The sequence below is a fragment of the Pseudomonas sp. AK-TSAG1-1 genome, from assembly GCF_056821665.1.
Map to the genome: position 1 here is coordinate 1,306,747 of NZ_CM165965.1, position 911,691 is coordinate 2,218,437.

The 911,691-nt window shown below is 60.4% G+C and carries 825 protein-coding genes, 9 tRNA genes, 1 other RNA gene, 2 pseudogenes and 1 riboswitch (2 of these 838 cut by a window edge); of the genes and pseudogenes, 506 read left to right on the forward strand and 331 right to left on the reverse strand.

Going from position 1 to position 911,691, the window contains the following annotated elements; all coding sequences use genetic code 11:
• Together AC1UK9_RS05885 and AC1UK9_RS05890 are read left to right on the forward strand one after the other, a co-directional pair.
• A protein-coding gene (locus AC1UK9_RS05885; RefSeq protein ID WP_482579686.1) for an efflux RND transporter periplasmic adaptor subunit crosses the window boundary here: on the forward strand, window positions 1–459 show its 3' end. The gene continues 654 nt to the left of window position 1, outside the view; the window shows 459 of its 1,113 coding nt (coding positions 655–1,113); the start codon falls outside the window, past its left edge; it ends in the stop codon at window positions 457–459.
• A gap of 6 nt (window positions 460–465) precedes the next feature.
• Window positions 466–3,534: an efflux RND transporter permease subunit gene (locus AC1UK9_RS05890; protein ID WP_482579687.1), complete on the forward strand. Its 3,069-nt coding sequence runs from the start codon at window positions 466–468 to the stop codon at window positions 3,532–3,534.
• Window positions 3,535–4,769: 1,235 nt separating this feature from the next.
• Here the strand turns inward: AC1UK9_RS05890 and AC1UK9_RS05895 are convergent.
• The 4 genes from AC1UK9_RS05895 to plsB all read right to left on the reverse strand — a co-directional run bounded on the left by AC1UK9_RS05895 (window position 4,770) and on the right by plsB (window position 9,212).
• On the reverse strand, window positions 4,770–5,459 hold the full coding sequence (locus AC1UK9_RS05895) for a DUF4197 domain-containing protein (RefSeq protein ID WP_025110905.1): 690 nt from the start codon (window positions 5,457–5,459) through the stop codon (window positions 4,770–4,772).
• A 21-nt stretch (window positions 5,460–5,480) separates the two neighbouring features.
• On the reverse strand, window positions 5,481–5,879 hold the full coding sequence (locus AC1UK9_RS05900) for a YbaY family lipoprotein (protein WP_003222082.1): 399 nt from the start codon (window positions 5,877–5,879) through the stop codon (window positions 5,481–5,483).
• Between the two features lie 50 nt (window positions 5,880–5,929).
• Complete coding sequence (locus tag AC1UK9_RS05905; protein ID WP_482579688.1) at window positions 5,930–6,616, reverse strand: hypothetical protein; 687 nt, start codon at window positions 6,614–6,616, stop codon at window positions 5,930–5,932.
• A 97-nt stretch (window positions 6,617–6,713) separates the two neighbouring features.
• Window positions 6,714–9,212: a glycerol-3-phosphate 1-O-acyltransferase PlsB gene (gene plsB, locus AC1UK9_RS05910; RefSeq protein ID WP_025110903.1), complete on the reverse strand. Its 2,499-nt coding sequence runs from the start codon at window positions 9,210–9,212 to the stop codon at window positions 6,714–6,716.
• 236 nt (window positions 9,213–9,448) lie between these two features.
• On the opposite strand from plsB, the gene AC1UK9_RS05915 reads away from it, so the two are divergent.
• Window positions 9,449–9,658, forward strand: a complete 210-nt coding sequence (locus tag AC1UK9_RS05915; protein WP_003222087.1) for a cold-shock protein — start codon at window positions 9,449–9,451, stop codon at window positions 9,656–9,658.
• Window positions 9,659–9,946: 288 nt separating this feature from the next.
• The gene (locus AC1UK9_RS05920; protein ID WP_482579689.1) at window positions 9,947–11,791 is read left to right on the forward strand and encodes a hypothetical protein; all 1,845 of its coding nucleotides are present in this window, start codon (window positions 9,947–9,949) and stop codon (window positions 11,789–11,791) included.
• A gap of 87 nt (window positions 11,792–11,878) precedes the next feature.
• Here AC1UK9_RS05920 and AC1UK9_RS05925 read toward each other — a convergent pair whose 3' ends face one another.
• The 4 genes from AC1UK9_RS05925 to AC1UK9_RS05940 form a co-directional block, all read right to left on the reverse strand.
• The gene (locus AC1UK9_RS05925; protein ID WP_007964251.1) at window positions 11,879–12,256 is read right to left on the reverse strand and encodes a hypothetical protein; all 378 of its coding nucleotides are present in this window, start codon (window positions 12,254–12,256) and stop codon (window positions 11,879–11,881) included.
• Window positions 12,257–12,331: 75 nt separating this feature from the next.
• Window positions 12,332–13,141, reverse strand: a complete 810-nt coding sequence (locus AC1UK9_RS05930; RefSeq protein WP_482579690.1) for a putative RNA methyltransferase — start codon at window positions 13,139–13,141, stop codon at window positions 12,332–12,334.
• Window positions 13,141–14,292, reverse strand: a complete 1,152-nt coding sequence (gene dapE / locus AC1UK9_RS05935) for a succinyl-diaminopimelate desuccinylase (protein WP_482579691.1) — start codon at window positions 14,290–14,292, stop codon at window positions 13,141–13,143. The genes AC1UK9_RS05930 and dapE overlap by 1 nt, the downstream gene beginning before the upstream one ends.
• A gap of 236 nt (window positions 14,293–14,528) precedes the next feature.
• Entirely contained in the window at window positions 14,529–17,120 is a 2,592-nt protein-coding gene (locus AC1UK9_RS05940; protein ID WP_025110899.1) for a glycosyltransferase, read from the reverse strand.
• A gap of 285 nt (window positions 17,121–17,405) precedes the next feature.
• On the opposite strand from AC1UK9_RS05940, the gene tcdA reads away from it, so the two are divergent.
• A complete protein-coding gene (gene tcdA / locus AC1UK9_RS05945) occupies window positions 17,406–18,224 on the forward strand; it encodes a tRNA cyclic N6-threonylcarbamoyladenosine(37) synthase TcdA (protein WP_482579692.1) in 819 nt (272 codons plus the stop codon).
• Between the two features lie 88 nt (window positions 18,225–18,312).
• Here tcdA and AC1UK9_RS05950 read toward each other — a convergent pair whose 3' ends face one another.
• The 4 genes from AC1UK9_RS05950 to AC1UK9_RS05965 form a co-directional block, all read right to left on the reverse strand.
• On the reverse strand, window positions 18,313–18,717 hold the full coding sequence (locus AC1UK9_RS05950) for a SufE family protein (protein WP_482579693.1): 405 nt from the start codon (window positions 18,715–18,717) through the stop codon (window positions 18,313–18,315).
• Window positions 18,714–19,919 (reverse strand): aminotransferase class V-fold PLP-dependent enzyme, encoded by a 1,206-nt coding sequence (locus tag AC1UK9_RS05955; RefSeq protein WP_025110896.1) that lies wholly within the window; start codon window positions 19,917–19,919, stop codon window positions 18,714–18,716. The genes AC1UK9_RS05950 and AC1UK9_RS05955 overlap by 4 nt, the downstream gene beginning before the upstream one ends.
• 128 nt (window positions 19,920–20,047) lie before the next feature.
• Window positions 20,048–21,082 carry a 2,3,4,5-tetrahydropyridine-2,6-dicarboxylate N-succinyltransferase gene (dapD, locus tag AC1UK9_RS05960; protein WP_007954762.1) on the reverse strand — a complete coding sequence of 345 codons (1,035 nt, stop codon included), beginning with the start codon at window positions 21,080–21,082 and terminating at the stop codon, window positions 20,048–20,050.
• A 32-nt stretch (window positions 21,083–21,114) separates the two neighbouring features.
• Window positions 21,115–21,477 carry an ArsC family reductase gene (locus AC1UK9_RS05965; RefSeq protein ID WP_003222107.1) on the reverse strand — a complete coding sequence of 121 codons (363 nt, stop codon included), beginning with the start codon at window positions 21,475–21,477 and terminating at the stop codon, window positions 21,115–21,117.
• A 293-nt stretch (window positions 21,478–21,770) separates the two neighbouring features.
• On the opposite strand from AC1UK9_RS05965, the gene AC1UK9_RS05970 reads away from it, so the two are divergent.
• Window positions 21,771–23,402, forward strand: a complete 1,632-nt coding sequence (locus AC1UK9_RS05970) for a Na+/H+ antiporter (protein ID WP_473014601.1) — start codon at window positions 21,771–21,773, stop codon at window positions 23,400–23,402.
• Window positions 23,403–23,457: 55 nt separating this feature from the next.
• Here AC1UK9_RS05970 and AC1UK9_RS05975 read toward each other — a convergent pair whose 3' ends face one another.
• The 4 genes from AC1UK9_RS05975 to map form a co-directional block, all read right to left on the reverse strand.
• On the reverse strand, window positions 23,458–24,180 hold the full coding sequence (locus tag AC1UK9_RS05975) for a M12 family metallopeptidase (protein ID WP_482579694.1): 723 nt from the start codon (window positions 24,178–24,180) through the stop codon (window positions 23,458–23,460).
• A 199-nt stretch (window positions 24,181–24,379) separates the two neighbouring features.
• A complete protein-coding gene (gene dapC / locus AC1UK9_RS05980) occupies window positions 24,380–25,579 on the reverse strand; it encodes a succinyldiaminopimelate transaminase (RefSeq protein WP_482579695.1) in 1,200 nt (399 codons plus the stop codon).
• A 205-nt stretch (window positions 25,580–25,784) separates the two neighbouring features.
• Window positions 25,785–28,487, reverse strand: a complete 2,703-nt coding sequence (locus tag AC1UK9_RS05985) for a [protein-PII] uridylyltransferase (RefSeq protein ID WP_025110891.1) — start codon at window positions 28,485–28,487, stop codon at window positions 25,785–25,787.
• Window positions 28,488–28,528: 41 nt separating this feature from the next.
• Window positions 28,529–29,311, reverse strand: a complete 783-nt coding sequence (map, locus tag AC1UK9_RS05990) for a type I methionyl aminopeptidase (RefSeq protein WP_102355654.1) — start codon at window positions 29,309–29,311, stop codon at window positions 28,529–28,531.
• Between the two features lie 373 nt (window positions 29,312–29,684).
• On the opposite strand from map, the gene rpsB reads away from it, so the two are divergent.
• The 23 genes from rpsB to ispD all read left to right on the forward strand — a co-directional run bounded on the left by rpsB (window position 29,685) and on the right by ispD (window position 55,991).
• Window positions 29,685–30,422: a 30S ribosomal protein S2 gene (gene rpsB, locus AC1UK9_RS05995; protein ID WP_003222119.1), complete on the forward strand. Its 738-nt coding sequence runs from the start codon at window positions 29,685–29,687 to the stop codon at window positions 30,420–30,422.
• Between the two features lie 203 nt (window positions 30,423–30,625).
• The gene (gene tsf / locus AC1UK9_RS06000) at window positions 30,626–31,489 is read left to right on the forward strand and encodes a translation elongation factor Ts (protein WP_025110889.1); all 864 of its coding nucleotides are present in this window, start codon (window positions 30,626–30,628) and stop codon (window positions 31,487–31,489) included.
• Window positions 31,490–31,699: 210 nt separating this feature from the next.
• Window positions 31,700–32,443 carry a UMP kinase gene (pyrH, locus tag AC1UK9_RS06005; RefSeq protein WP_003222124.1) on the forward strand — a complete coding sequence of 248 codons (744 nt, stop codon included), beginning with the start codon at window positions 31,700–31,702 and terminating at the stop codon, window positions 32,441–32,443.
• The gene (gene frr, locus AC1UK9_RS06010) at window positions 32,440–32,997 is read left to right on the forward strand and encodes a ribosome recycling factor (protein WP_025110888.1); all 558 of its coding nucleotides are present in this window, start codon (window positions 32,440–32,442) and stop codon (window positions 32,995–32,997) included. Before pyrH ends, frr begins: the two co-directional genes overlap by 4 nt.
• A gap of 13 nt (window positions 32,998–33,010) precedes the next feature.
• Window positions 33,011–33,766, forward strand: a complete 756-nt coding sequence (gene uppS / locus AC1UK9_RS06015; RefSeq protein ID WP_064586183.1) for a polyprenyl diphosphate synthase — start codon at window positions 33,011–33,013, stop codon at window positions 33,764–33,766.
• On the forward strand, window positions 33,766–34,572 hold the full coding sequence (locus AC1UK9_RS06020; RefSeq protein ID WP_025110886.1) for a phosphatidate cytidylyltransferase: 807 nt from the start codon (window positions 33,766–33,768) through the stop codon (window positions 34,570–34,572). Before uppS ends, AC1UK9_RS06020 begins: the two co-directional genes overlap by 1 nt.
• Window positions 34,569–35,759, forward strand: a complete 1,191-nt coding sequence (gene ispC / locus AC1UK9_RS06025) for a 1-deoxy-D-xylulose-5-phosphate reductoisomerase (protein ID WP_025110885.1) — start codon at window positions 34,569–34,571, stop codon at window positions 35,757–35,759. The genes AC1UK9_RS06020 and ispC overlap by 4 nt, the downstream gene beginning before the upstream one ends.
• Before the next feature lie 54 nt (window positions 35,760–35,813).
• A complete protein-coding gene (rseP, locus tag AC1UK9_RS06030; RefSeq protein ID WP_482579696.1) occupies window positions 35,814–37,166 on the forward strand; it encodes a sigma E protease regulator RseP in 1,353 nt (450 codons plus the stop codon).
• 74 nt (window positions 37,167–37,240) lie between these two features.
• Window positions 37,241–39,628: an outer membrane protein assembly factor BamA gene (gene bamA / locus AC1UK9_RS06035; protein WP_473014608.1), complete on the forward strand. Its 2,388-nt coding sequence runs from the start codon at window positions 37,241–37,243 to the stop codon at window positions 39,626–39,628.
• A gap of 45 nt (window positions 39,629–39,673) precedes the next feature.
• Complete coding sequence (locus AC1UK9_RS06040; RefSeq protein WP_003222140.1) at window positions 39,674–40,177, forward strand: OmpH/Skp family outer membrane protein; 504 nt, start codon at window positions 39,674–39,676, stop codon at window positions 40,175–40,177.
• Between the two features lie 3 nt (window positions 40,178–40,180).
• The gene (gene lpxD, locus AC1UK9_RS06045; RefSeq protein ID WP_473014609.1) at window positions 40,181–41,236 is read left to right on the forward strand and encodes a UDP-3-O-(3-hydroxymyristoyl)glucosamine N-acyltransferase; all 1,056 of its coding nucleotides are present in this window, start codon (window positions 40,181–40,183) and stop codon (window positions 41,234–41,236) included.
• Between the two features lie 106 nt (window positions 41,237–41,342).
• On the forward strand, window positions 41,343–41,783 hold the full coding sequence (fabZ, locus tag AC1UK9_RS06050) for a 3-hydroxyacyl-ACP dehydratase FabZ (RefSeq protein WP_025110881.1): 441 nt from the start codon (window positions 41,343–41,345) through the stop codon (window positions 41,781–41,783).
• Complete coding sequence (lpxA, locus tag AC1UK9_RS06055; protein ID WP_025110880.1) at window positions 41,780–42,556, forward strand: acyl-ACP--UDP-N-acetylglucosamine O-acyltransferase; 777 nt, start codon at window positions 41,780–41,782, stop codon at window positions 42,554–42,556. Before fabZ ends, lpxA begins: the two co-directional genes overlap by 4 nt.
• Before the next feature lie 2 nt (window positions 42,557–42,558).
• On the forward strand, window positions 42,559–43,689 hold the full coding sequence (lpxB, locus tag AC1UK9_RS06060; RefSeq protein ID WP_473014610.1) for a lipid-A-disaccharide synthase: 1,131 nt from the start codon (window positions 42,559–42,561) through the stop codon (window positions 43,687–43,689).
• 11 nt (window positions 43,690–43,700) lie between these two features.
• The gene (rnhB, locus tag AC1UK9_RS06065; RefSeq protein ID WP_025110878.1) at window positions 43,701–44,327 is read left to right on the forward strand and encodes a ribonuclease HII; all 627 of its coding nucleotides are present in this window, start codon (window positions 43,701–43,703) and stop codon (window positions 44,325–44,327) included.
• Between the two features lie 76 nt (window positions 44,328–44,403).
• Window positions 44,404–47,925, forward strand: coding sequence for a DNA polymerase III subunit alpha (gene dnaE / locus AC1UK9_RS06070; RefSeq protein WP_473014611.1), 3,522 nt, complete (start codon window positions 44,404–44,406; stop codon window positions 47,923–47,925).
• Between the two features lie 139 nt (window positions 47,926–48,064).
• Window positions 48,065–49,012: an acetyl-CoA carboxylase carboxyltransferase subunit alpha gene (locus tag AC1UK9_RS06075; protein ID WP_025110876.1), complete on the forward strand. Its 948-nt coding sequence runs from the start codon at window positions 48,065–48,067 to the stop codon at window positions 49,010–49,012.
• A gap of 146 nt (window positions 49,013–49,158) precedes the next feature.
• On the forward strand, window positions 49,159–50,475 hold the full coding sequence (gene tilS / locus AC1UK9_RS06080; protein WP_482579697.1) for a tRNA lysidine(34) synthetase TilS: 1,317 nt from the start codon (window positions 49,159–49,161) through the stop codon (window positions 50,473–50,475).
• 274 nt (window positions 50,476–50,749) lie between these two features.
• Window positions 50,750–52,381, forward strand: coding sequence for a CTP synthase (locus AC1UK9_RS06085; protein WP_016985083.1), 1,632 nt, complete (start codon window positions 50,750–50,752; stop codon window positions 52,379–52,381).
• Between the two features lie 6 nt (window positions 52,382–52,387).
• Complete coding sequence (gene kdsA, locus AC1UK9_RS06090) at window positions 52,388–53,233, forward strand: 3-deoxy-8-phosphooctulonate synthase (RefSeq protein ID WP_025110874.1); 846 nt, start codon at window positions 52,388–52,390, stop codon at window positions 53,231–53,233.
• Between the two features lie 156 nt (window positions 53,234–53,389).
• On the forward strand, window positions 53,390–54,679 hold the full coding sequence (eno, locus tag AC1UK9_RS06095; protein ID WP_025110873.1) for a phosphopyruvate hydratase: 1,290 nt from the start codon (window positions 53,390–53,392) through the stop codon (window positions 54,677–54,679).
• Window positions 54,680–55,008: 329 nt separating this feature from the next.
• Window positions 55,009–55,287, forward strand: coding sequence for a cell division protein FtsB (gene ftsB, locus AC1UK9_RS06100; protein ID WP_003222158.1), 279 nt, complete (start codon window positions 55,009–55,011; stop codon window positions 55,285–55,287).
• Complete coding sequence (gene ispD, locus AC1UK9_RS06105) at window positions 55,284–55,991, forward strand: 2-C-methyl-D-erythritol 4-phosphate cytidylyltransferase (protein WP_025110872.1); 708 nt, start codon at window positions 55,284–55,286, stop codon at window positions 55,989–55,991. Before ftsB ends, ispD begins: the two co-directional genes overlap by 4 nt.
• 165 nt (window positions 55,992–56,156) lie before the next feature.
• On the opposite strand, the gene AC1UK9_RS06110 is transcribed toward ispD, so the two are convergent.
• Entirely contained in the window at window positions 56,157–57,053 is an 897-nt protein-coding gene (locus AC1UK9_RS06110) for a LysR family transcriptional regulator (RefSeq protein WP_482579698.1), read from the reverse strand.
• Window positions 57,054–57,169: 116 nt separating this feature from the next.
• Here AC1UK9_RS06110 and AC1UK9_RS06115 point away from each other — a divergent pair, with 116 nt between their 5' ends.
• From AC1UK9_RS06115 to rpoS, 8 genes are all read left to right on the forward strand, one after another.
• Window positions 57,170–58,282: an S-(hydroxymethyl)glutathione dehydrogenase/class III alcohol dehydrogenase gene (locus AC1UK9_RS06115; protein ID WP_482579699.1), complete on the forward strand. Its 1,113-nt coding sequence runs from the start codon at window positions 57,170–57,172 to the stop codon at window positions 58,280–58,282.
• 65 nt (window positions 58,283–58,347) lie between these two features.
• A complete protein-coding gene (gene fghA / locus AC1UK9_RS06120; protein ID WP_473014615.1) occupies window positions 58,348–59,193 on the forward strand; it encodes an S-formylglutathione hydrolase in 846 nt (281 codons plus the stop codon).
• Window positions 59,194–59,237: 44 nt separating this feature from the next.
• A complete protein-coding gene (gene ispF, locus AC1UK9_RS06125; RefSeq protein ID WP_482579700.1) occupies window positions 59,238–59,711 on the forward strand; it encodes a 2-C-methyl-D-erythritol 2,4-cyclodiphosphate synthase in 474 nt (157 codons plus the stop codon).
• On the forward strand, window positions 59,708–60,766 hold the full coding sequence (gene truD, locus AC1UK9_RS06130) for a tRNA pseudouridine(13) synthase TruD (RefSeq protein ID WP_025110867.1): 1,059 nt from the start codon (window positions 59,708–59,710) through the stop codon (window positions 60,764–60,766). The genes ispF and truD overlap by 4 nt, the downstream gene beginning before the upstream one ends.
• Window positions 60,754–61,503: a 5'/3'-nucleotidase SurE gene (gene surE, locus AC1UK9_RS06135; RefSeq protein WP_482579701.1), complete on the forward strand. Its 750-nt coding sequence runs from the start codon at window positions 60,754–60,756 to the stop codon at window positions 61,501–61,503. Before truD ends, surE begins: the two co-directional genes overlap by 13 nt.
• Before the next feature lie 41 nt (window positions 61,504–61,544).
• Window positions 61,545–62,180, forward strand: coding sequence for a protein-L-isoaspartate(D-aspartate) O-methyltransferase (locus AC1UK9_RS06140; RefSeq protein WP_177327338.1), 636 nt, complete (start codon window positions 61,545–61,547; stop codon window positions 62,178–62,180).
• Window positions 62,181–62,392: 212 nt separating this feature from the next.
• Window positions 62,393–63,274, forward strand: a complete 882-nt coding sequence (locus AC1UK9_RS06145) for a peptidoglycan DD-metalloendopeptidase family protein (protein WP_482579702.1) — start codon at window positions 62,393–62,395, stop codon at window positions 63,272–63,274.
• A 105-nt stretch (window positions 63,275–63,379) separates the two neighbouring features.
• The gene (gene rpoS, locus AC1UK9_RS06150) at window positions 63,380–64,387 is read left to right on the forward strand and encodes an RNA polymerase sigma factor RpoS (protein WP_025110864.1); all 1,008 of its coding nucleotides are present in this window, start codon (window positions 63,380–63,382) and stop codon (window positions 64,385–64,387) included.
• Between the two features lie 533 nt (window positions 64,388–64,920).
• On the opposite strand, the gene fdxA is transcribed toward rpoS, so the two are convergent.
• Together fdxA and mutS are read right to left on the reverse strand one after the other, a co-directional pair.
• Window positions 64,921–65,244 carry a ferredoxin FdxA gene (fdxA, locus tag AC1UK9_RS06155; RefSeq protein WP_482579703.1) on the reverse strand — a complete coding sequence of 108 codons (324 nt, stop codon included), beginning with the start codon at window positions 65,242–65,244 and terminating at the stop codon, window positions 64,921–64,923.
• 163 nt (window positions 65,245–65,407) lie between these two features.
• Entirely contained in the window at window positions 65,408–67,990 is a 2,583-nt protein-coding gene (mutS, locus tag AC1UK9_RS06160; protein WP_007964305.1) for a DNA mismatch repair protein MutS, read from the reverse strand.
• Window positions 67,991–68,190: 200 nt separating this feature from the next.
• Between mutS and AC1UK9_RS06165 the strand changes: the two genes are divergently transcribed.
• The 12 genes from AC1UK9_RS06165 to AC1UK9_RS06220 all read left to right on the forward strand — a co-directional run bounded on the left by AC1UK9_RS06165 (window position 68,191) and on the right by AC1UK9_RS06220 (window position 77,870).
• Complete coding sequence (locus tag AC1UK9_RS06165; RefSeq protein WP_081794880.1) at window positions 68,191–68,934, forward strand: LexA family transcriptional regulator; 744 nt, start codon at window positions 68,191–68,193, stop codon at window positions 68,932–68,934.
• 553 nt (window positions 68,935–69,487) lie between these two features.
• A complete protein-coding gene (locus AC1UK9_RS06170; protein ID WP_473014620.1) occupies window positions 69,488–69,913 on the forward strand; it encodes a tail fiber assembly protein in 426 nt (141 codons plus the stop codon).
• A 258-nt stretch (window positions 69,914–70,171) separates the two neighbouring features.
• On the forward strand, window positions 70,172–70,516 hold the full coding sequence (locus tag AC1UK9_RS06175; protein ID WP_025110861.1) for a phage holin family protein: 345 nt from the start codon (window positions 70,172–70,174) through the stop codon (window positions 70,514–70,516).
• Between the two features lie 38 nt (window positions 70,517–70,554).
• Window positions 70,555–70,713 carry a Com family DNA-binding transcriptional regulator gene (locus tag AC1UK9_RS06180; RefSeq protein WP_081794879.1) on the forward strand — a complete coding sequence of 53 codons (159 nt, stop codon included), beginning with the start codon at window positions 70,555–70,557 and terminating at the stop codon, window positions 70,711–70,713.
• Window positions 70,714–70,749: 36 nt separating this feature from the next.
• Window positions 70,750–71,595 carry a putidacin L1 family lectin-like bacteriocin gene (locus tag AC1UK9_RS06185; RefSeq protein WP_025110860.1) on the forward strand — a complete coding sequence of 282 codons (846 nt, stop codon included), beginning with the start codon at window positions 70,750–70,752 and terminating at the stop codon, window positions 71,593–71,595.
• A 213-nt stretch (window positions 71,596–71,808) separates the two neighbouring features.
• On the forward strand, window positions 71,809–72,330 hold the full coding sequence (locus AC1UK9_RS06190) for a hypothetical protein (RefSeq protein ID WP_473014621.1): 522 nt from the start codon (window positions 71,809–71,811) through the stop codon (window positions 72,328–72,330).
• A gap of 3 nt (window positions 72,331–72,333) precedes the next feature.
• Complete coding sequence (locus tag AC1UK9_RS06195; RefSeq protein WP_482579704.1) at window positions 72,334–72,942, forward strand: phage baseplate assembly protein V; 609 nt, start codon at window positions 72,334–72,336, stop codon at window positions 72,940–72,942.
• A 14-nt stretch (window positions 72,943–72,956) separates the two neighbouring features.
• The gene (locus AC1UK9_RS06200; RefSeq protein ID WP_047291927.1) at window positions 72,957–73,289 is read left to right on the forward strand and encodes a phage baseplate protein; all 333 of its coding nucleotides are present in this window, start codon (window positions 72,957–72,959) and stop codon (window positions 73,287–73,289) included.
• Window positions 73,286–74,281: a baseplate J/gp47 family protein gene (locus tag AC1UK9_RS06205; protein ID WP_482579705.1), complete on the forward strand. Its 996-nt coding sequence runs from the start codon at window positions 73,286–73,288 to the stop codon at window positions 74,279–74,281. The genes AC1UK9_RS06200 and AC1UK9_RS06205 overlap by 4 nt, the downstream gene beginning before the upstream one ends.
• Window positions 74,278–74,913 carry a phage tail protein I gene (locus tag AC1UK9_RS06210; RefSeq protein ID WP_482579706.1) on the forward strand — a complete coding sequence of 212 codons (636 nt, stop codon included), beginning with the start codon at window positions 74,278–74,280 and terminating at the stop codon, window positions 74,911–74,913. Before AC1UK9_RS06205 ends, AC1UK9_RS06210 begins: the two co-directional genes overlap by 4 nt.
• On the forward strand, window positions 74,914–77,316 hold the full coding sequence (locus AC1UK9_RS06215) for a phage tail-collar fiber domain-containing protein (RefSeq protein WP_482579707.1): 2,403 nt from the start codon (window positions 74,914–74,916) through the stop codon (window positions 77,314–77,316).
• A gap of 8 nt (window positions 77,317–77,324) precedes the next feature.
• Window positions 77,325–77,870: a DUF4376 domain-containing protein gene (locus AC1UK9_RS06220; RefSeq protein ID WP_482579708.1), complete on the forward strand. Its 546-nt coding sequence runs from the start codon at window positions 77,325–77,327 to the stop codon at window positions 77,868–77,870.
• A gap of 39 nt (window positions 77,871–77,909) precedes the next feature.
• Here the strand turns inward: AC1UK9_RS06220 and AC1UK9_RS06225 are convergent, their stop codons facing one another.
• Window positions 77,910–79,469, reverse strand: a complete 1,560-nt coding sequence (locus tag AC1UK9_RS06225; RefSeq protein ID WP_482579709.1) for an alginate O-acetyltransferase AlgX-related protein — start codon at window positions 79,467–79,469, stop codon at window positions 77,910–77,912.
• A gap of 11 nt (window positions 79,470–79,480) precedes the next feature.
• Window positions 79,481–80,977: an MBOAT family O-acyltransferase gene (locus AC1UK9_RS06230; RefSeq protein ID WP_482579710.1), complete on the reverse strand. Its 1,497-nt coding sequence runs from the start codon at window positions 80,975–80,977 to the stop codon at window positions 79,481–79,483.
• 281 nt (window positions 80,978–81,258) lie between these two features.
• Between AC1UK9_RS06230 and AC1UK9_RS06235 the strand changes: the two genes are divergently transcribed.
• From AC1UK9_RS06235 to recX, 35 genes are all read left to right on the forward strand, one after another.
• Complete coding sequence (locus AC1UK9_RS06235; RefSeq protein WP_482579711.1) at window positions 81,259–81,471, forward strand: hypothetical protein; 213 nt, start codon at window positions 81,259–81,261, stop codon at window positions 81,469–81,471.
• A gap of 2 nt (window positions 81,472–81,473) precedes the next feature.
• Window positions 81,474–82,640 (forward strand): phage tail sheath protein, encoded by a 1,167-nt coding sequence (locus tag AC1UK9_RS06240; protein ID WP_025110851.1) that lies wholly within the window; start codon window positions 81,474–81,476, stop codon window positions 82,638–82,640.
• Complete coding sequence (locus AC1UK9_RS06245; RefSeq protein WP_025110850.1) at window positions 82,640–83,146, forward strand: phage major tail tube protein; 507 nt, start codon at window positions 82,640–82,642, stop codon at window positions 83,144–83,146. Before AC1UK9_RS06240 ends, AC1UK9_RS06245 begins: the two co-directional genes overlap by 1 nt.
• Before the next feature lie 171 nt (window positions 83,147–83,317).
• Window positions 83,318–83,899: a phage tail assembly protein gene (locus tag AC1UK9_RS06250; protein WP_025110849.1), complete on the forward strand. Its 582-nt coding sequence runs from the start codon at window positions 83,318–83,320 to the stop codon at window positions 83,897–83,899.
• Window positions 83,900–84,027: 128 nt separating this feature from the next.
• A complete protein-coding gene (locus AC1UK9_RS06255) occupies window positions 84,028–86,463 on the forward strand; it encodes a phage tail tape measure protein (protein WP_482579712.1) in 2,436 nt (811 codons plus the stop codon).
• Window positions 86,460–86,843: a phage tail protein gene (locus AC1UK9_RS06260; protein ID WP_025110847.1), complete on the forward strand. Its 384-nt coding sequence runs from the start codon at window positions 86,460–86,462 to the stop codon at window positions 86,841–86,843. The genes AC1UK9_RS06255 and AC1UK9_RS06260 overlap by 4 nt, the downstream gene beginning before the upstream one ends.
• Window positions 86,836–87,048, forward strand: a complete 213-nt coding sequence (locus AC1UK9_RS06265; RefSeq protein ID WP_025110846.1) for a tail protein X — start codon at window positions 86,836–86,838, stop codon at window positions 87,046–87,048. The genes AC1UK9_RS06260 and AC1UK9_RS06265 overlap by 8 nt, the downstream gene beginning before the upstream one ends.
• 9 nt (window positions 87,049–87,057) lie before the next feature.
• A complete protein-coding gene (locus AC1UK9_RS06270; RefSeq protein ID WP_473014631.1) occupies window positions 87,058–88,086 on the forward strand; it encodes a phage late control D family protein in 1,029 nt (342 codons plus the stop codon).
• 169 nt (window positions 88,087–88,255) lie between these two features.
• The gene (locus AC1UK9_RS06275) at window positions 88,256–88,840 is read left to right on the forward strand and encodes a phage tail terminator protein (RefSeq protein WP_025110844.1); all 585 of its coding nucleotides are present in this window, start codon (window positions 88,256–88,258) and stop codon (window positions 88,838–88,840) included.
• Window positions 88,837–89,019, forward strand: coding sequence for a DUF2635 domain-containing protein (locus AC1UK9_RS06280; protein ID WP_003222219.1), 183 nt, complete (start codon window positions 88,837–88,839; stop codon window positions 89,017–89,019). The genes AC1UK9_RS06275 and AC1UK9_RS06280 overlap by 4 nt, the downstream gene beginning before the upstream one ends.
• Entirely contained in the window at window positions 89,019–90,515 is a 1,497-nt protein-coding gene (locus AC1UK9_RS06285) for a phage tail sheath subtilisin-like domain-containing protein (protein ID WP_482579713.1), read from the forward strand. Before AC1UK9_RS06280 ends, AC1UK9_RS06285 begins: the two co-directional genes overlap by 1 nt.
• A 67-nt stretch (window positions 90,516–90,582) precedes the next feature.
• Window positions 90,583–90,930 carry a phage tail tube protein gene (locus AC1UK9_RS06290; RefSeq protein ID WP_007964335.1) on the forward strand — a complete coding sequence of 116 codons (348 nt, stop codon included), beginning with the start codon at window positions 90,583–90,585 and terminating at the stop codon, window positions 90,928–90,930.
• Window positions 90,927–91,223: a phage tail assembly protein gene (locus AC1UK9_RS06295; protein WP_003222226.1), complete on the forward strand. Its 297-nt coding sequence runs from the start codon at window positions 90,927–90,929 to the stop codon at window positions 91,221–91,223. The genes AC1UK9_RS06290 and AC1UK9_RS06295 overlap by 4 nt, the downstream gene beginning before the upstream one ends.
• Before the next feature lie 130 nt (window positions 91,224–91,353).
• Window positions 91,354–93,228, forward strand: coding sequence for a phage tail tape measure protein (locus AC1UK9_RS06300; protein ID WP_482579714.1), 1,875 nt, complete (start codon window positions 91,354–91,356; stop codon window positions 93,226–93,228).
• Window positions 93,215–94,450 (forward strand): DNA circularization protein, encoded by a 1,236-nt coding sequence (locus AC1UK9_RS06305; RefSeq protein ID WP_025110840.1) that lies wholly within the window; start codon window positions 93,215–93,217, stop codon window positions 94,448–94,450. Before AC1UK9_RS06300 ends, AC1UK9_RS06305 begins: the two co-directional genes overlap by 14 nt.
• A gap of 3 nt (window positions 94,451–94,453) precedes the next feature.
• Window positions 94,454–95,497 (forward strand): phage baseplate assembly protein, encoded by a 1,044-nt coding sequence (locus AC1UK9_RS06310; protein ID WP_025110839.1) that lies wholly within the window; start codon window positions 94,454–94,456, stop codon window positions 95,495–95,497.
• A 143-nt stretch (window positions 95,498–95,640) separates the two neighbouring features.
• Window positions 95,641–96,150 carry a phage baseplate assembly protein V gene (locus AC1UK9_RS06315; RefSeq protein ID WP_025110838.1) on the forward strand — a complete coding sequence of 170 codons (510 nt, stop codon included), beginning with the start codon at window positions 95,641–95,643 and terminating at the stop codon, window positions 96,148–96,150.
• Window positions 96,150–96,548, forward strand: a complete 399-nt coding sequence (locus AC1UK9_RS06320; RefSeq protein ID WP_473014634.1) for a phage GP46 family protein — start codon at window positions 96,150–96,152, stop codon at window positions 96,546–96,548. The genes AC1UK9_RS06315 and AC1UK9_RS06320 overlap by 1 nt, the downstream gene beginning before the upstream one ends.
• On the forward strand, window positions 96,538–97,584 hold the full coding sequence (locus AC1UK9_RS06325; RefSeq protein WP_025110836.1) for a baseplate J/gp47 family protein: 1,047 nt from the start codon (window positions 96,538–96,540) through the stop codon (window positions 97,582–97,584). The genes AC1UK9_RS06320 and AC1UK9_RS06325 overlap by 11 nt, the downstream gene beginning before the upstream one ends.
• Window positions 97,572–98,171: a YmfQ family protein gene (locus AC1UK9_RS06330; RefSeq protein ID WP_025110835.1), complete on the forward strand. Its 600-nt coding sequence runs from the start codon at window positions 97,572–97,574 to the stop codon at window positions 98,169–98,171. Before AC1UK9_RS06325 ends, AC1UK9_RS06330 begins: the two co-directional genes overlap by 13 nt.
• Window positions 98,172–98,185: 14 nt before the next feature.
• A complete protein-coding gene (locus AC1UK9_RS06335) occupies window positions 98,186–99,337 on the forward strand; it encodes a hypothetical protein (RefSeq protein WP_025110834.1) in 1,152 nt (383 codons plus the stop codon).
• Entirely contained in the window at window positions 99,334–99,849 is a 516-nt protein-coding gene (locus AC1UK9_RS06340; protein ID WP_482579715.1) for a phage tail protein, read from the forward strand. Before AC1UK9_RS06335 ends, AC1UK9_RS06340 begins: the two co-directional genes overlap by 4 nt.
• A 138-nt stretch (window positions 99,850–99,987) precedes the next feature.
• Window positions 99,988–101,028: a hypothetical protein gene (locus AC1UK9_RS06345; RefSeq protein ID WP_025110832.1), complete on the forward strand. Its 1,041-nt coding sequence runs from the start codon at window positions 99,988–99,990 to the stop codon at window positions 101,026–101,028.
• Window positions 101,029–101,071: 43 nt separating this feature from the next.
• Window positions 101,072–101,647 (forward strand): tail fiber assembly protein, encoded by a 576-nt coding sequence (locus tag AC1UK9_RS06350; RefSeq protein WP_473014637.1) that lies wholly within the window; start codon window positions 101,072–101,074, stop codon window positions 101,645–101,647.
• Between the two features lie 81 nt (window positions 101,648–101,728).
• Window positions 101,729–102,652: a glycine-rich domain-containing protein gene (locus AC1UK9_RS06355; protein WP_473014638.1), complete on the forward strand. Its 924-nt coding sequence runs from the start codon at window positions 101,729–101,731 to the stop codon at window positions 102,650–102,652.
• Entirely contained in the window at window positions 102,652–103,125 is a 474-nt protein-coding gene (locus AC1UK9_RS06360) for a phage tail assembly chaperone (protein ID WP_482579716.1), read from the forward strand. The genes AC1UK9_RS06355 and AC1UK9_RS06360 overlap by 1 nt, the downstream gene beginning before the upstream one ends.
• Window positions 103,125–104,012 (forward strand): gp53-like domain-containing protein, encoded by an 888-nt coding sequence (locus AC1UK9_RS06365; RefSeq protein WP_025110828.1) that lies wholly within the window; start codon window positions 103,125–103,127, stop codon window positions 104,010–104,012. Before AC1UK9_RS06360 ends, AC1UK9_RS06365 begins: the two co-directional genes overlap by 1 nt.
• Window positions 104,013–104,459, forward strand: a complete 447-nt coding sequence (locus tag AC1UK9_RS06370) for a tail fiber assembly protein (RefSeq protein WP_025110827.1) — start codon at window positions 104,013–104,015, stop codon at window positions 104,457–104,459.
• Window positions 104,460–104,477: 18 nt separating this feature from the next.
• A complete protein-coding gene (locus AC1UK9_RS06375; protein ID WP_482579717.1) occupies window positions 104,478–105,635 on the forward strand; it encodes a glycine-rich domain-containing protein in 1,158 nt (385 codons plus the stop codon).
• Window positions 105,635–105,889 (forward strand): hypothetical protein, encoded by a 255-nt coding sequence (locus AC1UK9_RS06380; RefSeq protein ID WP_025110825.1) that lies wholly within the window; start codon window positions 105,635–105,637, stop codon window positions 105,887–105,889. Before AC1UK9_RS06375 ends, AC1UK9_RS06380 begins: the two co-directional genes overlap by 1 nt.
• A 33-nt stretch (window positions 105,890–105,922) precedes the next feature.
• Complete coding sequence (locus AC1UK9_RS06385; RefSeq protein ID WP_025110824.1) at window positions 105,923–106,489, forward strand: glycoside hydrolase family 19 protein; 567 nt, start codon at window positions 105,923–105,925, stop codon at window positions 106,487–106,489.
• On the forward strand, window positions 106,468–106,986 hold the full coding sequence (locus tag AC1UK9_RS06390) for a lysis system i-spanin subunit Rz (RefSeq protein WP_482579718.1): 519 nt from the start codon (window positions 106,468–106,470) through the stop codon (window positions 106,984–106,986). Before AC1UK9_RS06385 ends, AC1UK9_RS06390 begins: the two co-directional genes overlap by 22 nt.
• 67 nt (window positions 106,987–107,053) lie before the next feature.
• Window positions 107,054–107,554 (forward strand): CinA family protein, encoded by a 501-nt coding sequence (locus AC1UK9_RS06395; RefSeq protein WP_025110822.1) that lies wholly within the window; start codon window positions 107,054–107,056, stop codon window positions 107,552–107,554.
• Window positions 107,555–107,637: 83 nt separating this feature from the next.
• Window positions 107,638–108,696 (forward strand): recombinase RecA, encoded by a 1,059-nt coding sequence (gene recA, locus AC1UK9_RS06400; protein ID WP_003222269.1) that lies wholly within the window; start codon window positions 107,638–107,640, stop codon window positions 108,694–108,696.
• 8 nt (window positions 108,697–108,704) lie between these two features.
• A complete protein-coding gene (gene recX / locus AC1UK9_RS06405; protein ID WP_473014645.1) occupies window positions 108,705–109,175 on the forward strand; it encodes a recombination regulator RecX in 471 nt (156 codons plus the stop codon).
• A 55-nt stretch (window positions 109,176–109,230) separates the two neighbouring features.
• Here the strand turns inward: recX and AC1UK9_RS06410 are convergent, their stop codons facing one another.
• A complete protein-coding gene (locus AC1UK9_RS06410) occupies window positions 109,231–110,349 on the reverse strand; it encodes an LOG family protein (protein WP_473014646.1) in 1,119 nt (372 codons plus the stop codon).
• A 351-nt stretch (window positions 110,350–110,700) separates the two neighbouring features.
• Here AC1UK9_RS06410 and AC1UK9_RS06415 point away from each other — a divergent pair, with 351 nt between their 5' ends.
• Window positions 110,701–110,895 (forward strand): hypothetical protein, encoded by a 195-nt coding sequence (locus AC1UK9_RS06415; protein WP_007964369.1) that lies wholly within the window; start codon window positions 110,701–110,703, stop codon window positions 110,893–110,895.
• Here AC1UK9_RS06415 and AC1UK9_RS06420 read toward each other — a convergent pair whose 3' ends face one another.
• On the reverse strand, window positions 110,896–111,321 hold the full coding sequence (locus AC1UK9_RS06420) for a PA3611 family quorum-sensing-regulated virulence factor (protein ID WP_025110818.1): 426 nt from the start codon (window positions 111,319–111,321) through the stop codon (window positions 110,896–110,898).
• Between the two features lie 186 nt (window positions 111,322–111,507).
• Between AC1UK9_RS06420 and AC1UK9_RS06425 the strand changes: the two genes are divergently transcribed.
• The 3 genes from AC1UK9_RS06425 (at window position 111,508) to AC1UK9_RS06435 (ending at window position 113,568) form a co-directional block, all read left to right on the forward strand.
• Window positions 111,508–112,257, forward strand: coding sequence for a tRNA-uridine aminocarboxypropyltransferase (locus tag AC1UK9_RS06425; RefSeq protein ID WP_482579719.1), 750 nt, complete (start codon window positions 111,508–111,510; stop codon window positions 112,255–112,257).
• Window positions 112,258–112,480: 223 nt separating this feature from the next.
• Window positions 112,481–113,131, forward strand: coding sequence for a response regulator transcription factor ErdR (gene erdR / locus AC1UK9_RS06430; protein ID WP_025110816.1), 651 nt, complete (start codon window positions 112,481–112,483; stop codon window positions 113,129–113,131).
• A 74-nt stretch (window positions 113,132–113,205) separates the two neighbouring features.
• Window positions 113,206–113,568 carry a diacylglycerol kinase gene (locus tag AC1UK9_RS06435; RefSeq protein ID WP_025110815.1) on the forward strand — a complete coding sequence of 121 codons (363 nt, stop codon included), beginning with the start codon at window positions 113,206–113,208 and terminating at the stop codon, window positions 113,566–113,568.
• Here the strand turns inward: AC1UK9_RS06435 and AC1UK9_RS06440 are convergent.
• Window positions 113,565–114,491: a LysR family transcriptional regulator gene (locus AC1UK9_RS06440; RefSeq protein ID WP_025110814.1), complete on the reverse strand. Its 927-nt coding sequence runs from the start codon at window positions 114,489–114,491 to the stop codon at window positions 113,565–113,567. The two genes, AC1UK9_RS06435 and AC1UK9_RS06440, sit on opposite strands and share 4 nt — an antisense overlap.
• A 133-nt stretch (window positions 114,492–114,624) precedes the next feature.
• Here AC1UK9_RS06440 and fpr point away from each other — a divergent pair, with 133 nt between their 5' ends.
• The gene (fpr, locus tag AC1UK9_RS06445; protein ID WP_007908723.1) at window positions 114,625–115,404 is read left to right on the forward strand and encodes a ferredoxin-NADP reductase; all 780 of its coding nucleotides are present in this window, start codon (window positions 114,625–114,627) and stop codon (window positions 115,402–115,404) included.
• 168 nt (window positions 115,405–115,572) lie between these two features.
• Here fpr and tsaA read toward each other — a convergent pair whose 3' ends face one another.
• From tsaA to rimO, 5 genes are all read right to left on the reverse strand, one after another.
• Window positions 115,573–116,271 carry a tRNA (N6-threonylcarbamoyladenosine(37)-N6)-methyltransferase TrmO gene (tsaA, locus tag AC1UK9_RS06450; protein WP_482579720.1) on the reverse strand — a complete coding sequence of 233 codons (699 nt, stop codon included), beginning with the start codon at window positions 116,269–116,271 and terminating at the stop codon, window positions 115,573–115,575.
• A gap of 184 nt (window positions 116,272–116,455) precedes the next feature.
• Window positions 116,456–116,923, reverse strand: a complete 468-nt coding sequence (locus AC1UK9_RS06455; RefSeq protein ID WP_025110812.1) for a YehS family protein — start codon at window positions 116,921–116,923, stop codon at window positions 116,456–116,458.
• 74 nt (window positions 116,924–116,997) lie between these two features.
• Window positions 116,998–117,708 carry an rRNA pseudouridine synthase gene (locus AC1UK9_RS06460; protein WP_482579721.1) on the reverse strand — a complete coding sequence of 237 codons (711 nt, stop codon included), beginning with the start codon at window positions 117,706–117,708 and terminating at the stop codon, window positions 116,998–117,000.
• 103 nt (window positions 117,709–117,811) lie between these two features.
• Window positions 117,812–118,285, reverse strand: coding sequence for a GNAT family N-acetyltransferase (locus AC1UK9_RS06465; RefSeq protein WP_025110810.1), 474 nt, complete (start codon window positions 118,283–118,285; stop codon window positions 117,812–117,814).
• 219 nt (window positions 118,286–118,504) lie between these two features.
• On the reverse strand, window positions 118,505–119,842 hold the full coding sequence (rimO, locus tag AC1UK9_RS06470; protein WP_025110809.1) for a 30S ribosomal protein S12 methylthiotransferase RimO: 1,338 nt from the start codon (window positions 119,840–119,842) through the stop codon (window positions 118,505–118,507).
• Between the two features lie 350 nt (window positions 119,843–120,192).
• Between rimO and AC1UK9_RS06475 the strand changes: the two genes are divergently transcribed.
• Window positions 120,193–122,034: a potassium transporter Kup gene (locus tag AC1UK9_RS06475; RefSeq protein WP_371262575.1), complete on the forward strand. Its 1,842-nt coding sequence runs from the start codon at window positions 120,193–120,195 to the stop codon at window positions 122,032–122,034.
• Window positions 122,035–122,671: 637 nt separating this feature from the next.
• On the opposite strand, the gene AC1UK9_RS06480 is transcribed toward AC1UK9_RS06475, so the two are convergent.
• The 4 genes from AC1UK9_RS06480 to AC1UK9_RS06495 form a co-directional block, all read right to left on the reverse strand.
• Window positions 122,672–123,964 carry a virulence factor family protein gene (locus AC1UK9_RS06480; protein WP_025110807.1) on the reverse strand — a complete coding sequence of 431 codons (1,293 nt, stop codon included), beginning with the start codon at window positions 123,962–123,964 and terminating at the stop codon, window positions 122,672–122,674.
• Window positions 123,964–126,603 carry a bifunctional lysylphosphatidylglycerol flippase/synthetase MprF gene (gene mprF, locus AC1UK9_RS06485; RefSeq protein WP_482579722.1) on the reverse strand — a complete coding sequence of 880 codons (2,640 nt, stop codon included), beginning with the start codon at window positions 126,601–126,603 and terminating at the stop codon, window positions 123,964–123,966. The genes AC1UK9_RS06480 and mprF overlap by 1 nt, the downstream gene beginning before the upstream one ends.
• Window positions 126,604–126,882: 279 nt before the next feature.
• Window positions 126,883–126,959: transfer RNA gene (locus AC1UK9_RS06490), tRNA-Met, on the reverse strand.
• Between the two features lie 219 nt (window positions 126,960–127,178).
• Window positions 127,179–127,255: transfer RNA gene (locus AC1UK9_RS06495), tRNA-Met, on the reverse strand.
• 279 nt (window positions 127,256–127,534) lie between these two features.
• Between AC1UK9_RS06495 and dinB the strand changes: the two genes are divergently transcribed.
• Window positions 127,535–128,596: a DNA polymerase IV gene (gene dinB, locus AC1UK9_RS06500; protein WP_473014652.1), complete on the forward strand. Its 1,062-nt coding sequence runs from the start codon at window positions 127,535–127,537 to the stop codon at window positions 128,594–128,596.
• A gap of 98 nt (window positions 128,597–128,694) precedes the next feature.
• Here the strand turns inward: dinB and AC1UK9_RS06505 are convergent, their stop codons facing one another.
• The 4 genes from AC1UK9_RS06505 to AC1UK9_RS06520 form a co-directional block, all read right to left on the reverse strand.
• The gene (locus AC1UK9_RS06505; RefSeq protein ID WP_025110804.1) at window positions 128,695–129,648 is read right to left on the reverse strand and encodes a hypothetical protein; all 954 of its coding nucleotides are present in this window, start codon (window positions 129,646–129,648) and stop codon (window positions 128,695–128,697) included.
• A gap of 17 nt (window positions 129,649–129,665) precedes the next feature.
• Window positions 129,666–131,381, reverse strand: a complete 1,716-nt coding sequence (locus AC1UK9_RS06510) for a proline--tRNA ligase (RefSeq protein WP_482579723.1) — start codon at window positions 131,379–131,381, stop codon at window positions 129,666–129,668.
• Window positions 131,382–131,510: 129 nt separating this feature from the next.
• Window positions 131,511–133,070, reverse strand: coding sequence for an AmpG family muropeptide MFS transporter (locus AC1UK9_RS06515; protein ID WP_025110802.1), 1,560 nt, complete (start codon window positions 133,068–133,070; stop codon window positions 131,511–131,513).
• Between the two features lie 43 nt (window positions 133,071–133,113).
• On the reverse strand, window positions 133,114–133,467 hold the full coding sequence (locus tag AC1UK9_RS06520; RefSeq protein WP_025110801.1) for an MGMT family protein: 354 nt from the start codon (window positions 133,465–133,467) through the stop codon (window positions 133,114–133,116).
• A 163-nt stretch (window positions 133,468–133,630) separates the two neighbouring features.
• On the opposite strand from AC1UK9_RS06520, the gene AC1UK9_RS06525 reads away from it, so the two are divergent.
• The gene (locus tag AC1UK9_RS06525; protein WP_025110800.1) at window positions 133,631–134,638 is read left to right on the forward strand and encodes a DUF481 domain-containing protein; all 1,008 of its coding nucleotides are present in this window, start codon (window positions 133,631–133,633) and stop codon (window positions 134,636–134,638) included.
• A gap of 295 nt (window positions 134,639–134,933) precedes the next feature.
• Here AC1UK9_RS06525 and AC1UK9_RS06530 read toward each other — a convergent pair whose 3' ends face one another.
• Window positions 134,934–135,143 carry a cold-shock protein gene (locus AC1UK9_RS06530; RefSeq protein WP_002554837.1) on the reverse strand — a complete coding sequence of 70 codons (210 nt, stop codon included), beginning with the start codon at window positions 135,141–135,143 and terminating at the stop codon, window positions 134,934–134,936.
• A gap of 353 nt (window positions 135,144–135,496) precedes the next feature.
• Between AC1UK9_RS06530 and dcd the strand changes: the two genes are divergently transcribed.
• Window positions 135,497–136,063, forward strand: a complete 567-nt coding sequence (gene dcd / locus AC1UK9_RS06535; protein WP_025110799.1) for a dCTP deaminase — start codon at window positions 135,497–135,499, stop codon at window positions 136,061–136,063.
• 107 nt (window positions 136,064–136,170) lie between these two features.
• Window positions 136,171–136,380, forward strand: a complete 210-nt coding sequence (locus AC1UK9_RS06540) for a hypothetical protein (RefSeq protein WP_473014655.1) — start codon at window positions 136,171–136,173, stop codon at window positions 136,378–136,380.
• A 47-nt stretch (window positions 136,381–136,427) separates the two neighbouring features.
• On the opposite strand, the gene pdeM is transcribed toward AC1UK9_RS06540, so the two are convergent.
• The 10 genes from pdeM to AC1UK9_RS06590 all read right to left on the reverse strand — a co-directional run bounded on the left by pdeM (window position 136,428) and on the right by AC1UK9_RS06590 (window position 149,612).
• Window positions 136,428–137,084, reverse strand: a complete 657-nt coding sequence (pdeM, locus tag AC1UK9_RS06545; RefSeq protein ID WP_025110797.1) for a ligase-associated DNA damage response endonuclease PdeM — start codon at window positions 137,082–137,084, stop codon at window positions 136,428–136,430.
• Complete coding sequence (locus AC1UK9_RS06550) at window positions 137,084–139,570, reverse strand: ligase-associated DNA damage response DEXH box helicase (RefSeq protein WP_482579724.1); 2,487 nt, start codon at window positions 139,568–139,570, stop codon at window positions 137,084–137,086. The genes pdeM and AC1UK9_RS06550 overlap by 1 nt, the downstream gene beginning before the upstream one ends.
• Before the next feature lie 191 nt (window positions 139,571–139,761).
• The gene (locus AC1UK9_RS06555; protein ID WP_025110795.1) at window positions 139,762–140,526 is read right to left on the reverse strand and encodes an ABC transporter ATP-binding protein; all 765 of its coding nucleotides are present in this window, start codon (window positions 140,524–140,526) and stop codon (window positions 139,762–139,764) included.
• A 13-nt stretch (window positions 140,527–140,539) separates the two neighbouring features.
• Window positions 140,540–141,658: a succinylglutamate desuccinylase/aspartoacylase family protein gene (locus AC1UK9_RS06560; protein ID WP_482579725.1), complete on the reverse strand. Its 1,119-nt coding sequence runs from the start codon at window positions 141,656–141,658 to the stop codon at window positions 140,540–140,542.
• Window positions 141,659–141,669: 11 nt separating this feature from the next.
• Window positions 141,670–142,380 carry an ABC transporter permease gene (locus AC1UK9_RS06565; RefSeq protein ID WP_025110793.1) on the reverse strand — a complete coding sequence of 237 codons (711 nt, stop codon included), beginning with the start codon at window positions 142,378–142,380 and terminating at the stop codon, window positions 141,670–141,672.
• Complete coding sequence (locus tag AC1UK9_RS06570) at window positions 142,377–143,105, reverse strand: ABC transporter permease (RefSeq protein ID WP_025110792.1); 729 nt, start codon at window positions 143,103–143,105, stop codon at window positions 142,377–142,379. Before AC1UK9_RS06570 ends, AC1UK9_RS06565 begins: the two co-directional genes overlap by 4 nt.
• Window positions 143,106–143,162: 57 nt before the next feature.
• Complete coding sequence (locus AC1UK9_RS06575; RefSeq protein WP_025110791.1) at window positions 143,163–143,945, reverse strand: transporter substrate-binding domain-containing protein; 783 nt, start codon at window positions 143,943–143,945, stop codon at window positions 143,163–143,165.
• A gap of 302 nt (window positions 143,946–144,247) precedes the next feature.
• Window positions 144,248–145,936: an ATP-dependent DNA ligase gene (locus AC1UK9_RS06580; protein WP_473014658.1), complete on the reverse strand. Its 1,689-nt coding sequence runs from the start codon at window positions 145,934–145,936 to the stop codon at window positions 144,248–144,250.
• Window positions 145,933–146,967 carry a ligase-associated DNA damage response exonuclease gene (locus tag AC1UK9_RS06585; protein WP_482579726.1) on the reverse strand — a complete coding sequence of 345 codons (1,035 nt, stop codon included), beginning with the start codon at window positions 146,965–146,967 and terminating at the stop codon, window positions 145,933–145,935. Before AC1UK9_RS06585 ends, AC1UK9_RS06580 begins: the two co-directional genes overlap by 4 nt.
• Before the next feature lie 194 nt (window positions 146,968–147,161).
• Window positions 147,162–149,612 (reverse strand): penicillin acylase family protein, encoded by a 2,451-nt coding sequence (locus AC1UK9_RS06590; RefSeq protein ID WP_482579727.1) that lies wholly within the window; start codon window positions 149,610–149,612, stop codon window positions 147,162–147,164.
• 245 nt (window positions 149,613–149,857) lie between these two features.
• On the opposite strand from AC1UK9_RS06590, the gene AC1UK9_RS06595 reads away from it, so the two are divergent.
• Window positions 149,858–150,415, forward strand: coding sequence for a cysteine hydrolase family protein (locus AC1UK9_RS06595; protein WP_025110787.1), 558 nt, complete (start codon window positions 149,858–149,860; stop codon window positions 150,413–150,415).
• 148 nt (window positions 150,416–150,563) lie between these two features.
• Here the strand turns inward: AC1UK9_RS06595 and AC1UK9_RS06600 are convergent, their stop codons facing one another.
• The 4 genes from AC1UK9_RS06600 to AC1UK9_RS06615 are packed head-to-tail and all read right to left on the reverse strand — an operon-like array spanning window position 150,564 to window position 152,280.
• The gene (locus AC1UK9_RS06600; protein WP_003198420.1) at window positions 150,564–150,767 is read right to left on the reverse strand and encodes an SEC-C metal-binding domain-containing protein; all 204 of its coding nucleotides are present in this window, start codon (window positions 150,765–150,767) and stop codon (window positions 150,564–150,566) included.
• Window positions 150,764–151,258 (reverse strand): LEA/WHy family protein, encoded by a 495-nt coding sequence (locus AC1UK9_RS06605; RefSeq protein WP_025110786.1) that lies wholly within the window; start codon window positions 151,256–151,258, stop codon window positions 150,764–150,766. The genes AC1UK9_RS06600 and AC1UK9_RS06605 overlap by 4 nt, the downstream gene beginning before the upstream one ends.
• A 43-nt stretch (window positions 151,259–151,301) precedes the next feature.
• Window positions 151,302–151,778, reverse strand: coding sequence for a YchJ family protein (locus AC1UK9_RS06610; RefSeq protein WP_025110785.1), 477 nt, complete (start codon window positions 151,776–151,778; stop codon window positions 151,302–151,304).
• Window positions 151,779–151,782: 4 nt separating this feature from the next.
• Complete coding sequence (locus tag AC1UK9_RS06615; protein WP_473014662.1) at window positions 151,783–152,280, reverse strand: DUF6231 family protein; 498 nt, start codon at window positions 152,278–152,280, stop codon at window positions 151,783–151,785.
• A gap of 197 nt (window positions 152,281–152,477) precedes the next feature.
• Here AC1UK9_RS06615 and AC1UK9_RS06620 point away from each other — a divergent pair, with 197 nt between their 5' ends.
• From AC1UK9_RS06620 to AC1UK9_RS06635, 4 genes are all read left to right on the forward strand, one after another.
• The gene (locus AC1UK9_RS06620; protein ID WP_025110783.1) at window positions 152,478–153,173 is read left to right on the forward strand and encodes a PA1041 family peptidoglycan-binding anchor lipoprotein; all 696 of its coding nucleotides are present in this window, start codon (window positions 152,478–152,480) and stop codon (window positions 153,171–153,173) included.
• 90 nt (window positions 153,174–153,263) lie between these two features.
• Window positions 153,264–153,986, forward strand: a complete 723-nt coding sequence (locus AC1UK9_RS06625) for a PA1041 family peptidoglycan-binding anchor lipoprotein (protein ID WP_025110782.1) — start codon at window positions 153,264–153,266, stop codon at window positions 153,984–153,986.
• 162 nt (window positions 153,987–154,148) lie between these two features.
• The gene (locus tag AC1UK9_RS06630; RefSeq protein WP_025110781.1) at window positions 154,149–154,424 is read left to right on the forward strand and encodes a DUF1145 domain-containing protein; all 276 of its coding nucleotides are present in this window, start codon (window positions 154,149–154,151) and stop codon (window positions 154,422–154,424) included.
• Complete coding sequence (locus tag AC1UK9_RS06635) at window positions 154,417–155,175, forward strand: collagen-like triple helix repeat-containing protein (RefSeq protein WP_025110780.1); 759 nt, start codon at window positions 154,417–154,419, stop codon at window positions 155,173–155,175. Before AC1UK9_RS06630 ends, AC1UK9_RS06635 begins: the two co-directional genes overlap by 8 nt.
• Window positions 155,176–155,253: 78 nt before the next feature.
• Here the strand turns inward: AC1UK9_RS06635 and AC1UK9_RS06640 are convergent, their stop codons facing one another.
• Window positions 155,254–155,718, reverse strand: coding sequence for a DUF2269 family protein (locus AC1UK9_RS06640; protein ID WP_095138445.1), 465 nt, complete (start codon window positions 155,716–155,718; stop codon window positions 155,254–155,256).
• Between the two features lie 98 nt (window positions 155,719–155,816).
• Here AC1UK9_RS06640 and dinG point away from each other — a divergent pair, with 98 nt between their 5' ends.
• The 5 genes from dinG (at window position 155,817) to pdxH (ending at window position 163,670) form a co-directional block, all read left to right on the forward strand.
• On the forward strand, window positions 155,817–157,961 hold the full coding sequence (gene dinG, locus AC1UK9_RS06645) for an ATP-dependent DNA helicase DinG (protein WP_025110778.1): 2,145 nt from the start codon (window positions 155,817–155,819) through the stop codon (window positions 157,959–157,961).
• 92 nt (window positions 157,962–158,053) lie between these two features.
• Window positions 158,054–160,402, forward strand: a complete 2,349-nt coding sequence (locus AC1UK9_RS06650; protein ID WP_482579728.1) for a beta-galactosidase — start codon at window positions 158,054–158,056, stop codon at window positions 160,400–160,402.
• Between the two features lie 218 nt (window positions 160,403–160,620).
• Window positions 160,621–161,766, forward strand: coding sequence for an EstA family serine hydrolase (locus AC1UK9_RS06655; RefSeq protein ID WP_025110776.1), 1,146 nt, complete (start codon window positions 160,621–160,623; stop codon window positions 161,764–161,766).
• Between the two features lie 113 nt (window positions 161,767–161,879).
• On the forward strand, window positions 161,880–162,998 hold the full coding sequence (locus AC1UK9_RS06660; RefSeq protein ID WP_482579729.1) for an OmpA family protein: 1,119 nt from the start codon (window positions 161,880–161,882) through the stop codon (window positions 162,996–162,998).
• Between the two features lie 24 nt (window positions 162,999–163,022).
• Complete coding sequence (gene pdxH / locus AC1UK9_RS06665; RefSeq protein WP_025110774.1) at window positions 163,023–163,670, forward strand: pyridoxamine 5'-phosphate oxidase; 648 nt, start codon at window positions 163,023–163,025, stop codon at window positions 163,668–163,670.
• Between the two features lie 5 nt (window positions 163,671–163,675).
• On the opposite strand, the gene AC1UK9_RS06670 is transcribed toward pdxH, so the two are convergent.
• A complete protein-coding gene (locus AC1UK9_RS06670; RefSeq protein WP_025110773.1) occupies window positions 163,676–163,912 on the reverse strand; it encodes a hypothetical protein in 237 nt (78 codons plus the stop codon).
• A gap of 167 nt (window positions 163,913–164,079) precedes the next feature.
• Here AC1UK9_RS06670 and AC1UK9_RS06675 point away from each other — a divergent pair, with 167 nt between their 5' ends.
• Entirely contained in the window at window positions 164,080–164,544 is a 465-nt protein-coding gene (locus AC1UK9_RS06675) for an outer membrane lipoprotein (RefSeq protein WP_007969461.1), read from the forward strand.
• 79 nt (window positions 164,545–164,623) lie between these two features.
• On the opposite strand, the gene AC1UK9_RS06680 is transcribed toward AC1UK9_RS06675, so the two are convergent.
• The 3 genes from AC1UK9_RS06680 to nhaA form a co-directional block, all read right to left on the reverse strand.
• The gene (locus AC1UK9_RS06680; RefSeq protein WP_025110772.1) at window positions 164,624–164,863 is read right to left on the reverse strand and encodes a pyocin S6 family toxin immunity protein; all 240 of its coding nucleotides are present in this window, start codon (window positions 164,861–164,863) and stop codon (window positions 164,624–164,626) included.
• A 13-nt stretch (window positions 164,864–164,876) separates the two neighbouring features.
• Window positions 164,877–166,061, reverse strand: coding sequence for a colicin E3/pyocin S6 family cytotoxin (locus AC1UK9_RS06685; RefSeq protein WP_482579730.1), 1,185 nt, complete (start codon window positions 166,059–166,061; stop codon window positions 164,877–164,879).
• Between the two features lie 184 nt (window positions 166,062–166,245).
• Entirely contained in the window at window positions 166,246–167,418 is a 1,173-nt protein-coding gene (gene nhaA, locus AC1UK9_RS06690; protein WP_482579731.1) for a Na+/H+ antiporter NhaA, read from the reverse strand.
• Between the two features lie 194 nt (window positions 167,419–167,612).
• Between nhaA and AC1UK9_RS06695 the strand changes: the two genes are divergently transcribed.
• The gene (locus AC1UK9_RS06695; RefSeq protein WP_025110770.1) at window positions 167,613–168,707 is read left to right on the forward strand and encodes a PLP-dependent cysteine synthase family protein; all 1,095 of its coding nucleotides are present in this window, start codon (window positions 167,613–167,615) and stop codon (window positions 168,705–168,707) included.
• Window positions 168,708–168,846: 139 nt separating this feature from the next.
• Here the strand turns inward: AC1UK9_RS06695 and AC1UK9_RS06700 are convergent, their stop codons facing one another.
• The 3 genes from AC1UK9_RS06700 to AC1UK9_RS06710 form a co-directional block, all read right to left on the reverse strand.
• The gene (locus tag AC1UK9_RS06700; protein WP_473014677.1) at window positions 168,847–170,460 is read right to left on the reverse strand and encodes an NAD(P)/FAD-dependent oxidoreductase; all 1,614 of its coding nucleotides are present in this window, start codon (window positions 170,458–170,460) and stop codon (window positions 168,847–168,849) included.
• Between the two features lie 97 nt (window positions 170,461–170,557).
• On the reverse strand, window positions 170,558–171,211 hold the full coding sequence (locus tag AC1UK9_RS06705) for a COG3650 family protein (protein WP_482579732.1): 654 nt from the start codon (window positions 171,209–171,211) through the stop codon (window positions 170,558–170,560).
• A gap of 59 nt (window positions 171,212–171,270) precedes the next feature.
• Window positions 171,271–171,870 carry a short chain dehydrogenase gene (locus tag AC1UK9_RS06710; RefSeq protein WP_025110767.1) on the reverse strand — a complete coding sequence of 200 codons (600 nt, stop codon included), beginning with the start codon at window positions 171,868–171,870 and terminating at the stop codon, window positions 171,271–171,273.
• Window positions 171,871–171,973: 103 nt separating this feature from the next.
• Between AC1UK9_RS06710 and AC1UK9_RS06715 the strand changes: the two genes are divergently transcribed.
• A complete protein-coding gene (locus tag AC1UK9_RS06715; protein WP_482579733.1) occupies window positions 171,974–172,888 on the forward strand; it encodes a LysR family transcriptional regulator in 915 nt (304 codons plus the stop codon).
• Window positions 172,889–172,996: 108 nt separating this feature from the next.
• Here the strand turns inward: AC1UK9_RS06715 and AC1UK9_RS06720 are convergent, their stop codons facing one another.
• From AC1UK9_RS06720 to AC1UK9_RS06735, 4 genes are read right to left on the reverse strand one after another with little or no spacing between them, the layout of a single operon-like run.
• The gene (locus tag AC1UK9_RS06720) at window positions 172,997–173,473 is read right to left on the reverse strand and encodes a DoxX family protein (RefSeq protein WP_473014680.1); all 477 of its coding nucleotides are present in this window, start codon (window positions 173,471–173,473) and stop codon (window positions 172,997–172,999) included.
• Window positions 173,470–174,228: an HvfC/BufC N-terminal domain-containing protein gene (locus AC1UK9_RS06725; RefSeq protein WP_482579734.1), complete on the reverse strand. Its 759-nt coding sequence runs from the start codon at window positions 174,226–174,228 to the stop codon at window positions 173,470–173,472. Before AC1UK9_RS06725 ends, AC1UK9_RS06720 begins: the two co-directional genes overlap by 4 nt.
• Window positions 174,225–175,112, reverse strand: a complete 888-nt coding sequence (bufB, locus tag AC1UK9_RS06730; protein WP_025110763.1) for an MNIO family bufferin maturase — start codon at window positions 175,110–175,112, stop codon at window positions 174,225–174,227. The genes AC1UK9_RS06725 and bufB overlap by 4 nt, the downstream gene beginning before the upstream one ends.
• Window positions 175,113–175,137: 25 nt before the next feature.
• Window positions 175,138–175,443, reverse strand: coding sequence for a BufA1 family periplasmic bufferin-type metallophore (locus tag AC1UK9_RS06735; protein WP_025110762.1), 306 nt, complete (start codon window positions 175,441–175,443; stop codon window positions 175,138–175,140).
• A 213-nt stretch (window positions 175,444–175,656) separates the two neighbouring features.
• Between AC1UK9_RS06735 and AC1UK9_RS06740 the strand changes: the two genes are divergently transcribed.
• Together AC1UK9_RS06740 and AC1UK9_RS06745 are read left to right on the forward strand one after the other, a co-directional pair.
• Window positions 175,657–177,360 (forward strand): DUF2599 domain-containing protein, encoded by a 1,704-nt coding sequence (locus AC1UK9_RS06740; protein ID WP_482579735.1) that lies wholly within the window; start codon window positions 175,657–175,659, stop codon window positions 177,358–177,360.
• A gap of 32 nt (window positions 177,361–177,392) precedes the next feature.
• Window positions 177,393–178,631: a DUF2599 domain-containing protein gene (locus AC1UK9_RS06745; protein ID WP_025110760.1), complete on the forward strand. Its 1,239-nt coding sequence runs from the start codon at window positions 177,393–177,395 to the stop codon at window positions 178,629–178,631.
• 171 nt (window positions 178,632–178,802) lie between these two features.
• Here the strand turns inward: AC1UK9_RS06745 and AC1UK9_RS06750 are convergent, their stop codons facing one another.
• The 5 genes from AC1UK9_RS06750 to AC1UK9_RS06770 all read right to left on the reverse strand — a co-directional run bounded on the left by AC1UK9_RS06750 (window position 178,803) and on the right by AC1UK9_RS06770 (window position 183,803).
• Window positions 178,803–179,504 carry an ABC transporter ATP-binding protein gene (locus AC1UK9_RS06750; RefSeq protein WP_003222380.1) on the reverse strand — a complete coding sequence of 234 codons (702 nt, stop codon included), beginning with the start codon at window positions 179,502–179,504 and terminating at the stop codon, window positions 178,803–178,805.
• Window positions 179,505–180,272 carry a high-affinity branched-chain amino acid ABC transporter ATP-binding protein LivG gene (livG, locus tag AC1UK9_RS06755; RefSeq protein WP_025110759.1) on the reverse strand — a complete coding sequence of 256 codons (768 nt, stop codon included), beginning with the start codon at window positions 180,270–180,272 and terminating at the stop codon, window positions 179,505–179,507.
• Entirely contained in the window at window positions 180,269–181,525 is a 1,257-nt protein-coding gene (locus AC1UK9_RS06760) for a high-affinity branched-chain amino acid ABC transporter permease LivM (protein WP_025110758.1), read from the reverse strand. Before AC1UK9_RS06760 ends, livG begins: the two co-directional genes overlap by 4 nt.
• Window positions 181,522–182,445 (reverse strand): high-affinity branched-chain amino acid ABC transporter permease LivH, encoded by a 924-nt coding sequence (gene livH, locus AC1UK9_RS06765; protein WP_003222384.1) that lies wholly within the window; start codon window positions 182,443–182,445, stop codon window positions 181,522–181,524. Before livH ends, AC1UK9_RS06760 begins: the two co-directional genes overlap by 4 nt.
• 230 nt (window positions 182,446–182,675) lie before the next feature.
• Window positions 182,676–183,803, reverse strand: coding sequence for a branched-chain amino acid ABC transporter substrate-binding protein (locus AC1UK9_RS06770; protein WP_482579736.1), 1,128 nt, complete (start codon window positions 183,801–183,803; stop codon window positions 182,676–182,678).
• Between the two features lie 353 nt (window positions 183,804–184,156).
• On the opposite strand from AC1UK9_RS06770, the gene AC1UK9_RS06775 reads away from it, so the two are divergent.
• Window positions 184,157–184,477, forward strand: coding sequence for a DUF2288 domain-containing protein (locus AC1UK9_RS06775; protein WP_482579737.1), 321 nt, complete (start codon window positions 184,157–184,159; stop codon window positions 184,475–184,477).
• A 297-nt stretch (window positions 184,478–184,774) separates the two neighbouring features.
• Here the strand turns inward: AC1UK9_RS06775 and AC1UK9_RS06780 are convergent, their stop codons facing one another.
• The gene (locus tag AC1UK9_RS06780; protein ID WP_025110755.1) at window positions 184,775–186,973 is read right to left on the reverse strand and encodes a hypothetical protein; all 2,199 of its coding nucleotides are present in this window, start codon (window positions 186,971–186,973) and stop codon (window positions 184,775–184,777) included.
• Between the two features lie 195 nt (window positions 186,974–187,168).
• Between AC1UK9_RS06780 and AC1UK9_RS06785 the strand changes: the two genes are divergently transcribed.
• A complete protein-coding gene (locus tag AC1UK9_RS06785) occupies window positions 187,169–188,065 on the forward strand; it encodes an NAD(P)-dependent oxidoreductase (RefSeq protein ID WP_482579738.1) in 897 nt (298 codons plus the stop codon).
• Here the strand turns inward: AC1UK9_RS06785 and AC1UK9_RS06790 are convergent.
• Together AC1UK9_RS06790 and AC1UK9_RS06795 are read right to left on the reverse strand one after the other, a co-directional pair.
• On the reverse strand, window positions 187,956–190,238 hold the full coding sequence (locus tag AC1UK9_RS06790) for a putative bifunctional diguanylate cyclase/phosphodiesterase (RefSeq protein WP_473014685.1): 2,283 nt from the start codon (window positions 190,236–190,238) through the stop codon (window positions 187,956–187,958). The two genes, AC1UK9_RS06785 and AC1UK9_RS06790, sit on opposite strands and share 110 nt — an antisense overlap.
• Window positions 190,239–190,386: 148 nt before the next feature.
• Window positions 190,387–190,755: a YkgJ family cysteine cluster protein gene (locus tag AC1UK9_RS06795; RefSeq protein WP_025110752.1), complete on the reverse strand. Its 369-nt coding sequence runs from the start codon at window positions 190,753–190,755 to the stop codon at window positions 190,387–190,389.
• Between the two features lie 301 nt (window positions 190,756–191,056).
• Here AC1UK9_RS06795 and AC1UK9_RS06800 point away from each other — a divergent pair, with 301 nt between their 5' ends.
• Entirely contained in the window at window positions 191,057–192,406 is a 1,350-nt protein-coding gene (locus AC1UK9_RS06800; protein WP_482579739.1) for a spinster family MFS transporter, read from the forward strand.
• A gap of 180 nt (window positions 192,407–192,586) precedes the next feature.
• Here the strand turns inward: AC1UK9_RS06800 and rapA are convergent, their stop codons facing one another.
• Entirely contained in the window at window positions 192,587–195,433 is a 2,847-nt protein-coding gene (gene rapA / locus AC1UK9_RS06805) for an RNA polymerase-associated protein RapA (RefSeq protein WP_025110750.1), read from the reverse strand.
• Window positions 195,434–195,663: 230 nt separating this feature from the next.
• On the opposite strand from rapA, the gene AC1UK9_RS06810 reads away from it, so the two are divergent.
• From AC1UK9_RS06810 to ccoM, 3 genes are all read left to right on the forward strand, one after another.
• Window positions 195,664–196,005 carry a hypothetical protein gene (locus AC1UK9_RS06810; protein WP_003222394.1) on the forward strand — a complete coding sequence of 114 codons (342 nt, stop codon included), beginning with the start codon at window positions 195,664–195,666 and terminating at the stop codon, window positions 196,003–196,005.
• A gap of 133 nt (window positions 196,006–196,138) precedes the next feature.
• Window positions 196,139–196,300, forward strand: coding sequence for a hypothetical protein (locus AC1UK9_RS06815; RefSeq protein ID WP_177327334.1), 162 nt, complete (start codon window positions 196,139–196,141; stop codon window positions 196,298–196,300).
• Window positions 196,301–196,448: 148 nt separating this feature from the next.
• Complete coding sequence (ccoM, locus tag AC1UK9_RS06820; RefSeq protein WP_003222396.1) at window positions 196,449–196,562, forward strand: cytochrome c oxidase subunit CcoM; 114 nt, start codon at window positions 196,449–196,451, stop codon at window positions 196,560–196,562.
• Window positions 196,563–197,812: 1,250 nt separating this feature from the next.
• Here ccoM and AC1UK9_RS06825 read toward each other — a convergent pair.
• Both AC1UK9_RS06825 and AC1UK9_RS06830 read right to left on the reverse strand, forming a co-directional pair.
• On the reverse strand, window positions 197,813–199,288 hold the full coding sequence (locus AC1UK9_RS06825) for an inorganic phosphate transporter (RefSeq protein ID WP_025110748.1): 1,476 nt from the start codon (window positions 199,286–199,288) through the stop codon (window positions 197,813–197,815).
• 374 nt (window positions 199,289–199,662) lie between these two features.
• Window positions 199,663–199,863, reverse strand: coding sequence for a hypothetical protein (locus AC1UK9_RS06830; protein ID WP_003222398.1), 201 nt, complete (start codon window positions 199,861–199,863; stop codon window positions 199,663–199,665).
• A 650-nt stretch (window positions 199,864–200,513) separates the two neighbouring features.
• Here AC1UK9_RS06830 and pcaR point away from each other — a divergent pair.
• The 11 genes from pcaR to pcaC all read left to right on the forward strand — a co-directional run bounded on the left by pcaR (window position 200,514) and on the right by pcaC (window position 211,545).
• A complete protein-coding gene (gene pcaR / locus AC1UK9_RS06835; RefSeq protein ID WP_003222399.1) occupies window positions 200,514–201,356 on the forward strand; it encodes a pca regulon transcriptional regulator PcaR in 843 nt (280 codons plus the stop codon).
• A 295-nt stretch (window positions 201,357–201,651) separates the two neighbouring features.
• Window positions 201,652–202,998: a 4-hydroxybenzoate transporter PcaK gene (gene pcaK / locus AC1UK9_RS06840; RefSeq protein ID WP_482579740.1), complete on the forward strand. Its 1,347-nt coding sequence runs from the start codon at window positions 201,652–201,654 to the stop codon at window positions 202,996–202,998.
• Window positions 202,999–203,271: 273 nt separating this feature from the next.
• The gene (locus AC1UK9_RS06845; protein WP_482579741.1) at window positions 203,272–204,129 is read left to right on the forward strand and encodes a CoA transferase subunit A; all 858 of its coding nucleotides are present in this window, start codon (window positions 203,272–203,274) and stop codon (window positions 204,127–204,129) included.
• Window positions 204,129–204,908, forward strand: coding sequence for a CoA-transferase subunit beta (locus AC1UK9_RS06850; protein ID WP_473014690.1), 780 nt, complete (start codon window positions 204,129–204,131; stop codon window positions 204,906–204,908). Before AC1UK9_RS06845 ends, AC1UK9_RS06850 begins: the two co-directional genes overlap by 1 nt.
• Window positions 204,905–206,110 carry a 3-oxoadipyl-CoA thiolase gene (gene pcaF, locus AC1UK9_RS06855; protein WP_482579742.1) on the forward strand — a complete coding sequence of 402 codons (1,206 nt, stop codon included), beginning with the start codon at window positions 204,905–204,907 and terminating at the stop codon, window positions 206,108–206,110. The genes AC1UK9_RS06850 and pcaF overlap by 4 nt, the downstream gene beginning before the upstream one ends.
• Window positions 206,111–206,147: 37 nt before the next feature.
• Window positions 206,148–206,852: a protocatechuate 3,4-dioxygenase subunit beta gene (gene pcaH, locus AC1UK9_RS06860; RefSeq protein WP_025110743.1), complete on the forward strand. Its 705-nt coding sequence runs from the start codon at window positions 206,148–206,150 to the stop codon at window positions 206,850–206,852.
• Between the two features lies 1 nt (window position 206,853).
• The gene (pcaG, locus tag AC1UK9_RS06865) at window positions 206,854–207,420 is read left to right on the forward strand and encodes a protocatechuate 3,4-dioxygenase subunit alpha (RefSeq protein ID WP_473014692.1); all 567 of its coding nucleotides are present in this window, start codon (window positions 206,854–206,856) and stop codon (window positions 207,418–207,420) included.
• 197 nt (window positions 207,421–207,617) lie between these two features.
• Window positions 207,618–208,913 carry an MFS family transporter gene (locus tag AC1UK9_RS06870; protein WP_025110741.1) on the forward strand — a complete coding sequence of 432 codons (1,296 nt, stop codon included), beginning with the start codon at window positions 207,618–207,620 and terminating at the stop codon, window positions 208,911–208,913.
• A gap of 46 nt (window positions 208,914–208,959) precedes the next feature.
• Entirely contained in the window at window positions 208,960–210,324 is a 1,365-nt protein-coding gene (locus tag AC1UK9_RS06875; RefSeq protein WP_025110740.1) for a 3-carboxy-cis,cis-muconate cycloisomerase, read from the forward strand.
• 11 nt (window positions 210,325–210,335) lie between these two features.
• Window positions 210,336–211,142, forward strand: a complete 807-nt coding sequence (gene pcaD / locus AC1UK9_RS06880; protein ID WP_473014696.1) for a 3-oxoadipate enol-lactonase — start codon at window positions 210,336–210,338, stop codon at window positions 211,140–211,142.
• Between the two features lie 10 nt (window positions 211,143–211,152).
• Window positions 211,153–211,545, forward strand: a complete 393-nt coding sequence (gene pcaC, locus AC1UK9_RS06885; RefSeq protein ID WP_007917093.1) for a 4-carboxymuconolactone decarboxylase — start codon at window positions 211,153–211,155, stop codon at window positions 211,543–211,545.
• Window positions 211,546–212,475: 930 nt separating this feature from the next.
• On the opposite strand, the gene AC1UK9_RS06890 is transcribed toward pcaC, so the two are convergent.
• The 5 genes from AC1UK9_RS06890 to emhA all read right to left on the reverse strand — a co-directional run bounded on the left by AC1UK9_RS06890 (window position 212,476) and on the right by emhA (window position 220,877).
• Window positions 212,476–213,282, reverse strand: a complete 807-nt coding sequence (locus AC1UK9_RS06890) for a methyltransferase domain-containing protein (RefSeq protein WP_482579743.1) — start codon at window positions 213,280–213,282, stop codon at window positions 212,476–212,478.
• A gap of 220 nt (window positions 213,283–213,502) precedes the next feature.
• Window positions 213,503–214,762: an OprD family porin gene (locus tag AC1UK9_RS06895; protein ID WP_482579744.1), complete on the reverse strand. Its 1,260-nt coding sequence runs from the start codon at window positions 214,760–214,762 to the stop codon at window positions 213,503–213,505.
• 350 nt (window positions 214,763–215,112) lie between these two features.
• Window positions 215,113–216,573: an efflux RND transporter outer membrane subunit EmhC gene (gene emhC / locus AC1UK9_RS06900; protein ID WP_473014698.1), complete on the reverse strand. Its 1,461-nt coding sequence runs from the start codon at window positions 216,571–216,573 to the stop codon at window positions 215,113–215,115.
• Window positions 216,570–219,719 (reverse strand): efflux RND transporter permease subunit EmhB, encoded by a 3,150-nt coding sequence (emhB, locus tag AC1UK9_RS06905; RefSeq protein WP_473014700.1) that lies wholly within the window; start codon window positions 219,717–219,719, stop codon window positions 216,570–216,572. Before emhB ends, emhC begins: the two co-directional genes overlap by 4 nt.
• Window positions 219,720–219,722: 3 nt before the next feature.
• Window positions 219,723–220,877, reverse strand: coding sequence for an efflux RND transporter periplasmic adaptor subunit EmhA (emhA, locus tag AC1UK9_RS06910; protein WP_482579745.1), 1,155 nt, complete (start codon window positions 220,875–220,877; stop codon window positions 219,723–219,725).
• A 267-nt stretch (window positions 220,878–221,144) separates the two neighbouring features.
• Here emhA and emhR point away from each other — a divergent pair, with 267 nt between their 5' ends.
• Entirely contained in the window at window positions 221,145–221,777 is a 633-nt protein-coding gene (gene emhR, locus AC1UK9_RS06915; protein ID WP_473014702.1) for an efflux system transcriptional repressor EmhR, read from the forward strand.
• A 356-nt stretch (window positions 221,778–222,133) separates the two neighbouring features.
• On the opposite strand, the gene AC1UK9_RS06920 is transcribed toward emhR, so the two are convergent.
• Genes AC1UK9_RS06920 through AC1UK9_RS06930 form a run of 3 tightly spaced genes read right to left on the reverse strand, consistent with a single transcriptional unit; the run spans window position 222,134 to window position 224,706 of the window.
• Window positions 222,134–223,183 carry an alkene reductase gene (locus AC1UK9_RS06920; protein WP_482579746.1) on the reverse strand — a complete coding sequence of 350 codons (1,050 nt, stop codon included), beginning with the start codon at window positions 223,181–223,183 and terminating at the stop codon, window positions 222,134–222,136.
• 30 nt (window positions 223,184–223,213) lie between these two features.
• Window positions 223,214–224,380, reverse strand: coding sequence for an MFS transporter (locus AC1UK9_RS06925; protein WP_482579747.1), 1,167 nt, complete (start codon window positions 224,378–224,380; stop codon window positions 223,214–223,216).
• Between the two features lie 5 nt (window positions 224,381–224,385).
• Window positions 224,386–224,706 carry an ArsR/SmtB family transcription factor gene (locus AC1UK9_RS06930; RefSeq protein WP_025110729.1) on the reverse strand — a complete coding sequence of 107 codons (321 nt, stop codon included), beginning with the start codon at window positions 224,704–224,706 and terminating at the stop codon, window positions 224,386–224,388.
• A 169-nt stretch (window positions 224,707–224,875) separates the two neighbouring features.
• Here AC1UK9_RS06930 and AC1UK9_RS06935 point away from each other — a divergent pair, with 169 nt between their 5' ends.
• Window positions 224,876–225,454, forward strand: coding sequence for an acyl carrier protein phosphodiesterase (locus AC1UK9_RS06935; RefSeq protein WP_482579748.1), 579 nt, complete (start codon window positions 224,876–224,878; stop codon window positions 225,452–225,454).
• Window positions 225,455–225,561: 107 nt separating this feature from the next.
• Here the strand turns inward: AC1UK9_RS06935 and AC1UK9_RS06940 are convergent, their stop codons facing one another.
• Complete coding sequence (locus tag AC1UK9_RS06940) at window positions 225,562–226,353, reverse strand: lysophospholipid acyltransferase family protein (protein ID WP_025110727.1); 792 nt, start codon at window positions 226,351–226,353, stop codon at window positions 225,562–225,564.
• Window positions 226,353–227,108 (reverse strand): L-ornithine N(alpha)-acyltransferase, encoded by a 756-nt coding sequence (olsB, locus tag AC1UK9_RS06945; RefSeq protein ID WP_025110726.1) that lies wholly within the window; start codon window positions 227,106–227,108, stop codon window positions 226,353–226,355. The genes AC1UK9_RS06940 and olsB overlap by 1 nt, the downstream gene beginning before the upstream one ends.
• Window positions 227,109–227,260: 152 nt before the next feature.
• Between olsB and AC1UK9_RS06950 the strand changes: the two genes are divergently transcribed.
• The 5 genes from AC1UK9_RS06950 to AC1UK9_RS06970 all read left to right on the forward strand — a co-directional run bounded on the left by AC1UK9_RS06950 (window position 227,261) and on the right by AC1UK9_RS06970 (window position 231,606).
• Window positions 227,261–228,139, forward strand: coding sequence for an acyl-CoA dehydrogenase family protein (locus AC1UK9_RS06950; RefSeq protein WP_482579749.1), 879 nt, complete (start codon window positions 227,261–227,263; stop codon window positions 228,137–228,139).
• 167 nt (window positions 228,140–228,306) lie between these two features.
• Window positions 228,307–229,386, forward strand: a complete 1,080-nt coding sequence (locus AC1UK9_RS06955; protein WP_482579750.1) for a serine hydrolase domain-containing protein — start codon at window positions 228,307–228,309, stop codon at window positions 229,384–229,386.
• Entirely contained in the window at window positions 229,383–229,688 is a 306-nt protein-coding gene (locus tag AC1UK9_RS06960) for an amidase (RefSeq protein ID WP_482579751.1), read from the forward strand. Before AC1UK9_RS06955 ends, AC1UK9_RS06960 begins: the two co-directional genes overlap by 4 nt.
• Window positions 229,689–229,856: 168 nt before the next feature.
• Window positions 229,857–230,447 (forward strand): YceI family protein, encoded by a 591-nt coding sequence (locus tag AC1UK9_RS06965; RefSeq protein WP_025110722.1) that lies wholly within the window; start codon window positions 229,857–229,859, stop codon window positions 230,445–230,447.
• Window position 230,448: 1 nt separating this feature from the next.
• Complete coding sequence (locus tag AC1UK9_RS06970; RefSeq protein WP_473014711.1) at window positions 230,449–231,606, forward strand: phospholipase D-like domain-containing protein; 1,158 nt, start codon at window positions 230,449–230,451, stop codon at window positions 231,604–231,606.
• A gap of 137 nt (window positions 231,607–231,743) precedes the next feature.
• Here AC1UK9_RS06970 and bglX read toward each other — a convergent pair whose 3' ends face one another.
• Window positions 231,744–234,035, reverse strand: a complete 2,292-nt coding sequence (gene bglX, locus AC1UK9_RS06975) for a beta-glucosidase BglX (protein WP_473014712.1) — start codon at window positions 234,033–234,035, stop codon at window positions 231,744–231,746.
• Window positions 234,036–234,295: 260 nt separating this feature from the next.
• Between bglX and AC1UK9_RS06980 the strand changes: the two genes are divergently transcribed.
• The 4 genes from AC1UK9_RS06980 (at window position 234,296) to AC1UK9_RS06995 (ending at window position 237,716) form a co-directional block, all read left to right on the forward strand.
• Complete coding sequence (locus tag AC1UK9_RS06980) at window positions 234,296–234,904, forward strand: LemA family protein (RefSeq protein WP_025110719.1); 609 nt, start codon at window positions 234,296–234,298, stop codon at window positions 234,902–234,904.
• A 25-nt stretch (window positions 234,905–234,929) separates the two neighbouring features.
• Window positions 234,930–235,682, forward strand: coding sequence for a TPM domain-containing protein (locus AC1UK9_RS06985; protein WP_473014714.1), 753 nt, complete (start codon window positions 234,930–234,932; stop codon window positions 235,680–235,682).
• A gap of 33 nt (window positions 235,683–235,715) precedes the next feature.
• The gene (locus tag AC1UK9_RS06990) at window positions 235,716–236,333 is read left to right on the forward strand and encodes a TPM domain-containing protein (protein WP_025110717.1); all 618 of its coding nucleotides are present in this window, start codon (window positions 235,716–235,718) and stop codon (window positions 236,331–236,333) included.
• Window positions 236,334–236,498: 165 nt separating this feature from the next.
• Window positions 236,499–237,716: a class I SAM-dependent methyltransferase gene (locus tag AC1UK9_RS06995; protein ID WP_025110716.1), complete on the forward strand. Its 1,218-nt coding sequence runs from the start codon at window positions 236,499–236,501 to the stop codon at window positions 237,714–237,716.
• A gap of 59 nt (window positions 237,717–237,775) precedes the next feature.
• On the opposite strand, the gene AC1UK9_RS07000 is transcribed toward AC1UK9_RS06995, so the two are convergent.
• A complete protein-coding gene (locus AC1UK9_RS07000; RefSeq protein WP_473014715.1) occupies window positions 237,776–238,681 on the reverse strand; it encodes a DMT family transporter in 906 nt (301 codons plus the stop codon).
• Between the two features lie 279 nt (window positions 238,682–238,960).
• On the opposite strand from AC1UK9_RS07000, the gene AC1UK9_RS07005 reads away from it, so the two are divergent.
• The 3 genes from AC1UK9_RS07005 to AC1UK9_RS07015 all read left to right on the forward strand — a co-directional run bounded on the left by AC1UK9_RS07005 (window position 238,961) and on the right by AC1UK9_RS07015 (window position 240,389).
• Window positions 238,961–239,542, forward strand: a complete 582-nt coding sequence (locus AC1UK9_RS07005; protein WP_482579752.1) for a DJ-1/PfpI family protein — start codon at window positions 238,961–238,963, stop codon at window positions 239,540–239,542.
• Window positions 239,543–239,555: 13 nt separating this feature from the next.
• On the forward strand, window positions 239,556–239,861 hold the full coding sequence (locus AC1UK9_RS07010) for a ribbon-helix-helix domain-containing protein (RefSeq protein ID WP_482579753.1): 306 nt from the start codon (window positions 239,556–239,558) through the stop codon (window positions 239,859–239,861).
• A gap of 183 nt (window positions 239,862–240,044) precedes the next feature.
• Entirely contained in the window at window positions 240,045–240,389 is a 345-nt protein-coding gene (locus AC1UK9_RS07015) for a YegP family protein (RefSeq protein WP_025110712.1), read from the forward strand.
• Between the two features lie 135 nt (window positions 240,390–240,524).
• Here the strand turns inward: AC1UK9_RS07015 and AC1UK9_RS07020 are convergent, their stop codons facing one another.
• Both AC1UK9_RS07020 and AC1UK9_RS07025 read right to left on the reverse strand, forming a co-directional pair.
• Window positions 240,525–241,406, reverse strand: coding sequence for a dihydrodipicolinate synthase family protein (locus tag AC1UK9_RS07020; protein WP_482579754.1), 882 nt, complete (start codon window positions 241,404–241,406; stop codon window positions 240,525–240,527).
• Between the two features lie 24 nt (window positions 241,407–241,430).
• Complete coding sequence (locus AC1UK9_RS07025) at window positions 241,431–242,213, reverse strand: aldolase (protein WP_025110710.1); 783 nt, start codon at window positions 242,211–242,213, stop codon at window positions 241,431–241,433.
• A gap of 106 nt (window positions 242,214–242,319) precedes the next feature.
• Here AC1UK9_RS07025 and AC1UK9_RS07030 point away from each other — a divergent pair, with 106 nt between their 5' ends.
• Complete coding sequence (locus tag AC1UK9_RS07030) at window positions 242,320–242,862, forward strand: helix-turn-helix domain-containing protein (RefSeq protein ID WP_003222480.1); 543 nt, start codon at window positions 242,320–242,322, stop codon at window positions 242,860–242,862.
• Window positions 242,863–242,934: 72 nt separating this feature from the next.
• On the opposite strand, the gene AC1UK9_RS07035 is transcribed toward AC1UK9_RS07030, so the two are convergent.
• Window positions 242,935–243,954 carry a DUF4917 family protein gene (locus AC1UK9_RS07035; RefSeq protein WP_482579755.1) on the reverse strand — a complete coding sequence of 340 codons (1,020 nt, stop codon included), beginning with the start codon at window positions 243,952–243,954 and terminating at the stop codon, window positions 242,935–242,937.
• Between the two features lie 153 nt (window positions 243,955–244,107).
• Between AC1UK9_RS07035 and yiaY the strand changes: the two genes are divergently transcribed.
• Window positions 244,108–245,256 carry an L-threonine dehydrogenase gene (gene yiaY / locus AC1UK9_RS07040; protein ID WP_482579756.1) on the forward strand — a complete coding sequence of 383 codons (1,149 nt, stop codon included), beginning with the start codon at window positions 244,108–244,110 and terminating at the stop codon, window positions 245,254–245,256.
• Window positions 245,257–245,412: 156 nt separating this feature from the next.
• Here yiaY and AC1UK9_RS07045 read toward each other — a convergent pair whose 3' ends face one another.
• Window positions 245,413–245,901: a DMT family transporter gene (locus tag AC1UK9_RS07045; RefSeq protein ID WP_473014720.1), complete on the reverse strand. Its 489-nt coding sequence runs from the start codon at window positions 245,899–245,901 to the stop codon at window positions 245,413–245,415.
• A gap of 77 nt (window positions 245,902–245,978) precedes the next feature.
• Between AC1UK9_RS07045 and AC1UK9_RS07050 the strand changes: the two genes are divergently transcribed.
• The 8 genes from AC1UK9_RS07050 (at window position 245,979) to AC1UK9_RS07085 (ending at window position 251,822) form a co-directional block, all read left to right on the forward strand.
• A complete protein-coding gene (locus AC1UK9_RS07050) occupies window positions 245,979–246,890 on the forward strand; it encodes a LysR family transcriptional regulator (protein ID WP_482579757.1) in 912 nt (303 codons plus the stop codon).
• Window positions 246,891–246,913: 23 nt separating this feature from the next.
• Window positions 246,914–247,648, forward strand: a complete 735-nt coding sequence (locus AC1UK9_RS07055) for a PA3715 family protein (RefSeq protein WP_482579758.1) — start codon at window positions 246,914–246,916, stop codon at window positions 247,646–247,648.
• Between the two features lie 37 nt (window positions 247,649–247,685).
• On the forward strand, window positions 247,686–248,402 hold the full coding sequence (locus AC1UK9_RS07060; RefSeq protein ID WP_473014723.1) for a PA3715 family protein: 717 nt from the start codon (window positions 247,686–247,688) through the stop codon (window positions 248,400–248,402).
• A gap of 3 nt (window positions 248,403–248,405) precedes the next feature.
• Window positions 248,406–248,822: a fosfomycin resistance glutathione transferase gene (gene fos / locus AC1UK9_RS07065; RefSeq protein WP_473014724.1), complete on the forward strand. Its 417-nt coding sequence runs from the start codon at window positions 248,406–248,408 to the stop codon at window positions 248,820–248,822.
• A gap of 61 nt (window positions 248,823–248,883) precedes the next feature.
• A complete protein-coding gene (locus AC1UK9_RS07070; RefSeq protein WP_482579759.1) occupies window positions 248,884–249,522 on the forward strand; it encodes a LysE family translocator in 639 nt (212 codons plus the stop codon).
• A gap of 80 nt (window positions 249,523–249,602) precedes the next feature.
• Window positions 249,603–250,952 (forward strand): sensor domain-containing protein, encoded by a 1,350-nt coding sequence (locus AC1UK9_RS07075; RefSeq protein WP_473014725.1) that lies wholly within the window; start codon window positions 249,603–249,605, stop codon window positions 250,950–250,952.
• A 118-nt stretch (window positions 250,953–251,070) separates the two neighbouring features.
• The gene (locus AC1UK9_RS07080) at window positions 251,071–251,229 is read left to right on the forward strand and encodes a KGG domain-containing protein (protein WP_003222499.1); all 159 of its coding nucleotides are present in this window, start codon (window positions 251,071–251,073) and stop codon (window positions 251,227–251,229) included.
• A 74-nt stretch (window positions 251,230–251,303) separates the two neighbouring features.
• Entirely contained in the window at window positions 251,304–251,822 is a 519-nt protein-coding gene (locus tag AC1UK9_RS07085) for a DUF4142 domain-containing protein (RefSeq protein WP_025110696.1), read from the forward strand.
• A 129-nt stretch (window positions 251,823–251,951) separates the two neighbouring features.
• Here the strand turns inward: AC1UK9_RS07085 and AC1UK9_RS07090 are convergent, their stop codons facing one another.
• From AC1UK9_RS07090 to AC1UK9_RS07100, 3 genes are all read right to left on the reverse strand, one after another.
• A complete protein-coding gene (locus AC1UK9_RS07090; protein WP_025110695.1) occupies window positions 251,952–252,362 on the reverse strand; it encodes a low affinity iron permease family protein in 411 nt (136 codons plus the stop codon).
• A gap of 120 nt (window positions 252,363–252,482) precedes the next feature.
• The gene (locus AC1UK9_RS07095) at window positions 252,483–253,022 is read right to left on the reverse strand and encodes an AidA/PixA family protein (protein ID WP_482580455.1); all 540 of its coding nucleotides are present in this window, start codon (window positions 253,020–253,022) and stop codon (window positions 252,483–252,485) included.
• Between the two features lie 127 nt (window positions 253,023–253,149).
• Window positions 253,150–253,653, reverse strand: a complete 504-nt coding sequence (locus AC1UK9_RS07100) for an inclusion body family protein (protein ID WP_025110693.1) — start codon at window positions 253,651–253,653, stop codon at window positions 253,150–253,152.
• Window positions 253,654–254,027: 374 nt separating this feature from the next.
• Here AC1UK9_RS07100 and tam point away from each other — a divergent pair, with 374 nt between their 5' ends.
• On the forward strand, window positions 254,028–254,798 hold the full coding sequence (gene tam / locus AC1UK9_RS07105; protein WP_482579760.1) for a trans-aconitate 2-methyltransferase: 771 nt from the start codon (window positions 254,028–254,030) through the stop codon (window positions 254,796–254,798).
• 138 nt (window positions 254,799–254,936) lie between these two features.
• Here the strand turns inward: tam and AC1UK9_RS07110 are convergent, their stop codons facing one another.
• The 7 genes and pseudogenes from AC1UK9_RS07110 to AC1UK9_RS07140 all read right to left on the reverse strand — a co-directional run bounded on the left by AC1UK9_RS07110 (window position 254,937) and on the right by AC1UK9_RS07140 (window position 260,053).
• The gene (locus tag AC1UK9_RS07110; RefSeq protein ID WP_482579761.1) at window positions 254,937–255,665 is read right to left on the reverse strand and encodes a class I SAM-dependent methyltransferase; all 729 of its coding nucleotides are present in this window, start codon (window positions 255,663–255,665) and stop codon (window positions 254,937–254,939) included.
• Window positions 255,666–255,871: 206 nt separating this feature from the next.
• A pseudogene (locus AC1UK9_RS07115) lies at window positions 255,872–256,005 on the reverse strand (type II toxin-antitoxin system HicB family antitoxin).
• Between the two features lie 178 nt (window positions 256,006–256,183).
• Window positions 256,184–256,257 (reverse strand) — tRNA-Gly (locus tag AC1UK9_RS07120).
• Between the two features lie 158 nt (window positions 256,258–256,415).
• Window positions 256,416–257,300 carry an alpha/beta fold hydrolase gene (locus AC1UK9_RS07125; RefSeq protein WP_025110688.1) on the reverse strand — a complete coding sequence of 295 codons (885 nt, stop codon included), beginning with the start codon at window positions 257,298–257,300 and terminating at the stop codon, window positions 256,416–256,418.
• 316 nt (window positions 257,301–257,616) lie between these two features.
• Window positions 257,617–258,309, reverse strand: coding sequence for a pseudouridine synthase (locus tag AC1UK9_RS07130; protein WP_482579762.1), 693 nt, complete (start codon window positions 258,307–258,309; stop codon window positions 257,617–257,619).
• 33 nt (window positions 258,310–258,342) lie between these two features.
• A complete protein-coding gene (locus AC1UK9_RS07135) occupies window positions 258,343–258,573 on the reverse strand; it encodes a cysteine-rich CWC family protein (RefSeq protein ID WP_025110686.1) in 231 nt (76 codons plus the stop codon).
• A complete protein-coding gene (locus tag AC1UK9_RS07140; RefSeq protein ID WP_482579763.1) occupies window positions 258,566–260,053 on the reverse strand; it encodes a sensor domain-containing diguanylate cyclase in 1,488 nt (495 codons plus the stop codon). Before AC1UK9_RS07140 ends, AC1UK9_RS07135 begins: the two co-directional genes overlap by 8 nt.
• A gap of 340 nt (window positions 260,054–260,393) precedes the next feature.
• Between AC1UK9_RS07140 and AC1UK9_RS07145 the strand changes: the two genes are divergently transcribed.
• The 5 genes from AC1UK9_RS07145 (at window position 260,394) to AC1UK9_RS07165 (ending at window position 269,117) form a co-directional block, all read left to right on the forward strand.
• Window positions 260,394–260,657, forward strand: a complete 264-nt coding sequence (locus AC1UK9_RS07145) for a hypothetical protein (RefSeq protein WP_482579764.1) — start codon at window positions 260,394–260,396, stop codon at window positions 260,655–260,657.
• Window positions 260,658–260,836: 179 nt separating this feature from the next.
• Entirely contained in the window at window positions 260,837–261,235 is a 399-nt protein-coding gene (locus AC1UK9_RS07150) for a hypothetical protein (RefSeq protein WP_025110683.1), read from the forward strand.
• 149 nt (window positions 261,236–261,384) lie between these two features.
• On the forward strand, window positions 261,385–262,647 hold the full coding sequence (locus AC1UK9_RS07155) for a glycosyltransferase family 4 protein (RefSeq protein WP_473014734.1): 1,263 nt from the start codon (window positions 261,385–261,387) through the stop codon (window positions 262,645–262,647).
• 36 nt (window positions 262,648–262,683) lie between these two features.
• Complete coding sequence (locus tag AC1UK9_RS07160; protein WP_482579765.1) at window positions 262,684–263,544, forward strand: hypothetical protein; 861 nt, start codon at window positions 262,684–262,686, stop codon at window positions 263,542–263,544.
• 2 nt (window positions 263,545–263,546) lie between these two features.
• Window positions 263,547–269,117 carry a calcium-binding protein gene (locus tag AC1UK9_RS07165; RefSeq protein ID WP_482579766.1) on the forward strand — a complete coding sequence of 1,857 codons (5,571 nt, stop codon included), beginning with the start codon at window positions 263,547–263,549 and terminating at the stop codon, window positions 269,115–269,117.
• Between the two features lie 59 nt (window positions 269,118–269,176).
• Here AC1UK9_RS07165 and AC1UK9_RS07170 read toward each other — a convergent pair whose 3' ends face one another.
• Complete coding sequence (locus tag AC1UK9_RS07170; RefSeq protein WP_473014739.1) at window positions 269,177–270,289, reverse strand: enoyl-CoA hydratase/isomerase family protein; 1,113 nt, start codon at window positions 270,287–270,289, stop codon at window positions 269,177–269,179.
• A 133-nt stretch (window positions 270,290–270,422) separates the two neighbouring features.
• Here AC1UK9_RS07170 and ung point away from each other — a divergent pair, with 133 nt between their 5' ends.
• Entirely contained in the window at window positions 270,423–271,115 is a 693-nt protein-coding gene (gene ung / locus AC1UK9_RS07175) for a uracil-DNA glycosylase (protein ID WP_007963257.1), read from the forward strand.
• Between the two features lie 127 nt (window positions 271,116–271,242).
• Here the strand turns inward: ung and AC1UK9_RS07180 are convergent, their stop codons facing one another.
• From AC1UK9_RS07180 to AC1UK9_RS07200, 5 genes are read right to left on the reverse strand one after another with little or no spacing between them, the layout of a single operon-like run.
• Window positions 271,243–272,277, reverse strand: coding sequence for an AbrB family transcriptional regulator (locus AC1UK9_RS07180; RefSeq protein WP_482579767.1), 1,035 nt, complete (start codon window positions 272,275–272,277; stop codon window positions 271,243–271,245).
• The gene (locus AC1UK9_RS07185; RefSeq protein WP_025110679.1) at window positions 272,270–273,784 is read right to left on the reverse strand and encodes a tripartite tricarboxylate transporter permease; all 1,515 of its coding nucleotides are present in this window, start codon (window positions 273,782–273,784) and stop codon (window positions 272,270–272,272) included. Before AC1UK9_RS07185 ends, AC1UK9_RS07180 begins: the two co-directional genes overlap by 8 nt.
• Before the next feature lies 1 nt (window position 273,785).
• A complete protein-coding gene (locus AC1UK9_RS07190; RefSeq protein WP_473014742.1) occupies window positions 273,786–274,244 on the reverse strand; it encodes a tripartite tricarboxylate transporter TctB family protein in 459 nt (152 codons plus the stop codon).
• 59 nt (window positions 274,245–274,303) lie between these two features.
• Complete coding sequence (locus AC1UK9_RS07195) at window positions 274,304–275,281, reverse strand: Bug family tripartite tricarboxylate transporter substrate binding protein (protein ID WP_025110677.1); 978 nt, start codon at window positions 275,279–275,281, stop codon at window positions 274,304–274,306.
• 39 nt (window positions 275,282–275,320) lie between these two features.
• Complete coding sequence (locus AC1UK9_RS07200) at window positions 275,321–276,613, reverse strand: OprD family porin (RefSeq protein WP_473014743.1); 1,293 nt, start codon at window positions 276,611–276,613, stop codon at window positions 275,321–275,323.
• A 237-nt stretch (window positions 276,614–276,850) separates the two neighbouring features.
• Between AC1UK9_RS07200 and AC1UK9_RS07205 the strand changes: the two genes are divergently transcribed.
• Window positions 276,851–277,522, forward strand: a complete 672-nt coding sequence (locus AC1UK9_RS07205; RefSeq protein ID WP_025110675.1) for a response regulator — start codon at window positions 276,851–276,853, stop codon at window positions 277,520–277,522.
• Window positions 277,515–278,900, forward strand: coding sequence for a sensor histidine kinase (locus AC1UK9_RS07210; protein WP_025110674.1), 1,386 nt, complete (start codon window positions 277,515–277,517; stop codon window positions 278,898–278,900). The genes AC1UK9_RS07205 and AC1UK9_RS07210 overlap by 8 nt, the downstream gene beginning before the upstream one ends.
• A gap of 117 nt (window positions 278,901–279,017) precedes the next feature.
• Here AC1UK9_RS07210 and AC1UK9_RS07215 read toward each other — a convergent pair whose 3' ends face one another.
• Window positions 279,018–279,839 (reverse strand): HDOD domain-containing protein, encoded by an 822-nt coding sequence (locus tag AC1UK9_RS07215; protein WP_025110673.1) that lies wholly within the window; start codon window positions 279,837–279,839, stop codon window positions 279,018–279,020.
• Window positions 279,840–279,874: 35 nt separating this feature from the next.
• Entirely contained in the window at window positions 279,875–280,816 is a 942-nt protein-coding gene (gene ygfZ, locus AC1UK9_RS07220; RefSeq protein WP_025110672.1) for a CAF17-like 4Fe-4S cluster assembly/insertion protein YgfZ, read from the reverse strand.
• Window positions 280,817–280,965: 149 nt separating this feature from the next.
• Here ygfZ and AC1UK9_RS07225 point away from each other — a divergent pair, with 149 nt between their 5' ends.
• Both AC1UK9_RS07225 and AC1UK9_RS07230 read left to right on the forward strand, forming a co-directional pair.
• The gene (locus tag AC1UK9_RS07225; protein WP_025110671.1) at window positions 280,966–281,220 is read left to right on the forward strand and encodes an FAD assembly factor SdhE; all 255 of its coding nucleotides are present in this window, start codon (window positions 280,966–280,968) and stop codon (window positions 281,218–281,220) included.
• Entirely contained in the window at window positions 281,204–281,656 is a 453-nt protein-coding gene (locus AC1UK9_RS07230; RefSeq protein ID WP_482579768.1) for a protein YgfX, read from the forward strand. The genes AC1UK9_RS07225 and AC1UK9_RS07230 overlap by 17 nt, the downstream gene beginning before the upstream one ends.
• Here the strand turns inward: AC1UK9_RS07230 and nadB are convergent.
• Complete coding sequence (nadB, locus tag AC1UK9_RS07235) at window positions 281,625–283,241, reverse strand: L-aspartate oxidase (RefSeq protein ID WP_482579769.1); 1,617 nt, start codon at window positions 283,239–283,241, stop codon at window positions 281,625–281,627. The two genes, AC1UK9_RS07230 and nadB, sit on opposite strands and share 32 nt — an antisense overlap.
• A gap of 558 nt (window positions 283,242–283,799) precedes the next feature.
• Between nadB and rpoE the strand changes: the two genes are divergently transcribed.
• The 4 genes from rpoE (at window position 283,800) to AC1UK9_RS07255 (ending at window position 287,611) form a co-directional block, all read left to right on the forward strand.
• A complete protein-coding gene (gene rpoE, locus AC1UK9_RS07240; RefSeq protein WP_003172477.1) occupies window positions 283,800–284,381 on the forward strand; it encodes an RNA polymerase sigma factor RpoE/AlgU in 582 nt (193 codons plus the stop codon).
• Window positions 284,382–284,411: 30 nt separating this feature from the next.
• Window positions 284,412–284,999 carry a sigma-E factor negative regulatory protein gene (locus tag AC1UK9_RS07245; RefSeq protein ID WP_025110668.1) on the forward strand — a complete coding sequence of 196 codons (588 nt, stop codon included), beginning with the start codon at window positions 284,412–284,414 and terminating at the stop codon, window positions 284,997–284,999.
• A gap of 8 nt (window positions 285,000–285,007) precedes the next feature.
• Window positions 285,008–285,970 (forward strand): MucB/RseB C-terminal domain-containing protein, encoded by a 963-nt coding sequence (locus AC1UK9_RS07250; RefSeq protein WP_473014749.1) that lies wholly within the window; start codon window positions 285,008–285,010, stop codon window positions 285,968–285,970.
• Window positions 285,971–286,180: 210 nt separating this feature from the next.
• Window positions 286,181–287,611, forward strand: coding sequence for a DegQ family serine endoprotease (locus AC1UK9_RS07255; RefSeq protein WP_025110666.1), 1,431 nt, complete (start codon window positions 286,181–286,183; stop codon window positions 287,609–287,611).
• 82 nt (window positions 287,612–287,693) lie between these two features.
• Here the strand turns inward: AC1UK9_RS07255 and AC1UK9_RS07260 are convergent, their stop codons facing one another.
• Window positions 287,694–289,127, reverse strand: coding sequence for a M48 family metalloprotease (locus AC1UK9_RS07260; protein WP_482579770.1), 1,434 nt, complete (start codon window positions 289,125–289,127; stop codon window positions 287,694–287,696).
• Between the two features lie 98 nt (window positions 289,128–289,225).
• On the opposite strand from AC1UK9_RS07260, the gene AC1UK9_RS07265 reads away from it, so the two are divergent.
• A complete protein-coding gene (locus AC1UK9_RS07265) occupies window positions 289,226–289,465 on the forward strand; it encodes a sulfurtransferase TusA family protein (RefSeq protein ID WP_007963279.1) in 240 nt (79 codons plus the stop codon).
• A 31-nt stretch (window positions 289,466–289,496) separates the two neighbouring features.
• Window positions 289,497–290,567: an AI-2E family transporter gene (locus AC1UK9_RS07270; protein WP_473014752.1), complete on the forward strand. Its 1,071-nt coding sequence runs from the start codon at window positions 289,497–289,499 to the stop codon at window positions 290,565–290,567.
• A 122-nt stretch (window positions 290,568–290,689) separates the two neighbouring features.
• On the opposite strand, the gene AC1UK9_RS07275 is transcribed toward AC1UK9_RS07270, so the two are convergent.
• Together AC1UK9_RS07275 and AC1UK9_RS07280 are read right to left on the reverse strand one after the other, a co-directional pair.
• Complete coding sequence (locus AC1UK9_RS07275) at window positions 290,690–291,163, reverse strand: peroxiredoxin (RefSeq protein ID WP_473014753.1); 474 nt, start codon at window positions 291,161–291,163, stop codon at window positions 290,690–290,692.
• Window positions 291,164–291,173: 10 nt separating this feature from the next.
• Window positions 291,174–291,734, reverse strand: coding sequence for a glycine cleavage system transcriptional repressor (locus AC1UK9_RS07280; RefSeq protein WP_025110662.1), 561 nt, complete (start codon window positions 291,732–291,734; stop codon window positions 291,174–291,176).
• Between the two features lie 325 nt (window positions 291,735–292,059).
• Here AC1UK9_RS07280 and dapA point away from each other — a divergent pair, with 325 nt between their 5' ends.
• The 5 genes from dapA to AC1UK9_RS07305 all read left to right on the forward strand — a co-directional run bounded on the left by dapA (window position 292,060) and on the right by AC1UK9_RS07305 (window position 295,753).
• Entirely contained in the window at window positions 292,060–292,938 is an 879-nt protein-coding gene (gene dapA, locus AC1UK9_RS07285; RefSeq protein WP_482579771.1) for a 4-hydroxy-tetrahydrodipicolinate synthase, read from the forward strand.
• A gap of 17 nt (window positions 292,939–292,955) precedes the next feature.
• A complete protein-coding gene (gene bamC / locus AC1UK9_RS07290) occupies window positions 292,956–294,071 on the forward strand; it encodes an outer membrane protein assembly factor BamC (protein WP_482579772.1) in 1,116 nt (371 codons plus the stop codon).
• A 4-nt stretch (window positions 294,072–294,075) separates the two neighbouring features.
• The gene (locus AC1UK9_RS07295) at window positions 294,076–294,837 is read left to right on the forward strand and encodes an MBL fold metallo-hydrolase (RefSeq protein ID WP_473014754.1); all 762 of its coding nucleotides are present in this window, start codon (window positions 294,076–294,078) and stop codon (window positions 294,835–294,837) included.
• Window positions 294,838–294,865: 28 nt separating this feature from the next.
• The gene (gene purC / locus AC1UK9_RS07300; RefSeq protein ID WP_102354440.1) at window positions 294,866–295,579 is read left to right on the forward strand and encodes a phosphoribosylaminoimidazolesuccinocarboxamide synthase; all 714 of its coding nucleotides are present in this window, start codon (window positions 294,866–294,868) and stop codon (window positions 295,577–295,579) included.
• 84 nt (window positions 295,580–295,663) lie between these two features.
• Window positions 295,664–295,753: transfer RNA gene (locus AC1UK9_RS07305), tRNA-Ser, on the forward strand.
• 80 nt (window positions 295,754–295,833) lie between these two features.
• On the opposite strand, the gene AC1UK9_RS07310 is transcribed toward AC1UK9_RS07305, so the two are convergent.
• Together AC1UK9_RS07310 and AC1UK9_RS07315 are read right to left on the reverse strand one after the other, a co-directional pair.
• Entirely contained in the window at window positions 295,834–296,040 is a 207-nt protein-coding gene (locus AC1UK9_RS07310) for a hypothetical protein (RefSeq protein ID WP_025110657.1), read from the reverse strand.
• Between the two features lie 153 nt (window positions 296,041–296,193).
• Window positions 296,194–296,385, reverse strand: coding sequence for a YegP family protein (locus AC1UK9_RS07315; protein ID WP_025110656.1), 192 nt, complete (start codon window positions 296,383–296,385; stop codon window positions 296,194–296,196).
• A 276-nt stretch (window positions 296,386–296,661) separates the two neighbouring features.
• Here AC1UK9_RS07315 and AC1UK9_RS07320 point away from each other — a divergent pair, with 276 nt between their 5' ends.
• The 7 genes from AC1UK9_RS07320 to AC1UK9_RS07350 all read left to right on the forward strand — a co-directional run bounded on the left by AC1UK9_RS07320 (window position 296,662) and on the right by AC1UK9_RS07350 (window position 303,616).
• Complete coding sequence (locus AC1UK9_RS07320; protein ID WP_482579773.1) at window positions 296,662–297,627, forward strand: glycosyltransferase family 2 protein; 966 nt, start codon at window positions 296,662–296,664, stop codon at window positions 297,625–297,627.
• A gap of 3 nt (window positions 297,628–297,630) precedes the next feature.
• Window positions 297,631–298,341 carry a class I SAM-dependent methyltransferase gene (locus tag AC1UK9_RS07325; RefSeq protein ID WP_482579774.1) on the forward strand — a complete coding sequence of 237 codons (711 nt, stop codon included), beginning with the start codon at window positions 297,631–297,633 and terminating at the stop codon, window positions 298,339–298,341.
• Entirely contained in the window at window positions 298,338–298,724 is a 387-nt protein-coding gene (locus AC1UK9_RS07330) for a GtrA family protein (protein ID WP_025110653.1), read from the forward strand. Before AC1UK9_RS07325 ends, AC1UK9_RS07330 begins: the two co-directional genes overlap by 4 nt.
• Entirely contained in the window at window positions 298,721–300,805 is a 2,085-nt protein-coding gene (locus AC1UK9_RS07335; RefSeq protein WP_473014755.1) for a DUF6311 domain-containing protein, read from the forward strand. Before AC1UK9_RS07330 ends, AC1UK9_RS07335 begins: the two co-directional genes overlap by 4 nt.
• 88 nt (window positions 300,806–300,893) lie before the next feature.
• Complete coding sequence (locus AC1UK9_RS07340; RefSeq protein ID WP_007963299.1) at window positions 300,894–301,814, forward strand: LysR substrate-binding domain-containing protein; 921 nt, start codon at window positions 300,894–300,896, stop codon at window positions 301,812–301,814.
• Between the two features lie 174 nt (window positions 301,815–301,988).
• Window positions 301,989–303,197 carry a low temperature requirement protein A gene (locus tag AC1UK9_RS07345; protein WP_482579775.1) on the forward strand — a complete coding sequence of 403 codons (1,209 nt, stop codon included), beginning with the start codon at window positions 301,989–301,991 and terminating at the stop codon, window positions 303,195–303,197.
• A gap of 53 nt (window positions 303,198–303,250) precedes the next feature.
• Complete coding sequence (locus tag AC1UK9_RS07350) at window positions 303,251–303,616, forward strand: 5-carboxymethyl-2-hydroxymuconate Delta-isomerase (RefSeq protein WP_025110650.1); 366 nt, start codon at window positions 303,251–303,253, stop codon at window positions 303,614–303,616.
• A gap of 3 nt (window positions 303,617–303,619) precedes the next feature.
• Here AC1UK9_RS07350 and AC1UK9_RS07355 read toward each other — a convergent pair whose 3' ends face one another.
• Window positions 303,620–304,555 (reverse strand): LysR family transcriptional regulator, encoded by a 936-nt coding sequence (locus AC1UK9_RS07355; RefSeq protein ID WP_025110649.1) that lies wholly within the window; start codon window positions 304,553–304,555, stop codon window positions 303,620–303,622.
• A 200-nt stretch (window positions 304,556–304,755) separates the two neighbouring features.
• Window positions 304,756–305,937, reverse strand: a complete 1,182-nt coding sequence (locus tag AC1UK9_RS07360; RefSeq protein WP_482579776.1) for a cyanate transporter — start codon at window positions 305,935–305,937, stop codon at window positions 304,756–304,758.
• 267 nt (window positions 305,938–306,204) lie between these two features.
• On the opposite strand from AC1UK9_RS07360, the gene rnd reads away from it, so the two are divergent.
• The 3 genes from rnd (at window position 306,205) to AC1UK9_RS07375 (ending at window position 308,679) form a co-directional block, all read left to right on the forward strand.
• Window positions 306,205–307,338 (forward strand): ribonuclease D, encoded by a 1,134-nt coding sequence (gene rnd / locus AC1UK9_RS07365; protein WP_025110647.1) that lies wholly within the window; start codon window positions 306,205–306,207, stop codon window positions 307,336–307,338.
• Window positions 307,335–307,628 carry a YcgL domain-containing protein gene (locus AC1UK9_RS07370; protein WP_025110646.1) on the forward strand — a complete coding sequence of 98 codons (294 nt, stop codon included), beginning with the start codon at window positions 307,335–307,337 and terminating at the stop codon, window positions 307,626–307,628. Before rnd ends, AC1UK9_RS07370 begins: the two co-directional genes overlap by 4 nt.
• 118 nt (window positions 307,629–307,746) lie before the next feature.
• Window positions 307,747–308,679 carry a D-2-hydroxyacid dehydrogenase gene (locus AC1UK9_RS07375; RefSeq protein WP_482579777.1) on the forward strand — a complete coding sequence of 311 codons (933 nt, stop codon included), beginning with the start codon at window positions 307,747–307,749 and terminating at the stop codon, window positions 308,677–308,679.
• A 124-nt stretch (window positions 308,680–308,803) separates the two neighbouring features.
• Here the strand turns inward: AC1UK9_RS07375 and AC1UK9_RS07380 are convergent, their stop codons facing one another.
• A complete protein-coding gene (locus AC1UK9_RS07380) occupies window positions 308,804–309,397 on the reverse strand; it encodes a nitroreductase family protein (RefSeq protein WP_025110644.1) in 594 nt (197 codons plus the stop codon).
• Between the two features lie 279 nt (window positions 309,398–309,676).
• Between AC1UK9_RS07380 and AC1UK9_RS07385 the strand changes: the two genes are divergently transcribed.
• Both AC1UK9_RS07385 and AC1UK9_RS07390 read left to right on the forward strand, forming a co-directional pair.
• Window positions 309,677–310,126: a YcgN family cysteine cluster protein gene (locus tag AC1UK9_RS07385; RefSeq protein ID WP_025110643.1), complete on the forward strand. Its 450-nt coding sequence runs from the start codon at window positions 309,677–309,679 to the stop codon at window positions 310,124–310,126.
• A 74-nt stretch (window positions 310,127–310,200) separates the two neighbouring features.
• Window positions 310,201–311,430: a hypothetical protein gene (locus tag AC1UK9_RS07390; RefSeq protein WP_025110642.1), complete on the forward strand. Its 1,230-nt coding sequence runs from the start codon at window positions 310,201–310,203 to the stop codon at window positions 311,428–311,430.
• Between the two features lie 103 nt (window positions 311,431–311,533).
• On the opposite strand, the gene AC1UK9_RS07395 is transcribed toward AC1UK9_RS07390, so the two are convergent.
• The 4 genes from AC1UK9_RS07395 to AC1UK9_RS07410 form a co-directional block, all read right to left on the reverse strand.
• A complete protein-coding gene (locus AC1UK9_RS07395) occupies window positions 311,534–311,911 on the reverse strand; it encodes a YgaP family membrane protein (RefSeq protein WP_025110641.1) in 378 nt (125 codons plus the stop codon).
• Between the two features lie 82 nt (window positions 311,912–311,993).
• Window positions 311,994–312,464 carry an RNA methyltransferase gene (locus tag AC1UK9_RS07400; protein WP_007911337.1) on the reverse strand — a complete coding sequence of 157 codons (471 nt, stop codon included), beginning with the start codon at window positions 312,462–312,464 and terminating at the stop codon, window positions 311,994–311,996.
• A 189-nt stretch (window positions 312,465–312,653) separates the two neighbouring features.
• Entirely contained in the window at window positions 312,654–313,025 is a 372-nt protein-coding gene (locus AC1UK9_RS07405; RefSeq protein WP_003222612.1) for a YajD family HNH nuclease, read from the reverse strand.
• A 50-nt stretch (window positions 313,026–313,075) separates the two neighbouring features.
• The gene (locus AC1UK9_RS07410; RefSeq protein WP_025110640.1) at window positions 313,076–313,762 is read right to left on the reverse strand and encodes a spermidine synthase; all 687 of its coding nucleotides are present in this window, start codon (window positions 313,760–313,762) and stop codon (window positions 313,076–313,078) included.
• Window positions 313,763–313,842: 80 nt separating this feature from the next.
• On the opposite strand from AC1UK9_RS07410, the gene AC1UK9_RS07415 reads away from it, so the two are divergent.
• Window positions 313,843–314,127 carry a hypothetical protein gene (locus AC1UK9_RS07415; RefSeq protein WP_025110639.1) on the forward strand — a complete coding sequence of 95 codons (285 nt, stop codon included), beginning with the start codon at window positions 313,843–313,845 and terminating at the stop codon, window positions 314,125–314,127.
• Here AC1UK9_RS07415 and AC1UK9_RS07420 read toward each other — a convergent pair.
• Complete coding sequence (locus AC1UK9_RS07420) at window positions 314,124–314,597, reverse strand: cyclic nucleotide-binding domain-containing protein (RefSeq protein ID WP_025110638.1); 474 nt, start codon at window positions 314,595–314,597, stop codon at window positions 314,124–314,126. The two genes, AC1UK9_RS07415 and AC1UK9_RS07420, sit on opposite strands and share 4 nt — an antisense overlap.
• A 206-nt stretch (window positions 314,598–314,803) precedes the next feature.
• A complete protein-coding gene (locus AC1UK9_RS07425) occupies window positions 314,804–316,858 on the reverse strand; it encodes a S9 family peptidase (protein WP_482579778.1) in 2,055 nt (684 codons plus the stop codon).
• Window positions 316,859–317,092: 234 nt separating this feature from the next.
• Between AC1UK9_RS07425 and AC1UK9_RS07430 the strand changes: the two genes are divergently transcribed.
• Genes AC1UK9_RS07430 through AC1UK9_RS07440 form a run of 3 tightly spaced genes read left to right on the forward strand, consistent with a single transcriptional unit; the run spans window position 317,093 to window position 318,940 of the window.
• Window positions 317,093–317,590 (forward strand): hypothetical protein, encoded by a 498-nt coding sequence (locus tag AC1UK9_RS07430; protein WP_025110636.1) that lies wholly within the window; start codon window positions 317,093–317,095, stop codon window positions 317,588–317,590.
• A 16-nt stretch (window positions 317,591–317,606) separates the two neighbouring features.
• Entirely contained in the window at window positions 317,607–318,383 is a 777-nt protein-coding gene (locus AC1UK9_RS07435) for a class II glutamine amidotransferase (RefSeq protein WP_025110635.1), read from the forward strand.
• A 14-nt stretch (window positions 318,384–318,397) separates the two neighbouring features.
• On the forward strand, window positions 318,398–318,940 hold the full coding sequence (locus tag AC1UK9_RS07440) for a DUF2937 family protein (protein ID WP_482579779.1): 543 nt from the start codon (window positions 318,398–318,400) through the stop codon (window positions 318,938–318,940).
• 49 nt (window positions 318,941–318,989) lie between these two features.
• Here the strand turns inward: AC1UK9_RS07440 and AC1UK9_RS07445 are convergent, their stop codons facing one another.
• Window positions 318,990–319,904 (reverse strand): LysR family transcriptional regulator, encoded by a 915-nt coding sequence (locus tag AC1UK9_RS07445; protein ID WP_025110633.1) that lies wholly within the window; start codon window positions 319,902–319,904, stop codon window positions 318,990–318,992.
• Window positions 319,905–320,062: 158 nt separating this feature from the next.
• On the opposite strand from AC1UK9_RS07445, the gene AC1UK9_RS07450 reads away from it, so the two are divergent.
• The 4 genes from AC1UK9_RS07450 to AC1UK9_RS07465 all read left to right on the forward strand — a co-directional run bounded on the left by AC1UK9_RS07450 (window position 320,063) and on the right by AC1UK9_RS07465 (window position 323,801).
• Window positions 320,063–321,349: an MFS transporter gene (locus AC1UK9_RS07450; RefSeq protein ID WP_025110632.1), complete on the forward strand. Its 1,287-nt coding sequence runs from the start codon at window positions 320,063–320,065 to the stop codon at window positions 321,347–321,349.
• A 78-nt stretch (window positions 321,350–321,427) separates the two neighbouring features.
• Window positions 321,428–322,180, forward strand: a complete 753-nt coding sequence (locus AC1UK9_RS07455) for a 5-oxoprolinase subunit PxpA (RefSeq protein ID WP_025110631.1) — start codon at window positions 321,428–321,430, stop codon at window positions 322,178–322,180.
• Window positions 322,177–322,881 carry a 5-oxoprolinase subunit PxpB gene (gene pxpB, locus AC1UK9_RS07460; protein ID WP_025110630.1) on the forward strand — a complete coding sequence of 235 codons (705 nt, stop codon included), beginning with the start codon at window positions 322,177–322,179 and terminating at the stop codon, window positions 322,879–322,881. Before AC1UK9_RS07455 ends, pxpB begins: the two co-directional genes overlap by 4 nt.
• Complete coding sequence (locus AC1UK9_RS07465; protein WP_025110629.1) at window positions 322,878–323,801, forward strand: 5-oxoprolinase subunit C family protein; 924 nt, start codon at window positions 322,878–322,880, stop codon at window positions 323,799–323,801. Before pxpB ends, AC1UK9_RS07465 begins: the two co-directional genes overlap by 4 nt.
• A gap of 92 nt (window positions 323,802–323,893) precedes the next feature.
• Here AC1UK9_RS07465 and AC1UK9_RS07470 read toward each other — a convergent pair whose 3' ends face one another.
• The 3 genes from AC1UK9_RS07470 to AC1UK9_RS07480 form a co-directional block, all read right to left on the reverse strand.
• A complete protein-coding gene (locus AC1UK9_RS07470) occupies window positions 323,894–325,072 on the reverse strand; it encodes a vWA domain-containing protein (RefSeq protein ID WP_007911295.1) in 1,179 nt (392 codons plus the stop codon).
• A gap of 25 nt (window positions 325,073–325,097) precedes the next feature.
• Entirely contained in the window at window positions 325,098–325,943 is an 846-nt protein-coding gene (locus AC1UK9_RS07475; protein WP_025110627.1) for an AAA family ATPase, read from the reverse strand.
• Between the two features lie 221 nt (window positions 325,944–326,164).
• Window positions 326,165–327,241, reverse strand: coding sequence for a DUF748 domain-containing protein (locus AC1UK9_RS07480; protein WP_025110626.1), 1,077 nt, complete (start codon window positions 327,239–327,241; stop codon window positions 326,165–326,167).
• Between the two features lie 127 nt (window positions 327,242–327,368).
• Here AC1UK9_RS07480 and cysK point away from each other — a divergent pair, with 127 nt between their 5' ends.
• Window positions 327,369–328,343: a cysteine synthase A gene (gene cysK, locus AC1UK9_RS07485; protein ID WP_473014773.1), complete on the forward strand. Its 975-nt coding sequence runs from the start codon at window positions 327,369–327,371 to the stop codon at window positions 328,341–328,343.
• 184 nt (window positions 328,344–328,527) lie between these two features.
• On the forward strand, window positions 328,528–329,466 hold the full coding sequence (locus AC1UK9_RS07490) for an aspartyl/asparaginyl beta-hydroxylase domain-containing protein (RefSeq protein WP_025110624.1): 939 nt from the start codon (window positions 328,528–328,530) through the stop codon (window positions 329,464–329,466).
• Between the two features lie 261 nt (window positions 329,467–329,727).
• Here the strand turns inward: AC1UK9_RS07490 and AC1UK9_RS07495 are convergent, their stop codons facing one another.
• Entirely contained in the window at window positions 329,728–330,252 is a 525-nt protein-coding gene (locus tag AC1UK9_RS07495) for a hypothetical protein (protein ID WP_482579780.1), read from the reverse strand.
• A 472-nt stretch (window positions 330,253–330,724) separates the two neighbouring features.
• Here AC1UK9_RS07495 and AC1UK9_RS07500 point away from each other — a divergent pair, with 472 nt between their 5' ends.
• Window positions 330,725–331,591 (forward strand): DMT family transporter, encoded by an 867-nt coding sequence (locus tag AC1UK9_RS07500; RefSeq protein ID WP_482579781.1) that lies wholly within the window; start codon window positions 330,725–330,727, stop codon window positions 331,589–331,591.
• A 147-nt stretch (window positions 331,592–331,738) separates the two neighbouring features.
• Here AC1UK9_RS07500 and AC1UK9_RS07505 read toward each other — a convergent pair whose 3' ends face one another.
• On the reverse strand, window positions 331,739–332,647 hold the full coding sequence (locus AC1UK9_RS07505; protein ID WP_025110621.1) for a DMT family transporter: 909 nt from the start codon (window positions 332,645–332,647) through the stop codon (window positions 331,739–331,741).
• A gap of 219 nt (window positions 332,648–332,866) precedes the next feature.
• On the opposite strand from AC1UK9_RS07505, the gene aceK reads away from it, so the two are divergent.
• The 5 genes from aceK (at window position 332,867) to AC1UK9_RS07530 (ending at window position 340,984) form a co-directional block, all read left to right on the forward strand.
• On the forward strand, window positions 332,867–334,588 hold the full coding sequence (gene aceK, locus AC1UK9_RS07510; RefSeq protein WP_482579782.1) for a bifunctional isocitrate dehydrogenase kinase/phosphatase: 1,722 nt from the start codon (window positions 332,867–332,869) through the stop codon (window positions 334,586–334,588).
• Between the two features lie 135 nt (window positions 334,589–334,723).
• On the forward strand, window positions 334,724–338,650 hold the full coding sequence (hrpA, locus tag AC1UK9_RS07515) for an ATP-dependent RNA helicase HrpA (RefSeq protein WP_482579783.1): 3,927 nt from the start codon (window positions 334,724–334,726) through the stop codon (window positions 338,648–338,650).
• 248 nt (window positions 338,651–338,898) lie between these two features.
• Window positions 338,899–340,020, forward strand: coding sequence for a beta-ketoacyl-ACP synthase III (locus AC1UK9_RS07520; RefSeq protein ID WP_482579784.1), 1,122 nt, complete (start codon window positions 338,899–338,901; stop codon window positions 340,018–340,020).
• Window positions 340,021–340,139: 119 nt separating this feature from the next.
• Window positions 340,140–340,754 (forward strand): RNA polymerase sigma factor, encoded by a 615-nt coding sequence (locus tag AC1UK9_RS07525; RefSeq protein ID WP_025110617.1) that lies wholly within the window; start codon window positions 340,140–340,142, stop codon window positions 340,752–340,754.
• On the forward strand, window positions 340,748–340,984 hold the full coding sequence (locus AC1UK9_RS07530; RefSeq protein WP_025110616.1) for an anti-sigma factor family protein: 237 nt from the start codon (window positions 340,748–340,750) through the stop codon (window positions 340,982–340,984). Before AC1UK9_RS07525 ends, AC1UK9_RS07530 begins: the two co-directional genes overlap by 7 nt.
• Window positions 340,985–341,180: 196 nt before the next feature.
• Here the strand turns inward: AC1UK9_RS07530 and AC1UK9_RS07535 are convergent, their stop codons facing one another.
• Window positions 341,181–342,512: a putative porin gene (locus AC1UK9_RS07535; protein ID WP_025110615.1), complete on the reverse strand. Its 1,332-nt coding sequence runs from the start codon at window positions 342,510–342,512 to the stop codon at window positions 341,181–341,183.
• A gap of 279 nt (window positions 342,513–342,791) precedes the next feature.
• On the opposite strand from AC1UK9_RS07535, the gene AC1UK9_RS07540 reads away from it, so the two are divergent.
• The gene (locus AC1UK9_RS07540) at window positions 342,792–343,916 is read left to right on the forward strand and encodes a GNAT family N-acetyltransferase (RefSeq protein ID WP_482579785.1); all 1,125 of its coding nucleotides are present in this window, start codon (window positions 342,792–342,794) and stop codon (window positions 343,914–343,916) included.
• A 113-nt stretch (window positions 343,917–344,029) separates the two neighbouring features.
• Here AC1UK9_RS07540 and aqpZ read toward each other — a convergent pair whose 3' ends face one another.
• From aqpZ to AC1UK9_RS07565, 5 genes are all read right to left on the reverse strand, one after another.
• Window positions 344,030–344,725 carry an aquaporin Z gene (gene aqpZ / locus AC1UK9_RS07545; protein ID WP_025110613.1) on the reverse strand — a complete coding sequence of 232 codons (696 nt, stop codon included), beginning with the start codon at window positions 344,723–344,725 and terminating at the stop codon, window positions 344,030–344,032.
• A 310-nt stretch (window positions 344,726–345,035) separates the two neighbouring features.
• Window positions 345,036–346,868, reverse strand: coding sequence for an ABC transporter ATP-binding protein (locus tag AC1UK9_RS07550; protein ID WP_025110612.1), 1,833 nt, complete (start codon window positions 346,866–346,868; stop codon window positions 345,036–345,038).
• An 88-nt stretch (window positions 346,869–346,956) separates the two neighbouring features.
• Window positions 346,957–347,520, reverse strand: a complete 564-nt coding sequence (locus tag AC1UK9_RS07555; protein WP_473014777.1) for a peptidylprolyl isomerase — start codon at window positions 347,518–347,520, stop codon at window positions 346,957–346,959.
• Between the two features lie 3 nt (window positions 347,521–347,523).
• On the reverse strand, window positions 347,524–348,327 hold the full coding sequence (locus tag AC1UK9_RS07560; RefSeq protein WP_482579786.1) for an alpha/beta fold hydrolase: 804 nt from the start codon (window positions 348,325–348,327) through the stop codon (window positions 347,524–347,526).
• 14 nt (window positions 348,328–348,341) lie between these two features.
• Window positions 348,342–349,265 (reverse strand): PA3225 family LysR-type transcriptional regulator, encoded by a 924-nt coding sequence (locus AC1UK9_RS07565; RefSeq protein ID WP_025110609.1) that lies wholly within the window; start codon window positions 349,263–349,265, stop codon window positions 348,342–348,344.
• Window positions 349,266–349,314: 49 nt separating this feature from the next.
• Between AC1UK9_RS07565 and AC1UK9_RS07570 the strand changes: the two genes are divergently transcribed.
• From AC1UK9_RS07570 to AC1UK9_RS07580, 3 genes are all read left to right on the forward strand, one after another.
• Window positions 349,315–349,629, forward strand: a complete 315-nt coding sequence (locus tag AC1UK9_RS07570) for a hypothetical protein (protein WP_025110608.1) — start codon at window positions 349,315–349,317, stop codon at window positions 349,627–349,629.
• A 228-nt stretch (window positions 349,630–349,857) separates the two neighbouring features.
• The gene (locus tag AC1UK9_RS07575; RefSeq protein WP_473014779.1) at window positions 349,858–350,457 is read left to right on the forward strand and encodes an FMN-dependent NADH-azoreductase; all 600 of its coding nucleotides are present in this window, start codon (window positions 349,858–349,860) and stop codon (window positions 350,455–350,457) included.
• Between the two features lie 355 nt (window positions 350,458–350,812).
• Window positions 350,813–351,679 (forward strand): carboxylate/amino acid/amine transporter, encoded by an 867-nt coding sequence (locus tag AC1UK9_RS07580; protein WP_482579787.1) that lies wholly within the window; start codon window positions 350,813–350,815, stop codon window positions 351,677–351,679.
• A gap of 110 nt (window positions 351,680–351,789) precedes the next feature.
• On the opposite strand, the gene AC1UK9_RS07585 is transcribed toward AC1UK9_RS07580, so the two are convergent.
• On the reverse strand, window positions 351,790–353,088 hold the full coding sequence (locus tag AC1UK9_RS07585) for a mechanosensitive ion channel family protein (RefSeq protein WP_025110604.1): 1,299 nt from the start codon (window positions 353,086–353,088) through the stop codon (window positions 351,790–351,792).
• A 191-nt stretch (window positions 353,089–353,279) separates the two neighbouring features.
• On the opposite strand from AC1UK9_RS07585, the gene AC1UK9_RS07590 reads away from it, so the two are divergent.
• Window positions 353,280–354,620: a DEAD/DEAH box helicase gene (locus AC1UK9_RS07590; RefSeq protein ID WP_025110603.1), complete on the forward strand. Its 1,341-nt coding sequence runs from the start codon at window positions 353,280–353,282 to the stop codon at window positions 354,618–354,620.
• A 63-nt stretch (window positions 354,621–354,683) separates the two neighbouring features.
• Here AC1UK9_RS07590 and AC1UK9_RS07595 read toward each other — a convergent pair whose 3' ends face one another.
• The 4 genes from AC1UK9_RS07595 to AC1UK9_RS07610 form a co-directional block, all read right to left on the reverse strand.
• Complete coding sequence (locus tag AC1UK9_RS07595) at window positions 354,684–355,283, reverse strand: hypothetical protein (RefSeq protein WP_482579788.1); 600 nt, start codon at window positions 355,281–355,283, stop codon at window positions 354,684–354,686.
• A gap of 12 nt (window positions 355,284–355,295) precedes the next feature.
• The gene (locus AC1UK9_RS07600; RefSeq protein WP_473014782.1) at window positions 355,296–355,880 is read right to left on the reverse strand and encodes a papain-like cysteine protease family protein; all 585 of its coding nucleotides are present in this window, start codon (window positions 355,878–355,880) and stop codon (window positions 355,296–355,298) included.
• Between the two features lie 242 nt (window positions 355,881–356,122).
• Window positions 356,123–356,398, reverse strand: coding sequence for a hypothetical protein (locus tag AC1UK9_RS07605; RefSeq protein WP_473014783.1), 276 nt, complete (start codon window positions 356,396–356,398; stop codon window positions 356,123–356,125).
• A 90-nt stretch (window positions 356,399–356,488) separates the two neighbouring features.
• Complete coding sequence (locus AC1UK9_RS07610) at window positions 356,489–357,226, reverse strand: DUF899 domain-containing protein (protein WP_482579789.1); 738 nt, start codon at window positions 357,224–357,226, stop codon at window positions 356,489–356,491.
• A gap of 176 nt (window positions 357,227–357,402) precedes the next feature.
• On the opposite strand from AC1UK9_RS07610, the gene AC1UK9_RS07615 reads away from it, so the two are divergent.
• Entirely contained in the window at window positions 357,403–357,795 is a 393-nt protein-coding gene (locus AC1UK9_RS07615) for a hypothetical protein (protein ID WP_025110598.1), read from the forward strand.
• Between the two features lie 115 nt (window positions 357,796–357,910).
• On the opposite strand, the gene AC1UK9_RS07620 is transcribed toward AC1UK9_RS07615, so the two are convergent.
• The 3 genes from AC1UK9_RS07620 to AC1UK9_RS07630 form a co-directional block, all read right to left on the reverse strand.
• Window positions 357,911–358,780, reverse strand: a complete 870-nt coding sequence (locus tag AC1UK9_RS07620; RefSeq protein ID WP_025110597.1) for a DUF6279 family lipoprotein — start codon at window positions 358,778–358,780, stop codon at window positions 357,911–357,913.
• A gap of 71 nt (window positions 358,781–358,851) precedes the next feature.
• Window positions 358,852–359,568 (reverse strand): TorF family putative porin, encoded by a 717-nt coding sequence (locus AC1UK9_RS07625; RefSeq protein WP_473014785.1) that lies wholly within the window; start codon window positions 359,566–359,568, stop codon window positions 358,852–358,854.
• Between the two features lie 204 nt (window positions 359,569–359,772).
• Window positions 359,773–359,961 (reverse strand): hypothetical protein, encoded by a 189-nt coding sequence (locus tag AC1UK9_RS07630; protein WP_016985943.1) that lies wholly within the window; start codon window positions 359,959–359,961, stop codon window positions 359,773–359,775.
• A 350-nt stretch (window positions 359,962–360,311) separates the two neighbouring features.
• Between AC1UK9_RS07630 and AC1UK9_RS07635 the strand changes: the two genes are divergently transcribed.
• From AC1UK9_RS07635 to AC1UK9_RS07645, 3 genes are all read left to right on the forward strand, one after another.
• Window positions 360,312–361,148, forward strand: a complete 837-nt coding sequence (locus AC1UK9_RS07635) for a CvfB family protein (RefSeq protein ID WP_025110595.1) — start codon at window positions 360,312–360,314, stop codon at window positions 361,146–361,148.
• Between the two features lie 45 nt (window positions 361,149–361,193).
• Window positions 361,194–361,586, forward strand: coding sequence for a DUF2177 family protein (locus AC1UK9_RS07640; protein ID WP_029977628.1), 393 nt, complete (start codon window positions 361,194–361,196; stop codon window positions 361,584–361,586).
• A gap of 253 nt (window positions 361,587–361,839) precedes the next feature.
• Complete coding sequence (locus tag AC1UK9_RS07645; protein WP_025110594.1) at window positions 361,840–362,772, forward strand: DMT family transporter; 933 nt, start codon at window positions 361,840–361,842, stop codon at window positions 362,770–362,772.
• Here AC1UK9_RS07645 and AC1UK9_RS07650 read toward each other — a convergent pair.
• Window positions 362,717–363,898 carry an MFS transporter gene (locus AC1UK9_RS07650; protein ID WP_482579790.1) on the reverse strand — a complete coding sequence of 394 codons (1,182 nt, stop codon included), beginning with the start codon at window positions 363,896–363,898 and terminating at the stop codon, window positions 362,717–362,719. The two genes, AC1UK9_RS07645 and AC1UK9_RS07650, sit on opposite strands and share 56 nt — an antisense overlap.
• Window positions 363,899–364,002: 104 nt before the next feature.
• Here AC1UK9_RS07650 and ptrR point away from each other — a divergent pair, with 104 nt between their 5' ends.
• Together ptrR and AC1UK9_RS07660 are read left to right on the forward strand one after the other, a co-directional pair.
• Complete coding sequence (gene ptrR, locus AC1UK9_RS07655; RefSeq protein WP_025110593.1) at window positions 364,003–364,896, forward strand: putrescine utilization regulator PtrR; 894 nt, start codon at window positions 364,003–364,005, stop codon at window positions 364,894–364,896.
• 142 nt (window positions 364,897–365,038) lie between these two features.
• Window positions 365,039–365,167, forward strand: a complete 129-nt coding sequence (locus tag AC1UK9_RS07660; protein ID WP_003184145.1) for a PA1414 family protein — start codon at window positions 365,039–365,041, stop codon at window positions 365,165–365,167.
• 196 nt (window positions 365,168–365,363) lie between these two features.
• On the opposite strand, the gene AC1UK9_RS07665 is transcribed toward AC1UK9_RS07660, so the two are convergent.
• From AC1UK9_RS07665 to speB, 6 genes are all read right to left on the reverse strand, one after another.
• Window positions 365,364–365,612 (reverse strand): hypothetical protein, encoded by a 249-nt coding sequence (locus AC1UK9_RS07665; RefSeq protein ID WP_025110592.1) that lies wholly within the window; start codon window positions 365,610–365,612, stop codon window positions 365,364–365,366.
• A gap of 42 nt (window positions 365,613–365,654) precedes the next feature.
• Window positions 365,655–366,380: an MBL fold metallo-hydrolase gene (locus tag AC1UK9_RS07670; RefSeq protein WP_482579791.1), complete on the reverse strand. Its 726-nt coding sequence runs from the start codon at window positions 366,378–366,380 to the stop codon at window positions 365,655–365,657.
• 132 nt (window positions 366,381–366,512) lie between these two features.
• The gene (locus AC1UK9_RS07675) at window positions 366,513–367,892 is read right to left on the reverse strand and encodes a sodium:solute symporter family protein (protein ID WP_482579792.1); all 1,380 of its coding nucleotides are present in this window, start codon (window positions 367,890–367,892) and stop codon (window positions 366,513–366,515) included.
• Between the two features lie 158 nt (window positions 367,893–368,050).
• On the reverse strand, window positions 368,051–369,562 hold the full coding sequence (locus AC1UK9_RS07680; protein WP_482579793.1) for a purine-cytosine permease family protein: 1,512 nt from the start codon (window positions 369,560–369,562) through the stop codon (window positions 368,051–368,053).
• Window positions 369,563–369,617: 55 nt separating this feature from the next.
• Window positions 369,618–370,040, reverse strand: a complete 423-nt coding sequence (locus AC1UK9_RS07685) for a YybH family protein (RefSeq protein ID WP_027614575.1) — start codon at window positions 370,038–370,040, stop codon at window positions 369,618–369,620.
• A gap of 10 nt (window positions 370,041–370,050) precedes the next feature.
• Entirely contained in the window at window positions 370,051–371,001 is a 951-nt protein-coding gene (gene speB / locus AC1UK9_RS07690; protein ID WP_003222717.1) for an agmatinase, read from the reverse strand.
• A gap of 340 nt (window positions 371,002–371,341) precedes the next feature.
• On the opposite strand from speB, the gene AC1UK9_RS07695 reads away from it, so the two are divergent.
• Together AC1UK9_RS07695 and AC1UK9_RS07700 are read left to right on the forward strand one after the other, a co-directional pair.
• Entirely contained in the window at window positions 371,342–372,235 is an 894-nt protein-coding gene (locus AC1UK9_RS07695) for a LysR family transcriptional regulator (RefSeq protein WP_007956593.1), read from the forward strand.
• A 4-nt stretch (window positions 372,236–372,239) separates the two neighbouring features.
• Complete coding sequence (locus tag AC1UK9_RS07700; protein WP_025110587.1) at window positions 372,240–372,836, forward strand: tRNA-uridine aminocarboxypropyltransferase; 597 nt, start codon at window positions 372,240–372,242, stop codon at window positions 372,834–372,836.
• A gap of 148 nt (window positions 372,837–372,984) precedes the next feature.
• On the opposite strand, the gene AC1UK9_RS07705 is transcribed toward AC1UK9_RS07700, so the two are convergent.
• The 3 genes from AC1UK9_RS07705 to AC1UK9_RS07715 form a co-directional block, all read right to left on the reverse strand.
• Window positions 372,985–374,346 (reverse strand): HlyD family type I secretion periplasmic adaptor subunit, encoded by a 1,362-nt coding sequence (locus AC1UK9_RS07705; RefSeq protein ID WP_025110586.1) that lies wholly within the window; start codon window positions 374,344–374,346, stop codon window positions 372,985–372,987.
• A 9-nt stretch (window positions 374,347–374,355) separates the two neighbouring features.
• Window positions 374,356–376,515, reverse strand: a complete 2,160-nt coding sequence (locus AC1UK9_RS07710; protein ID WP_482579794.1) for a type I secretion system permease/ATPase — start codon at window positions 376,513–376,515, stop codon at window positions 374,356–374,358.
• Window positions 376,516–376,680: 165 nt separating this feature from the next.
• Window positions 376,681–378,045: a TolC family outer membrane protein gene (locus AC1UK9_RS07715; protein WP_025110584.1), complete on the reverse strand. Its 1,365-nt coding sequence runs from the start codon at window positions 378,043–378,045 to the stop codon at window positions 376,681–376,683.
• A gap of 533 nt (window positions 378,046–378,578) precedes the next feature.
• Here AC1UK9_RS07715 and AC1UK9_RS07720 point away from each other — a divergent pair.
• On the forward strand, window positions 378,579–387,179 hold the full coding sequence (locus AC1UK9_RS07720) for a retention module-containing protein (protein WP_482579795.1): 8,601 nt from the start codon (window positions 378,579–378,581) through the stop codon (window positions 387,177–387,179).
• A gap of 193 nt (window positions 387,180–387,372) precedes the next feature.
• Here the strand turns inward: AC1UK9_RS07720 and AC1UK9_RS07725 are convergent, their stop codons facing one another.
• The 3 genes from AC1UK9_RS07725 to AC1UK9_RS07735 are packed head-to-tail and all read right to left on the reverse strand — an operon-like array spanning window position 387,373 to window position 388,531.
• On the reverse strand, window positions 387,373–387,504 hold the full coding sequence (locus AC1UK9_RS07725) for a hypothetical protein (RefSeq protein WP_482579796.1): 132 nt from the start codon (window positions 387,502–387,504) through the stop codon (window positions 387,373–387,375).
• A gap of 33 nt (window positions 387,505–387,537) precedes the next feature.
• Window positions 387,538–387,933 (reverse strand): YbaN family protein, encoded by a 396-nt coding sequence (locus AC1UK9_RS07730; protein ID WP_482579797.1) that lies wholly within the window; start codon window positions 387,931–387,933, stop codon window positions 387,538–387,540.
• A 10-nt stretch (window positions 387,934–387,943) separates the two neighbouring features.
• Entirely contained in the window at window positions 387,944–388,531 is a 588-nt protein-coding gene (locus AC1UK9_RS07735) for a UPF0149 family protein (protein ID WP_025110580.1), read from the reverse strand.
• A 395-nt stretch (window positions 388,532–388,926) separates the two neighbouring features.
• Here AC1UK9_RS07735 and recQ point away from each other — a divergent pair, with 395 nt between their 5' ends.
• The 3 genes from recQ to AC1UK9_RS07750 all read left to right on the forward strand — a co-directional run bounded on the left by recQ (window position 388,927) and on the right by AC1UK9_RS07750 (window position 393,521).
• Window positions 388,927–391,056: a DNA helicase RecQ gene (gene recQ / locus AC1UK9_RS07740; protein ID WP_473014796.1), complete on the forward strand. Its 2,130-nt coding sequence runs from the start codon at window positions 388,927–388,929 to the stop codon at window positions 391,054–391,056.
• Between the two features lie 133 nt (window positions 391,057–391,189).
• Window positions 391,190–391,624 carry a MarR family transcriptional regulator gene (locus tag AC1UK9_RS07745; protein ID WP_025110578.1) on the forward strand — a complete coding sequence of 145 codons (435 nt, stop codon included), beginning with the start codon at window positions 391,190–391,192 and terminating at the stop codon, window positions 391,622–391,624.
• Window positions 391,625–391,751: 127 nt separating this feature from the next.
• Entirely contained in the window at window positions 391,752–393,521 is a 1,770-nt protein-coding gene (locus AC1UK9_RS07750) for a motility hub landmark protein FimV (RefSeq protein ID WP_482579798.1), read from the forward strand.
• A gap of 132 nt (window positions 393,522–393,653) precedes the next feature.
• On the opposite strand, the gene AC1UK9_RS07755 is transcribed toward AC1UK9_RS07750, so the two are convergent.
• Window positions 393,654–395,843, reverse strand: a complete 2,190-nt coding sequence (locus AC1UK9_RS07755; protein ID WP_482579799.1) for a patatin-like phospholipase family protein — start codon at window positions 395,841–395,843, stop codon at window positions 393,654–393,656.
• A gap of 71 nt (window positions 395,844–395,914) precedes the next feature.
• On the opposite strand from AC1UK9_RS07755, the gene AC1UK9_RS07760 reads away from it, so the two are divergent.
• The gene (locus AC1UK9_RS07760) at window positions 395,915–396,202 is read left to right on the forward strand and encodes an Rdx family protein (RefSeq protein ID WP_473014799.1); all 288 of its coding nucleotides are present in this window, start codon (window positions 395,915–395,917) and stop codon (window positions 396,200–396,202) included.
• Here AC1UK9_RS07760 and AC1UK9_RS07765 read toward each other — a convergent pair.
• Together AC1UK9_RS07765 and AC1UK9_RS07770 are read right to left on the reverse strand one after the other, a co-directional pair.
• Window positions 396,196–397,089, reverse strand: a complete 894-nt coding sequence (locus tag AC1UK9_RS07765) for a DMT family transporter (protein WP_482579800.1) — start codon at window positions 397,087–397,089, stop codon at window positions 396,196–396,198. The two genes, AC1UK9_RS07760 and AC1UK9_RS07765, sit on opposite strands and share 7 nt — an antisense overlap.
• 72 nt (window positions 397,090–397,161) lie before the next feature.
• On the reverse strand, window positions 397,162–397,926 hold the full coding sequence (locus AC1UK9_RS07770) for an AraC family transcriptional regulator (protein WP_482579801.1): 765 nt from the start codon (window positions 397,924–397,926) through the stop codon (window positions 397,162–397,164).
• 136 nt (window positions 397,927–398,062) lie between these two features.
• Between AC1UK9_RS07770 and AC1UK9_RS07775 the strand changes: the two genes are divergently transcribed.
• A complete protein-coding gene (locus AC1UK9_RS07775) occupies window positions 398,063–398,878 on the forward strand; it encodes a UDP-2,3-diacylglucosamine diphosphatase (RefSeq protein ID WP_025110572.1) in 816 nt (271 codons plus the stop codon).
• Window positions 398,879–399,002: 124 nt separating this feature from the next.
• On the opposite strand, the gene AC1UK9_RS07780 is transcribed toward AC1UK9_RS07775, so the two are convergent.
• Window positions 399,003–399,593: an HD domain-containing protein gene (locus AC1UK9_RS07780; RefSeq protein WP_025110571.1), complete on the reverse strand. Its 591-nt coding sequence runs from the start codon at window positions 399,591–399,593 to the stop codon at window positions 399,003–399,005.
• 26 nt (window positions 399,594–399,619) lie between these two features.
• Complete coding sequence (locus AC1UK9_RS07785) at window positions 399,620–399,931, reverse strand: Mpo1-like protein (protein ID WP_025110570.1); 312 nt, start codon at window positions 399,929–399,931, stop codon at window positions 399,620–399,622.
• Window positions 399,932–400,095: 164 nt separating this feature from the next.
• On the opposite strand from AC1UK9_RS07785, the gene AC1UK9_RS07790 reads away from it, so the two are divergent.
• Window positions 400,096–401,151 carry an AraC family transcriptional regulator gene (locus AC1UK9_RS07790; protein ID WP_218187649.1) on the forward strand — a complete coding sequence of 352 codons (1,056 nt, stop codon included), beginning with the start codon at window positions 400,096–400,098 and terminating at the stop codon, window positions 401,149–401,151.
• Here the strand turns inward: AC1UK9_RS07790 and AC1UK9_RS07795 are convergent.
• Window positions 401,108–402,562 carry a TrkH family potassium uptake protein gene (locus AC1UK9_RS07795; protein WP_025110568.1) on the reverse strand — a complete coding sequence of 485 codons (1,455 nt, stop codon included), beginning with the start codon at window positions 402,560–402,562 and terminating at the stop codon, window positions 401,108–401,110. The two genes, AC1UK9_RS07790 and AC1UK9_RS07795, sit on opposite strands and share 44 nt — an antisense overlap.
• Before the next feature lie 121 nt (window positions 402,563–402,683).
• Between AC1UK9_RS07795 and AC1UK9_RS07800 the strand changes: the two genes are divergently transcribed.
• A complete protein-coding gene (locus tag AC1UK9_RS07800; protein WP_025110567.1) occupies window positions 402,684–403,250 on the forward strand; it encodes a nitroreductase family protein in 567 nt (188 codons plus the stop codon).
• Between the two features lie 110 nt (window positions 403,251–403,360).
• On the opposite strand, the gene AC1UK9_RS07805 is transcribed toward AC1UK9_RS07800, so the two are convergent.
• The 6 genes from AC1UK9_RS07805 to AC1UK9_RS07830 form a co-directional block, all read right to left on the reverse strand.
• Window positions 403,361–404,701, reverse strand: coding sequence for a sensor histidine kinase (locus AC1UK9_RS07805; protein ID WP_473014805.1), 1,341 nt, complete (start codon window positions 404,699–404,701; stop codon window positions 403,361–403,363).
• A 181-nt stretch (window positions 404,702–404,882) separates the two neighbouring features.
• Window positions 404,883–405,332, reverse strand: coding sequence for an LTXXQ domain protein (locus AC1UK9_RS07810; protein ID WP_473014806.1), 450 nt, complete (start codon window positions 405,330–405,332; stop codon window positions 404,883–404,885).
• 158 nt (window positions 405,333–405,490) lie between these two features.
• Window positions 405,491–406,168, reverse strand: coding sequence for a response regulator transcription factor (locus AC1UK9_RS07815; RefSeq protein ID WP_025110564.1), 678 nt, complete (start codon window positions 406,166–406,168; stop codon window positions 405,491–405,493).
• A gap of 7 nt (window positions 406,169–406,175) precedes the next feature.
• The gene (locus tag AC1UK9_RS07820) at window positions 406,176–406,586 is read right to left on the reverse strand and encodes an SH3 domain-containing protein (protein WP_025110563.1); all 411 of its coding nucleotides are present in this window, start codon (window positions 406,584–406,586) and stop codon (window positions 406,176–406,178) included.
• Between the two features lie 276 nt (window positions 406,587–406,862).
• Window positions 406,863–407,162: a YciI family protein gene (locus tag AC1UK9_RS07825; protein ID WP_025110562.1), complete on the reverse strand. Its 300-nt coding sequence runs from the start codon at window positions 407,160–407,162 to the stop codon at window positions 406,863–406,865.
• A gap of 1 nt (window position 407,163) precedes the next feature.
• On the reverse strand, window positions 407,164–407,760 hold the full coding sequence (locus tag AC1UK9_RS07830; RefSeq protein ID WP_027613975.1) for a septation protein A: 597 nt from the start codon (window positions 407,758–407,760) through the stop codon (window positions 407,164–407,166).
• Window positions 407,761–407,847: 87 nt separating this feature from the next.
• Between AC1UK9_RS07830 and AC1UK9_RS07835 the strand changes: the two genes are divergently transcribed.
• The 6 genes from AC1UK9_RS07835 (at window position 407,848) to rluB (ending at window position 412,856) form a co-directional block, all read left to right on the forward strand.
• Entirely contained in the window at window positions 407,848–408,711 is an 864-nt protein-coding gene (locus AC1UK9_RS07835; protein ID WP_473014808.1) for a PHP domain-containing protein, read from the forward strand.
• A gap of 13 nt (window positions 408,712–408,724) precedes the next feature.
• Entirely contained in the window at window positions 408,725–409,354 is a 630-nt protein-coding gene (locus AC1UK9_RS07840) for an L-threonylcarbamoyladenylate synthase (protein WP_007966016.1), read from the forward strand.
• 123 nt (window positions 409,355–409,477) lie between these two features.
• Complete coding sequence (locus AC1UK9_RS07845; RefSeq protein WP_177327337.1) at window positions 409,478–410,176, forward strand: segregation and condensation protein A; 699 nt, start codon at window positions 409,478–409,480, stop codon at window positions 410,174–410,176.
• A gap of 11 nt (window positions 410,177–410,187) precedes the next feature.
• The gene (scpB, locus tag AC1UK9_RS07850; protein WP_473014809.1) at window positions 410,188–411,153 is read left to right on the forward strand and encodes an SMC-Scp complex subunit ScpB; all 966 of its coding nucleotides are present in this window, start codon (window positions 410,188–410,190) and stop codon (window positions 411,151–411,153) included.
• A gap of 148 nt (window positions 411,154–411,301) precedes the next feature.
• Window positions 411,302–411,493, forward strand: coding sequence for a DUF1289 domain-containing protein (locus AC1UK9_RS07855; protein WP_473014810.1), 192 nt, complete (start codon window positions 411,302–411,304; stop codon window positions 411,491–411,493).
• 142 nt (window positions 411,494–411,635) lie between these two features.
• Window positions 411,636–412,856 carry a 23S rRNA pseudouridine(2605) synthase RluB gene (rluB, locus tag AC1UK9_RS07860; protein WP_025110557.1) on the forward strand — a complete coding sequence of 407 codons (1,221 nt, stop codon included), beginning with the start codon at window positions 411,636–411,638 and terminating at the stop codon, window positions 412,854–412,856.
• Between the two features lie 197 nt (window positions 412,857–413,053).
• On the opposite strand, the gene AC1UK9_RS07865 is transcribed toward rluB, so the two are convergent.
• Both AC1UK9_RS07865 and AC1UK9_RS07870 read right to left on the reverse strand, forming a co-directional pair.
• Entirely contained in the window at window positions 413,054–414,019 is a 966-nt protein-coding gene (locus AC1UK9_RS07865; protein ID WP_473014811.1) for a M29 family metallopeptidase, read from the reverse strand.
• A gap of 70 nt (window positions 414,020–414,089) precedes the next feature.
• Window positions 414,090–414,227 carry a hypothetical protein gene (locus AC1UK9_RS07870; protein ID WP_003222780.1) on the reverse strand — a complete coding sequence of 46 codons (138 nt, stop codon included), beginning with the start codon at window positions 414,225–414,227 and terminating at the stop codon, window positions 414,090–414,092.
• A gap of 282 nt (window positions 414,228–414,509) precedes the next feature.
• Between AC1UK9_RS07870 and AC1UK9_RS07875 the strand changes: the two genes are divergently transcribed.
• Window positions 414,510–414,686, forward strand: a complete 177-nt coding sequence (locus tag AC1UK9_RS07875; protein ID WP_157836071.1) for a hypothetical protein — start codon at window positions 414,510–414,512, stop codon at window positions 414,684–414,686.
• Window positions 414,687–415,119: 433 nt separating this feature from the next.
• Window positions 415,120–416,538 (forward strand): amino acid permease, encoded by a 1,419-nt coding sequence (locus AC1UK9_RS07880; RefSeq protein WP_482579802.1) that lies wholly within the window; start codon window positions 415,120–415,122, stop codon window positions 416,536–416,538.
• Between the two features lie 73 nt (window positions 416,539–416,611).
• On the opposite strand, the gene AC1UK9_RS07885 is transcribed toward AC1UK9_RS07880, so the two are convergent.
• Entirely contained in the window at window positions 416,612–417,961 is a 1,350-nt protein-coding gene (locus AC1UK9_RS07885; protein WP_482579803.1) for a serine hydroxymethyltransferase, read from the reverse strand.
• 533 nt (window positions 417,962–418,494) lie between these two features.
• Between AC1UK9_RS07885 and AC1UK9_RS07890 the strand changes: the two genes are divergently transcribed.
• Both AC1UK9_RS07890 and AC1UK9_RS07895 read left to right on the forward strand, forming a co-directional pair.
• Window positions 418,495–419,100 carry a helix-turn-helix transcriptional regulator gene (locus AC1UK9_RS07890; RefSeq protein ID WP_473014815.1) on the forward strand — a complete coding sequence of 202 codons (606 nt, stop codon included), beginning with the start codon at window positions 418,495–418,497 and terminating at the stop codon, window positions 419,098–419,100.
• A complete protein-coding gene (locus AC1UK9_RS07895; RefSeq protein ID WP_025110552.1) occupies window positions 419,084–419,962 on the forward strand; it encodes a queuosine precursor transporter in 879 nt (292 codons plus the stop codon). The genes AC1UK9_RS07890 and AC1UK9_RS07895 overlap by 17 nt, the downstream gene beginning before the upstream one ends.
• 52 nt (window positions 419,963–420,014) lie before the next feature.
• On the opposite strand, the gene queC is transcribed toward AC1UK9_RS07895, so the two are convergent.
• Window positions 420,015–420,713 (reverse strand): 7-cyano-7-deazaguanine synthase QueC, encoded by a 699-nt coding sequence (gene queC, locus AC1UK9_RS07900; protein ID WP_025110551.1) that lies wholly within the window; start codon window positions 420,711–420,713, stop codon window positions 420,015–420,017.
• Between the two features lie 282 nt (window positions 420,714–420,995).
• Here queC and arfB point away from each other — a divergent pair, with 282 nt between their 5' ends.
• Window positions 420,996–421,409, forward strand: a complete 414-nt coding sequence (gene arfB, locus AC1UK9_RS07905) for an alternative ribosome rescue aminoacyl-tRNA hydrolase ArfB (protein WP_095050152.1) — start codon at window positions 420,996–420,998, stop codon at window positions 421,407–421,409.
• Here arfB and AC1UK9_RS07910 read toward each other — a convergent pair.
• The 6 genes from AC1UK9_RS07910 to phhA form a co-directional block, all read right to left on the reverse strand.
• Complete coding sequence (locus tag AC1UK9_RS07910; RefSeq protein ID WP_473015973.1) at window positions 421,406–422,593, reverse strand: MFS transporter; 1,188 nt, start codon at window positions 422,591–422,593, stop codon at window positions 421,406–421,408. The two genes, arfB and AC1UK9_RS07910, sit on opposite strands and share 4 nt — an antisense overlap.
• A 115-nt stretch (window positions 422,594–422,708) precedes the next feature.
• Window positions 422,709–422,891 carry a hypothetical protein gene (locus AC1UK9_RS07915; RefSeq protein ID WP_025113527.1) on the reverse strand — a complete coding sequence of 61 codons (183 nt, stop codon included), beginning with the start codon at window positions 422,889–422,891 and terminating at the stop codon, window positions 422,709–422,711.
• Window positions 422,892–422,960: 69 nt separating this feature from the next.
• Window positions 422,961–423,092: a hypothetical protein gene (locus AC1UK9_RS07920; RefSeq protein WP_256214777.1), complete on the reverse strand. Its 132-nt coding sequence runs from the start codon at window positions 423,090–423,092 to the stop codon at window positions 422,961–422,963.
• A gap of 272 nt (window positions 423,093–423,364) precedes the next feature.
• Entirely contained in the window at window positions 423,365–424,558 is a 1,194-nt protein-coding gene (locus AC1UK9_RS07925; RefSeq protein ID WP_473014817.1) for an amino acid aminotransferase, read from the reverse strand.
• Entirely contained in the window at window positions 424,558–424,914 is a 357-nt protein-coding gene (locus AC1UK9_RS07930) for a 4a-hydroxytetrahydrobiopterin dehydratase (protein ID WP_003222798.1), read from the reverse strand. Before AC1UK9_RS07930 ends, AC1UK9_RS07925 begins: the two co-directional genes overlap by 1 nt.
• A gap of 118 nt (window positions 424,915–425,032) precedes the next feature.
• A complete protein-coding gene (gene phhA / locus AC1UK9_RS07935; protein WP_007965510.1) occupies window positions 425,033–425,824 on the reverse strand; it encodes a phenylalanine 4-monooxygenase in 792 nt (263 codons plus the stop codon).
• Window positions 425,825–426,230: 406 nt separating this feature from the next.
• Here phhA and AC1UK9_RS07940 point away from each other — a divergent pair, with 406 nt between their 5' ends.
• From AC1UK9_RS07940 to AC1UK9_RS08290, 71 genes are all read left to right on the forward strand, one after another.
• Entirely contained in the window at window positions 426,231–427,790 is a 1,560-nt protein-coding gene (locus AC1UK9_RS07940) for a sigma-54-dependent transcriptional regulator (RefSeq protein WP_473014818.1), read from the forward strand.
• A 309-nt stretch (window positions 427,791–428,099) separates the two neighbouring features.
• On the forward strand, window positions 428,100–428,840 hold the full coding sequence (locus AC1UK9_RS07945) for a flagellar basal body rod protein FlgF (RefSeq protein WP_473014819.1): 741 nt from the start codon (window positions 428,100–428,102) through the stop codon (window positions 428,838–428,840).
• A 45-nt stretch (window positions 428,841–428,885) separates the two neighbouring features.
• Entirely contained in the window at window positions 428,886–429,671 is a 786-nt protein-coding gene (flgG, locus tag AC1UK9_RS07950) for a flagellar basal-body rod protein FlgG (protein WP_003222804.1), read from the forward strand.
• Window positions 429,672–429,723: 52 nt separating this feature from the next.
• On the forward strand, window positions 429,724–430,419 hold the full coding sequence (flgH, locus tag AC1UK9_RS07955) for a flagellar basal body L-ring protein FlgH (RefSeq protein ID WP_007965503.1): 696 nt from the start codon (window positions 429,724–429,726) through the stop codon (window positions 430,417–430,419).
• A gap of 27 nt (window positions 430,420–430,446) precedes the next feature.
• Entirely contained in the window at window positions 430,447–431,535 is a 1,089-nt protein-coding gene (locus tag AC1UK9_RS07960; protein ID WP_161794916.1) for a flagellar basal body P-ring protein FlgI, read from the forward strand.
• An 11-nt stretch (window positions 431,536–431,546) separates the two neighbouring features.
• Window positions 431,547–432,833 (forward strand): flagellar assembly peptidoglycan hydrolase FlgJ, encoded by a 1,287-nt coding sequence (flgJ, locus tag AC1UK9_RS07965; protein ID WP_482579804.1) that lies wholly within the window; start codon window positions 431,547–431,549, stop codon window positions 432,831–432,833.
• A gap of 24 nt (window positions 432,834–432,857) precedes the next feature.
• Window positions 432,858–434,903: a flagellar hook-associated protein FlgK gene (gene flgK, locus AC1UK9_RS07970; RefSeq protein WP_473014820.1), complete on the forward strand. Its 2,046-nt coding sequence runs from the start codon at window positions 432,858–432,860 to the stop codon at window positions 434,901–434,903.
• Between the two features lie 13 nt (window positions 434,904–434,916).
• A complete protein-coding gene (locus AC1UK9_RS07975; protein ID WP_025113520.1) occupies window positions 434,917–436,485 on the forward strand; it encodes a flagellar hook-associated protein 3 in 1,569 nt (522 codons plus the stop codon).
• Window positions 436,486–436,593: 108 nt separating this feature from the next.
• On the forward strand, window positions 436,594–440,187 hold the full coding sequence (locus AC1UK9_RS07980) for a glycosyltransferase (protein ID WP_482579805.1): 3,594 nt from the start codon (window positions 436,594–436,596) through the stop codon (window positions 440,185–440,187).
• Between the two features lie 313 nt (window positions 440,188–440,500).
• Complete coding sequence (gene tssI / locus AC1UK9_RS07985; protein ID WP_482579806.1) at window positions 440,501–442,516, forward strand: type VI secretion system tip protein TssI/VgrG; 2,016 nt, start codon at window positions 440,501–440,503, stop codon at window positions 442,514–442,516.
• A complete protein-coding gene (locus AC1UK9_RS07990; protein WP_482579807.1) occupies window positions 442,497–443,384 on the forward strand; it encodes a DUF4123 domain-containing protein in 888 nt (295 codons plus the stop codon). The genes tssI and AC1UK9_RS07990 overlap by 20 nt, the downstream gene beginning before the upstream one ends.
• A complete protein-coding gene (locus AC1UK9_RS07995; RefSeq protein WP_482579808.1) occupies window positions 443,381–446,779 on the forward strand; it encodes a toxin VasX in 3,399 nt (1,132 codons plus the stop codon). Before AC1UK9_RS07990 ends, AC1UK9_RS07995 begins: the two co-directional genes overlap by 4 nt.
• A complete protein-coding gene (locus AC1UK9_RS08000; RefSeq protein WP_482579809.1) occupies window positions 446,772–447,950 on the forward strand; it encodes a hypothetical protein in 1,179 nt (392 codons plus the stop codon). Before AC1UK9_RS07995 ends, AC1UK9_RS08000 begins: the two co-directional genes overlap by 8 nt.
• Window positions 447,951–447,998: 48 nt before the next feature.
• The gene (locus AC1UK9_RS08005; protein ID WP_482579810.1) at window positions 447,999–449,186 is read left to right on the forward strand and encodes a hypothetical protein; all 1,188 of its coding nucleotides are present in this window, start codon (window positions 447,999–448,001) and stop codon (window positions 449,184–449,186) included.
• 252 nt (window positions 449,187–449,438) lie between these two features.
• Window positions 449,439–450,212: a glucose-1-phosphate cytidylyltransferase gene (rfbF, locus tag AC1UK9_RS08010; protein ID WP_025111966.1), complete on the forward strand. Its 774-nt coding sequence runs from the start codon at window positions 449,439–449,441 to the stop codon at window positions 450,210–450,212.
• Window positions 450,194–451,276 carry a CDP-glucose 4,6-dehydratase gene (rfbG, locus tag AC1UK9_RS08015; RefSeq protein WP_482579811.1) on the forward strand — a complete coding sequence of 361 codons (1,083 nt, stop codon included), beginning with the start codon at window positions 450,194–450,196 and terminating at the stop codon, window positions 451,274–451,276. Before rfbF ends, rfbG begins: the two co-directional genes overlap by 19 nt.
• Window positions 451,273–451,833, forward strand: a complete 561-nt coding sequence (rfbC, locus tag AC1UK9_RS08020; RefSeq protein ID WP_025111964.1) for a dTDP-4-dehydrorhamnose 3,5-epimerase — start codon at window positions 451,273–451,275, stop codon at window positions 451,831–451,833. Before rfbG ends, rfbC begins: the two co-directional genes overlap by 4 nt.
• Window positions 451,830–453,056, forward strand: a complete 1,227-nt coding sequence (locus AC1UK9_RS08025) for a methyltransferase domain-containing protein (protein ID WP_482579812.1) — start codon at window positions 451,830–451,832, stop codon at window positions 453,054–453,056. Before rfbC ends, AC1UK9_RS08025 begins: the two co-directional genes overlap by 4 nt.
• Window positions 453,053–454,174, forward strand: coding sequence for a DegT/DnrJ/EryC1/StrS family aminotransferase (locus tag AC1UK9_RS08030; RefSeq protein ID WP_473014831.1), 1,122 nt, complete (start codon window positions 453,053–453,055; stop codon window positions 454,172–454,174). The genes AC1UK9_RS08025 and AC1UK9_RS08030 overlap by 4 nt, the downstream gene beginning before the upstream one ends.
• On the forward strand, window positions 454,171–454,836 hold the full coding sequence (locus AC1UK9_RS08035) for an acetyltransferase (protein WP_025111961.1): 666 nt from the start codon (window positions 454,171–454,173) through the stop codon (window positions 454,834–454,836). The genes AC1UK9_RS08030 and AC1UK9_RS08035 overlap by 4 nt, the downstream gene beginning before the upstream one ends.
• Window positions 454,837–454,865: 29 nt before the next feature.
• Window positions 454,866–455,594 (forward strand): cephalosporin hydroxylase family protein, encoded by a 729-nt coding sequence (locus AC1UK9_RS08040; protein ID WP_025111960.1) that lies wholly within the window; start codon window positions 454,866–454,868, stop codon window positions 455,592–455,594.
• A gap of 49 nt (window positions 455,595–455,643) precedes the next feature.
• Entirely contained in the window at window positions 455,644–458,568 is a 2,925-nt protein-coding gene (locus AC1UK9_RS08045) for a TIGR00180 family glycosyltransferase (protein WP_482579813.1), read from the forward strand.
• 21 nt (window positions 458,569–458,589) lie between these two features.
• Window positions 458,590–459,591, forward strand: a complete 1,002-nt coding sequence (gene pseB / locus AC1UK9_RS08050) for a UDP-N-acetylglucosamine 4,6-dehydratase (inverting) (RefSeq protein ID WP_025111958.1) — start codon at window positions 458,590–458,592, stop codon at window positions 459,589–459,591.
• Window positions 459,588–460,745 (forward strand): UDP-4-amino-4,6-dideoxy-N-acetyl-beta-L-altrosamine transaminase, encoded by a 1,158-nt coding sequence (gene pseC / locus AC1UK9_RS08055; RefSeq protein ID WP_482579814.1) that lies wholly within the window; start codon window positions 459,588–459,590, stop codon window positions 460,743–460,745. Before pseB ends, pseC begins: the two co-directional genes overlap by 4 nt.
• A gap of 31 nt (window positions 460,746–460,776) precedes the next feature.
• A complete protein-coding gene (locus AC1UK9_RS08060) occupies window positions 460,777–461,397 on the forward strand; it encodes a pseudaminic acid biosynthesis-associated methylase (RefSeq protein ID WP_025111956.1) in 621 nt (206 codons plus the stop codon).
• Window positions 461,394–462,086 carry a pseudaminic acid cytidylyltransferase gene (gene pseF, locus AC1UK9_RS08065; protein WP_025111955.1) on the forward strand — a complete coding sequence of 231 codons (693 nt, stop codon included), beginning with the start codon at window positions 461,394–461,396 and terminating at the stop codon, window positions 462,084–462,086. Before AC1UK9_RS08060 ends, pseF begins: the two co-directional genes overlap by 4 nt.
• Entirely contained in the window at window positions 462,086–463,591 is a 1,506-nt protein-coding gene (gene pseG, locus AC1UK9_RS08070; protein ID WP_482579815.1) for a UDP-2,4-diacetamido-2,4,6-trideoxy-beta-L-altropyranose hydrolase, read from the forward strand. The genes pseF and pseG overlap by 1 nt, the downstream gene beginning before the upstream one ends.
• Window positions 463,584–464,636: a pseudaminic acid synthase gene (gene pseI / locus AC1UK9_RS08075; RefSeq protein WP_482579816.1), complete on the forward strand. Its 1,053-nt coding sequence runs from the start codon at window positions 463,584–463,586 to the stop codon at window positions 464,634–464,636. The genes pseG and pseI overlap by 8 nt, the downstream gene beginning before the upstream one ends.
• A 226-nt stretch (window positions 464,637–464,862) precedes the next feature.
• Entirely contained in the window at window positions 464,863–465,789 is a 927-nt protein-coding gene (locus tag AC1UK9_RS08080) for a ketoacyl-ACP synthase III (protein WP_025111952.1), read from the forward strand.
• A gap of 86 nt (window positions 465,790–465,875) precedes the next feature.
• Complete coding sequence (locus tag AC1UK9_RS08085; protein WP_482579817.1) at window positions 465,876–467,165, forward strand: motility associated factor glycosyltransferase family protein; 1,290 nt, start codon at window positions 465,876–465,878, stop codon at window positions 467,163–467,165.
• On the forward strand, window positions 467,162–467,434 hold the full coding sequence (locus AC1UK9_RS08090) for a hypothetical protein (RefSeq protein WP_482579818.1): 273 nt from the start codon (window positions 467,162–467,164) through the stop codon (window positions 467,432–467,434). Before AC1UK9_RS08085 ends, AC1UK9_RS08090 begins: the two co-directional genes overlap by 4 nt.
• Window positions 467,435–467,671: 237 nt before the next feature.
• The gene (locus tag AC1UK9_RS08095) at window positions 467,672–468,523 is read left to right on the forward strand and encodes a flagellin domain-containing protein (RefSeq protein ID WP_003222852.1); all 852 of its coding nucleotides are present in this window, start codon (window positions 467,672–467,674) and stop codon (window positions 468,521–468,523) included.
• A 73-nt stretch (window positions 468,524–468,596) separates the two neighbouring features.
• A complete protein-coding gene (locus AC1UK9_RS08100) occupies window positions 468,597–468,953 on the forward strand; it encodes a flagellar protein FlaG (RefSeq protein ID WP_482579819.1) in 357 nt (118 codons plus the stop codon).
• An 83-nt stretch (window positions 468,954–469,036) separates the two neighbouring features.
• Window positions 469,037–470,479: a flagellar filament capping protein FliD gene (gene fliD / locus AC1UK9_RS08105; protein WP_473014843.1), complete on the forward strand. Its 1,443-nt coding sequence runs from the start codon at window positions 469,037–469,039 to the stop codon at window positions 470,477–470,479.
• Between the two features lie 129 nt (window positions 470,480–470,608).
• On the forward strand, window positions 470,609–471,004 hold the full coding sequence (gene fliS / locus AC1UK9_RS08110) for a flagellar export chaperone FliS (RefSeq protein ID WP_003222858.1): 396 nt from the start codon (window positions 470,609–470,611) through the stop codon (window positions 471,002–471,004).
• Window positions 471,005–471,015: 11 nt separating this feature from the next.
• Window positions 471,016–471,312: a flagellar protein FliT gene (fliT, locus tag AC1UK9_RS08115; protein WP_025111947.1), complete on the forward strand. Its 297-nt coding sequence runs from the start codon at window positions 471,016–471,018 to the stop codon at window positions 471,310–471,312.
• Between the two features lie 172 nt (window positions 471,313–471,484).
• Window positions 471,485–472,960 (forward strand): sigma-54 dependent transcriptional regulator, encoded by a 1,476-nt coding sequence (locus AC1UK9_RS08120; protein WP_003222863.1) that lies wholly within the window; start codon window positions 471,485–471,487, stop codon window positions 472,958–472,960.
• A 125-nt stretch (window positions 472,961–473,085) separates the two neighbouring features.
• On the forward strand, window positions 473,086–474,279 hold the full coding sequence (locus AC1UK9_RS08125) for a sensor histidine kinase (RefSeq protein WP_177327352.1): 1,194 nt from the start codon (window positions 473,086–473,088) through the stop codon (window positions 474,277–474,279).
• Between the two features lie 5 nt (window positions 474,280–474,284).
• Window positions 474,285–475,676 carry a sigma-54-dependent transcriptional regulator gene (locus AC1UK9_RS08130; RefSeq protein ID WP_482579820.1) on the forward strand — a complete coding sequence of 464 codons (1,392 nt, stop codon included), beginning with the start codon at window positions 474,285–474,287 and terminating at the stop codon, window positions 475,674–475,676.
• Window positions 475,677–475,928: 252 nt separating this feature from the next.
• Window positions 475,929–476,258, forward strand: coding sequence for a flagellar hook-basal body complex protein FliE (gene fliE / locus AC1UK9_RS08135; protein WP_025111944.1), 330 nt, complete (start codon window positions 475,929–475,931; stop codon window positions 476,256–476,258).
• A gap of 15 nt (window positions 476,259–476,273) precedes the next feature.
• Window positions 476,274–478,061, forward strand: a complete 1,788-nt coding sequence (gene fliF / locus AC1UK9_RS08140) for a flagellar basal-body MS-ring/collar protein FliF (protein ID WP_025111943.1) — start codon at window positions 476,274–476,276, stop codon at window positions 478,059–478,061.
• On the forward strand, window positions 478,054–479,073 hold the full coding sequence (fliG, locus tag AC1UK9_RS08145) for a flagellar motor switch protein FliG (protein WP_007920042.1): 1,020 nt from the start codon (window positions 478,054–478,056) through the stop codon (window positions 479,071–479,073). Before fliF ends, fliG begins: the two co-directional genes overlap by 8 nt.
• 4 nt (window positions 479,074–479,077) lie before the next feature.
• Window positions 479,078–479,884, forward strand: a complete 807-nt coding sequence (gene fliH, locus AC1UK9_RS08150; RefSeq protein ID WP_482579821.1) for a flagellar assembly protein FliH — start codon at window positions 479,078–479,080, stop codon at window positions 479,882–479,884.
• The gene (gene fliI, locus AC1UK9_RS08155) at window positions 479,874–481,232 is read left to right on the forward strand and encodes a flagellar protein export ATPase FliI (protein WP_025111941.1); all 1,359 of its coding nucleotides are present in this window, start codon (window positions 479,874–479,876) and stop codon (window positions 481,230–481,232) included. Before fliH ends, fliI begins: the two co-directional genes overlap by 11 nt.
• Window positions 481,233–481,238: 6 nt before the next feature.
• On the forward strand, window positions 481,239–481,688 hold the full coding sequence (gene fliJ, locus AC1UK9_RS08160; protein WP_025111940.1) for a flagellar export protein FliJ: 450 nt from the start codon (window positions 481,239–481,241) through the stop codon (window positions 481,686–481,688).
• A gap of 189 nt (window positions 481,689–481,877) precedes the next feature.
• The gene (locus tag AC1UK9_RS08165) at window positions 481,878–482,183 is read left to right on the forward strand and encodes an STAS domain-containing protein (protein WP_473014846.1); all 306 of its coding nucleotides are present in this window, start codon (window positions 481,878–481,880) and stop codon (window positions 482,181–482,183) included.
• Between the two features lie 5 nt (window positions 482,184–482,188).
• Window positions 482,189–483,892 carry an ATP-binding SpoIIE family protein phosphatase gene (locus tag AC1UK9_RS08170; RefSeq protein ID WP_482579822.1) on the forward strand — a complete coding sequence of 568 codons (1,704 nt, stop codon included), beginning with the start codon at window positions 482,189–482,191 and terminating at the stop codon, window positions 483,890–483,892.
• Between the two features lie 30 nt (window positions 483,893–483,922).
• The gene (locus tag AC1UK9_RS08175) at window positions 483,923–484,270 is read left to right on the forward strand and encodes an Hpt domain-containing protein (RefSeq protein ID WP_473014848.1); all 348 of its coding nucleotides are present in this window, start codon (window positions 483,923–483,925) and stop codon (window positions 484,268–484,270) included.
• A 106-nt stretch (window positions 484,271–484,376) separates the two neighbouring features.
• Window positions 484,377–485,759: a flagellar hook-length control protein FliK gene (locus AC1UK9_RS08180; RefSeq protein ID WP_025111936.1), complete on the forward strand. Its 1,383-nt coding sequence runs from the start codon at window positions 484,377–484,379 to the stop codon at window positions 485,757–485,759.
• Between the two features lie 214 nt (window positions 485,760–485,973).
• Window positions 485,974–486,477, forward strand: a complete 504-nt coding sequence (fliL, locus tag AC1UK9_RS08185; RefSeq protein WP_007966247.1) for a flagellar basal body-associated protein FliL — start codon at window positions 485,974–485,976, stop codon at window positions 486,475–486,477.
• A 9-nt stretch (window positions 486,478–486,486) separates the two neighbouring features.
• On the forward strand, window positions 486,487–487,455 hold the full coding sequence (gene fliM, locus AC1UK9_RS08190) for a flagellar motor switch protein FliM (RefSeq protein WP_003222890.1): 969 nt from the start codon (window positions 486,487–486,489) through the stop codon (window positions 487,453–487,455).
• Window positions 487,456–487,511: 56 nt separating this feature from the next.
• Window positions 487,512–487,967 (forward strand): flagellar motor switch protein FliN, encoded by a 456-nt coding sequence (fliN, locus tag AC1UK9_RS08195; RefSeq protein ID WP_025111935.1) that lies wholly within the window; start codon window positions 487,512–487,514, stop codon window positions 487,965–487,967.
• Entirely contained in the window at window positions 487,968–488,417 is a 450-nt protein-coding gene (gene fliO, locus AC1UK9_RS08200) for a flagellar biosynthetic protein FliO (RefSeq protein WP_473014851.1), read from the forward strand.
• A complete protein-coding gene (gene fliP, locus AC1UK9_RS08205; RefSeq protein WP_003222895.1) occupies window positions 488,417–489,175 on the forward strand; it encodes a flagellar type III secretion system pore protein FliP in 759 nt (252 codons plus the stop codon). Before fliO ends, fliP begins: the two co-directional genes overlap by 1 nt.
• Entirely contained in the window at window positions 489,172–489,441 is a 270-nt protein-coding gene (fliQ, locus tag AC1UK9_RS08210; protein WP_003222897.1) for a flagellar biosynthesis protein FliQ, read from the forward strand. The genes fliP and fliQ overlap by 4 nt, the downstream gene beginning before the upstream one ends.
• A 3-nt stretch (window positions 489,442–489,444) precedes the next feature.
• Window positions 489,445–490,230, forward strand: coding sequence for a flagellar biosynthetic protein FliR (gene fliR / locus AC1UK9_RS08215; RefSeq protein WP_025111932.1), 786 nt, complete (start codon window positions 489,445–489,447; stop codon window positions 490,228–490,230).
• 3 nt (window positions 490,231–490,233) lie between these two features.
• Window positions 490,234–491,373 carry a flagellar biosynthesis protein FlhB gene (gene flhB / locus AC1UK9_RS08220; protein ID WP_473014852.1) on the forward strand — a complete coding sequence of 380 codons (1,140 nt, stop codon included), beginning with the start codon at window positions 490,234–490,236 and terminating at the stop codon, window positions 491,371–491,373.
• A gap of 726 nt (window positions 491,374–492,099) precedes the next feature.
• Window positions 492,100–494,229 (forward strand): flagellar biosynthesis protein FlhA, encoded by a 2,130-nt coding sequence (flhA, locus tag AC1UK9_RS08225; protein WP_025111927.1) that lies wholly within the window; start codon window positions 492,100–492,102, stop codon window positions 494,227–494,229.
• 11 nt (window positions 494,230–494,240) lie between these two features.
• Entirely contained in the window at window positions 494,241–495,581 is a 1,341-nt protein-coding gene (gene flhF, locus AC1UK9_RS08230) for a flagellar biosynthesis GTPase FlhF (protein WP_482579823.1), read from the forward strand.
• A gap of 113 nt (window positions 495,582–495,694) precedes the next feature.
• A complete protein-coding gene (fleN, locus tag AC1UK9_RS08235) occupies window positions 495,695–496,525 on the forward strand; it encodes a flagellar synthesis regulator FleN (protein WP_003222917.1) in 831 nt (276 codons plus the stop codon).
• Window positions 496,522–497,262, forward strand: a complete 741-nt coding sequence (fliA, locus tag AC1UK9_RS08240; RefSeq protein ID WP_003222919.1) for an RNA polymerase sigma factor FliA — start codon at window positions 496,522–496,524, stop codon at window positions 497,260–497,262. Before fleN ends, fliA begins: the two co-directional genes overlap by 4 nt.
• A 167-nt stretch (window positions 497,263–497,429) precedes the next feature.
• Window positions 497,430–497,801, forward strand: coding sequence for a chemotaxis response regulator CheY (locus AC1UK9_RS08245; RefSeq protein WP_003183998.1), 372 nt, complete (start codon window positions 497,430–497,432; stop codon window positions 497,799–497,801).
• Between the two features lie 18 nt (window positions 497,802–497,819).
• Window positions 497,820–498,608, forward strand: coding sequence for a protein phosphatase CheZ (locus tag AC1UK9_RS08250; protein ID WP_025111925.1), 789 nt, complete (start codon window positions 497,820–497,822; stop codon window positions 498,606–498,608).
• 54 nt (window positions 498,609–498,662) lie between these two features.
• Window positions 498,663–500,945, forward strand: coding sequence for a chemotaxis protein CheA (locus AC1UK9_RS08255; RefSeq protein ID WP_473014854.1), 2,283 nt, complete (start codon window positions 498,663–498,665; stop codon window positions 500,943–500,945).
• 49 nt (window positions 500,946–500,994) lie between these two features.
• A complete protein-coding gene (locus AC1UK9_RS08260; RefSeq protein ID WP_482579824.1) occupies window positions 500,995–502,137 on the forward strand; it encodes a protein-glutamate methylesterase/protein-glutamine glutaminase in 1,143 nt (380 codons plus the stop codon).
• The gene (locus AC1UK9_RS08265) at window positions 502,137–502,877 is read left to right on the forward strand and encodes a flagellar motor protein (protein WP_003222929.1); all 741 of its coding nucleotides are present in this window, start codon (window positions 502,137–502,139) and stop codon (window positions 502,875–502,877) included. Before AC1UK9_RS08260 ends, AC1UK9_RS08265 begins: the two co-directional genes overlap by 1 nt.
• Before the next feature lie 15 nt (window positions 502,878–502,892).
• Window positions 502,893–503,783, forward strand: coding sequence for a flagellar motor protein MotD (gene motD / locus AC1UK9_RS08270; protein ID WP_025111922.1), 891 nt, complete (start codon window positions 502,893–502,895; stop codon window positions 503,781–503,783).
• A gap of 43 nt (window positions 503,784–503,826) precedes the next feature.
• Complete coding sequence (locus AC1UK9_RS08275; RefSeq protein ID WP_025111921.1) at window positions 503,827–504,615, forward strand: ParA family protein; 789 nt, start codon at window positions 503,827–503,829, stop codon at window positions 504,613–504,615.
• 2 nt (window positions 504,616–504,617) lie between these two features.
• Complete coding sequence (locus AC1UK9_RS08280; RefSeq protein ID WP_482579825.1) at window positions 504,618–505,571, forward strand: CheW domain-containing protein; 954 nt, start codon at window positions 504,618–504,620, stop codon at window positions 505,569–505,571.
• Window positions 505,572–505,641: 70 nt separating this feature from the next.
• Complete coding sequence (locus AC1UK9_RS08285; protein ID WP_025111919.1) at window positions 505,642–506,127, forward strand: chemotaxis protein CheW; 486 nt, start codon at window positions 505,642–505,644, stop codon at window positions 506,125–506,127.
• Complete coding sequence (locus AC1UK9_RS08290; RefSeq protein WP_025111918.1) at window positions 506,128–506,520, forward strand: DUF2802 domain-containing protein; 393 nt, start codon at window positions 506,128–506,130, stop codon at window positions 506,518–506,520. It abuts the gene before it with no gap.
• Between the two features lie 124 nt (window positions 506,521–506,644).
• Here the strand turns inward: AC1UK9_RS08290 and AC1UK9_RS08295 are convergent, their stop codons facing one another.
• Window positions 506,645–506,974, reverse strand: coding sequence for an EscU/YscU/HrcU family type III secretion system export apparatus switch protein (locus AC1UK9_RS08295; RefSeq protein WP_025111916.1), 330 nt, complete (start codon window positions 506,972–506,974; stop codon window positions 506,645–506,647).
• Complete coding sequence (fliK, locus tag AC1UK9_RS08300; protein WP_473014860.1) at window positions 506,971–508,551, reverse strand: flagellar hook-length control protein FliK; 1,581 nt, start codon at window positions 508,549–508,551, stop codon at window positions 506,971–506,973. Before fliK ends, AC1UK9_RS08295 begins: the two co-directional genes overlap by 4 nt.
• A 197-nt stretch (window positions 508,552–508,748) precedes the next feature.
• Here fliK and ccmA point away from each other — a divergent pair, with 197 nt between their 5' ends.
• The 10 genes from ccmA to AC1UK9_RS08350 all read left to right on the forward strand — a co-directional run bounded on the left by ccmA (window position 508,749) and on the right by AC1UK9_RS08350 (window position 516,146).
• Window positions 508,749–509,384 (forward strand): cytochrome c biogenesis heme-transporting ATPase CcmA, encoded by a 636-nt coding sequence (gene ccmA / locus AC1UK9_RS08305; RefSeq protein WP_473014861.1) that lies wholly within the window; start codon window positions 508,749–508,751, stop codon window positions 509,382–509,384.
• Entirely contained in the window at window positions 509,381–510,049 is a 669-nt protein-coding gene (ccmB, locus tag AC1UK9_RS08310; protein ID WP_003222942.1) for a heme exporter protein CcmB, read from the forward strand. Before ccmA ends, ccmB begins: the two co-directional genes overlap by 4 nt.
• Window positions 510,050–510,141: 92 nt before the next feature.
• Window positions 510,142–510,897 (forward strand): heme ABC transporter permease, encoded by a 756-nt coding sequence (locus AC1UK9_RS08315; RefSeq protein ID WP_025111913.1) that lies wholly within the window; start codon window positions 510,142–510,144, stop codon window positions 510,895–510,897.
• Window positions 510,894–511,070, forward strand: coding sequence for a heme exporter protein CcmD (ccmD, locus tag AC1UK9_RS08320; protein ID WP_003222944.1), 177 nt, complete (start codon window positions 510,894–510,896; stop codon window positions 511,068–511,070). Before AC1UK9_RS08315 ends, ccmD begins: the two co-directional genes overlap by 4 nt.
• Window positions 511,067–511,522 carry a cytochrome c maturation protein CcmE gene (gene ccmE / locus AC1UK9_RS08325; protein WP_025111912.1) on the forward strand — a complete coding sequence of 152 codons (456 nt, stop codon included), beginning with the start codon at window positions 511,067–511,069 and terminating at the stop codon, window positions 511,520–511,522. Before ccmD ends, ccmE begins: the two co-directional genes overlap by 4 nt.
• A gap of 3 nt (window positions 511,523–511,525) precedes the next feature.
• The gene (locus tag AC1UK9_RS08330; RefSeq protein ID WP_025111911.1) at window positions 511,526–513,514 is read left to right on the forward strand and encodes a heme lyase CcmF/NrfE family subunit; all 1,989 of its coding nucleotides are present in this window, start codon (window positions 511,526–511,528) and stop codon (window positions 513,512–513,514) included.
• Window positions 513,511–514,047: a DsbE family thiol:disulfide interchange protein gene (locus tag AC1UK9_RS08335; RefSeq protein WP_482579826.1), complete on the forward strand. Its 537-nt coding sequence runs from the start codon at window positions 513,511–513,513 to the stop codon at window positions 514,045–514,047. Before AC1UK9_RS08330 ends, AC1UK9_RS08335 begins: the two co-directional genes overlap by 4 nt.
• Complete coding sequence (locus tag AC1UK9_RS08340; RefSeq protein WP_025111909.1) at window positions 514,044–514,514, forward strand: cytochrome c-type biogenesis protein; 471 nt, start codon at window positions 514,044–514,046, stop codon at window positions 514,512–514,514. Before AC1UK9_RS08335 ends, AC1UK9_RS08340 begins: the two co-directional genes overlap by 4 nt.
• The gene (gene ccmI, locus AC1UK9_RS08345) at window positions 514,511–515,713 is read left to right on the forward strand and encodes a c-type cytochrome biogenesis protein CcmI (protein WP_473014863.1); all 1,203 of its coding nucleotides are present in this window, start codon (window positions 514,511–514,513) and stop codon (window positions 515,711–515,713) included. Before AC1UK9_RS08340 ends, ccmI begins: the two co-directional genes overlap by 4 nt.
• 28 nt (window positions 515,714–515,741) lie before the next feature.
• On the forward strand, window positions 515,742–516,146 hold the full coding sequence (locus AC1UK9_RS08350) for a hypothetical protein (RefSeq protein ID WP_025111907.1): 405 nt from the start codon (window positions 515,742–515,744) through the stop codon (window positions 516,144–516,146).
• 97 nt (window positions 516,147–516,243) lie between these two features.
• On the opposite strand, the gene AC1UK9_RS08355 is transcribed toward AC1UK9_RS08350, so the two are convergent.
• The 3 genes from AC1UK9_RS08355 to AC1UK9_RS08365 all read right to left on the reverse strand — a co-directional run bounded on the left by AC1UK9_RS08355 (window position 516,244) and on the right by AC1UK9_RS08365 (window position 518,674).
• Entirely contained in the window at window positions 516,244–517,125 is an 882-nt protein-coding gene (locus AC1UK9_RS08355; RefSeq protein ID WP_482579827.1) for a LysR family transcriptional regulator, read from the reverse strand.
• Between the two features lie 145 nt (window positions 517,126–517,270).
• Window positions 517,271–517,990, reverse strand: coding sequence for an SDR family oxidoreductase (locus AC1UK9_RS08360; RefSeq protein WP_025111905.1), 720 nt, complete (start codon window positions 517,988–517,990; stop codon window positions 517,271–517,273).
• Window positions 517,991–518,017: 27 nt separating this feature from the next.
• Window positions 518,018–518,674, reverse strand: coding sequence for a peroxiredoxin-like family protein (locus tag AC1UK9_RS08365; RefSeq protein ID WP_025111904.1), 657 nt, complete (start codon window positions 518,672–518,674; stop codon window positions 518,018–518,020).
• Window positions 518,675–518,895: 221 nt separating this feature from the next.
• On the opposite strand from AC1UK9_RS08365, the gene AC1UK9_RS08370 reads away from it, so the two are divergent.
• On the forward strand, window positions 518,896–519,108 hold the full coding sequence (locus AC1UK9_RS08370; protein WP_025111903.1) for a type II toxin-antitoxin system HicA family toxin: 213 nt from the start codon (window positions 518,896–518,898) through the stop codon (window positions 519,106–519,108).
• On the forward strand, window positions 519,108–519,512 hold the full coding sequence (locus tag AC1UK9_RS08375; RefSeq protein WP_482579828.1) for a type II toxin-antitoxin system HicB family antitoxin: 405 nt from the start codon (window positions 519,108–519,110) through the stop codon (window positions 519,510–519,512). Before AC1UK9_RS08370 ends, AC1UK9_RS08375 begins: the two co-directional genes overlap by 1 nt.
• Before the next feature lie 69 nt (window positions 519,513–519,581).
• Here AC1UK9_RS08375 and AC1UK9_RS08380 read toward each other — a convergent pair whose 3' ends face one another.
• A complete protein-coding gene (locus tag AC1UK9_RS08380) occupies window positions 519,582–520,769 on the reverse strand; it encodes an MFS transporter (RefSeq protein ID WP_482579829.1) in 1,188 nt (395 codons plus the stop codon).
• A 243-nt stretch (window positions 520,770–521,012) separates the two neighbouring features.
• Here AC1UK9_RS08380 and AC1UK9_RS08385 point away from each other — a divergent pair, with 243 nt between their 5' ends.
• Window positions 521,013–521,633, forward strand: coding sequence for a hypothetical protein (locus tag AC1UK9_RS08385; RefSeq protein WP_482579830.1), 621 nt, complete (start codon window positions 521,013–521,015; stop codon window positions 521,631–521,633).
• Window positions 521,634–521,819: 186 nt separating this feature from the next.
• Here the strand turns inward: AC1UK9_RS08385 and AC1UK9_RS08390 are convergent, their stop codons facing one another.
• From AC1UK9_RS08390 to gcl, 8 genes are all read right to left on the reverse strand, one after another.
• The gene (locus tag AC1UK9_RS08390; protein ID WP_025111899.1) at window positions 521,820–522,818 is read right to left on the reverse strand and encodes a sulfate ABC transporter substrate-binding protein; all 999 of its coding nucleotides are present in this window, start codon (window positions 522,816–522,818) and stop codon (window positions 521,820–521,822) included.
• Window positions 522,819–522,923: 105 nt separating this feature from the next.
• Window positions 522,924–523,748, reverse strand: a complete 825-nt coding sequence (locus tag AC1UK9_RS08395; protein ID WP_482579831.1) for an ion transporter — start codon at window positions 523,746–523,748, stop codon at window positions 522,924–522,926.
• A 21-nt stretch (window positions 523,749–523,769) separates the two neighbouring features.
• Entirely contained in the window at window positions 523,770–524,684 is a 915-nt protein-coding gene (locus AC1UK9_RS08400) for an urea transporter (RefSeq protein WP_482579832.1), read from the reverse strand.
• A gap of 198 nt (window positions 524,685–524,882) precedes the next feature.
• Entirely contained in the window at window positions 524,883–526,298 is a 1,416-nt protein-coding gene (pyk, locus tag AC1UK9_RS08405; protein WP_473014872.1) for a pyruvate kinase, read from the reverse strand.
• Window positions 526,295–527,569, reverse strand: coding sequence for a glycerate kinase type-2 family protein (locus AC1UK9_RS08410; RefSeq protein WP_482579833.1), 1,275 nt, complete (start codon window positions 527,567–527,569; stop codon window positions 526,295–526,297). Before AC1UK9_RS08410 ends, pyk begins: the two co-directional genes overlap by 4 nt.
• Before the next feature lie 155 nt (window positions 527,570–527,724).
• Window positions 527,725–528,618 (reverse strand): 2-hydroxy-3-oxopropionate reductase, encoded by an 894-nt coding sequence (locus AC1UK9_RS08415; protein WP_482579834.1) that lies wholly within the window; start codon window positions 528,616–528,618, stop codon window positions 527,725–527,727.
• 154 nt (window positions 528,619–528,772) lie between these two features.
• Complete coding sequence (gene hyi / locus AC1UK9_RS08420; protein WP_025111893.1) at window positions 528,773–529,555, reverse strand: hydroxypyruvate isomerase; 783 nt, start codon at window positions 529,553–529,555, stop codon at window positions 528,773–528,775.
• 140 nt (window positions 529,556–529,695) lie between these two features.
• Window positions 529,696–531,471 (reverse strand): glyoxylate carboligase, encoded by a 1,776-nt coding sequence (gene gcl / locus AC1UK9_RS08425; RefSeq protein WP_025111892.1) that lies wholly within the window; start codon window positions 531,469–531,471, stop codon window positions 529,696–529,698.
• 269 nt (window positions 531,472–531,740) lie between these two features.
• Here gcl and AC1UK9_RS08430 point away from each other — a divergent pair, with 269 nt between their 5' ends.
• The 4 genes from AC1UK9_RS08430 (at window position 531,741) to AC1UK9_RS08445 (ending at window position 534,073) form a co-directional block, all read left to right on the forward strand.
• Window positions 531,741–532,181, forward strand: coding sequence for a GlcG/HbpS family heme-binding protein (locus tag AC1UK9_RS08430; protein ID WP_025111891.1), 441 nt, complete (start codon window positions 531,741–531,743; stop codon window positions 532,179–532,181).
• Between the two features lie 99 nt (window positions 532,182–532,280).
• Window positions 532,281–532,523 (forward strand): hypothetical protein, encoded by a 243-nt coding sequence (locus AC1UK9_RS08435; RefSeq protein ID WP_482579835.1) that lies wholly within the window; start codon window positions 532,281–532,283, stop codon window positions 532,521–532,523.
• Window positions 532,524–533,351 (forward strand): alpha/beta hydrolase, encoded by an 828-nt coding sequence (locus AC1UK9_RS08440; protein ID WP_482579836.1) that lies wholly within the window; start codon window positions 532,524–532,526, stop codon window positions 533,349–533,351.
• Between the two features lie 263 nt (window positions 533,352–533,614).
• Window positions 533,615–534,073 carry an REP-associated tyrosine transposase gene (locus tag AC1UK9_RS08445; RefSeq protein WP_482579837.1) on the forward strand — a complete coding sequence of 153 codons (459 nt, stop codon included), beginning with the start codon at window positions 533,615–533,617 and terminating at the stop codon, window positions 534,071–534,073.
• Between the two features lie 99 nt (window positions 534,074–534,172).
• On the opposite strand, the gene AC1UK9_RS08450 is transcribed toward AC1UK9_RS08445, so the two are convergent.
• The gene (locus AC1UK9_RS08450) at window positions 534,173–534,781 is read right to left on the reverse strand and encodes a TetR/AcrR family transcriptional regulator (RefSeq protein WP_034151540.1); all 609 of its coding nucleotides are present in this window, start codon (window positions 534,779–534,781) and stop codon (window positions 534,173–534,175) included.
• A 262-nt stretch (window positions 534,782–535,043) separates the two neighbouring features.
• Here AC1UK9_RS08450 and AC1UK9_RS08455 point away from each other — a divergent pair, with 262 nt between their 5' ends.
• The 5 genes from AC1UK9_RS08455 to AC1UK9_RS08475 all read left to right on the forward strand — a co-directional run bounded on the left by AC1UK9_RS08455 (window position 535,044) and on the right by AC1UK9_RS08475 (window position 544,881).
• The gene (locus AC1UK9_RS08455; RefSeq protein WP_473014880.1) at window positions 535,044–536,177 is read left to right on the forward strand and encodes an efflux RND transporter periplasmic adaptor subunit; all 1,134 of its coding nucleotides are present in this window, start codon (window positions 535,044–535,046) and stop codon (window positions 536,175–536,177) included.
• A gap of 12 nt (window positions 536,178–536,189) precedes the next feature.
• Entirely contained in the window at window positions 536,190–539,273 is a 3,084-nt protein-coding gene (locus tag AC1UK9_RS08460; protein ID WP_482579838.1) for an efflux RND transporter permease subunit, read from the forward strand.
• Window positions 539,263–542,385: an efflux RND transporter permease subunit gene (locus tag AC1UK9_RS08465; protein ID WP_482579839.1), complete on the forward strand. Its 3,123-nt coding sequence runs from the start codon at window positions 539,263–539,265 to the stop codon at window positions 542,383–542,385. Before AC1UK9_RS08460 ends, AC1UK9_RS08465 begins: the two co-directional genes overlap by 11 nt.
• Before the next feature lie 140 nt (window positions 542,386–542,525).
• Window positions 542,526–543,899 (forward strand): efflux transporter outer membrane subunit, encoded by a 1,374-nt coding sequence (locus AC1UK9_RS08470; protein WP_482579840.1) that lies wholly within the window; start codon window positions 542,526–542,528, stop codon window positions 543,897–543,899.
• A 67-nt stretch (window positions 543,900–543,966) separates the two neighbouring features.
• On the forward strand, window positions 543,967–544,881 hold the full coding sequence (locus AC1UK9_RS08475) for a DUF808 domain-containing protein (RefSeq protein WP_482579841.1): 915 nt from the start codon (window positions 543,967–543,969) through the stop codon (window positions 544,879–544,881).
• Window positions 544,882–544,897: 16 nt separating this feature from the next.
• Here the strand turns inward: AC1UK9_RS08475 and AC1UK9_RS08480 are convergent, their stop codons facing one another.
• The 7 genes from AC1UK9_RS08480 to AC1UK9_RS08510 form a co-directional block, all read right to left on the reverse strand.
• Window positions 544,898–545,725: a Cof-type HAD-IIB family hydrolase gene (locus AC1UK9_RS08480; RefSeq protein WP_482579842.1), complete on the reverse strand. Its 828-nt coding sequence runs from the start codon at window positions 545,723–545,725 to the stop codon at window positions 544,898–544,900.
• Window positions 545,726–545,794: 69 nt separating this feature from the next.
• The gene (locus AC1UK9_RS08485; RefSeq protein WP_473014885.1) at window positions 545,795–546,469 is read right to left on the reverse strand and encodes a formyl transferase; all 675 of its coding nucleotides are present in this window, start codon (window positions 546,467–546,469) and stop codon (window positions 545,795–545,797) included.
• A complete protein-coding gene (locus tag AC1UK9_RS08490) occupies window positions 546,456–548,315 on the reverse strand; it encodes an aminotransferase class I/II-fold pyridoxal phosphate-dependent enzyme (protein WP_482579843.1) in 1,860 nt (619 codons plus the stop codon). The genes AC1UK9_RS08485 and AC1UK9_RS08490 overlap by 14 nt, the downstream gene beginning before the upstream one ends.
• A gap of 10 nt (window positions 548,316–548,325) precedes the next feature.
• Window positions 548,326–549,528, reverse strand: a complete 1,203-nt coding sequence (locus AC1UK9_RS08495) for a hypothetical protein (protein WP_473014887.1) — start codon at window positions 549,526–549,528, stop codon at window positions 548,326–548,328.
• 115 nt (window positions 549,529–549,643) lie between these two features.
• Window positions 549,644–550,909, reverse strand: coding sequence for an MFS transporter (locus AC1UK9_RS08500; protein WP_473014888.1), 1,266 nt, complete (start codon window positions 550,907–550,909; stop codon window positions 549,644–549,646).
• 593 nt (window positions 550,910–551,502) lie between these two features.
• Window positions 551,503–552,291 carry an MlaA family lipoprotein gene (locus tag AC1UK9_RS08505; RefSeq protein ID WP_262142796.1) on the reverse strand — a complete coding sequence of 263 codons (789 nt, stop codon included), beginning with the start codon at window positions 552,289–552,291 and terminating at the stop codon, window positions 551,503–551,505.
• On the reverse strand, window positions 552,284–553,582 hold the full coding sequence (locus tag AC1UK9_RS08510) for a serine/threonine protein kinase (RefSeq protein ID WP_025111877.1): 1,299 nt from the start codon (window positions 553,580–553,582) through the stop codon (window positions 552,284–552,286). Before AC1UK9_RS08510 ends, AC1UK9_RS08505 begins: the two co-directional genes overlap by 8 nt.
• 224 nt (window positions 553,583–553,806) lie before the next feature.
• Between AC1UK9_RS08510 and AC1UK9_RS08515 the strand changes: the two genes are divergently transcribed.
• Entirely contained in the window at window positions 553,807–554,175 is a 369-nt protein-coding gene (locus AC1UK9_RS08515; RefSeq protein ID WP_482579844.1) for a hypothetical protein, read from the forward strand.
• A 115-nt stretch (window positions 554,176–554,290) separates the two neighbouring features.
• Here the strand turns inward: AC1UK9_RS08515 and AC1UK9_RS08520 are convergent, their stop codons facing one another.
• Window positions 554,291–555,886 carry a glycoside hydrolase family 17 protein gene (locus AC1UK9_RS08520; RefSeq protein ID WP_473014889.1) on the reverse strand — a complete coding sequence of 532 codons (1,596 nt, stop codon included), beginning with the start codon at window positions 555,884–555,886 and terminating at the stop codon, window positions 554,291–554,293.
• A 287-nt stretch (window positions 555,887–556,173) separates the two neighbouring features.
• On the opposite strand from AC1UK9_RS08520, the gene AC1UK9_RS08525 reads away from it, so the two are divergent.
• From AC1UK9_RS08525 to AC1UK9_RS08535, 3 genes are all read left to right on the forward strand, one after another.
• Window positions 556,174–557,025, forward strand: a complete 852-nt coding sequence (locus AC1UK9_RS08525) for a glycine betaine ABC transporter substrate-binding protein (protein WP_025111874.1) — start codon at window positions 556,174–556,176, stop codon at window positions 557,023–557,025.
• Between the two features lie 306 nt (window positions 557,026–557,331).
• Window positions 557,332–557,643 (forward strand): DUF485 domain-containing protein, encoded by a 312-nt coding sequence (locus tag AC1UK9_RS08530; RefSeq protein ID WP_102355194.1) that lies wholly within the window; start codon window positions 557,332–557,334, stop codon window positions 557,641–557,643.
• Window positions 557,640–559,298 carry a cation acetate symporter gene (locus AC1UK9_RS08535; RefSeq protein WP_025111872.1) on the forward strand — a complete coding sequence of 553 codons (1,659 nt, stop codon included), beginning with the start codon at window positions 557,640–557,642 and terminating at the stop codon, window positions 559,296–559,298. Before AC1UK9_RS08530 ends, AC1UK9_RS08535 begins: the two co-directional genes overlap by 4 nt.
• A gap of 808 nt (window positions 559,299–560,106) precedes the next feature.
• Here the strand turns inward: AC1UK9_RS08535 and gltA are convergent.
• Window positions 560,107–561,396, reverse strand: coding sequence for a citrate synthase (gltA, locus tag AC1UK9_RS08540; RefSeq protein WP_003222994.1), 1,290 nt, complete (start codon window positions 561,394–561,396; stop codon window positions 560,107–560,109).
• A gap of 363 nt (window positions 561,397–561,759) precedes the next feature.
• Here gltA and sdhC point away from each other — a divergent pair, with 363 nt between their 5' ends.
• The 12 genes from sdhC to AC1UK9_RS08600 all read left to right on the forward strand — a co-directional run bounded on the left by sdhC (window position 561,760) and on the right by AC1UK9_RS08600 (window position 576,143).
• A complete protein-coding gene (gene sdhC / locus AC1UK9_RS08545; RefSeq protein WP_017127965.1) occupies window positions 561,760–562,134 on the forward strand; it encodes a succinate dehydrogenase, cytochrome b556 subunit in 375 nt (124 codons plus the stop codon).
• Entirely contained in the window at window positions 562,128–562,496 is a 369-nt protein-coding gene (sdhD, locus tag AC1UK9_RS08550; protein WP_003222999.1) for a succinate dehydrogenase, hydrophobic membrane anchor protein, read from the forward strand. The genes sdhC and sdhD overlap by 7 nt, the downstream gene beginning before the upstream one ends.
• A gap of 3 nt (window positions 562,497–562,499) precedes the next feature.
• Window positions 562,500–564,272 carry a succinate dehydrogenase flavoprotein subunit gene (gene sdhA, locus AC1UK9_RS08555; protein WP_025111871.1) on the forward strand — a complete coding sequence of 591 codons (1,773 nt, stop codon included), beginning with the start codon at window positions 562,500–562,502 and terminating at the stop codon, window positions 564,270–564,272.
• An 11-nt stretch (window positions 564,273–564,283) separates the two neighbouring features.
• A complete protein-coding gene (locus tag AC1UK9_RS08560) occupies window positions 564,284–564,988 on the forward strand; it encodes a succinate dehydrogenase iron-sulfur subunit (RefSeq protein ID WP_003223007.1) in 705 nt (234 codons plus the stop codon).
• Between the two features lie 259 nt (window positions 564,989–565,247).
• Window positions 565,248–568,079 (forward strand): 2-oxoglutarate dehydrogenase E1 component, encoded by a 2,832-nt coding sequence (locus AC1UK9_RS08565; RefSeq protein WP_025111870.1) that lies wholly within the window; start codon window positions 565,248–565,250, stop codon window positions 568,077–568,079.
• A 42-nt stretch (window positions 568,080–568,121) separates the two neighbouring features.
• On the forward strand, window positions 568,122–569,342 hold the full coding sequence (gene odhB, locus AC1UK9_RS08570) for a 2-oxoglutarate dehydrogenase complex dihydrolipoyllysine-residue succinyltransferase (protein WP_473014890.1): 1,221 nt from the start codon (window positions 568,122–568,124) through the stop codon (window positions 569,340–569,342).
• Between the two features lie 97 nt (window positions 569,343–569,439).
• Window positions 569,440–570,876, forward strand: a complete 1,437-nt coding sequence (gene lpdA, locus AC1UK9_RS08575) for a dihydrolipoyl dehydrogenase (protein WP_482579845.1) — start codon at window positions 569,440–569,442, stop codon at window positions 570,874–570,876.
• 182 nt (window positions 570,877–571,058) lie between these two features.
• Entirely contained in the window at window positions 571,059–572,225 is a 1,167-nt protein-coding gene (gene sucC / locus AC1UK9_RS08580; protein ID WP_007919879.1) for an ADP-forming succinate--CoA ligase subunit beta, read from the forward strand.
• A complete protein-coding gene (gene sucD, locus AC1UK9_RS08585; protein WP_007919877.1) occupies window positions 572,225–573,106 on the forward strand; it encodes a succinate--CoA ligase subunit alpha in 882 nt (293 codons plus the stop codon). Before sucC ends, sucD begins: the two co-directional genes overlap by 1 nt.
• Window positions 573,107–573,435: 329 nt before the next feature.
• Window positions 573,436–574,749 carry a branched-chain amino acid transport system II carrier protein gene (gene brnQ / locus AC1UK9_RS08590; protein ID WP_025111867.1) on the forward strand — a complete coding sequence of 438 codons (1,314 nt, stop codon included), beginning with the start codon at window positions 573,436–573,438 and terminating at the stop codon, window positions 574,747–574,749.
• Window positions 574,750–575,004: 255 nt separating this feature from the next.
• The gene (locus tag AC1UK9_RS08595) at window positions 575,005–575,742 is read left to right on the forward strand and encodes a DUF599 domain-containing protein (protein ID WP_025111866.1); all 738 of its coding nucleotides are present in this window, start codon (window positions 575,005–575,007) and stop codon (window positions 575,740–575,742) included.
• Window positions 575,742–576,143 carry an MAPEG family protein gene (locus AC1UK9_RS08600; protein WP_482579846.1) on the forward strand — a complete coding sequence of 134 codons (402 nt, stop codon included), beginning with the start codon at window positions 575,742–575,744 and terminating at the stop codon, window positions 576,141–576,143. The genes AC1UK9_RS08595 and AC1UK9_RS08600 overlap by 1 nt, the downstream gene beginning before the upstream one ends.
• Window positions 576,144–576,232: 89 nt before the next feature.
• Here the strand turns inward: AC1UK9_RS08600 and AC1UK9_RS08605 are convergent, their stop codons facing one another.
• Window positions 576,233–576,469: a hypothetical protein gene (locus AC1UK9_RS08605; protein ID WP_003223025.1), complete on the reverse strand. Its 237-nt coding sequence runs from the start codon at window positions 576,467–576,469 to the stop codon at window positions 576,233–576,235.
• 158 nt (window positions 576,470–576,627) lie between these two features.
• On the opposite strand from AC1UK9_RS08605, the gene AC1UK9_RS08610 reads away from it, so the two are divergent.
• The 4 genes from AC1UK9_RS08610 (at window position 576,628) to AC1UK9_RS08625 (ending at window position 580,335) form a co-directional block, all read left to right on the forward strand.
• A complete protein-coding gene (locus AC1UK9_RS08610) occupies window positions 576,628–577,101 on the forward strand; it encodes a PaaI family thioesterase (protein WP_482579847.1) in 474 nt (157 codons plus the stop codon).
• On the forward strand, window positions 577,101–577,553 hold the full coding sequence (locus AC1UK9_RS08615; RefSeq protein ID WP_025111863.1) for a PaaI family thioesterase: 453 nt from the start codon (window positions 577,101–577,103) through the stop codon (window positions 577,551–577,553). The genes AC1UK9_RS08610 and AC1UK9_RS08615 overlap by 1 nt, the downstream gene beginning before the upstream one ends.
• A gap of 81 nt (window positions 577,554–577,634) precedes the next feature.
• Entirely contained in the window at window positions 577,635–579,539 is a 1,905-nt protein-coding gene (gene htpG / locus AC1UK9_RS08620; protein WP_025111862.1) for a molecular chaperone HtpG, read from the forward strand.
• 67 nt (window positions 579,540–579,606) lie between these two features.
• Window positions 579,607–580,335 (forward strand): dienelactone hydrolase family protein, encoded by a 729-nt coding sequence (locus tag AC1UK9_RS08625; RefSeq protein WP_482579848.1) that lies wholly within the window; start codon window positions 579,607–579,609, stop codon window positions 580,333–580,335.
• A gap of 144 nt (window positions 580,336–580,479) precedes the next feature.
• Here AC1UK9_RS08625 and AC1UK9_RS08630 read toward each other — a convergent pair whose 3' ends face one another.
• Both AC1UK9_RS08630 and AC1UK9_RS08635 read right to left on the reverse strand, forming a co-directional pair.
• Window positions 580,480–581,343: a pirin family protein gene (locus AC1UK9_RS08630; protein ID WP_473014896.1), complete on the reverse strand. Its 864-nt coding sequence runs from the start codon at window positions 581,341–581,343 to the stop codon at window positions 580,480–580,482.
• A gap of 61 nt (window positions 581,344–581,404) precedes the next feature.
• The gene (locus tag AC1UK9_RS08635) at window positions 581,405–581,821 is read right to left on the reverse strand and encodes an OsmC family protein (RefSeq protein ID WP_025111859.1); all 417 of its coding nucleotides are present in this window, start codon (window positions 581,819–581,821) and stop codon (window positions 581,405–581,407) included.
• A 128-nt stretch (window positions 581,822–581,949) separates the two neighbouring features.
• On the opposite strand from AC1UK9_RS08635, the gene AC1UK9_RS08640 reads away from it, so the two are divergent.
• Window positions 581,950–583,005, forward strand: coding sequence for an amidohydrolase family protein (locus AC1UK9_RS08640; protein WP_482579849.1), 1,056 nt, complete (start codon window positions 581,950–581,952; stop codon window positions 583,003–583,005).
• 131 nt (window positions 583,006–583,136) lie between these two features.
• Window positions 583,137–584,762: a methyl-accepting chemotaxis protein gene (locus tag AC1UK9_RS08645; RefSeq protein ID WP_482579850.1), complete on the forward strand. Its 1,626-nt coding sequence runs from the start codon at window positions 583,137–583,139 to the stop codon at window positions 584,760–584,762.
• Window positions 584,763–584,954: 192 nt separating this feature from the next.
• Here AC1UK9_RS08645 and AC1UK9_RS08650 read toward each other — a convergent pair whose 3' ends face one another.
• The 3 genes from AC1UK9_RS08650 to purM are packed head-to-tail and all read right to left on the reverse strand — an operon-like array spanning window position 584,955 to window position 587,385.
• The gene (locus AC1UK9_RS08650; protein ID WP_482579851.1) at window positions 584,955–585,668 is read right to left on the reverse strand and encodes a DUF3108 domain-containing protein; all 714 of its coding nucleotides are present in this window, start codon (window positions 585,666–585,668) and stop codon (window positions 584,955–584,957) included.
• Between the two features lie 8 nt (window positions 585,669–585,676).
• Complete coding sequence (gene purN / locus AC1UK9_RS08655; protein ID WP_482579852.1) at window positions 585,677–586,327, reverse strand: phosphoribosylglycinamide formyltransferase; 651 nt, start codon at window positions 586,325–586,327, stop codon at window positions 585,677–585,679.
• Complete coding sequence (purM, locus tag AC1UK9_RS08660) at window positions 586,327–587,385, reverse strand: phosphoribosylformylglycinamidine cyclo-ligase (protein WP_025111855.1); 1,059 nt, start codon at window positions 587,383–587,385, stop codon at window positions 586,327–586,329. Before purM ends, purN begins: the two co-directional genes overlap by 1 nt.
• Window positions 587,386–587,759: 374 nt before the next feature.
• Between purM and AC1UK9_RS08665 the strand changes: the two genes are divergently transcribed.
• The 5 genes from AC1UK9_RS08665 to AC1UK9_RS08685 all read left to right on the forward strand — a co-directional run bounded on the left by AC1UK9_RS08665 (window position 587,760) and on the right by AC1UK9_RS08685 (window position 592,451).
• Window positions 587,760–588,818, forward strand: coding sequence for a DUF2066 domain-containing protein (locus AC1UK9_RS08665; protein ID WP_025111854.1), 1,059 nt, complete (start codon window positions 587,760–587,762; stop codon window positions 588,816–588,818).
• A 34-nt stretch (window positions 588,819–588,852) separates the two neighbouring features.
• Window positions 588,853–589,926 carry an AI-2E family transporter gene (locus AC1UK9_RS08670; protein ID WP_473014900.1) on the forward strand — a complete coding sequence of 358 codons (1,074 nt, stop codon included), beginning with the start codon at window positions 588,853–588,855 and terminating at the stop codon, window positions 589,924–589,926.
• A 219-nt stretch (window positions 589,927–590,145) separates the two neighbouring features.
• A complete protein-coding gene (gene hda / locus AC1UK9_RS08675; RefSeq protein WP_025111852.1) occupies window positions 590,146–590,850 on the forward strand; it encodes a DnaA regulatory inactivator Hda in 705 nt (234 codons plus the stop codon).
• Between the two features lie 225 nt (window positions 590,851–591,075).
• The gene (locus AC1UK9_RS08680; RefSeq protein WP_003223044.1) at window positions 591,076–591,693 is read left to right on the forward strand and encodes a C40 family peptidase; all 618 of its coding nucleotides are present in this window, start codon (window positions 591,076–591,078) and stop codon (window positions 591,691–591,693) included.
• A 221-nt stretch (window positions 591,694–591,914) separates the two neighbouring features.
• Complete coding sequence (locus AC1UK9_RS08685; protein ID WP_025111851.1) at window positions 591,915–592,451, forward strand: C40 family peptidase; 537 nt, start codon at window positions 591,915–591,917, stop codon at window positions 592,449–592,451.
• A 90-nt stretch (window positions 592,452–592,541) separates the two neighbouring features.
• Here the strand turns inward: AC1UK9_RS08685 and AC1UK9_RS08690 are convergent, their stop codons facing one another.
• Window positions 592,542–593,855 (reverse strand): PQQ-dependent sugar dehydrogenase, encoded by a 1,314-nt coding sequence (locus AC1UK9_RS08690; protein WP_473014902.1) that lies wholly within the window; start codon window positions 593,853–593,855, stop codon window positions 592,542–592,544.
• A 66-nt stretch (window positions 593,856–593,921) separates the two neighbouring features.
• The gene (locus tag AC1UK9_RS08695) at window positions 593,922–594,506 is read right to left on the reverse strand and encodes a hypothetical protein (RefSeq protein WP_025111997.1); all 585 of its coding nucleotides are present in this window, start codon (window positions 594,504–594,506) and stop codon (window positions 593,922–593,924) included.
• A 163-nt stretch (window positions 594,507–594,669) separates the two neighbouring features.
• Window positions 594,670–594,899, forward strand: a riboswitch (cobalamin riboswitch).
• An 81-nt stretch (window positions 594,900–594,980) separates the two neighbouring features.
• On the opposite strand from AC1UK9_RS08695, the gene cobO reads away from it, so the two are divergent.
• The 14 genes from cobO (at window position 594,981) to AC1UK9_RS08765 (ending at window position 606,533) form a co-directional block, all read left to right on the forward strand.
• Window positions 594,981–595,592, forward strand: a complete 612-nt coding sequence (gene cobO / locus AC1UK9_RS08700; protein WP_003223053.1) for a cob(I)yrinic acid a,c-diamide adenosyltransferase — start codon at window positions 594,981–594,983, stop codon at window positions 595,590–595,592.
• The gene (locus AC1UK9_RS08705; protein ID WP_482579853.1) at window positions 595,589–596,971 is read left to right on the forward strand and encodes a cobyrinic acid a,c-diamide synthase CobB; all 1,383 of its coding nucleotides are present in this window, start codon (window positions 595,589–595,591) and stop codon (window positions 596,969–596,971) included. The genes cobO and AC1UK9_RS08705 overlap by 4 nt, the downstream gene beginning before the upstream one ends.
• On the forward strand, window positions 596,968–597,618 hold the full coding sequence (gene bluB / locus AC1UK9_RS08710) for a 5,6-dimethylbenzimidazole synthase (RefSeq protein WP_473014905.1): 651 nt from the start codon (window positions 596,968–596,970) through the stop codon (window positions 597,616–597,618). Before AC1UK9_RS08705 ends, bluB begins: the two co-directional genes overlap by 4 nt.
• Window positions 597,615–598,523, forward strand: coding sequence for an adenosylcobinamide-phosphate synthase CbiB (gene cbiB / locus AC1UK9_RS08715; protein WP_473014906.1), 909 nt, complete (start codon window positions 597,615–597,617; stop codon window positions 598,521–598,523). Before bluB ends, cbiB begins: the two co-directional genes overlap by 4 nt.
• The gene (gene cobD / locus AC1UK9_RS08720) at window positions 598,516–599,508 is read left to right on the forward strand and encodes a threonine-phosphate decarboxylase CobD (protein ID WP_482579854.1); all 993 of its coding nucleotides are present in this window, start codon (window positions 598,516–598,518) and stop codon (window positions 599,506–599,508) included. Before cbiB ends, cobD begins: the two co-directional genes overlap by 8 nt.
• A complete protein-coding gene (locus tag AC1UK9_RS08725) occupies window positions 599,505–601,001 on the forward strand; it encodes a cobyric acid synthase (RefSeq protein ID WP_482579855.1) in 1,497 nt (498 codons plus the stop codon). Before cobD ends, AC1UK9_RS08725 begins: the two co-directional genes overlap by 4 nt.
• Before the next feature lie 77 nt (window positions 601,002–601,078).
• On the forward strand, window positions 601,079–601,600 hold the full coding sequence (cobU, locus tag AC1UK9_RS08730) for a bifunctional adenosylcobinamide kinase/adenosylcobinamide-phosphate guanylyltransferase (protein ID WP_482579856.1): 522 nt from the start codon (window positions 601,079–601,081) through the stop codon (window positions 601,598–601,600).
• The gene (gene cobT, locus AC1UK9_RS08735) at window positions 601,597–602,652 is read left to right on the forward strand and encodes a nicotinate-nucleotide--dimethylbenzimidazole phosphoribosyltransferase (RefSeq protein WP_482579857.1); all 1,056 of its coding nucleotides are present in this window, start codon (window positions 601,597–601,599) and stop codon (window positions 602,650–602,652) included. The genes cobU and cobT overlap by 4 nt, the downstream gene beginning before the upstream one ends.
• The gene (gene cobC / locus AC1UK9_RS08740; protein ID WP_482579858.1) at window positions 602,649–603,224 is read left to right on the forward strand and encodes an alpha-ribazole phosphatase family protein; all 576 of its coding nucleotides are present in this window, start codon (window positions 602,649–602,651) and stop codon (window positions 603,222–603,224) included. The genes cobT and cobC overlap by 4 nt, the downstream gene beginning before the upstream one ends.
• Before the next feature lies 1 nt (window position 603,225).
• The gene (locus tag AC1UK9_RS08745; RefSeq protein ID WP_482579859.1) at window positions 603,226–603,957 is read left to right on the forward strand and encodes an adenosylcobinamide-GDP ribazoletransferase; all 732 of its coding nucleotides are present in this window, start codon (window positions 603,226–603,228) and stop codon (window positions 603,955–603,957) included.
• A gap of 174 nt (window positions 603,958–604,131) precedes the next feature.
• The gene (locus AC1UK9_RS08750; RefSeq protein WP_025111987.1) at window positions 604,132–604,536 is read left to right on the forward strand and encodes a MarR family winged helix-turn-helix transcriptional regulator; all 405 of its coding nucleotides are present in this window, start codon (window positions 604,132–604,134) and stop codon (window positions 604,534–604,536) included.
• A 53-nt stretch (window positions 604,537–604,589) separates the two neighbouring features.
• Window positions 604,590–605,798, forward strand: coding sequence for an MFS transporter (locus AC1UK9_RS08755; RefSeq protein ID WP_482579860.1), 1,209 nt, complete (start codon window positions 604,590–604,592; stop codon window positions 605,796–605,798).
• Complete coding sequence (locus AC1UK9_RS08760) at window positions 605,795–605,920, forward strand: hypothetical protein (RefSeq protein WP_256214716.1); 126 nt, start codon at window positions 605,795–605,797, stop codon at window positions 605,918–605,920. Before AC1UK9_RS08755 ends, AC1UK9_RS08760 begins: the two co-directional genes overlap by 4 nt.
• A gap of 52 nt (window positions 605,921–605,972) precedes the next feature.
• On the forward strand, window positions 605,973–606,533 hold the full coding sequence (locus tag AC1UK9_RS08765) for a glutathione peroxidase (protein ID WP_482579861.1): 561 nt from the start codon (window positions 605,973–605,975) through the stop codon (window positions 606,531–606,533).
• A 192-nt stretch (window positions 606,534–606,725) separates the two neighbouring features.
• Here AC1UK9_RS08765 and AC1UK9_RS08770 read toward each other — a convergent pair whose 3' ends face one another.
• The 3 genes from AC1UK9_RS08770 to AC1UK9_RS08780 form a co-directional block, all read right to left on the reverse strand.
• On the reverse strand, window positions 606,726–607,997 hold the full coding sequence (locus AC1UK9_RS08770; RefSeq protein WP_473014915.1) for an OmpP1/FadL family transporter: 1,272 nt from the start codon (window positions 607,995–607,997) through the stop codon (window positions 606,726–606,728).
• 146 nt (window positions 607,998–608,143) lie between these two features.
• The gene (locus AC1UK9_RS08775; RefSeq protein ID WP_025111983.1) at window positions 608,144–608,626 is read right to left on the reverse strand and encodes a hypothetical protein; all 483 of its coding nucleotides are present in this window, start codon (window positions 608,624–608,626) and stop codon (window positions 608,144–608,146) included.
• A 274-nt stretch (window positions 608,627–608,900) separates the two neighbouring features.
• Window positions 608,901–609,125, reverse strand: a complete 225-nt coding sequence (locus tag AC1UK9_RS08780; RefSeq protein WP_007950419.1) for a hypothetical protein — start codon at window positions 609,123–609,125, stop codon at window positions 608,901–608,903.
• 1,008 nt (window positions 609,126–610,133) lie between these two features.
• Between AC1UK9_RS08780 and AC1UK9_RS08785 the strand changes: the two genes are divergently transcribed.
• Both AC1UK9_RS08785 and AC1UK9_RS08790 read left to right on the forward strand, forming a co-directional pair.
• Window positions 610,134–610,457 (forward strand): SEL1-like repeat protein, encoded by a 324-nt coding sequence (locus tag AC1UK9_RS08785; RefSeq protein WP_473014917.1) that lies wholly within the window; start codon window positions 610,134–610,136, stop codon window positions 610,455–610,457.
• Between the two features lie 175 nt (window positions 610,458–610,632).
• A complete protein-coding gene (locus AC1UK9_RS08790) occupies window positions 610,633–611,997 on the forward strand; it encodes a DNA recombination protein RmuC (protein ID WP_482580456.1) in 1,365 nt (454 codons plus the stop codon).
• A gap of 113 nt (window positions 611,998–612,110) precedes the next feature.
• Here the strand turns inward: AC1UK9_RS08790 and AC1UK9_RS08795 are convergent, their stop codons facing one another.
• Together AC1UK9_RS08795 and AC1UK9_RS08800 are read right to left on the reverse strand one after the other, a co-directional pair.
• The gene (locus tag AC1UK9_RS08795; RefSeq protein ID WP_473014918.1) at window positions 612,111–615,581 is read right to left on the reverse strand and encodes a hybrid sensor histidine kinase/response regulator; all 3,471 of its coding nucleotides are present in this window, start codon (window positions 615,579–615,581) and stop codon (window positions 612,111–612,113) included.
• A gap of 222 nt (window positions 615,582–615,803) precedes the next feature.
• Complete coding sequence (locus tag AC1UK9_RS08800; RefSeq protein ID WP_482579862.1) at window positions 615,804–616,346, reverse strand: TetR/AcrR family transcriptional regulator; 543 nt, start codon at window positions 616,344–616,346, stop codon at window positions 615,804–615,806.
• 91 nt (window positions 616,347–616,437) lie between these two features.
• Here AC1UK9_RS08800 and AC1UK9_RS08805 point away from each other — a divergent pair, with 91 nt between their 5' ends.
• From AC1UK9_RS08805 to AC1UK9_RS08820, 4 genes are all read left to right on the forward strand, one after another.
• Entirely contained in the window at window positions 616,438–617,625 is a 1,188-nt protein-coding gene (locus AC1UK9_RS08805; RefSeq protein ID WP_482579863.1) for an MFS transporter, read from the forward strand.
• A 52-nt stretch (window positions 617,626–617,677) separates the two neighbouring features.
• Complete coding sequence (locus AC1UK9_RS08810; protein WP_482579864.1) at window positions 617,678–617,989, forward strand: cupin domain-containing protein; 312 nt, start codon at window positions 617,678–617,680, stop codon at window positions 617,987–617,989.
• Window positions 617,990–618,094: 105 nt separating this feature from the next.
• On the forward strand, window positions 618,095–619,246 hold the full coding sequence (locus tag AC1UK9_RS08815; RefSeq protein ID WP_025111977.1) for a TDT family transporter: 1,152 nt from the start codon (window positions 618,095–618,097) through the stop codon (window positions 619,244–619,246).
• Between the two features lie 97 nt (window positions 619,247–619,343).
• The gene (locus AC1UK9_RS08820) at window positions 619,344–621,218 is read left to right on the forward strand and encodes an MFS transporter (protein WP_473014921.1); all 1,875 of its coding nucleotides are present in this window, start codon (window positions 619,344–619,346) and stop codon (window positions 621,216–621,218) included.
• A gap of 96 nt (window positions 621,219–621,314) precedes the next feature.
• On the opposite strand, the gene sugE is transcribed toward AC1UK9_RS08820, so the two are convergent.
• From sugE to rdgC, 3 genes are all read right to left on the reverse strand, one after another.
• Entirely contained in the window at window positions 621,315–621,629 is a 315-nt protein-coding gene (sugE, locus tag AC1UK9_RS08825) for a quaternary ammonium compound efflux SMR transporter SugE (protein WP_003223093.1), read from the reverse strand.
• 119 nt (window positions 621,630–621,748) lie between these two features.
• Complete coding sequence (locus AC1UK9_RS08830) at window positions 621,749–622,714, reverse strand: bile acid:sodium symporter family protein (protein ID WP_025111975.1); 966 nt, start codon at window positions 622,712–622,714, stop codon at window positions 621,749–621,751.
• A 149-nt stretch (window positions 622,715–622,863) separates the two neighbouring features.
• The gene (gene rdgC, locus AC1UK9_RS08835) at window positions 622,864–623,784 is read right to left on the reverse strand and encodes a recombination-associated protein RdgC (protein WP_003223096.1); all 921 of its coding nucleotides are present in this window, start codon (window positions 623,782–623,784) and stop codon (window positions 622,864–622,866) included.
• Window positions 623,785–623,943: 159 nt separating this feature from the next.
• Between rdgC and AC1UK9_RS08840 the strand changes: the two genes are divergently transcribed.
• The 4 genes from AC1UK9_RS08840 (at window position 623,944) to AC1UK9_RS08855 (ending at window position 624,485) form a co-directional block, all read left to right on the forward strand.
• Window positions 623,944–624,019: transfer RNA gene (locus AC1UK9_RS08840), tRNA-Val, on the forward strand.
• A 19-nt stretch (window positions 624,020–624,038) separates the two neighbouring features.
• Window positions 624,039–624,115: transfer RNA gene (locus AC1UK9_RS08845), tRNA-Asp, on the forward strand.
• A gap of 198 nt (window positions 624,116–624,313) precedes the next feature.
• A tRNA-Val gene (locus AC1UK9_RS08850) sits at window positions 624,314–624,389 on the forward strand.
• A 19-nt stretch (window positions 624,390–624,408) separates the two neighbouring features.
• Window positions 624,409–624,485 (forward strand) — tRNA-Asp (locus AC1UK9_RS08855).
• A 99-nt stretch (window positions 624,486–624,584) separates the two neighbouring features.
• Here AC1UK9_RS08855 and AC1UK9_RS08860 read toward each other — a convergent pair.
• Both AC1UK9_RS08860 and AC1UK9_RS08865 read right to left on the reverse strand, forming a co-directional pair.
• A complete protein-coding gene (locus tag AC1UK9_RS08860) occupies window positions 624,585–625,721 on the reverse strand; it encodes a catalase family protein (protein ID WP_482580458.1) in 1,137 nt (378 codons plus the stop codon).
• Window positions 625,722–625,747: 26 nt separating this feature from the next.
• Window positions 625,748–627,556, reverse strand: coding sequence for a di-heme-cytochrome C peroxidase (locus AC1UK9_RS08865; RefSeq protein WP_482579865.1), 1,809 nt, complete (start codon window positions 627,554–627,556; stop codon window positions 625,748–625,750).
• A 270-nt stretch (window positions 627,557–627,826) separates the two neighbouring features.
• Between AC1UK9_RS08865 and bamJ the strand changes: the two genes are divergently transcribed.
• The 7 genes from bamJ to AC1UK9_RS08900 all read left to right on the forward strand — a co-directional run bounded on the left by bamJ (window position 627,827) and on the right by AC1UK9_RS08900 (window position 635,695).
• Window positions 627,827–628,543 (forward strand): BamJ family beta-barrel-assembly machinery protein, encoded by a 717-nt coding sequence (gene bamJ, locus AC1UK9_RS08870; protein ID WP_025111972.1) that lies wholly within the window; start codon window positions 627,827–627,829, stop codon window positions 628,541–628,543.
• 294 nt (window positions 628,544–628,837) lie between these two features.
• Window positions 628,838–629,293, forward strand: coding sequence for a YkvA family protein (locus AC1UK9_RS08875; protein ID WP_025111971.1), 456 nt, complete (start codon window positions 628,838–628,840; stop codon window positions 629,291–629,293).
• Window positions 629,294–629,406: 113 nt separating this feature from the next.
• Window positions 629,407–629,748 carry a helix-turn-helix domain-containing protein gene (locus tag AC1UK9_RS08880; protein WP_025111970.1) on the forward strand — a complete coding sequence of 114 codons (342 nt, stop codon included), beginning with the start codon at window positions 629,407–629,409 and terminating at the stop codon, window positions 629,746–629,748.
• Window positions 629,745–630,116: a hypothetical protein gene (locus AC1UK9_RS08885; protein ID WP_003223109.1), complete on the forward strand. Its 372-nt coding sequence runs from the start codon at window positions 629,745–629,747 to the stop codon at window positions 630,114–630,116. The genes AC1UK9_RS08880 and AC1UK9_RS08885 overlap by 4 nt, the downstream gene beginning before the upstream one ends.
• Window positions 630,117–630,524 (forward strand): SEL1-like repeat protein, encoded by a 408-nt coding sequence (locus tag AC1UK9_RS08890; RefSeq protein ID WP_025111969.1) that lies wholly within the window; start codon window positions 630,117–630,119, stop codon window positions 630,522–630,524.
• Between the two features lie 238 nt (window positions 630,525–630,762).
• Window positions 630,763–635,409: an RHS repeat-associated core domain-containing protein gene (locus AC1UK9_RS08895; protein ID WP_482579866.1), complete on the forward strand. Its 4,647-nt coding sequence runs from the start codon at window positions 630,763–630,765 to the stop codon at window positions 635,407–635,409.
• Entirely contained in the window at window positions 635,399–635,695 is a 297-nt protein-coding gene (locus tag AC1UK9_RS08900) for a contact-dependent growth inhibition system immunity protein (protein WP_482579867.1), read from the forward strand. The genes AC1UK9_RS08895 and AC1UK9_RS08900 overlap by 11 nt, the downstream gene beginning before the upstream one ends.
• A gap of 507 nt (window positions 635,696–636,202) precedes the next feature.
• Here AC1UK9_RS08900 and AC1UK9_RS08905 read toward each other — a convergent pair.
• Both AC1UK9_RS08905 and AC1UK9_RS08910 read right to left on the reverse strand, forming a co-directional pair.
• Window positions 636,203–637,993: a bifunctional diguanylate cyclase/phosphodiesterase gene (locus AC1UK9_RS08905; RefSeq protein WP_473014930.1), complete on the reverse strand. Its 1,791-nt coding sequence runs from the start codon at window positions 637,991–637,993 to the stop codon at window positions 636,203–636,205.
• A 132-nt stretch (window positions 637,994–638,125) separates the two neighbouring features.
• Window positions 638,126–640,210, reverse strand: a complete 2,085-nt coding sequence (locus AC1UK9_RS08910; RefSeq protein WP_177327381.1) for a carboxy terminal-processing peptidase — start codon at window positions 640,208–640,210, stop codon at window positions 638,126–638,128.
• A gap of 138 nt (window positions 640,211–640,348) precedes the next feature.
• Here AC1UK9_RS08910 and AC1UK9_RS08915 point away from each other — a divergent pair, with 138 nt between their 5' ends.
• Window positions 640,349–641,311, forward strand: coding sequence for a zinc-binding dehydrogenase (locus AC1UK9_RS08915; protein ID WP_482579868.1), 963 nt, complete (start codon window positions 640,349–640,351; stop codon window positions 641,309–641,311).
• Window positions 641,312–641,428: 117 nt separating this feature from the next.
• Here the strand turns inward: AC1UK9_RS08915 and AC1UK9_RS08920 are convergent, their stop codons facing one another.
• From AC1UK9_RS08920 to AC1UK9_RS08945, 6 genes are all read right to left on the reverse strand, one after another.
• Window positions 641,429–642,082: an HAD family hydrolase gene (locus tag AC1UK9_RS08920; protein ID WP_025113383.1), complete on the reverse strand. Its 654-nt coding sequence runs from the start codon at window positions 642,080–642,082 to the stop codon at window positions 641,429–641,431.
• 111 nt (window positions 642,083–642,193) lie between these two features.
• Window positions 642,194–643,183, reverse strand: a complete 990-nt coding sequence (locus AC1UK9_RS08925; protein ID WP_482579869.1) for an ABC transporter ATP-binding protein — start codon at window positions 643,181–643,183, stop codon at window positions 642,194–642,196.
• Window positions 643,180–643,980 (reverse strand): ABC transporter permease, encoded by an 801-nt coding sequence (locus AC1UK9_RS08930; RefSeq protein ID WP_003223125.1) that lies wholly within the window; start codon window positions 643,978–643,980, stop codon window positions 643,180–643,182. The genes AC1UK9_RS08925 and AC1UK9_RS08930 overlap by 4 nt, the downstream gene beginning before the upstream one ends.
• Complete coding sequence (locus AC1UK9_RS08935) at window positions 643,967–644,803, reverse strand: ABC transporter permease (RefSeq protein ID WP_177327382.1); 837 nt, start codon at window positions 644,801–644,803, stop codon at window positions 643,967–643,969. Before AC1UK9_RS08935 ends, AC1UK9_RS08930 begins: the two co-directional genes overlap by 14 nt.
• Before the next feature lie 5 nt (window positions 644,804–644,808).
• Window positions 644,809–645,615: an alkaline phosphatase family protein gene (locus tag AC1UK9_RS08940; RefSeq protein ID WP_473014935.1), complete on the reverse strand. Its 807-nt coding sequence runs from the start codon at window positions 645,613–645,615 to the stop codon at window positions 644,809–644,811.
• Between the two features lie 180 nt (window positions 645,616–645,795).
• Window positions 645,796–646,863 carry an ABC transporter substrate-binding protein gene (locus tag AC1UK9_RS08945; protein ID WP_025113379.1) on the reverse strand — a complete coding sequence of 356 codons (1,068 nt, stop codon included), beginning with the start codon at window positions 646,861–646,863 and terminating at the stop codon, window positions 645,796–645,798.
• Window positions 646,864–647,214: 351 nt separating this feature from the next.
• Here AC1UK9_RS08945 and AC1UK9_RS08950 point away from each other — a divergent pair, with 351 nt between their 5' ends.
• On the forward strand, window positions 647,215–647,928 hold the full coding sequence (locus tag AC1UK9_RS08950; protein WP_025113378.1) for a UTRA domain-containing protein: 714 nt from the start codon (window positions 647,215–647,217) through the stop codon (window positions 647,926–647,928).
• A 652-nt stretch (window positions 647,929–648,580) separates the two neighbouring features.
• Here the strand turns inward: AC1UK9_RS08950 and AC1UK9_RS08955 are convergent.
• The 9 genes from AC1UK9_RS08955 to minC form a co-directional block, all read right to left on the reverse strand.
• Entirely contained in the window at window positions 648,581–649,915 is a 1,335-nt protein-coding gene (locus AC1UK9_RS08955) for an amidohydrolase (RefSeq protein WP_482579870.1), read from the reverse strand.
• Window positions 649,916–649,981: 66 nt separating this feature from the next.
• The gene (locus AC1UK9_RS08960; protein ID WP_482579871.1) at window positions 649,982–652,135 is read right to left on the reverse strand and encodes a mechanosensitive ion channel domain-containing protein; all 2,154 of its coding nucleotides are present in this window, start codon (window positions 652,133–652,135) and stop codon (window positions 649,982–649,984) included.
• A gap of 77 nt (window positions 652,136–652,212) precedes the next feature.
• The gene (locus AC1UK9_RS08965; RefSeq protein WP_177327380.1) at window positions 652,213–652,389 is read right to left on the reverse strand and encodes a hypothetical protein; all 177 of its coding nucleotides are present in this window, start codon (window positions 652,387–652,389) and stop codon (window positions 652,213–652,215) included.
• 353 nt (window positions 652,390–652,742) lie between these two features.
• A complete protein-coding gene (locus AC1UK9_RS08970) occupies window positions 652,743–654,032 on the reverse strand; it encodes a M18 family aminopeptidase (protein WP_025113375.1) in 1,290 nt (429 codons plus the stop codon).
• Window positions 654,033–654,227: 195 nt separating this feature from the next.
• Window positions 654,228–655,328, reverse strand: a complete 1,101-nt coding sequence (locus AC1UK9_RS08975; protein WP_482579872.1) for a hypothetical protein — start codon at window positions 655,326–655,328, stop codon at window positions 654,228–654,230.
• A gap of 49 nt (window positions 655,329–655,377) precedes the next feature.
• Window positions 655,378–656,013 (reverse strand): RluA family pseudouridine synthase, encoded by a 636-nt coding sequence (locus tag AC1UK9_RS08980; RefSeq protein WP_007960625.1) that lies wholly within the window; start codon window positions 656,011–656,013, stop codon window positions 655,378–655,380.
• Window positions 656,014–656,104: 91 nt separating this feature from the next.
• Complete coding sequence (gene minE / locus AC1UK9_RS08985) at window positions 656,105–656,359, reverse strand: cell division topological specificity factor MinE (protein ID WP_003223146.1); 255 nt, start codon at window positions 656,357–656,359, stop codon at window positions 656,105–656,107.
• Window positions 656,359–657,171: a septum site-determining protein MinD gene (gene minD, locus AC1UK9_RS08990; RefSeq protein ID WP_007960626.1), complete on the reverse strand. Its 813-nt coding sequence runs from the start codon at window positions 657,169–657,171 to the stop codon at window positions 656,359–656,361. The genes minE and minD overlap by 1 nt, the downstream gene beginning before the upstream one ends.
• A 199-nt stretch (window positions 657,172–657,370) precedes the next feature.
• Window positions 657,371–658,108: a septum site-determining protein MinC gene (gene minC / locus AC1UK9_RS08995; RefSeq protein WP_025113373.1), complete on the reverse strand. Its 738-nt coding sequence runs from the start codon at window positions 658,106–658,108 to the stop codon at window positions 657,371–657,373.
• A gap of 117 nt (window positions 658,109–658,225) precedes the next feature.
• On the opposite strand from minC, the gene AC1UK9_RS09000 reads away from it, so the two are divergent.
• Together AC1UK9_RS09000 and AC1UK9_RS09005 are read left to right on the forward strand one after the other, a co-directional pair.
• Window positions 658,226–659,161, forward strand: coding sequence for a lipid A biosynthesis lauroyl acyltransferase (locus tag AC1UK9_RS09000; RefSeq protein ID WP_025113372.1), 936 nt, complete (start codon window positions 658,226–658,228; stop codon window positions 659,159–659,161).
• 35 nt (window positions 659,162–659,196) lie between these two features.
• Window positions 659,197–660,369: a patatin-like phospholipase family protein gene (locus tag AC1UK9_RS09005; protein ID WP_473014941.1), complete on the forward strand. Its 1,173-nt coding sequence runs from the start codon at window positions 659,197–659,199 to the stop codon at window positions 660,367–660,369.
• A gap of 119 nt (window positions 660,370–660,488) precedes the next feature.
• On the opposite strand, the gene AC1UK9_RS09010 is transcribed toward AC1UK9_RS09005, so the two are convergent.
• The 8 genes from AC1UK9_RS09010 to puuE all read right to left on the reverse strand — a co-directional run bounded on the left by AC1UK9_RS09010 (window position 660,489) and on the right by puuE (window position 668,636).
• Complete coding sequence (locus AC1UK9_RS09010; RefSeq protein WP_025113370.1) at window positions 660,489–661,274, reverse strand: outer membrane protein OmpK; 786 nt, start codon at window positions 661,272–661,274, stop codon at window positions 660,489–660,491.
• A 373-nt stretch (window positions 661,275–661,647) separates the two neighbouring features.
• Window positions 661,648–662,433, reverse strand: coding sequence for an outer membrane protein OmpK (locus AC1UK9_RS09015; RefSeq protein WP_473014942.1), 786 nt, complete (start codon window positions 662,431–662,433; stop codon window positions 661,648–661,650).
• Between the two features lie 163 nt (window positions 662,434–662,596).
• Window positions 662,597–663,955, reverse strand: a complete 1,359-nt coding sequence (locus AC1UK9_RS09020) for a nucleobase:cation symporter-2 family protein (RefSeq protein WP_482579873.1) — start codon at window positions 663,953–663,955, stop codon at window positions 662,597–662,599.
• 166 nt (window positions 663,956–664,121) lie between these two features.
• The gene (locus tag AC1UK9_RS09025; RefSeq protein ID WP_025113367.1) at window positions 664,122–665,438 is read right to left on the reverse strand and encodes a urate hydroxylase PuuD; all 1,317 of its coding nucleotides are present in this window, start codon (window positions 665,436–665,438) and stop codon (window positions 664,122–664,124) included.
• A 51-nt stretch (window positions 665,439–665,489) separates the two neighbouring features.
• The gene (locus AC1UK9_RS09030; protein WP_008005655.1) at window positions 665,490–665,993 is read right to left on the reverse strand and encodes an ureidoglycolate lyase; all 504 of its coding nucleotides are present in this window, start codon (window positions 665,991–665,993) and stop codon (window positions 665,490–665,492) included.
• Window positions 665,994–666,113: 120 nt separating this feature from the next.
• Entirely contained in the window at window positions 666,114–667,109 is a 996-nt protein-coding gene (gene alc / locus AC1UK9_RS09035; protein WP_482579874.1) for an allantoicase, read from the reverse strand.
• Window positions 667,110–667,197: 88 nt separating this feature from the next.
• A complete protein-coding gene (gene uraD, locus AC1UK9_RS09040; RefSeq protein WP_003223167.1) occupies window positions 667,198–667,713 on the reverse strand; it encodes a 2-oxo-4-hydroxy-4-carboxy-5-ureidoimidazoline decarboxylase in 516 nt (171 codons plus the stop codon).
• Entirely contained in the window at window positions 667,710–668,636 is a 927-nt protein-coding gene (gene puuE / locus AC1UK9_RS09045; RefSeq protein ID WP_482579875.1) for an allantoinase PuuE, read from the reverse strand. Before puuE ends, uraD begins: the two co-directional genes overlap by 4 nt.
• 420 nt (window positions 668,637–669,056) lie before the next feature.
• On the opposite strand from puuE, the gene uraH reads away from it, so the two are divergent.
• Entirely contained in the window at window positions 669,057–669,410 is a 354-nt protein-coding gene (gene uraH, locus AC1UK9_RS09050) for a hydroxyisourate hydrolase (protein WP_003223171.1), read from the forward strand.
• A 190-nt stretch (window positions 669,411–669,600) separates the two neighbouring features.
• On the opposite strand, the gene AC1UK9_RS09055 is transcribed toward uraH, so the two are convergent.
• From AC1UK9_RS09055 to AC1UK9_RS09065, 3 genes are all read right to left on the reverse strand, one after another.
• Window positions 669,601–670,227: a LysE family translocator gene (locus AC1UK9_RS09055; RefSeq protein ID WP_482579876.1), complete on the reverse strand. Its 627-nt coding sequence runs from the start codon at window positions 670,225–670,227 to the stop codon at window positions 669,601–669,603.
• A 90-nt stretch (window positions 670,228–670,317) separates the two neighbouring features.
• Window positions 670,318–671,667 carry an NCS2 family permease gene (locus tag AC1UK9_RS09060; RefSeq protein WP_025113364.1) on the reverse strand — a complete coding sequence of 450 codons (1,350 nt, stop codon included), beginning with the start codon at window positions 671,665–671,667 and terminating at the stop codon, window positions 670,318–670,320.
• A 317-nt stretch (window positions 671,668–671,984) separates the two neighbouring features.
• A complete protein-coding gene (locus AC1UK9_RS09065) occupies window positions 671,985–672,431 on the reverse strand; it encodes a MarR family winged helix-turn-helix transcriptional regulator (RefSeq protein ID WP_482579877.1) in 447 nt (148 codons plus the stop codon).
• A gap of 82 nt (window positions 672,432–672,513) precedes the next feature.
• Here AC1UK9_RS09065 and AC1UK9_RS09070 point away from each other — a divergent pair, with 82 nt between their 5' ends.
• Complete coding sequence (locus tag AC1UK9_RS09070; RefSeq protein ID WP_482579878.1) at window positions 672,514–673,680, forward strand: aminotransferase-like domain-containing protein; 1,167 nt, start codon at window positions 672,514–672,516, stop codon at window positions 673,678–673,680.
• Between the two features lie 159 nt (window positions 673,681–673,839).
• Here AC1UK9_RS09070 and AC1UK9_RS09075 read toward each other — a convergent pair whose 3' ends face one another.
• The 10 genes from AC1UK9_RS09075 to AC1UK9_RS09120 all read right to left on the reverse strand — a co-directional run bounded on the left by AC1UK9_RS09075 (window position 673,840) and on the right by AC1UK9_RS09120 (window position 679,938).
• Window positions 673,840–674,211: a glutathione S-transferase N-terminal domain-containing protein gene (locus AC1UK9_RS09075; protein ID WP_025113361.1), complete on the reverse strand. Its 372-nt coding sequence runs from the start codon at window positions 674,209–674,211 to the stop codon at window positions 673,840–673,842.
• Between the two features lie 101 nt (window positions 674,212–674,312).
• Window positions 674,313–674,858, reverse strand: a complete 546-nt coding sequence (folE, locus tag AC1UK9_RS09080; protein ID WP_010456659.1) for a GTP cyclohydrolase I FolE — start codon at window positions 674,856–674,858, stop codon at window positions 674,313–674,315.
• Window positions 674,859–674,880: 22 nt separating this feature from the next.
• Complete coding sequence (locus tag AC1UK9_RS09085; RefSeq protein ID WP_482580460.1) at window positions 674,881–676,029, reverse strand: tyrosine-type recombinase/integrase; 1,149 nt, start codon at window positions 676,027–676,029, stop codon at window positions 674,881–674,883.
• Window positions 675,930–676,511 (reverse strand): hypothetical protein, encoded by a 582-nt coding sequence (locus tag AC1UK9_RS09090; RefSeq protein ID WP_482579879.1) that lies wholly within the window; start codon window positions 676,509–676,511, stop codon window positions 675,930–675,932. Before AC1UK9_RS09090 ends, AC1UK9_RS09085 begins: the two co-directional genes overlap by 100 nt.
• Entirely contained in the window at window positions 676,508–677,050 is a 543-nt protein-coding gene (locus AC1UK9_RS09095; protein ID WP_482579880.1) for a phosphohydrolase, read from the reverse strand. The genes AC1UK9_RS09090 and AC1UK9_RS09095 overlap by 4 nt, the downstream gene beginning before the upstream one ends.
• Window positions 677,047–677,592 (reverse strand): hypothetical protein, encoded by a 546-nt coding sequence (locus AC1UK9_RS09100; RefSeq protein ID WP_482579881.1) that lies wholly within the window; start codon window positions 677,590–677,592, stop codon window positions 677,047–677,049. The genes AC1UK9_RS09095 and AC1UK9_RS09100 overlap by 4 nt, the downstream gene beginning before the upstream one ends.
• Before the next feature lie 72 nt (window positions 677,593–677,664).
• Entirely contained in the window at window positions 677,665–677,985 is a 321-nt protein-coding gene (locus AC1UK9_RS09105) for a pyocin activator PrtN family protein (RefSeq protein ID WP_482579882.1), read from the reverse strand.
• Window positions 677,986–678,143: 158 nt separating this feature from the next.
• Window positions 678,144–678,425: a DNA-binding protein gene (locus tag AC1UK9_RS09110; protein ID WP_414888168.1), complete on the reverse strand. Its 282-nt coding sequence runs from the start codon at window positions 678,423–678,425 to the stop codon at window positions 678,144–678,146.
• Between the two features lie 10 nt (window positions 678,426–678,435).
• Entirely contained in the window at window positions 678,436–679,026 is a 591-nt protein-coding gene (locus AC1UK9_RS09115) for a hypothetical protein (protein ID WP_414888167.1), read from the reverse strand.
• A 264-nt stretch (window positions 679,027–679,290) separates the two neighbouring features.
• The gene (locus AC1UK9_RS09120) at window positions 679,291–679,938 is read right to left on the reverse strand and encodes a LexA family protein (RefSeq protein ID WP_047598940.1); all 648 of its coding nucleotides are present in this window, start codon (window positions 679,936–679,938) and stop codon (window positions 679,291–679,293) included.
• Between the two features lie 98 nt (window positions 679,939–680,036).
• Between AC1UK9_RS09120 and AC1UK9_RS09125 the strand changes: the two genes are divergently transcribed.
• The 34 genes from AC1UK9_RS09125 to AC1UK9_RS09290 all read left to right on the forward strand — a co-directional run bounded on the left by AC1UK9_RS09125 (window position 680,037) and on the right by AC1UK9_RS09290 (window position 707,348).
• On the forward strand, window positions 680,037–680,270 hold the full coding sequence (locus AC1UK9_RS09125; protein WP_414888166.1) for a hypothetical protein: 234 nt from the start codon (window positions 680,037–680,039) through the stop codon (window positions 680,268–680,270).
• Window positions 680,271–680,601: 331 nt separating this feature from the next.
• Entirely contained in the window at window positions 680,602–681,120 is a 519-nt protein-coding gene (locus tag AC1UK9_RS09130; RefSeq protein WP_414888165.1) for a phage regulatory CII family protein, read from the forward strand.
• The gene (locus AC1UK9_RS09135) at window positions 681,113–681,343 is read left to right on the forward strand and encodes a TraR/DksA C4-type zinc finger protein (RefSeq protein WP_414888164.1); all 231 of its coding nucleotides are present in this window, start codon (window positions 681,113–681,115) and stop codon (window positions 681,341–681,343) included. The genes AC1UK9_RS09130 and AC1UK9_RS09135 overlap by 8 nt, the downstream gene beginning before the upstream one ends.
• Window positions 681,333–683,552: a VapE domain-containing protein gene (locus AC1UK9_RS09140; RefSeq protein WP_482579883.1), complete on the forward strand. Its 2,220-nt coding sequence runs from the start codon at window positions 681,333–681,335 to the stop codon at window positions 683,550–683,552. The genes AC1UK9_RS09135 and AC1UK9_RS09140 overlap by 11 nt, the downstream gene beginning before the upstream one ends.
• On the forward strand, window positions 683,545–683,904 hold the full coding sequence (locus tag AC1UK9_RS09145) for a PA0613 family protein (RefSeq protein ID WP_414888162.1): 360 nt from the start codon (window positions 683,545–683,547) through the stop codon (window positions 683,902–683,904). Before AC1UK9_RS09140 ends, AC1UK9_RS09145 begins: the two co-directional genes overlap by 8 nt.
• 526 nt (window positions 683,905–684,430) lie before the next feature.
• Window positions 684,431–684,775 (forward strand): phage holin family protein, encoded by a 345-nt coding sequence (locus tag AC1UK9_RS09150; protein ID WP_136494171.1) that lies wholly within the window; start codon window positions 684,431–684,433, stop codon window positions 684,773–684,775.
• A gap of 166 nt (window positions 684,776–684,941) precedes the next feature.
• On the forward strand, window positions 684,942–685,544 hold the full coding sequence (locus AC1UK9_RS09155; protein WP_482579884.1) for a terminase small subunit: 603 nt from the start codon (window positions 684,942–684,944) through the stop codon (window positions 685,542–685,544).
• 4 nt (window positions 685,545–685,548) lie between these two features.
• Window positions 685,549–687,576 (forward strand): phage terminase large subunit family protein, encoded by a 2,028-nt coding sequence (locus AC1UK9_RS09160; RefSeq protein ID WP_482579885.1) that lies wholly within the window; start codon window positions 685,549–685,551, stop codon window positions 687,574–687,576.
• Window position 687,577: 1 nt separating this feature from the next.
• Window positions 687,578–687,784: a phage head-tail joining protein gene (locus AC1UK9_RS09165; protein WP_266200793.1), complete on the forward strand. Its 207-nt coding sequence runs from the start codon at window positions 687,578–687,580 to the stop codon at window positions 687,782–687,784.
• The gene (locus tag AC1UK9_RS09170; RefSeq protein WP_482579886.1) at window positions 687,784–689,268 is read left to right on the forward strand and encodes a phage portal protein; all 1,485 of its coding nucleotides are present in this window, start codon (window positions 687,784–687,786) and stop codon (window positions 689,266–689,268) included. Before AC1UK9_RS09165 ends, AC1UK9_RS09170 begins: the two co-directional genes overlap by 1 nt.
• The gene (locus AC1UK9_RS09175; protein ID WP_482579887.1) at window positions 689,265–690,407 is read left to right on the forward strand and encodes a head maturation protease, ClpP-related; all 1,143 of its coding nucleotides are present in this window, start codon (window positions 689,265–689,267) and stop codon (window positions 690,405–690,407) included. Before AC1UK9_RS09170 ends, AC1UK9_RS09175 begins: the two co-directional genes overlap by 4 nt.
• Window positions 690,404–690,748 carry a head decoration protein gene (locus AC1UK9_RS09180; RefSeq protein WP_103520674.1) on the forward strand — a complete coding sequence of 115 codons (345 nt, stop codon included), beginning with the start codon at window positions 690,404–690,406 and terminating at the stop codon, window positions 690,746–690,748. Before AC1UK9_RS09175 ends, AC1UK9_RS09180 begins: the two co-directional genes overlap by 4 nt.
• 63 nt (window positions 690,749–690,811) lie before the next feature.
• Window positions 690,812–691,807, forward strand: a complete 996-nt coding sequence (locus AC1UK9_RS09185; RefSeq protein WP_482579888.1) for a major capsid protein — start codon at window positions 690,812–690,814, stop codon at window positions 691,805–691,807.
• Window positions 691,808–691,809: 2 nt separating this feature from the next.
• A complete protein-coding gene (locus tag AC1UK9_RS09190; RefSeq protein WP_482579889.1) occupies window positions 691,810–692,130 on the forward strand; it encodes a head-tail joining protein in 321 nt (106 codons plus the stop codon).
• Window positions 692,127–692,783, forward strand: a complete 657-nt coding sequence (locus tag AC1UK9_RS09195) for a hypothetical protein (RefSeq protein ID WP_482579890.1) — start codon at window positions 692,127–692,129, stop codon at window positions 692,781–692,783. Before AC1UK9_RS09190 ends, AC1UK9_RS09195 begins: the two co-directional genes overlap by 4 nt.
• A gap of 1 nt (window position 692,784) precedes the next feature.
• A complete protein-coding gene (locus AC1UK9_RS09200; protein ID WP_482579891.1) occupies window positions 692,785–693,324 on the forward strand; it encodes a hypothetical protein in 540 nt (179 codons plus the stop codon).
• Window positions 693,321–693,908: a phage baseplate assembly protein V gene (locus AC1UK9_RS09205; protein ID WP_482579892.1), complete on the forward strand. Its 588-nt coding sequence runs from the start codon at window positions 693,321–693,323 to the stop codon at window positions 693,906–693,908. Before AC1UK9_RS09200 ends, AC1UK9_RS09205 begins: the two co-directional genes overlap by 4 nt.
• A 54-nt stretch (window positions 693,909–693,962) precedes the next feature.
• Window positions 693,963–694,193 (forward strand): hypothetical protein, encoded by a 231-nt coding sequence (locus AC1UK9_RS09210; protein ID WP_482579893.1) that lies wholly within the window; start codon window positions 693,963–693,965, stop codon window positions 694,191–694,193.
• Window positions 694,194–694,198: 5 nt separating this feature from the next.
• Window positions 694,199–694,525, forward strand: a complete 327-nt coding sequence (locus AC1UK9_RS09215) for a GPW/gp25 family protein (protein ID WP_085701155.1) — start codon at window positions 694,199–694,201, stop codon at window positions 694,523–694,525.
• Window positions 694,522–695,406 carry a baseplate assembly protein gene (locus AC1UK9_RS09220; RefSeq protein ID WP_482579894.1) on the forward strand — a complete coding sequence of 295 codons (885 nt, stop codon included), beginning with the start codon at window positions 694,522–694,524 and terminating at the stop codon, window positions 695,404–695,406. Before AC1UK9_RS09215 ends, AC1UK9_RS09220 begins: the two co-directional genes overlap by 4 nt.
• A gap of 1 nt (window position 695,407) precedes the next feature.
• Complete coding sequence (locus tag AC1UK9_RS09225) at window positions 695,408–696,016, forward strand: phage tail protein I (RefSeq protein ID WP_473014969.1); 609 nt, start codon at window positions 695,408–695,410, stop codon at window positions 696,014–696,016.
• Window positions 696,009–697,574 carry a phage tail protein gene (locus tag AC1UK9_RS09230; RefSeq protein WP_482579895.1) on the forward strand — a complete coding sequence of 522 codons (1,566 nt, stop codon included), beginning with the start codon at window positions 696,009–696,011 and terminating at the stop codon, window positions 697,572–697,574. The genes AC1UK9_RS09225 and AC1UK9_RS09230 overlap by 8 nt, the downstream gene beginning before the upstream one ends.
• Window positions 697,575–698,006 (forward strand): tail fiber assembly protein, encoded by a 432-nt coding sequence (locus AC1UK9_RS09235; RefSeq protein WP_482579896.1) that lies wholly within the window; start codon window positions 697,575–697,577, stop codon window positions 698,004–698,006. It abuts the gene before it with no gap.
• Window positions 698,007–698,108: 102 nt separating this feature from the next.
• On the forward strand, window positions 698,109–699,275 hold the full coding sequence (locus AC1UK9_RS09240; protein ID WP_482579897.1) for a phage tail sheath subtilisin-like domain-containing protein: 1,167 nt from the start codon (window positions 698,109–698,111) through the stop codon (window positions 699,273–699,275).
• Window positions 699,276–699,287: 12 nt separating this feature from the next.
• Window positions 699,288–699,791 carry a phage major tail tube protein gene (locus AC1UK9_RS09245; RefSeq protein WP_482579898.1) on the forward strand — a complete coding sequence of 168 codons (504 nt, stop codon included), beginning with the start codon at window positions 699,288–699,290 and terminating at the stop codon, window positions 699,789–699,791.
• 12 nt (window positions 699,792–699,803) lie between these two features.
• Complete coding sequence (locus AC1UK9_RS09250) at window positions 699,804–700,124, forward strand: phage tail assembly protein (RefSeq protein ID WP_482579899.1); 321 nt, start codon at window positions 699,804–699,806, stop codon at window positions 700,122–700,124.
• A gap of 148 nt (window positions 700,125–700,272) precedes the next feature.
• A complete protein-coding gene (locus tag AC1UK9_RS09255; protein WP_482579900.1) occupies window positions 700,273–702,897 on the forward strand; it encodes a phage tail tape measure protein in 2,625 nt (874 codons plus the stop codon).
• A gap of 9 nt (window positions 702,898–702,906) precedes the next feature.
• Window positions 702,907–703,752: a phage tail protein gene (locus AC1UK9_RS09260; protein WP_482579901.1), complete on the forward strand. Its 846-nt coding sequence runs from the start codon at window positions 702,907–702,909 to the stop codon at window positions 703,750–703,752.
• A complete protein-coding gene (locus AC1UK9_RS09265) occupies window positions 703,727–703,933 on the forward strand; it encodes a tail protein X (protein ID WP_482579902.1) in 207 nt (68 codons plus the stop codon). The genes AC1UK9_RS09260 and AC1UK9_RS09265 overlap by 26 nt, the downstream gene beginning before the upstream one ends.
• Before the next feature lie 91 nt (window positions 703,934–704,024).
• Window positions 704,025–705,071 carry a phage late control D family protein gene (locus AC1UK9_RS09270; protein ID WP_482579903.1) on the forward strand — a complete coding sequence of 349 codons (1,047 nt, stop codon included), beginning with the start codon at window positions 704,025–704,027 and terminating at the stop codon, window positions 705,069–705,071.
• 31 nt (window positions 705,072–705,102) lie between these two features.
• Window positions 705,103–705,666, forward strand: a complete 564-nt coding sequence (locus AC1UK9_RS09275; protein WP_482579904.1) for a glycoside hydrolase family 19 protein — start codon at window positions 705,103–705,105, stop codon at window positions 705,664–705,666.
• On the forward strand, window positions 705,648–706,190 hold the full coding sequence (locus AC1UK9_RS09280) for a lysis system spanin subunit (RefSeq protein ID WP_482579905.1): 543 nt from the start codon (window positions 705,648–705,650) through the stop codon (window positions 706,188–706,190). Before AC1UK9_RS09275 ends, AC1UK9_RS09280 begins: the two co-directional genes overlap by 19 nt.
• Before the next feature lie 151 nt (window positions 706,191–706,341).
• The gene (locus AC1UK9_RS09285) at window positions 706,342–707,136 is read left to right on the forward strand and encodes a DNA adenine methylase (RefSeq protein ID WP_482579906.1); all 795 of its coding nucleotides are present in this window, start codon (window positions 706,342–706,344) and stop codon (window positions 707,134–707,136) included.
• A gap of 17 nt (window positions 707,137–707,153) precedes the next feature.
• On the forward strand, window positions 707,154–707,348 hold the full coding sequence (locus AC1UK9_RS09290) for a hypothetical protein (RefSeq protein ID WP_482579907.1): 195 nt from the start codon (window positions 707,154–707,156) through the stop codon (window positions 707,346–707,348).
• Between the two features lie 133 nt (window positions 707,349–707,481).
• Here AC1UK9_RS09290 and AC1UK9_RS09295 read toward each other — a convergent pair whose 3' ends face one another.
• The 3 genes from AC1UK9_RS09295 to AC1UK9_RS09305 form a co-directional block, all read right to left on the reverse strand.
• Window positions 707,482–707,880 (reverse strand): response regulator, encoded by a 399-nt coding sequence (locus tag AC1UK9_RS09295; protein WP_482579908.1) that lies wholly within the window; start codon window positions 707,878–707,880, stop codon window positions 707,482–707,484.
• 2,231 nt (window positions 707,881–710,111) lie between these two features.
• Window positions 710,112–712,322, reverse strand: coding sequence for a hybrid sensor histidine kinase/response regulator (locus tag AC1UK9_RS09300; protein ID WP_482579909.1), 2,211 nt, complete (start codon window positions 712,320–712,322; stop codon window positions 710,112–710,114).
• Window positions 712,323–713,524: 1,202 nt separating this feature from the next.
• The gene (locus tag AC1UK9_RS09305; RefSeq protein WP_482579910.1) at window positions 713,525–714,973 is read right to left on the reverse strand and encodes an amidase; all 1,449 of its coding nucleotides are present in this window, start codon (window positions 714,971–714,973) and stop codon (window positions 713,525–713,527) included.
• Window positions 714,974–715,091: 118 nt separating this feature from the next.
• Between AC1UK9_RS09305 and AC1UK9_RS09310 the strand changes: the two genes are divergently transcribed.
• Window positions 715,092–715,682 (forward strand): TetR/AcrR family transcriptional regulator, encoded by a 591-nt coding sequence (locus AC1UK9_RS09310; protein ID WP_482579911.1) that lies wholly within the window; start codon window positions 715,092–715,094, stop codon window positions 715,680–715,682.
• Window positions 715,683–716,357: 675 nt separating this feature from the next.
• Here AC1UK9_RS09310 and AC1UK9_RS09315 read toward each other — a convergent pair.
• From AC1UK9_RS09315 to AC1UK9_RS09325, 3 genes are all read right to left on the reverse strand, one after another.
• On the reverse strand, window positions 716,358–716,915 hold the full coding sequence (locus AC1UK9_RS09315; RefSeq protein WP_473014993.1) for a Smr/MutS family protein: 558 nt from the start codon (window positions 716,913–716,915) through the stop codon (window positions 716,358–716,360).
• Between the two features lie 74 nt (window positions 716,916–716,989).
• Window positions 716,990–717,310: a hypothetical protein gene (locus tag AC1UK9_RS09320; RefSeq protein ID WP_025113359.1), complete on the reverse strand. Its 321-nt coding sequence runs from the start codon at window positions 717,308–717,310 to the stop codon at window positions 716,990–716,992.
• Between the two features lie 131 nt (window positions 717,311–717,441).
• Window positions 717,442–718,032: a cysteine hydrolase family protein gene (locus AC1UK9_RS09325; protein ID WP_025113358.1), complete on the reverse strand. Its 591-nt coding sequence runs from the start codon at window positions 718,030–718,032 to the stop codon at window positions 717,442–717,444.
• 238 nt (window positions 718,033–718,270) lie between these two features.
• Here AC1UK9_RS09325 and prmB point away from each other — a divergent pair, with 238 nt between their 5' ends.
• Entirely contained in the window at window positions 718,271–719,179 is a 909-nt protein-coding gene (gene prmB, locus AC1UK9_RS09330) for a 50S ribosomal protein L3 N(5)-glutamine methyltransferase (protein ID WP_025113357.1), read from the forward strand.
• Between the two features lie 90 nt (window positions 719,180–719,269).
• Here prmB and AC1UK9_RS09335 read toward each other — a convergent pair whose 3' ends face one another.
• Together AC1UK9_RS09335 and AC1UK9_RS09340 are read right to left on the reverse strand one after the other, a co-directional pair.
• Window positions 719,270–720,061, reverse strand: coding sequence for a hypothetical protein (locus tag AC1UK9_RS09335; RefSeq protein WP_025113356.1), 792 nt, complete (start codon window positions 720,059–720,061; stop codon window positions 719,270–719,272).
• 99 nt (window positions 720,062–720,160) lie between these two features.
• The gene (locus AC1UK9_RS09340) at window positions 720,161–721,114 is read right to left on the reverse strand and encodes an alpha/beta hydrolase (protein WP_025113355.1); all 954 of its coding nucleotides are present in this window, start codon (window positions 721,112–721,114) and stop codon (window positions 720,161–720,163) included.
• A 130-nt stretch (window positions 721,115–721,244) separates the two neighbouring features.
• On the opposite strand from AC1UK9_RS09340, the gene aroC reads away from it, so the two are divergent.
• From aroC to mtnC, 5 genes are all read left to right on the forward strand, one after another.
• On the forward strand, window positions 721,245–722,336 hold the full coding sequence (aroC, locus tag AC1UK9_RS09345) for a chorismate synthase (protein ID WP_025113354.1): 1,092 nt from the start codon (window positions 721,245–721,247) through the stop codon (window positions 722,334–722,336).
• A 33-nt stretch (window positions 722,337–722,369) separates the two neighbouring features.
• Window positions 722,370–723,515 (forward strand): MFS transporter, encoded by a 1,146-nt coding sequence (locus AC1UK9_RS09350; protein ID WP_482579912.1) that lies wholly within the window; start codon window positions 722,370–722,372, stop codon window positions 723,513–723,515.
• On the forward strand, window positions 723,512–724,138 hold the full coding sequence (locus tag AC1UK9_RS09355; protein WP_025113352.1) for a methylthioribulose 1-phosphate dehydratase: 627 nt from the start codon (window positions 723,512–723,514) through the stop codon (window positions 724,136–724,138). The genes AC1UK9_RS09350 and AC1UK9_RS09355 overlap by 4 nt, the downstream gene beginning before the upstream one ends.
• A 92-nt stretch (window positions 724,139–724,230) precedes the next feature.
• Window positions 724,231–724,776: a 1,2-dihydroxy-3-keto-5-methylthiopentene dioxygenase gene (locus tag AC1UK9_RS09360; protein ID WP_473014995.1), complete on the forward strand. Its 546-nt coding sequence runs from the start codon at window positions 724,231–724,233 to the stop codon at window positions 724,774–724,776.
• A gap of 4 nt (window positions 724,777–724,780) precedes the next feature.
• Window positions 724,781–725,464 (forward strand): acireductone synthase, encoded by a 684-nt coding sequence (gene mtnC / locus AC1UK9_RS09365; RefSeq protein WP_473014996.1) that lies wholly within the window; start codon window positions 724,781–724,783, stop codon window positions 725,462–725,464.
• Between the two features lie 185 nt (window positions 725,465–725,649).
• On the opposite strand, the gene AC1UK9_RS09370 is transcribed toward mtnC, so the two are convergent.
• Window positions 725,650–725,928, reverse strand: coding sequence for a DUF3509 domain-containing protein (locus AC1UK9_RS09370; RefSeq protein ID WP_025113349.1), 279 nt, complete (start codon window positions 725,926–725,928; stop codon window positions 725,650–725,652).
• 377 nt (window positions 725,929–726,305) lie between these two features.
• On the opposite strand from AC1UK9_RS09370, the gene AC1UK9_RS09375 reads away from it, so the two are divergent.
• The 10 genes from AC1UK9_RS09375 (at window position 726,306) to AC1UK9_RS09420 (ending at window position 735,573) form a co-directional block, all read left to right on the forward strand.
• Window positions 726,306–728,144, forward strand: a complete 1,839-nt coding sequence (locus tag AC1UK9_RS09375) for a long-chain-acyl-CoA synthetase (protein WP_025113348.1) — start codon at window positions 726,306–726,308, stop codon at window positions 728,142–728,144.
• A gap of 97 nt (window positions 728,145–728,241) precedes the next feature.
• On the forward strand, window positions 728,242–728,760 hold the full coding sequence (locus AC1UK9_RS09380; RefSeq protein ID WP_025113347.1) for an ankyrin repeat domain-containing protein: 519 nt from the start codon (window positions 728,242–728,244) through the stop codon (window positions 728,758–728,760).
• Between the two features lie 233 nt (window positions 728,761–728,993).
• The gene (locus AC1UK9_RS09385) at window positions 728,994–729,524 is read left to right on the forward strand and encodes a hypothetical protein (protein WP_473014998.1); all 531 of its coding nucleotides are present in this window, start codon (window positions 728,994–728,996) and stop codon (window positions 729,522–729,524) included.
• A gap of 71 nt (window positions 729,525–729,595) precedes the next feature.
• Window positions 729,596–729,787, forward strand: coding sequence for a PLDc N-terminal domain-containing protein (locus AC1UK9_RS09390; RefSeq protein WP_003223221.1), 192 nt, complete (start codon window positions 729,596–729,598; stop codon window positions 729,785–729,787).
• A gap of 236 nt (window positions 729,788–730,023) precedes the next feature.
• On the forward strand, window positions 730,024–730,899 hold the full coding sequence (gene speE / locus AC1UK9_RS09395) for a polyamine aminopropyltransferase (protein WP_025113345.1): 876 nt from the start codon (window positions 730,024–730,026) through the stop codon (window positions 730,897–730,899).
• A 234-nt stretch (window positions 730,900–731,133) separates the two neighbouring features.
• Window positions 731,134–731,367, forward strand: a complete 234-nt coding sequence (locus AC1UK9_RS09400) for a hypothetical protein (protein WP_025113344.1) — start codon at window positions 731,134–731,136, stop codon at window positions 731,365–731,367.
• Between the two features lie 210 nt (window positions 731,368–731,577).
• On the forward strand, window positions 731,578–731,925 hold the full coding sequence (locus AC1UK9_RS09405; protein ID WP_007960698.1) for a ribonuclease E inhibitor RraB: 348 nt from the start codon (window positions 731,578–731,580) through the stop codon (window positions 731,923–731,925).
• Between the two features lie 475 nt (window positions 731,926–732,400).
• Window positions 732,401–733,810, forward strand: coding sequence for a circularly permuted type 2 ATP-grasp protein (locus AC1UK9_RS09410; protein WP_025113343.1), 1,410 nt, complete (start codon window positions 732,401–732,403; stop codon window positions 733,808–733,810).
• Window positions 733,811–733,822: 12 nt separating this feature from the next.
• Complete coding sequence (locus AC1UK9_RS09415) at window positions 733,823–734,773, forward strand: alpha-E domain-containing protein (protein ID WP_025113342.1); 951 nt, start codon at window positions 733,823–733,825, stop codon at window positions 734,771–734,773.
• Window positions 734,770–735,573, forward strand: coding sequence for a transglutaminase family protein (locus tag AC1UK9_RS09420; RefSeq protein WP_025113341.1), 804 nt, complete (start codon window positions 734,770–734,772; stop codon window positions 735,571–735,573). The genes AC1UK9_RS09415 and AC1UK9_RS09420 overlap by 4 nt, the downstream gene beginning before the upstream one ends.
• Before the next feature lie 112 nt (window positions 735,574–735,685).
• On the opposite strand, the gene AC1UK9_RS09425 is transcribed toward AC1UK9_RS09420, so the two are convergent.
• The gene (locus tag AC1UK9_RS09425) at window positions 735,686–736,507 is read right to left on the reverse strand and encodes a c-type cytochrome (RefSeq protein ID WP_482580462.1); all 822 of its coding nucleotides are present in this window, start codon (window positions 736,505–736,507) and stop codon (window positions 735,686–735,688) included.
• Between the two features lie 329 nt (window positions 736,508–736,836).
• The gene (locus AC1UK9_RS09430; protein ID WP_482579913.1) at window positions 736,837–737,067 is read right to left on the reverse strand and encodes a hypothetical protein; all 231 of its coding nucleotides are present in this window, start codon (window positions 737,065–737,067) and stop codon (window positions 736,837–736,839) included.
• A gap of 24 nt (window positions 737,068–737,091) precedes the next feature.
• Here AC1UK9_RS09430 and AC1UK9_RS09435 point away from each other — a divergent pair, with 24 nt between their 5' ends.
• The 3 genes from AC1UK9_RS09435 (at window position 737,092) to AC1UK9_RS09445 (ending at window position 741,284) form a co-directional block, all read left to right on the forward strand.
• Window positions 737,092–738,297: an acetyl-CoA C-acetyltransferase gene (locus AC1UK9_RS09435; protein WP_150369867.1), complete on the forward strand. Its 1,206-nt coding sequence runs from the start codon at window positions 737,092–737,094 to the stop codon at window positions 738,295–738,297.
• Between the two features lie 24 nt (window positions 738,298–738,321).
• Window positions 738,322–740,466 carry a 3-hydroxyacyl-CoA dehydrogenase NAD-binding domain-containing protein gene (locus AC1UK9_RS09440; protein WP_473015002.1) on the forward strand — a complete coding sequence of 715 codons (2,145 nt, stop codon included), beginning with the start codon at window positions 738,322–738,324 and terminating at the stop codon, window positions 740,464–740,466.
• A gap of 95 nt (window positions 740,467–740,561) precedes the next feature.
• Window positions 740,562–741,284, forward strand: a complete 723-nt coding sequence (locus tag AC1UK9_RS09445; RefSeq protein WP_025113336.1) for an amidotransferase — start codon at window positions 740,562–740,564, stop codon at window positions 741,282–741,284.
• A 90-nt stretch (window positions 741,285–741,374) separates the two neighbouring features.
• Here the strand turns inward: AC1UK9_RS09445 and AC1UK9_RS09450 are convergent, their stop codons facing one another.
• From AC1UK9_RS09450 to AC1UK9_RS09460, 3 genes are all read right to left on the reverse strand, one after another.
• Window positions 741,375–742,346 carry a magnesium and cobalt transport protein CorA gene (locus tag AC1UK9_RS09450; RefSeq protein WP_473015003.1) on the reverse strand — a complete coding sequence of 324 codons (972 nt, stop codon included), beginning with the start codon at window positions 742,344–742,346 and terminating at the stop codon, window positions 741,375–741,377.
• A gap of 135 nt (window positions 742,347–742,481) precedes the next feature.
• The gene (locus AC1UK9_RS09455; RefSeq protein WP_482579914.1) at window positions 742,482–743,204 is read right to left on the reverse strand and encodes a lysophospholipid acyltransferase family protein; all 723 of its coding nucleotides are present in this window, start codon (window positions 743,202–743,204) and stop codon (window positions 742,482–742,484) included.
• Between the two features lie 216 nt (window positions 743,205–743,420).
• The gene (locus AC1UK9_RS09460) at window positions 743,421–744,110 is read right to left on the reverse strand and encodes a crotonase/enoyl-CoA hydratase family protein (protein ID WP_473015005.1); all 690 of its coding nucleotides are present in this window, start codon (window positions 744,108–744,110) and stop codon (window positions 743,421–743,423) included.
• A 295-nt stretch (window positions 744,111–744,405) separates the two neighbouring features.
• Between AC1UK9_RS09460 and AC1UK9_RS09465 the strand changes: the two genes are divergently transcribed.
• Together AC1UK9_RS09465 and AC1UK9_RS09470 are read left to right on the forward strand one after the other, a co-directional pair.
• Window positions 744,406–744,495, forward strand: a tRNA-Ser gene (locus AC1UK9_RS09465).
• Between the two features lie 288 nt (window positions 744,496–744,783).
• The gene (locus AC1UK9_RS09470; RefSeq protein ID WP_473015006.1) at window positions 744,784–745,467 is read left to right on the forward strand and encodes a hypothetical protein; all 684 of its coding nucleotides are present in this window, start codon (window positions 744,784–744,786) and stop codon (window positions 745,465–745,467) included.
• A 301-nt stretch (window positions 745,468–745,768) separates the two neighbouring features.
• Here the strand turns inward: AC1UK9_RS09470 and AC1UK9_RS09475 are convergent, their stop codons facing one another.
• Window positions 745,769–746,452, reverse strand: a complete 684-nt coding sequence (locus AC1UK9_RS09475; RefSeq protein ID WP_473015008.1) for a hypothetical protein — start codon at window positions 746,450–746,452, stop codon at window positions 745,769–745,771.
• Window positions 746,453–746,613: 161 nt separating this feature from the next.
• Between AC1UK9_RS09475 and AC1UK9_RS09480 the strand changes: the two genes are divergently transcribed.
• The 5 genes from AC1UK9_RS09480 (at window position 746,614) to AC1UK9_RS09500 (ending at window position 748,903) form a co-directional block, all read left to right on the forward strand.
• Window positions 746,614–746,934, forward strand: a complete 321-nt coding sequence (locus AC1UK9_RS09480; RefSeq protein WP_025113332.1) for a YbjQ family protein — start codon at window positions 746,614–746,616, stop codon at window positions 746,932–746,934.
• Window positions 746,935–747,168: 234 nt separating this feature from the next.
• Window positions 747,169–747,357, forward strand: coding sequence for a hypothetical protein (locus AC1UK9_RS09485; RefSeq protein ID WP_103521257.1), 189 nt, complete (start codon window positions 747,169–747,171; stop codon window positions 747,355–747,357).
• Between the two features lie 325 nt (window positions 747,358–747,682).
• On the forward strand, window positions 747,683–748,051 hold the full coding sequence (locus tag AC1UK9_RS09490) for a glycine zipper domain-containing protein (RefSeq protein ID WP_007960728.1): 369 nt from the start codon (window positions 747,683–747,685) through the stop codon (window positions 748,049–748,051).
• A 133-nt stretch (window positions 748,052–748,184) separates the two neighbouring features.
• On the forward strand, window positions 748,185–748,610 hold the full coding sequence (locus AC1UK9_RS09495) for a YMGG-like glycine zipper-containing protein (RefSeq protein WP_025113330.1): 426 nt from the start codon (window positions 748,185–748,187) through the stop codon (window positions 748,608–748,610).
• A gap of 122 nt (window positions 748,611–748,732) precedes the next feature.
• Window positions 748,733–748,903 (forward strand): hypothetical protein, encoded by a 171-nt coding sequence (locus tag AC1UK9_RS09500; RefSeq protein WP_177327379.1) that lies wholly within the window; start codon window positions 748,733–748,735, stop codon window positions 748,901–748,903.
• Between the two features lie 139 nt (window positions 748,904–749,042).
• Here AC1UK9_RS09500 and AC1UK9_RS09505 read toward each other — a convergent pair whose 3' ends face one another.
• Both AC1UK9_RS09505 and AC1UK9_RS09510 read right to left on the reverse strand, forming a co-directional pair.
• The gene (locus tag AC1UK9_RS09505; RefSeq protein WP_482579915.1) at window positions 749,043–749,426 is read right to left on the reverse strand and encodes a hypothetical protein; all 384 of its coding nucleotides are present in this window, start codon (window positions 749,424–749,426) and stop codon (window positions 749,043–749,045) included.
• A gap of 203 nt (window positions 749,427–749,629) precedes the next feature.
• Window positions 749,630–751,026, reverse strand: a pseudogene (locus AC1UK9_RS09510) (RHS repeat domain-containing protein); the annotation flags it as partial.
• 765 nt (window positions 751,027–751,791) lie between these two features.
• On the opposite strand from AC1UK9_RS09510, the gene AC1UK9_RS09515 reads away from it, so the two are divergent.
• Window positions 751,792–752,487 carry an HAD-IA family hydrolase gene (locus tag AC1UK9_RS09515; RefSeq protein WP_025110308.1) on the forward strand — a complete coding sequence of 232 codons (696 nt, stop codon included), beginning with the start codon at window positions 751,792–751,794 and terminating at the stop codon, window positions 752,485–752,487.
• Between the two features lie 77 nt (window positions 752,488–752,564).
• Here the strand turns inward: AC1UK9_RS09515 and AC1UK9_RS09520 are convergent, their stop codons facing one another.
• Window positions 752,565–753,311, reverse strand: a complete 747-nt coding sequence (locus AC1UK9_RS09520) for a 3-oxoacyl-ACP reductase family protein (protein WP_482579916.1) — start codon at window positions 753,309–753,311, stop codon at window positions 752,565–752,567.
• A 126-nt stretch (window positions 753,312–753,437) separates the two neighbouring features.
• Between AC1UK9_RS09520 and AC1UK9_RS09525 the strand changes: the two genes are divergently transcribed.
• The gene (locus AC1UK9_RS09525; RefSeq protein WP_482579917.1) at window positions 753,438–754,364 is read left to right on the forward strand and encodes a LysR family transcriptional regulator; all 927 of its coding nucleotides are present in this window, start codon (window positions 753,438–753,440) and stop codon (window positions 754,362–754,364) included.
• A gap of 107 nt (window positions 754,365–754,471) precedes the next feature.
• Here the strand turns inward: AC1UK9_RS09525 and AC1UK9_RS09530 are convergent, their stop codons facing one another.
• The 3 genes from AC1UK9_RS09530 to AC1UK9_RS09540 all read right to left on the reverse strand — a co-directional run bounded on the left by AC1UK9_RS09530 (window position 754,472) and on the right by AC1UK9_RS09540 (window position 758,107).
• Complete coding sequence (locus tag AC1UK9_RS09530; protein WP_482579918.1) at window positions 754,472–755,200, reverse strand: aspartate/glutamate racemase family protein; 729 nt, start codon at window positions 755,198–755,200, stop codon at window positions 754,472–754,474.
• Window positions 755,201–755,254: 54 nt separating this feature from the next.
• Entirely contained in the window at window positions 755,255–756,793 is a 1,539-nt protein-coding gene (locus AC1UK9_RS09535; RefSeq protein WP_482579919.1) for an NCS1 family nucleobase:cation symporter-1, read from the reverse strand.
• Window positions 756,794–757,372: 579 nt separating this feature from the next.
• Window positions 757,373–758,107 carry a phosphoadenylyl-sulfate reductase gene (locus AC1UK9_RS09540; protein ID WP_482579920.1) on the reverse strand — a complete coding sequence of 245 codons (735 nt, stop codon included), beginning with the start codon at window positions 758,105–758,107 and terminating at the stop codon, window positions 757,373–757,375.
• Between the two features lie 162 nt (window positions 758,108–758,269).
• On the opposite strand from AC1UK9_RS09540, the gene thrH reads away from it, so the two are divergent.
• Window positions 758,270–758,887, forward strand: coding sequence for a bifunctional phosphoserine phosphatase/homoserine phosphotransferase ThrH (thrH, locus tag AC1UK9_RS09545; RefSeq protein ID WP_025110314.1), 618 nt, complete (start codon window positions 758,270–758,272; stop codon window positions 758,885–758,887).
• A 105-nt stretch (window positions 758,888–758,992) separates the two neighbouring features.
• On the opposite strand, the gene pabB is transcribed toward thrH, so the two are convergent.
• From pabB to rloA, 4 genes are all read right to left on the reverse strand, one after another.
• On the reverse strand, window positions 758,993–760,336 hold the full coding sequence (gene pabB, locus AC1UK9_RS09550; protein WP_482579921.1) for an aminodeoxychorismate synthase component I: 1,344 nt from the start codon (window positions 760,334–760,336) through the stop codon (window positions 758,993–758,995).
• 204 nt (window positions 760,337–760,540) lie between these two features.
• Window positions 760,541–761,527, reverse strand: a complete 987-nt coding sequence (locus AC1UK9_RS09555; RefSeq protein WP_025110316.1) for an alpha-L-glutamate ligase-like protein — start codon at window positions 761,525–761,527, stop codon at window positions 760,541–760,543.
• Window positions 761,527–763,062 carry an osmotic stress tolerance membrane protein RloB gene (rloB, locus tag AC1UK9_RS09560; RefSeq protein ID WP_025110317.1) on the reverse strand — a complete coding sequence of 512 codons (1,536 nt, stop codon included), beginning with the start codon at window positions 763,060–763,062 and terminating at the stop codon, window positions 761,527–761,529. The genes AC1UK9_RS09555 and rloB overlap by 1 nt, the downstream gene beginning before the upstream one ends.
• 5 nt (window positions 763,063–763,067) lie before the next feature.
• Complete coding sequence (rloA, locus tag AC1UK9_RS09565; protein ID WP_482579922.1) at window positions 763,068–763,604, reverse strand: retropepsin-like aspartic peptidase RloA; 537 nt, start codon at window positions 763,602–763,604, stop codon at window positions 763,068–763,070.
• A gap of 392 nt (window positions 763,605–763,996) precedes the next feature.
• Between rloA and AC1UK9_RS09570 the strand changes: the two genes are divergently transcribed.
• The 6 genes from AC1UK9_RS09570 to prpD all read left to right on the forward strand — a co-directional run bounded on the left by AC1UK9_RS09570 (window position 763,997) and on the right by prpD (window position 773,323).
• On the forward strand, window positions 763,997–764,719 hold the full coding sequence (locus tag AC1UK9_RS09570) for a GntR family transcriptional regulator (RefSeq protein WP_169432611.1): 723 nt from the start codon (window positions 763,997–763,999) through the stop codon (window positions 764,717–764,719).
• Complete coding sequence (gene prpB, locus AC1UK9_RS09575) at window positions 764,716–765,609, forward strand: methylisocitrate lyase (protein WP_007960897.1); 894 nt, start codon at window positions 764,716–764,718, stop codon at window positions 765,607–765,609. Before AC1UK9_RS09570 ends, prpB begins: the two co-directional genes overlap by 4 nt.
• A gap of 148 nt (window positions 765,610–765,757) precedes the next feature.
• Window positions 765,758–766,885, forward strand: coding sequence for a bifunctional 2-methylcitrate synthase/citrate synthase (gene prpC / locus AC1UK9_RS09580; protein WP_025110319.1), 1,128 nt, complete (start codon window positions 765,758–765,760; stop codon window positions 766,883–766,885).
• A gap of 205 nt (window positions 766,886–767,090) precedes the next feature.
• Window positions 767,091–769,685, forward strand: a complete 2,595-nt coding sequence (acnD, locus tag AC1UK9_RS09585) for a Fe/S-dependent 2-methylisocitrate dehydratase AcnD (RefSeq protein WP_025110320.1) — start codon at window positions 767,091–767,093, stop codon at window positions 769,683–769,685.
• 54 nt (window positions 769,686–769,739) lie between these two features.
• Window positions 769,740–770,930 carry a 2-methylaconitate cis-trans isomerase PrpF gene (gene prpF, locus AC1UK9_RS09590; RefSeq protein ID WP_482579923.1) on the forward strand — a complete coding sequence of 397 codons (1,191 nt, stop codon included), beginning with the start codon at window positions 769,740–769,742 and terminating at the stop codon, window positions 770,928–770,930.
• A 908-nt stretch (window positions 770,931–771,838) separates the two neighbouring features.
• Window positions 771,839–773,323 carry a 2-methylcitrate dehydratase gene (prpD, locus tag AC1UK9_RS09595; RefSeq protein ID WP_482579924.1) on the forward strand — a complete coding sequence of 495 codons (1,485 nt, stop codon included), beginning with the start codon at window positions 771,839–771,841 and terminating at the stop codon, window positions 773,321–773,323.
• Window positions 773,324–773,347: 24 nt separating this feature from the next.
• On the opposite strand, the gene AC1UK9_RS09600 is transcribed toward prpD, so the two are convergent.
• The 4 genes from AC1UK9_RS09600 to AC1UK9_RS09615 all read right to left on the reverse strand — a co-directional run bounded on the left by AC1UK9_RS09600 (window position 773,348) and on the right by AC1UK9_RS09615 (window position 778,416).
• A complete protein-coding gene (locus AC1UK9_RS09600) occupies window positions 773,348–774,670 on the reverse strand; it encodes an ABC transporter ATP-binding protein (protein ID WP_025110323.1) in 1,323 nt (440 codons plus the stop codon).
• Window positions 774,671–774,684: 14 nt separating this feature from the next.
• Entirely contained in the window at window positions 774,685–776,430 is a 1,746-nt protein-coding gene (locus AC1UK9_RS09605; protein WP_482579925.1) for an ABC transporter permease, read from the reverse strand.
• A 279-nt stretch (window positions 776,431–776,709) separates the two neighbouring features.
• Window positions 776,710–777,438: an alanyl-tRNA editing protein gene (locus AC1UK9_RS09610; protein ID WP_473015022.1), complete on the reverse strand. Its 729-nt coding sequence runs from the start codon at window positions 777,436–777,438 to the stop codon at window positions 776,710–776,712.
• A gap of 57 nt (window positions 777,439–777,495) precedes the next feature.
• Window positions 777,496–778,416, reverse strand: coding sequence for a DMT family transporter (locus AC1UK9_RS09615; protein ID WP_473015023.1), 921 nt, complete (start codon window positions 778,414–778,416; stop codon window positions 777,496–777,498).
• A gap of 91 nt (window positions 778,417–778,507) precedes the next feature.
• On the opposite strand from AC1UK9_RS09615, the gene AC1UK9_RS09620 reads away from it, so the two are divergent.
• Window positions 778,508–779,917 (forward strand): aminotransferase-like domain-containing protein, encoded by a 1,410-nt coding sequence (locus AC1UK9_RS09620; protein ID WP_482579926.1) that lies wholly within the window; start codon window positions 778,508–778,510, stop codon window positions 779,915–779,917.
• 112 nt (window positions 779,918–780,029) lie between these two features.
• On the opposite strand, the gene ppsR is transcribed toward AC1UK9_RS09620, so the two are convergent.
• Complete coding sequence (gene ppsR, locus AC1UK9_RS09625) at window positions 780,030–780,848, reverse strand: posphoenolpyruvate synthetase regulatory kinase/phosphorylase PpsR (protein ID WP_025110328.1); 819 nt, start codon at window positions 780,846–780,848, stop codon at window positions 780,030–780,032.
• A gap of 174 nt (window positions 780,849–781,022) precedes the next feature.
• Here ppsR and ppsA point away from each other — a divergent pair, with 174 nt between their 5' ends.
• The 9 genes from ppsA to AC1UK9_RS09670 all read left to right on the forward strand — a co-directional run bounded on the left by ppsA (window position 781,023) and on the right by AC1UK9_RS09670 (window position 790,679).
• On the forward strand, window positions 781,023–783,398 hold the full coding sequence (gene ppsA, locus AC1UK9_RS09630; protein WP_025110329.1) for a phosphoenolpyruvate synthase: 2,376 nt from the start codon (window positions 781,023–781,025) through the stop codon (window positions 783,396–783,398).
• Between the two features lie 185 nt (window positions 783,399–783,583).
• The gene (locus AC1UK9_RS09635) at window positions 783,584–784,573 is read left to right on the forward strand and encodes an alpha/beta fold hydrolase (RefSeq protein WP_473015026.1); all 990 of its coding nucleotides are present in this window, start codon (window positions 783,584–783,586) and stop codon (window positions 784,571–784,573) included.
• Between the two features lie 225 nt (window positions 784,574–784,798).
• Window positions 784,799–785,290 (forward strand): ribonuclease E activity regulator RraA, encoded by a 492-nt coding sequence (rraA, locus tag AC1UK9_RS09640; RefSeq protein WP_025110331.1) that lies wholly within the window; start codon window positions 784,799–784,801, stop codon window positions 785,288–785,290.
• Window positions 785,291–785,312: 22 nt separating this feature from the next.
• Window positions 785,313–786,308 (forward strand): zinc transporter ZntB, encoded by a 996-nt coding sequence (locus tag AC1UK9_RS09645; RefSeq protein WP_025110332.1) that lies wholly within the window; start codon window positions 785,313–785,315, stop codon window positions 786,306–786,308.
• A gap of 63 nt (window positions 786,309–786,371) precedes the next feature.
• On the forward strand, window positions 786,372–786,620 hold the full coding sequence (locus tag AC1UK9_RS09650) for a hypothetical protein (protein ID WP_003223293.1): 249 nt from the start codon (window positions 786,372–786,374) through the stop codon (window positions 786,618–786,620).
• Between the two features lie 2 nt (window positions 786,621–786,622).
• A complete protein-coding gene (locus AC1UK9_RS09655; protein ID WP_007916401.1) occupies window positions 786,623–787,447 on the forward strand; it encodes a mechanosensitive ion channel family protein in 825 nt (274 codons plus the stop codon).
• Between the two features lie 87 nt (window positions 787,448–787,534).
• Window positions 787,535–788,125 (forward strand): RNA polymerase sigma factor SigX, encoded by a 591-nt coding sequence (gene sigX, locus AC1UK9_RS09660; protein WP_011333251.1) that lies wholly within the window; start codon window positions 787,535–787,537, stop codon window positions 788,123–788,125.
• A 107-nt stretch (window positions 788,126–788,232) separates the two neighbouring features.
• Entirely contained in the window at window positions 788,233–789,282 is a 1,050-nt protein-coding gene (locus tag AC1UK9_RS09665) for an OmpA family protein (protein ID WP_473015027.1), read from the forward strand.
• A gap of 377 nt (window positions 789,283–789,659) precedes the next feature.
• A complete protein-coding gene (locus AC1UK9_RS09670) occupies window positions 789,660–790,679 on the forward strand; it encodes a quinone-dependent dihydroorotate dehydrogenase (RefSeq protein ID WP_473015028.1) in 1,020 nt (339 codons plus the stop codon).
• A 241-nt stretch (window positions 790,680–790,920) separates the two neighbouring features.
• On the opposite strand, the gene rmf is transcribed toward AC1UK9_RS09670, so the two are convergent.
• Window positions 790,921–791,136, reverse strand: coding sequence for a ribosome modulation factor (gene rmf / locus AC1UK9_RS09675; RefSeq protein WP_003223300.1), 216 nt, complete (start codon window positions 791,134–791,136; stop codon window positions 790,921–790,923).
• A gap of 530 nt (window positions 791,137–791,666) precedes the next feature.
• On the opposite strand from rmf, the gene rlmKL reads away from it, so the two are divergent.
• The gene (gene rlmKL / locus AC1UK9_RS09680) at window positions 791,667–793,937 is read left to right on the forward strand and encodes a bifunctional 23S rRNA (guanine(2069)-N(7))-methyltransferase RlmK/23S rRNA (guanine(2445)-N(2))-methyltransferase RlmL (protein WP_025110335.1); all 2,271 of its coding nucleotides are present in this window, start codon (window positions 791,667–791,669) and stop codon (window positions 793,935–793,937) included.
• A gap of 144 nt (window positions 793,938–794,081) precedes the next feature.
• Entirely contained in the window at window positions 794,082–796,463 is a 2,382-nt protein-coding gene (locus AC1UK9_RS09685; protein WP_473015030.1) for a sensor domain-containing diguanylate cyclase, read from the forward strand.
• A 125-nt stretch (window positions 796,464–796,588) separates the two neighbouring features.
• On the opposite strand, the gene dacB is transcribed toward AC1UK9_RS09685, so the two are convergent.
• A complete protein-coding gene (dacB, locus tag AC1UK9_RS09690; protein ID WP_025110337.1) occupies window positions 796,589–798,049 on the reverse strand; it encodes a D-alanyl-D-alanine carboxypeptidase/D-alanyl-D-alanine endopeptidase in 1,461 nt (486 codons plus the stop codon).
• A gap of 235 nt (window positions 798,050–798,284) precedes the next feature.
• Between dacB and AC1UK9_RS09695 the strand changes: the two genes are divergently transcribed.
• Window positions 798,285–798,629, forward strand: a complete 345-nt coding sequence (locus AC1UK9_RS09695) for a YggL family protein (RefSeq protein ID WP_003223308.1) — start codon at window positions 798,285–798,287, stop codon at window positions 798,627–798,629.
• Between the two features lie 37 nt (window positions 798,630–798,666).
• On the opposite strand, the gene AC1UK9_RS09700 is transcribed toward AC1UK9_RS09695, so the two are convergent.
• Window positions 798,667–799,863 carry a benzoate/H(+) symporter BenE family transporter gene (locus tag AC1UK9_RS09700; protein ID WP_025110338.1) on the reverse strand — a complete coding sequence of 399 codons (1,197 nt, stop codon included), beginning with the start codon at window positions 799,861–799,863 and terminating at the stop codon, window positions 798,667–798,669.
• Between the two features lie 262 nt (window positions 799,864–800,125).
• Between AC1UK9_RS09700 and AC1UK9_RS09705 the strand changes: the two genes are divergently transcribed.
• Window positions 800,126–800,890 (forward strand): GntR family transcriptional regulator, encoded by a 765-nt coding sequence (locus AC1UK9_RS09705; protein ID WP_007961054.1) that lies wholly within the window; start codon window positions 800,126–800,128, stop codon window positions 800,888–800,890.
• A 182-nt stretch (window positions 800,891–801,072) separates the two neighbouring features.
• Here AC1UK9_RS09705 and guaD read toward each other — a convergent pair whose 3' ends face one another.
• The 4 genes from guaD to xdhA form a co-directional block, all read right to left on the reverse strand.
• Window positions 801,073–802,377: a guanine deaminase gene (gene guaD / locus AC1UK9_RS09710; protein WP_473015031.1), complete on the reverse strand. Its 1,305-nt coding sequence runs from the start codon at window positions 802,375–802,377 to the stop codon at window positions 801,073–801,075.
• A gap of 13 nt (window positions 802,378–802,390) precedes the next feature.
• Window positions 802,391–803,248 (reverse strand): xanthine dehydrogenase accessory protein XdhC, encoded by an 858-nt coding sequence (gene xdhC, locus AC1UK9_RS09715; RefSeq protein WP_482579927.1) that lies wholly within the window; start codon window positions 803,246–803,248, stop codon window positions 802,391–802,393.
• 139 nt (window positions 803,249–803,387) lie between these two features.
• A complete protein-coding gene (gene xdhB, locus AC1UK9_RS09720; RefSeq protein WP_025110341.1) occupies window positions 803,388–805,787 on the reverse strand; it encodes a xanthine dehydrogenase molybdopterin binding subunit in 2,400 nt (799 codons plus the stop codon).
• On the reverse strand, window positions 805,780–807,234 hold the full coding sequence (gene xdhA / locus AC1UK9_RS09725; protein WP_473015034.1) for a xanthine dehydrogenase small subunit: 1,455 nt from the start codon (window positions 807,232–807,234) through the stop codon (window positions 805,780–805,782). The genes xdhB and xdhA overlap by 8 nt, the downstream gene beginning before the upstream one ends.
• A gap of 268 nt (window positions 807,235–807,502) precedes the next feature.
• Here xdhA and AC1UK9_RS09730 point away from each other — a divergent pair, with 268 nt between their 5' ends.
• The 7 genes from AC1UK9_RS09730 (at window position 807,503) to AC1UK9_RS09760 (ending at window position 818,896) form a co-directional block, all read left to right on the forward strand.
• Window positions 807,503–808,162: a GntR family transcriptional regulator gene (locus tag AC1UK9_RS09730; protein ID WP_025110343.1), complete on the forward strand. Its 660-nt coding sequence runs from the start codon at window positions 807,503–807,505 to the stop codon at window positions 808,160–808,162.
• A gap of 2 nt (window positions 808,163–808,164) precedes the next feature.
• Complete coding sequence (smc, locus tag AC1UK9_RS09735) at window positions 808,165–811,653, forward strand: chromosome segregation protein SMC (RefSeq protein WP_025110344.1); 3,489 nt, start codon at window positions 808,165–808,167, stop codon at window positions 811,651–811,653.
• 259 nt (window positions 811,654–811,912) lie between these two features.
• Window positions 811,913–812,776: a cell division protein ZipA gene (gene zipA / locus AC1UK9_RS09740; protein ID WP_025110345.1), complete on the forward strand. Its 864-nt coding sequence runs from the start codon at window positions 811,913–811,915 to the stop codon at window positions 812,774–812,776.
• Between the two features lie 86 nt (window positions 812,777–812,862).
• Window positions 812,863–815,220: an NAD-dependent DNA ligase LigA gene (gene ligA / locus AC1UK9_RS09745; RefSeq protein WP_482579928.1), complete on the forward strand. Its 2,358-nt coding sequence runs from the start codon at window positions 812,863–812,865 to the stop codon at window positions 815,218–815,220.
• A gap of 120 nt (window positions 815,221–815,340) precedes the next feature.
• Window positions 815,341–816,507, forward strand: a complete 1,167-nt coding sequence (locus AC1UK9_RS09750; RefSeq protein WP_482579929.1) for a zinc-binding metallopeptidase family protein — start codon at window positions 815,341–815,343, stop codon at window positions 816,505–816,507.
• A 111-nt stretch (window positions 816,508–816,618) separates the two neighbouring features.
• Window positions 816,619–816,715: signal recognition particle sRNA small type (ffs, locus tag AC1UK9_RS09755), an RNA gene on the forward strand.
• 231 nt (window positions 816,716–816,946) lie between these two features.
• Window positions 816,947–818,896: a hypothetical protein gene (locus AC1UK9_RS09760; RefSeq protein WP_482579930.1), complete on the forward strand. Its 1,950-nt coding sequence runs from the start codon at window positions 816,947–816,949 to the stop codon at window positions 818,894–818,896.
• A 28-nt stretch (window positions 818,897–818,924) separates the two neighbouring features.
• On the opposite strand, the gene AC1UK9_RS09765 is transcribed toward AC1UK9_RS09760, so the two are convergent.
• On the reverse strand, window positions 818,925–819,674 hold the full coding sequence (locus AC1UK9_RS09765) for a substrate-binding periplasmic protein (protein WP_482579931.1): 750 nt from the start codon (window positions 819,672–819,674) through the stop codon (window positions 818,925–818,927).
• 145 nt (window positions 819,675–819,819) lie between these two features.
• Here AC1UK9_RS09765 and dnaX point away from each other — a divergent pair, with 145 nt between their 5' ends.
• From dnaX to AC1UK9_RS09790, 5 genes are all read left to right on the forward strand, one after another.
• The gene (gene dnaX, locus AC1UK9_RS09770) at window positions 819,820–821,931 is read left to right on the forward strand and encodes a DNA polymerase III subunit gamma/tau (RefSeq protein WP_482579932.1); all 2,112 of its coding nucleotides are present in this window, start codon (window positions 819,820–819,822) and stop codon (window positions 821,929–821,931) included.
• Window positions 821,932–821,999: 68 nt separating this feature from the next.
• Window positions 822,000–822,338 (forward strand): YbaB/EbfC family nucleoid-associated protein, encoded by a 339-nt coding sequence (locus tag AC1UK9_RS09775; RefSeq protein ID WP_025110351.1) that lies wholly within the window; start codon window positions 822,000–822,002, stop codon window positions 822,336–822,338.
• Between the two features lie 301 nt (window positions 822,339–822,639).
• A complete protein-coding gene (locus AC1UK9_RS09780) occupies window positions 822,640–823,674 on the forward strand; it encodes an NADP-dependent oxidoreductase (RefSeq protein WP_025110352.1) in 1,035 nt (344 codons plus the stop codon).
• A 66-nt stretch (window positions 823,675–823,740) separates the two neighbouring features.
• Window positions 823,741–824,343, forward strand: coding sequence for a recombination mediator RecR (recR, locus tag AC1UK9_RS09785; protein WP_121184536.1), 603 nt, complete (start codon window positions 823,741–823,743; stop codon window positions 824,341–824,343).
• A gap of 260 nt (window positions 824,344–824,603) precedes the next feature.
• Entirely contained in the window at window positions 824,604–825,752 is a 1,149-nt protein-coding gene (locus tag AC1UK9_RS09790) for an acyl-CoA dehydrogenase family protein (protein ID WP_482579933.1), read from the forward strand.
• A gap of 111 nt (window positions 825,753–825,863) precedes the next feature.
• On the opposite strand, the gene AC1UK9_RS09795 is transcribed toward AC1UK9_RS09790, so the two are convergent.
• Together AC1UK9_RS09795 and fnr are read right to left on the reverse strand one after the other, a co-directional pair.
• Complete coding sequence (locus AC1UK9_RS09795) at window positions 825,864–826,412, reverse strand: adenine phosphoribosyltransferase (RefSeq protein ID WP_025110354.1); 549 nt, start codon at window positions 826,410–826,412, stop codon at window positions 825,864–825,866.
• A 78-nt stretch (window positions 826,413–826,490) separates the two neighbouring features.
• On the reverse strand, window positions 826,491–827,225 hold the full coding sequence (gene fnr / locus AC1UK9_RS09800) for a fumarate/nitrate reduction transcriptional regulator Fnr (RefSeq protein ID WP_025110355.1): 735 nt from the start codon (window positions 827,223–827,225) through the stop codon (window positions 826,491–826,493).
• A 155-nt stretch (window positions 827,226–827,380) separates the two neighbouring features.
• On the opposite strand from fnr, the gene AC1UK9_RS09805 reads away from it, so the two are divergent.
• Window positions 827,381–827,863, forward strand: a complete 483-nt coding sequence (locus tag AC1UK9_RS09805) for a hypothetical protein (RefSeq protein WP_473015046.1) — start codon at window positions 827,381–827,383, stop codon at window positions 827,861–827,863.
• Here AC1UK9_RS09805 and hemN read toward each other — a convergent pair.
• The 8 genes from hemN to AC1UK9_RS09845 all read right to left on the reverse strand — a co-directional run bounded on the left by hemN (window position 827,860) and on the right by AC1UK9_RS09845 (window position 835,777).
• Window positions 827,860–829,242, reverse strand: coding sequence for an oxygen-independent coproporphyrinogen III oxidase (hemN, locus tag AC1UK9_RS09810; protein ID WP_473015047.1), 1,383 nt, complete (start codon window positions 829,240–829,242; stop codon window positions 827,860–827,862). The two genes, AC1UK9_RS09805 and hemN, sit on opposite strands and share 4 nt — an antisense overlap.
• Before the next feature lie 198 nt (window positions 829,243–829,440).
• On the reverse strand, window positions 829,441–830,124 hold the full coding sequence (locus AC1UK9_RS09815; RefSeq protein WP_482579934.1) for a sulfite exporter TauE/SafE family protein: 684 nt from the start codon (window positions 830,122–830,124) through the stop codon (window positions 829,441–829,443).
• Window positions 830,117–830,329, reverse strand: a complete 213-nt coding sequence (gene ccoS / locus AC1UK9_RS09820) for a cbb3-type cytochrome oxidase assembly protein CcoS (protein ID WP_025110359.1) — start codon at window positions 830,327–830,329, stop codon at window positions 830,117–830,119. The genes AC1UK9_RS09815 and ccoS overlap by 8 nt, the downstream gene beginning before the upstream one ends.
• Window positions 830,330–830,351: 22 nt before the next feature.
• Window positions 830,352–832,802: a heavy metal translocating P-type ATPase gene (locus AC1UK9_RS09825; protein ID WP_482579935.1), complete on the reverse strand. Its 2,451-nt coding sequence runs from the start codon at window positions 832,800–832,802 to the stop codon at window positions 830,352–830,354.
• Window positions 832,803–832,923: 121 nt separating this feature from the next.
• Window positions 832,924–833,463: a FixH family protein gene (locus tag AC1UK9_RS09830; protein WP_025110361.1), complete on the reverse strand. Its 540-nt coding sequence runs from the start codon at window positions 833,461–833,463 to the stop codon at window positions 832,924–832,926.
• Window positions 833,464–833,474: 11 nt separating this feature from the next.
• On the reverse strand, window positions 833,475–834,890 hold the full coding sequence (gene ccoG / locus AC1UK9_RS09835; protein ID WP_025110362.1) for a cytochrome c oxidase accessory protein CcoG: 1,416 nt from the start codon (window positions 834,888–834,890) through the stop codon (window positions 833,475–833,477).
• Window positions 834,891–835,112: 222 nt separating this feature from the next.
• Window positions 835,113–835,523 carry a type II toxin-antitoxin system VapC family toxin gene (locus AC1UK9_RS09840; RefSeq protein WP_473015049.1) on the reverse strand — a complete coding sequence of 137 codons (411 nt, stop codon included), beginning with the start codon at window positions 835,521–835,523 and terminating at the stop codon, window positions 835,113–835,115.
• Entirely contained in the window at window positions 835,523–835,777 is a 255-nt protein-coding gene (locus AC1UK9_RS09845; RefSeq protein ID WP_025110364.1) for a type II toxin-antitoxin system Phd/YefM family antitoxin, read from the reverse strand. The genes AC1UK9_RS09840 and AC1UK9_RS09845 overlap by 1 nt, the downstream gene beginning before the upstream one ends.
• A 627-nt stretch (window positions 835,778–836,404) precedes the next feature.
• Here AC1UK9_RS09845 and AC1UK9_RS09850 point away from each other — a divergent pair.
• Entirely contained in the window at window positions 836,405–837,409 is a 1,005-nt protein-coding gene (locus tag AC1UK9_RS09850; RefSeq protein ID WP_482579936.1) for a metallophosphoesterase family protein, read from the forward strand.
• 54 nt (window positions 837,410–837,463) lie between these two features.
• Here AC1UK9_RS09850 and ccoP (AC1UK9_RS09855) read toward each other — a convergent pair whose 3' ends face one another.
• The 8 genes from ccoP (AC1UK9_RS09855) to ccoN (AC1UK9_RS09890) form a co-directional block, all read right to left on the reverse strand.
• Window positions 837,464–838,447 carry a cytochrome-c oxidase, cbb3-type subunit III gene (gene ccoP, locus AC1UK9_RS09855; RefSeq protein WP_025110366.1) on the reverse strand — a complete coding sequence of 328 codons (984 nt, stop codon included), beginning with the start codon at window positions 838,445–838,447 and terminating at the stop codon, window positions 837,464–837,466.
• Window positions 838,444–838,629: a CcoQ/FixQ family Cbb3-type cytochrome c oxidase assembly chaperone gene (locus tag AC1UK9_RS09860; protein ID WP_003175465.1), complete on the reverse strand. Its 186-nt coding sequence runs from the start codon at window positions 838,627–838,629 to the stop codon at window positions 838,444–838,446. The genes ccoP (AC1UK9_RS09855) and AC1UK9_RS09860 overlap by 4 nt, the downstream gene beginning before the upstream one ends.
• Window positions 838,630–838,634: 5 nt before the next feature.
• Window positions 838,635–839,243, reverse strand: coding sequence for a cytochrome-c oxidase, cbb3-type subunit II (ccoO, locus tag AC1UK9_RS09865; RefSeq protein ID WP_025110367.1), 609 nt, complete (start codon window positions 839,241–839,243; stop codon window positions 838,635–838,637).
• Window positions 839,243–840,685 (reverse strand): cytochrome-c oxidase, cbb3-type subunit I, encoded by a 1,443-nt coding sequence (gene ccoN / locus AC1UK9_RS09870; RefSeq protein WP_003223381.1) that lies wholly within the window; start codon window positions 840,683–840,685, stop codon window positions 839,243–839,245. The genes ccoO (AC1UK9_RS09865) and ccoN (AC1UK9_RS09870) overlap by 1 nt, the downstream gene beginning before the upstream one ends.
• A gap of 481 nt (window positions 840,686–841,166) precedes the next feature.
• Window positions 841,167–842,120, reverse strand: coding sequence for a cytochrome-c oxidase, cbb3-type subunit III (gene ccoP, locus AC1UK9_RS09875; protein ID WP_473015052.1), 954 nt, complete (start codon window positions 842,118–842,120; stop codon window positions 841,167–841,169).
• Window positions 842,117–842,329, reverse strand: a complete 213-nt coding sequence (locus AC1UK9_RS09880; protein WP_482579937.1) for a cbb3-type cytochrome oxidase subunit 3 — start codon at window positions 842,327–842,329, stop codon at window positions 842,117–842,119. Before AC1UK9_RS09880 ends, ccoP (AC1UK9_RS09875) begins: the two co-directional genes overlap by 4 nt.
• A gap of 3 nt (window positions 842,330–842,332) precedes the next feature.
• Window positions 842,333–842,941 carry a cytochrome-c oxidase, cbb3-type subunit II gene (gene ccoO / locus AC1UK9_RS09885; RefSeq protein ID WP_008082031.1) on the reverse strand — a complete coding sequence of 203 codons (609 nt, stop codon included), beginning with the start codon at window positions 842,939–842,941 and terminating at the stop codon, window positions 842,333–842,335.
• Window positions 842,942–842,951: 10 nt separating this feature from the next.
• Window positions 842,952–844,376, reverse strand: coding sequence for a cytochrome-c oxidase, cbb3-type subunit I (gene ccoN, locus AC1UK9_RS09890; RefSeq protein WP_025110370.1), 1,425 nt, complete (start codon window positions 844,374–844,376; stop codon window positions 842,952–842,954).
• Between the two features lie 95 nt (window positions 844,377–844,471).
• Between ccoN (AC1UK9_RS09890) and AC1UK9_RS09895 the strand changes: the two genes are divergently transcribed.
• Window positions 844,472–845,149: an alpha/beta family hydrolase gene (locus tag AC1UK9_RS09895; protein ID WP_482579938.1), complete on the forward strand. Its 678-nt coding sequence runs from the start codon at window positions 844,472–844,474 to the stop codon at window positions 845,147–845,149.
• 1,159 nt (window positions 845,150–846,308) lie between these two features.
• Window positions 846,309–846,674, forward strand: coding sequence for a DUF6124 family protein (locus tag AC1UK9_RS09900; protein WP_473015055.1), 366 nt, complete (start codon window positions 846,309–846,311; stop codon window positions 846,672–846,674).
• A 117-nt stretch (window positions 846,675–846,791) separates the two neighbouring features.
• On the opposite strand, the gene AC1UK9_RS09905 is transcribed toward AC1UK9_RS09900, so the two are convergent.
• The 5 genes from AC1UK9_RS09905 to inhA form a co-directional block, all read right to left on the reverse strand.
• Window positions 846,792–847,211, reverse strand: a complete 420-nt coding sequence (locus AC1UK9_RS09905) for a type II toxin-antitoxin system YafO family toxin (protein WP_482579939.1) — start codon at window positions 847,209–847,211, stop codon at window positions 846,792–846,794.
• Window positions 847,212–847,217: 6 nt separating this feature from the next.
• Window positions 847,218–847,364, reverse strand: coding sequence for a hypothetical protein (locus tag AC1UK9_RS09910; protein WP_165369536.1), 147 nt, complete (start codon window positions 847,362–847,364; stop codon window positions 847,218–847,220).
• Window positions 847,365–847,571: 207 nt separating this feature from the next.
• Complete coding sequence (locus tag AC1UK9_RS09915; RefSeq protein ID WP_025110374.1) at window positions 847,572–849,137, reverse strand: methyl-accepting chemotaxis protein; 1,566 nt, start codon at window positions 849,135–849,137, stop codon at window positions 847,572–847,574.
• Window positions 849,138–849,239: 102 nt separating this feature from the next.
• Window positions 849,240–850,031, reverse strand: a complete 792-nt coding sequence (locus AC1UK9_RS09920; RefSeq protein WP_473015057.1) for a CPBP family intramembrane glutamic endopeptidase — start codon at window positions 850,029–850,031, stop codon at window positions 849,240–849,242.
• A 236-nt stretch (window positions 850,032–850,267) separates the two neighbouring features.
• Window positions 850,268–850,954 carry an isonitrile hydratase gene (gene inhA, locus AC1UK9_RS09925; RefSeq protein ID WP_482579940.1) on the reverse strand — a complete coding sequence of 229 codons (687 nt, stop codon included), beginning with the start codon at window positions 850,952–850,954 and terminating at the stop codon, window positions 850,268–850,270.
• 89 nt (window positions 850,955–851,043) lie between these two features.
• Here inhA and AC1UK9_RS09930 point away from each other — a divergent pair, with 89 nt between their 5' ends.
• Window positions 851,044–852,036 carry a GlxA family transcriptional regulator gene (locus tag AC1UK9_RS09930; RefSeq protein ID WP_473015059.1) on the forward strand — a complete coding sequence of 331 codons (993 nt, stop codon included), beginning with the start codon at window positions 851,044–851,046 and terminating at the stop codon, window positions 852,034–852,036.
• Here AC1UK9_RS09930 and AC1UK9_RS09935 read toward each other — a convergent pair.
• From AC1UK9_RS09935 to AC1UK9_RS09945, 3 genes are all read right to left on the reverse strand, one after another.
• Entirely contained in the window at window positions 852,012–852,401 is a 390-nt protein-coding gene (locus tag AC1UK9_RS09935) for a hypothetical protein (RefSeq protein ID WP_473015061.1), read from the reverse strand. The genes AC1UK9_RS09930 and AC1UK9_RS09935 overlap by 25 nt on opposite strands.
• A 392-nt stretch (window positions 852,402–852,793) precedes the next feature.
• Complete coding sequence (locus AC1UK9_RS09940) at window positions 852,794–854,620, reverse strand: glycoside hydrolase family 15 protein (RefSeq protein WP_482579941.1); 1,827 nt, start codon at window positions 854,618–854,620, stop codon at window positions 852,794–852,796.
• Complete coding sequence (locus tag AC1UK9_RS09945; protein WP_482579942.1) at window positions 854,613–855,413, reverse strand: glucose 1-dehydrogenase; 801 nt, start codon at window positions 855,411–855,413, stop codon at window positions 854,613–854,615. Before AC1UK9_RS09945 ends, AC1UK9_RS09940 begins: the two co-directional genes overlap by 8 nt.
• 251 nt (window positions 855,414–855,664) lie before the next feature.
• Here AC1UK9_RS09945 and AC1UK9_RS09950 point away from each other — a divergent pair, with 251 nt between their 5' ends.
• The 5 genes from AC1UK9_RS09950 (at window position 855,665) to AC1UK9_RS09970 (ending at window position 881,681) form a co-directional block, all read left to right on the forward strand.
• Entirely contained in the window at window positions 855,665–856,837 is a 1,173-nt protein-coding gene (locus tag AC1UK9_RS09950; protein ID WP_473015065.1) for an MFS transporter, read from the forward strand.
• Between the two features lie 78 nt (window positions 856,838–856,915).
• A complete protein-coding gene (locus AC1UK9_RS09955; RefSeq protein WP_482579943.1) occupies window positions 856,916–857,653 on the forward strand; it encodes a thioesterase II family protein in 738 nt (245 codons plus the stop codon).
• Window positions 857,654–857,896: 243 nt separating this feature from the next.
• Window positions 857,897–868,903: an amino acid adenylation domain-containing protein gene (locus AC1UK9_RS09960; protein ID WP_482579944.1), complete on the forward strand. Its 11,007-nt coding sequence runs from the start codon at window positions 857,897–857,899 to the stop codon at window positions 868,901–868,903.
• Entirely contained in the window at window positions 868,903–880,665 is an 11,763-nt protein-coding gene (locus AC1UK9_RS09965) for an amino acid adenylation domain-containing protein (protein ID WP_482579945.1), read from the forward strand. The genes AC1UK9_RS09960 and AC1UK9_RS09965 overlap by 1 nt, the downstream gene beginning before the upstream one ends.
• A gap of 59 nt (window positions 880,666–880,724) precedes the next feature.
• Entirely contained in the window at window positions 880,725–881,681 is a 957-nt protein-coding gene (locus AC1UK9_RS09970; protein ID WP_025110386.1) for an alpha/beta hydrolase, read from the forward strand.
• Window positions 881,682–881,816: 135 nt separating this feature from the next.
• On the opposite strand, the gene AC1UK9_RS09975 is transcribed toward AC1UK9_RS09970, so the two are convergent.
• The 5 genes from AC1UK9_RS09975 to pvdM all read right to left on the reverse strand — a co-directional run bounded on the left by AC1UK9_RS09975 (window position 881,817) and on the right by pvdM (window position 889,910).
• Window positions 881,817–884,282 carry a TonB-dependent siderophore receptor gene (locus AC1UK9_RS09975; protein ID WP_473015072.1) on the reverse strand — a complete coding sequence of 822 codons (2,466 nt, stop codon included), beginning with the start codon at window positions 884,280–884,282 and terminating at the stop codon, window positions 881,817–881,819.
• 185 nt (window positions 884,283–884,467) lie between these two features.
• The gene (locus tag AC1UK9_RS09980) at window positions 884,468–886,117 is read right to left on the reverse strand and encodes a cyclic peptide export ABC transporter (RefSeq protein ID WP_025110388.1); all 1,650 of its coding nucleotides are present in this window, start codon (window positions 886,115–886,117) and stop codon (window positions 884,468–884,470) included.
• A gap of 208 nt (window positions 886,118–886,325) precedes the next feature.
• Window positions 886,326–887,219 (reverse strand): dihydropyoverdine dehydrogenase, encoded by an 894-nt coding sequence (gene pvdO / locus AC1UK9_RS09985; RefSeq protein ID WP_025110389.1) that lies wholly within the window; start codon window positions 887,217–887,219, stop codon window positions 886,326–886,328.
• 32 nt (window positions 887,220–887,251) lie between these two features.
• A complete protein-coding gene (gene pvdN, locus AC1UK9_RS09990; protein ID WP_482579946.1) occupies window positions 887,252–888,532 on the reverse strand; it encodes a pyoverdine-tailoring periplasmic protein PvdN in 1,281 nt (426 codons plus the stop codon).
• A gap of 28 nt (window positions 888,533–888,560) precedes the next feature.
• A complete protein-coding gene (gene pvdM, locus AC1UK9_RS09995; RefSeq protein ID WP_025110391.1) occupies window positions 888,561–889,910 on the reverse strand; it encodes a pyoverdine-tailoring dipeptidase-like protein PvdM in 1,350 nt (449 codons plus the stop codon).
• 173 nt (window positions 889,911–890,083) lie between these two features.
• Here pvdM and pvdP point away from each other — a divergent pair, with 173 nt between their 5' ends.
• Window positions 890,084–891,712 (forward strand): pyoverdine maturation tyrosinase PvdP, encoded by a 1,629-nt coding sequence (gene pvdP / locus AC1UK9_RS10000; protein ID WP_482579947.1) that lies wholly within the window; start codon window positions 890,084–890,086, stop codon window positions 891,710–891,712.
• A gap of 410 nt (window positions 891,713–892,122) precedes the next feature.
• On the opposite strand, the gene AC1UK9_RS10005 is transcribed toward pvdP, so the two are convergent.
• The 3 genes from AC1UK9_RS10005 to AC1UK9_RS10015 are packed head-to-tail and all read right to left on the reverse strand — an operon-like array spanning window position 892,123 to window position 896,677.
• Entirely contained in the window at window positions 892,123–893,523 is a 1,401-nt protein-coding gene (locus tag AC1UK9_RS10005) for an efflux transporter outer membrane subunit (protein WP_482579948.1), read from the reverse strand.
• A 7-nt stretch (window positions 893,524–893,530) separates the two neighbouring features.
• A complete protein-coding gene (locus AC1UK9_RS10010; RefSeq protein ID WP_025110394.1) occupies window positions 893,531–895,504 on the reverse strand; it encodes a MacB family efflux pump subunit in 1,974 nt (657 codons plus the stop codon).
• Window positions 895,505–896,677 (reverse strand): efflux RND transporter periplasmic adaptor subunit, encoded by a 1,173-nt coding sequence (locus tag AC1UK9_RS10015; RefSeq protein ID WP_482579949.1) that lies wholly within the window; start codon window positions 896,675–896,677, stop codon window positions 895,505–895,507. It abuts the gene before it with no gap.
• A gap of 323 nt (window positions 896,678–897,000) precedes the next feature.
• Here AC1UK9_RS10015 and AC1UK9_RS10020 point away from each other — a divergent pair, with 323 nt between their 5' ends.
• The 10 genes from AC1UK9_RS10020 to AC1UK9_RS10065 form a co-directional block, all read left to right on the forward strand.
• On the forward strand, window positions 897,001–897,483 hold the full coding sequence (locus AC1UK9_RS10020) for a sigma-70 family RNA polymerase sigma factor (protein ID WP_025110396.1): 483 nt from the start codon (window positions 897,001–897,003) through the stop codon (window positions 897,481–897,483).
• A 134-nt stretch (window positions 897,484–897,617) separates the two neighbouring features.
• Window positions 897,618–898,955 (forward strand): lysine N(6)-hydroxylase/L-ornithine N(5)-oxygenase family protein, encoded by a 1,338-nt coding sequence (locus tag AC1UK9_RS10025; RefSeq protein ID WP_025110397.1) that lies wholly within the window; start codon window positions 897,618–897,620, stop codon window positions 898,953–898,955.
• A 589-nt stretch (window positions 898,956–899,544) separates the two neighbouring features.
• Window positions 899,545–902,244: a magnesium-translocating P-type ATPase gene (gene mgtA / locus AC1UK9_RS10030; RefSeq protein ID WP_025110399.1), complete on the forward strand. Its 2,700-nt coding sequence runs from the start codon at window positions 899,545–899,547 to the stop codon at window positions 902,242–902,244.
• 76 nt (window positions 902,245–902,320) lie between these two features.
• Entirely contained in the window at window positions 902,321–903,037 is a 717-nt protein-coding gene (locus AC1UK9_RS10035) for an MgtC/SapB family protein (RefSeq protein ID WP_007968289.1), read from the forward strand.
• A 109-nt stretch (window positions 903,038–903,146) separates the two neighbouring features.
• A complete protein-coding gene (locus tag AC1UK9_RS10040; protein WP_482579950.1) occupies window positions 903,147–904,334 on the forward strand; it encodes an EAL domain-containing response regulator in 1,188 nt (395 codons plus the stop codon).
• Between the two features lie 162 nt (window positions 904,335–904,496).
• On the forward strand, window positions 904,497–905,123 hold the full coding sequence (locus AC1UK9_RS10045) for a response regulator transcription factor (RefSeq protein WP_025110401.1): 627 nt from the start codon (window positions 904,497–904,499) through the stop codon (window positions 905,121–905,123).
• Window positions 905,124–908,753, forward strand: a complete 3,630-nt coding sequence (locus AC1UK9_RS10050; RefSeq protein ID WP_482579951.1) for a transporter substrate-binding domain-containing protein — start codon at window positions 905,124–905,126, stop codon at window positions 908,751–908,753.
• A 178-nt stretch (window positions 908,754–908,931) separates the two neighbouring features.
• A complete protein-coding gene (locus AC1UK9_RS10055) occupies window positions 908,932–909,477 on the forward strand; it encodes a fimbrial protein (RefSeq protein WP_025110403.1) in 546 nt (181 codons plus the stop codon).
• Window positions 909,478–909,547: 70 nt separating this feature from the next.
• Window positions 909,548–910,288 carry a fimbrial biogenesis chaperone gene (locus AC1UK9_RS10060; RefSeq protein WP_025110404.1) on the forward strand — a complete coding sequence of 247 codons (741 nt, stop codon included), beginning with the start codon at window positions 909,548–909,550 and terminating at the stop codon, window positions 910,286–910,288.
• A 34-nt stretch (window positions 910,289–910,322) separates the two neighbouring features.
• Window positions 910,323–911,691, forward strand: partial view of a fimbria/pilus outer membrane usher protein gene (locus AC1UK9_RS10065; RefSeq protein ID WP_482579952.1) — the 5' portion only. 1,229 nt of this gene lie beyond the right edge of the window; only the first 1,369 of its 2,598 coding nucleotides appear in the window; its start codon is at window positions 910,323–910,325; the stop codon falls past the right edge of the window.

Here is a 911,691-nt window from a genome sequence, read left to right on the forward strand (position 1 = left end):
GGGCGTTTCAAGGTCGGCCAGCCAGTCACCGTTGAACTGTGGACGCAGCAGAACCAGCGCTTTGCCGGGCAGATTCGTGAGCTGTCGCCGGCGGCCGATCCGAAATCGCGCACCTTCGCCGCACGCATCTCGTTCACCAGCGGCAAAGTCCCGGCCGAACTCGGCCAGAGCGCCCGGGTGTTTGTTCAGTCGGCCGATGCGGTGCCGTTGTCGGTGCCGCTCTCGGCGCTGACCGCAGAAAACGGCGCGACCTACGTCTGGGTCGTCAGTGCCAACAACACGTTGAGAAAGACCCCGGTGCGCATCGGCCCGTTCGGCGAGAAAAGCGTACCGGTGCTCGAAGGCCTGAACCCCAGCGACTGGGTGGTCGCCGCCGGCGTTCACGTCTTGCTCGAAGGTCAGCAGGTGCGTCCCGTGGATCGCTCCAACCGTGTGGTCCATCTGGCGGACAAGGAGTAAGTCCCGATGCGCTTCAACCTTTCCGAATGGGCGTTGCGTAATCGCCAGATCGTACTGTTCCTGATGCTGTTGCTGGCCATCGTCGGCGCTTTGTCCTACACCAAGCTGGGCCAGAGCGAAGACCCGCCGTTCACCTTCAAGGCAATGGTGATCCAGACCCGCTGGCCGGGGGCGACCGCGCAGGAGGTCTCGCGTCAAGTCACCGAACGCATCGAAAAGAAATTGATGGAAACCGGCGAATACGAACGCATCGTGTCGTTCTCCCGTCCGGGCGAGTCCCAGGTCACGTTCATTGCCCGCGACTCCATGCATTCGGTGGACATCCCCGACCTCTGGTATCAGGTGCGCAAGAAGGTCAGCGATATTCGCCAGACTTTGCCGCCGGGGATTCAGGGGCCGTTTTTCAACGATGAATTCGGCACCACGTTCGGCAACATCTACGCACTGACCGGGGATGGTTTCGACTACGCGGTGCTCAAGGATTACGCCGATCGCATCCAGATCCAGCTGCAGCGGGTCAAGGACGTGGGCAAGGTCGATCTGCTCGGCCTGCAGGACGAGAAGATCTGGGTCGAGTTGTCCAACGTCAAACTCGCCACCCTCGGCTTGCCACTGGCGGCCGTGCAGCAAGCACTGGAAGAGCAGAACGCGGTCTCCACCGCCGGCTTCTTCGAAACCGGCAGCGAGCGTGTGCAACTGCGGGTCTCGGGGAATTTTCAGACGGTCGATGAGATCAAGAACTTTCCGATTCGGGTCGGCGACCGGACGTTCCGCATCTCCGATGTCGCGGACGTACACCGTGGTTTCAACGATCCACCGGCGCCGCGCATGCGCTTCATGGGCGAAGACGCCATCGGTCTTGCGGTGGCAATGAAGGATGGCGGTGACATTCTGGTGCTGGGCAAGGCGCTGGAAGGTGAGTTCTCGCGCCTGCAGAAAAACCTCCCGGCCGGCATGCAGCTGCGCAAGGTGTCCGATCAACCTGCGGCGGTGAAAACCGGGGTCGGCGAGTTCGTCCAGGTGCTGGTCGAGGCGCTGGCGATCGTGTTGCTGGTGAGCTTCTTCTCTCTCGGTGTGCGCACCGGCATGGTGGTCGCGCTGACCATTCCGCTGGTGCTGGCGATGACCTTCGCCTGCATGTATTACCTCGGCATTGGCCTGCACAAGATCTCCCTCGGCGCGCTGGTGCTGGCGCTGGGCTTGTTGGTGGACGATGCGATCATCGCCGTGGAAATGATGGCGATCAAAATGGAGCAGGGCTTCGACCGGATCCGGGCGGCGAGCTACGCCTGGACCAGCACCGCGTTCCCGATGCTCACCGGCACGCTGATCACCGCCGCCGGTTTTCTGCCGATTGCCACGGCGCAGTCCGGCACTGGCGAATACACCCGTTCGATCTTTCAGGTGGTGACTATCGCGTTGCTCGCCTCATGGGTGGCGGCGGTGATGTTCGTGCCGTATCTGGGGGAAAAACTCCTGCCCGATCTGGCGAAGATTCACGCCGCCAAACACGGCACGGCTGACGGTCAGGCGGACCCGTATGGCACACCGTTCTATCAGCGCGTTCGGCGTCTGGTGGAGTGGTGCGTGGCGCACCGCAAGACCGTGATTGTGCTGACGGTGGGGCTGTTCATCGCTTCGGTGATGCTGTTCCGTTTCGTGCCGCAGCAGTTCTTCCCGGCCTCCAATCGGCTGGAGTTGATGGTCGATCTGAAACTGGCCGAAGGCGCGTCGCTGGCCAATACCACGGCTGAGGTCAAACGCCTGGAGGCGATGCTCAAGGATCACGCCGGCATCGATAACTATGTGGCGTATGTCGGCACCGGCTCGCCGCGTTTCTACCTGCCGCTGGATCAACAATTGCCGGCGGCGAGCTTCGCGCAGTTTGTGGTGCTGGCGAAAAACATCGAGGAGCGCGAGACCCTGCGCACCTGGTTGATCAGCACGCTGAACGAGCAATTCCCGGCCCTGCGTTCGCGGGTCACGCGTCTGGAAAATGGCCCGCCGGTGGGTTACCCGGTGCAGTTCCGCGTCACCGGTGAACACATCGAGGAAGTCCGCGCGCTGGCGCGCAAAGTGGCGGCCAAGGTTCGCGAGAACCCGCACGTGGTCAACGTGCACCTGGATTGGGAAGAACCGAGCAAGGTGGTGTACCTGAACATTGATCAGGACCGTGCCCGTGCCTTGGGCGTGAGCACCGCCAATCTGGCGAAATTCCTTCAGAGTTCGCTGACCGGCTCCAGCGTCAGTCAGTACCGCGAAGACAATGAATTGATCGAGATTCTGCTGCGCGGTACGGTGCATGAGCGTACCGAGTTGTCTCTGTTGCCGAGCCTGGCGGTGCCGACCGACAACGGTCGCAGTGTGGCCTTGTCGCAGATTGCCACGTTGGAATACGGCTTTGAGGAAGGGGTCATCTGGCACCGCAATCGTCTGCCGACCGTGACCGTGCGTGCCGATATTTACGGCAAGGAGCAGCCGGCGACGCTGGTGCAGCAGATTCAGCCGACGCTGGATCCGATCCGTGCCGAATTGCCTGATGGGTATCTGCTGGATGTTGGCGGTACGGTGGAGGATTCGGAGCGTGGGCAAAACTCGGTGAACGCCGGGGTGCCGATGTTCATTGTGGTGGTGCTGACGTTGCTGATGGTGCAATTGCGCAGTTTCTCGCGTACGGCGATGGTGTTTCTGACGGCGCCGCTGGGGTTGATCGGGGTGGTGCTGTTTCTGATGGTGTTCCGTCAGCCGTTCGGGTTTGTGGCGATGCTGGGGACGATCGCGTTGTCGGGGATGATCATGCGTAACTCGGTGATTCTTGTTGATCAGATCGAGCAGGATATTGCCTCCGGGCTCAGGCCTTGGCAGGCGATTATCGAGGCGACTGTGCGGCGGTTTCGGCCGATTGTGTTGACGGCTTTGGCGGCGGTGCTGGCGATGATTCCTTTGTCTCGGAGCGTGTTTTTTGGGCCGATGGCGGTGGCGATCATGGGGGGGTTGATTGTGGCTACGGCTTTGACGTTGCTGTTTTTGCCTGCCTTGTATGCGGCCTGGTTCCGGGTGCGTCGGGAGGTTTGATCCTTGGCGGCCTTCGGGCCGACCAGGTTCTTGTTGATTGGGGGGATATCCGTTGTTTTGGGGGGGCTGCTGGCGGTTCCGCTCTTACAGCGGGTCACTTTTTCAGACGCCAAAAAGTAACCAAAAGGCTCGGCCCCGGCGTTCGGCCCTCGCTTAGGCTCGGGTTCCTTCGTTGCGGGGTTCATCCGGGGGCATCGTCTACGGTTTGCTTCGCTGCACCTCCTCTCGATGTGTTTGGCTGCGCCAAACGGTCGCTGCGCTCCCACCCCCGGATAAACCCCTCCACTCAGCCTGCCGAAGGGGCCTTGCAGATCAAGATCAAAAGCTGCTGCCGAGCTTGCGCTCATCCTGTTGAGTGGGGCGGCTTTGCCGCGTGCGGTGCACTCAAATCTAAACTGCAGGCCTTCGCCTGCTCGCGATGGCGGCCTGACAGCCGACCAATCTCCACCTGAACACCCCCAAATCCAATTGTGGGAGCTGGCCTGCCAGCGAAGGCGGCCTGACAGCCGACCAATCCCCACCTGAACACACCCACTCCAACTGTGGGAGCTGGCCTGCCAGCGAAGGCGGTCTACGAGCCGACCAATCCCTACCTGAACACACCCAGTCCAATTGTAGGAGTGAGCCTGCTCGCGATGGCGGCCTACGAGCCGACCACCCCCCAACTGAACACACCCAATCCAATTGTAGGAGTGAGCCTGCTCGCGATGGCGGCCTACGAGCCGACCAATCCCCACCTGAACACACCCAGTCCAATTGTAGGAGTGAGCCTGCTCGCGAAGGCGGCCTACGAGCCGACCAATCCCTACCTGAACACACCCACTCCAACTGTGGGAGCGGGCTTGCTCGCGAAGAGGGCCTTCCAGTCACCGAATCGTTCTGGCCTGTTTAAATAGGTGTCGAATTACCAGAACCTCCCACAAGGTTGTCCGTCGGGCGTGCGATGTCTAGCCAGGTCTGTCGCTGCAAAAATCAGCGACCGGGTTTCGCGGCCCGGTAAAATCCCAGACGCACAGCGTCCACCATCCGAAAACGGGCGCTTTTTTATGCCTTTGTCATGGCAGGCGGGATACCTTCGGGCCGGGTGGCTGAAGTCCCGGTCTGCGAACCTGCGTACAGCGACCACTCTGCATTTGTGTCGCGCGTGCTCGATAAAATCGGCCCGCAAGGCTGACGCCCAACAAAAAGCCCGCTGACCTTCACCGGTTCAGCGGGCTTTTTTATTGGGCAGGAAGTTACAGGGTGCCGAACACCTTCTTCGCCAGTCCGGTCGCTGCAGCGGCCGGGTTCTTGCGGATGGTTTCTTCCTGTTTGCCGATCATTTCGAACAGGCCATTGAGCGCTTGCTCGGTGACGTAGTTTTCGACGTTGGCGCTCTTCGCGTCCACTACGCCCAGGGTCGCGGCCTGGCCGGCGAAGGCGTTGTATTTCTGTGCCACGCCAACCTTGTCGGTGGCCTGTTTGACGATTGGCAGGAACTTGGCGCGGATTTGTTCGCGGCTGGATTTGTCCAGGTATTGGGTGGCCGAGTCGTTGCCGCCGCTGAGGATGCCTTTGGCGTCGGCCACGGTCATTTTCTTCACGGCGTCGACGAGGATTGGCTGGGCCTGGGTCACTGCGTTTTCCGCCGCTTTGTTCATCGCGGTTTCGAGTTCGTCGACCTGGGCGCCCATGCCGAAGGCTTTCATCTTGCCGGCGACTTTACCCAGTTTGCCTGGCAGTTCGATTTTCACGTCCGGGTTGTTGCTGAAACCGCCCGGAGTGCCGAGTTGTTTGACAGCCAGTTGCGCGCCTTGGGTCAGGGCGTCCTTGAGACCGCCGGTGGCGTCTTGTTGCGACAGGTCGCTGAGCGACAGCGCCAGCGCGTTGGCGCAGATCATCAAGCCCGCACACAGGCCGGCGAAGCGAAGGGTAGGGCGGAACATGGCAACTTCCTTGGTAGACAATTAGCGAATGGCGTCGACGCGGATTTTCAACGGCTGCGGATCGTTGCCGTCCAGTTGCACGGCGTGGTTTTCGGTGGTGATGAACATCAGCTCGCCGTTGACTTCGATGCGCGCGCTGACCGAGTAGCGATGGCCGGGTTTGACCTGTGCCGGATCGTAGCTCAAATGAAATGGCAACGGCACTTGGCCTTTGACCGGGCCTTTCTGCTCATCGAGCACCACGGCCGGAGCGTCGGCCAGCGATACGTCTTGCAGGCTTACGCTCAGGGTCGCGCTCGGTGGCAGGGCGATGCGTTGCAGGTAGAACACTTCGCCGTCGAGGCCGACTTTGCCGGCGGGGGTGGTCGACTGGCAGGCGCTCAATAGCGTGGCAGCGGCAAGAAGGGTGAGTTTTTTCATCTGGACCTCTGAGACATGTGCGCCGGAAGAATCCCGGCGCCGATGGAAATCTAGCGGATTTTGCTGTCAGCGTCAGTGAACAAACGTAAGGGTTTCTCCAGCCACTGCGCCATTGCCTGCATGAACCTCGGGCGTTGTTCGCGTGGTGGCGGGGAAAGTTCTACGTGTCCTGGCGTTATCGAAATGCGTTGGTGGTAGCGATTTTCTATGCCGCTGAGTGCATAACGCTTGCCGGGAGTGACACTTGCCGGGTCATATTTCAGATAGAACGAAGTGGCGGTCTGTTCGTCGTGGCTGATGCGCACCAGTTCAACTTCTGGACTGTCGGCTTCATGCAGGCTGATGGTGACCGTTTCCTCGGTCGGGACGTTTTCCGCTTCTTGAGCTTCAACATACAACAGCCCGATCGTGCTCAGGTGCACTGTCTGGCGATGAGGCACTTTGTTGACGATGACAAAGTGCTCCTGATCAAGCAGCAAGGGTTGGCGGTTGTGGAACATCCGGACAGTAATCCGGTACTTCACGCCAATATCGATATAGGGATGGGGGAACTCGAACTTCCAGTTATCTTCGAACAGCCTTGCAAAGCGCTGTTCCTTGACGGGTGTCGATAACTTCGGATTAACCACCTCGACACTGACAATGGTTTCATTCTCACCGTCGAGGGGGATTTGAAAGGCTGCTGGCAAACTGAAGTTTAAAGTGACTGCCGAAGCGCGGTCGGGTAACAGGCTCATCTCGATATCCTTATCGTGATTATTTGAAGGAGCCTATTAATTCATGGATCAACTAACGGGGAAACCGAAGTGTCGCCCCGTTAGTTGTCGGCACGTTTCAGGCTGGCGGTGTTATGGCGGTTTCCGCGGCATCTTCACTGCGATGCAAGGCCACCTGGCGTATCGACAAGCGAATCTCTGCCGGCAACACGCGTTTGGCCGCGCCCTCGGCCAGTTCGCCAAGCAACTCGTGGTAACTCAACTTGCCGGCTTCGTCGCGGCGCAGCACGTCGAGGTCGAGCATGGTCTGGATGAAGTGGCGGAACAGACTCTTGTCGAAGAACTCCGGCGCATTCAGGCCGTGCAGAATCGACAGGCGCTGGGCCATGACCGTACACAGGTCTTCCAGCTCTTCGGCACTGATGCTGTTTTGTCCGGCATTGAGCAGCAGCGAGACGGTCATGTAGAAACGCTGAAGGGTCTGCGCGATGCTTTTCGACAGCAGGGTCAGCAACACAAAGTGTCGCGAACTCGGTGCCGGGCGCAAGTACACGTCCTTCTCGAAGCGCAGCAGGCCTTGTTCGACGAACGCGTCCAGCCATTGATCGACCACCGCGTCGAGTTCGTCCAGGCTCCAGCGAATGAACAGCTCCGCCTGCAGGTACGGATACAGCGCACGGGTGTAGCGCAGGATCTGTTCGCGGCTCATGCGCGAGGTGCTCTGGAAGAAGCTCGCCAGCAGCGCCGGCAGGGCGAAGATGTGCAGCACGTTGTTGCGGTAGTAGGTCATCAGGACGGCGTTCTGCTCGTCCAGATACAGAATCTTGCCCAGCGCATCGTTCTGCTCGGACAGCAGGTCCATGTCCTTCACGTGCTCGATCAACGCACGGCCGTCGCCTTCCGGCAACGTTGTGTGTGGTGAGTACGGTACCTTGCGCAGCAGCGCCAGATACAGATCCAGCACCCGCGCCATGGCCCGATCGTCCAGCGCCAGGCGGGTGGTCGAGAGCAGTGCCAGCGCCACCAGGTTGACCGGGTTGATCGCCGCCGCTTCGTTCAAGTGCTGCGCGACTTTTTCGCCGAGGCGGTTGGTGGTCTCGTTGAGCCACGCCGGTTTGTACTGCGGGCCGAGTTCCTGCTGGCGCCAGTCCGGCTGTTCGCTGTCGAGGAACTCCGCCAGTTTGATCGGTTCGCCGAAGTTCACCGCGACCTGACCGAAACGCTGCTTGAGTGCGCCGATGACTTTGAAGATGTCGAAGATCGATTCTTTTTTCTTGCTCGCGCCACGCAGTTCGCCGAGGTAGGTGCGACCTTCCAGTACGCGTTCGTAACCGATGTACACCGGCACAAACACGATCGGCATCCGCGACGAACGCAGGAAGCTGCGCATCGTGATCGCCAGCATCCCGGTTTTCGGTTGCAGCATGCGCCCGGTACGCGAGCGGCCGCCTTCGACGAAGTATTCGACCGGGAAACCTTTGGTGAACAACGTGTGCAGGTATTCGTTGAATACCGAGGTGTACAGCGGGTTGCCCTTGAACGTGCGGCGCATGAAGAACGCGCCGCCACGCCGTAGCAGGCTGCCGATCACCGGCATGTTCAGATTGATGCCTGCGGCGATGTGCGGCGGGGTCAGGCCGTTGCGAAACAGCAGGTACGACAGCAGCAGGTAGTCGATGTGGCTGCGGTGGCACGGTACGTAGATCACTTCGTGACCCTGGGCGACCTTTTGCACGCCTTCGATGTGGTTGACCTTGATCCCGTCGTAGATCTTGTTCCAGAACCAGCTCAGCACCACTTCGAGGAAGCGGATCGCCGTGTAGGTGTAGTCCGAGGCGATCTCGTTGCCGTAGCGCAGGGCCTGGGCCTTGGCTTTTTCCGCAGAGATGTTTTCGCGCTCGGCTTCGTCGAGGATCGCTTGCTTGACCAGTGGCTGGTTGAGCAGGCCTTTGACCAGATTGCGCCGGTGGGAAATGTCCGGGCCGATCACCGCCGCCTTCAGGTTGCGAAAGTGCACGCGCAGGATGCGTTGGGCCATGCGCACGGTGCGCTCGTGGCCCTTGTTGTGTTCGATCAGTTCGCGCAGATGGATCGGCGCCGAGAATTGCACGCGGGTCTTGCGCCCCAGAACGATGATGCTCAGCAGCCGGCGCAGGCGTCCGGTGACCGCCCAGCTGTCGGCGAACAACAGCTTCCACGGACTGTTTTCGCTATCCGGCGACTGACCCCAGAACACGCTGACCGGAATGATCTGCGCGTCTTCGGCAGCGTTCTGTGTGAGAGCGCTGACCAGTCGGGTCAGGGTCGGCGGCGCACCGCGCTTGTCCTGACGGCCGAGCCAGTCTGGGTCCGGCGTCAGATAGAAGAACGCCGCCGGCTCCAACAGGTTTCCGACTGACACCGGCAGCACCGGGCGCGGCAGGCCGGCCTTGGTGCACTCGGTGTCGACCACCGCCAGATCGGTGAGCGAGGGGTTTTGCAGGACGTAGAACACCGGACGACTGCGGTCGAGGTTGAGGGTGAACGACGACTGGTTGATCGTCTCGGAGCGAACCCAGAGATACAACAGTCGGCGCAAGGTGCCAAACACAAGACGGCGGAACGGGGAACGGGTCATACGGCTTCTGCGTGAGTTGATAAACCGAGCGTTTGCTCGGGCGGTTGATAGTGTGCCGTATCGGGCGAAAATCGGCAAAAAAGCGGCGAAGTAATCTCCTGTTGAGACTTTTTGCGCCTGTCATATACTCGGCAATCTGTCGCCGGGGCCATTTATGGACGTCGGGCGCAGGCTGACGTTCCGCAAAGGCTTTCCTGCGAAAAGCCTGTTCAATAATAAAAAAGGAGTATGAACAGATGGCAACACGTGAAACCGGCAACGTGAAGTGGTTCAACGACGCCAAGGGCTACGGCTTCATTCAGCGCGACGACGGGGTGGATGTATTCGTGCACTACCGCGCGATCCGCGGTGAGGGGCATCGCTCGCTGACTGAAGGTCAGCAGGTTGAATATGCGGTGGTGACGGGGGAGAAGGGTTTGCAGGCTGAGGATGTGGTAGGCCTGTAACTTCCAAGAGCAAAAGATCGCAGCCTGCGGCTGCGATCTTTTTTTGTGAAAAGAACATCACCGAAACTGACGCTGTACGGATAATCACCTGTCATTTCTGACAGTAGAATATTTTTTAACCACAAGCCTACCCTCGCGGAACACAGTCCCTGTCACCAGCACTGACAGGGTAATGCTCCGACCAAGAGGGACGCGGTCATGTGGAAGAGTGTTTCGATTTTTCTGGTCTTGGGCATCGTTGGTTGTTCGATGCAGCCCACCTCCACAGACAACGTGCCTGAACCCTCCATGCGAGCGATGACAGTCCTGTCATCGCCGCAAGAGGAAACCGTTCAAAGTGTTTCCGCTGCGCAGCCGTCGGTGTTCAAGGTGGTCGAAGCCCCCGCCGGCGAATTGAACGCCGACACCCTGGCCGCCGATGCCAACGTGCAAGTCAACTATCCGAGTCTGGCGCCACGCGACACCGTCGGCGTACGCCTGACGGGCGTGGCGCTGCGAGATGCGCCGGTGCAGACCGTGTCCACCGCAGGCACGCTGACGTTCAAATTGCTCAAGGCGTGGGTGGTTGAAAACAAAGGGCGTACGGTCAACCTGACGTACACCTACAAAGTCGGTGGGGCCGGCAATCTGATCACTTCAGCGCCATTGAGCATCCGTGTGGTGGGCACTCAGGGCCAGAGCGTGTTCAAGGTGGTCGAAGCCCCCGCCGGCGAATTGAACGCCGACACCCTGGCCGCCGATGCCAACGTGCAAGTCAACTATCCGAGTCTGGCGCCACGCGACACTGTCGGCGTACGCCTGACGGGCGTGGCGCTGCGAGATGCGCCGGTGCAGACCGTGTCCACCGCAGGCACGCTGACGTTCAAATTGCTCAAGGCGTGGGTGGTTGAAAACAAAGGGCGCACGGTCAACCTGACATACACCTACAAAGTCGGTGGGGCCGGCAATCTGATCACTTCAGCGCCATTGAGCATCCGTGTGGTGGGGGCTCAAGGTCAGAGTGTGTTCAAGGTGGTCGAAGCTCCCGCCGGCGAATTGAACGCCGACACCCTGGCCGCCGATGCCAACGTGCAAGTCAACTATCCGAGTCTGGCGCCACGCGACACCGTCGGCGTACGCCTGACGGGCGTGGCACTGCGAGATGCGCCGGTGCAGACCGTGTCCACCGCAGGCACGCTGACGTTCAAATTGCTCAAGGCGTGGGTGGTTGAAAACAAAGGGCGTACGGTCAACCTGACGTACACCTACAAAGTCGGTGGGGCGGGCAATCTGATTACGTCGTCACCATTACCTATCCGGGTTGTCGGTGCGGTGTCGGTAGGCGACGGGCAAGGAACAGCCAATGACCTCAACGCGCAGTACGCCGATATCCGGCAAAACTGCGGCAGTGCCGCGTCGCCTGCAGTGGATTGCTCGGGTGTGATTCTACGGGCCACGATTAACGGGACGGCTTATCGCGCCTGGAATCCCAGTCCGCTGTCACAGCAGAACGGTGGCGTATCGTTTTTCTATCTGCGCAAGGACGCGGTGTTCAAGGCGTTTCCGTCGATTTATCCGAATACCAGCGGGATCGTCTTTTTCAATCGGCAGCTACGCCCGGCGGGTACGGCTGATATTCCCGTGCTGTGCTTTTTTCCTCTGGACGGCGGCTCTGATATCCGCGCCGATCAAGGCTGCGGTGTGTCCAGTAATTTCCCTACCGTCAGCCGTTCATGTGAGTTGCAGGGCATTACCACCGCCGCCGGGTGGCTGACGCATTACAACCAGGGATCGGGTGCGCAGAAATATCAACGGGCCTGCGGTTTCAACGTTCGGGCCAACCAAGGGAACGCGGCGGCCAATGCGTTTTACCAAGGCATTCTGGCAATGAAATTACTGGGGACCGAGTCATTCAATACCTGGGATGAAATTCGCTTGGCGACATGGCCGCAGAACATCCACTCGACCATCCCGATCAAGGCGTTTTTTTATACGAACAATGGTTTGGCGGGGGCCAGGTTCAATCAGCAGGACTTCTATACGCATTCGAGAAAAGCGATTCCGATCATCAAACTGACGTTGCCCGGGACCCCGGCCGGGTCAGCCCGATTCGAATTCATCAAGGCTGATCAATCGGTGGGCAACTGGAACTGAAGATCAAAAAAACGCAGCCTGCGGCAACACCTACAGGGGAATGCATTCCAAGCTGTAGGCGTTGCCGCAGGCTGCGATCTTTTGCTTTTAAGCGGTTTTCCAGGTGATCTCTTCTTCACCGTCGGCGCTGATGCGAATCCAGCGATCCGCCGTCTCCTCACCTTCTTCTTCAACCCACGTTCCCGGCGCACAACGCACTTCGACGTTCAGCGCGGCAAAGGCTGCGCGGGCGCAGGCGATGTCGTCGTCCCATGGAGTCGCATCGCTTTCCAGGTACAAGCTGTTCCATTTGCCCACGGCTTTTGGCAGCCAGGTCACCGGAATGTTGCCGGCCTTGCACTTGTAGGTCTGGCCTTTCTGTACCCAGTCGCTGCACGGGCCAAGGGCTTCGCCCAGCCAGGCGGAAATGGCCTTGTGGTCGACGTCGGCGTCTTTCAGGTAAATCTCGATGTCCGGTTGGCGCATGGATGTCCTCACTGCGGGTCTGAAAAATCCATTCGCGGATTTAGCCGGCCCCGGGCACTCGCCCGAGACCAAAAGTTATTGAAGAACGAAATAATCGTAGCGCATCGACACGGTGGTCACGAACGGCTCGGGCTGTTCGATCACGGCGGCGCGGCGTTCGGCACTGGCGCGCCAGCCGTGGGGTGTCATCGCCAACAGGTTGGCGCGATCCTCGGGCTTGTCCAGCGTCAGCTTGAATTCCAGGGTTTCACTGTGCGCCAGCGCCATGCCCTCCGGCACCAGGGCCAGGTGCTTGTCGTCGGTGTATTCGCGCACTTCGTCGTAGAGGCGTTCGCGCAGCTCCATCAGGTGACCGCTGGTAGGGCCGACTTTCATCAGGCCGCCGCCGACGCTGAGCAGACGCTTGGCTTCTTCCCAGTCCAGGGGGCTGAAAACGCTGGCGAGAAACTGGCAGCTGCCCGACGCCAACGGCACGCGGGCCATGCTGGCGATCAACCAGGTGATCGCCGGATTACGCTTGCAGGCGCGTTTCACCGCCTCGCGGGAGATGTCCAGTGCGTAGCCGTCGGCATCTGGCAGGGCCGCGGCGATTTGCGCGGTGTAGTAACCCTCGCCACAACCGATGTCGACCCAGCGTGCCGGCGCATAACCTGCCGCCAGCTCGGCCAGACGCTTGGCCACCGGCGCATAGTGCCCGGCATTCAAGAAGTCGCGGCGAGCCTCGACCATCGCCTGGTTATCGCCAGGATCGCGGCTGTTCTTGTGCTGCACCGGCAACAGGTTCAGGTAGCCCTGACGCGCACGGTCGAAGCGGTGGCCGGCAGGGCAGACCACGCCGTTGTCCACGCTGTTCAGCGGTTCACTGCAGATCGGGCACGCGAGCATCAGGCGAGCAACTTGATCAGGGTCTGGTAGTAGATCTCGGTCAGTACGTCGAGATCGGCCGCCAGCACGCGCTCGTTGACCTGGTGAATGGTCGCGTTGACCGGGCCCAGTTCAACCACCTGCGTGCCCATGGTCGCGATGAAGCGGCCATCGGAAGTACCGCCACTGGTCGACGCCTTGGTCTCGCGGCCGGTGATGTTGCGAATGCTCGACGACACCGCGTCGAGCAGCGCGCCCGGCTCGGTGAGGAACGGCAGACCGGACAACGCCCAGTCGATGTGCCAGTCCAGATCGTGTTTGTCGAGGATGTCGGCCACGCGTTTCTGCAGGCCTTCGACGGTGGATTCGGTGGAGAAGCGGAAGTTGAACACCGCCACCAGGTCGCCCGGGATCACGTTGGTCGCACCGGTGCCGGAATTCACGTTGGAAATCTGGAAGCTGGTTGGCGGGAAGAAATCGTTGCCGTGATCCCAATGCTCGGCAGCCAGTTCGGCTAGCGCCGGAGCGGCGAGGTGGATCGGGTTTTTCGCCAGATGCGGATAAGCGACGTGGCCCTGAATGCCGCGAACGGTGAGCTTGGCGCCGAGGGAACCGCGACGACCGTTTTTCACCACGTCACCCACCAGTGTGGTGCTCGACGGCTCGCCGACGATGCACCAGTCCAGACGTTCTTTGCGCGCCGCCAGGCGTTCAACCACAGCCTTGGTGCCGTGGTGCGCCGGGCCTTCTTCGTCGCTGGTGATCAGGAACGCGACCTTGCCCTTGTGGTTCGGGTAGTCGGTGACAAAACGCTCGGCGGCCACGGTCATCGATGCCAGGCTGCCTTTCATGTCGGCCGCGCCACGGCCGCAGAGCATGCCGTGTTCGTCGATGACTGCGTTGAACGGGTCGATCTGCCAGGCGGTCACCGGACCGGTCGGCACCACGTCGGTGTGGCCGGCGAAGCACAATACCGGGCCATCGTCATTGCCGTGAGTGGCCCAGAAGTTGTCCACATCCTCGATGCGCATCGGTTCGAGGGTGAAACCGGCATCGCCCAGGCGCTGCATCATCTGCTTCTGGCAATCGGCATCGACCGGCGTCACGGACGGACGGCGGATCAGGTCGATGGCGAGTTGGAGGGTCGGCGAAAGGTCGGCGTGGGCCGTCATGGAAAACTCCGGAGATCATGAATGTGGGCGAGAGCCAATGTGGGAGCGGACTTGCTCGCGAAGGCGCGTTGGCAGTCAACATAGATGTTGAATGTTACAAAGCCTTCGCGAGCAGGCTCGCTCCCACAGGGATTGGGTTCGATCAGCAAACCGTATTGCGCCAAGCCCTGCAAAATGGCGGTTATCTTAAAGCAAAACGGCGACCATTGGCCGCCGTTTAGTGCTTCGTCGAGGAATTAGACGACAGGTGCCGGTTCAGGCTCCGCTGCCGGTTTTGGCAGTGACGACAGGAACGCCATGATCAGCGCCGCGACGTACGGCAGCGACTGCACCAGCAGCATCGCTACCCAGAAGCGCATGTCGTTGCTCGGAATGCCTTGCACCAGGTAGATCCCCAGCGCCGCGCCCCACAATAGCAGCATGATGAACAGCTCTTCCCGCGCTTCGGAAATCGCCACCCAGAAGCCGTGGTTGTCGGCGTTTTTCGGTGTGCGGAAAAACGGAATGCTACTGGTGAAGAAGCCGTACAGCACCGCTTTGGCGATGGTGTGTGACAACGCCAGGCCCGCAAGCGCCGCGCAGAACGCATCCTTGAGGTTCACGCCGACGGCGCGACGGTACAGGAAGATGATCTTGCCGACCTTGAACACGAACAGCGCCAATGGCGGGATCGCGAAAATCAGCAGCGGCGGATCGACCCGTTGCGGCACGATGATCATCGCCGCCGACCACAACAGCGCGCCGACGGTGAAGAAGATGTTCATGCCGTCCGCAACCCACGGCAACCAGCCCGCGAGGAAGTGGTAACGCTGGCCACGGGTCAGCTCGGTGTCCTTGCCGCGCAGCAGGCTGCGGGTGTGGCGCTTGATGATCTGGATTGCGCCGTAGGCCCAGCGGAAACGCTGTTTCTTGAAGTCGATGAAGGTATCCGGCATCAAGCCCTTGCCGTAGCTGTCGTGGTAGTACGCCGCCGACAGGCCTTTTTCGAACACGCGCAGGCCCAGTTCGGCGTCTTCACAGATGCACCAGTCGGCCCAGCCCAGTTCTTCCAGAACCGAACGGCGGGTCATGGTCATGGTGCCGTGCTGGATGATCGCGTCGCGGTCGTTACGGGTGACCATGCCAATGTGGAAGAAGCCTTTGTACTCGGCGTAGCAGAGCTTCTTGAAGGTGCTTTCGTTCTGGTCGCGGTAATCCTGCGGCGACTGCACCACGGCGATTTTCGGGTCGGCAAAGTGCGGCACCATGTGCTTGAGCCAGTTCGGGTGCACGCAGTAGTCGGAGTCGATCACTGCGATCACTTCGGCGTCCTTGGCGGTGTGCGGAATCAGATAATTCAGCGCGCCGCCCTTGAACCCGGCCAGGGGCGAGACGTGGAAGAACTTGAAGCGCGGGCCGAGGGTTTCGCAGTAGTCGCGCACCGGTTCCCAGACCGCCGGGTCCTTGGTGTTGTTGTCGATGATCAGGACTTCGAAGTCCGGATAGTCGAGGTTGGCCAGGGCGTCGAGGGTCTGTTTGACCATTTCCGGCGGCTCGTTGTAGCAAGGCACGTGGATCGAGACTTTCGGTCTGTAGTCCGAGTCGCCCACCACCGGCAGGAATTCTCGCCGACGCTTGTGGGTCCACACCGCTTCGGCCAGTTCATGCGCCTCGGTCAGCAACACGATGAACACCCCGAGCGCACCGAGCGCCAGCAGGAAGCCCACCGTCAGGCTGAACCACGTGCTGTATTGCTGGCTGTAGTCGTAGCCGATCCACACCAGCACCGAACCACAGAGGAACGCGATAAAGGTCAGGAATGTGCGGCCACGCTGGCGCAGCGCCGAGCCGTCGATCATCAGCAGGGTCAGCGACAGCAGCGCCAGCACCACCGAACCGATGGCCAGCACGCGCCATTGCGGGATCGCCACTACCGGGCCTTCGAAGTTGAATTTCTGCTGGCGCGCGGCGTTGAACACGCCCCAGTAAGCGCCCACCGAACCTTCGTCACTGGCCTTCCACGGCTGGTCGAAGGCTTCGATCACGAAGTAGTTGAAGCCTTGGCGGTTAAGCTTGTTGACCAGTGTGCGCAGGTAGATTGCCTGATCTGCCGGCGACGCATCGGCGCCGCCGCGCATGCGACCGTTGCTCGGCCAGCCCACTTCGGACAGCAGCAATGGTTTTTTCGGGAACATCTTTTTCAGGTCGCGGGCGCGGTCGAAGACGAATTGCCCGGCCTTGTCGACTGGAATGAACTCCCAATACGGCAGTACGTGCGCGGCGATCAGGTCGACGTGCCTGGCCAGTTCCGGGTGTTCTTCCCAGACGTGCCACTGCTCGGAAGTGGTCACCGGTACTTTCACCGCTGCACGCACGCGATCCAGCAATACGCTCAGTTGTTCGGCGGTGATTTCCTTGCGGAAGATCGCCTCGTTGCCGACCACCACGCGAACCACGCTGCGTGAGGTGTTGGCCAGTTCGATGGCGCGCTGGATTTCCCGCTCGTTGCGTTCCTGGTCGGGGCTGATCCAGATCCCGAGGGTCACGCGCAGACCGAATTCTTCCGCCAGTTTCGGGATGTCCTGCAGGGAACCGTCAACCGAGTAGATACGGATGTTGTCCGTCAGCTTGCTCATGATCTCCAGGTCGCGGCGCATTTCATCGTCAGTCGGATACTGATCCTTCTGTGGGAATTGTCCCTGCTGGAATGGCGAATAGGAGAAACCGGAGATCTGCTCCGGCCAGTTGGGCGCGGAGACCGGGCGGTTGATCAGCGCCCAGAAACCGGTGAACAGGGCGGCGATTGCCAGAACCACCACCAGGTTGAGTCCAAATTTACGCGATGACATAGCTATTTCGGGTTCCAAAGGCTGTGGAACGAAGGATCGGTTGGTATTGCGGCTTTCTGACTAGCAAAGGGCGCGAATCCTACACCGGCAGTTCACTGCTCGTACACCGGACAGGAAAATGCCCGACATTGGGCAGTCCAACCTGATTTAAGTTCTTTAGTAACAGCTTGTAAGAGAAAACTTTGTTGGCGACCGCTTTAATTAAAGCAGGCAGGCCGCCGTTCATAGCGTCAAAGATGCTCTTGGCCGCCGACGGCCCTATAATGCGCGCCGGTTTTTGGGGTAATGGTCATGAGTACAGAAGATCCACGGTTTGCAGGCATCGCCCGTTTGTATGGCATCGAGGGCCTTGAGCGCCTGCGTGCGGCCCATGTGGCGATTGTCGGCGTCGGTGGCGTCGGCTCCTGGGCGGCGGAAGCCATGGCCCGGTGTGGCGTGGGCGAGATTTCACTGTTCGACCTCGATGATGTCTGCGTCAGCAACGCCAACCGGCAGTTGCATGCGCTGGACAGCACAGTCGGCAAACCCAAGGTCGAAGTGATGGCCGAGCGTCTGCGCGAGATCAACCCGGACTGCACAGTGCACGCGGTGGCCGATTTCGTCACCCGCGAGACCATGGCCGAGTACATCACGCCGAACATCGATTGCGTGATCGACTGCATCGACGCGGTCAACGCCAAGGCTGCGCTGATTGCCTGGTGCAAACGCCGCAAGATCCAGATCATCACCACTGGCGGCGCCGGCGGGCAGATTGATCCAACGCTGATTCAGGTCTGCGACCTCAACCGTACGTTCAACGATCCGCTGGCCTCGAAAGTGCGTTCGACCCTGCGCCGCGACTACGGCTTCTCGCGCACCGTGACCCGCCACTACAGCGTGCCATGTGTGTTCTCCACCGAGCAGCTGCGCTATCCGAAGCCCGATGGCAGCATCTGTTTGCAGAAGAGTTTTGTCGGTGATGGCGTGAAACTCGACTGCGCTGGCGGATTTGGCGCAGTGATGATGGTGACGGCGACGTTCGGCATGGTCGCGGCGACCAAGGCTGTGGACAAAATTGTTGCGGGTGTGCGGCGCCCGGCGGATCGGGTCAAGCCTCAGGCTTGATGTGGCGCCTTAAGGCCTCTTCGCGAGCAGGCTCGCTCCCACATTGGAATGCATTCACATGTGGGAGCGAGCCTGCTCGCGAAAGCGATTAACCAGCCAGCTCGTTCATCCGCTTGAGCACGGCATTCAGGCCATTGCTGCGCGATGGCGACAGCTGTCGCGACAACCCCAGTTGATTGAACCAGTCCGGCAGATCGACCTGCTGCAATTCTTCGGTATTCAAGCCGTTGACCCGCAACAGCAACAATGCCACCAATCCGCGAATCATCCGCGCATCGCTGCTCGCCGCGAACTGCCAGTGGCCATCGCGCAACTCGCCGACCAGCCACACCTGACTTTCACAGCCATGAACCCGGTTGGTCTCGCACTTGTCCGCGTCATCCAGCGGTGGCAGGCGCTCACCAAATTGCATCAGCAGCCGTGCGCGCTGTTCCCAGCCAGCAGCATTCTGGAAGGTGTGCAGCGCTTCGGTAGCGGCAACCGGCAGGCTCATCGCAACAACTCCAGTGCCTGATCCAGCGCTTCAAAGAATCGTTCCAGGTCTTGCGAATCGTTGTACAACGCCAGCGACACACGAATAGCCCCGGCCAGCTCAAGGCTTTTCAGCAACGGCATGGCGCAATGATGCCCGGCGCGCACGGCGATGCCTTGCTCAGTCAGCAAGTGCGCCAGATCGGCGTTATGCACACCCTCAACGACAAAACTCGCCAGCGCCAGCTGCGGTTTGCCCAACAGGCGAATGCCGTTGCGGGCGGCGAGACCTTGCAGCAGATAGTCGTGCAGCGCGGCTTCGTGGGCCGACACCGCGTCCTGATCCAGGCCTGCCAGATAGTCGAGGGTTGCACCCAACCCGATCACGCTGGCAATCGGCGGTGTGCCCGCCTCGAAACCCAGCGGGGCAGGGCGGAAACGCGCGTCGTGATAGTTGGCTTCCAGCACCATTTCGCCGCCGAACTGCCACGGTTTCAGTTGCTCAAGCGCCTGGTTGCGCCCGAACAGCACGCCCAGGCCATCAGGGCCATACAGCTTGTGGCTGGAAAACACATAAAAGTCGCAACCCAGCGCCTGCACGTCGTGGCGCCCATGCACCACACCTTGCGCGCCATCGACCACCGTCAGTGCGTTCTGCGCCTTGGCCATCGCCAGCAGCGCCGGCAGCGGTTGCCAGGCACCGAGCACATTGGACAACTGACTGACTGCCAGCAAGCGAGTGCGCGGGGTGATCAGGCGCACGGCGGCGCCGAGGTCGATCACGCCGTCGGCGTCCAGCGGCAGGATCACCAGTTTCAGGTCGCGACGCTGCGCCAGTTGCTGCCACGGCAGCAGGTTGGCGTGATGCTCCAGGGCGCTGATGACAATTTCATCGCCCGGGTGGAAAAGATGTTCCAGGCCATAAGCCAAGAGATTCAGCGCGCTGGTGGCGCCGTGAGTGAAGATGATCTGCCCGCTGTCACCGGCATTCAGCCATTGGGCAACCTTGAGCCGACTGTCTTCGAACGCCTGCGTCGCATGAGCGCCGGGCAGGTGCTGCGCACGATGCACATTGGCCGCGCCGTTGGCGTAGTAATGCGTCAGTGCGTCGAGTAGAGCCTGGGGTTTTTGCGTGGTGGCGGCGTTGTCCAGATAGGTCTGGTCTTGCCGTTGCAGGGCGGCGATGGCCGGAAAATCGGCACGCCACGGGGAGGGAATCATCATCTGTTCAGCCCTGTGAACTTGGGCGGGGTGTACGCAAGACACTGTGGGATCGAGCCTGCTCGCGAAGGCGCCCATATGGACGCAAAAAGCTTCGCGAGCAGGTTCGCTCCCACAAGTGCCAGCGGCACTTAGTTGTGAGCGTGTAGCGCTTCGTTCAGCTCGATCGCTGATTTGTGGGTTTTGCACTCCACGGCACCGGTTTCCGAGTTGCGACGGAACAGCAGGTCAGTCTGACCGGCCAGCTCGCGTGCTTTCACAACCTTGACCAGGTTGTTGTGCTCGTCCAGCAGCGCCACCTTGGTGCCTGCGGTCACGTACAGGCCCGACTCAACAGTGTTGCGGTCGCCCAGCGGGATACCGATACCGGCGTTGGCGCCGATCAGGCAGCCTTCGCCAACCTTGATCACGATGTTGCCGCCACCCGACAGGGTGCCCATGGTCGAGCAGCCGCCGCCCAGGTCCGAACCCTTGCCAACGAAGACGCCAGCGGAAACGCGGCCTTCGATCATGCCCGGGCCTTCGGTGCCGGCGTTGAAGTTGATGAAGCCTTCGTGCATCACGGTGGTGCCTTCGCCCACATACGCACCCAGACGCAGACGTGCCGCGTCAGCGATACGCACGCCGGCCGGAACCACGTAATCGGTCATTTTCGGGAACTTGTCCACCGAGAACACTTCCAGCAGTTCGCCGCGCAGGCGGGCTTCGAGTTGCAGTTCGGCCAGTTCGCTCAGGTCGATCGCGCCCTGGCTGGTCCACGCTACGTTCGGCAGCAGCGGGAAGATCCCGGCCAGGCTCACGCCGTGCGGCTTGACCAGACGGTGGGACAGCAGGTGCAGCTTGAGGTAAGCCTCAGGCGTCGAGGTCAGTTGCGCGTCTTCAGCCAGCAGGGTCGCGACCAGCGGCTTGTGGCTTTCGGCCAGACGGGTCAGCAGTTTGCCTTGCACTGCGTCGATGCCTTTCACCGCTTCAGCCAGTTGCGCAGCCTGCGCAGTGGTGAAAGTGATGGCCTGGTTGCCTTCGGTGTAACCGAGGATCGGCGCCACCGCGGCGACCAGTTCGGCCGATGGGTTGAGCAGGGGCTGTGCGTAGAACACTTCCAGCCACGCGCCTTGACGGTTCTGAGTGCCGACACCAAAGGCGATGCTGAACAGGGAATTGGACATGTGAATACCTCTAGCAATAAGTGACGGGCTGCTTACTTGAGTGCGGCCGCGTAGATGTCTGGCTTGAAGCCAATCAGGGTTCGGTCACCGAGATCGAGCACCGGACGCTTGATCATCGAGGGTTGAGCGAGCATCAGTTCGATGGCTTTCGACTGGTCGAGATCGGCTTTACGTTCGTCGTCGAGTTTGCGAAAGGTCGTGCCTGCACGGTTCAACACCGTTTGCCAGCCGTGCTCGTCACACCATTGGGTCAGGTGCTCACGGTCGATGCCGGCAGTTTTGTAGTCATGGAAGTCGTAGCTGACAGCGTGTTCATCGAGCCAGGTACGCGCCTTCTTCATGGTGTCGCAGGCTTTGATGCCGAAAAGGTGCAACGTTTTACTTGAAACGGTCAAGGAATCGCCCCCTTTACAGGTGCTGGAAAAAAATGGTGTCGGATTATGCCATGACCAAACGGTTTCGCGGCGCCGAGGTTTGTCTGCTTGCAGATTACCCTGTGGCAGCAGGCTTGCTCGCGAAAGGCGTGTGTCAGTCGAAATCATTGCTCAATGACCCACCGCCTTCGCGAGCAAGCCCGCTCCCGCCAGGGGATTTGCGCCAGGGCTGCGACATAGGTGCAAACGCCAGACGCATCCTAAGCGGCTAATATGGCAGTTCAACGCTGTCGATTGTCTGGGATTTCCGCTTTATGCAAACCGCTTATACCGTCCTGATCCTGCTGATGCTGGTCAGTGTCTCGCGACTGGTCGGACGGGTCATCCCGCTGCCGCTGCCCCTCGTGCAAATCGCTGCTGGCGCCTTGTTGGCCTGGCCGACACTGGGTCTGCACGTGGCGCTCGATCCCGAATTGTTCCTTTTTCTGTTTCTGCCGCCGCTGCTGTTTTCCGACGGTTGGCGCATGCCCAAGCGCGAGTTCTGGCATTTGCGCGGGCCGATCCTGACGCTGGCGGTCGGTCTGGTGCTGTTCACCGTGGTTGGCGCCGGGTACTTCATTCACTGGCTGTTGCCGAGCATTCCGCTGGCGGTGGCCTTCGCCCTCGCCGCAGTGCTGTCGCCGACCGACGCGGTGGCGGTGTCGGCCATTTCCCAGAACCGCTTGCCGACGCCGTTGATGCACATCCTGCAAGGCGAGGCGCTGATGAACGATGCCTCGGGTCTGGTGACCTTCAAGTTTGCCTTGGTGGCGGCAGTGACTGGAGTGTTTTCGTTGGCCAATGCCAGCCTGACATTCGTGCTGGTGGCGGTCGGCGGGCTGGCGGTCGGTGTGGCGCTGAGCTGGCTGGTCGGGCGCTTGCGCGCGTGGATGATCGCCCGTGGCTGGGACGATCCGGCCACCCACGTGGTGTTCATGTTGCTGCTGCCGTTCGCCGCCTATGTATTGGCTGAACGACTGGGAGCCTCGGGCATTCTTTCGGCGGTGGCGGCGGGAATGATGCAGAGCTGGCTCGATCTGTTGCCGCGCCAAACCAGCACGCGCCTGCTCAATCGCAGCGTCTGGTCGTTGCTGGAGTTTGCGTTCAACGGCTTGATCTTCCTGCTGCTCGGCCTGCAATTGCCGGACATCATCAAGGCGGTGGTCAGCCACGAGCCCACGCTCTGGCCGACGCTGCTGTATCGCGGCCTCGATGTGGTGGCGATTTTTCTTGCTCTGGTGCTGTTGCGATTTATCTGGGTGCAGAGCATCTGGCGCTTGTCGGTGCTGCTGCGGCGGTTGCGTGGCAAGGGCGATTTGACGCAAGTGCCTACGGCGCGATCCTGTTGGTTGCTGACCGTCGGCGGTGTGCGCGGGGCGGTGACGCTGGCGGGTGTGATGTCGGTGCCGATGTTGATGGGCAGCGAGGCATTCCCCGAGCGTGACCTGCTGATCTTCATCGCCGCCGGGGTGATTCTGTTGTCATTGATTTGTGCCTGCATCGCCTTGCCATTGCTGTTGCGCGGCATCGAGAAAAGCCCGGACGACAAGCGTCGCCAGGAAGTGCGCGATGCCTGGCGAAAAACCGCCGAGGCAGCGATTCATGCCCTGGAAACTGAAGAGGTTGGCCCGCAGGATGCTGCGCAGGCGGCGCTCTCGGCGGAGCTCAAGGCCCGGATCATGTCCGAGTATCGACATCAGCTCGAAGTCTTCAACGACTCCGCCGAGGCGCAGGCGCTGGCGTTCCAGATGGATCTGCTGGAGCGGCGTTTACGCCTGAAGGCGCTGCGGGCGCAGCGTCTGGAGCTGTACAGCCTGAGTCGTCATCACCAGATCGGTGATGATGTGCTGCGCGAAGTGTTGGCAGATCTTGATTTGAGCGAAGCCAACCTGGGTAGTGTCAAATAGTCGATGCCTGAAGACTGCGTCAAAGGTTCTGAGATGGTATGCCGGTGGCGTGATCTCAGGCCGACGTCGATGGATAAAGGATTTTAATGACTCGTTTATCTTCGTCGCTGATATTTGAATTGACCGGGATTTCCAGCTTGCCGTCTGTAAGTTCCTTTTCCACGGGATAGTGCATGACAGATGTTTCGTCGTAGGGGCCGACGGTCATGTTTTCGGAGATGGGTGTGAAAATATTGAGATCCACCAATTCTTTCGACATGCCATATTGCTTTGCGTAAACCTCATAAACTTTCGCCTTGTTCCATGGGATGTTCGCATCGGGGTGCAGATGTTCATGGTGCAGTCCAAGTGCATGCCCGAACTCATGCAGTACCATTGCTCTGAATTCAGGGTCTGTAGGCGGGAGGCCTATGAACATCGTCGGTACACCTGGGCCATATAGCAGAGCGTCAGTGCCGATATGTGATCCGCTTTGGCTGGCATTGGTCTGAATCTTGATGATGCCATCGTTACTTTCAACGAACTTTAAAGTCAGGTTGACCAGTGGCTCCCATTCTAGAATCAGCGCTTTGATCTGATCTTTAAGCGACTGAGAAGGTCTCCCCAGGAAAGAGATGGTGAGCGTCCGATTGGCGCTCCATAGTTTCTTGTCGAGACCTACGGCAAATAAGGATTTGCCACTGTTTTGCGCATTATCCGGATTCTCGTTAATGGCAGCTTCATAGGAGGCGAGAGAGTCTTCTATGGTTAAGTTTATGCAGAGTTTTTTTAGGTGCATTATCAATTCCTTTTGATGTTTATGGGTTGTTTTGTAATGTTGTTTTTATGGCGGCAAAGTTCATTGCGCGATACTAGGCTTGCGGCACTGTATAAGGTAGCGAGGAAGTTTTATTAAGTGTAACTTTCGGGTGAGGAGGCGTGCCAGCCGGCTGGCACGCAAATGTATTTGTTACTTGTTACTTGTTACTTGTTAGTTGTTATTTGTGACGCGTAATGAATGCGCGAATCCGTTCAGCCGCTTCCACACATTCAGCTAATGGCGCAACCAGTGCCATCCGCACACGACCGGCCCCCGGGTTGACGCCGGCCACTTCGCGGGACAGGTACGAGCCAGGCACCACGGTCACATGTTCTTCGGCAAACAGGTCCCGGCAGAACGCCGCATCGTCACCCTGCACATTCGGCCACAGGTAAAAGCTGCCATCCGGACGCTGCACATCCATCACCGGGCTGAGGATTTCCAGCACCGCGTCGAACTTCTCGCGGTACAGCGCACGGTTGGCGCGCACATGCACTTCGTCATTCCACGCCGCAACGCTGGCCAGTTGGGTTTGTACCGGCATCGCGCAGCCGTGGTAGGTGCGGTACAGCAGAAAACCCTTGAGTACATCGGCGTCGCCGGCGACGAAGCCGGAGCGCAGGCCCGGCAGGTTGGAGCGCTTGGACAGGCTATGGAACACCACGCAGCGTTTGAAGTCCTTGCGGCCCAGTTCGACGCAGGCGCTGAGCAGGCCCGGTGGCGGGGTTTGTTCGTCGAAGTACAGCTCGCTGTAGCACTCGTCCGCAGCGATCACGAAGTCGTGCTCGTCAGCCAGGGCGATCAGTTTTTTCAGCACGTCGACCGGGATCAGCGCGCCGGTCGGGTTGCCCGGCGAGCACAGGAACAGGATCTGGCAGCGTTTCCAGATTTCTGGCGATACGGCGTCGAAGTCCGGATTGAAGCCGTTCTCGTCCAGGCACGGCAGGTAGTGCGGCTTGGCGCCGGCGAGGAACGCTGCGCCTTCGTAGATCTGATAGAACGGGTTCGGGCTGACCACCAGGGCATCGTCACCGCGGTTGACCACGGTCTGGGTGAAGGCGAACAGCGCTTCACGGGTGCCGTTGACCGGCAGTACGTTGCGCGCAGGGTCAATCCAGCCGCTCGGCACGCCGAAACGACGCTCGCACCAGCCAGCGATGGCTTCGCGCAGGGCCGGGATGCCGAGGGTGGTCGGGTACACCGCCATCTGATCCAGATTGTTCGCCAGCGCTTCGGCGACAAAGCTCGGCGAGCGATGTTTCGGCTCGCCGATCGACAGGGCGATCGGGCGTTTGTCCGGGTTCGGGGTCACGGTGCCGAGCAGGGCGCGGAGTTTTTCGAACGGGTAGGGCTGGAGCTGGTTCAGAGCGTTGTTCATGGATGCCTCGTTCAATGTGGGGGCGATACACCAATGCTGGCAGATGCGCAAAACGTGTAGGAGTGAGCCTGCTCGCGATGGCGGCGTCATGTTCAACGCTGCGGGTGGCTGATACACCGCTATCGCGAGCAGGCTCGCTCCTGCAGGGGTTTTGATCAACAGGCTGGTATTGGAGTGATCCTTCCCACAGGGGTCATGTGTTAATTCAGATACTGATACGCGAAAGCTTGATATCCGGTTCCTGATTGACGCTCAGTTGTTCAACGATTGCATCCTGCAAGCGGCTGCACAGCAGTGGGTCGGACAGCGGCTGGTTGTGGGCGTCGGTGATGAAGAACACGTCTTCCACCCGTTCGCCCAGGGTCGCAATCTTGGCGTTCTGCAGCGACAGGTCGAACTCGAGGAAGATCCCGCCGATCCGTGCCAGCAGGCCCGGGCGGTCAGGCGCGGTCAGTTCCAGCACTGTCACCGGACGCTGGGCATCGTTATGGATCGTCACCTGCGGCGCAAACGCGAAGTGCTTGAGCTGACGCGGCACCCGGCGCTGGATGATCGTCGGGTAGTCGTCCGGGTTGCGCAGCGCTTCGGTCAGGCCGTCGCGGATCTGTTTGATCCGTGCCGGGTTGTCACCGATGGATTCACCATCGTTGTCGAGCACGATGTAGGTGTCGAGAGTGAACTGGCTGCTCGAGGTGATGACCCGGGCGTCATGAATGTTCAGGTTGAGCTGGTCCATCGCGGCCACGGTCACGGCGAAGAAGTCGTGCTGATCGGGCGCATAAATGAAGATCTGCGTACCGCCCTCGAACTCGCGCTGGGTGGTTTCCTTGATCAGTACCAGCGGGCCGCCATCGGCCGGCTGCTGCAGGATCGCATCACTGTGCCAGGCCACGTCGCCAGCGGTGTGACGCAGGAAATAGTCATCGCCCAACTGCGCCCACAACTGCTCGACGTCGTCCGGATCGGTGCCGCCGCGCACCAGAATATCCAGGGCCGCGCTCTGGGTCTGGCGGATCTGCTCTTCCCGATCGACCGGGTTTTCCAGACCACGGCGCAGGGCGCGTTTGGTCTCGGTGTAGAGCTGGCGCAACAGGCTGGCGCGCCACGAATTCCAAAGCGTCGGGTTCGTCGCATTGATGTCGGCCACGGTCAGCACATACAGGTAGTCCAGACGGGTTTCGTCGCCGACGATCTGGGCGAAATCGTGGATCACCTGCGGATCGGACAGATCCTTGCGCTGCGCGGTGGTCGACATCACCAGATGGTTTTGCACCAGCCAGACGATCAGGCGGCTGTCCCATGTTGGCAGTTGATGACGCTGGCAGAACGCTTCGGCATCGACTGCGCCGATGTCCGAGTGATCGCCATGCCGGCCCTTGCCGATGTCGTGGTACAGACCGGCCATGTAGATCAGTTCGGGCTTGGGCAGTTTGGCCATGAGCTTGGCGGCCAACGGGAATTTTTCCGACACCTGGGTGTACTGCAACTTACGCAGGTGTTTGATCAGGTTCAGGGTGTGCGCGTCGACCGTATAGATGTGGAACAGGTCGTGCTGCATCTGCCCGACGATGAACCCGAACTCCGGCAGGTAGCGCCCGAGGATGCCGTAGCGGTTCATCCGGCGCAGGTTGCGGTGGACGCCGATCTTGCACTTGAACAGCTCGATGAACAGGCTGGTATTGCGGATGTCGTTGCGGAAGTTGTCGTCGATCAGGTGACGGTTTTCCCGCAGCAGACGAATGGTGTCGGCGCGCACGCCTTTGATTTCCGGCTGCTGGGCCATCAGTACGAAGATTTCGAGCATGGCGAACGGCGTGCGGCGGAACACGTTGTCGTTGCGCGCCTCGATGTAACCGTCATGCAACTGGAAACGCGAGTTGATCGGCTGCGGCGGTGCTTCGTCTTCCGGGGCGAGGATCACTTCCTCGAAATGTTGAATGATCAGGTCGCTGAGCTGGGCGATGCTCATCACCACGCGGAAATACTGCTGCATGAAGTTTTCGACGGCCTGTTTGGCGTCGTCGCCTTCAAAGCCCAGCAGGCCGGCAATGGTCCGTTGATGATCGAACAGCAGGCGGTCTTCGGAGCGACCGGCGAGCATGTGCAGGGCGTAGCGCACCTTCCAGAGAAATTCCTGGGAGGACGCTAGCAGTGCGTTTTCACTCTCCACCAGGAAACCTTCGCCGGCCAGGGCGCGCAGGTTCAGGGTGCCGTACTGACGACGGGCTACCCACAGAATCGTCTGGATATCCCGCAGGCCGCCGGGCGAGCCTTTGACGTTGGGTTCCAGGTTGTATTCGGTGTCGTTGTACTTGTGGTGACGGGCCTTCTGCTCGGCGCGTTTGGCCAGGAAGAACTCCTTGGCCGGCCACATGTGTGCAGTGCTGGTGACATCGAGCATGCGCTGACGCAGGCGCTCGGGGCCGCAGATGGTGCGGCTTTCCATCAGGTTGGTGACGACGGTCAGGTCGGCGCGGGCCTCTTCGGCGCATTCGTCGACCGAACGCACGCTCTGGCCGACTTCCAGGCCGATATCCCACAGCAGCGTCAGAAAGCGCTCGATGGAGTCGCGGAAAACCTCGTGATCGGCGCTGTCGAGCAGGATCAGCAAGTCGATGTCGGAGTAGGGATGCAGCTCACCCCGGCCATAGCCGCCGACTGCGACCAACGCGATGTCGGCGTCTTCGCTCCAGTTGAACTGCTCCCAGGCCTTTTGCAGGATGTTGTCGACGAACCAGGCACGGTCTTCGATCAGCCGGCGGATGTCGCGGCCATTGCGAAAACGCGTGTCGAGGACCTCGCGAGCCTGGCGGATCGCCTTCTTGAACGCCGCGATGGGACTCGCTTTCAGGGCCAGTTCAGCCTGGAACTGGCCGCGGTCGAAGAGTTCGGGATCCACCTGCGGCATCGATTGGCTTTCCTTCTATAAGGCTGGGAGCGTTGTGTGGATCAGGCCGAGATGCGCGCGATGGTGTCGTCGGCGCGCAGGGTAAAGATCTCGTAGCCGGTATCGGTCACCAGCAGGGTGTGTTCCCACTGCGCCGAGAGCTTGCGGTCCTTGGTGATGGCGGTCCAGCCGTCGCCCAGCACCTTGGTGTCGGCCTTGCCCTGGTTGATCATCGGCTCGATCGTGAAGGTCATGCCGGCCTTCAGTTCCATGCCGGTGCCTGCGCGGCCGTAGTGCAGGATCTGTGGCTCTTCGTGGAAGACCTTGCCGATGCCGTGACCGCAGAACTCGCGAACTACCGAGAAGCCGTTCTTTTCAGCGTGCTTCTGGATGACTTCGCCGATGTCGCCGAGGCGGCAGCCGGGTTTGACGATTTCGATCGCCTTGTACATGCATTCCTGGGTGACCTGCGACAGGCGCTCGGCCCAGACCGGCACTTCGCCGACGTGGAACATGCGGCTGGTGTCGCCGTGGTAGCCGTCCTTGATCACGGTGACGTCGATGTTCAGGGTGTCGCCGTTTTTCAGTGGCTTGTCGTTCGGGATGCCGTGGCAGACTACGTGGTTGATCGAAGTGCAGATCGACTTCGGGTAGCCCTTGTAGTTGAGCGGAGCAGGGATGGCCTGCTGCACGTCGACGATGTAGTCGTGGCAGATCTGGTTCAGCTGATCGGTGGTCACGCCCGGTTTGACGTGTTCGGCAATCATTTCCAGCACATCGGCGGCCAGTTTGCCGGCGACACGCATGCCAGCGATGTCCTCGGGGGTTTTGAGGTTGACGGTCATACAGGCTCTCTCTGCGCTCGGCGGCGCTTGCTGATACGGATTGGGTGGCGAGTGTTCTTTTCGCGACCCTGAAAAACCCGATTCTAACAGACGAAAGGAGCAAATCCGCGCCTGCGTGCATCGTGTCTCTCTATACAATGGCGTGCCCGAAGGCGATTCCAAGGGGGCTGCGCCCATCTCCTTGGTGCGATTGCAGATTCCGGGTTCCGTTTCTGCGCACCCTGTGGTATAAAATGCGCCGCTTTCCGGGGATACCCCGAAAAGCTTAAATCCACACACGTGTCGACACGATGACCTGGGTGCTTTTGGCTTTATGCCACTGGTTGGTCATTGGGATACGTGGAGGCCAAACCCGACTTATTAAGGAACTATCATGTCCCAAGTCAACATGCGCGATATGCTGAAGGCCGGTGTGCACTTCGGTCACCAAACCCGTTACTGGAATCCGAAAATGGGTAAGTACATTTTCGGCGCGCGTAACAAGATTCACATCATCAACCTTGAAAAAACCCTGCCAATGTTCAACGAAGCTCTGACTTTCGTAGAGCGTCTGGCCCAGGGCAAAAACAAGATTCTGTTCGTCGGCACCAAGCGTTCCGCTGGCAAGATCGTTGCTGAAGAAGCAGCACGTTGCGGTTCGCCGTACGTCGATCATCGCTGGTTGGGCGGCATGCTGACCAACTTCAAAACCATTCGTGCTTCCATCAAGCGTCTGCGTGACCTTGAAGTTCAAGCCGAAGACGGTACTTTCGCCAAGCTGACCAAGAAAGAAGCGCTGATGCGCTCCCGTGACCTGGAAAAGCTGGATCGCTCCCTGGGCGGCATCAAGGACATGGGCGGTCTGCCAGACGCACTGTTCGTGATCGACGTTGACCACGAGCGCATCGCGATCACCGAAGCCAACAAGCTGGGCATCCCGGTAATCGGCGTTGTCGATACCAACAGCAGCCCGGAAGGCGTTGACTACATCATCCCAGGCAACGATGACGCAATCCGCGCTATCCAGCTGTACATGGGTTCGATGGCTGACGCAGTGATCCGCGGTCGCAACAATGTTGCTGGCGGTACTGTTGAATTCGCAGCTGAAGAAACTCAGGCTGCAGCTGAGTAATTGACGCCCTGGCGTTGACTCAGTAAGCAAAAAGGGGGCTTGGCCCCCTTTTTGCCACCTCGAAAACCGTTTGTTGGCGCCCACTTGTGGTGGCGCATCCCCTGCATCTGTAACGTGCGGCGGGTACAAGGTGATTCGGGAAGAATTGAACGCCCGTTCGATCGGGTGGAATGGTTGAAAACCTATCCAAGAGGAATTTGAAAATGGCAGCAATTACTGCAGCGTTGGTTAAAGAACTGCGCGAGCGTACCGGCGAAGGCATGATGGACTGCAAGAAAGCCCTGGAAAAGGCTGACGGCGACATCGAAAAAGCCATTGATGACATGCGTGCTTCGGGCGCGATCAAGGCTGCGAAAAAAGCTGGCAACGTTGCCGCTGAAGGCGCAATCGCAATCAAGGACGACGGTAAAGCTGCCGTTATCCTGGAAGTGAACTCGCAGACCGACTTCCTGGCCCTGCAAGACGACTTCAAAAACTTTGTTGCTGCCAGCGTTGAAAAAGCCTTCGCTGACAAGCTGACCGACGCTGCTCCGCTGATCGCTGCTCAAGAAGCCGCTCGCGAAGCACTGGTTGCCAAAGTAGGCGAGAACGTCAACATCCGTCGTCTGACCCGTATCGAAGGTGACGTTGTAGGTTCGTACCTGCACGGCAACAAGATCGGTGTTGTTGTGGCTCTGAAAGGCGGTGACGTCGAGCTGGCCAAAGACATCGCGATGCACGTAGCTGCCAGCAACCCTGAGTTCCTGCTGCCTTCGCAAGTTTCGGCTGAAGCGATCGAGCGTGAAAAAGCTGTGTTCCTGCAGCTGAACGAAGAGAAAATCAAAGGCAAGCCAGAAAACATTGTTGAGAATATGGTCAAAGGCCGTATCAGCAAGTTCCTGGCAGAAGCGAGCCTGGTTGAGCAGGCGTTCGTCAAGAACCCTGAAATCAAGGTTGGCGAGCTGGCCAAGAAAGGCGGCGCAGAAATCGTTTCCTTCACCTACTTCAAAGTAGGCGAAGGCATCGAGAAGCCGGTCGACAACTTCGCTGAAGAAGTTGCTGCCCAGCTGGCTGCCGCCAAGCAATAAGACGGTTTTTCAACTGTCGCCCGAAAGAGGCTGCCCGCTCACGCGCGCAGCCTCTTTTCAGATGGGGTTACCAATTTTTTATTGGTTTCCACTTGGAACTGACTTACAAAGCCATGTTCCGATGGCGCTGAAGCAGCGCCAAGCTAGAGTGAACGCCAGCTGTAAACAGCTCGCAAAGAATTTTTAAATACGCCGCAGGAGAGATTCGCAATGGCTCAGCAGGGCAGTGGTTATCAGGCTCGCTATAAACGCATTCTACTCAAGCTTAGCGGCGAGGCCCTGATGGGCTCGGAAGAGTTCGGGATCGATCCAAAAGTACTGGATCGCATGGCGCTGGAAGTCGGCCAACTGGTCGGTATCGGCGTACAGGTCGGTCTGGTGATCGGTGGTGGCAACCTGTTCCGTGGCGAAGCCCTGAGCAAGGCTGGCATGGATCGGGTGACAGGCGACCACATGGGCATGCTGGCCACTGTGATGAACGCCCTGGCCATGCGCGATGCGCTGGAACGTGCCAATATCTCGGCCATCGTAATGTCGGCTATTTCCATGGTTGGCGTGACCGATCACTATGATCGCCGCAAAGCGATGCGTCACCTGAACTCCAAAGACGTCGTGATCTTCGCAGCCGGTACCGGCAATCCGTTCTTCACCACGGATTCGGCAGCCTGTCTGCGTGCCATCGAAATCGATGCCGACGTCGTGCTGAAGGCGACCAAGGTTGATGGCGTCTACACCGCAGACCCGTTCAAAGACCCGCATGCCGAGAAGTTCGATCATCTGACTTATGATGAAGTCCTGGATCGCAAGCTGGGTGTAATGGATCTGACAGCAATTTGCCTGTGCCGCGACCACAAGATGCCACTGCGCGTATTCAACATGAACAAGCCCGGCGCCCTGCTGAACATCGTGCATGGCGGCGCTGAAGGCACCCTGATCGAGGAAGGTCAACAATGATCAACGAAATCAAGAAAGACGCTCAAGAGCGCATGCAGAAATCCCTCGAATCCCTGGCTCACGCATTTGGCCAGATTCGTACCGGTAAAGCCCACCCAAGCATTCTGGGCAGTGTGATGGTGCCGTACTACGGCGCAGACACTTCCATCACCCAAGTGGCCAACATCACTGTAAAAGACTCGCGCACCCTGCAGGTCGTGGCGTTCGAGCGCAATATGCTCGCGGCTGTCGACAAGGCAATCCAGAGCGCTGGCCTGAACCTCAATCCGACCAACCTGGGCGAATTGTTGCTGATTTCCATGCCAGCCTTGACCGAGGAAACCCGTAAGGGATTTACCAAGCAAGCTCGTAGCGCAGCAGAAGATGCTCGTGTAGCGGTGCGTAACATCCGTCGCGATGCGCTGGGCGAGCTCAAAAAACTGGTCAAGGATAAAGAAATCAGCGAAGACGAAGAGCGTCGTGCCACCGCTGATATCGACAAGCTGACCAAAGACTTCGAGGCCCAGATCACCAAGGCCACGGACGAGAAAGAAAAAGACCTGATGGCCGTATAAGGGTCGCGTTTCAATGGAAAAGACCAAGCAGTCTGCGCCGTCCGCGGTGCCGCGCCATGTCGCGATCATCATGGATGGCAACAATCGCTGGGCGAAAAAGCGCTTTATGCCGGGTGTCGCCGGGCATAAAGCTGGCGTGGACGCTGTGCGGGCAGTGATCGAGGTGTGCGCCGAGGCCAAGGTCGAAGTGCTCACCTTGTTCGCCTTTTCCAGTGAAAACTGGCAACGGCCGGCTGACGAAGTCAGTGCCTTGATGGATCTGTTCTTCAAGGCCCTGCGTCGTGAGGCCAAGCGCCTCAATGACAACAACATCAGCTTGCGCATCATCGGCGATCGCTCGCGCTTCCACCCTGAACTTCAGGCGGCGATGCGCGAGGCTGAAGCCATGACGGCCGGTGCCAACCGCTTCATCCTGCAGATTGCCGCCAACTACGGCGGTCAGTGGGATATTGCACAGGCAGCGCAGCGTCTGGCGCGTGAAGTCCAGGCCGGGCACCTGCGCCCGGAAGACATCACCCCGGATCTGCTGCAAACCTGTTTGGCAACCGGCGATCTGCCGTTGCCGGACCTGTGCATCCGCACCGGCGGCGAGCACCGCATCAGCAACTTCTTGCTGTGGCAACTGGCGTACGCCGAGTTGTACTTCTCCGACCTGTTCTGGCCGGACTTCAAACACGAAGCCATGCGCACTGCGCTGGCCGATTTCGCTTCGCGTCAGCGTCGTTTCGGTAAAACGAGCGAGCAGGTCGAAGCTGGAGCCCGGGTTTAATGCTTAAACAACGAATCATCACTGCGCTGATCCTGCTACCGATCGCCCTGTGCGGGTTTTTCCTGCTCGAGGGTTCCGGTTTTGCGCTGTTCATCGGTCTGGTCGTCAGCCTGGGCGCCTGGGAATGGGCGCGTCTGGCGGGCTTCACTGCGCAGTCGTTCCGTGTCGGCTATGCCGCTGTTGTCGCGCTGATGCTGTTCGTCATGTATGTCCTGCCGGGCCTCGCCCCTTGGGTGTTGGGCGCTTCGGTGTTGTGGTGGGCGGTGGCGACCTATCTGGTGCTGACGTATCCGCGCTCCAGCGAACACTGGTCCACAGCGGCCACCAAGCTGGTGATCGGCTTGCTGATCCTGCTGCCGGCCTGGCAAGGGCTGGTGCAGATCAAACAATACCCGCTGGGCAACTGGCTGATCATGGCGGTGATGGTGCTGGTCTGGGGTGCTGACATCGGTGCCTATTTCTCCGGTCGTGCCTTTGGCAAGCGCAAGCTGGCGCCGCAAGTCAGTCCGGGCAAAAGCTGGGAAGGTGTTTACGGTGGCCTGGCGCTGAGTCTGGTGATTACCGCCATCGTCGGTCTGGTTCGTGACTGGACCGTGGGCGAGTTGCTCAAGGGCTTGATCGGTGCTGCGTTGATCGTCTTCATTTCGGTGGTGGGCGACCTTACCGAAAGCATGTTCAAGCGCCAGTCCGGTATCAAGGACAGCAGTAACCTGCTGCCCGGTCATGGCGGTGTGCTTGATCGCATCGACAGCCTGACCGCTGCGATCCCGATTTTCGCTGTATTGCTGTGGATGGCTGCACCGTGAGCCGTCCTCAACAGATTACCGTTCTGGGGGCTACCGGCTCGATCGGTCTGAGCACCCTGGACGTCATCGCTCGTCATCCTGAGCGCTATCAGGTTTTCGCGCTGAGCGGCTTCACCCGCCTGAGCGAGTTGCTGGCCTTGTGCATTCGCCATGTGCCGCAGTTCGCTGTGGTGCCTGAAGTGGCTGCGGCTCGCGGTCTGCAGGATGATTTGCGTGCTGCTGGCCTGCCCACTCGCGTGCTGGTAGGGGAGGAGGGCCTGTGTCAGGTCGCTTCCGCGCCTGAAGTCGATGCCGTGATGGCTGCCATCGTCGGTGCCGCGGGCCTGCGTCCGACATTGGCGGCGGTGGAGGCTGGCAAGAAAATCCTCCTGGCCAATAAAGAAGCGCTGGTGATGTCCGGCGCGCTGTTCATGCAAGCCGTGCACAAGAGCGGCTCGGTATTGCTGCCGATCGACAGCGAGCACAACGCGATCTTCCAGTGCATGCCGCAGGATTTTGCCCGTGGGCTGAGTGCCGTCGGAGTGCGGCGGATTTTACTCACAGCGTCGGGTGGTCCTTTCCGGCAGACGCCAATGAGTGAATTGGCGCATGTTTCGCCGGATCAGGCGTGTGCGCACCCGAACTGGTCCATGGGGCGCAAGATCTCGGTGGATTCGGCCAGCATGATGAACAAAGGCCTGGAGTTGATCGAGGCTTGCTGGTTGTTCGACGCCAAACCTGCGCAGGTCGAGGTGGTGATCCATCCGCAGAGCGTGATTCACTCACTGGTCGACTATGTGGATGGCTCGGTGCTGGCGCAGTTGGGCAATCCCGACATGCGCACGCCGATTGCCAATGCATTGGCCTGGCCCGAGCGTATCGACTCGGGGGTGGCGCCGCTGGATCTGTTTGCCGTTGCGCGTCTGGATTTCGAGGCACCGGACGAAGAACGCTTCCCCTGTCTGCGCCTGGCGCGACAGGCGGCCGAGGCCGGCAACAGCGCACCAGCCATGCTCAATGCGGCCAACGAAGTGGCGGTCGCGGCGTTTCTCGACGCACGCGTGGGTTATCTGGAAATCGCGAGTATCATCGAGGATGTGTTGAATCTTGAGCCTGTGGTTGCGCTGGAAGATCTGGATGCGGTGTTTACCGCAGACGCGAAAGCGCGGATTCTGGCCGAACAATGGCTGAGTCGTCACGGCCGATAGCCGTTGCAGGACCCTGGCGTCACGCGACACTGAACAGGATTGCGGAGAAAGTAGATGAGCGCGCTCTATATGATTGCCGGCACCCTGATCGCTTTGGGTGTGCTGGTCACCTTTCACGAATTCGGCCACTTCTGGGTCGCGCGTCGCTGTGGCGTCAAGGTTCTGCGTTTTTCCGTGGGCTTCGGCATGCCCCTGTTGCGCTGGCACGACAAGCAGGGCACTGAGTTTGTCGTTGCTGCGATTCCGCTGGGCGGCTACGTCAAGATGCTCGATGAGCGTGAAGGCGAAGTGCCGGCCGATCAGCTTCATCAGTCCTTCAATCGCAAATCGGTTCGCCAGCGTATCGCCATTGTCGCGGCGGGGCCGATTGCCAACTTCCTGCTGGCCCTGGTGTTCTTCTGGGTGCTGGCCATGCTCGGCAGCGAGCAGATCCGCCCGGTCATTGGTGCAGTCGAGTCCGGCAGTCTAGCGGCCAAGGCCGGCTTGAGCGCTGGTCAGGAAATCGTCGCCATCGATGGCGAGCCGACCTCCGGTTGGGCGGCGGTCAATCTGCAGTTGGTTCGTCGACTTGGGGAAAGCGGTTCCCTGCAATTGCTCGTGCGCGAGCAGGGCTCCAGCGCGGACACGCCGCGTGAGCTGGCTTTGGATCATTGGCTCAAAGGGGCCGACGAGCCCGATCCGATTCGCTCGCTGGGTATTCGCCCGTGGCGTCCGGCGTTGCCGCCGGTGCTGGCTGAACTCGATCCAAAAGGCCCGGCGCAAGCCGCCGGTCTGAAAACCGGTGACCGCCTGCTGTCGCTCGACGGCCAGGCGCTGGGTGACTGGCAGCAAGTGGTGGATACCGTTCGTACGCGTCCTGATACCAAAATCATGCTGCGTATCGAGCGCGACGGTGCTCAAATCGACATCCCGGTGACCCTGGCGGCACGCGGCGAAAGCAAGTCGCCGAGCGGTTATCTCGGTGCAGGTGTAAAAGCCGTAGACTGGCCGCCGGAAATGATCCGCGAGGTCAGTTATGGTCCGTTGGCCGCGATTGGCGAGGGCGCCCGTCGTACCTGGACCATGAGCGTTCTGACGCTGGACTCACTGAAGAAAATGCTGTTCGGCGAGCTCTCGGTAAAAAACTTGAGTGGACCGATAACCATTGCTAAAGTGGCGGGCGCTTCTGCCCAGTCGGGCGTCGCTGATTTCCTGAATTTCCTTGCTTATCTGAGTATTAGCCTGGGAGTTCTGAATTTGCTGCCCATTCCTGTACTGGATGGGGGGCATTTGTTGTTTTATCTGATTGAGTGGGCGCGTGGTCGTCCCTTGTCGGATCGGGTGCAAGGTTGGGGGGTGCAGATCGGTATCAGTTTGGTGGTCGGAGTGATGTTGCTTGCTCTGGTCAATGATCTGGGTCGACTGTAAAGCTTCGCTGAATTGCGAATCTGCCGCATTTTGCGGCAGTTTGTTTATTGCCAGTTGGAATAAGAAAGGACTTCATGAAACGTCTGCTGCTAACTGCGGTTCTCACCGTATTGATGATCGCCGAAGTTCACGCCGAGTCCTTCACTATCTCTGATATTCGCGTCAATGGCCTCCAGCGGGTCTCCGCGGGTAGCGTCTTTGGTGCCTTGCCGTTGAACGTCGGCGAGCAGGCGGATGATCGTCGCCTGGTGGAATCCACTCGTGCGTTGTTCAAAACCGGTTTCTTTCAAGATATCCAGCTGGGCCGCGAAGGCAACGTTCTGGTGATTACGGTCGTCGAACGTCCGTCCGTCGCCAGTATCGAGATCGAAGGCAACAAGGCGATCTCCACCGAAGACCTGATGAAGGGCCTCAAGCAGTCCGGTCTGTCCGAAGGTGAAATCTTCCAGCGCGCCACCCTCGAAGGTGTTCGTAACGAGCTGCAACGCCAGTACGTTGCCCAGGGCCGTTACTCGGCTACGGTCGATACCGAAGTGGTTTCGCAGCCGCGTAACCGCGTTGCGCTGAAAGTGAAGATCAACGAAGGCACCGTGGCTGCGATCCAGCACATCAACGTGGTGGGTAACACGGTCTTCCCTGATGACGATCTGATCGACCTGTTCGAGCTGAAAACCACCAACTGGCTGTCGTTCTTCAAGAACGATGACAAGTACGCCCGCGAAAAACTCTCCGGTGACCTGGAGCGTCTGCGTTCCTACTACCTGGACCGTGGCTACATCAACATGGACATCGCTTCGACCCAGGTGTCCATCACCCCGGACAAGAAGCACGTCTACATCACCGTCAACATTACCGAAGGCGAGAAGTACACCGTACGTGACGTCAAGCTCAGCGGTGACCTGAAAGTCCCTGAGGACCAGGTCAAGTCCCTGTTGCTGGTGCAGAAAGGCCAGGTGTTCTCGCGCAAGCTGATGACCACCACGTCCGAACTGATCACCCGTCGCCTGGGTAACGAGGGTTACACCTTCGCCAACGTCAACGGTGTGCCTCAGCCGCATGATGACGATCACACCGTGGACATTCTGTTCGCTGTCGATCCGGGCAAGCGCGCCTACGTCAACCGTATCAACTTCCGTGGCAACACCAAGTCCGAAGACGAAGTGCTGCGTCGTGAAATGCGTCAGATGGAAGGTGGCTGGGCTTCGACCTACCTGATCGACCAGTCCAAGACCCGTCTTGAGCGTCTGGGCTTCTTCAAGGAAGTGAACGTTGAAACGCCGGCTGTTCCGGGCGTCGACGACCAGGTTGACGTGAACTACGCCGTTGAAGAACAGGCTTCCGGTTCGATCACCGCCAGTGTCGGTTTCGCCCAGAGTGCCGGTCTGATCCTCGGTGGTTCGATCACCCAGAACAACTTCCTCGGTACCGGTAACCGTGTCAGCGTCGGCCTGACCCGCAGCGAATACCAGAGCCGCTACAACTTCGGCTACGTTGACCCGTACTGGACCGCCGATGGCGTGAGCCTGGGTTACAACGCGTTCTATCGCACCACCGACTACAAAGACCTCGACGTCGACGTAGCAAGCTATGCGGTAGACAGCCTGGGTGCCGGCGTGAACGTTGGCTACCCGATCAGCGAGACTTCGCGTCTGACCTTCGGTCTGTCCGCTCAACAGGACAAGATCAAGACCGGTCAGTACACCGTTGACGAGATTTTCGACTTCGTTAACAAGGAAGGCGACAACTACCTGAACTTCAAGGCTTCGGCCGGCTGGTCCGAGTCGACCCTGAACAAGGGCGTTTTGCCGACCCGTGGCCGTTCCCAGAGCCTGACGCTGGAAACTACGATTCCAGGCAGCGACCTGTCGTTCTACAAACTCGACTACCGTGGTCAGTTGTTCCAGCCAATCACCGAAAACTACACCCTGCGTCTGCACACCGAGCTGGGTTATGGCGACGGTTATGGTTCGACCGACGGCTTGCCGTTCTATGAAAACTACTATGCTGGTGGTTTCAACTCGGTTCGCGGCTTCAAGGACAGTACTCTGGGTCCTCGCAGTACCCCAAGTCGCGGTGTCGGCAAGACTGGTAACGTAGGCACCATCGCCGACCCGGACCAGGATCCGCTGCCGTTCGGTGGCAACGTATTGATCCAGGGTGGTGTTGAAGTCCTGTTCCCGCTGCCGTTCGTGAAAGATCAGCGCTCCCTGCGTACCTCGGTATTCTGGGACGTCGGTAACGTGTTCGATTCGACCTGCAAGTCGACCAACAACGCTGACGGTACAAAGGCCAACACTCAATGCAACGACATCAGCCTGAGCAACATGGCCAGTTCCGTCGGTGTTGGCGTGACCTGGGTAACCGCACTGGGACCTTTGAGCTTCGCGTTGGCCACACCGATCAAGAAACCGGATAACGCTGAAACTCAAGTGTTCCAATTCTCCCTCGGCCAGACGTTCTAAGCGTCTGACCCAAGATAACGACAATGGATTTTGTAGGAGTGCATCGTGCGTAAGTTGACTCAATTGGTTCTCCTGGCCTCCGTACTGGTGGCAGGCCCGGCGTTCGCCGACATGAAAATCGCTGTTCTGAACTATCAGATGGCGCTGCTGGAGTCCGACGCGGCCAAGAAGTACGCCGTCGATGCCGAGAAGAAGTTCGGCCCGCAACTGACCAAGCTCAAGACGCTGGAAAGCAGCGCCAAAGGCATTCAGGACCGTCTGATGGCCGGTGGCGACAAAATGCAGCAGGGTGAGCGCGAGCGTCTGGAGCTTGAATTCAAGCAAAAGGCTCGTGACTTCCAGTTCCAGTCCAAGGAGCTGAACGAAGCCAAGGCTGTTGCCGACCGCGAAATGCTCAAGCAACTGAAGCCGAAACTGGATAGCGCAGTGGAAGAAGTCATCAAGAAAGGTGGTTTTGACCTGGTGTTCGAGCGTGGCGCAGTGATCGATGTCAAACCTCAGTACGACATCACGCGCCAGGTTATCGAGCGCATGAATCAGCTGAAGTAACCCATGACCGTGACTATCAAGCTCGGCCAGTTGGCCGAGTTCCTCGGCGCCACCCTGCGTGGCGACCCCGAGACGCAAATTACTGGGCTAGCCACCTTGCAGGAGGCTGGCCCAGCTCAGTTGAGCTTTCTGGCAAATCCTCAATATCGCAAATACCTGGCGAGTTCCCAGGCGGCTGCGCTGTTGCTCAAAGAGGCCGATGCCGACGGTTTTGCCGGCAACGCGCTGGTGGTGCCGGACCCTTACCTGGCTTACGCACGCATCTCGCACCTGTTCGATCCCAAGCCAAAAGCTACTGCGGGTGTTCATCCCACAGCAGTGATTGCGCCGGATGCGGTGGTTGATCCAAGCGCCAGCATCGGCCCGTTCGTGGTGATCGAGGCCGGTGTGCGAATCGGCGCGCAGGTTACCTTGGGCGCACATTGCGTCATCGGTGCCCGCAGTGAAATCGGTGAGGGCGGCTGGCTCGCTCCGCGGGTGACGCTGTACCACGACGTGCGTATCGGCAAGCGTGTGGTGATCCAGTCCGGTGCCGTGCTCGGCGGCGAAGGCTTCGGCTTTGCCAACGAAAAAGGTATCTGGCAGAAAATCGCCCAGATTGGTGGCGTCACCATCGGCGACGATGTGGAGATTGGCGTGAATACCGCCATCGACCGTGGCGCCTTGGCCGATACCGTGATCGGCAATGGCGTGAAGCTCGACAACCAGATTCAGATCGCGCACAACGTTCAGGTCGGTGATCACACCGCGATGGCTGCGTGTGTCGGGATCTCCGGCAGCACCAAAATCGGCAAGCACTGCATGCTCGCTGGCGGTGTCGGTCTGGTGGGCCACATTGATATTTGCGACAACGTTTTCCTCACCGGGATGACCATGGTGACCCACTCGATTACCGAGCCGGGTGCCTATTCTTCCGGCACAGCCATGCAACCGGCGGCCGAGTGGCGCAAAAGCGCGGCCCGCATCCGTCAGCTCGATGACCTCGCGCGACGTTTGAAACAGCTGGAAAAGCGCGTTGGGGAAGTGACCCCCAGCGGCAATGCTTCATCTGATGGCTGATACCATTTCCATATCAAGTGTGCACAGCCTCTAGACTGCCTCCTTGATTTGCTAGAGGAGTGCGCGTCAGTCGCGCTCCCAATCTTTACATAGGCTTCCCCCCGAAATGATGGACATCAACGAGATTCGCGAATACCTGCCTCACCGTTACCCGTTCCTGCTGGTGGACCGGGTGGTGGAACTGGACACTGAAGGCAAGCGCATTCGCGCCTACAAGAATGTCAGCATCAACGAGCCGTTCTTCAATGGCCACTTTCCGGCACATCCGATCATGCCGGGCGTGCTGATCATCGAAGCGATGGCTCAGGCTGCCGGGATCCTCGGTTTCAAAATGCTCGATGTGAAGCCTGCCGACGGCACGCTTTATTACTTCGTCGGTTCCGACAAGCTGCGTTTCCGCCAGCCTGTATTGCCGGGTGATCAGCTGATTCTTGAAGCCAGGTTCATCAGCTGCAAGCGTCAGATCTGGAAGTTCGAGTGCCAGGCTTCGGTCGATGGCAAGCCGGTCTGCTCGGCAGAAATCATCTGCGCGGAACGCAAGCTATGAGTTTGATTGACCCTCGCGCAATCATCGATCCGTCGGCCGTTCTGGCTGACGGCGTCGAGGTCGGCCCGTGGTCGATCATCGGCGCAGGTGTGGAAATCGGCGAGGGTACCGTGATCGGACCGCATGTGGTCCTCAAAGGCCCGACCCGGATCGGCAAGCACAATCGCATCTACCAGTTTTCCTCGGTAGGCGAAGACACGCCCGATCTGAAATACAAAGGTGAAGAAACCCGTCTGGTGATTGGTGACCACAATGTCATCCGCGAAGGCGTGACCATTCACCGTGGCACTGTCCAGGATCGCTCCGAAACTACGCTGGGCGACCACAACCTGATCATGGCCTATGCCCACATCGGTCACGACAGTGTGATCGGCAACAACTGCATTCTGGTCAACAACACGGCGTTGGCCGGACATGTACATGTCGACGACTGGGCGATCCTTTCCGGGTTCACCCTGGTTCATCAGTATTGCCACATCGGCGCCCACAGCTTTTCCGGTATGGGCACCGCCATCGGCAAGGACGTTCCGGCGTTCGTGACCGTATTCGGCAACCCGGCTGAAGCGCGCAGCATGAACTTCGAAGGCATGCGCCGCCGCGGTTTCAGTGAAGACGCCATTCACGCCCTGCGTCGCGCTTACAAAACCGTGTACCGCCAAGGGCTGACCGTGGAACAGGCGCTGTCCGAGCTGGCCGAACCGGCTGCACAGTTCCCGGAAGTCGCGCTGTTTCGTGACTCGATTCAGTCGTCGACTCGCGGCATCACCCGCTGATCATGGCCAATTTGCGTATTGCGCTGGTGGCGGGCGAAGCTTCCGGCGATATTTTGGGCGCCGGTCTGATGCGCGCCCTCAAGGCGCGTCACCCGGCAGTCGAGTTCATCGGTGTCGGCGGTCCGTTGATGCAGGCCGAGGGCCTGACGTCCTACTTCCCCATGGAGCGTCTGTCGGTCATGGGGCTGGTGGAAGTGCTCGGGCGGCTGCGCGAGTTGCTCAAGCGCCGCAAGGACCTGATCGCCACGTTGATTGCCGAGAAACCGGATGTGTTCATCGGCATCGACGCCCCGGATTTCAATCTCAATATCGAACTCAAGCTGCGGCAGGCCGGTATCAAGACCGTGCACTACGTCAGCCCGTCGGTGTGGGCGTGGCGACAGAAGCGCGTGCTGAAGATTCGCGAAGGCTGCGACCTGATGCTGACGCTGTTGCCGTTCGAAGCAAAATTCTACGAAGAGAAAGGCGTGCCGGTACGGTTCGTCGGTCATACGCTGGCCGATACCATTCCACTGCAGGCTGATCGCGCCGCTGCGCGTGCCGAACTGGGCTTGCCTGACGGTCCGCTGGTTGCATTGATGCCCGGCAGTCGCGGCGGCGAAGTTGGCCGATTGGGCGCATTGTTCCTTGATACGGCCGAACGTCTGCGGGCCATGCGTCCGGGGCTGCGGTTTGTCATACCGTGCGCCAATGCCGAGCGTCGCGCTCAGCTCGAGGAGCTGCTCGCCGGTCGCGACTTGCCGGTAACCCTGCTCGACGGCAAATCCCATCTGGCCCTGGCGGCGTGCAACGCAGTGTTGATCGCTTCCGGCACGGCCACGCTTGAAGCGTTGCTGTACAAGCGGCCGATGGTCGTCGCCTATCGTCTGGCGCCGCTGACGTTCTGGATTCTCAAGCGCATGGTCAAGAGTCCATACGTGTCCTTGCCGAACCTGCTGGCTCAACGTTTGCTGGTGCCGGAATTGTTGCAGGATGATGCGACGGTCGAGGCCCTGGCGCAGACCCTGTCGCCGCTGATCGAAGGCGGTGAAGAGCAGACCCGCGGCTTCGACGAGATTCACCGCACGCTGCGGCTGGACGCTTCCAATCAGGCGGCGGACGCCGTCCTCAACCTGATCGGTCAATCACGATGAGCAAGAAAGATATGCAGATGGGCCTGGATTTCACCCTGGTCGCCGAAGTTGAAGAACTGGTGGCTGGTGTCGATGAAGTCGGTCGTGGCCCGTTGTGCGGTGCGGTAGTGACGGCGGCGGTGATTCTTGATCCGAACCGACCGATTCTCGGACTCAATGACTCGAAGAAACTTACCGAAGCCAGGCGCGAGAAGCTCTACGACGAGATTATCGAGAAGTCCCTGAGCTGGTGCATTGCCCGCGCCGAAGTCGAGGAAATCGACGAGCTGAACATTCTGCACGCGACCATGCTCGCCATGCAGCGCGCGGTGGCCGGGCTGCATGTGCAGCCGAAACTGGCGATGATCGACGGCAACCGCTGCCCGAAACTGCCGATGCGCGCCGAAGCGGTGGTGCAGGGCGACGGCAAGGTGCCGGCCATCGCTGCCGCGTCGATTCTGGCCAAGGTCAGTCGCGACCGTGAAATGGCCGCGTTCGAATTGATCTACCCGGGCTACGGTATCGGCGGCCATAAAGGCTACCCGACGCCCGTTCATCTGGAAGCGCTGGCACGGTTGGGGCCGACACCGATTCACCGGCGCTCGTTCGCCCCGGTGCGTCAGGCTTACGAGGCGCTCGAAGGCCTGACGCAGGTTTAGTCGCAAGGCTGATGTTTTGTTCGAGGCCCGGTACAATCCGGGCCTTGTTGTCTCTATGTAACTGGACAGGATCACTATGCCGGCTTCATTCGTTCATCTACGCCTGCACACTGAATACTCCCTGGTCGACGGGCTGGTGCGGATCAAGCCACTGGTCAAGGCGCTGACCGGCATGAACATGCCGGCCGTGGCGGTCACTGATCAGAACAACATGTGTTCTCTGGTCAAATTCTATAAAAACACCATGGGCGCAGGCATCAAGCCGATCTGCGGCGCCGACCTGTGGCTGTCGAACAAGGATCCGGACGCGCCGCTGAGCCGGATCAGCCTGTTGGTGATGAACGCCAAGGGCTATCGCAACCTTACCGAGTTGATCTCGCGCGGCTTCATCGACGGTCAACGCAACGGCATGATCATCATCGAGCGCGAATGGGTCGCCGAGGCCAACGAAGGCCTGATCATGCTGTCCGCCGCCAAAGAAGGCGAGATCGGCATGGCCATGATTGGTGGCAACCCGGCCGAGGCCGAAGCGCTTGCACGTGAATGGATGGCGGTGTTCCCGGATCGTTTCTACCTGGAAATCCAGCGCACCAATCGCCCTAACGATGAAGAGCAGTTGCACGGCGCTGTGGCCCTGGCTGACAAGCTTGGCGCGCCGCTGGTGGCAACCAACGATGTGCGCTTCATCAAGCAGGAAGACTTCGCTGCCCACGAAACCCGCGTGTGCATCGGTGAGGGCCGTGCCCTCGACGATCCGCGGCGCTCGAAGAATTACAGCGACCAGCAATACCTCAAAAGCGCCGAGGAAATGGCCGAGCTGTTCAGCGACATTCCCGACGCGATCGAGAACACCGTCGAGATTGCCAAGCGCTGCAACATTGAAGTGAAGCTGGGCACGCACTTCCTGCCCAACTTCCCGATTCCCGATGGCATGACCATCGACGAATACTTCCGCAAAGTGTCTTTCGAAGGTCTCGAAGAACGTCTTTCGGTGCTGCTGCCCAAGGACACCACCGAAGACTATGAAGCCAAGCGTCAGGTCTACGTCGACCGGCTGAATTTCGAGCTGGATATCATCATCCAGATGGGCTTCCCCGGTTACTTCCTGATCGTGATGGACTTTATCCAGTGGGCCAAGAACAACGGCGTGCCGGTGGGGCCTGGCCGGGGGTCGGGTGCCGGCTCGCTGGTGGCTTATGTGCAGAAGATCACCGACCTCGATCCACTGGAATACGACCTGCTGTTCGAACGTTTCCTTAACCCGGAACGGGTATCGATGCCCGACTTCGACGTCGACTTCTGCATGGACGGTCGTGACCGGGTGATCGACTATGTGGCCGAGAAATACGGGCGCAACGCGGTAAGCCAGATCATCACTTTCGGTTCCATGGCCGCCAAGGCTGTGGTGCGCGACGTGGCGCGGGTGCAGGGCAAGTCCTATGGCCTGGCGGATCGTCTGTCGAAGATGATTCCGTTTGAAGTCGGCATGACCCTGGAAAAAGCCTACGAGCAGGAAGAAATCCTGCGTGACTTCATCAAGGTCGATGAGGAAGCGGCAGAAATCTGGGAGATGGCGCGCAAGCTCGAGGGCGTGGTGCGTAACGTCGGCAAGCACGCTGGTGGCGTGGTTATCGCGCCGACCAAGCTGACTGACTTCTCGCCGATCTATTGCGACGAGGCCGGTGACGGTCTGGTAACCCAGTTCGACAAGGACGACGTGGAGGCAGCCGGTCTGGTGAAGTTCGACTTCCTCGGCCTGCGGACCCTGACGATCATCGACTGGGCGCTGAAGACGATCAACCGCGACCGCGCCAAGGTCGGCGAAGAGCCGCTGGACATCGCGTTTATCCCGCTCGACGACAAGCCGACGTACAGCCTGCTACAGAAAGCCGAGACCACCGCGGTGTTCCAGCTTGAGTCGCGCGGCATGAAGGAGCTGATCAAAAAGCTCAAGCCCGACTGCCTGGAAGACTTGATCGCACTGGTGGCGCTGTTCCGTCCGGGCCCGTTGCAGTCCGGCATGGTGGATGACTTCATCAACCGTAAGCACGGTCGCGCCGAACTGGCGTACCCGCACTCCGACTACCAGTACGAAGGCCTCAAGCCGGTACTGGCGCCAACGTACGGCATCATCCTGTATCAGGAACAGGTGATGCAGATTGCCCAGGTCATGGCCGGTTACACCCTCGGCGGTGCGGACATGCTGCGTCGAGCCATGGGTAAAAAGAAACCCGAGGAAATGGCCAAGCAGCGCGGCGGTTTCATTGAAGGTTGCGCGACCAACAATATCGACGCCGACCTCGCGGGCAACATTTTCGACCTGGTAGAGAAATTCGCGGGTTACGGCTTCAACAAATCCCACTCCGCCGCCTACGGCCTGGTGTCGTACCAGACCGCCTGGCTGAAGGCTCACTACCCGGCGCCGTTCATGGCGGCGGTGCTCTCGGCGGATATGCACAACACCGACAAGGTCGTGACCTTGATCGAGGAAGTGCGCACGATGAAGCTGCGCCTCGACGCGCCGGACGTGAACACCTCGGAGTTCAAGTTCACGGTGAACGACGACGGCCGCATCGTGTACGGCCTCGGCGCGATCAAGGGCGTCGGCGAAGGCCCGGTGGAAGCAATCACCGAGGCGCGTCAGGCCGGTCCGTTCAAGGATCTGTTCGACTTCTGCGCCCGGGTTGACCTCAAACGCATCAACAAGCGTACGCTGGACGGTCTGATCCGCAGCGGCGCGCTGGATCGCCTCGGCCCGTACTTCCACGATGAGCAGAAGGCTTATCAGGCCAACATCGACCGCAACCGCGCCGTGCTGCTGGCGGCGATGGAAGAGGCGATCAAGGCCGCGGAACAGACTGCCCGCACCCATGACAGCGGTCATGCCGACCTGTTCGGCGGACTGTTCGTCGAGGAAGATGCCGACGTCTACGCGACGCATCGCAAGGCCAAGGAGCTGACGCTCAAGGAACGTCTCAAGGGTGAAAAAGACACCCTGGGCCTGTACCTGACCGGTCACCCGATCGACGAATACGAAGGCGAGATTCGCCGTTTCGCCCGTCAGCGCATCATCGACCTGAAACCGGCTCGCGATACCCAGACGGTTGCCGGGATGATCATTGCCCTGCGGGTGATGAAGAACAAAAAGGGCGACAAGATGGGTTTCATCACCCTCGACGACCGCTCGGGGCGCATCGAAGCATCGCTGTTTGCCGATGCGTTCCACTCTGCGCAATCGCTGTTGCAGACCGACGCGATGGTGGTGGTCGAAGGCGAGGTCAGCAACGACGACTTCTCCGGCGGCCTGCGGCTGCGGGTCAAACGGGTGATGAGCATGGAAGATGCGCGCACCAACCTTGCCGAAAGTCTGCGCCTGAAACTGCAGACTCAGGACTTGAAAGGCGATCAGCTACGCTGGTTGGGTGAGCTGCTCAAGCGTCATCGCGGGGCGTGCCCGATCACCATGGAGTACACCAGCCCCGATGCGAAGACCTTGCTGCAGTTCGGCGAGACCTGGCGAATCGATCCAGCGGATGCGTTGATTCAAGCCCTGCGTGACCAGTTCGGGCGAGACAACGTCTTCCTCCAATACCGTTGACCGGCAAGTGCCATCATTGTGCTTGCCCACAACCTGAATTTTTAATCTCGACCTCAGCGCGCCTCTCCCTTAAGGTAGGGCGCGAATAGACAACCGGCCGGCCCAAGCTCACTTGGGACACGACCCAAGACGGACGCCTATGAACCCGAATTTTCTAGATTTCGAACAGCCGATCGCCGACCTGCAAGCCAAGATCGAAGAGTTGCGCTTGGTCGGTAATGACAATTCGCTGAATATCGGCGATGAGATCTCCCGCCTGCAGGACAAGAGCCGCACGCTGACCGAAGACATCTTCGGCAAGCTGACCAGCTGGCAGATCGCTCGCCTGGCGCGTCACCCGAAACGCCCGTACACCCTCGACTACATCGAGCACATCTTCACCGAGTTCGACGAACTGCACGGCGATCGTCACTTCTCTGACGACGCGGCAATCGTTGGTGGTATCGCCCGTCTGGAAGATCAGCCGGTGATGATCATCGGTCACCAGAAGGGCCGTGAAGTCCGTGAGAAGGTGCGCCGCAACTTCGGCATGCCGCGTCCGGAAGGCTACCGCAAGGCCTGCCGTCTGATGGAGATGGCCGAGCGTTTCAAAATGCCGATCCTGACATTCATCGACACCCCGGGTGCATACCCTGGCATCGACGCCGAAGAGCGTAACCAGAGCGAAGCAATTGCCTGGAACCTGCGCGTGATGTCGCGCCTGAAAACCCCGATCATCGCCACCGTTATCGGTGAGGGTGGTTCTGGCGGCGCACTGGCCATCGGTGTCTGCGATCAGCTGAACATGCTGCAGTATTCGACCTACGCGGTGATTTCGCCGGAAGGTTGCGCTTCGATTCTGTGGAAAACCGCCGAGAAAGCGCCAGACGCTGCTGAAGCGATGGGCATTACTGCCGAGCGCCTGAAAGGCCTGGGCATCGTCGACAAGGTGATCGGCGAGCCATTGGGCGGCGCCCACCGTGATCCGGCCGCTGCCGCTGCCTCGATCCGCGCCGAGCTGAGCTCGCAACTGGCGATGCTGCAGAAGTTCGACAACGAAGCGCTGCTCAAGCGCCGTTACGATCGACTGATGAGCTACGGTCTCTAACCGAAACACGCAATACCCAATGTGGGAGCGGGCTTGCTCGCGAAAGCGGTATGACAGTCGACAGATGTGTTGAATGTTGAAACGCCTTCGCGAGCAAGCCCGCTCCCACATTTGATTTGGGCAAAGAGTGAGATAGAGGCCAGTCTGTGAGTGATCTGTCTTCCCGGCTTCTGCTGAACCTTGCAGCCTGGCGCAATGCCAGGACTTGGCGCGTGGCTTTCTCCGGTGGCCTGGACTCTACCGTCCTGCTGCATCTGCTTGCCAATCTCGCCCAACACCATCCCCTGCCGGCGCTGAGCGCTGTTCATATCCATCACGGCCTCCAGGCTGCGGCTGATGCGTGGCCGCAGCATTGTCAGTCGGTCTGCGATGCGCTGGGCGTTCCTTTGCAGGTCGTTCGGGTGGCGGTGCAACCCGGTGCCAGTCTTGAGCGGGCGGCGCGGGAGGCGCGTTATGCGGCGTTCACCTCGCTGACCGAGGCGGGCGACGTGCTGCTGACCGGGCAGCACCGCGATGATCAGGCTGAAACCCTGTTGTTTCGCCTGATGCGCGGTGCCGGCGTTCGCGGACTCTCGGCGATGCCGGCGCAGCGACCGCTGGGGCAGGGCACGCTGGTGCGGCCATTGCTCGACGTCACGCGTGCGGAGCTTGAGGTGTACGCCCGGCGGCATCAGTTGCGCTGGATCGAAGACCCGTCAAACCAGGATCGGCAGTTCTCGCGCAATTACCTGCGCCATCAGGTCATGCCGGCGCTGACCGAACGCTGGCCGCAGGCGCAGGCGAGCATGGCCCGCAGCGCAGCGCATCTGCGTGAGGCGCAAGGTTTGCTCGATGAGCTGGCGCAGATCGATCTGGCACAAGCTGCTTTGCCGAATGAATTTCAATGGCTTGGCCTGCCGTCGCTGGCACTGGCGCCACTGACAACATTGTCCGCCGCTCGTCAGCGCAACGCGCTCAGCCATTGGCTCGCACCGTTGACCCGATTGCCGGACACTGACCACTGGTCGGGTTGGGCCACTCTTTGCGACGCGGCCAATGATGCTTCCCCCGTGTGGCGTCTGGCCGATGGCGAGCTGCATCGCAGCGCCGGCCGGATATGGTGGCTGAGTGGCGACTGGCTGCTCGCGCCAGCGGTCAGCGTTGAGTGGCCTGATCCGTCGACGCCGCTGCATTTGCCGAATAACGGGCGTGTCATGTTCAGCGGGCAGACTCCCGTCGGGCCGTTGCAGATTCGCTATCGGCAGGGCGGCGAAGTCATGTATCTGGCGGAGCGCGGCCACCGCGATCTCAAGCGCCTGCTCAATGAGCGCGCGGTCCCGGCCTTCGTCCGTGGCAGATTGCCGCTGCTGTTTTGCGGCGAAGAATTGCTCGCGGTGGCGAACCTGCCGGGTCTTGATGGCAATGTGCAGGACGGCTGGAAATTGCATTGGCAGGCAACAGACGAAGATCAAGGTTTGAGCTGAAAGGAGCATTCCGGTAGACTACGCTCCCTTCTTGATACAACTTCTGTGGATTCGCCTGAATTGCAGGAGTTGCCGATTACCAAGCAGTCTTTGCTGGGCGATTCCAAAAAATGTGTAGCGAGCAACGTACCGGTGTTTTATCTGCCGGTCTGTCCCAACGCGGCGGTTTTTTTGAAAGGTGCACTGTGATTAATGCAGGTGATCGGGGGCTTCGGCCTTCCTTCGCTTTCCCCGGCGGCTCGTACCGCTTTAACGCAGACTTCTAGGGTTTTTCATGACGCGCTACATATTCGTCACGGGCGGTGTTGTTTCTTCATTGGGGAAAGGCATTGCCTCGGCTTCATTGGCGGCCATCCTGGAGGCGCGGGGGCTTAAGGTCACCATGCTTAAGCTGGATCCGTACATCAACGTCGACCCGGGCACCATGAGCCCGTTCCAGCACGGTGAAGTGTTCGTCACCCACGACGGCGCCGAAACCGACCTGGACCTGGGCCACTACGAGCGGTTCATCCGCACGACCATGACCCAGAACAACAACTTCACCACTGGCCGTGTCTACGAACACGTGCTGCGCAAAGAGCGCCGTGGTGACTACCTGGGTGCAACCATCCAGGTGATTCCGCACATCACAGACGAAATCAAGCGCCGCATCATCAAGGGTGCTGGCGACGCTGACGTGGCCATGGTCGAAATTGGTGGCACCGTCGGTGACATCGAGTCGCAACCGTTCCTCGAAGCCATCCGTCAACTGCGTTTCGAAGTCGGCGCCAAGCGCGCGATGCTGATGCACCTGACGCTGGTTCCGTACATCGCCACCGCCGGCGAGACCAAGACCAAGCCGACTCAGCACTCGGTAAAAGAGCTGCGTTCGATCGGTCTGCAGCCAGACGTGCTGGTGTGCCGTTCCGATCACCCGATCGACGTCTCGTCGCGTCGCAAGATCGCGCAGTTCACCAACGTTGAAGAACGTGCCGTGATCGCGCTGGAAGACGCCGACACCATCTACAAGATCCCGGGCATCCTGCACTCGCAGGGTCTGGACGATTTTGTTGTCGAGCGTTTCGGTCTGCAGTGCGGCAGCGCCGATCTGTCCGAGTGGGAAGCTGTGGTTGACGCCAAGCTGAACCCGGAACACGAGGTGACCATCGCGATGGTCGGCAAGTACATGGAGCTGCTGGACGCTTACAAGTCGCTGATCGAAGCGATGAGTCACGCCGGCATCAGCAACCGTACCAAGGTCAACCTGCGCTACATCGATTCCGAAGACATCGAGAACCAGGGCACTGCGCTGCTCGAAGGTGTCGACGCGATCCTCGTACCGGGCGGTTTTGGTCTGCGTGGCGTTGAAGGCAAGATCACTGCCGTTCAATACGCTCGCGAAAACAAGGTTCCGTACCTGGGTATCTGCCTGGGCATGCAAGTGGCGGTCATCGAGTTCGCTCGTAACGTCATGGGCTGGAAAGACGCCAACTCCACCGAGTTCGATCGCGCCAGCGGTCACCCGGTCGTGGGTCTGATCACCGAGTGGGAAGACGCTACCGGCGCAGTTGAAGTGCGTACCGAATCCTCCGATCTGGGCGGTACCATGCGCCTGGGCGCTCAGGAATGCCTGCTTGAAGCCGGCTCCAAGGTGCACGATTGCTACGGCAAGGATGTGATTGTCGAGCGTCACCGTCATCGCTACGAAGTGAACAACAACCTGCTGCCACAAATCATCGAAGCCGGCCTGAAGATCTCCGGTCGCTCCGCTGACGCCGCGCTGGTTGAAGTGGTCGAAGCCGCGGATCATCCATGGTTCGTCGCTTGCCAGTTCCACCCTGAGTTCACCTCGACGCCACGTGACGGTCACCCGCTGTTCAGCGGTTTCGTCAAGGCAGCGTTGGCACAACACCAGAAGAAGGCGTAATCCCCGATGGCACAGAAGATCATCCGCGTTGGCAACATCGAGATCGCCAACGACAAGCCCATGGTGCTGTTCGGTGGCATGAACGTGCTGGAAAGCCGTGACATGGCCATGCAGGTTTGCGAAGAGTACGTGAAGGTCACCGAAAAACTCGGCATCCCTTACGTGTTCAAGGCCAGTTTCGACAAGGCCAACCGATCTTCTGTGACCTCCTATCGCGGTCCTGGCCTGGAAGAGGGCATGCGCATCTTCCAGGACATCAAACAAGCCTTCGGCGTGCCGATCATCACCGACGTCCACGAGCCTGAGCAGGCCGCGGTCGTCGCTGAAGTCTGCGACATCATCCAGCTGCCGGCCTTCCTGTCGCGCCAGACCGATCTGGTCGTCGCGATGGCCAAGACCAACGCCGTGATCAACATCAAGAAAGCCCAGTTCCTCGCGCCTCAGGAAATGAAACACATCCTGAACAAGTGCGTGGAAGCGGGTAACGATCAATTGATCCTCTGCGAGCGTGGTTCGAGCTTCGGCTACAACAACCTCGTGGTGGACATGCTCGGCTTCGGCATCATGAAGCAGTTCGAGTACCCGGTATTCTTCGACGTGACCCACTCGCTGCAAATGCCTGGCGGTCGTTCCGACTCCGCCGGCGGCCGTCGCGCCCAGGTCACCGATCTGGCCAAGGCGGGCATGAGCCAATCGCTGGCAGGTCTGTTCCTCGAAGCGCACCCGGACCCGGACAACGCCAAATGCGACGGCCCTTGCGCCTTGCGTCTGGACAAACTGGAGCCATTCCTGGCCCAGCTCAAAGCTTTGGACGAACTGGTGAAGAGTTTTCCGACGGTAGAAACCGCGTAAACCTCATTTCTCCGGTAAAGTACCGCACGATTTGTCGCACATGCCCTCGGGCATGTGCGTTGTCGTCTGCAAGCTGCCCGCTGCACACCACTTGCCGACGGTAAAAAGATTTCCTCTAGCTGCGTCGTTTTCGTCAACTTTGGAGTGTTTACAACAATGGCAAAAATCGTCGACATCAAAGGTCGTGAAGTCCTCGACTCCCGTGGCAATCCCACCGTGGAAGCGGACGTGCTTCTCGACAACGGCATCATCGGCAGCGCTTGCGCGCCGTCCGGTGCATCCACTGGCTCGCGTGAAGCGCTCGAGCTGCGTGATGGCGACAAGAGCCGTTACCTGGGCAAGGGCGTGCTCAAGGCGGTAGCCAACATCAACGGTCCGATCCGCGATCTGTTGCTGGGCACCGACCCAAGCGACCAGAAAGCCCTCGATCACGCGATGATCAAGCTCGACGGTACCGAAAACAAGGCAACCCTGGGTGCCAACGCTATCCTCGCCGTGTCCCTGGCTGCGGCCAAGGCTGCTGCACAGGATCAGGACCTGCCGCTGTACGCACACATCGCCAACCTGAACGGCACCCCGGGTGTGTACTCGATGCCGGTTCCGATGATGAACATCATCAACGGTGGCGAACACGCCGATAACAACGTCGACATCCAGGAATTCATGGTGCAGCCGGTTGGCGCCAAGTCTTTCTCGGAAGGTCTGCGCATGGGCACCGAGATTTTCCATCACCTCAAAGCTGTGTTGAAGGCCCGTGGCCTGAGCACCGCCGTTGGCGACGAAGGCGGTTTCGCACCGAACCTGGCGTCCAACGAAGACGCGCTGAAAGTGATCTCGGAAGCGGTGGCCAACGCCGGTTACAAGCTGGGCACTGACGTGACCCTGGCCCTGGACTGCGCGGCCAGCGAGTTCTTCGAAGACGGCAAGTACAACCTGTCCGGTGAAGGCCAGGTGTTCACCGCCGAAGGTTTCGCCGACTACCTCAAAGGCCTGACTGAACGTTATCCGATCATCTCGATCGAAGACGGTCTGGACGAGTCCGACTGGGCTGGCTGGAAGATCCTCACCGACAAGATCGGCGAGAAGACCCAACTGGTTGGCGACGACCTGTTCGTGACCAACACCAAGATCCTGAAAGAAGGCATCGATAAAAAGATCGCCAACTCGATCCTGATCAAGTTCAACCAGATCGGCACCCTGACCGAAACCCTGGAAGCCATCCAGATGGCCAAGGCTGCCGGTTACACCGCAGTGATCTCGCACCGTTCGGGCGAAACCGAAGATTCGACCATCGCCGACCTGGCTGTGGGCACTGCGGCTGGCCAGATCAAAACCGGTTCGCTGTGCCGTTCCGACCGCGTTTCCAAGTACAACCAGCTGCTGCGTATCGAAGAGCAGTTGAATGGCAAAGCCAAGTACAACGGTCGCAGCGAGTTCCGCGGCTGAGTAAGTGCCCTGCCTCACCCATACTGCTTCATTTTGGCGGCGCCTGTTACCGTCATGCTGCGTTGCCGCTCCTCGCCATAGCGCGCTATGACTCGTCGCGGCGCCTTGCTTGACGGCAACAGTCACTCGCCAAAAGTGAAGCGTATTGGTGAAGCAAGGCACTGATGGTAAAAAAGACACCGGATTGTGTCGGAAAAGTCGTGACAGCGATGGATTTGCCACTAATCTGATGCCTTATATGCACAAGCCTGGATCTTCCAGGCTTCGTGCTATCAGACGTTTCAAAGTTTTGGCATGGCTGTCTTTTTTCACTGGATACCTGATATTCGATGCGCAGTCCTTACTGGTTGTTTCTCGTTTTGCTCTTGCTGCTGGCCGGTCTGCAGTACCGCCTGTGGGTGGGCAATGGCAGTCTGGCGCAGGTTGCCGAGCTGAATCAGCAGATTGCTGATCAACACGCCGAGAACGAAGCCCTGCTGGAGCGCAACCGGGTGATGGACGCTGAAGTCAGCGAACTGAAGAAGGGCATGGAGACCGTTGAAGAACGGGCTCGCCACGAGCTGGGCATGGTCAAGGACGGTGAAACCCTTTACCAGCTGGCCCAATGATCGACTCCCTGCCGGCCTTCTGGGCCGTGATTCCTGCCGCGGGCGTCGGTGCCCGAATGGCCGCTGACCGTCCCAAGCAATACCTGCAACTGGGCGGACGCACAATTCTTGAACACAGCCTCGGCTGTTTTCTTGATCACCCGAGCCTCAAGGGGCTGGTGGTCAGTCTTGCTGTTGATGATCCTTATTGGCCAAACCTGGCGTGCGCCAGCGATTCGCGGATTCAGCGCGTCGAGGGCGCCTCGGAGCGTTCCGGGTCGGTGCTCAACGCCTTGCTGCATCTGCATGCGCAAGGGGCCGACGATGAGGATTGGGTGCTGGTGCACGATGCGGCACGGCCCAACCTGAGTCGCGACGATCTCGACAAACTGCTGGCTGAGCTGGCGCATGACCCGGTGGGTGGCCTGCTGGCAGTGCCGGCACGCGACACGCTTAAACGCATCGACAAGCACGGTCGTGTGGTCGAAACCGTCGATCGCAGCGTGATCTGGCAGGCCTACACGCCACAGATGTTCCGTCTCGGCGCGCTGCATCGGGCGTTGGCGGATAGCCTGGTGGCTGATGCGCTGATCACCGATGAAGCCTCGGCGATGGAGTGGGCCGGCCTGGCGCCACGCCTGATCGAAGGTCGGGCGGACAACCTCAAGGTCACCCGGCCTGAAGACCTCGAATGGCTGCGCCAGCGTTGGGCTAACCGGCGCTGAGTGCAGTGGCGCCTGTCAGATCGCTTTCGCGAGCAGGCTCGCTCCCACCTTTGAATGACGCCGAACACACATTGTGCATCCACTGAGGATCCACTGTGGGAGCGAGCCTGCTCGCGAAGGTGATGTGTCAGCCAACCAATGCTTTGCTGACACACCGATGACTGTTTAGCTCCGATATTCCGGCCGCTCGGCCAACCCTTCCTTCAAAAAATCCACCAGCTTGCGCACCTTCGGCGACAAGTGCCGCTGCTGCGGATACAGCGCCCACACCGCCGTATTCGGCGGCTGATGCGCTTCCAGCAACGAAATCAACGCGCCACTGTGCAAATGCTCGAGCACGTAATAGTCCGGCAACTGGCACAACCCGACCCCTTGCAGCGCCGCGTCCAGTACCGCTTGCCCACTGTTACAGCGCCAGTTTCCCTGTACACGCTGAGAAAATTCGCGCCCGTTCTGTTCCAGTTGCCACAGGTCCGAACTGCCGATCAGGCAATTGTGTCGGCTCAGTTCCGACAAACTGTGTGGGCGACCGTACCGTTCCAGGTAGGACGGAGATGCGCACAGGTACATGCGCCGAGGCGCCAGCCGTGTGGCGACCAGTCGCGAATCCTGCAGGCGACCCAGGCGGATCGCCAGATCCAGCCCCTCATGCACCAGATCGAGCTGGCGATTGCTCAGTTCGATATCGACGCGCAATTGCGGGTATTGCCCCATGAACCGCGTCACCAGCGGCACGATAAACCGCTCGCCGTACGCCACGGCACAGGTCATGCGCAACATGCCTTTGGGTTCACTGGTCAGGTCGCCGACCGCGCGCAGGGCTTCTTCGCGACCGTCCTGCAGGCGTTGGCAATGCTGCAGAAAGGTCTGTCCGGCTTCGGTCAGGGTGACGCGACGGGTACTGCGATAGAGCAGGCGCGTCTGCAAGCGCTCTTCCAGCCGCACGATTTGTCGACTGATGTGCGAGGAAGAAACCCCAAGGCGTTCTGCTGCGGCGGTGAATTGGTTGCACTCGGCGACGGCGACGAACTCGTCGATACCCTCCCAGCGGTTTTCGGACATCGGGATTATCCCTGTATGGCAATAATGTTTTGCTTTTGTCCGGATTATTCATCAGAACGCGCTGTACTACACTCGCGGTCTGGTTTTTTATTCAATGGATTCACTGGAGAGTCAGCATGATCAAGTCGCGCGCCGCCGTTGCCTTCGAGGCCAAGAAGCCGCTGGAAATCGTAGAAGTCGATGTCGCCATGCCCAAGGCCGGTGAAGTGTTGCTGCGCGTGGTGGCTTCCGGGGTTTGCCACACTGACGCCTACACCCTGTCCGGTGCTGACCCGGAAGGCATCTTTCCGTCGATCCTCGGCCATGAAGGCGGCGCGATCGTCGAGGCCATTGGCGAGGGCGTGACCTCCGTTGCCGTCGGCGATCATGTGATTCCGCTGTACACCCCGGAATGCGGCCAGTGCAAATTCTGCAAGTCGGGCAAGACCAACCTGTGTCAGGCCATTCGTGCGACTCAGGGCAAAGGCTTGATGCCGGACGGCACTTCGCGCTTTTCCTACAAGGGCGAGACGATTTTCCACTACATGGGTACTTCGACGTTCTCGGAATACACCGTGTTGCCGGAAATTTCCGTGGCCAAGATCTCCAAAGATGCGCCGCTGGAAAAGGTCTGCCTGCTCGGCTGCGGCGTGACCACCGGGATCGGTGCGGTGATCAACACTGCCAAGGTCAAGCCAGGTGACACCGTGGCGATCTTCGGTCTGGGCGGCATCGGTCTGTCGGCAGTCATCGGTGCGGTGAAAGCCAAGGCTGCGCGCATCATTGCCATCGACATCAACCCGGCCAAGTTTGAAATCGCCAGACAACTGGGCGCTACCGATTGCGTCAATCCGAAGGATTTCGACCGTCCGATCCAGGAAGTAATCGTCGACATGACTGACGGCGGCGTCGACTTCTCCTTCGAATGCATCGGCAATGTGCAACTGATGCGCGCAGCCCTTGAGTGCTGTCACAAGGGTTGGGGCGAGTCGGTGATCATCGGCGTGGCCGGTGCCGGTCAGGAAATTTCGACCCGTCCGTTCCAGTTGGTGACCGGTCGCGTCTGGCGCGGTTCGGCGTTCGGCGGCGTGCGTGGTCGTACCGAGTTGCCAAGCTATGTCGACATGGCCCAGAGCGGCGAGATCCCGCTGGATACCTTCATCACCCACACCATGGGTCTGGAAGATATCAACAAGGCATTCGACCTGATGCACGAAGGCAAGAGCATCCGTACCGTCATTCATTTCTGATCATTCGTGGTGCCACGGCTACAAGCGTTGAAAGCTTTTAGCCGTGACCGCGTAGGAGTCTTTACATGAGTCTGGAAAACATCTCCTGTCAGAAAAGTTTCGGGGGTTGGCACAAGCGCTATCGCCACCGCTCCGAGGTGCTCGGTTGTGACATGGTGTTTGCCGTGTACCTGCCGCCACAAGCGGAGCAGGGCGGTCAGTTGCCGGTGCTGTACTGGTTGTCGGGGCTGACCTGCACCGACGAGAACTTCATGCAGAAGGCCGGAGCGATGCGCATGGCGGCCGAACTTGGCCTGATCATCGTCGCGCCGGACACCAGTCCGCGTGGCCCGGATGTACCGGGTGACCCGGATGGCGCCTGGGATTTCGGCCTTGGCGCGGGGTTCTACCTGAATGCCACGCAGGAACCGTGGTCGCGGCACTATCGGATGCATGATTACGTTGTGCAGGAATTACCTGCGCTGGTTGAGGCGCATTTCCCGGCGTCGGACAAACGCAGTATCAGCGGCCACTCCATGGGCGGCCACGGTGCGTTGGTCTGTGCGCTGCGCAATCCGGGACGCTACCAGTCGGTGTCGGCATTTTCGCCGATCAACAATCCGATGGACTGCCCTTGGGGGCAGAAGGCGTTCTCCCGTTATCTGGGTGAAGACCGCTCCAAGTGGAAAGAATGGGATGCCTGCGCGCTGATTGCAGAGGCCGACGAGAAACTGCCGTTGTTGGTCGATCAGGGGGATCGCGATGATTTCCTTGAAAATCAGCTCAAACCCGAGGCTCTGCAACAAGCGGCAAAACAAGCGGGCCATGCGCTGACGTTGCGCCTGCAACCGGGCTACGACCACAGCTATTTTTTCATCTCAAGCTTCATTGACGACCACTTGCAGCATCACGCACGCGCCCTTCGGGCCTAATGCAGGTAGAATCACGCCCTGACAAAAATCGGGGCGTTTTTTTTATGCGTATTGGCCACGGCTACGATGTGCACCGTTTCGCTGAAGGCGATTTCATTACTCTGGGCGGCGTGCGCATTGCACATGGCTTCGGGCTGCTCGCTCACTCCGACGGTGACGTCCTGCTGCACGCCTTGAGCGATGCCTTGCTCGGTGCGGCTGCGTTGGGTGATATCGGCAAACACTTTCCGGACACCGACCCGCAATTCAAGGGCGCCGACAGCCGTGTGCTGCTGCGTCATGTGGTCGCGTTGATCCACGCCAAGGGCTGGAAAATCGGCAACGTCGACAACACCATCGTTGCCCAGGCGCCGAAAATGGCCCCGCATATCGAATCGATGCGCGCGTTGGTCGCCGCCGATCTTCAAGTTGAGTTGGACCAAGTGAACGTGAAAGCTACCACCACCGAAAAGCTTGGCTTTGTCGGTCGCGAAGAAGGCATTGCCGTGCATTCCGTTGCCTTGTTGCTGCGCGCATGAACGAACTGCAACTGCTCGGCCCGCGCGCCTATGGCGAACCCCTCGGTACTGCAGTACTGAAAGCCATCGCCGAAGATTTTCAGGTCGATGAAGTGCTCGATATCCCGTTCAGCGGCGATGGCGAACATCTGTGGATCTGGGTGGAAAAACGCGGTCTGAACACCGAGGAAGCAGCGCGGCGGATTGCCAAGGCGGCTGGCGTGCCATTGCGCACCGTCAGCTATGCCGGGCTCAAGGATCGTCAGGCGCTGACCCGTCAGTGGTTCAGTGTGCAGCTGCCGGGCAAGGCTGATCCGGACCTGTCGGCGGCGGAAAACGACACGCTGAAGATCCTGAAGACCACGCGCCACAAACGCAAGCTGCAACGCGGTGCGCATTCGGCCAACGGCTTTACCTTGCGCCTGACCCAGTTTGCTGGCGACAAGGCGGCGATCGAACAGCGTCTGCAACTGATCGCCAAGCAAGGCATTCCCAACTATTTCGGCGCCCAGCGTTTCGGCCATGACGGCGGCAACGTCGTTGATGCGCGTGCCTGGGCGGCGCGCAAGGCCTTGCCGGAGCAGCGCAATGTGCGCTCACGGTTGCTGTCGACAGCGCGCAGTTTTCTGTTCAATCAAGTGCTGGCCGCGCGGGTGGCCGACGGCACCTGGCAGCAGGCGCAGGTGGGCGATCTGCTGGCGTTCACCGACAGCCGCAGTTTTTTTCCGGCCGGTGAGGCCGAATGCAGTGATCCGCGCCTGGCGATTCTCGATCTGCACCCGACCGGTCCGCAGTGGGGCGAAGGTGACTCGCCGACCGCAGGCGCTGTCCATGAACTGGAGCAGGGGATCGCCGAGCGTGAAGCGGATCTGCGCGATTGGTTGATCAATGCTGGAATGAGCCACGAACGACGCATCCTGCGGCTGCCCATTGGCGGGTTGTCGTGGCATTATCCCCAGCCTGACATTCTGCAACTGGAATTCGTCCTCCCGGCCGGATGCTTCGCCACCGTATTGGTGCGCGAACTCGTTGATCTGGTGCCGGTGGGGCAGACGGACAGCCCATGCGTATTCTGATTTCTAACGACGATGGGGTAACCGCACCCGGTCTCGCCGCGCTTTATGCTGCGCTGGCGGATTACACCGAATGCGTGGTTATCGCCCCGGAGCAGGACAAAAGCGGCGCCAGCAGTTCGCTGACGCTCGACCGTCCGTTGCACCCGCAATACCTGGCCAACGGTTTCATCAGTCTCAACGGTACGCCGACCGACTGCGTGCACCTGGGCCTCAACGGCCTGCTGGAGCGCGGGCCGGACATGGTGGTTTCCGGGATCAACCTCGGCGCCAACCTTGGCGATGACGTGCTGTATTCCGGCACCGTGGCGGCAGCCCTTGAAGGGCGCTTTCTCGAGCGCCCCTCGTTTGCCTTCTCGCTGTGTTCGCGGCAGGTGGACAATCTGGCGACAGCGGCACATTTCGCGCGCAAACTGGTCGAGGCCCACGCCGGGCTGGACCTGCCGCCGCGCACGGTGCTGAACGTGAACATCCCCAATCTGCCGATCGACCACATTCGTGGCATTCAGCTGACCCGTCTGGGCCATCGCGCCCGCGCGGCGGCACCGATGAAAGTGGTCGATCCGCGTGGCAAGGCCGGTTACTGGATTGCCGCTGCCGGGGATGCCGAAGATGGCGGCCCGGGCACTGACTTTCATGCGGTGATGCAGGGTTATGTGTCGATCACGCCATTGCAGCTCGATCGCACCTTCAACGATGCCTTCAGAAGTCTCGACGGCTGGCTGGAGGGACTGCGCTGATGGCTCGTGAACACGAAGACCGACTGCGCAGCGGCATCGGCATGACGTCGCAGCGCACGCGCGAACGTCTGATCCAGCGTCTTTATGAAGAAGGCCTGTCCAACGCCAAGGTGCTGGAGGTGATCCGCCGTACGCCGCGTCATCTGTTCGTCGATGAAGCGCTGGCGCACCGCGCCTACGAAGACACCGCGCTGCCGATCGGCCACAACCAGACCATTTCCCAGCCTTATATGGTGGCGCGCATGAGCGAGCTGCTGCTGGAGGCGGGGCCGCTGGACAAGGTGCTGGAGATCGGTACCGGTTCTGGTTATCAGACGGCGGTCCTGTCGCAACTGGTTGAGCGGGTATTCTCGGTCGAGCGCATCAAGGTCCTGCAGGACCGGGCCAAGGAGCGCCTGGTCGAACTGAACCTGCGCAACGTGGTATTCCGCTGGGGCGATGGCTGGGAAGGCTGGCCGGCACTGGCACCGTACAACGGCATCATCGTCACGGCGGTCGCGACCGATGTCCCGCAGGCGTTGCTCGACCAACTGGCGCCGGGTGGGCGGCTGGTGATTCCGGTCGGCTCGGGGGAAGTGCAGCAACTGATGCTGATCGTGCGTGAAGAACACGGCTTTTCCCGACACGTTCTGGGGGCTGTGCGCTTCGTGCCATTGCTCAATGGCCCGCTGGCCTGAGCATTTGTTTGTGAGCGCTGAATTCCTTGCGCTGGACTGGGTCTTACACCGGCAGTGAAGGTTTAAACGCAACCCATTGCCCACGGGCAAACGTGTGCGTGAAGCGTTTTCGCATCTTTAACGGTAAAGCCTGTGCGGCCCGTTATACTTGCGACACTACGTGCCGCAATACGGCATTCCACATATTTCAGCCACCACAAAGGGAGCGGCGGGTGAGTCTCACAGTCATTGCGCAGCGTATGGGTAACACGAGCTTTCAGCGCCTGGTGACTGGCCTTGTATTGAGCACCTTGCTGGTCGGTTGCTCCAGCACCAAATCGAGCAACGTGCGCGTGGTCGATCGCAACAGTGCGGTGGCCCAGCGTCCAGCCGTCACGACCGGGCAGTATGTAGTCCGTCCGGGCGATACGCTGTTTTCGATCGCTTTTCGCTACGGCTGGGACTACAAAGCCCTCGCCGCCCGGAACAATATTCCTACGCCGTATACGATCCATCCGGGTCAGACAATTCGCTTCGACGGCCGCACCGGTTCAACACCCACGGCTGTGGTGAGCAACAGCGGCGCTTCGCCATCATCGTCGAGCAAAACCACGGTAATCCGGCGCCAGGCGAACGGCACGACTACCACCACGGTGACCGGCTCGGGGGCCGCTGCCGCGGGGGCTGCACCGTCCGTCGCAAGCAAACCGGCACCGGCTCCACTGCCTCCACCGGGGCCAGCCCCGACCGGCTGGGGATGGCCATCTAATGGCATTCTTATTGGAAAATTCTCTTCAAACGGTAGTTTGAATAAAGGAATTGATATCGCCGGAGATTTGGGACAGCCTGTTTTAGCTGCGTCTGATGGGACGGTGGTTTACGCCGGGAGTGGCTTAAGGGGCTACGGCGAATTAGTCATCATCAAACACAGCGAAACCTACGTCAGTGCCTACGGACATAACCGCAGGCTGTTGGTACGGGAGGGGCAGCAGGTCAAAGTCGGACAGACAATTGCCGAAATGGGGTCAACGGGTACAGACCGGGTGAAACTGCATTTTGAGATTCGCCGACAAGGTAAACCTGTAGATCCGCTGCAGTTCCTGCCCAGACGTTGATTTGAGGCCAGCCTGTTCCGTCGCGTAGAGGGGACAGGCTCCAGCGCTGCCAAGGATAAAGGCGTCGCTTGAGCTTGGGGTCGAACTCACCAAAGGACTATAACAATGGCTCTCAGTAAAGAAGTGCCGGAGTTTGACATCGACGATGAGGTTCTCCTTATGGAGGCCGGCATCGATTCGGATTCGATGTCGAATGATGAAGGGGCTGCTCCACCTTCCGTTCGTTCCAAATCCAAACACTCCGCTTCACTTAAACAACACAAGTACATCGACTACACGCGTGCACTCGATGCCACGCAGTTGTATCTCAACGAAATCGGCTTTTCTCCACTGCTCTCCCCCGAGGAAGAAGTTCATTTTGCGCGTCTGTCGCAAAGTGGCGATCCGGCGGGGCGCAAGCGCATGATTGAAAGTAATCTGCGGCTGGTCGTGAAGATCGCCCGGCGTTACGTCAATCGGGGGCTGTCGCTGCTGGATCTGATCGAAGAGGGCAACCTTGGATTGATCCGCGCGGTGGAAAAGTTCGATCCCGAGCGCGGCTTCCGCTTCTCGACCTACGCCACCTGGTGGATTCGTCAGACCATCGAGCGTGCGATCATGAATCAGACCCGGACCATCCGGTTGCCGATCCATGTGGTCAAGGAGCTCAACGTGTACCTGCGGGCTGCACGGGAGCTGACGCAAAAGCTCGATCACGAACCTTCACCCGAAGAAATCGCCAACCTGCTGGAAAAACCGGTGGGCGAGGTCAAGCGCATGCTTGGCCTGAACGAGCGGGTTTCTTCGGTCGACGTCTCGCTGGGTCCGGATTCGGATAAAACCCTGCTGGACACCCTGACGGATGACCGTCCGACCGATCCATGCGAACTGCTGCAGGATGACGACCTGTCGCAGAGCATCGATCAATGGCTCTCGGAATTGACCGACAAGCAGCGCGAGGTGGTCGTACGCCGCTTCGGTCTGCGCGGCCATGAGAGCAGCACGCTGGAAGATGTAGGCCTGGAGATCGGCCTGACCCGGGAACGGGTGCGGCAGATCCAGGTGGAAGGCCTCAAGCGCCTTCGCGAAATCCTCGAGAAGAATGGCCTGTCGAGCGAGTCGCTGTTTCAGTAAGCGCCTTTGATCGACCGCTAACAAAAAGCCCCGACTGGTTCGGGGCTTTTTGTTGTCTGCACCAGTACGGAGGGCGGTGTTCTGTGGCGAGGGGGCTGATTGCCGGACATACGGTTGGCATTTCCATCGTTTGTAGTCTTGCGGTGTAAGCCTTGGCTTACTCTTTCGTAAGTGTTCCCTATGTTTACAGGCCGGCAGACGTCGATTGCTCACGGTGCTGTTATTTAACTCATTGTTTTATATATATATTTTTTAATGTGAAGTGCTTATTACAGCGCTTTACGGCCATCGGGGTCGATTGATCCGGGCTGGGAACTCTTTAGTATCAGCACTGTGTCGACGGATAGACACGCCCTTCAAGGAAGAGGGGAATGGACATCGCAGGAAGCGATTCATCAGGACGATGAAAAGGAATACAGGGAATAGGGAAAAAATGTGGGCGGGTCAAACCGCCCCTTTTTTTTTGCCCGTAGCAAAGCAAACGACAGAAAGCAAAAAGGCCCGCAAGGGGCCTTTTCAGAACGCGCGACAGATCAGCGTTCGAGGACTTTGATCTTGTTTTTGACGCCATCCCACTCTTCGGCATCCGGCAGCGATTCTTTCTTCTCGGTGATGTTCGGCCAGATCTCGGCCAATTCAACGTTCAGTTGAATGAACTCCTGCATCTCTTCCGGAACTTCGTCCTCGGAGAAAATGGCCACGGCCGGGCATTCTGGTTCGCACAGGGCGCAGTCGATGCACTCATCCGGGTGAATCACCAGGAAGTTCGGGCCTTCGTAAAAGCAGTCCACCGGACACACTTCTACGCAGTCGGTGTACTTGCACTTGATGCAGTTGTCGGTGACGACGAAGGTCATTTCTAATTTTCTCCTCAGGCGGCGGCAGCGTTGCCCCTTCACGGTTGGGGTCGCCAGGTTCGGGAGCGATGTCTGCCAGCCAGGCTATTAGCCAGCAGCATCCCAAACCGCGCGAGATTCTAACAGCTTGACGCCGTTTGCGTTATATCCGGTTCTTCAATGCTTAGATCCGGTTCTTAAGTGCATATAACAATTCGAGCGCTCGACGCGGGGTCAGGTCATCGAGGTCCACTTTGGCCAACTCATCCAGCACCGGGTGCGGCAGGCTGGCAAACATATCGCTCTGCTGCGGAGCGGCTGGCTTGCCTTTGACGGCAGGCTTGGGCGCTTCATGCGGCAATGCGGTGTCTTCCAGTCGGCTCAAGTGCTCACGGGCACGCACGATCACTTCGCTCGGTACGCCGGCCAACTGCGCCACCGCCAGGCCGTAGCTCTGGCTGGCAGGCCCCGGCAATACGTGGTGCAGGAACACAATGCGCTCGTTGTGCTCGGTAGCGTTGAGGTGCACGTTGGCGACCAGCGGCTCGGCTTCCGGCAACACAGTGAGTTCGAAGTAGTGCGTCGCAAATAGAGTATAGGCACGCAGATGCGCCAGGCGCTCGGCCGCTGCCCATGCCAGGGACAGACCGTCGAAGGTACTGGTGCCGCGTCCGACTTCGTCCATCAACACCAGGCTGCGCTCGGTGGCGTTGTGCAGGATGTTGGCGGTTTCGCTCATCTCGACCATGAAGGTCGAGCGGCCGCCGGCCAGGTCATCGCTGGAGCCGATCCGGGTGAAGATCCGGTCCACCAGCGACAGCTCGCAACTGGCTGCCGGCACGAAGCTGCCGATGTGCGCCAACAGCACGATCAACGCGGTTTGCCGCATGTAGGTGGATTTACCACCCATGTTCGGGCCGGTGATCACCAGCATCCGGGTGTTGTCATCCAGGCTCAGGTCGTTGGCCACGAAAGGCGTGGTCAGCACCTGCTCGACCACCGGGTGACGACCCTGGGTGATGCGCATGCAGGGCTCGCTGACGAAGCGCGGGCAGTTCAGGTCAAGGTTCAGCGCACGTTCGGCAAGGTTGCTCAGCACATCCAGTTCGGCCAGCGCGCCGGCGGTGTCCTGCAATGGCGGCAGCTGGCTGATCAGATCTTCCAGCAGCGCTTCGTAGAGCATCTTCTCGCGGGCCAGGGCGCGGCTCTTGGCCGACAGCGCCTTGTCTTCGAATTCTTTCAGTTCCGGCGTGATGAAACGCTCGGCGCCTTTGAGCGTCTGACGGCGGATGTAGTCCGCCGGGGCCGATTCGGCCTGCTTGCTCGGCAGCTCGATGAAGTAGCCGTGAATGCGGTTGTAGCCGACTTTCAGGTTGGCCAGGCCGGTGCGGGCCTTTTCCCGGGCTTCAAGGTCAATCAGGAACTGGCCGGCGTTTTCGCTCAACGATTGCAGCTCGTCGAGTTCACTGTCGTAACCGGTTTTCAGCACGCCGCCGTCGCGGATCACTGCCGGCGGGTTGTCGATAATGGCTTTTTCCAGCAGGGCCGCCAGTTCCGGGTAGGTGCTGGTAGTGGTCGCCAGGCGTTGCAGGTGCGGCGCCTCAAGGTCGGTCATCGCCACTTGCAGTTGCGGCAGGGCGCCGAGGGCATCGCGCAGGCGGGCGAGGTCACGCGGCCGCGCATTGCGCAGACCGATCCGCGCCAGAATCCGCTCGATGTCGCCGATTTCCTTGAGTTGTGGCTGCAGCTTTTCGAAGCGATAACCGTCGAGCAGACAGGTGATCGACGTCTGCCGCGCCAGAAGCACGGTCAGATCACGCAGCGGACGGTTCAGCCAGCGGGTCAGCAGGCGGCTGCCCATGGCGGTCTGGCAGCGATCGACCACCGATTGCAGGGTGTTGTCGCGGCCGCCGGCCAAGTTGGTGTCGAGTTCGAGGTTGCGACGGCTCGCGCCGTCGAGCACAACGGTGTCATCCAGGCGCTCATGGCGCAGGCTGCGCAAATGGGGCAGGGCGGTGCGCTGGGTTTCCTTGGCATAGGCCAGCAAACAACCAGCGGCGCCGATGGCCAGGGTCAGGGTTTCGCAACCGAAGCCTTTCAGGTCTTGCGTGGAGAACTGCTGGCAGAGACTTTTCAACGCCGAATCGCGCTCGAAATCCCACGGCGCGCGGCGACGCACGCCACGGCGTTTTTCCGCCGGCAGGTCTTTCGGCCAGTCATCCGGGATCAGCAACTCCACCGGGTTGACCCGCTCCAGTTCCGCCAGCAGGTTTTCCCAACCCTTGATCTCGAGCACGGTGAAATTGCCGCTGGTGATGTCCAGCACCGCCAGGCCGAACAGGCGCTCATCGCCCAGTACCGCCGCAATCAGGTTATCGCGGCGTTCGTCGAGCAGTGCTTCGTCGCTGACCGTACCCGGGGTGATGATCCGCACTACCTGACGTTCCACCGGACCCTTGCTGGTGGCCGGGTCGCCGACCTGCTCGCAGATCACCACCGACTCGCCGAGCTTGACCAGTTTCGCCAGGTAACCTTCTGCCGCGTGGTAAGGAATCCCGCACATCGGAATCGCCTGTCCCGCCGACTGGCCGCGCGCGGTCAGGGTGATGTCGAGCAACTTGGCAGCCTTCTTCGCATCTTCGTAGAAGATCTCGTAGAAGTCGCCCATACGATAAAACATCAGCTGATCCGGGTGCTGATTCTTCAGGCGCCAGTACTGCTGCATCATCGGAGTGTGGGAGGACAGGTCGGAGACGGCTTTATTCATCGGATTGTCAGGCAACTCGTTAAAAGATGTAGGGCAAAAGCAGGGCAACGGCCGGGCTTTTCCGCGATGGGCGCAAGGTTACCATGGGTGGTCTGCTTGACGCAGGCACGACGGTCCGCTGACACTTTTCGGCGATTAATTGTGATTTATGCACGTTTTATGCAAATCAGCATTTGTCATCCTCAAAAACTTCAAGCACTATGCGCGTTATGCAAAAACGCAACGTATCCTCCGTCTTAAGAGCACTGCTCGACCAGCACGGGATCTCCCCTACGGAGCTCCACCGTCGCACCGGCGTGCCTCAATCCACGCTCTCGCGGATTCTCAGCGGGAAGATCGTCGATCCTTCGGATAAACACATTTCGAAGATCGCCGAATACTTCAATGTGAGCACCGATCAATTGCGCGGCCGCGCAGACGTCGCCCCCGCGACCGGCGGCGCGCGCGATGACGTGCATGCGGAACTCAAGGACATAAGCCTGTGGGACGACGATACCCCTGTCGATGACGACGAGGTGTCGGTGCCCTTTCTTCGCGAGGTTGAATTGGCTGCTGGATCAGGAAGATTCGTCATCGAAGAGAGCGAACGCTCTAGCCTGCGCTTCGGCAAGCGCAGCCTGCGCCATAACGGTGTGCAGTTCGACCAGGCCAAATGCGTGACGGTGCGCGGCAATAGCATGTTGCCGGTGTTGCGCGATGGCGCCACTGTTGGTGTGAATGCGGGCAAGTGTGGCATCGGCGACATCATCGATGGTGACCTGTACGCGATCAATCACAACGGCCAGCTGCGCGTGAAGCAGCTCTATCGCCTGCCGACGGGTATCCGTCTGCGCAGCTTCAACCGCGATGAGCATCCGGACGAGGACTACAGCTTCCAGGATATGCAGGAAGAGCAGATCGTCATCCTCGGTCACGTCTTCTGGTGGGGCATGTACGCCCGCTAACCTGAACCCCTTCAGATAGAACCCGCCTAGGCGGGTTTTTTTTCGTCCGCGCAAAAACCTCAAACCCTTGAATGACGGGGCTTCCATGCGCTCGTGCATTTCTCGCGCATAAATAAATGCATTTACGCATTGACTGAATATGCATCCATGCATATCCTTGCCACCAAGCCGCTCGACAAAGCGGCTGGCAACAACAGCTCTTTAGTTCCACAAGAACAGGCAGCGATGAACCGGCCTCAACGGTTCAGAGGGTTGGCAACTGACCCAGGTGTGCAGCGTAAAGCACCAAGAGCAGTTATCCGGCGGGCAGGGACCGCGGTCGGAAAAACAATCTGAATGGACTCGTACCGCGCCAGTAGCGCCGAAAAGTCAGCTTCCTTCCTGAACACAGGATTTGAAGGAAGGCGAAGGAACGCATTACTGAAAAGCCCGGTGCATTGCCGGGCTTTTTGGAATGTCGACCTGTCGTCATTGCCGTTTACCCAAGTCGTGGTTAACGCAAGGTTTACAGAATGAAAACACCATTATTGAAACTTCGTAATAAGGAAAAATAATGAATCGCTACGTATTTATTGACCAGTACAGCGCGCCCTTTACTCTCGCTGTACAAATTGTGGATGCAGATGAGCCACCACAGTTTACGCCACCAGGGCCGTCTGGATATTGGATACAAGTGTCTATCAATACTCCGGTACAAGTGGGGTGGAAGGGGGATTACATTAACAATAGCTGGGTGTTCACTGAGCTGACTTATCAAGAAAACGTCGCTGTCCTTGATGCTCGAGCGCGCCAGCTATTTACTCAGGCAGCCAATTGGCTGACAGTCAATCCTCTGCAATACAAACTCGACTTGGGTGTTGCCAGCACTTCCGAGACTGAACTGCTGCTTGCCTATAAGCAGTATTGCATCGCAATCAGTGAGATCAAAAAACAAACTGGCTATCCCTACACAATCAACTGGCCAGTTGCTCCTTTCTAATTGACCACCTTGAATAAATTCAGCATCGGGATTGCATTGTGCATTGGCGCGACTGTTTAGCCTCGTCTGCAAAGTGCCTGTGTTCAGTCAGACGATCAAAGAACGAGCCAGTACTAAAGCCCTTTTTGCTTTCAGCAGCAAGATTGGTCTCGTCACAATTCAGCGTGTACTCCTCCGGGCATTCCTGGCATGCCCGCTTTCAGAGATATCGTTTGAACGGACATAAAAAGCGAATAACTCACCCCCCGGAGGCGTGACATGACAAACGAGCAACAAGCATTGGCGGACATGCCGATCTGGCTGGTCATCCTCCTCGCTGTAGTGGGCGGGGTGTCCGGCGAAATGTGGCGCGCCGACAAGGAAGGCGCCCGTGGCTGGTCGCTGCTTCGGCGCCTGGCCTTGCGCTCCGGCGCCTGCATGATCTGCGGCGTGTCGGCAATCATGCTGCTGTATGCCGCAGGGTTGTCGATCTGGGCTGCCGGCGCATTCGGTTGCCTGACCGCCATGGCCGGTGCCGATGTGGCCATCGGTCTTTACGAACGCTGGGCCGCCAAACGCATTGGCGTCTGCGAAGTACCGCCTGGCAATACAAACAAGGAGTGAAGAGGCGTTACAGCGGCATTTGAGAGGGAGTTCAATTCATGCTGAGCGATTTCCGTTGCGGTAAATGCAATCGTTTACTTGCAAAAGTAGATGCACTTCATCAAGTGCAAATCAAATGTCCTCGGTGCAGGACATTGAATCACACGAAGACCCGAGGTCTCGTCAGCCCGCCTGTGAGCGATCCAACGCAGCATTGACTGCCCACAATAACCAATCGGTCAATAGGTGAATATATGGCTACGCTTCCACGCTATCCGTTTACTACGAACGGCAGTTCGATTTTGCTGCCTCTGCATGAGATGTCCGCTGGGCAATATCTTGAGTCACCGGACAAACGCTTCAAGTTAATTGTCCAGCCCGATGGCAATCTGGCCATTTACGAGGGGGGCAATACAGTTTGGGTGGCCATTGCCGGTCAACCGTATACAAGTTCCGGAAAGCAGATAGATAACTCAAAAATTTATTTCTACCTGATGTATTACGCGTTTCTCAATGATCCAACGCGGGGCCGCATGTGGGGCACTGCCAACAGCACGCCGCTCAACGCGGACATCTGGGCCGCTTACAATCGGGCCTATCTGTCCCTGCAAAATGACGGCAATCTCGTCGTGATCGACTCGATCCCGGTCTGGGCAAGTAACTCTGCCATCCCGATCAGTCCCTCTGTGGAATCGATCTATATCCCAGCCGGGACGACTCTCGAAGTTGACCGACGGTACGTGGTCGGTGGCACTACGCTGGTCTTCCAGTCGGACGGTAATCTGGTCGTTTCGAACGGACCGCTCGGTGTTCTCTGGGCGAGTTGGACACAAAACAAGGGTGCGACTCGGGCCGTGATGCAGGATGACGGAAACTTCGTGATCTATGGCGCGAACAATACGCCGCTTTGGTTCACCGGCACGGCTGGTCGTCCTGGGGCGATTGCGAAAATTCAGGCAAATGGAAGCTTCTCCATTGTCAGTGAAAAACCGGTCTGGGCTCGATTTGGTTTTACGCCGACCATTTTGCCGAAGCGTGTTTACCATTGGGATAACAGCACTTGGAGTTTGCCTCTGAGTAAAATCCTCTGGACCTTCTGATGTACAACTAATGATGTGAGCCCCGTGTAGCAACGGGGCTTTTATATTCAAGTTGGCGCCGTCATGCGGCGCTTTTATTCTCGTTGGCAGCCGATAAAGAGCCACGTTGGCCGAGCCATCTCACACCATCACCGCAGCCATACCCCCACTTTTTTGCCTCGCTGCAACTCATGCGGCGGGGCTGCGCGTGGACAATTGAAAAGGAGGTCATGCATGCCCGCTTCGATCCAGCAGCCTTCGCAGCTGTTCACCGCGATGGCGACAACCTTGCGCAACGCTGCCGGCCTGAATGTTCAGGTTGGCAATCACGATGACTTCACCGCGCCTGGCGCTAAGGCCTGGGTGTTGATCGACTTTGACCGCAACGCACCCGGCGTACGTGCCGCTGACGGACGTATCGCACATGTCCTGACGGTCTCAATGCAAGTCATCCCGGCAGTCTCTGCCAGCGCATTTGCGGCCTGCGATCTGATCGCCGTACTGAAAAACCTGATCACCGACAACCGTTGGGGCCTGCCCGGCGCTCAATGCGATCTGCCGATGAACATTGATGGTTTGCCGTCACTCTTGATTCGAGGCGAGCAGCAGTTCAAAGCCTGGGCGCTGACGTTCAACCAGACCCTCTATCTCGGCCCGACCCTGCTCGACGATCCGCTCGGTACGCCAAAATTCGCCCGCACCTGGGAAGTCAGCAACATCGACGACCCCGACCAATACACCGCGCTGGAGGCCTGATTGATGTTTGACGCATTACTGCGCATGCAACTGGGGCCGATCATCGAGCGGCTGGCGGAAATGGAAGCGGAAATAGACGACCTCCACCGACGCGCCGAGAGTTTCTGTCGCATTGGCATTTGTCAGACTGTCGATGCGGCGAGCAACACTTGTCAGGTCAGCCACGGTGGGCTGCTTACGCCGGCCATCAAGTTCTTCAACCCGAGTGCCGGCGCCCAGAGCGAGTCGCGGATTCCGAGCGTGGGCGAGCAGTGCCTGCTGTTCAACTACGGCAGCGGTGAGAGCGGGGCACAGAGCGTGGCGTTGTTTGGCTTGAACAGCGAGCGCTTCCCGCCGACGGCGTCTGTACCGACGCTGACGCGCCGGGTGCATGTCGACGGCAGCGAAAGCGGCTACGACGACGCCAGCCACACTTTGCACTGGCAGAACGGGCCGGCGGCTTTCACCGGCTCCCGCGAGTCGCTGGAACTGAGCATCGGCCCGGCACGGCTGGCGATGACGCCGCAGGTCATCAGCCTGCAACTGGGCGCGGTCGGCCTGAGCATCGACGCCTCGGGCGTGCACTTCAGCGGCCCGTTGGTGGATCACCAGGGCCGCGTTATCAGTCCCTGAATCAAGAGCTTCCCATGATCGGAATCGATAGAGACAGCGGGGCCACGGTCGACGACTGGCTGCAATTTGTGCAGCGCGCGACCCGGGCCCTGACCACGCCGCTGGGCACCCGGCAAAAAAGGCCCCTTTATGGCTCGCTGATCCCCACGCTGCTGGGGCAGAACCTTGGTGATGACGTTCTGCTGCTGGCCCAGAGCCACGCGGCTCAGGCGTTCTACAACACGCAGAACGGGATCAGCGATTTTCAGCCGAGTGTGATCGTCGCCAGCCGCCAGGGCGCCGGTCTGCTGCTGCGTTTCGCCGGTACCTGGAAAAACCGTCAACAGACTTTTGAGGTAGTGACATGAGCATGCTGATCCCCGGCCAGAACCAGTTGGCCGAACCGGCGCTGATCACCGTCGACGCCTTCGAAGACCTGCTCGCCGAGTTCAAGACCTTCGTCGTCGAATACGTCGGCGCCCGAGCGCCCGACAGCGCGGCGAAACTCAAGACCAGCCTGGACAACGAAAGCGAACTGCTAACCCTGGCGCTCGAAGCCTTCTGCGTGCGTCTGCAAACCCACGAACGCAAATACAACGCCCGTATCAAGCAGATGCTGGCGTGGTGGGCTACTGGCAGCAACCTCGATGCACGGTTGGCGGACATGGGCCTGGAGCGGCAGTTGCTCGACCCGGGCGACCCGGCTGCATTCCCGCCGGTACCGCCGACTTATGAAAGCGACGACGATGCGCGGTTGCGTTATTACCTGGCGCCGCATGCGCCGGCTGCGGGTTCGCGGATGCAGTATCGCCGCGAGGTGTTCACCCTTGGCGAACGGCCAACGGTGAAGGTCGAATCCACCGATGCCGGTGTGGTGAATGTCACCTACACCTTCAACCCGGACGGCCTCGCTGCACAGGTCAAGGACGGCAACGGTCGCCGTACTGCGCCGGGTGAAGTGCAGGTCACCGTGCTCTCGCGAGACGGCGATGGCACCCCGTCTGCAGCGTTGCTGGAAGGCGTGCGTCAGCACTTCGCCCGGCCCGATGTTCGACCGGAAACCGACCTCGTCACGGTCAAGGCTGCCGACATTCAGCGCTACAGGATTCGCGTGCTGGCGAAGATCAATTCCGGCCCGGATTCAGGCCTGACCAAAGTCGCCGCGCAGCAGCAATTGCAATCCTACGCCGACAGTTGTCATCGCCTCGAAGGTCGGGTCGATCCGAGCTGGATCGACTACACGCTGCACAGCGCTGGCGCCGTGCAACTGCAGATTCTCGAACCGCTGGAACCGATCATCACCAGCGCCTTTCAGGCTCCTTATTGCACGGCGGTCGAGGTTGAGGTGCTGACGCTATGAGTGAGCCGACGCAACGCCCGACCTTGTTGCCAGTCAACAGCTCGGCACTCGAACGTGGACTGGATCTGGGTTTGGGCGCGCTGCTTGACCGCATTGCGCCGCCGTTCCCCGAGCTGATGAATCCGAGCGAAACGCCGGTGGCATTCCTGCCGTATCTGGCGGCGGATCGCGGCGTCGCCGAATGGAGTTCTGCTGCACCGGAAACGGAAAAACGCCTGACCGTCGAACTGGCCTGGCCCACTGCGCGCCAGGCCGGCACTCGCAAGGCGCTGGAAAACGCGGCCAAGGGTTTGCAACTGCGCCCGGAAGTCCGCGCCTGGTACGAGCAGACACCGCCCGGCGCGCCTTACAGCTTTACCGTACGCGCCTTCAGCGACCAACCCTACAGCGCAGAAATCGACGCCCGTCTCGACCGACGCCTGGCTGATGCCAAGAGCGAGCGGGACATTCTTTCGGTAACGGTTGGCTTGAGCGCGTTCGGCAGTCATTCCATCGCCGCTGCGACCTTCTGCGGCGAGCTGACGACGGTTTATCCGGTGTTCATCGAAGGCCTCGAAACCTCTGGCGAGGCGTTCATGGCCGCAGCTTTGTACACCGTCGAAACATCCACAATTTATCCTCAGGGGGCCTGAATGGCTGACTATTACACCCTGCTCACCAACGCAGGGATTGCCTACGAAACGGCGTGCAAAGCCGCGGGCGTGCCGATCAAGTTGACGCAGATTTCCGTCGGCGACGGCGGCGGCTCGGTCTACAACCCGGCCGCGACTGCCACGGCGCTGAAGCGCGAAGTCTGGCGCGGGCCGCTCAACGCGCTGTTCCAGGACGAGAAAAACCCGAGCTGGCTGCTTGCCGAAGTGACCATTCCGCCTGATGTTGGCGGTTGGTACGTGCGTGAAGCAGGGCTGTGGACTGACACCGGAATTCTCTACGCCATCGTCAAATACCCGGAGTCGTTCAAACCGGTTCTGGCCACCTCGGGTTCGGGCAAAGAGTTCTACATTCGCTCGATTTTCGAGACCAGCAATGCGTCGCTGGTAACGCTGCTGATCGATGACACCGTGGTCAAGGCCACGCGTGCCTGGGTCATGAGTTATCTCGCCGAAGAACTCGGCAAACTCGATGGCAAGCAATCGGTACGCGTCGCAGCATCCACCAACATCGTGTTGAGCGGTGCGCAGCAAATCGACGGCGTGGCCGTGATTGCCGGCGACCGTGTGTTGGTGGCTAATCAGACCTTGTCCAGGGACAACGGCCTGTGGCTCGTCGTCAATGGCGACTGGGTACGGGCAACCGATGCCAACAGCAGCGCCAAGGTCACGCCGGGCCTGACGGTCATGGTGGAGGAGGGCACGGCCAACGGCGATTCGCTGTGGCACCTGACGACCAACGCGCCGATCACCCTCGGCACCAGCGCACTGACTTTCAAGATGCTGGCCGGGCGCACCGGGATTGCTGCCGGGACTTACAAGAGTCTGACCGTTGACGAATATGGTCGGGCGACTGCTGGCGCGAATCCTGAAACCTTGGCTGGTTTCGGGATCAAGGATTCGTACACCAAGGCTGAAGTCGAAGCGCTGATTGCCAAGGCATCGGCGTTGCCGGTGGGTTCGATTGTCGCGTTCCCGGTGGATGCACCGCCGCCGGGTTTTCTTGAGCTGGATAATAGCGTCAAGAGCAGTGCGACTTACCCGGACTTGAGCGCTTATCTGGGCGGCAAGTTCAACAAGGGTGATGAGGGTGTCGGGAATTTCCGCTTGCCGGAAGCGCGTGGGGAGTTCTTGCGCGGTTGGGATCATGGCCGTGGAATCGATACAGGCCGCGCGCTAGGCAGTACGCAGCTTGATGCAATGCAGGGCCACTACCATTCGCCGGTTCGTGTTGCTGGAACCGGTGGCGCCACTTTGGTCAATTCGATCAGCTCCACAGCTGTTGCGAACATGAACCCTAGTACCGTTGGTTCGCCGCTGATAGGAACCCATGTCGGGGCGCCGACTCAGGATCTGTTCACACCCGAATTTGGGACGCCGAGAACGGCTGCTGAAACCCGCCCCCACAACATTGCCGTCATGTGGTGTATCAAAACCTGGAATGCCCCGGTCAATCAGGGAAACATCGATGTTGCCGCCCTGGCCAAGGAAGTCGAGCGGCTCAAATCCGCTGTTCCGGTGGGCGCTATTCTGGCATTCCCAACCGGCATCGTTGCGCCGGGCTATCTGGAACTGGATGGCAGTGTGCAGAGCATTGCGACTTATCCCGATCTGGCGGCTTTTGTCGGTACTACTTACAACAAGGGTAACGAGGGGGCGGGCAACTTCCGCTTGCCTGAGTCGCGCGGTGAGTTCTTGCGTGGTTGGGATCATGGGCGTGGCGTGGATGCGGGCCGTGGTATTGGCAGTTGGCAAGCTGACGATAATAAATCTCACATTCACGGGACGACCTACGACGTTATCGCCGATATTTTCATGGCCGGCGATGTCCGGCGCAACTATCTTCAGCAATACAACAATACCGACGATGTTGTAACAAAGGCATCGGGAGGGGCAGAAGCGCGCCCGCGCAATATCGCCGTCATGTGGTGCATCAAAGCCTGGAACGCCCCGATCAATCAGGGAAGCATCGACATTGCCGGGTTGGCCGTTCTGGCCCAACAGGCGACCGAACTCAATCAAGGCACAGCGAAAGTTGCCTCTCAAACGCAGACAGATTCTGGTACTGACGATCAAACCTTCGTCACGCCGAAAAAGTTGCGTTGGGGGTTTCAGATTCTCAAACAGGCCAATGGTTACATCGTTTTCCCCTCATGGCTTGGCGGCATCGTCGTTCAATGGGGATACCAGAATATTCCTGGCAGCACGACGGGGACGTACCCCTTTCCACTCGCCTTTCCCGCGGCGTGTGCAAGCATCACGGCAAGTTTCGGGATTCCTGCTCAAGGAACCGTTAATGCGGAAATGATCAGTAGCAACCAGTTCAAGCTTCAGAACATATACACCGGTCAGCAGATCGCTCGATGGATTGCCATTGGTTACTAGGAGCCAGAATGAAATACGCAATATTCAATGAGAACTTTGAGTTGTGTGGCCGCTATGACTCCGCAACTCACGAGCAGATTCCCGAGGGTGCTGTTGAGATACCGGACGATCTGTATTTCAAGACGATCCGGGAAAATGATGGTGTCTGGATGTTGATAGATGGTTCAGTTGTCAAACAACCGTTTCCTGCTGTTGCTCCGAACTGGCCAGTGCTCATAGCGGATGAACGTTTTCGACGAGAGGCCAGCGGAGTAAATGTGGAAGGCCTTTTGATCGACACAACTCGCGACAGCCAGGCGCTGATCGCCAGCACCGGTCTGTCCGCCATTCTCGATCCCGAGTACCGCTGCAACTTCAAAACCCTGAATGGTTTCGTCGAAATCGGTGCCGAACAGATTCTCGCTATTGCCAAGGCTGTTCGTGCTCACGTCCAGGCGTGTTTTGACCGGGAACTGGCGTTGCTTCGTGCCATTGAGACGGATACCTATACCCACGCCATGCTTGGGGAAGGGTGGCCGTTGTCGCTGCCGGCCGAGTTGCTGCCAAAACCTTGATGAGCGCCCCATAGTGCAGGGCGCGTGCACGTCACCCTATCAATCGATAAGTTTATCGGCCTTTGTCTCTCGGCCAGTTCTTGCGTCCAGTGTCGGAGGTTCGATTCTTACGTGAAAACATGACTTGTTGGCTTCAAAATCAAGCCGAATGAGTTTGACGTTGGACGCGGAAGACCACTTTGGCAACGTTCTGAGATCCAGCAGATGGCGCCCGGTGGGTGCAGTGAATTTAACACTGTGCTCCTCATCAAAGGCAGGACGGGTTTCATCCAGCCAGAAGAATTGCATGGGGATGGCTTGTGTGCCGTCAGCGCACGAAAGGTTCAGGCTCAGATAGTCGACATCCGTCGGTGTGACCGGTTTCGAAAGCGAAAAGTTGATAAGCGCGTCATTACCAGTGATTTCATAGTCATTGCCAGACTCGCCGTGAATCAGTTGATTGTCGCTGATTGGTATCGCGCTGCTGACAGTCTTGAATTCGCCGGTGTCAGGAAGAAATGCCGCAGGAGGGAAATAAGTAAAAAACTCTGATCGTGCGGCGCGCTCGACGACGGTGACAAAGACATAATCGGGTTTCCACTCTTCTACAAGTTGTTGAAAACGGCCACCGGGTTTGAGTGCTTCACTCCAATGCAATTGAATGACATTCTTGAATGTCGCCGCCATCAAAGGCGACAGCGAGTTACCAAAAGAGTCGCGTAACCACAGCACTTTTTTGTCATTCAAGGCACCTTTTGACTCGACGAGAATCGGCGTGTTCGGCGCCTTGATCGGTAGGTTTGCGCCTTTGGTCAGTGTTTTTTTGCTGTCGAAATCAATCGTCGTCGTGGTGATCGCAAGCGTCGAGGCGCTGATAACGGGCTCTTCATCATCCAGGCTGGCGCTCAAACGAAGAAAATTGGCCAGGTCTCCACCTTTTCTCAGCGGTGTCTCAACGATGGCGTACGCCGTCGGCGATGGCCACACAATGGTTGGGTCGGATATGGCTATCGTTTGCGCAAATGCGCGGAATCCGACGGCAGCGCCGACAGCGTTCCAGTGGGTGTCCGTTTTGTAGTAGAGAGCATGTGGCAGTGTGTTTTTTGCTTCAAGCAACGGAGCACGTAAATCGACGAAACGATTCCCGGAGTCCTGCGAGATCAAGGCATCGGTTGGATTATGCGGAGCAGGTCGGGCCCACTCGGGTAAGTGTTCGGGATAGATCGTGCCTTTGTTGGGACCGATCATGAGCCGAAAGACTTTGACGCCTTTACCTGTCAAATAAGCATCCCAGGCGGACATCGCAGCTCCGATCTGCTTGCCGAGCGCCAGATCTGTTTCGGATGCAGCGCGTCGGTCTTCGGACAGTGTACTGAGGTACATGTCTCCAAGGTATAACCAGCCGTCCTTTCCGATGATGACCTGTTGCGGGTCAGTGCTTATGCCTAAAGGATAAAGAACGGCAGCTGCCCATCTGGGAGCGAAATCCATGTTGTAGAGGAATGCCTTGCTCTTCCAATTGATAGCACCACGATTGGGCGCCTCAAAAATATTGATTGCGGGTATGGAGAGAAGCACCAACAAGTTGAGCGCAATAAAAAAGATTACTTTACGTTTCATGATTGTTGGCATCAAAAATTAAAGTAAAGGAAAACGGTGCTGGTAGCGGCCAACGAGAAGCACATCGCGATCGAAAACAGAGCCGCACCATACAATGTTCTCCATTTTCCGATGGTTCCGTTTGCCATTTCCATTGAGTTTTTCCGGCTGATCAGCACGAACGCAAGCATGATCGCTACATAGGTCGGTATGAGGCCAATCGAGCCGGTTGGCAGATAGCGGATCAGGACATCGGACAGCCAGCCTCCCCATGCCAACTCGTGGGTGGATAAAGAGGCAATTTGTTGGCCGGCAGCAGACTTGAAGTCGACCATTCCGCTGAGTACTCGCATGGCATCGTCCAGAGTCTTGGCCCGGAAGAAGACCCAGGTGATGTTGACGAACATAAACGTCACGATCCAGGCGAGTGCAGTGGGCATAGGGCAGCGCAGCTGTTTCCAGAATCTGTGGATGACCAGCGCTGCGCCGTGCAGAGCTCCCCAAATGACAAACATCCAGGTTGCGCCATGCCATAGGCCACCCAGTACGAAAGTGGCGAACAGGTTTACGTACGTGCGGAACTCACCGGAGCGGTTGCCCCCGAGCGGTATATACAGGTAATCGCGTAAAAAACTGCTGAGCGTGATGTGCCAGCGGCGCCAGAAATCCTGGATGTCGAGGGCTTTGTAGGGGGAGTTGAAGTTTATTGGCAGCCATATATTGAAAAGTAACGAGGCACCGATCGCCATGTCGCAATATCCGCTGAAATCAAAATACAGCTGAAATGTATAAGACAGGCTGGCCGCCCACGCTGAATAAAAGTCGAGAGCATGGTTGCCATCAAAACCGGCAGTGGCCCACACCGCAAAACTATCGGCAATGACAACTTTCTTGAAGAGCCCTATTGAAAATATAAATAACCCCTTGAGGATGTTTGAGTATCTGATGCTCAGGGTCCAGCGAGACGCGAATTGCGGCATTATTTGCCGGTGATGAACAATCGGGCCGGCAATGAGGTGGGGGAAAAAAGTGACGAAAAGTGAGTAGTTAAGAAGATCGTACTCTGCAGTTTCTCCTCGGTAACTGTCCACCAGATATACAATTTGTGTGAAGGTGAAAAAGCTGATCGCCAAAGGCAGTAATATATGCGGCAGGGGATAATCTGTGCCCAGTACGGTATTGATATTACTGAGTAGAAAGTCTGTGTACTTGAAGTACCCGAGCAACAGTAGGTTGGCCGCAATGCCCGTGGTTAATACGACTTTTCTGTTGATTGCGTGATGTGGTTTTCTATTTTCCTGGGCTGGCAGGTAGGCTTGAGCGAGCCCGGTGCCAATGGCGAAGTTCATGAAAATCGATCCCAGTATCAAAGGCAGATACTGGATATCCCAATACGCATAGAAAAACAGGCTTGCGGCTACCAGCCAGACCTTTCCGGCAATAATCAGGCGCCGATGGTTCAGCCAAAAATAAACGAAAAATGAAATAGGCAAGAAAAGAAGTATAAATTGCCATGAACTGAAAATCATGTTTTGAAAAGGCCGTTTTGGGCTAGATGACCTAGCCAGGTTTTTATGATGTCGAATCAGCTTCAAATATCGCTGGCAATTTAACCGAATTATCTTGGGTGGAGCAAATCGCGTCGACACCAAGCAGTGGTCAACATTTGAATGAGGCGTGTAATACAGCGCGTCTGATCTGCAACAAATAAGCAGCAGCGCCCACGTACTCTGGGCCATCCCTATATCCAATAGCCCCTGACAGCCCCTTCCTCAAACAAGGGGCTTTTTTGTATCTGGAGAAAACCGAAATGGCACACCGCCAAACTTACACCGTGCTCATTCCATTTCCTACCGGAAATGGACACTGGTCGAGCGCCGGCCAGCAACTTGACCTGCTCGACGTGGAGGCCAGTGCTTTGTTCACTGCCGGTCGCCTTGCGCTGAGCGACAACAACGGGGTCGATCAGTCGACCGCAATGACTAACCAGGCCAAAAAGGCCACTGCCAAGAAGGCTGACTAACCATGGCTGAGGTTCTGAACTTCGAGCACAACGGCATTACCGTCAATGCCACCGAATCCCCCGAGGCCATGGGTGGCCTGGGTGACAACGTCATCGGTCTGGTCGGCACCGCGCCGAAAGCCGATCCGCTGATTCCGCGTAACGCCCCGTTTCGCATCAACAGCTTCACCACCCACGCGCTGCTCGATCCGACCGGCGCTGAAGAGGGCACGCTGTATCACGCCGTCTACCAGATCCTCAAAGTGGTCAAGGTGCCGGTGTACGTGGTGATCGTCGAAGCGGGCGCGACCCCTGCTGACACCGTTAACGCGGTGATCGGCGGCGTTGATCCAACCACCGGCCGCAAGCTCGGTCTGGCTGCGCTGGGCAGTGTCCCGGAAGACCTGACCATTATCGGTGCGCCGGGTTTCACCGGCACCAAAGCGGTGGCCAGCGAGTTCGCCTCGTTCGGCAAGCGCATCAAGGCCCGTGTGGTACTGGACGGCAAGGACGCTTCGGTCGCTGACCAAGTGGCTTACAGCCAGGAACTGGGCGGCGCCGATCTGGGTTTCGACCGTTGCCTGGTGGTGCACAACATGCCGGCCGTGTACTCGAAAGCGGCGAAGAAAAACGTTTTCCTGTCGCCGTCCAGCCTGGCAATTGCCGCGCTGGCCAAGGTCAAGCAGTGGGAGAGCCCGGGCAACCAGGTGACTTACGCCGAAGACGTGTCTCGGGTCGTTGAGTACAACATTCTCGACACCTCCACCGAAGGCGATCTGCTCAACCGCTACGGCGTCAGCTACTACGCTCGCACCGTGCTGGGCGGCTTCTCGCTGCTGGGTAACCGTTCGATCACCGGCAAGTTCATCAGCTACGTCGGTCTGGAAGATGCGATCAGCCGCAAGCTGGTCAAGGCCGGCCAGAAAGCCATGGCCAAGAACCTGACCAAGTCGTTCATGGATCAGGAGGTCAAGCGCATCAACGACTGGCTGCAGACCCTGGTCGCCGACGAAACCATTCCTGGCGGCAGCGTCTATCTGCACCCGGAACTCAACAGCGTCGAGAAGTACAAGAACGGCACCTGGTACGTGGTCATCGACTACGGCCGCTACGCGCCGAACGAACACATGGTTTATCAACTCAACGCCCGCGATGAAATCATCGAGCAGTTCCTGGAGGACGTTCTCTAATGTTTACCAACCGCGTAAGACAGGCCATCGCGGCCACCCTGCAAGGCCTGCCGTTGTCGGCGACCGTGGAAGAGTTCACTCCACCGAAGATCGACTTCGAGATGGAGAACATGACGGGCGGGCGCTTCATCGTTGAGGAAATGGCCAAGAGCGCCAAGGCACTTAATGCCACGCTCAAGCTGCAAGGCACTGGCGCTGAAGTGCTGCTGGCGATGGGCGTGAAACTGGGCGACGACATCCTGCTGAACGTGCGTGAAGCCGGTCAGGATCAGGACGGCAACACCTGGTTCACCTATCACACCATCGGCGGCAAGCTCAAATCCATGGCTGAAGATGCAATCAAAATGGGTGGCAAAGCCCTGACGACTCTTGAGTTCTCCTGCCGCACCTACAACCGCCTGGAAAACGGCATTCCGGTGATCGACATCGACGTGCGCACCCAGAAGTTCGTGCTCAACGGTGTCGACATCCTCGGTGATGCGCGTCGTGCGGTGCTGATGCCGTAACCCGGCACACCGCAAAACCTGTGGGAGCGAGCCTGCTCGCGAAGAGGCCACCACATTCGCTACCTATGTGACTGTAAGACCGCTTTCGCGAGCAGGCTCGCTCCCACACTGGGCCGGGTTGACTGGCTCCTTTGCGCAACACCCCCTCAAGAATCACCAAGGAATTCATACATGTCGTGGATGCCACCCAAGCATGACCTGCTGTCGCCGATCACCGGCGACGACGGCGCGCAGATCGAGCAGATCCAGCTCAAGCCATTGTTCTACGCCGCACAGAAAGAAGCGCTGGAACGCGCTGGCGATGATGAAGACGATCAGTTCTTCGAACTGGCGCTGCTCGCCACCGGCCTGTCGATCAAGGAACTCGACCAGCTCAAACGCCCGGACTACGTGAGCATCGCCCAGTACGTTCACGAGATGTCGACCCGTCCGGCGGCGTACTTTCTGGAGCAGGTCGAGGACGCGGAAAAATCCGCCGATCCCGACGAAGTACAACTGCTGCAACCGCTTGCCGTGACCGGCCGCACGGTGACCTCGCTGTCACTGGAAATGCCCGCACTGCGCGCCACCAAAGTGATGAAGAAACTGAAAACGGCCAAGGAACGCGCCGAGTTCATCACCGCCCATTGCACCGGTCTGATGATCCCCGATCTGGCCCAGCTCAGCGTCCCTGACTGGACCCAATTGCAGGTGCGCATCGACGATTTTTTAAACCAGCCGGCGGCCTACTTTCGGAACGCGACATCGAAGTAATCCTCGATATCGTCCCGCTCATTTACCCGGTAAGTGAGGCGGAGATTCTGGAATGGGACGCCGAAAAGGCGTTGCGCCGCTACGACATAGCGATCACTCGCCTTGGCGTGAAACAGGAGTAGAGCGGCATGGCAGACACAAAGTATTCGCCAATGCTGGCCACCATCAATGGCAGCGTCGGGGTCAGCGACACTGGCCTGGCAAATGAGCGGTCAGTCACCGATGCGCTCGCCAAACCGCTGGCGGATCTGAAGTTGGTGATCGTGACCGCAAGCCAGGACATCCGGTTGCTGATCAAGGAGCAAATCAAGCTCCGGGAAGTCATGGCCGCGCTGCAATCGCTGTCGAAGATCAGTGCAGCAGCACCCGCGACCGCGAGTGCACCGAAGTCAAAGCTGACGGCGGAGATCGAGCAGCGTCCACCCCCGGCATCCATGCAGCCCTCCATTGCACTCATGACGGCAATGGACAAGCTGAAACGACTGCCGGGGATGGACAGCGATCTCAGCAGCATGGCGATTGCCAACCTGAAAATGGCCAGTGATCCGGCGGTGGCCGGCAGTGGTGCGACTGCGGTGAATCTGGCCGAAGTCGAACACGCGGCGGGCAGGTCCGGTGTGGGTGCCAATCTCACTGGGGATGCCAAGGAAAAAGAACTGCTGGATTTCGGCGGTGATGCCGCAGCGAATGCGACGGCGTTTGGCATTGAACTGAAAGCGGCTGGAGAAATGCTGGCCGTCTGGCGAACCTCGCTCAAGCTCGATCGGACGCAAAGTCAGGGTCTGGCCGATGCCAGCGTTCACCTTGAGAAAAATTCGCTTAAAGCGACGGCAGCCGACATCGGCTCAGTGGTACAAAATTCCGGCGAGGCAGGGGTAGCGGCGGGGATTGCCCCCGAGCAACTCGCCGCCTTGGCGGCTGCTTTGCTCAACGCCGATGTGGACAAGTCTGGCGCTGCTGCCTCGGTGAAGAGCATCAGTGCGGCGCTGGTCAAAGGTGCCAAAGGCTCAGTTGCCGAACGTACGGCCTGGGCAACACTTGGACTTCAGCCAGACCAACTCACAGATGACGTACCGAAAACGATCTCCGTCGCCCTTGAGGCGCTGAAGAAACAGCCGGCGAGCCAGCAATCTGCGCTTATCAAGACGTTGTTCAGCGGTGACCAGGGCGTCAGCAAACTGTTGGAAAAACCGCAAGACGTCGAAAAGACCTTTGCTCTGCTGACAGCGAAAAAACCGCTCGATCCACAGACCGAGCTGCTGAAGAGGTTGTCCAGCGGTGGCGACGGCTTGCATCAATTGATGGCAAAACCTGCCGAGACACCATTCTTGCCGGTCCCACTTGTGGGGCCGAGTCAGAGTCTGGAGCCGCAATACAAAGGTGCGGTGCAAAGGATCGCTGATCCGGCAGGGGGCAGCCCGCAACAAAGCTGGAACGCACTCGACGCGAGTATCAATCGATTGCTGACAGCGGCAGCGCCGGATGCGCAACGGGTGGATTCGATCACCACGGGTGTGAACTGGATGGCGGAAAAAGCCGAGGCGAATCCGAAAATTGCCACCGGTTTGGGGGTTGCTGCGGTTGGGCTTACGGCGATTTTGGCGGTGGTGCTTGGAAAGGTCTTCGACCGTTTCACCGACAAGCTATTACAGAGCGCTGCATCCAGATTGCCCTACGGCGACTGGATAGCCAAAGTTGAGCGCCCCGAAGAGAAGGAAGCCACCGCCAAAGAATCAACGACGCCCACCGACCACAACTCGGGTGGATCCGGAAAGGATAAACCCAAGGGGGGCTCGTTGCGGCCCCGTCAGGCAAAAAACCGGCCTCGCTACAGAAAAAAAAGCAAAGTTGGCGGCAAACCGCTGAGAGATCCCAGAGACTTTGTTGCGCCCAGCTCCGATTTCGTGGAGCAGCCATTACTTGGCGGTGGGGAATGGCCCGCGAGCATGACGGCGTTCGCCGGCTCATCGGGCGCCAGTCCGATGCGTGCGGCACCGTTGTCCGGTACCTACGCCAAGGCTGGCGCATTGCTTGCCAAAAAAGCGCCGCCGCTGCGTCTGCTCAGCGCGGGTTATGAGTTGGTCAATGGCGTCATGCACGGAGACACCCGCTCAGTGGTGTCATCCGGCGCCTCGCTGGCCGGATCTTCAGCGGGAGCCGCTGTCGGCGCCGCGCTCGGCACGCTGATTCTGCCAGGTGTGGGCACGGCGATTGGTGGGTGGCTCGGAAGCATGGCAGGGGGAGCCATTGGTGAATCGCTGGGCGACAAATTAGGCAATCAAGTCGATCGCCTTGGCTCTCCTGCACAGGTCAGTAAAGAACTGATCGCAACCTCTGCAACCTCTGCAACCTCTGCAATCCCGGCGGCACCTGCAGTCGAAAATGCCGGTCAGCCTGTCACGTTCAACTCCACCATTCACATCAATGGTCAGGATCAGACCAGCGCCCAGGCGCTGGCCAATCTGGTGGTGCAGACGACCATGGGGCAATTGGCCCAGATCATGCCGACCAACCCCCTCGCCACCCGCCGTGACGCAGCCCTGACCGATGGAGTCGCCACATGAAACAGCAAATGGCACTGGGCAGTTTCATCTTCGGCCTCTCGCGCAACTTCGCGTACAGCACGCTGGCGCGAAAGTCCGACGGGGGCTGGACCGACATACAGATCCTGACCAGCAAACCCAAGTCCAGTCAGACCGGGCAAAAAGCGGAAACGCTGACCATCAGCGGCACCTCGATGTATGCCGTGGCCATGGATCGACTCGATGAGTTACGCGCACTTCAGGCACTGCGGGTGCCGCTGCCGTTGATTGACGGCATCGGTCGCAACTGGGGCCTGTGGCGGATCAACAGCATCGACGAAAACCAGAGTGAGGTCATCGATGACGGCACCGCGATGGTGATCAAGTGGGTGGTCGGATTAACGGAGTTCAACAATGCGTAAGGTACGAAGCGTGGCTGGCGATTCGGTGAATCTGCTGCTCTACCGCGAAACCGGTCGCAGTGATGACGCCGCCGAAGAGGCGCTGTGGAAACTCAACCCGACCCTCGCCGAACAGGGGCCAGTGCTGCCCGCCGGGGTCTGGGTCGTACTGCCGGAACTCGATTTGAAACCGGCCACGATCAAGCCGCTGACGGCCTGGGATTAAGGAGGACGCATGGCACTGGGTTTTACCCCGGCGATAAGAATCTACGGAGCCCATTCGGCCCTGCTCAATCAACGCCTGATCAGTTGGGAGCACATCGATGCTGCCGGTTTCGAGTCCGATCAGTTGACCCTGACGATTGATCTCGAAGGCCTCGAGGGGCTGCCGAACCTGGGCGGGAAAATCGGCCTGGAGGTCGGTTATCTGGAATCGGGACTGGTCGACAAGGGCCAGTTCAAAGTGACGCGCCTGACGCCGACGCTGTTCCCGTTCCGCCTGACCCTGGTGGCCACTGCGGCGCCGTTCAGCAAGGATGATGAGACGGGCTTCAAGCAACGCCGCACCGCCAGTCATGGCCCGACCACATTGGGTGCGCTGTTTCACGAACTGGTATCGCTCCATGGCTTCTCACCGCGCGTCGCTCCCGAGGTGGCGATGATCAGGATCGAGCACATCGACCAGTCCAACGAAACTGACATGAGCTTTCTGACGCGCCTGGCGAAAAAGTACAACGCGGTGACCAAACCCTATGACAACGTGTACGTGCTGGCCCGTCCCGGCCAGACCAAGTCGTTGTCGGGCCAGGTGCTGGCGGACGTGACGTTATCGGTGACCAGTAACAATCGCCCCGGCGATCACGCGTTCATCAGCGCCACGCTGGAGGAGTCTGCCCGCGAGCAGACCAAGGGTTGCAAGACCTGTTTCTGGGATGGCGCCGCGGGTGTGTTGCGCTGGATCGAAACGGGGCTTGCGCCGTTCAAGACCCTGCGCCAGAAGCAACCCAACGAAGCCGATGCCATCGCCGTCGGCGAGGGCGAAGTGCGCAAGATGCTGCGCCAGAAGTACAAGGTGAAGATCACCTGTCCCGGCGATCCGCGACTGTCGGCCGAAGGCCTGGTGCGGCTCGATGAGACCTGGCCGGACTTCATGCGCGGACGCTGGTCGATCGACAAGGTCACGGCCAGTGGCAATCGCGAGAACAGCTATCGCTGTGTGATCGATGCATCGTGCCTCGACCCCAAGGCTGAAGCCGGGGACTGATTCCCTCTTTCTCAGAGCGACACAAATCCCTGTGGCAGCGGGCTTGCTCGCGAAAGTGCCGGCACATTCAACATTGATGGCGACGGATACAGCGCCTTCGCGAGCAAGCCCGCTCCCACAGTGGATCTGCGGTGTTTTCCTCAATTTCACTCAACTCTGGAACACCACCATGAAGATCACCCCGATCCTCACGCAACTGCGTGCGCAATGCCCTGGCCTTGCCAATCACATTGCGGTGGGTGTCGATCTGGCTTTGCTGCAAGGCAACGCCGATCTGCCGACACCTTCGGCCCATGTCCTGCCACTGGCCGATCCGGCCAGTAACGGCACCGCGCAAAACCTCACCTCGCAACCGATCCGCGACCGCTTCGAAATCGTCCTCGCACTTGACGCCAGCGACGGCACAAAAGCGCTGGATCTGTTGCACGACCTGCGCGCCGAATTGTGGCGCGCGCTGGTGGGGTTCAAACCGGGCACCGACTACAGCGCCATCGTTTATGACGGCGGCGAGATGGTCTCGATCAACAGCAGCCGCGCCTTCTACCGGCTGCGCTTTTTTGCCGAGTTCCAGCTCGGCCGCAATCTGCCGAGTCAGCCTGCGGAGAGTTGGCACGAACGTGAACTGGACGGTTTGTCGTCCTTTACCGGAGTCACCGTGCGGGTCGATGCGATCGACCCGGCCGACCCCAATCTGAAACACCCGGGCCCTGACGGGCGCGTGGAACTGACTTTCTCTGGAGACGTAACCCCATGAGCAATCGCATCACCGTACTGCCGGCCGCTGGCCGTGCCGTGCCTGACCCGGAGGCGGGCGATCTGCTGCCCCTCGAAGGCCGTGAAGTGCTGGACAGCGCCTGGTGGCGCCGGCGTCTGGCCGACGGCGATATCACACTCAAAACCGCAAAAGCGGCTAAACCACAGGGAGCCAAATAATGGCGATCGGATTCAGCAACATCCCCGCGGACATTCGTGTACCGCTGTTCTATGCCGAAATGGACAACTCGGCCGCCAATAGCGCGAGCTCGACCCTGCGTCGTTTGATCGTCGCTCAGGTCAACGACAACATCGCGCCGACCGAAGTCGGCAAACTGGTGTTGGTCTCCAGCGTTGCGCTGGCCAAAAGCATCGGTGGTCAGGGCTCGATGTTCGCCTCGATGTACGAGACCTTCCGCAAGGCCGACCCGATCGGCGAGATCTGGTGCCTGCCGCTGCACAACGCTGAAGGCGCGATCGCCAAAGGCGTGCTGACCCTGACTGGCACCGCGACCCAGGCGGGCGTGCTCAACCTGTACGTCGGTGGTGTGCGTGTGCAGGCCACCGTGGTCAACGGTGCCACCGCAGCGCAAGCGGCCACTGCACTGGCGCAGAAGATCAACGCCACGGCCGATCTGCCGGTGAGCGCTGCCGCTGCCGAAGGTGTGGTCACCCTGAATGCCAAATGGACTGGCGACAGCGGTAACGACATCAGCCTGCAGTTCAATCGCCTGGGCAAGAGCAACGGCGAAGAAACCCCGGCCGGCCTGACCACCGCCATCACCGCCATGACCGGCGGCGCCGGTGTGCCGGACCAGGTGGCGGCGGTTGCCGCACTGGGCGACGAGCCGTTCGAGTTCATCGCACTGCCATGGTCGGATCTGTCGACCCTCAACACCTGGCAAGCGGTCATGGATGACAGCACCGGTCGCTGGTCGTGGGCCAAGCAACTGTTCGGCCACGTCTACAGCGCCAAGCGCGGCACCGTCGGCACGCTGGTCGCAGCTGGCCAGGCGCGCAACGACCAGCACATGACCATTCAGGCGCTGGAGCCGGGTGTACCGCAACCGTTCTGGGTACAAGCTGCAGCACTGGCTGCGCGCACCGCGGTGTTCATCTCCGCCGATGCCAGCCGTCCGACCCAAAGCGGCAGCCTGCCGGGCGTTGACCCTGCACCGGCGAGTGAGCGTTTCACCCTGACCGAGCGTCAGTCGCTGCTCAACTACGGCATCGCCACTGCCTACTACGAAGGCGGTTACGTGCGCATCCAGCGTTCGATCACCACCTACCAGAAGAACGCTTACGGTCAGGCCGACAATTCCTACCTGGACAGCGAAACCATGCACCAGTCGGCGTTCATCGTGCGCCGCCTGCAGAGCGTGATCACCAGCAAGTACGGTCGCCACAAACTGGCCTCCGACGGCACCCGTTTCGGCGCCGGCCAGCCGATCGTCACCCCGGCGACCATTCGCGGCGAGTTGATCGCGCAGTACGCCAAGCTGGAACTGGAAGGCCACGTGGAGAACGCCGAGCTGTTCGCCGAGCACCTGATCGTCGAGCGCGACGTGCAGGACCCGAGCCGCGTGAACGTGCTGTTCCCGCCGGATTACATCAACGGTCTGCGCGTGTTCGCACTGCTCAACCAATTCCGTCTGCAATACGACGACGCGGCCTGATCGCCGCGTTTGACCGTAAGCATTCAGCCCACCTCGCGTGGGCTTTTTATTTGAAGGGAGTAACACCATGGGTCAAGTGATTGCAGGCACCTGCTACGTCAAAGTGGACGGTGCACAACTGACTATCAACGGCGGCTGCGAAGCCCCGCTGATGGCCGTCAAACGCGAAACCGTCGTACCGGGTTTCTACAAGGAAACCGACGTCGCGCCGTCGTTCAAAGTGACCGCGCTGCACACCGCCGACTTTCCGTTGAAGAAGCTGATCGAAGGCACCGACATCACTGTCACCTGCGAATTCAGCAACGGCAAAGTCTACGTGCTGGCCGGTGCCTATCTGGTCGAAGAGCCGGTTTCCAAGGGCGATGACGCCACCATCGAACTGAAGTTCGAAGGCATCAAGGGGACCTGGCAATGAGCGGCGCCGTGAAGCTTCAGGTTGCGATCGAAGCTCACGGCGAGCCTTTGACCGAACTCGTCCTGCGCCGTCCGACGGTGCAGGAGGTGCGAGCGATCAAGGCGCTGCCGTACAAGATCGACAAGAGCGAAGAAGTCAGCCTCGACATGGATGTGGCGGCCAAATACATCGCCGTGTGTGCCGGCATTCCGCCGTCGTCGGTCAACCAGCTCGATCTGGCTGACCTCAATGCGCTGAGCTGGGCCGTTGCGAGTTTTTTCATGAGTGCGGCGTCGGAGCCATCACCGACCTGATCGCAGTCGCCTATGACCTGGCCTGGTTCTGGAAGGTTGACCCCGAACAGATGATGGCCAGGCCACTGGATGTGCTCCGCGAATCGCTGGAGCACGCGCAACGGATCAATGCGATGCAGCAGGTGCAGTGATGGCGAATACAAATTTGAGCCTGATCCCGCAGAACTTTCCCGTCACGGTCAACATGCTCGTGGTGCTCAAGGGCGCCGAGAAGATGGAGACCGAGATGAAGGGGCTGCGCGGCAAGGTCGCAGCATTCAAGAAAAGCATGGAAGACAGCGGCCTCGAGCCGCTGGACGTGGCCGGCTTCATTGCCGAAGGTGGTCTGCTCAAGCCGTTTCAGGACGGCATCAAAAAGGCCATCGAAGCGCAGGATGCGCTGGCGAAGAAAGCCAGGGCACTCAAAGGCCTGAAAGTGCCCAAGGTGGTGCAGGGGGAAACCTCGGCCAACCTGGCAAAATTCAACGAAGCGCTGGACAAGATCTCGCTGAATATCGGCCAAGCGCTGCTGCCGGCGGTCAACAGTATCGTCACTGCGCTGACGCCGGTGATCACGTCGGTTGGCCAGTTCGTGGCCAACAATCCTTACCTGGTCGAAGGGCTGGCGGCCGCTGCCGTGGCGTTCACGGTGGTGACGGTCGGGGCGATGGGGCTGGTGGCTGTGCTGGGGATTCTGACTTCACCCATTGGCCTGATTGCCGCCGCCATCGCCGGGGCCGTTGCGCTCATCGTGATCGGTGCGCGGTTGATCACCAATAACTGGGCGTCGATTTCCGGGTTCTTCGGCGGGATGTGGGACTACGTCGCGGCGGCGTTCAACGCCGGCGTGGCGAAGACCGGGCAGGCGATCGACTCGATGGGCGCGTGGATCAGCAAAAAGTGGGGAGAGATCCGCGCGGACTTTTATGCTGGAGTCGATAGCGTCGGCAAGTACTACGACGACTTGGTGGCGAAGGCGCAAGCGGGTATCGCCAAGCTCAAGGCAATGTTTGATTTCTCACCGAGTGAGGTGTGGGACAAGGCACTGGCGAAGGCCAGCAGCGTCGTCAGTGATTTCTTCGCCAGCACGATGGCGGATGCGCAAGCGGGGATCGACAAGCTCAAGGCGAAGTTCGATTTCTCACCGCGTGAGGTGTGGAACAAGGCACTGGCGAAGGCCAGCAGTGTCGTCAGTGATTTCTTCGCTGGCGCACAGGCCAAAGCGTCTGCCGGGCTGGACGCGCTCAAGGCGCAGTTCAGTTGGTCGCCGACGCAGGCAATCGCGGGTGCCTGGGGCACGGTGAGCAACGTGTTCAGCGATCTGCTGGGCGGTGTTGCCGGCAAGGCTGCGGCGCGGTGGGAGCAGGTCAAATCGATCTTCACCCAATCGCCTGTGGCGATGATTGAAAGTACCTGGCAACCCGTGGCCGGGGTTTTCTCGGCACTCGGGGATGTCCTGCGGGCGTCGATGGCAGCGCTGCAAGACAACCTGCGCAACGTGTTCGACGTATTGCCGGTGGAATCGGCAACGGCGGCCTGGAACGGCGTAACGGGATACTTTTCCGGCTTGTGGGCATCGTTGACCACGGATGCACAAACGGTAAAAGGCGTGTTTGGCGATCTGTTCAGCCAGTCACCGCTGGAGTCGATCCAGCAGAAATGGCAGCCGGTGCTGACCTGGTTCAGTGACATGTGGACCAAGTTGCAAGGCATCTTCGGGCAGGTCAAAGAACTGCTCGGCGGCAACTTCACAGGCTTCTTCGCGACCCTTGCCGGCACCAGCACAACGGCACCTGCGGGCGGCGCAGCGTTGCACAGCACGCTGCCGCAAACCTCCAGCGCGCTGATCCAGCAAAGCGCCGCCAACAATCGTACGCAACTCGAAGGCGGCCTGACGGTGAGCTTCGTCAATGCACCGCTCGGGATGCGCACCGATCAACCGCAAAGCAATCAACCGGGCCTGGCGTTGTCATCGCGCATCGGCTATCGCTCGCTGTCGGCAGGAGGTTCCAATGAACTGGCGTGACCGTTTGTTGCCGGCATCGTTTCGCGGTGTCGGTTTCTGGATCGATCAGGCGAAAACCCCGGTCGGTCGCAAAGGTCAGTTGCACGAATATCCGCAACGTGACCTGCCGTATTTCGAGGACCTCGGCCAGCAGGCCAAGACCCACGACCTGACGGCTTTCATCATCGGCGCCGATTGTCTGGAGCAGCGCGACAAGCTGCTCAAGGCGTTGGAGCAGGGCAGTGGCGAGTTGGTGCACCCTTGGCTGGGACGCCTGCAAGTCAAGGTCGGTGAGTGCGACATGACCCACACCCGCCAGGACGGCGGGTTGGTGACGTTCAGTCTGAAGTTTTATCCCGATCAGCCGTTGCCGTTCCCGACTGCCACCGTCAGCACGCAGAAAGTCTTGCTGGTCAAGGCTGACACGCTGCTGGGTTCAGCGGTGGCGCGCTTCGAACAGGCGATGACGCTGATCAAGGCTGCGCGGATCGGCATCGCCAATCTGCGCAACAGCCTGACTGGCGTTTATGAAGTGATCAAAGAGCAGCTCAAACCGCTGATCGAGCAATACCGGCAGATCACCGAACTGGTCAAGGCCGTCAAGGAATTGCCCAAGGAAGTGGCGGCGGAGTTCAAAGGCTTGCTCGGCGATATCAAGGAGCTCAAGGCGTTCGCGAAGGAGGGCTACCGTGGCGTGATTGCCGACGTGTCCCAACAACTCGAAGCCATTCGCAAGGCTGATGCGCCGAAGATCACCACCGGCAAGGACACCAACGCCGCGGCGCAAGCCATGGCCGATCTGGTGCAGGACACGATGCTGGTCAAAGTGGCGCAGTGGGTGGCGTCGATGCCGGTGGCGACCCCAGCGGTGAAACTGTCGTCGACACCTTCGGTGGCTCATCAGGCGGATCAACCCGTGACCCGTCAGGAAGTACCGGTGACCGATGAAATGAAAGCGCTGCAGAAGGCGGTCGGGGTGGCAATTGATCCGATGCTGGACAAGGCCGATCCCAAGCACCACCAGGCGATCAACGATGTGAAGGAAGCGCTGCTTGCGCATCTCAAGGCAGTGGCGTCATCCGGTGTGCGACAGGTCACTAAATCGTTCCAGGAAAGCCTGCCGGCGCTGGTTGTGGCCTACAAGCAATTTGCCGACGCCACACGGGTGACTCAAGTGACTCAGAGCAACGCGATGAACCATCCGGGCTTTTCCCCCAACGACGTGAAAGTGTCCAGGGAGTGAGCCATGAGCGAGATGGATAACCGCGTCACGTTGACCGTCAACAACATGGAATACGGTGGCTGGAAAAGCGTGGAAATCACGGCTGATCTGGAGCGCCAGTTCCGCACTTTCAAACTGGATATCACCTGGCAGTGGCCGGGGCAGACGGTGGACCAGCGGATCAAGCCGGGTGACCCCTGTGAAGTGAAAATCGGCCAGGACCTGGTGCTCACCGGCTACGTGTTCAAGGCCCCGATCAGCTACGACGGACGCCAGATCAGCCTGAGTATCGAAGGCAGTTCCAAGACTCAGGACCTGGTCGATTGCGCGGCCACCAACCGGCCCAATCAATGGCAGGAGCAACCGTTGCTGAGCATCGTTCAGGCGCTGGCCATGGAATACTCGTTGATGGTGGTCAATGAAATTCCCGAGACTGCGCGGCTCGCCAAGCACACCATTGTGCCCGGCGAAACGGTGTTCCAGTCGATCGACCGGTTGCTCTCGCTGTTCCGGGTGTTTTCCACCGATGACGCGCAGGGCCGGCTGGTGCTGGCCAAGCCTGGCAGCGGTGGCCGGGCCAGCGATGCGCTGGAGCTGGGCAAGAATATCCTGTCGGCCAACGCCGCCATGGATCAGAGCCAGGTGTTCTCCGAATACCGGGTGATCGGCCAGCAGAAAGGTTCGGACAAAAAGAGCGGGGCGGCGGTCAGCGAGGTTGAATCCAGCGCGACCGACCTCAGCTTCAAGCGTCGACGCACCACCATCATCAACGAGGGCACCGCGCTGACGTTCGAACTGGCCCAGCAACGCGCCCAGTGGGAGAGCGCCACCCGTATGGGGCGGGCGCAGACCACCACGTATCAGGTGCAGGGCTGGCGCCAGGCCAACGGCGACCTGTGGCGGCACAACACGCTGGTCAAGGTCACGGATCCGGTGCTTGGGTTTGATGGCGACATGCTGATCTCCAAGGTCACTTATTCGCTATCGGCACAAGGCTCGGTAACCACGCTGCAAGTGGCGCCGCCGCATACCTTCGATCCTGATCCCACACCCCCGAAAAAAACCTGAGCCTGACACCGAACCCCTGTAGGCGCGGGCTTGCTCGCGAAAGCGTCGGCAGCTCCAACACCTCATTGACTGACCCACCGCTTTCGCGAGCAAGCCCGCTCCCACATTTTGTCGGTGTCGGGTCTGCTCCTTGAGGACACCCCATGAGCCTACTGACACGCCTGCTGGCGCGCGGCACTGTCGTGCTCGCCAACTCGGCTTCCAAGCTGCAATCGCTGCAAATGCGCCTCACCGCCGGCGAAGTGAACGACGACATGGAGCATTTCGAACCCTACGGTTTCACCAGCAACCCGCTGGCCGGCGCCGAGGGCATCGTCACTTTTCTCGGTGGCGATCGTTCCCACGCCATCGCCCTGGTGGTCGCCGACCGTCGTTATCGCTTGCAGTCGCTGGCCGCCGGTGAAGTGGCGATCTACACCGACGAGGGCGACAAAATTCACTTCAAGCGCGGGCGGATCATCGACATCGAAACCGCCACGCTGAACATCCGCGCCAGTACCGCGGTGAACTTCGACACGCCGGTGATCAACCAGACCGGCAAGATCGTCTCCACCGGCGATCAGCTCGCCGGTGGCATCAGTCAGATCAAACACGTGCATGTCGGCGTGCAGGCCGGCAGCGGCCAGACCGGTGCGCCGGCAGGAGGCAAATGATGTTCATCAGCCAGAACCTCCACGCCGCACTGACCCGCGCCGTGCTCATCAGCCTGTTCACCTGGCGACGCGCCGCCGATGACGACGCTCTCGACGACGAGGAGCGCTTCGGCTGGTGGGGCGACACTTTTCCCACCGTTGCCGACGACCGCATCGGCTCGCGGCTGTGGCTGCTGCGCCGGGTCAAGCTGACCCGACAGACCCAGATGGACGCCGAGTTCTACGCCCGCGAAGCCTTGCAATGGCTGATCGACGACGGCCACTGCAGCGCCATCGACATCATCAGCGAACGCCTCGACGCCCAGCGTCTGAACCTGCGCACGGTCCTGACCCTGGCTGACGGCGAACGTCTGGACATCAACCCCGATAACAGTTGGCAGGTGAACTATGCCGTTTGAAACCCCTTCGCTGCCGGTGCTGATCAAGCGCACCCAAAGCGACCTGGCCGGCGATTCGCTGCGCCAGTCCGATGCGCAAGTGCTGGCCCGTACCCTCGGTGGTGCCGCTTATGGCCTGTACGGTTATCTCGACTGGATTGCCGAGCAGATTCTGCCGGACAAGGCCGACGAGTCGACCCTGGAACGCATCGCCGCCCTGCGCCTGAACCAGCCACGCAAACCGGCGCAAGTCGCCACCGGCAGCGTCAGTTTTACCGCCACCGCCGGTGCGGTGCTCGACGTCGATACGCTGCTGCAAGCGAGCGATGGCCGCACCTACAAAGTCACCGCCGCGCGCACCACCGTCAATGGCAGCAACACCACCACCCTCGCTGCGCTGGATGCCGGCAGCCTGGGTAATGCCGACGCCGGTCTGGCGCTGACCCCGGTGCAGCCGATTACCGGTGTGGTCGGCAACAGTTTTGTGGTGCTGGCGCCGGGCCTCAGCGGCGGCGTGGCGCGGGAAAGCCTGGAGTCGCTGCGCTCGCGGGTGATCCGTTCCTATCGCGTGATCCCGCACGGCGGTTCGTCCAGCGACTACGAGACCTGGGCGCTGGAAGTGCCGGGCGTGACGCGCGCCTGGTGCCGAGGCGGTCTGCTCGGGCCGGGCACGGTGACGGTGTTCATCATGCGTGACGAAGACCCGCAACCGGTGCCCAACGATGAGCAACTGGCGGAAGTTCAGGACTACATCGAACCGTTGCGCCCGGTGACGGCGGAAGTGCATGTGCAGCGACCGATTCAAGTGCCGGTGGTGTATCGCTTCAAGAGCGTCAATCCGGACACCAGCGCCGTGCGCGCTGCGGTTGAAGCGCAACTGCGCGACCTGCACAACCGCGAGGCTGATCTGGGCGTGCCGTTGCTGATCAGCCATATCCGCGAAGCCATCAGCAGCGCCGGCGGTGAGTACGACCACACGCTGACCGCGCCGGCCGCTGACGTGCCTGCCGGGCAAAGCGAACTGCTCACCTTCGGAGGTTGCGTATGGGGGGCATAAGAACCGCCGCGCAATACCAGGCGCAGTTGCGCGCGCTGCTGCCCAGCGGCCCGGCGTGGGATCCGGAGCGCGTCCCGGAACTTGAGGAAGTGCTGCAAGGCGTTGCTGTCGAACTGGCACGCCTCGACGCCCGTGCCGCCGACCTGCTCAACGAGATGGACCCGGCGGGCGTCAGCGAACTGGTGCCGGACTGGGAACGGGTGATGGAGCTGCCCGACCCGTGTCTGGGCGCTACACCGCTGTTCGACGATCGCCGCCTCGCCGTGCGCCGGCGCTTGCTGGCGGTCGGTAGCCAGGCGATCGGCTACTACCTCGACATCGCCAAAAGCCAGGGCTACCCCAACGCCACGATCACCGAGCACGAAGCCCCGCGCATGGGCCGCTCGCGCTTCGGCGCGGCGCACTGGGGCACCTGGGAAGCGCAGTTCATGTGGACGCTCAACACCGGCGGCCGACTGCTGCTCGGTCGGCGCTACGGTGCGAGCTATTGGGGTGAGCGCTTTGGCGTGAACCCGGGCTCGGCACTTGAGTGCCTGATCCACCGCAGTGCGCCGGCGCATACCAAGGTGCACATCAACTATGACTAGGGAGGAATGACGGGATGGATTATCCGAACAGTGTGCCCAGCGCCGGTCTGGTGAATGGGAAGTTTGTCGATGAAAACCCTATGACCGGCACGCCCGGATCGCTGATTCCGGCAGATTGGGGCAACGGTGTTACGCAGGAAATCATCAACGTGATCAATGCCGGGGGGCTGACGCCGGACGAGAAGAAATACGATCAGTTGCTGCAGGCGATTCAGAGCGTTTCGGCCAAGGGCTGGAATCTGGATTCGGCGTTGCCGATCAGCTCTTTGCCGACCGCGACGGTGGCGACGCCGGACGGTCGCCTGGCGATCACTCCGGCAGCGGTTTCCACGGGTGGCGGGCGGGTATCGATACCGGCCGGTGTGCTGATCAGTCTTGGACAGGAGGTGGTGGCCGGGCAGTTGGGGCGTGCGCGTACGTTCACCACCCAGGTCTGGAGCAGCCCCGATCTGCTGCCAAGTTCCGGTTACTTTTTGCGGGCGCAAGTCATCGGTGGCGTGCTGACTTTTTACATGCAGCGCGGCACGGTCTATGACGCGACCCCGGAAGGATTGAAGGGCACGGTCAATGGTGCGGCGGGTGGCGGCTTCCAGTCGACGCCACTGGACCTTTGCCTGGCGTGGGTTGTCACGGCGGGGCCGGGTTCGATACCCACTGTCAGAGCCATCTACAACCGCAGCCGGTTGTCGTGGACGCAAACGGTCAATGGCAATGGTGTGGTTTATCTGCCACTTGATCCGCATGCCCGTGCGGCGCGGCTGGTGGTGGGTAACCCGACGCCGCATCCGACCGGGATTACCAGCGTGAACTTTGCACCGACCGGATGGTTGGGGGGTAACTACTGCTACCTGAACCCGACGGTCGGTACGTCCAACAACTGGGATGGCTGGGCAACGCCGGGTGGCGCGGCGCTGATTTTTTCCAGCAACGTGGTCAGCGATACAACGGTGTCGACATTGACCGCCAGCTTCGATCACAACGAATTGCGCTCGCTGTGGCAGGCCTATCAGGCCGAACACACTTGGGGCGCAGGCACTGCCGCCAGTGACGAATTGCTGTTCAGCATGGGGCTCAAAAGTGTCGGTCCGGCCGATTATGCCAATGGCATCGCGGTCAACTTCGCTGCGGCGGTGAACGTGAATTTTTCCTGGGAGTTGATCCGATGATCATCATTCAAGAGCTGCATCAGTTCGAGGAAGGCTTGCGTCCGGCCCAGCCGTCCAGTGCCCATGATTGGGATGGAGAAAAATGGCAGCTGAATGCCTCCAGAGTCGCTGAACTGGAACTGCAGGAAGCCGAGCAGCTGTGTTCCAGAGTCGACGCGGCGGCTGACAGTGCACGCGCCTCTTTGGCCGGCGACCCGCTCAAAGCCATGGAGTATGCGCAGGCCGCTGCCGACGCGCAGGCTTATCAGGACGCCGGTTACCCGAAAAAGGAAGTGCCGTTGTCAGTCGCAGCGTGGGTGGTCAAAGGTCGTACGGCCAAACAGGCTGCCGAGCAGATCCTGAGCAAGGCCGATCAGCTCACCGACCATCTGCTGACCCTGCGCACCTTGCGCCTGAAGGCCAAGTACCAGATCCGCGCGCACGCCGCCAAAGGCAATCTCGATCTGGCGCGCAGTGCCGGGGACGAAGCGTTGGCGGCGATTCGCGAAGTGCTCGGCAGCCAAAACCTCTAGATCGCGAATCTTTGCTCCGCATCACCCAGGCCCACTTCAATGTGGGCTTTTTATTTTCAGAAAACATACCGCTATCGGGCTCTCAGTAGTGAGCCTGACGACGCGGTTCATTTGTTATTTCAGAGGAACGAAAGACCTATGGATTATCCAAAAAGCGTCCCCAGCGTCGGTCTGGTCGATGGCCGCTTTGTCGATGAAAACCCGGTGGCGGGTACGCCGGGCTCGTTGATTCCGGCGGTATGGGGCAACAGCGTGACCGAAGAGCTGCTGTCCGTGATCAAGGCCGCCGGAATAACCCCGGCTGAAGGGACCAACACTCAGTTGCTCTCAGCCTTGCAAAAACTCCTGAGCCTGGCCAGTCCGATGTCATCGCGGGTCACTGAAGTGTCGACTTCAAAGGTGCTGGCGCCGGAGGAAGCCGGGCTGGTGCTGATCAGCGCCAGTGCAGCGGATACCACGATCAATCTGCCGGCGGTCAGTACGTTGTCCGGCATTCGCGACTTCATCGTTCGCCGCGTCGATAACAGTAGCAAGCGGCTGGTCGTGCAGGCTTCGGGCAATGACCGGATCAGGTTTCACACGCACTTGTCGGCCAACGGTTATCCGTTCCTGGCGCTGATAGGGGCAGGGGACTGGTGGCACCTGCGCAGCGACGGCACAGGCAACTGGTGGCCGGTCGGTCGGTTCGATGCAACGCCTTTGGGCAGGATCGTCTTTGAAACCTCGACGGCCTCGAATCCCGGTGGCTATGGCGCGCTGGATGGCAGAGAAATGTTGCGCGCCGAATGGCCCTGGCTCTGGGACCACGCTGTTCAGTCCGGCATGTTGCGCACAGAGGCTGCTCGCGCTGGCGGCTGGAGCAGCGGTGACGGGATCAAGACATTCCGAGGCCCGGAGGTCCGTGGCGAATTTATCCGGGTGCTCGATGAACAACGCAACATCGACACCGGGCGGGTCGCCGGCTCCTGGCAGACCGGCACCAACATCACCGGGGATAACGGCAGTGCCCCAGCGGTTCAGGGGATTGGCGATCTGGCGACGGTCGGCGTCGATCCGACCTCGTTTGCCGGTCTTGCCTATTGGTCGAGTGCGGCGTTTGCCGACAATCTGGTCAGTGGCTACTGGGGCATGACGCGTCCGCGAAACGTTGCCTATCCCGCCCGCATGAAACTCATCTGATGCCGGTTTCCCGGTCGCCTTCACCATCAAAAGGAAGCGAACAATGCCTTATTACTATGTAGATGAAATGACCCAGGAAATTGCGGGGCCGTTCGAGCCTATGGTCATTCCCGGGATAGGCGCTCAAATACCGAGCAACGCAATCGAACTCCCTGAACAGTCGCTGCCCGTCGAGGCCGGTCATGCGTGGGTGTGGCGCGATGGACAGGCGGTACAGCTGCTCGATATGCGTGGCCTGGTGTATCGCAAAGACAACGGCTTGCCTTTCCATTGGAACGAGTTCGGCACGCTGCCTGATGACCTGACCGTCAAGCCTCGCCCCAACTACTGCTTCTGGAAGGATGATGATTGGGTGCTGGATGTCGAAGCCGAACGTGCGGGCCAGGCTGCCGAGGCGGATGTCGCGCGCGATAATCACCTGCGCACCGTGGTGATTCGTGTCGCACCGCTGCAATACGCTTACGAGTTGGGCGAGGCGACCAGTGAACAACTGAGCGCATTGCAAGCCTGGAAGCGTTACGCATTGAACCTTGCGCGGATCGAACTGCAACCGGGCTACCCAGCGATTATCGAGTGGCCGGCTGCGCCTGCCCAAAGCGTTGTTACGCCAGCGCTATAACTCGCAATTTCACTGAAACGTTACAGACGGCGTCGTGCTGTCGGCGTTCGGCTGTCTGTAAAAACTGTAGAAGGTTATGACGTGGATTATCCAAAAAGTATTCCCGGCGTCGGCCTGGTCAACGGCGGTTTCGTCGATGAAAACCCGCTCGCCGGTTCCCCGGGATCGTTGATTCCCGCCGCGTGGGGCAACAGCGTCACGCAGGAAATTCTCAACGCGATCAAGGCTGCCGGGCTGACGCCTGATGAGGCCAGGACGGATCAGTTGGCAACGGCCATCGGTGCGCTGGTCGACTTCAGCAAACTGAAAAACACCCCGACTACCTTGGCCGGCTACGGCATCACCGATGCGGTGGGCCGATTGCTGGCGGTGCGGCAGATCGAGACGGTCGGGATCACGGTTTACAAGCCTAATCCCAGGGCCAAACGGATTCGCGTGCGGCTGGTGGGGGCGGGTGGTTCCGGTGGTGGCTGTGGGCCGGTGGCGGCAGGTAATCAAATCCTTGGCGGCGGTGGCGGTTCAGGTGCTTACGCAGAAAGCCTGTATGACGTCACTGCACAAATGCTCGCCGGCGTGCCGGTTTCGCTGGGCGCCGGTGGTGCCGTCAGCAACACCACGGGCCTGGCGGGTGGTGGTGCTTCGTTTGGCGCCTACATGAGTGTTTCGGGAGGCGGTGGCGGGCAGAAACTGGCGATCGTGGTCACCGGTACTTCGTCCGGTTTTATCCAGGGTGGCGTAGGCGGAGCGATTACCGGCGGCAATTTGTGCAGCGCCCGCGGTATCACGGGTGGGTTCGGGATGAGCAACGCCAATTGGGGATTGCTCTCAGGTTGCGGGGCTCCGAGCCCCTTCGACGGCGGGGCATCCTTTACCGGATCCAACACGGCCGGCAACGCCGGCATCCGTGGCTCGGGTGGCAGCGGTTCATGCTCGGTCAACGCTTCGGCGTCAGTCGTCAGCGGTGCTGGCGGTGATGCTTTCTGTGAAATCTGGGAGTACGAGTAATGGCCCGTTATGCACGAATGGAAAACGGTGTCGCGGTCGAGGTGATCGACACCGGCGACTACGCGATCACCCAACTGTTTGCTCCCGCTTTCGTCGAGACGATGGTGCAGGTGCCGGGCGACATGCAGATCGAAATCGGCGCGCCCATCGGTGAACTGCGCCAAGAGATTGCGCCGTTGCCAGCCATGGAAAGTCCGGCCGTTACCCCTGAAACCGTTGTTGCGGAACAAGAGCCTCTGGCGGCCGCGCGCACTTGGCGCCAGTCCAGCCTGGCGGCCACCGAATGGTGGGTGACACGGCATCGCGATGAGCAGGAACTGGGACGCGGGACGACGCTCAAGGCTGCGCAGTATCTGGAACTGCTGGAGTACCGTCAGGCGCTGCGCGACTGGCCTGAATCAAGTCATTTTCCTTCGACAGTTTCCCGACCCTCGACCCCGTCATGGCTCGCTTTCAGAGCAGGAGAAAAGTAATGGATTATCCCAATAGTGTTCCCAGCGCTGGTCTGGTGAACGGAAAGTTTGTTGATGAAGACCCGATCAAAGGCTCGCCGGGCTCTTTGATCCCTGCCAGTTGGGGTAACGGTGTTACCCAGGAAATCCTTGAGGTGGTGCGGGCCGGAGGGCTGACGCCAAGTGAGGCGTCGAATACTCAATTGCTCGGCGCTCTGCGCAGCAACCAATTGTTCCAGACGGCTGCACCATTCGATGCCAGCCGGTCGGCGGCAACGTCTGAGTTTGTCCAGCGCGCACTGGGCAATTATGCCGGGGCGCGTGGTGTGTCTGCCGCGACGCAACTGACGGCAGCGGATGTGGGCTGGGTGATTGGTCTGGGGGGGAACTCGGCGTACACCGTAACCTTGCCGGATATCACCAAGGTCCCTAACGGCGCAACGATCGGCTTTCACTGTCGCAGTAATGCCGTGATCACCGTCGCTTGCATGAGTGGCACACAAATCAGCCCGCAAGGCGCCTATTTGACCTCGATTGTGATGAACAGCGGCGAGAGTGCCAACATTGTCAAAGAGAACGGCATCTGGACGGTTCATGGCACGGCCAGTCTGAAATATGCCGCGCTGTTTTCCGGACTGGTGAGCAACCCCGGATATCAGAAACACGCCAGCGGCAATATCGATCAGTGGGGCTCGGGAATATCGAATGCCGAGGGCAATGTGTACGTGACATTTCCGATCCCGTTTCCAAGGGGCTATTTCTCGCTGGTGGCAACCCATTCGGGAGGCGATGCGGCGATGGTTGCTGTGATCGCATACAACCAGCAGGGCTGCACGCTGAGAATTCGCAATGCTGCCGCTCAAGTGAACGCAGGTTGGTCTGTGAACTATTTTGCAAAGGGGTATTGAATGAACCCGTTCAATGTTTTGTTCAGCGCCAGCACCCGGAGCGCGTATGTGCCGGGTATCAACTCGACGGATATTCCCGACGACGTTATTGAAATTCCTCAGGGCTATTGGATCTCGCTGCTGCAGCAATTGGCGGTCACTCCAAAAATGATTGGCGTGAGTGCCGATAACGGCTACCCGATTCTGGTCGATCCACCGCCACCCTCGCCGGCTGAGGCCGCTGATGCCGAGCGCTTCTGGCGCACGGCGCAACTGGCAGCCACTGATGGTCTGGTGGCCCGTGACCGCGATGAGCTGGAGGACGGCGGCGGTACCACGCTGACTACCGAGCAATACGCGCAATTGCAAACCTATCGCCGTGAGTTGCGTGACTGGCCGCAAGGCTCCTTCTTTCCGCTCAGCGAGCATCGGCCGGTAGCGCCGCAGTGGTTGGCTGCTGCGCTCTAAGCCTTCAAGGAAGTTGAAATGGATTACCCAAAAAGTGTTCCCAGCGTCGGGCTGGTGAATGGCAAGTTCGTCAATGAAGATGTTGTTGCTGGGTTGCCGGGATCGTTGATCCCGGCAACTTGGGGCAATAGTGTTACCGATGAGCTGTTGAATGTCGTCAGGTCCGCTGGTTTCGAACCGAGTGAAGACGATACAACTCAACTTCTACAAGCCGTTAAAAAACTCAGTCAGGCAGGTGAAGATAAACATGCCGCAGATATCGGCGCAGCCAATCTTTACATGGCCAACTATGTGCCTGCCATCTCAACGCTAAAGGATGGATTGGCATTGCGCTTTACTGCCGGTAATGCCAATAACGGAGCCAGTACCTTCGCACCGAACGGGTTGTTGCCCAAGCCGCTTTTGAGTCTGGGACTGAGTGCGTTGCGGCCTGCCGAGATTGTTGGTGGCAGCGTGTGTTCGGTGGTGTACAGCGCCGCACTGGACAGTTGGGTGCTGGTGTATGCGAGCGGCGGCAATGCTGCGAGTGGCCGGCTGCTTGAGGTGAAAACATTTACCGCATCTGGAACCTATGTGCCAACGGTCGGGATGAAAAATGTGCTGGTCAAGGTGGTGGGCGGTGGTGGTGGCAGCGCAGGCGTTGGCGCAACCAGCGGCACTCAATATGGCGTTTGTGGTGGCGGCTCTTCCGGGAGTTATGCGCAGGCATGGCTGGATGCGAAGACGCTTGGCAGCAGCCAAATTATCACCGTCGGTGCCGCAGGGGCGGCAGGCGCTCCTGCGAGCGATGGAGGAACCGGTGGGACGAGCTCGTTTGGCGCCTTCGTGACGGCTCCGGGAGGCGGGGGATCGCGGTGGATCGAGCTGGTTGCACCGAACGGTAATGGCCTTTACGCAGGCGGTTCACCAGGTGTTGTCGCTTCTGGAGGAAATATCGTCAATTTTGCTGGTACTTCCGGTTCCCCCGGGATCTCGATAGCCGGGCCTACGCTCGCCGGACATGGCGCCAGTTCGCCTTTGGGGGCGGGGGGAACAGGGAACAGCTTTGGTGGCCCTGCCAGCATCGGATCCGGATACGGTTCTGGTGGCGGCGGAGTCGCCAATGCTCCAAACCAACCCGGACGGTCAGGCTCAGCCGGTGCCCCCGGTGCAGTGATCGTCTACGAGTACGCCTGATGAAAACCTACGCACGCATCGTCAATAACACGGTGGTCGAGTTGTTCTCCACCGAAGGCAATATGGCCGAGATGTTTCACCCGGACCTGCTCTGGGTCGATATCACCGACATTACCCCGACACCGCAAATCGATTGGACAGCCAACTTCGGTACCCTCGGCTGGGTATTCGTATCAACTGAGGAAAAGGTCCCTGACAGCACCCTGACAACTCTGGCAAAAAAATGGCTGGGGGGCGTTGTCCGCCAACCATGATTCAATCGCAACATCCAGGGAGGATTACGCATTATGCAAATAACTGAAGACAACCTTAAAACCATCATGCCCAACGCCCGCAGCCAAGCGGGCGTTTTTGTTTCTGCGCTCAACAGCGCCATGGCCAGCCATCGCATCGACACCCCCAAACGTGTCGCTGCGTTTCTCGCGCAAATCGGCCACGAGTCGGGCCAGTTGCAATACGTGCGCGAGTTGGGCAACAACCAATACCTGAGCAAATACGACACCGGCACGCTGGCGCTTCGATTGGGCAACACGCCCGAGGCGGACGGCGACGGCCAGAAGTACCGTGGTCGCGGGCTGATCCAGATCACCGGTCGCAGCAACTATCGTCAATGCAGCCTCGGCCTGTTCGGCGATGAACGTTTGCTGTCCCTGCCCGAATTACTTGAGCAGCCGCAATGGGCGGCGGAGTCCGCCGCATGGTTCTGGGAGCTGAACGGCTTGAACGAACTGGCTGATCGCGACCAGTTCAACAGCATCACCCGCCGAATCAACGGCGGGTTGAATGGCCTGCAGGATCGCCTCGACATCTGGGCGCGGGCGAGGGCGGTGCTATGTCCATCTCCTGGCGCGTAATCGGCGTTCTGTCGTTGGCTCTGATCGCGGCCGCGTTGGCCTGGCACGCTCAGGACTGGCGCTATGGCCGTCAACTGGCCGAGCAGGCGCGACGGCATGCCGACACCCTCAATCAACTGACCTCGGCCGCTGCCACCGCGCAGCAGGTCGAGCAGGACAAGCGTCTGGCCCTCGAGCAACGCCTCGCCGCCAGTGAGCAAACCCACTATCGAGCCATGAGCGATGCCCAACGTGATCAGGATCGCCTGCGCGATCGTCTTGCCACTGCTGATCTGCGCCTGTCAGTCCTCATCGACGCAGGCGACGCTGCCCAAGGCTGCGGGGTGCCAGCCACCACCGGCCCCGGCGGCGTGGATCATGCAACCGTACGCGCCCGACTTGACCCGGCGCATGCTCAACGAATTATCGCCATCACCGACACCGGCGACCGTGGACTGATCGCCCTGCAGGCGTGTCAGGCCTATGTCCGAGCGCAGGCGCCCGAACATTTTGAATGAGTCTGTGTATTGAAAGCGCAACCGGGTCGTGTACGGTGAAGGTCTTCCACCCGATCCGGAGCACACCGTGAAAGAGATCACCCAACTGGCCGCCGACCTTGGCCGACGTCTGCAATTGCTCAATGCCCACGTCACCACCGCCGAATCCTGCACCGGTGGCGGGATTGCTGAAGCGATCACGCGGATTCCGGGGAGTTCGGCCTGGTTCGAAGCCGGTTACGTGACCTACTCCAACCGCCAGAAAACCCAGCAACTGAATGTCCCCGCCGAACTGTTCGGCACAGTGGGGGCGGTCAGTCGCGAGGTGGTCGAGTCGATGGTGCGTGGCGCGCAGAAGAACAGCCTGGCGCGGTTTGCCGTGGCGGTCAGCGGCGTGGCCGGGCCTGACGGCGGTACACCGAACAAACCGGTGGGCACCGTGTGGCTGGCCTGGGGTGTGGGCGATGTGGTTTCCAGCGAGGTCCAGCACTTCCCCGGCGGTCGCGACGAAGTCCGCCGACAAACGGTGAAGGCCGCGCTAGAGGGGCTGTTGCGACTAGCGGCACGAGAAATCGAAAATCAGGGGTAGGCGATCCGCGAACGCTGTGGAATAATACTGGCTACTTATACAGGTGTTGGCCGTCAGGCCTTATTGATTACGTGAGGACTTTAATGGACGACAACAAGAAGAAAGCCTTGGCTGCGGCCCTGGGTCAGATCGAACGTCAATTCGGCAAGGGTGCCGTAATGCGTATGGGCGATCAGGACCGTCAGGCGATCCCGGCCATTTCCACTGGCTCTCTGGGTCTGGACATCGCACTCGGCATTGGCGGTCTGCCAAAAGGTCGTATCGTTGAAATCTACGGTCCTGAATCTTCCGGTAAAACCACACTGACGCTGTCCGTGATCGCTCAGGCTCAGAAAGCCGGCGCGACCTGCGCATTCGTCGACGCCGAACACGCCCTCGACCCTGAGTACGCCGGCAAACTGGGCGTCAATGTCGACGACCTGCTGGTTTCCCAGCCGGACACCGGCGAGCAGGCACTGGAAATCACTGACATGCTGGTGCGCTCCAACGCCGTAGACGTGATCATCGTCGACTCCGTGGCCGCACTGGTACCGAAGGCTGAAATCGAAGGCGAAATGGGTGACATGCACGTTGGCCTGCAAGCCCGTCTGATGTCCCAGGCGCTGCGTAAAATCACCGGTAACATCAAGAACGCCAACTGCCTGGTGATCTTCATCAACCAGATCCGCATGAAGATCGGCGTGATGTTCGGCAGCCCGGAAACCACCACCGGTGGTAACGCGCTGAAGTTCTACGCTTCGGTCCGTCTCGACATCCGCCGTACCGGCGCGGTGAAGGAAGGCGACGAAGTGGTTGGCAGCGAAACCCGCGTCAAGGTCGTGAAGAACAAGGTGGCTTCGCCGTTCCGTCAGGCCGAGTTCCAGATCCTTTACGGCAAAGGCATCTACCTCAATGGCGAGATGATCGACCTGGGTGTGCTGCACGGTTTCGTCGAGAAATCCGGCGCCTGGTATGCCTATGAAGGCACCAAGATCGGTCAGGGCAAGGCCAACTCGGCCAAGTTTCTGGCAGACAATCCGGAAGTCGCTGCCAAGCTTGAGAAGCAACTGCGTGACAAACTGCTGTCGCCAGCAGTGATCGCCGACTCCAAGGCTTCTGCGGTCAAAGAGACCGAAGATGACCTGGCTGACGCTGATATCTGATAACAGCGATGACCACCGCCGTACTCGATACCCTCGTCGCGGTGCGGCGAACCGCCATGGACCTGCTCGCTCGACGCGAGCATGGTCGAGTCGAACTGACGCGCAAACTGCGTCAGCGCGGCGCTGAGGCGCAGATGATCGAAACAGCCCTCGACCGTTTGACGGAAGAAGGGCTGCTTTCCGAAGCCCGTTACCTTGAAAGCTTTGTCTCCTACCGTGCCCGTTCCGGCTACGGCCCTTTGCGGATTCGTGAAGAGCTCGGCCAGCGCGGTCTGCAGCGCGCCGACATTGAACTCGCCTTGCGCGAAAGCGGTATCGATTGGCAGGGACAGCTTCGGGATACGTGGCAGCGAAAATTCTCCGGGCAGTTGCCCATTGATGCCAAGGAGCGGGCCAGGCAAGGCCGATTCCTCGCGTATCGGGGCTTCTCGATGGAGATGATCAACCGCTTGTTCAGCGGCAAAGAGATGGACGATTAAGACGCTTCAACAAAAACGGCCCGCTATGAAAATAGCGGGCCGTTTTTTTTTGCCTTCAAATGACCTTCGAGGGCTCACGTGCACGTTGTGCCGTCTGTGGTTTGGTGTGTGCCCAGTTTTCCGGGAGGTTGATGTAATCCACCAGTTCCCTGAGTCGACCATGATCCCGGGCATTGAACGCGAAGGCCAACCGCACCAGATGGCTGTACTGCGCTTCGTCGTGCTCCTCGCCACTGTAGGCGTGCTGATGGAACTGGTCGCTGAGGCATAGATCGGCGAAAGCCTCCTGCATATGCTCCAGTGCCTGGTCGCTGAGCTTGTGATGCATGCGGATCACGAACTGACGCTTGAGCCAACGACTGGAGTGGAAGTTGCTGTAGAACTGATTGATCTGTTCCACCGCCTCATCGACGCTGTAGACCAGCCGCATCAGCTTCAGGTCGGTGGGCAGGATGTAGCGATTGTCTTCGAGTTGCTGGCGAATGAAGTCCAGTGCGCCTTGCCAGAACGTTCCGCCGGGCGTGTCCAGCAACACCACCGGCACCAATGGGCTTTTTCCGGTCTGGATCAGTGTCAGCACCTCCAGCGCCTCGTCCAGGGTTCCGAACCCGCCAGGGCAGAGCACGAGTGCATCGGCCTCCTTGACGAAGAACAGTTTGCGGGTGAAGAAGAAATGGAACGGCAGCAGGTTGCTGGTGCCGTCCACGGTCGGGTTGGCATGTTGCTCGAAGGGCAGGGTGATATTGAACCCGAGGCTGTGATCGCGACCGGCGCCTTCGTGTGCGGCGGCCATGATCCCGCCACCGGCTCCGGTGATGACCATCATGTCCGAGCGTGTCAGGGCTGCGCCGAGTTCCCGGGCCATTGCATACAGCGGATGTTCGACCGGCGTGCGCGCCGAGCCGAACACGGTGACTTTGCGTCGTCCCTTGAATTGTTCCAGCACCCGGAACGCCTGCTCCAGTTCGCGCAGGGCCTGCAGGGTGATCTTGGCGTTCCAGCGGTTGTGATCTTCCTGGGCCATGCGCAGCACGGTCAGGATCATGTCGCGATAAATCGGCAGGTTCGGGCTGTTGGGGGAAACCTGGTTGAGTTGTTCTTCGACCTTGCTGATGAGGTCGGGGCCGCTTTCCTGAAAATGACGGCTGAGCAGGTCATTCGGTTGGTAAGGCATTCAACGTCTCCTTCTGCACAGAGCTTGTGGCCCTGACGTGCGGCGTCAGTGCCGCGCTGCAAATAACTCACTCGGCAGCTCCTTTTTCTGCCGTGAACAGGTGATCGGGAATACTTTTAATCTAGACCCTCGCGAGCCATTGCGCTGAGTTGATCATTACGCCACGAAGTCTTTTCTGGCAACCGTTGCTTGTCGATTGGCAAAGGAAGCTCACCGCTCGTCCGAACGTACGCCGTAGAGCAATCGCTCTGATTTACTAACTTACAGGCACCGTACGACAGCTTTAAGTCAGCAACCGTACGCAAGGTGCGCGCTTTTCAAGGATTCGTGGGTGGCAAGGAGGCGGGATAGATGGCCAGAGTGGTTCTGGAGATCGATACGCAGCTGTATCGGATGCTTAAAGCGTCAGCCGAGACCAATCAAGTGAGTCTCGAAGAGGAGTGCTGCCGTCGGTTGGCAGGGGGAGAGCGACGCTCTCGCTACTTGCAGGCCCTGGTGGCCGAATTGCGCGCCGAAGATGAACAGCGGCGCGCCAACACCGGATGATTACTTCTTCTTCGCCGGAGCCGCTTTCGGGCAATCGGAATCCTGATAGCTGGCCGAGCCGATGGCCTTGTTGGTTTTGTATTCACTGAAGTCGTAACGCATGATCGCGCCCTTGGCCATCAGCTTGCGGTACGACGGGTTACTGCACACCGAAGCACCCAGCTGGAAATACACGGCCTTTGGATCAGCGCGCATCTTTTCGGCGTGACTTGCCTGCACGCTCAGGTGGTTGATCAGGGTAACGCCCTCAACGGTGTAGCCCTGATCGAGAATGTCTTCGTTGATCGCCCGTGGTGTGCCGACGCTGCTTTGTTCGGCGATGTTGCGCAGTTCTTTGTTCAGATTCTGCTCTTTCAGGGACGCCGCTTGAGCGCTGAAGGACAAAGCCAGTGCGATGGCCGCGGTAGGAACGATAAGGCGCAGCATGAAACTCTCCTGATTCAGTGACTGGTGGTTCGACCAGCCCCGTGGCTGTGCGTTCAGTGGCGCCGGATTATAGGGGAGCCGGTCGGGAGGGTACAGGTTTGCGCTCGCTGCTCTGTTAAACTGCCGGCCTTTATTGCCTTGCCGAGTGCTGTGCGTGTCGAGTTTCCCTGCTGTGGGGCGTTGCCCGTGACCCATCATGCCCCCAACGCTGTAGCCCGCCTGCGCGATCAGCGCGAGGACGAGGGTATCAAGCCGATTCAGGCCCGTGGTTTTCGCTCCGAGCGTTGCCGCGACTGCCGGGTGATCATCAGCCATTGCCTGTGCGCCTGGCGACCGACGGTCGAAACCCGTTCGGGCGTGTGCCTGATCATGACCGGCAAGGAAGTGTTCAAACCAAGCAACACCGGCTGGCTGATTGCCGATGTGGTGCGCGACAACCACGCGTTCATCTGGTCGCGCACCGAACCTGATCCGCAGATGCTGGCGCTGCTCAACGACCCGCAATGGCAGCCATATCTGGTGTTTCCCGGTGAATACGTCGAGCCGTCACGGGTGACCAACACGGTCGCTGCCGATAGCAGCAAGCGTCCGTTGTTCATCCTGCTGGATGCGACCTGGACCGAGGCGCGCAAAATCTTCCGCAAGAGTCCGTATTTCGACCGCTTGCCGATTCTCAGCCTGTTGCCTGACAAACTCTCGCGCTATCGCCTGCGCCGTTCTACCCGCAGCGAGCACCTGTGCACCGCCGAAGTCGCAGCGTTGTGCCTGGAGCTGGCGGGGGACAGCGATGCCGCTTCGGCACTGGACGCTTATTTCGATGTGTTCAGCCAGCATTATCTGGGCGCCAAACAACAGCTGGACCTCAATGAGTCGACCCCGGCCCACGCCGAGTTGTTGCCTTATATACGAAAGCCGCAAGCGGTGTTGGCCCCATAGTGGCCCATACTGCACACCGCGGCGGCCGTGCTGCTTGACCACCCCGGCTTCGCTGGGCATGCTTGGCGCCGATTAGGGCGCGGCCAAGGTTTGAAACGCCGTGTTTGCAAGTGATTGGCGTTGAACGTGCCCCTGTGGATACCGCTGTGTGGCGGTATCTTGAGTTGCTTTGGTGAGGCCTGAATGCGTCGGGTCTGCCATCAAAAACAGGATCATTTGAAAAATGGCCACATACGACATCCTGATTGCCGATGATCACCCTCTATTTCGTAGCGCACTGCATCAAGCGGTGACGCTGGGCCTTGGCCCGGATGTACGACTGGTGGAGGTGGCGAGCATCGCCGAACTGGAAGCGCGCCTGACCGAAAAGGCTGACTGGGATCTGGTTCTGCTGGACTTGAACATGCCAGGCGCTTTCGGGTTTTCCGGGTTGGTCATGCTGCGCGGGCAGTACCCGCAGATCCCGGTGGTGATGGTCTCGGCCCAGGAAGAAGCCTCGGTCATGGTCAAGTCCCGGGAGTTCGGCGCCAGTGGCTTCATTCCCAAGTCCAGTGACCTGAGCGTGATTCAGGACGCGGTGCGCAAAGTGCTCGATGGCGATGTGTTCTGGCCACCGCAGGCGTTCGAAGCTGTCAGTGTCTCCGACGAGGCCAAAGCCGCCAGTGATGGCCTGGCCAGCCTTACCCCCCAACAGTTCCGCGTATTGACCATGGTCTGTGAGGGCTTGCTGAACAAGCAGATTGCCTATGAGCTGAGCGTGTCCGAGGCGACCATCAAGGCCCACGTCACGGCGATCTTTCGAAAGCTGAATGTGCGTACCCGGACACAAGCGGCATTACTCCTGCAACAACTTGAGTCAATTCCGAGCCAATAATGGCTGGCGTCTTCACGCTTTTTTGACTTTTGTTGATCTAGCTTTCCCACTCCTTTTTGGTTGGTTTTTACTTTATGTCACCTTTCAAGGGCCAGACCGGCCTGAAACGCATCCTCAACGCTTCCGGTTACTCGCTGGACGGCCTGCGCGCAGCCTTTACCGGCGAAGCCGCGTTCCGCCAACTGGTGCTGCTTAATGTGGTGCTGATTCCGCTGACGTTCTTCCTCAATGTCAGTCGCGTCGAACGAGCCGTGCTCATTGCAGTCTGCCTGTTGGCGCTGATCGTCGAGTTGCTGAACTCGGCAGTAGAAGCCGCGATCGACCGCATCTCCCTGGAACTGCACCCACTGTCCAAGAACGCCAAGGACATGGGCAGCGCTGCGCAATTCGTGGCCCTGAGCATGATCGCCCTGGTGTGGGCGGTGATTCTGCTTTAAGCGATACTCGGCAACACGATCTCGTCGCTGCGCTGTACCCCGGCGGTGAAAGCGCGGCACAGATCGAGGAATTCACGCATGGCCGAGGTCTGGTATTTCTGCTTGTGCCAGATGAAGTAGAACTGCCGGGACAGATCCAGGTCCGGCGTTTCCACCGCCACCAGGCTGCCACGCCGAAACGCATCGCGCAGTGCCAGCCGCGAAATGCAGCCAATCCCCAGTCCCGACTCCACCGCGCGCTTGATCGCTTCGGTGTGTTCCAGTTCCAGACGGATATTCAGCGCACTGCGATGGTGCCGCATGGCTTGGTCGAAGGTCAGCCGCGTGCCAGAGCCTTGCTCACGCAGAATCCATGCCTCGTGGGTCAACTCTTCCATGGTCGCACTGCCGCGTTTGGCCAGCGGATGTTGTGGCGCACAGAACACTACCAGCTCATCCTCGACCCAGCTCTGCACTTCGATGTCCGGATGGCTGCAATCGCCTTCGATCAGACCCAGATCAATTTCGTAGTGGGCGACCTGGTGCACGATATTGGCCGTGTTCTGTACGTGCAGTTTCACCTGACTTTCCGGGTGGCGCTGCATGAAACCGCCGATCAACAGGGTCGCCAGGTAATTGCCGATGGTCAGAGTGGCGCCCACCGACAGCGAGCCGAAACCGGATTTGCCATTGAGCAGGTCTTCGATTTCCTTGGACTGATCGAGCAGGGCCACCGCTTGCGGCAACAGTTGCTTGCCGAGAGCATTAAGGCTCAGGCGCTTGCCGGCACGGTCGAACAGCTGGCAGCTGGACTGGCGCTCCAGTTCGGTGATTGAGGTGCTGGCCGCCGATTGCGAGAGGTTGAGCAGACCCGCAGCACGGGATACGCTTTCCTGCTGGGCGACGGCGACGAAGACTTGCAGTTGACGAAGAGTAAATCGCATATCGATATAACCGATAACCCTTATCTTAATAATCCAGTTAACAGATATTGTCGTCGCTATTAGAATGCGATGCAATTGCGCACTCTCGGCCGTCAAGGCGAGCGCAGACCCAATATCCAGGAGTCCCACGTACATGAGCAACATGAACCACGAGCGTGTCCTCAGTGTTCACCACTGGAACGACACTCTGTTCAGCTTCAAGTGCACCCGCGATCCGGGCCTGCGCTTCGAGAACGGTCAGTTCGTGATGATCGGCCTGCAGCAGCCCAACGGCCGCCCGCTTATGCGCGCTTACTCGATTGCCAGCCCGAACTGGGAAGAGCATCTCGAGTTCTTCAGCATCAAGGTGCAGGACGGTCCGCTGACCTCGCAACTGCAGCACCTGAAGGAAGGCGACGAGATCATCATCTCGAAGAAACCTACCGGCACCCTGGTGCTGGACGACCTGAACCCGGGCAAGCATCTGTACCTGCTGAGCACCGGCACCGGTCTGGCGCCGTTCATGAGCGTGATCCAGGACCCGGAAACCTACGAGCGCTTTGAAAAAGTGATCCTGGTCCACGGTGTGCGTTACGTCAACGAAGTCGCCTACCGCGAATTCATCACCGAGCACCTGCCGCAGAACGAGTTCTTCGGCGAAGCGCTGCGTGACAAGCTGATCTACTACCCGACCGTGACCCGTGAGCCGTTCGAGAACCAGGGTCGTCTGACCGACCTGATGCGCAGCGGCAAGCTGTTCAGCGACATCGGTCTGCCACCGATCAACCCGCAGGACGACCGCGCGATGATCTGCGGCAGCCCGAGCATGCTCGACGAGACCAGCGAAGTGCTCGACAGCTTCGGCCTGAAGATCTCGGCGCGTATGCGCGAACCGGGTGATTACCTGATCGAGCGTGCGTTCGTCGAGAAGTAAAACGAAATACCTGTGGGAGCGAGCCTGCTCGCGAAGGCATTGTGTCATTCAATGCACATGTGAATGACAGACCGCTTTCGTGAGCAGGCCCGCTCCCACATTGATTTGTATTGCATTAAAAAGCCCGCGTTGCCTGAGAAGGCAACGCGGGCTTTTTCGTTTGCGGGTTTACGCCGTCGCGGCAATCACTTCCAGCACGCGAATCTGCTCGGGCGTCGGGTAATGCCAGCGTACATCCAGGTCCCAGAACTGCGCGCCGTATTCACGCTCCGGTGCCGGCGTCTGATACGCCGGGCGCGGATCCTGTGCCAGGCACTGCTCGATCAACTCGACCAAAGGCTCGCCAAGGCGCTGTGCATGTCTGTGCGCTTGTTGCAGCGCGACGTCCGTCCACTGCACGTCAATCAGCTGTGGCGCGGCACTGGCGATGCTGTTGGCGGCGTCAGGGATGATGTCGGCGTAAGGGACATAGGGTTTGATGTCGAGAATCGGCGTGCCGTCGAGCAAGTCGATACCCGAGATGAACAGCCGGCTGGCCTCGACTTTATCCAGTTTTACCACCGACTGGCCGATGCCATTGGGGCGGTGAGTGGCGCGGGTGGCGAACACGCCCATCGACTTGTTGCCGCCCAGGCGCGGTGGCCGCACTTTCAGCCGTGGTTTATCTTCCAGCGCCTGATGAAACAGAAACAGCAGCCAGACATGGCTGACCTGCTCCAGACCTTGCACGGCATCACCCTGATCGAACGGCGCCACCAGTTCCAGCACGCCACGGGCGGCGGGGGCCAGTTGTGGCTGGCGCGGGATGGCGAACTTCTCCTTGAAGCAGGAGCGCACGAAGCCGATGGGGGAGACGCTGTAAGTCATGATCTGGAATCGAGGCGGGAGCGGGGTGGGGATGATAACCCGGAGGGCTTGAAGTGCGGTTGGCTGTTAGTCGGCCTTCGCGAGCAGGCTCGCTCCCTCAGAGGGTTGGTGATGTACACAAAGCCCTTGTGGGAGCGAGCCTGCTCGCGAAAGCCGCAGCGCTGGTCTGAAGCCGGAACCGTGATCAGCCGCGAACGCGCAGGGTCAGGCCCTTGAGGAAGTTGCGCAGCAACTGGTCGCCGCACGGGCGATAGTTGGTGTGGCCGACCTTGCGGAACAGCGCGCTCAGCTCAGGCTTGGACACCGGGAACTCGGCAGCCTTGAGGATGGCGTGCATGTCGTCTTCTTTCAGTTCGAAGGCCACGCGCAGCTTTTTCAGGATGATGTTATTGGTCACCGGGACTTCGATCGGTTGTGGCGGACGGCTTTCGTCCTTGCCGCGCTTGAAGACCACCAGGCCGTCGAGGAAGTGCGCGATCACTTCGTCCGGGCAGCGTACGAAGCCTTCTTCGTCTTCTTCTTTCTTGTCGAGCCAGATCACCACGTCAGCGAGCGCTACGTCCATGCCGCCGAGTTTGATGATCTCGACAACTTTCTTGTCGCTGATGTCGAGCATGTAGCGCACGCTGCGCAGTACGTCGTTATGAACCATGTGGGCAATCCTGATATTTCGTTGTGGGCAGCGCGCAGGGCGCGATGCCGGAATGTGTGGCGGCAGGGGAAGTCTTAGAACTTCTCTTTGCCGGACAGGTAGCGCCATTGGCCGACCGGGACTTTGCCGATCGACACGCCGCCGATGCGGATGCGGCGAATACCGATCACCTTCAAGCCGACCGCTTCGCAAAACTGCGCGATGATTCCCGGTTGCGGGTTTTTCATGGCGAAGCGCAGGCGGTTTTCGTTCTGCCAACTGGCCTTGACCGGCGGCAGCTCCTTGCCCTTGTGGGTGAGGCCGTGTTGCAGGCGATTCAGGCCATGGGCAACCATGTCACCTTCGACCTCGACCACGTATTCCTGCTCGATCTTGGCGGCGTCGGCGGTGAGCTTGCGCAGGATTTTCCAGTCCTGGGTGAACACCAGCAGGCCGCTGGCCTTGGCCTGCAGGTCGGCACTGGCGGTCAGGCGCAGGAAGTGCCCGCGCAACGGACGTTTGCCGTAGCGGTGTTCTTCGCTGAGGGTCTCGGCGCTGAGCGATTGCATGGCGCTGTCGACGTCCATGCCGGCCGGCGCGTTGAGCAGGATGGTCACCGGCTCTGGCGCGGTGGCCTTGGCGTCCTTGTCGAGCTCGACTTTCTGGTCGCCGACCTTGAACTGCGGTTCGTCGATCACTTTGCCGTCCACGGTGACCCAGCCGCCCTCGATGAACAGCTCGGCCTCCCGGCGGGAGCAACCGACCAGTTCGATGAGGCGTTTGGAGAGGCGAATCGGGTCAGTCATGACAGGGCCGTAACAAAAAAGGGGTGGGCATTGTACCTGCCTGGCGCCGGTTAAGCCCGGTTCCATTTTGGCGTATGGCTTTTTGTAGGCCTTCTGTGGTGTGTCAGCCGTGTTGTGAGCGTTGTTGGTTTTGGCGCAAACGCATGTGCAGCAGCGGATATGGCTGGCCCATGCCGTCGACTTCCGAGCGGCCGATCACTTCGAAGCCCTGCTTGAAGTAGAAGCCCAAGGCTTGTGGGTTCTGCTCGTTGACGTCGAGTTCATCGGCGTTCAAATGCTGCATGGCGTAATTCAGCAGTTTTTTACCCAAACCCTGGCCACGATGCTCGGGGTCAATGAACAGCATTTCAATCTTGCCCGCCGCCACGCCGGCGAATCCGGTGATGCGCTGCTGAGCGTCCCTGGTGCAGATCAACATCACTGCATCCAGATAACGCGTGAGCACCAGATTGCGCAGCAGCTCGATGTAGCTGTCCGGCAGAAAATCATGGGTGGCGCGAACCGAGGCCTCCCAGACCCGGGTCAGTTCCTGATAATCGCTGAGTTTCGGTGTGTGGATGACCGAATGGTGACGCATGCCCGTCTGCCTCTTGTGCGTTTCAAGGGAGTCCGTCCCCCGCTAAACGATAGCTGTAAAAAAGCCCCGCATCTCATAAAAAGAGCGGGGCTTTTGAATTCAGCGCTGTCTCTTTGTGGGAGCGGGCTTGCTCGCGAAAGCGTCATATCAGTCGACAACGTTAGTGACTGATCCGCCGCATTCGCGAGCAAGCCCGCTCCCACAGGTACTGCGTGATGCTTAGATCTGTTCAGCCCACAGGTCGTATTCGTCAGCGTCAGTCACCTTGCACCAGACCTTGTCACCCGGCTTGAGGTTGCTGCCGTTGTCGATGAACACGTTGCCGTCGATTTCCGGGGCATCGAAGAAGCAGCGGCCGACCGCGCCCTGTTCGTCGACTTCGTCCACCAGCACTTCGATCTCGCGGCCGATGCGCATCTGCAGGCGGGCCGAGCTGATGGCCTGCTGGTGCGCCATGAAGCGCTCCCAACGATCCTGCTTGACGTCGTCCGGTACCACTTCCAGGTCCAGATCATTGGCTGGCGCGCCTTCAACCGGCGAGTACTGGAAGCAGCCGACGCGGTCGAGCTGGGCTTCGGTCAGCCAGTTGAGCAGGTACTGGAAGTCTTCTTCGGTTTCGCCCGGGAAGCCGACGATGAAGGTCGAACGGATGATCAGGTCCGGGCAGATTTCGCGCCAGTTCTTGATCCGTGCCAGGGTCTTGTCTTCGAACGCCGGGCGTTTCATCGACTTCAGCACTTTCGGGCTGGCGTGCTGGAACGGGATGTCCAGGTACGGCAGGATCTTGCCGGCGGCCATCAGCGGGATCAGTTCGTCAACGTGCGGGTACGGATAAACGTAGTGCAGACGGACCCAGACACCGAGGGTGCTCAGCGCTTCGCAGAGCTCGGTCATGCGGGTTTTCACCGGCGCGCCGTTCCAGAAGCCGGTGCGGTATTTGACGTCGACGCCGTAGGCGCTGGTGTCCTGGGAAATCACCAACAGTTCCTTCACGCCGGATTTGACCAGGCGCTGGGCTTCGTCGAGCACATCACCGACCGGACGGCTGACCAGTTTGCCGCGCATCGACGGGATGATGCAGAAGGAGCAGCTGTGGTTGCAGCCTTCGGAAATCTTCAGGTACGCGTAGTGGCGTGGAGTCAGCTTGATGCCTTGCGGCGGCACCAGGTCGATCAGCGGGTTGTGATCCTGGCGTGGCGGCACGACTTCGTGCACGGCGTTGACCACTTGCTCGTACTGCTGCGGACCGGTCACGGCCAGCACGCTCGGGTGCACGTCGCGGATGTTGCCTTCTTCCACGCCCATGCAACCGGTGACGATGACCTTGCCGTTTTCCTTGATCGCTTCGCCGATCACTTCCAGCGACTCAGCCTTGGCCGAATCGATGAAACCGCAGGTGTTGACAACTACAACGTCGGCGTCCTGATAGGTGGACACCACGTCATAGCCTTCCATGCGCAGCTGGGTCAGGATGCGCTCGGAGTCGACCAGTGCTTTCGGGCAACCCAGAGATACAAAGCCAACCTTTGGATTGGCCGGCGCAGGAGTGGTGGACATGTCTAACCTCGGTATTTTGTGACATCGCTTTCTTGGTGCGAAAGCCGACGGATGGGCGCTTAGGGCGCGCCTCTGATCAAAAAGTGCGCAATTCTAGCGGCGAGCAACGCACTTGACCAGCTTTATGCAGGGAAATACGACGAGTGCTGCGCTATGCTTCGCGCCGTTGAGCTTTACCAATTTTTTACAGTCAACAAAACGTCTGTAACAACAGGTAAAACAGCGCATGCTGCACCACAAAGCATAGTGCTTCATTCAAAGAAGCCGGTTCTGAGAAGTAGGAGTGTTGGATGGGTCAGGCAAGTAGTCAGGCGGCGGGCGCCGAGCATTCGGCTGCAAAACCGCTGAGCATGCTGGTCGCGGCAGTCGGGGTGGTTTACGGCGACATCGGCACGAGCCCGTTGTACACCCTCAAAGAAGTTTTCGCCGGTCATTATGGGGTGCCGGTCAACCACGACGGAGTCTTCGGGATTCTCGCGTTGATTTTCTGGTCGCTGATCTGGGTGGTCACGATCAAGTACGTGTTATTCGTACTGCGCGCCGACAACCAGGGTGAAGGCGGGATCATGGCGCTGACCGCCTTGGCGCGCCGCGCATCGAGCCGTTACCCGAAGTTGCAGGCGGTGTTGGTGATTCTGGGGCTGATCGGCGCCGCGTTGTTTTACGGCGACAGTATGATCACCCCAGCCATTTCCGTGTTGTCGGCGGTTGAAGGTCTGGAGCTGGCCTTCGATGGCCTGGAGCGCTGGGTAGTGCCGTTGGCGCTGGTGGTGCTGGTCGCGCTGTTCCTGATCCAGAAGCACGGTACCGATCGTATCGGCAAGCTGTTTGGCCCGGTGATGGTGGCGTGGTTCCTGGTGCTGGGCGGTCTGGGCGTCAGCGGGATCGTCAGACACCCTGAAGTATTGAACGCGCTGAACCCGATCTGGGGCGTGCGTTTCTTCATGGTGCATCCGGGCATGGGCGTGGCGATTCTCGGCGCCGTGGTGCTGGCATTGACCGGCGCCGAAGCACTGTACGCCGACATGGGCCACTTCGGTCGCAAGCCGATTGCCCGCGCCTGGCTGGCGCTGGTCCTGCCGGCGCTGGTGCTGAACTACTTCGGTCAGGGCGCGTTGCTGCTGGAAAACCCGGAAGCAGCGCGTAACCCGTTCTACCTGCTGGCGCCGAACTGGGCGCTGGTGCCGTTGGTGGTACTGGCCACCCTGGCCACGGTGATCGCTTCGCAAGCGGTGATTTCCGGTGCGTTCTCGCTGACCCGCCAAGCCATTCAACTTGGCTACATCCCGCGCATGCACATTCAGCACACGTCCAGTGCCGAACAGGGGCAGATCTACATCGGTGCAGTGAACTGGGCGCTGATGGTCGGCGTGATCCTGCTGGTGATCGGCTTCGAGTCCTCTGGTGCACTGGCGTCTGCCTACGGCGTGGCTGTGACGGGCACCATGCTGATCACCAGTATTCTGGTGGCAGCGGTGATTCTATTGCTGTGGAAATGGCCGCCACTGCTGGCCGTGCCGATTCTGCTTGGCTTCCTGCTGGTCGATGGCATGTTCTTCGCCGCCAACGTGCCGAAAATCATCCAGGGCGGTGCGTTCCCGGTACTCGCGGGGATCGTGCTGTTCATCCTGATGACCACCTGGAAGCGCGGCAAAGAGCTGCTGGTTGATCGTCTCGACGAAGGCGCGCTACCGCTGCCGATCTTCATCAGCAGCATCCGCGTGCAACCGCCGCACCGGGTGCAGGGCACTGCGGTGTTCCTCACCGCGCGCTCCGACGCCGTGCCGCACGCGCTGTTGCACAACTTGCTGCACAACCAGGTGCTGCACGAGCAGGTGGTGCTGCTGACGGTGGTCTACGAGGACATCCCGCGTGTACCGCCAGCACGGCGCTTTGAAGTGGACTCCTACGGCGAAGGTTTCTTCCGGGTGATCCTGCACTTCGGCTTCACCGACGAGCCGGACGTGCCGCAGGCGCTGAAACTGTGCCATCTGGATGACCTGGACTTCAGCCCGATGCGCACCACTTACTTCCTCAGCCGCGAAACGGTCATTGCCTCGAAACTCGAAGGCATGGCCCGCTGGCGTGAGGCGCTGTTTGCGTTCATGTTGAAGAATGCCAACGGTAACCTGAGGTTCTTCAATCTGCCGTTGAACCGGGTGATCGAGTTGGGGACGCAGGTGGAGATGTAAGCCTCGCCACAACTGAAAAGCCCCCGTCAGCCTTGTGGCTGGCGGGGGCTTTTTTGTGCCTGCACACTTTGCCTGAATCCAGCATCCATCCCCTGTGGGAGCGAGCAAGCCCGCTCCCACAGGGGATGTGTGGTGCTGCCGAGAATGGGCTGATGCTCAGAATGTAAAAAGCCCCCGCGACCGTGAGGCTGCGGAGGCATTTGTGCCTGCACACTTTGCTTGAATCCCGCATCCATCCCTTGTGGGAGCGGGCTTGCTCGCGAAGGCGGTGTATCAATCGCCATCAATGTTGCCTGACACACCGTATTCGCGAGCAAGCCCGCTCCCACAGGGGATTGGTGGTGCTGCCGAGAATGGGCTGATGCTCAGAATGTAAAAAGCCCCCGCGACCGTGAGGCTGCGGAGGCATTTGTGTCTGCACACTTTGCTTGAATCCTGCACCCATCTCTTGTGGGAGCGGGCTTGCTCGCGAAGGCGGTGTATCAATCGCCATCAATGTTGGCTGACGCACCGTATTCGCGAGCAAGCCCGCTGCCACAGGGGATGGGTGGTGCTGCCGAGAATGGGGTGATGGCCTGAATGTAAAAAGCCCCCGCGACCGTGAGGCTGCGGAGGCTTTTTATGTTGCCGGCTCAGATCACTCTGCTGGCTGATCCTTGGTCTGACGCTTCTCGATCAAGTCCACCAGACGCTTGGCCAGCGCCGGGTAGTTCTCGTCGAAGTGGTGGCCGCCGGGCAGTTTCACCGCTTCGCCGACTGCAGTCTTGTCAGTGCAGCCGCTTTCGTCGGTTTCTTCGGCGCCGTAGATGCACACCACCTTGGCCGCTGGCAGCTTGGCCATTTCCGGGCCGGTGGCAGCTTCTTTGCCGGCGTTGCCGAGCCAGCCTTCGACTTCGATTTCGAAGCTGCCGGTGCGGGCGAAGGCCAGCAGGATGATTGCGTCGACGCGCTGTTGCTCGGTGTCCGGCAGGCGGTTGTAGATCGCTGGCAACACGTCGGCACCGAACGAGTAACCGGTCAGGATGAAGCGCTTGGTGCCCCACTTCTGGCGGTAGTGCTGCATCAGTTCGGTCAGGTCCAGCGCGCTTTGCTCTGGGCTCTTGTGCTGCCAGTAGTAGCGCAGGGTGTCGATGCCGACCACCGGGTAGCCGATCTTGGCCATCTCGCCCGCTACGTCGCGGTCGAGGTCGCGCCAGCCACCGTCACCGGAGAGGAACAGGGTCACGGTGTCTTTCGCCTGACCGGCCGGCACTTCAACCACCGGGATCGCCAGACCACCGTTGGCCTTGTCGCCGCCGACGAGGATCTTGCGCAGTTCGTTGTTCAGCACTTGCGGCAGGTTGATGTCGTAGTCGCTGATGCTGGTTTCGGCGTTCGGTTGATCGCGCACGAAACCGGCGCTGGTGTCGTCCGGGTTGTCGTTCCATGCCACCAGCCAGTGGCCGTGAGCGGCGGATTTCGGCAGCAGGTGAGTACAGCCGGGTTTTTCCAGGGCCAGGTCAACCGAGATGGCCTGGGCCTTGTCGTCCTTTTGCTCGGACAACCAGCGCCAGGCGAGCACGGCGCCAGGGCCGATACCGCTGACCAGCGTTGCCGGCCCATTGAGTTCGCGCAGGCCGGTTTGCAGGGCGCGGCTCTGTTGCAGGCAGTCCTTGGGCAGAATCACCTGAACGATCTGCGCCGAAGCACTGCGGCTCAGGGTGCTCAGTTGATTGTCGGTCAGTTTCTGGTCGTCATTGACCGCCACCAGCACCTGCGCCTTGGGCTGGGTGCCCGGGATGACGCGGGTCATGACGGTGCCGTCGGCGGCAGTCAGCGGTTGCAGAGTCGGTTGCGGTGCCGGGCGTTTGAGGTACCAGTAACCGCCACCGGCAATCACGGCCAGCACAATCAGTGCGGCCAGGATGTACTTCAGGGAGCGTTGAATCATCAGCGTTTCACCAATCCAGTCAAGCCGCCCGCGATCAGGGCAGCAGTATCGGCCAGCGCTACCAGCGGATCGAGTCCGGCGGGCACGGCCATATAACGGGGTTCCCAGTCAGGCTGGAATTTGTCTTTGAAGCGGCGCAAGCCTTGGAAGTTGTACAGCTGCTCACCACGGCGGAAGACCATCGAGCCCAGACGCTGGGTCAGCGGTGCACCACGCCGGGGTTGCAACCCCGACAACGGCACCATGCCCAGGCTGAAGCGCGCGTATCCGTGACTCTTATAGTGTTGAATCAGGCCGACCATCATGAATTCCATGGTCAGCTTGGGGGCGTCCGGGTGCGCGCGCATCAGGTCGAGACTGGCCAGGTCATGGCTGTAGGTCTCGAGCAGGTTGGCAAACGCCACCGGGCGGCCTTCGAAGCGAATCACCGCAATGCGGAAATGCTTCAGGTAATCGTCGCTGAAACGGCCGAGGGAGAAACCTTTCTCGCGCACGTTCTTGCCAGTCAGCCACGCATCGGAAATCACCTTGAGTTCGTCCATCGGCGCCTGGCCCGGCTCGTGGATTTCCAGCGACAAGCCATCACGGGTGCCACGGTTCCAGGTGTAGCGCAGGTCCTTCATCTCTTTGCCCTTGGCTTCCAGGTCAAAGCGATGCAGATCGACCCGGGCCTCTTCGCCAAGCTTGATCGCGGTCAGGCCGATGTCCATGTAGTACGGCAGGTTTTCGGCGCGCACTTGATAGAACACGGGACGGGTGTGATGGATGTCGCAGAGGTCGCGAAACTGCCAGATCATTTCGGCGCGTTGCTGGCCGGGGCCGATCGGGTCGTACAGCGCCACCAGGCTGCGGCCACGGCGGGCGTACATCAGGAACGCCTCGTCGTTGGGGTGAAACAGCAGCGCCTTGTCACCGGTCAGGGCGAGGCCGCCGTCGGGTTGTGACGAGGCCATCAGAATCTTCGCGGCGCGATCCAGTTCGTCCGGGGTCGGCAGATGGATCACCGGACGGGCTGTGCGCAGCAGCCAGGTCAGGGCGATCACCAGCAACAGCACGGCGGCGCCGAGCAGCGAACGCAGACCACGCGGCGCATCAGCGTCGAGGGTGAACTGCCACCACAGTTGATGGCTGTACGGCACGTCCTGGTAGGCGAACAGCAGCAACCAGGTCGAAGCCCCCAATACGCAGAGGCTGGCCACCAGATACAGCGGCGAGAACGGCAGTTCGGTCAGGCGGCTCGGGCGATAGAACGAGCGACGGAACACTCCCAGCAGCGCCGCGGTGAGTGTCATCAGCGTGGCTTCTTCCCAGTCGAAGCCTTTGAGCAGCGAGAGCAGGGCGCCGACCAGCAGCAGAATGGTGGTCAGCATCCACGCCGCCGACAGGCGACGGCGCAGGCCCTGCGCGAGCAGCAGGCACAGCACGCCGATCAGGCTGGCGCCGAAGTGCGAGGCGTCGACCAGACGATGCGGGATCAGGAAGCCGATGTGCTCCAGGCGAGTGTCGATTTCCGGCGTAGCACCGGAAAACAGCAGCACTACACCGGACAGGAACACCAGCACTGCCAGAATCGGCGCCGCCAGACCGGACGCCGCGCGCATGGTCTGGGTCTGAAACAGGCGCTGGCCTTCGTTGATCAGCAAAAACACGCAGGCCACCAGCAGCGGCAGCACCACATAGATCAGGCGATAGAGCAGCAGCGCAGCGGCCAGTGGCGCGGCACCGAGCGTATCGGCGAACGCGGCCAGCAGGATCGCTTCAAAAACCCCGACACCCCCAGGTACATGGCTGAGGACACCAGCGGCCAAGGCCAGCAGATACACCAGCAGGAACGCGCCGAACGGCGGGGCTTCCGGCAGCAGCAGATAGAGCACGGTGGCCGCAGCAGCGACGTCGAGGGCGGTGATGATCAGTTGCAGGAAGGTCAGGCGTCGACCCGGCAGGCGCAAGGTCCGGCGACCGGCCCTGACCAGCAGGTTGTCGCGGTACGGCTGCTCCGGCAGGCGACGGCGATAGATGCCGATCGCCAGAATCGCGCCAAGCCCCAGCACCACCATGGCAATCGTGCCGAGCAAGCCTTCTGACAGGCCCAGGGCGGCAGAGGCGGCGGGCAGGTCACTCAGGGTGGCGAGGGCTGCGAGCGGTGGCAGGGCGCAACCCAGCGACAGGCTGGCGAACAGGGTCATGTGCGCGACTTCCGACGCCCCCAGACCATGGCGTGCATATAAACGGTAACGTACCGAGCCGCCCGACAGCAGCGACAGACCAATGGCGTTGCCAATCGCAAACGCGGTGAAGCCGCCCAGCGCCAGAGTGCGCGGCGGCAAGGTCACGCCGGCATAGCGGCTGGCCGACCATTCATAGCCCAGCAATATGATGAAACCGACGACCGTCGCGCCCACCGCACCGAGCAGGGCCGGTTTCGGCACGGCCAGGATCGAGTCATGCAGCGCGTAGAGATCGAGTTCGCTCAGCAGATGGCGACAGGCAATCAGCGCAATGGCAAACAGCAGCAACGTGACCGCCAGACCGATCGGTTGACGGTATTTGCTCAACCGATCCAGCAAGCGCAGGCGCTCGGGCTTGATCGGATGTTCTGCTGTGACAGTGTCTTGTGGATCAGACGAGTTGGCGCGCATCAATCACCTCTTGGATTGTGCGCGACAGGATGGAGGTATCCAGCCAAGTTACCAATCCCTGTAGAAAAAAATAATCACAAAATACTACGCCTCTCATCCGGTATGGGCGAGGGCAGGTAATGGATTGCAGACGTCTTGCCTGCGACTCAAGCATAGTCGCAACTCGGCGGGTCTGACGATCCTGAACGTTTCACTGCAGCGTGACAGATCATTGTTGCGAAAGGACTTTTTCAACAGATACAAAAAAGGCCACTCTTTCGAGCAGCCTTTTTTGATGTTTGGTTGCGGGAGCCGGATTTGAACCGACGACCTTCGGGTTATGAGCCCGACGAGCTACCAGACTGCTCCATCCCGCGTCTGTGTGGCGGCATTCTACAGGCGAACGGCGGGGTGTCAACCGCTAATCCCGTAAAGGGTCAAATAAGTGTGAATTTGCGTCAAACGGTCGCAGCCGAGCGGTAAGTTTCGGAAATGCAACGAATTCCTGTTCGCTTGAGGGCGGGGCATGCAGGGCTTGCTTGAAAAACAGGCGCGCACAAAAAAGGCCACTCTTTCGAGTAGCCTTTTTTGATGTTTGGTTGCGGGAGCCGGATTTGAACCGACGACCTTCGGGTTATGAGCCCGACGAGCTACCAGACTGCTCCATCCCGCGTCTGTGTGTCGGCATTCTACAGAGGAACGCCGGGGTGTCAACCTCGAATCCGGATAAATCTGTTCCTGTTCAATCGCTTAGCGCTTTTTGCAGGTGTGGAAATGGGGCGCAGGGCAGGTGGGACAAGGCTTTCAGCTCTATCGGTCGGTGTTTTTCGATTAAGAAAATAAATTCACCCGGCTTTTCCTACAGTCGGAAAAGAACATTCAGACTACTGGTGCTATATACAGGTGTCAGTGAGATACTGCGAATCCGGCCTGCCATGTTTCCTTTTCTGCCATGACTCAGCGAAAAATCATCCACGTCGACTGTGACTGTTTCTACGCCGCCATCGAGATGCGCGACGACCCGAACCTGGCTGGCAAGCCGCTGGCGGTGGGCGGGTCGGCTGATCGGCGTGGAGTGATTGCTACCTGCAACTATGAAGCGCGAGCCTATGGCGTGCGTTCGGCGATGTCGTCCGGGCATGCCTTGAAGCTGTGCCCCGACCTGACCATTGTCAAACCGCGCATGGACGCTTATCGCGAAGCTTCGAAGGAAATTCACACGATCTTTCGCGATTACACCGACCTCATCGAGCCATTGTCGCTGGATGAAGCCTATCTCGACGTCTCTGACAGTGCGCATTTTGGCGGCAGCGCCACGCGCATCGCGCAGGATATTCGGCGGCGGGTGTCCAATCAGTTGCACATCACCGTGTCTGCCGGTGTCGCCCCGAACAAATTTCTGGCGAAGATCGCCAGCGACTGGAAGAAGCCCAACGGGCTGTTCGTCATTACTCCGGATCAGGTCGAGGACTTTGTCAGCGGTTTACTGGTGAGCAAGTTGCACGGTGTCGGCAAAGTTACCGCCGACAAACTGGGCCGGCTCGGCATCGTTGACTGCTTGCAGTTACGCGAGTGGGACAAGCTGGCGCTGGTGCGCGAGTTCGGCAGTTTCGGTGAGCGACTCTGGAGCCTGGCTCGTGGGATCGATGACCGGTTGGTGCACAACGACAGCCGCCGTCAGTCAATCAGCGTGGAAAACACCTACGACGTCGATCTGCCGGATCTGCGCAGTTGCCTCGACAAGCTGCCGGAGCTGCTGGAAACCCTGAAAGCCCGCATGGAGCGGATCGACAGCAGTTATCGTCCGGGCAAGCCGTTCGTCAAAGTGAAGTTCCATGACTTTACCCAGACCACACTGGAGCAAGCCGGAGCGGGGCGCGATCTGGGCAGTTATCAGTTGATGCTGACGCAGGCGTTCAATCGGGGAGGAAAACCGGTGCGGTTGTTGGGGGTGGGGGTAAGGCTGGAGGATTTGCGCGGCGGGTTTGAGCAGATGGAGTTGTTTGAGCGGTAGATTTGCGGTGCCTGTCAGGACCTCTTCGCGAGCAGGCTCGCTCCCACATTAGATGGCATTCCACTGTGGGAGCGAGCCTGCTCGCGAAGCTTTTGCTGTTAATTCGGCCCCGGATCAGCCACCAAACGTCCTGCATCCTTGGTCAACGACTTGAGAAACTCGGCCTGCAACTCAGGATCGTTGCGCGTCAGTTCGATCAGGCTTTGCTCCAGCTCGCTGGCTTCTTCTTCCAGACCCAGTTCCGACAGGCGTTTGACCCGGTGCACCCACTGGCTCACTTCGTCGTCTTCCAGATCGTCGTAAATCAGTCCGTGCGCTTCGAGCAACTTGCTGCGCAGGTGGCTGCTGATCGTCAGCGACGTGTCGCTGTGCACATCATCCTTGCCGTCTTCGACGCTGATCTGCAGTTTGCCGACATGATTCAGATCATTTTCGGCGAACGGACTGTCCAGCAAGTTCAGGCGCAGCACACCGTTGCGGTCGGTGGTCATGTCGAAGGTCTGCTTGCCGGCCTTGACCTGCACCGGACGCTCGCTCCACGGCAGGCTCGAATACTCCATGCGCTTGTCGCGCTGGACTTCATCGATACCGGCGAGGTTCTGTTGCGCGCGACCGTGAGACTGCACGTTCATGAATGGGTTGACCCCGGCAATGCCGTAGCTCAGCCAATCCTTGGTCACGCTGTCCGGCAGGTTGCCCAAAGCGAACACGTTGACCACGTTGGCGCCAATGCCCGCGACCACGGCCACCGCGCCCAGCGGAATCTCGTAGATTTCGCGCCAGGGTTGGTAGGGAGTGTAGCGGTCGTAACGACGGGTGACCTCGAACTCGGTGACTTCGAAAGTCTTCTGTTCGTTGATTTTCACGCGTCGTTGCGGCAGCTCAAGCTCCTTGGGCTCACCGACATCGATCTGCAGGCTGTGATCGAGCAGTTTGCGCTCGACCCGCTCTTCGTGCTCGCTGCGCTGTGACATCTGATTGGCACAGCCGCTGACCAACAGGGCACCGCACAAGGCGGTGCCACCGAGGCCCAAGGTGTTTCGCTTGAACATGAGGACTCTATCTGGTTTCAGCGGCGGATACGGGCCTGAAGGAAGGACAGTACGTCGGCGACCGGCAATGCTTGCGCTTCGCCTTCGGTACGACTCTTGTATTCCAGGTTGCCTTCGGCGAGGCCGCGGTCGCTGACCACGATCCGGTGAGGAATGCCGATCAGCTCCATGTCCGCGAACTTGATGCCCGGGCTGGTTTTCTTGTCGCGATCGTCCAGCAGCACTTCGAAACCTGCCGCTGTCAGCTCTGCGTACAGCTTGTCGGTGGCTTCGCGCACTTGCTCGGTTTCATAACGCAGCGGTACCAGGGCGATCTGGAACGGCGCCAGGGTGTCGCTCCAGATGATGCCGTTTGCGTCGTTGTTCTGTTCGATGGCGGCAGCTACCACGCGGGATACGCCGATACCGTAGCAACCCATTTCCAGGGTCACTGGCTTGCCATTCTCGCCCAGCACTTCGCACTTCATCGCCTTGCTGTACTTGTTGCCCAGCTGGAAGATGTGCCCGACTTCGATGCCGCGCTTGATTTCCAGGGTGCCCTTGCCGTCCGGGCTTGGGTCACCGGCGACCACGTTACGCAGGTCGGCAACGGTCGGAACCGGTAGATCACGCTCCCAGTTCACGCCGAAGTAGTGCTTGTCGTCGATGTTTGCACCGATGCCGAAGTCGCTCATCAGTTCGACCGAGCGGTCGATGATGATTGGCAGTGGCAGGTTCAACGGGCCGAGGGAGCCGGCGCCGGCGCCAATGGCGTCGCGCAGTTCGGCATCGGAGGCCATGACCAGCGGGCTGGCAACGCCAGGTTGCTGGGCAGCCTTGATTTCGTTCAGTTCGTGGTCGCCACGAATCACCAACGCGATCAGCTTGCCTGCTTCTTCGGCGTGGACGATCAGGGTCTTGATGGTCTTTTCAATCGGCAGATTGAATTTTTCCACCAGCGCGGCGATGGTTTTGGTGTCTGGGGTATCGACCAGGCGCAGTTCTTCGGTCGCAGCGGCGCGCGAGGTTTCGCGTGGCACGGCTTCGGCCTTCTCGATGTTCGCCGCGTAGTCGGAACCGTTGCTGAAGACGATATCGTCTTCGCCGGATTCGGCCAGTACGTGGAACTCGTGGGAACCGGCGCCACCGATCGAACCGTTGTCGGCTTCAACCGGACGGAATTTCAGACCCAGGCGCGTGAAGATGTTGCAGTAGGCTTCATGCATGCGGTCATAGGTGATCTGCAGCGACGGCTGATCGGCGTGGAACGAATACGCGTCCTTCATGATGAATTCGCGGCCGCGCATCAAACCGAAGCGTGGGCGGATTTCGTCACGGAATTTGGTCTGGATCTGGTACAGGTTGATTGGCAGCTGCTTGTAGCTGCTCAACTCGTTGCGCATCAGATCGGTGATCACTTCTTCGTGGGTCGGGCCCGCGCAGAAGTCGCGACCATGGCGGTCTTTGATGCGCAGCAGCTCAGGGCCGTATTCTTCCCAGCGCCCCGATTCCTGCCACAGCTCGGCCGGTTGGGTGCTCGGCATCAACACTTCAAGAGAGCCGGCGGCGTTCATTTCTTCGCGAACGATGGCTTCTACCTTGCGCATTACCCGCAAGCCCATCGGCAGCCAGGTGTACAGGCCCGAAGCGAGTTTGCGGATCATGCCGGCGCGCAGCATCAGCTGGTGGCTGATCACGACCGCATCGGAAGGCGTTTCTTTCTGTGTGGCGAGCAAAAATTGACTGGTGCGCATGGTTGGCCGTTGTCGGTTGCTATGACTGGAAATGACGGAGCAGTGTACCGGCGAGAGTTGCCGACGTACAGGATTGCGCTCGGCGGTGAGGCTCAACGGCGGGAATCCTCCCGCCGTATCTGAAATGTCCTACGACTCTTCCACGACGGAGGTCGGCGCGGGCTCGGGCGTGGGCGTCGGGCCTTCGCGGCGATTTTCCTGGAACCAGTGCAGGGCAATCAGCAGCAGGGTCGGCACACCGAGCAACGCGGTGATCATGAAGAAGTTGTGGTAGCCGAATTTCTCGACCATCACCCCGGAGTAACCGCCGATCAGACGCGGCAGCAACAGCATGATCGAGCTGAGCAGGGCGTACTGGGTGGCCGAGAACTTCAGGTTGGTCAGGCTCGACAGGTAGGCGACGAACGCCGACGTCGCAAGCCCGGAACTGAAGTTGTCCAGAGAAATGGTGACCACCAGCATCTGCAGGTTGGGCCCCATGTCGGCGAGCATGACAAACAGCAGGTTGGTGGCGGCCGACGCTGCACCGCCGATGAACAGGATCGGCAGGATGCCGAAGCGCACGATCAGCAGGCCACCCATGCCGGCACCGACGAGGGTCATGATCAGGCCGAAGATCTTGCTGACGCTGGCAATCTGATCCTTGGTGAAGCCCTGATCGATGTAGAACACGTTGGCCATTACGCCCATGACCGTGTCTGACATCCGGTAGGTGGCGATCAGCCCGAGTAACAGCAAAGCCTGCCAGCGGTAGCGCAGGATGAAGTCGTTGACTGGGGTCAGCACCGGCGCCAGGCCGCGCCGGCCCATGGTCGACAGGCACAGGCCGGTGAGCAGGGTGTAAAGGATGGCGCGCAGGAACGCTCGGTCTTCCAGCAGCAGGTCGAGCGGGCTCATGGTGCCGAACAACACACTCGCGAAATCGGTGTTGTAGAGCTGGGTGAACATCGCCGGAACGGACACCAGCAGCACGATCAGCACAAATACCGAGGCCAGCTGATGCACGAAGCTGTAGCGGCCGGCCTGCAATTGCGTGCGCAACGGCACCGGCGGTTCGCGCATCAGCAGCGAAGTCAGCAGGGCAGGGATCATCAACACCCCGAACAGGGCGTAGGTGCCGGTCCAGGCCGAATGCTGATAGTTGAACCCGGTAGAGCCGAAGCCTTCGGCGAAGAACAGTGCGCCTGCCGTGGCGAGCAGGGCGGCGACGCGATAGCCGGACATGTAACTGGCCGCCAGCGCTGCCTGACGGCTGTCGTCGGCAATTTCCAGGCGATAGGCGTCGACCGCGATGTCCTGGGTGGCGGAGGCGAAGGCGACAATGACGGCAATGGCGATCAGCCAGGACAGGTGCTTCTGTGGGTCGCAGAAACCCATGCCGATCAGGCCCAGGATCACCAGCGACTGTGAAAGTACCAGCCACGAACGGCGTCGACCCAGCTTGCCCAATAAAGGCAGGCGCCATTGGTCGAGCAGCGGTGACCAGACCCATTTGAACGCGTAGGCCAGGCCGATCAGGCTCGCGTAGCCGATGGTTTCACGGGCCACGCCGGCTTCACGCAGCCAGACGGAAAGCGTCGAAAATACCAGCATGTACGGCAGGCCGGCAGCGAAACCGAGCAACAACAGCACGAGCGTCGAAGGACTGGCATAGGCGGCGAGCGCGGCGCGCCAGGTTTTACGGGGCATGGGCTGAAGTCTGCCTCAAGATTGCGAAAACAAAGCGCGCACTCTAACCGCTGTGCTCTACCGGACGCCAGCCATGACGCTGAATATCCACACGATTGTTCAGGACGGTGACACCTTCAGAGCGTAATCGAGCCCGTTGTTCGTCTCCCGAAGGGCTGCCCACCGGCAGGCTGATCCGACCGCCGGCGCCGAGTACCCGGTGCCATGGCAGTCGGGTATCGCCGGGTAGCTGACTCAGGGTCCGGCCGACCCAGCGGGCGGCGCGCCCCAACCCTGCCAGTTCGGCCAACTGACCATAGCTGACCACCTTGCCTTCAGGTACTTGGGCAAGGGTCGAATAAAGCGCCGTGCGTCGGATTTGCGCTTCGCTTTCGCGCTCGTCGATGGGCTCTGTCACGTACAGGGTTCCTGAATGATCTCGGGTTGATGCCTTTCAGCGTAATCCGTGCGTGCCCGGATGAGAAATGAACTCAATGGAAATCGTCCGGTCAGTCCTTGTCAGGGGATTATTCCTACGGATAATGCCGACCTTTTTGCAATCCTGAGCCCTCGATCCGCTTATGTTGTCCAGAACCTTGCTGTGCCTTGCTGTCTTCAGTGCGTCCACGCCCCTGCTTGCCGATACCGTCTGGTTGAAGAACGGTGACAAGTTGAGCGGTAAAATTTCCCTGTTCGACGGCGGCAAATTGCTGATCCAGACCGCGTATGCCGGGGCGGTGACCATTGACTGGAAACAGGTCAAGACGCTTGAAAGCGATCAGGAGTTGCTGGTCAAGCAGGACGCTTACACCGGCGAAAAGGCCAAGTCGTTGACCGCTGCCGATGACGGCAAGGTCACCCTGGCCAACGGCGAGGCGCCGAAAACCGTAGAGCTGGCGAGCATTCAGCAGATCCTCAAGCCAAAACCGGTCGTTGAAGATCTGGTGTGGAAAGGCAATATCGGTCTGGCGATGGACTATCAGCGGGCAGAAAAGGACACCAACGACTACGACATCGACTTCAAGACCTCGGCTCGCCATGGTCGCTGGCGTCATACCGCAGAAGGCGAGTACAACCGCGAAGTGCAGGACGATCAGGTCACCACCAATAACTGGCGCGCCGAATACGCACTTGACCGCTTCTTGACTGACAAGTGGTTCTGGCAGGGGCGTCTGAACTACAAGCGCGACTATGTTGAAGAGCTGTCGCGTCAGCGTGTGGTCGGTACCGGTCCGGGCTACCAGTTCTGGGATGACGAACTGGGTGCGTTCTCGCTTGGCTCGCTACTCAACCGCACCGATTACGAGTACAGCGATGGCGGCAAGGACAACTTCTACTCGGTCGCCATGAAGTGGGATTACAACCGCTACCTGATTGGCAAGAAAGTCGAGTTCTTCACCAATGGCGAGTTGGGCAAGCCGTTGTCCGATGTGGCCAATTATGCGCTGGATGCCGAGATGGGCCTGCGTTACAAGGTCACCGACTGGGCATCGCTCAACCTCAAGGCCGAACGCGACATCATCAGCGGTACCAAGGATGCGGACTTGAACAAGACCCGCTACACCGCAGGGTTTGGCGTAGCCTGGTAAGACGAATCAAAAAAAGCAGCCGCGAAGGCTAATGCCAGTCAGTTAAGCGCAGATCCCCTGTGGGAGCGGGCTTGCTCGCGAAAGCGGTGGGGCAGTCAACATCAATGTTTGCTGGGCCGACGTCTTCGCGAGCAAGCCCGCTCCCACTATTGATCTTCGCTGCTTTGAGCATTGAGTTCGTTTAACTGATCGGCATTAGCCGCGAAGGCTGCTTTTTTTGTGGTCGCCAAAAAACACACGCCCACAAAAAAGCCCCGCTGTTGAGGGCGGGGCTCTTTTCTAAAGAAGCTACAAGTTAGATAACTTGTACTTCTTCAGCTTGCATGCCTTTCTGACCGCGGGTAGCGATGAAAGAAACCTGTTGGCCTTCTTTCAGGCTTTTGAAGCCGTCGGATTGGATAGCTTTGAAGTGAACGAACAGGTCGTCACCGGATTGTGGAGTGATGAAGCCGAAGCCTTTTTCATCGTTGAACCACTTAACGGTACCGGTTTGGCGATTAGACATGGTGTAACTCCTTGAACAAAGATAACTGCGACTCAGGAAGAACCCTGGCCGAGACTGAGTGCAAAGAGCAGGAAAAATTCTTGTAGATGGTTGGATCGAAATTCAACATATCGTGTAGAGATTCTCAGTGACACAAGCAGCACAGTGGCGCCACCTTAACCCTTTTTCCGGAACGTGCCAATGCTTCTTGCGAAGGTTTCGCTGTTTTAAGGATCGGCGGTGTGACGGTTCGTCGCCATGGCGCGTATTTCCTGGCTGTTCGGCGAGAATTGCAGTGCGGACTTTGAACCCGGCGGCGCGCCCGGTAAGATGCCGGACAGATTTTTTCCACCTCGCTATTCAGGACACCCGCCATGAGCATCAAATCGGACAAGTGGATTCGCCGCATGGCGCAGGAACACGGCATGATCGAGCCTTTCGTCGAGCGTCAGGTACGCGGCAACGACGACAGCCGCGTGATCTCCTACGGTGTGTCGAGCTACGGCTACGATGTGCGCTGCACCAACCATTTCAAGGTGTTCACCAACATCAATTCGGCGATCGTCGATCCAAAGAATTTCGACGCCGGCAGCTTTGTCGACATCCACAGCGACGTCTGCATCATTCCGCCAAACTCCTTTGCCCTGGCCAGCACCGTCGAATACTTCCGTATTCCGCGCAACGTATTGACCATCTGCCTGGGTAAAAGCACCTATGCGCGCTGCGGCATCATCGTCAACGTCACCCCGCTTGAGCCTGAGTGGGAAGGCCACGTGACCCTGGAATTCTCCAACACCACCAATCTGCCGGCGAAAATCTACGCCAACGAAGGCGTGGCGCAGATGCTGTTCCTTGAGTCTGACGAAGAATGTGAAGTGTCCTACAAGGACCGTGGCGGCAAGTATCAGGGCCAGCGTGGCGTGACCCTGCCGCGTACCTGATCCGTCCATCCGGCAGTTCGCGGGAATTCTTCGGCGGGTAGACACTCTATGGGGTGTACTGCCCGTTTTTGCTTCTGGCAAAGCGGGCCTTCGCCGAGGAGGGTTCCATGAAGATCGATCCGCATATCACCGCCGAACTGGCAAGGCTTGAGCCCAATCAGGTTGGCGTTTTGGCCTGGTCCTTGTTGGCAGACCCGTCGCGCAGCATGGCCGGCGGAATTCCCGGCCAGCCTGATCCCGACACCCCCAACGAACAACCGACCGAGCCGGGCGAACCGACCTTGCCGGACGAACCACCACCCGCGCCCGTCGCCTGATCCGCGGCACCCATGAATGGCCAGTCAGCTGAGGTTTGCCCAAGACCTCAGCTGACTGGCCATATTTCGTTATCGCCGACGACAAATATCCTGCAATGGGCGTCTATCTCCACCGGGTAACCACCGGTAAACGCGCCAAATGCCGGTAACAGGCTCAAACGCTCGCCCAGCCTGAAACACGCCAGGCGCAGACGCTGCCGCCCCCGTCCGTCAAGCCGATAGACCGGATGCACGTGGCCTGCCAGCACATGCCGTTCGGGATGGGGGGCTGGTTCGTGTTGCAAGGCAAACGGCCCGAGCAGCAACGGTTCCGGCACCACTCTGATGTTCAATGATGCTGGTGGATCGCCAGCGCGCTTGTCGTGGTTGCCACGAATCAGCGTCATCGGCAAATCAGCATGACGTGCGCGCCATTCGGCCAAGGCCTTCAAGGTGCCCTCGGCATGGGAGCCGGGTCCATGCAGAAAGTCACCGAGGAAAATCAGTTGCCGGCAGGGCAGCTTCGCCAATAAGCGATCGAGCACGTCGATGTTTGCCGCCGTGGTGCCCAGTGGGACTGGCTGACCGAGACGGCGATAGGCGGCGGCCTTGCCGAAATGCACATCGGCGATCAGCAGCGCTTCCTGTGCCGGCCAGTACAGGGCTTTTTCTGGCAGCAGCCAGAGTTCTTCGCCGGCCAGACGCACCGGATAGCCACTGTTCATCAGGCGTTATCCTTGTCGGCTGATTTCTCCAGGTCGCCGACCATGCGTCGAATGCGATCGGCGAGTTTTTCCGAACTCATGCTTTCACGCATGCGCTCCACCAGCAGCGGAAAGCCGAGCGGTGTAGGCCGTTTGATCAGGTGCAGATCCAGTTGCATCCGGTTGATCCGTTGCAGTGTCTGTTGCAGGCGACGAATATCCAGTTCTTCGCGCAGGACTTCTTCCCCGGCCTGAGCCAGCAGCAGGTTGTCGGCGTCATATTGCTTGAACACTTCAAAAAACAAGCCGCTGGAAGCCTGCACCTGGCGGGTACTTTTCGGCGCACCGGGATAGCCGGCGAACACCAGCCCGGCGATCCGGGCGATTTCGCGAAAACGCCGCAGCGCCAGTTCGCCGGCATTCAGACTGGCCAACACATCCTCCAACAGATGCTGCGGGCTGAGCAGGGCTGGGTCGAGTTGTTCTGACCAATCGACTGGCGTGGCGCTGAGCAACTCCAGCCCGTAATCATTCACCGCAATCGAGAACGTCAGCGGCTGGCGCTGACTGACGCGCCACGCCAACAGGCTGGCGAGCCCCAGATGCACCTGGCGCCCGGCAAACGGGTAGAGGAAAAGGTGCCAGCCTTCGCGGGACTTCAGCACCTCCGCCAGCAGGCTGTCAGTGGTGGGCAGGCCTGACCAGCGTGCCTGGGTGTTCAGCAACGGTTGCAGCGCGTGCATTTCCGGCCCCGCGAACTGCCCCTGCGCCGCTGCAGTGAAGCGACTGACCACGGCTTCGGCCAATTCGTTGGAAAGTGGCATTCGTCCGCCATTCCAGCGTGGTACGGCGGCTTTTTTCGCGCTGCTGCGTTTGACGTAAGCGGTCATGTTCTCCACCCGCACCAACTCCAGCAGACGCCCGGCGAACAGAAAGCCGTCGCCCGGTTTCAGTCGGGCGATAAAACCTTCCTCGACGCTGCCCAATTGCTTGCCGCCGCCACCCTTGCTCCAGAATTTCAGGTTGATGCTCGCGTCGCTGACGATGGTGCCGATGCTCATGCGATGCCGACGTGCGAGGCGGGCATCGGGTACGCGCCAGACGCCGTGTTCGTCCGGTTCGACCCGGCGATAATCCGGATAAGCCGTCAGAGACAGGCCACCGTGGCGTACGAAAGCCAGCGCCCAGGCCCAGTTCGCTGGGGTCAGATCACGATAGGCCCAGGCGCCACGGACTTCTTCGTACAGCGCTTGAGGAACAAAGCCACCGCCCAGAGCCATGCTGACCAGATGTTGCACCAGCACATCCAGCGGTTGGTGCGGCGACAGGCGTGGTTCGATGTGTCGTTGCTCCACGGCATCGCGCGCGGCGACGGCTTCGATCAGCTCCAGGCTGTGGGTCGGCACCAGCGTTACCCGCGAGGTGCGCCCCGGCGCGTGACCTGAGCGCCCCGCGCGCTGCATCAGCCGCGCCACGCCCTTTGCCGAACCGATTTGCAGCACGCGTTCCACCGGCAGGAAGTCCACGCCCAGGTCCAGGCTCGAGGTGCAGACCACGGCTTTCAGGAGTCCGTCCTTCAACGCCTGCTCCACCCAGTCGCGGGTCTCGCGGGAGAGCGAGCTGTGGTGCAGCGCGATCAACCCGGCCCAGTCCGGTCGTGCTTCGAGTAACGCCTGATACCAGATTTCCGACTGCGCACGGGTGTTGGTGAACACCAGGCTGCTGGCGCAGGCATCCAGTTCAGCGACCACTTGCGGCAGCATCTTCAGACCGATGTGCCCGGCCCACGGAAAACGTTCGATGGCCGGTGGGATCAAGGTGTCGACCTTGAGTGATTTTTCGCTCTGGCCTTGCACGCTGATGCCGCCGCCCTGTGGGATCAGCACCTGTTGGGCGTGGGCTTGATTACCAAGGGTGGCGGACACGCCCCAGACGATCAGTTCGGGCTGCCAATGGCGCAGGCGTGCCAGCGCCAGTTGCAGCTGTACGCCGCGTTTGTTGCCGAGCAATTCGTGCCATTCATCGACGACAACCATGCGTAAGGTCGCGAGCGCGGTTTTCGCGTCGGCGCGGGCGAGCAGCAGGGTCAGGCTTTCCGGGGTGGTGATCAGCGTGGTCGGCAAGCGCCGGCCCTGACGGGCGCGTTCGGCGCTGCTGGTGTCGCCGGTGCGCAGGCCGATGCTCCACGCAATCTGCAGCTCGCCGACCGGCGCTTGCAAGGCACGCGCGGTGTCGGCGGCGAGGGCGCGCATCGGTGTGATCCACAGCACGGTCAACGGTTCGGACGGTGGTTTGCGTTTGCTGGCCGTTGCAGGCGGCGGCAGAGCGCGGGCGAAGCGATTGAGCGCGGCGAACCACACCGCGTAGGTTTTACCGGCGCCGGTGCTGGCGTGAAGTAATCCCGACTGACCTTTTTTAACGGCGGCCCACACCTGTTTTTGAAAGGCGAACGGCTTCCAGTGGCGTGTGCTGAACCAGAGTTTTGCGAAGTCGGTGGAGGTCGGCATACCGGCGGTGTGCGCTCTGAAGGTGTTCCTTCAGTGACCGCGCCGTTGAGGGACAAGTTTAATTTTGTGCGAGCACATACCCTGTGGCAGCGGGCTTGCTCCGGGCGGCGTTCCGACGAAGGCGGTGTGTCAGTTAAAACGATGTTGACTGACACACCGCCTCCGCTCTCACATGAGAGTTGTGGACGGCGTCACTTGAGGTTGCCGCTGAGGAACTGCTTCAGGCGTTCGCTCCTCGGATTGCCCAGCACGTCTTCCGGCGCGCCTTCTTCTTCCACCAGCCCCTGATGCAGGAACAACACCTGGCTGGAGACTTTGCGCGCAAAGCTCATTTCGTGCGTCACCATGATCATGGTCCGGCCTTCTTCGGCCAGCCCCTGAATCACCCGTAGCACTTCGCCCACCAGTTCCGGGTCGAGTGCCGAGGTCGGTTCGTCGAACAGCATCACCTCCGGCTCCATGGCCAGCGCCCGGGCGATCGCCACCCGCTGTTGCTGGCCGCCTGAGAGAAACGCCGGGTACTGATCGGCAACCCGCGCCGGCAGGCCGACCTTGTCCAGATAACGGCGTGCGCGGTCGTCGGCTTCCTGTTTGCTGCAACCGAGCACCCGGCGCGGGGCCATGGTGATGTTTTCCAGCACGGTCATGTGGCTCCACAGATTGAAGTGCTGGAACACCATCGCCAACCGTGTGCGCAGGCGTTGCAGTTCATTCGGGTCGGCGACGTGCATGCCGTGGCGGTCGCTGACCATACGGATCGCCTGGCCGTCCAGGCTCATGGCGCCGTCGTTGGGTTGTTCGAGAAAGTTGATGCAGCGCAGGAAGGTGCTTTTGCCCGAACCGCTGGCGCCGATCAGGCTGATCACGTCGCCAGTCCTGGCCTTGAGCGAAACGCCTTTGAGCACCTGATGGTCGCCATAGCTTTTGTGCAGGCCTTCAACGGTCAATTTGTACATGAGACAGACACCCTCAAGGCGAAAGTAGGTAGCCGCTGCGATAGGCTTCGGCGCCCGCCACGTGGGCGATCACCATGCCGGCAGTGGCCATGCGGCGCAGCGAGCGGGCGTACATGACGCCGGCAGCGGTGCAGCAAATAGGGGTCACCCGATCACTGATCGGGTCGATGATTTCGGCAATCTGTTGCCCGGCTTGCAGGTATTGCCCGGCCGTGGCGGTGTACACCAGCAAGCCGCCGACCGGCGTGGTCACCGGTTCGACGCCAGCCAGTGGCGTGGCGGGGAATGGCAAGGGCGGTTGCGGCCGGGTCTCGCCGACGATCGCATCGAACTGGATCAGGTAATCGATCAGCGCCTGACAATCACGGCTGGCCATCGGGTGATTGACGTCACCCTGGCCGCGCAACTCCACGGTCACCGAAAAACTGCCCAGCGGAATCGCGAAGTGTTCGCCGAAGCGCTCCTGCAGTTGCCACCACAGCAGGGTGAAGCATTCGTCGAACGACTGGCCGCCGGAATCGGTCGCCAGCAGGCTGGCCTGGGACTCGATGTAACGCGCCAGCGGCTCGACCTGCGGCCACGCCTCGGGGGTGGTGTAGAGGTGAACCACGGATTCGAAATCGCAGTGCAGGTCCAGCACCATGTCGGCGTCACACGCCAGCCGTTGCAGGGTCAGGCGCTGGGATTGCAGTTGCGTACCGGGTGTCTGGCGGGCCAGGGCGTTGCGCAGGCTGGCGCGGATCAACTCAAGGTTGCGCTGCGGGTCATCGCCCAGCTTGCCCTCGATGTCGTTGCCGATTTCTTCGCTGAGGTCGACGAACCAGCGATTGAAATTCTGCCCGCTCTCCATCTCGTAGCGGCCCAGTGGCACGTCCATCAGCACTTGTTCGAGGCCCACCGGATTGGCCACCGGCACCAGCACGATCTGGCTACGCAGGCGCCCGGCGGCTTCCAGCTCCGTCAGACGCTGCTTGAGGTGCCAGGCCACCAGCATACCCGGCATTTCGTCGGCATGCAGCGAGGACTGGATGTAGATCTTGCCTTGGGCCTGCTCCGGGCCGAAGTGGAAGCTGTGGATCTGTCGTGCGGTCCCCGGCACCGGGGCCAACAGGTCATGGATCTGGTGTCGCATTACAGGGTTTCCTAGTGGGTCGGCCCGAGGAAGGCCAGCCATCGGCGTTCGGCAAGACGGAACAGGCCGACCAGCGTGAAGGTAATGGTCAGGTAGATCAGCGCGGCGATGCCGAACGACTGGAAGGTCAGGTAGGTCGCCGAGTTGGCGTCCCGCGCAACTTTCAGGATGTCGGGAATGGTCGCGGTGAAGGCCACGGTGGTCGAGTGCAGCATCAGGATCACTTCGTTGCTGTAGTAAGGCAACGAACGACGCAGCGCCGAGGGCATGATCACGTACGCGTAAAGCTTCCAGCCGGTCAGGCCGTAGGCCTTGGCCGCTTCGACTTCGCCGTGGTTCATGCTGCGGATCGCCCCGGCGAAAATCTCCGTGGTGTAGGCGCAGGTGTTCAGGGCAAACGCCAGGATCGTGCAGTTCATCGCATCGCGAAAGAAACTGTCGAGCAACGGTTGCGCGCGCACGGCGGCGAGGCTGTAGATGCCGGTGTAGCAAATCAGCAACTGGATATACAGCGGCGTACCCCGGAACAGGTAGGTGTAGAACTGCACCGGCCAGCGCACATAGAAGTGCGACGAGACCCGGGCGATCGACAGCGGAATCGACACCAGGAAGCCAATGAAGATCGAGGCACTGAGCAGCCACAGGGTCATGGCCAGCCCGGTGATGTTGTTGCCGTCGGTATAAAGGAAGGGTTTCCAGTATTCCTGCAGGAGTTCGATCATCGTACGGCCTCCCGTGCGCCTGCGGCGTAACGGCGCTCGAGCCAGCGCAGGATGACGTTCGAAGCACTGGTGATCAGCAGATAGATCAAGGCGGCGAGTACCAGGAAGTAGAACAGTTGATAGGTGCTTTTACCGGCGTCCTGCGCGGCTTTGACCAAGTCGGCCAGGCCGATGATCGACACCAGCGCAGTGGCCTTGAGCATCACCATCCAGTTGTTGCCGATGCCCGGCAGGGCGAAACGCATCATTTGCGGAAACACCACGAAGCGAAAGCGCTGGCCGCGCTTGAGGCCGTAAGCGGTCGCCGCTTCCACCTGACCACGAGGCACGGCGAGGATCGCGCCACGGAAGGTTTCGGTGAAATACGCCCCGTAGATGAAGCCCAGGGTGGTCACGCCAGCGGTGAAGGAGTCGATTTCGATGTAATCCCACTCCATGAAGTCGGTCAGCGCGGTCAGCCAGGTTTGCAGGCTGTAGAAGATCAACAGCATCAGCACCAGATCGGGCACGCCGCGAATCAGTGTGGTGTAGAGCTGGGCAGGCAGGCGCAGCAATCTGGATTTCGACAGTTTGGCACTGGCGCCCAAGAGACCGAGCAACACGGCCACCAGCAGCGACAACGCCGACAATTTGATGGTCATCCAGGTGCCTTCCAACAGCAACGGACCGAAGCCCTTGAGGCTGAAGGCTGAGAGCCCCAGATTTTGTAAGAGGTTTTCGAACATAAATCAGCAACCTGAGCGGATGGAAAAGGCGCCCATCGAGTGATGGGCGCCAGGGCATTATTTACCGCTGTACAGATTCAGATCGCCAAAGTGTTTCTTTTGAATCTCGGCGTATTTGCCGTCATCGTGTAACGCTTTGATACCTTTATCTAAAAGTGCCTTCAGCTCTTTGTTACCTTTCTTAATACCGACAGCGGTTTTGGCTGGCAGCAATTCGCTGTCAACTGGCTTGCTGACTTCGTAAGCGGCACCGTCTGGCGACTTCAAAAAGCCCAGTTCGGCTTGCAGCATGTCCTGGATCGAGGCGTCGAGACGGCCGTTTTTCAGGTCGGCGTACACCTGATCCTGGTTGGCGTAAGCCTGGATTTTCACCCCGGCCTTCTCCAGCACAGCCTTGGCGTAGGCTTCTTGAATGGTGCCTTGCTCGTAACCGACGGACTTGCCCTTCAGCGAAGCGATGTCATCGCTCAGGCCGGAACCCTTCTTGAATACATAGGAAGTAGGGCCGGAGAACAGCTCGCTGGAGAAGTCGATCGCCTTTTCACGGGCCGGGGTCACGGTCATCGACGAGATCACACCGTCGAATTTGTTGGCGTTGAGGCCCGGAATCATGCCGTCGAAGTCGCTTTCAACCCATTTGCACTTGACCTTCAGCTCGGCGCAGATCGCGTTGCCCAGGTCGATGTCGAAGCCCACCAGACTGCCGTCGGCCGCTTTCGACTCGAACGGTGCGTAGGAAGGATCAACGCCAAAACGCAGCTCTTTGTATTCCTTGGCCAGCGCGGAGCCGGCAGCCATGCACAACGCCAGTGCAGAAAGGGTCAGCAATGCTTTTTTCATTATTCAATCCCTAAGAACCAATATGAGCGCTTGTGGCGCAGAATTATTGTTACTGGAACGCGTACGACCTATAGAAAGTAGCAATTTCCGAACCAGAGTCCCGAACAAGTGTTTTAAAAGGTTGGGGGAGGGGGCGGCGAGAGGGTTTGGTGCACGTAAACGGGCACCGGAAATGCGTTGCACCAAGTTGGTTCGGTGCGGGCTGATTTCACGGGTACAGGGAGCTTTTGTGGCGAGGGAGCAAATCCCTCGCCACGGGGACGTCATTCAGTCAAAAGTAATCAATGTCCCGGAAAACCGGGTCAGGCCAACAGGTCTTGCAGAGTGGCGAGGCTATCGGCCTCATCCACGTGCTTGTCCTGCCGCCAGCGCAGCATTCTCGGGAAACGCACGGCGATCCCGCTCTTGTGCCGGCGCGACAGGGCGATGCCTTCGAAACCCAGCTCGAATACCAGGCTCGGCTTGACGCTGCTGACCGGGCCGAACTTTTCCACGGTGGTCTTGCGCACGATGCTGTCGACCTGACGCATTTCCTCATCGGTCAGCCCCGAATAGGCCTTGGCGAACGGCACCAGTGCCCGTTGGCTGGACTCGGGCGGTCCGTCCCACACCGCAAAGGTGTAATCGCTGTACAGGCTGGCGCGACGGCCATGCCCGCGCTGGGCGTAGATCAACACGGCATCGACGCTGAACGGATCGACCTTCCACTTCCACCACACGCCCATGTCCTTGGTCCGGCCCACGCCATACAGGGCATCGCGGGCCTTGAGCATCATGCCCTCGACCCCCAGCCGTCGCGACGCCTCACGTTGCCGGGCGAGGTCGAACCAGTCGCTGCCGGTGAGTACCGGTGAGGGCAGTAACACCGGGGTGTTACTGCGGGCGATGACCTGTTCCAGTTGCGTACGCCGTTCGGCCTGCGGACGATTGCGCCAATCCTCGCCCTGCCATTCCAGCAAGTCGTAGGCGAGTACAACGACCGGCACCTCTTCGAGGATTTTCTTGTCGAGGGTTTTGCGCCCGATACGTTGCTGCAGCAGGGCGAAAGGTTGTACGGCCGGTGGCGCTGTCGATTGCGGATCGAAGGCGTCTTCGGTGGTCGGATGAGTGCTTTTCCAGACCACGATTTCGCCGTCGATCACTGTACCGTCGGGTAGCCCATGTACCAGAACGTCGAGTTCCGGGAAGCGCTCGGTGACCAGTTCTTCACCCCGTGACCAGACCCACAGTCGCCCGTCACGCTTGACCACTTGCGCTCGGATGCCATCCCACTTCCATTCCACCTGCCAGTTGCTCGCCGGCCCCAGCAGTGCTTCAAAGTCTTCCACCGGTTGCGACAAGGCATGTGCGAGGAAGAACGGGTAGGGCTGGCCACCACGCTGGGCATGTTCGTCGGCGGACTCCGCAGCGATCAGCTTCAGATAGGTGGCGGCGCTCGGCCGGTTGGACAGGTCGGTGTAACCCACCAGCCGTTGCGCCACGCGCTTGCTGTCCAGGCCCGCCATCGACGCCAGAGCGCGGGTGACCAGCAGTTTCGACACGCCGACGCGAAAGCTGCCGGTGATCAACTTGATGCACAGCATCAGGCTCGACCGGTCCAGTTGCGCCCACAGTGTGGGGAGTTGGCGGGCGAGGTACTCCGGGGTTTCACCGCGCAGCGGCAGCAGCTTGTGTTCGATCCATTCGGCCAGGCCCGCCTCGGAGCTGTGCGGGTTTTCCGGCAACACCAGCGAAATGGTTTCTGCCAGATCGCCGACAGCCTGATAACTCTCTTCGAACAGCCACAGTTCGAGTCCCGAGACCTTGACGGCCAACTCGCGCAGGGTACGCACCGGCACCAGTTGCCGCGGGCGCCCGCCGGACAGAAAGTACACCGCCCATGCCGCATCCTGCGGTGCCGCCTGGGCGAAGTAGTGTTGCATCGCCGCCAGTTTGGCGTTGCTCGACGTGGTGGCGTCGAGTTCGGCGTACAACTCGGCGAAGGCTTTCATGCTTGTACCTCGGCGATGACCGGTTCGACGCCAATGTTTTCCTCTTCGTCGTCGCCGTATTCGGTGTTGAAACCCTGCGCATCGAGGCCTTGTTCACGCAGATGACGCACCAGTACGCCGATCGAGCCATGGGTGACCATCACGCGCTCGGCGCCTGTCTGGTTGATGGCCCACAGCAGGCCGGGCCAGTCGGCGTGATCCGAGAGTACGAAGCCGCGATCCACACCACGCCGGCGGCGAGTGCCGCGCAGACGCATCCAGCCGCTGGCGAAAGCGTCGCTGAAGTCACCGAACCGGCGCATCCAGTTGCTGCCACCGGCCGAGGGCGGGGCAATGACCAGCGCCTGTCGCATGATCGGGTCGGACTTTTTCACATCGCCGGCGTAGATCGTCGGTGGCAGGTACACCCCGGCCTCGCGATACACCCGGTTCAGCGGCTCGACCGCGCCGTGGCTGAGGATCGGCCCGAGGCTGGCGTCGATGCCATGCAGGATCCGCTGGGCTTTGCCGAACGAATAGCAGAACAGCACGCTGGCCTTGCCGGCGGCGATGTTCGCCTGCCACCACTGGTTGATCTCGCTGAACACCTGCGCTTGCGGCTGCCAGCGATAGATCGGCAGGCCAAAGGTCGATTCGGTGATGAAGGTGTGGCAGCGCACCGGTTCAAACGGCGCGCAGGTGCCATCGGGTTCGATTTTGTAATCGCCGGACGCGACCCAGACTTCGCCGCCGTATTCCAGGCGCACCTGGGCTGAACCGAGCACATGGCCGGCAGGGTGGAAGCTCAACGTCACCCCGTGGTGGGTCAGACGCTGACCGTAGTCGAGGGTTTGCAGATGGATGTCCTGGCCCAGACGCGCGCGCAAGATCCCTTCGCTGGCGCTGCTGGCAAGGTAGTGCTGATTGCCGCCACGGGCGTGATCGCCGTGGGCATGGGTGATCACCGAGCGCTCGACCGGGCGCCACGGGTCAATATAGAAATCCCCGGCAGGGCAGTACAAACCTTCGGGGCGGGCGATAACAAGGTCCATGTCGTTACCAGAATGGAGGGGCTTGTTAGCTATGAGGTTGGCGCGAGTCCGGAAGTTCTATCGATTATTTTTTGGGGCGACACAAAACCCCTGTAGGACTGAGCCTGCTCGCGATCACGGTGTGTCAGACGCTTCAGTTTCGAAGGTCAGACCGCGATCGCGAGCAGGCTCACTCCTACAAGAGGAGGCAGCGTTTATTTGCCGGGGGTGAGGGTCAAACGGGTCTTGCCGTACACCCGGTCAAAGTTCTGCGGCTGCATCGGCAGGCCGATGTACTGGCCCTTGAGCCAGGCATCGATGCCGTTGAGGTAGTTCGGGCTGGCCGGGTTGCCAGACTGGCCGGTGCCGTTCTGCCCCATCAACGGTTCGGCTTGGCTGAAGTCGACAATGAAGCGCATCGACGGTGCACGCATCGTGTTGAAGTCCTGACCCCAGGCAAATGCCGCGGTATTGAGCGTGGTGTGATCACCGCCGGCAGCCACTGGACCGCGAACGGTCTGGCCGTTGGCGTTTTTCCACTCGTAGCGGTGCAGTTTGCCCCACTGCCAGGCTTTGCGATCGCCACCCAGCTGGCTGTCGCCGGCGCTGATCGCTGCGGCCAGGCTGCGGGCCAGAATCAGCGCCTTGTCTTCTTTCTGCGGCGTGCGGATATCATCCCAGAACGGGCTGTCCTCACGACCGAGCAGATGGTCAGCCTGTGCCGAGTAGGACAAGTTGCCATTGGCGATAAAGGCTTTCCACGCCGGGCTCGACTCTGGGCCGAGTTCGTCGAGGAAGATCTGCTTCATGCTTTCTTGCAGGAACAGTTCGTAGATCGCCGCATCGGCCGACGTCGGGCTGAGCTTGCCGTCGAAGGCCATCAAACGGGTGAACGCCTCGCGAGCCTTGCTGCGATCCGCTTCCGGCAGGGCGTCGATCGCCTGCTTCAGCGGCTGTTTCATGCCCGGGGCTTCGAACATTTTCTTCAGCTTGGCGGCAAACGTCGTGGTCTGGTCGTACTGCATGGCGATCACGCTGCGACCGTCCTGTTTGCCGCTGCCGGCCAGTTCTGCCAAGCGCTCGCCACGTTCCGGTGCGGCCCAGGAGTTGGACAACTGCATGCCGTAGCCGTGAGGAATCACCCGTTGGTTGGCAGTGCCGAGCCAGCCCTGGGTCGGGTCCTGATCGTACGGGTGCAGCATCGGGTCGGCGTAACCGTCCCAGTCGTAGCGACCTTCCCAGCCCGGCGATGGCAGCAGGCCTTCGCCTTCGCGGCGGTTCGGGAAGCGCCCGGTGACCTGCCAGCCGATGTTGCTGGCATCGGCGAACACCATGTTCAGGGCGATGGCGCGGATCTCGCGACTGGCGTCCGAAGCGCGTTCAACGTTCTGCGCGCGGGTCAGGTCAAAAAAGGCGTCCAGCGATTTGTCGTCGGTGAAGCTCGGTGTTTGCAAGGCCAGGCCAAAACCGCTGCCCTGCGCCGCTGCCTGGACGCTGTTGAGCAACGCACCGTGGCGGGTTTCGTACACCGCTTCACGAACCGGTCGCTGGCCTTTGACGAAATAGGTTTCGTTGCGCACGCCCAGCGGCTGCCATTTGCCGTTGACCTCGTAGGTCAGACTGCTGCCCTGACGGCGGATTTTTTCGAGGAACAGATCCTGGTTGTCGCCGAGCACGCTGGTGGCGCTCCACGCGACTTTGCCGTTGAAGCCTGCGAGGACCATCGGCAAACCGGCAACGGTGACCCCGGCGGCCTGATACTTCGGCGCGCGGATCTGCACGAAGGTCCACAGCGACGGCGCCGCCAGTGGGCCATGGGCATCGCTGGCGAGAATGCTTTTGCCGCTGCGGCTGCGTTGCGGGGCGATGGCCCAGTTGTTCGAGGTGGTGCTGCCCGGCAGGTTCATGGTCGCCAATTGCTGGCTGGCGTTGCTCAGTTCGGTGAGGCCCGGGATCTGCCCGTTGAGCTTGAGGCCCTGCAGCTTGTCGGCCTCGGCCAGCGGCAGGTTTTCGTCCGGGGCAGACGGGGTCAGCCAGGCGAGTTTGTCGCTGCTCACGGTCTGCGCCAGCACCAGGGAGGAGATCTCTTCCGGCAGGTTGGCCGACTGGCTGAAGTTCAGCAGCGCAAACATCAGCGCCGAGTCTTCCGGCTTCCAGTATTCAGGCTTGTAGCCGCTGGAAGCGAGATCGCCCGGCAGTTTGTCGGCGTAGCGGAACAGGTAGGCGTTGACGCCCCGCGCATAGACTTCGAAGAAACGCTTGAGCCGTGGCGATGAGGCCTTGTACAGCTCGTCGGCGCTTTTCTTCAGGTTGACCGCGCGCATGTAGCGGTCGGCATCGAGCATCGAGGCGCCGGACATTTCCGCCAGACGGCCCTGAGCCAGCAGGCGCAGGGTGACCATCTGGTTGATGCGGTCGCTGGCGTGGACGTAGCCGAGGGTGAACAGCGCGTCGTGGAAGCTGTTGCTTTCGATCAACGGCATGCCCATGGCATTGCGTCGTACTGAAACGTTTTGCGCCAGGCCCTTGAGCGGTTGCACGCCGGAGGTGGGCGGGAGGGTGTCCTGAGCGTTCCAGGTCTGGCAACCGGACAGGCTCAAGACACCGGTCACTGCTGCGGCAACGCCGAACCGGGGAAGAAAATGTGTGAGGGCTGGCGAGGCCATGGCAAAGCTCCTGCGGGGGTGTAGAGGCTGGGGGCGCAATAAAGCCGCTACGTTAGTGAGCAGGCGGTGGCCGCGCAAGCGGGCGACCGAGTTATTTCTGCGTTTATACAGACCACAAAGGATCTTCAATCAGCGTTTCGGCGGTTTGATCTTCACCCGTCCCGAATATTCGATAGCTTGCGTAATAAGTGGAGGTGATGCTGAAGTGGTGGGAAATTCAATGACACTACATGAGAAAAATCGCCATGGAGCTGAAGGCCAACGCTGCACTGATCATCATCGACCAGCAACAAGGCATTCTGCATCCGCGTCTGGGACGCCGGAATAATCCCCACGCCGAGCATCGAATCCTCGATCTGCTGGGGTTCTGGCGCGATAGCGCACGGCCGGTGATTCACGTGCAGCACCTGTCGCGTGAGCCGGGCTCGGTGTTCTGGCCCGGGCAGTCAGGGGTGGAGTTTCAGCAGCGGTTCATGCCGCAGGACGGCGAATGGCTGATCCAGAAACAAGTGCCGGATGCGTTTTGTGCCACGGGGCTGGAGGCAAAGTTGAGCGAGGCGGGGATCGGGCAATTGATCATCGTTGGCGTGGCGACCCACAACTCGGTGGAGTCCACAGCGCGCACGGCGGGCAATCTGGGGTTTGAGGCGTGGGTGGTAGAGGACGCGTGTTTCACCTTCGACAAGGCTGATTACTTCGGCACGCTGCGTTCAGCCGAAGAGGTGCACGGGATGTCGCTGGGGAATTTGCACGGGGAGTATGCGACGGTGGTCAGTGCGCAGCGGATTCTGGCGGCTGGCTGAACATTGTGGGGTGAATGTAGCGGCCCTTTCGCGAGCATGCCCGCTCCCACATTCGACCGCGTTCAGTCAGCAGGAACGCGGTCGAATGTGGGAGCGGGCTTGCTCGCGAAGGCGATGTTTCAGGCGAAGCAGGGCTTCGCCCGAGGCATCAAGCGCCGTGGCACTTCTTGAATTTCTTGCCGTTGCCGCATGGGCACGGGTCGTTGCGGCCGACGTCTTTCAGGGCGTTGCGCACCGGTTCCTGGTGGGCGTGGCCGCAGTTCGGGCCGTGGACATGGCCATGGTCATGATCGTGATGATGGTCATGATCGTGGTTGCAGTCGGGTCCATGGACATGAGGTTGTTGAGTCATCGGTGTTGCTCCGGAATTAAATCGGCGGGGATTATCACGCCATTGCGCTCCAGGTGCACGTAGTGGGCGATGAATAAACCGGTTTCCATTTCACCCTGCAATCGATAGGGAATCTGCTGGTTCGGACTTTTCAGCATTTTCACCACGTCTTTTACCCGAGGCCACAGGTTGGTGCGGATCGGCACCCTGAAATACGCGCTGCGTTTCGGCCCGACGGTGAACCAGTGCTCGTGCTCGCCTTCGGCCAGCAACAGGTCGGCCAGATGAATGCGATATTCCAGGCCGCGCACGGTCAGGTCGCTGTCGTTGGGGTTGTCGACGCGAAAATGCAGGATGAATTTCTGTTCGAGCAGCTTGGCCCGCACCACCTCGACTTTCACCAGGTGGACGGCGGGGTCGACGCTGTCATCGCTGAACCACGAGGCGCAACCGCCGAGGTTCAGCAACAGCATCAACAGCAAGCCATGAAATGTGCGGCGGTGACCGAGCATCGAAAAAACTCCTTTTGTGCCCCAGTCTAGTCGGCGCTTCCCTCTATGCGCCGAAATACCCCGCGCAGCACTTCTTGAATTTCTGCCCGCTGGCACACGGACAGCTGTCATTGCGCCCCAGTTTCAACTGCACGGTCGGGTCGATGAAGTACCAGCGCCCGCCGTTCTGCACGAACGATGAGCGCTCGCGGTGGCTGTGTTCGCCCTGGCTGTCGTGCCAGCGTGCGGTGAAGGTGACGAAGGCGTGCTCGGGCTGGCCGCCGAACACTTCCGAGCTTTCGACCGCGAGGCCGAGCCAGGTGCTCTGCGCGCTCCAGGCGCTGATCGACTGGCGATCCAGGCCTGCCTGCTGGGCGGGCAGGGTGGTTGCAACCAGATAGTCGATCAGCCCCAGCACGTAGGCGCTATAGCGCGAGCGCATCAGGGCTTCGGCGCAGGGCGCCGGGTGGCCGGCGTGATAATGGCCGCAGCAGGCCTCCAGCAGGTTGCCGCTGCCGCACGGGCAAATGGCTGTACTCATTGCATTACCACCAGTATTTCCCGAAGTTTTCCGGATTGGCCCAGAACCGCGAGTTGAGCCAGTCGGGGACTTGTTTGTAGTCAAGCAGATCGTAGGTGAACAGGGTCAGCACTTGATCGTCACGCTGGAAGCGTTCACTGGCTTGCAGCGCCAGCGAGTAGAAATCGGTTTCCTGCCAGCCGCTGGCCGGCAGATCTGCCAGCACTGCAATGCGGCTGGCGTTGAGGTTGCGGATCCCGCCCAGCAGGTTCAGGCCGTCGCGCTTGGGCAGATGCTCCAGGCAATCGACCACCAGCGCCAGATCAAAACGCTGTGCCGCCAGTTCGGCAGGCAACGCGCCGGGCGCGGCATGCGCGAGCGCACAGTCCGGGTGCGCTGCCTTGAAAGCGGTCAGGGCCGGAAATTCGCTGGCGCCGATCAGCAGCAAGCGCGCCGGGGCATAGCGATCCAGTAAAGCGGCCAGCGCCTGTTGCGGCGTGCGCGAAGAAATGGCGACGTTCATCGAAGCTCCTCAATCAGATCGCCAAGACTAGCGCGCCAGAGGGATCCGGCCTAGACCCCGATTTGTCGCGCATGGCAAAAGTGCCGAATCACTGTGAACACGGTCCCAAATGCCGGTGGCCTATTGCTGGCGGAGATTAAAACTCCGGTCTTTACTCCGTGAATCGGTTCTAAGCCGATCCCTCAGGAGAAAACCAGATGAGCATAGTTCGGACAGCATTACCTTTGATTCTGCTAACCAGTGTGTTGACTGGTTGCGCAGGTTTGCAGAAAACCGACTGGCCGACCTGTGCGGCGGTCGGCGGTGTTGTCGGTGCCGGTATCGGCGCGACGGAGAGTTCGGCGTGGGCCGGTTACGGCGCACTGTTGGTCGGTGGTACGGCCGCCGCGTATTGCTGGGTGCACGGTGATGGCGACGAAGACGGCGACGGTGTGCCGGACAGTCGCGACAAGTGCCCGCACACCCCTCGCGGCGTGCAGGTCGATGCTGACGGCTGCCCTCCACCCGCCCCGGCGCCGGTGGTAGAAGAGGCCGTTGTGGTCAAGGAAGAAACCATCGTCATCCGCGATGTTCACTTCCAGTTCGACAAAGCGACCCTGACCGGCTCCGATAAACAGGTTCTCGACAAAGTGGCCACGCGCCTGAAACAAGAGTCGTCCACGGCGCAACTGACCGTGACCGGCCACACCGACAGCGTGGGCAGCGATGCCTACAACAAGAAACTGTCGGATCGCCGTGCGCACTCGGTGGTGGAATACCTGATCCAGCAAGGTGTGCCGCGTGCCAGCTTCGTTTCGGTATCGGGCATGGGTGAAAGCCAGCCAGTGGCGGATAACAAAACCGCTGACGGTCGTGCACAGAACCGTCGTACCGAAATCAAAATCGTCCGCTAGCCCCTCTCGCATCCGCGGCTTGTGCAGTCGCGGATGCGGGTCTTTACTCCTGTGTAACCGGTATGGGCCGGTGACACAGGAGCTTTCACAATGACTGTTTTCTCAAGGTCCGTCTTGCCGGTGCTGCTGCTGGGCAGCTTGCTCACCGGTTGCGCCACCCACAGCGATGGCGATGCCCCCCTCAATCAACGTACGTGGCCGATCTGCAGCCTGATAGGCGGGCTGGTCGGTGGCGGTCTTGGCGCCATTGAAAGTGGCGGCTGGGCCGGTGGCGGCGCGGCGCTGGGGATCCTGACCGGCGGGCTGATCTGCTATGCCCAGGACGGCGACGAAGACGGCGATGGCGTGTTCGACCGCCGCGACCGTTGTCCTGACACACCGGCCAATACGCCGGTCGATCATCGCGGCTGTCCGCTGCCGCAATATCCTGTCACTGAAAAAGCCCCAGAGCCTGCGCCGCAATCGGAAGTCATCACCCTGAGCGATGCCGGCAATGTGTTGTTCGATTTCGACAAGTCGGACCTGACCCCGGCCGCCAAGGCCCAGCTCGATACGCTGATGGACAAGCTGCGCAATGCCGATGTGGTGAGCATCAAGGTCGTCGGCCACACCGACAGCAAAGGCTCGGATGCCTATAACCAGGCGCTGTCCGAGCGACGTGCCAGCAGTGTCGCGGCGTATCTACTGAGTCAGGGCCTGGAACCGGGCAAGCTGACCAGTGAAGGGCGTGGCGAGAGTGAGCCGGTGGCCGACAACGCGACGGAAGAGGGTCGCGCAAAAAACCGTCGAGTGGAGTTGCATATCAATCGCTAGGACTTGTCTGTAGTCCGCAGGCTAGAGCTGCCGGGCGACGATCATCGTCGCACCGGCAGCGATCCGACGACTGACAAAAGTTTTTTCTTTTATCCCTCTGGCTTATCCCCCGCCGAAGCCGTTACTGTGCGCCCAAAGAATAATTGCGACACGGGGGAGCGTATGAAGGTTTTCTGGGGGCTGGGGCGCTTGTTGACCCTGCTGTTCTGGTGCGTGGTGGTGGTCAATCTGCTGGTGCCGTTTGTGCATCCGTTGCATTTGCTGGTCAATCTGGCCGGCGCCTTGTTGCTGGCGCTGCACGTTCTGGAGTTGCTGTTCTGTCGCCTCAAGGGGCGTCCCAACCCGTGGCGTGATCGCCTGCGGATCCTGCTGTTCGGCGTATTCCACCTGCAAACCATCCCGGCCCCGGCCGCTCCGGAGGCTTCGTCCCATGCGTAAACTTTGTCTGCTCGCTGCATTGATCAGTCCCCTGGCCTGCGCCCAAGTGGTCAGCGTCGAAACCAACTCCCTGATGCGCCTGCCCAACACCGCCAGCACCTTGCAGCTGGAACGGCTGGAAGTGGCGGACTACGGCACCTTGCTGATTCCTTCCAACGTGACCGAGCTGACCGTCGGCGAATTACGTCTGGGCCACGAGGCGCGCATTGCGATCGTCCCGAGCGAACAGGCGCTGGACATGAAAGTCAGCCGTGCGCAGTTGTCCGAAGGCAGCCTGATCACCGCTCGCGGCGCGCCGGGCACCTATGAAAAAGCCGCCCGCGCCGGGCGCAATCTGAATTTGCAGTTCAAGGCACTGGATGCGCCAAAGTTGTTTGTGGATGCCCGTGGCGGTACCGGTGCGCCGGGCTTCGTTGGCCTGGATGGCGGCAACGGTGAAGATCCGGGCTGCACCTATGGCTCGGCCGGGCACGGTTTTGACGGCAGTAACGGCAGCGACGGTCAGCCGGGCGCACCGGGTGCGGTGGTGCGTCTTGAAGTGCCGCGCGAGTTTCCGGCAGAGCTGATCAAGGTCAACGTCGCTGGCGGCGCCGGTGGCCCGGCGGGTGTCGGCGGCAAGGCGGGCCAGGGCGGCAAGTCCAAGGGCTGCCTGGTGTATCGCGCCGATGGCGGCAAGAACGGCAAGGCAGGCGCTGACGGGCAACCTGGGCCTGTGGGTGCGGCGGGTGCGGTGACTGTGCAGCGCCTCTGAAACACAGCACTTTTCAGTGGTGGCCAGGGATAAATCCCCTGGCTACTACAGTGTTTACCGCGAAAAAAACGGGGTGGGTCAGAACATCGGCCGAGCGGCTGCAATCGCCACCAGCACCAAACCGACAATCAGGTTAATCCCCACCACCCGGCGAATCCGCCCCAGCACTGCCGCACCTGCCGGCCAGTCCTTGGCCTCAACGGCTTTGCGCAACTCCGGCAGCATCAAGCCCTGAATGCGGATAAACAGCGCCGTCATCACCACGTACAGCCCGATCATGACCTGCACGTACTTCGGCGCGGTCTCGAAACCGACCTGCTGCAAATGCAGCATGCCCACGCCGCTGATCGGCAACAGGATCACCGCGACCCAGACCCAGCGGAAAAAACCTTGAAACACTTCCACCCACAAGGTCAGGCGGGCGGGCCCGTCGAGAGCCTTCACCGCCGCCGGGCGCAGGACCATCCAGGCGAAAAACATGCCGCCGACCCACACTAATGCGGACAGGACATGCAGCGGATAAACGAGGCTAAAAGGTGTCATTGGGGTACTCCGTTCTGCGCGGGACTGATTAGCGGGGTATGATAGCCGCCGAACCGAACCACTGAAAATTTATCCAGCGTTTTTGCGCCCGACACTCAATGATCAGCACTGAACTCAAAACCACGATCCAGGGCGCCTACTCGCGTTTTCTTGAAGCCAAGAGCCTCAAACCGCGTTACGGCCAGCGCCTGATGATCGCTGAAATCGCCAAAGTCCTCGGGGATATCGACACCGACGACGAAGGCCGGCGCAGTGGCGACCCCGCGATTGTTGCGGTGGAAGCCGGCACCGGTACCGGCAAGACCGTGGCCTACAGCCTGGCGGCGATTCCGACTGCCAAACTCGCTGGCAAACGCCTGGTGATTGCCACCGCGACCGTGGCCCTGCAAGAGCAGATCGTCTACAAGGATTTGCCCGACCTGATGCGCAACAGCGGGCTGAATTTCAGTTTCGCCCTGGCCAAGGGCCGGGGCCGCTACATGTGCCTGTCCAAGCTCGACATGCTCTTGCAGGAAGGCCACGCGCAAACCGCTACTGCGCAGCTGTTCGAAGAAGAAGGCTTCAAGATCGAGGTCGATGAGGCCAGCCAGAAGCTGTTCACCAGCATGATCGAAAAGCTTGCCGGCAATAAATGGGACGGCGACCGCGACAGCTGGCCGAATGCGCTGGAAGACGCCGACTGGGCGCGCCTGACCACCGACCACAGCCAGTGCACCAACCGGCACTGCCCGAACTTCGGGCAGTGCGCCTTCTACAAGGCGCGCGAAGGCATGGGCAAGGTCGACGTGATCGTCACCAACCACGACATGGTGCTGGCTGACCTGGCCCTGGGCGGCGGCGCGGTGCTGCCGGATCCGCGCGACACCATTTACGTGTTCGACGAAGGTCACCACCTGCCGGACAAGGCCATCGGCCACTTCGCTCATTACACGCGGCTGCGCTCCACCGCCGACTGGCTGGAAACCACCGCGAAGAACCTGACCAAACTGCTGGCCCAGCATCCGTTGCCGGGGGATCTCGGCAAGTTGATCGAACAAGTGCCGGAGCTGGCGCGGGAGATCAAGGCCCAGCAGCAGTTCATGTTCAGCGCCTGCGAACAAGTCGCCGATTTCAAACCCGGTGAAGACGTTGAGGGCCGGGAGCGGCCACGTCATCGTTTCATCGCCGGAGTGATTCCCGAGCACATGCGCGAAATGGGCATTGAGCTGAAGAAGGGCTTCGCCCGTCTCAACGATCTGTTCACCCGTCTGACCGACCTGCTCAAGGAAGGCATGGATGGCGAGGTCAACATCGGGATCGCCAGCAATCAGGCCGAAGAGTGGTACCCGCTGTTCGGCAGCCTGTTGTCCCGGGCTTCGGGCAACTGGGAATTGTGGACTGCATTTACCGCCGAAGACCCGGAAGACAGCCCGCCCATGGCCCGTTGGCTGACACTGGCCGAAAGCGGTTCGCTGTTCGACATCGAGGTCAACGCCAGCCCGATTCTTGCCGCCGAGACCTTGCGTCGCAGCCTGTGGAACGTGGCCTACGGCTGCCTGGTGACGTCGGCAACCCTGACCGCCCTGGGCACCTTCGACCGTTTCCGCATGCGCGCCGGCCTGCCAAAAAAAGCCGTCACCGCCGTGGTACCGAGCCCGTTCCATCACGCCGATGCCGGTGTGCTGCGGGTGCCGGATCTGAAGGCCGACCCGCGCGATGCAGCCGGTCACACGGCAGCGATCATCCGTGAATTGCCGGATCTGGTCGAAGGTTCGCGCGGTACGCTGGTGCTGTTCTCCTCGCGCAAACAGATGCAGGACGTGTTCGACGGTCTCGACCGCGACTGGCGCAAGCAAGTGTTCATTCAGGGCAACCTGTCGAAGCAGGAAACCCTGAACAAGCACAAGGCGCGGGTTGATGGCGGCGACTCCAGCGTACTGTTCGGTCTCGCCAGCTTCGCCGAAGGGGTGGACTTGCCGGGGGCCTATTGCGAACACGTGGTGATCGCCAAGATCCCGTTCTCGGTACCGGACGATCCGGTCGAGGCCGCGCTGTCGGAGTGGATCGAGGCCCGTGGCGGTAATCCGTTCATGGAAATCTCGGTGCCCGACGCCTCGTTGAAACTGGTCCAGGCCTGTGGCCGTCTGCTGCGTACCGAAGAAGACCGCGGCACCATCACCTTGCTCGATCGGCGGCTGGTCACACAGCGCTACGGCAAGGCGATCCTCAATGCGTTGCCGCCATTCCGTCGTGAAATATCCTGAGACAACGGTGGGCAGTTTTGCCCGCCGCGCTGTCTATCTCTCTGCCATGCTTTTCCATTGGCCTTTTGGTCGTTAGGGAGAACTCCGTTCTTATGATTCGCCGCTCGTTGCCTGCCGTTTTTGCCTTGATCTTCGCCGCCCCGTTGCTGGCGGCGCCTGCCGGTCAACAGACCCTGTTCAACTTCGTTCGTCCGGCCGATGTGGTGAAAGTCGTCACCGAAAACACTGACCTGCCACAAGCCAACGCCGAGCAAACCCCGGAAGGTGAAGTGCTGCGCCGGGTGACGTTCAACCCGGTAGCGCGTCCGACCCTGCGCCTGACCCCGCAGACCGGCGCCTGGGACTGGTCGCAGTCGGGCATGATGAGCCTGCGCCTGCAAAGCGCAATGAACTGGGCCGTGACGGTCTACGTGCAAATCCAGAGCAACAATGGACAGACGCTGACCAGTCGCGTCGACCTGCCGGCCGGCCCTGCGCAAACCCTGCTGGTGCCGCTGGTGGCGACCTCGCCACTGGGCCAGGGCATGAAGGCCGGGCCACCGATGCCGATGACCGTCGACGGCCAGCGGATTCTGCTGGCCAGCAGCAGCGGTGAACTGGATCGCAGTCAGGTGGTGTCGGTCAGTCTGTGGATGGATCAGCCCAAAGCCGCCCAGAGCTTGCTGCTCGAACGTTTTGGCGTGCAGGACGGTGAGGCGGTGACCCGGGCCGTCTACGGCAATCTGGTGGACGCTTACGGTCAATCGACTCGTAGCAAATGGCCGGAAAAAGTCAGCAGCGATGAGCAACTGAAATCCGCCGCCGCCAAGGAAGAGCAACAGCTGAAAACCTGGCTGGCCGAGCGCGAAAAGTCCTCGCTGGACAAATTCGGTGGCTGGAACAAAGGCCCGGCGTTCAAGGCCAGCGGCTTTTTCCGAACTGAAAAGCGCGACGGTCGCTGGTACCTGGTGACCCCTGAAGGGCACCCGTTCTATTCGCTGGGGGTCAATACCGTCAGCCCGGACGTCAACCAGACGTACGTGGCCGGGCGTGAGTGGATGTTCGAATCCCTGCCCAAACCTGACGAACCGCTCGCCAGCCATTTTGGGGAGGGTGACAACCGTGGCGGCAACGGCGCTGATCAGGGCCGAGGCTACAACGCCGGGCGCTGGTACGATTTCTACGCGGCCAACCTGCAACGGCTGTACGGCGCGCCGTGCGCAGTGCAGGCGAAAGCCGAACCGGCAGCCGAGCCGACTGCGCTTGCGCCATGCAAAGCCACGGTCGATGAGCAGAAGTGGGCCACGCACACCCTCGATCGCCTGCAAGCCTGGGGCTTCAATACCGTTGGCAACTGGAGTGCCGATTCGCTGGGCGACGCCGAGCGGGTGCCGTATACCTTGCCGCTGTCGATCGTCGGCGATTACACCAGCATCAGCACCGGCACCGACTGGTGGGGCGGCATGCCTGACCCGTTCGACCCGCGTTTCGCCATGGCCACCGAGCGCGCCGTGGCCATCGCTGCCCGCGATCATCGCGACGATCCGTGGCTGATCGGTTACTACGCCGACAACGAACTGGCCTGGGCCGGTCCGGGCGACGATCCGCAATCACGTTACGCCCTGGCCTATGGCACGTTGAAAATGACCACCGACGTGCCAGCCAAGCGCGCATTCCTCAAGCAACTGCGTGACAAGTACCGCAATCAGGCAGGCCTGTCGAAAGCCTGGGGCATTGATCTGCCAGCGTGGGAGTTGATGGAAGACCCGGGTTTTGTGCCGCCGCTGCCGAATCCTGAGCACCCGGAAATCGAAAACGATTTCAAATATTTCCAGAAGGTGTTCGCCGATACCTACTTCAAGACCATCTCCGACTCGCTGAAATGGCACGCGCCGAATCAGATGCTGCTCGGCGGCCGATTCGCCACCAGTACCCCGGAAGCCGTGGCGTCCTGCGCGCAGTATTGCGATGTACTGAGTTTCAACCTGTACACGCTCAAGCCGCAGGACGGATATGACTTCGCCGCCTTGCGCGCCCTCGACAAACCGGTGCTGATCACCGAATTCAATGTCGGCTCGGCTGACCGTGGGCCGTTCTGGGGCGGCGTGACGCCACTGGACAAAGAAGAAGACCGTGGCCCGGCGTATGCCAACTTCCTCAAGCAGGCCTTGAGCGAACCGTCGATTGTCGGCGTGCACTGGTTCCAGTATCTGGACCAACCGGTGACCGGGCGTCTGCTCGATGGCGAGAACGGGCACTTCGGTCTGGTGGGAATTACCGATCTGCCGTATCAGGGCTTCGTCGAGGCGGTGCGCAAGAGCAATCTGCAGGTGATTGATCAGTTGGGCAAGGAGGCGGAGAAAGCGGCGGCTGTTCATGAAGCCGAGGGTGGTCGAAAAGGCGAGGCCGGCAAAGGTCCGGGGGCCGGGCATGCGGGTGGGCATTCGGGGAATGGTCACTAGGGTTCGGACCGCGTTATCGTTCTTCGCGAGCAAGCCCGCTCCCACACTGGATCGGTGGTGTTCATAAATCCAATGTGGCGGCGGGCTTGCTCGCGAAGGCGGAAGCAGCCACACCAGCATTTTTGAAATGACCACCCGGCCCGCAGCTGTTCCCAAATCCCTCAAGGGCTGGAACAATGCGGGCCACTTTGTAGAGCGTTTTCGCGGGGGAGTTGCGGGTGCAGATTCAGGGACATTACGAGCTTCAATTCGAAGCGGTGCGCGAAGCTTTTGCGGCACTGTTCGACGATCCCCAGGAGCGCGGCGCCGCCTTGTGCATCAAGGTCGGCGGAGAAACTGTCCTCGACCTCTGGTCCGGCACAGCCGACAAGGATGGCGCCGAGGCCTGGCACAGCGACACCATCGCCAACCTGTTCTCCTGCACCAAGACTTTTACCGCCGTCACCGCGCTGCAACTGGTGGCCGAAGGCAAACTGCAACTGGATGTACCGGTTGCCCGCTACTGGCCGGAGTTCGCCGCCGCTGGCAAAGAGTCCGTCACCCTGCGCCAATTGCTCTGCCATCAGGCCGGTCTGCCGGCCCTGCGCGAGTTGCTGGCGCCAGCCGCCCTCTACGAATGGCAAACCATGGTCGACGCCCTCGCGGCCGAAGCACCGTGGTGGACGCCGGGCACCGGTCACGGCTATGCCGCCATCACCTATGGCTGGCTGGTCGGCGAATTGCTGCGTCGAGCTGACGGTCGCGGCCCGGGCGAATCCATCGTCGCCCGTGTTGCCAAGCCGCTGGGGCTGGATTTCCATGTTGGCCTGGCTGACGAGGAGTTCTACCGCGTGGCGCATATCGCTCGCGGCAAGGGCAACGTCGGTGATGCTGCCGCCCAGCGCCTGTTGCAGGTGACTATGCGCGAACCTGCCGCCATGACCACCCGCGCCTTCACCAATCCGCCGTCGGTGCTCACCAGCACCAACAAGCCGGAATGGCGCCGTATGCAGCAGCCGGCCGCCAATGGTCATGGCAATGCGCGCAGTCTGGCCGGTTTCTACGCAGGCCTGCTCGACGGCAGCCTGCTGGAAAGCGAAATGCTCGAAGAACTGACCCGTGAACACAGCATCGGCGAGGACAAGACCCTGCTGACCCGCACCCGTTTCGGCCTGGGCTGCATGCTCGATCAGCCGGACATGGCGAACGCCACCTACGGCCTCGGCCCGCGCGCGTTCGGTCATCCGGGGGCGGGCGGTTCGGTGGGTTTTGCTGATCCGGAGCACGATGTCGCGTTCGGTTTTGTGACAAATACCCTTGGGCCGTACGTCTTGATGGATCCGCGCGCGCAGCAACTGGCGCGGGTACTTGCCACTTGTCTGTAAAGCGTTACATGAGGTTCCAGGGTTGGAACCAGATCCGGTTTTTCGATTCAAAGCGTCTGTTTATCCGGGCAAAAGAGCTCCGATCTTTCATTACTTCACTTTGTGGATTTTCAATGTCATCCAAAAAAACTCTCGCCCTGGCCCTGTGTGTTGCGATTACCGGTTGTGCACAGACTCCTAAAAACGATGCGGACGGTGGCAGTTGGTGGCCGTTCGGATCTTCCGACAAAGTGGCGGCCAAAGAGCCGGCACCAGCTCCAGCGCCACTCAAGCCTGCCGCTACTGCACCTGTGGCCAAGACTGAAAGCAGCAGCCACTGGTACTGGCCGTTCGGCAGTTCCGATGATGCGGTGGCCAAGGCCGATGTGAAACCTGAAGTAAAACCAGAAGCCAAACCGGCGGTAGTGGCCAAGGCCGATGCCGACACCGGTACCAAGTGGTGGTGGCCGTTCGGCGGCAAGGATCAGTCCACGGCCAAAGTGGTACCGATGCCTGACCCGAAAGTCACCCAAGCCTGGCTGGATGACTACGAACCGCGCCTGCGTGCAGCGATCAAGGACAGCAATCTGCAACTCGAACGCCGTGACAACGTGCTGGTGGTAATCGCGCCGGTTGAAGGCTCGTTCAACCCGAAGCGTCCGGCCATGCTGCTGCCGGTGACTCTCAGCCCGTTTACCAATGTTGCGAAAATCCTCGAAGCTGACCCGAAGACCGCGGTATTGGTACTCGGTCACAGCGACAACACCGGCGCCGCGCCGGCCAACGTCAAACTCAGCCAGGAGCGTGCCCAGTCCGTGGCGGCGATCTTCCGCCTGAGCGGCTTGCAGCGTGATCGCCTGATGCTGCGCGGCATGGGCGGCGATGCCCCGCGCGCTGCCAACGACAGCGCCGAAGGCCGTGCGTTGAACCGTCGTGTCGAACTGCTGGTAACCCCGCAGAACACCATGGTTGCCCTGCTGAGCAAATACAACATGCCGGCACCGGCACCGACCACGATGATTGCCGCGCAAGACGTCAAGCCTGTGGCCAAACCGGTCACCCCGGCGCCAGCTGCTTCGAAGGCCGCCGTGCCGGCAACCAAAAAGGCTCCGGCGAAGAAAGCTGCAGCCAAGGCTCCAGCGAAAAAAGCGGCGACCAAGGCTCCGGCAAAAACGCCTGCCAAGAAAACCGCTCCAGCCAAAGCGGCGGCCACTGACAAGAAAGTCGTCGCCACCGATACTTCCAAGCAGTGATCCGCTAACGAAAAGGAATGCGCCATGACCCAGGCTCTGGCAGATATGCGTCGTGATTACACCCGGGACGGACTGACCGAGGCGCAAGCCCCTGGCGAACCGTTTGCGCTGTTCCACCAGTGGTTTGCCGACGCGGTGAAAACCGAACAGGCGCCTGTGGAAGCCAACGCCATGACCCTGGCCACGGTCGATGCGGACGGTCGACCGCATTGCCGCATTCTGCTGCTCAAGGGCCTGGACGAGCAGGGCTTTACCTTCTTCACCAACTACGACAGTGCGAAGGGCCAGCATCTGGCGGCCAATCCGTTTGCCGCCATGACCTTCTTCTGGCCGACCCTGGAGCGCCAGGTGCGCATCGAAGGGCGTGTGGTGAAGGTCACGCCTGCAGAGTCCGACGCGTATTATCAGGTGCGTCCGCTGGGCAGCCGGCTCGGGGCCTGGGCCTCACCGCAGAGCCGGGTGATCGACGGGCGTGGCGAGCTGGAAGATTTGCTCAAGGCTACCGAGCAACGTTTCAGCGACACCCAGCCCGACTGCCCGGAACACTGGGGTGGTTATCGTCTGCTGCCGGAGCGCATCGAGTTCTGGCAGGGCCGTCCGAGCCGCCTGCACGATCGCCTGAACTACCGCTTGCAGGGCGCCAACTGGATTCTTGAACGTCTGGCGCCTTAAGCAGTCTACCGAGCGTGATAACCTGCCGCAGTGGCCTCAAGCCACTTCGGCAAGTCCCGACGCTTGATCTTCTGTGCCTGGGCATGGGCTAATTGTTCGAGCATGAAGGCGCGTTTGCCTTCATCCTTGCCCGCCAGGGACAACGCCAGGTCACGGTCCATCCAGCGTTTGATCCGCACGTACAGCCACCAGTGGAAGTACAGACCGGCGACGGTGGTGACGAAAATGATCAAGTAATCCATGAAAATCCTTGGGTCGGCAGGGCAGGTTGGGCGATTTGGCGCTACTGTTGGGTGGGTCTGCAGGTGCCTGTACCGGGCCTGAATAAAACCAAGTTTATCCGGGCTGTGTCGTGACAGGCGTCAAGCAGCGGGGTTTAATGAATCAATGTACTTTTGGAGTTGATGCTATGCGTAAGTCTGTTCTGCTGGTTGCTTCCTTTTCCACGATGGCGATGTTGCTGACCGGCTGCCAGTCGAGCCTGACCGGTGACTCCTACTCCCGTGACGAAGCGCGTCGCGTGCAGACGATTCGCATGGGCACCATCGAATCCCTGCGTCCGGTGAAAATCGAAGGCACCAAGACTCCGATCGGCGGCGCTGCAGGCGCAGTGGTCGGCGGTGTCGGCGGCAGCGCCATCGGTGGCGGCAAGGGCAGCATCGTAGCGGCGGTCATCGGCGCCGTGGCCGGTGGCCTGATCGGCTCGGCCACCGAAGAAGGCCTGACCCGCACTCAAGGCGTGGAAATCACCGTGCGCGAAGACGACGGCAGCATGCGCGCCTACGTGCAACAGGTTCAGGAAAACGAAGTGTTCCGTGTCGGTGAGCGCGTGCGCATCTCCACCGTCGGTGGTACCAGCCGCGTTTCGCACTAAGCGAGAACGAGCGGTAAAAGAAAACCCCGATCAGGTGACTGGTCGGGGTTTTTGGTTTTAGATTTTTAGGTTGCGTTGGTTACATTTCTATTCCGATAAACAATTCCAGGTTCGTTGGAATGAACTCATCAGTCAGCACGGCAATCTGTTGCGCCTGCTCGGCAGTCAACAACCATTCTCCTTCTGCCATGGCGTTGAGGCTTTTATGGCCGAGAAGCTTTACGATTCGGTCGTTAAAAGCAGGATCAACATCCAGTTCATACTTAAGTGAGCTATCGTCGAAACTGTCGGGTAAGAACCCTGTGATGCACAAGTACATAAACGCCTCTTGATTACTTTGGCGTGGTTCGCCCGGGTTTGGCAGGTTTGGTCTGTTCGCCGGTTTGAGGATTGAACTCTCCAAGGTGTTTCCCCTGTTTGTCGTACATTTCTACGGTTCCGTGTTGGCTGTCCCATTCAAAAATGCGTCCTTTGAGATCTCTCCAGCGCTTACGACGCGCACCGCCGCCTTGAACGCTGCTTTTTGCCTTGTCTTTCGTCGCGTCAGGAAATGCTATTAAACCTTTAGGGGCTTGATGGTAGTTGTGATCGCTTATGCTTAGAACAATGTAGACCGGCCGAACCCCCGAATCCGCCGAAAATACCAGAATGAAATCCCGATACTCCGGCGGATAAACCGGATTCACCAGTATCCCGTCCGCCGCTTTCGTCGGCGGATACACCCAGATATGTGGCGTTTGCGGGGCGGCTTCCAGCGCTGGAATACCGAGGATGTCCGAGCCATCCACGGCCGGTGTCCAGATCAGTTCGACGCCTTCACCAAGGTCTGCAATGAACTGACTGCCACGCGTGCTGAACCGCACGACATCGACCATTTCCCAATCGCGATTCCTGCCGGTATAGAAGCCGTAGCCCCGCAGACTGCCGTCCGCCTGTTGTTCGACGCGCAGGCGAACGCGGGTGCGGGCTTGTTTGAGGCTGCGCAGTTGCTCGTCGCTATAGAGGGCGCTGTCGCCGAGACTGGACGGCATGAGCAGCGCCACCAGTCCTGCGAGGGTAGCGGTTGCCGTTCCGGCGGCGATCGCGGGTAGCGCTTCGAATGCGGCGCCGGCCAATGCGAAGCTGCCCAGCCCGGCAGGAATTGCCGTGGCGCTGACTTTCTTCAGTGCGACGCCACCGTTTCCATCGCTTTCACGTGCGCCAAGCACGATCAGTTCGCCGTAATCCTTCAGGCTGTCAGTCGGCACCATTCCCGAAGGATTCGAATAGTCGATGATCGCATCCGGCAACTTGCAGGACTTGGCAAACACGCACCCGGCGCGCACGGGATCGGGCTTTTTGACCGCCATCTCGCGGCTGCGCTCGAAGGCCTCCTGCCGCGCCAGCATGGCGTCGTAAGCAGTTTGTCGGGCTTCGCGCTCGGCCAGTTCATTGGCCGTCATGTAGCGGTAGGTGACGTGATGACCGTCGCCCGCCGGTGAGTTGGGGGCCCGGGGGATGTCCTTGTTGCGAGCCACTGAGCGTCCTTTCGTTCATCCATCGACAGCCCTTCGCAAAGGGCTGCACGACGTTAACGAAGCAGGCAGAGGGTGGCTGTAGGACGCGTCGCTATTGAGGTGGGGATTGTTCACTATCTCTCACACAGCAAGAACCTGTGGTGAGAGGATGAACCCCCTCACCACAGGTGTTTTAGATTTCGCGTCAAGCTTTGCGACTCGCCGCCGCCGTCACCGCATAGCCGATCAACGCCGCCAGAATCGAGCCGGTCAGGATGCCCATGCGGTCCATCCCGGCGTAGTCGCTCACGCCTGGTTCAAAGGCCAGCGAGCCGACAAACAGGCTCATGGTGAAACCGATGCCGCAGAGGATTGCCACGCCCAGCACCTGACCCCAGTTGGCGCCTTGGGGCAGGGCGGCGATGCCGACTTTTACCGCCAGCCAGGTGAGGCCGAACACGCCGACGGTCTTGCCCAGCAGCAGGCCGATAGCGATGCCCATGGGGACGTGATGGGTGAAGCTTTCGACCGTCACGCCGCTCAGCGACAGCCCGGCGTTGGCGAAGGCGAACAGCGGCAGGATGCCGTACGCCACCCACGGGTGCAGTGCGTGTTCGAGGGTCAGCAGCGGCGAGGGCTCGGCATTTCTCGTGCGCAGCGGGATGCAGAATGCCAGCGTGACCCCGGCCAGCGTCGCGTGGACACCGCTCTTGAGCACGCACACCCACAGGATCAGACCGATGATCATGTACGGCCCGAGCTTGACCACGCCCAGCCGGTTCATCGCCACCAGCGCCGCAATGCACGCCGCCGCCAGCCCCAGCGACAGGCTTGAGAGATCGCCGGAATAGAAGATCGCAATGATCACGATGGCGCCGAGGTCGTCGATGATCGCCAGGGTCATCAGGAACAGTTTCAGCGACACCGGCACACGCTTGCCCAGCAGGGCCAGCACACCGAGGGCGAAGGCGATGTCGGTGGCGGTCGGAATCGCCCAGCCGTTCAGGGCCGGCGGATTGTCATGGTTGAGCAGCCAGTAAATCAGCGCCGGCACCAGCATGCCGCCAACCGCCGCCGCGCCGGGCAGGACGATCTGCGACGGTTTGGACAACTGCCCGTCGAGCACTTCACGCTTCACCTCCAGGCCGATCAGCAGGAAGAACAGCGCCATCAGCCCGTCGTTGATCCACAACAGCAGCGGCTTGGCGATTTTCAGCGCGCCGATCTGCGCCACCACCGGGGTGTCGAGCAGGCCGGTGTACAGCCACGACAGCGGTGAGTTGTTGATGAGCAGGGCGAGAATGGCGGCGGCGATCAACAGCAGGCCGCTGGCCGCTTCCAACTGGAAGAAACGAGTGAAGGTTGTACGCAGCGGCAAGGTCGCTCTCCATCAACTGTCCCAAAGGCCGGACACCCGGACGCAAAGCCTGCGGGTGGCACTTGCACAGAGCCTAGCAGTTGGCGGATATATTGAAGCTCAGCTGTACCTGTGAGGTTTTCAGGTTTTTTCCTATGCTGGGTGGCTGAGCCTGTGACAAGGCAATTTCTGCCCGATTCAATGAGAGCATGACCATGAGCGACAACCGACAGTGGGCCCGCGAAGCGATCCGCATCATCGAAGCGGACTTCCAGCGCAGCGCCGACACCCATCTGATCCCCTTGCCGCTGCCGGGTTTTGCGGGCATCGAGTTGTACTTCAAGGACGAATCCAGTCATCCCACCGGCAGCCTAAAGCATCGCCTGGCGCGGTCGCTGTTCCTGTATGCCTTGTGTAACGGCTGGCTCAAGCCCGGCGCGCCGGTGATTGAGGCGTCCAGCGGTTCGACGGCGATTTCCGAGGCGTATTTCGCGCGGATGCTCGGCCTGCCATTCATTGCGGTGATGCCGGCGACCACCTCCAAAGAGAAGATCGCGCAGATCGCCTTCTACGGCGGTCAGAGCCATCTGGTGAAAGACCCGACGCAGATTTATGCCGAGTCCGAGCGTCTGGCCCGTGAGCATGGCGGCCACTTCATCGATCAGTTCACCTATGCCGAACGGGCCACCGACTGGCGGGCGAACAACAACATCGCCGAGTCGATCTTCCAGCAGATGCGGTTCGAGAAACACCCGGAGCCGAGCTGGCTGATTTCCAGCCCGGGCACCGGCGGCACCACTGCGACTCTGGGTCGTTACGTGCGTTATCGCCAGCATTGCACTCGGGTGTTGTGCGCCGACGCCGAGCGTTCGGTGTTCTTCGATTACTACCAGAGCGGCGACGCCAGTCTGCGTCTGGACTGCGGTTCGCGGATCGAAGGCATTGGCCGGCCACGGGTGGAAGCATCGTTCCTGCCCAAGGTGATCGATGCGATGGTCAAAGTGCCGGACGCCTTGTCGCTGGCGGCCATGCATTACCTTGCGCAGCGTCTGGGGCGGCATGTTGGTGGGTCGAGCGGCACCAACCTGATCGGCGCGCTGATGGCGGCGCAGCAGATGCAAGCGGCGGGGGAGTCAGGGTCGATCGTGGCGATTCTGTGCGATGGCGGCGAGCGCTATGCCGACACTTATTACGATCAGGCCTGGCTGAAGGCGCAGGGGTATGAGCTGGAGGGGTTGATCGCGGCGGTGGCGGCGAGTGCCGAGCGTGGCGAACCGCTGCCGACGTCAGTGTTGCGTGCGAACATCTAAAGCCAGACGCAAAAAACAATGTGGGAGCGGGCTTGCTCGCGAATGCGGCATGTCAGTCAACATTATCGTCGACTGACACACCGCATTCGCGAGCAAGCCCGCTCCCACAGGAGGTTGGTGTCACTTCAAAACAGATGTATCAGGCTTCCAAACCCAAAATGTCCCGTGCCACTGCCTCGGCAATACGAATCCCGTCGACGCCCGCCGACAGAATCCCGCCCGCATAACCCGCGCCTTCGCCGGCCGGGAACAGACCTTTGACGTTCATGCTCTGCAGCGACTCGTTACGCGTGATGCGCAGCGGCGATGAGGTGCGGGTTTCGATCCCGGTCAACACTGCATCGTGCAGCGAGTAACCGCGAATCTGTTTTTCGAACGCCGGCAACGCTTCGCGAATCGCTTCGATGGCGAAGTCCGGCAGCGCCAGGGCCAGGTCGCCCAGCGCCACGCCCGGTTTGTACGACGGCTCGACGTCGCCCAGCTCGGTCGACGGAGTGCCGTTGATGAAGTCGCCAACCAGTTGCGCCGGGGCCTTGTAATCGCTGCCGCCGAGGATGAACGCGTGGGATTCCAGGCGTTCCTGCAATTCGATGCCGGCCAGCGGGCCGCCTGGGTAATCGACTTCCGGGGTGATGCCGACGACGATGCCGGAGTTGGCGTTGCGTTCGTTACGCGAGTACTGGCTCATGCCGTTGGTGACTACGCGGTTCGGCTCGGAAGTCGCCGCTACCACGGTGCCACCCGGGCACATGCAGAAGCTGTAGACCGAACGGCCGTTCTTGGCGTGGTGCACCAGTTTGTAGTCGGCGGCACCCAGTTTCGGGTGGCCGGCGTACTTGCCCAGGCGCGCACGGTCGATCAGCGATTGCGGGTGTTCGATGCGGAAACCCACCGAAAACGGCTTGGCTTCCATGAACACACCACGGCTGTGCAGCATGCGGAAAGTGTCACGGGCACTGTGACCGAGGGCCAGAACCACGTGTTTCGAATGCAGGGTTTCACCGCTCGCCAGTTCGACGCCGACCAGTTGGCCGTCCTCGATCAGCACGTCGCTGACGCGCTCCTGGAAGCGTACTTCACCGCCCAGGGCACGGATCTCTTCACGCATGGTCTCGACCATGCCGGTCAGGCGGAACGTGCCGATGTGCGGCTTGCTGACGTAGAGGATTTCTTCCGGCGCGCCGGCCTTGACGAACTCGTGCAGGACTTTGCGGCCAAGGAACTTCGGATCCTTGATCTGGCTGTACAGCTTGCCGTCGGAGAACGTACCCGCGCCACCTTCGCCGAACTGCACGTTGGACTCGGGGTTGAGCACGCTTTTACGCCACAGGCCCCAGGTGTCCTTGGTGCGCTGGCGCACTTCGGTGCCACGTTCGAGGATGATCGGCTTGAAGCCCATCTGTGCCAGCAGCAGGCCGGCGAAAATTCCGCACGGGCCGAAACCGACCACGATCGGGCGCTGGCTCAGGTCGCTTGGCGCCTGACCGACGAATTTGTAGCTGACATCCGGCGCCACGTTGACGTTACGGTCGTCGGCGAACTTGCCCAGCACCTTGGCCTCGTCGCGCACGGTGAGGTCGATGGTGTAGATGAAGCACAGCTCGGAGGACTTTTTGCGCGCGTCGTAGCTGCGCTTGAACAAGGTGAAATCGAGCAAGTCATCGCTGGCGATACCCAGGCGCTGCACGATGGCGGCACGCAGGTCTTCTTCAGGATGGTCGATTGGCAGCTTGAGTTCGGTGATTCGTAACATGGCGAGGATCCGGATTCGCGGGGCGCACAACTGCGCCAGGGCGTTTGAAGGCCGCGATTATAAGCCGCAAAGGCTGGATCCGGTGAGGCTAAAACGCTCAGTCGTTACGCGATCCGCCGAAATACCCGCAACCACGCTCGACCTTGCCGTCAATGCGCAGCTCGGCGCTCATGTGCTGCACGCTGCCGGTGTTGCTGTCGACGCAGCGTTGCGGCGCGACCCACAATTCGATGCGCTGGTTGTTGGCTTCGCTGCTGAGGTTGAAGCGGCCGTCGCCCAGTTGCTCTTCGACATAAGGCACGGCCAGCGCTGGCTGGCCTTCGCGGTCGATGACCATGCCCTTGCCACTGACTTTCACGTTCCACTCGGGACCGTGGCCGGCAGTACGCAGGATCAATAGTTTGAAATTCGGGTCATCGCATGCGGTGCCGGAGCGCTCGACGCGATACAACTGGCCAAGGTCGAGGCGGTCGCCAGCGATCTTCCCGCGCACGTCGGCAAACAGCTTGCCCTGCTGATCGGCGAGGGTCGCGGCCTCTTGCAGCACGCTGGTGCCGCCGATGTCGTTGACCACGTACTGACGCTGTTCGCCACACGGCTGGAACACCAGTTTGCCGTCGGCCGCCGTCAACTGTCCCTGCATCCGGGTCTGCCCGACGTGGGCAGCACTTTGACGCGGGCCATCAAGCAATTGGCAGGCAGCGAACAACGGCAGCAGGGCAACAACGATCAACGAACGGGCAACACGCATCTTCGGCTCTCCAGACAAGTGCCGCCACGTTACGCAGGCTGACCGTTCATCACAAGGGGTTAGCCGACGTGAAAGGTCTGGCCGGTTTGCAGGCCTTCGACACTTTTCGCGTAGGCCAACGCCACATCGGCCGCAGGAACCGGCTTGTAACCGCGGAAGTACGGGGCGTAGCTGCCCATGGCTTCCAGCAGCACGGTCGGGCTGATCGAGTTCACCCGCAGGCCGCGTGGCAGTTCAATGGCTGCGGCTTTCACGAAGCTGTCGAGTGCGCCGTTGACCAGTGCCGCCGAGGCGCCAGTGCGGATCGGGTCGTGGCTGAGCACGCCAGTGGTGAAGGTGAACGAGGCGCCGTCGTTGGCGTACTCGCGGCCGATCAGCAGCAGGTTGACCTGACCCATCAGCTTGTCTTTCAAGCCCAGGGCAAAGCTGTCGGCGGTCATCTCGCCCAGTGGGGCGAAGGTCACGTTGCCGGCCGCGCAGACCAGCGCGTCGAACTTGCCGGTTTGCTCGAACAGTTGGCGAATCGAAGCGCTGTCGCTGATGTCCACCTGGAAATCGCCGCTGCTGCGACCGATGCGAATCACTTCGTGGCGCTGGCTCAGTTCTTTGTCCACGGCCGAACCGATGGTGCCGGCGGCACCGATCAACAGAATCTTCATGGGCTAATCCTCAATGGGTTGAACGAGGTTTCAGTCTAGAGTGGTTTTTTCTGCGGATAAGCGCACTAATAGGCAACCTTTGGTTTTCAAATGGAAACAATCCATGAGTGAAATGGATGATCTGGCGGCGTTTGCGGTATTGATCGAGGCAGGCAGTTTCACCCTCGCGGCGCAGCAATTGGGTTGTAGCAAGGGCCAGCTGTCCAAGCGTATCAGCCAGCTCGAAGCGCAGTTTTCTGTGGTGTTGCTGCAACGCACCACGCGCCGCTTGAGCCTGACGACGGCGGGCGCCGCGTTGTTGCCGCAGGCCCAGGCGCTGGTGGTTCAGGTGGAGCGGGCGCGTCAGGCGCTGGCGCGTTTGAAGGACGACATGGCCGGGCCGGTACGGATGACGGTGCCGGTGTCGCTGGGGGAAACCTTCTTCGACGGCTTGCTGCTGGAGTTTTCGCAAAAATACCCCGAAGTGCAGATCGAGCTGGAGCTGAACAACAATTATCGGGATCTGTCGCGCGATGGCGTTGATCTGGCGATTCGCACCGAGGTGGCCAATGACGAACGCCTGGTGGCCAAACCCTTGCTGGCCTGGCAGGAAATGACCTGCGCCAGCCCGGCGTATCTTGAACAGTTCGGCGAGCCACTGACCCCGCAGGATCTGGCCGAACACCGTTGCCTGCTCAACAGCCATTACAGTGGCCGCGAAGAGTGGCTGTATCACCAGCAGCACGAACTGCTCAGGGTGCGGGTGTCGGGGCCGTTTGCCAGCAACCACTACAACCTGCTGAAAAAGGCTGCGCTGGCCGGTGCCGGCATCGCACGGTTGCCCTCGTATCTGCTGCAGACGGAACTGGCGGACGGCCGATTGCGCTGGTTGCTGCGCGACTTTCAGACCCGACGTATGCCGATGTACCTGGTGCATCCGTATCAGGGCGGGTTACCGAAACGAACCCAAGTGCTGGCGGACTACCTGATCGGCTGGTTCAAGCGCAGCGGCGAGGCGCTGGATCGACTTCAGCGATAACCCATTCCTGTAGGAGCGAGCCTGCTCGCGATTGCGGTTTCGCAGTCACTTTATGTGTTGACTGAACCAACGCATTCGCGAGCAGGCTCGCTCCCACAAGGGTTTTGCTTATTTTGCGAAGCGGCGTGCGATCAGGTGATCGATCGACAATTTCCCCGGCCCGGTCGCCATCAAGTACAGCAATACCGCCGCCCAGGTGCCGTGGGTCGGATACGCATCCGGGTAGACGAACAGTTGAATGGTCAGGGTCATGCCCAGCAACGCCAGCGCCGAAAATCTCGTGGCGAAGCCGATCAGGATCAGTACCGGGAAGAAGTGCTCGGCGAACGCCGCCATGTGCGCGGCGATTTCCGGTGACAGCAGCGGCACGTGGTACTCGCTTTTGAACAACGGAATGGTCGAGTCCGCCAAGTGTGGCCAGCCGAGTTGAAAGGTACCGTCGATCAGGTCGATGGCCAGGCCTTCGACCTTGGTCTGGCCGGACTTCCAGAACACCGCGGCAATCGAAAAACGCGCGATGAAAGCGATCAGGCTGTGGGGAATTTTCTCCAGCAGCGCGATGGCGCGGGTAATGAGATTGTTCATGGCGATTCCTTGTTATTCAGGTCAACGATGGCGTTGTGCGCAATCAGCAGCGCGAGGGTGTGGCTGAGGTCAAATGGCGGGCTGTTTTGCGCGGCCGCCAACAGCGGTTGGTCATTGAGCAACTGACGCAGAAACACGCTGGCGCCGGGTTCGAGGGCAAACACCTCGACGTCGAGGCCGTTGCGCAGCACCAGGGCGTGCTGCCCGTGGTCGATGTCGATGCCGGCCAGCGTCGCGTCACCCTGATGCGCGGCCCAGATCGCGACCACGGCGTGGTTCGAGTCGAGCAGGTGCAGCGACGGATGAAGCCTGAAGCGCAGGTCGCTCAGTCCATCGGGATCGGCCAGTGCCGCGGTGATCTGCTGCGGGCGCACGGGCAGTGCATCGGCGGCGTGGTAGGCGCGGGTGCGCAGGTGCTCCAGCCGTGCCACGTCGGCCAGATACGGCACGCTCGCTGCCGGTTCGAAGGCGTCGAGGAAGGCCGGCAGTGCTTCGCCGTAGCGACTCATCAACGGGCTGTGTGGCGGCTGTTGTAGTACGAACTCGGCAGCCATGGCGCGGAAAAAATCCTCGCCGACCAATTGCAGCACCACCGGGTAACTGTCCGCCAAAGCATTGATCAGCGAACCTTGCACGTTGTTGCGATACACCGAGAATCGGCTGGCAGGATCAGCACCGTTGGCGCTGCATAAACCCTCGGGGCAGGGCCGTTGCGGGTCGAGCAGGGCGGCGGCAAAAGCCGCTTGAGTACTCATGATCGAACTCCCGCACCGAGCAGCATTTCGTCGGCCTGCCGCGCTTCGGCCAACAACACATCGAAGGCCGGCACCTGATTGTCGCGCTCGATCAGGGTGGCTATCGGGCCGGTGCGTTGCAGCGTTTGCCGGTACAAGGTCCAGACCGCCTGGTCGATCGGCGCACCGTGATCGTCGATCAGCAAACGGTCACCGAGGCTGTCGCTGTCTTCGGCAAATCCGGCCAGATGAATCTCACCGACCGCGTGCAATGGCAGCGCGTCGAGATAAGTCAGCGGATCGCGCTGATGATTGATGCACGAGACGTAGACGTTGTTGACGTCCAACAGCAGGCCGCAGCCGCTGCGCCGCACCACTTCGGCGATGAAGTCTGCTTCGTCGAGGGTCGAGCGCCGGAACCCCAGATAGGTCGCAGGGTTTTCCAGTAGCATCGGGCGCTTGAGGGTGTTCTGCACCTGGTCGATGTGCGCGCAGACGCGGTTCAGAGTCGGCGTGTCATAGGCCAGTGGCAGCAAGTCATTGAGAAACACCGGGCCATGGCTCGACCAGGCCAGGTGTTCGGAAAAGGATTGCGGTTGATAGCGCTCGATCAGCACTTTGAGGCGCTGCAGGTGCTGAACGTCCAGCGGCCCTTCGGCCCCGATGGACAACCCGACGCCGTGCAGCGACAGCGGATATTGCTCGCGGATCAAACCGAGAAAATGATGAAACGGACCGCCGTCGACCATGTAGTTTTCGGCGTGGACTTCGAAGAAACCGAGGTCCGGTTGGGTGCCGAGCACTTCACGAAAGTGCCCGGTCTTGAGCCCCAGCCCGGCACGGGGCGGGAGCCCGGGAAGGGCTGCCTGAGTGCGGGGTGGGACAGGTTCGTCGAGGGTGAACATGATCGTCACTCAGGCAGGCGGTGGATCAGGACTTGGCTTTGAACGCTTGCATCTGACCGAAACCGGTCGGCGAGGTCTTGCTCTCGGTGGTGGCGCAGGTGCCTTTCGGTACGAGTTTCCAGGCGTTTGGCTGGTAGTCCATTTTTGCGGTGCCGGCACACGTGGTACCTGCGCCTGCTGCGCAATCGTTGTGACCTTTCATGGCCACGCCGAAGCATTTCTCCATGTCGGCATCAGCGGCGTGGACGGTCGACACGGCGGCCATGCTCAGGGCAGAACCAAGGGCCAGAACCAGGGCAGTAGCGGACAAAGTGCGAGTGGTAGCAGTCATGATGTTTCTCCAGATTTGAGCGTGGGATTTGCAAGCGAAATGCGCTTGCTTACCCCACTAGAGAAAGCTCATGGCGATCCGTTACAGCCGAGCCGAAACTTTTTCAGAAAATCTTCAGAACCCTGTAACCCACAGTGATTGTGTTCACTCCCTCCTGTTCTATAGTCATTTCAACGGCCACTCTGACAGGCCGATTTACCAGGACGGTATCTCATGACGAAGGATCGCTCAGACTCTGCTGCGCTCTCGCGCAAGGTTTCATCGTTTGCCCTGGGCTGCACGCTGGCGCTGTCGTTCACGACGGTTAACGCCCAGCCGCAACCCGATCCGCTGGACACGCTCAAGCGCATCAACAGCAACTACAACACCCTCAAGGACGCCTGCCAGGAACCTGATACAGGTGCCGCGCGCGGGTTGTATTACTGCAGCGGCGTGACCTTGCGCATGGTCAACGACGGGCCGTTCAATCCGTGGGACTACAGCCCTTACGCGATCAAGATCGGCGCGACGTCCTACTCGTGGATTCGCAAGGATCTGAGCACGCGCATTCTCATCCATCCGGCCGGATTCATCCTGCGCACTCCCACCGATGCGGCAGCGCTGAAGCTGCCCGTCAAGGAGCAGGGCTTTACGTGTATCTACGCCTTCGATGGCGGCACCGGACCGGAGCGAAAATGGTACGGATGCGGCTTCTTTGACAGTCGCGAGCCACCGCGTGCAGCCCAAGGCACGATGAACAACCGCAATGCCACGCTGGCCTACGGCACCTGTGCCGAAGCCGGAGTGACCACCGCCGAGCAATGGACGCAGAAATACACCGGACTGATGAAGGGACCGATCCAGTACGGCCAGTGCTCATGGAACGCGGAAAAACCCAGCGACTGGCAGGCGATGATCCGGGTACACGAATCGCGCCCGAACACCACCAACAAAGACCCCTTTGCCTTCAGTGCCCAGGTCAATGAATTCATGTTGAAGAATGCCACCGCGACCAACGACGGCAGCGAAAACATGAAGTACATCGACGCCTTCATTTACAACGTCAACAGCACGCAGAACTTCGCCACGCGCGGTGATCAGGCACCGCCTAAACCGGAGAACGGCCTGAACAGCGCGCGCAATTTCCAGAAAAAACTCAAGGCCCAGGGTTACAGCGTGCCGATTCTGCGCCTGGATTTCACCCAGCCTGCCGAGCAGCGTTTCAGTTATGTCGCGGCTGATCAGGCAATCGATGACATGGTGGTGGCCGGCGCCCCGGCGCCCAAGTACATCGCGGATGCGGTGTGGGTCGAGCGCTATGACCCGGGCACCAGGAAGAACGAATGGTCGCTGAAAATCACCCCGACGGCGCAGGGCAAGGCGGTTCAGAGCTCTGACCAAGAGGCCGTTTACAAAGAGCTGTTCGCTCTGCGTGGCGCCGACAGCCAGTGGCGTGATAACGAGAAAGCCGCGGGCAGCATGCGTCAGCAACTGAGCTGTCTGGTGCAGAACTATCCGGCCAAGACCGAGTGGAATCTGGAGCCGTTCCGCCCCGTGGTCAGCCCGCAGGAGGCGGCGAAGGCCGGTTGCAATCCAGTGCCGGTCCAGGCACCGCAATACATTGCTTCTGCCGACTGGATCAAGCGCTACGACCCCGGCACTCGCAAGGATGAATGGACCCTGAGCGTGGTGCCCACCGCAGCAGGGCGCGCCTTGCCCAATGAGCAGGTCGGCGTTCTGTACGACCAGTTGTTCGCCCTCAAGGGGGCGGACAGCAACTGGCGCGACAACGAAACATCCGTCGGCAGCATGCGTCAGCAATTGAATTGCGTGCTGGTCAATTACCGCAGCAAGACGCCATGGAATCTGGAGCCATTCAGGCCGGCGTTGTCGGACAGCGAGACTCGCGCCGCGGTTTGCAACCCGGTCCCGCGTTGAGTGTGTGTTGGCTAATCAAGGAGATGCAAGCCATGAAAAAACGTCTGAACAGGTTCGCTCCATTGCTCATGTTGCCGCTCCTGGCGCATGGGACATGGGCCAATGCCGAGTCATGCGCGGAGACACTGAAGAAGGTCGAAACGTTGTACAACAACACCGTCGACAGTTGCGGGCAGGATCCCGCCTCGGATTGTTCGGGGCTGCTGGTGCGCGGCACGCACCGGGCCGACCCTGCCAAAGGGCAGAAATGGGACGTGTGGAATCCCAGCCCGAAAGCCGTGGAACTGGGCACGTTTGCCGCCTCGTACATGCGCGCCGACGGCATCAGTTATGAAGACCCGGGCATGAGCACGCAGAACGGCTACCTGATTACGCCAAGGGATCTGGTGCGCGACCCGGAAACCCCGGTGCATGTCTACTGTGCATTTCCCAACGATGCCTGGACCGACTTTCGCAACGACCGTGGCTGTGGCGACAACAAAAACACCGCCCCGACCGAGGCGGTCTGCCAGGCCATGAAACCACCGATCACGACGCCGAATGCCTGGGTGGCGCACTTCACCCAGTACAACAACAATCGGCAGCAGGACCAGTTGCAGTGTGGCTTCAACATGCGCAATCCGATGAGCAGCAAGGAGCGGGTCGACGCCTTTCGCAACTTCATGGGCGCGCGCAAAGTCATCAACAGCCGCGAATTTCAAACCCAGACCGAACTGCGCCTGGGCAACCCGAAAACCGATGAGCTACCGATTCTGGCGTTCTTCTACAGCGATCAGCGCGGCCTGAATGATGCGTTGGCCAATCAAAAGGATTACAAGGCCAAGACTGGCAAGGACCGCAATATCATCAAGATCGACTTCCCGCGGACCCCGGTCGCCAAGGCCTCGTTCTCGTGCATCCAGACCTCGACGCCGGCAGAACCAAAATTCTGCGACAAGTACATCGAGTCCAGCACTTGGGTGCAACGTCCCGATCCGAAGCTGGGGCCGAACACCTGGTCGCTCTCGGTAGTGCCGACCGCATGCGGCCGCGCGATCAAGGATGACCAGACCGACCGGATGTTTGCCGAGCTGTACAACAAGCACAAGGACGATCCGCAATGGCGTCAGTACAGCGTCAATGGTGGCTCGTTGCGCCGGCAGATGGTCTGTCATCTGGCGGCGGTCTACGATGGCAAGCCGGTCAGGAACAAGCCTGAGTGGAACCTTGAGCCGGCACGGCCTTATGTCGATCAGGCCACCGCAGTCGCGCAGTACTGCAACCCTTATTAAGGGCTGTTGATGTTGTGGGAGCGGGCCTGCTCGCGAAAGCGGTGCATCAGTCAGCACACGTGCTGAATGTAAAATCGTCTTCGCGAGCAAGCCCGCTCCCACAGGGGATGTGCGTTGAATTCAAAATACAAAAAAACGGCCCGAAGGCCGTTTTTTTTGGGGCGAAATACATCAACCGCCGAGGTACGCCTCGCGCACTTTCGGGTCGGTCAGCAGGGCTTCACCGGTGCCTTGCATGACCACGCGGCCGTTTTCCAGAACGTACGCACGGTCAGCGATTTTCAGCGCCTGGTTGGCGTTCTGCTCGACCAGGAACACCGTCACACCGTCCTTGCGCAGCTGTTCGATGATGTCGAAAATCTGCTGGATGATGATCGGTGCCAGACCCAGCGACGGCTCATCGAGCAGCAGCAGCTTCGGCTTGCTCATCAGCGCCCGGCCGATGGCGAGCATCTGCTGTTCGCCGCCGGACATGGTGCCGCCGCGCTGGTTGAAGCGTTCTTTCAGGCGCGGGAACAGGCCGAGGACCTTGTCCATCTGCTCCTGATAGTCGCCCTTGTCGGTGAAGAAACCGCCCATCGACAGGTTCTCTTCAACGGTCAGACGGGCAAACACCCGGCGACCTTCCGGAACCACGGCGATGCTCTTGCGCATGATCTGCGACGAGTCCTGGCCGACCAGTTCCTCACCCATGTAGCGGATGCTGCCGCTGTGCGCCTGCGGCGAACCGCAGAGCGTCATCAGCAGCGTGGACTTGCCGGCACCGTTGGCGCCGATCAGGGTCACGATCTCGCCCTGACGGACTTCGACGTTGACGCTGTGCAGGGCCTGGATCTTGCCGTAGAAGGTGGAAACGTTTTCGAACTGCAGCATTTACGCTTCCCCCAGGTAGGCTTTGATCACTTCAGGATTGTCGCGGATCTGTTCCGGCGTGCCATCGGCCAGAGGCGTGCCCTGGTTGATCACGACGATGTGGTCGGAAATGCTCATGACCAGTTTCATGTCGTGCTCGATCAGCAACACGGTCACGTTGTGCTCTTCACGCAGCACACTGATCAGCGCCTTGAGGTCTTCGGTTTCCTTCGGGTTCAGACCGGCCGCCGGTTCGTCGAGCATGAGGATCCGTGGGCGGGTCATCATGCAGCGGGCGATTTCCAGGCGCCGTTGCTGACCGTAGGCCAGGGTCCCGGCGGTACGGTTGGCGAACTCTTTCAGGTTGACCTTTTCCAGCCAGTACTCGGCATATTCCATCGCCTCGCGTTCGCTCTTGCGAAACGCCGGGGTCTTGAACAGGCCGGCCAGGAAGTTGGTGTTCAGGTGACGGTGCTGGGCGATCAACAGGTTCTCGACCGCTGTCATGTCCTTGAACAACCGCACGTTCTGGAAGGTGCGCACCACGCCCTTGAGGGCGATCTTGTGCCCCGGCAGGCCCTGGATCGGCTCGCCGTCCAGCAGGATGCTGCCGCCTGAAGGCTGGTAGAAACCGGTCAGGCAGTTGAACACGGTGGTCTTGCCCGCGCCGTTCGGCCCGATCAGCGCCACCACTTGTTTTTCCTTGACGGTCAGGGCCACGCCATTGACCGCCAGCAAGCCGCCGAAGCGCATGCTCAGGTTTTCGACTTTAAGGATCTCGCGGCTCATTTTCGCAACTCCATGTGTGGGCGTTGCATCGGCAGCAGACCTTGTGGACGCCAGATCATCATCAACACCATCAGCGCACCGAACATCAACATCCGATACTCGCTGAACTCACGCATCATTTCCGGCAACAGGATCATCACCACGGCCGCGAGAATCACGCCCAATTGCGAGCCCATGCCACCCAGCACGACGATGGCGAGGATGATCGCCGACTCGATGAAGGTGAACGATTCCGGGGTCACCAGACCCTGACGGGCGGCGAAGAAGCTGCCGGCGAAACCGGCGAAGCTCGCGCCCAGGGTGAACGCCGACAGCTTGATGATCGTCGGATTCAGACCCAGTGCGCGGCAGGCGATTTCATCTTCACGCAGCGCTTCCCACGCACGGCCGATCGGCATGCGCAGCAGGCGGTTGATGATGAACAGCGCCGCCAGTGCCAACAACAAGGCAACCAGGTAGAGGAAGATCACCTTGTTGATCGAGTTGTATTCGAGGCCGAAATACTCGTGGAAGGTTTGCATGCCTTCCGCGGCCTTGCGTTCGAAGGTCAGGCCGAAGAACGTCGGTTTCTCGATGTTGCTGATGCCGTTCGGGCCGCCGGTGATATCGGTCAGGTTCCGCAGGAACAGACGGATGATCTCGCCGAAGCCCAGGGTCACGATCGCCAGGTAGTCACCGCGCAGACGCAACACCGGGAAGCCCAGCAGGAAGCCGAACGTCGCCGCCATCAGGCCGGCAATTGGCAGGCAGATCCAGAAGCTCAGGCCGTAGTAGTGCGAGAGCAGCGCGTAGCTGTAGGCGCCGACGGCGTAGAAACCGACGTAACCGAGGTCGAGCAGACCGGCCAGGCCCACGACGATGTTCAGGCCAAGGCCGAGCATCACGTAGATCAGGATCAGCGTTGCGATGTCCACCGCGCCACGGGAGCCGAAGAACGGCCAGATCAGCGCGCCAAGGATCAGCGCGATGATGATGTAGCGTTGGGTGGTCGGCAGGGTCAGGAAGTTGCTGGCCTTGGCCGGGATCAACGGCAGGCCCGGCGAGGATTTCCACGCCTTGCTGATCTGCTGGTTGAACAGCACCCGCAGGAACATCAGCACCGAGCACACGGCGATGGTCGCCAGAATGGCCGGGCTGGTGCCGTGCACTTCGAGGTTGATGCCGACGATGGTCAGTTTCAGACCGAGTACCGGGTAGGCCACGGCCCACACCAGCAAGGCACTGAACAGTGCCTGTTTAAGATTCCTAGTCATACTTTCTCAACCTCCGGACGGCCCAGAATGCCGGTCGGACGGAACAACAGCACCAGAACCAACAAGCCGAAAGCCACGACGTCCTTGTACTGGTCGCCGAAGATATCGGCACCGAACGCTTCCGCCACCCCAAGCACCAGCCCGCCGAGCATGGCGCCGGGGATGCTGCCGATCCCGCCCAGTACCGCAGCGGTGAAGGCCTTGAGGCCGACGAGGAAACCGGCGTTCGGGTTGATCACGCCGTACTGCATGCTCAGCAGTACAGCCGCGACGGCCGCCAGTGCAGCACCGATGACGAAGGTCAGGGCGATGATGTTGTTGGTGTTGATGCCCAGCAGGTTGGCCATCTTGATGTCTTCGGCGCAGGCGCGGCAGGCGCGGCCCAGGCGAGAGCGGGAGATGAACAGCGTGAGGCCGAGCATGGCGACCAGGGTCACCACGAACACCACGATTTGCATGTAGGAAATCAGCACTTCATGTGCGCCACCTGGCCCGATGGAAATGTTGCCGGGGATCAGGTTGGGGATGGATTTGTCCTTGGAGTCTTGCGCCAGCAGAACCGTGTTCTGCAGGAAGATCGACATACCGATGGCGGAAATCAGCGGGATCAGACGGTTGCTGCCGCGCAGGGGGCGGTAGGCAATCCGTTCGATGCTGTAGCCGTACGAACTGGTGACAACGATGCTCGCGATAAACGCCGCGGTCATCAACAGCGGGACGTTGTCGATTCCCATCATGGCCAGCCCGGCGATGGCGATGAACGCCACGTAGGAACCGATCATGTACACCTCGCCATGGGCGAAGTTGATCATTCCAATGATGCCGTAGACCATCGTATAGCCGATGGCGATCAGGGCATACGTGCTGCCAATGGTCAGGCCATTAACCAGCTGTTGGAAGAAGTGATAGATGTCAGGCATTACAACGCTCCTAAAAACCTGATACGCATTTCACTGGTGGAGTCATTTTCCCGCCCGGCCCCGTGGATCTGTATCCACTTCGAATCCGGGTTTTGCCAGCGAACCGCTGATGACGGTTTTGAGATTTTCAGGTGGGGAGACTGGCGGATCACGCCAGCGCGGCCCATACATTCGTAAAACAAAGCCCACGGCACGCCGTGGGCTTTATTGGCAGTCAGTCAGGGCGCGCCTTACTGAGGCGAAACTTCAGTTTTTGGTTTGCCGAAGTGCCACTCGTAAACCACAAATTTGAAGTCCTTCAGGTCGCCCTTGGCGTCGAAGCTCAGATCGCCAGTAGGGGTCTTGAAGGTGCCGGCGTGAATGGCTTCGGCCACTTTGGCAGGGGCTTCGGATTTGGCCGCGGCAATACCGCCGGCAATCACTTCAACCGCCGAGTAGGAAGGGAACACGAACGGGCCGCTCGGGTCTTCTTTCTTCGCCTTGAATGCATCTGCCAGGGCGACGTTGGCCGGATCCTGGTCGAAGGATTTCGGCAGGGTCACCAGCAGGCCTTCGGAGGCGTCTTTGGCGATCTGCGAAATGGAGTCGTTACCCACGCCTTCCGGACCCATGAACTTGGCTTTCAGGCCTTTTTCCTGGGATTGACGCAGGATCAGACCCAGTTCCGGGTGGTAGCCGCCGTAATAAACGAAGTCGACGTTGGCTTGCTTGAGTTTGGAGATGATCGAGGAGAAGTCCTTGTCGCCGGCGTTGACGCCTTCGAACACGGCGACTTTCACGCCTTTCTTCTCCAGGGTCGCCTTGACGGCGGTGGCGATGCCTTCACCGTATTGCTGCTTGTCGTGCAGTACGGCAACGATTTTCGGCTTCACGTGATCGGCAATGTAGTTACCGGCGGCAGGGCCCTGGGCGCTGTCCAGACCGATGGTGCGGAAGACCATCTTGTAACCACGGGCGGTGATGTCCGGGCTGGTGGCAGCCGGGGTGATCATGATCACGCCTTCGTCTTCGTAGATGTCCGAAGCCGGTTGAGTGGAGCTGGAGCACAGGTGACCGACCACGAACTTGACGCCGTCGTTGACGACCTTGTTCGCTACCGCTACCGCTTGTTTCGGATCGCAGGCATCGTCGTATTCAACGGCTTCGAGTTTCTTGCCGTCGACCCCGCCCTTGGCGTTGATCTGTTCGATGGCCATGCGGGCGCCACTGAACTGCATATCGCCGTATTGGGCTACCGGGCCGGTTTTAGGGCCGGCGATACCGATCTTGATGGTGTCAGCTGCGAACGAATGGCTGGCAACCCCGGCCAGAACCATAGCGGCAAACAGTTTGGAAATCTGCTTAGTAGCCTTAGTCATAGTGCTCCACTCTTACTGTTGTAATTTTTTTTGAGTTCTGGCGCCGTAGCAGCAGAACCGGGTCAGATATCTTTGCGATACCCTCCGGAAATGCCCCCGGCAACTGTACCGGTACAGTGTAGAGCGCCGGTTGTTGGCCTGGGAAGCTGGCGCCAGGGGGCAAAACTTGTGGGTGTCGCATTTTTGAATGAAAAAGACAGAATTGCGGCGGGGCTTTCGAGGGGCTTATGCCCCAAACAGCAGCATTCCTTGGCGTTCCTGCTCTTTTCGTTCGGTGTAGCCTTTTGCAACCGGGTTTTTCTGCCGGACCACCGACGTTATCATTCGCGTCGATTTCTTTTCCGGACAGTCCCATGAATCAAGAACCTAGCACCCTCTATGCCAAGCTGCTTGGTGAAACCGCATCTATTACCTGGAAAGAGCTGGAGCCGTTCTTCGCCAAGGGTGCCCTATTGTGGGTCGACCCTACGCTTGATTTGATCGCCGCCGCCGAGGCCGTGGCGGCAGATGATGGCGAGAAAGTGGCTGCCTGGCTGGCCGAAGACAAACTCGCCAAGCTGTCTGAAACGTGGGCGCTGGATCTTTTCGAGCGCGATCCCGAGATGTGGGCAGTGGTGGTGCGGCCGTGGATTCTGGTCCAGGAAAGGGCAGACGCTTCTGACGCTGCACCTTGATGGTGCGCAGGGTCATCAGCGAAAAGTGTGTAGCCGAGTAGCGTGATGGCACGTTGCCGTAGAGAAATGCCACAAGCGTGGGTGGCTCACGGTGACGTAAACGTAACGGGAACAGTTTATTGAGCAGCCTGCGGGCTGCTTAATTGTTTCTGGATGTTGGATATTGCGAGTTTTGCGGTGTTTTCAAAGGCCTCTTCGCGAGCAAGCCCGCTCCCACAATTGAATGCATTCCGTCAGTGGAAATGCGCTCAACTGTGGGAGCGGGCTTGCTCGCGAATGGGGCGACGCGGTCTGAAGTCAGACCGAGTAAGTCTTGCCCGTATGGTTATTGAGGGAAATAACCTTGGTCTTGCCGATCCGGTGACGGTAGATCTCGCGCAGGTACTTGATCGCCTTCTTTACGCAGTCACGCGACAGGCGAATGTCGTTGATCGAGACGAACTTGTCTTTGTCGTTGATCAGCTCGCGGTACTTCTTCTCGTACATCGGCTTGATCGCGTACCAGTTGGTGTCGAGGATTTTCGCCGGATTCTCGAACTCGTTGAGCAGATCGTCGATGCGGTCTTCGTCGAATTCTTCATTGATGATGAAGTCGAGAATCGAGTTGTCCAGGGTCTCGTCGAAACGGTACGGGGTCTTGGCGAAGCAACGCTTGATGAACGCCACGATCAGCGTCAGGAAGTCGTCCGACAGGCACGGACTCTTGGCGATCAGGGTGGTCAGCGACAGGTTGGCCGAGGCGCCGATCACCAACGCGTAGCGCTTGAGCGTGGTGTTGGGGAACAGGCTGTTGAGGTGGGTCTTCAGCCGATTCAGGTCCATGTACGACAGCTTGTAGTCTTTGGGCAGCGAAACGATCGAGACCACCGACGAGCAGTTCTTGAAGAAGTGCAGGTCGTGCAGGGCGGCGGCGTCGTAGCCAGAATTCTTGTACTGCTCAAGCGAAGCGCGATAGCGCTTGGACTCGATCGGCAGCAGGCTGATGCCTTCGATCGCCTGGGTGACCTTGTTGAAGTGCGGCAGGTCGATGGAGCGGAAGAACAGGTCGTCGATGTTCAGGCGCTGCGGCTCTTTGTCGAACACCTTGAACTTGTCGCTGCTCGGTGGCGGGGTTTCCGGCACCACCGATTCGGCGTAGGCAATCGCCACCGGGCCGGCCAGGCTCATGAACAGGTCGTTGGCGTCCAGGCGAATGGTTTCGCCGATGTCGATGCCGGCACGACGGAAGTAGTTCTGGTCGTAGTCAGTGGTGACGGCCTGCGCGGTCAGAATGTTGAAGATCTGCTGCGAGATGTACTGGTTGGCGTGCTTCTCCATCGCATTGACATCAATGTTCTGGATGTTGCCGTCATCGCTCTCTTCGGCGTAACGCATGATGTCGTTGGAGATCAGCATCATTGCGTTCCATGGGCGAATACGGCCCATGACGCTGGCTTCGCTGCTGTCTTCATTGGCGAAGTTGTACGAGAAATCCCATTCTTCCGAGAGGTATTTGCACAGCAGGCGCCCGGCGTTGATGTGCAGCGCCTCGGACATTTCACTGCGGTGGTCGGAAATGTTCGGCAGCACGCAGATGCCGCTGGTGAAGATCGGTTCGAACACGAACGAATGACCGCTCTTGCCGTCATGTTCGTCCATCGGCTTGGTGTCGAACGTCTTGTTCATGTACGAGTGCTGCTGGGCCAGGCCGAACTCCGAGGCCATGCCCGAACCGGTACCGCCGCCAGCACTGAAGATCGAGAAGTACAGGCGCGACTGGTTGGCCTTGATGCCGCAGCTGTCGATCAGGTACGAATGGATCATTTTCCAGTCGGGGCTGGAGAAACGCTGGGTGTCCTTGTTGAGGATGATCTTGGCCAGGTACTGACCGAGGATCGGCGCGTTACCGGCGCCACCGGCGTGGACTTCGGACAAGTCCATGATCTTCATTTTGCTGTAGTCGCGCAGAAAGCCGCTTTTCTCGCCCTTGCGCGAGAAACGGATGCGCCCGGCGATGTCCTTGTCGAGGTCGCCGAGCATCACCAGCGGTTCCACCAGAAACACCGGTTTGCTCGATTTGTTCGGGCCGATCCGCAGGTTGTTCTTGATCCACTGCGCCGGGCTGTAGCCTTTGTCAGCCAGTCGGCGATCTGCTGCACGGTCTTCGTTGTTGAATTCGTTGAGGTAGAACTTGCGCGCGTTGTACACCAGTTCCGCGACGTCGAGGGCGATGTTGGAGCCGCAGCGACCGAGGCCGATCAGGCACACCGACGGGAATTCCTGGTCGTTGTGCTGTTCGTTGTCGCCCTCCAGGTGCGGCGGACGCGGGAACACCAGGTCACGCAGGCCATCGAGGTTGTCGAGGATGCGATCAGTGTTGGTTTCGGTGTAGTACAGATATTGGTGGGTGCCCAGCGGGCGCGAAGGAGGCAATGGCTTCATCGGCGCCGGGCTGTTCGCCGCAGGGCTCAGAGTCAGGTCGGATACCGCAGTGGCGGGATTGTTTTTAGAAGTCATTGTGCGCCATATACCTGGACTGGTTGGTCTGCTGACCAATGTCAGCGAGCCTCACGGAATTAGATCTCGCGTCTTGTATTGCGCGAATTTGGCCCGGGCGTCAGGGGCTTGGCCTGATTGTCGCGCGGGGGAATCCTTTCCTGATCGTTCATGAATCGGCCATTATTCGGTGATCTTTAATCGAAAAGAGGCAAAATGATGTCAACGCTACCTTCGTTGGGGTTTGCCGGAATCGGCCTGATGGGCCTGCCGATGTGCCGTCGTCTGCTGGCGGCGGGTTACCCGCTGACCGTGTGGAATCGCAACCCGGCCAAGTGCGCGCCACTGGTTGAAGCCGGCGCCCGGCAAGTCGCGACCCCGGCGCAGTTGTGCGAACACGCGGACGTGGTGATGCTGTGTCTGGCTGACACGGCGGTCGTGCGCGAGGTGGTGTTTGGCGCCGGCGGTGTCGCTGAAGGTGCGAAAACAGGCCAGTTGCTGGTGGACTTTTCCAGCCTCGAACCAACCGCCACGCGTGAGATGGCGGCCGAGTTGGCAGACCGGACCGGCATGGCCTGGCTCGATTCACCGGTGTCCGGCGGTGTGGTCGGCGCCGAGGCGGGCAGCCTGGCAATCATGGTCGGTGGTGCGGCGCAGGATCTGCAGCGAATACGCCCCGTGCTGCTCAACCTCGGCCAGCGCGTCACGCACATGGGTGGCGTTGGCGCGGGACAAGTGACCAAGGCCTGCAATCAGATGATCGTCGCCTGCAATGCGCTGGTGATCGCCGAAGTGGTGGCGCTGGCCGAGCAGGCCGGGGTCGATGCAAGCCTGATCGCCGAAGCGCTGGCCGGTGGCTTTGCCGATTCGAAACCGTTGCAGATCCTCGCCCCGCAAATGGCCGAGAGCCGTTTCGAACCGGTGAAATGGCACGTGCGCACGCTGCTCAAGGATCTCGATACGGCGGTTAAATTTTCGCGCGAACAGGGTTCGGCCACGCCGATCAGCGGATTGGCCGCACAACTGATGCGCCTGCATGGGGCGCAGGGCTTTTTGCACAAGGATCCAGCGACACTGGTTCAAATGTACCGCGCGCCAGACTTAGCGGATTGACCGCGTGGGAGTGCTTGCGTTGGTTGATTTCTTCCAGCACCGGGCGTAATTCGTCCAGCGGCACCGGGCGGCTGAGCAGATAGCCCTGAATGAAGTCGCAACCCGAGCGTTCAAGAAACTCGTATTGCTCCAGGCTTTCCACGCCTTCGGTCACCACCTGTAAATGCAGGGTGTGGGCCATGACGATGATTGCCTGGACGATCTCCATGTCGGCGGTTGCCGTGGGTATGTCGAGGATGAACGAGCGGTCGATCTTCAGCGTGTTGAGCGGCAGGCGCTTGAGGTAGGCCAGCGATGAATAGCCGGTGCCGAAATCGTCAATCGACAGCGACACGCCAAGCGCGCGAATCTGCCGCAACAGCACCAGGGTGTTGGCGATGTTGCCCATCAGCGCGTTTTCCGTGACCTCCAGTTCCAGTCGCTCGGGTGCGACTCCGGCGCTGCGCAGCGCACTTTCGATTTCGTCGGCCAGCTCTTCCCGGGCGAGGTTGAGTGGCGAGCAGTTCCAGGCGATTTTCAGTTCGTCGCAGCCATGGCGCGTCAGTTCGCCAAGGTCGGTGCAGGCCCTGCGCAGCACCCAGTTGTCCAGTTCGGCGATCAGGCCGTTGGTTTCGGCAATCGCAATAAAACGGTCCGGAGCCAGCAGGCCATGCACCGGGTGCTGCCAGCGGATCAATGCTTCGAGTTTGGTCACCCGGCCGGTTTTCAGTTCGAAGATCGGTTGGTAATACAGCGTCAGCCCGTGTTCTTCACGCAGGGCCTGGCGCAGCTCTTCTTCCAGTTGCAGTTCAAGGCTGGCGCGGGTCTTCATGTTCGAACTGAAAAAATGCAGACCGTTACGCCCGGCGCCCTTGGACTGATACAGCGCCAGATCCGCATGCTTGAGCAGTTCTTCGCAGGTGGTGCCATCGTCGGGGAACAGGCTGATGCCGATGCTCGTGGTCATCACCATACGCCGTCCGGCCAGCTCGATCGGCTCCTTCATTTTCTGCATGATCCGTTGCGCCATGGTGCGCGCTTCTTCGCGGTCGTGCAGGCCAATCAGGATGCAGAACTCGTCGCCGCCAAAACGTGCAACCACGTCTTCATGGCTGCGCACCGAACTCTTGATGTGATGGGCGATGACTTTGAGCAAGGCGTCACCGGCGTCATGCCCGAGGCTGTCGTTGATCCGCTTGAAGTGGTCGATGTCGAGAAACATCACCGCGAGCATGCCGCCTTCGCTGGTTTTCTGGCTGAGCTTCTCGGCGAAGATCTGATTGAAGCCTCGGCGATTGATCAGGTTGGTCAGGGCGTCGTAGTTGGCCACTTGCTGTAGCGACATCCGCGCCTGATCGAGCTGGCCGAGCAGGGCATTGACCCGGCGCAGGTCGTGTTCCTTGCTCTGCAGCTTCTTGTCGGCCAGCGCCGCACTGATCGCGCTGCCCAGAATCAGCAGGATGATCAGCGCGACCGTCAGGCCCAGTTGCAGGTGGTTGGTTTCGGCACTCAGCGTCGGCGCTGTGCCTTCGGGCAACACCAGGTGCAGCGCGGCCATTGCGGTGAAATGCATGCTGATGATGCCGGCGCCGAGGATCACCGCGGCGGTGTATTTGAGCAATTGATGAAACCGGCCGCTGCCTTCACGCAAATAACCGGCGACCCACAGCGCGGCGTAGCTGGCGCCAATGGCAATCAGGATCGACAGGCAGAACAGCACGGGCTGGTAATATGCGGTAGCCACCGAGTGCATCGCCGCCATGCCAACGTAATGCATGCCGGCGATGCCCAGGCCGATGACGATGGCGGTTTTCAGGTAGTGCACCAGGCTGGGTTGCGGGGTGCTCAAGGTGTGCATCGCAAGCCACGAGGCGAGCAGGGCGATCAGCAGGGAAAACAGGGTGATCGCCAGGTCGTAGTGAATTTCGATCGGCGCCTGGAACGCCAGCATGGCGATAAAGTGCATGGCCCAGATGCCGCCGGCCAGGCAGGTGGCGCCGATCCAGCGCCACACCCGTTGCGAGCCCGGGTCTTCGGCGTGGCCGACCCGTTCGGCCATGTCGAGCGTGGCAAAACTCGCGGCGCAGGCTACCAGATAGGCCACCAGCACCAGCAAGGGGTTATGTGTGCAATCAAGAATGACCTGCCCGCTCTCCGGCAGCTCGGTAACAAACTGCAAACCAAGCCACTCCATAGCATGCCCCGTCTCTGAAGTCGTCCTGACTGCGCGATTAACGCAGGCGAATGACAGCAGTATAGAGGCCGTTTGTGGGGTGCAAGGCGTAGTGGCACATTGGCGCTAATGATTTCGACATTAGCGTCATAGCGTTTTGCGCTAAGCGTCAGGCGCTTTGTTCAAAAGGGATCTCGGCCCAGTCCGGTTGCAGAGGCGGCAGGCCGAAGCGTGCACGGGCCTTGTCGCAGTCGACATTCTGTTCGCCGTTTTCCCAGGACGATTCGAATTCACGGCAGGGGCTGGAGCGCTGTTCGTAAATCGAGCACTGCACCTGGCTGCCGACCTCACCGACCAGCGCAGTACACCGCGGTGATTTGCAGTCGGTACCGTTCATCGCCACCCGGCTGGGGCTGATCTGGGTGACCAGTTCATCGGGCACCGTACCGCCGGAGGAAGCGCATTCACCCCAGAAAAAAGACACACGAAAATGGGAACAACAGGCACCGCAATTCAGACACGGACTGACTTCGGACATGGGGGAGGGCATCAAAGGGATTGATCGGCGAATCCGGACGGATCCGGCGGCTATTCTAGGCTTCGCCATGAACTTGGGAAGGGGGGCGCGAAAGTATTTTTTTGTAGCCGGGTTTTGCCGTGAAAGCCCCGGTTTATCGGGGATTGCAGAGTTATCAAGGGCTTACGTTTCGTTACAGTGCCATGGCCCGTCATCAGGCTGACGAATGATCACAGACAGCCCTGAGCCGCCTGTCTAGATTGCAGGTTCCGGGCTCGGATGCGACGGCAGTGAAGCCCTATAACAATAAAGAGACGGACCCATGCAGAACTCGACCCAAGCGGCGAATGCCTGGCGCATTCTGTTCCTGTTGTTCCTTGCCAACCTGTTCAATTTCTTCGATCGCACCATTCCGGCGATCATCATCGAGCCAATCCGCATGGAATGGCACCTCAGCGACTTTCAACTGGGGATCGTCGGCACTGCGTTCACCCTGGTGTATGCGATTGCCGGCCTGCCGCTGGGGCGCATGGCCGACACCGGCTCGCGCAGCAAACTGATGGGCTGGGGCCTGGCGACCTGGAGCGCGCTGACGGCGGTCAACGGGCTGGTCGGCAGCTTCTGGAGTTTTCTGCTGGTGCGCATGGGCATCGGCATTGGCGAAGCCAGTTATGCGCCGGCGGCCAACTCGTTGATCGGCGACCTGTTCCCGGCGCACCGTCGGGCACGGGCGATGGGCATTTTCATGCTCGGCCTGCCGTTGGGGCTGCTGCTGGCGTTTTTTACCATCGGCGCGATGGTCAAGGCGTTCGACAGCTGGCGCGCGCCGTTCTTTATCGCGGCGGTGCCGGGGCTGATCCTCGCAGTGTTCATGTTCTTCATCAAGGAGCCTAAACGCGGTGCGGCGGAAACCGTGCAGGTGTCCCAGGAGAGGGTCGACAAGCCGATCCGCCGGGTTCTTGCCGTGCCAACCTTCCTCTGGCTGGTGATGGCGGGTTTGTGTTTCAACTTCGCGACCTATGCCTGCAACTCGTTTCTGGTGCCGATGCTGCAGCGGTATTTCCTGATGCCGTTGCAGGAAGCGGCGGTTGCGACCGGGGTGATCGTGGGTATCACCGGGTTGATCGGCCTGACCCTCGGCGGCTGGATCGCCGACAAGATCCATCAACGGGTCGCCAATGGCCGGCTGCTGTTTGCCGGGTTCAGCCTGATCATCTCGACCGTGTGCACGGCGTGGGCGCTGCATGCGGGCCGGGTCGAGATCAGCGTGTTTGTCGCGGTGTTCAGCGTCGGCTGGCTGTTTGCCTATAACTTCTACACCTGCGTGTACACGGCGATTCAGGACGTGGTCGAACCGCGCCTGCGGGCCACGGCGATGGCGCTGTTCTTTGCCGGGTTGTACCTGCTCGGCGGCGGACTGGGGCCGGTGGTGGTGGGGGCCTTGTCCGATCACTTTGCCAAATCGGCGATGCTCTCGGCGGGGGCTGAGCAGATGACCGAGGCGTTCAAGGCAGTGGGCCTGCATGACGCGATGTACCTGATACCGGTGGCGCTGTTCTTTACCATGGTGTTTCTGTTTCTGGCAGCGCGGTGTTTTGTGCGCGATGCGCAGCGGATGAGAGAGGGGTTGGTGGCTGTGGTTGAGCCTGTGGGTTCTGCGGCGACGGCATGATCGCCTTCGCGAGCAAGCCCGCTCCCACAGTTGACCGGGTTCTTTCAGGAGGAAATGCGCTCGAATGTGGGAGCGGGCTTGCTCGCGAAGAGGCCATCAGCATCACCCGATAAATATCAGGCAAACAAAAAGGCCCGCATCACTGCGGGCCTTTTCATTTATAGCGTTGGAGCAGCGGACTCAGCCCGCCACCAACACCCGGATCGCTTCCAGGCGCAGCGCCGCTTTATCGAGCATCGCCAGACCCTGTTCACGCTGCTTGCGCAACGCATCCAGTTCGCTGTCGCGCACGGTCGGGTTGACCGCTTGCAACGCGGTCAGGCGCGCCAGTTCTTCTTCGGTATCGGCAGCCAGACGACGACGGGCCTCAGCCACGCGCTCGGCGTGACGCGGGGTGATCTTGTCTTCGCCGGCGTTGATCCGTGGCGTCAGCTGATCGCGCTGGGCCTGGATGAACTTGTTGGCGCTGGCACGTGGCACGCTTTCGAGCTGGTCGTTCAGGGTTTCGAACGAGACCCGTGGCGACAGGTCGTTGCCGTTGGCATCGAGCAGGCAGCGCAGGGCGGCCGGCGGCAGGTAGCGGCCCAGTTGCAGCGAACGCGGGGCCACCACTTCGCTGACGTAGAGCAGTTCCAGCAGCACGGTACCCGGTTTCAGCGCCTTGTTCTTGATCAGCGCGACGGCGGTGTTGCCCATCGAGCCGGACAGCACCAGGTCCATGCCGCCCTGCACCATCGGGTGTTCCCAGGTGATGAACTGCATGTCTTCACGCGACAGCGCCTGATTGCGGTCGTAAGTGATGGTCACGCCTTCGTCATCGCCCAGCGGGAAGCTGGCGTCGAGCATCTTCTCGCTTGGCTTGAGGATCAGGGCGTTTTCCGAATGGTCTTCGCTGTCGATGCCGAACGCATCGAACAGGGTTTCCATGTAGATCGGCAGGGCAAACTGATCGTCCTGCTCAAGGATCGCTTCAACCAGCGCGTCACCTTCGCCAGCGCCGCCGGAATTGAGTTCCAGCAGGCGGTCGCGGCCAGTGTGCAGCTCTTGTTCCAGACGCTCGCGCTCGGTGCGCGCTTCGTCGATCAGCGCTTGCCACTCGCCGTCGTCAGCTTCTTCGAGCAGCGGCAGCAGGCGTGGGCCGAACTGATGCTGCAAGGCGTTGCCGGTCGGGCAGGTGTTGAGGAATGCATTCAGCGCCTCGTTGTACCACTGGAACAGACGCTCTTGCGGGCTGGTTTCCAGGTACGGCACGTGCAGCTCGATGATGTGTTTCTGGCCGATCCGGTCGAGACGGCCGATCCGCTGCTCGAGCAGGTCCGGGTGCGACGGCAGATCGAACAGCACCAAGTGGTGAGCGAACTGGAAGTTGCGACCTTCGCTGCCGATTTCCGAGCAGATCAGCACCTGCGCACCGAACTCTTCGTCGGCGAAGTAGGCGGCGGCGCGGTCACGCTCGAGGATGTTCATACCTTCATGGAACACCGTGGCCGGGATGCCGGAGCGCACGCGCAGCGCGTCTTCGAGGTCCATCGCGGTTTCGGCGTGGGCGCAGATCACCAGCACTTTGGTGCGCTTGAGCATTTTCAGCTGATCGATCAGCCACTCGACACGCGGGTCGAATTTCCACCAGCGCTCTTCTTCGCTGGCGTCCGGCTGGGCCTGGAAGCTGACTTCCGGGTACAGCTCGGCGTGATCACCCAGCGGCAGCTCAAGGTATTCGTCGGGGCACGGCAGCGGGTACGGATGCAGTTTGCGTTCCGGGAACCCCTGCACCGCCGCGCGAGTGTTGCGGAACAGCACGCGGCCGGTGCCGTGGCGGTCGAGCAGCTCGCGCACCAGACGGGCGCTGGCTTCGGTGTCGCCATCATTGACCGCGGTCAGCAGGGCTTCGCCTTCGTTGCCGAGGAAACCGTGGATGGTCTTGTGCGCTTCGGGCGACAGGCGCCCCTTGTCCAGCAGTTCCTGAACGGCTTCGGCCACCGGGCGATAGTTGTCGCTCTCGGCGCGGAACGCGGCCAGATCATGGAAACGGTTCGGGTCGAGCAGGCGCAGACGGGCGAAGTGGCTGTCCTGACCGAGTTGTTCCGGGGTGGCGGTGAGCAGCAGCACGCCGGGAATTGTTTCAGCGAGCTGCTCGACCAGGGTGTATTCCGGACTGGCCTTGTCTTCGTGCCAGACCAGGTGGTGGGCTTCGTCGACCACCAACAGGTCCCAACCGGCGGCGAACAGTGCGTCCTGGGCTTTCTCGTCTTCGACCAGCCACTCGAGCGCCACCAGCGCCAGTTGGGTGTCTTCGAACGGGTTGCTGGCATCGCTTTCAATGAAGCGTTCTTCGTCGAACAGCGCAACCTGCAGGTTGAAGCGGCGGCGCATTTCCACCAGCCACTGGTGCTGCAGGTTTTCCGGGACGAGGATCAGCACGCGGTTGGCGCGGCCCGAGAGCAGTTGGCGATGGATCACCAGACCGGCCTCAATGGTTTTACCCAGACCCACTTCGTCGGCCAGCAGAACCCGCGGCGCGATGCGGTCGGCGACTTCACGGGCAATGTGCAACTGGTGCGCGATCGGCTGCGCACGCACACCGCCCAGGCCCCAGAGCGAGGACTGCAACTGGCGGCTGGTGTGTTCCAGGGTGTTGTAACGCAGGGAAAACCACGACAGCGGGTCGATTTGCCCGGCGAACAGACGGTCGCTGGCCAGACGGAACTGAATGAAGTTCGACAGCTGGGTTTCCGGCAGGGTGACCGCTTCGTTCTGCCCGTTGAGGCCGTGATAGACCATCAGCCCGTCGACGTCGTCGACTTCGCGCACGGTCATCTTCCAGCCTTCGAAGTGAGTAATGGTGTCACCCGGCGAGAACCGCACGCGGGTGAGGGGCGCATTCCGTAGCGCGTACTGGCGGGTTTCGCCAGTGGCCGGGTAAAGCACGGTCAACAAGCGGCCGTCCTGTGCCAGAACGGTGCCTAAACCAAGCTCTGCTTCGCTGTCACTGATCCAGCGTTGCCCCGGTTGATACTGCTGCGCCATGCTGCCTGACTCCCACCTTGAAAAAGCGGGCTATCTTAACGGAATGAGGCCCTGAGGCCAAAGGATTAGCAGCCGCTCCCGGCTTTTAACTGCAAAGGGAAGATTAGGTCATGCGTCGGTTTTTCGAAGGCTTGCGGCACCTGTGAGTGCCAACCCGGTCACAAGTTTGCGACCAGCGGCTCAAGCCACCTTCGCTCAAGCCGATAGCCTGCTGACAGGAGACCCTTTATATGCTGCCACCGATGCTCCCCCTGAGCGCTGTGCCAATCACTTCCCAGCAGGATCCGATTCGCCAGCGGCCGGACATTCCTCCGGTGGTGCCGGTGCAGGAAAGCTCCAACGAAAGCACGATCGATCTGCAAAAGCGCGATCCGGAAGAGGATCGGCTACTGGCGCGTGAAGAACAGCGTCGCCAGCAGGAACGCGATCGCCGCCGGCGCGAAGCCGACGAAGACCCGGAAGAACACCTCGCCGTGCCTGGCACCGAGCTCAATGCCGACAATACTGTGCCGGTGGTGCCGCTGATGGAAGATCAGCCACGTCAGGGATTGTGGGTCGATATCGAGATCTGATCCGCCTCATTTACATCAATTGTGATCACGCGTGGGTGCTGGCGACTGGTCAGCGCTGGCGTGAGGCTGCATGATTGGCGCAGTCCTGCCGGTTGCGGCAGTTGTGATTTCTTCAAGCGATGCATCGAGCGCCATGAGCCAAGACGACAAACTGATCGACCTCAGCACCGAACGCGCCAAGCGGGTGCATGACCTCAACGAGAAACGTCTGAATGAAGTGCGCAAGGCCTTCGAGCAGGCGATGCCGTTGGGAAATGCCAAGAAAAAGCCGAAAAAGAAACCGAAAAAGCGTTGATCTCCCTCCGCATCCTTTGATGCAGGTCAGTTATTTTCCCGCCTTTATCCCTTGTGTTGACCGGACTTGATCCTGGTCAATTTCTGCGCCTGCGTGATTGGTTAACTTAGTTCCATCGCAGCAAAGCAGGGGCCAGGAGGCCACAGTCATGTTTTTCGATAACGTGGTGTTTGCCGGGGTTCTGACCGTAGGGCTCATGGTTCTGTTTTTTGCAGGGTTTGGATTTTTTATCTGGAAGGATGCGAATAAGCGCAAGAAGTAGGTCTTTCTGGATTTGATGAGCACGCAAGGCATTTTGGGCGACTTCGGTTGCCCTTTTTTTTGTCTTCTTGGCGGCCTTTGGGCCGACCATGTTCTGGTTGGGGGGGGTGGATATCCGTTGCTTCGGGTGCTGCTGCTGGCGGTTTCGCCCTTACGGCGAGTCACTTTTGACAAACGCCTCAAAAGTAACCAAAAAGTCTTGCCCCAACGTTCGGCCCACTCGCTAAGGCTCGGGGTTCCTTCGCTCCGGGATCCATCCGGGGGCATCGCCTACGGTTTGCTTCGCTGCACCTCCTCTCGATGTGTTTGGCTGCGCCAAACGGTCGCTGCGCTCCCACCCCCGGATGAATCCCTCCACTCAGCCTGCCGACGGGGCCTGAAGATCAAGAGCTGCAGCCGAGCTAACGCTCATCCTGTTGAGTGGGGCGGCTTTGCCGCGTGCGGTGCACTCAAATCTAAACTGTAGGCCTTCGCCTGCTCGCGATGGCGGCCTGCGAGCCGACCAATCTCTAACTGACCGGCCCCATTCCAACTGTGGGAGCTGGCCTGCCAGCGAAGGCGGCCTACGAGCCAACCAATCCCTCACTGACCACACCCATTCCCACTGTAGGAGTGAGCCTGCCAGCGAAGGCGGCCTGACGGCCGACCAATCCCCAACTGAACACACCCACTCCAACTGTGGGAGCTGGCCTGCCAGCGAAGGCGGCCTACGAGCCAACCAATCCCCCATTGACCACACCCATTCCCACTGTAGGAGCGAGCCTGCTCGCGATGGCGGCCGACCAGCCAATCAATCTCAAAATGACTGCACTCCGTTACCCATGTGAAGCTGACGAAGGCTGCAATTTTTTGCTCTGGCTCTGGCTCTGGCTCTGGCTCTGGCTCTTGATGTTGCTCTTGATCTCCAGCCCCTTCGGCAGGCCGAGCGAAGGTGTTCATCAGGGGGTAGGCGCGCAGCGCCGTGTGGCGAAGCCGCATACATCGAGAGGAGGTGCAGCGAAGCAAACCGTAGGCGATGCCCCCTGATGGACACCGTAGCGAGGGAACACTGAGCCTCAGCGAAGTGCCGTACGCCGGGGCAAAGCCTTTTGGTTCCTTTTTGGCGTTTGAAAAAGGGACTCGCTGTAAGAGCGAAACCGCCAGCGGCAACACCCGCAGAAACGGATATGCCCCCAAATCCAAAATCCCAAACGCAAAAAAAGGCGCGATCCTCTCGAATCGCGCCTTTTCATCAAAGCCTGAAGCCGACTATCAACTACCCAGAGCCTTCGAAGCCAACCAGAACAAACCAGCCGACAGCGCCACAGTCGCCGGCAGGGTCAGTACCCACGCCAGCAGAATGGTGCGCACGGTGCCACCTTGCAGGCCGCTCTTGTTAGCAACCATGGTACCGGCCACGCCCGAGGACAGCACGTGAGTGGTCGACACTGGCAGGCTGAAGATGTTGGCCAGGCCGATCATGCTCGCGGCGGTGATCTGGGCCGACATGCCTTGGGCATAGGTCATGCCTTGCTTGCCGATCTTCTCGCCGATGGTCAGAACCACGCGTTTCCAGCCGATCATGGTGCCCAGGCCCAGAGCCAGGGCAACCGCCAGAATCACCCAGAACGGGGCGTATTCGGTGGTGGTGGTCAGGTCTTTGCGCAGTTTGTCCAGGTCAGCCTTTTCGCGGGCTTCGAGGCCCGGCAGCTTGGCGACTTTCTTCGCGGTATCGTCCAGGCACAGCAGGTAGCGACGCACTTCGATGCGGCTTTCGGCCGGCAGCGAGTGGTAGTCCGATACACCTTTGAGGGTATGCAGCAGGGCGGAAATGGTCGGTTCGGTCTGCTGCGGGTTGCAGCGGAATTTCTCCGGCAGATCGCCTTCCACGCTTTTGCCCAGGGCCAGGAACTCGCCGAGGGTGGATGCGTTGCGCTGGTAGAACTGGCTCAGGTGCAGGGTCGCATCACGCGTGCGTTCGATCTGGTAGGTGGTGCTGTTCAGGTCAAGGACGAACTGCGCCGGCACGATACCGATCAGCACCAGCATGATCAGGCCGATGCCTTTCTGACCATCGTTGGAGCCGTGCACGAAGCTCATGGCCATCGCTGACATCACCAGTACCAGGCGATTCCAGAACGGCGGGTGCTTCTTGTCGTCGATCTTGCGGCGCTGTTCCGGCGTCTTGTGCATCTTCGACAGCGGGCGCCACCATTTCAGGCCGATCAGCACCAGGGCTGCGACGAGGAAACCGGCCATTGGCGAGAACACCAGCGAGGCACCGATGTCGATCGCTTTCTGCCAGTTCACGCCGTCAGCCAGCGGAATGTCGTTGATCAGGGCATTGGCCAGGCCGACACCGAGGATCGAGCCGATCAGGGTGTGCGAACTCGACGCCGGGATACCGAAGTACCAGGTGCCCAGGTTCCAGGCGATGGCTGCGGCGAGCAACGAAAACACCATCGCCAGGCCATGGCCGGTGTTCACATTGATCAGCAGTTCCACCGGCAGCAGGTGAACAATGGCATACGCCACGCCAACGCCGCCCAGCAATACGCCGAGGAAATTGAACACACCGGAGAAGAACACCGCCAGGTGAGGCGGCATGGCTTTGGTGTAGATAACAGTGGCTACCGCGTTAGCGGTGTCATGAAATCCATTGATGAACTCGAAGGCGAGGACAAACGTCAGGGCGAGCAAGAGGCTCACAAGCACCCAAGCATCCAGTCCGCTGAATAAATCGATCATGAAGGTTTTCTGACCCGGTCATAAGGGGGCGCGATTATGCCAGAAAAGACTGGAAATCGATCCCCTACCTGCTCATCGGTAGCCCACTTCGATGAATTAAATTGTTGCAAGGTGCAATGGCCGAGTGAATTGCAGGGTTTTGCAAGCTCTTGATTAGCCTAAAAAAATAGCGCTCAGCCAAGGTTTTGACCGAGGCCGGAGGCGGCTCGAACGCTTGTGTGAAATATCTCTGAAACGTGTAAGACACGCTCCATTCCCGTGCAGGACGGGGGAAGTGGCCGCTGCCCGCGGGTAGCGGGCGCGCAAGGCATCGTCGTTTCACCGCGCTTGTAACCGGTGCCGACGCAAACCCTCGAAAACTCAGGATCGTCCGGTCATGGCTCTTCGGTTTTGAGTTCTTCTTCCATCTTTTTCAGTTCTTGCTGGAAAACCTGATCCTGAACAGTGGGGCGTTTACGCCATGCCTTGCGTTCCGGTTCTGGTTGAGCGGCGTAGGTGGTGACTTCCCCGCCGTAAACTTCCTTGTAACGTTGTTCCTGGCGCTCAAGTTCCGCGCGCAGTTCGTCTTTCGTCACAGTGCTACCTGTTTGAGTTGAGATAAATGTCTGGTGAAACGCACTGCAACGAATCGATTGAGCGGATCCACCGACAGGTCATGCCCGGACGGGCATTGGTGTTATCGGCGGGGCGATCAAGACTTCCATGTTGCAGGCGGCTACGGCACCAGATTAAAACTGACGCAGCATCAGTTTCCTGTTTCAGCGAGTGCTGGCGTTGCATGAGTCATGCGCGTCAGCGCTGGCCGGGGCTGTCGGCGATTGGCATCGCGTCGGCAGGTGGCGGTCTCGGCGAATAACACGGGGCGCCACTGAGATGCATTATAGCGGTCGATTCGGGAATGACTATCTTTGCCAAGTTAAAAACGGTTCTGGATGTGTGATTGTTTTGTGACTGACGTTTTTTATCAGTAGTTAGAGTCGAGCCAAACCGTTATGGCCCCGTGTTGTGTTTCTGGCGTCATTAAGTCGAACAACTAACGGACCGCTTCAGCGGCTCGAAAAAGTTTAGAGAATATTGCCTCAAGGCCGAGTAAGGCCGGGAGGCAGGCGATTGCGATAATCGGTCGGTGGTTCGATAATCGCCCAATCTTGGCGTCCCGGCCCTTGTGTATCTGCTGGCGAGCCGCTTGTATAGCCATTGATCCGTGTCGGAAAAAGGACAAGAAATGAACGATCAAATGCGCAACTCCTTCACTTCCGTAGCGCCGCCGATCGTCGCTTCGCCGGCCAAGCGTATTCAAGCGCTGACCGGCGATCCGGATTTCATGACCTCCCTGGCCCGTGGTCTGGCGGTGGTGCAGGCGTTTCAGGAGCGCAAGCGGCACCTGACTATCGCGCAGATCAGCCACCGCACGGAAATTCCCCGCGCGGCTGTGCGCCGTTGCCTGCACACCTTGATCAAACTGGGTTACGCCACCACCGATGGCCGCACGTACTCGCTGCTGCCCAAAGTGCTGACTCTCGGCCACGCGTATCTGTCCTCGACGCCGTTGGCGGTTTCCGCGCAGCCGTATCTCGACCGTATGAGCGAGCAACTGCACGAAGCCTGCAACATGGCGACGCTGGAAGGTGACGACATTCTTTATATCGCCCGCTCGGCGACCACCCAGCGGCTGATTTCGGTCGACCTGTCGGTGGGCGGGCGTCTGCCGGCCTATTGCACGTCGATGGGGCGCATCCTGCTGGCGGCGCTGGACGACACCTCGCTGGGTGAATACCTCGACCACGCCGAACTGGTGGCCAAGACCAGCCGCACCCTGCACACCCCGGAAAGTCTGCTCGAATGCCTGCAGGAAGTGCGGCAGCAAGGCTGGTGCATCGTCGATCAGGAACTCGAGCAGGGCCTGCGTTCGATTGCCGTGCCGGTCTACGACGCGTCGGGTCAGGTGGTCGCGGCGCTCAACGTCAGTACCCACGCCGGTCGCGTCAGTCGCACCGAGCTGGAACAACGCTTTCTGCCGGGCCTGCTCAGTGCCAGCCGCGACCTCAGCGCGCAGTTGTTCGCCTGATGAAGCTGTTCGATAAACGCACAGTGTTGCGTTTATCGAATTGACGCTAAAACCCTTTGGATCATTAATGTCGCGGCAGCGTCATCCGGCGCAGATGTGAATGAGCCTGCCGGATTGTCGACTCCCATAATAATGACAAGAGGCAACTCTCCATGTGCATGCTCCCCGACTGTCGCCACTTCCGCCCGTGTTGCCGGGTTCACCGCAACAGCTGATTCCAGCCTTCTATTCTTGAGTCCGTGCCAGTCTGTGGCCGGCCGTCGTTCGACTGCGTTTTTTGCGTGGAATAAAAATAATGAACCAGCCTCAGTCCGCTGTAGGTCGCTGCCTCGACGTGCAGACCTTCATCAACGCCCAACCGATCTCGCGCTATCAGTGGCGGGTGGTGATCCTGTGTTTCCTCATTGTGTTTCTCGATGGCCTCGACACCGCCGCGATGGGTTTCATCGCTCCGGCGTTATCGCAGGACTGGGGCATCGACCGCGCCAGTCTTGGCCCGGTGATGAGCGCCGCGTTGATCGGCATGGTCTTCGGCGCTCTGGGCTCCGGCCCTCTGGCTGACCGCTTCGGGCGCAAAGTCGTGCTGGTCGGCGCCGTCCTGTTGTTCGGCGCTTTCAGCCTGGCCTCGGCGTACAGCACCAACGTGGAGCAACTGCTGGTGCTGCGTTTCCTCACCGGCCTGGGCCTCGGCGCCGGCATGCCCAACGCCACTACGCTGCTTTCGGAATACACCCCGGAGCGCAAGAAGTCGTTGCTGGTGACCAGCATGTTCTGTGGCTTCAACCTCGGCATGGCCGGTGGCGGCTTCATTTCGGCGAAGCTGATCCCGGCGTTCGGCTGGCACAGCCTGCTGCTGATCGGCGGAATCCTGCCGCTGATTCTCGCGGTGGTGCTGCTGTTCTGGTTGCCGGAATCGGCGCGTTATCTGGTGGTGCGCAATCGCGGCACCGACAAAGTGCGCAAGACCTTGTCGCCGATCGATCCGGTCACTGTCGCCCAAGCGTCGAGTTTCAGCGTACCGGAACAGAAAACCGTCAAGGCACGCAACGTATTCGCGGTGATTTTCTCCGGCACCTACAGCGCCGGCACCTTGCTGCTGTGGCTGACCTACTTCATGGGCCTGGTCATCGTTTATCTGCTGACCAGTTGGCTGCCGACCCTGATGCGTGACAGCGGCGCGAGCATGGAGCAGGCGGCGTTCATTGGCGCGCTGTTCCAGTTCGGTGGGGTGTTGAGTGCAGTGGCTGTGGGATGGGCGATGGACCGCTTCAATCCGCACAAGGTCATCGGCACTTTCTACCTGCTGGCCGGGGTGTTTGCCTACGCGGTGGGGCAGAGCCTGGGCAACATCACGTTGCTGGCGACCTTGGTGCTGGTGGCGGGGATGTGCGTCAACGGCGCGCAATCGGCGATGCCTTCGCTGGCGGCGCGGTTTTATCCGACCCAGGGCCGGGCGACGGGTGTTTCATGGATGCTGGGGATTGGCCGCTTTGGCGCGATTCTCGGGGCGTGGATGGGCGCGACGTTGCTGGGCCTGGGCTGGAATTTCGAGCAGGTGTTGACGGCGCTGGTGATTCCGGCGGCGTTGGCGACGACGGCGGTGGTGATCAAAGGCATGGTGAGTCATGCGGATGCGACTTGAGGTCAGGTCTGTAGATCTTCATTGAACTGGCAGGCCTCATCGCGAGCAGGCTCACTCCTACAGGGGGAACGCATTCCAAATGTAGGAGTGAGCCTGCTCGCGATGCTTTTGCTGTTGATTGTTAGGGTGATAACAATCTGTTCGATAAACGAACACTCAGTCGATTATCGGATTGTTTGGCGATTTTTCGCGGCTTAATCTGCAGTGACTCCGGCGCTGAACCTCGCGCCTTTTTATCACTGGCGATTCACTACAAAAACGGGAGCCTGCTCCATGGCTGAGATCCTTTCGCTGCACGACGCAGTGAAGCAATTCGTCAACGACGGTGACACCGTCGCGCTCGAAGGCTTCACTCACCTGATCCCTACGGCGGCAGGTCATGAAATCATTCGTCAGGGCAAGAAAGATCTGACCCTGGTGCGGATGACGCCTGACCTGATCTACGACCAACTGATCGGTGCCGGTTGTGCACGCAAGCTGATCTTTTCCTGGGGCGGCAATCCGGGCGTGGGTTCGCTGCACCGTCTGCGCGATGCGGTCGAGAAGCAATGGCCGCATGCGCTGGAAATCGAAGAGCACAGCCACGCCGACCTGGCCAATGCCTACGTCGCCGGCGCTTCCGGCCTGCCGTTCGCAGTATTGCGGGCCTATGCCGGTTCCGACCTGCCGAAGGTCAATCCGCTGATCAAGTCCGTGACTTGCCCGTTCACCGGTGAAGTGCTGGCGGCAGTGCCGTCGGTGCGTCCGGACGTGACCGTGATCCACGCGCAGAAAGCCGACCGCCAGGGCAACGTGCTGCTGTGGGGCATTCTCGGGGTGCAGAAAGAAGCGGCGCTGGCGGCCAAGCGCTGCATCGTCACCGTCGAGGAAATCGTCGATAACCTCAACGCGCCGATGAACGCCTGCGTGCTGCCGACCTGGGCCTTGAGCGCGGTCTGCCATGTACCCGGCGGCGCGCATCCGTCCTACGCCCACGGTTACACCGAACGCGACAATCGTTTCTATCAGGCGTGGGACCCGATCGCCCGCGACCGTGAGACGTTTACCGCGTGGCTCAACGAATACATCCATGGCTGCGCTGACTTCAGCGAGTTCCAGGCCAAGTTGGCCGCTGCTTCGGAGGCCAAGTAATGACGTACTCCACCAATGAAATGATGACCGTCGCGGCGGCCCGTCGCCTGAAGAACGGCTCGGTGTGCTTCGTCGGCATCGGCCTGCCGTCGAAAGCCGCCAACCTCGCGCGCCTGACCTCGTCGCCCGACGTGGTGCTGATCTACGAATCGGGGCCGATTGGCGCCAAGCCCAGCGTACTGCCGCTGTCCATCGGTGATGGCGAACTGGCGGAAACCGCCGACACCGTCGTACCAACCGGTGAGATTTTTCGCTATTGGCTGCAGGGCGGACGCATCGACGTCGGTTTTCTCGGCGCCGCGCAGGTCGACCGTTTCGGCAACATCAATACCACCGTAGTCGGTGATTACTTTTCCCCGAAAGTGCGTTTGCCGGGTGCCGGCGGTGCGCCGGAGATCGCCGGTTCTGCCAAAAGCGTGCTGATCATCCTCAAGCAGTCGGCGCGCTCGTTTGTCGACAAGCTCGACTTCATCACGTCGGTCGGTCACGGCGAGGGCGGCGATTCGCGCAAGCGTCTGGGGCTGCCGGGCGCCGGCCCGGTGGGGATCATCACTGACCTGTGCATCATGGAGCCGGAAGCGGGCAGCCATGAATTCGTGGTCACCGCGCTGCACCCCGGCGTGACCCGCGAGCAAGTGATTGCCGCCACCGGTTGGGCCATTCGTTTTGCCGACAATGTAGCCACCACCGCCGAGCCGACCGAGGTCGAACTGACCGCGCTGCGTGACCTCGAAGCACGCACCGCCGCCGCCCACGGCCAGGCACCGGGAGAAGCATGATGCGTGACGTGTATATCTGCGATGCGATTCGTACCCCCATCGGCCGTTTCGGCGGCGGACTGTCTGCCGTGCGCGCCGACGATCTGGCCGCGGTGCCGATCAAGGCACTGATGGAGCGCAATCCCTCGGTGGACTGGAACGCGATCGACGAAGTGTTCCTCGGCTGCGCCAACCAGGCTGGCGAAGACAACCGCAACGTGGCGCGCATGGCGCTGCTGCTGGCCGGCCTGCCGGACAGCGTGCCGGGCGTGACCCTCAACCGTCTCTGCGCTTCGGGCATGGACGCGATCGGCACCGCGTTCCGCGCGATTGCCAGTGGCGAGATGGAGCTGGCGATTGCCGGTGGCGTCGAGTCGATGTCCCGCGCGCCGTTCGTGATGGGCAAGGCTGACGCGGCGTTTTCGCGCAACATGAAACTCGAAGACACCACCATCGGGTGGCGCCTCATCAATCCGTTGATGAAGGCCCAGTACGGCGTCGATGCGATGCCGCAGACCGCCGACAACGTGGCCGATGACTATAAAGTGTCGCGCGCCGATCAGGATGCGTTTGCCCTGCGCAGCCAGCAACGCACTGCCGCTGCACAAGCTGCGGGCTACTTCGCCGAGGAAATCGTCGAAGTGCGGATTGCCCACAAGAAGGGCGAAACCGTGGTCAGCCAAGACGAACATCCACGCGCTGACACCACGATTGAAGCGCTGACCAAATTGAAACCGGTCAACGGCCCGGACAAAACCGTCACCGCCGGTAATGCCTCCGGCGTCAACGACGGTGCTGCCGCGCTGATTCTCGCTTCGGCCGAAGCGGTGAAAAAACATGGCCTGACGGCCCGCGCCAGAGTGCTCGGTATGGCCAGCGCCGGTGTCGCGCCACGCGTCATGGGCATCGGCCCGGTGCCGGCGGTGCGCAAACTGATCGAGCGTCTCGGCGTGGCGGTCAGCGATTTCGATGTGATCGAACTCAATGAAGCGTTTGCCAGCCAGGGGTTGGCGGTGCTGCGTGAGCTGGGGCTGGCGGACGACGCGGCGCAGGTCAACCCGAACGGCGGCGCGATTGCCTTGGGGCACCCGTTGGGCATGAGCGGTGCGCGGCTGGTACTGACCGCGTTGCATCAGCTTGAAAAGATTCAAGGCAAGAAAGGTCTGGCGACGATGTGCGTCGGTGTCGGCCAAGGTCTGGCCCTGGCGATCGAACGCGTCTGACGCAGCGCGTCGACTGATAAGAACTGAGGAAAGCGAAATGACTGACAAGCCTGGCTACCGTCGTCCGCAGGAAGGCACCCAGCCTGAGTACCTGCACCCGACGTATCAATCCACCAACCTGCGCTCGCCGTCCAAGCCGTTGGTGTTTCTGCCGCATTCGTTATCGGAGATCACCGGCCCGACCATTGGTGCCGAACGCGTCGCCGAGAAGGACAACGATCTGACTGCCCAGCACGACGGCGAACCGTTGGGCGAGCGCATTATCATTCACGGCCGCGTGCTCGACGAAAACGGGCTGCCGGTGCCGGGGATTCTGGTGGAGATCTGGCAGGCCAACGCCGCCGGTCGCTACAACCACCAGCGTGATCTGCACGACGCACCGCTGGACCCGAACTTTACCGGCACCGGCCGCACCGTGACCGACGCCGATGGCTGGTACCAGTTCCAGACCATCAAGCCAGGCGCTTACCCGTGGGGCAATCACCACAACGCGTGGCGTCCGGCGCACATTCACTTTTCGCTGTTCGGGCCGAGCATCCTCACCCGTCTGGTGACGCAGATGTATTTCCCCGGCGACCCGCTGCTGGCCTACGACCCGATCTACAACTGCGTGCCGGACACCTCGGCCAAGGAACGTTTGATCGCCGCTTTCGATCTGGAAAAAACCATTCCGTCCTACGCCCTCGGCTATCGCTGGGACATCGTCTTGCGCGGCCGCGATGCCACGCCGATGGAGAAATAAGATGACGCTGACTGCCACCACGTCCCACACCGTCGGGCCGTACTACCACATCGGCCTGACCTGGCTTAACCGCGAAAACCTCGCGGTCGAACAAACCCTCGGCGAGCGCGTGGCGATCACCGGCCAAGTCGTTGACGGCAACGGCGATGTGGTCAACGACGCGATGCTCGAAGTCTGGCAGGCCAACGCCGCCGGCAAGTACGCGCATCCGGAAGATGCGCAGGACAAACCGCTGGACCCGCATTTCGAAGGTTTCGGCCGGGTGCCGGTGGACGCCGAAGGGCGTTTCCGTTTCACCACGATCAAACCGGGCACGGTCGAAGGCCTGAAGGGCTCGACCCAGGCCCCGCACCTGGTGGTCCTGGTGTTTGCCCGTGGTTTGGTCAAGCACTTGCTGACGCGCATCTACTTTGAAGGCGACCCGGCCAACGTGAATGATCCGCTGCTCGAATGTGTACCGGCCGAGCGTCGTGCGACCTTGCTGGCGAAGCCGGATGCGGCGGGGGTTTATCAGTGGAATGTGATTTTGCAGGGCGCTGACGCCGAGACGGTGTTCTTCGACTACTGAAGATCACCACACATCCCCTGTGGGAGCGAGCTTGCTCGCGAAGGCGTCATGTCAGGCAACATCGATGGTGACTGACACACTGCTTTCGCGAGCAAGCCCGCTCCCACAGGGGAATGGCTGTGTTGATGATTCATCGTGGAACGGGACTGTTGCGAAGTGTGTCTAGACTCTCACCTGTCCCCTCAGAGTAAAAAACAATGACAACTACCACCGCTCATTACACCGGCGAAGAGCGCAGCAAGCGCATCTTCGCGATTGTCGGTGCCTCGTCCGGCAACCTGGTCGAATGGTTCGACTTCTATGTCTACGCCTTTTGCGCAATCTATTTCGCCCCGGCGTTTTTCCCCTCCGATAACCCCACGGTGCAACTGGTCAACACGGCCGGGGTGTTCGCTGCCGGGTTCCTGATGCGCCCGATTGGTGGCTGGATTTTCGGTCGGCTGGCGGACAAGAAGGGCCGCAAGACCTCGATGATGATTTCGGTGCTGATGATGTGCTTCGGCTCGCTGCTCATCGCCTGCCTGCCGACCTATTCCAGCATTGGCGTCTGGGCGCCGCTGCTGTTGCTGTTCGCGCGTCTGCTGCAAGGTCTGTCGGTGGGGGGCGAATACGGCACCACCGCGACTTACATGAGTGAAGTCGCGCTCAAGGGGCAGCGCGGGTTCTTCGCCTCGTTCCAGTACGTGACCCTGATCGGCGGCCAACTGCTGGCGGTGCTGCTGGTGGTGATCCTGCAGCAGTTCCTCAGCGAAGACGAACTGCGTGCCTACGGCTGGCGGATTCCGTTTGTGGTCGGTGCGGTGGCGGCGGTGATCTCGCTGTTCCTGCGTCGTTCGCTCAAAGAAACCACCAGCAAGGAAATGCGCGAGAACAAGGACGCCGGCAGCATCCGTGCGCTGTTCCGTGATCATAAAGCCGCGTTCATCACCGTGCTTGGTTACACCGCCGGTGGCTCGCTGATTTTCTACACCTTCACCACGTACATGCAGAAGTACCTGGTGAACACCGCCGGCATGCATGCCAAGACCGCCAGCTACATCATGACCGGCGCACTGTTCCTGTATATGTGCATGCAGCCGCTGTTCGGCATGCTCGCCGACAAGATCGGTCGACGTAATTCGATGCTCTGGTTCGGTGCGCTCGGCACGCTGTTCACCGTGCCGATCCTGTTGAGCCTGAAGAGCATCAGCAGCCCGGTTCTGGCCTTCGTGCTGATCACCGTGGCGCTGGCGATCGTCAGTTTCTACACCTCGATCAGCGGCCTGGTGAAAGCCGAAATGTTCCCGCCGGAAGTCCGCGCGCTCGGCGTGGGTCTGGCCTACGCGGTGGCCAACGCGATCTTCGGCGGTTCGGCCGAATACGTGGCCCTGAGCCTTAAAGCCGGGGGCATGGAAAACGCCTTCTACTGGTACGTTACGGTGATGATGGCAGTGGCGTTCCTGTTCAGCCTGCGCCTGCCGAAACAGGCGGCGTACTTGCACCACGATCTCTAAACCGATGCGCGCGGGCCGTGAAGGCCCGCGCCGGCAAGGACTGTTTATGACTCAGCGACCGGGCAATCAATTGTTCGATGCCTACTTTACTGCCCGCGATATGCGCGAAGTGTTCTGCGATCAGGGCCGGGTGCAGGCGATGCTCGATTTCGAAGCGGCGCTGGCTCGGGCGGAGGCGCGAGTCGGGGTGATTCCTTCCTCTGCGGTTGCCCCGATTGCCGCTGCATGCAACGCCGGTCTGTATGACTTCGCCGCGCTCGGTGACGCCATCGCCACGGCGGGCAATTCGGCGATTCCCTTGGTCAAGGCCTTGGGCAAGCAGATCGCTGCGACCGACGTCGAGGCCGAGCGTTATGTGCATCTGGGCGCCACCAGTCAGGACGTGATGGATTCCGGGCTGGTGCTGCAAATGCGTCAGGCGCTGGAACTGATCGACGCGGATCTGGCGCAACTGGCCAACGCGCTCGCTGCGCAGGCGCAGCGGCATGCGGCGACGCCACTGGCCGGGCGCACCTGGCTGCAACACGCGACACCGGTGACTCTGGGCATGAAAATCGCCGGTTGGCTTGGCGCGATGACCCGCAGCCGTCAGCGTCTACGCGAGCTCAAGCCTCGTCTGTTGGTGCTGCAGTTTGGCGGTGCGTCCGGCACGCTCGCGGCGCTCGGCGGTCAGGCGTTGCCCATCGCCCAGGCCTTGGCCGAAGAACTGCAACTGACACTGCCCGAGCAACCGTGGCACACCCAGCGTGATCGCATTGTCGAGTTCGGCGCGGTACTCGGTTTGATCGCCGGCAGCCTCGGCAAACTCGGTCGCGACGTCAGCCTGTTGATGCAGACCGAGGCGGCGGAAGTGTTCGAACCGTCGGCACCGGGCAAGGGCGGTTCGTCGACCATGCCGCACAAGCGCAATCCGGTCGGCGCGGCGGTATTGATCGGCGCGGCGACGCGGGTGCCGGGGCTGGTCTCGACGTTGTTCAGCGCCATGCCTCAGGAGCACGAACGCAGTCTCGGTCTGTGGCATGCCGAATGGGAAACCCTGCCGGAAATCTGTTGCCTGGTGTCCGGTGCGCTGCAACAGGCGCGCCTGCTGGCCGATGGTCTGGAGGTCGATGCCGAGCGCATGGCGCGCAACCTCGAATTGACCCAAGGGCTGGTGCTGGCCGAAGCGGTGAGCATCGTCCTTGCGCAACGGGTCGGGCGCGACACTGCGCATCATTTGCTCGAGCAGTGCTGCAAACGCGCGGTGGCCGAGCAGCGCCATCTGCGCGCGGTACTCGGCGACGAGCCGCAAGTGACTGCCGAACTGAGCAGTGCTGAACTGGATCATCTGCTTGACCCTGCGCATTACCTAGGCCAGGCCCAAGTCTGGGTCGCGCGCGCAGTGGCCGAGCACAATGCTTTGACTGTCTGAAGGAGAGGGCTGTGGCTTTCGTTCAACTCGCCGATGGCGAACTGCACTATCAGATTCAAGGGCCTCAACTTCAAGGCCCGGCCGATGCGCCGGTGCTGGTGCTGTCCAACTCGTTGGGCACCGACCTGCACATGTGGGACGCGCAGATGCCGGCGTTCACCGAGCACTTCCGCGTGCTGCGTTTCGACACCCGTGGTCACGGTCAATCGCTGGTGACGCCAGGGCCGTACAGCATCGAGCAACTGGGCCGCGACGTGCTGGGGCTGCTCGATGCGCTGCACATCGAGCGTGCGCATTTTTGCGGATTGTCGATGGGGGGCTTGATCGGCCAATGGCTGGGGATCCATGCCGGTCATCGTCTGCACAAACTGATTGTGTGCAACACCGCCGCGAAGATCGGTGACCCGTCGGTATGGAACCCGCGCATCGAAACCGTGCTGCGTGATGGTCCGGCAGCGATGGTTGCCCTGCGTGATGCGTCGATTGCGCGCTGGTTCACTCCGGACTTTTCCGCAGCCAATCCGGCTGCAGCGAAGAAGATCACCGACATGCTCGCGGCGACTTCGCCTGAAGGTTATGCGGCCAACTGTGCGGCGGTGCGTGACGCCGATTTCCGTGAGCAGTTGGCCTCGATCAACCTGCCGCTGCTGGTCATCGCCGGCACGGAAGACGCGGTGACGCCGCCGTCCGGTGGGCACTTCATTCAACAGCACGTGCGCGGCGCCGAGTACGCCGAGTTCTATGCCGCGCACCTGTCCAACGTGCAGGCCGGTGCGGATTTCAGTGATCGTGCATTGGCGTTTTTGAACGCTCAGTGAGGGAAAGTTTGTGGACGAGAAACAACGTTACGACGAAGGCATGCAGGTACGCCGTGCGGTGTTGGGTGATGCGCATGTCGATCGCAGCCTGACCACGCTGACCGAGTTCAATTCGGAATTCCAGGAGATGATCACCCGCCACGCCTGGGGCGACATCTGGACCCGCCCGGGCCTGCCACGGCATACCCGCAGCCTGATCACCATCGCCATGCTGATCGGGATGAATCGCGAAGGTGAACTGAAACTGCATTTGCGCGCGGCGGCCAACAATGGTGTGAGCCGCGGCGAGATCAAGGAAGTGATCATGCAGAGCGCGATTTATTGCGGGATTCCGGCGGCCAATGCCACGTTCCATCTGGCGGAGTCGGTGTGGGATGAGCTGGGAGTTGAATCCCGGGAGTGAGGGTGCCTGAGCCGACGCCTTCGCGAGCAAGCCCGCTCCCACAGGGAAATGCAGTCCAAATGTGGGAGCGGGTTTGCTCGCGAAAGCGGCAGACGCCGTGATGCATCGTTTCATCTGGCGGAGTCGGTGTGGGATGAGCTGGGAGTCGAATCCCGGGAGTGAGGGTGCCTGAGCCGACGCCTTCGCGAGCAAGCCCGCTCCCACAGGGAAATGCAGTCCAAATGTGGAGCGGGCTTGCTCGCGAAAGCGGCAGACGCCGTGATGCATCGTTCCATCTGGCGGAGTCGGTGTGGGATGAGCTGGGAGTTGAGTCCCGGGAGTGAGGGCGCCTGAGCCGACGCCTTCGCGAGCAGGCTCGCTCCCACAGGGAAATGCAGTCCAAATGTGGAGCGGGCTTGCTCGCGAAAGCGGCAGGCGCCGTGATGCATCGTTTCATCTGGCGGAGTCGGTGTGGGATGAGCTGGGAGTTGAGTCCCGGGAGTGAGGATGCCTGGGCCGACGCCTTCGCGAGCAGGCTCGCTCCCACAGGGAAATGCAGTCCAAATGTGGGAGCGGGCTTGCTCGCGAAAGCGGCAGACGCCGTGATGCATCGTTCCATCTGGCGGAGTCGGTGTGGGATGAGCTGGGAGTTGAATCCCGGGAGTGAGGGCGCCTGAGCCGACGCTTTCGCGAGCAGGCTCGCTCCCACAGGGAAATGCAGTCCAAATGTGGAAGCGGGCTTGCTCGCGAAAGCGGCAGACGCCGTGATGCATCGTTCCATCTGGCGGAGTCGGTGTGGGATGAGCTGGGAGTTGAGTCCCGGGAGTGAGGATGCCTGGGCCGACGCCTTCGCGAGCAGGCTCGCTCCCACAGGGAAATGCAGTCCAAATGTGGGAGCGGGCTTGCTCGCGAAAGCGGCAGACGCCGTGATGCATCAATCAGCACATGCACTCAAACTCTGGCAATCATGAAAATCCGCTTGAACGGAAACAGCGTCTGCCCGTTGTTCTCCTGCGGATAATGCGCGTGCACCCGCATCAGGAAGTGGTAGATAAACCGCGCCTGCTCCTCTGAAGTCAGCGCCTGCATCACCGGCCTCAGCGCCGAGACCTTCACCCAGTCATAGATTGGCGACTTGCCGTCGACCACCTGCAATTGCTCGGTTTCCCAGATATCCAGTGATGTCGTCCGTGGCGCGAGCAAGCGGTAGTAATCCTCCAGCGTCAACAACGGTCGCGCCGCCATGCACTGGCGCAGTTGCGCTGTGCCCATCGGGGTGTGACCCGGACCTGCGTCTTCGAGGGTGTCGAGCATCAGGCGATACCACAGCGCATCGCGCCAGTCCGGCATGTGCAGCGCCAGACAACCGCCGGGGCGCAGATGCCCGAGCAGGCGCGGTAGCATTTGTTGATGATCGCCAATGAAGTGCAGCACCGCCGCCGCGAGCAGCAGGTCGGCCGGTTGTCCGGGGTGCCAATCGAGCAGGTCGCACTCTGTCCACTGGGCGCTGATCGGCAGGCAGCGTGCTTGATCAAGCATCTGTCGCGAACTGTCGACCCCGTGCAGCTGCGCACGCGGCCAGCGCTCGGCCAGCAATTGAGTGGCAATGCCGGTGCCGCAGCCGAGGTCGTAAATGCGTTTGGGGTCGTCCAGGTCGATACGGTCGAGCAATTCGTTGACCGGGCGTTGCCTGAGACGGGAAAACTGCCGGTACGCCTTGGCGTCCCAGTCGGGCGAGTCGTTGAGAGGAGTGATCATGAGGTGGTCCTCCGATGATCAGCAGTGTCTTCCGGTGACAATCTGGTCAAAGCTTGAGGACCAACAACTATGGATAACGGAAGCGGGGAGGGTGTGGCACCTGAGTCCTTCAGGTTTTTCCTACTCTACGCGAGGCCCCGCGAAGTGCTACAGATCCTGACGGATGGTGCAATTCCATTGTGGGAGCGGGAACAAGCCCGCTCACAGGCGGGGGTGGTGTTTACAACAGGCTGATCGGGTAGCTGATGATCAGGCGGTTTTCGTCGAACTCGTTGTTGTTGAAGTCACGGCGTATGGTCGAGTTGCGCCAGCGCACGTTCAGGTCGCGCAGGGTGCCGCTCTGCACGGTGTAGCCCAGTTCCGATTCGCGCCCCCATTCCTTGCCGTCAGTGATGCTCCCGGTGTGCACGTTGTCGCCGCTGATGTAGCGGTTCATCAGGGTCAGGCCGGGGATGCCAAGGGCGGCGAAGTTGTAGTCGTGGCGCACCTGCCATGATCGTTCCTGTGCGTTGTCGTAGCTGGCGTTGTAGCTGTCATTGGCCAGGGTGCCGCCGCTGGTGCCGTTGACGCGCATCCAGGCGCTGTCGCCGGTGAGTTTCTGCAGGCCGACATAGAAGGTGTTGCCGCCGTACCGGGCCGAAAACATCCCCGACCAGGTCTTGTTGTCCAGCTCACCGGCGCGGGCGCTGCCGTCGTCCTTGCCGTAGAAGAAGCCAAGGTTGGCACCCAGGGTCCAGTCGCCGAGTGGCTGGCTGTGGATCAAATTGACGTACTGCTGGCTGTAGATGTCCTTGAGTTCGGCGTTCCACAGGCCGATCTGCGTGCGTTTTTCGTTGAAAACGTACTCACCGCCCTGGAAGTTGAAGCGATCGGAGGTGAACGCCGGTTTTCCAAACATCGACATGTCGCTCATGCTGCTGTCGTCGCGCGGACTGTTGGCGCGCAACTGTCCGCCGTACAGGGTCAGCCCGTTGATTTCTTTGGAGGTGATCTGGCCGCCACGGAAGGTCTGCGGCAGCGAACGCCCGTCATCCGAACGCAGGATCGGCAGCACCGGCATCCATTCGCCGACCTTGATTTCGGTCTGCGACAGCTTGGCCTTGAACGCCACGTTGGTGCGACCGAAGTTGTCCGCCGGACGGCCGTCGTGGTCCAGCGGCAGCAACTGCGTGCCGCCGGTGCCTTTACCGCCATCGAGCTTGACCGAGTACAGGCCGAGCACATCCATGCCGAAACCGACGGTGCCCTGGGTGAAGCCGGATTTGGCGTCGAGAATGAAGTTCTGCGTCCATTCTTCAGCCTTGCCCTGAGCCTTGGTCGGGTTGGTGAAGTTGCGGTTGATGTAGAAGTTGCGCAGGTTCAGGTTGGCGCTGGCGCCTTCGACAAAACCTGCTTCTTCGGCGACGGCGGGCAGCGCGGCGCCGGTCAGGGCCAGGGCGATCAGGCCGGGAAATGCATAAGGCGCAGGGGAGGTGGTCATGGGCTCGGGGCTCTCTTGTTTTTGTAAGGCAAACGGGTTCGCTGCCACCGCGTTCGGGGCGCAGACAGGTATTGATATTCAGAGGTAAAGCGGTGGCGATCAGCCGGGCGGGGCAGGGCGAGGGGGCATGGTGTCGAACCTGTTGTTATTGGTTTTGTGGGTCGAATGGTGCGGGGCGCGGACGGATGGATTCAATTGGCTAAAGCGGGTTTTGGGCGATTATCGAACGCAAGATTGAGCCGGGTTTTGTAGTGATTGCCAAGGCCTCTTCGCGAGCCCAGACACCATCACTTTCTGGCAGGCAACAAAAAGCCCGCCAAAATGGCGGGCTCTCTGTGTTCACCGGATGATCAGAACAGCTTCATCTTCGGTGCTTCTTCTTTCAGCGGTTCGTTCTGCGCGGTTTGCGCATTCCAGCCACCGCCCAACGCCTTGTACAGGTTGACCGCACTGGTCAGCTGCGCGAGGCGGTCGGTGATCAGCGCCTGTTGCGCGCTGAACAGCTGACGCTGGGCATCGAGGAACGTCAGGTTGCTGTCGACACCGATACGGTAACGACGCTCGGCCAGACGGTAGTAATCCTGGTTGGCCGCGACGAAATCACGCTGCGCTTGCAGCTGTTCGGTGTAGGTCTGACGTGCAGCCAGGCCGTCGGCGACTTCCTGGAAGGCGGTTTGAATCGACTTCTCGTAGTTCGCCACGCCAATGTCCTTCTGGATCTTGGCGTAGTCGAGGCTGGCGCGCAGGCTGCCGGCGTTGAAGATCGGCAGGTTGATCTGCGGCTGGAACAGCCACGTGCCCGAACCGCCCTTGAACAGGCCGGACAGGTCCGGGCTCAGGCTGCCCGCGTTGGCGGTCAGGCTGATGCTCGGGAAGAACGCTGCACGGGCGGCGCCGATGTTGGCGTTGGCGGCCTTCAGGTTGTACTCGGCCTGGAGGATGTCCGGACGACGTTGCAGCAGGTCCGAAGGCAGACCGGCCGGTACGTCGCTGAGCAGGTCATCCGACAGCGGTTTGGCCGCTTGCAGGTTGGCCGGGATACCGGTGCCGAGCAGCAGGGTCAGGCTGTTTTCGTCCTGAGCCACCTGACGGGTGTACTTGGCCAGTTGCGCCCGGGCGTTTTCCACCGAGGTGCGCGACTGCGCCAGGTCGAGTGCCGAGGCCACACCGACTTCGTTGCTGCGGCTGGTCAGCTTGTAGCTTTCCTCGAAGGCACCGAGGGTATCCTGCGTCAGCTTGAGCAGTTCCTTGTCGGCCTGCCAGGTCAGGTAGGCGTTGGCCACGCTGGCCACCAGACTGATCTGGGTGCTGCGGCGCGCTTCTTCGGTGGCGAAGTATTGTTGCAGCGCTTGTTCGCTCAGGCTGCGAACCCGACCGAACAGGTCGAGCTCATAGGCGCTGATGCCGACGGTCGCCGAATACTGGCTGGTGATCATCTCCTGGCCGGTGCTCGAAGCCCTGGCCGGCAGTCGCTGACGGCTGCCGCTGGCGTTGGCCGAAACAGCCGGGAACAGATCAGCCCGCTGGATGCGGTATTGAGCCGCGTAAGCGTCGATGTTCAGCGCTGCGACCCGCAGGTCGCGGTTGTTTTCAAGCGAGACCTGAATCAGCTGTTGCAGGGCCGGGTCATGGAAAAACTGCTTCCAGCCCTGCTCGGCAGCGGCCTGCGCCGGTGCCTGGGCCGGCGAGTACGCCGGCCCTTGCGGGTACTGACCTGCGACCGGAGCCTCAGGCTGCTGATAATCGGGTATCAGCGAGCAACCGCTCAGCACGAAGGCGGCGACTGCGATGGAGAGTAGCGACTTGCTCATTGGCCAGCCTCTTTAGGAGTTTCAGTTGTTTCATCCGGATCGGCGATTTTACGCTGGCCCATGGACGAAACCGTAACGAAGAACAGTGGGACCCAGAAGATCGCCAGGATCGTGGCCGTGAGCATACCGCCAATCACGCCGGTACCGATTGCGTGCTGGCTGCCTGAACCGGCGCCGGTGGAGATTGCCAACGGTACTACACCGAGGACGAACGCCAGCGAGGTCATGATGATCGGTCGCAGACGCATGCGGCACGCTTCGATCGCGGCATCGCGCAGACTGCGCCCTTGCTCGTGCAGCTCCTTGGCAAATTCGACGATCAGAATGGCGTTTTTAGCCGCCAGACCGATGGTCGTCAACAGACCCACCTGGAAGTACACGTCGTTGGACAGACCGCGCAGGCTGGTGGCCATCAGCGCACCGATGATCCCCAGCGGTACCACGAGCATAACGGCGATCGGAATCGACCAGCTCTCGTACAGCGCCGCCAGACACAGGAACACCATCAGCAGCGACAGGGCGTACAGCGCTGGCGCTTGCGAGCCGGACAGACGTTCCTCGTAGGACAGACCCGTCCAGGAGATACCGACACCGGCCGGAAGCTTCTTGGCAATCGCTTCGACTTCGGCCATCGCTTCACCGGTGGAATAACCCGGCGCCGGAGAACCGAGGATCTCCATCGCTTCTACACCGTTGTAACGCGCCAGTTTCGGCGATCCGTAAATCCACTCACCCTTGGCGAATGCGGAGAACGGCACCATGGTCCCGGCGCTGTTGCGCACATACCACTTCTTCAAGTCTTCAGGGCTCATGCGAGCACCGGCCTGACCTTGCACGTACACCTTCTTCACCCGACCACGGTCGATGAAGTCGTTGACGTAGCTACTACCGAAGGAAATCGACAGGGTGCTGTTGATGTCGGAAATGCTCACGCCGAGGGCGCGGGCTTTCGCATCGTCGATTTCCAGATGGTATTGCGGCTCGTCGTTCAGACCGTTCGGACGCACTTGGTAGAGCACCTTGCTCTGCGCGGCCATGCCGAGGAACTGATTACGCGCTTCCATCAGTTTTTCGTGACCGATACCGGCGCGGTCTTGCAGGAACACGTCGAAACCGGTGGCGTTACCCAGCTCCAGTACTGCCGGCGGGGCGAAGGCAAACACCATCGCATCGCGGAAGCTGAAGAAGTGTTGCTGCGCACGCTGAGCCAGGGCAAACACGCTGTTGCTCGAATCACGCTCGTGCCACGGCTTGAGCATGATGAACGCCAGACCCGAGCTCTGACCACGACCGGCGAAGTTGAAGCCGTTCACGGTGAACACCGAAGCCACCGCGCCGGACTCTTTCTCCAGCAGGTAGGAGCGCATTTCGTCGATCACCACCTGTGTCCGCTCGGCACTGGAGCCGGCCGGAGTCTGCACCTGGGCGAACAGTACGCCCTGGTCTTCTTCGGGCAGGAACGCGGTCGGAATGCGGGTGAACAGCCAGATCATGCCAACCACGATCAACAGGTAGGCCAGCAGGTACGGCGCCTTGCGTGACAGCATGTTGCCGACACCGCGCTCGTAGCTTCTGACGCCGCTGTCGAAGGTGCGGTTGAACCAGCCGAAGAAACCTTTTTTCGGCGTGCCGTGCTCGCCTTTCGGAATCGCCTTGAGCATGGTGGCGCACAGCGCCGGGGTGAAAATCAGCGCAACCATGACCGACAGGGCCATGGCCGAGACGATGGTGATCGAGAACTGCTTGTAGATCACACCGGTGGAACCGCTGAAGAACGCCATCGGCAACAGTACCGCCGACAGTACCAAGGCAATACCGACCAGGGCGCCCTGAATCTGGCCCATGGACTTCTTGGTCGCCTCTTTCGGTGACAAGCCTTCCTCGCTCATCACCCGCTCGACGTTTTCCACCACGACGATGGCGTCGTCCACCAGCAAGCCGATGGCCAGCACCATACCGAACATGGTCAGGGTGTTGATGCTGAAACCAAAGGCCGCGAGGATCCCGAACGTACCGAGCAATACCACCGGCACGGTCATCGTGGTGATGACGGTGGCGCGGAAATTCTGCAGGAACAGGAACATCACCAGGAACACCAGCACGATTGCTTCGACCAGGGTTTCAACCACACCTTTGATCGACTCGGTCACCACCGGGGTGGTGTCGTACGGGAATACCACTTCCATGCCTTGCGGGAAGAACGGGCTGAGCTCGTCGATGGTTTTACGCAGGGCCTTGGCGGTGTCCAGGGCGTTGGCGCCGTTGGCCAGCTTGACCGCCAGACCGGACGACGGCTTGCCGTTGAACTGCGCCGAGATGGTCGAGTTTTCGCCACCCAGACCGACGTCGGCGACGTCGCCGATGTGCACTTGCGAGCCGTCCTGGTTGACCTTCAGCAGAATCGCCTTGAACTGCTCGGCAGTCTGCAGACGGGTCTTGCCGATGATCGTGGCGTTCAGTTGCTGGCCAGGCAGCGCCGGCAAACCGCCGAGCTGACCGGAGGACACCTGGACGTTCTGCGCCGAAATGGCAGTGCTGACGTCAGCCGGGGTCAGGTTGTACTTGTTCAACTTGGCCGGGTCGAGCCAGATGCGCATCGCGTACTGGGCACCGAAGACCTGGAAGTCACCGACACCGGCGGTCCGCGAAATCGGGTCCTGCATGTTCGACACGATGTAGTTGGACAGGTCGTCCTTGGTCATGCTGCCGTCACGCGACACCACGCCGATCACCAGCAGGAAGTTCTTCACTGCCTTGGTCACGCGGATACCCTGTTGCTGCACTTCCTGCGGCAGCAACGGGGTGGCCAGGTTCAGCTTGTTCTGAACCTGGACCTGCGCGGTGTCGGAGTTGGTGCCTTGCTCGAAGGTCGCAGTGATGGTCATGCTGCCGTCGGAGTTACTTTCCGAGGACACATAACGCAGGTTGTCGATACCGTTGAGCTGCTGCTCGATCACCTGAACCACGGTGTCCTGAACCGTTTGTGCCGAAGCACCCGGGTAGGTCACGGAGATCGCGATGGCCGGAGGCGCAATGCTCGGGTACTGGTTGATCGGCAATTTCAGGATCGATAGAGCCCCGACCAACATGATCACCAGGGCAATTACCCAGGCGAAAATCGGACGGTCGATAAAAAATTTCGACATGAGTTACTCCCCTTTGCCGCCGTAGGCTTTGTCATCTGCCTTGGCGGGTGCCGGGTTCTTGGCTACGTTAGTCGCTTCAGTCGGGTTGACCTGAACACCTGGGCGAACGAATTGCAGGCCTTCGGTGATCAGACGATCGCCGGCTTTCAGGCCGTCTTCGATCAGCCACTGGCTGCCGACAGTGCGGCTGGCCTTGAGCTGACGCAGTTCGACCTTGTTGTCGGCGCCGACGACCAGTGCCGTCGGGCTGCCCTTGAGGTCACGGGTCACGCCTTGTTGCGGCGCCAGAATGGCGGCGGCGTTGACCCCTGCCTGCAACTGGGCGCGCACGAACATGCCTGGCAGCAGGGTGTGATCCGGGTTCGGGAACACGGCGCGCAGGGTCACGGAACCGGTAGTCGGATCAACCGACACTTCGGAGAACTCCAGCTTACCGTCGAGCTTGTACTGGCTGCCGTCTTCCAGGGTCAGCTTGACCGCTGCCGAGTTGTCACCCGCCTTTTGCAGGCGACCGCTTTCCAGCTCACGGCGCAGTTCCAGCAGTTCAACCGAGGACTGGGTGACGTCGACGTAGATCGGGTCCAGTTGCTGGATCGTCGCCATCGCGTCGGCCTGGCCATTGCTGACCAACGCGCCTTCGGTCACCGAAGAGCGGCCGATACGACCGGAGATCGGCGCGTAGACCTTGGTGTAACGCACGTTGATCTGCGCGCTCTGCAAGGAGGCTTCCGATTCCATGCGGTTGGACACGGCGGTGTCGTATTCCTGACGGCTGACGGCCTGCTCATCGACCAGTTGCTTGTAGCGGTCGGAGATCGACTTGGTCGAACGCAGGTTGGCTTCGGCGCTTTTCAGGGTCGCTTCATAGACCGACGGATCGATCTGATACAGCTGCTGGCCGGCCTTGACGTCGCCGCCTTCCTTGAACAGACGCTTGAGAATGATGCCGTTGACCTGTGGTCGAACTTCAGCGATGCGGTACGCGCTGGTGCGGCCCGGCAGTTCGGACGTCAGGGTGAACGCTTGTGGTTGCAGGGTGACGACGCCGACCTGAGGAGGCGGAGCGGCCGGGGCCGCTTCTTCCTTTTTACATCCGCTGAGCAGCGATGCCAGGGCGACGGCAGTGACCAGAGCGGTAACAGCTGGCTTGAATTGCATGAAGATCCTCGGGTCAGGCGCGCAAAATGCGCACAAGAAGTGTGGAAGGGTAAAAAAATCGGGTCGAGTGGATAAGTAGCTTGCTAAGGAATATACTTACGTTCATGGTTGTTTGTAAACACCTTGGCTTCGTACCCACCCTGTTACAAAAGTCGTCGCAAGGTTTGAAATTGTAGGCCGGGGAGCCGATTCGTGAGAGATCGGCCCCTTCTTTATTCAGCGGATATTCAGCCATCCCTGAAACATCCTGTTTGAGGTTTTACTGCCATGGTCCGTCGTACCAAAGAGGAAGCTCAGGAAACGCGAAGCCAGATTCTCGAAGCGGCCGAGAAAGCGTTTTATGAAAGGGGCGTGGCCCGCACGACCCTGGCGGATATCGCGACAATGGCCGGCGTCACGCGCGGGGCCATTTATTGGCATTTCAGCAACAAGGCCGATCTGGTGCAGGCCATGCTCGACAGCCTGCATGAGCCGCTGGATGAACTGGCCAAGGCCAGCGAGAGCGAGGACGAACTCGATCCGCTGGGCTGCATGCGCAAACTGTTGATTCATCTGTTCCATCAGGTTGCCCTGGATCCGAAGACCCGTCGCATCAACGAGATTCTGTTTCATAAGTGCGAATTCACCGATGAAATGTGCGATCTGCGCCAGCAGCGCCGGACGGCCAGTCTCGAATGCAACCTGCGCATTGGCCTGACCCTGCGTAATGCGGTAAATCGCGGCCAGTTGCCGGAAGATCTCGACACTGTCCGTGCGGCCATCAGCATTCATGCCTATATCGATGGCCTTCTGTATGGATGGCTATTGGCGCCCGACAGCTTTGAATTGCATGCCGAGGCCGAGCGTTGGGTCGATACAGGGTTGGATATGCTGCGCCTGAGCCCCAGCCTGCGCAAATGAAACAAAATGCGTAATTGGCACAGGTTATGTCAATCGGCCTGCTTTTATATACGCCTGAACCGCGAGTTTAAACGTAGCGAGCTACGGATTTTGTAGGGATTTTGTGTCGTCCCTGTGAACGAATGTTAGCTGTGGTCAATGACGATCCCAACAAATGTCGACATCACCAAGATGCCGGGGTGGGAGCGGCCTTGCTCGCGAAGGCGTCTGAACATTCAATGCATCTGTCGACTGTTATACCGCTTTCGCGAGCAAGCCCGCTCCCACAATGGAGCTCCAGCTGTTGCGAGACAAACCCAAAAAACGAAGCCCCCGACTCTCACAAGTCGGGGGCTTTTGCGTTTCTGCGGTTTGGCTTACAGCGTTGGGTAGTCGATGTAGCCGACCGGGCCTTTGCCATAGAACAGTTCCGGACGTGCATCGTTGAGCGGTGCATCGGCTTTCAGGCGTGCCGGCAGGTCCGGGTTGGCAATGAACGGTACGCCGAAGGCCACCGCGTCAGCCTTGCCTTCAGCCAGCCACGCATTGGCGCTGTCCTTGGTGAAGCGTTCGTTAGCGATGTACGCGCCGCCGAAGGCTTCTTTCAGTTGTGGGCCGAGGCTGTCGGCGCCTTCTTTTTCGCGGGAGCAGATGAAGGCGATGCCGCGCTTGCCCAGTTCGCGAGCGACGTAGGTGAACGTCTCGGCGAGGTTGTCGTCACCCATGTCGTGGGAGTCGGCGCGGGGTGCCAGGTGCACGCCGACACGGCCGGCGCCCCAGACTTCGATCGCCGCGTCAGTCACTTCGAGCAGCAGACGCGCACGGTTCTCCAGGGAGCCGCCGTAGTTGTCGGTGCGCTGGTTGGTGCTGCTTTGCAGGAACTGGTCGAGCAGGTAGCCGTTGGCGCCGTGGATTTCCACGCCGTCGAAACCGGCGGCCTTGGCGTTCTCGGCACCGGTGCGGTAGGCGTCGACGATCTCGGCGATTTCAGCGGTCTCCAGCGCGCGCGGGGTCGGGTAGTCGGCCAGTGGGCGCACCAGGCTGACGTGACCTTTGGGCTGGATGGCGCTCGGAGCGACCGGTGTTTCACCGTTGAGGTACGTGGGGTGTGAGATCCGGCCGACGTGCCACAGCTGCAGGACGATCTTGCCGCCAGCGGCGTGTACGGCCTTGGTCACGTTGGTCCAGCCGCGCACCTGATCGTTGGACCAGATGCCCGGGGTGTCCGGGTAGCCGACGCCCAGCGGGGTTACCGAAGTGGCCTCGCTGAGAATCAGGCCGGCGGAGGCACGTTGTACGTAGTATTCGGCCATCAGCGCGTTCGGCACGCGGCCTTCGTCGGCGCGGCAGCGGGTCAGCGGGGCCATGATGATGCGGTTGGACAGCTCGAGGTCGCCCAGTTTGATCGGATCGAAAATAGTTGCCATGTGTACAACCCTCGTCAGTGAAGTGGTTAATCAGTGGGTAGCAGTGGCCAGGCCGGCAGCGCCGTTCTGACGGAAAGTGATCAGGGTCACGAGCAGCGCGAGGACCGCCAGGGCTGCCGCGGCCAGGGGCACGCTGGTCAGGCCGAAACCGTGGGCGATGACGCTGCCGCCGACCCAGGCGCCGAGGGCGTTGCCGATGTTGAAAGCGCCGATGTTCAGGGTCGATACCAGGTTCGGTGCCGCCTTGCCGAAGGTCACCACGTTGACTTGCAGCGCCGGCACGGCGGCAAAGGAGGCGGTGGCCCAAAGGAACAGGGTGATTTCCGTCGGGATCAGCGCGACGCTGGTCCAGCTGAGCACGGTGGACACCACCGCCATCGCCACGAACACGCCGATCAGGGTGGCGCCCAAGCGCTTGTCCGCCAGTTTGCCGCCGATGATGTTGCCCACGGTCAGACCCAGGCCGATCAGCAGCAGGGTCCAGGTCACGCCTTTTGGCGAGACGCCGGTGACATCGCCCAGCAGCGGCGCGACGTAGGTGAAGAGGGTGAACATCGATGCGGCGAACAGCGCGGTCATGCTCAGCGACAGCCAGATGCCGGCGCCTTTGAGGGCGGCGAGTTCGGCGCGCATGTCGAGTTTTTCTTCGTCACGCTTGGCCGGCAGAAAGCGGATCAGGCCGATCAGCGCAACCACACCAATCACGGTCACGGCCCAGAAGGTCGAACGCCAGCCGGCTTCCTGACCCAGCGCGGTACCCAGCGGCACGCCGAGCACGTTGGCCAGGGTCAGGCCGGTGAACATCAACGCCACGGCGGACGCCCGTTTGTTCGGCGCCACCAGCCCGGCGGCTACTACAGAACCGATACCGAAGAACGCACCGTGGCACAGCGCGGTGACGACACGGGCAAACATCAGCACGTTGTAGTCACTGGCGATGGCGCACAGCAGGTTACCGACGATGAAAATCCCCATCAGCGCTACCAGTGCCGCCTTGCGCGGCAGTCTGGCGGTGGCCAGTGCCATGAACGGCGCACCGATGGCTACGCCCAAGGCGTAACCGGTCACCAGCCAGCCGGCGCCCGGAATCGACACACCCAGATCAGCCGCCACATCGGGCAGCAGGCCCATGATGACGAACTCGGTGGTGCCGATGGCGAAGGCGCTCAAGGCCAGAATGAGTAGCGAGAGGGGCATTTGAATCAATTCCTTGTGGGAGCGCTGAGCTCTTTGACGATGGCGTCGAGGAACGCTTGAATCACGTCCTCGTTGCGTTTGAAGAAGTGCCACTGGCCGGCTTTCTGGCTGCTGATCAGGCCGGCGCGTTGCAGGGTCGCCAGATGAGCGGAAACGGTCGACTGCGACAGGCCGCAGCGTTGATCGATCTGCCCGGCGCAGATGCCGTACTCGTGGTTGTGCAGTTGTTCCGGAAACTCGGCTTTGGGGTCTTTCAGCCAGATGAGGATGTCTCGCCGTACTGGGTGTGCCAGGGCTTTTATTATTTCGTCGAGGTCGAGGTTCATGGCTTTGTGCTCGTGATGTGTAGCGCTATATCGCGATGAGGCGAACTTTAAATCGGTATTTCGCGATATACCAATATGAATTTGATCTGACGACCGCGTAAATCGGTATATCGGGTTATAACGATATGTGTGGTGTAACGATGAAAGCGCGCAGTGCTAAGCTGCGCCCATGAACTATCTCGCACATTTACACCTCGGAGGCCAGCGCCCCGAGCAATTACTCGGCAGTCTGTATGGCGATTTCGTCAAAGGACGGCTGCAGGGGCAGTTTGCGCCGCAGATTGAGGCGGCGATTCAGTTGCACCGGCGCATTGATGTGTTCACCGATCGCCACCCGTTGGTGGACACCGCGCTCGGGCGCTTTTCGCAGACTCGTCGGCGTTACGCCGGGATCGTCCTCGATGTGTTTTTTGACCATTGCCTGGCGCGCGACTGGACGCTGTACGCCGATCAGCCGCTGGAGCAGTTCACGGCCGACGTTTACCGGGTGCTGTCGAGTGAACGGCAGTTGCCCGAGCGCCTGGCGCAGATTGCACCGCACATGGTCGCCAATGACTGGCTGGGTTCGTATCAGCAGTTCGAAGTGCTGGAGCAGGTACTGCGCGGGATCTCCCGGCGCCTGACCCGGCCCGAGGAACTGGCGGGGGCGATGCAGGAGTTGCGGCGCTTGTATGAGCCGCTCAGCGAAGACTTCCGCCTGTTCTACCCGCAACTTCAAGAATTTGCACAAACCTCGGCAACACAGTAACCCCCTGTGGGAGCGGGCTTGCTCGCGAATGCGCTGGATCATCCATCAAAAATGTTGAATGACACAGCGCCTTCGCGAGCAAGCCCGCTCCCACCGGGGATCAGTGCTCAGGCAGCAATAGCGGGGCGCATTGGTGCTGTCTGTTTCTCCGGGATCGTGCCAAACAACGCCTTCTGCACCGCCTGCTGCGCTTCAAACGCCAGCGCCGCGCGCTCCCGGCCCTGACAGGCAATCGGCTTGAGCAGATGCACTTCGACATCGCCGCAATCATTGCTGAACAGGCGCATCAGGTGCGACAGAAGATCATCGTCACCAATGAACGGCGCCAGGGTATCGATGTCGCCATCGCGCAGATAACGGATCGCCACCGGTTGCAGCATCACCTCGGAATCAATCGCCGCCGACAGCAGGCGACCATGAAAGGTGCGCAGCGAGCGGCCGTCGGTGGTGGTGCCTTCCGGGAACATCAGCAGCGGATGTCGGGTTTGCAGGTGGCGGGTCATCTGTTTGCGGATCAATTGGCTGTCGCCCGAACCGCGACGGATGAACAGACTGCCAGCCTTGGCCGCCAGCCAACCGGCCACCGGCCAGGTGCGCACCTCGGCCTTCGACAGAAACGACAGCGGCGTGAGCATGCCCAGCAGCGGAATGTCGGTCCATGACACATGATTGCTGACCCACAGCATCGGCTGCTTCGGCAACTCGCCATGCACGGTCACGCGAAAGGGCAGGGCATTGCTCAGGCGCGCCATGAAAAATCGCGACCAGCGCTGCCGGCGCTGCATCGAGTGGGCCAGGCCCAGACGCTCGAACACGCCGAAGACGCTGGCCATGGTCAGGCCCAGCGTCACCACCACCAGCACCCGCGCGATTCGCGCGTACACCCGCAACCGGCTCATCACACCGCCGCCTTGAAGTGCTTGGCGTAACGCGGGCAGAGTTCGTCGCGCTTGAGCAGGATGAATACGTCGGCGACCTGGAAGTCTTCGTCCCAGCACGGCTCGCCGCAGATCTTCGCGCCCAGACGCATGTAGGCCTTGAGCAGCGGTGGCATTTCGGCGATCACGTTGGATGGGATATCCAGCGATGGCAGCGGATTTTTCGGTTCGGCGCGCAGGTGCTCGGTGCACAGATAGCGTTCACGCAAGCGCTGCATGATCGCGTGGGCCTGCACGCCGCCGTCTTGCATCGGAATGCTCGCGCAACCCATCAGGTAGCTGTAGCCACCCTGGTTGAGGACTTCGGCCAGTTCGCCCCAGAGCACGGCGATGGTGCCGCCGTTGCGATAGGCCGGGTCGACGCAGGTGCGGCCGATTTCGAGGATCGGCCCTTGCAGGTGCGCCAGGCCATGCAGGCTGAATTCTTCTTCGCTGTAGAACTTGCCCAGGCTGCTGGCAGCTGTGTGATCGAGCAAACGGGTGGTGGCGACCAGACGCCCGGTGTTCAAGTCACGCACGCCGATGTGGCTGCAGTGAACATCATAGTCATCCATGTCCAGACCCAGTTCCGCGCCTTTCAGCTTGGCGTTGAATTCGCCGCTGAACACGTTGAAACGCAAGGCCTGGGCTTGCTGCAAGGCCTCGGCGCCGATCAGGCGTTCGGCTTGCAGGCGGCGTTCATTGCCGGTGTCGCTGATGCGGGCGATCTGAGTCATTTGAATCTCCGTACGGGCCTTGAACCCGTCGTGGGTTGCAGCCGATCGACTTTCTTTATGCAGCCATGTTGTGCAAAGTCAGGCTATGTAGCCCCGGTGTCATCGCCATGAACGTTTGGTGATGCTTGTATGACAGCCCACAAGGAGCCTCTATGCCCTGGCCCAGCCTGCTCGAAAGCCGTGAACGCCTGCCCGCCGTCGCTGATCTGGCGGAGGGTTTCGCCATGTTGTTGCATCAATTGGGCAACGTGACGCCGTTCGAACTTGCGGTGGCGGGAGGGCGGCGAATGGCGACACCGGGGCTCGCATTTCTGGTGGGTTATCAGGCGGCATTGCGCATGCTCTGGCCGAGCGCACCGCCAAGTCTTGGCGCGTTGTGTGCGACCGAACAGCGCAGCCTGCGCCCGGCGGACATGCAGACGCGCCTGACTGATTTGCGCCTCAGTGGGCAGAAAGATTTCGTCACCGCAGGGGATGCGGCGGACTGGCTGCTCGTCGCCGCGCGCCATGAAGAGCCCGGCGATTCACCACGCCTGAGTCTGGCGGTGGTGTACCCCGGCGAACCCGGCGTGCGTGTGGAAAAACTCCCGGCACTGCCGTTGATGCCGGACATCAGTCACGGTCGGCTGCATCTGGATGGCGCGCTGTGCGAGTTGCTCGCCGGGGATGGCTGGGATGCTTATGTGAAGCCGTTTCGCACCCTGGAAGATGTCTATGTGTTGAGCGCCATGACCGCGTGGCTGTATGGCGTCGGCCAGGACAGTGGCTGGTCGCAGACCCTGCAATTGCGCTTGCTGGCGCTATTGGCCGGGTGTGCGGAGGCGAGCCGACAGCCGCCGGACAATCCGTTCGGGCATGTGTTGCTGGGTGGGTTGTTTGCGCAGTTTGATGCGCTGAAAATCGAGGTCGATCAGGCGATGGCCGATAGCAGTCACGAGTGGGCGGCGATGTGGCAGCGTGATCAGTCGGTGATGCAGTTGGCGGCGGGGGCACGAGCCAAGCGCCTGGCCAACGCTTTGGCGGTGGGCTGACGGGCCCCTTCGCGAGCAAGCCCGCTCCCACAGTTTGATCGCATTCCTACTGAAGGAGCTCGGTCAACTGTGGGAGCGAGCCTGCTCGCGAAGGCGGCCGCAAAATCACTGCACCTCTGTCATAAACCCCGACTAATCTGAGCAGGTTCATTCCCAGAGCCCTCACCATGTTCAAAGGCCTGCCTCTGTTTCTGCTGCTGATCAGCTTCACCGTTCACGCCGAACCATGGCCTGCTGAACAATGGCCGACCGGCCCGAAGATCAGTGACCCAACCGCAGAGGCTTTGGCGAGTTACGCCTTCCCACCCCGCGACGACACCACCCGCAAAGGCATCCGCACCGACGCGCTGCTGATCATCCGCGACGGCCAGATCATCTACGAACGCTACGCCGGCCCGACCCGTGCCGAGACCCCGCACCTGACCTGGTCGATCAGTAAAAGCCTGATGGCCACGGTGCTGGGCGTGGCGTATGGCGAAGGCTTGTTCAGGCTCGAAGATCCGGCCGTGAGGTTCTACCCGCCACTGGAAAAACACCCGGCCATCACAGTCGCCGACCTGCTGCACTGGGCTTCCGGCCTGGACTGGCAGGAAGACTACGAATACGCCCCGCTGAAGTCCTCAGTGGTGGCGATGCTCTATACCCGGGGGCATCGCGACATGCCCGGGTTCACCGCCGATCGCGACGCCTACGCGCCACCGGGGCAGGCGTTCCGTTATTCCAGTGGCGACAGCAATCTGTTGGCCGCCGCGCTGAGAAACATGGTTGGCCCGCAGCGTTATCCCGACTATCCGTGGACGGCGCTGTTCGAGCCGCTGGGCATTCGCCACGCCGTGTGGGAAACCGATGCCGGCGGCACGTTTGTCGCTTCGTCTTATGCCTATCTCACCGCCCGTGATCTGGCGCGGGTCGGTCTGCTGATGGCCCGCGACGGGCGCTGGAATGATCGACAGTTGTTGCCCAAGGCTTGGCTGGCCTTCAACCGTGAACCGTTTGCCGGCTACAAGGCGCATCAGGATGAGGCGGTGCCCGGTGGTCAGTGGTGGCTCAATCGCCCGGCCGATGGCGCCGCCTCGCCGTGGCCCGACGCGCCCCCCGACACCTTCGCCGCTTTGGGCCACTGGGGCCAGGCACTGTATGTGATCCCCAGCGAGAAACTGGTGATCGTGCGTTATGCCGATGATCGTGACGGCAGCTACCGCCATAACGAACTGCTCAAGCGCGTGCTCAAGGCGGTGCAGCCATGAAACTGCTCAAGCGGATTCTGCTGTTGCTGTTGATCGTGCTGCTCGGCTGGATCTGGCACGAGCGGGACAACCTGTGGGCGTTTCCGGACATCATCAGTGCCTACACGGCGAAGGAATATTGTTCGTGTCGCTACGTGATGAACAACGAAGCGCAGTATTGCCGGGGCTACGTGAAACAGTGGCTGCCCACCAGCAGCTTTACCGACGACAGCGCGAGCAAGACCATCACCGTCAGCGGCATGGGCCGCAGCAACCGTGCACAGTGGCTGAGCGAACGCCAGGGCTGCCGGCTCAATCCCTGAGTTACGCCATCCCTCTGTGGCAGCGAGCCTGCTCGCGAAATCGGCGCTGGCCGCAATACCTGCAGTGCGACGTGCATTGAGTTCGCGAGCAGGCTCGTTCCCACAGGGCTTGCAATAACTCGGTGGGCGGTTAAGGTTCGTGCAGGTTTATCGCCCAGCGAGTGTTCAATGTTCAACCGCCCCCTCTCTACAGCCTTCGCCAGTCTGCTGCTGGCCGCCGCCGCGCTGCCGGCGCAGGCCAACTGGTATTTGGACGGCGAGTCGTCGCGGCTGTCGTTTGTCAGCACCAAGAATGCCCATGTTTCCGAAGTACAGCGCTTTCTGGTGCTGCACGGCAAGGTCGACCCCAGCGGTCGGGCCGAGGTCGAAGTCGAACTGGACTCGATCAACAGCGGTATCCCGCTGCGTGACGAGCGCATGCGCAAGGAGCTGTTCCAGATCGAGCAATTTCCGGAAGCGACCATCAGCACCCAGATCGACCTGCGCCCGATCAACGATCTGGCCCCCGGCGCGCAGCTTGAATTGCGTCTGCCGCTGACCGTGAATCTGCACGGCAAACAACACCAATACCCGGCCGAGTTGCTGGCGACGCGTCTCGATGACCGACGCTTTCAAGTGGTGACCCTGGAACCGTTGGTGATCAACGCCGAGGATTTCGATCTGGTGCCGGGGCTGGAAACCCTGCGTAACCTGGCCGGGTTGTCGGCCATCAGTCTGTCGGTGCCGGTGGGTGCGGTGCTGATCTTCACGGCGCGCTGACATGCGTGGCGCGGTGTTCCCGTGGCGTGACGGCAACCGTTTCGAACTGATGATCGACGGCCCGCAATTCTTCCCGCGCATGCTGGTGGAGATTGCCCGCGCTGAAGAACAGGTCGAACTGGAGTTGTATCTGGTGGAGGCGGGCGCCTGCGCCGAAGCCGTGGTCCAGGCGCTGGTGCAGGCCGCCGAGCGCGGAGTGCGGGTGCGCTGCCTGTTCGATGATTACGGCAGCCTCGCGTTTACCCTGCACCTGCGTCAGCGCCTGATAAAAGCCGGGGTCGAACTGCGTTTCTACAATCGCCTGAACTGGCGGCGCTGGGTCGGCAATTTCTATCGCGATCACCGCAAACTGCTGCTGGTCGATCAGCGTCTGGCGGTGGTTGGCGGCACCGGGGTGACCGATGAATTCTGGACCCCGGAACAGGACACCAGCGAGTGGCATGAAGTGATGGTGGAAATCACCGGCCCGCTGGTGCTCGACTGGCAGATACTGTTCGACCGCCAATGGATTGCCAACCGTCATCGCCGGGCGTGGAAGCCTTCGGCGCATGTCGGCCTGCCACGCTTGCCCAAGGTGCCGGACATGGGCGAGGGCATGGGCCGCGTGGCGTACGCCGATGCGCGTCAGCACCGCGACATTCTGCAATCGCTGTTCCGCGCCTTGAACAGCGGGCAGAAACGCATCTGGATGGCCACCCCGTATTTCCTGCCCACCTGGAAAATCCGCCGCTCGCTGCGCAAGGCCGCCGCTCGTGGTGTCGACGTCCGGCTGCTGCTGACCGGGCCGCGCACCGATCACCCGTCAGTGCGATACGCCGGCCATCGCTACTACCCGCGCCTGCTCAAGGCCGGGGTGCAGATCTTCGAATACCAGCCGTGCTTCCTGCACCTGAAAATGGTCTTGGTGGACGACTGGGTGAGCATCGGCTCGTGCAACTTCGATCACTGGAATCTGCGCTTCAATCTGGAGGCGAACCTGGAGGCACTGGATCCGTCACTGACGGCAGCGGTGGTGAAGAGTTTCGAGAAGGACTTCGGGCTGAGTCAGCAGGTGAGTCTGGAAGAGTGGCGGCGCCGACCGTTGTGGCGACGGGTGAAGCAGCGGATTTGGGGATGGGTGGATCGGGTGGTAGTGAATATTCTCGACAGACGCGGTTAGTCGCTCCGCCAAATAAACACTGAAATCCAAATGTGGGAGGGGGCTTGCTCCCGAATGCGGTGTGTCAGTCAGCTTTGATCCAGCTGAATGACCGCAATCGCGAGCAGGCTCACTCCTACAGGGTATTGCGGTGCTTGTTACAGCAATTCAAAGCTCTGCTGCGTCACGTCCTGCGAATCCAGGCCGATCTGCACGTTGAACTTGCCAGGCTCCGCCGCGTACTTGAGCTGGGCGTTGTAGAACTTCAGATCATCCTCGGTGATGGTGAAATGCACGACTTTCTGTTCACCGGCCTTGAGCATGATTTTCTGGAAGTTCTTCAGTTCTTTCACCGGGCGGATCATTGAACCGGTGACGTCCTGAATGTACAGCTGCACCACGGTTTCGCCGTCGCGCTTACCGGTGTTTTTCAGGGTGACACTGGCATCGAGCTTGCCGGTGGTGTTCAGCGTGGTCGATGACAGCGCCATGTCGCTCAGGGTGAATTGGGTGTAGCTCAGGCCATAGCCGAACGGGAACAGCGGACCTGTGGTGTCGTCGAAATACTGCGAGGTGTAGTTACCCGGTTTGCCCGGCGTGAACGGCCGGCCAATGCTCAGGTGGTTGTAGTAGGTCGGGATCTGGCCCACGGAACGCGGGAAGGTCACCGGCAGTTTGCCCGACGGGTTGTAGTCGCCGAACAGCACGTCAGCGATGGCATTGCCGCCCTCGGTGCCGCTGAACCAGGTTTCGAGAATCGCGTCAGCCGACTGGTTCTCTTCGAGAAGGGTCAGCGGTCGGCCGTTCATCAGCACCAGCACCAGTGGCTTGCCGGTGGCTTTCAGCGCGCGGATCAGCTCGCGCTGGTTTTCCGGGATGTTCAGGTCGGTGCGGCTGGACGATTCGTGGGACATGCCACGGGACTCGCCCACGGCGGCAACGATCACATCGGCGTCCTTGGCGGCTTTCAGCGCTTCGTCGATCAGCACGTTGGCCGGGCGCGGGTCATCGACCACTTCCGGCGCGTCGAAGTTGAGGAAGTTCAGGTAATCGAGCACCTTCTTGTCGCTGGTGATGTTCGCGCCACGGGCGTAGATCAGGTTCGCCTTGTCGCCGATCACCGAGTTCATGCCATCAAACAGAGTGACCGATTGCGCCGGTTTACCCGCCGCCGCCCAGCTGCCCATCATGTCGATCGGGGCCTTGGCCAGCGGGCCGACCAGCGCGACTTTCGCGGTTTTCTTCAGCGGCAGCGTGTCGTTCTGGTTCTTCAGCAGCACCAGGCTGCGGCGCGCCACTTCGCGGGCCTCGGCGCGGTGCAGGCGGCTGTCGGCGTAGGTGTCGGCCGGATCATCCTCGGCCTTGCCGATGCGCAGGTACGGGTCCTTGAACAGGCCCATGTCGTACTTGGCGGCGAGCACTTCGCGCACTGCGTTGTCGATGTCTTTCTGTTCGATCTCGCCGGACTTGAGCAGCCCCGGCAGCTCTTTGCCGTACAGCGTGTCGTTCATGCTCATGTCGATGCCGGCCTTGATCGCCAGCTTCGCCGCTTCGCGACCGTCGGCGGCGACGCCGTGCTTGATCAGTTCGAAGATCGCACCGTGGTCGCTGACCGCCAGGCCCTTGAAACCCCAGTCCTTGCGCAGCAGATCGTTCATCAGCCAGGTGTTGGCCGTGGCCGGAATACCGTTGATCGAATTCAACGCCACCATCACCCCGCCGGCGCCGGCATCGATCGCCGCGCGGTACGGTGGCAGGTAGTCCTGGTACATCTTGACCGGGCTCATGTCGACGACGTTGTAGTCACGACCGCCCTCGACTGCGCCATACAGGGCGAAGTGCTTGACGCTGGCCATGATGCTGTCGGATGCGCTCGGGGTGTCGCCCTGATAGGCCTTGACCATCACTTTGGCGATGCGCGAAGTCAGGTAGGTGTCTTCGCCGAAACCCTCGGAGCTGCGGCCCCAGCGCGGGTCGCGGGAGATATCGACCATCGGCGCGAAGGTGATGTCGAGGCTGTCGGCGGCGGCCTCTTTGGCGGCAATGCGCCCGGACTGGCCGATGGCGTCCATGTCCCAGCTCGACGCCAGGGCCAGCGGAATCGGGAAAATCGTACGGTGACCGTGGATCACGTCGTACGCAAAAAACATCGGGATCTTCAGGCGGCTGCGCATCGCCGCGTCCTGCATCGGACGGTTTTCCGGGCGGGTGATCGAGTTGAACGTACCGCCGATGTTGCCGGCGGCGATCTCTTTGCGGATCAGTTCGCGGGGCATTTCCGGGCCGATGCTGATCAGGCGCAACTGGCCGATCTTTTCATCGAGGGTCATTTGCTTCATCAGATTGCTGATGAACGCGTCCTTGTTTTCCAGGGGTACCGGGGTCGTGGCGGCCAATACTTGATGACTGGCCAGGCTGACGAACAGACCCAGCAAACACAGCTTCTTCATGAATATTTTTCTCAAGGGCCCAAACGGCAATGCAATGCCGGCCAGCCAAAAGTTAGGGAGCGACTATTGTTGTTCGGGTGCAGGCTCAAAAAGACCGAGCCGAAAAACGCCCGCCGACCGTCGGCAGCGTATGCGCAGGGCCTCTTTTTAGCCCATTGGCCCGTTGCAATCCAGTGGCGCGGCCGATTATGCCCCAACCGCCGATGCAGAAGGTTTCACGGTCGGTCTTTTCACGAAATACGCCAGGGAGCATCACTTTGATGAATGTCAGTCCAACCTACCGCTCGCGTTTGCAGATCGCCACGCTGCTGGTGCTCGCCACGTTGTTGACCGCGTGTGGCATCAACAACATTCCGACCCTAGACGAGCAGGCCAAGGCGGCCTGGGGCCAGGTACAGAACCAGTACCAGCGCCGCGCCGACCTGATCCCCAATCTGGTGGAAACCGTCAGAGGCTACGCCAAGCATGAAGAGGCGACCCTGACCGCAGTGGTCGAGGCCCGGGCCAAGGCGACATCGATCCAGGTCGATGCCAGCACCCTCGACAACCCGGAAAAACTCAAGCAGTTCCAGCAGGCCCAGGATCAGTTGAGCGGTGCATTGAGCCGTCTGATGGTGGTGTCCGAGCGATATCCGGACCTGAAGGCCAATCAGAACTTCCTGGCCCTGCAATCGCAGCTCGAAGGCACGGAAAACCGGATTGCCGTGGCGCGGCGCGATTTCATTCTGGCGGTGCAGAAGTACAACACCGAGATCCGCACCTTTCCCGGTCGCCTCTGGCACAGCGTGATGTACAGCGATCTGCCGATTCGCGAAACCTTCGAAGCCACCACCCCCGGTGCGGAAAAGGCCCCGGAAGTGAAGTTCTGATCCGTTGTTGCGGATGAGGTTGCCCATGCGTGTGTTGAAGATAGGCCTGGTGCTGATGCTGTGGCTGTTTGCCGTCAGCGCCCGGGCCGAGTTGACGTTCCCGGCGCTGAGCGGGCGGGTGGTGGACGAGGCGCAAATGCTCGAACCCTCGGTGCGCGCGCAGTTGAGCCAGCAGTTGCAAGCTCATGAGCAGGCGACCGGCGAGCAACTGGTGGTGGTCACGGTGCCCGATCTGCAAGGCACCACCATCGAAGATTACGGCGTGCAACTGGGCCGGCACTGGGGCATCGGCCAGAAGGACAAAAACAACGGCGCGCTGCTGATCGTCGCCCGGGACGAGCGCAAGCTGCGCATCGAAGTCGGTTACGGGCTGGAGGATCGGCTGACCGATGCACAGACTTCGGTGATCATCCATCAAGTGATTACCCCGGCGTTCAAGACCGGCAATTTCAGCAAGGGCATCAGCGATGGCGTGGCGGCGATGCTGGTGGTGCTGGGCGGCAACCCGCTGGACGAGCCCTCGACGGTGTATGAGCCGAGTGGTGACCCGTCCGACGATTTCGTCTCGCGGCATCCGGCGCTGTTCGTTTTTCTGCTGATGTTGTTCATCCTGACGGTGTTTGTCTGCCAGATGCTCGGTATCCTTCCCGCCGGCCGTGGCGGCTCCGGTGGCGGGGGCGGTTTCGGTGGTGGTGGTTTTGGCGGCGGCGGTGGAGGCGGGGGCTTCAGCGGCGGCGGGGGCAGTTTCGGCGGCGGTGGTTCGTCCGGCGGCTGGTGAGCACACAACAATAATGATCAGGCACTTTTCGACATGGCATTACTGACCGAACACGAACAACGCAAAGTCGCCGAGGCGATTGCCCGGGTCGAGCGCGACACCGACGCCGAACTGGTGACGGTGCTGGCGGCCCGCGCCGACGACTATGCGTACATCCCGTTGCTGTGGGCCAGCCTGCTGGCGCTGCTGGTGCCGGGCATCGTGCATTACCTGACCGGCTGGCTGACCATGCACAGCCTGTTGCTGGTGCAATGGGGGCTGTTCATTGTCCTGTGCCTGCTGTTTCGTTTGCCGAAGGTCACCACCCACCTGATCCCGCGCCGGGTGCGGCACTGGCGTGCGTCGAACCTGGCGCGGCGGCAGTTTCTCGAACAGAACCTGCACCACACGGTGGGCAGCACCGGGGTGCTGATTTTTGTCTGTGAGGCTGAGCGCTATGTGGAAATTCTGGTGGATGAGGGCATTTCCAGACGGCTGGACAACAAGAGCTGGGATGCGATTGTCGCGGCATTCACCGAGCAAGTGCGGCAGGGGCGCACGCTGGACGGGTTCGTCACCTGCATCGAGGCCTGCGGCGAGCTGCTGAAAGTGCATGTGCCGGTGACGCAGGTGAGGAATGAATTGCCGAATCGGCTTATCGTGCTGGCCTGATCTTCCCGGGCACAGCCGTTTCCTTGTGGTGAGAGGATAAATCCCCTCACCACAAGGTTAAATGTCACGGTTTGCACCGTTGGGTAAATAAGAGCGTGTCCCCAACTCCCTTCCCCCCTAAAATACCCGCCATTCCCGATTTCGCCCGTCCGAGGCCGCTTTTCCATGTCCGTTACTGCTCCTTCCATCAAGCCTGCGCCCGATCACCACGCCCAGTTCATCGAGCTGCTGCAAACCAGCCTCGAGCAGAGCGGCTTCATCAAGCTGGTGCTGGCCAAGTACGTGGGCGAAGAAGCTGATCTGCAGCGGATCATCGTCAAGGCGGTGACGGTCAAGGCTCAGCCCAACCTGTCCTTTGTCTATCGCTACAAGACCCGCGACATCACCAAGAACCTGCCGCTGAGCGAAGGCGTGGCGGTGATTGCCGAGCTGCTGCCTGCTGCGTTCAAAAATGCGCATTTGCTGACCGTGACCGACGAAGCCCAGCTCGAATACAGCAAAAAGGGCAAGAGTTCGCTGTTCAAGAGCAAACCTCAGCAATTGCGTGAAGCGCCGTCTGCCGAGCACAACCGCGAGAAGAACCGCTTTCTGGACCTGAGCCGACCGTTCCTCAAAGACTTGGGCGTGACCAACGCGCAGCATGAGTTGATCCCGGCAATGTCGCGCAAGTGGAAGCAGATCAACAAGTTCATCGAAGTCTTCAGCCACGCCCTGACCTCGTCACCGCTGGCGCTGGACAAACCGGTGCGCGTGGCGGATTTCGGTTCGGGCAAGGGTTACCTGACGTTCGCGATTCACGACTACTTGCGCAACACGCTCCAGGCCGAAGGCGAAGTCACTGGCGTCGAGTTGCGTGAAGAGATGGTCAACCTGTGCAACGCCGCCGCGGCGAAGCTGGAACACCCGGGGCTGGTGTTCAAGTGCGGTGACGTGCGCAGCGTCGCGCCGAGCGAACTGGAGGTGATGATCGCCCTGCATGCCTGCGACATCGCTACCGACTACGCGATCCACACCGGCATTCGTTCGGGTGCCTCGATCATCATGTGCTCGCCGTGCTGCCACAAACAGATCCGCCTGCAGATTCAGAGCCCGGCGCTGCTCAAGCCGATGCTGCAATACGGTCTGCACCTCGGTCAGCAGGCGGAAATGGTCACCGACAGTCTGCGTGCGCTGTTCCTTGAGGCCTGCGGGTATGAGACCAAGGTGTTCGAGTTCATCTCGCTGGAGCACACCAACAAAAACAAGATGATCCTTGCGGTGAAGCGCGCCGAGCCGGTAGACCCGGCTCAGTTGCTGGTGAAGATTGAGGAGTTGAAGGCGTTCTACAACATCAGTGAGCACTGCCTGGAAACCCTGCTGCGCGCCGACGGTTACCTGGCCTGACCTTGTGGGAGCGAGCCTGCCCGCGAAGGCAGACTGCCAGCCAACGATGATGCCGGCTGTTACGGCCCCTTCGCGAGCAGGCTCGCTCCCACATGGGGTTTGATGGCGGTCTTGCGGCCGAGCATCACGGTGGCGATCACACCAGAGGCAAACACCCAGGTGATCGGTTCCACATGTTCGCCAAAGAACAGCGCCGAAAACGCGATGGTGAAGAAGATCTGCAGCAACTGGATCTGACTGACCCGCGCGATCCCGCCCATTGCCAGCCCGGCGTACCAGGCGAAAAACCCGAGAAACTGCGAGAACAGTGCCACGTAGCCGAAGGCCCACCAGGTCTTGGCCGACACCGCACCCTGATGCTGCAGCGCCAGGTACAACACCGGCCCGATCAGCAGCGGCGTCGACAGCACCAGCGCCCAGCAGATCACCTGCCAGCCGCCCATCTCTTTCGCCAGTCGGCCACCCTCGGCATACCCCAGCCCCCCCACGGCAATCGCGCCGAGCATCAACAAGTCCCCGGCCTGAATGCTGCCGGCGCCGGTGTACAACGCGTAACCGAGCACCAGCGCACTGCCCAGCGCGGCGCAGGCCCAGAAGGCTTTCGACGGGCGTTCATGGGACAGCCACGCCGCATACAGCGCCACGCACAGCGGCTGCAGACCGTTGACCAAGGCGCCGTGGGACGCCGGCAAGGTCTGCATGGCCCATGCCGACAGCACCGGAAACCCGAGAATCACCCCGGCGATCACCAGGCTCAGGCCTTTGACCTGCTGCCAGGTCGGCCACTTTTCCCGGCGCCATAACAGCAGCAGCGCCGCCGGAATCGCCGCGAACAACGCCCGACCGAGGCCATTGAGCAGCGGATGCAGTTCCTGCACCACGATCCGGGTGAAGGGCAGGGTGAGGCTGAAAATCACAACCCCGAGCAGGCCCAGGGCCATGCCGGTGTTTTCGCGCGAAGACATGATGGGTAACCAGACGAAGGTGGCAGGGAAGGTGCCTTCATCTAGCCATAAACCGGGTGGTTCGGGCTGCTACAGCTAGGCACAGACTTATCCATACAGTTCCATGGCCCTTTCGCGAGCAAGCCCGCTCCCACCCTTGGAATGCATTTCTCTGTGGGAGCGGGCTTGCTCGCGAAGAACGATAACGCGGTCTCCCGTAGTAGCCGGTTGTTACCTGCCCGAGCGGATAAGGTCTACCTTGAATACTCCTGCAAGCCCTTTCCCAGAGGAGTCCTCCCCATGGCCGCGAAAAAAATCCTGATGCTGGTCGGCGATTACGTCGAAGACTACGAAGTGATGGTGCCGTTCCAGGCCCTGCAGATGGTCGGTCATACCGTGCATGCCGTGTGCCCGGACAAGGCTGCCGGCAAGACCGTGCGTACCGCGATCCATGACTTCGAAGGTGACCAGACTTACAGCGAGAAACCCGGTCACCTGTTCGCCCTCAACTTCGACTTCGCCAAGGTCGCCGAGGCAGACTACGACGCGCTGCTGATCCCGGGCGGTCGCGCGCCGGAATACTTGCGCCTGAACGAAAAAGTCCTGGCGCTGGTGCGCGCGTTCGACAAGGCCGGCAAGCCGATTGCCGCGGTCTGCCATGGCGCGCAACTGCTGGCGGCGGCGGGCGTTCTCGAAGGGCGCGAATGCAGCGCCTATCCGGCCTGCGCCCCGGAAGTGCGCCTGGCGGGTGGTACGTACATCGACATTCCGGTGACGGACGGCCATGTTCAAGGCAATCTGGCCACGGCACCGGCATGGCCGGCGCATCCGAACTGGCTGGCCGGTTTCCTCGGCTTGCTGGGCACCCAAATTACCCTGTAACGAGGATTCGCCCATGTGCGAGCTCTACGTCAAGGCCGATCCGATTCTCTACGAATCACGCTCTCGCTCGCTGCGCATCTGCGGTGTGGTGACGACCCTGCGCCTGGAAAACCAGTTCTGGGACATCCTCAGCGAAATCGCCGAAGTCGATGGTATGACCACCAATCAACTGATCGCCAAGCTGTATGAGGAGGTGATGGATTATCGCGGGGAAGTGGTGAATTTTGCCTCCTTCTTGCGGGTGAGTTGCACGCGGTATCTGACTCAGCGGCGGGTGAGTGCGCCGGGGTTGTCGGTGGTACGGGCGGCGGTGAAATAGCCGATTGCGAGTCGACCCTTTCGCGAGCAAGCCCGCTCCCACATTCGGCCGGGTTCTCCCAATGGGACGCGCTCAACTGTGGGAGCGGGCTTGCTCGCGAAGAGGCCAGGACAGGCGACAGACGTCTGGAGCTGGTCTTTACTCTGAAGCGCGAAACCTCTCAAACGCCCAGGAGAAACGAGCATGTCCGGATGGTACGAAGTGAGCAAAAGCAGCAACGGTCAGTTCAGGTTTGTACTGAAGGCCGCCAACGCCGAAACCATTCTCACCAGCGAGCTCTACACCACCCGCGCGGCAGCCGACAACGGCATTGCCTCGGTGCAGACCAACAGCCCGCTGGATGAACGTTACGAGAAAAAGACCACCAAGGATGGCCATCCGTACTTCAATCTGAAGGCTGCCAACCACCAGATCATCGGCAGCAGCGAGTCGTACTCCACAGACGCCGCATGCGCCAAAGGCATTGCCAGCGTCAAGGCCAACGGGCCGAGCAAAGTGATCAAGGACAAGACGTTGCCGGTGCTCTGAAGAACACCGAAAATCAAAAATGTGGGAGCGGGCTTGCTCGCGAAGGCGGCGTTACCTTCAACATTTTCGTTGACTGATAAACCGCTTTCGCGAGCAAGCCCGCTCCCACATTCGGTTTTGTGTATTGCCTGAGGATCAGCGCAGGGTCTTGAGGATTGCCTGAAGCTGGCCTTGCCCAGCCTCGCTCAAGGGGAACACTGGCAACCGTGGATCACCAACCTCCAGCCCTGTCTCACGCAATCCAGCCTTGATCGTCGCCGGCAAACCGCCCTTGAGGATGAAGTCCAGCAGTGGCAGCTGGCGATAGAACAGCTCGCGCGCCCGTTCCAGGTCACCGGCCAGCGCGGCCGCGTACAAGTCCAGATTCAGCTGCGGGATCAGGTTCGGCGCGGCGGTGCACCAGCCCTTGGCCCCGGCGGCGAACGCTTCCAGTGCCAGTGGGTTGCAGCCGTTGTAGAACGGCACCTGGCCGTCGCCGAGCAGTTGCAGCTTGTGCATGCGCTGAATGTCGCCGGTACTCTCCTTGACCATGGTGACGTTTTCCACGCCGTTGACGATGCGCAGAATCAGCTCCACCGACATGTCCGTGCCACTGGTGGCCGGGTTGTTGTAGAGCATGATCGGCACGCCGATGCTGTCGCCGATCGCGCGGTAGTGGGCAAGGATTTCCGCCTCGGTGAGCTTCCAGTACGAGGCCGGCAGCACCATCACCACGTCGGCACCGTGAGCTTCGGCGAAGCGCGCGCGGCGTACGGCTTTGGCGGTGGTCAGGTCGGATACGCTGACGATGGTCGGCACCCGTTTGGCGACGTGCTTGAGGCTGAACTCGGCGACCTGATCCCACTCGGCGTCACTCAGGTAGGCACCTTCGCCGGTGCTGCCCAGCGGGGCGATGGCGTGGACGCCGCTGTCGACCAGGCGATCGATGGACTTACCGAGGGCCGGCAGATCCAGGCCTTCGCCATTGACGCCGAACGGGGTGATGGTGTAGCCGATAATGCCGTGAATGTTGGACATGTTGAGTCTCCGTGAAAGGTCAAATCAGTTCAGGCAATCGGCGTGTTGGCGCAGGTTCTGCCGAGCGTAGTAGTTGAAAGCGGCGGCGTGGCGTTTGGGTTTCGACACCCAGTCATGAGCCTCGCGACCCAGCGCCGGAATGATCGGCTTGATCGTGCCGGCAGCCATCGCCAGCAATTGCAACTTGGCGGCGCGCTCGATCAGTTGGGCGATGACACAGGCCTCTTCGATCGTGGTACCGGTCGACAGCTGGCCGTGGTGCGAGAGCAGAATCGCGCGTTTGTCGCCCAGCGCACCGGCGATCAGTTCGCCTTCCTCGTTACCCACCGGTACCCCTGGCCAGCCTTCGAGAAACGCGCAATCGTCGTACAGCGGGCATAGGTCCATGTGGGAAATCTGCAGTGGCACTTCCAGCATCGACAGCGCGGCAATGTGCGTCGGGTGGGTGTGAATGATGCAGTTCACGTCCGGTCGGGCGCGGTAGACCCAGCTGTGGAAACGGTTGGCCGGGTTGGCCATGCCGTGACCTTCGAGCACTTCGAGGTCTTCGTTGACCAGCAGCAGATTGCTCGCGGTGATTTCATCGAAACCCAGGCCCAGTTGTTGAGTGTAATAGGTGCCGGGTTGCGGGCCACGGGCGGTGATTTGTCCGGCCAGACCGGAGTCATGCCCGCTTTCGAACAGAATCCGGCAGGTCAATGCCAGCTTTTGCCGATCGGTCCACGTATTATCCGCCAGGCTTTTTTGCATCTGGGTCAGCGCTTGCTTGACCAGTTGTTCTTTGGGTAGTGCTAATGTCTTGGCCATGTCTGTGTCCTTTGGGTGATTGCAAATGACACTAAAGAGCCTATATGACACAAAGTGTCATAGGCAAGCATAAATCGTCGCTTCCTTGATGGAATAACCGCTGCGCATGTCTATCCGTTTGAAATTATTGAGAAAAAAACTTGGCGTAACCCTTGAGGCGTTGGCCGAAAAATCCGGCATGACCAAGAGTTACCTGTCGAAAGTCGAACGCGGGTTGAATACCCCGTCGATCGCTGCGGCGTTGAAACTGGCGAAAGCGCTGAACGTGAAGGTCGAGGAGTTGTTCTCCGAAGACAACGTCAGCCTCGACAGCTACAGCCTGGTGCGCAGCCACGAACGCCAGTCACTGGCGGCCAATGACCAGAGCCCCGGGTATGCGGTGCTGGCGCATCAGGTCAGCGAACGCAACCTGCTGCCGTTCATCATCTACCCGCCGAGCGAATTCACCGACAAGACGTTCAAGGAGCATTTGGGCGAGGAGTTTCTGTTCGTTCACGAAGGGCAGGTGGAAGTGGACTTCATGAACGAGCGGGTGCTGCTGGAGCGCGGCGATGCGCTGCACTTCAATGCGCAAAAGCCGCACCGGATCAGGTCGGTGGGCGAGGTGCAGGCGCAGTTGCTGGTGGTGGTGCACAGCTCGGAAGAATGAGCCGACCCCGAAAGCTGCGTCGGAACGCCGCCCGGAGCGGGCTCGCTTGCGAAGGTGTCAGTCAGGTCTGCATCAAACCTCGACAGGCACCGACAACTTCGGACTGCCCAACGCATGCGTCTTCGAATCAAAGAACCGCAACTCAACCCCGGTCCCTTCGAACACCTTGGCGTAATGGCGCTTCTGATGCTGGATGAACGCCGCACTGCGCGGATAAATCGAGATTGCCACGGTCTTTGGCTTTGCCAACCGCAAGGCCCGAATGATGTGTGCATCCTGCTCGCCCAAGGCCTGGCCGAAGATGCACAGACTGTCGCCATGACCCAATAACTGCTCATAGCAGAACGACAGATAATCCGAGCTGCGGATGGTCTTGAGTTTGTCCGCGCTCGGCCCTTCGGTGACGAACAGCGGCACGTCATCCAGGGTCTTGATCGTGTTGTTGATCGCAAAACTGCCGAGCAGGGTGCCTTCGGTCGAAGTCAGTTTGCGTGCAGTGCCGTCCTGATTGCGCACCAGGTGCAGACCGCCATGCAGGTACAGCAAACGCGGTTTGGCCGTGGCACTTTCGCTCAGGTCGAAACTGGCATTGGGGCCATTGAACAGATCGTCGATGGCCTCGCTGTCGTGTTGCAGCGCCCAGTAGTTGAGCAGGTCGTAATTGCTGGTGAACACCGTGCGATAGCGCGCCAGTTCTTCATTCAGCGTCGCCAGCGTCGAGGCCTGCACCAGCCGCCACGGGATGTGCACGGCGTGCACGGTGTTGATCAGCGCTTCCTTGATCGCGTAGTAGCGATTGCGCGGTGCGGCCGAGCTGACGGCGAGTGCCTTGTTGACCCGGCTGGTGGTTTTCAGCGCGCCGAGCACCTGCTCGAAGCTGCGCGTCTGCAGGGCGTCGAACACGCTCAGTTCCGACGGGCTCAGCGGTTTTTCTTCTACCGTGCGCGCGTTTTCGAACAGCGAGTCGTAGCCGAAATCGTCCCACACCGCACGGCTGGCGCCATTGCCCACCAGCAGACCGTTGAAGTCAGCGGTGGCGCGCAGGGCGCTCCAGTCTTCGAGGGTGGCGTCGACATCCAGAAAATCGGTCATTGCGTAGGAAGTCTCAAAACAAGGGGCGGATGGGCGGCGACTTTATCACGAGCGAGCATTGAGCCAGATCAACATCGGTGGTGACCGATCGGTCGATCCTGTGCGCATCCGCCGTATCGGAGCAGTCGATTCGGCCCCAGTCAGGAGACGCGCATGAGCAGCACCTTTTTTATTCCGGCCGTAAACATCATGGGCAACGGGTGCCTGGACGAGGCCATGGTTGCGATCCGCAATTATGGTTTTCGCAAGGCGCTGATCGTCACCGACGCGGGGCTGGCCAAGGCCGGTGTGGCGACCATGCTTGCCGAAAAGCTGGCGATGCAGGACATCGACTCGGTGATTTTCGACGGGGCCAAACCGAACCCGAGCATTGCCAACGTCGAGTCCGGGTTGGGACTGCTCAAGGAAAGTCGCTGCGATTTCGTGGTGTCGCTGGGCGGCGGTTCGCCCCATGACTGCGCCAAGGGTATCGCCTTGTGCGCGACCAACGGCGGACAGATCCGCGACTACGAAGGCGTCGATCAATCGAGCAAGCCGCAACTGCCGCTGATCGCCATCAACACCACCGCCGGCACCGCCAGCGAGATGACCCGTTTCTGCATCATCACCGACGAATCTCGCCACGTGAAAATGGCCATCGTCGACCGCAACGTCACGCCGCTGCTGTCGGTCAACGACCCGGCGCTGATGGTTGCGATGCCGAAAAGCCTGACCGCCGCCACCGGCATGGACGCGTTGACCCACGCCATCGAAGCCTACGTCTCGACCGCCGCCAACCCGATCACCGACGCCTGCGCACTGAAGGCCATGACCCTGATCAGCAACAACCTGCGCCTGGCCGTGCGCGACGGCAGCGACCTCGCGGCGCGGGAGAACATGGCCTATGCGCAGTTCCTTGCCGGCATGGCGTTCAACAACGCGTCGCTCGGCTACGTACATGCGATGGCGCACCAGTTGGGCGGTTTCTACGACTTGCCGCATGGTGTGTGCAACGCGGTGTTGCTGCCGCATGTGCAGACCTTCAACGCGCTGGTCTGCGCCGAACGTCTGACTGACGTGGCCCATGCGATGGGCGCGGACATTCTTGGTTTCAGTCCGGAAGAGGGCGCTCAGGCGGCGATCAACGCGATCCGTTGCCTGGCCAGGGATGTCGATATTCCGGGTGGCCTGCGTGAACTTGGCGCCAAGCTCAGCGACATCCCGGTGCTCGCTACCAATGCCCTGAAAGACGCGTGTGGCCTGACCAATCCACGGGCGGCGGATCAGCGGCAGATCGAGGAGATTTTCCGTAACGCGTTTTGAGATACGTCGTCCTGATATTTTCAACCGAACGCGCTGGCCTCTTCGCGAGCAGCCTCGCTCCCACAGTTGTTCGCATTTCGTCAGTAGAATGCGATCACATGTGGGAGCGAGCCTGCTCGCGATGGCTGACTTCCAGGCCTTGAATAACTATCTGGATTAACCAACCGCTGCCACATTCCTCTCAAACACCCCGCCGAACTGAATCAACACCACCCCGCCAATCAGCAACAACGCCCCCAACAGCCGCGACACCGTCAGCTGTTTCTCCACCAGCCCAAACAACCCGAAGTGGTCCAGCACCATCGACGCGATCACCTGCCCGGCCAGCGCCAGCGCAACAAACCCCGATGCCCCCAGCTTCGGCAGCAACATCACTGCCAGCGCCACAAAACACACGCCGAATGCACCCCCGGCCCACATCCACAGCGGCGCCTTGCTGATAAAGCCCAGCGACGGCAGCGGCAGGCGCAACGCCAGAATCACCGGCAACAACAGCAACACGCTGACCAGCAGCGACGCCAGCGTGGCCCATAACGGATGCCCCAGCCCCCGCGCCAGATTACTGTTGATCGCGCTCTGGAACGGCACCACCGCCCCGGCAAACGCGGCCAGCAGCAACAGGCCGGCCCACTGCAACGTACTCATGATCACTCTCCAACAGGTTTTGCTGGACTCTAAGGTATTCGTCGCGCAGATTTAAATTCCGTTTTGTCATCCAGAACATGCACAAGATGAATGATCTGCGCCGTATCGATCTGAACCTGCTGGTGATCCTCGACGCCTTGCTCAGCGAGCAACACGTCACCCGCGCCGCCGAGCGGCTGCACCTGAGCCAACCCGCAGTCAGCCATGCCTTGGCGCGTCTGCGCGACTTGCTCGGCGACCCGCTGCTGGTGCGCGCCGGTTCGACCCTGGTGCCCACGGCGCGGGCGCTGGAGCTGGTCGCGCCACTGACCGAAGCGCTGGCCCAGGTGCAGTCGTTGCTGGCGCCCAATACCTTCGATCCGGCCACTGCGCGGCGAACCTTTCGCGTGGCGATGTCAGACTATGGCGCGGCGATCATCCTGCCCGGATTGATCCGCACCCTGCGCCGCGAAGCCCCGGGCATCGACCTGCAAATCAGCCACGCCAGCCGCGAGGGCATGCTGGAAGGTGTGCTCAACGGTGACATCGACGTGGCGGCTGGGGTGTTCCCGGAAATGCCCAACGAATTACGCAGCAGCGTGCTGTTCGAAGAGCGCTACGTCTGCCTGCTGGATCGCCGCAGCTTGCCGGCCGACGGGGTTCTGGATTTACCGACCTACCTGTCGCGCCCGCACGTTCTGCTGGAAATGCGCGGCAGCGGCACTCCGGAAATCGAACGGGCATTGACCTCACTGCGCGAGCGCCGCCGCGTCGCCATCAGCCTGCCGCACTGGAACGTCGCTCCCCAGTTGATCAGCGGTACGGATTTGATTCTCACCGTGTCGTCGCGCAGCGTGCGTGAGATTGATCAGCAGGAATTGATCGTGTTGCCGCCCCCGTTCGAGATCGCGCCGTTCACGTTTGTGCTGGCGTGGCATAGGCGCCGGGGTGCGGATCAGGCGTTGAACTGGTTGAATCGCAGGATTGAGGAGGGGATAGTGCGCGGCTGAAAAAAGTTATCAGGGAGTCGGGTATGACAGTGAAGTCTGGATGGGTTGGGTGTTGGGTCCTGTGTGGGTGGTTGATGGCAGGGCAGGCGTCCGCCGAGTGCTTGCCGCCAGCGGTGGCAGGGCAGTGGGATTTTTCTGTCTGCAAGGAATGGCCTGTCGTTCCGGCGCTGACGATCAATGCGATAGCAAAGTTTGAACCAGACCCGGTGTACGCCCATGGCGATAGGGTTGGCTCTTACGATCTGGATTTATCCGTGTCGTCAGTCGACAACTTGACCCAGCTCGCGACATATCATCAACCGTCCGCGTTCCAGTCTGACGCCTTCGCGCTGGAGAGCTTGGAACTGGACACTGCGCGCTACAAGCTGACTTCTGACATTCGTGCCTTTGGCGTACGGGCCATTTTCAAAAACTCCTCACGCGTCAATCCCTTGGATGAAACCCAGTTGTCGCTCTATGTGAAAGAAGGCGGCAAGCTGCGTCCGGTACTGGATCGGATGCTGGTTTACCGCTTTGGCGGCGAATGGGATGGCAACTGCGCGGGGGAACGTGCGACCACAATCAGCACTATCGAAGTAGGTAAAACCAGCTCCCACGGATTTGCCGACCTGATCGTGAAATCGGTCACCACCGGCGTGAGTGGCGAGGGGCCGCCGGACAATTGCGAAATGAAAACCACGAACCGTAAACCCGTGCTGACCACTCTGCACTACGACGGAAAATCCTACGTTTTGCCTAACGGTTTCCAAGGTCTGTAACCGGCTTGCTTAAAACGACACTTATCAAGGAAGAACCATGCTCAACCCCTCCAGACTCCTGATCACCCTCGGTTTCCTGGCCATCACCACCCACGCCCAGGCCGCCTGCACCACCAAGAGTTTCGACGGTAAATCCATGTCGCGCTGCAACGTCTGGCCGGCGTTCCCGAGTCAGGCGATTTCGGTCAAATCCACCTACCTGGCCGATTCCGGCGGCGACGATGCCGGGGCGTTCGATCTGGACCTGGCGCTCCTCAATGCCAGCAACGCCAAACCCATCGCCACCTACCATAAGCCGGGCGCCTACAACTCGGATGCCGTGCGTCTTGACGATGTGCGCATCGATACGGCGCGCTACCGCCTGACGCCGGATATCCGCGCGTTTGGGCTGCGAGCGAAATTCGTGCACAGTTCTCATGCCATTCCCTACGAGAAAACCGATCTGGCGCTGTATGTGCGCGAGGGTGATAGCTTGCGCCCGGTGCTTGAGGGCCTGGTGGTCTTCAAGGACAACGGTGAGTTCGTGAATAACTGCGAGGGCTACAGCAAAAAAATCCGCCGGACGCTCGAGATCGCTCCATCAAGCCACAATGGCTTCGCCGATCTGATCGTCACCACCAGCGGCAGCAAAATGAAAAACACCCAGTCCGCAGGGCAGTGCGTTTCGAACACCACCGAGCTGAAGAAAAAACAGATCACCCTGACTTACGATGGCCAGCAGTACATCGTTCCTGAAGACCTCAGAGGTTACTGACCCATGCTCACCGGCCTCAACCACCTGACCCTCGCCGTCAGCGACTTGCCCCGCAGCCTGGCGTTCTACCGCGAGGTGCTGAATCTGCGCGTCGAGGCCTCGTGGGACACCGGTGCCTATCTGTCGTTGCCGGGGCTGTGGTTGTGCCTGTCGCTGGACGCGCAGCGCGCTGGCGAGCCATCCGTCGACTACACCCATTACGCATTCAGCCTTGATCAGGCGGATTTCCTGCCGTTCGTGCAAAAGCTGAAAACGGTCAACGTGCGGGAATGGCGCGACAACCGCAGCGAAGGTGCGTCGTTCTACTTCCTGGACCCGGACGGGCACAAGCTCGAAGCCCACGTTGGCGGTCTGGCATCGCGACTGGCCGCGTGTCGGTTGAAACCGTACGCCGGCATGCGTTTTTACGACGAGTCGTGAACAGACACATTGGCCTGATATAGACTGGCCACCACGTGTACTGGCGCCTTGCAGGTTTTCCATGACTCCATCGTTGCTTATGGCCGTTCTGGCCTCGGGTTTTATCTATGGCATCACGCCGGGGCCGGGCGTGCTGGCGGTGTTCGGCATCGGCGCGGCGCACGGGCGGCGGGCCGGGGCAGGTTTTCTCTGTGGGCACCTGCTCGGTGATGTGGTCTGGTGCAGTACCGCGTTGATTGCGATTGTCGGCGCCCGGGAAATCGGCAGCACCGCGTTTGATGTGCTCGGCGTGCTCAGCGGTTTGTACCTGTTCTGGCTCGGCTGGCGTGCAGTGCTGGCCAAACGGCGCAGCGATGATCAGCCCCAGGGCGCGGCGCGTCAGCCGTTCTGGCACGGCATCCTGTTCGGCCTGACCAATCCCAAGGCTTACCCGGTGGCGGTCGCGACGTTTACCGCGCTGCTGTCGAGCCGCGCCGAACTGCTCAACTGGTCGATGCTGCCAGCGCTGATCGCCTTGAGCTTTTTCGGCGGTTTGCTGGCCTACGCTATTCTGATTGGCGTTGTCGGTGCCCGGCGGGTGCGCACGCTGTATCAACGTCATGAACTGATGATCACCCGTCTCTGTGGTGTGATGTTCATCGGTTTTGCGATCAATGCGCTGGTGCATGCGCTGCCGGGATTGCTGCCGAACAAGGCTTGACGCCGGAAGCATGGATGCACGATCAAAAGGGTCAGGGATGGTGGATCATTGCTGCATTGCCCGGACACCCACGCTGAACCATGGAAAGCCGAAATTCCGCGCCGCTGGCGAGTTATATGGACCTGTTGCTGGACGCCGTCTGTGCAGTGGACAAGCAGGGCCGTTTCGTTTTTGTCAGCGCCGCCTGCGAGCGCATTTTTGGTTACACGCCAGACGAGTTGATCGGCCAGCCGATGATCGAGCTGGTGCACCCGGCCGACCGTCAGCGCACCCTTGCAGCGGCCCACGACATCATGGGCGGCGAACCCAAGCACAACTTTGAAAACCGCTACGTGCGCAAGGACGGCCGCATCGCGCATATTCTGTGGTCGGCGCGTTGGTCAGAGGTCGATCAACTGCGTATCGCCGTGGCCCGCGACATCACCGAGCGCAAGCAGGCCGAATCGCGACAGGCGGCGTTGTATGCGATTTCCGAAGCGGCGCACGTCGCCGAAGACCTGCTGGCGCTGTTCAAGCGTATTCACCTGATCATCGGCGAGTGGTTGCCGGCGCTGAACTTCTCCGTGGCGCTGTACGACGAACACTGCGCGCAGCTGAATTTTCCTTATCACGTCGACGATCACGAATTGCAACCCGAGCAACCGGGCACTGTCACCGGACGCCTGTGTGCGGAAGTCATCCGCAGCGGCCAGCCGATTCTGCTGACACCTGATAGCCCCGATTCACCGCCCGATTTCGCCGCACTGGTGGCCGGGCAGGACTCACCGTGCTGGCTCGGCGTGCCGCTGAACTCGAAAAACGGCACCATCGGCGCGCTGATCGTCAAAAGCCTGCCGGGTGGTGAGCGTTACACCGAACAGGACAAGGAACTGCTGCAATACGTCTGCGCCCAGGTCGCCACCGCCATCGAACGCCAGCAGTTGCACGCGCGGTTGCGGCGCATGGCGCAGTACGATCAGTTGACTCAGTTGCCCAATCGCGAACTGCTGAAAGACCGGCTCAAGGCTGCGCTGGCTGGCGCCCGCGAGGTCTCGGGCAACATGGCGCTGCTGTACGTCGATCTGGATCGCTTCAAGCAGGTCAACGACACTTTCGGGCACGCGGTCGGCGACATGTTGTTGCAAACGGTGGCGAATCGGCTCAAGGGCTGCGTGCGCGATACCGATACCGTGGCGCGTATTGGTGGCGACGAATTCGTCGTGCTGTTGCACAGCGTGCAAGCGGCCGAAGATGCCGACAGCGTGGCCGCAAAGATCCGACAGGTGCTGGTCCAGCCGATGCGCCTGGACGGCCACAACCTGCACATCGAGCCAAGTATCGGCGTGGCCCGCTATCCCGAGCATGGCAGCGAGGAACAGCAACTGTTTCGGCATGCGGACCAAGCGATGTACGCCGCCAAACGCCTCAATCATCGGACGGTGGACATCTGAAACATGCCGCGCCGTTCGTCGCGGCGCGGGCAACTTTTCTAAACCTTTATCGGTCTGGCAATTCTCAATCTAGGCGGGCACCTGCTCGCCAACGATCAACACCAAGAGGAAGAGAATCATGCCTAATTCAAGAAACTCGAACTCGGGAAACTTTGCCAACGATCGAACGAAGGCGTCTGAAGCCGGTCGCAAAGGTGGGAAAACCACCACCACGACGGTCGACAAAGAGCCTGCGAAAACTGAAATGGGCCGCAAGCCTGCTCAGAAGTCGAAGTAGTCGGTGAGGTCGTTTTGATTGAGAGGCGGGGGCGCAAGCTCCCGCTTGAATTTGAAGAGAAGGAGGGCGCGACCATGAGCCGGATGGCCACCCAGGTACGTCGTTTCAGTTTTGTCACGTTGTTGGGACTGTTCGCCAGCAGTGCGTTCGCCAGCGGCGCCGCTGCCCAGTCGCCTGCCGATTTCATCAACGATGCTTCGGCCAAAGGCATGGCCGACATCGAAGCCAGTCGTCTGGCCCATCAGAAGTCCGAATCCAAAGAGGTCAAGGACTACACCATCGTGGTCATCAATGACCGCACCACGGCCAACCAGCATCTGGCGAAGATTGCGAAAAAACTCGACCTGCCGATCGCTCCCCGTGAAGAAATCGCCGACAAGGCCAAAACCATGATCCCTCAGGTCAAGGACGGTGAAACCTTCGATCAGGCCTACGCCGCGAGTCAGGTGAAAGCCACTGAAGAAGCCATCCAGCAGATTCAGGAGGAGGCGCAAACCACCGACGTGCCGGAGATCAAGGCATTTGCCGACGAGACCCTGCCGAAGCTGCAAAACCATCTGGAAATGGCCCGGGCGCTGCAGGCCAGCCGCTGATCAGGGTTTGATTTCCTGTGGCGAGGCAGCTTGCTCGCGCCGGGCTGCGCAGTTGGCCTTCTCATAGCCGCTTCGCGACCCCGCGGGAGCACGCTCCCTCGCCCCATTTACGGCATGCCTGCCCCGTGACTAGCAGTCATTCAGATCCTGCTTCGGTTTGCTCTTTTCCCCCAACCCGTCGAGGTTGAACACCTCGCTTTCGCCCAGGCTGCGGTAATGCTTGCGTAGCGCCTCCAGCTGCTTGAGGTCCAGCGATTCCAGCCCGAGCATCGCGTTCTGCGCTTCCTTGTTCACACGCAACAACTCATCGAGCTTCAGGTGCAGGATGTCGGTGTCGCGGTTTTGTGTGTTCTGGATCAGAAACACCATCAGAAACGTGATGATCGTGGTCGAGGTGTTGATGATCAGTTGCCAAGTGTCGTTGAAATGGAAAAACGGCCCACTCAGTCCCCAGAGAAAAATCAGGACCAACGCCCCCATGAAGGTTTTCGGGCTACCGGCCCACAGTGCCAAGGTCTGGGAAATCTTCGCGAATTTCATTGCCGTGTTCCTTATTGGGATTGCCTGAAGTTCAGACAGTGACGGCGTAGCGAAAATTCTGTTTATTGCAGGCGTGCCCCTGAAAAGCCGGTCTTGCGACCGGCTTCGACAGGCATACGCTCAGGACGTCAGTTCAACTCCAACCTGCCACTGAAAGTATCCCGCCACTTCACACTGCTGGTTGACCAGCATGAACCCCAATTCGCACTGGGTGGTGCCGGGTGCTTTAGGGGTGCATGTCCAGAAGTGGTCGTCCGCTTTGCGACTGCCTGGCACGGACGGAGATTCAGGGTTGGGCGCAGGGACGGTGAGGCCGGTGTGTACTTCCAGTTGGGGAGCGGTAAGAACGCTGCTGTTATCGGCGGTCATGCGGTAGGCAACCACGCTGTGCTCGGCGATCAGGCTGACGCTTCTTGCACGAAAATGGATGTCACGGCCCATCTCTACAATGACTTTGGCAGCACTGTCATTTGTAACTATTTCTTTTGATTTGCTGCTTGCGGTGAAAAAGATCAGTCCATCGGGAATTTTCGTCGGGTTCGCCGGGTCCTGGCTGGGTGTCGGATAGCGCGAAAGCAGTGATTCGGCATCGACGATCAGCAATACATTCTGTGCGGTGGTGACGGCAGATGAAGGGGACGGGATCGGTTCGGAAGTCATCATGGATTCCTTTCATGACGTCGCTACAAACTGGCGGCCGCTTCGGTCAAGGCAGACATCCTGTTCCGGCCGGGGCGGCGGCATCGGATCGGTGGAGCCCCTCGTTGCCAAGGGGCCCGGTACATCGTCAGTTGTGAATGGAAATGAACGGATCCCACGAGCAGCAGCCGATGATCTGGCAGTTGCGATCGACGATCAGGAAGTGGAAGTGATAGGTCACACGGCCACAATCCAGGGTCTCGGATGACCAGTAATGGTTATCGACTTTCTGGCAGCTTGGCACGGACGGATTGCTGGTGTTCGGCACAGCAACGCAGGCGCTGGCCTTGCGCGGCGAGGGTGGGGAGATCAGGTCGGCCCCGGCGTTACCGATGAATTTGTAGAAAATCACCGCCTGTTCGAAACTCTGCGACAGGCTGGTTTCACGCCAGCGGATCAGGTCGCCGACCTGCGCCTTGAGGTCCAGTTCGCCACCGGCCTGGCCACTGACGACGTTATCCTGATTGGTGACCATGTACACATGATGCCAGTCGATCAGCGTGGGATTCTTCGGATCCTTGCTGATGTTTGGATACTTTTTCAAAATGGTTTCAGTGTCGATGGAAACCAGGATATCCGTAACTCGAGACATGGTGAGGCTCCTTTTTCATAGTGAACGTCGGACTGCAATCCAGGCACGACGATGCTTGCTTGCCGTACGGCTTTTGCGAGCACACTACTGGGGGAACCCACCGGTCACGAGAGATGAGCAGGCCGTGCTCCTTGCACGAAACTGGATGTAATCGGGTTCCTTCCGATTGCCGCAAATTGACTATAGGTAGGATTCTTTAGCTGTCAAAAACGCTTGTGTTTGGCTCGACGGACGGTCGAAAAATGCATAGGGGTCGACGAATTGGCGATAAGCAGGGCGTCGGCGGACACCGTTTGCAATGAGTCGCTCTGGAACAGCTCACCGGGCTGCCTGTATCGTGACGAACCGCTGGAATGTCCCGACAGGAGAACGCAATGAGTTGGTCCGCCAAACAATACGTCGCTTTCGAAGATGAACGCACCCGCCCGGCCCGCGATCTGCTGGCGGCGATTCCCACGGTCCAGGCCCGATCGGTGGTCGATATCGGTTGTGGCCCGGGTAACTCCACCGAGCTGTTGGTGCAGCGTTTTGAACAGGCTCGGGTCAGCGGCCTGGACAGCTCGCCGGACATGATTGATGCGGCGCGCAAGCGCTTGCCGCAGTTACAGTTCGAGGTGGCCGAGATCGACCGTTGGGCTGATGCCGGTCCGTTCGATGTGATCTTCGCCAACGCCGTGCTGCAGTGGCTGCCGGATCACGCGACGCTGTTGCCGGCACTGGCCGATAAACTGTCCCCGGGCGGCAGCCTGGCGATCCAGATGCCGGACAATCTCAACGAGCCTTCCCATCGGCTGATGCGCGAAGTCGCCGCCAACGGCCCATGGGCCGCCAAACTGGCTGGCGCCGCCGGGCAGCGCACCGAGATGGCGAGTGCCAGCGATTATTTCTCGATGTTGCGTCCGCACTGTTCGCGGGTCGATGTGTGGCGCACTACCTATCACCATCAATTGGCGGGTGGCGCGGCGGGCGTGGTGGAATGGTTCAAGGGCAGTGGCTTGATTCCGTTTCTGAACCCGCTGACCGAAGACGAGCGGGCGCAATATCTGCAGCAGTATCTGGCGGCGGTTGCCGAGGCGTATCCAGCGTTGTCTGATGGTTCGGTGCTGTTGCCGTTTCCACGGCTGTTCATCGTCGCGACTCGCTGAGGCTTGACTTTAATTACCCCCCCACCCAAAGGGAGATGTGCAAGCTTTTCAAATCCTGAGTTCGACTCGAACTTCCACGTCGGCGCAGCTCCCCGAAAACAACCCGGTCAGTCCCCTCACCCTCTGGGAGAGGGGCTTTCAGCGTTGCACCGCCACCAACATCATCATCGGCCGTTCCCGCTCTTCAGCCAGCGCCGGTTGTGCTGCCACTTCAGCATCGCTCGGCCCCCATTCGTTGACGTGGCGAATAGTGAACCCAGCCTCAATCAGTGAATTCAACAGCGTGCCAATCGTGCGGTGCTGCTTGATCACTCCCTCGGCCAGCCAGTGAGTCACCCGCTCGCCCTCCAGCTGATAACTGTCCAGCGGCCAGCGCTTGTGGCCGTCGCTGTCTATCAGCCAACCCGGCGTGCGCGGGGCCATGAAGATCGGATGCTCAATGGAAAACACAAAGTGCGAACCGGGTTTCAGCGCCGCGTACAGATGAGTGAACAGTCCGGGCAAATCCTTGATGTAGTGCAGCGCCAGCGAGCTGTAGGCCATATCGAAACTGCGGGCCGGCAAGTCGAGATGCTCAAGGTCGGCGCGCTCGTAGCGAATGTTCGCAGCGGTGGTGGTGTCGCGCGCGCGTTCGAGCATCTTTTCCGAGACATCCAGCCCCAGCACATTGGCGGCGCCATGTTCACTGGCCCAGCGGCAGAACCAGCCATACCCGCAGCCGAGGTCGACCACATTCAAGTCGTCCATCGAGGGCAGCAGCGCCTTGAGCGCCGGCCACTCCGGCGCGGCATCAAGACCGCCGATGGAGCGGTTCATCTGGCTGTAACCGTGGAAAAATTCGGGGTCGTCGTAAATGTTTTGCGTCATGGAGAAGTACTCTTTTGAGTTCAGTCAGCAGCAGCATAGTGGCCGCGCCATGGAGTCCCTCGAAAGTGAAAACGCGTATTCGTCGATGGCCGCGCAGGGGAGGGTGGTGGGAGATGGGCAAATGCTAGCGGACAGCCGGTTTTGCATTCAACCTTCCTGCAGACCTTCAACGCCGCCGGCGCCATAAACCCCGAATGGCTCTTCTCTTACGGGTGATGAAGCACGTATTCATCAATGCGGTTGAGCAGATAGCCGGGCAGCGTCGCGACGGCATCATCAAGACGGCATCATCAAGATCATCGCCGGCGGAAAAACAGCCGGGAATATCCGGTACTTCCACCCTTTGTGTTGCTCGATGGCAAGAGTCAGTCCAGGCACGGGCGTGGAGTTGAGATGATGGGGGGGCAGGCCTTTACGAGCCAATGTGAGTAAATCCCAGACACAAAAAAACCGACCATCAAGGCCGGTTTTTTGTGTCTGCATCTCCCGTCATAAGCACAACGTGAGACCCAATTGAGTGGAGCGGGTAGAGGGAATCGAACCCTCAACTAAAGCTTGGGAAGCTTTCGTTTTGCCACTAAACTATACCCGCTCAGAGCGGCTGACTTTGTACCAGAGTCGGGCGCGGATTTGAAGTTTTTCTTTTGCTCGCAGCGCGTTACAGCGAGGAAAACGGTCATTCGCGGGCGAATCTGCAGGGTAATCGATGCTGGTTTTCAGCCCCGGAGACTCGCTCGCGACGACACTTTTTCAAATGGCCAGTGCATGGTGATCCTGAACGAACGAGTAACGCGTTCGACTCGGCTGCCGAGACGGTTTCAGGAAACCGAGCAGGGCGTTCTGGCTATCGCGGCACGCGGCCTTGTGTTCCATGTCGAGGAAGTGCCCGGTGGCCTGCAACGTGGTGAAAGTACTGTGCGCTACATGGTTGCCGAATATCCGTGCGTCTTCGGCGGCGGTGTATTCATCCCATTCGCCGTTGAGGAACAGCACCGGCACATTGATCTTCTTCGCCGCATTCAAATAGCACTGGCGATCGCTGTGCAGTACGTCACTGATGTGGAAGTGCATCTGCCCGTATTCGTGCTCGGCCAGGCTGCTGACGTGACGATAATTGAAGCGCTTGAACAGTGACGGCAGGTGTTTGCCGATGGTGTTGTTGACCAGGTGCCCGACGCGGTCGCCATCGCGCTGGCCGAGGTAATCGACACCGCGCTCCAGGTAATCAAGCATGTGCGCGTTGATCACCGGCGAGAACGAGCTGATCACGGCTTTTTCGATGCGCCGTGGCTGCTGGGCGAGGGCTACCAGGGTGGCCGCGCCGCCCCAGGAAAACGACAGCACGTGTTCGGCGCCGAAGTGGTCGATCAGCTCCAGGAGGATCTGCCCTTCGACTTCCTTCGTCAGATGTTTCTCGTGGCGGTTGTGGACTTTTGACCTGCCCGCGTAGGGTTGGTCGTAGCAAACCACGTTGAATTGCGGGTGCAGGTTTTTCACAGTCTGTGCAAACGACGCAGTCGTGGCCATCGAGCCGTTGACCAGGATGATGGTCTTCTCTGCGGCGTCTGCGCGATAGAACTCCGTGTAAACCCGATACTGACCCTGTATATCCAGCACAGCGATTTCTGGCCTCATGTCATAAGACTCCTGGCAAGCAAGCGGGTATGCGCGCAAATAGAGATTGCACGAGCTTTGTGACAGGTAGGCATACGCCTGGAATTTGCTTGGCCCATGTCGATCCATGACTGCGGTCGACGGGTGTTGTTATTGGCGGGCAGTCTGCCGGCTGAGGCGAAGCCCAAGGGGCTTGCGACCGGCAAAAAGTTTCTTGGATGTATGGTGTGACTAATCGGTCACAATTTGGCCGACGTCCTGATTCAAGCAGTGGGGAAGGGATCGCGCAAGTGCCGTTGGTAAATTGTTCGACAACTTCTGCTGAGCGGTCGCCGGCTTAGAACAAATGGATCTCTTCGGTGCGCAAAGCGCGGTACTCGCCCGGTTTTAGCGCGTCATCGAGCTGCAGCGGCCCCATCGACTCACGGTGCAGGTGCAGCACTTTATTGTTGAAGTGGCCGAACATGCGCTTCACCTGATGGTAACGGCCCTCGACGATGCTCAGGCGCGCCGCCCTTGGCGCGAGCACTTCAAGTTGCGCCGGTTGCGTGGTCAGGTCTTCGAAGGCGAAGTAGATGCCTTCGGCAAACGTGATCGCATATTGCGCCCCGATCTCCTGTTCGGTCTCGACGTAATAGACCTTCGGCAGTTTGGTCTGCGGTTGGGTCAGGCGTCGCGACCAGGTGCCATCGTTGGTGATCAGCATCAGCCCGGTGGTGTTGAAGTCCAGGCGACCGGCAATATGCAGGTCGTACTTGTCCGGTTCATCGATCAGGTCGAGCACGGTCGGATGCTGCGGATCCCGTGTGGCGCTGACGCACCCCGGCGGCTTGTGCAACATGAAGTAGCGCGCCGGTTTGCCGAGCTGCAGGATTTCTTCGTCGACTTCGACGCGGCTGAATTCCAGCACTTCGCTGTGCGGGTCGCTGACGATTTTTCCGTCGATCCGCACGCGCTTTTCTACCAGCAACAGGCGAACCTGCTGACGGTTGTAGCGGGGCAGGTTGCTGAGGAAACGGTCGACGCGCATGGTCAGGTATCGATGAAAGTCGGGGCGCGCATCTTACGGGATCGGCCGCGCTGCTGCTTGCAGTTGCGCTTCGACCTGAGCACAGCGCGGGCACAGGCAGGATTTGTCGCGCAGTGCCGCAGGCAGCGCTTCGAGCACTGCCGGATCGATGCTCACGCCATAACACCAGCAGGCTCGGTCGGCGGTTCGCGGGTCGGCCAGGCTGCAGTCATTGCGGGCGCCGCAGGCGGGGCAGAGGTCGGGTTTAGCGTCGGTGTCAGGCATAAGTCGAGTGAGGCATTTCCACGCAAGTACGGTTACGGCCAGTTTGCTTGGCCCGGTACATCGCATGATCGGCCCGGGACAGCAGGGTGTGCAAGGTGTCATCTGCTTGCAGGGTGGTGGCACCGATGCTCACGGTCAGACTCAGGCTGTGGCCATCGTAGGCATATTCGTGTTGTTCGACGTGCTGACGGATCTTCTCGGCAATCTTCTGACCGGTGTCGCCGTCGGTGTCCTTCAGCAACACGATAAATTCCTCACCGCCCCAACGGCAGACTATGTCGGAGTGGCGCAGGCAGCTTTGCAGATCCCGGGCGAAACCGATCAGCACCTGATCACCGGCCATGTGTCCGTAGGTATCGTTCAAAGTCTTGAAGTGATCCAGGTCGATTAACAGCGCAGTCAACGGTTTTGGTTCGCGTTGCGCTTCGTGCAGGGCTTGTGCGGCGAGCAGGTCGAAACCACGGCGGTTGGGCAATTCGGTGAGGCTGTCGAGGGTGGCCTGCGCCTGGATCTTGCGTTGGTAACGGCGGATCACGCGGTTGAGCAGGGCCAGCACGCCCAGCGTCACCAACAGGCAGATCAGCAGGTTCAGGTACAGCGACTGACGAATGTCACTGAGCGCACCGTCTTCGCGCTTGTCGACGAACAGGTACCAGTTCAACTCCGGAATAAACCGCACGTTGAGGAAATGCCCCTGACCGTGAGCGGAATATTCGTAGCTGCCGCTGTGCGGTTTGGGTAACTGACTGACCAGACCCTTCATGCTCTCGAGTTCGCCGAGGCTCTGACCGATCGGCGCGCCTTGCGGCCCGCCCTCGGCACCGGTCAATACCAACCGGCCGAAGGTGTCGACGAAGTACACGCTGCGTTGATAGCGTTGTTGGTATTTGTCGATCAGCTTGATCACCGCGTCCACCGTCAGGCCCACGCCGGCGGCGCCAATGAAGCGGTTGTTGTAGTCGTAGACCTTGTAGTTGATGAAGAACGTCAGGTTGTCCTTGTTGGCGAGGTCCGGGTCGACGTTGATCTCGTACGGGTCTTTCATGTCTCGCACGCGAAAGTACCAGGCATCGCGCGGCTCATCGATCTTCACCTGCTTGAGCACACCCTTGGCGTGGTAGTAAGTGTGGCTGCTGTTGGACACGAAGAACGCGGTGTAGGCGCCGTAGTGGGTCATGACCTCATCGAGGTAACGGGTCATCTGCAGCGGATCTTTTTCACCGTTTACCACCCAGTCACGCATGAAGGTGTCGCGCGACATCATCGAGGAAATCAGGATCGGTCTGACGAGGTCTTTCTGGATTTCCGAGTAGACCGTGTCGGACGTCAGCGGCAGTTCGGTGTTGATGATGCTGTCGCGGATCGACGCCCGTGAGGCGTAATAGCTGAGCAACGAAGTGGCCAGGAAGCCGGCGCCGAGCAGGGCGACCAGTGTCAGAACCAGCGAGCGTTGCGTGTACAGCGCAGATCTGTGCGGCATGGGCGATTCCGTAGGCAGATAAGCCGATGGCAGCATTCTAGTGGCACTGCCGGGAAATAACTGCTCCATGCGCGGCGCGAATGGTCGTTCCTGTATTTCTGGACATCCCACAGGCCGACTGTGGGAGCGGGCTTGCTCGCGATTGCGGAGGGTCAGTTAACATTGATGTGACAGGAATACCGCTTTCGCGAGCAAGCCCGCTTCCACAGGGGATTTTTGGTCTGATTGACACCGCTGATCTGAAGCCTGCGCGAGCCCGGCACTTGCCCCAACCCAGACAGTCAAAACTTGTGTCGGCTGCGCTGTCTTGCTGCGGCCGTGGGTCTTTCAGGAGGCCGTCATGAGTATTTCAAAACGGTTGCGTCGCGTGCTGCTGGGCGCCGTGCTCGGTCGGGGCTTGTCCGGTTGTTATTACTACGCCGGTCCTTACGACGCTTATCCCGCCACTTATTACTATCCCGGCTACTACTCGCCTTACTACTACAGCGGCTATTACGGGCCGCGTTACTACGGCGGCGCCCGCTATTACTACGGTGGCTACGGCTATCGCGGCGGCTACGGGCGCGGATATCACGGCGGCGGATATCACGGTGGGCACCACTGATCACCGGCTGAATGACAGCGTTTTCCAAATGAACAGGATTTCATGAATCACTTGTTTCAACTTGTTGCTGAAACGCACCAGATTCGGAAAACGCTGTCAGATAATTCGTCAGTCACCGAATAAACGACTGATGCCTGCCAGCGTCGCTGGTGCGGCTACCCGCGGTCCAGGAGGCCGCCATGTATCGACGAATTCTTCTACTTGCTGCGATGATGTTTTCCGTTGCCGGTTGCGCTCCATATTCCTACGCAGACAGTTATTACAGTTCGCAGGTCTACACCTCACCCGCACCGGCCTACTACAACACTGGCGGCACTTACTACAGCGGTGGCAGCACCTATTACTCGGCCCCGCGCTATTACCAGGCGGCCCCGCGTTACTATCAACCGGCTCCGCGTTACTACTCGGCGCCGCGTTACTACCAGCCAGCGCCGCGCTACTACGAGAGCCGTCGTTGGCACGACAATGACCGTGGGCGCTGGGACGGCCACCGCGGTGGTGGTTGGGACCGCGACCGGGGCGGGCGTGATCATCACGGTAATCGGGGTGACCATGGCGGCCGAGGCGGTCGCTGGTAATCATCCGCAAACAAAAAAGCGGCGCATTGAGCGCCGCTTTTTTTGTGCCTGCGGAAAATGGTGTGGCTTGCTCCATCTCCTAGGACGTTCTCGGAAGCCTCCTACAGTTTTATTTCTGAATGTTTGTTAGCGTTTGTATACGCCCATTGATGTTGGAAGACTTCAATTTTTGGAGCTGCACAAACACGGATGTTTTTTCAGGTATGAATTTACTTATTGTTCATCAGAATTTTCCCGGCCAGTTTCGCCATGTTGCAATGGAGGCGCTGCGGAGACGTTTCAACGTGCTTGCAATTGGGCGTGATACAGCTCCGGGTATGGTTGGGGTGAAATTGCTTCATTATCATTCTTTAATAAAAGGGTTTAATGATGGGCATGCCTATTTACGTTCATATGAAACGGCTGTGTTGGATGGGCAAAGTGTTTTTTGGTTGTTGAAGCAACTCAAGCAAGAAGGCTATCGACCCGATATTATCCTTGCTCATCCCGGGTGGGGTGAAACGCTATTCGCCAAAGACGTATACCCGGACGTGCCGCTGATTCACTTCTGTGAATATTATTATCGAGCGCAGGGTGCGGACTCTGATTTTGATCCTGAATTTCCAAATGCGCCGGACGCTTCGTCAAGACTCAGAGTATTGAACTCAATGCATCTCTTGAATCTTGATCAGTGTGATATTGGAATTGCGCCTACGCGATGGCAACGTGATCTTTTTCCGAAAATTTATCAGTCTAAAATTCGTGTCATTCATGAGGGCGTTATTCAAGCATCCCATGATGAGACGGTTGAGTCTGTAAGACTACCCAGTGGGTGTGTGATTAAGGCGTGCCAGCCAATAGTGACGTACGTTGCGAGAAACCTCGAACCCTATCGTGGGTTCCATATTTTTATGAGATCCATTTCCTGTATTCAGGCTGAGTGTCCAGCCTCACAAATAGTTATCGTTGGCGGAGATGAAGTCAGCTATGGGCGTGGGCCTGTTGGGTATAAGAGTTGGCGAGAACGGATGTTGTCGGAGGTGAGTTGCGATGTTTCCAATGTGCATTTCACAGGGAAACTACCTTACCAGAAATATAGAGCTGTTCTGAACGTTTCAACAGTGCACGTTTACTTGACGTATCCGTTCGTTTTGTCGTGGTCCTTGTTGGAGGCTATGGCGTCTGGCTGTGTGGTAGTCGCTTCTGATACAGCTCCGGTGAAGGAAGTTGTTGTTCACGGACGTAATGGGGTTCTTGCCGACTTTTTCCAGATTGAATCAATAGCGGCCAGCGTATGCAGAGTTCTAAGTTGTCCGAGTGATTTTGAGCATGTCAGAAAAGCTGCACGGCTAACGGCAAGTAGCTTTGATGTCAGTGCTGGCCTGAAGGGGTACTTTCAGGTGTTTGAAGATGCGATGGCTGGTCGGTTCTAACTAGAGTTTTTCGTCATTTAAAAATGGAGATTTGAAATGCTTAAGATTTCTCGCAAGGAAGCCTTTAGGCGGTGTAAATCATTACTTAAATATGGTCTGGTTTTTTTGGTGTGCTATTGGGTGGTGGATTTTTATATTGAATGGGAGGCGGCGGCAGAGCGCAGGGCGATTTATCAAAAGGAACAAGGGGGCTGCAGTAAAAAACTGGCGGGTATGGAGCAGGTTCCTATCCGGGGCGGGAGCTTGCTTGATCGGACTCGGATACCCGGTTTTTATTTCGGATCGACTTTGAAGAGTGACGGGTCATGTATTGCCGATGTTCTTGAGGGTTCGTTTTGGTGGACGGGAACCGAACTTCGTACGGAGTATGAGTTGAGCGGGATAGAAAAGCCTTCCAATTGGGGGTATTTCCAGGTTGCTGCCAGACTCTACACCCGGAAGGAGCGCGCTGAGCCGCATACGATGGGTGGACGGCATGTTGATTGGCCGGATGATTTGATTGTGAAACTTAAAAAATATCCGGGGTTAGAGCTTTGGCTTGACGCTTCTCCACCTAGTTCAAAAAATGATTTTCTCATTACAACATTCGTTATGCATAACTGGCGGCGACATGACGGAACACCTCGGACGATAAGTTGTGATGGTTTGAATTATCCTGGTGACAGGGTTAAAGCAGCGGGTTTGGGTAGGCAAGACTTGTTGAAGCTTAATAAAGAGCAATTAGAGAATTTGGATTTTGGCGAGTTGCAGACCCGCTGCACGGTCGAACTCTACAGTTTTGATTTCTCAGGTGGGGATGGACGCGTCAGCTTAAGTACTCGTTCGTTGCGTGGCGCTCCTGAAGCACTAAAATTTGTCAGCGAATATCTGTCACGTTCCATAATTACAGGGAAGTAACTATGAGCTATATTTATGATGGTTTAGAAAGAGCATTAATTTTGAAGGTCGCGAACTCTTGTGCTGGAATGCGGTTTACCCAGCGTGATGAGAAGTTTATAGCTTTGGCGGAAGAAGGGAGAAGCTGCGCTTCCTTTTATCAGTATTTATCTGATGTTATTGGCGAAAAGATTTCCGGTAATGTTGCTTTTGACAGCGATGTAATAAATATTTTTAAGAGTGCCAAACTTTGGCTCGATGTTGCGATTGACGCCAACGGCGGGCAAGGTGCTTACTCTGCATTGATTCGCGCCTACACCCTGCGGCAGGGCGAGCTTAGACTAGATAAAAGATTTACTGAAGCAAGGATGCAAGAGTCCTCTAATCAGGTTGCTGTAAACTTTATGAACACGCTGCTGTACGGTTCAGCTAAAGACGATCTGGCTCCTTGGACCGTACCTTCAATCAGTCAGATAGCCGCCATTGATGCGAGCGCCATTGGAAAAGTCTTATTTCATGATGAAAATGGCGAAGACGATACCGCTACAAGCCGTAACGCCGGTTGGTCAGGAACAATCGGGTTCAGCCTGTTAGGTGGCAAACCCCCATATGAAACCTGGAGATTAATTTCCGCAGGCGACCCCAGCTCAGAAATAAAAGGCAGTCATGAACTGGCTAAAGTTAATAGGTTCGATGATTTCAAGAATATTCTATTTGCCATCGATTCATACAGTGTCGGCCTTCGCGCAGCGATCAATAACTTTGGTCTCAATGTGCTTGAGAGCGTGTTTTCGGTAGTGCCTGAGCAAATAAAAATTGCAATGGCCAGTGGGAACACTAATCCATTAATTCAGTACGTGGTGAAAGGCACACCTGTTTCGCCCATCGTTGATCTGATATTGCGATATGGCGTAAATGCTTTTTTTGACATGTTCAGGCGAACATACGACGGCGGCTTTAATGCCGCGCCCACCACCGAGGAAACGCTCGCGACCAACGCGTACGCATTTTTCTCAGCGTTTACACCGACTCAATCCCAAAGCATCGTTACCAAGACCATTGGAGAGTACGGCAGCGTCACCGCGTGGACAAAGCAAGCCAGCCAAGCAACGCCAATCGGCCAAGCATTACGAAACTCGCTTAAACAGCTAAGTGAAATAGTCATAGAGCGAGATGACGGGTTCCCCGGTCGCGAGCTGGAGCTTTATGACCCCATCACTGGCGAAGGTTTTATTACCGAACAGTGGATTTCTGATCGCGCAGAAATGTTGGCCCGGTTGATTTCCAGAACCCATGGCTCATTCGGAAAAAACACACTACAGAAGTTTTCCTTAACCGATCTCGCCTCGGGGAAACAGGCACCCATGACGACTGGCGTATCTAACCCGTTGGTGATGTTCGGTGATGACGGAGGGCGATCTTTCGGTGGCACGACAAATGCCGATCATCTATATGGCGGCGCAGGCAATGATTCGATCAATGGACTGGCGGGTAACGACGTTATCGAAGGTGCTCGCGGCAACGACTCGTTAAGCGGTGGCGACGGCAATGACGCGCTATACGGGATGGGGGGTGATGATGTTTTGAACGGCGGCAGGGGCAATGATTCTCTGACGGGTGGCCATGGGAATGACCGGTACGAGTTTGCCAGCGGTGACGGAATCGATGAGATTTTCGATTCAAATGCTGATGGGCAGTTGTTGATAAACGGCCTTCCGATTCCCGCCCTTAAACGCAGCGCGCCTATAAGCAATACGTGGTTTACGGAAGATCAAGCCATAACGTTGACGCTCATCGAAGAACTTGTTGAGAGCACGCTGAACATCAAATACGGCCGGAGCGATCTGATTGTCGTAAAGCACTACAGGCCCGGGATGTTGGGCATAGTGCTCCCGGATTACGAAGCACAATCCTGTTCTGCCGCCGATTTGGTTGTTCAAGGTGACTGGAAAGCGAAAGATAGCGATCCGGATGTGCCGGGTGATCAGCCTTCTTATGATGACTTGGGCAATGCAGTGCTATTGCCCAAGGTAAAACACCGGAACAAGTCTGACGTACTTTACGGATCGCCCAAGAATGACGTCATTCTTGGGCTCGGTGGTTCTGATCGAATATTCGGCAAAGCTGGAAGCGACCTCTTATTTGGGGACAAACAGACGACCCTGGAAAAAGCGATGGCTGATATTGCTAAAGGGAAAACAAACCGTGGTGACTGGTTAGATGGAGGAGAGGGTGAAGATCTTCTTGTCGGTACCGCTTCCCAAGATGTGCTGCTCGGTGGGAACGGGCGAGACACGTTGGTTGGAGGAGCAGGTGACGACATGTTATCCGGTGATGAAGCGACTGGAGCGTTGGAGCAGGGTTGGAGTTTCAAGCAGATCGACGTTCCCATAGCAGGCAGTGTCACCAGTCACCGTGCCGTGTTTTCCAAGGCCTCGTTGAGCAATCCATCGGAGGGAGATGATGACGTACTGTACGGCCAGGGCGGAAGAGACTTTATCAAGGGTGGCTGGGGCGCGGATCTTATTGACGGCGGAACTGAGGATGATCATCTATACGGCGGAGAAGGCAGCGACACCTTAGTTGGCGGAAGCGGCAACGACACATTACTGGGAGACAATCTTGATTGGGGTGGAGGACTGCAAAGCAAACACCACGGCAACGATCTGCTGGAGGGGGGCAGTGGCGATGATGCTCTTGCCGGGAACGGTGGCAGTGACGTGCTGTATGGCGGTCCCGGCAACGATGTCCTGAAGGGTGATGACGAGGTATTGGACGGTGTAGCGGGTGACGCGGCCGATTTCTTCGGACGTGATTTTCTGGATGGTGGTCCAGGAGACGACACACTCTGGGGCGGTGGTGCTGATGATTTGCTGTTGGGTGGCGCTGGTAACGACGAGTTGGTTGGCGATTACCACGACCATCCGATTCGTTACCACGGTGATGATCTGCTCGATGGCGGTTGGGGGGACGATACGCTTCGTGGATTAGGCGGCTGTGACACATTGATAGGCGGCCCAGGGGCCGATGCTCTTGATGGCGACGAGCCAAACCTGCAGTCCGGTGGAACCAACGATGACTACGTTGGAGGTGATGCAGGAAACGATACGCTTTGGGGTGGTTTAGGCGCCGACACGCTTCTGGGCGGTGCTGGCGATGACTTGATATCTGGCGACTACGAGCAAACGCCTGAGGCCGAACATGGCGCAGATTATATGGACGGTGGTTCAGGCAACGATACGTTGCTTGGTGGCGGTGGGGACGACACATTATTCGGCGGTGAGGGTGCGGATTTTCTACGCGGTGATTCAGGAAATAATGTGTTCGATGGCGGAGCCGGCAATGATCACCTGGAGGCCCTGGGCGGGGATGACATTTACTATTTCGGAGCCGGTGACGGGCTTGATGTTATCGCCGACGCCGGTGGCAATAATGTCATGAAATTTGGAACCGGGTTTTCTGCGGAGAACCTGAAAGCTGAAATTCTTGAGATTGAAATAGGCCCGGTATTGCGATTGTCGAACGGAGCAGGTGACGCCATTCTGATCAAAAATCAGGAGAAGTGGCAGGGCTCAACTTTCAGTTTCAGTAATGGCGCAGTCCTGAGTTACCAGGATGTCATCAAGAAGACACTTGTTCCGGTAGTGGTGATCGTCCCGACAGTCACGGAGGGGGTGGTGAACCAAGGGGAGATAGGCGGCACAAGTGAATCCAGAGACTTGGCAGGTACGTCGGTTCAGGCAGCCATTGATGTTGCCAGTGAAGGGAATGGTGCGAAAGTTGATAGTGGCGTTTCTGGGACTGGAAGATTCCTTGCAGACATTCAAGGGAAACGTTCGGCACGCAGGCGGGCGGCGGGTTTTACTCTAAATGATCACGGCGTCTGGGTCAGAAGTCACATAGTAAGCACTGCTGCGGGTTACATCGCTGATACTGACTTGATTGAAGAGAGTATCGAGAACGGAGCCTTGTCTGATACGCCACAATGGATGGGCTCGGTATCTGGCCGTGCCGTGTATAGCGATAGGCAGACAAGCTCTACATCCCAGAGCACTTTTAGACATGTAAAGGCAGAAGGAGCAATCTCTTCATCTGTTAATAAACCATATTATTATCGGTCTGGTTCTGGCAGCGGATTTTCGTTTAAAGCGGGAGATGTAATCGTAGAGGATAGAAAGGAGTCAGGCGCGATTGAGGGTTGGTACATCTATTCGGCAGGAAGCTTCGGCTCTGGTGAAACTGTCCGTAAAGAGTTTCGCCAGAATGTTATGACTGAAACGGTCAAGCATAAAACTGTCCAGGGTGATGATGCCGGCGGGCGAGTAAACCTCGAAGTCGGGAATGTATTTCACGGTGGTACGGGCAATGACCTGATAGTCACTTATGCACGCTCGTTGCTTGATTATGGATCAGTGAATGACCGGTTCCCCGGTGCTGTTCTGTCGGCTGGCGCAGGCAACGATACGTTGCTGGGATCCGAAGGCGCTGATTATTTAATCAGTGGTTCAGGGGTTGATTGGCTTTACGGTGAAAATGGCGCTGATACCTACATTGTGCAAGCGCATGCTGGAGCGACAACTATTATCGCGGATGTTCTGAGTCCTGTTTTTCACCGCCCTGAGGTGGGTGTTACCGGATGGAGGGATGAGTATGGGTTGGTCGATGAAGATACCGTCATTCTTCCTGATGACGCGCAGCGGGAGGCGCTGCAATTAAGTTGGGGGGCGACGTTGATCGAAGCAGTAAATATTGAGCTGGCACCTGATCCGCCGCGCGATGCCTCTCGCCATCCGCCTCGGGCACAGATGCTGTATTCGACCCTCGATATCAAATGGGGTGACTCCCAGCAGGTTCGCATTGTTTTACCGGGTGCAGGCGATTTTGGTGGATCTGGTATCGAGTTGATAAGGTTTGCTGATGGTTCAAGCGTCAGTTTGAAGCATCTATTGGAAACAAGTCAGTTGGGTCCTGCCCCGGATACTCATCATCAAGGCGTACTCATTACTGGCACGGCACGCGCCCAATCGTTTAGAGAGAGTCAAGCGCTCCCGCTCGTGGGCGGTAATGGTAATGACACTCTGAGTGGCGCGGGAGAAATACGCGGAATGCAGGGTGATGATTTAATTACTGGCGATGCCGATGATGACGTGCTGGTGGGTGGTGCAGGAAATGACACGCTATCCGGCAGTGCTGGCAATGATATTTATAAATATGATGGGCTCGGGAGAGATTTGATTGTTAATGCCGGTGGCGGCATTGATGGTGTCGACTTTTCAGCGTTCGGACTGTCTATTCATCAGATCAAATTTCACCGTGAACGAGATGATCTGGTCATTGTTGTGAATTACGGCGTGGCTCCAAAGATCCGGGTGTCCAACCACTTTCTGGGCGGTGATGCTGCTATCAGTTTCATCAGGGTCACAAGAGAAGATAAATCTACTCAAGACTATTCTGCGGACCAATTCGTTGAGTTGCTGCATCCGCTTCCACCGCTGAGGGACGTAGAGGATATTCTGAAAAAAAATGATGCGGAAGCGCTGCAGGCAACGGTGGAAATCATCAATTTTTACCAGTTGAATCCCGAGTTGCGATAACGCCAGTCAGGTTGCCCGCGATAGGGGCCAGAGGCCGCCATCGCAGGAACATGGAAAATTTAGTACTGCGTCAGATCCGCCAGCGGATGCCTACCTTCCCACACCTTGTGAAAATGCGCCTCGACCACCGCGTCCGGGATGTTGTTGATGTCCGGCCAATGCCAGTGCGGTTTCTGGTCCTTGTCGATCAGCCGAGCCCGCACCCCTTCGCTGAATTCCGGATGGCGGCAGCAATTGAGGCTCAGGGTGTATTCCATCTGGAAGACTTCGGCCAGTGACAGATAGCGGGCGCGCAGGATCTGTTCCCAGACCAGGTGTGCGGTCAGCGGTGAGCCGTCACTCAGGGTTTTCGCGGCGCGGGCGATCAGCGGGTCGCTGCTGTCGCGTTGCAGGCTGATGGCTTTCCAGGCGCATGTCACATCGCTGACGTCGAGCAGTTCGTCGATCGGCTGACGGCGTGGCAGCCACTGCGCCTCGGGCATTTGCCCAACGGCTTCCTGTTGCAGGGCCTTGAGCAGACTGTTGAGCTGCATGTCGGTCTGTTCCTGCCAGTTGAGTTGCAGCAGGCCTTCAATCAACTCCGGTTGCTGTTCATCGAGGAGGAAGCGGTCGGCCAGATCCAGATCAATCGCATCACGAGCGTTCATGTGCGCGCCGGTCAAACCAAGGAACAGCCCAAGCTTGCCCGGTAGTCGCGACAGAAACCAACTGGCGCCAACATCCGGATACAAACCAATAGTGATCTCCGGCATCGCCAGGCGGCTGCTCGGAGTGACGATCCGCGTGCTGGCGCCTTGCAACAGGCCCATGCCGCCGCCGAGCACATAACCGTGGCCCCAGCAGATCAGCGGTTTGGGGTAGGTGTGCAGGCTGTAGTCCAGTCGGTATTCCGCGGCGAAAAATTGCGCGGCCAGTGGCGGGACTTCGCCGGGGTGGGCGCGGCAGGCTTCCACCAGGCTGCGCACTTCGCCACCGGCGCAGAATGCCTTGGCGCCGTTGCCGCGCAGCAATACGCAGACGATTTGCGGATCCTTGGCCCAGGCGTTCAGTTTGTCGCTCAGGGCGTTGATCATCGGCAAGGACAGCGCATTGAGCGACTTTTCAGCGTCCAGGCTGGCGACCCCGAGACGGGCGCCATCGGTGCCGGTAAGTTCTTCGAAGTGCAGATTCATCGTGACCTCGATCGGGAATTTGAACGATCAGTATGATCGCTGTGTGGGAAAGTGCCGGATCTGCGTCAGATCAATTGACAAGCATGGGCGGGTTTCCTAGGGTTCGCCCCAATTGTTTTCGCCGGATGTAACCATGACTGCTGACGACCGTATCAAACTCGAACCGAGCTGGAAGGAGGCACTGCGTGCTGAGTTCGACCAGCCCTACATGGCAGAGTTGCGCAACTTCCTGCAACAGGAGCGGGCGGCCGGCAAGGAAATCTATCCCCCGGGCCCACTGATTTTCAATGCGCTGAACTCCACGCCGCTGGACAAGGTGAAAGTCGTCATCCTCGGTCAGGACCCGTATCACGGCCCGGGCCAGGCCCATGGCTTGTGCTTCTCGGTGCAGCCGGGCGTGCCGGCGCCGCCGTCGCTGGTCAACATTTATAAAGAGTTGAAACGCGACCTGAACATCGACATCCCCAACCACGGCTATTTGCAGAGCTGGGCTGATCAGGGCGTGTTGATGCTCAACACCACCATGACGGTCGAGCGTGCCAATGCCAACGCGCACAAGGACAAGGGCTGGCAGTTCTTCACCGACCGGATCATTGAACTGGTCAGCGAGCGGCAGCCGCATCTGGTGTTCATGCTGTGGGGCGCGCATGCGCAGAGCAAGCAGAAGCTGATCGATGCAACCAAGCACTTGGTGCTGACCTCGGTGCACCCGTCGCCGTTGTCGGCGTATCGGGGATTCCTGGGGTGTGGGCATTTCAGCCGGACCAACAAGTTTCTGGAGCAGAATGGCGAAGCGCCGATCGAGTGGCGTCTGCCGCCAGTTTGACTGGCTGGCCGGGCCGGCCCCTTCGCGAGCAAGCCCGCTCCCACAGATTCTTGTGGGTGCCACAGATTATGTGAACACTCCAAAACCCTGTGGGAGCGAGCCTGCTCGCGAAAAGAGCGACGCGGTTTTATTCGGGACTACGACTCCAGTACTTGAACAACGGCTCCGCCAAAAACAGCACGAACAACAGTCGCATCACCTGCATCGCCGTCACCAGCGGCACCGACAGTTGCAAGGTCTCCGCCGTCAGGCTCATCTCGGCAATCCCGCCGGGCATCATGCCCAATGTCAGCGAACGCAGATCCAGATGGGTCAGCGCACTCAAGCCCAGCGCCGCCAATGTGGCGATCAACATGGTCAGCGCCGTGCCGATCAACGTGCGGCCCATGAATGACGGCGCGCGCCGGAAGAACTGTCGGTTGAAGTGGCAACCCAAGCCGCTGCCAATCAGCCACTGGCCAATCTGACTGCCGCCGTTGGGCAAGCCGATGTGCAAATCCCAGCCAATACTCACCGCTGCACTCACCAGCAACGGCCCGAACAGCCAGGGATTGGGTTGACGCAGACGCTGCCAGAGCCAGGCAAGCAGGCCGCCCGCTGGAAACAGGATCGCCAGCCAGCGCCAGTCGACGCTGCCGGCGTGAGCAATCGGCGTCCCGTCACCGAGCAAATACTTGAACGCTGCCGGTACACAGAGGACGACCACCAACACCCGTAAACTCTGCCCCGCCGCAACGTGGCTGAGCATCGCGCCATTGCGTGCGCCGAGGTTGACCATCTCGCCAGAACCACCGGGCATGCTGGAGAAGAACGCTGTTGCGCGATCCTCACCGGTGCGACGCATCAGCCACACGCCGACCACCGCCGAAAGACTGGTGACCAGCGCCCCAAAGAAGATCAAACCGAAATGACTGAGTACCTGCTCCATCACCACAGGAGTGAAGTGCAGGCCTATGCCGATTCCGACAATCCATTGACCACATTTGCGCCCGCCGGGGATTTCCGTGAGTTGCCACGGGGTCAGGCAGCGCACGAGGATGATCGCCAGCAACGAGCCGACCATCCACGGTAGAGGCCAGCCGATCTGGCTGGCGACATAGCCGCCGAGCAGACCGACCAGCGGGGTTCCCCACCAGGATTTCAGCGAGGAGCGATCAAACATCGGCAATGGCGCGCTGCGCGGCAGAGCGTTTGCGCCAGATGCGGATGATCGGCATCAACAGCATGATCGCGGTCAGAATCCAGCAGCCGAAGGTGATCGGGCTCGACCAGAGGATTTCCAGCGCACCGTTGGAGATCGACAGGGCGCGACGCAGGTTCTGCTCCATCAGGCCGCCAAGGATGAAACCGAGCAACAGCGGCGACAGCGGGAAGTCCAGCTTGCGCAGGATGTAGCCGAAGATGCCGATGCCGATCATCAGGAACAGATCGAACGTTGTCGCATGTACGGCGTATACGCCGATCCCGGTAATGATCGCGATGACCGGCACCAGTGCCCAGTTCGGCACGGCGAGGATGCGGGTGAACACGCGGATCATCGGGATGTTGAGGATCACCAGCATGACGTTGGCGATGAACAGCGAAGCGATCAGGCCCCAGACGATGTCCGGTTGTTGCTGGAACAGCAGCGGACCCGGCGTGATGTTGTACAGCGACAGGGCGCCAATCATCACTGCCGTGGTGCCGGAACCTGGAACGCCGAGGGTCAGCATCGGCACCAGTGCGCCGCACGCCGCGCCGCCGATGGCGGTTTCCGGCGCCGCGAGGCCACGGGCATCGCCTTCACCGAATTTGCCGCTGGCACCGGCGATGCGTTTCTCGGTCATGTAGGCCACGGCGCTGGCCAGCGTCGCGCCGGCACCCGGCAGTACGCCCATGATGAAACCGAGCACGCCGCAACGGATGTTCACCACGAACACCGACGCCGCTTCCTTGAAGTTGAACATCATCCGGCCGGTGGCTTTCACGGCTTCCTGGCCGTGGTGGGTTTTTTCCAGCAGCAGCAGAATTTCGCTGATGGAGAACAGGCCCAGCACCAGCACGACAAACTGAATGCCGTCAGTGAGGTGAATGTTGTCGCCGGTAAAGCGGTACACCCCGCTGTTGGCGTCGATGCCGACGGTGGACAGGAACAGACCGATCAACGCTGCGATAAAGGTCTTCAGCGGTCGATCGCCGGCCATGCCGCCAAGACAGACAATCGCGAACACCATCAACACGAAGTATTCCGCCGGCCCGAAGGCTATCGCCCATTTCGCCAGCAGCGGCGCAAACAGCACCATGCCGCAGGTGGCGATGAACGCGCCGATGAACGAACTCCATGCCGACAGCGACAGCGCCACACCGGCCAGGCCTTTGCGGGCCATCGGGTAGCCGTCGAGGGTGGTCATCACGGTGGAAGCTTCACCCGGAATGTTCAGCAGAATCGAGCTGATCCGTCCGCCGTATTCGCAGCCCAGATACACCGCGGCCAACAGAATCAACGCCGATTCCGGCGGCAGGCCGAGGGCGAATGCGATGGGGATCAGCAGTGCCACGCCGTTGATCGGGCCGAGCCCCGGCAGCAGCCCGACGACCGTGCCGATCAGCGTGCCGCACAGGGCGGTCACCAGGTTGTACGGGCTCAGCGCAACGCCGAAACCCTGACCCAAATAGCCAAGAGTATCCATATCAGTTCTCCAGAACGTCGAGCAGGCCGAGAGGCAGCGGGACGTCCATCAAACGGTCGAACAGCAGGTAAAGACCGACGGCCATCAGGCTGATGATCACCACGCTCGGTAGCCAGCGGCCACCATACAGGCGTGCCATCGGGACACCGGTGATGATGCTGGCGGCAATGAAGCCCAGCGGTTCAAAGGTGCCGGCGAACACCAACAACAGCACCACGCAGATGCCGATCTTGGTCAGAGTGGCGCGGTCCAGCGGCGGTTCGTCAGCGCTGTGTTTGATCGGTGCCGGGCGGAACACCATGTACAGCAGCGCGGCGCCCATCAGCCCGAGCATCAGCAGAGGAAAGGCGCGGGGGCCGACCGGTTCGTAGGAAAAGGCCGCTTGGTACGGCCACGCCATCAATGCCAGGCCGACACAGACCAGCAACAGCACCGAGGCGAAAATGCGTTGTAAGAGCATGAGAAACTCCTGTGCCGCAGCCCCCGAGAATGGAGGCTACGGCCGCTAGACAGAGACGATCACTGAATCAGGCCGAACTCTTTGGCCAGCACTTTGTAATCTGCCACTTGCTTCTTCACGTAGGTATCCAGCTCCGGGCCGGTCATGGCGAACGGGAACAGTTCACGCTGATCGCGCAGCTTGGCGAAGTCATCCGAGGCGAGCAGTTTGTCGAATGCGTCTTTCCACCAGGCGTAGTCTTCGTCGCTGACTTTTGGCCCCAGGTAGAAACCGCGCACCACCGGCCAGACGATGTCGTAGCCTTGTTCCTTGGCAGTCGGGATGTCTTTCATTTCGGGCTCGTCGATGCGCTTGTCGGCGAACACGGCCAACAGACGCATGTCGCCGCTCTGGATGTGCGGCATGGAGTCGGAGATGTCGGTGCTGCCGACCTGGATGTGACCGCCGAGCAGCGCGGTGGCGATTTCGCCACCACCTTCGAGGGCGACGTAACGCAGGTCACGCGGGTTGATCCCGGCAGCCTTGGCGATCAGTGCGGTCTGCATCCAGTCCTGACTGCCGACGGTGCCACCGGAACCAATCACCACAGAGCTCGGATCTTTCTTCAGCGCCTTTACGAGATCGTCGAGGGTTTTGTAGGGCGAGTCGCTTTTTACCGCAATGGCGCCGTAACTGGTGCCGACAGCGGCCAGCCAGCGAACGTTGGTTTCATCGAAGCGACCGAACTTGCCTTGCGCCAGGTTCAGCAACGAACCGCTGGACCACGCTACCAGTGTGCCGGCATCGGCCGGACGCTGAGCGACCACCGCGTTGTACGCCACCGCGCCGACACCGCCGGGCATGTAGGTCACGCGCATCGGTTTGGTCAGCAGTTTTTCGTTGACCAGCGCGCTCTGCGCCAGTTTGCAGGTCAGGTCGAAGCCGCCGCCGGGGGAGGCCGGTGCGATGCATTCGGGACGTTTCGGTTCCGCCATCAGTTGGCCGGCGAACAGCATGACGCCAGCGGCTAGAGCAACTTTACGCAGTGATAAGTTCATCTATGTCTCCTTGGGAGTTGTTGTTATGGACGTACTGAATTACCAAAGGGCAACGCTATAGCTCACCAGCAGACGCACTTCATCGGCATCGCGAGCGGAGTAGTTGGAACGGTAGGTGGCATTACGCAGGCGTACGGCAACGTCCTTCAGGGCGCCGCTTTGTACTACATATTTGATCTCGGTGTTGCGCTCCCACTCTTTGCCTTCTTCGCCGTTCTTGAGCTTGATGTTGTCACCGCTCAGGTAACGGCTCATGAACGACAGGCCGGGAATGCCGAGGCGGGCGAAGTCAAAGTCGTACCGCGCTTGCCACGAACGCTCTTCGGCGCCGGCGAAGTCGTTGATCTGCACGAAGTTGACCAGGTACGGGTCGCTGCCATCGACATACGGAAAGGCGCTGTCGCCGGACATGTGCTGATAACCGGCCGTGAACTTGTGGCCGCTCAAGGCATAGCTGACCAGACCGTTGAGCGAGCGGTTGTCGATCTCGCCGCCACGGGCTGCGCCTTGATCGTCGCTGACGGCGAAACGCAGGTCGGTGGCGAACGTGCCCGGACCCATCGGGCGCGAGGCAACGAGGCCGAAGAAGTGCTGGTTGTAGACTTCATCGAGTTGGGCGAAGTGGTAACTGCCGGTGATCTTGTCGGTGAACTTGTAGTCCACGCCGGCAAAGTCGAAATGCTTGCCGGCGGCGGTGCCGGCAAAACGGCTGTTCTTGTTGTTGAGGGCGATGTCCTCGAAATCGGTGCTGTCGCGATCCTTGGCCTTGTCCAGACGCCCACCGGTGAAGGTCAGGTTCTTGATCTCTTTGGAGGTCAGCAAACCGCCTTCAAAGGTCTGCGGCAGGATGCGCCCGTCGTTCGGCTTGAGGATCGGCAGCTCAGGAATCAGGCTGCCGATTTTCAGTTCGGTGGCGGAGATTTTGACCTTGCCGGTCAGGCCGACCTTGGAATATTCGTTGGCGGCGCGCCCGTCATCGTGGGTCGGTAACAGGCCGGTGCCGGTGCGGTCCGGACTCGAATCAAGCTTGACCCCGAGCATGCCCAGTGCATCGACACCAAACCCCACGGTGCCGTCGGTGTAACCCGATTGCAGGTTGAGCATGAAACCCTGCGCCCATTCATCACGCTTGCTTTGCTGGGCACTGGTGCCGTCACGAAAGTCGCGGTTGAAGTACATGTTGCGGGTTTCGAAGGTAGCGGAACTGTCTTCGATGAAGTCGGCATAGCTCAGCGGCGAAAAACCGGCGAGGGCGGCGGCACTGGCGAGGGCGGTGTGGCTGAAACGCGAAGGGCGAGCGGGCGTGAGAGCCCTGGTCTGCAAGGACGGCATGCGCGGTGTACTCCGTTTATTGTTCTTATTGGTCGAAAACGCTTCGAGGCGTTTTTCGTATCGCTGTGTGGCAGCAGCGACGGCAGTCGAAACTGTCCGTGACCGGACTCTAACGACCTAACCTTTCGCTAACCTTTCAGCTGGATTTCGCGGTTTTCGGGCTTCACAGCGGCGGTTGCGGCTGTAAACTCCGCGGCAAAGAGTGGCGTCGGCCATCCCTGAATGAGGTAGAGATCCATGCGTGTTCTGCTCGTCGAAGACCATCTGCAACTGGCCGAAAGTGTCGCCCAGGCGCTCAAGAGCACCGGTCTGACCGTGGACGTGTTGCACGATGGCGTGGCGGCCGACCTGGCCCTGAGCAGCGAGGAATACGCGATGGCAATCCTTGATGTCGGCTTGCCGCGCATGGACGGTTTCGAGGTGCTGGCGCGTCTGCGTGCACGCGGCAAAAATCTGCCGGTATTGATGCTGACAGCGCGCAGCGATGTGAAAGACCGGGTTCACGGCCTGAATCTCGGCGCTGACGATTACCTGGCCAAACCGTTTGAACTGACCGAACTCGAGGCCCGGGTCAAAGCCCTGCTGCGGCGCAGTGTGCTCGGCGGTGAACGTCAGCAGCGTTGCGGCGTGCTGGCCTACGATCTGGACACCCGGCGCTTCAGCCTAGGCGAAGAATTGCTCACGTTGACCTCGCGCGAGCAGGCAGTGCTTGAAGCATTGATCGCCCGTCCGGGACGGGTGATGAGCAAGGAGCAGCTGGCTGCACAGGTGTTCGGTCTCGACGAAGAAGCCAGCCCCGACGCCATCGAAATCTACGTGCATCGGCTGCGCAAGAAACTCGACGGCCAACCGGTGGCGATCGTGACCTTTCGCGGCCTCGGTTACTTGCTGGAAAGCCGCGATGCATAAGCCCAGCAGCCTGCGCTGGCGGTTGCTGTGGAACCTCGCATTGCTGCTGGTGGTGTTGATGCTCGCCAGTGGCTTGAGCGCGTACTGGAACGGGCGCGAAGCCGCCGACACCGCCTACGACCGGACCTTGCTGGCCTCGGCCCGCACCATCGCCGCCGGGTTGTCGCAGCGCGACGGCACGCTCAGCGCCGACGTGCCTTACGTGGCCCTCGATACGTTCGCGTACGACAGTGCCGGGCGGATCTATTACCAGGTCAACGACATTCATCAGAAGCTGATTTCCGGTTATGAAAATCTGCCCGGACCACCACCTGGCACGCGACGCACCGACGATTATCCAGCGTTGGCGCGCTTCTATAACGCAACGTATCGCGGGCAGAACGTACGTGTGGTCAGTCTGCTCAAAGCGGTGACCGAGCCGAACATGAACGGCATGGCGGAAATCCGTGTCGCTGAAACCGACGAGGCGCGGGTCGCCATGGCCCGCAGTCTGGCGGCCGACACGCTGTTGCGCCTGGGGATGCTGGCCATTGGTGCTTTGTTGCTGGTGTGGTTTGCAGTCAGTGCGGCGCTGCGCCCGCTGGAGCGCTTGCGCACGGCGGTGGAGGAGCGTCAGCCGGATGATTTGCGGCCGCTGCCGCTCGTGGAAGTGCAGCGTGAATTGTGGCCACTGGTGCGCGCGCTCAACCATTTCACCGAACGTCTGCGCGGGCAGTTCGAGCGTCAGGCGCAGTTCATCGCCGATGCCGCGCACGAACTGCGCACACCGCTGGCCGCGTTGAAGGCGCGGCTGGAGCTGGGATTGCGTTCCAGCGAAGCAGAAACCTGGCGCACCACCCTGGAGTCATCGGCGCAAAGCACCGATCGCCTGACTCACCTGGCCAATCAATTGCTGTCACTGGCGCGGGTAGAAAACGGTGCTCGGGCGATTGCCGAGGGCGGCGCACAACTGCTCGATCTGAGCCAGTTGGCCCGTGAATTGGGCATGGCCATGGCGCCCTTGGCGCACGCACGTGGGGTGGCGCTGGCGCTGGAGGCGGATGAACCGGTGTGGCTGCGCGGCGAACCCACGCTGCTCAATGAACTGCTGAGCAACCTGGTGGACAACGCCCTGGCGCATACGCCACCGGGCGGCAATGTGATTCTGCGGGTGGCGGCGCCGGCGGTACTTGAGGTCGAAGATGACGGGCCGGGGATTCCGCTGGAAGAGCGTGATCGGGTGTTTGAGCGCTTCTACCGGCGCAACCAGCAGGTCGCGGGCTCAGGCTTGGGGCTGGCGATTGTCGGAGAGATTTGCCGGGCGCACCTGGCGCAGATCACCTTGCATGACGGTGAGCAGGCAGGGCTTAAAGTGCGGGTCAGTTTTATCGCGGGATGATCTTCGGTGCCTGTGGTGGCCTCTTCGCGAGCAGGCTCGCTCCCAGATTGAGCCGTGTCTTATACAAAACCCCTGTGGGAGCGGGCTTGCTCGCGAAGGCCGCGCCGCAGTCTTGGATCAGTAAAACATCGTCCGCGATTCTTCCAGGTCCGCGCACAGCGCCTGGTTCTCCGGATCAATCCCCAGTTTGCGAAACGCCGGAACGCTGAGCGGATCGATCCGCGCAAACGGATGATCGGTGTCCTTGTGGCAATACAGGCTCGCCACCTGTACCAGATCGACGTAATCGATCTGCGCCGAATCGCGCTTGAAGTCCTGATACAGCCCCGGCAGCTCCACCAGCCTTTCCGGGAACTCCCAGACGCGCAGCAACTTGTCGCCCAGCAGCGGATGAATGTGGTCGATCACATGGTTGAGACTGACCGGATCCGACAGCAGTTCGTAGTGATCTTCGGCGTAGGTCAGAATCGGCAGCACGCCGATCTGATGCACCAGCCCTCCGAGAGCCGCCTGATCCGGTTTGAGCTGGGTGTAGCGCCGGCACAGTGCGTAGCTGACGCCGGCGATCTCCAGGCTGCTGCGCCAGACATCACGCATTTTCTGTTCGACCACCTCGGAGCGTGCGTGGAAAATCTGCTCCATCACCAGGCCGATCGCCAGGTTGCTGCTGTAGTTGATGCCCAGCCGGGTGATGGCGGTGTGCAGGTCGGTCACTTCCTGCGCGGCGCGCAGCAGCGGACTGTTGACCACTTTGATCAGGCGCGCAGATAGCGCCGTGTCTCGGCCGATCACTTTGCTCAGATCGCTGACGCTGATTTCCGGGTCTTCAGCAGCCTTGCGAATTTGCAGGGCCACTTCCGGTAACGTTGGCAGAACCAGGTCATCGTTATCGATGGCCTCAACCAAATCCTGTTGGACCTTATCCGCCAGCTCGCTCATGTGGACTCTCTAGGGTGTTGCAACAAATGCTGCGATCAGCGCTGGATTTCGCGGTCGCGATCCAGTTCGTAGGGCAAGTCGAGCAAATGCAGCGCGGGGCCTTCGAGGGCGCCCAGGTGCAGATGACCCGCTTCGGCAGCTTCGGCCTGCAACACCGCCAGCAGTTCAATATTTTCTTCGGCGCGGGCAGCCAGCACCACTTCGCCGATGGCACTGCCGTGGCTTGGGGCGAACAGCGGGGTGCCCGGTTCCGGCAGATCAGTCGCATCCAGTTGCACGCGATACAGGCGGCGCTTGAGTTTGCCCAGGTACTGCATGCGCGCGACGATTTCCTGTCCGGTGTAGCAGCCTTTCTTGAAGCTCACGCCACCGATGGCTTGCAGGTTGAGCATCTGCGGGATGAACAGCTCGCGGGTACTCGGCATGACCTGACCGATACCGGCGCGGATCTGCCCCAGCAGCCATTGATTGAGCCCGGCTTCAGGCAGGGCAGCGGCCAATTTGGCCTTGAGGGTATCGGCCTGATCGGCCGGCACCCAGAGTTCGGCGCGATTCGGCGAGACGCGAATCGCGATCAGGCCTTCACTGCGCACGACGCTGTCGGTGTCGGCGGGCAACTGCAGACCGAGTCCGGCCAGGGCTGCATCACCGTGCTCCAGACCAAAACGCACCCAGGCGGCGCTTTCGTCGGTCAATTTGGATTTTGAGAACACCGCGTACTTTTTCAGGTCCGCCAACTGCGGCTCCAGCAGCTCGCTGGCCATCGCCAGCAGCACGCCGTCACCTTCAAGCAGAATGCGGAAGCTGGACTGCATCCGGCCTTTTTGCGTGCAGCGCGCGCCGAGGCTGGCCTGACTGTCACTGAGGTAATTGATGTTGCAGGTCAATTGGCCTTGCAGGAATTTGCCGGCATCCACGCCGCGAACCGCGAGTACGCCTTCATGAGACAGGGTGCAGAAAAAAGCAGAATCGGCCATGGGTCATCGCAGGGTAAAAAGTCTGGGGCACATCATAAGGGCGCGTTGTTGAAATGGGTAGTTGATAAAGGATCGGTGGTGCCCGACCAAAGCCGACTGCGCGTCCCGTCTCGGGGCTGTATACTGCGCGCCTATTTGAGGAGGGCTCCATGGTCGAACAAGTTGAACTGAATCGCCTCTTTTGGCACAGCCGTCGCGGCATGCTTGAGCTTGACGTGTTGCTGGTGCCGTTCGTGAAAGAAGCTTACCCGCACCTCAACCAGGTCGATCGCGATTTGTATGTCCGCCTGCTGACCTGTGAGGATCAGGACATGTTCGGCTGGTTCATGGAGCGCAGCGAATCCGAAGACCCGGAGCTGCAGCGCATGGTCCGGATGATTCTGGATCGTGTTCAGCCCAAGTAACACGTTCGAATGCCGCTGGCATGCCTCACGGCAGTTGCTGGCGGCGTATCTGTTGGCCCAGGCGTTCGCTCTGGGTACCTTGTTCATGCTTTCAATTCCTCTCTGGGCCAGTCTGCTCGGAGCTTTTGTCTGTCTGACGCATGCGTTCTGGTTACTCCCGCGGCAGGTGCTGCTGACGCATCCCGACGCCTTCTGTGGGGTGCGGCGTGACGCCGACGGCTGGCAGCTGTGGAGTCAGGCGGGCGGCTGGCAAGCGGCGCAATTGCGCCCCGACAGCCTGGCGCTGCCACTGATTGTGGTGCTGCGGTTTCGTTTGCGCGGGGAGTGGCGTGTCCGGTCGATCTGCGTACCACGTGATGCGCAGGCGGCGGATGTGCACCGACGCCTGCGGGTGCGGCTCAAGTTCAGCCGGCGTAGGTGGGCGGCACCAGAATAGTGTCGAGTGCCTCGGGCAGCAGGTTCGGGTAGTCGAGGGTGTAATGCAGGCCACGACTCTCCTTGCGTTCCATGGCCGAGCAGATCATCAGTTCAGCGACTTGCGCCAGGTTGCGCAGCTCGATCAGGTCGCGGCTGACTTTATAGTTGCTGTAGAACTCGTCGATTTCGTCCAGCAACAGGCGCACACGGTGTTGCGCGCGTTGCAGACGCTTGTTGGTGCGCACGATGCCCACGTAGTCCCACATGAAGCGGCGCAGTTCGTCCCAGTTGTGGGCAATGATCACGTCTTCGTCCGAATCGGTCACCTGGCTGGCGTCCCACTCGGGCAGGGCGTCTGGCGGCGCGATATCATCCAGTTGCGCGAGAATGTCCGCTGCGGCCGAACGGGCATAGACGAAGCATTCGAGCAGCGAATTACTGGCCATGCGGTTGGCGCCGTGCAAACCGGTGAAGCTGGTTTCGCCAATCGCGTACAAGCCCGGGACATCGGTGCGACCGTGCTGGTCGACCATCACGCCGCCGCAGGTGTAGTGCGCGGCCGGCACCACCGGGATCGGCTGCTTGGTGATGTCGATGCCGAAGCCCAGGCAGCGCTCATAAACCGTCGGGAAGTGGCTTTTGATGAAGGCTTCGGGCTTGTGACTGATGTCGAGATAAACGCAATCGACGCCCAGGCGCTTCATTTCATGGTCGATGGCCCGGGCAACGATGTCGCGCGGCGCGAGTTCGGCACGTTTGTCGAAGCGCGGCATGAACCGTTCGCCGTTGGGCAGCTTCAGGTGCGCACCTTCACCGCGCAAGGCTTCGGTGATCAGGAAGCTCTTGGCCTGCGGGTGATACAGGCAGGTGGGGTGGAACTGGTTGAACTCCAGGTTCGCCACCCGACAGCCCGAACGCCAGGCCATGGCGATGCCATCGCCGCAGGCGCCGTCGGGGTTGCTGGTATAGAGGTAGACCTTGGCTGCGCCGCCGGAGGCGAGGATCACGAAGCGCGCGCCGTAGGTGTCGACTTCACCGGTGGCGCGATTCAGCACGTAGGCGCCGAGGCAGCGATCACCGTCCATGCCCAGGCGACGTTCGGTAATCAGATCAACGGCAACTCGCTGCTCCAGCAGTTCGATATTGGTGCGTTGTCGGGCCTGGGCGAGCAGGGTGGTGAAAATCGCCGCGCCCGTTGCATCGGCGGCGTGAATGATGCGCCGATGGCTGTGACCGCCTTCGCGGGTCAGGTGGAATTCGAAACCGCCGTCTTCTGTGCCGGACTGTTCGTCTCGGGTGAAAGGCACACCTTGGTCGATCAGCCACTGGATGGCTTCGCGGCTGTGTTCGACGGTAAAGCGTACAGCGTCTTCATGGCACAGGCCGCCGCCGGCATTCAACGTGTCATCGACGTGGGATTCGACAGTGTCGGTATCGTCCAGCACGGCAGCGACGCCACCCTGGGCCCAATAGGTCGAGCCGTTGGCCAGATCGCCTTTGCTCAATACGGCAATGCGCAAATGACCCGGCAGGGTCAGCGCGAGACTCAAACCGGCAGCGCCGCTGCCAATGACCAGAACATCGTGTTGAAACTGTTGGCTCATTTCAGGATTCCGCTCAAAGCGACCCGGGTCGGGGTTGGCGCAAGACAGCTGGATCGGCGAGTCAAGACAGCCACACAGCCCACTAGTATATAGAGGGGGGGAGCGGCACAATAGCCGGGCTCGTATGGCATTGTGAAACTACTGTGACGACAAATGCTTGACGCTTCGTCGGGAGTTTTTTTCTGTCGTTTTGGGAAAAGGCGACTGTATCGAGGATGAAACAGGCTTTTTCAGCGCACGGTTGCTCAATGTCGCTTCAGCATGGCTATAAATAATTGGAACTTTTGCCAGAGGCCCAAGATCAATAGACAGTTGCCTGAAACACGGGACAGTGTCGGCTTCAATGCAGAACCTGCGATTGGGTTTTTGCCGGCGAACCGATGACAAGATTATTCGCGCAGCCGGTTTATCCCGCGCTGCGTTTTTCGTGCGTGCCAAATCAGAGCCCGCAGGAAACTTGCCTGGAGGGGGAGAACTTTTGCGAAAAGCCCGAGTCTATGTTTGCAAGTCTGGTCGTTTAGTTATGCAAGCCTCCTCCATGCTTATCGAGGAGTGTTCATGCTAACCCAGGAAGAGGATCAGCAGCTGGTCGAGCGCGTTCAGCGTGGCGACAAGCGAGCTTTCGATCTGCTGGTGCTGAAATATCAGCACAAAATTCTCGGGTTGATCGTGCGTTTTGTGCACGACACCCATGAAGCCCAGGATGTGGCTCAGGAAGCCTTTATCAAGGCGTACAGAGCGCTTGGAAACTTTCGCGGAGACAGCGCGTTTTATACGTGGCTTTACCGCATTGCCATCAACACGGCAAAAAACTATCTGGTTTCACGCGGCCGCCGGCCGCCGGATAGCGATGTAAGTTCTGAAGATGCAGAGTTCTACGACGGCGATCACGGCCTCAAGGATCTTGAATCACCTGAACGCGCATTGCTGCGGGATGAGATCGAAGGCACCGTCCATCGAACCATTCAGCAACTGCCAGAGGATTTGCGTACGGCTTTAACTTTACGTGAATTCGATGGTCTGAGTTACGAGGACATTGCGAGCGTCATGCAGTGTCCGGTGGGTACCGTGCGCTCCCGGATCTTCCGCGCCCGGGAGGCCATCGATAAAGCCCTGCAGCCGTTGTTGCAGGAAAACTGAGACAGCGGCGACAGCCAAGAGAGGAACGCCATGAGTCGTGAAGCCCTGCAGGAATCGCTGTCCGCAGTGATGGATAACGAAGCGGACGAACTGGAATTGCGTCGAGTGATCAATGCACTGGACGATGTTGAAACCCGTGAGACCTGGGCTCGTTATCAGATCGCTCGGGCAGCCATGCACAAGGATCTGCTGCTTCCGCGTCTGGACATTGCTGCGGCAGTTTCTGCTGCGCTGGAAGACGAGACGGCTCCAGCCAAAGTATCCCGTAGCCCTTGGCGCAACCTTGGTCGTCTGGCCGTTGCCGCGTCGGTGACCGTTGCCGTATTGGCGGGTGTCCGCCTGTACAACCAGGACGAAATCGCGGGTGTCGAGCTGGCTCAGCAGTCCAGCCAGCAATCCCTGGCCGCTCCACAGGTCAAGGGCCCGGCTGTTCTGGCAGGCTATAAGGAAAGCTCGGAAACCACAGGTCCAATGGCCAATGGCGTACTGCAAGGTCAGCCAGGCTGGCACGATCAGCGTCTGCCAGGCTATCTGCGCCAGCATGCCCAACAGGCTGCGCTGAAAGGTACTGAAAGCGCCTTGCCTTATGCGCGTGCAGCAAGCATGGAAAACCGTTAAGGAGGATCATGCGCGCCATACCTCTACTTTCGCTTCTGCTCAGTGGCTGGTTCGTTGTTCCAGCCCACGCCGACGAGGCCCAAGACTGGTTGACCCGTCTGGGCCAGGCCGAGCAGCAGCAAAGCTTCCACGGCACCTTCGTTTACGAGCGTAACGGTAGTTTTTCTACCCATAACATCTGGCATCGTGTCCAGAATGGTCAGGTCCGCGAGCGTCTGCTTCAGCTCGACGGCTCGGCTCAGGAAGTCGTGCGCGTTGATGGGCATACTCAATGCGTCAGCGGTACCCTGATTGCCGGATTGGGAGACTCTCCCAACTCGACTGCTCGTTCGCTTGATCCCCAAAAGCTGAAAAACTGGTATGACCTTGCTGTCATCGGCAAGTCGCGCGTGGCCGGGCGTGATGCGGTCATCGTATCGCTGACGCCTCGAGACCAGCATCGCTATGGTTTCGAACTGCATCTGGACAAACAGACCGGTCTGCCGCTCAAGTCGCTGCTGCTTAATGACAAGGGGCAGTTACTCGAGCGCTTCCAGTTCACCAGTCTTGATACCGCCGATATGCCGTCGGACAAAGACCTGCAAGCCGGCGCCGAGTGCAAGGCCATCACGCTCGACAGCGACAAGGCTTCTGCCGTGAAGACCGCTCAGGTCTGGCATTCCGACTGGCTGCCGCCTGGCTTTGAATTGACCAGCAGCACCTCGCACAAAGACCCGGAAACCAAAACTCAGGTCAGCAGCCTGATGTATGACGACGGGTTGGCGCGATTCTCGGTATTTCTGGAGCCGCTCAACGGCGCGACAGTGACCGACACTCGTACGCAGTTGGGGCCGACTGTCGCTGTTTCCCGCCGCCTGACCACGCCTGAAGGCGAAATGATGGTGACGGTGGTCGGTGAAATTCCAATCGGTACGGCCGAACGAATTGCTCTGTCTATGCGCAACGATGGCGCTGCAACCAGCAAGCAGTGAGCTGATTTCAGTCTTTTCCACCTCTTCGTCGAGACGTAGATGAAATGTTTGCTCAGCATTTTCATTTGCAAATCACCCGAAAGTTTTTTATAGGTCAGAGCCTCACGGCTCTGGCCTTGTCTGTTGTTCCCGGAACAAAAATGCCGGCCCGCGGTTCCCGGTGTTCCTTGCTCCATATCGCTTAACCCTGCTCGTCGTAACGGGAGCTGTATGTCGATACTTAGCTTGAAGTCTTATCTCTCCATTTTCGCCACCGTCCTGGTGCTCGGTCAGGCTGTTCCCGCTGCCCAGGCGGCCGACCTGCCGGACTTCACCCAGTTGGTCGAACAGGCCTCGCCTGCGGTGGTGAACATCAGTACCACGCAGAAACTGCCGGATCGCAAAGTGAACCAGCAGATGCCTGACCTGGAAGGCTTGCCACCGATGCTGCGCGAGTTCTTCGAACGTGGCATGCCGCCTCAGCAGCGTTCGCCACGGGGTGATCGCCAGCGCGAAGCGCAATCACTGGGTTCGGGCTTCATCATTTCTTCGGATGGCTACATCCTGACCAACAACCACGTGATTGCCGATGCCGACGAAATCCTCGTGCGCCTGGCTGATCGCAGTGAAATGAAGGCCAAGCTGATCGGCACGGATCCGCGTTCCGATGTGGCCCTGCTGAAAATCGATGGCAAAGACCTGCCGGTGCTCAAGCTCGGCAAGTCTCAGGACCTGAAGGCTGGTCAATGGGTCGTGGCGATCGGATCGCCATTCGGCTTCGACCACACCGTGACCCAGGGCATCGTCAGCGCTGTTGGCCGTAGCCTGCCAAACGAAAACTACGTGCCGTTCATCCAGACTGACGTGCCGATCAACCCGGGTAACTCCGGTGGTCCGCTGTTCAACCTCAATGGTGAAGTGGTCGGGATCAACTCGCAGATCTACACCCGTTCCGGTGGCTTCATGGGCGTTTCGTTCGCCATTCCTATCGACGTTGCCATGGATGTATCCAACCAGCTGAAAAGCGGTGGCAAGGTCAGCCGCGGCTGGCTGGGCGTGGTGATTCAGGAAGTGAACAAGGATCTGGCCGAGTCGTTCGGTCTTGATAAACCGGCCGGTGCGCTGGTGGCGCAGATTCAGGATGATGGTCCGGCAGCCAAGGGCGGCCTGCAGGTGGGCGATGTGATCCTGAGCATGAACGGTCAGCCGATCGTCATGTCCGCCGACCTGCCACATCTGGTGGGTGCGCTAAAGGCCGGTGCCAAGGCCAATCTGGAAGTGATTCGTGACGGCAAGCGCAAGAACGTCGAACTGACGGTCGGCGCGATTCCGGACGAAGACAAAGAGCTGGCAGCACTGCCGAAGTCCGGTACGGAAAGCAGCAGCAACCGCCTCGGTGTGTCGGTAGTTGAACTGACTGATGAGCAGAAGAAAACCTACGACCTCAAAGGCGGGGTGGTCATCAAGGACGTTCAGGACGGTCCAGCAGCCCTGATCGGTCTGCAGCCGGGTGACGTGATCACTCACCTGAACAACCAGGCCATCGGCTCCACCAAGGAGTTCGCCGAGATCGCCAAGGCGCTGCCGAAGAATCGTTCGGTATCGATGCGCGTTCTGCGTCAAGGTCGTGCCAGCTTCATCACCTTCAAGCTGGCTGAATAATCCGCTTGCGGTGAAATAAAAAACCGCCTCGAAAGAGGCGGTTTTTTTAAGCCTGAAACATTTGCATCGCTGAAAAGAAAACTCAGCCCATCATGTCCTTGATCATGCGCTCCTGCTCCATCAGCTCACGCTGGCGGGCATCGATGCGCGAGGACAGCGGGAAGTTGCTGCCCGCCTTGCGCTTGGCAAAGTCGAGCTGCTGGATCGCCTGGCGATAATCACCCACCAGCGCGAAGTACTCGGCGCGGGCCTGGTGCAAGCCGATGATATTGCCGGACAAACCGCGTGTTTCGGCGACCTGATACCACACGTCCGGATCGTTCGGGCGGGACTTGAGCAAGCCTTCAAGCGCTTTTTCTGCGTCGGCGGTGCGATTCTGTTTCAGCAGCAGATCGACACGAACCTGATTCAGCGGGTAATTGCCCGGATACTGCGTGAGCATCCGGTCAGCCCGTGTTTGAGCATCCGGCAAGCGGTTGTTGGTGATGTCCAGATCGATCTCCGCGAGGTTATAAATGATCTCGTTCGGTGACTTGGCCAGCAGCTGTTTGAGGTTCTCTCGCGCTTCATTGAGCTGGCCGCCCTTGATTTGCGCAATTGCCAGGCCGTAGCGCGCCACGTCGTTTTTCGGGTTCTCGTCCAGTTGCGCGCGGAAACGCTTGGCGCCCAGTCCCGGGGTTTCTTCATAAATCAGTTGGACGCGGGCGCGAATCAGTTGATAGCGCATGCTGTCTTCAATGCCGCCCGCCGGGGCCTGCTCTGCACGGTTGCGGGTGTCGGCGATACGCGATTCGGTCACCGGGTGAGTCAACAGGAATTCCGGCGGCTTGGCGTCAAAGCGGTATTGGCGCATCAGCCGTTCGAACATGGTCGGCATCGAGCGTGGGTCGTACCCGGCCTTTTCCAGATTGAGGATGCCGATACGGTCGGCTTCCTGTTCGTTCTGACGCGAGAAGGTGCGTTGCGACTGAATGGCTGCGGCCTGAGTGCCGGCGATGGTCGCGATCCCGGCATCCCCGCCACCGGCGGCGGCAATCACGATGCCGGCCAGCAGCGCCGCCATCATCGGCACCTGCATCCGCTGCGAGGCTTCGACGCCGCGAGCGAAGTGGCGTTGTGACAAGTGAGCCAGTTCGTGGGCCAGTACCGAAGCGTATTCACCTTCGGTCTGCGCGTTGAGGAACAGCCCGCCGTTGACCCCCACCACGCCGCCGGGGGCGGCAAAGGCGTTGAGTTGCGGGCTGTTGATCAGGATGAATTCCAGGCGACGGTCGGTGACCTGGCTGGTTTCCACCAGCTTGTAGACGCTGGACTCGACGTAATCCTTGAGCTGCGGGTCGTTGAGCTGAGCAACCTGGCTGCGCAACATGGCTAGCCAGGCGCGGCCGAGCTGGTATTCCTGTTGCGGCGAGACAATGGCAGAACTGGCGTCGCCAAGTGACGGCAGATCGTCGGCAAAGCCCGGTGAGGCGAGCAGGCAAGCGAGCGTCAGCAGGGTAGGGCGCAGAAATGTCATGCACAAAGCCTTAGAAGACAAAGACCTTACTGTAGCCGGACACCGGGCTTGCGACCAGATATTCTAGGCAGCTCAACCACCTGATCCGGAGTGACGCAATGACTGACGCTGTAGCCCATGACTGTGAACTGGACGCCAGTGGCCTGAATTGCCCGTTGCCGTTGCTCAAGGCCAAAATGGAACTCAACAAGCTGCCCAGCGGCGCCGTGCTCAAGGTGATCGCCACGGATGCGGGCTCGCAGCGCGACTTTCGCACCTTTGCCCGTTTGGCCGGTCATACGCTGCTGCGCGAAGAAGACGAAGCAGGCGTTTACCGTTACTGGTTGAAAAAAGCCTGAAACCGACAGCGTAAAAACCTAAGGATTATTGATGTTCAAAGTGTTACGCGACTGGATTCAGCGCTACTTTTCCGATGAAGAAGCGGTGGTGCTGGCAGTGCTGCTGTTCCTCGCTTTCACCGCGGTGCTCACCCTCGGTGGCATGCTCGCGCCGGTGCTGGCCGGGATGGTGCTGGCGTATCTGATGCAGGGGCTGGTGGTGGCCCTTGAGCGTATGCGCGTGCCCGGGGCGGCGGCGGTGGGGCTGGTGTTTGCGCTGTTCATGGGCCTGTTGCTGGTGTTCATTGTGGTGGTGGTGCCGTTGCTCTGGCATCAGTTGATCACGCTGTTCAACGAACTGCCGGGGATGCTCGCCAAGTGGCAGTCGCTGCTGCTGTTGCTGCCCGAGCGCTATCCGCATCTGGTCTCCGACGAGCAGGTGCTGCAGGCCATCGAAGCGGCGCGCGGCGAGATCGGCAAGTTCGGGCAGTGGGCGCTGACCTTCTCGCTGTCGAGTCTGCCGCTGCTGGTCAACATCATGATCTATCTGGTGCTGGTGCCGATCCTGGTGTTTTTCTTTCTCAAGGATCGGGCCATGATCGGCGAGTGGGTGCGCGGCTATCTGCCGCGTGAACGGGCGCTGATTACCCGGGTTGCCCAGGAAATGAACCGGCAGATCGCCAACTACATTCGTGGCAAGGTCATCGAGATCGTGATCTGTGGCGGCGTGACCTACATCGCGTTCGTCGCCCTTGGGCTCAACTATGCGGCGCTGTTGGCGTTGCTGGTCGGGGTGTCGGTGGTGGTGCCTTACGTCGGCGCGGTGGTGGTAACTGTGCCGGTGCTGCTGATCGCGCTGTTCCAGTGGGGCTGGAGTGATCAGTTCATCTATCTGATGGCGGTCTACGGGATCATTCAGACGCTGGATGGCAACGTCCTGGTGCCGTTGCTGTTTTCCGAAGCGGTCAACCTGCACCCGGTGGCAATTATCTGCGCGGTGCTGTTGTTTGGCGGGTTGTGGGGGTTCTGGGGGGTATTCTTTGCGATTCCCCTGGCGACGCTGTTCAAGGCGGTGCTGGATGCCTGGCCGCGTAAGGAGCCCGTTGTCGCTCCGCTACTTTAAAACCGGATTATTCGTTGAGGCTTATGGCCCCTTCGCGAGCAAGCCCGCTCCCACATCAGACCTCGGTCAATTGTGGGAGCGGGCTTGCTCGCGAAGGCGTCAGTGAGATCGACGCAGAAATATCAGGCTTTATTCAGCGCCTGAGCTGCAGCCAGCACCGCATCCACATGCCCCGGCACTTTCACGCCGCGCCATTCCTGTCGCAGCACACCGTTCTTGTCGATCAGGAATGTGCTGCGATCAACGCCCAGGTATTCCTTGCCATAGAGCTTCTTCAGCTTGATCACGTCGAACAGCTGGCAGACGGCTTCGTCCTTGTCGCTGATCAGCTCGAACGGGAACGCCTGCTTGCACTTGAAGTTCTCGTGGGATTTCAGGCTGTCGCGGGAAATACCGAAGATTTCCGTGTTGGCGGCTTGAAATTCCGCGTATTGATCACGAAAACCCTGGCCTTCGGTGGTGCAGCCCGGGGTGCTGTCCTTCGGATAGAAGTAGATCACCACTTGCTTGCCCTTCAGGGCAGACAGGCTGACGGTCTGCCCGCTGGTGGCAGGTGCTTCGAAATCCGCAACCGGTTGGTCGATGACAACGGCCATGAAAGCTTCCTTACATTGGGTTTTGTGGGCGCCAAGGCTCGATCAGGGCATCCAGATTCATCGCGTCGGCGAAATCCAGGAACTGGTCGCGCAGCCAACTGATCTGGGTGCCGGCCGGCAACGTCACGGTGAACGTGGCGTTGAGCATGGTGCCGCCGGTCTGCGGAGCCTGGTAGGTGTCGCAGGTCAGGTTTTCCAGTTCGACGTGGTGGTCCATGAAGAACTGGCACAGCTCATTGATGATGTCCGGGCGATACGCCGAGCTGACATACGCCACGTACGGCAGTGCCTGCGGGCGATTTTCCAGCGCGGCGCTGCGCACTACGTTGACCGTGAACGCGTGCTTCTTGGCGAGCCCGGACAGGCTGCCTTCCAGGCGCGCAAGGGCGTCCCAGCTGCCAGAGATCTCAAGGATCAGCGCGCTGCATTCGCCGTGGCGAGTCAGGCGGGAGGTGACGACGGCGCAGCGATTTTCATGGCTGGCGCGGCACAGGACGTTAGTCAGCTCCATGGGGTTGGCGCCAAGGGCACTGATGACAAGGAATTGTTCGCGAACTGTGGGGGTGGACATGCAGCATTCCTAAAGCGATGAGCGGTCGGTAGGTCGATGGGCGTTGGTCGTCGGGATGCGTCTGCGCGTGCCGATTCAGAAAGCCCCGGGCCACGGCTCGCAATTCGCTCCAATAATAGTGGAGCGTGCAGCAGCGACGCTGGAACGGGACCTGGGAGGCCGAAAAGGGAGGCTGGAACCCGGCGTACAAGCTGATCTGTACCGATCAAAGTCTGAAGGGTAGCGAAAACCGACGCCAAGGGGAATGGCGGCGCAGTACTTCGCTTGTACAAGCATCTTGGCGCCAGTACCATTACCGCTCTCTTTTTCCGGCAGGAGCGTTTTCATGATTCGGGGCAGTATGGTGGCACTGGTCACACCCATGGATGCACAAGGGCGTCTTGACTGGGACAGCCTCCGAAAACTCGTGGACTTCCACCTTGAAAACGGCACCCACGCCATTGTCGCGGTCGGTACCACCGGCGAGTCGGCCACCCTTGATGTAGAAGAACACATCTCCGTCATCAAAGCCGTGGTCAAGCAGGTAGCGGGCCGCATCCCGGTCATCGCCGGTACTGGCGCCAACTCGACCCGTGAAGCCGTCGAGTTGACCCGCAACGCCAAGGCCGCCGGCGCCGATGCCTGCCTGCTGGTCGTGCCGTACTACAACAAGCCGACTCAGGAAGGCCTGTACCAGCACTTCAAGCACATTGCCGAAGCGGTCGACATTCCACAGATTCTCTACAACGTTCCTGGCCGCACCTCCTGCGACATGCAGGCCGAGACCGTGATTCGCCTGTCCACCGTGCCGAACATCATCGGCATCAAGGAAGCCACCGGCGACCTGAAACGCGCCAAAGCGATCATTGACGGCGTGAGCAAGGACTTCATCGTGCTGTCCGGCGATGATCCGACCGCGGTCGAGCTGATCCTGCTGGGTGGCAAAGGCAACATCTCCGTGACCGCCAACGTCGCCCCGCGCGAAATGGCCGACCTGTGCGAGGCTGCGCTGAACGGCGACGCCGAGACCGCACGGGCCATCAACGAAAAACTGATGCCGCTGCACAAGGACCTGTTCATCGAAGCCAATCCGATTCCGGTGAAGTGGGCTTTGGTTGAAATGGGCCTGATGCACGAAGGCATCCGCCTGCCGCTGACCTGGCTGAGCGCTCCTTGTCATGAAACGCTTCGCACGGCCCTGCGCCAGTGCAGCGTCCTGGTTTAATTGAGGAAGTACAACGCATGAAGCGAATGGCCGGACTTTCCGCACTTGCCTTGATTATCTCCAGCACCAGTGGCTGCGGATGGATCTGGGGCCCGGAAGGTTATTTCCGTGACCGTGGTAGCGATTACCTGGAAGCGCAACAGACTGCACCGATGCAACTGCCACCGAACGTCAGCACCTCCAAGCGTCTGGATCCACTGTTGCCGATCCCGCGCAACGTGGCCGATGACACTGCCAAGGGCGAATACGTGGTGCCGCGTCCTCAACCGCTGTCGGCGATTGTCGATGCGACGGACTACTCGCTGCAGAAGAGCGGTGACTCGCGTTGGGTCATGGCCCAGCATCCACCGGCCGAAGTCTGGCCAGTGGCGGTGCAGTTCTTCCAGGACAACGGTTTCCGTCTGGATCAACAGCGCCCGCAAACCGGCGAATTCAGCACCACCTGGCAGCATTCCGACGAACTGTCTGCCGCGATGGCCAAGCGCCTGAGCGCAGCCGGTGTCGGTGCCGACAGCGAAACCCGCGTGCGGGTGCGCATCGAGCCGGGCGTGCAGCGCAACACCAGTGAAATCTACGTGGTCAGCGCCGAGCGTCCTGCCGGCAGCACCGCCGACGTCGATTTCACCAACCGTTCGGTCAACACTGGCCTGGACGCAGCCCTGGTCGACGACATGCTCGCGAGCATGAGCCGGATCTCCGAGAAGGGCGGTTCGGTGTCGATGCTGGCTTCGCGTGATTTCGATACCCCAAGCCGTGTCAGTCTCAGCGAAGACGGCAGCGGCAACCCGGTGCTGAACGTCGGCCCGGACCTGGATCGTGCCTGGTCGAGCGTCGGTCGTGCGCTGGAGCAAGGTCAGTGGCGCGTTGAAGACATCAACCGCAGCCTGGGCCTGTACTACATCAACCTGGCCGAAAAAGCCGAGAAGAAAGACGAAAAGCCTGGTTTCTTCAGCAGCTTGTTCGGCAGTGCGCCGACCAAGGAAGAAGTTGAAGCTCGCGCCGAGCGTTATCAGGTTCGCCTGAGCAAGGTCGGTGACAACGTTCAGGTAACCGTCGAGAAGAACATCAACACCGTTGCGCCGGCCGATGTGGCCCGCAAAGTGTTGAGCGTGATTCAGGATAACCTGGGCTGATCACATGCGTTTTGCCGTTCTCGGCAGCGGTAGCCAAGGGAACGGCACGCTGATCGCCAGTGCTGATACGTATGTGCTGGTGGATTGTGGTTTTTCCCTGCGGGAAACCGAAAAACGCCTGTTGCGCCTGGGTGTGAACCCGGCGCAACTGAGCGCGATACTCGTGACCCACGAACATGCCGACCACGTGCATGGCGTGGGTTTGCTGTCTCGGCGCTACAATCTGCCGGTCTACCTCAGTCGCGGCACACTGCGCGGGATGCGCAAACCGATCGAACCCGCAGGCTTTCTGGCCGGCGGCGAGCAGCTGCAGATCGGCGCACTGAGCATCCGGGTCATTGCCGTGGCCCACGATGCGCAAGAGCCGACCCAGTATGTATTCAGTGATAACGAGCAGCGGCGCTTCGGCCTGTTGACCGACCTGGGTTCCTACTGCGAGCGGGTGCTGGACGGTTATCGGGATCTCGATGCATTGATGATCGAGTCCAACCACTGCCGCGACATGCTGGCTCGTGGTCACTACCCGTACTTTCTCAAGCAGCGGGTGGGCGGCGAGCTGGGACATTTGAATAACCATCAGGCGGCATTCCTGGTGGCCGAGTTGGGGTGGCAGGGCTTGCAGCATCTGGTTCTCGCCCACCTGAGCAGCAAGAACAACCTGCCGCAGCTGGCCCGGCAATGTTTCGTCGACACCCTCGGGTGCGACCCGGACTGGCTGCAACTGGCCGATCAAGATTCAGGGCTCGACTGGCGCCATATCGCCTAGCCCATCTACTTAGCAAGCGGAGCCCATCATGGAAAAACGTGAAGAACTCTACCGCGGCAAAGCCAAATCGGTTTACAAGACCGATGACGCTGACCGCTTGATCCTGCTGTTTCGCAACGACACCTCGGCGTTCGACGGCAAGCGCATCGAGCAGCTCGACCGCAAAGGCATGGTGAACAACAAGTTCAACGCCTTCATCATGCAGAAACTCGAAGCGGCCGGCATTCCGACCCAATTCGACAAACTGCTGGGCGACAACGAGTGCCTGGTGAAGAAGCTGGACATGATCCCGGTCGAGTGCGTCGTGCGTAACTACGCCGCCGGCAGCCTGGTCAAGCGTCTGGGCGTTGAAGAGGGGCTGAAGCTCAACCCTTACACCTTCGAACTGTTCCTGAAGGACGACGCAAAGGGCGACCCGTTCATCAACGAATCCCACGTTGTGGCATTTGGCTGGGGCACCGCCGAGCAACTGGCGCGCATGAAAGAACTGTCGCTCAAGGTCAACGAAGTCCTGAGCAAACTGTTCGACGACGCCGGTCTGCTGCTGGTGGACTTCAAGCTTGAATTCGGTGTGTTCAGCGACGGCTCCATCGTCCTGGGCGACGAGTTCAGCCCGGACGGCTGCCGTCTGTGGGACAAGGACACCAAGAAGAAGATGGACAAGGACCGCTTCCGCCAGGGCCTCGGTGACGTCATCGAAGCCTACGAAGAAGTTGCCAACCGTCTGGGTGTGCCGCTTTAATCGACGCAAGCATCTGATAGCACGGAGAAATTTTGCGAAAGAGGGTTTGCTTTCGGCAAAAGTGTTGTTATGATGCGCGCCGTTGGAGAGATGCCAGAGTGGCCGAATGGGACGGATTCGAAATCCGTTGTACCTTCACCGGTACCTAGGGTTCGAATCCCTATCTCTCCGCCATACATAGAAAAAGCCCCGTAGCTGAGAAGCTACGGGGCTTTTTTGTTTCCGCGGGTTTTATCGAAACCCGCCCCAGTCACTCACGGCTGCGAGTGCCCCAGCTTGCGTTTGATCAAGTCGTACACCTCCTTGTGCGTCGAGTTATGCAGCGTGTTGTCCTTGCAAGCCGTGGCCAGGAAGGTTTTCACTTCATCCTTGGCGTGCGGATAGAGGCTGGCGACGTAGTCAGCTTCGTGTGTTTGGGTGCAGTTGAAGTGCTTGTCGTCTTTCGCTTTGTCTCTAGCCATGGTGCGGCTCCTTTTGGGCTTGAATGTTATGTGGCGCAACAGAGCCGGATGGCCCCATACGCTGAATAGCGTAGGGGCGCCAACGTGCTTCGCCAGTGGTTCAGGCAAAAAAGGAAGAGGCTGTAGGAAACGGCGCTACACCGACTGGTGGGGTCAGATTTCCTTCACCGGTGTTTCGCCCTGCACACCCTTGATCAACTCGATCACATGTAAGCAGTCGGCCTTGTTCATATACGACTCGCCACTGGCAACTGTCTCGTGGTTCCCCGCCCGCAGCCTCCAGCGCCATTGACCTTTGCCGGTGGTCGGGGTGCCGCGGGATTGCCTGTAGATCTCGAAATACATTCGGTTCGCTCCTTGCGATGGTTATTGCGACAACCTGTGTGGCGCATCGACGCAAGCCTAGCGGAGCGAGTTTTTTTCGCTATCGGGTATTTGTTTCCAATCGTTGGTGGATGTTTCTGAAGAGTGCGGGCTAGAGCGCACGCATCGGCGTCTGGATTGGCCAAAATGTCGCCATTTCCACCTTGCAAGGCTATCAACGCTACTGCTTAATACGGGACGGCTCATGGCGTCGAAAATCCTTCGACGACCGACAATCACTATAAAAAGAGCATTCCCTTGACTGAGCACGGAACGCCACAGGCTACACGGGTCACGTTATCGCTGGTTGTCCCCGTTTTTAACGAGGAGGACAGTCTCGATGCGTTCGTCCTGCGCATCGATGAAGTTTTCCAGCACCAGGCGTCGATTGATCTGGAACTGGTATTCGTCAACGACGGCAGCACCGATGCCACGCTTGAGCGGCTGCTGCAACGCCAGCAGCACGACGCGCGTCTGCGCGTCGTCGACCTGAGTCGCAACTTCGGTAAAGAGGCGGCGCTGTCTGCGGGATTGCAGATCGCCACCGGGCAGATTGTCGTTCCCATCGATGCCGATCTGCAGGACCCGCCCGAAATCATCCTGCAAATGATCGAGCGTTGGCGCGAAGGCTACGAGGTGGTGCTCGGCCATCGCATCAGTCGCCGCAGCGACACCTGGGCCAAGCAGACTTCGGCGCACTGGTTCTATCGCTTGCACAACAAGATCGCCGAGCAACCGCTGCCGGAAAACGTCGGTGATTTCCGCCTGATGGACCGCTGCGTGGTCGATGCCTTGCTGACCCTGCCGGAGTCCCGGCGCTTCATGAAGGGCCTGTTTGCCTGGGTCGGGTTTCGTACCACCCACGTCGATTACGAGCGCCCCGAGCGTGTGGCCGGGGAGAGCAAGTTCAACGGCTGGCGGCTGTGGAATTTTGCCCTGGAAGGCATCACCAGTTTCAGCACCGAACCGCTGCGCATCTGGACCTACATCGGGGCGATGGTCTCGCTGGTGTCCTTTGCCTTTGCCATTTTTATTGTGGTGCGCACGTTGATTCATGGCGTCGACATGCCCGGTTACGCCTCGCTGATGGTGGCGGTGACGTTCCTCGGTGGCCTGCAACTGATCGGCATCGGCGTACTCGGCGAGTACCTCGGTCGCACTTACATCGAATCCAAACGCCGGCCGGTTTTTCTGGTGCGTCGCGTCTACGACCCCAAGGACTGAAACATGGATCTCAAGGAAACCGACATCCTCGGCGACAGCATTGGCGAGCATTGGTACTACTGCTCCAAAGCGGCAGCGACCCGGCGTTTGCTGGGCGATGCGCCGATCACGCGGATTCTCGACGTGGGCGCCGGGTCGGGTTTTTTCTCCCACCATCTGTTGACCCAAACCACTGCGCAGGAAGCGTGGTGCGTCGACATCAGCTACCCCGCCGATTCGGACGCGACCACGGCCGGCAAACCGGTGCATTACCGCCGCGACATTGACGCCATCGACGCCGATCTGGTGCTGCTCATGGACGTGCTGGAGCATGTCGACGACGACCTTGGCCTGCTCAAGGCTTATGTCGATAAAGTGCCGTCCGGCAGCCGTTTCCTGATGACCGTGCCGGCGTTCCAGTTCCTCTGGAGCGGACACGACGATTTCCTCGAACACAAACGCCGCTACACCCTTGCGCAGTTTGAAACCCTGGCCCATGACGCCGGGTTGACTGTGCAGCGCGGTGCCTATTATTTCGGTGCGGTGTTTCCGATCGCGGCGGCGTTGCGTCTGCTGCCCAGAGGGCCGCAGGCTGCAGCACCGCAGTCTCAGCTCAAACGCCATCATCCGTTGGTCAACAGCGTGCTCAAGACCCTGTGCAGCCTTGAACTGCCGCTGATGGGCGTGAACCGCCTGGCCGGTCTGAGTGTGTTTGTGCTGGCGCGCAAGCCGTGACATCAGCCGACAGAGCGGCGTTGATCCAGCGCGGTTTGCGCTTTGCCGTGACCGGTCTGTTCGTCACGGCCCTGCATGCACTGGTGGCGGTGTTGTTCATCAACTTCGTGGCCCCGCAACCGCCGCTGGCCAACGGTGTGGCATTTGCCGTGGCGACGGTGGTGTCCTATTTGATCAACACCACCTGGAGTTTCTCCGCCCGGCTGCATGGCAGAACGCTGTCGCGCTTCATGCTGGTGTCCTTTGGCGGATTTTTGTTGGCCATGTTCGTCGCATGGGCGGCGCAGATCGCCGGTCTTCACTATTTGCTGGGCATCGGTGCCGTGGCACTGATCATTCCGGCGTTCACCTTCGTGCTGCATAACTTCTGGACGTACCGATGAAGGACTTGAACAAGCACCCGGCCTTGGCGCTGTTGCCGATCCTGTTGGGGGCGCTGGCGTTCTTTCTGGTGATCGGCCCGCGCGCCCTTGATCCGCAAAACATTGCCTGGCTCAAGGACGGTGACCCGGCAACGCATTATCTGGGCTGGGTGTTCTTTCGCCATTCGCCCTGGACCTTTCCTCTCGGGCTGAACCCGTCCTATGGGATGGAGCTGGGCAGCGCGATCATTTTCTCCGACTCCAATCCGCTGCTGGCGCTGCTGTTCAAACCCTTCAACGCGTGGCTGCCGGAGACCTTCCAGTACTTTGGCATGTGGTTGTTGCTGTGTTTCGTTCTGCAAGCCTGGTTTGCCTGGAAGCTGCTCGGCTTGATCACCGAAAACCCTTTGTTACGCCTGCTCGGTGCCGGTCTCCTGGTATTTTCGCCGCCGATGTTTTTGCGTACCGGTGGCCACCTTTCGCTGGCCGGGCACTTCCTGATTCTCGCGGCGCTATATCTGGCGTTGCACCCGGCACTGCAGCGCCGACGCCTGGCATGGGGTGCGTTACTGGCCGTGACGGCGTTGGTTCATGCCTACCTGTTGGGCATGGTGGCGCTGATCTGGGTGGCAGATCTGTTTGGCAAACTGCGGGCGGATAAACTGACCCGCCGTCAGGTCCTGATCGAGCTGGGCTGTTTGTTCGCGCTGGTGAGCGTGTGCTGCTGGCAAGCGGGTTATTTCAGTATTTCCGGTGGCGCGGTGAGCGGTGGCTTCGGTTTTTATCGCATGAACCTGCTGTCGCTGGTGGATGCGGACGGTTGGTCTTATGTTCTGGCTAACATTCCCACGGCCGGCGGCGATTACGAAGGTTTCAATTATCTGGGGCTTGGCGTGCTGCTGCTGGTGCCCTTGGCCCTGATTGGCTGGTACCGCAGCGGCATTTCGCTGAAGGCACTGCTGAACCGTCGCCCGTTGCTGTTCTGGGCCTTGATCGGGTTGACCCTGTTCGCGTTGTCGAACCATATCGGTGTCGGCCTGCAGACCTTCAGTTATCCGTTACCGAAGTTTGTGGTGGGGCTTTCGAATATTTTCCGCGCCTCGGGACGGATGTTCTGGCCGGTGTTTTACGTCATCGTGATACTGCTCACTTATCTGGTGGTGCGCGGCTATCGACCGCGAATCGCCATCGGGCTGCTGGCGCTCGCGCTGGCGGTGCAAGTTGCCGATATGCGGATTGTCTGGGCCGGTTTGAACGCTGCGAAAATGGTCCCGGAAGCCGTGGCCTGGGTCAGCCCGATGCATGATCCGTTCTGGGACAGCGCGGCGGCACACTACAAGAGCATCCGTGCCGTGACACCGAAAAACCAGCCAGACCAGTGGCAGGCGATTGCCGATTTCGCCGCCACCCGCGGGCTGAAAACCGATGCGGCCTACCTGGGGCGTACGAGCCCCAAGGCGCTGGAAAAGCTGCAGCGCACCACGCAAAGCGAACTTGCCAGTGGCCAGTACGACGCCGACTCGCTGTACATCCTCGATGACGATGCGCTGGCGCTGGCAGTAAAAAGCATTCACAGCGACACCGATCTGTTGACCCGAGTCGATGACTTTGTCGTGCTGGCCCCAGGCTGGAAGCACTGCGGCCAATGCCGGGCGATGGTTGATCAGGGGCGGGCAATGTCGCCGATACCGTTGAGTCAGCCGGGGCTGGTGCAGGCCTTCAATCGCAGCACGCGGCAACTGGCCAAAGGCTGGTCAACGCCGGAAGCCTGGGGTACCTGGAGTGACGGGCAGGATGCGGAATTGCTGCTGCGAGTCACCCCCGGAGCACGTGCGATCGTGATCGATGCCTTGGCGTTTGCCATGCCGCCGAATCTCAGCCAGCGGGTGATCGTCAGCATCAATGGTGTAGAGGCGTATTCAACGCGTCTGACCCAGGTACAGGACAATCGGCTGGAAATTCCGCTCAGCGCCGCCCTGGCCGCGGAGGAGTTTCTGGACGTCCGGCTGCATCTGCCCGATGCCGTCAGCCCGAAAAAGCTCGGCTTCAATGATGATGCGCGCGTCATGGGGCTTGGACTGAAGACACTGACGGTCAAGTGAAATTGTCGAACAAACGGCCAATCGTCTGATAGACGCCAGTCCCAAGGACTTCATACACTGCCCGCAGTCTGGGGATCAGGGGCAATGGATGAATCGAAATGAACTACGCAAGGCCGACATCAACCTGATGGTGGTGTTTGAAACCTTGATGCTCGAACGCAACGTGACCCGGGCAGCGGAGAAGCTGTTTCTTGGCCAGCCGACCATCAGCTCGGCGCTCAATCGCTTGCGCGCGATGTTCAATGATCCGCTGTTCATCCGCGTCGGCCATCGCATGGAGCCGACCGCCCGCGCCGAAGAACTGTTCAAGTACCTGTCGCCGGCCCTCGACTCGCTGTCGGTGGCCCTGAGCCTGACCCACGATTTCGACCCGGCCGTTAGCAACATGACGTTTCGCATCGGTCTGTCCGATGACGTCGAATTCGGCCTGCTGCCACCGTTGTTGCGGGCGTTGCGCCAGGAGGCACCCAGCGTGGTGTTTGTGGTGCAACACGTCGACTACTGGCGCATTCCCGACCTGCTGGCCGCTGGCGACATTACCGTCGGCATCAGCCAGACCCGAGGCTTGCCGGCCAATGCCAAGCGCAAACTGCTGCGGCATATCCAGCCGAGCATCCTGCGCGCCGATGCTTCTGATTCGCCACTAACCCTCGATGAATACTGCTCACGCCCGCACGTGCTGGTGTCCCACACCGCCAACATCAGTGGCTATGCCGATGAATGGCTGGCGGAAATCGGCCGCACCCGCCATGTGGTGCTGTCGGTGCCGCAATACAGTGCGTTGCCGGCGTTGCTCGCGGGCACGGACCTGATCGCCAGCCTGCCGGACTACACCGCCGAAGCCATGGCCGCTTCCGGGCGGTTGTTCAAGGAACCGTTTCCGTTCAAGACCCCGATGCTGGATCTGTCGATGGTCTGGCTCAGCCATGTCGACAGCGATCCGGCCGAGCGCTGGCTGCGTTCGCGACTCGAAGCGTTCATGAGTGAGCGGCCACTGACCGCGCCCTGATCCCCAACACAAATCTCCTGCAGGAGTGAGCCTGCTCGCGAAAGCGCTGTATCAGGCAACATTGATGCGACTGGCACACCCTCATCGCGAGCAGGCTCACGCCTGCCAGGGTGTTGCGTTCATCTGGCCGGCCTGCTTTGCTCAATGGCAATGATCCCGGCGGAGACCTGTCCCATGAGTATTTCCCGTTCGTTGCTGCGTGGACGCGGCAGTCTCGACAGCGGCAAGGTCGGCATGGTCGAGCTGTTTTTCGATCTGGTGTTCGTGTTTGCCGTGACCCAGTTGTCGCATTCGCTGCTCGCGCATCTGTCGATTACGGGGGCGGTGCAGGTGGCGTTGCTGATGGTTGCCGTGTGGTGGGTGTGGATTTTCACCTCGTGGATCACCAACTGGCTTGACCCGGAAAAACTGCCGATCCGCCTCGGATTGTTCGGGTTGATGATCGCCGGTCTATTGCTGTCGTCATCTATTCCACAGGCCTTCACCGAGCGCGGACTGATGTTTGCCTCGGCGTTCGTGTTCATGCAGGTCGGGCGCACACTGTTTGCGATCTGGGCAGTGCGTGGCGAATCGTTGGGCATGACCCGCAATTTTCAGCGCATCCTGGCGTGGTTGACGCTCTCCGGGGTGTTCTGGATGGCCGGGGCGTTTCTCGAAGGGCAGCAGCGCTTGCTGTGTTGGGCGCTGGCGCTGTTGATTGAACTGGTGTCACCCTCGCTGTATTTCTGGGTCCCGGGGCTGGGACGTTCGTCGCTGAGCGACTGGAACGTCGAAGGCAATCACATGGCCGAGCGTTGCGCACTGTTCGTGATCATTGCGCTGGGGGAATCGTTGCTGGTCACCGGTGCGACGTTCGCCGAGCTGACGCTGAGCGTCACCGGGGTCATTGCATTTCTGGTGGCGGTGCTGGGCAGCATTGCCATGTGGTGGGTGTACTTCGACAGCGGTGCCGAACGTGCGCATCATCGCATCGCCCATTCGAGCGATCCGGGGCGCCAGGCACGAATCGCCTACACCTATCTGCATGTGCTGATCGTCGCCGGGGTGATTGTCAGCGCGGTGGCCGACGAGTTGGTGCTGGTGCATCCGGATCACGCCAGTGACGCCGGCATCCTGGTGATCGTGGGCGGGCCATGGCTGTTTCTGCTGGGCAATGCGCTGTTCAAATGGGTCATGTCCGACCGGCCGTTGCCGCCGTTGTCGCACGTGGCGGGTCTGCTGTTGCTCACGCTGGCGCTGCCGTTGGCGTTGAACCAGTGGTTTTCGGCGTTGATGCTCGGAGCCCTGACCACGGCGATCGTGGTGCTGGTGGCGCTTTGGGAGACCTTGTCCGTGCGCCAGACGTTAACCTCGATCACGCCCGAAAAACCCGCAGGAGAGTAGGGCGGCGGTGTGGTATATGTACGACCTTTCTGCCGTCCGACTGGAGCATGCTCATGCCACACCTGCACATGGAATACACCGCCAACTTGCCGCAGTTGAACGCCGATGTGGCGTTGATCCGGCTCAATAACACCTTGGTGGGTTCCGGTCAGTTCGCGGCGGAATTCGACATCAAGAGCCGCGCGGTGAAGGTCGAGACGTTCAAGGTCGGTACCGGCATGGGCGAGCGCGCCTTCATCCACGTGAAGCTGGCGCTGCTCAGCGGTCGATCGCCGCAGATCAAAAAGCAGCTTTCCGATAGCCTGCTGGCCGTGTTGCAGGATCTGTGCGAGTGGCCAGCGGGAGTCGAAGTGCAACTTTGCGTGGAGCTGCTCGATATCGACCGCGATTCCTACACCAAGACTGCCATCGGCGTGTAGGACTCAGGCCGCTTCCAGTTCGCTGCACACCTTGATCACCTGTTCGCGCAGCCAGACGTTGGCGCTGTCCTGATCGGCGGCATGGCTCCACTGCATGTCGAGGGTGAACCCGGGCAGGCCGTTCGGCGCCTCGCAGTGATTGAACACCGTCTCTTTGGTCAGCAGGCGCTGGATGCGCCGGGGCAGGGTGAGGATGAAGTCGGTGCCGGTGATCATTTTCAGCGCCGCGCTGTAGCTGTTGGAGCGCGCGACGATCTGCCGTTTCTGCGCCTGTCGGGCCAGCCAGCCGTCGACCATGTTAGTGGTGGAAGTCCACGGTGTCGGGAATACATGCCGCCGCTCGGTGAAGGCTTGCAGGCTCAGGCGCGGCTCCAGTGGCGTGGCACGTTTGTCGAAGACGCAGACCAGGTCGTCCTCCAGCAGCATCCGCGACTTGAGATCGGTGTGACTGCGGTGGAAGTTGGGGCCGAAACAGATCACCAGATCGAGGCTGCCGTCGCGCAATTCCTCGGCAGGCACGTCGGTCTCGAACTTGTGCATGTTGACGATAACCGGCAAATCGTCGAAGTCGAAACGCTTCAACAGGCGCGGCAACACCAGTTGCTCGAAGTATTCCGGCGCACAGATATTGAAGGTCACCGCTTGCCGGGCCGGATCGAAGGTTGGAGCGCCGGCGTGGCACAGGTTGATGCTTTCGAGGATTTTCTGCACATGGCCGTACATGGTGCCGGCCTTGTAGGTGGGGCGCATGCCCGTGCGGGTGTTGATGAACAGATCATCTTCGAAACTGGTGCGCAATTTTTTCAGGCAGTAGCTGACAGTGGACTGGCTGACGCACAGAGTCTCCGAGACATCCGTGACGCTGCTCTGCTCATACACGGCGATAAACACCATGAGGTCCTGCATGTCGAGCTTTCGAAGCAAGTTACTGTTCAGCATCCGTTCCGTCCCACCGTGCTCCTTGCGCTGAATCCGCGCAAACGTGTGCGCATGATCGTAACGGAACGATGGTGCCAGGACAAAGCCCTGTAGGACGTTTCAATGTCAGTTGTGGGACAGAAAGTTTTAGCAACACGACGTTGCCAAATAAACGCTAAAAAGATGGCAAGAAGCCTCTAGCCCGATGACGGTATTCGGCTTCAGCGGATGTGTCGGGCGTACGCCTGTGGGTTAAAGCGCAGCACCATCAGCAGCATCACGACCATCACCGCGGTCAGCGCCCACCACGCCCATTCGAAGCTGCCGAGACGATCACGAATGATGCCGGCCAGCAGCGGCGACAGCCCTGCGATCAAGTAGCCGATGCCTTGCACGAAGGCGGTCAGGCCACCGGCACGCTGTGGGTTGTCGAGGTGATCAAGCGAGACGATCAGGCTCATCGGGAACAGACCGCCAATGCCCAGCCCCAGCAGGCACGGCCACAGCAGGCTCAGGTGTTGCGGGCTGAGGATCAGCCCGCAGAAGCCGCCAATGATCAGCAGTAGCAACACAGCCAGAACCACGCGTCGATCACGGCTGCGGTTGGCAATGGCCGGGGTCAGCAACCCGGAAATCACCTCCATGGCCGTCAGCAAACCCAGCAGCAGGCCGGCGTGTTGTTCGCTCCAGCCTTGTTCGACGTAGTACGGCGCCAGCCAGGCGAGTACGCAGGTGTAGGACGCCGTGCCCAGACCGAAGAAGATAGCGAGCAACCAGGCGCGGGAATTGCCGAAGAACGATTCTCTTCCGGCTGGCGTGTTCGGGGTGGATGGCGGGTGCGGCTGTGTCCACCAGAGCAGCAACGCGAGCAAGGCCAGTGCCGCCCAGATCGCCAGCCCGATGCGCCAGCTGCCGGTCTGCACCATCACCAGCGGCGCAAACGAGGCGGCCAGCGCCGCGCCGCCCATGATCGCGGTGACGTACAGCCCCATGCACAGCGCCACATGGTCGGGGAAGCGTGACTTGATCAGCACCGGCATCAACGCCTGAATCAAGGCAATGCCAATCCCCGCCAGCACTGCGCTGCCAATCAACTGCGCCGCCGAATCGAGCCACAGCCGCGACAGCGTCGCCAGTCCGATAATCAACAGCGACAGGATCACCGTGCGCTGCTTGCCCAGGCGTCTGCTGATGCCAATGCCGAAAAACATCGCCAGTCCCATGGCCATCACCGGCAACATGGTCAGCAGCGAAGCCATGCTGAAACTTAGCGGTATGTCGCCGCGTATGGCCGACAGCAGGGGGCCGACGGCCGCCATGGACGGGCGCAGATTGAGCGCGACAAGCATGATGCCGAGCATCAGCCAGACAACGGGGCGAGCGGTGGCGCGAACGTTTTCCATCAGCAGACTCTGGATAGCGGAGGCTGTCGATTAGGCGGTGCTCCGCGGGTATCGGCAAATCAGATTTCCCGAGTGCTATTTAAAAATTAAATACCGCTTCCGGCAGGCGCTGCGTCAGGGGCTGATGCGCGGATTAATCTTGCCGACCTCGCTGTCAGACTATTCTTTCTCACTGGCAGGACATTTCGTTACAGCTCTTGCCCGGCGCAGGCGCGTAAATCGCCGGCGGCGATATATACTGCGCGCCATTCTTCAAGGGAGAGCCGTGTGGCCATCGATATTCACTGGATTCGCGACAACGATAGCCTCGCGCAGTTTTGCGCCGAGTGGCAGCAGCTGCCGTTCGTTGCCCTCGACACCGAATTCATGCGGGTCGACACCTTCTACCCGATTGCCGGCCTGTTGCAGGTAGGCGACGGCAAACGCGCCTACCTGATCGACCCGCTGACCATCGACGCCTGGCAACCGCTGGCGGCGTTGCTGGAAAACCCGGCGGTGCTCAAAGTCCTGCATGCCTGCAGTGAAGACCTCGAAGTGCTGCTGCGTCTGACCGGCAGCCTGCCGGCGCCGTTGTTCGACACGCAGCTGGCGGCGGCCTACCTGAACCTCGGGTTCTCGATGGGCTATTCGCGTCTGGTGCAGGAAGTGCTCGGCATCGAGCTGCCGAAGGGCGAAACCCGTTCCGATTGGTTGCAGCGCCCGTTGTCCGACACGCAGATCAGCTACGCCGCTGAAGATGCGGTGCATCTGGCGGAGGTTTTCGTACAACTGCGGCCGAAACTGTCTGACGACAAATTCGCCTGGGTGCTGGAGGACGGTGCCGAACTGGTAGCCAACCTGCGCCGCGAAACCGATCCGTACGAGGTCTATCGCGAAGCCAAGCTGGCGTGGAAACTGTCCCGTGCGCAATTGGCGGTGCTGCGTGAGCTGTGCGCCTGGCGGGAAAAAGAAGCCCGCGCCCGTGATCTGCCGCGCAACCGTATTGTTCGCGAGCATTCGCTGTGGCCGCTGGCCCGCACGCAACCGGACAACCTCGCGGCGCTGGGCAAAATCGAAGACATGCACCCACGTACCGTGCGTCAGGACGGCCAGTTTCTGCTTGATCTGATCAAGCGCTCTGGCAGTGTGGGGCCTGATCAATGGCCGCCAGCAGTGCCGGAGCCATTGCCGGTCGAGGCCGCTGCGTTGATCAAGCAACTGCGTGCCCTCGGCCAGGTCGAAGCCGAGCGTCTGGGTATCGCGCCGGAACTGATGCTACGCAAGAAAACCCTCGAAGCACTGGTCAAAAGCGGCTTCCCCGAGGGACCTTATCAATTGCCTGAGTCGCTGCGTGGCTGGCGCCGCGAACTCATGGGTCAGAAGCTGCTCGACAGCCTGGCCACCGCCGGAGAACAGCCTTGAAACGTATTTGTTCCATCTACCAAAGCTCCAAGCGCAGCGGCATGTATCTTTACGTGCTCAAAAGTGACGCGCTTGAGCGGGTGCCGGAAGCGCTGATGCTGGCCTTCGGCAAACCGAAACATTCGTTCGATCTGGTGCTCTCGCCCGAGCGTAAGCTGGCCAGCGAGGACATCGTCGTGGTTCTGGAAAACCTCGAAAAGCAGGGCTATCACCTGCAGATGCCGCCGGCCGAGGACGAGTACATCGAACACCTGCCCGAAGAATTGCTGCGACGCAACGACCCGGTCTGATCTGCGAGGCCCTGTTCTGGGCCTCTTGCCACTCTGGAACTGATTTTACGGCGACGACCGCCACGAAGGAGCGTGACTCCCTCGGCGGTTGCCTGCACGGTTTGCGAAAGGTTTGAAGATGCGCGTTCTGATTGCTGAACACGACCACGCGGTGTACGCCCGGCTGCTGCGTCTGGCGGCCCCCGAACTTGAAGTACTGACCAGCGGCGACTCCGCCGAACTGGCCCGTCAGGCTGCCGATTGCCCGGTGTGGCTGGGGCAGCCGGACCTGCTGGCGACCTTGTTGCGTCAGGGCCACCAACCGCAATGGCTGCAATCGACCTGGGCTGGCATCACGCCGTTGCTCGCCGACGGTTTGCGCCGCGACTACCGATTGACCCGCGCGGTGGGTATCTTCGGTCAGGTGATGGCCGAATACGTACTGACCTACATGCTCGGTCACGAGCGTGAAGTGCTGGCGCGCCTGGTCAGCCAGGTCGAGCGCAAGTGGGACAACCGCACCGGCCAGAGCCTGGTCGGACGCAAGGTGCTGATCGTCGGTACCGGCGATATTGGCCAGAGCGTGGCGCAGTTCCTGCTGCCGTTCGGCGTCGAGTTGTACGGCATCGCCAGCAGCGCTCGCGAGCAGGCGCCGTTCGTCGAGGTCGGTTCGATGGCGGATATGCCACGGCTGGTGGGCGAGGTCGATTACGTGGTCAACCTGCTGCCGAACACCGAGCACACCCACGATATCTACGACGCGGCGCTGTTCAAGCAATTCAAGCCGACCGGGTTGTTCATCAACGTCGGGCGCGGCGTGGCGGTAGTGGATGCCGATCTGGTTGAAGCCTTGAAGGAAGGGCATCTGGCCGGCGCGGTAATCGACGTCTGCCGTCAGGAGCCGTTGCCGCAACGTCATCCGTTCTGGACGGCCTGGGGCTTGCTGCTGACCGGACACAGCTCGGCACCGACGTCGCCGGCGTTGATGGTGCAGCTGTTTGTCGAGAACCTGAAAGCGTATCAGGCGGGTGAAGCATTGCGCGGGGAAGTGGATTTCGCACGCGGTTACTGAGTCAGCGCACTACAAACTGTGGGAGCGAGCCTGCTCGCGAAGAGGGCGTGTCAGTCGACATCAATGTTGATTGACACAGCGCTTTCGCGAGCAGGCTCGCTCCCACATTGTTTTTGGTGATGGCTTAAAGGGTGAAGTCGCCTTCAGCCGCCAGTTCGTTCAGCGGACGACGCGAACTCGGTTCTTCACGGGCCTGCAGGTATTCGGCCAGGGTTGCCTTGTCGCCCAGCTTGCCGACGGCGACGGCTGCGTGCAGCGCATAACCTTCAGGGATGTTCAGCTCCTTGCGGGTCAGTTCCTGATCGAAACCGGCCATGCCGTGAGTGTGCCAGCCGCTGATGCTCGCTTGCAGCGCCAGATGGCCCCACGCCGAACCAGTGTCGAAGGTGTGCCACAGCGCCGGGGTTTCTTCCGTCGCGCCCGGTGCGGTGAAGGTGGTTTTCGAAATCACGATCACCAGCGCCGAGGCGTGTTGCGCCCAACTGCGGTTGAACTCGTTGAGCAGGCCCAGATAACGCTCCCAGCTCGGCGTGTCACGACGCGCATACAGGAAGCGCCACGGCTGCGAGTTGTACGCAGACGGCGCCCAGCGCGCGGCCTCGAAGAAGCTCAGCAGGGTTTCTTCCGGGATCGCTTCGCCCGTGAAGGCGCGGGGCGACCAGCGATCGGTGAACTGCGGGTGAATGGCGTAATCGGCAACGCGAGGGTTGGCACTCATCGAAGATTCCTTGCTGTATTTGAGTCAGAGAGTCGAATGAAAACCCGGCGGGATCAGTTGCGCTGAACGATGGGATTTTCCGAGCCTTTGGTGTTCACCGGAATGCAACGCGGTCGAGCGTCAATGGCTTCCGGGCAAGGCTCCTTGCGACAGGCAAAGCTACGCGCCGGCATCGAAACTGACAAGCGTTGCGCAACCGGCAGTCGCCAGCGCTTGGCCCGCACGGTCTGGGGCACTAGACTGGCGGCCTTTTCACCACCTGATGTTGATGCTTGAGCCATGGCCGCCAAAGTCGAACCGTTCTGGATACGCAAAACCCTCGATCAACTGGATCACGAGGAATGGGAATCGCTGTGCGACGGCTGCGGTCTGTGCTGCCTGCAGAAACTCGAAGATGAAGAAGACAACAGCGTCTATTACACGCGCATCGCCTGCAAACTGCTGGACCTGAAAACCTGCCAGTGCAGCGATTACCCGAACCGCATCAAGTTTGTCCCGGACTGCATCCAGCTCACCCCGGGCCAGGCCGAAGAATTCAAATGGCTGCCGCCGACCTGCGGTTACCGACTGGTCAGCGAAGGCAAGGATCTACCGCTGTGGCACCACCTGGTGTGCGGCGACCGTGACGCCGTGCACCACGAACGGATTTCCCAGTCCGGGCGCATGCTCGCCGAAGGCAGCGTGCCGGAAGACGACTGGGAAGATCACCTGATTTTCCGCGCCGGTTAATCTGTAAATCTGTGGCGAGGGAGCTTACTCCCGATTGAGTGCGCAGCACTCACCAGCGCAAGCAAGGAGTGTGTATGGCTGTGGGATTGCGGCGGGCGCTCGGCATTGGCCTGCTGGCGTTGAGCGCGCCGGTGTGGGCGGCAAAGAAGGTCGATCTGGACTACCACGTGCGTCTGTTGCCGCAAAGCGATCAGGCCGAGGTGCGCCTGACCCTGGCCAAAGGCGAAGCGGTGCGCAGCCTCGACTTCGACCTCGGTGATGGCAGCCATTACAGCGACTTCAAAGCCGATGGCCAATGGCAGCTGACCCCGGGCAAGCAGGCCCGTGGCCTCTGGCGTCCGACGGGCGACAAGGCCAGCCTGACCTATCGCGTCACCCTCAGCCACGGGCGCAAGAGCGGCAGCTTCGACACGCGCATGACCCCGAACTGGGCACTGCTGCGCGGTGATGATCTGGTACCGCCGGCCAAACTCGATCAGCAGGATGGCGTCGAGTTGGTGTCGCGTCTGCAATTCGAACTGCCCAACGGCTGGCAAAGCGTCGAAACCGCCTGGCCGCGCATCGGCAAGAACAAATTCCGCATCGACAACCCTTCACGCCTGTTCGATCGGCCGACCGGCTGGATGCTGGCCGGCCACCTCGGCAGTCGCCGCACGCGCCTGGGCGAAACCGAAGTCACTGTGGCCTCGCCGCAAGGGCAGGGCATGCGTCGCATGGATGTGTTGACGTTGCTGACGTTCATCTGGCCGCAGGTACAGGCTGTGTACCCACGGCATCCAGGCAAACTGTTGATCGTCGGCGCCAATGATCCGATGTGGCGCGGCAGTCTCGGTGCGCATGAATCGATTTATCTCAACACGCGTTTGCCGCTGGTCAGCGAAAGCGGCAGCAGTGCGCTGGTGCGCGAGCTGGCGCAGGTGTTCGGACGGATCAACGACGAGCAGCGCAGCGACTGGATCAGCGAAGGCTTTGCCGAGTATTACGCCATCGAGCTGGTGCGTCGTGCCGGGGGCATGAGCGATGAGCGTTATCAGGCGTTGCAGGCGAAGCTGACCAGGGACAGTCAGAAAGTCACGACCTTGCGCGGCGAGCAGCTCAGCCCGGCGCAGATGTCAAAAGCGGTGGTTGTGCTGCAGGAGCTGGATCGCGAGATTCGCCTGAAGACGCGGAACAAGCGCTCGCTGGATGATGTGCTGCGCGCAGCGATGCATTTGGGGACGGTGAGTACCAAGGCGTTTGTGCAACTGGCCGAGAGCGTTCTGGGCGAGCCCTCCAAGGTTCTTGATAGCGCGTTACTGCAGTGATACCGCCTTCGCGAGCAAGCCCGCTCCCACAGGGAAATGTATTTCAAACTGTGGGAGCGGGCTTGCTCGCGAAGAGGCCGGTAGCCTCACTGCAAGTTCAGGCTCAAACCCCGGCTTTGGGCGATTTCACCGAATCATTGCCAGTCACCGTCGCGGTGCTGGTCGCCGCCTCGGCATTGGCCTTCAGCTTGCTCAACTCTTCACCGGCGCGCTCGATCTTCGCCCGCACATTGTTCATGTCCTGACGGCTTTTCTCCAGCAGGCTTTTCACCGAGCTGTGTCCGGTGATGCCACGGGCCATCGCCACACCGCCAATCGCCACCTGAAGCAGGCCGAACACACCGCCACGGCGCAGGCCCTTGCCGACCATGATCACGCCACCGGCCAGGGATCCGATGCGCTCCCAGCCTTCGACGTTCTGTTCGGAACGGCTCTGGAACGGGGTGGATTCGATACGTTGGACGCGTTTGAGCTCGGTCATGATCTGTCTCCCAGGCAATGTGCAATAGATAGATAAGCTGACTGCCGCAACGGCCGGCTCGTTCCATCGGATGTGCGACGTTTCAGCGGAACTTCGGCCCCGAGCGGGTGTTCAGCCCCTTGGCCATGCGGTCGTAGAGTACGACGTTGACCGTGGCAGCGAGGTTCATGCAGCCGGTGGTCGGGATGTACACGACGTCTTCGCACCAGTCGCGGATCTCTTTGTCCAGCGAGCCGTCTTCCGGGCCGAAGATGTACAGCGCGCGGTCCGGGTGGGTGTATTCAGGCAGCGGACGGGCGCCTTCGACCAGTTCCACAGCAACCGGTACGCAGTTGAGCGGGAGGATCTTCTTCAGGTCGTCGATGCCGATCAGCGGGATGTCGTAGTGCACGCGCTTGGTGTCGGTGACGAAGTCGGCGGCGCGTTCATAACGCTTGCCGGTGTAGAACACCGACGCCACGCCGTAACAGCCTGCGGCGCGCATCACCGAACCGACGTTCTCCGGTGACTTGGGGTTGTACAAACCAATGCAGCTGTAACGTTTGTCTGCCACGAGCGGGGTGCCTTCGGGAAAAAGAGGGCGATTATACGGGGATTGGGGGAGGGCGGGCAGATTCAGGACTTGTGGTGGCTGTTCTGGCCTCTTCGCGAGCAAGCCCGCTCCCACAGAGGTCTCGGTCGTCAGAGGATCCTGTGGGAGCGAGCCTGCTCGCGAAGGGGCCAGTTCAGGCGCTGAAGATCTTCAGTCTTCTTTCTTCATAAGCCCGGCGAGGGCGGCAAACGGGTTATGCGTTGCCTTGGCAATCTTCGGCGTGCTCAGTGAGCCGTCACCAAAATACTGCTGGTCGGTGTAGCGCGAGTGTTCGTTGTCGTGGCAGTACAGGCACAACAGCTCCCAGTTCGAGCCGTCCTGCGGATTGTTGTCGTGGTTGTGGTCGCGGTGGTGCACGGTCAGTTCGCTCAGGCGCTTGCCGGAGAACTCACGGGCGCAGCGGCCACACACGTGCGGGTACATCTTCAGGGCCTTGTCGCGGTAGCCCATTTCCTTGTCGCGCTGGTTGTCGGCAAGGATGCGATCGAGCTTCGACGTGTTGGTCGGGGTGGACGAACTCATGGGTTCACCTTTGTAAAAAAGACTAATGACGGTTATGACGCCAGTTTAGCTCAGCCCTTGAGCTTCTCGGCAATCCAGATCGTATGGCGGGTGCCCTTGTTGCCGTGGGCGAAAACCTGGACTTCTTCAGCCTTGAAACCAGCCTTCTTCAATTTGTCGGAAAACTGCCGGTCAGCGCTGGCCGACCACACCGCCAGCACGCCTTTGGGCCGCAGGGCCTTGGCGCAGGCGTTGAGCCCGGCAGCCGAATACAGCCAGCTGTTGGCCTTCTGCGTCAGGCCTTCGGGACCGTTGTCGACGTCGAGCATGATCGCGTCGAAGCCATTCGGCTCGCTTTGCAGCACCTTGGCCACGTCGTCCTGACGGATCACCGTGCGTGGATCGAGCAGCGGCCGACCGGACTTTTCACCCAGCGCCCCTCGGTTCCATTCCACCACGCCGGGCACCAGTTCGGCGACCACCACTTCGGCGCTCTTGCCCAAGTGCTTGAGCGCCGAAGCGAGGGTGAAGCCCATGCCCAAACCGCCGATCAGTACCCGCGAATTCGGCCGTCCGGCGACCTTGCGGCATGGAATTTCGGCCAGCGCATCTTCGGAACCGTGCATGCGCGTGTTCATCAATTGCCCGCCGTCGCCGCCCTGGATCTTGATGACGAAATCCTCGCCATACTCGAACAGGCACAGGGCGCCACCGTTGTCAGGGATCGGCGTGGTGTCGAGCAGAACGAAACGTTTCATGGAAATCTCTACAAGGGGGAAGGCAAGCAGGCCCGTTGGGAGTAGCCTGAGCGCAGACTAGAGGCCAAACGGAGCCCTTGATGAAGCGCACCATTCTAACGGTCATTGCCCTGGCCGCGCTCACGATTACTGCAGTGCAGGCGCAGCAGACCATTCCGGTCAGCCCGACGCCGCAACCCGGGTCGCCCGGTACCGCAACGCCGACGCCGTATCCGCAAATCACCCCGATCAGCATTCCCAAGTCAGGTGCGGGCAGTGGCAGTCCGCCGCTGGTGCCGATCGAAATGCCCAGCCCGCCAAGCAAGGATCAACCGGTACCGGGTGTCGAACCGAGCGGCACCAAGGCCAAATCCCCCGGCGGCTAGATCTGCTGCGCCGCCAGTTGGCCGTCGGCCATGCGCAGGCGTTTGGACAGGGAGACAGCGAGGGCGCGGATGATCTTCGCGGCGATCTTCGGCGCGTCGTTGAGCATTTTTTCCAGCGAGTCCTTGCCCAGGTTAAGCAGTTGGCAGTTGCTCGCGGCGATACAGGTGGCCGAGCGCCGTTCGCCATCGAGCACGGCCATTTCGCCGAACGCCCGACCGCTGCGCAGGATGGCCATGGTCACTACCTGGCCATCGCTGCCGGTTTTCTGCACGGCCACCTGGCCGGTGTGGATGATGCACATGAAGCTGCCGGCATCGCCCTCGCGGAAAATCGCTTCGCCTTCTGCCACGGTGCTGATGCTGAAATAGCCCGAGGCCGCGGCAAAGTCCGCCAGTTGCAATTGGTCGAACAGGCCGCAGTCCATCAGCCAGTCGCGGATTTCGTTGTTCAGTAGGGTTGGTTCTGACATGTCATTGCAATCTTTTTGTTTTCACGGTTTTCAGGCACTACACGGACCGTTGTGGGAGCGGGCGTGCTCGCGAAGGCGGTGGGTCAGCCAATATCAGTCTTGACTGACCGGGCGCCTTCGCGAGCAAGCCCGCTCCCACAAAGGGGATCTGTGGTGTATCGACCACCGGGGTCTGGAATTAAGACCCAAGTGACCGACGGAGTTCCTCAGGCCAGCCCCAAAACCTTGAATACAAATGCATATTCGAGCGCTACGTCACGTAATCCCTGATAACGCCCGCTCATCCCGCCGTGTCCGGCACCCAGTTCGGTCTTGAGCAGCAGCAGGTTGTCGTCGGTTTTGGTCGCACGCAGTTTCGCCACCCACTTGGCCGCTTCCCAGTACTGCACGCGGCTGTCGTTGTAGCCGGCGATCACCAGCGTCGCCGGATAGGCCTGCGCGGTGACGTTTTCGTACGGCGCATAGGCCTTGATCCGCTCATAAACCTGCGGCTCTTCGGGATTGCCCCACTCGTCATATTCGGTGACGGTCAGCGGCAGGTCCGGGTCGAGCATGGTGTTGAGCACGTCGACGAACGGCACTTCGGCAATCGCCACGCCGAACAGGTCCGGGCGCTGGTTGAGCACCGCGCCGATCAGCAGGCCCCCGGCGCTGCCGCCGCTGATTGCCAGCTGCTCGGGCGTAGTGATGCCGTTGAGGATCAGGAATTCGGCGCAGGCAATGAAGTCGCTGAAGGTGTTGTGCTTGTGTTCCTGCTTGCCGGCGCGATACCAGGCCTCGCCCAGCTCACCGCCGCCACGCACGTGGGCGATGGCGAAGGCCATGCCGCGATCCAGCAGGCTCAGGCGTGCGTGGGAGAACCACGGGTCGAGGCTGGAACCGTAAGCGCCGTAACCGTACAAGTACAGCGGCACCGCTTTGCCGACCATTTCGCGTTTCATCACTAGGCTGATCGGCACCTGCGTGCCGTCCGGTGCGGTGGCCCACAGGCGTTGGCTGACGTAGGCGTCGGCGTCGAACGGGCCAAGCACCGGGGTCTCTTTCAGGACGGTTTGCTCGCCGGTGGCCAGCCTCAACTGGCGCACCTGCGCCGGACGGTTCAACGCTTCGTAGCGCAGACGGATGCGGTCGCTCTCGAACTCCAGGCTGTTTTGCACATAGAGGCTATAGGCCGCATCCGGCAATTGCACGCGATACGGCGTCAGGCCTTGCGGGTGAACCTCGATGACCGGCAAGCCACCTTCGCGCAGGCTCAGGGTCATGGCCTCGGCGTTGAGGGTCACGCCGTCGAGCATCACCGTGTCGCTGTGCGGGATCAGGTTCTGCCAGTCGGCTTCACTCGGCGCGACGCCGCTGTCCGGTGCCTGGTACAGGGCGAAGTTGATGCCGTCGCGGTTGGTGCGAATGAACCATGTCCACGCGCCATCGAGCATGCCGTGGTCGACGTCGTATTCGTGATCCTCGACCCGTGGCGCCAGGCAGGTGAAGGGCAGATGCGGCTGATGGGCATCCAGCGCCCAGACCTCACTGGTGGTCTTGCTGCCCAGGGTCAGCAGCAACTGCTGCTCGGAGCTTGCGCGGTAGCAATGCAGGAAGAAACGCCCGTCCGGCTCGTGGAACACCTCTTCGGCCGCGGTGCCGTCGAGGCGGTAGCGAAACAGTTTGTGCGGGCGGTGAGTGTCGTCGAGCACGCCAAAAAACAGCGTCAGACTGTCGTTGGCCCAGGTCATGCTGCCGTCGCAGTCCTCGAACTCCAGTTCGCTGACCTTGTCGCTGGCCAGTTCCTTGACGAACAGCGTGTAGATCTCATCACCCGAGGCGTCGACACTGTAGGCCAGACGCTGGTGGTCGGGACTGATGCTGAACGCGCCGAGGGAGAAAAAGCCGCCGTTGGCCAGCACGTTCGGGTCGAGCAGCAATTGCTCGCGGCTCTCGTCGAGGGTCAGGCTGTCGTCGGCGGGACGCGGGCAGCGGTAATGGCGGGCGTATTCGTCGCCAGCGGTGGTGCGCGTGTAATACAGGTACGGACCCCACGGCGAGGGCAGGGACAGGTCGGTTTCGAGGATCCGGCCCTTGATCTCTTCGAACAGGCTTTCGCGCAGGGAGGCCTGATCAGCGGTTTGCGCTTCCTGATAAGCGTTTTCGGCCTTGAGGTAGTCGAGCACCGCATCGGTGTCGCGTTCCTGCAGCCAGGCATACGGGTCGGCACCGGCAGCCTTGTGGGCGATCGGGGCGCTGCTGACGTTGGCGGATTGGGGCATGGAAGGCTCTCGGACAATGTTCGGAAATGGTGGTCGCCGCTCGTGAAACCACTGTAGATCCTGTGGGCGCGGGCTTGCTCGCGAAGGCGTCCTGTCAGTAAATATTTATTTGGCTGAGACAGCGCTTTCGCGAGCAAGCCGGCTCCCACAGGGATGGCAGCTGGCCGTCTGGCATTGGGACAAGCCTGGCGGGCGAAAAGTCGTTACTATAAGCGCCTCTTTGCCTGCCTTGCCATGGACACCATGACCGAGAACGACTATCTGATCGCCTGGGGCCTCTACGCCTTTGCCGCTGTAGGCTGCCTGTTGGTATGGATGCGCCTGACCCGCTGGATGTGGCGCTGGCTGCGTGAACCGCTGCGGGTGCTGATGGCAGTGTTGCTGTTCAGCCCGACCATCATTGACCCGGTGAAGGCCAAGGTCGCGCCGTCGATCGCCATCACCGCGCTGGACCTGGCTTTCAAGGTCGGCAACAACGCCTGGCGGGCGATTTCCGACCTGTTCATGTACGGCATGATCGCGTTCGGCATTTACCTGATCTTTGTGTTGATCCGCTTCCCGATCGAACGCGCCTCCCGCGCCCGTCGCGCGCAGGCCGAGGCCGCCAAGGCCGCAGCCCGTGCCGATGATCGCGACGACGATCAGCCGTTCGGCGGTGCCGGTGATGACCGCTACGGTCGTCCGCCGTTGCCGAACAATCCGCAGCGCATGCGGGTCGAGCCGCGTCTGTAATCCCGAGAGTCCGCACATGTGTGAATTACTGGGCATGAGTGCCAACGTGCCGACCGATATCGTGTTCAGCTTCACCGGTCTGATGCAGCGCGGCGGGCGTACCGGCCCGCATCGCGACGGCTGGGGCATCGCTTTCTATGAAGGTCGCGGCTTGCGCCTGTTTCAGGACCCGGCCGCCAGCAGCGAGTCAGAAGTCGCCAATCTGGTGCAGCGCTATCCGATCAAGAGCGAAGTGGTCATCGGCCATATCCGCCAGGCCAACGTCGGCAAGGTCTGTCTGTCCAACACCCATCCGTTTGTGCGCGAACTGTGGGGGCGCAACTGGTGTTTTGCGCACAATGGTCAGCTCGCCGATTTCACCCCGATCAAGAGTTTCTACCGCCCTGTGGGTGACACCGACAGCGAAGCGGCATTCTGCGATTTGCTCAACCGTGTGCGTGCAGCCTTCCCGGAACCGGTCGATATAGAGGTGCTGCTGCCGGATCTGGTCGCCGCCTGCGCCGAATATCGCAGCAAAGGCGTATTCAACTGCCTGCTCAGCGATGGCGACTGGCTGTTCTGCTATTGCTCGACCAAACTGGCACAGATCACCCGGCGCGCACCGTTCGGCCCGGCGCGGCTGAAAGATGTCGATGTGATCGTCGATTTCCAGGCGGAAACCACGCCCAACGACGTGGTCACGGTGATCGCCACCGAGCCTTTGACCGAAAATGAAACCTGGACCCGTTACGAACCGGGCCAATGGAGCCTGTGGCGACGCGGCGAATGCGTCAGCCAGGGCACGACCGAATAAAGGATCTCTCCTCGATGTTGCTCAGTTATCTACGGCTGGTGTTGTTTGCGGCGGGCCTGTTGATCGGTGTCCAAGTGCCGGGTTTCATCAACGATTACGCCAAACGCGTCGAAGCCCACCTGATCGAAGCACAGACCGGTCTGCGTGGCTTCCAGGGCACGGCCGAGCAGTTCTTCAAGGGCGACTTGCAGGCGTTGGTCGCGCATTACCGCGCCAGCGACGACCCGGTGTTTCGCAGCGATGCCGACAGCCTGAGCACCTTGCTCAACCGGCAGATTGCGCTGGATAAACAGTTCCAGGCCATGCAGGGCCCGTGGTACATCCGCTTCCTGCAAGTGGTGCTGGCCGCTGATCCGGACATTCGCCAGGAAACCTGGAACGGCTACAGCTATCAGATTCTGCTGACTCCGCAAGCGATGATCTGGGGCATTAGCGGCGCGTTGCTGCTGTCGTTCGGCATCGAGTGCCTGATTCGTCTGATTGACTGGGTGGTGCTGGGCGGCCGACGTTTGCGTCAGAGCCGGCCAATTGAAGACCGCGACGTGCGTGGTCTTTAAGGCTTGCGCCACCTATGGGGTGAGGGGATAAATCCCCTCACTACCAGTATCAGTCGGCGAGCGTGATGTAATTTTCACCGACCTTGCGTGCATATTCCCCCAGCACCTGCTGACACAGCGTCACAATCTCTTCGACCCATTCCACGCCAACTCGCCACGACACCACCACCTGCAAGTTCGGTGGCCGCTGGTCGATGTCGAGCAAAATCAGCTCACCCCGGGCCAGCTCTTCCGCCACCAGCACTGGCGGCAGCACACCGATGCCAAAGCCATCGCGCAGCAACCGGGTAATCGCCGACACCGAGTTCACGCAGTTCAAGCGTGGCGCCAGCACGCCGTTGGCCTGCATCAGCGCCAGCAGGTCCTGGTGCGGTCGGGAGTTTTTCGAGTAGGTGATGATCCGTTCCTGCGCCAGCTCGCCAAGGTCGGTGTAGTTGCGGTTGTAGATCGAATTGCTCGCGACGATCCAGCCCAGCGGATGGCTGGCCAGTTCCAGGCTGCGCACGCTCTCGTGGCGCACCAGGTCGGTTTGCAGAATCAGATCGAGAAAGCCTTTTTGCAACTGATCGCAGAGGTTGAGCGAAGTATCCGCCACCAGCTCGATTTCCACTCGCGGGTACAGGTCGGTCATCTGCGCCACCAACGGGCTGAGCCAGGTGTGAATCACCGTGTCCATCACGCCAATGCGCACCCGGCCGACCTTGCTTGAACGGGTTTCGATCGATTGCTTCAACGCTGACATGGTGTCGAGCATCTGCTCGGCGTAATCCAGCACTTTCAGGCCTTCGGGCGTCAGGCTGACACCACGGGAATCACGCAGAAACAGCTTCACCCCCAGCTCGCCTTCGAGCACCGCGATACGGCTGGAAATCGAGGCCTGAGTGGTGAACAGCTTGTCGGCGGTCAGGCGAAAACTCTTCAGCCGGGCGACCCAGACAAAGGTCTCGAGAAACTTCAGGTTCATGGCAACGGCTCGGGTGACAAATTTTTCTTATGCCTAAGGCGGGTTTTTATTCGTTGGACGCAGCAGGGCGGCGCGCCCAAAAATCGGCGCATCCGGTTCCCACGATAGGCGTCGTCGGAACTTCGAACAAGACCAATAAAAGCCTGCGGAGACTTGCCATGCGTGCGCCCGACACCCTCGACCTCCCCAAGAGTACGGCCCGTCCCGGGCCGTTCGACTGGTATCGCAACATCAATCAGCAAGAGCGTCGCACCTTCTGGAGCTGCAAGATCGGCTATGGCCTGGACGGTATGGACACGCAGATGCTCAGCTTTGTGGTGCCAACCCTGATCGCCATGTGGGGCATCACCACCGGGCAGGCCGGTCTGATTCACACCAGCACCCTGATCGCCTCGGCCATCGGCGGCTGGGTGGCGGGGATTCTCTCCGACCGCATCGGCCGCGTGCGCACCCTGCAACTGACAGTGCTGTGGTTCGCCTTCTTCACCTTCCTCTGCGGTTTCGCCCAGAGCTACGAACAGCTGTTGATCGCCCGCACCCTGATGGGCTTCGGCTTCGGCGGTGAATGGACCGCCGGCGCGGTGCTGATCGGTGAAGTGATTCGCGCCAAGGACCGTGGCAAGGCGGTGGGCATGGTGCAATCCGGCTGGGCCCTGGGCTGGGGCCTGACGGCGATTCTGTATGCGCTGTTGTTCTCGCTGTTGCCACCCGAAGACGCGTGGCGTGCACTGTTCATCCTCGGCATCGTGCCGGCGATCTTTGTGATCTTCGTCCGTCGGCTGGTGAAAGACCCGCAGATCTACCGCGAAGCCAAGGCTGCGCAAACCCCGGAGAACCCGGCAAAGTTCTACGAGATCTTCGCTCCCGGCATGCTGTTCACCACGTTCCGCGCTTCCTTGCTGACCACCGGGGCACTGGGCGGCTATTACGCGATCACCTCGTGGCTGCCGACATTCCTCAAGAACGAGCGCGGCTTGAGTGTGCTTGGCACCGGCGGTTATCTGGCGATGGTGATCGTCGGTTCCTACGTCGGCTACGTGATCAGCGCTTATCTCACCGACCTGTTGGGGCGTAAAAAGAATTTCATCCTGTTCGCCGTCGGCTCGTTCACCATCGTGCTGCTGTACACGCAGATGCCGGTCAGCAATGGCGTGATGCTGTGGCTGGGCTTTCCACTGGGCTTCTTTGCCTCGGGGATTTTCAGCGGCATGGGCGCGTTTCTCACCGAGCTGTTTCCCACGCGAATTCGGGGTTCCGGGCAGGGTTTCTGCTACAACATCGGGCGGGCGCTGGCGGCGTTGTTTCCGCTGCTGATCGGCCTGCTCAGCCAGACAGTGCCGCTGAGCGTGGGCATCGGCGCGTTCGCTGCGGTGTCGTACGGGGTGGTGATTCTCGCGGCATTGAGCCTGCCGGAAACCCGTGGCAAGCAACTGGATGCGCAGTAACTGATAACCTGCGGGGGCAGTGCCCAACGGGCATTTGTCCTACGGATAGAAAGACAAGAAGCTACAGGAGTGTTTACCGTGAGCCGCCTGTTATTGAACTGTGACATTGGCGAGAGTTTCGGCAGCTGGACCATGGGTCTGGACGCCGAGGTCATGCCCTACATCGATTGCGCCAACGTCGCCTGCGGGTTCCATGCTGGCGACCCAGGCATCATGCGCAAAACCGTGAGCCTGGCCCTGAGCCACGGCGTGCAGATCGGTGCGCACCCGGCCTATCAGGATCTGGTCGGTTTCGGCCGTCGCTCCATGGCGTATTCCGCACAAGAGCTGCAGGACATCCTGCATTACCAGATCGGCGCGCTCGACGGGATTTGCCGGGCGCAGGGCGGACGGGTCAGCTACGTCAAACCCCACGGCGCGATGTACAACGACATGATGGCCAACCCGGCGCAGTTGCGCGCAGTGATTCAGGCCGTCGCCGCTTACGATCGCAGCTTGCCGCTGATGCTGATGGCCACCCGCGACAATGCTTCGGCGCAACAACTGGGTGACGAATACGGCGTGACGCTGTGGTTCGAAGCCTTCGCCGACCGCGCCTACGACAGCGCCGGCAAACTGGTTTCGCGGCAACTGCCGGGCGCGGTGCACCACGATCCGCAAACAATCATCGAACAGGCCCTGACCATCGCCCGTGGCGGCGACCTCGTCGCCAGTGACGGCAGCGCGTTGCACCTGCAGGCCAACACCTTGTGCGTACATGGCGACAACGCCAGTTCGGTGGTTGCGGTGCAGCGCATTCGCGAGGCCCTGAATCAGCAGAGCGCGCCATGAATCCACGGATTGAAGTGGTGGCCCTGGACTGCCTGATGCTGCGCCTGTTCGATGAAATTGCCGAAGCCAATATGCCGTGGATGCTCGCCGCCAGTGAGCGCCTGCGGGCAGCGTTCGGCGCGCAGTTGATCGACTTGGTGCCGTCCTACACCACGTTGATGGTGCATTACGATTTGACCGCGCTGAGCCCGAATCAGGCCCGTGAATTGATCGCGCAAGCGCTGATCGACCTGTCGCCAAATGCGCGCACCGGCGGTCAGTGCCATGTGTTGCCAGTCTGGTACGACCTCAGTGTCGGCCCCGAATTGAGCTTGTTGGCGCAGCGCAGCGGTCTGGCGGTGGAAGAGGTGATCCGCCGTCACAGCGCGCGTGAATATCAGGTGTTCGCCCTCGGTTTTGCTCCAGGGTTCGCTTTCATGGGGCTGGTGGAAGAGCAACTGGCCGCGCCGCGTCTGGACACTCCACGCAAGAAGGTCGCGGCCGGCAGCGTCGGCATCGCCGAACGGCAGACCGCGGCTTACCCGGTGGTATCACCTGGTGGCTGGAACCTGATCGGCCGCACGCCAGCGAAACTGTTCGACCGCAATCGTGACGGCTACAGTCTGATGCAGCCCGGCGACACCGTGCGCTTCGAAGCGGTGAGTCACGCCGAATTCATCAACCTTGGCGGCGACGACACACCGCTGGAGGTGCTGGCATGAGCCGACTGTTGATTGAAGCGAGCACAGCGCTGTGTTTGTTGCAGGACGCCGGACGCTTTGGCGTGCGCCATTTGGGTGTAACCCAGGGCGGCGCAGCGGATTGGCGTTCGATGAGTTGGGCCAACTGGTTGCTGGGCAATGGCCTGGATGTGCCGGTGATCGAAATCACCCTCGGCGGGTTTGCCGTGGTTGCGCAGGAGGATTGTTTGCTGGCGCTGGCCGGCGCGGATCTCGGTGCGCAAATCGATGGGCAGGCGCTGGCGCCGTGGCGCAGTTTCAAACTGAGCAAAGGGCAGACGTTACGGTTCACCCAACCGCTGCTCGGTGCCCGGGCATATCTGGCGGCCCCCGGCGGCTTTGACGCGCCGCAGGTACTGGGCAGCAGTGCAACGGTGGTGCGCGAAGAACTTGGTGGTCTTGATGGTCTGGGATTGCCGCTGACCAAAGGGGCGACGCTGAACTATCGCGGCGAAACGCTGCAGGTGCGTGAAGTACCGGTAGCGTTGCGACCGGATCTGAAACTCGATACGCCGCTGGATCTGGTGCTCGGTGCACAGATCGGTCAGTTCAGCGGGCAGAGTCTGTTTGATGTGTTCAACAGTCAGTGGACGCTCGACAGTCGCGCCGACCGCATGGGCATTCGGCTGTTGGGCAAGGCGTTGCAGTATCAGGGCCGGCCGATGATTTCCGAGGGCATTCCCTTGGGCGCGGTGCAGGTGCCGCCGGACGGGCAGCCGATTGTGCTGCTCAATGATCGGCAGACCATTGGTGGGTATCCGCGGTTGGGGGCGTTGACGCCGTTGGCGCTGGCGCGGCTGGCGCAGTGCCTGCCGGGGGCGCAGGTGCGATTAAGGCCGGTGGTACAGGAAGTCGCGCACCGGGAGCACGTCGAGTATTTGCAGCGCTTTCGAAATAGCTAAGCGCTTCGCGAGCAAGCCCGCTCCCACACTGGAATGCATTCCCCCTGTAGGAGTGAGCCTGCTCGCGATAGCGTCCGTCCAGACGATGAAAATTATTTGGAAAGAAACCGCATCCCTTCTTCCAACCCGCGAAGGGTCAGCGGATACATCTGGTCCTCGATCAGATCCCTCACGATATTGGTCGACGAGGTATAGCCCCAGGTGTCCTTCGGATACGGGTTGATCCAGATGAGTTTCTTGTACTTCTCCATGAAACGCTGCATCCACACATAACCCGGCTCTTCGTTCCAGTGCTCGACGCTGCCGCCGGCCTGGGTGATTTCGTAGGGCGCCATGGCGGCGTCACCGATGAAAATCACTTTGTAATCGGCGCCGTACTTGTGCAGCAGGTCCTGGGTTGAAGTGCGCTCGGAGGTGCGGCGCATATTGTTCTTCCACACCGATTCATACACGAAGTTGTGGAAGTAGAAATACTCAAGATGCTTGAACTCGGTCTTGCAGGCCGAGAACAGCTCTTCGCAGATCTTCACGTGCGCATCCATCGAACCGCCGATGTCGAACAGCAACAGCAGCTTCACCGTGTTGCGACGCTCGGGACGCATCTGGATATTCAGCAGACCGGCGTCCTTGGCGGTGTGGTCGATGGTGCCGTCGATGTCCAGCTCTTCCGCCGCACCCTGGCGAGCGAATTTGCGCAGACGACGCAGCGCGACCTTGATGTTGCGCGTACCCAGTTCCACCGAGTCGTCGAGGTTCTTGTACTCGCGCTGATCCCAAACCTTTACCGCTTTGCCTTGGCGCTTGCCGGCATCGCCGACCCGAATGCCTTCCGGGTTGAAACCGCCAGAGCCGAATGGGCTGGTGCCGCCGGTGCCGATCCATTTGTTGCCGCCGGCGTGGCGTTCCTTCTGTTCTTCCAGACGCTTCTTGAACTCTTCGATCAGCTTGTCCAGGCCGCCGAGGGACTGGATCTGCGCGCGCTCCTCATCGCTCAGGGAGCGCTCGAACTCCTTGCGCAGCCAGTCTTCGGGGATCAGCGCCTGCAAGTGATCGTCGAGTTTTTCCAGGCCATTGAAGTAGGCGCCGAACGCGCGGTCGAACTTGTCGAAATGCCGTTCGTCCTTCACCAGGATCGCCCGCGACAAGTAGTAGAACTCGTCCATGTCGGCGAAGGTCACGCGCTGTTTCAGCGCGTTGATCAGGTCGAGCAGTTCGCGTACCGAAACCGGCACCTTGGCTGCGCGCATTTCATTGAAGAGGTTGAGCAGCATAACGATGGCCCCTGCTTACAAGTGCTTAGCGAGAGCCACGACGGCTCATGAACGCAAGGCGCTCAAGCAGTTGCACATCCTGTTCGTTCTTCACCAGCGCACCGGCCAGTGGCGGAATGGCTTTGGTCGGATCGCGCTCGCGCAGCACGGCTTCGCCGATGTTGTCGGCCATCAGCAGCTTCAGCCAGTCGACCAGTTCCGAGGTCGACGGCTTCTTCTTCAGGCCCGGCACCTTGCGCACATCGAAGAACACGTCCAGCGCTTCACTGACCAGATCCTTCTTGATGTCCGGGTAGTGCACGTCGACGATTTTCTGCAGGGTGGTGCGGTCCGGGAAGGCGATGTAGTGAAAGAAGCAGCGGCGCAGGAAAGCGTCCGGCAGCTCTTTCTCGTTGTTGGAAGTAATGATGATGATCGGGCGCTTCTTGGCCTTGATGGTCTCGTCGATCTCGTAAACGTAGAACTCCATCTTGTCGAGTTCTTGCAGCAGATCGTTGGGGAACTCGATGTCGGCCTTGTCGATCTCGTCGATCAGCAGAATGACGCGCTCTTCGGACTCGAAAGCCTCCCAGAGTTTGCCTTTCTTCAGGTAGTTGCGCACATCGTGGACTTTTTCATTGCCCAGTTGCGAGTCGCGCAGACGGCTGACTGCATCGTACTCGTACAAGCCCTGATGGGCCTTGGTGGTGGATTTGATGTGCCAGGTGATCAGCTTGGCGCCGAACGATTCGGCCAGTTGCTCGGCGAGCATGGTCTTGCCAGTGCCCGGTTCGCCCTTGACCAGCAGCGGCCGCTCCAGGGTGATGGCGGCGTTGACCGCCAGCTTCAGGTCATCGGTGGCGACGTAGGCCTGGGTGCCTTCGAACTTCATCTGCTAATCCTCGAACGGTAACGCCGACCTGCGCGGGCAGGGCGGGGGCGATAAAATCGGATGCACCGACTATAACGCGCAGCCCGGTCGACTGTGAACGCAGACGGCTTATTCAGTCTCTGAATGGGGCGTCACATGTTGACTCGGTTTCGGCCTGATGCCGAACATCGCCCTGGCGATGATTCATCCCCGATGGCTGCGAAGCAGCCCAAACGTCAAAACTAACCTGCATCCGGCTTCGGCCGCTCATACCGGGCATTGAATGCCTGTATGAAACCATTGCGCAAAATCTGCAAAAACGCTTCGAACGCGCTGATATTTTGCTGGTGCACGTTGCCGCTGAGTTCGACCTTGGTGGCGAACTGGTTTTTCGCCTGGTTCTTCAATACGGTTTCCGAGCCGCCGACGATGGCCTCCCAGACTGAGCGGAAGATGCTCTTGTCCTTGTTTTCCACATCCTGCTGCCAGTTGAACACTTCGACGTCGCGCAGCAGCGGTTTGATGTAGCCGCTGACCTGGGCTTTTTTCGCCTGGGCTTCGATAACCACGTCGCCGTGGCCGGCGTTGAAATCAAACTTGCCGTAGGCCGAGGCGAAGTCGTTCATGCGCTTGAGTTCGATATCGCGGGCGCGCAGGCGGAACTGGAAGTCCTCGAAGTTGCTCAGCGGGTCGAATGTCGCAGTGCTTTCCAGCGGTGCCTGGCCGAGCAGTTTGGCCTTGCCTTCGAAACGGGCGTCGCGCTTGCCCTGTTTGTCGACCACGTTGGTCAGGTTATAGATGCTGGCCTCGACGCTGGTGGCGTTCATGTTGACCGGCGGTTTGGAATTGAAATTGCGGAAACTGATTTTGCCCTCATGAATCTGCACTTCGTCGAGGGTAATCGGCAGCAGTTTGCCCAGTTGCGCACGCCAGTCGGTGCCTTTACCGGTCTGGGAATTCTGCTTGTTGGCCCCACCATCGACGAAGTTGACCTCGGGATTGAAGAACTTCACCTGCGCCACTACAGCATGGTCGTACCACAGCGAGTGCCAACTGACTGCCAGATCGATCACGGGCGCGTTGACGAACGGCACCGGCACCTTGCCGTCGACCTTGACGATTTTCAGCCCGTTGATCTTGTAGGCGCCGCGCCACAAGGCCAGATCGACGTCAGTGATCTGGCCCCGGTAATCGCCCATGTCCGCCAGTTTGTCGTTCAGGTAGTCACGCACCACGTAAGGCAGGGCGATGTGCAGGGCAATCAGCAACACAACGACGACGGCGAAAATCCCTAATGGCCAGCTGTAGCGACGCTTCATGGCGGCAATTCCCGAACGATGTAAGCGATTGACTGTTGCGTGACGCAGACGTTCGACCCGACTGGACTGCGCCAGGCAACAGGCATACCTTGGAAGGCTGAATTCAACGCTGCATAAGGACCCAGCCATGAGCCGTATTTTCGCTGACAACGCCCATTCCATCGGCAACACGCCGCTGGTGCAGATCAACCGCATCGCGCCGCGTGGCGTGACTATCCTGGCCAAGATCGAGGGGCGCAACCCCGGTTACTCGGTCAAGTGCCGGATCGGCGCGAACATGATCTGGGACGCCGAAAGCAGCGGCAAACTCAAGCCAGGCATGACCATCGTCGAGCCGACCTCCGGCAATACCGGTATCGGCCTGGCCTTTGTTGCGGCGGCCCGTGGCTACAAATTGATGTTGACCATGCCGGCCTCGATGAGTATCGAACGGCGCAAGGTGCTCAAGGCGCTGGGCGCAGAGCTGGTCCTGACTGAACCGGCCAAGGGCATGAAAGGCGCGATCGAGAAGGCCGCCGAAATCGTTGCCAGCGATACCGGCAAATACTTCATGCCATCGCAGTTCGATAACCCGGCCAACCCGGCGATTCACGAAAAGACCACCGGTCCGGAAATCTGGAACGACACCGATGGTGCGGTGGATGTACTGGTAGCTGGCGTCGGAACCGGTGGAACCATCACCGGCGTTTCGCGGTATATCAAGAATACCCAGGGCAAGCCGATTCTGTCGGTGGCGGTGGAACCCGTGTCATCGCCGGTGATCAGCCAGGCACTGGCAGGCGAGGAGATCAAGCCGAGCCCGCACAAGATTCAGGGGATTGGCGCCGGTTTCGTGCCGAAGAACCTCGATCTGTCGATGGTCGATCGGGTAGAGCAGGTCACCGATGACGAATCCAAGACCATGGCGCTGCGCCTGATGCAGGAAGAAGGGATCTTGTGCGGTATTTCCTGCGGCGCGGCGATGGCTGTAGCGGTACGACTGGCAGAGACTCCGGAAATGCAGGGCAAGACCATCGTGGTAATTCTGCCGGACTCCGGGGAGCGTTATCTGTCGAGCATGCTGTTCAGCGATCTGTTCACTGAACAGGAGAATCAGCAGTAAGCGAATTGATTCAGATCAGCCGGAGTTCAGGATCGTTATGCTAATAAATGCTTTGTTGCGCAATTCTTAACACTGAATCTTGGGTTGGGCGGGTTTTGCCCGAGGCCGGTAGTGTTTATCATGGCCGGCTGCCATGCCGAGTAATGGGCCTTGCGCAGCGTTGTCTTTATTCAAGGAGTCGTTGATGACCTTTTCGTTAGCCGCCAAGGTGTTGGTGTTGCTGCTGTTTGTGGGCAGCATCCTCTATGTGCATTTGCGCGGCAAGGCGCGTTTGCCGGTTCTGCGTCAGTTCGTCAACCACTCGGCGCTGTTCGCTCCGTACAATGCCCTGATGTACCTGTTCTCCGGCGTGCCGTCCAAACCGTATCTGGATCGCAGCAAGTTTCCGGAACTGGATGTGCTGCGCGACAACTGGGAAACCATTCGCGACGAGGCCATGCACCTGTTCGACGAAGGCTACATCCGCGCCGCCGAGAAGAACAATGACGCCGGTTTCGGCTCGTTCTTCAAGAAGGGCTGGAAGCGTTTCTACCTCAAGTGGTACGACAAACCGCTGCCGTCGGCCGAAACCCTGTGCCCGAAAACCGTGGCGCTGGTCAGTGCGATTCCCAACGTCAAAGGCGCGATGTTTGCGCTGTTGCCGGGTGGCAGCCACTTGAACCCGCACCGTGATCCGTTTGCCGGCTCCCTGCGTTATCACCTGGGCCTGTCGACGCCGAACTCCGACGATTGCCGGATCTTCGTGGACGGTCAGGTCTACGCCTGGCGTGACGGTGAAGACGTGATGTTCGACGAGACTTACGTGCACTGGGTCAAGAACGAAACCGAACAGACCCGCGTCATCCTGTTCTGCGACGTCGAACGCCCGCTGAGCAATCGCCTGATGACCCGCATCAACCGCGCCATCAGCGCCTGGCTGGGTCGTGCCACCGCTCCGCAGAATCTTGATGATGAACGCGTCGGCGGGATCAATCAGGCTTATGCCTGGAGCAAGAATTTCAGCGACAAGTTCAGCGGCGTGGTCAAGCAATGGAAACGCCGTAATCCGAAGGCCTACCGCATCCTGCGCCCGATTCTGGCAGTGGTGGTGCTGACGCTGTTGGGGTATTGGCTGTTTGGTTGAGGCTGGACGCTATAACTGAAAAACCGCTCCTTGTGAGCGGTTTTTTTGTATGCAGACAAGTCTACAGTCGGCCAGCGGCGAGTACGTTTGGCTCTTCGCTTTCAGTGCCTGTTATCAGTAACTGCAGCAGACGCCTCTGACTCGTGGTGAGCGTTACCTCGCCGGATTTTCTGCCGCGAGGAAGTATGTCTTTTCTGGCGGAAGGCTTCTTGGTTGATTTGCTCATTTCTCCACCAGTATTGATCGTTAATTGAACAGTTTTCACGATACTAGGTTCTCCAAGGTTTTGACAAGGCGGCCTCCAGCGTCGAAGCCGAAACCTAGCTCCTGATAGTGGGAAATTGCCCCCCTTAAAGGTTCCTGAATTTCGAGAACCTTGCTGCCAATGAGCTGGGCGTATTGTTCAATCACAATCATCGCCAGTGCCCCAATACGTTTTTTTAACGGATGGGATTCGTAGGGGCGCCCCTCCAAACGCACGATTCGTATTCTGTTTTTGCTGGCATTTGGATTTGCGAAACACAGCCCGCAAAGCTCTTCTTCAAACCAGATAGCGATGTCCAGAGATAACGGCTCCCGACCCTTCCACTCAATGACCTCATTCCAGCAAAAGTGCTGGTCTCTCCAGAGCGTTGATGCTTGCAGTGCTTGCTGGTCGATAGGCTCGAAACGAACTTTCGATAAATCGACGGCGGTAGAGCCGTGACGTTCCAACTGACGCTGAAGATGGAGGATGACGATGGCAGCCTGCTTCCTCGCCTCTGACCGATACAGCTGATACCGCAAATTCGTCCGTTCCCTTGGCATGTGATCTCGAGCATTCCCTGTCTCCCCATCAATGGGCGTAGCCGTTGCTCATCAGCCTATGCGCCTGCTATCGAGCTGTCCCTGCTGGCCCTTGGCCAAACCGTTGCAATCCATGTCCGGCGCTGGTTATAGTCGGCGCTGGTGAATCAGAGGATTCACATCCCAACCCCCTCAAAAAAGATCAGTGCCAATGCCTGCATCCCTCATCAACGCGGTAGTCGATTCAGCGGTCAACGCTGGCGTCGTGCCGTGCGGGAATCAGCAGCCTGGACAGATCAGTCATTACCCTCCACCTGTCAGTAGCACGCCGGTGTACGCAGTCGTATCACCGCCGGGCGTTGGCGTTTCGGGCTGATCGGCGTTCTCTGCCGACCCCTGCGCCCGCCAGAAAAAACCTACTGAATTTCAGCTTTGGCTGAGTTGGCTTTTTGCCTGACTACAGGTGGTATTCATGTTTGTCCTTTCGAAAAAGTCCGCGCTCGCGGCGACGTCCACGAGCCTGTTCGTTCTGCTGTGGAGCAGCGGGGCGATTTTCTCCAAATGGGGCCTGGCCCACGCTTCGCCCTTTGCCTTTTTGCTGATTCGCTTTGTAATCGCCCTGTGCGGGCTGCTGCTGTTGGCGCCTCTGCTCAAATTGAAGTTGCCCAAGGGCGGCAGGCCGATGCTGTATGCGATCGCCACCGGGGTAGTGCTGTTGGGGGCTTACCAGATTTTCTATCTGCTGGCGCTCAACACCCGAATCACGCCAGGCGTGATGGCGACCATCATGGGCGTGCAACCGATCCTCACGGTGGTGCTGATGGAGCGCCAGCGTTCGGCGAGCCGAATGTTCGGTCTGGCGTTGGGCCTGGCCGGTCTGATCATGGTGGTTTACCAGGGGATCGGTCTGGCGGGCATGTCCTGGCAGGGCATGCTGTTTGGCTTGCTGGCGCTGGCGAGCATGACCCTGGGCTCGATCATGCAGAAACGCATCACTGAAAATCCCCTCGGCACGCTGCCGGTGCAGTACCTGGCCGGACTGCTGTTGTGCGGGATTTTCGTGCCGTTTCAGCCGTTCCACTTTGAACGCGGCGCAGGTTTCATCGTGCCGGTGTTGTGGATGGGGCTGGTGGTGTCGGTGCTGGCGACACTGTTGCTGTATCGCCTGATCGCCCGGGGCAATCTGGTGAATGTCACCAGTCTGTTCTATCTGGTGCCGGCGGTGACGGCAGTGATGGACTATCTGATTTTCGGCAATCGCCTGGCGGCGTTGAGTGTGCTGGGGATGCTGCTGATCATTGTCGGTCTGGCGTTTGTGTTCCGTAAATCTGCTGGATAAACGCAAGTGGGCCAGGCATTTCCAGTGTCTGGTCCGGCCTCTTCGCGAGCAAGCCCGCTCCCACAGGGTCAGCGCCAATTTGAAAGTGGCGCATCACCCTGTGGGAGCGGGCTTGCTCGCGAAGACGGACTGATCAACGCCGCAAAATCATCGGGCTGTCGCTGCAGAGGGCTTCACCACCGCAGGCTTCAGCACCAGCCACAACGCCAGCGCAATCAACACCCCGCCATACAGGTGAGCCATCGACAAAGGTTCATCCAGCAACAACGCCCCCCACAACACGCCGAACGCCGGGATCATGAAGGTCACGGTCATCGATTTGACCGGGCCGATGGAGCTGAGCAGGCGGAAATAAATGATGTAGGCGAACGCCGTGCAACCCAGGCCCAGGCCCAGCAGCGACAGCCAGACATTCCATCCGCCCCAGCTTGTCGGTGGTGCGGTGATCACGCTGTAGCCGAACAGCGGCAATAGGAACAGCGAGGCGCCGAGCATGCTGCCCACGGCCGAGAGGCGACTGTCGAGCCCACCGCTATGATCCAGCCAGCGCCGCGTGAGAAATCCGGCGAAACCATAACAAGTGGTGGCAAGCAGGCAGGCGAGGGCGCCCATCAGCAATTGCATGTCGAAGGCCACCGGCCCAGCACGCGTCAGCACACCGACACCGAACAAGCCGAGAAACACCCCCGCCAGTTTGGCGACAGTGAGCTTTTCACTGAAAAACAGCCCGCCAATCAACACGCCCATCAATGGCGTGGTGGCATTGAAGATCGCCGAGTAACCGGCCGGCAACACTTGCGCCGCCACCGAATACAGCGTTGCCGGAATCCCCGAGTTGATCACGCCCAGCAACATCACGGTTTTCAGTTTGCCCTTGAAATCCCAGCTGATGCGCATCAGGCCGAGAATCACTAGCAAGCCCACGGCAGCAATCGACACCCGAAAGAATGCGGTCGGAATCGTGCCGATCACCGGCGCAATGATGCGCATGAACAGGAAGCTTGCGCCCCAGATGGCTGCCAGCGACAGCATGCGGAAAATATCGACAGCGCTCACGATGGCACTCCTTCCTTGATCGGGACGAGAGTGTTGCCGAGCGCTCAGGCAATGGCAACCGCTAATCGGGCATTTAATTACGCACGCGGTTTTACCCACGGAAAAATCCGGCGATGGACGCCAGTGCTTGGCTTTTGGCAGAAATTGCACTTCACCTGCACACGGTTCCGTGGCTAAGCTCAGGCACAGATTTCCACTTGTACGCCGAGGTCTCAACCTATGCCGCAGCAATGGCCAGCCACCGACATCGCCCGCATGATCCTCGATGGCTTTGACGATTACCGCGAGCATTTCCGGCGGATCACCGACGGTGCGCGCGAACGCTTCGAGCAGGCGCGCTGGCAGGATACGCAGACCGCGTCGGCTGCGCGGATCAACCTTTACGAGGAAAAGGTCGGTGAAACCATTGCCCGCCTGCGCGAGCACTTCGACGATGAGACGCTGATGAATGTCAGTTGCTGGCCGCTGGTGAAAAGCGCCTACATCAGCGTGATCGACCTGCGCTTTGATGATGAACTGTCCGAGACTTGGTACAACTCGATCTTCTGCGGGCTGTTCAGTCATGATCTGATCAGCGACGGCTGCATGTTCATCCACACCACCCGCCCGAGCCTGCGCCGCGCCCGGGCCGCGCAAACCCGTACCTACAAGCCGCAGGGCCAGTTGTCATCGATGCTCGCGAGCATCTTTGCCGACTATCGCTTCAGCGAGGATTACGCCGACTTGCCGGGCGATCTGCAGCGCCTCGAAGCGCAGTTGCGCGAGAACCTGCCGGATTGGGTGTGCAAGGACCCGGAGCTGGCCGTCGAGCTGTTTTCCTCGGTGCTGTACCGCAACAAAGGCGCCTATCTGGTCGGGCGCATCTACACCCGCGACGAACAATGGCCGCTGGTGATTCCACTGCTGCACCGTGAGGGCCGCGGGATCCAGATTGATGCGTTGATCACCGACGAAGCCGATGTGTCGATCATCTTTTCCTTCACACGCTCGTATTTCATGGTCGATGTGCCGGTGCCGGCGGAATTCATCGGATTTCTGCGGCGCATCCTGCCGGGCAAGCACATCGCCGAGCTGTACACCTCGATCGGTTTCTACAAGCACGGCAAATCCGAGTTCTACCGCGCGCTGATCAATCATCTGGCCAACACTGATGATCAGTTCATCATGGCCCCCGGCGTGCGCGGCATGGTCATGAGCGTGTTTACCCTGCCGGGCTTCAATACCGTGTTCAAGATCATCAAGGACCGCTTCTCGCCGTCGAAAAACGTCGACCGGGCAACGGTCATCGAAAAGTACCGATTGGTGAAAAGCGTCGATCGGGTCGGGCGCATGGCCGATACCCAGGAGTTCGCCGACTTCCGTTTTCCGCTGAGCAAGTTCGATCCGGCGTGCCTTGAAGAACTGCTTGAGGTCGCGCCGTCGACGGTCTCGGTCGAAGGCGATACGGTGCTGATCCGCCACTGCTGGACCGAACGGCGGATGACCCCGCTCAACCTTTATCTGGAAAACGCCAACGAGGCGCAGGTGCGTGAGGCGTTGGAGGATTACGGCCTGGCGATCAAACAACTGGCGGCAGCGAACATCTTTCCCGGCGACATGCTGCTGAAGAATTTCGGCGTCACTCGGCACGGGCGCGTGGTGTTCTATGACTACGACGAGATCTGTTTCCTGACCGAAGCCAACTTTCGCCACATCCCCGCGCCGCGTACGCCGGAGGACGAAATGGCCTCGGAGCCGTGGTACTCGATCGGGCCACTGGATGTGTTTCCCGAGGAGTTTCCACCGTTTTTGTTTGCTGATTCGGCGCAACGCAAGCTGTTCGATCAGTTACATGGTGAGTTGTATAACGCCGATTACTGGAAGAGTCTGCAAGAGGCGATTCGTGCGGGGAAGGTCATCGATGTGTTCCCGTATCGGCGCAAGGGCCTGGACAACGAATAACAGCAGCGACGAGCGGCACGCTACAAGCCTCAAGCCGGAAACTGATTTAACTTGCCGCTTGTAGCTTGCCGCTTGTAGCTGCTTTTCTGCGACAATCGGCCCCCTGCATAAACAGACGACCGAATTGCGTACCCGATGACCGACGAATCGCCCTCCATCGACAAACTGCTGAAAAACCTTGATCACGCCATGCTCGCCGACCGTCACCGGCTGCGGCGGCAGTTGCTTGAGCTGCGCAAGAAACCCGACGAGGCCAAACTGGCCCAGTGGGTGGCGCGCATGCAGGCGTCCTGTGATCAGGTGCTGGCCCGCAAGGCCAGCCTGCCGGTGATTCGTTACGACGACAGCCTGCCGATTGCCGCCAAGCGCGATGAAATCAAGGCTGCGCTGGAGAAGCATCAGGTACTGATCATCGCCGGCGAAACCGGCTCGGGCAAAACCACTCAGTTGCCGAAAATCTGTCTGGAAATCGGTCGCGGTCAGCACGGTCTGATCGGTCACACCCAGCCGCGTCGAATCGCTGCACGCAGCGTCGCCAGTCGGGTTGCCGAAGAGCTTGGTACACCGCTGGGTTCGCTGGTCGGCTATCAGGTACGTTTCGAAGATCAGAGCGACTCCAACACCCTGATCAAGCTGATGACCGACGGCATTCTGCTGGCGGAAACCCAAAACGACCGCTACCTCGAACGCTACGACACGATCATCGTCGACGAAGCCCACGAACGCAGCCTCAACATCGACTTCCTGCTCGGTTACCTGAAAACCCTGCTGCCGCGTCGCCCGGACCTGAAAGTCATCATCACTTCGGCGACCATCGATCTGGAGCGCTTCTCCAAGCATTTCGATGGGGACGGCCTTTGCGGTGCGCCGATTGTCGAGGTCTCCGGCCGTACCTTCCCGGTGGACACCTGGTATCGCCCGCTGACCCTGGAGCAGGACGAAGAGGGCAACCGTGTCGAGGACGACCTGACCGTGGATCAGGCGATTCTGGCCACCCTCGACGAAATCGCCGCGTACGAGCGCAGCGAACGCCGCAGCCCTGGCGATGTGCTGGTGTTCCTGCCGGGCGAGCGCGAAATTCGCGATGCCGCCGACATGCTGCGCAAGGCCCAGCTCAAACACACCGAAATCCTGCCGCTATACGCGCGCCTGTCGCCGGCCGAGCAGCAGCGGATTTTCCAGTCACACCCGGGGCGTCGTGTGGTGCTGGCGACCAACGTCGCCGAGACCTCGCTGACCGTGCCGGGCATCCGTTACGTGATCGACAGCGGCACCGCGCGCATCAGTCGCTACAGCTACCGCGCCAAGGTGCAGCGTCTGCCGATCGAGGCGATTTCCCAGGCCAGCGCCAACCAGCGTAAAGGTCGCTGCGGCCGGGTTGAACCGGGTATTTGCGTGCGGTTGTACAGCGAGGAGGATTTCCTCGGCCGTCCGGAATTTACCGATCCGGAGATTCTGCGCACCAACCTTGCCGCCGTCATTTTGCAGATGCTGCACCTGCGCCTCGGCGAGATCACTGCTTTCCCGTTCATCGAACCGCCGGACGGCAAAGCGATCAGCGATGGTTTCAACCTGCTGCAAGAACTCTCGGCGGTGGACCGCAACAGTCAGCTGACCCCGCTGGGTCGCCAGTTGGCGCGCCTGCCGGTGGATCCGCGCATGGGGCGCATGTTGCTCGAAGCGGCCAGGCTCGGCAGCCTGCAGGAAGTGCTGATCGTCGCCAGTGCGATGTCGATTCAAGATCCGCGCGAGCGTCCGCCGGAGCGTCAGCAAGCTGCGGATCAGGCCCACGCGCAATGGAAGGACATTGATTCGGACTTCGCCGGGCTGGTCAATCTGTGGCGTGGCTTTGAAGAGCAGCGTCAGGCGCTGACCGCCAGCCCGCTGCGCAACTGGTGCCGGAAGAATTTCCTGAACTACCTGCGCCTGCGCGAGTGGCGTGACTCCCATCGCCAGTTGAGCCTGATCTGCCGCGACATGCAGCTGAGCCTCAACAAAGAACCGGCGGATTACCCGAAACTGCACAAAGCGGTGCTGGTCGGCCTGCTCAGCCAGATCGGCCAGAAAACCGAGGACGGTGATTACCTCGGCGCCCGTCAGCGGCGCTTCTGGATTCATCCCTCGTCGGGCATCGGCAAGAAGCGTCCGCAATGGCTGATGACCGCCGAACTGGTGGAAACCACCAAGCTCTACGCGCGCATGGTCGCCAAGATCGACCCCGACTGGATCGAGCCGCTGGCCGGGCACCTGATCAAGAAGAACCACTTCGAGCCACACTGGGAGAAGAAGCGCGGCCAGGTCGTGGCGTACGAGCAGATCACTCTGTTCGGGCTGATCGTGGTCGGCCGCCGCCCGGTGCATTACGGCCCGGTGGATCCGGTGGTCTCGCGCGAGCTGTTTATCCGCGAAGGCTTGGTGCGGGGCGAAATTCAGTCAAAAGCCAAATGCCTGACGGCCAACAAACAGTTGCTTGAACAGCTCGACGAACTGGAAGCCAAGGCTCGTCGTCGTGACATTCTTGCGGACGAAGAAACCCTCTACGCGTTCTACGATGCGCGCTTGCCGGCGGAGATTCACCAGACCGCGACCTTCGACAGCTGGTATCGGGTCAACAGCCAGAAAGACCCGCAACTGCTGATCATGCGCGAGGAAGACGTGCTGGCCCGCGAGGCCAGTGAAGTCACCGCACGCGACTATCCGGACACGCTGCACATCGGTGATCTGGAACTGGCCCTCAGTTACCACTTCGAGCCCAATCACCCGCGCGACGGCGTGACCCTGCGCGTACCGGCGCCGCTGTTGCCGATGCTGCCGCCGGAACGTCTGGAGTGGCTGGTGCCGGGGCTGATCGAGGCCAAGTGCATTGCCCTGGTGCGCAACCTGCCGAAGGCCTTGCGCAAGAACTTTGTGCCGGTGCCGGACTTCATCAAAGCGGCGTTGCAACGCATGACCTTCGCCGAAGGTTCGTTGCCGCAGGCGCTCGGTCGCGAGCTGCTGCGCATGACCGGTGCGCGGGTCAGCGATGAGGCGTGGGTGGAAGCCGCGCAGCAGGTCGAAAGCCATTTGCGGATGAACCTGGAAATCGTCGACGGTCAGGGCAAGTTCCTCGGCGAAGGCCGGGATCTGGCCGAGCTGACCGCACGTTTCGCCGAGGCCAGCCAGGCCGCGTTGGCCGTACCGCAAAGTGCGAAAAGTCAGCAACCGGTGGAGGCCAAGGTCTTCGCCCCGGTGGCGGAGAAGACTCAACAGAAGATCGCCGGGCTGTCGATGACGGTGTATCCGGCGCTGGTGGAAGAGGGCGGTACGGTCAAGGAAGGGCGTTTCTCGACCCCGGCAGAAGCCGAGTTCCAGCATCGCCGTGCCTTGCAGCGTCTGCTGATGCAGCAACTGGCCGAGCCGGCGAAGTTCCTGCGCGGCAAGTTGCCGGGCGTTACCGAGCTGGGCTTGCTGTACCGCGAGCTGGGGCGGGTCGATGCGCTGGTCGAAGACATTCTGCTGGCCAGCCTCGACAGCTGCATTCTGGAAGGCGAAGACCCATTGCCGCGTGACGGTGCGGGTCTCGCCGCACTGGCCGAACGCAAGCGCGGCAGTTGGACCGAGCACGCCGAGCGCGTGGCGCGGCTGACGCTGGAGATTCTCAAGTTGTGGCACGGTCTGCAAAAGCGCTTCAAGGGCAAGATCGACCTGGCTCAGGCCGTGGCCCTCAACGATATCAAGCTGCAACTCAGCCATCTGGTCTACCCGGGTTTTGTCCGGGAAACGCCGATGCAATGGCTCAAGGAGTTGCCGCGTTTTCTGAAGGCCGTCGAGCAGCGTTTCGAGAAACTGGGCGCGCAGGTGCAGAAGGATCGCGTCTGGAGCGGCGAACTGGCCGGTCTCTGGAGTCAATACCAAACCCGCGCCGCCAAGCATGCTCAGGAAGGCAAGCGCGATCCGCAGCTTGAGTTGTACCGCTGGTGGCTGGAGGAGTACCGGGTTTCGCTGTTCGCCCAGCAGTTGGGGACGAAAGCGCCGATCTCGGACAAGCGGCTGAGCAAGCAGTGGAGTCAGGTCGAGACCTGACACACCGCAATCGCGAGCAGGCTCACTCCTACAGGGAAATGGGGTGGTGCTTGAGAATGGCGCCAAAACCTTGGGTTTATGGCAAACTTCGCGACCATAAATGCCGTTTTCGCGACCCAGAGCCTTCAGCGAGGTCACAAACGGCAATATAAAGATGCCAGGTCAGCGTCCTCGGACGGGAATAGACCCATTGTGTGTTGGTACGTCGGTGCCAGCGCTTTCTGCCTGAACAGATTAGAGAAACGACCATGCATAACGTCGTCATCAGCGGCACCGGCCTGTACACCCCGGCCAACAGCATCTCCAACGAAGAGCTGGTGCAGTCTTTCAATACCTATGTCGCGCAGTTCAACGCCGACAACGCCGAAGCCATCGCCAGCGGTGAAATCCAGGCGCTGACCGAATCCAGCGCCGCGTTCATCGAAAAGGCCTCGGGCATCAAGAGCCGCTTTGTCATGGACAAGGACGGCATTCTCGACCCGCAACGCATGGCTCCGCGCCTGCCGGAGCGTTCCAACGACGAATGGTCGGTACTCTGCCAGATGGCCATCGGCGCCGCCGAACAGGCGCTGCAACGTGCCGGCAAGACCGCCGCCGACATCGACGGCGTGATCGTTGCCTGCTCCAACCTGCAGCGCGCCTATCCGGCCATCGCCATTGAAGTCCAGGAAGCGCTGGGCATTCAGGGTTTCGGTTTCGACATGAACGTGGCGTGCTCCTCGGCGACCTTCGGCATTCAGGCTGCGGCCAACAGCGTGCAACTGGGCCAGGCCCGGGCGATCCTGATGGTCAATCCGGAAGTCTGCACCGGTCACCTGAACTTCCGCGACCGCGACAGCCACTTCATCTTCGGTGACGCCGCGACTGCTGTGATCATCGAGCGTGCCGACCTGGCGACGTCCATGTACCAGTTCGACGTGGTCAGTACCAAACTGCTGACCAAGTTCTCCAACAACATCCGCAACAACTTCGGCTTCCTCAATCGTGCGGCGGAAGAGGGCATCGGTGCCCGCGACAAACTGTTCGTGCAGGAAGGTCGCAAGGTGTTCAAGGATGTTTGCCCGATGGTCGCGGAATTGATCGGCGAGCATCTGCAGGAAAACCAGCTCAACGTCGGTGACGTCAAGCGTTTCTGGCTGCACCAGGCCAACCTGAGCATGAATCATCTGATCGTGCGCAAGCTGCTGGGCCGCGAAGCCACTGAAGAAGAGGCGCCGGTGATTCTCGACACCTACGCCAACACCAGCTCCGCCGGTTCCGTGATTGCCTTCCACAAGCATCAGGATGACCTGGCCGCCGGTTCGCTGGCCGTGCTGAGCTCGTTCGGCGCCGGTTACTCGATCGGCAGCGTGATTCTGCGCAAGCGCTGAGTTCGCCATAAAAGATCGCAGCCTGCGGCAGCTCCTGCACTGACGGTATTGATCCGCCGTTGTAGGCGCTGCCGCAGGCTGCGATCTTTTGCTTTCGACCATCTGAAAACGAGGTGTGAATGGCCGCAACGGACGACACCCAACTGCTCGAGCGCCTGTTGGCCGGTGAGCAAAAAGCCTTCAAGGAACTGGTCAGCACTTACCAGAGCGCCATGCGCGCCGTGGCGTATGCCATCGTCGGCCAGCGTCATGTCGAAGAAGTGGTGCAGGACGCCTGGCTGTCGGTGGTGCGCCATATCGGTGGCTTCGAGGGCCGCTCCAGCCTCAAGACCTGGCTGCTGACCATCACCGCCAACTCGGCCAAGAGCCGCTACAAGCAGAACCGCCGCGAAGTATTGATGGATGACCTGCCTTCGCCGCACGGCACCATCGATGACGATCGCTTTTCCCCCGGTGACGGCCATTGGCTGGTGGCGCCGTTCGCCTGGCATCAGGACACGCCGGAAGCCTTGCTCACCGAAAGCGAATTGCGCGATTGCCTGGAACACACCTTGCTCAGCCTGTCGGAACTGCAAAGCAGCGTGTTGCTGCTGCGCGAGCGTCAGGGGCTGGAGCTGGAAGAGATCTGTAATCTTCTGGAGATCTCGCTCTCCAATGTCCGTGTGCTGCTGCATCGTGCGCGGCTGAAAGTCTTCGCCACGGTGGAGCATTTTGAGGAGACCGGCGAATGCTGACCTGTAAAGAGCAAGTGGCGCGCTCCAGCGATTATCTCGATGGCCAACTGAGCTTTCGCGAGAAACTGATGGTGCGTCATCACCTGATGTTCTGCCCCAACTGTCGGCGATTCATTCGCCAGATGCGTTTGATGCAGGCCACGCTGAAAGCGATGCCGCAGAAACCTGAAGAGGGTGTAGATGCGCTGGCCGAAAGTCTGGCCGAGCAACGGCGCAAGGACCGTTCCTGAAAAATGATGTGTGGCGAGGGCGCTTGCTCCCGCTGGGACGCTCAGCAACCCTCGCTTTACTTAGAAGCAGAGGACTGCTGTGCACTCCAGCGGGAGCAAGCTCCCTCGCCACAGGGTCGCGCAATAGCCCGGCGCGGACGAAACGAACGGATGATGGGGATCGTCCCGCCCGCATCAGGCTATAAGGTGACGCTTTTTAGAACTTCGCTTCGGCATCCAGTTGCAGCGTGTTGATGTCGGAGTCGGTCTTTTTCAGGCTGGCGTTGGTGTAGTCCGAGTTGGCCATGAAGTAGGTCGCGCCCAGAGTGAAGTTCTTGTCCAGCTCGTAGCTGACTTTCAACTTGCTGCCGCGCGAACCGGTGTAGCCGTTGGCGAAGTCGGAGTCGGTGAAGGCACCGACCACCGCGTTACGCTGCACGTCGCGGTAGTTGTAGTCGATCCCGAAGCCATAAACCTTGGTCTTGACGCCGGCCAGCCAGCCAGTGTCTTGGTCGTTGCTGGCGTCTTTGTTGTTGACGTACTGACCGTAGATCGAGAGCGGAACGGGCAGGTTGGCGATGTCCAGCTGACCAAAACCTTCATACAACTTGAAGGTTTCGTTCGGGCTGTTGCCATTGACCGCCAGGGCGCATGGCGCAGTAACGGTGCCGGTGGTCGGGCAGGCGCTGTCCTTGTCGTTGTCGTAGGAATAGATACTGCCGCCCAGGGTCAGTTTGAGGCTGTCGGTCAGTGCAAAGCGACCGCCCAACTGGCCGGCGTACAGACGCAGGTCGTGCTTGAACTGCACGCCTTCGCCGTCGACGTTGTCCTTGAGGGTGTAATGACCGGCGCTACCGAACAGCTCGGTGCTGCCGCTCAGCGGGTACTTGTAAGTGACGGCCAGACCTTCCGGGTTGATGTCGCTGTCCCAGATGATGTCGCCCATGCTGACCCAAGGCTGGTTCATTTTACCGGCGATCAGGTGCAGGTTCTTGATCGCGTCAGGGTGGTAGTCGACGTAACCCTGGTCGAGCCAGATCTGTTTCTTGTCGAAGTAGTTGTTCAGGTCCTGGTTGGTCGAGCGGGCATCGTCGCTGCTGCCGGTGGCGATACGGATACCGGTGTCCACCTGCGGGTTGATTTCGGTGTAGGCACCCAGACGGGCACGAATGCGCTGACGGTCCTGGTCCTTGCTGTTCGGCACGCCATCGTTCTTGACGGTCTCCTGACGGAAACGCACATCACCCTTGAACTGGGTCTTGGCAGCCCAGGCGAGTTTCTGGTCGAAGGAACTCAGCTCGTTGGTTTTCTTCGCGGTTGCCGCGATTTGCTCGTTGGTCTCTTGCTGCGCCTGCTGCGCGATTTGCTGAGCCTTCTGATCCTTGGCCAGTTCAGCTTGCAGTTCAGTGTACTGAGCCTGAGAAATGGAACCGTTGGCCTTGAGCATGTCGAGCAGTTTGGCGTCGACTGCAGCACTGGCCGGAACGCTCATGGCCAGCAACAGGCCACCGCACAGGGCCGCCGCAGTTTTCGTGGAAGCAAGACGCATAGCAATCTCCGAAGATGAGAGGGGATGGCTGAACCATCCTGGGCACACCGACGCGCACGTCGGAAAACAGTGTCCGGGTAGAACCCGGCGCTCTAAAAACAGGAGCGAGTATCGCGATGGTTTATGACAGAGCAGTGGCTAAGTGATGTCATGTCGATGACGATACAAAGGCGGCGTGAACTATTGAGCCAGAGCGCTGTCGGCCGATTGAGCGTGTGCAATGGTTGCCGATCAGCGATACTCGCGGGGCTTTGACGCCAAGATGTGGAGAGCCAGTTGATGCCGTTGCAACGTCTGCAAAACCTGTCAGAAATCGCCCCGACGACATGGGATGCGCTGGTGCCCGAGAACCAGCCGTTTCTGCGGCATGCGTTCCTGAGTGCACTGGAAGACAGTGGCAGCGTTGGCCCCCATACCGGTTGGCAGCCTGAGCATTTGCTGCACCTGGAAGACGGGCTGTTGATCGCGGCGCTGCCCAGCTATCGCAAGTGGCATTCCTACGGCGAGTATGTGTTCGATCACGGCTGGGCCGATGCCTGCGCCCGAGCCGGCATCGATTACTACCCCAAGTTGCTGACGGCGGTACCGTTCAGTCCGGTCAGTGGCCCGCGACTGTTGGCGGTGAATGTCGAGGATGGTTTCGAACTGCTCAAGAGCCTGCCGGGTTATCTGGAGATCGAAGAACTTTCCAGCGCGCACATCAATTTCACCGACCCGTTCACCGACGCCGCCATGGCCGAGCAGCCGGGCTGGCTGCAGCGCATCGGTTGTCAGTATCACTGGCAGAATCGCGGTTATCGGGACTTCCAGGACTTTCTCGACCGGCTCAGTTCGCGCAAGCGCAAGCAGATGCGCAAGGAGCGCGAGCAAGTGGCGGGGCAGGGCTTCGAATTCGAATGGCTGGAGGGGCGTGAGCTGGACGAGTCGCAATGGGATTTTGTCTATGCCTGCTATGCCAACACTTACGCGGTGCGTCGGCAGACGCCGTACCTCACGCGCGAGTTTTTCAGTCTGCTGGCCGAGCGGATGCCGGAGTCGATTCGGGTAGTGCTGGCCAGACAGGATTCACGGCCAGTGGCGATGGCCTTCAGTCTGGTGGGAGGCGACAGCTTCTACGGTCGCTATTGGGGCTGCCTGGCCGAGTTCGACCGACTGCATTTCGAGACCTGTTTCTATCAGGGCATGGATTACGCGATTGCCCAGGGTTATCAACGCTTTGATGCGGGTGCCCAAGGTGAGCACAAACTGATTCGCGGTTTTGAACCGGTGATCACGCACTCGTGGCATTACCTGCGCCATCCTGGCCTGAAGGCAGCGGTCAAAGACTTCCTACACCAGGAGCGCGCCGGCGTATTGGCCTACGCCGAGGAAGCCAGAACAGCCTTGCCCTACCGGCAAACATAGATCCCCTGTAGGAGTGAGCCTGCTCGCGATAGCGGCCTGTCTGCCAGTGATGAGCTAACCGACAGACCGCTATCGCGAGCAGGCTCACTCCTACAAGGGGAGTTGTGGCGTCTTCAAGATTCGTCTTTGCCCAGCCAGCGATAAATCGTCCCACCCACCACCGCGCCCAGCAGCGGCGCGACCCAGAACATCCACAACTGCGCGATCGCCCAGCCGCCAACCATCAGCGCCGGCCCGGTGCTGCGCGCCGGGTTGACCGAGGTGTTGGTGACCGGGATCGAGATCAGGTGAATCAGCGTCAGGCCCAGGCCGATGGCAATCGGTGCGAGTCCCGCCGGGGCGCGTTTGTCGGTGGCGCCGAGGATGATGATCACGAACATGCCAGTCATCACCAGCTCGGTGACGAAACCTGCGGCCATCGAGTATTTGCCCGGTGAGTGTTCGCCATAACCGTTGGACGCCAGGCCCGCAGCGATGTCGAAACCCTCCTTGCCGCTGGCGATGTGCGCGAGCAACGCCGCTGCGAGAATCGCACCCAGCACTTGCGCGATGATGTAGGCGGGCAGCTCTTTGGCCGGGAACCGGCCGCCGACCACCAGACCCACGGAAACGGCCGGGTTCAGATGACAGCCGCTGATGTGGCCGATGGCGAACGCCATGGTCAACACGGTCAGACCAAATGCCAGGGCCACTCCCAGCACCCCGATGCCCAGAGGCGAAGACGCGGCGAGCACCGCACTGCCACAACCACCCAGAACCAACCAGAACGTACCCAACAACTCAGTAACTGAACGTTTGAACAGAGACATGAGAGTGTCCTTGATAGGCGTGCTATCGAGACTGAATCGATTTGTGCTTCCTTGCCAATTTACGACAGGTTCCCTGCTGGAACCTTGGCTGAGTACAGCAGGCTTTGGACGGATTTCCAGCGGGCACAAAAAAACCGCCAGAGCCTGTGGGGAGAGGGCTGTGGCGGCTCTCAGGCGTTCAGGATTACTGCGAACCCTGTGGCAGCGAGCCTGCTCGCGAAAGCGGCATGTCTGACAACCATGGTGGTATCTGACACTCCGCCTTCGCGAGCAGGCTCGCTCCCACATTGCAATTGAATTGACCCAATGATCAATCGATGCCGACAAACCCTCCGGTCTGATGTGCCCACAATCGTGCATACAGCCCGCGATGGGCCAGCAGTTCGGCATGGGTGCCGCTCTCGGCGATCTTGCCGTTTTCCAGTACCACCAGCCGGTCCATGCGCGCGATGGTCGAAAGGCGGTGGGCGATGGCGATCACGGTCTTGCCCTGCATGAGGGTTTCCAGGCTTTCCTGGATCGCCGCTTCGACTTCCGAGTCGAGTGCCGAGGTCGCTTCGTCCATGATCAGGATCGGCGCGTCCTTGAGCAGTACCCGCGCGATCGCAATGCGCTGGCGCTGGCCACCGGACAGTTTCACGCCGCGCTCGCCGACGTGCGCATCGAAACCGGTGCGGCCTTCAGCGTCCGACAGCAATGGAATGAACTCATCGGCGCGGGCCTTGTGCACCGCGTCCCAGAGTTCGGCATCGGTGGCATCGGGTTTGCCGTAGAGCAGGTTGTCGCGGATCGAGCGGTGCAGCAACGACGTATCCTGAGTGATCATGCCGATCCGCGCGCGCAGGCTTTCCTGGCCGACTTCGGCGATGTTCTGCCCATCGATCACAATCCGTCCGCCTTCGACGTCGTACAGGCGCAGCAGCAGGTTGACCAGGGTCGATTTGCCAGCACCGGACGGGCCGATCAGGCCGATTTTCTCACCCGGTTTGATGGTCAGATTGAGGTCGCCGATGATGCCTTTCTTCTTGCCGTAGTGAAAATCCACGTGCTCGAAACGCACTTCACCACGGGCCACGGCCAGCGGTTTGGCCTGCTCGCGATCGGTGACACTGACCGGTTGCGAGATGGTCTGCAGGCCATCCTGGACCATGCCGATGTTTTCGAAGATGCCGGTAACCACCCACATGATCCAGCCGGACATGTTGACGATGCGAATCACCAGGCCGGTCGCCAGGGCGATTGCGCCGACGGTGATCAGCGACTGCGTCCACAGCCACAGCGCCAGCGCAGTGGTGCCGACGATCAGCAGGCCGTTCATGGTGGTGATCGCCACGTCCATGCTGGTGACCACGCGACCGGCCATCTGCGCCTTGACCGTCTGCTCTTCGATGGCTTCCTTGGCGTAGTGCTGTTCGAAATTGGTATGGGCGAACAGCTTCAGGGTGGCGATGTTGGTGTAGCCGTCGACGATTCGCCCCATCAGTTTGGAGCGTGCGTCGGAGGCTTCCACCGAGCGATTTTTCACCCGTGGCACGAAGTAATACAGTGCGCCGATGTAGGCGGCGATCCACGTCAGCAGCGGGATCATCAGGCGCCAGTCGGCTTCGGCGAACAGCACCAGCGAGCTGATCGCGTAGATCAGCACGTGCCACAGTGCATCCACCGCCTGCACCGCCGAGTCACGCAGCGAGTTGCCGGTCTGCATGATGCGTTGGGCGATGCGCCCGGCGAAGTCGTTCTGGAAGAAGTTCAGGCTCTGCTTGAGCACATAGCTGTGATTCTGCCAGCGGATCATGCTGGTCATCCCCGGGCTCAGGGTCTGATGCACCAGCAGGTCGTGCAGGCCGAAGAAGATCGGCCGCAGCACCAGCGCGACCACCACCATCCAGGTCAGTTCGAGGGCGTGGTCGCTGAAGAAATTCGGGTTGGGCGTGCCTTGGGCCAGGTCGATGATGCGACTCAGGTAACTGAACAGTGCCACTTCGATCAGTGCGGCAAACAGGCCGACCACCAGCAGGGCAGCAAAACTCGGCCAGACCTGCTTGAGGTAATAGGTGTAGAAGGGCCAGACACGATCGGGCGGGGACGCCGTCGGGGCGTCGCGGAATATGTCGATCAGTTGTTCGAAACGGCGATAGAGCATCAGATAACCGCCCGGAAGCCGGGCTCTCCTTTTATCGGTGTGAGCGGCGTGGGGTTGAATTCACGCCGCTCGAAACGCCCTGTACAGCTTAGTCGATGACTTTGGCCGACTTGATGATCACAGGGTCGGAAGGCACGTTTTGCATGCCTTGCCTGGTAGTGGTTGGCGAGTTGACGATGATGTCGACCACGTCCATGCCTTTCACCACTTTGGCGAACACCGCGTAACCGGCGTCACGGCCCGGGTCGAGGAAGTCGTTGTCCTTCACGTTGATGAAGAACTGGCTGGTGGCCGAGTTTGGATCGGAGGTGCGGGCCATCGACAAGGTGCCGCGAACGTTATGCAGACCATTGCTGGCTTCGTTCTTGATCGGCGCCTTGGTTTCTTTCTGCTGCATCTGAGGTGTGAAACCACCGCCCTGAGCCATGAAGCCCGGGATCACACGGTGGAAAATGGTGTTGGTGTAAAAACCGCTGTTGACGTAATCCAGAAAGTTCTTGGTACTGATCGGCGCCTTGACCGGATCCAGTTCGATTTCGATCTGGCCGTTGGTGGTGTCCAGCAGCACGTGCGGTGCTTTGGCAGGCGTGGCAGCCATCAGGTTGGCAGCAAACAGCACAGTGCCGGCGGCGAGGGCAAGTTTTTTCAGCATGGGTCAGTGATCCTGAGATTGAATATCGGCTGCGGCAAGAAACTCCAGCAGCGTTTGGTTGAAGCGTTCGGGTTGATCGAGCGGGGTGGCGTGGCGCGAATCGGCGATCACCACCAGCCGCGCATCGGGCAGCAGTTTTACATAGGTTTCTTTCAGCGCCACCGGCGTGTAATCACGGTCGGCGCTGACGATGAGCGTTGGACAGGTCACGCGCGAAAGTCGTTCCTGAACCCCCCAGCCAACAATCGCATCGAAGCTGGCGAGATAAGCACGTTTGTCGTTTTTTGCCCAGCGCTCGGCCATTTTCTGCCGCAAATCGGCCTGCTCGGGTTTCGGGAACAGTTTGCTGCCCAGTGCTTTGCCAATGGTCGCGAGGCTGAGTACGCGCATCAGGCTCCAGCGCTTGAACCACTGCCAATAATCGTCGCGACTGCGGATTTTGACTTCGGGGGCGCTGTTGACGATGGTCAGGCTTTTAAGCCTCTGCGGCTGATCAACGGCGAACTGAAAGCCGATCATCCCGCCCATCGACAGCCCCACGTAGTGCACCGGACCGAGGTTCAGGTGTTCGATCAATGCCAGCAGATCGGCGCTGAAACCGGCGATGCTGTAGCGCTCGCGAGGTTTGTCCGAGCGACCGTGACCGCGTATGTCCGGAACGATCACCCGGTAGTGCGCCGACAGCGCCGGGATCTGCATTTCCCAGTCCAGGGTGCTCGAGCCGAGCCCGTGAACCAGCAGCAACGGCGTACCGTGGCCATATTCCTCGTAGTGCAGGTTGCAACCTTCGTGCTCGAAATAGGCCATCGGTGAACTCCGTGTCAGGCTTGTTCGGGGGCGGCGAACGGCGCGTCCAGCGGTAATGTGTCGAAGGTGCGCAACAGTTCGATGAGGATTTGCGTCGCCGGGCCCAGTGGTTTGTCCTTGTTCGAATACAGGTAGAAGCTCGGGTTACGGCTGCCGCCCTGATCCAACGGTAGCAGCTTGAGCGTGCCTTCCTTCAATTCCCGTTCGATCATGTGCCGTGGCAACCAGGCAAAGCCCAGGCCACTGCTGACGAATGTCGCGGCGGTGGCGAGGCTGCCGACGGTCCAGCGCTGTTCGGCGCCGAGCCAGCCGACGTCGCGCGGTTGCTGGCGACCGGAGTCGCGGATCACCACCTGCATCTGGGTTTCCAGATCCTGGAAGCTCAGCTCGCGGTTGAGCCGATGCAGGGCGTGATCCGGGTGGGCGACGGCGACAAACTCGACGTCGCTCAATTCCGCGCCGAGGTAGCCGGGGATGCTCAGGCCGGTAATGGCCAGATCGGCCACGCCTTCAAGCAACACTTCTTCTACACCCGACAACACCTCCTCGCGCAGGCGCACGCGGCAGCCGCGACTCTGCGGCATGAACGCGGTCAGTGCCCTGACGATGCGCGCGCTCGGGTAAGCGGCATCGACCACCAGTCGCACCTCGGCCTCCCAGCCTTGCTCCATATGGTGGGCGAGGTCTTCCAGTTGGCTGGCCTGTTTCACCAGTTGCCGTGAGCGGCGCAGCAGCACGCCACCGGCCTCGGTAAGCACCGCTTTACGCCCGTCGATGCGCAGCAAAGGCACGCCGAGCTGATCCTGCATGCGGGCGACGGTGTAACTCACCGACGATTGCGAACGGTGCAGTGCCTCGGCGGCCTGGGCGAATCCGCCATGGTCGACCACGGCCTGCAATGTTCGCCATTGATCAAGGGTCACGCGGGGCGCTTTCATCAATAGCTCCTCTTGTCCTAAGCTGGCCGTCCCTCATGGAGACTGGCGAATGAAAAAATTCTGTTGTGTGGTGCTAGCGTTGCTGCCGCTGACTGCGTTTGCTTACCCGATCGATGTGCAGAAGAGCCTCAATGGCCTGAAGATCGACTACGAAACCTACGACACCGATAAAGACATTGGCTCGATCCGCGTCGCCAACTACGGCGATGTCGATGCGCTGTGCAAAGCCGTGTTCAGCAATGGCCCGGAAGCACCGCGTACACGCAACATCGAGGTGCCGGCCGGCAAACATACAAACGCCACGGCCAAGTTCTCACGCGAGATCATCAGGCTGCGCATCGAACTGAGCTGCAGCCCGAAATAATATCGATCCCTGTGGGAGCGAGCCTGCTCGCGAAGGCGTAGGGTCAGTCGACACAGTCTCTGACTGATGCACCGCTTTCGCCAGCAGGCTCGCTCCCACAAAGGCTTAGACGCATCTAAACGAATTATTCGATGCTTTGCAGCAATTATTTGCGCTTTTTCATCGATCCAACCCTGTTTAACCTTCACTCCATCGACCTACAACATTCTCGGATGGAGACTACACACCATGTCCCGCGTTCTGATCATCGAAAGCAGCGCCCGCCAGCAAGACTCGGTTTCCCGTCAACTGACCCAGACCTTTATCGGTCAGTGGAAAGCGGCGCATCCCAACGATCAGATCACTGTGCGTGACCTCGCCGTGAACCCGGTGCCACACCTGGACGCCAACCTGCTGGGCGGCTGGATGAAGCCTGCCGAGCAGCGCAACGCCAACGAGCAATCATCGCTGGACCGCTCCAACGAGTTGACCGATGAGTTGCTGGCCGCCGACGTGCTGGTGATGGCTGCGCCGATGTACAACTTCGCGATCCCGAGCACCCTCAAGGCCTGGCTCGACCACGTGCTGCGTGCCGGCGTGACCTTCAAGTACACCGAAACCGGCCCGCAAGGCCTGCTCAGCGGCAAACGTGCCTACGTGCTCACCGCTCGCGGCGGCATCTACGCCGGCGGCCCGGCGGATCATCAGGAACCGTACCTGCGTCAGGTCATGGGCTTCATCGGCATCCACGACGTGACCTTCATTCACGCCGAAGGCATGAACCTGGGCGGCGACTTCCAGGAGAAGGGCCTGAATCAGGCCAACGCCAAACTGTCTCAGGTCGCTTGATCGGTTAATCGCCAGATAATCGCCGATTGTTTTAGTGACCTGGCGCAACCCCTTCAAGGTTCTACGCGCATCGAACCTCCCTTTGCACTTGTTGCTCCTGAGTGCTGTAGCCCGATTGAACGCTTTAGCGAGATCGGGCTTTTTTTTGCCTGGAATTATCTGAGCAACGTGTAAACCCTGTGGGAGCGGGCTTGCTCGCGAAGGGGCCGTGTCATTCGATATCAATGCGCAATGACACAGCGCTTTCGCGAGCAAGCTCGCGCCCACAATGGATCCGTGTTCCTGCAAGGGATTTTGTGTTGGTTGCACAATGTAAAACCCGCTATCGTCGCTGCCATTCGAAACAGAGGCGACCATGGGCTATCTACTTTTTGTCACGCTGATCCAGGCGTTTTCCTTCAGTCTGATCGGCGAATACCTCGCCGGGCATGTCGACAGCTACTTTGCGGTGCTGGTGCGTGTGGTGCTGGCCGGGCTGGTGTTCATCCCGCTGACCCGCTGGCGCTCGGTGGAACCTGCGTTCATGCGCGGCATGCTGCTGATCGGCGCGCTGCAGTTCGGCATCACCTACGTCTGCCTGTACCTGAGCTTTCGTGTGCTGACGGTGCCGGAGGTGCTGCTGTTCACCATCCTCACGCCGCTGCACGTGACGCTGATCGAAGATGCGCTGAACCGCCGTTTCAACCCGTGGGCGCTGGTGGCCGCATTGGTCGCAGTAGGTGGCGCGGCGGTGATTCGCTTTGACCGGATCAACCCGGACTTCTTCATGGGCTTTTTGCTGCTGCAACTGGCCAACTTCACCTACGCCGCCGGACAGGTGCTGTACAAGCACCTGGTGGCGAAACACCCAAGCGACCTGCCGCATTACCGGCGTTTCGGCTTCTTCTACCTCGGTGCATTGGCGGTAGTGTTGCCGGCGTTTCTGCTGTTCGGCAAAGCCGACTTTCTGCCTGAAGCGCCGCTGCAGTGGGGCGTGTTGCTGTTTCTCGGGCTGGTCTCGACGGCGCTGGGTCTGTACTGGTGGAACAAAGGCGCGTGCCTGGTCAATGGCGGCACGCTGGCAGTGATGAATAACCTGCATGTGCCGGTGGGCTTGCTGCTGAATCTGCTGATCTGGAATCAGCACGAGGAACTGGGCAGGTTGTTCCTCGGCGGGAGTGTCATCCTCGCAGCCGTATGGATTAGCCGTTTAGGTATCCGCAAAGTTCCAACCATCGGATAACCCCTGTGGGAGCGGGCTTGCTCGCGAAAGCGATGTGTCATTCAAAGATTATGTTGACTGATTTGACGCCTTCGCGAGCAGGCTCACTCCCACAGTTTTGATCGGTGGCGTTACATCAAGTGTTTCTGGGTTTGCGGAATGTGCGCCGAACCCAACACCGCCGGCAACAACCCCGACCGCAAATCCCCGCCACTCGGCTGCTGATACAGGCTCAACCCAAACTCCGGCAGCACCGCCAGCAGGTAATCGAAAATATCCCCCTGAATCCGCTCATAGTCGGCCCACGCCGTGGTGCTGGTGAAGCAGTAGATTTCCAGTGGAATGCCCTGCGCGGTGGTCTGCATCTGGCGGACCATGCAGGTCATGTTCGGCTGGACCTCCGGGTGGCTCTTCAGGTACGCCAGTGCGTAAGCGCGGAAGGTGCCGATGTTGGTCATGCGTCGCCGGTTGGCCGACATCGCCGCGACGTTGCCCTGCGCCTCGTTCCACGCCTTGAGTTCGGCTTTCTTGCGGCTCATGTAGTCGGTCAGCAGGTGCACCTGGGAGAGCTTTTCCTCTTCATCGTCGCGGATGAAGCGCACGCCGCTGGCATCGATGAACAGGCTGCGTTTGATCCGCCGCCCACCGGACTGCTGCATGCCGCGCCAGTTTCTGAACGACTCGCTCATCAGGCGCCAGGTCGGGATCGAGACGATGGTCTTGTCGAAATTCTGCACCTTGACCGTGTGCAAAGTGATGTCGACCACGTCGCCATCGGCGCCGACCTGAGGCATTTCGATCCAGTCGCCGACCCGCAGCATGTCGTTACTGGTCAGTTGCACGCTGGCGACGAACGACAGCAGGGTGTCCTTGTAGACCAACAGAATCACCGCCGACATCGCACCCAGGCCGGAGAGCAGCAACAGCGGTGAACGGTCGATCAGGGTGGCGACGATGATAATCGCGCCGAACACGTACAAGACCATTTTCGCCAGTTGCACATAGCCTTTGATCGACCGGGTGCGGGCGTGTTCGGTGCGCGCATAGATGTCCAGCAACGCGTTGAGCAGGGCGCTGACCGACAGCAGCAGGAACAGGATGGTGAAGGACAGCGCCACGTTGCCGAGGAAGGTCATCGCGGTTTTGCTCAGTTCCGGCACCAGGTGCAGGCCGAACTGGATCACCAGCGACGGCGTCATCTGCGCCAGGCGCTGAAACACCTTGTTGTGGCGAAAGTCGTTGATCCAGTGCAGCGCCGGCTGGCGACCGAGCATGCGGCTGGCATGCAGGATCAGATAGCGCGCCACTCGTCCGAGGACCAGCGCGATGACTAATAGCAGCATCAGCGCCAGGCCGGATTGCAGGAACGGGTGCTGTTCGAGGGCACCCCAGAGGTCTTGGGCGTTGAGCCAGAGCTGTTTGAAATCCATGTGAGCAACGATTCTTCTGTAAGACGCGATGGGCGATTAGAGCATTTAAGACGCTGTGTATTACCGATGGAGACAAATCGAGCAACAAAAAAGCCACTGATTACGCCCGTTTGTATAAAGAAACTCGGCCTGAGCGCTCGAAACCGGTAACCTATGCAGCTGTTTTTTTGCATATCTTCGAGGTAGCACCCGTGTTTTCCCAATTCGCCCTGCACGAACGCCTGCTCAAAGCCGTGGCCGAGCTGAAATTTGTCGAGCCAACGCCGGTGCAAGCAGCGGCCATTCCGCTGGCGCTCCAGGGGCGTGACCTGCGGGTGACGGCGCAAACCGGTAGCGGCAAGACCGCCGCTTTTGTCCTGCCGATCCTCAACCGCCTGATCGGCCCGGCCAAGATCCGCGTCAGCATCAAGACGCTGATCCTGTTGCCGACCCGTGAACTGGCCCAGCAGACCCTGAAGGAAGTCGAACGCTTCTCGCAGTTCACCTTCATCAAGTCCGGCCTGATCACCGGTGGTGAAGACTTCAAGGTCCAGGCCGCGATGCTGCGCAAGGTGCCGGATATCCTGATCGGCACCCCGGGCCGGATGATCGAGCAACTCAACGCCGGCAACCTCGACCTCAAAGAAGTCGAAGTGCTGGTACTCGACGAAGCCGACCGCATGCTCGACATGGGTTTCGCCGAAGACGTACAGCGTCTGGTCGACGAATGCCCGAACCGGCAGCAGACCATGCTGTTCTCCGCGACCACCGGCGGTTCCGGCCTGCGCGACATGATCGCCAAGGTGCTGAACAACCCTGAGCACTTGCAGCTCAATGCGGTCAGCCAACTGAACTCGACCACCCGTCAGCAGATCATCACCGCTGATCACAATCAGCACAAAGAGCAGATTGTGAACTGGCTGCTGGCCAACGAGACCTACCAGAAGGCCATCGTCTTCACCAACACCCGCGCCATGGCCGACCGCATCTACGGCCGCCTCGTGGCTCAGGAATACAAGGCGTTCGTGCTGCACGGCGAGAAAGACCAGAAGGATCGCAAACTGGCGATCGACCGTCTGAAGCAGGGCGGCGTGAAGATTCTGGTGGCTACCGATGTGGCGGCCCGTGGCCTGGACGTTGATGGCCTGGATCTGGTGATCAACTTCGACATGCCACGCAGCGGCGACGAATACGTGCACCGTATCGGTCGTACCGGCCGTGCCGGCAACGACGGTCTGGCGATCTCGCTGATCTGCCACGGCGACTGGAACCTGATGTCGAGCATCGAGCGCTACCTGAAGCAGAGCTTCGAGCGCCGCACCATCAAGGAAGTCAAAGGCACCTACGGCGGGCCGAAAAAGGTCAAGGCCTCGGGCAAGGCTGTCGGCGTGAAGAAGAAAAAGACCGACGCCAAGGGCGACAAGAAGAAAACCGCCGCCAAGACCCCGACCAAGCGCAAGAGCGCCAACCGTCCGAAGCCGGATTCACTGGTGAGCAGCGACGGCATGGCACCGCTCAAGCGTCGCAAGCCGGCAGAGCCTGCGGCTGAGTAAGTCGCCTTCAGCGGCCAATAAAAAACCCGGACAGTGTCCGGGTTTTTTTATACGCAGCGTTTGTCAGCTGCCCAGTTGCCCACTGGTATCGGCGTCAAAGCGCTGTTTGGCGCGATCAGCCGCCGGTTTGAGCAGTGCCAGCAGTGCCGCTTCGCTGTACAACCGCGAGTCGCCCAGCGCCTTGGGCGTCGGCTCGATCGGAATCAGCACATCCTCGCCGTCCGCATGCAGCCAGATCGCCACGACGTGCAGGGCCGAAACAAACAGCACGCGCAATTCGACGGTTTTGCCTTGCAGTTGCGGCACCTGTTCTGCCAGTTTCAATGCGCCCACGGTGTCGGTGGCCCGGCTGCCATGGTTCAGCGAAGAGAACTCGACGTGGCCGCGAACCTCCGCCAGTTGCGCATCGGCAATGGTCACGCCGTCGGCAAACACCAGATAGTGCCAGTCACTGATACGCGCATCCCGCAGGCCTTTGCCCTGGCTCAGGTCGTCCAGTGTCAGCGAATAACCACGATAGGCTTCGCTCAGGCTGATCTTCGCCGGTGTGGCGTTGGCGAATTGGTGATTGATGCCCAAGCCTTGGGTTTGCAGTGCGGCTTGCAGCGCCGGACGCAGGGTCTGAACGCCGTTGGAAGGCGCCTTTGGATAAGTCAGTTGCATGATGTCGCCCTCCTAGTTTTTTGCGGTGAAGTAAGTGTGGGTCCAGTTGCCGCCGCCGTTGTATGAACCGGGGAACGCGTTCAGTGCACGGGTCGAGTAACCGTAGATCGAGTCGGCGACCAGCACGTAGTTGCCGTTGGTGCCATAAATCGTCAGGAAGTGCGCACCGCCGCCGTACCAGGCACAGCGCAGGCCGACCGGGCGGCCCATGTTGATCTGGTTCTGGATGGCCGACATCTGCAGCGAACCCTGATTCATGCCGTTGTAGCTACGGGTGGTTTGCAGGGCCGAATCCAGATAGCCGTAGACGTTGCACGGTCCCGGCTGATTGCAGCAATTGCGGTCCAGTTGGGTACTGGCGACACCGCACTGGGTCCAGGACCCGGTGCCGTAGTAGTTGCCGACCGAGGCGGAAACGGCTGCCCAGCACCAGTTGGTCTGAGTCTGTTTCTGCATCGTGAAGTTGAGGCTGGCGGCGGCCAGTGCAGATGTATGCGCTGCGGTTTCAACTTCGACCAGTTGCGGGTCGAGCAGGTGGCCGACGAGGCACCTTGGCAGGCTCTCGCCGGTGAACGATGTTGCTTGAGTGGTTAACATTTTTCAGTCCTCCATGAATGAAAACAAGCATCCAGCTTGTGTGGGGTGTTGCGGTATTGCCGAGCGATCGGTGGCTAACGGTTGCCATGTTCGATGGCTGGTGCCGATCTCCTTGCTCGAACTAACCGTAGTCACGTATATGCATTTGTGCAAATAAATAAATGCACAAATGCATTTTCAAGGGTAAAAAAACGCAGCCGGACGGGTGTTGCCGCAGGCTGCGATTTGTTGATTAGCTATGATCAACCCTCGGTTTTCTTCTCGGCCGAGTCGAGTTCTTTCAAGCGCTGATCAATCAGCTGACATTTGTCCGGCAGATCGGCGCTGGCGGTACCAAGGTCCATCTTCTGCAGCTCGGCGTTGATTTCCTTGGCCTTCGCCGGATTCTGTTCGGTGAGCCTGGAGACTTCCTTGGCCAGTTGTTCACGTTTGGCGGTGGCTTCCTCGGGCGTGCAGGCCCACACGGGCAGGGAGCAGGCGAAGGTGGCGGCGAGGGTCAGCTTGAGCAGGGTTTTCATGGGGGCAGGCCTCCGTTCCGGATAAGGCGGGTTAACCGGTGGAGGCCTTGGGGCGCTGAAAAGTTCAGTCAGGCTCGCCGGTACAGGTTGCTATTCGCCGCCGTGGCAGCAACCGGACTTGCTGGCACGCTCATACTGATCATGATGGCGCACCCACTCCATGATCTCGTCTTCATTGCGGCCCTTGGGCGTCAGGTCCAGGTAGTTGTAGGCACCGACCAGCATGTCCAGCCCACGGGCGTAGGTTGAATAGGTGTGAAAAATCTCTCCGGCCTGATTGCGATAAAACACGCTCAGCCCCGGCATTTCTTCTTCGGCACTGTCAGTTTTTTCGTAGTTGTACGTCGCCTTTCCGGCCTTGGCGTCGCCCTCCCGGGCGCACACGCCAAAGTCGTAGTTGAAATCGGAACCGTCTGACGACACCCAGTCGAATTTCCAGCCCATGCGCCGTTTAAAGGCCTGAAACTGTCCGAATGGCGCGTGGGAGACGGCCACCACGGCAATGTCGTGATGGGCCAGATGCTGGTTGGCGCCGTCGATGTGATCGGACAGGAACGAGCAGCCCTGACAGCCTTCCTCCCAGTCCCTGGCGAACATGAAGTGGTAAACGATCAGTTGGCTGTGTTTGCCGAACAGGTCGGCCAGCTTCAGTTCGCCGTTGGGGCCTTGAAAGCGGTAGTCCTCGTCGACTTTCACCCACGGCAGGGCGCGACGCCGGGCGCTGAGGCGGTCGCGCTCCCGGGTGAAGGCTTTTTCGTCGGCCAGATGTTGTTTTCGTGCAGCAAGCCATTCTTCACGCGACACCACCGGATGATTCTCAACGTTCATGATGATTTCTCCTGCGGGAGTTCAAACCGTGTTTGTCAGACTAGTCGTTTAACCCATGGGCAAATCGACAGACCGCCGGTCGGTCGAGGCGTGAAATGCAGCTGAACGGCTGCGACAGGCTCCGGTCACAACCTATGAACGCGCCATTAATCACGCGCACCGGAGGTTGAATCAGGATGACGACTTATAACTGGGATTTGATTGAACGCTTGCTGCACGAAGTGCAGAACAGCGCCGGCCACAGCTTTGCCCCTCGGGCGTACGCCGAGGACTATGCGGCGCAAAAAGCCAGCGCGGGCGAGCCGATCGAGAATCTGGATCACCTGAAAACGCTGGCCTGTGAATATGAACGGTTGCTGCTTTTGCGCGGGTATATCGAACCTCGTCCAGATGATCAGGGCAGCACGGGCAACAATTTCGTGCTGACGGCGCGTGGCGCTAGCCTGTTGAGCCTGATCGATAGCAGCATTCCCGGCAATGACCACCCGCGGCAGGTGCTGGATGATCAGCAGGACGCGCTGGATGAAGCGACGTTTGATGAAGTGGCGTCCAAAGCGCAGATTGCCTGACAGGTCTCCAGTGGGAGCGGGCTTGCTCGAGAATGCGGTGCATCAGACACATTAATGGTGAATGACCCAGCGCCTTCGCGAGCAAGCCCGCTGCCGCATTGGACTGGCATCTTGTTTAAGGTTTTTGCGCAGCCTTGAGGCACTTCAGATCATTGAAGTCCTTGCGTACCCCCTCGATCTTCTTCAACAACCGCTGCCGTTGCTGCGGCGTGCTCTGCGCCATCAGATCAACCGCCAGCGCACGCGCCTGGGCTTCGGTGTTGGCGTAGGCCTTTTGATAGTCCGGTGTCCATAAACGCTCGCGATTGACCAGAAGCGTCTCGATCCGTTGTGGGAATTCGGGACTTTTACGCTGGGCAACGGCCGCGCTGAATTGCTGCTGCCAGTGCGCGCGGTTGGCGATCCACTGGGTGTTCTGATCGCCCAGCGCGGTTGACCAGGCCATCACCCGTTGCTCCTGGGTGACGCTCAATGGGCCGAGCCAATCGGTCAGGCGCTTGTCCATGCGTGCGCCGCGTTCGGCGATCTGCTGGGCCAGTGGCGGTTTGACGTATTCCTGCTGACGCTTGCGCAGATCCTTGGCAAAGGCGTCGTTCATTTCAGCGACCTGTTTGTCGTCCAGCCCTTGCAGCAATTCGATGGCCGATGGCGTGATCTGGCGCGCGGTGTCAGCGATGGCCTTTTTGGCCTCCACGGTGCGTGCTTGCAGTGCGGCGTCGGTCACCTGATTGGTTTCAACCATGCCCTGCAAGCGATCCAGCCAGTCGAGGTAACCCGGCAACTGCGTGGTGCAGTGCCAGTTCAGGTGTTCCTTGAGACGTTCGTTGAACCAGTCCTTTTGCTCGCCGTTCATGTCCAGGTAGTCGCCGAGCGTCCACGGGATAATCACGTCGAGATTGCGATAGGCCAGGCCAACGCGGCTGCAGGCGCCGAGGGCGAGGGTGAAGATCAGCAGGGTGGCGAGGTGTTTGAACCAGCGAGACATGAGCGGATCCTTGCGAAAGCCTGGCGTCTGATTCTTATGTGAACGCAGGATGCTCCCGGCAGTTCAGCCGATCAATAGAACGCGCGTGCGGCCTTGAGTGTGACCAGCCCGTCGCACTCGCTGTTGTGTCCGGAGTAGGCCGAGCAATCGCTGCCGCTGAGGCTGGAGTTGCTGTAGATCAGGTCGAGGTCGATGCCCATGAATGGCCGGGAAAGTTTCACCGACCAATCGGTAAAACTGCTGACGTAGCCACCGTCCACCGAGACCGGCGAGTTCAGCTGATGGGTGGTGTATTTCATGCTGATTCCGATGCCGAACGGCTGATTGCCGCCAAGGTCGGCGAACAGCGTGTTGTTCTGTTTATCCGGATCATTGCTGAACGCTACGCCAAAGCGACTGCCGAGCAGGGTCAGACCGCCGAAAAGCTCCTGGCTGTCGAGGGTGTCTACCTTGGGATAGCTGTAGTGGATCATCCCGACTTCGTAGCCGAGGGTCTGATCGAAAGGTTGTTTAAAGCCGACGTAGGAATCGATTTCGAGGTTTTTGCCGGGAGTGATGCCCATGCTGGGCGCGTATTGGCCGACATACAGGCCACTGTCGTGGCTGAGGTCGAGGCCGCCGTGGAAGGAGCCGACTGCGGACGGCTTGACCAGTCCCTGGGCCATGCTGCGGCTGGGGGTGGTGCCGAGTTTGAGGTCGAAGTCGCCGAGCTCGCGCTGGAAAATCTGCGCGTGCGCCGATGAGCAGGCCAGCAGGCCTACAAACAATAAACAGATGGATTTGAGCATGCGTCACTCCATGAACAGCGAGCGCAGGACGTCGGGCCTGCTGAAACGCTTGATCTAGACGCGTGAAAGGATACCGGCGAATCATCGGGGTCGATGGCCGTTCGTCGATTTTTGCGGATTAATTAAACAGAAAGGGTGTGGCGCGGGTGCCAGTCCAGACGCTTCGAAGCTCAAAGCGTCTCAGGACGGGTGTATTACCGGGTATTACTTCTTGCCCAGGCTGATCTGCTTGGACGGGCCGAACGTCTGGCCGCTGACGCCTTTGGCAATTTGCTGGATTTCGCCGCCGGACTTGAGGAACGCTGCGATCTGATCGTTGATCGATTCGCTGGTTTCAACGGCTGGAGCTGGCTTTGCTTTGCTGGTGGATGCTTTTACACGCATGGCGGCCATTAACCTGTAGAAAAGTAACTCGGCCAGGCATCGTACAGGAATCACTTGACAATTGCTTGATAAATATCCCCGGGAATAACCAAGTGCGTGGGTAGATTATTCTCGATTAATTATCCGAAATATCCCCCTAAGCTACTGTTTTAAATAAGAACATTTATTTGTCGTAACTGAAATTATCTCGAATGAAACGGCGCAGCAGGCCGTGCGTTGGCCAGACGAATGGCGAGTCGCCCGTGCCAACCCGAGGAAAATCAAGGCGTCCCGACGATTTTCTTGAACCGGGTGCTCAGTCAGCGAACGAAACGGGCAAAACCGGGTAGAATGCCGCCACGCAATGAGGGTTTTGGAAAATGGCTTTAGTCGGGCGTTACAACAGTTTGCAAGTGGTTAAACACACTAACTTCGGTTTATATCTGGACGGCGGTGCCGACGGCGAAATTCTTTTGCCCAACCGTTATATCCCCAAAGATATTCCCAGCGAAGATGAAGACTGGCTCAACGTTTTTATTTATCTGGACAGTGAAGACAAACTTCTCGCCACCACTGAAAAACCAAAAGTTCAGGTCGGTGAATTTGCCAGCCTGAAAGTAGTTGAAGTCAACAGCATTGGCGTGTTCCTCGATTGGGGCCTGCCGAAAGATCTGTTGCTGCCGTACTCCGAAGAAAAGCGCCAGATGACCGCGGGCGAATACTGTGTGGTGCACGTCTACCTCGACAAGCACACGCGCCGCATCACCGCCACTGCACGTCTGGATCGCTACCTCGACAAGACCCCGGCCAACTACAGTGCCGGGCAGGAAGTTGACCTGCTGGTTGCCGAAGCCACCGACATGGGCTTCAAGGCGATCATCAACAACAAGCACTGGGGCCTGATCCACAAGAATGAAATCTTCAAGTTCATGCGTTCCGGCATGAGTGAGAAGGGGTTCATCAAGGAAGTACGCGCCGATGGCAAGATCAGCCTCAGCCTGCAACCGGTTGGCCAGGAAGCGGCCAGTAGCCTGAGTTCGAAGATCCTCGCCAAACTGCGCGATAACAACGGCACGCTGGCGGTCAGTGACAAGAGCGATCCAGCCCTGATCAGCAGCCTGTTCGGGGTCAGCAAGGGCAACTTCAAGAAGGCCATTGGTTCGCTGTACAAGGACGGCAAGATCGTCATTCACGCCGATCGCATTGAACTAACCTGAGCCCTGCGGAGCCCATGTTGTATGGGTTCACTTGAGGTCGGGCAGATGAAAAAAGCACTGATTGCCTACGGCGCCACCCTGGTGGCGTTTCTTCTGCTCGATGGCCTCTGGCTTGGCCTGTTGATGGCGCCGACCTACCGCGAACTGCTCGGTTCGCTGATGCTCGAAAAACCGCTGCTGTTACCGGCAGCGGTTTTTTATTGCCTGTACGTTTTTGGTTGCGTGCAATTTGTGGTGTTGCCGGCGCTGAGCTGGCAACGCGCGGCGCGCATGGGGGCGTTGTTGGGACTGGTGGCGTACGGCACGTATGACCTGACCAATTGGGCGACGTTGCGTGGCTGGTCGGTGCAGGTGAGTTTGATGGATTGGGCGTGGGGGACGTTTGCCACGGCTGTTGCCTGCTCGGTCGGTTTTCTAGCAGCGAAGCGATTTATGTAGTCAGCCCCGTAATTTTTGTTGTTTTGACCGACGCCTTCGCGAGCAAGCCCGCTCCCACAGGTGGCGTGCGGTCTACTGTGGGAGCGGGCCTGCTCGCGAATGGCGGCACAGCCGACAGCCATTCACCGCTGACGCAACAGACAAACTAAATGTCTTTTCCAGACGGCTTTTTCTGCCCGGCTGATTGATAATCCCCGACACCGATTTTTGACCATTGGATGGCTGCCATGTTGTGTGTGTTCGAGGTATTGCGGTGAGTGTCGAGCGGCGCAATGCCGACGGTTTTGCCTTGCAGGTAATGATCGGCCTGTGCCTGATCTGGGGCGTGCAGCAAGTGATGATCAAGTGGGCCGCGCCGGACATCGCGCCAGTGATGCAGGCGGCCGGTCGCTCGGGGATTTCCGCGTTACTGGTCGGCCTGTTGCTGTGCTGGAAGGGCGGCTGGGATCAGGTGGGCAACACCTGGCGCGGAGGTTTACTGGCCGGCGCACTGTTTGGCCTGGAGTTCTTCTTCATCGCCGAAGGCCTGCAACTGACCACGGCCGCGCACATGTCGGTGTTCCTCTACACCGCGCCGATATTCACTGCACTCGGCGTGCACTTTCTGCTGGCCAGCGAACGCCTGCGGCCGCTGCAGTGGATGGGGATTCTGCTGGCATTCATTGGTATCGCCATTGCCTTCGCCGGCGGTGTGTCGTGGGACAACCTCGACCGGCGCATGCTGCTGGGTGATGCGTTCGGGGTATTGGCCGGCGCCTGCTGGGGCGCGACCACCGTGGTGGTGCGCGCTTCGCGGCTGTCGGAAGCACCGGTGACGTTGACCCTGTTCTATCAGTTGATCGTCGGCTTCGTCGGCCTGTTGTTGATTGCGTTGTTCAGCGGCCAGATCACTCACGTCAGCCTGACCACCGTGGCGGTTGCCAGCGTGTTGTTCCAGGGCCTGGTGGTGTCGTTCTTCAGTTACCTGACCTGGTTCTGGTTGCTGCGGCGTTATCTGGCGGCCAATCTGGCGGTGTTTTCGTTCATGACGCCGTTGTTTGGCGTCACCTTCGGTGTGGTATTGCTCGGTGAACAACTGAGCGCGAACTTCGTCATCGGCGCGGTGCTGGTGTTGCTCGGCATCACTTTTGTCAGTGCTGAGCAGTGGGTGCGTCGGCGTTTGCGCAAAGCGCTCGGTCAGCAGTAGATGCTTGCAGGGCCAACCCGCCGGCAATCAGCAAACCGCTGCCGGCGATTACCAGTGCCGGTTGCAGGCCACCGCTGAAATGGCTGCTCAGCGCCGCCAGCAACGGACCGCTGAGCTGGCCGACGGCGAAGCACGCGGTCAGCAGGCCGGCGTTGCGTTGGGTGGCGTGCGGCGCCAGTTCCCGCGAACGTTGCATCACCAGTTGCATGCAGGCCAGGAATGGCATGCCGCACAACATCACGCCCAGCGCCAGGCCATAACCGCTGCCCAATAGACAGGCAAAGACCCCAAGCGCCTGCAGCCACAAGGTTGCCGTCAGCCAGTGGCGCGTGGTGTTCGGGTCGTGGCGACGCAGGCTCACCAGCAGCACACCAACCGCGGCGCCGAGGCCGAAGCACGGCCAGAACAGGTCGGCCTGCCATTGTCCGTGAAACTGCGCATTGGCCATTTGCGAGAGAAACGTGGCCGGAATGATGTAACCCACACCGTAGAGTGCATACACCGCTGCCAGTCGCGGGATGCCGCGATTCGAGTGACTGACATTGAGCGTGGTGACCGGCGTGTGAATGCCCGGTTGTGGCAGGATCCGTACGATCCCCAGCAACATCAGCAGCGCCACGGCGGCATAAATCAGCCACAGCGTGGCCGACGTCTGATTCAGCAGGTGTGAGACCAGCGCCAGCAACCCTGTCAGAAAAATTCCCAGCCCCGGCCCGGCAAATACCAGCGCGCCCAACCGTGGCCGACCCGCCGCAGCCGCCAGTGGCTGGCTCAGTGCAGTGATCATCACCAGCACCCAGGCACTCGCCACCCCGGTGCCGAAGCGCAGCAACAAATGCGACCAGAAGCCGTTGGCCCAGAACGATGCGAGGGTCAGCAGCACACACAGCCACAAGCCACCGTGCAAGCGGCGCTGAACTTGCTGCGGACGATGGGCGAGCATTGCGTCCACCGCGCCTAGCAGGTAGCCGAGGTAGTTGGCCGCCGCGATCAGACCGGCGGCGGTCAGGTCGACCTGGCCTTCGCTGAGCAGGTGCGGCATTTGCGGGGTGAGTGCGAAGCGCCCGATGCCCATGGCCATCATCAGGGCGACAAAACAGGCGGATAAGCGAATCAGTGGCGACATGGTCTGGATTCCTTTGAAGGAGCAATGACCGTCAGGCTAGAACCGATTGACTTTCTTTAAAATTGAATAATAGTGAGTAACTTGTTCTGTTCTGGAGAAGTTTTGTGGAGTTCAGCCAATTGCGGATCTTTCAGGCGGTGGCCGAGGAAGGTTCGATCACCCGCGCCGCCGAGCGTCTGCACCGGGTGCCGTCCAACCTGTCGACCCGGCTCAAGCAGTTGGAAGAGCAATTGGGTGTCGAACTGTTCGTCCGCGAGCGTCAGCGTTTGCAGCTGTCGCCTGCGGGAAAAGTCCTGCTGGACTACACCGGCAAACTGTTCGCCCTGCGCGATCAGGCCAGTGCGGCGGTGATGGGCGGGCAACCGGCGGGGGATTTTGTCCTCGGCACGCTGTACAGCACGGCGGCGATCCATTTGCCGGCGTTGCTGGCGCGCTATCACAAGCAATACCCGGCGGTGAACCTGCAAGTGCAGTCGGGGCCTAGCGGTGAGTTGCTCGAAGGTCTGGTGTCCGGGCGCCTCGATGCGGCGTTGGTGGACGGCCCTCCACAGTTGGCGGGCATTGACGGCGTGCCGCTGTGCGACGAGCGTCTGGTGCTGATCAGCGAGGCCGATCACCCGCCGATCCGCAGCGCCAAGGAGGTCGAGGGCAGGGCGGTGTTCACCTTTCGCCATGGCTGCGCTTATCGCGCACGGCTGGAGGCGTGGTTTGTTCATTATCAGGCGGCGATGGGCCGGGCGATGGAGATCGAGTCCTATCAGGGCATGCTCGCCTGTGTGATTGCCGGCAGCGGCGTGGCGCTGATGTCGGAGTCGATGCTTGCCAGTTTGCCGGGGCGCGAGAGCGTTGCGGTGCACCCGTTGGCCGAGCCGTTCGCCAGTGCGACAACGTGGCTCATGTGGCGCAAGGGCATGGTCGGGGCCAACCTCAATGCCTGGATTGAACAGCAGCAGGCGCTCTATCCCGTGGCATCGGATGAACCCCGGCAGGCGGGGTGAACCAACCGATCGGAATTCTGTTCAATTCAGTAACAGATCATTGCGGATTTGGCCGAGCATTGCGTAGGACTTCGGACTATTATCAGTGCGAAGCGGCCTCAGAATTCCGGTCGCTCAGCACTACCCTGAAGGGGGCATGACGATGAAAGAGAAAATTCAGAACTGGCTACACGATTTGGGTGTTGCCCTCGGCTTGATCGAACCGCCTCTGCAACCCGTACCAATCCGCACCGATGACGAACAGCGCCGGCGCCAGCCGCGTCGCCGTTAAGCCAAAAAGCACCGGGCTATTTGTGGCGAGGGCGCTTGCTCTCGCTGGGCTGCGAAGCGGCGCCAAAACCATTCGGCCCGGTTGTATATGGTCAATCGCATGTTCTGTGTTTGCGGCTGTTGCGCAGCCGAGCGGGAGCAAGCTTCCTCGCCACAGGGTTTCATCTCATCCCGATAGATGTGTTTGGCACTGCCTCTCAGTGGCGCCCGATCTCAATCAGAAACCTGCTCAAGTCATTCGCCGTTTTCGCGGTCTTGAGCATGTGATCCTCTTCGGCGGTGAATGCCGTCAGTCCGAATTCATCTTCCAGATGGAAGATCAGGTCTTCGATATCCGCCGTTTCCAGCCCTAATTGCACCAGACTGGTGTGGTCGTTGAATTCGCGGGTTTCCAGCAGGCGCCGGATGTAGCGGTGTACCGCGGCACGCACGGCGGCTCTTCTCATGGCAGATGTATTCGTCGTTGTTTTGACTGATTACAGCAGGCCTCAAGCGTGGCCGCGCAACCATTCGTCAATCATCGAGCGCAAATGCCCACCGGAAAAACTGCCGAAGTGCCCGCCATGCACCGTGCGGATCGGCAATGCCTGCAAGCGCCGCAGACTGGTGGCGTAATCTTGCAGATTGGAGTGGTAAGCGTCTTCGATCAGCGGCCCGTCATAGATGATGTCGCCGCTGAACAAGGTTTCGCTGGCCGCCTCATACAGGCTGATCCCGCCCGGCGAATGTCCCGGCGTGTGCAGCACTTGCAGCGTGCGATTACCCAGATCGAGCACGTCGCCGTCCTCGACAAACCCGGTAGCCGGCGCGGCCTTGACCCGGTATTCGGCGTAGCACAACGGGCAGTCCGGATGTGCTTCGAACATGTCGTCACCGACGAAGTCCCGGCTCAAGTCGTTCTCGCCATCCGGCGCGGCAAGAATATCCGCCTCGGCGCGATGCACCAGGCGTTCGGCGAATTCGTGATGCCCGGCGATGTGGTCGAAGTGGCAATGACTGGCGACGGCCACCAGCGGCCGTTCGGTGAGCCACGGCAACTGTTCGCGCAGGCTGACCAGCCCCGAGCCGCTGTCGAGCAGCAGGTCTTTGTCGCGGCCCTGCACATGCCACAGGTTGCAGCGGTAGAACGGGCGGATGTAAGGCTCGTGAATCAGCCGGATGCCGTCGCTCAGGTTTTGCACTTCAAACCATTGATCGCGCGAAACGATCTTCATAAGGCCTTTTCTCCAGACGTAAAAAACGGGTGTGGCAAGTGGGCGTGTCCTCCCTTATTTCCTGCAGGAAATAAGGGAGGACACGCCCGCGCCACACCCGTCGAAGAAAGCATCAAATCGTTACATCAAAGCTTAGATCGCGCTCGCCATCGTCGCAGGACGGCAGGAGAAAAGGCTGACCACCACAAAACTGATCAGGCCCACAGCCAGGCTGTAGTAGATCGGGGTGTTGGCGTCCAGACCGTCCTTGAACATGAACAGCAGCGCGGTAGCAAAGCCCAGGCCCATGCTGGCGATGGCGCCGGCGGTGGTCGCACGTTTCCAGAAGATCGCACCGATCAGCGGGATCAGCATGCCGCCTACCAACAGGTTGTAAGCGAGGGTCAGGGCGCTGATCACGTCATTCACCACCAGGGCGATACCCAGCACGACGACTCCGGTGAGCAAAGTGAACAAGCGGTTGATGGCCAGGCTTGATTGCTTGCCGCCACGCAGTTTCGGCAGCAGGTCTTCAGTCAGGGTGGTGGCGGCGGCGAGCAGGCCGGCGCTGGCGGTGGACATCATGGCTGCCAGAGCAGCGGCGATCACCAGGCCACGGATGCCGTCCGGCAGCGACAGTTTGACGATGGCGGCGAAGGCGTTGTTGACGTTGTCCAGATCGGGGATCAGCACGTGCGCGGCCATACCGATCAGTGCGCAGGCCAGGCCATAGACGATGCAGTAGATGCCCGCGATGCTGCCGGCGTACTGGGCGACTTTGGCGGTCTTGACGGTGAACACCCGTTGCCAGATGTCCTGACCGATCAGGATGCCAAAGAAGTAGATCATGAAGTAGGTGATGATCGTGTCCCAGCCGATGGTGGTGAAGCTGAAGGCGGTCGCCGGCAGTTTCAGCACCAACTCGTCCCAGCCGCCAACGCGGTACAGGCAGATCGGCAACAGGATGAACATCAGGCCCACGGTCTTGATGATGAACTGGACGATGTCGGTCAGGGTCAGCGACCACATGCCGCCGATGGCCGAGTAGATCACCACCACACCACCGCCGAGCAATACCGAGACCCAGAATGGCAGACCGAACAGCACTTGCAGCACGGTGCCGATGGCGAGGATCGAGGTCACGCCGATCATCAGTGCGTAGGCCAGCATTATCGCCGCGCTCGCCGAGCGGGCCATCGGGTTGTAGCGTTTTTCCAGAACCTGGGTAACGGTGTAGATCTTCAGTTTCAGCAGCGGTTTGGCGAGGAACAGGTTCAGCGCGACGATGCCGCAACCCAGTGCCGCGCACAGCCAGAAGCCGGAGATGCCGTGGACGTAGCCCAGACGTACGGTGCCGACGGTGGACGCACCACCAAGCACGGTCGCGGCCATGGTGCCCATGTACAGGCTCGGCCCCAGATTACGTCCGGCGACCAGAAAGTCCTCGTTGGTCTTGGCCTTGCGCATGCCGAAGTAGCCGAGCAAGAGCATGCCGGCGGCGTAGATGAGGACGACGAATAAATCCAAAGCCATGATGGCGTGTCTCCGATTGTCTTTTTTATGTGAGGCTGAATTCGATTTGCCCTTGTGGGAGCGGGCTTGCTCGCGAAGGCGTCGGCACATTCAAACGTGATGTGACTGACAGATCGCTTTCGCGAGCAAGCCCGCTCCCACAGAGGGTGTGTGTTTCTTCAGGCCGCCTGGCGCAGTGCCGATTTGGCCGGTGCTGACGCGCCTTGGCTGCGCGCATCCTGCGGGCCGAACACTTCCCGCGGTTCCGGGAACAGGCTCAGCAACGTCAGGTACACCACCGACGCCAGGCCCAGCGTCACCGGCAAACTGACGTCGATACCGCCGGCCATTTCACCCAGCGGGCCAACGAACTGCCCCGGCAGATTGACGAAGCACAAGCCGACCGCTGCGCTCGGAATCCACGCACCCAGACCACGCCAGTTCCAGCCGTGGCTGAACCAGTAGCGTCCGCCTTGTTCGCCGCGAGTGAACACTTGCAGGTCATCCGGGCAATAGAAGCCGCGACGCACCAGCAGACCGATGATCATGATCACCATCCATGGCGTGGTGCAGGTGATGATCAGCACGGCGAAGGTCGACACGCTCTGCACCAGGTTGGCCGCGAAGCGTCCGATGAAGATGAAGGCAATCGACAGCACGCCGATCAGCAGCGTTGCCTTGACCCGCGACAGCACCCGCGGGAACACGCTGGACATGTCCAGCCCGGTGCCATACAGCGAGGTGGTGCCGGTGGACATGCCGCCGATCACCGCAATCAGGCACACCGGCAGGAAGAACCAGCTCGGCGACACCGCCAGCAGGCCGCCCACGTAGTTGTTGGCCGCGATGTAGTCCGGCGCCTTGATCGCGACGATGGTCGCGGTGGCCAGGCCGAACAGGAACGGGATGAACGTGGCGATCTGTGACAGCACCACCGCCGCCATGATCCGCTGCTTGGACGTGTCACGCGGAATGTAGCGTGACCAGTCGCCGAGGAACGCACCGAAGGAAATCGGGTTGCTCATCGCGACCAGCGCCGCGCCGATGAACGCTGCCCAGAAGCCCGGCTGACCGAGGTTCACGGTACCGGCGTAGTTGACGTCGAACGGGCCGGCGAAGGCGAAGATGCCCAGCAGGAACAACAGGCTGGCGCTCCACACCGCGATCTTGTTCACCCACAGCAGGAAGCGGAAGCCGTAGATGCACACGGTCAGTACCAGAATCGCGAACAGACCGTAGGCCAGGCCCAGGGTCAGGTCGGTTTCCGGCAGACCGATCAGGCGTTTCGCACCACCGATCAGCGCATCCCCCGAACTCCACACCGAGAGCGAGAAAAACGCGATAGCGGTCAACAGCGACAGGAACGAACCGACGATCCGCCCGTGCACGCCAAAGTGTGCGCCAGACGACACGGCATTGTTGGTGCCGTTGATCGGACCGAACAGGCCCATCGGTGCGAGGATCAGCGAGCCGAGCAGCACGCCCGACACAATCGCCCAGACGCCGGCCTGAAAAGACAGACCGAACAGCACCGGGAAACTGCCGAGCACGGCGGTGGCAAAGGTATTCGAACCACCGAAGATCATCCGGAACAGATCCGTCGGGCCCGCGGTGCGTTCGTTGTCCGGGATCTGCTCGACCCCGTGGGTTTCAATTTGCGTAAGGCTTTGGTCGTTGTTGTTGTTATTCATGATCTGCTCCGATCATAAAGGCGCGCTCATCGTGCGTGAGCGTCACCTGTCTTGGCTAAGGGGATGGCAGCCCTTCCGGCATTGCGGACAAATGTTCATGGCAGGCCAGCCAATGGCCTTGTTGTTCTAGGCTCGACGCTTGTTTCTTGAAAACAATCGTCTCGCGCTCCTGGCTGAAGTGTTGCTCCCCTTGCATGCGCAACTCGGTGGCCACGTCATGGATAAACACCGCCACGTCACCCTGCAGGCTGACGAAGGCGTTGCTTGAGGTGCAGGAAAGCACCTCGAAGCCATCCTCGGCGCGCCAGCTGTCCCACAAGGCCTGATAGGCATCGCGCGACAGCAGGGGCTGTTCGAGGGTGTAGAACACGAAGCTCGCATCGGCGCTGAACGCGCCGAAGTAAGCCTCGCGATCGTTGCGGGCGAAAGCCGACACCAGATCGGCGGCCGCCTTCAGAACCTGATCACGTTCGTTCATGACCGAACCCTCAGCGGTGGACCACGCCAGGCAGTACGCAGAGCATTTCGTACAGCAGGTTGGCGGCCAGCAGCGAGGTGTTGCCGGTGGTGTCATAAGCGGGCGAGACTTCTACCAGATCGCAGCCGATCAGGTCGAGGCCCTGGCAGCCACGGACGATTTCAATCGCCTGAATGGTCGTCAGACCTCCGATTTCCGGGGTGCCGGTGCCCGGCGCCCAGGCCGGGTCGATGCCGTCGATGTCAAAGCTCAGGTACACCGGGCCGCCGCCGACTTTTTCGCGCACTTCGGCCATCAGCGGGGCCAGCGACTTGTGCCAGCACTCTTCGGCTTGCACGACGCGGAAGCCCTGATCGCGGCTCCAGTTGAAGTCGTCAGCGGTATAGCCCTGCGCGCGCAGACCAATCTGCACCACGCGGTCGCAGTCCAGAAGACCTTCTTCGACGGCACGACGGAAGGTCGTGCCGTGAGCGATCTTCTCGCCGAACATGTGATCGTTGACGTCAGCGTGCGCATCAATGTGCACCAGACCGACCTTGCCGTGCTTTTTATGGATGGCACGCAGGATCGGCAGGGTGATGGTGTGGTCGCCACCCAAGGTCATCGGGATCACGTTGTGCTCGAGGATGTTGTCGTAGGCTTCTTCGATGATGCGCACGGCGTCGAGCAGGTTGAAGGTGTTGATCGCCACGTCACCGATGTCGGCGACCGACAGCGAGTCGAACGGCGCGGCGCCGGTGGCCATGTTGTACGGGCGGATCATCACCGATTCGGTGCGGATGTCGCGCGGCCCGAAGCGGGTGCCTGGGCGCAGCGAAGTACCGATGTCCAGAGGCACGCCAACGAAGGCAGCGTCCAGGCCGGCAGCGGTCGGTACATGGGGGAGTCGGAGCATGGTGGCGATGCCGCCGAAGCGCGGCATTTCGTTGCCGCCCAGTGGTTGGTGAAGAATCTTGTCCACGGGTAGGGCCTCATCGTCTTTGTTTTATTTATGTCGGCGCACCGTTCAACACAGGTTCGGACGCCGCTGTGGGGCCGATTCTGCGAAATGTAGTGGAGGGGAAGAATCGCTACGGGCAAATACTTAGTTCAGATTTTTCTAAACTAATGCCGAGGCTGGAGATAGACTCAGTGCTGTTCACCGGGGTGAACAGGATGCCCCTGTGGGAGCGGGCTTGCTCGCGAATACGGTGTGTCAGCATCATGGATGTCAACTGACACGACGCCTTCGCGAGCAAGCCCGCTCCCACAGGGAGGGTGTGTTTCCAGACGCACCGTGTGTTTCTTGTGATGGAGTAGACATGGCCAACGCTTTACCTGACCTGAAACTATTGCGCATCTTCGTCAGCGTCGTGCGGCATCAGGGCTTCGCCAATGCGCAGCAGGAACTCAACCTGTCGACCTCGGCGATCAGCACCTACATGAGCCAGCTCGAAGCGGCGCTCGGTCTGGTGTTGTGCCATCGCGGGCGGGGCGGGTTCAGCCTGACCAGCAAGGGTGAGCTGTTCCATCAGGAAACCCTGCGCCTGCTGGCCGAACTCGAAGGCTTCGAGCAGTACGCCGCCGCGCTCAAGGGTGAGCTGCGTGGCACGCTCAACCTCGGTGTGATCGACTCCACCGTCAGCGACAAGGCCCTGCCGTTCGCCGAAGCCATCGGCGCCTACAGCCAGGAACACCCGGCGGTGCATTTGCACCTGTCGGTGATGAGCCCGTACGAACTGCAACTCGGCGTGCAGGACAACCGCCTCGATCTGGCCATCGGTGCGTTTTCCACGCGCATGAGCGGTCTGGTCTACATGCCGCTGTACCGTGAGCAGCACTGGCTGTATTGCAGCAGCCGGCACCCGTTGTTCAACGAGCGGCGGATTCCCGAGCAAGTCATCACCCAGCAACGCATGGTCGGCCGGGGTTACTGGAGCCAGGCCGAGCTGGCGCGCCACGGTTTCAAGCACAGCGCGGCGACCGTGGAAAGTATGGAAGCGCAGCTGATTCTGGTGCTGTCCGGCGCCTACATCGGCTACCTGCCGGAACACTACGCCCAGGCCTGGGCCGACAAGGGCGACTTGCGCGTGTTGCTGCCGGCGACCTTCGGTTATCAGGCGCCGTTTTCGATGATCATGCGCCGGGGCCGCAGCCGCGAGCCGCTGATCCAGACTTTCCGTGACTTGCTCAAAGCACAGCTCAATCAGGCCTGAGAACATGTCCAGACCCCAATGCCCGCGCTGCCTGCGCCCACAAACCCATTGCCTGTGCCCGCTGATCCCGAGCCTCGACAGCCGCACCCGGGTGTTGCTGTTGCAGCATCCGAGCGAGGTCAATCACGCGCTGAACACGGCGCGACTGGCGGCGCTGGGTCTGACCAACGCCGAGCTGATCGTCGGTGAGGTATTCGAGGATCTGCCGGCGCTGCTCAGCCGACCGGGGTATCAGACGCGGTTGCTGTTTCCTGCCGACGATGCGCAGCCGATGCAGGCTTACAGCGAATCCGCTGAGCCGCTGCTGCTGGTGGTGCCGGATGGCACCTGGCGCAAGGCGCGCAAGATGCTCCATCTCAATCCGCTGCTGGCGGCGCTGCCCCGGGTGACGCTGGCCGAGGGCGGGGTGTCGCGGTATCGGTTGCGCAAGGCGCCGGGGCCGGGGGCGTTGTCGACCATCGAGGCGATCGTGCAGGCGCTGGAAACCCTCGAGGCGCCGACGACGTTTACGCCGTTGCTCAAGCCGTTCGAGGCGTTGATCGAGGGGCAGATTGCGGCGATGGGGGAGGAGGTTTTTCAGCGTAATCATGGGGACAGATAGTCGTTGCCTGAGCTGGCCTCTTCGCGAGCAGGCTCGCTCCCACATTTGATCGAAGGTGCGCACAAACGCTGTGTTCACCTCACATCCCCTTGTGGGAGCGAGCCTGCTCGCGAATGCGTCAGATCTATCTGTGCACTGTTCGCAGTGCCTACCGTTCGCGCATCGCCTCGGTCCGCGCCTTCAGCACCGGTTTCAGCAGATAATCCAGCACGCTTTTTTCTCCGGTAATAATGTCCACCGTCGCCACCATCCCTGGGATGATCAGCAGCGGTTTCACATCCCCGCCCAAATGGTTTTTATCGGTCCTGACCTGAATCAGGTAGAAGCTGTTGCCCTTGTCATCGGTGATGGTGTCGGCGCCGATCAGCTCCAGTTTCGCGCTCAGCCCGCCGTAGATCGTGTAGTCATAGGCACTGAACTTGACCATGGCTTTCTGGCCCGGGTGCAGGAACGCAACGTCCTGCGGACGAACCTTGGCTTCGATCAGCAGGTTGTCTTCCAGCGGCACGATTTCCACCATGTCGCTGCCCGGCTGCACCACGCCGCCGATGGTGTTTACCTTGAGCTGCTTGATCACCCCGTGCACCGGCGAGGTCACGGTGGTGCGGCTGACGCGATCGTCGATTGCGATGCTCGAGGCGGTGATTTTCGACAGGTCGGTGCGCTTCTGATTGAGGTCCTTGGCGGCGTCGGAGCGGAAGGTCTGTTCCGATTCGTCGATCTTGCTCTTGATCTCGTTGATCGCCGATTCGGCACGGGGGATCGCCAGCGTCGTCGCGTTCAGCGAGCCACGAATCTCCACCGCACTGCGCTTGAGCCGCAGGATTTCCACTGGCGATACCGCGCCGGTGCCGACCAGCGGCGCGGACATGTTCATCTCTTGCTGCAGCAGCGCCAGGCTGGAGCTGTACTGACCTTGTTTGGAGCGAAACTCCGCCAGCTCCTGCGTCTTCTGCCGCAGCTGTTCGGTGAGGGTGCGTTGCTCACTGGCCAGGCGCCGTTGGCGCTGGTCGTACAGCGCCCGTTCGTCTTCGGCGACCTGTGGTGCCTTGGCAACCACCTCGTCAGACAGCTTGAGCGGGCGCCCCTCGGCTTCGGCGGAGAGGCGTTCGACTTGCGCGGTCAGGGCGTAACGGTCGGCTTCGCTCTCACCCTTGTTCGACAGGAAGCGCGTGTCATCCAGGCGCAACAGCTTGTCGCCCTTGTTCACCATTTGCCCTTCACGCACAAAAATCTCGGTAACGATGCCGCCCTCAAGGTTCTGGATCACCTGGACCTTGCTCGATGGGATCGCCTTGCCTTCGCCCATGGTCACTTCTTCAAGCACCGCGAACTTGGCCCAGACCAGCGCACTGATCAACAGCGCCGCCGCCAGCCACACGGTGATCCGCGACCAGCGCGGCGAATCCTGTAACGAAGCACCGGCGGTTTCGGGCATGAACTCGGCTTCGGCGCTTTTGCCGAAACTGTCGAAGTAGCCGCGTGATTTGCCATCGGATGCAGCTGACATGGGCAACTCCTAGACCGCCGCCGAGCCGACACGGCCCTTGCGCAGTGCATCGATGACCGCTTCTTTCGGGCCGTCAGCGACGACCCGGCCGTTGTCCAGCACCAACAACCGATCCACCAGGCTCAGCATCGAGGTGCGATGGGTGACCAGCAGCAGCGTCTTGCCTTGCACCCAGCCGTGGAGCTTCTGGCGCAGCAGGTCTTCGCTGCTGTTGTCCATGGCGCTGGTGGGCTCGTCGAGCAGCATGATCGGCGGGTCGAGCAGCAGCGCCCGGGCCAGCAATACGGCCTGGCGCTGGCCGCCGGAGAGCAATTGTCCACGCTCGCCCACCGGGCGGTCGAAACCTTGCGGATGCTGGCGGGCGAGCTCGGTGACGCCCGTCAGTTCGGCGACTTCGAGCATGCGCGAATCGCTGATGTAGCGTGCACCGAGGGTCAGGTTGTCGCGCAGGCTGCCGGCCAGCAGCGGCAGGTCGTGGGCGACGTAACCGATCTGCTGGCGCAGGTCGGCGACATCCAGTTGTCGCAGGTCGAGGCCATCGAGCAGCAACTGGCCTTCTTCGGGTTCATAGAACCCCATCACCAGCCGCGCCAAAGTGCTTTTGCCCGAGCCGCTGCGGCCGATGATGCCGATCCGCTCGCCGGGTTTCATGCTGAAGCTGACGTTGCTCAACGCCGGCGCGTTCTGGCCGTTGTAGTGAAACGTCACGCCGCTGACGTCCAGCGCACCTTGCAGTTGTGTACGTTCCAGTGGCCGCTGCTTGCCGTCGCGCTCCTGCGGCAGGCCCATCAGCGCGTCGGTGCTTTTCATCGTCAGTTGCGCTTGCTGGTAGCGGGTGATCAGGCCAGCGATCTGCCCCAGCGGCGCGAGCACGCGGCTGCCGAGCATGTAGCTGGCGACCAGCGCACCGACGCTGAGGTTGCCGGCGATGATGCTGTAGACCCCGGCGACAATCGTCGCCATCCCGGAAAACTGCTGGATGAACAGCGTGCCGTTGGTCGCCAGCGCCGAGAGGTTGCGCGCATGGCTGTCGAGGCGGGTGAGGGCGCCGTGGGTGCTTTCCCATTTGTGCTGGCGCTCGCTTTCGGCGCTGCAGGCCTTGAGGGTTTCGAGGCCGCCAAGGGTTTCGATCAGCAACGCCTGACGTTCGGCGCCCAGGCTCAGGCTTTTTTGCACGGTGTCACGCAGGCGCACCTGAATGGCCAGGGCAAAAATGATCGTGATCGGAAACGCCAGCAGCGGAATCACCACCAGCCAGCCGCCGAGCAGGCCGATCACCACCAGCATCAACACTACGAAGGGCAGGTCGATCAGGCTGGTCAGGGTCACCGCCGTGAGGAATTCACGCAGGCCCTGAAAGTCATGAATGCTCTGGGCGAAACCACCGATGGTGGCTGGCCGTGCCTTCATCGCCATGCCGGTGATGCGTTCAAATAATGTCGCGGAAAGGATCACGTCGGTTTTCTTGCCGGCGGTGTCCAGCAGGTGCGCACGCACCACCCGCAGCACCAGTTCGAAACCGGTGCCGATCAACAGGCCGATCGCCAATACCCACAGGGTCGAGGTGGCTTGATTGGGCACCACGCGGTCGTAAGTCTGCATGACGAACAGCGGCACCATCAGGCCCAGCAGGTTGATCAGGAAACTGGCGAGGATCGCATCGCTGTACAGCCATTTCGACAGCTTCAGGGTGTCGCGAAACCAGGCGTGGACCCGCGGCACCAGCGGTGAACGCAAGTCTTCGAGTTCGTGGCGCGGACGGGCGAACAAGGCCTGGCCGCTGTAGTGTTCGGCCAACTCTTCACGGCTGACCCATTGCTCGCCGCCATCGGCTTCGCTGGGCAGAATCAGCACCTTGCCGTCGTCGGCGAAACGCCGCAGCACAGCGGTACGCCCATCCTTGAGCAACAACAGAATCGGCAGATTCAGCGCTGAGATGTCTTTCAGTTCACGTCGCAGCAAGCGCGCCTGCAGACCGGCCCGGGCCGCTGCACGGGGCAACAGGTCCAGGCTCAGGCGTTGCTTGTTCAGGGGCAGCCCGGCACTCAGGCTGGCGCGACTGACAGTCGCGCCGTGGAGTTTGCAGAGGATCAACAGACCGTCGAGTAACGGGTCATCGAAGCTCAACCGCGGATCGATCCCGGTGCTACCGGGTTCCATGCTGGTCATATTGATCGCCTCCGTAAGACTTGCCCAAAACCTGTGGCGAGGGAGCGTGCTCCCGTTGGGCTGCGCAGCAGCCCTGTGCAACTAACGGAATCGGCAGTGTGAGCGCTGCGCACTCAAGAGTGACGGTGCGGCGATCCGACAAGCTCCCCCACCACAGCGTTTTGCTTACTTCAGTTCAGGCAGGCGCGCCTCGTTCTTCACCTCGGTCGCCGCGATCGCATCTGCCGGCAGCACCACCCGTTGCTTGCTCAGCAACTGGCCCATATTTGCCAGCACGCGGTACATCGAATACTCCTCGGTGTAGCGGATTTCGGTGTAGCGACGGTTGGCGTTGTAGAGCTCGTTTTCACTGTCGAGCAAGTCGAGCAGGGTGCGTTGGCCAAGGCCGAACTGATCCTGATAGGCCGCGCGCACACGTTTGGTGGTCTCGGCATATTCGCGGGCGGTCGGGGTCTGCTTCTTCGCGTTGACCATGGCGTTCCAGGCCAGGTGAATGTTCTCGTTCAACTGACGCAGGGCATTGTTGCGGATGTCCATTGCCTGGTTGATCTGGTGCGCATCGGACGCCAGACGGGCCTTGTCGCTGCCGCCGCGGAACAGGTTGTAGTTCATGATCACGCCGACGCGCCATTCGTTGTCGTGGCCTTCATCGCCTTGCACGTTGTTGTTCGCACCGACTGCCGCTTCGGCATCGAAGCGTGGGTAGAACGGCGACTTGGCAACTTCGTACTGGCTCTCGGCCGACTGCACGTCCGCCTGCGCGGATTTCAGGTACGGGTTGTTCTCGACCATGCTCTGCTGGGCTTCCGGCAGGCTGGTGGGGATTTCGCCGCGGGTCGACGGTGGCGCTTCGAGTTCATCGGGCATGCGCCCGACCACGGCGTAGAAGTTCGATTCGGCGTCGGCCAGATCGACTTCAGCGGTGTCGAGGTTGTTCTGCGCCAGCGCCTTACGGGCGACCGACTGATCGGAGTCAGCGGTGCTGCCGATGCCGCGCTGGGTACGCAGGCCGATCTGATCATTCACGCGCAAGTGCGCTTGCAGGTTGTTCTTGGCCAGGGTCACCAGTTCACGACGCTTGAGCACTTCGAGGTAAACCTCGATGGTGCGCAGGGCCAGATCCTGGGCGGTGCCTTGCGCGTAGTAGGCGCGCGAGTTGGACACGCCCTTGGTGCGTTCGACCTCGTTGGCGGTGTTGAAACCGTCGAAGATCATTTGCCGAAGGCGTAACTCGGACTGGGTGTAGTTGAGAATTTCGGTGTTGTGTCCGCTCGGCGTCAGCGAGCGGGTGTTGGTGTTGTCGCTGTAGCCACGCCCGTAGGCGGCATTCAGATCGACGGAAGGATAGAAGCCACCCTTGGCCACCTTCACCTGCTCATCGGCCGACAGTTTGGCGTCGACTCGCGAGGCGAGTTCCGGGTGGGTGGCGATGGTGCTTTGAATCGCTTCGGTCAGGTTCATGGCCTGGGCTTGGGAAGTGCAAGCCATGGCCAGCAAAACCGCGCTGCAGAGGGGGGTTAAAACGCGCATGGGGTGCATCTCCCTGGTCCTGATGGTGCGTTACTGTCGCCAAATATTTGACGATATTTTGAGGTGTAAGCGTTTCACTCTTGTAACAACAGAGCTAAGAACATCCTGAAGCGTAGCTAAGAAAAAATTTTCATAAGGCTTATGCCGAAAAAAACTTATGCGCTTGACAAAAACCGGCACATTGTTCAGGACGAAAGCCTTTGTTTCATGCGCTTTAGGGAGCACAGAAAGGCTTGAGGAAAGTTCCACTCACTTTGCGACATACGGCGAAGTACTGCTGAAGGGGAGGGACGCGTAGCGGTTAATGAGCGACAGTTTTTTGTCACTCGGGTGATTCACCACCGTTACGTAGCGTTAGTGGGCGTGCTGCATCGATCAGGGAACCGAAGTGCTTGAAAGCACTGAAGTTTCCTTGTTCGCGCAAACCTGCGAAACGAACTGCCGAGGTGCGAGCGTCACCCCGGCAACCCGCTTGAGCCATGGGCTGCTTCGCGAACCAGTGCCGACGGTGGTCGGCAGCGGAGGAAATTCACATGGCAACGCTCATCGGGATCGTCACTAAAGTCATTGGTCAGGTTTTTGCGCAGGGTACCGACGGCACGCGCCGCGCCCTGGTCGAGGGCGACCGCTTGTATGCCGGCGATCAAGTGATCACCGGCGCTGAAGGCGCCGTCGCCGTTCATCTGCAAAACGGCCATGAGTTGACCCTGGGCCGCGACAGCAGCATGACCATGTCCGGGCAACTGCTGGCTAACCAGGCGGTGCACATCGATTCCCCTGAAGCGCTGACGCCGAGCGAAGCGCAACTGACCGATGTCGAACAGATCCAGAAAGCCATCGCCGCTGGAGAAGACCCGACCAAAGCCGCGGAAGCGACCGCTGCGGGGCCGAATGCACCGACTGGCGTGCCAGGCGAGGCGGGCGGTGGCCACAGCTTTGTGTTGCTGACCGAAGTCGGCGGGCGAGTGGACCCGGTCATCGGTTTTCCCACCGCCGGTTTCAACGGGATTCCCGAGTTTCCGCAAGTGCGGCCATTTGTGGTGGTCGACAATGGCGACAACACGCCAATCGTGCCGCCGGTCAATAATCCGGTGACACTCAGCGGCCTCGCGGTACCCGGCGGGGAGCTGACGCTCAACGAAGCCAACCTGCCGGACGGCTCCTCTGCCAATCCTGGTGCGCTGACCCAGAATGGCAGCTTCACGGTGTCGGCACCGGACGGTCTGAGCAGCCTGAACATCGGTGGGATCAACGTGATCAGCGGCGGCGTGGCGGCGGGTTTTCCGCAGTCGATCACCACGCAACTGGGCAACACCCTGACCATCACCGGCTACAACGCTTCGACCGGGGTCGTCAGCTACAGCTACACCCTCAACGGCAACGACGCCCATCCAGCCGGTGACGGCGCCAACAGCCTCAGCGAACATTTCACCGTGACCGCCGGCGACAGCAATGGCGACAGCGCCACCGGCTCGCTGGACGTCAACATCATCGACGACGTGCCCAGAGCGGTGAGTGACAGCAACGCCAACACCGCTTCGGAAACCCTGTTGACCCTCACCGGCAACGTCCTGACCAACGATGTGCAGGGCGCCGATCGTGTACCCACTGGCCCCGTCACCGCGGGTACGTTCACCGGCACTTTCGGTACCCTGGTGTTGAATGCCAACGGCACTTACACCTATACCCTGAACACCAGCGATGCGGATTTCAAAGCCCTGCACGGCGGCGGCAACGGCACCGAGACGTTCACCTACACCATCACCGATTCGGATGGCGACACCAGCACGGCGAATCTGGTTTTGCAGATTCACAACAACGACGATCCGGTGGTGATCAACGGGTTGAGCGTTGAAGGCGGGGAACTGACAGTCTTTGAGAAAAACCTCAGCACCGGCAGCGAGCCGGATTCCACCGCGCTGACCCAGAGCGGCACCTTCAGCATCACGGCGCTGGATGGCGTCACCACATTGACCGTCGGCGGCATCGCTGTCGTTACCAACGGCGTGGCAGCGGGCTTCCCCCAATCGGTCACCACACCGCTCGGCAGCACGTTAACGATCACAGGTTTCAACGCGACCACCGGTGTCGTCAGCTACAGCTACACCCTCGACCACAACGACGCCCACCCAACCGCCAACGGTGCAAACAACCTGCCCGAACAGTTCGCCGTCACCGTAGTCGACGACAACGGCACGACCGCCAACGCAACGCTCGATGTGAACATCATCGACGACCTGCCAAAAGCAGTGAACGACAGCAACACCGGCACCGCCTCGGAAACCAACCTCACGCTGACCGGTAACGTCCTGACCAATGACGTGCAAGGCGCCGACCGTGTACCGACTGGCCCAGTCACTGCCGGGACTTTCACTGGCACTTACGGCACCCTGGAACTGCACACCGACGGCACCTACACCTACACGCTGAACCCCACTGATGCCGACTTCAAGAATCTGCACGGCGGCGGCAATGGGACCGAGACCTTCACCTACACCATCACCGATTCGGACGGCGACACCAGCACGGCGAATCTGGTTTTGCAGATCCACAACAACGACGACCCCGTGGTCATCAGCGGCCTGGATGTGAACGGCGGCGAACTCACCGTCTACGAAAAAAACCTCAGCACCGGCAGCGCGCCTGATGCTAATGCGCTGACCCAAAGCGGCACGTTCACCATTACCGCACTCGACGGTGTTACGACGCTCACGGTGGGCGGCATCGCGGTTGTCACCAACGGCGTGGCGGCAGGCTTCCCCCAATCGGTCACCACACCGCTCGGCAGCACGCTGACCATCACTGGCTTCAACGCGACCACCGGTGTCGTCAGCTACAGCTACACCCTCGACCACAACGATGCCCACCCAACGGCCAACGGCGCCAACAACCTGCCTGAGCAGTTCGCCGTCACCGTAGTCGACGACAACGGCACGACCGCCAACGCAACGCTCGATGTGAACATCATCGATGACCTGCCAAAAGCGGTGAACGACAGCAACACCGGCACCGCCTCGGAAACCAACCTGACGCTGACCGGCAACGTCCTGACCAACGACGTGCAGGGCGCCGACCGTGTACCGACTGGCCCAGTCACTGCCGGGACTTTCACTGGCACTTACGGCACCCTGGAACTGCACACCGACGGCACCTACACCTACACGCTGAACCCCACTGATGCCGACTTCAAGAATCTGCACGGCGGCGGCAATGGGACCGAGACCTTCACCTACACCATCACCGATTCGGACGGCGACACCAGCACGGCGAATCTGGTTTTGCAGATCCACAACAACGACGACCCCGTGGTCATCAGCGGCCTGGATGTGAACGGCGGCGAACTCACCGTCTACGAAAAAAACCTCAGCACCGGCAGCGCGCCTGATGCTAATGCGCTGACCCAAAGCGGCACGTTCACCATTACCGCACTCGACGGTGTTACGACGCTCACGGTGGGCGGCATCGCGGTTGTCACCAACGGCGTGGCGGCAGGCTTCCCCCAATCGGTCACCACACCGCTCGGCAGCACGCTGACCATCACTGGCTTCAACGCGACCACCGGTGTCGTCAGCTACAGCTACACCCTCGACCACAACGATGCCCACCCAACGGCCAACGGCGCCAACAACCTGCCTGAGCAGTTCGCCGTCACCGTAGTCGACGACAACGGCACGACCGCCAACGCAACGCTCGATGTGAACATCATCGATGACCTGCCAAAAGCGGTGAACGACAGCAACACCGGCACCGCCTCGGAAACCAACCTGACGCTGACCGGCAACGTCCTGACCAACGACGTGCAAGGCGCCGACCGCGTACCGACCGGCCCCGTCACTGCCGGGACTTTCACTGGCACTTACGGCACCCTTGAACTGCACACCGACGGCACCTACACCTACACGCTGAACCCCACTGATGCCGACTTCAAAAACCTGCATGGCGGCGGCAACGGCACCGAGACGTTCACTTACACCATCACCGATTCAGACGGCGACACCAGCACCGCCAACCTTGTCCTGCAGATCCACAACAACGACGACCCGGTGATTCTCAACGGTCTCGACGTCAACGGCGGCGAACTCACCGTCTACGAAAAAAACCTCAGCACCGGCAGCGCGCCTGATGCCAATGCGCTGACCCAAAGCGGCACGTTCACCATTACCGCACTCGACGGTGTCACGACGCTCACGGTGGGCGGAATCGCGGTTGTCACCAACGGCGTGGCAGCGGGCTTCCCCCAATCGGTCACCACACCGCTCGGCAGCACGTTAACGATCACAGGTTTCAATGCGGCAACCGGTGTCGTCAGCTACAGCTACACCCTCGACCACAACGATGCGCATCCGACTGCCAACGGCGCCAACAACCTGCCCGAACAGTTCGCCGTCACCGTAGTCGACGACAACGGCACCACCGCCAATGCAACGCTCGATGTGAACATCATCGACGACCTGCCAAAAGCAGTGAATGACAGCAACACCGGCACCGCCTCGGAAACCAACCTCACGCTGACCGGCAACGTCCTGACCAATGACGTGCAGGGCGCCGACCGTGTACCCACCGGCCCAGTCACCGCAGGCACCTTCACCGGCACTTACGGCACCCTGGAACTGCACACCGACGGCACCTACACCTACACGCTCAACCCGACCGATGCCGACTTCAAAAACCTGCACGGCGGCGGCAACGGCACCGAAACCTTCACCTACACCATCACCGACTCGGATGGCGACACCAGCACCGCCAACCTTGTCCTGCAGATCCACAACAACGACGATCCTGTGATCATCAGCGGCCTGGATGTGAACGGCGGCGAACTCACCGTCTACGAAAAAAACCTCAGCACCGGCAGCGCACCAGATGCCAATGCGCTGACTCAGAGCGGCACGTTCACGATCACTGCTCAGGACGGCGTTACCACGCTGACCGTCGGTGGAATCGCGGTTGTCACTAACGGTGTCGCCGCAGGCTTTCCGCAATCGGTCACCACACCGCTCGGCAGCACGTTGACGATCACAGGTTTCAATGCGGCAACCGGTGTCGTCAGCTACAGCTACACCCTCGACCACAACGACGCCCACCCAACCGCCAACGGTGCAAACAACCTGCCCGAGCAGTTCGCCGTCACCGTAGTCGACGACAACGGCACCACCGCCAACGCAACGCTCGATGTGAATATCATCGATGACCTGCCAAAAGCAGTGAATGACAGCAACACCGGCACCGCCTCGGAAACCAACCTCACGCTGACCGGCAACGTCCTGACCAATGACGTGCAAGGCGCCGACCGTGTACCGACTGGCCCCGTCACTGCCGGGACTTTCACTGGCACTTACGGCACCCTTGAACTGCACACCGACGGCACCTACACCTACACGCTCAACCCCACCGATGCCGACTTCAAAAACCTGCACGGCGGTGGCAACGGCACTGAAACCTTCACCTACACCATCACCGATTCGGACGGCGACACCAGCACCGCCAACCTTGTCCTGCAGATCCACAACAACGACGACCCGGTGATTCTCAACGGTCTCGACGTCAACGGCGGCGAACTCACCGTCTACGAAAAAAACCTCAGCACCGGCAGCGCGCCTGATGCCAATGCGCTGACCCAGAGCGGCACATTCACCGTGACCGCACTCGATGGTCTGCAAACCCTCACCGTCGGCGGCATCGCCGTGGTCACCAACGGTGTGGCGGCAGGCTTCCCGCAATCGGTCACCACACCGCTCGGCAGCACGCTGACCATCACTGGTTTCAACGCGGCTACAGGTGTTGTGAGTTACAGCTACACGCTGGATCACAACGACGCCCACCCCACCGGTAACGGTGCCAACAGTCTCACCGAGAACTTCAACGTGGTCGCCACCGATGGCGACGGCAGCACTGCGTCCGGGCAGATCAACGTCAACATCATCGACGACCTGCCGACCGCCAAGGCCGACACCGGTTCGGTGGTGGAGGGCGGTACGGTCAATGTCAGCGTGCTGGGCAATGACGTTACCGGTGCGGACGGCGCCGCAGCGGGCGGTGCAGTGGTTGGCGTGCGTGCCGGCGGCGACACCTCAAGTTCGGCGATCGGCGGCCTCAACAGCAACATCAACGGCACCTACGGTTTCCTGACCCTGGATGCGGCCGGCAACGCCATTTACCACAGCAACCCGAACTCGGTGAGCCCACCGGGTGCCACCGATACTTTCACCTATACCATCCGCGACGGTGACGGCGACGAAAGCACCACCACCATCACCATCAACGTCGCCGACAGCAAACTGGTGGCCTCGGTCGATCAGGACGTGACGGTCTATGAAAAAGCCCTCGACCTGACCAAGGACGGCCAGGACCTGGCCCCGGGTACGGTCACCGGCAGCGATCCGACCAATACCGGCGAAACTGCCACCGGTACGCTGGTCGGCGCGGTCACTGGCGGCAGCGGGGCGATCACTTACACCCTGGTTGGCAGCGCCACCGGCACTTACGGGCAGATCCAGCTCAACGCTGACGGCACCTACACCTACACCCTGACCTCGGCGCCGAAAACCACGCCGAACGCCAACGACGGCGCGAATACCCTGAGCGAAAGTTTCACCTACAAAGCCACCGATGCACTGGGCAACAGCACCACCAGCACCATCGTGGTCAACATCGTTGATGACGTGCCGAAAGCGGTGCCGTCGGATCGCTCCGTGGCAGCGGTGGAGATCGATTCCAACATCCTCATCGTCCTCGACATTTCCGGCAGCATGGTCGATCCGTCCGGCGTGCCGGGGCTGTCGCGGCTGGATCTGGCGAAACAGGCGATCAGTGCCTTGCTCGACAAATACGACGACCTCGGCGACGTGAAGGTGCAACTCGTCACCTTCAGCAGCAGCGCCACCGACAGAACGTCGGTATGGGTTGACGTGGCGACCGCCAAATCGCTCCTCGCCGGCCTCACGGCGGGTGGCGGCACCAACTACGACGCGGCCGTGGCGACGATGCAAACCGCCTTCAACACCTCGGGCAAACTCACCGGGGCGCAGAACGTCGGCTACTTTTTCTCCGACGGCAAACCGACCACAGGCCAGGAAATCGGCACCGCTGACGAGACCGCACTCAAAGCGTTCCTTGATGCCAACAACATCAAGAACTACGCGATCGGCCTGGGCAGCGGCGTGAGCAACGCCAACCTCGACCCGCTGGCCTATGACGGCATCAGCCACACCAACACCAACGCCGTGGTGGTCACCGATCTCAATCAGCTCAACTCGGTGCTCTCGGGCACCGTGGAAGGTGCGCCGGTCACCGGTTCGCTGCTGGGCGAGGGTGGCACGTTCGGTGCCGATGGCGGTTTCATCAAATCCATCGTGATCGACGGCACCACCTACACCTATGACCCGCGCGCCAACAGCGGCCAGGGGTCGTTGACCCCAAGCGGTGGCACCAACCACGGCACGTTCAACACGGTGAACAACACGTTGAGCATCGCCACCAACAACAGCGGCACGCTGGTGATCAACCTCGATACTGGCGACTACAGCTACACCTCGCAGAAAACCACCACCACGGTGATCACCGAGAACATCGGCTTCACCCTCAGCGATAACGATGGCGACCTCGCCAGCTCGACGCTGACGGTGAAAGTGATCCCCAACTCGCCACCGGTGGCGATGGACGACCACGTCATCACCAACGTGCTGTCGAGCAGCGTCACGGTGCCGGGCGAACTGCTGCTGGCCAACGACACCGACCCGGACGGCGACCCGCTCAACGCCTCGCCGACCACCTTCAACACCGGGTGGGCAGCCAAGGGCGCTGACTTCAGCGGTACCGGCGCCATCACGTTCAACGGCACCGGTAACACCGCCGCCAACCAGAACCTGGCCGACGTGCGCAATGCGTTCGCGGCCAACACGGCAGCGATGACGGCTGTGCTGGTGGTCAGCGGATACCTCGGCGCGGTGACCACCGCCAATGCCAACGATGAGGACCTGATCACCGTCAAACTGAAACAGGGCGAAACGCTGAACCTGGATCACAACCTGGCGGCCGGGCACATCACCATGGAGTACTCGGTCAACGGTGGTGCGTTCACCAGCATCGCCGACGGCGGCACCATCACTGCCAGCGCTGATGGCACCTATCAGATCCACGTGACCAACATCAGCAACACCAGCGGCAGTAACCCCACTGCGGCGGAAAACTACCAACTGACCATGACGGTCAACTACGCCGGCGCGCACGACGTGACGCCGGACTTCAACGGCACCTACACCGCCAACGACAACCATGGCGGCAGCGACACGGCCAACGTCAGCATCACCTATCAGGATGGTCATATGCTCACCGGTACCGCAGGCGATGACATTCTGGTGGCCGGCACCGGCAACAACATCCTCAATGGTGGCGACGGTAACGACGTGCTGACCGCTGGCTCCGGCAACAACGAAATGCACGGCGGCGCGGGCAACGACTTGCTCTACAGCGGCCCGGGCAATGACATTCTCGATGGCGGCACCGGCATCGACACGGTCAGCTATGCCCACGCCACTGCCGGAGTCACGGTCAACCTCGGTCTGCTGGGGGCGCAAAACACCATCGGCGCTGGCACCGATACCCTCAGCAACATCGAAAACCTGGTCGGTTCGAACTTCAACGACACCCTGACCGGCGACAACAATAACAACGTGATCAACGGCGGACTGGGCAACGACATCCTCAACGGCGGCGGCGGTGACGATCTGCTGATCGGCGGGATGGGCAACAACACCCTGACCGGCGGGCCGGGGGCCGATACCTTCCAGTACCTGAAGGGCAACACGGGCCACGACACCATCACCGACTTCACCCCGGGCACCGACAAGCTCGACCTGTCGCAACTGCTGCAAGGTGAAAACGGCACCACGGCGTCGCTGGACGATTACCTGCACTTCACCGTCACCGGCAGCGGCGCTTCGGTGCTCACCAGCATCGACGTCAGTGCCCTGGCCGGCGCAACGCCGAACCAGACCATCGACCTGGCCGGCGTCAACCTCGCCAGCCACTACGGCGTGACCCCGGGGGCGGGCGGGGTGATCGCCAGCGGGCACGACACGGCGACGATCATCAGCGGCATGCTCAATGATCATTCGTTGAAGGTGGATACGGTGTAGCGAGGCCTGAAACGACAAAACCCGCCGTCCCGATTAACCGGGACGGCGGGTTTTTTATGCCTGAAGCGATGTGTTGCCGGTGAGACAGCCTTCGCGAGCAGGCTCGCTCCCACAGGTGGGCGCATTCTAATGTGGGAGCGAGCCTGCTCGCGAAGGGGGCATTATCGACGCCGCGTGATTCAGGTGATGTTCATCACACCTGCGGCAATTTCAGGTCATCCAGCGTCCGACTCACCGCCAGCTCCGCGAGCATCACTCCGGTCCAGACCATGGATTCGCAGGCGTTGACCAGCAGCGATTCGGTGCTGATGCCGGGGCAAATCATGCACATCGTATTGGCTGGCGTGTAAAACTCGCTTCAAGACTTGCGCAACGTCTTCTGCCGCAAGATATAAACCGTTACCAGTACCGCACTGGTCAGCATGAACCCCCGCGCCCACGGCAGCGGCACCAGGTAACACGAGAACAGAATGCTCGCCCACATCAGCCCGATCGCGTAGACCTTGCCTTTGAGCGGAATGCCGTTGCCGTCGAGGTAGTCGCGGATCCATGGCCCGAGTCGCGGATGCTCGACCAGCCAGCGATAGAAACGCGGAGAGCTGCGGGCGAAACACGCCGCTGCGAGCAGAAGGAAAGGGGTGGTGGGCAGAACCGGCAGGAAAATGCCGATCACCCCCAATGCCACGCTGAGCCAGCCGATGGCCAGCAGGATGTAGCGCAACATCAGGGAGCGGTTGCCTATGGGGTTGTCCATAGGCCGGGTCTTAGTGGTGACGTGGCTTGAGGATCGCCGGTTTTTCGTCTGGCGCCTGGCACAACAGATACAGCGCGGTCAGGGCTTCCGGGATCTGCACGATCATGTCGTCCATCAGGTTGGCGTCCTTGGCGATGTCTTCGAACTCTGGCTGTTCGTCGAACAGGCCCGAACCGACCATGATCGGCAGGAGCATTTCGCTGACTTCTTCTTCGGCAGTCTCGAACCAGGCCGCTTCACGCAGGAACACGCCTTCCATGAAACCGATGCACCAGCCGCGCAGTTCGGAATCGTCCGGCTCGTCACCGAGGTCCAGATCGCATGGCAGTTCGAACTCTTCGTCGGACGCCAGTTGGCGGGCGATGTGTGCCTTGAGGCCGATCAGCGTGGCTTCGATCTCTTCGCGCTGCGCGTCGCTGCTGTAATGCGGCTCTTCGGCGAACAGGGCGTCGATCCATTCGCGCTCCGGTACGTCTTCGGCACAGATCGACAATGCGGTCAGGTAACCGTGGGCGGCCACGTAATCCAGCGCCTCTTCGTGCAGCTCGTCGGCGTCGAGAAAGACTTGCAGGCGGGTTAGTTGCTCAGCGAAGGACATTACGGGGCTACCTTGGGGGAATAAACAATGCGGGAATTCTAGGCCTTCTTGCGCGCTCAAGCCAGCCGCACGGCAGATTTGCCGTAATTACAGGCAACACGAATAACCCTGTGGGAGCGGGCTTGCTCGCGAATGCGCTGTATCAGGCACGTTTGTATCGACTGGCACGCCGCCTTCGCGAGCAGGCTCACTCCTACAGGGAGTTATGGTGGCAGATTAATCGGTGTCTTCTCAGCGGCACCCCTTGCCGGGGAGGGCTCGGGTATACTGCCGCGTTTTCGCTCCCTGCTCGTATTGCGGTGGTCTGGCAATGCGCTCTTACGTTTTGTTTAAGCAGCCCTGGCTGTCCTGAACCAGCCTGTGCAGGGATGTTTCGGTAGATTTTTGGAGTTTTTATGCTCGAACAGGCTCAACGCGTCCTCAAGGACATCTTCGGCTACGACAGTTTCCGTGGCCGTCAGGGTGCAATCATTGAGCGCGTGGCCAGCGGCGGTGATGCGCTGGTGCTGATGCCTACCGGTGGCGGCAAGTCCCTGTGCTTCCAGGTGCCGGCGCTGTTGCGCGACGGCCTGGCAGTGGTGGTATCGCCGTTGATCGCCTTGATGGACGATCAGGTCGCCACCCTCGAAGAGCTGGGTGTGGCCGCTGCGGCGCTGAACTCCACGCTGAGTGCCGAACAGCAGCGCGATCTGGCGGCGCGGATCAAGCGCGGCGAAGTGAAAATGCTGTATCTGGCGCCCGAGCGTCTGGTGCAGCCGCGCATGCTGTCGTTCCTGCAAGGGCTGAATATCGCCCTGTTCGCCATCGATGAAGCGCACTGCGTCTCGCAATGGGGCCACGACTTCCGTCCGGAATACCTGCAACTTGGCCAGTTGGCGGAAATGTTCCCCGACGTACCGCGTATCGCCCTGACTGCCACTGCAGACAAGCGTACCCGCGAAGAAATCGTCACCCGCCTGCATCTGCAAAATGCCGAGCGCTTCCTGTCGAGCTTCGACCGCCCGAACATTTTCTACCGCATCGTACCCAAGGAGCAGCCGCGCAAGCAGTTGCTGGCATTCCTCGCCGAGCGCCGCAGCGATGCGGGCATCGTCTACTGCCTGTCGCGCAAGAAGGTCGAAGAAGTGGCGGCGTTCCTCAGCGAGCAGGGCTTCCCGGCCCTGCCATATCACGCCGGCCTGCCCAACGATCTGCGCGCCTTCAACCAGAAACGCTTCCTCAACGAGGAAGGCCTGATCATGGTCGCCACCGTGGCGTTCGGCATGGGCATCGACAAGCCCAACGTACGTTTTGTCGCGCACCTCGATCTGCCGAAATCCCTCGAAGCGTATTACCAGGAAACCGGTCGCGGCGGCCGTGATGGCCTGCCGGCGGACGCGTGGATGGCCTACGGTCTGCAAGACGTGGTGATGCTCAAGCAAATGCTGCAGAACTCCGAAGGCGATGAGCGGCACAAGCGTCTGGAGCAGCACAAGCTCGACGCCATGCTCTCGCTCTGCGAAGAGACCCGTTGCCGGCGCCAGACCCTGCTGGCGTATTTCGACGAAGACATGCCCGAGCCGTGCGGCCACTGCGACAACTGCGTCGACGGCGTGCAGACCTGGGACGCCACCGAGCCTGCACGTCAGGCGTTATCGGCGATTTTCCGCACTGGCCAGCGTTATGGCGTCGGCCATCTGGTGGATGTGCTGCTGGGCAAGGACAACGAAAAAATTCGCAGTTTCGGCCATCAGCACCTATCGGTGTGGGGCGTCGGCAAAGCGTTGAGCGAGAGCGAATGGCGCTCGTTGTTCCGCCAGTTGGTGGCCCGTGGTCTGGCCGATGTCGATCACGAAGGTTACGGCGGTCTGCGTCTGAATGACAGTTGCCGGCCATTACTCAAGGGCGAAGTGAGCCTGGAGCTGCGCCGCGACCTCAAGCCGCAAGTCGCCGCCAAGAGCAACAGCAAGAGCCCGGCCAGCCAACTGGTGCGCGGCGAAGAGCGCGAACAGTGGGAAGCGCTGCGCGCGCTGCGGCGCAAACTCGCCGAAGAACACGGCGTGCCGCCGTACGTCATCTTCCCCGACTCGACGCTGCTGGAAATGCTTCGCAGCCAGCCGACCTCGCTGGCGGAAATGGCCACGGTCAGCGGCGTCGGTGCACGCAAGCTGGAGCGCTACGGCGAGGCCTTCCTCGAAGTGCTTGGCGGCGAAGTCGAGGCGCCGAAAGCGGTGGCCGACGTGCGCCACGAACTGATCACTCTGGCCCGCGCCGGCATGACTCCGATGCAGATCGCCGGGCAGTTGCAATGCTCGGAAAAGAACGTCTACACCATGCTCGCCGAAGCCATCGGCAAACAACAATTGTCGCTGGAGCAGGCGCTGGATCTGCCGGAAGAGCTGATGGGCGAAGTGCAGGACGCGTTCCTCGATGGCGAGGGCGAATTGCCGTCGGTCGCTGAAGTGGCCGAGCTGTTTGCGGGGCGGGTTCCGGAGGGCGTGCTGTATTGCGTAAGGGCTGCGCTGCAATCTGAATTCGAAATGTAAGACGACGTTTGCGCCAACCGTCAGGCAGTTGTAACGATTCAGTACAGGTCGGCTCTTGCCTATAGCCAAATGTCATGCTTAGCTGACTAATAATTAGTTTTTCTCTATTTGTCAGTCTACTCATGAGTGTTTTATGCCGTTAACCGATCAACACCGCTTTGGCATGCAACTGGCCCAGATGTCCCGTGGCTGGCGTGCCGAACTGGATCGCCGGCTGGCGGGTCTGGGTCTGTCCCAGGCACGCTGGCTGGTGCTGCTGCATCTGGCGCGTTTCGAAGACGCACCGACCCAACGCGAGCTGGCGCAAAGCGTCGGCGTCGAAGGGCCGACCCTGGCCCGCTTGCTCGATAGCCTGGAAAGCCAGGGCCTGGTGCAACGCCAGTCCGTGATGGAAGACCGTCGGGCGAAAAAAATCGTTCTCTGCGCCCCGGCGCTGCCGCTGATCGAACAAATCGAAACCATTGCCGCACAACTGCGCAGTGAGCTGTTCGTCGGTATCGACGAAGCGGATATGAAGGTGTGCATGCGGGTTCACGGGCACATTCTGGCCAATCTGGAAAAATCTTGAGGCATAACCGCGCGCCGGTTTTTTGAGGGATCGCGCAGAGCAGACTATAAGAACTACTGGGCAATATCGTGTTCGTACCGGATGTGCGAACGCATAGAAGTCGGTTTTGCTTATTTAAGGGATGCTCATGCTCGCAAGTCGGCACGTGGTACTGCGCGGTGGCGCCAAATGGCTGCTGGTCGCTGGCGTATTCAGCTATTCGACCTGGTCGATGGCACTGGGACTGGGTGACATCACTGTTCACTCAGGCCTCAATCAGCCGCTCAAGGCCGACATCGCGCTGGTCGATGCCGGCGGCCTCAGCGCCAGCGACCTCTCGGCCAGTCTGGCCACGGCGGATGAATTCGGTCGCGCCGGGGTCGAGCGGGTGTTTTTCCTCAATGACCTGCGGTTCACTCCGATCCTGCATGGCAATCGCCAGATGATCCGGGTGACCTCGCGCAAACCGGTCAAAGAACCTTTTCTGAATTTTCTGGTGCAACTCAATCAGCCCAATGGCCATTTGTTGCGCGAGTACACGGTGCTGATCGATCCGCCGGGTTCGCCGAGCATCGTGCCGGCCACGGATGAGCCCGACCCACGCCCGCAATCCTCTGAATTCCCTACCGTCGAACCGGCTACGGCGCCACCGCAGGCTGCCCAGGGCAAACGCGACGTTGCACCTTCAGCGCCACCCGCGCCTGCTGCACCGGCCAACGCGGCACTGACCGACCAATTGGCGGCCAGCGTGTTGCAGAACCAGCAACTGCAGAAGACCGTCGATGAGTTGAACGCGAAACTGCAGGCGCAGGATGCTCAGATTGCCGATGGCAAAAAGCAGGTCAGCGATTTGCAAACGCGTTTGACCGAGCTGCAAAAGCCCCCGGCAGCGGTCATTACGCCGCCGGTGCCGGCGCCTGCAACCGTAGCGCCGCCAGCCGAAGACGAGGGTCTCAACTGGCCGTTGCTCGGCGGCTTGCTGCTGTTGTTGGGAGTGTTGGGTGGCGGGCTATTCGTGCGCCGTCGACGTCAACTGGGCCAGGATGCTGCGCCGCTGCCTATTGCTTCAGAAGGTCATCAACCTGAGCTTGATGACACGCAAACGGCACCCCCGGCCAATATCCGTGCAGCGACCGAACACCGTGAAGAACCCGCCGCGGGCGATGTGCTGGAAGCGGTGGGGATCTACCTGGCGTATGGACGCCTGAACGAGGCCGCCGGGCTGCTGCGCAATGCCCTGGACAAGGAGCCGGAGCGCACCGATCTGGGCGTGCAATTGCTCGAAGTGCTGGGGCGCCAAGGCGACAGCGCGGCTTACGAACAACAGGAAAACCAGTTGCGTGGGGCAGATGTCGATCCTCAGCAACTGGATGCGATCCGGGCGCGTCATCCAAAGCTCAACAGTGCCGCACCCATGGCACCGGTAATGCCGGCCGTCGCTGCCGTACCGATTGCTGCGGCGCAACCGGCGCCCGAGGATGATTTCGAATTGAACCTGGGCGAGCTGTCGATGGCGTCCAGTTGGGATCTGGAGGACGGCCGTGCAGCAGCCGATCAGCCGTCAGCAGACCCCACGGTGTCAGCGTCCAGTTTTGAAGTGCTGCCGGCGGACTTCGAATTGCCCGAAGCCGCACTGAACGATGAGGCGGAGCTGGAATGGATTCCCGAACCGGACGCGCAGCCGCTGGACGATGACTTTCTCAATGAGTTTGGCGATCCGCCGCCATCACTGGGGCTGGAGCCACTGACGTTGCAGGAACCGGAACCCGCCTCTGGATCAGGGAAACTGGAGCAGGCGCAGACCTGCATTGATGACGGCGACATCGACAGCGCCATTGCGCTGCTCAATGAGTTGCTCAAGGAAGGCGATGAACCCCTTAAGCAAACTGCCAGAACCTTGCTGGCGGGGATTCGCTAACCAGTGTGTCTGCTACTGATGCGGTGCCTGTCCTGACGGATTCGCGAGCAGGCTCGTTGGAATGCGTTCTCCTGTGGGAGCGGGCTTGCTCGCGAAGGCGGCCTGCCCGGCAACATCAATCCCGCTGAGTGCTCAGAACGTCTGCCCCAGATTCAGATAAACCGCCTGTTCATTCGCATCATTCAAGCCATAGGTGAAATTCAACGGCCCCAGCGGCGTATCAAAACCAATGAACACGCTGGCGGCATTGATATAGCCGCTGTCGAACTGATTGTCGTTGTTCCACGCCCGACCACGTTCCAGCGACGCACCGGCATACAGCGGGAAGTCCAGCGGCAGATACGAACGCGGCGTCAACCGGCGGTAATACACCGCCCGCATGAGGCTGATGTTCTGTCCGGAGATCGAGTCCTCGCGGAACCCCGACAGCTGCCGCGCGCCCCCGAGCAGGAAGCTTGAGGTCACCACGTTGGCATCATCCAGCGTGCGGGCATAGCGCCCGCCGAGAATCAATGTGTCCGGGCCACGGCTCATGGCTTTGTCGAGTTTGAATTCCCACTGGCGATAGCGCGTGTCCGAACCCAGGCTCGGCTCGAATTGCTGCAGGGTCAGGCTGACGTCCTTGCCCTCGTGGGGGAAGTAGACGTTGTCCAGCGAGTCGAACGAATACTTCAGTGAATAAAAACCTTCCTTGAAGTTTTCGCTCGGCAGGTCCTGATCGCCGATCCGCACATCCGCCTTGCCCCAGGCTTCACCGACCCCGAAGCGGATTTCGCCGTTGTTGCCGATCTGTCGGCCAACGTTGAGGCCGAAACCGTAGCGTTCGACGCGGTATTGGGCGATCGGGTCGTTGTCGAGCACGGCATCGACGTTCTGCGCTTCAAAGGCCGCATACGGGGCGACAAAGTAACGTGAGCCGACGTCCAGCGGTTGATAGAACTCGGTGTAGAGTTCCTGTTTGTCGCCGATCTGCGCCCGGGTCAGCCACTCCGCGCCGAGGCGGTTGATGCCGTTGATGCGGTAACTGGCGCCGAGGTTGAAGGCGCTGTCACCGCGCATGTCGTCCGACAGGTTCAGGCCGACGCGCAGGTAATCGGTGCCGCTGCGCTTGCCCCGGGCACTGATTACCAGAGTGTGATCCTGGCCCTTGTGTACGACGCGGTATTGCACTTGTTCGAAGTAGTCGAGGCCGTACAGCGTGCCCATGTCCGAGTGCAGTCGGCCCAGGTCCAGTGGCTCGCCGATGGGCTGGCGGATGTAGTAGCGGATCACGTCGTCGCCGACTTTCGAGTCGTTCTCGACCTTGATCGCGGTGATGATCGGCGTGCGCTGACCCGGGGCGCGTGCAGCATTGAGTTCGGCGTCCTGGGATTCGCGGGGTTTGAGCAATGCGAGGCGCGCGTCGAGAATCTTCGTGGCGCGGTAACCGGCGTCGATCATCTCCTGGGCCTTGCCGAAATCAGTGACACCGAACGCCGCCAGCGCCGGCTGGATCAACACATCGGAGGGCTTGAGGGCGGCCAGCTGTTCTTCGGAGTTGCGCCGGGTCATCAGGGTGATCGACTGATTCAGCACATCGACCACGGTGGTCAGTTGTTTGCGGTTGCGCAGCGGGGTGCCGATGTCGACCACGATGGCCACGTCGACACCCATTTCCCGCGCGACGTCGAGCGGGATGTTGTCGGTCATGCCGCCGTCCACCAGCAGTCGGCCGTCCAGCTCGACCGGAGCGAATACCGCCGGGATCGACATGCTGGCGCGGATCACCTGGGGCAGATGGCCCTTGCGGAACACCACCTTTTCGCCGTTGGCGATATCAGTGGCGACAGCGCGAAAGGGGATCGGCAGTTTGTCGAAGTCCCGGGTGTCGCTGGTGTGCGCCAGCAGGCTTTCGAGCATCAGCGCCAGGTTTTGGCCCTGAATTACCCCCAGAGGAAGGCCGAGGCTGCCGTCATCGCGAAAGCTCAGTTGCTGTTTCACCAGAAAATCGCGGTCGTCCTGCTTGCGTCGAAACGGCACGTCTTCCCGTGGCGGAGCGTCGGACAGCGCCTGCTGCCAGTCGATGTTCAGCGCGAGTTTTTCCAACTCATCGATCTTGTAGCCCGAGGCATACAGGCCGCCGACCACCGCGCCCATGCTGGTGCCGGCAATTGCATCGATCTTGATGCCTTGTTCTTCAAGTGCCTTGAGCACGCCGATGTGCGCCAGGCCACGGGCGGCACCGCCGGACAGCACCAGGCCGACTTTCGGGCGCGATGCCTCACTGGCGTGGACGAGCAAAGGAAGAAAACCAAGCAGCAGGCAGAACAGCAGACGGCGCATTGTGAGTCTCGGGGCAAGCGATAAAGCCGGCTATTATAGCGGCGCCCTCTGTCTCAGGAGTTTCAGCGAACATGACCGTCGAAAAAGCCGAAGTCGTCATCACCTATTGCACCCAATGCCAGTGGCTGCTGCGCGCCGCGTGGCTGGCGCAGGAGTTGCTCAGCACCTTCGGCGATGACCTCGGCAAGGTCTCGCTGGTGCCCGGCACCGGCGGGGTGTTTCATATCAGCTGCGGCGCCGTACAGATCTGGGAACGCAAGGCGGACGGCGGCTTTCCCGAGGCCAAGGTGCTCAAGCAGCGGGTACGCGATCAGATCGACCCTGACCGCGACCTCGGCCACAACGACCGCACTCAGTGAGACGCGGCTTCGGCGGCGACGGTTTTCTTGTCAGCGCTGCCTGACATCCGCGCCGAGACCACGATGGCGACGATGATCAGCGCGCCGCCGATCAACATGCGTACGGTCGGGTTCTCGCCGAACAATAGCCAGGCGACGGTGATGCCGTACACCGGCTCCATGGCGAACACCACGGCGGCGGTGCGTGCCTTGATCACCGCCAGACTGGCGACGAACAAACTGTGCGCGACGCCGGTACAAAACACCCCGAGCAGGCCGATCCATAGCCAGTCCAGGGCACGCACTGTGCTTAATTGCGGGGCGGCGACCGGCAGCAGACACAGCGCCACCACTACGTTCTGGCACAGCGCCGCCTGCACCGCCGGAATACGTCCGGAGCTGGCGCGATTGGTCAGCGAGAGCAGGGCGAACAACAGGCCTGACAGCACCGCCCAGAGCAACCCGGTAGTGGCGCCGCTGGCAAGATCGAACGCAGGGGTTACCAGCACCAGGCCGACGCTGACCAATACCACCAGCACAATTTCATTGGCGCGGATGCGTTCGCGGAAGATCAACCCTTCGAGAATCACCGTGAAGGCCGGGAAGCTGGCAAAGCCCAGCGTCGCAATCGCCACGCCGGCCACCTTCACTGCGATGAAAAAACTCACCCAGTGCCCGGCCAGCAACACGCCGCTGAGCGTCAGGCGCCGCCAATCGACCGCTTGCAGTTTCTGCCAGCCATTCTGGCTGGCGAAGCGGGCGAAAAAGGCCAGGGCGAGTACCGCAAACGCGGCGCGTCCAAAGACGATTACCGCCGGCGACGCGGCAGCGAGTTTGCCGAACACACCGGTCAGGCCGAACATCAGAGCGCCGATATGCAGGGCGCCTAGGGCGGTACGCGGAGTCATTGCAATCCTTGAAAGTCAGCACCATCACCGCAGCAGTTTAAAGAGGTGCACCGGCGGGTGTCTGTCGCCAGACTATCGTCCTTTATCGCCAGCCTCGCGCCGCAGTGTGCCCGGCGAGGCGCCAAACTCACGCAGCACTGCAGCAGCGAAAGCACTTTGCGAACTGTAACCGACCCGACTGGCGATTTCGCCGATCGGTAACGCGGTCTCGCGCAACAGGCCAACGGCGTTGTGCAGGCGCCGGCTGCGGATATAGTCCATCGGCGTTTGTCCACATTCGGCCATGAAGCGCGCATGCAGACGGGCGCTGGACAATCCGGCGATCCGGGCCAGATCCGCCACTTGCAGCGGATAGGCGGCGTATTGCTCGATGTGGGCATCGAGGGCTGTGTAAGGCAGGCGGCGGGCGCCGAGTTCGGCAGGGCGGGCGTGATTCAGGCTGGCCAGCAGCAACACCGCGCCCTGGCGGGCGATCAGCGGATCGCTGACCGGGCTGTTCGCCAGCCAGCTGACCAACTGACTTTGCCCGGCATCCAGTGCCAATCGGGCCGGGCGGTCGAGTAACTGACGGCTGGCCTCGGCATGTTCGCCCAGCGAGTCCGCCAGCCATTGCTCGTCGGGGATGTCCAACACCAGGCAACGGCTGCCTTGCGGACTGCCGCAGGCGTGATGGGCGCCGGACGGGATGACCACGAAACTCTGCTGGCGCACCTGACTGCCACGGCCCTCGACTTCGAAATCCAGCGCGCCGGACAACCCGAATACCAACTGGGCGTGGTCGTGGCTGTGGACGATCAGATCGTGGGTGTACTGGCGCAGGGTAAGGATCGGGCGCATGGCAGAAGTCTCCGAAGTGAGCGCCAGTCTACACCGGGGCCACCGGCCTGCGCGCTGTCACACGACTGACGCACGCCTGTCATGGTCGATTAACCCGGCGGGCGCACTCTTGCGAAAACATCGCAGAGGGTTGCCCATGACCAGCGCCGAGCTCGCCAGACCCAGCCGTAAACAACGGGTGCGTACCCTGTGGATTTCCGACGTGCATTTGGGCACGCGGGATTGCCAGGCCGAGCACTTGTCGCAATTTCTCAAGGGCTACCACGCCGACAAGATCTACCTGGTCGGTGACATCATCGACGGCTGGAAGCTGCGCGGCGGCATGTACTGGCCGCAGGCGCACACCAACGTGATCCGCCGCCTGCTGACCATGAGCAAACGCGGCACCGAGGTGATCTACGTCACCGGCAACCACGACGAGTTTCTGCGCCGTTATTCGAAACTGATCCTGGGCAACATTCAGTTGGTCGACGAGGCGGTACACGTCACGGCGGATGGCCGGCACCTGCTGGTGATTCACGGCGACCAGTTCGACGTCATCACCCGTTATCACCGCTGGCTGGCGTTTCTCGGCGATTCGGCCTACGAATTCACCCTGACGCTCAATCGCTGGCTCAATCACTGGCGCGCCCGCTACGGCTACGGTTACTGGTCGCTGTCGGCGTACCTCAAGCACAAGGTCAAGACGGCGGTGAGCTTCATCAGCGACTTCGAAGAAGCCATTGCCCACGAATGCGTCAAACGCGAGCTGCACGGCGTAGTCTGTGGGCACATTCACCATGCCGAGATCCGCAAGGTCGGCGAGGTGGACTACCTCAACTGTGGTGATTGGGTGGAGTCGTGCACGGCGTTGATCGAGCACTGGGACGGCACGATCGAGTTGTATCGACTGGCGGATGCGCAGGCGCGGGAGGCAGAGCTGAAGGCTGCCAAAGTGGCCGAGATCGCCTAGACACCAGAGATCTCCTGTGGGAGGGGACTTGCTCCCGAAGGCGGTGTATCAGTCATTACATGTTTATCTGACACACCGTCTTCGGGAGCGAGCCCCCTCCCACATTTTTCAACGGTGGCAGTCATCAAGCCGGATTGTGTTCTTCCATTGCCGCCTTGTAGATCGAATGTCTGGGCTGCGCAAACAGCCGCTCCATCATCGGCTCGAAGAAGCTCAGCGGCAGGGTGTCATACGCCGGGTCGAACGCCGCCGCATCGTACTTGGCGCAGAACTGCGCCGTGGCCTGATACTGCGGATGCGCGGCGAATTGCTCGCGCAGGTGCCGATCCATGCCCAGGTGATGAAAGAAGTAGTAGCCCTGGAAGATGCCGTGCTTCTCGACCATCCACAGGTTCTCGGCACTGACGAACGGCTTGAGTATCGCTGCAGCGATGTCCGGATGGTTGTAGGAACCGAGGGTGTCGCCGATGTCATGCAGTAACGCACACACCACGTATTCCTCATCACGCCCATCGCGATAGGCGCGGGTCGCGGTTTGCAGCGAGTGGGTCAGGCGATCCACCGGGAAGCCGCCGAAATCGCCTTCGAGCAACTTCAGGTGCGCGACGATCCGGGACGGCAGTTGCCGGGCGTAGGCGCTGAAGTCCGCAGCGATGATCGCCCAGTCTTCCTGCGTGCCATCCTGCATGTGGGTGAAACGGGCATTGGCGTTCATCGGCCAGCCTCCAGGTGTCTTGGGGTTCAGAACGCCACGCGGCCAAGAATCATGTCGCGGTACATGACGAAGTCGCCGAGCAGGCTGTACAGCGGATGCTGGAAGGTCGCCGGGCGGTTCTTTTCAAAGAAGAAATGCCCGACCCAGGCAAAGCTGTAACCGGCCAGCGGCAAGGCGAGCAACAGCAGCCAGGCGCCCTTGGCGATGGTCATGGCCAGAATGAATATCACCAGCGTGGTGCCAATGAAATGCAGCCGACGGCAGGTGCTGTTGCTGTGTTCGCTGAGGTAATACGGATAGAACTCAGCGAAGGTATTGAATTGCTTGATGTTTTCCACGACCGCGATCTCTGTGGTTATTGTTCTGACGGCAAGTTGTTCGGCGGGTAGCTTATTTGAGTCTAGAGTGAACACTGACAACAGCCAGTGACAATGGGCGCCACTTTAGTATCCTTCGCAAATCGGGTCGTCACAGGCGATCCATCATGTAAAAGAATAACGCCATGAGCGAACGAACGACTTCTGCAAGCTGGGCGATGGGGATTGTCAAAGCATTGGAGATGGACGGCCTGGATTGCCGGGTACTGTTCAAGCAGCTGGGGCTCGATTACGCCGCCCTGGACGATCCGGATGCGCGCTTCCCGCAAGATTCCATGACCCGACTCTGGCAGCGGGCAGTCGAGTTGTCCGGTAACCCGGCGATCGGCCTGAACATGGGCAAGGTGGTGCGCCCGGCGTCGTTCCATGTCGCCGGCTACGCGCTGATGTCGAGCAACACCCTGGCCGAAGGCTTTCAACGCCTGGTGCGTTATCAGCGGATCATCGCTGAAAGTGCCGACCTGAGTTTTCGTCTGATCGAGGAAGGCTATGCGCTGATTCTGACGGTGCATGGCGATCATCTGCCGCCGACCCGACAGAGCGCCGAAGCTTCGCTGGCCTGTGCGCTGGGCCTGTGCGGCTGGCTCACCGGGCGCACGCTGCACCCGGTCAAAGTGTTGTTTCAGGGCGATGAGCCCGATGATCTGCAGCCCTACAAACAAGCCTTTCATGCGCCGCTGATGTTCAACGCGCCGTACGATGCGTTGATCTTCGAGCGCGCCGACATGGAGGCACCGCTGCCCACCGCCAACGAAGCCATGGCGCTGCTGCACGACCGGTTTGCCGGGGAATACCTGGCGCGGTTCTCTGAAAGTCGCGTGACCCACAAGGCGCGGCAGGTGTTGTGTCGTTTATTGCCTCAGGGTGAACCCAAGCGCGATACCGTGGCGCAGACCCTGCATTTGTCGCAGCGCACCTTGCAGCGGCGATTACAGGAGGAGGGCACAAGTTTTCAACAGTTGCTCGATGACACTCGCCGCGAGCTGGCCGAGCAGTATCTGGCGCAGCCAGGCATGACCCTGCTGGAGATTGCCTATCTGCTGGGGTTTGCCGATCCGAGCAACTTCTTCCGCGCCTTCCGCCGCTGGTTCGACACCACGCCCGGCGATTACCGGGCGCGGCTGCTGCAAGCGCCGATCAGTGACGCCAAAAGGCCGGAATACACAGTACAAACACCGTAATGATCTCCAGTCGGCCGAGCAGCATGCCGAACGACAGGATCCACTTGGCCGCATCCGGCAGGGTGGCGAAGTTGCCCGCCGGGCCGATGGTCTCGCCCAGGCCCGGGCCGACGCCGGACACGGTGCTGGCGGCGCCGGTGAGCGCAGTCATCCAGTCGACGCCGAGCAGCGACAGCAGCAGGGCGATCACGCAGATGGTGATGGCGAAGAAGAAGGAAAAGGTCAGAATCGAACGCACGATCTCTTCGTCGAGACGGTGGCCGTTGTACTTCTGCTTGATCACCGCGCGCGGGTGAATCAACTGGTTAAGGTTGGCCTTGAGCAGGATGTAGGCAACCTGGAAACGGAAAATCTTGATCCCGCCCGCGGTCGAGCCGGAGCACCCGCCAACAAAACCCAGATAGAAAAACAGCATCAGCGAGAAGTTGCCCCACAGGCTGTAGTCGCCCAGGGCAAAACCGGTGGTGGTGACCACCGACGTCACGTTCAGCGCCACATGCCGCAGTGCATCCAGCCAGTGCAGATTGGTGGTCCACCAGTACCAGGTGCCGAGCACCAGCCAGGTCACCAGCAACATGCCGAGCAAACCCTGCACCTGCTGATCGCGGATCAGCGCCTTGCGGTTGCCGCGCATGGTCGCCACATACAGCGTGAACGGCAGGCTGCCGAGGATCATGATCACCACCGCCACCCAGTGCACCGCTGGTTGGGTCCACTTCGCCAGCGACTGGTCGGAGGTCGAGAAACCGCCGGTGGAAATCGCCGACATCGCGTGGTTGATCGCATCGAACGGACTCATCCCGGCCCACCAGAACGCCAGGCTGCCGAGGATGGTGATGCCGACATACGCCGCCACGATCAGCCGCGCCACCATGTGCGAACGCGGCATGACCTTTTCCGAGCGGTCGGACGATTCGGTCTGGAACAGGCGCATGCCCCCGATGCGCAGCAGTGGCAGAATCGCCACCGCCATGCCGATGAAGCCGATACCGCCCAGCCAGTGCAGCAGCGAGCGCCACATCAGGATGCCTGGCGACATGGTGTCCAGCCCGCTGAGCACGGTCGAGCCGGTGGCGGTGATGCCGGACATGCTTTCGAAGAACGAATCGGTGTAGCTGATGTGCTGGGTCAGCAGGAACGGCAGCGCGGCAAAAATGCACACCACCAGCCAGCTGCTGACGGTCAGCAGGTACATGTCGCGCGGGCGCAGGTGGATGTGTTCGGGGCGTCCGGGGATCACTAGGGCAAGGCCGGCAAGGAAGGTGATCATGCTTGCCCAGAGGAACGACGGCAGATCGCCGGTGCGCTCGAAAATCACCAGGGTGGCCATGGGCACGACCATGGCGATGGCCAGGGTGATCAGGAAGATGCCGATGATGAAACCAATGATCCGTAAGGTCGGCAACGCCATGAAGTCCGCTCGGGCTGAGGTAAGAAGGGCGCCATTCTACCCGTGGAGGCAGGCATGTAAACCGGCACCCGGTGAGCAGATACCGCTAGAATAGCCGCACATTTTTCTCAGGAGGTGGCCGATGCAGGCTCTCGACGCGTTGCTCAACCGTGTTTCCGTTCCACGACTGGTCGAACCGGCCCCCACCGCGCAGCAGCGCGAAGCCCTGTTCGGTGCGGCCCTGCGTGCACCGGATCACGGCCACCTGCAGCCGTATCGTTTCCTGACTGTCGAAGGCGCGGCGCGCGAGCAGATGGGCGAGTTACTGGCCGAAGCGGCGCAGATGCAGGACGGCGAAGTCACCGAAGCGATGATCGACAAGGCGCGCAACGGTCCGCTGCGGGCGCCGCTGGTGGTGGTGGTGATCGCGAAACTGCAGGACCACGTCAAGTATCCGAAGTCCGAGCAATTGCTCGCGGCCGGCTGTGCCGCCCACGGGATCCTGCTGGCGGCGTACGCGCAGGGGATTGGTGCGGTGTGGCGCACGGGTGATCTGGCGTATTCGAAGCACGTCGCCCAGGGCCTGGGTCTGGCGGAAGGCGAGGAAGTCATTGCATTCCTGTACCTGGGCACGCCGCAGAAAGAGCCGCGAGTGGCCGAGAAGGCAGATCTGGCCGAATTCGTCAGCGCCTGGCCCGGCAAGGCCTGACACTTTGATGTCCATGTGGGAGGGGGCTTGCTCCCGAAAGCGGCGTATCAGACAAAATGATGTTGCCTGACGCACTGCCTTCGGGAGCAAGCCCCCTCCCACATTGGTTTTTACGGCTGGACAATGGCACCTGGCACCAACGGCAACTCCAGACTGGCCACAAACCCGCCGTCGGGATGATTGGCCAGCACCAGACTCCCGCCATGCCGCTCCGCCGCGCGCTTGGCAATCGCCAGACCCAGACCATGCCCGGCCGCGGTCTGCCCCGGCGCCCGGTAGAACGGTTCGCCCAGCTGGCTCAGATGCTCGGTCTGCACGCCCGGCCCGTGATCGCGCACGCTTACCACAATCCGCTCGCCCTGACGCAAGGCCTGCATTTCGATCGCCTGCCCTTCGGGGTTGAAGCGTTGGGCGTTGCGCAGCAGGTTATCGACGGCGCGTTCGATCATGGTCGGCCAGCCGGTCAGATTCAGCTGAGGCTCGGCGTTCAGGCGCACGGTTTGTTCCGGCGAGCCGAGTTGCGCGTCTTTCTGCAAGGTGCCGAGCAACGAGTTCAGATCCACCGCTTCAGCGCTGGCGTTGTCGGCATCGACCCGCGCCAGTACGAGGATTTCGCTGATCAGCGCTTCGAGGCGATCACATTCACGGGTCAGGCGCGGCCAGAGTTTTTCGCGTTCTTGCGGGCTGGCACGTTCCGCCAGTGCCAGCGCAATGCGCAGCCGTGCCAGCGGTGAGCGCAGTTCGTGGGAAACATCGCGCAGCAACTGGCGCTGGCTGCCGATCAGGCTTTGCAGGCGCGCGCCCATGCGGTTGAAGTCAGTGGCGAGCACGCCGAATTCATCGCGGCGGTTGGCCAGTTTCGCCAGGCTGTTCTGCTGGTAGGTGGTCTGCCCAAGATCATGCACCGCGCCGCGCAAACGGCTGAGCGGGCGGGTGATGGAGAAGGTCACCAGCAGGCTGAACAGGGTCAGCACCACCAATGCGATGCCCAGCGCACTCAGGGGCCAGAGCAGGCTTTCGCGGTGCCAGGCGTCGAGTTCCGGGTGCGGGATGCGGAAAATGAACAGGTAGGTATCGCCGGTTTTTTCGCTGGTGAACTCGTCGGTCAGGCGCCGCCATGGCAGGCGCCGGTCATCGTTGTTCTGCCGGGCTTCGAACGCGGCGGCGCGGCGCGGGAAGGTGCCGCGCACCACCGGGTCGCCGCTCTCGTTCAGCACTTGGACGTCGATGTGATATTGGCGTTTGCGCTGTTCGAGGATGTCCTGCGCGGCGTCTTCGCCCTGCGCTTCGTAGGTTTGCGTCCATTCGGCGGCCAGCGTGTTGAGGCCCGGATGGCGGCTGAGGATCCACGCGTCCTGGTTGAGCATGTGCCCGAGCAGAATGGACAAGCCGGCAACCAGTGCAATGGCCAGCCAGAAGCTCGCGAGAATACGCCAGAACAATGAGCGCACAGAAATTCCTCAATCAAACAAAAATCTCAACAATGTGGGAGCGGGCTTGCTCGCGAATGCGGTGTGTCAGTCAACATTACTTTGTCTGATACAACGCATTCGAGAGCAAGCCCGCTCCCACATTCGGATTGAGTGGCAACAGACCCGACGGCATTTAGCCGTCGGGTCCGGGGTTATCGCATTATTGCGCTTTTTGCGGCTGTTGCGCTTTCCACGCCTTGAACTCGGCCCACTCGGCACGGCGTTCGGCCTGTTTCTTCTGGATCTCGTCGAATTTCTTCTGTTGATCCGGTTTCAGCAGGTTACGCACGTCGGCTTCGGCTTTCTTGTGGTTGGCCGCCATCTCGTCCTTCATGGCTTTCTGGTCAGCCGGCGAGAGTTTTTCAAGGTACTTCTCGACCACCTGGCGACGCTCGTGCATCTGCTCGCCCATGATCTTGCGGATCTGATCGCGCTGTTCGCGGGACAGGTCGAGTTGGCTGTACGGGCCTTTGCCGTGCATGCCGTGCATCTGACCGCCGTGGCGTGCACCGTCCATCGGGCCACCCATCGGGCCGCCATCCTGCGGCATGGCCATTGCGACGGTTGGCAGAGCGGCAGCGAACATCAGAGCGATAAGAGTCTTGCGCATGGTGTATCTCCTTGTCTCGTTCCCGGTACGTTCCGGATGAGTACAGATTACGGAGATCAAGGTCAGCGGCGGTCAGCGCTGCGTAAAGCTTGGGTAAAGACGTTCGAGCGCCAACCTGACAAATGCACCCATGCAGGCCTTGGCCTGCAGTGGCAGGTTTATAGGCTGTAGTAGTAACCGCGGCTGCGCAGGGCGACGATGCGCGGGCGGCCATCGGGGTGCGGGCCGATCTTTTTGCGCAGGTTGCTGACGTGCATGTCGAGGCTGCGGTCGTACAGGGTCAGCTTGCGGCCGAGGGCCAGTTGCGCCAGTTCCTGTTTGTCCAGCGGCTCGCCGGGCTGCTTGAGCAGGGCTTCGAGCAGGCGGCTCTCAGAGACGGTGAGGGTCAGTTCTTTCTCGTCGATACTGACCACGCCGCGCATCGGGCTGAAGCTCAGGTCGCCCAGTTCGAGCTGGGTCGACACGGCGGCCGGATGACTGCGGCGCAGCACGGCGCGCAGACGGGCGGTGAGTTCACGCGGATCGCAGGGCTTGGCCAGATAGTCGTCAGCACCGAGCTCCAGGCCGAGGATGCGATCCAGCGGTTCGCCACGGGCCGAGAGCATCAGCACCGGCAGATCAGCGTGTTCGCTGCGCAGTTGCTTGAGCAGCTCCAGGCCGCTGCCATCGGGCAGCATCACGTCCAGCACCACTGCCGCCGGGGCCGATTCGGCCAGGGCTTTGCGGGCGCTCTGGCCATCGTGGCAGGCGCGCACCTGGAAGCCTTCCTGGCTCAACCAGCTACTCAGGAGTTCGCACAACTCCTGGTCATCATCAATCAGTAACAGCTCGCTCATGACTCACTCAATTTAGCCATTGCCGACGTTTTCGGCTTGCTCCACTGGCAAAGATACCGCAGAGCAGCGCCAATAGCGCTACCCCGGCGCCCGTGACGAACCATTGCTGCTGTTCGGTCAACAGGCGCGGCAGCGGGCTGGCCTGGGCTTCCTTGAGTTGCAGCTTCAGGCGCTGGTTCTCCTGACGCAACCGGGCAAGCTGGGCGCTTTCGCGGGTGTTGTCGGCATTTTGCAGTTGTTTGTTCAGTTCTTCCCGCTGCTGCTCGCTGGCCTTCAGGCGTTGCTGCAACTCGGTAATCTGGCTGCCGGCACTCAACGACAATGGCGTGGAGCTGCCGCTTTCGGTGGTTTCCTCACCATGGGCGGGCGCCATGATCGACAACGTGACCCACATCAGACACAACGGACCTTTGCGCATTGCGACTCCTGCTAGCAAATGGATAGTGGGCAGGTTGTCGGCAGGCAAACGAGAATAATGAGCGATTGAGAGCGGCGAGAGTCAGGAAGGTTCAGTGCGGAGAAAGACTTGTATCGGACATAGGAGCTTTTGTGGTGAGGGAGCTTGCCCCCGTTCGGCTGCGCGGCAGTCGTCGATAACAGTGCGCGGTGCGTCAGGTACACCGCGCTGGATGGCTTTGGGGTTGATGCGCAACCAAAAGGGGGCAAGCCCCCTCGCCACAGGGGAGAGATAGCCTTATGGCAGGACTTGCTTGAACGGCTTGACGATCACGCTGGCGTACACGCCGGCGGCGATGTACGGATCGGCATCGGCCCAGGCCTGGGCGGCGCTCAGGGAGTCGAATTCGGCGACGATCAGGCTGCCGGTGAAACCCGCAGCGCCCGGATCATTGCTGTCGACCGCCGGGTGCGGGCCGGCCAGCACGATGCGGCCTTCGCCCTTGAGCACTTGCAGGCGTTCCAGATGGGCCGGGCGCGCGGCGAGGCGGGCTTCGAGCGAGTTGGCGACGTCGGTGGCAATGATTGCGTAGAGCATGTCAGTCCTCGGTTTTTGGCGTTGTGGTATCGGCGTCGTGCAGATGACGGGACAGGTAGATGCCCTGACCGACCAGGAACAGCACGGTCATGCCCAGGCTGCCGAACACCTTGAAGTCGACCCAGATGCTCTGGAAGGTGAACGCCACGAACAGGTTGGCGGCTCCGCAGAACAGGAAAAAGGCGATCCAGGCAATGTTCAGACGGGTCCAGACCGGGTCCGGCAGGGTCAGCGCGTGGCCCATGATGCGTTTGATCAGCAGGCGGTCACCGATAAAGTGGCTGCCGATGAAGGCCAGGGCGAACAGCCAGTTGACCACCGGGGCTTTCCATTTCAGGAAGGTCTCGCTGTGGAAGGCCAGCGTCAGGCTGCCGAACACCAGGCAGGCGATCAGGGTCAGCCATTGGCTCTTTTCCAGCTTGCGCTGTTTGATGAACAGTGCGCCGTAGACCACCAGGGAACTGATGATGAGCATCGCGGTGGCGCTGTAGATACCGCCTACAGTCACTTCATGGCCAGCGATGTCGACGACCCGTGGATCAAGTTTGTAAACGATGAAAAACAGCAGAAGCGGAATGAAATCGATGAATTGTTTCACAGTGAGAGCCAGAAGCTGGATGTGGCGGCATAATAACAAACATATGGACGCGCGATAGCGCCAGCTGATTTGAGGTTACAACTCTCCGTGAATGTTGATTTGCACTGCCATAGCACGGCCTCCGATGGCGCCCTGGCGCCTGCGGTTCTGGTTGCGCGTGCGTTCGAGAACGGCGTGCGAGTCCTGGCGTTGACCGACCACGACACCCTCGAAGGCCTCGCCGAAGCGCGCACCGCCGCCAACGAATTGGGCATGCAACTGGTCAATGGCGTCGAATTGTCCTGCACTTGGGGCGGGGCGACCATTCACGTGCTGGGTTACGGGTTTGACGTCAATGCCGCGCCGCTGGTCGAGGCCATCGCCAAATTGCACGATGGCCGCTGGCTGCGGTCCGAAGAAATAAGCCGCAAGCTCGCCCTCAAGGGCATGCCCGGTGCCCTCGACGGTGCCCGGCAAGTCCAGCAGGAGCTGGGCGACAGCGGCAACGCCCCGGCCCGTCCGCATTTCGCCGACTGGATGGTGCGTGAAGGGTTTGTAAAGGATCGCGCCGAGGCGTTCCGCAAATGGCTCGGCGCCGGCAAGCTGGGTGACGTCAAACTGCACTGGCCAACCCTCGAAGACACCGTCGGCACCCTGCGCGCCGCCGGGGCGTGGGTCAGCCTGGCGCATCCTTGGCACTATGATTTCACCCGCAGCAAGCGCCGAAAGCTGATTGCCGACTATATTCAAGCGGGCGGGCATGCGATCGAAGTGGTCAATGGCTTTCAGCCCGCAGAACAGGTGGGCAGCCTGGCAATCCTTGCCCGTGAGTTCGGTCTGCTGGTCAGCGCCGGCAGTGATTTTCATGGCCCGGGCGGCTGGTCGGAGATCGGCCAGTACCGGCCGGTTCCCGAGGACCTTCCACCCCTGTGGGGTCGGTTCAAACATGACACAGTTATTGCCGCCGTCTGAACAGGTAGAAAATGTGAGTCAATTTTTCCAGATCCATCCGGAAAACCCGCAAGCGCGCCTGATCAAACAGGCGGTCGAGATCATCCGCAAAGGCGGGGTGGTGATTTATCCCACGGACTCTTCCTACGCGATCGGTTGCCAGATCGGCGACAAGACGGCCATCGAGCGTGTACGACGCCTGCGTCAGCTCGATGAAAAACACAACTTCGCGCTGATCTGCAGCGACCTGTCGCAACTGGGCAACTATGCCAAGATCGACACCGGCACCTTCCGCATTCTCAAGGCCCATCTGCCGGGGCCTTACACCTTTATTCTCAATGCCACCCGCGAAGTGCCGCGCCTGCTGCTGCATCCGAAAAAGCGCACCATCGGCCTGCGGGTGCCGAGTCATCCCATCGCGCTGGCCTTGCTGGCCGAGCTCGGTGAGCCGCTGATGAGCGTGACCCTGATCATGCCCGGCGATGAAGACCCGTTGAGCGATCCGTACGAAATGCGCCAATTGCTTGAACATCAGGTGGACTTGATCATCGACGGCGGTTTCGGCGGGATCAAAGCGTCAACCGTGATCGACTTGACCGGCGACGACCCGGAAGTGATCCGCGTCGGTTGCGGCGACCCCGCGCCGTTCATGGTCGAGGCCTGAATGTCCGCAGTGGAAACCGTTGTCGATCCCCAGGCCGGCGCCCAGCAGGAACTGCCGTTTGCCATGGTCTATGGCCAGGCCGTCATGGAAATGCCGCTGGACCTGTACATCCCGCCGGATGCGCTGGAAGTGTTCCTTGATGCCTTCGAAGGCCCGCTCGACCTGCTGCTGTACCTGATCCGCAAACAGAACATCAACATCCTCGACATTCCGGTGGCGGAAATCACTCGCCAGTACATGGGGTATGTCGAACTGATGCAGTCGGTGCGCCTGGAGCTGGCCGCCGAGTACCTGGTGATGGCCGCGATGCTGGCCGAGATCAAGTCGCGCATGCTTCTGCCGCGAGCCGAAACCGTCGAAGAAGAGGAAGACGACCCGCGCGCCGAGCTGATCCGGCGCCTGCAGGAATACGAACGCTTCAAGGCTGCCGCCGAAGGCATCGACGGCTTGAGCCGGGTTGGCCGCGACGTGGTGGTGCCCAGGCTCGACGCCCCGGAAGCCCGCGCGCGCAAACTGTTGCCGGATGTCGCGCTGGAAGAGATTCTGATGTCCATGGCCGAGGTGCTGCGCCGTGGCGACATGTTCGAGAGCCATCAGGTCAGCCGCGAGGCGCTGTCGACCCGCGAGCGCATGAGCGATGTGCTGGAACGGCTCAAGGGCGGCGGCTTTGTGCCGTTTGTCGAGCTGTTCACCGCCGAGGAAGGTCGCCTCGGCGTGGTGGTGACCTTTATGGCGATCCTTGAGCTGGTCAAGGAATCCTTGGTCGAGCTGGTGCAGAATGAGCCGTTCGCCGCGATCCACGTGCGAGCCCGAGCCGAATAACGAGTCGAAACATGAACCTGACTGAACCCCGCGAGCTGGCCCCCCTGCTTGAAGCCTTTCTGTTGGCCTCGGGAAAACCGCAATCGCTTGAACGCCTGTTCGAATTGTTCGAAGAGGGTGAACGGCCCGAACCTGCGGTCTTCAAGAAAGCCCTGAGCCTGCTGGCCAAGTCCTGCGAGGGGCGGGCGTTCGAGCTCAAGGAAGTTGCCTCCGGCTATCGCTTGCAGATCCGCGAGAAGTATTCGCCGTGGGTCGGTCGTTTGTGGGAAGAGCGCCCACAGCGCTATTCCCGTGCGCTGCTGGAAACCATGGCGCTGATTGCCTATCGCCAGCCGATCACCCGGGGCGAGATCGAAGACGTGCGGGGTGTGGCGGTCAACACCAACATCGTCAAGACATTGATCGAGCGTGAGTGGATCCGCATCGTCGGTTACCGCGACGTCCCGGGCAAACCGGCGATGTTCGCCACCACCAAGGCGTTTCTCGATCACTTCAACCTGAAGAACCTCGAAGACCTGCCACCGCTGGCCGAACTGCGCGAGATGGAAGCCGAACCGGTGCTCGATTTCGACGACGCGCCGGTGCCTGCGGGCCTGCAAGAGCTGGCCGACGCCAGTGCCGAGCCGGAAGAACCGAAAGAAGAAACCAGTTTCCACACCTTGCTGCTTGAGCTGGACAGCATGGAGGAGGGGATCAAGACCGACTTCGATGATTTGTTGCGTGATGCGGCGGACGGTGAAGCGCAACCGACTGAGCCTGATGCCGAGATGGCCGAGCCGGCAATTGAAGTTGAAATTGAGCCTGAAGTCGAACCGGAAGAGGACGTGCTTGGCGTTGCCGAAGCCCGGGAAAAACTCCTGGCTGCTGTCGCCGCCCTCGAACAGCCAGCGCCAGAACCAGAACTGAGTGAAGAAGAGGCCGAAGCCCGCGCATTGGCCGAAGCCATCGAAGCCGAACGCCGCGAGTTCGAAGAGTGAACACTATCCCCTGAACACCGCCATCCCCCCTGTAGGAGTGAGCCTGCTCGCGATAGCGGTGTATCAGTTCACATTTTCTTGCCTGACACACCGCCATCGCGAGCAGGCTCACTCCTACAAGGGATTTGTGTTTTTTCCGGAGATGTTGATGAGTTCCAGCAAAGACCCCTGCATCAGTCTCTGCAAGTTCAACGATGACATCTGCCTCGGCTGTGGCCGCAGCAAGCGCGAGATCCGCGCCTGGAAGAAACTCGACAAGGACGACAAGCGCACCGTACTGGCCGAAGCCGCACTGCGCCTGATCAAACTGGGTGGCGCCGGTCGGCGGAAAAAGAAATAACTGCCGATTGATCAGCTAGTCTCTGATGCGCGATGGCGCACATCCGCGTATGATTCGCGACCCTTCGGCGATCCCTTCGCCCGAAAAACAGTTTTCAAAGCTTCAGGCGCCGCCTGAACAGACCACACCGGGAGGTGCCCAGATGAGTGACATCAATCAGAAAGACGACCAGGAAATCGGCCCAGCAGGCGAAAAGCTGCAGAAAGTCCTCGCCCGTATCGGCGTCGGCTCGCGCCGTGACGTGGAGTCCTGGATCAGCCAAGGCCGGATCAAGGTCAATGGCAAAGACGCCACCCTTGGTCTGCGCGTCGACATGCACGACGCCATCACCATCGATGGCAAGGTGATCAAGCGCGAAGAGGCTGCCGAGTCGGTCCGCCGCGTGATCATGTACAACAAGCCCGATGGCGAGATCTGCACCCGTGACGACCCGGAAGGCCGTCCGACCGTGTTCGACAAGCTGCCGCGTCCGAAAGAAGGCCGCTGGATCAACATCGGTCGTCTCGACATCAACACCACCGGTCTGCTGATGTTCACCACCGACGGTGAATTGGCCAACCGCCTGATGCACCCGTCCTACGAGATGGACCGTGAGTACGCCGTGCGTGTACGCGGTGAAGTCGACGACGAGATGATCGAACGCCTGAAGGCTGGCGTAGTGCTGGAAGACGGCCCTGCGCGTTTCACCGACATTCAACAGGCGCCGGGCGGCGAAGGCTTCAACCACTGGTATCACTGCGTGGTGATGGAAGGTCGTAACCGTGAGGTTCGTCGTCTGTGGGAATCGCAAGGTCTGGTGGTCAGCCGTCTGAAGCGCGTGCGTTTCGGTCCGGTGTTCCTCAACTCCGACCTGCCGATGGGCCGCTGGCGCGAAATGAGCCAGTACGAAGTCGACACGCTGAGTTCCGAAGTGGGTCTGACGCCTGTGGCGATGCCGCAACTGAACGCCAAGAGCAAAGACAAGCTTGAGCGTATGCAGCGCAAATCGTCGCGGCCGATGGCCAAGACCGAGCGCGTACGCACTCTGCGTCCAGCGGCTGGCGCGCCGACCGGCCCACGCCCGAGCCGTGAGCCGCAGATCGAAGGCGAGCGTCCGGGCCGCAAGCCGGTTGCTCGTGATGGCGAGCGCGCTCCGCGCCCAGCCAACGGTCGCACTGAGCGTGGCGAGCGTGGTGCCCCTGCCGGTCGCGGTACGCCAGTGGCGGATCGTCCAGCGGACACCACCAACAAGCGTCCGGCCAAGCCTGCGCCGAAGCGTCCGGGGATCAAACTGGTCGACGGTGACAAGCCATCGGGCAAGCGCCGCGGCGCACCGGCCGGTTCCGGCCAGCGTCCGGGTTTTGGGCGCAAGAAGCCTGAGTAATCGGCTCGAGTGCCTGAATGAAAAACGCCAACCGCAGGGTTGGCGTTTTTTTTCGTCTGCAAGAAGATGGGGGCTGCCTGGTCCGGCCCCTTCGCGAGCAAGCCCGCTCCCACAGGAGGGGTGTGTACGACACAGATCCAATGTGGGAGCGGGCTTGCTCGCGAAGAGGCCGGTGGCCTCAATAAAGAAATTTCAGGCTAAAACACAAACCGCCCATCGAACACCGGCTTGTCATCCAGCGCCAACACCCCGCCGGAAAAAATCAGGTCCAGATGATGGCTGCCCTTGGCCCCGCCGCCGAGGCCCAGATGCAACCCACAATGCCGCTCCTCGAACCCGGCATTGCGCGCATACAAATCCTTCACGCCTTCGTTGGTGCCAATCCCCAACTCCTCAATCCGCCGATTCGACGGATTGGCGTCCAGATACTTGTTGAAATCGTGCTCCAGCCCCGGCACCTCGGTGGCGATGCGGCTGATGGTCGAGTTCTCGATCCACAGTTCCAGCGGCGATTCGAGCACGCCGTACTTGCGCGCAAACGGGATGGTGCTGAGGAACGTACCCTTGAATTTCACATGACCGTTGATGGCTTCACTGTGGGTGGCAATTTCGCCGGGGGCCAGGTCGAAGTTGCCGACGCCGTTGATGTCGGTCCACTTCTTGATGCTGCTCAGCGGCGTTTCGAACCATGAGCCGTGGTCGTCCTTGAAGCTCAATGTCGTGGCCTGGGACATACGCTGGATCAAGTGGCTGTTGAGCCCCGCGATGCGTTGCGGGGTGACGCTGAAGGTGTCGTAGAAATAGTCGCCGTAATCCTTGAACAGCAGCGACTTCTTCCAGTTTTCCGCCATCACGCCTTGCAGCGCACGGACAAACTCCGGTCCGTCGGGACGCGGGTTGGGCAGCGTGGAAGAGTCGTAGAAGAAAATGTACAGATCGCTGTCAGTAATCGCCGACGCCAGCGCTACGGTGCTTTCCAGATCCAGCCGACGGGCGCTGAAGCTAAAACGCGGATGATCGCCGGCCTGTTCGGTGATGGCGCCGGTCAGCGCTTCATAATCGGCAGTGTGGCCGAGCAATACCCTGGCGGACTCAAGGCCGGCAAGGGCAGGGTGATGTTCGAGGTAGTAAAGGAAATGCGAGATCGCGCGGGGCTTATCCATGAGTCCTCCCTGACTGACCGAGAAGAAAGTGGCAGGCACGACCGGCCGGAGCGTGCCTGCCCGGGATGTCTTACAGAGGCCACATCGCCGTGCCGAACGGAACCACCGCGTCGGCTTGCATCATTTCCACGGCGGCCTCATGGGTCGGTGCTTCAAACCATTCGTCCAGTTGCAGTTCGGTATCCAAGTCTTTTTCCAGTGCTTGCATGGTCGATCTCCTAGATGACTTTCACGGTTGTGACTGGCCGGTCGAGGTGGCCGGCAAGACGTGAAGAACCTAGTTCAGGGTGTTTTGTAATGCAAAAAATTATTTATTTAAAATTTAAATAGACTTTTTATTCTGTTTTTTATCGAGCGTTTTCTTATTTGAAAACAAAAAACTAAGCAGCCACTTTCATTAGCAAGCTTGCTACCGTCAATTTGCAGACGTCCTACGGATTTTTCTGAAATGGAAAATTTACGTTACGGATCGTAAAGAAATATTTACGGAATGCGCGTTAAAACCCAGTGGATCAGCAACGCTTTCGACGCTGTAAGGAAAAACTGCCGGAGCCCGATCAGCCGGGCACTGCGCGAGGCTCTGGCGCGCTTGTTTCAGCAACGTTTGAAGGGTGAGATGCGCCTCATGCCTGTCGTGCAGGTGCATAACAAGAAGGAGGCGCAATGAACGCCGTGATGGATCTTCACTTCTCTCCGTGGGGCGATTTTTCGCTCGTCCCCGTCGATGGTCTGCAAAGGCCTGACTCATTTTTTGCAGTCGCCCGATTATCTCGAGGCGGACCCACGCAATCCCGGCAAGCGCCACGCTGATCCAGCGGGGTCTGGCAGCAGGGGGTTAGCGGTGTACAATGCGCCGCGTTTTACTGTGACTCCCTGCGTAATCGCGCAAACCTCAAGGCTATCCGCCTTGTTCACTCCGCCGCGTCACAAGCGTGTCGGGTTCGATTTCGTCACAGATAAAAACAAACAGGTGACGCATGACCGTTGTAAGAACGCTGAACTCCTGGTGCCTGCGCTGGGGTTTGATCGGGGCTGCTTGAAATCGCAACCTTGCAGCAACGTCTACTGAACATCATCAAACCTTGCGTGAGACCTTTTTCATGAGTGGACAAAACTCGCAATCAGGCGAGCTGAAACGCGGCCTGAAAAATCGCCATATTCAACTGATCGCCCTCGGTGGCGCGATCGGTACCGGATTGTTCCTGGGGTCTGCCGGGGTCCTGAAATCCGCTGGCCCGTCGATGATCCTCGGCTATGCCATCTGTGGCTTCATCGCCTTCATGATCATGCGCCAGCTCGGCGAGATGATCGTCGAAGAGCCGGTGGCCGGTTCCTTCAGCCATTTTGCGCACAAGTACTGGGGCGGTTTCGCCGGCTTCCTGTCGGGCTGGAACTGCTGGATTCTGTACATTCTGGTGGGCATGTCGGAGCTGACCGCAGTCGGCAAGTACATTCACTACTGGGCGCCGGACATTCCGACCTGGGTGTCTGCAGCGGCGTTCTTCGTCCTGATCAACGCGATCAACCTGGCCAACGTCAAAGTCTTCGGTGAAGCCGAGTTCTGGTTCGCGATCATCAAGGTCGTGGCCATCGTCGGCATGATTGCGCTGGGCAGCTACCTGCTGGTCAGCGGCCATGGCGGCCCGCAAGCTTCGGTGAGCAACCTGTGGTCGCACGGCGGATTCTTCCCCAACGGCGTCAGTGGTCTGGTGATGGCGATGGCGATCATCATGTTCTCCTTTGGCGGTCTGGAAATGCTCGGTTTTACCGCAGCCGAAGCCGACAAACCGAAGACCGTGATCCCGAAAGCGATCAATCAGGTGATCTACCGGATCCTGATTTTCTACATCGGCGCACTGGTGATCCTGCTGTCGCTGACCCCATGGGATAGCCTGCTGGCCACCCTCAATGCATCCGGTGACTCGTACAGCGGCAGCCCGTTCGTGCAGGTGTTCTCGATGCTCGGCAGCAACACCGCCGCGCATATCCTCAACTTTGTGGTCCTGACTGCGGCACTGTCGGTGTACAACAGCGGCACCTACTGCAACAGCCGCATGCTGCTGGGCATGGCCGAGCAGGGCGATGCGCCGAAGGCGCTGTCGAAGATCGACAAGCGCGGCGTGCCGGTGCGTTCGATCCTCGCGTCCGCAGCGGTCACGCTGGTGGCCGTGCTGCTCAACTACCTGATGCCGCAACAGGCGCTGGAACTGCTGATGTCGCTGGTGGTTGCGACACTGGTGATCAACTGGGCGATGATCAGTTTCTCGCACTTCAAGTTCCGCCAGCACATGAACAAGACGAAACAGACGCCGCTGTTCAAGGCGCTGTGGTACCCGTACGGCAACTACGTCTGCCTGGCGTTCGTGGCGTTCATCCTCTGCGTGATGCTGTTGATCCCGGGCATCCAGATCTCGGTGTACGCGATTCCGGTGTGGGTCGTGTTCATGTGGGTCTGCTACGTGATCAAGAACAAGCGCGGTGCACAGCAGGCCGTGCACGCGGCAGGTGCTGCCAAGTAAGCGCTGACGCAGAAACACAAAACCCGGCCTGAGTGCCGGGTTTTTTATGGGTGTAAATACTGTCAGTCGGAGGCTATAGACAGTCCGCGAGAGGGTAGTCCCTGCACAAGGTTTCGACCTCTGAACGAAACTGCGCGAGGAGTATGGGTTCCAGTGTGTAATCCTGCTCACCGAGCGGCGCCACAGTACTGAGAATCCGGCCTATCAAATCGACGATCTGGCGGCTGCCGTGGACATCGACCCGGCGTTGCGCCAGAGCGCCCGTGCCGATACGCAGCCCGCTGGTAACAAGGGAAGAGCGGGGATCGCCGGGTACGCGATGTTTGCTGACGATGATCCCGCAGTGCCCCAGCGCCGCCTGCGCTATGGCGCCTGTCATACCGCCACGCAAACGAACCAGAACCGTGTGGTTTTCACTGCAACCGCCGACCACTTCATAATCCCGGGCCTGAAACGCTTTGGTCATTTCATCCGCGGTACTGCGGACCTGCGCCATGCAGGCATCGAATTCTGCGGACAGTGCGTAACCCAGCGCGGCAGCCTTTGCCGCGATCATGTTGGCAGCGGGCGCGCCCTGCATTCGCGGATAAACGGCTTGATCAAGCAGGCGACTGAAGGTGGTTCTCAAGCCGGGAATCTTGGTGTTGGCATCGCCACCACTGAGGATCAGGCCGCCGCGAGGCCCGGCGAGTTGCTTGTGCGTGCACGTGACGGTGACGTGTGCGGCCTCGATCGGACTTGGGTGTCGCCCGGTGGCGACAAGCCCGGCGATATGCGAAATGTCGGCGAGCAAGATGGCGCCGGCTTCATCGGCAATTGCGCGAAACCGCTTGAAGTCCACCGCCCGCGAATAAGCGGTGGCGCCGCAGAGAATGATGCGTGGGCGATGGGCGAGTGCGAGCAGGCGTACCTTGTCGTAATCGATGAGGCCGTCTGATGTCGTGCCGTACTGGATCGCCTTGTAGTAGGCGCCGGAAAACGCGGTGAGGCTGCCATGAGTCAGATGACCACCGTGTTCCACCGCCATGCCCAGCAAGGTATCGCCAGGCTCAAGCAAGGCTGTGAGCACCTGATAAACCGCGTTCGACGCCGAGTGGGGTTGCACGTTGGCGTATTGCGCTGCGAACAGTTCCCGAGCCCTGCGGATGGCCAGCGATTCGACCAGATCGACATTCTCGCATCCAGCGTTGTGGCGCTTGCCGGGCATGCCTTCAGCCGTCACGTTGACCAGCACTGAAGCGGATGCCACCAAGGTGCGTGGCTGGACGGCGCAGGAGGATGAGATCAACGAAAGCGTGTGCTGTTGGCGCCTGACTTCAGCATCGAGAATGGCCGCCAGTTCGGCGTCTTCGGTACGCAGATCCGCCAGGCCACGACGCAACAAGTCAGCCTGGTTCTGGAGCGGTTCAGTAATAACTGCCATTGCTTGATTCCTTCCCTGGTTTTGCGTGATATGCGCACGTCCGTGCTGCCAGATCTGTACAGGCGAATCCGTGTTCTGGCCGCTGTGCGCGCAAAACTAAACCCTGTACAGGCCCCCCGGTCTTTCGTTCTTTCACTCTCGAGTGATGAGGCGCCGGTTTGACGCATCATAGATTTTTCAGTGAGGAACGCCACAGAATTAATCAAAAAAATGAACATTCTTCAAAGAAAATGATTCTTTTCGTCGTCGTTGCGGGTGTAAAACAGTCATGGCCCGGTGCTGATCTTCAGGCGCCGGGTGAAAGGCAACAGGAACTAACGAGTCAGTACAGAGGCTGAAATGATCCTGCAAGTTGGCAGGAAGTGACCTGTGAAAGCTGACTTTTTATACCGAACCCAAGGAGGGAGAGTGCTATGATCCTGCGCGGCACTGACAGGGATAAAACTGCAATTTCCTACCTCACTTGTGTATGTCCGGAATGATCATTCGGGGCGTGACATTGATTGCAGTTAACAACGGATGGTAAGCATGTGATGCACAGAAGAGAAAGATCGGAGAATCTGAAGAACAACATCAAATACCTGATAAAGAGTCGCGGGGAGACTCAGTTATCCCTGTGCCACTCCAGTGGTTTGACCCGAACGACCATCTATAACATTCTTGAAGGCAAGGTGGTCAATGTACAACAGTCCACTGTTCGCAAAATTTCTGATTTCTTCGGCGTGTCTTATGAAGAAATAGAGACGATTGATTTTGAAGAAAAGGAAATAATCGAAAGCAGTATTTCTCCGCAGGGCAACATGAACCCGGCAGCGGTGCCTGTCATCAAGGAAAGTATGCTGCTGCAAAGTCTGGATAAGAGAATTGGTGAGTTGGCCACGATTTATCCACTGACTTACTACTTTGGCGCGTCCTTCAACCTGATTGGCGTGCTTCTGGAAAACGAAATAAGTGGCATGAATGAACCCGGCGATCTGTTGATCGTGCAGAAAGGAGCGTCGACCAGCGACAGGGAAAAGTTGGTGTATGATAAAGTGACAATGAAGTTATCTATAAGCCATGAAGGCAGCTTCGATACGGACCGTGTGTGCGTGGTCGGAGATGTAATCGAGGAACGATTTAATGGATTGCAGTGTTGAAGTGGAAAACAGCAAGTACAAGTTGCTGGGGTTCGAGAATGGAAAAAGCCTGGCCGTCATCATGGTCATTGCGACAGGCAAAATAATTAAAATAAAGTTAAGTGAAGTGTTGAATAGTGAGATTATGGATAATCTGAATAAGATCGAAGTGAAAAACCTCTATAAAAAATTTTACTCGCAGGGTGGCGCTCTCACGGCTTACGAAATAAATGACCGTCATGAGAGTTCCTGGATGATCTACATCATCCTGAACCTGATGCTGTTCACGCTTTACATTTTTACCAGCATTGCGGCGACAAAGCCGATTTATCTGGAGTATTTCGATATTGTCGTAACGCCAGGCACCTTCCTCTATCCGCTGACATTTCTGATCGTCGACTTGCTCAATGAAACGTTCGGCCTGAGGCTCGCGCGAAAGGCGATCCTGTTCGCGTTCATCAGCAATGCCGCGATCATCATTCTGCTGGCCATCACTACCCATCTTCCGGGGCTGCCGGGTTGGAAGCTCGATGGGGCTTACAATGATGTTATCAGTCAGTTGTCCGCGGTCCTGGTAGCGTCTTCTGTATCGTTTCTGGTTTCCGAGAATATAAATTCATATCTGTTGTGCAAGATTAAAGAGCTCACGAGCTCCCGATTTCTGTTTTTGCGAGTGTTTTTAAGCACTTTGTTTGCTGTGATCATCGACAGCTTTCTTTTCTGCTACATCGCCTTTTACGGGACGATGGAAAACAGCGCAATACTGGGCATGATCTACGTTCAGATCGCAATCAAGGTGGGGTTTGCCTTCTTCAATATCTTGCCGGCCTACGGGGCAAGGTCTTTGTTCAAGAAATACCTGACGGGTGCGCAGACGCAGTAAGCAGAGGAAGGCGCTCACTCGGCATGCTCGAGTGAGCGCTTCTGGTCGTGGGTTACTTTAAGCCAAGTTTATCTTTCAAGCGTTGAGTCACCTGCGCTTTGTTATTCAGGAACTCATTCAGGCCTTTTGCGCGAAGGTTGCAGGCATCGCAATCGGAACATCCGACGCCTTTGATGCCGTTGTAGCAAGTCAGTGTTTCTTCGCGAACCAGCTCCAGTTGATTGTGGTAATCAGCCAAGGCCCAGGTCTCTGCCTTGTTGAGCCACATCAGTGGCGTGTCCAGTTGCAGCTTGTAATCCATGCCCAATTCAAGGGCTTTATTCAAGGCCTTGACGAACTCATCCCGGCAATCGGGATAGCCCGAGAAGTCGGTTTCACAAACACCGGTAATGACCGTTTTGGCCTGGACTTGATAGGCATAGATAGAGGCCAGGGTCAGAAACAGAATGTTCCGCCCCGGAACAAAGGTGCTTGGCAAGCTCTCGCCGGAGCTGTTCACGGTCGGAACCGGAATGTTATCGCGGGTCAGGCTGCTGATGGCCAGCTCATTGAGCAAGGACACATCCAGCGTTTTATGCACGGTCACGCCGAGCTTTTTCGACAGCTGCTGCGCCACTTCAATTTCCGCGTGATGACGCTGACCATAGTCGAACGTGATGCAGTGGACTTCATCGTAGTGGGTCAGGGCGTGGATCAAGCACGTGGTGGAGTCCTGTCCGCCGCTGAATACGATAACTGCTTTGTTGGTCATGGGTATGCTTCCTGCATTGAGGTCTTGAGGGCAAGGTGCAGATGATACTCGAAATAGGCTTGGAACTCGGTGCACAGTCCAGAAACGCTCGCGAGTCCGCGAGCGTCTATTTTAAGGTGGAATGAGGCTGGATTCACTCAGGGACCGACTGATTGATTTCTGACAAATCGATGTCGATTGCTATCACCTCATCGCGAACCGGCGAATAGCTGCAGTGGATCTTCAGCAGGTTCGCGGTCTGTTTCGGGGTATCCTGCACACTCTGAATACGGACGTTTTTCCATGCTGGTGATTTCCAACAACGTGCATTTGCCGGATGCCGAGATCGAACTGACCGCCATCCGCGCGCAAGGCGCCGGTGGGCAGAACGTCAACAAGGTTTCCAGCGCGGTGCACCTGCGCTTCGACATTCCGGCCTCGTCCTTGCCCGAATTCTACAAGGAGCGGTTGCTGGCGCTGCGCGACAGTCGCATCACCAGCGATGGCGTGTTGATCATCAAGGCCCAGCAATACCGCACGCAGGAAGCCAACCGCGCGGATGCGCTGGAGCGTTTGGTCGAGCTGATACTCAGCGCCACCAAAGTCGAAAAGAAGCGCCGCCCGACCAAGCCGACCCTCGGCTCGAAGAAGCGTCGGCTTGAGTCGAAAACCAAGCGCGGCAGCATCAAGGCCGGGCGTGGCAAGGTGGATTTCTAGTCTTCGCGATACTTCGCCGTGTGCTTGTACAGGTACACGCTCAACGCCAGTCCGCTGAGTGAGGCGAGGGCGGCGAACAGAAAGATCGAAGCAAAACCAAACCCCGCCGCAATCGCCCCGGCCAATGGCCCGGTGATCCCCAGCGACAAATCGATGAACAACGAATAGGCGCCGACCGCTGCACCACGGCTGGAGGCCGGCACCAGGTTCACCGCTTCCACACCCAGCGCCGGAAACACCAGCGAGAAACCGAAACCGCTCAACGCCGCCCCCGCCAGCGCCCAATGCGCGTCCGGCGCCAGCCACAGCAGTAACAGGCCCAGAGTCTCCACCGACAGGCAGGCAATCGCCACGCGGAAACCGCCGAGGCGGTTGATCAGGTTGCCGAACAGCAGTCGCGCGCCGATGAAGCTGGCACCGAACAGGCTCAGGCACAGCACCGCGTTGTCCCAGTGCCGGGTGGCGTAATACAGGGTGATGAAGGTGGCGATGGTGCCGAAACCGATCGAGCCCAGTGCCAGTCCGCAGCCGTGCGGGAATACGCGTCCGAGCACATGCATGAACGGCAGGCGCTCACCGGCGACAATCGGCGCGGCGGTTTTCGGCCAGGCCAGCAGCAGGCCCAGCGCCGCCAGCAAGATGATGCTGACGCCCATGCTCCACAATCCCAACTGGCCGACCAGCCACACCCCGAACGGCGCACCAACCGCCAGTGCACCGTAACTGGCGATGCCGTTCCACGAGATCACTTTGGCGGTATTTGCCGCGCCGACCCGACCGATGCCCCAGCCAATCGACCCCGAGCCGACCAGGCTTTCCGCGCTGCCCAGCACCAGCCGCCCAACCAGCAGGCTGATCAGGCTGAACATCGGCAAGTGGGGTGTCCAGGCCGAAATCAGCATGAACACACCGCTCAAGCCACAACCGGCCAGACCGATCATCACCGCGCGTTTGCTGCCCTGGTTGTCGATGATCTTGCCGGCGTACGGGCGGCTGAGAAGGGTGGCGAGGTATTGCACGCTGATCACCAGCCCCGCGATCACCGCACCGAAGCCCAGGTCGCTGTGGACATAGCCCGGCAATACAGCGAGCGGAATGCCGATGTTCAGGTAACCGATGAAGGTGAAGAGGACGATGGACACGACTTGCAGCGTGACCGCCAGGGGGCGCTGCGGCTCTGACATAGAGGACGACATGGGAAACGATCCACAGGAAAGCAGGATTAGATAGGCTGCTTATGATACCGGCGCGAACGTGTCAGGGGCGGGGAAAAGTAAAACTATTTGCCGCAAGGCAGATTCACGACTTGGCCGGGGCGACCAGTTGTGTGGTGACGAGGGCGGCGAGGGCGTTTTCTTCGCTGCCGAAACGGGCGAGCAGGGCGGCCTGTTTTTCCGGGGAGAGGCGGTTCCAGATCTCGATCATTTTCTCGGTGGCGCCGATCAGGACGGCGGCTTGGCTTTCAGAAAATTCGTCGGTCATGGCGGGCTCGGTTTCAGGCAGTGTGGAAAGCGCATCTTAGCGCTTTCCACACGGTCTGTACGGCGGGTTTTACTCTTCGCTGTCGGCCTTGCGGCTCTCAACGGCTTCTTTCGGTTCGGGCTGCTGTGCGCCGGCTTGTTGCGTGGTCGTCTGCTCAGGTACGTGCAGGCTTGGGAAGGGGAGATTAGGAATCTCGTGCATGGTTGCGCTCCTCGCTAAGTCTGTTGATAGATCTGGTAGATCCGCGCTTCTTGAAAGCCTGCGCAGGATACAGCAGGAAAAATGACAATCAGACTTTTAATTGAAAATAATGCGACAGATGGCCGCAGGGGGCGCGAAAAGCAAAAGATCACTGCAAAGCAAATGTGGGAGCGGGCTTGCTCGCGAAGGCGGTGCATCAGGCAACTTGATTGTCGTCTGATACTCCGCTTTCGCGAGCAAGCCCGCTCCCACTGTGTTTTATGTCGCAGTCACTATTGGCAGACGGTGGCGATGGCTTCAGCCAGCAAGGCCAGGCGCGTGGCATCGATCCCGGCAACGTTCGCCCGGCCCGAGCTGACCATGTACACGCTGTGATGCTCACGCAGCTGTTTCACCTGCTCCGGCGACAGGCCGGTGTAGGAGAACATCCCGCGCTGCACACCGATGTGTGCAAAACGCTCGCGCAGGCCATGCGGTTCCAGCGCTTCAACCAAGCCACTGCGCAATTGCGCGATGCGCAGACGCATGGCTTCCACTTCGTCGGCCCAGCGGCTTTTCAGCTCCGGGTCGGCAAGGATGGTCGCGACCACTGCCGCGCCGTGATCCGGTGGTGTCGACCACAGGTTGCGGGCGATGTTGGCCAGTTGGCTACGGATGTCGATGAGCTTGTCGGCGGTTTTCGCGCAGACAATCAGCGCACCGGTGCGGTCGCGGTACAGGCCGAAGTTCTTCGAGCAAGAGCTGGTGATCAGCACTTCCGGCAACTCGCTGGCAAACAGCCGGGTCGACCACGCATCCTGCTCCAGCCCGTCGCCAAAGCCCTGATAGGCAAAGTCGATCAGCGGCAGCAGATTACGGCTGCGCACCACGTCCAGCACGCGCTGCCAGTCGCCGTGATTCAGGTCGAAACCGGTCGGGTTATGGCAGCACGCATGCAGCAGCACCACATCGCCTTTCGGTACTTCATTGAGCACTGCGAGCATCGCGTCGACGTCGAGGCGGTTGTCGCTGCCCACGTACGGGTAGTGACTGACCTTGACCCCGGCTGCGGCGAAAATCGTTTCGTGGATCGGCCAGGTCGGGTTGCTCAGCCACACGCCCTTGCCCGGCAGGCACTGAGCGATGAAGTCGGCAGCCAGACGCAGGGCACCGGTACCGCCCGGAGTCTGGGTGGCGCCGGCGCGCTGTTCAGCGATCAACGTGGAGTCGGCGCCGAGCACCAGTTCGTTGATGACCTTGCCGAACAGCGGGTTGCCGTGACCACCGATGTAGGTCTTGGTGTCCTGGCTCTCGACCAGCCGCGCCTCGGCGATCTTCACCGCTTCGGGAATCGGCGTCAGGCCCTGGGCATCCTTGTAGACGCCAACGCCGAGGTCGAACTTGCGCGGGTTGCTGTCCTGCGCATAGGCCTCCATCAAACCGAGAATCGGGTCGCCGGGTACCCGGCCGATGGCGTCGAAGTGCATTACTTGCGTCCTTCTGCGGTCTTGGCCACTTCGTCAGTGCGCGCGGCCATGATGAAGTCGTTGCGGTGCAGGCCTTTGATCGAGTGGCTCCACCAGGTCACGGTGACTTTGCCCCACTCGGTCAGCAGACCCGGGTGGTGACCTTCGGCCTCGGAGATCTCGCCGACGGCATTGGTGAAGGCCAGTGCGTGCTTGAAGTTCTTGAACAGGAAAACTTTCTCCAGCTGCATGATGCTGTCGCGAACTTCGATGTTCCAGTCAGGGATCTGCTTGATCAGGATCGGCAGTTCTTCGTCGCTGACTTGTGGCGCATCGGCACGGCAGGCTTCGCAGTGGGCTTGGTTCAAAGTGGACATGGTGTGATTCCTGAAATCGAGTGTGTTTTTTTTATAAAAGCTATCGGGCCGTCAATGCCGTCACGCTAAACCAAAGTGGCGGCGACTGACAGACTCAATTGTCAGCGAAAGTCGCGGATCACGCGGCTTTCGGTTTTGGTGGAAACTTCGGTGCGTGCAGCCCCAGCTGCATGCCTTGGCGAACCATGGCCATGATGTCTTCATGGGCAACGTCGAACAGACGCTTGAGGTTCGGCAGGACAAAGTACAGCGGTTGCAGGATGTCGATGCGATACGGCGTGCGCATGGCTTCCAGCGGATCGAAGGCCTGATGCTCAGGCTCGTCCGACAGCGAGTAAACGGTTTCCTTGGGCGAGGACAGGATGCCGCCGCCATAGATGCGCTTGCCTTGCGGGGTGTCGACCAGGCCGAACTCGATGGTCATCCAGTACAGACGCGCCAGATACACGCGTTCTTCCTTGGTGGCCTGCAGGCCGAGTTTGCCGTAGGTGTGGGTGAATTCGGCGAACCACGGGTTGGTCAGCAGCGGGCAGTGACCAAAGATCTCGTGGAAAATGTCCGGCTCTTGCAGGTAGTCCAGTTCTTCGCGGGTACGAATGAACGTGGCCACCGGAAACTGCTTGCTGGCGAGCAATTCGAAGAAGGTCTGGAAAGGAATCAGTGCAGGAACGCGGGCAACCTGCCAACCGGTGGTCTCACCGAGCACCTTGTTGATCTCGCCCAGTTGCGGAATGCGGTCGTGGGGCAGACCGAGTTTTTCGATACCGTCCAGGTACTCCTGGCACGCGCGACCCTCGATCACTTTCAACTGGCGGGTGATCAGCGTGTTCCACACCGCGTGTTCTTCGGCGGGGTAGTCGATAAAACCTTGCGCATCGGGCTCGCGGGCCACGTATTGCGTCTGCTTCATACTGCTCTCCTGCTAGGGGAATTCGTTCTTGTTATGTCCAGCGATGGATTCAGAATTACCTGAGAGTAAGGAGGGATGCAGCAGGTTGAAGGTGCTTCTTGTAGGAAAATTCGCCGGATTTCGTAAAAAAATCGTTACGCTTTGATGGGTATCTCGCGTTTGCGGTGATTTTCGGGTTTGAAAAGGCTGGTGGCTGTCACATAATCTTGACAATTATCTGCGCGCCACCTCAGAAACATCTGATGGTGCGCCGCAACTTGGCCCGGCACTTTCCATTGTGGGAGCGGGCTTGCTCGCGAAGAGGCCCTGTCAGCCACCTCATCAGTAGCGGCCCACCGCTTTCGCGAGTAAGCCCGCTCCCACAGGAGTCGTGCCGCACTTACTTTTCTAGCGTCGGGGCGTTTTTATGCGTATCAAAGTCCACTGCCAGAACCGCATCGGCATCCTGCGCGACATCCTCAATCTGCTGGTGGAGTACGGGATCAACGTCGCGCGCGGCGAGGTGGGGGGCGAGCACGGCAATGCGATCTACCTGCACTGCCCGAACCTGATCAACATTCAGTTCCAGGCGTTGCGGCCGAAGTTCGAGGCGATTGCCGGCGTGTTTGGCGTCAAGCGCGTCGGGCTGATGCCTAGCGAGCGCCGGCACATGGAGTTGAATGCGTTGCTCGGTGCGCTGGAATTCCCGGTGCTGTCGATCGACATGGGCGGCTCGATCGTCGCGGCCAACCGTGCCGCCGCGCAGTTGCTCGGGGTTCGCGTGGATGAGGTACCGGGGATTCCGTTGTCACGGTATGCCGAGGATTTTGACCTGCCGGAACTGGTGCGCGCCAACAAGTCGCGGATCAACGGCATGCGCGTCAAGGTCAAGGGCGACATCTTTCTCGCCGACATCGCGCCACTGCAATCGGAGCACGACGACAGCGAAGCCATGGCCGGCGCGGTCCTGACCTTGCACCGTGCCGATCGCGTTGGCGAGCGCATCTATAACGTGCGCAAGCAGGAACTGCGGGGCTTCGACAGCATCTTCCAGAGTTCCAAAGTCATGGCGGCGGTGGTGCGCGAAGCACGACGCATGGCGCCGCTGGATGCGCCGCTATTGATAGAAGGCGAAACCGGCACCGGCAAAGAGTTGCTGGCGCGCGCCTGCCACCTCGCCAGCCCGCGCGGGCAGTCGCCGTTGATGGCGCTCAACTGCGCGGGGCTGCCGGAGTCGATGGCCGAGACCGAGCTGTTTGGCTATGGCCCCGGTGCTTTCGAAGGGGCGCGAGCCGAAGGCAAGCTCGGCCTGCTGGAGCTGACGGCGGGCGGCACGCTGTTCCTCGATGGCGTGGGTGAAATGAGCCCGCGCTTGCAGGTCAAGTTGTTGCGCTTTCTGCAGGATGGTTGCTTCCGCCGGGTCGGCAGTGATGAGGAGGTGTATCTGGATGTGCGGGTGATCTGCGCGACCCAGGTCGACTTGTCCGAGCTGTGCGCCCGCGGCGAGTTTCGTCAGGACTTGTATCACCGCTTGAACGTGCTTTCGCTGCACATTCCGCCGCTGCGTGAATGCCTCGACGGTTTGACGCCGCTGGTTGAGCACTTCCTTGATCAGGCCAGCCGCCAAATCGGTTGTTCACTGCCCAAACTGGCGCCGGCGGCGATGGATCGCCTCAGTCACTATCACTGGCCGGGCAACGTGCGGCAGTTGGAGAACGTGCTGTTTCAGGCGGTTTCGCTGTGCGACGGCGGCACGGTCAAGGCTGAGCATATTCGCTTGCCGGACTATGGCGTGCGTCAGCCGCTTGGCGATTTCTCGCTGGAAGGGGGGCTGGACGAGATCGTCGGGCGCTTCGAGAAAGCGGTGCTGGAACGACTGTATTCCGAGCACCCGAGCAGTCGGCAACTGGGCAAGCGGTTGGGGGTTTCGCACACGACCATTGCCAATAAGCTGCGTGAGTATGAGGTTGGCAAAAGCGAGTCATAGCGCGCGAACACATGGCCTGTGACGATCTCTTCGCGAGCAGGCTCGCTCCCACTTTGAAAGGCAATCCCTGTGGGAGCGAGCCAGCTCGCGAAAGCGGTGGTCCAGGCATCCTCTCTGTCAGGCTTTGCCACCAAGCGGCATAACACCGCCGGTTTTTCGACTTCGATACATTTCAAATTTCCCCTCACTTGCCCGCAAGTCCTTTGTTTACCGGGCCGCAAGCCGCCAGAAAAAAGTTGGTCTGCAAATTGCTTATGGCTCAGCAGTACAGCGGTGGGCGGCAAACGTCCGGCATGCAGAGGAAAGAGTGTGGACAAGTACCTTTATGTGGCAATGACCGGCGCCAGTCAGAACGCACTGGCGCAAAAGGCGCATGCCAACAACCTGGCGAACATCTCCACCAATGGTTTTCAGCGCGACCTGGAGCAGGCGCGTTCGATGCCGGTGTTCGGTGACAGCTTTCCGGCGCGTGCGTTTGCCATGAGCGAGCGGCCCGCCACCGACTTCACCGCAGGTTCGCTGGTGCAGACCGGGCGTGACCTCGACGTGGCCGTGACCGGCAACGGCTTCATTGCCGTGCAGAACCCCAACGGTGGCGAAAGCTACGTGCGCACCGGCAGCCTCAACATCGACGCCCTTGGCGTGCTGCGCGCTGGCAACGGCATGGCCGTGATGGGTAATGGCGGTCCGATCGCCGTGCCGCCAGAGCAGCAGGTCGAAGTCGGTGAAGACGGCACCATCAGTATTCGTGCGATGGGCGAAGGCCCGCGCGTCATGGCGGAAGTCGACCGGATCAAACTGGTCAACCCGGACATCAAGAACCTCAACAAAGGCCTCGACGGCTCGATCTACACCAAGGACGGCCAGCCGGCGCCGGCCGATGCCAATGTCAAACTGGTGTCGGGTTTCCTTGAGTCGAGCAACGTCAACGCCGTGGAAGAAATGACGTCGGTGCTGGCGCTGGCCAAACAGTTTGAATTGCACGTCAAGATGATGAACACCGCCAAAGACGACGACCAGGCCATGGCTCGGGTCTTGCAGATCAGCTAATTATCAGAACGTCGCGCCGTAAAACAGGCGCACGAGGAGAATCGAATGCTTCCGGCTCTATGGGTTGCCAAAACCGGTCTGTCCGCCCAGGACACCAACCTGACCACCATTTCCAACAACCTGGCGAACGTTTCGACCACGGGTTTCAAACGTGACCGCGCCGAGTTCCAGGACCTGCTGTATCAGATCAAGCGTCAGCCAGGCGCCCAGTCGACCCAGGACAGCGAACTGCCGTCGGGTCTGCAACTGGGTACGGGTGTGCGCATCGTCGGCACCCAGAAAAACTTCACTGCCGGCAGCCTGCAAACCACCGAGCAGCCGCTGGACATGGCCATCGACGGTCGCGGTTTCTTCCAGATCCTGCAGCCGGACGGCACCACGTCCTACACCCGTGACGGTACTTTCCATCTCGATTCCAATGGCCAGATCGTCAACGCCAGCGGTTTCGCCCTGGAACCGGCCATCGTCATTCCGAACAACGCCCAGAGCTTCACCGTCGGCACCGACGGCACGGTGTCCATCACCGTTCCAGGCAACCCGGCCGCTCAGGTGATCGGCAACCTGCAAACCGCCGACTTCATCAACCCGGCCGGTCTGCAAGCCGTGGGCAACAACCTGTTCCTGGAAACCGCTGCTTCCGGCGCGCCGCAAATCGGCACCCCGGGCCTGAACGGTTTCGGTACCACGCTGCAGAACACCCTGGAAGGTTCCAACGTCAGCACCGTTGAAGAGATGGTCAACATGATCACCACTCAACGTGCCTACGAGATGAACTCCAAGGTGATCTCCACCGCCGACCAGATGCTCTCGTTCGTAACGCAGAATCTGTAATCAAGTCTATGGGGCGGCCATGAGGCCGCCAGCAACACCGTGAGGTAGGGTCATGAAACGCTTCGTATCTGTTCTGGCATTGGGTGGGGTCGTCTCGCTCGCGGGCTGCGTCGCACCGACGCCCAAGCCCAATGACCCTTACTACGCCCCGGTGTTGCCGCGCACGCCATTGCCGGCTGCGGCCAACAACGGCTCGATCTATCAGGCCGGCTTCGAGCAGAACCTGTACAGCGACCGCAAGGCGTTCCGGGTCGGTGACATCATCACCATCACCCTGAACGAGAAGACCCAGGCGAGCAAGAACGCCAACTCGCAAGTGGCCAAGAACAGCAAGACCGGCATCGGCCTGACCTCGCTGTTCGGCGGTAGCGGTACCACCAACAACCCGTTGGGTGGTAACGACCTGAGCCTGGACGTCGGCTACAGCGGCGACCGTGCGACCAAAGGCGACAGCAAGGCGGCGCAGGGCAACACCCTGACCGGTTCGATCACTGTGACCGTGGCCGACGTGCTGCCTAACGGCATCATCGCTGTGCGCGGCGAGAAGTGGATGACCCTCAACACCGGCGACGAGCTGGTGCGGATCGCAGGTCTGGTGCGTGCCGATGACATCGCGACCGACAACACCGTGTCGTCGACCCGTGTCGCCGATGCGCGCATCACCTACTCGGGCACCGGTTCGTTTGCCGATGCGAGTCAGCCAGGCTGGTTCGACCGTTTCTTCCTCAGCCCGCTGTTCCCTTTCTAGGTGGCGACTTTGAATTTCAAGAGCCTCATGCTGGCTGCGGCCCTGTTGTCCGCAGCCTTTGGTGCCCACGCCGAGCGGCTGAAAGATATCGCCAGCATTTCCGGCGTGCGCTCCAACCAGTTGATCGGTTACGGCCTGGTGGTCGGGCTTAACGGCACCGGCGACCAGACGACGCAAACCCCGTTCACCCTGCAGACCTTCAACAACATGCTCTCGCAGTTCGGCATCAAGGTGCCGCCAGGGTCGGGCAACGTGCAGCTGAAAAACGTCGCGGCGGTGTCGGTGAGTGCCGATCTGCCGGCGTTCGCCAAGCCGGGTCAGCAGGTCGATATCACCGTGTCTTCCATCGGTAACTCCAAGAGCCTGCGCGGTGGCACCCTGTTGCTGACCCCGCTCAAGGGTATCGACGGCAACGTCTACGCCATCGCCCAGGGCAACCTGGTGGTCGGTGGTTTTGACGCCGAAGGGCGCGACGGTTCGAAGATCACCGTCAACGTTCCGTCGGCCGGTCGGATCCCGGGCGGTGCGTCGGTGGAGCGTTCGGTGCCGAGCGGTTTCAACCAGGGCAACAGCCTGACGCTGAACCTCAACCGTTCCGACTTCACCACGGCCAAGCGCATCGTCGACAAGATCAACGACATGCTCGGCCCTGGCGTGGCGCAAGCCATCGACGGCGGTTCGATTCGTGTGACGGCGCCGCTCGACCCGAGCCAGCGCGTCGACTATCTGTCGATCCTGGAAAACCTCGAAGTCGATCCGGGGCAGGCGGTGGCGAAAGTCATCATCAACTCGCGCACCGGCACCATCGTCATCGGCCAGAACGTGAAAGTCTCGCCGGCCGCCGTGACCCACGGCAGCCTCACGGTGACGATCACCGAAGACCCGATCGTCAGTCAGCCGGGTCCGCTGTCCAACGGTCAGACCGCTGTTGTGCCGCGTTCGCGCGTCAATGCTCAGCAGGAAGCCAAGCCGATGTTCAAGTTCGGCCCGGGTACCACCCTCGACGAAATCGTGCGGGCGGTGAACCAGGTCGGCGCGGCACCGGGTGACCTGATGGCCATTCTCGAAGCACTGAAACAGGCCGGCGCGTTGCAAGCCGACCTGATCGTGATCTGAGGGCGGCGACCATGGATATGCGCAAAGGCAGTCTGGTGGGTACGGGCGATTCGGGTTCCTACTCCGACCTCAATCGTCTGAACCAGCTCAAGGTCGGCGACAAGAACAGCGATGCGAACATGCGCAAGGTGGCGCAGGAATTCGAATCGCTGTTCCTTGGCGAAATGCTCAAGTCGATGCGTTCGGCCACCGAGGCGTTGGGTAAAGACAACCCGATGAACACCCCGGCCGCCAAGCAGTATCAGGAAATGTACGACCAGCAACTGGCCGTCTCGCTGTCCCGCGAGGGCGGTGGTATCGGCCTCGCCGACGTGCTGATGAAGCAGATGTCGAAGAACAGGCCGTTGGCCCCGGGTGAGGCTGCGGCTGCGTCTGCCGCCAAGCAGGAAGCCGCGAAAGCCGCTGCCGTGCAGACACCGATTGCGGCCGGCACGACCGCCACCAACGGGCCGTTATCGCGACTCAATGGCGAGCGTCCGTTGTGGGCATCGCGCTCCGGGCATGTCTCCAATACCGAAGCCTCGCACAGCAATGACATGGCGATGATCAACAAGCGTCGCCTGGCGCTGCCACCGAAGCTGGCGGACCGTCTGCTCGCAGGTCTGGTGCCGTCGGCCACGCCGACCACGGCCAATGCATTGCCACAACGCGCCGCGACCACGGCTGCCACCGGCGCTGGCCCGCTGTACAACGGCGACTGGCTGACCCGTGCCGAAGACGCGAAAGCGTCCGGCGGGCAGATGCAGATTTACGGCCGGGCGATGGCGCAGATTCCGCTGGCTCCGGCCAAGCGCGCCTTCAGCTCCGCCGACGAATTCGTCAACACCATGCTGCCGATGGCCAAAGAGGCCGCCGCTCGAATTGGCGTCGATCCGCGTTATCTGGTGGCGCAAGCCGCGCTGGAAACCGGCTGGGGCAAATCGGTCATGCGCGCCCAGGATGGCAGCAGCAGTCACAACCTGTTCGGCATCAAGGCCAGCAGCAACTGGACCGGCGATTCGGCGCGGGCGATCACCAGCGAGTTCCGCAACGGGCAGATGGTCAAGGAGACGGCCGAGTTCCGTTCCTACGCCTCGTACAAAGACAGTTTCCACGATCTGGTGACTTTGCTGCAGACCAACAATCGCTATCAAGATGTTGTGAAGTCGGCCGATAACCCAGAACAGTTTGTACGCGAGTTGCAAAAGGCCGGTTACGCGACCGACCCGAACTACGCGACGAAGATTTCGCAGATAGCCAAGCAGATGAACAGTTTTGAAAACTACGCTGCGGCGGGCGTTTCCACCCAGCCTTTATAAGGCACAAGGTATAAGGTCTGAACCATGAGTTTGCTCAATATCGGGATGTCGGGACTGGCGTCCAGCCAGGCCTCTTTGGCTACGACAGGCAACAACATTGCCAACGTCGACACCGCCGGTTATTCACGTCAGCAAACCGTGCAGGGCACCAAGTCCTCGCAGCAGTACGGCAGCGTTTTCATCGGCACCGGTACCACCCTGGCCGACGTACGCCGGGTCTACAACTCCTATCTGGAAACGCAGTTGCACACCGCGACATCGCTTAACAGCGAAGCCGCCTCGTACCTGGCCCAGGCGACGCCACTGGACGCCACGCTGTCGGACACCAACACCGGCCTGACCGGGGTGCTGCAGAAGTTCTTCACCTCGATGCAGGGCGTAGCAACTTCGGCAACCGACGACACCTCCCGTCAATCGGTGCTGACCGGCGCGCAGGCGCTGGCCGGTCGCTTCAACACCATCGCCAAACAGCTGAACGACCAGAACACCAGCATCAATGGCAGCCTCGGCGACATGACCGCCCAGGTGAACAAGCTGGCCACCTCGATTGCCAATCTGAACCAGAAGATCGGCGAGATTTCCAGCGGCGGCGGTGCACCGAACGACCTGCTCGACAGCCGTAACGAAGCCGTGCGTCAGTTGTCCGAACTGACCGGCGCACAGGTTGTCGAGCGCGGCAGCAGTTTCGACGTGTATATCGGCAGCGGCCAGCCTCTGGTGATCGGCAACACCACCAACACGCTGAGCACCGTGCCGAGCAAAGACGACCCGACGCGCATGGCTATCCAGATGGATCGCGGCTCGAGCACCATGGACATCACTTCGGCAATGACCGGTGGCGAAATCGGTGGTCTGCTGACGTATCGCACAGATGTGCTCGACCCGTCGCTCAACGAACTGGGGCGCGTGGCACTGGTCGTCGCTGATCAGATCAACAGCCAGCAAGCCCAGGGCATCGACAAGAACGGTGACTTCGGCGCAGCACTGTTCAACAACATCAACAGCGCCGCGCTGGTCAGCCAGCGCAGCATCGCGCAGGCGGGTAACAGCGCAGGCTCGGGCAACCTCGATGTCACCATCAAGGACACCGGCAAGCTGACCACCAGCGATTATCAGGTGACGTTCACCAGCGCCACCGATTACAGCGTCAAGCGCTCCGACGGTACCGACCTGGGCACGTTCAGCACGACCACCAATCCGCCTCCGGTGATCGACGGCTTCAGCCTGTCGCTCAATGGCGGTGCGTTGAGCGCTGGCGACAGCTTCAAGGTAACGCCGACCCGCAACGCGGCGGCGAGCATTCAGACGGTGCTCACCGACCCGAAGAAAATCGCAGCGGCCGGTCCGTTGACCGGTGTGGCCAGTGCAAACAACCTGGGCACTTACACCCAGCCGACGCTCAGCGACAAGATCGACATCTACAACCCGGCCGCGCAGGCTGACATGCAGGCCGCGCTGAAGAACTCGACGCCGGTCAAGCTGGTGTTCGATACAGCCAGCGGTGGCAGCCAGTCCTACACCATGCTCGATGCCAAGGGTAACTCCATCGGTACCGGCACCATTGTTCCAGGGCAGGCCAATACCCTGAACCTGAAAGTCGGCATCCTCGATGCCAACGGCAACAAGGTCATGGACAACAGTGTGGTGCCGCCGGTGCAGAAAACCTTCACCGTGCAGACCACCGTGGGCGGCACGCCGAAGGCCGGCGAAAGCTTCACCATGAACCTGACCGGGGCGGCCTCGTCCGACAACCGTAACGCGCAATCGCTGGTGGCTCTGCAAACCAAGCAGACCGTCGACACCGGTTCGGCGAGCAAGGGCATCAGCCTGACCGACGCCTACAACAAGCTGGTGACCAACGTCGGCACCAAGGCGGCGCAAGGCAAGTCCGACAGCGCTGCCACTACGCAGATCCTGACGCAGGCCCAAGGTGCGCGCGATTCGCTGTCCGGGGTCAACCTGGATGAAGAAACCGGCAACCTCGTCAAATACCAGCAGTACTACACCGCCTCGTCGCAGATCATCAAAGCTGCGCAGGAAACTTTCAGCACGCTGATCAACAGCCTTTAAGGAGTCGTAATCCATGCGCCTTTCCACCGCCCAGTATTACGGCACGCAAGCGGCTGACTATCAGCGTAACTTCAACAAGGCTGTCGCCACCGCGAGCGAGGCCAGCAGCCTGCAGCGCATCAATACCGCGGCTGATGATCCGATCGGCGCCGGGCGCTTGCTGCAATTGGGCCAGCAGGCGGCGATGCTGGATCAATACACCACCAACATCAACAGCGCCAAGAGTGCGTTGACCGTCCAGGAATCCACGCTCGACGCCATCACCACGGCGTTGGGGCGAGCCAAGGAACTGTCCCTGGCCGCGAACAACGGCACGGCCACCGACAAGGACCGCCAGGCTTACGCGTCGGAACTGGGGCAGATCCAGCAACAAGTGCTGGGCCTGATGAACTCCAAGGACGCTGACGGCAACTACCTGTTCTCCGGCTCGAAAACCGACACCGCACCGTATGCGCAGAACGCCGACGGCACCTACACCTACAACGGTGACCAGACCACCATCAATCTGGGCATCGGCGATGGCATGTCGGTCGGTACCAACACCACCGGTTGGGATGCCTTCCAGCAAACCATCAACACCGGTCGCACCACCACCAACATGACCGCTCCGGCGGTGGATGACGGGCGCGTAGTGTTGTCCAACGGGACCGTGGGCACCGTTGCCACCTACAACTCCAAGTTCTCCGGTGGTCAGCCGTACACCGTCAGTTTCGTCAGCAGCACCCAGCTGAAAATCACCGATGCGCTGGGTAACGACGTGACTTCCGAAGCCAGCCAGAACGGCGCGGTCGTCAACACCACCGGAACCAACCAGACGGTGAGTTTCCGTGGCGTCGACCTGAAGCTGAACATCAACCTGAAGACGGGTGACACCAATCCGGACGCAGTCATTGCCGGGCACAGCTTCCAGTTGTCGATGACGCCTGACTCGTTCACCACCGCACGCAGCCCGGGCAACCCGTCTACTGCGGTGATCACCGGTTCCACCATCACCGACCAGGCGGCCTACAACAACGCCTTCCCGCAGGGCGGAGCGGTGCTCAAGTTCACCAGCGCCACCGCTTTCGATCTGTATGCGGCGCCAGTTACTGCAGACAGCAAACCCGTGTCGTCTGGCACCGTGGCGGGCGGCAACGCGACTGCTGCGGGCGTGACCTTTGCGCTGGGCAACACGCCGGCCGCTGGCGATCAGTTCTCGATCCAGTCGAACAATCACCAGACCCAGAACGTGCTCGACACCCTGGGCCAGATGATTACCGCGATGAATACGCCGATCGATGGCGATCCGGTTGCCAAGCAGAAGTTTCAGGGTGTGATGGAGGCCGGCCTCGGCAACATCGACGCGGCCACCAACCAGATCGGCGCTTCTGTCACCACTATCGGTGCCCGTGGCCAGTCGCTGGATATGCAAACCGCGACCAACCAGAGCCTGAGCACGGCGAACACCACGACCCAAGGCTCGATCCGTGATTCGGATCCCGCCGAAGTCATGACCCGCCTGACCCTGCAGCAGACCATGCTGCAAGCAGCGCAGTTGGCGTTCAGCAAGATCAGCCAGTTGGGTCTGTTCAACAAGATCTGACGGTTAGCGGGCGCGTGAGCGCCCGTTTGTTCCATCCCCAAGCAATGTTTTTTAGCGGTTTCAAGGGCTCGCTTCACCGAGCGGGCTCGTACCGCCTGTGAGCCCGCCGTGAATTCACTCCCTCTCGTCAGCCTTGTCATTCCCGCCTTCAATCCACGCTTTTTCGAGCGGGCATTGCGTAGCGCTGTCGGCCAAGGCTATGGCCATCTGGAAATCATCGTTTGCGATGACAGTCGCGGCGTCGAGATCGAAAACATTGTCGCGAGTGTCAGCGAGGAGACCGGCGTTGCCGTCCGTTATGTCCGCAACCCGCGCACGCTGGGCCTGGTCGGCAACCTGAAAGCCTGTCTGGATCAGGCGCAGGGCGAGTTCATCAAGTTTCTGTGTGACGATGATCTGCTGTATTCCGCCTGTATCGAGCAGCAGGCGCACGAGATGCGCCGTGATGAGGTCAGCCTGGTGCTGGCGCAGCGACTGCTTTGGGATGCGAACGACATCATCCTGCCTGCGCGGCTGGAAAACACCTCGCTGTCGCCGGTCAGTGGCCTGTTCAAGGGTGACGATCTGCTGGCGATATTCGAAAAATTCCCGGTCAACGTTCTCGGTGGATTCAGCAACGCGCTGTTTCGCCGCGCCGACGTCGCCGAGCTGCTTCCGGCATTGACCGAGGAGGGTTGCTGCTTCGTCGCCACCCTGGATTTCGCCTTGTACGTCTGCCTGCTGCGCCGCGGCAACCTGGCGGTATCCAACAATGTACTGAGCGCCGAGCGTCTTTATCCGGAGCGGCTGAGCGCGCAACAACCGATGAAGGATGCGATGGACGTCGAGCGCGAGTGGCTCTCGCAAATGCTCAAAGTCCGCAGCGGTGAGTCGGCGCCTGCGCCAGGCTGGGTGCGTTATATCCCGTTGGTGAAGGCTGATGAGTCGCCAAGGGTTTGGGAAGAGTTGCCGTTGAGTCGTACCCTGGGTACCCGGCAGAGCCGTCAGGAGTGTGGCGTCGGCGTCGACAGCCTGAGTTTCGGCGAACTCTACGCGCAATGGCTGGAGTGCCGGGTGCTGACCGAAGGACAGCGCACGTTGCTGCCGGAAACCATCGCCAACTGGTCGCACCAGCCGCGGATCGTGCCGATCATCATCGACGGCAAAGGCAGCCGCGATGGCCTGGAACGTACGCTGGAGGCCCTCGCCAATCAGGATTACCCGCCGGAACTGGTGCTGGTCCTGTCCGCAGCCTGTTGCGAAGCGCAACTGGATGGGCGCGTGTTTCATCTGCCACTGCAAGGCGACGGGCTGGAACAGCTCAATGATTTGCTGCCGCAGCTGGAAGGTGCCGACTGGTTCTACCTGCTGCAGCCAGGCGATCGTCCGGTGACCACGGCGTTGCTGATCATGGCCGACCGGATCGCGCATTCGCGGTCTTTCACGTGCCTGTACAGCGACGAAGGCAGTCTGCGCAATGGCGAGTCGGCAGAGCCTGCGTTCAAGCCGGATTTCAACCTCGACCTGATGCGCAGTTATCCCTACGTCGGGCGGGCTCTGGCGTTCAAGCGCGAGCGGGTTCTGGCGCTGGGAGGCCTGGAGGCGGACTTTGCACAACTGGCGCCTCACGACCTGCTGTGGCGCATGGTCGAGAGTGACGGCACTCAGGTGATCGGGCATATCGCCGAAGTGTTGCTCGAATCGAAATTCGATCTGTCCCGGTGGCTCACCGACCCAGGTGTCCTGGAGCAGAATCCGCGGGTGCTGGATGCGCATCTGCAGCGCCTGGGGATTGCCTACGAGACCCGGCGTGAAGGTTGTGAGCTGCTCAATCGGGTCGACTATCGCCATGCCCGTCGCCCGTTGGTGTCGGTGATCATCATCGCTCAGGATCAGACAGCTGCCTTGCAGCGTTGTGTCGAAACGCTGCTGGAAAAGACCGCTTACACCGAGTACGAAATGCTCTTGGTCGACGGCGGCAGCGAGAGCGCCGAGGCGCAGGCGTGGCTCGACGGCATGGGGCAATTGGGCGGTGACCGGATACGCGTGTTGCGCTACCCGCAAAAGAACAATCCCGCTGCCATTCACAACTTTGCCGTGGGCCAGGCGCGCGGCGAGTACGTGCTACTGCTCAATGCCTTTGCGGTGATCACTCAAGCCGACTGGCTCGACGAATTGCTTAATCACGCACAGCGCCCGGAAGTCGGGGTGGTTGGCGCCAAGTTGTTCAATCCGGACGGCGGTGTACTGCATGCCGGCCTGATTCTCGGCTTGCAGGGACCGGCCGGGTTGCCGTTCTTTGGTCAGCCGATGCAGTCGGAGGGCTATATGTTCCGGCTGCAGGCGGTGCAGGACCTGAGCGCTGTCGGCGGTGACTGCCTGATGGTGCGCAAGTCGGTCTTCAAGGAGGTCGGGGGCCTCGACGAACAAGACTTGAAGGCCGCGTACAACGTCGTGGATCTGTGCCTGCGTGTGGGTCGCGAAGGTTACCTGGTGGTGTGGAATCCGCATGCCAGGCTGGCCGTGGGTGCACGCCCGAGCACTGTGGCAACGAGCGATGAGCAGCAACAGCACGAACGCGAGCAGGATACGTTTTACCAGCGCTGGTTGCCGCAGATTGCCCGCGACCCGGCGTACAACGTCAACCTCGCGCTGCAAGGCGTCGGTGCCACCAACTTCAGCCTCGAGCCGGGTCTGCTGACCGGTTGGAGTGCGTTTTCCAGGTCGAACCTGCCCAATGTACTCGCGGTGCCGATCAATGCGTCGGCCATCGGCCATTACCGCATGAGCCAGCCGATGATCGAGCTGGTGGCGGCCAATCGGGTCGAAGGGCGCGTCTGCTACGGCTTGCCGTCGATCGTCGAAATCGAGCGTCAGGCCCCCGACGTGATCGTGCTGCAAGGGCGCTACTCGGAGCATGCCATCGATGAAATCCCGCCTCTGAAGAAATACTTCAGCGCCCGGCGTATTTTCGAGCTGGATGACTATGTCATCGACGTTCCTCATCGCAATGCCCACATCCGCAACATGCCGAGCAAGCAGGACATGGAGCGCATGGTGCGTCGGGCGATCGGCCTCTGTGATCGAGTGGTCGTGTCCACTCAACCGCTGGCTAATGTTCTGTCGGACATGCACCACGACATTCGTGTGGTGCCGAACATGCTCGCCAAGGACCTCTGGAGCAACCTGCGCAGCCGTCGGCGCACGTCGAAGAAACCACGCGTTGGTTGGGGCGGTGGCACCAGCCACCACGGCGACCTGGCAGTGATCGCCGATGTCGTGCGCGAGCTGGCCAATGAAGTCGACTGGGTATTCTTCGGCATGTGCCCGGATGACCTGCGGCCGTACATGCATGAGTTCCATGGCGTGATCGGGCTGGACGTGTATCCGGCGAAACTGGCCAGCCTCAATCTGGATCTGGCCCTCGCACCGCTGGAGTTCCACATCTTCAACGACTGCAAGAGCAACCTGCGGCTGCTGGAGTACGGCGCATGTGGCTACCCGGTGATCTGCACCGACACCGAGGCCTATCGCGGCTACCTGCCGTGCACGCGGGTCAAGACCAACACCACCGATGAGTGGTTGCAGGCGATTCGCATGCACCTGGCCGATCCGGATGCCAGTTACCGCATGGGCGACGAGTTGCGTGAGGTGGTGTTGCGCGATTACGTGCTGCGTGGCGATAACCTGCGCTACTGGGAGAATGGCTGGCTGGCGGACTGATTTGCCTGCTGGTATCAAAAACTCGACCTTTCAAGTCAATGCCAGTCAGCCTCGCTGACTGGCATTTTTGTTTCTGATCGCACGCTTCTGTGATTGATTTGAAATACGTAGTGTGCTCCGCGGCTCAATCCGATGGTCATCACCAGCGCTTTGGTTGGAGAGGCGTAATCAGCGACCTGTCTTACAGGTACCAGCGAAGCTCCCTACATAAAGTCATCACCCTCCTTGTTACCGTGCCCGCCAATACTCGCGAGCACGAACCACGGACGGTTTGGACATCGCGCTCTTTTCCTATTTGCTTAAGGATAAGCGTATGTTCCGGCCGGCCAATGCCGCGCATTTTGTGTTGCAGATTCCTGCAATCCGTCACGACTTTCAGGTGCTGGCCTTCAGTGGCACCGAAGCGATCAGCACCCTCTACGGCATCCGGGTCGAACTGGTCAGCGAGCACCCTGATTTCGATCTGGAGAGTGTGCTCGGCCAACCCGCGTTTCTGCAATTCGGCCATCGCGGCGAAGGCATTCACGGGCATATCGAAGACGTCTTGGTCGGTGAGGCCGGCAAGCGCCTGACCCGCTATCACCTGACGCTGGTGCCAGCGCTGTATTACTTGCAGTTCAGCCGCGATCAACGGATTTTTCAGCGTCTGACCGTGCCGCAGATCATCGCGCAGGTGCTCAAGGGCCATGGCCTTCAGGCCGATGCGTTCAGCTTTCATGTCAGCACCAGCGCTGTTCGCGAATACTGCACGCAGTACGCCGAAAGTGACTACGAGTTCATCCAGAGGCTATGCGCCGAGGACGGCATCGCCTGGCATCATCAGCACTCGGCGGACGGGCATCTGTTGGTGTTCACCGACGATCAGGTGTTCCTGCCCACACTCGGTGCCACGCCCTATCAACAAGACTCGGGTATGGTCGCGGAGCACCCGGTGGTCAGCCGCTTCAGTGTGCGCAAAAGCACGCGCACCAGCACCGTTACCCGCCGCGACTATGACCTCGAACGTCCGAGTCTACTGCTGGAAAGTAGATTCACCGCCGACTTCACCCCGGTGCTGGAGGACTACCGCTACCCGCTGTTGATCGAAAACGAAAAGCGCGGCAAGCAACTGGCCCGGCAGGCACTCGAGCGCTATCGCAGCGACTATGAACTGGGCGAGGGGCAGAGCGATCAGTCGAGCCTGCGCTGCGGCCACCTGTTCGAACTGACCGAGCACCCGCGCAAAAGCCGCAATGACCTGTGGCTGTTGCTCAGCGTGTCTCACACTGGCCGACAGCCCCAGGTGCTTGAGGAATCGATTACCAGCGACGCGAAAGACACCGCCGGTTTCACTCAGGGCTATCGCAACAGCTTCAGCGCGATTCCCGCCGAGGTGGTGTTTCGCCCGCCATTGCCAGCGCCTCGCCGGCCGCTGGTCAGCCAGACCGCACGCGTCACGGGGCCCGCCAACGAAGAAATCTACTGCGACGAATATGGTCGCGTGAAGTGTGAGCTGAGCTGGGACCGTGCTGAATTCAACAGCGAACGCAGCAGTTGCTGGATTCGTGTTGCATCGAGTTGGGCCGGTGAAAATTTCGGTTCGGTGACCATCCCGCGCATCGGCATGGAAGTCGTGGTGACCTTTCTCGAGGGCGACCCGGACCAGCCGCTGATCACCGGTTGCGTGGCCAACAAGGTCAAGTCCCCGCCTTACGTCTTGCCCGAGCACAACACCCGAACCGTGCTGCGCAGCCACAGCTCACCGCACACCGGCGGCTACAACGAACTAATGATCGAAGACCGCGCCGGCCAGGAAAAAATCTACCTGCGCGCCGAACGTGATTTCGAACAACTGATCCTCAACGACAGCCGCAACCAGATCCGTCGCGACCGTTTCGAACAGGTCGACCACCACAGCACCAGCCTGATCAAGGCTGATGAACGGCACACCACTGACGGTGCGCGCCACACGGTGATCGGCACCGATGACGTGCTGAGCGTCAGCGGCAACAGCAGCACCACGGCGCAAGGCACGCTGGTGATTCAGGCCGGCCCGCATGCGCGGCTCACCGCCAGCCAAGTGGTGATCGATGCCGGTACGAGCCTGACGCTGACGGCGGGTGGGCATCACCTCGTGATCAATGCGGCCGGGATCTTCAGCAGTGTGGCCATCGTCGAGGGCGGTGTGCCGGTGGTCGGAGTGGCGGCGTTGTCAGCGCTGCCAACTGCCGCAATCACCCCTCAAGCCCCCGTATTAGCGCAATCGCAGCGTCTGGCCCTGTTGGCCAAAAGACCGATCTGCGCTGTTTGCGAAGCCGCTCAACAGCAGCGTGGAGAAGCCGATGCTTGAATTACCTTCCTTACCCGATGATCTGCCATGGTCGGTGCCGGCTTACTTGCTGCTGGATGGTGTCAGTGTCCCCAACCTGCCCCAATGCCTGCGCCGCTGGGACAATCCGGTTTATTGCCTCTATCAAGGCACACGCTGGCAGGAGCTGGCAGATATCTCGCCGTACTTGATCACGCTCAAAGGCGCAGACGATCCGCTGCTGACGTACTTTCAGGAAAACGCCGCGCTGGAATGGGGCTTTCTGCTATTCAGCGATGTCGATGCGCTGACGCTCTGCAAACACTGGCGTTGTCTGCTCACCGTCAAACATCCGAGCGCAGTGGAGGTCATGCTGCGTATCGCTGATCCAGCGGTCATGCATCCATTGCTCGACCTTGCGCAGCAGGCCAATAGCGCGCGCTGGTTTGGCCCCGTCCAGCAGCTGTGCCTGCCCGATGGGCTTCAGGCCATCTGGCTTCAACATCAACGTGCAGATCATGCAGCTCCCGACACCTGCAATATCTATCAGTTGACCGAACAGGAACTCACCGCTCTGGGAGAGGCGCAGTTTCATCAGTCGGTGCTCAGCCTCAACAATCACTTGCAGCGGTATTTTCCCGGATTCATGGCGTCCCGTTCGGCCCGGGAACGCCTGCGATTTGCCGAAAAAACAGCACAGGACGCCTATCAACAAGGCTTCACCTCAGAACAGGAAGTCACGCTCTACGCCAATGTATTTGGCTACCTGGCCGGGCAACCCTTGCAGAGCCACCCGGACATTGTCGAGCTGCTGACAGTGCCGTCGCAGCAATCCCCGATGAGCCGCGTGCAACGCGCCGCCGAGCTGGCGCATGAGCGCTCGATCCAACAGCCGGGAGACTTGCCATGACCGCCGCCGCCAATATCGCTGCCCTCACCAAAAGCGCCCAAGACATCCGCTCACCCATGGGCCAATGTCCCTTGATGAGCGAAAAAGTGCAGTTGCTGCCGCTGCGCTACGGTCTGGTGGCAAACCTCGATCCCTCAGCCGAACTGAGCGTGCCGCTCAAGCTCGACAGCCAGCCTTTGGGCATACGGCTGCTGCGTGACGGTTACCTCTACATCATCGATAGCGGCAGCGGTTACCTGCACGAATACCGCATTGAACAAGGGCAGATCAGCAAACTGGTGTGGAAAGGCCAGGAAGTGGCCAGCGACACACGCACCACGTCGGTTGGCGAGCCGCAATTGGTTTTCCCCCGGCAACACACGTTGTTCGCCAGCTATTCGGAAATCCAGTGGACGGCCTACAAATGTTCGCAAGTGCTCAAGGACGCCACTGAGCGTGAGCACTGGATGCAACGCGTTGAACTGGCGAGTGCCTGTCCGGACAAGGGCGGCACGAACCTGCTGAGCCAACGTCAGGCGAAAACCTGGCTGGCCGAGGTCGCTGAAAAAACTGCGCCAATCGATCTGCCCGAAGGCGCCAATCCGCAAGAGCGCCAGCCCTACGTCTGGGAGGACGCACCGTTGTTCAAGGGCACGGCAATAGAAACCCTCACCAGCCAAGTGCTGGGGGCGTATCAGAACGATTACCTGTTTCTGGTCTTGCGCGACGACTTCGGCGTGATGCGCGATCTGGCCAGTGCCCAACTGAACATCGCAGACTGGCTCGATCAATGGAGCAGCGATGATGCCGCCCAGCGTCAGTACCTCACTGGCGCCTACATTCAGTCGTTGTACGAGATCAGCCCGGCACGCCTTGAGGCACTGGCCAGCACCGACCTCGATGTCAAAGCCCTGAAGGATGAAACCAACGCTGAGCAACAGGCGGCCGTTCAGGACTACCTGCGGGCCAAGCGTGACCATGTCGGGCCGCCAATCGTTGGCGACGAGGCGCATTGGCGAAAAGCGGCGATGAGCGATCCGTACGCCCGCGCTGCCGTCAATTTGCAGGACGCATTGGGCGACGCGCTGTGGCAAAAACACCGGGGCACGATCACTGCACTGCACTTGCAAACCTGGGAGGCGCTGTACGGCAAGGAGATCGGCCAACGCGGCATCGATCACCTGATCAACCGCAGCGACATGCAGGCGTTCGTCAGCCGGCAGCAAACCCTGCTGAGCCATTGGCACAAGCGCTTGCAGGCCATTCGTGAAGATCGCCTGAACATGATTGTCGCCGGCCACTTTCATCGAGCGGCCTGGTATTACGACTTTCACAACGACGCGCAGATCCGCCATCGCCTGGAAACCGAATTCCTCTGCGTGGCCGCTCTTTGCTGGAACCGCGAAGCCACGGAAAAACTGGCGATCTATCTGGAAAGCAACCTGCTCACCATCGTACCGGGGCTGGACACACTGGCCCTGGCCGATCAGATGGACGTGAGTAAAAAGCTCATGGACCTGAGCAGCTTCTCGATCAAGGTCACTGCGGCGCAGGAAAGTCTTGATGCAGTGGACGTGCTGACCAACCAGTTCAGAAGTTTGATGAATGAGCGGTTACCGAACTTTGCGGATTTGAATACGCGGTTTAGTGGGCTGCAGAGTTTGTTGGATGGGGCGTATAACCCGGCGAGGCAATTGAAGATAGCGGACCGGCTCGATTTGGCGATTCGCGATTTTCGTCTTGGAAGTTCAGTTGATCCCAACAGTTTTATTCGTGATCTCGGCGCGTCGGCACGCTTGCAACTGCTGCGCGAGTTTTCCCGCGGTGGCTTGATTTTGCGAGCGGCGTCAGCCTCTGAAATTCAGGCCTTTACCAAAACTCGCGATACCGCGCTCGACCTGCGTCGTCAGCTCAAGGACAGCTACAAACTGCGCCAGCGCGAGCTGTCGCGGCAAATCCACGGCCTGACCCCACCCGGCAGCGAGCAGGTGCACAACCAGCGGATCAATCAGCTCAGGGCCGCGCTGTTACCGCTGGAGGAAAACCTCAGCCGTGCCCTGACCGTCGGCTCAAGCGGGCCGGGGCAAATCGGCACGGTGATCGATGGCATGGCCCCGGCGTTACGTGAAGAAATGCAGCGAACCGTGCGTGATTTCCGCTCGACGGGGACGTTTGGCAAGCCGATGGTGAGTGCGTTGAAATCCAAGGGCGACGGGATTGCGTTGTTGCTGTTTGTTTATCAGGGGCAGAAGTTTGTTGAGGTGTTGAGTGCGTTTGAAAAGAAAACAGACGGCGCTCTTTCAGAAACGTGGCCCCTCATCGAATCTTTCCTGGGCATGTCGGCTGCTGGTTTTGCGGCAGTGCAAGGCCTCTCGGTGACAATACTTCAAGCGCATATCGAGCAAATGGACAGCGCCGCCGGAAAACTTAATACCATGAGCCGCTTGGGACGCTGGATGGCTGGATCAGGATTCGGAGCGTTCATATTCGGTGGCGTGGCTGCGATAACCGACTCAGGCAAGCACTCCATCCAATGGACTAAAGCACTGGCCGAAGGCAACCACCAAGCCTTGGCCGCCACGACTATTCAAATCGCCGGCGACGCTACCCTCGTAGGCACCAACACCTGGGGCGCCAAACACACGACGTCGATCATCAGTCAGGTTCTGAGAAAACCCGCAGAACTGCGAGCTATTGCCTGGGCCGAAACCAGTCCCCGGCTGCTGGGCATCGCTGCGCAAGCCAACCTCGTAGGTCTGATCGGCACAGCCCTGCAACTGCTGGGCGAAGGCCTCTACAACTATTTCAATCTGGATGCCTTACAAAAGTGGTTGCAGGCCAGCGCATGGGGCACCGCCAACCTGCAACGCAGCCTGCCAGAGGACTGGAGCGCATTGGCAACGGTGGTGCAAGAACCGACCTGCGAGCTGATCCGCGAGGGTAAACGAACCTATTTGCTGCTCATACTGCCCGGCGTCCGCACACGGGAAATGGACAGCCGCCGGCTGCAACTGCTGGCCTATCAGCAAACCCGCGCGGTACCGATCCCCGGCCCCTACAACAGCCAGTTGCCACCCCGGCGCTGGCAGGAATGCAGCGCCGCATGGGCCGCGGTGGCCGAAGTCGTCAGCCAGGAAGACGAGGCACTGACCTTGCACCTACCGATCCCCGATGTCCTGCAAACATCGGATTTCGCCCTGGCCCTGAACATTGGCTACCAATTGGAAGCCGAACGCGATTTGATCCATCGCACCTGTTTTGTCCTGCGCGATCTGCGCATTGCAAGCGAACGTGGTGTACGGTTGCCGGCCCAAGGCCGATTTACACTCGACCCTGTGGAAACCTTGCCCACTGGATTGAGCAAGGCTCCGTACTGGTTGTTCACCCGCGATGAAATGGCGACTGTCGATGTTTAGCAAACTGTTCAAGCGCAAAAAAAAGCCTGAAGCCAAAGACTCGGCACCGGACATTCGAAGCCAGCGGCCCAGTGCGGGCGAACTGCGTATCAAGGGCTTGAACGAGACGTTGTTTCTAGCGCCGTTGCCGGTTTATACCGGCCAGGCGCAGGTGTCTCGGCGTAACTTTTCGGAAATGAACGAGACCTACTTAGAGATAGGGGGGAATAACCGAGGGACGGTTGAGCAGGGGAAGATACTCGCGTTTGGTATCTGGCTTGTTTTGTTTACGGCCTTTGTTTTTCCAAGTCTCGTCATTCTGCATGGAATGCTGTTTTATCCAGAAAACTTCAAAGACCCACTGCAAGATCTACTAATGCTTTTGAAAGTCACGACGTTAGTTTCTTTGGGGGCAGTATTTCCCGTTGGCGCCTTCGTCTACGGCATGCTCTCCAACGTCCGCACCCTCGCCAAAAGCTACCCCGTGCGCTTCAACCGCCAGCGCCGCGAAGTCTGCTACATCGACGACATCACCCATCGCGTCCTCATCGTGCCGTGGGAAAGCGTGGTGGCGTGGGTCGCTCGCAGTCAGGGTGTCACCAGTTACGGCGCCACACGCGATTACACTTTCGGCATGGGGCTGGAGGACGACGAGCACGACACCGTGCAATTCATCCTCTCGGCCCAGCCCAGTGACGCGCATGCACTGGGCATGTGGACGTCGATTCGCAATTACATGGAAGAAGGGGAGTTGGTGGATACGCCAAGCCCCATGCTCGCGGCGCTGGGCATCACCTTGAGTGAGGACGAACTCAAACCGTATGAAGGGCTGCATACGTTTGAAATCGAACGGCTCGACGCCCGATTTATGGGCGATCTCGATGACGGCATGGATGATGACTATCGCAAGCGTTATGGATACCCACAACCCACGAGATGGCCCCTGCGCTGGTGGTACGTCCGTCGCATCCTGACCTTCTGGAAAATGCCCTACCTGATCGCCGAGTGGGCCCACCGCAAGGGCCGCCCGACCCTGCCACACAGCGTGCAAGCCTGGTCGCAACCCCTGCCGCCCGAGCAATGGGCCAAACCCAGCGCGACGCTGCAAAAAGCCAACGCCCGGGTCAAAACCGCGATGGATAAAAAAGGTGTGAATTTCGTCGATGCCTGCAAAGCGGCAGGGTTGCATTGAGCAAGGCCCCGTACTGGTTGTTCACCCGCGACGAAATGGCGACTGTCGATGTTTAGCAAACTGTTCAAACGCAAAAAGAAGCCAGAAACCAAAGACTCGGCACCGGACATTCGAAGCCAGCGGCCAAGTGCCGGCGAACTGCGGGTCAAAGGCTTGAACGAAACCCTGTTTCTGGCGCCGTTGCCGGTTTATACCGGCCAGGCGCAGGTGTCTCGGCGTAACTTTTCAGCAATGAACGAGGTTTATCTGGAGCTGGGAGGAAGTAACCGAGGGATGGTCGAGCAGGGGAAGATACTTGCATTTGGAATTTGGCTCGTCGTATTCATAACCTTTATCGCGCCCACCCTTTTCATCATTTATGGAGTGCTCTTCTATCCAGAAAACTTCAAAGCCCCGCTGCAGGAACTACTCGAGTTCCTAAATTTTATGATTCTGATTTCTTGGGGGGGAATCCTCCCCATCGGCGCCTTCATCTACGGCATGCTCTCCAACGTCCGCACCCTCGCCAAAAGCTACCCCGTACGCTTCAACCGCCAACGCCGCGAAGTCTGCTACATCGACGACACCACCCATCGCGTCCTCATCGTGCCGTGGGAAAGCGTGGTGGCGTGGGTCGCTCGCAGTCAGGGTGTCACCAGTTACGGCGCCACACGCGATTACACTTTCGGCATGGGGCTGGAGGACGACGAGCACGACACCGTGCAATTCATCCTCTCGGCCCAGCCCAGTGACGCGCATGCACTGGGCATGTGGACGTCGATTCGCAATTACATGGAAGAAGGGGAGTTGGTGGATGCGCCCAATCCCATGCTCGTTCTGTTGGGGCTGACGCCTACCGAAGACGAACTCAAACCGTACGAAGGTCTGCATACGTTTGAGATTGAGCGTAAAGGCGCACGCTTCATGGGGTCGTTAGACGATGGCGCCGAAGACCTGACCGCCGAACAGCGCCACCGTTACGGTTACGGCAAACGCACTCCATGGCCCCTGCGCTGGTGGTACGTCCGCCGCGTCCTGACCTTCTGGAAAATGCCCTACCTGATCGCCGAGTGGGCCCACCGCAAGGGCCGCCCGACCCTGCCACACAGCATGCAAGCCTGGTCGCAACCCCTGCCGCCTGAGCAATGGGCCAAACCCAGCGCGGCGCTGCAAAAAGCCAACGCACTGGTCAAAACCGCGATGGATAAAAAAGGTGTGAATTTCGTCGATGCCTGCAAAGCGGCAGGGTTGCATTGAGCAAGGCCCCGTAGGCGTGGCTTAATGAAAGGAATGAATCCATCGCCGGATTTGTTCCTTTTTTAAGCTTCATCATCCGCTGACACAATACCCGCCGAGCTGGCGCGTTTCCTGCAAGTCCCCCTCAAATCGCCATAAAACGAGCGCTCGCGGTCATTGCCCCTGCGCCCGAAACGGCAGAAAGGTTTAGCCAGAAGGCTGCAGAGCTCAAGAAAGCGACGCGCAGCCCTGTGACGAACAAGAGGGGAGATGATGAAGGCAGTTATTTTGGCGGGTGGTCTGGGCACGCGTATCAGTGAAGAGTCGCACCTCAAGCCCAAGCCGATGATCGAGATTGGTGGCAAGCCAATTCTCTGGCACATCATGAAGCAGTACTCCGCGCACGGGATTCACGACTTCGTGATTTGCCTGGGCTACAAGGGGTACGCGATCAAGGACTTCTTCGCCAACTACTTCCTGCACACCTCCGACGTGACCTTCGACATGCGTGAAAACCGCATGGACGTGCACCAGAATTACAGCGAGCCATGGCGTGTGACACTCATCGACACCGGTGAAGAGACCATGACCGGTGGCCGCCTGGGGCGCGCCGCGCGCTATCTGGAGAATGAGGAAGCCTTCTGCTTCACCTATGGCGACGGCGTTTCCGATCTGAACATCAGCGCGTTGGTCGACTTCCACCTGACTCACGGCAAACTGGCCACCGTCACCGCTGTACAACCGCCGGGACGCTACGGTGCGCTGGATCGTGAGGGTGACCGGGTGCTGGGATTCACCGAGAAGCCGCGTGGCGACGGTGGCTGGATCAACGGCGGTTTCTTCGTGCTGTCGCCCAAGGTGCTGCCGTTGATCGAGGGTGATTCGACGTCGTGGGAGTCCGGCCCGCTTGACGGTCTGGCCGCTCGCGGTGAGCTGATGGCGTTTCAGCACGACGGTTTCTGGCAGCCAATGGACACCCTGCGCGACAAAAACCACCTCGAAGCGCTGTGGCAGAACGGGGAGGCTCCATGGAAACAATGGGACTGAGTGCGGATTTCTGGCGCGGCAAGCGCGTACTGGTCACCGGTCACACCGGGTTCAAGGGCAGTTGGCTGACCCTGTGGCTGCAAAGCCTCGGCGCGCACGTCAGCGGCTTTTCCCTTGATCCGTCGACCGCGCCGAGCCTGTTCGAACTGGCGCGGGTGCACGACGGGATCAACGATCAGCGCGGTGATCTGCGCGATCTTGGCGCCTTGCTGGAGATCATCGCCGACACCGAGCCGGAGATCGTTCTGCACCTGGCGGCGCAGCCGCTGGTGCGTGAAGGTTATCGCGATCCGCTGGGGACTTACTCCAGCAACGTCATGGGCACGTTGAACCTGCTCGAAGCGATTCGTCAGGTCGGTTGCGTGCGTGCCTGCGTGCTGGTGACCACCGACAAGGTCTACGCCAACAAGGAATGGCTGTGGCCGTACCGTGAAGACGAAGCCCTCGGTGGCCACGATCCTTACAGCAGCAGCAAGGCTTGCTGCGAACTGTTGGCGCAGTCTTATGCCGCGTCGTTCTTCCCGGCCGACAAGTACGCCGAGCACGGTTTGGCGTTGGCCACCGCGCGTGCCGGCAATGTGCTGGGCGGCGGCGACTTCGCCCCTGAGCGGCTGATTCCCGACGTGCTCAAGGCCTGGACCGCAGACGAGCCAGTGACCTTGCGTTACCCGCAAGCCGTGCGCCCGTGGCAGCACGCGCTGGAGCCGCTGGCCGGTTACCTGCAACTGGCTGCCGGCCTCTATGAACAAGGGCCGGAATACGCCGGGGCATGGAACTTCGGTCCGGGTGAGGCAGACATGTGCAGCGTCGGCGAAGTGGTCGAACTGCTCGCCAATCGCTGGCCGCAGGCGCGCGGTTTGCGCATCGAAAAAAGCGAACTGCATGAGGCCGGCCTGCTGCGCCTGGACAGCAGCCGTGCCCGTCAGGTGCTGGGCTGGCAGCCGCGCTGGACGCTGCAGCAATGCCTGACCCAGACCCTTGACTGGCACCTGGCGTGGCAGAACGGCGACGACATGCGCGCTGTTACCCTCGGCCAACTGAACCTGTACCGGGGCGCGCTGTGAGCGAGTTTTCCTTGAAAGCGTTGCCGCTGACCGGTCTGTTCAGCGTCCAGCACAAGCGCTTCGAAGACCAGCGCGGGCACTTCGCCCGGCTGTTCTGCGAAGGCAGCCTGAGTGCGTTTGGCCGCGAATTTCACATCCGCCAGATCAACCATTCCTGTACCCGCGAGAAGGGCAGCGTGCGCGGTTTGCATTATCAGAATGCCAATGCGCCGGAAGCCAAACTGATTACTTGCCTGCGTGGCGAAGTGTGGGATGTGGCGGTGGATCTGCGTCCTGATTCGGCGACTTTTCTGCACTGGCACGCCGAGCACCTCAAGGCCGGCGACGGCCGCAGTCTGTTGATTCCGGCCGGGTTCGCCCACGGCTTTCAGACCCTGACCGACGACGCTGAACTGCTTTACCTGCACAGCGCCGATTACGCGCCGGAGCATGAAAGCGGGCTGTCGGTGAACGATCCACGGCTGGCGATTGCCTGGCCGTTGCCTGTCAATAATTTGTCAGCGCGTGATTCCAGCCATCCCGCGCTCGATCAACACTTTGCTGGAGTGCGTCTATGAACTGCCGTGGGTGCGCCGCACCGCTGAGCCTGCCGCTGATCGACCTCGGCACCTCGCCACCGTCCAACGCCTATGTGCACGCCGATCGCCTGGAACAGGCCGAACAATGGGTGCCGCTGAAGGTCGCCGTGTGCCAGCAATGCTGGCTGGTACAGACCGAGGACTACACCCGCGCCGACAGTCTGTTCGACGCCGAATACGCTTACTTCAGTTCGTTCTCCAGCACCTGGCTGGCCCACGCCGAGTGCTATGTGGCCGAGATGGTCGAGCGCTTTGGCCTGAACGCCGACAGCCGTGTGGTCGAAATCGCGGCTAACGACGGTTACCTGCTGCAGTACGTTGCCGGTCGTGGCATCCCGTGCCTGGGCGTCGAGCCGACCCGCAGTACCGCGCAAGCGGCGCGGGAAAAAGGCCTGGAAATTCGTGAGCTGTTCTTCGGTCGCGCCGCCGCCGCGCAACTGCACAGCGAAGGCTGGGGCGCCGACCTGATGGCGGCCAACAACGTGCTGGCGCACGTGCCGGACATCAACGACTTCCTCGGTGGTTTCGCCACGTTGCTCAAGCCGACGGGCGTCGCCACCTTCGAATTCCCGCAACTGCTGACGCTGATGGCTGGCGCGCAGTTCGACACGCTGTATCACGAACACTATTCCTACCTGTCGCTGACGGCGGTGCAGACCCTGTGCGAGCGCAATGGCCTGGAAGTGTTCGACGTCAGCCAGTTGAGCACGCACGGCGGTTCGCTACGGGTATTCGTGCAGCGCAAGGACGGCCAGCGTCGTGCAGTGCAACCGGCGGTGCAGCAACAACTGCAGGCCGAGCTGGAGGCCGGGGTGAAAACCGCCGGGTACTACGCCTCGCTTGCCCCGGCGGCCGAAAGCATCAAGCATCAATTGCTGCGCTTTCTGTTGCAGGCCAAGGCCGAGGGCAAGCGCGTGGTCGGGTACGGCGCGGCAGCCAAGGGCAACACCTTGCTCAACTACGCCGGGGTCAAACCGGACTTGCTGGCCTGGGTGGCCGATGCCAACCCGCACAAGCAGGGCAAGTTCCTGCCGGGCAGCCGCATCCCGATTGTCGCGCCTGAGCGTATTGCCCAGGAGCAGCCTGACTACATTCTGGTCTTGCCGTGGAACCTGTTGAGCGAAGTGACGCAGCAGCTGTCTGCGGCCAAGGCATGGGGCGTACGCTTCGTCGTCGCCGTTCCGGAGTTGAGCATCCAATGAGCAGAATTCATTACACCAAACCCAGCGTTGGCGAGCTCGAAGCGCAGTACGCCCTGGACGCCGTGCAGAACGGCTGGGGCGCACGTTGCTACGAATACCTGACACGTTTCGAACACGGTTTTGCCGAGCATCTGGGCGCAACCTACGCCATCGCCACCTCCAGTTGCACCGGCGCGCTGCACATGGGCATGGCGGCCTTGGGCGTCGGCGCTGGCGACGAAGTGATCCTGGCCAACACCAACTGGATTGCCTCGGCGGCGCCGATCACCTACCTCGGCGCCACGCCGGTGTTTGTCGATGTGCTGGCCGACAGCTGGTGCCTGGACCCGCAGTTGGTCAGAAACGCAATCACCCCGCGTACCAAGGCGATTCTCGCGGTGCACCTGTACGGCAACCTGTGTGACATGGACGCGCTGCTCGCCATCGGTCGCGAGTTCGGCATCCCGGTGATCGAGGACGCGGCGGAAGCCATCGGTTCGCAATGGCGCGGCAAGGCTGCCGGCTCGCTGGGGGCATTCGGGGCCTTTTCGTTTCATGGCACCAAGACCATGACCACCGGCGAGGGTGGCATGTTCGTCACTTCGGACAAGGCTTTGTATGAGCGGGTCCTGACCCTGTCCAACCATGGTCGTGTGGCGGGTTGCACCAAGCAGTTCTGGCCGGAGTTTGTCGGCTTCAAATACAAGATGAGCAACCTGCAGGCCGCCGTCGGCTGCGCCCAGGTCGAGCGAATTGACGAGTTGATCGAGCGCAAGCGGGTGATTTTTGCCAACTACGCGCGAGCGCTCGAAGGCGTGCCGGGTGTATCGCTCAACCCCGAACCGGCCCATGGCCGCAACGGCTACTGGATGCCGACCGTGGTGTTCGATGCCGACACCGGCATCCACCGCGAGCAAATGATCGCCGCGTTCCAGGCTGCCGACATCGACGCCCGGGTATTTTTCTGGCCGCTGTCGTCGCTGCCGATGTTCAGCGAATACGGGGTCGACACACCGCTGGCGTTTGCGTTGCCCGAGCGCGCCTTCAACCTGCCGAGCTATCACGACATGACCGACGCCGATCAGCAGCGCGTGGTGCAAGTGGTGCTGGATCTGCTGGCTCGCAGGCACACCTCGTGAAGATCTATCTGCTGGGCGCCGCCAACCCGGAAGCGGTGCGCATGCTGCACGCCGTCAAGCGCAGCGCGCCGAACATCGAGTTCGCCTTTCTGGACAACGACCCGCGCAAGCACGGCACGCTGTTTTACGGGGTGCCGGTGCTGGGTGGTTGCGAACTCGTCGGCGAACTCAATGGCGAGGACGTGCGCTTCGTCAATCTGATCACCGGCAGTACCCGGTTACGCTACGAAACCACCTGTCAGTTGGTCGAGGCCGGTGCGCGCCTGGGGCAGTTCGTTCATCCGGGTATCGACCTGAGCATGATCCGCATCGGGCAGGGCAGTTATCTGCAGGAAGGCGTGCTGATGCAGGCCGAAGTGACGCTGGGCGACAACACCAGCATCAGCGCCGGCAGTGTCGTGGGGCATGAAGGGCAGATCGGCCATTCGGTGTTCATGGCGCCGGGCGTGTGTATCGCAGGTTGTGTGGAAATCGGTGACGGGACCTTTATCGGGACCAACGCCACGATCCTGCCGCGCCTGCGCATCGGGCGCTGGGTGACCATCGGTGCCGGTGCAGTGGTGACCAAGGATGTTCCGGATTTTTCGGTCGTGGCGGGCAATCCCGCCAGGATCATCAAGACCCATGCAGTGCCTTACCCGGATGCCAGGGTGTTCCGGTAAGCCGTTTCCCGAATTTTTGGAGAGTTGCAATGAATCCGCATGAACAGTTTCGCGAAGAAGTAAAAGCCAACATTGAAGGCCTGCAGAACGACAAGGCATTGCAGACCGAGTCCCTGGACTGGGTCGGCACCACGGCCAGGCACAAGTACACCTACAACTTCAGCTGGATGGGCCGGCCGATCATTCAGTTCCCGCAGGACATGGTCGCGATGCAGGAAATCATCTGGAACCTGCGTCCGGACGTGATCGTCGAGACGGGCATCGCCCACGGTGGTTCGCTGGTGTTCTACGCCTCGATCCTGGAGCTGATCGGGCACGGCGAAGTGCTGGGCATCGACATCGATATCCGCCAGCACAACCGCGAAGCCATCGAAGCGCACCCGATGTTCAAACGCATCAGCATGATCCAGGGTTCGAGCATCGATACCGCCATCGTTGATCAGGTGCGCGAGCGCGTACAGGGCAAGAAAGTGCTGGTGGTGCTGGACTCCAACCACACCCACGAGCACGTCCTCGAAGAGCTGCGTCTGTATGCACCACTGGTGTCGGTGGACAGCTATTGCGTGGTCATGGACACCGTGGTCGAAGACATGCCGGCCGATGCGTTCCCGGACCGTCCGTGGGGCAAGGGTGACAACCCGAAAACCGCAGTGTGGGCGTACCTGGAAGAAAACCGCGATTTCGAAATCGATCAGGCGATTCACAGCAAATTGCTGATCACAGTCGCGCCGGATGGTTATCTGCGTCGCGTGCGTTAATCGACAAACAACGATGAGTTTTCGGCGACTCGCCGCTTGTGGGGAATATATGCAAGGCAAGAACACTTCTGGAACCGCTCTGGCACTCAACGAACAGTTGACCATTGTGCTGATCTCTCACGAACGCCCGGCGTTTCTGCGTAGAGCCATTCGCTTCTACAGCAGCCTGCCGTGCAGGATTCTGGTGCTGGATTCGTCGGCGGTGGCGCTGGCGGGCATCCCTGCCGAATTCACCCACGTGGATTATCAGCACTTGCCGCAGTTCGGCTACTGGGGCATTCGCGCCAAGCTGGCTTACGGTGTCGAGCAGCTGCAAACGCCTTACATGGTGTTTGCTGCCGACGATGACTTCCTTGTGCATGACGCCCTGCATGAAGCCGTGGCATTCATGGATGCCAACCCCGATTACAGCCTGTGCCACGGCTACAGCCTGATGTATCTGACGTTGGCCAACAGCGTCATTTACTACCGACGCGACAAGAAAGTCTGCGAGGACTACTCGGCGGATCAGGCCGAGGATCGTCTGCTCGATTACATGCATCAGTACCTGCCGCCGTTCTATGCCGTGCAGCGTACGGCGATCTTGCGTGACTGGTACAACGCCATGCCGCAAGACACGATCTTCCAGTGGCAGGAAGTCGGCCACACCTATTACATGCTGGCCCGGGGCAAGGCGCGGATTCTGCCGATCCCGTATGTCGTGCGCGAAATCAACTACGTGCAGTCCGATCACAACACCGAGATCTATCACTCTCTGGCCTATATGGACGCCAAGAGTGTGGCCGGGCGCGAAGCGTTTGCCGAATTCCTCGCCGGGTTGCCGACCCAGCTCCAGCATCAGGATCCGCAGCAGGGCAAAGCGTTTGTTCTGAAGAGTTTTGCCACGCTGGCCGACAGCCTGCTGACCAACCGGGCACTGACTGCCGAGCTGATCTTCGAATCGACATGGATCGATATCGAGACCGGCCCGCAGCGCCGGTTCGGTCCGAAGCAATACGTTGAAATGCCGTTCTACAATCAGGTGTTTTTCGATCAACTGACTCAATTCGAGTTTCTGCTGCACGCGATGCCTGCCGGACGCGTTCAGCTCAAGGAGCTGGAAGGTATCTGGGCTCGCCAGCAGAGCCTAATGCTGGCACGCAACAACGATACGCCGGAAAGCGTGCTCGACCGCCTGTGGCAGGCGCACGACAGCAACGTGTTCAATCGCGCGGTGATCAAGCGTCTGATCGCGCAATTGCAACCGCTGGACGAGGAAGGCGACGCGCCCGTGCTGCGTGACTGGGTCGCGCGTCTGGACGCGGTGTTGCTCGAAGGGCATCAGCCGACATTCGACAAGATGTTGACCGGCCGACTGCTCGAGTGGCTCGCTGCGCGCACGCCGGATACCGAGCAGGCTGCAGCGATTGCCCGTCACCTGGCCGACAATGGTGGCGGTCCGCAGTTCGGGATTTTCCTGCTCGATCTGGACAACGACATCGACAAGTTGCAGGTCACTCTGGACAGCTTGCTCGAAGGCCACAGCAAAGCCTTCAAGGTAGTGGTCTTCACCACGGGTGAACCGCCGGCCGCAACCACCGCGCAAAATACGCTGCACTTTGTGCGCGTAACCCAAGGCAACTTCGTCGACAAGCTCAACCAGAGCCTCAATCAATCGTCCTGCGACTGGCTGCTGCTGGCTGAGGCGGGTGAAGAATTCACGGCTGCCGGCCTGCTGCGTGCCAGCCTGGAACTGATGGCGGCGCCGGGTGTGCGTGCGGTGGCCACGGATGAAATCCAGCGCCAGGAAAATGGTGCGCTGGTGGATATGTTCCGCCCGGGCTTCAACCTGGATCTGCTGCAGAGCGTTCCGTCACTGATGGCGCGGCACTGGTTGATTCGTCGCGACGTGCTGGCGGGTCTCGGTGGTTATCAGGCCGATTTCAGCAAGGCACTGGAACTCGATGTGCTGCTGCGCATCATCGAGCAGGGCGGCCTCGACGGTCTGGCTCACCTCGACGAGCCATTGCTGATCACCCGGGCACCGGTGCTGGCAGAAAATGCTCACGAGCGTCAGGCGCTGCTGCGCCACTTGGGCAATCGTGGGTACAAGGCTCAAGTCACCTCGACGCAGCCTGGCACCTGGCAGATCGACTATCGTCATGTCGAGCGGCCGCTGGTCTCGGTGATCGTGCCCGCTGGCGACGATCTTGCCGCATTGCAACGCTGCCTGGAGGGCGTGCTGCTCAGAACCCGTTACACCCGCTATGAGCTGCTGATTGCGGCCAACCCGAACCAGTCGGCCGAGGTCAATGACTGGCTGGGAACGCTACACAACGCCAAGGTGCGGGTGCTGCATGCCGAGCGTGCGCTGGATCAAGTGGCGCTGTACAACGCGGCCAGCCAGCAGGCGCAGGGCGAATACCTGGTGTTGCTGGCCAACGACAGTGAAGTGGTCAACCCGAACTGGGTCGAGTCGTTGCTCAATCATGCCCAGCGTCCAGAGGTCGGCATCGTCGGCGCCAAACTGGTGGATCGCGACGGCAAGATCTCCCAGGCAGGTTTGATTCTTGGATTGAACGATGGCGTGGGCTCGGCGTTCGTCGGCGAGAAACACGCTGGCGAAGGTTACATGCAGCGCCTGGCGGTCGAGCAGAACTATTCGGCAGTGTCGAAGGTGTGCCTGATGGTGCGCAAAGAGCTGTTCGACGCGCTCGGCGGTCTCGACGAAATGACCTTCGCCGACGGCTTCAGCGATGTTGATCTGTGCCTCAAGGCCGGGCAGGCCGGTTACCTCACCGTGTGGACGCCGCTGGTGCAGGTACTGCACACCGGCGAGCTGCCGCAAGCGCCTGAAGCATTGGCGGCATTGCGCAAAAAATGGAGCGCGGCCTTTGCCCAGGATCCGGCCTACAACGCCAACCTGGCCCTGACCGGCAAAGGTTTCACCCTGGGTGATGGTGCCCCGATCAATTGGGCGCAGCTGCTCGCCTGAGCTGCCGACAGGAATCAGCATATGTTCAACGGTAAATCGATCTTCATCTCCGGCGGCACCGGCTCGTTCGGGCGCAAGTTCATCGCCCGTCTGCTGGAGCAATACCAGCCCAAGCGTGTGGTGGTGTTCTCCCGCGATGAACTCAAGCAATACGAGATGCAGCAGACGTTCAACGCGCCGTGCATGCGTTACTTCCTCGGTGACGTGCGCGATGCCGAGCGTCTGCGCCAGGCCATGCGCGGCATCGACTACGTGGTGCACGCGGCGGCGCTCAAGCAGGTGCCGGCGGCGGAATACAACCCGACCGAATGCATCCGTACCAACGTCAATGGCGCGGAGAACATCATTGCCGCCGCCATCGACAACGGCGTGAAGAAAGTCGTCGCGCTGTCCACCGACAAGGCGGCGAGCCCGATCAACCTGTACGGCGCAACCAAGTTGCTGTCGGACAAGTTGTTCGTTGCTGCCAATAACATTGCCGGTGAACAACAGACCCGTTTTGCCGTGGTGCGCTACGGCAACGTGGCCGGTTCACGTGGTTCGGTGGTGCCGTTCTTCAGCAAGCTGATTGCCGACGGTGCTACAGAGCTGCCGATCACCGACGAGCGCATGACCCGCTTCTGGATCACCCTCGATCACGGCGTGCAGTTTGTCCTCGACAGCTTTGCGCGGATGCACGGCGGCGAAGTGTTCGTGCCGAAGATCCCGTCGATCCGTATCGTCGATCTGGCGCGGGGCATGGCCGAGCAGTTGCCGCACAAGAACGTCGGCATTCGTCCGGGGGAAAAACTGCATGAACTGATGGTGCCGCTGGACGATGCGCGGATGACGCTGGAGTTCGAAGACCACTACACCATTCAGCCGTCGATCCGTTTCACCAGCGTCGATGTCGATTTTGCCGTCGACAAGCTTGGCGAACACGGTCGGCCGGTGGGCGAGGACTTCGAATACCGCTCCGACACCAACCCGCACTTTCTGTCGGTCGGGCAGATCGCCGACCTGCACGCGAAGCTCTCGGTATGATTCCTTACGGTCGGCAGAGCGTCGATCAGGCGGACATCGATGCGGTGGTCGAAGTCCTGCAATCGGACTGGCTGACCCAGGGGCCGAGCATCGAGCGCTTCGAACAGGCGATGGCCGAACGTTGCCAGGCGGATTTCGCGGTAGCGGTGTGCAACGCCACGGCGGCGCTGCACATCGCCTGCCTCGCTGCAGGCCTTGGCCCGGGCGATCGCTTGTGGACCACGCCGAACACCTTTCTGGCCTCGGCCAACTGCGGGCGCTATTGCGGCGCCGAGGTGGATTTCGTCGACATCGATCCGCTGACCTGGAACCTCGATGCCTTCGCCCTCGAAGCGAAGCTCGATCAGGCCGAGCAGGACGGCCGCTTGCCCAAAGTGCTGGTGGCGGTGGCGTTCTCCGGGCAGAGCTGCGACATGCGCAAGATTGCCGAACTGGCCGAGCGCTACAATTTCACCGTGATCGAAGACGCCTCGCACGCAGTGGGCGCCCGCTACGCCGGTCGCCCTGTGGGTTGCGGTGAATTTGCGGCGATGACCGTGTTCAGCTTTCACCCGGTGAAGATCATCACCAGTGGCGAAGGCGGCATGGTGCTGACCAATCGTGCGCAACTGGCCGAGCGCTTGCAGCGCCTGCGCAGCCACGGCATGACCCGTGACCCGCACCTGATGACCGAGCCCAGCCACGGCCCGTGGTATTACCAGCAGACCGAGCTGGGTTTCAATTACCGGATCACCGATTTGCAGGCGGCGCTGGGCCTGTCGCAACTGGGCAAGCTGGACGAGTTCATCGCCCGCCGTCGTGAGCTGGCGGCGCGCTACGCGCGTTTGCTGGCGTACTTGCCGCTGACCTTGCCCGGCGCTCAGCCAGAGGCGGAGTCGGCGTGGCATCTGTACGTGGTGCGCTTGCAGACCGAGCGCATCGGCCTGACGCATCGGCAGGTATTCGAAGGTTTGCGTGCCGCCGGTATCGGGGTCAATCTTCACTATATTCCCGTGCATTTGCAGCCGTACTATCTCGACCTGGGCTTCGCCGAGGGCGACTTCCCCGAAGCCGAGCGTTATTACGCTGAAGCGATCAGTCTGCCGCTGTTTCCGTTGCTCAGCGAAGAGCAGCAGGATCATGTGGTCGAGCAGTTGCGGCGGTTGACCGAATAGAGACCGCTGCGGCGGTGGATGGGGTTGTGCAATGCGTGAGCTGAGTGAGCAGGAAAAATTCTGGCAGGGCGATTTCGGCAACCAGTACGTTGAACGCAACACCGGGCAGCCGCTGGTGGCGGCCAATCTGGCGTTGTTCGCCAAGGCTCTGAGCCGCGCCGGGCGCATCGACAGCGTGGTGGAGCTGGGCACCAATGCCGGCAACAACCTGCAGGCGCTGCATCAACTGCTGCCGCAAAGTGAACTGTTCGGGGTCGAGATCAATGAAAACGCCTGCGCCCAGGCGCGGGCATTGGACATTGCGCAGATCTGGCACGGCTCACTGTTCGACTTCCCTCGCGAGCGCACGTACGACCTGAGCCTGAGCAAGGGCGTGCTGATCCATCTGGCGCCGGAGTTGCTGGCGACCGCTTACGCGCAGTTGTACGCGTTGAGCCAGCGCTACATTCTGATCGCCGAGTACTACAACCCTGTGCCGGTGGGGGTGTCGTATCGCGGTAACAGCGGGAAGCTGTTCAAGCGCGATTTCGCCGGCGAAATGCTTGATCGCTATCCCGATCTGCAGTTGCTCGATTACGGTTTTGGTTATCACCGTGATCGACAATTTCCGGTCGACGACATCACCTGGTTTCTGTTGGAAAAACGTCCTTGAACAGTGTCGCAATCATCCCGGCCCGCGGTGGCAGCAAGCGCATCCCGCGCAAGAATCTGTTGCCGTTCGACGGCGTGCCAATGATTGTCCGCTCAATCCGCACGGCGCAGGATTGCGGCCTGTTCGATCAGGTCGTGGTCAGTACCGACGATGCCGAAATTGCCGAGCTGGCGCTGGCCCATGGCGCGCAAGTGCCGTTCCTGCGTCCGGCGGCGCTGGCTGATGATTTCACCGGCACAGCGGCGGTGATCGTGCATGCCTTGCAGCAACTGCCGGCCTTCGATTACGCCTGCTGCGTGTACGCCACCGCGCCGTTGTTGCAGGCGCGATTCCTGCGTCAGGGATTTGCGCTGCTGGAGCAGCACCCGGACAAAGCCTTTGCGTTCTCCGTGTGCAACTTTGGTTTCCCGGTGCAGCGGGCGCTGACGCTGGACGGGCAGGGCGCGCTCACCGCGTTGTACCCCGAATTTCGCAACACCCGTTCGCAGGACCTGCCCGAAGCCTTTCAGGACGCCGGCCAGTTCTACTGGGGCCGCAGCGAAGCCTGGTTGCGCGGTGAAGTGCTGTATTCGCCAGCCAGTCTGCCGGTGATTCTGCCGCGGCATCTGGTGCAGGACATTGATACGCTTGAAGACTGGAAGCGCGCCGAATACCTTTACGCCGCACTGAAGGCTGGCGGAGAACTGTAATGAGAGTGTTGATCCGCGCTGACGCCTCGCCGACCATCGGCAGCGGCCACATTGCCCGCTGCCTGACCTTGGCGCGGGTGCTGCGCAAGCAGGGCAGTCAGGTTGCGTTTGCCTGTCGCAGGTTGCCCGGGCATCGGCTCGATGCGTTGCATGCCGAGGGTTTCGAGACCTTCGCCTTGCCCGAGCGCTACCCCGCTGAAGACCCGCAGCAGGCCATCGAATCGATGCTGCCGTGGCAGGCCGATATCGACGCGCTGGCGTCGTTGCTGGAGGGGCATGCCGGGTTCGACTGGATCATCGCCGACCATTACGGCCTCGACCATCACTGGCAAACCGCCGCCCGGCGGTGGGCGCCACGGATTGCGGCGGTGGACGATCTTGCCACTCGGCAGTACAGCGTCGATCTGCTGCTCAATCAGAACCTCTCCGGGCTCAGCGAAAACTATGCGCCGCTGCTGCCCGAAGGCTGTCGCACCTTGCTCGGCCCGCGCTACGCCATGCTGCGCGAAGAGTTCGTGTGCACGGCCATCGAGATCAAGCCGAAGGCCCGCCGTGTGCTGGTGAACTTTGGTGGTTTCGATGCGGCGATGCAGACCCATCACGCGATGCTCGCACTGCAGGGCTTCACTGATCTGGAGGTGGATTTCGTCGCAGGCGCAGACAACCCGGCATGGGCACAGATGCAAGCCTTGGCCGAGACGCGGCCGCTCTGGCGCCTGCACAGTTTCGTCAGTGATTTCCAGCAACGCATGAGCGCCGCCGATCTGTTCATCGGCGCCGGTGGCGGTACCAGTTGGGAGCGTGCGGCCCTGGGCCTGCCGACCCTGTGCATCGCGGTCTCGAACAATCAGCAGGCCAACGGCGAAGCCATGGCGGCAGCCGGGGCGCATGTGTTCCTGGGCGCCCGTGAACAGGTCAGCGTCGAGCAACTGCGCGATGCCATCGGCTTTGTCGTCGACAATGTCTATCTGCGCCAAAGCCTGGCCGAACGTTCGCGGCAACTGGTGGACGGGCGCGGCGCGTTGCGGGTGGCGGCAGCGCTGGCCGGTGCGGTGCTCACGTTGCGTACGGCGACCCTGGACGATGCTCGATTACTGTTCGAGGGGCGCAACGCCGAGGCCGTGCGGCGCTGGTCGCTGGACAGTGACGCGATCGAATGGCCGCAGCATCTGCACTGGCTGAATGCGAGCCTGCGCAATCCGCAGCGGCTGCTGTTGATCGCCGAGGCCGATGACGGCCCGGTCGGCGTCCTGCGCTATGACTTGCGTGGCTTCGAGGCCGAAGTGTCGCTCTATCTGCTGGAAGGACGGTTCGGTCTTGGTTGGGGCAGGGCGCTACTGGCGCGCGGCGAGGCGTTCGTGCGTACCCACTGGTCGCCGTTGACCGCCATTACCGCGCAGGTCTTGCCGGGCAATCGGCCCTCTTTGAATGTATTTCGTGACGCCGGATTCACCCAGAGTGCCTGCGCGTTCACCCAGGTTTTGAAGGATCACCGCGATGAGTAGTTTCAAGATTGGCGATCGTCTGATCGGCGCCGATGCGCCGCCGTTCATCATTGCCGAAATGAGCGGCAACCATAACCAGTCGCTGGAGGTGGCCCTGCAGATCGTCGAGGCCGCCGCGAAGGCGGGCGCGCATGCCTTGAAATTGCAGACCTACACCGCCCGGACCATGACCCTGGACCTGGCCGAGGGCGAGTTTTTCATCAAGGACCCGAACAGCCTGTGGGCCGGCACTTCGCTGTACGACTTGTACGAGAAGGCCCACACCCCGTGGGAATGGCATGCGCCGATTTTCGCCCGGGCCAAAGCGTTGGGCATGCTCGCGTTCTCGACGCCGTTCGATGATACGGCGGTGGACTTTCTCGAAAGCCTCGACGTTCCGGCGTACAAGATCGCCAGTTTCGAGAACACCGATCTGCCGCTGATCCGCCGTGTCGCCGAGACCGGCAAACCGCTGATCATTTCCACCGGCATGGCCAGCATTGCCGAACTCGACGAAAGCGTACGCGCCGCGCGCGAGGCGGGGTGCAAGGATCTGGTGCTGCTCAAGTGCACCAGCACTTACCCGGCAACGCCGCTCAACAGTAACGTGCGCACGATCCCGCACCTGCGTGAATTGTTCGGATGCGAGGTCGGGCTGTCCGATCACTCCATGGGGGTTGGCGTGTCCGTGGCCGCCGTGGCACTCGGCGCGACAGTGGTGGAAAAACACTTCACCCTCGACCGTTCGGCGGGTGGCGTGGACGCCAGTTTCTCGCTGGAGCCTGCGGAACTGGCCAGTCTGGTGGTCGAGACCGAACGTGCCTGGCAGGCCATGGGCCAGGTGCATTACGGCGTCACCGATGCCGAGCGCAAGTCGCTGGTCTATCGCCGCTCGCTGTACATCACCGCCGATATGGCCGCCGGTGAGCCCTTCACCGCCGCCAATCTGCGCGCCATTCGTCCTGGTCTCGGTTTGCCGCCCAAGCACACTGAGGCCGTCCTTGGTCGCCGCGCTCGCCAGGCGATCAAACGCGGCACGCCGCTGGACTGGTCGTTGGTCGAATAACCCGATCTGCAACCGATTCGGCAAAATAGCGTGACCTGCGAGTCATAACGCGCATCTTCACTGTATTGTATTGACCGGGGAGATGGCGCCTGGCCGTTTATCGGTTCCAGTGATAGCCCTTTGCGCTCCCTGTGGCTGCCCGTCGTGGCGGCCGTTTTCTGTTTGTCGGCGCCCCTCGAATCCTTGCGAGCGGTGGTTTTGGGCTGTTTTTTATTGGGAAGCCGTAATGATTGGCATAAAAAGCATTGCGAGCTACGTTCCTGTAGCCGGCGTGGACAATTACGCACAAGGTGCAAAATTCGAGAAGGATGAAGAATTCATCCTCGGTAAAATCGGCTCGGCCTTTCTGCCGCGCAAAGACGCTGAACAGGAAACCTCCGATCTGTGCGTGGAAGCGGCCAATGCGCTGTTCGCCCGCAACCCTGAACTGAAGCGTGAATCGATCGACGCGCTGATCGTCGTCACCCAGAACGGTGACGAAGAAGGTCTGCCGCACACCGCTGCGATCGTCCAGGACAAACTCGGCCTGCCGACCAATGTGGCGGCGTTCGATATTTCGCTGGGTTGCTCCGGTTATGTCTATGGCATCTACGCGATCAAAGGGTTCATGGAAGCCGCCGGCCTGAAGAACGGCTTGCTGATCACCGCTGATCCGTATTCGAAAATCGTCGACCCCGAAGATCGCAACACCACCATGCTGTTCGGCGATGCCGCCACCGCCACCTGGATGGGCGAAGCCCCGGCCTGGGCGCTGGGCAAGGCCAAGTTTGGCACCGACGGTTCCGGTGCGCCGCACCTGAAAGTCACCGATGGCGTGTTCTTCATGAACGGGCGCCAGGTGTTCAACTTCGCGCTGCTCAAAGTCCCGGCGCACTTGCACGAGCTGCTCGACGACTCCGGCCTCAAGGCTGACGACATCGATGCATTCTGCATTCACCAGGGCAGTGCGGCGATCGTCGATGCCGTGGCTCGTCGCTTCGAAGGCGAACCCGAGAAGTTCATCAAGGACATGGTCGAGACCGGCAATACCGTGTCGTCGAGCATTCCGTTGCTGCTGGAAAAACACGTCCTCGATTCCGACTGGCAGCGCATTGCGCTCAGTGGCTTCGGCGTAGGCCTGTCGTGGGGCTCGGCGATCATCTATCGTCCTTGAGTCCGGTCAAAAACGACTGATACAAAAATAGCGTTCAAGGTTACCCTTGAACGCTATTTTTTTGCCTGAAGGGAGCGCGAGCCGGCATGAGCGAGTTTTTCCAAGCCAACGCCGAGGTGATCCAGCAACGCTGGCCGGCGCTGTTTGCACGATTGATGGCTGAAGACAGTTCGGCTATTCAAGCCGAACTGGTGCAAGGCCTGGGCTCTACGCTGAGTGTCGACGGGATTCAACTGACCAGTCGTCACGATCGGGTCCACGAGGCCCGGGTCCAGGCGGCGAGCCTGGCGGAAAAACCGCGGTTGCACGTCTACGGCACGGGGCTTGGCGATCTGCCGTCGGTGTTGCTGGAGCGCGACGGACTTGAACGGCTGTACGTGCACATCCTCAACGGCGCCTTGTTTGCACTGGTGCTGCAACTGCTCGATCAGCGCCAATGGCTCGCCGATCCCAGAGTGGAACTGATGTACGCCGGCGATCATGCGGATCTCTTCACGCCGTTTTTTGCGCTGCCTGCCGAAATGCTGCTGGCCGATGACTTCAATGCGAAGGTTCGTGATCGGCTGGTCAATGAAGTCCACCTGAGTTTCAACAATCGTGATTTCGATCCGCAATCGCCGGCCATTCAGCAGCGTTTGCAGGACAGTCTGGAGGTGCTGCTGGCGGACGATGACGTGGCGCAGCTGTTTGGCACCTGCCTCGGCCGCGAAATCTACGTGATCGGCACCGGGCCGAGCCTGGAACAACATTTCGAACGGCTGGCGGCAGTGCGCGGGCAGGCGGAGCGGCCACTGTTTATCTGTGTCGACACGGCTTATCGGCCATTGCGCAAGCACGGGATCATCCCCGATCTGGTGGTGACCATCGACAAGCTGATCGGCTTTCGGCATTTGCCTTTCGAGGCGTCCGACGGCATCCCGCTGGTGTACTTGCCCATGAGTGCTCCGGATGTATTGAAAGCCTGGAAGGGCAAGCGCTACGGCGCTTATACCGCCAGCCCCGTCTATGCCACCTTGCGTCAGCAGTATCCGCGGGCCGAACTGCATGCCGGTGGCAGCGTGATTCACCCTGCGGTGGATCTGGCCGTGAAAATGGGCGCCACACGCATCACTCTTTTCGGTGCCGATTTTGCCTTCCCGATGAACAGGACTCATGCCGGATGGGATGACGGCGATCTCGGGCCTCCCGTCGAACAGGCTCGGCACTGGGTCCGTGACGGATTTGGCGAGCGGGTCAGGACGCAGTTGAATTTCCGTGGCTACCTGTGTGTGCTGGAGCGTTATATCGCCGCGCATCCGCAGGTGCAGTTCTTTAACAGCAGCCGGGCGGGCGCACAGATCGCCGGGACGCAGTTCAATCAGGAGTTTGTGCAATGACGGCGATTGAGCAATGCGTCGACGAATGCCGTCAGTGCGCCGGGCTGTTTCGTCTGGGCCGCGATGTCGAGGCGGCGCTGGACATGGTCGATCTGTTCGAGGGTGCGCAGCAGTTGCTGGCATCCGCGCCTCCGGCCGTTGCGCAGGACTGGGCCTTTGTGCTCACGCAGATGCTCGACTGCCAGGAGCGTCAGGATTGGTTGGGGCTGGCTGACTGGATGGAGTACGAGTTGATCGAATTGTTGCAAAAAGCACGATTGGCACATTGACCGACCGCGCTGGCCCGCGGCTTTGCGCGAAGGTCGATTTTATGACGTCATTTTTACGTGGATGGGAGGGCGCTAAGCCCTTGTTTTCTCTGGGGTGGCAGGGTGATGGCAAATTTTTTTCAAAAAGCCCTCAAGCAACCTGCCAACCCGACGATAACTATTACGAAGGTTCTCTAGGCCATTCCAGGCGGTTGCCAGGGCCGGAAGCCGCAGTACCCAACCAACGAGGAATTCGTCATGGCTTTAACAGTAAACACCAACACCACGTCGCTGAACGTTCAAAAGAACCTGAACCGTGCTTCCGACGCCCTGTCGACTTCGATGCAGCGCCTGTCTTCCGGCCTGAAAATCAACAGCGCTAAAGACGACGCCGCTGGCCTGCAAATCGCTACCCGCATGACTTCCCAGATCCGTGGTGGCAACCAGGCTATCCAGAACGCCAACGACGGTATCTCCGTTGCTCAGACCGCTGAAGGCGCTCTGCAAGCTTCGACCGACATTCTGCAGCGTATGCGTGAACTGGCTGTTAAAGCCCGTACCGGTACCAACGGCAGCATCGACCAGGCAGCAACCAACTCTGAATTCGCTCAGATGTCGGACGAACTGACCCGTATCGCTGCTTCCACCAACCTGAACGGCAAAAACCTGCTGGACGGTTCGGCTGGTACTGTGACCCTGCAAGTGGGCGCGAACACCGGTTCGGCTAACCACATCGACCTGGTACTGAGCTCCAAGTTCGACGCCGTAAGCCTGTCCGTAGGTAGCGGTACTGTAGTTCTGACCGGTGCTAGCGTATCGGGCGCAGCTACCAACATCGACAACGCAATCACCGCGATCGACGCTGCAATTGCCGCGATCAACAGCACTCGTTCGAGCCTGGGTGCTTCGCAAAACCGTCTGACCAGCACCATCTCCAACCTGCAGAACATCGTGGAAAACACCACTGCAGCACAGGGTCGTGTACAAGACACCGACTTCGCCGCAGAAACTGCTAACCTGACCAAGCAGCAAACTCTGCAGCAGGCTTCGACCTCCGTTCTGGCTCAAGCCAACCAACTGCCTTCCGCTGTACTGAAGCTGCTTCAGTAATTTCGGAAAGAGTTAGGGCGGGGGAGTGCGCTGGTCGCGCTCTCTCGCTTTTTTAGTTTAGGAGGTGATGAGCATGGACATGAGCGTCAAGCTTAACGTGTCTTATCCGGCTCCAAAGCCAGCAACGCCTGTTGCTGATAAGCCGCCAGAGACGCCTAAGGTTGCCAGTGTCGAGACTTCGGTTGCTGATAAAAATCAGGATTCGGACGATACCAAGTTGAAACTGGCAGTGCAGGAGATCGAGAAGTTTGTACAGTCGATCAAGCGCAATCTGGAATTCTCGATCGACGAGCATTCCGGAAAGGTCATCGTCAAGGTGATTGCAAGCGAGACGGGTGAGGTTGTTCGACAGATCCCTTCCGCAGAAGCCCTCAAGCTGGCAGACAGCCTCGCCAATGCGAGTCACGTGTTGTTCGACGCCAAAGTCTGATAGCTGGCATGAATAGTGTTTATAAGATTTTTAGAAGCTGGTACAGGTCAAAAGTCTGGCAGTAACCTGAAGGGAGATTCAGCATGGCAAGTCCAATTTTACCGGGTTCGGGACTGGGTTCCGGCCTGGATATCGGTGCGATCGTGACGGCACTGGTCAACGCCGACAAGGCGCCGAAACAGACGCAAATCGATAATCAGACGAAAACCAACTCGCTGAAGATTTCCGGTGTCGGTTCATTGAAAAGCGCCCTGGCCGCTTTCCAGAAGTCGATGAATGACCTGAACAATGCGACGTCCCCCGCATTTGCCGGCTACACCGCTACTTCGGACTCGCCGTCGGTTATCGGCGCGACTTCCAACAGTACCGCTGTTCCGGGTACCTACAACGTGGTCGTCAAGAACCTGGCCACCGGCTCGAAAGTAGCCAGTGCCGCATTTGCCGGTGGTGCCGCCAGTGCCATTCCGAGTGGTACCCTGAAAATCAGTCAGAATGGCACTGATTACAACGTCACGATCCCGGCCAATGCCACGCTGCAGAGCACTCGCGATGCGATCAACACTGCGCAGGCAAGCAACGGTATTTCCGCCAACATCGTGACTGACAGCTCCGGCGCCTCGCGTCTGGTGCTCAGTTCGAGCAAGACCGGCGCGGGCATGGACCTGCAGGTCAGCGGCATTGCCGGTCTGGAAATCGATGGCACCCAGAAGATGGGCGACAATCCTTCGGCCGGTACTGCCGGTGCCGTGGGTGAACTGTCCAAGGATGCGGTGCTCACCATCGACGGGCTGCCGGTTACCAGCAAGACCAATACGGTGACAGGTGCAATCAGCGGCATGACGCTGAACCTGACTGCCGCCAGCCCTACTGTGAACGGCGCGCAAACCGCTTCGGTCATCTCTGTGGCGACCAACACTGCAGGTATCCAGACGTCGCTGCAGACGTTTGTCGATTCCTACAACACCCTGAAGAAAACCATCGACACGCTGTCCAAGGCAACGCCGGACGCCGATGGCAAGCTGACGGTTTCCGCAGCGTTCACCGGTGACTCGCTGCCGCGTTCGCTGATGGCGGATATCCGTGAACAACTGACGGACACAGGCGCTGGCGGCCAACTGGCGGTGTTGTCGCAGTTGGGTGTCATGACTGACAGCCAGACCGGTTTGCTGACCATCAACAGCTCTACGCTCAACCAGCGTCTGGCAACGCCGGGTATGGCGGGTCAGGTTCAACAGATGTTCAGCGGTACCGACGCCAAGAATGGCTTGTTGGCGCGCATGAACGCTGCGGTCGACCCTTATGTGAAGACCGGTGGCTTGCTCGATCAGCGCAGCTCGAACCTGACCAATCTGGCCTCGAACGTGCAAAAGCAGCAGGCTGCACTGGATCTGCACGTCACCAACCTGACGGCAACCCTGACCGCCAAATACAACGCCATGGACCTGTTGGTCGGGCAGATGAAGGCCACGGCGAGCAACATCACGTCGTTCTTCAGCTCGCTGAACGCTCAGCAGTCCGCGAAGTAACAGGCAGGAACGACAAAAACCCGGCTACGCTTCATCGGCGTGCGCCGGGTTTTTGTCTTTAGATCTAAAGTTTTGTCATTCGTTGGCGATACACTGGCTATACGAGTCATTGTGGCAATGAGGTAGAACATGAACCCAATGTTAGCCCTTCGGCAGTACCAGAAAGTGGGTGCGCACGCGCAAACGTCCGAAGCGAGCCCGCACCGTCTGGTGCAAATGTTGATGGAAGGTGGCCTGGATCGCATCGCTCAGGCCAAAGGCGCCATCGAGCGCAAGGATATTCCGGGCAAGTGCACATCGATCAGCAAGGCTATCGGCATTATCAGTGGCTTGCGCGAAGGTCTGGATCTGGATAACTGCGCCGATACGGTGGGTGAGCTCGATCAGCTGTACATCTACATGATGAAGCGTCTGGCCGAGGCCAATATCAGCAGCGACCCGAAGATTCTCGATGAAGTGGCGGGCCTGCTGCGCACCGTGAAGGAAGGCTGGGACGGCATTGCTCCGCCGGGTCCTCAGTTTTAAAGGAGATCACCATGAATCTTGTATTGCAGCGAATCGCAGATACCCGTGAAGCGTTGGTCAGCGCGCTGGCCGAACGTAACTGGGAAGCCATTGGCGAGCTGGACCTGGCTTGCCGTTCCTGCATGGAAGACGTCATGGCCGAGGCTTCGCTGGACGAGGCCGCGTTGCGCGAGAACCTCGAAGAGTTGCTGCACGTCTACAAGCAGTTGCTGGAGGCGGCCATGGGTGAGCGGCAAGCGATAGCCAACGAGATGTCGCAGATCACCCAAGCGCAAAAGGCGGCAAAGGTTTACCATCTGTTTGGTTAATTAACCCCCAGTTAATCCAGACATGTGCGCCATAAATTTGACTGTGCACGGTTTTTTGACTTAACTAGTGGCTGTTTTCAGATTTCAGGCGTCTACAGGCACAAGGTGTCCTGCAAGCGTCTCGCTTGCCCCATTTTTCGGGCATTGAGTTGACTAGGGAAGTTGCTATTGCATGTGGCGTGAAACCAAAATTCTGCTGATCGATGACGATAGCGTCCGCCGCCGCGACCTGGCGGTGATCTTAAATTTTCTCGGCGAAGAAAATTTACCCTGCGGCAGCCATGACTGGCAGCAGGCAGTCGGCTCTTTGTCGTCTAGTCGTGAGGTCATTTGCGTACTGATCGGGACGGTCAATGCTCCTGGTGCGCTTTTGGGCTTGCTAAAGACACTCTCAACCTGGGATGAGTTCCTTCCGGTGTTGTTGATGGGCGATAATTCTTCCGTTGACTTGCCTGAAGACCAGCGTCGTCGAGTGCTTTCGACCCTCGAAATGCCGCCCAGCTACAGCAAATTGCTCGACTCCCTGCACCGTGCCCAGGTCTATCGCGAGATGTACGACCAGGCCCGCGAGCGCGGCCGTCATCGCGAACCCAATCTGTTTCGCAGCCTCGTCGGCACCAGCCGGGCGATTCAGCATGTGCGCCAGATGATGCAGCAAGTGGCCGATACCGACGCCAGTGTGCTGATCCTCGGCGAGTCCGGTACCGGCAAGGAAGTGGTTGCCCGTAACCTGCATTACCATTCCAAACGTCGCGATGCGCCATTCGTTCCGGTCAACTGCGGGGCGATCCCGGCCGAGTTGCTGGAAAGCGAGCTGTTCGGTCATGAGAAGGGCGCGTTCACCGGCGCCATCACCAGCCGTGCCGGGCGTTTCGAGCTGGCCAACGGCGGTACGCTGTTCCTTGACGAAATCGGCGACATGCCACTGCCGATGCAGGTCAAGCTGCTGCGCGTCCTGCAAGAGCGTACCTTCGAGCGTGTGGGCAGCAACAAGACCCAGAGCGTCGATGTGCGCATCATTGCCGCGACCCACAAGAATCTCGAAAGCATGATCGAGATCGGCACTTTCCGCGAAGACCTCTACTATCGCCTGAACGTGTTCCCGATCGAGATGGCGCCGCTGCGTGAGCGCGTCGAAGACATCCCGCTGCTGATGAACGAGTTGATCTCGCGCATGGAGCACGAAAAGCGCGGCTCCATCCGTTTCAATTCGGCGGCGATCATGTCGCTGTGCCGTCACGGCTGGCCGGGCAACGTCCGCGAGCTGGCCAACCTGGTGGAGCGCATGGCGATCATGCACCCGTACGGGGTGATCGGCGTGGTCGAGTTGCCGAAGAAATTCCGCTACGTCGACGACGAAGATGAGCAGATGGTCGACAGCCTGCGCAGCGACCTCGAAGAGCGTGTGGCGATCAACGGCCATACCCCGGACTTCACCGCCAACGCCATGCTGCCGCCCGAGGGCCTGGACCTCAAGGATTACCTTGGCGGTCTGGAGCAGGGCCTGATCCAGCAGGCGCTCGACGATGCCAATGGCATCGTGGCGCGTGCCGCTGAACGCCTGCGTATTCGTCGCACCACGCTGGTGGAGAAGATGCGCAAGTACGGCATGAGCCGGCGCGAAGGAGACGAACAGGCGGATGATTGACGCCTGTTTTTCAAGCTCTTCATTTATAAGCTGTTTTTTTTAGGCACGGGTATTGCTACATCCCTCGCAACGTTCCGTTTAACTGACGGTCAGCCAAGCGAGAGAACACAATGCCCCACGCCCAGATGTCTTCTGCCTCCAATGCCGAGGGGCTACCGTCGTCCGTAGAGCAGGCGAGCCGTCAGGGTCTTGAGCAGGCCTTCGCGCTGTTCAATCAGATGTCCAGTCAATTGACCGACTCCTACAGCATGCTGGAAGCCCGGGTGACCGAGCTCAAGGGCGAGTTGGCGGTGGTCAGTGCCCAGCGCATGCAGGAGTTGGCCGAGAAAGAGCGTCTGGCCAACCGTCTGCAAAACCTCCTCGATCTGCTGCCTGGCGGCGTCATTGTGATTGACGGCCATGGCATCGTGCGTGAAGCCAACCCGGCAGCGATCGATCTGCTCGGGCTGCCACTGGAAGGCGAATTGTGGCGCCATGTCATTGCCCGTTGCTTTGCCCCGCGCGAAGACGACGGCCATGAAATTTCCCTGAAAAACGGTCGACGCCTGTCGATTGCCACTCGTTCGCTGGACGCCGAGCCGGGGCAGTTGGTGCTGCTCAACGACCTGACAGAAACCCGTCATCTGCAAGATCAACTGGCGCGCCATGAGCGTCTGTCCTCGCTGGGGCGCATGGTCGCCTCGCTGGCCCACCAGATACGCACCCCCTTGTCCGCTGCGTTGTTGTACGCCAGTCATTTGACTGAGCAGCAATTGCCGGTCGCCACCCAGCAGCGCTTTGCCGGGCGCCTCAAAGAGCGTCTGCATGAGCTGGAGCATCAGGTGCGTGACATGTTGGTGTTCGCCCGTGGCGAGTTGCCGCTGACCGATCGCATCACCCCCAATGCGCTGATGCAGTCGCTGCAAGCGGCAGCGTTGACTCATGTGCAGGACTTGCCGATTCGCTGGCAGTGCGACAGCCACGCCGGCGAGTTGCTGTGCAATCGCGACACCCTGGTCGGGGCGATTCTGAATCTGATTGAAAACGCGATTCAGGCCAGTGACGGCAACGTGCGCCTGAAAGTGCATTGCTACACCCGCGACAACAGCCTGCGCCTGTGTGTCAGCGACAGTGGCAGTGGTATTGATCCGGTGGTGCTCGAGCGTCTCGGCGAGCCGTTTTTCACCACCAAAGTGACCGGCACCGGACTTGGCCTGACCGTGGTCAAGGCAGTGACGCGGGCGCATCAGGGAGAATTGCAGCTGCGTTCGCGGGTCGGGCGCGGCACGTGCGCGCAGGTGATCCTGCCGTTGTTTTCCGCTGTACAGGGAGCTGAGTGAACGTCATGGGCATCAAGGTTTTGCTGGTCGAGGATGACCGCTCGTTGCGCGAAGCGCTGGCCGATACGCTGTTGCTGGCAGGCCACGACTACCAGGCAGTCGGCAGCGCTGAAGAGGCGTTGAAAGCGGTCGAGCGCGAAGCGTTCAGTCTGGTGGTCAGCGACGTCAACATGCCCGGCATGGATGGCCATCAATTGCTCGGATTGCTGCGTGCCCGGCAGCCGCAATTGCCGGTGCTGCTGATGACAGCGCATGGCGCGGTCGAGCGCGCGGTGGATGCGATGCGTCAGGGCGCGGCGGATTATCTGGTCAAGCCGTTCGAGCCAAAGGCGCTGCTGGATCTCGTTTCGCGGCATGCCTTGGGCAGTATCAGCATTGCTGAAACTGAAGGTCCGGTGGCGGTCGAACCGGCCAGTGCGCAGTTGCTGGAGTTGGCGGCGCGCGTTGCCCGCAGTGATTCCACGGTGCTGATCTCCGGAGAATCCGGCACGGGCAAGGAAGTGCTGGCGCGCTACATCCACCAGCATTCCCATCGTGCCAGTCAGCCGTTCATCGCGATCAACTGTGCGGCGATTCCCGACAACATGCTCGAAGCCACGCTGTTCGGTCACGAGAAAGGCTCGTTCACTGGCGCGATCGCGGCGCAGGCTGGCAAGTTCGAACAGGCCGATGGCGGCACCATTCTGCTCGACGAAATTTCCGAAATGCCCCTGAGCCTGCAAGCCAAGTTGCTGCGGGTCTTGCAGGAGCGCGAAGTCGAGCGCGTCGGCGCGCGCAAGCCGATCATCCTGGACATCCGTGTGGTCGCTACCACCAACCGTGATCTGGCCGGCGAAGTGGCGGCGGGGCGCTTCCGTGAGGATCTTTTCTACCGTCTGTCGGTTTTCCCGCTGGCCTGGCGTCCACTTCGCGAGCGCACTGCCGATATCCTGCCGCTGGCTGAGCGGTTGCTGAACAAACACGTCAATAAAATGAAGCATGCGACGGCGAAACTTTCGCGGGAAGCGCAGGCGTGTCTGACGAATTACCCGTGGCCGGGCAACGTACGCGAGCTGGATAACGCGATTCAGCGTGCACTGATTCTGCAGCAGGGCGGGTTGATCCAGCCGCAGGATTTCTGTCTGACGGGTGCGGTGACTTACACCGCTGCGCCGGTCATTGCGCCAGTGCAAGCGTTGGTGCGCGAGATCGAAGTCGAGGCCGAATCCGCCGGTGCGCTGGGCGATGACCTGCGGCGCCGGGAGTTTCAGATGATCATCGACACCCTGCGTACCGAGCGTGGCCGGCGCAAGGAGGCCGCGGAAAAACTCGGTATCAGTCCGCGAACCCTGCGTTACAAGCTGGCGCAAATGCGCGATGCCGGGATGGATGTCGAAGGGTATCTGTTCGCCACCTGAAAGTTGACGCGAATAACGGTGGGAGGGGGCTTGCTCCCGAAGAGGTCAGGTCTTTCACATCATTGTTGAATGACACGCCGCCTTCGGGAGCGAGCCCACTCCCGCAGTTGTTTTGCGGTGATCCCGAGTTCGCGCACAGCCCACAGCGGCATTTGTGAAACAAGATCAGCCGAGCTGGCACCCTTGTTGCTAACACCTGTGTACCCGCCGAGTGAGTGTCAAAAAATTGCGGGCCGCCCAAGAGAGTAGACCATGAGCCAAGGTATTGAATTTAATCGGTTGATGATGGACATGAAGGCCATGAAAATGGACGCCATGGCCACGCCGAAATCGACTGCCGCCGTCCCTGAACTGGCAGGCAGCAGCTTTTCCGACATGCTCGGTCAGGCCATCAACAAAGTCAGCGATACCCAGCAGGCGTCGACTCAGTTGGCCAATGCATTTGAAATCGGCAAGAGCGGCGTCGATCTGACCGACGTGATGGTTGCCTCGCAGAAAGCCAGCGTGTCGTTCCAGGCTCTGACCCAGGTGCGCAACAAGCTGGTTCAGGCTTATCAAGACATCATGCAGATGCCGGTTTAAGGACGAGATTGAGTCATGGCAGAAGCAGTCGCCGATAACGTTCCGGCCAAGGCCACCCCGACAGACGGCAAACCGCCGCTGTTCGGCCTGTCCTTCCTGGAAAACCTCTCCGAGATGACCATGTTGCGTCAGGTGGGCCTGTTGGTCGGCCTGGCTGCGAGCGTGGCGATTGGCTTTGCCGTGGTGCTGTGGTCGCAGCAGCCGGATTACCGTCCGTTGTACGGCAGCCTTGCCGGCATGGACGCCAAGCAGGTCATGGACACTCTGGCCTCCGCCGACATTCCCTACACCGTCGAGCCGAACTCCGGCGCCTTGCTGGTCAAGGCCGACGACCTGTCCCGTGCGCGGATGAAACTCGCTGCCGCTGGTGTCACTCCCAGCGACGGCAACATCGGTTTCGAAATCCTCGACAAGGAACAGGGTCTGGGCACCAGCCAGTTCATGGAAGCGACCCGCTACCGTCGTGGTCTGGAAGGCGAACTGGCGCGCACCATCTCCAGCCTGAACAACGTCAAGGGTGCCCGCGTGCACCTGGCGATTCCGAAGAGTTCGGTGTTCGTGCGTGATGAGCGCAAGCCAAGTGCCTCGGTCTTGGTCGAGCTGTACTCCGGGCGTTCGCTGGAGCCTGGTCAGGTGATCGCGATCATCAACCTGGTGGCCACCTCCGTGCCTGAGCTGAGCAAATCGCAGATCACCGTCGTCGATCAGAAGGGCAACCTGCTCTCCGATCAGGCGGAAAACTCCGAAATGACCATGGCCGGCAAGCAGTTTGATTACAGCCGTCGCATGGAAAGCATGCTCACCCAGCGCGTGCACAACATTCTGCAACCGGTACTGGGCAACGATCGCTACAAGGCTGAGGTTTCGGCCGACATCGATTTCAACGCCGTCGAATCGACCGCCGAGCAGTTCAATCCGGACCAGCCGGCGTTGCGCAGCGAGCAGTCGGTGAACGAGCAACGCACCGCCAGCAATGGCCCGCAAGGTGTGCCGGGTGCCCTGAGCAACCAGCCGCCGGCGCCAGCTTCGGCACCGCAAACCACTGGTGGCGCGCAGGCTTCCACCGGCATGATTCAACCAGGTCAGCCACTGGTTGATGCCAACGGCCAGCAGATCATGGACCCGGCCACCGGCCAGCCGATGCTCGCGCCGTACCCGGCGGACAAGCGTCAACAATCCACCAAGAACTTCGAGCTCGACCGTTCCATCAGCCACACCAAACAGCAGCAGGGTCGCCTGAATCGTCTGTCGGTGTCGGTGGTGGTCGACGATCAGGTCAAGGTCAATGCGGCCAACGGTGAAACCACCCGCGCGCCGTGGAGCGCCGATGAACTGGCGCGCTTCACCCGTCTGGTGCAGGACGCCGTCGGCTTTGATGCCAGCCGTGGCGACAGCGTCAGCGTGATCAACATGCCGTTCTCCGCCGAGCGCGGTGAAGTGGTCGCCGATATTCCGTTCTACTCCCAGCCATGGTTCTGGGACATCGTCAAACAAGTGCTGGGTGTGTTGTTCATCCTGGTGCTGGTGTTTGGTGTGCTGCGTCCGGTGTTGAACAACATCACCGGCGGCGGCAAAGGCAAGGAGCTGGCCGGTCTTGGCAGCGACGTGGAACTCGGTGGCATGGGCGGCCTGGACGGCGAACTGGCCAACGATCGCGTGAGCCTCGGTGGTCCGCAGAGCATTCTGTTGCCTAGCCCGAGCGAGGGTTATGACGCACAGCTGAATGCAATCAAGAGTCTGGTGGCTGAAGATCCGGGTCGCGTGGCTCAGGTCGTGAAAGAGTGGATTAACGCAGATGAGTGATAACCGAGCCGCAACCGTCAAACTGAACAAGGTCGACAAAGCCGCGATTCTGCTGCTGTCCCTGGGTTCGACCGATGCAGCCCAAGTGCTGCGCCACATGGGCCCCAAAGAGGTTCAGCGTGTCGGTGTGGCCATGGCCCAGATGGGCAACGTCCATCGCGAGCAGGTCGAGCAGGTCATGAGCGAGTTCGTCGACATCGTCGGCGATCAGACCAGCCTGGGCGTCGGCTCCGACGACTATGTGCGCAAAATGCTCACCCAGGCCCTGGGTGAAGACAAGGCCAACGGCCTGATCGACCGTATCCTGCTCGGTGGCAACACCAGCGGCCTCGACAGCCTGAAATGGATGGAACCGCGCGCCGTTGCCGACGTGATCCGTTACGAACACCCGCAGATCCAGGCCATCGTGGTCGCGTACCTCGACCCGGATCAGGCCGGTGAAGTGCTCGGCAACTTCGACCACAAGGTGCGTCTGGATATCATCCTGCGCGTCTCGTCGTTGAACACCGTGCAACCGGCAGCACTGAAAGAGCTGAACCAGATTCTCGAGAAGCAGTTCTCCGGCAACTCGAATGCCTCGCGCACCACCCTGGGTGGCATCAAGCGTGCGGCGGATATCATGAACTTCCTCGACAGCTCGATCGAAGGCCAGCTCATGGACTCGATCCGCGAAGTCGACGAAGACCTGTCCGGTCAGATCGAAGACCTCATGTTCGTGTTCAACAACCTCGCCGACGTCGACGACCGCGGTATCCAGGCGCTGTTGCGCGAAGTGTCGTCCGATGTGCTGGTGCTGGCCCTCAAGGGTTCGGACGAAGGCGTCAAGGAAAAGATCTTCAAGAACATGTCCAAGCGTGCGGCCGAGCTGTTGCGCGACGACCTCGAGGCCAAAGGCCCGGTGCGCGTCAGCGACGTGGAAACCGCGCAGAAAGAAATCCTCACCATTGCCCGTCGTATGGCCGAAGCCGGCGAAATCGTGCTCGGTGGCAAGGGTGGCGAGGAAATGATCTAAGCCCATGGACAAGCATGACGAGTCAGTGACGGATCTGATCCGCGCCCGCGATGTCCGTGGTTTCGAATCCTGGGAACTGCCCAGCTTCGATCCGCCGAAACCGGAACCCGAGCCGGAACCGGAGCCCGAACCGCCGGAAATGGAAGAAGTGCCGCTGGAGGAAGTCCAGCCACTGACCCTGGAAGAACTCGAGAGTATCCGTCAGGAGGCTTACAACGAGGGCTTCGGCATCGGCGAGAAAGAAGGTTTTCACAGCGCCACGCTCAAGGTGCGTCAGGAAGCCGAAGTCGCGCTGGCGGCGAAATTGGCCAGCCTCGAGCAACTGATGACGCACCTGTTCGAGCCGATCGCTGAGCAGGACACACAGATCGAAAAGTCGCTGGTCGACCTCGTGCAACACATCACCAAACAGGTGATCAAGCGCGAACTGGCCATCGACTCCAGCCAGATCGAACACGTCATGCGTGACGCGCTCAAGCTGTTGCCGCTGGGCGTGGACAACGTGCGTCTGTACGTCAATCCGCAGGATTTCGAGCAGGCCAAGGCCTTGCGCGAGCGTCACGAAGAATCCTGGCGCATCGTCGAGGATGAAGCGCTGATGCCCGGTGGTTGCCGGGTTGAAACCGCGCACAGCCGTATCGATGCGAGCATCGAAACCCGGGTCACCCAGGTCATGGACAAGCTGTTCGACCAGTTGCACGAACAGGCCTTGCACCCGGCCGTGCCGGATCTGAGCCTGGACCTGCCCGAAGAAGCCAAATCGGCCGCCACCCCTGACGAGCCGCTCGCGGACACCCCCGATGCGCCTTGAACGCACCAGTTTCGCCAAGCGCCTGAGCAGCTACGCCGAGGCCACTGAAATGGCCGGTGCGCCGATTCTCGAAGGCCGCCTGCTGCGCATGGTCGGCCTGACCCTCGAAGCCGAAGGCCTGCGCGCCGCCATGGGCACGCGCTGCCTGGTGATCAACGACGACAGCTATCACCCCTCCCAGGTGGAAGCGGAAGTCATGGGTTTTTCCGGCAGCAAAGTATTCCTGATGCCGGTCGGCAGCGTCGCCGGCATTGCCCCGGGTGCCCGCGTGGTGCCGCTGGCTGAAACCGGTCGGTTGCCGATGGGCATGAGCATGCTCGGTCGTGTGCTCGACGGCGCCGGACGCGCGCTGGACGGCAAGGGCGGGATGAAGGCCGAGGACTGGGTGCCGATGGACGGCCCGACGATCAACCCGCTCAACCGCGACCCGATCCACGAACCGCTGGACGTCGGCATCCGTTGCATCAACGGGTTGCTGACGGTTGGGCGCGGTCAGCGTCTGGGTCTGTTCGCCGGTACCGGTGTCGGTAAGTCGGTGCTGCTGGGCATGATGACCCGCTTCACCGAGGCCGACATCATCGTCGTCGGCCTGATCGGTGAGCGGGGCCGAGAAGTCAAAGAGTTCATCGAGCACATTCTCGGTGAAGAAGGCCTCAAGCGTTCGGTAGTGGTCGCCTCGCCAGCGGACGATGCGCCGCTGATGCGACTGCGCGCGGCAATGTATTGCACGCGAATTGCCGAGTATTTCCGCGACAAGGGCAAAAACGTCCTGCTGTTGATGGATTCGTTGACCCGTTTCGCCCAGGCTCAGCGGGAAATCGCGCTGGCCATTGGCGAACCGCCGGCGACCAAGGGCTATCCGCCCTCGGTGTTCGCCAAGTTGCCGAAACTGGTGGAGCGCGCCGGTAATGCGGAGAAGGGCGGGGGGTCGATCACTGCGTTCTACACCGTGTTGTCCGAAGGCGATGACCAGCAGGACCCGATTGCCGACTCGGCGCGGGGCGTGCTCGACGGCCACATCGTGTTGTCCCGGCGTCTGGCCGAGGAAGGTCACTACCCGGCCATCGATATCGAAGCCTCGATCAGCCGGGTGATGCCGGCCGTGGTCTCGGCGGAACACATGCAGCGTGCGCAGTACTTCAAGCAACTGTGGTCGCGCTACCAGCAGAGTCGCGATCTGATCAGTGTCGGTGCCTACGTGGCCGGTGGCGACCGCGAAACTGACCTGGCGATCTCGCTGCAGCCACAACTGACCCGCTACCAGCGACAGGGGCTGAACGACAAAATCAACATGGGCGAAAGCCAGGCCTATCTGGAAACCTTGTTCGCGCCTGCGGCAGGCGGGTAACCGGCCATGGCCGTGAGTCGCGCCGCACGCCTGGCGCCGGTAGTGGACATGGCCGAGCAGGCCGAAAAAACTGCCGTGCAGCGTCTGGGCTACTTTCAGGGTCAGGTCAAAGTGGCTGAAAGCAAACTCGCCGACCTCGACGCCTTTCGTCTGGATTACCAGGAGCAGTGGATCGTGCGCGGCAGCGACGGCGTGTCCGGGCAATGGCTGCTTGGTTATCACGGCTTTCTGGCACAACTGGACACCGCCATTGACCAGCAGCGCCAGAGTCTGGTCTGGCACCAGAACAACCTGGTCAAGGCGCGGGACGCCTGGCAGCAGGCGTTTGCCAAGGTCGAAGGCTTGCGCAAACTGGTGCAGCGCTACCGCGAAGAGGCGCAACGCCTCGAAGACAAGCGCGAACAGAAGTTGCTGGACGAATTGTCGCAGCGCTTGCCGCGACATGAACCCTTCTAAGCAGCGCGGCTAAACCCTGTGGGAGCGAGCGTGTTCGCGAAGGCGTCGTGTCACTCAACAGCTCAGTCAACTGACCGATTGCATTCGCGAGCAAGCCCGCTCCCGCAGTAGATCTGCGTCGCACCTTGCCCCAAACCTGTCCAAGTGCTAAACCTTGTACACGTTCGTCAATGACAAGGAAGCCAGTCAATGTCAGTCGTTACAGAAGTCTCTCCGGATGGTCAAAAACTGACGATTTCGGTCAGGGGGCGGTTCGATTTTGGGCGCCATCAGGAGTTTCGCGAGGCCTATGAGCGACTGGAACCAACGCCCGACTCCATCGTGGTCGATCTGAAAGAAGCCACCTACCTCGACAGCTCGGCACTGGGCATGCTGCTCCTGCTGCGCGATCACGCCGGCGGCGACAATTCGGATGTGCGGGTGGTCAACAGCAACTCCGATGTGCGCAAGATCCTCGCCATCTCCAACTTCGACAAACTCTTCGACATCAGTTGACGGCCATGCAGGCGCAAGAGCCGCTGACGATCCTGATCGCCGAAGACAGCGCCGCCGATCGGTTGCTGTTGTCGACCATCGTCCGCCGTCAGGGGCATGAGGTACTGACGGCGGCCAATGGCGCCGAAGCGTTGGAGGTGTTCCGGCGCCAGCCACCGCATCTGGTGCTGATGGACGCAATGATGCCGGTGATGGATGGCTTCGAAGCGGCGCGGCAGATCAAGGCGCTGGCAGGGGAAACCCTGGTGCCGATTATCTTCCTGACGTCGCTCACTGAAAGTGAGGCGCTGGCCCGTTGCCTGGAGGCCGGTGGCGACGACTTTCTGGCGAAGCCCTACAATCAGGTGATTCTCGCCGCCAAAATCAAGGCGATGGATCGTTTGCGCCGCTTGCAGGCCACGGTGCTGCAGCAGCGCGACCTGATCGCCAGGCATCATGATTACCTGCTCAACGAACAGCGCGTGGCCAAAGCGGTGTTCGACAAGGTCGCGCACTCGGGTTGCCTCAGTGCCCCGAACATTCGTTACCTGCAATCACCCTATGCGTTGTTCAACGGCGATCTGCTGTTGGCGGCGTACACCCCGGCCGGCGACATGCATGTGTTGCTCGGCGATTTCACCGGTCACGGCTTGCCGGCTGCGGTGGGGGCGATGCCCTTGGCCGAAGTGTTTTATGGCATGACTGCCAAGGGTTACGGTCTGGCCGAAACCCTGCGCGAGATGAACGCCAAGCTCAAGCGCATCTTGCCGGTGGACATGTTCTGCTGCGCGACCATGCTCTGCCTGAGTTTTCAGCGGCGTTCGGTGGAGGTGTGGAACGGTGGCATGCCTGACGGTTATCTGCACCGGATCGCCAGCGGGGAGCGCGTGCCGCTGCCGGCGCGGCATTTGCCGCTGGGCGTGCTCAGCCCGCAAGCGTTTGATGATCGCACCGAGGTGCAGACCCTGGCCGTGGGTGACCGGGTATTCCTGCTCTCGGACGGAGTGATCGACACCACGGATGCCGATGACCAGTTGTTCGGTGTCGAGCGCTTGCAGCAACTGTTTGCCGCCAACCGTGAGCCGGACAACCTGTTTGCCGAGATCGATCAGGCCTTGCGCGAGTTTCGCGGTGAGCCTCGTGACGATGTGAGCATGGTCGAGATCAGCCTGCTGGAGGCGGCGCAGGTGGTGCCGTCGGCGCCGGTCTATTCCGACAGCGGCCAATCGTGTCCGCTGGACTGGTCAGTCAGCTTCGAGTTTCGCGGTGCCACGCTCAAACGCTTCAATCCCTTGCCGTACTTGCTGCAATTGTTGCTGGAAGTGCACGGTTTGCGCACGCAAGGCGGCGCGATCTACAGCGTGCTCGCGGAGCTGTATTCCAATGCGCTGGAGCATGGCGTGCTGGGTCTGGATTCCAGCCTCAAGCGCGATGCCAGTGGATTCGCTCGCTACTACGAGCAGCGCAATGAACGGCTGGAGGCCTTGCAGGACGGTTATGTGCGCGTACACCTGCAGGTGCGTCCGCAAGGCAGCGGTGGCTGTCTGGTTATCCGCGTCGAGGACAGCGGCAAGGGTTTTGACGTGACGCGAGTGATGGAACGGCCGCTTGACGGTGTCCGCCTGTCGGGCCGTGGTGTCAGTTTGATCCGGCAATTGGGGCATAACGCCAGTTGGTCGGACGAAGGTCGCAGTGCTTGCGTGGAGTTTTTCTGGGAGGTTAAGGCATAATTCGCGAATTCTTGATCAAGGAGTGAACAAGTGACTGACAAACATGTGGATCGCGAAGTACTCGATGCGTTGCGCGAAGTCATGGAGGACAGCTATCCGGATTTGCTGGATACCTTCCTGACCGATTCTGAAAGTCGCTTGCATCAATTGCAAAAGACCGCCGATGCCAAGGTGTTGGCGGAGCTTGCCCATAGTTTCAAGGGCAGCGCCAGCAACATGGGCGCGGTTCGCCTGGCGACGCTTTGCCAGACGCTGGAGTCGGACGCCAGGGACAAGAGTCCAACCGAAATCGTAGAGCTGGTGGCTGACATCAGCAGCGAGTTCGCCGATGTCCGTCCGGTTTACGAGGACGAGCGCCAGCACGCACTGACCCATTGAATCCTGCCGTCCGGCGCTTTTCGCAAGCGCCGGACGAATCTGGCCCGACACTTGCAATAATCCCCTTCAACTGTACCTACGATCCCAGTGCAGCGGAGACCGTGTCATGCCTGCGACCCCCAATGTTCTTCTTCAATCTGCCGCCCAGGCCAAGGCGCAAGCCGCCGCTGCCAAAGTGCCGGCAATGGCCGCAGATACCGGGGACAAGGCCTCAAGCTTCGCTCAGGTATTCGCCGATCAAGGCCCGAAAAAGACCCTCGCCAGTGCTGACAATTCGTTGAAACCGGCGCGCGACAAAGTCGCTGACAACAGCGATAAAAAGGATGCCGACACGTCGTCGTCTGCCGCCGCGCAACAGACCGTTGCCGATAGCGGCAATGCCTTGCCTGCCGACAAGACGGCGTCGACGACGTCCGATGATCAGGCGGCCAGCGACGACGCAGCTGCAGATACCGCGCAGACTCCGGTGACAGACACCACCCCGGTGGATCCGGCACTGGATCCGGCGCTGGCGCAAACCGTGCAACCGCTGGTGGCCACGCCCGTAGCGCCAACCCCGGTCGCTGAAACCCCGGCGCCGACCAAAACAGAAACACCGGTCGTGGCCGCTACCGTTGCGCCAGCGGTGGTCAAAGACCCGGCGGCCCCCACCGACAGCGCTTTCGACCCGGCAGCCGATCCTCTCGACTCGCTGCCGGCGGTGCGTATGGCGATGGAGCAGGGCGGGCATATTTCTGCCGCCAGCCAGTCCCAGCCCAAAGCCGCGCCGGCCCAGACTCAGGCCGACAGTGAATTGACTTCGGCGCAGACCTTTGCCGCTGGCATGGCCACTATGCTCGATGTGCAGGCCGACAAAGACAGCACCAGTCAGAGCGGTGAGAAAGCCTTCAGCGGCCTGATCGACGATGGCCTCAAAGATCTCAAGTCTGCTACCAGCGACACCCGTGTCGATGATTTCGCCAACCGTCTGGCGGCGCTGACCCAGGCGGCCACCCCGAAAACCGCGAACGCGGTGCCGGTGAACCAGCCGATCGCCATGCACCAGAGCGGCTGGACCGAAGAAATCGTCAACCGCGTCATGTACCTGTCGAGCGCCAATCTGAAGGCCGCCGATATTCAGCTGCAACCGGCGGAACTCGGACGTCTGGACATCCGCGTGAACATGGTGCCGGACCAGCAGACCCAGGTGACGTTCATGAGCGCGCACCCGAGCGTGCGTGAAGCCCTCGACGGCCAGATGCATCGCCTGCGTGACATGTTCACCCAGCAGGGCATGGGCCAGGTCGACGTCAACGTCTCTGACCAGAGCCGTGGCTGGCAGGGTCAGCAGGGCCAGGAGCAGGCGCAGCAAGGTCAGAGTGGCCGCACCAGTGCCGCTGGCGGGCGTCTGGATTCGGCGGAAGAAGAGCTGACCCCGGCGGCGGTGGCTGAAGCCGCTGCGCAAACCACCAGCGTGATTGGCTCCAGCGCCGTCGACTATTACGCCTGATACAACGCAACACCCCTTGTGGGAGCGAGCCTGCTCGCGAATGCGTCATGACAGTCGACATCAATGTTGAATGTTAAATCGCTTTCGCGAGCAGGCTCGCTCCCACATTGGTTATGGGGCTCTACACAATTCCGCTCTCCGACACTTCTGGCATAACACTTGCTCTTGCCTTGCCGTGCGACTGTGAAAACCCGATTAGTGACGGATTATTGGCATGGCGAAGAGCGAAGCAGCAGCTGTAAAAGACCCCGCGACCAAAGGCAAACTCAAGATGATCATCCTGATCGTGGTGGCTCTGCTGCTGGCGATCGGTGTTTCCGTGGGCGCGACCTGGTACTTCATGCACAGTGCTCAGAGCAAGCCTGCCGCAGCGGCCGAGGCCACTCCGGTCGGCAAGCAGCCGGCGATCTTCGAGCCGATGGCGCCAGCGTTTGTCGCCAACTACAACCAGAACGGCCGTCAGCGCTACATGCAGGTGAGTATCACCATGCTGGCGCGTAACCAGGCCGATCTGGAGGCGCTCAAAGTGCACATGCCGGTGATCCGCAACAACCTGGTGATGCTCTTCTCCGGTCAGGATTTCGCCACATTGGCGACGCCGGTCGGGCAGGAGATGTTGCGCCAGAAGGCCACGGCCAGCGTCCAGGAAGTGGCGCAGAAAGAGCTGGGCAAAGTGGTGATCGAACAGTTGCTTTTCACTAATTTCGTACTGCAGTAGGAACACGACATGGCCGTGCAGGATCTGCTGTCCCAGGATGAAATCGATGCGCTGTTGCATGGCGTCGACGATGGTCTGGTACAGACCGATAACGCTGCCGAACCCGGCAGTGTCAAAAGCTACGACCTGACCAGTCAGGATCGCATCGTCCGTGGACGCATGCCGACCCTGGAAATGATCAACGAGCGTTTTGCCCGTTACACCCGCATCAGCATGTTCAACATGCTGCGCCGCTCGGCGGACGTTGCCGTCGGTGGCGTACAGGTGATGAAGTTCGGCGAATACGTGCACTCGCTGTACGTGCCGACCAGCCTCAACCTGGTCAAGATCAAACCGCTGCGCGGCACTGCGCTGTTCATCCTCGACGCCAAACTGGTGTTCAAGCTGGTGGACAACTTCTTCGGCGGCGACGGTCGTCACGCCAAGATCGAAGGCCGTGAATTCACCCCGACCGAGCTGCGCGTGGTGCGCATGGTGCTGGAACAGGCCTTCGTCGATTTGAAGGAAGCCTGGCAGGCAATCATGGAAGTCAATTTCGAGTACATCAACTCGGAAGTGAACCCGGCCATGGCCAACATCGTCGGCCCGAGCGAAGCGATTGTCGTATCGACATTCCACATCGAACTCGACGGCGGTGGCGGCGACCTGCACGTGACCATGCCGTACTCGATGATCGAGCCGGTGCGCGAGATGCTCGACGCCGGTTTCCAGTCGGACCTCGACGATCAGGACGAGCGCTGGGTCAATGCCCTGCGTCAGGACGTGCTCGATGTCGACGTACCGATCGGTGCCACCGTGGCCCGCCGTCAGTTGAAGCTGCGCGACATCCTGCACATGCAGCCGGGGGATGTGATCCCGGTCGAGATGCCGGAAGACATGATCATGCGCGCCAACGGCGTACCGGCCTTCAAGGTCAAGATGGGCTCGCACAAAGGCAACCTCGCGTTGCAAGTGATCGAGCCGATCGAGCGTCGCTGAAGCGGCGCTCTCACCCCCACGCATTTAACTGAATTGTTGCCCGCCGAGGACAAATGATGAACGACGATATGAACGCCCAGGACGATCAGGCACTGGCTGACGAATGGGCTGCTGCCCTGGAAGAGACCGGTGACGGCCAGGCTGACATCGACGCGCTGCTGGCCGCTGACGCCGGCGCCGCCAGCTCCAACCGTCTGCCGATGGAAGAGTTCGGCAGCGTGCCGAAGAACAACGATCCGGTGACGCTGGACGGTCCGAACCTGGACGTGATCCTCGACATCCCGGTATCGATCTCGATGGAAGTGGGCAGCACCGACATCAACATTCGCAACCTGCTGCAACTCAACCAGGGTTCGGTGATCGAGCTTGATCGCCTGGCGGGTGAGCCACTGGACGTGCTGGTCAACGGCACGCTGATCGCACACGGCGAAGTGGTGGTGGTCAACGAGAAGTTCGGCATCCGCCTGACCGACGTGATCAGCCCAAGCGAACGCATCAAGAAGCTGCGCTGAGTGAAGCGCTTTCTCTGGGCGCTGCTGGCGCTGCCATTGAGTGTGCTGGCCGCCGAACCGGCCGCCACGACTGCTGCTGCGAATGCCGCGCCGGCGGTCGGCAGTGGTGTGGCCGGGCAACTGACACAACTGGTCTTCGGCTTGTTGCTGGTACTCGGGTTGATCTTCTTCCTCGCCTGGCTGTTGCGCCGGGTGCAGCAGGCCGGCCCTGCGGGCAAGGGCCAGGTGATCGAGCTGATCGGGTCCCGCGCACTTGGCCCGCGCGACCGGCTGATGCTGGTGCAGGTCGGCAACGAACAGATTCTGTTGGGGCTCAGCCCTGGCACCATCACCGCGCTGCATGTGCTCAAGGAGCCGGTGCAGGTGCCGAGCACCAGCGAGAAAGCGACCCCGGAATTTGCCCAGCATCTGCTGAAGATTCTCGGCAAGGATCAGAAGGATAAGAAGTAATGGGTGCGCTACGCATCGTCTTGACGCTGGCCCTGATGCTGGCCGCGCCGCTGGCGTTCGCCGCCGATCCGTTGTCGATCCCGGCGATCACGCTGGGCACCAACGCCGACGGCGCGCAGGAGTATTCGGTCAGCCTGCAGATCCTGCTGATCATGACCGCCCTGAGCTTCATTCCGGCGGCCGTGATCCTGATGACCAGTTTCACCCGGATCATCATCGTCTTCTCGATCCTGCGTCAGGCCCTGGGTCTGCAGCAGACGCCATCGAACCAGATCCTCACCGGCATGGCGCTGTTCCTGACCATGTTCATCATGGCCCCGGTGTTCGATCGGGTGAACAACGATGCGCTGCAGCCGTATCTGGCGGAAAAACTCACCGCGCAGCAAGCGGTGGAAAAGGCCCAGGTGCCGATCAAGGACTTCATGCTCGCGCAGACCCGCACCAGCGATCTGGAGTTGTTCATGCGCTTGTCCAAGCGCACCGACATCGCCACTCCGGATCAGGCGCCGCTGACCATTCTGGTGCCGGCATTCGTCACCTCCGAGCTTAAAACTGCGTTTCAGATCGGCTTCATGATCTTCATTCCTTTCCTGATCATCGACCTGGTCGTGGCCAGTGTGCTGATGGCGATGGGTATGATGATGCTGTCGCCGCTGATCATTTCCCTGCCGTTCAAGATCATGCTGTTCGTGCTGGTAGATGGCTGGGCGCTGATTATCGGCACCCTGGCCAGTAGCTTCGGAGGTGTTTCGCCATGACGCCGGAAGTTGCGGTCGATATCTTTCGTGAAGCGCTGTGGCTGACCACGATGATGGTCGCAATCCTCGTCGTGCCGAGCCTGCTGGTCGGCCTGCTGGTGGCGATGTTCCAGGCCGCGACGCAGATCAACGAACAGACCCTGAGCTTCCTGCCGCGTCTGCTGGTGATGCTGGTGACCCTGATCGTTGCCGGCCCATGGCTGGTGCAGACGTTCATGGAATACATCATCCAGCTCTACAAGAACATTCCGATGGTCATCGGCTGAGCCATGCAATCACTGCTTCAGCTGACCGACACCCAGATCAGTACCTGGGTGGCATCGTTCATGTTGCCGCTGTTTCGCGTCGCGTCGATGCTGATGGTGATGCCGGTGTTCGGCACCACGCTGGTGTCGCGCCGGATACGTCTGTATTTCGCCGTGGCGATCACCGTGTGTATTGCCCCGGGCCTGCCGCCGATGCCGGAGGTCAGTCCGCTTGCTCTCAGTGGCTGGTTGCTGATCGCCGAGCAGATTCTGGTCGGCGCGGTGCTCGGGTTTTCCCTGCAACTGTTTTTCCAGGCCTTTGCCGTGGCCGGGCAGATTGTCGCGATCCAGATGGGCATGGGCTTCGCCTCGATGGTCGACCCGGCCAACGGCGTCTCGGTGGCGGTGATCGGCCAGTTCTTCACCATGCTGGTGACCTTGCTGTTCCTGTCGATGAACGGCCATCTGGTGGTCTTCGAAGTGCTCACCGAGAGCTTCACCACGCTGCCGGTGGGCGGCGGGTTGATGACGGCGCAGTACTGGGAGCTGGCCGGCAAGCTCGGCTGGGTATTGGGCGCGGCGTTGTTGCTGGTGTTGCCGGCGGTTACCGCACTGCTGGTGGTCAACATCGCGTTTGGCGTGATGACACGTGCGGCGCCGCAACTGAACATCTTCTCCATCGGTTTTCCGCTGACCCTGGTGCTTGGCCTGTTCATTGTCTGGGTCGGTCTGGCGGACATTCTCAATCAGTATCAACCGCTGGCCTCCGAGGCCCTGCAGTTGTTACGCGAACTGGCACGAGCGCGCTGAGTCATGGCTGAGAGCGAAAGCGGTCAGGACAAAACAGAAGACCCCACGGAGAAACGTAAAAAGGACTCCCGTGAGAAGGGTGAGATTGCTCGTTCCAAAGAGCTCAACACACTGGCGGTAATGCTTGCCGGTGCCGGTGGCCTGCTGATATTTGGCGGTATGCTGGCGCAAGAACTGATGGACGTGATGCGGCTGAATTTCTCGCTGTCGCGGGAAGTGATCATGGATGAAAAGTCCATGGGCGCGTTCTTGCTGGTCTCGGGCAAGATCGCGCTGGTCGCGATCCAGCCGGTCATGATCACGCTGTTGCTGGCCGCGCTGATCGGGCCGATTTCCCTTGGTGGCTGGCTGTTCGCGGCCGGCTCCATGGCACCGAAATTCAGCCGGATGAACCCGGGTGCGGGCCTCAAGCGCATGTTCTCGATGAAGGCGGTGATCGAGCTGCTCAAGGCGCTGGCCAAGTTCATCATCACCTTGTTCGTGGCACTGATGGTGTTGTCGTCCGACATCGACGATTTCCTGCGTATCGCCCACGAGCCGCTTGAGCAGGCGATCATTCATAGCGTGACGCTGGTGGGCTGGAGTTCGCTGTGGCTGGCTTGCGGTCTGATCATCATCGCCGCGGTCGATGTGCCGGTGCAGCTCTGGGAAAGCCACAAGAAACTGCTGATGACCAAGCAGGAAGTGCGCGACGAGCACAAGGATCAGGAAGGTCGTCCGGAGGTCAAGCAGCGCATTCGTCAGACCCAGCGCGAAATGTCGCAGCGGCGGATGATGGCGGCGATTCCCGACGCCGACGTGGTCATCACCAACCCGACCCACTACGCCGTCGCGCTCAAGTACGACTCGGAGAAGGGCGGGGCGCCGGTGTTGCTGGCCAAGGGCAGCGACTTCCTCGCGCTGAAGATCCGCGAAATCGCCGTCGCCAACAATGTCATGCTCCTCGAATCGCCGGGGTTGGCACGCTCGATCTACTACTCCACTGAACTGGATCAGGAAATCCCCGGCGGCCTGTATCTGGCGGTTGCTCAGGTGCTGGCCTACGTCTACCAGATCCGCCAGTACCGTGCCGGCAAGGGCAAGCGCCCGGATCCGCTCAAGGACGACTTGCCGATCCCGCCGGATCTGCGCCGCGATTCCTGATCCTGCGGTGTTGCTGATGGCCTCTTCGCGAGCAAGCCCGCTCCCACATTCGATCTTCGGTGAATACAGAGTTGGGGTATCACACAGATCCCCTGTGGGAGCGGGCTTGCTCGCGAAAGCGTCAGTCCAGGCGCCGACATTTTCCCGATAAATTCCAAGACTGATGCCTTCGATCTGAAAGCGGGCGTGACCTGTAACCTCTGACCGGTGTGCTTGCCTTCTTTTTGCCGTTTGATTGCGGGGTGATTTCGCGCGCCTGTAAGGGAGCAAGTCCGCTCCCGCATTCGATCTTCGGTGAATACAGAATTGGGGTATCACACAGATCCCCTGTGGGAGTGGGCTTGCTCGCGAAAGCGTCAGTCCAGGCGCCGACATTTTCCCGATAAATTCCAAGACTGATGCCTTCTGTCTGAAAACGGGCGTGACCTGTCACCTCTGACGGTGTGCTTGCCTTCTTTTTGCCGTTTGATTGCGGGGTGATTTCGCGCGCCTGTAAGGGAGCAAGTCCGCTCCCGCATTCGATCTTCGGTGAATACAGAATTGGGGTATCACACAGATCCCCTGTGGGAGCGGGCTTGCTCGCGAATGCGTCATTCCAGGCGCTGGAATTTTCCCGATAAGCCCTTCTGTTTCAATCATTGGCAAAAGTTGGAAGGCTTCTTGCAGTAGCCGCCGTGCGCCTGCTTTGGGCGTCAAAAGTTTGCTTTAAAGGAACGGGGAAAACCGGTGGATCGCTCTCAGTTAATCAACAGCGCACGCTCGAACATTGCCGACCTCAGTCGAGGCAATCTGGGCGTGCCGTTGTTGCTGCTGGTCATGCTGGCGATGATGATGCTGCCGGTGCCGCCGTTCCTGCTCGACGTGTTCTTCACCTTCAACATCGCCCTGTCGATTGTCGTCCTGCTGGTCTGCGTGTATGCGCTGCGGCCGCTGGATTTCGCGGTGTTCCCGACGATTCTGCTGGTGGCGACGCTGCTGCGGCTGGCGTTGAACGTGGCGTCGACGCGGGTGGTGATGCTCCACGGTCAGGACGGCCACGCCGCTGCCGGTAAGGTGATCCAGGCCTTCGGTGAGGTGGTGATCGGCGGTAACTACGTGGTCGGTATCGTGGTCTTCGCGATCCTGATGATCATCAACTTCGTCGTGGTGACCAAGGGTGCCGGGCGGATTTCCGAGGTGAGCGCGCGCTTCACCCTCGATGCGATGCCTGGCAAACAAATGGCCATCGACGCCGACCTCAACGCCGGCCTGATCGACCAGAACCAGGCGAAGCTGCGCCGTCAGGAAGTTGCCCAAGAGGCCGAGTTCTACGGTTCGATGGACGGTGCCAGCAAGTTCGTCCGTGGTGACGCCATCGCCGGTCTGCTGATTCTGTTCATCAACCTCATCGGCGGCATGGCCGTCGGTATCTTCCAGCACAACATGTCGTTCGCCGACGCCGGCAAGGTTTACGCCTTGCTGACCATCGGTGACGGTTTGGTGGCGCAATTGCCATCACTGTTGTTATCGACAGCGGCGGCGATCATGGTGACCCGTGCTTCCGGTTCGGAAGACATGGGCAAACAGATCAATCGGCAGATGTTCGCTTCGCCAAAAGCCTTGGCGGTGGCGGCAGGTCTGATGGCGGTCATGGGCCTGGTGCCGGGCATGCCGCATTTTTCGTTCCTGAGCATGGCGGCGCTGGCTGCCGGTGGCGCGTACCTGTTCTGGAAAAAACAGAACGTGGCCAAGGTTCAGGCGCTGCAAGAGGTTCAGCGTCAGCAGGAACTGCTGCCGTCGCCGGCCCGCGCCATGGAAACCAAGGAGCTGGGCTGGGATGACGTGACCCCGATCGACATGATCGGCCTGGAAGTCGGCTATCGCCTGATCCCGCTGGTGGATCGCAATCAGGGCGGGCAGTTGCTGGCGCGGATCAAGGGCGTGCGCAAGAAGCTCTCGCAGGATCTGGGCTTCCTGATGCCGACCGTGCACATCCGCGACAACCTCGATCTGGCGCCGAGCGCTTATCGCCTGACCCTGATGGGGGTGATCCTGGCCGAAGCCGAGATCTACCCGGACCGCGAACTGGCGATCAACCCGGGGCAGGTCTACGGCACGCTCAACGGCATTACCGCCAAAGATCCGGCTTTTGGCCTGGAGGCGGTGTGGATCGAAGTCAGTCAGCGCGCCCAGGCGCAATCGCTCGGTTACACCGTGGTCGATGCCAGTACCGTGGTCGCGACCCACTTGAACCAGATTCTGTACAAGCACTCCAGTGAACTGATCGGCCACGAAGAAGTGCAGCAACTCATGCAATTGCTGGCCAAAAGCTCGCCGAAACTGGCTGAAGAGTTGGTGCCGGGCGTGGTTTCACTGTCGCAGTTGCTCAAAGTGCTGCAGGCGCTGCTGGCCGAACACGTGCCGGTGCGCGACATCCGCAGCATCGCCGAGGCCATCGCCAACAACGCCGCCAAGAGTCAAGATACCGCCGCCTTGGTGGCCGCAGTCCGCGTCGGCGTATCCCGCGCCATCGTCCAAAGCATTGTAGGCACTGACTCCGAGCTGCCTGTGATCACCCTGGAACCAAGGTTGGAACAAATATTGCTCAATAGTCTGCAGAAGGCAGGACAAGGCTCGGAAGAGGGCGTTCTGCTGGAGCCAAGCATGGCCGAGAAGCTGCAGCGTTCGCTCATCGAAGCGGCGCAGCGCCAGGAAATGCAAGGTCAACCGGTGATCCTGTTGGTAGCAGGCCCGATACGCGCGATGCTTTCGCGTTTCGGCCGCCTCGCCGTCCCGGGGCTGCACGTGCTGGCCTACCAGGAAATTCCGGACAACAAGCAAGTGACCATCGTTGCGACAGTAGGGCCCAACGGCTGAGGTAGTGGTTTATGCAAGTTAAGCGTTTTTTCGCCGCCGATATGCGTCAGGCCATGAAGCTGGTTCGTGATGAGCTGGGCGCTGATGCCGCCATCATTGGCAACCGCCGCATTGCCGGCGGCGTCGAGCTGACGGCGGCGCTGGATTACAAATTGTCGGCGCTGGCGCCACGGGTTCCGAACATGGAACTTGAGGACGAGCTGCGCAAGACCCAGTCGCGCATCGTTACCGCCCAGGCCGAGCTGAGCCTGCGTGGCGAAGCCGACGGCAACATCAATCGCCAGTTGTTCGCCGGGCTGCCGTTGACGGCCGGTCTGCCGCTGACCGCTGCCGAGCCGTTGAGCGAACCGACTTACGCCGCCCCGGCGCGCCCGGCCCCGGCGCCTGCGCAGTCCTCCGGCGGGATTGACCCGCGTGCACTGGATTCGATGCGTTTTGAATTGAACAGCCTGCGCGAGCTGATGGAAGTGCAGCTCGGCACCCTGGCCTGGAATCAACTGCAAGGCAGCCGTCCGGCGCAAGCCAACCTGTATCGCCGTCTGCAACGTATCGGTCTGTCCGGCCCGTTGTCGCGCGACCTGCTGGCAATGATCACCGACATCGAAGAGCCTCGTCAGGCCTGGCGCATGCTGCTCGCACATCTGGCGCGGATGATTGCCGTACCGGAAGTCGAGCCGCTGGAAGAGGGTGGGGTGATTGCCATGGTCGGCCCGGCCGGCATGGGCAAGACCACCACCCTGGCCAAGCTCGCCGCGCGCTACGTGCTCAAGTACGGCGCGCAGAATGTCGCGCTGGTCAGCATGGACAGCTTCCGCATCGGCGCTCAGGAACAACTCAAGACCCTGGGCCGGATTCTCAACGTGCCGGTGACGCACGTTGATCCGGGCCAGTCGCTGGTTCAAGCGCTGGATCCACTGCTGCGCAAGCGCGTGGTGCTGATCGATACCGCCGGCCTGCAGGCCAGCGATCCGGCCCTGCGCATGCAGCTCGAAAGCCTGGCCGGTCGCGGCATCCGTTCAAAAAATTATCTGGTCCTGGCAACCACCAGCCAGAAACAGGTTCTAACCGCCGCTTATCACAGTTACAAGCGTTGCGGGCTTGCCGGGTGCATCCTGACTAAACTGGATGAGACAGCAAGCCTGGGCGAAGTGTTGAGCCTGGCAATCAGTCATGAACTGCCGGTCGCGTACCTGACCGATGGCCCACGGATTCCGGATGATCTGCATCTGCCGCGCCGCCATCAACTGGTCAGCCGCGCCGTCAGCGTGCAAATGCAGGAAGAACCCAGCGAAGAAGCCATGGCTGACATGTTCGCTGATATCTACCACAGCCCGACCAAGCAGGTTGGCTGAGGTAATGAACCGTTTTTGTACCTACATCGATGGTCTGCCATGCATTGTTCCGGTTGAGAACGCGCAGCCAGTAATGTGGCCTCCGTCTATGCAAGACAAGGTAAAGAAATAACATGGGCAGCATGCATCCCGTACAGGTGATCGCGGTGACCGGCGGCAAAGGTGGCGTCGGCAAGACTAACGTGTCAGTGAACTTGTCTCTGGCGTTGGCAGAGCTTGGCCGTCGGGTCATGCTGCTGGACGCCGACCTGGGGCTGGCGAACGTCGACGTTCTGCTGGGACTGACTCCCAAACGTACCCTGGCCGACGTGATCGAAGGTCGCTGCGAGCTGCGCGACGTGCTGTTGCAAGGTCCCGGCGGGATCCGCATCGTGCCGGCCGCCTCCGGCACCCAGAGCATGGTTCACCTGAGTCCGGCGCAACATGCCGGTCTGATTCAGGCCTTCAGCGACATCGGCGACAACCTCGATGTGCTGGTGATCGACACCGCTGCAGGCATTGGTGACTCGGTAGTCAGCTTTGTCCGCGCAGCCCAGGAAGTGTTGCTGGTGGTCTGCGACGAGCCGACTTCGATCACCGATGCCTACGCGTTGATCAAACTGCTCAATCGCGACTACGGCATGAACCGCTTCCGCGTCCTCGCCAACATGGCGCAGAGCCCGCAGGAAGGGCGCAACCTGTTCGCCAAGTTGACCAAGGTCACGGATCGCTTCCTCGATGTCGCCTTACAATACGTCGGCGCGGTGCCGTACGACGAAAGCGTGCGCAAGGCAGTGCAGAAGCAGCGAGCGGTCTATGAAGCCTTTCCGCGTTCCAAGTGCGCGCTGGCGTTCAAGGCGATCGCGCAGAAGGTCGATACCTGGCCGCTGCCTGCCAACCCGCGCGGTCACCTTGAGTTTTTCGTCGAGCGCCTCGTGCAGCAAACGGCAGGGCCTGTGTTATGACCGCCAGCGGTATGAATTACTACAAGAAGTCGGCACGTGACGCGCAGTACGAGTTGATCGAGCGTTACGCGCCACTGGTCAAGCGCATTGCCTATCACCTGCTGGCGCGCTTGCCGGCGAGTGTGCAGGTCGAAGATCTGATTCAGGCCGGGATGATCGGCCTGCTCGAAGTCTCGACCAAATATGACGCCAGCAAGGGCGCCAGTTTCGAAACGTACGCGGGCATTCGAATCCGCGGTGCGATGCTCGATGAAGTGCGCAAAGGTGATTGGGCGCCACGCTCGGTTCACCGCAACACCCGTATGGTCAGTGACGCAATTCGGGCAATTGAAGCTAAAACCGGCCGTGATGCTAAAGATCACGAGGTTGCGGCCGAACTCCAATTGAGTCTCGACGATTACTACGGGATTTTGAATGACACGCTGGGCAGCCGGCTGTTCAGTTTCGACGACCTGTTGCAGGACGGCGAACACGAAGGGCTGCACGAGGATGGCGCCAGTGCTCATCTTGAGCCGTCACGCGATCTGGAAGATGAACGCTTCCAGGCCGCGCTGGCGGACGCGATTGCCAATTTGCCGGAGCGTGAGCGACTGGTGTTGGCGCTGTACTACGACGAAGAGCTGAACCTCAAGGAGATCGGTGAAGTCCTTGGCGTCAGTGAATCGCGGGTCAGCCAGTTACACAGCCAGTGCGCGGCCCGCTTGCGGGGGCGTTTGGGGGAGTGGCGAGCGCGCTGAAGGCAGTGTGGGGACACTGCGAACGAGGCTGGTGCGGTGATGAACGGCACCGGTCTTGCTCTGTTGTGCTCCAGACAGTCATCGAGTGCTTTGCCGGATTGATTGAAATGGCGCGTCCAGGTGCTGGGCGCGTTTAAGACTGCTTGGAGGTCGAATTGGACAAGAACATGAAAATCCTCATCGTTGATGACTTCTCAACGATGCGGCGGATCATCAAGAACCTGCTGCGTGATCTGGGGTTCACCAACACCGTCGAGGCCGACGATGGCACGACTGCCATTCCGGTGCTCAACAGCGGAAGCATCGACTTTCTGGTAACGGACTGGAACATGCCGGGCATGACCGGTATCGACCTGCTGCGCCACGTGCGTGCCGATGAAAAACTCAAGCACCTGCCCGTGCTGATGGTGACTGCAGAAGCCAAGCGCGAGCAGATCATCGAGGCCGCTCAGGCCGGTGTGAACGGCTACGTGGTCAAACCTTTCACGGCTCAGGCGCTGAAAGAAAAAATCGAGAAGATTTTCGAACGCATCGGCTGATGAACGCGCGGGGGAGCTATGGAGCATAACGAATCTTCACAGGGCGATTTCGAATCGACCCTGAAAAAACACGCGGTCGAACTGGTCGAGAGCCTTGAAAAAGGCAGGTTCGGCGACGCTGTGCAACTGATCCATGAGCTCAATCAGACCCGTGACCGCGGCCTGTATCAGGAAGTGGGCAAGCTCACACGCGAACTGCACAGTGCGATCGTCAACTTCCAGATCGATCCGCACATGCCGCAGGCCGAGGAAGTGTCGCAAATCACCGACGCCACCGAACGCCTGGGCTATGTGGTCAAGCTGACCGAAGCCGCGGCCAACCGCACCATGGATCTGGTGGAAAGCGCCACCCCGGTCGTCAATGGCCTGGCTGAGGAAGCCCAGGCCCTGAGCACCGACTGGGGCCGTTTCATGCGCCGTGAGGTCGGGGCCGAAGAGTTCCGCGAGCTGGCGCGCCGGGTCGACGGTTTTCTGTCGCGCAGCAGCACGGGCAACCGTGCGGTGTCGAGCAACCTTAACGACATCCTGCTGGCTCAGGATTACCAGGACCTTACCGGTCAGGTGATCAAGCGCGTGACCCAACTGGTCACCGAAGTCGAAAGCAATTTGCTCAAACTCGTCCTCATGGCCAGTCAGGTGGACCGCTTTGCGGGCATCGAACACGACCGCGCCGCGATGCTTGCAGAAAAAGATCCACAAAAACATCTCTCGCAGGGTGAAGGTCCGCAGATTCATGCCGATAAACGAGAAGACGTTGTGTCCGGTCAGGACGATGTGGACGATTTGTTATCCAGCCTTGGATTCTAGAGTTTTGGAATTTTAGGTTTTTTGGGTTTTTAGACCTGTAGGAGCACCCCATTAATGAGCTTCGGCGCCGATGAAGAGATCCTTCAGGATTTCCTGGTTGAGGCCGGCGAGATTCTTGAGCAACTGTCCGAACAACTGGTCGAGCTGGAAAGCCGTCCGGATGACGCAGATCTGCTCAACGCAATTTTTCGCGGTTTCCACACTGTAAAAGGGGGCGCCGGCTTCCTTCAGCTCAACGAGCTGGTGGAGTGCTGTCACATCGCCGAAAACGTGTTCGACATCCTGCGCAAGGGTGAGCGTCGCGTTGATGCAGAACTGATGGACGTTGTCCTCGAAGCACTGGACGCGGTGAACAGCATGTTCAGCGAAGTCCGTGAACGTGCACCGATCACGGCGGCCACCCCGGAACTGCTGGCCGCGCTGGCACGTCTGGCCGAGCCGCAATCGGCCGACGAAGCTCCGGCTTCGCCGGTGGCCGAGATGATCGAAGAGCTGGTCGTCGAAGGCGATTCGAGCGATTCGGGCGACATCACCGATAACGAATTTGAACAGCTGCTGGATTCGCTGAACGCCGTCAAGGCTGAAGCCGAAGCCCCGGCCGCTGCTGCACCTGCGCAAACTGCCAATGAGGCAGCCAGCGATGAAATCACTGACGCTGAATTCGAGTCGTTGCTCGATCAGTTGCACGGCAAAGGCCAGTTCGCGGCGGACGCCGTTGCACCGACGGCGGCTGCTCCTGCGGCTCCGGCTGCGGGCGACAGCTCCGACATCACCGACGACGAATTCGAAGCGCTACTCGACCAGTTGCACGGCAAGGGCAACTTTGCCGTTGAAGCACTCGAGTCGGCGATCGCCTCGGCACCGGCTGCACCTGCCGCTCCGGTGGCCGCTGCGGCCGGTAGCGACTTGATCAGCGATCACGAGTTCGAATCGCTGCTCGACGAGTTGCACGGCAAAGGCAAGTTCACCGACGTCGGCGCTGCCGCTACAGGCACCGCTGCTGCCGTTTCGACGCCAGCTGCCAAGGCACCGGCCGCTCCGGCTGCTGCGCCGAAGGCTGCGCCCAAGCCTGAGCCGAAAGCCGAAGCTGCAAAACCGGCTGCCGCTGCCGCCCCGGCTCCGGCCCGCGCCGCCGCTGCACCGCCAGCGGAAAAACCGGCGAGCGAAGCCGAGACCACCGTGCGGGTCGACACCGCGCGTCTCGACGAAATCATGAACATGGTTGGCGAGCTGGTACTGGTGCGTAACCGTCTGGTGCGCCTGGGTCTCAACAGCGGCGACGAAGCCATGTCCAAGGCCGTGTCGAACCTCGATGTGGTCACAGCTGACCTGCAGACCGCGGTGATGAAGACCCGGATGCAGCCGATCAAGAAGGTCTTCGGGCGCTTCCCGCGTCTGGTTCGCGACCTCGCGCGTCAGCTCAAGAAAGAGATCAATCTGGAACTGGTGGGTGAAGAAACCGACCTCGACAAAAACCTTGTCGAGGCGCTGGCCGACCCGCTGGTCCACTTGGTGCGCAACGCTGTCGACCACGGCATCGAGTCACCGGAAGAACGTGAAGCCTCGGGCAAGGCCCGTGGCGGTCGTGTTGTTCTGGCCGCCGAGCAGGAAGGCGACCACATTCTGTTGTCGATCTCCGACGACGGCAAAGGCATGGACCCGAACGTCCTGCGTTCGATCGCGGTAAAACGCGGTGTGATGGACAAGGATGCGGCCGATCGCCTGAGCGACACCGAGTGCTACAACCTGATTTTTGCCCCGGGCTTCTCGACCAAGACCGAGATCTCCGACGTGTCCGGCCGCGGTGTCGGCATGGACGTGGTGAAGACCAAGATTTCCCAGCTCAACGGTTCGATCAACATCTACTCGACCAAGGGCCAGGGCTCGAAGATCGTCATCAAGGTGCCGCTGACGCTTGCGATCATGCCGACCCTGATGGTGATGCTCGGCAATCAGGCGTTTGCGTTCCCGTTGGTCAACGTCAACGAAATCTTCCACCTCGACCTGTCGACCACCAACGTCGTGGACGGTCAGGAAGTGGTGATCGTGCGGGACAAGGCGCTGCCATTGTTCTACCTCAAGCGCTGGCTGGTCAGCTCCGCCGCTCACGAAGAGCAGCGCGAAGGCCACGTGGTGATCCTTTCGGTGGGCACCCAGCGGATCGGCTTCGTCGTCGATCAACTGGTCGGCCAGGAAGAAGTGGTTATCAAGCCATTGGGCAAAATGCTTCAGGGCACTCCGGGCATGTCCGGCGCCACCATCACCGGTGACGGCCGCATCGCTCTGATCCTCGATGTTCCAAGCATGCTCAAGCGTTACGCCGCACGGCGTATTTGAATCCGGGGCAGCGGGGCTACAACGTCCCGCTGCGCCTAATGGAGTGTTTATGGCAGTCAAAGTCCTGGTGGTGGACGATTCGGGTTTTTTCCGCCGCCGCGTCTCGGAAATTCTTTCAGCGGATCCGAGCATCCAGGTGGTCGGTACGGCCACCAACGGTAAAGAGGCGATCGATCAGGCCCTGGCGCTCAAGCCGGACGTGATCACCATGGACTACGAGATGCCGATGATGGACGGCATCACGGCCGTGCGGCACATCATGCAGCGCTGCCCGACCCCGGTGTTGATGTTCTCCTCGCTGACGCACGAAGGTGCCCGGGTCACCCTGGATGCACTGGACGCTGGCGCGGTGGATTTCCTGCCGAAGAATTTCGAAGACATCTCGCGTAACCCCGAGAAGGTCAAGCAACTGCTGTGCGAGAAGGTCCACAGCATCTCGCGCAGCAACCGTCGTTTCAGCGCTTACAGTGCGCCGGCGCCGGCCGTTGCACCGACGCCAGCGCCAGCGCCGGCGGCATCGAGCTTCAGCAGCCACAGCAGCAGCGCGCCAACGCGTCCGGCACCGGCGCCTGCTCCAGCTGCAAGCCGCGCACCGGCTGCCAGTGCTTCGTCGCCGGCACCGAAACGCAAAGCCTACAAACTGGTTGCCATCGGTACGTCAACTGGCGGCCCGGTTGCGCTGCAACGCGTCCTGACTCAGTTGCCGGCGAACTTCCCGGCACCGATCGTGCTGATCCAGCACATGCCGGCGGCGTTCACCAAAGCGTTCGCCGAGCGTCTGGACAAGCTGTGCCGCATCAGCGTCAAGGAAGCCGAGGATGGCGACATCCTGCGTCCGGGCCTGGCGTTGCTGGCGCCGGGTGGCAAGCAGATGATGATCGACGGCCGTGGCGCGGTGAAAATCCTCCCGGGTGACGAACGTCTGAACTACAAGCCGTGCGTGGACATCACCTTCGGCTCCGCTGCCAAGTCCTACGGTGACAAAGTTCTGGCGGTGGTGCTGACCGGCATGGGCGCCGACGGCCGCGAAGGTGCGCGTCTGCTCAAGCAGGGCGGCAGCGCGGTGTGGGCGCAGGACGAAGCCAGTTGCGTGATCTACGGCATGCCGATGGCTATCGTCAAAGCTGATCTCGCCGACGCGGTGTATAGCCTGGACGACATCGGCAAGCACATCGTCGAGGCGTGTATCTGATGGATGTTCTAAGCCTTATCGGGATCATCATGGCGTTCGTCGCCATCATCGGCGGCAACTACCTTGAAGGTGGTCACCTCGGTGCGCTGGCCAACGGCCCGGCGGCATTGATCGTACTGGGCGGCACCATCGGTGCCGCACTGCTGCAATCGCCGATGAGCGCGTTCAAGCGCGCCATGCAGATCCTTGCCTGGATTCTGTTTCCGCCACGGGTCGATCTGGCCGGTGGCATCGATCGCGTGGTCAACTGGAGCCTCACCGCTCGCAAGGAAGGCCTGCTGGGCCTGGAAGGCGTGGCTGATGCCGAACCGGACAACTACTCGCGCAAGGGCCTGCAACTGCTGGTCGATGGCGCCGAGCCGGAGGCGATTCGCAGTATCCTCGAAGTGGATTTCTACACCCAGGAAGCCCGCGACATCGAGGCTGCCAAAGTCTTCGAAAGCATGGGTGGCTATGCGCCGACCATCGGTATCATCGGTGCGGTGATGGGCCTGATCCATGTGATGGGCAACCTCGCCGATCCCACGCAGTTGGGCAGCGGCATTGCCGTGGCGTTCGTTGCGACCATTTACGGTGTGGCCAGTGCCAACCTGGTCTTGCTGCCGGTCGCGGCCAAGCTCAAGTCAATCGCGTTGCGGCAGTCGCGTTATCGCGAAATGTTGTTGGAAGGGATCCTGTCGATCGCCGAAGGTGAAAACCCTCGCTCTATCGAGCTGAAGCTTCAGGGCTTCATGGATTGATGGGGGTAATGGACTATGGCTCGTCGCAGGCACCAGGAAGAACATGTTAATCACGAGCGCTGGCTCGTGTCCTATGCGGACTTCATCACGCTGCTGTTCGCTTTTTTCGTGGTGATGTACTCGATCTCGTCGATCAACGAAGGCAAGTACAAGGTCATTTCCGAAGCGCTGATCGGGGTCTTCACCGACTCCGATCGCTCGCTCAAGCCGATCCCGATTGGCGATGAGCGACCGAAGACCGTGACCCCGGCCAAGCCGCTGGTCAAGGACAGCGAGCAGGTTGACGCCGGTATCGCCGGTGCCAGCGATCCGTTGAAAAGCATTGCCGATGACATCAGCGCCGCGTTCGGCGACCTGATCGCCTCCAACCAGATGACGGTGCGCGGCAACGAGTTGTGGGTCGAGATCGAACTCAATTCCAGCCTGTTGTTCGGCAGTGGCGACGCCATGCCAAGCGATATCGCTTTCAACATCATCGACAAGGTCGCGGCGATCCTCAAACCGTTCGACAACCCGATCCACGTCGAAGGTTTTACCGACGATCAGCCGATCCGCACCGCGCAGTACCCGACTAACTGGGAGCTGTCTTCGGCGCGTTCGGCGAGCATCGTCCGGATGCTGGCGATGCAGGGTGTGAACCCTGGCCGTCTGGCTTCGGTGGGCTACGGCGAGTTCCAGCCAGTGGCCAACAACGCCACTGCCGAAGGCCGCGCGAAGAACCGTCGGGTGGTGCTGGTGGTGTCGCGCAATCTCGATGTACGCCGCAGTTTGACCGGCACCGGAACCGCCAACGCGCAACCGGACGCGGCATTGAAGCGCGCTGGCACACAAACTGCACCGACCCCGGTCAAGACGCCGGGACGCGAGAGTGCCGTCAATTCTCCGTCACCCGCATTAATACGCTGAGCTATGTCTCGGTCGAGCATCTCGGCCGGGAGGAACGAACCGAATGAGAGTCTGGGCAGTCGCCAATCAAAAGGGTGGTGTCGGTAAAACCACATCTTCCATCGCTTTAGCCGGATTGCTGGCGGAGGCGGGCAAGCGCGTGGTTGTGGTCGATCTCGACCCGCACGGCTCGATGACCAGCTATTTCGGCTACGACCCCGACAGCCTGGAACACAGCAATTACGACCTGTTTCTGCACAAGGGCAGCGTGCCACAAGGCTTGCCCGGGCAGTTGCTGCTGTCGACCAGCGACGAGCGCATTTCGCTGCTGCCGTCGAGTACCGCACTCGCGACCCTTGAGCGTCAGTCGCCGGGCCAGAGTGGCCTGGGCCTGGTGATCGCCAAGAGTCTGGCGCAACTGTGGCAGGATTTCGATTACGCGGTGATCGACAGCCCGCCGTTGCTGGGCGTGTTGATGGTCAACGCCCTGGCGGCGAGCCAGCAACTGGTGATCCCGGTGCAGACCGAGCACCTGGCCGTCAAAGGCCTGGAGCGCATGGTCAACACCCTGGCGATGATCAACCGTTCGCGCAAACAGGCGCTGCCGTTCAGCATCGTGCCGACCCTGTTCGACCGCCGCACCCAAGCGTCGCTGGGCACCTTGCGCGTGCTGCGTGACAAATTCCCCGACGAGATCTGGCAGGGTTATATCCCGGTCGATACCCGCCTGCGCGACGCCAGCCGGGCCGGTGTCACGCCTTCGCAATTCGACGGCAAGAGCCGTGGCGTGCTGGCTTACCGCGCGCTGCTCAAGCATCTGCTGGCGCAACAACTTGTTCCGGCGGTGGCGTGAGCATGAACCGCCCCGTCAAGCTCACCTCGCGTCCGCAGTTGGCGCTGCAGTCTTATCTGGATGGCCTGCTGCAGGAGATTCCTGAGGAGCTGCCGCCGGCAATCGAGGCGCAGCCTAAGGTTACCGAAAGCACCGAGGCACTGGACGAGTTCCAGGCGGCGGTACTTGAAGAGCAGGCACGTGACGCACAGAAAACGGCCAAACCTGCCGCGCCGGTGGCTGCGCCTGCCGCCGCGCCGGTGGCCAAGGCCCCGGTCGCGTTGATCGAACAGGCTGAGCCGGTGCGCGCAGCGGTTTCGACGCTCGCACCGCTGCTGCAAACCCGGTTACTGAACACTGCACCGGAACCGGTGGTGGTCGAACCGGCACCGGTCGCACCTGCACCCGTCGAGCAGACGCTGGTGACGCCGCTGGTGGAAGTGCATCTGCCGCCAAGCAATACGCCGCCACCGGTAGAGACCGAGGGGCGTCCCGCCTGGGCCTCCGAAGCCTTCGAATGCCTGCTGTTCGACGTTGCCGGGCTGACCCTGGCGGTGCCGCTGGTGTGCCTGGGCTCGATTTATTCACTGGCCGGGCATGAGCTGACGCCGCTGTTCGGGCAGCCGGAATGGTTCCTCGGGATTCTGCCGAGCCAGGCCGGCAATCTGAAAGTGCTGGATACCGCGCGTTGGGTCATGCCGGATCGCTATCGCGATGACTTCCGTCAGGGCCTGCAGTACGTGATTTCGGTACAAGGTTACGAATGGGGCCTGGCGGTGCATCAGGTCAGCCGTTCGTTGCGCCTGGACCCGAATGAAATCAAATGGAGAAGTCACCGGGGTCAGCGGCCATGGCTCGCCGGCACGGTGATTGAACACATGTGCGCATTGCTTGATGTCGCTGCACTGGCCGAGTTGATCGCCAGCGGTGGGGCTAAGCACATGTCCGGCAGTAAGCCGAATCACAAACCGACATAACAGACACCGGCATAGCCATGCCGGCGAACGAAACATACACCGCGAGCGCGGTACTTCGAGGGGCTAGGGTATGAACGACAAGGCGACGGCGGCAAAGGGTTCTGAAGATCCGATCCTGCAATGGGTAACCTTCAAGCTGGACAACGAAACCTACGGCATCAACGTGATGCGCGTTCAGGAAGTCCTGCGCTACACCGAGATCGCTCCCGTGCCGGGTGCGCCAAGCTACGTGCTGGGCATCATCAACCTGCGCGGTAACGTGGTCACCGTGATCGACACCCGTCAGCGCTTCGGCCTGAGCACCGGCGAGATCAGCGACAACACCCGTATCGTCATCATCGAAGCTGACAAGCAAGTCGTCGGCATCATGGTCGACAGCGTGGCTGAAGTGGTTTATCTGCGTCAGTCGGAAATCGAGACCGCGCCAAACGTCGGTAACGAAGAGTCGGCCAAGTTCATCCAGGGCGTGTGCAACAAGAACAACGAGTTGCTGATCCTGGTCGAGCTGGACAAGATGATGAGCGAAGAAGAATGGTCGGAACTGGAGAGCATCTGATTGATTCTCGAGGTTGCGGTCATTGTCCTGTTCCTCTTCTGGGCAGGCACGCTGGCAATGTTTCTGGCGTACATCAAGGCGCAGCGGCTGATCGCTGCGCAACAGGCTCAGGGCGATGCGCTGCGTGATCAGCGCATCAAGGACCTGGCCAAGCGCGTCGACGACTACCAGAACGGCAACGTGCGCATGGGCGAAGCCCTGCACGAGCTGCGCTCGGTAGTTGCTCCGTTGCCGGACAAGATTGTTGCGCTAGAGCAGCGCGATCCATCGAGCCTGTCGTTTGCCCAGGCGGCGAAACTGGTGGGCATGGGCGCGAGCGTCGATGAGCTGACGCAGTCCTGCGGGTTGACCCAGGCTGAAGCGGAGTTGATGCGCAAGTTGCACAGAAGCTGATTTTTGCTCTAAAGCTGAAATCGCCCTTCGCGAGCAAGCCCGCTCCCACAGTTGACCGCGATCCTGTTGAAGGAATGCGGTCGAGTGTGGGAGCGGGCTTGCTCGCGAAGGGGCCTCCAGAACCTCAATAATCATCCCCGCGTTCGGTGACGTCCTTCTCGACCATCGGCGCCTGCGGATCGTGTCCCTCGGGGAATTTCCCCTTCAGATTCCATGCAAACGCGATGATCTCGGCAATCGTGCGGTACAGCTCTTCGGGGATGCTGTCGCCCAGTTCCATGCGCGCCAACAGCCGCACCAGCTCGGCGTTCTCATAGATCGGTACTTCACAGTCGCGGGCAATGCGCAGGATTTCTTCGGCCAGTTCCTCGTCGCCCTTGGCGGTGAGGGTCGGGGCGTGGTTGCCGTCGTATTTGAGGGCGATGGCCTGGCGTGGAGCGGTGCTGTCGTTCATGCGGTTTCGTCGACCCAGCGGTGTTCGAGGCGAGTTTGGCCGCCCTGCGGCGGAGTGCCGAGGTGGCAGTCGAGATCGCCGACGTTCAGCCCGCGATCGAGCAAGCGCTGGCGCAGCGCGAACAGGTTGGTTTCGATCAGGTCGGCGGTGTACGGGCGTTCCGCCCAGAGCTGACTCGACAGGCTGCCGGCGATCAACTGAGCCTGAATCTGCATCGGCCCCAATGGCTCCATATCGAAGGCCAGATCGACGCGCCACAGCTGTTGCCTGGGCTCGCGTTCGTCACGGCGTTCGTTGGGCTGCGGTTCTTTTTCCGGGGCTTCTTCGCGTTGGAACTTGACCTGCAACGGCACGATGTCCTGCAGGTTGCGCATGGGGATTTCCAGCTGCCAGGTGCTGAGCAGACGGCCGTCATCGGTGACTCCGGTCTGTTCCAGGCTCGACAGCTGATGACTTTGCAGGCGCGACACGGCCGCCGCAGCGAGACGCAGCAAATGCTCCAGATCGCCTTCGTCGTCCAGGCTTTGCAGCAAGCGGTCGGGCAGCGGAAAGCTGCTCGGCACTGGTTTGGCGCTGACCTGGCCGAGAGTGCCAAGGGCGTTGCGCACGAAACTTGGCAGCGCTTGTGCCAGGGTGTTGGCGGCGATGATCGCGTTGAAGCTGGCATTGCCCGGCGCACCCGGTGACAGCTGCGCGATCAACTTGAGCAGATCGGCTTTCATGTCCGGGGCCAGCGCCGGACTCTGTCCGGTCAGCAATTTGGCTTCGAGAAAGGCGCCGCTGTTGGCCAGGGCCATGGCCACGCCTTTGGCGGTGCTCATCTGCTGCACGTCGGGCAGGTTGGCGAGCAGGCGCACGACGGCAGCGCGCAGATCCTGCGAAGTCTGGTCGTCGTCGCTCGGCAGGTTTTGCAAGGCATTGAGCAAGCCGTCCAGCGAGCCCTGGCGACTCTGCTGGCCAAGCAGTTGCTGACTCACCGCCAATTGTTCCTGACGGCTGCTCAGCGGCACGAACTTGAGGGTTTGCGAATCCTCGACCAACGCCGAGAGCAGGGTGCCGATGCGCAATGGCGTCGGGCTGTCGATGTCCAGCGTGGCACCGCTCTGCGCGGTGTTGAGCAGGCTCACCAGCGAGCGGTACACCGTCGGCTGCCCCGGCACTTGCGGCAGTGTCTGCGAGGTCAGCACCTTGCCTTGCAAAAGCGTACCGACCGGCAACTGCGCGGTGTCGATGCGGGTGAGGGCGGCGACGCTGCTGGCGATGGCCTGCTGCACGGTGATCGCCAGATTGCCCGCCGACGGTTGGGTGACGGCCAGGCTGGTTCCGGCCGGCAGTGGCAGGTTACTGCTGGCTTGCACGGTGGTCTGGCGGCCGCCGTCGACGGTCACTTTGAGCAGCAGTTGAAAGGTCTGATCCGCCTGCTTGAGCGACAGCACCTCGGCCTGGGCACTTTGCCCGGCACCGATCAAGCCTTCGACCGGGGTCAGCAGCTTGAGCAACTCACCGCTCATCACCAGCGGACGAGCGTTCGCCGGGGTGGTGGGCGGGAGCGGGAGGATGTTCATTTCGCCTGTCATACGCGGACACAACCTGAGGAAATTGCACTCTTGAGAGTAAGACACGGCATGTATAATGCCGCGCGTCTTGCGCTTCGTTCAGAAAACATAGCAATTGTTTGATCCAGCTCTCTGGTTCGCACCGTCATTGCATTTATCCTGCATCTCTTTAACGGCCGCGCCAGAGCCGACTTGAACCGTATAAGGCCCGTGATCCCTTGACCAGTCCCGTCCTGCAAACCGTTGCCCTCGCCTGTGAGCGAGACCTGCGGCTGCTCTTCGAAAATCTCGAATTGAGACTGGCCAGTGGCGATATGGTGCAGATCAGCGGTCCCAACGGCAGCGGCAAAACCAGTTTGCTGCGCCTGTTGTCGGGGTTGATGCAGCCGACCAGCGGTCAGGTGTTGCTCAACGGTGAGCCCTTGACTGCGCAGCCGAGCGAACTGGCGCGCAACCTGTTGTGGATCGGCCACGCCGCCGGGATCAAGGATCTGCTGACTCCGGAAGAGAACCTGTCCTGGCTCTGCGCCCTGCATCAACCTGCCGAACGCGAGGCGATCTGGCAGGCGTTGGCAGCCGTAGGATTGCGCGGTTTCGAAGATGTTCCCTGCCATACCCTGTCCGCTGGTCAGCAACGTCGCGTGGCGTTGGCGCGCCTGTATCTGGACAGCCCGCCACTGTGGATTCTCGACGAGCCGTTCACCGCGCTCGACAAACAGGGCGTGGCGCAACTCGAAGAACACCTGGCCAGGCACTGCGAAAGTGGCGGCCTGGTGGTGCTGACCACGCACCACACACTGAGCCGGATGCCGGCCGGTTATCGCGACATCGATCTGGGGAACTGGGCAGTATGAGTGTGTTCGGTCTGCTGGTTGCCCGTGAGTCCCGCCTGCTGTTTCGTCGCCCGGCCGAACTGGCCAATCCGCTGATTTTCTTCGCCATCGTCATCGCTTTGTTCCCGCTGGCCGTCGGCCCGGAAACTCAAGTGTTGCAAAACCTGTCCCCGGGGTTAGTCTGGGTGGCCGCGCTGTTGTCGGTCCTGCTCTCGCTGGACGGGCTGTTTCGCAGTGATTTCGAGGACGGATCCCTTGAGCAGTGGGTCCTTTCGCCGCACCCGCTGCCACTGTTGGTCCTGGCCAAGGTGCTGGCACACTGGCTGTTCTCGGGTCTGGCACTGGTTTTGCTCTCGCCCTTGCTGGCGCTGATGCTCGGTTTGCCGGTCGCCTGCCTGCCAGTGTTGCTGTTGTCGTTGCTGCTGGGGACACCGGTACTGAGTTTGCTCGGTGCGGTGGGCGCGGCGCTGACGGTCGGTTTGAAACGCGGCGGCCTGTTGCTGGCGCTGCTGATTCTGCCGTTGTACATCCCGGTGTTGATCCTTGGCAGCGGCGCCTTGCAGGCCGCCTTGCAAGGCATGCCGGCGACCGGGTATCTGCTGTGGCTGGGTAGCCTGACCGCCCTGGCGATCACCCTGACACCTTTTGCAATAGCTGCTGGCCTGAAGATCAGCGTCGGCGAATAATAATGAGGTCTGGTCAAAAATTGACCGCTTTTTTTTGAAAGAATGACCCTTGCCAGCTCACACCGATGAGCGGCACCCGTGATGGAAACAGTATGAACTGGACCTGGTTTCACAAGCTCGGCTCGCCCAAGTGGTTCTACGGCATCAGCAGCAAGTTTCTGCCGTGGCTGAGCATTGCAGCGTTGCTGCTGATCACCGTGGGCGTTGTCTGGGGCCTGGCCTTCGCACCGCCGGATTATCAGCAGGGCAACAGCTTTCGCATCATCTACATCCACGTGCCTGCCGCGATGCTTGCGCAGTCGATCTACGTGATGCTGGCGGTGTGCGGTGTGGTCGGGCTGGTCTGGAAAATGAAACTGGCCGACGTCGCCCTGCAATGTGCGGCCCCTATCGGCGCGTGGATGACCGCCGTGGCGCTGGTCACCGGGGCGATCTGGGGCAAGCCGACCTGGGGTTCCTGGTGGGTCTGGGACGCGCGTCTGACCTCGATGCTGATTCTGCTGTTCCTGTATTTCGGGGTGATCGCGCTGGGCAATGCCATCAGCAACCGTGACAGCGCCGCCAAGGCCTGCGCGGTACTGGCGATCGTCGGCGTGATCAACATCCCGATCATCAAGTACTCGGTGGAGTGGTGGAACACCCTGCACCAGGGCGCCACCTTCACCCTCACCGAAAAGCCGGCGATGCCGGCCGAAATGTGGCTGCCGCTGCTGCTGACGGTGCTGGGATTCTACTGCTTCTTCGGCGCCGTGCTGTTGCTGCGCATGCGCCTTGAGGTGCTCAAGCGCGAAGCCCGCGCCAGTTGGGTCAAAGAAGAAGTGCAGAACAGTCTGGAGGCCGCTCGATGAGTTTTGCTTCATTCGGCGACTTCCTCGCCATGGGCCATCATGGCCTGTATGTCTGGTCGGCCTACGGCATCTGTCTGGCGGTGCTGATCCTCAACGTGGTGGCGCCGATCGCGGCCCGCAAGCGCTATCTGCAACAAGAGGCGCGTCGTCTGCGCCGGGAGAACGGCAAGTGAATCCGCTGCGCAAAAAACGTCTGATCATCATTCTGGCCATTCTGGTCGGGGTCGGCGCTGCCGTCGGCCTGGCCCTGAGCGCCCTGCAGGAAAACATCAACCTGTTTTACACCCCGACCCAGATCGCCAACGGCGAAGCACCGCACGACACGCGCATTCGCGCCGGCGGCATGGTCGAGAAGGGCTCGCTGCAGCGCTCGTCAGACTCGCTGGACGTGCAGTTCATCGTTACCGACTTCAACAAATCCGTGACCATCACCTATCGCGGCATCCTCCCGGATCTGTTCCGCGAAGGGCAGGGCATTGTCGCCCTGGGCAAACTCAACGCCGACGGCGTGGTGGTGGCCGATGAAGTGCTGGCCAAGCACGACGAGAAGTACATGCCGCCCGAAGTGACCAAGGCCTTGAAAGACAGTGGTCAATCCGCGCCGACCCCAGCGAAGGAGGGTTGATCGATGACGTCCGCACTGTTTATTCCCGAGCTCGGCCATCTGGCGATGATTCTGGCGCTGTGTTTTGCGCTGGTGCAGGCCGTGGTGCCGCTGCTCGGTGCCTGGCGCGGCGACCGTTTGTGGATGGGCCTGGCTCAGCCGGCGGCATGGGGCCAGTTCGCGTTCCTGCTGTTTGCCTTCGGTTGCCTGACCTACGCGTTCATGACCGACGACTTTTCGGTCGGCTACGTGGCGATGAACTCCAACAGCGCACTGCCGTGGTACTACAAGTTCAGCGCCGTGTGGGGCGCACACGAAGGCTCGCTGCTGCTGTGGGCGCTGATCCTTGGTGGCTGGACTTTTGCCGTATCGGTGTTCTCCCGCCAGTTGCCGCAAGTCATGCTCGCCCGCGTGCTGGCAGTGATGGGCATGATCAGCACCGGTTTCCTGTTGTTCCTGATCCTCACCTCCAACCCGTTCTCGCGGATTCTGCCGCAGATTCCGGCGGATGGTCGTGACCTCAACCCGTTGCTGCAAGACATCGGCCTGATCGTGCATCCGCCGATGCTGTACATGGGGTATGTCGGCTTCTCCGTGGCGTTCGCGTTCGCCATCGCGGCATTGCTCGGTGGTCGTCTCGACGCCGCATGGGCACGCTGGTCGCGGCCATGGACGATTGTGGCCTGGGCCTTTCTCGGCATCGGCATCACCCTCGGTTCGTGGTGGGCTTACTACGAACTCGGCTGGGGCGGCTGGTGGTTCTGGGACCCGGTGGAAAACGCCTCGTTCATGCCATGGCTGGTCGGCACGGCGCTGATCCACTCGCTGGCGGTCACGGAAAAACGTGGCGTGTTCAAGAGCTGGACGGTGTTGCTGGCGATTGCCGCGTTCTCCCTCAGTCTGCTCGGGACGTTCCTCGTGCGTTCCGGTGTGCTGACGTCGGTGCACGCGTTTGCTTCAGATCCTGAGCGCGGCGTGTTCATCCTGATCTTCCTGTTGTTTGTGGTCGGTGGTTCGCTAACGCTGTTCGCCTTGCGCGCCCCGGTGGTCAAGAGCCAGGTCGGCTTCAACCTGTGGTCGCGGGAAACCCTGCTGCTGGGCAACAACCTGGTGCTGGTGGTCGCAGCCTCGATGATCCTGCTCGGTACTCTGTACCCGCTGATTCTCGATGCGTTGAGCGGCGCCAAGCTGTCGGTTGGCCCGCCGTACTTCAATGCGTTGTTCATCCCGCTGATGGCATTGCTGATGGTGGTGATGGCGGTCGGTGTGATCGTGCGCTGGAAAGACACCCCGGTGAAATGGCTGGTGAACATGCTGACCCCGGTGTTGCTGGGTAGCGTCGCCTTGGCCGTGGTGGCCGGTGTCGCCTACGGCGATTTCAACTGGGCGGTGATCGCCACCTTCCTGCTCGCCGCGTGGGTACTGCTGGCCGGTGTGCGCGACATCGTCGACAAGACCCGCCACAAAGGTCTGATCAAGGGCCTGCCAACGCTGACCCGCAGCTACTGGGGCATGCAGATCGCGCACCTGGGCATCGCCGTGTGCGCCCTCGGTGTGGTGCTGTCGAGCCAGAACAGTGCCGAGCGCGACCTGCGCCTGGCGCCGGGCGAGTCGATGGACCTGGCCGGTTATCACTTCATCTTTGAAGGCGCCAAGCACTTCGAGGGGCCGAACTTCACCTCCGACAAGGGCACCATCCGGGTGATCCGCGACGGCAAGGAAGTCAGCGTGCTGCATCCGGAAAAACGCCTGTACACCGTGCAGAGCTCGATGATGACCGAGGCCGGGATCGACGCCGGCTTCACCCGCGACCTCTATGTCGCTCTGGGCGAGCCGTTGGAAAACGGCGCCTGGGCGGTGCGGGTTCACGTCAAACCGTTCGTGCGCTGGATCTGGTTCGGTGGCTTGCTCACCGGTCTGGGCGGGTTGCTGGCGGCGCTGGATCGGCGTTATCGCGTCAAGGTCAATGCCCGGGTGCGTGAAGCCCTTGGCCTGCAAGGAGCCGCTGCATGAGACGTTGGTTGATGCTGGTGCCACTGGCGATTTTCCTGCTGGTGGCGGTATTTCTTTATCGCGGTCTGTACCTCGATCCGGCGGAACTGCCGTCGGCGATGATCAACAAGCCGTTCCCGGAGTTCAGCCTGCCGAACGTGCAGGGCGACAAGACCCTGACCAAGGCGGACATTCTCGGCAAGCCGGCGCTGGTCAACGTCTGGGGCACCTGGTGCATTTCCTGCCGGGTCGAGCACCCGGTGCTGAACAAACTCGCCGAGCGCGGCGTGGTGATCTACGGTATCAACTACAAGGACACCAACACCGATGCCTTTAAGTGGCTGGCCGAGTTCCACAACCCGTATGTGCTGGACATCCGTGACGACGAAGGCTCGCTGGGCCTGAACCTCGGCGTGTACGGTGCGCCGGAAACCTTCTTCATCGACGCCAAGGGCATCATTCGCGACAAGTACGTGGGTGTGATCGACGAGCAGGTCTGGCGCGAGAAGCTCGCGGCCAAGTATCAGGCGCTGGTCGATGAGGCCAAGCCATGAAGCGTTTTCTCGCCGCCGTGGTATTGGGCTTGAGTCTGGTCGGCGTGGCGCATGCCGCGATCGACACCTATGAGTTCGCCAAAGAAGGTGATCGCGAGCGTTTCCGCGAGTTGACCAAGGAACTGCGCTGCCCCAAGTGCCAGAACCAGGACATCGCCGACTCCAACGCACCGATTGCCGCCGACCTGCGCAAAGAGATTTTCCGCATGCTCGGCGAGGGCAAGGACAATCAGCAGATCATCGACTTCATGGTCGACCGCTACGGTGATTTCGTCCGCTACAAACCGGCACTCAACGCCAAGACCGCACTGCTGTGGTTCGGCCCGGCCGGGTTGTTGCTGGGTGGTCTGGTGGTGATCGTGGTGATCGTTCGCCGTCGTCGCGGCCAGCGCGCCGAGACCCCGCAATCGCTGTCCATCGAAGAACGTCAGCGCCTCGACCAACTGTTGGATAAAAACCAAGAATGATTGATTTCTGGCTTGCCGCAGGGCTGTTGCTTCTGGTCGCCCTGAGTTTTCTGCTGATCCCGGTTTTGCGTGGCCGTCGCGCCCAGCGTGAAGAGGATCGTACTGCCCTGAACGTTGCGTTGTATCAGGAACGCGTGGCCGAGTTGCAATCGCAGCAGGCCGAAGGCGTACTCGATGCCGCGCAAATGGACAGTGGCCGCGCGGAAGCGGCGCGTGAACTGCTCGCGGACACCGAAGGCGTTACCGCGCCGCGCGTCTCGAAGCTGGGCAAACCGTTGCCGCTGCTGGCAGCGGTGCTGGTGCCGGTGTTGGGCCTGGGGCTGTATCTGCATTTCGGCGCGGCCGACAAGGTCGAACTGACCCGCGAATTCGCCCAGGCGCCGCAATCGATGGAGGAGATGACCCAACGTCTGGAGCGCGCCGTTGCTGCGCAACCGGACTCGGCGGAAGGCCTGTACTTCCTTGGTCGCACCTACATGGCTCAGGATCGTCCGGCGGACGCAGCGAAGATGTTCGAACGCGCGGCCAACCTGGCGGGTCGGCAGCCGGAACTGCTCGGCCAGTGGGCGCAGGCGCAATACTTTGCCGATGGCAAGAAGTGGTCGGACAAGATCCAGGCCCTGACCGACGAAGCGCTGAAAGCCGATCCGAAAGAAGTCACCAGCCTCGGCCTGCTGGGCATCGCAGCGTTCGAGGGCGAGCGGTACCAGCAAGCCATCGATTACTGGAATCGCCTGCTGGCGCAATTGCCCGCTGACGACAACTCCCGCGCCGCGCTGCAAGGCGGGATCGAGCGCGCCACCGAGCGCCTGCAGGCCAGTGGCGGCAAGGTCGCCGAAGCGCCGGCCGCCAAGGTCGCTGCATTGCTCAGGGTCCACGTTGACCTGGCCAGTGAACTGCGCAGCAAGGTGAAACCGGATGACAGCGTGTTCATCTTCGCGCGCGCCACGTCCGGCCCACCGGCACCGCTGGCGGCCAAGCGCCTGACCGTGGCCGATCTGCCGGTGACCATCGAGCTGGGCGATGCCGACGCCATGATGCCGCAGTTGAAACTGTCGAACTTTCCTGAAGTCCAACTGGTTGCGCGCATCTCCCGTGCCGGTCAGCCGACCGCCGGGGAATGGGTAGGGCGCAGCGGCCCACTGGCCAGCAGCACCACCGCGCCACAAAAACTGATCATCGACAGCCCGGACAAATAGCCGCCGGAATCCACAGGAAAGCACCGCCATGCACAGCCTCGCCCGCATCACAGTCATCACACTGGCCCTGGGCATGAGCGCATGTGCGGTGCACCGACCGGAGCCGACCACCAGTCTGCCACCGATCCCGCCGTCACAACCGAGCCCGACCCCGTCGACCTCGCCGACCCCGGGCAAAAGCATTCCGGCCAAACCGTCCAAGCCTGTCCCGCGTACCTCAGCCAGCTTCGCCCCGCCACCCGGCGGCAACAGCCACTGGGACCAGAAGCTCGGCGTCTACGTCCTCGACGACCAGCCCAACACCTTCTATCGCCAGCGCACCTACTTCCGCTGGAACAACGGCTGGAGCCGCTCGATCGGCCCCAACGGCCCGTGGGAAGACACCGACATTCACGGCGTGCCCCCGGGTTTGGGCAAGCAGTTCGGGCAGTAATGAAAACGGCGATTTTCGGATCGCCGTTTTGTTTTGAAGCGTTGCAATCGCCACCCTGCAGGCGCTGGCGAAGCCTGTGATTTTTTGATCTGGCTGTTCAGCTGGCCAACAACCCCTGCACATACTCGACAAACGCCCGCGCCTTGGCGCTGGCCATTCTCCCCGTCGCAAATACCGCCCATAAATCCAGATCAGGCAGTGTCCAGTCAGGCATGACGGTTTTCACCGCGCCGCTGGCCAGTTCCGGGGCGAACATCCATTCGGAGGCGAGCGTCAGGCCCTGATCGGCCAGAACCGCTTCGCGCACGCCCTCGGCCGCGCTGACGCGCAAACGTCCGCTGAGGATCACCGATTGTTGTTTCGCGCCTTTGGTGAATTGCCAGGCGGTGCCGCCGCCGAGGTTGTAGACGACGGCCTGGTGTTTGCTCAGGTCGGCGGGGCAGCTCGGTTCGCCGTGCTTGGCAAAGTAGGCCGGGGTGCCGAGCACCACGCGGCGGCAATCGGCGATCTTGCGTGCGGTCAGGCCCGAATCGGTCAGGGCGCCCATGCGCAGGGCGACATCGATGCCTTCTTCGACGAGGTTGATGTTGCGGTCGTCGAGCAGCAAGTCGATGTTCAGTTGTGGATGCTGATCGAGAAACGCCCCCAGGTGCGGTACGACGTGCAGACGGCCGAAGGTCACCGCAGCGCTGATGCGCAAGTTGCCGCTCAACCCGCCGGCGCTGCCTCGGGCGGCGTTGTCGGCCTCGTTGGCTTCATCGATGGCGCGTTTGGCGCGTTCGAAATAGGCCAGCCCGGCCTCGGTCGGGGTCAGGCCCCGGGTCGAGCGCAGCAACAGGCTGACCGCCAAGTGCTTTTCCAGCTGCGCGATAGTCTTCGACACGGCGGGCTGGCCGATATTCAGCCGTCGGGCGGCGGCGGAAAACGAGCCGGTTTCGACGACGCAGACGAAGGTTTCCATGGCAGCGAGGCGGTCCATCTCATGTCCTTGCACAATCTTGAGGCTGTGGAATAACCCCTGTAGGAGTGAGCCTGCTCGCGATAGCGGTGTGCCGTCTATTCAATGTTGGCTGGACGGACGCTATCGCGAGCAGGCTCACTCCCACAGGGGAATGGGGTGTTGGTCAGAATGCGGCTTTGCCGACTGAGGCGCCGCCATCGACAAACAACGTCTGCCCGGTGATAAACCCGCTCTGCTCGGATAACAGAAACGCAATCGCCGAGGCAATCTCCTCCGGCTGCCCCAGACGTCCCATCGGCACTGCGGCCAGATAGCGCGCTTCACCCTCGCTGCCCGGCGGATTGTTGGCGCGAAACAATTCCGTCTCGGTCGGTCCTGGCGCCACCGCATTCACGGTGATCCCGGTCTGCGCCAGCTCCAGCGCCCACGAACGGGTGAAGCTGACCAGCGCCGCTTTCGCCGCCGCATAGGCTGTACGTTGGGTGATGCCCAGTACCGTCAGGCTGGAGATGTTCACCACCCGACCCCAACCCCGCGTGCGCATCCCCGGCAGCAATGCCTGGGTGGCCTGCAACGCTGAATGCAGATTCAGACGCATCACGTCGTCGAACGCGTCCAGATCGATATCCCCCAGCGCCTGCGGGCGGACCAGCCCGACGTTGTTTACCAGCCCATCGAACTCATATGTGCGCGCCAGTTCGGCCAGCACCTGACGGGTCAGCTCGCGATCACTCAGGTCCAACGGAAACAGGATGCCCGGAAAGCTCAGGTCGGGCTGGCGGGCAATCCCCACCACCCGGTGCCCGGCACGGTCCAGATGCTCGGCCAGCGCCCGGCCGATGCCCTTGCTGGCGCCAGTGATGAGGAAAGTACGTCGGGTCATGGCAACTCCTGGGCACATGGGATCGGATCAGCCGCGCAATGCATCCAGCATCGCTTCAGGCTCGGGACGCTGAGTGTAATCCGGGTTGACCTCGGCGTAACGAATCACGCCATTCTGACCAATCACATAACGCGCCGGCATTGGCAATGTCCACGATGGATCATCGTTGAAGGTCGGCAGGTCGTTACGCAGGTTCTTGTACAGCTCGATCAGGTAATCCGGTAATTCGAAGCGCAGGCCGAACGCCGCCGCCACGTCATTGCGCGGGTCGCTGAGGATCGGAAACTGCAGTTCGTTGATGCGTTGCGACTTGCGGCTGTTGGCGGCGATCTGTGGCGAAATTGCCAGCAGACTGGCCCCGGCGTGCTGAATCGAAGGGAGAAAGGCCTGCAACGCCTGCAGTTCCATGTTGCAGTACGGGCACCAGACACCGCGATAGAAGGACAGCACCAACGGCCCTTGCGCCAACAGATCAACCGACGATACGGGATGGCCTTCGGGGTCTTTCAGGGTGAACAGAGGCGCCATGTCGCCGACTTTCAAGGCACGGCTGGCCGCGCCGCCGGCGATCAGTTCGGCAGTGGCGCGCTCCATCACCGGGTGAATGTCGGCGGGGGCGTTGTAAGGGGGTTTGCCGGCCTTGAAGTCGGCTTTGAAGGCATCGAGTCTTGCTTGCAGGGTCATGGTCGAAATTCCTTGGGGAGAGCCGTGAGTGGCTCGATTCAAGGATGACCGTCAGGCGAGGGCAGCGGAACGCAGGTGCCGGGCATAGCATTCATGCTTCACCGGAATGGCTGGGTTGATCACACCCTGTAAAACAACCGAACGTCGTTCTATCGATTTCTGTGCTTGAGTAAAGATAACTCTAGAGTTATTTTTATTCGGCCGGAGCAAGGAGGCGGTAGGTGCAAAGCAGGCTATTGATCAAGGAACTGGAGGAGGCAGGCTGGGCGCTGGATCGAGTCACCGGCAGTCATCACATCTTCATTCACCGCTACAACCCGTACACGATTCCCGTTCCCCACCCGAAAAAGGATTTGCCGCCGGGGACGGTCAAAAGCATCAGGAGGCGTGCCGGGTTGTACCACCCGCCAGCCAGCTGCAAGGGAGATCCATAATGCAATATCCGATCTGCATCGAATGGGGTGACGACAACACCGCCATCGGGATTCAGATACCCGACATTCCCGGCGCCGTCACGGCTGGGGATACCTTCGAGGACGCCTACAACGCAGCCGTTGAAATCGCCCACATTCTGCTGCAGGAGAGAGCGGCAGACGGCGAGTCGGTTCCGATGCCGACGTCGGCAGCGGCCCATCGCAATAATCCGGAGTTTGCCGACATGGGCTGGGGCATGCTTGAGCTGGATATCTCGCCCTACATGGGTAAAACCGAAAAGGTCAACGTGACGTTGCCGGGCTACGTCATCCAGCGTATCGATCGATATGTGCGTGAGCACAATGTCAAAAGCCGCTCCTCCTTTCTGGCGGATGCGGCGATGGAGAAACTGGTTCGGTATTGAATAGCAGCGCTCCCACAGGTTCAGTGGAGGACCTGTGGGAGCGAGCCTGCTCGCGAAGCTTTTGACGCCTTACGCCGTTGCCAAGGAACCACGCTGCGAAGCACTCAGAAACCGCAACAGCGCCAGTAACGGGAATGCGCTGCCGACAATCACGATCCACAACCAGCCGCCATGCTCATACACGGCACTGGCGACCGACGAGCCGAAGGCGCCGCCGATGAAGATGCTGGTCATGTACAGCGCATTCAGGCGACCGCGGCTTTTGGCGTCCAGCGAATAGACGGCGCGCTGGCCGAGGACCATGTTCATCTGTACGCAGAAGTCGAGCACGACGCCGGTCACGGCCAGGCCGATCACGCTGTAGGCCGGGTGGATGAAGGCCGGCAGGAAGCTCAGGCTGGCGAACAGCATGGCCAGCAGCGAAGCAATGCGGGTGTAGCCGGCGTCGGCCAGGCGTCCGCTGATGGGGGCGGCGATGGCACCGATGGCGCCGACTAGGGCGAATATCGCGATCTCGCTCTGCGACAGCCCATGGTTGCGCGCCAGTTCCAGCGGCACGGCGGTCCAGAACAGGCTGAACGTGGCAAACATGCAGCCCTGGTAAAACGCCCGCTGACGCAGTACCGGTTGCTGGCGCAGCAGTGTCCACAACGAGCCGATCAGTTGGCCATACGTGGCGCTGTGATCCGGTTGGCGCTTGGGCACGGTCAACGCCAGCACCACACTGATCGCGGCCATCAACGCTGCGGCAATCATGAACATCGCGCGCCAGCCGAAGTGGTCGGCGACGACGCTCGACACCGGCCGCGCCAGCAGAATGCCCAGCAGCAGGCCACCCATGATCCCGCCGACCACCCGGCCACGGGATTCTTCCGGCGCCAGATGCGCGGCGAGCGGAATCAGGATCTGCACTGACACCGAACTGAACCCCACCAGCAGCGAAATCAGCAGGAACACGTTCGGCTGATTGGTGAACGCCGCGCCGAGCAGGCTGGCAATCGCCACCACGGTGGTAATGATCATCAACCGACGATTTTCCAGCAGGTCGCCCAGCGGCACCAGGAAGAACAGGCCCAACGCGTAACCGATCTGCGTCAGCGAGACGATGAAGCTGGCCATGGTGTCGGAGAGACCAATGTCCGGGGCGATCAGGCCGATGATCGGCTGCGCGTAGTAGATGTTGGCGACGATGGCGCCGCAGCAGAAGGCGAACAGCAGCACCATGCCTCGGGTCATTGCGTGAGTTGTGGCGTTCATAAGGTTTCTCGATCCAGCGAAAGGGAATGCGGTGAGGCTAAGGGACGCACCGGGGCGGCGGTAGAAGCCTTGTATCGATAGCAGTTATTCCGTTGCGGAATGATTGGCTTCAAGCGTGGTGGCGTTCATCGGCGAACCTTGCGTCCGGCCGGGGTGGGGTGATGATACATTCACTTACATCTTCTTCGATAGCGTGCTTATGTTTACTGCAGCGCTTTAACTGTTCATCACCGGAGGATCGCCATGTTTCGTCAGTTGCTGCGTCACACCACCACGATTGCCCTGATCGGCCTGCTCGCCGCCAGCGCGGTGCAGGCGGCTGATGCCCCCGGTACGCGGCTCGGCGTACGCGGCGAGATCACCGGGGTCAGCACCGATTCGTTGAAGGTACACGTCAACAGCGGCGAGAACGTGGTGATCCAGTTGACCGCGGACACCAAGGTTCGCGCCGTCACGCTGGCGAATATCGAAGACATCAAACCCGGCAGCTACATCGGCTCGGCCGCCATGCCTCAGGAGGATGGCACGCTCAAGGCAATGGAAGTGCACGTATTCCCGCCGGAACTGGCCGGCAGTGGCGATGGCCATCGGCCGTTCGATCTGGCCAAGGGCAGCAGCATGACCAATGGCAGCGTCGGCGATCTGGTGGTCAGCAACGGCCGGGTGCTGACGGTGAACTACAAGGGCGGGCAGCAGAAGATCCTGGTGCCGGAGGATGTGCCGATCGTCAACCTGACGCCGGGAGATCGCAGCTTGCTCAAGGTCGGGGTGAAGATCGTGACGTTCGTCACCCAGAGTGCGGACGGCACGCTAACCGCCCAATCGATCTCCGCCGGCAAGGATGGCGTCACCCCACCCATGTAGTGGGTCACACACAAATCCCCTGTGGGAGCGGGCTTGCTCGCGAATACGGTCTGACATTCAGCAGATGTGCTGACTGATCCGACGCCTTCACGAGCAAGCCCGCTCCCACGGGGGGAAGTGTGGTGATTTCAAACTCCATGAAAAAGGCGACCACTGAGGGTCGCCTTTTTCGTGACTGCCTAAGCCTTACTGGCCGGTATAAATCTGATCAAAGATCCCGCCATCATTGAAGTGGGTCTTCTGCACCGAGCGCCAGTCACCGAAGGTCTTCTCGACCGACAGGAAATCGACTTTCGGGAAGCGGTCGGTGTATTTCGCCAGCACCGCCGGGTCCCGTGGGCGCAGGTAGTTGGCGGCGGCAATTTCCTGGCCTTCCGGCGACCACAGGTACTTCAGGTATTCATCGGCGGCAGCGCGGGTGCCTTTCTTGTCGACCACTTTGTCGACCACCGACACCGGTGGCTCGGCTTCGGCGGAGACGCTTGGGTAGATCACTTCGAACTGGTCGCGGCCAAACTCGCGAGCGATCATTTCGGCTTCGTTCTCGAAGGTGACCAGCACGTCTCCGATCTGGTTGGTCATGAACGTGGTGGTCGCGGCGCGGCCGCCGGTATCGAGCACTGGCGCCTGTTTGAACAGTTTGCCGACAAAGTCCTTGGCCTTGTTTTCGTCACCGCCGTTCTTCAGCACGTAGCCCCAGGCCGACAGGTAGGTATAGCGGCCGTTACCCGAGGTTTTCGGGTTCGGCACGATCACCTGCACACCGTCCTTGAGCAGGTCCGGCCAGTCTTTCAGGGCTTTAGGGTTGCCCTTGCGGACGATGAACACCGTGGCCGAGGTGAACGGCGCGCTGTTGTTCGGCAAACGGGTGACCCAGTTCTCCGGGACCAGTTTGCCGTTATCGGCGAGGGCGTTGATGTCGGTTGCCATGTTCATGGTGATGACGTCAGCCGGCAGGCCGTCGATCACCGAGCGCGCCTGCTTGCTCGAACCTCCGAAGGACATCTGCACCGTGATGTTTTCGTTGTGCTCGGCTTGCCAGTGCTTCTGGAACGCAGTGTTGTAGTCCTTGTAGAAATCGCGCATCACGTCGTAGGAGACGTTGAGCAGGGTCGGTGCGGCTTGAGCCACGCTGCCAAAGGCAAGACCGGCGGCGAGAAGTGAGGCGCCAAAGAGTTTTTTCACTGCGCATTCCTTGTTGTGTCGGTGATAGCGGTAGGGGGTGATACCGTTTTGCCAGCGACTATAGCCGGGCGCACATAGTCGCTTAAAGATTAAAAAGCTCTGTACTTATTCCATTTTCTTGAACAGGGCGTTGCCGCAACGGGAGCAGAACGCCGCGCCATGCTCATGGCTGTTTTTCCTGCACACCGGGCAGTCGTGCTGCAGTTGTTCGCCGCGCATGGCGTTGGCCAGTTCTGCGGTGAATATTCCGGTGGGCACGGCGATGATCGAATAACCGGTGATCATCACCAGCGACGAAATCACCTGACCCAGCGGGGTCTTCGGCACGATGTCGCCGAAACCGACGGTGGTCAGGGTCACGATAGCCCAATAGATGCCCTTGGGAATGCTGGTGAAGCCATGTTCCGGGCCTTCGATGACGTACATCAGGGTACCGAACACCGTCACCAGGGTGCAGACGCTGACCAGAAACACCACGATCTTCTGCTTGCTGCCACGCAGCGCCGACATCAGGTAGTTGGCTTGCTTGAGGTACGGACTGAGCTTGAGCACCCGGAAGATCCGCAGCATCCGAATGATCCGGATGATCAGCAGGTACTGCGCATCGCTGTAATACAGCGCGAGGATCCCGGGCACGATCGCCAGCAGGTCGACCAGCCCGTAGAAACTGAAGGCATAGCGCAACGGTTTGGGCGAGCAGTACAACCGCAGGATGTATTCACCGAGAAAGATCACGGTGAAGCCCCATTCGATGTACGCCAGCACATCGGCGTAGTTCTGATGAATGCTGTCGATGCTGTCGAGCATCACCACCACCAGGCTGGCGAGGATGATCAACAGCAAGGAGCCGTCGAAGCGCCGCCCGGCGAGGGTGTCACTCTGGAAAATCATGACGTAAAGCCGTTCACGCCAACTGTTGCTGCTGTCCATGGATAACGCCTGAATCGAAGATCAGCGCAGCCTAGGTTGATTCTCCCCATGAGCGCAAGGCGTGCCGTCGACGGTCGCTTTGCCGAGCATCTGAATACCGGCGCGGATCAGCCAGCAGGCCAGGATGAATGGCGCGGTCAGTGTCGCCAGACCGATGGCGGCGAACAGCGGCGTAACCAGCAGCGCGAGAACGATGCCCAGCAGCGGCAGCCACGGTTGCTGGCGTTGGGGGCTGAAGGCGAGGGCGGCGAGCACCGCGTTGTAGCTACCCAGGCCGAGCAGCGCCATGCTGGCTTCGTGGTGCAGCAGGCTGGAACCTAGGCCGATTGCGGACGCCAGCAGCGCCCAGCAAAAAGCCCGACGGTCAGCGATCAGCAAACCAATGGCGATCAGCGCGCCGGCCAGTGGATGCCCGAGAAACATCACCTGGCCCAAACCGCGCAGTTCGGCGGCAAACAGATTCAGCGTGTTCATCTCGATGTGCGCCATCGGCGCCGACGGTTCGGCGAACAGCAGCAGGATCCAGCTCATGGCCACAAAGGGTGAGGTGTAGGCCGGTATGGATCGGCTGCGGTACACATGTTTGAGCCATTGCTGAGTGACCATCGCGCTCAAGCCACCAGCGGCGAGAATCAGTGGCGGCAGCATCGGCGACCAAGGGAAATACAGACTCAACAGCAGGCCGAGCAATACGCCGTTGTAGCTGAACAGACCGGCCTGGCGATCAGCCTTGGCGTAGTTGCGCCGTTGCGCGGTGAGCAAACCGGCGACAGCACCGAGCAGCGCCCCGGCAAACAGCACCGGCGCAGTGAACAGGATCGCCAACAGGCACAGCAGGCCGCACAGCGGGTGGCGCTGAAGGAATATTTGACTGAAACCGTTGAGCAAAGCCTCGGCCCAGTCGGGGCAGTGGGTGTTGAAAGAGTTGGCAGGCATGGCAGTTCTAAAAAGTCAGTGAAACCGAATCGCCTGCTTCGCCAGCAGGCTGGCTCCCACACTGAATCTTTGTTCAGTCATTGAGTTTGTGGTGCACACAAGTCAACTGTGGGAGCGAGCCTGCTCGCGAAGAGGCCAGTAAAAACAATGAATCTCTTTGTTATGTGAATCCCCTCGCCACGGGTTTTGTATCTATCTTTAAATCAATGTTTCGATCCGCAGCGAGTTAGTCGACCCCGGCTGCCCGAACGGCACACCGGCGGTGATCAGCAGCGTGTCGCCACGCTCGGCCATGCCTTGGGCCTGGGCGATTTCCAGCGCGGTCGAGCAGACTTCGTCGACCTGACGCAGGCGATCGTTGACCACCGAGTGAATGCCCCACGCCACGCTCAAACGGCGCGCGGTCTGCAGGTTCGGCGTCAGGTTGAGGATCGGCGCTTTCGGCCGCTCCCGCGCCGCACGCAGACTCGATGCACCGGACTCGCTGTAGTTGACCAGCACCGCCACCGGCAGCACGTTGCTGATACGCCGGATCGCGCAGCTGATCGCGTCGGACACGGTCGCTTCGGCTTTCGGCCGGCTGACGTCGAGCTGGGTCTGGTAATCCGGGCCGTTTTCCACCTGGCGGATGATCTTGCTCATCATCTGCACCGCTTCGAGCGGGTATTCACCGGACGCGGTTTCGGCCGAGAGCATCACCGCATCGGCGCCTTCGGCCACGGCGTTGGCCACGTCGGTGACTTCAGCGCGGGTTGGGGCCGGGGAGAAGCGCATCGACTCAAGCATCTGCGTCGCCACCACCACCGGTTTGCCGAGTTCGCGGCAGGTGGTAATGATGTTCTTCTGGATCTGCGGCACGCTTTCGGCGGGCACTTCCACGCCGAGATCGCCGCGAGCCACCATGATCGCGTCGCTCAGTTCGGCGATTTCGCGCAGTTGTTCAACCGCCGACGGCTTCTCGATTTTCGCCATCAGGAAGGCTTTGTCGCCGATCAGTTCGCGGGCTTCGAGGATGTCCTGCGGGCGTTGCACGAACGACAGCGCCACCCAGTCCACCCCCAGCTCCAGGCCGAAGCTCAGGTCGCGGCGATCCTTGGCCGTCAGCGGGCTGAGGTCGAGCACGGCTTGCGGCACGTTCACGCCTTTGCGGTCCGACAATTCGCCGCCGGCGAGTACGGTGGTGTCGATGGCATCGTTGTATTTGGTCACGACGCGCAGACGCAGTTTGCCGTCATCGAGCAGCAGATCCATGCCCGCCTCCAGCGCAGCAATGATCTCCGGATGCGGCAGATTCACTCGGCGCTCATCGCCCGGTGTCGCGTCCAGATCAAGGCGAAACGCCTGGCCGCGATGCAACTGAACCTTGCCGTCGGCGAACTTGCCGACGCGCAGTTTCGGCCCCTGCAAGTCCATCAGAATGCCCAGCGGATAGTTGAGCTGGCGCTCGACTTCGCGGATCCACTGATAGCGCTTGGCGTGGTCGGCATGATCGCCGTGGCTGAAGTTCAGGCGGAAGATATTGACCCCGGCCTCGACCAGTTCACGGATGTCCTCGATGCCATCGACAGCAGGCCCGAGGGTGGCGAGGATTTTGACCTTTTTATCAGGCGTCATGATTTAGAACTCTCGAGAATCAGAATGGCGCGGAAGTCGTTGACGTTGGTGCGGGTCGGCTCGGTGACGATCAGCGCATCGAGCGCCTCGAAGTAGCCGTAACCGTTGTTGTTATCCAGCTCGTCGCTGGCGCTCAAACCGAGGGCGGCGGCGCGGGCGTAGCTGTCCGGAGTCATGATCGCGCCGGCGTTGTCTTCCGAGCCGTCGATGCCGTCGGTATCACCGGCCAGCGCGTAGACGCCGGGCTGGCCCTTGAGGCTGTCGGTCAGGCTCAAGAGGAATTCGGCATTGCGTCCGCCCCGGCCATTGCCGCGCACGGTCACGGTGGTTTCGCCGCCGGAGAGAATCACGCACGGGGCTGCCAGTGGCTGCCCGTGATGGATGATCTGGCGGGCGATGCCGGCGTGGACTTTTGCCACTTCGCGCGATTCACCTTCGAGGTCGCCGAGGATCAGCGTGCTGAAGCCGGCCTGACGGCATTTCACTGCAGCGGCATCGAGCGATTGCTGAGGGCGGGCGATCAACTGGAAGTGGCTGCGCGCCAGGGACGGATCACCGGGTTTGACGGTTTCCGACTCCGGGCTTTGCAGCCAGTTGCGCACCGACGCCGGGATCTCGATGCCATAGCGCTTGATGATCGCCAGGGCTTCGGCGGAAGTGCTCGGGTCGGCCACGGTCGGGCCGGACGCGATGACCGTGGCGAGGTCGCCTGGCACATCGGAAATGGCGTAGGTATAAACAGTTGCAGGCCAGCAGGCCTTGCCGAGGCGGCCACCTTTGATCGCCGAGAGGTGCTTGCGCACGCAGTTCATCTCGCCGATGGTCGCGCCGGATTTGAGCAGGGCTTTGTTGATCGACTGCTTGTCGGCGAGGGTGATGCCTTCGGCCGGCAACGCCAGCAGGGCAGAGCCGCCACCGGACAACAGGAAGATCACGCGGTCGTCTTCGGTCAGGTTGCTGACCAGCTCCAGTACGCGTTTGGCCACGGCCAGGCCGGCAGCGTCCGGTACCGGGTGCGCGGCTTCGACCACTTCGATTTTTTCGCACGGGGCGCCGTGACCGTAGCGGGTCACCACCAGGCCAGACACTTCACCTTGCCAGTTGCGCTCGACCACTTGCGCCATGGCTGCGGCGGCTTTGCCGGCGCCGATGACGATGACGCGACCGCTGCGATCGGCAGGCAGACAGGCTTCGAGGACTTGGTTCGGATGGGCCGCGTCGATGGCTGTGGCAAACAGCTCGCGCAGCAGTTGTTGCGGATCGACCGACATGGCGGGCTCCCGGAATTCTTGTTATTGGAAGGGCAACTCAGATCCATTGTGGGAGCGGGCTTGCTCGCGAATGCGGTGGGTCAGTCAATCTCCATGTCGACTGACACGCCCTCTTCGCGAGCAAGCCCGCTCCCAAATGGAAAGCGGGGCAGGGCTTACTTCTTGTCGCGAATCGAGAAGTTGGCCATGTGTTCCAGGCCCTTGATCAGCGCCGAGTGGTCCCAGTTGCTGCCACCGATGGCCGCGCAGGTGCTGAACACTTGCTGGGCGTTGGCGGTGTTCGGCAGGTTGATGTTCAGCTCCTTGGCGCCTTGCAGGGCCAGGTTCAGGTCCTTCTGGTGCAGGCTGATGCGGAAGCCTGGGTCGAAAGTGCCCTTGATCATGCGCTCGCCGTGCACTTCGAGGATCTTCGAAGAGGCGAAACCACCCATCAGTGCTTCACGCACCTTGGCTGGATCGGCACCGTTTTTCGAGGCAAACAGCAGGGCTTCAGCGACGGCCTGAATGTTCAGGGCGACGATGATCTGGTTCGCGACTTTGGCGGTTTGACCGTCGCCATTGCCACCGACCAGCGTGATGTTCTTGCCCATGGCCTGGAACAGCGGCAGAGCGCGCTCGAAGGCATCGGCGTCGCCACCGATCATGATGCTCAGGGTCGCGGCCTTGGCACCGACTTCACCACCGGACACTGGCGCGTCGAGGTACTGCGCGCCTTTCTCGTTGATCTTCTTGGCGAAAGCCTTGGTGGCGGTCGGCGAGATCGAACTCATGTCGATGACAATTTTGCCTTTGCTCAGGCCCGCTGCAACGCCGTCGGCGCGGAACAGCACGTCGTCGACCTGCGGGGTATCCGGGACCATGACGATGATGAATTCAGCTTCCTGCGCCACTTCGCGCGGGTTGGCGAGAGCGACGGCGCCAGCGGCGATCAGGTCGGCCGGAGCGGCGTCGTGGTGTGCCGACAGGAACAGGCTGTGACCGGCTTTCTGCAGGTTCGAAGCCATTGGGTGGCCCATGATGCCGGTGCCGATAAATCCGATTTTAGCCATGAGAAAATCCTCTTGTTTTTGTCTTGCTCAAGCGAAATAGGGGTGTTGCTCTGTGTAGGAGTGAGCCTGCTCGCGATAGCGGTGTGCCAGACAACATTGATGTTGAATGTGCTGGCCTCATCGCGAGCAGGCTCACTCCTACAGGGGATCTGCGTCAGATTGCGTTGTGGGTCTTCAGCCAGCCGAGGCCCGCTTCAGTGGTGGTCAGCGGCTTGTATTCACAGCCAACCCAACCCTGATAACCGATGCGATCCAGGTGTTCGAACAGGAAGCGGTAGTTGATTTCACCGGTGCCGGGTTCGTTGCGCCCCGGGTTGTCCGCGAGCTGCACGTGGTTGATCTCGCCCAGGTGCGATTGCAGGGTGCGGGCCAGATCGCCTTCCATGATTTGCATGTGATAAATGTCGTATTGCAGGAACAGATTGGCGCTGCCGACCTGCTCGCGAATCGACAGGGCTTGCGCCGTGTTGTTCAGGTAGAAGCCCGGAATGTCGCGGGTGTTGATCGCTTCCATCACCAGTTTGATGCCCGCTGCCTGCAGCTTGTCGGCGGCGTACTTGAGGTTGGCGACGAAGGTCTTTTCCACGGTGGCATCGTCCACGCCTTGCGGACGGATACCGGCCAGGCAGTTGACCTGGGTATTGCCCAGCACTTGCGCGTAGGCAATCGCCAGATCGACACCGGCGCGGAACTCTTCGACCCGGTCCGGCAGGCACGCGATACCGCGCTCGCCCTTGGCCCAGTCACCGGCCGGCAGGTTGAACAGCACTTGAGTCAGACCGTTTGCATCAAGCTTGGCCTTGATTTCGGCGGAGCTGAAGTCGTACGGGAACAGGTATTCCACACCACTGAAACCGGCTTTGGCGGCGGCGTCGAAACGGGCAAGGAAATCCTGTTCGGTGAATAGCATGGACAGGTTGGCTGCGAAACGCGGCATGGTGGTCTCCCGTATATCTTGTGAGGTTCCCCTTGTGGGAGCGGGCTTGCTCGCGATAGCGGTGTATCAGCCAACATCCGTGTTGGATATGAAACAGTCATCGCGAGCAGGCTCACTCCTACAGAGGGAGCGGTCAGCAGTTAGTCGAGCAGCGAAATCGCCGTTGGCGCGTCGTTGCCGACCAGCGCCAGGTCTTCGAATTCGTTGACGGCGTTGATCTCGGTCCCCATGGAGATGTTGGTCACACGCTCCAGGATGATTTCGACGATTACCGGCACCTTGAACTCTTCGATCATTTGTTCGGCCTTGCGCAGGGCAGGGGCGATTTCCGATGGTTCGAACACACGCAGCGCCTTACAGCCCAGGCCTTCGGCCACTGCGACGTGGTCAACACCGTAACCGTTGAGTTCCGGCGCGTTCAGGTTATCGAAGGACAGCTGCACGCAGTAGTCCATTTCGAACCCGCGCTGGGCCTGACGGATCAGTCCCAGGTACGAGTTGTTCACCACGACGTGGATGTAAGGCAGTTTGAACTGAGCGCCGACCGCCAGCTCTTCGATCATGAACTGGAAGTCATAGTCCCCCGACAGGGCCACGACTTTACGGTTCGGATCGGCCTTGACCACGCCCAGCGCTGCCGGAATGGTCCAGCCCAACGGGCCGGCCTGACCGCAGTTGATCCAGTGACGCGGCTTGTAGACGTGCAGGAACTGCGCGCCGGCAATCTGCGACAGACCAATGGTGCTGACGTAGCAGGTGTCCTTGCCGAACACCTGGTTCATTTCTTCGTAAACGCGCTGCGGCTTGACCGGCACGTTGTCGAAGTGAGTCTTGCGCTGCAGGCTGGCCTTGCGCTGCTGGCAATCTTGCAGCCAGGCGCTACGGTTTTTCAGCTTGCCGGCGGCTTGCCATTCGCGGGCCACTTCGATGAACACGGTCAGCGCGGCAGCGGCATCGGAAACGATGCCCAGGTCCGGGGTGAACACGCGGCCGATTTGCGTGCCTTCGATGTCGACATGAATGAACTTGCGGCCTTCGGTGTAGACATCCACCGAACCGGTGTGACGGTTGGCCCAACGGTTACCGATCCCCAACACCACGTCGGATTTCAGCATCGTGGCGTTGCCGTAACGGTGCGAAGTCTGCAGACCGACCATGCCCACCATCAGCGGGTGATCGTCAGGAATGGTGCCCCAGCCCATCAGGGTAGGAATGACCGGAATACCGGTCAGCTCGGCGAACTCCACCAGCAGATCGCTGGCATCGGCGTTGATGATGCCACCACCGGCCACCAGCAATGGACGCTCAGCCTGATCGAGCAGCGCCAGAGCCTTCTCGACCTGAACGCGGGTCGCGGTCGGCTTGGCCAATGGCAGCGGTTGATAAGCGTCGATGTCGAATTCGATTTCCGCCATTTGCACGTCGAACGGCAGGTCGATCAGCACTGGGCCTGGACGCCCGGAGCGCATTTCATAGAAAGCTTTCTGGAACGCGTAAGGCACCTGGCCCGGCTCCAGAACAGTGGTCGCCCACTTGGTGACTGGCTTGACGATGCTGGTGATGTCGACCGCCTGGAAATCTTCCTTGTGCATACGGGCGCGGGGTGCCTGGCCGGTGATGCAGAGGATGGGGATCGAGTCGGCCGAGGCACTGTAGAGCCCGGTGACCATGTCGGTACCGGCAGGGCCGGACGTACCGATGCACACGCCGATGTTGCCGGCCTTGGTACGGGTGTAACCCTCGGCCATGTGCGAGGCGCCTTCAACGTGGCGAGCGAGGACGTGATCGATGCCACCGACTTTTTTCAGTGCGGAGTACAGCGGGTTGATCGCAGCGCCCGGAATGCCAAAAGCGGTATCAACCCCTTCACGGCGCATCACCAGAACGGCGGCTTCGATTGCTCTCATTTTGCTCATGGTTTTGTGCCTCTTTACGTTTTGTAATTGTATACAAGTGGCTTTGCGCAGAGTGTATTCACGGCGGACGGCGCAGGTCAATCCATTTTCTCAAGCGCCTGTTTCATTCGTCGGAAGCCAGATTCTGCTGTGGCTTTTCGTCGCATGCGGCGCTTTTCGAGAATTATTGTATACAAAAAAATAATTCATTGTGTTCTATTTGTGGCATCGGACTGCGGCACAAACGCGCAGCTCCACGACTTTCCCAATAAAAAAATGAGGACGGCACCATGAGCGCTTTAACCTTGAAAGTCGCAGTCAACCTGGTCAACGAAGCCATCAGCACCGGGCGAAGCATCAACGCCGCGCCGCTGACCATCGCGGTACTCGATACCGGCGGCCACCTGATCGCCCTGCAACGCGAAGACGGCGCGAGCCTGCTGCGACCCAACATCGCCATCGGCAAAGCCTGGGGCGCCATCGCCTTGGGCAAAGGGTCACGTCTGCTGGCGCTGGACGCCCAACAACGCCCGGCCTTCATCGCCGCACTCAACAGCATGGGGCAGGGCAGCGTCGTCCCGGCGCCGGGCGGGGTGTTGATCCGCGATCAGGCGGGCAACGTGCTGGGTGCGATCGGTATCAGCGGCGATCTGTCGGATATTGATGAGCAGGTGGCGATCAAGGCGGTGGAGGCGCTGGCGTTGCGCGCGGATGCGGGGGTGGCAGCCTGACAGGAAACAGGCCAGTACGACTGATGGCTTGATGATGACGAAGAGAGGCGGGGTCTATAGACTGCCGCCCCTCTCGTTTATGTATCAAGGAAGATCTGCGTGAAGACGCTATTGGCCATCACCCTGGCTTCGGCCATGACCCTCTGCACCCCCCTTCTGTATGCGACGGAAACACCCGACGCCGAAGAAATCGCATTCCAGGCCCTGAGTCCGGTGGTCTCTGCATTGATCAACGCGGACGATGTACAGGAACTGATGGATCGCGGCGAGAAGCTCGAATCGAGCGATACGTTGCAGGCCATTGCGGTGTATCTGGCCGCCACTCGAGAAGACCCCAAGTAATTGCAGGCGCCTTATCAGGTGGCGGCGCTGTTCGCTCGCCGTGGCGATGACAAGCTGGCCGAGCGCTTTTTGCGCGAGGCCGATGATCGCGGCTTGTGGTTCGGCCCAATGCTGGCCAGTGACGAAGATTTCGCCGATCTGCACGAGTCCGACATTTACAAAACCGTGTTGGCCAATGCTCAGGAGCGCTACAAGAAGATTGCCCCGGGCAAGGTCGGCGCGATTTCGGTGCTCAACCCGTCGGCGAACATTCCGGCACCCAAAGCCTGTCGTCCGGTGGTGGTCTGGCTGCACGGTTATGGCATCAACGGCGAGCTGGATGAGAGCTATCAGCCGCTGGCCGATACCGGGGCAATCATCCTGGGCATCAACGGCACAGAAATGATCAACTCAGTCCACAGCTTTCGCTGGATCGGCCCAGGCTTTGAAGGCACACATCAGACGGTGCAGAAGGGCCTCAAAGCCCTGGAAGCCCGACAATGCATCGACCGAAAGCGCGTTTTTCTGATGGGCTTCTCCCAGGGTTCGCAGCATGCCGGCGCCTTGTTGGCGCAGCACCCGGACGATTACGCCGGCGCGCTGTTGCTGTCACCCGGCGGCATGCAACCGACGCCAACCGAAAGCAAGGCGCGCGGCAAGCGGGTGTTTGTCATCAATGGCGAGAAGGAAGGGCCGCGTAATCAGCAGATGAGCGCCGATTTCCGCAAGTTGTTCAGCGACGGCAACGAGGTCAAATCGCGTACTCACGAGGGCGGGCACTTTTTCCCTGACGACTGGCAGACTTCGTTCCCGCAGGCATTGCGCTGGTTGATGGGGGATGGGGTTTGAATACGACTATGCCTGTGTCCCTTCAGCGCATGGGATGTGGAGGGGCGGTTTGACCGTGGTGTCTGAGTCGCATCTTTCGCGAGCAGGCTCGCTCCCACAGGTTTGGCAGGCAGACACAAAATGTCTGCATGAATCAGACCCTTGTGGGAGCGAGCCTGCTCGCGAATACGGTCTTGAATACACATTTGGCTAAAAGCTTGCCACACCTCATGCCATTCGCATGACTAGCCTTTCCATGAACTGAACATGAGAAAGGCAAAGGAATGCCGTATTTATCAGCTTCACATCGCCTGCGTATCGGTCGCAACTCCGAACCAGACTGCATCTATCTGCTGACCACCAATACTGTGCGGAGGGAGCCGGTGTTCAGCGACTTCATCCTTGGTCGGTTGGTCGTCAGCCAATTTCGAGCTGCTGAAGAAGAGGGGTTTGCCAATTCACTGGCGTGGGTTGTCATGCCTGATCATTTTCACTGGTTGGTCGAGCTCAAAAGGGGATCGCTGGGTGAACTGATGCACCGAACCAAATCACTCAGCACCAAGGCTGTGAGCCGTGTCACCGGCCGTAAGACATTGCTCTGGCAGCAAGGCTTTCATGACCGGGCACTTCGCAAGGAAGAGGATCTGGTGAAATTGGCGAGGTATGTTGTGGCCAACCCGTTGCGGGCTGGTCTTGTTGAAAAACTGGGCGATTATCCGCTGTGGGATGCGATTTGGGTTTGAGCTGAAACCGTGTCGCCTCGATCGCGAGCAGGCTCACTCCTACAGGGGAATGCATTCCAGATGTAGAGTAAGCCTGCTCGTGATCGCCGCGCCGCGGTCTTACTGATCCGGCTCACAGCCTTTGAGCACCAGCCGAATAATCGTCTGCGCCGCCGCCTCGTAATCCGCTTCGTCCAGCTTGTCCTTGCCGGTCACCGCAGAAATCTGCCAGTCGAAGTCGGCGTAGGTCTGGGTCGCGGCCCAGATGCTGAACATCAGGTGGTTGGGGTCGATCGGGGCGATCTGGCCGCGGTCGATCCAGCTCTGGATGCAGTCGATGTTGTGTTTGGCCTGGCTGTTGAGCTGCTCCACCAGGTCGGCACTCAGGTGCGGGGCACCGTGCATGATTTCGCTGGCGAACACCTTGGAAGCGAAGGGCAGGTCGCGGGAAATGCGGATCTTCGAGCGGATATAGCCGCTGAGCACTTCGCTCGGCACGCCGTCCGGGTTGAACGGGGTCGAGGCCTGCAGGATCGGCACGATGATGCTTTCCAGGACCTCGCGGTAGAGGTTTTCCTTGGATTTGAAGTAGTAGTAGACGTTGGGCTTGGGCAATCCCGCCTTGGCGGCGATGTCGCTGGTTTTGGTCGCAGCGAAGCCCTTGTCGGCAAACTCCTCACTGGCGGCACGCAGGATCAGTTCTTTGTTGCGCTCGCGGATTGTGCTCATAAACCCGGTGGTTCCTTGCCTGTTCTGGCGGTTGCGCATGGTAGCACCGGCCTCACGCGTGGCTCAAGAATGCCCCGTTGCACCGCTCGGCGGCGCTGGCTGTCGCCGGGCTGAACGAAGCGCCAGATCTTGCGGGTGAACGCCAATGGCGCTGCTAGAGTTCAAGGCAGCGATCAAGCCATTGGTCATGGATTTGCCTTGTCTGGCCGGGCTTCATTTTCCATTGCCGTGCAGCACTGTCGGCCCGTTCGAGTGAATAGCCGTGGAAAAACCCAGACGCAGGAAATTCGGCCTGGCCCTCGTCACCCTGGGGATCATGCTGCTCGCGCTGCTGCTGTGGTTGTTCTTCGCCTTCAATCAGCACAAACCCAAGCCGCCACCGCCCGCCGAGCCGGTGGCAGTGGTCGCTGTGAAGTTGCAGGATGTGCCGGTGTACATCGATGCGCTGGGCACGGTCACGCCGACTCGCAGTGTGACGGTGATTTCCCAGGTCGACGGCATTCTCGGTTCGGTCGAGTTCCAGGAAGGTCAGCAGGTGCGCAAGGGCCAGGTCATCGCCCGCATCGATGACCGCGCGCTCAAGGCGCAACTGCAGGTGGCCAAGGGCACGCTGATGCACGATCAGGCCTTGCTCGCCAACGCGCAGCGTGATCTGGCGCGCTATCGCGAATTGATCAAGGTCGGCTCCACCACCCGGCAAACCCTCGACACTCAGGCCTCGCTGGTGCAGCAACTGCAAGGCACGGTCGCCTCCGATCAGGGTAGCGTGCAGAACCTCGACGTGCAGTTGAGCTACTGCACCATCACCTCGCCGGTGGATGGTGTGGTCGGCCTGCGTCAGGTCGATCCCGGCAACTACGTGACCACCACCAGCGCCACCGGGATCGCAGTGATCACCCAGATGACCCCGGCCACCGTGGTGTTCGCCGTGCCCGAGGACGATCTGGGGGCGATCAATCAGGCCATGGCCAAAGGCGCAGTGACGGTGCTGGCCTACGACCGCAACAAGCACAATCTGCTGGCGACCGGCAGCCTGTTGGCGCTGGATAACCAGGTCGATACCAGCACCGGCACGATCAAGGTCAAGGCGCAGTTCAACGACGCGGGCAAGGCGTTGTTCCCCAATCAGTTCGTCAATGCGCGGCTCAAGGCCGACACCCTGAGCCAGATCAGCGTGGTGCCGACCCGGGCGATCCAGCACGGCAGCAAGGGCGATTTCGTGTTTGTGGTGGTCGACCCCGGCAACAAGGTCAGCCTGCGCAACATCAAGACCGGCCCGGCGACGGGGGATGTTTCGGCGGTGCTCGATAACGGCGTGAAGGCCGGCGAGCAAGTGGTCACCGAGGGCGCCGACAAACTCGACGACGGCTCTGCGGTGAAAGTCGTCGCGCAGTAGGAGGCGTAGCCCATGAACGTCTCGCGGCCCTTCATCGAACGCCCGGTTGCCACCACGCTGTTGATGGTCGCAGTGCTTCTGCTGGGCCTGCTCGGTTATCACCTGCTCTCGGTATCGGCGCTGCCGGAAGTCGATTACCCGACCATTCAGGTTTTCACCCAGTACCCGGGGGCCAGTCCCGAGGTGATCAGTTCGTCGATCACTGCGCCGCTGGAACGTCAGTTGGGCGAGATGCCGGGCCTCAAGTCGATGAACTCCACCAGTTCCGACGGCGCTTCGGTGGTGACCCTGCAGTTTGACTTGTCGCTGTCGCTGGACGTCGCCGAACAGGAAGTGCAGGCCGCGATCAACGCCGCCGGCACTTTCCTGCCGGCCAACCTGCCGTACCCGCCGGTGTACAGCAAGGTCAACCCGGCCGATGCGCCGGTGCTGACCCTGTCGCTGACCTCCGACGTACTGCCGCTGACCAAGGTCGAAGACCTCGCCGACACGCGGCTGGCGCAGAAAATCTCGCAGATCACTGGCGTCGGTCTGGTCACCATCAGCGGCGGGCAGCGCCCGGCGGTGCGGGTCGAGGCCAACACTTCGGCGCTGAACAATCTCGGCCTGTCCCTGGATGACCTGCGCACTTCGCTGGGCACGGCCAACGTCAATCAGGCCAAGGGCAATATCGACGGCAAGTATCAGGCGTATTCGATCGGTACCAACGACCAGTTGCAGTCGGCCGAGGAGTACCGCGACCTGGTGATTGCCTACAAGAACGGCGCGCCGGTTCGCCTGTCGCAGATCGCCAGTTCGACCCAGGGCCCGGAGAATCCACGGCAAGCCGCGTGGACCGACAGCACGCCGTCGATTGTCCTGAACATTCAGCGCCAGCCCGGCGCCAATGTGATCGACGTGGTCGACCGCGTGCAGCAACTGTTGCCCAAACTGCGCGCCAGTCTGCCGGCGACACTCAAGGTCAATGTGCTCACCGACCGCACGCAAACCATTCGCGCCTCGGTCACCGACGTGCAGTACGAGCTGGGCGTGGCGGTGCTGTTGGTGGTGATCGTGATTTTCCTGTTCCTGCGCAATCTGCCAGCGACGATCATCCCGGCGGTGACTGTGCCGCTGACCCTGGTCGGTACGCTCGCCGTGGCCTATGGGCTGGGCTTCTCGCTGAACAACCTGACGCTGATGGCGCTGACCATCGCCATCGGCTTCGTGGTCGATGACGCGATCGTCATGATCGAAAATATCACCCGCTATCTCGAAGCCGGCGACTCACCGCTGCAAGCGGCACTCAAGGGTTCGGAGCAGATCGGCTTCACCATTATTTCGCTGTCGGTGGCGCTGATCGCGGTGATGATCCCGTTGCTGTTCATGGGCGATGTGGTCGGACGGCTGTTCCGCGAATTCGCCATGACCGTGGCTGTGACCATCGTCATCTCGGCGCTGATCACCCTGACCCTGACGCCGATGATGTGCTCGCGCATGCTCAAGCACAGACACGAGGAGCGCCGGGTCGATTTCTTCGACCGGATCAACGGCTATTACGTCAAAGGTCTGGACTGGGTGCTGCTGCACCGCGGGCTGACATTGATTTCGGTGGTGTTCACGGCGGCGCTGACCCTGTTGATCATCGTGGTCATGCCCAAGGGGTTTTTCCCCGAACAGGACACCGGGCTGATTCAGGGCATTTCCCAGGCCTCGCCGAGTATTTCCTTTCAGCAGATGCAGGTCGAACAGCAGCGGCTGGCGGCGCGAATTCTCAAGGATCCGGCAGTGGCGAGCCTGTCGTCGTTCGTCGGCATCGACCAGACCAACCCGACGATCAATCAGGGCAACCTGCTGATCAACCTCAAGCCCCACGGTGACCGCGACAACAGCGCCGCAGTGATTCGCCGACTGTCCGATGCCAACGCCGATGACGCCGGGATCCGCCTGTACCTGCACAGCGTGCAGGACCTGACGCTCGACGCCACGGTCTCGACCACCAGTTATCGCCTCGGCCTGCAGGCCACCGATCCGGATGAGCTGGCGCTGTGGACCAACAAACTGCTGGTGGCGATCAAGCAGGACCCGATGTTCACCGATGTACAGAGTCAGGCGCTGCAGTTCGGCAATCAGATCCAGCTCAACTTCGACCGCGCCACGGCGTCGCGTCTGGGCATCACGCCGCAGGCCATCGATGACGTGCTGTACGACGCCTTCGGTCAGCGCCAGGTCTCGACCATCTACACCCAGCTCAACCAGTATCACGTGGTGATCGCCACCGACCATCCGCCGCGTAACCTGGCCGATCTGCTGACCGGGCTCTATGTCGATATTCCCGGAGGCGGGGTGGCGCCGCTGTCGAGCATGGCGACCATGCAGGTGATCCGCGCGCCGGTGACGATCAATCGGCTCGGGCAATTTCCCTATGCCGATGTGTCGTTCAACCTCGCCCCCGGGCAGACCCTTGGCGCGGCAGTGACGCGGCTCAAGGACATCGAAGCCAAGGCCGGCCTGCCGCTCTCGGTGCAGGCTAACCTGGAAGGCGCGGCGGCGACGTTCGAGGCGTCGCTGTCCAACCAGGTGTTTCTGGTGCTGGCGGCGATCATCGTCGTGTACCTGATGCTGGGGATACTCTACGAGAGCTTCGTGCACCCGGTGACGATTCTCTCGACCTTGCTCTCCGCGGCGCTGGGTGCCTTGCTGGCGCTGCTGATCACCGGCACGCAGTTCGACATCATCGGACTGATCGGCATCGTGCTGTTGATCGGGATCGTGATGAAGAACGGGATCATGATGGTCGACTTCGCCCTGGAGCTTGAGCGTGAGGGCGGACTCGATGCGGTGGCAGCGATTCGTCAGGCGGCCGAGCTGCGTTTCCGGCCGATTCTGATGACCAGCATGGCCTCGTTGTTTGGTGCGGTGCCGCTGGCGCTGGGTACCGGGATCGGCTCGGAACTGCGCCATCCGCTGGGCATCGCGATCATCGGCGGGCTGCTGTTGAGTCAGTTGCTGACGCTGTTCTCGACTCCAGTGATTTTCCTCGCCATGCACAGTCTGGAGCAGCGCTTCAGTCGGCGCCGGCCAGCGGTGGTCGAAGGCTATCGCGATGAACCTTAGCGCACCGTTCATCCAGCGCCCGATCGCCACCACGCTGCTGGCGGTGGGGCTGGCGCTGTTCGGCGTGCTGGCGTTCAACCTGCTGCCGGTAGCGCCGTTGCCGGAGGTGGATTTTCCCACCATCAGTGTGCGCGCATCACTGCCCGGGGCTGATCCGGGCACTGTCGCGTCGTCGGTGGCAACGCCGCTGGAACGCCAGTTCGGACAGATCGCCGGTGTCACCGAGATGACCTCGTCGAGTTCGCTGGGGGCGACGCGCATCACCCTGCAGTTCGACCTCAACCGCGACATCGACGGCGCGGCGCGGGATGTGCAGGCGGCGATCAACGCGGCACGCAGCAACCTGCCCAGCGACCTGTCCGGCAACCCGACCTACCGCAAGGTCAACCCGGCCGATTCGCCGATTCTGATCCTCAGTCTGACCTCCGACAGCGCCACACGCGGACAGATGTACGACGTGGCCTCGACGCTGCTTGAGCAACGCCTGTTGCAGACCACTGGCGTCGGCGACGTGACGGTGGGCGGCGCCGCCTTGCCGGCGGTGCGCATCGAACTCAATCCGGATCGACTCAACCGCTACGGCGTCAGCCTCGAACAGGTGCGCCAGGTGATTCAGGCGTCCAACGTCAACTTGCCCAAAGGCACGGTGTCAGTCGGCGATCAGTCGTATGGCCTCAAGGCTAACGACATGCTTTATCAGGGCACGGATTACGGCCCGCTGGTGGTGAAGAAAAACAATGGCGAGCTGGTGCGCATCGCCGATCTCGGCGACGTCACCGAAGACGTCGAAGACCTGCGCAACTTCGGCCTGTCCAACGGAAAACCGGCGGTGTTGCTGGTGGTGTTCAAGCAGCCCGGAGCCAATGTCATCGACACCGTCGACGCGGTGAAGGCCGACCTGCCGTTCTTGCAAAGCTCGATACCCTCGGCGATCAGGATCAACATCCTGATGGACCGCACCAGCACCATCCGCGCGTCGTTGCATGACGTGGAAATGACCTTGCTGATTTCCATTGCGCTGGTGACGCTGGTGACGTTCGCGTTCTTCCGCGACTGGCGCAGCACACTGATCCCGGCCATTGTCGTGCCGCTGTCGCTGCTCGGCACCTTCGGCGCGATGTACTTTCTCGGCTACAGCCTGAACAACCTGTCGCTGATGGCGCTGACCATTTCCACCGGGTTCGTGGTGGACGACGCGATCGTGGTGGTCGAGAACATCATGCGCCATCTGGAACAGGGCGAGAGCCGCGTGCAGGCGGCGCTGGCCGGTGCGCGCGAGGTCGGTTTTACGGTGATGACCATCAGTGTTTCGCTGGTGGCAGTGTTCATTCCCCTGTTGCTGATGGGGGGAATTGTCGGACGACTGTTTCGCGAATTTTCGATTTCGTTGTCGGTGGCCATCGTGATTTCGATGGTGGTGTCGCTCACGGTGACGCCGATGCTGTCCAGCGTGCTGCTGCGTACGCAACAGCAGGCAGGCGCCGCCGAGGATCACCCGGATTCGCGCTTTCACCGCGTCTACGACCGCACGCTCGGCTGGGTCGTCGATCACTCGTTTCTCATGGGCCTGCTGACGCTGCTGGTGATTGTGCTCGCGTGCGTGCTGTACGTGCTGGTGCCCAAGGGCTTCTTCCCGCAGGAGGACACCGGGCGCATGTCCGGCAGCATCATTGCTGCGCAGAGCATTTCCTTTGGCGCGATCCAGTCAAATTTCAGCGAGATCAACCAGAAAGTGCTGAGCAACCCGAATGTGGCCACCGTCGGTGGGTTTGTCGGCGGTGGAGGCGGGATCGGCGGCGCGGTCAACAGTGCGCAACTGTTCATCACCCTCAAGGCGTTGGCCGCGCGCAAGGACAGTGCCGATCAGGTCATTGCGCAGATTCGCCACACGCTGGGCGACATGCCCGGTACCCGTCTGTACCTGCAGTCGGCGCAGGACATCACCGTCGGCGGGCGGCAGAGCGGGGCGCAGTACCAATACACCCTGACTGCCGATGACCAGAGCACCCTCGATGAATGGGTGCCCAAGGTCGTCGCTGCGTTGCACGGCTTGCCGCAACTGACCGACATCAACACCGACCAGCAGGACAACAGCCTGATGGCCAGCGTCACCGTCAATCGCGATGCGGCGGCGCGACTGGGGGTGAGCATGTCGGCCATCGACCAGACGCTGTACGACGCCTTCGGTCAGCGCCAGGTGTCGACCATTTACCGCTCCGCCAACCAGTACCACGTGGTGATGGAAGTCGCGCCACCGTACTGGACCGACCCGACGACCCTGAAAAATATCTATGTGCCGGTGGGCACCGCGGCGGTCGCTGCCAAGGGCGCCGCCGTGGCACCGAATCTGAGTGCCAGCGCCGCGCAAGCGCTGGTGCCTCTGTCGGCGCTGGCGGATTATTCGGTCGGGCGCACGGCGATTTCCATCAGCCATCAAGGCACTTTTCCGGCGGTGACCGCCTCGTTCAATCTTGTGCCGGGAGTGTCTATCGGCCAGGCGACGGCGCTGGTGGACAACGCGGTGAAGCAGCTGCGCATGCCGGCCAGTGTGGTCGGCCAGTTCGCGGGCACGGCGCAGGTGTTCCAGACTTCGGTGGCCAGTGAGCCGTTGCTGATCGTTGCCGCGCTGCTCTCGGTGTACGTGGTGCTGGGCATGCTCTACGAGAGCCTCGTACACCCGCTGACCATTCTGTCGACCTTGCCGTCGGCCGGGGTCGGCGCCTTGATTGCGCTGCTGCTGACCGGCACCGAACTGTCGATCATCGCGCTGGTAGGGGTGATTCTGCTGATCGGGATCGTGAAGAAGAACGCGATCATGATGATCGACTTCGCCATCACCGAGCGCCGCGAATTCGGCCTGAGCGCCAAGGACGCGATCCGCCGCGCCTGCCTGATCCGCTTTCGGCCAATCATGATGACCACGCTGGCAGCGATTCTCGGCGCACTGCCACTGGTGCTCGGCAGCGGTTATGGCTCGGAACTGCGCCGACCGTTGGGGATTTCGATCATTGGCGGCTTGCTGTTCAGCCAGTTGCTGACGCTGTACACCACGCCGGTGATCTACCTTTGGCTTGACCGGGCGTCGCAGCGCCTGCGCAGGAGTACTTCATGAGTTTTCACCATTCCCCTGTGGGAGCGAGCCTGCTCGCGAAGGCGTCGTGTCAATCGACTTCCCTGTCGAATGTGAAATCGCATTCGCGAGCAAGCCCGCTCCCACTGTTGATCTTCTTTGGCTTGTTGTTGAGTGGCTGCATGGTTGGTCCGGATTATCAGAAGCCGGCAATCGAGCTGCCGCAGACGTTCAAGGAAGGCAACCAATGGCAACGCGCCCAGGCCAACCCGCAGGGCGCCATGGACAGCCAGTGGTGGCGGATCTATCAGGATCCGATCCTCAACGATCTGGTCGAACGCTCGGCCAGGGCCAATCAATCGATCATCGGCGCCGAGGCTGCCTATCGGCTGGCGCAGGCGCAGGTGGCGTCCAGTCGCGCGGGGCTGTGGCCGACAGTGGGCGTCGGGTTGTCCGGCGCGCGCGGCGTCGGCGGCGGGGCCAGCGGCAGCACCACCAGCGGCTTGACCGGCAGCAGCGGCGGCACCGTCGAGCAAACCGTCAGCGCGACCCTGAGCGCCAGTTGGGAGCCGGACCTGTGGGGCCTGGTGCGCCGCGGCATCGAGTCGAGCCAGGCCTCGCTGCAATCGTCCGATGCGCTGCTCGCCGGGGTACGGCTATCGATCGGCGCCAGCGTGGCGACCAATTATCTGGGGTTGCGGCAACTGGACATCGACATCGAACTGTTGCAACAACAGCAGACCATCAACCAACAGCTGTTGACGATGATCCAGGCGCAAACCGTGCAGGGCACGGCCACCAACGATCAGTTGCTGGTGGCGCAGGATCAACTGAGTACGGTGATCGCCGCGCTGCAAACGGCGCAGCGTTCCCGCGAGCAGGCCGAGCATGCGCTGGCGGTACTGGTGGGCATGGCGCCGGCGCAGTTCAATCTGCCCAGGGTTGCCGACTATCACTTCACCACGCCGATGCCGCCGCCAGTGTTGCCGTCGAACCTGCTGCTGCGGCGCCCCGATGTGGTCTCTGCCGAGCGCTTGGCGGCGGCTGCCAACGCGCGAATTGGTGTCGCCGAAGCGGCGTTCTTCCCGACCCTGAGCCTGACCGCTGAAGGTGGTTTTCGCGGCACGGCGCTGGGTGGCCTGTTCTCCGTGCCCAACCGCATCTGGACCCTGGGTCCGGCGCTGGCCGAAACCATTTTCGACGGCGGCGCCCGCGAGGCGGCCAAACAAGAGGCCGAGGCCACTTACGATCAGGACGTGGCGAATTACCGTGGCACCGTGCTCGGTGCGTTGCAGAACGTTGAGGACAACTTGTCGGCGATCAATCACCTGCACACCCAGGCGCAGGCGTACGAGCAGATGTTCCAGCGCAACCAGCAACTGTTCGGCAGCCAGCAGGCGCAACAGCGCGCCGGCACGGTCAGCCAGCAGGCGGTGCTGACCCAGCAACTGGTGCTGTTGCAGGCTGAGCAGAACCTGCGCGACACCCAGGGGTTGCTCAGCCAGGGCAGTGTTGCGCTGTTCCAGAGCCTGGGGGGCGGCTGGCAGGTGCCGTAGCATCTCGCTCCCTTGAGAGCGGCGCGGTATGCTGCGCGCACTTTTTTCACGTAGGGAAACCTGACCCATGGCAGGAAGCAGTTTGCTGGTGCTGATCGACGACATCGCCACCGTTCTGGATGATGTGGCGTTGATGAGCAAGATGGCCGCGAAGAAGACCGCCGGCGTGCTCGGCGACGACTTGGCGCTCAATGCCCAGCAAGTCAGCGGCGTGCGCGCCGAGCGGGAAATTCCTGTGGTCTGGGCGGTGGCCAAGGGCTCGTTTCTCAACAAGCTGATTCTGGTGCCGTCGGCGCTGGCGATCAGCGCGTTCGTGCCGTGGCTGGTGACACCGCTGCTGATGGTCGGTGGTGCGTACCTGTGCTTTGAAGGTTTCGAGAAACTCGCGCACAAGTTCCTGCACAGCAAGACCGAAGATGATGCCGACCACGCGCAGCTGAGCGCGGCAGTGGCCGAGCCGGCCACCGATCTGGTGGCCTACGAGAAGGACAAGATCAAAGGCGCGATCCGCACCGACTTCATCCTCTCGGCAGAAATCATCGCCATCACCCTCGGCACCGTGGCCGACGCGTCGTTGACCCAGCAAGTGATCGTGATGTCCGGCATCGCGATTGTCATGACTGTCGGCGTTTACGGCTTGGTGGCCGGCATCGTCAAGCTCGACGACCTCGGCCTGTGGCTGACGCAAAAATCCGCTTCGGCAGCAAAAACCATCGGCAACGCGATCCTGCGCGCCGCGCCGTACATGATGAAAGGCCTGTCGGTGATCGGCACGGCGGCGATGTTCCTCGTCGGCGGCGGGATCCTCACCCACGGCATTGCTGTGGTGCATCACTGGATTGAAAGCGTCGGTGCGGCCGCTGGCAGCGCCGGGTTTGTGGTGCCGGTGCTGCTCAATGGTGTGGCCGGGATTATCGCCGGGGGCGTGGTGTTGCTCGCGGTGAGCGTGGTGGGCAAATTGTGGAAGGCCGTGCGGGCGTAAGGCCGCCCGCAGGTGTTCATGCCGGGAGATCAGCGCCCTTGAGCAGGTGCTTCGACAGGTAATGCGCGACGGCTTCATCGGTGTATCGGCCGATGATCTCCGCCTCGGGCAGTGCCTGCCTCAACTCGGCATGTGCGTTGCCCATGAGCACGCCTTTGCCGACATCGGCCAACATGTCGGCGTCATTCATTGCGTCACCAAAAGCGATGCAGGCCTCAATGGGCACGTTGAGGAATTCGGCCAGTTGCTTCAGCGCATTGCCCTTGGAAACGTCTCTGGCCATGACCTCCAGGCACCATGGAAACGTGAACACAGTGCCGATCTGATCGCCCAGCTGTTGTTCCAGCCGCTCCTGCAGCCGGAGCAGGGCGTCATGATCCTTGCTGCGCTGAAAGAAAAACACTTTCTGCACAGCATGCACTGGCAGATGCTCGGCCGCGCAGAGTGTTGGCTGGAAGTCCGGGTTCTGGCTGAAGTCTTTCAGATTTTCGTCTTCTCGACTCATCAGCCAGCCGGATCGGCAGTAAAGGTTGATCGTCAGATCGGTGTCTGCTCGGGTTTCCTCAAGCAATGTCTGGACAACCGCAGTCGATAATTCTGCGCTCAGAGCAAGCCCGCCACAGGCGCTGGAAATGCGCGCGCCATTGGCGGTGATCAGGTGAACCGGTGGTGACTGGCTGTCGAGCAGCGACTCGACGTCAGCCTGATGGCGACCCGTCGCCAGCACGATGTGATGGCCTGCGCGGTTCAGGCTGTGAATCACGCTTTTGGTAAAGGCACCGAAAGTATCGCTTGGCAGCAGCAGCGTGCCATCCAGGTCAGAGGCAATAAGCAAGTACATCATGAGTCCTCGGAAGGGATCGCCTGCCCACCCGATTGCCGTCTGTGCGGACAATCGAGTGGCGTCGCAAGGCTACTGGCGTTCGAGTAATTTCAGAGATTGTGCTTTGGTGAAGGTCATCCGCTCTTCCAGCCGGTGATTGTCCTTTTCGTAGTAGATGCTCATGTCGGCATGCTCCTGCGGGACCGGAACAATGCGGTCGATCATCGGCAAGGTATCCATCAGCAACTGACGGGCGTACCCCATCGCGCGGGTATAGGTGTCGATCACTTCCTCGAACTCAGGGTAGATGCAGAAGGCTACCTGATTGAGGATCGGCCCCTCGTCTATGCCTTCGCTGATCTCGTGCAGCGTGGCGCCATGCATCCGCTCGCCATTCTTCAAGGCCCAGTTGACCGGACGTACGCCGCGGTATTTGGGCAGGTAGGAAAGGTGCAGGTTGATGATTTTCGCGCAGCAGTCGATGAAGCGCTTGGGCAATATCCGCTTGTGGAAAATGACCAGGCAGAGGTCGCAAGCGAAGGTGCCGTCGGCGTAACCTGGCAGGTCTTCGATCCGACCGCTCTCGATCACCTCGATGCCGTGCTCCCGGCAATACTCGATCAGCGTCCGTTCAGTGCTGACCGGCTCGAAAGGATCGGCTACCACGTACGACACGGTATGTTCGGGGGAGGCATTGAAGTATTCGCAGGCGAAGATGGCCAGTTCGCCCTTGCCGCAAATCACTACCTGCTCAGGCGAGTTCAACGGCGTTCTCCTTCGCGTGGCTGCTGATGTTTTTCTGCACTGCCAGGTCGTGCATCACGTCGCTCAGGGCCTGGATCAACCGGGCGTTTTCGTCAGGTGTGCGGCAGGACACGCGGAAGTACTTGTCGGAGTCGGTATTGCGTTTGCCCGAGCACTCCTTGATGTACATGTGGTGCTTGTCCAGCAACAACCTGGAAATGGTCTGGGCGTCAGAGTAATGAGCCTTGCAGTAAATGAAGTTTGCTTCGGTCTTGAAGCCGCTGATGCCCTCGATGGCGTCCAGTGCCTGTTGAAAGGCGCGAGTGTCGCTGATGACTTGTTGGCAGCTGGCCAGGTATTCCTGCTGGTATTGCGGCAGATGCAACAGGAACTCCTCGGCAAAACCGTTGATGTTCCAGATCGGCAGCAGCGAGTTGATCAGTGCCAGCAAGGTCTGGTTGGCGCTGGCCAGGTAGCCGATGCGAATACCGCCGATACCGAACGTCTTGCTCATGCTGCGAATCACCACCAGGTTGGGGTGTTCGTCGAGTACGTTGAGCAAGGTGCTGTCGGCGTGGTTGGAGAAATCGAGGAACGATTCGTCGACGATCAGTGAGATATCCAGTTCCAGCAACTGCACGGCGAGCGCCGACAGGGCCGAGGCGGGTGTCAGGGCGCCGGTCGGGTTGTTGGGCGATTCGATGATCACCACCTCAGGGCGCTGTTGCCGGCAGGTAGCGAGCAGCGCATCGATGTCGATCGCGAAGTCGTCCTCTTCCCGCGTGTAGTGGCAGAGCGTGCGCTGTTCACCGAAGACGTTGGCGTATTCGTTGAAGGACGGCACGGTCACGAGGGCGCTGCCGGCATACACGGACGGCAGCAGCTTGATGATTTCCGCTGCGCCATTGGCCACGCACAGGTGTCTCGGGGAGACGCCGAGGAATTCGCAGAGTGACTCCTCGATGAGTCGTCTGGCGCCGGGGTAGTTGAGGAAGATGTGATCAAAGTTGTCCTTGATCTTGTCTTTCATCTGCTGTGGCGGGAAATGAAAGTTGTAGATCAAGGCGAAATCCAGCATCGGGTAGCGCCAGTAACCGCCGTGGCGGTTCTGAACGAAGCCCAGGCGGTCACGACTGGAAATGTAGTTGCAGATCGTCAGGTCGTAATAGTTGTCGACCTCATACCATTCGGTTGCCGGGACGATGACTGTCTGAATATCCCACTTGCCCTCAAGCGATGCTTTCTTGAATACGTCTTCGTAGTAGGCGTTGAGGTTGTTTTTTCTGACGTTGCTGGCGAGTTGTTTTTTGATGTGCTCGGCGAACGTGGCTGACCCGACCTGGTACAGGTTGACGGTCTTGTACTGTCCGTCACGGGCCTCGTGGCCGATGTCCTTGGTCGAGCCGAAGCCTTGCAGCCGAGCGTCTTCGAGGATGGCGTAGGTGCCTTCCATGTTCTTGCCCAGCGGCGACACCAGGGCGACCAGATCCCCCGGCTTCTGCAGCAACTGTTGCAGGCTGGAGGCCGAGAAGTAAATGTCGCCCTCGATGATCAGGGTGTTCTGCGTAATGTGTTCGCGGGCCAGGTACAGCGAGTAGATGTTATTGGTCGTGGCCCAGTCAGGGTTGCTCACGAATTCGAAGTTGATGCCGGTGTCCATCGCCCGAAGATGAGCGGTAATGGTCTCCGACTGATAGCCGACCACGACGACTACGTGTTTGATACCCAGCGTTTCGAGGTTGTTCAGGGCGTTGTCGATGAACGCGATATTGTTGGTTTTCACCAAGGGCTTGGGCGTGTGGCGCGTGCGCTTGCCCAGGCGGCTTCCGCGCCCGGCGCAAAGAATGATGGCTGTCTGATTATTCATTGTAATTTCCTTATTTAACGAAAATGAGTCCGGGCACCACGTGCTGGTACATCCACACGCCGTCGATCCTGCCGTGAAAGCTCTCCTCGCCGCCGCTGTCTCCACCGGTCTTGATCCCGGCCCCGAGGCCGAATGTATGGAAGTTTTCCAGTACTCGACCTTCGCGGGTGACCGGGTTGAGTTGCTGGTTGGTGAGCAATCCGAAATCGTCCTGTTGCAGTTCCAGCGCCGTGCCATCGACATCCAGTATCGGCACCAGCCCGGCCTTGTATCCGGTGCTGTGAATCAGCAGGTCCGATTGCGCGATCAGGTTCAGGATCTGATCGGCGGAGGCCTGCGCGATGTCGACGATGTTCAGGTTGCGGATCAGGCCTTGTTTGATCTTGCGAGCGAACTCGAACGAGTCATATCGCAGGCCCGAATAACGATTGACCCTTTGGCTGGCCTGGCAGATATCGGCATCGACAAACGGATAGTGTTGCTCGCGCGCAGAGGCGGGGGAGTCGAAGAACAACTTGAAATCGCGCTTGGTCAGCAAGGTGATGGTGCCTGGAAAGTCCAGTTGCTCCACCAGACGGATCAGGCAGGAAACGGCGCTGTGCGAAGAACCGACGATGGCCAGGTTGCGGTATTTGCCGCTTTGCAGCGCCTGGTCGTGTTCACCCTTGAGCAGCGAATCCGAATTGATGTTGTGTTGCGGGTGCTGCAAGGTGGCTTGATTCAGCCGGCCACCGATGTTGAAGATGATTTTCTTGCACGTCGCCTGCACGCGCTGGCCATCGAGCAGATAGCTGACGCAGTAGTGACCCTGCGCGGTCAGGCGGATTTCGCTGACGGTCGACTGTGTGGAAATTTCAAAGCGTTTGTAGAGCGCCTTGTGCCGGGACACGTAGGTGCCGATGTGTTCGAGGAAGCGTCCGACATGACGCAGCTCTACCGCCTCACCCCGGCGTTCGGTGAAATACGTCCATTCTGGCGTGCCCTGCAGGAATCGACTCAAGTCGTCCGTGCGGTCCTGGAATTTTTCCAGAAAGACCCCGCCCAGCGAGTTGGCAGTGATCCGGTATTGACCGATTTCACCGCTGCCCAATGTGCTGGATTTCTCAAGTATCAGGCAGCGCTGTATCTGTTCATTCTGAATAAGATCAGGCAACAGCGAGATGTTGGCCGGGCCGGCGCCACATAGGATGAGGTCATAAATCGGCGTATTCATGAGGCTTTCCTGAAAGTTGAGAAGTTCGAGAAAATGGTTTTATTCAGGCAAAGAAACTCCGCACCAACTTGATTGGCGTGCAGCGATGGAGCTTTGCAAGTTTTGCGTCGAGTGATTAGCCAGTGGTGGGCGAAGTCTCGATGTTTGCTACGGGGCGAGCTGTTTCGTCCGTGGACTTCCTCAATCGGAAAATCCCCATGAAGATGAGCGTCATCAGCAGGCTGGACAATGTCAGGAATATATAAAGTGCGGTTCCGCTGAGGTTCTGTATAAACAGCCCGCCGACAATCGGCGAGAGAGAAAAGCCGATGCTGTATAACGATGCGGCACCAAAGTAGGCACCTCGCAGATTGGGCGGCGCCAGGCTGTCGACAAACATGTTGATGCACGGAAAGAGCAGGGTCTGGCTGATACTCATGAGCAATACAGCGCCGTACCACAACGCCTTGATGTCGTAGTTGTGCGCGGCCAAGGCAAAGCCGGCCTCGCCGAGGATCAACAGGGCCGAGCCAAGATAAATCTTGGTGTTCAGTGATACCGACGACAGTGCACTGGCAAGCGGCAATTGCAGTATCACGATTGTCGAGGCATGCAAAACGATCAACGAGGCGACAAAGGGCAGGTAACCTTCGAAGGCAAGGGCGGCCATCAGTTGCGGCAGGCTGGAGTCAAAACTGCCAAAGATGAACATCATGATGATGTTATTGATCACCAGCGCCAGGAACAGATGGTCTTTGGCGAGCACGCCCATGGTGCTTTTGAAACTGGTGGTATTGACCGCCTTGAGGGTCACACCTTTGCCGAAGACCACCACGCCGACCAGCAGCAGCACATAGGACAGGGTTACCAGGACGAAGGACAGGGAGTCGGCGGAGATTCCCAGTTTGAGCCCGAAGTAGGGACCTGTCGCCGCACCGGCGTTGAGGAAAAAGTAGCGCAGATGCATGGCGCGCTCGACCAGAGGCCGAGATTCGATGACATCGCCGATGATGGTTTTGATCGGGTTGTTGACCAGTGCCCACGACAGGTTTGCCAGCAGAGTCCCGGCAATGTAGCCATAAGCGCTGCTGCTGATGCCCAGTAGCAGGTAAGAGCTTGCAGCCACGACGCAGCCCAGCACGATGATTTTCAAGCGGCCGATTTTGTCCGACAGGTAACCGCTGTAAAAACTCGCTATCGAGGACAGGGCGATGGACAGTGTCAGGATCAGGCCGATAAACGTCGCACTGAAACCGAACCGGGTGTACAGCACGATCGAGATAAACGGCCAGACCATCATTGAAGTTGCACGGGTGACAAAGGTGCCGATAAACAATATCCAGATGAACAGTGGCATCTCGGAGATATATTGAGTGATACCGGTTTTTATTGAAGTATGCATGTTGATGACGGCCGTTTTTCAAACCCGCGACAAGTGCAGATTGAAGTGGTTGGATCAATGCATTGCCGACGCTGATCGCTGTAGTAATTCATCCGCAGCTAATTGAAGATGCACGACACTCCATGCCATTCGGACGGCATATTGAAATGTATCGATGGATGTATTACTGATAAGCCGAGCGACAGGCTATGCGCAAGTTTCGCTGAGTCTTGAATAATAAAGTCCGCTGCGACCTACAGGTTGCAGATATCGGGTAGACCAGCGTCGAAAGGGAGGATAAGGGAGAGCCGATATCATTCCTTGAATATCGTTGAACACGTCATTGCATCCTTGGCAGTGTTGAGGCGAGTCTACATAAGCTGTCACAGAATGTTAATAAAAAATTCACATTTAAATTTTTGTGTTCGATTTCGAATCTGCTTGTGGCTTTGACTCACGAGTTCGTTAAACGAGCAGCGCCTGTCTGAAAGACGAAATGGCAGTGGCAGTCTTTACCCGGGCGGGCGCAGAAGGGCAGGCATGACAAAAATGTCGGGCGTGAAGACGCGCTGACAAGCTCGACAAGGTCGGCGCTTGCCAGCGGTTGGGAGGGTTTACTCGGCTATCTGCAGTTTGCGCGACTCGGTGTACACGTAGCGAACTTTCTCGTACTCGAACGGCGAGTTCATCTGGCCATAGCGGAAGTTGGTCTGGTAGCGCTTGTCGACCGCGCGCAGGGCCCAGATTTCCGGGTGGTTTTCGCTGACTTTCGACACGTTCAGGTAGTTGATCGCCGATTCGGCGGTGTAGTCCACGGCCAGCCCGGCGGTATCACGAATGTTCGACGGGCCGAGGATCGGCAGCACGAAGTAAGCGCCGCCCGGTACGCCGTAGAAGCCCAGGGTCTGACCGAAGTCTTCGCTCTGGCGCGGCAGGCCCATGGCGGTGGCCGGGTCCCACAGACCGGCGACGCCGATGGTGGTGTTGAGCAGCAGCCGCGCCGTGGTTTCCATCGAACGCTTGCCCTTGAACTGCAGCAGGCTGTTGACCAGGTTCGGCACGTCGCCAAGGTTGTTGAAGAAATTGCTCACACCGGTGCGCAGGAAGCTTGGCGTCACGTAGCGATAACCGTCGACCACCGGCAGGAACACCCATTGGTCGAAGCGGTAGTTGAAGTGGTAGACGCGGCGGTTCCACGATTCCAGCGGGTCATAGACGTTGAGTGCGTTGAGCGTCGAACGCTCGAACTCACGCTGGTCCAGCCCCGGGTTGAACTTGAGTTTGGACAGCGGCTCCTTGAACCCGTCGCTGTCGACCACCACTGGCGCATTGGCTTTGCTGTTGTCGGCCTGGGCCACGCCTGCACTGAGGAGCGCTGCAATCAGCAGGAGATATTTAGCCACGGAAGAACTCCAGCATGGCGTCGCTGTTGACGCGGTAGTTAAGGTTGCCGCAATGGCCGCCGTACGGATAAACGGTCAGGCGATCACCAAAGGTCTTGCGCAGGAAGCCCAGGTCGCCGGGGCCGAGGATCACGTCGTCGGCATTGTGCATGACGGCGATTTTCGGGCTGTCATGCAGGTAATCCTTCAGGGCGTACAGGCTGACCTGATCGATCAGTTGCAGCAGGCTGCCGCCGTCGGTACGGGCGCGCCACATCGGGATCACCTGATCGGTCAGGTAGCAGTCGAAATCGCATTGCAGCGCACGCTTGAGGAACGGCGTGAGGCTGGTGCCTTCGGTGATCGGGAATTTCGGCGGGGTAATCAGGCCGCGACGGTTGATCAGGTCCGAAGTAAAGGCAATGTCGGCCGCCGAGAAGCGGAACGAGGTGCCGATCAGCATCGCCATCTGCTCGTTGGTCAGGTGCTGTTTGGACTGCTGGAAGTCGTAGAGCAGGGCGTCGTTGAGGTCGATGTAGCCCTTCTGCTGGAAGTAGCGGGTCAGCTTGCCCAGCACCAGTTCATAGAACGTGGTGCTGTTATTGATGCCTTTGACTTCGGTCTGCACCAGCTTGTCGAGGTTGCTGATCGAGGTGTAGAGGTTGACCGGCGGGTTGAGCAGCAGGACTTTCTTGAAGTTGAAGCTGCGTCGGGTTTCGTCCAGGTGCGCGACGAACGCGGCATCCAGGGCGCCAAGGCTGTAGCCGCTCAGGTAATACTCGGTAACCGGCAGTTTCGGGTTCTGCGCGCGGACGGCCTGCATCACCCGGTACATGTCTTCGGCGTCTTCCTTGGTGATGCCGGGCGTGGCGAAACGTGAAGCGGCGCTGATGAAGTCGAAGCTGGTCGGCGACGACAACTGCACGACGTGGTAGCCAGCCTTGTAGTAGAGCTTTTTCAGGTATTCATTGAGCGTGCTGTCAAAGCGCGCGCCGGTGCCGGCGATCAGGAAGATCAGCGGGGCCGGTTTGTCCTGCTCGGCGATGCGGTAGGTGAGTTTCTTCACCGCCCAGAAATTGTCCGGGAGGATGAACGCCCGTTCCGGGCGCAGGGTGATGCTGTGGTCGGACTGGTTGATGTCCTCGTTGGACGGCAGTTCCGGGCGCAGGTCCGGCGGCGTCGTGGCGATGGTCGCCTCGAACGGGTTGGTCAGGGGATAGCCATAGCTGGCGGCATCGATATCCACCGCCAGTGCGGACGCACTCAGAATAAGGCCGCTGAACAGCGCGGCGAAGCGCAAGGAACGGAGCATGACTAGATCCCTTAGAGGAAGGTGCCGAATGAGGTTCGCAGGCTATGACCACCGGGTTTGCGCCAAAGTGCCATGCGGCGGCACCAAACAGGCAGAATTCGGGGTAATAGTAGCTGGACGATACACTTTGCACGTCGCGGATGACCAGTTAACAGTTGTTAGTGCTTGCCAATGGTGCAAGTCCGATTAAGCTGGCCGCCGATTTCCGTAGATTGGAGTGATTCATGTCCCGCCGCTTGCCCGTGATCCTGTTGCTCGTTCTGCTGCCGTTATGGCTGGCGGCCAGTTATGGCGCGCGTTATGGCTTCATGGAGGATGGGCAGTGGGTCGGCATCTGCGTCGATGAGGCCAGCCGCTGGGAATGTGCGGTGCGTTCGAACCTGGGGCTGATGATTCACTTCAAGGTGCTGGGCTGGGCCGCGCTGGGTACGGCGCTGCTCGGTTTTGTCTTGCCCGGGCGGACGGGGTGGTGGCTGGCGGTGCTGGCGCTGGTGTTCGGGCTGCCGGCACTGGCGCTTTACAACACCACGTTAGCGGTGTTTGCGCTGGTGATTGGCGGGTTGCGCCTGGTCCGGGCGTCCCGTAGCACCTGACCGTCGGCCTTCGCGAGCAAGCCCGCTCCCACATTTGATTGCGTTCCAGCTGGAGGAACCCGATCAGATGTGGGAGCGGGCTTGCTCGCGAAGGGGCAAGATTGGCCTCTGGAGATCAGCGGTTGCGAACCCGCAAGCAGCGCCACAACGCCGCCACCATGAGCCCACTCACCAGCGCCCAACCCCAGGCCTGCTGGTTCTGCAACCCTTCCACAAATAACTGCGGCGCAATGCCGGCGCCAACGATAAAGGTCAGCAGGGCGATTTCCCGGCGCGGCACGCTGACCGGACGGCACACGTACACCAGCGCCGGCAGAATGAACGCCATGCTGGCGAAGCTGCGATAACGTGCGTCGAACACCATCTCCAGCATCATCACCGCTGCAGCAAAACCTGCTACGGCAACCAGCCAACCGGCGCGTCGCTCCAGCAGATTGAACGCGCGTTCACGCCAACCCTGGCGGCTGCTCAAGGTCAGCGCAGCATGCGCCAGCACCAGCAGGTTCAACGCTGTCAGCAAACCGACCCACAGCCATTCGCCGGCAAACCGCGTGGTCACCCGCGCCAGATCGCCCCAGGCGCCGATCGAGCAGGCGGCCACCGCGCCGAGCAGCGGCAGGATCAATGCTGATTGTGTGCTGCGCACCCGGCCGCCGAGCAGCAGCGTGCCGAGGAAAATCAGCCCGCCCAGGCCCAGCCATTCCTTCCAGTACGGCACGTTGGTCACCGGCCCGGCGAGTACGCCCTTGTCCTGACGATCCGCGTCGAACAGGCCCCAGTAGCCACCGACCGCACCTTCGCTGCCACGCTTCCATGGTTGGTCGAACGCCTCGATCAGGTTGTAATGCCAGCCTTCCTTCTCGGCCATCGCGACAAAACCACGAATGAATTTGGCTTCATTGACCCGGCTCGGCAGGGCGGTCTCGCGCTGGCGGCCTTCGCTGGGCCAGCCGGTCTCGCCGATCATCACGTCTTTGGGCGCGAACTTGTTGCCGAACACCTGACGCACATCCGCCACGTGTTGCAGGGCGACGTCGATGTTCGACGGATCGTCTTCCCAATACGGCAGCAAGTGAATGGTCAGGAAATCCACGGCCGGCGCGACTTCCGGATGCTTGAGCCAGAACTCCCAGACATCGGCATACGTGACCGGCTGCCTGACCTGGCTTTTGACCTTGTTGATCAGTCTGGCCAGTTGCGCGCCGGTGACTTCCTTGCGCAGCAAGGCCTCGTTGCCGACGATCACCGCACTGACCACGTCCGGGTTGGCGTTGGCCGAGGCGATCAGCAGGTCGACTTCTTTTTCAGTGTCCACCGGGTTGCTGTTGACCCAGGCACCGATCATCAATTTCAAACCGTGCTTGCGCGCCAGCTCGGGCAGGGCTTCGAGGCCGGTCATCGAGTAGGTGCGGATGCATTCGAAGCGCGTCGCCAGCAGGGCGAGGTCGGCGTCCATACGTTCCGGACGCAGCTTGAACGGCACGTCGAACGGCGACTGATCCTTGTCGAACGGCGTGTAGGAGGCGCATTGCAACTTGTGCGTCGGAGTGGCAGCGTCCGGCAGGATCACTGGTTTGCCGAGGCCATACCAGAAACCGCCAAGGGCAAACAGGCCAAGCAGGCAAGCGAAGAAATAGGGAACGAGCGGAAAGCGGGAAGTCGCGGACATGATCAGGCCGAGTGGCTGCAAAGCGACGCATGTTACCTGCATTTATCCGCGGGTTGGTGGCCTGCATCATTTGCCCATGCAAAGTTCGGGCGGATTATTTGGCGTCATTTATTCAGACGCGATTAATGGCTTTCTGATGTCGTTTCTCGTTGTCTTGAGGTCGTTGCCAGAGCAGGTCGCAGCGGGCGTCAGGTTGATGATCAAAAGCGTCAGTACTCCACTGTCGTACGAGCGAGTTTGCGGTCGGGCGTGATGGGGGCGCTGTGCACCATAACAATACGTTGACGATGCCCGGCATCCGTCGGGCGCAGCATTTCGGGGAAGTAACGATGAAGATGCGACGACTTTTAGGCGCAGGTGCCGCTCTGGTGCTTGCGATGAGCTCCACTTTCGCCAGCGCTGAAAAACAGACCCTGAACATCGGTTACGTTGACGGCTGGTCCGACAGCGTTGCGACCACCCACGTGGCGGCCGAAGTGATCAAGCAGAAACTCGGCTACGACGTGAAACTGCAAGCCGTCGCCACCGGGATCATGTGGCAGGGCGTGGCCACCGGCAAACTCGATGCGATGCTCTCGGCGTGGCTGCCGGTCACCCACGGCGAATACTGGGCGAAGAACAAGGATCTGGTCGTCGATTACGGCCCGAACTTCAAGGATGCGAAAATCGGCCTGATCGTGCCGGAGTACGTCAAAGCGAAATCGATCGAAGACCTGAAAACCGACGACAGCTTCAAAAACCGTATTGTCGGCATCGACGCCGGTTCAGGCGTGATGCTCAAGACTGATCAGGCGATCAAGGATTATGGCCTGGACAAATACACCCTCAAGGCCAGTTCCGGCGCCGGCATGATTGCCGAGTTGACCCGTGCCGAGAAGAAGAACGAATCGATCGCCGTCACCGGTTGGGTGCCGCACTGGATGTTCGCCAAGTGGAAACTGCGCTTCCTCGACGACCCGAAAGGCGTGTATGGCGCGGCTGAAACCGTGAACAGCATCGGCAGCAAGGAACTCGCCACCAAGGCCCCGGAAGTGGCCAAGTTCCTGAAGAATTTCCAGTGGGCGTCGAAAGACGAGATCGGCGAAGTCATGCTGGCGATTCAGGACGGCGCCAAACCTGAAGCTGCGGCCAAGGATTGGGTCGCCAAACACCCGGATCGCGTAGCCGACTGGACCAAATAACCCCGGATAAAGCACTGCACCTGTGGGAGCGGGCTTGCTCGCGAAAGCGTCGGATCAGTCAACCAGATTGTTGACTGACAGGACGCCTTCGCGAGCAAGCCCGCTCCCACATTTGTTTCTGGCGCAGCGTGGTTCACAGGGTTTGTGGCTGTTTGAGAGGTCATTTCCGATTATTTCGGCTCTTTACAGTCCGAAAATTGGCGAAAGTGTCATGTCGTTCTAATACTAAGGTCGTCTGGAAGCCGTTCCGCAGCCGCATACAGTGGATACGTTCCAACAATAATCTGTGCTGCGAGGATAAAAACAATGAACGACAGCATTTACCTCTCGATTCAAAACAGCCCGCGCTTCAAGGAGCTGGTGAAGAAAAGGGAACGATTCGCCTGGATACTCTCGGCGATCATGCTAGGGCTTTACTCCGCCTTCATCCTGCTGATCGCTTACGGGCCGCAAGTGCTCGGCGCCAAGATCAGTCCCGAATCATCCATCACCTGGGGTATCCCGATCGGTGTCGGCCTGATTGTCTCGGCCTTCGTCCTGACCGCTATCTACGTACGACGCGCCAATGGCGAGTTCGACGACCTGAACAATGCGATTCTCAAGGAGGCTCAGCAATGATCCGGCGTCTACTGGCTCTTTTGAGCATCGCAGCGTTCGCTCCGGCAGTCTGGGCCGCTGACGCCTTGACCGGCGAAGTCCACAAACAACCGCTCAACGTCGCCGCGATCGCCATGTTCGTGGTGTTCGTCGGTGCCACTCTGTGCATCACCTACTGGGCGTCCAAACGCAACAAGTCGGCCGCCGACTACTATGCGGCGGGCGGCAAGATCACCGGGTTCCAGAACGGTCTGGCGATTGCCGGTGACTACATGTCGGCGGCGTCCTTCCTGGGGATTTCCGCGCTGGTGTTCACCTCCGGCTACGATGGCCTGATCTACTCGATCGGCTTCCTGGTGGGGTGGCCGATCATTCTGTTCCTGATCGCCGAACGCCTGCGCAACCTGGGTAAATACACCTTTGCCGACGTGGCGTCCTATCGCCTCGGGCAAACTCAGATCCGCACCCTGTCTGCCTGCGGTTCGCTGGTGGTGGTGGCGTTCTACCTGATCGCGCAAATGGTCGGTGCCGGCAAGCTGATCCAGCTGCTGTTCGGCCTCGACTACTATGTCGCGGTGATTCTGGTGGGCATCCTGATGTGCCTTTACGTGCTGTTCGGCGGCATGCTGGCGACCACCTGGGTGCAGATTATCAAGGCGGTGCTGTTGCTGTCCGGTGCCTCGTTCATGGCGCTGATGGTGATGAAGCACGTCAACTTCGATTTCAACATGCTGTTCTCCGAGGCGATCAAGGTCCACCCTAAAGGTGAGGCGATCATGAGCCCGGGCGGCCTGGTGAAAGATCCGATTTCGGCATTCTCCCTCGGCCTGGCGCTGATGTTCGGTACCGCCGGCCTGCCGCACATCCTGATGCGCTTCTTCACCGTGAGCGACGCCAAGGAGGCGCGCAAGAGCGTGCTGTATGCAACCGGCTTCATTGGCTACTTCTACATCCTGACGTTCATCATCGGCTTCGGCGCGATCCTGCTGGTCAGCACCAACCCGGCCTTCAAAGATGCGGCGGGCGCTCTGCTCGGCGGCAACAACATGGCGGCGGTGCACCTGGCTGACGCGGTGGGTGGCAGTATTTTCCTTGGCTTCATCTCGGCGGTGGCGTTTGCGACCATTCTGGCGGTAGTGGCTGGTTTGACGCTGGCCGGTGCCTCGGCGGTGTCTCACGACCTGTATGCCAGCGTGATCAAGAAGGGCAAGGCCAACGACAAGGATGAGATTCGCGTGTCGAAGATCACCACTATTGCACTGGGTGTTCTGGCTATTGGCCTGGGTATCCTGTTCGAAAGCCAGAACATTGCGTTCATGGTTGGCCTGGCGTTCTCGATTGCGGCGAGTTGCAACTTCCCGGTACTGCTGCTTTCGATGTACTGGAAGAAGCTGACCACCCGCGGTGCAATGGTGGGTGGCTGGATGGGGTTGATCAGTGCCGTGGGGCTGATGATCCTTGGTCCAACCATTTGGGTGCAGATTCTGCATCACGAGAAGGCGATCTTCCCTTACGAGTACCCGGCGCTGTTTTCGATGATCATTGCGTTCATCGGCATCTGGTTCTTCTCGATCACTGACAAGTCGGCGGCGGCCGAGAACGAGCGGGCGCTGTTCTTCCCGCAGTTTGTGCGTTCGCAGACTGGCCTTGGGGCGAGTGGGGCGGTTTCGCACTAACAGCTGATTACATGTTTTGACTGAAATGCCCCGGTTGAGAGATCGGGGCATTTTTTTTTGTGGGCGGTTATCGGGCAGGCTGGGTTTTTTGTGGGAATGGGTACATATCCGTTGTTGTGGTAACGGCGGCTTAGGGTTCCGCCCTTACGGCGGGTCACTTTTTCCAGACGCCGAAAAAGTAACCAAAAAGGCTTGCTCCTACGTCCGGCCCGCTCGCTGAGGCTCGGGGTTCCTTCGCTCCGGGATCCATCCGGGCGCAGCGCCTACGGTTTGCTTCGCTGATCCATCGGGGGCTCTTGATTCCAGGGCATGGTCAGTACCTCCTGACCATGATTGATACCTGTAAACCATGCCCCCGGTCTCAAACGTAAAGGATGTACCCGGTCTTTACCGTGAGGGGCTTTTGATCTTGCTTTGGCTTTGGCTTTTGATCTTCAGGCCCCTTCGGCAGGCCGAGCGTAGGTGTCCATCAGGGGCTAGGCGCGCAGCGCCGTGCGGCGAAGCCGCATACATCGAGAGGAGGTGCAGCGAAGCAAACCGTAGGCGATGCCCCCGGATGGACACCGTAGCGAGGGAACACTGAGCCTCAGCGAAGTGCCGTACGCCGGGGCCAAGCCTTTTGGTTCCTTTTTGGCGTTTGAAAAAGGGACTCGCTGTAAGAGCGAAACCGCCAGCGGCAGCACCCGCAGCAACGGATATGTCCCCAATCCCCAATCCCCAATCCCCAAATCCCGGACAAACAAAAACGGCCCCTATATAAATAGAAGCCGTTCCCGATACAACTCAAGACGTTATCGCAAGACAGGTCTTATTTGCGGTCTTCCAGCTTGGTGATATCACGCGACTCGTAGCCGGTGTACAGCTGGCGCGGACGGCCAATCTTGTACGGGCTGGAGAGCATTTCTTTCCAGTGGGAGATCCAGCCAACAGTACGTGCCAAAGCAAAGATCACAGTAAACATGCTGGTTGGAATGCCGATCGCCTTGAGGATGATCCCCGAGTAGAAGTCGACGTTCGGGTACAGCGAGCGCTCGATGAAGTACGGGTCGGTCAGCGCGATCTCTTCCAGGCGCATGGCCAGTTCGAGTTGCGGATCGTTGTTGATGCCCAGTTCCTTCAGTACTTCGTCGCAGGTCTGCTTCATTACAGTCGCGCGAGGATCGCGGTTCTTGTAAACGCGGTGACCGAAGCCCATCAGCTTGAACGGATCGTTCTTGTCCTTGGCCTTGGCGATGAACTTGTCGATGTTGGACACATCGCCAATCTCGTCAAGCATGGTCAACACGGCTTCGTTCGCGCCGCCGTGGGCAGGGCCCCACAGTGCGGCGATACCAGCGGCGATACAGGCGAACGGGTTGGCACCCGAGGAGCCTGCCAGACGCACGGTGGAAGTCGATGCGTTCTGCTCGTGGTCGGCGTGGAGGATGAAGATCCGGTCCATGGCCTTGGCGAGTACCGGGCTGATCGGTTTGATCTCGCACGGGGTGTTGAACATCATGTGCAGGAAGTTTTCCGCGTACGTCAGGTCGTTGCGCGGGTACATCATGGGTTGGCCCATGGAGTACTTGTAAACCATCGCTGCCAGGGTTGGCATCTTGGCAACCAGACGGATCGCGGAGATTTCGCGATGCTGCGGGTTATTGATGTCCAGGGAGTCGTGGTAGAAGGCCGAGAGGGCGCCGACTACGCCGCACATGACGGCCATCGGGTGGGCGTCGCGACGGAAGCCGTTGAAGAAGGTTTTCAGCTGCTCGTGAACCATGGTGTGGTTTTTCACGGTGCTGACGAACTGGGCCTTCTGTTCTGCGGTCGGCAGTTCGCCGTTGAGCAGCAGGTAGCAGGTTTCCAGGTAGTCCGACTTTTCAGCCAGCTGTTCGATCGGGTAGCCGCGGTGCAACAGAATGCCGTTGTCGCCGTCGATATAGGTGATCTTCGATTCGCACGAGGCGGTCGACATGAAACCCGGGTCGAAAGTGAAGCGGCCCGTGGCCGTCAGGCCCCGAACATCGATTACATCGGGACCAACGGTGCCGGTTAAAATGGGCAGCTCGACGGGGGCTGCGCCCTCGATGATCAACTGCGCTTTTTTGTCAGCCATGTGGCCTCCTATTTATGCTTGAACCATCAGACAGACCCCCCACGCAGGGCCCGCACCACTATAGTGAGATAAATTCGAATGTCAATTTGCCTAAAGTCTTGCTCCAGAAGGCTTTAAGCGCACTTTTTCCTCGAAATTGACTGCCATTTACGCCTTTTATGCGACTTGTGCAATCAGCTATTGGGGGTAGGTGATTGCGTTGTCATTAGTAGCCTAACTGTCTATACTCGGCCACCGACCGCCAAGGGCTTTTGGGCTTGCTTTCATTGGGGGTCGCATCCCTGGGTGGTGGTTACCTGACCAGTGCACTCCCCAACAACTTTGCCCTGATTGTTAGGGGCTCTTCAGTGTGAAAAAAAAGCCGTGAAAAGCCAACGACCTGTAAACCTAGACCTAAGGACCATCAAACTCCCAGTCACTGCTTACACGTCCATTCTTCACCGTATCTCCGGTGTCATCCTCTTTGTCAGCCTGGCCATCATGCTTTACGCATTGGACAAGTCGCTGAGCTCCGAGGAAGGCTTCGGTCAGGTGAAAGCGTGTCTGACCAGTCCGCTAGCCAAGCTAGTGATTTGGGGCATCCTGTCCGCTCTGCTGTATCACTTGGTTGCCGGTGTGCGCCATTTGATCATGGACATGGGCATCGGCGAGACGCTGGAAGGCGGCAAGCTGGGCTCGAAAATCGTTATCGCCGTTTCCGTGGTGGTAATCGTTCTGGCAGGAGTCTGGATATGGTAACTAACGTCACGAACCTCTCGCGTTCGGGCCTCTATGACTGGATGGCGCAGCGTGTGTCGGCGGTCGTTCTCGCGGCTTACTTCATCTTTCTGATCGGATACGTCGTGGCCCACCCAGGCCTCGAGTACGCCCAGTGGCATGAACTGTTCGCCCACAACGGGATGCGTATTTTCAGCCTCCTGGCCCTTGTTGCTCTCGGCGCTCACGCCTGGGTCGGCATGTGGACCATCGCGACTGACTACCTGACGCCAATGGCGTTCGGCAAGTCCGCGACGGCTATACGTTTCCTTTTCCAGGCAGTATGCGGCGTTGCGATGTTCGCTTACTTCGTCTGGGGTGTGCAGATTCTCTGGGGTATCTGAGTCATGGCTAACATTCCAACGATTTCTTTCGACGCCATCATTATTGGTGGTGGCGGTGCCGGCATGCGCGCTGCGCTGCAGCTGGCACAAGGCGGTCACAAGACTGCCGTGATCACCAAGGTTTTCCCGACCCGCTCGCACACTGTATCCGCCCAGGGCGGCATCACCTGTGCGATCGCGTCCGCTGACCCGAACGATGACTGGCGCTGGCACATGTACGATACCGTCAAGGGCTCCGACTATATCGGTGACCAGGACGCGATCGAATACATGTGTCAGGAAGGCCCGGCTGCCGTTTTCGAGCTGGACCACATGGGTCTGCCGTTCTCGCGTACCGAGCAAGGCCGTATCTACCAGCGTCCGTTCGGCGGTCAGTCCAAGGATTACGGTAAGGGCGGCCAGGCTGCTCGTACCTGCGCAGCGTCCGACCGTACTGGTCACGCTCTGCTGCACACCCTTTATCAGGGCAACCTGAAAGCCGGTACCACGTTCCTGAACGAGTACTACGCTGTCGACCTGGTGAAAAACCAGGAAGGCGAGTTCGTCGGTGTGATCGCGATCTGCATCGAAACCGGCGAAACCTCCTACATCCGCGCCAAGGCCACCGTACTGGCCACCGGCGGTGCTGGCCGTATCTACGCATCCACCACCAATGCCCTGATCAACACCGGTGACGGCGTCGGCATGGCCCTGCGTGCTGGCGTGCCGGTACAAGACATCGAAATGTGGCAGTTCCACCCGACCGGCATCGCCGGCGCCGGTGTACTGGTTACCGAAGGTTGCCGTGGTGAAGGTGGTTACCTGATCAACAAGCACGGCGAGCGTTTCATGGAGCGTTATGCTCCGAACGCGAAAGACCTTGCCGGTCGTGACGTGGTTGCCCGCTCGATGGTTAAAGAAATCATCGCCGGCAACGGTTGCGGTCCGAATGGCGACCACGTGATGCTCAAACTCGACCATCTGGGCGAGGAAGTGCTGCACAGCCGTCTGCCAGGCATCTGCGAACTGTCGAAGACTTTCGCTCACGTTGACCCGGTTGTTGCGCCGGTTCCGGTTGTTCCGACCTGCCACTACATGATGGGCGGCGTTGCCACCAACATCCATGGTCAGGCGATCACCCAGAACGCCGAAGGTGTGGACCAGATCATTCCTGGTCTGTTCGCAGTAGGCGAAGTGGCTTGCGTATCGGTGCACGGTGCCAACCGTCTGGGCGGCAACTCGCTGCTCGACCTGGTGGTGTTCGGCCGCGCTGCCGGCCTGCACCTGGAAAAGGCGCTGACCGACGGTATCGAATACGACGACGCTACCGAAGCCGACATCGAAGCTGCCCTGTCGCGTCTGAACGCGCTGAACGGCCGTACCGATGGTGAAGACGTGGCTACCCTGCGTCGCGAGCTGCAAAGCTGCATGCAGAACTACTTCGGTGTGTTCCGTACCGGCGAATACATGCAGAAGGGCATCGCTCAGCTGGCTGATCTGCGCAAGCGTATCGCCAACGTGAAGATCAACGACAAGTCGCAGGCGTTCAACACTGCGCGTATCGAAGCGCTCGAGCTGCAAAACCTGCTGGAAGTGGCTGAAGCTACTGCCATCGCTGCCGAAGTGCGTAAAGAGTCCCGCGGTGCTCACGCCCGTGAAGACTTCGAAGATCGTGACGACGAAAACTGGCTGTGCCACACCCTGTACTTCCCGGGTGACAAGCGCGTCACCAAGCGTGCCGTGAACTTCTCGCCGAAGACTGTTCCGACTTTCGAACCTAAAGTCCGGACTTATTAAGGGTGACCGCCATGTTGCAAGTCAGTGTTTATCGCTACAACCCTGATCAGGACGCTGCGCCGTTCATGCAGGAATTCCAGGTCGATACCGGTGGTAAAGACCTGATGGTGCTGGACGTGCTGGCCCTGATCAAAGAGCAGGACGAGGGTTTCTCCTATCGTCGCTCTTGCCGTGAAGGCGTCTGCGGCTCCGACGGCATGAACATCAACGGCAAGAACGGTCTGGCGTGCATCACGCCGCTGTCCGCCGTAGTGAAAGGCAACAAGTTGATCGTTCGTCCGCTGCCAGGTTTGCCGGTTATCCGTGACCTGGTTGTCGATATGAGCATCTTCTACAAGCAATACGAGAAGGTTAAGCCATACCTGCAGAACGACACGCCGGCTCCGGCCATCGAGCGTCTGCAGTCCCCTGAAGAGCGTGAAAAGCTCGACGGTCTGTACGAGTGCATTCTGTGCGCCTGCTGCTCGACCTCGTGCCCGTCCTTCTGGTGGAACCCGGACAAGTTCCTGGGTCCAGCTGCCCTGCTGCAAGCGTACCGCTTCCTGGCAGACAGCCGCGACACCAAGACATCCGAGCGTCTGGCTTCGCTCGATGACCCGTTCAGCGTATTCCGCTGCCGGGGCATCATGAACTGCGTCAACGTATGTCCGAAAGGCCTGAACCCGACTAAGGCCATCGGTCACATCCGTAACATGCTGCTTTCGAGCGGCGTGTGATTCAGCTGCTGTAATCGTAGAACCGCTGTACCGAAGAGGCTGTGGCGCGGGCTTCAACCCGCGTCATGGCTATAACCAGAGCAGTAGTCACAAGCTGCAGCTCTTATTTTGAAGAAATGAGACAAGCAGGGGCATCCGGGCTGGTACCCGGACTATCAGCGTGATCCTAAGTGGCTTGTTTTGGTCGCTGCATTCGGACTTCTGCAAGTTTGCTCGGTATTGGCGCCGATGGTGTTCCCCTAACCGAGGGTGACCAAGCATGCAAGAAAGCGTGATGCAGCGCATGTGGAACAGCGCCTACCTTTCAGGTGGAAACGCTGCCTATGTGGAAGAGCTTTATGAGCTCTACCTGCACGACCCTAACGCTGTGCCAGAAGAGTGGCGCACCTACTTTCAGAAGTTGCCTGCCGACGGCAACTCTGCCACTGATGTTTCGCACTCCACAATTCGCGATCATTTCGTGCTGCTGGCAAAGAACCAGCGCCGCGCCCAACCGGTTTCCGCCGGGAGCGTGAGCAGTGAGCACGAGAAGAAGCAAGTTGAAGTGCTGCGATTGATCCAGGCCTACCGTATGCGTGGCCACCAGGCAGCCCAGCTTGACCCGCTGGGGCTGTGGCAGCGTCCTGCACCTGCAGACCTGTCGATCAATCATTACGGCTTGACCAATGCCGATCTTGATACGACCTTCCGTGCCGGCGACCTGTTCATCGGCAAAGAGGAAGCGAGCCTACGCGAAATTCACGAAGCGTTGCAGCAGACATATTGCCGCACCATCGGCGCTGAATTTACGCACATCACCGATTCCGAGCAGCGCCAGTGGTTCCAGCAGCGTCTGGAAAGCGTGCGCGGTCGTCCGACGTACTCGGCCGACATCAAGAGCCATCTGCTCGAGCGCGTCACTGCCGGTGAAGGCCTGGAAAAATACCTGGGCACCAAATACCCGGGCACCAAGCGTTTCGGTCTGGAAGGCGGCGAAAGCCTGATTCCGATGCTCGACGAACTGATCCAGCGTTCCGGTTCCTACGGCACCAAGGAAGTTGTCATCGGCATGGCCCACCGTGGCCGTCTGAACGTGCTGGTCAACACCTTCGGCAAGAACCCGCGCGAGCTGTTCGACGAGTTCGAAGGCAAGAAGAAGGTCGAGCTGGGTTCCGGTGACGTTAAATACCACCAGGGCTTCTCGTCCAACGTAATGACCGCAGGCGGTGAAGTTCACCTGGCCATGGCGTTCAACCCGTCCCACCTGGAAATCGTTTCCCCGGTGGTAGAAGGTTCGGTTCGCGCCCGTCAGGATCGTCGTAACGACCCGACCGGTGAGAAGGTTCTGCCGATCTCCATCCACGGTGACGCTGCATTCGCAGGTCAGGGCGTGGTCATGGAAACCTTCCAGATGTCGCAGACCCGCGGTTTCAAGACCGGCGGTACCGTGCACATCGTGATCAACAACCAGGTTGGTTTCACCATCAGCAACCCGCTGGACTCGCGCTCCACCGAGTACGCCACCGACGTTGCGAAGATGATCCAGGCGCCGATCCTCCATGTGAATGGTGATGATCCGGAAGCCGTGCTGTTCGTGACCCAGCTGGCCATCGACTACCGCATGCAGTTCAAGCGTGACGTGGTGATCGACCTGGTCTGCTACCGTCGTCGCGGCCACAACGAGGCCGACGAACCAAGCGGCACCCAGCCTCTGATGTACCAGCAGATCACCAAGCAGCGCACCACCCGTGAGCTGTACGCTGATCGTCTGACTCAGGCCGGTGTACTGGACGCTGAACGTGTTCAGGCCAAGGTTGACGAGTACCGCAATGCGCTGGACAACGGTCTGCACGTAGTGAAATCGCTGGTCAAAGAACCGAACAAAGAGCTGTTCGTGGACTGGCGTCCGTATCTGGGCCACGCCTGGACTGCGCGTCACGACACGCGTTTCGATCTGAAGACCCTGCAAGAACTGTCTGCCAAGCTGCTGGAAATTCCGGAAGGCTTCGTGGTTCAGCGTCAGGTTGCGAAGATCTACGAAGACCGTCAGAAGATGCAAGCCGGCGGCCTGCCGATCAACTGGGGTTACGCCGAAACCATGGCGTACGCGACCCTCGCGTTCGAAGGTCACCCGATCCGCATGACTGGTCAGGACATCGGCCGCGGTACGTTCTCGCACCGTCACGCTGTGCTGCACAACCAGAAAGACGCGGGCACCTACATTCCTCTGGCGCACTTGTACGACGGTCAGCCACGCTTTGACCTGTACGACTCGTTCCTGTCGGAAGAAGCGGTACTGGCATTCGAATACGGTTACTCGACCACCACGCCAAACGCGCTTGTGATCTGGGAAGCCCAGTTCGGCGACTTCGCCAACGGTGCACAGGTTGTTATCGACCAGTTCATCACCAGCGGCGAGCACAAGTGGGGCCGTCTCTGCGGTCTGACCATGCTGTTGCCGCACGGCTACGAAGGTCAGGGCCCTGAGCACAGCTCGGCACGTCTTGAGCGTTACCTGCAGCTGTGCGCCGAGCACAACATTCAGGTGTGCATGCCGACCACGCCGGCCCAGATCTACCACTTGCTGCGCCGTCAGGTGATTCGCCCGCTGCGCAAGCCACTGGTTGTTCTGACTCCGAAGTCGCTGCTGCGTCACAAACTGGCCATCTCGACGCTGGAAGATCTGGCCGAAGGTTCGTTCCAGACCGTGATCCCGGAAATCGATGTTCTGGACCCGAAAAAGGTCGAGCGCGTTGTTCTGTGTAGCGGCAAGGTCTACTACGACCTGCTGGAAAAACGCCGTGCCGAAGGCCGTGAAGATATCGCCATCGTGCGTATCGAGCAGCTGTATCCATTCCCTGAGGACGACTTGAAAGAAGTCCTGGCTCCGTACACCAACGTCAAGCATGCCGTGTGGTGTCAGGAAGAGCCGATGAACCAGGGTGCCTGGTACTGCAGCCAGCATCACTTGCGTCGCAGCATCAGCAACCTCAACAAGTCTCTCGTACTTGAGTACGCGGGCCGTGAGGCTTCTGCTGCACCTGCATGTGGTTATGCATCGATGCACGCCGAACAGCAGGAAAAACTGCTGAACGACGCCTTTACTGTTTAACGCCTTCGCGCACCTGAAACCGAATTTAAGGAACCACAGATAATGGCTATCGAGATCAAAGCCCCCACTTTCCCGGAATCGGTTGCCGATGGCACCGTTGCCACCTGGCACAAACAACCGGGCGACGCCGTCAAGCGCGACGAACTGATCGTCGACATCGAAACTGACAAAGTCGTACTGGAAGTTCTGGCTACCGCCGACGGCGTGCTGGGCGCCATCGTCAAGGGCGAGGGCGAGACCGTCCTGTCCGACGAAGTCCTGGGCTCCATCGTTGAAGGCGGTGCGGCTGCCGCTGCTCCAGCCGCCGCTGCTGCTCCGGCTGCTGCCGCTGCACCGGCTGCTGCCGAAGGCGAAGACGATCCTGTTGCTGCTCCGGCTGCACGCAAGCTGGCTGAAGAAAACGGCATCAACATCGCTTCCGTTGCCGGCACCGGCAAAGGTGGTCGTGTGACCAAGGAGGACGTCGTGGCTGCTGTTGCTGCCAAGAAAGCTGCTCCGGCTGCCGCACCTGCCAAGGCTGCTGCTCCAGCTGCCGCTGCTCCTGTGTTCGCCGCTGGCGACCGCATCGAGAAGCGCGTGCCGATGACCCGCGTTCGTGCCACCGTGGCCAAGCGTCTGGTTGAAGCTCAGTCGAACATGGCGATGCTGACCACTTTCAACGAAGTCGACATGACCGAAGTCATGGCGCTGCGTTCGAAGTACAAGGATCTGTTCGAGAAGTCCCACAACGGCGTACGCCTGGGCTTCATGTCGTTCTTCGTGAAAGCAGCTACCGAAGCGCTGAAGCGTTTCCCTGCTGTCAACGCGTCGATCGACGGCGGCGATATCGTTTACCACGGCTACGCTGACATCGGCGTTGCCGTTTCCAGCGACCGTGGCCTGGTTGTACCGGTCCTGCGTAACGCCGAGCTGATGAGCCTGGCTGAAATCGAAGGCGGCATCGCAACATTCGGCAAAAAAGCCCGTGACGGCAAACTGTCGATGGACGAGATGACCGGTGGTACCTTCACCATCACCAACGGTGGTACCTTCGGTTCGATGATGTCGACCCCGATCGTCAACCCGCCGCAGGCAGCGATTCTGGGCATGCACAACATCATCCAGCGTCCGATGGCCATCAACGGCCAGGTCGTGATCCGTCCGATGATGTACCTGGCACTGTCCTACGATCACCGCCTGATCGATGGCAAAGAAGCTGTGACCTTCCTGGTGACCATCAAGAACCTGCTGGAAGACCCGGCTCGTCTGTTGCTGGATATCTGATAGAAGCAGTCGCGGGCTTCAAGCTTCAAGCTGCCGGAAAGGGCAGCCTGGCTTGGAGCGCGCGGCTTGAAGCTTTTCGCTAAAGAGGATTTTTTGAATGTCGCAGAAATTTGACGTAGTAGTGATCGGTGCCGGCCCTGGCGGCTATGTTGCTGCCATCAAGGCCGCGCAGTTGGGTCTCACCACTGCCTGCATCGAGAAGTACACCGACGCTGAAGGCAAGCAAGCCCTCGGCGGTACTTGCCTGAACGTCGGCTGCATTCCGTCCAAGGCGCTGCTGGACAGCTCCTGGAAGTACAAGGAAGCCAAAGAGAGCTTCAACGTTCACGGTATCTCGACCGGCGAAGTCAAAATGGACGTCGCAGCGATGGTTGGCCGCAAGGCTGGCATCGTCAAGAACCTGACCGGCGGCGTTGCCACCCTGTTCAAGGCCAACGGCGTTACTTCGATCCAGGGCCACGGCAAACTGCTGGCTGGCAAGAAAGTCGAAGTCACCAAGCCGGACGGCTCGGTTGAAGTCATCGAAGCTGAAAACGTCATCCTGGCTCCAGGTTCGCGTCCGATCGACATTCCACCGGCTCCGGTCGATCAGAAAGTCATCGTCGACTCGACTGGCGCTCTGGAATTCCAAACCGTACCTAAACGTCTGGGCGTGATCGGCGCTGGCGTGATCGGTCTGGAACTGGGTTCGGTATGGTCGCGTCTGGGCTCGGAAGTGGTTGTCCTGGAAGCACTGGACACCTTCCTGATGGCAGCGGATACCGCTGTTTCCAAGGAAGCGCTGAAAACCCTGACCAAACAAGGTCTGGACATCAAGCTGGGCGCTCGCGTGACCGGCTCGAAAGTCAACGGCGACGAAGTCGTTGTCAACTACACCGATGCCAACGGCGAACAGACCATCACTTTCGACAAGCTGATCGTAGCCGTTGGTCGCCGTCCGGTGACCACTGAGCTGCTGGCTGCCGACAGTGGCGTGACCCTGGACGAGCGCGGTTTCGTGCACGTTGACGATCACTGCGCCACCACTGTACCGGGCGTTTTCGCCATTGGTGACGTGGTTCGCGGCATGATGCTGGCTCACAAGGCTTCGGAAGAAGGCATCATGGTTGTCGAGCGCATCAAGGGCCACAAGGCTCAGATGAACTATGACCTGATCCCTTCGGTTATTTATACTCACCCGGAAATCGCGTGGGTTGGCAAAACCGAGCAGGCCTTGAAAGCCGAAGGCGTTGAAGTTAACGTCGGCACCTTCCCGTTCGCCGCCTCCGGCCGTGCCATGGCCGCCAACGATACCGGTGGTTTCGTCAAGGTCATCGCTGATGCCAAGACTGACCGCGTATTGGGCGTGCACGTGATTGGTCCGAGCGCTGCAGAACTGGTTCAGCAGGGCGCGATCGGTATGGAATTCGGCACCAGCGCTGAAGACCTGGGCATGATGGTTTTCTCCCATCCGACCCTGTCTGAAGCCTTGCACGAAGCTGCTCTGGCTGTGAATGGCGGCGCCATCCACATTGCCAACCGCAAGAAGCGTTAAGACATAATAAGAAACCACGGCGGTAACGGCCCGTCGTGAGCCTTGCGAGCAAGTCTCACCGCGGAATGTCCGCTGGACGCAGTCTTGCGTAGCTCAGCTACGCAAGCAGCAGTCACAGGTGGCGCGGCACTCAAACGAGCGCAGCGCCGAATGCGCAGTACCTAACGAAGACGGTAAAAAGCATGAATCTTCACGAGTATCAGGGTAAGCAGCTGTTCGCTGAATACGGCCTGCCAGTTTCCACTGGTTACGCAGTAGACACCCCGGAAGCAGCAGCAGAAGCTTGCGACAAAATCGGCGGCAGCGAGTGGGTTGTCAAAGCCCAGGTCCACGCCGGTGGTCGCGGTAAAGCGGGCGGCGTCAAGCTGGTTCGCAGCAAAGAAGACGCCAAAGCCTTCGCACAGCAGTGGCTGGGCAAGCGTCTGGTGACTTACCAGACTGACGCCAATGGCCAGCCAGTCACCAAGATCCTGGTTGAATCGTGCACTGATATCGCTAAAGAGCTGTACCTGGGCGCTGTCGTTGACCGTTCGAGCCGTCGCATCGTGTTCATGGCTTCCACCGAAGGTGGCGTGGACATCGAGAAAATCGCTCACGACACTCCAGAAAAAATTCTGAAAGCCACTATCGATCCACTGGTTGGCGCTCAGCCATTCCAGGGTCGCGAGCTGGCATTCCAGCTGGGTCTGGAAGGCAAGCAGGTTGCTCAGTTCGCCAAGATCTTCGTAGGTCTGGCCAAGCTGTTCAAGGATCACGACCTGGCTCTGCTGGAAGTGAACCCGCTGGTGATCAAGGCTGACGGCGATCTGCACTGCCTGGACGCCAAGATCAACATCGACGCCAACGCAATGTACCGTCAGCCTAAGCTGAAGACTTTCCACGATCCGTCGCAAGACGATCCGCGCGAAGCGCACGCTGCCAAGTTCGAACTGAACTACGTGGCACTGGAAGGCAACATCGGCTGCATGGTCAACGGTGCTGGCCTGGCCATGGGTACCATGGACATCGTCAACCTGCATGGCGGCAAGCCAGCCAACTTCCTCGACGTAGGTGGTGGCGCTACCAAAGAACGCGTAACTGAAGCGTTCAAGATCATTCTGTCCGACACCAACGTCGCTGCAGTACTGGTCAACATCTTCGGCGGCATCGTTCGCTGCGACATGATTGCCGAAGGCATCATCGGCGCTGTGAAAGAAGTCGGCGTGAAAATCCCGGTTGTTGTTCGCCTTGAAGGTAACAACGCTGAGCTGGGCGCTAAAGTACTGGCAGAAAGCGGTTTGAACATCATCGCTGCTACCAGCCTGACCGACGCTGCTCAACAAGTTGTCAAAGCTGCGGAGGGCAAATAATGAGCGTCCTGATCAATAAAGACACCAAAGTTATCTGCCAGGGTATTACCGGTTCGCAAGGTAGTTTCCACACCCAGCAAGCCATCGAATACGGCACCAAGATGGTTGGTGGCGTTACTCCTGGCAAAGGCGGCACCGAGCACCTGGGTCTGCCAGTGTTCAACACTGTCAAAGACGCAGTAGCTGCCACCGGCGCTACCGCCAGCGTGATCTACGTTCCGGCTCCTTTCTGCAAGGACTCGATCCTGGAAGCAGCATTCGGCGGCATCAAGCTGATCGTCTGCATCACCGAAGGCATTCCTACCCTGGACATGCTGGACGCCAAAGTTAAGTGCGACGAGCTGGGCGTAGTCCTGATCGGCCCTAACTGCCCAGGCGTGATCACCCCAGGCGAATGCAAGATCGGCATCATGCCAGGTCACATTCACTTGCCAGGCAAGGTCGGTATCGTTTCGCGTTCCGGCACCCTGACCTACGAAGCCGTGAAGCAGACCACTGACGCCGGTTTCGGTCAGTCGACCTGCGTCGGCATCGGTGGTGACCCGATCCCGGGTTCGAACTTCATCGACATCCTGAAACTGTTCCAGGAAGACCCGAAGACCGAAGCGATCGTAATGATCGGCGAGATCGGCGGTTCGGCTGAAGAAGAAGCGGCTGCCTACATCAAGGCACACGTGACCAAGCCGGTTGTTTCCTACATCGCTGGTGTGACTGCTCCTCCGGGCAAGCGCATGGGCCATGCTGGCGCAATCATCTCTGGCGGCAAAGGCACTGCAGACGAGAAATTCGCTGCTCTGCAAGACGCAGGCGTGAAAACCGTGCGTTCGCTGGCAGACATCGGCAAGGCCCTGGCCGAGCTGACCGGTTGGGCTGTCAAGTAAGCCTCGCGCTGAACTGACGCTTCACCAAACAAAGGCCACCCTCGGGTGGCCTTTGTCGTTTCTGATGTTTATTTGACGATAGCGATTTATAGGCTCTCGCCCAATAACATGCAAAAACGCGACACAGACACGTCGCGTATCGGATAGTTCGCCCTCAAACAGTGCGTTTGTCAGACAAATTCGTTAGGCTAGCAGCCATTTTTGCGTCTGCCGCCCACAAGGCATGCAACGCGCTAAACGGGTCAGTCTCATACGGACTGACAGCATTTCCCTAACCCCACAGGGAAATCCCCCTCTAAATTCCGATTCAGTAGTGTGGTATTTCCTTAATGAAAGTTTTGAAAGGTCAGGACATCCTGGCACTTGGTTTTATGACATTTGCCCTGTTCGTCGGGGCCGGTAACATCATCTTCCCGCCTATCGTCGGTTTGCAGGCCGGACCTCACGTCTGGATGGCGGCGCTGGGCTTCCTGATCACTGCCGTCGGTTTGCCGGTGATCACCGTCGTTGCGCTGGCGAAAGTCGGCGGGGCGATGGACACGCTGAGCAGCCCGATCGGCAAGATAGCCGGCGGCATTCTGGCAGCCGCGTGCTACCTGGCGGTCGGCCCGTTGTTTGCCACTCCGCGTACCGCGACCGTGTCGTTCGAAGTGGGTCTGGCGCCGCTGACTGGCGAAAGCCCACTGGCGCTGTTCCTCTACAGCTCGGTGTACTTCCTGCTGGTGTTCTTCATCTCGCTGTATCCGGGGCGTCTGCTGGACACCGTGGGGCGTTTCCTGGCGCCGTTGAAGATCATCGCCCTGGCGGTGCTCGGTATCGCTGCATTCGCCTTGCCGGCGGGTGACATTGGCCAAGGCACGCCGGAGTACGTGGCGGCACCGTTTTCCCAGGGTTTCATTAATGGTTACCTGACCATGGATACCCTCGGCGCTCTGGTGTTCGGTATCGTCATCGTCAACGCGATCCGCTCCCGGGGCGTCGAGTCGCCAGCACTGATCACCCGTTACGCGATCATTGCCGGTCTCATCGCCGGTGTCGGTCTGGCGCTGGTGTATGTCAGCCTGTTCCGTCTCGGTTCCGGCAGCCATGAAGTGGCAGTCGGTGCTACCAACGGCGCGGCCGTGCTGCACGCTTACGTGCAACACACCTTCGGTTCGCTGGGCAGCGGCTTCCTCGCGGTGCTGATCTCGCTGGCGTGCCTGGTGACGGCGGTGGGTCTGACCTGCGCTTGCGCTGAGTACTTCAGCCGCGTGTTGCCACTGTCTTACAAGACGCTGGTGATCATTCTGGCGGCGTTCTCGCTGCTGGTGTCGAACCTGGGCCTGACCAAGCTGATCGCTTTCTCGATCCCGGTGCTGACCGCGATCTACCCGCCGTGCATCGTGTTGGTCGGCCTGAGCTTCTGCAAAGACTTCTGGCATGAGCACGGTCGCATCATCGGCCCGGTGATGCTGGTGTCCTTCGTGTTCGGCACCATCGACGCCCTCAAAGGCGCCGGTCTGGCTGACTGGATGCCATCGCAGCTGTCGCACCTGCCGCTGAGCGAGCAGGGTCTGGCGTGGCTGGTGCCATGCGTCATGACTCTGGTGGTCGCGGTGATCTGCGATCGCCTGCTGGGCAAGCGCAGCGAAGCGGTTGCCTGATTGCTGACCCGCCACAAGCGAGTCTTCAACGCTTAAACAGAAATGCCCCGTATCAATCGATACGGGGCATTTTTTATGCGCGTCAGGCAGTGTCTTTTTCCTTGAGCCAACGTCGAAGCACTGCGCAAATCTCAATATCGGAGCGGGCTTGCTCGCGCATGCGTCGGGTCATTCACTGTTTATGTATTTGGCACACCGCTTTCGCGAGCAAGCCCGCACCCACAGGTACAGCGTTCATACTCCACAAGGAATTGCATGTCGTTCATCCAAGCCAACCTGATCCACCTGCTGGCCGCGCTCTGGTTTGTCACCTGCTGGGGCGGTTATACCCGTTATGCGTCGTGGAAGGCCCGCGACACCGCGTGCCTGGCCAGCGTGCTGCACCTGTACCGTGAAGACTGGATGCGCCGCATGCTGCTGCGCGACAACCGCATCGCCGATGCCAGCGTGATCGGCAACCTGGAGCGCAACGCCTCGTTCTTCGCGTCCAGCACCCTGATCATCCTCGCCGGCATTCTCACCGTGCTGGGCGCGTCCGAGCGCGCCGTGTCGTTGCTGGCGGACATTCCGATGGTCCAGCAAGCATCGCAGGGCATGTCGGAGATCAAGTTGCTGTGCCTGGCGCTGGTGTTCGTCTATGCCTTCTTCACGTTCAGCTGGTGCATGCGCCAGTACAACTTTGCCGCAGTCCTGGTCGGTTCGGCGCCGATGATCGGTGAACGCCAGGTTTCCGAGCAGGAGCGCAAGGCATTCGCGCTGCGGGCGGCACGGGTGATTTCGATGGCGGCCAACCAGTTCAACTTCGGCTTGCGCTCTTATTACTTCGGCATGACGATGCTGGCGTGGTTTGTCAGCCCGTGGCTGTTCATGTTGATGAGTGCTGGCGTGGTGCTGGTGTTGTATCGCCGCGAGTTTCATTCCGACGTGCTGGATGTGATGGTCTATACCCCTACAGAGGCGACGTTGCCCGAAACCAATAAAGAGGCCGCTTGATGAGTATTCCGTTCTGGTGTGTGTTTATCAGTGCATTGTTGATTTACATCGCGCGTATGCCGGTGGGTAAAGCCATGAAAGAGCAGGGCGGTTACAACAACCACCTGCCGCGCCAACAGCAGGCGCAACTCACCGGTTATGGCGCGCGGGCGCTGGCGGCGCATCAGAATAGCATCGAAGCGTTCATCCTGTTTGCCGTGGGGGTGCTGATGGCGCACACCACGCAGACACAGGGGTGGTTGATCGATGCATTGGCGATCATCTTTGTGATCGCGCGGATTCTCTACTTGTGGCTGTACCTGGCGGATAAACCCTCTCCGCGCAGCCTGGTGTGGCTGGTCGGTCTGATCTGTAGTTTGTTGCTGATGATTAGTCCGACTTTTAGAACCGTGTTGCTGTAAAAAACGGCTTCTAACCCGGCACTCTCAACAATCACAGACAAAAGAAAACCCGCACTTGGCGGGTTTTCTTTTTCTGCATCAAGTCGCAATTATTGCTTCTTGGCAGCTTCCTCTTGAGCAGCCTGATTCGATTCAGCCTGATCTTTGGCGGCTTCAGCGTTTTCTTTCGCTGCGTCGTTCACTTTATCCTGAGCTTCATTCATTTTCTGCTGAGCTTGTTCAGCATGTTGGTTGGCATCTTGAGCTTTGTCCTCGGATTTTTTATCGCAGGCAGCGAGACCGAGGGAAGCGGTCAACATCAAGGCAATAGCTAAAGTCTTACGCATGGGGTGTTTCTCCTTATGGAAAATAACTACTGGCCTTAAGAGCGCACCCCTCAAGGTTAAGTTCCTCATTTTCATCAGATATATAAGTTTGTTTCGCAATGGAACTTTTGCGGTTCTGTCTGCTACCGAAAACAGGCACTAACAAGAGTAATTATCAAATGGCCGAAAACCCCGTTTTTGAGCGTGCGACGCGATTTCTCTCGGCATTGCGCCACTGTCAGGTGCTCGGTTTGACGGTGCACAGCGCCAGCGGTGAAGGGCTGACGGTAAAGTTGCCGTATAGCGCGAAAATAGTCGGCAATCCGCAGACCGGCGTGATCCACGGCGGGGCGATTACTTCGCTGATGGACACCGCATGCGGCATGTCGACGCTGTGCGTGCTGCCGGAATTCGAAGTCTGCCCGACGCTGGATCTGCGCATCGACTACATGCATGCCGCTGAGCCGAACAAGGACGTTTACGGTTTCGCGCAATGTTATCGGGTCACCACTGACGTGATCTTCGCGCGCGGTTTCGCCTATCAGGACGACCCACAGCAGCCGATCGCCCATGTCGTCGGCACGTTTATGCGCATGGGCAAGGGCTTGAAGGGCACTCAGGGGTTTGGCGGCAAGATCAAAGGAGAGCGTTGATGAGTGATGACTGGAAACAACAGTTGCTGCAGGCTCATGCTCAGGGCGACTACGCGCCGCTGCTGCAGCTGATTCCTTATGCGGGGCTGATCGGTGTCGAATGCTCGCGAGTCGGCGATGAATTGCTGTTCAAGCTGCCGGCGAACAAGGACAACATTGGTAACCCTTTGTTGCCGGCTATCCATGGCGGGGTGATTGCCGGGTTCATGGAACTGGCAGCCGCGTTGCACCTATTGATCTTCACCGGGGCGCCCGGGGTGCCGAAGATCATCGACTTCTCCCTTGATTACCTGCGTGCCGGGCAGTTTCGCGACACTTGGGCCAAGTGTCAGGTCTGTCGTCAGGGCCGCCGCGTCGCCAACGTTGCGATTACGGCCTGGCAAAGTACCGAGAGCGAGCCGATTGCCACCGCCCGTGCGCACTTCAAAATCGATGAGCCCTTGAAATCCTGAACGCTGCCCCCAACTCAATGAACAACCCGCCGCCGACCATCTGGGTCGCGGCCAATGCCATCTGATTGGAGTTTGATGACCATGAGTGTGGAAACTCAAAAGGAAACCCTGGGCTTCCAGACCGAGGTAAAGCAGCTGCTGCACCTCATGATCCATTCGCTGTATTCCAACAAGGAAATCTTCCTTCGCGAATTGATCTCGAACGCCTCTGACGCTGTAGACAAGCTGCGCTTCGAAGCCTTGGCCAAGCCTGAGTTGCTCGAAGGTGGCGCTGAGCTGAAAATCCGTGTGAGCTTCGACAAGGACGCCAAGACCGTCACCCTCGAAGACAACGGTATCGGCATGAACCGTGACGATGTGATCACCCACCTGGGGACCATCGCCAAATCGGGCACCGCCGATTTCATGAAGAATCTCTCGGGCGATCAGAAGAAAGATTCGCACCTGATCGGCCAGTTCGGTGTCGGCTTCTACTCCGCCTTCATCGTTGCTGACCAGGTTGACGTGTACAGCCGTCGCGCCGGCACCCCTGCCAGCGAAGGTGTGCACTGGTCGTCGAAAGGCGAGGGCGAGTTTGAAGTCGCCACCATCGACAAGCCAGAGCGCGGTACCCGCATCGTCCTGCACCTGAAAGCGGCTGAAGACGAGTTTGCCGATGGCTGGCGTCTGCGCAACATCATCAAGAAGTACTCCGACCACATCGCTTTGCCAATCGAGCTGCCGAAAGAAGCGGCTGCTGCCGAAGGCGAAGAAGCCCCTGCCGTTGAATGGGAAACCGTCAACCGCGCCAGCGCTCTGTGGACCCGTCCGCGCACTGAAGTGAAGGACGAGGAGTACCAGGAGTTCTACAAGCACATCGCCCACGACTTTGAAAACCCGCTGGCCTGGAGCCACAACAAGGTTGAAGGCAAGCTTGAGTACAGCTCGCTGCTGTACGTGCCAGCCCGTGCGCCGTTCGACCTGTACCAGCGTGAAGCGCCTAAAGGCCTGAAGCTGTACGTGCAGCGGGTGTTCGTGATGGACCAGGCCGAATCGTTCCTGCCGCTGTACCTGCGCTTCATCAAAGGCGTGGTCGATTCCAATGACCTGTCGCTGAACGTGTCGCGGGAAATCCTGCAGAAAGACCCGATCATCGACTCGATGAAGTCGGCGCTGACCAAGCGCGTATTGGACATGCTGGAAAAGCTGGCGAAGAACGAGCCTGAGCAATATAAGGGCTTCTGGAAAAACTTCGGTCAGGTCATGAAAGAAGGCCCGGCAGAAGATTTCGCCAACAAGGAAAAAATTGCCGGTCTGCTGCGTTTCGCATCGACCAATGGCGACGACGGCGAACAAGTTGTCGGTCTGGCTGACTACCTGGCACGTGCCAAGGAAGGTCAGGACAAGATCTACTACCTCACCGGCGAAACCTACGCGCAAGTCAAGAACAGCCCGCACCTGGAAGTCTTCCGCAAGAAAGGCATCGAAGTGCTGCTGCTGACCGACCGCATCGACGAGTGGCTGATGAGCTACCTCAGCGAATTCGACGGCAAGACCTTTGTCGACGTGGCGCGCGGTGACCTGGATCTGGGCAACCTGGACTCGGAAGAGGACAAGAAGGCCGCAGAAGAAGTCGCCAAGTCCAAGGAAGGTCTGGTCGAGCGTCTGAAAACCGCGCTGGGCGATTCGGTTGCCGAGGTTCGCGTATCGCACCGTCTGACCGACTCGCCAGCCATTCTGGCCATCGGTGAACAGGACCTGGGTCTGCAAATGCGCCAGATCCTCGAAGCCAGCGGGCAGAAAGTGCCGGATTCGAAGCCGATCTTCGAGTTCAACCCGAGCCACCCGCTGATCGAGAAACTCGACGGCGAGCAGAGCGAAGAGCGTTTTGGCGACCTGTCGCACATCCTCTTCGATCAGGCAGCCCTGGCTGCCGGCGACAGCTTGAAGGATCCGGCCGCGTACGTGCGCCGTCTGAACAAGCTGCTGGTTGAACTGTCGGTTTAATCACGTTGCATAAAAACCCGCTTCGGCGGGTTTTTTCATTCTGGTGTTTACCCTTCAGGAGTCAGAAATGAGCCAAGTCACTGTACGTTCCGTGGTCTATCAGCTTGATGGCCAGCCTTATGAAGGTCGTCTGGCGTTCGACGCCGAGCACAAGGGCGCGCGCCCGGGCCTGTTGATGGCGCCGAACTGGATGGGCGTCAGCGCCGGTGCCGAGGAGATTGCCAAGTCAGTTGCGGCCAAGGGCTACGTGGTGTTGATCGCCGATGTGTACGGCCAGGCTGTGCGTCCGCAGAACGGCGATCAGGCCGGCGCCGCGATGATGCCACTGAAGAACGACCGAGCATTGCTGCGCAAACGCATGCAGGCAGCGTTCGAGCAGTTGCAGAAGCAGGGTGAGGCGGCGGTCGATACGTCGAAGATGGCAGTGTTCGGTTTCTGCTTTGGCGGTTGCTGTGCCCTGGATCTGGCCCGCACTGGCGCGCCGGTGAAGGCGGCCGTGTCGTTCCACGGTACGCTGGATTCGCCGAACCCGGCAGACGCGAATAACATCAAGGGCGCGGTGCTGGTGCTGCACGGCGCTAGCGATCCATTGGTGCCCAAAGAGCAGTTGCCAGCGTTTGAAGACGAGATGAACGCGGCGGGTGTGGATTGGCAGTTGCTGAGCTACGGCGGTGCGGTGCATTCGTTCACCGATCCGCACGCCAACGTACCGGGCAAAATGATGTACGACGCGAAGACCGCAAAACGCGCCTTCAAGTCGATGCATGATTTGCTGGAAGAAGTGTTCAAGGGCTGATTTGATCGGGCACTGGCATGGCCGGTGCCTGACAGGTCCTCTTCGCGAGCAGGGGGGTTGTGGTGTCCAGAGATTCTGGTCACACCATCAATCTCCGTGGGAGCGAGCCTGCTCGCGAAGACTGACTAAGCCGCTGTACACAACTCAGGGCAATTCAATCCGCTCGACTTCCCCCGGCACCGTCGGCCAATCCCCGGCTGCCCACTTGCGTCGCGCTTCATCGATCACCGCCGGATCGCTCGCGACAAAATTCCAGTTGATCCGCCGTGGCCCGTCCAGCGCCGCGCCGCCAAACACCACTGCGTGCACATCACTCTCGGCAAACAGGCTCATCTCTTCCCCTGCCGGCAACACTGCCAGCGCATGGGGTTCGAGGGACTCGCCATTCAGTTGCGCATCCCCATTCAGCACATAAATCGCCCGTTCCTCGTGCTCGGTCGGGATCAGCAGTGTCGTCGCCGTCTGCATCTTCACTTCCGCGTAGAGCGTTGGTGAAAGCACCGGCACCGGCGATTCCAGGCAAAAGCCTGAACCGGCAATCATCCGGATCTGCACGCCCAGGTTATCGCTGACCGGCAGGGTTGCCGCCGGGTGATGGCTGTAATGCCCCGGATCTTGCTCGTGATCCTTGGGCGAGGCCAGCCAGATCTGCAAGCCGTGCATTGTGAAGCTTTGCTCCCACAACGGCTCGGGCGTGCGCTCGACGTGGGCAATGGCGCTGCCCGCGGTCATCCAGCTGACATCACCGGCCTTGACCACTTGATCGGAGCCGAGGCTGTCCTTGTGCTGGATCTGTCCTTCAAACAGGTAGGTGAGGGTCGACAGACCAATGTGCGGATGCTGTCGGATGTTCATGCCTTTGCCCGTCGGATAAACCGTCTCGAGCATGTGGTCGAAAAATACGAAAGGCCCGACGCTGCGACATTTGGCTGACGGCAGCGGACGCAGGATCGGCTGACCTTCGACGTCTTCGGCGCGCGGGCGGATGATCAGGGGTTGCGTGTCCATGGTGCATTCCAGGCTGAGCGGGTGATGCCAGAAGCATAACCCGCCGCTGGCACGAGGGGGATTACTGGCTATCGAAGCCTTGCGGGGCGTGGGTTTCAATGCTGACGTCGGTGGTGGTCATCAGTTTATGGATCGGGCAGCGATCGGCCACCCGTAGCAATTCCTCGCGTTGCGCATCAGTCAGCACACCCTTGAGCGTGAGAGTGACGTGCAGCACGTATTTGCCTTTCTGCTCTTCACTATTGTCGCGTTTGACCTCGACACCGACGCCGGTCAGCGGGATGTCTTTCTTCTTCGCGTACATCTTCAGGGTCAGGGCCTTGCAAGCGCCGAGGGCAGCGTCGAAGTAGTCGTGCGGCTCGGGGGCTGTGCCTTCGCCACCGGCAGATTTCGGTACATCGGCAAACAATTCGTGGTCATCGATCTTTACGGTGTGACGAAAACCTTCGGCGGAGACGGTATTGACGGTAACAGTCATGGCAACCTCACTGGCAGTAGGAAAAGTCGTGCGATCAAAAAAGACCTTGCAGTTATAGAGCATTCCCACAAGCACGCGTTCCACTTTCCTGCAGGATGAACCCTTGCTGTCGGCTCAGGGTCTAGGCTATGCCTACCTGCCGGAGATTACTTGTGTCCTTGTTTCGTTTGAGTCTTGCCTGCCTGCTGGTCGTTGCCGGCGCCGCCAGTGCCCGCGATTACACCTACAGCGATGCGCACCTGCACTACGTGGATTTCTTCCAGGAAACCGCCGGCATGGCGAAATTACTCACGGCCATGCAGGACAATTCCATTGATCACGTGATGATTTCCGGGATTCCCGTAGCGAAGAAATGGCACGAAGACGAACCCAAGCGTCCACGCTATTACGCCGGCGATGACGCTGATGCCTACTGGTACAGCGCCACTGATGTGATTGTCGCTGATGCCGTACAGAAACTGACGCCGGAGCAGCGTCAGCACTTTCACCCATTTCTGTCCGGGTTCAACCCCAACGACAAAAACTCCGCTGCGCACATCCAGCGTCTGCTCGATCTGTACCCGGGGTTGTGGCAGGGCATTGGCGAAGTGTTTACCCGTCATGACGACCTGACGGCGCTGACCGCCGGCGATACGCCGCGGGCCAACAACGAGGCGATGACACGCATCTATCACTTGGCGGCAGAAAACGATCTGCCGGTGATGCTGCATTCCAACATCACCTCCAAGCGTGAGAAAAATCCGCTTTACCTGAAGGAAGTCGAAGAACCGCTGCGTAATCACCCGCACACCCGGTTTATCTGGGCTCACGCCGGCACCAGTGCGGAGATCCATCGTCACCAGACTCACCTGAAGTTTCTGCTGCCTACCGTCAGCCGATTGCTTGAGGCTTATCCGAATCTGTTTATCGATCTGTCGTGGAGCATGCTCACACCGTATCTGCTGGACGAACAAGGCAAACCACGTGCGCAATGGCTGGCATTGGTGGAGAAATACCCTGAGCGCTTTATGCTCGGCTCAGATGTTGTAGGTCGATTCAACAAACTCGGTAAGGAAATGCACAGCTTCACGCCGTTTCTCGACGCCTTGCCCGAAGCCGTTGCGCGTAAAGTCGCTCGGGACAACTTCCTGGCGATATTGCCGCGAACAGCGCCAAAGTCCGGGAAAACCCCGCTAAATCGTTAATGCTGAGGCGTTCGAAGTATCAAGGCCTTTTGATATCACCTTTTCGTCTTACGCAAATTGGCGCCGGGCCGATACCTTCTAAAGCAACCAGCTGCAGGGTTGATGCAGCGCTTTTGGAAGGAACCAGAGTAATGAGTATCCGTAGTCTCAATATCGCGCCGCGTGCCGGCCTGGGTTTTGGTGTGCTGGCGCTGATGGTGTTTGCCTTGGGGGCGTTCGCCCTGCTGCAAATGTCGAACATGCGCGCACAATCTGATGAAGTCGACAACAACTGGCTGCCGAGCGTGATGGCGGTCGGCGAGATGAGTCAGGACATGCTGCGTCTGCGCGCGCTGACCATGCGCCTGTTGCTCAATCGCGATCCCCAGGCACTGGAACAGAATGTCACCAAGCTCAACGAGTTGCGCGGCGTATTGAGCGAAGCCCAGCAACGCTATGACGTATTGATCGTGTTGCCCGAGGAGCGAAACCTGTTTGATCGCTTCAAGATCGCCGAGCACAAGTATCTGGAGCTGCAGGCGCAGGTCATGGCGTTGTCGGCACAGAATCGGGTGGAAGAGGCGGCAGCGATTCTCAACGGCCAGATGAGCCCGTTGGCGGACGATATCGCCGTCACCCTGCGCGACCTGGTGGAGCTGAACAAGCACAACGCCAATCTCGCGACCGAGGCGGCGCGCCTGGTGTTCATCAATTCGCGGGTGTGGGTCGGTGTGATGATCGGCATCACTGCGCTGATCACCATTGGTCTGGCGCTGCTGCTGACCCGCAGCATCGTCCTGCCTCTCGCGCAGTCGCTGGGTGTGGCGCAAGTGGTGGCCAGTGGCGATCTGACCGGCGATATCCATATCTCCGGCAAGGACGAGCCGGCGCGGCTGCTGCATGCGCTGAAAAGCATGCAACACAATTTGCGCGACACCATCCGGCAGATTTCCGAATCGTCCAGTCAGTTGGCGTCGGCCTCCGAGGAACTCAGTTGCGTCACGGAGGATGCCACGCGTGGGCTGCATCAGCAGAGTCTGGAGATCGAGCAGGCTGCGACGGCGGTCAATCAGATGACCGCTGCGGTGGAAGAGGTGGCGAGCAATGCGGTGGCGACTTCCGAGGCATCGAGAGAGTCTGACCGGATTGCCCAGCACGGGCGCGAGCAGGTCAAACAGACCGTGACGTCAATCGAATCCCTGGCCGAGGATGTCACGTCCAACGCCACGCAAGTGGAGGACCTGGCGCAGAAGGTTCACGGCATCAGTAAAGTGCTGGACGTGATCCGCTCGATTGCCGAACAGACCAATCTGCTGGCGCTGAACGCCGCGATTGAAGCGGCGCGGGCCGGGGATGCCGGCCGTGGTTTTGCGGTGGTGGCCGATGAGGTGCGGGCGCTGGCGCATCGGACCCAGCAGTCGACTCAGGAAATCGAGCAGATGATTGGCGGGATCCAGCAGGGCACCGATTCGGCGGTGAGTTCGATGCAGCAGAGCAACATCCGTGCGCATTCGACGCTGGAGTTGGCCAAGGCGGCAGGGGTGGCACTCGAGGAAATCGCCTCGGCATTCACCTTGATCAACGAGCGCAACCTGGTGATTGCCAGCGCGTCGGAGGAGCAGGCGGCGGTGGCGCGAGAGGTGGATCGCAACCTGATGAACATCCGCGATCTGGCGATGCAGACGTCGGCGGGGGCCAATCAGACCAGCGCGGCGAGCCAGGAGCTGTCGCGGCTGGCGGTGGATTTGAACAATATGGTGGCGAAGTTTTCGGTCTGATCTGATCCTTTAATATCGCGCTGAATCCTGTGGGAGTGAGCCTGCTCGCGAAAGCGGTGTATCAGCCACAAACGAATCGGCTGAACTGACGCCTTCGCGAGCAGGCTCGCTCCCACAGGGGGGTGTGTTGTTGCGAAAATTACAGGCACAAAAAAGCCCCGCATTGGCGGGGCTTTTCGTTGTAGCGGCGGATCAGCTGCCTTTAACGGTTTTGCCGTTGACCGTGCCGTCCTGGAGCATGATGTTGTACTCCTTGCCGTCGGTTTCAACCTGTTGCAGGCGGACCAGCAGGTAATCCCAGTCCTTGGCGAACCACAGGACGGTGATGCGCTTGCTTTGTGTCGGATCGCGCACGCGCTCGACTTTGATCGCGTCGATCTTGCCGGCTTTTGTTTCGACTTTTTCGGTGCCCAGTACGCGGAAGTCGTAGGTATCGACATCGCCGCCATCGACCACTTGATAGCTCATGGTCTTCTTGCCGGACGCCAGGTCGTGTTGCAGTGCCAGTTGATACGTGGACTTGTCGACCATGCCGCGGTTGAGTGGAACCTTGACCGCATCACCACGATCGACGCCGGTGACCATCTTGGCGTTCCAGTCGAAATCCAGGTCAGACTTCTTCGCCTTGCCCAAACCACCCCGTTCGAAATGGTAGGACTGCGGCAGTAGCGTGTCCTTGTCGAGGGTCAGGGTGCTTTCTTCAGTCAGGTTGGCGATCATCATCGACGCCTTGAAGCTGAGCTTCCAGACGCCATTGGCTTGCTTGGTCAGGCTCCGCTCGGCGGTGCCGCTCATGGGCAGCTGCTTCCAGTCGGCGGTGTAGCTGGCGGAGAACGGTTGAAGGTCTGCCGCCTGCGCGAAGGGCAGGGCGAGCAGAGCGCAAGCGAAGAGCAGGGCGCGACGCATAAAATCTCCTAGTGTCGAATCAAGTGGCCGCTGGCCGCGAGTAACTGGCCATCCAGTAAAGCACCTTGTTCGCCGAGTGCCAGCCGCCCTTCGGCAAACCAGCGTACCGCCATCGGGTAGATCAGGTGTTCCTGAACATGGACTCGCTGCGCCAGACTGTGCGGCGTGTCGTGCAACTCTACCGGTATTACTGCCTGTACGACCAGTGGTCCACCATCGAGTTCCTCGGTGACGAAGTGCACGGAGCAGCCATGCTCGGCGTCGCTGGCCTCCAGCGCGCGCTGATGAGTGTGTAACCCTTTGTATTTGGGCAGCAGCGAGGGATGGATGTTGAGCAGGCGACCCTGGTAGTGACGCACGAAGTCAGCGCTGAGAATGCGCATGAAGCCGGCCAGCACCACGAGTTTCGGATTGAATTCGTCGATCAGTTCGATCAGGGCAGCATCGAAGGCCTCGCGACCTTCGAATGCTTTGTGATCCAGCGAGCGGGTAGCGATACCCGCGTCACTGGCGCGTTGCAGGCCGTAGGCGTCGGCGCGGTTGGAAATCACCGCAGCGATGCGGACCGGGCTGTCGCCGGTCCGCGTGCTGTCGATCAGAGCCTGCAAGTTACTGCCGGTGCCGGACAACAGCACCACGACATCACAGGTTGCGGACATTAATGAGCCTTAAGGTTCTGCAGATCAACCTGGGCTGCACCTTCGGCGGCAGCAGCGATCTGGCCGATGACCCAAGGCTGTTCGCCAGCGTCACGCAGGGTCTTCAGAGCAACTTCAACGTGCTCCTGAGCCACGCAGATCACCATGCCCACGCCGCAGTTCAGCACGCGGTGCATTTCGGTCTCGTCGACGTTGCCTTGCGCTTGCAGCCAGTCGAAGACAGCCGGGCGGGTCCAGCTGGCCACGTCAACCACGGCCTGAGCGCCTTTTGGCAGAACGCGCGGGATGTTGTCCAGCAGGCCACCACCGGTGATGTGGGCCATGGCTTTGACTGCGCCGGTGTCCTTGATCAGCTTGAGCAGCGGCTTCACGTAGATGCGGGTCGGGGCCATCAGCAGGTCGGTCAGCGGTTTGCCGTCGAGCTGGATGTTTTCGATGTCGGCGCCGGACACTTCGATGATCTTGCGGATCAGCGAGTAGCCGTTGGAGTGCGGGCCGGACGATGGCAGGGCGATCAGGGCGTCACCGGTGGCGACTTTCGAGCCGTCGATGATTTCGGCCTTTTCCACCACGCCGACGCAGAAACCGGCCAGATCGTAGTCTTCGCCTTCGTACATGCCAGGCATTTCAGCGGTTTCACCGCCGACCAGCGAGCAACCGGACAGTTCGCAGCCGGCGCCGATGCCGGTCACTACCTGGGCAGCGGTGTCGACATTCAGTTTGCCGGTGGCGTAGTAGTCGAGGAAGAACAGTGGCTCTGCGCCGCAAACGACGAGGTCGTTGACGCACATGGCAACCAGGTCGATACCGATGCTGTCGTGCTTGTTCAGGTTCAGCGCCAGGCGCAGCTTGGTGCCGACGCCGTCGGTGCCGGAAACCAGCACAGGCTGCTTGTAGCCGGCCGGGATTTCGCAGAGGGCGCCGAAACCGCCCAGGCCGCCCATGACTTCCGGGCGCGCAGTGCGCTTGGCGACGCTCTTGATGCGTTCGACCAATGCTTCACCGGCGTCGATGTCTACACCGGCGTCCTTGTAGCTCAGGGAGGGTTGCTTGCTCATGATCCAGGCCTTTAGGGGAGGGGATTCAGGGGTAACGACCGAGTTCAGCGGGAACGCCAAAACCGGTGGGGCGATAGCCTCACGCGAATTTCGGGGCGCCCGGCTGTTGCCGGTCTGCGAAGGCGCGCGATTTTATCAGGCTTGAGGGGCAGCGGCCATCCTCGCGCCGACGGGCAGGGGCATAATCGACTGAAATTTTTTGCAATTGTGCCGGGTGGGTGCCTGTATAAGGTGTGCCGATTAACCGTCTATCGTTATCACTGTGCAAAAACTTACCGCTACCGTGTGAATGTTTTGCGATGGCAGATTGTCACAGCCTTGCTTAACCGGTTCACGCGGCCTGTTCCAGCCGCTCCTGTCGACGGGAATTTTCCATGCGTTTTTGTAAATTGTTGGTTGTGGGTTGTTTGTCTGTGGTCAGCCTGGCAAGTCATGCCGAAAACCTCAAAGGTCTCTATCAAGTACGCCAGCCGGTCAGCAGCCAGGCACCGGAAGAGCGTGATCGCGCCACGCAGGCGGCGCTGGATACGCTGGTATTGCGTCTGACCGGCGACCCGAAGGCGCCGCAGAGCCCGGGGCTGGCGGCGATTCGCAAGGATCCGCAACAGATCATCAGTCAGTTTGGTTTTGATGCCGGGCCGCCGGAAGTGCTGAAAGTCGATTTCGACCCGGCTACCACCGAGCAGGCACTGCGTCGGGCGGGGCTGTCGTTGTGGGGCGCAAGCCGGCCTTCGATTCTGAGCTGGTGGCTGAACGATTCAACTGAAGGTTCAAGCCTGGTCGGTGACGGTCAGGCCGCCGCTGCGCCGTTGCGGGCGGCGGCCCAGCACCGAGGCTTGCCGCTGCGCTTGCCGCTGGCGGATCTGAGTGAACAGCTGGTGGCCACCGCGCCGGTGCTGGACGGCACCGATCCTGCGCCGTTGCACGGCGCTTCGGAACGATACGGCGCAGATGCCTTGCTGGCGGTGCATGCACACGAAGAGGGGGGGCAGTGGCAGGCCAAATGGCACCTGTGGCTGGGTGATCAGAAGGAGGCCGGCAGCGTGCAGGGCGCCGATCAGGCTGCCGTGGCCGATGCCGTGATGCTGGCGGTGGCCGAGCGTCTGGCGCCGCGGTTTGTTGCCAAGCCTGGGGTGTCGGGTCAACAGACCCTGGAAGTGCAGGGTATGAATCTGGAGCACTACGCCACGCTGCTGCGGTTACTCGAACCGTTCGGTGTGCGTCTGCAAAGTGTCGAGGGTGATCGCATCGTGTATCGGGTCAGCGGCAGCGCCGATCAGTTGCGTGCGCAATTGTCATTGGCGAAGTTGCAGGAATTGCCGGCTGAGGCGCCGGCACCGGTGGCGGCGCCACAACCGACGGTTGCCGGTGCTGCGCCGGTTGTCGCTGCAGCCCCGGCACCTTTGGCGCCATCGTTGCGGTTTCGCTGGTAAGTCTTTCCTTATATAGAAGCAGTAGGAGTGGTACATGGCTGATTCGCGGCGTTGGTTCTGGCTCGGTGGGGTAGTCCTGCTTTGCGCGTTTGTCTGGTTGCTGCACCCGATCCTCACGCCGTTTCTGGTGGCCTTGCTGCTGGCATATCTGTTCGATCCGCTGGTGGATCGTCTTGAGCGGCTCGGCCTGTCGCGCACTTGGGGAGTGATCGCGGTATTCGCCCTGTTCACGCTGATCGTCACAACCCTGTTGCTGGTGTTGGTGCCGATGCTCGCCAAGCAGTTGCTGCGTTTATATGAATTGGCGCCGCAGATGCTCGACTGGCTGCAGCACACCGCGTTGCCGTGGGCGCAGTCGAAGCTGGGTTTGTCGGATGGCTTCTGGAAGTTCGACAAGGTCAAGGCGGCGATCAGCGAACACATGGGCCAGACTACCGACATCGTCAGCGTGGTGTTGAGTCAGGCGACGGCTTCAAGTCTGGCGCTGATTGGCTGGCTGGCGAATCTGGTGCTGATTCCGGTCGTGAGTTTTTACCTGCTGCGCGACTGGGACTTGATGATGGCCAAGATCCGCAGCCTGTTGCCGCGTGATCGTGAGCAAACCATCGTCTCGCTGGCGGGTGAATGCCATGAGGTGCTCGGCGCGTTCGTGCGCGGACAATTGCTGGTCATGCTGGCGCTTGGTGTGATCTACGCCGCCGGCCTGATGATCGTTGGTCTGGAGCTGGGGCTATTGATCGGCCTGATCGCGGGGCTGGCGGCGATCGTGCCATACATGGGCTTCGTGATCGGGATTGGCGCGGCGCTGATTGCCGGGTTGTTCCAGTTCGGCGGCGATCTGTATCCGATGATCGGGATTGTCGCGGTGTTCATGGTGGGGCAGGCGCTGGAAGGCATGGTGCTGACGCCACTGCTGGTGGGTGACCGGATCGGTCTGCACCCGGTGGCGGTGATCTTCGCGATTCTGGCCGGTGGCGAGTTGTTCGGTTTTACCGGTGTCCTGCTGGCATTGCCGGTGGCGGCGGTGATCATGGTGCTGGTGCGTCACGTGCATGATTTGTACAAGGACTCCGATATCTACAGTGGAGTCGACGATCCCGAGTTGTAGTGTTCGCGCGGACGGCCCGGCATTGCGCCGGGTTGGCCCGTGTTTTGCGGTGGGTTTGCTCGGCATCGCGTCAGAGAAACTGTCATAAAACCAGCGCGTTAACGCAAACCTTTGATTTTGCTTGGAGTCTGTCGCATTGTGCGCTCAGCTTCACGGGTATAAACTTCGCAAACTTTACACAGAGGCCACTAACGGTTCCTTGAGAACTGTTCAGTCAGCATGAAACCGATTCAGCTGCCCCTAGGTGTGCGTCTGCGTGACGACGCCACCTTCATCAACTACTACCCAGGCGCCAATGCCGCTGCACTCGGCTATGTCGAGCGCCTATGCGAAGCCGACGCCGGCTGGACCGAAAGCCTGATCTACCTGTGGGGCAAGCATGGGGTAGGGCGTACGCATCTGTTGCAGGCGGCTTGCCTGCGGTTCGAACAGATGGGTGAACCGGCGGTATACCTGCCGCTGGCCGAGTTGATGGATCGCGGCATCGAAATTCTCGACAACCTTGAACAGTACGAACTGGTCTGCCTGGATGACCTGCAGGTGATTGCCGGCAAGCCGGACTGGGAAGAGGCGATGTTTCATCTGTTCAACCGTCTGCGTGACAGCGGTCGGCGCTTGCTGATCGCCGCGTCCACCTCGCCACGCGAGTTGCCGGTCAAGCTGGCCGACCTCAAATCGCGCCTGACCCTGGCGCTGATCTTCCAGATGCGTCCGCTCTCCGATGAAGACAAATTGCGCGCATTGCAATTGCGCGCTTCGCGTCGTGGTCTGCACCTGACCGATGAAGTCGGGCATTTTATTCTGACGCGTGGCACCCGCAGCATGAGTGCATTGTTCGACTTGCTCGAACAGCTCGATCAGGCTTCGTTGCAGGCACAACGCAAGCTGACAATTCCGTTTCTGAAAGAAACCCTTGGCTGGTAGTCAGCCCTTGAATTACGGGGCTTGCAGCAGGTTTCGACATATTTCAGGCGCCAGAAAATCCGCTTTTCCGCACAGGGTGCAGACCGCGTATCGATTCAAATGGGCTTAAGCGCTTAGATGTAAACGAGAAACCGGGAAGTCACAAAAAGATCGATTGAATTTGCAAATGAGGCCGATAGCGGGCATAGTCTCGGCTTCTTTACAACTTCAGCCACGGTCGTGCCCATGCTAAATCGCTTCGCACCCCTCGTGCCTCTCGCACTCGTCACCCTGTTGTTCGGTTGCGCTGCTCATTCTCCAGTTCAAGAGCAGCCTCAACAGGTTAAAAATTCTGCCACTGCCCAGTCTTCCGTTATTTATCAGGAAGAACTGGCCACCGAAAAAGAACTCGCCGATTTCAACGGCAAGAAGCCATACGAGCTTCCGGTTCTGGCCGACAGCATCCTTGAACGCGGCATGTCCCTGATCGGTACTCGTTACCGTTTCGGCGGTACCTCTGAAGCTGGTTTCGACTGCAGCGGTTTCATCGGTTACCTGTTCCGCGAAGAGGCCGGCATGAATCTGCCGCGCTCCACCCGCGAAATGATCAACGTGGATGCTCCTCTAGTCTCGCGCAGCAATCTGGAGCCGGGCGATCTGCTGTTCTTCGCCACCAACGGTCGTCGCGGTCGTGTGAGTCACGCCGGGATCTATCTGGGTGACAACCAGTTCATTCACTCCAGCAGTCGTCGTAGCGGCGGTGTTCGCATCGACAGCCTGGGTGACAGCTACTGGAGCAAGACTTTCATCGAAGCCAAACGCGCCCTCGCAATGGCACCGACTGTGGTCACCGCTCGCAAGTAATTCCCCGTTGTCGCCACGTCCGTGGCGACAAAAAAACGGCCACGGCAACGGAGTAGACCTAGACTTTACAAGGTGAAGTTAAAGTCTTACTTGAAGTTTGTCGTATAGCCGCTAGAATCCTGTATCTATATTGATGGCAAACCGCCTGCGTGCTCCGCAGGCGGTTTTGTTTTCTGTCCATCCGGCAGAGAAAGCCGCAGCCAGATCAGGGTGTTCTGTTTATGACGATGTCGGCCCGCCTTGCATTGATCTTCTTCGCAGCGCTGCTCAGCGCCTGCGCCAGTCGCACACCGCCGCCTGCGCCCGTCGTACGTGCCCCGGTAGTGTTCGGACCTTCCCAGTCGTTCTCGCCCGCCGCTGAAGACGTGCTGTTTCGCGCGCTCGGCCTGGTCGGCACGCCTTATCGCTGGGGCGGCAACACGCCGGATTCGGGTTTTGATTGCAGTGGTCTGATCGGTTTCGTTTACCGCGATGCGGCGGGTATCAATCTGCCGCGTTCGACGCGTGAACTGATCGTGATGCAGGCGCCGAATGTCGGCAAGGAAGGCTTGCAGACTGGCGACCTGATCTTCTTCGCCACCAACGGCGGCTCGCAAGTCAGCCATGCGGGGATCTACGTCGGAGAAGGGCGCTTCGTGCACGCGCCGGCAACCGGTGGCACGGTGAAGCTCGACAGCCTGTCGAAGGCGTACTGGCAGAAAGCGTATCTGAGCGCCAAACGGGTGTTGCAGCCTGAGCATCTGGCGCATAACCCGTAATTGCTGATGTTTTAAATGTGGGAGATTCTATGTTTGAGGGGAACCCTCAAACATAGAATCTCCCACATTTGTTATGTGCTGGACGCTAAATTATTTGGCGGACGACACCCGCCACACCTTGTTGCCCACATCGTCGGCCACCAGCAAACCGCCTTGCTGGTCGATCACCACGCCCACCGGGCGGCCCAGAGCGTTCTCGTCCTTGTCGAGGAAGCCAGTCAGCACATCGACCGGTGCTCCGTTCGGCTTGCCGGCGGCGAACGGTACGAAAATCACTTTATAGCCACTGTGCGGTTTGCGGTTCCATGAGCCATGCTGGCCAATGAACGCGCCTTCCTTGAATTGCGCCGGCAGGCTGTTGCCCTCGGCGAATGTCAGGCCCAGCGAGGCGGTGTGCGGGCCTACGGCGTAGTCCGGAGCAATGGCCTTGGCCACCAGATCGAGGTTTTGCGGTTTTACGCGCACATCCACATGCTGGCCGTAATAGCTGAAGGGCCAGCCATAGAAGCCGCCGTCCTTGACTGAGGTGATGTAGTCCGGCACCAGGTCGCTGCCGATCTCGTCACGCTCGTTGACCGCCGTCCACAGCGCGCCAGAGGTGGGCTCCCACGCGAGACCGTTGGGGTTGCGGATGCCCGAGGCGAAGATCCGGTGGTTGCCTGTGGCGCGATCCACTTCCCAGATCGCCGCGCGACCTTCCTCTTTATCCAAGCCGTTTTCGCCGACGTTGCTGTTCGAGCCAACGGTGACGTACAACTTGCTGCCGTCCTTGCTGGCGATGACGTTTTTGGTCCAGTGATGGTTCAGTGTGCCGCCTGGCAGGTCGGTGACTTTGATCGGCTGCGTCTTGATCTCGGTCGCGCCCGGCTCGTAGTGGAAGCGCAGCAAGCGATCAGTGTCGGCGACGTACAGATCGTTGCCGACCAGCGTCATGCCGAACGGCGAATTGAGATTCTGCAGAAAAACCGTGCGGGTCTCGGCCACGCCGTCGTGGTCGGCATCGCGCAGCAGGGTGATGCGATTCGGGCTCGGCACGCCGGCGCCAGCCTTGCCCATGACTTTCTTCATTACCCAGCCACGAATGCCACTGCTGTCGTCAGGCTTTGGCGGAGCATTGGTTTCCGCCACCAGCACGTCACCGTTGGGCAGCACGTAGAGCCAGCGCGGATGGTCGAGGCCTTCGGCAAATGCAGCGACTTGCGTACCAGCCACTGCGGTCGGTTTGCCGCCCGCAGGCCAGCCGATCGCCGGGGCGATGTTCACCGTCGGAATCAGGGTCTTGTTGGGTTCGGGCAGCTTCGGTGACGGGCCGGTGCCGTCGGAAACTTGCAGGCTGGAGGATTCACCGCAGGCGGCGAGCCCTCCGGCGAGGGCGATGAGGAGAGCGAGTTGGGTTTTGCGCATTACTGATCTTCCCTATGAATGCATGCCTAATCATAGAGGAGCCTGCGCACCCGATGGTTCAACCGCTCAGCCACGGGCCTCTTTGAACAGCACGGCGATTCCGGGGTGATAGTTGCCCGCTTCGCTGCGCAACTTGCGGTAGGCGTAGGGGAAATACCAGGCGACCGCGCAGCAGTGTTCCTTTTGCAGGTCGTCGACCATGTCCTGCAGCTCTTCGGGGCTGGCGCTGTGCTGGGCTTTTTGCGGCGCGACGAACAGGCAACCGAGTTTGAGGTCGCTGGCGAAGCTGATGCGTTTGGCGTCGCTGGTGATTTCCAGCAGGGCCTGGGTCAGGTTGAGGTTGCTGACTCGCGGCCAGCGCTGCGTGGCCTGGATGTAGGCGCGGTCTTCGGCGCCGGCGAGGAACAGGTGAGCGCGGGCATTGCGCTCGCCGTCCTCGTTCTGCTTGCGGGTGGCGGTGTCGCAAAGGGTCACCAGTTCGGCCATCCATGCCGCAGCGGAGAGCAATCCGAGATTGGCTTTCTCGTCATGCCAGTAAGGCGTGTCGTTGTCGCCGCGCACGGCGTTGTAGCGGTCGATACAGTCAAACCAGCGTTCAAGCACCGGGCGCAGGAACTCCAGGCGCGGGTTGCTGATGATCATGCCTTGCATCGTAATCATCCTTATTGTTGTGATGGGCTTTTTCGAGAAAAGCATGGCTCTTTGATATCACTTGTATCAGTGTGGCACAAGATTGGCGCCAGATAATTGATCGGCGGCAGTTATTCGCCCGACGGCCGCCTCTTTAATTGACGCTCCACCCCCAACCCTCTAACCTTCGCGGCTTGTTTCAGGTGCTCTGTGACGTGTGTCGACAGAGTGAAACAGGGAAGCCGGTGAGGGTTGTCTTCAGGCGAAGAACGATCGCGATCCCGGCGCTGCCCCCGCAACGGTAAATGAGTGAAAGCTGCGCATTGAGCCACTGTGTCGACAGACGCGGGAAGGCGCGCAGCCGGCGATTCGCCGCTCATGAGCCCGGAGACCGGCCTGATCCATCCAGCGGCATCACGGTGGGCGATGCCAGGCTTTTTGCCGTCTATTCTTGTGCCTGCCCGCCGTTATCCAGCCTCAACGGAGAGCTCCCCCATGACCGATTCCCCCGAGCGTGACGAACGCCATCTGGCGCGTATGCAGCGCAAAAAAGCCGTGATCGACGAACGCATCGCCAATTCGCCCGACGAGTGCGGCCTGGTGCTGGTGCTGACCGGCAATGGCAAAGGCAAAAGCAGCTCGGCGTTCGGCATGCTTGCCCGCGCCATGGGCCACGGCATGCAGTGCGGCGTGGTGCAGTTCATCAAGGGGCGCAACAGCACCGGCGAAGAACTGTTCTTCCGGCGCTTCCCCGAGCAAGTGCGCTTTCACGTGATGGGCGAGGGCTTCACCTGGGAAACCCAGGACCGGCAGCGTGACATTGCTGCCGCCGAAGCCGCGTGGGCAGTCTCCCGCGAGCTGCTGCGCGATCCGTCGATCGGTCTGGTGGTGCTGGATGAACTGAACATCGCCCTCAAGCATGGCTACCTCGACCTGGATCAGGTGCTCAGCGATTTGCAGGCGCGTCCGCCAATGCAGCACGTGATCGTCACCGGTCGTGCGGCCAAGCCGGAAATGATCGAGATGGGTGACACCGTCACCGAAATGGGCATGCTCAAACACGCCTTTCAGGCAGGCATCAAAGCGCAGAAAGGCGTCGAACTTTGAATCAACCACGTCACTGCCCGGCGGTGCTGATTGCCGCGCCGGCCTCCGGTCAGGGCAAGACCACCGTCACCGCCGCACTCGCGCGTTTGCATCGCAATCAGGGGCGCAAGGTGCGCGTCTTCAAATGTGGCCCGGACTTCCTCGACCCGATGATTCTCGAGCGCGCCAGCGGTGCGCCGGTGTATCAACTGGACATGTGGATGGTCGGCGAGCAGGAAAGCCGGCGTCTGTTGTGGGAGGCCGCCGCCGAGGCGGATCTGATTCTGATCGAAGGCGTGATGGGCCTGTTCGACGGTACGCCTTCGAGTGCCGATCTGGCGCGACACTTTGGTGTGCCGGTGCTCGGGGTGATCGACGGTACTGCGATGGCCCAGACCTTTGGCGCCCTGGCGCTGGGGCTGGCGCGCTATCAGCCGGACTTGCCGTTTGCCGGCGTGCTCGCCAACCGCGTCGGCACCTTGCGTCACGCGCAACTGCTCGAGGGCAGCCTCACCGAAGGCTTGCGCTGGTACGGTGCGCTGTCCCGCGAAACGGGGATCGAGTTGCCGAGCCGCCATCTCGGACTGGTGCAAGCCAGTGAACTGAATGACCTGGATTTACGTCTCGACGCGGCCGCCGAAGCTTTGGCCAGCAGTTGCGAGGTAGCGCTGCCACCGGCCGTGGAATTCGCCGCGCCTGAAGTGATCCCCGCTGAACCGTTGCTCGCAGGTGTGCGCATTGCTGTCGCACGCGATGAAGCCTTTGCCTTCACCTACGGCGCCAGCCTCGACTTGCTGCGCGCGATGGGCGCCGAGTTGAGCTTCTTCTCGCCGATTCGCGATACGCAGTTGCCTGAGGCTGACAGCCTGTATCTGCCGGGCGGTTATCCGGAATTGCACCATGTCGCGTTGGCGCAAAATACTGCGATGCTTGAGGCGATCCGTGCGCACCACGCCGCCGGCAAACCATTGCTCGCCGAGTGTGGCGGCATGCTCTATCTACTCGATTCGTTGACTGACGTCGAAGGCGCCCGCGCTGAGCTGGTCGGGCTGCTGCGCGGTGATGCGGTGATGCAAAAGCGTCTGGCAGCACTGGCGCTGCAAGCGGTGGATCTGCCGGAAGGTTCGTTGCGCGGCCACACCTATCACCATTCCCTGACCACCACTGAACTGACGCCGATTGCCCGGGGCCTGAGCCCCAATGGCGGGCGCGGAGCGGAGGCGGTGTATCGCGAGGGACGGATGACGGCGTCGTACGTGCACTTTTATTTTCCGTCGAATCCGACTGCGATTGCCGCATTGTTTGCACCGGATCTCGAGGCCGCTTTCGCGAGCAAGTCCGCTCCCGCATTGGATCACCCAACCCCTGTGGGAGCGGGCTTGCTCGCGAAGAGGCCATGAGCGACAACGCATTTTCCGAAGGCGAGCGCCAAGCGGTCTACCGAGCCATCGCCGAACGCCGCGACATGCGCCACTTCACCGGTGGCACGGTCGAGCCTCAATTGCTGCGGCGTCTGCTTGAGGCCGCACATCAGGCGCCCAGCGTCGGCCTGATGCAGCCTTGGCGTTTCATCCGCATCAGCGACCGTGCCTTGCGCGGGCAGATCCAGAACCTCGTCGAAGAAGAACGCATCCGCACAGCCATTGCCCTCGGCGAGCGCAGCGACGAGTTCATGAAGCTCAAGGTCGAAGGCATCAACGATTGCGCCGAAGTGCTGGTCGCGGCGCTGATGGATGATCGCGAACGGCACATTTTCGGGCGTCGTACGCTGCCGGAAATGGACATGGCGTCGTTGTCCTGCGCGATCCAGAACCTGTGGCTGGCGTCCCGTGCCGAAGGACTGGGCATGGGCTGGGTCTCGCTGTTCGAGCCGCAGGCGCTGGCCGATCTGCTGCAACTGCCGGTCGGGGCCAAGCCGTTGGCGGTGTTGTGCCTGGGCCCGGTCAAGGAATTCTATCCGGCGCCGATGCTGGTACTCGAAGGGTGGGCGCAGGCGCGTCCGCTCAATGAGTTGCTGTATGAAAATTATTGGGGAGTGAGTCAATGAGTGTGGCGTTGTTGAGTGTCGCTGCAGTCGCGCTGGATGCGCTGCTGGGTGAACCGAAACGCTGGCATCCGCTGGTGGCGTTCGGCAATTTCGCCGGGCGCATCGAGCGACGTTTCAATGCGGGCGGCCGTGGCTGGCGCAGTCACGGAGTCACCGCTTGGGTGATCGCGGTGCTGCCGCTGACGTTGCTCGCCACCGCATTTTCCTGGGCGCCTTACGTGGGCTGGATCGTCGAGATTCTTGCGCTGTATTGCGCCCTGGGCATGCGCAGTCTTGGCGAACACGTCGAGCCTGTGGCCAAAGCCTTGCGCAGTGAAGATCTGGAAGAGGCGCGCAAGCGCGTCGGCTATCTGGTCAGCCGCCAGACCAGCGAACTGGACAGCACAGCCGTCGCCCGTGCCGCTACCGAGTCGGTGCTGGAAAACGGCAGTGATGCGGTGTTCGCTGCGCTGTTCTGGTTTGTCGTGGCCGGTGCGCCGGGCGTGGTGCTCTATCGCTTGAGCAACACGCTCGATGCAATGTGGGGTTATCGCAACGAACGTTTCGAGCGTTTCGGCTGGTGTGCGGCAAAAATCGATGACGTGCTCAACTACATTCCTGCACGGCTGGTGGCACTGACCTACGCGCTGTTGGGCAACACCCGGCTCGCCTGGAAATGCTGGCGCACCCAGGCGCCGAAATGGGACAGCCCCAATGCCGGTCCGGTGATGGCTGCCGGTGCCGGTGCGCTGAATGTCGAGCTGGGCGGCCCGGCGATCTATCACGGTGAGCTGCACGACCGTCCGCAGCTGGGCGAAGGTGCGCCGGCGGATGCCGATTCGATTGATCGCGGCTGGCAATTGGTCCAGCGCGGGGTATGGTTATGGCTGCTGATTCTCTGCGTGGGGGCTGAATTCTATGCTTGAGCACGGTGGCCGGCTGCGCAAGGCTGCACTCGATTACGGTATTGCCGAAGCCGACTGGCTCGACCTGTCCAGTGGCCTTGCGCCGTGGCCGTTTGCGGTTCCGGAAATTCCGTTGCGCGCTTGGGCGCGTCTGCCGGAAACCGACGATGGCCTGGAGCAGGCCGCGTGCGATTACTACGGCGCCTCCCAGGTGTTGCCGGTGGCCGGCTCGCAGATGGCGATCCAGTTGCTGCCGCGTTTGCGCCGTGCCGGCAAGGTCGGCGTGTTGTCACCGTGTTATGCCGAGCACGCCGAAGCCTGGCGCCGCAGTGGTTACATCGTGCGGGAAGTGCTGGAGCAGGAGGTCGAATTTTTTCTCGACAGCCTCGACGTGCTGGTCGTGGTCAATCCGAACAATCCGACCGGCCTGAGCCTGACCCCGGCGCGACTGCTGGACTGGCACGCGCGGCTGGCCCAGCGCGGCGGTTGGCTGGTGGTCGATGAAGCGTTCATGGACAACACGCCGCACCTGAGTCTGGCGTCGTACACCCATCAGGTCGGCTTGGTCGTGTTGCGCTCGTTCGGCAAGTTCTTCGGTCTGGCCGGCGTGCGCCTGGGCTTTGTGCTGGCCGAGCGCAAGCTGCTCAGGTTGCTCGCCGAACAGGTCGGGCCATGGGCGGTCAGCGGCCCGACACGGGTGCTCGGCCAAGCCTGTCTACAGGACACCGAGGCGCACACCCGGCAACGCATGCGCAGCGATGAGGCCAGCGAGCGCCTGGCGTTGTTGCTGGAGCGCTACGGCTTCAAGCCCTTGGGCGGATGCGCGCTGTTCCAGTGGCTGATCACCGAGCACGCCGTGGCGTTGCACGAATTCATGGCCCGACGCGGCATCCTTCTGCGTCTCTTCACTCACAACAGCAGCCTGCGTTTCGGTCTGCCGGCCAATGCCGCTGAAGAGGCGCGTCTCGAGCAAGCGCTGCAAGCCTTTGCCAAGGAATCGACATGACCACCCTGATGGTGCAAGGCACCACTTCCGATGCCGGTAAAAGCACGCTGGTGACGGCGCTGTGCCGCTGGGCCACCCGTCAGGGCGTGGCGGTGGTGCCGTTCAAGCCGCAGAACATGGCGCTCAACAGTGCCGTGACTGCTGATGGCGGCGAGATCGGCCGCGCCCAAGCGGTGCAGGCGCAAGCGGCGCACCTCGAACCGCACACCGACATGAACCCGGTGCTGCTCAAACCCAACAGCGACACTGGCGCACAAGTCATCATCCATGGTCGCGCGGTCACCAGCATGAACGCCGTGGCCTATCACGACTACAAAGCCATCGCCATGCAAGCGGTGCTCGCTTCGCACGAACGGCTCAGCGCGGTGTATCCGCTGGTGATGGTCGAAGGCGCAGGCTCGCCAGCGGAGATCAATCTGCGCGCCGGTGACATCGCCAACATGGGCTTTGCCGAGGCGGTGGATTGCCCGGTGCTGCTGATTGCCGACATCAATCGCGGCGGAGTATTTGCGCATCTGGTCGGCACCCTGGAGTTGCTGTCACCGAGCGAACAGGCGCGGGTCAAAGGTTTCATCATCAACCGGTTTCGCGGCGACATCGCCTTGCTGCAACCGGGCCTCGACTGGCTCGAGCAGCGCACCGGCAAACCGGTGCTGGGGGTGCTGCCATACGTGATGGATCTGCACCTGGAGGCCGAGGACGGCATCGACCAGCGCCAGACCGACAAGGCCGAGCAAGTGCTCAAAGTGGTGGTGCCGGTGCTGCCGCGCATCAGCAATCACACCGATTTCGATCCGCTGCGTTTGCATCCGCAGGTGGACCTGCAGTTCATCGGCCCGGGGCAGGCGATTCCTGCCGCCGACTTGATCATCCTGCCCGGCTCGAAAAGCGTGCGCAGCGATCTCGCGTATCTGCGCGCCAACGGTTGGGACACGGCGATCAACCGGCACCTGCGTTACGGCGGCAAGCTGCTGGGGATCTGCGGTGGCCTGCAAATGCTCGGCGAGCAGGTGCACGATCCGCTGGGGCTGGAAGGCGCGCCCGGTTCGAGCGCCGGCCTGGGTCTGCTGGCGTTCGAAACGACGCTGGAAGCCGAGAAGCAATTGCGCAATGTGCGCGGGCGTCTGGCGCTGGAAGAGGCTGAGGTCAGTGGATATGAAATCCATGCGGGCGTGACGGCTGGCCCGGCGCTGGAGAATGCGGCGGTGCATCTGGACGACGGTCGTTGCGATGGCGCGCAGAGCCTCGACGGGCAGGTGCTCGGCACCTATTTGCACGGCTTGTTCGAGTCGCCGCACGCCAGTGCCGCGTTGCTGCGTTGGGCCGGGTTGAGCGATGTGCAGGAAGTGGATTACCACGGCTTGCGCGAGCGTGATATCGAGCGGCTGGCGGATCTGGTGGAGAAGCATCTGGATACCGGGCTACTGCGTCAGCTCTGTGGGATCCAGGTTGGCTGTTCCGGCCTCTTCGCGAGCAAGCCCGCGCCCGCATGAGAATGCATTCCAGGGTGGGAGCGGGCTTGCTCGCGAAAGGGCCGGTTGCCTCAACACATGATTTTCAGGATGTCCCCATGCTCCAACTGATCCTCGGCGGCGCCCGCTCCGGCAAAAGTCGCCTCGCGGAAAAACTTGCCAGCGACAGCCAACTGGCCGTCACCTACATCGCCACCAGCCAACCGCTGGACGGCGAAATGAACGACCGCGTCGCGCATCACCGCGCTCGTCGTCCGGTCGAATGGGCGTTGATCGAAGAACCGCTGGAGCTGGCTCGCATCCTGCGTGAACACGCCAGCACCGAGCGTTGCCTGCTGGTGGACTGCCTGACCCTGTGGCTGACCAATCTGCTGATGCTCGATAACGCCGAGCGTCTCGCCGCTGAGCGCGAAGCCCTGCTGGACTGCCTGGCGTCACTGCCGGGGGAAATCATTTTTGTCAGCAACGAGACCGGAATGGGTGTCGTGCCGCTGGGCGAATTGACTCGCCGATACGTCGATGAAGCCGGTTGGCTGCATCAAGCTCTGGCTGAGCGCTGTCAGCGTGTCGTCCTGACCGTCGCCGGCCTGCCCCTGACCCTGAAAGGACCTGCGTTATGACTCAAGCGTGGTGGTTGAATCCGTGCAAACCCGTGAATGCCGAGATCGTTGAACAAGCGGCCGCGCGGCAACAGCAACTGACCAAACCGGCCGGTTCTCTCGGTCGCCTCGAAACGGTGGCGGTGCAACTGGCGGGATTGCAGGGCCAGGTCAAACCGCGCCTCGACCAGCTGTGGATCGCGATTTTTGCCGGCGATCATGGCGTGGTCGCGGAGGGGGTTTCGGCGTTTCCCCAGGAAGTCACGGGGCAGATGCTGCTCAACTTCGTCAGCGGCGGCGCGGCGATCAGCGTGCTGGCGCGCCAGCTCGATGCACAACTGGAAGTGGTGGACCTGGGCACGGTGACGCCCTCGTTGAATCTGCCCGGCGTTCTGCACTTGAATGTCGGCCCGGGCACGGCGAATTTCGCCAAGGGCGCGGCGATGACCCGGACGCAGGGCGAGCTCGCTTTGCAGGCCGGTCGCGACAGTGTGCTGCGTGCCAAGGCAGCAGGCGCGCAGTTGTTCATCGGTGGTGAAATGGGCATCGGCAACACCACCGCCGCCAGTGCGCTGGCCTGCGCCTTGCTCGATTGCCCGGTGACACATCTGACCGGCCCCGGCACTGGGTTGAATGCCGAAGGTGTCAGCCACAAAGCGCAGGTCATCGAGCACGCGCTGGCCCTGCATGCGGCACAACGTGGCGATGCGCTGCAAACCCTGTTCAACCTCGGCGGTTTTGAAATCGCCGCACTGGTCGGCGCTTACCTGGCCTGTGCTCAGGAAGGCGTAGCGGCGCTGGTCGACGGCTTTATCTGCACAGTCGCTGCGCTGGTGGCGGTGCGTCTGAATCCGGCTTGCCGCGAGTGGCTATTGTTCGGTCATCGTGGCGCCGAGCCGGGCCATCGTCATGTGCTGGAAGCCCTCAGTGCCGAACCGTTGCTGGAACTTGGCTTGCGTCTGGGTGAGGGCAGCGGGGCGGCGTTGGCTGTGCCGCTGTTGCGCCTGGCCTGTGATCTGCACGGGCAGATGGCGACGTTCGCCGAAGCCGCGGTGGCGGACCGTCCGGCATGACCTTGCGCCTGGACCTGCTGCGTCACGGTGAGACTGAACTGGGCGGTGGATTGCGCGGCAGTCTCGACGATGCGCTGACGGAAAACGGCTGGGCGCAAATGCGCGCTGCGGTGGTCGCGGGCGGGCCGTGGGATCGGCTGGTCAGTTCGCCGCTGCAGCGTTGTGCGCGGTTCGCCGCAGAGCTGGGCGAGCAACTGAATTTGCCGCTGCATCTGGACAAGGATCTGCAGGAGTTGCATTTCGGCGCCTGGGAAGGGCAGAGCGCTGCGGCGCTGATGGAGACTGACGCCGCGGCGCTGGGGCTGTTCTGGGATGACCCATATGCCTTTACGCCGCCGCAGGGTGAGCCGGTCAGCGATTTTTCTGCGCGTGTGCTGGGCGCGGTTGTGCGGTTGCATCAGGCCTATGCCGGCGAACGCGTGTTGCTGATCAGTCATGGCGGCGTGATGCGCCTGTTGCTGGCGCAGGCGCGTGGATTGCCCCGTGAGCAGTTGCTCAATGTCGAAGTCGCGCATGCTTCGCTGTTTTCCCTGACCGTTGAGGCCGATGGTTCGCTCAAGGAAGGTCACTGACATGCTGCCACTGTGGATCGCCCTGCAATTTCTCAGCAGTTTGCCGATTCGTCTGCCGGGGATGCCGGCGCCGGAACAGCTCGGGCGCTCGTTGCTGTTCTATCCGCTGGTAGGGCTGCTGTTCGGGGTGATCCTCTGGGCGCTGAACCTGGCAGTGGCCGGTGCGCCGCTGTTGCTGCATGCCGCGTTGTTGTTGACGGTGTGGGTGCTGCTCAGCGGCGCGCTGCACCTCGACGGGCTGGCCGACAGCGCCGACGCCTGGCTCGGTGGCTTCGGTGATCGTGAGCGCACGCTGACGATCATGAAGGATCCGCGCAGCGGGCCAATCGCGGTGGTGACGCTGGTGCTGGTGCTGTTGCTCAAGTTCACCGCGTTGCTGGCGCTGATCGAGCAAGGGCACGCGGTGGCGTTGATCGTTGCTCCACTGCTGGGACGTGCGGCATTGCTGGGGTTGTTTCTGACCACGCCGTATGTGCGGGCGGGTGGGTTGGGGCAGGCGCTGGCTGATCATCTGCCGCGCAAGGCGGGTTGGTGGGTGCTTGGGTTCAGTGCGCTGGGCTGTGTGCTGATTGCCGGGGTTGAAGCGGTTGTTGCGCTGGTTGTCGCGTTCGGTGTTTTTGTCTGGCTGCGGCAGGTGATGATGCGGCGGTTGGGCGGGACCACGGGCGATACGGCGGGGGCGTTGCTGGAGTTGCTGGAGGTGGCGGTGTTGGTTGGGGTGGTGTTGGTCTGACTGGTGTTTGTTGTCTTTTCTGGCCTATTCGCGAGCAAGCCCGTTCCCACATTTGGAATGCATTCCCTGTGGGAGCGGGCTTGCTCGCGAAGGCGGTGTGTCAGACGCCACAAACCTTATTGATAAACTCATGTGTAACTTGATTTAACACAGTCCCGGGTATATACACGCATCATGCTTCCTTCTCAGTGTTTGTGCACCAACCTGCGTCGCGCCGCTCGTGGCGTCAGCAGGCATTACGACGGCGCTCTCGACGGCTTCGGGATCAACGTTGCCCAGTATTCTTTGCTGTGCAATCTGCAACGCCTGGATCAACCGAGCATTTCCGAACTGGCCGAAGCCATGGGTCTGGATCGCAGCACCCTGGGGCGCAATCTGCGGGTGCTGGAAGGCGAGGGGCTGGTGGCGCTGGCCGAGGGCGAAGACATGCGCAACCGCATCGTCAGGCTCACTGAGGCCGGCGTGCAGCGTCTGGCAGCAGCCCTGCCAGCCTGGGAAGCGGCGCAACAGCGATTGATCGATCGCCTGGGCGCCGAGAAGCGTGAAACCTTGCTCAGATTGCTGGATGAACTGGCCTGAGGCCGGTTTTTTCCAAACTCAAGCGGGTATATACCCGCAAGCGGAGAATAACAATGACATCGATGTGGCGTACGTGCGGTTGGGTGTTGCTGGGAAGTGCGCTGATTCTGGCGTTGTCATTGGGCGTGCGGCACGGTTTTGGCCTGTTCCTGTCACCGATGAGTGCGCAGTTCGGTTGGGGGCGCGAGGTGTTCGCCTTCGCCATCGCCTTGCAGAACCTGATCTGGGGCCTGGCGCAACCGTTCACCGGGGCTTTGGCTGACCGTTTTGGCGCGGCGAAAGTGGTGCTGGTCGGCGGTGTGCTTTACGCCTTGGGCCTGGTGTTCATGGGCTTGTCCGATTCGGCGCTGAGCCTGTCGCTGAGTGCGGGTCTGTTGATCGGTATCGGTCTGTCCGGCACCTCGTTCTCGGTGATCCTCGGCGTGGTCGGTCGTGCCGTGCCGGCGGAAAAACGCAGCATGGGCATGGGCATTGCCAGCGCTGCCGGCTCGTTCGGCCAGTTCGCCATGCTGCCGGGTACGCTGGGTCTGATTGGCTGGCTCGGCTGGTCGGCTGCGCTGTTGGTGCTCGGTCTGCTGGTGGCGCTGATCGTGCCGCTGGTGAGCATGCTCAAGGACAAACCGCTGCCGGTGCTGGGTCATGAGCAGACCTTGTCCGAAGCGTTGCGTGAAGCCTGTTCGCATTCCGGTTTCTGGCTGCTGGCGTTCGGCTTTTTCGTCTGCGGTTTTCAGGTGGTGTTCATCGGCGTGCATCTGCCGGCCTATCTGGTCGATCAGCATCTGCCGGCCACGGTCGGTACCACGGTGCTGGCGCTGATCGGGCTGTTCAACATCTTCGGGACTTATACCGCCGGCTGGCTCGGTGGGCGCATGTCCAAGCCGCGCTTGCTGACGGCGTTGTACCTGCTGCGCGCGGTGGTGATTGTGTTGTTCTTGTGGCTGCCGGTGACCACCACGTCAGCCTACTTGTTCGGCATGGCCATGGGCTTCCTGTGGCTGTCGACGGTGCCCTTGACCAACGGTACGGTGGCGACCTTGTTTGGTGTGCGCAATCTGTCCATGCTCGGCGGTATCGTGTTCCTGTTCCATCAGCTCGGCTCATTCCTCGGCGGCTGGCTGGGCGGGGTGGTGTATGACCGTACCGGGAGTTATGACTTGATCTGGCAAGTAGCGATTCTCTTGAGCCTGCTGGCGGCCGCGCTGAACTGGCCGGTGCGCGAGCGTCCGGTGGCGCGCCTGCAACCGAGTGTGAGCGCCGCATGAAGCGTTCCTGGCCGCGATTCGCCTTCGCTGCACTCGGCGCCCTGTTGTTGGCGCTGGTGTGGTGGGGTTGGCATCAGGGCGGCCTGGCGCTGATGCAGTTAGGCATGGGCGCTTGCCTGTAGGCTTGAAGGGCGAGTAACGTCGGGGTCTGATGACTGCTCAAGGATGCCCGACATGCTCATGCGCTGGTGTGCTGTACCCGCGTTGCTGATGGCGTTGACCGGACTGGCGCAGGCCGCTGACTGTCCGGACACGCTGCAAGGTTCGCTGCCCAAATTGCGCGCCAAGGAATCCATCGACCTGTGCCAGCGCTACGCCGGCAAACCGCTGGTGGTGGTCAATACCGCAAGTTTCTGTGGCTTCGCTCCGCAGTTCGAAGGCCTCGAAGCGCTCAATCAGCGCTACAAGGCGCAGGGTCTGGAAATGCTTGGCGTGCCGTCGAATGACTTCAAGCAGGAGTCCAAGGATAGCGCCGAGACCGCCAAGGTCTGCTACGCCAACTACGGCGTGACGTTCACCATGACCGAGCCACAGAAAGTCCGTGGCGACGACGCGACTCACCTGTTCAAGGTGCTGGCGGAGCAGAGCAGCGCGCCGAAGTGGAATTTCTACAAGTATGTGATCGACCGTCAGGGCAAAGTGGTTGCCAATTTCTCAAGCCTGACCAAGCCGGATGATCCGGAATTTATCGCCGCTATCGAGAAAGCCATAGCCTCAAAATCCCAGGCTGACTGAGACACAATCTTTGTGGGAGCGAGCCTGCTCGCGAAGACGATCTGCCCCGGAACATATGTTTGTCTGACCCAGCGCTTTCGCGAGCAGGCTCGCTCCCACATTGATGTTCATGCATGCACAAAAAAGCCCCGCTTTCTGCAAGGAGAGCGGGGCTTTTTTTGTGGGCGAGGGGGTTAACCTCGCCGTGCAGCATCAGAAGCGATAGGTCGCGCCGACACCGAAACCGTTTGCCGAGTTTTCATACTTGGCGTCGTAGGTCTGGCCACGATCGTTTTCGTTGTGGACTTTGACCGACTCTTCCTTCAGGTACGAGTAAGCCACGTCGATGGTCAGGTCTTCGGTCGGGCTCCAGCCGGCACCGATGCTGAAGATCGTGCGGTCGCCGGTAGGAATACGTGGCGAACGGTCGACGTTGTTGGTCGGCGACTGGTCGAAAGTCAGACCGGTGCGCAGTACCCATTCCTTGTTCAACTGGTACGAAGTACCCACGGCGTAAGCCCAGGAGTCGTGCCAGTTCTGGTCTTCGGTGATCTCGCCGAACTGACCGGCCAGCAGCGGCTGGACGCCCGAGTTTTCAACGGTGATCTTCTTCAGCTGGCTCCAGCGGGTCCAGGTCGAACCGGCATAGACGTTCCAGCGATCGTTGATCGCTTGAGTGACCGAGAAGTCCACGGACTCAGGCGTGGTGATCTTCAGCGAAGCGTCGTACTTCTGCTCGGCGCCCAGACCGACTGCGCCCAGCACACCGTAGTTGACCTTGGTGTTGCCTTCGAGCTTGTAGTCGACTTTCGAGTGGTAGGTCAGACCCAGGCGAGTGGTGTCGGTGGCCTGTACCAGCACGCCAATGTTGTAGCCCAGTGCAGTGTCGTCACCCTTGATCTTGACCTTGCCGTCCGGCGCAGCCTGGGTAATCGACAGGTTGGATTCAAGCGTACCGTCGATACGGTTGATGGTCGGACCGAAACCTACCGACACCACGTCGTTGAACTTGTAGCTGACAGTTGGCTGGAAGGTGATGACTTGCACTTCGGACTTGCTGCCGAAGTAACGGCCGCCAAAGCCTTTTTCGTAGTCGGTAATCAGGCCGAACGGCACGTATACGCCGAGGCCGAATGCCCAATGCTCATCGATCGGTTTGACGTAGAAGCCCATAGGTACGGAGGTGAAGGGCACCATGTCGCCTTTGTTGCTGCCGCCGTTGGGGCTGGAGCTGGCGTCTTTGATATCGGTCTTGGCATCGAGGAATGCAACGCCGCCGGTGACTTGTTCGCGCGTGATGCGCGACATGCCGGCAGGGTTGCCATAAACAGTGCTTGCGTCGTCGGCAGAAGAAGATCGCCCAGCGTAACCAGTGCCCATCCCGCTAATGCTGTGTTCGTTGATGGCAAAGCCAGCTGCGAAGATCTGGGTGGATGCCATGGTAACGGCGAGGCTAAGGGTGGTTTTGAGCATTACTTTTTTCATTATTAGAACTCCTGGTGATCACCGGGGCGAAAATTACCAACATTTTCGTTCCAGCGCTATAGTCCCTATGGCCTGAGTTAGAGCGGTTTTGTAGGACAATCCGACCAGATTCGCGACCTGTTAAACGATTTTGTAAAACCGGGCGGTCAACACGCGACCTGATTCACCGGTGAAACACAAGTTTGCCAGGCGTAGGTGAAGTCGCGCAGACGCCCTTGCGGCTGGAAGGTCTGGCGCCATATTCGCGCCATGCCCAGCAGATCGTTCGGGTCGGGAAGGGTGGGGTTTTGTTCTTCTACCAGCAGCCAGGCGATGGCAGTGGCGTAACGCAGGTTGACGGTCAGTTCGAGGTGCGGGCCACTGAGAAAGGCATGCTGACTGGCGAGGCCGCGAACCAGGCTGGCACGCTCCGGATCCAGCGCCAGATAGTGATCCCAAAGGGCCTGGTGGCGATGTTCGGCGATCCGGTAGAGGCCGTGGCCACGGCGGTCATGCAGGGCGGAACCGAGGGCGGACTGGCTGGCGGCGATCCCCAGGAGCAGGGATTCGGCGGTTGCGCAGTGACGTCCCAGATAAATCAATGTGGGACGGATCACGTAGCGACACAATTCGCTGGCAGCGATACCCATAATGCCCTCGATTCTTGTAATGGGCGGCGATACCTGAAGGGGGCCTTGGCAGCGGTGGATCGACTCAGGCTCGCCGGAAGCGGATCAAGCCGCTTGAGTTGAAGTGTAGTGTCATATTCGCGACGTAAAGGCCTGTTTTTAAAATATTTCCGGCTGCGAGCCAAAAGCGTTATATCCGATGGTGCTTACGTGTACATGGCTAAAAGCGAAACATCGGGCAATAAAAAGCCCCGCATTTTGTGCGGGGCTTTTGCTTTTGCAGCCTTTTCGGCTCTCAGGCAATCAATGCCTGACGTGTACGATCGATCACAGCCTGCAGCGGCTCGGCGCTGGAGTATTGATCGGGGTACAGACGCTCGCTGTGGCGGGCGATTCCGTGCTCATTGACCACGGTGAAGCTGAAGCAGCCTTTGCGAGCGGCCATGATCAGGCAGTTCATTGGGGCAAAAGCATTGGTTAGGGTGCGAATGGCATCCTGAGTCTGGATTTGAGTAGACATAGTTATTAGGTGTTCCTACAAATGACACGGATAAGAACCGTGCAACGTTAAAACGTTCCAGTAACGTCGACCACCATTGGTCGTACGAAGAACCCGACTGGAACAAAGCAGCCAGTTTGAAGCGCTATTAAGTTGGCGCGCTTGGGCTGGCAGGTAGGTACTTAGGAGGGCAGGCAACACATCAAGGGCAGAGGTTCTGGGCCCGGGGTGAAGATCCTGATCAATTTGCAGGTTGGTTCGGTCAGAGTAAGCGTGCTTGGCAACACCCTTTGCATTCATTCAAAGGCTGTGTTGGCGCAAGTTTTACCTGGAAACCATCGAGGGGTCGCTCCCACTTTTTCGGTAGAGGGCTTCTGTGAAGAAGGCTGACCGTGGGGATGTGTTCGACCGGAATTGACTTTCAGCTTGGTACTAACGCCGCGGATACTAACGGATCGTTCAGGGCAATGCAAACCCTGCGGCAAAAAAGATTACGGCCGGTAGCGCGGATCATGGATGACAGGACTGGCCTCTTCGCGAGCAGGCTCGCTCCCACAGGGGGGCAAGGTCTACTGTGGGAGCGAGCCTGCTCGCGAAGGCACCATCCGTCGCCACAAAAGCGTGCAGTGCTGTCCATCGCCAGGCCGCTTATCGCCAGCCCTGGATGCAAAACGACCCGAAAAAGCGCATCGATATAACCGGGTAACAGGTACTTGTGCACATTAGTTGCGCAGACCGTCACGCGACTGTCATATCAATCCTGACCCCGGTGGCTGCCTGTATCAAAAGTTTAAGTCAATGAAAAACATCGCTTTTTTTTGTTGGTGAAAAAATCGTCAGTTTGACTGCGAGCCCCATTCCACAAGGCTTTGCGGAGGTTGGAGAGCGGTTGTCCACTGAGTTATCCACAGCTTCTGTGGATTGTCCCTAGCGCTTGCTCTAGGACGGGCGTGCCGGGTTTTTTTCGACTTTACCTGTACGAAAAAGAGAGTAGAGTGGCGCGCCTTCCGATCTACCCCGCAGTGTTTTATGAAGTTTCGCTCAGTATCAGTCTCTGTTACCTCCGAACACCCTCGTGTTACCCCTCCCAAGCGATTTTCCGTGCGTGTGGCCGAATGGCTGCTCGACAGTCCGCGTCTGGGCGACAGCCGCAACGCCAAGCACCTGGCGGGGCGTCTGCTCAAGCAACCGGCGCGCGAAGGTGTGGTCGCGGCGCAGAGCCGTCTCGGTCAGTTGATGTGCCGTGAGTGCGGCAACGCCCGGGATCGCCGTATCGGTCAGGACCTGCTGCGTCAGGCCGCGCGTGCCGGTGATCGACGTGCGCAACAGGAACTCGGTCTGCTCGAAGACTGAGCTGTCCAACGTCCCGCGCCTTGGTTAACCTTCAGGCTTTATCGAATCGGCAGGAGTGGCTATGGCTATGGACTTGACCAGCGTGTTGCTTGGTCTGGCAGGCGCGGGGTTGCCGTTGCTGGCACTGGCCTGGCAACTGCAGCGCCGGGCGAGCAACGGACAAGCCGAGGTCGCCTTGCTCGAAGAGCGACTGGCCATGGCGCAACTGGCGCAGGATGGGCTCAACGCGCAGCTGGAAGCCAGTCGCGAAGAAACGGTTGATCTGGCGCAGGCCAACGCCGCCAAGCAGGCTGAGCTGGCCGCCCTGCGCCGCGAAGTCGAGCTGTTGCAGATCGAGCGCGATGATGCCCGTGACGCCTCCCACGCCTGGAACATCGAGCGCGCCAACAAGGAAGCCGAACTGCGGCGCCTGGACGCTCAGGCCGCATCGCTGAACGCCGAGCTGCGCGAGCAACAGGATAGCCATCAGCAACGCCTCAACGACCTGCAAGGCTCGCGCGATGAGCTGCGTGCGCAGTTCGCCGAGCTGGCCGGCAAGATCTTCGATGAGCGCGAACAGCGCTTTGCCGAGACCAGCCAGCAGCGTCTGGGTCAGTTGCTCGACCCGTTGAAAGAACGCATCCAGTCCTTCGAAAAACGCGTGGAAGAAAGCTATCAGGCCGAAGCCCGCGAGCGCTTCTCGCTGGCCAAGGAGCTTGAGCGCTTGCAGCAATTGAACCTGCGTCTGAGCGACGAAGCGACCAACCTGACCCGTGCCCTCAAAGGCCAGAAGACCCAAGGCAACTGGGGGGAACTGATTCTTGAGCGAGTGCTGGAGCACGCAGGTCTGGAGAAGGGGCGCGAGTACCAGACCCAGGTCAACCTCAAAGGCCCGGACGGCGAGCGCTTTCAGCCGGACGTGATCATTTATCTGCCGGGCGACAAGCAGGTGGTGGTCGATTCCAAGGTCAGCCTCACCGCCTATCAGCAGTACGTCGCCGCCGAAGACGACAGCATCGGCCAAGTCGCGATCAAACAGCACGTGCTGTCGCTGCGCAGCCACGTCAAAGGCCTTGCCGGCAAGGACTACAAGCGCCTGGAGGGCTTGCACAGCCTCGATTTCGTCTTGCTGTTCGTGCCGATCGAGGCGGCATTTTCCGCTGCTCTGCAAGCCGAGCCGACGCTGTTTCAGGAAGCGTTCGACCGCAACATCGTGATCGTCAGCCCTACCACGTTGCTGGCGACGTTGCGGGTGATCGACAGCCTGTGGAAGCAGGAGCGGCAAAGCCAGAACGCCCGGGAAATCGCCGAGCGTGCCGGCTGGCTGTACGACAAGTTCGTGCTGTTCATTCAGGATCTGGACGAGGTCGGTAATCGCCTGCAACAGCTGGACAAGGCCTACAGCTCGGCGCGCAACAAGCTCACCGAAGGTCGCGGCAACCTGGTCAGCCGCAGCGAGCAGCTCAAGTTGCTGGGCGCGCGGGCAAGCAAGAGTCTGCCGGCTGATTTGCTGGAGCGGGCGATGACGGATGTCGATGGCCTCGTCGAACTCCCGGAATAACCCGAAGAGCTTCGCGAGCAGGCTCGCTCCCACAGTGAAATGCATTCCAAAGGTGGGAGCGGGCTTGCTCGCGAAGGCGTCAGCGGTAGCGCTGCAACACTCAAGTCGAACGGTTACAACGGCACATACCGACTCAACAACGCCCGCAACGCCGCCGGTTTCACCGGTTTGGCCAGATAATCCAGCCCCGCCGCATGCACCTGCGCCACCGTCTCCGGGCGACCATCGGCGCTGATCACCACCCCCGGCACCGGCTCCCCCAACGTGGTACGCAGCCACGCCATCAATTGCGTTCCGGTGTCGCCATGGTCCAGGTGATAGTCGACCAACGCCAGTTGCGGCCGCACGCCTTCACTGAGCAGCGCCGCACATTCCTCGCGATTGCGCGCCGTCCACACCTGACAGCCCCAACGGCTCAGCAGGCTGTTCATGCCGATCAGAATGCTGTCTTCATTGTCGATACACAGCACCTGCGCGCCGCTGAGCAACTTGCCGTTCAATTCGACCGCCGCGTTCGCCGGCACCGCTTGTGCCCGGGCCAGCGGCACGCTGACGCTGAACACACTGCCGCGCCCCGGCCATGAGCGTACGCGCAGCGTGTGGCCCAGCACTCGACACAAACCATCGGCAATCGCCAGACCGAGCCCGAGGCCTTTTTCGGCGCGAGTCTGATGACTGTCGAGGCGTTTGAACTCCTCGAAAATCACCTGTTGTTTGTCTTCCGGAATACCCGGCCCGCGATCCCACACTTCCAGGCACAGCTCACCGCCACGTCGCCGCACGCCCAGCAGCACCGGGCCCTTGGCGTAGCGGAAGGCGTTGGTCAGGAAGTTCTGCAGAATCCGTCGCAGCAACTTGATGTCGCTGTCGATGCGCAAGTGGCTGCCGCGCACGCGGAAGCTCAGGCCTTGCTCTTGGGCCAGCGCCTTGAATTCGGCGCCGAGCGTATCGAACAGTTCATTGAGTGCAAACGGCTTGCGATCCGGGTTGATCTTGCCGTTTTCCAGGCGGGAAATATCCAGCAAATCGCTGATCAGGTCTTCCGCCGAGCGCAGCGAACTGTCGAGGTGTTGCACCAGTTGCTGCGCCTCGCTGCTCAAACCGTCATCCTGATGGGAGAGGGCGGCAGAGAACAGTCGGGCGGCGTTCAGCGGCTGCATCAGGTCATGGCTGACAGCCGCGAGGAAACGGGTTTTCGACTGGTTGGCCGCCTCCGCATTGCCTTTGGCCTCGGTCAACGCAACGTTGAGCTGCGACAGTTCCTGGGTGCGTTCGCTGACGCGTTGCTCCAGCCCTTCGTTGGCTTCGGTCAGCGCCTGCTCGGCCTCACGGAACGCGGTGATGTCGGTGAAACTCATGACAAAGCCGCCGCCGGGCATCGGGTTGCCGATCAACTCGATCACCCGGCCGTTGGGAAACAGGCGTTCCGAAGTGTGCGCACGGCCCTGACGCATCCAGTGCAGGCGCCGGGCAACGTGAACTTCTGCCTCGCCGGGGCCGCACAGGCCGCGTTCGGCGTTGTAGCGAATGATGTCGGCAATCGGCCGGCCGACACTGATCAACCCGTCCGGGTAGTTGAACAGCTCCAGATAACGCCGGTTCCAGGCCACCAGTTTCAGCGACTGGTCGACCACGCTGATGCCCTGGGTGATGTTTTCGATCGCGCCTTGCAGCAGGGCGCGGTTGAACTGCAGGACTTCCGAGGCTTCGTCGGCGATGCGTACCACATCCTCCAACTGCATTTCCCGACCTTCGATGGCGGCTTTTACCACCGCGCGCGTCGAAGAAGCGCCGAGCACACCGGCGAGCAGGCGTTCGGTGTGGGCGATCCATTCGCCGTCGGCGTTCTGGTTCGGGTTGAAGCCCTTGCCCTGACGGTAGGCGAAACGAATGAAGCTCTGGCGCGCACGTTCCTCACCGACAAAGCGGGCTGCCAGTTGCAGCAAGTCGTCGATCTGCACCGCGAGCATCGAGCGCGCACTCGGCCGAGCGCTGATTTCCTGACCGATGAAACGTCCTGCCTGCCAGTGTTCCGAGACCCGCGTGCGCGACAGCACCGAGACCCAGGCGAACAGAGTGAAGTTGCCCGCCAGCGACAGCACCACGCCTTGGGTCAGCGGGGTTATCGGCAAGTTCAGCGGGTTGCTGTGCAGCCACGCCAGGCCCGGGAAAGTGCTCAGCGACCAGCCAAGGCTGTGGGCGGCAATCGGCAGGATCAGCGTGTAGAACCAGAGGAACGTACCGGCCGCCAGACCGGCGAAAACCCCACGGCGGTTGGCCTGTTTCCAATACAGCGCGCCGAGCATCGCCGGGGCCAGTTGGGTGACCGCGGCGAAGGCGATCTGGCCGATGGTCGCCAGACTCGCGGTGGAGCCGAGCAAGCGGTAGCTGACATAGGCCAGCAGCAGGATCAGCACGATGCTCACCCGGCGCACCGACAGCATCCACTGGCGGAACACTTCGAACGGGCGCTCGGCGTTGTTGCGCCGCAGCAGCCACGGCAACAGCATGTCGTTGGAGACCATGGTCGACAGCGCCACACTGGCCACGATCACCATGCCGGTGGCCGCCGACGCACCGCCGATAAATGCCAGCAGTGCCAATGCCGGATGGGCCTGAGCCAGTGGCAGGCTGATCACGAACGAGTCCGGCAGCACGTGACTCGGCAGCATCATCTGCCCGGCGAGGGCAATCGGCACGACAAACAGCGCGGCCAGCGCCAGATAAGCCGGGAACACCCACTTGGCCAGGCGCAGGTCCTGCGGGTCGATGTTCTCCACCACCGTGACGTGAAACTGTCGAGGCAGGCAGATGATCGCCATCATCGCCACGCCGGTCTGCACCACCATCGACGGCCAGTTGATGGTTTCTTTCCAGTATTCCTCAAGCCGTGGCGCAAGCATCGCCTGATTGAACAGGTCGTCGAAACCGTCGTAGAGGCCAAAGGTGACGAACGCGCCGACGGCGAGAAAGGCGAACAGCTTGACCAGCGACTCGAAGGCGATCGCCAGCACCATGCCCCGGTGGTGCTCGGTGGCGTCGAGGTTGCGCGTACCGAAGACGATGGTGAACAGCGCCAGTACCAGCGACACGATCAGCGCGGTGTCTTGGGCGCGGGTGCCCATGGCGTCGGCGCCGGCGCCGATCAACAGGTTCACACCGAGGACGATGCCTTTGAGTTGCAGGGCGATGTAGGGCAGCACGCCGACCAGGCAGATCAGCGCGACCACCACCGCCAGCGATTGCGATTTGCCGTAGCGCGCGGCGATGAAGTCAGCGATGGAGGTGATGTTCTCCTGTTTGCTGATCATCACCATTTTCTGCAAGACCCACGGCGCTCCCAGCAGCAACAGGATCGGCCCGAGGTAAATCGGCAGGAACGACCATAACTGCTCGGCGGCCTGGCCGACCGCACCGAAGAATGTCCAACTGGTGCAGTAAACCGCCAACGACAGGCTGTACACCCACGCGCGCATCCGCGGCGGCAACGGCGCGCTGCGACGGTCGCCGTAAAAGGCGATGGCGAACATGATGGCCATGTAGGCGAGGGCGACGGCGGCGATCAGCCCGGTGGACAACGACATGCAACACTCCCGACAGAAGACTCCCCGGCACTCCTGCCCGGGCGGACAGTCTCGCATGAGTGCGGCGGTTAGTCAGTGTCGACCAAGGTCGTGGCGTGGCGGGGTGTCGCAGGTTTGAAACCGGGTGGTTTCTGAGTTGACTGGTCGGGCCTCTTCGCGAGCAGGCTCGCTCCCACATTTGGTATGCAGTCCCCTGTGGGAGCGAGCCTGCTGGCGATGGCGTCAGCCCTGCTGCAGCGCGATATCAATCAACCGATGCAACTCTTCGACCTCCAGCGCCGCCGCCGAAAACAGAATCCGGAACACCACTGGCGCCACCACCAGATTGATCAGTCGGTCAACGCTCGGCGCCGCTTCGTCCGGGTGGCGGTCAATGATGGTCTGCAATTGCGCGCCGAGGATCGTCACGCAATACCCCGGCGTGGCGCTGGCTTGCACGTCGCGCATCATGTTGCGCCCGGGCTCGGAGCTCATCTCGTCGAGGTATTGCTCGGCCCAGGCGCGGATATCGCTGCGCAGGCTGCCGGTTTGCGCCGGCTCGCTGTCAGGGCGCATGCGGGCGAGGGCGACGTCCGCGAGCAACGCAGCCAGATCCCCCCAGCGACGATAGATCGTCGATGGCGTCACGCCGGCGCGTGCAGCGATTTGCGGCACGGTCACGGTACTGCGCTCCTGTTCTTGCAGAAGTGCGCGGACAGCCGAATGAATCGACTCTTGCACCCGGGCACTGCGGCCGCCGGGGCGTAAACCTTCTTTAATAGCCATGCGTCAGACCTTAACACAAAGAATTTGCGTTAAGCCAAAGCCGAGAGCACACTCCGCAAAAGCAAAAAATTAGCTTTTGCGGAGTGTGCCCATGACCAGCCTTGCTTCCAACCGTGGCAGCCTGATTTTTCTGGCGATCACCTTACTGAGTTTTCTCGCTGCTTCCACAGCGCCGACGCCGTTGTATCAACTGTATCAGGATCAGCTGCATTTTTCGGCAACGGTACTGACCCTGATTTTCGGCGTGTATGCCTTGAGCTTGCTGGCAGCGCTGCTGACGGTCGGATCGCTGTCCGATCATCTGGGGCGCAGACCGGTGATATTCACCGCAGTGCTGCTCAATGCACTGGCGATGCTGCTGTTTATCAGCGCCGACAGTGTCGCCTGGCTGATCAGCGCGCGGGTGTTGCAAGGCTTTGCCACCGGCATGGCCACCGCGGTTTTAAGTGCGACGCTGCTCGACACCGATCGCCAGCAGGGGCCGTTGATCAACAGCGTCGCACCGTTGCTCGGCATGGCGCTGGGCAGCATGGGCTGCGGCTTGCTGGCCGAGTTCGCCCCGGCGCCGTTGCAACTGACTTACTGGCTGCTGCTCGGGCTGTTTGTGCTGCAAGCGGCGTACGTCTGGCGCATGCCGGAAAGCGTGACGCCGCAAGCCGGCGCCTGGGCATCGTTGCGACCAACCCTGCATGTCCCGGTTCAGGCGCGCTCGACCTTGTGGCGCGTGCTGCCGCTAAACACCGCGACCTGGGCCCTTGGCGGTTTTTTTGCCTCGCTGGCGCCATCGTTGGTGCGCACCGCTACCGGGTCGACGTCCAATCTGATCGGTGGCGCGACTGTCTCGGCGTTGACCGTGACCGGTGCGCTGATGATCTTCACCTTGCGCAATCGTCCCGCCAGCAGAGCCCTGCAAATCGGCGCCAGCCTGCTGCCCATCGGCGTGCTGCTGATTCTGCTCGGTGTGCACAGCGCCAGTCTGGCGCTGTTTTTCCTCGGCACACTGGTCGCCGGTTGCGGCTTTGGTTCGGGGTTCCTTGGCGCGGTGCGCAGCCTGGTGCCGTTGGCCTTGCCCCATGAGCGCGCCGGGTTGATGTCGGCGTATTACGCGCTGAGTTATCTGGCGTTCTGCCTGCCGGCGTTGTTGGCCGGGCACTTGACCCGCACTTACGGCCTGCTGGCGACCACCGATGGTTACGGCGTCGCGTTGATCGTGCTGGCCACGAGCGCGCTGTTGTTCAGCCTGCGTCCACGTGCGGCGAAGGTTTGCCGTGCTCCATAAGTGGCGCCGTTTGGGTTAGCCTTGGCCGGCCCTGTTTTTCACGGATCGAGACATGAACATTATCCGCAGCAAGTCGTTCACCGCCGAGCGTGCCTGGGGCGCGCTGGACATCGCCAACATGAACGGCATCACCACGCGCCTGCACTGGACCGACCAGCCCTATAAATGGCACGTCAACGATGGCGAGGAAGTGTTCGTGGTGCTCGATGGTCAGGTGCAGATGTGCTATCGCGAACAGGGTGAAGAGAAGCAGGTGCTGCTGGAGGTCGGGGACATCTTCTACGCTTCGGTCGGCACCGAGCACGTGGCGCATCCGCAGGGGGCGGCGCGGGTTCTGGTGATCGAGAGCGAAGGCAGTGTCTAGACGCTTATCTATGAAGTAGATAACAGATAGAGAAATTACCCGTTATATAGATATTCGATTCGGTTCTACCATGGACTCAACCTCACCTGAGGACAGGAGTTCACGATGACTTGCCCCAACAGCACCAAACCCGGCATCAAGCCGTTCAGCCAGCTTCAGCATCCGCGTGAAGTGATCCGTCAATTCACCCCGAACTGGTTCGCCGCGACCATGGGCACCGGCGTGCTGGCCCTGGCGCTGGCGCAATTGCCGGTGGCGATTCCCGGGTTGCACGCGGTGGCCGAAGGCCTATGGTTGTTCAACATTCTGTTGTTCACCTTGTTTACCTTCGCTTACGCCGCGCGCTGGGTGCTGTTCTTCGATGAGGCGCGGCGGATCTTCGGTCACTCCACCGTATCGATGTTCTTCGGCACCATTCCAATGGGCCTGGCGACCATCATCAACGGCTTTCTGCTGTTCGGTCTGCCACGCTGGGGCGAGGGCGTGATTCATCTCGCCGAAGTGCTCTGGTGGCTCGATGTGGCGATGTCGCTGGCCTGCGGCGTGTTGATTCCCTACATGATGTTTACCCGGCAGGAACACAGCATCGATCAGATGACCGCCGTCTGGCTGCTGCCGGTGGTGGCGGCCGAAGTGGCAGCGGCCAGCGGTGGCTTGCTCGCGCCGCATCTGACCGACGCCCATGCGCAACTGGTGGTGCTGACTACCAGCTACGTGCTCTGGGCATTTTCCCTGCCGGTGGCGTTCAGCATCCTGACCATCCTGTTGCTGCGCATGGCCCTGCACAAATTGCCTCACGAAAACATGGCCGCCTCCAGCTGGCTGGCCCTCGGCCCGATCGGCACCGGCGCCTTGGGCATGTTGCTGCTGGGCAGCGATGCACCGGCAATCTTCGCCGCCAACGGTCTGCCGGGCATCGGTGAAATCGCTGCGGGGCTTGGTTTGGTCGCCGGCATCACCCTGTGGGGTTTCGGCTTGTGGTGGATGTTGATGGCGTTGTTGATCACCGCGCGTTACCTGCGTGATGGCATCCCGTTCAACCTTGGCTGGTGGGGCTTCACCTTCCCGCTGGGCGTGTATTCGCTGGCGACCCTCAAGCTCGCCAGCACGCTCAACCTCGGCTTTTTCAGTGTGGTGGGCTGCGTGCTGGTGACGTTGCTGGCGGTGATGTGGCTGATCGTCGGTAAGCGCACCGTGCAAGGTGCGTGGCGCGGTGAACTGTTTGTCTCACCTTGTATTGCAGGTTTGAAGAAATAACCTGAAAAGTTTAGGTAATGTGTGGCCTGGATCGCGGATCGGGATTCCAATATTCAGATCCAGGCCATTCTCTACCGACCTCAGGGAAACACGGAAGATGAGTCACCCCTCACAGTTCAACCTGCTTCGCACCCGGCGCTTCCTGCCGTTTTTCATCACGCAGTCGCTGGGCGCCTTCAACGACAACGTGTTCAAACAGTCGCTGATTCTCGCCATTCTCTATCGACTGACCATCGAGGGTGACCGTTCGATCTGGGTCAACCTGTGTGCACTGCTGTTTATCCTGCCGTTCTTTCTGTTCTCGGCGCTGGCCGGGCAGTTCGGGGAAAAATTCGCCAAGGACGCGCTGATTCGTCTGATCAAACTCGCGGAAATCGCGATCATGGCCGTAGGATCGATCGGTTTTCTCTTCGATCACCTGTCGCTGATGCTGGTGGCGCTGTTCGCCATGGGCACCCACTCGGCGCTGTTCGGGCCGGTGAAGTATTCGATTCTGCCGCAGGCGCTGCGAGAGGATGAACTGGTCGGCGGCAATGGGCTGGTGGAGATGGGCACGTTCCTGGCGATTCTCGCCGGGACCATCGGCGCCGGGGTCATCATGTCCTCGACGCATTACGCGCCACTGGTATCGACCGCCATTGTCGGCATTGCCGTGCTGGGTTACCTCGCCAGTCGCAGCATTCCGCGCGCTGCAGCGGCGTCGCCGGAAATGCGCCTGAACTGGAACATCTTCAGCCAGTCCTGGGCCACGCTCAAACTTGGTCTGGGCCAGACGCCTGCGGTGTCGCGTTCGATTGTCGGCAACTCGTGGTTCTGGTTTGTCGGGGCGATTTATCTGACGCAGATCCCGGCCTACGCCAAGGAGTGGATGCACGGCGATGAAACCGTGGTCACCCTGATTCTCACCGTGTTCTCGGTCGGCATTGCGCTGGGTTCGATGCTTTGCGAGAAACTCTCCGGGCGCAAAGTCGAGATCGGTCTGGTGCCGTTCGGCTCGTTCGGTCTGACCGTGTTCGGCCTGCTGCTGTGGTGGCATTCCGGCGGTATCCCGGAGAGCATCACCGGGCACAGCTGGATTGAAGTGCTGGGCTTTGTGCACACTTGGGCGGTGTTGGTCGACATTCTCGGCCTCGGCATTTTTGGTGGCTTCTATATTGTGCCGCTGTACGCCTTGATCCAGTCGCGCACCGCCGAAAACGAGCGGGCGCGGGTGATCGCTGCCAACAACATTCTCAACGCACTGTTCATGGTGGTGTCGGCGATCGTTTCGATTGTGTTGCTGAGCGTGGTCAAACTGTCGATTCCGCAGTTGTTCCTGGTGGTGTCGCTGCTGAACATCGGCGTCAATGCGTACATCTTCAAGATCGTTCCCGAGTTCAGCATGCGTTTCATGATCTGGCTGCTCAGCCATTCCATGTACCGCGTCGAGCACCGCAACCTGGAGGCGATCCCGGACGAAGGCGCCGCGTTGCTGGTGTGCAACCATGTTTCGTTCGTTGATGCCTTACTGATTGGCGGCGCGGTGCGTCGGCCGATTCGCTTTGTCATGTACTACAAGATCTACAACCTGCCGGTACTGAACTTTATCTTCCGCACGGCGGGGACGATTCCGATTGCCGGACGCAACGAAGACATCCAGATCTACGAAAAGGCCTTCACCCGGATTGCCCAGTATCTGAAGGACGGCGAACTGGTGTGCATCTTCCCGGAGGGCAAGTTGACCACGGACGGTGAGATCAATGAGTTCAAGGGCGGGCTGACTCGGATTCTCGAAGAGACACCGGTGCCGGTGATTCCGCTGGCGCTGCAGGGATTGTGGGGGAGTTTCTTCAGTCGCGACCCGAACAAGGGTTTGTTCAAACGGTTGTGGTCGCGGGTGACGTTGGTGGCGGGTTCGGCGGTGGCTGTGGAAGCTGCGGAACCGGCGAAGTTGCAGGGGTTGGTGGGGGAGTTGCGCGGTACTGTTAGATAGTTGTTGTGAGATCGGGCTTCATCGCGAGCAGGCTCGCTCCTACAGTTGAAACGCATACCTCTGTAGGAGCGAGCCTGCTCGCGATAGGGCAGTGGCCTAAGCGCTGACCTTCAGGCCAATCAACCCGGTAATGATCAACGCCACACTGGCCAGGCGAATCAACGCCATCGACTCACCAAACAGAATGATCCCGGCAATCACCGTGCCCACGGCGCCGACCCCGGTCCAGATCGCATAAGCCGTGCCCAGCGGCAATTCCTTCATCGCAAGGCCCAGCAGACCAAGGCTGATAGCCATGGCCGCAACGGTCAGTACGGTGGGGAGGGGGCGGGTGAAACCGTCGGTGTATTTCAGGCCGACGGCCCAGCCGACCTCGAACAGGCCGGCGAAAAACAGAATGATCCAGGACATGAGAGACCTCCATCGATTGACGGGGTCGTCCCCAGATTAATAACTCGATCGAGCCGCAGGGTCGTCCCCGCGTTGCGCAACATATTGACGAGCATTAATCCGGGGATCAAGTTTTGAGGTCAGTCGGCGGCCTGTTGAGCCGCCGTTTCACGATCTTCTTTTTCGCTCATGCGCCGGAAGTACGTCGAGAGCAGTGCCCCGGAAATGTTGTGCCAGACGCTGAAAAGCGCGCTTGGCACCGCCGCCAGCGGCGAGAAATGCGCACTGGCCAGGGCCGCGCCCAGTCCCGAGTTCTGCATGCCGACTTCCAGCGCCAGCGACTTGCGCTGAGCCAGTGGCAGCTTGAACAGGCGTCCGGTGAAGTAACCCAGCAAGTAGCCGAAGCTGTTGTGCAGCATCACCACCGCCATGATCAACAGCCCGGACTCGGCGATTTTCGCCTGACTGGCAGCCACCACCGCAGTGACGATGATCACGATGCTGACCACCGACACCAGCGGCAACACTTCCACCGCGTGCCGCACCTTGCCACCGAGCAAACGTTGCGCAACCACGCCGAGCACGATTGGCAGCAACACCACTTGCAGGATCGACCAGAACAGCTCCATGAACGACACCGGCAACCACGCCGAAGCCAGCAGCCAGATCAGCGCCGGTGTCAGCAGCGGGGCGAGCAGGGTGGTGACGGCAGCAATTGCTACTGACAGTGCCAGGTCGCCGCGGGCCAGCCAGGTCATCACGTTGGACGAAGTACCGCTCGGGCAGCAGCCGACCAGAATCACGCCGACGGCGATTTCCGGCGGCAGATGAAAGAGCTGGCAGAGCAACCACGCCACGCCGGGCATGATCACGAAATGTGCCACCACGCCCAGCGCCACGCGCCACGGATGGCGGGCGACGGCAGCGAAGTCGTCGAGTTTGAGGGTCAGGCCCATGCCGAACATCACCAGCCCCAGCAACGGCACGATTGCGCCTTTGAGGCCCAGGAACCACGCCGGTTGCAGGAACGCGACGACAGCGAAAATCAGCACCCAGTAAGCGAAGGTGTTGCCGACGAAGCGGCTCAGTGCAGCCAGTGCGCGCATGGCTTGTTCCTTATTATTGAATGAACACCACAAAACCAAATGTGGGAGCGAGCCTGCTCGCGAAGGCGGAGTGTCAGACACATTAATGTTAACTGTCACTGCGCCTTCGCGAGCAGGCTCGCTCCCACGGTTTTGAAACTCGCCGGGCGTTAGATGCCCTGCGGCGTCTCTTCACCACCCAGCGCTTCAACCAGTGCCGGCAGGAAGTCGCCAAAGGTCAGCATCATCAGGGTGAAGCTGGCGTCCAGTTGGCCCAGGGCCTCGTCGCCACCGTCCTGTTCGGCCTGATCCTGCAGCAGGTCCTCGAACTTCAGGCGTTTGACGGTCATTTTGTCGTCGAGCATGAACGACAGCTTGTCCTGCCAGGCCAGCGACAGTTGAGTGACCACTTTGCCGGTGCTCAGGTGCAGCTGGATTTCTTCGCTGGTCAGGTCCTGACGCTTGCAGCGCACGATGCCGCCGTCTTCGTGGGTGTCGCGCAGTTCGCACTCGTCCAGGACAAAGAAGTCCGGGGCCGCTTGCTGGGTGGTGACCCATTCGGTCATCACGGCGGTTGGCGCGGTTTTCACGGTCAACGGACGGACGGGCAGGGTGCCGAGCACTTCTCGCATAGTGGAAAGCAGGTCTTCGGCGCGTTTCGGGCTGGCCGAGTTCACCAGGATCAGGCCCTGTTTCGGCGCGATGGCGGCGAAGGTCGACGAGCGACGGATAAAGGCACGCGGCAGGAAGGCCTGGATGATTTCATCCTTGATCTGGTCGCGTTCCTTCTTATAGACCTTGCGCATCTGCTCGGCTTCGATCTCTTCGACCTTTTCCTTGACCGCGTCGCGCACGACGCTGCCCGGCAGAATGCGTTCTTCTTTACGGGCAGCGATCAGCAGGAAGTCACCGCTGACATGCACCAGTGGAGCATCTTCGCCCTTGCCGAACGGCGCGACGAAACCGTAGGTGGTCAACTCCTGGCTTGCACATGGACGCGCCAGTTTGGTGGCCAGTGCAGTTTCCAGCGCCTCGGCATCGACAGGCAGGTCTTGGGTCAGGCGATAGATAAGCAGGTTTTTGAACCACATGGGGTGAGTCTCTCCTTTATACAAAGGGGGGCATTATTGTCTTCGCCGTCTCATAGGCCAACCCTTCTCTAAGCCTTTGGAAGGCCTGAGAAAATTATTTAAAAAAGTGCTTGCCAGAGGTTGGGTCGCTCCGTAGAATGCGCGCCACACCGAAGCGAAGGGTGATTAGCTCAGCTGGGAGAGCGTCTGCCTTACAAGCAGAATGTCGGCGGTTCGATCCCGTCATCACCCACCATTCGTTTCAAGTGTTTAGCGCAGCGGTAGTTCAGTCGGTTAGAATACCGGCCTGTCACGCCGGGGGTCGCGGGTTCGAGTCCCGTCCGCTGCGCCATATTCGGTCACCTGGACCACTGAACGCCAGGTCACCACGGAAAACCCGCTGAGGCGGGTTTTTTTCTGTCTCAAGTTTGTACCTTGTTCCATCGGGTTTGTGTCGTTTCACCGGTTTTCGGATTTTTTTGAAAAAAACTTCAATTAAATCAACACTTTACGAAAACTTGTGGCATAATGCGTCCCGTAACGAAGCGAAGGGTGATTAGCTCAGCTGGGAGAGCGTCTGCCTTACAAGCAGAATGTCGGCGGTTCGATCCCGTCATCACCCACCATTCGTTTCAAGCGTTTCGCGCAGCGGTAGTTCAGTCGGTTAGAATACCGGCCTGTCACGCCGGGGGTCGCGGGTTCGAGTCCCGTCCGCTGCGCCATATTCGGTCACCTGGCCCACTGAACGCCAGGTCACCACAGAAAGCCCGCCTAGTGCGGGCTTTTTGCTGTCTGCGATTCAAGAAATCCCACCCGCCGCCTCACGGCGCAGCATTCTGGCTATGCCGATAGTCACTCACCGCCTCATACACCGCTTTACGCAAGCGGTTGATCCCGCCAATCGGCCGATGTGCCTCGATACCAAACCACGGGTTGAAAGACAGGTTGTCACACGCCAGATTCAGCGCCGGTGTGTCGAAGTCCTGCGCAGGCAAAGTGATCCGCGCCACGCTTTCGAATGCTGAATCCTGCTCGCGCCATTCGATGCTGGTGTCCTCGATCGGCATGTACTTGTTCGCGTCCTGACGCTGAATCTGCAACACGAAACAGGCAGGCACGCGATCTGTCGACAGTTGCTGATTCAAGGCGCTGCGCAGGAAGTTCGGCAGGTCATGGTTTTGCGGGGGCAGGGTGTACGCCGGGCAATTGTCCGGATCCGGCGCGACCCGAAACTTGGCATTGGCCTCACCGAACTTGTAGGGCGATACCGAAAAATACGTGGTCCCGGTCGGGCTGTCCGGCGCTGGCGCCAGGGTTGCCAGCGCGATGAGCAAGTGGCGGATCTGCCAGCTGCGCGGATCCCGGCCGGGAAAAAACGCCATGATTTTTTTGCCGTCAGCCTGAGCCGCCACATTCTGACGATACTCGGCGACGTCACTGACAAAGAAGTTCGGGTGGCTGAACATCACGAAGTCTTGCTCGTGGCGCTCCTGACGGTCGCCGAGCAACGGCTTGCCGGGCACATCGAGCAGTTTGATCGCCATGCCCCGGGCGTCGCGGATGCTGTCGAACTGCGGGTAGGCGTTGCCGTTGGACAGACGAATCATCGCCTGCCAGGTTTTACCCGGTTCGCTGAAAACGCCCTGGCGCAGCGCTGGTATCAGTTCCGGCAACACCGTCACTTCGGCTTTCACGCAACCATGCGCCTTGGCATGCGCGTCACGCAGGTAGCGTGTGCCTTCGCGGTGCTGATCGACGATGCGTACGGCAGTCTGGATCACGTCCTGGGTCATGGCCGCTTCGCCGACGGGTATCTGTTCCTGCGCCGACACCGGGCCGCGGTGTTGCCAGGCAAACCATGCGCTGGCGATGGCCCAGCCAAGCAGGCCGACAATCAATAATGCCAACAGGGTTTTGCCAATCAGTCGTCCCAGCCACAACCAGATACGGGCCAGCATGCACGGTCTTTTGTAAGGGTTGATCATCATGGCAATTGCGCCTCCAGCGGTCCGCCCAGCACTTTCAGGTACTCCAGCAATGCCCAGCGTTCTTCCGGTTGCAGCAGTCGACCGATGACGCCATTACCACGCTCGCCGGCGCGGAATTCATGACCGCTGTTATGGTTACCGGTTATCCGTGTGTCGAACAGGAAACCATTGGCAAAGGCCTCGGTGCGGTACCCCAGATGGCGCGGGTCGTACTCGAACGAGCCTTTATAGAACGTCGTGGCGCGCTCATCCTGCGGCGACAGCAGCTGATAAATGCTCGGCACCGAGCCGTTGTGCAGAAACGGCGCAGTGGCCCATACGCCGGCCAGAGGCCTTGCCTTGTAGGCGACTTTTTCGCGCACGCCGATCGGCAGGCCGAAACCATCGAGTTGAGGCTTCTCCTGCGCGGTGACCCCGGCTTCGCGATAGGCGCGGTTCTCAACGAAGGCAGTGACGTAGGCCAGGCCCTTCGCCACCGATAGCTGGCTCAGATCCAGTGGTTGCGTGGGTGTCGGATGCAGCTTGACGTCCATCTGCTCAAGCTCTTTCAGGTCCCATTGCAGTGGCGTCAGGTCGAAACGGTGATTGGCAATGTTGGTGGCGGCGTTCGGGTCGGTGCCGATCACGTCCACCGGCAGCATGTGCAAATGCTGCACCCAGCGCTCGCCCTCCTGAGTCTTGCGCGGCACGTGGCAACCGGCGCAGTTCTCGGCAAACAGCGCGTGGCCCTTGGCGGCCAGCGGTTTGTCGACTGCGCCCAGCACGTCTTCCGGCCAGGCGGGCGGTTGCAGGTGTTGCAAGGTTTCTTCGATTTTGTGCAGATCACGCACGCGCACACTGGAGGCATAACGCGCATCGCCCTGCAGCGGTTGACCGTTGCTGTCGAAGAAATTCAAAGTCGCGCCGACGCCCAGTGCCTCACCGATGTTGCGCGCCATCGGTTGCTGTGCCGAGCCGTTCCATTGCACCCAGTCGAAGGTCCACATGTCCCACAGTTGTGGGTAATCCACCGGGGCGTTGGCCACGCGGTAGTTGGCGGGGGAGATCGCGTCGCCGAAGGTGGCGTTGGCGATCCGGCCAAAGGCATCGGTGCGTCCCGGGCCTTCTTCGGTCGGGTAGAGGCCACGGTGGGTGTCGTTCCAGGCGACTTTCACGAAGGTGTTCAACGACGCCTTGAAGTCCTTGCGAAGTTGCGCGTGGCGCGCTTCGTAGTCATTGCCCAGCACTTGTCGGGCGAAACGTTCGAATTTCCATGGGTTGTAGTAAGTCGAAGTCAGACTGGCGACCAATGCCTGTCCGAAACTGCCACCGCGCAGCGTAGGAACACTGGAGGGCAACACGTGCTGCGCTGAACCACCGTCAATGCGTATGGCCTGGCCCTTGAAGCGCAACTCGCCGGTGTGGCAAGCAGCGCAGGTGATATCCAGATATTGCTCGGTGTCGCCTGGATTCTGGTGGCGGGCAAAGCCAACCGGCAGATTGCCGGGATTGTTCGGTGTGGCTTTCTGCTGCGGATCGACCAGAAAACCGAAGCGTGCGAGGTATTCCGGGGACGCAAAGCGCTGCTGGGAGAAGGGCAGTTCGAGCGCCTGGAACCACTCATAACGCAGGCCTTTGACCTGTGTGCCCTGCGGGGTGAAGTAGTAGACCTGGCGTTCCTCTTCACTCCACTGGTTCAGATAATGCACCTGTTGGGCGGGGGTGTAGAACGGCAGTTTCGGGTTGGCAACGTAGTACAGAACCACGGCGAGAGCCAGGCCCAGCAGTACGATGATCAGGGTCAGCACACGGAATAAGAGGCGCAAGATAAACATCCTTGTCGAGTTGTTGCGCTGTTATGCCTCAGCTGTTGCAGGTGCGGCAAGTGGCCATTACGCCAACTGTCGTAGGAAGTCTCGTCAGTCCTTGTCAGGCCAAGATGACAGAAGCTTCATCGTCCCTTTGCCCGAATGCGTTTTAATCCCTGAACTTATCGGAGGTTTCCTGCTCTCATGCCGGTAGCCATTGGTCGTGGCGGCCTGATAAGCTCGCGGCTTTACTCGATTGCCCTTTCGGCGCATGAACAAGGAAATAGCATGAAACAGCATCGGTTGGCGGCGGCGGTAGCCCTGGTTAGCCTGGTCCTCGCGGGTTGTGATTCGCAGACCAGCGTAGAGCTGAAAACCCCGGCGCAAAAAGCTTCCTACGGTATCGGCCTGAACATGGGCAAGAGCCTTGCTCAGGAAGGCATGGATGATCTGGACTCCAAAGCGGTAGCCCAGGGCATCGAAGATGCCGTCGGCAAGAAAGAACAGAAGCTGAAAGACGACGAACTGGTCGAAGCCTTTGCCGCGCTGCAAAAGCGTGCTGAAGAGCGTATGGCCAAGATGAGCGAAGAGTCGGCAGCTGCCGGCAAGAAATTCCTCGAAGAAAACGGCAAGAAGGCCGGCGTGACCACTACTGCTTCTGGTCTGCAGTATGAAGTGGTCAAGAAAGCCGACGGCCCACAGCCTAAGCCGACCGACGTAGTGACCGTTCACTACACCGGCAAGCTGACCAACGGCACCGTATTCGACAGCTCCGTCGAGCGCGGCAGCCCGATCGATCTGCCTGTCAGCGGCGTGATCCCGGGTTGGGTCGAAGGTCTGCAACTGATGCACGTTGGCGAGAAGTACAAACTGTACATCCCTAGCGATCTGGCTTACGGCGCGCAATCGCCAAGCCCGGCAATCCCGGCCAACTCGGTTCTGGTCTTCGACCTGGAACTGCTGGCCATCAAGGATCCAGCCAAAGAGGACGCTGCCGCCAAGTAATCGGCTGTAGCTTCGAAGACAACGCCTCGCTTATGCGGGGCGTTGTTGCATCTGGACGATGCTGGCGGTAAACAGAGCGAACGGATGGCGCTTACAGCAGTCCTAGAGATTGAGGCTGCCAGCGCTAGACGCCTTGAGCCGCCAAGTCAATGAAATATTGGGGTTTTTTATGTGAGTAAAAAACGCCCGATCTGAGCGCGGCCCTTATAAAACGGGGCTCTCAGCGCTGAAATGCAGCTCTGTTCACAAGGTTATCCACAATTTGTGTGGATAACATTTCAACGGGAGAAATAGATGAAAGCGCCGTGGAATTTCGCCCGATTTCTGCCCCTCGCCGGTCGATTGCTGGCGCGTGGGCGTCTGCCGACGCTGTTGTTCGCGGTGGCGAGCAAGGGTGCCGCGCAGGGCAATCGCCTTGGCAAGCTCAAGGATGATCTGCGTTTGCTTCAGGCGCTGTGCCTGGCCTACTGGCGTGGCGAATACCGGGCCATCAGCCCGAAAGCCATGGTCTCGGTGGTGGCGGGCCTGATGTACTTCCTCAGCCCGGTGGACGCGATCCCGGATTTCATCCCGGTATTTGGCATGCTCGATGACATTGCTGTTCTGGCCTGGGTGATGAAGACCCTCGACGATGAGCTCAATGCTTTTCGGCTCTGGCGCAACCGGCAGCAGCCGGAAAAACTCGCGGTGGTGGAGCGCCTGCCCGATACCCCGGAACAACTTCAGCTTCAGGGCCCGAAAAAGCCCTGATTCCTTCCTGTCTGCATACAGATAGATACCCCCCGCGACCTTAGCCGCTGTTAGGATTACACTTCTAGGGAAAAGTGCCGACTCGCTAAGTGTTGTTGTCCTACGGGGTAGTCATGGATATTCAGATAATTGCACGCGATGGCGAACCCGAATACGCGGTTCTGCCATGGGTCCAGTATCAGGCTCTACTGAAAGCAGCAGGCATCAAGGAAACACCGCAGCAGCAGGCGCCAGTGCCGGCCGCAGCATCGCCGGACCCGATTCTTCCAGGTCTGGATCAATTACGCAGTTTGCGCGAAGGGAAGGGCATCGCCATCGAGGCGCTGGCCCGCACGGTAGGCATCAGCCCGTCTTATCTGGCCATGATCGAAAGTGGCGAGCGTCAGCCTGACGCCGCGATTCGCCGCAGCCTGGCCTGGGAACTGACGGTGCCCGGTTGGAGGGATGAATCGTGAGCGTACGCATCAGTCGTCAACATTGGGACGGATTGCTGGGGGAATTGGATCAGGCGCGCCGTCAGCGCCATTTACTGACCTATCGGGCGTTGCTCGAACGCTTGCAACTGCCGACGCCGGCGATGCAGACCCTGACCGCCGCACTGGAACATCTCGCCGCACTCGACGCCAAGGCCGAACAACCGTTGCGCAGTTCGCTGGTGATCAGCCAGGGCGCAAGCCGCCTGCCACGTACCGGTTTCTTTGAATGCGTTGAACGTCTGGGGCGTTTTTCCGGGCCATCTGATGGCGTTGCCGCAGCCTCCTGGCATGCGTCGGAAGTGGTCAGGGTTTTCGAATACGAATACCCGGAATCGGCGGAGGCCTGAGTGTTCTTACGACTCAAGGCGCAGCTCAGTTACTGGCTGGCACGCCGGTTGTTTCACTGGTCGTGGTTTGTCCGTCAGCCTCGAGGCTGGCGTTGGCTCGAAGGGCAGTTCGCGCGCATGGCCAATCTTGGCGACGTCGGCGCGCAGAGCTTTTACGGGCACATTCTGACGTTTCGTGGTGTTGGCCTGGGCGCCCGCGAAGAGGGTGTGCGGTTGTTGCGTCTGGCGGCCCTCGCCGGTGATGGCAAAGCGGCTTATCAGGTCGGCGTGATCAGCCTGGCCGGCACTGCGAGCAAGGCGCCCGATCCGACGGAAGCAGTGCGTTGGTGGACCCTGGCCGCCAAGGCTGGACACCCGTTGGCCGAGCATAAACTCAAAGAGCTGAGTGCGCGGGATTCAACACAGTAAATTCATTTGTGTCGGCCCGATAAACGTGGCGTGAGGGAAACCTCACGCCACGTTTGCGTTTATCGCTATACGTTTTGTAGTAATAGGTCTTTTGCAGATTAGTCCTACAGCAAACGCCTACTCGCCTGACTTCTTTCCTGATTGATTCCCCGCAAAGTCCCCGCGCCTAATTTTTGCGCGAGGGAACGTTCATGTTTGACCCGGTTTTTCATTCCACCCCGCAGGGTGGCGTGCGCTGATGGACGCCGTCAGCCGTATCGAGCAGGAACTCGACAGCTTCCCCGACACCCTCAACCTCTATCGCCAACAGCTTGAGCATTGGTTGAGCCGTGCGGCTGATCGGGTCAGTCACGCGGCGGATCTGCCGTCACTGATGGGCATGGAGCGGATCATCCGCTTCGGCGATCGCGTGACCGCCGTCAGCACTGGCGACAACGATTTTTTCTCCAGCGTCGTCCAGTGCCCGCAGGGCGGGGTGATGGCGATCGAGAGCAAGTTCGAGTCGGTGTACGACATCCCGCTGGGCGACATCGTGGTCGATGTGGTGGCGGTGGATGGTGGAACGATCACCCCGGTCACGCTGGATGCGCAGGGTAAGGGCTCATTCGCCGGCGAGGCGGGCAAGTTCTACCGGGTCGAGGTGCGCAGTGAGGTCACTCCGGAGCAGATCGACGATCTGTTTACCGCTTATGGCGGGTTGACGCGTGAACTGGATGGCTGGCTGCGTAGCGAGTGGCAAGGGTTCAGGCCGCAATGGTCTCAGTCGGTGGCGACGGCAGCAGGCAACGGTATGCTCGCCGGGAGCTGGGCGGCGATCGAGGGCGTATGGGACAGCATCGGCATGCTGTCGGAGATTCTGCAGGATCCCGGCAAGTTTGCCGAACGGCTGGGGAGCGCGGCGGATGATCTGATCGAGCTGGCGCAAACCGCTCCACAGGTGATGGAGAAGCTGCAACTGCTGGTCAGCGACGAGGCGGCACTGTGTTTGCTGCTGCGTGCTGCGAGTCTCTGGATGGAGATGCTGCCGCCCAGTCAGATCGCCGGCAAAACCGCTGAAACGGCGTCGATGATGATCGTGCAGGTGCTGATCGATGTGCTGATCGGCGTTGTGCTGACATTCGTCGGGGCTGGCGCAGGTATCGCTTATCTGACCCTGCGCCTGGCGGATCGCGCCGCCCAACTGCTCTCGGTTATGAAACGCCTGGTCAAGGCGATTTTCGGCATTGTCAACACGTTCATCCATTACGTCGACCAGTACAAAACTGTCGCAGCGCGGGGCATTGCCGCCGGAGTGAAAAAGGGCCGCATGCAGTTGCGCTGGGATGCGAAGCGCAATGCCGCACTAAAGAAAAACGAGCACCACGATAACGCTCCCGATCAAGCGAAAAACCCCAACGGCGACAGCGCCGATTGCGCCCTGCTGACCTGCACCAATGGCTGTCCGGTGTCGATGGTCACCGGCGAAGAACTGCTGACCCTCACCGATGGCACGCTGGATGGGCGCCTGTCGTTCGAGTTCACCCGGTTGTATCGCACCAGCGCGGTCGAGATCGACGTCGGTCTGGGGTTTGGCTGGAGTCATTCGCTGGCGCATCGCTTGGCGTTTGATGGCGATTTTGTGGTCTGGATCGACCATGAGAACCGAAGCACACGGTTTCCCTTGCCCAGTGTTGAACGGCCGACGATTCACAACAGCCTGTCGCGGGCGGCGATTTTTCTGGGGGATGAGCCGGAGGAGCTGATTGTTGCGCTGGCGGGGGATGTGGCGCGGTTTTATCACTTTCGCGCCGGGCGGTTCGTGGCGATCAGTGATGCGTATGGCAATCGGCTGACCGTTTCTCGCGATCATCAGGAGCGGATTGTTCGTCTCGACAACGGTGCAGGTCGGTCGTTGTTATTGCGCTACGACCGGTCGCAACTGGTCGCGGTTGATTATCAGGTGTTGGCTGGCGATGGCTGGCGCACCGAGCAAACGCTGGTCAGCTACCGCTACGACGCCCGCCAGCGTCTGCTGGAAGCGACCCATTCGGTTGGTGACAGCGAGCGTTACGACTACGACGACGCCCACGTCATCCTGCAGCGGCAATTGACCGGTGGTGCGAGCTTCTTCTGGGAGTGGGAGCGTTCCGGCAAAGCCGCGCGTTGCGTGCGGCACTGGGCGTCGTTCTCGCAGATGGACACGCGTTACGTCTGGGCGGATGACGGCAGCGTCGCGGTGCACTACGTCGACGGCACTGAAGAAGCCTACGCCCACGATGACAGCGCACGGCTGGTGCGCAAGGTCGAGGCCGATGGCGGTGAGTATCTCAAGGCCTATGACGCTGCAGGGCGGCTGATCGCCGAGCAGGATCCGCTCGGCGCCGTCACCGAGTACCGCTACGACGAAGTCGGACGCTTGGTGGCGCTGCTTCCGCCGCAGGACGAGCCGACGTCCTACGAGTACCGCAACGGTTTCCTGCACCGCCGTTCTCGCGGCGAGGCGACGTGGACCTGGCGTCGCAACGCCGAGGGGGATGTTACCGAGGCGGTCGATCCCGACGGGCGAGTCACCTATTACTACTACGACACCCGTGGGCAGCTGCTGTCGATCCGTTACCCGGACAGCAGTCGGCATCAGCTGGCATGGAACAATCTCGGCCAACTGACAGAGGAAACCCTGCCCGACGGCGGCGTGCGGCGTTTTTCCTACGATGCGCTGGGGCGCCGGACGAGCACTTGCGACGAACACGGTGCTGTCACTCGCCAGCAGTGGGACGCCATGGGCCGACTGGTCCAGACGACCTTGCCTACCGGCGCCACCCGCGCCTACAGCTACGGCGCTTACGGCCAGGTCACCGCCGAGCGCGACGAACTCGGACGCATCACCCGTTACGAGTATGACGACGACCTGCACCTGGTCTCGCGCCGGATCAATCCCGACGGCACGCGGCTGCAGTATCGCTATGACCATGCGCAACTGCTGCTGACGGAAATCGAGAACGAGTCCGGGGAAAAGTACCGCCTGGACTACACGCCCACCGGACTGGTCCGACAGGAAACCGGCTTCGACGGGCGGCGCACCGCGTACACCTATGACCGCAACGGTCATCTGCTGGAAAAGACCGAATTCGGCGATGACGGCTCGACGCGGGTCACCGCTTACGCGCGTGATACGGCCGGACGCCTGCTGCTGAAAACCCTGCCCGACGGGGTTGAAGTGGCTTACCACTACGACCGCTTGGGTCGGTTAACCGGTGTCGATGACGGCCAGCAACATCCACTGGCCTTCGAATACGACCGGCAGGATCGGCTGATCACCGAGCACCAGGGCTGGGGCACCTTGCGTTACGCCTATGACGCCTGCGGCCAGCTCAAACGCCAGCGTCTGCCGGACAACAGCACGCTCGATTACCACTACGCCAAGGGCGGTGCGCTGACCGCCATCGACCTCAACGGCGCACGGCTGACCAGCCACATCTATCAATCGGGTCGCGAACAACAACGCCAACAAGGCCTGCTGCGCAGCGACTACGCCTACGACGACCAGGGCCGTTTACTCGCCCACGCCGTAGGCCATCAGCACGACTCGCTGTACCGCCGCGATTATGCCTACAGCGCCAACGGCAATCTGGAGCACATTGCCGACACCCGCCACGGTCAGCGCACCTACGCCTACGACGCCCTCGACCGGCTGATCCGTGTGCGCCACTCGCGCGACGAACTGCCGGAGTCCTTCGCCCACGACCCGGCCGGCAACCTGCTGATGCAGGACCGTCCCGGCCCTACCCGGATCAAGGGCAACCGCCTGCTGATGCAGGGCGACCGTCATTACGACTACGACGCCTTCGGCAACCTGATCCGCGAACGTCGTGGTCGCGATCAGCAACTCGTCACCGAATACCGCTACGACTGCCAGCACCGCCTGATCGGCCTGACCCGCCCCGATGGCAACACCGCGTCCTACCAGTACGACGCCTTCGGTCGGCGCATCCGCAAGACCGTCGACGGGGTCAGCACCGAGTTCTTCTGGCAAGGCGACCACCTCGTCGCCGAAAGCAGCCCGACGCACCACCGCAGCTACGTCTACGAACCCGGCACCTTCCGCCCACTGGCGCTGCTCGACGGCAAAGGCCCGAAAAAAGCCTGCCCGTTCTACTACCAACTCGACCACCTCGGCACGCCGCAGGAACTCACCGACTACAGCGGCGAAATCGTCTGGTCGGCGCAGTACGACGCCTACGGCAAGGTCGCCGCGATCACCCTGGCGGGCGAGGACTACCTGGATCAGCCGCTGCGGTTTCAGGGGCAGTATTTCGATGCGGAGAGCGGACTGCATTACAACCGGCACCGGTATTACGACCCGAGGTTGGGGCGGTATCTGACGCCGGACCCCATCAAGCTGGCGGGTGGGCTGAATCAGTATCGGTATGTGCCGAATCCGACGGGGTGGGTGGATCCGTTGGGGTTGGCTTGCACGCCGTGTCCAGGAGCAATACAGGCTGATGGGCCATATAGTGAGATAGTCCCCGGCGGTGGGTTAGAGGCTCACGAGTCTCGAGGTGGGCATGTCATAGCGAAGCATGTCGATAGGTCTGAGGCTCAACTGAGGGCTAGACTACAGGAAGAGCCAAACATACCTATCGCATCAACATTTCCTAATAGATTTGAAGCTGAAGCCGCATTGTCGAATGTCATTAGGAATAATCAGAAGAAAATTGATGATTTTGTAAAAAGCAAAACGAAGAAGTTTGTTATCAATGAGAAGGTTTCGGCCCCAGCAGGGGTGGGTGTTGTGCGAAAGAGTGACAAATTAGAGCCGTTGCTTAGCATCAGATTAGTGCTTCAGCGAGATGTGAAGTCGCCGCTCGGATACTTTATTTTGACGGGGTTTGTAAATGACAAATGAAGAGTTTCCTCAGCTATTTCAGTTCCTCGGAGCTTATTTTCATGAGGACTGGATGAGCGAATTTGATGTCGCTGATGATGTCGTTAAATCGTTCGTTGCGGATTCTGAAGCTTGCGTAATTCTGGATGTAATAAAGGAAACTGAAGCTGCATTGGCGCTTGATTTATCAGAAGAAGATATTCGAGATTTTTTATTGAGGGAGATGGGATGCAGTTACTGTTATTGGCACGAATGGCAGGATGGAATTACGTGGCTGAAACACGTACTTGTAATCCTCCAGACCTAAAAAAATAATATCTGAATGCCGGGATAGGCTGGAGTTGACGTTCAGTTGATCGCTCCCTGAAGTAATCCGAGCTCAAGATTTTACAGTTGGGAAATCATGCGTGAAGCCTATGTCCTCGCAATCACCAGGGTTGAACGCGGACTTCCCAGGACAGGGTAGGAAGGGCGCCAACGTTGTAAAGATGAGGCTTCCTGACGCTGGGGAAGGTTACAAGCCAAATAGACGGGACAAAGAAAGTCCTAGATTAATTACCAATATGGGAGGGTTCGAAATGAAGTTCGATCCCATTACAAACGTACCATTTACTCTTTATCCGAAGGAGTGATTTTATGTACATTGATTCTGAAACATCGAAGCCTTATCTACCGAGTCCCGCATATTTTTTGTGTTGTTTTGATATTTATGATCGTGACGTGGTAGGCGGCACTAGAAGCTGAGTCTAGAGTGACTTTACTGACCCCTTCGCGAGCAAGCCCGCTCCCACAGGGATTTGTGTCGTCTGGGGCGTTAGCGTTGGCCGATTAGTTGTGGAGGGTGGAGGTCGGGCGTGTTGAGGCTATCAATCACATGCACGCTATACCCCGGAACATTCTTCGCATGATGCTTCGCCTGCGAAGCCATCTCCGCCAGTTGGCTTGCATCCAGTTCTGCGCAAGCTGCGGGGTGCAGATGAACGACGCCGATGGAGAGTGACAGCAGTGGAAACTCCTGCCGCACACCCTGGCGGTTCGGGGCGATGAAACATCCGGCATCGAGGTGTTCGGGGCGATAGAAGCGCCGGCATTGGCTCTGGAAGTCGTCGAGCAGCTGGTTGAGACGTTTTCGCCAGTCTTCCGGGCCGAGGACGAGGAGGAAGTCGTCGCCGCCGATGTGGCCGACGAAGTCGCGGGATGGGTCGACGCGTTCGTTCAGGCATTGCGCCAGGCACAGCAGGACTTCGTCGCCACGGCCGTAGCCGTAGATGTCGTTGAAGGGTTTGAAGCTGTCGATATCGACGTAGCAGATGATCGATTCGCGGCCCTGTTGCAGCAGGCGGGTCAGGCATTGCTGGATCGGCACATTGCCGGGCAGCAGGGTCAGCGGGTTGGCGTAGCGGGCCTGCTGGATTTTCAGTTCGGTGATCAGTTTGAGCACGTCGATCACCCGACCCAGGCCGAGATAACCGCCGTTGAGGGTGATGATGAAATCTTCTTCGATGCGCTGGCGGGCGCGACTGGTGATCAGGCGGCTGACCTGCTGCAGCGACTGGCTCATTTCCACGGCGAGGAAGTCGTCGTTCATCAGGCGGCTGATCGGCTTGCGTGCGAACAGGTCGGTGGCGAATGGTTTGAGCAGCGCGTCGGACAGCGAATGCCGATGGACGATGCCGCACGGCTGGCCGAGTTCGTCGAGCACTGCCAGTGAGTTGAGATTGGCCTGGCGGCGGAAGGCTTCCAGCACCGTGGCGGTCGGCGTGTCGCGATGCACGGCTGGTTGGTCGTTGAGCAGGGCACTGAGGTCGCTGCCTTCGTCGTTCAACGCGACGGCGCTGCTGTCGTGTTTGGGCATCAGGGCCCGGGCATCGCGCGGCGGATGTTCCTGTGGACGACCGAGCAAGTAACCCTGCACCAGATCGACGCCCATTTCGGTCAACACCGCCAGCTCTTCCGGCAACTCGATACCCTCGGCAATCACCTGCGCTCGCGAAGCCTTGGCGATTTGCAGGATCGAGCCGACGAACTCTCGCTTCAACGCATCCTGATGAATGCCGTCGATGAAGTGGCGGTCGATCTTCACGTAATCAGGGCGCAGCTCGGACCACAGGCGCAAGCTCGAATAGCCGGCCCCAAGGTCATCCAGCGCAATTGAAAAACCCATCGCGCGATAGTGATGCAGCGCAGTTTGCAGCAACTGGAAATCGTCGATCGGTGTCTGTTCGGTGAGTTCGATTACCACCTGGCTCGGTGGTATGCCGAAATCCTGCAGTAGCTGCAGGGTGCGTCCCGGCTGGTGCGCCGCTTCGAGCAGGGATTCCGGGGAGACGTTGAGGAACAGCTTGCCCGGCAGTTGCTGCTCGTTGAAACGGCGGCAGGCAGACTGGCGGCAGGCGATTTCCAGTTCGCTCAAGCGGCCGGCCTGTCGCGCCACGGCGAACAGCGCGATAGGCGAGTGCAGAGGGCTGTTGGACGGGCCACGAGTCAGGGCTTCGTAGCCGAGAATGCGGCGTTCGGAGAGACAGATGATTGGCTGGAACAGACTGTGCAAACCGCTTTGAGTCAGGATTGAGCTCAAGGCACTCAGCTGTTCGGTCGTGGTCATGGCAATCTCTGGCGATAAAAAAGGACTGGGAGCGCTCTTGCTTGAAGAGGCGCTCCCAGTCCTTTATTTCACGACAGAATGATGACTGTTTGATGACGCTCCGGGGAGCGCCACCACTAAATTGCCATCATCTTACTTCTTGGCTACCTGATTGCTCAGCTTCAGGTAATCCAGCAGCACGCGCCCGGTTTCGCTCAGGTAGGCGTCGTCTTCTGGTTTGACCTTGTCCGGCTCGGCTGCCGCGAGGGCGTCGTCGTCTTCTTTCTTCAGCTCTTTGAGCGGTTCTTCGCCTTTGGCTTTGCGACGGATGTTTTCCATCGCCAGCTGCTTGGCGTCGATGTCAGTGTGCTGGGCACGGCGCTCGGCTTCGTTGAGGCTGACGGTTTTTTCTTCCATCAGCTTCTGCGCCAGGGCCAGCTTGTCGCGTATGAACACGAACTCGGCGTCTTTGGCACTGCGTGCATCATGCTCGGACTTGAGCTGCGCCAGGTACGGCTTGAACGGATCGACCGCAGGCTTGATCGCCGCCTTGATGGTGTCCCACGGCATGGCTTCCGGCAGAGCGCTTTCGCCGATTTCCTTGGTGTCGATGATCGACGGATAATCGATGTCCGGGAGGACGCCCTGATGCTGGGTGCTCTGACCGGAAACCCGGTAGAACTTGGCCAGGGTCAGTTTCAGTTCGCCATGGTTCAGCGGCTGAATGGTCTGCACGGTGCCCTTGCCGAAGGTCTGACCACCGATGATCAGTGCGCGATGGTAGTCCTGCATGGCGCCGGCGAAGATCTCCGAAGCCGAGGCGGACAGGCGGTTGACCAGCAGTGCCATCGGGCCTTTGTAAAACGCGCCCGGGTTTTCATCTTCCAGTACATCGACGCGACCGTCGGCGTTACGCACGAGAACGGTCGGGCCCTTGTCAATGAACAGGCTGGTCAGCTCGGTGGCTTCCTGCAGGGAGCCGCCGCCGTTGTTGCGCAGGTCGATGACCACGCCATCGACTTTCTCTTTCTGCAGTTCGGTCAGCAGCTTCTTGACGTCACGGGTAGTGCTCTTGTAGTCCGGATCACCGGCACGGAACGCCTTGAAGTCGAGGTAGAAGGCCGGGATCTCGATCACGCCGAGCTTGTAGTCCTTGCCGTCCTGTTTCAGGCTCAGGATGGATTTTTTCACGGCCTGATCTTCAAGCTTCACCGCTTCGCGGGTGATCGGCACGATCTTGCTGGTCTGGTCGTTCGGCGCATTGCTGGCCGGAATCACTTCCAGGCGCACCACGGTGCCTTTCGGGCCGCGGATCAGCTTGACCACTTCGTCCAGGCGCCAGCCCACTACGTCGACCATCTCTTTGTTGCCTTGGGCAACGCCGATGATCTTGTCGGCCGGTGCGACCTGCTTGGTCTTGTCGGCCGGGCCTGCCGGCACCAGACGCACGACTTTCACTTGATCGTTGTCGCTCTGCAACACGGCGCCGATGCCCTCCAGGGACAGGCTCATGTTGATGTCGAAGTTCTCCGCGTTATCCGGCGACAGATAGTTGGTGTGCGGGTCGTACGACATGGCGAAGGTGTTGATGTACGCCTGGAAGATGTCTTCCGGACGGGTCTGGTCCAGGCGCGCCAACTGGTTCTTGTAGCGCTTGGTCAGGGTTTCCTGGATCTGCTTCGGCTCTTTGCCGGCGATCTTCTGCCGCAGCACTTCGTCCTTGACGCGTTTGCGCCACAGGTCGTCGAGTTCGGCAGTGGATTTGAGCCAAGGGGCGTCCTTGCGATCGATCAGCAAGGTTTCCTTGGTGGTGAAGTCCATCTTGTCGACGCCCTTGTTCAGCTCCGCAATGGCGAAGTCCAGACGCGCCTTGACGCGGTCCAGATAGCGCTTGTAGATGGTGAACCCGGCGTTGAGGTCGCCGCTTTTGAGGAAGTCGTCGAACTGGGTCTTCCACTTGTCGAATTCGGCGATGTCGCTGGCCATGAAGTAGCTGCGCGACGGATCCAGCAGCTTGATGTAGCTGTCGTAGATGATCACCGAGCGCGCATCGTCGAGCGGCGGCTTGCTGTAGTGGTGACGCTTGAGCAACTCGACGACGTTGAGACTGGCGATCACTTCGTCGCGATCAGGCTGCAAGTTGTCCCAGCTGTTGGCTGCGAATGTTTTGCCCGACATCGGCAAAAGACCGATACCGATGAAAAGAGCGAGGGCGGTGCTGGGGAGCAAATGCTTCATGCTGATTCGACGCGGGGACAATTGATAACGCATATTAGGCCGTCTTTGAAGTCGCCGGTTCTACGAGAGCCGGTCGCATAATGCAAAAAGCCCGGCGCTACAGCTTCGGGCTCAGTCCAGACTCACTATGGAGGCACTGTGAAGGCATTGCAAGGCGTTGAAGGTCAAGTGGCATGGGTTGAAGAGCCGAGTCCTGCGTGTGATGTAGGACAAGTGCGCATTCGCGTGGCGGCAGCCGGCCTCAATCGCGCCGATTTATTACAGAAAGCCGGGCTTTATCCACCACCGCCCGGCGCCAGCCAGGTGCTTGGTCTTGAGTGCTCCGGGGTGATCAGCGAGGTCGGCGCCGGCTCCTCCTGGCAGGTCGGTGACCGGGTCTGCGCCTTGCTGGCCGGAGGCGGGATGGCCGAAGAAGTGGTGGTCGACGGGCGGCATGTGCTGCCGGTGCCCGAGGGCGTCTCGCTGATCGAGGCCGCGGCATTACCCGAGGTTTATGCAACGGTCTGGCTGAATGTGTTTCAGCTGGCGGCGCTCAAACCCGGTGAGAAAGTTCTCCTGCACGCCGGAGCAAGTGGAATTGGTTCAGCGGCCATTCAGCTGTGCAAGGCGTTCGGCAACCCGTGCTGGGTCAGCGTCGGTACGGCCGAGCGCCTGGCCTACTGTGAAGCGCTGGGGGCCCAGGGCGGCGTGGTGCGCAGCGACGACCTGGAGAGTCTGCGCGACTTCGCACCGTTTGACGTGATCCTTGATCCGGTCGGCGGCACTTACGCCGCGCTTAACCTCAAACTGATGGCGCTCGACGGGCGTTGGGTATTGATCGGGTTGATGGGCGGGCGAGAGGCGAAACTGGACCTGGCGCAGGTGCTGGCCAAGCGTGTGCAGTTGCTTGGTTCGACCTTGCGCAGCCGTGATGATCAATTCAAGGCGGACCTGCTCAGTGATCTGGGGCAGCACGTATGGCCGCTGTTTGCCGAAGGGCGGTTGAGTCCGCAACTGGCCAAGGCTTTCCCGGTGAAAGATGTTGAGGCGGCGTTTGCCGAACTGGCGAGCAACACGGTGGCGGGGAAGGTGGTGCTGGTGATTGATCACAGCCTGAGTTGATAACACCGGAAAACCTGCGGGAGCGGGCTTGCTCGCGAAAGCGGAGTATCAGTCGATAAATTCTTGACTGATTCACCGCCTTCGCGAGCAAGCCCGCTCCCACATTTGAATCTATGTTTACTTCCAGAGGTGGATCGGCCAGCCGGCCTTCTCGGCATGCTCCAGCAACACCGGATCCGGGTTCACCACATGCGGGAAATCCACCTTCAGCAACAACGGCAAGTCATTGCGTGAGTCGGAATAAAAACTCGCGCCCTCAAGGTTTTCTTCCTCGGCGTCCAGCCACTCCAGCAAACGGGTGATCTTGCCTTCGCGGTAGGTCAGGGTGCCAACGGTGTGACCGCTGTAAACGCCGTGCGCGACTTCCAGTTCGATCCCCAGAATCTCGTCGATGCCCAAACGGTCGGCGATCGGTTTGACCAGGTGTGTGCCCGAGGCCGAGATCACCAGAATCCGGTCACCGGCCTTGCGGTGGGCGGCGATGGTCTTGGTCGCGTCGCTGAAGATGATCGGCTCGATGAAGTCTTCCACCCACGGGCCGACCAGATGCTCGACTTCTTCCGGAGTGCGCCCGATCAGCGGTTCGAGGCTGAACTCCATGAACTCTTCCATGCGCAATTTGCCATGGCTGTAGGCGTCCATCAGCTCGTTGTTCTTGCGCATGAACGATTCGGGATCGACCCAGCCCAGGCGCCCCATCTGCTCGCTCCAGAGGGTGGCGCAGTCGCCGTGGATCAACGTTTCGTCCAGATCAAAAATTGCCAGGGCCATCGGTTCTCTCCGAGAACAGCTGCGAGCTACAAGCTTCGAGCTGCAAGAATTGGAATCAGGTTCGCCGCAGTCTACAGCTTGAGGCTTGTAGCTCGAAGCTTGCAGCTGCTTTTAAGCTACTTCGCACAGGGCCGTCGGATCGATGGAAAGTGCCAGGCGCTGACCGTCGGGATGCAGATCCGCCGCTGAGCGGTTGAGCACGTCCACCACCAGTTCCACGCCGCGCGCCTCGACGCGATAGCGGATCACATTGCCGAGCAGGCTGTGGCTGCGGATCTGCGCATCGAGTTCGCCATTGAGGCTCAGTTCGATGGCTTCCGGACGAATCGCGATGCGGTGGTTGATCGGCCGTTGCAGCAGCTTTGATGCGTCCTCGGCGTCGAGCAGGTTGTAATTGCCGATGAAGCCGGCGGCGAACAGATCCACCGGCGCGGTGTACAAGGTTTCGGCGTCGCCGCTCTGGACGATTTTCCCTTGGTTCATCAGGAAAATCCGGTCGGACATGGTCAGCGCTTCTTCCTGATCGTGGGTGACGAAAATAGTGGTCAGGCCGAGTTCGCGCTGGATCTGCCGAATCTGCTCGCGCAGGTGTTTGCGAATCCGCGCATCCAGCGCCGACAGCGGTTCGTCCAGCAGCAGCAGGCGTGGACGGGTGACCAGCGAGCGGGCGAGGGCGACGCGCTGGCACTGGCCACCGGAGAGCTGGTGCGGATAGCGGCCGGCGAAGTCGTTGAGCTCAACCAGTTGCAGCACTTCTGAGACACGCTTGTGGCTGTCGTCGGCATTGACCTTTTGCATCCGCAGGCCGAAGGCAACGTTCTGTTCAACGGTCATGTTGGGGAACAGTGCGTAGCTCTGGAACACCATGCCGATCCCGCGTTTTTGCGGACTCAGCGGCACGATGTCGACGCCATCGAGCAGGATCTTGCCGCCATCGACCGGCGTCAGGCCGGCAATGCAGCGCAGCAGCGTTGACTTGCCGCAACCCGAAGGGCCGAGCAGGGTGACGAATTCGCCCTTGTTGATTTCGCAGTTGATGTCGCTGAACACCGTGGTGCCGGCGTAGTTTTTCTTCAGGTTCTGGACGCTGACATAGCTCATTCGCTTTTGTCCTTGTTCAAGATGTTGGCGATCCAGGTCAGGACCAGCACAAAAAAGAAGTACGAAATAACCAGCGCACTGGTGAAGTGGCCGCTGCTGTTGCGCATGTTGTTCAGATACACCTGCAGGGTTTCATAGCGCGTGCCGACGAGGATGTTGGCGAACACGAACTCACCGAACAGGAACGAGAACGACAGCAGCAGCGCGACCATCAGGCCTTTGCGCAGGTTCGGCAGCACCACCAGGAACGCTGCCTGAAAGGTGCTGGCGCCGAGCAGTTGGGCGGCGTCCATCAGGTCGCGCAGGTTGATCGCCTGCAGGTTGTTGGTGATCGCCCGGTACATGAACGGCAGCGCCACAGTGAAGTAGCAACCGATCAGGATCCACGGCGTGCCGACCATCGCCAGTGGTCCGGAACCGTAGAGCTGCAACAGCCCCACCGACGACACCACCGGCGGCACCGCGAAGGGCAGCAGGATCAGGATGTTCATCAGCGCATCGAGTTTCGGAAAGTGGTAATGCACCACGAACAGCAGCGGCAGAATCAGCACCACTGACAGCACCAGGGCGCCGACGCACACCAGCAACGATTGGCCGAAGGCGTGCAGAAAGCGCGGATCGCTCCACAACTGGATATACCACTTGAAGGTGAAGCCACTGGGCAGGATGGTTGCCGACCAACTGCTGGCGATCGAGTAGATCAACGTGCCCACCAGCGGCAGCAGCAGGATCGCGAACAACAGATAAACCACGACGCGGTGGTAGACGCCGGCCGGGCCGGATTCAGCGCGAGACATGGTAGCTCCTCTTCAACAGCAGTTGATGCACGACGGTGACGATGGTCATCAACGCCACCAGCACCACGGCCAGAGCGCTGGCCAGGTTCGGGTCCAGCGAAATGTCGCCGGAGACCATCGCCGCGATGCGGATCGGCAGCACGTTGAAGTTGCCGGTGGTCAGCGCGTAGACCGTGGCGTAGGCGCCGAGGGCATTGGCCAGCAGGATCACGAAAGTGCCGAGCAGCGCCGGGGTCAGCACCGGCAGACCGATGTGGCGCCAGAACTGCCAGCCGTTGGCGCCCAGCAGCGCGGCGGACTCACGCCAGTCTTCACGCAGGGCGTCGAAGGCCGGGTAGAGCAGCAGCACACCGAGGGGAATCTGGAAGTAGGTGTAGAGGATGATCAGGCCGGTTTTCGAGTACAGGTTGAAATCCTGAATGATCCCGGCCTGCTTGAGCATGATGGTGATGCTGCCGTTGAAGCCGAGCAGGATGATGAACGCGAAGGCCAGGGGCACGCCGGCGAAGTTGCTGGTCATGTTGGCGAAGGCATTCACGAAGTTGCGCAGTTTCGAGTCGACCCGGCGCAGGGAGTAGGCACCGAGCACGGCGATGATGATTCCGAACACACTCGACCAGAAACTGATCTCGAGGCTGTACTGGATCGCCTGCAAATAGAACTTCGAGCTGAAGATCTTGCTGAAGTTTTCGAAGCCCCAGCCGAACTCTTCCGACTGCAGGCTGTTGATCATCACCCACACCAGCGGGGCGATTTCGAACACGATGAAGAACAGTGCGAAGGGCACCAGGCACAGGGCTGCCAGCCATTTACCACGGGTCATCGAGTTCACTTGAGCAACTCCCGGCACACAGGTTTGTCGTGTGGTACACCGAGCAGTTCGCAGACAGTGCCGCAGATTTCAGTCTGCTTCGGCGCCGCGTCAGTGTTCAGGCTGAAGGCGTCACCGAGGACGAACAGCGGCACCTGGCGTTCTTCCGGCAGCAATCCGTTGTGCGAGCGGTCATTGTTCATGCCGTGGTCGGCGGTCACCAGCACCTGATAACCGGCGTCGAGCCAGCCTTGCAGATAATCGGCGAGGATGACGTCCGCCGAGCGCGCGCTGTTGCGGTACTGCGAGGAGTCGAGACCGTGCTTGTGGCCGGCGTCATCGATGTTCATCGGGTGGATCAGCAGGAAGTTCGGCGCATGGCGCAGGCGCAGGTTCTCCGCGTCGGCGAACAGGTGCGAATCCGGGTAGTGGTCACTCCAGTAGAAGTGGCCATGCTGGATCGGCAGCGACAGGTTGTCGGTATGCCGGTCGCGTGCTGCCACGAACGGCGAACGGTTGTACAGCTCGCTGACCCAATGGTAGGCCGCCGCCGCGGTTTTCAGGCCGGCGTCGCGGGCGTAGTGATAGATGCTGCGCTGGTTGGACAGGCGCGCAACATTGTTGTGGACGATGCCGCTGTCGATTGGCGGCACGCCGGTGAGGATGCATTCGTAAAGCGGTCGGGACAGGGCCGGCAACTCGCACTCCAACTGATAGAGCGCGGCGCGTCCTGCGCCAACGTAAGCCTGCAGATGCCCCATGGCGTGTCGTGCGACTTCAAAATTGAGGCCGTCGAGCACGACAAGGATGACGTTGTGCTTCATAGGGGCAAAAACTCCGCGAAACAGTAGATTTCAGATTCAACCTGGATCCCCTGTGGGAGCGGGCTTGCTCGCGAACGCGGAGTGTCAGTCGCTAAATGCTTGACTGATCTACCGCTTTCGCGAGCAAGCCCGCTCCCACATTTGGATCTCCAACCAATCACACTACGGTGATTCGCCGCTTTACTTCATCTCGACGATGACTTCTTCGTTCCACTTCTGCGGCAGGGCCTTGGAGGTTTTTTCCCAGGCGTCGGCGTCCTTGATCGGCGTGACCTTCTTGTACTGCTCGTTTGGCAGCAGCTTGGCTTTCACGTCTTCCGGCAGTTGCAGGTGCTCGGCGCGGATCGGGCGGGCGTTGCCGCGTGCGAGGTTGGTCTGGCCGGCGTCGCTGAAGATGTATTCGCGGGTCAGCTTGGCGGCGTTCGGGTTCTTCGCGTACTTGTTGATGATGGTGGTGTAGCCGGAAATCACCGAGCCGTCGGACGGGATCAGCACCACGTAGTCATCCGGGTTGGCCATCTTGGCCTTGTAGCTCAGGCCGTTGAAGTCCCAGACCACACCGACTTCGATCTCGCCTTTTTCCATGGTGGCGATGGTCGGGTTGGCCATCGACAGGCGACCCTGCTTGGCGATGTCTGCAAACAGCAGCAGGGCCGGCTGGATGTTCTTCTCGTCGCCACCGTTGGCCAGGGCCGCAGCCAATACACCGTTGGCGGCTTGCGCGGCGGTGCTCACGTCACCGATGGAGACCTTGTATTTGCCGCCCTTGAGGTCAGCCCATTTGGTCGGCACTTCGGAGCCGTGCAGCAGCTTCTTGTTGACGATGAAGGCAATGGTGCCGGTGTAGGCCAGTGCCCAGTTGCCGTCCTTGTCCTTGGCCCAGGCCGGAACCTGATCCCAGGTGCTTGGCTTGTACGGTTGCACCACGCCCTGCTTGACGGCGATCGGGCCGAAGGCCGCGCCGACGTCGCCGATGTCGGCGGTGGCGTTGTCTTTTTCAGCGGCGAACTTGGCGATTTCCTGGGCCGAACTCATGTCGGTGTCGATATGTTTCAGGCCATAGGTCTTGGCCAGGTCTTCCCAGGTGCCTTTCCAGTTGGCCCAGTCATCGGGCATGCCGACGCTGTTGACGGCGCCTTCCGCTTTCGCAGCGGCTTCGAGGGTTTTCAGGTCGGTGTCGGCCGCCATGGCGGCGGTGCACATTGCAATGGTCGAGCCTAACAGTGTTGCCAGGAAAAGCTGTTTCATTCCGAAGCTCCTTGGTCGTGTTCAACGCTGCGATTGCGGTTTGTGTTGGTCTAGGTCAGCAATACCTGAGCCAATTTAAGGGGGCTGGATGACACTTTGATGTCGGCGCTCGTCCGGCAGGGATTTTATTGGCCCGGTTTCGACGGTTGCCCGGTAAGCGTAGACCAAGGTCAAAGCCCCGGTTGGCAAGGGACTTGGCCGATGTATTGCAAGTCATGAGGGCGACCGTCGAGCGGGTTTGTCATCTCTCGGTCATCTGCACTGCCTAGGCTTGCAATACATGGAAACGGTTTGCCGCCGTTCGGTTTTTGCCCCGAAACAGTGCTGGTCTAGTCCAGATAGGTAACGTTGATGCGCGATGAGGCAACAAAAGCGGTGACAGCCATCGGCCAGGTGTTGCAGGAGCAACTGGATCACGGACTGCTCGCGCCCGGTAGCAAGTTGCCGGCCGAGCGCAAGCTCAGTGAGTTGTTCGGTACCACGCGGATTACTGTGCGCGAGGCATTGTTGCAACTGGAGGCGCAGGGGCAGATTTATCGCGAGGAGCGGCGTGGCTGGTTCGTTTCACCGCCGCGTCTGGCTTACAACCTGATGCAGCGCAGCCACTTTCACGCGATGGTCAGTGCGCAGGGGCGGGTGCCTTCGACCGAGGTGATTTCGGCGCGTCTGCAGCCAGCGTCGGTGGCGGTGTGTGCGTTGTTGCAGTTGCCGGCGTTGTCGAGCGTGATTCAGATTTGTCGGTCACGGCGGATTGATGGGCGGCTGGTTTTGTATGTGGAGCACTATCTGAATCCGCAGTATTTTCCCGGGATTCTGGGGTTTGATTTGAATCAGTCGATGACCGAGTTGTATGCGCGGCATTACGATTTGCACTACGGGCGAGTGCGGTTCGAGATTGTGCCAACGTCATTGTCGGTGGATGCGGCAGCGGCTTTGCGGGTGTCGGTGGGGAGTCCGGGGTTGCGGATTGCTCGGGTTAATTATGATCAGCATGAGCGGTTGATTGATTGTGATCTGGAGTTTTGGCGGCATGATGCGATTCACGTAGGGGTTGATGTGGTTTGACCTTGGCGGCCTGTGGGCCGACCAGGTTCTTGGGTTTTTGGGTGGATATCCGTTGCTGTGGTAACGGCTGCTTAGGGTTTCGCCCTTACGGCGAGTCACTTTTGCAGACGCCCAAAAGTAACCAAAACGCTGGGCCCCGGCGTACGGCACTCGCTTAGGCTCGGGTTCCTTCGCTACGGGATTCATCCGGGGGCATCGCCTCCGGTTTGCTTCGCTGCACCTCCTCTCGATGTGTTCGACTCCGTCGAACGGTCGCTGCGCTCCCACCCCCGGATGAACCCCTCCACTCAGCCTGCCGATGGGGCCGGCACGGCAAGATCAAGAGCTTTCGGCGAGCTGACACTCGGCCTGTTGAGTGGTGAAAAGCATGTGCTCGGCTTTAGTGCTTCTGTGGGAGCCAGCTTGCTGGCGATGGCGGCCTGACAGCCGACCTATCTCCAACTGACCGTCCCCAATCTAATTGTAGGAGTGGGCCTGCTCACGACGGCGACCTGACAGCCGACCAATTTCCAACTGACCGCCCCCAATTTAATTGTAGGAGTGAGCCTGCTCGCGATGGCGGCCTGACAGACAGCCAACCTCTGGCAGGCGAAAAACGATTCAACTGTAGGAGCGAGCCTGCTCGCGAAGCCGTCCTCACAATCCCCCATCTCTATCTGGCAACCTCAGCATTGCCATACAAATAATCCGTCGCCAGCGACGCCATTGTCCTCACCCCAACCACCAGCGCCGACTCATCCACAAAGAACCCCGGATTATGATTCGGCGCGGCTTTGCTCATGTCCTGATCCCGTGGCGTCACCCCGAGAAACACAAACAACCCCGGCACTTCCTTGGCAAAGAACGAGAAGTCTTCCGCGCCACCCACCAGCGGTGCATTCACCACGTCATCTTTGGCTGCCCATTTCAAAGTCGGCAGCATTTTCTCCGTCAGCGCCGGGTTGTTGATGGTCGGGTCGTATTTTTCGATGATGGTCACGTCGGCTTTCGCGCCACCGCTTTCGGCGATTTTTTCGACGGTCTGGCGCACGTCTGCGTGCAGTTTCTGGCGGATGCCGTAGTCGTAGGAGCGGATCGTGCCGCTCATGTCCACGGATTCGGGAATGATGTTGTAGCGGGTGCCTCCGTTGATGGTGCCGATGCTGACCACCGACGGATAGGACGAAATATCGGTGCGACGGCTGACCACGGTTTGCAGGCCGACGATGGTTTGTGCGCCGACGGTGATCGGGTCGATGCCGTCCCAGGGACGGCCGGCGTGGGTCTGTTTGCCGAGGATTTTGATGCGCAGGTCGTCGGAGCTGGCCAGGGTAGCGCCTGGGCGATAGGCGATCTGACCGGCAGGGACGCCGGCCCAGACGTGCAGGCCGAAGACGGCATCGGGTTTGGGGGATTTCATCACGCCTTCCTCGACCATCATTTTCGCGCCCCAGGTGTTTTTGCCGTCGGGGATGAAGTCGCTCGGGCCTTCTTCGGCGGGCTGGAAGTAGAACACCACGGTGCCGGGCAGGGTGTCGCGCAGGCCGCTGAGAATTTTCGCCGTGCTCAGCAGGATCGCGGTGTGGGCGTCGTGGCCGCAGGCGTGCATCACGTCGACTTCTTTGTCGAGGTAGGTGCCTTTGGCTTTTGAGGCGAACGGCAGGTTGGCGACTTCCTTGACGGGCAGTGCATCCATGTCGGCACGCAGGGCCACGGTCGGGCCGGGCAGGGCGCCTTTGAGGATGGCGATCACACCGGTGCGGGCGACGTTGGTTTTGACCTCCAGGCCCAGCGCCTTGAGTTGTTTGGCGACCAGCTCCGAGGTGCGTTTTTCGCTGTTGCCGAGTTCCGGGTGGGCGTGGATGTCGCGGCGGGTTTCCAGCAGTTCGGGTTCAAGTGCCTTGGCCTGCGCGGCGATGTGTTCGCGGGTGCTGTCCAGGCTGGTAGCACCGGCGTGGCCGGCGACAAGGCTGAGCAGAAGGGCTTGGGCAATGCGGGTCAGCTGCATCGGGTTTCTCCATGGTTATTGTTTTTCTGGCTTCCCTGCCTGTGACCCGCACATCGCGCCCAAGTGCTATTCCTTGGGCTGGCCACCGCCGGCGGTGATCACTTGCACACTCATGCGCGGCGTGGCCAGATCAAGGCCGGCCTCGTCGAGATGGCGTTTGAGCGACAGGTTGAACGCGCGGGACACTTCCCATTGTTTGATCGGTGCAGTTTTGAAGCGGGCGCGCAGGATCGCGCTGCCGGACTCGAAACTCTCCACGCCCTGAATCTCCAGCGGCGACCAGATGTTGCGCCGTTGCAGGGGGTCGGTGCGCATTTTCTGGCCGACTTCGCGCATCAGTTTGATCGCGTCATCGATCTCCATGTTGTACGGCACCGCCACCCGGAAAATCGCGTAGCCGAATTCCCGGGAGTAGTTCTTGATGCTTTTGATTTCGCTGAACGGGATGGTGTGGACGATGCCGTCGATGTCGCGCAGGCGCACGGTGCGGATGGTCAGGCCTTCGACGGTGCCCAGGTGCCCGCCGACATCCACATAATCGTCGATCGCCAGCGAGTCTTCGATGATGATGAACAGGCCGGTGATCAAGTCCGCCACCAGCGACTGCGCACCAAAACCGATGGCCAGACCGATGACGCCGGCACCGGCCAACAGTGGTGTGACGTTCATGCCCATGTTTGCCAGGGCGACGATCAGCGCGATGATGAAAATCGCCACGAACAGCACGTTGCGGATCAGCGGCATCATCGTTTGCGCGCGGGCGTTCGCCAGGCCTTTGCGCGAGCGGGTGAGGGCGTGGTGCACGGCGGTATCGGCGAGAATCCAGATCAGCCAGGAGAAAATCAGTGTGCCGATCAGGCTGAACAGTTTGACGCTGACGTCATGCCCTTCGCCCTCGGCGAAACCGATCAGCGACTTGCCCCATACACGCAGGCCGAGTTCGATGAAGGTCAGCCACACCAGCAGGTGGGCGAGGGTGTAGAAGAAGCTTTTCAGGCGTTCCGAATACAGCGCGTGGCGCTTGGGGCCGCGTTGCGGTTTGAGTGAGTGGCGGCGCACGAGGCCGTTGATCACCATGCACATCACCAGCAGCACCGTACAGATCAGCGACTGGCGCAGGGCGGTGCTGGTGTCACCGGCGGAGACGAAAGTGGCGAACAACGAAATCCCGACCAGCACCAGCGCCGGCACGTACCAGAAGGTGCCGAGGATATCGATGGTGTCGCTGAGGGCGCGGCGGGTCAGGCGGCGGGACAAGGGCTGGTTGCGGATCAGGTGCGCGATCGGCCGGCGGAAACGCAGGATGAACAGGCCGGTGAACAGCGCCGCGAGGACATTGGTGATGGTCGCGGTGGTGTGTGCCAGGTGTACGCCGAGGCTTTCCACCAGGCGCGGGTCGTTCAGGGCTTCACCAAACGCGGCGAAGCTGCCGATCAGCCACAGCGGTCGGAACGCCTGATGGCGCAGGATGTACAGCGCCCGGTGCCGGTGCGGGCCGTCGAGCAGCGAGAACGCGATCACGCAGATCGCCGAGAAACAGGTGCCGACCACCAGCGCGTAAGCCAGCACCATCGCCAGGCTTTTGCCCAATGACGACGGCAGCGCGTAGCTCATGTAAACGGTGATGACCAGCGCGATCAGCCACGGCCCGAGCTTGCGCAGGGCGAAGCGCAGCATGTCGAGGGCCTTGGGGTGCTGGGGCAGTTCTTCGGTCAGGCCGAAACGCATGCGCACCCGGTGCCCGAGCCAGATCAGTGCGGCGGCCAGCAGGCTCCAGACCATCAGGATCACGGCAAAGGCGAAGATGATCGGCAGCCATTCACTGGCCGGCAGCATCAGGTTGTCGAGCTCATCCCGGGCCTGATCGAATTCGCTGGACCAGCGGGTGAGCGGGCTGTCGGCGCCGGAGAACTGTTTTTCGAAATTGGCCAGGGTGCCGCCGATCAGGCCCAGCACGCCTTCTTCGGGGGAGGCCTGGGCTTTTTTCGTGGCGTCGCGCAGCTTTTTCAGATCGGTCAGCAACTGCGTCCGCTGCTTGTCGTTTTCCAGCGACTTGATGACTTCATCCAGCGACTGGCCCAGCGGTTCCTGCGCCTCCGGTTGCGCCTTGGTGGTATTGAGCAACCCCGGCAAGCCGACCGCGTGGGCAGGGGCCAGCGGCAGCAGCGTCATCAGGCAGACGAGGAACAGGCAGGGCAGAGCAAACAGACGAGCGAACACTAGGCGGTCAACCTCGCAAAGGGGCGAATTGAGCGAGTGTACGAGCCAGCCAGAATCAATGCGAGCCGAGCGCTGATTTATTCGTTGAGTTTGGCGAGGATCTTGTAGACCACGGTCGCCAGGATCATCAGCATGCCGATCCACATGGCGAAGACACCGGCGTTCTTGTCGCGGAAGTTGAAGCCGATGGCCAGCAGGATCATCCCGGACAGGATCGGGACGAGCATGGCGTGGAACGAAGACATCGAGATCATGGAGACTGCCTTGTCGAAGGGAATGATTTAAGTCTAGGTCGGTTTCTGCAGCAGGGGGTGATGTGTATCAGGAATGTCGGTTCTACGATGAATCATTGTTATCTGAACGACCGCTTTCGCGAGCAAGCCCGCTCCCACAGTTTGAAATGCATTCCAATGTGTGAGCAAGCCCGCTCCCACAGTTTGAAATGCATTCCAATGTGTGAACAAGCCAGCTCCCACAGTTTGAAATGCATTCCAGTGTGTGAACAAGCCAGCTCTCACAGTTTGAAATGCATTCCAATGTGTGAACAAGCCAGCTCCCACAGGTTGAAATGCATTCCCATGTGGGAGCGAGCCTGCTCGCGAAGCTTTTAAGGCAGCTCGCGCGAGGCGTAGAACGCGCTCAGCACTTTGACCAGGTGTGCCAGGTCGTGGCTGCCACACAGTTCGCGGATCGAGTGCATGGCGAAGGTCGGCAGGCCGATATCAACGGTGCGCACGCCCAGATGGCTGGCGGTGATCGGGCCGATGGTCGAGCCGCAACCCATGTCGCTGCGGACCACGAAGCTCTGCACCGGTACCTCTTCAGCCATGCACAGGTGGCGGAAGAACCCGGCGGTCTCGCTGTTGGTGGCGTAACGCTGGTTGCTGTTGACCTTGATCACCGGACCGGCGTTGAGTTTCGGGCCGTGGTTGGCGTCGTGCTTCTCGGCGTAGTTGGGGTGTACGCCGTGGGCGTTGTCGGCCGAAACCAGCAGCGATTTCTGAATGGTACGTACGAATTCGTCACCTTCAGGCAGCAGGCGCCGCAGGGTCTGCTCAAGCATCGGGCCGTCTGCACCGCAAGCCGAGCAGGAGCCGACTTCTTCGTGGTCGTTGCACACCAGCACGCAGGTTTCTTCGGTGTCGGCGGTGAGCAGGGCTTGCAGGCCGGCGTAGCAGGACAACAGGTTGTCCAGGCGAGCACCGGCGATGAAGTCGCCGTGCAGGCCGATGATCGCCGCGCTTTGTGTGTCGTAGAAGCTCAGCTCGTAATCCAGCACCACGTCGGCGTTCAGGCCGTGTTCGCGGGCCAGTTGATCAGTCAGTACGGCGCGAAAGTCGACGCGCTCGTCACCGGCGAACTGCGCGAGGATCGGCGGCAGTTCGGTCTGCGCATTGATCGCCCAGCCTTGGTTGGCTTCACGGTTGAGGTGAATCGCCAGGTTGGGAATGATCGCGATCGGTGCCTTGAAGTCGATCAACTGGCTTTCGACCTTGCCGTCGCGGCGGAAGGTCACACGGCCGGCCAGCGACAGGTCGCGGTCGAACCACGGCGCCAGCAACGCGCCGCCGTAGACTTCAACGCCCAGTTGCCAGAAGCCCTGGCGTTGCAGCTCGGGTTGCGGCTTGACGCGCAGGCATGGGCTGTCAGTGTGGGCGCCGACCAGACGGATGCCGTCGTGCAGCGGTGAATTGCGGCCCATTTTGATCGCGACAATGGAGGAGTCGTTGCGGGTGACGTAATAACGGCCATTGGCCTCGGTGTTCCACGGCTCGCGCTCGTCGAGGCGCACGTAACCGGCGGCCTCCAGACGCTGAACAAGGCTGGCGGTGGCGTGGAACGGGGTAGGGGAGGCCTTGAGGAAGTCGATCAGGCCTTGGTTCAACTCTTCGCGCATAAGAAGCTCCAGACAGCAATGGGCGGGAGTTTAACGCATCGGCTCGGGGCTTGGGGCATGACAATTCGGATGTTGGTTGCGAACGCAAATCCTCTGGGGGCGGGCTTGCCCGCGAAGACGGTGTATCAGCCAAAAACGCTGTGACTGACAGGACGCCTTCACGCGCAGGCTCGCTCCCACAGGAAAGGATGTGGATCAGCGGGCGGCGGTCACGCGTTTTTTCAGGTAGTTCATGATGACTTTTTCGTCTTCCGGTTTATCCGGGCGCGGCAGTTGTTGCGGCCAGGGGTTCTGGCTCAGCAGTTTTTTCTGACGGCTTTCATCCCAGCGCAGAATCTCCCGCGAGGCACATTCCCACCATTCGTGTCGGCAGGCGCTGTAATACGGATCCTCGGGCGCAGCGCTGCCGTACAGCAGATCGCGACCGACCTTGCGCAACGTGCCGCTCTGATTGCGCAGCTTCCACTTGATTTTCAGGCGCTGAAACGCCGATGGAAACGGTTTGACCCGTGGCACATCGGTGCACAGGTCCACCAGGCGCTGGCTGAACTGCTCGCCGTGCTGGGAGAAGAAGTACGTCTGCATCGCGTGGAAGAAACGTTTTTCGGCGAAATAGTGGTAGACGTGTTTGCGCGCTTCCATCACCTGACGCCTGCGCATGGCGTACGACAGGGCGATCTGCTCGATGGTATGGATTTCGAAGCCGCCGAGTGTCCATTCATCGATCAGGCGGATCGACTCTTCGAACAGCGCCGAATCGCTGTCGGTCACGCCGCACAAACCACTGTTGTAGAGCTTGAAGCCGTTGTCCGGAGTCACGCCGTGGCTGCGCAGGTCGCGCCCCAGTTTTTGATAGTCAGCGCGCAGGTGTACGTCTTTCCAGTCGTACTCGAAGCGATCCATCACTGAGCAGTTCGGCTCGATGAATTTGAACAGCTGGCTCGGGTGGCGGGTGAACAAAGTGTCGGTATCGACGAACAGGGTTTTTTCCGCCCACTGCATGCCGGCCGCAATCGCGCAGGCCTTGCGTCGGTGGTGATAGCCGTGGGTGCCTTGCCAGCGGGTCTGGGTCGCTGCGTCCAGCAACACCGTGTCGACCGGCCAGCCGGCGTAGTCGTCGGGGCGGTCGGTGAGGATGCGGATGGCCGGACGCTCGCCGTTTTTGGCTTGGGACAACGCGGTCAGAATGCTGAACTTGGCTTCGCGCCGGTACACATCCTGATTGCCGTAAATCAGGTAAAGCAGTTGATGACGAACTTTCTTGAGGGGGGTTACCAGGGAATCAATACAACTCATCCGAAAACAAAATCCTTGTCTGAAAACAGCGCTGCCACTCAGGCAGCACTTAAAACGGTGCCGGGCATTCGAAGCGCAGGCGCTCGCCGGTTTGCGGGTGGGTGAAGCTCAGCATGCTCGCGTGCAGGCACAGGCGTGGCCAGGCGGCCAGGGCCTGTTCGTGGGCGTAGAGCCCGTCGCCCAGCAGCGGGTGGCCGATGGACAACATGTGCACGCGTAACTGGTGTGAGCGCCCGGTGATCGGCGTCAGTTCGACGCGGCACCAGTCGCCGCAACGTTCCAGTACGCGCCAGAAGGTCAGCGCATGCTTGCCGAACTCGTGGTCAACCACATGCCGCGGCTTGGTCGGCGGGTCGTAGCGCAGGGGCAGGTCGATGCTGCCGCTGTCCAGTTCCGGCTGACCCCAAGCCAGGGCGGTGTAGGCTTTCTCTGTTTCGCGGTCGTGAAATTGCCGCGACAGCTCGCGATGGGTGTCGGCGTCACGGGCCAACAGAATGATGCCGGAGGTTTCCCAGTCCAGGCGATGGACGATGCGCGCTTCCGGGTAGCCGTTCTCCTGCAGGCGGGTGATCAGGCAATCCTTGTTGTCGTCGGCGCGACCGGGCACCGAAAGCAACAGCGTCGGTTTGTCGACCACCAGCACGGCGGCGTCCTGGTGGATGATGCGGATGTTGGACAACGGCATTAAAACAGCCTCGTAACAAATGCCAACGGCGGCTCAGGGCCATTCCGCATTGGGAATGGCCCTGAGCCGCCGTCGTTCCTGCCGGATCGACTCAGCGATCGGGCAGGGTGATGTTGAGTTCCAGAATCGAGCAACTGCCCTGGCTTTCCAGTGCAACATGTACGTCGTCGTTGCCGATGTTGACGTACTTGCGGATCACGTCGACCAGTTCCTTCTGCAAGGCTGGCAGGTAATCCGGCGTGCTGCGCTGGCCGCGCTCATGCGCCACGATGATCTGTAGACGCTCTTTCGCTACCGAGGCGGTACTTGGCTTTTTGTTGGCACGAAAGAAGTCAAAAAGGTTCATTACCTACCTCCAAACAGGCGCTCGAAGAATCCCTTCTTCGTAACATCGAGGAAACGATGTTCTTTTTCTTTGCCCAGCAGACGATCAACTGCATCGCTGTACGCCTGACCGGCGTCGCTCTGGTCGTCGAGAATCACTGGAACGCCCGAGTTGGAAGCTTTCAGGACCGCCTGCGACTCAGGGATGACGCCCAGCAGGGTCACTGCCAGAATTTCTTTCACGTCTTCGACGCCGAGCATTTCGCCATCGCTGACGCGCTGTGGGTTGTAACGGGTCAGCAGCAGGTGTTCCTTGATCGGCTCTTCGCCGAGTTCGGCACGACGCGATTTGCTGGCCAGCAGGCCCAACATGCGGTCGGAGTCACGTACCGAGGACACTTCAGGGTTGGTCACGATGATCGCTTCGTCGGCGAAATACATGGCCAGGTGCGCACCTTTCTCGATGCCCGCCGGGGAGTCGCAGACCACGAAGTCGAAGTCTTCCTTCAACTGCATCAGGACTTTTTCCACGCCTTCCTGGGTCAGCGCGTCTTTGTCGCGGGTCTGGCTGGCGGCCAGTACGTAGAGGTTTTCCAGGCGCTTGTCTTTGATCAGAGCCTGTTGCAGGTTGGCTTCGCCGTTGACCACGTTGACGAAGTCATACACCACGCGACGCTCGCAACCCATGATCAGGTCGAGGTTACGCAGGCCCACGTCGAAGTCGACGATCACTGTTTTGTGGCCGCGCAGAGCGAGGCCGGTACCGATAGCGGCGCTGGTGGTGGTCTTACCCACACCACCCTTGCCGGATGTAACCACGAGAATCTTGGCCAAGGTGTTTCACCCCTAAGGAAGAAGGACTTTTTAGCCCCTGAAAAACATCTCTTGAAAACTACTGCAGTCGGACAGCCTTGGCTGGAATTCGGCGCAAGTCGCAGTTGCCGGGGGCAAACGCGCCTTGATCCTTTTTCCTACTTCGTTTGAGCCGTTTTCGCTACGTTTTAGAGATGCTTGGAAAATGCGGCAGTATCCGTTAAAGCCGAATGATGTTCAACACGTCGGCCGACAGGCTGACCTGTACGCCGGAGCCCCACAGCGGATCGCGACGCAAATCCTCGGAAACCTTGTAATGCCCGGCGATGGAGATCAGTTCAGCGCTCAATTGCTGACAGAAAATCCGGGCCTTGGTGTCGCCCTTGACGCCAGCCAGTGCACGACCGCGCATCGGGCCGTATACATGGATGTTGCCATCGGCCAGAAGTTCCGCCCCCGGACTGACCGAGGAAACCACTACCAAATCGCCACCCTGGGCGTATATCTGTTGGCCACCACGTACTGGCGTGGTGATGACACGGGTCGGTTTGATGGTCGGCTCTGGCGGCTTTTCCGGTTTCTTTTTGACTTCCGGTTCCGGGGCTTCCAGCGGTCGCTCACGGGCACCGGACGGCGGCAGCACCGGGATGTCGATGGCGATGGCGGCGGCGATGTCTTCGATACGGCTGGCGCGGATCGCCAGGGTGCGCAGGCCATGCTGGCGGCACACGCGCATCAGCCCGGGCAGGTCGACCGCGCCTTCGCCAGGCGGCAGTTTGTCCAGTGCCAGGACCAGCGGTGCATTGCTGAAGAAGTTCGGGGCCTGGGCGACTTTGGCGGCCAGTTGCCGATCAAGGCTGTCGAGGTCGTTGCGGGACAACTCCAGCACCGTAATGGCCAGCATGCTGCCCTTCAACTGGAACACGGGATCTTGGTCTGGCGATTCGTTTTGGCTCATATCGGCATACAACGGCTTGTCACTAAAAGTGCCGAGACTTATAACGAGAACGCCCGCGAGCCGCAAGCCGGGTCGAACGATGTAGAATGCGCGGCCACTGTATTTACGGAAGCTTTAATGGATCGCCCGCGTTTTCGAAAAGCCTATCTTTCCCCCCGCTTCTGGCCGCTCTGGTGCGGTCTGGGGCTGTTGTGGCTGGTCGTGCAGTTGCCGTATCCGGTGTTACTGACGATCGGTCGTGCCTTGGGCGCGTTGATGTATCGCGTGGCCGGCGACCGGCGGCGCATCGCCAAGCGCAACCTTGAGCTGTGCTTCCCGGAGAAATCCGCCGCCGAGCGCAAACGCCTGCTCAAGGAAAACTTTGCCTCCACCGGCATCGCCTTCTTTGAAATGGCGATGAGCTGGTGGTGGTCCCGTGAGCGCCTGGCGAAACTGGCGCATGTCGAAGGGCTGGAGCATCTGCAAAAGGCCCAGCGCGAAGGCAAGGGTGTGATCCTCATGGCCGCGCACTTCACCACGCTGGAAATCGGCGCGGCGCTGCTCGGCCAGCAACACACCATCGACGGCATGTACCGCGAGCACAAGAATGCCTTGTTCGACTTCGTTCAGCGTCGTGGCCGCGAGCGGCACAACCTCGACTCGCTGGCGGTGGAGCGTGACGACGTGCGCGGCATGCTCAAGCTGCTGCGCGCGGGCCGGGCGATCTGGTACGCACCGGATCAGGACTACGGCGCCAAGCAAAGCATCTTCGTGCCGCTGTTCGGCATTCAGGCAGCGACAGTGACCGCGACCACCAAGTTCGCCCGTTTGGGCAAGGCGCTGGTCGTACCGTTCACTCAGGAGCGGCTGGCGGACGGCAGCGGTTACCGGTTGGTGATCCATCCGCCGCTGGAAGATTTCCCGGGCGAGACCGAAGAGGCCGACTGCCTGCGCATCAACCAGTGGGTGGAAAGTGCGCTGCGCGCCTGCCCTGAGCAATACTTGTGGGCGCATCGACGCTTCAAGAGCCGTCCACCGGGCGAGCCGAAGTTGTACGCCAAACGGCGTAGTTGATCGACCCATCCCTTTAGGCACCATGGAGCGTTGCGATGAGCCCAGCTGAACCGGTCACAGGTTTGATTCTTTCCGGCGGCGGGGCTCGGGCGGCGTATCAGGTGGGGGTGCTGGCGGCGATTGCCGAGTTGTTGCCGCTGGGCGCGGACAATCCGTTTCCAGTGATCGTCGGCACTTCGGCCGGGGCGATCAATGCGGTCAGCCTAGCCAGTGGTGCCAGTGATTTTCGCGCCGCCATCGAACGCCTGACGCTGTTCTGGCAGGGCTTTCGCAGTCATCGGGTGTTGCGCAGCGACTGGCCCGGGGTGATTCGCCAGGCCAGCCGTTTTGTCAGTCACAGCCTGCTGGGCATGGGCCGGCACCTGCCGGTGGCGCTGCTCAACAGTTCGCCGCTGCGCGACCTGCTCAATGAAAAACTGCACCTGCCCGGCATCGCCGAGTCCATCGCGCGCAAGCAATTGCATGCGGTGGCAGTGACCGCGTTCGGCTACGAGTCGGGGCAGGCGGTGACCTTCTATCAGGGCGGCGGCAAGATCGATGCGTGGCTGCGCCATCGGCGGATCGGCGTGCCGGCGCAATTGTCGGTGGACCACCTGCTCGCCAGTTCGGCGATCCCGTTGCTGTTTGCGCCGGTGAAAATCGGCGAGGAATATTTCGGTGACGGCGCGGTACGGCAATCGGCGCCGATCAGCCCGGCGCTGCATCTGGGCGCGAGCCGGGTGCTGGTGGTGGGGGTCAGCGGCAACCCGCGCGGCTTCGATCCACAGCAGCCGCTGGAGCGCGCCTATACCGGTCAGCAACCAACCCTGGCACAGATCGGCGGGCACATGCTCAACAGCACGTTCATTGACAGCCTGGAGAGCGACATCGAGTTGCTGCAGCGCCTGAACCAGTTCAGTCACCTGATGCCCGAGGGCGTACCGACGCGCGAGTTGGGGGTGGCACCGGTGGAGGTGCTGGTGATTGCGCCGAGTCAGCCGATCGACGAGATCGCGGCGCGGCATCGCCAGGAACTGCCGGCGGCGTTGCGGCTGTTCTTGCGCGGGCCGGGGGCGACTAAAACGAGCGGGGCAGGGGTGTTGAGTTACTTGCTGTTCGAGGCGGGGTATTGCAGCGAGCTGATCGACTTGGGGCGGCGCGATGCACTGGCCAAGCGTGAGGAGCTGTGCCGGTTTTTGGGGATCACCGAGGCGGTGGTTCCGGCCTGAGATTTGTGGGAGGCCATTCGCGAGCAGGCTCGCTCCCACATGGGTTGTGTGCACGACACAGATCCAATGTGGGAGCGAGCCTGCTCGCGAAGGCGTCCTTGCAGACGCCACCTACAGCATCAGAAGTGGAACTTCACCAGGAAGCTGGTCACGTTCTGATTGGTCGTGAAGCCACGGGAGTCTTCGATCCCGTACTTGTCTTTCCAGTAGTCGTATTCAACACCGACGTACAGCTGCTTCTCGCCGAAATGCAGGGCCTTGCCCAAGTCGTATTTGACCTGTGGGTTGAAGTGCAGGTTGGCGTGGTATTCGCCTTTGCTGTTGACGTCGTTGTCGACGACCCAGTCCATGTAACCGTCGATCAGCACGTTCGAGCTGCCGACCGGGATGGTGTAGGACCACACTGGCGTGATCTGCCAGACGTTGTCACCCGGGCGCGAACTGTCGGTGTGGCGCTGGTAGAAGTTCAACTGGAAGTAGTCGAAACCCGGAATCGCTAGGTCGAAGCCTGGACCGATCAGGTACGACTCGACGTCGCCTTCACCGAACTCGTAAGTCATCGCCAGCAGCACGTCTTTGATCGGGCCGAATTCGATCTTCTGATCCAGCACCTTGCCCAGCGAGATGCGTGGCTGGAACTCACCGTAATAGGTGTTGTTGCCGACGTTGTAGTCAGGCTTGCCGTTGTAGAAGATCTTGTCGATGAACAGGAAGTTGTCCCCATACTTCCACGCATCGGCGTGCTCGAAGGTGACAGTCTGCTGGATCGCCGGGTTGACCTTGAAGTCTTTACCGTACAAGTAGGTCAGGCTGTTGTTCTGCCATTGCAGCAGGCCGTCGGCCATGGCCTCGCCGCCGGCCAACATCGATCCCGCGAGCATCAGGCTGGTGCACATACGTTTCATTCGGTTGCTCCCAAAGTAGGTGTTCCACGTTTATTTTTTTAAGATCGGCGCTCTGGTGTGGCGCCTTTTTTCGTTGCTGCAAAAGTCATCCGACCGGTCAGCTTTAGTGCTGTTAGCAAGAGCTGAGCCAAGGCTTTCGAAAAGCAAAAAAACGCCCGTTCGGCTGCTGCAAAACAGTCGATTGAGCGTGTTTTCGGGATGCCTCGGTACTGACCTGGGCCGGGATAAGTTGGCCCGTTGGTCAGGAATTAAATTCGGGCTTTTTTTTAGACCGAATTCAAGAGGCCGCGGAGAATACTGACTCCTCGGCCAGGTCTCAAGTGCCCCGCAACAGAGCACCGACGACAGGTATGGGGCACGGTTGCGGGCCATCTTAAAAGTGCACCTTCACCAGCAGGCTGGCGGTGTTCTGATTGGTGTCGAGGTTGTGGCTGCTTTCAACCCCGTATTTGTTCTTCCAGTAGCTGTATTCGGTGCCGACATACAGCTGCTTCTGGCGCCAGCCCAAGGCTTTGCCCAGGTCGTATTTGATCTGCGGGTTTATGTGCAGGTTGGCGTGGTAGGTGCCGCGCGAGTTCTCGTCGTTGTCGACGACCCAATCGAGATAGCCATCGATCAGCACATCGGAGTTGCCCAGGGGAACGCTGTACGACCAGCCCGGCGTGATCTGCCACACGCCGTCACCGGGGCGCGGGCCTTCGGTCTGGCGGCGGAAGATGTTCAGGGTCACGTAGTTGAAGCCGGGCACCTTGAGGTCGAAGCCGGGGCCGATCAGGTAGGCCTCGCTGTCACCTTCGCCGTACTCGTAGGTCATGGCCAGCAGCACGTCCTTGATCGGGCCGAACTCGATTTTCTGGTCGAAGATCTTGCCGAACGAGAAGCGTGGGGTGAATTCGCCGTAGAAGGTGTGCGGGCCTTTGTTGCGGTCTTCCTGACCGTTGTAGAAGATCTTGTCGACGAACAGGAAGTTGTCGCCGTACTTCCACTTGTCGGCGTGCTCGAACGTCACCGTCTGCTGGATCGACGGGTTGATCGCGAAGTTCTTGCCGTACAGGTAGCTGAGGCTGTTGGTCTGCCAAAGCAATAAATCGCCGGCCATGGCCTGACTCGCGGCCAGCAGGCCGCCACTCAACAGAACGTTGGTTTGCGTGCGAATCATCTGTTGCTCCCTCTTGTTTTTATTGTTTGAGGCGCAGAGCTTTTTTTGCTTCCTGTGGGAGCGGGCTTGCTCGCGAAGAGGGCGTGTCAGTCGACATCAATGCTGAATGACACACCGCATTCGCGAGCAAGCCCGCTCCCACAAGGGGATATCTGTGTTGCTGTTAATGCTGGTGTGCGTGGCAGTCGTTGATGGTTGCGCGTTCGGCGCCGCCAAGAATGTTGAACAACAGGTTCAGCGTTAGTGCGCTGAGCGTGGCCATGGCGATGCCGCTGTGGGTGATCGGGCTCATCCACAATGGCAGGTGGGCGAAAAACTCCGGACGCACCACCGGGATCAAGCCCATGCCGATGCTCACCGCCACCAGCAGTTGATTACGCCGGTCACCTATGTCGGCCTCTTGCAAGATCTTGATCCCGGTGGCCGCGACCATGCCGAACATCGCAATCGCCGCACCGCCCAACACTGCCGGTGGAATCGACGCCACCAGGAACGCGGCTTTCGGCAGCAGGCTCAGGACGATCAGCAGCCCACCGGCAACGATGGTCACCGAGCGGCAGCGCACGCCGGTCATCTGCACCAGACCGATGTTCTGCGCGAACGAGGAGTGGGTGAAGGTGTTGAAGAAACCGGCAACGAACGAGGCGCCGGCATCGCACAGCAGGCCGCGACGCAGCATGCGTGGGCAGACTTCCTGGCCGGTGATCTTGCCCAGCGCCAGAAACATCCCGGTGGACTCGACGAAAATGATCACCACCACCAGGCACATCGACAGGATCGGCGCGAGCTCGAATTTCGGCATGCCGAAGTGCAGCGGGGTGACGAACTGAATCCATGGAGCGTTGGCCATGCCGCTCAGATCGACCATGCCGATCGCGCCGCAGAGCACGTAGCCGATGCACATGCCGATCAGTACGGAAATATTGACCCAGAAACCGCGCATGAAGCGGTGGATCAGCAGAATGGTCGCCAGCACCAGGGCGGCGATGGCCAGATAAATCGGTGAACCGAATTGTGCGGCACCAGCACCGCCACCGGCCCAGTTAACGGCCACGGGGAACAGCGATAAACCGATCGAGGTGATGACCGTGCCGGTCACCAGAGGCGGGAAGAAGCGTACGACCTTGGACATGAACGGCGCGATGAGCATGCCGAAGAACCCGGCGGCGATCGTTGCACCGAAGATCCCTTGCAGACCGATACCGGGCATGCCGGCCATGGCGACCATGCTGCCGACCGCAGCAAAACTGGCGCCCATCATCACCGGCATGCGGATGCCCATGGGGCCGATCCCGAGCGACTGGACGATGGTGGCGACACCGGCGACCAGCAGGTCGGCGTTGATCAGGAAGGCAATTTCTTCACGACTCAGGCCAGCGGCCTGTCCAATGATCAGCGGCACCGCGATGGCACCACCGTACATCAGCAGAACATGTTGCAAACCGACCAGGATCAGTTGCAAAAGGGGCAAACGCTGAATGGCGGGTGCGTCGGGGATGCGCGCTTTGGACAGCTCGGACATGCAACACCTCGGATCTTTTTATTCTTGTGATTGAACAGCTGCCGGGTTGCTCACAGCTGTTTCTTTGCATCAGGTAAACCGCGTCAAGGCGATTCGCGAGCAGGCTCGCTCCCACAGGTAATGCGCGATCTCTGTGGGAGCGAGCCTGCTCGCGAAGCTTTGTTGCTTAGTTGGTCTGGGCTCCCTGCGCGATCCATGCACCGATCAGGTCACGTTCCTGCTGGGTCATCTGTGTGATGTTGCCCAGTGGCATGATCTGCGTGGTGATGGCTTGCGCCTGGATCCGCGCCGCGTTCTGACGGATCTGCTCGGGGGTGTCGAACATCACACCGGCGGGCGCCGCGCTGAACAACGGGCTGGTCGGTTTGGCCGAATGGCAGACCGCGCAGCGTTCCTGGATCACGTTGTGCACCTTGTCGAACGCAGGGCCTGCGTTGGACGCTTGCGCCGGTGCCGCAGCAGGGGCTGCTGCCGGCGCTGCAGGTGCCGCCGCTTCAGCCGGTTTCGCGCCACCGCCCAGTGCCGTTTCCGGCAGCGGTTGGTACTCGATTTTGGCTGGCGCCTTGGCCACGTCCGGCGCGGTCGGCATCGGCGCAGGGCCGGTGACGTACGCCAGGGTGATCATGCCCACCGCTGCCACTGGCAGGGTCCAGGCAAACTTGTGGCTGTCGTGACGGGTGTTGAAGTAGTGACGCACCAACACTGCCAACACCGCGATCCCGGCCAGGATCAGCCAGTTGTACTGGCTGCCATATGTGCTCGGGAAGTGGTTGCTGATCATGATGAACAGCACCGGCAGGGTGAAGTAGTTGTTGTGACGCGAACGCAGCAGGCCCTTGGCTGGCAGCGCCGGGTCCGGCGTGCGGTTCTCGGCGATGGCCGCGACCAGTGCACGTTGCGCCGGCATGATGATGCGGAACACGTTGCCGACCATGATGGTGCCGATGATCGCGCCGACGTGCAGGTACGCACCACGACCGCTGAACACCTTGCTGAAGCCATACGCCGCGCCAATGATCAGCACGAACAGAATGAAACCCAGCAGAGCAGGGCGTTTGCCCAGGGCCGAGTCGCACAGGAAGGAGTAGATGAACCAGCCCAGGAACAGCGAGCCGATACCGATGGCCACGCCTTCAGGACCGCTCAGTGTGCTGCCCGGAGCCAGCAGGTAGAGCGTTGGATTGGAGTAGAACACCACGCACAGCAGCGCGATCCCCGACATCCAGGTGAAGTAGGCTTCCCATTTGAACCAGTGCAGGTTCTCCGGCATCGACGGTGGGGCCAGTTTGTATTTTTCGAGGTGATAGATACCGCCACCGTGGATCGCCCACAGATCACCGGCAAGACCGGTTTTCGGGTTGACGCGGTTGAGGTTGTTCTCCAGCCAGACGAAGTAGAACGACGCGCCGATCCAGGCCACGCCAGTGATCATGTGAACCCAGCGCACGCTCAGGTTCAGCCATTCCAACAGATGTGCTTCCACAGTCTTTACCTCTCGCCTGTCACTCTTGTTGTCGAGTGATCAGACCTTCTCTTATTGGTGGGGGGCGAGGATCAAACGCTCATCCTCTTTGAAAAAATGCTCATCGCAGTTATTGCCTGTGCCACTGCGATCAACCACCAGGAAGTCATCCCGCTTTTCGATCGTCAGCACCGGGTGGTGCCAGACGCCGCGATGGTAATTGATGCCCTGCCTGCCGTTGGTGACGAAGGCGCGGACCAAGCCTGATACAGGTTCATCGCCAAGTGGCGCGACCACGATCAGAAAGGGGTTGCCGAGCAGCGGAATGAAAGCCTGGCTGCCCAGCGGATGGCGTTCCAGCATGCACACGGTCAGCGGCATGTCCTGCGCGTCGGCGCGGAAGATGCTGATGATCGCGTTGTCCTCAGGCGTAGCGGTTTCGACCGTCGCCAGTTTGTGGAAGCGCATGGTCGAACCGTTGTTGATCATGAAGTGATCGCTGCCGTCGGTTTCGATCACGTCACCGAAAGGGGCGAAGGCTTCTTTGGTCAGCGGTTCAATCGTCAATGTGCGCATGCTGTTCTTCTTATCCGAATTCGTTGTTGACTGTTCTATTGCTATCGCGAGCAGGCTCGCTCCCACATTTGGAATGCCATCCCCTGTTGGAGCGAGCCTGCTCGCGAATGGGTTCAGCGCTTATTTAGCGACCTTGCCCAGTACGCGCAGGCGACTTACACCACCGTCCGGGAACACGTTCAGGCGGATGTGGGTGATCGGGCCCAGCGCCTTGATCTGCTCGACGAAGGTGTGCTCGGCGTGCATTTCCAGCTTCTGGCTCGGCAGCAGTTCACGCCAGAACAGCGACTGGGTTTCGATCTGGCTGTCGGTGCCGCCCTTGACGAACGCGCCCTGGATCGAGCAGGTGTCCGGGTAGTTGCCTTTGAAGTGCAGGGTGTCGACGACGATTTTTTCGATCTCGCCCGGATGGCCCAGCGCGACGATCACCCAGTCATTGCCCGGAGTACGACGACGTGCAGTTTCCCAACCGTCGCCCATGTTGATGCCACGGCCCGGGTTGAGGATGTTGCTCATGCGGCCGAAGTGTTCATCGGAGCAGGCGAGGGCGCGGCCACCGTTGAGGGCTGCTGCCAGATCGACTTGCTCGTTGTCGCCAACCGCCGACCAGTCGTGGAACGGAATGCCGTACACGCGCAGACGGGCCACGCCGCCGTCCGGGTAGATGTTGAAGCGCAGGTGGCTGAACGCTTGGTCGTTGCTGATTTCGTGGTAGTGGTGGCTGTTGCCTTGCAGCTCGACGGCCGACAGCACTTCGGTCCACTGGGTGTTTTCGTCCGGCTCGCCCGAGGCCAGGAAGCACGCTTCCAGCGAGGCCGATGGCGGGAAGTTGCCGGTGAAGAATGAAGTGTCGATGTCCACGCCTTTGATCGAGCCCGGTACGCCCAGACGGATCACCGCGCTGTCGAAGCCTTCAAAGCGCTTGCGGCGCGATTCCCAGCCGTCCATCCACTTGCCGTTGTCGTCGAACACACCCTCCTTCCACACGGCCGGAGTCGGCTGAAACAGACGATTGGCGTCTGCGAACCAGTCATCGGTGACCGAGATGATTTTGGTGCCCAGACGGGCATCGGCCAGGTTGACGAACTTCTCGAAAGGTACGGCGTAAGCTTTCATTCTTCTTGTCTGCCTTTAAATAAGTGGCTGGGGATGCTTGCAAGACCCTGGGTGCTCTCCGCGTCTGATGCACTCGGGTCAGGCTTCGCTAAAGAGTCAGTAAACGGAACAGGGCGATCTTGTTGATCTCCGCCAGCGCGCATTTGAATTCGGTGTCGACCGAATTGTGAATACGCGTTTCGAACGCCGCGAGGATCTGATGCCGGTTGCTGCCTTTTACCGCCATGATGAAGGGAAACTTGAACTTGGCTTTGTAGGCGTCGTTCAGCTCGGTGAAGCGCTGGAACTCTTCGGCCGTGCATTGGTGAATACCGGCGCCAGCCTGTTCATTGGTGCTGGCTTCGGTCAACTGGCCCTGGACGGCAGCTTTGCCGGCCAGGTCCGGGTGAGCGTTGATCAGGGCCAGCTGGCTGGTGTGATCGGCGCTCAACAGGATGTCGCTCATGCGCTGGTGCAGGGTTTCGATCTCGTCGATCGAAGCGTCCGCGCCCAGGTCGTAGGCCTTCTCGGCCACCCATGGCGAATGTTCGTAGATGTCGGCGAAGGCTTTGACGAAAGCGTCGCGGCTCAGGGTCGACGGTTGCAGGGTTTGAAAGCGGCTCATTTGGCGGCCCCTTGGTACGGGTGGGTTTCGTGCCAGTGGCGCGCGATGTCGACGCGGCGGCTGAACCACACCTGTTCATGACTTTTGGCGTATTCGATGAAGCGTTTGAGCGAAGCCAGACGACCCGGACGGCCGATCAGGCGGCAGTGCAGACCAATCGAGAGCATCTTCGGCGCTTCGGCTCCTTCGGCGTAGAGCACGTCGAACGCGTCTTTGAGGTATTCGAAGAAGTCGTCGCCCTTGTTGAAACCCTGCACTTGCGTGAAACGCATGTCGTTGGTGTCGAGGGTGTACGGGATCACCAGGTGCGGCTTGCCGGTCGGGTTGTTCGGTTCCCAGTAGGGCAGGTCGTCATCGTAGGTGTCGCAGTCGTAGAGGAAGCCGCCTTCTTCCATCACCAGGCGGCGGGTGTTCGGCCCGGTGCGGCCGGTGTACCAGCCCAATGGGCGCTCGCCGGTGAGTTCGGTGAGGATGCGGATCGCTTCGAGCATGTGCTCGCGTTCCTGCGCTTCGTCCATGTACTGGTAGTCGATCCAGCGGTAGCCGTGGCTGCAGATCTCGTGACCGGCCTCGACCATCGCGCGGATTACGTCCGGGTGGCGCTGGGCGGCCATGGCGACGGCGAAGACAGTCAGCGGAATGTCGAATTCCTTGAACAGTTTCAGGATCCGCCAGACGCCGGCACGACTGCCATACTCGTAAAGCGATTCCATGCTCATGTTGCGCGCGCCTTGCAGCGGCTGGGCGGCAACCATCTCGGACAGGAAAGCTTCGGATTCTTTATCGCCGTGCAGAATGTTGCGCTCGCCGCCTTCTTCGTAGTTGAGCACGAACGACAGGGCGATGCGGGCATTGCCCGGCCAGTGTGGGTGAGGAGGGTTACTGCCGTAACCGATCAGGTCGCGTGGGTAGTCAGCGCTCACTGCAGTCTTCCTTCTTATTCGTTGACAGATGTGTGTGGCGGCCTGGCAGGCTGGCGTCACAGCGATGGGCTGATTGTATACAACTTTATTCTCAATTTGTAAGCCTGAATTTTCGCATTTTTCACCGACTGTCATCTTTTGCTGTTAATGGCGTGAGCCTGCAAGAAACCTGCCTGACCAGTCAGCTAATGGATGGGAGGTTCAATAGATAGGCACTTGAGGGGCAGATCAGGGGTAAACGCCCGAATGGCGGGGGTGAGGTGAAAAATGTCGTTTTTATTGTGTACAATTTTTTTGAAAAGTGTCTTAATCAGTCGCTCGCCGCAGCTTTTCGTGCTCCGAATCGGTGCGGTCTCCTTTTTACCTGACTTCGGGAGGCGCGAAGTCTGACTGCTCCACGCAGGCAGGCGCGCAGAATCAATGGGACGTTTGACAACACACGTTTTGGACGCTGCACACGGTTGCCCGGGCAGCTCGATCAAGGTCGAGCTGTACCGCGTTGAAGGTTCGCACCTGGAATTGGTCGCCAGTGCGATAACCAACAGCGATGGCCGGGTCGATGCGCCGCTGCTGCAAGGCGATGACTACCGCACCGGGGTTTATCAGGTGCAGTTCCACGCCGGCGATTATTACCGCGCCCGTGGCGTGCAGTTGCCGGAACCGGCGTTTCTGGACGTGGTGGTGCTGCGCTTCGGCATCTCCGCCGAGCAGGATCACTACCACGTGCCACTGCTGATTTCGCCTTACAGCTATTCCACCTACCGGGGCAGCTGACCCCCAAGCAGCTGCCCCCACCGGGAAGCGACTGCGCATATAGCTTCTTTGGTCTTTCGCCCGCTCACACTGCGGGCTTTTTTTCGCCTTTGGAAAAGTGATGCCTGATCTGACGCCGCGAGCAAGCCCGCTCCCACTTTGGAATAACGACATCCAGTGGGAGCGGACTTGCTCGCGAAGCTTTTTGCTCTTAGCGGCTCAGAAGTGAAGCCGCCCCCGCGCCACTGAACAACCCGGCACTCACCCGGTTGAACCAGCTCTGCCCCTTGCCGCTGCGCAGATAGCGCGCCGCACCGTGTGCACCCAGCCCGTAAGCCAGTTTGCAGCACAGGTCGAGCACCACCCAGGTGGCGATCATGATCAGCAACTGCGGCAGGAACGGCTGTTGTGCACTGAGGAACTGCGGCAGAAACGCGGCGAAGAACAGAATGTCTTTCGGGTTGCTCGCGCCCAATACAAACGCGCGCCCGAACAAGGTGCGAAAGCGCGGTACCGGCGCCGCTTGCGGCACTTCAGCGCCCACGGCTGGCTGACGCGATTGCTGCCAGCTCTGCCAGGCGAGGTAGAACAGGTACAGCGCGCCGACGATCTTCAAGCCGCTGAACAACTGCTCCGACGCCAGAAGCAGGGCGCCAAGCCCCAGTGCTGAAGCACTGAGCAGGCAGATCGAGGCGATCACGCCGCCGAGAAACGCCGGGTACGAACGGCGCAAACCGTAGTTCAGGCTGTTGCTGATCATCAGCAGCGACAGCGGCCCCGGGATCAGGATCACCACCAATGCAGCGCCGCTGAACAGCAGCCAGGTTTCCAGACTCATCACTTTCCTCCTTTTTTTGTTGTACTCAAGAATGTGCAAAAGCCCCACCCGCGAGGGTGAGGCTGTTTTGACGCTTGAACCGCGTGACGCTTACAAGAAGATGAACTTGGCGATGAAGATCGCGCAGAGCACCCACAGGCTGACGGAAATTTCCTTGTACTTGCCGGTACCGGCCTTCAACGCCACGTAGGTGATGAAGCCCAGCGCGATGCCGTCGGCGACCGAGAAGGTCAGCGGCATCATGATCGCGGTGACGATCGCCGGAATGGCGTCAGTGGCTTCGTCCCACTCGATGTGGGCCATGCCGCCCATCATCAGCATCGCAACGTAGATCAGTGCACCGGCGGTGGCGTAAGCGGGAATCATGCCGGCCAGCGGTGCGAAAAACATCGCGGCTATAAATAGCACACCTACGGTGACTGCGGTAAGACCAGTCCGACCACCAGCGGCTACACCGGCGGCACTTTCCACGTAGCTGGTGACAGGAGGAACGCCAACCACGGCACCGAAGACGCTGGAAGCACTGTCGGCTTTCATGGCGCGCGAGAGGTTTTCGATACGGCCGTCAGCGTTGACCAGATTGGCGCGCTGGGCGACGCCCATCAGGGTGCCGGCGGTGTCGAACATGTGCACAAAGAGGAAGGCCAGGACCACGCTGATCATGCTGACGTTGAACACGCCCGCGACGTTCATCGCCATGAAGGTCGGTGCCAGGCTTGGCGGGGTCGACATGATGCCTGAGTAGTGCACGATGCCCAGGCCCCAACCGGCGAGGGTCACGGTGATGATGCTGATAAGGATCGCGCCGAACACTTTGTGGTAGCTGAGGATCGCGATCATCAGGAAGCAGATCGCCGCCAGCAGCGGGCCGGGTTCACGCAGGGAGCCGAGCTTGATCAGAGTGGCCGGGCTGTCGACCACGATGCCCGCCGTCTTCAGGCCGATCAGTCCGAGGAACAGACCGACACCGGCGCCCATCGCAAAGCGCAGGCTGACCGGAATGCTGTTCAGCAGCCACTCGCGAATCCGTGAGAAGGTCAGGATCATGAACAGCACACCGGAGACGAACACCGCACCGAGCGCGGTTTCCCAGTTGTAGCCCATGGTGCCGACCACGGTGTAAGTGAAGAAGGCGTTGAGGCCCATGCCGGGCGCCAGACCTACCGGCCAGTTGGCGTACAGGCCCATCAACAGGCAGCCCAGTGCCGCGGCGATACACGTGGCGACGAAGGCTGCACCGTGATCGATCCCGGCATCGGCCATGATGTTCGGGTTGACGAAGATGATGTAGGCCATGGTGATGAAGGTTGTCAGACCGGCAATCAGCTCGGTCTTCACCGTGGTGCCATGCAAGCTGAGTTTAAAGATGCGCTCCAGCACGCCACTGCGTAGTGGCGGCGAGAGTTCCAGCGTCGATGCTTCGGATTTGCGGCTTTCCACAGCGAGTACTCCTCAAGAGTTTTATTGTTATTTCCAGGGCCGGACCCATGAGGGGTGGCAGCAGCCCTTTGAGGCATACGCGAATTTGTTGACCATGCGGTCAGGAACTCGCACGCTGTGGATTATGCTTTTGTGTACAAATAAAGCAAATATTGTTTTTGGTTTTGTTTACGAAAGGTCAGGCGATAGGGATATATCGCCCGTTCCGGTACTTTCGGGAGCAAGCCCCTCCCACAGTGGATCTCCGGTGAACCCGGATCATGGGTACTCAGCAGAACCCTGTGGGAGGGGGCTTGCTCCCGAAGAGGCCAGTCTGATCAATCGAGATGTGCCTGGCTGTCGCCCAACGCCATATTCACCGCCAACCACCCATTCACCGCCGCCTCTCCAGCCTCGGCAAACACCCGTTCAAGCAACTTCACCTGCTCGCGGCGCAACGCCTGCTCGAACTTCGCACCCTCGGCGGTCAGTTCCAGCAGGCGCTTACGCTTGTCCGCCTCTGACGCGACGCTGCCCACCAGGTGCATCTCCTGCAACTGGCGCAACGGCATGTTCAACGCCTGTTTGCTCACGCCGAGCAATCCCAGCAACTCCTTCACACTCAAACTCGGGTACCGTGCGATGAAAAACACGATCCGCTGATGTACCCGGGACAGGCCGCGGCGCTCCAGCATTTCATCGGCCTTGGCGGTGAACGCCTGATAGCCGAAGAAAAACGCTTCCATCGCCTGTTGCTGGCTGGCGGGGTTTTTAAGGTCAAGCATGTTGACGTACTCGCTCAAGCTGTCGTAGTTTCAGTCAACCAGTTTGACTCATTTTTCCCAGGCCTCGCTACCGGTGACTCCCATGGCTTTTTCCGAACGTGTCTCGCGCCTTAAAAGTTCTCTGATCCGTGAAATCCTCGCCGCCGCCCAGCGCCCGGAGGTGATGTCGTTTGCCGGTGGTCTGCCGGCCGAAGCGATGCTGCCGAAAGTCGAATGGGCCGACATGCCGCTGTCCCTCGGCCAATACGGCATGAGCGAAGGCGAGCCGGCGCTGCGTGAAGCACTGGCCGCAGAGGCGAGGGCGCTTGGTCTGGACTGCAAGGCGAGCCAGGTGCTGGTGGTCAGCGGTTCCCAGCAAACGCTGGATCTGGCGGCCAAGTTGTACATCGACAAAGGCACCGAAATTCTGCTGGAAGCGCCCACCTACCTGGCCGCGTTGCAGATCTTCCAGCTGTTCGGTGCCGACTGCCTGACCGTGCCGCAAGAGGCCGATGGCCCGAATCTGGCCCAACTGCGCAGCTGTCTTGAGCAGCATCGTCCGGCGTTCATCTACCTGATCCCGACATTCCAGAACCCCTCTGCCGTGCGCTACAGCGAAGCCAAGCGCGCCGCCGTTGCCGCGCTGCTGGATGAGTTCGGCGTGACCCTGATCGAAGACGAGCCGTACCGCGAACTGACTTTCGACGGCGGCAGTGCCAAACCTATTGCCGGGCGCCTGAAAAAGGCCAGCTGGATCTACACCGGCACCGTGTCGAAAACCCTGCTGCCGGGTTTGCGTGTCGGCTACCTGATCGCCAGCCCGGACCTGTTCCCGCATCTGCTCAAGCTCAAGCAGTCGGCGGATCTGCACACCAACCGCATCGGCCAGTGGCAGGCGCTGCAATGGATCGGCACGGAAAAATATCAGCAGCATCTGAGCGAGCTGCGCGGTTTTTACCGAGAGCGGCGCGATGCGTTTGAATCAGCACTGCAAACGCATTTCTCCGATCTGGCGAACTGGAATACGCCGCAGGGCGGGCTGTTTTTCTGGCTGACTTTGAAGCAACCGCTGGACACCCGCACCTTGCTCAATGAGGCGCTGGCCAATGACGTGGCGTTTATGCCAGGTGAGCCGTTCTTTCCCGATCCCGATAAGAACCTGGGGCATCTGCGATTGAATTTCAGCCATATCGATCCAGCGCGACTGGACGAAGGGCTCAAGCGATTGGCGGCGGTGGTGCGGCAGGCGCAATCAGATAAAGCAGCCTGAAAAAATAAACCGGCTCATGGGCCGGTTTATTTTTGTCTGGGATTTGTGTTGGCTGAGAGGGCCTCTTCGCGAGCAAGCCCCCTCCCACAATTTGGAATGCATTCCCACTGTGGGAGCGGGCTTGCTCGCGAAGGTGTCAGTCAGCACGACAAATAAACATCAGACAGCCGCGAAACGCTTGTCCAGATAATCAATGATCACCTTCGACTCATACATCCACGTCGTCTGCCCATTCTCTTCGATGCGCAGGCACGGCACCTTGATCTTGCCGCCCTGATCCAGCAGTGTCTGGCGATCCTGTTCATTGTTCTTCGCATCCTTGAGCGCTACCGGAACGTTCAGGCGACGCAGGGTGCGGCGGGTTTTTACGCAGAACGGGCAGGCGTGGAACTGATACAGGGTCAGGCCTTTCGCAGCGGCATTGACCTGGGCCTGAGTTTCGGCCGGGCGCTGTTTTTTGCCGGGACGAGTGATGAAGTCGATAAAGATGATCAGTTGGCCCAGGCCGACACGAAGCGCTTTTACGAACACGTTGAAGCCTCACGGTGCAAATTGAGAAAGGCGCGCAGCTTACCCGATTTTTCACGGGCGAAAAAAAACCGGCGATCAACGCCGGTTTTTTCTGCAGCCGATTACTTGATCAGGCTGAGGAACTCACTGCGCGTTGCCGCGTTTTCGCGGAACTCACCGAGCATCACCGAGGTGATCATCGACGAATTCTGCTTCTCGACACCGCGCATCATCATGCACATGTGCTTGGCCTCGATCACCACGGCCACGCCAAGCGCGCCGGTGACTTGCTGCACCGCATCGGCGATCTGGCGGCTGAGGTTTTCCTGGATCTGCAGGCGACGGGCATACATGTCGACAATGCGCGCAACCTTCGACAGGCCCAGCACTTTGCCGCTCGGGATGTACGCGACGTGGGCCTTGCCGATGAACGGCAGCAGGTGGTGTTCGCACAGCGAGTACAACTCGATGTCCTTGACCAGCACCATTTCGCTGTTGTCGGAGCTGAACAGGGCACCGTTGGTGACCTCTTCGAGCGTCTGTTCATAACCGCGGCAGAGGTACTGCATGGCTTTGGCGGCACGCTTTGGCGTGTCGAGCAGGCCCTCGCGGGACACGTCCTCGCCCAGTTGGCCGAGAATCGCGGTGTAGTTCTGTTCCAGTGTCACAGGGGCTGATTCCATAAGGGTTTCAGAGGGGTACTGTTTCTGTCTGTACCAATTTTGTACCAATCAAGCTGTTTTCGAGCTTACCGAGCTCACCCCAGTCGGTGCTGGAGTTGATCCATCGGGCGTATGTCGATAGCAACATCTGAACGCTATGACCGAGCTGAGTGGCAATAAACGCAGGGTTCATACCCGCCATGAGGCACATGGTAGCGTATGTGTGTCGGCAGTTGTATTGCCGGCGGGCGCGAATCCCCAATTCGCTCAGTGCAGCCTGGAAGTGTTTGTCGGTCACGCTCGATTGTTGAATGAACTCGAAGTTCTTCGTTGGCGGGAATACATAGGGCGATTCGGCGCGTTTAAGACGGCTCTGCAGGGCGCGTTGTTGCGCCTCCAACTCTGCCTGCTCGAGGGCGTGCAGCGCGCGGCTATTGAGCATGACCTGTCGCACGTTCCGGGTTTTGGTGCGCTCCTCGATCTTGTAGTCCGCGACGATCCGACACACGTTGACCAGTCGCTTTTCCTTATCGACCTCTTCCCAGCGCAGCGCCGCGATCTCGCTGGGGCGCATGCCGGTGTAGAAGGCGAACTCGAAGTACGCTGCGTAGATCCGCATCGAATGGGTGAGCGTCTTATATAGGTGATCGATAATCTGGTTGGCCTCACCCACGGTGAAGGGATCGATGGGTTTCTTGGCCTTCACCGGCAGCTCAATAGACTCCACCGGGTTACGGGTGATCAGACCGTCTTTCACTGCCGTACCGAACACCGTGGTCAGACGCTGGATCGCCGCGCGCTTCACGCCCGGTGTCGGCCATTTGGTATTGGCCACGACCTTGCGCAGCATCAGCGACGTGATGCTGTCGATGGGCAGCATTGCCAGATACGGCATCCAGTACAAATTGAGCGAGCCGAGGTAGTTCTTGCGTGTCCCGGCCACGATCTCGCGACTGTTGAGCCACTCCTGGGCGTACTCCCCGAAACGGGGAGTCGCCGAGTAGTTGGCATAGGTGGAGTTGGGGAACAGTTCGGCGTAGCGCTGATCATCCAATACGCCATGCTTGATCAGGCTGGTTACGTTAGCGCGTAGGTCGGCGGCAGCCTTAATCCCCTTCGGCGTTTGGGGATAGGGGAGGGTTTCGCAACGGCGTTGCCCGTTCCAGGTGAAGCGAATGCGGACGGACTGTCCAGCAAATTCAACTCCGGTGGGCAATCCCATTGGCTCTCGAGCCATGCTTCATATCTCCTTAGGCTGTAGTAAATGCGGCTATCGATGCTGTTCCAAACCCCTTTCGGTATGACGCCTCTCGCGCGCTTGCCTTGTAATGCCCGGCGGGTGGTACCGACCAGTTCGGCCATCTTGTCTTCTGGAATCTTGTCGAGGTGATAGGTTGGCAACGATGGCTCTGCTGCCTCATCACATTGCGTATACCCCTCGACAAGCTGCGCGGGCGAGCGTTTCTGAGCGTTCAGCGTTGCATTAGGGATGGCTGCCTCGCGCAGCTTTTCGTGGGGTATCAGACCCTCGGCAGTGCTGCTGGAAGAGGCAATGATGCTTGCTGCTGCGCAGCAGCTGTTGTTTACAGGCGTGGCGATCCAGTTGTTTATGCGGAGCAAAGCGGGCAGGGTCTCGGTGGTGTTCTGTACATTTCTCATGCCGCTTTCCTCCGGTGTTCGACAGTGAGTTGATCCATCAGGCGCTGCTGGTACGTGTGTTGCGCTTCGTTAGGCGACCAAGGGCGAATGGTTTCGGCAGAAGGTTCGATACCGACCAGACATTCACGGATAGCCGGGTCTGCAGGCATGAGATCTCGATATTCGGTTGCCATCGTGACGAGACTTGCCTCGTATACGCATTCGGGAGTCTCGTGGGAAAGGCTGAAGCGCTCGCAAATGCGTCGCCAAATAACATCTTCAAAACGCTGCTGGAGGAACATCCATATCTTGGGATGTTCATTGATCACAGCCACATACGCGTCGGTGGCGGCATAAAGTAGCGCTGCGAGTTTGTGCTCTTTCGGCACCATAGTGGCAACGATGCAGCTGTGCTGAGCAACGCTGTAGAACTCGCGGGCCCGGCCATCGAAGTGGCACAGGTGGGCGAGTGCGTGAGAGATGTCGTGCGGTTCAATCATGATTGAGTCGGGTTTGAACAGTTCGAACCGTTTGCCGGTGGAAGTCAGAATCTCGCTCATGCGGCACCACCTGAAGCTGTTTGCAATGTTGTTGCGATTGCTTGGCTATCTTGCTGGAAAAATAATGCAGCTTTTTCTGCATCTACCTTGCTGAGAGGTATGAGAGGGAACACCTTTTCTACCTTTGCACGGCCTGTTGTTTCGACGGACTTCAGTAATTCGGCCATGGCTAGCGCCTCATCGCGCAGGGCGCGGGTTTCGCGTTCCAATTTCTTCCCGGTGCGGAAAGCGGCGAAAGTCTCGGCGGCAATGCGGAGCTTTTCGGCGATATCGAGCAGTGTCTGGCGCTCGGGATCGCCGAGCGTAAACGCTTTCTGCAGGCGTTTGCTGAATTGCGCCAGGTGGGCGTGGTCGGCCTTAATGAAGTCGAGTGAGGCCCTTAACTCACGAATGGTTTTGGCGCTTTCGGCACGCTGGATGTCGTCGCTTTCTTTCTTACCGGCGGACATTCCGTCGGTATGGCCCATCAAGTAGCCGGCCCAAATTAATAGCGCCGCCAGAGTGATGAGAGAGATGAGTGCGCAGATTTGAATTGCTGTCATTTGGTTTGCTCCTGGGCTCGCTTGGCTGGTGGTGGCAGCCAAATGGAGGTGTCGTTCGATCTCAAATGGGTATTACGCGTCCGACTTGTCGTCTAGCGGTCGTTGCATCTCTTCATCAGCCTTGTAGGCGCGGATATCGATCAGAGCGGCAACGTGCTTGATGTGGGCATACCTCAATGCTTTTCCGCTTTCGTCGATAGTGGTCACGGGAATTTGAATCCGGCGGCTATTGATCGCTTCTGTGAACGTCTTTTCGTTGAGGTTCTTGAAGTAGTGGACACGCAGCTTTTCAAGCGGAATGAGTACGTCGCCGAAAAGACGGTAAAGCATGTCAACGGTGCAGTTATCAGGCGCTGGAAGCAGTCGCAGCGGTGTTTGGTTCACGTTGTTCATGTGGCTATTGAGCCTCCTTGCGTTTGGATCGTGAGGGGTGGTTCCAGGCGTTTAGGCAATGGCGTTTGGTCAATTCCCGCAGATGTTCGGGCACCTCTTGGAGCGCGGCATTGCGCTCCTCACGTGTCCGCATTGCGATGATCTGTCGGGCGTATTCCCTAGGCCACGTCACGGCGGTCTGCCGGAATGGCGGGGAGGTCGATCCCCAACTGGTCAGCCAGCCAGCGGATGCCGGCCTGCTTGACCCGAGTCGACTGGCTGTACTGCATGCCGCATTTCTCGTCGTACCATGGGCTGTTGTTGATCCGCAGATAATCACCGTCGCGGTTGAGATCCGCCGGCAGGTTTCCCTTGAGTAGACCCTTTTCGCGCATGCGGGCGATGAGCTTGGGACGGGTCAGGCCGAGATGAGCAGCTGTTTGGGCGAGGGTACGTTCCATGGCGCTCTCCTTAAGCCGCGTGTGCGGCAGGGGTGGCCGCTAATGCAATTTGGCTGATGAACTCGCTGACCTTGCCGTAGATCTCGACATCGGTACCGCACGCGGTAAAACACCGGGTACGCGGGCTCTTTTTGCCAATGCTGAGGATGCCGGTGATGCAGGAGAGGGTGTGCGGGCGATGAATAGCGACGTGCAGGGGCAGGTCGAAGCCCATGTCGAGGCTCAGCACGCCACCGGTGCGGATCAGCTCGAATACCCGCTGTTTGTCCTGGATTTCAAAACGGCCGTATTGACGATCTGCGTGGGTACGATGCACCAGGTCGCTGGTACTGCGCGAATCAAGCGGGCCGTTGGCAATCTCTTCGATGAAGTCGGCCAGCTTGAGGTGCATCTTCTTGTCGTTCGGCAGCGTCAGCGTATGGCGTTCATTGCCCAGCTCGATGACAAAAGTGCTTTCCGTGGTGCCGCGTTCGGCCTTGAGACGGAATGCCAAGCACTCGCGCTTCGGAGCTGTGCGCAGGACGTGGTTGAAAGTCTCGGTCAGGTTGACTTGGGCGTTGAGCAGTTGGAGGGTGCGGTTGTCGATCTTGTACTTGATCATGCCGCGTGCCCTCCGCCGTTCGGATCGACAGGAGAGGGCTGGCAGGACTTGGCGACAAGCTGGGGTTTGCAGTTATGAATGATGACCAAGCGGCCCGTGGCGAGCTGCAGCTGCTCGATCATTTTTTTGTTGCTGACGCACGCCGGGTGAACGTGGAGGGTAGCGCTAGATAGCATGGGTGAAGCCTCGCTCTATGGTGGAGAGTGAGGCAATATTAACCCTAAAGGTTATTTGGTCAAGAAAAAATAACCTTTAGGGTTAACTTTAGAGGTCGGAGATTTTCCACCTAGCTCGTCCGCATATGTTCCATTCTTCAGTCATTCGGATTATTCGTTCCGGCCAATCAGGATTGACTGCATAGAGATAACGTTCGCTACCCTCTTGTCTGAGTTGTTTGAGTGTTGCCGCTTCATCTCTAACTCGCTTCGCTGCAACAAAATGGCCTGGTAAAGCTTCGAGGGATGGATCGATCACGATCTTGTCACCCTCCATAAACTTTGGCTCCATGCTCACACCTTCAACTCTGAGAATGAACGCGCTTGGCCCCACTGGTCCCGGAGCATCAATCCATTCCTCAGCATCTCTTGGATCAAAGCTCCCTTGGCCCTCGCACCATGAGCCCGCAGCAATGGAGCCTATAACCGGAAGCTTACGTCCTGTATGGCTTAGCACAGTAGCGTTATTGAACTCCCCAACACCGTAAGGCATGTCGAGGTAACCCTCGTGCAAGTTCAGAGCTTTTTCGAGCTCGCGTGCAATCTGGTCACCAATCCCTTTCGTAGGATTCTTCCCTCCGAAAGCACTGACCTGCGCAGGCGCTTTACCTAGGCGCTCAGCTACGTCCGTCAAGCGAAGATTCCGCTCAGCGATGATTCGTCGAAAGTTGTGAAGCCGGGTATCTGAAATTTTCATGTGATGATTTTGGCTTCATTAACCTTTGAGGTGAATGTCTCTCTGGGTATTGCAAAAAATAACCCTAAAGGTTAATTTAGCGCTCGGAGGACTACTCAATGAACCTGCGTGATTACATCAGCAACATGGATAAGGAAAAGCTAAAGGCCTACGCGAATCGCTGCCGTATAGCTGATAGCTACCTTCGCTTACACGTGAAATATGCGAGCAAAGATCCAAGCGTTTCTCTAATCAAGTCATTGGCCCGCGAAAGTGATGGCTGCGTGACGATCTCAGAAGTTCTTGAACACTTTGGGATCATGGACGATGACTCGCCAAGCGAAGCTGCATAGTTAGAAAAAAGGCGACCCAAAGGTCGCCCAGTTCCTCCCGACACGCACCACCACAGCGCTGTCGGGCCGCGTTAGGAGTAGGGGGGCAAACCAAATGCAAACCGCCCACGCCTCTCGCGTTTTCCAAGGCTCGGAAGCTTTGGTGTTGCTGCCTTTTCCACCACAGAGCTGGCAGCTGTTGCGCTAGGGGTGAACAACGGATTGTTCGCCCCAGCACGGTGCCGGTGTTGGTCTATGAAACCTCGCCGGCGTTTGGGCACTTACACGCCACACGACAAATGTACCACCACTCCCTGTCGTGCGGCACTGGCAACATTCAAGGATTAATGCCATGAGCCGAATCGCTCTGAGTTCCGTAGATCGGGCCCAGCGGGAAGTCCTGCCGCTCGATTTAGCGCTGTACCACGCCGCTCGCGAATACCCAGGCGGCGCTGCGGCCATCGCCGCCACGACCGGTCGCAACCCGACCACGCTGCAGCACAAGCTTTCGCCGACCCACCCGAGCCACTCCATAAACATTCAGGAGTTCGGTGAGATCCTCGAGCTCACCAAGGATCGCCGCATTCTCGATGCGGTGCATGCATTGGTCGGCGACACGGTCTGGCAGGAGTTGGCCGACACCTACACCAACGACATGCCTGAAACGCTCACGACCGGTATCGCCGAATACTTCCGGCAGGTCGCGGATCTCGCCGAGACTTGGGCCAAGAGCATCGGCGACGGCGTTGTCACCGATCAGGAACTGGCTGCGATTCGTCTGCAGGTGTTCCGAGGTATTCAAGGGCTGCTCGGGTTATTCAACCGCGCCACCTACGTCAATCAGACTACGCGAGGTGCTGACCGTGGCTGACATCGCAGACTTTGCTAATGATCTCGTCCAAGAGCGTGTCGACCAAGCGCTCGCAGCACGTCGCAACGCCGCCAAACCTGCATTGGCGGCGCACTCTTATCTGTTCTGTGAAGAATGCGAAGAGCCGATTCCAGAGGGACGTCGTGTAGCGCAACCAGGCTGCACGCATTGTGTGGACTGTCTTTCGCTCGCGGAATTGAAGGGAGCTCGTCATGCTCGATGAAGTTTTGGCGCAGTTCGCGGATTACGGACTTGTACCAGCGCAACCGCTGGTGTTCGGCAAGCTCACCCGGTGCAAGACGGCGCAGGATAAGGGCACCGAGAAAAACGGCTGGTACGTCGCCCATGAACACCGCACCGAGAAAGGTGAGACGCTGATCTTCGGTTCATTCGGCGATTGGCGTTCGGGTGAGACGCAGAAGATCAAGGTCAAGGCCGGTCGGATGTCACCCGAAGAACGCGAAGTGATGCGCGCTCGGCAGGAAGAGGGCAAGCGTCGTGCTGCTGAGGTTGCGGCCAATGCGGCGCGCCGGGCGGCAAAGCGAGCGGATGGCTTGTTTCAGCGGATGCCGGAGAAAGGCCGTAGCGAATACCTGGACCGCAAGCAAATCGTCGGTATCCGGGTGCGATACGCGCCGCGTTCCGGGGCAGTCTTGGTCCCCATGAGCAACGCACGGGATGACATCGTCGGGCTTCAGGTGATTTACCCGAACAAACAGGAAGACACTGGCCGGGACAAGACGTATTGGCCTTACGGGATGTCGAAAGAGGGGGCTTTCCACCTCCTAGGACCGGACGCCGATCCAGGCGATCCCGTGTTGGTGTGTGAAGGCTACGCGACTGGCGCCAGCCTGCACATGGCGACCTCGCTTACCGTGGCCGTGGCATTCGATGCGGGTAACTTGCTTGCGGTCTGTAAGGCCATGCGTGAGCGGTTCGCGGGCTGTCCGCTGATCATTTGTCGCGATGATGACTGGAAAACTACCAAGCCGAACGGTGATGCGTGGAACCCTGGTGAAGAAAAGGCCAATAACGCGGCACTGATCGTCGGTGGTCAGGTGGTTGCACCAATCTTTTCCGGTGAGCGCGGTGATAAATGGACCGACTTCAACGATTTGCACGTTGCAGAGGGGCTGGAGGCGGTGCGTCGTCAGGTGCTGGCGGTGGTCAAACCGCCCGCCGCAGGCGGTTGGAAAGATCTCCTGGCCCGCAGCGACAGCGGCGCACTGATCGCACATATGCAAAACGTTGAATTGATCCTCGCCAATGATCCTCGCTGGGCCGGAGTCATCAGTTTCAGCGCGTTCAGTTCGAAGATCGTCAAGCTCCGTGCAGCGCCTTATGGCGGGGGCACGGGCGACTGGGCTGACATTGATGATGTGCGGGTAATGAAATGGCTCGCGCAGCATTACAACCTGCGGGTCAAGGCATCCCATGTGATCGAGGCGGTGAGCGTTGTGGCTCATGACCACGAGTTTCATCCGGTGCGGCAATACCTTAAAAAGCTTGAATGGGATCGTGTGCCGCGTCTGGAAAGCTGGTTGACGGACGTCATGGGCGTTAGGGCTTCTGCTTACTCGTCCAAGGTTGGCAAGCGCTGGATGATTTCGGCTGTAGCACGGGTGATGAAACCGGGCTGCAAGGCTGACTCGGTGATGATCCTCGAAGGTGCGCAGGGTGCTGGTAAATCGACGGCGATGAGCATTCTCGGCGGTGAATGGTTCATGGATACACCTTTCGCCCTGGGCGACAAAGACGGTTTTCAGGCGATCCGGGGAAAATGGATCGTCGAACTTGGCGAGCTGGACAGCTTCAACAAAGCGGAAAGTACAAAGGCCAAGCAATTTTTCTCGGCGTCCACGGATACCTACCGCGAGAGTTACGGCCGTCGCACCATGGACGTCCCGCGTCAGTGCGTCTTTGTCGGCACCACCAATCAGGAGGAGTATCTGAAGGACGCCACCGGTAACCGGCGGTATTGGCCGGTCGCCTGTACCAAGGTGGACTTAGAGCTGCTGCGCTCCATTCGCGACCAGCTATGGGCCGAGGCTGTGTTTTGTTACGACGCGGGTGACCTCTGGTGGGTGACGCGAGATGAGGCGACATTGTTCGCTGAGGAGCAGGACGAGCGCTTCGTGGTGGACGAATGGGAGACGCCGATCCTGACCTGGCTGGAGGAATCGCAGATTGGAGAGACTACGACCGGCAGTGAGATTTTGACGCAAGCGCTCAAGCTTGATCCGGGACATTGGGGCAAGCCGGAGCAGATGCGGGTCGGGGCGATACTGCATCGGCTAGGTTGGAGTCGTTACCGGCTCGGAGCAATGACCAAGAGTCGGATCCGTTTGTGGGGCTACAAGAAACCTGAGGGCTGGGGCAAGGCGTCTGCTTTGGAAAATGATCGTGTCGAGGAGCCTTGTTTCGGTGATTAAGGAAATCGATTCGTTACTGAAAAAGTGGGCTCAGGAGCTGCACTCCGATCATTCGAAAGGGGGACTGGCAGGTGGCAATATGGTCGCGATGATGATGGAGAGCAATGGGCAACTGATCCGTGGGCGGCGGGCCTTCCGTGCGCCGCTAGAGAGTTCTCTCGACATCGAGCTGATCGTTACCAAGCATCTGGCGCCCGAGCTTGTGACGGTTGTGCGAGAGCACTACTGCACCCTCGATGTCGGCATGCGCTTGCGATATGCGCACTGCGGCTGCGGGCGTGACACTTATTATCAGCGCCTGCACGACGCACACCTACAGATTCTTGGAGTCATGATGGGGGTGGCTGCTTGACCCTAGGCACGGCTCCGGCAGTTGCTGTCCCACCGGCCCGCCTTGTCCCACTATGTTTAGACGTAGTGGGACAGGTGCGGGCCTTGTCTTTACTGGGTTGTCCCACCGTCCCACCTTTCAGCGTCACCCGCCCGCATATGCGTAGCAGGCACATTGCACGCGCGCTTCACGCGCAAGCGTGTTCTTAAATTTCTCCCTTTACACGAGAAAGGAGATAAATAAGTAGGACGGTGGGGCGAGGCCCCGAATCTAGGCGCTCTCAGGCGTCCCACTTCGATTTTGAAAGGTGGGACGTATGGGACGCCGAATCAAAAGCGATAGCCGAGTGAATACGTTGTACCCCTGTCGCACCCGCGTCGTACCCATATTGCACCCGTATTGTTCCATGGCATTAAAACTCGCTTGCTGCCACCGGAATCGCCCTGTAAAAAGTACCCATCTTCGATAGGTGCGACCGCAGAGAGCGGCAGTCACCACACCACCAAACCCGGCCATTGCGCCGGGTTTTTGCGTTTAGGGGTTGGCGATGACAAACGAGCAACAAGCGCTGGCAGAGATGCCGATCTGGTTAGTGATCGTCCTGGCCCTGGTCGGCGGCGTATCGGGGGAGATGTGGCGAGCCGACAAGGACGGGGCGCGGGGCTGGGCATTGTTGCGCCGCCTCGCGCTTCGGTCCGGGGCCTGCATTGTCTGCGGAGTGTCGGCGATGATGCTGATGATCGCCGCCGGTATGACGATCTGGACGGCGGGTGCCTTGGGGTGCCTCACGGCGATGGCCGGTGCCGATGTGGCCATCGGGTTGTACGAACGCTGGGCCGCCAAGCGGCTGGGCGTCAGCGAAGTCCCGCCAGCCGGGGGCGAACAGGGGTGATGCACCGATCTGGTGCGCCGAAAACCGCCGGGGACCCTGGGGTTATTCGGAGGGTGCGGGGTCGGAAACCCGCGGGAAAGTGTTAGCGGAAGCGCCCCCAGCTTACTGAAATTCAATCCATTGAAATTGAAAGGTCTGCATTGAAAAGCCGTTGAAAGGAGGGCTTATGACAGAACCAACTTACCTGTCTAAAAGCGCCTTTGCGGCGCGAATCGGCAGGGCGCCGAGCTACATCACCTGGTTGAAAAACAACAACCGCCTGGTGCTGTCGCCGAACGGAAAACTGGTGGATGTGCTGGCCAGCGAAGCGTTGATTCGCGACACCGCTGACCCAAGCAAAGCCGCCGTCGCCGAACGCCACCAACAAGACCGGATTCAGCGTGACGTGTACAGCCAACTGTCCACTTCCGTCGAGCCGACTTTCACGGCTGCGCCGCCGCAGGTGCTTACCGGCGACGGCAAGATTCCCGACTTCCAGAAAGCCCGCGCCCTGCGCGAACACACCATGGCCAAGCTGGCCGATATCGAGCTCGGCAAAGCCCAGGGCTCACTGGTCTCCAAGGAAGCGGTCGAGACCGGCGCTTACAACGCCGGCCGTTTGCTGCGCGATCAGTTGTTCGGGCCACTGCCGCAACTGTCCCACGACCTCGCGGCCATGACCGATCCCTGGCTGATCGAAAAACACCTGACAGCCACCTTCCGTCGAACGCTGGAAGAAGCCGAGCGCCTCTCTTCAGCAGACCTTGAACACGCCATGACAACGGACTGAACCCATGCACACGGAATTTCCTGACGGTGCAGAGGCGTACCGTGAGGCTTATTTCCGTGGACTGCGCCCCGATCCAGACCTTTGGATCGACGAATGGGCCGACGAGTACATGCGGATCCCGCGAGACACTGGCGCCCCTGAACCCGGCCAGTACCGCACCTCACGGACACCTTATGCCCGCGAGCCAATGCGCTGCCTGTCGCCGGCTCACCCTTGCAGACGCGTGGTCACTATGGTGGCCTCGCAGCTGATGAAAACCCAGATCGCCCTGAACTGGATGGGTGGCCTGATCCACATGGCGCCGTCGAACATCCTGGCGCTGCTCCCCAGCCTTGGCCTGTCAAAGCGGGTGTCGGGGCGGATCAGCAAGACCATCAAGGCCACTCCCGTTCTGCGCGAGCGGGTCGCGGCCACTCGCTCGCGGGACGCACGCAACACGATGGACACCAAGGAATTCGAGGGTGGCTCGCTGTACGTCACCACCGCCGGTTCTGCTGCCAACCTTTCGGAGCTCTCGGCGCGTTACATCTACGGCGACGAAGTCGACCGCTGGGAGAACGACGTCGGTCAGGAGGGTGACCCCATCAAGCTGGCAGAGACGCGGGCGACCAACTTCGGTCGCAACGCCAAGATCTACTTCTCCAGCTCGCCGACGATCAAAGGCGCCTCGCGGATCGCCGATCTGTTCGAGTCCAGCGACCAGCGCTACTACTACGTGCCATGCCCTACCTGCGGTCATATGCAGGTGCTGGAATGGGAGCGGCTGCACTACAGTAAAGACCTCAGCACTGTGCATTACGAATGCGCAGCACCTGAGTGCGATGTTCTGATCGAGGAGCACCACAAGAGCGACATGCTCGCCCGAGGCGAGTGGCGCGCCCATGCGGGTGGCGACGGAAAAACCGTTGGCTTTCATCTCAACGCGCTGTATTCGCCGACCGGCTGGATGGATTGGGCCGGGCTTGCTGAGGAGTTTGAAGATGCCAAAAAGGCTCAGTCCCAAGGTGACACGAGCCTGATGCAGGTGTTCTACAACACCCGTCTGGCCAAGGTCTGGGACAGCGCGCTCGAACAGACCAAGGCAGAAGTGCTGATTGCTAGGGCGCGGCTGGAGAACTACACCCTCGGCGCGATGCCAGCCGGTGTGCTGATGCTGACCGGTGCCGTCGACGTTCAGGCCAACCGCCTGGAACTGATGGTTATGGGCTTCGGTGTCGGCATGGAGCGCTGGGTTGTTGACCACCAGATCATCTGGGGCGATCCGGCAGACGACCGCACCTGGGCTGTGCTGGACGAGAAACTCAAGGCGCGTTATCGGCATCCTTGTGGTGTCGGCCTGGCGATTCTCGCCGTAGGCGTCGACTCCGGCGGTCACCACACCGATGAGGTCTACCAGTTCTGCCGTGTTCGCCGCTGGCGCAACATCTTTGCCATCAAGGGTGCGAGTAAGCCGGGCCGACCGGTGATTGCACAGCGCCCGTCCATGGTCGACGTGACGTGGAAGGGGCAGACCGAACGCAACGGCGCCGAACTGTGGTTTGTTGGTACCGACACCGCCAAGGACTGGATCTACAACCGCTACCCGTTCCCGGACGGACCGGGTTCGCTGCACTTTGCCAACGACCTACCGGACGAATTCTTCGCCCAGTGCGTCGCCGAACGCAAAGTCGTGCGCTACGTTCGCGGTCACAAGCGCATTGAATGGGTGAAGGGCAAGGCAGAGCGCAACGAAGCGCTCGACCTGATGGTGTATTGCCTCGCGATGGCGCATTACCTCGGCATCAACCGCTACCAGGAACACGACTGGGATCGGGTGCGTCAGGCGCTGGCCCAGTCCGGTCTGTTCGACGATGCCCTGGGCATCAAGCCGGTTCAGGGGGAGCGCGTCGATGAAGGCGCACCACCTGCGCCTGCGGCTGTGCGACAGGCTCAAGCCGCACCACCATCTGCTGTACCAGTCACTCCAGCGCGGCCCCCTGCTGCACCACCTCAACGCCGCAGTTCCACCAGCGGTTACCTGAAGAGACGCTGATATGTCCTTTACTCAAAAACACCTCGACGCCATCGAGCGCGCCATTGCGCGTGGCGAAAAGACCGTGCGCTACAGCGACCGAACGGTGGAATACCGCGACGTCGACGAACTGCTCCGCGCCCGTGAAGAAATTCGTAGTTCGCTCACCAGCGCTGCCGGCCCCCGTTCGCGCGTTGTGCGGCTCAGTCATGGAGGCAAGGGAATCTGATGGCTCGACAATTCCCGGCGCTTTCACGTAGCGGATTCTTGCTGCCATCGAACATCAAGGCCAGCTACGAAGGCGCCGGGGAGGGTCGCCGATCTGCGAGCTGGGATGCCACCGACAACGGCATCAACAGCATCAACACCCCGGCGCTGCGCAACCTGCGTGCCCGTTCGCGGGCGGCGGTGCGCAACGACCCGTATGCAGCCAACGCTATCAACAAGCGGGTCAGTAACCTGATCGGCACCGGCATCACTCCGCGCCCGAAGGTCAAGGACGAAGAACTGCGCAACCTGCTGCAGGAGCTGTGGGACGACTGGGCCGACGAGTCGGATGCCGACGGTCTCTGCGACTTCTATGGCCAGCAGGCGCTTGTGGCTCGCACCGTGGAAACGGCGGGCGAGTGTTTTGTGCGGTTGCGTCCGCGCAGTCTGGACGAAGGTCTGGTGGTGCCGCTGCAGCTGCAGACCCTGGCGCCGGAGTTCGTGCCACACGACAAGTTCGAGATGACCAAGACCGGCAACATCATCCGCGCCGGGATCGAGTTCAACCCGGCCGGAAAGCGTGTGGCCTACTGGATGTACCGCTCGCATCCGCGTGATGCGTCGTCGCTTAACAGCGGCTACAACCAGCTGGTGCGCGTCCCGGCCAGCCAGGTGCTGCACATCTTCGAACCGCTGGAGCCTGGGCAGTTGCGCGGCGTGCCGCGTATGTCGCCGGTACTCAAGCGCCTGCGCAGTCTCGACAACTACGACGATGCGGTGCTGTTCCGGCAGGAAGTTTCCAACCTGTTTGCTGGCTTCATCAAGCGCCCATCGCCGGACATGGGACAGGCGCCGCGTGACCCGGTTACCGGCCAACTGATCACCGCCGACCGCGACGGCTTTACACCGATGGTTGCGCTTGAACCCGGCACCATGCAGGAGCTGGGCGCGGGTGAGGAGGTCGAGTTCTCCAAACCACCGGACGCTGGCAACAACTACCCGGACTTCATGCGGCAGCAACTGATGGCAGCGGCAGCGGGTACCGACACGCCCTACGAGATCCTCACGGGCGACATGAAAGGCATCAACGACCGTGCGTTGCGCGTCGTGCTCAACGAGTTCCGGCGCCGCCTCGAACAACTGCAATTCAACGTCTACATCCACCAGCTCTGCCGGCCGGTCCGCGCTGCCTGGTTGGACATGGCGGTATTGAGCGGTGTGATCGAGTTGCCGGACTACGCCAAGCGTCGTCGCGAACTTCTACGCACGCGCTGGGTGCCTCAAGGCTGGGCCTACATCCAGCCGGTGCAGGACGTGCAGGCGCGAATGCTTGAGGTCAATTCCGGGTTCGGTTCGCGCAGTGAGATGTGTCTGCGCACCGGTTACGACTCCGAAACGGTGGACGCGGAAAACGCCGCAGACGCTCAACGTGCCCGCGACCTGGGCCTCAATTACCGAACGCTCGTCGAGGTTGATATTCACCCTGACGATCAGGAGAAACCATGAAACCGCCGTTCCCCCTACGAATCTTCAACAAACTGGACGGGCAACTGCCCGTGCAAGACAAACACTGGTACAGCCTCCGGGCCAGCGGTGAAGCCGAACAGCGCACTATCGAGGTGTACGTCTACGGCGAGATCGGCACTTGGGGTATTACGGCCAATCAGTTCGTGCGTGACCTGGCCGCGCTGGATGACGGTACTTCACCGATTGTAGTGGCGTTCAACAGCATCGGCGGCGACCTGTTTGACGGCCTGGCCATTCATAACGCCCTCTCGCGTCTGGGAGAGCGCTGCACCGGTCGTGTGGATGCCCTGGCTGCCAGTGCCGCGAGCGTTGCAGTCTGCGGCGCTCATCGGGTGGTAATCGCGGAAAACGCCGCACTGATGATCCACAACCCGTGGACTTATGCCTCGGGTGATGCCGAGGATATGCGCAAGGTAGCGACCGCGTTGGATCAAGCGCTGGAACTCATCATCACGGCCTACAAGGCCAAGGCGCCGGATATCGACGAGGTAGAGTTGCGGCGACTGGTCAATGCAGAAACCTGGCTGACGGCTCGCGAAGCGGTGGCCCTCGGATTGGCCGATGAAGTCGGCGACGGTGTACAAATCAAGGCGTGTCTGGGGCAGGGCACAGTCATGCAGAAATACCAGCGCACGCCCCAGGCGCTGCTGGATCTGCTCAACGAACCCACGAAACCGACCGAGCCGGTGGTCGACAAGCCTGAGCCATCGGCACCTGGTGCGAATGCAGCGGCGCTGGCTCTACTGATCACCCAGTCATGCAATCAGGCCGGTATCAGCAACTTGATCGAACCGCTGATTGCAGCGACCAAGCTGGCTGACGAAGCGACTGTGCAGGCCGCGATCACCCAGGCCAAGTCGATCCGCGATCTGTGCGTTGCTGCCCGGCTGCCAGAGTTTGCGGTGGAGTTTGTACAGGCCGGACTTGACACCGGTGCCGTGCGTGCGCGGCTCTTCGACAAAGTCGTAGGGAAAGGCGGGGGCTTTGAGATCGACAACAGCCTGCCGCAGAACGAAGACCCGGCTCCCAAAATTCAAGCCAAACAACCCGATCCGCCGTCGATTTGGGCGGCACGTCAGGCCGCTCAATCTCAAGCCTTTAAAGGAGCAAGACCATGACTATCAAACGCGAACCAATGCATGCAGGTGAGTTCCTGCTGTCCGAGGGCGCTGGGACCATCTCGCGAGAAGCAATCAACGTCGCTGCCGGTCACGCACTGGAGCCGGGTCAGATCCTTGGTCTGGTTACCGCGTCCAGTGAGTTCGCCCCGTACAACCCGACCGCCGAAGACGGCACGGAAAACGCCATCGCAATTCTCTACGGCCCGCTCGGTGAGTCGGATGTCGTTCGTCGCGGGCGTGCCGTGGTGCGGTTGGCCGAGGTCAGCGAAGCGCACCTGACCGGCCTGGATCTGGCCGCCGAAAAAGCGCTCGCCACTCATTTCGTGATCGTGCGCTAAGTCGATCCTTCTTTTTTTATGCATCCCGCCGCGTGCGGGATTTTTCGTTTCTGGAGAGTACCCATGGCCGATATCGCCATTTTTGATGACGAAGCATTCAGCGTCGATTCGCTGACCGCTGCACTCAACGATCAGCCTTACTTGCCGGGGCGCATCAGCGCTCTGGGTCTGTTCCGCGAGGAAGGCATCACCACTCTGACCGTACAAATTGAGAAGGACGGCGACACTCTGGCCCTGGTGCCGGCGGGTGAGCGTGGCACGTCCGGCTTGGTGGTCGCAGGCAGCAAGCGCGACCTGATCCCGTTCAACACCGTGCACCTGCCAGAGCGCTTCACGATCAAGGCCGACGAGATCCAAGGCATCCGTGCCTTCGGTACTCGTACTGAGTTGCAGGCGGTGCAGGACGTGGTCAATGCGCGTCTGGCCAAGGCGCGGCGCCAGTTGGACGCCACGCACGAATTTCAGCGCATGGGCGCACTGAATGGCCAGATCCTTGATGCCGATGGCAAGACCGTACTGCTGGATCTCTATGATCGCTTCGGTGTTGATCGCCAACAGTTGTCCATGGGACTGGCGGATGCGGGCACGGAGCTGCGGGTCAAGTGCGGTGAAGCACTGGACATGCAGGAAGACGCGCTCGGCAGCGTGACCAGCACCGGTTCTCGCGCTTTCTGCGGCAAGAACTTCTGGAACAGACTGATCGTTCACAAGTCGGTCAAAGAGACCTACCTCAACAGCCAGCAGGCAGCAGCTCTGCGCGGTGATGCTCGTGAAAGCTTCGAGTTCGGCGGCATTATCTGGGAGCGTTACCGTGGCAAGGTGGCCGGTGTGTCGTTCGTGCATGACGACAAGGCGCTGCTGATTCCTGAAGGTGTGCCGGATCTGTACATCTCGGTGTTTGCGCCGGCTGATTACATGGAAACGGTCAACACCCAAGGCATCCCGTACTACAGCATGATCGAGCCGTTGCCGTTCAAAAAAGGTATGGCCGGTGAAGCCCAATCTAACCCGCTGCACCTTTGCACGCGGCCACGTGCGCAGATTCTCCTGGAACTCTGACCATGGCTTTCCGGGAGCTGCTGGAAGACATCGACGACACGGTATTCGAAACCCTCGGTGATTCAGCCCGAATCGAGGGCTACGACGAACCGGTACTCGGCATGTTCGCAGCGCCTTGGTTGCAGCCCAAGATGGGCAGCCTCCGAACGGCGTTGCGCGAGCCGAAGTTCGAGATCCGCGTCCGTGATTCGCACGGCCTGAAAAAAGGGCTGCTGGTCAGCGTGGATCTTCCGGCGTTGGATGGCGGCGGTGACTACGACCTGATGCAGCTGGAGCCAGGTGGTGACGGTCTGGTTGCGTTGATTCTGAGGAAACGCCCATGAGTGTTGGTAGCTATTTCAAACCCTCGGCCGGTGGCGGGATGATCTCGCTGAAAACCTCGGCGGCAGACCTGAAAGCCTTTCAGGACTTTGCCGCCGTGCTGCCAAAAGCAGCGGCCAATGCCCAGCGCCGAGCCATCAACAAAACCCTGCGTTGGCTCGCCACCCACATCGCCCGCGCCGTCGGCCGACAGGAACGGATTGCGGTTGCTGCTGTGCGGCAGCGGCTGCGGGCCTACCCGGTTACTGGCGGTGCCAATAGCGGCAAATTGTGGTTTGGTCTCAACGCGATGGAAGCCAGTCGCATCGGGCGTCCTCTGCAGAGTCGCTCCGGTGTGTCGGTGGCCGGTCGGCGCTTTCAGGGCGCGTTCTTCAAGAAGGTCTACGGCAACAGCGCGGACGTCTGGATCCGCACAGCGAGCAAGCATTTCGACGCCAGTGACTACCCTGACAGCGATGTCAGCGGGGCGGGTGGCGCTAGTTCAGGCTGGATAGCCGAACACGGTAGCCGTTTTCCGCTGGCGAAAGCCAAGGTGTCGCTGGAGCAGGCGCGGCCACACTTCGAAAGCTGGATTCGCAAGGCTGACGAACACCTGGTGCACGTGCTGCAGCAGGAACTCAATTTCGAAGTGCAGAAGCACTTGAAGGGGAAATGACGTGACGGATGAAGTCGACGAGCCGTTCAGTTTTGAGCAGCTGTATCAAGCCATCGAACGGCGCATTCAGGGTCATCTGCCGGACCTTCAGATCGTCGCCACTTGGCCGATCATCGAAAGCAGTATTCCACTGCCAGCGGTGCTGGTCGAACTGGCAGAAATGGAGCCAGGCATCGACCCGGGAACAGGCGAGACGGGCCTGTCCTGCAAGTTCGAGGCGCGGGCGATTACCGACCCGATCCAGCCCGATCACCACCAACAAGCGGTGTTTATCGTCGGGCAATTGGCTGTTTTACTGCGCATGCAATCCTGGGGCGTAGAAGTCGAACCGGCCGAGTTTGTTCAGGCCATGCCGGACTGGACCAAGCCGGAGCTGGACGGCTACACGGTCTGGGTCGTGGAATGGACGCAGCAGATCTACCTTGGCGAAGCGCAATGGCCGTGGCCAGATCAGCCACCGGGCACGCTGCTGTTTGGCGTTGATCCTGATGCTGGGCTGGCCAACCGGGAGAAGTACTTTGCGCCGGAGAGTTTGGCATGAGTGCTGGCTATGTGAGCGCCCAGCATGACCGCATGCTCGCTGGGCTGGTGAAAGACTGCTATGTGGTGGCGGTGGATCTGGCCGCGTCACCACCGGTGTGCCGGGTGTCGGACGGAGAATGGGTCAGCGGCTGGGTACGCTGGCACAGCATCGCCGCCGGCAAGGCGCGGCACTGGCGGTCGCCGAGCCTGAACGAGCAGGGCACGCTGATCAGTGCCAGTGGCGAGGTGGCGCAGGGCACATTCATTCCCGGCCTTTATGGCAATGGCGGCGCGCCGCCGGATAATCGCGATCACGTCGAAGTCTGGCGTTTCGACGATGGCGGATCACTGGTTTACGACTGGCAGGCGAGCAGCTACACCATCAGCGTGCCGAGCGGTACGGTCACGATCAAGGTCGGATCAACGCTGGCCGAACTCACTGACAATGCCGTCGCCGTGAAGTCCGGAACGATCAACCTGGAGGGCGCTGTGAACATCAAAGGGCCGGTCAACATCAACGGCCCGCTGCACGCTACCCAAAGCATCAGCAGCGATGCCGACATTCTGGCCGCCGGCCAAAGTGACAATCATCACAAGCACTAACTCAACTTTTTATTCAGCCCGCCGCGTGCGGGCTTTTTCATGCCTGGAGTTCCCATGGCCAAACATCAAGATGATTCAACTGCATCTGAGTCTTCCCTAGTCAGCCCAGTGGTGCTGCCCTCTTCGGTGACCTTTCGCGACACGCTCTACACCTCGCGCACGATCATCCTGCCGGACGGCCGCACGCTCGCCGTGGCGAAAAAAAAAGTCACGGTCGATAGCGCCGACGATGTGGCGCTGAAAACCCTCAAAGCCCATGCCGAGTTCGAGCAACTCAAGGAGTAAACCCGATGATCGGAATGGATCGCCACACCGGGCAACCCATCTCCGGCATCGAGCATTTACGCCAGTCAGTCGGTGACATCCTCGGCACGCCATTGGTGAGCCGCCGTGAACGTCCGGAGTACGGCAGCAAGCTGCGGCGCATGGTTGACCTGCCTGTCAATGAGGGCTGGAAAAGCGCCGTGCAGGCTGAAGCCGCTCGGGCGCTGGGTCGTTGGGAACCACGGTTGAAGCTGGAACGGGTGCGCGTGCTGTCCGTGCTGGGCGGCAAAATCAACATACAAGTCAGCGGCGAATACCTCGGTGTGCGCGGCACGTTGGAGGTGTGGGTATGAGTACCCTGGTGGATCTGTCGGAGCTGCCGGCACCGGACGTGCTGGAGCCGCTGGATTTTGAAGAAGTGTATGGCGAGGCACTCGACGTGTTTCGCGGCCACATGGGCGGGAACTGGACGGCCTCGCTGGAAAGTGATCCGGTGACCAAGCTGCTCGAGGTCGGCAGCTACATCAAGCTCGGCAATCGGGCGCGGGTCAATGACGCGGCCAAAGCGCAGTTACTGGCTTACGCCACGGGCACTGATCTGGAGCACCTTGCGGCCAACGTCAATCTGAAGCGCCTGGTGATTCAGCCAGCCGACCTGCTGGCGGTACCGCCGATTGAGGCGGTCATGGAATCCCATGACGCTCTGCGCGAGCGTGTGCAATTGGCCTATGAGGGACTGACCACCGCAGGACCGCGCAACAGTTACATCCTGCATGCGCGCAATGCTTCGGCGCTGGTGGCGGATGCCACGGCTGAAAGCCCATCACCGGCCTGTGTGGACGTCACGGTGTTGGGTCTTGAAGGTGATGGCACGGCCAGCCCTGAACTGTTGAAGCTGGTCGCCACGGCGGTGAATGACGACGACGTGCGCCCGGTGGGGGATCGCGTCACGGTGCGTGGTGCGCAGATCCTGCGTTACCGCGTCGACGCCGTTCTGCATATGAAAGGGGCAGGCCCGGAAAACGACGCCGCACTGGCCGAGGCGATCAAGCGGCTTGAGGCCTGGATCAATCCGCGCCGCCGGTTGGGTGTCGAGGTGGCGCGCTCTGGTGTCGATGCGCAGTTGCACATTGCCGGTGTGGCCCGCGTGGAGCTCAAGGACTGGCTGGATCTGAAGCCGACCAAGGCGCAGGCAGCATACTGCACCGGTTATACAGTCGTGCTGGGAGGTTGATATGCGCAGTCTTTTGCCACTCAACAGCACTCCCCTGGAACGGGGTATCGAGGCGACGTTCGCCGAAAACACGTTGATTCCGTTGCGCACCTTGTACAACCCTGACACCTGTCCGGTGCACCTGCTGCCGCATCTGGCCTGGGCCTGGTCGGTCGACCGCTGGGATCCTTCGTGGTCGGAGTCGGTCAAGCGTGCTGCCATCAAGGCGTCGTTCTTCATCCACAAGCACAAGGGCACCATCGGCGCCTTGCGTCGAGTGGTCGAGCCGCTGGGCTACCTGATCGAGATCGTCGAATGGTTCAACACCGTGCCGCAAGGCGTGCCGGGCACCTTCGCGCTGAAGGTGGGGGTGCTGGACACCGGCATCACCGAGGAAATGTATCTCGAACTTGAACGCCTGATCGACGACGCCAAACCCGTAAGCCGGCACCTTACCGGGTTGGCGATCAGCCTCGAGACCCAAGGCAATCTGAATATCGGCGTGTCCCTTTACGAAGGCGATGTCATCGATGTTTACCCGCCCGTCATGCGTGACATCGAAGTCACTGGCAGCTTTGGCGTGGTCGGCCGCGAACACACCATAGACACCCTGGACGTTTATTATGATTGATGCGAATTCGCAGTTTTTTGCGATCCTCACAAATGTGGGGATGGCCAAACAGGCGAATGCCGATGCGCTCGGCATTGCCTGGAAAATCACCGACATGGGGATTGGGGATGGCAACCCGGCAGGTGAGGCCGCTCCGGCCAATCCCATTCCGTCGGCCAGCCAGACCAAGCTGCTCAACGAATGGCGCCGCAAGCCTCTGAATCAGCTTCGAGTTGATCCGGTCAACCCGGCAGTGATCATCGCCGAGCAGATCATTCCGGCCGATGAGGGCGGTAAGTGGATCCGCGAAATTGGCCTGTACGACGCGGACGGCGATCTGGTCGCCGTCGCAAACTGTGCGCCAAGTTTCAAGCCGTTGCTGTCGCAAGGCTCGGGCCGCACGCAGGTGGTTCGGATGAACTTTGTGGTGTCCAGTACCGGGAACATTACGCTCAAGATTGACCCGGCTGTCGTGCTGGCTACCCGGGAATATGTTGATCAGCGGATCATGGAAGAGCTTTACAAACTCGACAACAAACAGTCGGTGCGGGCAGCCACCACGGCCAACATCGCGCTGGCGGGCCTGCAGACGCTCGATGGGGTGGTATTGGCAGCTGGTGATCGGGTGCTGGTGAAAAACCAGATCGCTGCCAAGGACAATGGACTGTACATCGCAGCAGCGGGTGCATGGGCGAGAGCAGCGGATGCTGACAGCAGCGCGGAAGTGACATCGGCCCTGTTGGTGTCAGTCGAGCAGGGGACGACTCTGGCTGATACGCGCTGGCAGTTGATCACTGATGGCTCGATTGTTCTCGGCACCACAGCGCTGACCTTCCAGAACGTCACTTATGGGTTTGCCCCCCTGAACTCTCCGGCATTTTTGGGTACGCCAACCGTACCGACGCCGGGCCAATTCGATACCAGCTCATTGGCGGTCAACGCCGCGTTTGTACAGCGGGCGCTGGGTAACTTTAGCGGCCAAACGACAATCAGCGCTCCGGCGGCCGCACTGACGCCGTCAATGGCGGGGCGTCGCATTGTCGTCACTGGACCCGCAACCCTGACGCTGCCGTTGTTGAGTGCAAGCCCTAGCGGCTCGAAGTTCTACATTCAGAATATTGGGACCGGCGATGTCGTGGTGTCTCGACAGGGCGCGGATGTGATTGTGGCGCTGGCCAAGAACCTGAACAGCATCTCTATCCCGCCATCCTCAAACGGTGTGATCGCGTGCGGGGACACCAACTACGTGTTTGAAGAAGGTGTCGCAGCGCTGAAGTATTCAGCGGAGTTTGCTTGCTCGTTCTCGGGAACGTCTTGGAAAAAAGGCCCAGGCGGCGATATCGAGCAATGGGGTACTTACCTCAGCCTTGCAGCCAACACCAATGTCGAGATCATGTTGCCGGTCGCTTTTGTTGACCCGCCGACGTGCCTGAACCTGACGTTTGCCAACTTTTCCAACGATGAGGCTGTTGGCCGCGTGCCGGCGCTTCAGGCGCGTGCGTGGACGAGAAACAGCATCACAGTGAGGAATCTTTCGAGTTTCCCCGCTTCATTTTTCTGGCATGTGAAGGGGCGTTGAATGACGATTTTCTATAGCGCGAAGACTCCCGGCTTTTTCAGTGATGAGAACGAGGCGCCGATTCCGGCGGACGCGGTCCAGATCACCGAAGAAGAACAGGCGGCGCTGCTTGAAGGGCAAACCCGAGGCGGGCGCATTGTGCACGATAGCAAGGGGTTTCCAGTCTTGGCAGCGGGGCTTGCACCGACTGCTGAGGCGCTTGAGGCGGTCGAACGTATCTGGCGTGATGCCCAATTGCTCCCCACGGATGCGCTGGTCTCACGGCACCGCGACGAGATCGAGGACGGCGGTGCGACTTCGATCACGACTGAGCAGTACGCAGAGCTGCAGACTTACCGCCGGCAGTTGCGCGACTGGCCGCAAGGGGAGGAATTCCCGCTCGCGGAACACCGACCGCCAGCACCGATCTGGCTGACCGAACAAACCACCTGAACGCCCCGCACTGACGGGGCGTTTTTTATTCCGCCACACGTATCACCAACACCTGAGCCTCGCACACACGCGGGGCTTTTTCGTTTCTGGAGAATGAGCCTTATGAGTTTCTTTCACGGCGTCACGACCACCTCGGTCGATACCGGCGCCCGCACCATTTCGCTGCCGTCCTCATCGATCATCGGCCTGTGCGACACCTTTAGCCCTGGCTTGGTGGGCGGCGGTACGGCCAAGGCCGGCGAGCTCAAGCTGATCACCACCGAGCGCGAAGCCATTGCAGCATTTGGCGCGGGATCGGCAATTACCCAGGCCTGCCTGGCAATCTACAAAAAAGCCAAGGCGGTGATCGTCGCCATCGGCGTGCCGAAGATGGATGACCCGGCGCTGCAGACCTCGGCCATCATCGGCGGCGTCCTGGAGTCCGGTCAACGTACCGGCCTGCAGGGTCTGCTCGATGGCAAGAGTCTGTTCAATGCCCAGCCGCGATTGCTGATTGCTCCCGGCCATTCGGCAAAGCAAGCGGTGGCCACGGCCATGGATAGCCTGGCGCAGAAGCTACGGGCTATTGGGATCATCGACGGGCCATGCACCACCGATGAGGCCGCCATGGCCTACGCGAAAAACTTCGGCAGTCGTAACCTGTTCATGGTCGACCCCGGTGTGCAGTTCTGGGACACCGGCGAAAGCAAGACGGTGGACGCGCCTGGTTCGGCCTGGACTGCCGGCCTGTTTGCCTGGACGGATGCGACCTACGGCTTCTGGGCCTCGCCGTCGAATAAGGAATTCACCGGCATCACCGGTACCACCCGTGCGGTCGAGTACCTGGACGGCGACGAGACCTGCCGAGCCAACCTGCTCAACAACGCGAACATCACCACGATCATTCGTGACGACGGTTTCCGTCTCTGGGGCAACCGCACGCTGTCGAGCGATCCGAAATGGGCATTCGTCACCCGCGTGCGCACGCTGTTCATCCTCATGGATGCGGTACAGGCCGGCCACAAATGGGCAGTCGACCGCTCGATCACCAAGACCTACGTCAAGGACGTCACCGACGGCCTGGAAGCGTTCATGCGCGACCTGAAAAACCAAGGCGCGGTGATCAACTTCGAGGTGTTCCCGGATCACGAGCTGAACACGGCCAGCCAGATCGAGCAGGGCAAGGTGTACTGGCGGATCCGCTTCACCGACGTGCCACCGGCTGAAAACCCGAACTTCCTTTTTGAGGTCACCAACGAGTGGATGACCGAAGTGCTAGAAGCTGCCTAAGGAGGCACCCTGATGATTCCTGAAGTTCTCTCCAACTGCGCCGGGTTCATCGACGGCGTCAGTTTTGCCGGTGAAATGCCGAGCCTCACCTTGCCCAAGGTGGTCCTGAAAACCGAAGTCTACCGAGGCGGCGGTATGGCCGGCGAGGTCGAGATCCCGACCGGCGTGGAAAAACTCGAAGCCGGTTTCACCACCAACGGTGTTCGCCGCGAAGCGCTGAAGTTCTTTGGCCTCTCTGACCGCACCGCCTGCAGCGCAGTGTTCCGCGGCTCGTTCAAAGGCCTCAAGGGCAAGGTAACTCCTGTGATTGTCACCATGCGTGGCGGTATCAAGGAAGTCGACATGGGCGACTGGAAACCCGGCGACAAGGCCGAGACCAAACACAACATGGCTCTGACCTACTACAAACTCGAAGTTGCCGGCCGGGTGGTTTACGAGATCGACATGTTGGGCATGGTCCTGGTCGTCGACGGCGTCGACCAGCTCGCTGACGAACGTTCGGCCCTGGGCCTTTAAGGACACAATGAAATGACGCAAACCAATCAAGCCACTCAAGAAAAAACACTGCCAAGCTGGCTGCAACTGACCGGGGAAGGCTTTCGCATCTCACTGCGACACCCCACCGAACTGTCGGGTGTGCTGGTCGACACGCTGACCATTCGTGCGCCGTGCGTGCGAGACATTCGAGCCGCGCAAGCGACCTGCAACGGCGATGAAGAAAAGCGCGAAATGTCGCTGTTTTCCTCGCTGACGCAGACCGCTGAACAGGATCTGATGGCCCTCAAACTGGTCGACTACATGCGCCTGCAGAAAGGCTATTTTCGTCTGGTCCAAGACGACGAGATTTGATGGGCCGACGTTGAAGGGGCTGGCCAAGCGCCTGGCCAAGGAGACTGGTTTCTCGGCGGCCGAGATCATGGCCATGCCCTTCAACGACATCGTGTGGTGGCTCACGGACTGAGCCATTTCCAATCATCCTCGACCCAAGGACACGCACATGGCGAAGAACCTCGCACTCGGCTTTGTCATCGGCGGCGCCGTCGATCCGACGGTGGGCAAAGCGTTCAAGGACGTCGAAAGCAAGATCCAGCATCTGGACTCGGTCGGCAGCAAAGCCCGGGTGCTGCAGAACACCATCGGCGACACCATGCGTCTGCGTGAGGAATGGCGCAAGGCGCATGCAACCGGCGCCGCCGGTGCCGAGAAGCTATTGTCCAAATACGAAAAGAACCTCGACCTCCTGAAGAAACAGGGCGTCGAGGTCGGGCGACTGAGTAAGGCCTACGCCACGATGGGCCGTGTCGCCGCCGGTGCTGAACTCAAGGCGCTCGGTCACCGGCAACTGGACGAAGGTCGGCAGGGAATGAAAAGTACCCTCGGCCAGGCCGGTGCACTGACTGCTGCCGTGGCGATTCCGACCAAGGTCAGTGCGGACTACGGCGCGATCATTCGTGACATCGCGATCAAGGCCAACATTGCCAACACGCCAGAAGAAACTCAGCTCTCCAAAACCGTGATCGATACATCGCGTGATACGGGCATGGCGCGCAACCAGGTCGCTGAGTTGGTCAACGCCCTGGTCGGCGCCGGCATGGAGCTGGATAAGGCATTGGCCTATGCACCGACGGCGGCCAAGTTCGCTGTGGGGCAGGGTTCGGACGGCACAGAAACCGCCAAAATGATCAACGCCCTGGGACAGAACGCCAAGATCACCGATCCTGCCGTGATGCAAAAGGCGCTGGAGGCTATCGCGTATCAGGGGCAGGCAGGCAGTTTCGAAGCGGTCGACATGGCCAAGTGGTTTCCTGAGCTGTTGGCCGGCATGGGCAAGCTGGGCATCACCGGTATGGACTCGGTGTCGCAATTGGGCGCGATGTTGCAGGTGCAGATGAAGACTGCCGGCGGCTCGGACGAAGCGGCCAACAACCTCAAAAACTGGATGGAGAAAATCGGCTCCGGCGAAACGGTCAAGGCCTATGCGAAAGCGGGCATCGACTACAAGGGGTCGATGCAGACCGGTCTGCAGAACGGCAAATCCACACTGGAGTCCAGTTTCGCGCTGGCTCAGAAGTACATCGAAGCGACGGACCCGAAGCGAGCCGCCGAGATGGCCAAAGCTGTGGCCGGCATCAGCAAGGAGAGTGATCCGGAAAAGGCCAAGGGCATGATGAAGTCCTTGGAAGAGGCCTTGCGTACCGGCGACCTGTTTGCCGACATGCAGGTCAAGGCCGCTTTGACCGCGTACATGCAGAACAAGGATCTGTATGAGCAGTTGAAGAAAGACTCGGCCAATGCCACCGGGATCCTCGACAAGAACCTGGCTGAGCGCCGGCAAACGTCCGCGCAAAAGTGGTCCGAGATGGCCCAGAGCATGGACGATGCCATGCGCAGTATCGGTGATGCGATTCGCCCGGTCACTGATGCGGTGGCGGACGGAATCACCAATGTCAGCCGTCAGCTCGCGGGCCTGTCCGATGAGTCACCGCGTTTGGTGACGGCCATCGGTACTGCGGTGGCGGGCCTGATCGCGCTCAAGGGTGCTGTCAGTGCATTCAAGATGGGTAAGGGCCTGATGAATATCGGGCGCGGCACCTTGATGGGCAACCCGAACATTCCGCAAAAGGTCATCGTCACCAACTTGTCGGCCATGGGCGGCGGACTGGATGCCGGCGATTTTGATACCGGTCGTGATGAGAAAAAAGGCAAGGGCGGAAAAGGCGGCAGGGGCGGCGGCAAAGAGGGTATCACCCGTGGAGGCGGGGGCGGCCCTAGCGTTGGTTCTGTGGTGAAAGGAACCGCCGTGGTCGCCATCGCTGAGGCAGGTTACAAGGCCTGGGACACCTATCAGAACGCCGAAACTCAGGATGAAAAAGCCGAAGGGTACGGGCAAGCGGCGGGTGGCTTGGCCGGCACATTGGCCGGTGCTGCAGCGGGGGCCGCTATCGGATCGGCCATTCCCATCATTGGCACCATGGTCGGCGGATTGATTGGCGGTTATCTCGGTTACATGGGCGGCGACGCACTCGGCGGTTTTGCGGGCAAAGAGCTGTTCGGAACCCCTGAAGCGCTCAAGAAAGTGCCGGATGCCGGGCCGCTGATGATGGTCAATGCGGGGCAGAATATCCCGCCGGTGATGGGCGATATCGCCCGTTCATTCGCGCCGGTCCCGGTTGTCAAAGACATGGTCCAGCCGCAGCCAAAAATGTTGCCGCTGCTGACCGGCGCCGCGCCCATTACTCAAGCGACTCTCGACAGTCCCAAGCCAGCACTGGCTCCGATGCAAGCGTTGCCGGCACAGGTTCCAACACCACCTGTTTCCAAGCCACTGTTGCCTGAACGGGAGTCGACTGCCACAGCAATGGGGGATGTCACGCGTGCATTGAATCAACCGGCATCCCCTGCGGTACCGCCGATGCTCGCACCGCCTGCGGCTGTGAAACCTCAGTCGACCAAGGTTGAGCAGCGGTTCGATATTCAGGCGCCTCTGCATGTCACCGTACAGGGCGACGTGAAGGATCCGGCGCAACTGGCGCGAGAGCTTCAACCCTACATCGATCAGCAGTGGCGTCAGTCCACGCAGCAACTGCAAAACCGATCTTTATATGATGAGCCACATGTTTAAGGAGAAATCATGGCCTACATGGAGCAACTGCAGTCGGGCCTGAAGAATCTCGCAGCAGCGGGAGAGAGTGGTCGGCGCAGCCTCGATGGCATGATCGGGCCAGTCAACGGTGCCATCAGCGAGATCAGCGGCGCGGCCTCGGAGCTTGAGGGGATTCCCTTTGTTGGTCCGGCTATTGGGGCAAAGCTGCAGCGTGTCATGCGCGGCGTGAACGCGGCTCAGGCCAAGGTCGGCCAGGTGGTGGCCACGTACAACAAAGCCACGCGTGCCGTATCGCAGATCGATGAGCGCATGGGTGAGCTGAAGGAGCAGGCCGCCCGGGCGTCCACTGCGATAAACAAGGTCGCCGGCAAGGTCAGCCCGTCGCTGGCCAACATTGTCCCGACCGGTTCGCTGGGTGGTGATGCCACGCCATTACCGGAAGCGGTGAAGCCGTTCCCGCATCTGCTGATCGTGCAGCCGCAGGATCCGCAGGCGCAGCCTTACTACTTCAATCTGGACACCGCAGCCTTTGATGAACTGCGGCGCTCGACCGAGTTTCGCTGGGCCTCGCAGGAGCGTCTGACCCGGCGACCGGCACAACAAGCGGTCGGCATTGGCGAGGAAAAGATCACGCTCAAGGGTGCGATCTTTCCCGGGTTCAAGGGCGGTATCAAACAACTGGACACCCTGCGCAGCCTCGGTGCCCAACTCAAGCCGCTGACCTTGACCACCGGCTATGGCGATGTGCTCGGCACCTGGTGCCTGAAGAGCGTTGAGGAAGAACAAAGCGCGCTGTTGCAGGGAGGGATCCCGCGCAAGCAGGCGTTTACTTTGGAGTTTGTGCGTTATGGCGACGACCTGCAGAACGTCTGATGGGGATCTGCTGGACACCCTGTGTTATCACGCTTATGGGCACCTGGAGGGCACGGTCGAGGCGGTGCTCGATGCCAATCAGGGGTTGGCCGATGAGCCACAACCTTACCGCGCTGGCATCGTGATCGAGCTGCCGGATCTGCCTGGTCCTATTGAAGAAGGCCTAGCACTATGGAATTGATGGACTATAGTCAGGGGGTCGTGTTTGCGACACCTGCAGCTTCAACCCCTTCAAAACCCGCCTCGTGCGGGTTTTTTTATGGGGACAAAATATGAACCCCACCTTTCGTATTGTCGCCGACGGCGCCGATATCACGCAGCGGATCAACGATCGACTGCTGCAGCTCAAAACCACTGATAAACCTGGCATGGAATCCGATGAGTTCGAACTGCGCATCGACGACCGTGACAGCGCGGTGGTGCTACCTCCCCGCGGGGCCAGAATCGAGATTTACCTTGGTTATGCAGAGACCAAACTGACCCGCATTGGCCGCTATGTGGTCGACGAGATCGAGTTATCCGGCCCGCCGGATACGCTGGTGATCACCGGCAAAGCCAGCGACATGCGCGGCAGTGGCAAGACGATCCGCAGCGGGAGTTGGGAAAACGTGCCGTTGTCGCGGATCGTTGCCGATGTCGCCGCACGCAATGACTGGCAACCGGTGTGCCCAGTGCAAACCAAGGTGCCGCGTGCCGATCAGCTCAATGAATCGGATTTCAATTTCATCACCCGCCTGGCCAAGCAGTACGACTGCACGGCCAAGGTCGCCGACGGCAAACTGCTGGTGATGTCACGTCAGGGTGGGCAGAGCGCCTCGGGCAAGTCCTTCGGTGTGGTGTTGATCCAACGGCGCGACGTCAGCCGTTTCCAGTTTCGGCTCGGTGATCGCAACACGCACAAGGCGGTATCGACCAAGCACCAGGACAAGAAAACCGGAAAGCTCGCAGTGGTCACCTTGGACAACGACGAGTCTCCGGATGGATTGCCACCGGTACATACCGACCGCCACATCTACCCGAACAAGTCCGCAGCTGAAGCCGCCGCCAAGGCACGTCTCACTGCGTTCAACCGTTCCACCGCCGGTGTCCGGCTGGAAATGGCAGGACGCACCGACTTATTCGCCGAACGCTCGATCAATGCCCAGGGTTTCAAGGTCGGCCTTGATGGCGAGTACCTGGTCGACTCGGTGGAGCAGGTGTTCACCCAGGCCGGCTGGAGCACGACGGTTGAGTGTAACGGCGGCAAGAAGGGTAAAGCCAAAGCCAAGGGCAAGAAAAAAGCGGCAAAGGATCTGAAGGTCGTTCAGCTCAAGCAGTAGCGCCGCATCCTGACCACTCAAGGAGACATCGATGTCACTGACCGAACAGCAACTGCAATCCATCATGCCGAACGCCCGCCGCCAAGCGGGCGTTTTTGTATCTGCGCTCAACGCAGCCATGGCCCGCCGACAGATCAACACCCCGAAACGCCAAGCCGCGTTTCTGGCGCAAGTCGGTCATGAGTCAGGTCAACTGCAATACGTTCGGGAACTGGGCGGCGATCAATACCTGAGCAAATACGACACTGGCAGCCTAGCTGCAAAACTGGGCAATACGCCGGCAGCGGATGGTGATGGCCAGCGCTATCGCGGTCGCGGTCTGATTCAGGTGACCGGCCACGACAACTACCTGCGCTGCAGCCTAGCACTGTTCGGTGATGAGCGATTGCTACGCACGCCTGAGCTGCTGGAGCTGCCGCAGTGGGCCGCCGAGTCGGCCGCATGGTTCTGGTTCGTGAATGGGCTGAACGCACTGGCCGATCAAAACAAATTCAACACGATCACCCGCAGGATCAACGGCGGTCTCAACGGCCTGCAGGATCGGCTGGAGCTGTGGGAGCGGGCGAGGGCAGTGCTATGCGTATCAGCGACCTGATACCTACACCTTACCGGCTGCTGGGCAAGATGGCGCTGCTGATCGCCTTGACCGGCACATCCGCCGCCATTATCTGGCAGGTGCAGGACTGGCGCTACGGCAGTCGCCTCAGCGAGCAGTCCCGGCTGCACAGCGAAACCCTCAATCAGTTGGCCCAGGCCACGGCCACGCAACAGCGTGCCGAACAAGACAAGCGCCTAGCGCTCGAGCAGCGTCTGGCGACCAGCGAACAAACCCACTACCGAGCCTTGAGCGATGTCCAACGTGATCAAGGTCGCCTGCGCGACCGCCTTGCCACTGCTGATCTGCGCCTGTCAGTCCTACTCGACGCCACCACCGGCGCCGGTAACGGATCGGTGTCAGCCACCACCGGCACCGGCGGCGTGGTTCATGGCCCCACAAGAGCCGAACTTGACCCGGCGCATGCTCAACGAATTATCGGCGTCACCGATGACGGCGACCGGGGGCTGATTGCCCTCGCGGCTTGTCAGGCATACGCCAAAGAAGTCTCAACACCGAAGTGAAAAAAGAGCGGCCGGTCCGGATGCGTCAACATCCGGATCGACCGCCGTCCCTGCAGATGGTCCCTGCAAGTCCAGCCAAGGCTCTTGCTCCGTGCACAAAGCGCGGCGAGCCTAGCACCTGTTTATCCATACAGTAAAGGTCTTGCTTTTTATGTCTACACCCATCATCCCTTGGATGGGCGGCAAACGCCGCCTGGCCGACCGCCTCATTCCGCTTTTTCCGCCACACGAATGCTACGTAGAAGTCTTTGCCGGCGGTGCCGCGCTCTACTTCATGAAGCCCCAACCATCGCCGGTCGAAGTCCTCAACGACATCAACGGCGACCTGGTCACGCTTTACCGCGTCGTACAGAACCACCTCGAAGAATTTGTGCGCCAATTCAAGTGGGCGCTCAGCTCGCGGCAGGTGTTCGAATGGCAGAAAATGACCCGCCCCGAAACCCTCACCGACATCCAGCGCGCCGCCCGATTCTTCTACCTGCAGCACCATGCCTTCGCCGGCAAGGTCTCCGGGCAGACGTTCGGCACGGCGACGACTGCTCCGGCCATCAACCTGCTGCGCATCGAGGAAAACCTCTCGGCCGCGTGGCAGCGCCTGTCCGGCACCTACGTCGAAAACCTCCCCTGGCTTGAATGCGCTGAACGCTACGACCGTGCCCACACCTTTCATTACATGGATCCGCCTTACTGGCAGACCGCCGGCTACGGTGTGGACTTTCCGTTCGAGAACTACGAACGGATGGCCGATTTCATGCGCCGCTGCAAAGGCAAGGTGATGGTCAGCATCAACGATCACCCGGACATCCGCCGTGTTTTTGAAGGTTTTCACTTCGAGACCTTGGACATTCGCTACACCACAGCCAATCAGCGGCATGGGAAGGCTGAGCTCAGTGGTGAACTGGTGATCATGAATTGGGCACTGACCGAGTTCGAAGGGCTCTTTTAGCCAGCCGAGTAATCATCGTGCGAACCTCGGTTTATGGCGTTTCACCATTATTACTAGTGGTGGATTCTGGTCCCATCTTCATTCATCAAATTGATTTTCACTACGAGCAAGCGAATGGTTGGACTGCTTGTTCTGATAGATTTGAATTGAACATGCACTATCAGGTTATTGAAGCGCTGGCTGTTGGAGTGAAGGGTGATGACGGTGGATGAAGACGTTTGTATGGGCAGGGTCAAGCGAGAAGCCGGTTCCTCTATAGCAGATTGAGCGTCCAGGCTAATGGCCTCTGCTGGCGGAAGCGGCACGGGAGTTCTATATTCACCTTTACGCCTTATGGCCGCGATTTCAACGATATCTGTTGGGCCGGAGCAATGTAGACACGGCATTGATGAATTGCTCAAGCATCCAAGGCTTACGCAGAAAAATGCACAGCGGAGGAATTCGGATTTCCTCCCTGGGATGCCCCGACATGAGTATCGAAGGGATTTGTGACCACCTCTCATTTGCCAGGCGAATAAGATCGGCGCCCTGGAGGGGCCCCGGCAACCCTTGGTCCGCTATAAGCAAGGCGCAGAGGCCTCCAGACAGCGCTAAATGTGTGAGGGCATCTTCCGCGGTGGGGAATATAAGGGGTGCTTTTGCGATGTCCGCTAGAATATCCGCTATCAAAATAGGGAGTATCGGATCGTCTTCAATCACAATGATGTCCCCCGAGATTGCCATCATCTCCAGCCCGTCACCCATACTCTTCTCCTTAGCTTCCGATATGAATTCGTAGGTGAAAGCTTATGCCTTTACGCATGAGTTAGCATGCTTTAAACATGACCAAGCCACATTGACAGACACGTGCCGTAATGGGTGTGCCGGTCGTCGGCCGAGTGAGGATTTTTTGGACGGTAGAGTTTATGGGCGGTCTGAATTTAGTGATGACCGTTGTAATATTTTACCGAGATGTATGGAAAGTATGTGTTATGGCTATTTATAAACTAATGGAATGGAAAAGCTGTTGGCGTATCAAACAGAACGTTATCTCTTGCCGTGTCTGCCAAGCTGAACAGGAAGAGACTAATAGAGGTAAAGACTTTTCACATGTATCGGGATGTCGGAACTCAAAAAAAGGCAGGCGACTCTGGGATGAGTTACTAACGACGACGTGCGAATCACAATGCTAATCCCAATGTTCGTAGTAGCCCTAGCCCTAGCCAGAGTTTTACGATTATCCTGGCAACGTGCCATACGTGCGAAAATTTTTCACCTAAAAAAATAAGGCCGTACAATGCAAAATTCCAAAAATTGGAAGCAAATAAAAATAGCGCACTGCTCTCCGGCTATTAATAAATTCCTTTTAATTTAACATGTCGTAGCTATGGCATGTAATGCGGATGACTGCATTACTGCTGGGCATTAGAAGATCTTTTTTTATAGCTAAAAGGCATATATCTTTTTGCGATGGGCCGTTCGGCTGACGGGGCGATAGGGATAGCAAAAAGAAGTTCGCTGTTTAACAAGTATTTGATAAGTATCTATTTTTCCTGCAAGCGATTAGCTTGCGCCCCAGGATACGTATCAATCACTAAACGATGAAAAGATTTCAAAATGTTACATTCATGTCCTTCGCTATCAGCTAAAATCTCTCATAGGAACAGTCGCGCATTGCGTTGAAAGCCAAAGGACGGCAACGAGTTAACGACCTTTGGTGGATAATTCATATGCAGCCTATTGGAAAAATTTATATCACCCTTGGTGAGTATTACAGTCTCCCCCAATTCGTTGAATACTATACTCTCACTCGAAATATTTCATCCGCCTCTGAAAGCGAACGTATTGTGGAAACGTTGTACTCATTTCCAGGCGGCCCTCTTGTTATGCTGAACGAGCTTTGCGCTTGGCTCGACAAAAATATGGGGTTTCGTGTTTGCAGTACTCAATTCTATAATGTAGTCCGAAGCCGCCATTTGTATTAGCGAGTGTTTTATTAGTTCGCTCATATTTGCTAGGTGAATCAATTGGCGCAAAGTCTTGATTATAGTAGGCGATTCAAAAGGCGTTTTTTTAATGTCAGAGTTTCTCCGGATGAGTCAATTGCAATGAGTGATTATATAGATTATTTTTTGAGGACCCGTGGATATGAACTGTCAGATCGAAACAGAAGTTTAGTTGAAGAGGTGTTAGAGAAGTCTCCGACATTTACTCGCTACACAGTTGACGAGCTTAATCGGTGGTTGGATGGAAAGTTCACTAATTGAGGTTCCTCTATTTTTAAACCGTTTGTCTTTCTCGGTGATTTTCAGGGTGGATTTTTTGGCTCAATTTTTAGTGCCATGAGGCCCGTTGGGCATAGCTCTATATTAACGACGTCATCGAGAAATTCTTTTGAAATACTTGTATAAAGATACGCCTCTAACAGGCGTCTCCTATGAGGCGGTTCAAAGCGCAAGTCTAATAGGCAAGGGGCCTTGCTTTCGCTCTTGAAGTGTGAAGTAACTACAAGTGCGATCGATATGAATTTTTCTTCTAATCTTGAATCCATTCTATTCTGGCTGCGTAATTTATGTTGCTCGGTAAGGTCATTTTGCCGAAAAACTACTAAATTTTATCTACTTCGGCTTTGAATTTAGGTGCCGGCAGAGGTTGGTGGTTATCGATCAGCCTTCCTGTTGAGCCGCGTGCGCGCGTCTCTGCTTTCTTTTAAAATCACCTATAACCTTATGGTGTTTAAGGAATAGCTTACGATCGCTGATAGCGCCACTGCGTTTCATCAGATTTTTTTGAAGCCTAATTTCAAAAACAAAATCAATATCGGTTATTGGTTTTTAAATTGGGTAGCATTGATACGCAGAGCGAGTTCTGATATGGATGGGCTTTGCTCGTATTTTGTCTGATAGGTGATCTTAGACTTCTGCAGCAGTCGCATGAGATCGGACTGCCCCATGGGAATTTACATACAAAGCACCTCACATCTCATACGGCGACGGCTAGTCTTCCCCCTCGATCATAGAAATGATTCGAGACGCCATGGTCTCCATCAGGAAGGGTTTGGTGAGTATCGCCATCCCCGATGCGAGCTTTTCGCTTCCCAAGATTGAACTCTCAGCATAGCCTGTAATGAAAAGAACTTTAAGGTCTGGGCGTATAACACGTGCGGCGTCAGCCATCTGTCTGCCGTTTAACCCACCTGGCAGTCCTACATCCGTAATCAACAGGTCGATACTCAGGTTGGAGTGAAGAAGTTTCAGTCCTGTGACACTGTCCATTGCTTCAATGGCGATATAACCTAACTCTTCCAGGATGTCCGTAAGAAGCATGCGCACGGAAGGCTCGTCATCAACTATCAGGACGGTCTCGCCGTCTGAAGAGCGTTGGAGTGTGGAAGTGTGCGCTGTATCCATTTCGTTTGGAGCTTCGCCCAAATAATGGGGTAAGTAGAGCCATACTTTCGTCCCGTAACCAACCTCTGAATGAATTCTCACCTGCCCACCCGATTGCTGGGCAAATCCGTAAATCATTGATAGGCCTAGACCAGTGCCCTCACCGAGGGGTTTGGTAGTGAAAAAAGGTTCGAACGCGCGTTTGGTTACTTCGGGTGACATGCCAGTACCAGAGTCGGAAACGCATAGTGAAAGATACTGCCCGACTGGAATTTGGAGCTGTTGGGCAGTCGATTCATCAATCCATTCGTTTACAGTTTCGACAGTGATACGGCCTCCATTGGGCATGGCATCGCGCGCATTGATGCACAGATTGAGAAGCGCATTCTCTAACTGCGAGACGTCAACCAAGGTGATCCAGAGTCCGGCATCGTGCACTATCTCTAGGGTGATTCGCGGCCCCACTGTGCGCTGAATCAATTCTTGCATGCCATTGATCAGGCGACCTACATTTGTGGGTTTAGGGTCGAGTGTCTGGCGACGGGAGAAGGCAAGTAGGCGATGAGTAAGGGCGGCCGCGCGTTTCGAGGCATTCTGTGCTATTGAGATGTAGCGTTCAACATCGCTAAACCGGTCCTGCTTTAACCGTGTTCGCATTAGCTCAAGCGATCCAGAGATGCCGGCAAGTAGATTATTGAAGTCGTGCGCTAAGCCGCCAGTTAGTTGGCCCACGGCCTCCATTTTTTGGGACTGGCGCAAGCGTTCCTCTGTCTCCATCAATTCGGCAGACCGCTCGGCGACACGCTGTTCAAGCGTTTCGTTGAGACTACGCAACTCGGTAATCGCTCGGTCGCGCTCTGCTTCAATGGCGCGCCGCGCTTGTACATCTATAAGAACGCCGGGAAAGCTAATGGGGGTGCCATCAGGAGTACGATCAACGCGACCGTTTGCCTCTAACCAATAGTAGTTCCCATCAGCGCGTCGTACCCTGTACTGGTGAGCGTACGCTCCACCCCGAGCAATTGCGTCGTTTATAGCTTCAGCTAACGCCTTCTGGTCGTCGGGATGAACCGTCGCGACTATTTGAGCGAGTGGAATGCCTTCCCTGCCTAGAGTTGCGTCTAGCCCGAATGCAGATGCAAAAGCGTCGTCGACAGTGAAGCGATCGGTTGGAAGGTCCCAGTTCCAGGTACCTATGATCGCACCTGCTGCTAGTGCGAGTTGCACCCGTTGCGCGTTCTCGCGAGCGAGCGTTTCGCTGGCAAGCGCGCGCTCTTCAGCGGCAAGCCGCTCGGTAACATCAATGACAAATCCCGGAAAGCTTATCGATTTACCATTCTCATCGCATTCGACACGCCCATTTGCATGGAGCCAATAATACTTCCCGTCAGCACGCATTACACGATATTGGTGAGCATACGCGCTACACCGTGCAACGGCCGAGCGAATTGCGTCATCCAGCCCCGGCCTGTCGTCTGGATGCACATTCTTCAGTACAAAATCGATAGGCACACACACGTTTGCCATCTTGGCATCAAGACCGAAAGCGTGGACGAAGCCTTCGTCTCCTGTGAAGCTGTCTTTCGCAGGGAGCCAATTCCAGGTCCCGATGATTCCACCGGCAGACAACGCATTCCGAAAGCTCTCATGATGCCGTCGAGCTTGAGCCTCATGAGCAAGCAAGGTTTCTGCCTCGGCTAGCTGCGCTCGGAGCTTTTCGTTTTCATCCTGTAACGACAAGATTTCGTTCAAATCGCTTACCACTTGTTTTGTTCGCTGTGCGGCATAAGGGATGAGATAAGCACCTTCGTCGCTCACCTTCAACAAAATGCCAAGGAGCTACCAAGGCATGCTTGCCGCAGACGTTAGCGCAAGATCGATTGGTCATAATCTATCGTCTTTAGCGATTATGGGCTATGAGCAATCAGCATAGTGGATACTGCCTAAAATGCCGACGTAACGTTCTTGATAAACCCAGCTCAGTCAGTGATCACCTCGCTGCCCCTATGTCGATGCATGGAAGAGTTCTCGAGTACGATAAATTCCATGGATGGGGCAGCGTATGGCCCCATCAATTTTCGTACCAATAACTCAAATGTGACGTGAGTTTACGAGTATTCCTGAGACTCGCTACACTGATTTCATTGCCCTTAATTATTTTACAAGAGACGCCACGAGTCCAACGCGACCGGTTGGGAAAAATTAGGGCATTTATGAGGCCGCTTCGGTTCGTCAGACGCCAAGGACGAACGTTGAAAATTCTATTTTTGTTGGCCTAATGAGGTCTATAAGCATACGAGAAGGGGTTTAACTCCCCATACAGTGCTAATGTAGCTAGCCGCTTTCACTAACTTTCGGTTGTTTGCTTTTGGAGCATTAGCCAGAGTCAGAACGCGATTAATTTCTGGAGTGTTAAATAAAAAAGAATCGTGGCCTGACCTTGGTAAGTATTGTTTAGGTTGTCGAGGAAGTGAACATTACTTTTTTTTGCACTTTTCAAGCTCTTCTTGACTATCAAAGCTCGTAGTCACGCCTAGACGATACTTGCAGTACTGTATAATCAAATGCCGTTCCGTAGCGCTTAATTCACTCAAATTTTTGTCATCTGATTCATACGCGAAAATGTTTTAAAATTTCATTTGAAATGTCGGATTTTTTTAATGGAAGATACCTTTTCCGGATAGGCGTCCTCTATTTTTTCATAAAAACCGATATAAAGGACTACGATAAGTGTCACTGTGAAGATGATAAGCAGCGATTTCATGATGAAGGTGGTCGCAAAAGTTTTGTTTTGATTCGAAGGTTTTTCACCCGCTCCATACCAATGTTACCTGGGCAAATCTCCGTTCGTGGGGCTTTCCCCAAGCCGCCGCGTAATTGAGCCTGCTTTTACAACGCTTCGATGAGTTGATCGTCGGAGCGTTGCTGATTGATGCGAGATATCACCCGAAAACACAGCCAGCTATCACTGATCAAATTGAGCAGATCATGGGGCTGAGTTCTCGGAATTCTGCCGATATTTAGAGATGGCTATCAGTGGTTCCTGCCCAGACTGCGGGGCGCCGCGTATTCCATGGCAACGCACGCTCCAGTTGTGCTGCCAATTGCAGCAGCAAATCCTCACGACCATAACCCGCCCCGAATTGCATGCCGATAGGCAAACCAGAGGCCGACTCATGTGCTAGCGGCATCGACATGGCTGGGCATCCGCTGACGTTGAAGACGGCGGTGAACGGCGAGTGATCGAACACGCGCGCCATCCAGCCACGGCCATCCAGTGCTTCCTGGCCTCCATTGTATTCGCCGATCACGGACGGAGTGTTGGGCAACGTCGGTGTTAACTGTATATCGTAATGGCTGAAAATCTGACCGACCTTCCGGGTCACGATATTGCGCTGGTACATCGCGCCTAGTAATTGGGTCGCACTCAAATCCTTGCCGAGCCGGTACAGCGCGAGGGTGGCCGGTTCCAATGTGGATTCGTCAATGACTCGATCCGTTGCAGCGGCGATTGCGTCGATCCAGGCAGCCGTGTTGCTGGACCAGAAGCGCGCATTCAATTCCACGAATGCGTCCCAGCTCAGGCCGATATCAGCGACTACGGGTGTAACGTAGTGGCCAAGGTCCTCCAGTGTCTGGCAAACTTTTTTCAGGCCGACGCTCACTTCGGGCGCTGTTAACCGGCCATTTAGGGCGTGCTCCTGTACGGCAATGCGCAATGACCTTGGCTCACGATCGAGCAGAGACCTATAGGGCTGCTTCGGCGGGGCAATGTGGAACGGGTCGCCTGCAGCAGGTCCATGCACTACTTCAAGCAAACTGGCGGTATCCCGTACCGAACGGCTCAGTACACCATGCACGGCGAGCCCGGCCCAGACTTCGTCCACATCCGGCCCCATGGGTAAACGTCCACGACTTGGTTTCAGGCCGAACAGCCCGCAAGAGGCAGCGGGAACTCGAATCGAACCACCGCCATCGGTTGCATGAGCGATAGGCACTATGCCTGCGGCCACAGCCGCCGCCGAACCCCCGCTGGACCCTCCCGCACTGCGGCTCAGATCCCAAGGGTTGCGAGTTGGACCATCTACACGGTTCTCGGTAGTCGTGCTGGCCGCCAGCTCGGGTGTAGTGGTGCGACCAAGTGTGACTAGGCCGCTGCGTCGAAATCGACTCATCAATTCTGAATCTGACTCGGCAACGCAGCCTTGCGCCAATCGACTACCCAGTTCATTACGACGATTGTGTACCGTAAGGCCCAGATCCTTGACAAGCAGCGGTACTCCTTGGAAAGGGCCGGGCTGAGACTGCGGCTCGTCGTCCCAGGCTTCGATTACAGCGTTGATCTGCGGATTGAGCGTTTGTATAGCTCGCAGCGCGGCGCCGCGTACCTCAAGCTCGCTGACCTGGCGGTCGGCTATCAGGCCTGCCAAGCCAACGGCATCGTATTCGGCGTACTCGGAAAGATCCATCGTAATCTCCTGCATTGAACGATCTATACTGTTTGGTATTGTGAGATACTTGATGGTATCATGCGATACTGTGTAGTATCTTTGTCAAGCGTAATATGATCGCCAGAGAGTGCTAGCCGTGAAAAAGTCCATCCGCCCTGAAGGCGTCGCGCAGTTGCCACCGCGTGAGCGCATCATTGATGCCGCACAGGCTCTTTTTTTTGAACAGGGCATTGCACGAGTGACGGTGGACGCCATCGCCGCCTTGGCAGGCTCGACCAAAATGACGCTGTACCGACATTTCGAGACCAAGGATTTGCTGGTGTTGGAGTGGCTGCGACTGCTCACGGAGGAGTACAACGCAGTGCTTGATGGGCTGGCACAGCAATGGCCTGAACAGCCTAAGAGGCAATTATTAGGGTTTGCCGAATTCATCGCGGCAGGCCTGGCCACGTCGGGCTATCGAGGCTGTCCTTTCACTAATAGCCTTGCCGAGCTTGCCGACCCGTTGCATCCCGCACGGCAATTGATCGAGGCGCACAAGCAGCGGCAGTTCCAACGGCTGAGAACGTTGTGCCAGTCGGCCGCATTGCCGGAACCGATCAACCAGGCCCAAGAGCTGACACTACTGCTGGAGGGCGCGCAGGTCGTGGCGCAGAACAAGGGTGTGAACGACGTGGCTCGCCATCTCCTGCGGATGGTAAACACGCGTCTTTTGCCCATCGTCTGATGCGATTGAGCACCAGCTCGATGCTGGTGGCCTTGAATCCTTGCTCGGTCAGTAGCTCCATCCCGCAACGGAGCAATGCCTGGCGGGTATCAACATCGCTGCGTGCGATCTTGGGAGCTCGGCCTCGCCTGGTTGGCATAGTTAGACCGAGCCCCAAATGTCAACCTACTTCATCCCTAACCGCGTAGTGTCACGAATGAGCCAACCGCATCATCGCGACGCGTCTGTATAAAGACTTGAAGGTTCGACTCTCGCTCGCCAATGGCTGCTCTGGGTTGCTGCCATTCGCGAAAGGCAACAATCAGCCATTTTTAACCAGCGTCGTTTACTGGGTTGACCGTCCGCATCTGGCCGAAACCAGCCATTCGGTTTACCATCAAGACAGCATTCAACAATGAAAAAGCCCCGCATCGTTTCGAGCGATGCGGGGCTTTTTCGATGTATGTGGGATAACCATTCCGTACCAATTTCTGTACCAATAGGTGTGTATTAGCGTGAAATTCTAGGTTTTCCTCGGTGCAAAGCCCCTGATTTCATTTACTCTAGGAACCTACTGTAAACCCCTGAACATGGCGGTGTAATTCTGTTCCAGGGACATGAAACTACCTGTGGGGATTTTCGCAAAGGGCAAGGGTACGGTGGCGGACACGACCCTGCAAGTTCGGTGTAACGCGATTATTCGTCGCGGCCTTCCATCATGGTGCGTTTGAGCATCACGTAAACCGCGCCGGCACCGCCGTGTTTGGCCTGGCACGAAGTGAAACCGAGCACTTGCGGATGCTGGCGCAGCCAGGTGTTGACGTGGCTTTTGATCATCGGCCGCTTGCCGTCCAGACGCACGGCCTTGCCGTGGGTGACGCGCACGCAGCGGATTTCGAACCTGGTTGCTTCGGCCAGGAATGCCCAGAGGGTTTCGCGGGCCTTTTCCACGTTCATGCCGTGCAGGTCGAGGCTGCCTTCGAACGGGATCTGCCCGATCTTGAGCTTGCGCATCTGGCTTTCCTGCACCCCGTCGCGGGCCCACATCAACTCGTCTTCTGGGCCGACGTCGATCACGAACTGATCGGACAGGCCATCCACGGTGGTGGTTTCGGTGCGCACGGTGGCGGACTGGCGCAGCTTGGCGATCTGTGCGCGGTCAGCCTTGGGTTTGCCGGTGTCGGCGCGGTCGTGCTTGATCGGCTTGACGCCTTGGATCGCACTTTTGAACAGGGAAAAATCGTCGTCTTGCATGTCAGCCTCCGCGAAGGGCGGCCAGTTTACCCAAGTCGAAACAAAACGGCCCGGCAAAAAGCCAGGCCGGTGATTCAGTCGTGTTTTTTCATCAGGTGCGGGGACATGTTCAGTTCCCGCGATTGCCGGGCGCGACGTCGGCAGCGACGCCACAGGGCCACGCCGAAGTACAGGAACAACAAGCCGACCGCCAGAATGATCGCCGAACCCATCGGCGTGGCATTCAGCTCGCCGAGCGCCGGCGGGTGCCCCAGCAGGCTGGCGGCCCCGGCCATCGCCAGCAGCACACCGAACATCGCCAGAATGGCGGCGATCGCTGCGCCGAATCGAAAACGCCAGTTGCTTTGGCCTTTGGGCCGCAAGCGGCGTGCGTCAAATCCATCGGATAACTTCATTCCGACCTTCCTCAATGGGTATCGGCCCTTCGACCGGGAGTTGACCGGGTTGTTCCTGAGGCTAAGGCAATTGAAGCAAATGCGAGGCTTTTGCGGATGAGCGGCGCTGTGAGCCGCTCAACGATGCGCAATCAGATCAGGTCTTGAGTCAGCGCGAGGGTGGCGAAGTTGTCGGCCATGATGGCCATTTCGGCTTCCTGCACCCGTTCGGCGCTGAGCACACGGCCCTTGAATGGCAGGTCACGGGTGGCGCAGGCGTCTTCCACCAGCGTGCAGCGGAAGCCCAGGTTCTTCGCCGCGCGCACGCTGGTGCTGACGCTGGAGTGGCTCATGAAACCGCAGACGATCAGGTCCAGCGAGCCGAGGTTCTGCAGACGATCGAGCAGCTCGGTGCCGTGGAAGGCGCTCGGCAGCAGTTTGCCGATGATGGTTTCATCACCCTGTGGCTCAAGTCCCGGGATGAACTCGCCGCGTTCGCCCTGCGGGTCGAACAGGCCGCCGACGGTGCCGAGATGACGCACGTGCACGATCGGCCGACCGGCTGCACGGGCCGCAGCGACCAGTTGTTTGATGTTCGCGACGGCCGCGTCCATGCCGCTCAGGGCCAGCGGGCCACTGAGGTACTCTTTCTGGGCATCGATGATGACCACGGTGGCATGGCTCAGTGTGGCCGCTGCGTAACCGCGACCGCTGAGTTGAAACATCGTTTTTGGAACGGACATTCGGGGCTCCTTGGGGTGGGGCTTTTGCGGCATTGTCCTCTGGCTGAGCGGTTCTGTGAACCGCTACCATCGTAGACACCGTCGTTACTGGCCTGCAGCCTTGTCAAGTTACACGTTCTGTTCAATAGCTGATGCAAAAATCAGAAAAGTCCTACTGTCGCTCCGCTAATTTTCCTGCGTCGTCGGCGCGCGTTTTGGCTGGTAGAATCGCCAGTCGTTTTTTCTGGAGTTCTGCCCCGTGATCACTTCCCGACTTCGTACCCTGCGCGACCACATCCGTTGGGCCGTCAGCCGCTTCCATGGGGAGGATCTGTTTTTCGGCCATGGCACCGACAACGCCTGGGATGAAGCCCGGCAGTTGGTGCTCGGTGCGCTGCACCTGCCGTGGGAAATCGCCGACAGCTATCTCGATTGCGCGCTGGAAGACGACGAACTGGTCAACCTGCAGCGCTTGCTCAAGCGCCGCATCGAGGAGCGCATCCCGACCGCTTACCTGCTGGGCGAGGCATGGTTCTGCGGGATGTCGTTCATTGTCGATGAGCGTGTGCTGATCCCGCGTTCGCCGATTGGCGAGTTGATCGAAAACCACTTCGCGCCGTGGATCGGCGACGAGCCGGCACGTATTCTCGACCTGTGCACCGGCTCCGGCTGCATCGGTATCGCTTGCGCCTATGAATTCCAGAACGCTGAAGTAGTGCTGGCGGACCTGTCATTCGAAGCGCTGGAAGTGGCCAATCAGAACATCGAGCGCCATGGCGTCGACGAGCGTGTGTATACCGTGCAGGGCGATGGTTTCGATGGTCTGCCGGGGCAGCGTTTCGACCTGATCGTGTCGAACCCGCCGTACGTCGATGCGGAAGATTTCGCCGACATGCCGGACGAGTACCAGCACGAGCCGGAGCTGGGCCTGGCCTGTGGTGACGATGGTCTGAACCTGGTGCGCCGGATGCTCGCCGAAGCGGCGGATCATCTGACCGAGAAGGGCTTGCTGATTGTCGAAGTGGGCAACAGCCAGGTGCACGTCGAAGCGCTGTACCCGGAAGTCGACTTCGCCTGGCTCGATTTCGAGCGTGGCGGGCATGGCGTGTTCATGCTGACAGCCGAGCAGTGCCGCGATCATCAGGCCGTGTTCGCCTCCCGTGTTTAAGCCTTAAAGCTTCGCGAGCAGGCTCGCTCCCACCGTTGGAATGCATTTCCCTGTGGGAGCGAGCCTGCTCGCCAATGGTCGCAACGCGGTCTATCGGTGCGTAGCAATCCAGATCAACAACCCCGCCTGAAACACTGCAAACGCCACAAGGCAGGTAATGGTGAAGCGCAAGCCTGCGTCTTCACGCTTGAACTTGCTGACCTTATCTTCCTGCTTCTTCAGCTTCACTTCCTGCTCAGCCAGGTTCTGCTCGGCCTGCTGCAGCATTTGCGCGGCTTCGAGAATCTCGACGATCTGCAGCTTTTCGCTGTTCCAGTCGCCTAGCAAGTCACCGACCTGCACCTCTTTGACGCTGCCCTTCAAATGCTGGGCATCGGCGTAAACCACGTCGAAACCATGCACGCGCAAGAAGTGATCGCGACGCAGACGGGTGTCTTCGTTCAGCGCGTCCTTGTTGCTCAGGTCCATGCCGTCGACGGTGTAGGCGGGCCAGCGTTTTTTCGCCCAGTTGATGCCCTGTGCAGCCACGAAACGACCGATGCCACGGTTCAACGGTTCGATCTGCAAGCCGCTGTCGGGGCCGAAATGCACACGCTTGGTGGTGTGATTGACCCACACGTCCAGCTGGTTCTGCTCTTTGCGCACGCGCTGGCCGGGGAGTTTGATCGCCATGCGCATCAGGCTGTGTTCTTTGCTGTTGCGCTCGGCGTAGCCGAATTCGACAAAGCGCAACGGCCGGCCACCGGTGTGACGGTCAGTCTGCAGCGGGGCCAGGCGGAGCATCTTGTGGTGCTCGACGTGGACGTCCGCCCACGGCAGCTCGACCGCTGGCGGTGCGTCTTTTTCAGCGGTGGTGTCGGGTGAAGTCGGGGTATCAGTCATAACGGCGAGATCCTGTCCAAGCCCTGCTTGTCGCCAGCCGGTACGCTGGCGACAAAGGCTTATCGGCCGTTTCTGACAAGACTAGAGGGCAAACTACGGTTAACGGGTGCGAAGTCCGTCAATAAACTCGATGAGTTTGCCGCCCAGTTCCGCCGCCAGTGGCAAATTCGGGTCCTTGTAGGAGGCCAATTGGCGCTTCACATCGGCGGGGACGATGCGCATGACGTGGTTCATGCCTTCGATGACCACTAATTCGGCGTCGGGTTTGGCGGCTTTCAGGGCCTGCGCATCGCCTACGCCGACTTGCATGTCGTTGCTGCCCTGAACGATCAGCGCCGGCATCTTCAACTGCGCAAAGGCCTTGGCCGGATCCTGCCGGAACAGCGAAATCAGGTACGGCTGCACACTCGGGCGGAAGATCGGTTGCAGCGGCGCCGGCACGTTGGCATCGGTGTGGCCGGCCTTGAGGCTGTCGAGCAACTCGTTACTGCGCAGCATCAACGGCGGCGGCAGGCTGCGGGCCAGTTGTTCGCGGATCACCTGATCGACCGGCCGGGCGCTGCCGGACAGGGAAATCAGCGCAGCTGCGTCGGCGCGCGGGGCAGCGAGGGTAGCGATAAGGGCGCCTTCGCTGTGGCCAAGCACAATCAGCGGGCCGAAACGCGGATCGCTTTTCAGCTTCTGGCCCCAGGCCACGGCGTCATTGACGTAGGCGTCCACCGACAGATTGCGCTCGTCGGGTGTGGCGGGCAGACTCGCGGCCACCCCGCGTTTGTCGTAGCGCACGCTGGCGATGTTGTGTTTGGCCAGCACCCAGGCCAGGCGCTTGAGGCTGTCATTGCGCCCGCCATCGGGGTTGTTTCCGTCACGATCCGTAGGACCCGAGCCAGAAATGATCAGGACAACCGGCACCGGGTTGTCGGATTTTGGCAGCAACAGCGAGCCAAAAAGCTCTCCGCTGCCGGTGTCCAGAGAGATCGGGCGCTGCAGGACAGTCGCGTGGGCAAAGCCGGTAAACAGGGTAAGACTCAAGATCAGAACTCGCAGCATCATCACGCCATCATTCGCCAAGGTGCCGGTTGGACTCACCAACACCACTAAGGTTCGAGGATGAACTAGTCGGTTAGCCTGCGTATACTGGCGCGCATTACGAATTTGGGTTTGATTTCACGGAGCGTCCTGCATGTCCGGCAATACCTACGGCAAGTTGTTCACTGTCACCACCGCTGGCGAAAGCCATGGTCCGGCGTTGGTCGCCATTGTCGACGGCTGCCCGCCGGGCCTGGAGATCTCCCTCGAAGACCTGCAGCGCGACCTCGATCGCCGCAAGCCGGGCACCAGCCGCCACACCACCCAGCGTCAGGAAGCCGACGAAGTCGAAATCCTCTCCGGGGTGTTCGAAGGCCGCACCACTGGTTGCTCCATCGGCCTGCTGATCCGCAACACCGACCAGAAGTCCAAGGACTACTCGGCGATCAAGGATCTGTTCCGTCCGGCCCACGCCGACTACACCTACCACCACAAATACGGCGAGCGCGATTACCGTGGTGGCGGTCGCAGTTCGGCACGCGAAACCGCGATGCGCGTGGCGGCGGGTGCGATCGCCAAGAAATACCTGGCAACCCAGGGCATCGTCATCCGTGGCTACATGAGCCAGCTCGGCCCGATCGAAATTCCGTTCAAGACCTGGGATTCGGTGGAAGAGAACGCCTTCTTCAGTCCGGATCCGGACAAAGTCCCTGAGCTGGAAGCCTACATGGACCAGTTGCGTCGCGACCAGGACTCGGTCGGCGCAAAAATCACCGTCGTGGCCGAAGGCGTCATGCCAGGCCTGGGCGAGCCGATCTTCGACCGCCTCGACGCCGAACTGGCCCACGCGCTGATGAGCATCAACGCCGTCAAAGGCGTGGAAATCGGCGCCGGTTTCGCCTGCGTCGCCCAGCGCGGCACCGAACATCGTGACGAACTGACTCCGCAAGGTTTCCTCAGCAACAACGCCGGCGGCATCCTCGGTGGCATCTCTTCGGGTCAGCCGATCGTCGCGCATCTGGCGCTCAAGCCAACATCGAGCATCACCACCCCGGGCCGTTCGATCGACATCCATGGCAATCCGGTGGACGTGATCACCAAGGGCCGTCATGACCCGTGCGTCGGTATCCGCGCCACACCGATTGCCGAAGCGATGATGGCCATCGTGCTGATGGACCACCTGTTGCGTCACCGTGGGCAGAACGCCGACGTGCGCGTCAGCACCCCGGTGCTGGGTCAGCTTTGATGGGTGATCTCAAAGCCGCTGCGGCATAACCCCGTGGCGGCGCTCCCGTACTGGCGGCTGTCCAGTTTCTATCTGTTCTACTTCGCCTTGCTCGGGTCGACAGCGCCGTTTCTGGCGCTGTACTTCGATCACCTCGGCTTCAGCGCCGCTCGTATCGGCGAACTGGTAGCCATCCCGATGCTGATGCGCTGCGTGGCGCCGAACATCTGGGGCTGGCTCGGCGACTACACCGGCAAACGGCTGGCCATCGTGCGCTTCGGCGCGGTGTGTACGCTGCTGACGTTCTCACTGATTTTCGTCAGCAAGACCTACGCCTGGCTGGCGATGGTCATGGCGTTGCATGCGTTTTTCTGGCACGCCGTGCTGCCGCAATTTGAAGTCATCACCCTCGCGCACTTGCAAGGGCAAACCTCGCGCTACAGCCAGATTCGCCTGTGGGGCTCGATCGGTTTCATCATCACGGTGGTCGCGCTGGGCCGACTGTTCGAATGGCTGAGCCTCGACATCTACCCGGCGGCGCTGGTGCTGATCATGGCCGGTATCGTCCTCAGCAGTTTATGGGTGCCGAATGCGCAACCGCCGCAAGGTAATCGGCCGGGCGGGGAGGGCTTCCTCAAGCAACTGCGCAGTCCCGGTGTGCTGGCGTTTTACGGCTGCGTCGCGCTGATGCAGATGAGCCACGGCCCGTATTACACGTTTCTGACCCTGCACCTTGAACGACTCGGTTACAGCCGTGGCGTGATCGGCATGCTCTGGGCCGTGGGTGTGGTCGCCGAAGTGCTGATGTTCATGTTCATGAGCCGGATTCTCGCGCGGTTTTCCCTGCGCCGTGTATTGATGGCGAGTTTTCTGCTGGCGGCGCTGCGCTGGTTGCTGCTAGGTTCGTTCGCCGAGTTCCTGTGGGTGCTGTTGTTCGCTCAGGTGCTGCACGCGGCGACCTTCGGCAGCTTTCATGCGGCTGCCATCGCGTTCGTGCAACGTAGCTTCGGCGCACGCCAGCAAGGCCAGGGCCAGGCGCTATACGCGGCGCTGGCCGGCACCGGTGGTGCGATGGGCGCGCTGTATTCCGGTTACAGCTGGAATGCCCTCGGCGCGACATTGACCTTTAGTATTGCCAGTCTCGCGGCGCTCGCTGCTGCCGTTATCATTGCCACACGTATGCAAGAGGACAGGCCATGAGCCTTACGCGTGAACAACTCGCCCAGCAAATCGTCGACGCCGGGCGTTTTCTTTATGGTCGCGGCTGGTCGCCGGCCACCAGCAGTAATTACTCGACGCGTCTGTCGCCGAGCGAAGCGCTGCTGACCGTGTCCGGCAAGCACAAGGGCCAGTTGGGTCCGGACGATGTGCTCGCCACCGACTTGTCCGGCAACAGCCTGGAACCGGGCAAAAAACCGTCCGCCGAAACCCTGCTGCACACCCAGCTCTACAGCTGGCGCGCGGAGATCGGCGCGGTGCTGCATACCCATTCAGTCAACGCCACGGTGCTGTCGCGCCTGACGCCTGAAGACTTCATCGAATTCGAAGACTACGAACTGCAAAAAGCCTTCAGCGGCATCTCGACCCACGAATCACGGGTGCGCGTGCCGATTTTCGACAACGATCAGGACATTGCGCGCCTCGCCGCCAAGGTGCAGCCTTGGCTCGACGCCCATCCCGATTGCGTCGGTTATCTGATTCGCGGTCACGGCCTCTACACCTGGGGCGCGCAGATGAGCGACGCCCTGCGGCAGATCGAGGCCTTCGAATTCCTGTTTGAATGCGAGTTGAAAACCCGCAGCGTCATGAACCGCCAAGGCTGACTTCACCAGAAGCCGCCCATTCGCCTGATGAAATGCACTGCCCGACCGGTCTGCAAGAACCGGACGGCAAGGCCGATACCGAGGAATTGCCCATGAGCAGCCTGTCCGTCTATCACGTTTCCAGCCCTGACATTCCGAACAAGGTGCTGACCCATTTCGAAGACATCGCCTCGACGCTCGCCGAGCAAGGCGTGCGCTTCGACCGCTGGCAAGCCGCGGCGAAGATCCAGCCCGGTGCCACCCAGGAAGAAGTGATCAGCGCTTACCAAGAGCAGATCGACAAGCTGATGACCGAGCGCGGTTACATCACCGTCGACGTGATCAGCCTCAACAGCGACCACCCGCAAAAAGCCGAACTGCGCGCCAGGTTCCTCGAAGAACACCGCCATGGTGAAGACGAAGTACGCTTTTTCGTCGCCGGCCGTGGGCTGTTTACCCTGCACATCGACGATTACGTCTACGCGGTGCTCTGCGAGAAGAATGACCTGATCTCGGTACCGGCCGGCACCAAACACTGGTTCGACATGGGCGAGCATCCGCATTTCGTGGCGATCCGTCTGTTCAACAACCCGGAAGGCTGGGTCGCCAACTTCACCGGCGAAGACATCGCCGGCCAATTCCCGCGTCTTGAGGACTGATTCGATGTCGATCAAAGCCATTGTCACTGACATCGAAGGCACCACCAGCGCGGTGAGTTTCGTTTTTGATGTGCTGTTTCCGTATGCGGCCAAACACCTTCCGGATTTTGTTCGTCAGAACGCCGAACGTGCCGATGTCGCTGAGCAACTCGACGCCGTGCGCCGTGACAGCAATGCACCGCAGGCCGATGTTGAACGGGTTGTTGAGATTCTCTTGAGCTGGATCGAGGAAGATCGCAAAGCCACGCCGCTCAAAGCCTTGCAAGGCATGGTCTGGGCGCAGGGTTATCACGCCGGGCAGTTGAAGGGGCATGTTTACCCGGACGCGGTTGAAGCGCTGCAACGCTGGCACGCGGCGGGTTATCAACTGTTTGTGTATTCGTCGGGCTCGATCCAGGCGCAGAAGCTGATCTTCGGTTGCTCGGAAGCGGGGGATTTGACGCCGCTGTTCAGCGGGTACTTCGACACCACGTCGGGGCCTAAACGTGAGGCCCAGTCGTACACCAACATCCAGCAAGCCATCGGCGTTGAAGCGGGTGAAATCCTGTTCCTCTCGGACATCGTCGAAGAACTTGACGCCGCTCAAGCGGCCGGCCTGCAGACCTGCGGCCTGGCGCGTGAAGGCGGGGAACTGGGGAGCCATGTCACCGTCGACACTTTCACCGGTATCGAACCCGAAGCATTCTAGAAAACCCACGTCCCCTGTGGGAGCGGGCTTGCTCGCGAAAACGGTGAATCAGACGTAGAGAGGTTGCCTGACACACCCCCTTCGCGAGCAAGCCCGCTCCCACAGGGGGGTTGTGACAACCGCAAATGTAAACAGGCCGTGAAGCGAAAGCGCCACGGCCTGTTTTTTTTAAAGCGATTTAAACCTTACAGCGAGTGATACGTCGGCAGCGCAAAACGTTGCTGACTTTGCAGCATCGCAATCTGCGGCAGCTCGCTGGCCTGTTCTGCCAGGTCGCGGCGAATCGCGCTGATTGCCCACGACAGTTGGTCGGCGTTGTGCATTTGCTGATACGTCAGGGCGCGCTTGAACACTTTGCCTTCGCTGCTGCGCAGGGTCAGCAGGATCCCGCCATCGGGACGTGGCGCGGTGGTGACGTTGAAGTTGGAGAACAGGGAGGTAAATTTTTCTTGGATCAGGCTCATGTCTATCAGCTCCGTATGCACTTGAATGGCAAGCATGCAGAGGAGGTTGCAGTGATTGTGCCAGCATTCCAAAAACAATAAATCCTTGTAAATCAATAAGTTATAAATAATGCAATTTGCACTGCTCGTGCAATCTGCATGAATGGCCATCGTGCATCCTGCATTTTGCGGGATCGTCACCGGTTCAACGGAACCAAACGGCATCGGTGCAATCATCGCCGTGCGCTGTCACAGGACGGATACAAAACATTGCAAAAACCGCGTGTACAGGCTGAGAAGCACTGACGTATTTTCGGTCTCGACCTGTGCCTACGACGCAGGTCATGCCACAGCCCGAACAATAAAAAACGGCCAGCCAGGCCGACCGGGGAGCTGCCATGAGTCACGCGCCGAGCGACACGATTACCTGGGGCATGATGCTCCGCAAACTGCCGATGATTGCCAAGGCCCTCCCGAGAGTGGTCAAGGGCATGAAGGTGGCCAACGTCAAGGACCCGACCCAGGCATGTGGGCTTGGCTGGACATTCGAACAAGCGACGCTGCGTAATCCCGAAGGTCTGGCGTTGTTGCAGGGCGATGTGCTGCTGACCTATGCGCAGGTCAACCAGTGGGCCAATCGCGTCGCCCACTATCTGAGCGCGCAGGGGATCGGCAAGGGTGACGTGGTGGCGGTGTTCATCGAAAACCGCCCGGAATTGCTGGTGACCATTCTGGCGCTGGCCAAGCTCGGCGCGGTCAGCGCGCTGCTCAACACCTCGCAGACTCGCGACACGCTGATCCACAGCGTGAATCTGGTGGCGCCGGTGGCGATTGTGCTCGGTGAGGAATTGCAGCCGGCGTTTGCCGCGATCCGCGAGCAAGTGTCGATTGCGGCGCAGCGCACCTGGTTTATCGCCGACCGTGACACCTACTGCCACCCGGGCATTGCGCCCGAGGGCTACATCAACCTGATCAGCGCCAGTGCCGATGCCTGCTCTGACAACCCGCCCAGCAGCCGCGAAGTGTTCTTCGACGATCCGTGCTTTTACATCTACACCTCTGGCACCACCGGCCTGCCCAAGGCCGGCGTGTTCAAGCACGGCCGCTGGATGCGCAGCTCGGCCAGCTTCGGCATGATCGCCCTGAACATGCACCCCGACGATGTCGTCTATTGCACCTTGCCGCTGTACCACGCCACCGGCCTCTGCGTGTGCTGGGGCTCGGCGATCAACGGTGCTTCCGGGTTCGCGATCCGCCGCAAATTCAGCGCCAGCCAGTTCTGGAGTGACGTGCGCCGTTATCGCGCGACCACCATCGGCTATGTCGGCGAGCTGTGTCGCTATCTGGTCGATCAACCGCCCAGCGCCGACGACAGCCGTCACGAGGTGCGCAAGATGATCGGCAACGGTCTGCGCCCCGGCGCCTGGGCCGAGTTCAAGACTCGCTTTGCCGTCGAGCATATTTGCGAGCTGTACGCGGCGAGCGACGGCAACATCGGCTTCAGCAACATCCTCAACTTCGACAACACCATCGGCTTCTCGCTGATGGCCTGGGAGCTGGTGGCGTACGACCACGACAGCGGTGAGCCGCTGCGCAGTGCTGACGGTTTCATGCGCAAGGTCGGCAAGGGCGAGCAGGGCCTGCTGCTGGCGCGGATCGACGAGAAAGCTCCGCTGGACGGCTACACCGACCCGCAGAAAACCGCCAAGGTGGTGCTGCGCGACGTGTTCAGCAAGGGCGACCGCTTCTTCAACACCGGCGACCTGCTGCGCAATATCGGTTTCGGCCATGCGCAGTTTGTCGATCGTCTCGGCGACACCTATCGCTGGAAGGGTGAAAACGTCTCGACCACTGAAGTCGAAAACCTGTTGCTGCAACATCCGCACATCTCCGAAGCTGTGGCCTACGGTGTGCAAGTGCGCAACACCAATGGCCGCGCCGGAATGGCCGCGATCACCCCGGCCGAGTCCCTGGCGACCCTGGATTTCGCCGAACTGCTGGCGTTCGCCCGTCAGCGCATGCCGGCCTATGCGGTGCCGCTGTTTTTGCGGGTCAAGGTGAAAATGGAAACCACCGGGACTTTCAAATACCAGAAGACCCGACTGAAGAACGAAGGCTTCGACCCCGGCCAGACAGGCGATGACCCGATCTACGCATGGCTGCCCGGCACTCAGACTTACGTACAGGTGACGGAGCAGGTGCTGGCCGATATTGATCAGGGCAAGTACCGCTATTGATATTGGCTATGGTGTGACTTGAGAAAAAGGGGGTGACAGCTATCGTCGCGCTCGGGAAACTGTCGGCTTTGCGATTAACCGAAAGTGGAGTTGCCCCATGTCTGACCAAAGCCGCCAGATGACCCCTGAAGAAGCTGCCGAATTCACCGAGCAGGTTTTCAACAAGGCACGCGACGGTGATGCCGAGATGCTCGATCGCCTGGTCACGGCCGGTTTGCCGGTCAACCTGAAGAACAGCAAGGGCGATACGCTGCTGATGCTTGCCAGTTACTACGGCCATATCGATGCGGTGCAGGTGCTGCTCAAGCACAAGGCCGACCCGGAACTGCGCAACGGCAATGGCCAGAGCCCGATTGCCGGTGCGGCGTTCAAGGGCGATCTGGCCGTGGTCAAGGCGCTGGTCGAGGCGGGCGCCGAAATCGAAGGTTCGTCCTTTGATGGCCGTACGGCGCTGATGATGGCGGCGATGTTCAACCGTGTTGAAATCGTCGATTACCTGATCGGCAAAGGTGCCGACCCGAAAGCCAAGGACGCCAACGGCATCACCGCGCTGGACGCGGCCCGGACCATGGGCGCGGTCGATACCACGGCGCAGCTGGAAAAACTGCTGGCCTGAAACTCGACTCTCCAGTTGATGTGACATCCTGTGGCGAGGGCGCTTGCTTCTGCTCGACTGCGCAGCAGTCGTGAATTCATTGAATGCGTTTTTTCAGATCATTGAATTCAGGGCTGCGTCGCGCCCCAGCGACAGCAAGCGCCCTCGCCACAGTCGTTCTGTGTGCAGCCTGAGGTCGCAATGCGCTATCCTTCGCGCCCTCGAAATTCACCTTCGTCACAGGATCCGCCCTCATGAAAGCCGCACTCGTCGAACTCATCAGCAAAATCAGCTCCGGCTGCATGGGCGAGGACGAGATCCTGAACGTGGCCGACGAGGCCGCGCAGGCCTACGCCGATGCCGATGCTTTTCTGACAGCCAACCCCGATATCAACTACGACGACACGTTCCCGATCCCGCTGGGCGAGTGGGTGGTGGTCGGCAGCCTGCCAGAGACCGTGCTGTTCCAGGCCGACACCTACGTTGACCTGTTCGCGCAGATCGTCGCGTCGTTCGGCCCGGGCATCGACTTCAACCTCAAGCCCAAACAACTGGCCAAGACCGAAGCGCTGACCGCCCTCAACCGCATCCAGGTGCAGATGAGCAGCCTGAACAAGGAAAACGGCGGTTACACACTGATGAACTTCAGCCAGTTGCTCGACGACGAGCTGCAAGTGGTACTGGTCTACGGCAACGACGTACCACGGGTGCTGGAGTTGTGCGCTCAGGTCGGCATTGCTGCTGCGCCGTCGCTGGAAGCCCTGAAGGTCGCTGTTCACGTCTGAACGCAATAAAAGGGAACCCTGCGCGCGACCGTCTATCCTAAAAGTGCAAGCCACTATTCTGGAGTGACACCATGGGTTCCACGTTCAATGGTCTGATCGGCCTGATCATTCTTGCCCTCGACATCTGGGCCATCATCAACGTGCTGAAAAGCGGCGCCGAGACCGGGATGAAAATCCTCTGGGTCCTGCTGATCATCCTCCTGCCGGTGCTCGGCCTGATCATCTGGGCGATCGCCGGGCCACGGGGCAACGTGCGGATCTGATCCTGAGAACACCGCATTACCCTTTGTAGGAGTGAGCCTGCTCGCGATAGCTATTCCACAGTCACTGAACCTGTGACTGAAAGAGCGCTATCGCGAGCAGGCTCACTCCTACAAGGGATTGTGGTTGGCCGATGAACTGAGGTTCGACCTGTCATCTTCGGCAACGTAGAATGCGCGCCTTTCCCGGGTAATCGTCCCCACGATCAACGCCTGCGCATTCATCGGAGCACTTGACCATGACCGTCACCAAGACCAGCGAATACCTGGAAACCCTCTACGAAGGCTACGGCCAGCGTTTTCGCATGGAAAAACTGCTGCACGAAGTGCGCACCGAACACCAGCACCTGGTGATCTTCCAGAACCCGCGCATGGGCCGGGTAATGGCGCTGGACGGCGTGATCCAGACCACCGAAGCCGATGAATTCATCTACCACGAAATGCTCACCCATGTGCCGATCCTTGCCCATGGCACCGCCAAACGCGTACTGATCATCGGTGGCGGTGACGGCGGCATGCTGCGCGAAGTGACCAAGCACGCCGGCGTCGAGCACATCACCATGGTCGAGATCGACGGCACCGTGGTCGACATGTGCAAGGAGTTCCTGCCTGACCATTCCAAGGGCGCCTACGACGATCCACGGCTGAACCTGGTGATCGACGACGGCATGCGTTTCGTCGCCACCACTACTGAAAAGTTCGACGTGATCATCTCCGACTCCACCGATCCGATCGGCCCGGGCGAAGTGCTGTTCTCGGAAAACTTCTACCAGGCCTGCCACCGCTGCCTGAACGACGGCGGCATCCTGGTGACCCAGAACGGCACGCCGTTCATGCAGATCGATGAAGTCAAAACCACCGCCGGTCGCCTGCGCAGCCTGTTCCCGGACTGGCACTTCTATCAGGCGGCCGTGCCGACCTACATCGGTGGTTCGATGACCTTCGCCTGGGGGTCGACCAACCCGGCCTACCGCAAGCTGAGCCGTGAAACCCTGCAACAGCGCTTCATTGGCAGTGGCATCGTCACCCGCTACTACAACCCGGAAATCCACATCGGCGCATTCGCGCTGCCGCAGTACGTGCTGCAGGCGATCAACAAGCCAAGCAACGACTAAAAACCCTGCAAAACCCGTGTGGGAGCAGGCTTGCTCGCGAGGGCGTCCTGTTATTCGACATATTTGTTGAATGATCCAGCGCTTTCGCGAGCAAGCCCGCTCCCACAGAAGCTCGACGGCACAGTAGATGTATTTTTTTTCATGTTCGGCGGATGCAATCCTTTTGAACGATCAATCTCGCCAAAAGTCGAGATAGTAGTAAGCCCATTTGCGGGTTTGATCGAGGAGGCACCGATGCAAAAGTGGAAAGTCACTTTCGTGGACGATCATGGTGAAATTGTCGATGAGGTGTTCGAGCGCGCGGAATGCCCCAGTGATGACGAGGCCGCACGCCTGATCAAGGAACGGCTCCTGCCCGTGGCGGCCGAACTGGATATGAACGATCTGGAAGGCCGCACCGCCGATGCCGGGGTGAAAAGCCTGAAATCCCAGAACAGCATCGAAATCCGCAGCATCACCCCAATCTGAAATTCTTCTTGTCACCCGATACGCCAGGCCTTGGCAGCGCCTCTGTCTTGAGGCTACTCTGCAAGCGAGATCAGCGAACGAATCGCTAAGGTCTGGTCTTGTCAGCTACATGCTTGTTTCCCGCGTGCAACCACGTTGTCGCAGTACTTTGGCCAGAGGCCCGGGGCGGGAATACGGAAAGTCTATCCATCTATCCGAGGGGGACGATTCATGAGCACAGCCTATCAAGAAGACATCAGCAGCAATGTACTGCGCCGCATGAAAGAAGGCGGTTTCGACTTTTCCCGATTCCATCCCATCGAGTTCTACGCCATTTTCCCGGACGAGGAGCGGGCGCGCAGAGCAGCAGGCAAATTTCGCGGTGAATCCATCAATGCCCAGGTCAGTGCGCGCGACGATGGCGCCTGGTCGCTGGAATTGAGCAAAGTCATGTACGCAACCTATGACGACATCGGCGACTTCGAGCAAGGCTTCTCTGCCGTGGTCGAGCCGCTGGGCGGCATCATCGAAGGCTGGGGCGTGAAGCAGGAGGTGCGTAATCGCCATCGTCTGAACTGATCTCTGGTTTCAGGTATTGAGCAACGGCTGACCTTCGGGTCGGCCGTTGTCGTTTCTGGCCGCCGAACCACCCGTGGCAAAACCCTGAAACAAGAATCCCGGGCAAAAAAAAGCCACCGGAGAGGGTGGCTAAAGGGAAGACCGATAAGGAGAGGAAACCGGTCAGGGTTACGGCCTGCGGGGACTGCGCTGGCAGTCCGGATCAGTGAGGCTGAAGCCTTCAGCGGGGAAGTTTTCAGCGGATGCGCCGATTATCCGCAGCCCGGCGCAAGCAGTGAAATCAACTCTGACTATGCTGGTGATAGGCGACAGCACTGCGTCGCAATGAGGCGGGGGCGATCAGGTTGGGGCATTTGCCGCACAGCAATGGTGCGGTGTGGCTGGCGTGATTATCCAACCGATTGAAATCAAAGCGTTTATGCCGCTGGCACGGGCCTTGCGAAGGCCTGTAGGTCCGGGTGACAAGGAGTACGGCATGATCCGCACCTATTTTGATGAAATGTACGATGCCGGCGGCCAGGTCCGCCCGCATTACCGGGAGTTCGCCCGCTGGCTGGCCGACACGCCTGACGAGTTGCTGGCACAACGGCGACGCGAGGCCGATCTGCTGTTCCACCGGGCCGGCATCACTTTCACGCTCTATGGGGACGAGCAGGGCACCGAGCGCCTGATTCCTTTCGACACCATTCCGCGCAGCATTCCCGCCAGCGAGTGGCGGATCGTCGAGCGTGGCTGCATCCAGCGCGTCAAGGCGTTGAACATGTTCCTCGCCGACCTTTATCACGAGCAACGCATCATCAAGGCCGGGATCATCCCCGCCGAACAGGTGCTGGCCAACGAGCAGTACCAGTTGGCGATGCAGGGCCTGGACCTGCACCGCGATATCTATTCGCACATCTCCGGTGTCGATCTGGTGCGCGACGGCGACGGCACTTACTACGTGCTTGAAGACAACCTGCGCACTCCGAGCGGCGTGAGCTACATGCTCGAAGACCGCAAGATGATGATGCGCCTGTTCCCGGAGCTGTTCGCCGCGCAGCGCATCGCGCCCATCGACCATTATCCGAACCTGTTGCTCGACACCCTCAAAAGCTCAAGCCCGATCGACGACCCGAGCGTGGTGGTTCTGACGCCGGGGCGCTTCAACAGTGCATTCTTCGAACACGCGTTTCTGGCGCGGGAAATGGGCGTCGAACTGGTGGAGGGCGCGGACCTGTTCGTGCGTGACGACAAGGTCTTCATGCGCACCACCGACGGGCCGAAAGCGGTGGACGTGATCTATCGCCGTCTCGATGACGCGTTCCTCGACCCGCTGGCATTCCGCCCGGACTCGATGCTCGGCGTGCCAGGGCTGTTGTCGTCGTATCGTTCGGGCAACGTGGTGCTGGCCAACGCCATCGGTACCGGCGTGGCGGACGACAAATCGGTCTACCCGTTTGTCACCGAGATGATCCGTTTCTACCTCGACGAAGAACCGATCCTGAAGAACGTACCGACCTGGCAGTGCCGCAACCCCTCGGAACTTTCCCACGTGCTGGCCAATCTTCCGGATCTGGTGGTCAAGGAAACCCAGGGCTCCGGCGGTTACGGAATGCTCGTAGGGCCGGCGGCGACGACCGCGGAAATCGATGCGTTCCGCGAGCGGATCAAAGCCAAGCCCCACGCGTACATCGCGCAGCCGACGCTGTCGCTGTCGACCTGTCCGACCTTTGTCGAAAACGGCATTGCGCCGCGCCATATCGACCTGCGTCCGTTCGTTTTGTCCGGACGTGAAACCCGGGTTGTGCCCGGCGGTTTGACCCGTGTCGCCCTGCGTGAAGGCTCCCTGGTGGTGAACTCCTCCCAGGGCGGCGGAACCAAGGATACCTGGGTGGTCGAGGATTGAAGGAAGCTTGCCATGCTAAGTAGAACTGCCTCGGATCTGTACTGGATGTCGCGTTACCTGGAGCGGGCGGAAAACCTCGCACGGATGCTCGATGTCAGCTATTCGCTGTCGCTGATGCCGCAGGACGGTCGCGGCGACGGTCTGCACGAACTGGCCATGCCGTTGTTGATCACCGGTACCCTCGACGATTACCTGGAGCGCCACGGTGAGCTGCACGCCGAGCGCCTGCTGCACTTTTTCGCCCTCGATGCGGCCAACCCGGCGAGCATCTACAGCTGCCTGGGCGCAGCGCGGGCCAGTGCACATGCGGTGCGCGGGCGGATCACCGCGGACATGTGGGAAAACATCAACGCAACGTGGCTGGAGATTCGCGGGATCGCCGAGCAGGGCCTCGGCCGTTACGGCATGAGCCGTTTCTGCGAGTGGATCAAGGAACGCTCGCACCTGTTTCGTGGTGCGTCCTACGGCACCATCATGCGCAACGATGCGTTCCGCTTCATTCGCCTCGGCACCTTCATCGAGCGCGCGGACAACACGTTGCGACTGCTCGACGCGCGCTATGAAATGGCCGGCGATCAGGCCGAAGCCGTCAGTGACGGCACTGCCCACGCCTATTACCAGTGGAGTGCGCTGCTGAGGGCTCTTTCATCGTTCGAGGCCTACACCGAGATCTACCGTGATGCCCCCGGTGCCCGGCATGTCGCCGAACTGCTGCTGTTGCGCGCCGATGTGCCGCGCTCGTTGCGGGCCTGCACCGAGGAAATCGACCAGATCCTCGCCCAGCTACCTGGGGCGAACGGCCGTCCGGCGCAGCGCCTGGCCGCTGAAATGGACGCGCGTCTGCGTTACACCGGGATCAACGAAATCCTTGCCGAAGGCCTGCACGCCTGGCTCACCGAATTCATCCCGCTGGTGCGCCAGCTGGGCAACGCCATTCACAGTTCATACCTGGAGGCTGCATGAGACTTTCCATAAGCCACGAGACCACCTATCACTATGAAGATCAGGTGCGGGCGAGCATCCAGTATCTGCGCCTGACCCCGCACGACAGCGAGCGTCAGCACGTGTTGAGCTGGCAGCTCGACCTGCCGCGTCCGGTGCGCGCCCAGCTCGATCCGTTCGGCAACATCCTGCATGTGCTGACCATGGACGAGCCGCACGAAGCGATCATCATCGGTGCGCGCGGCCAGGTCGACATCGACGAGTTGCGCGAAGCCGAACACGAGAGTCAGTCGGCGCTGCCGTTCCTGCGCTTCACCCGCCTGACCGAGGCCGACGAGGCGTTGCGGGCGTTTGCCGACAAATCCTGCAAGCAGCGACGGGATCGCACCGCGCTGATTGATCTGATGCACGGCTTGAACCAGCACATGACTTACACGCCGGGCTCCACCGAAGTCGATACCAGCGCGGCCGAAGCCTTCGCCGGGCGTGCTGGAGTTTGCCAGGATCACACCCATGCCTTCCTGGCCTGCGCGCGCAGCCTGGGGATCCCGTCACGCTACGTCTCGGGTTATCTGTACAGCGAAGATTGCGAGCATCTGGCCAGCCATGCGTGGGCTGAAGCGTGGCTCGATGACGCCTGGTACAGCTTTGACGTGACCAACGAACTGGCCCGGCCAGAGCGGCATTTGAAACTGGCGGTGGGCCTGGATTACCTGGATGCCTGCCCGGTACGCGGCATGCGTCGAGGCGGGGGGAGCGAGCAGATGCATGCGAAGGTGTTTGTCTCGCCGACGCCGGTTATCTCCGTGCAACAGCAATAACGCATATCCCCTGTAGGAGTGAGCCTGCTCGCGATCGAGGTATGTCAGTCAGACCATTTTTGACTGACCCACCGCGATCGCGAGCAGGCTCACTCCTACAAGGGGATAGTGTTCAGGGCTTAACCTTGCGCCCAGCCATGTGCTGCAAATAGCCAACCAGCATCTGCAAATCCCCCTCCGGCAACACCTCTACCGAAAACCCCGGCATCTTCGCTTGTGGCCACTGACGCAGACTCTGCGGATCGCGAATGTAGCGCTTGAGGAAGTCCGTGCCGAAATACTCGGTCGGGTTATACGGAATGTTCAGATCCGGCCCGAACTGCGCATCGCCCGCGCCGTTCAGGCGGTGGCAGGCCAGGCAGTTTTTCTGAAACAGCGCAAAACCCTGATTCACCGGGTCATCGGTTTTCAGTTTGGAATCCGGCAACAGGGCAGGGAAGCGCTCGGCCACTGGCGCCATGCGCTTGATGCTCGCCACTTCGAACGGCCATTGCTCGGGACTGATGTTGCCGGCTTGCGGGTCGGTCCACACCAGATAGAACGGCCCTGCACTGTGTTTGCCCTCGGACAGCGGTGGCCACGGCTGCGCCGGGTCCTCGATCGCCAGCCACGCCCGTGCGCCCTTGCTGTTGAGCAGCGGTGCAGCGCTCAGCTCGGCGGCAAATCCGTCCAGCGCCACCGCCTGCAAGTGATCGTCCGGTTTTATGCCGGTGAGCAGCGCCGCCACAGGTACGACGCGATAAGTCATGTCCTTTTTGTAGGACACATCATTTTTTATGGTGAGGGTTTGCGCCTGCGGATGCTTTAGCAGTTCCGCGGTCTGCCAGGTGCGGCTGGTGGCGCCCAGTTGTAAATCCAGCTGTGCGGCAGACAAAGGCATGCTCAGTAGCAAGGCCCAGAACACAATAAGCGTTTTCAAGAGATCGCCGTCCATGTCGTGCAAGTGCGCAAAGGTTGGCACAGCCACGCTGGCCCGGGTAGCGGGCCAGTCACATTTTATGTGGCGATAACGGGCGCCTGCCGCTTGAGTCAGCCAATGACCTTGGTGAGGTTGGGCAAAATCAACAACAGCGTCGTGGCGAAAAGAATGAGCCCTGCTTGACGTACTTTCGGTTGTTTGAACATGGCTTGACCGCCTTTATTGTTATTTCCTGATGTTTGCCTGCATATCCATGACGGCAAACGCTGCACTTCCTGTTGAAGAACGTCGGCCCCGGCAAAACCCGACGACCCTGACGTACATGTACTACCTTAGAGCCCGCGTCATGCGCGGCTTAGATCCATTTCGTATGTATTTGCTGCTGCTAGCGATAAAAAACGCATGAGGCGCATTGCCAGCTTCTTCGCCGCCCGCTTGCTAGACAACTCGCCGACCTGAACCGGTTCACCCGATGCTGAATGACCGTCCGTCTGAGCGTGCACGTCAACGTCATTGAGCGCTGTGGTCATTGAATCCTCGACGGCGCGGGACAACAGTGACAGCACGAAATTCACTCACCGCACAGGTTCGAGGACGTCATGACCCAAGCTTTGATTTTCGATGCGTTACGCACGCCCCGCGGCAAAGGCAAGGCCGATGGCGCGCTGCACAGCGTCAAACCGGTGAATCTGGTCGCCGGGCTGTTGACCGCACTGCAAAGCCGTACCGCGCTGGACACCAGTCAGGTCGATGACGTGGTGCTCGGCTGCGTCACGCCGATTGGCGATCAGGGTTCGGACATTGCCAAGACCGCGGTGCAGGTAGCTGATTGGGATGTCAGCGTCGCCGGCGTGCAGATCAACCGTTTCTGCGCTTCGGGTCTGGAGGCGGTGAACCTTGGCGCGATGAAAGTCCGTTCCGGGTTCGAAGACCTGGTGGTGGTCGGCGGCGTCGAGTCGATGTCACGGGTGCCGATGGGCAGCGATGGCGGCGCCTGGGCGCTGGATCCGCAAACCAACCTGCACAGCCACTTCACCCCGCAGGGCGTAGGCGCGGATCTGATCGCCACCCTGGAAGGCTTCAGCCGTGAGGATGTCGATGCCTACGCGCTGCACTCGCAACAAAAAGCGGCGCGGGCGCGGGCTGACGGCTCGTTCAACAAGTCGCTGGTGCCGGTGCAGGATCAGAACGGCATCATCCTGCTCGACCACGACGAATTCATTCGGGCCGAGTCGACCATGGAGGGCCTCGGCAAGCTCAAGCCGAGTTTCGAAATGATCGGCCAGATGGGTTTCGATGCTACGGCGCTGCGGGTCTATAGCCACGTCGAGCGGATCAACCACGTGCACACGCCGGGCAACAGCTCCGGGATCGTCGACGGTGCGGCGCTGATGTTGATCGGCTCCGAAGCCAAGGGCCGTGCGCTCGGCCTGCAACCACGGGCGCGAATCGTCGCCACGGCGGTGACCAGCACTGACCCGACGATCATGCTCACCGGCCCGGCACCGGCCACCCGCAAGGCTCTGGCCAAGGCTGGCTTGCGCGTGGAGGACATCGATCTGTTCGAGGTCAACGAAGCATTTGCCTCGGTGGTGCTCAAGTTCATCAAGGACATGGCGGTGGACCCGGACAAGGTCAACGTCAATGGCGGCTCCATCGCCATGGGCCACCCGCTGGGCGCCACCGGTTGCGCGATCCTCGGCACCCTGCTCGATGAACTGGAAGCCCGGCGCCTGCGCTACGGTCTGGCGACGCTGTGCGTCGGCGGCGGCATGGGCATTGCCACCATCATCGAACGCCTCTGAGCCCCGAATTCAAGGAACCTTGTTATGAGCGAAGCCATTCGTTACGAAAAAGGCCAGGACGGCATCGTCGTGCTGACCATCGACATGCCGGGCCAGAGCGCCAACACCATGAACGCCGTGTACCGCCAGGCCATGGGCGCCTGCGTTGAACGCTTGCTGGCGGAAAAGGACAGCATCGCCGGGGTCATCATAACCTCGGCGAAGAAAACCTTCTTTGCCGGCGGCGACCTCAATGAGCTGATCAAGGTCGGCAAACCCGAAGCCAAAGCGTTCTATGACATGGTGCTGAGCCTCAAGGGGCAACTGCGCACCCTGGAAACCCTCGGCAAACCGGTGGTCGCCGCGATCAACGGTGCGGCGCTCGGCGGTGGCTGGGAAATCTGCCTGGCCTGCCATTACCGGGTGGCGCTGGATGATGCAACGGTGCAACTCGGGCTGCCGGAAGTGACACTGGGCCTGCTGCCGGGCGGCGGCGGGGTAGTGCGCATGGTGCGCATGCTCGGCATCGAAAAAGCCCTGCCGTATCTGCTCGAAGGCAAAAAGGTACGCCCACAGCAGGCGTTGCAGGCCGGTTTGATCGATGAACTGGCGGCGGATCGTGACAAACTGCTGGCCAAGGCTCGCGCATGGATTGTCGCGAATCCGAACGCCGTGCAGCGTTGGGACGTGAAGGGCTATCAGATCCCCGGCGGCACGCCGTCGAATCCGAAAGTTGCGCAAATGCTGGCGATTGCGCCATCGATCCTGCGGGCGAAAACCCAGGGCACGCTGCCGGCCCCGGAGAAAATTCTCTGTGCGGCGGTGGAGGGCGCGCAGGTGGACTTCGACACCGCGCACTTGATCGAAACCCGTTACTTCACCGAATTGACCACCGGGCAAATCTCGAAAAACCTGATCGGCACCTTCTGGTTTCAGCTCAACGAAATCAACGCCGGTGGCTCGCGGCCGCAGGGCTTTGCGCCCTATGTCACGCGCAAGGTCGGCGTGCTCGGCGCGGGCATGATGGGCGCGGGGATCGCTTTCGTCAGCGCCTCGGCCGGCATCGACGTGGTGCTCAAGGACATCAACCTGGCGGCGGCCGAGAAGGGCAAGGCGCATTCGGCGGCATTGCTCGACAAGAAAGTCGCCCGGGGCCAGATGACCGCCGAAAAACGCGAAGCGGTGCTGGCGCGGATTCAGCCCAGCGAAAATGATGCCGATCTGGCGGGCTGCGACCTGATCATCGAAGCGGTGTTCGAGGATCGCGAGCTGAAAGCCAAAGTCTCGGCGGCGGCGCAGCTAGTGGTCGGGGCCGAGGCGGTGATTGCCTCCAATACCTCAACCTTGCCGATCACCGGCCTGGCGGCGGCAGTGCCGGATCGGAGCAAGTTCATCGGCCTGCATTTTTTCAGTCCGGTGGAAAAAATGCCGCTGGTGGAAATCATCAAAGGCGCGCAGACCAGCGATGAAACCCTGGCGCGGGGTTTTGACTTCGTCCTGCAAATCAAGAAAACCCCGATCGTGGTCAACGACAGTCGCGGCTTCTTTACCTCGCGGGTGTTTGGCACCTTTACCAACGAAGGCATTGCCATGCTCGGCGAGGGCGTGAGTGCGCCGATGATCGAGACCGAAGCGCGCAAGGCCGGGATGCCGGTCGGGCCACTGGCGATCTCCGACGAAGTTTCCCTCAGCCTGATGAGCCATATCCGCCAGCAAACGGCCAAAGACCTGCAAGCAGAAGGGAAACCGCTGATAGAGCATCCGGCGTTCGCCGTGATTGACTTGCTGCTCAATGAATACAAGCGTCCGGGCAAAGCCGCCGGCGTTGGCTTCTACGATTATCCGGTGGGTGGTCAGAAGCATCTGTGGCCTGAGCTGAAGACGCGTTTCGAGAAAGCGGACGGGCAGATTTCGCCCAAGGATGTGCGTGATCGTCTGCTGTTCGTGCAGGCCCTCGAAACCGTGCGCTGTGTGGAGGAGGGCGTGCTGACCTCGACGGCGGACGCCAACATCGGCTCGATCTTCGGCATCGGTTTTGCCGCATGGACCGGTGGTGCGCTGCAGTTCATCAATCAGTACGGGGTGCAGGACTTCGTCGCGCGTGCGCAGTATCTGGCCGAGCAATATGGCGAGCGCTTTACGCCGCCGGCGTTGTTGCTGGAAAAAGCCGCGAAAGGCGAGCTGTTTTAAGTGATCGGGTGAACGCTGCGGGGCTTGCCTTGCCGGGGTGTTTCAAGGCAGGCTCTGGGGTGTTCATTATTCCCATCACGTGTCAGGTATTTTTTATGTCGCTACGCATCTGCATTCTGGAAACCGACATCCTGCGTCCGGAACTGGTCGATCAATATCAGGGTTACGGGCAGATGTTCCAGCGCCTGTTCTCGCAGCAGCCGATTGCCGCCGAGTTCACCGTGTACAACGTGATGCAGGGCGAATACCCGAGCGACGACCAGACGTTTGACGCGTACCTGATCACCGGTAGCAAGGCTGATTCGTTCGGCACCGACCCGTGGATCCAGACCCTCAAGCAATACCTGCTGACCCGTTACGAGCGTGGCGACAAGCTGCTCGGCGTGTGCTTCGGCCATCAACTGCTGGCGCTGCTGCTCGGTGGCAAGAGTGAGCGCGCCACTCAGGGCTGGGGTGTCGGCACCCACAACTACAAACTGGCGGCCAAGGCGCCGTGGATGAGCCCGGTACGCGAAGAGCTGACGCTGCTGATCAGTCATCAGGATCAAGTCACCGCGCTGCCGGAAAATGCCACCGTCATCGCCTCCAGCGATTTCTGCCCGTTTGCCGCGTATCACATCAACGATCAGGTGCTGTGCTTCCAGGGCCATCCGGAATTCATTCACGACTATTCGCGGGCGCTGCTGGAACTGCGCCAGGAAGCGCTGGGTTCACAGATCTACTCTAAAGGCGTCGCCAGCCTGGAGCAGGAACACCATGGCACCACAGTTGCGGAATGGATGATGCGTTTTGTGGCGCACAAGCCAGAAGCGGCCTGAAAAGCTTCGCTCCTACATTGATCCTTGTCGATAACAAGATCCAGGTGGGAGCGAGCCTGCTCGCGGATTGTCCGGCCAACGCAGTCGCTACTACAACCACCCCGACTTCTTGAAACTCGCCCACAAACTCACACACCCCACCGTGATAAACCCCAGCACGCCGAAATAGCCGTAGTGCCAGCTCAGCTCCGGCATGTTCTGGAAGTTCATCCCGTAGATCCCGGCCACCGCTGTCGGGAACGCGAGAATTGCCGCCCACGCGGCAAACTTGCGCTGCACCACGCTTTGTCTTGAAGCCTCAAGCAACACACCGATCTCGATGGTCTGGCTGGCGATGTCCGCCAGCGTGGTCAGGTCTTCCATCTGCCGCGTGACGTGAATCTGCACATCACGGAAGTAAGGGCGCATGTTCTTGTCGATGAACGGAAAGCTCAGCTTCTGCAGCTCCTCACCGATCTCCACCATCGGCGCTGCATAGCGACGCAAGCGCAGGACATCGCGGCGCAGGCCGTGGAGCTTCTGGATGTCGTGTTCGTTCAGCGCACTGCACAGTACGTTGCGCTCCAGTTCATCGATCTCGGCATGAATCGCCTCGCCCACCGGCTGGTAGTTTTCGATCACGAAATCCAGGATTGCATAGAGGACGAAATCTTCCCCGTGCTCCAGCAACAATGGACGTGCCTCACAGCGTTGGCGGACATGCGCATAGGACGCCGAGTGGCCGTTGCGGGCGGTGATGATGTAGCCCTTGCCGGCGAAGATATGCGTTTCGATGAACTGCAAAATGCCATGCTCGCGAATCGGCGAGTAAGTGACGATAAACAATGCGTCGCCAAAGGTTTCCAGCTTCGGCCGGCTGTGTTTTTCCAGGGCGTCTTCAATGGCCAGTTCGTGCAGGTTGAACTGACGTTGCAGTTTGGCCAGCTCTTGAGCGTCCGGCTCTTCCAGGCCGATCCAGACAAAGTGCCCGGTCTTGGCGGCCCAGGCGGCACCCTCATCGAGGGTAATATTGGTGACTTTCTTACCAGCGCTGTAAACCGCAGCAGCAACAACTCGACCCATGGTGGTGGTTCACTTCTTCTTGGCAGATGGCAGGGAGTACAAGGCTTCAGCTTAGCCGTGTCGCTGCTTGAGAGTCAGTGAAATCTGCACAGTTCACCCGGCAAAAGAAAACCCGCACAAGGCGGGTCTGTTTTATCACGCAGCTTGCAACTGCTGATCCATCGCGGCGATGCATTCGCGCATCTGTTCGCGGCACTGGGACATGAGCAAGGGCATGTCATCCATCGTCAGCCCTGCTGTAGGAATAGCCGGCAGCGAGCGTATGAGGATTTTCCCGCTGCGCCAGCGGTTCAGGCGCATGTGCTTGATGTAGCTGCTGACGCACACCGGCACGATCGGCACGCCGGCGGCAATCGCCATCTGGAACGCCCCCTTCTTGAATGGCAGCAATTCTTCACCGAGGTTGCGCGTACCTTCCGGAAACACCCAGATCGAGGTGTCTTCGTTCTGCAAGGTGTTGGTGGTGGTGAGCATCGACTGACGCGCTTTGTGCGCATTGCCTCGGTCGATCAACACATTGCCGGCGAGCCAGAACAACTGCCCGAACAGTGGCACCCATTTCAGGCTCTTCTTGCCGATGCACACGGTGCGACGCGGCACCACGTTACCGAACACAAACAGGTCGTAGTTGGACTGATGGTTGGCGATGATCACGCAGCTGTCCGGCTTGTTCATCAAGCCGTGGACGTCGGACCTTACGCGCAGACGCAGAATGCACATGGCCGGCCAAGCATAGAGGCGGGCGCACAGACGGCTGTTGTCGGGGTTGAAGGGACGGCACAGGCCGAGAATCACCCCCAATACACCGGCCAGAATAAAGTGCTGGCCCATCAATAACATACGAAACACAAACAGCATTTTCAGGCCCACCGGGACAAAAGGTGGCGCAGTGTACGGATGTGCACTGTTTTCGGCAATTGCTGCTATAGAGTCCGGAGATAGGCGATGTTTAAGCGCATGTTTCCGGGGTGATCGTCAGACCTGTCCTAGAGCGGTTGACGGTTGATCAACCGAACGCGCAAGAAAAAGCCCGACACGACGGTCGGGCTTTTCTTCGGCTCGGGAAGAGGCGGCTTAGCCCAGATGTTCCTGGTCCTGGATGATCGCGTTGTCGAGGGCTTCGAGCAGCGCCTTGCGCACTTTGAGCTTGGTGTTCTTGTGCGCATTCATGTTGATCTTCTTCAACTGACGCGCGGCGGCCAGGGCGGCGCCTTGCAGTTCTTCGGCAGCCACCACCTTGTCGAGGAAACCGGCATCCACCGCGCTCTTTGGATCAAACATCTCGCCGTTGATCACCGAACGGTGGAACGCCGAACGACGCAGGCGATCACGTGCCAGCTCGATACCGGCATGGTGCATGGTCATGCCGATCTGCACTTCGTTCAGACCAATGCTGAACGGGCCGTCGACGCCGATGCGGTAATCGGCAGACAACAGCAGGAACGCGCCCTTGGCCACCGCGTGCCCAGGGCACGCAACGATCACCGGGAACGGGTGAGAGAGCAGACGACGGGCCAGGGTCGAACCGGCGGTCACCAGCGACACGGCTTCTTTAGGGCCGGCAGTCATCACCTTCAAGTCGTAGCCGCCGGACAGAATCCCCGGCTGACCGGTAATGATCACAATGGCACGATCAGTCACCGCCTGATCCAGCGCCGCGTTGAACGCCGCAATCACGTCCGGGGAAATGGCATTGACCTTGCCGTTGTTCAAGGTCAGGGTCGCGATGCCGTCTTCGAGGTGGTAGGCAATCAACTCACTCATGACGCAATTCCTTGTAAGAAAGATGGGCAGACGTTACCCACCACCGTAGGCCAGGTAAAGCGCCGTGACTGACTCGCTGGTCACCGTTTCCCGGCTCACCCGGCGTAGCGCGCCGTTCTGCTTCTATATAGAAGGGTCGGCATCACCAGAGATTGGCCGGTTTGCCATCGTCCAGCGCCGGGCCAAACGACTTTTTCTCTTAACCGCATGAAAATTCTGAAAAAAAGTTTGCCATCGGAAAAGCTTTCGACTACATTAGCGCGCCTCGACAGACAGAACATGTTTGAAGAGATACGGTGAAGTGTCCGAGTGGCTTAAGGAGCACGCCTGGAAAGTGTGTATACAGGAAACTGTATCGAGAGTTCGAATCTCTCCTTCACCGCCACATTCAATACACAAAACCCCTGATTTCGAAAGAGATCAGGGGTTTTGTGGTTTCTGGCGTCTGGAAAATAACCCGATAGGATCAATAGGGGGGCTGATGCTTTGTTTCGGTGCGTCAAAAGCAGGCTCAGACAAGCAGGCTTTGGCGTTTCGAATAAAAAGGGCGAAATTTCCGCGTTTCACCGGTTTCCCTAGGTTGTGATTCTGCGCGATAGTGGCGTTTTGTAATCGCCTTCAGGAAGCGCTAAATGCCTGGAAGCTCATCGGCAGTTCAACGCAGGGAAGTGCAGTGAAGACAGTTGTCATGATGGCTCTATTTTTGGGGTTGTGCGGTTGCGTTACCGATTCTCGCAGTTCCGCGCCATCACTCTGGACCGATGGCATCATGCTGGAGCAGAAGACGGTCACCGTAGATGAACTACACGCCAAAGTGATCATGCAGGCATCAGGTGATGCAGCTAACCCGGTAGATTTTGAAGTAGTTCGAGGAAACGACCCGGATAAACGACCCGATAAACTTGGGACCGTCGTCAAACCGTTTCGCAATAAAGTTGGCGCATGGTTCAGTCGTCTCAATAGTGCGGTTTCCAAGCAGTTCCCCCAGCTGGAAATACTGGCCGATCCCGGCCAGACATTGCAAGTGGGCGGATCATCGACGGTCAGAAGCCAAATTCCGGCGCCAGGTTATCGCACGCTTTACAACGAAGACTATGTATTCAACCCGTCGAAGAACAAGTATGAGAAAAAGGTAACCGCCAATCCGACTGTCTCCTCGTATTACACCTGCGGACCGATCACAAGTACCTTTGTTCCCGAGAAGCAAAAGGTTTATCTGGCGGAGTTTGTTTTCGTAGATCGTGGGGAAGGGTGTGAACTTCAGGTCTATGACATCACACAACCCAAGCTGCATGTCCCGGTCGTTGCCATCAAAGGTGCGCTGCCCTCGTCGGGCAGGTCGTTCCACTCACCATAGGCTCTGCAAGAACGAGATTCCTTGCTGAACCTGATGCGCTTGAGAGGCACCGTTTAGTCGGTTGGGTGTTGCTGCTGGCTCGGAAGCTGCCTCAAATACCGAAACTCCACTGTCCCAGCCTGAAGTTTCGAGTCTCTCCTTCACCGCCAAATTCAATACGCCAAACCTCTGATTTCGAAAGAGATCAGGGGTTTTTAGGTTTTTGGCGTCCGGATTTTCTTCGCACCAGGGCAGGACCCTGGTGTTGGCGCAGATAGAGCGAATGCTGACGTCCTGCTCGCGGTTCCAGGTCTGGCTTGGCTCATTGCTTTTTCGGGACGAAACGCGATTCAAACCCAGGGAACAGTCGATCCGGTTCCGCGACGTACATCCCCAATAACACGCCCGGCAACCTTCTATTCATATCGTCCAGGACTGCTTCAGGCGAGCTGCCGATGGCGTCGGCGATTTCTGTGCATTTCTCTCTGAACGTGGCTTCGTGGTGCATGGACACATTGTTCAGGGAGTAATGTTTTTCGGCGAGATCCGAGATGAAGAACTGCAGCACGTTCATGCTGTGGTAGTGAAGAAACACGGCGCTGATGTACGAAGTCACATAGCCAAAGATGCTCATGACCAGCCATTCGGGCTTCAGCGCTGACATGAGCACCAGCATGACGCCCAAGGGCACGATTGCCAGTTTTGCCCTTTTTCGCAAAGTGAGTAACAGGTAGCTGAACCAGCCAATGCAGTTTCCGATCATTGCGTGGCTAGAGAGAGTGAAGAGTTGATCGCGGGTTGAGTAATACTTTTCGGTAAACGACAACGTTTTGAAGTCCGCCAGGAAGTGGTTGGCGTTAACCATAAAGCTCGCATTATCAAACCAGGCCAGCAAGGGCTGGAAGAGCAGGGCGGACCACAGCAGAACGAAGAGCAGCACGGCGTTGAAACAGAGGGCGAAGAACAGAAAACAGCACATTCCTTTTAGGCGAAGCGTGTATTGCATGGGTGATCCTTCGTGTATCGCTGTGCGCGCGTAAAGTTAACAGTGGTGCAGTCGTCGCCAAGCGACGTGTCTGTCAGGAACTGCGATTATAAGGCTACTATCTCGGCGTTTCTCGTTCAGGGTTTACAATCGCGACCTTTATGGACATAGGAACTGCTTGCATGATCATTTCTACCACTCACACCATCGAAGGCCGGCAGATCACCGCGTACCTGGACATTGTCAGCGCGGAGTCGGTGCAGGGGGTGAATGTGATCCGTGACATGTTTGCCGGCATGCGCGATTTTTTCGGTGGGCGCTCGCAGACGCTGGAGCGTGCTTTGAAAGAGGCGCGGGTTCAGGCGACTGACGAGATCAAGGAGCGGGCGCGGGCGTTGCAGGCGGATGCGGTGGTCGGGCTGGATTTCGAGATCAGCATGCCCGCGGGTAAGGGTGGCATGGTTGTCGTGTTCGCGACGGGTACGGCGGTCAAGTTGCGTTGATGCCGTTGCCGGTTCAAGCGAGCCCATTCAGACGATGAGTGGGCTTTTGCTGTTTGTGCTCAGTTCAGCCCTGTGGATTGCAGATGTTGAATCGGTGCAGCCCATTCGTCGGGCATCAGCCAATCTGAATCACAAGTCCAGGAATGACCGGCTAGTCTCAAAAGCCTTGGAGGTCGATATTTTTTCAGGCAAAAAGGCTTTGCCGGTATCGATCCATTTGAAAGGGGCGAAGGTATGACTGATCCGTATATCGAAGACGATGGCGCTGAATTTTCATTCAACAACTGCGTCCGTTGCGGCCAGACGGAGTATCAGGCGGGCTTTGGCGAGGATCCGGTTCAGACCGGCAAGATCAAGTCCACCGCGCCCAAGGGGCCGAAAGCCAAGTTTCTGCCGAAGGTCTCGGCCCGGTCGAGAAAGTAATCAGCTACCTCATAACCCCGTCTATGAACGGGGTTTTTTATGCCTGAAGTTTATAAGGGAAATCTCCTACAAGCAGGTGGGCAGATTCCGATTTTTTTCACAAACTTTTCACGTCCACGGACGTAGGGTGAAGCCATCCGTTAGAAAGCAAGTCTCCAGCCCGTCTCCCCAGCGGGCTTTTTTTTGCCTGCGATAAAACCTTTTGCCAATTCGCTGTCCAATCGGCGCCAAGTGCGCGGCGGCAGCTGATTTTGTCTGGACTTCAGCCCGTCGGCAGCGTTCAATCTCGGCCCCTTTTGATCTCCCTATTTTTGAGGTTCTTGTCATGCGTTTAACGTTGCCCGCTCTGGTTCTGGGTCTTCTGGTTGCTCAAGGTGCGGTGGCTGGCGAAGGCACTGCTGCACTTGGCGGTGGTCTGGGGGGCGCGCTGGGTAATGTGGTCGGCCAGAAAATGGGCGGCAGCACCGGCGCAGCGATTGGTGCCGGTGTTGCAGGCGCAGCGGGCAGCGCGATGGCCGCGGGCAAAGGCAGCCGGACCAAAGCAGCCATCGGCGGTGGTGTTGGCGCGGCCGGTGGCTCGGTGATCGGCAACAGCCTGGGCGGCAGAAATGGCGCAACCATTGGCGCCGGCCTCGGCGGTGCGGCCGGTGGTGCCGTGGGCGCCAACCTGTCCAAGGGTCACAAGCGTCACTGATCGCGAACGCTTGTCAGAAAAAGCCCGGCTCGATGCCGGGCTTTTTCATGGCTGAACGTTTTTCCGGAAAACCTCTCCAAATGACATAGGCCCTGTGGGCATACCGTCCCGATTCGGGAACTGTGAGGTTCAAATGCGTTTGTCATTGTCTGCACTGTTTTTCGGATTACTGATTGCTCAAGGCGCGATGGCCGCCGGAGATGGCAGTGCCGCTGTCGGTGGCGGGCTGGGTGGCGTGCTCGGTAATGTCGTCGGTGGTCAGCTCGGTGGCAGCACCGGTGCGGCGGTCGGCGCGGGCGTTGGCGGAGCGGCGGGTGGCGCGGTCGGCGCGAATAAACACAATCGCACCGAAGCCGCCATTGGCGGTGGCCTCGGCGCTGCCGGTGGCTCAGTGGTTGGCAACAGCCTGGGCGGCTCCACCGGTTCAGCCATCGGTGCAGGATTGGGCGGCGCGGCCGGTGGTGCGGTGGGCAACAACCTGGGTGGCGACGGCGGAAGTGGACATTCCGGTGGCGGTCACAAGCACAACAAGTACAAACATAAAAACCGCCATCATTGATTGACGATTGAAAAGAAACCCGGCCTGGCGCCGGGTTTTTCGTGTCTGGCGGTCTGACGCTGGAACGATTGGCCGTAGGGCTTTTCGAACGTTATACAACCCACTAGACGTAGAGGTTTGCCATGACGCCCGAAACTGAAGGCAAGGAAGAAAAAGGCCCGAGCGGTCTGCCGTTTATCAATGATCCGGGGAACGAGGATCCGGGGTCGCTGATGGATGATGCGACCGTGCCGCTGAATGATGCGGATGATGCTTTGGATGAGGAGTATGAAGAGGATGAGGATGAGCAGTAATTGCTTGTTCCTTTGATCGACCGAGGTAGTGCTGCTTTCGAATCTTCAGGGCCTGAGGTTCTGTCAGGCCCTTTGCGAGGTGTGAGATGGGTGGTGAGCAGAAGGAGGATGATGTCGATGAAACGCCCACAGCATCGCTTTAACTGGCTGCACAGAATGAGACATCAATCCTGTCCGCGCTGACTTTAAAGTGCCCATTCAGATGGGGGTATTCGTAGTGGATATCCTGATCAGCAAAATCGACAACAGACCGGAAGACGTCCCCATCCAAGTAGCCATAAATGTCACAGGAGAGCCCATCATCAATCCTCTCAATCTGCTTTTTTTTATATTCGCTGGCTGATACGCACTCTTCATCAGGCAACAGCATTTCGAACTCCACTTCGTAAGTACCGCCCACCTCTATTTTTGAAGGGCTGTAACTGACGAAGCACCGTACCGAAAAATCCTCAATTACCAGTTCAATAGCGTCTTCTACGACTGGATCGATTCCGACGACTAATGCTTTGTATGTCCTAATCATGAGCAGGCCTCACAGTTTTATCTTGTGCGTTGCCATTGATTGTCCGCCAAAATTCTTTTCCACTCTTGGTGTGTAGCGTCGTAATTTTCATCATTCGAATTGGTGCCTGCGAAAGCAAATTTTGCTTCACCTTTCCGATTGTTTCCCATCAATAACAAATACCCTGATCGCACCTCTCCCTTGTATAAATACTCCACACGAGTACCTTGATTCACCGGCGGCGGACAGTTCGAGCTCAACCCCAACGGATCCACCCACCCCGTCGGATTCGACACATACCGATACTGATTCAGCCCACCCGCCAGCTTGATGGGGTCCGGCGTCAGATACCGCCCCAACCTCGGGTCGTAATACCGGTGCCGGTTGTAATGCAGCCCACTTTCCGCATCGAAATACTGCCCCTGAAACCGCAGCGGCTGATCCAGGTAGTCTTCGCCCGCCAGGGTGATCGCCGAGACTTTGCCGTAGGCGTCGTACTGCGCCGACCAGACGATTTCGCCGCTGTAGTCGGTGAGTTCCTGCGGGGTGCCGAGGTGGTCGAGTTGGTAGTAGAACGGGCAGGCTTTTTTCGGGCCTTTGCCGTCGAGCAGCGCCATTGGGCGGAAGGTGCCGGGTTCGTAGACGTAGCTGCGGTGGTGGGTCGGGCTGCTTTCGGCGACGAGGTGGTCGCCTTGCCAGAAGAACTCGGTGCTGACCCCGTCGACGGTCTTGCGGATGCGCCGGCCGAAGGCGTCGTACTGGTAGGACGCGGTGTTGCCGTCGGGGCGGGTCAGGCCGATCAGGCGGTGCTGGAACGCTCCCACTCCCAGAAGAAGCTCGCACCACCGGTCAATTGCCGCTGCAGGATAACGTGGGCGTCGTCGTAGTCGTAACGCTCGCTGTCACCAACCGAATGGGTCGCTTCCAGCAGACGCTGGCGGGCGTCGTAGCGGTAGCTGATCAGCGTCTGTTCGGTATGCCAGCCAGTCCCGTCAGAGCCAAAGGACTGATAGTCGACAGCGACCAGTTGCGCCCGGTCATAACGCAATAACAACGACCGCCCCGCGCCATTGTCGAGACGAACAATCCGCTCCTGATGATCACGAGAAACGGTCAGCCGATTGCCATACGCATCACTGATCGCCACCAACCGCCCGGCGCGAAAGTGATAAAACCGCGCCACATCCCCCGCCAGCGCAACAATCAGCTCCTCCGGCTCATCCCCCAGAAAAATCGCCGCCCGCGACAGGCTGTTGTGAATCGCCGGCCGTTCAACACTGGGCAAGGGAAACCGTGTGCTTCGGTTCTCATGGTCGATCCAGACCACCGCATCGCCATCGAACGCCAGCCGATGCGCCAGCGAATGACTCCAGCCAAACCCGAGTCCGACGTCGATCTCGACGGCGCTGGTGCGATACAACCGGGTGAACTCGAACGGCAGGCGCCCATCGAGCGTGCCATCGGTGAGGGTCAGCAGTTCTTCGCCGGTGACCATCGACACCGGACAGCCATTGGTGCAGGTCAGCAGGGCGCAATCGGCGCTGTCGCCGTTGGGATTTTTCGCTTGATCGGGAGCGTCGTCGCGAGGTTCGTGACGCTCCATCCGGGTTGTGCTCCGCGACTTGTCCCGTGCCATGGGCGCGGGGTTCGGCACGGTCAACACCTGCGAGTCAGCCTGACGAATGTTCAGCGGGATCGCCGGCGTCGGCTTCAATGGCACGTCGCGGGCATTGACCAGCAGTGGCTTCAACGCGCTCGCATGCTGCAGCAGTTTTTCACTGTTGGCCTGCAGGTCGGCGAGCAGGGCGAACAGCTGTTTAATGTCATCCCAGATGTCGTGCAGGGCCTTCTCTAACCCGCGCCAGTCGGCCTGTTGCAACTGGCGGTAACGATCACCGAAACCGGCGCCGGAAAATTCCGTCCACAAAGGCTGAAACCCCGCCCATTCGTCGCGAAGCCAGCCCTCCAGCCCGCCCAGAATCCCTTCGTAAGAGGCGTAAAGCGCTTTGACCTGCGCGGTGGAAACATCGGGAAAGAAGGTGATGCGATAACGCTGGCCCCGGTAGCAGTCGCTGACTTCCAGAATGCCGCTCGGGCCGATGCTGTTGTTCAGGGCGAGAAGCCGATCGGTTTGGAAAATTCGCAGGCACTCGCGCACGTGAAAGAGGTGCGCGGACTTTGCGGGGGATCAAACAGGAAAGAAGTCGGGCAAGTGGGCGTTAGCTGTAGGGCATTTCGTTAAATATCAGCGAGCCATTCAACGGCCCGCCGACATTGCCCGTTGCTGAATGTCCGTTGGCCTCGCTATGCTGCTGAACCCATTAATCAGGTCCGAGCAGCGGCGCCGACGATGCCGCCTGGGATGTTTTTGATAACGGATCCGATGATGAATGCACCGATGAAGGCGTTTGGCCCGATCAAGGCCGTGATTTTCGACATGGACGGTTTGTTGCTGGACACCGAAGGCATCTACACCGAAGTCACGTCGCTCATTGCCGAGCGTTACGGGCGGACTTTCGATTGGAGCGTTAAACAGAACATCATCGGTCGTGGGGCCAACGATCTGGCGAACTACGTGGTGCAGGCACTGGATCTGCCGATCAGCGCCGAAGAGTTCCTGGTGATCCGCGAGCCGTTGATGCGCGAGCGTTTTCCCAAGGCGCAGGCGATGCCGGGTGCGGAGGAACTGATTCGTCACCTCAAGGCGCACAACATTCCGATCGCCGTGGGCACCAGTTCATCGCGACAGTCGTTTGGCCAGAAAACCACGTTGCACCGCGACTGGTTTGCGCTGTTCGATTTCATCGTCACTGCGGACGATCCGGAAGTCGGTGCCGCCAAGCCGGCGCCGGATATCTTCCTGACCGCCGCTCGGCGTCTGGGCGTCGCGCCCGAAGATTGTCTGGTGTTCGAGGATTCGCCATTTGGCGTCACCGCAGCCAAGGCGGCGGGGATGACAGCCATCGCGATTCCCGATGCGGCCATGGCCGATGAGAAATACGCCCATGCCGACGGGATTTTGCGCTCGCTCAAAGCGTTCGCCCCGAGTGCCTGTGGCTTGCCGGCGCTGGAGTGGGCTTGATCAGCCGATAAGCACGCATAAAAAACGCCACCCTCTGCAAAGAGGCGGCGTTTTTTTGTACCCGGAATTCAGCGCAATCAGGCGCCAAAGCCACCGTCGATGGTCAGGCTGGCACCGGTGATGTAGCCGGCTTCAGGGCCTACCAGGTAAGCGACGAAACCGGCGATTTCATCGGCAGTGCCATAACGACCGACCGCCATCAGCGGGATCAGGCTTTCGGCAAAATCACCATGGGCCGGGTTCATGTCGGTGTCTACCGGGCCGGGCTGCACGTTGTTGATGGTGATGCCGCGCGGACCGAGATCGCGCGCCAGACCTTTGGTCAGGCCGACCAGCGCCGATTTGCTCATCGCATACACACCGCCGCCGCCGAAGGGCATGCGGTCGGCGTTGGTGCTGCCGATGTTGACGATGCGCGAGCCTTCGCCCATGTGTCTGGCGGCTTCCTGAGAAGCAATGAACACACTGCGCACGTTGATGGCCAGGGTCTGGTCGAAGTCTTCCAGTTTGAAATCTTCCAGTGGCGCGATGGCCAGTACGCCGGCGTTGTTCACCAGAATATCGAGGCGGCCAAAGGCTTCGACAGTGGCGCTGACCGCGTTGCGGATGGCTGCTTCATCAGCGCTGTCGGCCTTGATCGCCAAGGCTTTGCCACCCTTGGCGGTGATGCTGTTCTGCAGTTCTTCGGCCTTGGCGGTGGAGCTGACGTAGGTGAACGCGACAGCGGCGCCTTCGGCAGCCAGACGCTTGACGATGGCGGCGCCGATGCCGCGGGAACCGCCTTGAATCAGAGCAACTTTACCGCTGAGGTGTTGAGTGGTCATGTTCGATCTCCAGAAAATTCAAGGCAGGGTGCCTTGTTGTTGGAGCCGAGTATCGGCCTCGCACCGACAACCGTGTAGACCATGATTGCTATAGTCTGTGTAAACCAGAAGTTTATAGTGGCGATCATGGAAACGTTCAGCAGCATCGAATGCTTTGTGCGCAGTGCCGAAGTCGGCAGTTTTGCCGAGGCCGCCCGGCGCTTGAGCCTGACTCCGGCAGCTGTCGGCAAGAGTGTGGCGAAGCTCGAGGTGCGCCTCGGCGTAAGGCTGTTCCAGCGTAGTACACGCAGCCTGGCGCTGACCGAGGCCGGTCAGTTGTTCCTGAGTCAGGTCAGCGCCAGCCTGACGACCATCCAGAATGCCGTGGCCAACCTGGCCAGTGTCGAAGGGCTTCCGGCGGGGTCGCTGAAAGTCAGCATGGGCACGGCTTTCGGCTGCCTGCATATCGTGCCGATGCTCGGCGAGTTTTTGCGGCGATACCCGGCAATCAGCCCGGATTGGCACTTCGATAACCGCCAGGTCGATCTGATCGGGCAGGGGTTCGACGCGGCCATCGGCGGCGGTTTCGAGTTACCCCAAGGCGTCGTCGCCCGCAGGCTGAGTCCGGCGCATCGGGTGTTGGTGGCGTCCACGGATTATCTGCAGGCCAATCCGTCCATTACTGAACCGGACGAACTCAAGTATCACGACGGCATTCTGATCCGCTCGCCGCAAACCGGGCGCGTGCGTTCCTGGCAGTTGACCGGCCGTGATCCACAGATCTGTCGCCCATTGACGCTCAAGGCGCGCATGACCATGAGCGACTCCGAAGCGGCTTGTATCGCGGCGAGCCAAGGCCTGGGCGTTGCCCTGGTGAGCATGCCGTTTGCCTCGGGGTATCTGGAGTCGGGTCGGCTGCAGCGGGTGCTGCCGGACTGGTACATCGACGACGGCTACACCTCGATCTACTACGCCGAGCATAAGTTGCTGCCGGGCAAGACCCGGGCGTTTGTCGACTTTGTGATCGAGCAGTTTGCCGAGCGCGGGTTGGCGCAGCGGTTCAGTGCTATCTGAGTTCGGCTTTTGACCGAGTTGCGGCCATCGCGAGCAGGCTCACTCCTACAGGGGAACGCATTCCAAATTGTAGGAGTGAGCCTGTTCGCGAAGCACGATAACGCGGTCTAGCGGGCAAACCGCTCCGCCCAGCCAATGATCTGTTTCGGCCGTGGCGTCGCATACGTCCGCACCTTGGACGTCGACAACCCCAGGCGCACCAGCGATTCGGCGATGGTCACCGCCGCCGTCACGCCGTCGATCACCGGTACTCCGGTGCGGCGACGAATCTGTTCATCCAGTCCGGCCATGCCGCCGCAACCGAGGCAAATCACTTCGGCCTTGTCCTGGGTTACCGCCAGTTCCGCCTGCTGCACGATGGCTTCCAGCGCCCGTTGCGGCTCGTGTTCCAGCTCCAGCACCGCCAGACCGCTGGCCCGCACCGAGGCGCAGCGATCCCACAGGCCCGAGAGTTTCAAACGGTCCTCGATCAGCGGCACGGTGCGATCCAGCGTGGTCACCACCGAATAGGCGTGGCCGAGAAACATCGCGGTGCTGGCGGCGGCGTCGGTGATGTCCACCACCGGCACGTTGAGCAGCTCCTGCAATCCTTCGCGGCCGTGCTCGCCGTAGCCGGCCTGAATCACCGCGTCGAACGGTTGATCGTAAGACATCACCCGGTCCATCACGGCGATGGCCGCCAGGTAACTTTCGAAATTGCCTTCCACCGAATCGGCGCCGAAGTACGGCGTCAGGCCGACGATTTCCGTGCCGGGGGCCGCGACCGCCTGCGCCGAGCGGGCGATGGCCTGGGTGATGGATTCGGTGGTGTTGACGTTGACCACGAGAATTCGCATGAGAAGTCCTTATTGCGGGCAGTTCAGCGGCCCGAAGCCCGGGCCGCGAGGGAGTTAATGGCTGACGTTGTCGACGGCAATGGATTCGCCGCTGACGTCGGCGTAGTGCGGCTGACGCTTGGCGATGATCAGGTAAAGCATGGCGGCAATGCCGGCACCCACCAGCCAGGAGAACGGCGAGATGCTGTGGAAACCCGGCACCAGCGCCAGGACGATGGCGATCAACGCAGCAGGAATGAACGCCGTCACCGCGCGGAAATTCACCCCGCGACTGTAGTAATAAGCGCCGTTGGGATCTTCGCTGTAGAGCTGCGGGACGTGGATCCGGCCTTTGCGGATCAGCCAGTAGTCGACCATGATCACCCCGTACAACGGGCCGAGCAGGGCGCCGAGACCGGACAGGAAGTACACGATCACCAGCGGGCTGTTATAGAGGTTCCACGGCAGGATCAGCACCGCGATGGTCGCGCTGATCAGTCCGGCGCGGCGGAAGGTCAGGTACTTCGGCGCCAGGTTGCTGAGCACGAAGGCCGGAGCGACGAAGTTGGCCATGATGTTCACCGCCACGGTGACGATCAGGAACGCCAGGCAACCGAGCACCAGGAAGAGCGTGTTGGGGATCGAAGCGATGATTTCGGTCGGGCTTTCGATGATCCGCCCGTTGATCTGAAATTGCGCGCCGCACAGCAGGACGGTGATGGTGGCGAACACCAGAATGTTCACCGGCAAGCCCCAGAAATTGCCGATCCTGATGGTCTTGCGGCATGGCGAAGAGCGGGCGAAGTCGCAGAAGTTCAGGATCAGCGTGCCGTAGATCGCCAGCCACAGGGCGCCGCCGGCAAAGATGTTGCGCCACATCTCGCCGCCGCTCAGCGGTTCGCGGATCGACCAGGCAATGGTGCCGTTGGCCTGGGTGTACATCCAGGCGGCGAGGGCGGCGACAGTCAGCAGAATCACTGGTCCGGCAAAGGCTTCGTAACGGCGGACCATCTCCATGCCGTAGGCGAGGATTGCCAGTTGCACGAACCAGATCACCACGAAACATACCCAGCCCAAGGTGGACAGGCCGAGGATCGAATTGTGGTCGTAATCGGCGAAGCCGGGGTGAATTGCCGTCAACAGCACGCGAAACACTACCGACGCCAGGTACGTCTGAATCCCGAACCAGGCGATGGCGATTACCGCCCGGATCAACGCCGGAATCTGCGCGCCGTGGATGCCGAAACTGATCCGGCTGATCACTGGAAACGGCACCCCGGTTTTCTGTCCCATGTAGCCGGACAGGTTCATGAAGAAGTACACCAGCGCCGCGCCGATCCCCAATGACAGCAGAATCTGCCAACCCCCCAGGCCCAATGCATACAAGCCGATGGCGAACGAGTAGTTGGCGATGTTGTGCACATCGTTGGTCCACAGGGCGAAGATGCTGTATTTGCCCCAGCGCCGACCTTCGGCCCGGGTCGGTGCCAGGTCGCTGTTGTGCAGACGGGGGCTGAGTTGTAACGGTTCAGCCAGGCCATCGTGGGACGATGGCTGGTCGAGGGCCGAGGCGGGCAGATTCAGCGCGATATTGTTGGAGAGACTTGTACGCATTCCGGCAGGCTCCTGATGAGCGGGCCGCGATGACTGTGCATGAGCCGAAGGCTCGACAAATCTTCGTCGCGGCCAGCAAACATCACTGGTTACGGGGCATCTGCAGCCTGTACGGGATAGGGCGCTTCAGGCTTGCGGATCGAAAGTGTGGGTTTATGTTTTGCAGTTTTGTATACAAAACATGTATGCACTTAAGCCAGATCTGTGCCAGTTGACGATCTATGCGTAGCCGTACTCATTTCGAAAAGTTATCGATGAGCGCTAAGTGTTTGAAAATAATTGGTTATAAATTGACCGACTGAACAGGTATTTATTTTTGACAGGGGATTTTGCGCAGGTGGCAAAACGCCGGGACGTGCAGAAGGGATGTAACTTTTCAGGGCGTGAAGACCAAAAGTGCACACATAAATGGCACCGATGGTGACATTCGTGTGTACACATTTTTTCATGGCACCACAAAACCAATGTGGGAGCGGGCTTGCTCGCGAATGCGGTCTGTCAGTCACTGGATTTGTTGACTGAAACGACGCCTTCGCGAGCAAGCCCGCTCCCACAGGGGGACATCATTCGGGCAGAGACTTACGCCTTGCTGATGATATTCCCCGCATGCAGCCCGCATTCTTTCTGCGTTGCTTCTTCCCACCACCAGCGGCCTTCGCGCTCGTGCTGGTTCGGCAGGACCGGGCGGGTGCAGGGTTCGCAGCCGATGCTGATGAAGCCGCGTTCATGCAGGCTGTTGTACGGCAATTCGAGCATGCGGATGTAGCCCCAGATCTCTTCGCTGGTCATCTGCGCCAGCGGGTTGAACTTGTACAGGGTGCGCTCCGGGGTGGAGAACGCGGTATCGATTTCCATCACCGCCACGGCGCTGCGGGTGCCGGGGCTCTGGTCGCGGCGCTGGCCGGTGGCCCAGGCTTTGACGCCGGAGAGCTTGCGACGCAGCGGTTCGATCTTGCGGATGCCGCAGCATTCGGCATGGCCGTCCTTGTAGAAGCTGAACAGGCCTTTTTCCTTCACGAACGGTTCCAGCTTCGTGTAGTCCGGCGACACCAGTTCGATCTCGATCTTGTAGTGCTCGCGCACCTGATCGATGAAGCGATAGGTCTCCGGGTGCAACCGGCCGGTGTCGAGGCTGAACACCTTGACGTTCTTGTTCAGCTTCCAGGCCATGTCCACCAGCACCACATCCTCGGCGCCACTGAAAGATATCCACAGTTCATCGCCGAACTCGGCAAACGCGAGTTTCAGGATGTCCTGGGCGGATTTGTTGGCATAGGTCGTGGCGAGTTCCACGACATCGAACGTTGGGCTCATCAGGGCGGCTTCCTACAGGTCGGTGGCGCTGGGCGCTCTATATGGCGGCGATGTTAGCAAAAAGTGGCGGGGTACGGGGTGCCCGCTGCATTGCGCCGTGGCAGGGGAGTCGCTAGAGTTCGGGCTGGCTGGACCCAATAATCAATGCAAATGGAGTGTCTTGTGGAAATTGCTTGCCTGGATCTTGAAGGGGTACTGGTACCGGAAATCTGGATCGCTTTCGCCGAAAAAACCGGAATCGAATCCCTCAAGGCCACCACCCGGGACATTCCCGATTACGACGTGCTGATGAAGCAGCGCCTGCGCATCCTCGACGAGCACGGCCTGAAGCTCTCGGATATTCAAGAAGTGATCGCCACGCTCAAACCGCTGGACGGTGCAGTGGAGTTCGTCGACTGGCTGCGTGAGCGCTTCCAGGTGGTAATCCTCTCGGACACCTTCTACGAGTTCTCTCAGCCGCTGATGCGGCAACTGGGCTTCCCGACCTTGCTTTGCCACCGTCTGATCACTGACGACAGCGGCCGGGTGACCAGCTATCAATTGCGTCAGAAAGATCCCAAGCGTCAGTCGGTCCTGGCGTTCAAGAGCCTGTACTACCGGGTGATTGCGGCGGGGGATTCGTATAACGATACGAGCATGTTGGGCGAGGCGGATGCGGGGATTCTGTTCCATGCGCCGGAGAACGTGATTCGCGAGTTCCCGCAGTTCCCGGCGGTGCATACGTTTGCCGAGTTGAAGCAGGAATTCTTGAAGGCCTCGAACCGGGATTTGAGTCTTTAGTCGTCGGGTCTGACGCCTTCGCGAGCAAGCCCGCTCCCACATTTGGAATGCATTCCAGGGGGGCGGGCTTGCTCCGGGCGGCGTTCCGACGAAGCGTTTAAGCTTTTAGAGGTTCTGCAAGGTGTCGAGTAGAACCTTCACTTTAGTAATCGACTCCTGATACTCCGCCTGCCAATTCGAATCGGCAACAATCCCGCCACCGCCCCAGCAACACACCTGCCCATCCTTGACCAGCAGGCTGCGAATGGCGATGGAGCTGTCCATCTCGCCGCGCACGTCCAGATACAGCAGCGAGCCGCAATATAAGCCCCGCCGCGTTGGCTCCAGTTCGTCGATGATCTGCATCGCACGAATCTTCGGTGCGCCGGTGATCGAACCGCCGGGGAAGCTGCCGGCAATCAGGTCCAGCGCGTCGCGGTCATCCGCCAGTTCCCCGGTCACGCTGCTGACCAGGTGATGCACGTTGGGATAGCTTTCCAGACTGAACAACTCCGGCACCCGCACCGAGCCGATGCGGCAGGTGCGGCCGAGGTCGTTGCGCAGCAGGTCGACGATCATCAGGTTTTCTGCGCGATCCTTGGGGCTGGCCAGCAGTTCGGCGGCGTTGGCCGCGTCTTCGGCAGGCGTCAGGCCACGGGGGCGGGTGCCTTTGATCGGGCGGGTTTCCACCTGCCTTTCGCTGACTTTGACGAAACGTTCCGGCGACAGACTCAACACTGCGCCGCCGTCGGGCAGGCTCTGGAAGCCGGAAAACGGCGTCGGGCAGGCCTCGCGCAACGCGCAATAGGCCAGCCACGGATCGCCCTGACACGGCGCGCGGAAACGCTGGGCGAAGTTGACCTGATAGCAATCACCGGCCTGGATGTATTGATGAATGCGCTCCAGTGCCTGGCGATAGTCATCGGCTGACAGGTCGGCGGTCATCGGCGTGTTCAGTGTGAACGGCGTCAGTGTCGCCGAAGCTGGCTGAGTGAACAGCGCGATCAGCCGCTGCTGCTCGCTGTCGGCCAGCGACGGGTGAAACACCAGTTGGCTGGTGGCTGTCTGGTGATCGCTGATCAGCGCCCAGTCGTACAGACCGAAGCGCGCGTCGGGCAGTTGCAGGTCGTCCCGGGCCGGGCTCGGCAGGTTTTCCAGATGCCGGCCGAAATCGTAGCTCAGATAGCCGATCAGGCCGCCGGCGAAGGGCAACTGATAGTCTCCCGGCAGCTGCGCTTCGCCCAGGCGGGTCAGGTTATCGCGCAGGCGTTGCAGGAACAGGCAGCCGCTTTCGTTCGGCAACACCGCCAGTTGTTCCAGCGGCCAGGCGCTGAGCAGGTCGTAACGGCCACGGTCGGCACTCGGTCGGCCGCTGTCGAGCAGCACGGCTCCGGGCGCATGACGGATGGCCGCGAAGTAGTCGGCGGGATTGGTGCGGTAGGGCAGCGGGTGTACGGAACAGGTCAACATGGGCGGGGCAGATCGGCCATTGAGGCGGGGTGGGGATTGTAGTCCTCTGCGGGAGTTGCTCCTAGAGGGGATGTCGGGCGATGAGCGGATTGGGGCGGGGGAGTCCGTCTTCGCGAGCAAGCCCGCTCCCACATTGGATCTTCAGTATTGATCAGATCCCTGTGGGAGCGGGCTTGCTCGCGAAGGCCGCGCCTCGGTGCTGGATCAGCCCTCGACCGCTGGAATATGCCCAAACATTTCCTGAGTAAACGCCACCCGTTCCTCGACCGACTCCGTCACCCCGCGTGCTTTCAGATCCTCCAGATGAGCCTCGACCGCATGCGTACGCTGGGTCAGCCCGCAATCGTTGGCAATCTGGATATTCAGCCCCGGCCGCGCATTCAGCTCCAGAATCAGCGGGCCTTTCTCCTGGTCCAGCACCATGTCCACACCGATATAACCCAGCCCGCACAGCTCGTAACAGCCAGCGGCGAGTTTCATGAAACCGTCCCAGTAGGGCAGTTGCACACCGTCCACCGCGTTGGTGGTGTCGGGGTGTTTGTTGATGATGTTGTTCAGCCAGGTGCCGCGCAGTGTCAGGCCGGTGGCCAGGTCGACACCGACGCCGATGGCGCCCTGGTGCAGGTTGGCCTTGCCGCCGGACTGGCGGGTCGGCAACCGCAGCATGGCCATCACCGGGTAGCCCATCAGCACGATGATGCGGATGTCCGGCACGCCTTCGTAGCTGATGCTCTTGAAAATCTGGTCCGGGGTTACCCGGTATTCGATCAGCGCGCGGTCGCGATGGCCGCCCAGCGAATACAGGCCGGTGAGGATGCTGGAAATATGGTGCTCCAGCTCCTCGTGGGCGAGGATCTTGCCCGACACCGTGCGATAGCGGCCCTCGAAGCGGTCGGCGATCACGATGATGCCGTCACCGCCGGCGCCCTGGGCCGGTTTGATCACGAAGTCGTTGCGCCCGCCGATGATCTCGTCGAGCTTGTCGATTTCCTTCTCGGTGGAGATCACGCCATACAGCTCCGGCACATGGATGCCGGCGGCGATTGCGCGTTCCTTGGTGATGATCTTGTCATCGACGATCGGGTACAGGCTGCGCTTGTTGTACTTGAGCACGTAGTCGGCGTTACGCCGATTGATGCCCATGATGCCCCGGGCCTCCAGGGCCTTCCAGGTCTTCCAGAAACCGAACATCAGGCGTCAGCCTTCTTCAGGAAAGCCTTGAAGCGCACCAGTTCGGTCAGGCGGTAGCCGCGATAGCGACCCATCGCCAGCATGAAGCCCACCAGAATCAGCAGGATCGCCGGGAAGGTGAACACGAAGTACACCAGCTCCGGCACGGTCATGATCAGGTGCGCCAGCGAGGCGGCGAACAGCGTGCCGATCGCCACTTTCAGCGCATGGCTGGCACCGCGTTCTTCCCAGGTGATCGACAGGCGTTCGATGGTCATGGTCAGAATCACCATCGGGAACAGCGCCACCGACAAGCCGCGCTCCAGGCCGAGTTTGTGGCTGAACAGGCTGATCGCCGCAATCAGCACCACCACGAAGGTCAACACCACCGACAATCGCGGCAGCATCTGCAGCTTCAAGTGTTCCAGGTACGAACGTAACGACAGGCCCAACGCGGTGATCACGGTAAACAGCAGGATGCCGAAGCCCAGTTGTGTTTCGCGGAAGGCCAAAGCGATCAGTACCGGGGTGAACGTGCCGAGGGTCTGCAGGCCGATCAGGTTGCGCAGGATCAGGATCACCAGCACGCCGATCGGGATCATCACCATGATCATGAACGTCTGCTGGGTCTGCAGCGGCAGGCCGTACAGCGAGTATTCGAGGAAGTTGGCGTCGGTGTTTTCGTCGGTCAGCTTGGCCAGACGAATCGCGTTCATCTCGCTGTTGTTCAGGCTGAAGGTCACGTTGGCTTTCTTCGCGCCGTCGACGGTGATCAGGTTTTCATCGCCGGTCCACCACAGCAGGCGGTCGGTCGGCAGGCCTTGTTCACCGGTTTCCGGGTTGAAGTACAGCCAGTCGTTGCCGTTGAAGCTGCGCAGCCACAGTTCCGGGGTTTGCGGTTGATCGGCGACGAGGCGGATGGTGTGGACTTTTTCCACCGGTACGTGGGCAATCGACAGCAGCAGTTCGACGATCTTCGCCTTGTGCGGCGTCGACGGGTCGCCGGCCAGCAGCAGTTTGACGTTGTCATCGTTGGCGTTGTTGACGCGTTTGATCGCCTCGCCAATGAAGGTTTCGACGTCGGCCGAGTGCTGGCGGATCGGTGCGAGCAGGGCTTCGGCGGCGATTTTTTCCGGGCCTTCGATGGCAATGCTGTCGCGGAAGGTCGGGCCTTTGATCTTGGTTTTCTCGGCGGTGTAACGCTTGGTCAGCACCAGGCGGTAATAAAGGGTCTGGTTGCCCTTGGCCCGGCGTGCCGACCAGGTGACCTTGCGGTTGCCGTCGACACGATTGACCGCCACGCCGTAGTTATTGGAGATGAAGCTCTCATTGAGGCTGACGTAATCGCGGCTCAGCGGCGGCACGAACATCTGGATCTTCACCGGATCTTTGGTGCTGGCGACGAACTCGACCTTGGCGTCGATATTCCACAGGTCGTCGGTGGCGTCTTCGGTCACCGGGATGCCGAGCACGAAAATCTGATAGGCCGTAACCGAAACGCCCAAGAGCACCAGAATGGTGATCAGGATTTTCAGGTGGAAGGTTAGAGAACGCATGGAAATTACTCGGCGGTATGAGCGGCGATGGTGCAGGCGGGTTTGCCGGCAGCGTATTTAAGACTGGGGTCGACCAGCGCGTCGAAGCGTTTCAGGGCTTCGGAGCCGATCAAAAGCGGGTATTGGAACGCACTACGGTCGGTCAGGTTCACTTCGATGCTGCGCAGCGCCGCCCCCATGCAGATGTCCAGCTCGATCACCGGGCGGGCTGTGTACTTTTTGCCTTCTTCCGGGTCGTAGTCGCCGGCGCGGCGCTTGATCTTGCTGACCCGGGCCAGCGGTCGTTCGATCGGGTGCGAGTGCGCGGCGTCAATTGCCAGATAGAAGCGCACCCAGGACTCGCCATTGCGTTTGAAGCGTTTGATGTCGCGGGCGCTCAGCGAAGCGGTTTTGGCGCCGGTGTCGAGTTTGGCCGCCACTTGCAGATTGATGCCATCAAGCGATGCATATTCGTTGAGGCCGTACACGGTTTTTTCCCCCGCGGCAGCCAGGCCGGGCAGGCAAAACAGTGCAAAAAATGTGGGGAAGGGCTTGAGTCTCATAAATCCTGGTGCGCAGCGTTCCGTTCTCGGTTCAGGTTCCTGGCAAAACTTGCGCAAGCGCCTTCGTGTGCCTATCAGCTTTTTATGACAAGCCGTGCAAATGGCCAGCAAATGCGGGCGGCATTCTAGCACGGTGGTTTTATGGCGCCAGCGCCTGCACAGGTCTATACCCCTTGAGGATTCCCAGTGGGAGCAAGCCCGCCCGCGAAGGCGGTCGGGCATCCTGGAACCGATCTCGACTGACACTGCGCTTTCGCGAGCAGGCTCGCTCCCACATTGGAAGATTACTGACGGTTATTAGACGATTGTCGACAATGTGTATTTATCCTTTGACTGATGCGGGTGAATTGGCTAGTTTTTGCCGCATTGGATTTTAAGGTGTCGACAATATGCTGGATCAACTCGATCCCCCGGTCATCAGTGGCGACGACTCCGAGACGCTCTCGGAAAACGTCTTCCGACGCATCCAGGCGGCCATCGTCAAAGGCGAGATCGCCCCGGGCAGCAAGATCTCCGAGCCTGAATTGGCGCGCACCTACGGCATCAGCCGCGGGCCACTGCGCGAGGCCATTCATCGGCTCGAAGGCCAGCGCCTGTTGGTGCGTGTACCGCATGTCGGCGCACGGGTGGTGTCGCTCAGCCACGCCGAATTGCTCGAACTCTACGAAATCCGCGAATCCCTCGAGGGCATGGCCTGCCGTCTGGCGGCCGAACGCATGAGCGTCGAAGAAATTGACGAACTGCGCCGGGTGCTGGAAACCCACGAGCGCGATGCCGCGTTTCAGGCCGGCGTCGGCTATTACCAGCAGGAAGGCGATTTCGACTTTCATTACCGGATCATCCAGGGCAGCGGCAACCGCACGCTGACGCAGATGCTCTGCGGCGAGCTGTACCAACTGGTGCGCATGTACCGCATCCAGTTTTCCACCACACCCAACCGGCCGCGCCAGGCCTTCGCCGAACACCACCGGATTCTCGATGCCATCGCCGACCGTGACGGTGAACTCGCGGAATTGTTGATGCGCCGCCACATCGGCGCCTCGAAACGCAACATCGCCCGTCATTACCAGGACGGCGCCGACAATAAGACAGCCACTGAACGAGGTGAGTCATGAGTTCCAAGCAGAACACTCCAGGCCAGCGTTTCCGCGATGCGGTCGCCAGCGAGCACCCATTGCAGGTGGTCGGCGCGATCAACGCCAACCACGCGCTGCTGGCCAAGCGCGCCGGTTTCAAGGCGATCTACCTGTCCGGTGGCGGGGTGGCCGCAGGCTCCCTCGGCGTGCCGGACCTGGGCATCACCGGCCTGGATGACGTGCTGACCGACGTGCGCCGCATCACCGACGTCTGCGATCTGCCGCTGCTGGTGGACGTGGATACCGGTTTCGGTTCGTCGGCGTTCAACGTCGCGCGCACCGTGAAGTCGATGATCAAGTTCGGCGCGGCGGCGATTCACATCGAAGACCAGGTCGGCGCCAAGCGTTGCGGCCACCGTCCGAATAAAGAGATCGTCAGCCAGCAGGAAATGGTCGACCGCATCAAGGCCGCCGTTGACGCCCGTACCGACGACAGCTTCGTGATCATGGCGCGCACCGACGCGCTGGCCGTTGAAGGTCTGGAATCGGCACTGGATCGCGCCGCCGCGTGCATCGAGGCCGGCGCTGACATGATCTTCCCGGAAGCCATCACCGAGCTTGAGATGTACAAGCTGTTCGCCAACCGCGTGAAGGCGCCGATCCTCGCCAACATCACCGAGTTCGGCTCGACGCCGCTGTACACCACCGAGCAGCTCGCGGGGGCGGATGTGTCGCTGGTGCTGTACCCGCTGTCGGCGTTCCGCGCGATGAACAAGGCGGCGGAAAACGTCTACACCGCGATCCGCCGCGATGGCACGCAGCAGAATGTCATCGACACCATGCAGACTCGCATGGAGCTTTACGATCGCATCGACTACCACACCTTCGAGCAGAAGCTCGATGCGTTGTTTGCACAAAAGAAAGGCTGAATAAAACCCTTGTGGGAGCGAGCCTGCTCGCGATGGGCGTTAACGATAACGCGGTGTTCCTGATGCGCCGAGGTGTTCCAGCTACCTTCGCGAGCAGGTTCGCTCCCACACGTTTCCCCATACAAATTCAAAAAGATTGGAGAACACAATGGCCGAAGCAAAAGTACTCAGTGGCGCCGGGCTCCGGGGCCAGGTTGCCGGGCAGACCGCACTGTCCACCGTGGGCCAGGCCGGCGCCGGGCTGACCTATCGCGGCTACGATGTGCGTGAACTGGCGGCAGACGCGCAGTTCGAAGAAGTGGCCTACCTGCTGCTGTACGGCGAGCTGCCCACCCAGGCGCAACTCGACGCCTACCAGCAAAAACTGGGCAAGCTGCGCGACTTGCCGCAAGCGCTGAAAGAAGTGCTCGAACGCATCCCTGCCGACGCTCACCCGATGGACGTGATGCGCACCGGTTGCTCGTTTCTGGGCAACATCGAGCCGGAGAAAGACTTCTCCGAGCAGCGCGACAAAACCGACCGTCTGCTCGCCGCATTCCCGGCGATCATGTGCTACTGGTATCGCTTCAGCCATGACGGCAAGCGCATCAATTGCGTAACCGACGAACAGTCCATCGGCGGCCATTTCCTGCACCTGCTGCACGACAAGAAGCCGAGCGAGCTGCACGTCAAAGTGATGAACGTGTCGCTGATCCTCTATGCCGAGCACGAATTCAACGCCTCGACCTTCACCGCTCGGGTGTGCGCTTCGACCCTGTCCGACCTGTATTCCTGCGTCACCGCGGCCATTGGTTCGCTGCGTGGTCCGCTGCACGGCGGTGCCAACGAAGCGGCGATGGAAATGATCGAGCGCTTCTCATCGCCCGAAGAGGCGATCAAGGGCACCCTTGGCATGCTCGAGCGCAAGGACAAGATCATGGGCTTCGGTCACGCGATCTATAAAGACAGTGATCCGCGCAACGAGGTGATCAAGGGCTGGTCGAAAAAACTCGCCGACGAAGTGGGTGACAAGGTGCTGTTCGCAGTTTCCGAAGCCATCGACAAGACCATGTGGGAGCAAAAGAAACTGTTCCCCAACGCCGATTTCTACCATGCCTCGGCGTACCACTTCATGGGCATCCCGACCAAGCTGTTCACGCCGATCTTTGTCTGCTCGCGCCTGACCGGCTGGGCCGCGCACGTGTTCGAACAGCGTGCCAACAACCGCATCATCCGCCCCAGCGCCGAATACGTCGGCGTCGAACAGCGCAAGTTCGTGCCAATCGAACGTCGCTGAATGGTGAAGCTGCCACACAGGTAACGGGATAAACCGGAGCCAATGTGGGAGCGGGCTTGCTCGCGAATGCGGTGTATCAGTCGACAAATCCGTTGAATGACACTCCGCATTCGGGAGCAAACCCCCTCCCACCGTTGACCGAGTTGGATTCAGTGCCGGTGTCGTGCCCACCCTTTGAAACTACCGTGACCCGAGTCCTGACCCGATGAACACAGAATTCCGCAAAAACCTGCCCGGCAGTTCCCTGGATTATTTCGACGTCCGCGCGGCGGTCGAGGCGATTCAGCCCGGCAGTTACGACACCCTGCCGTACACCTCCCGCGTGCTGGCGGAAAACCTCGTGCGTCGCTGCGACCCGGCCACGCTCACCGATTCGCTGAAACAACTGATCGAGCGCAAACGCGACCTCGACTTCCCATGGTTCCCGGCGCGCGTGGTGTGCCACGACATTCTCGGCCAGACCGCACTGGTCGACCTCGCCGGCCTGCGTGACGCAATTGCCCTGCAGGGCGGCGACCCGGCACAGGTCAACCCGGTGGTGCCGACGCAACTGATCGTCGACCACTCGCTGGCGGTGGAAGCGGGCGGTTTCGACAAGCAGGCGTTCGAGAAGAACCGTGCCATCGAAGACCGTCGCAACGAAGACCGTTTCCACTTCATCAACTGGACCAGGAAGGCCTTCAAGAACGTCGACGTGATCCCGCCGGGCAACGGCATCATGCACCAGATCAATCTGGAAAAAATGTCCCCGGTGATCCAGGTGCGCGACGGCGTGGCGTTCCCTGACACCTGCGTCGGCACCGACAGCCACACCCCGCACGTCGATGCGCTGGGCGTGATCGCCATCGGCGTCGGCGGCCTCGAAGCCGAGAGCGTGATGCTCGGTCGCGCCTCATGGATGCGCCTGCCGGAAAGCGTCGGCGTCGAACTGACCGGCAAGCTGCAACCGGGCATCACCGCCACCGACATGGTGCTGGCGCTGACCGAATACCTGCGCAAGCAGAAAGTCGTCGGCGCGTGGCTGGAGTTCTTCGGCGAGGGGGCTGCCGCGCTGACCCTGGGCGACCGCGCGACCATCTCCAACATGGCCCCGGAGTACGGCGCCACGGCGGCGATGTTCTACATTGATCAGCAAACCATCGACTACCTGAAACTCACTGGCCGTGAAGACCAGCAAGTGCAGCTCGTCGAGCAGTACGCCAGGCTCAACGGCCTGTGGGCCGACAGCCTGAAAGGCGCGCAATACGAGCGCGGCCTGAGCTTCGACCTGTCGTCGGTGGTGCGCAACATGGCCGGCCCGAGCAACCCGCACGCTCGCGTGGCAGTGGCGGATCTGGCGGCCAAGGGCATTTCCGGGCAGTGGGATGATGTGCCGGGGCAAATGCCCGACGGCGCAGTGATCATCGCCGCCATCACCAGTTGCACCAACACCAGCAACCCGCGCAACGTGATCGCTGCCGGCCTGCTGGCGCGCAATGCCAACAAGCTCGGGCTGACGCGCAAACCGTGGGTCAAATCCTCGCTGGCGCCGGGTTCGAAAACCGTCGCGCTGTACCTCGATGAGGCCGGGCTGACCACGGAGCTGGAGCAACTTGGTTTCGGTGTCGTCGCGTTCGCCTGCACCACCTGCAACGGCATGTCCGGTGCACTCGATCCGGTGATCCAGCAAGAGATCATCGACCGCGATCTGTATGCCACCGCCGTGCTCTCGGGCAACCGCAACTTCGACGGCCGCATCCACCCTTACGCCAAGCAGGCGTTCCTTGCGTCGCCGCCGCTGGTGGTCGCGTACGCCATCGCCGGCACCATCCGTTTCGACATCGAGAAGGATGTGCTGGGCGTGGTCGATGGCAAGCAAATCCGCTTGAAAGACATCTGGCCGAGCGACGAAGAGATCGACGCGGTGGTCAAGTCGTCGGTCAAGCCTGAGCAGTTCCGTCAGGTCTACATTCCGATGTTCGCCATCCACGAAGACACCGGCCCGAAAGTCACGCCGCTGTACGACTGGCGCGAAATGAGCACCTACATCCGCCGTCCGCCGTACTGGGAAGGCGCGCTGGCTGGCGCTCGACCACTCAAGGGCATGCGCCCGCTGGCGGTGCTCCCGGACAACATCACCACCGATCACCTGTCGCCCTCGAACGCGATCATGCTCGACAGCGCCGCCGGTGAATACCTGGCAAAAATGGGCCTGCCGGAAGAGGACTTCAACTCGTATGCAACGCACCGCGGTGACCACCTGACCGCGCAGCGCGCAACCTTCGCCAACCCGAAACTGTTCAATGAAATGGTTATGGAAAACGGCAAGGTCAAACAGGGTTCGCTCGCTCGTGTGGAGCCGGAAGGCAAGGTCATGCGCATGTGGGAGGCCATTGAAACCTACATGGAGCGCAAGCAGCCGCTGATCATCATTGCTGGCGCCGACTACGGTCAGGGCTCGTCCCGTGACTGGGCGGCCAAGGGCGTGCGCCTGGCCGGTGTCGAGGCGATTGCCGCCGAAGGTTTCGAGCGCATTCACCGCACCAACCTGGTGGGTATGGGCGTGTTGCCGCTGGAGTTCAAACCGGGCACCGACCGCAAGACGCTGGGCATCGACGGCAGCGAAACCTACGACGTGATTGGCGCCCGTACACCGCGCGCCGACCTGACGCTGGTGATCCATCGCAACAACGGCGAGCGCCTCGACGTGCCGGTGACCTGCCGTCTGGATACCGCTGAAGAAGTGTCGATCTACGAGGCCGGCGGCGTGTTGCAGCGCTTCGCTCAGGACTTCCTCGAAGAGTCGGCGGTTGCCGTTTAAATCAACTGATACAGGCGTGAGATCCACCTCTCACGCCTGTGGTTAAGGAGCACCATGGCTCACGCACCACAAATCAAGATCCCTGCCACCTACATGCGCGGCGGCACCAGCAAAGGCGTGTTTTTCAGCCTGCAGGATTTGCCCGAAGCCGCGCAGGTTCCCGGCCCGGCCCGCGATGCCTTGCTGCTGCGAGTGATCGGCAGCCCCGACCCGTACGACAAGCAGATCGACGGCATGGGCGGCGCCACTTCGAGCACCAGCAAAACCGTGATCCTGTCAAAAAGCATCAAGGCTGATCACGACGTTGATTACCTGTTCGGTCAGGTGTCCATCGACAAGCCGTTTGTGGACTGGAGCGGCAACTGCGGCAACCTCTCGGCGGCAGTTGGTTCGTTCGCCATCAGCAACGGTCTGGTCGATGCCAGCCGCATTCCGCACAACGGTGTGGCGGTGGTGCGCGTGTGGCAGGCCAACATCGGCAAGACCATCATCGCCCACGTGCCGATCACTCATGGTGAAGTGCAGGAAACCGGTGATTTCGAACTCGACGGCGTGACCTTTCCGGCAGCCGAAGTGCAAGTCGAATTCATGGACCCGGCGGCGGAAGAAGAGGGCGGCGGTGGCTCGATGTTCCCCACCGGCAACCTGATCGATCAGTTGGAAGTGCCGGGTGTCGGCACCTTCCAGGCGACCATGATCAATGCCGGGATCCCGACGATTTTCGTCAACGCCGAAGACATTGGTTACACAGGTACCGAGCTGCAGAGTGCGATCAACAGTGATCCCAAAGCGCTGCAGATGTTCGAAACCATCCGCGCCTACGGTGCGCTGCGCATGGGCCTGATCGCCAATCTGGATGAAGCGGCCAAGCGGCAGCACACGCCGAAAGTCGCGTTCGTCGCCAAGCCCGCGGATTACGTCGCGTCCAGCGGCAAGGCGATTGCCGCCGGTGATGTCGACCTGCTGGTGCGCGCGCTGTCGATGGGCAAATTGCACCACGCGATGATGGGCACGGCGGCGGTAGCGATTGGCACGGCGGCGGCGATTTCCGGAACCTTGGTCAATCTTGCGGCAGGCGGCGTTGAGCGCAATGCCGTGCGCTTCGGCCATCCGTCCGGGACTTTGCGCGTCGGGGCCGAGGCCAGTCTGGAAAACGGCGAATGGACGGTAAAAAAAGCCATCATGAGCCGCAGTGCGCGCGTCCTCATGGAAGGCTACGTCCGCGTGCCCGGCGACGCTTTCTGACCCGACACCGGACAAAACTGTGGGAGTGAGCCTGCTCGCGATTGCTGACTGACATTCAACATTGATGTTGCCTGACACACCGCTTTCGCGAGCAAGCCCGCTCCCACAGGGGATAGCATTTCAAGGCAGGAGCATTTAGTGCCGGACAGTACTGTTCGCGTGCCCGGCGACGCTTTCTGACCCGACACCGGACAAAACTGTGGGAGCGGGCTTGCTCGCGAAGGCGTAGTGTCAGTCGACATTTGCGCTGGCTGATCCACCGCTTTCGCGAGCAAGCCCGCTCCCACAGGGGATAGCATTTCAAGGCAGGGCCATTTAGTGCCGGACAGTACTGTTCGCGTGCCCGGCGACGTTTTCTGACCCGACACCGGACAGAACTGTGGGAGCGGGCTTGCTCGCGAAAGCGGTGTGTCAGTCGACATTTGCGCTGGCTGATCCACCGCTTTCGCGAGCAAGCCCGCTCCCACAGGGGATAGCATTTCAAGGCGGGAGCATTTGGTGCTGGACAGTACTGTTCGCGTGCCCGGCGACGCTTTCTGACCCGACACCGGACAAAACTGTGGGAGCGGGCTTGCTCGCGAAGGCGTAGTGTCAGTCGACATTTGCACTGGCTGATCCACCGCTTTCGCGAGCAAGCCCGCTCCCACAGGGATAGCATTTCAAGGCGGGAGCATTTAGTGCCGGACAGTACTGTTCGCGTGCCCGGCGACGCTTTCTGGCCCGACACCGAACCAAACTGTGGGAGCGGGCTTGCTCGCGAAGGCGTAGTGTCAGTCGACATTTGCGCTGGCTGATCCACCGCTTTCGCGAGCAGGCTCACTCCCACAATGGATTGCATTTCAACCATAAGAAAAAACTAGCCCTGAACCGAGGTCCCATCAACGAACCACTGCAAGAGTGAATCGAACATGAGCGCCAACGTCGACCTGAACAACCGTCCCGACTACGACCGTGTCCTGCAGGACATCGCCGATTACGTCCTCACCTTCCAAATCGAATCTGCCGAAGCCCTCGACACCGCCCGCAACTGCCTGATGGACACCCTCGGCTGTGGCCTGCTGGCGCTGCGTTTCCCCGAATGCACCAAACACCTTGGCCCGATTGTCGAAGGCACCGTCGTGCCGTTCGGGGCGCGGGTGCCTGGCACGCCGTATCGGCTCGACCCGGTGAAGGCTGCGTGGGACATCGGCTGCATCGTGCGCTGGCTCGATTACAACGACACCTGGCTGGCCGCCGAATGGGGGCATCCGTCGGACAACCTCGGCGCGATTCTCGCGGTGGCCGATCACTTGTCGCAAAAGCGCATCGTCAATGGCGAAGCGCCGCTGACGGTGCGTGATGTGCTGGAAGCGATGATCATGGCTCACGAGATTCAAGGCGTGATCGCCCTGGAAAACTCTTTCAACCGTGTCGGGCTCGATCACGTCCTGCTGGTGAAAGTCGCCTCGACCGCCGTCACCGCGAAACTGATGGGCGCCAACCGCGAGCAATTGTTGTCGGCGCTGTCCCATGCCTTCGCCGACGGTCAGGCGCTGCGCACCTATCGGCATGCGCCGAATGCCGGGTCGCGCAAATCCTGGGCGGCGGGGGATGCGACCAGCCGTGGCGTGCGTCTGGCCGACATCGCCCTGCGCGGCGAGATGGGGATTCCCGGGGTGCTGACGGCCAGGCAGTGGGGCTTCTACGACGTGTCGTTCAGCCACAGCAACAATGATCTGGCATTAAAACCCGAAGGCAAACGCGCCTTCAGCTTCTCGCGGCCCTACGGCAGTTACGTGATGGAAAATGTCCTGTTCAAGATCAGTTTTCCCGCCGAGTTCCATGCACAAACCGCCTGCGAAGCGGCCGTCATCCTGCACCCGCTGGTGCGCAACCGGTTGCACGAAATCGACCGCATCGTCATCACCACGCACGAGTCGGCGATACGCATCATTTCCAAGGTCGGGCCGCTGGCCAATGCGGCCGACCGCGACCATTGCATCCAGTACATGACCGCTGTGCCGCTGGCGTTCGGCAATCTGGTGGCGGAGCAGTACGAGGACGATTTCCACGCCGCGCACCCGATCATCGATGTGCTGCGCGAGAAAATGGTCATCGTCGAGAACCCGCGTTTCACCCGCGAGTATCTGGAGGCCGACAAGCGCTCGATTGCCAACGCGGTGCAGGTGTTTTTCAAGGATGGCAGCAGCACCGAGAACGTGGTGGTGGAATACCCGATCGGCCATCGTCGTCGCCGCGCCGAGGGCATTCCGTTGCTGGAGGACAAGTTCAGGGCCAACCTGGCGACGCGGTTCACCGGGCAGCGCAGCCACGCGATCTTCTCCCTGTGCAAGGATCAGCAAGCGCTCGAAGCCACACCAGTGAACCGCTTTGTCGATCTGTTTGTCATTTGACTGCAGCCCCGGACGTGTCGCGGGCTAGAGGCTGCCCTCGACATCCTCCAGGCTGAACGTTTCGGTGTGGTCATCGTAGGAAAAAATCTCCGCATAACGACCCCAGGCCACCACCACTTCCAGGGTTTTCTCGACGAACGCTTCGGTCAGCGAGTCCTCCAACTCCTGCTCGAAACGCACCCGCGGTGCGCGGTGACCGTTGCGCTCCAGCAACACCTGGCGGATGCGTGCGGCCAGCGGCACATTGCGGATCAGGTGCTCGGCGAACAGGGTTTTGCGCTCCTGGGTGCCGTAGTCGGCGAACAGTTTGCCGGCATCGGTCAGGGTGATGTCGGCGCCCTTGAGCTCGGCGAAACCGAGGTGTTCGAGTATCTCGGCCACCGGAAACAGATCGTCCACTTCCAGCAAGCGTCGCTCGGCCACGGTAGGCAGGCCGGCGTGGCCGTTGTAGGGCTCGGCGGCAAGGGTTTCGATCAGGCCGGCCATCAGGTTGGTCGAGACTTCCGGCAGCGGGCTGCTCATTTTCAGCTCGGGCTTGCCGGCGCTGGCGTCCGCGCTGCGCCGGTCAGTCATCTGCGCGTAGATATCATCGACCATCTGCCGGAAGGCCGGATCCAGGCGGTTGCGTGGATGGGCGAACGGTACTTTGATTTCCGCCACCACCCGTCCCGGGTTGGAAGACAGCACCAGAATACGGTCGCACATCAGCACCGCTTCTTCGATGTTGTGGGTCACGATCAGGATCGATTTGATCGGCAGTTGCTTGCCGCTCCACAGGTCCAGCAGATCATTTCTCAAGGTCTCGGCGGTCAGCACGTCCAATGCCGAGAAGGGTTCGTCCATCAGCAACAGGGTCGGATTGACCACCAGCGCACGGGCGAAGCCCACACGCTGGCGCATGCCGCCGGACAACTCGCGCGGGTAGGCGTTTTCGAAACCGTCGAGGCCGATCAGGTCGATGGCGGCCAGGGCGCGTTTGCGCGCAGCCTTGCGCTCGACCTGCAAGGCTTGCAGGCCGGCTTCGACGTTTTCCAGCACGGTCAGCCACGGGAACAGGGCAAAGGTCTGGAACACCATGGCCACGCCTTCAGCCGGGCCGTGCAGCGGTTTGCCGTTGTATAGCACGTCGCCCGACGAAGGCTCGATCAGTCCGGCAATGATCCGCAGCAAAGTGGATTTGCCCGAGCCCGAGCGCCCCAGCATGCCGACGATCTCGCCTTCAAGCAGGGTCAGGTCCACGCCGCTGAGCACTTGCAGTTCTTCCTTGCCTTTGCCAAACACCCGGTTCACCTCGCTGAGCGAGTAGATTTGCGGGCTGGCGGCGGTTTGTTCGGTAGAGGTATTCATCGCAGCGAATCCCATCAGTTCAGGCGGAGTTTGTTTTCGGCCACGGCGTACATCGGTCGCCAGACCAGACGATTGAAGGCCACGACGAAGAACGCCATCACCACCACGCCCAAGGTGATTTTCGGAAAATCGCCGGCAGCCGTGGTCTGGGCGATGTAGGCCCCGAGGCCGTGGGCGACGACTTTGTCCTGACCCCAGGAGACGAATTCGGAAACGATGCTGGCGTTCCAGGCGCCGCCCGAGGCGGTAATGGCGCCGGTCACGTAGTACGGAAAAATCCCTGGCAGCATGACCTTGCGCCACCACAACCAGCCGCGAATGCGGAAGTTGGTCGCGGCCTCTTTGTAGTCATTGGGGAAGGCGCTGGCCCCGGCGATCACGTTGAACAGGATGTACCACTGGGTGCCGAGCACGATCAGCGGGCTGAGCCAGATGTCCGGGTTCAACTGGTAGCGCAGGATCACGATGACGAACACCGGAAACAGCAGGTTCGCCGGAAACGCCGCGAGAAATTGCGCCAGTGGCTGGATCTTTTCCGCCAGTGCCGGGCGCAGGCCGATCATCACCCCCAGCGGCACCCAGATCAGCGAGGCGATGAGGATCAGGCCGGCTACCCGCAGCAGGGTGAAGACCCCCAGCAGGAACACGTGACCGACCTCGTCGAGTGTCACTTCGGTGCCGACATACAACACGATGTGGTACAGCGCGTAAGCAGTCAGCAACGCGATCAACGTGCCCCAGATCCAGTCGATCATCTTCGACGTCGCCGGGTTATCCGAGGCGATGGCCTGGCGTGTCGCGCGCGGCAGGTTCAGGCGCATGTTGCCCAGCCGGCTGATGACGCGGGAGAACGGGCGCAGCAGGCGCTGGATCAACCGGGTGCGCTGGATCAGATTCAGTACCCATGACTCCGGTGCGGCGGTCTGCGAGGCGGTGTTCTCCATGCGGAACTTGTCGGCCCAGGCCACCAGCGGGCGAAACAGGAACTGGTCGTAGATCAGGATCACCACGATCATCGTCAGGATCACATAACCCACCGCGTGCAGGTTCTGCTGCGCGATGGCCAGCGCCAGGTATGAACCGATGCCCGGCAGGGTGATGGTCTGATCGCCCACGGTGATTGCTTCGGACGCGACCACGAAGAACCAGCCGCCGGACATGCTCATCATCATGTTCCACACCAGCCCGGGAATGGCGAAAGGCACGTCGAGTTTCCAGAATCGCTGCCAGCCGGACAGTTGCAGGTTGGTCGAGACTTCCAGCAGATCGCGCGGCAGCATGCGCAGCGACTGGTAAAAGCTGAAGGTCATGTTCCATGCCTGGCTGGTGAAAATGGCAAAGATCGCGGCGAACTCTGCACCCAGTACCCGGCCGGGAAACAGCAGCAGAAAGAAGGTCACGGTGAACGAGATGTAGCCCAGCACCGGCACTGATTGCAGGATGTCCAGCACTGGCACCAGCAGTTTTTCGGCGCGGCGACTCTTCGCCGCCAACGTGCCGTAGAGCAAGGTGAAAATCAGTGCCGCGACCATCGCCGCGAGCATGCGCAGGGTGGTGCGCATGGCATATTCCGGCAGGTTGCCCGGGTCGAGGGAAATCACCTCGCTCTGCAAGGTGGCGATCGGCGCCCAGGTTTCCCGGGCAGTGATCGAGAAAAACAGCAAAAAGCCGATCACCAGCGGCATGGCGATCAAGTCCCAGCGATTGGGCAGCAGGCGCCGGGTCGTGGCCGGGATGTAGTGACGGAACACTTTCTTCATAAGCAGTGATTCCAGCGGGTTCCAAGTGGGGCGCGGCAGTCTGAGCGTAGCTTCTGTCTGCACGCCCCACCGAGAATGAGCGCGCGCTCGTTCTTCAGGTTCAAGTGGGAGGTGGGTGATGCAGGCCTGTTGAATTCGACAGGCCGAGAGGGCGGGCGCATCGGGGTTTTCGCCCGGATGCGCTGCTTGCGCGGATTGTAGGGTTTGAGATGTTACAAAGACGTAAAGAACGCGTCGGTTTTGGGTGAAGAAATTTTCATCCTCGCCATGCTTGGCAGTTCAGGCAAAACGCAGGGTCACCCGGCGGTTGTGCTGGCTTTTCTTCTCGATCTTTTCGCAATACACCCGGCCGATTTCCCGGGTGTTGAGCACATGCGTGCCGCCGCAGGGCTGCAGGTCGATGCCCGCGACTTCGATCACGCGCAGATCGCCCTGGATCGCCGGTGGCCTGCTGCTCTTGCTGCCGATCTTTTCCTGCAGGGCCGGGTACTCCGCAGCCGGCAGGGTCAGCACGTTGACCGGGCAGGCTCGTTCGATCAGTGCGTTGAGATCGCGGGTGATGCGCTCCTTGTCGAGGCTCATCTCCGGCAGATCGAAATCCAGCCGACCCTTGTCGGCGCTGATGCTGCAGCCAGTGACCGGCGCATCGATAAGCGCGCCCAGCAGATGCAAACAGGTGTGCATCTTCATGTGTTGATAACGCCGCTGCCAGTCGAGGCTGGCGTTGAGCAGTGCGCCAGTGCACAGCTGCGGCGGACACTCCTGCACCTGATGCCAGATGATCGACGGCAACAGAGGATCGCGCACGGTGCCGGTCACCGCGATCCGGGTGCCATCCACCAGGCTGAAATACCCCGTGTCACCCGGCTGCCCGCCGCCGGTGGGATAGAACAGGGTGTGCTCCAGCACGACGGCCTGATCGACCACGGCGATTACCCGAGCACCAAAGGCCCGCCGGTAGGGTTCACTGTTAAACAGGCTGAGGGTTTCCATGGTGTGTACCGACATTTGAACCTCCAATGTTCAAAGTTGAGTGTTGTGTGTGAGCCCTTGTGCTCACGCTGTTCAGCGTTTGAGTGGCAGTTTGGTGATCGCGAAACCGGCCAGCAGGATCGTCGAATACAACATCAGGTCCCGAGAGATTGGCGTGCCTTCGTACCAGGCGCCGATGAGCAGGGCGAACACCGGAAAAATGATGAACACGAACGACAGCAGCACCGGGCTCAAACGTTTGAGCAAGACGAAATACACGATGAAGCCGCCCACTGACGCCACCAGTCCGAGGTAGAGCAGGGCGCCCCAGGAGCGTGCAGTGATGTCCTTGAAGACCGGTGTTTCGAGGTTGAGTCCGACAATGAATAACATCAGCCCGGCGATGCCGATCGGCAGGGTGTTGTAGGTGATCACGCTGATCGCGCTGCCGTGTTTCTTGGTCACCACGTAACACAGCGCATGCATGATCGCGGCGCACAGAATCGCCAGCACGCCGAGCCATTCGGCCTGGTCCAGATGCAGGCCCTGGCTGCGAATGATCATGAACAGACTGGCGAAACCGATGGCGATGCCGAGCATCTGCGTGGGGAGGATTTTCTCGCGCAGAAACAGCGCGGAAAAAATCAGGATAAACACCGGCATGCAACTGAACAGCAGCGCGGTCAGCCCCGATGAAACATGCAGTTCGCCGTAGTTGAGCAAGTAGTACGGCAGACTGAAATACGACAGCGTGACGAACACGAAAAACCAGCGACTCTGCCGTGGGAACAGCAGCGGCTCCTTGCGCAACACGGCGAAGCTCAGGAATAGCGGAAAGGCAATCAGAAAACGCAGCCCCGCCGCTGTCAGCGGCGGCACGCTTTCCACGGCAATCTTGATCCCCAGCCAGGTGGTGCCCCAGCTCAGACAGACAATCAGAAACAGCGTGCTGGTGAGCAATCCGGCGAGCCAGGGTTTGCTGACGTTCAACGGTGCGCCGATGGCAGTCGACATGCTTTGTCCTCCACAGCAGAGAAATTGACCTGGTGGGTGAAAAGGGTTATCCCTGATTGCACCTGTTTCAAGCACGCTATTCGGGGTGACAATGACTGTCAAAGTAAGTATTGCCATGGTGTCAATCCTGCGTGACGGGCTCGTCAATGGCGTGGGCGTGAAGTACAAGCGCCTGGCGGATGCGGCGGAAAAAGCCATTACTGAAGGGGTGATCGGCGCGGGAGCGAAGTTGCCGCCGCACCGGTTGTTGGCCGACAGCCTGGGCGTGACCATCGGCACCATCAGTCGCGCCTATGGCGAGCTGGAGCGGGTCGGGCGGGTAGTGGCGCGTGTTGGCGATGGCACTTACGTGCGTGAACGCGGCATGGAGCGGCCGCAGGACAAAGGCTTTCGCAATGTCAGCGATGAGCCGCGCGCCTGTTTCGACATGAGCCGTAATCAACCGATTCCCGGGCAGGAAGCGGCGTTCATGAGCCAGACCTTGCACAGCCTTGCCAGCGATTTGTACAGCGTGCAGCAATTGACCGGCTACACCGCCGAAAGCGGCTTGCTGCGGCATCGCCAGGCGGGGGCGCACTGGTTGAGCCATGGCGCGTTTCGGCCGCACGCCGACCAGGTGTTGTGCGTCAACGGCGGCCAGCATGGCTTGCTGTGCGCCTTGATGGGCCTGCTCAAGGCCGGCGACACGGTGGTCACCGAGCATCTGACCTATCCCGGGTTGATCGGCGTTGCGCGTCAATTGGGGATCAAGCTCATCGGTGTCGCGATGGATGACCAAGGGCTGCTGCCGGCGGCGCTGGACGACGTCTGCCGCCAGCACCGTGTGTCGGCGTTGTATTGCACGCCGACGATTCAGAACCCTACGGCGGCGGTCATGTCGGTCCCGCGGCGTGAGGCGATTGCCGACATCTGCCGGCAGCACAATCTGCTGATTTTCGAAGACGACGCGCATGCGGTGCTGGCCCGTCAGCGGCCATTGCCGCTGAGTCATTTCGCCGCTGAGCGTTCGGTGTTGATCGGCAGTCTGAGCAAGGCGGTTTCAGCCGGCCTGCGGGTCGGTTACATGCAGGCGCCGCAAGCACTGATCGGGCGCCTGAGTTCGGCGATTCGCGGCACATGCTGGATGGCCAATCCGTTGGCGATGGAAGTGGCGAGCCGCTGGATCGAAAACGGTATGGCCGAGCGCTTGCTGGTGGAACAGATCAGCGAGATCGGTCGGCGCAAGGCGCTGGTCGCGCCGCTGCTGGAGGGGCTGACCTACAAGGCCGATGCCCATAGCCCGCACTTCTGGATCGAGGTGCCCGCGCTGTGGCGCGCATCGCAGATTGCTGCGGAGCTGAAGGAAAACAATTACCTGGTGAGCACCGCCGAGGCCTTTGCGGTCGGGCATGGCGCGGTGCCGCAGTTCATTCGGGCGAGTGTGTGCAATTCGGTGGCGGATGACCGGTTGTTGCAGGCAGGTTTCGAGGCCTTGGCCAAGGCATTGACAGAGACCGTGTAATCGTTCTTCGCGAGCAAGCCCGCTCCCACATTCGATCGCATTCCAACGTGAGGAACTCGATCAAAGTGTGGGAGCGGGCTTGCTCGCGAAAGCGTCAGAACACGCCACAAAATTATTTGAAACGCCGCTCCACGCCTTTCTCCACCAGAATCTTCGCCGAAATCTCCTCCACCGAAAAATGCGTGGAGTTGATATGCGGAATGTTCTCGCGGCGGAACAGGTTTTCCACTTCGCGCACTTCGAATTCGCACTGGGCGTAGCTCGAATAGCGGCTGTTGGGCTTGCGCTCGTTGCGGATCGCGGTGAGGCGGTCCGGGTCGATGGTCAGGCCGAACAGTTTGTGTTGATGAGCGCGCAGGGCGGTCGGCAGGGTCAGGCGCTCCATGTCATCTTCGGTCAGCGGGTAGTTGGCCGCGCGGATGCCGAATTGCATCGCCATGTACAGGCACGTCGGCGTCTTACCACATCGCGACACGCCCACTAGTATCAGATCGGCCTTGTCGTAATAGTGGGTGCGCGCGCCGTCGTCGTTGTCGAGGGCGAAGTTCACCGCCTCGATGCGCTCCATGTAATTGGAGTTGTGCCCGATCGAATGCGACTTGCCGACGGTGTAGGAAGAATGCTCGGTCAGTTCCTGTTCGAGCGGGGCCAGGAACGTCGAGAAAATGTCGATCATGAAACCATTGGAGGTTGCGAGAATCTCACGGATGTCCTGATTGACGATGGTGTCGAAGATGATCGGGCGCAAGCCGTCGGTTTCAGCGGCTTTGTTGATTTGTTGTACCATGGCCCGCGCTTTGTCCGCGTTGTCGATATACGGCCGCGTGAGCTTGGTGAAGGTAATGTTTTCGAACTGCGCCAGAAGGCTTTGACCCAGGGTTTCGGCGGTAATGCCGGTGCCATCGGAGATAAAGAAAGCAGATCGTTTCATTTGCACCTTGGGCCTTAAGCTAATGAGCATTCTTGGATATGATAGGCGCGATTTGCCGGCCGCCATTGGCCCGCATTCTCACTTATTTTCCAAGTCCAGGCCATACAGCCGGCCAACGCTCCCCCGAGCTGCCGGTTTCTGAGCTTTTCCAACACAGTTAGTGGAGAGATCACCTTGGTAGAGTACGTAGTTTCCCTCGATAAGCTCGGCAAACACGATGTTGAGCATGTGGGGGGCAAGAACGCATCCCTGGGCGAGATGATCAGCAACCTGGCGGGTGCCGGTGTGTCGGTCCCCGGCGGTTTCGCCACCACCGCGCAGGCCTATCGCGACTTTCTCGAACTGAGCGGCCTCAACGAGCAGATCCACAAGGCTCTCGACGCCCTGGACGTCGATGACGTCAACGCGCTGGCCAAGACCGGCGCGCAGATCCGTCAATGGATCATGGAAGCCGAATTCCCTGAAAAACTGAATGCCGAGATCCGCACCGCGTTCGCCGCGCTGTCGGCCGGCAACCCTGACGTGGCCGTGGCCGTGCGTTCCTCGGCAACCGCCGAAGACTTGCCGGACGCCTCGTTTGCCGGTCAGCAGGAAACCTTCCTGAACATCCGTGGTGTGGAAAACGTTATCCGCGCCGCCAAAGAGGTATTCGCCTCGCTGTTCAACGACCGTGCGATTTCCTACCGCGTGCACCAGGGCTTTGACCACAAACTGGTCGCCCTGTCGGCTGGCGTGCAGCGCATGGTGCGTTCGGAAACCGGCACCGCCGGCGTAATGTTCACCCTCGATACCGAATCCGGTTTCCGTGACGTGGTGTTCATCACCGGCGCCTACGGCCTGGGCGAAACCGTCGTACAAGGCGCGGTCAACCCGGACGAATTCTACGTACACAAAGGCACCCTGGAAGCTGGCCGCCCGGCCATTCTGCGACGCAACCTGGGCAGCAAAGCGATCAAGATGATCTACGGTGACGAGGCCAAGGCCGGCCGTTCGGTCAAGACCGTCGATGTCGACAAGGCCGAGCGCGCGCGTTTCTGCCTGACCGACGCCGAAGTCAGCGAGCTGGCCAAGCAGGCGATGATCATCGAGAAGCACTATGGCTGCCCGATGGACATCGAATGGGCGAAGGACGGTGACGACGGCAAGCTGTACATCGTGCAGGCCCGTCCGGAAACCGTGAAGAGCCGCACCCAGGCCAACGTCATGGAACGTTACCTGCTCAAAGAAACCGGTACCGTGCTGGTGGAAGGTCGCGCGATCGGCCAGCGCATTGGCGCCGGTAAAGTGCGGATCATCAAGGACGTGTCCGAGATGGACAAAGTCCAGCCGGGCGACGTGCTGGTGTCCGACATGACCGACCCGGACTGGGAGCCGGTGATGAAACGCGCCAGCGCCATCGTCACCAACCGTGGCGGGCGTACCTGCCACGCGGCGATCATCGCCCGTGAACTGGGCATTCCAGCGGTTGTGGGTTGCGGCAACGCCACCCAATTGCTGAAAGATGGCCAGGGCGTGACCGTATCCTGCGCCGAAGGCGACACCGGTTACATCTTCGAAGGCGAGTTGGGTTTCGACGTCAAGAAGAACTCCGTGGACGCCATGCCGGAGTTACCGTTCAAGATCATGATGAACGTCGGCAACCCGGACCGCGCCTTCGATTTCGCACAGCTGCCGAACGCCGGTGTGGGCCTGGCCCGTCTGGAGTTCATCATCAACCGCATGATCGGTGTACACCCCAAAGCGCTGTTGAACTACGACGGCCTGCCGCAGGAAATCAAGGACAGCGTCGACAAGCGCATCGCCGGTTACAGCGATCCGGTCGACTTCTACGTCGACAAACTGGTGGAAGGCATCAGCACTCTGGCTGCGGCGTTCACGCCGAAGAAGGTCATCGTGCGCCTGTCGGACTTCAAGTCCAACGAATACGCCAACCTGATCGGCGGCAAGCTCTACGAGCCGGAAGAAGAAAACCCGATGCTGGGCTTCCGTGGCGCTTCGCGTTACATCAGCGAATCGTTCCGCGACTGCTTCGAACTCGAGTGCCGCGCGCTGAAGCGTGTGCGCAACGAGATGGGCCTGACCAACGTCGAAATCATGGTGCCGTTCGTGCGCACCTTGGGCGAGGCCAGCCAGGTCATCGATCTGCTCGCCGAAAACGGTCTGGCTCGCGGCGAAAACGGTCTGCGCATCATCATGATGTGCGAACTGCCATCCAACGCGATTCTCGCTGAAGAGTTCCTCGAATTCTTCGACGGTTTCTCGATCGGTTCCAACGACCTGACTCAACTGACGTTGGGTCTGGACCGCGATTCGGGCATCATCGCGCACCTGTTCGACGAGCGTAACCCGGCGGTCAAGAAGCTGCTGGCGAACGCCATTGCCGCGTGCAACAAGGCTGGCAAGTACATCGGCATCTGCGGTCAGGGCCCTTCGGATCACCCGGATCTGGCCAAGTGGCTGATGGAGCAGGGCATTGAAAGCGTGTCGCTGAACCCGGATTCCGTACTGGAAACCTGGTTCTTCCTCGCCGAAGGCCAGGCGCAGGCTTGATAAGTAGGTGAATGGCCCGCTCCCCCTGTGGGAGCGAGCCTGCTCGCGAAGACGGACTGACAGGCAACAATGATGTCGACGGATGTACCGCTTTCGCGAGCAGGCTCACTCCTGCAAGGGGCGGGTTTTGAGATTTGAGTAGGGCGGGCTCCTGTAGATGCCGCCCTTTTTTGTGCAAGAGCATTATGCAAAGCAGCAGCAACCTGTTTCCTGTCGCCCTGATCAGCGCCGAACGACGCGGTGATCTGAGCGAAGACGTTTATCGATTGAAACCCGGCAACAGCCCGGACTGGTCCGTGGAGATCGCCGTCACCCGTTTGGGCATGGCCGACGACACGGCGCCCCGTGGCGTGCCGGTGATTTTGTTGCACGGCAGTTTTTCCAATCGACGCTTCTGGTTTTCGCCAAAAGGCCTCGGGCTTGGCGCGTATCTGACGCGACTGGGTTTTGATGTGTGGATTCCGGAGATGCGCGGCCATGGTCTGTCGCAGCGCAACGAGGAATACCGCAGGAACCGTGTTGCCGACTACGCCAAGTACGATCTGCCGGCGATTGCCGCGTTCGTGCGTGAGCAGAGTGGGCAGGTGCCGCACTGGATCGGTCATTCGCTGGGCGGCATCACCCTGGCGGCGGCGCTGGGCGGTGAATACTTAGGCGAACCGGCGGTGGCTTCGGCGGCGTTTTTCGGCACCCAGGTCAGCCGCACGTACTGGCCGTTGAAGATCCCGCCGGTGGAGTGGAGCGGGCGCTTCATTCTCAAGCGTTTCGCGCAATTGTCTGGCTCGCGCCTCAAGCGCGGCCCGGAAGACGAACCGATCGGGCTGGCGCTGGAAAGCATGCGCTGGTACGGCCTGTTCGGCCGCTTTGGCGACAAGGACAAGGATTGGTGGGCCGGGCTTGCCGAGGTTCAAGTGCCGGTGCTGGCGGTGACGGCGGCGGGTGATCATCAGGATCCGGCGTGGGCCTGTCGCAAACTGTTCGAACAGATCGGCTCCGAGCACAAGCAGTTCGTCAATCTGGGGCGGGAACAAGGCTTCAGCGACAATTTCGGGCATGTCGAGATGCTGGTGAGCAAGGCAGCACAGGCCGAGGTCTGGCCGCTGGTGGCGCGCTGGCTGCAGGATCAGCACACACCGCTGCTGGGCGAGAAGCCGGACCTGGCCGCGGCGGTTTGAGCGCAGGCTCTGAAAAGGGCATTTCGTTCGTATCGGCTTGCGGCTAAGATATGACGCATTGTGCAATTCTGGTCATATTTGGTGGCTGTTTAGCTATTACGTTTCAGCATTTGTTCAGGTTCGTTCAGCGACCATTGCATGAACTAAGGTAAACAGCGACCGCCGGGACTCGTTTCAACAGAGTGCGACATCCTTGATCGTCTTCCTTGTTACAGGAGTTTTTCGATGAACCATTACCTCACGCCTGACCTGTGCGACGCCTATCCGGAGCTGGTGCAGGTGCTGGAACCGATGTTCAGCAATTTCGGCGGCCGCGATTCCTTCGGCGGCGAAATCGTGACCATCAAATGTTTCGAAGACAACTCGCTGGTCAAAGAGCAGGCCGAACTCAAGGGCAACGGCAAAGTGCTGGTGGTCGATGGCGGCGGTTCGCTGCGTCGTGCGCTGCTGGGCGACATGATCGCCGAGAAAGCGGCGAAAAACGGCTGGGAAGGAATGGTCATCTACGGTTGCATCCGTGACGTCGACGTCATCGCTCAGACCGATCTCGGTGTCCAGGCGCTGGCCAGCCATCCGATGAAGACCGAAAAGCGCGGTATCGGCGACCTCAACGTGCCGGTGACGTTTGCCGGTGTGACGTTCCACCCAGGCCAATTCATTTATGCGGACAACAACGGCGTGATCGTTTCGCCGAGCCCGCTGAAGATGCCTGAATAAAGTTTTCGACAAAGGGATGCGGATGTTCGAGGAAGAAAACGCGCAGTGGGGGCTGGTGCATGCCCTGGTACTGGACGGTAAAGGCGGTGCGCGTTCGATAGCCCGGACTGAGCTCGACGATCTGCAACTGCAGGCTCATGAGAGTCTGTGGCTGCATTGGGATCGCAGTCATCCGCAAACCCAGACCTGGCTGCGCAAATCCAGCGGCCTGAATGAATTCAGCTGCGACCTGCTGCTGGAAGAAAACACCCGCCCGCGCCTGTTGCCGTTGCCGGATGCCGAGCTGTTGCTGTTTCTGCGCGGGGTCAACCTCAACCCGGGTGCCGAGCCGGAAGACATGGTCTCTGTGCGGATTTTCGCCTCCGCCCAGCGCGTGATCTCGTTGCGTCTGCGCCCGCTGCGTGCCACCGATGAACTGCTGGCGCTGTTGAGCGAGGGCAAAGGCCCGAAAACCTCCTCCGAACTGATCCTGTATCTGGCGCAATTCCTCACCAACAAGGTGCAGGATCTGGTCACGTGCCTGTCGGAACTGGTCGATGAAGAGGAAGAAAAACTGGATGCCGACGAACGGTATACCCCCGAGCATGGCTCGATTTTGCACATCCGTCGCCGGGCTGCCGGACTGAAGCGTTTCCTGGCGCCGCAGCGGGATATTTTCGGACAGCTGACGCGGATAAAACTGCCGTGGTTTGTCGACGATGACGCCGACTACTGGAACGAATTGAACAACAGCCTGACCCGCTATCTCGAAGAGCTCGAATTGACTCGAGAGCGCATGGGGCTTGTGCTGGAGGCCGAAGACCGGCGTTTGAACGTGCGCATGAATCGCACGATGTACCGTTTCGGCATCATCACCTGCATCTTTTTGCCGATGAGTTTTCTCACCGGTCTGTTGGGCATCAACGTGGGCGGAATTCCGTTCTCGAGCAGCCCTTATGGTTTCCTCATTGCCTGTCTGACGGTGTTGGCCATGGCCTTTGGTCAATGGTGGTTATTCCGCCGTTTGCGCTGGGTATGAAAATGCAGCATGTGACCCGACCAAATTTGCCCGCGTCTTTCACAGACATCACGAGAGGTGCGTATGCACGATCCGTTTGAACAGTCTTTGCGCGACATGCTCAACGCCTCGCCGTCCAGCCGCGACGACGATGCCTGCCTGGGTCGCGTACTCAAAACCGCCAACCGCCAGGTCGGCGCCGGTGATCTGTTCAGCCTGCTGGGCCGCTGGCTGCCCGCGCTGATGATCGCCCTGAATAACGGCTCGGCCCACGTTTCGCCGGTTTCCCGTCTTCGTAAAACTACCGCTCGCACTGCTGATAAGGCTGATTGAATATGGAACTTGATCTCTGGACTCAGAGCCTCGTCACTGCAATGACTGCGTTGTGGACCAAAGTCGCCAACTTTATCCCGAACCTGTTCGGCGCACTGGTGGTGCTGCTGTTGGGCTTCGTGGTGGCCAAGCTGCTCGATACCTTGCTGTCCAAGTTGCTCGCCAAGCTGGGCCTCGATCGCCTGATGGGCGGCACCGGGTTGACCAAATTGATGTCGCGGGCCGGGCTGCAAGTGCCGATCTCGACCCTGATCGGTAAAATCGTCTACTGGTTCGTTCTGCTGATTTTCCTGGTTTCTGCAGCAGAGTCCCTTGGACTTGAGCGAGTTTCAGCTACGCTGGACATGCTGGCGTTGTATTTGCCGAAAGTTTTCGGCGCCGCGCTGGTGCTGTTGGTGGGTGTTTTGCTTGCCCAACTGGCCAACGGACTGGTGCGCGGTGCGGCAGAAGGCGTAGGGCTGGACTACGCTTCGGGTTTGGGTCGAATTGCTCAAGGGCTGGTGATCATCATCAGTATCTCGGTGGCGATCAGTCAGCTTGAGGTCAAAACCGACCTGTTGAACCATGTGATCGTCATCGTTTTGATTACCGTTGGTCTGGCCGTTGCGCTGGCCATGGGTTTGGGAAGCCGGGAAATTGCCGGTCAGATTCTTGCGGGAATCTATGTGCGTGAGTTGTATCAGGTTGGGCAACAAGTGCGTGTTGGTGAGGTCGAAGGCCAGATCGAAGAGATCGGCACGGTTAAAACCACATTGCTGACCGATGAGGGTGAGCTAGTCTCACTTTCCAATCGGATCCTGCTGGAACAGCATGTGAGTAGCCGCTAACCCGGCAAACCCTGCTAATGTATGCCGCCGCAAAATGCCCTGAGAGGGTAGCGGCGGACATTGACCTGACTGTCGGCACGACTTGTTTTGAATAAAGCCCAAACGCTATCCACGCGCTATGACCCCCGTGAGCTCTCTGATGAGGAGTTGGTCGCGCGCTCGCATACCGAGCTGTTTCACGTGACGCGCGCCTATGAAGAGCTGATGCGGCGTTACCAGCGAACATTATTTAACGTTTGTGCGAGATATCTTGGGAACGATCGCGACGCAGACGATGTCTGTCAGGAAGTGATGCTGAAGGTGCTGTACGGCCTGAAGAACTTCGAGGGGAAATCGAAGTTCAAAACGTGGCTGTACAGCATCACTTACAACGAATGCATCACGCAGTATCGGAAGGAACGGCGAAAGCGTCGCTTGATGGACGCCTTGAGTCTGGACCCCCTGGAAGAAGCGTCGGAAGAAAAGGCGCCGAAACCCGAGGAGAAGGGCGGACTCGATCGCTGGCTGGTGTATGTGAACCCGATTGACCGTGAAATTCTGGTGCTACGATTTGTCGCAGAGCTGGAGTTTCAGGAGATCGCAGACATCATGCACATGGGTTTGAGTGCGACAAAAATGCGGTACAAACGTGCTCTAGACAAATTGCGTGAGAAATTTGCAGGCATTGCTGAAACTTAGTTCAGCGCAAATATCTCTTACGTGTAGGCAAGTTCTGATAGACTTGCCGCCGAGTTGTCCCCCGGTTTGCGGGACTGCTTCACAATCACCAGATGGGGATTTAACGGATGAAACTGAAAAACACCTTGGGCTTGGCCATTGGTTCTTTGATTGCCGCTACTTCGTTCGGCGCACTGGCACAAGGCCAAGGCGCAGTTGAAGGCGAACTGTTCTACAAGAAGCAGTACAACGACAGCGTTAACCACGTCGAAGACGGCTTCAACCCAGGCGCCTCTATCGGTTACTTCTTGACCGACGACGTATCGTTGAACTTGACCTACGACAAGAACAACCACACCCGTTCGAACGACGGCACCGGCAGCCAGAAACTGCACGGCGACAACTTCGGTCTGAACGCTCAATACCACTTCAACAACGCTGGCGACGCTCTGCGTCCTTACGTTTCTGGTGGTGTGAAGCATGGCAGCCTGACCAACGTAGCTGCTGACGGCCACACCGGTCGCGACCAGTCGACCTACCTGACTGCTGGCGCTGGCGTTAAGTACTACTTCGCTGAAAACTTCTACGCCCGCGCTGGTGTAGATGCTGACTACAAACTGGACAACGGTCGCTGGAACTACGCTCCAGTTGTTGGCCTGGGTGTGAACTTCGGTGGCGGCGGCAAGCCAGCTGCTGCTCCAGTTCCAGCTCCAGCTGAAGTCTGCTCCGACAGCGACAACGATGGCGTTTGCGACAACGTTGACAAGTGCCCGGACACCCCAGCCAACGTAACTGTTGACGCTGATGGCTGCCCAGCAGTTGCTGAAGTTGTTCGTGTAGAGCTGGACGTGAAATTCGACTTCGACAAGTCGGTCGTCAAGCCAAACAGCTACGCTGACATCAAGAACCTGGCTGACTTCATGAAGCAGTACCCAGCCACTCACACCACTGTTGAAGGTCACACTGACTCCGTCGGTCCTGACGCTTACAACCAGAAACTGTCTGAGCGTCGTGCAAACGCCGTTAAGCAAGTTCTGACCCAGCAGTACGGTGTTGAGTCGTCCCGCGTTCAGTCGATCGGCTACGGCGAATCCCGCCCAGTTGCTGACAACAAAACTGAAGCTGGTCGCGCTGTTAACCGTCGCGTAGAAGCGCAGGTTGAAGCTCAAGCTAAGTAATTAGCTCGCCGCTTTGAGAAAAGCCCGGCTCAGGCCGGGCTTTTCTTTGCCTGCGATTTGGTGAAGCGCAAATATTTACGCCCACACAATGGCCGACAGACTGCACACCCGTCCTGGGTTCAGCCTCATTAGCACTGCCATGTCGCTGGGGGGGGAGGGCTAAGCCGCCGGTGCCCAGATGCACGGCGTAAATCAGCCCGTACGGGCTGCGGGCGACCTTCCCGGGCTTTGCCCAGACCAAACCGCTGACGACCCCATTGTCCGTGCCTGCAGGCCGCCATATGCCAGTCGGGCTGATTTGCCTGTGTGCCTCGCGCCGAGGGGCGTTGCCCGGCTATAATCGCCGCCTCTTTTCGCCGCCCGAGTCATCGCCGCCCATGTACACCCTGGCCCGTCAGCTGTTGTTCAAACTTTCCCCGGAAACCTCCCACGATCTGTCGCTGGATCTGATCGGCGCGGGTGGGCGTTTGGGCCTCAACGGCATGCTGTGCAAGAAGCCTGCGAACGTGCCGCTGACCGTCATGGGTCTGGATTTTCCGAACCCGGTGGGTCTGGCGGCCGGTCTGGACAAGAACGGCGCGGCCATCGACGGCTTTTCGCAACTGGGTTTCGGTTTTGTCGAGATCGGCACCGTGACCCCGCGTCCGCAGCCGGGCAACCCGAAGCCACGGATCTTCCGCCTGCCGGAAGCCGAGGCGATCATCAACCGCATGGGCTTCAACAACCTCGGTGTCGATAACCTGCTGGCGCGGGTCGCGGCGGCCAAATACAAGGGCGTGCTGGGGATCAATATCGGCAAGAATTTCGACACCCCGGTCGAGCGTGCAGTGGATGACTACCTGATCTGCCTGGACAAGGTTTACGCCCACGCCAGCTACATCACCGTCAACGTCAGCTCGCCGAACACCCCGGGCCTGCGCAGTCTGCAGTTCGGTGATTCGCTCAAGCAGTTGTTGGCGGACCTGGCCACGCGCCGCGCCGAACTGGCCCTGCGTCACGGCAAACATGTTCCGCTGGCGATCAAGATAGCCCCGGACATGACCGACGAAGAGACCGCGCAAGTGGCTCAGGCGTTGATTGAGACCGGTATGGACGCGGTGATCGCCACCAACACCACCCTGAGCCGCGTGGGCGTCGAAGGCATGGAACATGGTGACGAGGCCGGCGGTCTGTCCGGCGCACCGGTACGCGAGAAGAGCACGCACACGGTGAAGGTGTTGGCGGCTGAGCTGGGTGGTCGGTTGCCGATCATTGCCGCTGGCGGTATCACCGAGGGCAAGCACGCGGCCGAGAAGATCATGGCGGGTGCGAGCCTGGTACAGATCTATTCCGGGTTCATCTACAAAGGCCCGGCGTTGATTCGCGAATCCGTCGACGCGATCGCCGCCCTGCGCTGATCCCCTTGTGGGAGCGGGCTTGCTCGCGAAAGCACTGTATCAGTCACCGAAGATGCTGACAGAAGCACCGCTTTCGCGAGCAAGCCCGCTCCCACAGGTTATGTGTGCAGTTCAAGTGATTTTGCAGGCATAAAAAAGGGCTCCTCGAAGGAGCCCCTGGGCCGCAGCCCGCCGTCCGGGAAGGACGTGCATGGTAAGTCGCTAAAAATTCAGATTGTCGTGTCGGAATTAATGCCCTGTGTCAGCCGACGGCGTGAAGTTCGTTGAGTCTGTGGATCCCCGCAGTGCCGGTCATACCGTCCCAGTTGTCGCCGCGTCCTTCTCGCCAGCCGTTGATCCAGGCTTGACGTACCGACGGTAGAGTAAATGGGCAAAGCTCGCGGGATTTGCCACCAACGCCATATTGATATCCGCGCAAAAATGCTCTTTCCAACGGATCACGCTTAAGTCTTCTCATAGGGTGTTTCCCTCACTTGTTGACTGTTTGTGTCGCGTTGACCTCAACCGAGGTCTGGCAGAAAAACTCTGCCGGGGGCGGCTCGCTGCCGGCGTGGCGAGCCAAGGTGTTGACGCCGTTGCGACGTCAACCTGTGTTCAGTTCTAACCAATGAGTCACACCGAGGGAATGATCGTTTTGTCATAAGGACGTAACGAAAATAGTGCTACAGCCATAAGTAACGACGGGTTTCATGAACGTTTTTTCACCAAACCCCGGTATGATCGGCCCCGCGCTGGATGATGGGGTTAATCCTTTAGTGAGAATGACCTACGTTTGCGCTGGGGTACTAAGCGACGAAGGGTCGCTTTAAGACTTTTTGTTTCATCAACTTTTTTATCTGTCCTTGCATCTAAGCTCTTTTAACCCGAGCAGCAGGGATGGAACGGCACACCTTCGTGCCACGCGGGCGCTCTTTTAGAAAAGCGCCTGATTGAAAACCGGATCGGCAATGCGTTGCCGATTCACTAGCCAAAGGCTCTGGAAATACCATGTCCGATCGTTTCGAACTCTTCCTCACTTGCCCCAAAGGCCTTGAAGGCCTGCTCATCGAGGAAGCCGTCGGGCTTGGCCTTGAAGAAGCCCGCGAGCACACCTCCGCCGTGCGTGGCATGGCGACCATGGAAACCGCCTACCGCCTGTGCCTCTGGTCGCGTCTGGCCAACCGTGTATTGCTGGTGCTCAAGCGTTTCCCGATGAAGGACGCCGAAGACCTGTACCACGGTGTACTCGACGTCGAGTGGCAGGACCACATGCTCAGCGACGGCACCCTGGCCGTTGAATTCAGCGGCCACGGCTCGGGGATCGACAACACTCACTTCGGCGCCTTGAAGGTCAAGGACGCCATCGTCGACAAACTGCGCACCCCGCAAGGCGACCGCCCGTCCATCGACAAGCTCAACCCGGACCTGCGCATCCATCTGCGCCTGGATCGCGGCGAAGCGATCCTGTCGCTCGATCTCTCCGGTCACAGCCTGCACCAGCGCGGTTACCGCCTGCAGCAGGGCGCTGCACCGCTGAAGGAAAACCTCGCGGCGGCGATCCTGATCCGTTCCGGCTGGCCGCGCATTGCTGCCGAAGGCGGCGCGCTGGCTGACCCGATGTGCGGTGTCGGTACGTTCCTGGTCGAGGCCGGCATGATCGCCGCCGACATGGCGCCGAACCTGCGCCGTGAGCAGTGGGGCTTCACCGCATGGCTGGGCCACGTGCCGGCGCTGTGGAAAAAACTCCATGAAGAAGCGGTCGAGCGTGCCGCTGCCGGTCTGGCCAAACCACCGCTGTGGATTCGCGGTTACGAAGCCGACCCGCGCCTGATTCAACCGGGCCGCAACAACGTCGAGCGTGCGGGTCTGAGCGAGTGGATCAAGATCTACCAGGGTGAAGTCGCGACCTTCGAGCCGCGTCCGGACCAGAACCAGAAAGGTCTGGTGATCTGCAACCCACCGTATGGCGAGCGTCTGGGTGATGAAGCCAGCCTGCTGTACCTCTACCAGAACCTTGGCGAGCGCCTGCGTCAGGCCTGCTTGAACTGGGAAGCAGCGGTGTTCACCGGTGCGCCGGATCTGGGCAAGCGCATGGGCATTCGCAGCCACAAACAGTATTCGTTCTGGAACGGCGCGCTGCCGTGCAAGCTGTTGTTGATCAAAGTGCTGCCGGATCAGTTCGTCACTGGCGAGCGCCGCACCCCGGAGCAGCGTCAGGCCGAGCGTGAGCAAGCCGCTTACGACCAGACCCCGGACGAGCCGCAAGAGCGCAAGTTCAACAAAAACGGCAACCCGATCAAGCCGACGCCAGCCCCGGCTCCGGTGATCGAGCAGCCGCGCTTGAGCGAAGGCGGGCAGATGTTTGCCAACCGTCTGCAAAAAAACCTCAAGGCCATGGGCAAGTGGGTCAAGCGCGAAGGCATTGATTGCTACCGCGTCTACGATGCCGACATGCCGGAATATGCGATGGCCATCGACCTGTATCACGATTGGGTGCACGTGCAGGAATACGCTGCGCCGAAGTCCATTGATCCGGAAAAAGCCTCGGCGCGCATGTTCGATGCCCTGGCCGCGATTCCGCAGGCGCTGAACGTCGACAAGAGCCGCGTGGTGGTCAAGCGCCGCGAGCGCCAGAGCGGCACCAAGCAGTACGAGCGTCAGGCCGCGCAAGGCAAGTTCAACGAAGTCAGCGAAGGCGGCGTCAAGCTGCTGGTAAACCTTACCGACTACCTTGACACCGGGCTGTTCCTCGACCACCGGCCGATGCGTATGCGCATTCAGAAAGAGGCGGCCGGCAAGCGCTTCCTCAATCTGTTTTGCTACACCGCGACGGCCAGCGTGCACGCGGCCAAGGGCGGTGCGCGCAGCACCACCAGCGTCGACCTGTCGAAAACCTACCTCGACTGGGCGCGCCGCAACCTGTCGCTGAACGGTTTCTCCGACAAGAACCGTCTGGAGCAGGGCGACGTGATGGCATGGCTGGAAAACAGCCGGGACGAGTACGACCTGATCTTCATCGATCCGCCGACCTTCTCCAACTCCAAGCGCATGGAAGGCATCTTCGACGTACAGCGTGATCAGGTGCAGTTGATCGACCTGGCCATGGCGCGCCTGGCGCCGGGTGGCGTGCTGTACTTCTCCAACAACTTCCGCAAGTTCCAGTTGGAGGAGAACCTGGCCGAGCGTTACGCGGTCGAGGAAATCAGCGCGCAGACCATCGACCCGGATTTCGCCCGCAACACCAAGATTCATCGCGCCTGGAAAATCACGGCTCGTTGACACTTGTCCAGGTTGGATCCACAGAGCCTTGATTTTTAACGGCTCTTGGATCCGATCAACGCTAGCCAAATTAATGGCTAATAGCTATAACTCACTCATGGCCAATGGGGCTTTCCCGGAACACTGGCGTAGTGAGTTGCCCTTATGTCGTTGCACCCCGTGCGCCCAAGGATTCTGGGTTTTATCAGCGAAGAAGTCTCGGCCTGGCTGGTCGCGCTGCTGGTATTGCTCGCCGGCGGGATTCTCACGGGGCTGCTCGCCTGGGCCACCCTCAATCAGTTTCATCATCAATTGCTTCAGCGTTTTCAACTGCTCGCCAATGAGCGCTACAGCCGCATCGAAGAACGCTTTCAGGATCAGGAGCAGCGCCTCGACGGTCTGCGCCGTTTCTTCGCCAACTCCGAATCCGTGTCCCGTGCCGAGTTCGACGGCTACACCCAACCTCTATTACTGCGCACCCAGGCCTATTCGTATGCGCCGCGGGTCAGTGCGGCCGAGCGCCCGGCGTTCGAGCAGCGTGTGCGGGACGAAGGCCTGAACACCTTTACCATTCGCGAACTCAACGCACAGGACGAACTGCAACTGGCGGCCGTGCGTGATGAATACGTGCCGGTGTTGTACAGCCAGACCCAGAGCCGCCTCGGCTCGCCCTTGGGCTACGATTTGCTCGCGCAACCGCTGCGCCGCGACACCCTGCAGCGCGCCGAAAAACTCGGCAATCTTGCGGTGTCGCAACCGATGCACCTGGTAAGTATCGAACCCTCTTACGCGCGCGGTGTGCTGCTGGTGGCGCCCGTAACCCGTGAGGCCGGGCGGCGGCCGTTTGGCTACGTAATGGCGGTGATCAGCATGCGTCAGTTGCTGGCCGATGGTTTGCCGGATGCGTTCCATGACTACCTCTCGGTGCGCATCCTCGATCTGTCGACCAGCGATCAACACGAGGTACTGTTCGAGTCGAGCAATCAACCGGCCGCCAGTGAATTGTCGGCGACGCGCCTTGTACGCCTGGCCGATCACGACTATCAGGTCGATATTCTGCCGAGCGAAGCATTTATGCAGGCCAATCATTCGTCAGTCGGCAGTGTGGTGATTCTCGGCGGATTATTGAGTGTGTTGCTCAGCGCGTTGCTCTACGTGCTGGTCAGCCAGCGCCAGCGCGCCTTGCGCATGGTCGAACTGCGCACTCAGGAACTGCACGCTCGCGAGCAGGAACTGCGCGGCACCCACGGTCAATTGCGCGGGGTGCTGAACGCCGCGACCCAGGTTGCAATCATCGCCACCGATTTGCGCGGGGTGATCAACACCTTCAACCCCGGCGCGGAACAGATGCTCGGCTACAGCAGCGCCGATGTCGTTGGCCATATGACTCTGGAAAACCTGCACCTGCCGCGCGAACTCACAGCGCGCTCGGCGGAGTTGAGCGCGCGTTACGGCAAGAGCATTCCGACCTGTCACGCGATGCTGGTCGAGGGCGGCGAGGTGGGCGGTCATGAGGCGCGCGAGTGGACGCTGGTGCGCAGCGATGGCAGTCATCTGCCGGTGAACATGCTCGCCACCCCGGTGCTCGATGAACAGGGCCTGTGGGTCGGTCATCTGGCGATTTGCATCGACATCACCGAGCGCAAGCGCGTGCACGAGGCACTCGCGGCGCGGGATGTGCTGCTGAAAAAACTCAGCGCCCATGTGCCCGGCGGCATCTACCAGTTCAAGATGGAGTTCGACGGACGCTTCAGCGTGATCTACGCCAGCGACGGCATCCGCGAGATCTACGAGTTGGAGCCGGATGTGCTGCTGCTCAATGCCGAGGCAATTTTCACCCGCATTCATCCGCAGGATGTCTCGCGGGTTCGCAGCTCGATCCGGGCGTCGGCAGACAGCCTCAGCCCGTGGCGCGAGGAATACCGCGTGCAGTTGCCCGAGCGCGGCCTGCGCTGGGTACGCGGTGAGGCGACGCCGGAAGAGCTGCCGGGCGGCGGTGTGCTGTGGCACGGCTACATCTCGGACATTTCCGATCTGAAGCGGGTGGAAGAGGAACTGCGGGCGCTGTCGGTTACCGACTCACTGACCGGCATCCACAACCGGCGTTATTTCCAGGAACGCCTGACCACCGAAATGGCCCGGGTCGAGCGTGGCGGCGGCGAGCTGTCGGTGATCATGCTCGACATCGATCACTTCAAACGGATCAACGACCAGTACGGCCATGCCGTGGGCGACCGCGTGTTGCAGGCGGTGTGCGAGCGCATCGGCCATCGCTTGCGCCGCACCGATGTGTTCTGCCGTCTGGGCGGCGAGGAATTCATGGTGCTGTGCCCGGACATCGACGGCAAGCACGCCTATATCCTTGCCAAGGAGTTATGGCAGGGGCTGCGCAGTTCGCCGGTGGATGTGGTCGGGGTGGTGACGGCCAGTTTCGGCATCGCCAGCTGGCGACCGGGGGAGGGCGCAGATGCGCTGTTGTTGCGAGCGGATTCGGGCGTGTACGCGGCGAAGCAGGCCGGACGGGATCGGGTTGAGCAGATGAGCTAGCCTGTTACGCCAATCCCCTGTGGGAGCGGGCTTGTTCACGAATGCGTCAGTTCAGTCAGTATTTTTGGTGACTGACACGAAGCCTTCGCGAGCAAGCCCGCTCCCACATTAGATCGGCTGTGTTTTCACAGCGCCGAAGCGGTCTGCGGCAAGCGCGGCTGCTTGTACAGATCCAGCAGCACCTGATCCAGCACCGACGATGCGCCGAACGGGGCCTTGTCGTTGAGGATCGCCACCACCGCCCAAGTGTTGCCATTGACGTCACGGCTGAAGCCGGCAATGGCACGCACGGTGTTCAGGGTGCCGGTCTTGACGTGGGCTTCGCCGCGCATTGCGGTGGTCTTCAGGCGTTTGCGCATGGTGCCGTCAGTGCCGGCAATCGGTAGCGAGCTGATGTACTCGGCGGCGTACGGGCTGTGCCAGGCCGCTTGCAGCATGTTGGCCATCTCGCGGGCGCTGACGCGTTCAGCGCGCGACAGCCCGGAGCCGTTCTCCATCACCAGGTGCGGCGCGGTGATGCCTTTCTTCGCCAGCCATTGGCGGACCACGCGTTGCGCGGCCTTGGCGTCGTCACCGTCGGCTTCGTTGCGGTATTTCTGGCCCAGGCTCAGGAACAGCTGCTGGGCCATGGTGTTGTTACTGTATTTGTTGATGTCGCGGATGATTTCCGCCAGATCCGGCGAATAGGCGCGGGCCAGCAATTTGGCGCTGCTCGGGGTCGCGGCGAGGCGATCCTTGCCCTGAATGCTGCCCCCCAATTCTTTCCAGATCGCGCGCACAGCACCGGCGGTGTAGGTCGCGTGGTCGAGCAGCGACAGGTAAGTCTGCGAGCTGCAGCCATCGCCCAGTTGACCGGCGACGGTCACGGTCACGCTGCCATCAGGCTGGGTCACCGGGTTGTAGCGCACGCCACCGGTGCACTGTTTGGAATTGAGCGCCTTGACCGTGTTCTCGATGTGCACGCTGGCAATCGGCGGCTCCACCGAGATCAGCACCCGGCCACCGTCATTGCGCGCCACAAAGCGCAGGGCCTTGAGGTTGACCAGCAGCGAGTCCGGCTTGACCAGGAACGGCTTGTTCTCGTCGTTGCCGTCGTCGTTGAACTCGGGCAGTTGCGGCTGGATGAAGAAGCTGCGGTCGAGGATCAGGTCGCCGGTGACCTGGGTCACGCCGTTGGCGCGCAGGTCGCGCATCAGCAGCCAGAGTTTTTCCATGTTCAACTTCGGATCGCCGCCACCCTTGAGGTACAGGTTGCCGTTGAGGATGCCGCCGCTCAGGTCGCCGTCGGTGTAGAACTCGGTTTTCCACTGATGGTTGGGGCCGAGCATTTCCAGCGAGGCGTAGGTGGTGACCAGTTTCATGGTCGAGGCCGGGTTGACCGAGACGTCGGCGTTGTACACGGTCGGGTTGCCCGGGCCGTCGAGCGGGATCATCACCAGCGACAGTGCAGTGGGCTGCAGTTTGCTGGCCTTGAGGGCTTTTTCGACGTTAGGCGTGAGGGCGGTGTTGATGGTGGCCGCAGAAACCGGCAGGGCCAGGGGCAGAAGAAGGCCGGCGAGAAACAGTGGACGCAACGATTTGATCATATGAATTAAAACCCTGCAGAAGAGGGGAAAAATAACGAGGGCATGGATGAAAAAGCCCTCAGTGGTCATGAAAGTGTCGGCATTATGCCCCAAGGTGTAACAGCTTGTGCCTTGCCCGTGGCGGCCATTTCGTTATTTTTTTTACAGCTGGTCGGCCACGGTACCCAGAGAGTCGGGCAATTGACCGCTTAAACTGGTAAAGTGCCGGCCGTTATTACTTAAGAGGATTGTTCCAATGGCGACTAACCGTTCCCAGCGTCTGCGCAAAAAACTGTGCGTTGATGAATTCCAAGAGCTGGGTTTCGAACTGAACCTGGACTTCAAAGAAGACTTGTCCGAAGAAGCCATTGACGCTTTCCTCGAAGCATTCATCAAAGAAGCCATGGAAGCCAACGGTCTGGGCTATGTCGGCGGCGACGACTTCGGTCTGGTGTGCCTGCAGAAGCGTGGCTCGGTCAACGAAGAGCAGCGCGCTGCCGTTGAAGCCTGGCTGAAAAACCGTAGCGAACTGACCGGCATGACCGTCAGCCCGCTGCTGGACGTTTGGTATCCGGAAAAGCCGATCAACGCGGCTAAGTGATACTGAAAAAAACGGCGACCTTCGGGTCGCCGTTTTTTTATGCCTGGGTTTTGCGCCAATTCAGGATCAATAACGTCAGCACACCCGCCACAATCCCCCAGAATGCCGAACCGATGGAAAACAGCGTCAGCCCCGACGCCGTGACCATGAAGGTGATCAGCGCCGCTTCACGTTCCTTCACTTCGGTCATGGCAATGCTCAGTCCGTTGATGATCGAGCCGAACAGCGCCAGCGCGGCAATCGACAGCACCAGTTCTTTCGGCAACGCGGCAAACAACGCCGCCAAAGTTGCGCCGAACACCCCGGCAATCCCGTAGAAAATCCCGCACCACACCGCGGCGGTGTAGCGCTTGTTGCGATCTTCATGGGCGTGCGGCCCGGTGCAGATCGCCGCGCTGATGGCCGCGAGGTTGATGCCGTGGGAGCCGAACGGCGCCAGCAGCAGCGAGGCGATGCCGGTGGTGGTGATCAGTGGCGAGGCCGGAACGTTGTAGCCGTCGGCGCGCAGCACGGCGATGCCGGGCATGTTTTGCGAAGTCATGGCCACCACAAACAGCGGGATGCCGATGCTGATGGTCGCGGCCAGCGAAAAATGCGGCGTGGTCCACACCGGCGTCGCCACTTCCAGATGAAAGCCGCTGAAGTCCAGCAGGCCCATGAAGCCCGACAGTGCGGTGCCAATCAGCAGCGCAGCCAGCACGGCGTAACGCGGCGACAGGCGCTTGACCACCAGGTAAGTGAAGAACATCCCCAGCACCAGCCCGGTGCGGTGCTGCGCGGCGACGAAGATTTCGCTGCCGATCTTGAACAGAATCCCCGCCAGCAACGCCGCTGCCAGCGAGGCCGGGATCTTTTTCACCAGGCGTTCGAAGCTGCCGGTCAGGCCACAGATCGTTACCAGCACCGCGCAGGTGATGTAGGCGCCGATGGCCTCGCCGTACGTGACGCCGCCCAGACTGGTGATCAGCAGGGCCGCGCCCGGTGTCGACCAGGCGATGGTGATCGGCGTGCGGTAGCGCAGCGACAGGCCGATCGAGCACACCGCCATGCCGATCGAGATTGCCCAGATCCACGAGGAAATCTGCCCGCTGCTCAGGCCCGCCGCTTGCCCGGCCTGAAACATCAGCACCAGGGAACTGGTGTAGCCAGTCATCATCGCAATGAACCCGGCGACGATGGCCGAAGGCGAAGTGTCGGCGAGCGGGCGCAGCCGGGTGTAGGTGGCGTCGTTCATGACGGCGATGTTCCTTATACAGATGAAGATCCCCGCCACACCACAGGGGGATTGTGTGTAAAAGGCGGATTCTGCGATCAAGCCTAAACTCAATCGTAACGGATCGTTGCAATACAGCCGTGGACACAAACAGCCATACAGTCGTGTTGCCACCTTCCATTGTGTACAATCGCGCTGTTTTTTACGCGATACTTGCCAGCGACCTACTGTGCCGTATTACAGTCACGGTCTATTCGCCGCAGTTCTCCCGACTCGAGTGCCCATGAACGAACAGTTGCAACCCCTCAAGAAACAACCGCGAGCAGGCAAAGCCGGCCGCAGCGGAACCCAGGACGATATTGTCTACGCGCATATCTTCGAGGCCATCCTCGAACAGCGTCTGGCGCCCGGCACAAAATTGAGCGAAGAAGCGCTGGGGGAAATCTTCGGGGTCAGCCGCACCATCATTCGCCGCGCGCTGTCGCGTCTGGCCCATGAAGGCGTGGTGCTGTTGCGGCCGAACCGTGGCGCTGTGGTCGCCAGCCCGAGCGTTGAAGAAGCGCGTCAGGTGTTCATGGCACGGCGTCTGGTAGAGCGCGCGATCACCGAACTGGCGGTGCAGCATGCCACTGCCGAGCAGATCGCCGAGTTGCGCCAGATGGTCAACGACGAACGCGACAGCTTTTCCCGTGGCGATCGCGGCGCCGGTATCCGGCTGTCGGGCGAATTCCACCTGAAACTGGCTGAAGCGGCGAAAAACGCGCCACTGATCAGCTTCCAGCGCAGCCTGGTCTCGCAGACGTCGCTGATCATCGCTCAATACGAAAGCGGCAACCGTTCGCACTGCTCGTATGACGAACACACCCAGTTGATCGACGCCATCGAAGCGCGCAACGGTGAACTGGCGGTGGACCTGATGATGCATCACATGGACCACATCGACAGCAAGCTCAACCTCGACGAGGAAAGCGCTTCGGACGACCTGCATGCGGTGTTCTCGCATCTGTTGCAGACCAAGAAGCCTGGGCGGCCTGCGGCCAAGCTCTGACCGGCACCGAGTCGCGGCATTCGCGAGCAAGCCCGCTCCCACACCGGACCCTCAGTGAACACAAGATTTGTGAGTGACTGATACCCCCCTGTGGGAGCGGGCTTGCTCGCGAATACGATCCAGCAGGCAACAAAAATCCCCCGGGGCTAACACCACCGGGGGATTTTTTTGCCCGCAGAAAACTAGCGCTGATGCACCAGCGCGCCCGCCGCATACGTCTGCTGCACCGTCCGGTCATCCCCCAGCGTCATCAACACGAACAGCGTTTCGGCGATGTTGTTGGCTTGCTTCAGGCGATAGCTCAGCAGCGGTGTAGCGTTGTAATCCAGTACCAGGAAGTCGGCGTCGGAACCCGGTTGCAGGTTGCCGATCTTGTCTTCCAGACGCAGCGCCCGCGCGCCACCGAGGGTCGCCAGGTACAGCGACTTGAACGGGCTCAGGCGCGCACCTTGCAGTTGCATCACTTTGTAGGCTTCGTTGAGGGTTTGCAGCAGCGAGAAACTGGTGCCGCCGCCGACGTCAGTGCCCAGGCCGACATTCAGTTTGTGCTTCTCGGCCATTGGCAGGTTGAACAGGCCGCTGCCGAGGAAGAAGTTCGAGGTCGGGCAGAACGAGATCGCCGAGCCGGTCTCGGCCAGGCGCGCGCACTCGTCATCGCACAGGTGCACGCCGTGGGCGAATACCGAGCGCTCGCCGAGCAATTGATAGTGATCGTAAACGTCGAGGTAGCCCTTGCGCTCCGGGAACAGTTCCTTGACCCACTCGATTTCCTTGAGGTTCTCGCTGATGTGGGTCTGCATGTACAGATCCGGGTATTCGGTGAGCAACTGGCCGGCGAGGGTCAGTTGTTCCGGGGTACTGGTCGGGGCGAAGCGCGGGGTGACCGCGTAGTGCAGACGGCCCTTGCCGTGCCAGCGTTCGATCAGCGCCTTGCTCTCGACGTAGCTCGATTCGGCGGTGTCGGTCAGGTAGTCCGGAGCGTTGCGGTCCATCATCACCTTGCCGGCGATCATCCGCAGGTCGAGCTTCTCGGCGGCTTCGAAGAACGAGTTCACCGACTGCGGGTGCACGCTGCCGAACACCAACGCGGTGGTGGTGCCGTTGCGCAGCAGTTCCTTGATGAAAATGTCGGCGACGTCGTCGGCATGAGCCTTGTCGCCGAACTGGCTTTCGCACGGGAAGGTGTAGGTGTTCAGCCAATCGAGCAGTTGCTCGCCGTAGGCGCCGACCATGCCGGTTTGCGGCAGGTGGATGTGGGTGTCGATGAAGCCCGGAGTAATCAGCGCATTCTGATAATGCGTGATCTCGATGTCTGCCGGCAGGGTCGGCAGCAGGTCGCTGGCGTGGCCAAGGGCGCTGATCTTGCCGCCTTCGACCACCAGCAGGCCATCCTCGAAATATTCGTAGGAGGCTTCGATCCCGACTTCGGCGGGGTCGGCGATGCTGTGCAGGATGGCGGCGCGGTAGGCTTTGCGAGTCAGAGGCATGAGGGTTCTCTAATCAGTTTGAGGCTTTGAGTTTGGCGGCCTGGCTGCGCCGGGAAACCGGCAGCAGTTTGGCAATCGGTTCGGCGCTGGCGGTGTGCTGGCCGAAATTGGCGTTATAGGTGGCGATGATTTCGCCGGCGATGGAGATGGCGATTTCCACAGGCAGCTTGCCTTTGACTTCGCCGATGCCCATCGGGCAGCGCATGCGTTGCACGACGCCGCTGTCGAAACCGCGATCACGCAGGCGATGTTCGAACTTGGCGCGTTTGGTCTTCGAGCCGATCAGGCCGAAGTAGGCAAAGTCGTTGCGCTTGAGAATCGCGGCGGTGAGTTCCAGGTCCAGCTGATGGTTGTGAGTCATGACGATGCAGTAGCTGCCGGCGGGCAGGTCGTCGATTTCATCCACAGGCTCATCGGCGACGATTTTACGCACGCCGTGGGGGATCTGTTGGGGGAATTCCTCTTCCCGCGAATCGATCCAGCGTACGCGGCAGGGCAGGCTGGCGAGCAGTGGCACCAGTGCGCGGCCGACGTGGCCGGCGCCGAACACAGCAATCTGCGCCTGCACCTGGCCCATCGGTTCGAACAGCAACACCGTGGCGCCGCCGCAGCACTGGCCGAGGCTGGCACCGAGGCTGAAGCGCTCCAGATGGGTGTCCTGCTTACCGCTGGCGAGCATTTCGCGGGCGATCTGCATGGCTTTGTATTCCAGATGCCCGCCACCGATGGTGTCGAAGGTCTGATTCGCGCTGACGACCATTTTCGAGCCGGCATTGCGCGGGGTCGAGCCGAGTTCTTCGATGATCGTCACCAGAACACAGGGTTCGCCCTGGTTCTGCAGGTCGGCGAGGGCGTCGATCCAGTTGTACATGTTCACCTCGACATCTGTCGTTGTCTGTTCGGGCCTCTTCGCGAGCAAGCCCGCTCCCACATTTGGATTTGCACCAGTCCAACAGTCAGCACATATCCCTGTGGGAGCGGGCTTGCTCGCGAAGGCCGCGCCTCGGTCCTTAAAGCGGAGCCAACTCGGTTTCAGCCTCGACGGCTTTCACCGCTTTCAACTGGCGCATCTGCTCACAACCCCACAACACCCGCTCCGGGGTCGCCGGCGCGTCGATCTGCGGTTGATGCTTGTAGTCGCCAAGGCTGGCCACCGCATCCTTGATCGCACACCACGAAGCAATCCCGAGCATGAACGGCGGCTCACCCACAGCCTTGGAATGGAACACCGTGTCTTCCGGGTTCTTGCGGTTTTCCACCAGCTTCACCCGCAGGTCCAGCGGCATGTCGGCCACGGCCGGGATCTTGTAGCTGGCCGGGCCGTTGGTCATCAGCTTGCCCTTGTTGTTCCACACCAGCTCTTCCATGGTCAGCCAGCCCATGCCCTGGATGAAGCCACCCTCGACCTGGCCGATGTCGATTGCCGGGTTCAGTGAGGCGCCGACGTCGTGGAGGATGTCGGTGCGCAACATCTTGTACTCGCCGGTCAGGGTGTCGACGATCACCTCGCAACATGCCGCGCCGAAGGCGAAGTAATAGAACGGCCGACCACGGGCCTGGCTGCGGTCATAGTAGATTTTCGGGGTCTTGTAGAACCCGGTGCTCGACAGCGACACCTGATTGAAATACGCCAGCTGGATCAGCGCTTCGAAGGTCAGGATGTGGTCACGCACGCGCACGTGGCCGTTGTGGAATTCGACGTCTTCTTCGCTGACCTTGTAGTGCCGCGCGGCAAATTCCACCAGCCGCTGCTTGATGATCTCGGCGGCGTTCTGCGCTGCCTTGCCGTTAAGGTCGGCACCGCTGGAGGCGGCGGTCGGCGAGGTGTTCGGCACCTTGTCGGTGTTGGTCGCGGTGATCTGCACCCGGTCCATTTCCACCTGGAACACTTCGGCCACCACCTGCGCGACCTTGGTGTTCAGGCCCTGGCCCATTTCCGTGCCGCCGTGGTTGAGGTGGATGCTGCCGTCGGTGTAGACGTGCACCAGTGCACCGGCCTGATTGAGGAAGCTGGCGGTGAAGGAAATGCCGAATTTCACCGGGGTCAGCGCCAGGCCTTTTTTCAGGATCGGGCTGTTGGCGTTGTAGCGCCGGATCGCTTCGCGGCGTTCGTGATACTGGCTGCTTTCTTCCAGTTCGGCGGTCATTTCCTCGAGCATGTTGTGCTCGACGGTCTGGTAGTAGTGGGTGACGTTACGCTCGGTCTTGCCATAGTAGTTGGCCTTGCGCACGGCCAGTGGATCGAGGTTGAGGTGCCGGGCAATCGCGTCCATCACTTCTTCGATCGCGACCATGCCTTGCGGGCCGCCAAAACCACGGTAGGCAGTGTTCGACGCGGTGTTGGTCTTGCAGCGGTGACCATTGATCGTTGCGTCACCGAGGTAGTACGAGTTGTCCGAGTGAAACATCGCCCGGTCGACAATCGACGCCGACAAGTCCGGCGAGCAGCCGCAGTTGCCGGCCAAGTCCATGTTGATCCCGTGCAGGCGACCGGTGCTGTCAAAGCCGACGTCGTATTCGACGTAGAACGGGTGACGCTTGCCGGTCATCAGCATGTCCTCGACGCGCGGCAGACGCATCTTGGTCGGCTGGCCGGTGAGGTGGGCGACCACGGCGCACAGGCATGCCGGGCTGGCGGCCTGGGTTTCCTTGCCGCCGAAACCACCGCCCATGCGGCGCATGTCGACAACGATTTTGTTCATCGACACGTCGAGCACTTCGGCGACCAGTTTCTGCACTTCGGTCGGGTTCTGCGTCGAACAGTAAACGATCATGCCGCCGTCTTCGGTGGGCATCACCGAGGAGATTTGCGTCTCCAGGTAGAAGTGTTCCTGACCGCCGATGTGCAGCGTGCCCTGAATGCGATGCTCAGCCGTCGCCAGCGCGGAAACCGAATCGCCGCGCTGATGGGTGTGGCTGTCGAGCACGAAATGACGTTTGCGCAGGGCTTCAACCACGTCCAGTACCGGTTCGAGGTCTTCGTATTCGATGATCGCGGCCATGGCGGCTTTGCGCGCGGTTTCCAGATCTTTGGCGGCAACGGCAAGCACCGGTTGACCAACGAATTGCACGTCGTCGATGGCCAGCAACGGGTCGCCAGGCATCAATGGGCCGATGTCTTTCAAACCCGGCACGTCTTCGTGGGTGATCGCAATGCGCACGCCTTCGAAGGCATAACAAGGCTTGGTGTCGATGCTGATGATTTTCGCGTGGGCGCGGTCCGACATGCGTGCGTAAAGGTGCAGCTGGTTCGGAAATTCCAGGCGATCATCGATGTACTGCGCTTCACCGGACACATGCTTGGCGGCGCTGTCGTGCTTGACGCTGCGGCCGACGCCGGTGGTCAGGTCCCTGGCGAACAGTTCAGCCAGTTCAGCTTGAGTTTTCTCTACGCCGTGATGGTTAGACATAAGCGGTCACCCGAGTCTCGATGTGCGGTGTTTGCAGTTCGATGAAGTATTTGCGCAGCAGGTTCTGCGCACTGAGCAGGCGATATTCCTTGCTGGCGCGGAAGTCCGAGAGTGGCGTGAAGTCTTCGGCCAGTGCGGTACAGGCACGTTCGACCACGGCGTTGTTGAACGGCTGGCCGAGCAGTACGGCTTCGCAGTGGGCAGCGCGTTTCGGAATCGCGGCCATGCCGCCGAAGGCCATGCGGGCATCGGTGACCACACCGTTTTCGACCCGCAGGTTGAAGGCGGCGCAGACGGCAGAGATGTCGTCATCCAGACGCTTGGAGACTTTATAGGCACGGAACAACTGCTCGGCGCTGGCGCGCGGAACAATGATCTTCTCGATGAATTCGCTTTCCTGGCGCGCGGTGACCTTGTAGTCGATGAAGTAATCTTCCAGGTTCAGGGTGCGGCGGGTTTCGCCTTTGCACAGCACGACTTGCGCGCCGAGGGCGATCAGCAGCGGTGGCGAGTCACCGATCGGCGAGGCGTTGCCGATGTTGCCGCCGAGGGTGCCCTGGTTGCGGATCTGCAGCGAGGCGAAGCGGTGCAGCAGCTCGCCGAAGTCCGGGTACTCGGCGTTGAGCGCTTCGTAGCAGTCGGAGAGGGCGGTGGCAGCGCCGATTTCGATACGCTCTTCGAACGTTTCGATGCGCTTCATTTCGGCGACGTTGCCGACGTAGATCATCACCGGCAGGGTGCGGTGGAACTGGGTGACTTCCAGCGCCAGATCGGTGCCGCCAGCCAGCAGCCGCGCTTGTGGGTAAGCGTCGTAGAGATCAGCCAGATCGGCGACGGTCAGCGGCACCAGGCAGCGCTTGTCGCCGCTGTTGAGTTCGCCGATATCGGTCGGGGCGATGGCTTTGAGGCGGGCGATGGTCTCGGCTTCGCGGGCATCGAACTGGTCCGGTTGCTTGCCACAGCACGATTGCTCGGCGGCGGCGAGGATTGGCCGGTAGCCGGTGCAACGGCAGAGGTTGCCGGCCAGCGCTTCGTGGGCCTTGGCATGATCGGGCGCATCGCTGTTCTTTTGCAGGGCGAACAGTGACATGACGAAACCGGGGGTGCAGAAACCGCACTGTGAGCCGTGGCACTCGACCATGGCTTTCTGCACGCTGTGCAGTTCGCCCTGGTGCTTGAGGTCTTCGACGCTGATCAGTTGTTTGCCGTGCAGCGACGAAACAAAGGTCAGGCACGAATTGAGGCTGCGATAGCGAATGTGTTCGCGGCCGTCGTCATCCGTTTGCAACTCGCCGACCACCACGGTGCAGGCGCCACAGTCGCCGCTGGCGCAGCCTTCTTTGGTGCCGGATTTGCCTACGTGTTCGCGCAGGTAATTGAGCACGGTCAGGTTCGGGTCCAGGGCGTGCTCGCTACGGAGTTCCTGGTTAAGTAAAAACTGGATCACGGAAGGCCTCGCAGACTCATTATTGTTGTTAACCGACTTGAGCCGAATTTAGCAGGTCTGACTTTTCGGTCAATGGTTTTCTGACTTAAAGGTCAGGAAAATCCGTTTTGTCGATTAACCTGTGCTCCATTGAGTATTGACCCTGAGCGGATCCACTGCTTTTTTTGCTTGAATCGTGCCAAAAACCGCGCTGCGGGCACTCCGCCATGAGCCCGCATTTGCGCTACACTGCGCCGCTTGTGCAGATCGAAGAGTTTGAAGGACAACCATGACGTTCAAGGCGCCGGACAGCCTCGCCGAGCAAATTGCTCACCACCTCGCCGAACGCATCATTCGTGGCGAAATGAAGCCGGGAGAGCGCATTCAGGAACAGAAGGTCACGCTGGCCCTCAATGTCAGCCGCGGATCGGTCCGCGAAGCCCTGCTGATTCTCGAACGCCGCCACCTGATCGCGATCCTGCCGCGACGTGGCGCCCATGTCACCGAACTCACCGCGCACAAGGTGCAGAGCCTGTGCACGCTGATGAGCGAACTGTACATCCTGCTCGGCAACGCGGTCGCCAATGGCTGGCAGACCCAGGCCGACATGGCGCCGTTCGTGCAGATCCAGCAGCGCCTGACTGCCAGTTACGAGCGTCAGGACATCCGCACCTTCGTCGATGACAGTTTCAGCGTGATGCGCGCTGCGTACCCGTTCGCCAACAATCCGTACCTGCAAGAGACCGTCGAGAACCTGCAGCCGGCCATGAGCCGTGCGTACTTTCTCGCCCTCGAACAGCGCAAGGCCGAAATGAGCGAGTTCCTCGAACTGTTCGAGCGCCTGCTGGCCGCCGTCCTCGCCCGTGATTTGCCGCAGATCCGCATCGTGCTGACGGCTTATGCCCAGCGCAGCTGCGATCTGGTGGTTTCCGCCCTGACGGTTGCCTGAAGGTGCGGCTGAAGTGCATCAAACTGGCGGGGTTCAAGTCCTTCGTCGACCCGACCACGGTGAACTTCCCCAGTAACATGGCGGCGGTCGTCGGGCCGAACGGTTGCGGCAAGTCGAACATCATCGATGCCGTACGCTGGGTAATGGGCGAAAGCTCGGCGAAAAACCTGCGTGGCGAGTCGATGACCGACGTCATCTTCAATGGCTCGACCAGCCGCAAACCGGTCAGTCAGGCAAGTATCGAACTGGTGTTCGACAATTCCGCCGGCACACTGCTTGGCGAGTACGCGGCCTACGCGGAGATTTCCATCCGTCGCAAGGTGACCCGCGACAGCCAGACCACGTATTACCTCAACGGCACCAAATGCCGTCGCCGCGACATCACCGATATCTTCCTTGGCACCGGTCTCGGCCCGCGCAGTTATTCGATCATCGAGCAGGGGATGATCTCCAAGCTGATCGAGTCCAAGCCCGAAGACCTGCGTAACTTCATCGAAGAAGCGGCCGGTATCTCCAAGTACAAGGAGCGCCGGCGCGAGACCGAAAACCGCATCCGCCGCACCCACGAAAACCTTGCCCGTCTGACCGACCTGCGCGAAGAACTCGAACGCCAGCTCGAACGCTTGCACCGTCAGGCCGAGTCCGCCAAGAAGTATCAGGAATTCAAAGCCGAGGAGCGTCAACTCAAGGCGCAACTGTCGGCCCTGCGCTGGCAGGATCTGAACGATCAGGTCGGCCAGCGCGAGTCGATCATCGGCACCCAGGAAGTCAGTTTCGAGGCGCTGGTCGCCGAGCAGCGCAATGCCGATGCAGCCATCGAGCGCTTGCGCGACGGGCACCATGAACTGTCCGAACGCTTCAATCTGGTGCAAGGGCGCTTCTATTCGGTCGGCGGCGACATCGCCCGGGTCGAGCAGAGCATCCAGCACGGCCAGCAACGCCTGCGCCAGTTGCAGGACGATCTGAAAGAGGCCGAGCGCGCGCGCCTGGAAACCGAATCGCACCTGGGCCACGACCGCACGCTGCTGCTGACCCTCGGCGAAGAACTGGACATGCTCACCCCCGAGCAGGAAGTCACCAGCGCCGCCGCCGAAGAAGCCGCCGCTGCGCTGGAAGATTCCGAAAGTGTCATGCACGGCTGGCAGGAGCAGTGGGACACCTTCAACCTGACCGCCGCCGAGCCACGGCGTCAGGCCGAAGTGCAGCAGTCACGCATCCAGCAGCTGGAAACCAGCATGGAGCGCCTGGCCGACCGGCAAAAGCGGCTCGCCGAGGAGCGCGACTTGCTTTCGGCTGATCCGGAAGACGCGGCGATCATGGCGCTCAACGAACAACTCGCCGAGTCCGAAGCGACCCTTGAAGACTTGCAGACCAGCGAAGAAGCTCAGGTCGAAAAGCTTGAGCAACTGCGTCAGGAATTGCAGCAGGCGCTGACCGCGCAGCAACAGGCGCAGGGTGATCTGCAGCGGCTCAACGGTCGTCTGGCGTCGCTGGAAGCCTTGCAGCAGGCCGCGCTTGATCCGGGCACTGGCACCGCCGAATGGCTGCGTGAACACAACCTCGCCGAACGCCCGCGTCTGGCCGAAGGCCTGAAGGTCGAGGCGGGTTGGGAGCTCGCGGTGGAAACCGTGCTCGGCGCCGACCTGCAAGCGGTGCTGGTCGACGATTTCAGCGGCTTCGACTTGTCCGGTTTCACTCAGGGTGATCTGCGCTTGCTCAGCCCCGCCAGTGATGGCGTGCGGGTGGCAGGCAGCCTGCTGGATAAAGTCGAAGCGCCAATTGATCTGTCGCCCTGGCTGGGCCAGGTCAAACCGGTCGACAGCCTGGAGCAGGCGCTGGCCCTGCGCGGTCAGTTGACTGCCGGGCAGAGCCTGATCAGCCGCGATGGTTATTGGGTCGGTCGACACTTTTTGCGCGTGCGCCGCGCCAGTGAAGCCGAGAGCGGCATGCTCGCCCGTGGTCAGGAAATCGAGACGCTGCATGCCGAGCGCGAAGAGCGCGAAGCCACGGTCGAAGCCATGGAAACCCGTTTGCAGACCTTGCGTGCACAGCAGCGCCAGCAGGAAAACGGCCGCGAACATTTGCGTCGCTTGCTGCAAGACGAAGCCCGTTCGCAAGGTGAACTGAAAGCCCAACTGTCCGCCGGTAAGGCCAAGGCCGAACAGTTGACCCTGCGTCGCACGCGCCTCGATGAAGAGCTGGTAGAGCTCGGCGAACAACGCGAGCTTGAGCACGAACAGGTCGGCGAAGCGCGCATGCAGTTGCAGGAAGCGCTGGATGCCATGGCGCTGGACACCGAGCAGCGCGAGTTGCTGCTGGCCCAGCGCGACAGCCTGCGCGAGCGCCTCGACCGCGTGCGTCAGGAAGCGCGGCAGCACAAGGATCACGCGCATCAACTGGCTGTGCGTCTCGGCTCGTTGCGCGCGCAGCACGACTCCACGCGCCAGGCGCTTGAGCGTCTGGAAATGCAGGCCGAGCGTCTCACTGAAAAACGCGAGCAGTTGAGCCTGAATCTGGAGGAGGGCGAGGCGCCGCTGGAAGAGCTGCGCCTGAAACTCGAAGAGTTGCTCGACAAGCGCATGACGGTCGACGAAGAACTCAAGACCGCGCAGATCGCGCTGGAGGATGCCGACCGCGAATTGCGTGAGGCGGAAAAACGCCGGACCCAGGCCGAGCAGCAATCGCAACTGATCCGCGGCCAGCTCGAACAGCAGCGCATGGAATGGCAAGCGCTGACCGTGCGCCGCAAGGCGTTGCAGGATCAATTGCTCGAAGACGGCTACGATCTCAATGGCGTGCTCGCGACATTGACCCCTGAAGCCAGTGAGCGCGCCGCCGAAGATGAACTCGAGCGGATCAATGCGCGGATTCAGCGCCTGGGCGCGATCAACCTCGCTGCCATCGACGAATACACGCAACAATCCGAGCGAAAACGTTATCTGGATGCGCAGGACGCCGATCTGGTCGAAGCGCTGGAAACGCTGGAAAACGTCATTCGCAAGATCGACAAGGAAACCCGTAACCGTTTCAAAGATACCTTTGATCAGATCAATGGCGGTTTACAGGCACTTTTTCCAAAAGTTTTCGGTGGCGGGCGCGCGTATTTGGAACTGACGGGCGAAGATCTACTCGATACAGGGGTAACGATCATGGCGCAGCCGCCAGGGAAGAAGAACAGCACCATCCATTTGCTCTCCGGCGGGGAAAAAGCCCTGACCGCGCTGGCACTGGTTTTTGCCATCTTCAAGTTGAACCCGGCGCCGTTCTGCATGCTCGATGAAGTTGACGCGCCACTGGATGACGCTAACGTTGGACGCTACGCACGATTGGTTAAAGAGATGTCGCAGACCGTGCAGTTCATCTATATCACCCACAACAAGATCGCCATGGAAATGGCCGATCAACTGATGGGTGTGACGATGCACGAACCGGGTTGTTCGCGTCTGGTAGCCGTGGATGTCGAGGAGGCGATGGCGATGGTGGACGCCTGAGCCAGCGTGGTGTCGGAAGGGTATTGATGTTCTGTAGGACTTTTTTACCGACTTCGACTTGCTGGCCAATCGACATATTCGCGCAAGCCAATGTGACAGACGGTGTAAAGTTGTCTTTGGTCGTGCTAGTTTAATGTCAATTTTTCGTATACGTGGGCAAAACGCCTGTCAGAACATAGAGTTGGCGCCACGTTTTAAAGCGGTTTGCACAGTGTAAACCCCTTATTTTTCAGCATTTTTTATAGAGGCACGGGATTACATGGAAATCGGTCTGCGCGAGTGGCTGATCGTCATCGGCATCATTGTGATAGCCGGTATTCTTTTCGATGGCTGGCGCCGTATGCGCGGCGGCAAGGGAAAACTGAAATTCCGTCTTGACCGAAGTCTGTCCAACCTGCCGGACGAGGACACCAGCGCTGAGCTGTTGGGCCCGGCCCGCGTATTGGACACCCATAAAGAGCCGCAACTGGACGAACACGATCTGCCGTCGGTGAGCATGCCGGCCCGCGAAGCACGCGAGCCTCGCGAATCCGGCTCCAAACGTGGCAAGCGTGGCAGCAATGGTCCGGCCCAGGGCGACCTGAACCTTGACCTGGATCTGGACGGCGGCCCGAGCTTCAGCAGCCGTGACGATGATTTTGTCGAGGACATCAAGCCGTCGCCGGCGGTGGCCGACAAGGATCAACCGCAAGCTGAAGAAGTGCTGGTGATCAGCGTGATCTGTCGCGACGCTGCCGGCTTCAAAGGCCCGGCGCTGTTGCAGAACATCCTGGAAAGCGGTCTGCGTTTCGGTGAGATGGATATTTTCCACCGTCACGAAAGCATGGCCGGCAACGGTGAAGTGCTGTTCTCCATGGCCAATGCGGTCAAACCGGGCATCTTTGATCTGGACGACATCGACCATTTCAGCACCCCGGCGGTGAGCTTCTTCCTTGGTCTGCCAGGCCCGCGTCATCCGAAGCAGGCTTTCGATGTGATGGTGGCCGCCGCTCGCAAGCTGTCGCAGGAGTTGAACGGCGAGCTGAAAGATGATCAGCGCAGCGTTCTGACCGCGCAAACGATCGAGCACTACCGTCAGCGCATCGTCGAGTTCGAACGTCGCGCCCTGACCCAGAAGCGCTGATTGATAAGATTGCCTCGTGATCAGAGGCAATCGGCAATATGGATTGAGCAGCCTCGGCTGCTCTTTTGCTTTATGAGAGAACACCCATGACCGCCGCCAAAAACCGCATTCTAGAGCTGCGCGCTGAACTCGATCAGCACAACTACCGTTACCACGTCCTCGACGAGCCGAGCATTCCGGACGCGGAGTACGACCGGTTGTTCCACGAGCTCAAGGCGCTGGAAGCGGCCAACCCGGAACTGATTACCAGCGATTCGCCGACCCAGCGGGTCGGCAGCGTGGCCCTGACCGCGTTCACCCAGGTGCGTCACGAAGTGCCGATGCTCAGCCTTGGCAACGCCTTCGAAGAAACCGACATGCGCGAGTTCGATCGCCGGGTGACCGAAGGGCTGGATCTGCCGGCCGGTGATCTGTTCGGTGGCGGCGCGGCGGTGGAATACAGCTGCGAACCGAAACTCGATGGCCTGGCGGTCAGCCTGCTGTATCAGGACGGCGTGCTGGTGCGCGGCGCCACGCGTGGCGATGGCACCACCGGCGAAGACATCAGCGTCAACGTGCGCACTGTGCGCAACATCCCGCTCAAGCTGCATGGCGAAGGCTGGCCTGCGACCCTGGAAGTGCGCGGTGAAGTGTTCATGTCCAAGGCCGGTTTCGAGCGCCTCAACGCCTCGCAACTGGAAGTCGGCGCCAAAACCTTTGCCAACCCGCGCAACGCCGCGGCAGGCAGCCTGCGTCAGCTGGATTCGAAGATCACCGCCAACCGCCCACTGGAATTCTGCTGCTACGGCATTGGTCAGGTATCTCACGATATCGCCGATACGCACATCGGCAACCTCAAGCAATTGCAGGCGTGGGGCATGCCGATCAGCCATGAGCTGAAACTGGCCAAAGGCATCGGTGAATGCCTGGATTACTACCGCGACATCGGCGAGCGACGTAACGCGCTGGCCTACGAAATCGACGGCGTGGTGTTCAAGGTCAACAGCATTGCCGATCAACGCGAGCTGGGCTTCCGCGCCCGCGAACCGCGCTGGGCGATCGCGCACAAATTCCCGGCGATGGAAGAGCTTACCGAGCTGCTCGATGTGGAATTCCAGGTCGGCCGCACCGGCGCCGTCACCCCGGTGGCGCGTCTGAAGCCGGTCAAGGTCGCCGGCGTCACCGTGGCCAATGCCACGCTGCACAACATGGATGAAGTGGCGCGTCTGGGGCTGATGATTGGCGACACCGTGATCATCCGCCGCGCCGGTGACGTGATCCCGCAAGTGGTGCAAGTGGTCATGGATCGTCGTCCCGAGAATGCACGCGCCGTGCAGATTCCCGAGCGTTGCCCGGTCTGCGGCTCCCACGTCGAGCGCACGCAACTGGTCAAGCGCAGCAAAGGCAAGGAAACCATCAGCGAAGGCGCGGTGTATCGCTGCGTCGGCCGACTGGCCTGTGGCGCGCAGTTGAAGCAGGCGATCATCCACTTCGTCTCGCGCCGCGCCATGGACATCGAAGGTCTCGGCGACAAGAGCGTCGAGCAACTGGTTGACGAAGGTCTGGTCAGTTCGCCGGCCGATCTGTATGCGCTGAAATTCGACGATATTGTCGATCTGGAAGGCTTCGCCGAGGTCTCCAGCAACAAGCTGCTGGCTGCGATCGAAGACAGCAAGAAGCCAGGGCTGGCGCGCTTCATCTACGCCCTCGGTATTCCCGATGTCGGCGAAGAGACGGCCAAGGTGTTGGCGCGCTCGCTGGGTTCGCTGGAGCGCGTTCAGCAAGCGTTGCCGCAAGTGCTGACCTACCTGCCGGACGTCGGGCTGGAAGTGGCTCACGAGATTCACAGCTTCTTTGAGGATGCGCACAACCAGCAGGTGATCACCGAACTGCTGGGGCACGGTCTGCAGATTCAGGATCAGGGCGAGCTGGGCGCCGAGTTTGCGGCCAGCACCACGCTGGGTGGCTTCCTCGACAAGCTGCACATTCCTTCGGTCGGCCCGGGCGGCGCGCAAAAACTGGCGGACAAGTTCGGTTCGCTGGAAGCGGTGATGGACGCCGACTGGCTGGACATGCGACAGGCGCTGCCGGAGAAGCAGGCGAATTCGGTTCGCGATTTCTTTAAGTCGAAAGACAATCAACAGCTTGCCAAAGATTCCGAAAAGCAACTGCGCGATTTCGGCATGCACTGGCAGAGCGAGAAGAAAGTCGTCGAAGGTTTGCCGCTGTCCGGCGAGACCTGGGTGCTGACCGGCAAGGTTGAGCTGATGAGCCGTGATGTGGCCAAGGAACATCTCGAAAGTCTGGGCGCGAAAGTGGCCGGCTCAGTGTCGGCGAAAACTCATTGCGTGGTCGCAGGTCCCGGTGCTGGCTCGAAACTCACCAAAGCCAATGAGCTGGGTGTGAAAGTGATGGACGAAGAAGCGTTTATCGCATTCCTCAAAACCCACGGCCTTCAGGTTTAACGCAAAACCCTGTGGTGAGGGGGCTTGCCCCCTCACCACAATGATTGCCTCGTGGTACTCGTGGGAACGATGTTGTCCTGGCAATGATCTAGTCTTGGCAAGCCCCAGGGAGAGATCGCCATGTACCGCTTTTTCGAGCAGCTCAGTTCTCGCATCGTCGCGCCGTTCATGGGCGAGTCTTCACGCAACAGCAAAATCTGGCCGTGCCGCTGCGGCCAGTCACTGTTCTTTCGCAACAGCCAGTGCCTGGCCTGCAATGCGGCGCTGGGCTACCAGCCTGAAGAAAGTCGCATCACGTCATTGTCGCCCGGTGTGGAGAACGGCACCTGGACGCTGGATGCCGATCCCGATGCCGGCCTCTTTCGCCGCTGCGCCAACCTCGATACCCCCGCCGCATGCAATTGGCTGCTTCCCGCCAATGTCGATGATGCCTTGTGCGTCGCCTGCAGCCTCAACCGCACCATTCCCGATCTGTCCGCCCCGGAAAATCCCGAGCGCTGGCGCAAAGTCGAAATCGCCAAGCGGCGCCTCGTTGCGCAGTTGATCACCCTCGGCCTGCCGGTCATTGCGAAGAGCGTGGATGAAGACACCGGCCTGGCCTTCGACTTCATTGGCGTCGATCTTGAGGGCAATGCGCCAATGACCGGCCACGCCAACGGCCTGATCACCCTCGACATCAAAGAAGCCGACGACGCTCACCGCGAGCAGGTGCGGGCGGCGATGCATGAACCCTACCGCACGCTGCTCGGGCATTTCCGGCATGAAGTCGGGCATTACTATTGGGATCGGCTGATTGCCAACGGCCCGTGGCTTGAAGCCTTTCGCAGCCTGTTTGGCGATGAACGCGCCAGCTACGCCGAAGCGCTGGACCGTCACTATCAGCAGGGCGCACCGCTGGACTGGCCGCAACATTACGTCAGCGCCTACGCGACCATGCACCCGTGGGAAGACTGGGCCGAAACCTGGGCGCACTACCTGCACATGATGGACGCGGTGGACACCGCGCTGGGTTTCGGCATGAGTGCGCGTGAAATGGATTTCGACTACCAGCCGTTTCCACCCAGCACCCTGTACGACCCGCAGCACCCTGGCGGCGCGGCATTCCTCTCGTTCGTCAATGCGTGGATCGAACTGGCCGGTATGCTCAACGAGCTGTCCCGCAGCATGGGTCAACCGGATTTCTACCCGTTCGTGCTGCCGGCGGCGGCGATTGCCAAGCTGCACTTTATCCATCTGGTGATCCAGCAGGCGGGCGGCAGGGCGGACGAGGTGCTCCAGGCGCAATAGCAAGTGCTTGAAGCCCTTCATATTTTTAATCTGAAACCAACGGTTGTAACTTCGCTTCAGATAGGTACAATGGCGCGGCTCGCCGACAGGTGAGTGTCGTTATGGTGACCCTATCGGTCCCCCCGCAACGATTACCCGTGAACCTGGTCAGAGCCGGAAGGCAGCAGCCACAGCGGGAACATTGTGTGCCGGGGTGTGGCTGGTAGGGTTACCACCTTAACGAACATCGAACGAATCAACACCGAACTGCATGGGTTTCGCCCACTGCGGTTTTTTTATGCCTGCGATTTGAGTCTTCACCCCAATCCTGGTGGCAGCGAGCCTGCTCGCGAAGGCAATATCCCCAATGCCTGTTCAGCCACCGAGGTTGAACAGTGGCATACTCCACCGTCTTGCTGCGCGCGTCGTTGACAAGTTCGCGCCCTGGCTACGAGGTTGTATGCACCCGGAACATCACGATTTATCCACCGCCGTTTACTTGCCCGTGACGGATGAAACCTGCACAAGCCTGTTGCAGCCCGAGGGCGCGAAAATCCTCGGCGAGCTGACGGATGCGCAACTGGCCGCGGTGCTGGTCATCCAGAATCTGGCTCAGGCCGCCGAAAAGGATCTCACCGCAGCAGCGGCGGAGAAGGTCCTGGCCAGGCTGATCGCCTGGGCGGTCGATGGCCGGGCAGGGTTATTGTCGGAAGCGCAGCGACTGTTCGATCCGCGTCAGTTGTATTTCGGGCTGAATGCCATCCGGCGACTGAACCTGCGGTTGCTGTTGACTGAGGAAGTGTCGGCGCAGGATTACCTGCTGCCCGACGGCAAATGGGATGACGAGTTCAAGACTCGGCATCACGCCGTGAATAATCCGTTCAGCCAACAGATGATCAGCCCGATCCATCGCGAGCGTTGGCTGAGCACGGCGCAAGACAAACTGGTCAGGACTTTCCGCGCCAATCTGGACGAAGACCTGCATGTGCAAGGCTATGCCGGGATTGGCAAGAGCCATTTGCTCGGGGCCTTGACCGAATGCCTGCCACCTCAGAAAACCCTGCTGCTGGCACGCACGCCGGAGAAACTCGCGACGCTCTGCCAGCGCATGGGCGTGACCGCTGACCGCAAGCCCGGCATCACCTTCGAAGCCTTCGCGCGCGGGCTGATTCACGGCCGCAAACCGCAGCCGGCAGGGGCGGTTACCAGGTTGGCGAGCAAGCAGAAGGTGGCGCAGGAGCTGAATATCCTCGGCTTTCGCGGCCATGACGGGCAACGCACCTTCAACGTTTGCCTGGAAACCCTCGAGCGCTACTGTCAGTCCCGGGACTACAGCCTGAGCGCCCAGCATCTGCCGTATTTCCAGCTGTCGTTGTCCAGTCTCGAATCCAAGGTGCTGCTGGAGTATTCCAGTCGAGTCTGGACTTACCTCGAGGCCAACCCGGCATGGGGCCGACAGACTGGCTTCGAAGCATTGTTGTTGATCAAACGCGCGAGTCTGGCCGGCTGCGTGGTGCCGCCTCGCTATACTCACGTGCTGATCGACGAGAGCCAGGACATTCCCGCCTCGCTGCTGCAGATCATCGAACGCGGCCGCCAGGTGCTGATTACCCTGGGCGATGAGTACCAGCACGCCAGCCGCGATCTGGTCAGAAGAAAGCGCGAAGTGCGCCAGAGCGATATCACCTATTCGGTCCGCTCGGGGCGTAACGTCGAGCGTCTGGTCAATCCGCTTATTTCCCGGCACTCGGAAAAGAGCAAGGTGCCTTTCGAAGGCGCGCGCGAGGCGGACGTCGGCATCGAGTTTTATCCACAGGGCTTTGTGCCGCCTGAAGGTTGCGTGGTGCTGACGGCGTCAGCGTGGGACACGATGAAGTGGGCCATGCAATTGCACGATGCCAATTGCCTGTTCAGCTTTGCCGACATGAAAGCGCAGCGCGACCTCGAACACTTCATGACCACCGCCATCGAGCTGTTCAGGGTCGACTTCTACAGTGCCGAGCACAGCGAAAAGGGGCCGCATCGGTATTTCAGCGACTTGCCCGACTGGCAGCATGTACGCGATGCCAATCAGTTCGACGAGGCGTTTCTGTGGGTCGAGGCCGAGTTGCAAAAGGGCTTCAAGGTGGCGGATCTGACCCGCCTGAACCGGATGATCGGTGGCCCCGGCAAAAGCTGCCTGCTGATGCAGGCGCAGGAGGCGGGCGGCATGGAGTTCGACCGGGTGCTGCTGACGCCCGAGCTGCTGACCAACGTCAAGTTCAAGGACGCCTATGCGTTCGATGAGCGGATCTGCGCCGTGTACATCGCCATTTCCCGCGCCCGGCAGCAGCTGTTTCTGCCGTACGACGTGGTCGAATGGATCGAGTTTCACGACTACCAGAAATTCCGCGAGTCGCACGGTTACTGAGCACCTGACAACACTCCCCCACAAGGAGTTATGGGGTGTTTTCAGAGGACCCGGTATACAACCGGATAATGTCATCAATCTCCCCCGACATTTTCATCCGCAGCAACGTACGCAAGATCCGCTGCACCGGCACCTGCGGATCATTCCTCACGTAACAGCCGACATGTTGTTCCTGCAGCACCGCCACCCCTTGCAGTTGCTGCTCGGGCAGCAGGCGCTGATTGAACCAGTCCAGCGTCCATTGATTGCTCACGGCGAAGTGGTAGCGGCCGGCCAGCAGTTTTTCCAGCACTTGCTCCTGATTGCGCGCATCGTCGCGTTGCAGGCGGTTGGCGTCGAACAGTGGTTGCAGGGTCGGGTAGCTGTAGCCGAGTACGGTGCCGATCGATTGGCGCGGGAGGCGGGCGGGATCGACATGGGGTGGTTGATCCCGGCGGCTGATCAGCAGGTCGCGCTGGAACAGCAGCGGAATACTCCAGATGTAATCCCCGGACTGATTCGGCAGCCACGATTGTGCGGCATAGCAGCGCACGTCGACTTCGCCGCGTTCCATGGCGTTCTGCACCCGGGTACGCGGCAGGACGTGAAATTCGGCCGGCACACCGACCTGCGTTGCCAGGCTGAGCATGATGTCGTGGAGGATGCCCTGGGTCGGCCGGCCACGTTCCAGTTGCACCATCGGCATTGCCCAGCTGTCAGCCACGACGAAACGCAGCGGGGGCTCGGCCGCCGCCGCGCTCAGGCAGACTCCCAGCAACGCTCCCACGGCCCAACGCATAAACGCTCCGGTAATTCTCGATCCCGGGCCGATAAAAGCCTCTGGTCATGCAGCTTAGCCATATTAGACGAGGACACCGGATGCAATTTTGCCCTTGCTCCGCTAGCATTAGCCGCTTCAGCTTCCTTCGTTGCGACGGTTTTCGATGAGTTATCAGGTTCTTGCACGTAAATGGCGTCCGCGCTCGTTCCGCGAAATGGTCGGCCAGACCCATGTGCTCAAGGCTCTGATCAATGCCTTGGACAGCCAGCGGCTGCACCACGCGTACCTGTTCACCGGTACGCGCGGGGTCGGTAAGACCACCATTGCGCGGATCATTGCCAAATGCCTGAACTGTGAAACAGGTATCACTTCCAGCCCGTGCGGCGAGTGTTCGGTGTGCCGTGAAATCGACGAGGGCCGCTTCGTCGACCTGATCGAGATCGACGCCGCGAGCCGGACCAAGGTCGAAGACACCCGCGAACTGCTCGACAACGTGCAGTACGCCCCAAGCCGTGGGCGCTTCAAGGTCTACCTGATCGACGAAGTGCACATGCTCTCCAGCCATTCCTTCAATGCGCTGCTGAAAACCCTTGAAGAGCCGCCGCCGTACGTCAAGTTCATCCTGGCGACCACCGACCCGCAGAAACTTCCGGCAACGATTTTGTCGCGCTGCCTGCAGTTCTCCCTGAAGAACATGACGCCGGAACGCGTCGTCGAGCATTTGACCTACGTGCTGACGGCCGAAAACGTGCCGTTCGAAGACGATGCACTGTGGCTGCTCGGGCGCGCCGCTGACGGTTCGATGCGTGACGCCATGAGCCTGACCGATCAGGCCATCGCTTTCGGTGAGGGCAAGGTACTGGCCACTGACGTGCGGGCGATGCTCGGCACGCTGGATCACGGTCAGGTCTACGACGTGCTGCATGCGTTGATCGAAGGTGACGCCAAGGCGTTGCTCGAAGCCGTGCGTCACCTGGCCGAGCAAGGCCCGGACTGGAACGGCGTGCTCTCGGAAATTCTCAACGTGCTGCACCGTGTCGCCATCGCCCAGGCGTTGCCGGAAGGCGTCGACAACGGCCATGGTGACCGTGATCGTGTGTTGGCACTGGCTCAGGCGCTGCCGGCCGAAGATGTGCAGTTCTATTACCAGATGGGCCTGATCGGCCGCCGCGACTTGCCGCTGGCGCCGGATCCCCGTGGCGGTTTCGAAATGGTCCTGCTGCGGATGCTGGCCTTCCGGCCAGCCGACACGGCGGACGCCCCGAGGCAACCGCTAAAGCCAGTGGGGATCAGCCAGGCCACAGTTGATTCCGCAAACTCAGTGGCTGCCGCGCCGAAACCTGCTCCGGTAGTCGCTGCGGCGGTTGCGCCGACGCCCGTACCTGCAGCGGCTGCTGCCCCGGCGCCAGTTCCGGCCCATGAGCCTGCGCCTGTGGTGGTCGCCGAGCCCGCGCCTGCGCCAGAACCGCAGCCAGAGCCCGAAGCGATCGTCGCCGAAGAGGTTGTCGATCTGCCGTGGAACGACCCGGTCGAGCCCGAGCCCGAGCCCGAACCTGCGCAACAACCCGCCGTCGAGCCCGTGCTGGAAACCACCGCCGAGCAACCCGAGTTGCCGCCGATGCCACTGCCGACCCCGGACAGCGTCGTCCCGCAGGCTCCGGAATGGGCCGCTGCGCCGATTCCCGAGCCGTCGGTCGCCGACGTCGATGCCGCCACGCCGGGCATGGATCTGGACGACGAGCCGCCGCTGGACGAAGACTACATCGAGCCGGACATGGATTCGGCTTACAGCTACCTTGACGACCTGGCCAGCGAACACACCGCCGAGCCAGTCCCGGAACCTGAGCCTGAGCCGGCCGCCGCGCCGGCCACCGGTCTGGCGCTGCAATGGCTGGAGCTGTTCCCGCAACTGCCGATCTCCGGCATGACCGGCAGCATCGCCGCCAACTGCACGCTGATCGCGGTTGATGGCGACCATTGGTTGATGCACCTGGACCCGGCGCACAGTGCGCTGTTCAACGCCACGCAACAACGGCGCCTGAACGATGCGTTGAACCAGTTCCACGGTCGCCCGCTGACCCTGACCATCGAGCTGATCAAGCCCGAACAGGAAACCCCGGCGCAGGCCGCGTCCCGCCGTCGGGCCAACCGTCAGCGCGAGGCGGAGGACTCGATCCACGGTGATCCGTTCATCCAGCAGATGGTCCAGCAGTTCGGTGCGGTCGTCCGACACGATACTATTGAACCTGTCGACGCCCTGGTCACTCAGGGCTAATAACTGAAGGTGCTCGGCGAGCAATCGCCGGGCGCTGTTTTGATCCAAGTACGTTTGAGGTGATTCCCATGATGAAAGGTGGCATGGCCGGCCTGATGAAGCAGGCGCAGCAGATGCAGGAAAAAATGGCCAAGATGCAGGAAGAACTGGCCAACGCCGAAGTCATCGGCAAGGCCGGTGGCGATATGGTCACCGTGGTGATGACCGGTCGTCACGACGTGAAAAGCGTCAGCATCGACCCAAGCCTGGTTGAAGGCATGAGCGAAGACGACAAAGAGATGCTGGAAGCCGTGGTGGCTTCCGCCGTCAACGACGCCGTGCGCAAGATCGAAGCCAACAGCCAGGAAAAAATGGGCAGCATGACTGCCGGCATGAACCTGCCAGCGGGTATGAAACTGCCATTCTGATTCGCCATTGCGCGGCAGATGAGCTACACAAAATGCCAGGCATCGCGCCTGGCATTTTTGTTTCTGCCGGATCGTCATGTGTTGGCAGGGCTGACGCCTTCGAAGCAGGCTCGCTCCCACAGGGGAATGCATTTCAAATGTGGAAGCAGGCTCGCTCCCACGGGGAATGCATTTCAATTGTGGGAGCGAGCCTGCTCGCGAAGGCGTCGACTCGGTTGATCTGATAAACATCGAACCCGCTACCGCCACAAAGGTCTGCTCCCTATACCCCTGAATTCCCCCATTCACAGGAGACGCTGACATGTCCGACCCTCTGACGCTCAACCAACGCTTCGTCCTCGCTTCGCGCCCGGTCGGCGCGCCGACCCCGGAAAATTTCCGACTGGAACGCGAAGCGCTGCCGGACCTTGAAGACGGCCAGGTGCTGCTGAAAACCCTGTACCTGTCGCTCGACCCTTACATGCGCGGGCGCATGAGTGACGCACCGTCCTACGCCGCGCCGGTACAAATCGGCGAAGTGATGACCGGTGGTGCTGTCAGTCGTGTCGAGGATTCGCGCCATCCGAAATTCCACCAGGGCGATCTGGTGGTCGGTCTCACCGGTTGGCAGAGTCACAGCATCAGCGACGGACGCAACATCATCCCGATCCCGTCCGGCCTGCCGAGCCCGTCGATGGCCCTCGGTGTGCTGGGCATGCCGGGGATGACCGCGTACATGGGGCTGATGGACATCGGTCAGCCCAAGGAGGGCGAAACTCTGGTGGTGGCGGCTGCGTCCGGGGCGGTTGGTTCGGTGGTCGGCCAGGTTGCGAAAATCAAGGGCCTGCGCGCCGTCGGCGTAGCCGGTGGGGCCGAAAAGTGCAGGTACGTGGTCGAGGCGCTGGGTTTTGACGCGTGCATCGATCACAAGGCGCCGGACTTTGCCGAACAACTGGCCAAGGCTTGTCCGAAAGGCATCGACATCTATTACGAGAACGTCGGCGGGCATGTGTTCGATGCCGTGGTGCCGCTGCTCAACCCCAAGGCGCGGATTCCACTGTGCGGGCTGATCGCCGGCTACAACGCCTCCGAGGCCCCGAAAGGCCCTGATCGTCTGCCAATGCTGCAACGCACGCTGCTGACCAAGCGCGTGCGTATTCAGGGCTTTATCGTGTTTGACGACTATGGCGACCGCCAGCCGGAATTCATCAGTCACATGGTGCCGTGGGTGCGCGATGGCAAGGTGAAGTTCCGTGAGGATGTGGTGGAAGGCCTGGAGCAGGCGCCCGAGGCGTTTATCGGTCTGCTGGAGGGGCGCAACTTCGGCAAACTGGTGGTGAAGGTCGCCCAGGACTGAGCATTTGACGCTGGCCGGAGGCGCGGGTATAAACCGCGTCTCGTTGTTTTGTCGGACTTTTTACCCATGAGCTTCAGCCCTTTGATTCGCCAACTGATCGACGCCCTGCGAACCTTGCCGGGCGTGGGTCAGAAAACCGCCCAGCGCATGGCGTTGCAATTGCTCGAGCGTGATCGCAGCGGCGGCACGCGCCTGGCCCAGGCCTTGAGCCAGGCCATGGAAGGGGTTGGTCACTGCCGTCAGTGCCGCACGCTGACCGAAGACGATCTGTGCCCGCAATGCGCCGATACCCGCCGCGACGACACGCTGCTGTGCGTGGTGGAAGGGCCGATGGACGTTTACGCGGTGGAGCAGACCGGTTTCCGTGGCCGCTACTTCGTGCTCAAGGGCCATCTGTCGCCGCTCGACGGTCTGGGGCCTGAGGCGATCGGGATTCCGCAGTTGATGACTCGGATTGAAGAGGCGGGCACCTTTACCGAAGTCATCCTCGCCACCAACCCGACGGTGGAAGGTGAGGCCACGGCGCATTACATCGCTCAGCTCCTGAGTAACAAGGGTCTGATTGCCTCGCGCATTGCTCACGGTGTGCCGCTGGGTGGCGAACTGGAACTGGTGGATGGCGGGACGCTGGCGCATTCGTTTGCCGGGCGTAAACCGATCTCTCTCTGAGTTACAGGGCGTCTGAACAGACGCCTTCGCGAGCAAGCCCACTCCCACATTGGACCGCATTCAATCTGAATGAACGTGATCGAATGTGGGAGCAAGCCCACTCCCACATTGGACCGCATTCAATCTGAATGAACGCGATCGAATGTGGGAGCGAGCCTGCTCGCGAAGGGCGCACCTCGGTTCATCTGATTCGCACAATTGTATTGAAAACCAAGCAAGCGCTCGGTTAACGTCGGCCAACCCTTCGATGGAGTTCGCCGATGCCTGCCTTCCAGGAATACTTCGACCCCAGCCACCAAATGGTCCGCGACAGCGTCAGGCGCTTCGTCGAGCGCGAGATTTTGCCGGACATCGATGCGTGGGAAGAAGCCGAAAGCTTTCCCCGCGAGCTGTACCTGAAGGCGGGCGCTGCGGGGATTCTCGGCATCGGTTATCCCGAAGCGCTGGGCGGCAGCCACGAAGGTGATCTGTTCGCCAAGGTCGCCGCCAGTGAAGAACTCATGCGCTGCGGTTCCGGCGGCCTGGTCGCCGGGCTGGGTTCGCTGGATATCGGGCTGCCACCGATCGTCAAATGGGCGCGGCCCGAGGTGCGCGACCGCGTCGTCCCGCCAGTGCTCCGCGGCGAGAAAATCAGTGCACTGGCGGTCACCGAGCCCGGCGGCGGCTCGGACGTCGCCAACCTGCAAACCCGCGCTGTGCGTGACGGCGAGTTCTATCGAGTCAGCGGCAGCAAGACCTTCATCACCAGCGGCGTCCGCGCCGACTTCTACACTGTCGCGGTGCGCACTGGTGCGCCGGGTTTCGGCGGCATCAGCCTGTTGTTGATCGAAAAGGGCACCCCAGGCTTCACCGTAGGCCGCCAGCTGAAGAAAATGGGTTGGTGGGCCTCGGACACCGCTGAACTGTTCTTCGATGATTGTCGGGTGCCTGTGGCCAATCTGATCGGTGCCGAGAACATGGGGTTTGCCTGCATCATGGGCAATTTCCAGAGCGAGCGGCTGGCGCTGGCACTGATGGCCAACATGACCTCACAGCTGGCGCTGGAGGAGGCTTTGAAGTGGGCGCGCGAGCGAGAGGCGTTCGGCAAACCGATCGGCAAGTTTCAAGTGATCAAGCATCGGCTTGCCGAAATGGCCACGGCGTTGGAAGTGTCGCGCGAGTTCACCTATCGGCAGGCGGCGAAGATGGCGGCGGGGCAGAGTGTGATCAAGGAAATTTCCATGGCCAAGAACGTTGCCACGGACACCTCGGACCGGATCACCCGCGAAGCGGTGCAGATACTCGGTGGGCTGGGTTACATGCGCGAGAGTCTGGTGGAACGGCTGTATCGCGATAATCGCATTCTGTCGATTGGCGGCGGGACGCGGGAAGTGATGAACGAGATCATCAGCAAGCAGATGGGGCTTTAGATTTTGCGGTGGGTCTGCAGGCCTCATCGCGGCCAGGCTCACTCCTACAGAGGAACGCGTTCCAGATTGTAGGCGTGAGCCTGCTCGCGATGGCGACCGGATGGGCGCTGCTTACTTGTCAGTCAAAGCAAACTGCGTCAGGCAGAACGTCGGAATCCCCATGTCTTCCAGACGCTGCGAGCCACCCAGCTCCGGCAGATCAATGATTGCCGCTGCCTCATGCACTCGCGCACCCATGCGGCGGATCAGGTTGGCGGCTGCGATCAGCGTGCCCCCGGTGGCAATCAGGTCATCGAACATCACCACCGAGTCGCCCTCGCACAGGCTGTCGGCGTGCACTTCCAGGAACGCTTCGCCGTACTCGGTCGCGTAACCCTCGGCCAGCACGTCCGCCGGCAATTTGCCCTGCTTGCGGAACAGCACCAGCGGCTTGTTCAACTGATAAGCCAACACCGAACCGATCAGGAAACCACGCGCATCCATCGCGCCGATGTGAGTGAAGTCGGCTTCCACATAGCGGTGGGCAAAGCTGTCCATCACCAGGCGCAGGGCCTTGGGCGACTGGAACAGCGGAGTGATGTCGCGAAAGATCACGCCCGGTTTCGGGAAGTCGATCACGGGGCGGATCAGGGATTTGATGTCGAAGGAGTCGAAGGCCATCGTCGAGGTGTCCTGGCAGGGCTGCAAACGGCGCAGTATACCCGCGGCTGAAACGCTTCGCTCAACCGCGGATCGAGATCAGCCTTCGAGCGAGCCGCCGGCCAGGGCGCAGAGCTGGATCGGGTCGAGGATGTGGATCTCCTTGCCCTCGGCGGCGATCAGTTCGTTCTGCTGGAAGCGGGTGAACACCCGGGACACGGTTTCCACCGCGAGGCCCAGGTAGTTGCCGATTTCGTTACGCGACATGCTCAGGCGGAACTGGTTGGCCGAGAACCCGCGAGCGCGGAAACGGGCCGACAGGTTGACGAGGAACGTGGCGATGCGCTCGTCGGCGGTTTTCTTCGACAACAGCAGCATCATTTGCTGGTCGTCACGAATTTCGCGGCTCATCACGCGCATCAACTGGCGGCGCAGTTGGGGCAGTTGCAGGGCCAGTTCGTCGAGGCGTTCGAACGGAATTTCGCAGACCGAAGTGGTTTCCAGCGCCTGAGCCGACACCGGGTGCTTTTCGGTGTCCATGCCGGACAGGCCGACCAGTTCGCTCGGCAGGTGGAACCCGGTGAGCTGCTCTTCGCCGGTATCGCTCAGGCTGAAGGTCTTGAGGGCGCCGGAGCGTACTGCATAGACGGAATCGAAGGTGTCGCCCTGGCGGAACAGGAACTCGCCCTTTTTCAGTGGGCGACCACGTTTGACGATTTCGTCCAGCGCATCCATGTCTTCCAGATTCAGAGAAAGTGGCAGGCAGAGAGGGGCCAGGCTGCAATCCTTGCAATGGGCCTGGTTGTGAGCGCGCAGTTTAACTGGCTCGGACATTTCTTGAATCCTTGTGGGAAAACACACATAAGCCGTAAGGGTAACCCACGGGAGGACATTCAGGCCAGTCCATGGCGACTTTGTCCCACGGGCGTAAAGCCGCGGGGCAAGTGGCCGATAAAGGGGTATCACCACGTATGCAAGGAACCGCTTCGATGGCCGCCATTGACACGCTGAACCCCGGTAACAGCGGCGTTGCGCCTGTGCCGAACACCGCCAGGGCTGGCGCCGGGGCTGAGCAGAATGCCGACACGTCGCTGTTGGCAACCCCGACCTTGGTCGAGGGCGTCAAAGTGTCGCTGTCCAATGCCTCCATCGAAAAAGCCTTCAGCGCCGGGGGCGAGAACAGCGACATCGAAGACAGCGGCTTGCCCGAGAACGTCCAGCAATTGCTGAAGATGATTCGCAAACTGCAAAAAGAGATCGCCGAGAAGAAAGCCCGGATGGCAGCGGTCATGGCCGACAAGCGGCTGTCCAACGAGCAAAAGGTCAACATGCTCGCCGCGCTGCGCGGTGCCATTGCGGCGTTGAACACAGGCCTGATCAGCGCCAATCTTGCCCTGTCCAAAGTCATGGACCAGTCCGGTCTGTCCGCCGAGCAAAACCTCAAGCTTGGCTCACTGCTGACAAAGAACTAGATCACCCGTGAGAAGCGCTGACGGTTCTGTTGTTCCAGATACGCGTCAAACACCATGCATACCGAACGTACCAGCAGGCGTCCGGCCGGCAGTACTTCGATCCTTTCGGGATCCAGCGTGATCAGGCCATCGTTGGCCATGCCTTGCAGTTGTGGCCACAGCGCGCCGAAATAACCCTGAAAATCGATGTTGAACGCTTGCTCGATCGCGGCGAACTCCAGGCTGAAATTGCAGATCAGTTGCTGGATCACCGCGCGGCGCAGGCGGTCGTCGGCGTTGCACACCAGGCCCCGACTGGTCGCCAGTTGCGCGGCGGCGAGGGTGTTCTGGTACTGGTTCAGGTCGCTGCTGTTCTGGCAGTACAGGTCGCCGATCTGGCTGATCGCCGACACCCCCAGGCCAATCAGGTCGCAATGCCCGTGGGTGGTGTAGCCCTGGAAATTGCGCTGCAGGGTCTGTTCTTCCTGGGCGATCGCCAGTTCATCGTCGGGCAGGGCGAAGTGATCCATGCCGATGTAGCGGTAACCGGCGGCGGTCAGTTGTTCGATGGTGCGCTGGAGCATTTCCAGTTTTTGCGCCGGGCTCGGCAGCTCGTTGCTGTTGATCCGCCGCTGCGGCATGAAGCGCTCCGGCAGGTGCGCATAGTTGAACACCGAGAGCCGGTCTGGTTGCAGGCTGATGACTTCTTCGACGGTGCGCGCGAAGTTCTCCGGCGTCTGCTTGGGCAGGCCGTAGATCAGGTCGATATTGATCGAACGAAATTGCAGGGTGCGCGCGGCGTCGATCACTGCGCGGGTTTCTTCCAGACTCTGCAGGCGATTGACCGCCCGTTGCACCGCCGGATCAAGGTCTTGCAGGCCGATGCTGACCCGGTTGAAGCCGAGTTCGCGCAGCAGGCCCATGGTCGACCAGTCGGCCTCGCGTGGGTCGATCTCGATACCGTAGTCACCGGAATCGTCATCCAGCAGATTGAAGTGTTTGCGCAAATGCGCCATCAACTGCCGCAGCTCGTCGTGGCTGAGGAAGGTCGGGGTACCGCCACCGAAATGCAGTTGCTCGACTTTCTGCGCCGGTTCCAGGTGGCAGGCGATCAGCTGGATTTCCTGCTCCAGCCGTTGCAGATAAGGTTGTGCACGACCGCGATCCTTGGTGATGACCTTGTTGCAGGCGCAGTAGTAGCAAATGTTCGCGCAAAACGGCACGTGCACGTACAGCGACAAGGGACGCAGCGCCTTGCGGCTGTCGCGCAGGGCGTGGAACAGGTCGAAGGTGCCGACCTGACTGTTGAATTGCACGGCCGTCGGGTACGAGGTGTAGCGCGGCCCCGCCAGGTCGTAGCGGCGGATCAGATCAGTGTCCCAACGAATGGCGTCGAGCATGCGGGCATTCCCCGGATAGGCTGGCAGTGTGGCGAGTCTATCGGGGCGCAGCGCGGGGGCTCTTGATTTGCATCAACGGGGAGGAGGGGTGTTGGTCAGGCGGGCCTCTTCGCGAGCAGGCTCGCTCACACAGGGGATGTGTGGGCTACACACGATCAGTGTGGGAGCGAGCCTGCTCGCGAAGGCCGCACCGCCAATCTAATGCCCCATCAGCCAATGCTGATGCGGGCCGGGCAAGGTCCAGATCCCGAACAGAATCACCAGCAAGCCACCGGCCATGCGCACGCTGCGCTTGCGCAGCAGCGCGGTTACACGTTCGGCGGCAAGCCCGGTGGCGAGCAGCACCGGCCATGTTCCCAGGCCGAACGCGAGCATCAACAACGCACTGTCCAGCGCATTGCCCTGACTCGCCGACCACAGCAGCGTGCTGTAAACCAGTCCGCACGGCAGCCAGCCCCACAGCGCGCCAAGCAGCAGGGCGCGAGGCAGTGTCGACACCGGCAGCAAACGGTTGGCCACCGGTTGGATGTAGCGCCACAAGCCACGACCGAGACTTTCGATACGGGTCAGGCCGCTCCACCAACCGGCCAGATACAGGCCCATGGCGATCAGCAGCAACCCGGCGAGGATACGCATGAACATCGCTGCCGGGCTGTTCGCCACCGCCCAGCCGGCGAGGCCGATCAGCAGGCCGGCAGTGGCGTAACTGAGGATGCGTCCGAGGTTGTACGCCAGCAGCAAGCGAAAACGCCGACTGCGCTGTTCCTTGGGTATCGCCAGGGTCAGCGCGCCCATCAGGCCGCCGCACATGCCCAGACAATGACCGCCGCCGAGCAGGCCGAGGATCAGTGCCGAAACCAGCAGGGGCGCCAGCTCAAGCATGGGGTGGCGCCTTGTCCTGCGGTTTGTCGGACTTGGCTTCGTCCACGGCAGCGGTGTGGTTCGGGTCCTGATCATCGAACAGGATGCTGTGGGCCGGGCCGTCGAGGTCGTCGTACTGACCGCTGTCCACCGCCCAGAAAAAGATGTACACGGCGATGGCCACGATCAGCAGGGCGGCGGGGATCATCACGTAAAGGGCTGGCATCGGTACTCCAGGCTCGTGCGGCTCAAGCCGGCAACGGGCGGGTTTCTGAGCGGGTGCCGACGACCGGCGCGCTCGGCAGGCGAGTCAGGCGCAGGGCGTTGAGCACCACGGTCAACGAACTGATCGACATGCCGACCGCGGCCCACACCGGGGTGATCCAGCCGAGGGCAGCGAACGGCAACATGAGGCCATTGTACAGCGCCGCCCACAGCAGATTCTCGATGATTACCCGGCGGGTGCGCCGTGCCAGTGTGAAGGCCTGCACCAGCGCGTCGAGGCGATTGGACAGCAGCACCGCATCGGCACTGGTTTTCGCCAGGTCGGTGGCCGAACCCATGGCCACGCTGATGTCGGCAGCGGCCAGCACCGGCACGTCATTCACGCCGTCGCCGAGCATCAGCACTTTGCGACCTTGTGCGTGCAGTTGTTGCAGCACTTGCAGTTTGTCATCCGGACGCAGACCGCCACGGGCCTCATCAATGCCCAGCTCGGCGGCAACACTGGCAACCATCGGTGAGCTGTCGCCCGACAGCAGCAACGTGCGCCAACCGCGCGCCTTGCACGCGGCGAGCAGGGCGGGCGCATCGTCGCGCAGGCGGTCGTCGAGTACGAACCAGGCCAACGGTCCGTGATCGTTGCCGAGCAGCAGCCATTGCCCCGGCTCATGCGGCATCGCTGGCACAGGCGCGCCGCTGAGCTCGCAGACGAATTCTGCCTGACCGATGCGCAAGCGCTGCGCGCCGACCCGTCCTTCGAGACCAAGCCCCGGTGTGCTGTGCACCTCTTCGGCGGCCAGCGGTGCACGGCCGAAGGCGCGGGCAATCGGGTGTTCCGAGCGGTTTTCCAGCGCCGCGGCAAGGCTCAGGCATTGATCGCTGTTCAGCGTGCCCAGCGGGCGAATCGAACGCAGCACCAGGCGACCTTCGGTCAGGGTGCCGGTCTTGTCGAAAATCACCGTGTCGATCTGGTTCAGGCCCTCCAGCACATGGCCGCGTGTCAGCAGCAGGCCGAGTTTGTGCAGGGTGCCGGTGGCGGCAGTGAGCGCGGTCGGCGTGGCGAGCGACAGTGCGCAGGGGCAGGTCGCCACCAGCATCGCCAGGACAATCCAGAACGCGCGTGACGAATCCAGCTCCCACCACAGCAGGCCAATGGCTGCCGCCGCCATCAGCGACAGCAGCAGAAACCACTGCGCGGCACGGTCGGCAATTTCCGCCAGCCGGGGTTTTTCGGCCTGGGCGCGATCGAGCAGGCGGACGATGGCCGACAGCCGTGTGTCCTGGCCCAGCGCCAGCACTTCGACGGTCAATGCGCCTTCGACATTCAGTGTGCCGGCGGTCACGGCGTCGCCCTGCGCACGCGGTTGTGGCAGGTATTCGCCGGTGAGCAACGATTCGTCGATGCTCGACTGGCCATCGAGGATCTTGCCATCGGCCGGCAGAATCGCACCGGGCTGCACCAGTACCCGGTCGCCCAGGCGCAATTCGCTGAGCAGAATACGTTCGCTCTGGCTGTCGGCGTCGAGGCGCAGGCACGAGGCCGGCAGCAGATTGACCAGTTGCGCCGTCGCGGCGGCGGTGCGCTCGCGGGCGCGGCGTTCCAGATAGCGCCCGGCGAGCAGGAACAGCGCAAACATGCCGACCGCATCGAAATACAGCTCGCCGACCCCGGTGATCGAGGTCCAGATCCCGGCGATGTAGGCGCTGCCGATCGCCAGCGACACCGAAACGTCCATGGTCAGGTGGCGTGTGCGCAGATCGCGCATCGCGCCTTTGAAGAACGGCGCGCAGCTGTAGAACACGATCGGCGTGGTGAGGAACAGCGCGACCCAGCGCAGGATCGTGTGCAGCTCGGGGCTGAGGTCGATGTTGAATTCCGGCCAGGTGGCCATGGTCGCCATCATCGCCTGGAACCACAGCAGTCCGGCGACGCCGAGCTGGCGCAGGGCCAGACGGTTTTCGCTGGCCAGTTGTTCGCTGGCGCGGTCGGCCTGGTATGGGTGCGCGGCGTAACCGATGTGGCGCAGTTCGGCGAGGATCTGGCTCAGCGGCAATTGCGCGTCGGCCCAGCGTACATGCAGGCGATGGTTGGACAGGTTCAAGCGCGCCTCGGCCACCGCTGGCAGGGTGCGCAGGTGTTTCTCGATCAACCAGCCGCAGGCGGCGCAGCTGATGCCTTCCATCAGCAGGGTGGTTTCGGCGAGTTCGCCTTCGTGTCGCACGAAAGGCTTTTGCACATCGGCGCGGTCGTACAGTGCCAGTTCATCGGTCAGTTGCACCGGCAGTGCTTCGGGGTTGGCCGAGGCTTCGCTGCGATGCTGGTAATAGCTTTCCAGACCACCGGCGACAATGGCTTCGGCCACGGCCTGGCAGCCGGGACAGCAGAACTCGCGGGACTCCCCGAGCACGACGGCGGTGAAGCGACTGCCGGACGGGACGGGCAGTGCGCAGTGGTAGCAGGGGAGTGGGGTGGTCATCAGAGACATCTATGTTGTCGGCAAGGGCCTCTTCGCGAGCAGGCTCGCTCCCACATTTGATTTGCGTTGTTCACACAACCTGTGGGAGCGAGCCTGCACGCGAATGCGCGAAGCGCAGGTTTTATTTATCCAGGTCTTCCGCGCCCTGCAGCGGTTCATCACCCAGCAGCAGATCCTTGTCATGGCTGACCTGTTCTTCTTCGAACATGCGCCATACGTGGTCATCCTGAGTGCCCAGCAGCTCGACAAAGCGGCGGCCTTCAACCTTGTCGCCCAACTGGCCGATGTAGCGGCCGGTTTCGGTTTCGCTGCGGGTCAGGACGATCTTGCGATCCTTCTCCGGCTGGGTCGGCGAGATCAGGTTCAGCTCCAGGGTTTTCGGCTGGCTGTCGCCACTGAGGCGCAGGTCGACTTCGCCGGTGACGCTATCCAGGTGCACGTTGGCGCGCATCTTCAGGTTCTGCGCCAGCAGCTCGCGATCCAGTGAGCGGTTGATGCCCTTGCCGGCTTCGTAGTAGTTGTCGTTGACCAGGTTGTCCGGATTGTTCACCGCGATAGTCACCATGGACAGCGTCAGGGTCACCGAGCAGGCCAGAATCCCGATGATGATCCATGGCCAAAGGTGCTTGTACCAAGGACTTGCGGCGTTTGCTGCGGGCATGTTCAGTTCTCTCAACGGTTTTGTGGGCCGATGAATCGGCTCTTGGCTTCAACGTGGACGCTGTCATCGTCGGCATCCTTGAGGAGGAATTTCACCTCGTTGGTGCTCGACGGCAATTGTTCCGGTGCGCTCGACAATTCCACCGGCATGCTGAAGATTTCGCCGGCCGGGACCTTGATCTCGCGTTTGCCCTGCAAGCGCAGGTCCGGCAGGCCGGTGGCTTCCAGCACGTAGGTGTGGTCGCGCTGATCCTTGTTCATGATCTTCAGGCTGTAGACGTTTTCGATTCGGCCTTCGGCATTCTCGCGGTACAGCACGCGGTCCTTGCTGACGTCGAAGCCGACCAGCGAGCGCATGAAAAATGCGGTCACCAACAGGCTGATCATCGCCAGTAGCACCACCGCATAGCCGATCAGGCGTGGCCGCAGTTTATGGGTTTTCTGGCCCGACAGGTTGTGTTCGGTGGTGTAGCTGATCAGCCCGCGCGGGTAGTCCATTTTGTCCATGATCGCGTCGCAGGCGTCGATGCACGCCGCGCAGCCGATGCACTCGATCTGCAGGCCATCACGGATGTCGATGCCGGTCGGACACACCTGGACGCACATGGTGCAGTCGATGCAGTCGCCCAGGCCCTGGGCCTTGTAGTCGACGCCTTTCTTGCGCGGGCCACGGCTTTCGCCGCGCCGCGGATCGTAGGAAACGATCAGGGTGTCCTTGTCGAACATCACGCTCTGGAAGCGTGCGTACGGGCACATGTAGATGCACACCTGTTCGCGCAGCCAGCCGGCGTTGCCGTAGGTGGCGAGGGTGAAGAAACCGACCCAGAAGTACGACCAGCCATCGGCCTGGCCGGTGAAGAACTCGAACACCAGTTCGCGGATCGGCGAGAAATAGCCAACGAACGTCATGCCGGTGACGAAACCGATCAGCAGCCACAGTGAATGCTTGGCGGCTTTGCGCAGGAACTTGTTGGCGCTCATCGGCGCCTTGTCGAGTTTGATGCGCTGGTTGCGGTCGCCTTCGGTGACCTTTTCGCACCACATGAAAATCCATGTCCACACGCTTTGCGGACAGGTATAGCCGCACCAGACGCGGCCGGCGTACACGGTGATGAAGAACAGGCCGAACGCGGCGATGATCAGCAGGCCCGACAGCAGGATGAAGTCCTGCGGCCAGAAGGTTGCGCCGAAGATGAAGAATTTGCGTTCCGGCAAGTTCCACCATACCGCCTGATGGCCGCCCCAGTTCAGCCAGACCGTGCCGAAATACAACAGGAACAGGGCAGCGCCGCCCATCATCCGCAGATTGCGGAACAGGCCAGTGAAAGCGCGGGTGTAGATTTTTTCTCGAGAGGCGTAAAGGTCGACGCTGTTGTTGGCGTTCTTGCTGGGTGGTGTGACGTCGTGTACCGGAATCTGGTTGCTCATCATTGCATCCCACGGCAGTGGAAAAATGCCTCGGTCGATACGTGCCGACCGCGGTCAGAAAGAGGTGTTGCAGTGGCGCAATGATACGCCGGTCGCTCTGGCTCAAGGGTGCGACCTTTGGTCGCGTTGGGGAAAAAACGTGAATGGTGTAGCGAATGCAGCAAAGCCTGATGCAGGTCAATTGACTTGTTGAGTATGGACAGTTTTGGCGCGGTCGCTAATTCATTGTTCCCAGGGGTTGATCAGGGCAACGCCACTCGCCTGGAAATCACCGACATTGCGGGTGACGACCGTGAGCCCGTGCACCAACGCTGTGGCGGCGATCAACGCATCGCTTTGATTGGCCTGATCAGGCACATGCAGGCTGGCGCAACGCAGTGCCACGGCGGCATCGACCGGCAGGATTCGCGCTTCGAAGGCCGGCATGACGTGGCGCGTCAGCCAGCTGCGCAGCAGTTTTCCCTGAGCGGGATCGCGCCGTTCCATTCGCAGTACCCCGGTTTCCAGTTCTTTCAAGGTGATGGCGGAAATGTACAGACGTGGGGCGATGACGCCTTTGGCCCAACTGACCACATTGGCATCGGCTTGCGGCTTGCGAAGTTCGGAAATCACATTGGTGTCGAGTAAATACATCAGGACAGATCCACAGGGCGATGGGTGATGACTGCACGCTCGGTTTCGAACTCGATGTCGGCAGCCTCTGGCATGACCAGCAAATCGACGATGTTTGCGTGAGCGCCGCTCAGTTTCTGAAATTCCTCGATGCTCAGCAGTACATGAGAGGCCTTGCCACGGTCGGTGATGATCACAGGACCCAGACGCGCAGCCTTTTTGGCGCTGCTGGTGTCCTGATTGAATTCACGGCTGGAGATGGTGGTGATTGCCATCATGGTGGACCTCTCGCAATACAGATGTAGCAACGTTACTACTTCGCCTTGGGGGCGGCAATCGAGGAAGACAGGACTCAGCCGTCCGCTGGTCGGTCCGTGGCTGACATTAGTCGAGCCAGCCTCGCACAAGGCGCAGGCCGGCTCGGGTTGATTCAGACGTGGCTTCAAGACTCAGGGAAGTCTGCCGCCGCCCAAGCTGTCGAGACTGCCGGTATTTCTGTGGGGTTTTGTGGTTCTGTTGGGATTGGGTTGCAACGGGCTGCCGAGTGTAACGGCAATGGATTCCACGGGGTTTTCCGATGATTCGATTGGATGATCAGGTTCAGTAAGAGGCTGATCAACCGGGAGAGGGTTTTTGTCGTCATTCAACATAGCGGCTTCATCCTTGAAGTGGCTCCGATGTGGATCATCGGGCTGTGGAAGACCCTACAGAGCATCGTGAATCGAGTCCATCAGGCATGTGTCTCAAAGTATTTATTTCAAAGGAAATTTCAATATTCCAGAAATATCATTAGTTAATTGATGGGTTTTGTTTTCTGGTTTTTTTCGAATAGCTTAGTGGCTGTTCTGCAGCGTGTTAGTTGCATGTTCATGTTTTGAAAATTAACGGAATAATGGAGTGTTATGAAAATCAAGGAAGTTAAAAAAATTTTCGCGTGTCTGTGCCTGTTGTCACTGTCTTCTCTCGCCAGTGCCAATGAAGGTGTTCCGCAGCACATGGTGTTCGCCTCGGATCCGCAATACCCATGGACGGAAAAGTCGGACAGTGGTGAGGATGAATCGAGAGCGGATTTCGAAAAACGCGCGAAATGGCTGGTGGAAACCCAGTTCGCGAGCATTGCCCAGTTTCGCAGCGAGATGGGCGGGCAGGCCGCCGTGCCCTTGATGATCAACGGTGACATGACCGCGTTCGGCCATGGCTGGCAGCGCTCTTACATCGGTTCGATGCTGAAGAAACACTTTGGCGATCACGTGCTCTACGGATTGGGTAATCACGATTATCAGAACAACGTGAATGATTGTTTCAGTGAAAGTTGTGCAGCGGGCAGTATTGTTGATTACCGTGATCATCATGTTGATAAAGTCGATGAGTTCGATCTGGAAGTCACTGGTAGCTTTGTGAACAAACACTATCTGGGGAGTCTGGCTTATTCAAAGAATGTCGGTGAAGTGCATCTGGTGCAGTTGAACAATGAACCCACTTACGCAGTGAAAATTTCCCATGCCTTGAATCCGACCACATTCGATATCGGGGCGTCGCTGGACTGGCTGGAAAATGATTTGCGAACGGCGCGGGCGCAGGGCTACGCAATCATCATCAACATGCACAAGCCTTACGAGTGGAAAGGCAGTTGGGATCAGGAAAAGCGCTTCTTGAACATGATTGAGAAGTATCAGGTGACGGCGATCTTCGCCGGGCATTTCCATGCCGATGGCGGCATGAAGAGTTACAAGGGCCGGGTGCCGATGTTTCTCAGCGGTTCAGCGTCTCAGCAGACGTACCTGACCGCCAGTTTTTCCAAGGATCGCAAGCAATTGGAGGTGAGTCTGGTCGAGGACAATCAGTGGCGCAAACGTACGCCGGTGGCCACGGTGCCGGTGAAGTCGATCTGGGCCAGTCGTCCATGAAAAAGCCCCCGCCAGATCGCTGGCGGGGGCTTTTCCTTGCATCAGGCGTTGGCCTTACTGGGCCTCGGCTTCCGCTGGTTTATCACCGTGGGACAGGCTGTAAACATACGCTGCCAGCAGGTGCACCTTGTCGTTGCCTTGCAGTTGTTCCTGCGCAGGCATCTGGCCCTGACGGCCGTAACGGATGGTCTGCTGCAGTTGCGCGAAGCTCGAACCGTAGATGAATGCGGCCGGGTGGGTCAGGTTAGGCGCGCCCATGGCCGGGGTACCTTTGCCTTCCGGACCGTGGCAGGCCACGCAGTTGGCGGCGAACAGTTTCTGGCCGTTGGCAACGTCAGCCTTGGTGCCTTCCGGCAGCTTGCGGCCATCGAGGTTGCTCACCACGAATGCAGCCACGTCCGCCACGCCTTGTTCACCGATCACGTCGGCCCAGGCCGGCATCACCGCGTGACGACCGCCCATGATGGTGGTCTTGATGGTTTCCGGTTCGCCGCCCCAGCGCCAGTCGGCGTCGGTCAGGTTCGGGAAGCCATAGGCGCCCTTGGCGTCGGAGCCGTGGCAGACCGAGCAGTTGGAGGCGAACAGACGGCCGCCCATCTTCAACGCTTGCGGATCCTTGGCGACTTCTTCGATCGGCATGGCCGCGAACTTGGCGAAGATCGGACCGAACCTGGCGTCCGAGCGAGCCATTTCCTTTTCCCACTCGTGAACGCCGGTCCAGCCGGTCTTGCCGTTGGCGAACGCGGTCTGCTTGTCGTTATCGAGGTAGTTGTAGCCAGGCAGCAGGCCTTTCCAGTTGCCCAGGCCTGGGTACAGCACCAGATAGCCCAGCGCAAACACGATGGTGCCCACGAACAGCATGAACCACCATTTCGGCAGCGGGTTGTCGTACTCCTCGATTCCGTCGAAGGAGTGGCCCACGGTCTCTTCCGTCTGTTCACTGCGCTGGCCCTTGCGGGTCGACAGCAGCAGCCAGGTCAGGGCGAAGATCGTACCGAGACTGAGGACTGTGACGTACAGACTCCAGAATGTAGTCATTCTTTGTTACTCCTAGAAGCTTGCTCGACGTGCTTGATGGCTTCGGGATCATCCGCGAAAGGCAGCAAGGTCGCGTCTTCAAACTCCGACTTGCGCTTGGGGCTGAACACCCACAGCGCCAGACCGATGAAGGCCACCATCACGACAACGGTGCCCAGGCCACGAATCATCCCGATATCCATCTAGATCACCGTTTGCTTTTGATGATGGTGCCCAGGCCTTGCAGATAGGCCACCAGCGCGTCCATTTCGGTTTTACCCTTCACAGCGTCTTTTGCACCGGCAATGTCTTCGTCGGTGTAAGGGACGCCGAGCGTGCGCAACACTTCCATTTTCTTGGCCGTGTCTTTGCCGTCGAGCTTGTTTTCCACGAGGAACGGGTAAGCCGGCATTTTCGACTCAGGCACCACGTTGCGCGGGTTGTACAAGTGCGCACGGTGCCAGTCATCGGAGTAACGACCACCGACACGGGCCAGGTCCGGACCGGTACGCTTGGAACCCCACAGGAACGGGTGATCCCAGACGCTTTCACCGGCGACCGAGTAGTGGCCGTAGCGTTCGGTTTCAGCACGGAACGGGCGGATCATCTGCGAGTGGCAGCCGACACAGCCGTTGGCGATGTAAATGTCGCGGCCTTCCAGTTCCAGCGCCGAACGCGGCTTCATGCCTTCGACCGGCTTGTTGGTGACGTCCTGGAAAAACAGCGGAACGATCTGGGTCAGGCCGCCAATACTGACGGCGATGACCATGAAGAAGGCCAGCAGGCCAATGTTCTTCTCGACAGCTTCATGCTTCATCAGTGAGCTCCAACGACAGCGATCTGGGCGGCGGCTTCGGCTTCAGCCGGGTTCGAGGCGCGCACGGTGCGCCAGACGTTGTAAGCCATCAGGAGCATGCCGCTGGCGAAGAATGCACCGCCCAGGGCACGGACGATGTAGCCCGGGTGGCTGGCTTGCAGCGCTTCGACGAACGAGTAGGTGAGGGTGCCGTCATCGTTGATCGCACGCCACATCAGGCCCTGGGTGATGCCGTTGACCCACATCGAGGCGATGTACAGCACGGTGCCGATGGTCGCGAGCCAGAAATGCGCGTTGATCAGGCCAACGCTGTGCATCTGCGCACGACCGAACAGTTTCGGGATCATGTGGTAGATCGCGCCGATCGAGATCATCGCTACCCAGCCGAGTGCGCCGGCGTGTACGTGGCCGATGGTCCAGTCGGTGTAGTGCGACAGCGAGTTGACGGTCTTGATTGCCATCATCGGACCTTCGAAGGTCGACATGCCGTAGAACGCCAGCGAGACCACGAGGAAACGCAGGATCGGGTCGGTGCGCAGCTTATGCCAGGCGCCCGACAGGGTCATCATGCCGTTGATCATGCCGCCCCAGCTTGGCGCCAGAAGGATGATCGACATCGCCATGCCCAGCGATTGTGCCCAATCCGGCAGTGCGGTGTAGTGCAGGTGGTGCGGGCCGGCCCAGATGTACAGGGTGATCAGCGCCCAGAAGTGCACGATCGACAGGCGATAGGAGTAGATCGGACGTTCGGCCTGTTTCGGTACGAAGTAGTACATCATCCCGAGGAAGCCGGTGGTCAGGAAGAAGCCCACGGCGTTGTGGCCATACCACCACTGGATCATCGCGTCGGTCGCACCGGCGTAAGCCGAGTAGGACTTGAAGAAGCTGACCGGCAAGGAGGCGTGGTTGACGATGTGCAGCATCGCGGTAACGACGATGAACGCGCCGTAGAACCAGTTACCGACGTAGATGTGCTTGGTTTTGCGTTTGGTGATGGTGCCGAAGAACACCAGCCCGTAGGAGACCCAGACAATCGCCAGCAGAATGGCGAGCGGCCATTCCAGTTCCGCGTATTCCTTGGTGGTGGTGTAACCCAGCGGCAAGGTAATGATCGCGCCGACGATGACTGCTTGCCAGCCCCAGAAGGTGAAGGCCGCGAGGCTGTCGGAGATCAGTCGCGTCTGGCAGGTTCGCTGCACGACATAGTAGGAAGTGGCAAACAGTGCACAGCCACCAAAGGCAAAAATTACCAGGTTTGTGTGCAACGGGCGCAGGCGTCCAAAGCTCGTCCACGGCAGACCGAAGTTCAATTCCGGCCAGACCAGTTGCGAGGCGATGAAGACACCGAGCCCCATGCCAAGGATCCCCCAGACCACCGTCATGATGGCGAACTGGCGGACTACCTTATAGTTATAAGCAGTCGGACTGATTGCTGTGCTCATTCTAAGGTTCCACGGTTTGGGTGTTTTATTAGGATTAAAATCGGCCGCAAGTATGCAGAGAGCAGGGGGTCATTGCAACGCGCCATGACCTGGGTCAATGCTTTCCAACGCTGATTCTGCGGCCTTTCCATGCGCCGCGTAAGGACAAAATTGGCCTCGGACAAAATGTCGCAGCGGACGAAAAAAGCGAGGGGTTCAGGTCAGTTGTAACGAGGTGTGTTCGAACGCAGTGATCGGGTGACGGACGGTCATTGGCGCGACAGCCGGTATCTACCGGGCTTTGCGCTCTGTCAGTCAGGCGATTTGTCGAACACATCGCTCAAGGTCGACCTGGAACCGGCACGGGCCAGTCCGCATCGAGCAAGCGTAGACCCGAATCGGGGGATCCGAAAGGAGAGGGTACGAAGGGGTGCGACAATGCGTCGCAAAGGGGCTGGGTGCTGCCGCACCGAGAATGGTGCGGCAGAGGTGTACGCAATGCTTACTGTTTGTTGTCTTCAGTAATCAGTTTTTCTGTATTCAATCCATGGCTGAGGCTGTACACATAAGCTGCGAGCAATTGCACCTTATCGTTGCCCAACAGCTCGTTCTGCGCCGGCATGTGGCCTTGGCGGCCATGGCGGATGGTCTGCTCGAGTTGGGTCAGGCTGGTGCCATAGATAAATCCGGCCGGGTGCGTCAGATTCGGCGCACCCATGGCTTCAGTGCCGTGGCCGGTTGCCCCATGACAGGCTACGCAAGTGGTGCTGAACGCTTGCTGTCCGGCTTGCAGGTCAGCCTTGCTGTCGGCAGGCAATGGCAGGCCGGCCAGTTCATGACGCACATACGCCGCGACGTTCTTCACCCCGGCTTCACCGAGCACTTCGCCCCAGGCCGGCATTGCCGCCATCCGGCCACCCATGATGGTGGTCTTGATGGTCTCGGCATCGCCGCCCCAACGCCAGTCCTTGTCAGCCAGGTTAGGGAAGCCGAAGGCGCCCTTGGCGTCGGAGCCGTGGCACACCGAGCAGTTTGAAGCGAACAGGCGGCCGCCCATTTTCAGCGCTTGCGGGTCTTTCGCCACTTCTTCCACCGGCATGGCGGCGAATTTGGCGAAGATCGGCCCGAACTTGGCGTCAGCCTTGCTCATTTCCTTTTCCCACTCGTGCACGCCCGTCCAGCCGTCCTCGTAACCCGGCAGAATGCCTTTCCAGTTGCCCAGGCCCGGATAGAGGATCAGATAGCCCACGGAAAACACCAGCGTGCCGGCGAACAGCATGAACCACCACTGCGGCAGCGGGTTGTCGTACTCCTCGATGCCGTCGAAGCTGTGGCCCATGGTCTGGTCGACGCTGCCCTTGGTTTCACCCCGGCGGGTGCCGACCAGCAGCCAGGTCAGGCCGATCAGGCTGCCGATGGTCAGTACGCAGATCCACGTACTCCAGAAGGTGGTCATGGCCGGGTACTCCTTGTTTCAGATGCTTGGGTTGGGTCGGGTTGCGGCTCGTCGGCAAACGGCAGCAGGCGCGCTTCGGCGAATTCCGGCGTGCGCTTGCGGTTGAACACCCAGAGGGTCAGGCCGATAAAAGCTACAAATACGACCACGGTGCCTAAGCCCCGAATCAGCCCCGCGCTCATTTCGCTTATTCCAAAGAAGATCGGCATGGCTCACCTCTTGCTCTTGATCGCAGTGCCAAGCACTTGCAGGTAGGAGACGAGGGCGTCCATCTCGGTCTTGCCCTTGAGGCTGGCCACCGCGCCGCTGATGTCGTCGTCGGTGTACGGCACGCCCAGGGTGCGCATGACCTTGAGCTTGGTTTCGGTGTGGCTGCTGTCGACCGCTTGTGTGACCAGCCATGGGTAGGCTGGCATCTTCGATTCCGGTACGACGTTGCGTGGGTTGTACAAATGCGCGCGGTGCCAGTCATCCGAGTAACGCGCGCCGACCCGGGCCAGGTCCGGACCGGTACGTTTCGAGCCCCAGAGGAACGGGTGATCCCAGACGCTTTCACCGGCCACCGAATAGTGTCCGTAGCGTTCGGTTTCGGCGCGGAACGGGCGGATCATCTGCGAGTGGCAACCGACGCAGCCTTCGCGGATATAGATGTCGCGGCCTTCCAGTTGCAGCGCGGTGTAGGGCTTCATGCCTTCCACCGGTTTGTTGGTGACGTCCTGGAAGAACAGCGGGACGATCTGGGTCAGGCCGCCGATGCTCACGGCGAACACCATCAGCAACATCAACAGGCCGACGTTCTTTTCAATCGTTTCGTGTTTCATGGCGGACTCCTCAGGCCATCTGCGCGGCAGCAACGACGTCAGCAGGCTGCGAGGCCCGCACGGTGCGCCAGGTGTTGTAAGCCATCAGGAACATGCCGCTGAGGAAGATCGCCCCACCAATCAGCCGCACGACGAAGCCTGGGTGGCTGGCCACCAGGGTTTCGACGAAGGAATAGGTCAGCGTGCCGTCCTCGTTCACTGCGCGCCACATCAGGCCCTGGGCGATGCCGTTGACCCACATCGAAGCGATGTAGAGCACGGTGCCGATGGTCGCGAGCCAGAAGTGCGCGTTGATCAGGCCGACGCTGTGCATCTGCTCTTTGCCGAAGATTTTCGGGATCATGTGGTACAGCGCGCCGATGGAAATCATCGCCACCCAGCCGAGTGCGCCGGCGTGTACGTGGCCAATGGTCCAGTCGGTGTAGTGGGAGAGGGCGTTGACCGTCTTGATCGCCATCATCGGACCTTCGAAGGTCGACATGCCGTAGAACGCCAGGGATACCACGAGGAAGCGCAGGATTGGGTCGCTGCGCAACTTATGCCAGGCGCCCGACAGGGTCATCATGCCGTTGATCATGCCGCCCCAGCTCGGGGCCAGCAGTACCAGCGACATCACCATGCCCAGCGACTGCGCCCAGTCCGGCAGCGCGGTGTAGTGCAAGTGGTGCGGGCCGGCCCAGATGTACAGGGTGATCAGCGCCCAGAAGTGCACGATCGACAGGCGATACGAATACACCGGACGCTCGGCCTGCTTCGGCACGAAGTAGTACATCATCCCGAGGAAGCCAGCGGTGAGGAAAAAGCCTACGGCGTTGTGGCCGTACCACCATTGCACCATCGCGTCGGTCGCACCGGCGTACACCGAGTACGACTTGGTGAAGCTCACCGGCAACTCAAGGTTGTTGACGATGTGCAGGATCGCCACGGTGATGATGAACGCGCCGAAGAACCAGTTGCCCACATAAATGTGCTTGGTCTTGCGCTGCATGATCGTGCCGAAGAACACGATCGCGTAGGCGACCCAGACGATGGTGATCAGGATGTCGATCGGCCACTCAAGCTCCGCGTATTCCTTGGAACTGGTGTAGCCCAGCGGCAGGCTGATGGCTGCCAGCAGGATCACCAGTTGCCAGCCCCAGAAGCAGAACGCGGCGATTTTCGGCGCGAACAATTGCGTCTGGCAGGTGCGTTGCACCGAGTAGAACGAACTGGCGAACAGCGCACAGCCACCGAACGCGAAGATCACCGCGTTGGTGTGCAGCGGGCGCAGACGGCCGAAACTGGTCCAGGGCAAATTGAAGTTGAGTTCAGGCCAGACCAATTGGGCGGCGAGAAAAACCCCGAGCCCCATGCCGACGATGCCCCACACCACCGTCATAATGGCGAATTGGCGGACCACCTTGTAGTTGTAGGCGGTACTGATAGAAGTGTTCATGGTTCCCCATCCACGGTTCAGCCGAAGTGAGCGCGCGCAGAAAACGCCGCGAATCCTTCGCCTGGAGTTATAGGCAGACTAAAAGCGAGGCAAGCATGGACAAACAGCACAAGGCCAGTATTGACGGGGATCAATGGGCGCAGTGCGTGCGGGATCGTGGGTGGCTTTGGAATGCCGCTGATGGCGAGGCTGAGGCGACGTTGATCCTGGCGCATGGGGCAGGGGCGCCTATGGACAGTGACTGGATGAACGATATGGCTGGGCGCCTTGCGGGGCTTGGTATCAACGTGTTGCGGTTTGAGTTTCCTTATATGGCGCAGCGGCGGGTTGATGGGGTCAAGCGACCGCCGAATCCTGCGGGGAAATTGCAGGAGTGCTGGCGTGAGGTTTTCGCTGAAGTGCGACGTCATGTCGCTGGAGTTTTGGCGGTTGGCGGGAAGTCGATGGGGGGGCGGATGGCCAGTCTCTTGGCCGACGAGTTGGGCGCTGATGCGTTGGTTTGTCTGGGGTATCCGTTTTATGCGGTGGGGAAGCCGGAGAAGCCTCGGGTTGAGCATTTGGCTTCTTTGCGGGCTCGGACGCTGATTGTTCAGGGGGAGCGGGATGCTCTTGGCAATCGGGACGCTGTCGGGGCTTACGATCTATCGCCGAGTATTGAGGTGTTTTGGTTGGCCGCTGGGGATCATGATTTGAAGCCGCTCAAGGTTTCCGGGTTTACGCATGAGCAGCATTTGGCTAGCACCGCGCAGAAGGTGGCTGCGTTTCTTCGTTGAGGTTTGGGTGTATATCCGTTGCTGCGGTTATGGCTGCTTAGGGTTTCGCCCTTACGGCGACTCACTTTTTTGACAAACGCCTCAAAAAAGTAAGCAAAAAAACGCTTGCTCCTACGTGCGGCCCGCTCGCTAAGGCTCGGGGTCCCTTCGCTCCGGGATTCATCCGGGGGGCATCGCCTACGGTTTGCTTCGCTGCACCTCCTCTCGATGTGTTTGGCTTCGCCAAACGGTCGCTGCGCTCCCACCCCCGGATCAATCCCTCCACTCAGCCTTCCGACGTCGCCCGTGGATCAAGATCAAGAGCTGCAGCCGAGCTAACGCTCATCCTGTTGAGTGGGGCGGCTTTGCCGCGTGGGGGATACACAAATCAAAGCCGTAGGCCTTCGCCTGCTCGCGATGGCGGCCTATGAGCCGACCAATCTCCACCTGAGTCCACTCATTCCAACTGTGGGAGCTGGCCTGCCAGCGAAGGCGGCCTAAGAGCCGACCAATGCCCCACTGAGCACACCCATTCCCACTGTAGGAGTGAGCCTGCTCGCGATGGCGGCCTACGAGCCGACCAATCTCCACCTGAGTCCACTCATTCCAACTGTGGGAGCTGGCCTGCCAGCGATGGCGGCCTACGAGCCGACCAATGCCCCACTGAGCACACCCATTCCCACTGTAGGAGTGAGCCTGCTCGCGATGGCGGCCTATGAGCCGACCAATCTCCACCTGAGTCCACCCAATCCAACTGTGGGAGCGGGCTTGCTCGCGAAAGTGGCGGCCCAGTCACCGCCCAAATCGAGGACAATTTCCGGCTCTTCATGCCCCGTTTAAATTACACGAAGCGTTACGTGATAAGGGCTACAACACCTTGCGCCATTACCTACACGTACGCCAGAATCCGCCGGCTTACGCGGCTATGAAGTGGTTGTATCGTTTCTCTGTCACTGAAAAACAGTGATCGGGTTTGGTAGCCCGATTCGGTACCGCCGTATGGCGCCACCTTATTCAGCCTTATTTTTGCGGCTGCGTTTTATATGGTGGACATGCGTGGGGCTCATTCGTGAGCGCCGGGTTTCCGTATCGACCGGTCTACCAACCCGCGCATGGCCGCCACCCATCGTTTGGTAGCGAGGGTGATGGCTCTTATTTATTTCGATACGAGACTTCATCCATGTTCAAAATCACACCAAACCCACCGCACACAGATCCAATCCCCCACGCCCCCGCGCTTGATCCGCAAAAGGTCAAAGAGGCCACCGATCGCGCCCTCGACTATTACCTCAAACCCGAAGACCTGGGCGCTCCCCAAAACTCGTCCAGATTTCGCCCCGTCTATCTCGTCGACCCCACGCTGGATGACGAAACCCTGCTGGTCGAAGCGAGCGAGTCGCTTTCATACGCCCACGCCATGGCCGGCAACATCGCCAACTCGATCGGCGGCCCAGAGCGCAAACCGCTGCTGGCGCTGCAACAGCTGATCATGTTGAACGAGTTGCTGGTGAATCGACTGCTGGACAGGCTATGTTTACAGCAGTAATCGCTGGTAACCGCGTGTAACGCCAAATCAAAAATAAAAAACCGGATAGCTCTCACTATCCGGTTTTTTTGTTATCACCCACTCAATACATTTTCCGAGAACCGGCCAGCCAGTTAATCAAAAGTCGTCGAGGTCGGAATAGATGATTTTTCCCAAAACCCATGGCTCAACAATCTCGCAATGCACCGTGCGCAGAAATGAACCCCACTCACTCCGGTTATGGGCATCGGGGCCAGTGATTGTCAGCAAAAGGTATTCATCCCGGAAAGCATCGTAGGCGTAGATAAGCCAGAAGTCGTTGTCAGGATCGTCAATCAGGGCAGTTCGATAATACTGGCGGTCTATTTTCGCCCACCGCGACTGGTTCGCTTGGGTGCTGGCCAGGTGGATGTGGTGCATATCGCTGAGGTCGAGTCGTTCGTCTCGCCCGAAAAGAACGGGCAGTTCACCGCACACTTTGTAGTTATAAAAATGAGCGGCGAAGTTTTTCCAGTTGTTGATTTGTTCGAAAAGCGCAGAGATTTTGACTGCTGGCATCTATGGCTACTTTGTTATGGGTAGCTTGCCAGTGATCACATATTTATCGAACGCTTTCTGCCCATCACGCGCGGCTTGCCGGACATCAAGAAAAGTCAGTTCATCGCGAATGACTTTTTTAACCGGCTTGTCGATCTTTCTGGTGGTGGCCATCGGAGCCTCCAAAGGAGATGTATTCATACTGACCAGCTTAAGGGATTGGGTATCTACCGGCAAACGATAGAGCCCTCCCAAAAAACGCACCAGTCAGCGGATTCTGGCGTGTTTGTAGGGCATGACGCCCCAATGTGTAGTCACGCGTGAGCCACAATAAAAAACCCGGAAGCTCTCGCTATCCGGGTTTTTTGTATTGCAGAACAATCAGCGGTTAAACCGCTCCACCAACGAATACTGCGTATTAGCCGTCTTCGTCAGCTCTTCACTCAGCAACGCCGAGTTATGCGCCTGTTCCGACGTCTGATCCGCCAGTTCCGAAATATTGCTGATGTTGCGGCTGATCTCTTCAGCCACCGCACTTTGCTCTTCGGTCGCCGCAGCAATCTGCGTGGTCATGTCGGTGATGTTGGCCACTGCTTCGCTGATGCCGACCAACGCCTGATCCGCTTCCAGCACCCGCGCCACACCTTCTTCGGCCTGACGATGCCCGGCTTCCATGGTTTGCACGGCGCTTGACGCGGTCTGCTGCAACTTCGCGATCAAGGCATGGATCTGCCCGGTCGATTCGCTGGTGCGTTGCGCCAATTGGCGGACTTCGTCGGCTACCACGGCAAAACCACGGCCCATCTCGCCGGCACGCGCTGCTTCAATCGCAGCGTTCAGAGCCAGCAGGTTGGTCTGGTCAGCGATGCCTTTGATCACGTCGACCACGCCGCCGATTTCGTCGCTGTCCTTGGCCAGTTGGGTCACGGTCAGGCCGGTTTCACCCACGACCACGGACAGACGTTGAATGGCCTCGCGGGTTTCCCCGGCGATATCACGGCCACGACCGGTCAGGCGATTGGCTTCCTGAGTCGCGTCGGCGGTGCGCTGTACGTGGCTCGCCACTTCTTGCGTGGTGGCGGCCATCTGGTTGACGGCGGTGGCGACCTGTTCGGTTTCCACGCGTTGACGCTCCAGGCCGCTGGAGCTGTTGTGCGCCAGGGCGTCGGATTGCTTGGCCTGATCGGTCAGGTGTTCGGCGGTGTCCTGCAGGCGGGTCAGGCAGGTTTTCAGACGCGCTTCCTGGCTGAGGATCGACATTTCCAGACGCGCCTGCGCGCCACGGCTGTCGGTGTACATCTGTGCGATCAGCGGGTCTGAGGTGGTTTGCTCGGCCAGACGCAGCAGGCGCTTGAGCCCGCGTTGCTGCCATTGCAGGCCCATCAGGCCCAGCGGCACCGACAGACCGGCGGCGAGGGCGAAGCCCCAGTGCGAGTTCAGGGTCGCGCCGATCACGAAGCTCAGTTGGCTGACCAGAATGAACGGCAGCCAGTCCTGCAGCACCGGCAGCCATTTATCGCTGGAAGGGATCGCCGACTTGCCTTGGTTGATGCGTTGGTAGAGCGCTTCGGCTCGGCGGATCTGTTCGGCGGTGGGTTTGATCCGCACCGACTCGTAACCGACCACCTGATTGCCGTCGAACACCGGTGTTACATAGGCGTTAACCCAGTAATGGTCACCGGTCTTGCAGCGATTCTTGACAATGCCCATCCATGGCAAGCCTTGTTTCAGTGTGCCCCACATGTGCGAGAACACCGCAGCCGGGACGTCGGGGTGACGGACCAGGTTGTGCGGCGCACGGATCAGCTCTTCACGCGAAAACCCGCTGATCTCGACGAAAGCGTCGTTGCAGTAGGTGATCACGCCCTTGGCGTCGGTTGTGGAAATCAACCGCTGCTGAGCCGGGAAAGTCCGTTCGCGTTGTGTAATGGGCTGGTTATTACGCATGGTTTTTCAATCCGCAAGGCTTTGAAAGGTTGTCGGCGGTGACAGCTTTTTATTGAAATTTTTTTTCAATATTCAGCACGGCGTCGCAAAACGGCACTTGTCTCAGCCGGCGAGCATCGGATAAGTGAACAGGCCAAAATGCAGCAGATTCAGCCCAAAGTGTGTGGCGATCGCCGCACCGAGCCCGCCAAAACGGTAGGCCAGACCATAGCCAACCCCCGCCAGGCCCGCCAGCAGCACCCAGTGCCACCCGGCGCCAAAGTGCGCCAGGGCAAAGACCAGCGAAGCCAGCAGCAGGGCGAGGTTGTCGCCATGGGGCAAGTGCTTGAAGAGCCGGCTCAGGCCTCCCTGTATATAGCCGCGAAACAGTGCTTCCTCGACCAGTGTCACCAGCAGCAGATTGTTCAGCAGCCACAGCCATGCCTGATCGGGCCATTTCGGCGCCCAGGCAATCATCCCGAGCAATAGCGCGCCGCCCAGCGCGAGGATTGCGCTTAATGTCAGGGCGAAGACGCTGGCGTACGCCGCCTGACGCAGTGAGCGTGCCGCGACAATCCATGGGCAGGCCAGCAACAGCCAGAAGCCGATCAAGGGCTTGTCCAGATTCAGGTACATCACGAATGGCACGGCGTCGTCGGTGAACCGCAGCCGGGCAATGGCCCGACCGTTGTCGAACCCCGGCAACCAGTGCAGCGCCAGCGACAGGGCGAGGAAGATGAACACCGCATGCCCCAGCAGACGCGCCACCGGCACCTGCTGTTGGCGCACGGCAAAAGCGGTTATCAACAACAGACCCAGAGTAATCAGTGCGAGCCAGCCGAGGTGGCCAATACTCAGCGCCCATCCGTAACCGAGGCTGAGAAGTGCCAGATAGAGCCAAGGCAACGCCTTCATCGAAAGTCCTTGTGCAGAATTGGGTGGAAGGGCTTTCTACACGGACGGAGGCGTGGGGACAAGTAAAGGTGCGGCGGGATGCGGGGACAACACACAAACCTGTGACCAGACGCAAAACTCATGGTGGGAGCGGGCTTGCTCGCGAATGCGGTGCGTCAGTCGACACATCCACTGGCTGTCACACCGCATTCGCGAGCAAGCCCGCTCCCACAGGGGTTCTGTGTGTGAATGAGGCATCAGCGCAAGTTGAGTTTCGCCGCCGCGCGCTCGGTGATTTCCGTGCGCAGTTTCAACGATGGCGCTGCGCGCAGGCAGGCTTCCTCGACGATAGCGCGCGGCGCTGTTTGCGGGCTGCCCGACTCGAATGGCGGCGCCGGTGCATATTCCAGTTGCAGTTGAATCAACTGTGCGGCCTCGGTCCCCACCAGTTCTTCGGCCAGCACCAATGCAAAGTCGATCCCCGCCGTAATCCCGCCACCGGTAAACAGATTGCCGTCGCGCACCACCCGATCCTGCACTGCAATCGCGCCGAGTTTCGGCAACAGTTCGTGATAGGCCCAGTGCGTGGTGGCGCGTTTACCTTGCAGCAGACCCGCGGCGCCCAGCACCAGCGAACCGGTGCATACCGAGGTCACATACTGTGCCTGCGCCGCCTGGCGCTTGATGAAACTCAGCGTGCGCTCGTCCTCCATCAACGCGCCGACTCCCGCGCCGCCGGGCACGCAGATCACATCCAGGTCTGGGCAGTCATCGAAGCTGATGGTCGGTTTCAGCAGCAGGCCGGTGCTCGCGGTGACCGGCACCAGATCCTTCCAGATCAGGTGCATCTTTACGTCCGGCAGCGAGGCCAGCACGTCATAAGGGCCGGTCAGGTCCAGTTGCTGCACCTGTGGAAACAACAGAAAACCGATCTGCAACGTCATGGGGTATTTCTCCATTAAGGGGTGGACGGCTTCACTGTAGGCGCGTAGGTTCTGGCGTATACGCCAATAAACCCACCAATTACGCCAAAATGCCCAAAGCCATTCATGTACTCGCGTTTGCCAACATGCAAATCCTCGACGTCACCGGGCCATTGCAAGTGTTCGCCTCGGCCAACGACATCGCCCGCCAGCGCGGTTTGCCCGTGCCGTATGCGCCGTCGGTGATTGCCCGCGAGGGCGGGGCAGTGATGTCATCGGCTGGGTTGGCGGTACTGGCCGAGCCGTTGCCGCAAGAGGCCAGCGATACCTTGATCATTGCCGGCGGCTGGGGCATTTATCCGGCGGCCGAAGATGTGGCGCTGGTGGACTGGGTGCGCGAACACGCCGCCACCTGCCGACGCGTGGCCTCGGTGTGTACGGGCGCTTTTCTGTTGGCGGCCAGCGGCTGGCTCGACGGCCGCCGCGTGGTTACCCACTGGACCCGCTGCGAGCAACTGGCGCAGCAGCATCCGAAGCTGCAGGTCGAAGCCAATCCGATCTTCATCAACGACGGCCCGGTCTGGACCTCGGCGGGTGTCACCGCCGGCATCGATCTGGCGCTGGCGATGGTCGAACAGGACCTCGGTCGCGACATCGCCCTCGACGTCGCCCGGCATCTGGTGGTGTTCCTCAAACGCCCCGGCGGGCAGTCACAGTTCAGCGTGACCCTGGCGCTGCAGAATCAGGGCAACCGTTTTGACGAGCTGCACGCCTGGATCGCTGAAAACCTCACCTGTGACCTCGGCGTGCCGACCCTGGCCGAACAGGCCGGCATGAGCGAGCGCAGCTTCGTGCGCCACTACCGCGCCGACACCGGCCAGACCCCGGCCCGCGCCATCGAACTGATCCGCGTCGAGACGGCGCGGCGCTTGCTCAGTGACACCGGGCTGCCGGTCAAACGCATCGCCGCCAATTGCGGGTTTGGCAGCGAGGAGACATTGCGCCGCAGTTTCCTGCGGGCGATTGGCGTGACGCCGCAGGCGTATCGGGAGCGGTTTTCGGTCAGTGCTGTTGCAGATCAAGCCTCGGCTTCCGCCACCTGATTGAAATACTTCGTCCGATCCGGGGTAAACGTCACCCGCATCTTCGTCCGCGAACAGGTCAGTGCGCGCTCTTCACCCAGATCAATATCCAGATCCTCGCCACGCAACCCTTGCCATTGCGCCAGATACTTCAGCGAGCCGTATTTCTCGTTTTTCTTCAGGCTGCGGCTCACGCCACCTTTCCAGCCGAGCACCGGCAGTTCGCCTGCGAGGCATTGTTGTGCGAGGTCGGGAAAGCGGGCGGCGCGCTGGCGGCCGATTTCCCAGCATTTGATCAGGCCTTTGTCGGCGGCTTCCCAGAGTTGGGTGCGGGTCAGACCGGTGCGCAGGGGCGTGGCGATGGGACGGTGGACGTGCTGGGTCATTCTGGTTCCTTGAATTCGGGTTTTATTGGACAGCTCCGCTGTGCCCGTTGCGGTGGATGGTAGGGGGGGATGTAACCGCTGGCAACAAGGTATTTCAGGGTGTAATTGCAAGTTGCGGGGGGAAGGATTGGGTGGGATTTGTTTAATAGATGCGGGCATCCGATCACGCCATTTGTGGCGAGGGGATTCATGTCCGAACGGCTGCGCAGCCGTTGCAAAGCCCGGCAACGCGGTGTTGCCGGAGAAATCGGAAGGCCAGAAGCGGGGCCGCTTGGCAGCACGACGGGGATAAATCCCCTCGCTACAGGGGATCTGATTCTGTTTATTTCTGTGTAGGGATTAGCCAGTTAAAGAGCCGCGATGCGGCAGATTTCCTACACACGCTGACGAAATTACGGCTGCCACTCACTCTTTTCCCCACTCAAACGCCGGTCCAGAAAGCTTGCCGCACTGATCAGCGCCAGATGCGTCAGCGCCTGCGGTGTATTGCCCAGATGCCGGCCATGGCTGTCGAACTCTTCGGCGTACAGCCCCAGCGGGTTGGCATAGCGCAGCAGTTGTTCGAACTCCAGATGGGCCTTTTCAACCTGACCGGCGCGGGCCAGGCACTCGACGTACCAGAACGAACACGCCGCAAACGCGCCCTCGGTGCCGTCCAGGCCGTCAATGTTGCTGTCATCGTTGCGGTAGCGGTAAACCATGCCGTCGCGCACCAGGTGCTTTTCGATGGCTTGGAGGGTCGACAGCCAGCGCGGGTCCTTGGCGCTGACGAAACGCACCAGCGGCATCAACAGCATCGAGCCGTCGAGGGCGGTGCCGCCCTTGTACTGGACGAAATGCCCGTGCTCCTCGTTCCAGAAGTTGTCCCAGATGTCGGCGTAGATCGCCTGTCGGGTCTGGTCCCACTGGGCGAACGGTGCCGGCAGCGAGCGTTTCGAGGCCAGGCGAATAGCCCGGTCCAGCGCCACCCAGCACATCAGTCGCGAATGCAGGAAGTGATGCTGCTCACCGCGCATTTCCCAAATGCCTACGTCGGTGGTCTGCCAGGTCTCACACACTTGATCGACCACTTCACGCACATGTTTCCAGCCCTCGTGGGAAATCGCGTCGCCGTATTTGTTGACCAGATACACCGCGTCCATCAGCTCGCCGAAGATATCCAGCTGAATCTGCTCATACGCGCCGTTGCCGATGCGCACCGGTTGCGCGCCGCCGTGGCCGGACAAGTGCGAAAGCTCGGTTTCCGGCAACTCCTGGCGTCCGTCCACCGCATACAGAATGTTGAGCTTCATCGGCTGGCCACGGCAATCGCTGACCCGCCCGCGCAACCAGGTCATGTAGGCGTTGGCCTCACCGACAAAGCCCAGGCGCATGAACGCATAGACGGTAAACGAGGCGTCGCGGATCCAGGTATAGCGGTAGTCCCAATTGCGTTCGCCGCCGGGGGTTTCCGGCAAGCCGAAGGTGGCGGCGGCGAGGATTGCGCCGTGCTTGCGTGAGGTCAGCAGCTTCAGCGCCAGCGCCGAGCGATTGACCATTTCCCGCCAGCGCCCGCGATAGTTGGATTGGCCGATCCAGTCGCGCCAGAACTTCAGCGTGCGCTCCAGACACAGTTTGGCGGTGTCATTGCGAAAGCGTGGGTCATCGGCGCCACCCAGAATGAATTCGGCGGTTTGGTTCTGCTTCAAGCTGAACGAGGCGACGGCTGCTGCGTCATCGATGTGCAGCGCCTGATCCGCCACCAGACGCAGCGACGGCTGGCCTTGGGCGCTGAAAATCACCGCCTGCTGGTCCATCTGCGCAGTGGTACTGGCGCGTGCGTAGTCATGGCGCACCGCGCAGCGCATGTGAAAGGTCGCTTCGCCGCTGACCACTCGCACCCGACGCATGAGCATCGGCAGGTCATCCTCGCTGTCGCCCACCGGCAGCAGGTCGGTGATTTCCACCACGGCGTATTCGCTGAGCCAGCGGGTCTGCAGAACATTGGTGTCCGGCAGGTAGATCTGCTCGCGGCGGGCATCGGGCAGGTCCGGTGCGAGCTGGAATATCCCCGCGTCAGGCGTGTCCAGCAGCGAACAGAAAATCGACGGGCTGTCGAACTCCGGCCAGCAGAAAAAATCCACGCTGCCCTTGTCGTTGACCAGTGCCGCACTGCGCATGTCGCCGATGATGCCGTGGGCGTCGATCGGGCTTTGTCGTTCGAGATGATGCTCAGCCATTGCCGCGAAACTCCGGATAAAGACTCATGCCGCCGTCGATGAACAGGGTGGTGCCGACGATGTAGTCGGCGGCGTCGGAGGCAAGGAACACCACCGCGTTGGCCACGTCCTGGACATCGCCGATACGCCCATAAGGGATCAGCTCCAGCAGCTTTTCACCTGCCGCGCCTTCAGTGGCCTCTTTATTGATTGCTGTGCGAATCGCTCCCGGCGCGATGCCGTTGATGCGAATGCGCTGATGACTGACTTCCTGGGCCAGGGTCTGCATCAACTGATCGACACCGCCCTTGGACGCGGCATAGTTGACGTGTCCGGCCCACGGAATACGTTGATGCACCGAGCTCATGTGAATGATCTTGCCGGCCGCCCGGGACACGCCTTCGCGCACCCCTTGCCGATTGAAAATCCGCAGCGCGGCGCGGGCGCAGAGGAACTGGCCGGTGAGGTTGACGCCGATCACCGTGTTCCAGTCTTCCAGTGTCATGTCCACCGCTGCGGCGTCCTTTTGCAGGCCGGAATTGGCCACCAGAATGTCCAGCGAACCAAAGGCTTCGAGGGTCTGGGCGAACAGCCGTTCGACCTCGTCTTCCCTCGACACATCCGCGCCAATCGCGATGGCCTGACCACCGTCGGCAACGATCTGTCGAGCCAGCGCTTCGGCCGGTTCGGCCTGACGATTGTAGTTGATGACCACCGCAGCACCGGCAGCGGCCAACGCTTTGGCGGCGGCGTGGCCGATGCCGGAGCTGGCGCCGGTGATCAGGGCCACTTGTCGGGCGAGAGATATCTGCATGCGAAGTCGTGCCTTGAGTGAGGGCCTATCTAGCTGACTGGTCGCAAGCCTTGAGAGTTCATTCGACGGCGAGGTGCTGTGGTGAATTTGCCGGCCTCTTCGCCAGCAGGCTCCTTCCCACGGCTGGCATGCATCGCCCCTGTGGGAGCGGGCTTGCTCGCGAAGTGGCCTTCACATTCCACCAACAATTGCGCGCTTCCCCGCCACCCGACCCTATGGCAACTTGGCGGCCCTTGATGAGGCTGCAACCCATGGCAAATCCCTACCGCGAACTGTTCACCGCCCCCGGTGCGCGAAATTTTGTACTGGCCGGGATGATCGCGCGCATGCCGATTTCCATGACCGGCATCGGCGTGATCACCATGCTCTCGCAACTCAAGGGCGGCTACGCGCTGGCGGGTGCGGTGGCGGCGACGTTTGCCCTGGCCACGGCGTTTTGCGCGCCGCAGGTGTCGCGTCTGGTCGACCGCTTCGGTCAGGGCAAGGTGCTGCCGCTGTCGGCGTTGATCGGTGGCGGGGCGCTGCTGATGTTGTTGCTGTGCACGCGCTTGCAGGCACCGACCTGGACGCTGTTCATCTTCGCCGCACTGGCCGGCTGCATGCCGAGCATGTCGGCGATGGTGCGGGCGCGCTGGACTGAAATCTATCGCGGTCAGCCGCAATTGCAGACCGCCTATGCGCTGGAGTCGGTGCTTGATGAAGTCTGTTTCATTGTCGGCCCGCCGCTGTCGGTGGGGTTGTGCGTGGTGGCGTTTCCCGAGGCCGGGCCGTTGGCGGCGCTATTGGCGCTGGCGGTCGGGGTGACGGCGTTTGTCGCCCAGCGCAGTACCGAACCGGCGGTACACCCGCAGGCGTTGCAGCATCAAGGTTCGATTATTGGTTCGACCGATATTCAATGGCTGTTGGCGTTAATGATCGCCATGGGCGTCATTGTCGGCGTGATTGATGTGGTCAGCGTCGCGTTCGCCCAGCAACAGGGGCAGCCGGCGGCGGCGAGTATTGTCCTGTCGGTGTACGCCATTGGCTCTTGCCTGGCCGGTATCGCCTTCGGTGCGATGCGCTCGAAACTGCCGTTGCCGCGTCTGTTTCTGTATGGCGGCATCGCGACCGCCGTGACCACGCTGCCGCTGTTGCTGGCGAGCAATATTTTCGGGTTGTCGCTGGCGGTGTTCGTCGCGGGGCTGTTCTTTTCGCCGACGCTGATTGTCGCCATGGCGCTGGTCGAACGTATCGTGCCACCGGCCAAACTCACCGAAGGGCTGACCTGGCTGGTGACCGGTCTGAGTATCGGTGTGGCGCTGGGAGCGGCGGGCGCCGGCGCACTGGTGGATGCTTTTGATGCGCGCAGCGGGTTCTGGCTGGCGATTGTCGCCGGTGCAGTGGTGCTGGGCGCGGCGGTGCAGAGTTTCCGCCATCTGAAATGAGTCATGCCGAGGCGCAGGGCTAATTTGCGCCAGGTTGTCTTCGTTCTTCTATACAGACAACTTTTCGAGGTAACCCGGGTGACTCAGCTGACCTTGCTGTGCCTTCCTTATTCGGGCGCCAGTGCCATGGTCTACAGCCGTTGGCGGCGCAAACTGCCACAGTGGCTGACTCTGCAACCGGTGGAGTTGCCGGGGCGCGGCGCGCGCTTCAGCGAACCGCTGCAAACCGATATGCGCGGCCTGGCCTGGCAACTGGCCGCCGAGTTGCAACCGGCCTTGCGTGCACCGTACGCGATTTTTGGCCACAGCCTGGGCGCCTTGCTGGCCTGTGAGCTGGCGCATGCGTTGCGCGCGCTGGGCCTGCCGGAGCCGGTGGCGCTGTTCGCCTCGGGCACTGCGGCGCCAACGATGCGCAGCGACTATGACCGGGGTTTCGCCGAGCCGAAAACCGACGCAGAACTGATCGAACAATTGCGCACCCTCAACGGCACCAGCGAAGAGGTGTTGGCCAGCGCCGAGCTGATGAGCCTGACGCTGCCGATCCTGCGCGCCGATTTTCTGTTATGCGGGACCTTCCGCCCGGTCCAGCGTGCGCTGCTCAAATGCCCGGTGCATGTGTTGGGCGGCACCACCGACCGCGCGACCACCGAACAGTTGATCGGCTGGAGCAAGGAAACCCTTGGCAGCTTCTCCGTGGACATGCTCGCCGGCGGGCACTTTTTCATTCATGAGCATGAAGCCAAGGTGCTGAAGGTGATCAAGGATCAGCTGGATGTGCACCATCGCCGGCACAGTCAGATGGCCGCAACCGCCTGACTCCCCGCCAAACCTGTGGGGGCGGGCTTGCTCGCGAAAGCGCAGGGTCAGTCACTATCTCCGTCGACTGACACTACCTCTTCGCGAGCAAGCCCGCTCCCACAAGGGTTTGTGCAAGTTCGCACGCTTCATTTTCTCCCCCGCCTGATAGTTGTTCTCATTCGCTAATTTTTCCGGTCTGCATTCGTTTTATAGGGACGACGTGCCTTTGTGCTTCCTGCCTACTGATCCGGATGCTGAGAAATGAATGCTGAAGACTCCTTGAAACTTGCTCGCCGGTTTATCGGGTTGCCCCTGGAAAAGCGCCAGATGTTCCTCGCGGCCTTGCACAAGGAGGGCGTGGATTTCGCCCGCTTTCCGATCCCGCAGGGGGTCGAGGCCGATGACCGGCAGGCGCTGTCCTACGCACAGCAGCGCATGTGGTTTCTCTGGCAGCTCGATCCGCACAGCGGCGCCTACAACCTGCCGGGCGCGGTGCGCCTGACCGGGCACTTGAACCTGACGGCACTGGAGCAGGCCTTCGCCCATCTGGTCGAGCGTCACGAAACCCTGCGCACGGTGTTCCAGCGCCAGGCCGACGACAGCCTGCTGCAAGTGCCGGCGACGGCACCACTGCTGATCGAACAGGTGGACTTCACCGGCTTGACCCCGGCCGAACGTGAGCTTGCGGTCGCCGACGCTGCCCAGCAGCAGTCACTGCTGCCGTTCGATCTGGGCGAGGGCCCGCTGCTGCGGATCAAGCTGCTCAAGCTCGACGCGCAGGAACATGTGCTGCTGTTGACCCTGCACCACATCGTTTCCGACGGTTGGTCGATGAACGTGCTGATCGACGAATTCATTCGTTGCTACGACGCGTTTGATGCCGGCCAGCCGGTGCAACTGGCGCCGCTCCCGATCCAGTACAGCGACTACGCCCTGTGGCAGCGCCGCTGGCTGGAAGCCGGCGAACAGGCGCGGCAGCTCGATTACTGGCAGGCGCAACTGGGTGCTGAGCATCCGGTACTGGAATTGCCCACCGATCACCCGCGCCCGGCGATGCCGAGCTATCGCGGCACGCGCTACGAATTCGCCATCGATGGCGCGTTGGCCGAACAACTGCGCGGCACCGCCCAGCAGCACGGCATCACCTTGTTCATGCTGTTGCTCGGCGCATTTAACGTGCTGCTGCATCGCTACACCGGGCAGGCCGATATCCGCGTCGGCGTGCCGATTGCCAACCGTAATCGTGGCGAAATCGAAGGCCTGATCGGCTTCTTCGTCAACACTCAGGTGCTGCGCACCGAGCTGGATGGCCAGACTCGCGTCGACGAGCTGCTGCGTGCGATCAAGGAAACCGCGCTCGGTGCCCAGGCCCATCAGGACCTGCCGTTCGAGCGTCTGGTCGAAGCGCTGAAACTGGAACGCAGCCTCAGCCACACGCCGCTGTTCCAGGTGATGTACAACCATCAGCCGCAAGTCGCCGACATCAGCACCGTCAGCACCGCCTCCGGGCTGGAGCTGGGCGTGATCGAATGGCAGGGCCGCACCACCCAGTTCGACCTGACCCTGGACACCTATGAGAAGGCCGGCAAACTGCACGCCGCGCTGACCTATGCCAACGATCTGTTCGACCCGCAGACCATTGAGCGCATGGCGCAACACTGGCTCAACCTGTTGCGCGGCATGGTCGAGGACAGCCGCCAGCGCATCAGTGATCTGCCGCTGCTGGAGAGTGCCGAGTATCAACGGATCGTCCACGACTGGAACCTGGCGAATACCGAATCTGCCGAAGCGTCGTGCATCCATCGGTTGATCGAGCAACAGGTCGCCAGCCAGCCGCAGGCGCTGGCAGTGACGTTCGGTGAGCAGGCATTCAGCTACGCCGACATCGACGCTCGGGCCAATCGCCTGGCGCACAAACTGATCGAGTGCGGGGTCGGTCCGGAGGTGCGGGTCGGCGTCGCCATGCAGCGTTCCGACACCCTGCTGGTGGCTTTGCTCGCCGTGCTCAAGGCCGGGGGTGCCTATGTGCCGCTGGACCCGGACTACCCGGCCGATCGCGTGGCCTACATGCTTGAAGACAGCCGCGCGCGCGTGCTGCTGACCGAGCACGCCATCGCGCAAACGCTAGCGGCGGGCGCTGACACGCAAGTGTTGCTGCTCGACGTGATCGAAGCCGAGCTGGCGACGTACCCAGGCCATGCCCCGGTCAGCGCCGTGTCGCCGGATAACCTGGCCTACGTGATCTACACCTCCGGCTCGACCGGCAAACCGAAAGGCGTGGCCATCGCACACCGCAACGTGCAGGCGCTGATCGACTGGTCGCGCAGCGTCTACAGCCGTGATGACATTCAGGGTGTGCTGGCCTCGACTTCAGTGTGCTTCGACCTGTCGGTGTGGGAGCTGTTTGTCACCCTCGCCAACGGTGGCTCGCTGATCATCGCGCGCAACGCCCTTGAGCTGCCGCAACTGCCGGCGCGCGATCAGGTGCGCCTGATCAACACCGTGCCGTCGGCCATCAATGCCTTGCTGCGCGACGGCGCCATCGCTTCGAGCGTGCGCATCATCAACCTCGCGGGCGAGCCGTTGAAGCAGAGTCTGGTCGAGGCGTTGTATCAGCAGAGCGCGGTCGAGCAGGTGTTTGATCTGTACGGGCCTTCGGAAGACACCACGTACTCGACCTGGACGCGCCGCGAGGCGGGAGGTGCGGCGAACATCGGCCGGCCGTTGACCGGCACCGCCAGCTACTTGCTGGACGCCGATCTGCAACCGGTGCCGCAGGGTGTGGCCGCTGAACTGTATCTGGCCGGCGCCGGCATCACCCGGGGTTATCTGGGGCGTGCGGCAATGACCGCAGAAAAGTACGTGCCGAACCCGTTTTCCGCGACCGGCGAGCGGCTGTACCGCACTGGCGACCTGACCCGTTATCAGGCGGATGGCGCGCTGCAATACGTCGGGCGAATCGACCATCAGGTGAAGGTGCGCGGTTTCCGTATCGAACTCGGTGAAATCGAAGCGCGGCTGTTGCAGCAGGACACCGTGCGCGAACTGGCGGTACTGACACAGGACGGCGCCAATGGTCAGCAACTGGTGGCGTACATCGTGCCGACCGACACCTCGGTGCTGGCAGCAGATGCCGATGCACAGGCGAGCCTGCGCGAAACCCTGAAAGCGGCGCTGCGTCAGCACCTGCCGGATTACATGGTGCCGGCGTACCTGCTGTTCCTCGAACAATTGCCGCTGACCCCTAACGGCAAACTCGACCGCAAGGCCTTGCCGGCGGTCGACGGACGCCAGCAGCAGCGTGAACACGTGGCACCGCGCAGCGTCATGGAGAAAGCCCTGGCGGCGATCTGGCAGGACGTACTGTCGCTGGATAACGTCGGCCTGGAAGACAACTTCTTCGAACTGGGCGGCGACTCGATCGTGTCGATGCAAGTGGTCAGCCGGGCACGGCAGGCCGGGATCGTCCTCAGCCCCAAAGAGCTGTTCCAGTACCAGACCATCCGCAGCCTGGCGCAAGTTGCGCGGCACGGTGAACAGCGCTCGATCGATCAGGGGCCTGTCGTGGGTGCGGTCGCACTGGCGCCGGTTCAGCGCTGGTTCTTCGAGCAGGACATCGCCCAGCGCCAGCACTGGAACCAGTCGCTGTTGCTGGTGCCACAACAGGCAATGAACGCCGAGGCGCTGGATCGTGCGCTCAAGCAACTGGTCAATCATCACGACGGCTTGCGCCTGCGCTACACCTTGAATGCCGACAGCTGGCAACAGGCCTATGCAGTGCTGTCCGACGAGTCGGTGCTGTGGCAGCGCAACGCCGCCTCCACGCAAGACCTCAAGGCGCTGTGCGACGAAGCTCAGCGCAGCCTTGATCTGAGTCGCGGGCCGTTGCTGCGCGCGCTGTTGGTGGACTTCGCCGACGGCAGTCAGCGCTTGCTGCTGGTGGCCCATCACCTGGTGATCGACGGCGTTTCGTGGCGGGTGCTGCTGGAGGACTTGCAGCAAGCCTATGCCCAGGCGTTGAACGGCACGGCCATCGCCTTCCCGGGCAAGACCAGCGCCTATCAGCACTGGGTCGCACGCCTGCAAGGCCACTTGCCGAACTTCGCGCAGAGCTTCGACTACTGGCAGACGCAACTGCGCGAAGCGGCGCAGGACGACTTGCCGTGCGAGCGGCCGCAGGGCTCACTGGAAAACCGCCACGAGCAGAAAATCGAGCTGACCTTCAGCGCCGAGCAAACCCGCAAGTTGCTGCAACAGGCACCGGCGGCCTATCGCACTCAGGTCAACGACCTGCTGCTGACCGCGTTGGCCCGGGTGGTCTGCCGCTGGAGCGGTCACACCGCCAGCCTGATTCAACTGGAGGGCCATGGCCGCGAAGACCTGTTCGACGACATCGACCTGACCCGCACCCTCGGCTGGTTCACCAGCCTGTTCCCGGTCAATCTGGTGCCGGCGGACACCCTCGGCGCCTCGATCAAAACCATCAAGGAACAGTTGCGCGCAGTGCCGGACAAAGGCCTGAGCTACGGCGCGCTGCGTTATCTGGGCGATGAGCAGACGGCAGCGACGCTGGCCGCTCAGGCCAAGCCGCGCATCACTTTCAACTACCTCGGGCAATTCGACCGTCAGTTCGACGAGGCGGCGCTGTTCGTGCCGTCCAGCGAAGGCGGCGGGGTCGCTCAGGATCCGTCGGCGCCGCTGGCCAACTGGCTGACCGTCGAAGGTCAGGTGTACGGCGGCGAGCTGTCGATGAACTGGGGCTTCAGCAGCCAGATGTTCGACCGCGCCACCGTGCAGCGCCTGGCCGATGAGTACGCCAGCGAGTTGAACGCGCTGATCGAGCACTGCTGTGCCCTTGACGCGCCGCAGGCGACGCCGTCGGACTTCCCGCTGGCTCGCGTGACGCAGGCGCAACTGGATGCGCTGCCGCTATCGGCCGGGCAACTCGAGGATCTGTATCCGCTGTCACCGATGCAGCAAGGCATGCTCTTTCACACCCTGTACGAGCCGCAAGTCGGCGCCTACATCAGCCAGTTGCGCCTGGACATTCACGGCCTCGATCCACAGCGGTTTGCCCAGTCGTGGCAGGCGGCGCTGGAGCGTCATCAGATTCTGCGCAGCAGCTTCCACTGGCATGGCCTCGACGCGGCGCATCAGGCGATCGAGCGTAACGTGGTGTTGCCGTTGGAAGTGCTTGAACTGACCGACACCGACGCATTGGCCGATGCCGAACGCGCGCAGGGTTTCGCTCTGGAGTGCGCGCCGCTGTTGCGGTTGAAGCTGGTGCGCAGCGGCACGGCTGACTGGCACCTGATCTACACCAGCCACCACATTCTGATGGACGGCTGGAGCAACGCGCAGTTGCTCGCCGAAGTGATCGAGCACTACAGCACCGGTCAGGCGTTGCCGGCCCCGCTCGGGCAATACCGCGATTATCTGGCGTGGCTGCAAGCGCAGTCGGCCAGCACTGGCGAGCAGTTCTGGAAGACCACACTGGCACCGCTGCAAGCGCCGACGTTGCTCGCCGACGCCTTGCGTGCGCCGGTGGCGGGCGAGGGCTGTGCGGAGCATCGCGTGGTCCTCGATAGCCACGCGACCCTGCGCCTTGGTGAGTTCGCCCGCCAGCAGAAAGTCACCCTCAACACGGTGCTGCAAGGCGCCTGGGGCCTGTTGCTGCAACGCTATACCGGCCACGCTTGCGTGGCGTTCGGCGCCACGGTGGCTGGGCGTTCGGCACCGTTGGCGGGGATCGAGCAACAGCTCGGCCTGTTCATCAACACCTTGCCGCTGGTGTGCGCGCCCAATCCACAACAGTCCGTCAGCCAATGGCTCGGCGACCTGCAGGGCCTGAACCTGGCCATGCGCGATTTCGAGCACGTGCCGCTGTATGACATTCAAGGCTGGGCCGGTCAGCAGGGTGGTGCGCTGTTCGACAGCCTGCTGGTGTTCGAAAACTTCCCGGTGGCCGAGGCGCTGAAACAGGGCGCACCGGCGGGGCTCTCGTTCAGCAATCTGCACAACCATGAACGCACTCACTATCCACTGACGCTGGGTGTCGAAATCGGCGCGACCCTGACCCTCGACTTCAGCTACGACAGCGCGCGTTTCAGTGCCGATCAAGTGGCGACGTTGTCGGCCAATCTGCAGCACCTGCTGAATCAGTTGGTCAGCAGTGCCGATGTCGCCCTGGGTTCGCTGGCGCTGCTCGATGCCGACGGCCAGGCGCCATTGCTGGCGGTCAGCCGAGCGCCCGTGGTGGCGTTGCAGGACTCGCGTCTGGCCCACGAACAGATCGCCGCCCGCGCCGCGGCCACCCCCCAGGCACTGGCATTGCTGGTCGACGGCCAGACCTTGAGCTACGGCCAGCTCAACGCGCAGGCCAATCGTCTGGCCCATCGTCTGATCGCTCATGGTGCCGGCCCCGGCACCCGCGTGGGACTGGCGTTGAACCGCGGCCCGCAGTTGATCGTCAGCCTGCTGGCGGTGCTCAAGAGCGGCGCGGCGTATGTGCCGCTGGACCCCAAATACCCGGGCGAGCGCCTGCGCTACATGATCGACGACAGCCGCCTCGACGTGCTGCTGTGCGAGTCGGGCCTGCTGGAGGATCTGTCGTTGCCGTCGGTGGTGCGTCTGGTGCTGGATGACAGCGCCGGTTTTGCCGACAACGACCCGCTCACGCAGGCTGACGCGCAGGATCTGGCCTATGTGATTTACACCTCCGGCTCCACCGGTCAACCAAAAGGCGTGGCGATTGCCCAGGGCGCGCTGCGAGAGTTCTGCCAGAGCGCTGCCGAGTATTCGCGGCTGTCGTCGGCGGACCGCGTGTTGCAGTTCGCCACGTTCAGTTTCGACGGTTTCGTTGAACAGTGCTTCCCGGCGTTGTGCGTCGGCGCCGCGTTGATCATGCGCGGCGACGCGCTGTGGGATGCCGGGCAACTGGCCAGCGAAATCGTGCGCCATGGCGTCACCGTGGCCGACTTGCCGGCCGCCTACTGGTACTTGCTGGCCCGCGAGTGCGCGAGCGGCGCGATCAGCACCCTGGGCGAATTGCGCCAGGTGCACGTCGGCGGTGAGGCGATGTCCGTCGAGGGCCTGCGCCTCTGGCATCAGGCCGGCCAGGGCCATGTGCGTTTGCTCAACACCTACGGCCCGACCGAGGCCACCGTGGTGTCCAGCGTGCAGGATTGCCGTCTGGAAGACGCCAGCGACAGCTTCGGTGTGCCGATCGGCCGCGCCATCCCCGGGCGTGCTCTGTATGTGCTGGACAGCGCCGGGCAATTGCTGCCAGCCGGCGGCATCGGCGAGCTGTGCATCGGCGCGCCGGCCTGTCTGGCGCAAAGCTATTTCGACCGTCCGGCGCTGACCGCCGAACGCTTCCTGCCGGACCCGTTTGCCGTCGAGCCGGGCGCACGTCTATACCGCAGCGGCGACCTGGCGCGCTACAACGCCAACGCCGATCTGGAGTACGTCGGGCGTATCGACCACCAAGTGAAGATTCGCGGTTTGCGCATCGAAATGGGTGAGATCGAAGCCTGCCTGCAAGCACGTGCCGATGTGCGGGATGCAGCGGTCATCGCTCAGGACGGTGCGCAGCTGGTGGCCTATATCGTGGCCAGCGGCGTGCTGGCCGATGAGGCGCAGTACCGAGAAACCCTTGACGCGGCCCTGCGCCAGTCGTTGCCGGATTACATGGTGCCGAGCCATCTGGTGCTGATGACCGCGCTGCCGCTCAACAACAACGGCAAACTCGATCGCAGCGCCTTGCCACGAGTTTGCGCCGGCACCGCTCAGCGCGAGTTTGTGGCCCCGGCCCAAGGGCTGGAAACGCAGCTGGCGCAGATCTGGCAGGAGGTATTGCAGGTCGAGCGCGTGGGTCGTGAGGACAACTTCTTTGCGCTCGGCGGCCATTCGCTGCTGGTGCTGCAAGTGATCTCGCGAGTGCGCCAGCAACTGCACCTGGAGTTGCCGGTCAACAGCCTGTTCTCGGCGGCCAGCCTGGCCGAATTTGCCGAGCGCGCCGCGCTGGCCAGCGGCAGCGCGCAACCGGTGTTGCAGCCTGCGGCCAGTGACCGGCCTGCGGTGCTGTCCTACGCCCAGCAGCGGCAGTGGATTGTCTGGCAGCTGGATCCGCAGAGCCCGGCGTATAACATTCCTGCCGCTTTGCGCCTCAAGGGCCGCCTGGATCAAGCAGCGTTGCGTCTGGCGTTCGAGCAATTGCAGGCACGCCACGCCAGCTTGCGCACCACCTTCGAACAGGACGGGCAGCAGGCGCAGCCACGGCTGCATGCGCAGTTGCCGCTGCAACTCGATCAGCATCAGATCGACGCGGCGTCCCTCGACGCGGCTATCGCCGCGCAAATCGCCCGGCCGTTCGACCTGCGCAACGGCCCGTTGTGGCGGATGCTGTTGCTGCAGCTCGGCGCCGAGGAACATGTGCTGGTGCTGACCGTGCACCACATCGCCGCCGATGGCTGGTCGATGCAGATCATGGTCGATGAGTTCAGTGCGCTGTATCAGGCCGCTGTCGAAGGGCGTGCCGCCGACCTCAAGCAACTGCCGGTGAGCTACAGCGATTACGCGCTCTGGCAGCGCGACTGGCTGGAAGCGGGCGAGGGCGAGCGTCAGCTCGGTCAGTGGCGCGAGCGCCTGGCCGGCAGTCAGGCGCCGCTTGAGCTGCCAAGTGAGTTGAGCCGTCCGGCGCGCCGCAGCGAACGTGGTGCCAGCCTGTTGCTGAACGTTGATGCGCCATTGCTGGCGGCGCTGCGTGAATGCGCACAGGCGCAGCAAGTGACCTTGTTCATGTTGTTGCTGGCGAGCCTGCAAACCGTGTTGCACCGCCAGAGCGGGCAGGCGTCGATCAATGTCGGCGTGCCGAGTGCGGGCCGTTCGCGCCTGGAAACCGAAGGCCTGATCGGCTTCTTCATCAACACCCAGGTGCTGCGTGCCGAGATCGACGGTCAGCAATCCTTCAGCAGCCTGCTGCAACAGATCAAACAGGTGGCGTTGCAGGCGCAGGCCAATCAGGACCTGCCGTTCGAGCAACTGGTCGATGCGTTGCAGCCGGAGCGCAGCCTCAATCACAGCCCGTTGTTCCAGGTGCTGTTCAACCATCAGCAGCAACTGGGCGCCAGTGTCGAGCGCACGGTGGCCGATTTGCAGGTCGAGCGTCTGCACTGGCAGCAAACCACCACGCAGTTCGACCTGGTCCTCGACACGCAGGAGCAGGGCGACACGCTGGACGCGAGCCTGACCTACGCCACCGACGTGTATGACCCGGCCTCGATGCAGCGCTTCGCCGAGCAATGGCTGAACCTGCTGCGCGCGGTGGCGGCTGATCCGCAGCAGCGAGTGGCCGAGTTGCCATTGCTGCCGAGCGCCGAGCGTCAGGCGTTGATCGCCGAGTGGAACCCGCGGTTCGAGGTGCAACCGCCGTCGCCGACCCTGCACCAGTTGTTCGAAGCACAGGTCGCGCTGCGTCCGCAGGCGATTGCGCTGGTCTACGAGGGCGAATGCCTGAGTTATGCCGCACTGAATGCCCAGGCCAACCGCCTGGCGCGCAAGCTGCGCGAGCAGGGTGTCGGTGCGGAAGTGCGGGTCGGTATCGCCACCGAGCGTGCGTTGCCGCTGGTGGTTGGTGTGCTGGCGATTCTCAAGGCCGGTGGTGCCTACGTGCCGCTCGATCCGCAATACCCGGCAGAGCGCCTGAGCTACATGATCGAAGACAGCGGCATCACCTTGCTGCTGACTCAGCAACACCTGCGCGACGGCTTGCCGGCGCGCGATACGGTGCAGGTGCTGTGCCTCGACGCGCTGGCGCTGGACGCCTACAGCGCGGACGATCTGCCGAGCCTGAGCAGCCCGGACAATCTCGCCTATGTGATCTACACCTCGGGCTCCACCGGTCGGCCAAAAGGGGCGTTGCTCAGCCACGCCAACGTCGGGCGCCTGTTGAGCGCGACCGCCGGTGAATTCAACTTCGGCGCGGACGATGTCTGGACCCTGTTCCATTCCTACGCGTTCGATTTCTCGGTGTGGGAACTGTTCGGTGCGCTGTGCACCGGCGGGCGTCTGGTGATCGTGCCGTATTACATCAGCCGCGAGCCGCAGGAGTTCCATCGCCTGCTGTGCGACGAAGGTGTGACGGTGTTGAACCAGACCCCGACCGCGTTCCGCCAACTGTTGCCGATTGCCTGCGCCAGTCCGCGCCACCTTGCCCTGCGCCAGGTGATTTTTGGTGGTGAAGCGCTGGAAGTGGCGAGCCTGCGGCCATGGTTCGAGCGCTTCGGCGATCAACAACCGACCCTGGTGAACATGTACGGCATCACCGAAACCACGGTGCACGTCACCTACCGTGCGATCCGCCTGGCGGACCTCGACGGCAAGGCGCAGAGCCCGATCGGCCTGCCGATTCGCGACCTGCGCTGGTACTTGCTCGACAGCCAGTTGCAACCGGTGCCGGTGGGCGTGGCGGGCGAGTTGTACATCGCCGGTGCAGGCCTGGCGCGCGGTTACCACGGACGCTTCGACCTGACCGCCGAGCGTTTTGTGCCGAGCCCGTTCGATGCCGCGCAGCGCCTGTATCGCAGCGGCGATCTGGCGCGCCAGCGGCACGACGGCAGCATCGACTACCTGAGGCGCATCGACCAGCAAGTGAAGATCCGTGGCTTTCGCATCGAACTGGGAGAGATCGAGGCCGCGCTGCTCGCGCAACCCGGCGTGCGCCACGCGGTACTGAGCGTGCACGACGACGAGGGCGGGCCGCAACTGTGCGCCTACGTGGTGGCCGAGCAACCCCCGGCCGACCCGATCGCCTGGCGTGACGACCTGCGCGCGGCGCTCAAGGTCGATCTGCCGGACTACATGGTGCCGAGCCACTGGTTGCTGCTCGATGCCTTGCCGCTGACCAGCAACGGCAAGCTCGACCGCAAGGCCCTGCCGTCGCCCGATGCCCAGGCCCTGCAGCGTCCTTATGAAGCTCCCGAAGGCGACCTCGAACGGCAATTGGCGGCGATCTGGGCCGACGTGCTGGGCGTGGCGCAGGTCGGGCGACGCGACAACTTCTTTGAATTGGGCGGGCACTCGCTGCTCGCCGCCCAGGCCAGCGCCCGTGTGGAGCTGGAACTGGGCATCGAGCTGGCGCTGCGTGCGCTGTTCGAATCCAGCGACCTTCAGGCTTATGCCGCCATGGCCGGGCAACTCGCCCCGACTGACAACGATGCACGTCTGGATGCGCTTGAGTCGCTTCTCGACGAGATGGAGATCAACTGATGGAACACACTACCGCCTGGCGCATCGCTACCCGTTTTGCCGCGTTGCCGGCAGACAAGCGCCGCGAATTTCTGCAACGCATGCAAGAGCAGGGCGTGAGCTTCGGCCAACTGCCGATCCCGCCAGCCGCCGAGCCACAAACGGCGTTCGAACTGTCGTACGCGCAGCAACGCCAGTGGTTTCTCTGGCAGCTTGACCCACAGAGCGCCGCCTACAACATTCCTGCTGTCCTGCGTCTGCAAGGGCCGCTGAACGTCGCTGCGCTGCAACACAGTTTCGACGTGCTGCTGGAGCGTCACCAGAGCCTGCGCAGCCGCTTCGTCGAAGACGACGGTCAGGTCAGGCAAACCTTGGCGGCGGTGACCTCGCTGCCGATCGAACGGCATGACCTGCGCGCGCAGCCAGCGGCCGAGCGTCTGGCCTGCGCCCTGCGTCAGGTGCAAGCGGACATTGCCCGGCCTTTCGATTTGCAGCACGGTCCGCTGTTGCGCGTCAGCCTGTTGCAACTGGATACCGAAGACCACGTGCTGGTATTGACCCTGCACCACATCGTCACCGACGGCTGGTCGATGGGCGTGCTGATCGAAGAATTCTCGCGCCTGTATGCCGGCCATTCGCAGGGCCAGGACGCGCAGCTTGAGGCGTTGCCGATCGAGTATTCGGACTACGCCGCCTGGCAACGCCGCTGGATGGAAGCCGGCGAGCTGGAGCGCCAGTTGAACTGGTGGCGCGAGACCCTGGGCAGCGAGCAGCCGCTGCTGGAACTGCCTACCGACCGTCCGCGTCCGGCCCAGCCAAGCCAGCGCGGTGCACGCCTGGAATTCGCCCTGGAGGCCGATCTGGCTGCCGGTCTGATGTCCTTGGCGAAACAGGCCGGTGTCACCCCGTTCATGTTGCTGCTGGCCAGTTTCCAGGCTTTGCTCTATCGCTACAGCGGGCAGTCGGACCTGCGCATCGGTGTGCCGATCGGTAACCGCAACCGCGCCGAAACCCGTGGCCTGATCGGCTTCTTCGTCAACACCCAGGTGATGCGTGTCGAGGTCGATGGGCGTCAGACCTTCAGCCAGTTGCTCGAGCAGACCCGCACCGCCTCGCTGGACGCGCAGGACTATCAGGACTTGCCGTTCGAGCGTCTGGTGCAGGCGCTGCAAGGCGATCGCAGCCTCAGCCACAGCCCGCTGTTCCAGGTGATGTTCAACCATCAACAGACCAAAGCGAGCGCCGTCGGTGGTTTGCTCGCCGGGCTGCGGGTCGAGGCGCTGAACACCACGACGCCGACCACCCAGTTCGATCTGCAACTCGATACTCAGGAAGTCGGCGACCAGTTGTTCGCCAGCCTGACCTACGCCACCGATCTGTTCGACGCCGAGCGCATCGAACACCTGGCCCGGCATTGGCGCAATCTGCTGGCCGGGGCGCTGGCGAACCCGCAATGCCCGCTGGCCGAGCTGCCGCTGCTGGACGCGGAGGAGCGTCTGCACATTCTCGATGAACTCAATGACACCGCGCAGACGTACCCTGGCGAGGTCTGTGTGCAGCGCCACTTCGAAGCGCATGCAGCACGGCAACCTGACGCGACGGCGCTGGTGTTCCAGGGCCAGAGCCTCGGTTATGCCGAACTGAACCGGCGCGCCAACCGTCTGGCCCATCACCTGCGTGCGCAAGGCGTCGGTGCGGAAGTGATCGTCGGGATCGCCTGCGAGCGCTCGCTGGAAATGGTCGTCGGCTTGCTGGCGATTCTCAAGGCCGGCGGCGCCTATGTGCCGCTGGACCCGGAATACCCGCTCGATCGCCTGAGCTACATGATCGAAGACAGCGGCATTTCCTTGCTGCTGACCCAGGAGCATCTGCTGGCGCAACTGCCGACGCCGGACTCGGTGCGCACTCTGTGCCTGCATGCGGATGCCGACTGGCTGAGCGAACTGCCGGACAGCGACTTGCCCAATTTTGCGCTGGCGGAAAACCTCGCCTATGTGATTTACACCTCCGGTTCCACCGGCAAGCCCAAGGGCGCCGGCAACCGTCATGTGGCGCTGCACAACCGTCTGGAATGGATGCAGCAGGCCTACAACCTGCAACTGAGCGACCGGGTGCTGCAGAAGACCCCGTTCAGTTTCGACGTGTCGGTCTGGGAGTTTTTCTGGCCGTTGATGAAGGGCGCGACACTGGTCATTGCCGCGCCTGGCGAGCATCGCGATCCGCAGCGTCTTGCTGCGCTGATCGTCGAACAGTCGATCACCACGCTGCACTTCGTGCCGTCGATGCTCTCGGCGTTCATCAGCGCCGACGAGTCGCTGGCCTGCACTTCGCTGACGCGGATCATCTGCAGCGGCGAAGCGTTGCCGATGGAGTTGCAGCGCCAGACCCTGCGCAGCCTGCCGCAAGCCAATCTGTACAACCTCTATGGCCCGACCGAAGCGGCCATCGACGTGACCCACTGGACCTGCGTGGAAGAGGGTCGTGACAGCGTGCCGATCGGTCTTCCGATTGCCAACCTGCGCACCTTGATTCTCGACAGCGAATTGCAGCCATTGCCGCTGGGCGCCGTGGGTGAGTTGTACCTGGGCGGTATCGGCCTGGCTCGCGGTTACCATCGACGCGGCGCGTTGACCGCCGAACGGTTTGTTGTCGACCCGTTCGGCAGCGGCGAGCGTCTGTACCGCACCGGTGACCTGGCGCGTTACCGTACCGACGGGGCCATCGAGTACTGCGGCCGGATCGACCATCAGGTGAAGATTCGCGGGCTGCGTATCGAACTCGGCGAGATCGAAGCGCGCCTGCAAGAACACCCCGAAGTTCAGGACGCGGTGGTGCTGGCGCTGGACGGGCCGAGCGGCAAGCAACTGGTGGCGTACGTGGTGCCGCAGGATCGGGCGCTGCCCAATGCCGATCTCACGCGGCAGAATGCCTGGCGCGAAACCCTGAAAACGCATTTGCTGGCGAGCCTGCCGGACTACATGGTGCCGGCGCAGACCGTGCTGATCGAGCAGATGCCGCTCAGCCCCAATGGCAAACTCGAACGCAAGCGTCTGCCGGCGCCCACGCTGCAAGTCAGCCAGCGTGCGTTCGAGGCACCGCAAACCACGCACGAACAAGCGCTGGCGCAGATCTGGCAGGACGTGCTCGGCGTCGAGCAGGTCGGGCGTCAGGACAACTTCTTTGAGCTGGGCGGCGACTCGATCATCTCGATTCAGGTGGTCAGCCGCGCCCGCCGCGCCGGCCTGAGCCTGCAACCGCGTGATCTGTTCCAGCAGCAGACGCTGCAGGCGCTGGCCGCCGTGGTCAAGGTCCAGGCCGCACCGCTGGCTCCACAGGGGCCGGTGGAGGGCGGGCAGGTGCTGACGCCGATTCAGCGCTGGTTTTTCGACGAGCCGATCCCGCAACGCCAGCACTGGAATCAGGCGGTGCTGCTGGCACCGCGTCAGCCGCTGGAACTGCCGCGCCTGCAAACGGCGTTGCAACGTCTGCTCAAACAACACGACGCCTTGCGCCTGCGCTTCAGCCAGGTCGACGGTCAGTGGTCGGCGCGCTACGTGGGTGCCGACAGTGCCGACGTCATCGACATGCTCTGGACTGCCCGGGTCGCCAGCGATGCCTCGCTGGAATCGGTGTGCGAAGAAGCCCAGCGCAGCCTGAGCCTGCAGGACGGCCCGTTGCTGCGCATCGCCTTGATCGCGCAGGCCGACGGCAGCCAGAGACTGTTGCTGGTGATCCACCATTTGGCGGTGGATGGGGTCTCCTGGCGGGTGTTGCTGGAAGACTTGCAGGCGGCTTATCAGGACAAGGAACTGCCGGCCAAGACCAGCGCGTTCCAGACCTGGGCGCTGAAGCTGCAAGACTATGCGCGCAGTGAGGCGGCGCTCGCTGAACTGGCGTGGTGGCAGGCGCAACTGGGCCAGGCCAGCGACCGCTTGCCGGCGGCCAATGCTCAGGCCAGTCAGGCCGGGCATTTGCGTCAGGGCGTGAGCATTGCGCTGGACCGCGAGCAGACCCGTCGTTTGCTGCAACAGGCACCGGCCGCCTATCGCACCCAGGTCAATGACCTGCTGCTGACCGCGCTGGCCCGTACCCTGAGTCGCTGGAGCGGTAACGCGTCGGCGCTGATCCAGCTCGAAGGGCATGGTCGCGAAGACCTGTTCGACGACATCGACCTGACCCGCACGGTCGGCTGGTTCTCCAGCCTGTTCCCGGTGTGCCTGACGCCGACGGCGGACATCGCCGGTTCGATCAAGGCGATCAAACAGCAGTTGCGCGAGATCCCCGGCAAAGGCCTGGGTTACGGGCTGCTGCGCTACATGGGCGATGCCGCGGCCCAGACGGCGCTGAGCGAATTGCCGCAGGCGCGGGTGACGTTCAACTACCTGGGGCAGTTCGACCAGAGTTTTGCCGAGGACGCGCTGTTCAGCCCCGCCAGCGAAGCCAGCGGCGCTGCGCAAGCGGCCGATGCACCGTTGCCCAACTGGTTGTCGGTGGACGGTCAGGTGTATGGCGGTGAATTGAAGCTGGACTGGACCTTCAGCCGCGAATGCTTTGACTACGTTGAAATCGAACAACTGGCGGCAGACTATCGCCAAGAGTTGCTGGCGCTGATCGAGCACTGCCTGAGCGATGAGGCCGGTGGCGTGACTCCGGCGGATTTCCCGCTCGCACGTTTGAATCAGGCGCAACTCGATGGCTTGCCGGTGACGGCGACGCAGATCGAGGACCTGTACCCGCTGTCGCCGATGCAGGCCGGCCTGCTGTTTCACAGCCTGTTCGAGTCGGCGTCCGGCGCCTATGTCAATCAACTCAATGTCGAGGCCAAGGGGCTGGACGCCGAGCGACTGGGGCAGGCCTGGCAGGCGGTGATCGATGCGCATCCGATTCTGCGCAGCAGTTTCCACTTCCCGCAGGGTTTCGAGGCGCCGGTGCAACTGGTGCATCGTCAGCTGCAACTGCCGTTCCGTTGCCTGGACTGGCGTGGCCGTGCCGATCAGGCCGAGGCGCTGGCGCAACTGATCGACAGCGAGCGTCTGCAACTTGACCCGGCTCAGGCGCCGCTGATGCGTTTGACCCTGGTGCGGCTGGACGATCAGCGTCAGCAATTGATCTACACCCACCACCATTTGCTGCTCGATGGCTGGAGCAACTCGCTGCTGCTCAGTGAAGTGCTGCAGCGTTATGCCGGGGAAGCGGTGCAGTCCCCGAGCGGGCGGTTTGCCGATTACATCGGCTGGCTGCAACGCCAGGATGCACAGGCTGACGAGCGCTTCTGGCTGGAGCAACTGGCGCCGTTGGACAACCCGACCCTGTTGGCCCAGAGCCTGGCGCATGGCGATCTGAAACAGTCGGACAGCCAGGCTTTTGCCGACCATCTGCAGCGCTTCGACGTGGCCGCGACCCAGCGCCTGAGCGAGTTCGCCCGTCAGCAGAAAGTCACCCTCAACACCTTGCTGCAAGGCGCCTGGGCGCTGCTGCTGCAACGCTACAGCGGCCAGCGTTGCGTGGCGTTCGGTGCGACCGTTGCCGGGCGCCCGGTGGACCTGCCGGGAGCGGAGAGCCAGTTGGGCCTGTTCATCAACACCTTGCCGGTGATCAGTTGCCCGGACGCGGTGGAAACCGTCAGCCAGTGGCTGAGCCGTTTGCAGGCGCAGAACCTGGAGCTGCGTGAGCACGAGTTCACCGCGCTGGGCGATATTCAGCGCTGGGCCGGACGTGCCGGTGAGCCATTGTTCGACAGCCTGCTGGTGTTCGAAAACTTCCCGGTGGCCGAGGCCTTGCAACAGGGCGCGCCGGCCGGCCTGAGCTTCTCGATCCCGCAGAACCATGAACGCACCAACTTCCCGCTGACCCTGGCGGCCACCGCGGAAAACACCCTGAGCCTGAACTGGAGCTACCAGTGCGGCCACTTCAGCGCCGAGGCCATCGCCCGCATGAGCGCGCATCTGGCGGCGTTGCTCAATGCAATGGTCGATGCACCCGAGGGCGCCTTGAGCGAACTGGATTTGCTGACCGCCAGCGAGCGCGTGCAGCAATTGCATACCTGGAACCCGGCCTTTGCCGCGAACGAAAATCCGCTGTGCGTGCATCAACTGATCGAAGCCCAGGCCGAGATCCGGCCGCAGGCCACGGCGCTGATTTTTGGCGAAGTGGAGCTGACCTTCGCCGAGCTCAACCGCCGCGCCAATCGCCTGGCCCATCGCCTGCGCAACCTCGGTGTCGGCCCGGAGGTGCGGGTCGGCCTGGCGATGCAGCGCTCGCCGGAAATGATCGTCGGCCTGCTGGCGATCCTCAAGGCCGGTGGTGCCTACGTGCCGCTCGACCCGGCGTACCCCGCCGAGCGCCTGCAATACCTGATGCAGGACAGCGGCATTGTGCTGATGCTCAGCCAATCGTGGCTGCGGGAAACACTGGCGCTGCCGGACGATCTGCCGGTGCTGGACATCGACCGCGAGCCGCTGGAGATGATGGCCGACAGCAACCCGGTCAACCTGACCTGCGGGGAAAACCTTGCGTACCTGATCTACACCTCGGGTTCCACCGGACGGCCGAAAGGCGTCAGCGTGGCCCACGGCCCGCTGGCGATGCACTGCCTGGCGATCGGCGAGTTGTACGGCATGACCCCCGAGGATCGCGAGTTGCAGTTTGCCTCGATCAGTTTCGACGGCGCCCACGAACGCTGGTTGACGCCGTTGGTGTTCGGTTCGGCGGTGATGCCGCGTGACGATGAGTTGTGGAGCGTTGAGCGCACCTGCGCGGAAATCCAGCAGCACGGCATCACTATCGCCTGCTTCACCCCAAGCTATCTGCTGCAGATCGCCGATTTCATGGGCGAAGCGGGGCGAGAGCTGCCGATCCGTTCCTACACGCCGTGCGCCGAGGGCATGCCCAAGCATGCGTTCGACGAAGTTCAGCAGGTGCTGCAACCAAAGCGCCTGATCAATGGTTACGGCCCGACCGAAACCGTGATCACGCCGCTGATCTGGCTGGCCTACTCGGACACTGAATTCGACTCGGCCTTCATGCCGATCGGCCGGCCGGTGGGTAACCGCAGCGCCTACATTCTTGACGGCGGCTTGCAGCCATTGCCGGTGGGTGTGGCCGGTGAGCTGTACCTGGGCGGCGAGGGCGTGGCCCGGGGTTATCACCAGCGTCCGGACCTGACCGCCGAGCGTTTCGTGCCGGATCCGTTCGTGCCGGGTGCGCGCCTGTATCGCAGTGGTGACCTGGCGCGCTTTCGTGCCGACGGCGTGGTGGAATACCTGGGCCGTATCGACCAGCAAGTGAAAATTCGCGGTTTCCGCATCGAACTGGGTGAAATCGAAGCCTGCCTGCTTGAGCACGAAGGCGTGCGCGAAGCTCTGGTGATCGATCGTGACGGACCGGTGAGCCGCCAGTTGGTCGGCTACATCGTGCCGCGCGATCCACTGGCCAACGAGCAGGATCTGCAGGCCGCGTTGACCGCACACCTGCGCAGCCGTCTGCCGGCGCACATGTTGCCGGCGCACCTGATGTGCCTGGCGGCATTGCCGCTGACCCCCAATGGCAAGCTCGACCGCAAGGGCTTGCCGGCACCGGACGTCGCGCGCCAGAGTCAGGACCAGGTGCCGGCCGCGACACCGGCCGAAGCGCTGCTGGTGGAGATCTGGCAGGAGCTGCTGGGCCTGGACGCGCTGGGCGTTACCGAAAACTTCTTCGAGCTGGGCGGTGACTCGATCATCTCTCTGCAAGCGGTCAGCCGCGCCGGGCAACGCGGGTTGGTGTTCAGTCCGAAGCAGTTGTTCGAACAGCAGACCATCCGTGCATTGGCAGCCGTGGCGGTCACTCGTGAAGCGACCTTGAGCGAGGCGCCGACCGTCGCGCCGTTCGCACTGGTGCCGCACATCGACGTCGCCGCTCGCGAAGGGCTGCAGGACCTGTATCCGCTGTCGCCGATGCAGCAGGGCATGTTGTTCCATTGCCTGGATTCACCGGAACTGAACCCCTACGTCAACCAGTTGAGCGTGGCGGTGGACGGCTTGCAGGTGCCGCGTTTCCGTGCAGCCTGGCAAACCTTGATCAAGCGCCATGAGGTGCTGCGTGCGGCGTTCCGCTGGCGCGACGGCCTGGCCGATCCGCTGCAGGCGGTGTTCGCCGATGTCGAGCTGCCAATCGAAGAACTCGACTGGCGCGAGCGCAGCGACACCGAACAGGCGCTGAGCGAACTGGCCGCTGCCGAGCAGGCCAAGGGTTTCGACCTGAGCTGCCCGCCGCTGATGCGTTTTGTGCTGGTGCGTCTGGACGCTGAGCGTTATCAGATGATCTGGGTCTACCATCACCTGTTGCTCGACGGCTGGAGTGCGTCGCGCCTGCTCGGCGAGATGCTGCGCCTGTATCACCACGCCAGCCTGCCGGCACTCAATGGCCGTTACGCCGATTACATCGGCTGGCTGCAACGTCAGGACAGCGCGCAGGCCGAAGGCTTCTGGCGCGAGCGTCTGGCGCTGCTGGAAGCGCCGACGATTCTGGCCAAGGCCAGCGGTGCGACCGGTTCCGGGCACGGCGTGATGTACACCGATCTCGACGCCGAAGCGACACGCAAACTGCACGGTTTTGCCAAGCGTCAGCGCGTGACCCTCAACACCTTGGTGCAGGCCGCCTGGCTGCTGCTGTTGCAACGTCACAGCGGCCAGCGCAGCGTGGCGTTCGGCGCCACGGTGGCGGGGCGCCCGACTGGCCTGCCGGGTGCGCAGGAAATGCTCGGCCTGTTCATCAACACCTTGCCGGTGATCCAGACCCTCGACCCGCAACAGCCGTTGGGCGAGTGGTTGCGTGAATTGCAGGACTACAACCTGACCGTACGTGACTATGAACACACGCCGTTGTCGGACATTCAGCGCTGGGCCGGACTCGGTGGCCAGGGCCTGTTCGACAGCATCATCGTGTTCGAAAACCATCCGGTTGATCGTGCCTTGCGCGGTGGCGAGGAGGGCGAGTTGCGCTTTGCCGAAGTCGGCAGCGCCGGCGTCACCAACGTGCCGATGGACTTGATGGTCAGCGCCAACGAAGACGGCCTGGAGGTCGAATACCTGTACCTGCGCGATCGCTTCAGTGACGCCGAGGTCGAGCAGATCCGCGCGCAACTGGAAGGTTTGCTGCGCACTCTGCCGGAAGATGAGCACTGCCTGATCGGCAATCTCGGTCTGCCGGGCGCGCGTCCGGGCCTGCCACAAGCATCGGCCGACGACAGCGATCTGTTGCATAGCTTCAATGAGCACGTGCGCAACCAGCCGCAGAAAACCGCGCTGTTCTGTGAGGATCGTGAAGTCAGCTACGCCGAGCTAGAAGCACGGGCCAATGGCCTGGCCGCGCAATTGATCGAGCGTGGCATCGGTGCGGAAAGTCTGGTGGCGGTGGCATTGCCGCGCTCGGAACGCACGATCATTGCGTTCCTCGCGGTGCTCAAGGCTGGCGCGGCGTACTTGCCGCTGGACCTGGCGTATCCGCCGGAGCGTCTGGCCTACATGCTTGACGATTCGGCGGCCAGCCTGTTGCTCTGCGACAGCGATCTGGGTGAGCGCCTGACCCTGGCCGACAACGTGCCGCGCCTGTTGCTCGATCAAATGCCGCACGACAACAATTCGCAATGCCCGTTGTCCCAGCCGCTGGCAGGGCACCTCGCGTACCTGATCTACACCTCCGGTTCCACCGGCCAGCCCAAAGGCGTGGCGGTGGCGCGCGGACCGATTGCCCGGCATTGCCGCGGCATCATCGACCTGTACGAACTGGTGCCGGACAGCCGTGAATTGCACTTCATGTCATTTGCCTTCGACGGTGCTCAGGAGCGTTGGCTGAGCGTGTTGCTGGCCGGTGGCAGTCTGGTGGTTCGCGAGGACAATCTGTGGACGCCGGAGCAGACCCTGCAAGTGCTGGAACGTCATCAGGTCACCGTCGCCTGCTTCCCGCCGGCCTACCTGCAACAGATGGCCGAAGTGGCTGAGCGTCTGGGCAATCCGCCAGCGGTGCAGGTGTATTGCTTTGGCGGTGATGCGGTGCCGGAAGCCAGTTTCGAACAGGTCAAGCGTGCCCTGCGGCCACAGCGTCTGGTCAACGGCTATGGCCCGACCGAAACCGTGGTCACGCCGCTGCTGTGGCGAGCCGAAGCCAGCGAACGCTGCGAGGCGGCCTATGCGCCGATTGGCCGTGGCGTGGCCGGGCGTGGTTTGTACGTGCTCGACGCCGACCTCAATCCGTTGCCGGCCGGGGTCAGTGGCGAGTTGTATCTGGGCGGCGAATGTCTGGCGCGCGGTTACCACCAGCGTCCGGGCATGAGCGCCGAACGCTTCATTCCCGATCCGTTCGAGGCGGGCGGCCGCATGTACCGCACCGGCGACCTGGTGCGCCAGCGTGAATGCGGCTTGATCGACTACCTCGGGCGTCTCGACCAGCAGGTGAAGATTCGCGGCTTCCGCATCGAACTCGGCGAAATCGAAGCACGCTTGCGTGAATGCGCCGGGGTGCTGGATGCCGCCGTGGTGGTGCACGACACGCCGACCGGCAAGCAGTTGGTGGGCTACGTGGTCGCGGCAGGTGTGACCGGTCTGGATCGGCGCATCAAGGCTGAGCTGCAGGCGCAGTTGCCCGACTACATGGTGCCGGCCCGGATCATGGTGCTGGAGCGCTTCCCGCTGTCGGCCAACGGCAAGATCGACCGTCGGGCGTTGCCACAACCGGAGTGGGCGCTGGGTGGCTATCGCGCCCCGCGCAATGCGCTGGAGCAAGCACTGGCAACGATCTGGCAGGAAGTCCTCGGGGTGCCGCAAATCGGCATCGACGATAACTTCTTCGAACTCGGTGGCGACTCGTTGCAGGTGCTCAAGGTCATTTCGCGGGTGCGCAGTCAACCGCAACTGGGTTTCGAACTGAAGCTACGCGATCTGATGCAGAAGCCGTGCATCGCCGAACTCAGCGGCTATCAGGCGCAGGAGACGGCCACTGCGCCGGATCCGCTGCTGGCGCTCAATAGTCGCCTCAGCCATGTGCCGGCGTTGTTCTGCCTGCACGCCGGTTTCGGCACGGTGTTCGATTACGAGCCGCTGGCCCGGCGTCTGGAAGGTCGGCGCACAGTCTACGGCCTGCAATGCCGGATGCTGCTCGACCCGCAATGGCAGGATGAGTCGTTGCTGGCGATGGCCCAGGCCTACGCCCAGCGCATTCGTGCGCAGCAACCGGAAGGCCCGTATTACCTGTTGGGCTGGTCGCTGGGCGGGGCGTTGGTGCAACTGGTGGCCCACGCGCTGGAAAGCCAGGGCGAAACCGTCGCGTTTGCCGGTCTGGTCGACAGCTACGTGGCCGGCACCGCCGAGGCGGGAGACTGGCGTGAAGACCTCGCGGACTTCCTGAAGTTTGTGCTCGGCCTGTCGCTCGAAGAGGCTCAGGTGCTGATGGCTGAAAAAGCCGCTGGCCTCAACGAACAAGCCGCCGCCGCGGCAGTCATCGAGGCCGCCATGCACGGTTCCAGCGGCGATGCCGCGTTGGGCGCCGATGAGTTCACGCGGATCTTCGTCACCGGTGCTGCGCTCAAGCAACTGGCGCTGGCCCAGCGGCAATTGCCGATGGCTCAAGTGGCGGCGCATCGCTGGTGGGTGGCTGAACGCGACGATGAACGCGAGGTGTTTGCCGCCCAGGTCGGGCGCCACGGCGTCGACCGTTTACTGGCCGGCGGGCACTACGAACTGATGCGCGGCGACGAGTTGCTCGATCAGCTGCAAGCGTTGCTCGAACGGCGCACCACTGTCGCTTGATAACTGCCGGGCAGCCAAGGCTGCCCGGTCATTGACCTGTTTTTGGAAGGATGTAAACGATGGCTGTACTGCCAGAACTGCAAGCATTTCTCGAACTCGCCGAGTTCGGCCGACTGACCGGCAAAAGCCGTGCGATGCATGAGCAGACCCCGCAACAGGCACGTGTCGATTTCGAAGCGGCGTCGGGCTTTCTCGATGTGCCGCTGGACAGCGTCAGCTGTCAGGATTTCACCCTCGCTGCACGCGATGGTCACAGTCTGGCGGCGCGCCTGTATCGCACCGGGCAGGCCGCCGACGGTCTGCAACCGGTGATGTTGTACTTCCACGGTGGCGGCTACGTGGTCGGCAGTCTCGATTCTCATGATGCACTGTGCCGACGTCTGGCGGCGCAGGGTGGTTTCGCGCTGTTGACGGTGGACTATCGCCTGGCGCCGGAATGGCGGTTCCCGACCCCGGTACAGGACGCTTGCGATGCCGCCAACTGGCTGGTGCGCGAAGGCGCAAGTCTGGGTCTGGACGCGGCGCGGACGGTGCTGGCCGGTGACAGTGTCGGAGCGACGCTGGCGACGGTATTGGCGTTGATCGCGGTTCGTGAGCCTGAGGCGTTGAGTCTGCGGCCCAAGGCGCAGGTCCTGGTGTACCCGGTGACGGACGCCACGACGCATCGCGCCTCGCATCGCGATTTCGCCGAAGGCTATCTGCTGGAGACCCCGACGCTGGACTGGTTCTACGCGCATTACGCCCGTACCCCGGAAGATCTGGCTGACTGGCGCTGCTCGCCGTTGCTGGCGGACGACTTGTCTGGCATCGCGCCGGCGCTGGTGTACCTGGCCGGCCATGACCCGTTGTATGACGAAGGCCGTGCCTATGCCGAGCGTCTGCGCGCCGCCGGCAATGACCTGACCCTGCTCGAACAACCGGGCATGACCCACGACTTCCTGCGCATGGCCGGGTTGCTGAGTGAGGTCGAGGCGATCCATGCCGAGGTGGCGCAGTGGGTGCGCTCACACCTCTGACCTGATCCCGGAACCGCCATTGCCGAGTCGGCAATGGCGGTTTTTTTGTGCCCGACACACAGCCCGCGAGGCCAACGACGGGGCAAAAAAAATGCCCGCATCTTGCGATGCGGGCATTGGCGTTTGCGATGTGAATCAGAAGTTGTACTTGGCGGTGAGTTGCAGGTTGCGTGGCTCGCCGTAGAACGTGGTGTCGAAGTTGCCCAGGCCCGTCAGGTACTTCTTGTCGAAGACGTTGTTGGCGTTGACGGTGAAGCTCAGGTGCTCGTCGTACTCGTACTTGGTCATCAGGTCCACCAGCGAGTAGCCGCCTTGCTTGATGCGGGTGTAGTCGCCGGCCGGTGCGCTGTAGATCTTGCCGTAGAACGCGCTCTGCCAGCTCACACCGCCGCCGACGGTGACCTTGTTCAGCACACCCGGCAGGCGGTAAGTGGTGAACGTGCGGAACACGTGCTCGGGTTTGGTGGTGGACAGCGGGTAGCCGTAGATCCGTTGCTCGTCCTGGTCACGGGTACGGGCGTAGGTGTAGCCGGCGGACAGGTTCCAGCCTTCTTGCAGTTCACCGGCCAGTTCCAGTTCGACACCGTTGGTGGTGGCGCCGTCGATGGCTTTGTAGATGCCTTCGTTGGTCACCGGGTTGGTGCCGATCGATTCGGCAACGTTGTCCTGCTCGATGCGGAAGAACGCCAGGCTGGCGTTGAGGCGGCCATCGAAGTAGGCAGCCTTCAGACCGGTTTCGTAGGCGTTGCCTTCGACCGGCGCGAGGGTCTTGCCGTCGGCGTCCTTGTAAATCTGCGGCTGGTAGATGTTGGTGTAGCTGCCGTACACCGAGTAGGTGTCGTTGAGGTCGTAGACCACACCGGCGTAAGGCGTGACGACGCCGTGTTCCTTGTAGCTGGCATGGGTGTCGGACATGCCGGTGCCCGCATTGTAGGAGTAGTCCTCGTTGTACTTGAAGGTACTCAGGCGGCTGCCGAGGATTACCGAGAGGTCGTCAGTCGGGCGCAGGCGCGTGGCGAGGTAGATGCCGTTCTGGCTCTGGGTGCGCTCGTATTTGCCGTTCTTCGGGAACTCCTGTTTCGGCAGATGGCCGTTCCAGTCATAGATGCTGCCCGGTACCTGGCTGAAAGCGCTGGTGTCAAACGTCGCACCGGTCTGGCGCGAGTGCGAGGCCATGAAGCCGGCCACCAGTTCGTGCTCGCGACCGCCCAGGGTGAATGGACCGGAGACGTTGATGTCCGCCGAATCCTGGACGCGGTGACCTTCCCAGCGGCCCCAGTAGAGGAACATGCCTTCGCCGGTGGCGCGATTCGGATTGCCGCCGCTGGCCGAGGCCAGTTGCGTGTCGTGATCGGTGATTTTTTCGTTGAGGCTGACCTTGAGTTTCCAGTCGTTGGCCAGGGCCTGCTCCAGCGAGGTGAAGTAGGTCACGGAGTCGAAATCGCGACGGCTCCAGTCGGCGCCCGGGTTGAAGCTGCGCGGGAAGTCAGTCCGTCCGCCGTCGGAGAAGTACACCGGGTTGCCGGTCCATGACGAACCGCGCGGGGTCACGCTCTGTTTGTCGATGCCGAAGGTCAGCAGGGTGTCTTCGCTGAGGTCGGCTTCGAGGATGCCGTAGTACACATCCTTTTTCTGCGTGTAGTGATCGATGTAGGAGTTCTTGTCCTGATAGGCGCCGACGAAGCGCCCGCGCACCGAGCCGCTGTCGTTGAGCGGGCCGGAGATATCGCCTTCAGTGCGATAGTTGTCCCACGAGCCGGCCGTGCCGGTGACCGACGCCTTGAATTCCTTGGTCGGCTTCTTGCGCACCAGGTTGACGGTGGCCGACGGGTCGCCCGAGCCGGTCATCAGGCCAGTGGCGCCCTTGATGATTTCGACGCGATCGTAGGTGGCCATGTCGACGTGGGTCGCGCCTTCGTCGTACACGCCGTCGTAGACGTTGTTGACGCCGTCGTACTGGAAGTTGGTGATGGCAAAGCCGCGAGTCGCGTATTCGGTGCGGTCGCTGTCATATTGCTGCACGGAGATGCCGGGGGTGTTGCGCAGCACGTCGCCGATGTTCTTTTCGCCACGGTCGTCCATTTGCTGACGGGTGACCACGGTCACCGATTGCGGCGTTTCGCGAATGGTCAGCGGCAGCTTGGTCGCGGTGGTGGTGGCGCCGGTGGTGTAGGAGCCGCTGTCTTCGGTGGTCAGGCCCAGCGCCTGGCCGGAAATGGTGGTCGCGCCCAGTTGCAGGGTCGAACCCGCGCCGCCCGAGACCAGGGTGACGCTGCTGCCATTGATCTGGAAGGAAATCCCGCTGTCCTTGAGCATCGCGGCCAGCGCTTCGGAAGGCTCCAGCGAACCGGACACCGCACGGGATTTGATCCCGGCCACCTGGTCCGGGCTGTAGAGGATCTGCAGGTTGGTTTGCAGGCCCAGTTCGGTCAGCGCGCTGGACAGCGGTTGCACCGCAATGTTGACCTTGACCGGTGCCGCATTGGCCATCGAGCTCCCCAGCAAGGTGGCGGTCAGCAGGACACTGGTCAGCAGGGTTTTATGCAAAGTCGGACGCTGTACGGCCAGCGCGAGAGGTGTGCGGCGTGGAAGAGGGTGCATTACTTGCCTGAGCTCCTGAACGTGTTGTGCAGAGTTTTTGTTAATAGGAATTATTATTAAGACGGAGTGATGGCGAAAAACCGGAAACAAACCCGACAAATAAATCGCTGCCGGTCCGGTTCTGTGCGCTGAAAAGAGGGGTGCCGCCTTGCGGATCAAATCGCGCAAGGCGTCTGGCGGGCGTGTCAGGCCGGGGTCAATTCACTGACCACCCGGCCGCGCTCCATGCGCACCAGTTGATCGGCGACATCGAAATAGCGGTCGTCGTGGGAAATCACGATGATGGTTTTGCCCAGTCGCTTGAGGTCGGGCAACAGCTCGGTATAGAAGATGCGGCGGAAGGTCGGGTCCTGATCGGCCGCCCACTCGTCGAACACCAGCACCGGGCGTTCTTCCAGCCACGCATTGACCAGCGCCAGGCGCTTGCGCTGACCGGTGGACAGGTCGGTGGTGGTGAAATTGCCGTCCTTGACGCTGACCTTGTGCGCGATCTCCAGCCGTTGCAGGTATTTGTTGGCATCTGCCGGGATCTGCATGTCGCCCTGGACCACGTCGTCGAACAGGTAGTAGTCGGCAAAAATCGTGGTGAACAACTGGCGGTAGTCATCGCGATTGTGTGCATCGATGCCTATGCCGTTGACGCGAATCTCACCCTGTTGCGGGGTGTACAGGCCCAGCAGCAATTTGATCAGGGTGGTTTTGCCGCAGCCGTTTTCACCGACGATGAAGGTGATGTCACCTTGTTTGATGGTCAGGTTGACCGGGCCCAGTTGAAACGGCGCGGCGCCATCGACAGCCGGGAAGGCGTAACGCACGTCGGCCAGTTCCAGGCTGTGCACGGTCTTCTCGGCCTGGCCCTGATCGCTGAGCAACAGGTGCGCTTCGGGGGTGGAAAACTGTTCGGACAGTTCAGCGATACGGCGGAAGGCGATCTGCGCCCGGCTGACAATCGGCAGGGTGCTGATCAGATGCTCCAGCGGGCCTTTCATGTACAGCAGCACCAGGACGAAGCCGCTCATGACGGTCTTGTCGGCGCTCGGCCAGAAGGTTTGCAGCGCCAGGGCCAGGCCGATGACCACGAAGAACAGCATCGAACCGAAGGTCTTGGCGATCACAAAGGTGTTGATCGAGCGCACTTGAGTGTTGCAGATGAATTCGGCGGTGGCCTTGATCCCCGACACGAACATGCGCTGACGGCGCGGGCGGTGAATGCGCAGCTCCTTGGCGCCTTCGGCAATTGCGTTGTAGTGCTTTTGCAGTTCGTCTTCGGCATCCCGTGCGGCCATGAAACCTTGCACGCCCTTGCTCTGGGCGTAGGCCTGGATCGCCGTGCCGATCAGGATCGCCGCGACCATGATCAGGAACATCGGCCACGACAGCAGCGCCAGATAACCCATGCAGCCGAGCGTCACGGTGACGGAAATCGCCAAAGGCGCGAAGGCGAAGGCAAAGTCGCTGATGGTGTCGACGTCGTGGGTCAGCACCGGGATCAGCCGATGGCTGCGGTAGCGTTCGATCTGTTCGATCGGCGCCGAGAGGACTTTCTCACCCAGCTGTTTGCGCAGTTTGGCGATGATGTGCTGGCCGACGTAATTGGTGCCGATGTCCGAGCAGATCGAACTGGCCAGGGCCAGCAGGCACAGGCCGGCGAACAGCGCGACCACGCCTTGGGTCAGGCCGCTTTGCGAATGCAGGGCGTTGTTGATGGTCGCCAGCAACACCGTGACGCTCAGGCCGCCGACCATGCCCAGGAAAATGGACGCGGCGACGATGAGCCGAAACGGTTTCAACAGGGCGAACAATTCGCCGATGGCGCCACGGGTAGGCTGGGTCATGGAAGACAGTTCCTTGGGTATAAAGGCAGATACCCAGTAGAACGTCTGGTGGCAGGCTTAATTTAGCCGGGTGCCGACTGGCGGCGACCCGTTACAAACCTGTGGGCGCGGGCTTGCTCGCGAAAGCGTTGTGTCAGTCAACCTTGTCGGCGGCAGACGGTTTGCATTCGCGAGCAGGCTCGCTCCCACAGGGGCATTTCGGTGCTGGTCAGAGTTCGCGCACTACGCGAAAGCCCATCCAGTCGCCACGCTCGTTCGGGTACTGGCTGTTGCGGTTGCCGGAGCGCGAGAACACTGGCGCTTCACCCCAGTCATTACCGCGAATGCGCACGGCTTCGCAATTGGCTTCCAGCCACGCACTGCCATCGGTCGGCGCGCCGACGTAGTCCGGGTGTTCGCAGTCTTCAACCCATTCGTAGACGTTGCCGTGCATGTCGTACATGCCAAAGGCATTGGGCGGGTAGCTGCCCACCGGCGAGCTGTAGCTGAAACCGTCCGCCGGGCCGTAGGTGTTGGCGTGCTTGGCGATGCTGTATTCCTTGCCTTCGTCGAACGGGAAGGGGAACGGGCCCTTGGTGCCGCCGCGTGCGGCATATTCGCGCTGGGCCTCGCTGACCATCTGGTATTTCTGCCCGGTTTTTTTCGACAGCCAGGCGACGTAGTTCTTCACGTCGTAGTAGTTCATGCACACCGCCGGTTGCCGAGGCCCCTGCGGGTAGCGCGGCTTGCTGGCGACGCATTCGCGCCCCGGGCGGGTATCGCCATTGGCGATGGTCACGCCGCTTTCGCGCACGTAGTTGTCCCACTCTGCGGCGGTGACCTGGAAGCGGCTCATGGCGAAGGGTCTGGCGAAGGTCACGTCATGCATCGGGCCTTCGTCCGGTTCACGACCGACTTCATCGTCCGGAGTGCCCATGGTGAAGGTGCCGGCCGGCAGCACGACCATTTCCGGGCAGTCCTTGCAGTCTTTGAAGACTTTGCCCGGCACGGGCGGTGTGGCGGCCAGCGCGGCACTCGGCAGCAGGCTGCCCAGCAGGGCCGTGAGGGCCAGGGCCTTGAGTGCGCCGATGCCGGTGACGGGGGACAACAGATCACGTTTCATGAGTCATCTCGATTAAAGGAAAGCGGGGCGCTTCACAGGTGCTTGTTGAGCACGGCCATGAAGCGCTCGATGTCGTTTTCGCTGTTGAGCAGGCCCGGGGCGATGCGGATCACCGGACCGACGTCGCGATCCACCGCATCGCACACCACCCGATCCGCCATCAGTTGCGCGGCGACCTGATCGCAGTCGCGGCCCTTGATCCGGAAGAAGGTGAAACCGGACGACAACGCTGCGCTGCGCGGTGTCACCAGCTCGATGGAGGGCTGTTCCAGCAGGCGGTTTTTCGCGTAGGTGTTGAGCGCGTGGATGCGCGACTGCACCTCGTTCTTGCCCAGCTCCAGATGCAGCTTGAACGCTTCGTCCAGCGCCCAGCGGTGCTCGAAACTGTGGTAACCGCCCGGGGTCATGGTGGTCGAGAAAGTGGTGGCTTCGGAGAAGGTCGGGATGATCGGGGTGACGTCCTTGAGCTCGCTGGAGCGTGCGCAGATGATCCCGGTGCCGCGCGGGCCGAACATCCATTTGTGGGTGCCGGCAATGAAGAAATCGCAGTGCATGTCGGGGAAGTCGAGGTCCTCGACGCCGAAGCCATGCACACCGTCGACCACGTACAGAATGCGGTCTTTGTCGTCGCGCTGGCGATTGTGTTGCTCGACCAGTTTGCCGATCTCGCCGATCGGCAGTTTCACGCCGCTGCCCGATTGCACCCAGGTCATGCCGAGCACGCGGGTTTCGGGGCGGATGCCGCGATCGATGCCGCTCAGCACTTCGTCGACCGAAATCTTCGCGCTGCTCTCGAACAGCTTGAGCTTGCGCACCTTTACCCCGTCACGTTGCTGGCGATAACCGAGGGTGTAGTTGGTCGAGTAGTGCTCGTGTTCGGTGGTGAGGATTTCCTGCCCCGGGCGCACGTGAATGCCGCCGTAGATCATTGCCAGGCCTTCGGTGGTGCTGCCGGTCAGGGCGATCTGTTCGGGTTTGGCCTTGAGGTAACGCCCGGCCCATTCGCGCACGAACTGTTCACGCTTTTCGGTCTCGCCCAGGTCCCAGTCCATCGCCCGGCCGGGGTTGCGATCGAGTGTGGCGCGATGGCGTTCGATGGCTTCGCGCACCGGTCTGGGGTGCGAGGTCACGAGGAAGTTGGCGAAGTGCAGGTAGTCCGGGTCCTGCTCGAACAACTGGCGCAGTTGCACCCATTTGTCTGCGGACTCCGGTTGCGGGGTGGCGGCCCGCGCCGGCAGGTTGATGGCGGCGCCCAAGGGCAGGCCGGCGGCCAGAATCCCGGCCTGCTTGAGGAAAGAACGGCGGTTGGTCATGAAGTCGGTTCGCTTGTTCAAATGGGCGTCAGTGGCTGGCCACGGGTTTCGACGATTGCTGCACCTGTTCCCAGACCCGCAGGAAGTTGCCGCCCCACAATTTCGCGATGTCGGCTTCGCTGTAGCCCCGCGAGATCAGTTCGGCGGTCACGTTGCGCGCCTCGCTGACGTCCTTCCAGCCGTCGATGCCGCCGCCGTCGTTGAAGTCGGAGCTGATGCCGACGTGGTCGATGCCGATCTTCTTCACCGCGTAATCGATGGCGTCGCCCAGATCCTTGAGGGTGGCTTTCGGTTCTTCGTCGACAATTCCGTAGAGCTGACTGGCGTATTCGCCAAAGCGCTGCTCGGGCCACACGGTGATGATCGGATCGCCGGGCATCAGCGCCATTTCCAGACCCTGCAGCGGCTGCAGGTCGAATTTGGCACGCAGGGCGTTGAGCTTGTCCTGGGTGTGCTGGCTCAACGGGCGCAGGTAGGTCGGGAAGCCGACAATCTGCACCACGCCGCCGCTGTTCTTGATCAGCTGCATTTCCTGATCGCTGATGTTGCGCGGGATGTCCACCAGTGCCCGTGGCGCCGAGTGCGAGGCCACAATCGGGGCGCGGCTCAATTGCGCGACTTGCTCCACGGCCTTGGTCGACATCTGCGACACGTCGATGATCACCCCCAGATCATTGAGCCGGTGTACCGCCTGCTTGCCGATATCGGACAGCCCGCCGAGGGCGTCGCGGGTGTCATTGAAAAACGGCAGCGGTCGCGACGAGTCGGCCCAGGCGTTGTTGCCCACGTAACTGAAGCCGAACATGCGCATGCCACGCGCTGCCCATTTGTCGAGGGCGTTGAGGTCGTTGCCCAGCGGATAGGCGTTGAGCATGCTCATGAAGATCGCGAACTTGCCTTCGCCGTGCAGGCGCCGGAAGTCGTCCGGGGTGTAGGCGATGGCCACCTGATTGGGGAAGTCGCGCACCAGCGTGGTGATGATCTTGTAGCGGGTCTCCTGCTCGAAGCGCGCTTCCTCGATGAAACCCGCGGTAGGCCGGTGCGGGGCGTTGGCGCCGTTCCAGATCTCCGGCCAGCCGAAGATTGTCAGCGCTGCGCCGGAAAGCCTGCCCCGAGCGGTCTTGATCAGGTCGAACTGACCGCTGCCGTCTTTGTCGGCTTCGTTGCCGGCAGTGCCGAAATCCAGCGGCACAGTGATGTGGCTGTCGAAGGAAATAATCCGGTCCTGCAACTCATCGGCCTGCTTCATGACTTTGGGCGGGTAGCCGGGGTTGTCCTTGAACCAATGCTCCCAGACTGCAAAGCCTGCCGCGGCGCTGATCGCCAGGGCCAGCGGCAGGCCGATGTAAAGAGCCTTTTTCGAACGTGGTTTTGTCATTGCCATCTCAGTCAGGTTCGCCGTCGAGGTGCAGGCACGTGGGCCTTCGCTATCTGGGAGGAACGACTGGCTGCAAGGGAAATTTAGTCCGGTGCCCAAGCGCTTAAATTTGCACGCGCAGCAAACGTTCTAGCTTGGATAAAGCCTGCTTCATGGCTGACACAGGTAGGGCAATGACGATTTCTCGACGATGGTTCATGGCGGGTCTGGCACTGACCGGCGCCGCCGTGCCTGCAGCGTATTTTGGGCATCGTGAATGGACGAAGCCGGACCCGACGATCACCCCCGGCGAAGCTTCGTTCGACGTGGCGGATGTGGCTGGCCAGCGTCTGGCCGATACCCTGCGAGGTGTCTGGCAGATCCGTTTCGAGGGGCGTGATGCGGGCATTGCCGGGCTGCCGAAGGATGGCCTGGAGGTGTTCCTCGACATCGCTCATAAGGGCCGTGGGGTGATCGGTTTTCTGGATACCGCCGAACGTCTGCGCTCGCCTGAACCGCCGCGCTACCGGGTGCTCGCCGATCTGGCCGATGTCAGTGCCGCGCAACTGAGCTGGCGGCTGGTCAGCAACACGGCGGTCGATGGTGCCCCCGATTATGAATTCAGCATGGCCCTGGATGAGGTCTGGGCCGGTTTCGGCAATGCCGGCAGCGGCAGCCTCAGCGGACGGGTGTTGAATCTGGATCGGCCACTGATGTTGCCGGCGCAGGACAACCGCTTTGTCGCGGTCAAGCGGGTGTTCCCTGAAGCACGCGAACGCATCGGTCTCAACCCGACCTTGTTGGCGTGGCTGATCTCGCCCGAGCACCGTTTGTTCCACCAGCTCTGGCATGCCTCACGTGACAAGTGGCACACCTTGTCCGAAGAGAAGCGCGGTGCCTTGCGCGGTATCGGCTGGCAACCCGGCCCCCGCGACAAGGAGCGCGACGCGCGTGGCGCGAAAAAAGACCGCAACGGTTCTGGCATCGATTTCTTTTTCATGCACCGGCACATGCTGGGCACGGCGCGGTCGATGCAGGACCTGCCTTCGTGGCAGCATTTCCCGTTGCCGCAGCCGGAGCTGATTCGCGATCGCCGGGGCTTTGCCGACTATTTCGACAACCACGACGGCACCTCGCTGCCGCCGACCTGGCTGGCGGAGGAGGATGACGAGTACTCGCAATGGGTCAGCGACATCAAGACTGCCGAGACCTATCACAGCAACTTCCTGGTCTGGGAGTCGCGTTACCGCGATCCGCGCTATCTGGCGAAGCTGACGTTGGGGCAGTTCGGTTCAGAGGTTGAGCTAGGGCTGCACGACTGGTTGCACATGCGCTGGGCGTCGGTACCGCGCGATCCGTCCAACGGGCATCCGGTGCCGTTTGCCCGCGACCCGGCAGACTTTTCCGCACGCTGGTACGCCGCTGAAAACGACTTTCTCGGCGACCCGTTTTCTTCTCACGTAAGTCCGGTGTTCTGGGCGTTCCATGGCTGGATCGATGACCGTCTGGAAGACTGGTTCCGCGCCCACGAGCGCTTTCATCCGGGTGAGGTCACGAGTCTGCAGGTCAATGGCGTGCCGTGGTTCGCTCCGGGACGTTGGGTCGAGGTCAATGACCCGTGGCTCGGCCCGATCACCCACGGCTGCAGCACCGTGCCGGGGTTGCAGGTGGGCAAGTCGGTGGAGATGGACCCGGAAACCATGAAGCTGGCGCTGCGCATCACCTTCAGCGATGACGAGAAAAAGCTCTCGGAGTTGTTCCGCAAAGTACCGAAGCGGCCGTGGTATGCGCGGCATCTGAAGGCTAAACAAGCACCGGTCTGAAACCGCGTCATCGTTCATTCGCGAGCAAGCCCGCTCCCACATTCGATCTGTGTATCGCTCAAGCCCCGGGCGCTACACAAATCCTGTGGGAGCGGGCTTGCTCGCGAAAGCGGTGGGTCATTCAAGGATGATTCCCCTGACACAGCCCAATCCCTGACCACCCGCCCCGCACATTTACCTGCCGGCGTGAAACACAAACCCTGTGGGAGCGGGCTTGCTCGCGAAAGCGGTGGGGCATTCAAGGATGATTCCCCTGACACAGCCCAATCCCTGACCACCAACTCCGCACATTTACCTGCCGGCGTGGAACACAAATCCCGTGGGAGCGGGCTTGCTCGCGAAAGCGGTGGGGCATTCAAGGATGAGTTTTCTGGCACGCCCCCATCGCTGGCAGTCCTCTTGCCGAGGGATTACCGGCTCGCCGTCTGCCATCCACCTCCCAGCGCCTTGTACAACGCGATGCTCGCTTGCAATCGCGCCAGGCGCAGTTGCACGTTGAGGTCCTGCGCGGCGTACAAGGTGCGCTGGGTTTCCAGCACGGTCAGCAGGTCGGTGGCACCGGCCTGGTAGCGGCTCTGGGCGATGTCGAATGCGGTCTGTGCCTGATTCAGCTCTTCGCTTTGCCATTGCCGTTGCTGGTCGAGGCCGCGAATGCTGTTCAGGGCTTTTTCCACATCGGCGAAACCATTGATGATCGCCCCGCGGTAGCTTTCCAGCAGTTCCTGCTGGCGTGCTGTGGCCTTGTCGCGTTCGGCGCCGAGACGGCCATTGTTGAAGATCGGGGCAACGAGGCCGGCCGTGAGGTTGTAGAACGGGCTGCGAAGCAGTTGATCGAACTGGTCGGCACCGGAGCCGAGTTGAGCGGTAAGGGTCAGGCTCGGCAGCATCGCCGCGCGGGCGATTTTGACGTCGGCCTCGGCCGCTGCCAGTTGCGCTTCGGCGCGGGCAATGTCCGGGCGGCGGTTGAGCAGATCGCTGGGTACGCCACTGGCAATCTCTGGCCATTGCAGCCGATCGAAGGGTTGCTGAGTGGCCGGCAGTTGCTGCACCGGTCGACCGAGCAGGGCGGCGAGGCTGATCAGCGCTTCCCGGGCCTGTTGTTGCACCAGCGGCAATTGCCGTTGCTGCGCGGCCACCAGGCTTTTCTGCTGAGCCAGCTCCAGGGCGGTGGCTGAGCCTGCGTCGTAACGGGTCTGCACCAGTTGCAAGACGCTTTGCGCGTTACCCAGATTCAGCTCGGCGATGCGCGCCTGTTCGCGCAGCGACAAGGTTTGCGCGTAGGTGCTGGCGACCCCGCTGAGCAACGTCAGCTCGACGGTGGCGCGATCAAATTCGCTGGCCTGCAAGGTGAACTGCGCGCTGTCGCGAGAGGCGCGTTTGCCGCCCCAGAAATCGACTTCGTAGCTGGCGCTCAGGTTGGTGTCGAAGTAATCCACCGCCTGATTGCTGCTGTCCGCGTCCAGTTGGCTGTAGCCGCTGCCGCGCAGCAGTTTCTGCCGATTGGCGTTGAACCCGGCCTTGATTTCCGGCAACTGCGAGCCGCCGGCGATCACCGTTCCTGCCTGCGCCTGACGCACGCGGGCGACGGCGGCGGCGAGGTCAAAACTGCCCAGGCGTGCCTGTTCGATCAAGTGGTCGAGTTCGGGGCTGCCGAACTGCGTCCACCATTGTGGATCGATACGTGCCACGCTGGCAGCATGGGGCGATTGCCAGGCGGCAGGCGTTGGCACGCCACTGTCCGGACGATGAGCAGGGCTGCCGCAGGCGCTGAGGATCAGGCACACGGTCAACAGGCTGAGGCGCGGTTTCATAGATCGATCATTCACTGGTAAGGGCCGTGACCGGGTCGAGCCGGGCAGCTTTGCGGGCAGGCATGAAGCCGAAGACAACACCGGTCACCAACGCGCAGCCGAATGCGCCGAGCACCGCCATCAACGAGAACGCGACGGCGACTTCGCTGAGGATCAGCACGCCGCCGACGATCAGCGCCAGGGCAATGCCGGCAATCCCGCCGACCACCGAGAGCATCACCGCTTCGGTGAGGAACTGGCGCAGGATGTCGCGCTGGCGAGCGCCGGTGGCCATGCGGATGCCGATCTCGCGGGTCCGTTCGCGCACGGTCATGAGCATGATGTTCATCACGCCGATGCCGCCGACCAGCAGCGAAATCGCGGCAATCGAACCGAGCATCAGCGACAGGGTGTTCTGGGTGCGCGCCTCGGCCTGGATCATCGCGGCGTTGTTGGTCAGTTCGAAATCCTTCTTGCCGTTGTGCAGGCGCAGCATCATGCGCTCGATGGCCTGCTCGGTTTCCTTGACCTTGCGCGCATCGGCGGCGGCAATCGCCACGTACTCGGGGTTGTAGGTGCCGAACAACCGCGTGCTGGCGGCGGAGTAGGGCACGGCGATGCGGTCGTCGCTGTCGGAATCGCCGGAGCTGGCGCCTTTTTCCGCGAGCACGCCGACCACTTGAAACGGCACATTCTCGATCAGGATGTATTGGCCGATCGGGTTGGCGACATCCTTGAGCAGCTTGGTCCGGACCTTGTGCCCGATCACCGCCACGGCGGCACCGGCGGCTTCATCGGCGGCAGTGAAATAGCTGCCTTCGGCCACCGGCCAGTTGAAGATTTTCGGGAAGTTGGTGTCGTTGCCGCCGACATAACTGTTGTGGTCGAGGTTGCCGAAACGCACCACCGCTTCGGCGCCGTTGACCGGCATGATCTGCTTGATCAGCGGCAGGGTGGCGAGCACCGCCAGATCGTCCAGAGTGACGATGCCCAAGGGCGCCCGTGGATGCGGGGACGCACCGCTCAAGTAAATGATGTTCGAGCCGAACGCGCCCATTTGCGCCATCACCTGGCGCTTGCTGCCTTCGCCGACCGCCAGCATGACCACCACCGACGCCACGCCGATGATGATCCCGAGCAGGGTCAGCGCGGTGCGAAAGCGGTTGATCCACATCACCCGCCATGCCGCGTGCAGGGCATCGACCAATTCACCTTTCCAGGCGCCGGTAGCTTCGGCGCCCTCGGCCAGGCGCTTGCGCAGGTCAACCGCTTGCAGGGCGCCGGGGTTGGCGCTGGTCTGGGCGTCGGGGTTGTCGCGGGCGCTGTCGCTGATGATCAGGCCGTCACGAATTTCGATGATGCGCTTGGCTCGGGCGGCGACTTCGCGGTCGTGGGTGATGAGGATCACCACGTGGCCCTGGCTCGCCAGTTCGTCGAGCAGTGCCATCACCTCTTTGCCGCTGTGGCTGTCGAGGGCGCCGGTGGGTTCGTCGGCGAGGATGATGTGGCCGCCGTTCATCAGCGCCCGGGCAATCGACACCCGTTGCTGCTGACCGCCGGACAACTGATGCGGACGGTTGCCGGTGCGCGAGGCCAGACCGAGCCGGTCGAGCAGGGCAGCGGCGCGGGCGTGACGTTCGGCGGCGGGGGTGCCGGCATAGATCGCCGGCATCTCGACGTTTTCCTGGGCCGAGCCGGATGGAATCAGGTGATAGCCCTGAAACACAAAGCCGAAGGCTTCGCGACGCAGCCACGCCAGCTCGTCACTGTCGAGGCCGGCGACGTTTTCCCCGGCAAAGCGGTATTCGCCGGAGGTCGGGCGGTCGAGGCAGCCGAGGATGTTCATCAGAGTCGATTTGCCGGAGCCGGAAGCGCCGACAATCGCCACGAACTCTCCGGCGTGGATCGACAGGTCGATGCCGCGCAGCACGTGAACCTCGGGGGCGTCGCCACCGCCGTAGGATTTGCGGATGTCCTGCAGGTCGATCAGAGGCGTTTGCATTCAGCCCCCGTTGCCGTCGGCCGGGCCGATCAGCAGGTGATCGCCTTCGTTGAGGCCGTCGACAATCTGTACCTTGAGTCGGTCGCTGATGCCGGTGCGCACCTCACGGTGCTGGATGTCGCCATTGGCAGCGATCACCTGTGCGGTCTGCAGGTTGGCGGTGGCGCTGCCCTGCAACGCGGCGACCGGCGCGGTGAGTACGTCCCTGGCCTGGTCGGCGACGAAAAACACCTGGGTGGTCATCTCGGCCATCAAGGCGTTGTCGGCGTTATCGACGTCGAGCAGCACGGTGTACAACACCACCCGCGCGCTGCCGCTTTTGCTGGTGCTGGCCGGGCTGCCGCCGCCCTGGCTGGTCTGATCCAGTGGCTTGGGCGGCACCGGCAGAATCTGCCGCACAGTGCTGCTCCAGCGTCGCTGACCGCCGCTGAGGGTAGTGAAGTAGGCGGTCATGCCCGGTTTGACGTGGCCGATGTCGGCCTCGGACACCTCGGCCCACACCGTCATCGGCGACAGTTTGGCGATGCGCAGGATCAGCGGTGTCTGTTGTTGCGCGTTGAGGGTCTGGCCTTCGCGGGCGTCGAGGGCGACCACGGTGCCGGCCATCGGCGCGTAGATCCGGGTGTAGCCGAGTTCGGCCTGATCGCTGCGCAGGCTGGCTTCGGCCTGGCGGGTCTGTGCCTGGAACATGTCGATGCGCGCCTGAGTGGCTTTCAGTTCGGCGCGGGCGGTCTGCACGTCCTCTTCGCGGGTGGCGCCGCCGGCGGCCAGATGCTGCTGGCGCTGGTACTTCTGTTGCGCCAGTTCATGCTGGGCGCGTTGTTCCTGCAATTGCGCCTTGAGGTTTTCGATGGAGAAGCGCCCGGCGTCGAGTTTGGCCTTCTGCGTGGACGGATCGATTTCCACCAGCAACTGGCCTTCCTTGACCACATCACCGACTTCCACGTGGATTTTCTGGATCTGTCCCGAGGCCTGCGCACCGACATCGACATAGCGTCGCGGTTGCAGGGTGCCCAGCGCGGTGACGCTGCTTTCGATGTCGCCACGGGTGACTTGTACGGTGGCGAAGCGGTCCCGGCCCGGCGGCATGATTTGCCACGCGGCGTAGGCAACAACAGGAATCAGACAAAGGACTACGAGCAGGGCGCGTCGGGCGGGGCGGGGACGTTTCATGCAGGGTTCCGGCCAGTGGAATTCGGCCCGTCGTTCGGGTACACGCAGAAAGCGGGCAGCCGCTGAACGCTGTCGCAGGGCGCGACAGACACGGGGAGCTGTCCTGTAAACGATGAAAGCTGCGGGGAATTTAAGCGGAGACACAGGATGTTACAGGTATAGAACGGCACTATTTGGCGGGCAACGACAAACGCCACTTTAAATCTATATGAGAATTACTATAAATTACGCACCTCAAGTTGCCACTATCTTGCTACCCCGTAATCGGGGGCTTTCGATCAGTGTGCTCAAGGATCGAATCCGCATCGAAGCGGCCGGGAGTCATGTTGGAAAACTACTATCGCGAGCTGGTGTGTTTCCTGAACGCCAAGCTCGGCAACCGCCAGGTCGCCGAAGATGTGGTGCATGACGCTTATGTGCGCGTACTGGAGCGTTCCAGCGACACGCCGATCGAGCAACCCCGGGCCTTTCTTTATCGCACGGCGTTGAATCTGGTGATCGACGATCATCGGCGCAACGCCTTGCGCCAGGTCGAACCACTGGAAGTGCTCGACAGCGAAGAGCGCTATTTCACCCCCTCGCCCCACGGCACGCTCGATCATGGCCAGCGTCTGGAGATGCTCCAGCGCGCATTGGCGGAACTCTCGCCGTTGTGCCGCGACAGTTTTCTGCTGCGCAAGATCGACGGCCTGTCCCACCCGCAGATCGCCGAACATCTGGGCATTTCCAAGGCGCTGGTGGAAAAACACATCGTCAATGCGATGAAGCATTGCCGCCTGCGCATCAAACAATGGGATGCCCATTGAGCCGGCGTCGTTAAATTTTATTTCACTGTCCTCGTTCCTACTCAACAGACGACCTGCTGTCCTGCTCAAGGCCGGTCAGGTCACTTAGGCTCTCCTTTCCCCTTGTTGAGGGGTTCATCCAGAGGACACTGGAAATGACTCAGGCAATTGCATCGCCCATCGTTCACGACCTGATCGGCGTCGGTTTCGGCCCTTCGAACCTGGCGCTGGCCATCGCTCTGCAAGAGCGCGGCCCGACCCACGGCGAGCTGGATGTGCTGTTCCTCGACAAGCAGGCCGACTACAGCTGGCACGGCAACACCCTGTCGACCCAGAGCGAGTTGCAGATTTCCTTCCTCAAGGATCTGGTAACCCTGCGCAACCCGACCAGCCCGTACTCGTTCGTCAACTACCTGAAGGCCCACGGCCGTCTGGTTGACTTCATCAACCTCGGCACCTTCTATCCGTGCCGCATGGAGTACAACGACTACCTGCGCTGGGTCGCCGGGCAGTTCACCGAGCAGAGCCGTTATGGCGAAGAAGTGCTGACCATCGAGCCGGTGCTGCACAACCATCAGGTTGAAGCGCTGCGCGTGATCTCCCGTGACACCGCAGGCCAGCAATTCGTGCGCACTGCGCGTTCGGTGGTGGTCAGTGCCGGCGGCACGCCGCGTATTCCCGAAGCGTTCAAGGCGCTCAAGGGCGATAGCCGCGTGTTCCACCACTCGCAGTACCTTTCGCAGATGGCCAAACAGCCGTGTGTGAACAATCAACCGATGAGCATCGCGATCATCGGCGGCGGGCAGAGCGCGGCGGAAGCGTTCATCGACCTCAATGATTCGTTCCCGTCGGTACAGGTCGACATGATCCTGCGCGGCTCGGCCCTCAAGCCTGCCGACGACAGCCCGTTCGTCAACGAAGTGTTCTCGCCAGAGTTCACCGACCTGGTGTTCCAGCAGAACAGCGCCGAGCGTGAACGTCTGGTCAACGAGTACCACAACACCAACTATTCGGTGGTGGACATCGACCTGATCGAACGCATCTACGGCATCTTCTATCGTCAGAAAGTCTCGGGCATTGCCCGTCATGCGTTCCGCACCCTGACCACCGTCGAGAAAGCCACCGCCACCGAGCGCGGCATCGAACTGGCGGTGCGCAACAATGCCACCGGCGAAGTCACCGTGCGCATCTACGACGCCGTGGTGCTGGCCACCGGTTACGAGCGCCAGATGCACCGCAAACTGCTGGCGCCGCTGCAAGAGTACCTGGGCGACTTCGAGGTTGATCGCAACTACAAACTGATCACCGACGAGCGCTGCAAGGCCGGTCTGTACATGCAGGGCTTCTGCCAGGCCAGCCATGGCCTGAGCGACACACTGCTGTCGGTGTTGCCGGTACGTGCTGACGAGATTGCCGGCTCGCTGTATGAGCATGGCAAGAACCGCGGGCACAGCCGTTCGATGGCGGATCTGTTGTTGGCGACTGCCAGCTGATTTTTGAGCGCCTGACACACCGCTTTCGCGAGCAAGCCCGCTCCCACAGGGGATCTTCATTGAACACAGATTTTGTGGTCAGCAGAGATCCAGTGTGGGAGCGGGCTTGCTCGCGAAGAGGCCTTCAAATACACCGCAAAAACTCATTCCTGAACCCTTCCTGAACATCCCCGACATTCCCCGATACACCTCCTTTCCCGGGTTTACTCTCGCATCATCGAGGCGTAAGCTTCGCGCGTTTTCATCAATAGCGGAGACCCACAGTGGGTACTTGTTCGAGTGACAGTTGTCGGCCGGTCTCGGTAACCGGCAGATTCTCGGCAAGATAACGCGCAGCCTTTCTCTGCCGTTGTCTCGCCGTAAAGCGAGCAGCGGCATCCCGATCATGACCAGCAAGGTCATGTCCCGACGTCCTTCTCATCGACACTGAAAAGTGTGGTTTCGACCTTTATGGTCGTCATCGCAACTCTATCGACACGCCAGTCTTTCCTGACTGGCGCGCCAAGCCTTGCCGTGCCGGTTTTTCCGGCGCACGAGGCGCGGTCGTACCTGCTCGACGGTTTCCCGGCTGACCATAGGGGCAACAGCCATGAAACTTACGCTCAAGGAATTTTTCGCAGGTTTCCTGCGTACACGCCACATCGCCCGGCACTTCCGCCGTCTGGCGCTGCTGGAGTCAATCAACGACACCACGGTCAGCCGTGAAGTGCCGCCCACCCTGGCCAACACCCTGGTCGATGCGGCCCATCGCGACAGCGGCGAACTGCTGTCTTCGCTGGGCACCCACACTGACGGCCTGACTGACTTTGAAGTCGACGCACTGCGAGCGCAGTACGGCCTCAATGAAGTCGAACACGAGCAGCCGCTGCCGTGGTGGACCCACCTGTGGCACTGCTACAAAAACCCGTTCAACCTGCTGCTGACCCTGTTGGCGGTAATCTCCTGGCTGACCGAGGACCTGAAAGCCGCCACCGTGATTTTCTCGATGGTGGTGCTGTCGACGCTGCTGCGTTTCTGGCAGGAAAGCAAATCCAACCAGGCCGCCGACGCGCTCAAGGCCTTGGTCAGCAACACCGCCACGGTGATGCGCCGCGATGAGCCGCGCATCGAACTGCCGATCAAGCAATTGGTACCGGGCGACCTGATCGTGCTGTCGGCCGGCGACATGATTCCAGCCGACTGCCGGGTATTGAGCGCCAAGGATCTGTTCGTCAGCCAGGCGGCGATGACCGGCGAATCGATGCCGGTGGAGAAGTTTGCGCGCCAGGCCGACCGCGACACGCGCAATCCGCTGGAGCTGGACAACATCCTGTTCATGGGCACCAACGTGGTGTCCGGCACCGCCGTGGCAGTGATTCTCACCACCGGCAACAGCACCTATTTCGGTGCGCTGGCGCAACGGGTCGGTGCGACTGATCGGGCAGTGACGTCGTTCCAGCTGGGCGTGAACAAAGTCAGCTGGCTGCTGATCCGTTTCATGTTCGTCATGGCGCCGCTGGTGCTGTTCATCAACGGGTTCACCAAGGGTGACTGGACCGAAGCGCTGCTGTTTGCGCTGTCGATCGCCGTCGGCCTGACCCCGGAAATGCTGCCGATGATCGTCACCTCGACGCTGGCTAAAGGCGCGGTGTTCCTGTCGCGCAAGAAAGTCATCGTCAAGCGCCTGGATGCGATCCAGAACTTCGGCGCGATGGACGTACTGTGCACTGACAAGACCGGCACCCTGACTCAGGACAAGATTTTCCTCGCACGCAACGTCGACGTCTGGGGTGACGATTCCGACGACGTACTGGAAATGGCCTACCTCAATAGCTACTACCAGACCGGGTTGAAAAACCTGCTCGATGTAGCGGTGCTGGAGCATGTGGAAGTCCACCGTGAGCTGAAAGTCGGCACGGCGTTTCGCAAGGTCGATGAGATCCCGTTCGACTTCAATCGTCGGCGCATGTCGGTGGTGGTCGAAGGGCGCGGCGAGCCGCATCTGCTGATCTGCAAAGGCGCGGTGGAAGAAGTGCTGGCAGTGTGCACCCGTGTGCAGCACGGTGACGTCGAGGAAGCCTTGAGCGATGAATTGCTGACCCGGATTCGTCAGGTCACTGCAGCATTCAACGCTGAAGGCTTGCGCGTGGTGGCGGTGGCTGCCCGTTCGATGCCGCAAGGTCGTGACACTTACAGCCTGGCGGATGAGCAGGAGCTGACGCTGATCGGTTACGTGGCCTTCCTCGATCCACCGAAGGAAAGCACCGCGCCAGCGCTCAAGGCGCTGGCCGAGCATGGCGTGGCGGTCAAAGTGCTGACCGGCGATAACGAGTTGGTGACGGCGAAGATCTGCCGCGAAGTCGGCCTCGCGCAGCAAGGCTTGCTGCTGGGCAACGATGTCGAGCGCATGAGCGATGCCGAACTGGCCGTGGCGGTGGAGAACACCAACGTGTTCGCCAAGCTGACGCCGTCGCACAAGGAGCGCATCGTGCGCATCCTCAAAGGCAACGGGCATGTGGTCGGCTTCATGGGCGACGGCATCAACGACGCCCCGGCGCTGCGCACTGCCGACATCGGGATCTCGGTCGACAGCGCGGTGGACATCGCCAAGGAAGCCGCCGACATCATCCTGCTGGAAAAGAGCCTGATGGTGCTGGAGGAGGGCGTGCTCGAAGGGCGTCGGACCTTCGCCAACATGCTCAAGTACATCAAGATGACCGCCAGCTCCAACTTCGGCAACGTGTTCTCGGTACTGGTGGCCAGTGCGTTCATCCCGTTCCTGCCGATGCTGCCGATGCACCTGCTGGTACAGAACCTGCTCTATGACATTTCGCAGATCGCGATTCCGTTCGACAACGTCGACGAGGAGATGCTGAAAAAGCCGCAACGCTGGCAGCCGGGGGATGTTGGACGCTTCATGCTGTTCTTCGGCCCGATCAGTTCGATCTTTGACATCCTGACGTTCGCCTTGATGTGGTATGTGTTTGATGCCAACACGCCGGATCACCAGACCCTGTTCCAGTCCGGCTGGTTCGTGGTGGGGCTGCTGACCCAGACACTGATCGTGCACATGATCCGCACGCCGAAGATTCCGTTCCTGCAAAGCCGTGCAGCCATGCCGCTGCTGGTGATGACCGGGATCATCATGGCGGTCGGGATCTTCCTGCCGATGGGGCCGCTGGCCAACTACTTCAAACTGCAGGCGCTGCCGTCGATGTACTTTGTGTTCCTGCCGATGATCCTGCTGGCGTACATGGCGCTGACCCAGGCGGTGAAGGGCTTCTACATCCGCCGGTTCGGCTGGCAATAACAGCAGGAGAACGCTGTTCCCCTGTGGGAGCGTTTTTGCTCCCACAGGGGATTTGTGTTTTTTCAAGGAGATGACGATGCAAGCCATCAACAACCTCAACCTCACCTCGCTGCTCGACACCCTTGTCAGCCTCAGCGCGGCGTTCATCCTCGGTGGCCTGATCGGTTTCGAACGCCAGTATCGGCAACGTACGGCGGGCCTGCGCACCAATGTGCTGGTGGCCGTCGGCGCGGCCATTTTTGTCGACATGGCCAACCGCCTTGGCGGCGCTGAAGGCGCGGTGCGGGTCGTCGCCTACGTGGTCTCCGGCATCGGTTTTCTCGGTGCCGGGGTGATCATGCGCGAGGAGGGCAACGTGCGCGGCCTCAACACCGCCGCCACCCTGTGGACTTCAGCCGCCGTCGGTGCCTGCGCCGGTGCCGACCTGCTGGCCGAAGCAGTGCTCGGTACGCTGTTCATTCTGGCCGCCAACACCTTGCTGCGGCCGATCGTCAATAACATCAACCGCCAGCCACTGGACGTGGTCTCGGCCGAAGTCACCAACATCGTTTACGTGATCGCCCGGCGTTCACAGCAGAAAGCCGTGTTCGCCTTGCTCGAGGCCGAGCTGGAGCGCAGCAACTACCCGGCCAGCGACGTCGATGTGCATGCTTTCGGCGCCGACGAAATCGAGATCGAAGCCACGCTGGCGACCACTTCGGTGGACGGCGACGAACTGGATGCGCTGGTGGCGCGGATTTCCACGTCGGCGCTGGTGGTGCAGGCGTTCTGGAGTCCGAGTACCACCGAGTAAGGCTTCGCTTGGGAAATTTCCTACAAGCACGCAGGATTAATCCGTCAGATACATTGCGTCTCGACCGTCACTATGCCGATCCTCGGGTCTGCGCAACGACGGATGGAAAATGACCTCACCCCGCGTACTGGTACTGGAAAATCATGCTTTTGCCCGCAGCGTCCTGGTCAAGATGCTGCATCGTCTGGGTGTGCGCGAAGTGGTGCAGGCGAATAACGGTGAGCAGGCGATGGTGCAGATACACCTTTGCGGCGGGGTCGACATTGTGGTCTGCGACCTGATCGATAAAGACCTCGATTGCCTGGCGTTCCTCGCCCATGCCCGGGAAACCGGCATGGTGCGCGCGGTGATTCTGTGCAGCGATTTGCGCCCGGCGCTGCATCGCACGTTGAGCCAGATGCGTTCGTTGTCCGGCCTGCAATTGCTCGGGGTCATGCCGGCGCCGCTGCAGTTGCGCCTCTTGCACAAGCTGTTGCAGCGTTACCGGTTACCGCATCCGGCGTTGACAGTGCTGGAGCCGCCCAGGGAACTGCCCGGCGAAGACGAAGTGCGGCGCGGCCTGGCCCTCGGCGAGTTTCGTGCCTGGTTCCAGCCGCAGCTCTTGCTCGCCAACGGTGCTGTCGCTGGCGCCGAAGTGCTGGTGCGCTGGGAACATCCTGGCAAAGGCGTATTGCTGCCGGGTGAGTTTCTCGCGGCGGTGCTGGCGTATGACCTGATCGATACGATGTTCAAGCAATTGCTGGAGCAGGGCCTGTGCCTGCTGGGCATCCTGCGGCGCCAGGGTACGAACCTGACGCTGTCGTTCAACCTGCACGCTTCGCAACTGGCCGGCACTGAACTGGTCGGGCACATCCAGCGTGCGCTGCAACGCCATGGCTTCAGCGGTTCGGTCCTGCAATTCGAATTGAGCGAGAACGGTCTGCTCGAACTGCCGCCCGACACCCGGGAAAGCCTGTTGCGCCTGCGTCTGCTGGGGTGTGGTCTGGCCATCGATGATTTCGGTAGCGGGTTTTCTTCGCTAAAACTGCTCTGCCAATTGCCGTTCAATCAGCTCAAGTTTGACGGCGAACTGCTGCAGCACAGCTACGAGCCATCCTGGCAGGCGCTGGTCGCTACCACCCTGGCGCTGGCCCGTTCGCTGGACATGCAACTGGTGATCGAGGGCGTCAGCAGTCGTTCGATGCAGGAGGCGCTGCTCGCCCTGGGCTGTGAAATGGGGCAGGGGTTTCACCTCGCGCGGCCGATGACCGGGCATGTCCTGCTGCAGTGGTTGTCGTCTGCCGACAGCACGCTGTGAGCCTTCGCGCAGACTTCGCGGAAAAGCTCTAGAAAGTTCCTACACTGTCCGGATGCTGGTGTATTTTTGAACCGCGCTCCGGACGGTCTCCATCCCGGTTTTTTCACTTCATGGACGATCGTATATTTCGGGGTCATTCCGGCGTGCCTTATAGGGGTTCACATGTTTAAAGCGTTGGTTGTAGACGATCATCCGTTTATCCGCTCGTCGGTGAAAATGCTGCTCAAGCAGGAAGGCTTCGACGTGGTGGCCGAGGCCGACAACGGTGCCGACGCGGTGCAATTGACCCGTGAGCACGCGCCGGACCTGATCATCCTCGACATTGCCATGCCCAAGCTCGACGGGCTGGAGGTGATCGGCCGCATCGGTGCGCTGGGCGTCAAGAGCAAGATTCTGGTGCTGACCTCGCAATCGGCGCTGTTCTACTCCATGCGCTGCATGAAGGCCGGTGCGGCGGGTTACCTGTCCAAGACCAATGACATCGATGAGTTGATCAAGGCGATCAAGGCGATCATGGATGGCTACACCTACTTTCCCAATCTTGCGACCAGTTCCGTGCGCCGCTCCGACGTCGAAGCGACCGAACAGGAAATGATCCAGAGCCTGTCCGATCGCGAGCTGACCATTTTGCAACAGCTGTCCAACGGTCTGACCAACAAGGAAATCGGTGACGCCATGCTCCTGAGCAACAAGACCGTGAGTACCTACAAGACCCGCCTGATTGAAAAGCTCAATGTAAAGTCGGTGGTGTACCTGGCCGATTTTGCCAAGCGCAACAACCTGATCTGAATGCGCCCGATCATTCGAACCTGGCTACTGGCGCTGGCGCTGACCGGTACGTTCAATATGGCGTTGGCGTCCCCGGCCGAAACCCTGCGCGTACTCGGCCGTTCGACGGTGGACAATTACAGTGTCAGCCTCGACGGGCAGGACTGGAGCTGGTTGCGCAGCAAAGGCGTTTTGCATCTGGGCGCTTCGGCGCCGGATTACTCGCCGTTTGCAATCACCAGCAATGGCACTGACTACGAAGGGCTGACGGCTGATTACGTGCAATTGCTCGCCGAGTTGCTCAACGTGCGCGTCGAGGTGCGACGCTATGCCTCGCGCGCCGATGTACTGCAAGCGCTGAAGAACGGTGAAGTGGACCTGGTCGGCACCGCCAATGGTTTCGAGGCAGCCGACCCGGAACTGGCGATGTCCCGCGCTTATGCCGATGACCTGCCAACCCTGGTGACCCGGGTCGGCGACAGCTCCGATCTGCCCCCGGACCTGGCCGGCAAACACGTGGCGATGCTCTATCACTACTTGCCGCCGGAGACGGTCAAGGCCTTCTATCCCAAGGCCGATGTGCAGCTCTATCCGTCGACCCTCAGCGCCATCGGCGCCGTGGCGTTCGGCAATGTCGATGTCTATCTGGGCGATGCGATCAGTGCCAATTACCTGATCAGCAAGAACTACCTGAACAACGTGCAACTGGCCGACTTCTCGCAGATGGAGGTGCAGAACTTTGCCTTTGCCCTGCCGCGTGACAATGAGCAGCTGTTGCGCATCGTCAACGCGGCATTGGCGAGTATTCCGGTGGGCGAGCGGATGACCATTCTGCGGCGCTGGAGTGCCGGCGGTTCGAGCATGCCCGGTCAGCAGACACTGCATTTCAGCACCAGCGAGCAACGCTGGATGGCACAGCATCCACGCCTGCGGGTGGCGATTGATGACAGTTTCCTGCCGCTGTCGTTTTACGGTCAGGACGGCGAGTTCCGTGGTATCAGCGCCGACGTGCTGGCCAAGGTCGCGCTGCGAACCGGGCTGAAATTCGACGTGCAACGTGCGCAGTCGGTGTCGGAGCTGGTCGAGCAGATTCGCGATAATCGTGCCGACCTGTTGATCACCCTGACCCCCAGCGCCGAGCGCGAAGGCACCCTGCGTTTCACCCGTCCGTACCTGAGCATGCCGTTCGTTCTGGTCAGCCGGATTGGCGCCGACAGCCCGGGCACGCTGGATGACATGGCGGGCAAGCGTCTGGCGCTGATCCGCGGCAATCCGCTGCGTGAAATGCTGGTGGCGGATTACCCGCGCGTGACGCTGGTCGATGCCGAAAACGCTCAGCAGGCGATGACGCTGGTGGCCAACGGTCAGGCCGATGCGGCGGTCAATTCGCTGATCACCGCGCGTTACATGATCTCGCGCCAGTACCGCGAGCGTCTGCGCATCACCAGCACCGTCGGTACTCAGTCGGCACAGGTGTCGTTTGCCACTGCACGCGGCTCGCTGGAGCTGTATTCGATCCTGGAAAAAGCCCTGCTGAGCATCCCGCCCGAAGAGCTGGATGAGGTGACCAATCGCTGGCGCAGCGAAGTGGTGGTCGATGACAGTTACTGGCTGCGCAACCGCACGGCGATCATTCAGGGCTTTGCCCTGGCGGCGGTGCTGTTGCTGGTGGCGCTGGGCTGGATCGCCTATCTGCGGTTGCTGATGCGCAAACGCCGGCAGGCGGAAATCGCCCTTAACGATCAACTGGAATTCATGCGCGTATTGATCGACGGTACGCCGCACCCGATCTATGTGCGCGACCGCGACGGCAAGCTGCTGGTGTGCAACGAAGGTTATTTGCAGGTGTTCGACGTCCAGCGCGATGCGGTGATCGGCAAGACCGTGCTCGAAGGCGTGCTGAGTAATCGCGATGAGGCTCAGGCCTATCACCGCGACTACCTGCAAGTGATGAGCGAAGGCTTGCCGCGGGTACAGGATCGCAGCCTGAGCATGGGCGACAAGGTGCTGACCATCTATCACTGGATGCTGCCGTATCGCGGCAGCGACGGCGAGGTCAGCGGTATGATTGGCGGCTGGATCGACGTCAGTGAACGTCAGCATCTGCTGCAGGAGCTGCGCGAAGCCAAAGAGGGCGCCGACGACGCCAACCGAGCGAAAACCACGTTCCTGGCAACCATGAGCCATGAGATCCGCACGCCGATGAACGCGGTGATCGGCATGCTCGAACTGGCGATGAAAAAAGCCGATCAGGGCATCATGGATCGCTTCGCCATCGAAGTGGCGTCGGGGGCTGCCCGGGGGTTGCTGGACCTGATCGGCGACATCCTCGACATCGCGCGTATCGAGTCGGGGCGCCTGTCGCTGACCCCGGAACGTGCCAATCTGCGCGAACTGGTGGAGTCGGTGGTGCGCATCTTCGAAGGGCTGGCGCGGCAGAAGCATTTGCGTCTGGTGCTGGAACTGGATGCAGCGGCCAATCGCGATGTGCTGATCGATCCGCTGCGCTTCAAGCAGGTGCTGTCGAACCTGCTGAGCAATGCAATCAAGTTCACCGAACAGGGCCGGGTGCGGATCAGCGTCAAGGTCGAGCCGGGCCGTGACGATGAGCGTCTGAACCTCGCGCTGCAGGTCGAAGACAGCGGCAGCGGCATCAGCGCCGAAGACCAGCAGCGCTTGTTCAGCCCGTTCACCCAGGCCAGCAACAACACGCAGTCGGCGCGCAGCGGTTCCGGGCTGGGCCTGGTGATCAGCCGTACGTTGTGCGAAATGATGGGCGGCCAGTTAAGCCTGCACAGTGAGCTGGGGCAGGGCACGCGAATCGACGTGCAACTGGCCTTGCCGACCCTGCAACCGCTGAAGGAAGTGCCTCGTGAAAACGCTGAACCGGCAGCTCCCGGGCATGCGTTGAATATTCTGGTGATCGACGATTACCCGGCCAATCGCCTGTTGCTGGCGCAGCAATTGAGTTATCTCGGGCACCGGGTCAAGGATGCCGAGGACGGTGCCCATGGTTTGCGCGCCTGGCGTGGCGAGACCTTTGATGTGGTGATCACCGACTGCAACATGCCGATCATGAACGGCTATGAACTGGCCCGGGCCATCCGCGAAGAAGAGACGACGCGTCAGTTATCGCCCTGCCTGATTCTCGGCTTCACCGCCAATGCCCAGCCCGAAGAGGTCAGCCGCTGTCGTGTGGCCGGGATGGACGACTGCCTGTTCAAGCCGATCAGCCTCAAGGATCTGAATGCGCAACTGGCCCAAGTGAAACCGCAACCGGTGCAGCAGGCCACTAAGTCTGCGGATACGCCGTTGACCGATGAGATTGATCTGACCAGCCTCGAACAGTTGACCCGAGGCGACCGCGCATCGATCAAAAGCCTGCTCGGTGATCTGGCCAACAGCAATGACGAAGACATGGCCCGACTGATGCGTTTGTTCACCCGCAACGATTTGCCGGGCATGGCCGACCTCGCGCACCGGGTCAAGGGCGGGGCGCGGATCATCCAGGCGCGTGCGCTGATCAATGCCTGCGAGCACCTCGAGACAGCCTGCAACGGGCTGGATCCGGCGCAACTGACCGAGGCCGTCGATGGCTTGCAACAAGCCATGGAACGGCTGGCCGATCAGTTGGAGCCGTTACTCGTTTAAGTTGTTGCTGGGAAATGTCCTACATGCCGCAGGGAATGCGCCTACGGGACTGACCTCTCCAAAAGACCAAGATAACTCCGTCGCCCAGGCAGATGGCTTGTAACTCTCGACGCATTTCGCGTCGGACAACCATCCAGACTTTCGCGACAGATTCGTCTCTTACTTTTGGAGTTGTCCCATGAATCGCAAAGCTCTCGCCATCGCCGTACTGGTTGCCGCCACTGGCGCTCAATTCGCCAACGCCGCCGACGGCACCATCAACTTCAACGGTGAACTGCGCAACCAGACCTGCACCATCGCCGTTGACGGCGTGGTTTCGCCAGCCATCGCCACCGTGACCCTGCCGACCATCTCCACCGGTCTGCTGACCGCTCCAGGGCAGGTTGAAGGCCAGACCGGTTTCAACATCCAGTTGAGCAACTGCGTCGGCACCGCGACCACCGCCGCTGCGTTTTTCAACTCGGGCGCCACCGTTGACCCGATCAGCGGCAACCTGAAGAACATGACCGGCACCGCCAACAACGTGCAACTGCAACTGGTCGACCAACAGGGCGGCGCTGTGATTCAGGCCGGTAACACCAACCAGATCACCAATACCACCCGCAACACCATCGACGGTACTGGCGCGGCCAACATGCCGTACGCCGTGCAGTACTTCGCCACCGGCGCGACCACACCGGGCACGGTGATCAGTTCCGTGACCTACAACGTCGACTACCAGTAAGCCGAAGTCACACTGACGCGCCCGGCCAGGGGGGGCAATGGCGCGTCAGCGTGCGGGCAATGAGGTGCGCATGCGTTACGCAAGTGTTATTCGAATCGGCGCAATACTGACGCTGTCCATGCTCATGTATGCGCAAGCCAAGGCCGGTGTGGTGATCACCGGGACGCGTGTGGTGTATCCCGCGAGTCAGAAAGAAGTCACCGTTAAATTGAACAACAACGGCGCACGTCCGGTACTGGTGCAGTCGTGGGTCGACAGCGGTGATCTGCAATCGAGCCCGACCAGTTCCAAGGCGCCGTTCGTGCTGTCGCCGCCGGTGTCGCGTATCGACCCGAACAAAGGCCAGAGCCTGCGCTTGATGTTCACCGGTGCGGCGCTGCCGGCCAGCAAAGAGTCGGTGTTCTGGCTCAACGTACTGGAGATCCCGCCGAAGGCCGAAGGCCCGACGGACCTCAACGTGTTGCAGATGGCGTTCCGCTCGCGGATCAAGATTTTCTACCGTCCCGACGGACTGCCCGGCAACCCCAATGAAACACCGCAGCAGATGCAGTGGAAAGTCGTCGCGGTGGACAAGGGCTATGCGTTGCAAGCCTTCAACCCGAGCGCCTTTCACATGTCTCAGGTCGAGCTCGCACTGACGGTCGGCACCCAGCGCTACGACAGTGAAAACGGCATGGTCGAGCCGGGTGAAACCAAGCTGTTTGCCGTGCCCGGGCTCAAGTCGATGCCCGCAGGTGCTGCCCAGGTCGAGTTCAACGCGATCAACGACTACGGCGCACTGGTGCCGATCAAACAACCGCTCAAGCCCTGACCTCTCCGCGAACGTTTTAGTGCACGAGTAACCTATGAAAGCTCATCCACGCCTGGGGGCCAGCCCGCAGGCTCGCCCTCGCTTTGCCCTGAATCCGCTGACCGCGCTGGTGTTGCAGACGCTGGCGGGGTTCTCGGGCGCGTTCGCCACCCCGGCCGCGCTGGCCGAAGACGTGCAGTTCAACGACGCGTTCCTGCCGGAAGACTCGCGTACGCTCGATCTGAGCGCCTACCAGCAAGGCAACCCGGTGTTGCCCGGTGAGTACCGCGCCGACGTCGCCGTCAACGGCAAACTGGTGACCCGTCAGGACATTCGCATCAATGCCGAGGCCGATGGCAGTCACCCGACCGTGTGTTTCAGCCGGGGCGTGCTCGAGCTGATCGGCGTGGTCTTGCGCCGGTTGTCTGCCCAAGCCACAGCCAGTGTCGAGAGCGGCGCTGCGTGCCTGGACATCGCGCAGTTGATCGAGGGCGCGAGCGCGGTGTTTTCGCCGTCCACCCAGCAGTTGGATGTCAGCATTCCGCAAGTTGCCCTGCGCCGTGATGCCCGTGGTTATGTCAGCCCTGATCTGTGGGATCGCGGTGTGACCGCCGGCACCCTGAGCTACAACTTCAACGCCAACCATAACAAGACCGAAACCGGTAACTATGACTCGGCGTACCTGGGCTTGAACGCCGGGCTGAACGTCGGTGACTGGCGTCTGCGCCACAACGGCTCGCTCAGTTGGGACAAGTTCAGCGGTCAGGACTACCAGACCCTCAACACCTACGCCCAACGCGACATCACCTCGCTCAAGAGCCAATTGACCGTGGGCGAGGCCAATACCAGCGGCGAGATCTTCGACACCCTGGCCTATCGCGGTGTGCAACTGGGCACCGACGACCGCATGCTGCCCGAATCCCAGCGCGGTTACGCTCCGGTGATCCGTGGCATCGCTCGCACCAGTGCGCGGGTGGCGGTGCGTCAGGCCGGCAATCTGTTGTATGAAACCACGGTGGCGCCGGGCGCCTTCGTGATCGATGACCTGTACTCCACCGGTTATGGCGGTGACCTCGATGTCACCGTCTACGAAGCCGATGGCAGCGAGCAGACGTTTATCGTGCCGTTCGCCTCGACCGCGCAATTGCTGCGTCCGGGCACCTCGCGTTTCAGCGTCACCGCCGGTGAAACCCGCAACAACTACATCGACAGCCAGGCGAAGCTGATTCAGGGTACGTATCAGCTTGGCCTGAGCAATATCTTTACCGGTTACGGTGGTTCGCAACTCAGTGATGATTACCGATCGGCCCTCGGCGGTCTGGCGTTCAGTACGCCGGTCGGCGCGATGGCAGTAGACGTCACGCACGCCCAGACCGACCTCAAAAGCGGCACCGCCAGCGGCCAGAGTGCGCGCCTGAGCTACA

What these genes read in the sequence shown, in the direction of transcription:
- AC1UK9_RS05890 (WP_482579687.1), top strand. Translation starts at nt 466, where the DNA reads ATGCGCTTCAACCTTTCCGAATGGGCGTTGCGTAATCGCCAGATCGTA.
- AC1UK9_RS05895 (WP_025110905.1), bottom strand. Translation starts at nt 5,459, where the DNA reads ATGTTCCGCCCTACCCTTCGCTTCGCCGGCCTGTGTGCGGGCTTGATG.
- AC1UK9_RS05900 (WP_003222082.1), bottom strand. Translation starts at nt 5,879, where the DNA reads ATGAAAAAACTCACCCTTCTTGCCGCTGCCACGCTATTGAGCGCCTGC.
- AC1UK9_RS05905 (WP_482579688.1), bottom strand. Translation starts at nt 6,616, where the DNA reads ATGAGCCTGTTACCCGACCGCGCTTCGGCAGTCACTTTAAACTTCAGT.
- plsB (WP_025110903.1), bottom strand. Translation starts at nt 9,212, where the DNA reads ATGACCCGTTCCCCGTTCCGCCGTCTTGTGTTTGGCACCTTGCGCCGA.
- AC1UK9_RS05915 (WP_003222087.1), top strand. Translation starts at nt 9,449, where the DNA reads ATGGCAACACGTGAAACCGGCAACGTGAAGTGGTTCAACGACGCCAAG.
- AC1UK9_RS05920 (WP_482579689.1), top strand. Translation starts at nt 9,947, where the DNA reads ATGCGAGCGATGACAGTCCTGTCATCGCCGCAAGAGGAAACCGTTCAA.
- AC1UK9_RS05925 (WP_007964251.1), bottom strand. Translation starts at nt 12,256, where the DNA reads ATGCGCCAACCGGACATCGAGATTTACCTGAAAGACGCCGACGTCGAC.
- AC1UK9_RS05930 (WP_482579690.1), bottom strand. Translation starts at nt 13,141, where the DNA reads ATGCTCGCGTGCCCGATCTGCAGTGAACCGCTGAACAGCGTGGACAAC.
- dapE (WP_482579691.1), bottom strand. Translation starts at nt 14,292, where the DNA reads ATGACGGCCCACGCCGACCTTTCGCCGACCCTCCAACTCGCCATCGAC.
- AC1UK9_RS05940 (WP_025110899.1), bottom strand. Translation starts at nt 17,120, where the DNA reads ATGTCATCGCGTAAATTTGGACTCAACCTGGTGGTGGTTCTGGCAATC.
- tcdA (WP_482579692.1), top strand. Translation starts at nt 17,406, where the DNA reads ATGGTCATGAGTACAGAAGATCCACGGTTTGCAGGCATCGCCCGTTTG.
- AC1UK9_RS05950 (WP_482579693.1), bottom strand. Translation starts at nt 18,717, where the DNA reads ATGAGCCTGCCGGTTGCCGCTACCGAAGCGCTGCACACCTTCCAGAAT.
- AC1UK9_RS05955 (WP_025110896.1), bottom strand. Translation starts at nt 19,919, where the DNA reads ATGATGATTCCCTCCCCGTGGCGTGCCGATTTTCCGGCCATCGCCGCC.
- dapD (WP_007954762.1), bottom strand. Translation starts at nt 21,082, where the DNA reads ATGTCCAATTCCCTGTTCAGCATCGCCTTTGGTGTCGGCACTCAGAAC.
- AC1UK9_RS05970 (WP_473014601.1), top strand. Translation starts at nt 21,771, where the DNA reads ATGCAAACCGCTTATACCGTCCTGATCCTGCTGATGCTGGTCAGTGTC.
- AC1UK9_RS05975 (WP_482579694.1), bottom strand. Translation starts at nt 24,180, where the DNA reads ATGCACCTAAAAAAACTCTGCATAAACTTAACCATAGAAGACTCTCTC.
- dapC (WP_482579695.1), bottom strand. Translation starts at nt 25,579, where the DNA reads ATGAACAACGCTCTGAACCAGCTCCAGCCCTACCCGTTCGAAAAACTC.
- AC1UK9_RS05985 (WP_025110891.1), bottom strand. Translation starts at nt 28,487, where the DNA reads ATGCCGCAGGTGGATCCCGAACTCTTCGACCGCGGCCAGTTCCAGGCT.
- map (WP_102355654.1), bottom strand. Translation starts at nt 29,311, where the DNA reads ATGACCGTCAACCTCAAAACCCCCGAGGACATCGCTGGCATGCGTGTC.
- rpsB (WP_003222119.1), top strand. Translation starts at nt 29,685, where the DNA reads ATGTCCCAAGTCAACATGCGCGATATGCTGAAGGCCGGTGTGCACTTC.
- tsf (WP_025110889.1), top strand. Translation starts at nt 30,626, where the DNA reads ATGGCAGCAATTACTGCAGCGTTGGTTAAAGAACTGCGCGAGCGTACC.
- pyrH (WP_003222124.1), top strand. Translation starts at nt 31,700, where the DNA reads ATGGCTCAGCAGGGCAGTGGTTATCAGGCTCGCTATAAACGCATTCTA.
- frr (WP_025110888.1), top strand. Translation starts at nt 32,440, where the DNA reads ATGATCAACGAAATCAAGAAAGACGCTCAAGAGCGCATGCAGAAATCC.
- uppS (WP_064586183.1), top strand. Translation starts at nt 33,011, where the DNA reads ATGGAAAAGACCAAGCAGTCTGCGCCGTCCGCGGTGCCGCGCCATGTC.
- AC1UK9_RS06020 (WP_025110886.1), top strand. Translation starts at nt 33,766, where the DNA reads ATGCTTAAACAACGAATCATCACTGCGCTGATCCTGCTACCGATCGCC.
- rseP (WP_482579696.1), top strand. Translation starts at nt 35,814, where the DNA reads ATGAGCGCGCTCTATATGATTGCCGGCACCCTGATCGCTTTGGGTGTG.
- bamA (WP_473014608.1), top strand. Translation starts at nt 37,241, where the DNA reads ATGAAACGTCTGCTGCTAACTGCGGTTCTCACCGTATTGATGATCGCC.
- lpxD (WP_473014609.1), top strand. Translation starts at nt 40,181, where the DNA reads ATGACCGTGACTATCAAGCTCGGCCAGTTGGCCGAGTTCCTCGGCGCC.
- fabZ (WP_025110881.1), top strand. Translation starts at nt 41,343, where the DNA reads ATGATGGACATCAACGAGATTCGCGAATACCTGCCTCACCGTTACCCG.
- lpxA (WP_025110880.1), top strand. Translation starts at nt 41,780, where the DNA reads ATGAGTTTGATTGACCCTCGCGCAATCATCGATCCGTCGGCCGTTCTG.
- lpxB (WP_473014610.1), top strand. Translation starts at nt 42,559, where the DNA reads ATGGCCAATTTGCGTATTGCGCTGGTGGCGGGCGAAGCTTCCGGCGAT.
- rnhB (WP_025110878.1), top strand. Translation starts at nt 43,701, where the DNA reads ATGCAGATGGGCCTGGATTTCACCCTGGTCGCCGAAGTTGAAGAACTG.
- dnaE (WP_473014611.1), top strand. Translation starts at nt 44,404, where the DNA reads ATGCCGGCTTCATTCGTTCATCTACGCCTGCACACTGAATACTCCCTG.
- AC1UK9_RS06075 (WP_025110876.1), top strand. Translation starts at nt 48,065, where the DNA reads ATGAACCCGAATTTTCTAGATTTCGAACAGCCGATCGCCGACCTGCAA.
- AC1UK9_RS06085 (WP_016985083.1), top strand. Translation starts at nt 50,750, where the DNA reads ATGACGCGCTACATATTCGTCACGGGCGGTGTTGTTTCTTCATTGGGG.
- kdsA (WP_025110874.1), top strand. Translation starts at nt 52,388, where the DNA reads ATGGCACAGAAGATCATCCGCGTTGGCAACATCGAGATCGCCAACGAC.
- eno (WP_025110873.1), top strand. Translation starts at nt 53,390, where the DNA reads ATGGCAAAAATCGTCGACATCAAAGGTCGTGAAGTCCTCGACTCCCGT.
- ftsB (WP_003222158.1), top strand. Translation starts at nt 55,009, where the DNA reads ATGCGCAGTCCTTACTGGTTGTTTCTCGTTTTGCTCTTGCTGCTGGCC.
- ispD (WP_025110872.1), top strand. Translation starts at nt 55,284, where the DNA reads ATGATCGACTCCCTGCCGGCCTTCTGGGCCGTGATTCCTGCCGCGGGC.
- AC1UK9_RS06110 (WP_482579698.1), bottom strand. Translation starts at nt 57,053, where the DNA reads ATGTCCGAAAACCGCTGGGAGGGTATCGACGAGTTCGTCGCCGTCGCC.
- AC1UK9_RS06115 (WP_482579699.1), top strand. Translation starts at nt 57,170, where the DNA reads ATGATCAAGTCGCGCGCCGCCGTTGCCTTCGAGGCCAAGAAGCCGCTG.
- fghA (WP_473014615.1), top strand. Translation starts at nt 58,348, where the DNA reads ATGAGTCTGGAAAACATCTCCTGTCAGAAAAGTTTCGGGGGTTGGCAC.
- ispF (WP_482579700.1), top strand. Translation starts at nt 59,238, where the DNA reads ATGCGTATTGGCCACGGCTACGATGTGCACCGTTTCGCTGAAGGCGAT.
- truD (WP_025110867.1), top strand. Translation starts at nt 59,708, where the DNA reads ATGAACGAACTGCAACTGCTCGGCCCGCGCGCCTATGGCGAACCCCTC.
- surE (WP_482579701.1), top strand. Translation starts at nt 60,754, where the DNA reads ATGCGTATTCTGATTTCTAACGACGATGGGGTAACCGCACCCGGTCTC.
- AC1UK9_RS06140 (WP_177327338.1), top strand. Translation starts at nt 61,545, where the DNA reads ATGACGTCGCAGCGCACGCGCGAACGTCTGATCCAGCGTCTTTATGAA.
- rpoS (WP_025110864.1), top strand. Translation starts at nt 63,380, where the DNA reads ATGGCTCTCAGTAAAGAAGTGCCGGAGTTTGACATCGACGATGAGGTT.
- fdxA (WP_482579703.1), bottom strand. Translation starts at nt 65,244, where the DNA reads ATGACCTTCGTCGTCACCGACAACTGCATCAAGTGCAAGTACACCGAC.
- mutS (WP_007964305.1), bottom strand. Translation starts at nt 67,990, where the DNA reads ATGAATAAAGCCGTCTCCGACCTGTCCTCCCACACTCCGATGATGCAG.
- AC1UK9_RS06165 (WP_081794880.1), top strand. Translation starts at nt 68,191, where the DNA reads ATGCGCGTTATGCAAAAACGCAACGTATCCTCCGTCTTAAGAGCACTG.
- AC1UK9_RS06170 (WP_473014620.1), top strand. Translation starts at nt 69,488, where the DNA reads ATGAATCGCTACGTATTTATTGACCAGTACAGCGCGCCCTTTACTCTC.
- AC1UK9_RS06175 (WP_025110861.1), top strand. Translation starts at nt 70,172, where the DNA reads ATGACAAACGAGCAACAAGCATTGGCGGACATGCCGATCTGGCTGGTC.
- AC1UK9_RS06180 (WP_081794879.1), top strand. Translation starts at nt 70,555, where the DNA reads ATGCTGAGCGATTTCCGTTGCGGTAAATGCAATCGTTTACTTGCAAAA.
- AC1UK9_RS06185 (WP_025110860.1), top strand. Translation starts at nt 70,750, where the DNA reads ATGGCTACGCTTCCACGCTATCCGTTTACTACGAACGGCAGTTCGATT.
- AC1UK9_RS06190 (WP_473014621.1), top strand. Translation starts at nt 71,809, where the DNA reads ATGCCCGCTTCGATCCAGCAGCCTTCGCAGCTGTTCACCGCGATGGCG.
- AC1UK9_RS06195 (WP_482579704.1), top strand. Translation starts at nt 72,334, where the DNA reads ATGTTTGACGCATTACTGCGCATGCAACTGGGGCCGATCATCGAGCGG.
- AC1UK9_RS06200 (WP_047291927.1), top strand. Translation starts at nt 72,957, where the DNA reads ATGATCGGAATCGATAGAGACAGCGGGGCCACGGTCGACGACTGGCTG.
- AC1UK9_RS06205 (WP_482579705.1), top strand. Translation starts at nt 73,286, where the DNA reads ATGAGCATGCTGATCCCCGGCCAGAACCAGTTGGCCGAACCGGCGCTG.
- AC1UK9_RS06210 (WP_482579706.1), top strand. Translation starts at nt 74,278, where the DNA reads ATGAGTGAGCCGACGCAACGCCCGACCTTGTTGCCAGTCAACAGCTCG.
- AC1UK9_RS06215 (WP_482579707.1), top strand. Translation starts at nt 74,914, where the DNA reads ATGGCTGACTATTACACCCTGCTCACCAACGCAGGGATTGCCTACGAA.
- AC1UK9_RS06220 (WP_482579708.1), top strand. Translation starts at nt 77,325, where the DNA reads ATGAAATACGCAATATTCAATGAGAACTTTGAGTTGTGTGGCCGCTAT.
- AC1UK9_RS06225 (WP_482579709.1), bottom strand. Translation starts at nt 79,469, where the DNA reads ATGAAACGTAAAGTAATCTTTTTTATTGCGCTCAACTTGTTGGTGCTT.
- AC1UK9_RS06230 (WP_482579710.1), bottom strand. Translation starts at nt 80,977, where the DNA reads ATGATTTTCAGTTCATGGCAATTTATACTTCTTTTCTTGCCTATTTCA.
- AC1UK9_RS06235 (WP_482579711.1), top strand. Translation starts at nt 81,259, where the DNA reads ATGGCACACCGCCAAACTTACACCGTGCTCATTCCATTTCCTACCGGA.
- AC1UK9_RS06240 (WP_025110851.1), top strand. Translation starts at nt 81,474, where the DNA reads ATGGCTGAGGTTCTGAACTTCGAGCACAACGGCATTACCGTCAATGCC.
- AC1UK9_RS06245 (WP_025110850.1), top strand. Translation starts at nt 82,640, where the DNA reads ATGTTTACCAACCGCGTAAGACAGGCCATCGCGGCCACCCTGCAAGGC.
- AC1UK9_RS06250 (WP_025110849.1), top strand. Translation starts at nt 83,318, where the DNA reads ATGTCGTGGATGCCACCCAAGCATGACCTGCTGTCGCCGATCACCGGC.
- AC1UK9_RS06255 (WP_482579712.1), top strand. Translation starts at nt 84,028, where the DNA reads ATGGCAGACACAAAGTATTCGCCAATGCTGGCCACCATCAATGGCAGC.
- AC1UK9_RS06260 (WP_025110847.1), top strand. Translation starts at nt 86,460, where the DNA reads ATGAAACAGCAAATGGCACTGGGCAGTTTCATCTTCGGCCTCTCGCGC.
- AC1UK9_RS06265 (WP_025110846.1), top strand. Translation starts at nt 86,836, where the DNA reads ATGCGTAAGGTACGAAGCGTGGCTGGCGATTCGGTGAATCTGCTGCTC.
- AC1UK9_RS06270 (WP_473014631.1), top strand. Translation starts at nt 87,058, where the DNA reads ATGGCACTGGGTTTTACCCCGGCGATAAGAATCTACGGAGCCCATTCG.
- AC1UK9_RS06275 (WP_025110844.1), top strand. Translation starts at nt 88,256, where the DNA reads ATGAAGATCACCCCGATCCTCACGCAACTGCGTGCGCAATGCCCTGGC.
- AC1UK9_RS06280 (WP_003222219.1), top strand. Translation starts at nt 88,837, where the DNA reads ATGAGCAATCGCATCACCGTACTGCCGGCCGCTGGCCGTGCCGTGCCT.
- AC1UK9_RS06285 (WP_482579713.1), top strand. Translation starts at nt 89,019, where the DNA reads ATGGCGATCGGATTCAGCAACATCCCCGCGGACATTCGTGTACCGCTG.
- AC1UK9_RS06290 (WP_007964335.1), top strand. Translation starts at nt 90,583, where the DNA reads ATGGGTCAAGTGATTGCAGGCACCTGCTACGTCAAAGTGGACGGTGCA.
- AC1UK9_RS06295 (WP_003222226.1), top strand. Translation starts at nt 90,927, where the DNA reads ATGAGCGGCGCCGTGAAGCTTCAGGTTGCGATCGAAGCTCACGGCGAG.
- AC1UK9_RS06300 (WP_482579714.1), top strand. Translation starts at nt 91,354, where the DNA reads ATGGCGAATACAAATTTGAGCCTGATCCCGCAGAACTTTCCCGTCACG.
- AC1UK9_RS06305 (WP_025110840.1), top strand. Translation starts at nt 93,215, where the DNA reads ATGAACTGGCGTGACCGTTTGTTGCCGGCATCGTTTCGCGGTGTCGGT.
- AC1UK9_RS06310 (WP_025110839.1), top strand. Translation starts at nt 94,454, where the DNA reads ATGAGCGAGATGGATAACCGCGTCACGTTGACCGTCAACAACATGGAA.
- AC1UK9_RS06315 (WP_025110838.1), top strand. Translation starts at nt 95,641, where the DNA reads ATGAGCCTACTGACACGCCTGCTGGCGCGCGGCACTGTCGTGCTCGCC.
- AC1UK9_RS06320 (WP_473014634.1), top strand. Translation starts at nt 96,150, where the DNA reads ATGTTCATCAGCCAGAACCTCCACGCCGCACTGACCCGCGCCGTGCTC.
- AC1UK9_RS06325 (WP_025110836.1), top strand. Translation starts at nt 96,538, where the DNA reads ATGCCGTTTGAAACCCCTTCGCTGCCGGTGCTGATCAAGCGCACCCAA.
- AC1UK9_RS06330 (WP_025110835.1), top strand. Translation starts at nt 97,572, where the DNA reads ATGGGGGGCATAAGAACCGCCGCGCAATACCAGGCGCAGTTGCGCGCG.
- AC1UK9_RS06335 (WP_025110834.1), top strand. Translation starts at nt 98,186, where the DNA reads ATGGATTATCCGAACAGTGTGCCCAGCGCCGGTCTGGTGAATGGGAAG.
- AC1UK9_RS06340 (WP_482579715.1), top strand. Translation starts at nt 99,334, where the DNA reads ATGATCATCATTCAAGAGCTGCATCAGTTCGAGGAAGGCTTGCGTCCG.
- AC1UK9_RS06345 (WP_025110832.1), top strand. Translation starts at nt 99,988, where the DNA reads ATGGATTATCCAAAAAGCGTCCCCAGCGTCGGTCTGGTCGATGGCCGC.
- AC1UK9_RS06350 (WP_473014637.1), top strand. Translation starts at nt 101,072, where the DNA reads ATGCCTTATTACTATGTAGATGAAATGACCCAGGAAATTGCGGGGCCG.
- AC1UK9_RS06360 (WP_482579716.1), top strand. Translation starts at nt 102,652, where the DNA reads ATGGCCCGTTATGCACGAATGGAAAACGGTGTCGCGGTCGAGGTGATC.
- AC1UK9_RS06365 (WP_025110828.1), top strand. Translation starts at nt 103,125, where the DNA reads ATGGATTATCCCAATAGTGTTCCCAGCGCTGGTCTGGTGAACGGAAAG.
- AC1UK9_RS06370 (WP_025110827.1), top strand. Translation starts at nt 104,013, where the DNA reads ATGAACCCGTTCAATGTTTTGTTCAGCGCCAGCACCCGGAGCGCGTAT.
- AC1UK9_RS06375 (WP_482579717.1), top strand. Translation starts at nt 104,478, where the DNA reads ATGGATTACCCAAAAAGTGTTCCCAGCGTCGGGCTGGTGAATGGCAAG.
- AC1UK9_RS06380 (WP_025110825.1), top strand. Translation starts at nt 105,635, where the DNA reads ATGAAAACCTACGCACGCATCGTCAATAACACGGTGGTCGAGTTGTTC.
- AC1UK9_RS06385 (WP_025110824.1), top strand. Translation starts at nt 105,923, where the DNA reads ATGCAAATAACTGAAGACAACCTTAAAACCATCATGCCCAACGCCCGC.
- AC1UK9_RS06390 (WP_482579718.1), top strand. Translation starts at nt 106,468, where the DNA reads ATGTCCATCTCCTGGCGCGTAATCGGCGTTCTGTCGTTGGCTCTGATC.
- recA (WP_003222269.1), top strand. Translation starts at nt 107,638, where the DNA reads ATGGACGACAACAAGAAGAAAGCCTTGGCTGCGGCCCTGGGTCAGATC.
- recX (WP_473014645.1), top strand. Translation starts at nt 108,705, where the DNA reads ATGACCACCGCCGTACTCGATACCCTCGTCGCGGTGCGGCGAACCGCC.
- AC1UK9_RS06410 (WP_473014646.1), bottom strand. Translation starts at nt 110,349, where the DNA reads ATGCCTTACCAACCGAATGACCTGCTCAGCCGTCATTTTCAGGAAAGC.
- AC1UK9_RS06415 (WP_007964369.1), top strand. Translation starts at nt 110,701, where the DNA reads ATGGCCAGAGTGGTTCTGGAGATCGATACGCAGCTGTATCGGATGCTT.
- AC1UK9_RS06420 (WP_025110818.1), bottom strand. Translation starts at nt 111,321, where the DNA reads ATGCTGCGCCTTATCGTTCCTACCGCGGCCATCGCACTGGCTTTGTCC.
- erdR (WP_025110816.1), top strand. Translation starts at nt 112,481, where the DNA reads ATGGCCACATACGACATCCTGATTGCCGATGATCACCCTCTATTTCGT.
- AC1UK9_RS06435 (WP_025110815.1), top strand. Translation starts at nt 113,206, where the DNA reads ATGTCACCTTTCAAGGGCCAGACCGGCCTGAAACGCATCCTCAACGCT.
- AC1UK9_RS06440 (WP_025110814.1), bottom strand. Translation starts at nt 114,491, where the DNA reads ATGCGATTTACTCTTCGTCAACTGCAAGTCTTCGTCGCCGTCGCCCAG.
- fpr (WP_007908723.1), top strand. Translation starts at nt 114,625, where the DNA reads ATGAGCAACATGAACCACGAGCGTGTCCTCAGTGTTCACCACTGGAAC.
- tsaA (WP_482579720.1), bottom strand. Translation starts at nt 116,271, where the DNA reads ATGACTTACAGCGTCTCCCCCATCGGCTTCGTGCGCTCCTGCTTCAAG.
- AC1UK9_RS06455 (WP_025110812.1), bottom strand. Translation starts at nt 116,923, where the DNA reads ATGGTTCATAACGACGTACTGCGCAGCGTGCGCTACATGCTCGACATC.
- AC1UK9_RS06460 (WP_482579721.1), bottom strand. Translation starts at nt 117,708, where the DNA reads ATGACTGACCCGATTCGCCTCTCCAAACGCCTCATCGAACTGGTCGGT.
- AC1UK9_RS06465 (WP_025110810.1), bottom strand. Translation starts at nt 118,285, where the DNA reads ATGCGTCACCATTCGGTCATCCACACACCGAAACTCAGCGATTATCAG.
- rimO (WP_025110809.1), bottom strand. Translation starts at nt 119,842, where the DNA reads ATGTCCACCACTCCTGCGCCGGCCAATCCAAAGGTTGGCTTTGTATCT.
- AC1UK9_RS06475 (WP_371262575.1), top strand. Translation starts at nt 120,193, where the DNA reads ATGCTGGTCGCGGCAGTCGGGGTGGTTTACGGCGACATCGGCACGAGC.
- AC1UK9_RS06480 (WP_025110807.1), bottom strand. Translation starts at nt 123,964, where the DNA reads ATGATTCAACGCTCCCTGAAGTACATCCTGGCCGCACTGATTGTGCTG.
- mprF (WP_482579722.1), bottom strand. Translation starts at nt 126,603, where the DNA reads ATGCGCGCCAACTCGTCTGATCCACAAGACACTGTCACAGCAGAACAT.
- dinB (WP_473014652.1), top strand. Translation starts at nt 127,535, where the DNA reads ATGACTCAGCGAAAAATCATCCACGTCGACTGTGACTGTTTCTACGCC.
- AC1UK9_RS06505 (WP_025110804.1), bottom strand. Translation starts at nt 129,648, where the DNA reads ATGTTCAAGCGAAACACCTTGGGCCTCGGTGGCACCGCCTTGTGCGGT.
- AC1UK9_RS06510 (WP_482579723.1), bottom strand. Translation starts at nt 131,381, where the DNA reads ATGCGCACCAGTCAATTTTTGCTCGCCACACAGAAAGAAACGCCTTCC.
- AC1UK9_RS06515 (WP_025110802.1), bottom strand. Translation starts at nt 133,070, where the DNA reads ATGCCCCGTAAAACCTGGCGCGCCGCGCTCGCCGCCTATGCCAGTCCT.
- AC1UK9_RS06525 (WP_025110800.1), top strand. Translation starts at nt 133,631, where the DNA reads ATGTTGTCCAGAACCTTGCTGTGCCTTGCTGTCTTCAGTGCGTCCACG.
- AC1UK9_RS06530 (WP_002554837.1), bottom strand. Translation starts at nt 135,143, where the DNA reads ATGTCTAATCGCCAAACCGGTACCGTTAAGTGGTTCAACGATGAAAAA.
- dcd (WP_025110799.1), top strand. Translation starts at nt 135,497, where the DNA reads ATGAGCATCAAATCGGACAAGTGGATTCGCCGCATGGCGCAGGAACAC.
- AC1UK9_RS06540 (WP_473014655.1), top strand. Translation starts at nt 136,171, where the DNA reads ATGAAGATCGATCCGCATATCACCGCCGAACTGGCAAGGCTTGAGCCC.
- pdeM (WP_025110797.1), bottom strand. Translation starts at nt 137,084, where the DNA reads ATGAACAGTGGCTATCCGGTGCGTCTGGCCGGCGAAGAACTCTGGCTG.
- AC1UK9_RS06550 (WP_482579724.1), bottom strand. Translation starts at nt 139,570, where the DNA reads ATGCCGACCTCCACCGACTTCGCAAAACTCTGGTTCAGCACACGCCAC.
- AC1UK9_RS06555 (WP_025110795.1), bottom strand. Translation starts at nt 140,526, where the DNA reads ATGTACAAATTGACCGTTGAAGGCCTGCACAAAAGCTATGGCGACCAT.
- AC1UK9_RS06560 (WP_482579725.1), bottom strand. Translation starts at nt 141,658, where the DNA reads ATGCGACACCAGATCCATGACCTGTTGGCCCCGGTGCCGGGGACCGCA.
- AC1UK9_RS06565 (WP_025110793.1), bottom strand. Translation starts at nt 142,380, where the DNA reads ATGATCGAACTCCTGCAGGAATACTGGAAACCCTTCCTTTATACCGAC.
- AC1UK9_RS06570 (WP_025110792.1), bottom strand. Translation starts at nt 143,105, where the DNA reads ATGTTCGAAAACCTCTTACAAAATCTGGGGCTCTCAGCCTTCAGCCTC.
- AC1UK9_RS06575 (WP_025110791.1), bottom strand. Translation starts at nt 143,945, where the DNA reads ATGAAAAAAGCATTGCTGACCCTTTCTGCACTGGCGTTGTGCATGGCT.
- AC1UK9_RS06580 (WP_473014658.1), bottom strand. Translation starts at nt 145,936, where the DNA reads ATGAAAGCCTTCGCCGAGTTGTACGCCGAACTCGACGCCACCACGTCG.
- AC1UK9_RS06585 (WP_482579726.1), bottom strand. Translation starts at nt 146,967, where the DNA reads ATGGACCTTGTTATCGCCCGCCCCGAAGGTTTGTACTGCCCTGCCGGG.
- AC1UK9_RS06590 (WP_482579727.1), bottom strand. Translation starts at nt 149,612, where the DNA reads ATGGCCTCGCCAGCCCTCACACATTTTCTTCCCCGGTTCGGCGTTGCC.
- AC1UK9_RS06595 (WP_025110787.1), top strand. Translation starts at nt 149,858, where the DNA reads ATGGAGCTGAAGGCCAACGCTGCACTGATCATCATCGACCAGCAACAA.
- AC1UK9_RS06600 (WP_003198420.1), bottom strand. Translation starts at nt 150,767, where the DNA reads ATGACTCAACAACCTCATGTCCATGGACCCGACTGCAACCACGATCAT.
- AC1UK9_RS06605 (WP_025110786.1), bottom strand. Translation starts at nt 151,258, where the DNA reads ATGCTCGGTCACCGCCGCACATTTCATGGCTTGCTGTTGATGCTGTTG.
- AC1UK9_RS06610 (WP_025110785.1), bottom strand. Translation starts at nt 151,778, where the DNA reads ATGAGTACAGCCATTTGCCCGTGCGGCAGCGGCAACCTGCTGGAGGCC.
- AC1UK9_RS06615 (WP_473014662.1), bottom strand. Translation starts at nt 152,280, where the DNA reads ATGAACGTCGCCATTTCTTCGCGCACGCCGCAACAGGCGCTGGCCGCT.
- AC1UK9_RS06620 (WP_025110783.1), top strand. Translation starts at nt 152,478, where the DNA reads ATGAGCATAGTTCGGACAGCATTACCTTTGATTCTGCTAACCAGTGTG.
- AC1UK9_RS06625 (WP_025110782.1), top strand. Translation starts at nt 153,264, where the DNA reads ATGACTGTTTTCTCAAGGTCCGTCTTGCCGGTGCTGCTGCTGGGCAGC.
- AC1UK9_RS06630 (WP_025110781.1), top strand. Translation starts at nt 154,149, where the DNA reads ATGAAGGTTTTCTGGGGGCTGGGGCGCTTGTTGACCCTGCTGTTCTGG.
- AC1UK9_RS06635 (WP_025110780.1), top strand. Translation starts at nt 154,417, where the DNA reads ATGCGTAAACTTTGTCTGCTCGCTGCATTGATCAGTCCCCTGGCCTGC.
- AC1UK9_RS06640 (WP_095138445.1), bottom strand. Translation starts at nt 155,718, where the DNA reads ATGACACCTTTTAGCCTCGTTTATCCGCTGCATGTCCTGTCCGCATTA.
- dinG (WP_025110778.1), top strand. Translation starts at nt 155,817, where the DNA reads ATGATCAGCACTGAACTCAAAACCACGATCCAGGGCGCCTACTCGCGT.
- AC1UK9_RS06650 (WP_482579728.1), top strand. Translation starts at nt 158,054, where the DNA reads ATGATTCGCCGCTCGTTGCCTGCCGTTTTTGCCTTGATCTTCGCCGCC.
- AC1UK9_RS06660 (WP_482579729.1), top strand. Translation starts at nt 161,880, where the DNA reads ATGTCATCCAAAAAAACTCTCGCCCTGGCCCTGTGTGTTGCGATTACC.
- pdxH (WP_025110774.1), top strand. Translation starts at nt 163,023, where the DNA reads ATGACCCAGGCTCTGGCAGATATGCGTCGTGATTACACCCGGGACGGA.
- AC1UK9_RS06670 (WP_025110773.1), bottom strand. Translation starts at nt 163,912, where the DNA reads ATGGATTACTTGATCATTTTCGTCACCACCGTCGCCGGTCTGTACTTC.
- AC1UK9_RS06675 (WP_007969461.1), top strand. Translation starts at nt 164,080, where the DNA reads ATGCGTAAGTCTGTTCTGCTGGTTGCTTCCTTTTCCACGATGGCGATG.
- AC1UK9_RS06680 (WP_025110772.1), bottom strand. Translation starts at nt 164,863, where the DNA reads ATGTACTTGTGCATCACAGGGTTCTTACCCGACAGTTTCGACGATAGC.
- AC1UK9_RS06695 (WP_025110770.1), top strand. Translation starts at nt 167,613, where the DNA reads ATGAGCGACAACCGACAGTGGGCCCGCGAAGCGATCCGCATCATCGAA.
- AC1UK9_RS06700 (WP_473014677.1), bottom strand. Translation starts at nt 170,460, where the DNA reads ATGTTACGAATCACCGAACTCAAGCTGCCAATCGACCATCCTGAAGAA.
- AC1UK9_RS06705 (WP_482579732.1), bottom strand. Translation starts at nt 171,211, where the DNA reads ATGCGTGTTGCCCGTTCGTTGATCGTTGTTGCCCTGCTGCCGTTGTTC.
- AC1UK9_RS06710 (WP_025110767.1), bottom strand. Translation starts at nt 171,870, where the DNA reads ATGAAGATTCTGTTGATCGGTGCCGCCGGCACCATCGGTTCGGCCGTG.
- AC1UK9_RS06715 (WP_482579733.1), top strand. Translation starts at nt 171,974, where the DNA reads ATGAGTGAAATGGATGATCTGGCGGCGTTTGCGGTATTGATCGAGGCA.
- AC1UK9_RS06720 (WP_473014680.1), bottom strand. Translation starts at nt 173,473, where the DNA reads ATGAACAATCTCATTACCCGCGCCATCGCGCTGCTGGAGAAAATTCCC.
- AC1UK9_RS06725 (WP_482579734.1), bottom strand. Translation starts at nt 174,228, where the DNA reads ATGAGTACTCAAGCGGCTTTTGCCGCCGCCCTGCTCGACCCGCAACGG.
- bufB (WP_025110763.1), bottom strand. Translation starts at nt 175,112, where the DNA reads ATGTTCACCCTCGACGAACCTGTCCCACCCCGCACTCAGGCAGCCCTT.
- AC1UK9_RS06735 (WP_025110762.1), bottom strand. Translation starts at nt 175,443, where the DNA reads ATGACTGCTACCACTCGCACTTTGTCCGCTACTGCCCTGGTTCTGGCC.
- AC1UK9_RS06740 (WP_482579735.1), top strand. Translation starts at nt 175,657, where the DNA reads ATGACGAAGGATCGCTCAGACTCTGCTGCGCTCTCGCGCAAGGTTTCA.
- AC1UK9_RS06745 (WP_025110760.1), top strand. Translation starts at nt 177,393, where the DNA reads ATGAAAAAACGTCTGAACAGGTTCGCTCCATTGCTCATGTTGCCGCTC.
- AC1UK9_RS06750 (WP_003222380.1), bottom strand. Translation starts at nt 179,504, where the DNA reads ATGCTGCAGTTCGAAAACGTTTCCACCTTCTACGGCAAGATCCAGGCC.
- livG (WP_025110759.1), bottom strand. Translation starts at nt 180,272, where the DNA reads ATGAGCCGCGAGATCCTTAAAGTCGAAAACCTGAGCATGCGCTTCGGC.
- AC1UK9_RS06760 (WP_025110758.1), bottom strand. Translation starts at nt 181,525, where the DNA reads ATGACTAGGAATCTTAAACAGGCACTGTTCAGTGCCTTGCTGGTGTGG.
- livH (WP_003222384.1), bottom strand. Translation starts at nt 182,445, where the DNA reads ATGCCTGACATCTATCACTTCTTCCAACAGCTGGTTAATGGCCTGACC.
- AC1UK9_RS06770 (WP_482579736.1), bottom strand. Translation starts at nt 183,803, where the DNA reads ATGACTAAGGCTACTAAGCAGATTTCCAAACTGTTTGCCGCTATGGTT.
- AC1UK9_RS06775 (WP_482579737.1), top strand. Translation starts at nt 184,157, where the DNA reads ATGAATCAAGAACCTAGCACCCTCTATGCCAAGCTGCTTGGTGAAACC.
- AC1UK9_RS06780 (WP_025110755.1), bottom strand. Translation starts at nt 186,973, where the DNA reads ATGACTTCTAAAAACAATCCCGCCACTGCGGTATCCGACCTGACTCTG.
- AC1UK9_RS06785 (WP_482579738.1), top strand. Translation starts at nt 187,169, where the DNA reads ATGATGTCAACGCTACCTTCGTTGGGGTTTGCCGGAATCGGCCTGATG.
- AC1UK9_RS06790 (WP_473014685.1), bottom strand. Translation starts at nt 190,238, where the DNA reads ATGGAGTGGCTTGGTTTGCAGTTTGTTACCGAGCTGCCGGAGAGCGGG.
- AC1UK9_RS06795 (WP_025110752.1), bottom strand. Translation starts at nt 190,755, where the DNA reads ATGTCCGAAGTCAGTCCGTGTCTGAATTGCGGTGCCTGTTGTTCCCAT.
- AC1UK9_RS06800 (WP_482579739.1), top strand. Translation starts at nt 191,057, where the DNA reads ATGCAGAACTCGACCCAAGCGGCGAATGCCTGGCGCATTCTGTTCCTG.
- rapA (WP_025110750.1), bottom strand. Translation starts at nt 195,433, where the DNA reads ATGGCGCAGCAGTATCAACCGGGGCAACGCTGGATCAGTGACAGCGAA.
- AC1UK9_RS06810 (WP_003222394.1), top strand. Translation starts at nt 195,664, where the DNA reads ATGCTGCCACCGATGCTCCCCCTGAGCGCTGTGCCAATCACTTCCCAG.
- AC1UK9_RS06815 (WP_177327334.1), top strand. Translation starts at nt 196,139, where the DNA reads ATGAGCCAAGACGACAAACTGATCGACCTCAGCACCGAACGCGCCAAG.
- ccoM (WP_003222396.1), top strand. Translation starts at nt 196,449, where the DNA reads ATGTTTTTCGATAACGTGGTGTTTGCCGGGGTTCTGACCGTAGGGCTC.
- AC1UK9_RS06825 (WP_025110748.1), bottom strand. Translation starts at nt 199,288, where the DNA reads ATGATCGATTTATTCAGCGGACTGGATGCTTGGGTGCTTGTGAGCCTC.
- pcaR (WP_003222399.1), top strand. Translation starts at nt 200,514, where the DNA reads ATGAACGATCAAATGCGCAACTCCTTCACTTCCGTAGCGCCGCCGATC.
- pcaK (WP_482579740.1), top strand. Translation starts at nt 201,652, where the DNA reads ATGAACCAGCCTCAGTCCGCTGTAGGTCGCTGCCTCGACGTGCAGACC.
- AC1UK9_RS06845 (WP_482579741.1), top strand. Translation starts at nt 203,272, where the DNA reads ATGGCTGAGATCCTTTCGCTGCACGACGCAGTGAAGCAATTCGTCAAC.
- AC1UK9_RS06850 (WP_473014690.1), top strand. Translation starts at nt 204,129, where the DNA reads ATGACGTACTCCACCAATGAAATGATGACCGTCGCGGCGGCCCGTCGC.
- pcaF (WP_482579742.1), top strand. Translation starts at nt 204,905, where the DNA reads ATGATGCGTGACGTGTATATCTGCGATGCGATTCGTACCCCCATCGGC.
- pcaH (WP_025110743.1), top strand. Translation starts at nt 206,148, where the DNA reads ATGACTGACAAGCCTGGCTACCGTCGTCCGCAGGAAGGCACCCAGCCT.
- pcaG (WP_473014692.1), top strand. Translation starts at nt 206,854, where the DNA reads ATGACGCTGACTGCCACCACGTCCCACACCGTCGGGCCGTACTACCAC.
- AC1UK9_RS06870 (WP_025110741.1), top strand. Translation starts at nt 207,618, where the DNA reads ATGACAACTACCACCGCTCATTACACCGGCGAAGAGCGCAGCAAGCGC.
- AC1UK9_RS06875 (WP_025110740.1), top strand. Translation starts at nt 208,960, where the DNA reads ATGACTCAGCGACCGGGCAATCAATTGTTCGATGCCTACTTTACTGCC.
- AC1UK9_RS06890 (WP_482579743.1), bottom strand. Translation starts at nt 213,282, where the DNA reads ATGATCACTCCTCTCAACGACTCGCCCGACTGGGACGCCAAGGCGTAC.
- AC1UK9_RS06895 (WP_482579744.1), bottom strand. Translation starts at nt 214,762, where the DNA reads ATGACCACCTCCCCTGCGCCTTATGCATTTCCCGGCCTGATCGCCCTG.
- emhC (WP_473014698.1), bottom strand. Translation starts at nt 216,573, where the DNA reads ATGAGCAAGTCGCTACTCTCCATCGCAGTCGCCGCCTTCGTGCTGAGC.
- emhB (WP_473014700.1), bottom strand. Translation starts at nt 219,719, where the DNA reads ATGTCGAAATTTTTTATCGACCGTCCGATTTTCGCCTGGGTAATTGCC.
- emhA (WP_482579745.1), bottom strand. Translation starts at nt 220,877, where the DNA reads ATGCAATTCAAGCCAGCTGTTACCGCTCTGGTCACTGCCGTCGCCCTG.
- emhR (WP_473014702.1), top strand. Translation starts at nt 221,145, where the DNA reads ATGGTCCGTCGTACCAAAGAGGAAGCTCAGGAAACGCGAAGCCAGATT.
- AC1UK9_RS06920 (WP_482579746.1), bottom strand. Translation starts at nt 223,183, where the DNA reads ATGGCAACTATTTTCGATCCGATCAAACTGGGCGACCTCGAGCTGTCC.
- AC1UK9_RS06925 (WP_482579747.1), bottom strand. Translation starts at nt 224,380, where the DNA reads ATGCCCCTCTCGCTACTCATTCTGGCCTTGAGCGCCTTCGCCATCGGC.
- AC1UK9_RS06930 (WP_025110729.1), bottom strand. Translation starts at nt 224,706, where the DNA reads ATGAACCTCGACCTCGACGAAATAATAAAAGCCCTGGCACACCCAGTA.
- AC1UK9_RS06935 (WP_482579748.1), top strand. Translation starts at nt 224,876, where the DNA reads ATGAACTATCTCGCACATTTACACCTCGGAGGCCAGCGCCCCGAGCAA.
- AC1UK9_RS06940 (WP_025110727.1), bottom strand. Translation starts at nt 226,353, where the DNA reads ATGAGCCGGTTGCGGGTGTACGCGCGAATCGCGCGGGTGCTGGTGGTG.
- olsB (WP_025110726.1), bottom strand. Translation starts at nt 227,108, where the DNA reads ATGACTCAGATCGCCCGCATCAGCGACACCGGCAATGAACGCCGCCTG.
- AC1UK9_RS06950 (WP_482579749.1), top strand. Translation starts at nt 227,261, where the DNA reads ATGCCCTGGCCCAGCCTGCTCGAAAGCCGTGAACGCCTGCCCGCCGTC.
- AC1UK9_RS06955 (WP_482579750.1), top strand. Translation starts at nt 228,307, where the DNA reads ATGTTCAAAGGCCTGCCTCTGTTTCTGCTGCTGATCAGCTTCACCGTT.
- AC1UK9_RS06960 (WP_482579751.1), top strand. Translation starts at nt 229,383, where the DNA reads ATGAAACTGCTCAAGCGGATTCTGCTGTTGCTGTTGATCGTGCTGCTC.
- AC1UK9_RS06965 (WP_025110722.1), top strand. Translation starts at nt 229,857, where the DNA reads ATGTTCAACCGCCCCCTCTCTACAGCCTTCGCCAGTCTGCTGCTGGCC.
- AC1UK9_RS06970 (WP_473014711.1), top strand. Translation starts at nt 230,449, where the DNA reads ATGCGTGGCGCGGTGTTCCCGTGGCGTGACGGCAACCGTTTCGAACTG.
- bglX (WP_473014712.1), bottom strand. Translation starts at nt 234,035, where the DNA reads ATGAAGAAGCTGTGTTTGCTGGGTCTGTTCGTCAGCCTGGCCAGTCAT.
- AC1UK9_RS06980 (WP_025110719.1), top strand. Translation starts at nt 234,296, where the DNA reads ATGAATGTCAGTCCAACCTACCGCTCGCGTTTGCAGATCGCCACGCTG.
- AC1UK9_RS06985 (WP_473014714.1), top strand. Translation starts at nt 234,930, where the DNA reads ATGCGTGTGTTGAAGATAGGCCTGGTGCTGATGCTGTGGCTGTTTGCC.
- AC1UK9_RS06990 (WP_025110717.1), top strand. Translation starts at nt 235,716, where the DNA reads ATGGCATTACTGACCGAACACGAACAACGCAAAGTCGCCGAGGCGATT.
- AC1UK9_RS06995 (WP_025110716.1), top strand. Translation starts at nt 236,499, where the DNA reads ATGTCCGTTACTGCTCCTTCCATCAAGCCTGCGCCCGATCACCACGCC.
- AC1UK9_RS07000 (WP_473014715.1), bottom strand. Translation starts at nt 238,681, where the DNA reads ATGTCTTCGCGCGAAAACACCGGCATGGCCCTGGGCCTGCTCGGGGTT.
- AC1UK9_RS07005 (WP_482579752.1), top strand. Translation starts at nt 238,961, where the DNA reads ATGGCCGCGAAAAAAATCCTGATGCTGGTCGGCGATTACGTCGAAGAC.
- AC1UK9_RS07010 (WP_482579753.1), top strand. Translation starts at nt 239,556, where the DNA reads ATGTGCGAGCTCTACGTCAAGGCCGATCCGATTCTCTACGAATCACGC.
- AC1UK9_RS07015 (WP_025110712.1), top strand. Translation starts at nt 240,045, where the DNA reads ATGTCCGGATGGTACGAAGTGAGCAAAAGCAGCAACGGTCAGTTCAGG.
- AC1UK9_RS07020 (WP_482579754.1), bottom strand. Translation starts at nt 241,406, where the DNA reads ATGTCCAACATTCACGGCATTATCGGCTACACCATCACCCCGTTCGGC.
- AC1UK9_RS07025 (WP_025110710.1), bottom strand. Translation starts at nt 242,213, where the DNA reads ATGGCCAAGACATTAGCACTACCCAAAGAACAACTGGTCAAGCAAGCG.
- AC1UK9_RS07030 (WP_003222480.1), top strand. Translation starts at nt 242,320, where the DNA reads ATGTCTATCCGTTTGAAATTATTGAGAAAAAAACTTGGCGTAACCCTT.
- AC1UK9_RS07035 (WP_482579755.1), bottom strand. Translation starts at nt 243,954, where the DNA reads ATGACCGATTTTCTGGATGTCGACGCCACCCTCGAAGACTGGAGCGCC.
- yiaY (WP_482579756.1), top strand. Translation starts at nt 244,108, where the DNA reads ATGAGCAGCACCTTTTTTATTCCGGCCGTAAACATCATGGGCAACGGG.
- AC1UK9_RS07045 (WP_473014720.1), bottom strand. Translation starts at nt 245,901, where the DNA reads ATGAGTACGTTGCAGTGGGCCGGCCTGTTGCTGCTGGCCGCGTTTGCC.
- AC1UK9_RS07050 (WP_482579757.1), top strand. Translation starts at nt 245,979, where the DNA reads ATGCACAAGATGAATGATCTGCGCCGTATCGATCTGAACCTGCTGGTG.
- AC1UK9_RS07055 (WP_482579758.1), top strand. Translation starts at nt 246,914, where the DNA reads ATGACAGTGAAGTCTGGATGGGTTGGGTGTTGGGTCCTGTGTGGGTGG.
- AC1UK9_RS07060 (WP_473014723.1), top strand. Translation starts at nt 247,686, where the DNA reads ATGCTCAACCCCTCCAGACTCCTGATCACCCTCGGTTTCCTGGCCATC.
- fos (WP_473014724.1), top strand. Translation starts at nt 248,406, where the DNA reads ATGCTCACCGGCCTCAACCACCTGACCCTCGCCGTCAGCGACTTGCCC.
- AC1UK9_RS07070 (WP_482579759.1), top strand. Translation starts at nt 248,884, where the DNA reads ATGACTCCATCGTTGCTTATGGCCGTTCTGGCCTCGGGTTTTATCTAT.
- AC1UK9_RS07075 (WP_473014725.1), top strand. Translation starts at nt 249,603, where the DNA reads ATGGAAAGCCGAAATTCCGCGCCGCTGGCGAGTTATATGGACCTGTTG.
- AC1UK9_RS07080 (WP_003222499.1), top strand. Translation starts at nt 251,071, where the DNA reads ATGCCTAATTCAAGAAACTCGAACTCGGGAAACTTTGCCAACGATCGA.
- AC1UK9_RS07085 (WP_025110696.1), top strand. Translation starts at nt 251,304, where the DNA reads ATGAGCCGGATGGCCACCCAGGTACGTCGTTTCAGTTTTGTCACGTTG.
- AC1UK9_RS07090 (WP_025110695.1), bottom strand. Translation starts at nt 252,362, where the DNA reads ATGAAATTCGCGAAGATTTCCCAGACCTTGGCACTGTGGGCCGGTAGC.
- AC1UK9_RS07095 (WP_482580455.1), bottom strand. Translation starts at nt 253,022, where the DNA reads ATGACTTCCGAACCGATCCCGTCCCCTTCATCTGCCGTCACCACCGCA.
- AC1UK9_RS07100 (WP_025110693.1), bottom strand. Translation starts at nt 253,653, where the DNA reads ATGTCTCGAGTTACGGATATCCTGGTTTCCATCGACACTGAAACCATT.
- tam (WP_482579760.1), top strand. Translation starts at nt 254,028, where the DNA reads ATGAGTTGGTCCGCCAAACAATACGTCGCTTTCGAAGATGAACGCACC.
- AC1UK9_RS07110 (WP_482579761.1), bottom strand. Translation starts at nt 255,665, where the DNA reads ATGACGCAAAACATTTACGACGACCCCGAATTTTTCCACGGTTACAGC.
- AC1UK9_RS07125 (WP_025110688.1), bottom strand. Translation starts at nt 257,300, where the DNA reads ATGAGGCCAGAAATCGCTGTGCTGGATATACAGGGTCAGTATCGGGTT.
- AC1UK9_RS07130 (WP_482579762.1), bottom strand. Translation starts at nt 258,309, where the DNA reads ATGCGCGTCGACCGTTTCCTCAGCAACCTGCCCCGCTACAACCGTCAG.
- AC1UK9_RS07135 (WP_025110686.1), bottom strand. Translation starts at nt 258,573, where the DNA reads ATGCCTGACACCGACGCTAAACCCGACCTCTGCCCCGCCTGCGGCGCC.
- AC1UK9_RS07140 (WP_482579763.1), bottom strand. Translation starts at nt 260,053, where the DNA reads ATGCCGCACAGATCTGCGCTGTACACGCAACGCTCGCTGGTTCTGACA.
- AC1UK9_RS07145 (WP_482579764.1), top strand. Translation starts at nt 260,394, where the DNA reads ATGAGTATTTCAAAACGGTTGCGTCGCGTGCTGCTGGGCGCCGTGCTC.
- AC1UK9_RS07150 (WP_025110683.1), top strand. Translation starts at nt 260,837, where the DNA reads ATGTATCGACGAATTCTTCTACTTGCTGCGATGATGTTTTCCGTTGCC.
- AC1UK9_RS07155 (WP_473014734.1), top strand. Translation starts at nt 261,385, where the DNA reads ATGTTGGAAGACTTCAATTTTTGGAGCTGCACAAACACGGATGTTTTT.
- AC1UK9_RS07160 (WP_482579765.1), top strand. Translation starts at nt 262,684, where the DNA reads ATGCTTAAGATTTCTCGCAAGGAAGCCTTTAGGCGGTGTAAATCATTA.
- AC1UK9_RS07165 (WP_482579766.1), top strand. Translation starts at nt 263,547, where the DNA reads ATGAGCTATATTTATGATGGTTTAGAAAGAGCATTAATTTTGAAGGTC.
- AC1UK9_RS07170 (WP_473014739.1), bottom strand. Translation starts at nt 270,289, where the DNA reads ATGAATCTGCACTTCGAAGAACTTACCGGCACCGATGGCGCCCGTCTC.
- ung (WP_007963257.1), top strand. Translation starts at nt 270,423, where the DNA reads ATGACTGCTGACGACCGTATCAAACTCGAACCGAGCTGGAAGGAGGCA.
- AC1UK9_RS07180 (WP_482579767.1), bottom strand. Translation starts at nt 272,277, where the DNA reads ATGTTTGATCGCTCCTCGCTGAAATCCTGGTGGGGAACCCCGCTGGTC.
- AC1UK9_RS07185 (WP_025110679.1), bottom strand. Translation starts at nt 273,784, where the DNA reads ATGGATACTCTTGGCTATTTGGGTCAGGGTTTCGGCGTTGCGCTGAGC.
- AC1UK9_RS07190 (WP_473014742.1), bottom strand. Translation starts at nt 274,244, where the DNA reads ATGCTCTTACAACGCATTTTCGCCTCGGTGCTGTTGCTGGTCTGTGTC.
- AC1UK9_RS07195 (WP_025110677.1), bottom strand. Translation starts at nt 275,281, where the DNA reads ATGAACTTATCACTGCGTAAAGTTGCTCTAGCCGCTGGCGTCATGCTG.
- AC1UK9_RS07200 (WP_473014743.1), bottom strand. Translation starts at nt 276,613, where the DNA reads ATGCCGTCCTTGCAGACCAGGGCTCTCACGCCCGCTCGCCCTTCGCGT.
- AC1UK9_RS07205 (WP_025110675.1), top strand. Translation starts at nt 276,851, where the DNA reads ATGCGTGTTCTGCTCGTCGAAGACCATCTGCAACTGGCCGAAAGTGTC.
- AC1UK9_RS07210 (WP_025110674.1), top strand. Translation starts at nt 277,515, where the DNA reads ATGCATAAGCCCAGCAGCCTGCGCTGGCGGTTGCTGTGGAACCTCGCA.
- AC1UK9_RS07215 (WP_025110673.1), bottom strand. Translation starts at nt 279,839, where the DNA reads ATGAGCGAGCTGGCGGATAAGGTCCAACAGGATTTGGTTGAGGCCATC.
- ygfZ (WP_025110672.1), bottom strand. Translation starts at nt 280,816, where the DNA reads ATGGCCGATTCTGCTTTTTTCTGCACCCTGTCTCATGAAGGCGTACTC.
- AC1UK9_RS07225 (WP_025110671.1), top strand. Translation starts at nt 280,966, where the DNA reads ATGGTCGAACAAGTTGAACTGAATCGCCTCTTTTGGCACAGCCGTCGC.
- nadB (WP_482579769.1), bottom strand. Translation starts at nt 283,241, where the DNA reads ATGAGCCAACAGTTTCAACACGATGTTCTGGTCATTGGCAGCGGCGCT.
- rpoE (WP_003172477.1), top strand. Translation starts at nt 283,800, where the DNA reads ATGCTAACCCAGGAAGAGGATCAGCAGCTGGTCGAGCGCGTTCAGCGT.
- AC1UK9_RS07245 (WP_025110668.1), top strand. Translation starts at nt 284,412, where the DNA reads ATGAGTCGTGAAGCCCTGCAGGAATCGCTGTCCGCAGTGATGGATAAC.
- AC1UK9_RS07250 (WP_473014749.1), top strand. Translation starts at nt 285,008, where the DNA reads ATGCGCGCCATACCTCTACTTTCGCTTCTGCTCAGTGGCTGGTTCGTT.
- AC1UK9_RS07255 (WP_025110666.1), top strand. Translation starts at nt 286,181, where the DNA reads ATGTCGATACTTAGCTTGAAGTCTTATCTCTCCATTTTCGCCACCGTC.
- AC1UK9_RS07260 (WP_482579770.1), bottom strand. Translation starts at nt 289,127, where the DNA reads ATGACATTTCTGCGCCCTACCCTGCTGACGCTCGCTTGCCTGCTCGCC.
- AC1UK9_RS07265 (WP_007963279.1), top strand. Translation starts at nt 289,226, where the DNA reads ATGACTGACGCTGTAGCCCATGACTGTGAACTGGACGCCAGTGGCCTG.
- AC1UK9_RS07270 (WP_473014752.1), top strand. Translation starts at nt 289,497, where the DNA reads ATGTTCAAAGTGTTACGCGACTGGATTCAGCGCTACTTTTCCGATGAA.
- AC1UK9_RS07275 (WP_473014753.1), bottom strand. Translation starts at nt 291,163, where the DNA reads ATGGCCGTTGTCATCGACCAACCGGTTGCGGATTTCGAAGCACCTGCC.
- AC1UK9_RS07280 (WP_025110662.1), bottom strand. Translation starts at nt 291,734, where the DNA reads ATGTCCACCCCCACAGTTCGCGAACAATTCCTTGTCATCAGTGCCCTT.
- dapA (WP_482579771.1), top strand. Translation starts at nt 292,060, where the DNA reads ATGATTCGGGGCAGTATGGTGGCACTGGTCACACCCATGGATGCACAA.
- bamC (WP_482579772.1), top strand. Translation starts at nt 292,956, where the DNA reads ATGAAGCGAATGGCCGGACTTTCCGCACTTGCCTTGATTATCTCCAGC.
- AC1UK9_RS07295 (WP_473014754.1), top strand. Translation starts at nt 294,076, where the DNA reads ATGCGTTTTGCCGTTCTCGGCAGCGGTAGCCAAGGGAACGGCACGCTG.
- purC (WP_102354440.1), top strand. Translation starts at nt 294,866, where the DNA reads ATGGAAAAACGTGAAGAACTCTACCGCGGCAAAGCCAAATCGGTTTAC.
- AC1UK9_RS07310 (WP_025110657.1), bottom strand. Translation starts at nt 296,040, where the DNA reads ATGGCTAGAGACAAAGCGAAAGACGACAAGCACTTCAACTGCACCCAA.
- AC1UK9_RS07315 (WP_025110656.1), bottom strand. Translation starts at nt 296,385, where the DNA reads ATGTATTTCGAGATCTACAGGCAATCCCGCGGCACCCCGACCACCGGC.
- AC1UK9_RS07325 (WP_482579774.1), top strand. Translation starts at nt 297,631, where the DNA reads ATGGATCTCAAGGAAACCGACATCCTCGGCGACAGCATTGGCGAGCAT.
- AC1UK9_RS07335 (WP_473014755.1), top strand. Translation starts at nt 298,721, where the DNA reads ATGAAGGACTTGAACAAGCACCCGGCCTTGGCGCTGTTGCCGATCCTG.
- AC1UK9_RS07340 (WP_007963299.1), top strand. Translation starts at nt 300,894, where the DNA reads ATGAATCGAAATGAACTACGCAAGGCCGACATCAACCTGATGGTGGTG.
- AC1UK9_RS07345 (WP_482579775.1), top strand. Translation starts at nt 301,989, where the DNA reads ATGAGTATTTCCCGTTCGTTGCTGCGTGGACGCGGCAGTCTCGACAGC.
- AC1UK9_RS07350 (WP_025110650.1), top strand. Translation starts at nt 303,251, where the DNA reads ATGCCACACCTGCACATGGAATACACCGCCAACTTGCCGCAGTTGAAC.
- AC1UK9_RS07355 (WP_025110649.1), bottom strand. Translation starts at nt 304,555, where the DNA reads ATGCTGAACAGTAACTTGCTTCGAAAGCTCGACATGCAGGACCTCATG.
- AC1UK9_RS07360 (WP_482579776.1), bottom strand. Translation starts at nt 305,937, where the DNA reads ATGGAAAACGTTCGCGCCACCGCTCGCCCCGTTGTCTGGCTGATGCTC.
- AC1UK9_RS07375 (WP_482579777.1), top strand. Translation starts at nt 307,747, where the DNA reads ATGCGCGTTCTGATTGCTGAACACGACCACGCGGTGTACGCCCGGCTG.
- AC1UK9_RS07380 (WP_025110644.1), bottom strand. Translation starts at nt 309,397, where the DNA reads ATGAGTGCCAACCCTCGCGTTGCCGATTACGCCATTCACCCGCAGTTC.
- AC1UK9_RS07385 (WP_025110643.1), top strand. Translation starts at nt 309,677, where the DNA reads ATGGCCGCCAAAGTCGAACCGTTCTGGATACGCAAAACCCTCGATCAA.
- AC1UK9_RS07390 (WP_025110642.1), top strand. Translation starts at nt 310,201, where the DNA reads ATGGCTGTGGGATTGCGGCGGGCGCTCGGCATTGGCCTGCTGGCGTTG.
- AC1UK9_RS07395 (WP_025110641.1), bottom strand. Translation starts at nt 311,911, where the DNA reads ATGACCGAGCTCAAACGCGTCCAACGTATCGAATCCACCCCGTTCCAG.
- AC1UK9_RS07405 (WP_003222612.1), bottom strand. Translation starts at nt 313,025, where the DNA reads ATGAGTTCGTCCACCCCGACCAACACGTCGAAGCTCGATCGCATCCTT.
- AC1UK9_RS07410 (WP_025110640.1), bottom strand. Translation starts at nt 313,762, where the DNA reads ATGAAACGTTTCGTTCTGCTCGACACCACGCCGATCCCTGACAACGGT.
- AC1UK9_RS07415 (WP_025110639.1), top strand. Translation starts at nt 313,843, where the DNA reads ATGAAGCGCACCATTCTAACGGTCATTGCCCTGGCCGCGCTCACGATT.
- AC1UK9_RS07420 (WP_025110638.1), bottom strand. Translation starts at nt 314,597, where the DNA reads ATGTCAGAACCAACCCTACTGAACAACGAAATCCGCGACTGGCTGATG.
- AC1UK9_RS07425 (WP_482579778.1), bottom strand. Translation starts at nt 316,858, where the DNA reads ATGCCCCAATCCGCCAACGTCAGCAGCGCCCCGATCGCCCACAAGGCT.
- AC1UK9_RS07430 (WP_025110636.1), top strand. Translation starts at nt 317,093, where the DNA reads ATGGACACCATGACCGAGAACGACTATCTGATCGCCTGGGGCCTCTAC.
- AC1UK9_RS07435 (WP_025110635.1), top strand. Translation starts at nt 317,607, where the DNA reads ATGTGTGAATTACTGGGCATGAGTGCCAACGTGCCGACCGATATCGTG.
- AC1UK9_RS07440 (WP_482579779.1), top strand. Translation starts at nt 318,398, where the DNA reads ATGTTGCTCAGTTATCTACGGCTGGTGTTGTTTGCGGCGGGCCTGTTG.
- AC1UK9_RS07445 (WP_025110633.1), bottom strand. Translation starts at nt 319,904, where the DNA reads ATGAACCTGAAGTTTCTCGAGACCTTTGTCTGGGTCGCCCGGCTGAAG.
- AC1UK9_RS07450 (WP_025110632.1), top strand. Translation starts at nt 320,063, where the DNA reads ATGCGTGCGCCCGACACCCTCGACCTCCCCAAGAGTACGGCCCGTCCC.
- pxpB (WP_025110630.1), top strand. Translation starts at nt 322,177, where the DNA reads ATGAATCCACGGATTGAAGTGGTGGCCCTGGACTGCCTGATGCTGCGC.
- AC1UK9_RS07465 (WP_025110629.1), top strand. Translation starts at nt 322,878, where the DNA reads ATGAGCCGACTGTTGATTGAAGCGAGCACAGCGCTGTGTTTGTTGCAG.
- AC1UK9_RS07470 (WP_007911295.1), bottom strand. Translation starts at nt 325,072, where the DNA reads ATGCTGCTCAACCTCTTCAATGAAATGCGCGCAGCCAAGGTGCCGGTT.
- AC1UK9_RS07475 (WP_025110627.1), bottom strand. Translation starts at nt 325,943, where the DNA reads ATGAAGTTCGAAGGCACCCAGGCCTACGTCGCCACCGATGACCTGAAG.
- AC1UK9_RS07480 (WP_025110626.1), bottom strand. Translation starts at nt 327,241, where the DNA reads ATGAAGCGTCGCTACAGCTGGCCATTAGGGATTTTCGCCGTCGTCGTT.
- cysK (WP_473014773.1), top strand. Translation starts at nt 327,369, where the DNA reads ATGAGCCGTATTTTCGCTGACAACGCCCATTCCATCGGCAACACGCCG.
- AC1UK9_RS07490 (WP_025110624.1), top strand. Translation starts at nt 328,528, where the DNA reads ATGACCTTTTCGTTAGCCGCCAAGGTGTTGGTGTTGCTGCTGTTTGTG.
- AC1UK9_RS07500 (WP_482579781.1), top strand. Translation starts at nt 330,725, where the DNA reads ATGTTTGTCCTTTCGAAAAAGTCCGCGCTCGCGGCGACGTCCACGAGC.
- aceK (WP_482579782.1), top strand. Translation starts at nt 332,867, where the DNA reads ATGCCGCAGCAATGGCCAGCCACCGACATCGCCCGCATGATCCTCGAT.
- hrpA (WP_482579783.1), top strand. Translation starts at nt 334,724, where the DNA reads ATGACCGACGAATCGCCCTCCATCGACAAACTGCTGAAAAACCTTGAT.
- AC1UK9_RS07520 (WP_482579784.1), top strand. Translation starts at nt 338,899, where the DNA reads ATGCATAACGTCGTCATCAGCGGCACCGGCCTGTACACCCCGGCCAAC.
- AC1UK9_RS07525 (WP_025110617.1), top strand. Translation starts at nt 340,140, where the DNA reads ATGGCCGCAACGGACGACACCCAACTGCTCGAGCGCCTGTTGGCCGGT.
- AC1UK9_RS07530 (WP_025110616.1), top strand. Translation starts at nt 340,748, where the DNA reads ATGCTGACCTGTAAAGAGCAAGTGGCGCGCTCCAGCGATTATCTCGAT.
- AC1UK9_RS07535 (WP_025110615.1), bottom strand. Translation starts at nt 342,512, where the DNA reads ATGCGTCTTGCTTCCACGAAAACTGCGGCGGCCCTGTGCGGTGGCCTG.
- AC1UK9_RS07540 (WP_482579785.1), top strand. Translation starts at nt 342,792, where the DNA reads ATGCCGTTGCAACGTCTGCAAAACCTGTCAGAAATCGCCCCGACGACA.
- aqpZ (WP_025110613.1), bottom strand. Translation starts at nt 344,725, where the DNA reads ATGTCTCTGTTCAAACGTTCAGTTACTGAGTTGTTGGGTACGTTCTGG.
- AC1UK9_RS07550 (WP_025110612.1), bottom strand. Translation starts at nt 346,868, where the DNA reads ATGCTCTATCGCCGTTTCGAACAACTGATCGACATATTCCGCGACGCC.
- AC1UK9_RS07555 (WP_473014777.1), bottom strand. Translation starts at nt 347,520, where the DNA reads ATGCTGAAAAAACTTGCCCTCGCCGCCGGCACTGTGCTGTTTGCTGCC.
- AC1UK9_RS07560 (WP_482579786.1), bottom strand. Translation starts at nt 348,327, where the DNA reads ATGGCCTATTTCGAGCACGAAGGTTGCAACCTGCACTACGAGGAATAT.
- AC1UK9_RS07565 (WP_025110609.1), bottom strand. Translation starts at nt 349,265, where the DNA reads ATGAAAGCGCCCCGCGTGACCCTTGATCAATGGCGAACATTGCAGGCC.
- AC1UK9_RS07570 (WP_025110608.1), top strand. Translation starts at nt 349,315, where the DNA reads ATGAAAAAATTCTGTTGTGTGGTGCTAGCGTTGCTGCCGCTGACTGCG.
- AC1UK9_RS07575 (WP_473014779.1), top strand. Translation starts at nt 349,858, where the DNA reads ATGTCCCGCGTTCTGATCATCGAAAGCAGCGCCCGCCAGCAAGACTCG.
- AC1UK9_RS07580 (WP_482579787.1), top strand. Translation starts at nt 350,813, where the DNA reads ATGGGCTATCTACTTTTTGTCACGCTGATCCAGGCGTTTTCCTTCAGT.
- AC1UK9_RS07585 (WP_025110604.1), bottom strand. Translation starts at nt 353,088, where the DNA reads ATGGATTTCAAACAGCTCTGGCTCAACGCCCAAGACCTCTGGGGTGCC.
- AC1UK9_RS07595 (WP_482579788.1), bottom strand. Translation starts at nt 355,283, where the DNA reads ATGCAACTGACTTATCCAAAGGCGCCTTCCAACGGCGTTCAGACCCTG.
- AC1UK9_RS07600 (WP_473014782.1), bottom strand. Translation starts at nt 355,880, where the DNA reads ATGTTAACCACTCAAGCAACATCGTTCACCGGCGAGAGCCTGCCAAGG.
- AC1UK9_RS07605 (WP_473014783.1), bottom strand. Translation starts at nt 356,398, where the DNA reads ATGAAAACCCTGCTCAAGCTGACCCTCGCCGCCACCTTCGCCTGCTCC.
- AC1UK9_RS07610 (WP_482579789.1), bottom strand. Translation starts at nt 357,226, where the DNA reads ATGAACGTTGAGAATCATCCGGTGGTGTCGCGTGAAGAATGGCTTGCT.
- AC1UK9_RS07615 (WP_025110598.1), top strand. Translation starts at nt 357,403, where the DNA reads ATGACGACTTATAACTGGGATTTGATTGAACGCTTGCTGCACGAAGTG.
- AC1UK9_RS07620 (WP_025110597.1), bottom strand. Translation starts at nt 358,780, where the DNA reads ATGTCTCGCTGGTTCAAACACCTCGCCACCCTGCTGATCTTCACCCTC.
- AC1UK9_RS07625 (WP_473014785.1), bottom strand. Translation starts at nt 359,568, where the DNA reads ATGCTCAAATCCATCTGTTTATTGTTTGTAGGCCTGCTGGCCTGCTCA.
- AC1UK9_RS07630 (WP_016985943.1), bottom strand. Translation starts at nt 359,961, where the DNA reads ATGGCCGCCATGCGTGTAAAAGCATCCACCAGCAAAGCAAAGCCAGCT.
- AC1UK9_RS07635 (WP_025110595.1), top strand. Translation starts at nt 360,312, where the DNA reads ATGGCTTTAGTCGGGCGTTACAACAGTTTGCAAGTGGTTAAACACACT.
- AC1UK9_RS07640 (WP_029977628.1), top strand. Translation starts at nt 361,194, where the DNA reads ATGAAAAAAGCACTGATTGCCTACGGCGCCACCCTGGTGGCGTTTCTT.
- AC1UK9_RS07650 (WP_482579790.1), bottom strand. Translation starts at nt 363,898, where the DNA reads ATGTCGCCACTGATTCGCTTATCCGCCTGTTTTGTCGCCCTGATGATG.
- AC1UK9_RS07660 (WP_003184145.1), top strand. Translation starts at nt 365,039, where the DNA reads ATGAAAGAGAAAATTCAGAACTGGCTACACGATTTGGGTGTTGCCCTC.
- AC1UK9_RS07665 (WP_025110592.1), bottom strand. Translation starts at nt 365,612, where the DNA reads ATGAGAAGAGCCGCCGTGCGTGCCGCGGTACACCGCTACATCCGGCGC.
- AC1UK9_RS07670 (WP_482579791.1), bottom strand. Translation starts at nt 366,380, where the DNA reads ATGAAGATCGTTTCGCGCGATCAATGGTTTGAAGTGCAAAACCTGAGC.
- AC1UK9_RS07675 (WP_482579792.1), bottom strand. Translation starts at nt 367,892, where the DNA reads ATGGCTTTGGATTTATTCGTCGTCCTCATCTACGCCGCCGGCATGCTC.
- AC1UK9_RS07680 (WP_482579793.1), bottom strand. Translation starts at nt 369,562, where the DNA reads ATGAATAACAACAACAACGACCAAAGCCTTACGCAAATTGAAACCCAC.
- AC1UK9_RS07685 (WP_027614575.1), bottom strand. Translation starts at nt 370,040, where the DNA reads ATGAACGAACGTGATCAGGTTCTGAAGGCGGCCGCCGATCTGGTGTCG.
- AC1UK9_RS07695 (WP_007956593.1), top strand. Translation starts at nt 371,342, where the DNA reads ATGGCCAACGCTTTACCTGACCTGAAACTATTGCGCATCTTCGTCAGC.
- AC1UK9_RS07700 (WP_025110587.1), top strand. Translation starts at nt 372,240, where the DNA reads ATGTCCAGACCCCAATGCCCGCGCTGCCTGCGCCCACAAACCCATTGC.
- AC1UK9_RS07705 (WP_025110586.1), bottom strand. Translation starts at nt 374,346, where the DNA reads ATGTCAGCTGCATCCGATGGCAAATCACGCGGCTACTTCGACAGTTTC.
- AC1UK9_RS07710 (WP_482579794.1), bottom strand. Translation starts at nt 376,515, where the DNA reads ATGACCAGCATGGAACCCGGTAGCACCGGGATCGATCCGCGGTTGAGC.
- AC1UK9_RS07715 (WP_025110584.1), bottom strand. Translation starts at nt 378,045, where the DNA reads ATGCGCGTTTTAACCCCCCTCTGCAGCGCGGTTTTGCTGGCCATGGCT.
- AC1UK9_RS07720 (WP_482579795.1), top strand. Translation starts at nt 378,579, where the DNA reads ATGGCAACGCTCATCGGGATCGTCACTAAAGTCATTGGTCAGGTTTTT.
- AC1UK9_RS07725 (WP_482579796.1), bottom strand. Translation starts at nt 387,504, where the DNA reads ATGATTTGCCCCGGCATCAGCACCGAATCGCTGCTGGTCAACGCCTGC.
- AC1UK9_RS07730 (WP_482579797.1), bottom strand. Translation starts at nt 387,933, where the DNA reads ATGGACAACCCCATAGGCAACCGCTCCCTGATGTTGCGCTACATCCTG.
- AC1UK9_RS07735 (WP_025110580.1), bottom strand. Translation starts at nt 388,531, where the DNA reads ATGTCCTTCGCTGAGCAACTAACCCGCCTGCAAGTCTTTCTCGACGCC.
- recQ (WP_473014796.1), top strand. Translation starts at nt 388,927, where the DNA reads ATGCTCGAACAGGCTCAACGCGTCCTCAAGGACATCTTCGGCTACGAC.
- AC1UK9_RS07745 (WP_025110578.1), top strand. Translation starts at nt 391,190, where the DNA reads ATGCCGTTAACCGATCAACACCGCTTTGGCATGCAACTGGCCCAGATG.
- AC1UK9_RS07750 (WP_482579798.1), top strand. Translation starts at nt 391,752, where the DNA reads ATGCTCGCAAGTCGGCACGTGGTACTGCGCGGTGGCGCCAAATGGCTG.
- AC1UK9_RS07755 (WP_482579799.1), bottom strand. Translation starts at nt 395,843, where the DNA reads ATGCGCCGTCTGCTGTTCTGCCTGCTGCTTGGTTTTCTTCCTTTGCTC.
- AC1UK9_RS07760 (WP_473014799.1), top strand. Translation starts at nt 395,915, where the DNA reads ATGACCGTCGAAAAAGCCGAAGTCGTCATCACCTATTGCACCCAATGC.
- AC1UK9_RS07765 (WP_482579800.1), bottom strand. Translation starts at nt 397,089, where the DNA reads ATGACTCCGCGTACCGCCCTAGGCGCCCTGCATATCGGCGCTCTGATG.
- AC1UK9_RS07770 (WP_482579801.1), bottom strand. Translation starts at nt 397,926, where the DNA reads ATGCGCCCGATCCTTACCCTGCGCCAGTACACCCACGATCTGATCGTC.
- AC1UK9_RS07775 (WP_025110572.1), top strand. Translation starts at nt 398,063, where the DNA reads ATGACCAGCGCCGAGCTCGCCAGACCCAGCCGTAAACAACGGGTGCGT.
- AC1UK9_RS07780 (WP_025110571.1), bottom strand. Translation starts at nt 399,593, where the DNA reads ATGAACGCCAATGCCCGTTTCACCCACATGCAGGATGGCACGCAGGAA.
- AC1UK9_RS07790 (WP_218187649.1), top strand. Translation starts at nt 400,096, where the DNA reads ATGAGCGAACGAACGACTTCTGCAAGCTGGGCGATGGGGATTGTCAAA.
- AC1UK9_RS07795 (WP_025110568.1), bottom strand. Translation starts at nt 402,562, where the DNA reads ATGGCGTTGCCGACCTTACGGATCATTGGTTTCATCATCGGCATCTTC.
- AC1UK9_RS07800 (WP_025110567.1), top strand. Translation starts at nt 402,684, where the DNA reads ATGCAGGCTCTCGACGCGTTGCTCAACCGTGTTTCCGTTCCACGACTG.
- AC1UK9_RS07810 (WP_473014806.1), bottom strand. Translation starts at nt 405,332, where the DNA reads ATGCGCAAGACTCTTATCGCTCTGATGTTCGCTGCCGCTCTGCCAACC.
- AC1UK9_RS07815 (WP_025110564.1), bottom strand. Translation starts at nt 406,168, where the DNA reads ATGAGCGAGCTGTTACTGATTGATGATGACCAGGAGTTGTGCGAACTC.
- AC1UK9_RS07820 (WP_025110563.1), bottom strand. Translation starts at nt 406,586, where the DNA reads ATGCGCAAAGGTCCGTTGTGTCTGATGTGGGTCACGTTGTCGATCATG.
- AC1UK9_RS07825 (WP_025110562.1), bottom strand. Translation starts at nt 407,162, where the DNA reads ATGCTCTACGCAATCATTGCCACCGACGTCGCCAACTCGCTCGAAGCC.
- scpB (WP_473014809.1), top strand. Translation starts at nt 410,188, where the DNA reads ATGAACCTGACTGAACCCCGCGAGCTGGCCCCCCTGCTTGAAGCCTTT.
- AC1UK9_RS07855 (WP_473014810.1), top strand. Translation starts at nt 411,302, where the DNA reads ATGAGTTCCAGCAAAGACCCCTGCATCAGTCTCTGCAAGTTCAACGAT.
- rluB (WP_025110557.1), top strand. Translation starts at nt 411,636, where the DNA reads ATGAGTGACATCAATCAGAAAGACGACCAGGAAATCGGCCCAGCAGGC.
- AC1UK9_RS07865 (WP_473014811.1), bottom strand. Translation starts at nt 414,019, where the DNA reads ATGGATAAGCCCCGCGCGATCTCGCATTTCCTTTACTACCTCGAACAT.
- AC1UK9_RS07870 (WP_003222780.1), bottom strand. Translation starts at nt 414,227, where the DNA reads ATGCAAGCACTGGAAAAAGACTTGGATACCGAACTGCAACTGGACGAA.
- AC1UK9_RS07875 (WP_157836071.1), top strand. Translation starts at nt 414,510, where the DNA reads ATGCGCGTTAAAACCCAGTGGATCAGCAACGCTTTCGACGCTGTAAGG.
- AC1UK9_RS07880 (WP_482579802.1), top strand. Translation starts at nt 415,120, where the DNA reads ATGAGTGGACAAAACTCGCAATCAGGCGAGCTGAAACGCGGCCTGAAA.
- AC1UK9_RS07885 (WP_482579803.1), bottom strand. Translation starts at nt 417,961, where the DNA reads ATGGCAGTTATTACTGAACCGCTCCAGAACCAGGCTGACTTGTTGCGT.
- AC1UK9_RS07890 (WP_473014815.1), top strand. Translation starts at nt 418,495, where the DNA reads ATGCACAGAAGAGAAAGATCGGAGAATCTGAAGAACAACATCAAATAC.
- AC1UK9_RS07895 (WP_025110552.1), top strand. Translation starts at nt 419,084, where the DNA reads ATGGATTGCAGTGTTGAAGTGGAAAACAGCAAGTACAAGTTGCTGGGG.
- queC (WP_025110551.1), bottom strand. Translation starts at nt 420,713, where the DNA reads ATGACCAACAAAGCAGTTATCGTATTCAGCGGCGGACAGGACTCCACC.
- arfB (WP_095050152.1), top strand. Translation starts at nt 420,996, where the DNA reads ATGCTGGTGATTTCCAACAACGTGCATTTGCCGGATGCCGAGATCGAA.
- AC1UK9_RS07910 (WP_473015973.1), bottom strand. Translation starts at nt 422,593, where the DNA reads ATGTCAGAGCCGCAGCGCCCCCTGGCGGTCACGCTGCAAGTCGTGTCC.
- AC1UK9_RS07915 (WP_025113527.1), bottom strand. Translation starts at nt 422,891, where the DNA reads ATGACCGACGAATTTTCTGAAAGCCAAGCCGCCGTCCTGATCGGCGCC.
- AC1UK9_RS07920 (WP_256214777.1), bottom strand. Translation starts at nt 423,092, where the DNA reads ATGCACGAGATTCCTAATCTCCCCTTCCCAAGCCTGCACGTACCTGAG.
- AC1UK9_RS07925 (WP_473014817.1), bottom strand. Translation starts at nt 424,558, where the DNA reads ATGCACTTCGACGCCATCGGCCGGGTACCCGGCGACCCGATTCTCGGT.
- AC1UK9_RS07930 (WP_003222798.1), bottom strand. Translation starts at nt 424,914, where the DNA reads ATGTCCACTTTGAACCAAGCCCACTGCGAAGCCTGCCGTGCCGATGCG.
- phhA (WP_007965510.1), bottom strand. Translation starts at nt 425,824, where the DNA reads ATGAAGCAGACGCAATACGTGGCCCGCGAGCCCGATGCGCAAGGTTTT.
- AC1UK9_RS07940 (WP_473014818.1), top strand. Translation starts at nt 426,231, where the DNA reads ATGCGTATCAAAGTCCACTGCCAGAACCGCATCGGCATCCTGCGCGAC.
- flgG (WP_003222804.1), top strand. Translation starts at nt 428,886, where the DNA reads ATGCTTCCGGCTCTATGGGTTGCCAAAACCGGTCTGTCCGCCCAGGAC.
- flgH (WP_007965503.1), top strand. Translation starts at nt 429,724, where the DNA reads ATGAAACGCTTCGTATCTGTTCTGGCATTGGGTGGGGTCGTCTCGCTC.
- AC1UK9_RS07960 (WP_161794916.1), top strand. Translation starts at nt 430,447, where the DNA reads ATGCTGGCTGCGGCCCTGTTGTCCGCAGCCTTTGGTGCCCACGCCGAG.
- flgJ (WP_482579804.1), top strand. Translation starts at nt 431,547, where the DNA reads ATGGATATGCGCAAAGGCAGTCTGGTGGGTACGGGCGATTCGGGTTCC.
- flgK (WP_473014820.1), top strand. Translation starts at nt 432,858, where the DNA reads ATGAGTTTGCTCAATATCGGGATGTCGGGACTGGCGTCCAGCCAGGCC.
- AC1UK9_RS07975 (WP_025113520.1), top strand. Translation starts at nt 434,917, where the DNA reads ATGCGCCTTTCCACCGCCCAGTATTACGGCACGCAAGCGGCTGACTAT.
- tssI (WP_482579806.1), top strand. Translation starts at nt 440,501, where the DNA reads ATGTTCCGGCCGGCCAATGCCGCGCATTTTGTGTTGCAGATTCCTGCA.
- AC1UK9_RS07995 (WP_482579808.1), top strand. Translation starts at nt 443,381, where the DNA reads ATGACCGCCGCCGCCAATATCGCTGCCCTCACCAAAAGCGCCCAAGAC.
- AC1UK9_RS08000 (WP_482579809.1), top strand. Translation starts at nt 446,772, where the DNA reads ATGTTTAGCAAACTGTTCAAGCGCAAAAAAAAGCCTGAAGCCAAAGAC.
- AC1UK9_RS08005 (WP_482579810.1), top strand. Translation starts at nt 447,999, where the DNA reads ATGTTTAGCAAACTGTTCAAACGCAAAAAGAAGCCAGAAACCAAAGAC.
- rfbF (WP_025111966.1), top strand. Translation starts at nt 449,439, where the DNA reads ATGAAGGCAGTTATTTTGGCGGGTGGTCTGGGCACGCGTATCAGTGAA.
- rfbG (WP_482579811.1), top strand. Translation starts at nt 450,194, where the DNA reads ATGGAAACAATGGGACTGAGTGCGGATTTCTGGCGCGGCAAGCGCGTA.
- AC1UK9_RS08025 (WP_482579812.1), top strand. Translation starts at nt 451,830, where the DNA reads ATGAACTGCCGTGGGTGCGCCGCACCGCTGAGCCTGCCGCTGATCGAC.
- AC1UK9_RS08030 (WP_473014831.1), top strand. Translation starts at nt 453,053, where the DNA reads ATGAGCAGAATTCATTACACCAAACCCAGCGTTGGCGAGCTCGAAGCG.
- AC1UK9_RS08040 (WP_025111960.1), top strand. Translation starts at nt 454,866, where the DNA reads ATGAATCCGCATGAACAGTTTCGCGAAGAAGTAAAAGCCAACATTGAA.
- AC1UK9_RS08045 (WP_482579813.1), top strand. Translation starts at nt 455,644, where the DNA reads ATGCAAGGCAAGAACACTTCTGGAACCGCTCTGGCACTCAACGAACAG.
- pseB (WP_025111958.1), top strand. Translation starts at nt 458,590, where the DNA reads ATGTTCAACGGTAAATCGATCTTCATCTCCGGCGGCACCGGCTCGTTC.
- pseC (WP_482579814.1), top strand. Translation starts at nt 459,588, where the DNA reads ATGATTCCTTACGGTCGGCAGAGCGTCGATCAGGCGGACATCGATGCG.
- AC1UK9_RS08060 (WP_025111956.1), top strand. Translation starts at nt 460,777, where the DNA reads ATGCGTGAGCTGAGTGAGCAGGAAAAATTCTGGCAGGGCGATTTCGGC.
- pseG (WP_482579815.1), top strand. Translation starts at nt 462,086, where the DNA reads ATGAGAGTGTTGATCCGCGCTGACGCCTCGCCGACCATCGGCAGCGGC.
- pseI (WP_482579816.1), top strand. Translation starts at nt 463,584, where the DNA reads ATGAGTAGTTTCAAGATTGGCGATCGTCTGATCGGCGCCGATGCGCCG.
- AC1UK9_RS08080 (WP_025111952.1), top strand. Translation starts at nt 464,863, where the DNA reads ATGATTGGCATAAAAAGCATTGCGAGCTACGTTCCTGTAGCCGGCGTG.
- AC1UK9_RS08085 (WP_482579817.1), top strand. Translation starts at nt 465,876, where the DNA reads ATGAGCGAGTTTTTCCAAGCCAACGCCGAGGTGATCCAGCAACGCTGG.
- AC1UK9_RS08090 (WP_482579818.1), top strand. Translation starts at nt 467,162, where the DNA reads ATGACGGCGATTGAGCAATGCGTCGACGAATGCCGTCAGTGCGCCGGG.
- AC1UK9_RS08095 (WP_003222852.1), top strand. Translation starts at nt 467,672, where the DNA reads ATGGCTTTAACAGTAAACACCAACACCACGTCGCTGAACGTTCAAAAG.
- AC1UK9_RS08100 (WP_482579819.1), top strand. Translation starts at nt 468,597, where the DNA reads ATGGACATGAGCGTCAAGCTTAACGTGTCTTATCCGGCTCCAAAGCCA.
- fliD (WP_473014843.1), top strand. Translation starts at nt 469,037, where the DNA reads ATGGCAAGTCCAATTTTACCGGGTTCGGGACTGGGTTCCGGCCTGGAT.
- fliS (WP_003222858.1), top strand. Translation starts at nt 470,609, where the DNA reads ATGAACCCAATGTTAGCCCTTCGGCAGTACCAGAAAGTGGGTGCGCAC.
- fliT (WP_025111947.1), top strand. Translation starts at nt 471,016, where the DNA reads ATGAATCTTGTATTGCAGCGAATCGCAGATACCCGTGAAGCGTTGGTC.
- AC1UK9_RS08120 (WP_003222863.1), top strand. Translation starts at nt 471,485, where the DNA reads ATGTGGCGTGAAACCAAAATTCTGCTGATCGATGACGATAGCGTCCGC.
- AC1UK9_RS08125 (WP_177327352.1), top strand. Translation starts at nt 473,086, where the DNA reads ATGTCTTCTGCCTCCAATGCCGAGGGGCTACCGTCGTCCGTAGAGCAG.
- AC1UK9_RS08130 (WP_482579820.1), top strand. Translation starts at nt 474,285, where the DNA reads ATGGGCATCAAGGTTTTGCTGGTCGAGGATGACCGCTCGTTGCGCGAA.
- fliE (WP_025111944.1), top strand. Translation starts at nt 475,929, where the DNA reads ATGAGCCAAGGTATTGAATTTAATCGGTTGATGATGGACATGAAGGCC.
- fliF (WP_025111943.1), top strand. Translation starts at nt 476,274, where the DNA reads ATGGCAGAAGCAGTCGCCGATAACGTTCCGGCCAAGGCCACCCCGACA.
- fliG (WP_007920042.1), top strand. Translation starts at nt 478,054, where the DNA reads ATGAGTGATAACCGAGCCGCAACCGTCAAACTGAACAAGGTCGACAAA.
- fliH (WP_482579821.1), top strand. Translation starts at nt 479,078, where the DNA reads ATGGACAAGCATGACGAGTCAGTGACGGATCTGATCCGCGCCCGCGAT.
- fliI (WP_025111941.1), top strand. Translation starts at nt 479,874, where the DNA reads ATGCGCCTTGAACGCACCAGTTTCGCCAAGCGCCTGAGCAGCTACGCC.
- fliJ (WP_025111940.1), top strand. Translation starts at nt 481,239, where the DNA reads ATGGCCGTGAGTCGCGCCGCACGCCTGGCGCCGGTAGTGGACATGGCC.
- AC1UK9_RS08165 (WP_473014846.1), top strand. Translation starts at nt 481,878, where the DNA reads ATGTCAGTCGTTACAGAAGTCTCTCCGGATGGTCAAAAACTGACGATT.
- AC1UK9_RS08170 (WP_482579822.1), top strand. Translation starts at nt 482,189, where the DNA reads ATGCAGGCGCAAGAGCCGCTGACGATCCTGATCGCCGAAGACAGCGCC.
- AC1UK9_RS08180 (WP_025111936.1), top strand. Translation starts at nt 484,377, where the DNA reads ATGCCTGCGACCCCCAATGTTCTTCTTCAATCTGCCGCCCAGGCCAAG.
- fliL (WP_007966247.1), top strand. Translation starts at nt 485,974, where the DNA reads ATGGCGAAGAGCGAAGCAGCAGCTGTAAAAGACCCCGCGACCAAAGGC.
- fliM (WP_003222890.1), top strand. Translation starts at nt 486,487, where the DNA reads ATGGCCGTGCAGGATCTGCTGTCCCAGGATGAAATCGATGCGCTGTTG.
- fliN (WP_025111935.1), top strand. Translation starts at nt 487,512, where the DNA reads ATGAACGACGATATGAACGCCCAGGACGATCAGGCACTGGCTGACGAA.
- fliP (WP_003222895.1), top strand. Translation starts at nt 488,417, where the DNA reads ATGGGTGCGCTACGCATCGTCTTGACGCTGGCCCTGATGCTGGCCGCG.
- fliQ (WP_003222897.1), top strand. Translation starts at nt 489,172, where the DNA reads ATGACGCCGGAAGTTGCGGTCGATATCTTTCGTGAAGCGCTGTGGCTG.
- fliR (WP_025111932.1), top strand. Translation starts at nt 489,445, where the DNA reads ATGCAATCACTGCTTCAGCTGACCGACACCCAGATCAGTACCTGGGTG.
- flhB (WP_473014852.1), top strand. Translation starts at nt 490,234, where the DNA reads ATGGCTGAGAGCGAAAGCGGTCAGGACAAAACAGAAGACCCCACGGAG.
- flhF (WP_482579823.1), top strand. Translation starts at nt 494,241, where the DNA reads ATGCAAGTTAAGCGTTTTTTCGCCGCCGATATGCGTCAGGCCATGAAG.
- fleN (WP_003222917.1), top strand. Translation starts at nt 495,695, where the DNA reads ATGGGCAGCATGCATCCCGTACAGGTGATCGCGGTGACCGGCGGCAAA.
- fliA (WP_003222919.1), top strand. Translation starts at nt 496,522, where the DNA reads ATGACCGCCAGCGGTATGAATTACTACAAGAAGTCGGCACGTGACGCG.
- AC1UK9_RS08245 (WP_003183998.1), top strand. Translation starts at nt 497,430, where the DNA reads ATGAAAATCCTCATCGTTGATGACTTCTCAACGATGCGGCGGATCATC.
- AC1UK9_RS08250 (WP_025111925.1), top strand. Translation starts at nt 497,820, where the DNA reads ATGGAGCATAACGAATCTTCACAGGGCGATTTCGAATCGACCCTGAAA.
- AC1UK9_RS08255 (WP_473014854.1), top strand. Translation starts at nt 498,663, where the DNA reads ATGAGCTTCGGCGCCGATGAAGAGATCCTTCAGGATTTCCTGGTTGAG.
- AC1UK9_RS08260 (WP_482579824.1), top strand. Translation starts at nt 500,995, where the DNA reads ATGGCAGTCAAAGTCCTGGTGGTGGACGATTCGGGTTTTTTCCGCCGC.
- AC1UK9_RS08265 (WP_003222929.1), top strand. Translation starts at nt 502,137, where the DNA reads ATGGATGTTCTAAGCCTTATCGGGATCATCATGGCGTTCGTCGCCATC.
- motD (WP_025111922.1), top strand. Translation starts at nt 502,893, where the DNA reads ATGGCTCGTCGCAGGCACCAGGAAGAACATGTTAATCACGAGCGCTGG.
- AC1UK9_RS08275 (WP_025111921.1), top strand. Translation starts at nt 503,827, where the DNA reads ATGAGAGTCTGGGCAGTCGCCAATCAAAAGGGTGGTGTCGGTAAAACC.
- AC1UK9_RS08280 (WP_482579825.1), top strand. Translation starts at nt 504,618, where the DNA reads ATGAACCGCCCCGTCAAGCTCACCTCGCGTCCGCAGTTGGCGCTGCAG.
- AC1UK9_RS08285 (WP_025111919.1), top strand. Translation starts at nt 505,642, where the DNA reads ATGAACGACAAGGCGACGGCGGCAAAGGGTTCTGAAGATCCGATCCTG.
- AC1UK9_RS08295 (WP_025111916.1), bottom strand. Translation starts at nt 506,974, where the DNA reads ATGAACGACAGCACCGCTCCACGCCAGGCCATCGCCCTCAAATACGAC.
- fliK (WP_473014860.1), bottom strand. Translation starts at nt 508,551, where the DNA reads ATGACAGGCGAAATGAACATCCTCCCGCTCCCGCCCACCACCCCGGCG.
- ccmB (WP_003222942.1), top strand. Translation starts at nt 509,381, where the DNA reads ATGAGTGTGTTCGGTCTGCTGGTTGCCCGTGAGTCCCGCCTGCTGTTT.
- AC1UK9_RS08315 (WP_025111913.1), top strand. Translation starts at nt 510,142, where the DNA reads ATGAACTGGACCTGGTTTCACAAGCTCGGCTCGCCCAAGTGGTTCTAC.
- ccmD (WP_003222944.1), top strand. Translation starts at nt 510,894, where the DNA reads ATGAGTTTTGCTTCATTCGGCGACTTCCTCGCCATGGGCCATCATGGC.
- AC1UK9_RS08330 (WP_025111911.1), top strand. Translation starts at nt 511,526, where the DNA reads ATGACGTCCGCACTGTTTATTCCCGAGCTCGGCCATCTGGCGATGATT.
- AC1UK9_RS08335 (WP_482579826.1), top strand. Translation starts at nt 513,511, where the DNA reads ATGAGACGTTGGTTGATGCTGGTGCCACTGGCGATTTTCCTGCTGGTG.
- AC1UK9_RS08340 (WP_025111909.1), top strand. Translation starts at nt 514,044, where the DNA reads ATGAAGCGTTTTCTCGCCGCCGTGGTATTGGGCTTGAGTCTGGTCGGC.
- ccmI (WP_473014863.1), top strand. Translation starts at nt 514,511, where the DNA reads ATGATTGATTTCTGGCTTGCCGCAGGGCTGTTGCTTCTGGTCGCCCTG.
- AC1UK9_RS08350 (WP_025111907.1), top strand. Translation starts at nt 515,742, where the DNA reads ATGCACAGCCTCGCCCGCATCACAGTCATCACACTGGCCCTGGGCATG.
- AC1UK9_RS08355 (WP_482579827.1), bottom strand. Translation starts at nt 517,125, where the DNA reads ATGGACCGCCTCGCTGCCATGGAAACCTTCGTCTGCGTCGTCGAAACC.
- AC1UK9_RS08360 (WP_025111905.1), bottom strand. Translation starts at nt 517,990, where the DNA reads ATGACCCGACGTACTTTCCTCATCACTGGCGCCAGCAAGGGCATCGGC.
- AC1UK9_RS08365 (WP_025111904.1), bottom strand. Translation starts at nt 518,674, where the DNA reads ATGACCCTGCAAGCAAGACTCGATGCCTTCAAAGCCGACTTCAAGGCC.
- AC1UK9_RS08375 (WP_482579828.1), top strand. Translation starts at nt 519,108, where the DNA reads ATGCAATATCCGATCTGCATCGAATGGGGTGACGACAACACCGCCATC.
- AC1UK9_RS08380 (WP_482579829.1), bottom strand. Translation starts at nt 520,769, where the DNA reads ATGAACGCCACAACTCACGCAATGACCCGAGGCATGGTGCTGCTGTTC.
- AC1UK9_RS08385 (WP_482579830.1), top strand. Translation starts at nt 521,013, where the DNA reads ATGTTTCGTCAGTTGCTGCGTCACACCACCACGATTGCCCTGATCGGC.
- AC1UK9_RS08395 (WP_482579831.1), bottom strand. Translation starts at nt 523,748, where the DNA reads ATGGACAGCAGCAACAGTTGGCGTGAACGGCTTTACGTCATGATTTTC.
- AC1UK9_RS08400 (WP_482579832.1), bottom strand. Translation starts at nt 524,684, where the DNA reads ATGCCTGCCAACTCTTTCAACACCCACTGCCCCGACTGGGCCGAGGCT.
- pyk (WP_473014872.1), bottom strand. Translation starts at nt 526,298, where the DNA reads ATGACGCCTGATAAAAAGGTCAAAATCCTCGCCACCCTCGGGCCTGCT.
- AC1UK9_RS08410 (WP_482579833.1), bottom strand. Translation starts at nt 527,569, where the DNA reads ATGTCGGTCGATCCGCAACAACTGCTGCGCGAGCTGTTTGCCACAGCC.
- AC1UK9_RS08415 (WP_482579834.1), bottom strand. Translation starts at nt 528,618, where the DNA reads ATGGCTAAAATCGGATTTATCGGCACCGGCATCATGGGCCACCCAATG.
- hyi (WP_025111893.1), bottom strand. Translation starts at nt 529,555, where the DNA reads ATGCCGCGTTTCGCAGCCAACCTGTCCATGCTATTCACCGAACAGGAT.
- gcl (WP_025111892.1), bottom strand. Translation starts at nt 531,471, where the DNA reads ATGAGCAAAATGAGAGCAATCGAAGCCGCCGTTCTGGTGATGCGCCGT.
- AC1UK9_RS08430 (WP_025111891.1), top strand. Translation starts at nt 531,741, where the DNA reads ATGAGCGCTTTAACCTTGAAAGTCGCAGTCAACCTGGTCAACGAAGCC.
- AC1UK9_RS08445 (WP_482579837.1), top strand. Translation starts at nt 533,615, where the DNA reads ATGCCGTATTTATCAGCTTCACATCGCCTGCGTATCGGTCGCAACTCC.
- AC1UK9_RS08450 (WP_034151540.1), bottom strand. Translation starts at nt 534,781, where the DNA reads ATGAGCACAATCCGCGAGCGCAACAAAGAACTGATCCTGCGTGCCGCC.
- AC1UK9_RS08460 (WP_482579838.1), top strand. Translation starts at nt 536,190, where the DNA reads ATGAACGTCTCGCGGCCCTTCATCGAACGCCCGGTTGCCACCACGCTG.
- AC1UK9_RS08465 (WP_482579839.1), top strand. Translation starts at nt 539,263, where the DNA reads ATGAACCTTAGCGCACCGTTCATCCAGCGCCCGATCGCCACCACGCTG.
- AC1UK9_RS08470 (WP_482579840.1), top strand. Translation starts at nt 542,526, where the DNA reads ATGGTTGGTCCGGATTATCAGAAGCCGGCAATCGAGCTGCCGCAGACG.
- AC1UK9_RS08475 (WP_482579841.1), top strand. Translation starts at nt 543,967, where the DNA reads ATGGCAGGAAGCAGTTTGCTGGTGCTGATCGACGACATCGCCACCGTT.
- AC1UK9_RS08480 (WP_482579842.1), bottom strand. Translation starts at nt 545,725, where the DNA reads ATGATGTACTTGCTTATTGCCTCTGACCTGGATGGCACGCTGCTGCTG.
- AC1UK9_RS08490 (WP_482579843.1), bottom strand. Translation starts at nt 548,315, where the DNA reads ATGAATAATCAGACAGCCATCATTCTTTGCGCCGGGCGCGGAAGCCGC.
- AC1UK9_RS08495 (WP_473014887.1), bottom strand. Translation starts at nt 549,528, where the DNA reads ATGAATACGCCGATTTATGACCTCATCCTATGTGGCGCCGGCCCGGCC.
- AC1UK9_RS08500 (WP_473014888.1), bottom strand. Translation starts at nt 550,909, where the DNA reads ATGCATACTTCAATAAAAACCGGTATCACTCAATATATCTCCGAGATG.
- AC1UK9_RS08510 (WP_025111877.1), bottom strand. Translation starts at nt 553,582, where the DNA reads ATGCTCCGTTCCTTGCGCTTCGCCGCGCTGTTCAGCGGCCTTATTCTG.
- AC1UK9_RS08515 (WP_482579844.1), top strand. Translation starts at nt 553,807, where the DNA reads ATGTCCCGCCGCTTGCCCGTGATCCTGTTGCTCGTTCTGCTGCCGTTA.
- AC1UK9_RS08520 (WP_473014889.1), bottom strand. Translation starts at nt 555,886, where the DNA reads ATGCAGGTAACATGCGTCGCTTTGCAGCCACTCGGCCTGATCATGTCC.
- AC1UK9_RS08525 (WP_025111874.1), top strand. Translation starts at nt 556,174, where the DNA reads ATGAAGATGCGACGACTTTTAGGCGCAGGTGCCGCTCTGGTGCTTGCG.
- AC1UK9_RS08530 (WP_102355194.1), top strand. Translation starts at nt 557,332, where the DNA reads ATGAACGACAGCATTTACCTCTCGATTCAAAACAGCCCGCGCTTCAAG.
- AC1UK9_RS08535 (WP_025111872.1), top strand. Translation starts at nt 557,640, where the DNA reads ATGATCCGGCGTCTACTGGCTCTTTTGAGCATCGCAGCGTTCGCTCCG.
- gltA (WP_003222994.1), bottom strand. Translation starts at nt 561,396, where the DNA reads ATGGCTGACAAAAAAGCGCAGTTGATCATCGAGGGCGCAGCCCCCGTC.
- sdhD (WP_003222999.1), top strand. Translation starts at nt 562,128, where the DNA reads ATGGTAACTAACGTCACGAACCTCTCGCGTTCGGGCCTCTATGACTGG.
- sdhA (WP_025111871.1), top strand. Translation starts at nt 562,500, where the DNA reads ATGGCTAACATTCCAACGATTTCTTTCGACGCCATCATTATTGGTGGT.
- AC1UK9_RS08560 (WP_003223007.1), top strand. Translation starts at nt 564,284, where the DNA reads ATGTTGCAAGTCAGTGTTTATCGCTACAACCCTGATCAGGACGCTGCG.
- AC1UK9_RS08565 (WP_025111870.1), top strand. Translation starts at nt 565,248, where the DNA reads ATGCAAGAAAGCGTGATGCAGCGCATGTGGAACAGCGCCTACCTTTCA.
- odhB (WP_473014890.1), top strand. Translation starts at nt 568,122, where the DNA reads ATGGCTATCGAGATCAAAGCCCCCACTTTCCCGGAATCGGTTGCCGAT.
- lpdA (WP_482579845.1), top strand. Translation starts at nt 569,440, where the DNA reads ATGTCGCAGAAATTTGACGTAGTAGTGATCGGTGCCGGCCCTGGCGGC.
- sucC (WP_007919879.1), top strand. Translation starts at nt 571,059, where the DNA reads ATGAATCTTCACGAGTATCAGGGTAAGCAGCTGTTCGCTGAATACGGC.
- sucD (WP_007919877.1), top strand. Translation starts at nt 572,225, where the DNA reads ATGAGCGTCCTGATCAATAAAGACACCAAAGTTATCTGCCAGGGTATT.
- brnQ (WP_025111867.1), top strand. Translation starts at nt 573,436, where the DNA reads ATGAAAGTTTTGAAAGGTCAGGACATCCTGGCACTTGGTTTTATGACA.
- AC1UK9_RS08595 (WP_025111866.1), top strand. Translation starts at nt 575,005, where the DNA reads ATGTCGTTCATCCAAGCCAACCTGATCCACCTGCTGGCCGCGCTCTGG.
- AC1UK9_RS08600 (WP_482579846.1), top strand. Translation starts at nt 575,742, where the DNA reads ATGAGTATTCCGTTCTGGTGTGTGTTTATCAGTGCATTGTTGATTTAC.
- AC1UK9_RS08605 (WP_003223025.1), bottom strand. Translation starts at nt 576,469, where the DNA reads ATGCGTAAGACTTTAGCTATTGCCTTGATGTTGACCGCTTCCCTCGGT.
- AC1UK9_RS08610 (WP_482579847.1), top strand. Translation starts at nt 576,628, where the DNA reads ATGGCCGAAAACCCCGTTTTTGAGCGTGCGACGCGATTTCTCTCGGCA.
- AC1UK9_RS08615 (WP_025111863.1), top strand. Translation starts at nt 577,101, where the DNA reads ATGAGTGATGACTGGAAACAACAGTTGCTGCAGGCTCATGCTCAGGGC.
- htpG (WP_025111862.1), top strand. Translation starts at nt 577,635, where the DNA reads ATGAGTGTGGAAACTCAAAAGGAAACCCTGGGCTTCCAGACCGAGGTA.
- AC1UK9_RS08625 (WP_482579848.1), top strand. Translation starts at nt 579,607, where the DNA reads ATGAGCCAAGTCACTGTACGTTCCGTGGTCTATCAGCTTGATGGCCAG.
- AC1UK9_RS08630 (WP_473014896.1), bottom strand. Translation starts at nt 581,343, where the DNA reads ATGGACACGCAACCCCTGATCATCCGCCCGCGCGCCGAAGACGTCGAA.
- AC1UK9_RS08635 (WP_025111859.1), bottom strand. Translation starts at nt 581,821, where the DNA reads ATGACTGTTACCGTCAATACCGTCTCCGCCGAAGGTTTTCGTCACACC.
- AC1UK9_RS08640 (WP_482579849.1), top strand. Translation starts at nt 581,950, where the DNA reads ATGCCTACCTGCCGGAGATTACTTGTGTCCTTGTTTCGTTTGAGTCTT.
- AC1UK9_RS08645 (WP_482579850.1), top strand. Translation starts at nt 583,137, where the DNA reads ATGAGTATCCGTAGTCTCAATATCGCGCCGCGTGCCGGCCTGGGTTTT.
- AC1UK9_RS08650 (WP_482579851.1), bottom strand. Translation starts at nt 585,668, where the DNA reads ATGCGTCGCGCCCTGCTCTTCGCTTGCGCTCTGCTCGCCCTGCCCTTC.
- purN (WP_482579852.1), bottom strand. Translation starts at nt 586,327, where the DNA reads ATGTCCGCAACCTGTGATGTCGTGGTGCTGTTGTCCGGCACCGGCAGT.
- purM (WP_025111855.1), bottom strand. Translation starts at nt 587,385, where the DNA reads ATGAGCAAGCAACCCTCCCTGAGCTACAAGGACGCCGGTGTAGACATC.
- AC1UK9_RS08665 (WP_025111854.1), top strand. Translation starts at nt 587,760, where the DNA reads ATGCGTTTTTGTAAATTGTTGGTTGTGGGTTGTTTGTCTGTGGTCAGC.
- AC1UK9_RS08670 (WP_473014900.1), top strand. Translation starts at nt 588,853, where the DNA reads ATGGCTGATTCGCGGCGTTGGTTCTGGCTCGGTGGGGTAGTCCTGCTT.
- hda (WP_025111852.1), top strand. Translation starts at nt 590,146, where the DNA reads ATGAAACCGATTCAGCTGCCCCTAGGTGTGCGTCTGCGTGACGACGCC.
- AC1UK9_RS08680 (WP_003223044.1), top strand. Translation starts at nt 591,076, where the DNA reads ATGCTAAATCGCTTCGCACCCCTCGTGCCTCTCGCACTCGTCACCCTG.
- AC1UK9_RS08685 (WP_025111851.1), top strand. Translation starts at nt 591,915, where the DNA reads ATGACGATGTCGGCCCGCCTTGCATTGATCTTCTTCGCAGCGCTGCTC.
- AC1UK9_RS08690 (WP_473014902.1), bottom strand. Translation starts at nt 593,855, where the DNA reads ATGCGCAAAACCCAACTCGCTCTCCTCATCGCCCTCGCCGGAGGGCTC.
- AC1UK9_RS08695 (WP_025111997.1), bottom strand. Translation starts at nt 594,506, where the DNA reads ATGCAAGGCATGATCATCAGCAACCCGCGCCTGGAGTTCCTGCGCCCG.
- cobO (WP_003223053.1), top strand. Translation starts at nt 594,981, where the DNA reads ATGACCGATTCCCCCGAGCGTGACGAACGCCATCTGGCGCGTATGCAG.
- bluB (WP_473014905.1), top strand. Translation starts at nt 596,968, where the DNA reads ATGAGCGACAACGCATTTTCCGAAGGCGAGCGCCAAGCGGTCTACCGA.
- cbiB (WP_473014906.1), top strand. Translation starts at nt 597,615, where the DNA reads ATGAGTGTGGCGTTGTTGAGTGTCGCTGCAGTCGCGCTGGATGCGCTG.
- cobD (WP_482579854.1), top strand. Translation starts at nt 598,516, where the DNA reads ATGCTTGAGCACGGTGGCCGGCTGCGCAAGGCTGCACTCGATTACGGT.
- AC1UK9_RS08725 (WP_482579855.1), top strand. Translation starts at nt 599,505, where the DNA reads ATGACCACCCTGATGGTGCAAGGCACCACTTCCGATGCCGGTAAAAGC.
- cobU (WP_482579856.1), top strand. Translation starts at nt 601,079, where the DNA reads ATGCTCCAACTGATCCTCGGCGGCGCCCGCTCCGGCAAAAGTCGCCTC.
- cobT (WP_482579857.1), top strand. Translation starts at nt 601,597, where the DNA reads ATGACTCAAGCGTGGTGGTTGAATCCGTGCAAACCCGTGAATGCCGAG.
- cobC (WP_482579858.1), top strand. Translation starts at nt 602,649, where the DNA reads ATGACCTTGCGCCTGGACCTGCTGCGTCACGGTGAGACTGAACTGGGC.
- AC1UK9_RS08745 (WP_482579859.1), top strand. Translation starts at nt 603,226, where the DNA reads ATGCTGCCACTGTGGATCGCCCTGCAATTTCTCAGCAGTTTGCCGATT.
- AC1UK9_RS08750 (WP_025111987.1), top strand. Translation starts at nt 604,132, where the DNA reads ATGCTTCCTTCTCAGTGTTTGTGCACCAACCTGCGTCGCGCCGCTCGT.
- AC1UK9_RS08755 (WP_482579860.1), top strand. Translation starts at nt 604,590, where the DNA reads ATGACATCGATGTGGCGTACGTGCGGTTGGGTGTTGCTGGGAAGTGCG.
- AC1UK9_RS08760 (WP_256214716.1), top strand. Translation starts at nt 605,795, where the DNA reads ATGAAGCGTTCCTGGCCGCGATTCGCCTTCGCTGCACTCGGCGCCCTG.
- AC1UK9_RS08765 (WP_482579861.1), top strand. Translation starts at nt 605,973, where the DNA reads ATGCTCATGCGCTGGTGTGCTGTACCCGCGTTGCTGATGGCGTTGACC.
- AC1UK9_RS08770 (WP_473014915.1), bottom strand. Translation starts at nt 607,997, where the DNA reads ATGAAAAAAGTAATGCTCAAAACCACCCTTAGCCTCGCCGTTACCATG.
- AC1UK9_RS08775 (WP_025111983.1), bottom strand. Translation starts at nt 608,626, where the DNA reads ATGGGTATCGCTGCCAGCGAATTGTGTCGCTACGTGATCCGTCCCACA.
- AC1UK9_RS08780 (WP_007950419.1), bottom strand. Translation starts at nt 609,125, where the DNA reads ATGTCTACTCAAATCCAGACTCAGGATGCCATTCGCACCCTAACCAAT.
- AC1UK9_RS08785 (WP_473014917.1), top strand. Translation starts at nt 610,134, where the DNA reads ATGAAGTTTCGCTCAGTATCAGTCTCTGTTACCTCCGAACACCCTCGT.
- AC1UK9_RS08795 (WP_473014918.1), bottom strand. Translation starts at nt 615,581, where the DNA reads ATGTCGTTGTCCACCGGGCTGATCGCCGCCGTCGCCCTCGCCTACATG.
- AC1UK9_RS08800 (WP_482579862.1), bottom strand. Translation starts at nt 616,346, where the DNA reads ATGGCTATTAAAGAAGGTTTACGCCCCGGCGGCCGCAGTGCCCGGGTG.
- AC1UK9_RS08805 (WP_482579863.1), top strand. Translation starts at nt 616,438, where the DNA reads ATGACCAGCCTTGCTTCCAACCGTGGCAGCCTGATTTTTCTGGCGATC.
- AC1UK9_RS08810 (WP_482579864.1), top strand. Translation starts at nt 617,678, where the DNA reads ATGAACATTATCCGCAGCAAGTCGTTCACCGCCGAGCGTGCCTGGGGC.
- AC1UK9_RS08815 (WP_025111977.1), top strand. Translation starts at nt 618,095, where the DNA reads ATGACTTGCCCCAACAGCACCAAACCCGGCATCAAGCCGTTCAGCCAG.
- AC1UK9_RS08820 (WP_473014921.1), top strand. Translation starts at nt 619,344, where the DNA reads ATGAGTCACCCCTCACAGTTCAACCTGCTTCGCACCCGGCGCTTCCTG.
- sugE (WP_003223093.1), bottom strand. Translation starts at nt 621,629, where the DNA reads ATGTCCTGGATCATTCTGTTTTTCGCCGGCCTGTTCGAGGTCGGCTGG.
- AC1UK9_RS08830 (WP_025111975.1), bottom strand. Translation starts at nt 622,714, where the DNA reads ATGCGCGCACTGGCTGCACTGAGCCGCTTCGTCGGCAACACCTTCGCT.
- rdgC (WP_003223096.1), bottom strand. Translation starts at nt 623,784, where the DNA reads ATGTGGTTCAAAAACCTGCTTATCTATCGCCTGACCCAAGACCTGCCT.
- AC1UK9_RS08860 (WP_482580458.1), bottom strand. Translation starts at nt 625,721, where the DNA reads ATGCTGGCCCGTATCTGGTTGTGGCTGGGACGACTGATTGGCAAAACC.
- bamJ (WP_025111972.1), top strand. Translation starts at nt 627,827, where the DNA reads ATGAAACAGCATCGGTTGGCGGCGGCGGTAGCCCTGGTTAGCCTGGTC.
- AC1UK9_RS08875 (WP_025111971.1), top strand. Translation starts at nt 628,838, where the DNA reads ATGAAAGCGCCGTGGAATTTCGCCCGATTTCTGCCCCTCGCCGGTCGA.
- AC1UK9_RS08880 (WP_025111970.1), top strand. Translation starts at nt 629,407, where the DNA reads ATGGATATTCAGATAATTGCACGCGATGGCGAACCCGAATACGCGGTT.
- AC1UK9_RS08895 (WP_482579866.1), top strand. Translation starts at nt 630,763, where the DNA reads ATGGACGCCGTCAGCCGTATCGAGCAGGAACTCGACAGCTTCCCCGAC.
- AC1UK9_RS08900 (WP_482579867.1), top strand. Translation starts at nt 635,399, where the DNA reads ATGACAAATGAAGAGTTTCCTCAGCTATTTCAGTTCCTCGGAGCTTAT.
- AC1UK9_RS08905 (WP_473014930.1), bottom strand. Translation starts at nt 637,993, where the DNA reads ATGACCACGACCGAACAGCTGAGTGCCTTGAGCTCAATCCTGACTCAA.
- AC1UK9_RS08910 (WP_177327381.1), bottom strand. Translation starts at nt 640,210, where the DNA reads ATGAAGCATTTGCTCCCCAGCACCGCCCTCGCTCTTTTCATCGGTATC.
- AC1UK9_RS08920 (WP_025113383.1), bottom strand. Translation starts at nt 642,082, where the DNA reads ATGGCCCTGGCAATTTTTGATCTGGACGAAACGTTGATCCACGGCGAC.
- AC1UK9_RS08925 (WP_482579869.1), bottom strand. Translation starts at nt 643,183, where the DNA reads ATGAGCTATGTCAGCGTCCAGAACCTGAAGAAAAACTACGCCGGCACC.
- AC1UK9_RS08930 (WP_003223125.1), bottom strand. Translation starts at nt 643,980, where the DNA reads ATGTCTCGCGCTGAATCCGGCCCGGCCGGCGTCTACCACCGCGTCGTG.
- AC1UK9_RS08935 (WP_177327382.1), bottom strand. Translation starts at nt 644,803, where the DNA reads ATGACCCGTGGTAAATGGCTGGCAGCCCTGTGCCTGGTGCCCTTCGCA.
- AC1UK9_RS08940 (WP_473014935.1), bottom strand. Translation starts at nt 645,615, where the DNA reads ATGAAGCACAACGTCATCCTTGTCGTGCTCGACGGCCTCAATTTTGAA.
- AC1UK9_RS08945 (WP_025113379.1), bottom strand. Translation starts at nt 646,863, where the DNA reads ATGAAACAGCTTTTCCTGGCAACACTGTTAGGCTCGACCATTGCAATG.
- AC1UK9_RS08950 (WP_025113378.1), top strand. Translation starts at nt 647,215, where the DNA reads ATGCGCGATGAGGCAACAAAAGCGGTGACAGCCATCGGCCAGGTGTTG.
- AC1UK9_RS08955 (WP_482579870.1), bottom strand. Translation starts at nt 649,915, where the DNA reads ATGCAGCTGACCCGCATTGCCCAAGCCCTTCTGCTCAGCCTTGTCGCC.
- AC1UK9_RS08965 (WP_177327380.1), bottom strand. Translation starts at nt 652,389, where the DNA reads ATGATCTCGATGTCTTCGTTCCACGCCATGCTCGTCCCGATCCTGTCC.
- AC1UK9_RS08970 (WP_025113375.1), bottom strand. Translation starts at nt 654,032, where the DNA reads ATGCGCGAAGAGTTGAACCAAGGCCTGATCGACTTCCTCAAGGCCTCC.
- AC1UK9_RS08975 (WP_482579872.1), bottom strand. Translation starts at nt 655,328, where the DNA reads ATGAGTTGTATTGATTCCCTGGTAACCCCCCTCAAGAAAGTTCGTCAT.
- AC1UK9_RS08980 (WP_007960625.1), bottom strand. Translation starts at nt 656,013, where the DNA reads ATGCCGTTGTCCAACATCCGCATCATCCACCAGGACGCCGCCGTGCTG.
- minE (WP_003223146.1), bottom strand. Translation starts at nt 656,359, where the DNA reads ATGAACCTTTTTGACTTCTTTCGTGCCAACAAAAAGCCAAGTACCGCC.
- minC (WP_025113373.1), bottom strand. Translation starts at nt 658,108, where the DNA reads ATGAGCCAAAACGAATCGCCAGACCAAGATCCCGTGTTCCAGTTGAAG.
- AC1UK9_RS09000 (WP_025113372.1), top strand. Translation starts at nt 658,226, where the DNA reads ATGGATCGCCCGCGTTTTCGAAAAGCCTATCTTTCCCCCCGCTTCTGG.
- AC1UK9_RS09005 (WP_473014941.1), top strand. Translation starts at nt 659,197, where the DNA reads ATGAGCCCAGCTGAACCGGTCACAGGTTTGATTCTTTCCGGCGGCGGG.
- AC1UK9_RS09010 (WP_025113370.1), bottom strand. Translation starts at nt 661,274, where the DNA reads ATGAAACGTATGTGCACCAGCCTGATGCTCGCGGGATCGATGTTGGCC.
- AC1UK9_RS09015 (WP_473014942.1), bottom strand. Translation starts at nt 662,433, where the DNA reads ATGATTCGCACGCAAACCAACGTTCTGTTGAGTGGCGGCCTGCTGGCC.
- AC1UK9_RS09020 (WP_482579873.1), bottom strand. Translation starts at nt 663,955, where the DNA reads ATGTCCGAGCTGTCCAAAGCGCGCATCCCCGACGCACCCGCCATTCAG.
- AC1UK9_RS09030 (WP_008005655.1), bottom strand. Translation starts at nt 665,993, where the DNA reads ATGCGCACATTGACGATTGAACCGCTGACCAAAGAAGCCTTCGCCCCT.
- alc (WP_482579874.1), bottom strand. Translation starts at nt 667,109, where the DNA reads ATGAAAGCTTACGCCGTACCTTTCGAGAAGTTCGTCAACCTGGCCGAT.
- uraD (WP_003223167.1), bottom strand. Translation starts at nt 667,713, where the DNA reads ATGAGCCGCTTTCAAACCCTGCAACCGTCGACCCTGAGCCGCGACGCT.
- uraH (WP_003223171.1), top strand. Translation starts at nt 669,057, where the DNA reads ATGGGACGTTTGACAACACACGTTTTGGACGCTGCACACGGTTGCCCG.
- AC1UK9_RS09055 (WP_482579876.1), bottom strand. Translation starts at nt 670,227, where the DNA reads ATGAGTCTGGAAACCTGGCTGCTGTTCAGCGGCGCTGCATTGGTGGTG.
- AC1UK9_RS09065 (WP_482579877.1), bottom strand. Translation starts at nt 672,431, where the DNA reads ATGCTTGACCTTAAAAACCCCGCCAGCCAGCAACAGGCGATGGAAGCG.
- AC1UK9_RS09070 (WP_482579878.1), top strand. Translation starts at nt 672,514, where the DNA reads ATGGCTTTTTCCGAACGTGTCTCGCGCCTTAAAAGTTCTCTGATCCGT.
- AC1UK9_RS09090 (WP_482579879.1), bottom strand. Translation starts at nt 676,511, where the DNA reads ATGAGAAATGTACAGAACACCACCGAGACCCTGCCCGCTTTGCTCCGC.
- AC1UK9_RS09095 (WP_482579880.1), bottom strand. Translation starts at nt 677,050, where the DNA reads ATGAGCGAGATTCTGACTTCCACCGGCAAACGGTTCGAACTGTTCAAA.
- AC1UK9_RS09100 (WP_482579881.1), bottom strand. Translation starts at nt 677,592, where the DNA reads ATGACAGCAATTCAAATCTGCGCACTCATCTCTCTCATCACTCTGGCG.
- AC1UK9_RS09105 (WP_482579882.1), bottom strand. Translation starts at nt 677,985, where the DNA reads ATGAACAACGTGAACCAAACACCGCTGCGACTGCTTCCAGCGCCTGAT.
- AC1UK9_RS09110 (WP_414888168.1), bottom strand. Translation starts at nt 678,425, where the DNA reads ATGGAACGTACCCTCGCCCAAACAGCTGCTCATCTCGGCCTGACCCGT.
- AC1UK9_RS09115 (WP_414888167.1), bottom strand. Translation starts at nt 679,026, where the DNA reads ATGATCAAGTACAAGATCGACAACCGCACCCTCCAACTGCTCAACGCC.
- AC1UK9_RS09120 (WP_047598940.1), bottom strand. Translation starts at nt 679,938, where the DNA reads ATGAAAATTTCAGATACCCGGCTTCACAACTTTCGACGAATCATCGCT.
- AC1UK9_RS09125 (WP_414888166.1), top strand. Translation starts at nt 680,037, where the DNA reads ATGAACCTGCGTGATTACATCAGCAACATGGATAAGGAAAAGCTAAAG.
- AC1UK9_RS09130 (WP_414888165.1), top strand. Translation starts at nt 680,602, where the DNA reads ATGAGCCGAATCGCTCTGAGTTCCGTAGATCGGGCCCAGCGGGAAGTC.
- AC1UK9_RS09140 (WP_482579883.1), top strand. Translation starts at nt 681,333, where the DNA reads ATGCTCGATGAAGTTTTGGCGCAGTTCGCGGATTACGGACTTGTACCA.
- AC1UK9_RS09150 (WP_136494171.1), top strand. Translation starts at nt 684,431, where the DNA reads ATGACAAACGAGCAACAAGCGCTGGCAGAGATGCCGATCTGGTTAGTG.
- AC1UK9_RS09155 (WP_482579884.1), top strand. Translation starts at nt 684,942, where the DNA reads ATGACAGAACCAACTTACCTGTCTAAAAGCGCCTTTGCGGCGCGAATC.
- AC1UK9_RS09160 (WP_482579885.1), top strand. Translation starts at nt 685,549, where the DNA reads ATGCACACGGAATTTCCTGACGGTGCAGAGGCGTACCGTGAGGCTTAT.
- AC1UK9_RS09165 (WP_266200793.1), top strand. Translation starts at nt 687,578, where the DNA reads ATGTCCTTTACTCAAAAACACCTCGACGCCATCGAGCGCGCCATTGCG.
- AC1UK9_RS09170 (WP_482579886.1), top strand. Translation starts at nt 687,784, where the DNA reads ATGGCTCGACAATTCCCGGCGCTTTCACGTAGCGGATTCTTGCTGCCA.
- AC1UK9_RS09175 (WP_482579887.1), top strand. Translation starts at nt 689,265, where the DNA reads ATGAAACCGCCGTTCCCCCTACGAATCTTCAACAAACTGGACGGGCAA.
- AC1UK9_RS09180 (WP_103520674.1), top strand. Translation starts at nt 690,404, where the DNA reads ATGACTATCAAACGCGAACCAATGCATGCAGGTGAGTTCCTGCTGTCC.
- AC1UK9_RS09185 (WP_482579888.1), top strand. Translation starts at nt 690,812, where the DNA reads ATGGCCGATATCGCCATTTTTGATGACGAAGCATTCAGCGTCGATTCG.
- AC1UK9_RS09190 (WP_482579889.1), top strand. Translation starts at nt 691,810, where the DNA reads ATGGCTTTCCGGGAGCTGCTGGAAGACATCGACGACACGGTATTCGAA.
- AC1UK9_RS09195 (WP_482579890.1), top strand. Translation starts at nt 692,127, where the DNA reads ATGAGTGTTGGTAGCTATTTCAAACCCTCGGCCGGTGGCGGGATGATC.
- AC1UK9_RS09205 (WP_482579892.1), top strand. Translation starts at nt 693,321, where the DNA reads ATGAGTGCTGGCTATGTGAGCGCCCAGCATGACCGCATGCTCGCTGGG.
- AC1UK9_RS09210 (WP_482579893.1), top strand. Translation starts at nt 693,963, where the DNA reads ATGGCCAAACATCAAGATGATTCAACTGCATCTGAGTCTTCCCTAGTC.
- AC1UK9_RS09215 (WP_085701155.1), top strand. Translation starts at nt 694,199, where the DNA reads ATGATCGGAATGGATCGCCACACCGGGCAACCCATCTCCGGCATCGAG.
- AC1UK9_RS09220 (WP_482579894.1), top strand. Translation starts at nt 694,522, where the DNA reads ATGAGTACCCTGGTGGATCTGTCGGAGCTGCCGGCACCGGACGTGCTG.
- AC1UK9_RS09225 (WP_473014969.1), top strand. Translation starts at nt 695,408, where the DNA reads ATGCGCAGTCTTTTGCCACTCAACAGCACTCCCCTGGAACGGGGTATC.
- AC1UK9_RS09230 (WP_482579895.1), top strand. Translation starts at nt 696,009, where the DNA reads ATGATTGATGCGAATTCGCAGTTTTTTGCGATCCTCACAAATGTGGGG.
- AC1UK9_RS09235 (WP_482579896.1), top strand. Translation starts at nt 697,575, where the DNA reads ATGACGATTTTCTATAGCGCGAAGACTCCCGGCTTTTTCAGTGATGAG.
- AC1UK9_RS09240 (WP_482579897.1), top strand. Translation starts at nt 698,109, where the DNA reads ATGAGTTTCTTTCACGGCGTCACGACCACCTCGGTCGATACCGGCGCC.
- AC1UK9_RS09245 (WP_482579898.1), top strand. Translation starts at nt 699,288, where the DNA reads ATGATTCCTGAAGTTCTCTCCAACTGCGCCGGGTTCATCGACGGCGTC.
- AC1UK9_RS09250 (WP_482579899.1), top strand. Translation starts at nt 699,804, where the DNA reads ATGACGCAAACCAATCAAGCCACTCAAGAAAAAACACTGCCAAGCTGG.
- AC1UK9_RS09255 (WP_482579900.1), top strand. Translation starts at nt 700,273, where the DNA reads ATGGCGAAGAACCTCGCACTCGGCTTTGTCATCGGCGGCGCCGTCGAT.
- AC1UK9_RS09260 (WP_482579901.1), top strand. Translation starts at nt 702,907, where the DNA reads ATGGCCTACATGGAGCAACTGCAGTCGGGCCTGAAGAATCTCGCAGCA.
- AC1UK9_RS09265 (WP_482579902.1), top strand. Translation starts at nt 703,727, where the DNA reads ATGGCGACGACCTGCAGAACGTCTGATGGGGATCTGCTGGACACCCTG.
- AC1UK9_RS09270 (WP_482579903.1), top strand. Translation starts at nt 704,025, where the DNA reads ATGAACCCCACCTTTCGTATTGTCGCCGACGGCGCCGATATCACGCAG.
- AC1UK9_RS09275 (WP_482579904.1), top strand. Translation starts at nt 705,103, where the DNA reads ATGTCACTGACCGAACAGCAACTGCAATCCATCATGCCGAACGCCCGC.
- AC1UK9_RS09280 (WP_482579905.1), top strand. Translation starts at nt 705,648, where the DNA reads ATGCGTATCAGCGACCTGATACCTACACCTTACCGGCTGCTGGGCAAG.
- AC1UK9_RS09285 (WP_482579906.1), top strand. Translation starts at nt 706,342, where the DNA reads ATGTCTACACCCATCATCCCTTGGATGGGCGGCAAACGCCGCCTGGCC.
- AC1UK9_RS09295 (WP_482579908.1), bottom strand. Translation starts at nt 707,880, where the DNA reads ATGGGTGACGGGCTGGAGATGATGGCAATCTCGGGGGACATCATTGTG.
- AC1UK9_RS09305 (WP_482579910.1), bottom strand. Translation starts at nt 714,973, where the DNA reads ATGGATCTTTCCGAGTACGCCGAATACGATGCCGTTGGCTTGGCAGGC.
- AC1UK9_RS09315 (WP_473014993.1), bottom strand. Translation starts at nt 716,915, where the DNA reads ATGCAAGACGACGATTTTTCCCTGTTCAAAAGTGCGATCCAAGGCGTC.
- AC1UK9_RS09320 (WP_025113359.1), bottom strand. Translation starts at nt 717,310, where the DNA reads ATGAAGTTATCCGATGGATTTGACGCACGCCGCTTGCGGCCCAAAGGC.
- AC1UK9_RS09325 (WP_025113358.1), bottom strand. Translation starts at nt 718,032, where the DNA reads ATGTCCGTTCCAAAAACGATGTTTCAACTCAGCGGTCGCGGTTACGCA.
- AC1UK9_RS09335 (WP_025113356.1), bottom strand. Translation starts at nt 720,061, where the DNA reads ATGACTGATACCCCGACTTCACCCGACACCACCGCTGAAAAAGACGCA.
- AC1UK9_RS09340 (WP_025113355.1), bottom strand. Translation starts at nt 721,114, where the DNA reads ATGATGCTGCGAGTTCTGATCTTGAGTCTTACCCTGTTTACCGGCTTT.
- aroC (WP_025113354.1), top strand. Translation starts at nt 721,245, where the DNA reads ATGTCCGGCAATACCTACGGCAAGTTGTTCACTGTCACCACCGCTGGC.
- AC1UK9_RS09355 (WP_025113352.1), top strand. Translation starts at nt 723,512, where the DNA reads ATGAGCCTTACGCGTGAACAACTCGCCCAGCAAATCGTCGACGCCGGG.
- AC1UK9_RS09360 (WP_473014995.1), top strand. Translation starts at nt 724,231, where the DNA reads ATGAGCAGCCTGTCCGTCTATCACGTTTCCAGCCCTGACATTCCGAAC.
- mtnC (WP_473014996.1), top strand. Translation starts at nt 724,781, where the DNA reads ATGTCGATCAAAGCCATTGTCACTGACATCGAAGGCACCACCAGCGCG.
- AC1UK9_RS09370 (WP_025113349.1), bottom strand. Translation starts at nt 725,928, where the DNA reads ATGAGCCTGATCCAAGAAAAATTTACCTCCCTGTTCTCCAACTTCAAC.
- AC1UK9_RS09375 (WP_025113348.1), top strand. Translation starts at nt 726,306, where the DNA reads ATGAGTCACGCGCCGAGCGACACGATTACCTGGGGCATGATGCTCCGC.
- AC1UK9_RS09380 (WP_025113347.1), top strand. Translation starts at nt 728,242, where the DNA reads ATGTCTGACCAAAGCCGCCAGATGACCCCTGAAGAAGCTGCCGAATTC.
- AC1UK9_RS09385 (WP_473014998.1), top strand. Translation starts at nt 728,994, where the DNA reads ATGAAAGCCGCACTCGTCGAACTCATCAGCAAAATCAGCTCCGGCTGC.
- AC1UK9_RS09390 (WP_003223221.1), top strand. Translation starts at nt 729,596, where the DNA reads ATGGGTTCCACGTTCAATGGTCTGATCGGCCTGATCATTCTTGCCCTC.
- speE (WP_025113345.1), top strand. Translation starts at nt 730,024, where the DNA reads ATGACCGTCACCAAGACCAGCGAATACCTGGAAACCCTCTACGAAGGC.
- AC1UK9_RS09400 (WP_025113344.1), top strand. Translation starts at nt 731,134, where the DNA reads ATGCAAAAGTGGAAAGTCACTTTCGTGGACGATCATGGTGAAATTGTC.
- AC1UK9_RS09405 (WP_007960698.1), top strand. Translation starts at nt 731,578, where the DNA reads ATGAGCACAGCCTATCAAGAAGACATCAGCAGCAATGTACTGCGCCGC.
- AC1UK9_RS09410 (WP_025113343.1), top strand. Translation starts at nt 732,401, where the DNA reads ATGATCCGCACCTATTTTGATGAAATGTACGATGCCGGCGGCCAGGTC.
- AC1UK9_RS09415 (WP_025113342.1), top strand. Translation starts at nt 733,823, where the DNA reads ATGCTAAGTAGAACTGCCTCGGATCTGTACTGGATGTCGCGTTACCTG.
- AC1UK9_RS09420 (WP_025113341.1), top strand. Translation starts at nt 734,770, where the DNA reads ATGAGACTTTCCATAAGCCACGAGACCACCTATCACTATGAAGATCAG.
- AC1UK9_RS09425 (WP_482580462.1), bottom strand. Translation starts at nt 736,507, where the DNA reads ATGGACGGCGATCTCTTGAAAACGCTTATTGTGTTCTGGGCCTTGCTA.
- AC1UK9_RS09435 (WP_150369867.1), top strand. Translation starts at nt 737,092, where the DNA reads ATGACCCAAGCTTTGATTTTCGATGCGTTACGCACGCCCCGCGGCAAA.
- AC1UK9_RS09440 (WP_473015002.1), top strand. Translation starts at nt 738,322, where the DNA reads ATGAGCGAAGCCATTCGTTACGAAAAAGGCCAGGACGGCATCGTCGTG.
- AC1UK9_RS09445 (WP_025113336.1), top strand. Translation starts at nt 740,562, where the DNA reads ATGTCGCTACGCATCTGCATTCTGGAAACCGACATCCTGCGTCCGGAA.
- AC1UK9_RS09450 (WP_473015003.1), bottom strand. Translation starts at nt 742,346, where the DNA reads ATGGGTCGAGTTGTTGCTGCTGCGGTTTACAGCGCTGGTAAGAAAGTC.
- AC1UK9_RS09455 (WP_482579914.1), bottom strand. Translation starts at nt 743,204, where the DNA reads ATGCTGTTTGTGTTTCGTATGTTATTGATGGGCCAGCACTTTATTCTG.
- AC1UK9_RS09460 (WP_473015005.1), bottom strand. Translation starts at nt 744,110, where the DNA reads ATGAGTGAGTTGATTGCCTACCACCTCGAAGACGGCATCGCGACCCTG.
- AC1UK9_RS09475 (WP_473015008.1), bottom strand. Translation starts at nt 746,452, where the DNA reads ATGCAATACACGCTTCGCCTAAAAGGAATGTGCTGTTTTCTGTTCTTC.
- AC1UK9_RS09480 (WP_025113332.1), top strand. Translation starts at nt 746,614, where the DNA reads ATGATCATTTCTACCACTCACACCATCGAAGGCCGGCAGATCACCGCG.
- AC1UK9_RS09485 (WP_103521257.1), top strand. Translation starts at nt 747,169, where the DNA reads ATGACTGATCCGTATATCGAAGACGATGGCGCTGAATTTTCATTCAAC.
- AC1UK9_RS09490 (WP_007960728.1), top strand. Translation starts at nt 747,683, where the DNA reads ATGCGTTTAACGTTGCCCGCTCTGGTTCTGGGTCTTCTGGTTGCTCAA.
- AC1UK9_RS09495 (WP_025113330.1), top strand. Translation starts at nt 748,185, where the DNA reads ATGCGTTTGTCATTGTCTGCACTGTTTTTCGGATTACTGATTGCTCAA.
- AC1UK9_RS09500 (WP_177327379.1), top strand. Translation starts at nt 748,733, where the DNA reads ATGACGCCCGAAACTGAAGGCAAGGAAGAAAAAGGCCCGAGCGGTCTG.
- AC1UK9_RS09505 (WP_482579915.1), bottom strand. Translation starts at nt 749,426, where the DNA reads ATGATTAGGACATACAAAGCATTAGTCGTCGGAATCGATCCAGTCGTA.
- AC1UK9_RS09515 (WP_025110308.1), top strand. Translation starts at nt 751,792, where the DNA reads ATGAATGCACCGATGAAGGCGTTTGGCCCGATCAAGGCCGTGATTTTC.
- AC1UK9_RS09520 (WP_482579916.1), bottom strand. Translation starts at nt 753,311, where the DNA reads ATGACCACTCAACACCTCAGCGGTAAAGTTGCTCTGATTCAAGGCGGT.
- AC1UK9_RS09525 (WP_482579917.1), top strand. Translation starts at nt 753,438, where the DNA reads ATGGAAACGTTCAGCAGCATCGAATGCTTTGTGCGCAGTGCCGAAGTC.
- AC1UK9_RS09530 (WP_482579918.1), bottom strand. Translation starts at nt 755,200, where the DNA reads ATGCGAATTCTCGTGGTCAACGTCAACACCACCGAATCCATCACCCAG.
- AC1UK9_RS09535 (WP_482579919.1), bottom strand. Translation starts at nt 756,793, where the DNA reads ATGCGTACAAGTCTCTCCAACAATATCGCGCTGAATCTGCCCGCCTCG.
- AC1UK9_RS09540 (WP_482579920.1), bottom strand. Translation starts at nt 758,107, where the DNA reads ATGAGCCCAACGTTCGATGTCGTGGAACTCGCCACGACCTATGCCAAC.
- pabB (WP_482579921.1), bottom strand. Translation starts at nt 760,336, where the DNA reads ATGTTGACCTGTTCCGTACACCCGCTGCCCTACCGCACCAATCCCGCC.
- AC1UK9_RS09555 (WP_025110316.1), bottom strand. Translation starts at nt 761,527, where the DNA reads ATGTTCGGTTTCTGGAAGACCTGGAAGGCCCTGGAGGCCCGGGGCATC.
- rloB (WP_025110317.1), bottom strand. Translation starts at nt 763,062, where the DNA reads ATGCGTTCTCTAACCTTCCACCTGAAAATCCTGATCACCATTCTGGTG.
- rloA (WP_482579922.1), bottom strand. Translation starts at nt 763,604, where the DNA reads ATGAGACTCAAGCCCTTCCCCACATTTTTTGCACTGTTTTGCCTGCCC.
- prpB (WP_007960897.1), top strand. Translation starts at nt 764,716, where the DNA reads ATGAGTTCCAAGCAGAACACTCCAGGCCAGCGTTTCCGCGATGCGGTC.
- prpC (WP_025110319.1), top strand. Translation starts at nt 765,758, where the DNA reads ATGGCCGAAGCAAAAGTACTCAGTGGCGCCGGGCTCCGGGGCCAGGTT.
- acnD (WP_025110320.1), top strand. Translation starts at nt 767,091, where the DNA reads ATGAACACAGAATTCCGCAAAAACCTGCCCGGCAGTTCCCTGGATTAT.
- prpF (WP_482579923.1), top strand. Translation starts at nt 769,740, where the DNA reads ATGGCTCACGCACCACAAATCAAGATCCCTGCCACCTACATGCGCGGC.
- prpD (WP_482579924.1), top strand. Translation starts at nt 771,839, where the DNA reads ATGAGCGCCAACGTCGACCTGAACAACCGTCCCGACTACGACCGTGTC.
- AC1UK9_RS09600 (WP_025110323.1), bottom strand. Translation starts at nt 774,670, where the DNA reads ATGAATACCTCTACCGAACAAACCGCCGCCAGCCCGCAAATCTACTCG.
- AC1UK9_RS09605 (WP_482579925.1), bottom strand. Translation starts at nt 776,430, where the DNA reads ATGAAGAAAGTGTTCCGTCACTACATCCCGGCCACGACCCGGCGCCTG.
- AC1UK9_RS09610 (WP_473015022.1), bottom strand. Translation starts at nt 777,438, where the DNA reads ATGTCGGTACACACCATGGAAACCCTCAGCCTGTTTAACAGTGAACCC.
- AC1UK9_RS09615 (WP_473015023.1), bottom strand. Translation starts at nt 778,416, where the DNA reads ATGTCGACTGCCATCGGCGCACCGTTGAACGTCAGCAAACCCTGGCTC.
- AC1UK9_RS09620 (WP_482579926.1), top strand. Translation starts at nt 778,508, where the DNA reads ATGACTGTCAAAGTAAGTATTGCCATGGTGTCAATCCTGCGTGACGGG.
- ppsR (WP_025110328.1), bottom strand. Translation starts at nt 780,848, where the DNA reads ATGAAACGATCTGCTTTCTTTATCTCCGATGGCACCGGCATTACCGCC.
- AC1UK9_RS09635 (WP_473015026.1), top strand. Translation starts at nt 783,584, where the DNA reads ATGCAAAGCAGCAGCAACCTGTTTCCTGTCGCCCTGATCAGCGCCGAA.
- rraA (WP_025110331.1), top strand. Translation starts at nt 784,799, where the DNA reads ATGAACCATTACCTCACGCCTGACCTGTGCGACGCCTATCCGGAGCTG.
- AC1UK9_RS09645 (WP_025110332.1), top strand. Translation starts at nt 785,313, where the DNA reads ATGTTCGAGGAAGAAAACGCGCAGTGGGGGCTGGTGCATGCCCTGGTA.
- AC1UK9_RS09650 (WP_003223293.1), top strand. Translation starts at nt 786,372, where the DNA reads ATGCACGATCCGTTTGAACAGTCTTTGCGCGACATGCTCAACGCCTCG.
- AC1UK9_RS09655 (WP_007916401.1), top strand. Translation starts at nt 786,623, where the DNA reads ATGGAACTTGATCTCTGGACTCAGAGCCTCGTCACTGCAATGACTGCG.
- AC1UK9_RS09665 (WP_473015027.1), top strand. Translation starts at nt 788,233, where the DNA reads ATGAAACTGAAAAACACCTTGGGCTTGGCCATTGGTTCTTTGATTGCC.
- AC1UK9_RS09670 (WP_473015028.1), top strand. Translation starts at nt 789,660, where the DNA reads ATGTACACCCTGGCCCGTCAGCTGTTGTTCAAACTTTCCCCGGAAACC.
- rmf (WP_003223300.1), bottom strand. Translation starts at nt 791,136, where the DNA reads ATGAGAAGACTTAAGCGTGATCCGTTGGAAAGAGCATTTTTGCGCGGA.
- rlmKL (WP_025110335.1), top strand. Translation starts at nt 791,667, where the DNA reads ATGTCCGATCGTTTCGAACTCTTCCTCACTTGCCCCAAAGGCCTTGAA.
- AC1UK9_RS09685 (WP_473015030.1), top strand. Translation starts at nt 794,082, where the DNA reads ATGTCGTTGCACCCCGTGCGCCCAAGGATTCTGGGTTTTATCAGCGAA.
- dacB (WP_025110337.1), bottom strand. Translation starts at nt 798,049, where the DNA reads ATGATCAAATCGTTGCGTCCACTGTTTCTCGCCGGCCTTCTTCTGCCC.
- AC1UK9_RS09695 (WP_003223308.1), top strand. Translation starts at nt 798,285, where the DNA reads ATGGCGACTAACCGTTCCCAGCGTCTGCGCAAAAAACTGTGCGTTGAT.
- AC1UK9_RS09700 (WP_025110338.1), bottom strand. Translation starts at nt 799,863, where the DNA reads ATGAACGACGCCACCTACACCCGGCTGCGCCCGCTCGCCGACACTTCG.
- AC1UK9_RS09705 (WP_007961054.1), top strand. Translation starts at nt 800,126, where the DNA reads ATGAACGAACAGTTGCAACCCCTCAAGAAACAACCGCGAGCAGGCAAA.
- guaD (WP_473015031.1), bottom strand. Translation starts at nt 802,377, where the DNA reads ATGCCTCTGACTCGCAAAGCCTACCGCGCCGCCATCCTGCACAGCATC.
- xdhC (WP_482579927.1), bottom strand. Translation starts at nt 803,248, where the DNA reads ATGTACAACTGGATCGACGCCCTCGCCGACCTGCAGAACCAGGGCGAA.
- xdhB (WP_025110341.1), bottom strand. Translation starts at nt 805,787, where the DNA reads ATGTCTAACCATCACGGCGTAGAGAAAACTCAAGCTGAACTGGCTGAA.
- AC1UK9_RS09730 (WP_025110343.1), top strand. Translation starts at nt 807,503, where the DNA reads ATGACGTTCAAGGCGCCGGACAGCCTCGCCGAGCAAATTGCTCACCAC.
- zipA (WP_025110345.1), top strand. Translation starts at nt 811,913, where the DNA reads ATGGAAATCGGTCTGCGCGAGTGGCTGATCGTCATCGGCATCATTGTG.
- ligA (WP_482579928.1), top strand. Translation starts at nt 812,863, where the DNA reads ATGACCGCCGCCAAAAACCGCATTCTAGAGCTGCGCGCTGAACTCGAT.
- AC1UK9_RS09750 (WP_482579929.1), top strand. Translation starts at nt 815,341, where the DNA reads ATGTACCGCTTTTTCGAGCAGCTCAGTTCTCGCATCGTCGCGCCGTTC.
- AC1UK9_RS09760 (WP_482579930.1), top strand. Translation starts at nt 816,947, where the DNA reads ATGCACCCGGAACATCACGATTTATCCACCGCCGTTTACTTGCCCGTG.
- AC1UK9_RS09765 (WP_482579931.1), bottom strand. Translation starts at nt 819,674, where the DNA reads ATGCGTTGGGCCGTGGGAGCGTTGCTGGGAGTCTGCCTGAGCGCGGCG.
- dnaX (WP_482579932.1), top strand. Translation starts at nt 819,820, where the DNA reads ATGAGTTATCAGGTTCTTGCACGTAAATGGCGTCCGCGCTCGTTCCGC.
- AC1UK9_RS09775 (WP_025110351.1), top strand. Translation starts at nt 822,000, where the DNA reads ATGATGAAAGGTGGCATGGCCGGCCTGATGAAGCAGGCGCAGCAGATG.
- AC1UK9_RS09780 (WP_025110352.1), top strand. Translation starts at nt 822,640, where the DNA reads ATGTCCGACCCTCTGACGCTCAACCAACGCTTCGTCCTCGCTTCGCGC.
- recR (WP_121184536.1), top strand. Translation starts at nt 823,741, where the DNA reads ATGAGCTTCAGCCCTTTGATTCGCCAACTGATCGACGCCCTGCGAACC.
- AC1UK9_RS09790 (WP_482579933.1), top strand. Translation starts at nt 824,604, where the DNA reads ATGCCTGCCTTCCAGGAATACTTCGACCCCAGCCACCAAATGGTCCGC.
- AC1UK9_RS09795 (WP_025110354.1), bottom strand. Translation starts at nt 826,412, where the DNA reads ATGGCCTTCGACTCCTTCGACATCAAATCCCTGATCCGCCCCGTGATC.
- fnr (WP_025110355.1), bottom strand. Translation starts at nt 827,225, where the DNA reads ATGTCCGAGCCAGTTAAACTGCGCGCTCACAACCAGGCCCATTGCAAG.
- AC1UK9_RS09805 (WP_473015046.1), top strand. Translation starts at nt 827,381, where the DNA reads ATGGCCGCCATTGACACGCTGAACCCCGGTAACAGCGGCGTTGCGCCT.
- hemN (WP_473015047.1), bottom strand. Translation starts at nt 829,242, where the DNA reads ATGCTCGACGCCATTCGTTGGGACACTGATCTGATCCGCCGCTACGAC.
- AC1UK9_RS09815 (WP_482579934.1), bottom strand. Translation starts at nt 830,124, where the DNA reads ATGCTTGAGCTGGCGCCCCTGCTGGTTTCGGCACTGATCCTCGGCCTG.
- ccoS (WP_025110359.1), bottom strand. Translation starts at nt 830,329, where the DNA reads ATGCCAGCCCTTTACGTGATGATCCCCGCCGCCCTGCTGATCGTGGCC.
- AC1UK9_RS09825 (WP_482579935.1), bottom strand. Translation starts at nt 832,802, where the DNA reads ATGACCACCCCACTCCCCTGCTACCACTGCGCACTGCCCGTCCCGTCC.
- AC1UK9_RS09830 (WP_025110361.1), bottom strand. Translation starts at nt 833,463, where the DNA reads ATGCCCGCAGCAAACGCCGCAAGTCCTTGGTACAAGCACCTTTGGCCA.
- ccoG (WP_025110362.1), bottom strand. Translation starts at nt 834,890, where the DNA reads ATGAGCAACCAGATTCCGGTACACGACGTCACACCACCCAGCAAGAAC.
- AC1UK9_RS09840 (WP_473015049.1), bottom strand. Translation starts at nt 835,523, where the DNA reads ATGTATTTACTCGACACCAATGTGATTTCCGAACTTCGCAAGCCGCAA.
- AC1UK9_RS09845 (WP_025110364.1), bottom strand. Translation starts at nt 835,777, where the DNA reads ATGGCAATCACCACCATCTCCAGCCGTGAATTCAATCAGGACACCAGC.
- AC1UK9_RS09850 (WP_482579936.1), top strand. Translation starts at nt 836,405, where the DNA reads ATGAAAATCAAGGAAGTTAAAAAAATTTTCGCGTGTCTGTGCCTGTTG.
- ccoP (WP_025110366.1), bottom strand. Translation starts at nt 838,447, where the DNA reads ATGACTACATTCTGGAGTCTGTACGTCACAGTCCTCAGTCTCGGTACG.
- AC1UK9_RS09860 (WP_003175465.1), bottom strand. Translation starts at nt 838,629, where the DNA reads ATGGATATCGGGATGATTCGTGGCCTGGGCACCGTTGTCGTGATGGTG.
- ccoO (WP_025110367.1), bottom strand. Translation starts at nt 839,243, where the DNA reads ATGAAGCATGAAGCTGTCGAGAAGAACATTGGCCTGCTGGCCTTCTTC.
- ccoN (WP_003223381.1), bottom strand. Translation starts at nt 840,685, where the DNA reads ATGAGCACAGCAATCAGTCCGACTGCTTATAACTATAAGGTAGTCCGC.
- ccoP (WP_473015052.1), bottom strand. Translation starts at nt 842,120, where the DNA reads ATGACCACCTTCTGGAGTACGTGGATCTGCGTACTGACCATCGGCAGC.
- AC1UK9_RS09880 (WP_482579937.1), bottom strand. Translation starts at nt 842,329, where the DNA reads ATGCCGATCTTCTTTGGAATAAGCGAAATGAGCGCGGGGCTGATTCGG.
- ccoO (WP_008082031.1), bottom strand. Translation starts at nt 842,941, where the DNA reads ATGAAACACGAAACGATTGAAAAGAACGTCGGCCTGTTGATGTTGCTG.
- ccoN (WP_025110370.1), bottom strand. Translation starts at nt 844,376, where the DNA reads ATGAACACTTCTATCAGTACCGCCTACAACTACAAGGTGGTCCGCCAA.
- AC1UK9_RS09895 (WP_482579938.1), top strand. Translation starts at nt 844,472, where the DNA reads ATGGACAAACAGCACAAGGCCAGTATTGACGGGGATCAATGGGCGCAG.
- AC1UK9_RS09900 (WP_473015055.1), top strand. Translation starts at nt 846,309, where the DNA reads ATGTTCAAAATCACACCAAACCCACCGCACACAGATCCAATCCCCCAC.
- AC1UK9_RS09905 (WP_482579939.1), bottom strand. Translation starts at nt 847,211, where the DNA reads ATGCCAGCAGTCAAAATCTCTGCGCTTTTCGAACAAATCAACAACTGG.
- AC1UK9_RS09910 (WP_165369536.1), bottom strand. Translation starts at nt 847,364, where the DNA reads ATGGCCACCACCAGAAAGATCGACAAGCCGGTTAAAAAAGTCATTCGC.
- AC1UK9_RS09915 (WP_025110374.1), bottom strand. Translation starts at nt 849,137, where the DNA reads ATGCGTAATAACCAGCCCATTACACAACGCGAACGGACTTTCCCGGCT.
- AC1UK9_RS09920 (WP_473015057.1), bottom strand. Translation starts at nt 850,031, where the DNA reads ATGAAGGCGTTGCCTTGGCTCTATCTGGCACTTCTCAGCCTCGGTTAC.
- inhA (WP_482579940.1), bottom strand. Translation starts at nt 850,954, where the DNA reads ATGACGTTGCAGATCGGTTTTCTGTTGTTTCCACAGGTGCAGCAACTG.
- AC1UK9_RS09930 (WP_473015059.1), top strand. Translation starts at nt 851,044, where the DNA reads ATGCCCAAAGCCATTCATGTACTCGCGTTTGCCAACATGCAAATCCTC.
- AC1UK9_RS09935 (WP_473015061.1), bottom strand. Translation starts at nt 852,401, where the DNA reads ATGACCCAGCACGTCCACCGTCCCATCGCCACGCCCCTGCGCACCGGT.
- AC1UK9_RS09940 (WP_482579941.1), bottom strand. Translation starts at nt 854,620, where the DNA reads ATGGCTGAGCATCATCTCGAACGACAAAGCCCGATCGACGCCCACGGC.
- AC1UK9_RS09945 (WP_482579942.1), bottom strand. Translation starts at nt 855,413, where the DNA reads ATGCAGATATCTCTCGCCCGACAAGTGGCCCTGATCACCGGCGCCAGC.
- AC1UK9_RS09950 (WP_473015065.1), top strand. Translation starts at nt 855,665, where the DNA reads ATGGCAAATCCCTACCGCGAACTGTTCACCGCCCCCGGTGCGCGAAAT.
- AC1UK9_RS09960 (WP_482579944.1), top strand. Translation starts at nt 857,897, where the DNA reads ATGAATGCTGAAGACTCCTTGAAACTTGCTCGCCGGTTTATCGGGTTG.
- AC1UK9_RS09965 (WP_482579945.1), top strand. Translation starts at nt 868,903, where the DNA reads ATGGAACACACTACCGCCTGGCGCATCGCTACCCGTTTTGCCGCGTTG.
- AC1UK9_RS09970 (WP_025110386.1), top strand. Translation starts at nt 880,725, where the DNA reads ATGGCTGTACTGCCAGAACTGCAAGCATTTCTCGAACTCGCCGAGTTC.
- AC1UK9_RS09975 (WP_473015072.1), bottom strand. Translation starts at nt 884,282, where the DNA reads ATGCACCCTCTTCCACGCCGCACACCTCTCGCGCTGGCCGTACAGCGT.
- AC1UK9_RS09980 (WP_025110388.1), bottom strand. Translation starts at nt 886,117, where the DNA reads ATGACCCAGCCTACCCGTGGCGCCATCGGCGAATTGTTCGCCCTGTTG.
- pvdO (WP_025110389.1), bottom strand. Translation starts at nt 887,219, where the DNA reads ATGAAACGTGATCTGTTGTCCCCCGTCACCGGCATCGGCGCACTCAAG.
- pvdN (WP_482579946.1), bottom strand. Translation starts at nt 888,532, where the DNA reads ATGACCAACCGCCGTTCTTTCCTCAAGCAGGCCGGGATTCTGGCCGCC.
- pvdM (WP_025110391.1), bottom strand. Translation starts at nt 889,910, where the DNA reads ATGACAAAACCACGTTCGAAAAAGGCTCTTTACATCGGCCTGCCGCTG.
- pvdP (WP_482579947.1), top strand. Translation starts at nt 890,084, where the DNA reads ATGACGATTTCTCGACGATGGTTCATGGCGGGTCTGGCACTGACCGGC.
- AC1UK9_RS10005 (WP_482579948.1), bottom strand. Translation starts at nt 893,523, where the DNA reads ATGAAACCGCGCCTCAGCCTGTTGACCGTGTGCCTGATCCTCAGCGCC.
- AC1UK9_RS10010 (WP_025110394.1), bottom strand. Translation starts at nt 895,504, where the DNA reads ATGCAAACGCCTCTGATCGACCTGCAGGACATCCGCAAATCCTACGGC.
- AC1UK9_RS10015 (WP_482579949.1), bottom strand. Translation starts at nt 896,677, where the DNA reads ATGAAACGTCCCCGCCCCGCCCGACGCGCCCTGCTCGTAGTCCTTTGT.
- AC1UK9_RS10020 (WP_025110396.1), top strand. Translation starts at nt 897,001, where the DNA reads ATGTTGGAAAACTACTATCGCGAGCTGGTGTGTTTCCTGAACGCCAAG.
- AC1UK9_RS10025 (WP_025110397.1), top strand. Translation starts at nt 897,618, where the DNA reads ATGACTCAGGCAATTGCATCGCCCATCGTTCACGACCTGATCGGCGTC.
- mgtA (WP_025110399.1), top strand. Translation starts at nt 899,545, where the DNA reads ATGAAACTTACGCTCAAGGAATTTTTCGCAGGTTTCCTGCGTACACGC.
- AC1UK9_RS10035 (WP_007968289.1), top strand. Translation starts at nt 902,321, where the DNA reads ATGCAAGCCATCAACAACCTCAACCTCACCTCGCTGCTCGACACCCTT.
- AC1UK9_RS10040 (WP_482579950.1), top strand. Translation starts at nt 903,147, where the DNA reads ATGACCTCACCCCGCGTACTGGTACTGGAAAATCATGCTTTTGCCCGC.
- AC1UK9_RS10045 (WP_025110401.1), top strand. Translation starts at nt 904,497, where the DNA reads ATGTTTAAAGCGTTGGTTGTAGACGATCATCCGTTTATCCGCTCGTCG.
- AC1UK9_RS10050 (WP_482579951.1), top strand. Translation starts at nt 905,124, where the DNA reads ATGCGCCCGATCATTCGAACCTGGCTACTGGCGCTGGCGCTGACCGGT.
- AC1UK9_RS10055 (WP_025110403.1), top strand. Translation starts at nt 908,932, where the DNA reads ATGAATCGCAAAGCTCTCGCCATCGCCGTACTGGTTGCCGCCACTGGC.
- AC1UK9_RS10060 (WP_025110404.1), top strand. Translation starts at nt 909,548, where the DNA reads ATGCGTTACGCAAGTGTTATTCGAATCGGCGCAATACTGACGCTGTCC.